The organism is Methylomonas sp. EFPC1 (genome assembly GCF_016925515.1).
Classification (GTDB): Bacteria; Pseudomonadota; Gammaproteobacteria; order Methylococcales; family Methylomonadaceae; genus Methylomonas; species Methylomonas defluvii.
On record NZ_CP070494.1, the window covers coordinates 1,604,757 to 2,527,502 of the forward strand.

Annotated in this window: 849 protein-coding genes, 10 tRNA genes, 10 pseudogenes and 3 riboswitches (2 of these 872 running past the window's edge); of the genes and pseudogenes, 550 read left to right on the forward strand and 319 right to left on the reverse strand. The window is 51.6% G+C overall.

The annotated features are described in order from the left end of the window. Nucleotides 1-929, forward strand: partial view of a Fe-S cluster assembly protein SufD gene (gene sufD, locus JWZ98_RS07575; RefSeq protein ID WP_205453832.1) — the 3' portion only. The gene continues 361 nt to the left of window position 1, outside the view; 929 of the gene's 1,290 nt are visible here — the last part of the coding sequence; the start codon falls outside the window, past its left edge; its stop codon occupies nt 927-929. On the opposite strand, the gene JWZ98_RS07580 is transcribed toward sufD, so the two are convergent. Continuing rightward, nucleotides 924-1,484 carry a Uma2 family endonuclease gene (locus tag JWZ98_RS07580; protein ID WP_205453833.1) on the reverse strand — a complete coding sequence of 187 codons (561 nt, stop codon included), beginning with the start codon at nt 1,482-1,484 and terminating at the stop codon, nt 924-926. The genes sufD and JWZ98_RS07580 overlap by 6 nt on opposite strands. An 80-nt stretch (nt 1,485-1,564) precedes the next feature. On the opposite strand from JWZ98_RS07580, the gene JWZ98_RS07585 reads away from it, so the two are divergent. The 15 genes from JWZ98_RS07585 to JWZ98_RS07655 all read left to right on the forward strand — a co-directional run bounded on the left by JWZ98_RS07585 (nt 1,565) and on the right by JWZ98_RS07655 (nt 12,927). Next, the gene (locus JWZ98_RS07585; protein WP_205453834.1) at nt 1,565-2,788 is read left to right on the forward strand and encodes a cysteine desulfurase; all 1,224 of its coding nucleotides are present in this window, start codon (nt 1,565-1,567) and stop codon (nt 2,786-2,788) included. After that, a complete protein-coding gene (gene sufU / locus JWZ98_RS07590; RefSeq protein ID WP_205453835.1) occupies nt 2,788-3,240 on the forward strand; it encodes a Fe-S cluster assembly sulfur transfer protein SufU in 453 nt (150 codons plus the stop codon). The genes JWZ98_RS07585 and sufU overlap by 1 nt, the downstream gene beginning before the upstream one ends. A 19-nt stretch (nt 3,241-3,259) precedes the next feature. Further along, entirely contained in the window at nt 3,260-4,021 is a 762-nt protein-coding gene (locus tag JWZ98_RS07595) for a class I SAM-dependent methyltransferase (RefSeq protein WP_240348350.1), read from the forward strand. A 35-nt stretch (nt 4,022-4,056) separates the two neighbouring features. Beyond that, on the forward strand, nt 4,057-4,371 hold the full coding sequence (locus JWZ98_RS07600) for a non-heme iron oxygenase ferredoxin subunit (protein ID WP_205453836.1): 315 nt from the start codon (nt 4,057-4,059) through the stop codon (nt 4,369-4,371). A gap of 95 nt (nt 4,372-4,466) precedes the next feature. Beyond that, a complete protein-coding gene (gene lgt, locus JWZ98_RS07605) occupies nt 4,467-5,255 on the forward strand; it encodes a prolipoprotein diacylglyceryl transferase (protein ID WP_205453837.1) in 789 nt (262 codons plus the stop codon). 85 nt (nt 5,256-5,340) lie between these two features. Further along, entirely contained in the window at nt 5,341-6,438 is a 1,098-nt protein-coding gene (gene prfB / locus JWZ98_RS07610) for a peptide chain release factor 2 (protein WP_171694740.1), read from the forward strand. Nucleotides 6,439-6,489: 51 nt separating this feature from the next. Further along, entirely contained in the window at nt 6,490-6,723 is a 234-nt protein-coding gene (locus JWZ98_RS07615; RefSeq protein ID WP_129871371.1) for a hypothetical protein, read from the forward strand. 69 nt (nt 6,724-6,792) lie between these two features. Further along, complete coding sequence (locus JWZ98_RS07620; protein ID WP_033157397.1) at nt 6,793-7,023, forward strand: DUF433 domain-containing protein; 231 nt, start codon at nt 6,793-6,795, stop codon at nt 7,021-7,023. Next, nucleotides 7,020-7,388: a DUF5615 family PIN-like protein gene (locus JWZ98_RS07625; RefSeq protein ID WP_205453838.1), complete on the forward strand. Its 369-nt coding sequence runs from the start codon at nt 7,020-7,022 to the stop codon at nt 7,386-7,388. The genes JWZ98_RS07620 and JWZ98_RS07625 overlap by 4 nt, the downstream gene beginning before the upstream one ends. A 38-nt stretch (nt 7,389-7,426) precedes the next feature. After that, nucleotides 7,427-8,923: a lysine--tRNA ligase gene (gene lysS, locus JWZ98_RS07630; protein WP_205453839.1), complete on the forward strand. Its 1,497-nt coding sequence runs from the start codon at nt 7,427-7,429 to the stop codon at nt 8,921-8,923. Between the two features lie 54 nt (nt 8,924-8,977). After that, complete coding sequence (locus JWZ98_RS07635; protein ID WP_205453840.1) at nt 8,978-9,466, forward strand: flavin reductase family protein; 489 nt, start codon at nt 8,978-8,980, stop codon at nt 9,464-9,466. A gap of 223 nt (nt 9,467-9,689) precedes the next feature. Further along, nucleotides 9,690-9,908 (forward strand): Nif11-like leader peptide family natural product precursor, encoded by a 219-nt coding sequence (locus tag JWZ98_RS07640; RefSeq protein WP_033157401.1) that lies wholly within the window; start codon nt 9,690-9,692, stop codon nt 9,906-9,908. A 131-nt stretch (nt 9,909-10,039) separates the two neighbouring features. Beyond that, on the forward strand, nt 10,040-10,858 hold the full coding sequence (gene folP / locus JWZ98_RS07645; protein WP_205453841.1) for a dihydropteroate synthase: 819 nt from the start codon (nt 10,040-10,042) through the stop codon (nt 10,856-10,858). Beyond that, entirely contained in the window at nt 10,855-11,775 is a 921-nt protein-coding gene (locus JWZ98_RS07650) for a pyridoxal-phosphate dependent enzyme (protein WP_240348257.1), read from the forward strand. Before folP ends, JWZ98_RS07650 begins: the two co-directional genes overlap by 4 nt. Nucleotides 11,776-11,877: 102 nt before the next feature. Continuing rightward, on the forward strand, nt 11,878-12,927 hold the full coding sequence (locus JWZ98_RS07655) for a hypothetical protein (RefSeq protein ID WP_171694745.1): 1,050 nt from the start codon (nt 11,878-11,880) through the stop codon (nt 12,925-12,927). A 4-nt stretch (nt 12,928-12,931) separates the two neighbouring features. Here the strand turns inward: JWZ98_RS07655 and JWZ98_RS07660 are convergent, their stop codons facing one another. The 5 genes from JWZ98_RS07660 to JWZ98_RS07680 form a co-directional block, all read right to left on the reverse strand. Beyond that, on the reverse strand, nt 12,932-13,141 hold the full coding sequence (locus JWZ98_RS07660) for a dodecin (protein WP_033157405.1): 210 nt from the start codon (nt 13,139-13,141) through the stop codon (nt 12,932-12,934). Nucleotides 13,142-13,146: 5 nt separating this feature from the next. Then, nucleotides 13,147-13,773 carry a thiamine phosphate synthase gene (gene thiE / locus JWZ98_RS07665; RefSeq protein ID WP_205453843.1) on the reverse strand — a complete coding sequence of 209 codons (627 nt, stop codon included), beginning with the start codon at nt 13,771-13,773 and terminating at the stop codon, nt 13,147-13,149. Then, complete coding sequence (locus JWZ98_RS07670) at nt 13,770-14,555, reverse strand: hydroxymethylpyrimidine/phosphomethylpyrimidine kinase (RefSeq protein ID WP_205453844.1); 786 nt, start codon at nt 14,553-14,555, stop codon at nt 13,770-13,772. The genes thiE and JWZ98_RS07670 overlap by 4 nt, the downstream gene beginning before the upstream one ends. After that, a complete protein-coding gene (locus JWZ98_RS07675) occupies nt 14,552-16,507 on the reverse strand; it encodes a BRCT domain-containing protein (RefSeq protein WP_205453845.1) in 1,956 nt (651 codons plus the stop codon). The genes JWZ98_RS07670 and JWZ98_RS07675 overlap by 4 nt, the downstream gene beginning before the upstream one ends. Before the next feature lie 194 nt (nt 16,508-16,701). Continuing rightward, on the reverse strand, nt 16,702-17,214 hold the full coding sequence (locus tag JWZ98_RS07680; RefSeq protein WP_240348259.1) for a transcriptional repressor: 513 nt from the start codon (nt 17,212-17,214) through the stop codon (nt 16,702-16,704). Between the two features lie 197 nt (nt 17,215-17,411). Between JWZ98_RS07680 and JWZ98_RS07685 the strand changes: the two genes are divergently transcribed. Next, a complete protein-coding gene (locus tag JWZ98_RS07685; RefSeq protein WP_240348261.1) occupies nt 17,412-18,647 on the forward strand; it encodes a diguanylate cyclase in 1,236 nt (411 codons plus the stop codon). A 44-nt stretch (nt 18,648-18,691) separates the two neighbouring features. On the opposite strand, the gene ppdK is transcribed toward JWZ98_RS07685, so the two are convergent. Next, the gene (ppdK, locus tag JWZ98_RS07690; RefSeq protein ID WP_205453846.1) at nt 18,692-21,430 is read right to left on the reverse strand and encodes a pyruvate, phosphate dikinase; all 2,739 of its coding nucleotides are present in this window, start codon (nt 21,428-21,430) and stop codon (nt 18,692-18,694) included. A 143-nt stretch (nt 21,431-21,573) separates the two neighbouring features. Between ppdK and JWZ98_RS07695 the strand changes: the two genes are divergently transcribed. Both JWZ98_RS07695 and JWZ98_RS07700 read left to right on the forward strand, forming a co-directional pair. After that, nucleotides 21,574-22,755 carry an NAD(P)/FAD-dependent oxidoreductase gene (locus tag JWZ98_RS07695; protein WP_205453847.1) on the forward strand — a complete coding sequence of 394 codons (1,182 nt, stop codon included), beginning with the start codon at nt 21,574-21,576 and terminating at the stop codon, nt 22,753-22,755. A gap of 559 nt (nt 22,756-23,314) precedes the next feature. Continuing rightward, nucleotides 23,315-24,424, forward strand: coding sequence for a hypothetical protein (locus tag JWZ98_RS07700; RefSeq protein ID WP_205453848.1), 1,110 nt, complete (start codon nt 23,315-23,317; stop codon nt 24,422-24,424). Between the two features lie 174 nt (nt 24,425-24,598). Here JWZ98_RS07700 and JWZ98_RS07705 read toward each other — a convergent pair whose 3' ends face one another. From JWZ98_RS07705 to JWZ98_RS07715, 3 genes are all read right to left on the reverse strand, one after another. Then, nucleotides 24,599-24,862 (reverse strand): Txe/YoeB family addiction module toxin, encoded by a 264-nt coding sequence (locus JWZ98_RS07705; RefSeq protein ID WP_205453849.1) that lies wholly within the window; start codon nt 24,860-24,862, stop codon nt 24,599-24,601. Beyond that, entirely contained in the window at nt 24,859-25,101 is a 243-nt protein-coding gene (locus tag JWZ98_RS07710; RefSeq protein ID WP_205453850.1) for a type II toxin-antitoxin system Phd/YefM family antitoxin, read from the reverse strand. The genes JWZ98_RS07705 and JWZ98_RS07710 overlap by 4 nt, the downstream gene beginning before the upstream one ends. Before the next feature lie 179 nt (nt 25,102-25,280). Further along, nucleotides 25,281-25,826, reverse strand: coding sequence for a flavodoxin (locus JWZ98_RS07715; RefSeq protein WP_205453851.1), 546 nt, complete (start codon nt 25,824-25,826; stop codon nt 25,281-25,283). Nucleotides 25,827-26,254: 428 nt separating this feature from the next. On the opposite strand from JWZ98_RS07715, the gene JWZ98_RS07720 reads away from it, so the two are divergent. The 8 genes from JWZ98_RS07720 to queA all read left to right on the forward strand — a co-directional run bounded on the left by JWZ98_RS07720 (nt 26,255) and on the right by queA (nt 32,539). Then, nucleotides 26,255-27,562 (forward strand): citrate synthase, encoded by a 1,308-nt coding sequence (locus JWZ98_RS07720; RefSeq protein ID WP_033157413.1) that lies wholly within the window; start codon nt 26,255-26,257, stop codon nt 27,560-27,562. 3 nt (nt 27,563-27,565) lie between these two features. Then, nucleotides 27,566-27,757, forward strand: a complete 192-nt coding sequence (locus JWZ98_RS07725; RefSeq protein ID WP_205453852.1) for a succinate dehydrogenase assembly factor 4 — start codon at nt 27,566-27,568, stop codon at nt 27,755-27,757. Between the two features lie 38 nt (nt 27,758-27,795). Continuing rightward, on the forward strand, nt 27,796-28,167 hold the full coding sequence (sdhC, locus tag JWZ98_RS07730) for a succinate dehydrogenase, cytochrome b556 subunit (RefSeq protein ID WP_205453853.1): 372 nt from the start codon (nt 27,796-27,798) through the stop codon (nt 28,165-28,167). Nucleotides 28,168-28,180: 13 nt separating this feature from the next. Then, nucleotides 28,181-28,561, forward strand: a complete 381-nt coding sequence (gene sdhD / locus JWZ98_RS07735; RefSeq protein ID WP_205453854.1) for a succinate dehydrogenase, hydrophobic membrane anchor protein — start codon at nt 28,181-28,183, stop codon at nt 28,559-28,561. A 3-nt stretch (nt 28,562-28,564) separates the two neighbouring features. Next, nucleotides 28,565-30,349: a succinate dehydrogenase flavoprotein subunit gene (gene sdhA, locus JWZ98_RS07740; RefSeq protein WP_205453855.1), complete on the forward strand. Its 1,785-nt coding sequence runs from the start codon at nt 28,565-28,567 to the stop codon at nt 30,347-30,349. Beyond that, nucleotides 30,349-31,131, forward strand: a complete 783-nt coding sequence (locus JWZ98_RS07745; RefSeq protein ID WP_240348263.1) for a succinate dehydrogenase iron-sulfur subunit — start codon at nt 30,349-30,351, stop codon at nt 31,129-31,131. The genes sdhA and JWZ98_RS07745 overlap by 1 nt, the downstream gene beginning before the upstream one ends. Next, entirely contained in the window at nt 31,128-31,370 is a 243-nt protein-coding gene (locus JWZ98_RS07750) for a succinate dehydrogenase assembly factor 2 (protein ID WP_033157419.1), read from the forward strand. The genes JWZ98_RS07745 and JWZ98_RS07750 overlap by 4 nt, the downstream gene beginning before the upstream one ends. A 149-nt stretch (nt 31,371-31,519) precedes the next feature. After that, a complete protein-coding gene (queA, locus tag JWZ98_RS07755; protein WP_205453856.1) occupies nt 31,520-32,539 on the forward strand; it encodes a tRNA preQ1(34) S-adenosylmethionine ribosyltransferase-isomerase QueA in 1,020 nt (339 codons plus the stop codon). Between the two features lie 20 nt (nt 32,540-32,559). Here the strand turns inward: queA and JWZ98_RS07760 are convergent, their stop codons facing one another. The 6 genes from JWZ98_RS07760 to JWZ98_RS07785 all read right to left on the reverse strand — a co-directional run bounded on the left by JWZ98_RS07760 (nt 32,560) and on the right by JWZ98_RS07785 (nt 40,987). Continuing rightward, nucleotides 32,560-33,021: a type IV pilin protein gene (locus tag JWZ98_RS07760; protein WP_205453857.1), complete on the reverse strand. Its 462-nt coding sequence runs from the start codon at nt 33,019-33,021 to the stop codon at nt 32,560-32,562. Nucleotides 33,022-33,202: 181 nt separating this feature from the next. Next, nucleotides 33,203-38,248 (reverse strand): PilC/PilY family type IV pilus protein, encoded by a 5,046-nt coding sequence (locus JWZ98_RS07765; RefSeq protein ID WP_205453858.1) that lies wholly within the window; start codon nt 38,246-38,248, stop codon nt 33,203-33,205. Nucleotides 38,249-38,301: 53 nt separating this feature from the next. Then, nucleotides 38,302-38,802: a PilX N-terminal domain-containing pilus assembly protein gene (locus JWZ98_RS07770; protein ID WP_205453859.1), complete on the reverse strand. Its 501-nt coding sequence runs from the start codon at nt 38,800-38,802 to the stop codon at nt 38,302-38,304. A gap of 8 nt (nt 38,803-38,810) precedes the next feature. Next, nucleotides 38,811-39,881, reverse strand: coding sequence for a PilW family protein (locus JWZ98_RS07775; RefSeq protein ID WP_205453860.1), 1,071 nt, complete (start codon nt 39,879-39,881; stop codon nt 38,811-38,813). After that, nucleotides 39,878-40,348 carry a type IV pilus modification protein PilV gene (pilV, locus tag JWZ98_RS07780; protein WP_101051604.1) on the reverse strand — a complete coding sequence of 157 codons (471 nt, stop codon included), beginning with the start codon at nt 40,346-40,348 and terminating at the stop codon, nt 39,878-39,880. The genes JWZ98_RS07775 and pilV overlap by 4 nt, the downstream gene beginning before the upstream one ends. A 6-nt stretch (nt 40,349-40,354) precedes the next feature. Next, on the reverse strand, nt 40,355-40,987 hold the full coding sequence (locus JWZ98_RS07785; protein ID WP_171694761.1) for a GspH/FimT family pseudopilin: 633 nt from the start codon (nt 40,985-40,987) through the stop codon (nt 40,355-40,357). Between the two features lie 410 nt (nt 40,988-41,397). Between JWZ98_RS07785 and JWZ98_RS07790 the strand changes: the two genes are divergently transcribed. The 13 genes from JWZ98_RS07790 to JWZ98_RS07850 all read left to right on the forward strand — a co-directional run bounded on the left by JWZ98_RS07790 (nt 41,398) and on the right by JWZ98_RS07850 (nt 53,923). Continuing rightward, nucleotides 41,398-41,763: a response regulator gene (locus JWZ98_RS07790; protein WP_201799043.1), complete on the forward strand. Its 366-nt coding sequence runs from the start codon at nt 41,398-41,400 to the stop codon at nt 41,761-41,763. A gap of 39 nt (nt 41,764-41,802) precedes the next feature. Continuing rightward, a complete protein-coding gene (locus JWZ98_RS07795; protein WP_205453861.1) occupies nt 41,803-43,893 on the forward strand; it encodes a chemotaxis protein CheA in 2,091 nt (696 codons plus the stop codon). A 19-nt stretch (nt 43,894-43,912) separates the two neighbouring features. Beyond that, nucleotides 43,913-44,428: a chemotaxis protein CheW gene (locus tag JWZ98_RS07800; protein WP_051670100.1), complete on the forward strand. Its 516-nt coding sequence runs from the start codon at nt 43,913-43,915 to the stop codon at nt 44,426-44,428. A 42-nt stretch (nt 44,429-44,470) separates the two neighbouring features. Beyond that, nucleotides 44,471-46,816, forward strand: coding sequence for a methyl-accepting chemotaxis protein (locus JWZ98_RS07805; protein ID WP_033157427.1), 2,346 nt, complete (start codon nt 44,471-44,473; stop codon nt 46,814-46,816). Between the two features lie 45 nt (nt 46,817-46,861). Beyond that, nucleotides 46,862-47,368, forward strand: coding sequence for a chemotaxis protein CheW (locus JWZ98_RS07810; RefSeq protein WP_033157428.1), 507 nt, complete (start codon nt 46,862-46,864; stop codon nt 47,366-47,368). 14 nt (nt 47,369-47,382) lie between these two features. Further along, nucleotides 47,383-48,126: a ParA family protein gene (locus JWZ98_RS07815; protein ID WP_240348265.1), complete on the forward strand. Its 744-nt coding sequence runs from the start codon at nt 47,383-47,385 to the stop codon at nt 48,124-48,126. Continuing rightward, nucleotides 48,126-48,635, forward strand: coding sequence for an STAS domain-containing protein (locus JWZ98_RS07820; RefSeq protein WP_171694764.1), 510 nt, complete (start codon nt 48,126-48,128; stop codon nt 48,633-48,635). The genes JWZ98_RS07815 and JWZ98_RS07820 overlap by 1 nt, the downstream gene beginning before the upstream one ends. Before the next feature lie 24 nt (nt 48,636-48,659). Next, nucleotides 48,660-49,496 (forward strand): protein-glutamate O-methyltransferase, encoded by an 837-nt coding sequence (locus JWZ98_RS07825; protein WP_205453863.1) that lies wholly within the window; start codon nt 48,660-48,662, stop codon nt 49,494-49,496. Next, a complete protein-coding gene (cheD, locus tag JWZ98_RS07830) occupies nt 49,493-50,131 on the forward strand; it encodes a chemoreceptor glutamine deamidase CheD (protein WP_205453864.1) in 639 nt (212 codons plus the stop codon). The genes JWZ98_RS07825 and cheD overlap by 4 nt, the downstream gene beginning before the upstream one ends. 9 nt (nt 50,132-50,140) lie before the next feature. Then, the gene (locus tag JWZ98_RS07835; RefSeq protein WP_205453865.1) at nt 50,141-51,202 is read left to right on the forward strand and encodes a chemotaxis response regulator protein-glutamate methylesterase; all 1,062 of its coding nucleotides are present in this window, start codon (nt 50,141-50,143) and stop codon (nt 51,200-51,202) included. Between the two features lie 4 nt (nt 51,203-51,206). Continuing rightward, the gene (locus JWZ98_RS07840; RefSeq protein WP_205453866.1) at nt 51,207-52,409 is read left to right on the forward strand and encodes a methyl-accepting chemotaxis protein; all 1,203 of its coding nucleotides are present in this window, start codon (nt 51,207-51,209) and stop codon (nt 52,407-52,409) included. 44 nt (nt 52,410-52,453) lie between these two features. Beyond that, nucleotides 52,454-52,753 (forward strand): STAS domain-containing protein, encoded by a 300-nt coding sequence (locus JWZ98_RS07845; RefSeq protein ID WP_033157434.1) that lies wholly within the window; start codon nt 52,454-52,456, stop codon nt 52,751-52,753. A gap of 72 nt (nt 52,754-52,825) precedes the next feature. Further along, complete coding sequence (locus JWZ98_RS07850; protein WP_205453867.1) at nt 52,826-53,923, forward strand: AI-2E family transporter; 1,098 nt, start codon at nt 52,826-52,828, stop codon at nt 53,921-53,923. 5 nt (nt 53,924-53,928) lie between these two features. Here JWZ98_RS07850 and JWZ98_RS07855 read toward each other — a convergent pair whose 3' ends face one another. Beyond that, nucleotides 53,929-55,341, reverse strand: a complete 1,413-nt coding sequence (locus JWZ98_RS07855; protein ID WP_033157479.1) for a PhoH family protein — start codon at nt 55,339-55,341, stop codon at nt 53,929-53,931. A gap of 321 nt (nt 55,342-55,662) precedes the next feature. On the opposite strand from JWZ98_RS07855, the gene JWZ98_RS07860 reads away from it, so the two are divergent. The 9 genes from JWZ98_RS07860 to rluB all read left to right on the forward strand — a co-directional run bounded on the left by JWZ98_RS07860 (nt 55,663) and on the right by rluB (nt 63,718). After that, nucleotides 55,663-56,202 (forward strand): hypothetical protein, encoded by a 540-nt coding sequence (locus JWZ98_RS07860; protein ID WP_171694768.1) that lies wholly within the window; start codon nt 55,663-55,665, stop codon nt 56,200-56,202. Between the two features lie 25 nt (nt 56,203-56,227). Beyond that, on the forward strand, nt 56,228-56,950 hold the full coding sequence (locus tag JWZ98_RS07865; protein ID WP_205453868.1) for a tetratricopeptide repeat protein: 723 nt from the start codon (nt 56,228-56,230) through the stop codon (nt 56,948-56,950). A 122-nt stretch (nt 56,951-57,072) separates the two neighbouring features. After that, nucleotides 57,073-58,908, forward strand: coding sequence for an ATP-dependent DNA helicase (locus tag JWZ98_RS07870; protein ID WP_240348352.1), 1,836 nt, complete (start codon nt 57,073-57,075; stop codon nt 58,906-58,908). 61 nt (nt 58,909-58,969) lie between these two features. Further along, nucleotides 58,970-59,656 (forward strand): tRNA (adenosine(37)-N6)-threonylcarbamoyltransferase complex dimerization subunit type 1 TsaB, encoded by a 687-nt coding sequence (gene tsaB / locus JWZ98_RS07875; protein ID WP_205453869.1) that lies wholly within the window; start codon nt 58,970-58,972, stop codon nt 59,654-59,656. Nucleotides 59,657-59,757: 101 nt separating this feature from the next. After that, complete coding sequence (locus JWZ98_RS07880) at nt 59,758-60,378, forward strand: L-threonylcarbamoyladenylate synthase (RefSeq protein WP_205453870.1); 621 nt, start codon at nt 59,758-59,760, stop codon at nt 60,376-60,378. Between the two features lie 6 nt (nt 60,379-60,384). Then, on the forward strand, nt 60,385-61,038 hold the full coding sequence (locus JWZ98_RS07885) for a site-2 protease family protein (protein ID WP_033157440.1): 654 nt from the start codon (nt 60,385-60,387) through the stop codon (nt 61,036-61,038). Nucleotides 61,039-61,040: 2 nt separating this feature from the next. Continuing rightward, the gene (locus JWZ98_RS07890) at nt 61,041-61,862 is read left to right on the forward strand and encodes a ScpA family protein (RefSeq protein WP_205453871.1); all 822 of its coding nucleotides are present in this window, start codon (nt 61,041-61,043) and stop codon (nt 61,860-61,862) included. A gap of 193 nt (nt 61,863-62,055) precedes the next feature. After that, the gene (gene scpB / locus JWZ98_RS07895) at nt 62,056-62,970 is read left to right on the forward strand and encodes an SMC-Scp complex subunit ScpB (RefSeq protein WP_346015190.1); all 915 of its coding nucleotides are present in this window, start codon (nt 62,056-62,058) and stop codon (nt 62,968-62,970) included. Nucleotides 62,971-62,995: 25 nt separating this feature from the next. Then, the gene (gene rluB, locus JWZ98_RS07900) at nt 62,996-63,718 is read left to right on the forward strand and encodes a 23S rRNA pseudouridine(2605) synthase RluB (protein ID WP_240348354.1); all 723 of its coding nucleotides are present in this window, start codon (nt 62,996-62,998) and stop codon (nt 63,716-63,718) included. A 67-nt stretch (nt 63,719-63,785) separates the two neighbouring features. On the opposite strand, the gene JWZ98_RS07905 is transcribed toward rluB, so the two are convergent. Continuing rightward, on the reverse strand, nt 63,786-64,892 hold the full coding sequence (locus JWZ98_RS07905) for a hypothetical protein (protein ID WP_205453873.1): 1,107 nt from the start codon (nt 64,890-64,892) through the stop codon (nt 63,786-63,788). Nucleotides 64,893-65,380: 488 nt separating this feature from the next. Here JWZ98_RS07905 and JWZ98_RS07910 point away from each other — a divergent pair, with 488 nt between their 5' ends. Beyond that, entirely contained in the window at nt 65,381-65,854 is a 474-nt protein-coding gene (locus JWZ98_RS07910) for a transposase (protein ID WP_205453874.1), read from the forward strand. Here JWZ98_RS07910 and JWZ98_RS07915 read toward each other — a convergent pair. The 5 genes from JWZ98_RS07915 to JWZ98_RS07935 form a co-directional block, all read right to left on the reverse strand. Then, complete coding sequence (locus tag JWZ98_RS07915) at nt 65,837-68,941, reverse strand: error-prone DNA polymerase (protein ID WP_205453875.1); 3,105 nt, start codon at nt 68,939-68,941, stop codon at nt 65,837-65,839. The genes JWZ98_RS07910 and JWZ98_RS07915 overlap by 18 nt on opposite strands. Beyond that, the gene (locus JWZ98_RS07920; RefSeq protein WP_205453876.1) at nt 68,925-70,415 is read right to left on the reverse strand and encodes a DNA polymerase Y family protein; all 1,491 of its coding nucleotides are present in this window, start codon (nt 70,413-70,415) and stop codon (nt 68,925-68,927) included. Before JWZ98_RS07920 ends, JWZ98_RS07915 begins: the two co-directional genes overlap by 17 nt. Nucleotides 70,416-70,422: 7 nt before the next feature. Beyond that, nucleotides 70,423-71,037: a translesion DNA synthesis-associated protein ImuA gene (gene imuA, locus JWZ98_RS07925; protein ID WP_205453877.1), complete on the reverse strand. Its 615-nt coding sequence runs from the start codon at nt 71,035-71,037 to the stop codon at nt 70,423-70,425. Then, on the reverse strand, nt 71,034-71,645 hold the full coding sequence (gene lexA / locus JWZ98_RS07930) for a transcriptional repressor LexA (RefSeq protein ID WP_205453878.1): 612 nt from the start codon (nt 71,643-71,645) through the stop codon (nt 71,034-71,036). Before lexA ends, imuA begins: the two co-directional genes overlap by 4 nt. A gap of 282 nt (nt 71,646-71,927) precedes the next feature. Continuing rightward, a complete protein-coding gene (locus JWZ98_RS07935) occupies nt 71,928-72,734 on the reverse strand; it encodes a response regulator (RefSeq protein WP_033157448.1) in 807 nt (268 codons plus the stop codon). A 153-nt stretch (nt 72,735-72,887) separates the two neighbouring features. Between JWZ98_RS07935 and JWZ98_RS07940 the strand changes: the two genes are divergently transcribed. The 6 genes from JWZ98_RS07940 (at nt 72,888) to JWZ98_RS07965 (ending at nt 81,715) form a co-directional block, all read left to right on the forward strand. Continuing rightward, nucleotides 72,888-73,451: a DUF447 domain-containing protein gene (locus JWZ98_RS07940; RefSeq protein ID WP_205453879.1), complete on the forward strand. Its 564-nt coding sequence runs from the start codon at nt 72,888-72,890 to the stop codon at nt 73,449-73,451. Then, nucleotides 73,448-74,131: a (5-formylfuran-3-yl)methyl phosphate synthase gene (locus tag JWZ98_RS07945; protein ID WP_205453880.1), complete on the forward strand. Its 684-nt coding sequence runs from the start codon at nt 73,448-73,450 to the stop codon at nt 74,129-74,131. Before JWZ98_RS07940 ends, JWZ98_RS07945 begins: the two co-directional genes overlap by 4 nt. A 126-nt stretch (nt 74,132-74,257) precedes the next feature. Then, nucleotides 74,258-77,563 carry an EAL domain-containing protein gene (locus tag JWZ98_RS07950; protein WP_205453881.1) on the forward strand — a complete coding sequence of 1,102 codons (3,306 nt, stop codon included), beginning with the start codon at nt 74,258-74,260 and terminating at the stop codon, nt 77,561-77,563. Nucleotides 77,564-77,706: 143 nt separating this feature from the next. Next, nucleotides 77,707-78,621, forward strand: a complete 915-nt coding sequence (locus JWZ98_RS07955; RefSeq protein ID WP_033157484.1) for an AEC family transporter — start codon at nt 77,707-77,709, stop codon at nt 78,619-78,621. Then, complete coding sequence (locus JWZ98_RS07960) at nt 78,618-79,838, forward strand: molybdopterin-binding protein (RefSeq protein WP_205453882.1); 1,221 nt, start codon at nt 78,618-78,620, stop codon at nt 79,836-79,838. The genes JWZ98_RS07955 and JWZ98_RS07960 overlap by 4 nt, the downstream gene beginning before the upstream one ends. Beyond that, a complete protein-coding gene (locus JWZ98_RS07965) occupies nt 79,829-81,715 on the forward strand; it encodes an ATP-binding cassette domain-containing protein (protein ID WP_205453883.1) in 1,887 nt (628 codons plus the stop codon). Before JWZ98_RS07960 ends, JWZ98_RS07965 begins: the two co-directional genes overlap by 10 nt. Nucleotides 81,716-81,727: 12 nt before the next feature. Here JWZ98_RS07965 and JWZ98_RS07970 read toward each other — a convergent pair whose 3' ends face one another. Beyond that, the gene (locus tag JWZ98_RS07970; RefSeq protein WP_101051625.1) at nt 81,728-82,186 is read right to left on the reverse strand and encodes an oxidoreductase; all 459 of its coding nucleotides are present in this window, start codon (nt 82,184-82,186) and stop codon (nt 81,728-81,730) included. Between the two features lie 50 nt (nt 82,187-82,236). On the opposite strand from JWZ98_RS07970, the gene JWZ98_RS07975 reads away from it, so the two are divergent. From JWZ98_RS07975 to JWZ98_RS08000, 6 genes are all read left to right on the forward strand, one after another. Further along, nucleotides 82,237-84,021, forward strand: a complete 1,785-nt coding sequence (locus JWZ98_RS07975; RefSeq protein WP_101051626.1) for a bacteriohemerythrin — start codon at nt 82,237-82,239, stop codon at nt 84,019-84,021. 19 nt (nt 84,022-84,040) lie between these two features. Further along, nucleotides 84,041-85,360, forward strand: coding sequence for an HD domain-containing phosphohydrolase (locus tag JWZ98_RS07980; RefSeq protein ID WP_101051627.1), 1,320 nt, complete (start codon nt 84,041-84,043; stop codon nt 85,358-85,360). Between the two features lie 42 nt (nt 85,361-85,402). Continuing rightward, nucleotides 85,403-86,185, forward strand: a complete 783-nt coding sequence (gene ppk2, locus JWZ98_RS07985) for a polyphosphate kinase 2 (protein ID WP_205453884.1) — start codon at nt 85,403-85,405, stop codon at nt 86,183-86,185. Nucleotides 86,186-86,349: 164 nt separating this feature from the next. Then, entirely contained in the window at nt 86,350-86,937 is a 588-nt protein-coding gene (locus JWZ98_RS07990; RefSeq protein ID WP_205453885.1) for a metal-dependent hydrolase, read from the forward strand. 128 nt (nt 86,938-87,065) lie between these two features. Beyond that, on the forward strand, nt 87,066-87,533 hold the full coding sequence (locus tag JWZ98_RS07995; RefSeq protein WP_346015191.1) for a transposase: 468 nt from the start codon (nt 87,066-87,068) through the stop codon (nt 87,531-87,533). A 105-nt stretch (nt 87,534-87,638) separates the two neighbouring features. Then, complete coding sequence (locus JWZ98_RS08000) at nt 87,639-88,007, forward strand: ATP-binding protein (RefSeq protein ID WP_205453887.1); 369 nt, start codon at nt 87,639-87,641, stop codon at nt 88,005-88,007. A 153-nt stretch (nt 88,008-88,160) separates the two neighbouring features. Here JWZ98_RS08000 and JWZ98_RS08005 read toward each other — a convergent pair whose 3' ends face one another. The 3 genes from JWZ98_RS08005 to JWZ98_RS08015 all read right to left on the reverse strand — a co-directional run bounded on the left by JWZ98_RS08005 (nt 88,161) and on the right by JWZ98_RS08015 (nt 93,617). Beyond that, nucleotides 88,161-89,258: an IS5 family transposase gene (locus JWZ98_RS08005; RefSeq protein ID WP_205453486.1), complete on the reverse strand. Its 1,098-nt coding sequence runs from the start codon at nt 89,256-89,258 to the stop codon at nt 88,161-88,163. 913 nt (nt 89,259-90,171) lie between these two features. Beyond that, complete coding sequence (locus tag JWZ98_RS08010; protein WP_205453888.1) at nt 90,172-92,421, reverse strand: hypothetical protein; 2,250 nt, start codon at nt 92,419-92,421, stop codon at nt 90,172-90,174. Nucleotides 92,422-92,477: 56 nt separating this feature from the next. Continuing rightward, a complete protein-coding gene (locus JWZ98_RS08015; protein WP_205453889.1) occupies nt 92,478-93,617 on the reverse strand; it encodes a hypothetical protein in 1,140 nt (379 codons plus the stop codon). A 151-nt stretch (nt 93,618-93,768) separates the two neighbouring features. Here JWZ98_RS08015 and JWZ98_RS08020 point away from each other — a divergent pair, with 151 nt between their 5' ends. From JWZ98_RS08020 to JWZ98_RS08120, 21 genes are all read left to right on the forward strand, one after another. Further along, nucleotides 93,769-94,314, forward strand: a complete 546-nt coding sequence (locus JWZ98_RS08020; protein WP_205453890.1) for a type II secretion system protein N — start codon at nt 93,769-93,771, stop codon at nt 94,312-94,314. Between the two features lie 21 nt (nt 94,315-94,335). Further along, the gene (gspD, locus tag JWZ98_RS08025) at nt 94,336-96,243 is read left to right on the forward strand and encodes a type II secretion system secretin GspD (protein WP_205453891.1); all 1,908 of its coding nucleotides are present in this window, start codon (nt 94,336-94,338) and stop codon (nt 96,241-96,243) included. Further along, nucleotides 96,230-97,741: a type II secretion system ATPase GspE gene (gene gspE, locus JWZ98_RS08030; RefSeq protein WP_205453892.1), complete on the forward strand. Its 1,512-nt coding sequence runs from the start codon at nt 96,230-96,232 to the stop codon at nt 97,739-97,741. Before gspD (JWZ98_RS08025) ends, gspE (JWZ98_RS08030) begins: the two co-directional genes overlap by 14 nt. A gap of 6 nt (nt 97,742-97,747) precedes the next feature. Continuing rightward, nucleotides 97,748-98,959 carry a type II secretion system inner membrane protein GspF gene (gene gspF / locus JWZ98_RS08035; RefSeq protein ID WP_205453893.1) on the forward strand — a complete coding sequence of 404 codons (1,212 nt, stop codon included), beginning with the start codon at nt 97,748-97,750 and terminating at the stop codon, nt 98,957-98,959. A gap of 96 nt (nt 98,960-99,055) precedes the next feature. Next, entirely contained in the window at nt 99,056-99,487 is a 432-nt protein-coding gene (gene gspG, locus JWZ98_RS08040) for a type II secretion system major pseudopilin GspG (protein WP_205453894.1), read from the forward strand. After that, a complete protein-coding gene (gene gspH, locus JWZ98_RS08045; protein WP_205453895.1) occupies nt 99,472-100,014 on the forward strand; it encodes a type II secretion system minor pseudopilin GspH in 543 nt (180 codons plus the stop codon). The genes gspG (JWZ98_RS08040) and gspH overlap by 16 nt, the downstream gene beginning before the upstream one ends. After that, the gene (gene gspI / locus JWZ98_RS08050; protein ID WP_205453896.1) at nt 100,011-100,388 is read left to right on the forward strand and encodes a type II secretion system minor pseudopilin GspI; all 378 of its coding nucleotides are present in this window, start codon (nt 100,011-100,013) and stop codon (nt 100,386-100,388) included. The genes gspH and gspI overlap by 4 nt, the downstream gene beginning before the upstream one ends. Further along, a complete protein-coding gene (gene gspJ, locus JWZ98_RS08055; protein WP_205453897.1) occupies nt 100,378-100,956 on the forward strand; it encodes a type II secretion system minor pseudopilin GspJ in 579 nt (192 codons plus the stop codon). Before gspI ends, gspJ begins: the two co-directional genes overlap by 11 nt. Continuing rightward, entirely contained in the window at nt 100,953-101,888 is a 936-nt protein-coding gene (gene gspK, locus JWZ98_RS08060) for a type II secretion system minor pseudopilin GspK (protein WP_205453898.1), read from the forward strand. The genes gspJ and gspK overlap by 4 nt, the downstream gene beginning before the upstream one ends. Continuing rightward, on the forward strand, nt 101,881-103,074 hold the full coding sequence (gene gspL, locus JWZ98_RS08065; RefSeq protein ID WP_205453899.1) for a type II secretion system protein GspL: 1,194 nt from the start codon (nt 101,881-101,883) through the stop codon (nt 103,072-103,074). Before gspK ends, gspL begins: the two co-directional genes overlap by 8 nt. Further along, a complete protein-coding gene (locus JWZ98_RS08070) occupies nt 103,055-103,570 on the forward strand; it encodes a type II secretion system protein M (RefSeq protein WP_205453900.1) in 516 nt (171 codons plus the stop codon). The genes gspL and JWZ98_RS08070 overlap by 20 nt, the downstream gene beginning before the upstream one ends. A gap of 719 nt (nt 103,571-104,289) precedes the next feature. After that, nucleotides 104,290-104,368: riboswitch (cyclic di-GMP riboswitch) on the forward strand. Between the two features lie 40 nt (nt 104,369-104,408). Then, nucleotides 104,409-105,200, forward strand: coding sequence for a hypothetical protein (locus tag JWZ98_RS08075; RefSeq protein WP_205453901.1), 792 nt, complete (start codon nt 104,409-104,411; stop codon nt 105,198-105,200). A 100-nt stretch (nt 105,201-105,300) separates the two neighbouring features. Next, on the forward strand, nt 105,301-106,860 hold the full coding sequence (locus tag JWZ98_RS08080; protein ID WP_205453902.1) for a hypothetical protein: 1,560 nt from the start codon (nt 105,301-105,303) through the stop codon (nt 106,858-106,860). A 109-nt stretch (nt 106,861-106,969) separates the two neighbouring features. Then, a complete protein-coding gene (locus JWZ98_RS08085; RefSeq protein WP_240348267.1) occupies nt 106,970-108,559 on the forward strand; it encodes a ShlB/FhaC/HecB family hemolysin secretion/activation protein in 1,590 nt (529 codons plus the stop codon). Between the two features lie 470 nt (nt 108,560-109,029). Beyond that, a riboswitch (cyclic di-GMP riboswitch) is annotated at nt 109,030-109,108 on the forward strand. A gap of 44 nt (nt 109,109-109,152) precedes the next feature. Next, a complete protein-coding gene (locus JWZ98_RS08090; RefSeq protein ID WP_205453904.1) occupies nt 109,153-119,733 on the forward strand; it encodes a filamentous haemagglutinin family protein in 10,581 nt (3,526 codons plus the stop codon). 309 nt (nt 119,734-120,042) lie between these two features. Beyond that, entirely contained in the window at nt 120,043-121,830 is a 1,788-nt protein-coding gene (locus JWZ98_RS08095) for a DUF2341 domain-containing protein (RefSeq protein WP_205453905.1), read from the forward strand. A gap of 129 nt (nt 121,831-121,959) precedes the next feature. Further along, entirely contained in the window at nt 121,960-122,364 is a 405-nt protein-coding gene (locus JWZ98_RS08100; protein WP_020482301.1) for a biopolymer transporter ExbD, read from the forward strand. Between the two features lie 11 nt (nt 122,365-122,375). Next, nucleotides 122,376-123,038: a TonB family protein gene (locus tag JWZ98_RS08105; protein ID WP_036275632.1), complete on the forward strand. Its 663-nt coding sequence runs from the start codon at nt 122,376-122,378 to the stop codon at nt 123,036-123,038. Between the two features lie 18 nt (nt 123,039-123,056). Further along, nucleotides 123,057-124,751, forward strand: coding sequence for a putative porin (locus JWZ98_RS08110; RefSeq protein ID WP_205453906.1), 1,695 nt, complete (start codon nt 123,057-123,059; stop codon nt 124,749-124,751). A gap of 11 nt (nt 124,752-124,762) precedes the next feature. Then, nucleotides 124,763-125,422: a hypothetical protein gene (locus JWZ98_RS08115; protein WP_205453907.1), complete on the forward strand. Its 660-nt coding sequence runs from the start codon at nt 124,763-124,765 to the stop codon at nt 125,420-125,422. A 154-nt stretch (nt 125,423-125,576) separates the two neighbouring features. Continuing rightward, complete coding sequence (locus tag JWZ98_RS08120) at nt 125,577-127,964, forward strand: tetratricopeptide repeat protein (RefSeq protein ID WP_026601179.1); 2,388 nt, start codon at nt 125,577-125,579, stop codon at nt 127,962-127,964. 48 nt (nt 127,965-128,012) lie between these two features. On the opposite strand, the gene JWZ98_RS08125 is transcribed toward JWZ98_RS08120, so the two are convergent. From JWZ98_RS08125 to JWZ98_RS08140, 4 genes are all read right to left on the reverse strand, one after another. After that, nucleotides 128,013-128,795 carry a CpsD/CapB family tyrosine-protein kinase gene (locus JWZ98_RS08125; protein ID WP_205453908.1) on the reverse strand — a complete coding sequence of 261 codons (783 nt, stop codon included), beginning with the start codon at nt 128,793-128,795 and terminating at the stop codon, nt 128,013-128,015. An 18-nt stretch (nt 128,796-128,813) separates the two neighbouring features. Continuing rightward, nucleotides 128,814-130,556: a lipopolysaccharide biosynthesis protein gene (locus JWZ98_RS08130; RefSeq protein WP_205453909.1), complete on the reverse strand. Its 1,743-nt coding sequence runs from the start codon at nt 130,554-130,556 to the stop codon at nt 128,814-128,816. Between the two features lies 1 nt (nt 130,557). Further along, the gene (locus JWZ98_RS08135) at nt 130,558-131,793 is read right to left on the reverse strand and encodes a TonB-dependent receptor (RefSeq protein ID WP_240348269.1); all 1,236 of its coding nucleotides are present in this window, start codon (nt 131,791-131,793) and stop codon (nt 130,558-130,560) included. 94 nt (nt 131,794-131,887) lie between these two features. Further along, nucleotides 131,888-132,397 (reverse strand): polysaccharide biosynthesis/export family protein, encoded by a 510-nt coding sequence (locus JWZ98_RS08140; protein WP_033159006.1) that lies wholly within the window; start codon nt 132,395-132,397, stop codon nt 131,888-131,890. Between the two features lie 366 nt (nt 132,398-132,763). Here JWZ98_RS08140 and JWZ98_RS08145 point away from each other — a divergent pair, with 366 nt between their 5' ends. The 5 genes from JWZ98_RS08145 to JWZ98_RS08165 are packed head-to-tail and all read left to right on the forward strand — an operon-like array spanning nt 132,764 to nt 135,569. Next, nucleotides 132,764-133,114, forward strand: coding sequence for a HopJ type III effector protein (locus JWZ98_RS08145; protein WP_205453911.1), 351 nt, complete (start codon nt 132,764-132,766; stop codon nt 133,112-133,114). A 5-nt stretch (nt 133,115-133,119) separates the two neighbouring features. Beyond that, the gene (locus JWZ98_RS08150; protein ID WP_240348271.1) at nt 133,120-134,175 is read left to right on the forward strand and encodes an FAD-dependent oxidoreductase; all 1,056 of its coding nucleotides are present in this window, start codon (nt 133,120-133,122) and stop codon (nt 134,173-134,175) included. Continuing rightward, the gene (locus JWZ98_RS08155) at nt 134,150-134,737 is read left to right on the forward strand and encodes a class I SAM-dependent methyltransferase (RefSeq protein ID WP_205453912.1); all 588 of its coding nucleotides are present in this window, start codon (nt 134,150-134,152) and stop codon (nt 134,735-134,737) included. Before JWZ98_RS08150 ends, JWZ98_RS08155 begins: the two co-directional genes overlap by 26 nt. 36 nt (nt 134,738-134,773) lie before the next feature. Next, nucleotides 134,774-135,088, forward strand: coding sequence for a pyrimidine/purine nucleoside phosphorylase (locus tag JWZ98_RS08160; protein ID WP_205453913.1), 315 nt, complete (start codon nt 134,774-134,776; stop codon nt 135,086-135,088). 7 nt (nt 135,089-135,095) lie between these two features. Beyond that, nucleotides 135,096-135,569: an NYN domain-containing protein gene (locus tag JWZ98_RS08165; RefSeq protein ID WP_205453914.1), complete on the forward strand. Its 474-nt coding sequence runs from the start codon at nt 135,096-135,098 to the stop codon at nt 135,567-135,569. Between the two features lie 18 nt (nt 135,570-135,587). On the opposite strand, the gene bamE (JWZ98_RS08170) is transcribed toward JWZ98_RS08165, so the two are convergent. Continuing rightward, entirely contained in the window at nt 135,588-136,142 is a 555-nt protein-coding gene (gene bamE, locus JWZ98_RS08170) for an outer membrane protein assembly factor BamE (RefSeq protein ID WP_205453915.1), read from the reverse strand. 115 nt (nt 136,143-136,257) lie between these two features. Between bamE (JWZ98_RS08170) and fur the strand changes: the two genes are divergently transcribed. Genes fur through lolD form a run of 3 tightly spaced genes read left to right on the forward strand, consistent with a single transcriptional unit; the run spans nt 136,258 to nt 138,621 of the window. Further along, entirely contained in the window at nt 136,258-136,680 is a 423-nt protein-coding gene (fur, locus tag JWZ98_RS08175) for a ferric iron uptake transcriptional regulator (protein WP_205453916.1), read from the forward strand. A 2-nt stretch (nt 136,681-136,682) separates the two neighbouring features. Further along, nucleotides 136,683-137,930 carry a lipoprotein-releasing ABC transporter permease subunit gene (locus JWZ98_RS08180; RefSeq protein ID WP_205453917.1) on the forward strand — a complete coding sequence of 416 codons (1,248 nt, stop codon included), beginning with the start codon at nt 136,683-136,685 and terminating at the stop codon, nt 137,928-137,930. Continuing rightward, a complete protein-coding gene (gene lolD / locus JWZ98_RS08185) occupies nt 137,923-138,621 on the forward strand; it encodes a lipoprotein-releasing ABC transporter ATP-binding protein LolD (RefSeq protein ID WP_033158998.1) in 699 nt (232 codons plus the stop codon). Before JWZ98_RS08180 ends, lolD begins: the two co-directional genes overlap by 8 nt. A 540-nt stretch (nt 138,622-139,161) precedes the next feature. On the opposite strand, the gene JWZ98_RS08190 is transcribed toward lolD, so the two are convergent. From JWZ98_RS08190 to JWZ98_RS08205, 4 genes are all read right to left on the reverse strand, one after another. After that, nucleotides 139,162-139,881: a hypothetical protein gene (locus JWZ98_RS08190; RefSeq protein ID WP_205453918.1), complete on the reverse strand. Its 720-nt coding sequence runs from the start codon at nt 139,879-139,881 to the stop codon at nt 139,162-139,164. A 498-nt stretch (nt 139,882-140,379) separates the two neighbouring features. Next, nucleotides 140,380-141,639, reverse strand: a complete 1,260-nt coding sequence (glyA, locus tag JWZ98_RS08195) for a serine hydroxymethyltransferase (RefSeq protein ID WP_171694822.1) — start codon at nt 141,637-141,639, stop codon at nt 140,380-140,382. A gap of 24 nt (nt 141,640-141,663) precedes the next feature. After that, nucleotides 141,664-143,019: a glycerate kinase gene (locus JWZ98_RS08200; RefSeq protein WP_205453919.1), complete on the reverse strand. Its 1,356-nt coding sequence runs from the start codon at nt 143,017-143,019 to the stop codon at nt 141,664-141,666. 17 nt (nt 143,020-143,036) lie between these two features. Next, nucleotides 143,037-143,894, reverse strand: coding sequence for an NADP-dependent methylenetetrahydromethanopterin/methylenetetrahydrofolate dehydrogenase (locus tag JWZ98_RS08205; RefSeq protein ID WP_205453920.1), 858 nt, complete (start codon nt 143,892-143,894; stop codon nt 143,037-143,039). Nucleotides 143,895-144,101: 207 nt separating this feature from the next. Here JWZ98_RS08205 and JWZ98_RS08210 point away from each other — a divergent pair, with 207 nt between their 5' ends. Beyond that, on the forward strand, nt 144,102-145,079 hold the full coding sequence (locus JWZ98_RS08210; protein WP_033158994.1) for a malate dehydrogenase: 978 nt from the start codon (nt 144,102-144,104) through the stop codon (nt 145,077-145,079). A gap of 493 nt (nt 145,080-145,572) precedes the next feature. Here JWZ98_RS08210 and JWZ98_RS08215 read toward each other — a convergent pair whose 3' ends face one another. The 13 genes from JWZ98_RS08215 to JWZ98_RS08275 all read right to left on the reverse strand — a co-directional run bounded on the left by JWZ98_RS08215 (nt 145,573) and on the right by JWZ98_RS08275 (nt 160,334). Then, the gene (locus JWZ98_RS08215; protein ID WP_205454412.1) at nt 145,573-146,457 is read right to left on the reverse strand and encodes an FAD:protein FMN transferase; all 885 of its coding nucleotides are present in this window, start codon (nt 146,455-146,457) and stop codon (nt 145,573-145,575) included. An 86-nt stretch (nt 146,458-146,543) separates the two neighbouring features. Next, nucleotides 146,544-147,500 carry a glycosyltransferase family A protein gene (locus tag JWZ98_RS08220; RefSeq protein WP_240348273.1) on the reverse strand — a complete coding sequence of 319 codons (957 nt, stop codon included), beginning with the start codon at nt 147,498-147,500 and terminating at the stop codon, nt 146,544-146,546. 72 nt (nt 147,501-147,572) lie between these two features. Beyond that, nucleotides 147,573-148,901: a glycosyltransferase family 4 protein gene (locus JWZ98_RS08225; protein ID WP_205453921.1), complete on the reverse strand. Its 1,329-nt coding sequence runs from the start codon at nt 148,899-148,901 to the stop codon at nt 147,573-147,575. Further along, on the reverse strand, nt 148,898-150,961 hold the full coding sequence (locus tag JWZ98_RS08230; RefSeq protein ID WP_205453922.1) for a glycosyltransferase: 2,064 nt from the start codon (nt 150,959-150,961) through the stop codon (nt 148,898-148,900). The genes JWZ98_RS08225 and JWZ98_RS08230 overlap by 4 nt, the downstream gene beginning before the upstream one ends. An 8-nt stretch (nt 150,962-150,969) precedes the next feature. Beyond that, on the reverse strand, nt 150,970-151,989 hold the full coding sequence (locus tag JWZ98_RS08235) for a glycosyltransferase family 2 protein (protein WP_205453923.1): 1,020 nt from the start codon (nt 151,987-151,989) through the stop codon (nt 150,970-150,972). Between the two features lie 4 nt (nt 151,990-151,993). Further along, nucleotides 151,994-153,187 carry a glycoside hydrolase family 99-like domain-containing protein gene (locus tag JWZ98_RS08240; protein WP_205453924.1) on the reverse strand — a complete coding sequence of 398 codons (1,194 nt, stop codon included), beginning with the start codon at nt 153,185-153,187 and terminating at the stop codon, nt 151,994-151,996. A 3-nt stretch (nt 153,188-153,190) separates the two neighbouring features. Next, the gene (locus JWZ98_RS08245; protein ID WP_205453925.1) at nt 153,191-154,045 is read right to left on the reverse strand and encodes a class I SAM-dependent methyltransferase; all 855 of its coding nucleotides are present in this window, start codon (nt 154,043-154,045) and stop codon (nt 153,191-153,193) included. 26 nt (nt 154,046-154,071) lie between these two features. Continuing rightward, nucleotides 154,072-155,307 carry an ABC transporter ATP-binding protein gene (locus JWZ98_RS08250; RefSeq protein WP_205453926.1) on the reverse strand — a complete coding sequence of 412 codons (1,236 nt, stop codon included), beginning with the start codon at nt 155,305-155,307 and terminating at the stop codon, nt 154,072-154,074. A gap of 43 nt (nt 155,308-155,350) precedes the next feature. Then, entirely contained in the window at nt 155,351-156,169 is an 819-nt protein-coding gene (locus JWZ98_RS08255) for an ABC transporter permease (protein WP_205453927.1), read from the reverse strand. A 63-nt stretch (nt 156,170-156,232) separates the two neighbouring features. Continuing rightward, entirely contained in the window at nt 156,233-156,805 is a 573-nt protein-coding gene (locus JWZ98_RS08260) for a hypothetical protein (RefSeq protein WP_205453928.1), read from the reverse strand. Between the two features lie 20 nt (nt 156,806-156,825). Beyond that, nucleotides 156,826-158,049, reverse strand: coding sequence for a glycosyltransferase family 4 protein (locus JWZ98_RS08265; RefSeq protein ID WP_205453929.1), 1,224 nt, complete (start codon nt 158,047-158,049; stop codon nt 156,826-156,828). Nucleotides 158,050-158,105: 56 nt separating this feature from the next. After that, complete coding sequence (locus JWZ98_RS08270) at nt 158,106-159,059, reverse strand: glycosyltransferase (protein WP_205453930.1); 954 nt, start codon at nt 159,057-159,059, stop codon at nt 158,106-158,108. A 36-nt stretch (nt 159,060-159,095) separates the two neighbouring features. After that, nucleotides 159,096-160,334, reverse strand: a complete 1,239-nt coding sequence (locus JWZ98_RS08275; protein ID WP_205453931.1) for a hypothetical protein — start codon at nt 160,332-160,334, stop codon at nt 159,096-159,098. A gap of 250 nt (nt 160,335-160,584) precedes the next feature. On the opposite strand from JWZ98_RS08275, the gene xrtA reads away from it, so the two are divergent. The 3 genes from xrtA (at nt 160,585) to corA (ending at nt 165,223) form a co-directional block, all read left to right on the forward strand. Beyond that, nucleotides 160,585-162,108 (forward strand): exosortase A, encoded by a 1,524-nt coding sequence (gene xrtA, locus JWZ98_RS08280; RefSeq protein WP_205453932.1) that lies wholly within the window; start codon nt 160,585-160,587, stop codon nt 162,106-162,108. Nucleotides 162,109-162,260: 152 nt separating this feature from the next. Then, nucleotides 162,261-163,661 carry a mannose-1-phosphate guanylyltransferase/mannose-6-phosphate isomerase gene (locus JWZ98_RS08285; RefSeq protein WP_205453933.1) on the forward strand — a complete coding sequence of 467 codons (1,401 nt, stop codon included), beginning with the start codon at nt 162,261-162,263 and terminating at the stop codon, nt 163,659-163,661. A 284-nt stretch (nt 163,662-163,945) separates the two neighbouring features. Continuing rightward, the gene (corA, locus tag JWZ98_RS08290) at nt 163,946-165,223 is read left to right on the forward strand and encodes a magnesium/cobalt transporter CorA (protein ID WP_205453934.1); all 1,278 of its coding nucleotides are present in this window, start codon (nt 163,946-163,948) and stop codon (nt 165,221-165,223) included. A gap of 208 nt (nt 165,224-165,431) precedes the next feature. Here the strand turns inward: corA and JWZ98_RS08295 are convergent, their stop codons facing one another. Continuing rightward, nucleotides 165,432-166,676, reverse strand: coding sequence for an HlyC/CorC family transporter (locus JWZ98_RS08295; protein ID WP_205453935.1), 1,245 nt, complete (start codon nt 166,674-166,676; stop codon nt 165,432-165,434). Nucleotides 166,677-166,904: 228 nt separating this feature from the next. Here JWZ98_RS08295 and JWZ98_RS08300 point away from each other — a divergent pair, with 228 nt between their 5' ends. From JWZ98_RS08300 to JWZ98_RS08310, 3 genes are all read left to right on the forward strand, one after another. Then, complete coding sequence (locus JWZ98_RS08300) at nt 166,905-168,320, forward strand: sigma-54 dependent transcriptional regulator (RefSeq protein ID WP_205453936.1); 1,416 nt, start codon at nt 166,905-166,907, stop codon at nt 168,318-168,320. An 18-nt stretch (nt 168,321-168,338) separates the two neighbouring features. After that, a complete protein-coding gene (locus JWZ98_RS08305) occupies nt 168,339-169,556 on the forward strand; it encodes a M20 aminoacylase family protein (RefSeq protein ID WP_205453937.1) in 1,218 nt (405 codons plus the stop codon). Nucleotides 169,557-169,872: 316 nt separating this feature from the next. Further along, a complete protein-coding gene (locus JWZ98_RS08310) occupies nt 169,873-170,085 on the forward strand; it encodes a hypothetical protein (RefSeq protein WP_033159564.1) in 213 nt (70 codons plus the stop codon). Between the two features lie 68 nt (nt 170,086-170,153). Here JWZ98_RS08310 and JWZ98_RS08315 read toward each other — a convergent pair whose 3' ends face one another. From JWZ98_RS08315 to gspE (JWZ98_RS08375), 13 genes are all read right to left on the reverse strand, one after another. After that, nucleotides 170,154-170,900 (reverse strand): MgtC/SapB family protein, encoded by a 747-nt coding sequence (locus JWZ98_RS08315; protein ID WP_205453938.1) that lies wholly within the window; start codon nt 170,898-170,900, stop codon nt 170,154-170,156. A gap of 45 nt (nt 170,901-170,945) precedes the next feature. Further along, nucleotides 170,946-173,210 carry a type II secretion system secretin GspD gene (gspD, locus tag JWZ98_RS08320; protein WP_205453939.1) on the reverse strand — a complete coding sequence of 755 codons (2,265 nt, stop codon included), beginning with the start codon at nt 173,208-173,210 and terminating at the stop codon, nt 170,946-170,948. Further along, nucleotides 173,200-173,817 (reverse strand): hypothetical protein, encoded by a 618-nt coding sequence (locus tag JWZ98_RS08325; RefSeq protein ID WP_205453940.1) that lies wholly within the window; start codon nt 173,815-173,817, stop codon nt 173,200-173,202. Before JWZ98_RS08325 ends, gspD (JWZ98_RS08320) begins: the two co-directional genes overlap by 11 nt. Next, the gene (gene gspM / locus JWZ98_RS08330; protein ID WP_101052139.1) at nt 173,814-174,392 is read right to left on the reverse strand and encodes a type II secretion system protein GspM; all 579 of its coding nucleotides are present in this window, start codon (nt 174,390-174,392) and stop codon (nt 173,814-173,816) included. The genes JWZ98_RS08325 and gspM overlap by 4 nt, the downstream gene beginning before the upstream one ends. Next, a complete protein-coding gene (locus JWZ98_RS08335; protein ID WP_101052140.1) occupies nt 174,389-175,561 on the reverse strand; it encodes a PilN domain-containing protein in 1,173 nt (390 codons plus the stop codon). The genes gspM and JWZ98_RS08335 overlap by 4 nt, the downstream gene beginning before the upstream one ends. Continuing rightward, a complete protein-coding gene (locus JWZ98_RS08340) occupies nt 175,539-176,519 on the reverse strand; it encodes a type II secretion system protein GspK (RefSeq protein ID WP_205453941.1) in 981 nt (326 codons plus the stop codon). Before JWZ98_RS08340 ends, JWZ98_RS08335 begins: the two co-directional genes overlap by 23 nt. Then, nucleotides 176,512-177,225, reverse strand: coding sequence for a prepilin-type N-terminal cleavage/methylation domain-containing protein (locus JWZ98_RS08345; RefSeq protein ID WP_205453942.1), 714 nt, complete (start codon nt 177,223-177,225; stop codon nt 176,512-176,514). The genes JWZ98_RS08340 and JWZ98_RS08345 overlap by 8 nt, the downstream gene beginning before the upstream one ends. Next, a complete protein-coding gene (locus tag JWZ98_RS08350) occupies nt 177,225-177,644 on the reverse strand; it encodes a type II secretion system protein (protein WP_205453943.1) in 420 nt (139 codons plus the stop codon). The genes JWZ98_RS08345 and JWZ98_RS08350 overlap by 1 nt, the downstream gene beginning before the upstream one ends. Further along, complete coding sequence (locus JWZ98_RS08355; RefSeq protein ID WP_033159572.1) at nt 177,631-178,098, reverse strand: GspH/FimT family pseudopilin; 468 nt, start codon at nt 178,096-178,098, stop codon at nt 177,631-177,633. The genes JWZ98_RS08350 and JWZ98_RS08355 overlap by 14 nt, the downstream gene beginning before the upstream one ends. Next, nucleotides 178,099-178,524 (reverse strand): type II secretion system major pseudopilin GspG, encoded by a 426-nt coding sequence (gene gspG / locus JWZ98_RS08360; protein WP_033159576.1) that lies wholly within the window; start codon nt 178,522-178,524, stop codon nt 178,099-178,101. It lies immediately after the preceding gene. Between the two features lie 57 nt (nt 178,525-178,581). Continuing rightward, nucleotides 178,582-179,799, reverse strand: a complete 1,218-nt coding sequence (locus tag JWZ98_RS08365; protein WP_033159577.1) for a type II secretion system F family protein — start codon at nt 179,797-179,799, stop codon at nt 178,582-178,584. A gap of 327 nt (nt 179,800-180,126) precedes the next feature. Further along, nucleotides 180,127-185,844 (reverse strand): autotransporter-associated beta strand repeat-containing protein, encoded by a 5,718-nt coding sequence (locus JWZ98_RS08370; RefSeq protein WP_205453944.1) that lies wholly within the window; start codon nt 185,842-185,844, stop codon nt 180,127-180,129. 145 nt (nt 185,845-185,989) lie between these two features. Continuing rightward, on the reverse strand, nt 185,990-187,696 hold the full coding sequence (gspE, locus tag JWZ98_RS08375) for a type II secretion system ATPase GspE (RefSeq protein ID WP_205454414.1): 1,707 nt from the start codon (nt 187,694-187,696) through the stop codon (nt 185,990-185,992). Between the two features lie 347 nt (nt 187,697-188,043). On the opposite strand from gspE (JWZ98_RS08375), the gene JWZ98_RS08380 reads away from it, so the two are divergent. From JWZ98_RS08380 to JWZ98_RS08410, 7 genes are all read left to right on the forward strand, one after another. Beyond that, on the forward strand, nt 188,044-188,976 hold the full coding sequence (locus JWZ98_RS08380; protein ID WP_240348275.1) for a response regulator: 933 nt from the start codon (nt 188,044-188,046) through the stop codon (nt 188,974-188,976). A 42-nt stretch (nt 188,977-189,018) separates the two neighbouring features. Then, nucleotides 189,019-189,831 (forward strand): HDOD domain-containing protein, encoded by an 813-nt coding sequence (locus JWZ98_RS08385; RefSeq protein WP_205453945.1) that lies wholly within the window; start codon nt 189,019-189,021, stop codon nt 189,829-189,831. A gap of 13 nt (nt 189,832-189,844) precedes the next feature. Next, nucleotides 189,845-191,698 carry an ATP-binding protein gene (locus JWZ98_RS08390; RefSeq protein ID WP_205453946.1) on the forward strand — a complete coding sequence of 618 codons (1,854 nt, stop codon included), beginning with the start codon at nt 189,845-189,847 and terminating at the stop codon, nt 191,696-191,698. A 17-nt stretch (nt 191,699-191,715) separates the two neighbouring features. After that, nucleotides 191,716-193,896: an EAL domain-containing protein gene (locus JWZ98_RS08395; RefSeq protein WP_205453947.1), complete on the forward strand. Its 2,181-nt coding sequence runs from the start codon at nt 191,716-191,718 to the stop codon at nt 193,894-193,896. Nucleotides 193,897-194,139: 243 nt separating this feature from the next. Further along, entirely contained in the window at nt 194,140-196,443 is a 2,304-nt protein-coding gene (locus JWZ98_RS08400; protein WP_205453948.1) for a PAS domain S-box protein, read from the forward strand. A 16-nt stretch (nt 196,444-196,459) separates the two neighbouring features. Continuing rightward, on the forward strand, nt 196,460-198,958 hold the full coding sequence (locus JWZ98_RS08405) for a GGDEF domain-containing response regulator (RefSeq protein WP_205453949.1): 2,499 nt from the start codon (nt 196,460-196,462) through the stop codon (nt 198,956-198,958). A 174-nt stretch (nt 198,959-199,132) separates the two neighbouring features. After that, nucleotides 199,133-199,333, forward strand: coding sequence for a hypothetical protein (locus JWZ98_RS08410; protein WP_101051867.1), 201 nt, complete (start codon nt 199,133-199,135; stop codon nt 199,331-199,333). A 3-nt stretch (nt 199,334-199,336) separates the two neighbouring features. Here JWZ98_RS08410 and JWZ98_RS08415 read toward each other — a convergent pair whose 3' ends face one another. From JWZ98_RS08415 to JWZ98_RS08485, 15 genes are all read right to left on the reverse strand, one after another. Continuing rightward, entirely contained in the window at nt 199,337-200,278 is a 942-nt protein-coding gene (locus tag JWZ98_RS08415; protein WP_205453950.1) for a DUF523 and DUF1722 domain-containing protein, read from the reverse strand. A gap of 11 nt (nt 200,279-200,289) precedes the next feature. Then, nucleotides 200,290-200,808: a lipocalin family protein gene (locus JWZ98_RS08420; RefSeq protein ID WP_033156711.1), complete on the reverse strand. Its 519-nt coding sequence runs from the start codon at nt 200,806-200,808 to the stop codon at nt 200,290-200,292. A 3-nt stretch (nt 200,809-200,811) separates the two neighbouring features. Further along, on the reverse strand, nt 200,812-202,203 hold the full coding sequence (locus tag JWZ98_RS08425; RefSeq protein WP_205453951.1) for a deoxyribodipyrimidine photo-lyase: 1,392 nt from the start codon (nt 202,201-202,203) through the stop codon (nt 200,812-200,814). 4 nt (nt 202,204-202,207) lie between these two features. Then, nucleotides 202,208-202,717, reverse strand: a complete 510-nt coding sequence (locus tag JWZ98_RS08430) for a hypothetical protein (RefSeq protein WP_205453952.1) — start codon at nt 202,715-202,717, stop codon at nt 202,208-202,210. Between the two features lie 20 nt (nt 202,718-202,737). Then, nucleotides 202,738-203,649: a TIGR01777 family oxidoreductase gene (locus JWZ98_RS08435; RefSeq protein WP_205453953.1), complete on the reverse strand. Its 912-nt coding sequence runs from the start codon at nt 203,647-203,649 to the stop codon at nt 202,738-202,740. A 59-nt stretch (nt 203,650-203,708) separates the two neighbouring features. Then, the gene (locus JWZ98_RS08440) at nt 203,709-204,350 is read right to left on the reverse strand and encodes a protein-methionine-sulfoxide reductase heme-binding subunit MsrQ (protein ID WP_205453954.1); all 642 of its coding nucleotides are present in this window, start codon (nt 204,348-204,350) and stop codon (nt 203,709-203,711) included. Continuing rightward, nucleotides 204,350-205,306: a protein-methionine-sulfoxide reductase catalytic subunit MsrP gene (msrP, locus tag JWZ98_RS08445; protein WP_205453955.1), complete on the reverse strand. Its 957-nt coding sequence runs from the start codon at nt 205,304-205,306 to the stop codon at nt 204,350-204,352. The genes JWZ98_RS08440 and msrP overlap by 1 nt, the downstream gene beginning before the upstream one ends. A gap of 35 nt (nt 205,307-205,341) precedes the next feature. After that, nucleotides 205,342-206,172 carry a sterol desaturase family protein gene (locus tag JWZ98_RS08450; RefSeq protein ID WP_033156705.1) on the reverse strand — a complete coding sequence of 277 codons (831 nt, stop codon included), beginning with the start codon at nt 206,170-206,172 and terminating at the stop codon, nt 205,342-205,344. Nucleotides 206,173-206,210: 38 nt separating this feature from the next. After that, entirely contained in the window at nt 206,211-206,666 is a 456-nt protein-coding gene (locus JWZ98_RS08455) for a PAS domain-containing protein (RefSeq protein ID WP_101051876.1), read from the reverse strand. Nucleotides 206,667-206,708: 42 nt separating this feature from the next. Then, nucleotides 206,709-207,194: an SRPBCC family protein gene (locus JWZ98_RS08460; RefSeq protein WP_205453956.1), complete on the reverse strand. Its 486-nt coding sequence runs from the start codon at nt 207,192-207,194 to the stop codon at nt 206,709-206,711. 165 nt (nt 207,195-207,359) lie between these two features. Then, a complete protein-coding gene (locus tag JWZ98_RS08465; RefSeq protein ID WP_240348277.1) occupies nt 207,360-207,779 on the reverse strand; it encodes a hypothetical protein in 420 nt (139 codons plus the stop codon). A gap of 68 nt (nt 207,780-207,847) precedes the next feature. Next, nucleotides 207,848-209,752: an ATP-dependent zinc metalloprotease FtsH gene (gene ftsH, locus JWZ98_RS08470; protein ID WP_033156701.1), complete on the reverse strand. Its 1,905-nt coding sequence runs from the start codon at nt 209,750-209,752 to the stop codon at nt 207,848-207,850. A 17-nt stretch (nt 209,753-209,769) separates the two neighbouring features. Continuing rightward, on the reverse strand, nt 209,770-210,636 hold the full coding sequence (gene hflC / locus JWZ98_RS08475) for a protease modulator HflC (RefSeq protein WP_033156700.1): 867 nt from the start codon (nt 210,634-210,636) through the stop codon (nt 209,770-209,772). Beyond that, on the reverse strand, nt 210,633-211,796 hold the full coding sequence (gene hflK / locus JWZ98_RS08480; RefSeq protein ID WP_205453957.1) for an FtsH protease activity modulator HflK: 1,164 nt from the start codon (nt 211,794-211,796) through the stop codon (nt 210,633-210,635). The genes hflC and hflK overlap by 4 nt, the downstream gene beginning before the upstream one ends. Before the next feature lie 50 nt (nt 211,797-211,846). Then, complete coding sequence (locus JWZ98_RS08485; RefSeq protein ID WP_205453958.1) at nt 211,847-213,106, reverse strand: sigma-70 family RNA polymerase sigma factor; 1,260 nt, start codon at nt 213,104-213,106, stop codon at nt 211,847-211,849. A gap of 91 nt (nt 213,107-213,197) precedes the next feature. Here JWZ98_RS08485 and JWZ98_RS08490 point away from each other — a divergent pair, with 91 nt between their 5' ends. Together JWZ98_RS08490 and JWZ98_RS08495 are read left to right on the forward strand one after the other, a co-directional pair. Further along, nucleotides 213,198-214,100, forward strand: coding sequence for a MerR family transcriptional regulator (locus tag JWZ98_RS08490; RefSeq protein ID WP_101051880.1), 903 nt, complete (start codon nt 213,198-213,200; stop codon nt 214,098-214,100). Nucleotides 214,101-214,396: 296 nt separating this feature from the next. Next, nucleotides 214,397-215,206 carry a hypothetical protein gene (locus tag JWZ98_RS08495; RefSeq protein WP_205453959.1) on the forward strand — a complete coding sequence of 270 codons (810 nt, stop codon included), beginning with the start codon at nt 214,397-214,399 and terminating at the stop codon, nt 215,204-215,206. Nucleotides 215,207-215,340: 134 nt separating this feature from the next. Here the strand turns inward: JWZ98_RS08495 and JWZ98_RS08500 are convergent, their stop codons facing one another. Then, nucleotides 215,341-215,574: a VF530 family protein gene (locus tag JWZ98_RS08500; RefSeq protein WP_205453960.1), complete on the reverse strand. Its 234-nt coding sequence runs from the start codon at nt 215,572-215,574 to the stop codon at nt 215,341-215,343. Continuing rightward, nucleotides 215,567-215,830, reverse strand: coding sequence for an RNA-binding protein (locus JWZ98_RS08505; RefSeq protein ID WP_205453961.1), 264 nt, complete (start codon nt 215,828-215,830; stop codon nt 215,567-215,569). Before JWZ98_RS08505 ends, JWZ98_RS08500 begins: the two co-directional genes overlap by 8 nt. Before the next feature lie 255 nt (nt 215,831-216,085). On the opposite strand from JWZ98_RS08505, the gene JWZ98_RS08510 reads away from it, so the two are divergent. The 6 genes from JWZ98_RS08510 to JWZ98_RS08535 all read left to right on the forward strand — a co-directional run bounded on the left by JWZ98_RS08510 (nt 216,086) and on the right by JWZ98_RS08535 (nt 221,446). Then, entirely contained in the window at nt 216,086-216,493 is a 408-nt protein-coding gene (locus JWZ98_RS08510) for a DUF2750 domain-containing protein (protein WP_240348278.1), read from the forward strand. A gap of 161 nt (nt 216,494-216,654) precedes the next feature. Then, nucleotides 216,655-218,355, forward strand: a complete 1,701-nt coding sequence (locus tag JWZ98_RS08515) for a copper resistance system multicopper oxidase (protein ID WP_205453962.1) — start codon at nt 216,655-216,657, stop codon at nt 218,353-218,355. Further along, nucleotides 218,342-219,037: a copper resistance protein B gene (locus JWZ98_RS08520; RefSeq protein WP_240348279.1), complete on the forward strand. Its 696-nt coding sequence runs from the start codon at nt 218,342-218,344 to the stop codon at nt 219,035-219,037. Before JWZ98_RS08515 ends, JWZ98_RS08520 begins: the two co-directional genes overlap by 14 nt. A 66-nt stretch (nt 219,038-219,103) precedes the next feature. Beyond that, nucleotides 219,104-220,165: a 23S rRNA (adenine(2503)-C(2))-methyltransferase RlmN gene (gene rlmN / locus JWZ98_RS08525; protein WP_240348280.1), complete on the forward strand. Its 1,062-nt coding sequence runs from the start codon at nt 219,104-219,106 to the stop codon at nt 220,163-220,165. A gap of 37 nt (nt 220,166-220,202) precedes the next feature. Then, nucleotides 220,203-220,757, forward strand: coding sequence for a cyclin-dependent kinase inhibitor 3 family protein (locus JWZ98_RS08530; RefSeq protein ID WP_205453963.1), 555 nt, complete (start codon nt 220,203-220,205; stop codon nt 220,755-220,757). A gap of 14 nt (nt 220,758-220,771) precedes the next feature. Beyond that, a complete protein-coding gene (locus tag JWZ98_RS08535) occupies nt 220,772-221,446 on the forward strand; it encodes a hypothetical protein (protein ID WP_205453964.1) in 675 nt (224 codons plus the stop codon). Nucleotides 221,447-221,564: 118 nt separating this feature from the next. Here the strand turns inward: JWZ98_RS08535 and JWZ98_RS08540 are convergent, their stop codons facing one another. From JWZ98_RS08540 to JWZ98_RS08595, 12 genes are all read right to left on the reverse strand, one after another. Beyond that, nucleotides 221,565-222,998, reverse strand: coding sequence for a PLP-dependent aminotransferase family protein (locus JWZ98_RS08540; RefSeq protein ID WP_205453965.1), 1,434 nt, complete (start codon nt 222,996-222,998; stop codon nt 221,565-221,567). A 117-nt stretch (nt 222,999-223,115) separates the two neighbouring features. Further along, nucleotides 223,116-224,387: an MSMEG_0569 family flavin-dependent oxidoreductase gene (locus tag JWZ98_RS08545; RefSeq protein WP_205453966.1), complete on the reverse strand. Its 1,272-nt coding sequence runs from the start codon at nt 224,385-224,387 to the stop codon at nt 223,116-223,118. 34 nt (nt 224,388-224,421) lie between these two features. After that, nucleotides 224,422-224,709, reverse strand: a complete 288-nt coding sequence (locus JWZ98_RS08550; protein WP_205453967.1) for an MSMEG_0570 family nitrogen starvation response protein — start codon at nt 224,707-224,709, stop codon at nt 224,422-224,424. Beyond that, entirely contained in the window at nt 224,702-225,874 is a 1,173-nt protein-coding gene (locus JWZ98_RS08555) for an MSMEG_0565 family glycosyltransferase (protein WP_205453968.1), read from the reverse strand. Before JWZ98_RS08555 ends, JWZ98_RS08550 begins: the two co-directional genes overlap by 8 nt. A gap of 2 nt (nt 225,875-225,876) precedes the next feature. Next, nucleotides 225,877-226,926 carry a sll0787 family AIR synthase-like protein gene (locus JWZ98_RS08560; protein WP_205453969.1) on the reverse strand — a complete coding sequence of 350 codons (1,050 nt, stop codon included), beginning with the start codon at nt 226,924-226,926 and terminating at the stop codon, nt 225,877-225,879. Further along, nucleotides 226,923-227,465: an MSMEG_0567/Sll0786 family nitrogen starvation N-acetyltransferase gene (locus JWZ98_RS08565; protein ID WP_205453970.1), complete on the reverse strand. Its 543-nt coding sequence runs from the start codon at nt 227,463-227,465 to the stop codon at nt 226,923-226,925. Before JWZ98_RS08565 ends, JWZ98_RS08560 begins: the two co-directional genes overlap by 4 nt. Before the next feature lies 1 nt (nt 227,466). Then, the gene (locus JWZ98_RS08570; protein WP_205453971.1) at nt 227,467-228,579 is read right to left on the reverse strand and encodes an MSMEG_0568 family radical SAM protein; all 1,113 of its coding nucleotides are present in this window, start codon (nt 228,577-228,579) and stop codon (nt 227,467-227,469) included. Continuing rightward, nucleotides 228,557-229,552: a Nit6803 family nitrilase gene (locus tag JWZ98_RS08575; RefSeq protein WP_205453972.1), complete on the reverse strand. Its 996-nt coding sequence runs from the start codon at nt 229,550-229,552 to the stop codon at nt 228,557-228,559. The genes JWZ98_RS08570 and JWZ98_RS08575 overlap by 23 nt, the downstream gene beginning before the upstream one ends. A gap of 155 nt (nt 229,553-229,707) precedes the next feature. After that, entirely contained in the window at nt 229,708-230,190 is a 483-nt protein-coding gene (locus JWZ98_RS08580; protein ID WP_205453973.1) for an MSMEG_0572/Sll0783 family nitrogen starvation response protein, read from the reverse strand. A 359-nt stretch (nt 230,191-230,549) separates the two neighbouring features. Continuing rightward, a complete protein-coding gene (locus JWZ98_RS08585; protein ID WP_205453974.1) occupies nt 230,550-231,074 on the reverse strand; it encodes a hypothetical protein in 525 nt (174 codons plus the stop codon). A 192-nt stretch (nt 231,075-231,266) separates the two neighbouring features. Next, nucleotides 231,267-232,763 carry a PepSY domain-containing protein gene (locus JWZ98_RS08590; RefSeq protein WP_205453975.1) on the reverse strand — a complete coding sequence of 499 codons (1,497 nt, stop codon included), beginning with the start codon at nt 232,761-232,763 and terminating at the stop codon, nt 231,267-231,269. Next, entirely contained in the window at nt 232,763-235,114 is a 2,352-nt protein-coding gene (locus tag JWZ98_RS08595; RefSeq protein ID WP_205453976.1) for a TonB-dependent receptor, read from the reverse strand. The genes JWZ98_RS08590 and JWZ98_RS08595 overlap by 1 nt, the downstream gene beginning before the upstream one ends. 297 nt (nt 235,115-235,411) lie before the next feature. Between JWZ98_RS08595 and JWZ98_RS08600 the strand changes: the two genes are divergently transcribed. Together JWZ98_RS08600 and JWZ98_RS23380 are read left to right on the forward strand one after the other, a co-directional pair. Then, nucleotides 235,412-236,806 (forward strand): OFA family MFS transporter, encoded by a 1,395-nt coding sequence (locus tag JWZ98_RS08600; RefSeq protein ID WP_033156678.1) that lies wholly within the window; start codon nt 235,412-235,414, stop codon nt 236,804-236,806. 19 nt (nt 236,807-236,825) lie between these two features. After that, nucleotides 236,826-236,954 carry a hypothetical protein gene (locus JWZ98_RS23380; RefSeq protein ID WP_256438971.1) on the forward strand — a complete coding sequence of 43 codons (129 nt, stop codon included), beginning with the start codon at nt 236,826-236,828 and terminating at the stop codon, nt 236,952-236,954. Nucleotides 236,955-236,957: 3 nt separating this feature from the next. Here JWZ98_RS23380 and JWZ98_RS08605 read toward each other — a convergent pair whose 3' ends face one another. Then, entirely contained in the window at nt 236,958-238,124 is a 1,167-nt protein-coding gene (locus JWZ98_RS08605; RefSeq protein WP_205453977.1) for a right-handed parallel beta-helix repeat-containing protein, read from the reverse strand. Nucleotides 238,125-238,331: 207 nt separating this feature from the next. Between JWZ98_RS08605 and JWZ98_RS08610 the strand changes: the two genes are divergently transcribed. Continuing rightward, on the forward strand, nt 238,332-238,688 hold the full coding sequence (locus tag JWZ98_RS08610; RefSeq protein WP_101051892.1) for a hypothetical protein: 357 nt from the start codon (nt 238,332-238,334) through the stop codon (nt 238,686-238,688). A 30-nt stretch (nt 238,689-238,718) separates the two neighbouring features. On the opposite strand, the gene JWZ98_RS08615 is transcribed toward JWZ98_RS08610, so the two are convergent. Beyond that, nucleotides 238,719-240,749, reverse strand: a complete 2,031-nt coding sequence (locus tag JWZ98_RS08615; protein ID WP_205453978.1) for a methyl-accepting chemotaxis protein — start codon at nt 240,747-240,749, stop codon at nt 238,719-238,721. Between the two features lie 410 nt (nt 240,750-241,159). On the opposite strand from JWZ98_RS08615, the gene JWZ98_RS08620 reads away from it, so the two are divergent. Next, a complete protein-coding gene (locus tag JWZ98_RS08620) occupies nt 241,160-241,555 on the forward strand; it encodes a CBS domain-containing protein (protein ID WP_033156676.1) in 396 nt (131 codons plus the stop codon). A gap of 62 nt (nt 241,556-241,617) precedes the next feature. On the opposite strand, the gene JWZ98_RS08625 is transcribed toward JWZ98_RS08620, so the two are convergent. From JWZ98_RS08625 to JWZ98_RS08650, 6 genes are all read right to left on the reverse strand, one after another. Beyond that, nucleotides 241,618-242,130, reverse strand: coding sequence for a hypothetical protein (locus JWZ98_RS08625; protein WP_205453979.1), 513 nt, complete (start codon nt 242,128-242,130; stop codon nt 241,618-241,620). 263 nt (nt 242,131-242,393) lie between these two features. Further along, nucleotides 242,394-242,963, reverse strand: a complete 570-nt coding sequence (locus JWZ98_RS08630; RefSeq protein ID WP_205453980.1) for a hypothetical protein — start codon at nt 242,961-242,963, stop codon at nt 242,394-242,396. A gap of 312 nt (nt 242,964-243,275) precedes the next feature. Continuing rightward, the gene (dtd, locus tag JWZ98_RS08635) at nt 243,276-243,722 is read right to left on the reverse strand and encodes a D-aminoacyl-tRNA deacylase (RefSeq protein WP_205453981.1); all 447 of its coding nucleotides are present in this window, start codon (nt 243,720-243,722) and stop codon (nt 243,276-243,278) included. Beyond that, nucleotides 243,719-244,129: a gamma-glutamylcyclotransferase family protein gene (locus JWZ98_RS08640; RefSeq protein ID WP_205453982.1), complete on the reverse strand. Its 411-nt coding sequence runs from the start codon at nt 244,127-244,129 to the stop codon at nt 243,719-243,721. The genes dtd and JWZ98_RS08640 overlap by 4 nt, the downstream gene beginning before the upstream one ends. Then, nucleotides 244,126-244,290, reverse strand: a complete 165-nt coding sequence (locus JWZ98_RS08645) for a hypothetical protein (protein WP_205453983.1) — start codon at nt 244,288-244,290, stop codon at nt 244,126-244,128. Before JWZ98_RS08645 ends, JWZ98_RS08640 begins: the two co-directional genes overlap by 4 nt. A gap of 1 nt (nt 244,291) precedes the next feature. Next, nucleotides 244,292-244,630, reverse strand: coding sequence for a GreA/GreB family elongation factor (locus JWZ98_RS08650; RefSeq protein ID WP_205453984.1), 339 nt, complete (start codon nt 244,628-244,630; stop codon nt 244,292-244,294). 96 nt (nt 244,631-244,726) lie between these two features. On the opposite strand from JWZ98_RS08650, the gene gmtY reads away from it, so the two are divergent. The 9 genes and pseudogenes from gmtY (at nt 244,727) to JWZ98_RS08695 (ending at nt 265,184) form a co-directional block, all read left to right on the forward strand. Next, nucleotides 244,727-246,043: a gamma-mobile-trio recombinase GmtY gene (gene gmtY, locus JWZ98_RS08655; RefSeq protein WP_205453985.1), complete on the forward strand. Its 1,317-nt coding sequence runs from the start codon at nt 244,727-244,729 to the stop codon at nt 246,041-246,043. Continuing rightward, on the forward strand, nt 246,040-248,781 hold the full coding sequence (locus JWZ98_RS08660; RefSeq protein WP_205453986.1) for a VPA1269 family protein: 2,742 nt from the start codon (nt 246,040-246,042) through the stop codon (nt 248,779-248,781). Before gmtY ends, JWZ98_RS08660 begins: the two co-directional genes overlap by 4 nt. Beyond that, on the forward strand, nt 248,778-249,386 hold the full coding sequence (gene gmtX / locus JWZ98_RS08665) for a gamma-mobile-trio protein GmtX (protein WP_205453987.1): 609 nt from the start codon (nt 248,778-248,780) through the stop codon (nt 249,384-249,386). The genes JWZ98_RS08660 and gmtX overlap by 4 nt, the downstream gene beginning before the upstream one ends. Nucleotides 249,387-249,390: 4 nt before the next feature. Beyond that, nucleotides 249,391-249,873: a transcription elongation factor GreB gene (gene greB, locus JWZ98_RS08670; protein ID WP_205453988.1), complete on the forward strand. Its 483-nt coding sequence runs from the start codon at nt 249,391-249,393 to the stop codon at nt 249,871-249,873. A 148-nt stretch (nt 249,874-250,021) separates the two neighbouring features. Beyond that, nucleotides 250,022-250,237: pseudogene (locus JWZ98_RS08675) on the forward strand (DDE-type integrase/transposase/recombinase); the annotation flags it as partial. A gap of 1,232 nt (nt 250,238-251,469) precedes the next feature. Next, nucleotides 251,470-259,788: a calcium-binding protein gene (locus JWZ98_RS08680; protein WP_205453989.1), complete on the forward strand. Its 8,319-nt coding sequence runs from the start codon at nt 251,470-251,472 to the stop codon at nt 259,786-259,788. A 148-nt stretch (nt 259,789-259,936) separates the two neighbouring features. Beyond that, a complete protein-coding gene (locus tag JWZ98_RS08685; protein ID WP_205452440.1) occupies nt 259,937-262,084 on the forward strand; it encodes a type I secretion system permease/ATPase in 2,148 nt (715 codons plus the stop codon). A gap of 4 nt (nt 262,085-262,088) precedes the next feature. Beyond that, nucleotides 262,089-263,522, forward strand: coding sequence for an HlyD family type I secretion periplasmic adaptor subunit (locus JWZ98_RS08690; RefSeq protein ID WP_205452442.1), 1,434 nt, complete (start codon nt 262,089-262,091; stop codon nt 263,520-263,522). A gap of 408 nt (nt 263,523-263,930) precedes the next feature. Continuing rightward, entirely contained in the window at nt 263,931-265,184 is a 1,254-nt protein-coding gene (locus JWZ98_RS08695; protein ID WP_205453990.1) for a hypothetical protein, read from the forward strand. Nucleotides 265,185-265,397: 213 nt separating this feature from the next. Here JWZ98_RS08695 and JWZ98_RS08700 read toward each other — a convergent pair whose 3' ends face one another. Next, nucleotides 265,398-265,586: a hypothetical protein gene (locus JWZ98_RS08700; RefSeq protein ID WP_240348281.1), complete on the reverse strand. Its 189-nt coding sequence runs from the start codon at nt 265,584-265,586 to the stop codon at nt 265,398-265,400. A 57-nt stretch (nt 265,587-265,643) separates the two neighbouring features. Here JWZ98_RS08700 and JWZ98_RS08705 point away from each other — a divergent pair, with 57 nt between their 5' ends. Beyond that, nucleotides 265,644-266,120, forward strand: coding sequence for a peptidylprolyl isomerase (locus JWZ98_RS08705; RefSeq protein ID WP_171694881.1), 477 nt, complete (start codon nt 265,644-265,646; stop codon nt 266,118-266,120). Between the two features lie 75 nt (nt 266,121-266,195). On the opposite strand, the gene JWZ98_RS08710 is transcribed toward JWZ98_RS08705, so the two are convergent. The 5 genes from JWZ98_RS08710 to ppc all read right to left on the reverse strand — a co-directional run bounded on the left by JWZ98_RS08710 (nt 266,196) and on the right by ppc (nt 274,901). Next, complete coding sequence (locus JWZ98_RS08710) at nt 266,196-268,007, reverse strand: TolC family protein (protein WP_240348282.1); 1,812 nt, start codon at nt 268,005-268,007, stop codon at nt 266,196-266,198. Between the two features lie 6 nt (nt 268,008-268,013). Beyond that, the gene (locus JWZ98_RS08715) at nt 268,014-269,324 is read right to left on the reverse strand and encodes an HlyD family efflux transporter periplasmic adaptor subunit (protein WP_205453991.1); all 1,311 of its coding nucleotides are present in this window, start codon (nt 269,322-269,324) and stop codon (nt 268,014-268,016) included. Then, the gene (locus JWZ98_RS08720; RefSeq protein ID WP_205453992.1) at nt 269,317-271,410 is read right to left on the reverse strand and encodes an ABC transporter ATP-binding protein; all 2,094 of its coding nucleotides are present in this window, start codon (nt 271,408-271,410) and stop codon (nt 269,317-269,319) included. Before JWZ98_RS08720 ends, JWZ98_RS08715 begins: the two co-directional genes overlap by 8 nt. A 21-nt stretch (nt 271,411-271,431) precedes the next feature. After that, the gene (locus JWZ98_RS08725; RefSeq protein WP_205453993.1) at nt 271,432-271,872 is read right to left on the reverse strand and encodes a hypothetical protein; all 441 of its coding nucleotides are present in this window, start codon (nt 271,870-271,872) and stop codon (nt 271,432-271,434) included. A gap of 107 nt (nt 271,873-271,979) precedes the next feature. Continuing rightward, nucleotides 271,980-274,901: a phosphoenolpyruvate carboxylase gene (gene ppc / locus JWZ98_RS08730; protein WP_205453994.1), complete on the reverse strand. Its 2,922-nt coding sequence runs from the start codon at nt 274,899-274,901 to the stop codon at nt 271,980-271,982. A gap of 112 nt (nt 274,902-275,013) precedes the next feature. Here ppc and nhaR point away from each other — a divergent pair, with 112 nt between their 5' ends. From nhaR to fucP, 3 genes are all read left to right on the forward strand, one after another. Continuing rightward, complete coding sequence (gene nhaR / locus JWZ98_RS08735) at nt 275,014-275,916, forward strand: transcriptional activator NhaR (protein ID WP_205453995.1); 903 nt, start codon at nt 275,014-275,016, stop codon at nt 275,914-275,916. Nucleotides 275,917-276,206: 290 nt separating this feature from the next. Next, a complete protein-coding gene (locus JWZ98_RS08740) occupies nt 276,207-278,456 on the forward strand; it encodes a glycoside hydrolase family 3 N-terminal domain-containing protein (protein ID WP_205453996.1) in 2,250 nt (749 codons plus the stop codon). Nucleotides 278,457-278,475: 19 nt separating this feature from the next. Beyond that, nucleotides 278,476-279,732, forward strand: coding sequence for an L-fucose:H+ symporter permease (gene fucP / locus JWZ98_RS08745; protein ID WP_205453997.1), 1,257 nt, complete (start codon nt 278,476-278,478; stop codon nt 279,730-279,732). 14 nt (nt 279,733-279,746) lie between these two features. Here fucP and JWZ98_RS08750 read toward each other — a convergent pair whose 3' ends face one another. Genes JWZ98_RS08750 through JWZ98_RS08760 form a run of 3 tightly spaced genes read right to left on the reverse strand, consistent with a single transcriptional unit; the run spans nt 279,747 to nt 282,309 of the window. After that, nucleotides 279,747-280,841, reverse strand: coding sequence for a chemotaxis response regulator protein-glutamate methylesterase (locus tag JWZ98_RS08750; RefSeq protein WP_205453998.1), 1,095 nt, complete (start codon nt 280,839-280,841; stop codon nt 279,747-279,749). Between the two features lie 29 nt (nt 280,842-280,870). Continuing rightward, nucleotides 280,871-281,467, reverse strand: a complete 597-nt coding sequence (locus JWZ98_RS08755) for a chemotaxis protein CheD (protein WP_033156662.1) — start codon at nt 281,465-281,467, stop codon at nt 280,871-280,873. Continuing rightward, nucleotides 281,464-282,309 carry a protein-glutamate O-methyltransferase CheR gene (locus JWZ98_RS08760; RefSeq protein ID WP_308441645.1) on the reverse strand — a complete coding sequence of 282 codons (846 nt, stop codon included), beginning with the start codon at nt 282,307-282,309 and terminating at the stop codon, nt 281,464-281,466. The genes JWZ98_RS08755 and JWZ98_RS08760 overlap by 4 nt, the downstream gene beginning before the upstream one ends. Before the next feature lie 128 nt (nt 282,310-282,437). Here JWZ98_RS08760 and JWZ98_RS23385 point away from each other — a divergent pair, with 128 nt between their 5' ends. The 6 genes from JWZ98_RS23385 (at nt 282,438) to JWZ98_RS08790 (ending at nt 288,912) form a co-directional block, all read left to right on the forward strand. Further along, a complete protein-coding gene (locus JWZ98_RS23385; protein ID WP_205453999.1) occupies nt 282,438-283,646 on the forward strand; it encodes a methyl-accepting chemotaxis protein in 1,209 nt (402 codons plus the stop codon). A gap of 20 nt (nt 283,647-283,666) precedes the next feature. Continuing rightward, on the forward strand, nt 283,667-284,035 hold the full coding sequence (locus JWZ98_RS08770) for a response regulator (protein WP_033156659.1): 369 nt from the start codon (nt 283,667-283,669) through the stop codon (nt 284,033-284,035). Between the two features lie 31 nt (nt 284,036-284,066). Beyond that, nucleotides 284,067-284,399 carry an STAS domain-containing protein gene (locus tag JWZ98_RS08775; RefSeq protein ID WP_033156658.1) on the forward strand — a complete coding sequence of 111 codons (333 nt, stop codon included), beginning with the start codon at nt 284,067-284,069 and terminating at the stop codon, nt 284,397-284,399. Continuing rightward, the gene (locus tag JWZ98_RS08780; protein ID WP_205454000.1) at nt 284,396-286,588 is read left to right on the forward strand and encodes a chemotaxis protein CheA; all 2,193 of its coding nucleotides are present in this window, start codon (nt 284,396-284,398) and stop codon (nt 286,586-286,588) included. Before JWZ98_RS08775 ends, JWZ98_RS08780 begins: the two co-directional genes overlap by 4 nt. 120 nt (nt 286,589-286,708) lie before the next feature. After that, complete coding sequence (locus tag JWZ98_RS08785; RefSeq protein ID WP_033156656.1) at nt 286,709-288,349, forward strand: methyl-accepting chemotaxis protein; 1,641 nt, start codon at nt 286,709-286,711, stop codon at nt 288,347-288,349. Nucleotides 288,350-288,366: 17 nt separating this feature from the next. Continuing rightward, nucleotides 288,367-288,912: a chemotaxis protein CheW gene (locus JWZ98_RS08790; RefSeq protein WP_033156655.1), complete on the forward strand. Its 546-nt coding sequence runs from the start codon at nt 288,367-288,369 to the stop codon at nt 288,910-288,912. A gap of 110 nt (nt 288,913-289,022) precedes the next feature. Here JWZ98_RS08790 and JWZ98_RS08795 read toward each other — a convergent pair whose 3' ends face one another. From JWZ98_RS08795 to rpiA, 4 genes are all read right to left on the reverse strand, one after another. Next, nucleotides 289,023-289,406: a hemerythrin domain-containing protein gene (locus JWZ98_RS08795; RefSeq protein WP_101051900.1), complete on the reverse strand. Its 384-nt coding sequence runs from the start codon at nt 289,404-289,406 to the stop codon at nt 289,023-289,025. A 21-nt stretch (nt 289,407-289,427) separates the two neighbouring features. Further along, entirely contained in the window at nt 289,428-291,305 is a 1,878-nt protein-coding gene (locus JWZ98_RS08800; RefSeq protein WP_205454001.1) for a methyl-accepting chemotaxis protein, read from the reverse strand. 134 nt (nt 291,306-291,439) lie between these two features. Continuing rightward, entirely contained in the window at nt 291,440-293,113 is a 1,674-nt protein-coding gene (locus JWZ98_RS08805; RefSeq protein ID WP_205454002.1) for a formate--tetrahydrofolate ligase, read from the reverse strand. A 207-nt stretch (nt 293,114-293,320) separates the two neighbouring features. Continuing rightward, the gene (rpiA, locus tag JWZ98_RS08810) at nt 293,321-293,998 is read right to left on the reverse strand and encodes a ribose-5-phosphate isomerase RpiA (protein WP_101051903.1); all 678 of its coding nucleotides are present in this window, start codon (nt 293,996-293,998) and stop codon (nt 293,321-293,323) included. A 190-nt stretch (nt 293,999-294,188) separates the two neighbouring features. On the opposite strand from rpiA, the gene ilvA reads away from it, so the two are divergent. The 14 genes from ilvA to JWZ98_RS08880 all read left to right on the forward strand — a co-directional run bounded on the left by ilvA (nt 294,189) and on the right by JWZ98_RS08880 (nt 310,360). Next, entirely contained in the window at nt 294,189-295,727 is a 1,539-nt protein-coding gene (gene ilvA / locus JWZ98_RS08815) for a threonine ammonia-lyase, biosynthetic (RefSeq protein WP_205454003.1), read from the forward strand. Nucleotides 295,728-296,044: 317 nt separating this feature from the next. Next, nucleotides 296,045-296,347 (forward strand): hypothetical protein, encoded by a 303-nt coding sequence (locus tag JWZ98_RS08820; RefSeq protein ID WP_165786266.1) that lies wholly within the window; start codon nt 296,045-296,047, stop codon nt 296,345-296,347. Between the two features lie 8 nt (nt 296,348-296,355). Then, a complete protein-coding gene (locus JWZ98_RS08825; RefSeq protein ID WP_205454004.1) occupies nt 296,356-298,206 on the forward strand; it encodes a type II secretion system protein GspD in 1,851 nt (616 codons plus the stop codon). Then, nucleotides 298,203-298,682: an SEL1-like repeat protein gene (locus JWZ98_RS08830; RefSeq protein ID WP_101051905.1), complete on the forward strand. Its 480-nt coding sequence runs from the start codon at nt 298,203-298,205 to the stop codon at nt 298,680-298,682. The genes JWZ98_RS08825 and JWZ98_RS08830 overlap by 4 nt, the downstream gene beginning before the upstream one ends. Before the next feature lie 33 nt (nt 298,683-298,715). Then, the gene (locus JWZ98_RS08835) at nt 298,716-298,907 is read left to right on the forward strand and encodes a hypothetical protein (RefSeq protein ID WP_133120646.1); all 192 of its coding nucleotides are present in this window, start codon (nt 298,716-298,718) and stop codon (nt 298,905-298,907) included. A 185-nt stretch (nt 298,908-299,092) separates the two neighbouring features. Continuing rightward, entirely contained in the window at nt 299,093-300,019 is a 927-nt protein-coding gene (locus JWZ98_RS08840; RefSeq protein WP_205454005.1) for a type II secretion system protein, read from the forward strand. 458 nt (nt 300,020-300,477) lie between these two features. Then, nucleotides 300,478-302,220 (forward strand): O-antigen ligase family protein, encoded by a 1,743-nt coding sequence (locus JWZ98_RS08845; protein WP_205454006.1) that lies wholly within the window; start codon nt 300,478-300,480, stop codon nt 302,218-302,220. 134 nt (nt 302,221-302,354) lie between these two features. Beyond that, nucleotides 302,355-303,032 carry a type II secretion system protein gene (locus JWZ98_RS08850; protein ID WP_165786268.1) on the forward strand — a complete coding sequence of 226 codons (678 nt, stop codon included), beginning with the start codon at nt 302,355-302,357 and terminating at the stop codon, nt 303,030-303,032. After that, complete coding sequence (locus JWZ98_RS08855; RefSeq protein ID WP_101051909.1) at nt 303,029-304,222, forward strand: type II secretion system protein; 1,194 nt, start codon at nt 303,029-303,031, stop codon at nt 304,220-304,222. Before JWZ98_RS08850 ends, JWZ98_RS08855 begins: the two co-directional genes overlap by 4 nt. A 288-nt stretch (nt 304,223-304,510) precedes the next feature. Continuing rightward, entirely contained in the window at nt 304,511-306,325 is a 1,815-nt protein-coding gene (locus JWZ98_RS08860; protein ID WP_033156646.1) for a hypothetical protein, read from the forward strand. Then, a complete protein-coding gene (locus tag JWZ98_RS08865) occupies nt 306,303-307,028 on the forward strand; it encodes a hypothetical protein (protein ID WP_205454007.1) in 726 nt (241 codons plus the stop codon). The genes JWZ98_RS08860 and JWZ98_RS08865 overlap by 23 nt, the downstream gene beginning before the upstream one ends. Nucleotides 307,029-307,032: 4 nt before the next feature. Continuing rightward, the gene (locus JWZ98_RS08870) at nt 307,033-308,685 is read left to right on the forward strand and encodes a GspE/PulE family protein (RefSeq protein WP_033156644.1); all 1,653 of its coding nucleotides are present in this window, start codon (nt 307,033-307,035) and stop codon (nt 308,683-308,685) included. Nucleotide 308,686: 1 nt separating this feature from the next. Continuing rightward, complete coding sequence (locus JWZ98_RS08875) at nt 308,687-309,910, forward strand: type II secretion system F family protein (RefSeq protein WP_205454008.1); 1,224 nt, start codon at nt 308,687-308,689, stop codon at nt 309,908-309,910. Continuing rightward, nucleotides 309,911-310,360, forward strand: a complete 450-nt coding sequence (locus JWZ98_RS08880; RefSeq protein ID WP_205454009.1) for a hypothetical protein — start codon at nt 309,911-309,913, stop codon at nt 310,358-310,360. It abuts the gene before it with no gap. A gap of 17 nt (nt 310,361-310,377) precedes the next feature. Here the strand turns inward: JWZ98_RS08880 and JWZ98_RS08885 are convergent, their stop codons facing one another. The 3 genes from JWZ98_RS08885 to JWZ98_RS08895 form a co-directional block, all read right to left on the reverse strand. After that, complete coding sequence (locus tag JWZ98_RS08885) at nt 310,378-311,022, reverse strand: response regulator transcription factor (RefSeq protein ID WP_205454417.1); 645 nt, start codon at nt 311,020-311,022, stop codon at nt 310,378-310,380. A gap of 216 nt (nt 311,023-311,238) precedes the next feature. Next, nucleotides 311,239-312,123 (reverse strand): fructosamine kinase family protein, encoded by an 885-nt coding sequence (locus tag JWZ98_RS08890; RefSeq protein WP_205454010.1) that lies wholly within the window; start codon nt 312,121-312,123, stop codon nt 311,239-311,241. A gap of 14 nt (nt 312,124-312,137) precedes the next feature. Beyond that, the gene (locus tag JWZ98_RS08895; RefSeq protein WP_205454011.1) at nt 312,138-313,799 is read right to left on the reverse strand and encodes a glutamine--tRNA ligase/YqeY domain fusion protein; all 1,662 of its coding nucleotides are present in this window, start codon (nt 313,797-313,799) and stop codon (nt 312,138-312,140) included. Nucleotides 313,800-314,039: 240 nt separating this feature from the next. Here JWZ98_RS08895 and rpoH point away from each other — a divergent pair, with 240 nt between their 5' ends. Continuing rightward, a complete protein-coding gene (rpoH, locus tag JWZ98_RS08900; RefSeq protein WP_205454012.1) occupies nt 314,040-314,906 on the forward strand; it encodes an RNA polymerase sigma factor RpoH in 867 nt (288 codons plus the stop codon). A gap of 18 nt (nt 314,907-314,924) precedes the next feature. Here the strand turns inward: rpoH and JWZ98_RS08905 are convergent, their stop codons facing one another. Then, nucleotides 314,925-316,100, reverse strand: coding sequence for an integrase (locus JWZ98_RS08905; RefSeq protein WP_205454013.1), 1,176 nt, complete (start codon nt 316,098-316,100; stop codon nt 314,925-314,927). 149 nt (nt 316,101-316,249) lie between these two features. On the opposite strand from JWZ98_RS08905, the gene JWZ98_RS08910 reads away from it, so the two are divergent. The 4 genes from JWZ98_RS08910 (at nt 316,250) to JWZ98_RS08925 (ending at nt 319,965) form a co-directional block, all read left to right on the forward strand. Next, nucleotides 316,250-316,334, forward strand: a tRNA-Leu gene (locus tag JWZ98_RS08910). A 116-nt stretch (nt 316,335-316,450) separates the two neighbouring features. Further along, complete coding sequence (locus JWZ98_RS08915) at nt 316,451-318,250, forward strand: ABC transporter transmembrane domain-containing protein (RefSeq protein WP_240348283.1); 1,800 nt, start codon at nt 316,451-316,453, stop codon at nt 318,248-318,250. A gap of 149 nt (nt 318,251-318,399) precedes the next feature. Then, on the forward strand, nt 318,400-319,713 hold the full coding sequence (locus JWZ98_RS08920; protein WP_205454014.1) for a YihY/virulence factor BrkB family protein: 1,314 nt from the start codon (nt 318,400-318,402) through the stop codon (nt 319,711-319,713). A 45-nt stretch (nt 319,714-319,758) separates the two neighbouring features. Continuing rightward, a complete protein-coding gene (locus tag JWZ98_RS08925) occupies nt 319,759-319,965 on the forward strand; it encodes a hypothetical protein (protein ID WP_205454015.1) in 207 nt (68 codons plus the stop codon). A gap of 62 nt (nt 319,966-320,027) precedes the next feature. Here JWZ98_RS08925 and JWZ98_RS08930 read toward each other — a convergent pair. Further along, nucleotides 320,028-320,115 (reverse strand) — tRNA-Ser (locus JWZ98_RS08930). 589 nt (nt 320,116-320,704) lie between these two features. On the opposite strand from JWZ98_RS08930, the gene JWZ98_RS08935 reads away from it, so the two are divergent. Beyond that, nucleotides 320,705-321,802, forward strand: coding sequence for an IS5 family transposase (locus JWZ98_RS08935; RefSeq protein ID WP_205450272.1), 1,098 nt, complete (start codon nt 320,705-320,707; stop codon nt 321,800-321,802). A 393-nt stretch (nt 321,803-322,195) separates the two neighbouring features. On the opposite strand, the gene JWZ98_RS08940 is transcribed toward JWZ98_RS08935, so the two are convergent. From JWZ98_RS08940 to JWZ98_RS08965, 6 genes are all read right to left on the reverse strand, one after another. Continuing rightward, nucleotides 322,196-323,383: a hypothetical protein gene (locus tag JWZ98_RS08940; protein ID WP_205454016.1), complete on the reverse strand. Its 1,188-nt coding sequence runs from the start codon at nt 323,381-323,383 to the stop codon at nt 322,196-322,198. Between the two features lie 75 nt (nt 323,384-323,458). After that, complete coding sequence (locus JWZ98_RS08945; RefSeq protein ID WP_205454017.1) at nt 323,459-323,785, reverse strand: H-NS family nucleoid-associated regulatory protein; 327 nt, start codon at nt 323,783-323,785, stop codon at nt 323,459-323,461. Nucleotides 323,786-323,808: 23 nt separating this feature from the next. After that, a complete protein-coding gene (locus JWZ98_RS08950) occupies nt 323,809-324,072 on the reverse strand; it encodes a hypothetical protein (RefSeq protein ID WP_205454018.1) in 264 nt (87 codons plus the stop codon). Nucleotides 324,073-324,313: 241 nt separating this feature from the next. After that, nucleotides 324,314-325,003 carry a hypothetical protein gene (locus tag JWZ98_RS08955; protein WP_205454019.1) on the reverse strand — a complete coding sequence of 230 codons (690 nt, stop codon included), beginning with the start codon at nt 325,001-325,003 and terminating at the stop codon, nt 324,314-324,316. A gap of 82 nt (nt 325,004-325,085) precedes the next feature. Next, nucleotides 325,086-326,486 (reverse strand): site-specific integrase, encoded by a 1,401-nt coding sequence (locus JWZ98_RS08960; RefSeq protein WP_205454020.1) that lies wholly within the window; start codon nt 326,484-326,486, stop codon nt 325,086-325,088. Between the two features lie 94 nt (nt 326,487-326,580). Beyond that, nucleotides 326,581-326,668, reverse strand: a tRNA-Ser gene (locus tag JWZ98_RS08965). A 389-nt stretch (nt 326,669-327,057) separates the two neighbouring features. Between JWZ98_RS08965 and JWZ98_RS08970 the strand changes: the two genes are divergently transcribed. The 7 genes from JWZ98_RS08970 to JWZ98_RS09000 all read left to right on the forward strand — a co-directional run bounded on the left by JWZ98_RS08970 (nt 327,058) and on the right by JWZ98_RS09000 (nt 338,640). Continuing rightward, nucleotides 327,058-327,480, forward strand: a complete 423-nt coding sequence (locus JWZ98_RS08970) for a response regulator (protein ID WP_205454021.1) — start codon at nt 327,058-327,060, stop codon at nt 327,478-327,480. 46 nt (nt 327,481-327,526) lie between these two features. Continuing rightward, nucleotides 327,527-329,548, forward strand: a complete 2,022-nt coding sequence (locus tag JWZ98_RS08975; RefSeq protein WP_205454022.1) for an EAL domain-containing protein — start codon at nt 327,527-327,529, stop codon at nt 329,546-329,548. Between the two features lie 80 nt (nt 329,549-329,628). Continuing rightward, nucleotides 329,629-332,625, forward strand: a complete 2,997-nt coding sequence (locus JWZ98_RS08980; RefSeq protein WP_205454023.1) for a carboxypeptidase regulatory-like domain-containing protein — start codon at nt 329,629-329,631, stop codon at nt 332,623-332,625. After that, nucleotides 332,625-333,134: a YfiR family protein gene (locus JWZ98_RS08985; protein WP_205454024.1), complete on the forward strand. Its 510-nt coding sequence runs from the start codon at nt 332,625-332,627 to the stop codon at nt 333,132-333,134. The genes JWZ98_RS08980 and JWZ98_RS08985 overlap by 1 nt, the downstream gene beginning before the upstream one ends. 16 nt (nt 333,135-333,150) lie before the next feature. Then, nucleotides 333,151-336,654 carry a response regulator gene (locus tag JWZ98_RS08990; protein ID WP_205454025.1) on the forward strand — a complete coding sequence of 1,168 codons (3,504 nt, stop codon included), beginning with the start codon at nt 333,151-333,153 and terminating at the stop codon, nt 336,652-336,654. Between the two features lie 122 nt (nt 336,655-336,776). Beyond that, nucleotides 336,777-337,784, forward strand: coding sequence for a cytochrome-c peroxidase (locus JWZ98_RS08995; protein WP_205454026.1), 1,008 nt, complete (start codon nt 336,777-336,779; stop codon nt 337,782-337,784). A 322-nt stretch (nt 337,785-338,106) separates the two neighbouring features. Continuing rightward, entirely contained in the window at nt 338,107-338,640 is a 534-nt protein-coding gene (locus tag JWZ98_RS09000; protein WP_101055483.1) for a hypothetical protein, read from the forward strand. Nucleotides 338,641-339,013: 373 nt separating this feature from the next. Here JWZ98_RS09000 and JWZ98_RS09005 read toward each other — a convergent pair whose 3' ends face one another. Next, on the reverse strand, nt 339,014-339,592 hold the full coding sequence (locus tag JWZ98_RS09005) for a carbonic anhydrase (protein ID WP_205454027.1): 579 nt from the start codon (nt 339,590-339,592) through the stop codon (nt 339,014-339,016). A gap of 155 nt (nt 339,593-339,747) precedes the next feature. Here JWZ98_RS09005 and JWZ98_RS09010 point away from each other — a divergent pair, with 155 nt between their 5' ends. Then, nucleotides 339,748-340,632, forward strand: coding sequence for a LysR family transcriptional regulator (locus JWZ98_RS09010; RefSeq protein ID WP_205454028.1), 885 nt, complete (start codon nt 339,748-339,750; stop codon nt 340,630-340,632). A 39-nt stretch (nt 340,633-340,671) separates the two neighbouring features. On the opposite strand, the gene JWZ98_RS09015 is transcribed toward JWZ98_RS09010, so the two are convergent. From JWZ98_RS09015 to JWZ98_RS09030, 4 genes are all read right to left on the reverse strand, one after another. Continuing rightward, nucleotides 340,672-342,003 (reverse strand): DNA-processing protein DprA, encoded by a 1,332-nt coding sequence (locus JWZ98_RS09015; protein ID WP_101055487.1) that lies wholly within the window; start codon nt 342,001-342,003, stop codon nt 340,672-340,674. After that, nucleotides 342,003-344,114, reverse strand: coding sequence for a RecQ family ATP-dependent DNA helicase (locus JWZ98_RS09020; RefSeq protein ID WP_101055488.1), 2,112 nt, complete (start codon nt 344,112-344,114; stop codon nt 342,003-342,005). The genes JWZ98_RS09015 and JWZ98_RS09020 overlap by 1 nt, the downstream gene beginning before the upstream one ends. Nucleotides 344,115-344,460: 346 nt before the next feature. Beyond that, complete coding sequence (locus tag JWZ98_RS09025; protein WP_101055489.1) at nt 344,461-345,369, reverse strand: PfkB family carbohydrate kinase; 909 nt, start codon at nt 345,367-345,369, stop codon at nt 344,461-344,463. Further along, the gene (locus JWZ98_RS09030) at nt 345,366-346,844 is read right to left on the reverse strand and encodes a RimK family protein (RefSeq protein ID WP_205454029.1); all 1,479 of its coding nucleotides are present in this window, start codon (nt 346,842-346,844) and stop codon (nt 345,366-345,368) included. Before JWZ98_RS09030 ends, JWZ98_RS09025 begins: the two co-directional genes overlap by 4 nt. A gap of 162 nt (nt 346,845-347,006) precedes the next feature. Between JWZ98_RS09030 and JWZ98_RS09035 the strand changes: the two genes are divergently transcribed. From JWZ98_RS09035 to JWZ98_RS09105, 15 genes are all read left to right on the forward strand, one after another. Beyond that, nucleotides 347,007-348,104, forward strand: coding sequence for a DUF2817 domain-containing protein (locus JWZ98_RS09035; RefSeq protein ID WP_346015192.1), 1,098 nt, complete (start codon nt 347,007-347,009; stop codon nt 348,102-348,104). Then, nucleotides 348,101-349,219: a GNAT family N-acetyltransferase/peptidase C39 family protein gene (locus JWZ98_RS09040; protein ID WP_205454030.1), complete on the forward strand. Its 1,119-nt coding sequence runs from the start codon at nt 348,101-348,103 to the stop codon at nt 349,217-349,219. The genes JWZ98_RS09035 and JWZ98_RS09040 overlap by 4 nt, the downstream gene beginning before the upstream one ends. A gap of 79 nt (nt 349,220-349,298) precedes the next feature. Next, entirely contained in the window at nt 349,299-349,457 is a 159-nt protein-coding gene (locus JWZ98_RS09045) for a hypothetical protein (RefSeq protein ID WP_205454031.1), read from the forward strand. 126 nt (nt 349,458-349,583) lie between these two features. Beyond that, nucleotides 349,584-350,768 (forward strand): alanine transaminase, encoded by a 1,185-nt coding sequence (alaC, locus tag JWZ98_RS09050; RefSeq protein WP_205454032.1) that lies wholly within the window; start codon nt 349,584-349,586, stop codon nt 350,766-350,768. Nucleotides 350,769-350,805: 37 nt separating this feature from the next. Then, nucleotides 350,806-352,116 carry a homoserine dehydrogenase gene (locus JWZ98_RS09055; protein WP_205454033.1) on the forward strand — a complete coding sequence of 437 codons (1,311 nt, stop codon included), beginning with the start codon at nt 350,806-350,808 and terminating at the stop codon, nt 352,114-352,116. A gap of 2 nt (nt 352,117-352,118) precedes the next feature. Continuing rightward, nucleotides 352,119-353,213 (forward strand): threonine synthase, encoded by a 1,095-nt coding sequence (gene thrC / locus JWZ98_RS09060; RefSeq protein ID WP_205454034.1) that lies wholly within the window; start codon nt 352,119-352,121, stop codon nt 353,211-353,213. Between the two features lie 54 nt (nt 353,214-353,267). Beyond that, on the forward strand, nt 353,268-355,013 hold the full coding sequence (gene recJ, locus JWZ98_RS09065) for a single-stranded-DNA-specific exonuclease RecJ (RefSeq protein WP_205454419.1): 1,746 nt from the start codon (nt 353,268-353,270) through the stop codon (nt 355,011-355,013). Nucleotides 355,014-355,019: 6 nt separating this feature from the next. Beyond that, complete coding sequence (locus tag JWZ98_RS09070) at nt 355,020-356,561, forward strand: glycosyltransferase family 39 protein (RefSeq protein WP_240348284.1); 1,542 nt, start codon at nt 355,020-355,022, stop codon at nt 356,559-356,561. Between the two features lie 19 nt (nt 356,562-356,580). Beyond that, nucleotides 356,581-357,237, forward strand: coding sequence for a phosphatase PAP2 family protein (locus tag JWZ98_RS09075; RefSeq protein ID WP_240348285.1), 657 nt, complete (start codon nt 356,581-356,583; stop codon nt 357,235-357,237). Beyond that, on the forward strand, nt 357,234-357,695 hold the full coding sequence (locus JWZ98_RS09080) for a YaiI/YqxD family protein (protein WP_240348286.1): 462 nt from the start codon (nt 357,234-357,236) through the stop codon (nt 357,693-357,695). The genes JWZ98_RS09075 and JWZ98_RS09080 overlap by 4 nt, the downstream gene beginning before the upstream one ends. Nucleotides 357,696-357,764: 69 nt before the next feature. Continuing rightward, a complete protein-coding gene (gene dapA, locus JWZ98_RS09085) occupies nt 357,765-358,640 on the forward strand; it encodes a 4-hydroxy-tetrahydrodipicolinate synthase (protein WP_205454036.1) in 876 nt (291 codons plus the stop codon). A gap of 2 nt (nt 358,641-358,642) precedes the next feature. Beyond that, nucleotides 358,643-359,401, forward strand: coding sequence for an outer membrane protein assembly factor BamC (gene bamC / locus JWZ98_RS09090; protein WP_205454037.1), 759 nt, complete (start codon nt 358,643-358,645; stop codon nt 359,399-359,401). A gap of 99 nt (nt 359,402-359,500) precedes the next feature. Beyond that, entirely contained in the window at nt 359,501-363,394 is a 3,894-nt protein-coding gene (gene purL, locus JWZ98_RS09095; protein WP_205454038.1) for a phosphoribosylformylglycinamidine synthase, read from the forward strand. Between the two features lie 184 nt (nt 363,395-363,578). After that, nucleotides 363,579-364,892, forward strand: a complete 1,314-nt coding sequence (locus JWZ98_RS09100; protein WP_171694939.1) for a histidine kinase — start codon at nt 363,579-363,581, stop codon at nt 364,890-364,892. Further along, entirely contained in the window at nt 364,889-365,533 is a 645-nt protein-coding gene (locus JWZ98_RS09105; protein ID WP_033158089.1) for a response regulator transcription factor, read from the forward strand. Before JWZ98_RS09100 ends, JWZ98_RS09105 begins: the two co-directional genes overlap by 4 nt. Nucleotides 365,534-365,626: 93 nt before the next feature. On the opposite strand, the gene JWZ98_RS09110 is transcribed toward JWZ98_RS09105, so the two are convergent. Next, complete coding sequence (locus tag JWZ98_RS09110) at nt 365,627-366,457, reverse strand: HDOD domain-containing protein (protein WP_033158088.1); 831 nt, start codon at nt 366,455-366,457, stop codon at nt 365,627-365,629. A 145-nt stretch (nt 366,458-366,602) separates the two neighbouring features. After that, the gene (locus JWZ98_RS09115) at nt 366,603-368,354 is read right to left on the reverse strand and encodes a methyl-accepting chemotaxis protein (RefSeq protein ID WP_205454039.1); all 1,752 of its coding nucleotides are present in this window, start codon (nt 368,352-368,354) and stop codon (nt 366,603-366,605) included. Nucleotides 368,355-368,479: 125 nt separating this feature from the next. On the opposite strand from JWZ98_RS09115, the gene JWZ98_RS09120 reads away from it, so the two are divergent. The 13 genes from JWZ98_RS09120 to JWZ98_RS09180 all read left to right on the forward strand — a co-directional run bounded on the left by JWZ98_RS09120 (nt 368,480) and on the right by JWZ98_RS09180 (nt 382,572). Beyond that, nucleotides 368,480-368,962, forward strand: coding sequence for a low molecular weight protein-tyrosine-phosphatase (locus JWZ98_RS09120; RefSeq protein ID WP_205454040.1), 483 nt, complete (start codon nt 368,480-368,482; stop codon nt 368,960-368,962). A 22-nt stretch (nt 368,963-368,984) separates the two neighbouring features. Next, nucleotides 368,985-369,704 (forward strand): dienelactone hydrolase family protein, encoded by a 720-nt coding sequence (locus JWZ98_RS09125; protein ID WP_205454041.1) that lies wholly within the window; start codon nt 368,985-368,987, stop codon nt 369,702-369,704. A 126-nt stretch (nt 369,705-369,830) separates the two neighbouring features. Next, nucleotides 369,831-372,440, forward strand: coding sequence for a DNA gyrase subunit A (gyrA, locus tag JWZ98_RS09130; RefSeq protein WP_205454042.1), 2,610 nt, complete (start codon nt 369,831-369,833; stop codon nt 372,438-372,440). A gap of 2 nt (nt 372,441-372,442) precedes the next feature. Then, the gene (gene serC, locus JWZ98_RS09135; protein WP_205454043.1) at nt 372,443-373,522 is read left to right on the forward strand and encodes a 3-phosphoserine/phosphohydroxythreonine transaminase; all 1,080 of its coding nucleotides are present in this window, start codon (nt 372,443-372,445) and stop codon (nt 373,520-373,522) included. Nucleotides 373,523-373,530: 8 nt separating this feature from the next. Next, a complete protein-coding gene (pheA, locus tag JWZ98_RS09140; protein ID WP_205454044.1) occupies nt 373,531-374,616 on the forward strand; it encodes a prephenate dehydratase in 1,086 nt (361 codons plus the stop codon). 11 nt (nt 374,617-374,627) lie between these two features. Continuing rightward, entirely contained in the window at nt 374,628-375,731 is a 1,104-nt protein-coding gene (gene hisC / locus JWZ98_RS09145; protein WP_205454045.1) for a histidinol-phosphate transaminase, read from the forward strand. Continuing rightward, on the forward strand, nt 375,724-376,599 hold the full coding sequence (locus JWZ98_RS09150; protein ID WP_205454046.1) for a prephenate dehydrogenase/arogenate dehydrogenase family protein: 876 nt from the start codon (nt 375,724-375,726) through the stop codon (nt 376,597-376,599). Before hisC ends, JWZ98_RS09150 begins: the two co-directional genes overlap by 8 nt. A gap of 10 nt (nt 376,600-376,609) precedes the next feature. Further along, the gene (gene aroA / locus JWZ98_RS09155) at nt 376,610-377,926 is read left to right on the forward strand and encodes a 3-phosphoshikimate 1-carboxyvinyltransferase (RefSeq protein WP_205454047.1); all 1,317 of its coding nucleotides are present in this window, start codon (nt 376,610-376,612) and stop codon (nt 377,924-377,926) included. 1 nt (nt 377,927) lies between these two features. Next, nucleotides 377,928-378,590 carry a (d)CMP kinase gene (gene cmk / locus JWZ98_RS09160; protein ID WP_205454048.1) on the forward strand — a complete coding sequence of 221 codons (663 nt, stop codon included), beginning with the start codon at nt 377,928-377,930 and terminating at the stop codon, nt 378,588-378,590. 90 nt (nt 378,591-378,680) lie between these two features. Next, the gene (gene rpsA, locus JWZ98_RS09165) at nt 378,681-380,342 is read left to right on the forward strand and encodes a 30S ribosomal protein S1 (protein ID WP_205454049.1); all 1,662 of its coding nucleotides are present in this window, start codon (nt 378,681-378,683) and stop codon (nt 380,340-380,342) included. A gap of 66 nt (nt 380,343-380,408) precedes the next feature. Further along, a complete protein-coding gene (locus JWZ98_RS09170) occupies nt 380,409-380,714 on the forward strand; it encodes an integration host factor subunit beta (protein WP_084153381.1) in 306 nt (101 codons plus the stop codon). A 166-nt stretch (nt 380,715-380,880) separates the two neighbouring features. After that, nucleotides 380,881-381,840 carry an acetylxylan esterase gene (locus JWZ98_RS09175; protein WP_205454050.1) on the forward strand — a complete coding sequence of 320 codons (960 nt, stop codon included), beginning with the start codon at nt 380,881-380,883 and terminating at the stop codon, nt 381,838-381,840. Nucleotides 381,841-381,843: 3 nt separating this feature from the next. After that, entirely contained in the window at nt 381,844-382,572 is a 729-nt protein-coding gene (locus JWZ98_RS09180; RefSeq protein WP_033158075.1) for an alpha/beta hydrolase-fold protein, read from the forward strand. A gap of 33 nt (nt 382,573-382,605) precedes the next feature. Here the strand turns inward: JWZ98_RS09180 and ftsH (JWZ98_RS09185) are convergent, their stop codons facing one another. From ftsH (JWZ98_RS09185) to purE, 3 genes are all read right to left on the reverse strand, one after another. Beyond that, the gene (gene ftsH, locus JWZ98_RS09185) at nt 382,606-384,447 is read right to left on the reverse strand and encodes an ATP-dependent zinc metalloprotease FtsH (RefSeq protein WP_101055749.1); all 1,842 of its coding nucleotides are present in this window, start codon (nt 384,445-384,447) and stop codon (nt 382,606-382,608) included. A 72-nt stretch (nt 384,448-384,519) separates the two neighbouring features. Further along, the gene (locus JWZ98_RS09190; protein WP_205454051.1) at nt 384,520-385,614 is read right to left on the reverse strand and encodes a 5-(carboxyamino)imidazole ribonucleotide synthase; all 1,095 of its coding nucleotides are present in this window, start codon (nt 385,612-385,614) and stop codon (nt 384,520-384,522) included. Next, nucleotides 385,611-386,108: a 5-(carboxyamino)imidazole ribonucleotide mutase gene (gene purE / locus JWZ98_RS09195; protein ID WP_033158073.1), complete on the reverse strand. Its 498-nt coding sequence runs from the start codon at nt 386,106-386,108 to the stop codon at nt 385,611-385,613. Before purE ends, JWZ98_RS09190 begins: the two co-directional genes overlap by 4 nt. Before the next feature lie 146 nt (nt 386,109-386,254). Between purE and ccmA the strand changes: the two genes are divergently transcribed. The 10 genes from ccmA to hemN are packed head-to-tail and all read left to right on the forward strand — an operon-like array spanning nt 386,255 to nt 394,417. Continuing rightward, nucleotides 386,255-386,887, forward strand: a complete 633-nt coding sequence (ccmA, locus tag JWZ98_RS09200; protein WP_205454052.1) for a cytochrome c biogenesis heme-transporting ATPase CcmA — start codon at nt 386,255-386,257, stop codon at nt 386,885-386,887. Continuing rightward, nucleotides 386,878-387,552 (forward strand): heme exporter protein CcmB, encoded by a 675-nt coding sequence (ccmB, locus tag JWZ98_RS09205; RefSeq protein ID WP_205454053.1) that lies wholly within the window; start codon nt 386,878-386,880, stop codon nt 387,550-387,552. Before ccmA ends, ccmB begins: the two co-directional genes overlap by 10 nt. Next, on the forward strand, nt 387,552-388,313 hold the full coding sequence (locus JWZ98_RS09210) for a heme ABC transporter permease (RefSeq protein WP_033158070.1): 762 nt from the start codon (nt 387,552-387,554) through the stop codon (nt 388,311-388,313). The genes ccmB and JWZ98_RS09210 overlap by 1 nt, the downstream gene beginning before the upstream one ends. After that, nucleotides 388,310-388,477, forward strand: coding sequence for a heme exporter protein CcmD (ccmD, locus tag JWZ98_RS09215; protein WP_033158069.1), 168 nt, complete (start codon nt 388,310-388,312; stop codon nt 388,475-388,477). Before JWZ98_RS09210 ends, ccmD begins: the two co-directional genes overlap by 4 nt. Continuing rightward, nucleotides 388,474-388,908 carry a cytochrome c maturation protein CcmE gene (ccmE, locus tag JWZ98_RS09220; RefSeq protein WP_033158068.1) on the forward strand — a complete coding sequence of 145 codons (435 nt, stop codon included), beginning with the start codon at nt 388,474-388,476 and terminating at the stop codon, nt 388,906-388,908. The genes ccmD and ccmE overlap by 4 nt, the downstream gene beginning before the upstream one ends. Beyond that, on the forward strand, nt 388,905-390,842 hold the full coding sequence (locus JWZ98_RS09225) for a heme lyase CcmF/NrfE family subunit (RefSeq protein WP_205454054.1): 1,938 nt from the start codon (nt 388,905-388,907) through the stop codon (nt 390,840-390,842). The genes ccmE and JWZ98_RS09225 overlap by 4 nt, the downstream gene beginning before the upstream one ends. Nucleotides 390,843-390,847: 5 nt before the next feature. After that, a complete protein-coding gene (locus tag JWZ98_RS09230) occupies nt 390,848-391,378 on the forward strand; it encodes a DsbE family thiol:disulfide interchange protein (protein WP_205454055.1) in 531 nt (176 codons plus the stop codon). Continuing rightward, nucleotides 391,375-391,833: a cytochrome c-type biogenesis protein gene (locus tag JWZ98_RS09235; protein ID WP_205454056.1), complete on the forward strand. Its 459-nt coding sequence runs from the start codon at nt 391,375-391,377 to the stop codon at nt 391,831-391,833. Before JWZ98_RS09230 ends, JWZ98_RS09235 begins: the two co-directional genes overlap by 4 nt. Continuing rightward, the gene (ccmI, locus tag JWZ98_RS09240) at nt 391,830-393,038 is read left to right on the forward strand and encodes a c-type cytochrome biogenesis protein CcmI (RefSeq protein WP_205454057.1); all 1,209 of its coding nucleotides are present in this window, start codon (nt 391,830-391,832) and stop codon (nt 393,036-393,038) included. The genes JWZ98_RS09235 and ccmI overlap by 4 nt, the downstream gene beginning before the upstream one ends. Further along, nucleotides 393,038-394,417, forward strand: coding sequence for an oxygen-independent coproporphyrinogen III oxidase (gene hemN / locus JWZ98_RS09245; RefSeq protein ID WP_205454058.1), 1,380 nt, complete (start codon nt 393,038-393,040; stop codon nt 394,415-394,417). The genes ccmI and hemN overlap by 1 nt, the downstream gene beginning before the upstream one ends. Nucleotides 394,418-394,716: 299 nt before the next feature. Here the strand turns inward: hemN and ald are convergent, their stop codons facing one another. Next, the gene (gene ald / locus JWZ98_RS09250; RefSeq protein WP_205454059.1) at nt 394,717-395,832 is read right to left on the reverse strand and encodes an alanine dehydrogenase; all 1,116 of its coding nucleotides are present in this window, start codon (nt 395,830-395,832) and stop codon (nt 394,717-394,719) included. A 263-nt stretch (nt 395,833-396,095) separates the two neighbouring features. Between ald and JWZ98_RS09255 the strand changes: the two genes are divergently transcribed. Next, entirely contained in the window at nt 396,096-397,757 is a 1,662-nt protein-coding gene (locus JWZ98_RS09255; protein ID WP_205454060.1) for an ATP-binding protein, read from the forward strand. 108 nt (nt 397,758-397,865) lie between these two features. Here JWZ98_RS09255 and JWZ98_RS09260 read toward each other — a convergent pair whose 3' ends face one another. Next, on the reverse strand, nt 397,866-398,072 hold the full coding sequence (locus tag JWZ98_RS09260; protein ID WP_205454061.1) for a hypothetical protein: 207 nt from the start codon (nt 398,070-398,072) through the stop codon (nt 397,866-397,868). A gap of 523 nt (nt 398,073-398,595) precedes the next feature. Here JWZ98_RS09260 and JWZ98_RS09265 point away from each other — a divergent pair. From JWZ98_RS09265 to JWZ98_RS09285, 5 genes are all read left to right on the forward strand, one after another. After that, nucleotides 398,596-399,558 carry a PQQ-dependent catabolism-associated beta-propeller protein gene (locus tag JWZ98_RS09265; protein ID WP_205454062.1) on the forward strand — a complete coding sequence of 321 codons (963 nt, stop codon included), beginning with the start codon at nt 398,596-398,598 and terminating at the stop codon, nt 399,556-399,558. Continuing rightward, nucleotides 399,555-400,292, forward strand: coding sequence for an ABC transporter ATP-binding protein (locus tag JWZ98_RS09270; protein ID WP_205454063.1), 738 nt, complete (start codon nt 399,555-399,557; stop codon nt 400,290-400,292). Before JWZ98_RS09265 ends, JWZ98_RS09270 begins: the two co-directional genes overlap by 4 nt. Beyond that, nucleotides 400,289-401,098 carry an ABC transporter permease gene (locus tag JWZ98_RS09275; protein WP_205454064.1) on the forward strand — a complete coding sequence of 270 codons (810 nt, stop codon included), beginning with the start codon at nt 400,289-400,291 and terminating at the stop codon, nt 401,096-401,098. The genes JWZ98_RS09270 and JWZ98_RS09275 overlap by 4 nt, the downstream gene beginning before the upstream one ends. 351 nt (nt 401,099-401,449) lie before the next feature. Further along, nucleotides 401,450-403,024 carry a peptide chain release factor 3 gene (locus JWZ98_RS09280; RefSeq protein ID WP_101055750.1) on the forward strand — a complete coding sequence of 525 codons (1,575 nt, stop codon included), beginning with the start codon at nt 401,450-401,452 and terminating at the stop codon, nt 403,022-403,024. A gap of 275 nt (nt 403,025-403,299) precedes the next feature. Further along, nucleotides 403,300-404,247, forward strand: coding sequence for a histone deacetylase family protein (locus JWZ98_RS09285; RefSeq protein ID WP_205454065.1), 948 nt, complete (start codon nt 403,300-403,302; stop codon nt 404,245-404,247). Between the two features lie 27 nt (nt 404,248-404,274). Here JWZ98_RS09285 and JWZ98_RS09290 read toward each other — a convergent pair whose 3' ends face one another. After that, a complete protein-coding gene (locus JWZ98_RS09290; RefSeq protein WP_205454066.1) occupies nt 404,275-404,766 on the reverse strand; it encodes a cytochrome P460 family protein in 492 nt (163 codons plus the stop codon). A gap of 241 nt (nt 404,767-405,007) precedes the next feature. On the opposite strand from JWZ98_RS09290, the gene JWZ98_RS09295 reads away from it, so the two are divergent. After that, nucleotides 405,008-407,083: a carbon starvation CstA family protein gene (locus JWZ98_RS09295; RefSeq protein WP_205454067.1), complete on the forward strand. Its 2,076-nt coding sequence runs from the start codon at nt 405,008-405,010 to the stop codon at nt 407,081-407,083. Between the two features lie 141 nt (nt 407,084-407,224). On the opposite strand, the gene leuB is transcribed toward JWZ98_RS09295, so the two are convergent. The 5 genes from leuB to JWZ98_RS09320 all read right to left on the reverse strand — a co-directional run bounded on the left by leuB (nt 407,225) and on the right by JWZ98_RS09320 (nt 413,632). Then, nucleotides 407,225-408,331 carry a 3-isopropylmalate dehydrogenase gene (leuB, locus tag JWZ98_RS09300; RefSeq protein WP_205454068.1) on the reverse strand — a complete coding sequence of 369 codons (1,107 nt, stop codon included), beginning with the start codon at nt 408,329-408,331 and terminating at the stop codon, nt 407,225-407,227. Between the two features lie 601 nt (nt 408,332-408,932). Then, nucleotides 408,933-409,445 (reverse strand): hypothetical protein, encoded by a 513-nt coding sequence (locus JWZ98_RS09305; RefSeq protein WP_205454069.1) that lies wholly within the window; start codon nt 409,443-409,445, stop codon nt 408,933-408,935. Then, nucleotides 409,442-410,695, reverse strand: a complete 1,254-nt coding sequence (locus tag JWZ98_RS09310) for an ATP-binding protein (protein WP_205454070.1) — start codon at nt 410,693-410,695, stop codon at nt 409,442-409,444. The genes JWZ98_RS09305 and JWZ98_RS09310 overlap by 4 nt, the downstream gene beginning before the upstream one ends. A 124-nt stretch (nt 410,696-410,819) precedes the next feature. Beyond that, a complete protein-coding gene (locus JWZ98_RS09315) occupies nt 410,820-412,367 on the reverse strand; it encodes an alpha-isopropylmalate synthase regulatory domain-containing protein (RefSeq protein WP_205454071.1) in 1,548 nt (515 codons plus the stop codon). A gap of 443 nt (nt 412,368-412,810) precedes the next feature. Then, entirely contained in the window at nt 412,811-413,632 is an 822-nt protein-coding gene (locus tag JWZ98_RS09320; protein WP_205454072.1) for a VPLPA-CTERM sorting domain-containing protein, read from the reverse strand. Between the two features lie 597 nt (nt 413,633-414,229). Here JWZ98_RS09320 and JWZ98_RS09325 point away from each other — a divergent pair. The 10 genes from JWZ98_RS09325 to JWZ98_RS09370 all read left to right on the forward strand — a co-directional run bounded on the left by JWZ98_RS09325 (nt 414,230) and on the right by JWZ98_RS09370 (nt 426,976). Then, a complete protein-coding gene (locus JWZ98_RS09325; protein WP_205454073.1) occupies nt 414,230-414,988 on the forward strand; it encodes a class I SAM-dependent methyltransferase in 759 nt (252 codons plus the stop codon). Nucleotides 414,989-415,171: 183 nt separating this feature from the next. Continuing rightward, nucleotides 415,172-415,519, forward strand: coding sequence for a trypco2 family protein (locus JWZ98_RS09330; protein WP_205454074.1), 348 nt, complete (start codon nt 415,172-415,174; stop codon nt 415,517-415,519). Continuing rightward, complete coding sequence (locus tag JWZ98_RS09335; RefSeq protein WP_205454075.1) at nt 415,519-417,009, forward strand: hypothetical protein; 1,491 nt, start codon at nt 415,519-415,521, stop codon at nt 417,007-417,009. Before JWZ98_RS09330 ends, JWZ98_RS09335 begins: the two co-directional genes overlap by 1 nt. Then, nucleotides 417,006-417,992 carry an AAA family ATPase gene (locus JWZ98_RS09340; protein WP_205454076.1) on the forward strand — a complete coding sequence of 329 codons (987 nt, stop codon included), beginning with the start codon at nt 417,006-417,008 and terminating at the stop codon, nt 417,990-417,992. Before JWZ98_RS09335 ends, JWZ98_RS09340 begins: the two co-directional genes overlap by 4 nt. Then, nucleotides 417,992-420,997 (forward strand): formylglycine-generating enzyme family protein, encoded by a 3,006-nt coding sequence (locus JWZ98_RS09345; protein WP_205454077.1) that lies wholly within the window; start codon nt 417,992-417,994, stop codon nt 420,995-420,997. Before JWZ98_RS09340 ends, JWZ98_RS09345 begins: the two co-directional genes overlap by 1 nt. A 98-nt stretch (nt 420,998-421,095) precedes the next feature. Further along, nucleotides 421,096-421,902: a formylglycine-generating enzyme family protein gene (locus JWZ98_RS09350; RefSeq protein WP_205454078.1), complete on the forward strand. Its 807-nt coding sequence runs from the start codon at nt 421,096-421,098 to the stop codon at nt 421,900-421,902. A 125-nt stretch (nt 421,903-422,027) separates the two neighbouring features. Further along, a complete protein-coding gene (locus JWZ98_RS09355) occupies nt 422,028-423,224 on the forward strand; it encodes a 1-acyl-sn-glycerol-3-phosphate acyltransferase (protein ID WP_205454079.1) in 1,197 nt (398 codons plus the stop codon). Next, complete coding sequence (locus tag JWZ98_RS09360) at nt 423,217-424,086, forward strand: phosphatase PAP2 family protein (RefSeq protein WP_205454080.1); 870 nt, start codon at nt 423,217-423,219, stop codon at nt 424,084-424,086. The genes JWZ98_RS09355 and JWZ98_RS09360 overlap by 8 nt, the downstream gene beginning before the upstream one ends. Continuing rightward, a complete protein-coding gene (locus JWZ98_RS09365) occupies nt 424,070-426,577 on the forward strand; it encodes a PEP/pyruvate-binding domain-containing protein (RefSeq protein WP_205454081.1) in 2,508 nt (835 codons plus the stop codon). The genes JWZ98_RS09360 and JWZ98_RS09365 overlap by 17 nt, the downstream gene beginning before the upstream one ends. Nucleotides 426,578-426,610: 33 nt before the next feature. Continuing rightward, complete coding sequence (locus JWZ98_RS09370; protein WP_205454082.1) at nt 426,611-426,976, forward strand: hypothetical protein; 366 nt, start codon at nt 426,611-426,613, stop codon at nt 426,974-426,976. 54 nt (nt 426,977-427,030) lie between these two features. On the opposite strand, the gene JWZ98_RS09375 is transcribed toward JWZ98_RS09370, so the two are convergent. Beyond that, the gene (locus tag JWZ98_RS09375) at nt 427,031-427,507 is read right to left on the reverse strand and encodes a hypothetical protein (protein ID WP_205454083.1); all 477 of its coding nucleotides are present in this window, start codon (nt 427,505-427,507) and stop codon (nt 427,031-427,033) included. 286 nt (nt 427,508-427,793) lie between these two features. Between JWZ98_RS09375 and JWZ98_RS09380 the strand changes: the two genes are divergently transcribed. The 9 genes from JWZ98_RS09380 to JWZ98_RS09420 all read left to right on the forward strand — a co-directional run bounded on the left by JWZ98_RS09380 (nt 427,794) and on the right by JWZ98_RS09420 (nt 442,056). Beyond that, complete coding sequence (locus JWZ98_RS09380) at nt 427,794-431,546, forward strand: SIR2 family protein (RefSeq protein ID WP_205454084.1); 3,753 nt, start codon at nt 427,794-427,796, stop codon at nt 431,544-431,546. 282 nt (nt 431,547-431,828) lie between these two features. Beyond that, nucleotides 431,829-432,173 carry a nucleotidyltransferase domain-containing protein gene (locus tag JWZ98_RS09385; protein WP_205454085.1) on the forward strand — a complete coding sequence of 115 codons (345 nt, stop codon included), beginning with the start codon at nt 431,829-431,831 and terminating at the stop codon, nt 432,171-432,173. Beyond that, nucleotides 432,170-432,574 carry a HEPN domain-containing protein gene (locus JWZ98_RS09390; protein WP_205454086.1) on the forward strand — a complete coding sequence of 135 codons (405 nt, stop codon included), beginning with the start codon at nt 432,170-432,172 and terminating at the stop codon, nt 432,572-432,574. Before JWZ98_RS09385 ends, JWZ98_RS09390 begins: the two co-directional genes overlap by 4 nt. Nucleotides 432,575-432,747: 173 nt before the next feature. Then, entirely contained in the window at nt 432,748-436,641 is a 3,894-nt protein-coding gene (gene hrpA / locus JWZ98_RS09395) for an ATP-dependent RNA helicase HrpA (protein ID WP_205454087.1), read from the forward strand. Nucleotides 436,642-436,683: 42 nt separating this feature from the next. After that, nucleotides 436,684-437,391, forward strand: a complete 708-nt coding sequence (locus tag JWZ98_RS09400) for a rhomboid family intramembrane serine protease (RefSeq protein WP_033158041.1) — start codon at nt 436,684-436,686, stop codon at nt 437,389-437,391. 155 nt (nt 437,392-437,546) lie between these two features. Next, nucleotides 437,547-437,870, forward strand: coding sequence for a hypothetical protein (locus JWZ98_RS09405; RefSeq protein ID WP_033158040.1), 324 nt, complete (start codon nt 437,547-437,549; stop codon nt 437,868-437,870). Nucleotides 437,871-438,880: 1,010 nt separating this feature from the next. Continuing rightward, on the forward strand, nt 438,881-439,858 hold the full coding sequence (gene cysK, locus JWZ98_RS09410) for a cysteine synthase A (protein ID WP_101055571.1): 978 nt from the start codon (nt 438,881-438,883) through the stop codon (nt 439,856-439,858). Between the two features lie 568 nt (nt 439,859-440,426). After that, on the forward strand, nt 440,427-440,786 hold the full coding sequence (locus JWZ98_RS23500) for a transposase (RefSeq protein WP_346015193.1): 360 nt from the start codon (nt 440,427-440,429) through the stop codon (nt 440,784-440,786). Nucleotides 440,787-441,192: 406 nt separating this feature from the next. Then, on the forward strand, nt 441,193-442,056 hold the full coding sequence (locus JWZ98_RS09420; RefSeq protein ID WP_205454088.1) for an LA2681 family HEPN domain-containing protein: 864 nt from the start codon (nt 441,193-441,195) through the stop codon (nt 442,054-442,056). 153 nt (nt 442,057-442,209) lie between these two features. Here JWZ98_RS09420 and JWZ98_RS09425 read toward each other — a convergent pair whose 3' ends face one another. Together JWZ98_RS09425 and JWZ98_RS09430 are read right to left on the reverse strand one after the other, a co-directional pair. Continuing rightward, complete coding sequence (locus JWZ98_RS09425) at nt 442,210-443,307, reverse strand: IS5 family transposase (protein WP_205450272.1); 1,098 nt, start codon at nt 443,305-443,307, stop codon at nt 442,210-442,212. A gap of 297 nt (nt 443,308-443,604) precedes the next feature. After that, on the reverse strand, nt 443,605-444,702 hold the full coding sequence (locus JWZ98_RS09430) for an IS5 family transposase (protein WP_205451336.1): 1,098 nt from the start codon (nt 444,700-444,702) through the stop codon (nt 443,605-443,607). A gap of 64 nt (nt 444,703-444,766) precedes the next feature. Between JWZ98_RS09430 and JWZ98_RS09435 the strand changes: the two genes are divergently transcribed. The 13 genes from JWZ98_RS09435 to JWZ98_RS09495 all read left to right on the forward strand — a co-directional run bounded on the left by JWZ98_RS09435 (nt 444,767) and on the right by JWZ98_RS09495 (nt 462,777). After that, nucleotides 444,767-445,150 (forward strand): LA2681 family HEPN domain-containing protein, encoded by a 384-nt coding sequence (locus JWZ98_RS09435; protein ID WP_205454089.1) that lies wholly within the window; start codon nt 444,767-444,769, stop codon nt 445,148-445,150. 1,048 nt (nt 445,151-446,198) lie between these two features. Continuing rightward, entirely contained in the window at nt 446,199-447,455 is a 1,257-nt protein-coding gene (locus JWZ98_RS09440) for a glycosyltransferase (protein WP_205454090.1), read from the forward strand. Nucleotides 447,456-447,518: 63 nt separating this feature from the next. After that, nucleotides 447,519-448,874 carry a glycosyltransferase family 4 protein gene (locus JWZ98_RS09445; RefSeq protein WP_205454091.1) on the forward strand — a complete coding sequence of 452 codons (1,356 nt, stop codon included), beginning with the start codon at nt 447,519-447,521 and terminating at the stop codon, nt 448,872-448,874. After that, nucleotides 448,849-450,858: an alginate lyase family protein gene (locus JWZ98_RS09450; RefSeq protein WP_205454092.1), complete on the forward strand. Its 2,010-nt coding sequence runs from the start codon at nt 448,849-448,851 to the stop codon at nt 450,856-450,858. The genes JWZ98_RS09445 and JWZ98_RS09450 overlap by 26 nt, the downstream gene beginning before the upstream one ends. Next, nucleotides 450,859-452,991 (forward strand): alginate lyase family protein, encoded by a 2,133-nt coding sequence (locus tag JWZ98_RS09455; RefSeq protein WP_205454093.1) that lies wholly within the window; start codon nt 450,859-450,861, stop codon nt 452,989-452,991. Beyond that, nucleotides 452,988-454,316 (forward strand): aminoglycoside phosphotransferase family protein, encoded by a 1,329-nt coding sequence (locus JWZ98_RS09460; RefSeq protein ID WP_205454094.1) that lies wholly within the window; start codon nt 452,988-452,990, stop codon nt 454,314-454,316. The genes JWZ98_RS09455 and JWZ98_RS09460 overlap by 4 nt, the downstream gene beginning before the upstream one ends. Further along, the gene (locus JWZ98_RS09465) at nt 454,303-454,947 is read left to right on the forward strand and encodes a histidine phosphatase family protein (protein ID WP_205454095.1); all 645 of its coding nucleotides are present in this window, start codon (nt 454,303-454,305) and stop codon (nt 454,945-454,947) included. Before JWZ98_RS09460 ends, JWZ98_RS09465 begins: the two co-directional genes overlap by 14 nt. Then, nucleotides 454,944-456,227 (forward strand): aminoglycoside phosphotransferase family protein, encoded by a 1,284-nt coding sequence (locus JWZ98_RS09470; protein WP_205454096.1) that lies wholly within the window; start codon nt 454,944-454,946, stop codon nt 456,225-456,227. The genes JWZ98_RS09465 and JWZ98_RS09470 overlap by 4 nt, the downstream gene beginning before the upstream one ends. A 19-nt stretch (nt 456,228-456,246) precedes the next feature. After that, nucleotides 456,247-458,049, forward strand: a complete 1,803-nt coding sequence (locus tag JWZ98_RS09475) for an ABC transporter ATP-binding protein (RefSeq protein WP_101055592.1) — start codon at nt 456,247-456,249, stop codon at nt 458,047-458,049. Beyond that, the gene (locus tag JWZ98_RS09480) at nt 458,046-459,257 is read left to right on the forward strand and encodes a glycosyltransferase (RefSeq protein ID WP_205454097.1); all 1,212 of its coding nucleotides are present in this window, start codon (nt 458,046-458,048) and stop codon (nt 459,255-459,257) included. The genes JWZ98_RS09475 and JWZ98_RS09480 overlap by 4 nt, the downstream gene beginning before the upstream one ends. Beyond that, nucleotides 459,247-460,074, forward strand: a complete 828-nt coding sequence (locus tag JWZ98_RS09485; RefSeq protein ID WP_205454098.1) for a hypothetical protein — start codon at nt 459,247-459,249, stop codon at nt 460,072-460,074. The genes JWZ98_RS09480 and JWZ98_RS09485 overlap by 11 nt, the downstream gene beginning before the upstream one ends. A 26-nt stretch (nt 460,075-460,100) precedes the next feature. Next, nucleotides 460,101-461,621 carry an alginate export family protein gene (locus tag JWZ98_RS09490; protein ID WP_205454099.1) on the forward strand — a complete coding sequence of 507 codons (1,521 nt, stop codon included), beginning with the start codon at nt 460,101-460,103 and terminating at the stop codon, nt 461,619-461,621. 13 nt (nt 461,622-461,634) lie between these two features. After that, nucleotides 461,635-462,777 carry a glycosyltransferase gene (locus JWZ98_RS09495; protein WP_205454100.1) on the forward strand — a complete coding sequence of 381 codons (1,143 nt, stop codon included), beginning with the start codon at nt 461,635-461,637 and terminating at the stop codon, nt 462,775-462,777. On the opposite strand, the gene JWZ98_RS09500 is transcribed toward JWZ98_RS09495, so the two are convergent. From JWZ98_RS09500 to JWZ98_RS09525, 6 genes are all read right to left on the reverse strand, one after another. Beyond that, complete coding sequence (locus JWZ98_RS09500; RefSeq protein WP_205454101.1) at nt 462,774-464,015, reverse strand: S8 family serine peptidase; 1,242 nt, start codon at nt 464,013-464,015, stop codon at nt 462,774-462,776. The two genes, JWZ98_RS09495 and JWZ98_RS09500, sit on opposite strands and share 4 nt — an antisense overlap. 6 nt (nt 464,016-464,021) lie before the next feature. Further along, the gene (locus JWZ98_RS09505) at nt 464,022-464,729 is read right to left on the reverse strand and encodes a zf-HC2 domain-containing protein (protein ID WP_205454102.1); all 708 of its coding nucleotides are present in this window, start codon (nt 464,727-464,729) and stop codon (nt 464,022-464,024) included. A 4-nt stretch (nt 464,730-464,733) separates the two neighbouring features. After that, nucleotides 464,734-465,294 (reverse strand): sigma-70 family RNA polymerase sigma factor, encoded by a 561-nt coding sequence (locus JWZ98_RS09510; RefSeq protein ID WP_205454103.1) that lies wholly within the window; start codon nt 465,292-465,294, stop codon nt 464,734-464,736. A gap of 123 nt (nt 465,295-465,417) precedes the next feature. Next, the gene (locus JWZ98_RS09515) at nt 465,418-466,161 is read right to left on the reverse strand and encodes a TorF family putative porin (RefSeq protein WP_205454104.1); all 744 of its coding nucleotides are present in this window, start codon (nt 466,159-466,161) and stop codon (nt 465,418-465,420) included. Between the two features lie 133 nt (nt 466,162-466,294). Next, nucleotides 466,295-467,041: a DUF5765 domain-containing protein gene (locus JWZ98_RS09520; RefSeq protein ID WP_205454105.1), complete on the reverse strand. Its 747-nt coding sequence runs from the start codon at nt 467,039-467,041 to the stop codon at nt 466,295-466,297. 507 nt (nt 467,042-467,548) lie between these two features. Further along, entirely contained in the window at nt 467,549-468,016 is a 468-nt protein-coding gene (locus tag JWZ98_RS09525) for a ProQ/FinO family protein (RefSeq protein WP_033158021.1), read from the reverse strand. 266 nt (nt 468,017-468,282) lie between these two features. Between JWZ98_RS09525 and hemF the strand changes: the two genes are divergently transcribed. The 15 genes from hemF to JWZ98_RS09600 all read left to right on the forward strand — a co-directional run bounded on the left by hemF (nt 468,283) and on the right by JWZ98_RS09600 (nt 482,380). Further along, nucleotides 468,283-469,197 carry an oxygen-dependent coproporphyrinogen oxidase gene (gene hemF, locus JWZ98_RS09530; protein ID WP_205454106.1) on the forward strand — a complete coding sequence of 305 codons (915 nt, stop codon included), beginning with the start codon at nt 468,283-468,285 and terminating at the stop codon, nt 469,195-469,197. Nucleotides 469,198-469,432: 235 nt separating this feature from the next. Continuing rightward, a complete protein-coding gene (locus tag JWZ98_RS09535; RefSeq protein ID WP_205454107.1) occupies nt 469,433-470,380 on the forward strand; it encodes a hypothetical protein in 948 nt (315 codons plus the stop codon). Nucleotides 470,381-470,454: 74 nt separating this feature from the next. After that, nucleotides 470,455-470,531: transfer RNA gene (locus tag JWZ98_RS09540), tRNA-Val, on the forward strand. Nucleotides 470,532-470,579: 48 nt separating this feature from the next. After that, entirely contained in the window at nt 470,580-472,487 is a 1,908-nt protein-coding gene (gene thrS / locus JWZ98_RS09545; protein WP_205454108.1) for a threonine--tRNA ligase, read from the forward strand. 22 nt (nt 472,488-472,509) lie between these two features. Next, on the forward strand, nt 472,510-473,034 hold the full coding sequence (gene infC, locus JWZ98_RS09550; RefSeq protein ID WP_081607885.1) for a translation initiation factor IF-3: 525 nt from the start codon (nt 472,510-472,512) through the stop codon (nt 473,032-473,034). A 159-nt stretch (nt 473,035-473,193) separates the two neighbouring features. Then, nucleotides 473,194-473,391 carry a 50S ribosomal protein L35 gene (gene rpmI, locus JWZ98_RS09555; RefSeq protein ID WP_033158016.1) on the forward strand — a complete coding sequence of 66 codons (198 nt, stop codon included), beginning with the start codon at nt 473,194-473,196 and terminating at the stop codon, nt 473,389-473,391. Nucleotides 473,392-473,420: 29 nt separating this feature from the next. Beyond that, the gene (gene rplT / locus JWZ98_RS09560; RefSeq protein WP_020481986.1) at nt 473,421-473,783 is read left to right on the forward strand and encodes a 50S ribosomal protein L20; all 363 of its coding nucleotides are present in this window, start codon (nt 473,421-473,423) and stop codon (nt 473,781-473,783) included. A 140-nt stretch (nt 473,784-473,923) separates the two neighbouring features. Further along, a complete protein-coding gene (gene pheS / locus JWZ98_RS09565; RefSeq protein ID WP_205454109.1) occupies nt 473,924-474,943 on the forward strand; it encodes a phenylalanine--tRNA ligase subunit alpha in 1,020 nt (339 codons plus the stop codon). Between the two features lie 15 nt (nt 474,944-474,958). After that, nucleotides 474,959-477,334 carry a phenylalanine--tRNA ligase subunit beta gene (gene pheT, locus JWZ98_RS09570; RefSeq protein ID WP_205454110.1) on the forward strand — a complete coding sequence of 792 codons (2,376 nt, stop codon included), beginning with the start codon at nt 474,959-474,961 and terminating at the stop codon, nt 477,332-477,334. Next, nucleotides 477,334-477,633, forward strand: a complete 300-nt coding sequence (ihfA, locus tag JWZ98_RS09575) for an integration host factor subunit alpha (RefSeq protein WP_197027036.1) — start codon at nt 477,334-477,336, stop codon at nt 477,631-477,633. The genes pheT and ihfA overlap by 1 nt, the downstream gene beginning before the upstream one ends. After that, complete coding sequence (locus tag JWZ98_RS09580) at nt 477,617-477,970, forward strand: MerR family transcriptional regulator (RefSeq protein ID WP_020481982.1); 354 nt, start codon at nt 477,617-477,619, stop codon at nt 477,968-477,970. Before ihfA ends, JWZ98_RS09580 begins: the two co-directional genes overlap by 17 nt. 70 nt (nt 477,971-478,040) lie before the next feature. Continuing rightward, nucleotides 478,041-478,117, forward strand: a tRNA-Pro gene (locus JWZ98_RS09585). Nucleotides 478,118-478,305: 188 nt separating this feature from the next. Next, the gene (locus JWZ98_RS09590; RefSeq protein ID WP_205454111.1) at nt 478,306-479,388 is read left to right on the forward strand and encodes a phosphotransferase; all 1,083 of its coding nucleotides are present in this window, start codon (nt 478,306-478,308) and stop codon (nt 479,386-479,388) included. 684 nt (nt 479,389-480,072) lie between these two features. Beyond that, entirely contained in the window at nt 480,073-480,753 is a 681-nt protein-coding gene (locus JWZ98_RS09595; RefSeq protein ID WP_205454112.1) for a hypothetical protein, read from the forward strand. A gap of 625 nt (nt 480,754-481,378) precedes the next feature. Continuing rightward, entirely contained in the window at nt 481,379-482,380 is a 1,002-nt protein-coding gene (locus JWZ98_RS09600; protein ID WP_205454113.1) for a hypothetical protein, read from the forward strand. 661 nt (nt 482,381-483,041) lie between these two features. On the opposite strand, the gene JWZ98_RS09605 is transcribed toward JWZ98_RS09600, so the two are convergent. The 4 genes from JWZ98_RS09605 to JWZ98_RS09620 all read right to left on the reverse strand — a co-directional run bounded on the left by JWZ98_RS09605 (nt 483,042) and on the right by JWZ98_RS09620 (nt 486,580). Next, nucleotides 483,042-483,722 carry a hypothetical protein gene (locus JWZ98_RS09605; protein ID WP_205454112.1) on the reverse strand — a complete coding sequence of 227 codons (681 nt, stop codon included), beginning with the start codon at nt 483,720-483,722 and terminating at the stop codon, nt 483,042-483,044. A gap of 668 nt (nt 483,723-484,390) precedes the next feature. Next, on the reverse strand, nt 484,391-485,353 hold the full coding sequence (locus JWZ98_RS09610; protein ID WP_205454114.1) for a site-specific integrase: 963 nt from the start codon (nt 485,351-485,353) through the stop codon (nt 484,391-484,393). Nucleotides 485,354-485,533: 180 nt separating this feature from the next. Continuing rightward, nucleotides 485,534-485,620 (reverse strand) — tRNA-Leu (locus JWZ98_RS09615). 249 nt (nt 485,621-485,869) lie between these two features. Beyond that, nucleotides 485,870-486,580 (reverse strand): hypothetical protein, encoded by a 711-nt coding sequence (locus JWZ98_RS09620; RefSeq protein ID WP_033159358.1) that lies wholly within the window; start codon nt 486,578-486,580, stop codon nt 485,870-485,872. Between the two features lie 196 nt (nt 486,581-486,776). Between JWZ98_RS09620 and JWZ98_RS09625 the strand changes: the two genes are divergently transcribed. From JWZ98_RS09625 to JWZ98_RS09635, 3 genes are all read left to right on the forward strand, one after another. Beyond that, nucleotides 486,777-487,166, forward strand: coding sequence for a lipocalin family protein (locus tag JWZ98_RS09625; RefSeq protein WP_171695017.1), 390 nt, complete (start codon nt 486,777-486,779; stop codon nt 487,164-487,166). Nucleotides 487,167-487,268: 102 nt separating this feature from the next. Further along, complete coding sequence (locus JWZ98_RS09630) at nt 487,269-488,084, forward strand: ferritin-like domain-containing protein (RefSeq protein ID WP_240348287.1); 816 nt, start codon at nt 487,269-487,271, stop codon at nt 488,082-488,084. Then, a complete protein-coding gene (locus JWZ98_RS09635; RefSeq protein ID WP_205454116.1) occupies nt 488,077-489,249 on the forward strand; it encodes an NnrS family protein in 1,173 nt (390 codons plus the stop codon). Before JWZ98_RS09630 ends, JWZ98_RS09635 begins: the two co-directional genes overlap by 8 nt. Before the next feature lie 323 nt (nt 489,250-489,572). Here the strand turns inward: JWZ98_RS09635 and ispG are convergent, their stop codons facing one another. Then, on the reverse strand, nt 489,573-490,793 hold the full coding sequence (ispG, locus tag JWZ98_RS09640) for a flavodoxin-dependent (E)-4-hydroxy-3-methylbut-2-enyl-diphosphate synthase (protein ID WP_020481968.1): 1,221 nt from the start codon (nt 490,791-490,793) through the stop codon (nt 489,573-489,575). Nucleotides 490,794-490,918: 125 nt separating this feature from the next. On the opposite strand from ispG, the gene JWZ98_RS09645 reads away from it, so the two are divergent. From JWZ98_RS09645 to nqrM, 8 genes are all read left to right on the forward strand, one after another. Then, complete coding sequence (locus JWZ98_RS09645; RefSeq protein ID WP_020481967.1) at nt 490,919-491,623, forward strand: metallophosphoesterase; 705 nt, start codon at nt 490,919-490,921, stop codon at nt 491,621-491,623. A 186-nt stretch (nt 491,624-491,809) separates the two neighbouring features. Beyond that, complete coding sequence (locus tag JWZ98_RS09650; protein WP_026146837.1) at nt 491,810-493,156, forward strand: Na(+)-translocating NADH-quinone reductase subunit A; 1,347 nt, start codon at nt 491,810-491,812, stop codon at nt 493,154-493,156. Then, nucleotides 493,156-494,355 carry an NADH:ubiquinone reductase (Na(+)-transporting) subunit B gene (locus JWZ98_RS09655; protein WP_026600197.1) on the forward strand — a complete coding sequence of 400 codons (1,200 nt, stop codon included), beginning with the start codon at nt 493,156-493,158 and terminating at the stop codon, nt 494,353-494,355. Before JWZ98_RS09650 ends, JWZ98_RS09655 begins: the two co-directional genes overlap by 1 nt. Next, complete coding sequence (locus JWZ98_RS09660; protein WP_205454117.1) at nt 494,348-495,211, forward strand: Na(+)-translocating NADH-quinone reductase subunit C; 864 nt, start codon at nt 494,348-494,350, stop codon at nt 495,209-495,211. The genes JWZ98_RS09655 and JWZ98_RS09660 overlap by 8 nt, the downstream gene beginning before the upstream one ends. Nucleotides 495,212-495,219: 8 nt before the next feature. Then, nucleotides 495,220-495,888 carry an NADH:ubiquinone reductase (Na(+)-transporting) subunit D gene (locus JWZ98_RS09665; RefSeq protein ID WP_240348288.1) on the forward strand — a complete coding sequence of 223 codons (669 nt, stop codon included), beginning with the start codon at nt 495,220-495,222 and terminating at the stop codon, nt 495,886-495,888. After that, entirely contained in the window at nt 495,888-496,496 is a 609-nt protein-coding gene (nqrE, locus tag JWZ98_RS09670) for an NADH:ubiquinone reductase (Na(+)-transporting) subunit E (protein WP_101052580.1), read from the forward strand. Before JWZ98_RS09665 ends, nqrE begins: the two co-directional genes overlap by 1 nt. A gap of 10 nt (nt 496,497-496,506) precedes the next feature. Beyond that, complete coding sequence (nqrF, locus tag JWZ98_RS09675) at nt 496,507-497,727, forward strand: NADH:ubiquinone reductase (Na(+)-transporting) subunit F (RefSeq protein ID WP_033159347.1); 1,221 nt, start codon at nt 496,507-496,509, stop codon at nt 497,725-497,727. An 88-nt stretch (nt 497,728-497,815) separates the two neighbouring features. Then, nucleotides 497,816-498,004, forward strand: coding sequence for a (Na+)-NQR maturation NqrM (nqrM, locus tag JWZ98_RS09680; protein WP_205454118.1), 189 nt, complete (start codon nt 497,816-497,818; stop codon nt 498,002-498,004). A gap of 28 nt (nt 498,005-498,032) precedes the next feature. Here nqrM and JWZ98_RS09685 read toward each other — a convergent pair whose 3' ends face one another. From JWZ98_RS09685 to xseA, 3 genes are all read right to left on the reverse strand, one after another. Continuing rightward, nucleotides 498,033-498,605 (reverse strand): alpha-ketoglutarate-dependent dioxygenase AlkB, encoded by a 573-nt coding sequence (locus tag JWZ98_RS09685; protein WP_205454119.1) that lies wholly within the window; start codon nt 498,603-498,605, stop codon nt 498,033-498,035. After that, nucleotides 498,602-499,006, reverse strand: coding sequence for a hemerythrin family protein (locus JWZ98_RS09690; protein ID WP_051670515.1), 405 nt, complete (start codon nt 499,004-499,006; stop codon nt 498,602-498,604). The genes JWZ98_RS09685 and JWZ98_RS09690 overlap by 4 nt, the downstream gene beginning before the upstream one ends. 114 nt (nt 499,007-499,120) lie before the next feature. Next, nucleotides 499,121-500,464, reverse strand: a complete 1,344-nt coding sequence (xseA, locus tag JWZ98_RS09695; protein WP_205454120.1) for an exodeoxyribonuclease VII large subunit — start codon at nt 500,462-500,464, stop codon at nt 499,121-499,123. Nucleotides 500,465-500,624: 160 nt separating this feature from the next. Between xseA and dmeF the strand changes: the two genes are divergently transcribed. After that, on the forward strand, nt 500,625-501,623 hold the full coding sequence (dmeF, locus tag JWZ98_RS09700) for a CDF family Co(II)/Ni(II) efflux transporter DmeF (protein WP_205454121.1): 999 nt from the start codon (nt 500,625-500,627) through the stop codon (nt 501,621-501,623). On the opposite strand, the gene JWZ98_RS09705 is transcribed toward dmeF, so the two are convergent. Next, entirely contained in the window at nt 501,586-502,245 is a 660-nt protein-coding gene (locus tag JWZ98_RS09705; RefSeq protein WP_205454122.1) for a class I SAM-dependent methyltransferase, read from the reverse strand. The two genes, dmeF and JWZ98_RS09705, sit on opposite strands and share 38 nt — an antisense overlap. Nucleotides 502,246-502,309: 64 nt before the next feature. On the opposite strand from JWZ98_RS09705, the gene JWZ98_RS09710 reads away from it, so the two are divergent. Further along, nucleotides 502,310-502,386 (forward strand) — tRNA-Asp (locus JWZ98_RS09710). Nucleotides 502,387-502,455: 69 nt separating this feature from the next. Here JWZ98_RS09710 and JWZ98_RS09715 read toward each other — a convergent pair. Beyond that, entirely contained in the window at nt 502,456-502,959 is a 504-nt protein-coding gene (locus JWZ98_RS09715) for an NUDIX domain-containing protein (RefSeq protein ID WP_205454123.1), read from the reverse strand. A 68-nt stretch (nt 502,960-503,027) separates the two neighbouring features. On the opposite strand from JWZ98_RS09715, the gene JWZ98_RS09720 reads away from it, so the two are divergent. Further along, nucleotides 503,028-503,657, forward strand: a complete 630-nt coding sequence (locus JWZ98_RS09720) for a WHG domain-containing protein (protein WP_205454124.1) — start codon at nt 503,028-503,030, stop codon at nt 503,655-503,657. Here JWZ98_RS09720 and lplT read toward each other — a convergent pair. The 5 genes from lplT to JWZ98_RS09745 form a co-directional block, all read right to left on the reverse strand. Then, nucleotides 503,596-504,771 carry a lysophospholipid transporter LplT gene (lplT, locus tag JWZ98_RS09725; RefSeq protein WP_205454125.1) on the reverse strand — a complete coding sequence of 392 codons (1,176 nt, stop codon included), beginning with the start codon at nt 504,769-504,771 and terminating at the stop codon, nt 503,596-503,598. The genes JWZ98_RS09720 and lplT overlap by 62 nt on opposite strands. A gap of 46 nt (nt 504,772-504,817) precedes the next feature. Beyond that, nucleotides 504,818-506,983, reverse strand: coding sequence for an AMP-binding protein (locus JWZ98_RS09730; protein WP_205454126.1), 2,166 nt, complete (start codon nt 506,981-506,983; stop codon nt 504,818-504,820). 209 nt (nt 506,984-507,192) lie between these two features. After that, nucleotides 507,193-507,813, reverse strand: a complete 621-nt coding sequence (locus JWZ98_RS09735) for a cohesin domain-containing protein (protein ID WP_205454127.1) — start codon at nt 507,811-507,813, stop codon at nt 507,193-507,195. A gap of 63 nt (nt 507,814-507,876) precedes the next feature. After that, entirely contained in the window at nt 507,877-509,346 is a 1,470-nt protein-coding gene (locus tag JWZ98_RS09740) for a putative Ig domain-containing protein (RefSeq protein ID WP_205454128.1), read from the reverse strand. A 269-nt stretch (nt 509,347-509,615) separates the two neighbouring features. Next, nucleotides 509,616-510,245 carry a cytochrome b/b6 domain-containing protein gene (locus JWZ98_RS09745; RefSeq protein WP_205454129.1) on the reverse strand — a complete coding sequence of 210 codons (630 nt, stop codon included), beginning with the start codon at nt 510,243-510,245 and terminating at the stop codon, nt 509,616-509,618. Between the two features lie 136 nt (nt 510,246-510,381). On the opposite strand from JWZ98_RS09745, the gene JWZ98_RS09750 reads away from it, so the two are divergent. The 17 genes from JWZ98_RS09750 to JWZ98_RS09830 all read left to right on the forward strand — a co-directional run bounded on the left by JWZ98_RS09750 (nt 510,382) and on the right by JWZ98_RS09830 (nt 532,201). Continuing rightward, a complete protein-coding gene (locus JWZ98_RS09750; RefSeq protein ID WP_033159333.1) occupies nt 510,382-511,047 on the forward strand; it encodes a response regulator transcription factor in 666 nt (221 codons plus the stop codon). Next, nucleotides 511,044-512,387 (forward strand): sensor histidine kinase, encoded by a 1,344-nt coding sequence (locus JWZ98_RS09755; RefSeq protein ID WP_205454130.1) that lies wholly within the window; start codon nt 511,044-511,046, stop codon nt 512,385-512,387. The genes JWZ98_RS09750 and JWZ98_RS09755 overlap by 4 nt, the downstream gene beginning before the upstream one ends. A 35-nt stretch (nt 512,388-512,422) precedes the next feature. Next, nucleotides 512,423-513,814 (forward strand): argininosuccinate lyase, encoded by a 1,392-nt coding sequence (gene argH, locus JWZ98_RS09760; RefSeq protein ID WP_205454131.1) that lies wholly within the window; start codon nt 512,423-512,425, stop codon nt 513,812-513,814. A gap of 60 nt (nt 513,815-513,874) precedes the next feature. Next, on the forward strand, nt 513,875-514,576 hold the full coding sequence (locus tag JWZ98_RS09765) for a hypothetical protein (protein ID WP_205454132.1): 702 nt from the start codon (nt 513,875-513,877) through the stop codon (nt 514,574-514,576). Then, nucleotides 514,573-515,802, forward strand: coding sequence for a hypothetical protein (locus tag JWZ98_RS09770; RefSeq protein WP_205454133.1), 1,230 nt, complete (start codon nt 514,573-514,575; stop codon nt 515,800-515,802). The genes JWZ98_RS09765 and JWZ98_RS09770 overlap by 4 nt, the downstream gene beginning before the upstream one ends. Before the next feature lie 19 nt (nt 515,803-515,821). Then, a complete protein-coding gene (locus tag JWZ98_RS09775) occupies nt 515,822-516,358 on the forward strand; it encodes an ATP/GTP-binding protein (RefSeq protein ID WP_033159328.1) in 537 nt (178 codons plus the stop codon). Between the two features lie 5 nt (nt 516,359-516,363). Beyond that, nucleotides 516,364-517,020, forward strand: coding sequence for a hypothetical protein (locus JWZ98_RS09780; RefSeq protein ID WP_205454134.1), 657 nt, complete (start codon nt 516,364-516,366; stop codon nt 517,018-517,020). 40 nt (nt 517,021-517,060) lie between these two features. Next, on the forward strand, nt 517,061-517,423 hold the full coding sequence (locus JWZ98_RS09785) for a roadblock/LC7 domain-containing protein (protein WP_101052602.1): 363 nt from the start codon (nt 517,061-517,063) through the stop codon (nt 517,421-517,423). A gap of 27 nt (nt 517,424-517,450) precedes the next feature. Beyond that, nucleotides 517,451-517,927, forward strand: a complete 477-nt coding sequence (locus JWZ98_RS09790) for a PAS domain-containing protein (protein ID WP_033159326.1) — start codon at nt 517,451-517,453, stop codon at nt 517,925-517,927. A gap of 12 nt (nt 517,928-517,939) precedes the next feature. Next, nucleotides 517,940-518,686: a phosphate/phosphite/phosphonate ABC transporter substrate-binding protein gene (locus tag JWZ98_RS09795; RefSeq protein WP_205454135.1), complete on the forward strand. Its 747-nt coding sequence runs from the start codon at nt 517,940-517,942 to the stop codon at nt 518,684-518,686. Nucleotides 518,687-518,696: 10 nt separating this feature from the next. Next, entirely contained in the window at nt 518,697-519,296 is a 600-nt protein-coding gene (gene cobC / locus JWZ98_RS09800) for an alpha-ribazole phosphatase family protein (protein WP_205454136.1), read from the forward strand. 42 nt (nt 519,297-519,338) lie between these two features. Beyond that, the gene (locus JWZ98_RS09805; RefSeq protein WP_205454137.1) at nt 519,339-522,137 is read left to right on the forward strand and encodes a class I adenylate cyclase; all 2,799 of its coding nucleotides are present in this window, start codon (nt 519,339-519,341) and stop codon (nt 522,135-522,137) included. Between the two features lie 56 nt (nt 522,138-522,193). Continuing rightward, on the forward strand, nt 522,194-523,261 hold the full coding sequence (locus JWZ98_RS09810; RefSeq protein ID WP_240348289.1) for a hypothetical protein: 1,068 nt from the start codon (nt 522,194-522,196) through the stop codon (nt 523,259-523,261). A 376-nt stretch (nt 523,262-523,637) separates the two neighbouring features. Next, a complete protein-coding gene (locus JWZ98_RS09815) occupies nt 523,638-525,623 on the forward strand; it encodes a TonB-dependent receptor (RefSeq protein WP_205454139.1) in 1,986 nt (661 codons plus the stop codon). A 63-nt stretch (nt 525,624-525,686) separates the two neighbouring features. After that, complete coding sequence (locus JWZ98_RS09820; protein WP_026600224.1) at nt 525,687-526,226, forward strand: YfiR family protein; 540 nt, start codon at nt 525,687-525,689, stop codon at nt 526,224-526,226. A gap of 64 nt (nt 526,227-526,290) precedes the next feature. Continuing rightward, on the forward strand, nt 526,291-531,348 hold the full coding sequence (locus tag JWZ98_RS09825; RefSeq protein WP_240348291.1) for an EAL domain-containing protein: 5,058 nt from the start codon (nt 526,291-526,293) through the stop codon (nt 531,346-531,348). Continuing rightward, nucleotides 531,341-532,201 carry an HDOD domain-containing protein gene (locus tag JWZ98_RS09830; protein ID WP_051670511.1) on the forward strand — a complete coding sequence of 287 codons (861 nt, stop codon included), beginning with the start codon at nt 531,341-531,343 and terminating at the stop codon, nt 532,199-532,201. Before JWZ98_RS09825 ends, JWZ98_RS09830 begins: the two co-directional genes overlap by 8 nt. 18 nt (nt 532,202-532,219) lie before the next feature. Here the strand turns inward: JWZ98_RS09830 and JWZ98_RS09835 are convergent, their stop codons facing one another. Then, nucleotides 532,220-533,539 carry a PepSY-associated TM helix domain-containing protein gene (locus JWZ98_RS09835; RefSeq protein ID WP_101052611.1) on the reverse strand — a complete coding sequence of 440 codons (1,320 nt, stop codon included), beginning with the start codon at nt 533,537-533,539 and terminating at the stop codon, nt 532,220-532,222. Nucleotides 533,540-533,797: 258 nt separating this feature from the next. Between JWZ98_RS09835 and JWZ98_RS09840 the strand changes: the two genes are divergently transcribed. The 3 genes from JWZ98_RS09840 to JWZ98_RS09850 all read left to right on the forward strand — a co-directional run bounded on the left by JWZ98_RS09840 (nt 533,798) and on the right by JWZ98_RS09850 (nt 536,710). Next, nucleotides 533,798-536,095 carry a DNA internalization-related competence protein ComEC/Rec2 gene (locus JWZ98_RS09840; RefSeq protein ID WP_205454141.1) on the forward strand — a complete coding sequence of 766 codons (2,298 nt, stop codon included), beginning with the start codon at nt 533,798-533,800 and terminating at the stop codon, nt 536,093-536,095. 106 nt (nt 536,096-536,201) lie between these two features. Next, a complete protein-coding gene (locus tag JWZ98_RS09845) occupies nt 536,202-536,516 on the forward strand; it encodes a PilZ domain-containing protein (protein ID WP_240348293.1) in 315 nt (104 codons plus the stop codon). A gap of 11 nt (nt 536,517-536,527) precedes the next feature. Beyond that, nucleotides 536,528-536,710: a YbdD/YjiX family protein gene (locus tag JWZ98_RS09850; RefSeq protein WP_205454142.1), complete on the forward strand. Its 183-nt coding sequence runs from the start codon at nt 536,528-536,530 to the stop codon at nt 536,708-536,710. Between the two features lie 201 nt (nt 536,711-536,911). Here JWZ98_RS09850 and JWZ98_RS09855 read toward each other — a convergent pair whose 3' ends face one another. From JWZ98_RS09855 to JWZ98_RS09870, 4 genes are all read right to left on the reverse strand, one after another. Continuing rightward, a complete protein-coding gene (locus tag JWZ98_RS09855) occupies nt 536,912-538,660 on the reverse strand; it encodes a DEAD/DEAH box helicase (RefSeq protein ID WP_171695049.1) in 1,749 nt (582 codons plus the stop codon). A 121-nt stretch (nt 538,661-538,781) separates the two neighbouring features. After that, nucleotides 538,782-539,756, reverse strand: a complete 975-nt coding sequence (locus JWZ98_RS09860) for a COX15/CtaA family protein (RefSeq protein WP_205454143.1) — start codon at nt 539,754-539,756, stop codon at nt 538,782-538,784. Nucleotides 539,757-539,769: 13 nt separating this feature from the next. Next, nucleotides 539,770-540,612, reverse strand: a complete 843-nt coding sequence (locus JWZ98_RS09865; RefSeq protein ID WP_020481918.1) for an HDOD domain-containing protein — start codon at nt 540,610-540,612, stop codon at nt 539,770-539,772. Between the two features lie 14 nt (nt 540,613-540,626). Beyond that, nucleotides 540,627-541,580 (reverse strand): folate-binding protein YgfZ, encoded by a 954-nt coding sequence (locus JWZ98_RS09870; protein ID WP_205454144.1) that lies wholly within the window; start codon nt 541,578-541,580, stop codon nt 540,627-540,629. Between the two features lie 101 nt (nt 541,581-541,681). On the opposite strand from JWZ98_RS09870, the gene JWZ98_RS09875 reads away from it, so the two are divergent. Genes JWZ98_RS09875 through JWZ98_RS09885 form a run of 3 tightly spaced genes read left to right on the forward strand, consistent with a single transcriptional unit; the run spans nt 541,682 to nt 544,157 of the window. After that, nucleotides 541,682-542,089, forward strand: coding sequence for a protein YgfX (locus JWZ98_RS09875; protein ID WP_205454145.1), 408 nt, complete (start codon nt 541,682-541,684; stop codon nt 542,087-542,089). Continuing rightward, a complete protein-coding gene (locus JWZ98_RS09880; RefSeq protein WP_205454146.1) occupies nt 542,056-542,958 on the forward strand; it encodes an HDOD domain-containing protein in 903 nt (300 codons plus the stop codon). Before JWZ98_RS09875 ends, JWZ98_RS09880 begins: the two co-directional genes overlap by 34 nt. Then, nucleotides 542,958-544,157, forward strand: a complete 1,200-nt coding sequence (locus JWZ98_RS09885) for a sensor domain-containing diguanylate cyclase (RefSeq protein WP_205454147.1) — start codon at nt 542,958-542,960, stop codon at nt 544,155-544,157. Before JWZ98_RS09880 ends, JWZ98_RS09885 begins: the two co-directional genes overlap by 1 nt. Before the next feature lie 275 nt (nt 544,158-544,432). Here JWZ98_RS09885 and JWZ98_RS09890 read toward each other — a convergent pair whose 3' ends face one another. Next, a complete protein-coding gene (locus JWZ98_RS09890; protein ID WP_240348294.1) occupies nt 544,433-544,873 on the reverse strand; it encodes a sel1 repeat family protein in 441 nt (146 codons plus the stop codon). Nucleotides 544,874-545,150: 277 nt separating this feature from the next. Between JWZ98_RS09890 and JWZ98_RS09895 the strand changes: the two genes are divergently transcribed. From JWZ98_RS09895 to JWZ98_RS09915, 5 genes are all read left to right on the forward strand, one after another. Beyond that, nucleotides 545,151-546,017, forward strand: coding sequence for a hypothetical protein (locus JWZ98_RS09895; RefSeq protein WP_192395307.1), 867 nt, complete (start codon nt 545,151-545,153; stop codon nt 546,015-546,017). A gap of 140 nt (nt 546,018-546,157) precedes the next feature. Continuing rightward, nucleotides 546,158-547,249 carry a redox-regulated ATPase YchF gene (gene ychF / locus JWZ98_RS09900; protein WP_205454149.1) on the forward strand — a complete coding sequence of 364 codons (1,092 nt, stop codon included), beginning with the start codon at nt 546,158-546,160 and terminating at the stop codon, nt 547,247-547,249. 52 nt (nt 547,250-547,301) lie between these two features. Next, nucleotides 547,302-547,379, forward strand: a tRNA-Met gene (locus JWZ98_RS09905). A 154-nt stretch (nt 547,380-547,533) separates the two neighbouring features. Next, nucleotides 547,534-548,394, forward strand: coding sequence for a PEP-CTERM sorting domain-containing protein (locus JWZ98_RS09910; protein WP_205454150.1), 861 nt, complete (start codon nt 547,534-547,536; stop codon nt 548,392-548,394). Nucleotides 548,395-548,758: 364 nt separating this feature from the next. Continuing rightward, nucleotides 548,759-549,043, forward strand: a complete 285-nt coding sequence (locus JWZ98_RS09915; RefSeq protein ID WP_205454151.1) for a hypothetical protein — start codon at nt 548,759-548,761, stop codon at nt 549,041-549,043. Between the two features lie 876 nt (nt 549,044-549,919). On the opposite strand, the gene JWZ98_RS09920 is transcribed toward JWZ98_RS09915, so the two are convergent. The 4 genes from JWZ98_RS09920 to JWZ98_RS09935 all read right to left on the reverse strand — a co-directional run bounded on the left by JWZ98_RS09920 (nt 549,920) and on the right by JWZ98_RS09935 (nt 551,752). Next, entirely contained in the window at nt 549,920-550,306 is a 387-nt protein-coding gene (locus JWZ98_RS09920; RefSeq protein WP_205454152.1) for a hypothetical protein, read from the reverse strand. A gap of 371 nt (nt 550,307-550,677) precedes the next feature. Continuing rightward, nucleotides 550,678-551,052 (reverse strand): hypothetical protein, encoded by a 375-nt coding sequence (locus JWZ98_RS09925; RefSeq protein WP_205454153.1) that lies wholly within the window; start codon nt 551,050-551,052, stop codon nt 550,678-550,680. Continuing rightward, nucleotides 551,049-551,480: a hypothetical protein gene (locus JWZ98_RS09930; RefSeq protein WP_205454154.1), complete on the reverse strand. Its 432-nt coding sequence runs from the start codon at nt 551,478-551,480 to the stop codon at nt 551,049-551,051. The genes JWZ98_RS09925 and JWZ98_RS09930 overlap by 4 nt, the downstream gene beginning before the upstream one ends. Next, nucleotides 551,477-551,752 (reverse strand): hypothetical protein, encoded by a 276-nt coding sequence (locus tag JWZ98_RS09935; RefSeq protein ID WP_205454155.1) that lies wholly within the window; start codon nt 551,750-551,752, stop codon nt 551,477-551,479. Before JWZ98_RS09935 ends, JWZ98_RS09930 begins: the two co-directional genes overlap by 4 nt. A 378-nt stretch (nt 551,753-552,130) precedes the next feature. Between JWZ98_RS09935 and JWZ98_RS09940 the strand changes: the two genes are divergently transcribed. From JWZ98_RS09940 to JWZ98_RS09955, 4 genes are all read left to right on the forward strand, one after another. Continuing rightward, entirely contained in the window at nt 552,131-552,769 is a 639-nt protein-coding gene (locus tag JWZ98_RS09940) for a hypothetical protein (RefSeq protein WP_205454156.1), read from the forward strand. Between the two features lie 37 nt (nt 552,770-552,806). Continuing rightward, nucleotides 552,807-553,145, forward strand: a complete 339-nt coding sequence (locus tag JWZ98_RS09945) for a hypothetical protein (RefSeq protein WP_205454157.1) — start codon at nt 552,807-552,809, stop codon at nt 553,143-553,145. Between the two features lie 94 nt (nt 553,146-553,239). After that, nucleotides 553,240-553,545 carry a DUF6794 domain-containing protein gene (locus JWZ98_RS09950; protein ID WP_101053490.1) on the forward strand — a complete coding sequence of 102 codons (306 nt, stop codon included), beginning with the start codon at nt 553,240-553,242 and terminating at the stop codon, nt 553,543-553,545. 76 nt (nt 553,546-553,621) lie between these two features. Further along, nucleotides 553,622-553,990 (forward strand): hypothetical protein, encoded by a 369-nt coding sequence (locus tag JWZ98_RS09955; protein ID WP_101053492.1) that lies wholly within the window; start codon nt 553,622-553,624, stop codon nt 553,988-553,990. 182 nt (nt 553,991-554,172) lie between these two features. On the opposite strand, the gene JWZ98_RS09960 is transcribed toward JWZ98_RS09955, so the two are convergent. Both JWZ98_RS09960 and JWZ98_RS09965 read right to left on the reverse strand, forming a co-directional pair. After that, entirely contained in the window at nt 554,173-554,949 is a 777-nt protein-coding gene (locus tag JWZ98_RS09960) for a BRO family protein (protein WP_101053494.1), read from the reverse strand. Beyond that, the gene (locus JWZ98_RS09965; protein WP_101053496.1) at nt 554,946-555,161 is read right to left on the reverse strand and encodes an AlpA family transcriptional regulator; all 216 of its coding nucleotides are present in this window, start codon (nt 555,159-555,161) and stop codon (nt 554,946-554,948) included. Before JWZ98_RS09965 ends, JWZ98_RS09960 begins: the two co-directional genes overlap by 4 nt. A gap of 1,016 nt (nt 555,162-556,177) precedes the next feature. Here JWZ98_RS09965 and JWZ98_RS09975 point away from each other — a divergent pair. Next, nucleotides 556,178-557,206 (forward strand): lysozyme inhibitor LprI family protein, encoded by a 1,029-nt coding sequence (locus JWZ98_RS09975; protein ID WP_165786337.1) that lies wholly within the window; start codon nt 556,178-556,180, stop codon nt 557,204-557,206. A 391-nt stretch (nt 557,207-557,597) separates the two neighbouring features. On the opposite strand, the gene JWZ98_RS09980 is transcribed toward JWZ98_RS09975, so the two are convergent. The 3 genes from JWZ98_RS09980 to JWZ98_RS09990 form a co-directional block, all read right to left on the reverse strand. Beyond that, nucleotides 557,598-557,927, reverse strand: a complete 330-nt coding sequence (locus tag JWZ98_RS09980; protein WP_101053502.1) for a hypothetical protein — start codon at nt 557,925-557,927, stop codon at nt 557,598-557,600. Between the two features lie 397 nt (nt 557,928-558,324). Then, the gene (locus JWZ98_RS09985) at nt 558,325-559,560 is read right to left on the reverse strand and encodes a hypothetical protein (RefSeq protein WP_205454158.1); all 1,236 of its coding nucleotides are present in this window, start codon (nt 559,558-559,560) and stop codon (nt 558,325-558,327) included. Nucleotides 559,561-559,589: 29 nt separating this feature from the next. Next, nucleotides 559,590-560,051 carry a helix-turn-helix domain-containing protein gene (locus JWZ98_RS09990; RefSeq protein ID WP_205454159.1) on the reverse strand — a complete coding sequence of 154 codons (462 nt, stop codon included), beginning with the start codon at nt 560,049-560,051 and terminating at the stop codon, nt 559,590-559,592. Nucleotides 560,052-560,103: 52 nt separating this feature from the next. Here JWZ98_RS09990 and JWZ98_RS09995 point away from each other — a divergent pair, with 52 nt between their 5' ends. Further along, on the forward strand, nt 560,104-561,261 hold the full coding sequence (locus JWZ98_RS09995) for a helix-turn-helix domain-containing protein (RefSeq protein WP_205454160.1): 1,158 nt from the start codon (nt 560,104-560,106) through the stop codon (nt 561,259-561,261). Nucleotides 561,262-561,308: 47 nt separating this feature from the next. Here JWZ98_RS09995 and JWZ98_RS23390 read toward each other — a convergent pair whose 3' ends face one another. Further along, a complete protein-coding gene (locus JWZ98_RS23390) occupies nt 561,309-561,440 on the reverse strand; it encodes a hypothetical protein (RefSeq protein WP_275899207.1) in 132 nt (43 codons plus the stop codon). Between the two features lie 87 nt (nt 561,441-561,527). Between JWZ98_RS23390 and umuD the strand changes: the two are divergent. From umuD to JWZ98_RS10015, 3 genes and pseudogenes are all read left to right on the forward strand, one after another. Further along, nucleotides 561,528-561,866, forward strand: a pseudogene (gene umuD / locus JWZ98_RS10000) (translesion error-prone DNA polymerase V autoproteolytic subunit); the annotation flags it as partial. Between the two features lie 2 nt (nt 561,867-561,868). Beyond that, nucleotides 561,869-562,213 (forward strand): annotated as a pseudogene (locus JWZ98_RS10005) (DNA polymerase V subunit UmuC); the annotation flags it as partial. Nucleotides 562,214-562,443: 230 nt separating this feature from the next. After that, nucleotides 562,444-562,872: a helix-turn-helix domain-containing protein gene (locus JWZ98_RS10015; RefSeq protein WP_205454161.1), complete on the forward strand. Its 429-nt coding sequence runs from the start codon at nt 562,444-562,446 to the stop codon at nt 562,870-562,872. Between the two features lie 625 nt (nt 562,873-563,497). Here the strand turns inward: JWZ98_RS10015 and JWZ98_RS10020 are convergent. The 21 genes from JWZ98_RS10020 to JWZ98_RS10125 all read right to left on the reverse strand — a co-directional run bounded on the left by JWZ98_RS10020 (nt 563,498) and on the right by JWZ98_RS10125 (nt 575,683). Next, complete coding sequence (locus JWZ98_RS10020; protein WP_205454162.1) at nt 563,498-564,475, reverse strand: contractile injection system protein, VgrG/Pvc8 family; 978 nt, start codon at nt 564,473-564,475, stop codon at nt 563,498-563,500. Nucleotide 564,476: 1 nt separating this feature from the next. Next, entirely contained in the window at nt 564,477-564,683 is a 207-nt protein-coding gene (locus JWZ98_RS10025; RefSeq protein ID WP_205454163.1) for a tail protein X, read from the reverse strand. A 97-nt stretch (nt 564,684-564,780) separates the two neighbouring features. After that, on the reverse strand, nt 564,781-565,695 hold the full coding sequence (locus JWZ98_RS10035) for a phage tail tape measure protein (protein WP_205454165.1): 915 nt from the start codon (nt 565,693-565,695) through the stop codon (nt 564,781-564,783). 103 nt (nt 565,696-565,798) lie between these two features. After that, nucleotides 565,799-566,065: a phage tail assembly protein gene (locus JWZ98_RS10040; RefSeq protein WP_205454166.1), complete on the reverse strand. Its 267-nt coding sequence runs from the start codon at nt 566,063-566,065 to the stop codon at nt 565,799-565,801. Then, entirely contained in the window at nt 566,062-566,208 is a 147-nt protein-coding gene (locus JWZ98_RS10045; protein WP_205454167.1) for a hypothetical protein, read from the reverse strand. Before JWZ98_RS10045 ends, JWZ98_RS10040 begins: the two co-directional genes overlap by 4 nt. A 1-nt stretch (nt 566,209) precedes the next feature. Then, nucleotides 566,210-566,713, reverse strand: a complete 504-nt coding sequence (locus JWZ98_RS10050; RefSeq protein ID WP_205454168.1) for a phage major tail tube protein — start codon at nt 566,711-566,713, stop codon at nt 566,210-566,212. A 24-nt stretch (nt 566,714-566,737) separates the two neighbouring features. Continuing rightward, a complete protein-coding gene (locus tag JWZ98_RS10055; RefSeq protein ID WP_205454169.1) occupies nt 566,738-567,664 on the reverse strand; it encodes a hypothetical protein in 927 nt (308 codons plus the stop codon). A gap of 11 nt (nt 567,665-567,675) precedes the next feature. Continuing rightward, nucleotides 567,676-568,086 carry a hypothetical protein gene (locus tag JWZ98_RS10060; RefSeq protein WP_205454170.1) on the reverse strand — a complete coding sequence of 137 codons (411 nt, stop codon included), beginning with the start codon at nt 568,084-568,086 and terminating at the stop codon, nt 567,676-567,678. Continuing rightward, a complete protein-coding gene (locus JWZ98_RS10065) occupies nt 568,086-568,637 on the reverse strand; it encodes a hypothetical protein (protein WP_205454171.1) in 552 nt (183 codons plus the stop codon). Before JWZ98_RS10065 ends, JWZ98_RS10060 begins: the two co-directional genes overlap by 1 nt. Then, nucleotides 568,637-569,200 carry a phage tail protein I gene (locus JWZ98_RS10070; RefSeq protein ID WP_205454172.1) on the reverse strand — a complete coding sequence of 188 codons (564 nt, stop codon included), beginning with the start codon at nt 569,198-569,200 and terminating at the stop codon, nt 568,637-568,639. The genes JWZ98_RS10065 and JWZ98_RS10070 overlap by 1 nt, the downstream gene beginning before the upstream one ends. Then, nucleotides 569,193-570,146 (reverse strand): baseplate J/gp47 family protein, encoded by a 954-nt coding sequence (locus JWZ98_RS10075; RefSeq protein WP_205454173.1) that lies wholly within the window; start codon nt 570,144-570,146, stop codon nt 569,193-569,195. Before JWZ98_RS10075 ends, JWZ98_RS10070 begins: the two co-directional genes overlap by 8 nt. Continuing rightward, nucleotides 570,143-570,481, reverse strand: a complete 339-nt coding sequence (locus JWZ98_RS10080) for a GPW/gp25 family protein (RefSeq protein ID WP_205454174.1) — start codon at nt 570,479-570,481, stop codon at nt 570,143-570,145. The genes JWZ98_RS10075 and JWZ98_RS10080 overlap by 4 nt, the downstream gene beginning before the upstream one ends. Then, nucleotides 570,478-571,026 (reverse strand): phage baseplate assembly protein V, encoded by a 549-nt coding sequence (locus tag JWZ98_RS10085; RefSeq protein WP_205454175.1) that lies wholly within the window; start codon nt 571,024-571,026, stop codon nt 570,478-570,480. Before JWZ98_RS10085 ends, JWZ98_RS10080 begins: the two co-directional genes overlap by 4 nt. Then, on the reverse strand, nt 571,026-571,547 hold the full coding sequence (locus JWZ98_RS10090; protein ID WP_205454176.1) for a hypothetical protein: 522 nt from the start codon (nt 571,545-571,547) through the stop codon (nt 571,026-571,028). The genes JWZ98_RS10085 and JWZ98_RS10090 overlap by 1 nt, the downstream gene beginning before the upstream one ends. Before the next feature lie 140 nt (nt 571,548-571,687). After that, the gene (locus tag JWZ98_RS10095) at nt 571,688-573,070 is read right to left on the reverse strand and encodes an SGNH/GDSL hydrolase family protein (RefSeq protein WP_205454177.1); all 1,383 of its coding nucleotides are present in this window, start codon (nt 573,068-573,070) and stop codon (nt 571,688-571,690) included. Then, the gene (locus JWZ98_RS10100; protein WP_205454178.1) at nt 573,067-573,414 is read right to left on the reverse strand and encodes a hypothetical protein; all 348 of its coding nucleotides are present in this window, start codon (nt 573,412-573,414) and stop codon (nt 573,067-573,069) included. The genes JWZ98_RS10095 and JWZ98_RS10100 overlap by 4 nt, the downstream gene beginning before the upstream one ends. Before the next feature lie 27 nt (nt 573,415-573,441). Then, nucleotides 573,442-573,729 carry a hypothetical protein gene (locus JWZ98_RS10105; RefSeq protein WP_240348296.1) on the reverse strand — a complete coding sequence of 96 codons (288 nt, stop codon included), beginning with the start codon at nt 573,727-573,729 and terminating at the stop codon, nt 573,442-573,444. Then, nucleotides 573,726-573,929 carry a hypothetical protein gene (locus JWZ98_RS10110; protein ID WP_205454179.1) on the reverse strand — a complete coding sequence of 68 codons (204 nt, stop codon included), beginning with the start codon at nt 573,927-573,929 and terminating at the stop codon, nt 573,726-573,728. The genes JWZ98_RS10105 and JWZ98_RS10110 overlap by 4 nt, the downstream gene beginning before the upstream one ends. Next, nucleotides 573,926-574,843, reverse strand: a complete 918-nt coding sequence (locus JWZ98_RS23145; RefSeq protein WP_240348298.1) for an arylamine N-acetyltransferase — start codon at nt 574,841-574,843, stop codon at nt 573,926-573,928. Before JWZ98_RS23145 ends, JWZ98_RS10110 begins: the two co-directional genes overlap by 4 nt. 98 nt (nt 574,844-574,941) lie before the next feature. Beyond that, entirely contained in the window at nt 574,942-575,406 is a 465-nt protein-coding gene (locus tag JWZ98_RS10120) for a metallophosphoesterase family protein (protein ID WP_205454180.1), read from the reverse strand. Between the two features lie 58 nt (nt 575,407-575,464). Beyond that, complete coding sequence (locus JWZ98_RS10125) at nt 575,465-575,683, reverse strand: hypothetical protein (protein WP_205454181.1); 219 nt, start codon at nt 575,681-575,683, stop codon at nt 575,465-575,467. 290 nt (nt 575,684-575,973) lie between these two features. Between JWZ98_RS10125 and JWZ98_RS10130 the strand changes: the two genes are divergently transcribed. Then, nucleotides 575,974-578,883, forward strand: coding sequence for a tetratricopeptide repeat protein (locus tag JWZ98_RS10130; protein ID WP_205454182.1), 2,910 nt, complete (start codon nt 575,974-575,976; stop codon nt 578,881-578,883). Between the two features lie 331 nt (nt 578,884-579,214). On the opposite strand, the gene JWZ98_RS10135 is transcribed toward JWZ98_RS10130, so the two are convergent. Together JWZ98_RS10135 and uvrA are read right to left on the reverse strand one after the other, a co-directional pair. After that, nucleotides 579,215-579,805 carry a Uma2 family endonuclease gene (locus tag JWZ98_RS10135; RefSeq protein ID WP_205454183.1) on the reverse strand — a complete coding sequence of 197 codons (591 nt, stop codon included), beginning with the start codon at nt 579,803-579,805 and terminating at the stop codon, nt 579,215-579,217. Nucleotides 579,806-579,874: 69 nt separating this feature from the next. Next, nucleotides 579,875-582,691: an excinuclease ABC subunit UvrA gene (gene uvrA / locus JWZ98_RS10140; protein ID WP_205454184.1), complete on the reverse strand. Its 2,817-nt coding sequence runs from the start codon at nt 582,689-582,691 to the stop codon at nt 579,875-579,877. Nucleotides 582,692-582,853: 162 nt separating this feature from the next. On the opposite strand from uvrA, the gene JWZ98_RS10145 reads away from it, so the two are divergent. Beyond that, nucleotides 582,854-584,239, forward strand: a complete 1,386-nt coding sequence (locus tag JWZ98_RS10145; RefSeq protein WP_240348300.1) for an MFS transporter — start codon at nt 582,854-582,856, stop codon at nt 584,237-584,239. 36 nt (nt 584,240-584,275) lie between these two features. Next, nucleotides 584,276-584,737 (forward strand): single-stranded DNA-binding protein, encoded by a 462-nt coding sequence (locus tag JWZ98_RS10150; RefSeq protein ID WP_033158801.1) that lies wholly within the window; start codon nt 584,276-584,278, stop codon nt 584,735-584,737. Between the two features lie 420 nt (nt 584,738-585,157). On the opposite strand, the gene JWZ98_RS10155 is transcribed toward JWZ98_RS10150, so the two are convergent. Beyond that, complete coding sequence (locus JWZ98_RS10155) at nt 585,158-585,295, reverse strand: hypothetical protein (protein ID WP_205454185.1); 138 nt, start codon at nt 585,293-585,295, stop codon at nt 585,158-585,160. A gap of 33 nt (nt 585,296-585,328) precedes the next feature. On the opposite strand from JWZ98_RS10155, the gene JWZ98_RS10160 reads away from it, so the two are divergent. The 6 genes from JWZ98_RS10160 to JWZ98_RS10185 all read left to right on the forward strand — a co-directional run bounded on the left by JWZ98_RS10160 (nt 585,329) and on the right by JWZ98_RS10185 (nt 593,853). Continuing rightward, the gene (locus JWZ98_RS10160) at nt 585,329-589,129 is read left to right on the forward strand and encodes a response regulator (protein WP_275899220.1); all 3,801 of its coding nucleotides are present in this window, start codon (nt 585,329-585,331) and stop codon (nt 589,127-589,129) included. A gap of 7 nt (nt 589,130-589,136) precedes the next feature. Beyond that, nucleotides 589,137-590,132: an HD domain-containing phosphohydrolase gene (locus JWZ98_RS10165; RefSeq protein ID WP_205454187.1), complete on the forward strand. Its 996-nt coding sequence runs from the start codon at nt 589,137-589,139 to the stop codon at nt 590,130-590,132. 160 nt (nt 590,133-590,292) lie between these two features. After that, nucleotides 590,293-591,456, forward strand: a complete 1,164-nt coding sequence (locus tag JWZ98_RS10170; RefSeq protein WP_205454188.1) for an ABC transporter permease — start codon at nt 590,293-590,295, stop codon at nt 591,454-591,456. 2 nt (nt 591,457-591,458) lie between these two features. Then, nucleotides 591,459-592,250, forward strand: a complete 792-nt coding sequence (locus JWZ98_RS10175) for an ATP-binding cassette domain-containing protein (RefSeq protein ID WP_033158798.1) — start codon at nt 591,459-591,461, stop codon at nt 592,248-592,250. Further along, entirely contained in the window at nt 592,247-593,239 is a 993-nt protein-coding gene (locus JWZ98_RS10180; protein WP_033158797.1) for an MlaD family protein, read from the forward strand. Before JWZ98_RS10175 ends, JWZ98_RS10180 begins: the two co-directional genes overlap by 4 nt. Before the next feature lie 20 nt (nt 593,240-593,259). After that, a complete protein-coding gene (locus tag JWZ98_RS10185; protein ID WP_205454189.1) occupies nt 593,260-593,853 on the forward strand; it encodes a PqiC family protein in 594 nt (197 codons plus the stop codon). A gap of 77 nt (nt 593,854-593,930) precedes the next feature. Here the strand turns inward: JWZ98_RS10185 and JWZ98_RS10190 are convergent, their stop codons facing one another. From JWZ98_RS10190 to JWZ98_RS10210, 5 genes are all read right to left on the reverse strand, one after another. Continuing rightward, nucleotides 593,931-596,084 (reverse strand): adenylate/guanylate cyclase domain-containing protein, encoded by a 2,154-nt coding sequence (locus tag JWZ98_RS10190; RefSeq protein WP_205454190.1) that lies wholly within the window; start codon nt 596,082-596,084, stop codon nt 593,931-593,933. 107 nt (nt 596,085-596,191) lie between these two features. Next, entirely contained in the window at nt 596,192-596,713 is a 522-nt protein-coding gene (locus JWZ98_RS10195; protein WP_205454191.1) for a hypothetical protein, read from the reverse strand. 48 nt (nt 596,714-596,761) lie between these two features. Then, on the reverse strand, nt 596,762-600,178 hold the full coding sequence (locus JWZ98_RS10200; protein WP_205454192.1) for a TonB-dependent receptor: 3,417 nt from the start codon (nt 600,176-600,178) through the stop codon (nt 596,762-596,764). Between the two features lie 153 nt (nt 600,179-600,331). Further along, the gene (locus JWZ98_RS10205; protein ID WP_205454193.1) at nt 600,332-600,997 is read right to left on the reverse strand and encodes a Crp/Fnr family transcriptional regulator; all 666 of its coding nucleotides are present in this window, start codon (nt 600,995-600,997) and stop codon (nt 600,332-600,334) included. 224 nt (nt 600,998-601,221) lie between these two features. Continuing rightward, nucleotides 601,222-604,539: an EAL domain-containing protein gene (locus JWZ98_RS10210; RefSeq protein ID WP_205454194.1), complete on the reverse strand. Its 3,318-nt coding sequence runs from the start codon at nt 604,537-604,539 to the stop codon at nt 601,222-601,224. A gap of 620 nt (nt 604,540-605,159) precedes the next feature. Between JWZ98_RS10210 and JWZ98_RS10215 the strand changes: the two genes are divergently transcribed. The 6 genes from JWZ98_RS10215 to JWZ98_RS10240 all read left to right on the forward strand — a co-directional run bounded on the left by JWZ98_RS10215 (nt 605,160) and on the right by JWZ98_RS10240 (nt 609,974). Further along, on the forward strand, nt 605,160-605,342 hold the full coding sequence (locus JWZ98_RS10215) for a hypothetical protein (protein WP_205454195.1): 183 nt from the start codon (nt 605,160-605,162) through the stop codon (nt 605,340-605,342). A gap of 42 nt (nt 605,343-605,384) precedes the next feature. Then, nucleotides 605,385-605,678, forward strand: coding sequence for a hypothetical protein (locus JWZ98_RS10220; protein ID WP_033158791.1), 294 nt, complete (start codon nt 605,385-605,387; stop codon nt 605,676-605,678). Nucleotides 605,679-605,685: 7 nt separating this feature from the next. Then, on the forward strand, nt 605,686-606,120 hold the full coding sequence (locus JWZ98_RS10225) for a nitrogen fixation protein (RefSeq protein WP_205454196.1): 435 nt from the start codon (nt 605,686-605,688) through the stop codon (nt 606,118-606,120). 45 nt (nt 606,121-606,165) lie between these two features. Next, on the forward strand, nt 606,166-607,413 hold the full coding sequence (locus JWZ98_RS10230; RefSeq protein ID WP_205454197.1) for an HlyD family efflux transporter periplasmic adaptor subunit: 1,248 nt from the start codon (nt 606,166-606,168) through the stop codon (nt 607,411-607,413). 2 nt (nt 607,414-607,415) lie between these two features. Then, nucleotides 607,416-609,545, forward strand: coding sequence for a peptidase domain-containing ABC transporter (locus tag JWZ98_RS10235; protein WP_240348302.1), 2,130 nt, complete (start codon nt 607,416-607,418; stop codon nt 609,543-609,545). A gap of 84 nt (nt 609,546-609,629) precedes the next feature. Beyond that, nucleotides 609,630-609,974, forward strand: coding sequence for an FUN14 domain-containing protein (locus JWZ98_RS10240; protein ID WP_033158788.1), 345 nt, complete (start codon nt 609,630-609,632; stop codon nt 609,972-609,974). A 162-nt stretch (nt 609,975-610,136) separates the two neighbouring features. Here JWZ98_RS10240 and JWZ98_RS10245 read toward each other — a convergent pair whose 3' ends face one another. From JWZ98_RS10245 to JWZ98_RS10260, 4 genes are all read right to left on the reverse strand, one after another. After that, nucleotides 610,137-610,802, reverse strand: a complete 666-nt coding sequence (locus JWZ98_RS10245) for a tail fiber protein (protein ID WP_205454198.1) — start codon at nt 610,800-610,802, stop codon at nt 610,137-610,139. A gap of 27 nt (nt 610,803-610,829) precedes the next feature. Continuing rightward, complete coding sequence (locus JWZ98_RS10250) at nt 610,830-611,762, reverse strand: PEP-CTERM sorting domain-containing protein (protein WP_205454199.1); 933 nt, start codon at nt 611,760-611,762, stop codon at nt 610,830-610,832. 634 nt (nt 611,763-612,396) lie between these two features. Continuing rightward, on the reverse strand, nt 612,397-613,224 hold the full coding sequence (locus tag JWZ98_RS10255) for an MOSC N-terminal beta barrel domain-containing protein (RefSeq protein ID WP_205454200.1): 828 nt from the start codon (nt 613,222-613,224) through the stop codon (nt 612,397-612,399). A 12-nt stretch (nt 613,225-613,236) separates the two neighbouring features. Then, nucleotides 613,237-613,626 carry a PilZ domain-containing protein gene (locus tag JWZ98_RS10260; RefSeq protein WP_101053327.1) on the reverse strand — a complete coding sequence of 130 codons (390 nt, stop codon included), beginning with the start codon at nt 613,624-613,626 and terminating at the stop codon, nt 613,237-613,239. 168 nt (nt 613,627-613,794) lie between these two features. Here JWZ98_RS10260 and JWZ98_RS10265 point away from each other — a divergent pair, with 168 nt between their 5' ends. The 5 genes from JWZ98_RS10265 (at nt 613,795) to JWZ98_RS10285 (ending at nt 620,423) form a co-directional block, all read left to right on the forward strand. Beyond that, the gene (locus tag JWZ98_RS10265; protein ID WP_205450356.1) at nt 613,795-614,970 is read left to right on the forward strand and encodes an integrase; all 1,176 of its coding nucleotides are present in this window, start codon (nt 613,795-613,797) and stop codon (nt 614,968-614,970) included. Between the two features lie 101 nt (nt 614,971-615,071). After that, a complete protein-coding gene (locus tag JWZ98_RS10270; RefSeq protein ID WP_205454201.1) occupies nt 615,072-616,295 on the forward strand; it encodes an ABC transporter substrate-binding protein in 1,224 nt (407 codons plus the stop codon). Nucleotides 616,296-616,328: 33 nt separating this feature from the next. After that, nucleotides 616,329-618,425, forward strand: a complete 2,097-nt coding sequence (uvrB, locus tag JWZ98_RS10275) for an excinuclease ABC subunit UvrB (RefSeq protein ID WP_240348304.1) — start codon at nt 616,329-616,331, stop codon at nt 618,423-618,425. Nucleotides 618,426-618,558: 133 nt separating this feature from the next. Next, nucleotides 618,559-620,178, forward strand: coding sequence for a bifunctional diguanylate cyclase/phosphodiesterase (locus tag JWZ98_RS10280; RefSeq protein WP_101053331.1), 1,620 nt, complete (start codon nt 618,559-618,561; stop codon nt 620,176-620,178). 32 nt (nt 620,179-620,210) lie between these two features. After that, complete coding sequence (locus tag JWZ98_RS10285; protein WP_033158783.1) at nt 620,211-620,423, forward strand: TraR/DksA C4-type zinc finger protein; 213 nt, start codon at nt 620,211-620,213, stop codon at nt 620,421-620,423. Nucleotides 620,424-620,435: 12 nt separating this feature from the next. Here the strand turns inward: JWZ98_RS10285 and JWZ98_RS10290 are convergent, their stop codons facing one another. Further along, nucleotides 620,436-621,572, reverse strand: coding sequence for a GNAT family N-acetyltransferase (locus tag JWZ98_RS10290; protein ID WP_205454202.1), 1,137 nt, complete (start codon nt 621,570-621,572; stop codon nt 620,436-620,438). Nucleotides 621,573-621,622: 50 nt separating this feature from the next. Here JWZ98_RS10290 and JWZ98_RS10295 point away from each other — a divergent pair, with 50 nt between their 5' ends. The 5 genes from JWZ98_RS10295 (at nt 621,623) to JWZ98_RS10315 (ending at nt 624,824) form a co-directional block, all read left to right on the forward strand. Next, nucleotides 621,623-622,225, forward strand: coding sequence for a DUF938 domain-containing protein (locus JWZ98_RS10295; protein ID WP_205454203.1), 603 nt, complete (start codon nt 621,623-621,625; stop codon nt 622,223-622,225). Nucleotides 622,226-622,315: 90 nt separating this feature from the next. Further along, complete coding sequence (locus tag JWZ98_RS10300; protein ID WP_205454204.1) at nt 622,316-622,906, forward strand: LemA family protein; 591 nt, start codon at nt 622,316-622,318, stop codon at nt 622,904-622,906. 1 nt (nt 622,907) lies between these two features. Further along, complete coding sequence (locus tag JWZ98_RS10305) at nt 622,908-623,768, forward strand: YgcG family protein (RefSeq protein WP_205454205.1); 861 nt, start codon at nt 622,908-622,910, stop codon at nt 623,766-623,768. A gap of 3 nt (nt 623,769-623,771) precedes the next feature. Further along, nucleotides 623,772-624,272 carry a TPM domain-containing protein gene (locus JWZ98_RS10310; protein WP_205454206.1) on the forward strand — a complete coding sequence of 167 codons (501 nt, stop codon included), beginning with the start codon at nt 623,772-623,774 and terminating at the stop codon, nt 624,270-624,272. A 123-nt stretch (nt 624,273-624,395) separates the two neighbouring features. Next, entirely contained in the window at nt 624,396-624,824 is a 429-nt protein-coding gene (locus tag JWZ98_RS10315; RefSeq protein WP_101052961.1) for an Hsp20 family protein, read from the forward strand. A gap of 70 nt (nt 624,825-624,894) precedes the next feature. On the opposite strand, the gene JWZ98_RS10320 is transcribed toward JWZ98_RS10315, so the two are convergent. Next, a complete protein-coding gene (locus JWZ98_RS10320; protein ID WP_205454207.1) occupies nt 624,895-626,634 on the reverse strand; it encodes a sulfite reductase subunit alpha in 1,740 nt (579 codons plus the stop codon). Nucleotides 626,635-626,730: 96 nt separating this feature from the next. After that, nucleotides 626,731-632,214, reverse strand: a complete 5,484-nt coding sequence (locus tag JWZ98_RS10325) for a glutamate synthase-related protein (protein ID WP_205454208.1) — start codon at nt 632,212-632,214, stop codon at nt 626,731-626,733. A 252-nt stretch (nt 632,215-632,466) separates the two neighbouring features. On the opposite strand from JWZ98_RS10325, the gene JWZ98_RS10330 reads away from it, so the two are divergent. Continuing rightward, complete coding sequence (locus JWZ98_RS10330) at nt 632,467-633,687, forward strand: FAD-dependent oxidoreductase (RefSeq protein ID WP_205454209.1); 1,221 nt, start codon at nt 632,467-632,469, stop codon at nt 633,685-633,687. A gap of 5 nt (nt 633,688-633,692) precedes the next feature. Here the strand turns inward: JWZ98_RS10330 and glnD are convergent, their stop codons facing one another. After that, nucleotides 633,693-636,326: a [protein-PII] uridylyltransferase gene (glnD, locus tag JWZ98_RS10335; RefSeq protein ID WP_205454428.1), complete on the reverse strand. Its 2,634-nt coding sequence runs from the start codon at nt 636,324-636,326 to the stop codon at nt 633,693-633,695. An 8-nt stretch (nt 636,327-636,334) separates the two neighbouring features. Next, nucleotides 636,335-637,099 (reverse strand): type I methionyl aminopeptidase, encoded by a 765-nt coding sequence (map, locus tag JWZ98_RS10340; RefSeq protein ID WP_205454210.1) that lies wholly within the window; start codon nt 637,097-637,099, stop codon nt 636,335-636,337. Between the two features lie 281 nt (nt 637,100-637,380). Between map and rpsB the strand changes: the two genes are divergently transcribed. The 9 genes from rpsB to JWZ98_RS10385 all read left to right on the forward strand — a co-directional run bounded on the left by rpsB (nt 637,381) and on the right by JWZ98_RS10385 (nt 645,557). After that, a complete protein-coding gene (gene rpsB / locus JWZ98_RS10345; RefSeq protein ID WP_020481858.1) occupies nt 637,381-638,124 on the forward strand; it encodes a 30S ribosomal protein S2 in 744 nt (247 codons plus the stop codon). 122 nt (nt 638,125-638,246) lie between these two features. Continuing rightward, nucleotides 638,247-639,125, forward strand: coding sequence for a translation elongation factor Ts (tsf, locus tag JWZ98_RS10350; RefSeq protein WP_205454211.1), 879 nt, complete (start codon nt 638,247-638,249; stop codon nt 639,123-639,125). A gap of 83 nt (nt 639,126-639,208) precedes the next feature. Continuing rightward, nucleotides 639,209-639,928 carry a UMP kinase gene (pyrH, locus tag JWZ98_RS10355; RefSeq protein WP_020481856.1) on the forward strand — a complete coding sequence of 240 codons (720 nt, stop codon included), beginning with the start codon at nt 639,209-639,211 and terminating at the stop codon, nt 639,926-639,928. A gap of 4 nt (nt 639,929-639,932) precedes the next feature. Beyond that, complete coding sequence (gene frr, locus JWZ98_RS10360; RefSeq protein ID WP_020481855.1) at nt 639,933-640,490, forward strand: ribosome recycling factor; 558 nt, start codon at nt 639,933-639,935, stop codon at nt 640,488-640,490. Nucleotides 640,491-640,502: 12 nt separating this feature from the next. Next, entirely contained in the window at nt 640,503-641,267 is a 765-nt protein-coding gene (locus JWZ98_RS10365; RefSeq protein ID WP_205454212.1) for an isoprenyl transferase, read from the forward strand. A 41-nt stretch (nt 641,268-641,308) separates the two neighbouring features. After that, nucleotides 641,309-642,232 carry a phosphatidate cytidylyltransferase gene (locus JWZ98_RS10370; protein WP_205454213.1) on the forward strand — a complete coding sequence of 308 codons (924 nt, stop codon included), beginning with the start codon at nt 641,309-641,311 and terminating at the stop codon, nt 642,230-642,232. Continuing rightward, nucleotides 642,229-643,413 carry a 1-deoxy-D-xylulose-5-phosphate reductoisomerase gene (gene ispC, locus JWZ98_RS10375; RefSeq protein WP_205454214.1) on the forward strand — a complete coding sequence of 395 codons (1,185 nt, stop codon included), beginning with the start codon at nt 642,229-642,231 and terminating at the stop codon, nt 643,411-643,413. Before JWZ98_RS10370 ends, ispC begins: the two co-directional genes overlap by 4 nt. A gap of 5 nt (nt 643,414-643,418) precedes the next feature. Then, the gene (rseP, locus tag JWZ98_RS10380) at nt 643,419-644,783 is read left to right on the forward strand and encodes an RIP metalloprotease RseP (RefSeq protein ID WP_205454215.1); all 1,365 of its coding nucleotides are present in this window, start codon (nt 643,419-643,421) and stop codon (nt 644,781-644,783) included. 63 nt (nt 644,784-644,846) lie between these two features. Then, entirely contained in the window at nt 644,847-645,557 is a 711-nt protein-coding gene (locus tag JWZ98_RS10385) for a DsbC family protein (RefSeq protein WP_205454216.1), read from the forward strand. Nucleotides 645,558-645,610: 53 nt separating this feature from the next. Here JWZ98_RS10385 and JWZ98_RS10390 read toward each other — a convergent pair whose 3' ends face one another. From JWZ98_RS10390 to mutS, 4 genes are all read right to left on the reverse strand, one after another. Beyond that, nucleotides 645,611-646,201 (reverse strand): OmpA family protein, encoded by a 591-nt coding sequence (locus JWZ98_RS10390; RefSeq protein WP_205454217.1) that lies wholly within the window; start codon nt 646,199-646,201, stop codon nt 645,611-645,613. A 14-nt stretch (nt 646,202-646,215) separates the two neighbouring features. Continuing rightward, a complete protein-coding gene (locus JWZ98_RS10395) occupies nt 646,216-646,662 on the reverse strand; it encodes a FecR family protein (RefSeq protein ID WP_231499565.1) in 447 nt (148 codons plus the stop codon). A 281-nt stretch (nt 646,663-646,943) separates the two neighbouring features. Further along, complete coding sequence (locus tag JWZ98_RS10400) at nt 646,944-649,205, reverse strand: CHASE2 domain-containing protein (protein WP_205454218.1); 2,262 nt, start codon at nt 649,203-649,205, stop codon at nt 646,944-646,946. A gap of 138 nt (nt 649,206-649,343) precedes the next feature. Then, nucleotides 649,344-651,944, reverse strand: coding sequence for a DNA mismatch repair protein MutS (gene mutS, locus JWZ98_RS10405; protein ID WP_033158765.1), 2,601 nt, complete (start codon nt 651,942-651,944; stop codon nt 649,344-649,346). A 166-nt stretch (nt 651,945-652,110) separates the two neighbouring features. Between mutS and JWZ98_RS10410 the strand changes: the two genes are divergently transcribed. Continuing rightward, the gene (locus JWZ98_RS10410; protein ID WP_101052973.1) at nt 652,111-653,400 is read left to right on the forward strand and encodes a tyrosine-type recombinase/integrase; all 1,290 of its coding nucleotides are present in this window, start codon (nt 652,111-652,113) and stop codon (nt 653,398-653,400) included. Here JWZ98_RS10410 and JWZ98_RS10415 read toward each other — a convergent pair. The 5 genes from JWZ98_RS10415 to JWZ98_RS23155 all read right to left on the reverse strand — a co-directional run bounded on the left by JWZ98_RS10415 (nt 653,360) and on the right by JWZ98_RS23155 (nt 656,131). After that, nucleotides 653,360-653,620 carry an AlpA family phage regulatory protein gene (locus JWZ98_RS10415; protein WP_203531396.1) on the reverse strand — a complete coding sequence of 87 codons (261 nt, stop codon included), beginning with the start codon at nt 653,618-653,620 and terminating at the stop codon, nt 653,360-653,362. The genes JWZ98_RS10410 and JWZ98_RS10415 overlap by 41 nt on opposite strands. A 338-nt stretch (nt 653,621-653,958) precedes the next feature. Then, nucleotides 653,959-654,252: a FlhC family transcriptional regulator gene (locus JWZ98_RS23150; RefSeq protein WP_240348308.1), complete on the reverse strand. Its 294-nt coding sequence runs from the start codon at nt 654,250-654,252 to the stop codon at nt 653,959-653,961. Nucleotides 654,253-654,264: 12 nt separating this feature from the next. Beyond that, nucleotides 654,265-654,858 (reverse strand): STAS-like domain-containing protein, encoded by a 594-nt coding sequence (locus tag JWZ98_RS10425; RefSeq protein WP_033158762.1) that lies wholly within the window; start codon nt 654,856-654,858, stop codon nt 654,265-654,267. A gap of 30 nt (nt 654,859-654,888) precedes the next feature. Then, nucleotides 654,889-655,506, reverse strand: a complete 618-nt coding sequence (locus JWZ98_RS10430; RefSeq protein ID WP_205454219.1) for a FlhC family transcriptional regulator — start codon at nt 655,504-655,506, stop codon at nt 654,889-654,891. Further along, nucleotides 655,487-656,131 (reverse strand): flagellar transcriptional regulator FlhD, encoded by a 645-nt coding sequence (locus tag JWZ98_RS23155; protein WP_240348310.1) that lies wholly within the window; start codon nt 656,129-656,131, stop codon nt 655,487-655,489. The genes JWZ98_RS10430 and JWZ98_RS23155 overlap by 20 nt, the downstream gene beginning before the upstream one ends. An 86-nt stretch (nt 656,132-656,217) precedes the next feature. On the opposite strand from JWZ98_RS23155, the gene JWZ98_RS10440 reads away from it, so the two are divergent. From JWZ98_RS10440 to cysG, 15 genes are all read left to right on the forward strand, one after another. After that, nucleotides 656,218-657,201, forward strand: a complete 984-nt coding sequence (locus JWZ98_RS10440) for a hypothetical protein (RefSeq protein WP_205454220.1) — start codon at nt 656,218-656,220, stop codon at nt 657,199-657,201. An 80-nt stretch (nt 657,202-657,281) separates the two neighbouring features. Continuing rightward, nucleotides 657,282-657,412, forward strand: a riboswitch (cobalamin riboswitch). Nucleotides 657,413-657,498: 86 nt separating this feature from the next. Further along, entirely contained in the window at nt 657,499-657,675 is a 177-nt protein-coding gene (locus tag JWZ98_RS10445) for a CbtB domain-containing protein (protein ID WP_081607879.1), read from the forward strand. A 1-nt stretch (nt 657,676) separates the two neighbouring features. Further along, nucleotides 657,677-658,327 carry a CbtA family protein gene (locus tag JWZ98_RS10450; protein ID WP_205454221.1) on the forward strand — a complete coding sequence of 217 codons (651 nt, stop codon included), beginning with the start codon at nt 657,677-657,679 and terminating at the stop codon, nt 658,325-658,327. After that, nucleotides 658,324-659,625 (forward strand): cobyrinate a,c-diamide synthase, encoded by a 1,302-nt coding sequence (locus JWZ98_RS10455; protein WP_346015194.1) that lies wholly within the window; start codon nt 658,324-658,326, stop codon nt 659,623-659,625. Before JWZ98_RS10450 ends, JWZ98_RS10455 begins: the two co-directional genes overlap by 4 nt. Beyond that, entirely contained in the window at nt 659,622-660,437 is an 816-nt protein-coding gene (gene cobM / locus JWZ98_RS10460) for a precorrin-4 C(11)-methyltransferase (RefSeq protein ID WP_205454222.1), read from the forward strand. The genes JWZ98_RS10455 and cobM overlap by 4 nt, the downstream gene beginning before the upstream one ends. Beyond that, nucleotides 660,434-661,255 (forward strand): sirohydrochlorin chelatase, encoded by an 822-nt coding sequence (locus JWZ98_RS10465; RefSeq protein WP_205454223.1) that lies wholly within the window; start codon nt 660,434-660,436, stop codon nt 661,253-661,255. Before cobM ends, JWZ98_RS10465 begins: the two co-directional genes overlap by 4 nt. A gap of 7 nt (nt 661,256-661,262) precedes the next feature. Then, entirely contained in the window at nt 661,263-661,931 is a 669-nt protein-coding gene (locus JWZ98_RS10470; RefSeq protein WP_205454224.1) for a precorrin-8X methylmutase, read from the forward strand. Nucleotides 661,932-661,935: 4 nt separating this feature from the next. Beyond that, a complete protein-coding gene (locus JWZ98_RS10475; RefSeq protein WP_240348311.1) occupies nt 661,936-663,039 on the forward strand; it encodes a cobalt-precorrin-5B (C(1))-methyltransferase in 1,104 nt (367 codons plus the stop codon). 2 nt (nt 663,040-663,041) lie between these two features. Beyond that, a complete protein-coding gene (gene cbiE / locus JWZ98_RS10480; RefSeq protein WP_205454225.1) occupies nt 663,042-664,349 on the forward strand; it encodes a precorrin-6y C5,15-methyltransferase (decarboxylating) subunit CbiE in 1,308 nt (435 codons plus the stop codon). Further along, nucleotides 664,339-665,115 carry a precorrin-2 C(20)-methyltransferase gene (cobI, locus tag JWZ98_RS10485; protein ID WP_205454226.1) on the forward strand — a complete coding sequence of 259 codons (777 nt, stop codon included), beginning with the start codon at nt 664,339-664,341 and terminating at the stop codon, nt 665,113-665,115. Before cbiE ends, cobI begins: the two co-directional genes overlap by 11 nt. Further along, nucleotides 665,108-665,845: a cobalamin biosynthesis central domain-containing protein gene (locus JWZ98_RS10490; protein WP_205454227.1), complete on the forward strand. Its 738-nt coding sequence runs from the start codon at nt 665,108-665,110 to the stop codon at nt 665,843-665,845. Before cobI ends, JWZ98_RS10490 begins: the two co-directional genes overlap by 8 nt. 4 nt (nt 665,846-665,849) lie before the next feature. Beyond that, a complete protein-coding gene (locus JWZ98_RS10495; RefSeq protein WP_033158750.1) occupies nt 665,850-666,242 on the forward strand; it encodes a cobalamin biosynthesis protein in 393 nt (130 codons plus the stop codon). Beyond that, nucleotides 666,239-667,600 carry a precorrin-3B C(17)-methyltransferase gene (cobJ, locus tag JWZ98_RS10500; protein ID WP_205454228.1) on the forward strand — a complete coding sequence of 454 codons (1,362 nt, stop codon included), beginning with the start codon at nt 666,239-666,241 and terminating at the stop codon, nt 667,598-667,600. Before JWZ98_RS10495 ends, cobJ begins: the two co-directional genes overlap by 4 nt. Further along, nucleotides 667,593-667,952: an NAD(P)H-dependent oxidoreductase subunit E gene (locus tag JWZ98_RS10505; RefSeq protein WP_205454229.1), complete on the forward strand. Its 360-nt coding sequence runs from the start codon at nt 667,593-667,595 to the stop codon at nt 667,950-667,952. The genes cobJ and JWZ98_RS10505 overlap by 8 nt, the downstream gene beginning before the upstream one ends. Before the next feature lie 17 nt (nt 667,953-667,969). Continuing rightward, nucleotides 667,970-669,358, forward strand: coding sequence for a siroheme synthase CysG (gene cysG / locus JWZ98_RS10510; RefSeq protein ID WP_205454431.1), 1,389 nt, complete (start codon nt 667,970-667,972; stop codon nt 669,356-669,358). 159 nt (nt 669,359-669,517) lie between these two features. On the opposite strand, the gene JWZ98_RS10515 is transcribed toward cysG, so the two are convergent. Further along, nucleotides 669,518-669,637 (reverse strand): transposase, encoded by a 120-nt coding sequence (locus tag JWZ98_RS10515; protein WP_117433616.1) that lies wholly within the window; start codon nt 669,635-669,637, stop codon nt 669,518-669,520. A 175-nt stretch (nt 669,638-669,812) separates the two neighbouring features. After that, nucleotides 669,813-670,388: a hypothetical protein gene (locus JWZ98_RS10520; protein WP_205454230.1), complete on the reverse strand. Its 576-nt coding sequence runs from the start codon at nt 670,386-670,388 to the stop codon at nt 669,813-669,815. Between the two features lie 368 nt (nt 670,389-670,756). On the opposite strand from JWZ98_RS10520, the gene JWZ98_RS10525 reads away from it, so the two are divergent. Further along, nucleotides 670,757-671,797, forward strand: coding sequence for an IS481 family transposase (locus JWZ98_RS10525; protein ID WP_205450216.1), 1,041 nt, complete (start codon nt 670,757-670,759; stop codon nt 671,795-671,797). 47 nt (nt 671,798-671,844) lie between these two features. On the opposite strand, the gene JWZ98_RS10530 is transcribed toward JWZ98_RS10525, so the two are convergent. Both JWZ98_RS10530 and JWZ98_RS10540 read right to left on the reverse strand, forming a co-directional pair. After that, a complete protein-coding gene (locus JWZ98_RS10530) occupies nt 671,845-673,005 on the reverse strand; it encodes a DUF4942 domain-containing protein (RefSeq protein ID WP_240348312.1) in 1,161 nt (386 codons plus the stop codon). Nucleotides 673,006-673,088: 83 nt separating this feature from the next. Further along, nucleotides 673,089-673,607 (reverse strand): tetratricopeptide repeat protein, encoded by a 519-nt coding sequence (locus tag JWZ98_RS10540; RefSeq protein WP_205454231.1) that lies wholly within the window; start codon nt 673,605-673,607, stop codon nt 673,089-673,091. A gap of 207 nt (nt 673,608-673,814) precedes the next feature. Here JWZ98_RS10540 and JWZ98_RS10545 point away from each other — a divergent pair, with 207 nt between their 5' ends. Further along, complete coding sequence (locus JWZ98_RS10545; protein WP_205454232.1) at nt 673,815-674,723, forward strand: HD-GYP domain-containing protein; 909 nt, start codon at nt 673,815-673,817, stop codon at nt 674,721-674,723. Between the two features lie 76 nt (nt 674,724-674,799). Here the strand turns inward: JWZ98_RS10545 and JWZ98_RS23160 are convergent. Then, nucleotides 674,800-674,943, reverse strand: a pseudogene (locus JWZ98_RS23160) (GDCCVxC domain-containing (seleno)protein); the annotation flags it as partial. Nucleotides 674,944-675,127: 184 nt separating this feature from the next. Next, the gene (locus JWZ98_RS10550; protein ID WP_205454233.1) at nt 675,128-675,334 is read right to left on the reverse strand and encodes a zinc-binding dehydrogenase; all 207 of its coding nucleotides are present in this window, start codon (nt 675,332-675,334) and stop codon (nt 675,128-675,130) included. An 86-nt stretch (nt 675,335-675,420) separates the two neighbouring features. Between JWZ98_RS10550 and JWZ98_RS10555 the strand changes: the two are divergent. The 3 genes and pseudogenes from JWZ98_RS10555 to JWZ98_RS10565 all read left to right on the forward strand — a co-directional run. Continuing rightward, nucleotides 675,421-676,092, forward strand: a pseudogene (locus JWZ98_RS10555) (IS630 family transposase); the annotation flags it as partial. Nucleotides 676,093-676,139: 47 nt separating this feature from the next. Beyond that, nucleotides 676,140-677,189 (forward strand): conjugal transfer protein TraH, encoded by a 1,050-nt coding sequence (locus tag JWZ98_RS10560; protein WP_240348313.1) that lies wholly within the window; start codon nt 676,140-676,142, stop codon nt 677,187-677,189. 63 nt (nt 677,190-677,252) lie between these two features. Beyond that, a complete protein-coding gene (locus JWZ98_RS10565) occupies nt 677,253-678,503 on the forward strand; it encodes a conjugal transfer protein TraG N-terminal domain-containing protein (RefSeq protein WP_240348314.1) in 1,251 nt (416 codons plus the stop codon). Nucleotides 678,504-678,670: 167 nt separating this feature from the next. On the opposite strand, the gene JWZ98_RS10570 is transcribed toward JWZ98_RS10565, so the two are convergent. Next, nucleotides 678,671-679,015: a UPF0175 family protein gene (locus JWZ98_RS10570; protein WP_205454235.1), complete on the reverse strand. Its 345-nt coding sequence runs from the start codon at nt 679,013-679,015 to the stop codon at nt 678,671-678,673. Between the two features lie 210 nt (nt 679,016-679,225). Here JWZ98_RS10570 and JWZ98_RS10575 point away from each other — a divergent pair. Then, nucleotides 679,226-680,107: pseudogene (locus JWZ98_RS10575) on the forward strand (transposase); the annotation flags it as partial. A gap of 441 nt (nt 680,108-680,548) precedes the next feature. Here the strand turns inward: JWZ98_RS10575 and JWZ98_RS10580 are convergent. After that, nucleotides 680,549-681,295: pseudogene (locus tag JWZ98_RS10580) on the reverse strand (IS5 family transposase); the annotation flags it as partial. A 184-nt stretch (nt 681,296-681,479) separates the two neighbouring features. Between JWZ98_RS10580 and JWZ98_RS23165 the strand changes: the two are divergent. From JWZ98_RS23165 to JWZ98_RS10595, 3 genes are all read left to right on the forward strand, one after another. Further along, nucleotides 681,480-681,623 (forward strand): winged helix-turn-helix transcriptional regulator, encoded by a 144-nt coding sequence (locus JWZ98_RS23165; protein WP_240348316.1) that lies wholly within the window; start codon nt 681,480-681,482, stop codon nt 681,621-681,623. 451 nt (nt 681,624-682,074) lie between these two features. Beyond that, complete coding sequence (locus JWZ98_RS10590; protein WP_240348318.1) at nt 682,075-683,892, forward strand: serine hydrolase domain-containing protein; 1,818 nt, start codon at nt 682,075-682,077, stop codon at nt 683,890-683,892. Nucleotides 683,893-683,976: 84 nt separating this feature from the next. Then, nucleotides 683,977-684,348: a TfoX/Sxy family protein gene (locus tag JWZ98_RS10595; protein ID WP_033158739.1), complete on the forward strand. Its 372-nt coding sequence runs from the start codon at nt 683,977-683,979 to the stop codon at nt 684,346-684,348. A 10-nt stretch (nt 684,349-684,358) separates the two neighbouring features. Here JWZ98_RS10595 and JWZ98_RS10600 read toward each other — a convergent pair whose 3' ends face one another. Beyond that, on the reverse strand, nt 684,359-684,844 hold the full coding sequence (locus JWZ98_RS10600) for an ATP-binding protein (protein ID WP_033158713.1): 486 nt from the start codon (nt 684,842-684,844) through the stop codon (nt 684,359-684,361). Nucleotide 684,845: 1 nt separating this feature from the next. Further along, nucleotides 684,846-685,244, reverse strand: a complete 399-nt coding sequence (locus tag JWZ98_RS10605) for a nuclear transport factor 2 family protein (protein WP_033158712.1) — start codon at nt 685,242-685,244, stop codon at nt 684,846-684,848. A 264-nt stretch (nt 685,245-685,508) separates the two neighbouring features. On the opposite strand from JWZ98_RS10605, the gene JWZ98_RS10610 reads away from it, so the two are divergent. The 5 genes from JWZ98_RS10610 to JWZ98_RS10630 all read left to right on the forward strand — a co-directional run bounded on the left by JWZ98_RS10610 (nt 685,509) and on the right by JWZ98_RS10630 (nt 690,468). Continuing rightward, nucleotides 685,509-685,649, forward strand: a complete 141-nt coding sequence (locus JWZ98_RS10610; RefSeq protein WP_165385959.1) for a DUF1697 domain-containing protein — start codon at nt 685,509-685,511, stop codon at nt 685,647-685,649. A gap of 406 nt (nt 685,650-686,055) precedes the next feature. Next, nucleotides 686,056-686,778 (forward strand): response regulator transcription factor, encoded by a 723-nt coding sequence (locus tag JWZ98_RS10615; protein ID WP_205454237.1) that lies wholly within the window; start codon nt 686,056-686,058, stop codon nt 686,776-686,778. Beyond that, the gene (locus JWZ98_RS10620) at nt 686,775-688,532 is read left to right on the forward strand and encodes an ATP-binding protein (protein ID WP_205454238.1); all 1,758 of its coding nucleotides are present in this window, start codon (nt 686,775-686,777) and stop codon (nt 688,530-688,532) included. Before JWZ98_RS10615 ends, JWZ98_RS10620 begins: the two co-directional genes overlap by 4 nt. A gap of 83 nt (nt 688,533-688,615) precedes the next feature. Then, a complete protein-coding gene (locus tag JWZ98_RS10625; protein WP_205454239.1) occupies nt 688,616-689,851 on the forward strand; it encodes a hypothetical protein in 1,236 nt (411 codons plus the stop codon). Next, nucleotides 689,821-690,468 (forward strand): methylamine utilization protein, encoded by a 648-nt coding sequence (locus JWZ98_RS10630; RefSeq protein WP_205454240.1) that lies wholly within the window; start codon nt 689,821-689,823, stop codon nt 690,466-690,468. The genes JWZ98_RS10625 and JWZ98_RS10630 overlap by 31 nt, the downstream gene beginning before the upstream one ends. Nucleotides 690,469-690,790: 322 nt before the next feature. Here the strand turns inward: JWZ98_RS10630 and JWZ98_RS10635 are convergent, their stop codons facing one another. After that, nucleotides 690,791-691,600, reverse strand: a complete 810-nt coding sequence (locus tag JWZ98_RS10635; protein ID WP_205454241.1) for a spondin domain-containing protein — start codon at nt 691,598-691,600, stop codon at nt 690,791-690,793. A gap of 288 nt (nt 691,601-691,888) precedes the next feature. Continuing rightward, nucleotides 691,889-692,305 (reverse strand): helix-turn-helix domain-containing protein, encoded by a 417-nt coding sequence (locus JWZ98_RS10640; RefSeq protein ID WP_205454242.1) that lies wholly within the window; start codon nt 692,303-692,305, stop codon nt 691,889-691,891. Between the two features lie 108 nt (nt 692,306-692,413). Here JWZ98_RS10640 and JWZ98_RS10645 point away from each other — a divergent pair, with 108 nt between their 5' ends. Further along, the gene (locus JWZ98_RS10645) at nt 692,414-692,962 is read left to right on the forward strand and encodes an MAPEG family protein (protein ID WP_205454243.1); all 549 of its coding nucleotides are present in this window, start codon (nt 692,414-692,416) and stop codon (nt 692,960-692,962) included. Nucleotides 692,963-692,989: 27 nt separating this feature from the next. Here JWZ98_RS10645 and JWZ98_RS10650 read toward each other — a convergent pair whose 3' ends face one another. Continuing rightward, the gene (locus tag JWZ98_RS10650) at nt 692,990-693,700 is read right to left on the reverse strand and encodes an autoinducer binding domain-containing protein (RefSeq protein ID WP_205454244.1); all 711 of its coding nucleotides are present in this window, start codon (nt 693,698-693,700) and stop codon (nt 692,990-692,992) included. Between the two features lie 232 nt (nt 693,701-693,932). Between JWZ98_RS10650 and JWZ98_RS10655 the strand changes: the two genes are divergently transcribed. From JWZ98_RS10655 to JWZ98_RS10835, 37 genes are all read left to right on the forward strand, one after another. Beyond that, complete coding sequence (locus JWZ98_RS10655; RefSeq protein WP_205454245.1) at nt 693,933-694,364, forward strand: GNAT family N-acetyltransferase; 432 nt, start codon at nt 693,933-693,935, stop codon at nt 694,362-694,364. Nucleotides 694,365-694,371: 7 nt separating this feature from the next. Further along, complete coding sequence (locus JWZ98_RS10660; protein ID WP_205454246.1) at nt 694,372-695,487, forward strand: NAD(P)H-dependent oxidoreductase; 1,116 nt, start codon at nt 694,372-694,374, stop codon at nt 695,485-695,487. Between the two features lie 11 nt (nt 695,488-695,498). Then, nucleotides 695,499-696,044 carry a class IV adenylate cyclase gene (locus JWZ98_RS10665; protein WP_101052368.1) on the forward strand — a complete coding sequence of 182 codons (546 nt, stop codon included), beginning with the start codon at nt 695,499-695,501 and terminating at the stop codon, nt 696,042-696,044. A 22-nt stretch (nt 696,045-696,066) separates the two neighbouring features. After that, complete coding sequence (locus JWZ98_RS10670) at nt 696,067-696,492, forward strand: DUF4442 domain-containing protein (protein ID WP_101052369.1); 426 nt, start codon at nt 696,067-696,069, stop codon at nt 696,490-696,492. Nucleotides 696,493-696,504: 12 nt separating this feature from the next. Further along, the gene (locus tag JWZ98_RS10675) at nt 696,505-696,846 is read left to right on the forward strand and encodes a cupin domain-containing protein (RefSeq protein WP_205454247.1); all 342 of its coding nucleotides are present in this window, start codon (nt 696,505-696,507) and stop codon (nt 696,844-696,846) included. A 70-nt stretch (nt 696,847-696,916) separates the two neighbouring features. Further along, on the forward strand, nt 696,917-697,522 hold the full coding sequence (locus JWZ98_RS10680; protein WP_205454248.1) for a GyrI-like domain-containing protein: 606 nt from the start codon (nt 696,917-696,919) through the stop codon (nt 697,520-697,522). Nucleotides 697,523-697,556: 34 nt separating this feature from the next. Further along, nucleotides 697,557-698,117, forward strand: a complete 561-nt coding sequence (locus tag JWZ98_RS10685) for a phosphoglycerate mutase family protein (protein WP_101052372.1) — start codon at nt 697,557-697,559, stop codon at nt 698,115-698,117. Between the two features lie 47 nt (nt 698,118-698,164). Beyond that, complete coding sequence (locus tag JWZ98_RS10690; protein ID WP_205454249.1) at nt 698,165-698,968, forward strand: hypothetical protein; 804 nt, start codon at nt 698,165-698,167, stop codon at nt 698,966-698,968. 206 nt (nt 698,969-699,174) lie between these two features. Further along, entirely contained in the window at nt 699,175-699,576 is a 402-nt protein-coding gene (locus JWZ98_RS10695; RefSeq protein ID WP_101052374.1) for a DUF4260 domain-containing protein, read from the forward strand. Beyond that, nucleotides 699,530-700,228, forward strand: coding sequence for a class I SAM-dependent methyltransferase (locus JWZ98_RS10700; RefSeq protein ID WP_205454250.1), 699 nt, complete (start codon nt 699,530-699,532; stop codon nt 700,226-700,228). Before JWZ98_RS10695 ends, JWZ98_RS10700 begins: the two co-directional genes overlap by 47 nt. A gap of 268 nt (nt 700,229-700,496) precedes the next feature. Then, nucleotides 700,497-700,904 carry a hypothetical protein gene (locus tag JWZ98_RS10705; RefSeq protein ID WP_101052375.1) on the forward strand — a complete coding sequence of 136 codons (408 nt, stop codon included), beginning with the start codon at nt 700,497-700,499 and terminating at the stop codon, nt 700,902-700,904. Between the two features lie 75 nt (nt 700,905-700,979). Beyond that, nucleotides 700,980-701,540 carry a hypothetical protein gene (locus JWZ98_RS10710; RefSeq protein WP_101052376.1) on the forward strand — a complete coding sequence of 187 codons (561 nt, stop codon included), beginning with the start codon at nt 700,980-700,982 and terminating at the stop codon, nt 701,538-701,540. A gap of 8 nt (nt 701,541-701,548) precedes the next feature. Next, the gene (locus tag JWZ98_RS10715) at nt 701,549-702,676 is read left to right on the forward strand and encodes an alpha/beta hydrolase (protein ID WP_205454251.1); all 1,128 of its coding nucleotides are present in this window, start codon (nt 701,549-701,551) and stop codon (nt 702,674-702,676) included. Further along, nucleotides 702,673-703,302 (forward strand): class I SAM-dependent methyltransferase, encoded by a 630-nt coding sequence (locus JWZ98_RS10720; protein ID WP_205454252.1) that lies wholly within the window; start codon nt 702,673-702,675, stop codon nt 703,300-703,302. The genes JWZ98_RS10715 and JWZ98_RS10720 overlap by 4 nt, the downstream gene beginning before the upstream one ends. A 106-nt stretch (nt 703,303-703,408) precedes the next feature. Next, entirely contained in the window at nt 703,409-704,143 is a 735-nt protein-coding gene (locus JWZ98_RS10725) for a class I SAM-dependent methyltransferase (protein WP_205454253.1), read from the forward strand. A gap of 6 nt (nt 704,144-704,149) precedes the next feature. Beyond that, nucleotides 704,150-704,563 carry a GFA family protein gene (locus JWZ98_RS10730; protein WP_205454254.1) on the forward strand — a complete coding sequence of 138 codons (414 nt, stop codon included), beginning with the start codon at nt 704,150-704,152 and terminating at the stop codon, nt 704,561-704,563. Between the two features lie 44 nt (nt 704,564-704,607). Then, nucleotides 704,608-705,108 (forward strand): signal peptidase II, encoded by a 501-nt coding sequence (gene lspA, locus JWZ98_RS10735; protein ID WP_205454255.1) that lies wholly within the window; start codon nt 704,608-704,610, stop codon nt 705,106-705,108. After that, the gene (locus JWZ98_RS10740) at nt 705,105-706,595 is read left to right on the forward strand and encodes an amidase (RefSeq protein WP_205454256.1); all 1,491 of its coding nucleotides are present in this window, start codon (nt 705,105-705,107) and stop codon (nt 706,593-706,595) included. Before lspA ends, JWZ98_RS10740 begins: the two co-directional genes overlap by 4 nt. Continuing rightward, nucleotides 706,583-707,407 carry an alpha/beta hydrolase gene (locus JWZ98_RS10745; RefSeq protein WP_205454257.1) on the forward strand — a complete coding sequence of 275 codons (825 nt, stop codon included), beginning with the start codon at nt 706,583-706,585 and terminating at the stop codon, nt 707,405-707,407. The genes JWZ98_RS10740 and JWZ98_RS10745 overlap by 13 nt, the downstream gene beginning before the upstream one ends. Nucleotides 707,408-707,426: 19 nt before the next feature. Continuing rightward, entirely contained in the window at nt 707,427-708,116 is a 690-nt protein-coding gene (locus JWZ98_RS10750) for a CTP synthase (RefSeq protein WP_205454258.1), read from the forward strand. Next, nucleotides 708,113-708,403: a DUF1330 domain-containing protein gene (locus JWZ98_RS10755; protein WP_033158694.1), complete on the forward strand. Its 291-nt coding sequence runs from the start codon at nt 708,113-708,115 to the stop codon at nt 708,401-708,403. The genes JWZ98_RS10750 and JWZ98_RS10755 overlap by 4 nt, the downstream gene beginning before the upstream one ends. Before the next feature lie 42 nt (nt 708,404-708,445). Next, nucleotides 708,446-708,835 carry a tautomerase family protein gene (locus JWZ98_RS10760; RefSeq protein WP_033158693.1) on the forward strand — a complete coding sequence of 130 codons (390 nt, stop codon included), beginning with the start codon at nt 708,446-708,448 and terminating at the stop codon, nt 708,833-708,835. Between the two features lie 40 nt (nt 708,836-708,875). Next, entirely contained in the window at nt 708,876-709,508 is a 633-nt protein-coding gene (locus JWZ98_RS10765) for an FMN-binding negative transcriptional regulator (protein WP_205454259.1), read from the forward strand. Between the two features lie 24 nt (nt 709,509-709,532). Then, nucleotides 709,533-710,006 (forward strand): GNAT family N-acetyltransferase, encoded by a 474-nt coding sequence (locus JWZ98_RS10770; RefSeq protein ID WP_033158691.1) that lies wholly within the window; start codon nt 709,533-709,535, stop codon nt 710,004-710,006. A 3-nt stretch (nt 710,007-710,009) separates the two neighbouring features. Beyond that, entirely contained in the window at nt 710,010-710,597 is a 588-nt protein-coding gene (locus JWZ98_RS10775) for a phosphatase PAP2 family protein (RefSeq protein WP_205454260.1), read from the forward strand. A gap of 38 nt (nt 710,598-710,635) precedes the next feature. Next, nucleotides 710,636-710,791 (forward strand): hypothetical protein, encoded by a 156-nt coding sequence (locus JWZ98_RS10780; RefSeq protein WP_205454261.1) that lies wholly within the window; start codon nt 710,636-710,638, stop codon nt 710,789-710,791. Nucleotides 710,792-710,921: 130 nt separating this feature from the next. Continuing rightward, nucleotides 710,922-711,509, forward strand: a complete 588-nt coding sequence (locus JWZ98_RS10785) for a DUF6624 domain-containing protein (protein WP_346015195.1) — start codon at nt 710,922-710,924, stop codon at nt 711,507-711,509. A 63-nt stretch (nt 711,510-711,572) separates the two neighbouring features. Beyond that, entirely contained in the window at nt 711,573-712,622 is a 1,050-nt protein-coding gene (locus JWZ98_RS10790; RefSeq protein WP_205454263.1) for an alpha/beta hydrolase, read from the forward strand. A 57-nt stretch (nt 712,623-712,679) separates the two neighbouring features. Continuing rightward, nucleotides 712,680-713,549, forward strand: a complete 870-nt coding sequence (locus JWZ98_RS10795; protein WP_205454264.1) for an AraC family transcriptional regulator — start codon at nt 712,680-712,682, stop codon at nt 713,547-713,549. Nucleotides 713,550-713,834: 285 nt separating this feature from the next. Further along, the gene (locus tag JWZ98_RS10800; protein WP_205454265.1) at nt 713,835-714,239 is read left to right on the forward strand and encodes a GFA family protein; all 405 of its coding nucleotides are present in this window, start codon (nt 713,835-713,837) and stop codon (nt 714,237-714,239) included. Nucleotides 714,240-714,266: 27 nt separating this feature from the next. Next, entirely contained in the window at nt 714,267-714,752 is a 486-nt protein-coding gene (locus JWZ98_RS10805) for a protein tyrosine phosphatase family protein (protein ID WP_033158686.1), read from the forward strand. 92 nt (nt 714,753-714,844) lie between these two features. After that, entirely contained in the window at nt 714,845-715,489 is a 645-nt protein-coding gene (locus JWZ98_RS10810) for a glutathione S-transferase (RefSeq protein WP_051670373.1), read from the forward strand. 24 nt (nt 715,490-715,513) lie between these two features. Beyond that, nucleotides 715,514-715,816 carry an antibiotic biosynthesis monooxygenase gene (locus tag JWZ98_RS10815; protein ID WP_033158685.1) on the forward strand — a complete coding sequence of 101 codons (303 nt, stop codon included), beginning with the start codon at nt 715,514-715,516 and terminating at the stop codon, nt 715,814-715,816. Nucleotides 715,817-715,916: 100 nt separating this feature from the next. After that, nucleotides 715,917-716,531: a hypothetical protein gene (locus tag JWZ98_RS10820; RefSeq protein WP_205454266.1), complete on the forward strand. Its 615-nt coding sequence runs from the start codon at nt 715,917-715,919 to the stop codon at nt 716,529-716,531. Between the two features lie 112 nt (nt 716,532-716,643). Continuing rightward, nucleotides 716,644-717,255, forward strand: coding sequence for a TetR/AcrR family transcriptional regulator (locus JWZ98_RS10825; RefSeq protein WP_205454267.1), 612 nt, complete (start codon nt 716,644-716,646; stop codon nt 717,253-717,255). 1 nt (nt 717,256) lies between these two features. Further along, entirely contained in the window at nt 717,257-717,736 is a 480-nt protein-coding gene (locus JWZ98_RS10830; protein ID WP_240348320.1) for a hypothetical protein, read from the forward strand. A 203-nt stretch (nt 717,737-717,939) separates the two neighbouring features. Beyond that, nucleotides 717,940-718,809 (forward strand): AraC family transcriptional regulator, encoded by an 870-nt coding sequence (locus JWZ98_RS10835; RefSeq protein ID WP_240348322.1) that lies wholly within the window; start codon nt 717,940-717,942, stop codon nt 718,807-718,809. Between the two features lie 1,690 nt (nt 718,810-720,499). On the opposite strand, the gene JWZ98_RS10840 is transcribed toward JWZ98_RS10835, so the two are convergent. The 8 genes from JWZ98_RS10840 to chrA form a co-directional block, all read right to left on the reverse strand. Beyond that, complete coding sequence (locus tag JWZ98_RS10840; protein WP_205454269.1) at nt 720,500-721,348, reverse strand: EAL domain-containing protein; 849 nt, start codon at nt 721,346-721,348, stop codon at nt 720,500-720,502. Between the two features lie 322 nt (nt 721,349-721,670). Further along, nucleotides 721,671-722,132, reverse strand: a complete 462-nt coding sequence (locus JWZ98_RS10845; RefSeq protein ID WP_205454270.1) for a cytochrome c — start codon at nt 722,130-722,132, stop codon at nt 721,671-721,673. Nucleotides 722,133-722,170: 38 nt separating this feature from the next. After that, a complete protein-coding gene (locus tag JWZ98_RS10850) occupies nt 722,171-722,881 on the reverse strand; it encodes a cytochrome b/b6 domain-containing protein (protein ID WP_205454271.1) in 711 nt (236 codons plus the stop codon). Between the two features lie 18 nt (nt 722,882-722,899). Then, nucleotides 722,900-723,793, reverse strand: a complete 894-nt coding sequence (locus tag JWZ98_RS10855) for a dienelactone hydrolase family protein (protein WP_205454272.1) — start codon at nt 723,791-723,793, stop codon at nt 722,900-722,902. A 158-nt stretch (nt 723,794-723,951) separates the two neighbouring features. Continuing rightward, on the reverse strand, nt 723,952-724,362 hold the full coding sequence (locus JWZ98_RS10860) for a biopolymer transporter ExbD (RefSeq protein WP_026600602.1): 411 nt from the start codon (nt 724,360-724,362) through the stop codon (nt 723,952-723,954). Beyond that, nucleotides 724,362-725,138, reverse strand: coding sequence for a MotA/TolQ/ExbB proton channel family protein (locus JWZ98_RS10865; protein ID WP_205454273.1), 777 nt, complete (start codon nt 725,136-725,138; stop codon nt 724,362-724,364). Before JWZ98_RS10865 ends, JWZ98_RS10860 begins: the two co-directional genes overlap by 1 nt. A gap of 19 nt (nt 725,139-725,157) precedes the next feature. Continuing rightward, nucleotides 725,158-725,967, reverse strand: a complete 810-nt coding sequence (locus tag JWZ98_RS10870; protein ID WP_205454274.1) for an energy transducer TonB — start codon at nt 725,965-725,967, stop codon at nt 725,158-725,160. A 609-nt stretch (nt 725,968-726,576) separates the two neighbouring features. Then, nucleotides 726,577-727,953 (reverse strand): chromate efflux transporter, encoded by a 1,377-nt coding sequence (chrA, locus tag JWZ98_RS10875; RefSeq protein WP_205454275.1) that lies wholly within the window; start codon nt 727,951-727,953, stop codon nt 726,577-726,579. Between the two features lie 468 nt (nt 727,954-728,421). Here chrA and JWZ98_RS10880 point away from each other — a divergent pair, with 468 nt between their 5' ends. Continuing rightward, nucleotides 728,422-728,784 (forward strand): hypothetical protein, encoded by a 363-nt coding sequence (locus tag JWZ98_RS10880; protein WP_205454276.1) that lies wholly within the window; start codon nt 728,422-728,424, stop codon nt 728,782-728,784. A gap of 46 nt (nt 728,785-728,830) precedes the next feature. On the opposite strand, the gene JWZ98_RS10885 is transcribed toward JWZ98_RS10880, so the two are convergent. From JWZ98_RS10885 to JWZ98_RS10900, 5 genes and pseudogenes are all read right to left on the reverse strand, one after another. Further along, on the reverse strand, nt 728,831-729,430 hold the full coding sequence (locus JWZ98_RS10885; RefSeq protein ID WP_033158672.1) for a hypothetical protein: 600 nt from the start codon (nt 729,428-729,430) through the stop codon (nt 728,831-728,833). A gap of 458 nt (nt 729,431-729,888) precedes the next feature. Further along, nucleotides 729,889-730,518: pseudogene (gene istB, locus JWZ98_RS10890) on the reverse strand (IS21-like element helper ATPase IstB); the annotation flags it as partial. Between the two features lie 14 nt (nt 730,519-730,532). Then, nucleotides 730,533-730,655, reverse strand: coding sequence for a hypothetical protein (locus JWZ98_RS23395; protein ID WP_275899109.1), 123 nt, complete (start codon nt 730,653-730,655; stop codon nt 730,533-730,535). Continuing rightward, entirely contained in the window at nt 730,645-732,198 is a 1,554-nt protein-coding gene (gene istA, locus JWZ98_RS10895; protein ID WP_240347962.1) for an IS21 family transposase, read from the reverse strand. The genes JWZ98_RS23395 and istA (JWZ98_RS10895) overlap by 11 nt, the downstream gene beginning before the upstream one ends. Nucleotides 732,199-732,564: 366 nt before the next feature. After that, nucleotides 732,565-733,662, reverse strand: coding sequence for an IS5 family transposase (locus JWZ98_RS10900; RefSeq protein WP_205453486.1), 1,098 nt, complete (start codon nt 733,660-733,662; stop codon nt 732,565-732,567). A gap of 219 nt (nt 733,663-733,881) precedes the next feature. Between JWZ98_RS10900 and JWZ98_RS10905 the strand changes: the two genes are divergently transcribed. The 5 genes from JWZ98_RS10905 to JWZ98_RS10925 all read left to right on the forward strand — a co-directional run bounded on the left by JWZ98_RS10905 (nt 733,882) and on the right by JWZ98_RS10925 (nt 738,319). Then, nucleotides 733,882-734,709, forward strand: a complete 828-nt coding sequence (locus JWZ98_RS10905; RefSeq protein ID WP_205454277.1) for a hypothetical protein — start codon at nt 733,882-733,884, stop codon at nt 734,707-734,709. Nucleotides 734,710-734,901: 192 nt separating this feature from the next. Next, nucleotides 734,902-735,999, forward strand: a complete 1,098-nt coding sequence (locus tag JWZ98_RS10910; RefSeq protein WP_205450272.1) for an IS5 family transposase — start codon at nt 734,902-734,904, stop codon at nt 735,997-735,999. Nucleotides 736,000-736,073: 74 nt separating this feature from the next. After that, nucleotides 736,074-737,060 carry a WYL domain-containing protein gene (locus JWZ98_RS10915; protein WP_205454278.1) on the forward strand — a complete coding sequence of 329 codons (987 nt, stop codon included), beginning with the start codon at nt 736,074-736,076 and terminating at the stop codon, nt 737,058-737,060. A 35-nt stretch (nt 737,061-737,095) separates the two neighbouring features. Continuing rightward, nucleotides 737,096-737,323, forward strand: coding sequence for a DnaA/Hda family protein (locus JWZ98_RS10920; protein ID WP_275899209.1), 228 nt, complete (start codon nt 737,096-737,098; stop codon nt 737,321-737,323). Nucleotides 737,324-737,467: 144 nt separating this feature from the next. After that, nucleotides 737,468-738,319 (forward strand): Sir2 family NAD-dependent protein deacetylase, encoded by an 852-nt coding sequence (locus tag JWZ98_RS10925; RefSeq protein WP_205454280.1) that lies wholly within the window; start codon nt 737,468-737,470, stop codon nt 738,317-738,319. A gap of 36 nt (nt 738,320-738,355) precedes the next feature. Here JWZ98_RS10925 and JWZ98_RS10930 read toward each other — a convergent pair whose 3' ends face one another. From JWZ98_RS10930 to JWZ98_RS10940, 3 genes are all read right to left on the reverse strand, one after another. Further along, a complete protein-coding gene (locus JWZ98_RS10930; protein ID WP_205454281.1) occupies nt 738,356-739,216 on the reverse strand; it encodes a carbon-nitrogen hydrolase family protein in 861 nt (286 codons plus the stop codon). Beyond that, complete coding sequence (locus JWZ98_RS10935; protein ID WP_205454282.1) at nt 739,209-739,811, reverse strand: GNAT family N-acetyltransferase; 603 nt, start codon at nt 739,809-739,811, stop codon at nt 739,209-739,211. The genes JWZ98_RS10930 and JWZ98_RS10935 overlap by 8 nt, the downstream gene beginning before the upstream one ends. 116 nt (nt 739,812-739,927) lie before the next feature. After that, nucleotides 739,928-740,236, reverse strand: coding sequence for a DUF6156 family protein (locus JWZ98_RS10940; protein ID WP_033158667.1), 309 nt, complete (start codon nt 740,234-740,236; stop codon nt 739,928-739,930). A gap of 324 nt (nt 740,237-740,560) precedes the next feature. Between JWZ98_RS10940 and JWZ98_RS10945 the strand changes: the two genes are divergently transcribed. The 3 genes from JWZ98_RS10945 to JWZ98_RS10955 all read left to right on the forward strand — a co-directional run bounded on the left by JWZ98_RS10945 (nt 740,561) and on the right by JWZ98_RS10955 (nt 743,997). Then, nucleotides 740,561-741,916, forward strand: coding sequence for a (Fe-S)-binding protein (locus JWZ98_RS10945; protein WP_205454283.1), 1,356 nt, complete (start codon nt 740,561-740,563; stop codon nt 741,914-741,916). Nucleotides 741,917-741,920: 4 nt separating this feature from the next. After that, complete coding sequence (locus tag JWZ98_RS10950) at nt 741,921-743,627, forward strand: ATP-binding protein (RefSeq protein ID WP_205454284.1); 1,707 nt, start codon at nt 741,921-741,923, stop codon at nt 743,625-743,627. A gap of 178 nt (nt 743,628-743,805) precedes the next feature. Continuing rightward, on the forward strand, nt 743,806-743,997 hold the full coding sequence (locus JWZ98_RS10955; RefSeq protein ID WP_033158664.1) for a hypothetical protein: 192 nt from the start codon (nt 743,806-743,808) through the stop codon (nt 743,995-743,997). Nucleotides 743,998-744,143: 146 nt separating this feature from the next. On the opposite strand, the gene JWZ98_RS10960 is transcribed toward JWZ98_RS10955, so the two are convergent. The 4 genes from JWZ98_RS10960 to JWZ98_RS10975 form a co-directional block, all read right to left on the reverse strand. Further along, on the reverse strand, nt 744,144-744,665 hold the full coding sequence (locus JWZ98_RS10960; RefSeq protein WP_033158663.1) for a hypothetical protein: 522 nt from the start codon (nt 744,663-744,665) through the stop codon (nt 744,144-744,146). 211 nt (nt 744,666-744,876) lie between these two features. Continuing rightward, nucleotides 744,877-745,143 (reverse strand): RnfH family protein, encoded by a 267-nt coding sequence (locus tag JWZ98_RS10965; RefSeq protein ID WP_201799047.1) that lies wholly within the window; start codon nt 745,141-745,143, stop codon nt 744,877-744,879. Between the two features lie 4 nt (nt 745,144-745,147). Further along, on the reverse strand, nt 745,148-745,585 hold the full coding sequence (locus JWZ98_RS10970; RefSeq protein ID WP_201798987.1) for a type II toxin-antitoxin system RatA family toxin: 438 nt from the start codon (nt 745,583-745,585) through the stop codon (nt 745,148-745,150). After that, nucleotides 745,586-746,944, reverse strand: coding sequence for a sodium-dependent transporter (locus tag JWZ98_RS10975; RefSeq protein WP_033158661.1), 1,359 nt, complete (start codon nt 746,942-746,944; stop codon nt 745,586-745,588). A 100-nt stretch (nt 746,945-747,044) separates the two neighbouring features. On the opposite strand from JWZ98_RS10975, the gene smpB reads away from it, so the two are divergent. From smpB to JWZ98_RS11045, 14 genes are all read left to right on the forward strand, one after another. Continuing rightward, nucleotides 747,045-747,530, forward strand: a complete 486-nt coding sequence (gene smpB, locus JWZ98_RS10980) for an SsrA-binding protein SmpB (protein ID WP_020481594.1) — start codon at nt 747,045-747,047, stop codon at nt 747,528-747,530. Between the two features lie 5 nt (nt 747,531-747,535). Further along, the gene (locus JWZ98_RS10985; RefSeq protein ID WP_033158660.1) at nt 747,536-748,102 is read left to right on the forward strand and encodes a hydrolase; all 567 of its coding nucleotides are present in this window, start codon (nt 747,536-747,538) and stop codon (nt 748,100-748,102) included. 15 nt (nt 748,103-748,117) lie between these two features. Beyond that, the gene (locus JWZ98_RS10990) at nt 748,118-749,143 is read left to right on the forward strand and encodes an FAD:protein FMN transferase (RefSeq protein ID WP_033158659.1); all 1,026 of its coding nucleotides are present in this window, start codon (nt 748,118-748,120) and stop codon (nt 749,141-749,143) included. A gap of 52 nt (nt 749,144-749,195) precedes the next feature. After that, entirely contained in the window at nt 749,196-749,957 is a 762-nt protein-coding gene (locus tag JWZ98_RS10995; RefSeq protein WP_033158658.1) for a DUF2231 domain-containing protein, read from the forward strand. A 119-nt stretch (nt 749,958-750,076) separates the two neighbouring features. After that, nucleotides 750,077-750,697: a phosphoribosylanthranilate isomerase gene (locus JWZ98_RS11000; RefSeq protein WP_033158657.1), complete on the forward strand. Its 621-nt coding sequence runs from the start codon at nt 750,077-750,079 to the stop codon at nt 750,695-750,697. A 5-nt stretch (nt 750,698-750,702) separates the two neighbouring features. After that, nucleotides 750,703-751,905 carry a tryptophan synthase subunit beta gene (gene trpB, locus JWZ98_RS11005; RefSeq protein ID WP_033158656.1) on the forward strand — a complete coding sequence of 401 codons (1,203 nt, stop codon included), beginning with the start codon at nt 750,703-750,705 and terminating at the stop codon, nt 751,903-751,905. Next, nucleotides 751,902-752,705 (forward strand): tryptophan synthase subunit alpha, encoded by an 804-nt coding sequence (gene trpA / locus JWZ98_RS11010; RefSeq protein WP_033158655.1) that lies wholly within the window; start codon nt 751,902-751,904, stop codon nt 752,703-752,705. Before trpB ends, trpA begins: the two co-directional genes overlap by 4 nt. A 24-nt stretch (nt 752,706-752,729) precedes the next feature. Continuing rightward, nucleotides 752,730-753,668 (forward strand): acetyl-CoA carboxylase, carboxyltransferase subunit beta, encoded by a 939-nt coding sequence (gene accD / locus JWZ98_RS11015; protein ID WP_033158654.1) that lies wholly within the window; start codon nt 752,730-752,732, stop codon nt 753,666-753,668. 11 nt (nt 753,669-753,679) lie between these two features. Next, nucleotides 753,680-754,945, forward strand: coding sequence for a bifunctional tetrahydrofolate synthase/dihydrofolate synthase (gene folC / locus JWZ98_RS11020; RefSeq protein ID WP_205454285.1), 1,266 nt, complete (start codon nt 753,680-753,682; stop codon nt 754,943-754,945). Between the two features lie 11 nt (nt 754,946-754,956). After that, a complete protein-coding gene (locus tag JWZ98_RS11025) occupies nt 754,957-755,796 on the forward strand; it encodes an SPOR domain-containing protein (protein ID WP_205454286.1) in 840 nt (279 codons plus the stop codon). A gap of 28 nt (nt 755,797-755,824) precedes the next feature. Further along, nucleotides 755,825-756,343: a CvpA family protein gene (locus JWZ98_RS11030; RefSeq protein WP_171695309.1), complete on the forward strand. Its 519-nt coding sequence runs from the start codon at nt 755,825-755,827 to the stop codon at nt 756,341-756,343. Nucleotides 756,344-756,355: 12 nt separating this feature from the next. Further along, entirely contained in the window at nt 756,356-757,864 is a 1,509-nt protein-coding gene (gene purF, locus JWZ98_RS11035; protein ID WP_101052408.1) for an amidophosphoribosyltransferase, read from the forward strand. Between the two features lie 11 nt (nt 757,865-757,875). Further along, nucleotides 757,876-759,066, forward strand: a complete 1,191-nt coding sequence (locus tag JWZ98_RS11040) for an O-succinylhomoserine sulfhydrylase (RefSeq protein WP_101052409.1) — start codon at nt 757,876-757,878, stop codon at nt 759,064-759,066. An 86-nt stretch (nt 759,067-759,152) separates the two neighbouring features. Continuing rightward, nucleotides 759,153-759,731, forward strand: a complete 579-nt coding sequence (locus JWZ98_RS11045) for a PilZ domain-containing protein (RefSeq protein ID WP_101052410.1) — start codon at nt 759,153-759,155, stop codon at nt 759,729-759,731. A gap of 150 nt (nt 759,732-759,881) precedes the next feature. On the opposite strand, the gene grxC is transcribed toward JWZ98_RS11045, so the two are convergent. Then, entirely contained in the window at nt 759,882-760,136 is a 255-nt protein-coding gene (grxC, locus tag JWZ98_RS11050; RefSeq protein ID WP_033158647.1) for a glutaredoxin 3, read from the reverse strand. 37 nt (nt 760,137-760,173) lie between these two features. Then, nucleotides 760,174-760,836 (reverse strand): class II aldolase/adducin family protein, encoded by a 663-nt coding sequence (locus JWZ98_RS11055; protein ID WP_205454287.1) that lies wholly within the window; start codon nt 760,834-760,836, stop codon nt 760,174-760,176. A 42-nt stretch (nt 760,837-760,878) separates the two neighbouring features. On the opposite strand from JWZ98_RS11055, the gene JWZ98_RS11060 reads away from it, so the two are divergent. The 13 genes from JWZ98_RS11060 to JWZ98_RS11120 all read left to right on the forward strand — a co-directional run bounded on the left by JWZ98_RS11060 (nt 760,879) and on the right by JWZ98_RS11120 (nt 772,233). After that, on the forward strand, nt 760,879-764,250 hold the full coding sequence (locus JWZ98_RS11060) for a mechanosensitive ion channel domain-containing protein (RefSeq protein ID WP_205454288.1): 3,372 nt from the start codon (nt 760,879-760,881) through the stop codon (nt 764,248-764,250). 84 nt (nt 764,251-764,334) lie between these two features. Then, a complete protein-coding gene (nrdR, locus tag JWZ98_RS11065; protein ID WP_064037024.1) occupies nt 764,335-764,793 on the forward strand; it encodes a transcriptional regulator NrdR in 459 nt (152 codons plus the stop codon). Further along, on the forward strand, nt 764,783-765,874 hold the full coding sequence (gene ribD / locus JWZ98_RS11070; protein ID WP_205454289.1) for a bifunctional diaminohydroxyphosphoribosylaminopyrimidine deaminase/5-amino-6-(5-phosphoribosylamino)uracil reductase RibD: 1,092 nt from the start codon (nt 764,783-764,785) through the stop codon (nt 765,872-765,874). The genes nrdR and ribD overlap by 11 nt, the downstream gene beginning before the upstream one ends. A 22-nt stretch (nt 765,875-765,896) precedes the next feature. Next, nucleotides 765,897-766,139 (forward strand): hypothetical protein, encoded by a 243-nt coding sequence (locus JWZ98_RS11075; RefSeq protein WP_205454290.1) that lies wholly within the window; start codon nt 765,897-765,899, stop codon nt 766,137-766,139. A gap of 36 nt (nt 766,140-766,175) precedes the next feature. Beyond that, nucleotides 766,176-766,832, forward strand: a complete 657-nt coding sequence (locus JWZ98_RS11080; protein WP_033158643.1) for a riboflavin synthase — start codon at nt 766,176-766,178, stop codon at nt 766,830-766,832. After that, the gene (ribBA, locus tag JWZ98_RS11085) at nt 766,829-767,941 is read left to right on the forward strand and encodes a bifunctional 3,4-dihydroxy-2-butanone-4-phosphate synthase/GTP cyclohydrolase II (RefSeq protein ID WP_205454291.1); all 1,113 of its coding nucleotides are present in this window, start codon (nt 766,829-766,831) and stop codon (nt 767,939-767,941) included. The genes JWZ98_RS11080 and ribBA overlap by 4 nt, the downstream gene beginning before the upstream one ends. 62 nt (nt 767,942-768,003) lie before the next feature. Continuing rightward, nucleotides 768,004-768,480 (forward strand): 6,7-dimethyl-8-ribityllumazine synthase, encoded by a 477-nt coding sequence (gene ribE / locus JWZ98_RS11090; RefSeq protein WP_033158641.1) that lies wholly within the window; start codon nt 768,004-768,006, stop codon nt 768,478-768,480. Next, nucleotides 768,480-768,923 carry a transcription antitermination factor NusB gene (gene nusB / locus JWZ98_RS11095; protein ID WP_033158640.1) on the forward strand — a complete coding sequence of 148 codons (444 nt, stop codon included), beginning with the start codon at nt 768,480-768,482 and terminating at the stop codon, nt 768,921-768,923. The genes ribE and nusB overlap by 1 nt, the downstream gene beginning before the upstream one ends. After that, a complete protein-coding gene (thiL, locus tag JWZ98_RS11100) occupies nt 768,923-769,855 on the forward strand; it encodes a thiamine-phosphate kinase (protein ID WP_205454292.1) in 933 nt (310 codons plus the stop codon). The genes nusB and thiL overlap by 1 nt, the downstream gene beginning before the upstream one ends. Then, complete coding sequence (locus JWZ98_RS11105) at nt 769,839-770,351, forward strand: phosphatidylglycerophosphatase A (RefSeq protein WP_205454293.1); 513 nt, start codon at nt 769,839-769,841, stop codon at nt 770,349-770,351. Before thiL ends, JWZ98_RS11105 begins: the two co-directional genes overlap by 17 nt. Nucleotides 770,352-770,527: 176 nt before the next feature. Further along, nucleotides 770,528-771,358: a heme-binding protein gene (locus JWZ98_RS11110; RefSeq protein WP_205454294.1), complete on the forward strand. Its 831-nt coding sequence runs from the start codon at nt 770,528-770,530 to the stop codon at nt 771,356-771,358. A 119-nt stretch (nt 771,359-771,477) separates the two neighbouring features. After that, a tRNA-Met gene (locus JWZ98_RS11115) sits at nt 771,478-771,554 on the forward strand. A 373-nt stretch (nt 771,555-771,927) separates the two neighbouring features. Further along, entirely contained in the window at nt 771,928-772,233 is a 306-nt protein-coding gene (locus tag JWZ98_RS11120; protein WP_205454295.1) for a flavodoxin domain-containing protein, read from the forward strand. Between the two features lie 105 nt (nt 772,234-772,338). On the opposite strand, the gene JWZ98_RS11125 is transcribed toward JWZ98_RS11120, so the two are convergent. The 9 genes from JWZ98_RS11125 to JWZ98_RS11165 form a co-directional block, all read right to left on the reverse strand. Then, nucleotides 772,339-772,932 (reverse strand): phage virion morphogenesis protein, encoded by a 594-nt coding sequence (locus tag JWZ98_RS11125; RefSeq protein ID WP_205454296.1) that lies wholly within the window; start codon nt 772,930-772,932, stop codon nt 772,339-772,341. Between the two features lie 107 nt (nt 772,933-773,039). Continuing rightward, nucleotides 773,040-774,320 (reverse strand): PBECR2 nuclease fold domain-containing protein, encoded by a 1,281-nt coding sequence (locus JWZ98_RS11130; protein WP_205454297.1) that lies wholly within the window; start codon nt 774,318-774,320, stop codon nt 773,040-773,042. Next, nucleotides 774,317-774,637 carry a hypothetical protein gene (locus JWZ98_RS11135; protein WP_205454298.1) on the reverse strand — a complete coding sequence of 107 codons (321 nt, stop codon included), beginning with the start codon at nt 774,635-774,637 and terminating at the stop codon, nt 774,317-774,319. The genes JWZ98_RS11130 and JWZ98_RS11135 overlap by 4 nt, the downstream gene beginning before the upstream one ends. Beyond that, nucleotides 774,634-776,220, reverse strand: coding sequence for a DUF935 family protein (locus tag JWZ98_RS11140; RefSeq protein WP_205454299.1), 1,587 nt, complete (start codon nt 776,218-776,220; stop codon nt 774,634-774,636). The genes JWZ98_RS11135 and JWZ98_RS11140 overlap by 4 nt, the downstream gene beginning before the upstream one ends. Nucleotides 776,221-776,424: 204 nt before the next feature. Further along, the gene (terL, locus tag JWZ98_RS11145; protein ID WP_205454300.1) at nt 776,425-778,125 is read right to left on the reverse strand and encodes a phage terminase large subunit; all 1,701 of its coding nucleotides are present in this window, start codon (nt 778,123-778,125) and stop codon (nt 776,425-776,427) included. 2 nt (nt 778,126-778,127) lie between these two features. Then, complete coding sequence (locus JWZ98_RS11150; protein ID WP_205454301.1) at nt 778,128-778,934, reverse strand: hypothetical protein; 807 nt, start codon at nt 778,932-778,934, stop codon at nt 778,128-778,130. 14 nt (nt 778,935-778,948) lie between these two features. Beyond that, nucleotides 778,949-779,443, reverse strand: a complete 495-nt coding sequence (locus JWZ98_RS11155; protein ID WP_026600528.1) for a DUF1804 family protein — start codon at nt 779,441-779,443, stop codon at nt 778,949-778,951. Between the two features lie 12 nt (nt 779,444-779,455). Continuing rightward, nucleotides 779,456-779,785, reverse strand: coding sequence for a hypothetical protein (locus JWZ98_RS11160; protein ID WP_026600527.1), 330 nt, complete (start codon nt 779,783-779,785; stop codon nt 779,456-779,458). Continuing rightward, entirely contained in the window at nt 779,782-780,117 is a 336-nt protein-coding gene (locus JWZ98_RS11165; protein ID WP_205454302.1) for a hypothetical protein, read from the reverse strand. Before JWZ98_RS11165 ends, JWZ98_RS11160 begins: the two co-directional genes overlap by 4 nt. A gap of 181 nt (nt 780,118-780,298) precedes the next feature. Between JWZ98_RS11165 and JWZ98_RS11170 the strand changes: the two genes are divergently transcribed. The 7 genes from JWZ98_RS11170 (at nt 780,299) to JWZ98_RS11195 (ending at nt 782,928) form a co-directional block, all read left to right on the forward strand. Further along, entirely contained in the window at nt 780,299-780,934 is a 636-nt protein-coding gene (locus JWZ98_RS11170) for a hypothetical protein (RefSeq protein ID WP_205454303.1), read from the forward strand. A gap of 3 nt (nt 780,935-780,937) precedes the next feature. Continuing rightward, nucleotides 780,938-781,204: a hypothetical protein gene (locus JWZ98_RS11175; protein WP_205454304.1), complete on the forward strand. Its 267-nt coding sequence runs from the start codon at nt 780,938-780,940 to the stop codon at nt 781,202-781,204. Next, nucleotides 781,201-781,899, forward strand: coding sequence for a DUF2786 domain-containing protein (locus tag JWZ98_RS11180; RefSeq protein WP_205454305.1), 699 nt, complete (start codon nt 781,201-781,203; stop codon nt 781,897-781,899). Before JWZ98_RS11175 ends, JWZ98_RS11180 begins: the two co-directional genes overlap by 4 nt. Before the next feature lie 147 nt (nt 781,900-782,046). Then, nucleotides 782,047-782,226, forward strand: coding sequence for a hypothetical protein (locus tag JWZ98_RS11185; protein ID WP_205454306.1), 180 nt, complete (start codon nt 782,047-782,049; stop codon nt 782,224-782,226). After that, on the forward strand, nt 782,223-782,348 hold the full coding sequence (locus JWZ98_RS23400; RefSeq protein ID WP_275899210.1) for a hypothetical protein: 126 nt from the start codon (nt 782,223-782,225) through the stop codon (nt 782,346-782,348). Before JWZ98_RS11185 ends, JWZ98_RS23400 begins: the two co-directional genes overlap by 4 nt. Further along, nucleotides 782,338-782,739 (forward strand): single-stranded DNA-binding protein, encoded by a 402-nt coding sequence (locus JWZ98_RS11190; RefSeq protein ID WP_205454307.1) that lies wholly within the window; start codon nt 782,338-782,340, stop codon nt 782,737-782,739. The genes JWZ98_RS23400 and JWZ98_RS11190 overlap by 11 nt, the downstream gene beginning before the upstream one ends. Nucleotides 782,740-782,760: 21 nt before the next feature. Beyond that, on the forward strand, nt 782,761-782,928 hold the full coding sequence (locus tag JWZ98_RS11195) for a hypothetical protein (RefSeq protein ID WP_205454308.1): 168 nt from the start codon (nt 782,761-782,763) through the stop codon (nt 782,926-782,928). A gap of 103 nt (nt 782,929-783,031) precedes the next feature. Here JWZ98_RS11195 and JWZ98_RS11200 read toward each other — a convergent pair whose 3' ends face one another. The 5 genes from JWZ98_RS11200 to JWZ98_RS11220 form a co-directional block, all read right to left on the reverse strand. Next, nucleotides 783,032-783,520 carry a hypothetical protein gene (locus tag JWZ98_RS11200; protein WP_205454309.1) on the reverse strand — a complete coding sequence of 163 codons (489 nt, stop codon included), beginning with the start codon at nt 783,518-783,520 and terminating at the stop codon, nt 783,032-783,034. 106 nt (nt 783,521-783,626) lie between these two features. Beyond that, nucleotides 783,627-783,968 (reverse strand): hypothetical protein, encoded by a 342-nt coding sequence (locus JWZ98_RS11205; protein WP_205454310.1) that lies wholly within the window; start codon nt 783,966-783,968, stop codon nt 783,627-783,629. A 47-nt stretch (nt 783,969-784,015) separates the two neighbouring features. Continuing rightward, nucleotides 784,016-784,456 carry a hypothetical protein gene (locus tag JWZ98_RS11210; protein ID WP_205454311.1) on the reverse strand — a complete coding sequence of 147 codons (441 nt, stop codon included), beginning with the start codon at nt 784,454-784,456 and terminating at the stop codon, nt 784,016-784,018. Beyond that, nucleotides 784,453-784,719, reverse strand: coding sequence for a hypothetical protein (locus JWZ98_RS11215; protein ID WP_205454312.1), 267 nt, complete (start codon nt 784,717-784,719; stop codon nt 784,453-784,455). The genes JWZ98_RS11210 and JWZ98_RS11215 overlap by 4 nt, the downstream gene beginning before the upstream one ends. Then, nucleotides 784,716-785,168 carry a helix-turn-helix transcriptional regulator gene (locus tag JWZ98_RS11220; protein WP_205454313.1) on the reverse strand — a complete coding sequence of 151 codons (453 nt, stop codon included), beginning with the start codon at nt 785,166-785,168 and terminating at the stop codon, nt 784,716-784,718. Before JWZ98_RS11220 ends, JWZ98_RS11215 begins: the two co-directional genes overlap by 4 nt. A gap of 82 nt (nt 785,169-785,250) precedes the next feature. On the opposite strand from JWZ98_RS11220, the gene JWZ98_RS11225 reads away from it, so the two are divergent. The 32 genes and pseudogenes from JWZ98_RS11225 to istB (JWZ98_RS11375) all read left to right on the forward strand — a co-directional run. Beyond that, complete coding sequence (locus tag JWZ98_RS11225; RefSeq protein ID WP_205454314.1) at nt 785,251-785,454, forward strand: hypothetical protein; 204 nt, start codon at nt 785,251-785,253, stop codon at nt 785,452-785,454. Further along, nucleotides 785,447-786,619, forward strand: a complete 1,173-nt coding sequence (locus JWZ98_RS11230) for a hypothetical protein (protein ID WP_205454315.1) — start codon at nt 785,447-785,449, stop codon at nt 786,617-786,619. Before JWZ98_RS11225 ends, JWZ98_RS11230 begins: the two co-directional genes overlap by 8 nt. A 150-nt stretch (nt 786,620-786,769) precedes the next feature. Continuing rightward, complete coding sequence (locus tag JWZ98_RS11235; protein ID WP_205454316.1) at nt 786,770-787,024, forward strand: DUF3850 domain-containing protein; 255 nt, start codon at nt 786,770-786,772, stop codon at nt 787,022-787,024. Between the two features lie 227 nt (nt 787,025-787,251). Further along, entirely contained in the window at nt 787,252-787,515 is a 264-nt protein-coding gene (locus JWZ98_RS11240) for a phage protease (protein WP_205454317.1), read from the forward strand. Between the two features lie 19 nt (nt 787,516-787,534). Further along, nucleotides 787,535-788,182 carry a Mu-like prophage major head subunit gpT family protein gene (locus JWZ98_RS11245; protein ID WP_205454318.1) on the forward strand — a complete coding sequence of 216 codons (648 nt, stop codon included), beginning with the start codon at nt 787,535-787,537 and terminating at the stop codon, nt 788,180-788,182. Nucleotides 788,183-788,217: 35 nt separating this feature from the next. Further along, nucleotides 788,218-788,934, forward strand: coding sequence for a hypothetical protein (locus JWZ98_RS11250; RefSeq protein ID WP_205454319.1), 717 nt, complete (start codon nt 788,218-788,220; stop codon nt 788,932-788,934). Next, nucleotides 788,934-789,437: a phage protein Gp36 family protein gene (locus tag JWZ98_RS11255; protein ID WP_205454320.1), complete on the forward strand. Its 504-nt coding sequence runs from the start codon at nt 788,934-788,936 to the stop codon at nt 789,435-789,437. Before JWZ98_RS11250 ends, JWZ98_RS11255 begins: the two co-directional genes overlap by 1 nt. Next, nucleotides 789,437-789,919, forward strand: a complete 483-nt coding sequence (locus JWZ98_RS11260) for a hypothetical protein (RefSeq protein ID WP_205454321.1) — start codon at nt 789,437-789,439, stop codon at nt 789,917-789,919. Before JWZ98_RS11255 ends, JWZ98_RS11260 begins: the two co-directional genes overlap by 1 nt. Next, entirely contained in the window at nt 789,916-791,379 is a 1,464-nt protein-coding gene (locus tag JWZ98_RS11265; protein ID WP_205454322.1) for a hypothetical protein, read from the forward strand. Before JWZ98_RS11260 ends, JWZ98_RS11265 begins: the two co-directional genes overlap by 4 nt. Nucleotides 791,380-791,491: 112 nt before the next feature. Then, nucleotides 791,492-791,857: a phage tail tube protein gene (locus JWZ98_RS11270; RefSeq protein ID WP_205454323.1), complete on the forward strand. Its 366-nt coding sequence runs from the start codon at nt 791,492-791,494 to the stop codon at nt 791,855-791,857. Between the two features lie 8 nt (nt 791,858-791,865). Next, nucleotides 791,866-793,287, forward strand: coding sequence for a hypothetical protein (locus JWZ98_RS11275; protein ID WP_205454324.1), 1,422 nt, complete (start codon nt 791,866-791,868; stop codon nt 793,285-793,287). Between the two features lie 26 nt (nt 793,288-793,313). Continuing rightward, nucleotides 793,314-793,616: a phage tail assembly protein gene (locus JWZ98_RS11280; RefSeq protein ID WP_205454325.1), complete on the forward strand. Its 303-nt coding sequence runs from the start codon at nt 793,314-793,316 to the stop codon at nt 793,614-793,616. A gap of 225 nt (nt 793,617-793,841) precedes the next feature. After that, entirely contained in the window at nt 793,842-795,821 is a 1,980-nt protein-coding gene (locus JWZ98_RS11285; RefSeq protein WP_205454326.1) for a phage tail tape measure protein, read from the forward strand. Further along, nucleotides 795,821-796,987: a DNA circularization N-terminal domain-containing protein gene (locus JWZ98_RS11290; protein ID WP_205454327.1), complete on the forward strand. Its 1,167-nt coding sequence runs from the start codon at nt 795,821-795,823 to the stop codon at nt 796,985-796,987. The genes JWZ98_RS11285 and JWZ98_RS11290 overlap by 1 nt, the downstream gene beginning before the upstream one ends. After that, nucleotides 796,980-798,029 carry a phage baseplate assembly protein gene (locus JWZ98_RS11295; RefSeq protein WP_205454328.1) on the forward strand — a complete coding sequence of 350 codons (1,050 nt, stop codon included), beginning with the start codon at nt 796,980-796,982 and terminating at the stop codon, nt 798,027-798,029. Before JWZ98_RS11290 ends, JWZ98_RS11295 begins: the two co-directional genes overlap by 8 nt. Beyond that, on the forward strand, nt 798,010-798,510 hold the full coding sequence (locus JWZ98_RS11300) for a phage baseplate assembly protein (RefSeq protein WP_205454329.1): 501 nt from the start codon (nt 798,010-798,012) through the stop codon (nt 798,508-798,510). Before JWZ98_RS11295 ends, JWZ98_RS11300 begins: the two co-directional genes overlap by 20 nt. 1 nt (nt 798,511) lies before the next feature. Then, nucleotides 798,512-798,700, forward strand: a complete 189-nt coding sequence (locus JWZ98_RS11305) for a hypothetical protein (protein ID WP_205454330.1) — start codon at nt 798,512-798,514, stop codon at nt 798,698-798,700. Then, complete coding sequence (locus JWZ98_RS11310; protein WP_205454331.1) at nt 798,694-799,089, forward strand: phage GP46 family protein; 396 nt, start codon at nt 798,694-798,696, stop codon at nt 799,087-799,089. Before JWZ98_RS11305 ends, JWZ98_RS11310 begins: the two co-directional genes overlap by 7 nt. After that, nucleotides 799,086-800,132, forward strand: coding sequence for a baseplate J/gp47 family protein (locus JWZ98_RS11315; protein WP_205454332.1), 1,047 nt, complete (start codon nt 799,086-799,088; stop codon nt 800,130-800,132). The genes JWZ98_RS11310 and JWZ98_RS11315 overlap by 4 nt, the downstream gene beginning before the upstream one ends. Then, nucleotides 800,132-800,707: a hypothetical protein gene (locus tag JWZ98_RS11320; RefSeq protein ID WP_205454333.1), complete on the forward strand. Its 576-nt coding sequence runs from the start codon at nt 800,132-800,134 to the stop codon at nt 800,705-800,707. Before JWZ98_RS11315 ends, JWZ98_RS11320 begins: the two co-directional genes overlap by 1 nt. Further along, complete coding sequence (locus JWZ98_RS11325; protein ID WP_205454334.1) at nt 800,700-801,539, forward strand: hypothetical protein; 840 nt, start codon at nt 800,700-800,702, stop codon at nt 801,537-801,539. Before JWZ98_RS11320 ends, JWZ98_RS11325 begins: the two co-directional genes overlap by 8 nt. Before the next feature lie 2 nt (nt 801,540-801,541). Continuing rightward, on the forward strand, nt 801,542-802,093 hold the full coding sequence (locus tag JWZ98_RS11330) for a hypothetical protein (protein ID WP_026600485.1): 552 nt from the start codon (nt 801,542-801,544) through the stop codon (nt 802,091-802,093). Nucleotides 802,094-802,377: 284 nt separating this feature from the next. After that, nucleotides 802,378-803,139 (forward strand): DNA adenine methylase, encoded by a 762-nt coding sequence (locus tag JWZ98_RS11340; protein WP_205450311.1) that lies wholly within the window; start codon nt 802,378-802,380, stop codon nt 803,137-803,139. A gap of 181 nt (nt 803,140-803,320) precedes the next feature. Continuing rightward, the gene (locus JWZ98_RS11345; protein WP_205454335.1) at nt 803,321-804,361 is read left to right on the forward strand and encodes an alpha/beta hydrolase; all 1,041 of its coding nucleotides are present in this window, start codon (nt 803,321-803,323) and stop codon (nt 804,359-804,361) included. A 66-nt stretch (nt 804,362-804,427) separates the two neighbouring features. Beyond that, nucleotides 804,428-805,297, forward strand: a complete 870-nt coding sequence (locus tag JWZ98_RS11350; RefSeq protein ID WP_240348324.1) for an AraC family transcriptional regulator — start codon at nt 804,428-804,430, stop codon at nt 805,295-805,297. Nucleotides 805,298-805,628: 331 nt separating this feature from the next. Continuing rightward, the gene (locus tag JWZ98_RS23405; RefSeq protein WP_275899211.1) at nt 805,629-805,763 is read left to right on the forward strand and encodes a hypothetical protein; all 135 of its coding nucleotides are present in this window, start codon (nt 805,629-805,631) and stop codon (nt 805,761-805,763) included. Nucleotides 805,764-805,817: 54 nt separating this feature from the next. Further along, a complete protein-coding gene (locus JWZ98_RS23170; protein ID WP_346015199.1) occupies nt 805,818-805,973 on the forward strand; it encodes a type II toxin-antitoxin system RelE/ParE family toxin in 156 nt (51 codons plus the stop codon). Then, nucleotides 805,970-806,272, forward strand: coding sequence for an XRE family transcriptional regulator (locus JWZ98_RS11360; RefSeq protein WP_205454337.1), 303 nt, complete (start codon nt 805,970-805,972; stop codon nt 806,270-806,272). Before JWZ98_RS23170 ends, JWZ98_RS11360 begins: the two co-directional genes overlap by 4 nt. A gap of 181 nt (nt 806,273-806,453) precedes the next feature. Beyond that, entirely contained in the window at nt 806,454-807,953 is a 1,500-nt protein-coding gene (locus JWZ98_RS11365; protein ID WP_205454338.1) for a helix-turn-helix domain-containing protein, read from the forward strand. Beyond that, complete coding sequence (gene istA, locus JWZ98_RS11370; RefSeq protein ID WP_240347962.1) at nt 807,838-809,391, forward strand: IS21 family transposase; 1,554 nt, start codon at nt 807,838-807,840, stop codon at nt 809,389-809,391. The genes JWZ98_RS11365 and istA (JWZ98_RS11370) overlap by 116 nt, the downstream gene beginning before the upstream one ends. Then, the gene (locus tag JWZ98_RS23410; protein ID WP_275899109.1) at nt 809,381-809,503 is read left to right on the forward strand and encodes a hypothetical protein; all 123 of its coding nucleotides are present in this window, start codon (nt 809,381-809,383) and stop codon (nt 809,501-809,503) included. Before istA (JWZ98_RS11370) ends, JWZ98_RS23410 begins: the two co-directional genes overlap by 11 nt. Before the next feature lie 14 nt (nt 809,504-809,517). Continuing rightward, nucleotides 809,518-810,147: pseudogene (istB, locus tag JWZ98_RS11375) on the forward strand (IS21-like element helper ATPase IstB); the annotation flags it as partial. Nucleotides 810,148-810,212: 65 nt separating this feature from the next. Here istB (JWZ98_RS11375) and JWZ98_RS11380 read toward each other — a convergent pair. Further along, a pseudogene (locus JWZ98_RS11380) lies at nt 810,213-811,196 on the reverse strand (IS256 family transposase); the annotation flags it as partial. Between the two features lie 128 nt (nt 811,197-811,324). On the opposite strand from JWZ98_RS11380, the gene JWZ98_RS11385 reads away from it, so the two are divergent. Further along, nucleotides 811,325-812,422: an IS5 family transposase gene (locus JWZ98_RS11385; protein WP_205451336.1), complete on the forward strand. Its 1,098-nt coding sequence runs from the start codon at nt 811,325-811,327 to the stop codon at nt 812,420-812,422. Nucleotides 812,423-812,687: 265 nt separating this feature from the next. Here the strand turns inward: JWZ98_RS11385 and JWZ98_RS11390 are convergent, their stop codons facing one another. Both JWZ98_RS11390 and ppx read right to left on the reverse strand, forming a co-directional pair. Continuing rightward, on the reverse strand, nt 812,688-813,923 hold the full coding sequence (locus JWZ98_RS11390) for a hypothetical protein (protein ID WP_033156311.1): 1,236 nt from the start codon (nt 813,921-813,923) through the stop codon (nt 812,688-812,690). Further along, a complete protein-coding gene (ppx, locus tag JWZ98_RS11395) occupies nt 813,917-815,419 on the reverse strand; it encodes an exopolyphosphatase (protein WP_205454339.1) in 1,503 nt (500 codons plus the stop codon). Before ppx ends, JWZ98_RS11390 begins: the two co-directional genes overlap by 7 nt. Nucleotides 815,420-815,537: 118 nt before the next feature. Here ppx and JWZ98_RS11400 point away from each other — a divergent pair, with 118 nt between their 5' ends. Both JWZ98_RS11400 and JWZ98_RS11405 read left to right on the forward strand, forming a co-directional pair. Next, nucleotides 815,538-816,443, forward strand: coding sequence for an ABC transporter ATP-binding protein (locus tag JWZ98_RS11400; RefSeq protein WP_205454340.1), 906 nt, complete (start codon nt 815,538-815,540; stop codon nt 816,441-816,443). Then, nucleotides 816,440-817,204, forward strand: coding sequence for an ABC transporter permease (locus tag JWZ98_RS11405; protein WP_205454341.1), 765 nt, complete (start codon nt 816,440-816,442; stop codon nt 817,202-817,204). The genes JWZ98_RS11400 and JWZ98_RS11405 overlap by 4 nt, the downstream gene beginning before the upstream one ends. A 4-nt stretch (nt 817,205-817,208) precedes the next feature. Here the strand turns inward: JWZ98_RS11405 and JWZ98_RS11410 are convergent, their stop codons facing one another. The 3 genes from JWZ98_RS11410 to JWZ98_RS11420 all read right to left on the reverse strand — a co-directional run bounded on the left by JWZ98_RS11410 (nt 817,209) and on the right by JWZ98_RS11420 (nt 820,663). After that, the gene (locus JWZ98_RS11410) at nt 817,209-817,943 is read right to left on the reverse strand and encodes a helix-turn-helix domain-containing protein (RefSeq protein ID WP_192395561.1); all 735 of its coding nucleotides are present in this window, start codon (nt 817,941-817,943) and stop codon (nt 817,209-817,211) included. A gap of 62 nt (nt 817,944-818,005) precedes the next feature. Further along, nucleotides 818,006-819,010 (reverse strand): class 1 fructose-bisphosphatase, encoded by a 1,005-nt coding sequence (locus JWZ98_RS11415; protein ID WP_205454342.1) that lies wholly within the window; start codon nt 819,008-819,010, stop codon nt 818,006-818,008. Between the two features lie 153 nt (nt 819,011-819,163). Then, nucleotides 819,164-820,663 carry a flagellar hook-length control protein FliK gene (locus JWZ98_RS11420; protein WP_205454343.1) on the reverse strand — a complete coding sequence of 500 codons (1,500 nt, stop codon included), beginning with the start codon at nt 820,661-820,663 and terminating at the stop codon, nt 819,164-819,166. Between the two features lie 294 nt (nt 820,664-820,957). Here JWZ98_RS11420 and JWZ98_RS11425 point away from each other — a divergent pair, with 294 nt between their 5' ends. Next, nucleotides 820,958-822,892: a hypothetical protein gene (locus JWZ98_RS11425; RefSeq protein ID WP_205454344.1), complete on the forward strand. Its 1,935-nt coding sequence runs from the start codon at nt 820,958-820,960 to the stop codon at nt 822,890-822,892. A gap of 279 nt (nt 822,893-823,171) precedes the next feature. On the opposite strand, the gene JWZ98_RS11430 is transcribed toward JWZ98_RS11425, so the two are convergent. Together JWZ98_RS11430 and JWZ98_RS11435 are read right to left on the reverse strand one after the other, a co-directional pair. Further along, nucleotides 823,172-823,753 carry an ANTAR domain-containing protein gene (locus JWZ98_RS11430; RefSeq protein ID WP_033156304.1) on the reverse strand — a complete coding sequence of 194 codons (582 nt, stop codon included), beginning with the start codon at nt 823,751-823,753 and terminating at the stop codon, nt 823,172-823,174. A 2-nt stretch (nt 823,754-823,755) separates the two neighbouring features. Beyond that, nucleotides 823,756-825,234, reverse strand: a complete 1,479-nt coding sequence (locus JWZ98_RS11435) for an MFS transporter (protein ID WP_033156303.1) — start codon at nt 825,232-825,234, stop codon at nt 823,756-823,758. 431 nt (nt 825,235-825,665) lie between these two features. Between JWZ98_RS11435 and nirB the strand changes: the two genes are divergently transcribed. Genes nirB through JWZ98_RS11450 form a run of 3 tightly spaced genes read left to right on the forward strand, consistent with a single transcriptional unit; the run spans nt 825,666 to nt 829,507 of the window. Continuing rightward, nucleotides 825,666-828,206, forward strand: a complete 2,541-nt coding sequence (gene nirB, locus JWZ98_RS11440; RefSeq protein ID WP_101052283.1) for a nitrite reductase large subunit NirB — start codon at nt 825,666-825,668, stop codon at nt 828,204-828,206. Beyond that, the gene (gene nirD, locus JWZ98_RS11445; RefSeq protein ID WP_033156301.1) at nt 828,206-828,586 is read left to right on the forward strand and encodes a nitrite reductase small subunit NirD; all 381 of its coding nucleotides are present in this window, start codon (nt 828,206-828,208) and stop codon (nt 828,584-828,586) included. The genes nirB and nirD overlap by 1 nt, the downstream gene beginning before the upstream one ends. Nucleotides 828,587-828,589: 3 nt before the next feature. Further along, entirely contained in the window at nt 828,590-829,507 is a 918-nt protein-coding gene (locus JWZ98_RS11450; protein WP_033156300.1) for a PhzF family phenazine biosynthesis protein, read from the forward strand. Nucleotides 829,508-829,510: 3 nt separating this feature from the next. On the opposite strand, the gene JWZ98_RS11455 is transcribed toward JWZ98_RS11450, so the two are convergent. The 5 genes from JWZ98_RS11455 to JWZ98_RS11475 all read right to left on the reverse strand — a co-directional run bounded on the left by JWZ98_RS11455 (nt 829,511) and on the right by JWZ98_RS11475 (nt 834,413). Continuing rightward, nucleotides 829,511-830,026, reverse strand: a complete 516-nt coding sequence (locus tag JWZ98_RS11455; protein ID WP_205454345.1) for a metal-dependent hydrolase — start codon at nt 830,024-830,026, stop codon at nt 829,511-829,513. Nucleotides 830,027-830,087: 61 nt separating this feature from the next. Beyond that, the gene (creD, locus tag JWZ98_RS11460) at nt 830,088-831,452 is read right to left on the reverse strand and encodes a cell envelope integrity protein CreD (RefSeq protein WP_033156298.1); all 1,365 of its coding nucleotides are present in this window, start codon (nt 831,450-831,452) and stop codon (nt 830,088-830,090) included. A 161-nt stretch (nt 831,453-831,613) separates the two neighbouring features. Then, entirely contained in the window at nt 831,614-832,861 is a 1,248-nt protein-coding gene (locus JWZ98_RS11465; protein ID WP_033156297.1) for a hypothetical protein, read from the reverse strand. Nucleotides 832,862-833,059: 198 nt separating this feature from the next. Continuing rightward, nucleotides 833,060-833,407: a hypothetical protein gene (locus JWZ98_RS11470; RefSeq protein ID WP_033156296.1), complete on the reverse strand. Its 348-nt coding sequence runs from the start codon at nt 833,405-833,407 to the stop codon at nt 833,060-833,062. Nucleotides 833,408-833,534: 127 nt separating this feature from the next. Further along, the gene (locus JWZ98_RS11475; protein WP_205454346.1) at nt 833,535-834,413 is read right to left on the reverse strand and encodes an HDOD domain-containing protein; all 879 of its coding nucleotides are present in this window, start codon (nt 834,411-834,413) and stop codon (nt 833,535-833,537) included. 88 nt (nt 834,414-834,501) lie between these two features. On the opposite strand from JWZ98_RS11475, the gene prmB reads away from it, so the two are divergent. From prmB to JWZ98_RS11525, 10 genes are all read left to right on the forward strand, one after another. Further along, complete coding sequence (gene prmB, locus JWZ98_RS11480) at nt 834,502-835,431, forward strand: 50S ribosomal protein L3 N(5)-glutamine methyltransferase (RefSeq protein WP_033156294.1); 930 nt, start codon at nt 834,502-834,504, stop codon at nt 835,429-835,431. 2 nt (nt 835,432-835,433) lie between these two features. Continuing rightward, complete coding sequence (aroC, locus tag JWZ98_RS11485; protein WP_033156293.1) at nt 835,434-836,522, forward strand: chorismate synthase; 1,089 nt, start codon at nt 835,434-835,436, stop codon at nt 836,520-836,522. Beyond that, complete coding sequence (locus tag JWZ98_RS11490) at nt 836,523-837,677, forward strand: MFS transporter (RefSeq protein WP_205454347.1); 1,155 nt, start codon at nt 836,523-836,525, stop codon at nt 837,675-837,677. It begins immediately after the preceding gene. Nucleotides 837,678-837,711: 34 nt separating this feature from the next. Further along, nucleotides 837,712-838,326: a MotA/TolQ/ExbB proton channel family protein gene (locus JWZ98_RS11495; RefSeq protein ID WP_020481246.1), complete on the forward strand. Its 615-nt coding sequence runs from the start codon at nt 837,712-837,714 to the stop codon at nt 838,324-838,326. Further along, the gene (locus JWZ98_RS11500; protein WP_033156291.1) at nt 838,326-838,757 is read left to right on the forward strand and encodes a biopolymer transporter ExbD; all 432 of its coding nucleotides are present in this window, start codon (nt 838,326-838,328) and stop codon (nt 838,755-838,757) included. Before JWZ98_RS11495 ends, JWZ98_RS11500 begins: the two co-directional genes overlap by 1 nt. Further along, nucleotides 838,757-839,758 carry a tetraacyldisaccharide 4'-kinase gene (lpxK, locus tag JWZ98_RS11505; protein WP_205454348.1) on the forward strand — a complete coding sequence of 334 codons (1,002 nt, stop codon included), beginning with the start codon at nt 838,757-838,759 and terminating at the stop codon, nt 839,756-839,758. The genes JWZ98_RS11500 and lpxK overlap by 1 nt, the downstream gene beginning before the upstream one ends. Then, complete coding sequence (locus JWZ98_RS11510) at nt 839,751-839,942, forward strand: Trm112 family protein (RefSeq protein ID WP_033156289.1); 192 nt, start codon at nt 839,751-839,753, stop codon at nt 839,940-839,942. Before lpxK ends, JWZ98_RS11510 begins: the two co-directional genes overlap by 8 nt. After that, nucleotides 839,939-840,718, forward strand: coding sequence for a 3-deoxy-manno-octulosonate cytidylyltransferase (gene kdsB, locus JWZ98_RS11515; protein WP_205454349.1), 780 nt, complete (start codon nt 839,939-839,941; stop codon nt 840,716-840,718). Before JWZ98_RS11510 ends, kdsB begins: the two co-directional genes overlap by 4 nt. Before the next feature lie 10 nt (nt 840,719-840,728). Further along, nucleotides 840,729-841,370, forward strand: coding sequence for a hypothetical protein (locus JWZ98_RS11520; protein WP_171695457.1), 642 nt, complete (start codon nt 840,729-840,731; stop codon nt 841,368-841,370). A gap of 794 nt (nt 841,371-842,164) precedes the next feature. Beyond that, nucleotides 842,165-842,638, forward strand: a complete 474-nt coding sequence (locus JWZ98_RS11525; RefSeq protein ID WP_205454350.1) for a GNAT family N-acetyltransferase — start codon at nt 842,165-842,167, stop codon at nt 842,636-842,638. A gap of 2 nt (nt 842,639-842,640) precedes the next feature. On the opposite strand, the gene JWZ98_RS11530 is transcribed toward JWZ98_RS11525, so the two are convergent. After that, a complete protein-coding gene (locus tag JWZ98_RS11530) occupies nt 842,641-843,099 on the reverse strand; it encodes an EVE domain-containing protein (RefSeq protein WP_205454351.1) in 459 nt (152 codons plus the stop codon). A 415-nt stretch (nt 843,100-843,514) separates the two neighbouring features. Here JWZ98_RS11530 and JWZ98_RS11535 point away from each other — a divergent pair, with 415 nt between their 5' ends. Beyond that, complete coding sequence (locus JWZ98_RS11535; protein WP_033156282.1) at nt 843,515-847,330, forward strand: DUF1631 family protein; 3,816 nt, start codon at nt 843,515-843,517, stop codon at nt 847,328-847,330. A gap of 27 nt (nt 847,331-847,357) precedes the next feature. On the opposite strand, the gene dnaQ is transcribed toward JWZ98_RS11535, so the two are convergent. Continuing rightward, nucleotides 847,358-848,077, reverse strand: coding sequence for a DNA polymerase III subunit epsilon (gene dnaQ, locus JWZ98_RS11540; RefSeq protein ID WP_174843454.1), 720 nt, complete (start codon nt 848,075-848,077; stop codon nt 847,358-847,360). An 8-nt stretch (nt 848,078-848,085) separates the two neighbouring features. Beyond that, nucleotides 848,086-850,155: a polyphosphate kinase 1 gene (ppk1, locus tag JWZ98_RS11545; RefSeq protein ID WP_033156281.1), complete on the reverse strand. Its 2,070-nt coding sequence runs from the start codon at nt 850,153-850,155 to the stop codon at nt 848,086-848,088. Between the two features lie 126 nt (nt 850,156-850,281). On the opposite strand from ppk1, the gene cysM reads away from it, so the two are divergent. The 4 genes from cysM to truA are packed head-to-tail and all read left to right on the forward strand — an operon-like array spanning nt 850,282 to nt 853,887. Then, nucleotides 850,282-851,172, forward strand: coding sequence for a cysteine synthase CysM (gene cysM, locus JWZ98_RS11550; RefSeq protein ID WP_205454352.1), 891 nt, complete (start codon nt 850,282-850,284; stop codon nt 851,170-851,172). A 58-nt stretch (nt 851,173-851,230) separates the two neighbouring features. Continuing rightward, nucleotides 851,231-852,553 (forward strand): 23S rRNA (uracil(1939)-C(5))-methyltransferase RlmD, encoded by a 1,323-nt coding sequence (gene rlmD, locus JWZ98_RS11555; RefSeq protein WP_033156279.1) that lies wholly within the window; start codon nt 851,231-851,233, stop codon nt 852,551-852,553. Beyond that, nucleotides 852,550-853,071: a L,D-transpeptidase gene (locus tag JWZ98_RS11560; protein ID WP_051669876.1), complete on the forward strand. Its 522-nt coding sequence runs from the start codon at nt 852,550-852,552 to the stop codon at nt 853,069-853,071. The genes rlmD and JWZ98_RS11560 overlap by 4 nt, the downstream gene beginning before the upstream one ends. Nucleotides 853,072-853,083: 12 nt before the next feature. Then, nucleotides 853,084-853,887, forward strand: coding sequence for a tRNA pseudouridine(38-40) synthase TruA (gene truA / locus JWZ98_RS11565; protein WP_033156278.1), 804 nt, complete (start codon nt 853,084-853,086; stop codon nt 853,885-853,887). A gap of 31 nt (nt 853,888-853,918) precedes the next feature. On the opposite strand, the gene JWZ98_RS11570 is transcribed toward truA, so the two are convergent. Then, on the reverse strand, nt 853,919-855,238 hold the full coding sequence (locus JWZ98_RS11570) for an AMP-binding protein (RefSeq protein ID WP_205454353.1): 1,320 nt from the start codon (nt 855,236-855,238) through the stop codon (nt 853,919-853,921). A gap of 235 nt (nt 855,239-855,473) precedes the next feature. Here JWZ98_RS11570 and JWZ98_RS11575 point away from each other — a divergent pair, with 235 nt between their 5' ends. The 13 genes from JWZ98_RS11575 to JWZ98_RS11635 all read left to right on the forward strand — a co-directional run bounded on the left by JWZ98_RS11575 (nt 855,474) and on the right by JWZ98_RS11635 (nt 865,350). Continuing rightward, the gene (locus JWZ98_RS11575) at nt 855,474-856,700 is read left to right on the forward strand and encodes an NAD(P)/FAD-dependent oxidoreductase (protein WP_205454354.1); all 1,227 of its coding nucleotides are present in this window, start codon (nt 855,474-855,476) and stop codon (nt 856,698-856,700) included. Between the two features lie 10 nt (nt 856,701-856,710). Beyond that, nucleotides 856,711-857,880, forward strand: coding sequence for a beta-ketoacyl-ACP synthase (locus JWZ98_RS11580; RefSeq protein WP_205454355.1), 1,170 nt, complete (start codon nt 856,711-856,713; stop codon nt 857,878-857,880). Between the two features lie 55 nt (nt 857,881-857,935). Then, nucleotides 857,936-858,343 (forward strand): 3-hydroxylacyl-ACP dehydratase, encoded by a 408-nt coding sequence (locus JWZ98_RS11585; RefSeq protein WP_205450183.1) that lies wholly within the window; start codon nt 857,936-857,938, stop codon nt 858,341-858,343. Next, a complete protein-coding gene (gene fabG / locus JWZ98_RS11590) occupies nt 858,340-859,068 on the forward strand; it encodes a 3-oxoacyl-ACP reductase FabG (protein ID WP_205450184.1) in 729 nt (242 codons plus the stop codon). The genes JWZ98_RS11585 and fabG overlap by 4 nt, the downstream gene beginning before the upstream one ends. Further along, the gene (locus JWZ98_RS11595) at nt 859,062-860,297 is read left to right on the forward strand and encodes a beta-ketoacyl-ACP synthase (RefSeq protein ID WP_346015176.1); all 1,236 of its coding nucleotides are present in this window, start codon (nt 859,062-859,064) and stop codon (nt 860,295-860,297) included. The genes fabG and JWZ98_RS11595 overlap by 7 nt, the downstream gene beginning before the upstream one ends. 1 nt (nt 860,298) lies before the next feature. Then, a complete protein-coding gene (locus JWZ98_RS11600; RefSeq protein ID WP_205450185.1) occupies nt 860,299-861,054 on the forward strand; it encodes a beta-ketoacyl synthase chain length factor in 756 nt (251 codons plus the stop codon). A gap of 207 nt (nt 861,055-861,261) precedes the next feature. Beyond that, complete coding sequence (locus JWZ98_RS11605; RefSeq protein WP_020481223.1) at nt 861,262-861,510, forward strand: acyl carrier protein; 249 nt, start codon at nt 861,262-861,264, stop codon at nt 861,508-861,510. A 5-nt stretch (nt 861,511-861,515) separates the two neighbouring features. Further along, nucleotides 861,516-862,163, forward strand: a complete 648-nt coding sequence (locus tag JWZ98_RS11610) for a hypothetical protein (RefSeq protein WP_240347939.1) — start codon at nt 861,516-861,518, stop codon at nt 862,161-862,163. 2 nt (nt 862,164-862,165) lie between these two features. Next, nucleotides 862,166-862,543: an AMP-dependent synthetase gene (locus JWZ98_RS11615; RefSeq protein ID WP_205450186.1), complete on the forward strand. Its 378-nt coding sequence runs from the start codon at nt 862,166-862,168 to the stop codon at nt 862,541-862,543. Further along, complete coding sequence (locus JWZ98_RS11620; RefSeq protein WP_205450187.1) at nt 862,527-863,270, forward strand: glycosyltransferase family 2 protein; 744 nt, start codon at nt 862,527-862,529, stop codon at nt 863,268-863,270. Before JWZ98_RS11615 ends, JWZ98_RS11620 begins: the two co-directional genes overlap by 17 nt. Then, on the forward strand, nt 863,267-864,235 hold the full coding sequence (locus JWZ98_RS11625; protein WP_205450188.1) for a lipid A biosynthesis acyltransferase: 969 nt from the start codon (nt 863,267-863,269) through the stop codon (nt 864,233-864,235). The genes JWZ98_RS11620 and JWZ98_RS11625 overlap by 4 nt, the downstream gene beginning before the upstream one ends. A 1-nt stretch (nt 864,236) precedes the next feature. Continuing rightward, complete coding sequence (locus tag JWZ98_RS11630) at nt 864,237-864,653, forward strand: acyl-CoA thioesterase (protein WP_205450189.1); 417 nt, start codon at nt 864,237-864,239, stop codon at nt 864,651-864,653. A gap of 130 nt (nt 864,654-864,783) precedes the next feature. Further along, a complete protein-coding gene (locus tag JWZ98_RS11635) occupies nt 864,784-865,350 on the forward strand; it encodes a hypothetical protein (RefSeq protein ID WP_205450190.1) in 567 nt (188 codons plus the stop codon). Nucleotides 865,351-865,415: 65 nt separating this feature from the next. On the opposite strand, the gene JWZ98_RS11640 is transcribed toward JWZ98_RS11635, so the two are convergent. From JWZ98_RS11640 to JWZ98_RS11650, 3 genes are read right to left on the reverse strand one after another with little or no spacing between them, the layout of a single operon-like run. Further along, a complete protein-coding gene (locus JWZ98_RS11640; protein WP_205450191.1) occupies nt 865,416-865,793 on the reverse strand; it encodes a rhodanese-like domain-containing protein in 378 nt (125 codons plus the stop codon). A 30-nt stretch (nt 865,794-865,823) separates the two neighbouring features. Then, nucleotides 865,824-866,654, reverse strand: coding sequence for a polysaccharide deacetylase family protein (locus JWZ98_RS11645; RefSeq protein ID WP_240347941.1), 831 nt, complete (start codon nt 866,652-866,654; stop codon nt 865,824-865,826). Further along, complete coding sequence (locus JWZ98_RS11650; protein ID WP_205450192.1) at nt 866,651-867,769, reverse strand: acyl-CoA dehydrogenase family protein; 1,119 nt, start codon at nt 867,767-867,769, stop codon at nt 866,651-866,653. Before JWZ98_RS11650 ends, JWZ98_RS11645 begins: the two co-directional genes overlap by 4 nt. 228 nt (nt 867,770-867,997) lie before the next feature. On the opposite strand from JWZ98_RS11650, the gene JWZ98_RS11655 reads away from it, so the two are divergent. After that, the gene (locus JWZ98_RS11655; RefSeq protein WP_205450193.1) at nt 867,998-868,741 is read left to right on the forward strand and encodes a YkgJ family cysteine cluster protein; all 744 of its coding nucleotides are present in this window, start codon (nt 867,998-868,000) and stop codon (nt 868,739-868,741) included. Nucleotides 868,742-868,863: 122 nt separating this feature from the next. Here JWZ98_RS11655 and JWZ98_RS11660 read toward each other — a convergent pair whose 3' ends face one another. The 8 genes from JWZ98_RS11660 to JWZ98_RS11695 all read right to left on the reverse strand — a co-directional run bounded on the left by JWZ98_RS11660 (nt 868,864) and on the right by JWZ98_RS11695 (nt 875,703). Beyond that, nucleotides 868,864-869,298 carry a GNAT family N-acetyltransferase gene (locus JWZ98_RS11660; protein ID WP_205450194.1) on the reverse strand — a complete coding sequence of 145 codons (435 nt, stop codon included), beginning with the start codon at nt 869,296-869,298 and terminating at the stop codon, nt 868,864-868,866. Nucleotides 869,299-869,381: 83 nt separating this feature from the next. Continuing rightward, the gene (locus JWZ98_RS11665; protein ID WP_205450195.1) at nt 869,382-869,912 is read right to left on the reverse strand and encodes a transposase; all 531 of its coding nucleotides are present in this window, start codon (nt 869,910-869,912) and stop codon (nt 869,382-869,384) included. Nucleotides 869,913-870,242: 330 nt separating this feature from the next. Then, the gene (locus tag JWZ98_RS11670; RefSeq protein ID WP_240347943.1) at nt 870,243-871,355 is read right to left on the reverse strand and encodes an IS5 family transposase; all 1,113 of its coding nucleotides are present in this window, start codon (nt 871,353-871,355) and stop codon (nt 870,243-870,245) included. A gap of 55 nt (nt 871,356-871,410) precedes the next feature. After that, on the reverse strand, nt 871,411-872,028 hold the full coding sequence (locus JWZ98_RS11675; RefSeq protein WP_205450196.1) for a DUF6438 domain-containing protein: 618 nt from the start codon (nt 872,026-872,028) through the stop codon (nt 871,411-871,413). A 3-nt stretch (nt 872,029-872,031) separates the two neighbouring features. Then, the gene (locus JWZ98_RS11680; protein ID WP_205450197.1) at nt 872,032-873,459 is read right to left on the reverse strand and encodes an AMP-binding protein; all 1,428 of its coding nucleotides are present in this window, start codon (nt 873,457-873,459) and stop codon (nt 872,032-872,034) included. 155 nt (nt 873,460-873,614) lie between these two features. Beyond that, the gene (locus JWZ98_RS11685) at nt 873,615-874,901 is read right to left on the reverse strand and encodes a hypothetical protein (RefSeq protein WP_205450198.1); all 1,287 of its coding nucleotides are present in this window, start codon (nt 874,899-874,901) and stop codon (nt 873,615-873,617) included. Next, nucleotides 874,898-875,140, reverse strand: a complete 243-nt coding sequence (locus JWZ98_RS11690) for an acyl carrier protein (RefSeq protein WP_205450199.1) — start codon at nt 875,138-875,140, stop codon at nt 874,898-874,900. The genes JWZ98_RS11685 and JWZ98_RS11690 overlap by 4 nt, the downstream gene beginning before the upstream one ends. Nucleotides 875,141-875,196: 56 nt before the next feature. Next, nucleotides 875,197-875,703, reverse strand: coding sequence for a methyltransferase (locus JWZ98_RS11695; RefSeq protein ID WP_240347944.1), 507 nt, complete (start codon nt 875,701-875,703; stop codon nt 875,197-875,199). 142 nt (nt 875,704-875,845) lie between these two features. On the opposite strand from JWZ98_RS11695, the gene JWZ98_RS11700 reads away from it, so the two are divergent. From JWZ98_RS11700 to JWZ98_RS11755, 12 genes are all read left to right on the forward strand, one after another. Then, nucleotides 875,846-876,109 (forward strand): phosphopantetheine-binding protein, encoded by a 264-nt coding sequence (locus tag JWZ98_RS11700; protein WP_205450200.1) that lies wholly within the window; start codon nt 875,846-875,848, stop codon nt 876,107-876,109. A 2-nt stretch (nt 876,110-876,111) separates the two neighbouring features. Next, entirely contained in the window at nt 876,112-876,723 is a 612-nt protein-coding gene (locus JWZ98_RS11705) for a hypothetical protein (protein WP_205450201.1), read from the forward strand. After that, nucleotides 876,720-877,352 (forward strand): outer membrane lipoprotein carrier protein LolA, encoded by a 633-nt coding sequence (locus tag JWZ98_RS11710; RefSeq protein ID WP_240347946.1) that lies wholly within the window; start codon nt 876,720-876,722, stop codon nt 877,350-877,352. The genes JWZ98_RS11705 and JWZ98_RS11710 overlap by 4 nt, the downstream gene beginning before the upstream one ends. A gap of 3 nt (nt 877,353-877,355) precedes the next feature. Then, on the forward strand, nt 877,356-879,686 hold the full coding sequence (locus JWZ98_RS11715; protein WP_205450202.1) for a hypothetical protein: 2,331 nt from the start codon (nt 877,356-877,358) through the stop codon (nt 879,684-879,686). Continuing rightward, a complete protein-coding gene (locus tag JWZ98_RS11720; protein ID WP_205450203.1) occupies nt 879,686-880,888 on the forward strand; it encodes a beta-ketoacyl-ACP synthase in 1,203 nt (400 codons plus the stop codon). The genes JWZ98_RS11715 and JWZ98_RS11720 overlap by 1 nt, the downstream gene beginning before the upstream one ends. Continuing rightward, a complete protein-coding gene (locus tag JWZ98_RS11725) occupies nt 880,888-881,673 on the forward strand; it encodes a beta-ketoacyl synthase chain length factor (RefSeq protein ID WP_205450204.1) in 786 nt (261 codons plus the stop codon). The genes JWZ98_RS11720 and JWZ98_RS11725 overlap by 1 nt, the downstream gene beginning before the upstream one ends. Nucleotides 881,674-881,719: 46 nt before the next feature. Then, nucleotides 881,720-882,130: an outer membrane protein assembly factor BamE gene (gene bamE, locus JWZ98_RS11730; protein WP_205450205.1), complete on the forward strand. Its 411-nt coding sequence runs from the start codon at nt 881,720-881,722 to the stop codon at nt 882,128-882,130. Nucleotides 882,131-882,147: 17 nt separating this feature from the next. Next, nucleotides 882,148-883,353 (forward strand): NAD(P)/FAD-dependent oxidoreductase, encoded by a 1,206-nt coding sequence (locus JWZ98_RS11735; RefSeq protein ID WP_205450206.1) that lies wholly within the window; start codon nt 882,148-882,150, stop codon nt 883,351-883,353. A gap of 218 nt (nt 883,354-883,571) precedes the next feature. Then, complete coding sequence (locus JWZ98_RS11740; protein WP_205450207.1) at nt 883,572-884,417, forward strand: S26 family signal peptidase; 846 nt, start codon at nt 883,572-883,574, stop codon at nt 884,415-884,417. A gap of 92 nt (nt 884,418-884,509) precedes the next feature. After that, nucleotides 884,510-885,427 carry a MoxR family ATPase gene (locus tag JWZ98_RS11745; RefSeq protein ID WP_240347948.1) on the forward strand — a complete coding sequence of 306 codons (918 nt, stop codon included), beginning with the start codon at nt 884,510-884,512 and terminating at the stop codon, nt 885,425-885,427. Nucleotides 885,428-885,440: 13 nt separating this feature from the next. Continuing rightward, nucleotides 885,441-886,697 (forward strand): DUF58 domain-containing protein, encoded by a 1,257-nt coding sequence (locus tag JWZ98_RS11750; RefSeq protein WP_205450209.1) that lies wholly within the window; start codon nt 885,441-885,443, stop codon nt 886,695-886,697. Further along, nucleotides 886,694-888,067 (forward strand): DUF4129 domain-containing protein, encoded by a 1,374-nt coding sequence (locus JWZ98_RS11755; protein WP_205450210.1) that lies wholly within the window; start codon nt 886,694-886,696, stop codon nt 888,065-888,067. The genes JWZ98_RS11750 and JWZ98_RS11755 overlap by 4 nt, the downstream gene beginning before the upstream one ends. Here the strand turns inward: JWZ98_RS11755 and JWZ98_RS11760 are convergent. After that, nucleotides 888,064-890,457, reverse strand: coding sequence for a phosphoketolase family protein (locus JWZ98_RS11760; RefSeq protein ID WP_205450211.1), 2,394 nt, complete (start codon nt 890,455-890,457; stop codon nt 888,064-888,066). The genes JWZ98_RS11755 and JWZ98_RS11760 overlap by 4 nt on opposite strands. A gap of 330 nt (nt 890,458-890,787) precedes the next feature. Between JWZ98_RS11760 and JWZ98_RS11765 the strand changes: the two genes are divergently transcribed. From JWZ98_RS11765 to JWZ98_RS11775, 3 genes are read left to right on the forward strand one after another with little or no spacing between them, the layout of a single operon-like run. Beyond that, on the forward strand, nt 890,788-891,021 hold the full coding sequence (locus JWZ98_RS11765; RefSeq protein WP_033156249.1) for a FeoA family protein: 234 nt from the start codon (nt 890,788-890,790) through the stop codon (nt 891,019-891,021). Then, nucleotides 891,018-893,333 carry a Fe(2+) transporter permease subunit FeoB gene (feoB, locus tag JWZ98_RS11770; protein ID WP_101052321.1) on the forward strand — a complete coding sequence of 772 codons (2,316 nt, stop codon included), beginning with the start codon at nt 891,018-891,020 and terminating at the stop codon, nt 893,331-893,333. The genes JWZ98_RS11765 and feoB overlap by 4 nt, the downstream gene beginning before the upstream one ends. Next, nucleotides 893,330-893,551: a FeoC-like transcriptional regulator gene (locus JWZ98_RS11775; RefSeq protein WP_033156247.1), complete on the forward strand. Its 222-nt coding sequence runs from the start codon at nt 893,330-893,332 to the stop codon at nt 893,549-893,551. Before feoB ends, JWZ98_RS11775 begins: the two co-directional genes overlap by 4 nt. 45 nt (nt 893,552-893,596) lie before the next feature. Here the strand turns inward: JWZ98_RS11775 and JWZ98_RS11780 are convergent, their stop codons facing one another. From JWZ98_RS11780 to JWZ98_RS11790, 3 genes are all read right to left on the reverse strand, one after another. Beyond that, a complete protein-coding gene (locus JWZ98_RS11780; RefSeq protein WP_101052361.1) occupies nt 893,597-893,887 on the reverse strand; it encodes a hypothetical protein in 291 nt (96 codons plus the stop codon). A gap of 71 nt (nt 893,888-893,958) precedes the next feature. Continuing rightward, complete coding sequence (locus JWZ98_RS11785; protein ID WP_205450212.1) at nt 893,959-894,912, reverse strand: beta-propeller fold lactonase family protein; 954 nt, start codon at nt 894,910-894,912, stop codon at nt 893,959-893,961. A 69-nt stretch (nt 894,913-894,981) separates the two neighbouring features. Beyond that, nucleotides 894,982-895,575 carry an SRPBCC family protein gene (locus tag JWZ98_RS11790; protein WP_033156245.1) on the reverse strand — a complete coding sequence of 198 codons (594 nt, stop codon included), beginning with the start codon at nt 895,573-895,575 and terminating at the stop codon, nt 894,982-894,984. A gap of 127 nt (nt 895,576-895,702) precedes the next feature. Between JWZ98_RS11790 and sbcB the strand changes: the two genes are divergently transcribed. The 3 genes from sbcB to JWZ98_RS11805 all read left to right on the forward strand — a co-directional run bounded on the left by sbcB (nt 895,703) and on the right by JWZ98_RS11805 (nt 898,632). Further along, nucleotides 895,703-897,121, forward strand: coding sequence for an exodeoxyribonuclease I (sbcB, locus tag JWZ98_RS11795; RefSeq protein ID WP_101052323.1), 1,419 nt, complete (start codon nt 895,703-895,705; stop codon nt 897,119-897,121). A 125-nt stretch (nt 897,122-897,246) separates the two neighbouring features. Continuing rightward, nucleotides 897,247-898,428, forward strand: a complete 1,182-nt coding sequence (locus JWZ98_RS11800) for a pyridoxal phosphate-dependent aminotransferase (RefSeq protein ID WP_205450213.1) — start codon at nt 897,247-897,249, stop codon at nt 898,426-898,428. A 117-nt stretch (nt 898,429-898,545) separates the two neighbouring features. After that, a tRNA-Leu gene (locus JWZ98_RS11805) sits at nt 898,546-898,632 on the forward strand. 419 nt (nt 898,633-899,051) lie between these two features. On the opposite strand, the gene JWZ98_RS11810 is transcribed toward JWZ98_RS11805, so the two are convergent. The 4 genes from JWZ98_RS11810 to JWZ98_RS11825 form a co-directional block, all read right to left on the reverse strand. Next, nucleotides 899,052-900,314 carry a type II toxin-antitoxin system HipA family toxin gene (locus tag JWZ98_RS11810; protein WP_205450214.1) on the reverse strand — a complete coding sequence of 421 codons (1,263 nt, stop codon included), beginning with the start codon at nt 900,312-900,314 and terminating at the stop codon, nt 899,052-899,054. Beyond that, nucleotides 900,311-900,544: a helix-turn-helix transcriptional regulator gene (locus JWZ98_RS11815; protein ID WP_205450215.1), complete on the reverse strand. Its 234-nt coding sequence runs from the start codon at nt 900,542-900,544 to the stop codon at nt 900,311-900,313. Before JWZ98_RS11815 ends, JWZ98_RS11810 begins: the two co-directional genes overlap by 4 nt. 221 nt (nt 900,545-900,765) lie before the next feature. Further along, nucleotides 900,766-901,806 carry an IS481 family transposase gene (locus tag JWZ98_RS11820; protein ID WP_205450216.1) on the reverse strand — a complete coding sequence of 347 codons (1,041 nt, stop codon included), beginning with the start codon at nt 901,804-901,806 and terminating at the stop codon, nt 900,766-900,768. A gap of 330 nt (nt 901,807-902,136) precedes the next feature. Continuing rightward, a complete protein-coding gene (locus JWZ98_RS11825) occupies nt 902,137-902,361 on the reverse strand; it encodes a hypothetical protein (RefSeq protein WP_205450217.1) in 225 nt (74 codons plus the stop codon). A 257-nt stretch (nt 902,362-902,618) separates the two neighbouring features. On the opposite strand from JWZ98_RS11825, the gene JWZ98_RS11830 reads away from it, so the two are divergent. The 4 genes from JWZ98_RS11830 (at nt 902,619) to JWZ98_RS11840 (ending at nt 910,391) form a co-directional block, all read left to right on the forward strand. Continuing rightward, complete coding sequence (locus JWZ98_RS11830) at nt 902,619-905,063, forward strand: UvrD-helicase domain-containing protein (protein ID WP_240347950.1); 2,445 nt, start codon at nt 902,619-902,621, stop codon at nt 905,061-905,063. After that, nucleotides 905,003-905,554 carry a topoisomerase DNA-binding C4 zinc finger domain-containing protein gene (locus tag JWZ98_RS23175; protein ID WP_240347952.1) on the forward strand — a complete coding sequence of 184 codons (552 nt, stop codon included), beginning with the start codon at nt 905,003-905,005 and terminating at the stop codon, nt 905,552-905,554. The genes JWZ98_RS11830 and JWZ98_RS23175 overlap by 61 nt, the downstream gene beginning before the upstream one ends. A 56-nt stretch (nt 905,555-905,610) precedes the next feature. Beyond that, the gene (locus JWZ98_RS11835; protein ID WP_205450218.1) at nt 905,611-906,486 is read left to right on the forward strand and encodes a glycerol kinase; all 876 of its coding nucleotides are present in this window, start codon (nt 905,611-905,613) and stop codon (nt 906,484-906,486) included. A 140-nt stretch (nt 906,487-906,626) separates the two neighbouring features. Then, a complete protein-coding gene (locus JWZ98_RS11840; protein ID WP_205450219.1) occupies nt 906,627-910,391 on the forward strand; it encodes a hypothetical protein in 3,765 nt (1,254 codons plus the stop codon). A gap of 114 nt (nt 910,392-910,505) precedes the next feature. Here the strand turns inward: JWZ98_RS11840 and JWZ98_RS11845 are convergent, their stop codons facing one another. Together JWZ98_RS11845 and JWZ98_RS11850 are read right to left on the reverse strand one after the other, a co-directional pair. Beyond that, nucleotides 910,506-910,823: a VapC toxin family PIN domain ribonuclease gene (locus JWZ98_RS11845; protein ID WP_240347954.1), complete on the reverse strand. Its 318-nt coding sequence runs from the start codon at nt 910,821-910,823 to the stop codon at nt 910,506-910,508. Between the two features lie 61 nt (nt 910,824-910,884). Next, the gene (locus JWZ98_RS11850) at nt 910,885-911,094 is read right to left on the reverse strand and encodes a type II toxin-antitoxin system VapB family antitoxin (RefSeq protein ID WP_205450220.1); all 210 of its coding nucleotides are present in this window, start codon (nt 911,092-911,094) and stop codon (nt 910,885-910,887) included. Between the two features lie 469 nt (nt 911,095-911,563). Here JWZ98_RS11850 and dbpA point away from each other — a divergent pair, with 469 nt between their 5' ends. The 5 genes from dbpA (at nt 911,564) to JWZ98_RS11875 (ending at nt 916,472) form a co-directional block, all read left to right on the forward strand. Further along, nucleotides 911,564-912,952 (forward strand): ATP-dependent RNA helicase DbpA, encoded by a 1,389-nt coding sequence (gene dbpA / locus JWZ98_RS11855; protein ID WP_101052362.1) that lies wholly within the window; start codon nt 911,564-911,566, stop codon nt 912,950-912,952. A gap of 214 nt (nt 912,953-913,166) precedes the next feature. Further along, nucleotides 913,167-914,303, forward strand: coding sequence for an acyltransferase (locus tag JWZ98_RS11860; RefSeq protein WP_205450221.1), 1,137 nt, complete (start codon nt 913,167-913,169; stop codon nt 914,301-914,303). 34 nt (nt 914,304-914,337) lie between these two features. Then, the gene (gene mepA, locus JWZ98_RS11865) at nt 914,338-915,195 is read left to right on the forward strand and encodes a penicillin-insensitive murein endopeptidase (protein ID WP_205450222.1); all 858 of its coding nucleotides are present in this window, start codon (nt 914,338-914,340) and stop codon (nt 915,193-915,195) included. 67 nt (nt 915,196-915,262) lie between these two features. Beyond that, nucleotides 915,263-915,685, forward strand: a complete 423-nt coding sequence (locus JWZ98_RS11870; RefSeq protein ID WP_205450223.1) for an HIT domain-containing protein — start codon at nt 915,263-915,265, stop codon at nt 915,683-915,685. Between the two features lie 412 nt (nt 915,686-916,097). Then, a complete protein-coding gene (locus JWZ98_RS11875) occupies nt 916,098-916,472 on the forward strand; it encodes a hypothetical protein (RefSeq protein ID WP_240347956.1) in 375 nt (124 codons plus the stop codon). 116 nt (nt 916,473-916,588) lie between these two features. Here JWZ98_RS11875 and acnB read toward each other — a convergent pair whose 3' ends face one another. From acnB to JWZ98_RS11890, 3 genes are read right to left on the reverse strand one after another with little or no spacing between them, the layout of a single operon-like run. Further along, a complete protein-coding gene (gene acnB, locus JWZ98_RS11880) occupies nt 916,589-919,147 on the reverse strand; it encodes a bifunctional aconitate hydratase 2/2-methylisocitrate dehydratase (protein ID WP_205450225.1) in 2,559 nt (852 codons plus the stop codon). Nucleotides 919,148-919,166: 19 nt separating this feature from the next. Continuing rightward, a complete protein-coding gene (locus JWZ98_RS11885; RefSeq protein ID WP_205450226.1) occupies nt 919,167-919,781 on the reverse strand; it encodes a Uma2 family endonuclease in 615 nt (204 codons plus the stop codon). Between the two features lie 22 nt (nt 919,782-919,803). Then, the gene (locus tag JWZ98_RS11890; protein WP_205450227.1) at nt 919,804-920,814 is read right to left on the reverse strand and encodes an isocitrate/isopropylmalate family dehydrogenase; all 1,011 of its coding nucleotides are present in this window, start codon (nt 920,812-920,814) and stop codon (nt 919,804-919,806) included. Between the two features lie 323 nt (nt 920,815-921,137). Between JWZ98_RS11890 and JWZ98_RS11895 the strand changes: the two genes are divergently transcribed. Both JWZ98_RS11895 and JWZ98_RS11900 read left to right on the forward strand, forming a co-directional pair. Next, on the forward strand, nt 921,138-922,052 hold the full coding sequence (locus tag JWZ98_RS11895; RefSeq protein ID WP_205450228.1) for an ABC transporter ATP-binding protein: 915 nt from the start codon (nt 921,138-921,140) through the stop codon (nt 922,050-922,052). After that, nucleotides 922,049-922,746: the 5' portion of an ABC transporter permease gene (locus JWZ98_RS11900; RefSeq protein WP_101052333.1), read on the forward strand. Its footprint extends 598 nt past the window's final position; only the first 698 of its 1,296 coding nucleotides appear in the window; its start codon is at nt 922,049-922,051; the stop codon falls past the right edge of the window. Before JWZ98_RS11895 ends, JWZ98_RS11900 begins: the two co-directional genes overlap by 4 nt.

Here is a 922,746-nt window from a genome sequence, read left to right on the forward strand (position 1 = left end):
CCTGGCTGGAAAGCAGATTGGGTCAAGCTGTGAGCAGCGCTGAACATAATCTAGTGGCGTTCAATAATGCCTGGTTTGCCGACGGTGTAGTGATCCAAGTGGCTGCTAAACAGCAATTGGATAAGCCCTTGCAGATTCTGCACGTGGTTACTCAAACCTATGCGCTGGCGGCGACCCGTAATTTGCTGGTGATCCACGAGCAAGCCGAAGCGGAAATCATCGAAACCTATGTGGGTAGCGTCGATAGCTATTTCACCGCCTCGGTTAATGAATGTCTGTTGGGCAGCAATGCGGGGTTGACGCTGTACAAAGTACAACTGGAAAGCGAAAAGGCCCAGCATTTTGGCGGCACCTATGTTAAGCAGGCGCGGGATAGCCGCTTCAATCATCACAATTTTGCCTTGGGTAGCGGCCTGGCGCGTAGCGATATTCATAGCGATCTGGATACGGCAGCCGAATGTTCCTTGAACGGGCTGTTTGTGGCCGGCAAGCGCCAGCATATCGACAACCATACCCGTATCAACCACTTAAAACCGCACGGCATTAGCCGCGAGTTTTATAAAGGCGTGTTGGATAACAAGGCGCGTGGGGTGTTTCAGGGCCGGGTGATCGTGGCCGAAGATGCGCAGCGTACCGATTCGGAAATGAACAACCGCAACCTGCTGCTATCGGCGGATGCGGAAGTCGATACCAAACCGCAGTTGGAGATTTATGCCGACGACGTGAAATGTTCGCATGGCGTGACGGTTGGGCAGTTGGAAGAAAAATCGGTGTTTTATCTGCAATCGCGCGGCCTGGACGAAGAGGCGGCCCGCAACATTCTGACCTTTGCGTTTGCCAACGAGATGGTGGATAAGGTCGAGAATGCCGAATTGAAAGCCTTGCTGTTGGAGCAGTTGTTGGTGCGGTTTCCGGCGATCAGTTTATAAGATAGCCGCGACCGAGACCTGAAGCGCCGGTAACGCTAATAGATCGATGCTATCGGCGGTTGTCAGCACGGATTGATCTAGATAGTCGCCGTCTTGCGGTTGCCGATACACTTCCAGGCACTGGTCGATAAGGTTGACGATCCAGTATTCGGTAATGCCGTGGGTGGCATACAGGCGCAGTTTTTGAGTTCGGTCGAAGCGCAGCGTGCTGTCGGAGACTTCGATCAGCAACAAGACGTCGGTTGCGTTGGGATGGCGGGTGGTGTAGTCGGCGGTATCCGCTTTGGCTAAAACTAAATCAGGTTCCGGCTCGGATAAGTCTCCTAATTGAATGGGGCTTTGTATGCGAACCGAAACGCCGTCATCCAGTAATCGGATGAAATTGCGGGTTAAACGACTGACGTGACTGGCATGATTAAACCCTATCGGTGACATAGTGAGAATTTCTCCTTCAATCAGTTCCAAGCGGCTTTCGGGCGGAAAAATCCCGGCCTCGCCCATGCGATGCCATTCGGCGATGTCGGTGAGGTGTTTTTGCGGAAAGACGGCGACCATAGAGTTATCCCATTAGCGAATCGACGGCCTCGATTCTAGTGTTTAGTACAGACGAAATCAATTAAACCAAATAGTTAGCGATGAGCATATTTCCAGTTGAACAAATCCGCGCCGATTTTCCGATTCTCGGCGAAACCATCCGTAACAAACCCCTGGTGTATCTGGATAACGCCGCCAGTTGCCAAAAGCCGCAAGCGGTCATCGACAGCATCGTACACACCTATAGCCACGAATACGCCAATATTCATCGCGGCGTGCATACCTTAAGCGTTCGCGCCACGGATAAGTTTGAAGGGGCGCGGGAAAAGGTCAGGGCGTTTATCAATGCCGCGAGCACGAAGGAAATTATTTTCGTGCGCGGTGCCACCGAGGCGATCAATCTGGTGGCGCAAAGCTACGGCAAATCGCAACTCAAAGCCGGCGATGAAATCGTCATCAGCGCGATGGAACATCACGCTAATATCGTGCCTTGGCAAATGCTTTGCCAGCAGATCGGTGCGGTGCTGAAGGTCGCGCCGATGAATCAGCAGGGCGAGTTGATGTTCGACGAGTTCGAAAAACTGTTGAACGCCAATACCAAGCTGGTAGCGATCACTCAAATGTCCAATGCGCTGGGTACGATCAATCCGGTAGAGCAGATTATTGCCGCCGCCCATGCCAAAAACATTCCGGTGTTATTGGATGGTGCGCAGGCGATTCCGCATATGGCGGTGGATGTGCAAGCCCTGGATTGCGATTTTTACGTGTTTTCCGGCCACAAGATTTACGGGCCGTCCGGCACCGGCGTACTTTACGGCAAGCAGGCTTTGCTGGAAGCCATGCCGCCCTACCAGGGCGGTGGCGATATGATTCGGCAGGTGACCTTCGCCAAGACCGAGTACGCCGGTCTGCCGCATAAATTTGAAGCCGGCACGCCGGCCATCGCCGAAATTATCGGTTTGGGTGCGGCAATCGATTACGTTAGCGGTATTGGCATGGACAACATCGCCGCCTACGAAGCCGAACTGCTGGATTACGCCACTCAGCAAGCCGAGCAGATCAAGGGCCTGAACATCATCGGCCAGGCAGCGCACAAGGGCGGTATTTTGTCGATCACTCTGGACCGGATTCATCCGCACGACATCGGCACCATGTTGGACAGTTTGGGCATCGCTATCCGCGCCGGTCACCATTGCGCGATGCCGGTGATGGATTTTTACGGCGTTCCGGCCACGGCGCGGGCCTCGTTTGCCATGTACAATACCCGCCAAGAAATCGATGTGTTGATGCAAGGCATCCAATCCCTAATAGAGGTGTTCGGCTAATGTTTGAAGATTTACGCGATCTATACCAAGAGGTCATATTCGACCACAACCGCAATCCGCGCAATTTCCGGGTGATGGCTGATGCCAATCGCCAAGTGGAAGGTTTCAACCCTTTGTGCGGCGATAGGCTGACGCTGTTTTTGAAAATCGACGATCATGTGATCAGTGACGCCAGTTTCCAAGGTTCCGGTTGCGCGATTTCCACGGCGTCCGTATCGTTGATGACCGAGATTGTTAAAGGTAAAACCGAGGCGGAAGCGGATGCCTTGTTCAAACAATTTCACGAAATGACCACCGGCAAAACCGAAGACATCAATCTGGAGGCCATCGGTAAACTGGCGGTATTGGCCGGCGTGCGCGAATATCCTGCCAGGGTGAAATGCGCGACTTTGGCTTGGCATACCTTGGATGCCGCTTTGAAAAACGAAGCCCAGTCTATTTCTACCGAGTAATTTATCGCTCGTGGTGGAATTGTCGGAAAAGGGGGCGGTGGTCTATGCCGATGATTCGGTGTTGTCCGCCAGTCAGGCGCTAGCCGAGCGCTTGGCTTGGCCCTTGCTGGCATTGCCGGATCTATCTGCGGAATCCCCGCAAGCGTGTTTTCTTTGCTATCGGGACGGCTGCCTAAAACTGCTGGACAAGCAAACCTTGAAAAAAGGCGGCTTGATAGTCGAAATCGATCCACGTCCCGGCGAACAACACTCTTATCCGGCCCCCAAAAAAGACTTGTTGGCGCAGGCCATTGGCAAGAAAACCAAAAGCCTTATCGATGCCACAACGGGGTGGGCGCAAGATAGCTTGGCCTTGTTTCGCATGGGTTACGAGGTGCAGTGCATTGAGCGCTCTCCGGTAATGGCCGAGTTGATCAAGGATGGTTTTCAGCGTCTGGCGCAAAAAGACTGGATGAAGAATCGTCAATTGCAAACGCCCACGCTGATGGTCGGTAACGCCATCGAATTACTGGGCGGTTTATCGGAGGCACCGGATTGTATTTATCTGGACCCGATGTTTCCTCCCAAGCGTAAACAAACCGCAGCGACGCGAAAGTCGATGGCGATACTGCGCGATATTTTAGGTGATGACCTGGACAGGGCGGACTTATTTGCCGCCGCCTGGCGGGCGACCGGTAAACGTGTGGTGGTGAAAAGTCCTGATTACGCGGAACCCCTAGGCGGCAAGCCGAGCGAAAGCTATCAGGGCAAATTGCTCCGATACGACGTTTATCTGAAATAAATTGGCAGACGCAGCTCAACCCAAACGAGGCAAGCATGAGTGATTGGATAGATGTGGTGGCCGAATCGGCACTGGCAAACGGCGAGCATGTGCTGGTCGATGTCGATGGCACCGATGTGGCGATTTTTAAAATCGACAACCAATGTTACGCGATCGAAGATGTGTGCACCCATGATGGTGCCGAAATCGCCAGTGGCGAGCTGGATGGCGACGAAATCGTCTGCCCGCGCCACGGCGCCCGATTTTGCGTGAAAACCGGTGCGGTAAAATGTGCGCCGGCTTACGAAGATGTGGCTACTTTTGCGGTGCGGATAGTTGACGGCCGGATACAAGTCGAGAATCCTAACTAAACCGGCGCCAGGCAAAAGATAAACGGCGAAAAAAGCCAGTCGGCGTTAGAATTCCCGCTCTTTCGCGATTCAACCGTAACAACTCCCGTATCATCATGGAACACTTCATCTGGAATATAGACCCTATTCTCGTCGACTTCGGCTTCTTGAAAATCCGTTGGTACGGCTTGATGTTCGCATCCGGCTTTGTCGGCAGTTTTTTAACTATGCAATGGATTTACCAGCGCGAAGGCAAAAACATTGAAGAGCTGGATACGCTGCTTTGGTACATGGTGATCGCCACCATCGTCGGTGCGCGCCTGGGTCATACCATGCTCTACGATCCTGCTTATTATTTGTCTCACCCGTTGAAAATTTTGGCAGTTTGGGAAGGCGGGTTAGCCAGCCACGGCGCGACGCTTGGTATCATTCTGGCCTTGTATTTATACCGGCGCAAATACGGCGATAGTTATTTCTGGTTGTTGGATCGGGTCAGTATCCCGACCGCGTTGGCCGGTGCACTGATCCGGATCGGCAATTTTTTCAACTCCGAGATTTTAGGGATTCCGTCAGAGCAACCGTGGGCCGTGGTGTTTGCGCGGATCGATCCGCTGCCGCGTCATCCGGTACAGCTATACGAAGCAGTGTGTTATTTGCTGATTTATGGGATTTCGTTGGCGATTTATAAAAAACACGCGGATAAACCCGGTTTTGTGTTTGGCTGTTTCATCAGCATGCTGTTCAGCGTGCGGTTTGTCCTGGAATACTTTAAAACCGAACAAGCCATGTACGACACCGGGGTGATGTTCACCACCGGCCAGCTACTCAGTGTGCCGTTCGTGCTGGCCGGCATTGGCTGTATCGTGTGGGCTATGAAAAACCATCAGCCCAAGCCTGTCGCTTAATCGTTTATAATCCCCGGCTTTTAATCGCCGGGGTTGCCCGGCGTATGCTGCCCCGTTGGGGTATCTGTTTCGGTTTTGAGAGTTCATGCAAGAAATTAATCCCATTAAATACAAGATAGCCGACCTGCGTGAGCGTAGCGCCGGTCTGAAAAGCTATCTGGATTTCGATACAAAAAGTGAGCGTTTGGTGGAAGTGCTGCGCGAGCTGGAAGATCCGGCGATTTGGAATAAGCCGGAACAAGCGCAAGCCATGGGCAAGGAACGGGCGATGCTGGAAGGCATTGTCAATACCATCCTGGAGCTGGAACAAGGCCTGTCCGACGCTGAAGAATTGCTGTTGATGGCGGTGGAAGAAAACGACGAGGATACCGTCGATACCGTGGCCGCCGATCTCGAAGAGTACGAAAAGAAAGTCGCGGCGTTGGAATTTCAACGCATGTTTGCCGGGGAAATGGACCCAAACAATGCGTTTTTGGATATTCAGGCCGGTTCCGGTGGTACGGAGGCGCAGGATTGGGCATCCATGATCGAACGCATGTATTTGCGTTGGGGCGAGGCGAAAGGCTTCAAGACCGAATTAATCGAGGAATCGCCGGGTGACGTGGCCGGCATCAAGAGCGCGACTATCAAGTTCGAAGGGCCGTATGCCTTTGGCTGGCTGCGCACCGAAACCGGCGTACATCGTTTGGTGAGAAAATCGCCGTTCGATTCCGGCAACCGCCGCCACACTTCGTTTGCCTCGGTATTTGTTTCACCTGAAATCGACGACGATGTGGAAATTGACATTAATCCCGCCGACTTGCGTATCGACGTTTACCGCGCCAGCGGTGCAGGTGGTCAGCACGTCAACCGAACCGAATCCGCAGTGCGGATTACCCACGGTCCCAGCGGCATCGTCACCCAATGCCAAAGCGATAGGTCGCAGCATAAAAACAAAGACACGGCGATGAAGCAGCTAAAAGCCAAACTGTACGAGATGGAAATGCTGAAACGTAGCGAAGGCTTGCAGGCGATTGAAGATTCCAAGTCCGACATCGGCTGGGGCAGCCAGATTCGCTCCTACGTATTGGATCAATCCCGCATCAAGGACCTACGTACCAATGTCGAAACCGGCAATACCCAGGCGGTTTTGGATGGCTCGCTGGATCAGTTTATTGAGGCTAGTTTGAAGAGCGGGTTGTAAGTTTGATAATCATTAATTACGTCGTCGCCAAAGCATGAGTGGTGTGTTTGAATGACACAAAATAACAACGAATTTTCATCTTTATCTGATCATGAACTCGTGGATGCGTATGGGCATTCTGGAGACCCTTGGGTTCATGAAATGATTAGAGCAGAAGAACGTCGGCGCATGGCCGAGCGTGCTTTAGCTCAAGCGACAATATCCAACAAAATCGCAATCGCTTCTTTGGTGATAGCATTTGCAAGCCTAATTGTTGCGATTCTAGCATTACTTAAAACTGATTGACGCACACTGGGCATCATAGGGAAACGCTCCCGCTTTACTTCAAGCTCTGAATTTACTGTCGGAGGGACTATGAAAGGTTTTTCACGGATTACGTTTGACGCTACGGTGATGGGCGGAAAACCCTGTCTGCGAGGACTAAGGGTGACAGCGGGAATGCTTGTTGGTTTGGTGGCCAGTGGCTATTCGACCGAACAGATACTGGAGTTGTACCCTTATTTGGAAGCCGATGATGTTACGGAAGCCCTTCGTTTCGCCGCGTGGAGAGCCGAGGAGATTGAGTTACCATTGAATGCCGCGTGAAAATATTATTGGACATGAATTTATCCCCTGCTTGGACAGGTGTGCTAAACCAAGCAGGGTTCGATTCCGTACACTGGTCCACAGTCGGCCCTGCGGATGCTCCAGACGTTCAGTTATTTAAATGGGCCAGGGAAAATGAAGTCGTGGTATTTACCCACGATTTGGATTTTGGCGCGCTGTTAGCGTTGACCGGTGTGGAAGCACCGAGCGTGTTTCAAATTCGTACCCAAAATATTTCACCACAAGTGCTCGGACCGAGAGCTATTGAATTGTTGCACCGCTTCAAAACGGAGCTTGATAATGGTGCTTTGATCGTTGCCGACGAATTGCGCGAAAGAGTAAGGTTGTTGCCCTTAAGTCGCTAAATTTAAGCCTAATTTATCTCTATTAATAATTTTTGAAAATGTCAGAACTCGAACACGACGAACAAGAACAGATCAAACAACGCCGCGAAAAACTAAACGCACTACGCGAAGAAGGTATCGCATTTCCGACCGATTTTCGGCGTAATGTGGTGGCCGGCGAATTGCTGGCCGAATATGGCGATAAATCCGAAGAGGAATTATTAGCCGAACCGATTCGGGTGAAGATCGCCGGGCGGATGATGACGCGGCGTATCATGGGCAAAGCCAGTTTCTGCCATTTACAGGATATGTCCGGACAGATACAGGTCTATGTCGCGCGCGATAATCTGCCGGAAGGGGTTTACAACGACCAGTTCAAGAAGTGGGATATCGGCGACATTATCGGTGCGGAAGGCATCTTATTCAAAACCAAGGTCGGCGAACTCAGCGTCAAAGTCGATGACATTCGACTGCTGACCAAAGCCTTACGGCCGCTGCCGGAAAAATTCCACGGTATCGCCGATCAAGAGATCAAATACCGTCAGCGTTATCTGGATTTGATCATGAGCGACGAGACGCGCAAAACCTTTCTGATGCGTTCGAAAATCGTCAATTACATCCGCGAGTTTTTGATTGCGCGCGACTTCCTGGAAGTAGAAACGCCGATGATGCAAGTCATCCCCGGCGGCGCGACTGCAAGACCGTTCACTACCTTCCATAATGCGTTGGATATGGAGCTGTATCTGCGTATCGCACCGGAACTGTACCTGAAAAGGCTGGTGGTCGGCGGCTTCGAGCGGGTGTTCGAGATCAATCGTAACTTCCGCAATGAAGGTTTGTCGACCCGCCACAACCCCGAATTCACGATGATGGAGTTCTACCAAGCCTACGCCGAATACGGCGATTTGATGGACCTGACCGAAGCGATGCTGAAAGGCATAGCCGAAGATGTGGTAGGTAATAGCGTTATTGAATATCAAGGTGATCAATACGATTTCGGCAAACCGTTCGCGCGGATGACAGTGTTGGAGTCGATTTTGCATTTCAACCCCGAATTGACTTTGGCTGATCTGACGACTCGGGAAGCGGCCGTGAAAGTTGCCGAGAATTTAAAGATTCCGGTGAAAGACAGTTATGGCTTGGGCAAGGTACAGATCGAGATTTTCGAAAAAACCGTCGAACACCGTTTGATGAATCCGACCTTTATCACTGCTTACCCGGTGGAAGTGTCGCCGTTGGCACGCCGTAACGACAACGATCCGCATGTCACCGACCGTTTCGAATTCTTCGTCGGCGGCCGCGAGATTGCCAACGGCTTTACCGAGTTGAACGATGCTGAGGACCAAGCCGAGCGTTTCCAGAAACAGGTCGAGGAAAAAGAAGCCGGCGACAACGAAGCCATGCATTTCGATGCCGACTACATTACCGCGCTGGAGCATGGTATGCCGCCGACCGCGGGCGAGGGCATTGGTATCGACCGTTTGGTGATGCTGTTTACCAACTCACCGAGCATTCGCGACGTGCTGTTGTTCCCGCACATGCGTCCCAAAAACTGATGTCACAATCAGACGACTATGCCGTGTTATCGCTATTGGATCTAAGAGAAAATTATGAGCGTTGAAGCCAAAGAATTTAAAAATGCCCTGAAATTATGGGCCAGCGGTGTGACAGTGGTGACAACCCAAGGGCGCGATAATCAGCCCCGAGGCATGACCGCCACGGCGTTTAGCAGCGTGTCCGTGGAGCCGCCGCAAATATTGGTCTGCCTCAACCAAGCGACCGATACCGGCGCTGCGCTGTTAGAAAGCCGCCGCTTCGCCGTGAATATTCTGAATAGTGCACAAGAAGACGTTTCCAATCAATTTGCCGGCAGTACCACCCAAGAACAGCGTTTTGCCAGTATCGCCTGGCAAGCCGGTGAAAATGGCGCGCCTATTTTGAGCGAAGCTCTGGCGGCACTGGAGTGTCGGGTAGTGCAACAAGTTCAGGCCGGTAGCCACTGGGTGATTATCGGTGAAGTCGATAGCGTGGTTTGCCGGGAAGGCGAGCCTTTGCTTTACTATCATTCTGCTTACCGCACGGTGGCGGCGCAAGATTAAGCCAAAATCCTCGTTGCGAATTGTTGCTTGATAGAGCAGACAATTGTCGTATACCCGACAAATTTCTTATGAATTGTGTGTGAATAGACGCGATTGTTGCCGGGTTTGTTGATTTGTAACGCCATGAACCGCATGAAAAATAACGGTCATATAGATATGGCCGATTTTTTGCTTAGGAGAGATTGGATTTAATCCATCTTTCAGAGTTATCACGGAGTTATCAATGTCAATCAAGGTTATCAAAGAGTTTTCTGAAAAATCCAAAAGCGATGAGGGCTTGAAAGAAAAGCTGAAAGCCTGTCTCAAAATCAAGGAGCTATTGTTATTGGGTAAGGAATACGGGTTCGAAATCGATGAAGTGGAATTGTATCCACCCAACGAACCGCAATTTGTTGAAGAACAGCTTTCAGAAAAACTTGCCAAAGCTCTGCTCAGAGTTTAACGATTGAGTGCCATCCTGCCTCCCGGCGGGGTGGCACCGTTATCGGTAAGGCAAAACGGCAGCCGGTAAATTCTAAAAACGACTCGACAACGGTAAACTACACGTTTGCGGCTATCGAGGAGTTTTCAAACATGTTCAATGCTATCCACGCTCCCCAACTGATGGGGATACTCAATGTCACTCCCGATAGTTTTTCCGATGGCGGCAAATTTACTGGCGTGGCTGCAGCGATAGCTCAAGCTGAAAAAATGATCGCTGAAGGCGCCGATATTATCGATGTCGGCGGTGAGTCGACGCGGCCTGGCTCCGATCCCGTTATGGCGGATGAGCAAATTCGCCGAGTGGTGCCGGTGATTAACGCGATCCGTGCGAACAATCCCCAAGTTCAAATCAGTATAGATACCACCTTAAGCCAGGTTGCAGCAGCAGCGGTGACGGCGGGGGCGAGTATCATCAACGATGTCTCGGCCGGCCAAGGCGACCCTAAGATGTTGGCTTTTGCGGCAACAACGCAACTTCCCATCATCCTGATGCATATGCAGGGCACGCCCAAAACCATGCAAGATAGGCCGCATTACGACGACGTGTTGACCGAGGTACTCACCGCTTTGCAACAACGCATTTCAGAAGCATTGGCGGCAGGCGTGTTGCCGGAAAACATCGCGATAGATCCAGGGATCGGTTTTGGCAAAGGCAAACAGGACAATATCGATCTGTTGGCGCATTTATCCCGCTTCGTCGACTTGGGTTATCCCGTGTTATTGGGAACCAGCCGCAAGCGCTTCATGGGTAGCATCTGCAATGTCAGCGAACCCGCAGAGTTGGTTACCGCGACAGCCGTGACCACGGCGTTAGGGGTGATGGCGGGGGTACAAATGTTTCGGGTTCATGATGTCAAAGCCAACCGGCAGGCAGCGGATGTGGCGTGGGCCATCAAGCTGGCGCAGTGATAGATCTAGATCTAGATCTGCGTTTGCAGGTATTGCAGGCTAAATTGGCGGTATCGCCGCTGACTAAGATCAACGACCCAGAGTTAACCAACCGACAGTTGGAGTTGTGGATCAAGCGCGATGACTTGCTACATCCGATTATCTCCGGCAATAAATGGCGCAAGCTCAAATATATCCTCAATCAGGCCTTACACAATGGCGCCGACAGTATCGTCAGCATGGGCGGCGCCTATTCCAATCATTTACACGCCCTGGCTTTTACCGGTAAAGCCTTGGGGCTGAAAACCATAGGCTATATTCGCGGCGAGCGGCCCACGCAACTTAATGCCACGCTGCATGATTTGCTTGATTGGGGCATGGAGCTGCGTTTTGTGTCGCGTAGCGACTACAGGCAATTGCGCGACTACAAAGGTCACGACAGCTTACCTGAACTGCAGGCCGGCCAATATTGGTTGCCGGAAGGCGGAGCTACAGACTTGGCTTTGCAAGGCGTTGCCGAACTGGTCGATGAAATTGACGTCGGCTTTGATACGCTGGCCGTTGCCTGCGGCACGGGCACCACTTTGGCAGGTTTGCTTACCTCGCCGCTAAATCAACAGGCTATCGGTGTGGCAGCGCTGAAGGGTGGCGACTTTCTAATCAACGATGTCGAGCAATTGCTGAATAAACAGGGAATGAACAGTCATGCGGACTGCCGAATTTTAGTGGATTACCATTTCGGCGGTTTCGCCAAAACGACGCCGGCTTTGTTGGCGTTTATGCAGGATTTTCAACGGCAACACGGTATCGAGCTGGAACCGATCTACACCGGAAAATTATTGTTTGCGCTCTACGATTTAATTCGGAAGGGGTATTTTCCCGCTGGGCAGCGAATAGTGGCAATCCATACGGGTGGTTTGCACGGCAAGCGCAAGTAATATTCCCTGTCGTGTTACCAGTTAAAAATCAGATAGATATTGAGTCATTACCCAAAATGGTGATAATAGCCGCTGCCTAAAAAATAATAACAAGGTGGCACCGTGGTTGCGCAGATCATTTCATTCCCCGAGCAAAAAAGTAGCAATAAACTGGCGGTGTCTTTCCGCTTTTTACTGAGTTTGTACGCCATTGTGCCGCTGTGTTTATTGGTTCTTTGGCTAGACGAATTCGGCTTCAATTTCGCATTACGCGATATGCTGCCCAGTAGCCCGACCCATTTTTTGTTGTTTCAAATTTTGTTCGGTACTCCGCATATCGTCGCTAGTAACCTATTGTTGGTCAGTCATCAGGACTATCTGCAAGCCTTTAAAGGCAAATTAATCGCCATGACTTTGTTTATCATGGTGTTTTTCGGTATCGGCAGTCTGTTTATTCCATATCGTGCGCTATACATCATTACCGCTTGCTGGACGGTATATCACGTTTTGAAGCAACAGCAGGGTATCGCCAAGGCAGTGTGTCGTTTGCCTAATTGGGCGTTTTATCTGCAATTGTGGCTCAGCGTTAGTGCAGGGATTTTTATCTACATGGGGATATTTTTAAAAAATAGCCTGGAGCCTGAACAAGCGGCGTTGGTGTTGCAAATTGCCAGCGTGCTGACGACGGCTTTGGTTATCAGCACGGTGTTTTGCCAACGTTACGTGCCCAGCCGCTTGGGTATCTATTTTTTGTGGGCCAACACACTGCTGGTCGTTAGCAGTTGGTATGTTTACAGCCAGCAATACTATTTCTTGGCGATCTTGATGCCGCGCTTGGTGCACGACATCACCGCTTATAGTTTTTACGTGACTCACGATGTGAATCGCCACAGCGAACAGCCGCAGAATAATTTGTTCCGAGCTGCAACGGCGATTCGATTACCCGTTTGGCTGGTATTGCCGCTGCTGTCGTTTGTGTTGACCTACCTGTTACAGGCTTATGGCGACGATCTGGTCAATTTATTGCTGCAAACCCTGTTTTCCACGCAAATTTATAAGGCCGTCACCTTGGGTTTTCTTGGATATTTGGCCTTGATGCATTACTACACCGAGGCTTTCGTCTGGGCTGCCGGCTCGCCGCTAAGGCGTTATATTCGCTTTAGCGGCGTCTAATCGCCTAGTGCGGCAGCGTGTAACCCACTTTAATGGTGACCTGCCAATGCGCGACCTTGCCGTTATCGATATGGCCGCGGGTTTCTACCACTTCAAACCAACGCATGTTTTGGATGGTTTCGCCGGCTTTGGCGACGGCGTTCTCGATGGCTTGTTGGATGCCTAGGCTGGATGAGCCGGTTAGTTCGACTTTTTGATAGACATGTTCTGGCATGTTATTTACTCCGCTTGAGGGTTGAATAAGGCTTGATAGGCGCGCGCGGCCGCTTCCGGTTCATGGTCAAATACGCCGCCTATCACCGCCAATAAGTCTGCGCCCGCCGCCAATAAAGTTCCACCGTTTTCGGGCAGAATGCCGCCGATAGCGACTATGGGCACGTTTACCGATTGTTTGGCTCGGACCAAGCTGGCAATCTCGGCGGGCGCAGCCAACGGCTTCGATCCCGACGGGAAGAAGCGGCCGAATGCGACGTAATCCGCACCGGCTGCGGCCATGTTCTGTGCTTTTTCCGCATCGTTATAACACGATACCCCAATGATGGCGTCCGGACCCAATAGGCGCCGCGCTGTGGCGATTTCGCCATCGTCGCGACCTAGATGCACACCGTCAGCACCGACACTCATCGCCAACTCGACGCTATCGTTAATCAATAGCGGAGCATCGTAAGCATGGCAAACTTTCAACAAAAGCCTCGCTAATTGCGGCGCATCCAGCGGATTTTTGTCGCGGTATTGAATCACTCTGGCACCGCCGCGCAAGGCCGCTTCGACGTCTTTTACAATTTGGGAAATCGTTTTGTTTTCGGGCTGGGTGATGGCGTACAAACCGTGACGCGGAAATTTCATGCTTCTACCCAAAACAGCCGGTCGGGGTTGTATTGACCTTGTCCCGGACGGTAGGCGGCGGCCAGCGACTGCCAAGTAAATTCCTGAGCTTCGCTGACAGCGGTAAATACATCCAGACCTTGCGCCAGCAGCGCGGCGCTGGCGCTGGCCAGCGTGCAGCCCGAGCCGTGATAGCTGTGCGGCAGACGTTCCCAGTTAAAGGTTTCATTGAGATTGTCGGGCATATACAAACGGTTATGTACCAGTTCCGAGCTTTCGTGGGTGCCGGTGATTAGCACGTATTCGGCGCCTTTGCCCTGCAAGAAACGGCCGCAGTCGCCCAAATCGTTTTGCCCGGACAGACGGCGGGCTTCCTCGCTGTTGGGCGTCAATAAGGTGGTCAACGGCAGCAGTTGTTCGACGATGACATCAATTAATTGCTGGCCGGCCAATTCGGTGCCGCCGCCCGCCGCCAGTACCGGGTCCAGTACCACCGGAATAGCCGGATGTTGCCGCAAAATTTGCGCAATCGCTTCGGCTACAGCGGCGTCGCCAATCAAACCGATTTTGAATGCGGAGACTTTAAAATCGGCCAACAGGGTTTTTGCCTGAGTGAGAATGTCCTCCGGCTGTTGCGGAATCAGCGTCTTGACGTTGCGGCTGTCCTGTTCGGTTAACGCCGTAATCACACTAGCCGCATGGCATTGGTGGCTGATGATAGCTTCGATGTCGGCTTGCACACCGGCGCCACCGCTGGGATCGTGGCCGGAAAAACAGACTACCACCGGGCGGTTGCGGCTCATAAGCCGTCTCCATTCAGCAAGGCTAGAAACTCTTGTTCGCTGATGACGCTGACGCCTTTCTCGCGAGCGGCGTTGGTTTTATTGGCGCCGACATTGTCGCCAGCGACCAGATAGTCGGTTTTCGCCGACACCGAGCTACCGACTTTAGCGCCTTTTGCTTTGGCTAGTTTGCTCAAGTCGTCGCGGCTGCCGCTGTGTAGGGTGCCGGTGAACACCAAGGTTTTGCCGGCTAGCGGATGGGCGTTGTCGGTAGCTTGGTTTTGCGTTGATATCAGAGTAAAACCTAGCGCCATCAGGCTGTCGAATAAAGGTTTGATTTTGCCAAAGCCTTCAGTGATTACCGCGGCGGTTTTTTCCGCAAAGCCCTCGATAGCGACGATGTCCGCTTCGCTGAGATTGAAAATCTCCGGCAACGCATAATGTGCCAGCAGCCGTTCGCAGTTGCCCAGACCCATTCGAAATACCCCAAACGCGGACAGAAAACGCCAGTCTTCGATGGCTTCGTTGCGGCTGCGCAGCAATTGATCGACCAGGTTTTGCGATTGCTTGGGGCCGAAGCCCATGTTTTCGAATTCTGCGGCGGTTAAGGCGTAAATCTGGTCGACGCTTCGGATTTCGTTTTCGTAAAGCTTCTTGATGGTCGCAGCCCCGAAGCCGTCGTTGTTTTTCAGCACCCGGAAGAAATGTTCCATGCTGTTGCTGATTTGCGCCGGGCATTCCAGGTTGTTGGGGCAGACTAAATAGTCGTTGTCCCAAATCAATTCGTGGCCGCAGCTGGGGCAGGCACTAGGTACTTCCGGCTCGGCCGGACGCAGCACGGCCTCGATTTTGGGGATCACTTCGCCGGAGCGAGCCAAGCGGATCAGCGCACCTGGGCCTATGCCTTTATCCTGCACCATTTTGTAATGATGGGCGGTGGCTCTGGAGAGCAGGGCGCCGCTAAGGCGCACCGGTTCCAACTCGGCGACCGGGGTGATGCGGCCGGAGCGCGAGGTTTGCGGCGTGACGCCGATGACGGTGACTTCTGCGGTTTCCAGGTTTTCTTTGTAAGCCAGCTGCCAGCGGTGATGGTGGCGGGTGGCGCCCATCGCTTGTTTGAGTTGCTCGTCGACGATTTCCAGAATCACGCCGTCAACGTCGTAATCCAACTTATGCCAGATGTCTTTGACGATGGTTTCGAAGTTGTCGATCAGGTCCTGCCAGACTCCCTCCCAGCAAGGCAATATAGCAAACGGATAAAACACCGCCGCATGATCGGCGATGGCGCGTTCGGCGTGCTCGTCCAGTTCCTTTTCTTTGATCACGCTGGCCTGGAAGTTACGGGCGTTATCAAAAAACTCGGCCAGATTGGCGTCGAAATAACTGCGGCTGACCACAATTTCGCCGGCGCCCAGGCCTCGCTGGTCTTGATTGGCGACTTGCAAGCCGCGTTCGAATACGCGGGTGATGTCGGTACCTTTGCGGCCGTCGCCGCGGGTATATAGCATCCGGCCGTCGTCATAGGCAGCGTAACCATCGAGCTTGGGGGTAACCTTAAAGATCAGCTCGGCAAAGTTTTTATCTAGCTCAAGTGCGGCTTTTTCGATGCGGCCGGCCCAGCGTTCCACCTCGTCGCGGCTGTAGGCTTTGTCGGTGGAGAGCATCACGGTTGGCAGATCGACGGTTTTACCCGCGAAAGCGGGTTCCGGCTCGACTGTGTGCAGCAGCGGATGCTCGGGCTGACGTTTTTTCAGTTCTGCCAGATAAACGAAGTCGTAATCGGCATCGCTGATAATCGGTTCGCCGCCGCGATACAAAGCGTTGGCAATCTCCAGGAACGTCACTAATTCACTGTCCGTCACGGTATGCAGCAAATCCGCGTGTGTGCACAATTCGCAAAAACGATTCTCACCAAGATCGTTCGAACTTAGCGTGGTCTTCAAAAGAATAGCTTTTTGACTGTCGGTAAGCATGCCGGGGATAGATGTGTCGGGTAGGGCGGCGATTATAGAGGATAATATCGCAAAAAAAAGGCGGGAGAGAGAACTCGCCCGCCGAAGCATCTATCTTTCAAGAGGATCATGTCAACGGTAGGAAATCGCGTGACATGGGCTTAATATAAAGTTTTATTGGGAACAAGCGTTGATCTAGGTCAATGTTTGGCGGGTTATTGAATAGCCTGTTCTTCAGCCGTGTTGGTGGCGGGGTGGCAGGTTTTACACAAGCCGTGAATTTCAATGGTTTTACGCTGCGGTACGAAGCCGGCATCGCCAAGTTCTTTGGATAATGCGCTGAGTACCGAAGGCGCGGCGCGCTCCTGAACCGTATGGCACGCGGTGCAGATTAACAGTAGTTGATCGTGTTGGGTGCCGGAGCAGTGACAGCCGACGAACGCATTTAAACTCTCCACCCGATGAATCAGGCCTTGTTCCAACAGAAAATCCAAGGCCCGGTAGACTGTCGAGGGTTTTGCGGCGTCGTTTACCGGCCTGATTTGATCCAGCAAGTCGTAGGCTTTAACGGCCTTATGACTGTTCCAGATCAGCTCCAAAATCTTGTGGCGGATGGGGGTCAGTTGTACGCCGCGCGTTAAGCAAAGTTGTTCGGCTACACTTATCGCCCTGTGGATGCATACGTTATGGTCATGCTCTGGTGCCGGGAAAATTGCTTGGTCGGTCATTTTGCAAAGGGTGATTGGGTTCATTCATTTTGTCGATGCGGTAAGTTATAGTGCCAGCATAAACAACCCATTTCAAATCGGATTACCAAATAAATTTTGTGTTTTTTTAAGGCGCGCGGTTAAGCGCCATAGTATGGTTGTTTGGCGGTTTCTCGGCGGACTTTTGCGAGCGGCTATAAGTAATTTTGAGGCAATAAATGAGAAGGATTACATTCCTGGTTTATGCAGTGCTATGGATTTTGTTGATTAGCCTGAACCTTTACCAGCAAGTCACGGATACCAAACAGTACGCGCAAAAAATTGCCACGCGCCAAGCCGAGATGTTTTTCGATCATATCGTCTTGATCAGAAAATGGAATGCGTTGCACGGCGGCGTTTACGTGCCTATCACCGAGAGTACTCAGCCCAATCCTTACCTGGAAGTTCCTCATCGCGATGTAGAGACCACCGATGGCAAGCACCTGACTTTAATTAATCCAGCTTATATGACTCGGCAGCTCTCGGAAATGGGTGACGAATCGGATATTGCCTTTCATATTACCGGTTTTAATCCGATTCGCCCGGAAAATCGGCCGGACCAATGGGAAGCAGAGGCATTGTTGGCGTTCCAGCAAGGTCAAAAAAGTGTGAGCAGTATCGGCACTATCAACGGGCAATCTTTTTATCGTTACATGGCGCCGCTGCATGTCGATCAAAGTTGCCTCGTTTGCCATCAGCGGCAAGGCTATAAAGAGGGCGAAATTCGCGGCGGTATTAGTGTCAGTATTCCCAGTGCCAGTATCGATGCTTTTGTGAGCGAGCGTCTGGAGCATTTGACAATCACCCATGCAATTGTGGCAGTTATCGGTTTGATCGTATTGCTGTTGTCTTATTTGGCGCAAGCCAGACTAAGCCTGCGCCTGGATAAAGCCAAAAGCCGTATGCAACTGGCGTATCTGGATTCGTTGACCTTGCTACCCAATCGCCGTTACTACGATGCCTTTGTAAAAAGGGAGTGGAAGCGCGCCTTGCGGCATAAATATCCTATCTCGATGATCATGATAGACATCGATTTCTTCAAGCTATACAACGACAATCTCGGACATATCGAGGGCGATCATTGTTTGCGGCAAGTGGCTAAAACCTTGAAGCGTTTCTTTAGAAGGCCGGGCGATTTGATTGCACGTTACGGTGGCGAAGAGTTTTGCGTGGTCGCGGCCTGCGATGCCGAACAAATCATGGTGTTGGCCGAAATTCTGCGTAAAGCCGTCGAGAATATGCGTCTGCCGCATCCGGCTTCCAAAATTTCCGAATTTGTGACTATCAGTCTTGGCGTTGCCAGTATCGTTCCGAGTGACGACCTGTCTTTCGAAAGCCTGCTGCACGCTGCGGATCAGGCGCTATACGATGCCAAGGCCACCGGTAGAAACCGGGTTGGCAAACGCCGGGTTTGAAACGATGGCCAGGGCCGGTGTTTGACCGGCCCTGGCCATGTCAGTTACGAATATTTTTCCAATAGTTTGGCATGAGCGGCTGCCAAGCGAGCCACGGGAATGCGCGGCGCGGAACACGATACATAGTTCAAGCCTAGGTCGTGAACGAATTTAATCGAACGCGGATGGCCGCCGTGTTCGCCGCAAATGCCTATTTTCAAATCCGGGCGCTGCTGACGACCCAGTTCCACGGCCATTTTCATCAGTTTGCCCAAGCCCTCAATATCCAGCGTTTCGAAGGGGTTGTCTTCCAGCAGGCCTGATTCTTCGTACAGCGGTAAGAATTTGTTCTCGGCATCCTCGCGGGAGAACGAGAACGTGGCCTGGGTTAAATCGTTGGTGCCGAATGAAAAGAAAGCAGCCGTCGCGGCCAGACGGTCGGCACGGGTACATGCCCGCACTGTTTCAATCATTGTGCCGAACTTGAAGTTGAGCTTGAGTTTGTATTGCGCTTCCACTTCAGCTTGAATCTCGTCGACATAGGTTTTCACGGTTTTCAATTCCTGTGCGGTGATCACCTGCGGCACCATGATTTCCGGTTCGACCGGAATCCGTTGTTTCACGCACAATGCCGCCGCTTCCAGAATTGAACGGATCTGCATTTTGTAGATTTCCGGATAGCTCATACCCAGCCTGACGCCGCGATGACCCAGCATTGGGTTAACTTCGTACAGCTCCAGCACTTTGTCCAGCATCATTTGTTTTTTGCTGATTGCTTCTAAAATCACGTCTTCGTTGAGCATATTGAACGGTGCCGGCATTTCCGCCGGGTGCGCCAGCGTATCCAGCGTGACCCGTTGGCCTTTGACGATGGTCAGGTAGTGTTTCAGCGCATCCAGCTCATCAATCAATTGGTGCTCATTGGGCAAAAACTCGTGCATAGGCGGATCCAGCAAACGCACGGTAACCGGGTGCGGCGACATGGCTTCGAACAACTGTTGGAAGTCATCGCGTTGAATCGGGAACAGTTTGGCTAAAGCCGCCTCGCGTTCTTCGGTGTTGTGCGCCAGAATCATGTCTACCACTAAGGGTAAACGGTCGGCGGCGTTAAACATGCGTTCGGTACGGCACAAACCTACACCTTTGGCGCCGTAGCTGACCGCCAGTCTCGCGGTTTCCGGCGTGTCGACATTAGCATGCACACGCAAGCGGGCTATGCTGTCGGCCCAGCCCAGCAAGGTTTTTAATTCCTCAGAGAATGAGGGCGGAATGGTGGGGATCCGGCCCAAATAGATATTGCCGTTGCTGCCGTCTATCGTAATCAGGTCGCCTTCCTTGATATGGATGTCGCCGACGATAGCCAAGCGGGCGCGGACATCGACTTTGATGTCTTCAGCCCCAGCCACGCAGGCTTTACCCATGCCGCGCGCCACCACCGCAGCGTGCGAGGTTTTGCCGCCGCGGCTGGTTAAGATGCCTTGTGCAGCGAAAAAGCCGTGGATGTCTTCCGGTTTGGTTTCTTCGCGTAGCAAAATCAAGTCTTGGCCGGTTTTACCCAGTCGAACGGCGGTGTCCGCGTCGAATACGCAATGGCCACACGCGGCGCCGGGGGAAGCCGGCAGGCCTTGGGCAATGGCTTTGACCTCGTGATTGGGGGCCAATTGCGGATGCAGCAATTGTTCCAGCATGTCGGGATTGATCCGCAGCAGCGCTTGTTCTTTGCTTATCAGGCCTTCCGCCACCATATCGATGGAGGTTTTCACCATCGCGGTCGCGTTCATTTTGCCGTTTCGGGTTTGCAAACAATACAGAATGCCGCGCTCTATGGTGTACTCGTAATCCTGCACTTCGTGATAATGCGCTTCCAGTTTATTGCGCAGCTCCACCAGTTGCCGGTATTGCTCGGGCATTTCCTTCGCCATTTCATGGACCGGTTTGGGGGTACGAATGCCGGCGACCACGTCTTCGCCTTGGGCGTTGACCAGGTATTCGCCGTACATCTCGTTGACACCTGTGCCGGGATTACGAGTGAAACCGACGCCGGTGGCGCAGTCGTCGCCCATATTGCCGAATACCATGGTGACGATATTGACGGCGGTGCCGTTGGCAATGTCCGGGGTGATGTGAAACTCGCGGCGGTAATCGACCGCACGTTTTCCCAGCCAGGAGTTAAAGACCGCACGAATGGCGATTTCCAATTGTTGGTAAACGTCTTCCGGAAATGGCCGGCCGGTTTCTTCGTGGACGACGGTCAGGAACAGTTCGCTGATTTCCTGTAGTTGGTCGGCAGTCAATGCCACGTCGGCTTTGATGCCGGCTGCACGCTTGACGTTGTTGAAATGGACGTCGAATTTTTCGTCGTCGATACCCAGCGCTACCTTGCCGAATAATTGGATGAAGCGGCGATAGGCATCGTAAGCAAAGCGCGGGTCGTCGGTCATTTCGATCAAGCCGGCCAGGGTTTGCTTGTTCAAGCCCAAGTTCAGAATGGTGTCCATCATGCCCGGCATCGAGATGGCCGAGCCGGAACGTACCGAAACCAGTAGCGGGTCGTTGGCGCCGCCAAACGATTTACCGCTCAGTTGCTCGATTTCGGCGATTTGCTGACGAACTTCATCCATCAGATCGACGGGTAACTGTTTGTTTTCCAGGTAAGTCAGACAGGTTTGGGTAGTGATGACAAAGCCTGGCGGTACGTTAAAGCCCATTTGCGTCATTTCGCACAGGTTTGCGCCTTTGCCGCCCAGTAATGCCTTGTTTTTGCCGTCGCCCGTATTGAATGAATAGCTGTATTTTGGAGTCATTATGGCCTTGTCGAAGTGTTGAAGTTAAATGATGGCTGCGGGAAACGCCTTGAGTAGCTTGTCGGCGTCTCGTGATGCCGGGTATTGCGGTTAGAATACCCCACTTTTTACCTATTTTTTTGAGTCATTACAAGTTACGCGCCATGGATAAATTTGATGTCATCATCGTCGGAGCCGGCGCGTCCGGCTTAATGTGCGCTATCGAAGCCGCCAAGCGCGGCCGGCGGGTGAAGATAGTGGAACATGCCAACAAGCCGGGCAAAAAGATACTGATGTCCGGTGGCGGCCGTTGCAATTTCACCAACTACAGCATAGCCCCGGAAAATTACATTTCCAATAATCCGCATTTTTGCAAGTCGGCGCTTAGCCGCTTCACGCAGTGGGATTTTTTGAGTTTTGTGCAGCGCCACCAAATACCGTTTCACGAACGCTTGCACGGGCAATTGTTTTGTGACAACAGCGCCAAGGATATTTTGGATGCGCTGTTAAAAGAATGCGGGCAAGTTGGCGTGACGCTGGCGTTAAATTGTCGGGTGGAGCGATTGGAGAAACGCGGCGACGGCGATTTTTTACTGCACACCAGTAGCAGTGTGATGTCTGCATCAGCCTTGGTCATTGCCAGCGGCGGCTTATCGATACCGAAAATGGGCGCCACGCCGTTTGGTTATAAAGTCGCGGAACAATTCGGCATCAAAGTTTGGCCGACCCGAGCCGGTTTGGTGCCGTTAACGCTGCAACCGGAGGACTCACAGCGCTTTACCCCGCTGACCGGTATCGCCGTGCCTTGCCGGGTAAGCAATCATCAGCAGTCGTTCAAAGAAAATATTTTATTCACCCATCGAGGTTTAAGTGGGCCGGCAATCCTGCAAATTTCCTCGTATTGGCATCCCGGCGAAGCGCTGCATGTGGACTTATTGCCGGATATGGATCTGGCGGAGATATTGAAAGAAAAGCGGCGGCAAGGTAGCAAGTTAAAAATCCAAAATTTACTGGCCGACTACTTACCCAAACGCTTGTTACAAGCCTTATTGGACGAGCGGCAGCTAGATATTACCGTCGCCAATTGCGCGGACAAAGATCTGAACGTGATCGCGGAAAATCTGCACCACTGGACGATCAAACCCAATGCCACCGAAGGCTATCGTACTGCCGAAGTAACCGTGGGGGGCGTGGATTGCGATGCGATTTCCTCGAAAACCATGCAGAGCTTGCAAGTGTCGGGGTTGTATTTTGTTGGGGAAGTGTTGGATGTCACCGGGTGGCTGGGCGGATATAACTTTCAGTGGGCTTGGGCTTCGGGGTGGTGTGCGGGGCAGTATGTTTAAAGTTTTTCTCTATCAATCAGGTCCTTAAATTCCCTAAATTCGTCATTCCCGCGAAGGCGGGAATCCAGTATAGCTGCTAGGCTCCCGCTTTCGCGGTAATGACGGCCATAGGAAATTTAAGGGCTGGGTTAATAAGAGGTGTCGCTGTCGCGACGGGTGTTTTGAAGTCGGTTCTCGGACCGACAACCGAGATACTTTCTTTTGCGTCGCCAAAAGAAAGTATCCAAAGAAAAGGCGACCCGGATGCCGCTTTTATCCTGCGCGCCGAAGGCTTTGAACGGGGTTTTCCGAAGGGGCATCCCAGCCCCTGCGGAAAACGCGATGCATCCCTGCATCGCCCCTCACGGGCCGATCCGTCCAAACCCTCCGGTGCTCGGCGCGGCATACGGGAGAAAACCCCGTCGCGAAATTCGAAACCCAGCTAATATTTGCGGAGTTTATTTGGCGGTAGGTTAGGGCGGATGTCGTTAGACGATCCGCCAAATTTGATGGCTATCATTCGGCGGAACGCCTATCGGCTTCCACCTTAAGCGGGTTAAGTTTTTAGGAGGCGGCGTTAATGTGTTTTAAAGTTGATAAAAAGCTCATTTTTTCTTCAGCAGTTTTTGGTTTATCAGTCTTTTCCATCACTAGCCAGGCGAACAGTTTTATAGCAACTCAATTGAACACGTTAGGTGGTAACGTTAGTCGTGCCTACGGAATCAACGACCATGGGCAGGTCGTAGGCCTTGCTTCTCTATATGGCGAGCAATCAAGCCATGCAGTTTTATGGCAGCCAGGTGTAAAAATGCCTATTGATCTAGGAACATTGGGCGGCAGCTCAAGTTTTGCATATGACATTAACAACAATGGCCAAATAGTGGGTTCTGCTAGTACTGGTAGAGATAGCCATGCAGTATTTTGGGAACCCGGTTCAACCACTGCAATCGCTCTAACCAACCTAGTTGATTTGAGTAGCTTCGCCAACGACATAAACAATAACGGACAAATCGTGGGTTATGAGTCAATAGTTCCCGCCCGAGCCACGCAGTGGCAAACCGGTTCAACGACGCCAAGCTATCTCAATATTCCGATGGTACACAGTAGTGTTGCAAATGCCATTAATGACGTTGGTCAAATTGTCGGTTATGTATCACACGGCACTTCAGACATTCACGCTGCATTATGGCAACCCGGAGCAAATACAGAAATTAATCTTGGCAAATCCAGTTGGGCCAACGACATCAACAGTATTGGTCAAATTGTTGGTGTTGCATCTTTTGATTCCGGCGTTAATCATGCCGGGTTGTGGCAGCCAGGCTCGACTATACCGATTAATCTCGGCACACTTGGTGGAGATATGAGCATCGCTTATGCTGTCAATGACTTCGGTGTTGTTGTAGGCGGAGCAAAAACCTTAGAAGGCCAGGGACATGCTGCTTTATGGCAGAGCGGTTCAACAACTCCTATCGATCTCAACACCTTGGTTTCTTTAACTAGCGGTTATCTAGAACTAGCTCTTGGCATCAACAATAACGGGCAGATTATTGTTCAAAGCTCAGATAATATCGCTTATTTACTGACTCCCATTCCTGCCAACGTACCAATACCAGCTAGTTTTGGGCTATTCAGTTCTGCTATTTTGTTTTTTGCATGCTTTAAGCTTTGCACTCGTTCCCGCGTCGCTTAAGAACCTTGGCGCTCAGGGGGGGACATCGTGACGCGCACCGCTTAGCGAAAGATGCTCATTCATGCGCCGGCAAATCCTGCATTTTGGAACAAGTACTTTGTAATAATCCCGCTGGTCTTATTTCCCTTGAGGAACCCCTTAAATTTTAGTGCCTTAAATGTAACTGGAGTAGCGTTATTCGTAATGACTCCACAGCCGAAAAACCTTAACTTGTTTCTCGTTGCTTAAAACTTGATAAATCAAGCGATGCTGAATATTGATACGCCGGGAATAAGCGCCGGCCAAGTCGCCGATGAGTTTTTCATAAGGCAGCGGATTTTGAAATGGATCGTTTTTTAAAATCTCTATTAGCTGTAATGCCTTGCCCTTCAGTTCCGCAGTCGCAAGCTTTTTGGCGTCTTTCTGCGCTTGGTTGGTGTAGATGATTTCCCAACTCACCAATCGAGTTCCTTGCTGCATTCATCGGCACTGGTTGCCATGCCTTCTAAAATGGATTCGCGCATGCCGGGGACGCTGAGCAAATACAGGGTTTCCTGTATGGCCGACCAATCATCGGCGGAGAGTAACACCGCGTTGGCGCGTTTGCCGGTGATGGCAATGGGTTGGTGCGATTCAGCGGTTTGATCGATAAGGCGATAAAGGTTCGCGCGAGCTTCACTGGCAGTTAAAGTTTGCATATTTGCACCTTAAACAAGATCGAAAGTTTGATCGTACGTTAAGGCGTACTTCTAGGCAAATTGTTTACGTTTCATGATGCTCACGCCGGACATGGGAGCAAGGTTAAACCGCTGTCGCGGTAGCGACACTTAAGCTGCGGAACTATTTACTCAGCAGTGTTTCAATGCCAAATGAACAGTCAATTCAGCTTTTCCAACAATGCCGGTTTTACCTGCTCAAGCCAATCCAGAACTCGGGTTTTGGTCAGCTCGGGTTGGTTGTGATGATCCAGCACCAGGCCGACAAACTTGCCATCGACTACCGAACTGGAGTGGGTAAAGTGATAGCCATCCGTGCTCCAGGTGCCGGTCACCTCGGCACCATAAGACCGAACGTGGTGATACAAATGAATTAATGAGCTGGCAAAGCGCGCGTAGTATTTTTGTTGGTTACCCAAACCAAACAGGGCAACCCGCTTTCCGGATAAATCCGCCTCATCCAGGCGGAATAAAAACTCTTCCCAGTTGCCTTCTTCGCTGCCGGTGGTTCTGCCGGGTATTTCGCCGACGCCGTAACTGGGCATTCCCAAAATCAAGGCTTTGTAACCAAGCAATTCCGTTACTGTTGCTTGATTAACATTCACCGGTTCGCTGGCAATTTCGTCGCCCAAAACTCGGTACATGACCTGCGCCATCATCGCTGTCATACCTTTCTCGGTGCCGTAGAAAATTCCAATCTTGTTCATTGTTAAATCTCCATCGAATTGTCTACAAGCAGCAAAGCAAAATTTAAACCATCAGTAATCTTGGGTTCTGAGTTCTCGCTAAGTCGGTAACTTCAACGCTTTGCGGTAGACTGCCCAGTGGAAAGGGGCGAAACAGTGACTAACGTATTTGGTTATCTTTGTAACAATGAAACAGACACTCTGTCAGTTGCTTACAAAATCTGACAGAAATGTTGCTGTGTTTGGCTGATGCATAACGCTTTTTCTGAATTAGACGGTTTTTTATCAACCAGCCGAACAATGGCTTGAACCTTTCTGGGCATAGGCGGTAATCATTAATGGCTTAATCTTGAGATGGTTCATGGCACAAGCGGTTGGCCTAATCACATTCGCTGTGTGATAATCGAATTCAACTGCTAAGCTTCTGCTAACAGAAAACTGAGGAAACCATGTCAAACGATACTTTACTGGTCAGGCACAACGCCACCGGAAAAGAAGTTGAATATCCGTTGTTGAAGGGGTCTTTGGGTGCAGATACTGTCGATATTCGCTCTTTAAACAAAGATCTTGGGTGTTTTACTTACGATCCGGGCTTTATTGCCACGGCTGCTTGCAAAAGCAAAATTACATACATTGATGGTGATAACGGGATTTTGTTGTATCGCGGTTATCCTATCGAACAATTAGCGGAAAACTGCGAATTTACTGAAGTTGCTTATTTGCTGATGAATGGCGAACTGCCCAATGCGGAGCAGTTGCGTGATTTTAATGAGGAAGTCAGCGATAGGGCCATTATCCACGAAGCTTTGCGCAAATTTTTTGATGGTTTCCATTACGATGCCCACCCTATGGCGATGTTGGTGGGGGTGGTGGGGTCCTTGTCGGCGTTTTATCACAGCGATTTGAACATTAAAGATCCTGCCAGCCGCATGATCTGTGCGACCCGGCTGATAGGCAAGATGCCCACCATTGCCGCAGCTTCATACCGGCATTCCATCGGTCGACCTTTTGTTTACCCCCGTATGGATCTGAGTTATTGCGAGAACTTCCTGAATATGATGTTCTCTCGTTCCTCGCAAAACTATATCGATCAGGAACATTACATCGATCCCAATCTGGTCCAAGCGCTGAATCTGTTGTTTATTCTGCATGCCGACCACGAGCAAAATGCCAGTACCTCGACGGTGCGCATGGCGGGCAGTACCGGCGCCAATCCTTATGCCTGCGTGGCAGCGGGCATAGCGGCGTTGTGGGGACCGGCTCACGGCGGCGCCAACGAAGCGGTTTTGAATATGTTGGCGCAAATCGGTAGCGTCGAAAACGTCCCCAAATATATCGCCAAAGCCAAGGATCACGACGACCCGTTCCGTTTAATGGGCTTTGGGCACCGGGTTTATAAAAACTTCGATCCGCGCGCTACCATCATCCGCAAAACCTGCTACGAGGTGTTGAGCAGAACCAACACCAACGATCCGCTGTTTGAACTGGCCTTGGCCTTGGAAGAATATGCGTTGAAAGACGAGTATTTCATCGAGAAAAAACTCTACCCCAATGTCGATTTCTATTCCGGCATTATCTATAAAGCCCTGCACATCCCCGTCGAAATGTTCACCGTGATGTTTGCGATAGCCCGCACTGCCGGCTGGATTTCACATTGGCTGGAGATGATGGAAGAGCCGGCGACGCCTATCAGCAGGCCGAGACAGTTATACGTCGGGCCGCCGCGCCGCGATTATACAGCTGTCAATAATCGCTAAATTATGCAGAAAATCGATATGAAGTCAGCACAAACCAATACGCAAGAACCGCCTGAGAACGCCAAGACAGAACCCGAGAAGACGCCGTCTGCGGAGCAAGATACCGCCATTCCGACAGAAATTAATGGCCCGAAAGGGCCGGAGCCTACTCGTTTTGGCGATTGGGAACGCAAAGGCCGTTGCGTCGATTTCTAACAAAAAATTATTTTTCAACTTTAAATACAGGGTAAATCATGTCAGCAAACAGACCACTTTCACCCCATCTGCAAGTTTATCGATTGCCCTTAACCGGCTTGGTGTCAATCACCCACCGCATGACCGGGGTGTTCCTTTCCATGGGCCTGGTGCTATTTGTCTATGTGCTGTTCGCCATTGCCGCTGGTGAAGGTGCGTATGGCGCCATGCAGGCCTTTATGTCCTACTGGTTGTTTAAACTGGTGTATTGGGGCTTTATTTATGCGTTATTTTTTCATTTGGTGCACGGTATTCGCCATCTGATTTGGGATTTTTGCAAAACCTTCGAACGCATGACATTGGACAAATATGCAGTTTACGAGCTGATTGCTTCGGCGTCGTTGACATTGATTACCTTTATGGTTTCTTAAAGGAGGGCTGGTTATGGATTACAAAGCAACATTGGAAAAAGCCGCTGATTTTTTCTCGGTACACAGCGGCTCGGGCCATTTCTGGTATCAGCGCGTCACGGCCGTGGCTTTGGTGCCCCTGTCGATCTGGCTGCTGGTGTTATTAAACAAAGCGTTGAACGCACCGTATGCGGATACCGTGGATTGGTTGTCTTCACCATTCAACACCCTGGCGATTATCGCCTGGACCGTGGCGGTGGTTTATCACGCCGCGTTGGGTGTGCAGGTGGTGATCGAAGATTATGTGTCGACTATTCCGGTAAGAAATTTGGCAATACGTGCCACCAATCTGATTTTTTTAGTTTTGGGTGTCGCGGCATTGCTCGCGATTATCATCATCTTTTTCGCAAGGTAACTCATGGCCTCAGCATATAACATCATCGAACACCAACATGACGTTGTGGTGGTTGGCGCCGGCGGGGCCGGTTTGCGGGCTACTTTTGGTATGGTGGAAAAAGGTCTGAAAACCGCCTGTATCAGTAAAGTGTTTCCTACCCGCAGTCACACCGTCGCAGCACAGGGTGGTATCAGCGCCGCGCTCGGCAATATGGGTGAGGATGACTGGCGTTTTCACATGTATGACACCGTAAAAGGTTCGGATTGGCTGGGCGATCAGGATGCGATCGAGTACATGTGCCGGGAAGCGATTCCTGCCATCATCGAGTTGGAACATTACGGCGTGCCGTTTTCCAGAACCGCAGAAGGTAAAATTTACCAGAGGGCTTTTGGTGGTATGTCTACGCATTACGGTAAAGGCCAAGCGCAAAGAACCTGCGCAGCAGCCGACGTAACCGGTCATGCCATTTTGCATACCCTTTACCAACAGGCTTTAAAACACAAAGCTGAATTCTTCGTCGAGTACATCGCGTTGGATTTGATCATGGAAGAGGGCGAGTGCCGTGGCGTCCTGGCCTGGTGCCTGGATGACGGTTCCCTTCACCTGTTTCGCGGCCATCAAACGGTAATGGCAACCGGTGGCTACGGTCGTACCTTTCTATCGTGCACATCGGCGCACACGGTTACCGGCGACGGCAATGGCATGATCTTGAGAGCGGGTTTGCCTTTACAAGATATGGAGTTTGTGCAATTCCATCCAACAGGTATCTACGGTTCCGGCTGTTTGATGACCGAAGGCGCGCGCGGCGAGGGGGGATATTTGACCAACTCCGAAGGCGAACACTTCATGGCTCGTTACGCGCCGCATGCCAAAGACTTGGCGTCTCGCGACGTAGTGAGTCGGGCAATTACGGTTGAGATTAACGAAGGACGCGGCATCGGTCCAAAGAAAGACCACGTACATTTGCATTTGGAGCATCTCGACCCGGCCATCATCCATGAGCGTTTGCCCGGCATCACCGAAACTGCCCGAATTTTTGCCGGTGTCGACGCGACGAAACAACCGATTCCGGTTTTACCGACCGTGCATTACAACATGGGCGGCATTCCCACCAACTACAAGGCCGAAGTGGTCACACTGAAAGACGGTAATCCTGATTATGTGGTTCCTGGCTTGATGGCGATTGGTGAAACCGCCTGTGTTTCGGTGCATGGCGCCAATCGTTTGGGTTCTAACTCTTTGTTGGATTTAGTGGTATTCGGTCGGGCGGCGGCGATTCGTTGCACAGAGCTGATCAAGCCGGGTATGCCGCATAAGCAGTTGGCAAAAGACGCAACGGATCAAGCATTATCGCGTTTCGATAAAATCCGCCATGCCAACGGTAGCCGTAAAACCGCGGAAATCCGCATGGATATGCAAACCACTATGCAGTCTAAGGCGGCGGTATTCAGAACTGAGGCCACGCTAAACGAAGGTATCAAGGCTATAGGTGAGATTGCTGCATCGTTTGATGATGTCAAAGTGGGTGATAAATCACTGATTTGGAATACCGATCTGGTGGAAACCCTGGAGTTGGATAATTTGCTCGGCCAGGCTCAGGTTACTATTACTGCCGCCGGTAATCGTCAAGAAAGTCGCGGTGGCCATGCGCGTGAGGATTTCCCGAAACGCGATGACAAGAATTGGATGAAGCACACTCTGACCTGGCGGGAAGGCAATAAAGTCAAAATCGACTACCGCCCCGTCCACCTGTATACGCTTACCGACGAAGTCGAAGTCGTTGCGCCTAAAGAGAGGGTTTACTAATGGTTGAATTTACACTACCCAAAAACTCGGTGATTAAAAAGGGTAAAACCTATAAAGCCGAGGGCGCTACCAACGTCCGCCATTTTGAAGTTTATCGCTGGGATCCGGATTCTGGGGAAAATCCGCGCATCGACACCTATGAGATCGATATGGACCAATGCGGGCCGATGGTGCTGGATGCGATTTTGAAAATAAAAAATGAAATCGACAGCAGTTTGACATTTCGCCGCTCATGCCGGGAAGGCGTCTGCGGCTCGTGCGCGATGAACATCAACGGTAAAAATACGCTGGCATGTACCAAAGCGATTAGCGACTACAAAGGTACCGTGAAAATATTCCCGTTGCCGCATATGTCCGTGGTCAAGGATTTGGTCGCGGATATGACGCATTTCTTCGAACAATATACGTCGATAAAACCCTGGTTAACCGCTGAATCAGAAGCGCCTGCCGAAACCGAACGCCTGCAAAGTAGGGAAGATCGTGCCAAACTCGACGGCCTCTACGAATGCGTACTCTGCGCATGTTGTTCAACCAGTTGCCCAAGTTATTGGTGGAATAGCGATAAATATCTCGGCCCGGCAATCCTGTTGCAAGCCTATCGTTGGTTAGCCGATAGCCGCGATGAAAACGATAAAGAACGTTTGGACGAACTCGATGAGTCGTTTAAATTGTATCGCTGCCACACCATTATGAATTGCACGGATACTTGTCCAAAAGGACTTAACCCCGCCAAGGCGATTGCGGAAATCAAGAAGCTCTTGGTGGAACGCGACCATCTGTGAGCGAAAACATCAATAAGCTGCGCTGGCGTTGCCGGCGCGGTACCCTTGAGCTGGATTTGATGCTTGTCAGGTACTTAGAACATCGTTACCTCTTCGCCGACACTACGGAACAGCAAACGTTTTTGCAAATGTTGGAACTTGAAGACACTGAACTGATGCGATACTTGATGGGTGAACAATTGCCGAGCGAAGATAATATGAAAAGCTTGGTCTTGGTAATCAGAACTTTGCCGGTTTAAGTTTTGCTAAAATCTGGCTGCATAAGCGATGCTCCTCACCATACAAAATGATCTAACGTATTAAAAAACTTCAAATAAACTCTCCTTTACGTATCTTGCGGCAGATAAAGTCCCAAGATTGTTCAAAAGTCATTTAAAACCTATTCGGAATGAAAAAGAGCGACTTCAATTATCAGTTGCCGGAGCAACTTATTGCCCAGTATCCGCTGCCGGAACGGAGCGCCAGTCGATTGTTGCGTCTGGATAGACAAAGTGCGGCAATTGCAGACTGTCAGTTTGCCGATTTTGTCGACATGATAAGCAGCAACGATTTATTGGTTTTTAACAATACCAAAGTCATGCCTGCTCGCTTGTTCGCGCATAAGTCAAGCGGCGGTAAAGTCGAAATGTTGATCGAGCGAATCGAGGATACTCACACAGCGCTTGCTCATGTTAAAGCAAGCAAGTCGCCAAAGACCGATGCCTTGTTGAGCTTGGAGAATGGCGCGGTATGCAGGGTTATGGGTAGACATAACGATTTATTCAGGCTGTGGTTTGAAGCGGAAGCCGGCTTGTTGGCGCTATTGGACGAAGTAGGGCATATTCCGCTGCCGCCCTACATTAGCCGTGTTGACGAAGCAAGTGATTTGGATCGTTACCAAACGGTATTTGCCGAGCAACTGGGCGCGGTGGCTGCACCTACAGCCGGGTTACATTTCGATCAGCCAACTATGGATCGCTTAGATCAAAAAGGCGTAGCGCGCAGTTTTGTAACTTTGCATGTCGGCAGCGGCACATTTCGTCCTGTGCGGGTCGAGGATCTATCCGAACACGTGATGCACAAGGAGTTTTATAGCATCTCGCAAGATTGTGTAGATGCAGTTAATCAGGCGAGGGCCAGGGGAGGCAGAGTTGTGGCTATAGGTACCACTGCGGTAAGAGCTTTGGAGTCAGCCTCACATAGTGGCGTATTGCAGGCTGGATGCGGCGATACTGACTTATTTATAACGCCGGGTTATTCGTTCAAATCTGTAGATGCGTTGCTAACCAACTTTCATTTGCCGGAGTCGACGTTGTTAATGTTGGTTTCGGCATTCGCGGGCTATGACGCAGTCATGAACGCTTATCGGCATGCTATTGAGCAACGCTATCGATTTTTCAGCTATGGCGATGCGATGCTGGTTGTTTAAGGATTTTCTGAGCGAAGATTCTATCTGCTCCAGCATGTTGAGGCATCTAATGTTGCGCTCGCTACGGTTTTGCTGCCTGTATTGTCTATTAATAAGGTACCGCATTTGTCACTGGCTTGGGCTCCGGTCGGAACCGCGCTCAAGGTATAGCTACTAGCACTGGCGCCACTGATAGTTACCGTGTAAAAGCCGGCGGTTTCTGTTGGGATCGTATAGATCGATGGTGTCCCGGTATCGCCGGTTGATGACCCACAACCGGTTACCGCAGTTCCTCCAGTAGCGGCGTCACAAAAGGTATTGGCTTCCGTAAAACGTCGCTCCATGGCATTGGTTAGTCCGAGCAATACGCCTTTGACATCCGCTCTTCGCGATTTGCGTACACTCTCTTGATAGCCAGGTATCGCGACGCCTGCAAGTATGCCGATGATCGCCACTGTAACCATTAACTCTATAAGAGTTACGCCTTGTTGTGTTTTGTTCATTTTAATTTTGACCGGTTTGGGTTTTATCGTTTATTGAAATATGTAAGCCTGTTATCGCATATCGGTTTAATTTAGTGAATACACGCAAGTTCACGGCTAAACCCAGATTCCCCAAAAGCCACAGGCATTAAATTCTTAGTATTAGACTAATTCCAAAATAAGTTCTCAACAACTGAGCTATTTATCTCAATTGGCGCCAAGAAGTTCTTTTGCCGCCACCACCTCCTCCGCCAGGGGTAGTTGGGGCATTTTTAAAAATCATTTTGTCCAGACCATCGCTACCGGATCCGATACCAATATTCTCAACAAGACTAAGATTTTTATGTATGCCAATGCCCATGTCAAAACCAGTAGCAGCAACTAATTTGCCATCAATTAGCATAAGATCGTTTATATCAGCTTTACTATCATTACCGAATAAATCGAAAGAGGCTGTAGCGGGGCGTTTACCTGTAATTGCCTCCACAGTCATGACGCGGCTCACACCGCCACCCGAGCAAGGATCAGCACTCGGAATCATTGTCGAGAAAATCACTAAATCTTGATACAGAACCGCTGGACTAACGACTCTTTCACCTTGAGCGATGTTCGTGGGCTTAAGGAGGTTCATAGCCCAGCCTTTTTTAAGATTGGCTGCACTGCAAGTGGCGGTGGGCGTATCGTCGTCCGTTGATGGAATGGTTGCCACCGAGTAACACACAGTATTTCTAGAGCTTACCCGTACCACGCCTGTTTCCTCTACGCCGGCAGAGTTTTTGGGGTTACCCTCATATGTGATAGTTTGCTCTTGTAGTTTCGCTCTGTCGGTGATTGCCCCAGAGTTGTCATCCCACAGGCCGTAAAAAGACTGAACCTGTGGACTCGTCGGTATGACGTTGTCAGTAGTCTCAAAATATTTGCCTGTACCAAAATACACCATAATGCCACCGGTTTGCTCTGAGCCAACTGCACCAACACTAGGTTTTCCGGTAATCGGTTGACGGTTTGCCGATGTGCATGACGTGCCTGTTGTGGTGCAGGCGACGAATAGTGGCGCGCCACTGTTAGCAATAGTCCAACTAGTTGCGGAGGTCGTGCCTACGTTGAATTTCCAAAGGTTTCCGTAGAGATCCCCGGCGTATACGGTGTCTACAATTGTGTCCCCGTCAGTATCAACCGCCTTTGGTGATGACAGACCATTTTTTTGTGCGGCGTCACCGACTCCGGTATCAAATTTTTTGATTAACGCGCCTGTCTTGGCATTCAATACAAACAACACTGCCTTACCCGCGTCGCTGTTATAGCCATTCGCAACGATAACTGCCCACGTGCCGTCTTTCATTCTAGCGATAGCGGGTTGACCTATTGTATAGCCTAGGTCATTGTCATCCGTGCTAGTGAACTCCCATAAAACGCTGCTGGCGCCAAACGTATCCGGATTAGTGACGTCGAGCGCGAATGCGGCTCTGCCTCCGGCTCCTGTGACACCTGCGAGAAGGGTATGCCAGCTCGAATCGTAATACACATCGCCAAAGCTTGACATGCCGTCAATAAAATACTGATGGGCATAAGTGAGCGATGTCAACTTGCTTAATTCCGGAAATAACGCATTCGGAACATAAGCAAAAATCTCCGTACCGCCAGTGGTGATCGAGCCGGAGTTCTTTTTAGCGTCGAACCCATGTAGCATGCCGTCATTGGCACCTACGTAAATCATGGGTCTGCGATTTTGGTAACTCGTACTGGCCCGAAATGAAGTGTAGTCGCTACCTTCTGCTCCGGGTAGTGAACTGTATCCGAAGTCATCGGTTCCAACATAGATGGGGTCGGAGTTTACGATGTCACCGAGCTTGTTGGTAGCAATTGTGGCATTCGCTAGATCCGTGTTGTTTTCTAGGAAAGTGCCGTCAAATTTCTTGATTCTGTTTCTAAAGTTTCCGGTACCCAAGCGCTGTTCGTTTGTGTTATCCCCGCGCAACCAATTGAGTCGTAACTCACCTTTGCCGTCAGCAGTACCCGATATTTGGTTTAAATAGTCCTGCTGCGAACTGCCTGTTGGCGCGGTGGTTAAGTTTGCCCATCGAAACTCTATACCCCGTGGAGCACTAGTTAACGTTGGGTTGAGCGTGTAAATTTTGCGGATACTTGGTGTCGGTAACTTTGTGGCAGCGTCCCAGTTGAGATTGTTTGTTTCCAATGCGCCAGTAGTGTCATTGACCGGGATTGCCAACAAATGTCCGCTCCAGTCTCTGGGATCGAATTTGGCTTGATAAACCAATGTCCCGGTATTTAATTTTGCGGTATTGGCGGCTACCGCAGAGGAAGAACTGACGTTGCTGAGTATTTTGGCGAAAGCTTTTCCCAATTGTTCGGAAAGTTTACCGGCATTGGTTACCAGAAAATAACCGTCAGGAGTACCATTTTTATCTTCGTCCCATTCATTTTGGTCAAGAATGTTGTCTTTGTTTTTGTCGTTTACGCCCCATTTTGCCGCGTACCAAAGCGGGTCATGTTTAATAAAGCTGGCTGAGGTGGTGGTGCCCACGTTAAATGTTCTGGATGCCGTGAGTGGTAAAGAGACGCCATCGGCCCAAGTACCACCAGGAAACTGACCTGGAGGTGTATCAAGAAAATAATCTTTATCATTTTCTCCGGCATCGGGTTTGTCACGTACTTCCAGGTAAACGCCGTCCTTGGTGGTACCGGAAATAACGTAACCCATGTGCTGGGTTATGCCGCCCGCGGCATAGGTTGAATTCAGATCGACCACTACTTGGTTTGATGTATTGACACTGAATGTGTATTCCACAATTGCGTCCATATCATGATCGGCGGCTTGCTCAACGTCCTCGTAATTTATGCGGAATTTTCCGTATGGGCGTCCTCCGTTAATCGCGGCATCTTTATTGCCTGGAGTAACACCCGAGACAGGTTCTACCGTGTTGACAATCTTTTCCACGTAAAAGTCTACGATCTGATTGGTGGGCTGAAAGCTGGTTGAGGACTGGGTGATGCTGGAGCCCGCTACGGATTTTGCGAAGGGTACCAAGGTTACTATCTTGCCGCTGACCGGTATTTCGATTCTGGGGAGCGGCGAAGCTAATGCCACTGCCAACGTATCAGTTTTCTGATCACCGGTAGCGGCGTTTAGGTCGGTTTGTCTGCCGTACAAAGCAATGCTACCGGCATAAAAGCCACCTAATTTGGTGGGTTCTTCCGGAGCGAGGCCACGGATATTTTTAAAGCTGTTTGCCGATTTTGCCGTGGGGGCACCGTCGCTGAGAATCCCCGATTGACCGATAAAAATATTGCTCGATTCGGATTCGTTACCCCAAATTGTATCGGCTAGAGTCGATACGTTCAGACCAGACAAATCACCTGAGAACGACGAGTCAAAATAGCTGCCGGGTAACTGATTGGTATCGTAGGATGCGTTTATATCGCTTATAACCAGTTGCATTGGTTTCGCACAGCTCAGATATTTACCACCTGTATTTGAATATGGATCAAGCCAAGTTGGCAAAGGCAATCCTAGTGTTGCATCAGGGGTATCTGTGGCTGTTATGGAGTAGGCTGAGGTGGGGGCTGCTTTACCAGCAAAATAGCGCAAACCCTCGTACATCATTTCTGCTATAGGGTTACCCCATTCGGCTGCTTCACCTTCCGTTATTGCGCGCGTGGTAATCCACCCAGAAGCGTAAGCGTGATCCGAGTAGTTGAAGGTGTTGATACGTAGGTTGTTGATTGTCTTGATGATACCGTTGGTTGTCGTAAATATGCCTGTAGTAGGGTCTACTTCGTTGGTGAAAGATTCTATGTTTTTCCTGAGTACGCCGCCTGAGATGTTCTTTTTATAAGAACCGGTCAGCAAGCCAAATGCCATCGAGTCATTTTCGCCATAGGTGTGTAGCAACCCTGTGGGTTTATAGGTTGTGGTTGATCCACTTTTGTAGGCTTTGCAGTTGGCTTCCAATTTGCCGGTTTCGCAGACGTTAACATTGACACTGTAGTCGGTGATGCTAGAGGCGGTATTCGAGGTGTCCCAGCGCAATACGAAGCTGTCGTCGCCGTAAGCCTCCTCGTGGTGGTATTCAATATCGTAAGCGACACCAGCGGTGAGATGAATAGTGCCATTATTAGTATTGCAATTGCAGACGCCATGGCCTCCGTAATATCCTGCCACTACCGTACCGTTAATCAATACTTCTACTGCATCGTCGCCATCTACCGAAAACTTGTAATTGAGACTGGCAGGAACAGTGATTTTTCCTTTTACAACGGTTAAATAACGTTCGGTACGTTCAGGATTACCATTGGCCTCCAGTCTAGTCATATTGTCAGTGCGGCGTAAGTTACCGGTGGTGCCGTAATTAGTAACAAATGTTGCATACTCCGCAGCGCTCGATGGATGGGCGGGAGCAGTATCTCCGGTTCTATAAGTTTTTCTCACCAAATTGCTGAAAACTATATCGGGAACTACCGACCAGTTAGAGCTACCCGTGGTTGCACAGGCTGTACGGCTGCCGTTATCGCAATCGCTACCGGCCACGGGCCGTTCGATGGAAAGCCATTCCCAAACGCGGTAGGAAGTATTATTTAAGACGCGCATCAAGGGTTGGCCGGTGTAACTTAAGGACACATTTGCAAATAGGTGGCTTTTCCCCGTAGCGGGCTCGGCCAACGGTGTGTAGTCTGAGATAAGGTATCCCGGGTTATTGCTAGGATTGTATTCCTTACCCCATGAATGGGCATCTTGAGGGATAAATGAGCGTTTGAGTACGGTCTTCGAGGTGGTGTCGTCGCCTCGGTAACCGCCATATAGTACCTTGCGGAGAGCGTCAATACGCGCGGTTGTAATGTAGTTAAGAAAATCACCGCTCCAGTCGCCGTCCACCGATGAACAGGTTTTATCAGTAGCTGATGGTGTTTTTGCTTTCGGTGTAAAGTATCCTCCGTCGCTGTCCACGTAATCGTAACAACGATGCGAGTCGAAATACCCAAAGTAGTCGATGCTTGGTTTATAGCCAACGTCAATTAATCCATCGCCGTTGAGGTCAGAGGCATCGTTATAAGCTTCGTAATAAAGCTTGTGGTCGCGGCCCATGGTCAGCATGACGATGGGCGGAACGCTGGAGGTTAGAAATAAAGGTTGTTGAGAAATACCTGCCGAAGCGTTGAAGCTTGCTAGCAATGTCTGAGACAGAATCAGCAAAAAAAAGGCTTTTACTTGGCGTTGCTTAGTTTTCATGATTTTGCCCTCTGCGTGTTTCTGTCTGAAATCAACATAGTCAGTACGACTCACTAAATTTGGTAAATAGACTGGAGCATGACGATAGTGTCCGCTGTGCCGCCGGTTGCTCTGGCGGTAATTCGATAGTTATGTTTTCCGGGACATGCTGCAGGTGCGGGCAAGCAGCCTAAGTCTTCGATTATGTAACGAGGATTAGCGCTGAGGTTTGACAAAACGCCCGTATAAAGCACCGAATCATTGTCGTCCCAACTTATGCTGTCCCAAACTTCCAACGTTTCCGCCGTTGCGCTATTGCAATCTTTATCGCGCGGTTTGAATCTGCCGGCAGCTTTACTGCAGGTGTAGGCATGGGTATTTAGCCAAGTTTCCCCCGCTTGCAAGGCGGACTCCGCCGCTTGAAAGGCAAGATTACGGTCACGCATATTGCCGGCCATTTTTTCTTCCAGGCTAGTGACATTGGTGCCGGTCACGCCAATGATCGTCAGAAGCATCAGCATGATTAAGGCGACGACTAGCACTGCGCCAGTTTGATTTATTTTCGACTTATTCATGGTGCCACCTATTGCAGCCGATTACGTACTGCAAGCGTCGCGTTGAACACGCGGCGAATTCGCCGGTCACCTGGGTTAATGCCAGTACTGCCGTTGTAATCGTAAGTGAGGGTTTGCGAGGCCAGATTCTCGCTGGTGCGCGCCAGGATTGAGATACGCACGCTGGCGACATGGGTGATATCGGTGACGTTAGCGGCGGTTTTATATTGGTTGGCGACCCCGTCGGCATCAGTATCTTCTCCGTAGAGAATTTGCAGGTTTTCGATGCCATCGAGTATTTCAACTGGATTGCTGCTGCTACTTGCAGCCTTGGTATTGTCGTATCGCCAAAGAGCCGGTTCTCCGCTTGCGCCTGGACGGATGAAATAGCTGTATGCGCGGTAAGCAAAGACTTCCGAGCTGGTTTTGTAGCACGGTGGGGAAGCACAAGTCGCGGGCAAAGAGACCGCATTGTGCTTAATCAGTGTCGAGGTAGTGCCTGTGGTGGCCCGGAAAAGGTCGGCGTTGCTACAGCTGGATATTAAAACCGGATCACCATCAACTATGCCGCAAGTATTGGCACTGGAAATTTGTATATCCGAGCTTGCGCTTGCCATATCTGCTGATAAATAACCGCCGCAACTTTCACCGAAAACTACTGTTATCACATCGGTGCCAGGGGTAATCGGCGTAGCTAAACCTGACAAGGCGCTTGGCAAGGCTGGGGACCAAGTGGTCGTTACCGGCGATGCCTCACTGCCGTTGTAGCCGACTATGATAGTGGCTGGTGTTGGCGACGATATAGCTGGCGCAACAACGGGCGAGGTAATTGCGGTTGTGGCAGTATTGGTGGGTGTTAAATCGGTTATGGATATACAGCCTTGAAAACCGCTTAAGCGTAAGTCTTTGCTGAGTATTTCCAACGCATAACGGCTGTTTTCTTGTAAACGGGATAAGCCTTCCTGCATCCCGTAAGTCTGCTTCGCGTTAACGAAAATCTTGATTACCCCACCTAATAGGAATGCGCCCAGAAGCAGCGCAATCATAATTTCTATGAGAGTCATGCCTGTTTGCAGGAAATAGGTCTGATTTTTTTTCATGGCTGGAAACTCATTACAAACCGTTGCGTCGCCGCCCCATCGTGGTCGTCATCCCACCAAATTTTTACCGCATACGCATCGCCGATCCCGTCGCAGTTGTGTGCGGATTTTGAATTTCCGTCCCCCGGGGTTTTGTCCTTACAAACAACACCTTCGCCGCTAGGTAATTGACTTCTTAGTTGGTCGTTCCATTGTTTTAAATCGTAACCAGCCATTTGTGCCGGTGTGCAAGTGTTTGCTAAGCAATCGTTATTCGTTTCTGCTTGGTTATCGTAGTTACCCACTGCGTTTGCTCGTACTCGGTCGGCTATATCGTAAGCAAGCAAAGTAGCCTGTGAGCGAAAATATGCACTTTGATTGTTCCGCAGGCTTGTGGATTGCAAGCCCGCCAAACCCAGCAAGCCCAGGGCAAGTATCACCACGGCGATCAAGACTTCTATTAATGTGAAACCGTTGGTTGTTTTCATGGGTGACTAAAATGGGGGTAAGCAGGAGGTGATATTCGAGGCGGTGCTTGCGACCGTGTCCTTGTTTGGTATGCCATCGTTGTTTGCATCGAGGCCCATGCGCAATCGACCGATAGGGCTAACGATTATCAGCCTAGAGGTGTTTGCTTCGGGGACGTTATTGCCGTCGCTGTTGTTGCAGATTACAAAGCTACCTCCACCATTACTTTGTCCAGAAGAACTAAAATTAATGAAGTCTGAAAAACTATTGCCTCGCAAGGTATAAGAGGCGCTTAGTGCTCCATAAGTTTTGAGAAGCACATCGTCGCCTGTGTCGAACTCGCCATTGTCATTTGCATCCGTGAAAACATCCCAGCCTTGCTCCCAATTCGCTGAAGCCCAGGCGGTCTTGTTCTTATTAGTCGATGATTTGTCGTCAACTTTGCGCACAGTCACCGATACGCCACGTTTTACCGCTTCGCTTCGCGCTAAATTCAATGCTGTGACTAATTCGTTGGCTGATGTGGTTAAGCGGTTGTTGCTGATAATCGAAGTGAAGCTTGGAATTGCAATACCCACCAGAACGCCTGCGATAGCGATGGTCACCATCAGCTCAACCAGCGTGAATCCTTTAGATGTTTCGGTGAATAATTTTTGCATGATTTATTGGATTGTGACTCAGGTAGTTGGGCGCAAATGAACTCGAACTCTGTTGCTGTTATTTGCCGCTCCGGCCTATGAAAAGTGCATTTCTACTCTGGGAATAGGGAAGCGTTGGCTCGTCAAAATCGAGTTTGAAGATAGCACAGGATTCAACAAAGTTATGCGAGTTAAACCACAATCGCAATGTGAGTGTTTACAGATTTTCGCCAAAATGGCGGTCCCTGCAACGAAGCGTCTTAGATTTTTAAAATGAGTGTTTTTCGGCAAGATCAGCTTTCTCTAACTACAATCTTAGCTGAGCTTAGCTACAATCTGAGCAATGTAAAATGCTAATCAGCTGAACTGGCAATCGCAGTTTGTGCTGATTTAACAGTTTTAAATTATGTTCGATAAATTTTGAGGAGAAAATTGTGGCAACAATTCTTGCTGTAGACGATTCCGCATCAATGAGGCAGATGGTGGCGTTTACCTTAAAAGGCGCTGGCTATAACGTGGTAGAAGCGGTTGATGGAGCGGATGCCTTGAATAAAGCGAAAGCGCAAGCTTTTGACTGCGTCGTTACCGATGTCAATATGCCAAACAAGGACGGAATTGAGTTGATTAGAGACTTACGCGCTTTACCAAACTACAAGTTTACGCCGATGTTGATGCTGACCACTGAAGCGGGAGCGGATAAAAAGCAGCAGGGCAAAGATGCCGGTGCAACGGGCTGGATAGTGAAGCCATTCAATCCCGACCAACTCTTGAAAACGATCAAAAAAGTGATGGGTTAAGCGTCCGCCTCTTCAGAGACATCAGCACCGGGTAATTCTATGTCAATCGATATGGCGCAATTTCATCAGGTTTTTTTCGAAGAGAGTTTCGAAGGACTTGACGCGATGGAATCGGGATTGCTCAACCTTGATTTGGGGGATGTTAACGTCGAAGACATCAACACCATTTTCCGCGCCGCGCATTCGATCAAAGGCGGTAGCGGAACTTTCGGTTTTACCGCGGTTTCCGACTTTACCCATGTCATGGAGACCTTGCTTGATGAAATGCGCGACGGCCGCAGAAAGATCACGCAACCGGCGGTTGATGTATTGTTGGGGTCAGTCGATTGTCTGAGAGATATGCTGCAATCGATACAAAACGGCAGTGAAGTGGATCAGTCTGATGTCGCTGGGCATAAATTAGCATTGGATAACGAGCTAAATAATACAGTGCCCAGTTCCCCTGCAGGGAGACACGCTCCGGACACATCGGCGTCAAAAAGTGCTGCGGATTTGCCGGCTGAAGAAGCTGAACAAATCGCCGGCTGGGTGATAGCCTTCAGCCCGCATTTACATTTGTTGAAGACCGGTAACGAACCGGTACGGATGTTCAGGGAGTTGGCAGCCCTGGGCCAATTGACGACAACCGTTGATTTACAAGGTGTACCCGATCTTGACGATTTGGATCCGGAAGAGTGTCATTTGTCCTGGAAATTGCGTGTTTCGGGCGATATTCCGGAGGCGGAAATTGACGAGATTTTCGATTGGGTCGAGGACGATTGCGATTTGGCTAAACAACCGATCTACAAAACGTCCACAGGTTCTGCGCAAGCCCAGGTCTCAGTAGACATCGCTATAACGCCCGTTACAAACAGCGTTCATAGAGACATCAGCCCTGAGTTTGCAAGTACCGGAGAATCTGAGTCGAATACGCTGGAGCGTAAAAACGGCAAAAAAGAGGAAGCAAAAGCCGCACCGAAAGGTTCAAGTTCCATTCGCGTGGATACCAGCAAAATCGATACCTTGATTAACATGGTAGGGGAGTTGGTCATTACGCAATCCATGCTCAGCTTATTAGGCGAACATTTCGAACTGAATAAACTTGATCAATTGAAAAACGGACTTTCTCAGCTAGAGCGGCATACCCGCGAACTGCAGGAAAGTGTGATGAACATTCGCATGCTGCCTATCAGTTTCGTGTTTAGCCGTTTCCCACGGCTGGCGCATGATATCAGCAGCAAACTAGGTAAAAAAATCGAACTTAAATTGGTGGGTGAACACACCGAAGTGGATAAGACAGTCGTCGAACTGCTCAGTGATCCCTTGGTTCACTTAGTCAGAAACAGCTTGGATCATGGCATTGAAATGCCCGATGTCAGGCTCGCGGCCGGCAAACCCGAGACGGGTACGGTTACCCTTGAAGCTTATCATCGCGGCGGGAACATCGTGATTGAAGTGACTGACGATGGTAAAGGCCTCGACAAAGATAAATTAAGGGCCAAAGCCATTGAAAAAGGTTTGATCGATCCCGATGCGATCTTAAGCGATAAGCAAACATACGAGCTGATTTTTATGCCGGGGTTTTCTACGGCCGAAAAGCTTACCGATATTTCCGGTCGCGGCGTGGGGATGGATGTGGTGCGACGTAATATCCAGGCTTTGGGCGGCAACATAGAAATCCTTTCCGAGTTAGGCAAAGGGTCCACCATTTCCATTCATCTCCCGCTGACTCTGGCTATCCTGGATGGTCAGTCGATTGCGGTTGGCGACGAAACCTACATATTACCCTTGGGTTCTATTATCGAGTCACTCCATGTCAAGGAAGACAGGCTCAATCGAGTAGCGGGCAAAGGCGAAACTTTCCTGTTACGCGGCCAATATCTGCCGATTATCAGAATGCATCAAATTTTTAACGTACCCACCGCGAAAACCACCAAGCTAACCGAAGGTTTAATTGTGGTTGTCGAAGGGCAAGGGTTGCGTTGCGGATTGTTCGTGGATGATCTGCTTGGCCAGCAGCAAGTGGTAATCAAGTCGCTCGAGGCGAATTATCGACGGATTGACGGGGTATCCGGCGCAACTATTCTGGGCGATGGTTCGGTGGCACTGATTCTTGATATCCCCGGTCTCGTGCGTTTAGCCAATCAATAAACCTAACCTAAAGCGTGTCATGTCGGAAATAATCGAACTCAGCAACACTGACCAGCAAGATGCAAAGCGCTTGGATACTAGTTTGCAGTTTTTAAGCTTTACCTTGGGCCAGGAAGAATATGGGGTAGATATTCTGCGAGTTCAGGAGATTCGCAGTTGGGAGCCGGTATCGCGAATTCCTAATGTGCCGGCTTATGAAAAAGGTGTGGTCAATCTGCGCGGTGCGATAGTGCCTATCATTGATTTACGCGAGCGATTTCAACTGGGACACAGTGATTATTCGCCTTTGACGGTCGTTGTGGTCTTGCAAGCACACATGGCCGATAAAACCAGGATCATCGGGGTCGTGGTGGATTCAGTTTCAGACGTTGTCGATGTCAATAAAAAAAGTATCCAAAGCGCGCCGAATTTTGGTGCAAAAGTCAGTACTGAATTTATCAATGGCCTGGTTTCAGTAAATGGCCGAATGGTGATGCTGTTGGATGTAGATAAATTATTAAAACTTGATGGCCTGGATGGTGAAGATGAAAGTTAAAAAAAGAGCTGTTTATGGCTGGGTTGTAATGGAGGATATGCAATGAAACTCAATCACCCTGTGACTGATCGCGAAGTCTTAATGAAGCCAGGCACCATTTTGGTCACGCGCACCAATTTAAAAGGCATTATTACCTATGCAAACGACGCTTTTATCGAAATTAGCGGCTTTAGCAAGGATGAACTTGTGGGGGCGAATCATAATATGGTTCGTCATCCTGACATGCCGCCGGCGGCATTTGAAGATTTATGGAATTGTTTGAAGGCTGGGCGCCCGTGGACCGCACCCGTCAAAAACAGGACCAAGACCGGAGATTACTATTGGGTGGAAGCAAACGTAACGCCGGTGTTCAAGAATGGCAAAGTGCAGGAATACCTGTCGGTTCGTTACGCGCCATCCCGGGAACAAATCCAACAAGCCGAATCTTTGTATGAAAAACTAAATGCCAATAAAGCCACAATACGGCCGACGGGGATTAATGCGCTCATCAAGAAATTACTGGAACTGGGCTTGTGGAAAAAAGTGGGGATTATCTACCTGATCTTTTTGTTGCCGACGATCAATTCCATTTACGATCACTATATCGAACAAAAATACCCGGAGATGTTCCTGTTTTTGGGCTTGGCCGGATTTGCCTCAATATTGGGATATTCGGTGATTCGCAGTGTTGTAAAGGCTCTAGAGAATTCGATACGTATTTCTTATCGGATGGCGGATGAGCAATTCCGGAATACTATAGATTTGGACCGTGGTGATGAGATCGGCGATTTCTATCGGGCCTTATACGGCATGCAAGTTAAATTGAATTCCGATTTGGCTTATTCCAAACAGGTAGCGTCGGAAGCGATGCGCATCAAACAGGCGCTCGACAATGTGCAGTCCTGTGTCATGGTGGCTAACAATGATTTAGACATCATCTACATGAACAAGACAGTAGCCGATATGTTCCAAAATGCGGAAGCGGACATTCGCAAGCAATTGCCTGACTTCAATGCCAGCAAACTCATGGGCGCCAACATCGATCAATTCCATAAAAAACCAGCTCACCAACGAGGCCTGTTGGCAAACCTATCCAGCACATTTAGTTCTGCGTTGGTGATTGGCGGCAGACACATGAATATCGTTGCCAACCCGGTTAAGAACGACGAAAACGAGCGTATCGGCATCGTGGTCGAGTGGTTGGATAGAACGCATGAAGTAAAAATCGAGCAGGAAATTGCCAGCATTGTGGAAGCTGTCAAAGTGGGTGAGTTGTCCAGCCGGATTGAGATGGCCGACAAACAAGGCTTTTTTGAAACGCTCAGCGAAGGCATCAACGAACTGACCGATGTGATCGAAAATGTCTTCCGAGATGTTGGCAGTACCATGCAAAGTATGGCTTCTGGAGATTTGACCAATCGAATCACCAGTGACTACCAAGGGGTTTATTTAAACTGCAAGAACGATATTAATACCACCATCGATAAACTGAACGAAATTTTCGGTCAGGTTAGCGAGTCCGCTCATTTTATTAACAACTCGTCCCAAGAAATTGCCAGCGGTAATAACAATCTATCGCAACGCGCCGAGCAACAGGCTGCGAATTTGCAGCAAACTGCCGCCAGCATGGAAGAGTTGACCAGTACTGTAAAAAATAACGCCGATAACGCTCAGCAAGCTAACGCAGTGGCCAATAACGCCAGAGAATTGGCTGAAAAAGGTGGGAATGTCGTCAAGGCGGCGGTTTCCGCCATGCAGGAAATCAACGAGAGCAGTAATAAAATCGCTGACATCATCAGCGTGATTGATGAAATTGCCTTCCAAACCAATTTGTTGGCTTTGAATGCCTCAGTGGAAGCAGCCAGAGCAGGCGAGCAAGGTAGAGGCTTTTCCGTTGTTGCCACAGAGGTGAGAAATCTGGCGCAACGCAGTGCCACGGCAGCCAGGGAGAGTAAAGAGCTGATTCAAACCAGTGTGCAAAAAGTCAGAGCAGGTACCGAGTTTGTGAACGAAACCGGTAAAGCGCTGAACGAAATTGTGGCAGGTGTGCAGAAGGTGGGGGATATCGTCGCCCAGATTGCCGATGCAAGTATTGAGCAGTCTGCGGGTATAGGGCAGGTGAATCAGGCTGTTGCGCAAATGGACGAAATCACCCAACAAAACGCGGCCTTAGCCGAAGAAGCATCTGCCGCCAGTGTTTCAATGAGCGACTTGTCGACGAATATGGTCGAGATGTTGGCGTTTTTCAAAACAGAAAAAAAATCCGGGCAGCAAAAAGTCGTTCATCAAGCCGATAGTGCCAGTGTTGTTCGTGCAGAGGCCAATAGAATGGCATCATCGCCAGCGGTTCGTCAGCCGAGTAGTTTTAAGCAAACCTCACAAGCCGACGACGAGTGGCAGGATTTTTAGCGGAGTTGCTTGATTGACCAAACCATTAGATAGGGAATAGCCGCCATGACAGCCGATTTAGAATCCAATCAGCACGTTGAGCAATTTCTGACTTTCGAGTTGGAAGGCGAGGCATATGGCATCGAAATTTTGAAAGTCCAAGAAATTAGAGGCTGGGAGCCCATTAGAAAAATTCCCAATACCCCTGATTTTGTAAAAGGTGCGTTAAATTTGCGCGGTTCCATAGTGCCGATTGTCGATCTGCGCGAACGTTTTCAGATGCAAAAAGTGGAATATACCCCGGTGACGGTCGTTATTGTGATGAGTGTCAATACTGCTTCCGGTACTTCGGTGATGGGCATCGTCGCTGATGCCGTATCCGACGTGTTGGATATTAAGCTGTCCGATATAAAAGAAGCGCCGAATTTGGGGTCGAAAATCAATACTCAATATATGCGCGGCATGTTCGTCGGCAAGAAAAATATGGTGATGTTATTGGATGTCGATAAGCTTTTAAATCCGGAAGAGTTTGTCGGTATTGCCGGGCTTGCTGCTATTGCCGAGGGTAAATGAGCGCGAGGATTGTAGTGGTCCTTAACCAGAAAGGCGGGGTAGGAAAAACCACCACTTCGGTCAATTTGACCCACGCTCTAGCTAAACTCGGTAAGAAAATTACAGTGATAGACTTTGATCCGCAGAGTCATTTGGCCGTTTCGCTAGGTTCCGTAGATACGCAAACAAGTGGGATTGATAAGGTTTTGTTGGAAGGGGCGAGTCTCGCGGAGCAATCAATTCCGGTTAGAAAGAATCTGAATTTGGTGGTTGCCGGTCCAAGATTGCAGGAAATTGAGCAATTGACGGATGGTGGAGCCAGACGTGGCGATCTGCTTCGCAGAGCTTTGCTTGACGGCAATCGCGATGAAGATTTTATCTTTATCGATTGTCCCCCTTCTTCCGGGGTATTGGTGGCCAATGCCTTGTTTGCCGCCGATGAAATATTGGTGCCGATGACCAGTGATTATTTGGCATTGCAAGGCTTGTCGCATTTGGTGGGAACCATCAGGAAATTTGAAAGTGCTTTGAAAAGGCCCTACAAATTTTCCCTGGTCATGTCCAGGTATATTCCGGCCAGACGCATGTCAAAGGAGGTATTGAGTGTCATACAAAAATACTTCCCTGGGCAAATTTTGGCGACCACCATTCGGGAAACGGCTTTACTCGCAGAGTGCCCTAGTTTTGGTAAAACCATTTTTGAATATCGCCCGGGCTGCCGTTCCGCACGAGATTTTATGGCACTTGCCGAAGACTTTTTAGAAGGGAGGATGATGTAATGGCGGAACAAAATGAAGATAGTTTGATCGGTTACGATCCTCTGGCCTGGATGCATCGATCAGATTTCAATCACGACTCACAAAAAGCCCAAGTTAGTGAAGCGGAAGCGGACAGTTCGACAGAACTTGCGAGCTCGACAGAAACAGGGTCAAACCTTGAGACAGACTTGGATCAAGTGCCGGCCGACGGCTCTGATCCATACGCCTCTCAAAGTGAGCGAGCGGTTTTGGTATTGGATCCGGTACTGAATATTCAAAATGTCGCGGCTCTCCACCAGCGCTTAACGCAGATGCTCAGCAATTTTGAGGCTATCGATATCGACGCTTCCGGCGTCACGATGATAGATACCGCAACTCTGCAACTGTTATTGATTTTAAAGCAGACTGCAATTGGCTTGCAGAAATCCGTTTCTATCGATTTTCCTTCCGATAAGTTTATTGAAGCCTCGGAGTTGTTGGGGATTGCCGAAATGTTGGAAGTTGATCAGGCTGCATCCGGCTTCTTTTGATGGGGTACTACCCGAATATACAAAATGAAAGAAAAAGCGCGCGAGTTTGAATATACCCAAGCAGATTTTGACGTTCTAAGGAAAATATCCAACCAATATTCCGGAATCTTGGTGCCGGACGATAAATTCGATATGTTTTATTCGAGGTTGTCGAAACGGGTCCGCATGCTGGGCTTCACCAGCTTCAAACAGTATTGTCACTATTTGAAAAACAACCCGGATACTGAGTTTACTGAATTTATTAATGCTGTCACCACTAACCTCACTTCTTTTTTTCGCGAAAATCACCACTTTGAATATTTAAGCAAGACGGTTGTACCGGGCTTGCTTAAAAAACATGCCGGGACTAAACAGATTAAAGTTTGGTCCGCAGGTTGCTCAACAGGTGAGGAGCCTTATTCTTTGGCGATGACCTTGAAGGAAAGCGTTCCGGCTGATTGGACTATCAATATTCTGGCTACCGATCTTGATACGAATGTTTTGGCCACCGCCGCAGCCGGTATTTACATGGCTGATCGCGTGACAGGAATAGCCGAGCCACGCCTTAAGCGCTGGTTTCAAAAAGGTGTGGGTGCACAAGCGAACAAGGTGCGCGTTAAGCCGGAATTGAAAGAATTGATAGAGTTTAAACAATTGAATTTGATGCAGGAGTGGCCCTTGAAAGGGTATTTTGATTTTATTTTTTGCCGAAATGTTTTGATCTATTTTGATCGGGAAACCAAGGCGATGTTAGCGAATCGTTACTGCGGTTTATTGGAAGAGGGTTCATATTTATTCATTGGACATTCAGAATCCTTGCATCAGCTCGATACCGGATTCAGTTTGATAGGTAACACCATCTACAGGAAGTCGATTAAGTGAGTCATGTGCGACATGTGGAAAGACCGCTTATCGCCGGCTTCGAAAACGTCAATCGATATTGGGATCAAGAAAATCAAATAGTGGCGGCAAAATTAATGCCCGGTGATTACTACGTCACCAAACAGGATGAAATGATTACGACTGTGCTGGGTTCTTGCGTGGCAGCCTGTATCAGGGATGTGGTGACCGGCGTGGGGGGTATGAATCATTTCATGTTGCCGGAGACCAGTAAAAGTCGCTTGAATGCCAGAGACGAAGCTGTCGTAGGCAATGCTTCTCGCTATGGCAATTACGCGATGGAACATTTGATCAACGCTATTTTGCAAAATGGCGGTAAGCGTAAAAACCTGGAAGTTAAGCTGTTCGGCGGCGGCAAAATCATTGCTACCCTGGGTGATGTGGGGGCCAGAAACATTCAATTCGTTTTGGACTATGTGGACACTGAAGCGTTGAATCTGGTTTCTCATGATTTGGGCGATATTTATCCGCGTAAGGTGAATTTCTTTCCGCATACCGGACGGGTCAGAATGAAAAAAATTAAAGATTTACACAACCAAACTATCTTCCTGCGCGAGAAGCAATATAGTTCCAGTATCAAGGACGCACCGGTTGAAGGTAGCGTAGAGCTATTTTAGGAAACCAGGATGACAAAAATTAAGCTATTGATTGTTGACGACTCGGCATTAATTCGCCAAATGTTGACGCAAATTTTTAATGAGGCAGGCGATATTGAAGTCGTCGGCACGGCCAGTGATCCGATTATTGCCCGGGAAAAAATAAAGGCCTTGAATCCCGACGTATTAACACTGGATGTAGAAATGCCGCGTATGGATGGTCTGACATTTTTACGTAATTTGATGCGTTTACGACCGATGCCGGTGGTCATGATTTCAACGTTGACCGAAAAAGGCGCCGAAGTCACCCTTGATGCGTTAGCGCTAGGTGCGGTTGATTTTGTGGCAAAACCAAAAATCGATGTCTCCCATGGCTTACGAGCCTATGCGGATGAGATTATCGGTAAAATCAGGATGGCCGCTCAAGCAAAAGTCAAAGCTTTGGAAACCAATCGGGTTAATGTCCCAGCTCTTAATTCAGTGAATGAGAATGCAGCCAGTACGATGAAAAAGCATTTCAAAACGACTCATAAAATAGTGGCGTTGGGTTCTTCAACGGGCGGCACCGAAGCGGTCAAGGAACTGGTAAAAAGCCTGCCCAGGACGGCGCCGGCGATTGTCATTGCCCAACATTTACCGCTCGCCTTCAGCGCTTCGTTTGCCAAACATGTTAATGAGGCCACTGAGATGACTGCTTGCGTGGCTAGCGATGGGCAACTGATATTGCCCGGAAATATCTATATAGCGCCAGGTGATCAACATTTAATGGTTGTGAGAGATGGTGCTCGTTATGCGTGCCGCCTTGATGATGGTCCACCTGTCAACAGACATAAGCCTTCCGTGGATGTCCTGTTTCGATCAGTTGCCGAGAATGTGGGTAGCAATGCGGTTGGGGTTATGTTGACGGGCATGGGGGCGGATGGTGCCAGAGCCATGCTTGAGATGCGCGAGGCCGGGGCCGTCAACATAGTGCAGGATGAAGCATCCAGTATCGTTTGGGGCATGCCCGGCGAGGCCTACAAACTGGGAGCCGCGCATCATGTGTTATCCTTGGGGAAAATAGCGGAAAAAATCCTGGCCCTGGTGGATTGAAAATATGTTGCAGTTCCTAAAAGATAACGCGCTTCTGGTTTTATTCACGCTGGTAGTTTTGTTATTGCCGTTGCTTTCGTCCAACGCGCTGGTTTATTGGCTAGCCGCCCCCATCGCAACCATGTTGTGGATGGTCAAAGCATTTCGTGCTCAACGTGCGCAAGTGTCAGCCTTGACAAACAGCAAGGGTCTAAGCGAAGCCGAATTGGTGCGCGCGATTGATGACTATTTACTGCATTTGAAAGATTGTATCGACCAAGAAGCCTCCTATTTTCGCGCGGAATTGGAACAGCTCAAATCCATGCTTGCCGATGCGGTGACTACGATGTCCAACAGCTTCAATAGCTTGGCTAGTTTGACGTCCGGGCAGTCATCAATAGTATATTCGTTGGTAGCTGATCTGGAAGGAAGTACCGACAAAGGGCGTAGTAGTATCAATTTCACGAGTTTTGCTCAGGAAACCGATGATGTCCTGCAGTTTTTTATCGACCATATTCTGCAAATCAGTAAGCAGAGCATGGAAATGGTCGCGGTCATCAATGATGTTGGGGGCCATATGGCTCATGTCGAGAAACTATTGGGCGATGTGCAGAAGATTGCCGATCAAACCAATTTGTTGGCTCTGAATGCCGCCATAGAAGCAGCCAGGGCGGGAGAAGCCGGTCGAGGCTTTGCAGTGGTTGCGGGAGAAGTGCGGAATCTTTCAAAAAACTCCGATAAGTTCAGCGAGGAAATTAAGCGCGTGGTGAAGGCCTCCAAGGATAATATCCGCGAAGCGCAAACCATGATCGAAATAATGGCCTCCAAAGACATGAATGTGGCGATTAGTTCCAAAGCCAGTATCGACAAGATGATGGATGATATCGCCATCATTAATGCCAATATCTCCAACAATGTCGGCGAAATTTCCCAACTGACCAATCAAATCGAGTTCAATGTGGGTAATGCGGTGAGAGGTCTGCAATTTGAGGATATGGCCCGGCAATTGATTGAATACTTACAATTCAATTTAGAACATTTTGGTTCGCTATCCGACGAGGTCAGTATAGGTTTGGGGGTATTTAAGACCGGTGGCGGCACGGATTGGCGTGACCAATTACGGCAAGGCTCGGATCGCTTGAAAATCATGAAGCAACAGTGGCAAGTCAGAAAATCGCACATTGTGTCGCAATCTTCCATGGAGGAAGGCGATGTGGATCTGTTTTAGGCTAAAGGTAAGAGATGACATGAAAATTTGTGAGGTTAAAGAATATGGGTATTGATGCACGTGTTGATGCGGGAGTGCTGTCGATTAAAATAAGCGGTCGGTTCGATTTCGGCGTGCACAACGAGTTTCGCGAAGCCACCAAGCTGGTTGAAAGTGGCGTGAAGTTGATAGAAGTGGATTTGATCGGTACCGAATACTTAGATAGCTCCGCCCTTGGCATGCTGTTAGTTCTGCGAGATAAGATGGCGGGTGATAAGTCGGCAATACGGATTAAAAATTCGCGTACCGAAGTTAAAAAAATTTTGGAAATCGCTAATTTTGATAAATTATTTACACTGTCCTGAGCAATCCCGCTTTTTTATATAACCTAATGGCGCGATCAAACCGACAACGGTTTGCGTAGCCGCCAACAATCCATGAACCAGCAGACTGACTTTTCCAGTTCCGATTTCATTAGAAATTTTTTCCAGCGATTTCTACCCAATTCCCAAGTTGTTTCCCTAGCCATAGTTTTGCTGGGAGGCTTTTTATTGATATACGGCTTGCTGGATTTGCTGATGCCGGTCTTTGTGGCGATTGTGTTGGCGTATCTACTGGAAGGGCTGGTGGTTAAAGCCGAACAGCGTCAACTCGGTCGTTTGATTTCGGTGCATCTCGTATTCTTTGCGTTTATGGCTGTGCTGGGTTTTGTGTTGTTCGTGCTCGTGCCGATAGTGTCCGAGCAAACCGTGCAACTGGTGCAACACATACCGGAGATTGTTTCCAGTACCCAAGCCGAAATCATGCGCTTCCCTGAACGCCACCCGGAACTGATTTCGGAAGTCCGGATTCGCGAAATCATGTTTTCCATTCAGCAAGACTTGCTCAAGTATGGTCAGGATTTGATCTCCGGCTCCGCCCAATCGTTTGTCGGATTGGTGGCGGTGATCATTTACTTGTTTTTGGTGCCGTTGATGGTGTTTTTCTTTCTGAAAGATAAACAGGTTTTATTGGGCTGGTTTGTACAGTTTCTACCAAGGGATACCAGTCTTAGCCTGCGAGTGTGGCATGAAGTCGATAGGCAAATAGCCAATTACGTTAGAGGCAAATTTCTCGAAGTGTTTATCCTGTGGGCGATCAGTTACATAGTCTTCTGGTTGTTGGGTTTGAATTATGCGATGTTGCTTGCGGTACTGATGGGCTTGTCTGTGGTGATTCCTTATGTCGGCGCGACATTAGTCACTTTTCCGGTATTGGCGGTGGCTTATGTGCAGTGGGGCGTGGGCGGCAGTGATCATTTTATGTATGTGTTTATTGCCTATTCAGTGATTCAGGCGCTGGATGGTGTCATATTGGTGCCGCTGCTGTTCTCCGAAGCCGTGAATTTGCATCCTATTGCAATTATTGTTGCCATCCTGTTTTTTGGCGGCTTGTGGGGTTTTTGGGGGGTATTTTTTGCGATACCCTTGGCCACGCTGGTTAAAGCGGTATTAATGGCGTGGCCAAAGGCTGAGATCAGTCAATCATCGGCTTGATGGCTTTACAAATTATCGGATGCAAAATCCGCCAGGCGGGAACGCTCGCCGCGCCGCAAAGTAATATGGGCGCTATTCGGCCAAGATTTGAAACGATCAACCACATAGGTCAAACCGGAGCTGGTTGCCGTTAGATACGGCGTATCGATTTGCGCCAGGTTGCCGATGCAGATAATTTTTGTCCCAGGTCCTGCCCGGGTAATCAAGGTCTTCATCTGTTTAGGCGTCAGGTTTTGTGCCTCGTCGATAATCAGGTAGCGGTTCAGAAAAGTCCGGCCGCGCATAAAGTTCAGCGAACGAATTTTTACCCGGTTCATCATGACGTTTTGCGACGCGCCTTGTTCCCATTCGGTCGTGCCCGAGCGGCTGCCCAGCAACTCCAGGTTGTCCATCAACGCCCCCATCCACGGCGCCATTTTTTCCTCTTCCGTACCCGGTAAAAAGCCAATGTCCTCGCCGACCGGCATGGTCTCCCGTGTCATGATAATTTCCAAATAGGCTTTGCTTTCCAGAGTCAAAGACAGGCCGGCTGCCAGTGCCAGCAAGGTTTTACCGGTGCCGGCAGAGCCTATTAACGTCACGAAGTCAACGTTTGGGTCGAGCAGGGCATTCAACGCAAAATTTTGCTCGCGGTTTTTGGCGGAAATGCCCCAGATGCTATTGTGTTTGGTCCGATAATCGCGGGCCAATTGCAATACAGCCGTGTCGCCTTCGCGGCTTTTCACGATGGCTTCGAAGTTATCTTCGCCTTCCATATACAGATATTGGTTGGGATACCATTCGGCCACCAGCGGACCATTCACGCGGTAGTATGTGTGGTCGTTTTCCTGCCACGATTCCATCTTGCCGCCGTGTTCCTCCCAGAAGTCGCTGTCCAGCGGCATCGTGCCGGTGTAGAGCAGGTCTATATCTTCGATGGTTTGATCGTTATGGTAATCCTCGGCAGTAATCTGTAGCGCGGCTGCTTTGATGCGCATATTGATGTCTTTGGAGACCAGGATTACATTCACATCCGGGTATTCCTTACCCAAGGCCAATACGATACTCAGGATAGAATTATCGGCAATCTGTCCAGGTAGGTCGGCAGGGAGTAGATGCGACAATTGCCGGGTTTGAAAATACAAACGGCCGTCGAATTCTCGCTCGCCGTTCCGAGCATAATCGATGCGCGACAGCGGTAGCCCGGCGTTGATGGTTTGTTGATCGGCATCGCGGATTAATTCGTCCAAAAACCGGCTAACTTGGCGGACGTTGCGCGATACGTCGGATAAGCCTTTTTTGGCGTGATCCAATTCCTCCAGCACCACCATCGGAATGAAAACATTATGTTCTTGAAAGCGAAAAATGGACGTTGGGTCGTGCATCAGTACGTTGGTGTCCAACACGAACAATTTTTTGCCGGCGGATTGAATATTCATATTATCCTTGTAAAAAGCGTGGAAAGGCGGTTTCAACGCAAACCCGGTGCTGCGCTAAAGGTATTTCTACTCCAAGTGCAGAGTTATCGTCAACCGAGCTATCGCTTGCCTTGTGCCCGATAAGCGTTGCTACCCTATGCAAAAGAGTAGTGCGATTTCACCGTCAATTCCGGGTTTTTTAAAAATACCGGCGCCAATAATCGACTAATCTCCAGTTTCTCTATACTTAAGCCGTCGTCATTGCTTTTGTATAGTCGGTTACAATAGGGCGCATATGTCGCGACAACTTTATTTGTATCGGTATTTTTAGGATAGTTATTTATGACACTTTCACCATCAAGCCAGCCAGACTTGGGTTGGAGCCAGATTAGGGAAACCATCAAGCTGTTGACCGTTTCGGTTGCTCAGGTTGAGGGCAGCATGAAAGCCGGTGATGAGTCGGTCTCAGCCTTGGCCGACTCGTTTACCGGTATGGTTGAAGATATGAAAAATATTCATCAGTTACTGAGTAGTTTTCAGCAGAGCGAGAGCCGCGACCAGGCTCTGGCGCATTGCGAGGCGACCCAGGATAAAATCTATTCGGCGATTGTGGCGTTCCAGTTTTATGATCGCCTGCAGCAATGCTTGCAACACGTGTCCAACAATCTAAAAGGCTTGTCGGTCATCATCGATACGCCGCAGAGGTTATATAATCCTGCCGAATGGTATAAGTTTCAGGAAAGCATTCGCAACCAGTACACTATGGAGTCTGAAAAAGTGATGTTTGATGCTATCCATCAGGGCAAAAGCGTCGATGAAGCGCTAGCCTTGTTTCAACAAGCAAATCGGCAAAGCGACGACGATGAAATCGAACTGTTTTAATTTTACTTGGCTACTCAAATCGTAAATGAAAAAAAAATCTCTGTTAATTTTGTGCCCTCTGTTACTGATATTAACGGCGTGTAGTAATCCTGGCTCAGAACCACCGGTGGCCGGCAGTGTACCGGTCAAAAAAGCCCCGGCTAAAAAATCAGCGGCAAACAAAGCTCCCGCAACTACGGCTAAAAAACCGGTGTCTAGTCCCGATACCGCCACCTATCCTATCGAAAGTGTCAGCAATAACTTTAAAGATGAACCGAATCTGCCGACCTTTCGTGCCGAGCCGTTGATGCCGCCGGCCGATATTCCGCCGCCTGCGCCAGCCAGTCCGGCTCTAGCGGCACCCGCTCCTGCGGCGGTGGCTACAGCAACTGCGCCGGCACCAAGGTTTGTTATAGAAGACGCGCGCATCCCCAGCGGCACGCCGCCGGCTGTAGTAGCTTTAATTAGCGAGTCAGACCGTAGCCGTAATAGTGGCGACCTGGATGCTGCAGTGGTCGTGATGGAACGGGCGCTACGCATCGATTCACGCAACCCCACGCTGACTTACAAGCTGGCGCAGCTCAGAATCAAGCAAAATAAACCGCAACTTGCCGAAGAATTGGCCGGCAAGGCCGCTTTGCTGGCTGGTGGTGATCTGGATTTGAAACGCAAAAGCTGGTTGTTGATCGCCGAAGCCCGGCAAATGCAGCAAAATGCCCAAGGGGCCAGAGAAGCTAAAGCCAAGGCGGACAGCTTTTTCGGTCGCTAGTGGTTGACAGTTCCAAGACGGCGCTTGCCGGTGCCGCCAGCAAATTGGCCGATGTTTTTGGCGACGGCGGCGCCTTAGCCGAGGTTATCAGCGGTTATTCGCCGCGCGCCGCGCAGATCGAGATGGCCGAAAAAATCGCCTACGCCATCGAGTCCCAGCAAAACCTGATTGCCGAGGCCGGCACCGGTACCGGCAAAACCTTTGCCTATCTGATTCCTGCGATCCTGTCCGGCAAGAAAGTCATCGTTTCCACCGGCACCAAAAATCTACAAGATCAATTGTTCAACAAGGATTTGCCGGTGATCCGCAAAGCCTTGAGCAGACGGCCGTTCAAAGCCAGCTTGTTAAAAGGCCGCGCTAATTATTTGTGCACCTACCGGTTGGAACAGGCTTTGAATTCCGCGTTCGGTTACAGCCAGGAAGACGCGGCGGCGTTGGCGCAGATCAAGGCTTGGTCGAAACGCACCAAGGCCGGCGATGTCTCGGAAGTGGCTGACGTGCATGACGGCGATCCGATCTGGTTTCACGCCACTTCCACCACCGACAACTGCCTGGGGCAGAACTGCCCTGATTATGCCGATTGCTTTTTAACCAAAGCCCGCAAGCAGGCCCAGGAAGCCGAGATCGTGGTGGTCAATCATCATTTGCTCTGCGCAGATTGGTCGATCCGTGAAACCGGCTTCGGTGAATTGCTGCCGGATGCCGAAGTCGTCGTTATCGACGAAGCCCATCAACTGGCCGACACCGCCTCCAATTTTTTGGGCGTGACGATTAGCGGCAAACAACTGGTCGATTTGGCCGACGACAGCCTGGCCGAGTATTTCACCGACGCCAAGGACATGCCGGATTTGCGCACCGCCTGTGAGGACCTGCAACACGAAGTCAAGGATTTACGCCTAGCGTTTGGCCTGGAATTGCGCCGCGGCGACTGGCAAGACATCGAAACCAACCCCAAAATCGCCGGCGCGTTGGAATCCTTGCAAAAGCAATTGGCCCGGCTAACCGATCAACTGGAGCGCGCCTCGGTGCGCAGCAAAGGCTTGGAATCTTGCTTCGATAGGGCCGAAGCGCTGGACGCGCAACTGGAAACGCTGATCAACGACAAGGACGGGCAGTGGATCAAATGGTACGAGACTTATAGCAAGTCGTTCACGCTCAGCCGCACGCCGCTGGATATTGCCAAGGAATTTCGTGGTTTCATGGCCCGGCACAAAGCCACCTGGATTTTTACCTCCGCAACCCTGAGTGTTGCGAATAACTTCGTGCATTTTTCCAAGAATTTGGGCTTGAGCGGTGCGCTCAGCCAGAGCTGGGAAAGTCCGTTCGATTACCCAAATCAAGCCTTGTTTTATCACCCGAAAGGTTTGCCGCAGCCCAGTGACCCCGATTTTACCGACAAAATTGTCGAGTTCGCCTTGCCGGTGCTGGAAGCCAGCCGGGGTCGGGCGTTTTTTCTGTTTACCAGCCACCGTGCCTTGCAACGCGCCGCGCAATTGTTGGAAGGCAAGCTCGACCATCCCATCCTGGTACAAGGGACAAAATCTAAAGGCGTATTGCTGGATCAATTTAAGGAATTGGGCAACGCAGTATTGTTGGCAACCGCCAGTTTCTGGGAAGGCGTCGACGTACGCGGCGACGCCTTATCCTGTGTGATCATCGATAAACTGCCGTTCGCCTCGCCTGGCGATCCGGTGCTGAAAGCTCGCATGAATGCGATGGAAAAGCAGGGCCGCAACCCGTTTTTCGAGCATCAACTCCCCAGCGCTATCATTATGCTGCGCCAGGGAGTGGGCCGCTTGATTCGCGACGTCAACGACCGCGGTGTGCTGATGGTCTGCGACCCCAGATTATTAAAGCGCTCCTACGGCCAAATGTTTTTAGATAGCGTGCCGGCGATGAAACGTAGCCGCGAGATCGAGGATGTGCGGCGGTTTTTTGCATTGGAAGAATCACATTGAACATTGCGTAGGCCGGAATAAGCGTTAGCGTTTCCGGCATCTTGTTGACAGAGGTACAGATTTGAAATTATTGGCAGTAGAAACCTCCACCGACGCTTGCTCGGCGGCTTTGTTTATCAATGGCGAGATTCGGGAAAAATTTGCCGTCGCGCCGCGCGAACATACCAAATTGATTTTACCGATGATCGACGAATTGATGGCCGATGCCCAGCTCAAACCGCAACAACTGGACGCTATCGGTTTGAGTCGCGGCCCCGGTTCGTTTACCGGTGTCAGAATTGCCGGCGGCGTGGTGCAGGGCATTGCGTATGGTGCCGATTTGCCGGTGGTGCCGGTTTCGACGTTGGCGGCAATCGCCCAAGATTTTTTTAATCGTCGCGCCGATGCTGAGCTGAGTTTTACGGCGATGGATGCACGGATGGACGAAATTTTTTGGGGTGTGTATCAACGTAACGAATTAGGTTTGGCGGAGTTATACGGCGCGGAAGCCGTGACGCCCGCCGGCGACGTGATATTTCCCGATCACGCTGGCTTTGGCGTCGGTTCCGGTTGGGGCGTTTATGCGGAGCAGTTGGGCCAGCGTTTAGCCGAGCGTGTGCTGGGAGTTGAGGTCGAAGTCTGGCCGCGTGCCGGCTGTGTCGCGCAATTAGGCGCTTACGGTTTTGCCAATGGTTTGGCCGTGGCTGTCGAGCAAGCCATGCCGGTTTATCTGCGCGATAAAGTGGCAAAAAAACAATCGGAAAGATAAGTGAGCTAGCCTCTTTGACCAGCCGCTAAAACTGCGTCGCGACGTTTTTAAGCGCCTTCTAAGGTACAATGGCGTTTTACCTAAGCCGATATTTTTAGCCCATGGCGCAATATTTCGAAATTCATCCGAAAAACCCGCAGCCGCGCTTGATTCAACAAGCCGTTAATATTTTGCGGAACGGCGGGGTCATCGTTTATCCCACCGATGCTTCCTACGCACTGGGCTGCCAGATTGGCGATAAGGCGGCGATGGATCAAATTCGCAGCCTGCGCCGGCTGGATGATAATCATAACTTCACGCTGTTGTGTACCGACCTATCGCAGGTTTCCAACTTTACCAAAATGGGCAATGAAGCGCATCGTTTGATCAAAAAGCTGACGCCCGGCCCATTTACGTTTTTACTGGATGCCACGCGCGAAGTGCCGCGCCGTTTGCAGCATCCGAAAAAGAAAACCATAGGCGTCAGGATCACTGATCATCCGGTGGCTCAAGCCTTGGTCGAGCAGCTTGGCGAACCGTTGTTGACATCCACCTTGATGATGCCCGGCGATAGCGAGCCCTTGGCCGATCCTTACGAAATCCGCAAGCGGCTGGAAAAAGAGTTGGCCCTGGTCATAGATGTCGGCGTGATCGAATATCAACCCACGACCGTCATCGCTTGCGGCGACAAGTCGATTGACATTGTTCGGCAAGGTATCGGTATTGCGCCGATGTTGGAGTAAAAGGCCATGATGGACGAATTAACCCTGATACAAAGGATCGTCGTTTGGATTTTGCCGGTGATTTTCGCGATCACCGGTCACGAGGTGGCGCACGGCTGGGTGGCCAAGAAGTTAGGCGACAACACCGCTGCCGACCAAGGCCGCTTAACGCTGAATCCTCTCAAACACATTGATGTGCTGGGCACCTTGATTATCCCCGGCTTGTTATTGCTGACCTTTACTGGCTTCGTGTTCGGTTGGGCCAAGCCGGTGCCGGTCGATCCCCGCGCGTTTAAAAAACCGCGCCAAGCCATGGCGATTGTGGCTGTAGCCGGCCCCCTGTCTAATCTATTGATGGCGGCGGCCTGGGCTTTGCTGTCTAGAATCGGTGTGATGTTGGAAATTGAATACATCTCTTTTCCGCTGATTTACAGCGGCGTAGCAGGCATCAGCATCAATTTGGTTTTGGCTTTGATTAATCTTCTGCCGATTCCGCCCTTGGACGGCAGCCGGATTTTGTCCGGAGTGCTATCGGATTATTGGGCCTGGCAATACAATCGTTTGGAACGGTTTGGTTTTATTTTTTTGTTGATATTACTCGCTACCGACGTGTTGCAATATTTGCTGGCTTATCCGATGTACTACGCCCAACAATTATTTTTTAGTTTGGCGGGCATGTAGTTTTGAACGAAGTATCACTACCGGTTGAAGCCGCGCTGCCGCCTCTGGCGCTGGTGCAAGGCCAGCCTTATCAGGATTTGCCGGAAGACCTTTATATTCCGCCGGATGCGCTGGAAGTGTTTCTGGATGCGTTCGAAGGGCCGCTGGATTTGCTGTTGTATTTGATTCGCCGGCAGAATCTGGATATTCTCGACATCCCCATCGCCCAGATTACCCGGCAATATATCGCCTACATCGACATGATGGAAAACCTGCGATTGGAGTTGGCCGCTGAATATCTGGTGATGGCCGCGCTGCTGGCGGAGATTAAATCGCGGATGCTGCTGCCCAGACAACCGGAAAGCGAAGAGGAAGAAGAGGACCCCAGAGCATTTTTGATTCGCAAATTGCAGGAATACGAAGCGATCAAAAAAGTGGCCGAAGAGATCGATCTGCTGCCCAGAAACGAGCGCGATACCTTTGAATTCGGCGTCGACACTTCAACCGTGGATGTACAGCAAATTTTGCCGGATGTGCAACTCAAGGAACTGCTGCTGGCCTTCCAGGACATTTTGAAGCGCGCCGAGAGGCTTACCCATCATCAAATAACCAAAGAACCCCTATCAGTCCGTGAACGAATGGCAGCCATTTTGGAAAAACTTAACGGAGCAAATCAGCTCCCTTTCGCAGCGTGTTTTACCCGAAGTGAAGGAAAAAACGGAGTGGTTGTCGCGTTTCTTGCCATCCTTGAACTCTCCAAGGAACGCATCATCGACATCTTCCAATCCGAACCCTACGCCGGCATTCAGGTCAGAATCCGCCTCGATAGCGGCACCGGGGATTGATTCACCGTTAGCCGAAACCGTCGTCGATGATGTTATTCCCGCAGCCAAACCCAGAACGCCCCGCAAACCTCGCAGCAAGCCCGAGCCGGTCACGATATTCGTGCCGGTCAAGCGGAGGTCCGTTCGGTTTCCGGCTATCTGGACTAGCGAGCCGCGCGTTGCGGTTGTTCAAAGCCAAGAACCAAGTAAACCCGTGGTTTTGCCAATTTCCCGTGGGCACGCGGTGCGCTTGTTGCCGGGTTGGCGGAGTAGTTGGCAAGCACCCGTGCCGGAGGCTGCGGCCGTTAGCGAGTCTAGGCGCGCAACCCGTTTACCGCAGCGTTGGGCCGAGATTATTCGCGCCAGCACCTACGAACCCATCGTGGTCGAACGCCACCGACTACAGCCCGACATAATTAAAGAGTGCGACATGAACACCAAGCGCATTGTGGAAGCTATTTTGTTTGCCGCCAATCGGCCAATGACGATCAGGCAGATTCAGGAAACCTTTCCGGAACTGGAGCAACCCGATACCTTGTCAGTACAAATGGCCCTGGATGAAATCGCCCGCGATTACGCCGATAGGCCGATTGGCCTTAGGCAATTAGCCAGCGGTTACCGGTTTCAGGTGCGCGAGGGCCTGTCGCCTTATGTCACCCGCTTATTCGAGGAAAAGCCGGCCCGTTATTCGCGTGCACTGTTAGAAACTTTGGCCATCATCGCCTACCGCCAGCCGGTGACGCGCGGCGAAATCGAGGATATTCGCGGCGTCAGCGTCAGCAGTTCCATCATTCAAACCCTGTTGGAACGCGAGTGGATTCGAGTTATCGCCCATAAGGAAGTACCGGGCCGGCCGGCCTTGTTCGGCACCACCAAACAATTTCTGGATTATTTCAATTTAACCTCATTGAGCGAATTACCGACGCTGGAAGAAATCGTCAATTTCGATTTCGGCAATTCGCCGCAACCGCAACCTGAGCAGGACCACAGTGAAAGACCGCAAACCGCCGAGATCCAACAACCCGTCAGCCCCGCAGGACAAACGGACCCAGAAACCGCAGCAGCGGAAACCGAGTTCGACTCACAAGCCGAAGCCGGCCTCGGCGCCGAAAAGCTCACCCTCCACTAAAGCCGCGCCTGCCGGCGGCGAGCGCATCCAGAAGTTGCTGGCGCGTGCCGGTGTCGGTTCGCGTCGAGAAATCGAGCGCTGGATCGAAGAAGGCAAGCTCACTGTCAACGGCAACCCGGTGCAGCCGGGCTATCATTTAAAGCCGGACGACCATTTGCAAATCAACGGTCGTATCGTTAAATGGGAAAAATACGCCGAGCAACCGACCCGGGTGCTGGTGTACCACAAACCGGTCGGCGAACTGGTCACCCGCCGCGACCCGGAAGGCCGCCCGGTGATCTTTACCCAGCTACCACGGCTGCAAGTCGGCCGCTGGATCGCTGTTGGCCGCTTGGACATCAATACCTCCGGCCTCATTTTAGTCACCAATAACGGCGAACTGGCTAACCGCTTGATGCACCCGGCTCAGGAAGTCGAGCGCGAATACGCGGTGCGGATATTGGGCGAAGTCGACGACGCGATGCTGGCGCGCCTGAAACAAGGCGTGGAACTGGACGACGGCCCCGCGCATTTCGAAGACGTCAGCTTTTATGCCGGCGAAGGCGCCAATAAATGGTTTTACGCCACGGTAAAACAGGGTCGTAACCGCTTGGTCCGCCGTTTGTGGGAATCGCAGGGGGTTAAAGTCAGCCGACTGATTCGGGTGCGTTACGGCGATGTGACCTTGCCGGAGCGGGTTAGAGCGCATTCGTTTTATGAATTGGAGGCCAAGGAATTGGCGGCTTTGATGGAGTTTGTGGGGTTGTAGTCCCGTTGAACTAATCGATACCGCAGTCGGCAAGCCGTGTCCGCTGCGGCGTGATGATCTTAATAGTTCAGTGGAGTTTTGAGGTCGGATTCTCTTCGGTCAGCGTTGCGATCACCCCATTAATGATTTGGTTGATTCGAGTCTTTTCTTGTTCCGGAAGGTTTTGTAGCGGAGGACATGTCAGGGTCATGGTGAATACGCTTCGCTTAGTACCGATCGTGAAATGAAAAACCTGAAAAAGTTGGTCGCGTTCTTGTTTTATTAAAGGCGGGACGGGAATTATCGCCTTGCCGTCAGCTGAATACTCGACTGTTATCCCTTGCTGTTCCCCAAATTTTTTTACCAGATATACTCCAAACTCCTCAGGATATTCCAGGCCGGCGGCGTGGGTTCTTGATACCTCAAGTTTACAGCTGTCTTGATCGCCAAAAGTAGCAACAATTTGGTCTGCAGGCGTTTTAGACATTTGCACGTAGTCTGGGAGAGCTACCGATACCGATTCTTGTTGGAATTTGACCTTTACGGTTGCCGGCTTATCAGGCCTGCCGAACAAGAGTTCGTCGGTATCGCTTAAGAAGTATTTGACGTTTTCGGGACTTGTGCTGACAAGTCCAGCACGCAAACTACGTTGAAAATCCAAAATTTGAGCCGCCGATCTCATAGCGGCCAATGCTCGCCTTTGCACACTGTTCTCGGTATTGGCTAAGGTTTCGTCATGGTTGTTCTTGATGTTTCTTAGAATTTCTGCCACGAATTGGCAGTAGGCTTGGTATGGTTCGTCGCTAGCCGAATAAATTGCGGCAAAGATACCCGCTTTTTGCTTTCGTTCCGCGTGGCTCGTTGGTAGAAACACCAAATTGTCCAGCGAATTGAGATCCCAAATGAATGGTCCGCCTGGAAAAGTCAGCGACGCGGTACGGATATATCTTAGAAATTCGGCAATATCCTTTGTAGTAGCGACCTCATGCGGGATTAGGTAATGCAATTTGCCGGACACCCATAAATCCGGATCCCAAGACCAAGCAAGCGGGTTATGTTCTGCTTGGATATTCGGAAGTGCTGCTCTTAATATTTTTTTGAGTTCTTCTAAGTCGGTTGGTGTGAGATTGACCGCTGGATAGTTAGTTGCCGTCTCAATTGTCGTAACTTTTTTCTTAAAAAAATTCTTCAACATTTTTCTGCTCTAAATGGCTTGAGATTATGCTTACACGGCATTGAATTGCTGATGGGAGCTCGGTCGGCACTTGCAAAACTATTACCAGCAAAGTTGCTGCAAAGGTTGCTCGCAACTCACTATAGTTGGTAGTTTTTGAAAGTCAAAAACAGCGCATCCCTTGCGACGAATATAGTGTCTTGTTTTTCGGTTGATGCGCAAATCCTCACGCAATGGTTGGTTTACATAAACAATGTTTCGCTATCGCGAGGTTTATTTGAATGCCGGTTCCCGCGCCGGCAGGCGGGTTACTTTTTGTTTGCTTGTCCAAAGAAAAGTAACCAAAAGCCATGTAGGCCGGAATAAGCGTTAGCGTTTCCGGCAAAACGTGCAATTGCCAGAAACGCCTATCGGCTTATTCTGGCCTACACTAGGACAGTGATTTTTGTTGGAAATGTCCGCCTTGGACTAGGCTAGAAATAATCTTACACTGGGTAACTAATTGGATTATGAGCGACTATCGGCGGTTGTATGTCCCTGGCGGCTTGTATTTTTTTACGGTTGTGGCGTATCGTCGCCAACCGATTTTCGCCGATATTCAGCGGGTTGCGTTGCTTCGTCAGGCGTTTCAAGAGGTCAAATGCAAACGACCCTTCGACATAACGGCTGCCGTCATTTTGCCTGATCATTTGCATTGTCTCTGGCTACTGCCTGAGGGCGATTTCGACTATTCAACTCGGTGGCAAATGATTAAAACTGCTTTTTCTCGAAGAGTTTCGGCGAGTGTGAAAAAAGACGGTGCAAAAACCATTTGGCAACCACGTTTTTTCGAGCATTGTATCCGTGACGAATCCGACTTTAATAAGCATTTGGATTACATCCATTACAACCCCGTCAAACATGGTTTGGCCTTGTCTCCCGGTGAATGGCCACACAGTTCGTTTCAACGTTTAAAATTTGGCGCTTCAATGAAAATCCCGTGACTTAGTCGCCAAATCGCCGATCCAACGGCTCCAGTCTTCCAGCTTGCCGGCTACCAAATGCAGCACGCCGTCTTCCTGTTGAATCGTGCCGGTCACCGACAACAGGCGAGCTTTCAGCAAGGGTTTACGCTGGGCCAGGGCAGTGGCGGGCCAGACTACCAGATTGACTTGGCCGGTTTCATCTTCCAGGGTGACAAAAGTCACGCCGGCAGCGGTCATCGGCCGTTGCCGGCAGATCACCAGACCTGCAACCTGAGCGATGCTGCCGTTGCGGCGTTGCCATAAGGAAGCGGCGGTAGTGACGCCGCGGCGGCGCAAGCGCTCGCGCAGCAGGCCCAGCGGGTGTTCGCGCAGGCTGAGCCGGGTGCTGGCATAGTCCGCCAATACCTCCTGGCCCGGCTTGGGGGCTTTTAATAGCGGAGTGGCTTCGGCGATGACCGGTACGCCAAATGCTGGGGTGGCCGGTTCGACGCCGCCGGCGGCCCAAAAGGCACGATGCCGGTTGCCGGCCAGACTTTTCAAAGCATCGGCCGCTGCCAAATACTCCAAATCTTGTCGATCCAAACCGGTGCGGGCCGCCAGTTCGGCAACATTCGCGAATGGCTGTAAACCCCTGGTTTGGACAATCTTGCGTGCCGCTGTTTCTGATAAACCCTTGACTTGATTAAACCCCAAGCGCAAGGCTGGGGCGGCGTTTGCGGGAAATTCCAACGAACACTCGCTGAGACTGGCCTGTACGTCCACCGGCCGTACCTCCACGCCATGGCGGCGCGCATCCTGCACCAGCTGCGACGGGCCGTAAAAGCCCATCGGTTGGCTGTTCAACAAAGCACAGCAAAACGCCGCCGGATGATGGCGCTTCAACCAAGCCGACACATAAGCCAGCAAGGCAAAGCTGGCGGAATGCGATTCCGGAAAGCCGTAATCGCCAAAGCCCTTGATCTGTTGAAAAATCCGTTGGGCAAACTCGGCGCTGTAGCCGCGCGCCCGCATGCCGTCCAGTAACTTGCGCTCGAACGGCTCGAGGCCGCCCTTGCGTTTCCAGGCTGCCATCGCCCGGCGCAATTGGTCGGCTTCGTCGGCGCTAAACCCGGCCGCGACCATCGCCAGTTGCATGACTTGCTCCTGAAAAATCGGGATGCCTAAGGTGCGTTCCAATACGGCTTTAACTTCAGGGCTGGGGTACTCGATTTTCTCCAAACCCTTGCGCCTCGCTAGATACGGATGCACCATCTCCCCTTGAATTGGGCCGGGGCGGACGATGGCGATTTCGATAACCAGATCGTAATAATTGGCCGGCTTCAGGCGCGGCAGCATGGTCATTTGCGCCCGCGACTCGACTTGAAACACGCCAATGCTGTCGGCTTGTTGCAGCATCGCGTAAACCGCCGGGTCTTCGGCCGGAATGTCGGCCAGGGTCCAGGCCCGACCGGTATATTGACCAAGATATTCCAGGGCCTTACGAATCGCGCTGAGCATGCCCAGCGCCAGCACGTCCACCTTTAACAGGCCCATCGCTTCCAGGTCGTCTTTTTCCCATTGAATCACGGTGCGGTCGGCCATTGCGGCATTTTCCACCGGTACCAGACGTGAGAGTTCGTCGCGAGCGATGACGAAGCCGCCGACGTGTTGCGACAGATGGCGCGGAAAGCCCTTGATTGCCTGAACCAGCACGGCCAAGCGTTGTACGGTGGGGCTGTCCGGGTCGAAGCCGCATTCTTTCAGAGATTCCGGCATTAGCTGATAGCCGTCCCAACGATCCACGCTATCGGCCAGGCGTTCGACTTGCGCCAAGTTCAAACCCAGGGCCTTGCCGACGTCGCGCACCGCGCTGCGGCTGCGGTAGGTAATCACCGTGGCGGCCAGCGCGGCGCGATGCCGGCCGTATTTTTGATAGATATATTGAATCACTTGCTCGCGGCGCTCGTGTTCGAAATCGACGTCGATGTCCGGCGGTTCGTTACGCTCACGAGACAGGAAACGCTCGAACAACAGATTCATCCGGCTCGGATCGACTTCGGTAATCCCCAAACAAAAGCACACCGCCGAATTAGCCGCCGAGCCGCGGCCTTGGCAGAGTATGCCTTGTTCCCGGGCGTATCTGACGATGTCGTGTACAGTCAAAAAATACGGTTCGTAAGCCAAGTCGGCGATCAGCGCCAGCTCGTGTTCGATTTGTTGACGAACTTTTGCCGGCTCGCCATGCGGCCAACGTTTGCGGATGCCGGTTTCGGTCAAATGTCGTAGCCAGGAAGTGGGCGTATGCCCATTTGGCACCAGTTCTTGCGGGTACTCGTAACGCAATTCATCCAGCGAAAAGTGGCAGCGCTCGGCGATAACCAGGGTTTGTTGCAGCCATTCAGACGGATACAGATCGGCCAGCCGGGGCAGGGGCCGTAGATGTCGTTCGCCGTTGGCAAACAATGCGTAGCCCAGTTGCGATAATGGCTGCCCGATACGGATCGCGGTGAGTGTGTCCTGCAAAGCTCGGCGCGAGCGCCGGTGCATATGTACATCGTTGCAGGCGACAATTGGAATATCTAATTGCCTAGCCGTAGCTTGCGCCTGTTGGCAATAGCCTTCGTCGCGGCCGGATAGAAACAGGCCGATTCCCAGCCATAAATCGCCGGCAAATAGCTGTTTCAACCAATAGCCATCTTTTTCCCGGTAACAGTCGTTGGTCAGCCAGATGGCCAGACAGCCTTGCGGAAAATGTTCGGTTAAATCGGATCTACTTAGCAGGTAGCTGCCTTTTTCGGCTTGGCGGCGGGCCAGGGTGATCAAGGCTGACAGGTTGCCGTAGCTGCTTCTGTCAGTGGCCAGCAAGACCAGTTTCAGGCCGTCGTCCAAGACAAACTCGCTGCCGATGATCAGTTTGATATGGTGTTTCTTAGCGGCCAGATGCGCTCTTACCACGCCGGCCAGCGAACATTCGTCGGTCAGTGCCAGCGCCTGATAACCCAGGCGGGTGGCTTCCTCGACCAGTTCTTCCGGATGCGAGGCGCCGCGCAGAAAGCTGAAGTTGGACAGACAATGCAGTTCGGCAAAACCGCTGTCCGGCGCGTTGGCGTCATCCGAACAAGCCATGCACAAACCATTGTTGTTTGGCGTTTAAGTCGCGATACACCCACAGTTTGCGGCCGCGTTGATCTTGGGCGATGTGATAGTCGCGGCGTATCGGCAGGTCGTCCCACCAGCCGGACTCGATGCGCTCCGCCGACGATAGCAGGCTCAGGCTGCTTAGTTGTACTGGTTCGGGATTAGTTAGCAGCCACAAAGGCCGGGGCGCTAAGTCGGGATTGGCGGTTAGTTGGTTTGGTGCAACGGTCATGGCGCGTTCCGGGCGATGGTCGGCTTGCGTACCCGGAAATTTCAAGGCTTGATGGCCCAGTCTGGCCTGCAACTGATCCAAAACCGCTTGCCATTCGGCGTCACTATCCGGTTTCTCGTGGTCGTCGAACAGGCTGAAGCGTTCCGGCTGAAATGGGACTATGGCTGCGTTGAGTAGGGTGATAGCCAGCACCGGGGCCGGTAGCGGCGAGCGCTCCAGTTTTTCGGACAGTAAGCCACACCAGTGTTTAGGATCGCGGTTACCGGCGCGAAAATCCAATGCCAAGCAAGTGGCAGGGCGGCCGTGATGCAGTAGTTCCAGCGTGATGCCTAAGGTTGTGGCATCGCGGGTTTTTAGAAACGCGGCAAATTCGCCGGCCAGTTGTTCGATGGCCGGAAAAAAATGTTCGATTCGTTCCAGTTCGATCGGCATCTCGCGGCTGGCCTGGAAACGCGGCGGCCTATGGAAAGCCTGTAAAATTTGAGTTTGCCGGCCGGCAAGTCTGTCCAGTTGTTGCAACAAGGTAGCACCATAGCGCTTGGCTAAACCGTCGCGCGGCAGTCGCCACAGGTCGGTGAGTTGGCGAATACCGGTGCGCAGTAGCCGATGCAAGATTTTATCCTCCAGCGCTAGCGCGGCGATGGGCTGCGGGCCGAGTGCCGAGCGCAAGGCCTGGCGGTCGGTGATAATGGTTTCTAGGTTTAGTTTTGCCAGTAATGTGCTGGCGGCCGGGGACGGGCTGACGGCGATCAGCGGACGATGCTTGGCGGTTTGCCATGCCGTTCTTAGCTTATCTTGTATGCGCTCTATGCCGCCGAACAGGGTCAGGCAGGAGCGAATTTCCAGCAGCAGGCAGTCCGGCTGATCCAGGCTGACCCATGGGCTGAAATCCAGGGCAATTTCGGCAAGTTGTTGTAATGCCAGGCGTTCGGCGAACGGATCGCGGTTATGAATGCTCAGGCCGGGACACAATGCCAGAGCGGCGGCGGGTGCCATGCCCGGTTCGACGCCAGCTTGCCGGGCCGGCGCCGAAACCGTATGTAGACGAGTCTGGCCTTTGTGGGGCATAGCACTGGCGACGGCCTGATTTAAATCCAGATGCAGTGTAGTCAAAGCCAAGTCAGGAAAATAGGCGCATAGCCAAAGTTGGCTGTCGGCCGGATTGGGCTTTACGAGGGTGCCGATTCGCTCTGGCGGCGTTGGCGATAATGCCCTGGCAGTGGCAGCCATGGCGGTCTTACAGCGGCAAGGTCAAAGACGCACGTTGCAAACTGCCGCGCGCCTTCAAAATGTGCAAGGCCAGGCCGGTCTCCGCCGGCTTGACTTCCAGACGTAATGCCGTATAGCCGCTGCCGCTACGTTGCTTTGGAAACAGTACTGCCAACGCGGAGCCGGCTTCGGCGGCCAATTGTAAGCGGCGGATTTGATGATCGCTGAGCCGGCGCGGCCAGGCCAAGGTCATGCCGCAGCGGCCGTTACGCAGCAGTTTTTCCAGGCTCCAGGGAATGTCCGCCTCTTGCCGGCAATCCACTACCAGAACATAGTTTGCATCGATGCCTGCCTGTAGTAAGGCGAGTGCATAGACTTGCTGCGGTGGGGCGATCCAGGCTATCCAACGTTTGCTTTGGGTTATGTAGGCCATGGCTGGCAGCAACAGGCTTAATTCGCCGATGCCCAGGTAGGGCGATAGAATTTCCAGTACACCGCCCAGCGGCCAGCCGCGACCGGGCAGCAAGGCATCCAACTCGGCAAAACCGCTGGCAATTGTTCGCCAGTTTTGATTTTCCGAATGCAATCCGCGCCAAATCCCGGTCTGGGTGCGTAACAGCTGATCCAGGGGAGTTGCATTCATAGCCCGCTACGAATCACGCCGACCACCACGCCTTCTATCACCAATAGCTCACGCTGCAAATCGACTTCAATGATGGAAAAATCTGGATTGGCCGGTTCCAGAAAAGCTTTAGCACCCTCCAGGCGTAGCCGCTTTAACGTGGCTTCGTCGTGAATCCGTGCCACAACGATCTGGCCGTTTCGCGCTTCCGGTGTGCGTTGCACAGCCAATAAATCACCATCGAGAATGCCGGCATCGCGCATGCTCATGCCTTGCACCCGCAGCAAATAATCGGCGCGGTGATCAAAAAGCTCCGGCCCCAGGCGGCAATAACGCTCGATATGTTCTTCGGCCAGAATCGGTTGTCCGGCCGCTACTCGACCAACTAGGGGTAGGCCTTGCTCGGGATTGGGTGTCGGTTTCAGCAAGCGGATGCCGCGCGATGCGGCCGGCACCAGTTCGATGGCGCCTTTGCGTGCCAAAGCCTGCAAGTGGCCACGGATACTGTTGGTGGAGCGCACGCCAAAGGCAGCGGCGATTTCGGCGATGGTCGGCGGAAAGCCATCCTGTAACAGGCTGCGCTCGATAAAAGTCAGGATGTCTTGTTGGCGGTCGGTGAGTGGTTTCATGCTGTTTTTATAGTTACTGTTTTTATAGGCAGTATAGTGCGCATGGTGGGATTAGCGCAACTATCCGGCAGCGATAAAAACTGCCGCTTGCACGCTAGCGGCTTTGAGCGGTTGGGCGGGTTTTATATGTTCAAACTTAGGCTGGGCAAGTGTTTGCCCGGAGCAAACCGGATGCTAGACGCGCAGGTAAAGGACGAGTGATGACAGGAAGGGGGGCTGTCAATTATTAGCGGGTGGAACGGTTAAACAAGATAAAGCTTAAGCAAGCCGGTAATTGCAGCTTCAATCCGGCTCCAGCACCCGAAACAGCATTTCCTTCACGGTTTGCGGGTCGAAGGGTTTGTCGCAAATCGCCGAGACGCCGGCTTTGTGGACATTACTGAGGCGGGTTTCGTTTTCTTCGCTGGTCACCATCAAGATCGGTACGATGGAATTGCCCAAATCCTGGCGGATGGTTTTGATCAATTGTTGGCCGTCCATGATAGGCATATTGTAATCGGTGACGATCAGGTCGAAAGCGTTTTGGTCGCGAGCGAATACATCTACGCCTTCCTTGCCGTCCTGGGCCTGGGTAATCTTGACGATGCCCATATTGTTCAACACCCGGCTGATGTGTTTGCGCGCCAGCGGACTGTCGTCAACCACCAATACCCGCACGTTTTCGATGTCGTAATGTTCCAGGCTGATTTCTTGCGGATCGATAAACTCGATGGTCGCCCGCAAGGCGTTTTTTAAATCGTCGTGCGCAAACGGCTTGGGCAAAATCGCTACGACGCCGGCTTGGCGGATGGTGTCGAGTACCGCAAAGCTGGATTCGCTGGAAATCAGCATGAAGGGGATATGGCTCAGGGCTTCTTCATTGCGCAGATGCTCGACCAGTTCGGTGGCCATCATATCCGGCAGATACAGGCTGCTGATAATCAAATCCGGGCGGTGATTATGCAAGCTTTCCAGCGCCGCCGCCGCGTTGGAAACGCCTTCGATTTTGGCTATGCCTTCGTCACGTAAATGCTGCATGATGACTTTTAATTGCGTGGTCGAAGGTTCAATCAGCAAAATCGATAAGTCGGCAATATCTATGGCGTGCATAAGCGTGTGGCCTGGTTAATGTTGAACGGAATTGCATCCTGCAGGCGCCGGCTGGAAAAAAAATCCCCAAGGGTAGCCGGCGAGATTAAAATTGCGCGTTGGTTTGCCGGTAAACCGGCAACATTTCACGCTTCAGGATAGACCTAAACCACCATGATTCAAGAAACCCTCGTCACTACCATCAATCTGCAGGGCGATACGCACATCGCGCCGATGGGAGTGCATGTTGAACAAGATCACTACATTATCTTGCCGTTTCGGCCCTCGACCACGCTGGATAATCTGCTGGCAACCGAAACCGCCGTCATCAATTATTGCGACGATGTGCGGATTTTTGCCGGCTGTCTGACCGGGCGTAGGGACTGGCCCTTATTGCCCGCCCAACAAGTCGCGGGGTATTATTTGGCCGATACTTTGGCGCATACCGAACTGCAATTGGTGCGAATCGAAGACGACGACACTCGGCCGAAATTGTTTTGCCGGGCCGTGCACACGGTCAACCATAAGCCATTTCAAGGCTTTAATCGAGCGCAATATTCAGTGCTGGAAGCGGCGATTTTGATCAGCCGGCTGGATAGATTGCCTGGGGAGAAAATTCAAGCCGAACTGGATTATTTGCGCATCGGCCTGGATAAAACCGCCGGTGAGCGGGAGCGTCAGGCCTGGGATTGGCTGATGGCGGCGATTGAACAACATCGCCGGAGAGTGCAAGTATGACCGCGATGTTGGCAAGCGTGAATAGTTTGGCGGAAGCGCTGTTGGTCGAAGCCGCCGCCGTCGATATTATCGATTTAAAACAACCCGCTCGCGGCGCCTTGGGTGCTCTGGATGTGGCCGAGGTTGCCGAGATTGTCCGCCGCTTGCAACCGGGCAGCTGTGTTAGTGCCACTATCGGCGACTTACCGATGCAGCCCGAACTGGTCCTGCCGGCCGTGCAAGCCATGGCGGCTACCGGCGTCAATTATGTGAAAATCGGGTTTTTTCCGGACGGCGACTGGCTGGCGTGCGTCGAGGGTTTACAGGCGATTGCCGCGCGGGGCGTGGCCTTGGTCGCGGTATTGTTTGCCGATACCCGCCCGGATTTTGCGATGATTGATGCTTTAGCCCAGGCCGGTTTTCGCGGCGTGATGCTGGATACCGCCAATAAACAACTCGGTTCATTGACGCGGCTGATGACGCTCGACGAATTGCAACTTTTTGTCGATAGGGTCGCCGGCCTGGGTTTGCTGAGTGGCTTGGCCGGTTCCTTGCGCGTCGACGATGTAGCGGGTTTAGTGCAGATAGGTCCGGATTATTTGGGCTTTCGCGGCGCCTTATGCCGGGAACATTCCCGCACTGCGCAACTGGACGTCGGGCAAATCGACATAATTAGGCAACATTGGCGAGCTTTAGCGTAGTGAATGAGCCCGCTGATGCATTGACAGTACCCATAGCACCATCGACAAAACATAACAATAACACTAGCCGCCAACAGACTTAAATCTACATAATGTCGGCAGACCGGTAAACAGCAAGGGATCACTGTGGAGCAATATCGCGAACAAAACCAGGCCAGGCCTCTGCTTTGGACGGTGCTACTACTTTTACTTGCGCAGTTGCTTAGCTTGTATTTTCCGCTGGCAGACTACTTACGGCCCTTTGTCAGCCAATCCTTGGGCGTGCATACCTTGATGGAAGGCTTTTCCATCGTGATTTCCGCATTGGTTTTCGCGGTGGGTTGGAGCGTTTATCAAAAGGAGAATTCCGCCGGATTCCTGATGCTGGCCTGCTGCTTCTTGGGGGTGGCGGTCCTTGATTTAATGCATACCCTGTCTTTCAGCGGCATGCCGGCCTTTATCACCGAGAGCGACCCGGAAAAAGCCATCGCTTTTTGGCTAATGGCCCGCGGGTTTGCAGCGATAGGTCTGGTGATGGGATGGTTGCTGCCAAACCGGCCGATAACCCCGGTGTCGCGGGCGTTGATGCTGAGCGTTGTGCTGCTCTATATTGGCCTCAGTTGCTGGCTGGTGTTTTTCCATCAAGATTGGTTGCCGCGCACCTTTGATGCAGTTGATGGTTTAACCTCTTTTAAAAAAACCTGCGAATATGTATTGGCCGGCGTCTATGCTGTCAGCGCCATCGGCTATTTACGCCAAACCCGCCGCCAACATACCTACGATCCGGCCGGTTTGGCGGCGGCTGCTGCGATCATGGCCATGAGCGAGTTGTTCGCGACCTTTTATGCCAGCGTCAGCGATTTGTATATTTTGCTCGGGCATGCCTATAAGTTGGTCGCCTATGGCCTGATTTACCGTTCGGTTTTCCTCAACAGCATCCAACTGCCTTACCAGCGGCTCTATCAAGCGCATCAGGCACTGTCTGTTAGCGAAGCCAAATTTCACGCCATTATCGAAGAGTCGCCGATTGCCTATGCTTTGCATGATAGCCAGGGCAATATCAGTTATTTGAACTCGGCTTTCGTAAAAACCTTCGGTTATACGCTAAGCGATATTCCGACCTTGGCGGAATGGTGGTGGCATGCTCATCCCAACGCTGAATATCGGCAACAGGTCATCGCTAATTGGCATACTTATCAGCGTGTTCCCCAGTCTGCTACCGAGTCCGGCCAAACCGCGGAATTGAAAGTTTGTTGCAAGGATGGCAGGAGCCGGATGGTGTTGGTCGACATCGTCTTATTGGGCGATAGCTTGGCCGGCAATCAATTACTGATTTTGCGCGATATTTCCGAACGGTTGGAAGCGATGCACAAACTGGCCGATTCGGTAAACATGCTGCAAACCGTCATCAACACCATCCCCAGCCGCGTATTCTGGAAAGACCTGAATTACCGGTATCTGGGCGCCAACTTAGCCTTCAGTCAAGATGCCGGGTTAGAGAATCCGGCCGAATTGATCGGTAAATCCGATGAGCAATTGGTTTGGCGGGATTTAGCGCACTTATATCGAGCAGACGATAAGCAGGTCATCGAGAGCAATACGGCAAAATTGAATTACGAAGAAACGCTAATGGGGCCGGCAGGTAAAACCATGCATTTGAGAACCTCAAGAGTGCCTTTACGTAATCTACAGCAACAGACCATCGGCGTGCTGGGCGTGTACGAGGACATCACCGCGCGGAAAAGCGCCGAAGAGGAAATGCAACTGGCGGCCCTGGTGTATTTGAACAGTAGCGAAGCAATGATGGTTACCGATGCCACGGGCACCATCATCACGGTTAATCCGGCATTTACTACGGTAACCGGTTACTCGGCGGACGAAGTGATAGGCCGGGCCTTTGTCGGTACTACCACAGAGCCGCATGATCAGGCTTTCTATAAAACTGTCTTGCGAGTGATCAATACCCACGGCCAGTGGGCCGGCGAAATCAGCGGCCGCCGCAAGAACGGCGAGGATTGCATTCAGTGGGTCACCATCAACTCTATTCTGAATGAGAGCGGCGGTGTGCACAGACGGGTGGCCTTGATCGCGGATACTACCGAACGCAAAAAATCCGAGGAATTGATTTGGCGGCAAGCTAATTTCGATCCGCTGACCGGTTTGCCGAATCGCAATATGTTTTTAGATAGGCTTAATCAGGAAATCAAAAAGGCTTTTCGGCATGGCCGGCATGTGGCATTGATGTTTCTGGACTTGGACCGCTTCAAGGATGTCAATGACAGCATGGGCCACTTCATGGGAGACATCTTGTTGAAGGAAGCCGCGCGGCGCATCAGTGGCTGCGTGCGCGATTGCGACAGCATTGCCAGACTGGGCGGCGATGAATTTACCGTGATTCTCGGCGAGTTGGATCAAGTGGATGGCGTCAACCGGATCGCCCGGAACATCTTGCAGGCTTTGGCGGAACCGTTTCGTTTGGGCAATGAGACGGCCTATATTTCAGGGAGTATCGGCATTGCCCTATATCCGGACGATGCGCTGGACACCGATTCCTTATTAAAAAATGCCGATCAGGCAATGTACGCCGCCAAAAATCAGGGCCGCGACCGCTATCAATATTTCACTGCCTTGATGCAGCAGAACGCCCAACTGCGCATGCGGCTGGCCAACGATTTGCACGGCGCGCTGGCCCGTCAGCAGTTTTTACTGCATTACCAACCGATTATCGAGTTTGCCAGCGGCAGCATAGCCAAAGCCGAAGCCCTGCTGCGTTGGCTGCATCCGACGCTGGGCATGGTCAGCCCGGCCGAATTTATACCGGTTGCCGAAGATACCGGGGTTATCGTTGATATTGGCGATTGGGTTTTTGACACTGCCGCGCACCAGGCTAAGCAGTGGCGGCAGACCTATCATCCGGATTTCCAGATCAGCGTCAACAAATCGCCCGTGCAATTCCGCCGACAAGCCATGGAAGCCAACCAATGGCTTGCCTTATTGCAGGAACTGGATTTGCCGGGCCAGAGCGTGATCGTCGAAATTACCGAAGGCTTGATACTGGACGCCAGTAACAGCACGCGCGAGCAACTGTCAGCGTTTCGCGATGGCGGGATGCAGGTGGCTTTGGACGATTTCGGCACCGGCTATTCGTCTCTGGCCTATTTGAAAAAATTCGACATCGATTACATCAAGATAGACCAAGCGTTTGTCAGGAGTCTGGTAGCCGGCTCCAGCGACATGGCTTTATGCGAAGCCATCGTGGTGATGGCGCACAAGCTGGGCATTAAAGTCGTCGCCGAAGGTATAGAGACCCAGGAACAATACGATCTATTAAACCGAATGGGCTGCGATTACGGACAAGGCTATTTAATTTCCAAACCGGTCCCGGCCGACCAATTCGAACAGTTGCTCGATAAGGCTTTTACCCAAGCGCCATCCGGCGATGGGCGGCATTAGCCAGAACACTGGAATGATTACCCGGCCTTTATCTATCGCCGCCCCCGTTCTTGCGGGACACGCATCCGGAAAATTTAAGGGCCTTGGTTGATCGGAATGCTTTAGCCGGGTGGCAGCATCGCCAGCCTGATAAAATGCGCGGCATGAATACAACCTTGATGCAAATGACCGCGCTGATGCTGTGCGGTGCCGGTTGGCGAGTATTAACCCCTAACCGCTTGACGGCGGACCAGACCCGGTTGGTATTAACCAGCGTGGTGTACTATTTTTTTATGCCGGTTATGGTGCTGGAGGTGCTGTGGCGGGCCGATATTGGTTGGCAATCGCTGCAATACTCCGCATTGGGTTTTATCAGCATCTTGTTGTCGATTTTGGCGACTTGGCTGCTTGCTAAGTTGTTTAAATTTAAAAACCCGCAAACCGGGGCGGTGATTTTGGCGGCGGCTTTTCCAAACGTCACCTATCTGGGCTTGCCGGTATTGGAGCAGATTTTCGGCGACTGGACCCGGTCTTTGGTCATTCAGATCGATTTATTTGCCGAAGCGCCCCTGGTGTATACCTTAGGTATCATGCTGGCCCGCCATTACGGCGCTAGCGGCGAACCTAAGCCAAAATCGGTGTTGGCATTTTTCAATGCGCCGCCGTTCTGGGCTGCGTTTGTCGCGGTCGTGTTAAACCTCAATCAGGTGCCGATACCGTTCTGGGTGGCCGGCTTACTGCAAAAATGTTCCGGAGCGGTCGCTCCGTTGATGATTTTTTCGTTAGGTTTGGCGCTTAGCTGGCGGGATATACGCCTGCGCAACGTACCGTTCATCGTCCCCACTGCATTAGTTAAACTAGGCTTGATGCCGCTGATTGCCCTGTGGCTGGCAAACCTGCTCAATTTGACCGGCCAGCCCAGGGCGGCGGCCGTGATGGATATAGCCATGCCGAGTATGGTGATGGGCATCGTCTTGTGCGACCGCTATAAGCTGGACAGCGGTTTATATGCGATGGCCGTGACGGTGACGACGGCCTTGAGTTTAGTGAGCTTACCGCTCTGGTATCGGGTGTTATGAAACAGATTGCCGAAATATTCTCGCAAGGCGAGGAAATTGTCTGCGGGCAAACCGTGGACAGCAACGCCGCCTGGCTATCCCAGCAATTGGTTGATTTGGGCTTTACGCTGAAACGCCACACTGCGGTGGGCGATGACGTGGACGATTTGGTGGCCTTGTTCACGGAAATTGCCGAGCGCGCCGACTGCTGTATTTGCACCGGCGGTTTGGGGCCGACTATCGACGACTTAACCGCCGAAGCAGTCAGTATCGCCAGTGGTCAGCCTTTACGATTCGACGATCAGGCCTTTGCCGACATTCAACAATATTACGCCCGCCGCAATCGCGTGATGCCGCCTGCAAATCGCAAGCAAGCCATGCTGCCGCAGTCGGCAATACGTATCGACAACGCTTACGGCACCGCGCCGGGCTTTGCCTTGCAATTCAAACGCTGCTGGTTCGTGTGTCTGCCGGGTGTGCCGTCGGAAATGAAGCAGATGTTTACGGCCTTGGTTCGCCAGCAATTGCTGCAACGCTTCCCTTTGCAGCCGGATTGTCTGGTGACCTTGCGCAGCATAGGCATAGGCGAATCGGCGATTCAGCAGTGCTTGGCCGAATTTGATGTGCCCGCGGGTGTGCAACTGGGGTTTCGTGCCGCGCCCGATGAAGTGCAGACCAAACTATTGTTTCCCAGTAATTTCCCCGAGCAAGAAAAGCGTGATTGCGTGGCCGCTGTGGCGGACAAAATCGGCGATTACGTGTTTGCCATCGATGGCCTGGACGCAGCGCAGGGCGATCTGCTGGATGTCGTGAGCAAGGCCATGAGCCGGAAATCTTATTCGCTCGCCTTGTTGGAAACCGCCAGCCAAGGCCAGTTGGCCGCCAAATGTTTGGGATGCGACTGGCTGAGGCGCGTTGAAATCAATCTGGATTGGGGACGCAATACTGGTGCAGACGACGCCGGGGCCGGCGATGTGATGCCCATCGCCAAAATTTGGGCGGAACAACTGAAAGCCCGCGAGCAAACCGATTTTGCCCTAGTTCAGCTTTTTGCCGGCAGCGCCGAAGATTACCGGGATAAAGATAGAGCCATAGTCCTTTACAATGCCTTAGCCACACCCAGCGGCGTGGTCTCGACCCAGCTCAATGCCTATGGCGCCCTTAAATCCAAACAAAACCAGGCCGCCTTACTGGCGCTGGACTTACTTAGACGTTACCTACAAAACAAATGCCTTTAATCCGTTTAACCAATGTTTCCATCGCCTTCGGCACCCACGCGCTGCTCGATAACGCCGCTTTTCAACTCGACGCCGGCGAGCGGGTCGGCCTGCTGGGCCGCAACGGCGAGGGCAAATCCACCTTAATGAAAATTATCGCCGGCGATATTCATGCCGATCACGGCGAAATCTGGAAACAACCGGAATTGCGTTTAGCCTGGCTGGAGCAATCGCCCAATCTGGACGAAAACGACACGATCTACGAAGCCGTCGCTGGTGGACTTGGCGAATTGGGCCGGGTCATCGCCCGTTACCATGAATTGTTGAGCCATATGGATGGCAGCGAGCAGTCGCTGCAAGCCTTGGGCGATGTGCAACATAAGCTGGAAGCCGACAATGGTTGGGAGTTTCAAACCCGGGTCGAAGCGGTATTGAGCAAATTGCAATTGCCGGCGGACGTGCTGGTCGGCAGCTTGTCCGGCGGCTGGAAGCGCCGAGTCGCACTGGCGCGCGCTTTGGTGATCGAGCCGGAGGTGTTGTTGCTGGACGAGCCGACCAACCATTTGGATTTTGAAAGTATCGTCTGGCTGGAAGAGCAAATCTTGGCCTTCCAGGGTGCGGTCATGTTTGTCACCCATGATCGGGCATTTTTACAAAAACTGGCGACGCGGATTATCGATCTGGATCGCGGGCAATTGACTTCCTGGGCCGGTAATTATCAAGACTATTTGACCCGCAAGGCGGCGGCTTTGGAAGACGAAGCCAATCAAAACGCCGAGTTCGACAAGAAGTTGGCCAAGGAAGAGGTCTGGATCCGGCAAGGCGTCAAAGCCCGGCGGACCCGCAACGAGGGACGGGTTAGAGCGCTGAAGCAATTGCGCGCCGAGCGCTCGGAACGGCGCAATACCCAGGGCACCGCTAAGCTCAGTTTGAATAAAGGCGAAGCCTCCGGCAAGAAAGTCGTCGAAGCCATTGATGTCAATTTTCAATATCAGGACAAACCCATCATCAAGGATTTTTCGCTGCGCATCGAACGCGGCGACAAGATCGGTTTAATCGGCAATAACGGTGCCGGCAAATCCACTTTATTAAAGTTGCTGCTGGGCCAATTGCAACCGACCACCGGCACGATAGAGCTGGGTACCAATCTGCAAATCGCGTATTTCGACCAATTGCGCGAACAACTCGACCCGGAAATATCGGTGGCCGACAGCGTGCTGGATGGCGGCGAATTTGTCGATACGCCGGACGGCAAACGCCATGTGATGTCCTATCTGGCCGACTTTCTATTCGCGCCGGCCAGGGCCCGTTCGCCAGTGAAAAGCCTGTCCGGCGGCGAGAAAAATCGGCTGCTGCTGGCACGCTTGTTTACCAAGACCGCCAACCTGATCGTGATGGACGAACCCACCAACGATTTGGATCTGGAAACCTTGGAAATTCTGGAAGAAAAACTGGTGGAGTACCAGGGTACTTTACTGTTGGTCAGCCATGACCGGGAGTTTCTGGATAACGTCGTCACCAGCGTACTGGTGTTTGAAGGCGAGGGCAGGGTGGAAGAATACATCGGCGGGTATGCCGATTGGTTTGCCCTGATGGAGCAGAACAAAAAAGCCGAAGCGGTAAAGATTGCCGAACAAGCGGTGAAAAAAGAAAAGCCCAAAACCGCGCCGGCCAAGAAACTTAGCTTTAAAGAACAACGGGAACTCGAGCAACTGCCGGCGCTGATCGAACAACTGGAAACATTGCAAACCCAGCTGACAGCGGAAATGAACGAAGCCGGTTTTTATAAGCAAAGTCCCGATGCGGTGGCCGCCAAACTGGCGCAATTGCAAACCGCCGAGGCCGATCTAAGTCAGGCCTATCAGCGTTGGGATGAATTGGAAGCCCTGCAGGGTTGAGCAGGTTGCTGCTTAGGGCAACAGTTCAATATTCAGCAGCGCCACCAGCGTATTAGGTTGGCCTTGTAAAAATTTGATAATCTCCATGCGCGCAACGTCTGCGGGAATGTTTCGGCCTTGTATGGCTTGCCACATCTTCTCGAAAGCCAGACGCTGCTGCAGGCCATCCTCGTTTTGGTCGCGCCGACAGCCGAATTCATCCATCAGCGTAGAGCCGCAGCGGCAGTTTCTGAATACTTCCACTAGAATTAAGCCATCGTCCTCAATAGCCGACCGTAACGATGAACGGCCATGGGGCATGTCTTGGGTTTCGATAAAAAACTGCTCGGCCGAGATATACACGTAACCGCAACTGCGACAGGTTTTCGGAAACGTTGAATCCAGCAAGGCTTGTAAACCGTCGAAATCTTGAATATCCATACCAATAACCTGAGTCTTGAAATAACCGACAGCGTAAATGCATTGTGCCATAATGCCAAACGTCGGCAATCAGACTTGACCCTCCTGAGAATGGATCGCGGATGAGTATTTTAACGTGGAACGACCAACTATTGGTTGGTATAGAAAGTGTGGATAATCAGCATCGGCACCTGGTCGCGCTGATTAATCGCCTGGATGAACTAAACGCCTTGGGCGCGGACCTGCAAACCGTGCTGGAAACCGTCAAGCAGTTGGTCGAGTATACCGTCGAGCACTTCCAACACGAAGAGCAACTGATGATGGAGGCAGGCTTCAATCCGCGGATGCAGGACCAGCATTGCCAGCAACATCAAGAATTTATCGATAAAATGCAGCAAGTGCATGTCGAGGCGCAATCCGATGTTTCGGTCATTTCCAAGGATCTGTTGGATTTTTTGGTGGATTGGCTTTGCCACCATATTTTAAAAACCGACAAGTTGATGGCGATCAGCCTTAATCAGGGCATCGACGCCGAGCAAGTCAGTATCGATAAGGATGAACATGTCGATATTTTGCACAGCAATTTGTATTCGGCTTTGCGGGAAAGCGAAGAGCGTTTCAAGGAACTTGCCGACCATCTCCCGGCCCTGATTTGGATCACCAACGCCAAAAACCTGCCGATTTTCTGCAATCGTTTCTGGTTTAAAACCTTTCGCATCGAACGCGGTTTCGTCGACCGCCGGCAATGGCTGAACACGATACACCCGGACGATAGGGACAAGGTGGTGCAGACCTATCAGCAAGCCGCGCAGGAATTAACCAAGTTCAAGATTCAGTACCGGCTGTGTACGGAGGATGCCAAGGAAGTCTGGATTCTGGAAACCGCCGTGCCCAGGATGCGCAAGAACGGTAAATTTGCCGGCTTGATGGGTTGTGGGATGGACATCAGCACGCAAAAGCAGGCGGAAACCGCTTTGCTCAAACTGAACCAACAACTGGAAGAACGGGTTCGCGAGCGCACCCAAGCGCTGACAGAAGCGAATCAGACGCTGCAGATGGAAAAAAACCAGCAAACCCTGCTCAATCAGAAACTCCAGGAAACTCAGGCCCATCTGGTGCAATCGGAAAAAATGGCCTCGATCGGCCAATTGGCGGCCGGGGTGGCGCACGAGATCAATAATCCGCTCGGTTATATTTATTCCAACCTCAACAGCCTGAAACAATACATACAAGAACTCATCAAGGCCGCCGAATTGGCTGAGCGTCTGGCCGGGCAACTGGCGGATAACCACCCGGACGTGCAAGCTTTTAAACAGTTTAAAAATACGGTCGATCTGGATTTTCTGAAAGATGACGCCGCCGACCTGGTGGAAGAGTCTCTGGAAGGTGCGACTCGCGCGAAGAAAATCGTCCAGGATTTACGCGATTTTTCCCGGATCGATAAGCAGGGCCGGGAGATGTTCGATTTGGAAGCCGGGATTGATGCCACCTTGAATATCGTCAACAACGAACTGAAATACAAGGCCGAAGTGGTGAAGGAATACGGCGGTATCAAACCTTTCGAATGCGTTGGCGCGCAGTTGAATCAGGTATTCATGAATCTATTGGTCAACGCCGCGCAAGCCATTGAAGATTTCGGCAAAATCACGGTGCGTACCGGTTATCAGGATGCCGATTGGGTTTGGGTGGACGTAGAGGATAACGGCCAAGGTATGAGCGAGGCAACCCGAATGCGGATATTCGATCCGTTTTTTACCACCAAGCCGGTCGGTAAAGGTACCGGCCTGGGCTTGTCGCTATCGTACAAAATCATCCAGGACCATCATGGTCGTATCGAGATAGATTCGGAAATAGGCCGAGGAACTCGGTTCCGGATTTATTTGCCGACCCGTACCCCTGCCAGTTAACGATTATCGCAGCCGCGCCATGACCGAGCTATCCCCAGACCCCCAAACCGTTGCCAATTTATTATTCGTCGATGACGAACCCAATGTCTTAAAGGCCCTGCGACGCCTGTTTCGCGGTGCGGAATATCAAGTCTATATGGCGGAGAGCGGCGCCGACGGCCTGGAGATTTTGGCGCAACAGCCTATCGATCTGATTATCTCCGACATGCGTATGCCGCAGATGGATGGGGCCGAGTTTCTCACCCGGGCGGCTGAACGTTGGCCGAATATCGTGAGAATTTTACTGACCGGCTATGCCGACATTGAATCGACCATCGCCGCCGTCAACAAAGGCAAGATCTACAGTTATTGCAGCAAGCCTTGGGAAGACAACGAACTGAAAATTCTGGTGAACAACGCGCTGGAACAAAAGCGCCTGCGCGACGAACGTCGGCAGCTGTTCGATATTATCAACCGGCAAAATCAGGAGCTGAAAGAGCTGAACGCCGGTTTGGAAGACAAGGTCGAAAAACGCACCGAGCAGTTGAGAAAGTCCTTGCAGATGATCGATCAAGCCCACGATGCCTTGAAAAAACAGTATGCCGATTCGGTTAAGGTGTTCGCCAAAACCATTGAAATGCGGCCGGGTATCAAAAGCGGTCATGCCAAATATGTGGCGGAAAACGCCAGGGAAGTCGGACGGCGGCTGGGTATGGATGCCGCTGAGCTGAAGGATTTGGTGTATGCCGGTCTGTTGCTGCAAATCGGCAAAATGAGTTTACCGGACAGTTTGCTGACCCAGGCTTTGTTAAGCATGAACAGCCAGCAACGCAAGCGCTACTTAAACCACGCTTTGGAAGGGCAAACGCTATTAAAAGGCCTGGAACCCTTGCATAACGCCGCCGAGCTCATCGCCGCACAATATGAACATTTCGACGGTTCCGGTCAACCTTTGGGTTGGGCGGGCGCGGAGATACCCTTGGGTACCAGGATATTGACTCTGGTGCGCGACTATATCAATTATCTGGATGGCTCGATCACCGGCACCGCGATGACAACCGAGCAAGTGAAAGAGCGGCTGCTGAGCAAAAAAGCCAAGGACTACGACCCACGGGTGGTCGATACCTTTCTGGCGCTGCTCGCCGAATCGGAAACTGTCGACGAACGGCCGATTATCGAAATTTCCTGGACCCAGTTGCAAGCAGGCATGGAAGCCGCCGAGATTATTTGTAACGACGTGTTGTATTTAAAGAATCAGATTCTCAACGAAAAAAACGTCGAAGACATTCTGGAACTCAGGAAGCAAAAGAAAAATCTGATTTTGCGGGTAAGAATGGGCAGTGAGCGACAACGCGGTTGAATAAGCCGAACGCTGGAAACCCTTTTAGACAGGCAGGTAAATATGAGTAAAAAGCACCCACCAAAGTCCGACAAACAGGTCTATAAAGATACCTTGCAGCAATTGCAGGTGGAACTGGTCAAATTGCAGAATCACATCATCAAGCATGGTGACAAAATTCTGATCATCCTGGAAGGCCGCGATGCCGGCGGTAAAGACGGCACCATCAAGCGCATCATTCAACATCTTAGTCCTCGGGAAATCCGGGTGGTGGCACTGGGTAAACCGTCCGACCGCGATCTCAGTACCTGGTATTTTCAACGCTACACCCACCATTTGCCGGCAGCCCAGGAAATGGTGTTGTTCAATCGCAGTTGGTACAACCGGTCCGGCGTGGAGCGGGTGATGGGATTTTGCAACGACGACGAATACCACGAGTTCATCGAAACCGTCTCGCATTACGAACAGTTGCTGGTGCGCTCCGGCATCAAACTGCTGAAATACTATCTGGACATCAGCAAAGCCGAACAAAAAGAACGCTTAAAACAACGCCAAAAAGATCCGCTGAAGCAATGGAAAATCAGCCCCATCGACAAGGAAGCACAGAAACACTGGCAACAATACAGCGAAGCCCGCAACATCATGTTCGCCAGAACCCACCATTTATCCGCGCCCTGGACCGTCGTTAGATCCGACGATAAACAAGCCGCACGGATCAATATCATCAAGGATTTATTGTTTCGTTTGGACTACAAAGGCAAGGACGAATCGCTGGTCTTGCCGGACGCGAACATCGTGTTTAATTACGAAGAAAGCTATTTGCATAATGGCATGATTGCGCCTTGAGTCGCTCAAGGGGCTGGATTTGGGTGGGGTGATGAATGCCATATTCAAAAGTAGGGTGGGCACGGTTTTTGTGCCCACGCGGAATTAAAGTAATCGCGTGATAATGGTGGGCAGAAAAGCGTTGCCCACCCTACGTTACTGATTTTAAAAATGGGAAACATTACATGTCATCAATTGTAGGGCATGCTTTGATCAGTTCAGCCATTTTTGCCAGAAAGCACGAAATTAAATCTGGCGGCGCTGCTTTTATGTGTATATTTTTTATCGGACTGGGTATAAGTCCAGACATGGATTACTTGGTTTATTGGGTATTTGACTATCAAATAGAGCCAAGAGTAACGCATTCAATATTATTTTGTTTCGTCATTGGTTTGATTGCCTCATGTGCCAAGAAATTTGTATTAAAAAATACTTTTATCTCGGTTTCTCATGGGTTGTTTTATATGGCGAGCTTTTCTCACTTGATATTGGATTTACTGGTGGGCGTTCATCCTATGCCGCTGTTTTGGCCAATAAATTCAAATTTAATAAAGTTACCTTTTGGTATTTTGCCAAGCGCAGGGCATATCGATATAAAAAACATTTATCTTTGGCGTAATATGCTCATTGAGTTAGTGATTTTAATACCTGTTTCTATGTTAATTTCATGTAAATTGAAAGCGATATTGTTTCAAAGATATAAAGCGATGCGTTATGTGTTTTATATTACCCTGGTTGTCGGTATGTTCGTTGGGTTTAGTCTTAAACGATAAACACAAGCCCGCGTAGGGCGCAATAACCAACGGGCATTGCGCCGCATTGAAGGCACATAATCGATAATAAACAAATGGATTACCGGCGGACCTGGCACCCAGGCGGAGCCTATTTTTTTACTATCAATTTGTTACAAAGAAAAGATAACGATTTGATACGACATATTCAATCTTTACGGGAATCGGTCAAAACGGTGAAAGCTCATCACCCGTTCAAAATTCACGGTTGGGTGGTATTACCTGAGCACATGCATTGCTTGATAGAACTGCCGGAAAACGATATTGACTATGCTACTCGAATACGTTTGATAAAAATTGGATTTTCCAAAGCCATACCGAAAACCGAGCGCAGATCGAGCGTGAGAATCAAGCGGGGAGAACGTGGTATTTGGCAAAGGTGTTATTGGGAGCATCTGATACGGGATGAAGCGGATTTTCAAGCGCACATGAATTATATTCATTACAACCCGGTGAAACACGGATGGGTAAAGCACGTAAAAGATTGGCCATACTCGACCTTTCACCGATGGGTTGAGCAGGGCGCTTATCCTTTGAATTGGGCAGGAATTGACGGAGATTTATATGAGTTTGAGTGATCGAAAAATAATACGGCGCAATGCCCGTTGGTTATTGCGCCTTACGGCCTTTTTCCCCAGGACCCTGGAAAATTTTGCACGCCGTTTAGCAGCGGTATCCTTTTATTGGACGAAGCCGATAGTTTGTTAAGCGACCGCAGCTATGCCCAAAGAAGCTGGGAAATTACCCAGATTAACGAAATGCTCACCCAGATGGAAACCTTCTCCGGTATTTTCATTTGTACCACTAACCTGATGGATAAACTGGATGCGGCATCCTTACGTCGCTTCGATTTTAAGGTGAAATTTGATTACCTCAACCCCAATCAACGCTGGCTATTGTTCCAACGGGAATGCCGCCGACTTGGCGGACAATTACCGTCCAATCCGGAAAACTTGGCTATATTCAAACAGCAAGTCCAGCGGCTTTCCAAGCTTACACCGGGTGATTTTGCCGTGGTCAGTCGGCAAGTCGTGGTGTTAGCAGGCTGGTGAAAAACCCGCCGATATTTCCCCTTACCCACGATGTAAGTGATTTTTTCGAGTTGAAATCGGTCATGACATCGAGTTTCAAGCGTTTTGCCCCGGTTTCAAGGGCTTTTTATTCGCCTGAAGCCGTCTGTGGACGGTTTTCAGGCGAACTTCGCCCTAGGTGGGCGCACTCCACGCCGGTTTCGGCGTGAACACCAATAGGTTGAGCATGCGCGTCAGGTTGTAGGCGGCAAAGCAAAACAAGGCCTGACCCGCGACTTTGGCTAAGCCGATGTGACGGGTTTTGCGCAGGCCGCCGACCGTTTTGACCCAGCCAAAGGCTTCTTCGACGATTTTGCGGCGCTTGAGACTTTGGGCGTAACCTTTGCCGCGAGCGGTCCGGCCATCGACGACACTGCCGGTCTTTTTGCGGGCCACATGGGCTTTGATGTCACGGGACTCGAGTCCGTTGACGAACGCCGCTTGGTCGTAGCCTTTGTCGGCACCGACGCTGCCGCCTTTGGGCACGCGGCGTTTGATCATGTTTTGCGCGGCTTCGATTTCGGCGGTGCCGGTGGCTTGAGTGGTTTCGACATCGACAATCAGGCCGTTGCGATTCTCGGACAAGGCATGGGTGATGTAACGCAGTTTGGCCTCGGTGTATTCGCCTTTCTTGTAAAGCCGGGCTTCGGGATCGGTCGTACTGTGGTGGGTGGCGTTGCTGCGCTTTTCGCCGCTGAAGTCGACCTCGGGATTGCGGCCGGCGGGTTTGTCCGGGCCGCTGCCGTCTTTTTTAACGAAGCTTTTATGCGAGGCCCAGGCTTCAATGAGGCTACCGTCGACGCTGAAGTGTTCGTCGGACACCAGATTTTGCCATTCGGCTATGGCCAGTACCCGCTCAAAAAATTCGCGACTCAGGGCTTCGGACAGCAGGCGTTCGCGGTTGGCACTGAACACTGTGCGTTCCCACACGGCGTCGTCGATGCCCAGACCGACAAACCAGCGAAACAACAGGTTGTAGTCCAGTTGTTCCATCAACTGACGCTCGCTACGGACCGTATACAGGACTTGTAACAGCAAGGCGCGCAGCAGTTTTTCAGGGGCAATCGAGGGACGGCCTGTGTGCGAGTAACGCTCGGCAAAGACGGCATCCATAGAGGCCAATACGCCATCAACCAGTAGCCGTAAACGACGCAACGGATGCTGTTTGGGAATACGGTCTTCCAGGCTAACATAGCTGAACCAGCTGTTTTGAATGGCATCGTGTCCGCGCATTGAAAGGCTCCAAATTTAGGTAGCCTATTTTAACAGTTGGCGGCTCATCTATGCCTTAGCTTACTTGGCTTTTCGAGTTTTTCACCAGCCTGATAAAGGCCGTACTCCAGTTTTCATCAAATTCTGAAACGTGGAGTTTATTCAAATAATTGGGGAAGTAATGAGCAATATGAAATTCAAGGTGTCGAGTAACGCGAGCGATGCGCCTCCTGACGTTGGCAGCATCCTATGGGCTATCTTCGCACCGCGTACGGTGCATTAGCGTAAGCACAATGCACCGAATGATTTAATACCAACATGCGCTACGCCTATTGACGTACCGCATTGAGTAAAAAATCACAGGGGGTTGTTGACTTGGAGCAGAGTACTACGGGGTTGAGAGATATACAGGAGATTCCTCGAAAATATAGGAAAGCGGGATAAATGGTAAGCCTGTAGCTGAGCCACACGCCATAGCAGGTAATAAGTAGCTGTTATTGATAGCGGAACGGTACGTTTCAGTTCGTTTCCCAAGTTTACCTATGTACACGGCGTCAAACGTAGTAGCCAGCAAAATAAACGGTGTGCCACAAATAGCGTTTCCAACGAATGTGGGAGCTGCAACGATGCCGTTTCTATTGTACAAATTCGATATGTCTTTTATCGGGTTGTCGTCATGAATTTCTGATCGCGAAGCGCAGCCTATAAGAGCAAAGTTCAAACAAAATAGGATTAGCTGAGTTTTCATGACGGCCCAACAAATGATTTTAAGCCCGCGTACGGGGGATTATCGTTAGCGCAATGCGCCGAATGATTAAGGCCGACATGCGGCGCAATACGGCTACGCCTGTTGACGCCCTACATTTACAACATTAGATAGGGCCGAAGCAACAGCGGATAAGCGCCGCCGCTCCGGTGGTTTGCAAAGAAAGGCTTACTTAGCCGGCTCCGCAGGCTTGGCTGGAGCTGCAGCCGGTGCCTCCGCTTTGGCTGGCGCCGCTTTTTCCTCGACCTGGGCCGCTTGTTCCGGTTCTTGCTTAGGTCCGATATAGCCTTTATGCCAGGCGTAGGCCGCGCCGGCCAGCAGGATCAGCAAAAACACGTAGCTTTTCCAATGGCTTTGCTTTTCGCCGAATGGATCGACCATTTGCATTTCAGCGTCTTTCGGTAATTTGGCGATACCGGTCAACAAGCGGCCGAACGGGATGTTGATAAAGGCTTTGGCATTCACCGCCCAGCCGCAGGCATCCAGTACCGGCGCCAGATTGCGTTGGCGCAGTTTCAAATAAGCGATGAACATGGACGGGCCGGAAATCGCCAGCATCACGCCCACGATGGCCAGCGGCATTTGCCACCAAACCAAGCCCATGAAGCTACTCATCACGGCGGCCAGCGCGGTACCGATGGCGCCAATTGCCAAACCGATGGCGGCGAAAATCCCGGCGAATTTGCCGACATCGAACGGGGCCGGTGGTTCCTTGCCTTGTCCGGCATTGGCGCCGGCTTCGGAAATGCCTTTAAAGGTATTTTCGTGTGCGGCTTTGTCGCGGGCCGACGCGCTTTTCTCCAATTGCTCGTTAATCATCCGCGCGACGCGTTTGTAGGGCGCCCAGAACGCTTCCTTGATGCTGATCGGATTTTCGATGATTTTGACGATGGTCGCGTCCCAATCCAGGCCGTTGCGGTCATAGAACACGCCGTTGCGGCCGACGCGCAAATTGTCGCTGTCGCCGCCGGTAACTGCGGCGGCGATGGTCAGCGTTTCGTTGCTGCCTTGCCGGCTGCAGACGCAGTAAGCCAGAAAGATTTTGCTCAGTTCCGCCAGTTTGCTGTGGCTGTCCACGTCATCCACTTTTACGCACAACTGACAGCTTCTGCCGTCCAGATACAAGGTGCCTGCCTGGAAAATAGCGTGCGGCTCGGCACTGTAAAAATCGCGAAACGACACGAAGTTATTTAATAAGGTGTAAAGATCGCGGTAGTAATGCAGCAAGCGCACGACCGAGTCGATGGCTGTGGCTTGCGGTTCCAAGGCCATATCTTGTTCGATCAAGCCGGTCAATTTGGCTTGCGCATCGCTTTGCAACAAGGTTTTGATGCGCTCCAGGCCTAAGCCTTCCACGGCGTTGGTCGGTTTTTTCTGTAACCAGGCTTGATAATCAGCAAACTGACCGATCACGCTTTGCCATTGTGCATAAGACAAGCTGTCTGCTGAGCCCAGCAATGGCCCAAGCACTAGGGTTTTTAACTGTTCTATCGCAGACCGCCAAGCCGGATTCAAGCCGGCATTTAACGGCAAGTTAGCGCCGGCGGCGATAGCGGCCAGCGGCAATTTAGCTAGTTCTTCGTTGCTTGCCGACAGATCGATGCCGGCAAGTTCTTCGTAGCGGCTGTCGGCTGGGTTCAACAACTCAGTCGCGCTGGTGTCGAACTCCGCTAGTTGGCAGCGGGTAAAAAAGTCGTCGATTTTCGGTTTTAATTGCGCCAGCAAGGCCGCCGCCGCTTCAGTGTCGGCGATTTGATTACGAATCCGCACGGCTTCGGCGTCGCTCTGTTGCCACCAATCGAAATAAGCGCCGGCATCCTTAAAAAATTGCTCGATTTTTTCCAGATTAATACCCGGCTCGCCGCAGCGATCCTCAACCTCGCCCAAGCAGGCGATGATGTCGGTGATGGCTTGCTGGCCGGCTTCGTCGCCGGCAGCTTTAACCGGGATAATACCGTCACCGTTAAATTGAGTGTTGGCGAAGACCTTGGTCATGTCGGCCAGATCGTCGGTGGTTATTTCGGTCGCATCCGCCTTGCCCAGATTTTTTAAGATCTCGACGGCGGAGGCCAGTAGCTGTTGACCTTCTTCATCTTGATCGTTTATCGCCGCCAGCGGCAGGGTGGTCTTTTGTTGGATCAAATCGGCCGGGTTTTTCAGTACCTTACTCACCCAACGCACCGCCTCGATTACCTCATTGGCTCTAATCCGACCATCGTTATCGGTATCCAGCAGCGCCAGGGTTTGGTTATCGAAGAACAATCCGTGTGTCGGGCAACTCAGTGCCGCCCATAATTTCTGATCCAGTTCCGGCAGTCCGATTAAATCGCTACCGCGTTGCAATTCAACCTGATCGAAACCGCCGAGTCTGGCAAACCGCCATTTTTCGGCAACATTACGGCTGGATATGGGCGTCATTGTGTCTCTCCTGTGTTGAGTGGTTTTTGTTATGCCTATCACGAATTTCGCTAGTTTTACAGACTTGGGTCGCTTGACGCAACTTGCTCTATTGGGTTGCAAGCCGGGCAGGAGACTTGCAACAACTCGCCGCTATGCCTATGCCTTATGGGACGGGCTCGGCCATCCAATTGGTTCATGTCTTGGTACAAACGATTTTCGTGACTGATTACTTCGCGTTCGTGCTCGAATGGGTAAAGGGTTTGGGCCATGCCGCCGCCGTCTATGAAATGTTGGCTGTCCAGTAACATTAACTTGGCATGCAGCAACTCGTGTAGTAGGGCGTCGGCGGGCGAGATGCTACAGGCGGGTGTACTGTCGCAGCCCGGATCGTTCAGCAATTGCGCGCCCAAGCGGGTGTCGAAATAAATCGTCACGCTCTCTACGCCAAATTCGTTACCAAAAGCCTGGGTTTGCCAGGTGTTTTGCCGGTATTTGAGTACGAGTTTTTGACCGCGCAGTTCGTTAAGCAAATTCACGGCTTGCGGGTAGTGTGAAAAGTAGTCGGCCATCACCGCCAGATCCGCGCGGATATTAGAGGGATCGGCGGACTCGGCCTGATAGATAGCGCTGAGGAAATTGGCAATTTCCGTTTTCGCCAGCGCATCGCTGTTCAGCGTGGCCTGCTTTTGACTGTAGGCCGCCATCACTTCCGCTGCGCTGGGCGGTTTACGCAGACGTAAGCGTATCGTCGCGGCGCCGTCCTGATCGACCGAGAGCTTGGCCTGCATGCTGTTGACCGGTTCGGCCAATTGGCTGGCGACGGCCGGCACGGCATTGACCGGCTGCAAATCGTTGGCGCTTACCACGCGCGAAGACGCCATCATGCCTATGCAAAAACTCAACACTAGGCTGACTTCGCGGCGACGGTTATGCAAGATAGCGCTATCGTCGCGCTGCCGGCTGTCTTCTTTAAGATAGATGTCGTAGCGCCGGGCGATTGCTGCCAACTCGGTATAAGCTGCGGCGGCGTTGCGGCTCAGGCCGGCTTGGCACACCAAGGCCGGTTTGCCGCCGATTAAACAGGGATGCAGAAAGTTGCGATCCGCCGGCTGTTGCAAATACCAGCGATTTAAATCGCCGGCTAATTGATCGATTCCCTCAATGCGGCTCGCTATGCCGCCAAAGGCCTGTGCCAGGGTTGATAATCCATTCATGTGCTTAGTTAATGTGGGTGGGTTCAGTTTTTCGGCCGACTTTATCAGCGCTTGAAGGCTGCCGACAAGCCAGCTGCCGGTGCGGATGTAGGGCTATCGGCCAGGTCGGCTTTGTCATAAAACAGTCATGTTTTCCCAGCATAATCCAAGCATGATGAAATTTGCGGGATATTCAAGATTTGCTTTCGATTGGAAATCAGCGGCGTGTGGATTGGGCGGCGGCGCTTCTTTGCCATGGCTTGCCACAGCGCTGGCTACGGTTTATTTGCTTGCGGTGTTATATGCCAATCTGCCCGATGCGTTGGTCGATGTCGGCCAGATGCCGACAGAGTCCGCGGCGCCCATCTCACCCGAAATGGTCACGCAAAATCCGCCCATGGATTTATCGGAAATCGGCACCTGGCATTTGTTTGGGCAAAGCCCGAATAGCGTGTCTGGTGATGGCGCCGTTGCGGAGACGCAATCGCAGTTCAAACTGCTAGGTATCCTGTTTTTATCCAAGAATCCGGAAAATGCCAGCGGCATCATTCAAGCCGACGACGGCCAGCAGAAGAAATACCGTTTGGGAGACAAACTGCCCGGCGGCGCGGTGCTGCACGCTGTCGAAGCCGACCGGGTGTTGCTGAAGCGTGGCGAACGCCGGGAATCCCTGTTATTAAAAAAAGATAGCGTCCGCGCGTCAGCCGTCGCCGAATAATCCTTCCCTTGTAAACTGCAAATGAAAACACGCTTGTTGATCGGCTTGCTGCTGGCCCTATTCTGCCCGATGGTGTTGGCGGAAAAAGACGAATTCTCGCTGAATCTCAAAGATGTCAATATTCGTGCCCTGATCGAAACGGTGGCCGATGTCACCGGTAAAAACTTTATTATCGACCCGCGCATCACCGGCAATATCTCGGTGGTGACTTCCACGCCGATGAAGTCGGCGCAAGTCTACGATGTATTCCTGTCCATACTAAAGGTGCACGGTTACTCGGCGATTCCGAACGGCAACGTGGTGAAGATCATTCCCAACGTCACCGCCAAGCAGGACGGCGAGGAAAGCGAGTTGCGCGGTAATCCGCAAAACGGCGACGAGCAACTGACCCGGGTGTTGCAGGTGCATCACGTCGATGCGGCGCAACTGGTGCAAACCTTGTTACCCTTGATGCCGCAATACGCCTTTATCGGCGCCGTGCCGGAAAGTAACACCGTCATCCTGTCCGATACCGCCGCGAATGTTAAGCGCTTGGCAGCGATGATCAAGCAAATCGATAAAAGCGATTTACAAAACATTGAAATCATCAATCTGCGGCATGCCAACGCCGCCGATTTGATACTGCCGCTGAATACGCTGATTACCAGCAATAATGCCGGAAAAACCACCGCCGTTCCGCCGCCGATGGTGGCCGACGAACGCTCCAATTCCATTATTTTGGGCGGCGACCCGGAGATGCGTTTGCAGATGCGCGCCTTGATCGCCAATCTGGATACGCCGATGGAAAAAGCCGGCAACACCGAAGTGATTTATATGCGTTATGCGGTGGCCAAGGAATTGGTGGAAACGCTGACCGGGGTGGGGTCTTTGAAGGACGAAAAAGCCGACCAGGCCAAAACCAAAGCTTCCACCAGCAAGGACTTTGATATTCGGGCGGACGAGGCGGCCAACGCCTTGATTATCACGGCGCCGCACGATTTGATGGCGACCTTGAAATCGGTGGTCAGACAATTGGATGTGCGCCGCGCGCAGGTACATATCGAAGCGATTATTGCGGAAGTCAGCTACGACAAATCGCAGAATATTGGCGTCGAATGGCAAACCAAGGAAGACGGCAGCGTATTTGCGGCTAGCAGAAAAGGGGAGGGCAACTCGCTGGATCTATCGCAATTTATTTCCTCCGTCGGTAAGGGCTTGAGTATCGGTTATTTGGCCGGCAGCGAGTTAAAAGCCTTGTTGACCGCGTTTGCCAACGATACCGACGTCAATGTGTTATCCACGCCGTCGCTGGTGACGATGGACAACGAAGAAGCCAACATGATAGTCGGTCGCAACATCCCCTTAACCACCGGCCAATACACACCGTCCGTCGGCGGCAGCCTGAGTACCCCATTTCAAACCATCCAACGCGAAGACATCGGTATTAAACTCAAAGTTTTGCCGCAGATCAGCGAAGGCAATGCGGTCAAATTAAAAGTCGCGCAAGAGGTTTCGAGCGTTGTCCAAGGTACTACCGGTGCGGATTTGCAGACCAATAAACGCAAAATCGAAACCAGCGTATTGGTCGATGACGGCAAGGTGTTGGTATTGGGCGGCTTGATCCAAGACGACATCACCGAAACGGTGGATAAGGTGCCGCTGTTGGGGGATATTCCTTATCTGGGCTACTTGTTCCAAACCAATTCGACGACTATCACCAAAAAGAATCTGATGGTGTTTTTGCGCCCGCAAATCATCAGGGATGCGGGTAAGTCCAGCGGCTTAACCCACGACAAATACAATTACATTCGCGACAAGCAACAAGAGTTTAACCAGGACGGCGTGCTGTTGATGCCGGAGCAGAAACAGCCCTTGCTGGACAACTTATCGGACGACAATTCGGCTGTAGAAGACAATCGCGGCGAGGCTGGCGGCAATGGCAACCGCTGAACCGACAGCGCCAGCGCCGACCGATAACAGGCTGCCGTCTTACGGGTTTGCCAAACGCCACGGCGTGATCGTTGCGGAGTGTTCCGCACAGCAGGCGCGTATCGTCTATCAACCAAAAGCTACGGTAACGGCTTTGCTGGAAACCCGGCGCTTCGTGGCTAGACCGGCCAGTTTCGAAGCGGTCGGCGCGGAAGAGTTCGAGCGCTTGCTGCAAGCGGTTTACGAACATAAAACCGGCCATGCGCAACAGATGGTCGACGATATGCAGGACAATCTGGATTTGTCCGAGATGGCCCAACATCTGCCAAAGCCGGAAGACTTACTGGAAAGCGAAGACGAAGCGCCGATCATCCGTTTGATCAATGCGCTGCTCACCGAAGCCATCAAGGAAAACGCCTCGGACATTCATATCGAGTCTTACGAAAAACGCATGGTGGTGCGGTTTCGGGTGGACGGCACCTTGCGGGAAATTATCGAGCCGCAACGCGAATTCGCGCCGATGGTGATTTCCCGGCTTAAAGTGATGGCCAAACTGGACATCGCCGAAAAGCGCTTGCCGCAGGATGGTCGCATTTCCTTGAATATCGGCGGCCGCACCGTGGACGTGCGGGTATCGACCTTGCCCTCCGGCCACGGCGAACGAGTGGTATTACGTTTGCTGGATAAGCAGGCCAACCAATTAAGTCTGAAGCAAGTCGGCATGTCAGATTACGAGCTGAACAGCATTCAGCAGATGATCGCCAGGCCCCACGGCATCATTCTGGTGACCGGGCCTACCGGTTCCGGGAAAACCACCAGTTTGTACGCGGTGGTCAACCAACTCAATCAACGCAGTCGCAATATTCTCACCGTCGAAGACCCCATCGAATATTACCTGGACGGCGTCGGCCAAACCCAGGTCAATACCAAGGTGGATATGACCTTTGCCAAGGGCTTGCGCGCAATTTTGCGGCAGGACCCGGATATTGTGATGGTCGGCGAGATTCGCGACCGGGAAACTGCCGAGATTGCCGTGCAGGCCAGCTTGACCGGCCACTTGGTGCTTTCGACACTGCATACCAATACTGCCGTGGGCGCCATCACCCGGCTGCGCGACATGGGTATAGAGCCGTTCTTGTTGGCGTCCAGTTTGGTCGGCGTGATAGCCCAGCGGTTGCTGCGCAAACTGTGTCCGCATTGTAAAAAACCGGAACAGGTGCCGGAACAGGATTTAGCCAAGCTCGGGTATCGCAGCGAAACCGGCAAGCCTGTTACTGTTTATCAAGCCCAAGGCTGCCCGCAGTGCCATAACCACGGGTATAAAGGCCGGGCCGGTATCTTTGAAATGATCATGCTGGATAGCACGATGCAACAGCTGATCCATGACGGCGCCGGCGACCTGGAACTGGAACGGCATGCCCGATTGACCTCGCGCAGTATCCAGCAAAGTGCGCTGGAAAAAGTGCTGAACGGCGATACCAGCATCGACGAAGCTATCCGTATCACCTTAAAGGATTAACAGGGCATGGCGGTATTCGAATATCAAGCGCTGAACGGCAAGGGCAAGTCGGTTAAAGGCACACTTGAGAGCGACACGATCAAAACCGCGCGCCAACAATTGAAGGCCAATGATTTAACGCTGCTGGACATTCAGGAAGTTCATAAAAAAGAACGCAGCGGTCAGTCGCCCTTACTGGCGCAAAACATCGGCATGCGCGCACTGGCGCATATCACCCGGCAGTTAGCGGCTTTATTAAAGTCCGGTTTGGCGATAGATGAAGCGCTGGGCATCATTGCCCGGCAATTGGAATCCAATCGCGCCAGACGGATTTTGCTGGCGATCAGAAGCCGAATTCTGGAAGGGCAAAGTCTGGCCGTGGCCTGTCAGGCGTTTCCCAGTACCTTTCCGCCCTTGTACCGCGCCACTATTGAAGCGGGTGAATCGTCGGGCAAGCTGGATCAGGTCTTGGAAAAACTGGCCGATTATCTCAGCGACAAAGGCCAGCTGCATCGCAAATTACAGATGGCGATGATTTATCCGGTCTTGCTGTCGTCCGTTTCCATATTGGTGGTCATAGGCCTGTTGGCTTACGTGGTGCCGGAAATCACCGGGGTGTTCGACAAAATGGGCCACGAACTGCCGGCCATTACCCAAGCCTTGATTAGCTGTAGCGATTTTTTGCAGAGCAATGGCTTGCTGCTGCTGGTTATTGGCGTGGCTTTATCGGTTGTCGCCAAGCTGATTTTGCGCCGGCAGGGGCCGCGTATGCTGTTTCACCGTTGGCTGCTGACCATGCCAATTACCGCTCGGTTTTCCAAGGGCTTGAATACCGCCCGCTTTACCCGCACGCTGGCGATTTTGACCAATAGCGGCGTCGAGCTGTTGGAAGCCTTAAAAATCTCCAGTCAGGTGTTGTCCAATAACGCGATGCAACAGGCGGTCGCCCATACCGCTATCCGCGTCCGCGAAGGGCAGAGTTTGAACAAGGCGCTAGAAGCCAGCGGTTTCTTCCCGCCGGTGACGATACATTTGGTCGCCAGCGGCGAAGCCAGCGGGCAATTGCCGCGTATGCTGGAAAGCGCCGCCGACGATCAGGAGCGCGATATTCAGGCGCTCACCGAGTTGACCATGGGTTTATTCGAACCGGCTCTGATTTTGTTCATGGGCCTGGTAGTTCTGACCATAGTGCTGGCGATTCTGTTACCGATATTTGAAATGAACCAGCTGATTAGATAGGTGTTTTGTCATACGCCTGTCACGTTGGCTTTCTAATCTTCTCCCAGTTGTCCCGTATGCCGGGGCGTGCTTAAACCAATAAGACTTTAAACCGCTATGAGCAATAAAAAACAGCAAGGCTTTACTCTGATCGAAGTGATGATCGTGGTCGTAATATTGGGCATCTTGGCGTCCATCGTCGTGCCGAAAATCATGGGTAGGCCGGATGAAGCCCGCGCCACTCGCACCTTGCAAGACATCAGAGCCATCAGCGCCGCGCTGGATTTGTATCGCTTGGATAATTTCAGCTATCCGACCACCGATCAAGGCCTGGAAGCCTTAGTACACAAGCCGGCCAATCTGCCGCAAGGCGCGCATTGGAAGCAGGGCGGTTATCTGGATCAACTGCCGGCCGACGCCTGGGGCAAAGCGTATTTTTATATGCAGCCCGGCGCGCACGGCGAGTTTGATTTGTATTCCTTCGGCGCCGACGGCGTGGAGGGCGGCAGCGAAGCTGGTGCGGACATCACCAATTGGGCGCAAAAATAAGGCCGTACCCCAGTTTGAACGCGCGTGGTTTTACGCTGATAGAACTGTTAATTGCCATAGTCCTGATCGGCTTGATGAGCAGCATGGCGATGCTGGCGATGGGCAATGCCGATCATAGTCAGCAGCAACAATTGGAAATTGAGCGGCTGGCGAAATTATTGGAGCTGGCCGAACAAGAGACGATGATACGCGGTGAAAGCATAGGCCTGGAGTTGGTCGCCCAGGGTTATCGTTTTTTATCGCCGGCAAAAGGCAAGTGGCAGCCGGAGAATAACGACGCGCTATTCAAACAGCGGGATTTACCGGCCGGTATGCGATTGGCTTTGACCTTGGACGACAAGCCGGTTTATCTGCCTAAGCGTTTCGGCGGCAAAGTACATCCGGAACCGCAGATTGTGTTTACCCCGGACGGGGCCTCTGCGGTGTTTCAAATTGCTTTGGATTTAGCCAAAAGCGATCTCCGGTTTTGGCTGAGTAATACGGCGGACGAGGGCTTGGCAATTTCCAGCGTCGCCATCAAGCCATGAAACATGCCGGCAATTTCGGCTTCACGCTACTGGAAGTACTGATTGCACTGGCGCTGTTAGCCATCCTGATGGCCGGCCTGATCAAAATTACCGCCGACAACACCAAGAATCTTTGGTATCTGGAAAACAAAATGATAGCCGCGACGATAGCCGCGAACCATGCGGTGCAATTGCGCCTGGCTACCGAAAAACCGGAAAACCAGGATGGCTGGGACACGATGGCCGGCCGGCGTTGGTATTGGCAGGCCAAGCGCGGTGTAACGCCGAGTATCGGCGGTGCGGTGTGGGATTACAGAATAGAAGTGTTTTTGGAAGGCGACAAGTCGCCTTATGCCGGATTGCTTAGTTATGTTCCGACCGGCCATGAACAATAGCGCCAGTCGCGGCTTCACCTTGCTGGAAATCCTGATCGCGATGGCCGTGTTCGCGATCATGGCGACCATGGCCTACGCCGGCTTGAGCGCGGTGTTGGATGCCAGAACGGGCACGGAAAAACGCTCGGACAGCATCGCCGCGTTGCAGCAAACCCTGTATTTGCTGAACGAAGATTTAGCCCAGTCTTTGCCGCGCTCGATTCGGGACGAATTCGGCAGCGAACAGCCGGTGTTTTCCGGCGGTAATGGCGAGGACTTGCTGACCTTGACGCGCAGTGTGCCGGAATGGTCGGCGTTGGCGATGCACAGTCAATTGCAACGTATCAGTTATCGTCTGGAAAACGGCAGCTTGTATCGGCAGGTTTGGACAGTGTTGGATCGTACTCAGCAGACGCAATTTCGCCGGAAAAAATTGCTGAACGTCACGGCGCTTGATTTGCGGTTTTACGGCAGCGACTGGACTACGCATTGGCCTGCCGGTGGTACCGGTTTACCCAAAGCCGTGGAAGCTAATTTTAACTTGGCCGGCTTGGGTGACATTCAGCGGCTGTTTCTGGTGCGGGAATGAGGTCGCTACATCAGGCGCAATCCGGGATCGCGTTGATCACCGTCATGTTGATACTGGCTATCGCTACCGTTGCCGTGGTGTCGATGTCCAGCGCGCGGCAGTTGGATATTCGCCGCACCGAAAATCAGCTGCGTAGCGCGCAAGCCTGGGAATACGTGTACGGCTTGGAAAGTTGGGCCATCGGCCGGCTGGCTGCCGACGCCACGGCCGGTAAAGTAGATGGTTTGGCTGGAGATTGGTCCATACCGTTGGCAAGGACAAACGTCGTCGGCGGCACGATGCAAGCGCAGATTGAGGATTTGCAGGGCCGGATCAATCTGAACAACCTATTGGTGGAGGGCAAAATTTCCAAGGACGACATCAAGCGCCTGGAACGCTTGCTGGCCATTCTAAAACTGAAAACCGAGCTGGCGCAGGCGATAACCGATTGGGTCGATGCGGATATGGATGTCAGCTATCCGCATGGCGCGGAAGACGAAACCTATACCCGATTTAAGCCCGGCTACCGTGCCGCGAACCGGCAATTTGCCGATGTCAGCGAGTTGCTGTTGGTGCAAGGCATGACGCGCGAGACCTATCTGAAATTGCTGCCTTATGTCTACGCGGTGGAGGGTTACGCGCCGCTGAATGTCAATACCGCCAGCGCTACGGTGTTGCGTTGCTTGGCGGACGACATCAGCGCCGATCAGGCGGAATCCATTTTCAGAGCCCGAGGCAAGCCTTTTGCAAAAGTCGCCGAATTTTTAAAAGATGAAACGGTTGCCGACGCCGGCATCGGTAAATACGGCTTGGGTGTCAGTTCGCAAAACTTTTTATTACAAGGGCAAATCGATATGGGCAAAACCCATTTGCAGTTTGAGTCGCAATTGCAGCGCGATAGTGGTGGCGCGCAAGTGGTGAAGCGCCAGCGCCAGGGCTTGGCGCATGGCTGAAAAACTGCTGGTCAGATTAGGTGCCGAATCTGCCGATAAACTGGAATGGTTGAATCTTGCCGAGCCTGATAGTCGGCCGACATCAGGCACGATGGCCGAGTTGGCAGCGGCTGCGCAGGGTAAGTCTGTACTGCTGTTATTGCCGGCCGCTTCGGTGCTATTGCTGGAAATCGAGCTGGCGGTTAAAACCACCGCGCAACTGAAAAAAGCCTTGCCGTTTGCGTTGGAAGACCTACTGGCCGAGGACGTGGAAAATTATCATCTGGTTTGGTTAAAACAGGACCGGGATAAACTCGCCGTGGCGGCGATTACGCACGACACATTATCGGCGCGGCTTACTCCGTTTCGCGAAGCCGGTTTAGAGCTGGCAGCTGCGTATCCGGAAACCTTATGCCTGCCGTATCAGCCTGGACAAACGACTTTGTTGCTCGAAGAAAGCAACGCAATTTTGCGCAGCGCTGCTTATTTGGGCGGAGGCGTGGATGCGCAATTTCTGCCGCAACTGTTGGAAAAAGCTTGTGCCGAAGGTGTCGATTGCCAGACTTTACTGATATGCAAACACAGCGAAGACACACAGCTACCGGATGGTTTGGCAAATAACGGTTTGGAAACAGTCATAGCCAAGCCTTTGCAATTCATGGCGAGCGCCGTCGAGTCATTGCCAGCCGAGCTGAATTTGTTGAGCGGTGCGTATGCCGTCAGTCATCGTCCAAAAGGCAGCTGGCAACAGTGGCTGCCGGCGGCCATCATTTTGGCTGCGGCCTTGGCGGTGCAGAGCTACGCTTTACTACATACCTATTGGCAACAACAAGCCGAACTAAGCGAGTTGGAAGCGAAAAGCCAAGAGCTGTTCAAACAAACTTTTCCCGATGTGAAACGCATTGTCAATGTCAAAGCTCAGGCCGAGCAACAGCTGGCGCAGCTCAGAAAACAACAGGCTTTTGCCGGTAGCGGCTTCATGCGCTTGATCTACCGTTCCGGATTGGTGTTGAAAGACGCGCCGGCCGTACACTTGAAAAAGCTCAATTTCCTGAACGGCGGTTTGCAGTTACATCTGCTTGCCGACGACATCGGCCAACTGGAGCAATTCAAACAGCAGTTGCAAAGCAGCATGCAGGTGAAAATTCAATCCGCCGACAGCGGCGCAAACGGCGTGGAGGCGCAACTTGAGATTCGCGAAAAATGACATAGCGCAGCGTTTTGCCGAATTAACGCCCAGAGAGCGAGTACTGGCGCTGGGTGGTGTGCTGGTCGTGCTGATGTATGGCGCATACCTGCTGTTTTACCAACCAATTGCTGAACAAAGCCGCTTGCTGACCCTAAAAATCCAGGCGCAACAGCAAATCTATACCTACTTACAACAAGTCGGTAACGAAGCGGCGGCTTTGCGGCAACAGGCTACGGTTGATGCACCGGCATTGGATGGCGCTAATAAATCGCCGCTGGCGGTAGTCGATTTCAGCAGCCAGCAGCTGGAGATAAAACCGGCGATCAAACACCTGTCGCCGGAAGGCGAGGACAAAGTCAGCGTTTGGCTGGAGCATCTGGCTTTCGACCAACTCATGTCCTGGCTGGCGATTCTGGAAACCAAACACCGTTTGCAGGTGTTGCAAATCGATGTCGAGAAACCGGCCGATGCTGATGGCATCGTCAATGCCAAGGTCTTACTGGGTGTTGTTTAGTCTGCTCAGGTATCGTCGCTCCCGCGCAGGCGGGAGCCCAGTTGCCGCAGCTGATTTGCTGCGCGGTCCCAAGGCGTCCAGTTTCCCGTGAATGCCGAGTCCAGAATTCATTGATAGCTTCAAACTTGCCTTCCATGGCACTGGATGCCCGCTCTTGTGCCCTGTGGGTATCCCGGCGGGCATCACGGACTTCTTGGGTTTAGCTGAAGTAGCTCCATAGTCAGGATACGCCTTGCCGTCCACAGCTCACGAAAATTCATACCTGGATCACGTCCCACTGCTATTAAGTTAAGAGCGGATGGTTCTATCCCCCCTCATCCCAACCTTCTCCCGGAGGGAGAAGGGGCTTCTTCCTTCGCTCAATGGCAGTGAGGCAATGCCCGCAAAAAGAATCTTAAATTTCATAGCTACCGCCCGCGCCCGATCATCCGCTGAATTTTCGTGTTAGCGGCCGGCTTTGTAATACAGATGTATTACATGTCACGTGAATTTAACAATGCTGTAACCGAAAAGCCGCTATTGCTCTGGAATAATCCGCGTCAAGGTGAAGGGTCGAGGATCGGCAGTTCAGCAAGGATTCAGGAGCAACTAGGGAACACGGACGGCACGGACAAGGAGCGGCTAAGGAAGAGGATAGGGAGGAGGCTAAGGGGGAAATGGTAGCGGGGGCAACAAAGCGACGCTGTTAGGGTGTTAGATAGCGTCGAGTCCGATCTAAAGCGTGTAAAAGCCAAACTCGTTGTGAAGCGGGGACGGAAAGTCACAGGTCTTGCAGGTCAAGACGGCTGGGCTGTCACCTTATGTCATTAATCGAAATTTAAACATGAGGTTTTAAAAAATGAAATTGTCTAAAAAATTGTTGGCAGTTGCAGTATTGGCGGCGGCCGCTTCAGGCGCCGCGGAAGCGCGTATTCAATCAATTGGTGACAACACCGCTGATGGTAGCGAGTTTTTGTTCAACTTGGTTAACTACACAGCGCAAAACTCATTTACATTGGATTTGGGTATCACTGTTGAGCAATTTCTGGCTAACCCTAGCCAATCATTGTCATTCACACTGAGCGACAATAACTTTCAATCGTTCGCTGCTGCTTACACTGCTGGTAACAATGTTACTTGGGGTATTTCCGGTGGTCACCAAATACTGAGTGAACTTTCTGATTTGCAAAAATTTGGCTTTTACACAACTTCGGTTGTACCTGCTCCTGCCAGCTTTGATGCCAACGTTGCTGACATCAACAATACACAGGGCAAATGGAATGATTTGGTCAGCTATATCCAAACTCAAGACGCTAACAGCAACAACTTGAGTACCTTCAAAACTGTTGGCCAACAAGGTTATACCGCTGTTTACGGCAATGATTTCCAAACTGCGTTGCCATTTACTGCTCAAGGTCAGTTGGGCACTGCACTGTCTTTCGTTCGCGAAAGAGCCAATGCTGACGATTTCGATACCGGTGAATTAGTAACTTTCCCAGGCGTATGGAATTTTGCAATCAACGGCAACGTAGGTTCTTTGACCTATACCGCTGCGCCTGCTGCTGTGCCGCTGCCTGCCGCAGTTTGGATGTTCGGCGCCGGTTTGATGGGCGTACTGCGCGCAACACGTCGTAAATCGCTGGCGGTTTAATCCCGCAAACGTCTTGAGCCGGCCGGATTCTGCTTTGCTGGTTCCCCCTTCATGAACGGGTCGGCTCAAACTTTAAATTTAATCAATTGAGAGATATACAATGAAAAAGCAATTATTGTCTGCTGCTATCGCAGTGGCTTCTCTGGCAGGTTTCTCGCAAGGTGCATCCGCACATGCGCCAAGCGTTACGCCGGATATCGAAATCTTTATGTCCGGCGCTAGCGCGCAAGACAAAGCCCTGGCGGCATTGTTCGTTAATTTGTGCGACGCCGGTACTTTGGATGTATTTAAAGACAACGGTACAGCGGGTTCCGAAGGTAAAAACCATAGTGCTTATTTCTGCACACTGAACTCTACTAACGTGCCCGGCCTGACCGTCAACGGCGCTGCCGCAACCACAGCTAAAGTATTGTTCCACAAACGTTCTGCCGGCGGTTCTGCGCAAGGCGTTAACCCGCTGATCGACGGCGTGGCGATTGCTGCTATGCGTATCGACAACGGTAACTGCACCCAACAAGGCGCTACCAACACCTGGTTTTGCAACGCCAGCGGCGCTAACCTGACCAACGTGGTGTCCGATGCCGGTATTTCCGATGTCGAGCCAAAATTGTTCGTCGGTCCTAACAAACCTTCAAACGCCTCTGCGGTTGATCCAGTGGCTGCCGACGCAGCTCTGAACGTGGTGCCAGCAGCGGCCTTGGTATTTGGTGTGCCGGTTTCCGATAACTTGTATGTGGCTTTGCAAAGAGCCCAAAACCTGCTGGCCGGTTTTGGCGGCAGCTGCGCACCTGGCGATTACACCGAAGCCTGTATGCCGAGCTTGAGCAAACAACAAGTGGCTGAATTGATCTCCGGTCAAATCAAAAAATGGTCCGAGTTTAAAGTAAACGGCACTGCCTTAACCAGCTTGACTGCCGGTTTGACTTACACCGATTCCGACGGCACTGTCAGAAACGTGACCCCTAACGATACTAAAGTGCACTTTTGCAAACGTATCGACGGTTCCGGTACCGGCGCGCAACAATACGTCAAATTCCTGAACAACCCATGCAGCTCTGCCGGTTTGAATCCTGATTGGGGCGGCAGCAATTTGGCGGGTCCTGTTAAGCATGAAGTTAGCGGTTCCGGTGATATGGAATTGTGCTTGGAAGACTTTGCCGACGGCGAAGCGGTTTCCAAACAAATCACCACTACCAACCCTGACGTGTTCAACACTGCGGTTAACACTGCCGGTAACAGAGGCTGGGCCATCGGTCACCAAAGCTTGGAAAACAATGCCACGCATGCTAAGCATTACCGCTTTATCAAAGTGGACGGTGTAGCACCAACTCTGGAACAAGCGTTTAGAGGCAAATACATGGATTGGGTTGAGCAAACCTTCCAATGGCGTAAAGCTATCAGTGCCGATAAATCCACTGTTATCGCTAAAATTGCTGCCGACGCGGCTTCACCAACCATTCTGGCTACCGAGTTGAACATTAGTTTCGTTCACCCATTCGGTCAATCAGGTTATCTGGCGATCGGTAACGGCAACAACTTTACCGACACATTGAACGTCAATGCACCTGTTATGCCTTACTCGCATGCTGCCGCAGGTTCTTTGAGCAACTGCCAAGTGCCGGTTATCAAATCATCTACCAACACCAGCAAACCGATGTAATCAGCATGTAACAAACCTTTAGTGTAATAGCTGGAGGTTCGCGCAAGGATGCGCATTGAATACAAACAGCCTTCGCTTGCGGAGGCTGTCTTTTTTTGCGATGGGTGAAATGAAACAACATTTGTTTTTAGGCTCGGTCCGTTTCGGTTTGGCGGCTGTGTTATTGACGGCTAGTGCGCTGGTTTGCGCGGAAGAAGCCGGCAATCAATTCGATTTACTGGAGCTGCGCCTGAAAGGCAGTACTTTATTGGACCGGAAATTGGTAGAACGCTGCGTCTACCGGTTTTTAGGCCCGAAAAAAACCATCGATACCGTGGAAGAAGCGCGTAGCGCACTGGAAGAACTGTATCGCAGCAAAGGTTATCAAACCGTCTCTGTGGATATTCCCGAGCAAAACGTGGTGGGCGGTGTGGTGTATTTACAGGTGACGGAAGGCAAGGTATCGCGTTTGCGAGTCACCGATTCCCGTTACTTCTCGCTGGGCGCTATCAAAGCCAAAGTACCCGAGCTGGCGGAAGGTAACGTGCCCAATTTACCGAAAATGCAGGAGCAGCTGACCGCATTGGCCGGCGAGAGCGAGGACAGGAGCGTAGTACCGGTGCTGCGGGCCGGTGAAACGCCGGGTACGCTGGAAGTGGATCTCAAAGTTAAAGACGAATTGCCCTTGCACGGCAAAGTGGAAGTCAATTCCCGCAATACGCAGAACACCAGTCGGTTACGGACTTTGGTGTCATTGCGTTATGACAATCTTTGGCAAAAATTTCATAGCGCGTCGTTCATGTATCAAACCTCCCCGGAAAATCCGGACGAAGTGGAGGTGCTGGTCGGTAGTTATGTAATGCCCATCATCGACGACGATAAGCGCCTAGCTTTATACGCGGTCAGTTCGTCTTCTACGTCGCAAATTGCCAGTGCCGGCGCGTTATCGGTGATCGGTACCGGTGATATTTACGGCGCGCGTTTTGTGTCGCCGCTGAAGACGCTAAACAATTACACGCACACGGCGACGCTGGGCGTCGATTACAAAGACTTTAAGGAAGATTTGAATTTATTAGGCTCGGATACTTTAAAAACCCCTATCAGTTATCTGCCGTTCATGGCGCAGTACAGCGGTATTATGCGCGATGCCGAGTCTTTGTTGTCTTTCAATGTCGGGGTCAACTTTGCGATACGCGGCTTGGGCAGCGATGAGCAGCAGTTTGCCGACAAGCGCTTTTTAGCCAGATCCAATTTTATCTATCTGAGTGGTGGTATGGACTATCGGCATAACTTGCCGTGGGGTATGGAAGTGGCGGCGCGCATGTCCGGACAGATCACCGATTCGCCGCTGATCAGTAACGAGCAATTCTCGATGGGCGGTTTTCAAACCGTGCGCGGTTATCTGGAAACCAATGCGCTATCCGATGACGGCGTGACCGCCTCGCTGGAATGGTATAGCCCACGGCTGGTGCCGGACGCATGGGACGAGTTCGACAAAATGCGGGCACTGGTGTTTGTCGATGCCGGCAAAGGCTGGATTGTCGACGCCTTACCGGGTAACGCCAACGAAATGGCACTGGCCAGCACCGGGGTGGGTTTACGTTTCGATATGTTCAAGCATGTGCAAGGCGAGTTTGATTTCGGCATTCCGTTGCTGGACCAAGGCACTGTCAGGCGCGGCGAGAACAGGGTGGACTTTAGGATTGCAACACAATTTTAGGGTGCGGCGGCTGAATGGTTGCGGAAGACGGGAGCGAATTAACTGGTGTCTTTGGGTTATTCGCTCCGGTCTTTTGTTACTTAAGAGGAACTCGAAAAACGCGTCATTTCCGCGTATGCGCGAGCCGCAGACTGCGCTGCAAATCCGGTTTGTGATTTTCAACGCCCCTCATTTTTCAGGGGCGACCACTAAGTAATATTATTATTTCTGCCTTACTAATTATTTATTATGAATATTACATATTTGTTACAAATCTATTTTCTGTAATAAATATGTAATATTTTATATTGCCTTAATACTACTTTTGTACAGTTATTATATGGCTATTTTAAATTAGTATTTATTCAGAATTTAATGGTTATTAAGGTGGTTAAAAGTTATTTGTAATTATTCACCGCGAAGCACAACAATCCCTCTCCAGCGGGAGAGGGCAGGGTGAGGGGGTGAAAACGAGGCAACTTACCGTTTTATTTAAATATTGCTAAACCCGTTGCGAAGCGGGGGCGGAAAGCCGCGGGTCTTGTCAGTCAAGACAGCCGGGTTGCCAACCGATTTTTTATGCGGTTGTTTCTTCGATTGGCACAGGCAATATTATGACTAATAGACAACAGCACCAGCATGACGACGCGGTATTTTTCAGATTAAATCCCATTGCGGCTTGCGTAAAGTCGGCAGTCGCCGGCAGTATGCTGATCGCTTTTGTCTCGCCGGTCTGCGCCGAATTACCGGTGCCCAGCGCGGTCTGGGCCAGCATGGGCGGCGCCAACCGTTCCGTAGTCGGTAATAATATGACCATTAATCAGGAAACCGACCGGGTTATTCTGAATTGGGACAAGTTTAATGTCAGCGCGGACAGTTCCGTCGAGTTCAAACAGCCCAGCGCCAGCGCCATCGCCCTAAACAAAATCGTCGATCCCAGCAAAAATCCCAGCCAGATTTTGGGCTCGGTAACCGCCAACGGCCAGATATATCTGGTTAATAAAAACGGTTTCGTGTTCGGTAGGGATTCCGTGGTCAATGCCCGCGGGCTGGTGGCGTCGACGATGGATGTCAGTTTCGAAAAAACCTTTGATAAGGAAACCATAGGCACTGTCTCCAAGGATGGTCGCGCTGCTTTTCAAGGGTCCGGTGATTTTTATCAAAAAAACGGTGACGGTAGTTTCAAGCTGGATGCCGACGGTCAAAAAGTCCCCATCGAGATCAAAGTGGAAAGCGGGGCGCGGATCAAGTCCAGCGAGGGCGGCCGCATCCTGGTGATTGCCCCGAGCATCATGAACAAAGGCGATGTGGAATCGCCCGGCGGTCAGGTAATCATGGCGGCGGCGACCGACAAAGTGTATTTGCAGGAAGCGCCAACAGCGGATGATAGGACCAATAACGACGTGCGCGGCTTGCTAGTGGAAGTCGAGACCGGCGGTAAAGTGGAAAACTTGGGTAACATCGCCGCCAATCGCGGTAACGTCACCTTGATGGGCTTTGCCGTCAAGCAAAGCGGCAAGGTATCCGCAACCACCTCCACCAACGTCAACGGCACGATCCGCCTGTTGGCGCGGGAAGGTTTTACTACCAAAACCGAAGGCGGCGAGACTGTTATCACCGCGAAAGCCACCACCCGCACCGCGGATAAAGACGATGGTTTGGGCCGTTCCGCACAAGTGACTTTGGGCGCGGGCAGTACCACCGAGATTCTGCCCGAGGTGGAATACATCGAGGAAACCCAAACCCTGGAGTCCGGCGAAACCGTCAAGGTGTTGGTGGAGAAAACCGCTGTACCCGGTCAGGTGCAGCCGCAATCTCGGGTCGAGATTATGGCTGATAAGGTGCATTTACAGGCTGGGTCGGAAATTAACGCGCCTTCGGGGAAGGTATCAATTACCGCGACTAAATCGCCGTTAAATCCGGTTGCCGACAACAGCCTAAAAAACGATAGCCGGATCCTGATCGATGCCGGCGCGAAAATCGATGTGTCCGGTACAGATAAAGTCATCCGCACCATGGAAAGCAATGTCTTGGAAGTGGAGCTGCGCAACTTTGAATTGAAAGACGCGCCGTTGCAAAAGACCGGCATATTAAAAGGTAAGACCGTCCTGGTGGACATCCGCGAAGGCACGCCGCTGACCGATATTGCGCCCACCGTGGCGGGGATTGGCCGCACGGTTGCCGAACGGATGGTTAACGGCGGCGAGATCGCGCTTAACTCCGAAGGCGATGTCATCCTGGAAAAAGGCGCGGTTCTGGACTTTTCCGGTGGCGAGATTACCTATCTGGATGGCTTTATTACCACCAGTAAGCTGCTAGCCAATGGCCGCTTGGTCGATATTAGCGAAGCCGATCCTTTGGTGCCTTACGAGGCGATTTACGGTGAGGTGGTGAAAAAATATCAAAAATGGGGCATCACCAAAGTCTGGAAAATCGACGGTCCATTCACGCTGGCGCGTTTCGAGCCGGGTTATGTCGAAGGTCAGGACGCGGGCAGCTTAATGGTCAGAGCTAACAACGCGATTTTAGACGGCGAACTGCTGGGTAAAACCACCAACGGCAGGCGGCAGCGGACGCTGGCAGAGCAAGCAAAGGGCAGCCGTCTGACGGTAGATACCGCGTTTACCCAGAGTAATGCGCAGGCATTGATTTTCTCCGCTGGCGTGCAAAACAGCATTGATTTGGATATCGACGAGGTGTTCCCGGTCGGAAATGACGGCTTGGCCATGGCTTTGGCCGTGGATGCCAACAAACTCATCGACGGCGGCGTGCATACTGCGGTGTTTAAAACCAACGGTAAAATCAGCGTTGCCGACAATGCGACCCTGCGCTTGGTCGCTAGCGGCAATCTGACGTTACAAGGCGGCGCGGTTGACGTGCGCGGCAATATTGTCGGTGCCGGGGCGACGGTAAAGCTGGAAACCGCCGAAACCAACGCGGCGGGATTGCAAGGCGAGATTAACCTGGCTTCCGGGGCGACAATCGATTTGCGCGGGGAATGGATTAACGATTTCGCGCAACCGGAAAATCTTGACGGCAAGACGGTGGCCATAGACGGCGGTACCTTTATTGCCAAGGCCAAGGGTAACGGCGGCGGCGTGAATTTGCGGGCCGGCAGTTTGATCGACATCAGCGCCGGCGCCTGGTTGCACGAAGACCGTACGCTGGAAGCCGGTAAGGCACAAAGAACCACGGGCAAGGGCGATACCTTGCAAGAGGGGGGCATTGTGTTGGTCGCCGAACCGGCGATAGACAACGCCGGCGCCAACGTGCTGATGGAGGGCGTTATGCACGCCTATGCCATGCAACAAGGCGGCGGCTTTACCGTAAAAGCCAACGCGGTCGCCATTCGTCGGGAAGAAACCCCGAGCAGAGGCGATGGCGGCGTGCAGCCTTTGCAAATTGCCACTGCGTTTTTCGGTGAAGGCGGCTTTGCCGAGTTCGATATCGGCGCAAATCTGAACGGATTGACGGTGGAAGACGGCGCCAATATTGAGCTGCGCCAACAGAACAGAGTACTAAACAACACCTATCTGGAACAGGCCAACGCCGACGGTATCGAAGCATTCTCGGATTTGACGACCTTGTTGCCGGAACTGCGCGCACCCAGCAAATTGACCTTGCGATCCGATCATGCCGCCGGGATTAATGCCAACAGCAATTTGCTGGTGGCTGCTACCGCAACGATTAACGCCGACGATTTAAGCAGCGTTACGCTGGAGTCCGATTCGTCCCTGGTGCTGGATGGCCGGATCGTCGCGCATGGCGGTACGGTGGCTCTGGATATTATTCCCGATCAAAGTGAGGTCGATCCGCAGTACCAGCAGAATCAAGGCATCTGGCTGGGTAGCACTGCCCGCATCGATGTGTCCGGCGGCAGTCAAATTACCGTGGACGGCTTGGGCCGGCGTATCGGTAAGGTTTTTGACGGCGGCAAGGTGGTCGTCAATGCGCAACGCGGCTTTTTTGCCTCCCAGGCCGGCTCTTTGATCGATGTATCCGGTAGCCAAGACATCCTGGATTTACCGGTTAATAGTCCCGCCGCGATAGGTGCGAGTTTTGCTGCCACGCTAGTAGGTTCGCATGCCGGCAGTATCAATATTACCGCCGCCGAAGGCGCGTTTCTGGACGGCGATATGCAAGCCGCCGGCGGCGCTGCGCCCGGCACCTCCGGCGGTAAGCTGTCGGTGTTTCTTAACGTAGACAATCGTGCCGATCCGGATGTAGAAAACTCAATCTTTCCGCGCGCGCCGCGCATTTTGAAAATCTCCCAGGAACGCAATGTACCGTTTTCCGCCGTTTTTTCTAAACCGGGCGATTCATTACCCAAGAAAGATTCGCCCGGTGATCGGCTGACCGGCATCGGCTATCTGGCCGCCGAGCAGATTAGTGAGGGCGGTTTTAGTTCTGTGGATCTGGCCGTATCCGGAGAGAAGGGTGAGATTCGTTTTACAGGCGATGTCGATCTGCAACTGAATAACGCTATTGCTTTGGATGCAGTCAATTTCGGTTGGGAGCGGAACACCACCGCCGATACCGGCAATGTGCAAATCAGCGCCACCACCGCGACCTTGGGGTCGGATAGCTATCGCGCACCGATAGTAAAAACCAGCAACGGCGATGGCCGATTGGCGGTTAATGCCGATTTGATCGATTTGGTCGGTGGCTCGGTAACGACCGGTTTTAATACGGTTGATCTTGCCGCCGACGGCGATATTCGCCTGAAAGGGATACGGATCGACAGTAAGGAACTGGATTTTGTCGGCGAATTTAAAACCTTTTCCAAGCTTAATTTAACTGCGGCGCAGGTTTATCCCACCTCCTTGACCGAGTTTACCTTGGCGGTCACCGGCGATCCGAATGGCACGGTGACTTTCAACAAAAGCGGTAAGGCCGCGCCGGTGCTGTCCGCCTTGGGCAGTTTGACCGTGCAGGGGCCGAATATCGTCCAAAACGGCGTGCTGACCGCGCCCTTGGGCGAGATCGTTTTGGAGGCGACAAAATCGGTGACCTTCGGCGCCGACAGCATGACGTCGGTTTCGGCCAAGGGGCAAATCATCCCGCTGGGCGTCACCCAGGGCGGCCTGGAATGGCTGCTGCCCTTGGCCGGCACCGGCAACAATCTTAACGTGGTCAACCCCGATCTGAAACCGGCTGAAACGGATAAAAAGCGGGTGTTTGAAAGCCCCGAGAAGAAAATAACCGTTAAAGCCGCGCAAATCCTTCGGGAAGACGGTGCTTTGGTGGATTTATCCGGCGGCGGCGATTTATTGGGGTTTGAGTTCATTCCAGGCGACGGCGGTTCGCTGGATGTGCTGGCTTCTGATCAACGTTTTGCGGTAGTGCCGGGTATATCCGGTTATTCGCCGTTCGACCCCAAATCGTTTCCCGAATCAGGTTTGAAGAACGGCGACAGCATTTACATCGGTGCCGGTAGCGGCCTTGCCGCCGGCTACTACGCCTTACTGCCGGCTCGTTACGCCTTATTGCCGGATGCATTTTTGGTGTCGCCGGTCGCCGGCAGCGCCAATGCCATTCCCGGCACCAGTAGAACCCGGATCGATGGCGCTGCTGTCGTTACCGGCTACCGGAGCGTTGCCGGAACAGACATCCGCGATCAGTATTGGTCCGAGTATGTGGTCGAAGCCGGCAGCATTGCTAAAACGCGTAGCGAATACAACATCAGCTCGGCCAACCAATTTTTCGCGGATAGAGCGGTAAATAAAGAACTGGCGATTCCGCGTCTGCCGCAAGATGCCGGGCAATTGGTGCTAAACGCCAAAACCCGTCTGGAGCTACCCACCGTGGTGGCCGATGTGGTCGAGGGCGGACGTGGCGGCTTGGTCGACATCGTGGCGGATAAATTGGCCTTGGGCACAACCGCCGCAACCGACGATGTTGAATTGTTGGTTAGCGACCTGGATAAGTTTAGAGTGGATAGCTTGTTGCTGGGGGCGGTTAGAAGCTTTGACGCCGCGACCGGCCACACCAAGCTGGATGTCATCGCCAAGTCGGTGACGGTAGCCCAAAACACGACCTTGAAAGCACCGGAGGCCTTGCTGGCCGCCAGCGAAACCGTCACGCTTGAACAGGGGGCCAAAATCGAAGCCAGCGGCGCGGTTGCGGATACCGATAGCGATACGGCGCTTGAGGTGAACGGCGACGGCGCATTGCTGCGCGCATCGGCGGGCAAACAGGCAACGATCAACCGAACCGGCGCCAAGGGCTTGAAAGGCGATCTAAACATAAGTGCCAGCGCGGTCATTTCGGCCGGCGCGGGTTCGGTGGCGCTGGACTCGACACGGCGGACCAAAATGGCCGGCGAATTAAATCTGGCCGGCGGTTCCTTGTATCTCGGCGCGGAGACCATCAACCTCGGCGAGACCACCGGCGTAGCGAACGGCTTGTCGCTGGATAATAATCAGCTCGCACACTTGACTGTTAACGAGTTGGTGTTGAGCAGCCGGGGTATGGTCAATTTGTACGGCGAGTTATTGCAAACCGATGCCCTTGGTCAGCCTTTTCAATTCGGCGATTTACGCATTGATGCCTTGGGTCTGGCCGGTAAAGCCAATGTCGGGAAAACCCTGTCTTTGAATGCGAAAACCCTGAGTATTGCCAATAGCAAGTCTACGGGCAGTGTTTTGGCGGGCGACGGCAGCGGGGTATTGAATGTCAATGTGCAACAGCTGCTGTTGGACCAAGGTAAATTCCAGCTGTCGGGATTTGCCGCAGTCAATGTTAATGCCGGCGAGCGTATGTTGGGCAAGGGTGACAGCACCTTAACCGCATTGACTGACTTGAGCGTGAATACGCCGTTTGTCAGTGCCGAGAATGGCGCTAAAACCATCATCAATGCCAGCGGTCATGGCTTGTCTCTCACGGGCGGTAGCCAGACGCTAACTGCCGGTACCCAAGGCATAGCCGCGCAATTATTGTTGGAAGCCGATAGCATTGGTTTGAACACGGCCTTGTTGTATCAAACGGGTAATGTGGCCTTGAATGCCTTGCAGGGTAATGTGACTTTGGGCGGTAATGCATTGATCGATGTGTCCGGCGCGGTGGCTTATGCCGGTCTGAGCAAGCCGGTGAATCTGTCCGGTGGCAAAATCGGTCTGAGTTCTCAGCATGGCAATATTAGCGCTGAAGCGGGCAGCAAGCTGCTGTTAAACGCCAGTAACGCCGAGATGCTTGCCGGTTTACTGTCCGCGCAAGCCGGCGCCGGCCAGGTGCAATTCAACGGTTTTATCGATGCTCATGGCGTTGGCAAGGCAAACGGTGGCCGAGTCGCCATCGATACCGGTAGTTTGAGCGCCGGCGGCTTTAGTGCTTTGAATACGGTGTTTACCGCCGCTGGGTTTAGCGGTGCTGTCGAACTGAGAACGCGTAGCGGCGATATCGTGGTTGACGCCGGGCAAACCGTGAATGCAAATGCCATCAATCTATTCGCCGATACCGGCAATATCAGCGTCGATGGCACCCTGGATGCGTCCGGGGCGAATGGCGGTTCGGTAACGCTGGCAGCCGAAGATCTGCTGACGCTGAATAGCTCGGCGCTGATTCTGGCGAACGCGCAAGCGGCGAATGGCAACGGCGGCAAGGTCAGTTTGTCGTCTCTCGATGGGTCCGCAGCAGATGGCGCCGGCATTGAGATCCAGCCCGGCGCGCGCATCAACGTCGCAGCGGCTGGAGCCGGTGCGGCGGGCGAGGTGTATTTACGTGCCGACCGCGACGATACCGACGGCGACGGTCTGGCGGACATTAACGTCAAAGCCATCGCCGCCGGTACTATCGTTGGCGATACCGACGTCACCGTTGAAGGCGCGCGTATTTATAACAATAGCCGTATCGCTTCCGCCGAGCAACAGGCGATGCATAACGATAATCTGGCCTATATGAGCGATTTGGCGGCGGCCAATGTCGCTAACAGCCGCTTCGGCGCCGGCTTTACCATTATCCCCGGCGTAGAAGTTCGCAGCAGCGGCAATTTGACCATCGCCGAGACCTGGGATTTGGGAAAACTCGATAGCGGAGAAGCCTGGCGTTATGGCGCGAATAACGATCTGGTTGGGGTGTTAACGCTTAGAGCGAAAGGCAATTTGTTAATCAATGCCAATTTGAGCGACGGCTTTTCCACCGGCGTTTTGAATTCCGCAAGTTTTGGAGCTATCAACGTCAGCGATTATTTGCAAACCGGTGCTTCATGGAGTTACCAGCTGATCGGCGGCGCCGATTTGGGTTCCGCCAATGCGATGACAGTGCTGGCCTCTGCCAGTCTGTTGACCAGCGCCGGCAGCGGCGACTTCAGTTTAGCCAATGATGTCAGCGTGCGGACCGGCACCGGCGATATTGATATTCGCGCGGCTCGCGACTTGGTCTACGGTAATGCAAGCTCTTCAATCTACACGGCGGGCCGCGCGGATGCCGACGACGCCAAACGCTGGGGTAGTGGCGGGCCGGATTTAGCCGCGCTGTTCTATGCCGAATATCCCGTGGATGGCGGCGATATCAGCATTCAGGTTGGGCGCGATATCGATGCCAAACCTAGTGCGCAGTTGCTCAGCGATGCGTTGGTACGTACCGGCGATTGGTCCAACAGCAATCAACACAGTACGGAATTTGATTCGGAACGTCCGACAGCCTGGGGCGTGGCCTTGGGTATTAGCGATTCAAGTGGCTTTTCTCGTCAGCATCAGCAAAGCGTAACCGCCTTCGGCGGCGGTAATGTCCGCATCAGCGCGGGCGGAAATGTCGAAGACTTGTCGGTGATGATCCCTACCACCGGTAAACAGGTAGGTGAACGGGATACGCCGGTGGCGGATGCCACTGTTATCACGTTTAAGACCAATGTGGTCGAAGTGAACGGCGGTGGTAATCTGCAATTGCAGGCGGGTGGGGATATCGCCGGCGGCGTGTTTTATGTGGATGGCGGGGCGGCGGATATTTATGCGCACGGATCGCTGAAAGCCGGCACCAACAATGGGCTGAATCCGATACTGGCTTTGGGCGATGCGCAGTTTAATGTAGTCGCCGGCAAGTCCATGGCCCTGGAAGCGATTGTCGATCCGATGTTCGTGACCTTGCCGGATTCGGTCGATTTGATCAATGGCTCGTCGAATCGGTTTTTCCGCTACAGTACTGACAGCAAGGTGACATTGACCACGCTTTCTGGCGACCTTGGCCTGGAAAACGACATCGCCAGTTTGAAGAAGGCCACCAATACCAATATTTCCGAAGGCTTTTTGGTTTATCCCGCCGGCCTGCATGCCTACGCACTGAACGGCAATATTGCCGTGGACAAGAGCTTCACCTTGTACCCATCGGCGCAGGGTGACTTGGAGTTATTTGCGGCTGAGAATTTAACCGGTAAGGGTAATCCGCGGATTATTTTGAGCGATGCGGAACCAGCGGCATTACCTAGCGCCGCATTGCCCTTCGTCGGGTCTTCCTTAACCGACTTGGACAATGTGCTGAAGGTTCTGGATATTCAGCAACCGCAATCGCCCACCGCGATACATGCCAGCACGCCGCTGCACGCCAATGACCCGAATCCGGTGTTGATTAGCACCGGCAGCGGCAACATTGGCCGTATCGATGATGACATCGTATTCGTATTAGCCAAGCCCGCCGAGGTTAGCGCTGGTCAGGATATTGTCCGCGCCACGTTCAATATTCAACATAACAACGCCGACGCTGTCAGTATCTTTAATGCCGGCCGGGATATTCGTTACACGATTAATATTCACCCCGATACCGGCAATATCATCGAAGCCGATCAAGGTATAGACGTGGCCGGTCCCGGACAATTAACCGCGCTGGCGGGCCGGGATGTGAATTTGGGATCGTCCATCGGCATTACATCTTCGGGCGATCAATCAAACGCCGCGCTGGCGGATGACGGTGCCAACATTACCGTGATTGCCGGTTTGGCTGGCGGTGCGCTGAACAGCAATGGTTTTGCCGAAGGGTTTATGCTCAACTCGGGTAAATACGTCCTGGAAAATCAGCGCTACCTGAATTTGTTCGTGCAGGAAATGCGCAGCATCACCGGCGACTCTTCGTTAAGCGTCGATTCGGCCAAACTGGCATTAAACGGTCTGTCGACGGTGGATAGGGCGCGGCTGGACAGCAAGCTGTTAAGCGTTGTGCAAAGCGTGTTTTTGCAGGAGGTAAAAGCCAATGCAAGCACGCTGGCCAAAGCCACTACCAAACAGGCTCAGGATCTGGCCGAACTAAAACTGCTGGCTACCATCGAGTCGCTGTTCCCCGGTACCACCTTATTGGCGGGTAATAGCGATTACCGCATTGACGCTGCGAACGGCATTGTAATCAACGCCGATACCAGTGCCAGCAATATCTTGAACAATCTGAATGCCGTGTTACAGCAAAAAATCGAAGCGGAGTTGGCACGGCAGGGTAAAACCTTTGCCAGTGCAAGCGACCGCGAGAAAGACGACGCCCGCGAACTGGTTAGGCCCAAGCTGGGCAATATTTCGCTGTTCTTGAGTTCGATACAAACCAAGGACGGCGGCGATGCCAATCTGTTTACTCCCAATGGCGGCATTACCGTGGGTTTGGCGACCGCCGATATTGGTTTGGCAAAGGAAGATGACGAGTTGGGCGTGATCGTGAAAAAGCAGGGGGAGGCCAATCTGCTGGCCCGCAACGACATCGACGTGAACATCCAGCGCGTGGTGACCTTGGGTAACGGCAATATAACCGGCGGTTCCACTGAAGGCGATGTCGATGCCGGTCGTAGCGCGCAAACCGCATTGGCGGCTCCGCCGCTTAAAGTCAGTTACGATGCGGCGGGTATGCCGGTACTGGAAGTATCGCCGGTGTTGCAAGGTGGCGGTATCAGAACGGTGGGAGCAGGGGATGTGTTGTTGTTTGCACCGCGCGGCATCATCGACGCCGGTGAGGCGGGTATCAGAGGCAATAATGTCACTCTAATAGGAACCGCCATTGTCGGTGCGGATAATATTGATATTGGTGGCTCTGCCGTGGGTGTGCCAGTCGCTGCGACCGGCAGTGTCGCGGCCGGGTTGACCGGCGTCAGCAACGTGGCGGCTGCGGTCGGCAAATCGCTGGATAGTACCGGCAGCGTCGGCAAGGAAGCTGCCGAAAAACTGGCTAAGGCAGCGACCAACACCTTGGGCATCTTGAGCGTGGATATTTTGGGTTTTGGTGAATAGCCTGCTGTCTTGTCATTCAGGCTGAAAATGGCCGAATTGCCCGCTGTGTTCGCGGCGGGCAATGGGTTTGCCGCCTTTCGCGGCCCCCCCGGCCCTATATCACCGGTATTTCGTTCGAGCTGAGCTCGTCAAAGCCCAGAGTGGTGTGCCCTTCGACAGGCTAAGTACCCGCAAAGACATTTAGGCGAACGGTATTTAAGGTCCGGCTTAATAATATTTTTTCCAGTTTTTTCGATACTTTACCGCTCGTCATAATCATGTAAAAAAACGTTGGGATAATCCAGTTTATGTTTTGATTTGAGAGTGATCATGAAACGGATTGTGTTATTAGTAGCGGCCCTGTTGGCGATGCCCGGACTGGCCCAAGCTTGGTGGAACGACGACTGGGGATATAGAAAGAAAATAACCATAGACGCCCAGCAATTGCAGCAGGGCGGCGTGACGCCGGTAGCTGAAGGCTTGGTGCTGGTGCGTTTACATACCGGCAATTTCAGCTTCTTCGCCGATTTGGGCGAAAACGGCAAAGATTTGCGCTTCATGGCCGGCGACGATAAAACTCCGTTGAAGTTTTATATCGAAAAAATCGATACGGTCAACGAGATGGCGCTGATTTGGGTGAAATTGCCCAAAGACATCGCAAGCGCTGAGGAGTCGATGTTTTGGATGTATTACGGCAATCCCAAGGCTGTAGACGGCCAAGATGCGCCAGGAATTTTCGATGTGGCGCAAGCGGTTGCCTATCACTTCGAGGCCGGTCCGGTGAAAGACGCTACGGCCTACGCCAATCAACCGGCTACCGCTACGCAAACGGTTGTGGAAGGCGGAGCCATTGGCGAAGCTGGCGGCTTTAACGGCAGTCAATCGATACGCATTGCGGCAACGCCCGCCATTCAGATGGCCGTCGAATTTGGCTGGACGGTTTCGGCATGGGTGAAAATCGATCAGGCGCAGACCGACGGAGTAATATTTGCGCGCGATGGGCTGATTTTATCTGTTAGAGGTCAAACCCCGGTTTTGGAAGTTAATCGTAAGCAATTGGTCAGCTCCGCCGATCTAAATTTAGCCACGTGGCAGTATTTGTCGGTCGCCGGTAACAAGGACGGTTTTACGTTATATGTGGACGGTAAGCCGGTTGGTATCTTGCCGGCGAGTGTGCCGTCGCTGCTGGGCGATATGAGTATCGGCGCGGCGGTGGACGGTTCACGCGGCTTAGTCGGCGCCATTGACGAGTTCGGTATTGCCAAAGTGGCGAGGGATCAGAATTACCTGCAATTCGCGGCGCTCATGCAAGGCCAGTCGTCGGCATTGTTGAACTACGGCGAAGACAGCACGCCCGACAGCGAAGAGGGTGGCGAATCCTATTTGATGTCGACGCTGGATAACGTCACCGTGGACGGCTGGGTCATCATCGGTATTCTGGGGGTGATGTTTGTCGTCAGTACCTTGGTGATTGTCAGCAAGGCGATTGTCTTGAATCGCACGCGTAGTGAAAACAAAAAATTCGAAGAAGCCTTCAGCCAATTAGGCGCCAAAAATATTAGCAATCTGGATCACCAGGACGAAGACGGCCAGGAAGATTATGACGAATCGCCGTTGTTGCTGTCCTTGACCGGCAATCATGCGGCTTTTGCCGGCTCTTCCATTTATCGCATCTACCATGTCGGCGTGCAGGAAATGAATAAACGTCTGGCTAAAAGCGTGGGTGCCGAAGCGGCCGAACAAGGCTTGTCCGCCCAGGCATTGAATGCGGTAAAGGCCTCCATGGATGGCGTGTTGGTCCGGGAACTGCAAAAACTTAATTCGCAAATGGTACTGCTGACCATCGCGATTTCCGGCGGACCGTTCCTGGGATTGCTGGGGACCGTGGTCGGGGTAATGATTACCTTCGCGGCGATTGCGGCCAGCGGCGAAGTGAATGTCAACGCTATCGCACCGGGTATCGCAGCGGCCTTGGCGGCTACCGTAGCCGGTTTGGGCGTGGCGATTCCGGCTTTGTTTGCCTACAACTATCTGGGCAGCATCATCAAGGCGGTGACCGCCGACATGCATGTGTTCGTCGATGAATTCGTCGCCAAACTCGCCGAGCAGCATAGCTGAGTTGAAAAGAAATGTAAGTCGGATTAGGCGCTAGTCTTAAGCCGGCATGTTGGCTTCGATGTGCCGGATTGCGCTCTATCGAGCGAACCCAACTTCCGAAACCCGATCTGTGGATCACGAGAATACTCAATGAAAGTTCAAGAAGAAAACGCAGCGTACGACGAAATCAACGTCACGCCGATGCTGGATTTGGCTTATGTGTTGCTGGTGGTGTTCATTCTGATGACCACGGCGGCCGTGCAAGGCGTGCAGGTCAATCTGCCCAAGGCCAGTAATACGCCCAGTTTGGCCAAGCCGCAAACCAAAGCCATCACGGTGACGGCGGACGGTACTTTGTTTCTGGATACCTTTCCGGTGACGATGGAGCAACTGGAATCGACGTTGATGCAATACAAGGCCGCCAATCCGGAATTGCCGGTGGTGGTTAAGGGCGATGCCACTGTCCAGTACCAAAGCGTCGTCGATATTCTGGCTTTGCTCGGCAAACTGGAAATTACCCAGGTTGGTCTGGTTACCCAAAATCTGACCAAATAAAGCCTTGCGACATGTCAAACAAGAAACATTGGCGGGTTTATATACCGATGCTTATCGCTGCCGTAATCGCCGCTATCGCGATTTTTTACGTCGTTAAGATCATTATGGAGTTCGTCGACAAAAAGCCGACGAAAAACGAGAAAAAAATTCAGGCGGTTACCTTATTTAAACCTCCACCCCCACCGCCGCCACCGCCGAAAGTAGAAAAGCCGCCCGAGCCGGAAATCAAGGAAAAAATCAAGGAACCCGATCCGGAACCCGAGCCTGAGCCGGAACCCGAACCGGAACAAGCACCGCCGCGCGACCTTGGCCTGGATGCCGAGGGCACGGCCGGTTCGGACGGTTTTGGTCTGGCAGCCCGTAAGGGCGGCACCGGGCTGTTCGGCGGTGGAGCCGGCAACCCGTTTGCCTGGTACGGCGGTTTGGTCAAGAACGGCATTCTGAACATTCTCAGCAGCCACGAAGAATTGCGCCGTAAAGGTTATACCGCCATCGTCAAGGTCTGGCTGAAAGCCGACGGCTCTGTAGAACGGGTGGAATTGGCCAAGGGCAGCAACGATGCGGACATAGACGAATTGCTCAGCCGCTTGTTAAACAAATTCGACCGAGTCGCGGAGGCACCGCCGCCGGGCATGCAGCAGCCGATTAAGTTAAAAATTTCATCACGTATTTAAGTATCCACAGGTAAAACAATGGCGAAGAAAAAACAGCTGATGGCCCTGGCACTATCAGGGCTGATCGGCACCGTGCAGGCCGGAGAAAAGGAAGAGTTGCTGAAACTGCGCAATACCACCACTAATTTGATCAAACAACTGGTCAAACAAGGCGTGATTACCGACAAGGCTGCTAACGAGATGATCAAGCAAGCCGAAGTCGAAGCTGGCCAGCAGGTGGCTGAAGCCAAGGCCTCCGGTGCCAAGGAAGCGGTGCCGGCCGATGAAGTGCGCGTGGCTTATGTGCCTGACTTCGTCAAAGACGAGATTCGTCAGCAGGTGCGCAGTGAGCTGCGCGAAGAAGTGGTCGGCGATGTGATGCAAAAGGCCAAGAACGAGCAATGGGGTATGCCGAATGCGCTACCTGACTGGATCAAACGCTTCAAATTATCCGGTGATATTCGTCTGCGCTCGCAGCATGAATACATGGCCGACGAAAATATCGCCAATTCTTATATCGATTGGCAGGCGGTTAACGAAAGAGGCGGTCTGAGCGCGGCGGGTGTGGATCAATTCTTGAATACCACTACTGACAGACAACATTTCCGCGAACGCTTGCGCTTGGGTATTGATGCCATTGTCACTGATGGATTGAAGGCCGGTGTGCGTTTGGCCACGGGTAATCAACGCGATCCGGTATCCACCAACCAGTCTCTGGGATTTACCGGGCAAAAATACGATTTCACCGTGGATAGGGCTTATCTGCAATACGATGCGTTCGACGATAACAAATTCAAATGGCTGACCTTGTCGGGCGGTCGTATCAAGAATCCCTGGTATACCGGCGGCGGCGAATTTACCGGCGGTAGCGAATTGGTGTGGGATACGGATTTATCTTTCGAGGGTTTTGCCGGCACTGTGCGCCACCGTTTGGGCGGTTCGGACAGCTTGATGGCCAACGACGATCAAACCCATTCCGTGTTTGCCACGGCGGGTGCGTTTCCGCTGCAAGAGTCGGCACTGAGCAGCGATAAATGGTTGTTCGGCGGTCAAGTCGGGGTGGATTGGGGCTTTGTCAATCAAGACAATTTAAAGGCAGCGCTGGCTTATTTCGATTACGTCAATGTACAAGCTAAACAAAATACCAGCGTTTTAGGCACCTGCGATCTGAATTCGCGCGGCAACACCGCTTCACGGCCTGAATTCATGCAGGGCGGCAATACCTTAGCGTCGATCTGCCGAGAAGGCACCGGGGCGTTGGCTTCCAATCCGGGTATGGTCGGCTTGGCGTCCGATTACAACATTGTCAATGCCAATATTTCCTACGAAATGGCCATGTTCGCTCCCTATCGCTTGCGCTTAAGCGGTGATTACGCCAAAAACGTCGGCTTTAATAAAGCTGCGGTCAGCCGGATGCTGAACGGTACCGTGGTCGAGGGTAAAACCAACGCCTGGCAGTTTAGGGCGGATTTCGGTTGGCCGCGAGCCGAGGTGGCCGGGCATTGGAATGTGTTTGCCGCCTACAAGTACGTGGAGCGCGATGCGGTATTGGACGCTTTCACCGATTCCGACCTCCACCTCGGCGGTACCAACAGCAAAGGCTGGTTCATCGGCGGTAACTATGGCTTGATGAAAAACGTCTGGCTGACCGGTCGCTGGTTGAGTGCCGATATCATCACTGGACCCCCTCTCGGTATCGATGTGTTGCAGATCGATGTCAATACGCAATTCTAGGTAGGTTGCCAATGAACACATTTCCGATAGTTGCCGTTTTATTTCTGCTTGTCAGTAGCGGCTGGTCTGCCGGTCAGGCCGCGCCGCGTGAGGCCGCCAAGAACGACGGCGCCGTGTTAAAGCTGCAAGCCATGGTCAAAAGCCTGACGGCCGAGCGGGATGCGGCAAAGGCCGAATCGGCCAAGTTAGCCGAGGATTTACAAGAGCTTGAGCAGTTGAAAAAAGCCCATTCGGCGGCGGTTGCAGCCAAGGAGCAAATCAGCAGCGAGTTGTCCGCGCAGCGAAACTCCAACGGCGAGGTGCGAGAGCGTTTAGAGAAAACCAATGCCAGACTCTCCGACGTGATTGAAAAGCATAAGGAAGTGAGTCAGGCTAAAGCGGATTTACAGGCGCAATTAGCCGCAATAAATGCCAAGCAGCAAGCAACTGAACAGCAATTGGGTGTTTGCGATACTCATAATGTGAAACTTTACGAGGCTGCCAAGGAATTGCTGGCACGCTACGAAAACAAAGGCGCACTGGCTAGTGTGTTGCAGAATGAAGCCTTGCTGCAATTCAATAGTGTCGAAATGGAAACCATTGTTCAGGAATATGAGGACAAGTTGAACGCCGGTAAATATCAAAAACAATCCGCTGCAGATATCGGCACAGCGCCGGCTGGCGTCCAATAGTTTCTGTACTCAGGTGCGGCAACATGCCGCACCTCGACCCTCGCCGATTTACCGAAAGCCTTAAGGCTTGGTCGCGTAAATAAGTTAAAATCCCAAAAAGCGGCGCTCCATCATGGCGGCTACATAATCAAACGCACGAATTATCGAGAGACTAATGGCAACGAAACAAAATTTTTTAAAAAATCTAGGCATTGTTGTGTTATCGACCGGCTTGGTGGCCTGTAACGGCGCCGATGAACGGAAAGCGAAATACATGGAAGAAGGCAAACAGCTATATCAAGCGGGCGATTATGAAAAAGCGTTGCTTGCCTATAAAAACGTGCTGCAAATCGATCCTAAGGACTGGGAAACTCACTTTCAAATCGCGGAAGCCCTGAGCAAGCAAGGCAAAATCGAAAATGCCTTTAAGGAATATAGTACCGTCGTTGCCGGCAACGAAAATCACGTGATGGCGCGGGTGCGGGTCGGCCAGTTGTTATTGTTGAATCGTGCGGTAGACGATGCAGAAAAAATGGTTGGCGAAGCGTTGGCGAAGGAACCGGATAATGTCGAGGCGTTGGTGTTGTTCGCCGGCGTACAAGCAGCCAAAAATAACAGCGACGGCGCGATTATGACGGTGGAGCGCGCCTTGAAAAACAGTCCGGACGATGTGCCGGCGACGTTGATGATGGCGTCTATTAAGGCGCGTTTGGATAAAGTCGATGAAGCGATTGTTTTATTGAAGCAAACTATTGAAAAGAAGCCCGATAATGTTGCATTGCGCAGCATGCTGGCCGGCTTGTACGCTAAAAACAATCAGATTGCCGATTCAGAGGCAATGTTGGTGGAAATTGTCAAACTGGAGCCGCAGCAATTACAGCATTACCGTACGTTAGCTTTGTTCCAAGTCGGTACCAAACAAGTCGATAAAGCCGAAGCTACTCTGCGCGACGCGGTCAGCAAATTGCCGGACAACGATACCGCCAAGACGTATTTAGTCGATTTCCTGTTGGAAAAACGCAGTCCGGAAGTGGCGATTGCCGAGCTGTTGCCGATGATAGAGCAAAAGCCGCAAGCGTATGAGTTGAAATTCAAACTGGCCAATATCCAGCTTTCCAAAAAGGAAATCGATAAGGCCGAAGCGACTATGAAAGAAGTCGTCGAACAGGATAAGTTGGGACCGAGCGGCATCACCGCGCGGAATAAATTGGCTGCCTTGTATGCCATGACCAAGCGTGGCGACGAGGCTAAAGCCTTGATCAAAGAAGTGTTGGATAGCAATCCGCGCGATGCTGAGGCTTTGACGCTACGCGGTCAGTTTGCCTTGGGTGAAAACAAAATTCCCGATGCAATTTCCGATTTTCGCTCGGTATTGGTTGATCAACCCAATAATATCGGCGTATTGAAAATGCTGGCCGCGGCCCATCTGCGCAATAACGAGGAAGAACTGGCCAGAGAAAACATGGAAAAAGTGGTTGCCGTCGCACCGGGCGATGAGACCGCCCGGCTGGATTTGGTTGGCTTGCATATGAAAGCCGGGCACCAGGATCAAGCAAAACAGCAGCTTGAAGCACTGATGAAAGCCAATCCGAAAAGTCTGAAAGGCTTGGAGGCGATGTTTAAAATGGAGTTGTCGCAAAAGCATTGGGATAAGGCACAGGACATTGCTAAGCAGGTGCAACAGCTATCGGATAAGGATGCCACCGGCTTTTACATGTCCGGCTTGGGCTATCAGGCGGAAGGTAAGTTGGAAGCCAGCACAGAAGCGTTTCAACAGGCCCTAGCGCGTAAGCCGGATGCGATTGAGCCTTTGACCGAGATGGTAAAAAGCTATTTGGTATTGAAGCAGTCGGATAAGGCTATCGGCAAATTGCAGCAAGTCATCAAACAGCAGCCGGATCATTTTATTGCCTATAACCTGATGGGCGGCGCTTATCTGAACGAGCAAAAATTCGCGGACGCAAAAACAGCTTACACAAAGGCTTTAAGTATTAAACCGGATTGGTATAGCCCTTATCGGAATTTGGCCCTGATCGAACTGGCGCAAAAAAATAAGGCCGAAGCCATCGATATTTATAAAAAGGGTATTGAGAAGACTAAGGGCGCATTGGAGTTGGTCGATGATTTGGCGCGTTTGTATCATCGCGATGGTCAACATGAGCAGGTTCTGGCGCTATACGAAGAGTCTTACAAACTGCATCCAGATTCGGTGGTTGCGGTTAATAATCTGGCCAGTTACTTGTCGGATTTTTCGTCCAGTCCAGATAGTTTGGAACGTGCCGCCAAATTGGCCGAACCTTTGTTGCAGACCAATAACCCTAACATGATGGATACGGCGGCTTGGGTTGCCTATAAACAAGGCAATTACGACAAGGCCAAAGAGATCATGTTGAAAGTGATCGAACGCGATCCGCAATCACCGATCAGCAATTATCATTTGGGTATGGTCTACTTCAAGCAAAACGATCCGGTTAAAGCCCGCGAGTATTTGCAAAAAGCGGTCGATAAAAAAGTCGAGTTCGACGGTTTGAATGAAGCGAAGGATGTTTTGAGTAAACTCTGATAGGGAATACAGTGACGTGGCTACCGCAAGTAGCCACGTCAAACCGGTTTAAACCCCGGTATAGCCGATTTTATTATCGGTGGCTTTATTGAATACTGTCCCCAGTACGTTGGTGTCTTTTAACAAAGAGGCTGCGTGCTTCAACTGCTCGGTCTTGGTATGACCTTCGTCGATCACCAATAACACGCAATCCACATAAGGCGAGAAGCCCAGCGTATCGTCGTGCGACAGAATCGGCGGCATATCGAAAATAATGATACGCGAGGGGTAACGGCTTTTCAGTTCGTTAACCAGTCGTACCATCTTCGGCGAGCGCAGCATTTCCGTCGAGTTAAACAATGGTTTGCCGGCCGGCAGCACTACCAGGCGTTCAATGCCGGGGTTAATCAGCATCGAGCTTAGTTCAGTGTCGTTCAACAAATAGTCGCTTAGACCCGCGCCCGGTTGAATGCCGAATAATTGGTTTATGCTGGGATTCTGGAAGTTGGCATCGACCAGCAGGGCGGTGCGGTCAAGTTCCATCGCCATGCTGATGGCTAAATTCGCGGCCGTAAGGCTATTACCGGTACCGTCGCTGGGGCTGGTGATAGCCACTGTTTTCCATTCCATCGCATCCATTTGTTGCAGGCAGCGGGTGCGCAACATTCGGTAGGATTCCAGCCATTTGCCGGGCAGCGCCGCGGAAATAATCCGGTTTTGCTTCAGTAAGTTTTGATCCGGACTGTGTACCCGGGTTTGGGTATAAGCGATACTGACTTTGTCGCCCGGTTGATTGGCTAATGAAGCAGCCGTTGGATTGTTTTTTTCCACGAGGTTTTCAATGGGGTTCATAAATTTTCCCTTAACTGATTAATTGCCCACGACACGTAGTAATTTGTACCAAAATACATCTAGCGGCATGACGATAAAATGAAAAGCAACGACAGCCAGAATGCCGGCTATTGCCATGCCTATCAACAACAGCCGTCTTTCGTTTTTATGAGCTTGATGTTCTTTTTGGCTTTCAAAATAAGGTATCGAAGCCAAAGGTTCCACGCCCAGAATCGCGGCGACCGCTTTTGGGCTATTGATGGTCGAATCCAGCATTTCGGTCAACGCGACTGCTCCAAAACCGCTAGCCAAAGCCAACACCATACCCAGTACCATAATTGCAATTCGATTAGGGCTAACCGGTTGCAACGGCTCTTGCGGAGGGTCGATTAAGGTGAAGCGCTCGCCTTTTCTTTCCATCTCCAATTGTTGCGAGATTTGCGCCTCCATTTCGCGGGCACTCACTTCCCGGTAGCGCAGATTGGTATTGTCCAGATCCTGAATCAAATCCATGTATTCTTTTTCAACCAATGGCGATTGGCGTAGGCTTGAGCGTAACTCTTCCATTTTGCTCTGTACGCGACTACGAGTGAAATTCAACGATTCGATTTCGGTATTCACTGAAGCCAGTTGCGATTTCAAGGTGATATAGGCCGGGTTATCCGGTTGAATGCTGGCATTGCTGTAGTCGCTTTGTTTCGCGCTAGCCAGGCTTTGTTGCAAGGCGCTGATTTGTTTTTGCAGTTTCACCACGTCCGGGTGTTTGTCCGAATACTGTTTCAACAACAAGGCCAATTCTGCTTTTCTGTCGGTTAGTTCGCCGTTCATCGCATTCAGATCGGTGTTGGAGCCGATTTCTTTTTGCAATGAGTCGATTTCCCGTTTGATTTTAATCACATCGGGATGGTTCGCAGAATGGTTGGATAACACCGATGGATATTGCGATTGCAGTTCCTTCAAGCGGTCTTTCATATCGAACACCCGATTGCCCACGGCGTTGGTAGCCATGGTGTTGGGATCGATTTGCGCCAGTTCGCCTTCCAGATAATAACGTCTATCTTGCAGTGTCCGTTCTTGGCTGTCCAGTTGCAATAACTGATTGCTCAAGGAGGTCAGTTCTTGCTGGTTCATGGCGCTGATTTGCGGCAGTTGGTTCAGGTTCTTTTCCTTGAACGTAGCCAGGTTTTGTTGAATTTCCTGAATTTTGGCTTTAAGACGTTTGGATTCCTCACTCAAAAACAATGCTGCATTTTCCGCAGATTCGGTGCGAGATTTGATGTTTTCTTTCAGGAACAAGGACGTCAGTTCGTTAGCGACTTTTTGCGCAAGCTCAGGCGATTTATCATCAAATGTTAGCGTGAAGGCAATCGTAGCTTGTTGGGCAGGGCCGCTTTTGTTATTGGCGACGTCGGCACTAATGGTTTCTACTTTAATGCTTTTACGCATTTTTTCCAGAATGACTTCTTCGGGCTCTTTTTGCCGTTCCTCGGCATAGAGATCGTATTTTTTGATGATTTCCGTCAAATTCGGTCGGGTCATGATCCGTTGGCTGATCATCTGAATCCGCTGGTCAGCGAATGTCGTGACAGTGGAATGCACCAGTTCGGCGGGAATTTCTTGGGCTTCGATCAAAATGGTGGAGGTCGAGCGGTACACAGCCGGTAGCAGTACTGCCAAAACGATGCTGATCAGCGCAATGATTAGAAACGGAATAACTAAAAACCGTCTACGTCGTTTGATGATTTTTAGATAGTCCTTGATGTCGATGGCTTGATTTTCCACGCTATTTCACCTGACGATTGATTTGCGGTTGATAAGAGAATTGTAGTTGTACGCTATCGCCGGTGATGGTCTGGTTGTTTGATTCATACACTTGCTGGCGATAGCTATAAGACAGATCCAAATTGATTTCCGGCGTCCAACGCCATTGAACACTGGGTGATAGGGTAATAAATGTGCGGTTATTGCTTCTGCTGGTATCGTTACTAAATGTGGATATCGATTCAGATAGCAAGTAATTGGCGTTGATACCGGTGGATAAGCGCTCCGTGAGATTGTATCGGCCTCGGGCTGAAAAGGTGGTTGAGGTTTGTTGCTGACCTGTGCTGGCCGGGTTGAGCTGTTGTCCGGCACTTAAGCTAAAGTTACCCCAGTCGCTTTTGCGAGCTAGACTAGCCGAAAACACATTACCCACCGTGTTTCTTGACAAGGAAGACTGTTGGCTGAGTGGAAAAGGAATTGTGGTGTCTCTGAAATAAGTGAATTGTGTACTGTCAGTTGTTGTGTCGCGGATACCGGCTGACAGAGCTAACTGGGTTTGCTCGTTAAACATGTATTGCAGGCCGGCTTGATAGGTAATAGTTGTCGACTTTTGGCTGAAACCAGATGTCACGGGGAAACCAAACACAGTTCCCGGTCTTTGGTTAGCCGATTCATACTCAGAGTACGCCCCTGTCAGGTTAAATGACAGACGTTCAGTGTAAGCGTGGCTGGCCGTTGCCGAATATTGCTGGAAACTATAATCCGAGTAATTGAAAATGTTTGTCAGATTTTGCGCTCTGTCAAACGCCACATCCTGGTAGCTATAACCCAATTGTAGAGAGCTTTTTTCGTTCAAATTATAAGTGACAGTCGGGGAGACTGATTTGGTGTTCCGTGGTACGAGAAGTTGCACACCACCTGCTTCGTTGATCTGTGTTGGGTCGATTACTGTAGGGTCGAGTTGGTTATTAATCGAGGATTCTTCAGCGTAGCTTGCCGCAAGATCGGTTTTGAAACGTTCGCTTTGGTATTTGTGGCTAAGATTGACCAGTTTTTCGGAAAAATCCAGCGCCGAGTCGCTACTGTAAATCAACTCATTCCACTTAAAACGGGTATTCAATTCGTTGTCGTCGGCAAGATAGCCGAACATCACACCTGGAGAAAGGGTGCTGATAAAATTGCTATGCTTTGGATGAATCTGCATGCGTACGTTATCGTCAAAGCGCTCCTTAAAGCTGAACTCCGGTTTGAACAACAAATCCAGCGCGTAGCCATCGGTGCTGAATAAAACCAACGCAGGTAGCAAAAAATCCGTTTTTATCTTCATAGATAGTGTTTCTATCTAATTCCGCTTAGGGTACGGTAACCGTGTCTCCCGGTTCCAGCAGGATGTTTTGTTCCAGGTCTTCGCCATCAATCACATCGCTGTAGTCGAAAGGAAACACTTTAACTTGATCGCCGGTACGGCGAATAATGCTGATAGAACCTTCCTTGGCAAACACGGTCAGGCCGCCGGCAAGGCTCAGCGCTTGCAGCACATCCAGGCGTCTGCCGGAAAACACTTGTCCGGGTTTGTTGACTTTACCGATCACGAAGATGGAGTTGCCCTGGTTGTTGAGTAATTTAACCGAAATCGAGGGGTCGGATATGTAATCGGCCAGTCTGCTGGTCAAATTGTCTTTCAGTTCGGTAATGGTTTTGCCGGCAGCACCGACGGTGCCGATCAAGGGGAAAATAATCGTGCCGTCCGGGGAAATCAGGATTTGCAATTGTTGTAGACCTTCTTCTTTCCAGACCGTGATTTCCAATGCATCACCCGGCGATAGTTGGTAAGCCGCATAATTGGTCTGCTCTATAGTCACCGTAGGTGCAGGGCTGATTGTAGTGTTGTTAATGGGCTCTATTGGCGGTGCAGGTGGGATCGGGGTTTCCGGTTCTGCCAGGGCAGTGGAGGAGCAAAGCAGACAAAACGAGAAAAGAGTAATTATCTGTTTCAAAATGTATTCCTTTATGATGTTATTGAGGTTGCAAACCGCACTTTTCGAGCCAAACGCCAAAGTAAGGCGGGATTTTAGTAACGGAATATAACAAGAATAAGACGATCCCAAACACAGTCTTAGGTGAGAAACACCTAGACATTTCATGCGATTATAACCGGGAATGACTGTGTTTTGTTCGAATCAAACAGTAAATTAACCAAAAATTAATAAAACTTTGGGAGTAAGGTAGTGATAGTGAACGATTTTTTACAACGTGTTAAATCTGGGCAAGCGGTCGAATTTCAGGAAGTCATTGCGCTTATTGCCGAGCATTATCAATACCAACCCACCGAATTTAGTAACGGCTTGCAACAGCCTCTGGTAAACGAAGCGGGTCGTAATGAGGGCTCTTGCAAGATTTTTGCATTCGCCAAATTGCATAAACTGACTGTCGAACAAACTCTGGCGCTCTTCGGTGATTATTATCGCCAAGATGTATTGGGTAACCCGTCCGGCGACGATCATCAAAATATCAGACACTTTATGCGTGATGGTTGGGAAGGCATTGTTTTTAAAGGCGAGGCCTTGCAAGCCCAATAATTGCCGTGCAAATTGATGTACTGCTGATCGGTCAGGGTTTGGCTGGCAGTTTATTGGCTTGGGAGTTATGGCAGCGGCAAATGCGAATCTTGGTGGTGGACGGCGGTGCGGAGAACGCCTCGCAAGTCGCGGCCGGTCTGATCAATCCAGTGACCGGGCAGCGCTTGGTAAAGCAGGTGGATGTGGAAAACCTGCTGCCGGCTGCAATGCATGTTTATCGGCAACTTGAGAGACAGTTTGGACAAGCCTTCTATCAGCAAATGCCAATGCTGAAAATTCTGCGCACCGCCAAAGAGCTTGAAATTGCCGAACGCCGTTTGAGCCAGGCGGATTATCGCGACTATTTGTCGGAGTTGGCGGCGGCCCCCAAGAGAATTAACGCGCCTTACGGTGTGTTGCAACAAGGCCAGACCGGCTATTTGCGGACCGAGGCTTTGCTGAGTCGGTTGCGTGATTTTTTACGGAACAAGCACTGTTATCGGCGACACACTCTGCAATACGCAGAAATTAATCTCGAGCCGGCGCTGCGTTGGCAGGAAATATATCCGCGGCATATTGTTTTCTGCGAAGGTTATCAGGCGTTTACCAATCCATGGTTTAAGTATCTACCTTTTCAATTGGCAAAAGGTGAAATACTGGGTTGCGAAAGTAGGCAAGACATTGCACAACAGATTTTGAATTACGGGCATTGGCTGATTCCATTGGAGTCCGGGCGCTTTAAGACCGGTGCGACTTTCGAAACAGATCAAGTAGATCATGTGCCGACCGAAGCAGCGAAAACCGCTTTATTGGCGAGCTTACGTGCGGTCTGCCCACAACAACAAAACCTTAATGTTTATCAGCATCGCGCCGGAATCCGGCCGGCTACACGCGATAAACAGCCGTTTATCGGCACGCATCCCAAATATCCGCAACTGCATATTTTCAATGGCTTTGGCGCCAAGGGCAGCTTGGCGATTCCCTGGTACGCTGCCCGGTTTGCCGATTACTTGCAACAGTACGCCGGTTTGCCGCCCGTTTGTGATATACGCCGCTATGACAAAACCTATATCCCTGCTTGAAACTGCCCATCATATTGTTGGTTCTTACCTAGATCCGGGTGACGTGGCGGTCGACGCGACAGTGGGTAACGGTCACGATACCGTGTTTCTGGCGCAGAGCGTTGGGGCGAGTGGTCATGTGTTCGGATTTGATATTCAGCGGCAAGCGCTGATCAACAGTTTTCAGCGTTTACTTCAGCTCGATTTGCAGCGCCGGGTGATACTGCGTCTCGCCAGCCATGCCGATATGCTGTTGCATGTTCCTGAGCAGTGGCGTGGCCGGGTGAGAGCGGTGATGTTCAATCTGGGTTATTTACCCGGCGCCGACAAAACCGTGATTACCCAAATCGATTCGACGTTGGCCGCCTTAAATGCCGCGTCTGGCTTGTTGGCGCCGCGCGCCGTGATGACGGTATTGGCGTATCCAGGTCACGCCGGCGGTGATCTGGAGGCAGAGCAGTTGGCGGCATGGTGTCGGCAGTTGGATGGAAGTCGTTTTACTACGGAAGTTGTTCTTAGCAGTCACGACAAACCTAGTGCGCCCCGGCTTTTTGTTATTCGCAATCAAGCCGATCTGCTATGATTGCGCTCCTTTTTTTACTAGTAACAGATTTGCATCATGTCAGAATTCAATAACGTCACCATCGTCAAGCAGGCCAATGTCTATTTCGATGGAAAAGTGAATAGCCGCACCATTAAGTTTGCCGATGGCTCTTCAAAAACCTTGGGTTTTATGCAGCCGGGCGAATATACCTTTAACACGGCGGATCCTGAGCTGATGGAAATACTGGCCGGTGAACTGCAAGTGTTGTTGCCCGGTAACGATGCCTGGCAAGCGGTGAAAGGCGGCGAGTCTTTCAATGTGCCCGGCAATGCCGCCTTCACCATGAAGGTTAGTGTTGCCAGCGATTATTGCTGTTCTTTTTTGAAGTAAGCATTGGATGGAAAAGGTAGCGATTTTTGTCGATGTGCAGAATATTTACTACACCACCCGGCAACGCTACCAGAAGCATTTCAATTACAGCGCGTTTTGGCAGCAGGCAACCGCAGGTAAACAGGTCGTCGCTGCCATTGCATATGCGACGGACCGCGGAGACAGCAAGCAACAAGGTTTTCAGCAGATCCTGAAAAATATTGGTTTTACGGTCAAACTAAAACCCTATATTCAGCGCCGCGACGGTACTAGTAAGGGCGATTGGGATGTAGGAATCACCTTGGATGTGATGGACTACGCCGCGCGGGCTGATCGTATTATTCTTTTGTCTGGCGACGGCGATTTCGAGTTGTTATTGCAAAAGGTGCGCAGCGATTTCGGTACTGCCAGCGATGTTTATGGCATTCATAGTTTAACCGCGCCGGCCTTGATTCAAGCGGCCGACAATTTCATCGCCATCGCCGGTGCATTATTGCTGTGAGACGTTTGGGCGTTTTGCTTATTGTTTGTCGGCGTCTTCTTCTACCAATTCTTTGCCTTTCTCTGCGGAACTGGCGGCTTCTTTGGGTTCGGTAGCGTTTTGATTGTTTCTGCGGGCAAAGGTTTCGGGTTCGTCGCTACCGAATAAACCGCTAATTTTTTCCCACATCGAGCGTTCCAGGTCGCGTTTTGGTACGTCGACGCTGGTTTCCGTGGATTCCTTGGCAACCGGCATCGAGCTGGGTCTGAAGTCGCCTTGCACGCCCATCAAATTGTCACCATTGAAAAATAAAGACACCCGCTTTTGCACCCGGTCTTCGCCGCCCGGTTGCTCAGAGTATAAATAGTCCCAGCGTTTTTCATGAAAGGCATCGGACAGCATAGGCGAACCCATGATATACAAGACCTGGCGCTTGGTCATATTGGGCCGCAATTGGTTAATCATGCTTTGATCGATGATATTGCCTTGCTCAATATCCAGGGTGTACACGCCGGGCAAGTTAGTGAGAATGGTGCTGCAAGCGTTAATCGATAAACTGGTGACGGCCGCTAGCAAAAAAGTCGATTTTTTCATGAGAAGAGAATGGAGTCTGACGACAAACGATGGGCCATTATCCCATAATTCTGTCAGCGGCTTGGCGCAAAAAACGATACAATGTTGCGGATTATCGGTTTAAAGGAGGGGGCTTGTGGAAACTCAGGATTTGCGTAATGCGGGCTTAAAGGTGACCTTGCCCAGGATCAAAATTCTGGAGATTCTGGAAAAACAACAGGACGATAGGCATTTGTCGGCCGAGAAGGTCTACAAAATTCTGTTGGCGGAAGGTGAGGAAATTGGCCTGGCGACGGTTTACCGGGTTTTGACCCAGTTCGAAGCCGCCGGCTTGGTTAACCGTCATCATTTCGAGGGCGGCAACTCGATATTCGAACTAAATAGCGGCGGCCACCACGATCACGTCGTCTGCATGAAGTGTGGGAAAGTCGACGAATTTACCGATGAAGTCATTGAAAAACGCCAATCGGAAATTGCCCTAAGATTGGGCTATACACTGACCGATCACAGCCTTTACCTTTACGGTTATTGCGCCGCTTGTAAACCCTCAAAAGCCTAAGCATGTTTAAACCTCTCATCCTGTATATCGGGTTGCGCTATACCCGCGCCAAAAAACGCACTCAATTTATCTCGTTCATCACCTTAACATCCGTACTTGGTATCGCCCTGGGTGTCACGGCCTTAATTACCGTGCTGTCGGTCATGAACGGTTTCGAAGCCGAATTGCGCGAACGCATCCTGGGTATGACCGCTCACAGCACGATTACCGGGCGCTTCGGTCAGCTGGATGATTGGCAAGCTTTAGAGCAACGTACTCGCAGCATGCCGCATGTCGAAGGTGCCGCGCCGTTTATCCACGGTCAGGTGATGGTTAATGCTGACCGCCAAGTCAGCGGTACTTTACTGCAAGGTGTGTTGCCCGAATACGAAGCCAAAGTGTCGGAAGTAGCCAATAAAATGATGTTCGGTAGTTTGAACGATTTAGTCCCAGGCGAGTTTGGTATTGTCTTGGGTGCCGAATTAGCAAGCTATCTAGGCGTGATGATGGGTGACAAGGTCACCGTGATTACGCCGCAAATTAACTCCACGCCGGCCGGGATTTTACCGCGCATGAAACGCTTCACCGTGGTGGGTGTGTTCAAGGTTGGTATGTATGAGTACGACCGCAACATGGCTTTGATGCATCTTGATGATGCCGGCAAATTGTTCCGCCTGGAGCAAGCCGTATCCGGTTTGCGTTTAAAGCTGGATGACTTATTTAATGCCCCGCGCATCACCCAAGGCTTGGCCGATACGCTGGGCGATGAGTTTCGGGTTAGTGACTGGACCAAAGCCCACAGCAACTTCTTCCGCGCCGTGCAGACCGAGAAGCGGGCGATGTTTATCATCTTGCTGCTGATCGTCGCGGTAGCGGCTTTCAACATCGTCTCGACGCTGGTGATGGTCGTCACCGATAAACGCGGCGACATCGCCATCCTTAAAACCCAGGGTTTATCCAACGGTTCGGTGATGGGCATTTTTATCGTTTTGGGCTGCATCATCGGCAGCATAGGTACCTTATTGGGAACCGTCGGTGGCGTATTGCTGGCTTTGAATGTGGAAACCATTGTGCCAGCTATCGAAAAAGCCTTTGGCGTGCAATTCATGGCTGCCGACGTCTATTACATCAGCGAAGTACCGTCAAAACTGATCTGGACTGATGTGTATTGGATAGCCTGCGTGGCGTTTTTACTGTCCTTATTGGCAACGTTGTATCCCGCCTGGCAGGCGGCGCGTATCAACCCCGCCGAGGTACTGCGTTATGAATAATGCCATCGTGTTGCAGTGCCAGCAGTTAACCAAACGCTACGAGCAGGGCGATTTGAATGTCGAAGTGTTGCGCGGCGTCGATTTGGCGATTCATGCCGGTCAGCGCGTCGCCATCATGGGTGCATCCGGTTCCGGCAAAAGCACCTTGCTGCATTTACTGGGCGGCCTGGAAAAACCCAGCTCCGGCTCGGTGATGCTGGATGGCGCCGATTTGAACAAGATTAGTGCCGGCAAACTGAGTCAGCTTCGTAATCGTTCACTAGGGTTTATCTACCAGTTTCATCATTTGCTGGGTGAATTTACCATCCTGGAAAATGTGGCAATGCCGCTGTTGATCGGCAACCAATCGATCAAGCAAGCTCAACAACAAGCTGCCGAGTTACTCAAGCGTGTCGGCTTGGGGCATCGTATGCTGCACAAACCCGGCGAATTATCCGGTGGCGAGCGGCAACGCGCTGCTGTGGCCCGGGCTTTGATCAATCAGCCTAAATGCGTGCTGGCCGACGAACCCACAGGTAATCTGGACAGCAAAACTGCTGAGCAAATTTATCAGTTGATGCTGGAGTTAAACCAGGAATTACAGGTGAGTTTTTTGGTGGTGACGCATGATCCTGAGTTGGCTGGGCGAATGGATCATGTGCTTTATATGGAGGATGGGTTGATTGTGCCGGAAAGGGTGCATCATAGCTGAAGGCGGCTATCTCTGATTTTCTGGTACTGCCCTTAATTCCTCAGGGTGTTTGCTCCCTCTCCTGATGGAGAGGGTTGGGGAGAGGAGATTCAAATGGTTGTGTCGCTATCGCGACGGCTTGATTTAACGTCGGGTCTCGGCCCGACAGCCGAGATACTTTCGCTACGAAAACCATCCTTGGTTTTCGCCCTTCGGGCCAGCCTGTCGGCTGTTCAAATTCGTTCCAGACGAATTTGTGCGTGGCCAAAAGAAAGTATCCAAAGAAAAGGCCACCCGGATGCCGCTTATTCCCTGCGCTCCTCGCTTTTGACGAGGGTCGGCAGAAGGGGCTTCCCAGCCCCTCCGCCGACGTGCGGCATCCCTGCCGCACCCCTTCGGGCAATTCTCGCCAAAAGCTCCGGTGCTCGGCGCGGCATACGGGATAAAAAATCGTCCCGGAATTAAAAGTCGGTTAGGGAGCAATGAAACTGCGATGGAGTGAAACGAAATCGAGGTTTTGATGGTTTCTATAGTTCTGGATTTCGCTGAGTTTCATCTAGGCTATTTGTGCAAACTTAAACCTTTATGCATCTGTTCTTCGGCTGCGGCATAGAGTTTTTGAAAAACTTTGTTCAACGCTTCCAGCCGAGCTTCGTTTTGCCCTGTATTACGGTTCGCGTACATATATGGGCGGATTGCTTTGTACTCACCGCTATCCCGCGCGAATCCGTACAAATACCCATTGTTTATGTCAAGAAGGGAGGCCTCGTATATCGAATATGAGTCTCGGTGGTGCCCAGGTGCTAACCACATTCCAATGATGGATATATTTAACATACTCAATGGATTTAAGTATGAATCTGTATCCGTACTATCGTTGATGAACAAGATGGTGTCGGCTCCCATCCTTGCGCCGGCTAGGCGTGATTCGTTGGAGAAGCAACTGCCTTCGCTTCGATAGCCACAATTTGATATTAAGGATTGAGGGACAATGTCAAAGCTTTTGATAAAACCCAAGGCCTTAAACTTTTCGCCCCAAATGCTTATAGCCTCTTGCTCTTCCTTTGAAATTTCCGTTCGACGGTGGTTGGCTGTCACTACCGCGACTTTCAATGGGATCGTTGCCTGCGGGCGCAAATTTCTAATTTCTTCCACAGTTGTAGCGGTGGAAAACTGAGTTTTTGGAGTGTCTCCAATCGATTGTTCCAGGTGGGGCCGCATATCAGTTGCGGAACAAGCTGCTAGCAGTGTCGTGAGCGTAAAAATCCAGGCTTTTTTCATAAATCCTCCATAAATAAATTTGCTGCTTAAGGCTAAGGTGGTTTTCAATCATTCGGTGCATTACGCTATTGCTAATGCGTCATACAAAATTTTGAAGCTCGTAGATACTCCGATTAGCACAGCGTAATCGGACATAGGTGTAATTTAAATTTCTCGCTCCTCCGAATACGCTGCGCTACTCTGAGCTACATAAAAACTCTGAACAATCCCCAAAATCTTTCACAGTCGGGGCGGTGTTGATTCCCGTATGCCGCGCCGAGCACCGGAGCTTTTGAACGGACTAGCCCGTTAGGGGCGATGCAGGGATGCATCGCGTTGCCGAAGGGGCAGGAAGCCCCTTTCGGCAACCCCGTTCAAAAGCGAGGAGCGCAGGGAATAAGCGGCATCCGGGCCGCCTTTTCTTTGGATACTTTCTTTTGGCGGAGCAAAAGAAAGTATCTCGGCCGTCGGGCCGAGACCCGACATTAAAATCAGTTGTCGCGATAGCGACACATAACCTTATCCGGCTGAATAAACCGGAAACCTAGCACACAACAAATGCACCTTCTCCCTAACCGCATCAATCACGCTCTCATCCTCCAGGTTATCCATCACATCGCACATCCACTCCGCCACTTGACGAACTTCGTCTTCCTTGAAGCCGCGTGAGGTCGGGGCAGGGGTGCCAACGCGGATGCCACTGGTGACGAACGGCGACTGTGGGTCGTTAGGGACCGCGTTTTTGTTGACGGTGATGTGGGCGCGGCCCAGGGCGGCGTCGGCGGCTTTGCCGGTGATGCCTTTTGGAATTAATGACACCAGCATTAAGTGGTTGTCGGTGCCGCCGGAAACCACATCAAAACCGCGTTTGATAAAAACCTCCGCCATGGCTTGGGCGTTTTTCACGACTTGCTGCTGATACGTTTTAAATTCCGGGGTCAGGGCTTCTTTAAACGCCACGGCTTTGGCGGCGATCACGTGCATCAACGGACCACCTTGGATGCCGGGGAAGATGTTGGAGTTGATCTTTTTTTCCAGATCCGGATTGCTTTTGCACAAGATCAAGCCGCCGCGTGGGCCACGCAGGGATTTGTGGGTGGTGCTGGTGACCACGTCCGCAATCGGCACCGGATTGGGATATAAACCCGCCGCGACTAGGCCGGCGACATGGGCCATGTCTACAACGAAGTAAGCGCCAACTTTATCGGCAATGTCGCGAAAACGTTGCCAGTCCCAAATGCGCGAATACGCCGAGAAGCCGGCAATGATCAATTTGGGTTTATGTTCCAAGGCCAGCGCTTCGACTTGTTCGTAGTCGATTTCGCCGGTGTCTTTGTTCAAACCGTACTGTATCGCGTTGTAGATTTTGCCGGAAAAGTTCGGTTTGGCGCCGTGGGTCAAATGGCCGCCGTCGGCCAGACTCAAGCCCAGGATGGTGTCGCCCGGTTGAATCAAAGACATGAACACTGCCATATTGGCTTGTGAACCGGAGTGAGCTTGCACGTTGGCGTAATCGGCGCCGAACAATTCTTTGGCGCGGTCGATCGCCAATTGCTCAACGACATCGACGTATTCGCAGCCGCCGTAGTAGCGTTTTTCCGGATAGCCTTCGGCGTATTTGTTGGTCAGCACCGTGCCCTGGGCTTCCAAAACTCGGGGACTGGCATAGTTTTCCGAGGCGATCAGTTCGATATGGTCTTCCTGGCGTTGGCGTTCTTGTTCCATCGCTTGAAATAGTTCGTCGTCAAAGCCTTTGATGGTCATCGATTCGCTAAACATGGGGTCTCCTAAAGTAAGTTCGGGTTATTCGTTGGGATGCAGTAGCAGGATTTGCAAATCGGCGACATTGGTGCCGGTTGCGCCGCTGAGCAGTAAATCGTTCGCCGCTTGCAAGGCAGGGTATGAGTCATTATCGTCGAGCAGGGCCGCTGGGTCGAGTCCGGCGGCGCGGATGCGTGGCAAAGTGCCGTCATCGACGATGCCGCCGGCGGCATCGGTAGGGCCGTCGCGGCCATCAGTACCGCCGCTGAGAAAGGTCCAGGCGCCGTTCAGCCCGTATTTTTCGGCGGCCAGGGCGAAGGCAAGAGCCATTTCCTGATTGCGGCCGCCCTTGCCATTGCCCTTTAAGGTAACAGTGGTTTCGCCGCCGGCGATGACGGCTGTCGGCCGCGTCATGCCGGCTGCTGCGGATAGTGCATGCAGTGCTATTTGCTCGGCAACCAAGCGCGCTTCGCCGCTCAACTGTTTGCTGTAAAGCTGGGTTTCATAGCCCAATTCGCGTGCTTTGTCGATTGCAGCGTCAACGCTAATGGCATTGCTGCCAAGCAAATGGTGGCTTGTCTGCCGGAAGAGCGGGTCACTGCCTTTAGGCGTTTCGATTTGCAAGCCTTGAGCGCCTTGTTGCAAATAGTTTTGCACGCTGGATGGTATTTTTTGCCATATGCCGAACGATTCCAATACTGCGACGGCGTCTGTGAAAGTGGTGTCGTCGGGCACGGTGGGGCCACTGGCGATGGCGCTTAAATCGTTATCCAGCACGTCGGATAGTATCAGCGCATGCAAATCGGCGGGCGCGGCAAGCCTGGCTAAGCCGCCGCCTTTGAGTTGAGACAAATGTTTACGGACGCAATTGATCTGATTGATGGTTGCGCCGGAGGCCAGTAATAGACGGGTGGTGGCGATTTTATCCGCCAAATTGATGCCGGCGACCGGGTAGGGCAGCAATGCCGAGCCGCCGCCGGAAATCAACACCAACACCAACTCGCCGGGATTAGTGTCGCTCAGGCGGGTGGCGATGGTCTTTGCCGCATGCAACCCAGCGGCGTCCGGCAGCGGATGGCCGGCGCCGAATACCTGACAGTTTTCGACGACATCAATGTTGTCGTAATTGGTCACGACAATGCCTTTAGCCGCAAGCCAGGCCTCGGGAATTATCGTTTGTGCCGCATCGGCCATTGCGCATGCGGCTTTGCCGAAAGATATTAGATGAATGCGTCGCCAGTCGCCGCTGCGGTAGCCGGTTTGTTCCGAACCGATATGCAGCAGTCCGCTATCGGCTCTGAGAAAACGTTTTACGGCAAGATACGGATCAGCCGCCGCAACGCCGGCGCGAAAAATGGCGGCTGCGTGTTCACGATAACTTGGCTGGACTGCGGACATATCGATCCGGCAGGACCTTAAGCCATGGCTTTAGCGAGTGCAAAGATGATTTCCGCGTCGAACACCTGCTTATTGCTTTCAAATAGCTTGGTGATACAGGCGCGGTGTAAGGCTAGTTTTAGTGCGCCGAAGCCGATGGCGCCCCAGACGATTTTGCCGTGTCGCTGTTCGCCTCTATCCAGTACATCCGTGCCGCCAATGCCGACAGGCGGCGTGGCGTTGGCGTCCGCCAACAATTGCAGATTTGGATTGTTTTGCCAATGTTCCGGCTTTAATAATTGGACACCGGCAGCACCGGTCGCTAATACGACGTTGGCGTCTTGGATGGCGGCGGCGCGACTGTCGTAATCGGCGGCTTCTACGGGTGTCAGATCTACGCCGAAACGCTCCTTCATCGCGAAGCAGGCTTTTTCCGCGTTAAATATGTGTCGGGATGTGATGCTGACTTGCGCGCCTTCCAGCGCCATCATCGCCGCCGCACGTTGACCGACCGGACCTGTACCAGCTAATACCACCGCTTTTTTGCCGGCCAGGCTTGCGCTGCTGCCCAGTTTGGCGACGGCGGCGGCGGCTGTGGTGTTGCTGCCGTTACTGTCCAGCATCACCGACACTTGAAACCCGGGGAAAAAATGTTTTTGCACCGCTATCAGTAAACGCTGGCCGGCCTCGATATTGCTGCCGCCGATAAAAATCGCCGTGTTTTTTTTGTCTTTGGGGGCGCGAGTGAAGATCGTACCGTCGACCAGGCCGCCGACGTTATCGGGGGTAATGTTGCCGTAACCAATGACATGGTCCGCGCCGCCGTCGTAAGCGACTACGGTATCGAAAGCCGAGGGATGGGTGTCGGTGTCGAACTGGAATAACAATTTTTTCATTAAGCTACCTGATATGAATAATGGTGGCCCGGTGGGAGAAGGTTAGCCGCCGGCATTATACAGAATAATATTTACCTCGCCGCAGAATCCAAGCGGGTTTTGGCAAGCAGGAATTAGTGATTGTTTGCTCAAAAACTTTATGTCATATTGGAAAAGCCTGCCGTTGGGTCGGGTGTGGAAGAATCCAATCAATAAAGAGGAACGCAGATGAAAACGCCCGTGGATATTGCTGTAACAGGTGCAGCTGGTCAGATTAGTTACTCCTTGCTATTTCATTTGGCGTCTGGCGAATTGCTGGGGCCGGATCAGCCTATCGTGCTGCGTCTATTGGAAATTCCACCGGCTATGAAGCAGTTACAAGGCGTGGTGATGGAGTTGAACGATTGCGCGTTTCCGTTGATCAACAAAATCATCATTACCGACGATCCGAAAGTGGCATTCGATAACGTCGATTATGCCTTTTTGGTAGGGGCAAAGCCGCGCGGACCGGGGATGCTGCGTAGCGATTTGTTATTGGATAACGCGCAGATTTTTATCACCCAAGGTCGGGCGCTGAATGAAGTAGCCAACCGTAATGTCAAGGTGTTAGTGACCGGCAACCCGGCCAATACCAATGCTCTAATCGCTATTCATAACGCTCCGGATTTAGCGCCGGAGTGTTTTACGGCGATGACCATGCTCGATCATAAACGTGCGATAAGTCAGGTAGCCGAGAAATGCGGGGTGCTGAGCAGAGACGTGAAAAACGTGGCGGTTTGGGGTAACCATTCCTGCACTCAATATCCTGATTTACATCATGCCAAGGTCAAGGGTATGGATGTATTCTCTTTGGTCGAGCAATCCTGGTTTGTTGATGAATTTATCCCCACTGTGCAGTACCGAGGTACGGAAATTATCAAAGTACGCGGCCAGTCCAGCGCGGCGTCTGCGGCGCATGCGGCGATTGAGCATATGCGGGTTTGGGCCTTCGGTACCGATCCGGGGGACTGGGTGAGTATGGCGGTCGCATCCGACGGTAGCTATGGTGTTGCGGAAGGATTGGTTTATTCCTTCCCGGTGACGGTGGTGGATGGGCAGATCGGCATCGTTAAGGGCTTGGATCTTAACGAGTTCAGCTTGGCAAGATTGCGTCAAAACGAAGTAGAGTTAAAAGAAGAGCGACAAGCCATCAAACATCTACTCTAATTGTCCGAGTGCGGGAGCTCTGCGGCTATTCCGCGCGGCTGGGCTTATCGAGCATCACTATCGCGGTATGGCGTAATAACTACCGCTCCATTATTTGTTGCTGATGTTATCTTGTGTTTACGTCGGCGGGTCTCTCGGCTAGCCGATTCGTAAGGCGCCGCCATCCGTGGCAGCTTGTTAACGACTGGTAAAAAGCGCCCTATCCCTCATCCAGCGAGAGAGTTTTTTAGCGCGTCCTTAAAATCTTGAATGGGTCGGGGGCTTTAATTGATACCCCGGAAATTGTTTGGGTGGGGCAGGCAACAAAACAGTGCTTTATTATTTTTTTAGATAAAGCAATAGGTGTGCCAATTATGAATTCCCGTTTGACGGGGCATGTACGAGGTGATGGGTGATGCCAAAGTACCGGTTTTGAGGCTTATGCCGCAATGGCAAGGGATATGCCGTATTTTTGGGCATATTGAATTGGCACCGTATCGGTAAGGGATAAAACTCAGCGCGTTGCTGGGTCTGCAACGGCTAACGAACCTCCGGATTTGCCGTGTACGTCTATCCATAAGTACGGCAATGCCAACTGTTCCAGCCAACTTGGGCCTTGTTCTTCCTTGAGCATGGCGATGGTTGACGCGCTGCCGGCCACTACGCAGAATTCGCCGACGACGCTGACAGATGCCAAATGCCGAACCGGCCAGCCTGTTTTCGGATTGAGGATGTGTCCGTAGCGCTGGCCGTTGACGATAATGCAACGTTCATAGTCCCCACTGCTGGCGACGGCGCCGTTATGTAGTGCCAAAGTACTTGCTAATACCTGCCTTTGGCGGGGGTGATGGATACCCACTCGCCAGGCAGTGCCGTCCGGACGTGGGCCTATCAGTTTGATGTCGCCGCCCAGGTTGATAAGACCGTGGCGAGCGCCGGCATTCCGCGCAATTACCGCAGCCCGGTCTACGGCATATTCTTTGACAATGCCGCCAAAATCCAGCTCCATGCCGGCCAGCGGAAACTCTAATAGCGGCGCCTGCCAGCGTAGTTTGTGCCATCCAACTTTTTTCAATAGTGTTTTAATTAGTTGTTCATCCGGCAACTGGCCGGACTCGAAACGCCAAGCCTGCCGTAAAATTCCGGACGTGATGTCGAACAGGCCGTCGCTTTGTTGATGACAGGTTGCAGCATAATTCAGTAAGCCAGCCGTTTCCTCATCCACGGTAATGCGGCCGCCCATGGCTGCGACTTGATTGATGCTTGAAAGCAGGCTGTCGGGTTTATACCGGGAATACAAGCCCTCCAAGCGTTGCACGTCGGCTGTTACTATATCGGCAATACGCTTGGCCTGTTTATGCTCCGTGGCAATCAATTGGATTTCGCATTGAGTACCCATAGCCTGGAATGGGAAGCGAAATAAGGATGTTGGGCTCACGATTAATCTTTGTCGGTTTTAAAGTGATAAGCGTGGCTGATGGAATATTAACTCCGTATTTTTTTTATTAGAACCAAGTAAAGCGCTAGAGGCAGTAAACTGGGTAGAATATATTTTAAGTCCTTCATACCAAAATACCCCAAACCCAAGGTTTTTCTAAATAAATGATGCGCGCTAGGTAAATCGTTTTTCCAATAAAACTCATAAGCTCTTTGCAATAACTGGCCTTTTGTCAAAAGATTGGTTTTAGCTTTACCCAGTGTTTGCGATATTACGGGAAAGTCTCGCAGCAAGCCTTTTTGCACGCCCCAATGATTTAGTATGGCCCTAAGTCGGTTGCTGGAAATTTGTTCTCCTTGTTGATGGTGATAATAAGCCAATACTTCAGGAACGCGGACAATATGGGCGAACATTGCAATTCTGATCCACATATCGAAATCTTCAGCGGTTAGCCAGTGTTCGTTAAAACCTCCAACTTGATCGATGGCAAATTTGCGCGTCAATGCGGCGTGAATTGGCCAAGGGCAACTGCGCAACAAAACGGCAAACTTATCATTTTCTTCGTAATCAGGCGGAATATAAGGTTGGGATTTTTCTGCGCTAAGACCAATATTTTGCCAGCCGCAGTATGCGAGTACGCTATCCGGTTTTTCTTCAAGCTTATGATGAAGCTTTGCCAGAAACTCAGGGTGCCAACTGTCGTCGGAGTCCAGAAAGGCAATAAATTCTCCCGATGCGGCTTCCAATCCGCGATTGCGCGCAGGACCGGGGCCTTTATTCTGTTGGGAAATAACTATTATATTTTGATACAGCGTTGTTATTACCTGCAAAACCTCTAGCGAGTTATCCGATGAACCGTCGTCAACGACTATCAATTCGAAATTCTTGAAAGTTTGTTGATACAGATTGGCGATGGTTTTGCCAATGATATGTGCCGAGTTATAGCAAGGCATAATCACGGAAATGAGTGGTTTAGCTTGAGATATATCAGTAGTTTGTCGCATACTGGATTCGCCTGAATCAGGCCGTTGATTGTGCGAAATTTATTTTAAATCAAATTGTGGCAATTCGAGCTTTTACTGGAATATTGCCTTTAGCTGTTGGCGCCATTCCCAGAGAATGCCTTTTATACGTTGATTTAAGGTTTGCTGTTCAAAGCCTAGCAAACGCAGATGGGCATTATTGATTTGTCCCAATAATCCCGATAGCAGATCAAGTTCTTGATCAGAAATCGCCGGCGGGCCGTAGGCCAGCGCAGCGTTGGCGATGTTCAAAAATTGCTTAGCGTATTTTTGGCTGGAAAATTTTTCAGCGACGGAGATACGGGCGTTGGCGGTGAGTTTTTGAGCAAATTCCGGGTCGTCCAGCAGGCGCAAAATGGCCGTGGCGGTGGAATTTTCATCGCCCGGATCTACCAAAATGCCGTCGTGTTCGTTAACGATGCACTCCCGTAGACCCGAACACGCCATCGCGACCGCTGGCGTACCCAAAGCCATTGCCTCCAGAGCGGCAATGCCCTGGCCTTCAAAAATTGCCGTGGAGAGAAATATAGTGCTTTGTGCCAGCAGGGCGGCAATGTCATCTCGCGGTCCGAGTATATGTAACTTGTTGTTTAATTGGCCACGCTCTAATTCGTCTTCCAACAGGCGGACAGCTACCGGTTCCTGTTTTGGGCCGGCGATAAGGAAATAACAATCCGATTTAAACGTAACGACCTTGGCGGCTACTCTGGCAAATGCAGCAAAGTCCTTTTGCTCAGAGATGCGGCCCACGCCGATTACCAATTTTGCGTCTGCGGAAAGGCCCAATTCCGCGCGAATATCGGTTGAAGACGACTTGGCAGAACTACGCAATTCTTCAATGTCGATGCCGTTGTAGAGTGTATTTATTCTGTCTGGGGGCAAATGTTCCGATAGCGATTTAGCAACGTCGTCTGATACGCCGATGATGCGGCTGCTCAATTGTTTTAAAAGGTGAATATAGCCGCCGGTGCCAATACTGGATTCATAACGGGACAAATCTTCTGAAAATGGGGCATGAATATGCCAAATGGCCGGTACTCTTTGACGCGCGGCGGCAATACCAGCATGCAGTAAATGACCGGTGTTAATATGAATAATGTCAGGGTTTTCCTGCTGTATCAACGTAATTAAATTGTCTAATTGTGCAAAAGAATCTCCGTAAAACTTAAATTGCGCCCGCTCTGTTCGGCTTAAGCAGCAGGAATATGGGACCAGCCAGTAACGAATCGCTTGAGACTGCAAATATTCCGTGACATTGCCTGCTTTGGGCACCACCGCGATAGGTTCAACGCCTAGTTTTTTTAATGCGACCATCAAGGTGCAGGTGGTTTTGTCAACACCGTTTTTTAAATCACTATTATGGCAAATATGTAGAGTTTTCATTTTTTATACGGAGAAAACAAACGAACAGCTATGGTCTGATAAACACAATAAAATAAAGCCAAAGTTGCATTTAGATAATCCTTCTTCCGCCAGAAGGCGAGTAAATAAGTTTTCTTGTTGTGTGCGAGTAAGTATCTAAATAATGGTATTCTGATCGCTAAATTGACACGATTGAGGTAGAAGCTTTCCAGTACCGATATATTACCTTGGTATACATATAAATTTTTGTTGAGCCAAGCTGTTGAAAGGGTTTGAGCATAATGTGAAATTTCAGATTTTGACAAGTTGTCATGGAATACAAAATCAGGAAAGTTTGTCATGCCATAATCCAGATACCAATCGCCAACAGTTTGTTGAAATAAAGGTAATGGGTTGGCGTTTAAAATTATTCCTGGCATAAAATAGCTTACAGCTCCATCGATAATGTTAAATTCGTTTCTAATTGCCAAGTATCTACCCAAGTATCGCCCTGTTGCCACACCCAGCTCCGCTAAATTGCCTTTTAAGTTGTCTAATAAGGAGCGATGATGAATAAATTGACTAGACTGCACACGATTTTTTCCAAGTAGAGTGCTACGTGTCCAAACTGGATGAAATTGATTGTCTAGAGCCGGTTGACCTTTTTCATCGCATGCTTCGCTAAAATAGCGAGTATCCGGCATAAATGAAATAGATGTTTTGTGCTGGATGTGACTTGCCAGGATTTTCAATATTACATCGATATTGAATCTAAAATTGTCTTCCAAATATGCAAAATAAGCACCTTTAGCCCTATGCAATGCCGTGTGCCACGCAAGGCCGTTTTCATCGAAAATACAATCATGAGTGGCAAGTAACGGGATAAAAGGTTTCAGGCTAAGTTCTGGTTTGACCGAAACTACAATAATTTCTATCGAAAACTTGGCCTGAGCCTTCAAGGCGAAGGCTTGTTGCAGACGTTGATTGAAATCTTCGCCAGCTTGGTTATAGGTGACGAATAAACTTACTGCTATCTGATTGCTGGGGATAATCGCCAGCGTATCGGGATTCAGGGCTGGGTCTAGGTTTTCGATGCCGCGGTAGGCATTTAGTAATGCCGCCAACCAAGCCTTGTCGTTGGCGAGCAGTTGTTCGCGCAAGGTTTCGCAATAGAGCTCCGGCTTTTCCAGCCACAAGACCAGCGCCTTGTTAAGACGGTCTCCCGAGGTAGCGTCTGGCAGATTCCGCCAGGTGCGATACAACAATGACGGTCCCTGCTCGGGTAATAGTTGTTTGATTCTTTCGTCTTGCCATGTGCCGGTTGGAAAAGAACAAACTACCGATTTTGCAGTGTCTGCAGCTTGCAGAGGATCGTTCAATAGCAGTTGGTTAAATCCCGCATCGCGAACCTCCGCTACCGAAGCACACTGTGCTCGCGCTTTGTGGTGTGTAGTACTGGCTGGATTTAAGCGCCAGATGAACAGAATTTCCGGCAGATTGGCGAACCGGCATCCCGCCAATTGCATGCGCATAAATACGTCGTAGTCGGGTACCAGACAACTGCGGTCTACGGAGTAGCCACCCACTTTTTCCAATGCGTGTCGTCTAATCATCGTGGTCGGGTGATGCAGCGAAAAAAAAGCGTACATCAACACCGAAATTCTCTCTGAATCAAGCGGGTGCGTATCGATACCAATATCTCGACCGTCGGCGTGCAACATTCGCCATTGGCTACCGACCGCGTCAATGTCTGGATGCTGATCGAGGAACTGTTTCTGTAGCTTTAGTCGATCGGGGAGGGAAATATCGTCGGAGTCCATAATGGCGATATATTCACCTTGGCTTTCGGTAATGCCTCTTTGGGTTGCAGCACCTATGCCGGCGTTAACTTGAGTGATGAGTTTGATGCGTGAGTCGTGTGAGGCGAAGTATCTCAAAATACCCGAACTATCGTCGGTGCTGCCATCATCTATTATTACTAATTCAAAATCCTTGAAAGATTGCGACAGAATGCTTTGAATGGCTTCCATTAAATACCGTTCGGTATTGTAGACAGCCATAATGACGCTGATAGCGGGCGTGTAGATGCTATTAGCAGACATAGATTAAATCAAGCTGCTGGGCGCAGTTTAATTCTTAACTCGGGCGGACATTCACCAAATTTGTTAATAAAGTAGTGATTTATTCCATAAAACTGAGCAATATAAAATGGATCATTAAATCGGCCGAATACTTGTTTTATCCACATACCAAATGCCCAATAACGCTGTTTTAGCGTTAATGGTGCTTTCCATGATAAAAATGCGAGAGAAGGGAAGCAGGCCTTAATGGTTTTTAGAATAACTGCGTGATGCTCGCTAGTGGGTAAATGCCGTTTTGACCATAAAAGCAGGTTACGGGTCATATAATATTTCCATAACGGAGATTCACCGCCAAACGATGCGGAAACCTTATGCCAAATTTTCGCGTCTGGTACGGAGTAATTAATTAACCCAGCTTTCCTGGCGCGTTGGCACCAGTCGTTCTCTTCGAAATTTAAAAAGAATAATGGCTCCATCAAGCCTATTTTTGAAATGACATCTTTGTGTACAAACAGGGCGCAACCCACGGCATACTCTACTTCGTAGGGTTTATTGCTTGGTAATTCCTGAGCGGATTTACCGAGCCCAATATGATTGAGATCAAGAATAGTTGAGTCCCAAAAACCGCCCGCAGCCCAGATTACCTTAGGATTATCGTAATAGTAGCTCGCCGCACCCAGAATGCCTGGATTAGCCAAGGAGTTATATGCGTCGTGAAATGCTTGTAAGAGGTTGGGATCGACGATAATGTCGTTGTTTAACAATACAACAGCGTCGGCGTCTTGATCCAGAGCGTAACGAATGGCTCTATTATTCCCTTCGGCAAAACCTAAGTTGGCTCCATTTTCTAATACAAAGACATCCGGATATTCGGCGCGTATAGTCTTCACCGAATCATCACTGGAACCATTGTCAGCAACGATAATATTAAAATTAGGATGCTTAAGGAGCTGTAGCGAGGATAAACACTCCAAAGTGTCTTTTTTGCCGTTCCAATTTAATAGGATAACCGTTAGTTTATCAAACGATATTGATAGGTCATTTTTCATCGACTTATTTCTGTAGACGCCAGCCTATGTTTCTATTATATAGATACCTAAGATAATGAGATATATTCAATGGATTTGGATGGGTACGCAAAGTTTTTCGCTCTTTATTCGGATCATTCAAGGCATTAAATGTTGCTTCGAGATATGCATGACCCCATTTTTGGTCTGGTTCGAGATGGTTCCCTTCAGCCCATTCATTCCACGCATTAATAAAGACTAATTTCGGTATTTTAGAGTCAAATAAAGAAGCTTTTTGAATTGAACTTGCAAGCCATTGCTCGTATTTATCAGGCGTTGAGTTAATAAAAATTGCAGCATTTTTTTTCTTCCTAGCACTATTATCCCAGCAGGGAGTGACTCCCGGAAACCTTACATAATCAGGATTTTTCTTTCGCATCATGCTGGTAGCTAAAGTATCATAATCTACCACTTGGTTATCACTAAAAACCTTAGGGAATAATCCGATATTGGATATTTTTTTAAGTAATTCAGTCCTAAACAGCCTTGGTCCAAGGTTGGCCCAGTCTGGAGCAAATTCTATTGCTGCGTCGAAACCAATAGTTTCAGGGTTAATGTTGTTTACAAAGCTTTCTACTCTGACTAGATAAAGATCGCCGATGCCATTTTTAATGGCTTCTGATCGCCAAATTTCAGCAGTTTTTTTGGGGTCTGGTAACAATTCAGTCCGATAAACCAGAAACAACGGTTTCCCGTCAATTCTTATATAACGTGGGTCACGAAAAGCACTAAAAAGTGAATGAATATGATCTATATCATCTTCATGGCTATACTTTTGTTTTAAAAGCACGTCTTTTGATCCGCCACTCCAGGTTCTGGTCCAGTTCTCGTTAGCCCAACAAAGACAAAATGGAAAATCAGGCTTTCCAGTATTTAATATTTCATTGACAGGATGTTCGAGTATCCGTCTCTTGTTGAACCAATAATGATAATAACAAAAACCCGAAATTCCATACTTTCCGGCAAGCTCAGCTTGTTGTTGCCGTACTTCCGGTAAACGCAAATCATAAAAACCAAGATCTGCAGGTAGATGAGGCTGATAATGACCCGGAAATAATGGTTTTGCTTTTGTGACATTCGTCCATTCAGTGAACCCTTTGCCCCACCATTCATCGTTTTCTGGAATTGGGTGGAATTGGGGGAGGAAGAATGCAATTGCTTTTACTGGGTTATCATTCATGAATTAGGCGCGATGTATTAATTTTTGAAATAAACTTGTAAAAGGGCCAAATCTATTTTTTTCAAGCCAATCAATTTTAGATTTTAGCAACATATTTTGCTTGTTTAGTTCTGATAGTTTCGAGACTAATTGATCTACATTGTCTAGTTTCGTATACAGAGACTCTTCCGTATTTGATGTGGGTATTGCTTTTACTATAAATTGATATGTATTGGACTCTGGGTTAAGTTCGTTAATCCAGTCAAAAAAAGATTCATCTTTTGCAGAAGAGCAATGCACATTAAATTCAGTTTCTTCTGGGGTTCTAATGACGCGATCCCATAAAATAATATGGTATCCGGCATCTTCAAATAATTTTATTATATTTTTTTTAGTAAAAAATCGTATATGAGTATTGTCTAGTAGTCCATATTTTTGGTAATCAAATCTCCCGTGAGCAAGTTCCCAGCATATTGCTGAGTGACTAATGTTAGGTATGGATGCAATTACAACACCATTCTCATTAAGAAAAGGAAGTATTTTTTTTAGAGTTGCTAGAGGATCTATCAGGTGCTCTAATACATCAACGAAGAGAATGGCATCGAAGTTTTCATTTTTTAGTGCTAATGATAAATCAATTTCCTCAATGCTTCCAATTATAACGTCTTCGCAATATGGCTTAGCATCTACTGCAGCTGACGGATCTATTTCGAGTCCTGTAACTCTGCAGCCCAAATTTTCTTTCAATATTCTAGATTGAATTCCGCTAGCACAACCAATTTCAAGTACCTTTGAATTATTTTTTATCCATTTAATAACTTTTTTAGCTGGGTGGTTTTCGTTATCTGGAATTTCATATATATACTTTTTAGAGGTCACTTTTTTCTCTCAATGTAATATGTTGACTAGGCTGCTGTGAATGTCCATGTGCCGGGAAGAGATACTAACCCCTCATTCCAAGTTTTGTCTGCTAGGTTTTCAGATGTTACTTGAAAATGTAGCAGGTTTTCTGCATAAAAAATAGTTCTACTGGCTGATCCTTCAGCGACTCCCGCTCTGATCGAGTAGACTCCAGGCATAAATGGAAATGATTCAATCTCAAAGTTAAATTCATATATGCCAATATCAAGTTTTTCTATTTTTAGTTGGTTTATGCTTTGCTGAGTGGCTAGATAAATAAAGTCAGTGGTGTGAATGCCCACTCCAAACATAGGATATCGAACCTGATTTTTAACTTCATAAACTAATTTAATGGTAACGGCTTGAGTGTGTTTTAATTCTGTAATTGAGTTGCCTGAAGAGTTGAGGAGTTTAATATCTATTAGGTGTATCTCTCCTGTTGCCCATTCGTTGTTATTTGCCAAGCTAAGTGTGGTAGAGCTGTCAATGCTTATTTTTTTGTCATTTGCCTGATAAAATTTTGCGCATAAGCTGTTTGCGTCACCGTCACCTATAACTGAGCCTTTACTTAATAATATAACTCTATTACATAACCGTTCAATTTGGCGTATGTTGTGGCTGACGAGAAGAACAGTTTTACCTTGGCGTCTAATAAGATCTTCCATTCGATCAAAACATTTCCTTTGAAAAGCTAAATCCCCAACTGCTAATACTTCATCAATAATTAATATATCTGCTTCCATGCTAGTGGCAATGGAAAAACCCAGCTTTACCGTCATGCCGGAGCTATATCGTTTAACCGGTGTGTCAATAAATTGTTCCAGCTCGGAGAAATCAATGATTTCATCCAATTTCTGTTGAATGATTTTTTTGGGAATACCCAGGATGGCGCCATTAAGATAAATATTTTCTCGGCCGGTTAGTTCCGGATTGACACCGGCACCCACTTCAATCAGCGGTGCTACGCTGCCTTTAACAATGACTTCGCCCTTGGTGGGTTTGCTGATATTGGCCAAGTGCTTGAGCAGAGTGCTTTTACCTGCGCCGTTATGCCCGATGATACCGACTACTTCACCTTCATTGATGTGAAAATTGACATCGTCAAGCGCTTTGAAACGCTCGCGCTCGTGAACCGGTTGTAAGGCGAGGCGTCTCATGGTGTTTAAAGCGGTTTCCTTCAAACTGGTAAGGTGACCGAGTTGGTATTCCTTGGTGAGGTGGTTGACTTCTATGATGGCCATATATGCTAATTAATGATGTAATTTTGAAGTTTTTTGCCGAATCTTATATGACATCGGCGAACCAACTTTCCGCGCGCTTAAAAAACCAATAGCTGAACGGTAGTATTAGCAAAGTCAAAATTAACCCCGGATAAATTACATTTAAATCGGGCTCTGTTGCTCTAATTAAAACACTTTGAAATCCATCTATAATGCCCACTAATGGATTAAGTGTGTATAAAAAATACAAATCATTGGACCATTCGCCCGCCGCCTGTTCGATAACTAATTTCTTTTGTACCAAGCTCAACGGATAGATGACTGGGGAACCGTACATCAATAAAGATAATGCTATTGGTATTGCTTGAGCTATATCGCGGTAGTATACATTCATCGCTGCGCCAAAGAAGCTGATTGTTAAGGCGACTATCATCGTGTATAGCACGAAAGCCGGTATCCAGACTGCATGCAGAGTGGGCATGACATGATAATAAATCATCATGGCCGCCAATATCGCAAAACTGATAACTAATTCCACTAGTTTGGTAACCATCGCGGTTAATGGAAACACTTCACGCGGGAAATATATTTTTTTGATCAAATTGGCATTCGAAGTTACGCTATTGACGCCTTCAGAAACTGATTCCTGAAAAAATACCCAAGGTATTAGTGCTGCAAATGTAATAAGCGGATAAGGTAAGCCCCCTGTTTCTATGCCCACAAAACCCTTAACCAAGGTAAATACCAGCATTAACATAATAGGCTTTAATACAGCCCATAAAATTCCGAGGTATGCTTGCTTATAGCGGATAACGATGTTTTTCCAGGTGAGTGCGGCTATTAGCTCTCTGTAGGTATATAAGTTTTTGGCGATTCGTAACATGGGTATTTATTTTAACTGAATAATCCAATCGGTAGCGGTTAAGCTTTTAATTAGAGATGGGGATTATTTGAAATTCTTCATGCGTTTAAGCAATATTTTCGAGTTGGGGTTGTGTTCCAAGCCTTTTTCTAAAATGGTTTTAGCTTCTGCTTTCATGTTTTTTCTTTGATACAAACTGCTCAAGGCGGCATAAGGAAAAGAGTTATTTTTATCAAGCGAAATACTCTTTAAGTTGGCGGCAATTGCGTCATCAATTTCACCCATGAATTGGTAGGCTTGACCGACATCGTAAAATATTTTTGGCATTAACTTAAAAGTAGGCGAGGCGTGATCCGGTACATATAGAAGATCTCCCACTGCCGCGCGGTATTTAGACTGTTTTTCTGCCTCGTCATGGGTTCTGAAGGCTAAATTCATGGTGTGTAAGCCTGCGCAATAGTGGTGGATATGAATGAAGTCGTCGCCGAGCTTTCGGTTCCAGCTTTGGTAGTCAGGCGATTTTTGATCGGATGCGCGCGCCTTGCAGTAGGGTGGCAGGAAGGCGTAATCGGCGTCGGTTTTCGGATAGTCGGCTGCCGCATTCCGGATACAGGCAATAAATAGCAATGGAAGTAATCTGACTTTTTTCTGGCGCATGAATTTGCTTGAGTACTGTTTTATAAAAACTTTTGATATATGGACTGTATCGCTTCTGTGTGCTGCCGGACGTCGAAGGTGGCTAATGCTTTGCCCCGGGCGTTACTGGCTAATCGATTCATCAACTCGCTGGAGCGGTAAAACTTAAGGATAGACGCTGCCAAACTTTCCGCGTCACCGCTGTTAAATAACAGTCCGGTTTGATTATCTTCAACCATTTCCGCGCCGCCGCCATGGTTTGGTACGATCAATGGCCGGCCTAACGCCATCGCTTCGATGACGACCGTACCTAATGGTTCGGGGCTAGTGGATGCTGAGACCACAATATCCAGAGCTTTGTAGGCTTCTATCATGTCGCTGACGTGGCCGATAAAGTGGACGGTATCCGACAACGATTCCTGTCTTACACGTTCTCTAAGCTCTCGTTCGTAAGGGATGCAATCGTCTGGCGTTCCACCGACAATCAGCATTTTTAAATGGGGTATTTGGTCTTGCAGTATTTTAGCCGCGTCGATAAATAGTTGTTGCCCTTTCCAAGGAATAAGTAAGCCTACTAAACCTACGATAAAGATATTTGCAGGTAAATCGAATCGTTGCCTAAATAAGGAGCCACCTGCTTGGTTGTTCAGCTTATCCAAAGCGATGCCATCATAGACCACGCTAATTTTCTCGTCCTGCACGGCTAATTTTTCACGCATGCTATTGGCAACCCAATGGGAGACGGACACAAAATGATCGGGTAGGGAATAAGCCCAGCGCGCTGAATGCGGTCCGTCAGGGTTACCACGGACATGGCAAATACTGGGGATACGCAAAATTTTGGCTACCAAGAGCGCGGCTCTGTTACAAAGCGGCTCGTTATTGGCATGGATCAAGTCGGCTTTGAAACGCCATGCAGTCCAAAGCAAGTCGAGAAAAAACGGTAAAAAATTAAATAAGTCGTCGCTTCTGGCTATCAGTTGATTGACGAAAAATCGCAGGGGAGACACCTTCGTTAACCATTGAATCGATTCCGCTTTTGCACGCCACGCCACTATGTCTATATGGCGGTCCGGGATGTGTTTCCATAAGGCTTCATCGGCAATCTCCCGATATTGCGGACCGTTGCGTCCTGTAACAACTAGAGGTAGAAAGCGATCACGATCAAGATTTCTGACTAAATGCCTCAAACAGATAATGGCGCCACCATAACCAATTCCGTTTTCGACATAGATAATTCTTTTTGGGAGGTTGTTGGTCGACATGAAATCAGAGTTTGGCAATATCAGCGTAGAAAGCGTTAAGGAATATTCTCATATACTCAGGATTTTGCGAATTTTTGTTTAATGATACGTAGCGCATTAATTAAGCTGGCTGGCAAGATACTGAAAATCAGATAGAGTAGATTGGTAAGTGTGAAATCCTGGGAGAGGCTTTTTTTAAAGGCCTCTCTGGCTTTGGCATTATTGCCGCCGCTGAAATACCAGTAGCCAAGCGTCCATTGTGCCTCCGCCACCAGCCTATTCGGCGAAATGCCTTGAGCAGTTAATTGGGGCGCGGCAAAGTTCCGAATAGACTCAGTCACCTTGGTCAAGTCTATTAACATACCTTCGCTGGCTTGCGTGGCATTGTTGCCGTGCTGGCGGCGCAGCATCAAAATGTCGGGAAGGCACGTTACTGCGTGAAATGTGGCAATTTTTGCCCACAATTCCAAGTCCTCTCCATAGCGAATCTCGGTATTGAACATGCCTGCTTCAAGCAAGGTTTGGCGCTTCACCAAAACGGTACCCGTCGGTATAAAATTTTTTTTCACTAACGCAGCAAGGGCGTTGGGAATTGGTTTTCCGGCCAGCTGTTGGAAATAGTCCAACATTTTATGTTGGGCTAACACCGATTGGGTTAGCAGTTGGTCGTCGTTGTCGATTTCCGTCATGTCGCCGGCAATCAGGTGGAGTTCCGGATTGGTTTGCAATGCTTGGATTTGCTTGGTGGTTTTGTCCACAGTCCATTGATCATCGGCATCCAGAAATGCAATCCAATCACCGCTAGCCAATTCTATGCCTTTATTGCGCGCGGCGGACGGGCCTTGATTGGCTTGTTTGTGATAAATGACGGTATGGGCAAACGTCTTAAGGACTTGTTCGATGTTGTCCGTGGAGCCATCATCCACCACGATGATTTCGTCAACTTTGCTGGTTTGCGCCTGGATGCTTTCGATGGCGGCACGAATGAATGTCGCGCTGTTATACGCTGGAATGACGGCGCTGATTTTCATTTTGGGCTAATCAAAATTTTTGATACGTTAGAATGGTTATAAACTGGTTTTGCAGATCAACCACGCCGGTACAATTAATCCGGTGCAATAACCGATCAGCGCTAATTTTCTGTGTCTGTAGTATAGACGGTATAGAAATGCACCGGTTTTGCGGTGCGTCACAGCTAAGCTAATTGCTGGCCATTGACGCTGATTGAAACGATTCACGATATTGTCGGTTTTGTTTTGCAAGAATTCGCCGAGTTCCGGGGACGCCAAGAAGCGAACGTTGGGCAAATTTGCCCTGATTTGCCCTAAAAGATGGTCTAACCCACGTATAGCTTGTTGGCATTCGTCCTCTGAGCGTGTGTAATTGTAGCGATGCGTAGAAATACTCACCGGCAGGGCTTGGCGATAAGCCATTTCAGCTTCGGCAAACGCGCTGGTCGGTGTGTTTTTGCCGTCAACAGGTTCGTACATCACGTTGCGAACGAGGTAAAGTTGTGCGAAACGATTGGTATTGCCGACCCGTATCAGCGGAGGATCCTGAAAATAATGTCCGGTTTCATTGCGCCCGGTACAGCGGTAGCCGGCAGTTTGAATCGCGATGATATTTTGCTGTTGCCAACTTTGTTCGATCTCATCGTTCCATAAATAGCACGGGGCGACTGTGCTGAGGCTGGGATAGCCGAACATGCCGGTAAAACATTGCATGGCATTTGCGACCAGTGAATTGGCTTCCGCAGCGTCAATTGCCTGGGTAGGTAAATTGCGTCCGTCTACATAGTGGCCTTGTAGCGGCGAATCCAGTTTTTCCCAGTCCCACCAATCCTTAGTTGCGCGGGCGGTTGCCAGGCGGGGGTCTTGTTGCCGGCATAATTCCGCGAAGGCCTTGCCGTTCAGGTGTTCCATGCCATGCAGTTGCGGCACTAAAGTGTCTTGTTGTATGCCTTGTTGCAGTGCTGCAAAAATGGCCGGGAAGTCTTTGTCCAGCATGCGCCTGTGGTATTGGCCCGTGGATTCGATCTTTGCTAAATCCGGAACGGCTAACACCATATCGGCGGTAAGTATCGCAGAGCGGTTTACAGCGTCTTTGTGTTGAGCCAGCATGGAGAGCAGCTCTGTTAAACGGGCTGCGTGGAAGTCGCCACCCGGGCCCCAGTCGTCGCTTTCGATTAAAACCGGCGTATCGGCAAAATAGGGCTCACGCCAGGTAGCGATAAATAAGGGTTTTTTCCACAGCCATAAGCCGGTAAGGCAGGCCAGCCAGAAACCTAAAAAAAACAGAACTACCATGGATTTTGTTTAATAATTAAAAAGCCTGAATATTGGGTCGACCAACGCACTGAACTTTTATCGTAGCAGAGATTAGTGAACTAGCTGAAAACCACTGCGCAAACTTTAGATGTGGTCGACATAGCAGCAGGCTTATGATAACAGCGGTAAATAGCCATTCGCTAAACATTGGGATGAGTCTAGGCTCTGTAGCATATAGACGACGCGGGCGTTCGTAGTTGAGTAACCACTAAATAGCAGAGGAAATAGAATGTTAAAAGCTTTAGGACTGCCTGAACACTGGCGTAAACCGCTGCTGGGCGTCGTGTTGGTTACCCTGGTTTCAGTAGCGGCTTTTTTTGAGACCTGGTCAGAAATTGTCGCTATTTGGTCGCGGTCAGACACATTCACGCACGGTTTTTTAGTGGCCCCGGTTAGTGTTTGGTTGATTTGGTCGCGCCGGGAGCTCTATCGAGATTTACGGCCGGCTTTTAGCCCGTTAGGTTTGCTGTTTATTATCGTTAGCGGATTTGGCTGGTTAATTGCGGATTTGGTGCATGTTGCGGTGATTCAGCAATGGGCCGTGGTTGGTGTTTTGGTCGGTGGTTTTTGGGCCGTGCTTGGCAGCCATACCGTCGCGCAAATGTTATTTCCGATAGTGTTTTTATTTTTGATGGTGCCATTCGGGGAAGCATTTATTCCGCCTTTAATGGAATACACCGCCACCTTTGTCGTTACGCTGATACGGCTGACCGGAATGAGTGTTTACCGGGAAGGCTTGTTTTTTACGCTAACCTCGGGTAACTGGTCGGTGGTAGAGGGTTGCAGTGGTTTGCGTTATTTGATTTCTTCGCTAACACTGGGTTCGGTCTATGCGTATCTCAATTACAGCAGCTACAAGAAACGGACTATCTTCATTGCGCTCTCGTTTTTGGTGCCGATTTTAGCTAACGGTCTGCGCGCCTATTTGATTGTGATGATAGGCCACTTCAGTAACATGAAGCTGGCTGCGGGTGTCGATCACATCGTTTACGGCTGGGTGTTTTTTGGGATCGTCATGTTTGCGTTGTTTTATTTTGGCTCTTTTTGGCACGATTCGGATGCTGGGGTAGCGGCCGCATCGACCCCGGATTTGGCGGGTGACTCTAACCTTGCTGATGCTGCAACGATTTACAAACATTATTGGCCAGCCTTAACAGTAACCGCTTTATGCGTTTTCATTTGGCCGTTTGCGTCACAAGGCCTATCCGCACTGCAGGCCGCCCACGTCGAGGTACCCGAGCGCTTTAGCAGTCCGTCTTTGCCTGATTGGCAGCCGGTTGCAGTGCCCGATTGGGGTTGGGAGCCCAATTTTAAGGGTGTGGTGGCGGATGCCAAAGTTTATTTAAGCGATGGTCAAACGATAGTCGGTATGTATTTTGCCAATTTCGGCGATGAAACCCAAGGCGGTGAACTGGTCAATTCGCAAAATTATCTGGTGCCGCAAAAACATCCGATATGGCGGATGCTGCATGACGACGTCATTGCCATGCAGTGGGCAGCTGATAAAAGCGGTGATATTGAAGAAGCGGTACTAAACAGTACACATCGGAGCTTGTTAGTCGAGCGTTGGTACAGGGTTGGCGACAAAAATACCGCCAATGCCTATCTGGCGAAATGGTGGCAATTGCTGAAACGTTTGTCAGGTGATGCATCCGCTGAGTTGCTTGTCGTTATGTATACCGAAACCCCGGATGGAGATTACGATTTGGCCCGGCAAAAATTGAAACAGCTCGCGGTAGCTTGTTGTGATTAAACGGCTGCGCTGAGCTTATTGTGACAATTCAATGAAAACGAAGGGGCAAATTTGTGAGTCAAATTACCTGATCCAAGGCTTGACCCCAGCAGTTACCTAAATGTTAGACTAGCTCAACCCATTTTCATTCAGCCCGTAAGGAAAACGACATTATGATCCCGGTAGTATTATCAGGTGGTTCAGGAACTCGGCTATGGCCTTTGTCTCGTGGTCAGTATCCCAAGCAATTTTTGCCCTTGGTGTCCGGCAACACCATGCTTCAGGAAACCATTTTAAGGCTTGATGGCGTTGCCGGCTTACAAGCACCCATTGCGGTTTGTAACGAAGACCATCGATTTATGCTCGCAGAGCAAATGCGGGAAATCGGCATCAAACCGGCTGCCATTATTTTGGAGCCTGTCGGCAAAAATACCGCGCCGGCCGTAGCGATGGCGGCATTAAGTGCACGCTCCGAAGACGATGTGTTGTTGATTTTGCCGGCTGACCATGTGGTCGGTAATCGTGCCGCTTTCCATCGGGCGGTGGTTCAAGCCGAACTGTTGGCGAAACAGGATCTTTTGGTGACGTTTGGCATCGTCGCGACCGAGCCGGAAACCGGCTATGGCTACATCAAGCGCGGCGATACCCGCCATGGTGAAGCCTATAAAGTTGCCGCATTTGTTGAAAAGCCCGATTTGCAAACCGCGCAGCGCTATCTGGAAAGTGGCGAATATTTTTGGAACAGCGGCATGTTCGCTTTTAAAGCGGGTTGCTTTTTGCGGGAGCTGGAAAAATTCAATCCGGAAATGCTGGAAGTGTGTAGAGAGGCGTCGCGGGCAGCAAAGCCGGATATGGATTTTGTGCGATTGGATAAGCAGATTTTTTCGACGTGTCCATCAGATTCCATCGATTACGCCGTGATGGAAAAAACCGATAAGGCGGTGGTGATCCCGTTGGATGCGGAATGGAACGATGTCGGTTCCTGGTCCGCACTTTGGGATGTAACCGATAAAGACGCTGCCGGCAATGCCATCAAAGGCGATGTGTTGACGGTAGATACGTGCAATTCCTATATTCACTCGGCCAACAAATTGGTAGCGGTGATCGGTGTGGATAATTTGGTGGTGGTCGAAACTGACGATGCGGTCATGATTGCCTCGAAGGATAGGGTGCAAGACGTCAAGGAAGTAGTCGATCAACTGAAAAAATTGAAACGCAGTGAAGCCAGCGTGCATCGTAAAGTTTACAGGCCTTGGGGGCATTACGATTTGGTCGATGCTGGAGAGCGCCATCAAACCAAGCGTATAGTCGTGAAGCCTGGTGCGAAACTATCGGTGCAAAAACATCATCATCGTGCCGAACATTGGGTAGTCGTCAAAGGTACTGCTTGGGTGGATAAAAACGGTGAGAAAATTTTAGTCACCGAGAACGAATCGATCTATATCCCTTTGGGCGTTATTCACAGCCTGGAGAACCCGGGAGTGATTCCGTTGGAAATGGTGGAAGTCCAATCCGGCAGCTATCTCGGCGAAGACGATATCGTCCGTTACGAAGATCAATACGGCCGTATTTAACTCGGAATTGTCTGCTTATCGCGGCGCCAAGATGCGCTTTTTGACGACTGCATCTCGTGTAAATCATCTGCCAAACGGCATTACTCGGCCATTGTGAACAGATGATTTGCATGATTCTATCGTTCGATGTGTCACCAAAATTAAGTGTTTTTGTCTAAATTTACTGAAGTTCGCCGTTCAACGAAGAGCGGCGAAGGATTTTTTGTCAGCGTTTTGGTTTAAAGTTAGCCGTTTTATACCCGCCGAATAAAAAATTTGGTGCTTGCTTTATTCCGGAGTTGCTCTTGTCGCTACAAACGATCAACGATTTGTTGAAAAAACATAAGCTTGTCGAAGGCATGCTGAACAATCAGCCTATGCCGCGACGTAAGCTGATCACTGCTTTGGTACAAAAGCAGCACATGGTGGAACTGCGTAGTCTGTTGGCGCGGCTGTCTGCTATCGAAATTGGGCAAATTCTGCATGCTCTGGACCTGGAGGATGCTAACTTGGTCTGGCAGCAGGTCGAGGAAGCCAGGCAGGACGATGTGCTTTGGGAATTGTCCGACACCTTGCGCGAAGCATTGGTAGGCGACCGAGAACCGCATTGTGGCGTGGGACAAATGAGCGCATTCGAGTTGGTCGAAGGTCGCCTCGCTAAGGTCGCTATCACCTGCCGCCACGATTTGTACGCCATCAAGCCGATCTGGATCGATTTGTTGGCGCCAAGCAAGGCGCAGCGGCTGCTTATCGGGCAACATTATGGCCTGGAGTTGCCGGACCCCCTGGATTTGACCGATTTGGAAGCCAGCGCCCGGTTCTACGTCGAGGATCAGCACGAAATTCATATACATTCGGATTTTTTACTGGATCGCGAAGGCAAATCGCGCAGTGTACCGGTCGCGTTCATACTGCGCGGTGACATGTTGTTTTCGGTACGTAGCGAAGAATTACCGGTGTTTCGTTTACAGCGTTTACGGGCCCGCACGCAGCCAGGCTTTGTCTCCGATTGTAAGGATATGTTGCTGGATTTATACGGCGCTGAAGCCGAGTATTCCGCGGATGCGCTGGAGAATATTTACGAGCAGTTGGAAATTGTCAGCAAAAAAGTTTTGAGCCAGGATATTAGCGACGAAGAAGCTGCGGATATTTTGACCGATATTGCCGCAGAGGAGGATTTAAACGGCCGAATCCGCCGGAATATGCTCGACACTCAGCGCGCCGTGTCGTTTTTGATTCGCCGCAAACTGCTGAATACCACGCAGTTGGAAGATGCGCAGCAAATTCTGCGCGATATAGAATCGCTTAATAGCCATACCGCGTTTTTGTTCGACAAGATTAACTTCCTGATGGATGCCACCGTCGGTTTTATCAATATCAATCAGAACAAGGTGATCAAGATTTTCTCGGTTGCTTCGGTGGCAATGTTGCCGCCCACCCTGATTGCCAGTATTTACGGTATGAACTTTGAGAATATGCCGGAATTGCAGTGGATGCTGGGTTATCCTTTTGCACTCGGATTGATGACTATCTCGGTATTATTGCCGTTTATTTTCTTTAAAAGGAAGGGGTGGTTGAGGTAAGCGAGCAATTTACATACCGCTGAACTGTTTAACGCTCAAACTCAACCTGCGACAATATGTCACATTTGAATTTGAAATTTTCGCCACTATGATTAACCTAACTTTTTAGTTCGGTTTGATAGTTTAAAGTTGCGTTATATTTCTTCCTATTGCTTCTAAGGCGGTTATTAAAAATAACCGCCTTTTTTTTGCCTAAAATAAATTTTGGTCAGCGTTTGGGATTGAATTTAATCAGCTTGATCGCGTTTTCATCGCGCTTAATTATTTCAATAATATGCCCATGCAGTTTCACGCTGGTACCTGGTTCCGGAATGGTTTCCATGTATTCGATTACCAAGCCATTCAAGGTTTTCGGGCCTTCGGTGGGCAAATCCCAGTGGGTGATGCGATTGAGTTCGCGGATGGTTACGCCGGCATCCACCAGATAGCTACCGTCTTTTTGCATTTTTATATCGGGTTCTTCGGAGACCAGTTCACCGACGATTTCCTGTAATAAATCATCAAGCGTCACTAATCCCTGTACGTCGCCATATTCGTCGACCACTAAGCCAATACGGAGTTTTTCGGCCTTAAAGATTTGCATTTGTTTATGAATCGAGGTGCTGGCCGGAATGAAGAAAGGCTTGGATAGGCTGTTGGTGATATTGTGTTTGTCAAAATCAGGATCACTAATTTGCGCTAAAATCGTACGTAAATGTAGAAAACCTATCACCCGGTCTATATTTTTTTTGTATACCGGCAGGCGAGTATGCGGGCTATTTTGTAATTGCTTGATAATGTCTTCGACTGATTCTTCCAGATCGATACCGACAATTTCATTGCGATGGGTCATGATGTCGGTAACGCTGGCGGATTCCAGATCTAAAATACTCAACAGCATGTTTTGATAGCGCGTCGGTAAATGATTGGCATCAGACACGATGCTTTTTAACTCGTCTTTATTCAGCGATTCGATAGCCGTATTACTCGTGCTTTTAATACCGAACGGCCACAATAACAGGCTGGATATAGCGTTAATCACCCATACCAAGGGGTAAAAGATTTTTAATAATGGAATGTAAATCCAGGAGGACAGTAACGCCAGTAACTCGGGTTTGAGGGCGCCCAAGGTTTTTGGGGTCACTTCGGAAAATACCAGCATGCCGAAAGTCAGCAGGCCGATGGCCGGGGCTATGGCGTTATCTCCGCTAACGCGGATGGCAATCAAAGTTGTTAAGGACGATGCCAGGATATTGACAAAATTGTTGCCCAGCAGAATCAGGCCTAGCAAACGGTCCGGCCTTTTGAGGAGTTGATGGGCTTTAATAGCTCCCTTGTGATTTTTTTTCACCAAATGCTGCAACCGATAACGGTTCAGCGTCATCAAGGCGGTTTCAGAACCGGAAAAAAAAGCTGAAATGATCAGTAAGGCTGCCAGTATACCGAACAGTATACTTAAGGATATGTCGTTCAAGGCAACGGGGCTCTTGGCTGTTAAACATTGAGCTAGTTTCTATGTTGTGGAAAATTTGTCAAGCTGCAAAATTGGGTCGTTTAATAGTCAATCGATGTAAACAACATGAACTAAACTATGCAATAGCTTGAAATGGGGCCATTTTGACAATAACCGGATTCGATGCTTAACTTAAAATCAGCAACCCCCTTCCGCCTTAAAACAACGTAGTTTGCAGAGATTATACGCATGGCTTTGCCAGAAATTTTGCTCATTGATGACAACACCCACCGCAGTCAGCAAGTGGAATGTATCCTCCGGTTTTTGGAATATAGGGTGGAGACGGTTGTCAGCAGCGAATTCGAAGCGGTGCTCCGTGAACATGATAGTTTCGATGCCGTGTTTGTCGGCGGCGGTGGCGATAAACAAGCCAGCTTGATCAAAACGGTCACCGAAAGCGTTGGCGATATTCCTGTGATTTTGCTGGTGGACGCGGGTGGGCCGCAAGTAGTGAGTGCAATTCAACAAATGGTCAACAAAACCTTGGAGTGGCCGACTGTTTATCCGCAGTTGATTCAATTGTTGGATAGCTTGCCGCAGCCCGTTCAATCCACTAAGAAGTCTCTACCGGATAAAGGCTTGGCAGGTAAAAGTAAGGCCATTCAAAAAACCCGCGCTCAAATCGATCAAGTCGCCAAATCCGACGCCACGGTGCTTATTCTCGGCGAATCCGGCACAGGTAAGGAAGTCGTGGCGCAAGCGCTACATCGTGCCTCTGCGCGGCGAGACAGGCCATTCGTGCCGGTCAATTGCGGCGCTATTCCCGGTGAACTCCTGGAAAGCGAATTGTTCGGTCACGAGAAGGGCGCATTTACCGGCGCGTTGACTTCGCGGCAAGGTCGTTTCGAAATGGCGGAAGGCGGTACGCTGTTTTTGGATGAAATTGGCGACATGCCGATGCCGATGCAGGTAAAGTTGTTAAGAGTATTGCAGGAACGCACTTTTGAGCGCGTCGGTAGCAATAAAACCATCCATTGCGATGTGCGGATTATTGCCGCGACGCATCGCCACCTGGAACAAGAAATCGCCGAAAAGCGCTTTCGCGAGGATTTATTTTACCGTCTGAATGTGTTTCCGATCGAAGTGCCTGCCTTGCGGGAAAGAGCGGAAGATATACCTTATTTAATCAACGATTTGGTTGCCCGTATGGAAGCCGCCAATAGGGGAACCGTCAGTTTATTGCCCCGCGCAATTGCCACCTTGATGCAGCATAGTTGGCCCGGTAACGTCCGAGAGCTGTCAAATTTGATCGAGCGTTTGGCTATCATTAGCCCGGATGCTAGTGTCGATGTCGGCGATTTACCGGAAAAATTTCAGGCTTATGAAGTGCCGGAAGGCGTGCAGATATCAATGCCCGAGCAAGACATTCACATCGTGCGGCCGGCCGAGCGGGAAGCGCTGGCGATGCCGACCCCTGGCGCTGTCACGGCAGTACATTTACCGGAGCAAGGTATCGATCTTAAGGAATATCTCACCGATCTTGAGAACGAATTGATCCGTCAAGCGTTGGAGGAATGTAATGGCGTTGTCGCCCATGCCGCCAAACTGCTGAACATGCGCAGAACTACGCTCGTGGAAAAGCTGCGCAAAACCGATGCGGCTTAGACCGCTTAGTACCTCCCGATGAATAAACTCCATGCTGAATCGTTGCCAGCTGTTCTGATACCGGAAATTGTCGCCAATATTGCCAGTATCCGCGCATTGCGCCGCGATATACACGCGCACCCGGAGTTGTGCTTCGAGGAAGTGCGTACCGCCGAGCTGGTCGCGGCAAAGTTGACTGAATGGGGGATTCCTATTCATCGCGGCTTGGGTAAAACCGGTGTAGTCGGGATCATCAAAGCAGGGAGTTCCGACAAGGCTATCGGCTTGCGTGCCGATATGGACGCCTTGCCGATGCATGAACAAAACAGCTTTGCGCATGCCTCGCGGCACCCAGGCAAAATGCACGGCTGCGGGCATGACGGCCATACCGCTATGCTGTTGGCAGCGGCGCAATATTTGGCAACCCAGCGGCATTTTGACGGGACTGTCTATCTGATATTCCAGCCTGCGGAAGAGGGCGGTGGCGGCGCCGATGAGATGATCAAGGACGGCCTGTTCGACTTGTTTCCCATGCAAGCGGTTTACGGCATGCATAATTGGCCTGAATTGCCGGCCGGACAATTTGCCGTCAGTCCCGGACCGGTCATGGCATCCTTGAATACCTTTCGCATCGTCATCTGCGGCAAGGGCTGTCATGCGGCATTGCCGCATTTAGGCTTGGACCCGGTGCCGGTGGCGGCGCAAATGATTATGGCGTTTCAAACCATCCTGACCCGCAGCGCCAATCCCTTGGATAGCGGTTTGATTTCAGTAACTATGGTGCACGCCGGCGAGGCGACCAACATCATCGCCGATACCTGCGAACTGGCCGGTACGGTACGGACATTTTCCAATCAACTACTGGATTTGATTGAAACTCGCATGCGGGAAATTGCCCGGCATATTTGTTTGGCACACGGGATGGAATGTGATTTTGAATTTAAACGTAGTTATCCGCCGACTGTTAATCACCGTGAGGCAGTCGAAACGTCCCGTAGCGTAATGACCTCTATTGTTGGCGACCGGCATGTTTTGGAGCAAAAAGCCACGATGGGCGCCGAAGATTTTGCGTTTATGCTGCAAAAGTTACCCGGCAGCTACTGCTTCATCGGCAACGGCGCCGGTGATCATCGCAGTATTGGTCATGGCGCCGGTCCTTGTGCCCTGCATAACACCAGTTACGATTTTAACGATGATATTTTGCCTCTAGGCGCGACCTATTGGGTGAGATTGTTAGAAACTTGTCTGTCAGCTTAAATAATGCCTGCCAAACGACTGTGACAGAGTGGATTGAAAATGCCGGTTTTGTGACAACTCTGGCAGTTTTTGCGACAAAATTGCCAGGTCAGTGCACAGTTTTCCATGCTTAGCTCATGAGGAGAGCGTTTTCCTTCAAAGCATCAACCCGGGAAAGAATCAGTCTGGGTTTCTTTTGTTTTAGAAAAAGCAGGATTTTGAGGTACTTGGACGGATTCCGGTTTGCGCTCAGGCTATTGAAGCGTAATCGATGAGTGATTTGGCGTGGATCATGCTGCTTGGTTGTTGGGTTTAACCAGCAAATTAGGTGGATGTCATGAAAACCTCAAGCAACGAAATCACCCAACTCAGCAACACACGCACTTTATTCGTTGAAACGCTGAGTCAGCAATTTATCGCGCTAACCGGCTGCGGCGTTTATGTCTATCTCAACCCGGTCGATATCAGCGGTTTATTCAACCAATACTTAAGCGATACGCTGTCGATTAATACGTTCGCCAGACAATGTGTGAAAAACGTATTGGAATAACCCGGCAATTCAACTGAGAAAAGCGGTGAGGAAGCAGGGCGTCTTAACGATTCACTGCTTCCTGACGCTCAGTTTCGGGCAAAGGCGACTTGATAACCGCTGAGAAAATCGCAGCGTTCCAGGCTTTCCGCAATCGCAGGAATCGATATTTTATGATTACCGGTTGCAATAAAAACCAGATGCCATTCTTCGTGTTTATTGTTGCTGATAACGGCAACCGAGCCTTCGGCCAATCTATACCCCAAGACATTTGCCAAATCATTGATCTCGGTCTGATTGGGGCGATAACCAGTTTGAAAACGCAAAATGACAGACACTGCATGCCGGGAAGGCAAGGCTGCCTCGATTCGCCCGCCCCAGATCATCGTCGCCGACGCAATTAAAGCCAACACAATGGCCGCAAAATAAAACCCGGCGCCGCATAAAATACCGATGGCCGAAGACGCCCAAATTGATGCAGCGGTCGTCAGGCCGCTGATGTTCAGACCTTCCTTCATGATCACGCCGGCACCCAAGAAACCGATACCCGTCACGATGCCCTGAATAACCCGAGTAGGGTCTGCGGTAGTGGTGAGCGGCAATAAGCCGCCAAACCAGAACTGCGGGTAACCAACGATAACCGTTACCGCCGCGGAAGCCATGCACACCAGTCCATAGGTGCGCATGCCGGCGGCCCGGCCGTGATAGGAGCGTTCGTAGCCCACCACCATGCCCAAAAACAGGGCGCCGACGATATTCATCAGTATCACCACGCTGGCTTCCAATTGGGCAATCGACCAAAACGAAATCAGCCGGTCCGGCGAGATTGGATTCATGTTTACCGTCCGGTTTTTGGGCGGATAAGGGCTACAGGTTTGAGCCTATTGCACCGTCTCCACTTCAACATTAATTTCAACAGGTTTTTGATAATAGATGCCGGAAAGTTTACGTTTGAACTCGTCTGTTATATCCCTAGCATCTTGGCGGCTTTTCATCACGCGGGGGGTGAGTAGCACCACCAGCTCGGTTTTGTCCTTGTTCCGCGTCGTACCGCCGAAAAGCGGCCCGATTAAGGGAATCTCGTGCAGTAGCGGCACGCCGTCGCGCAAATAATCGTTGTTTTCTTTGATCAAACCGCCCAAAACAATGGTTTCGCCACTTTGTACCGCAACGCTGCTCTCGATTTCCCTTTTTTGAATGGTGGGCGAGTCGATGGTGTCGCTGGTCGTGGTTTTGATAGCCTGATTAACACTTTGTAATATGTCCATCAGCACCAATCCACCGGCATTCACCCTGGGCCTAACCGACAAATTGACACCGGTATCGATCATCTGGATCGAACTGGTTTGCACGATACCGTTATTGGAATTGTTGCTGCTCAAATTGCTGGAAACTGAGGAACGTATCGGCACCGAATCGCCGACTTTGATCGTGGCTTCCTGGTTGTTCAGTACCATCAAGGACGGCGAGGAGATGACATTGACGTTATTATTGACAGCACTGGCATTTAGTACGGCTTGAATGTCCTTCGAACCGCTAGAAAAAGCGTAGGAGAAACCACTTGTGCCAAATGCCTTCATAGCATCTTTAGCAACATTTGTGAGACTCAAGCCTTGTGCAGAGCCTCCAGCTGTATCGTTATTTCCTCCGTTATTGTGGCTAAAATACCATTGCAATCCATACTTTAAATCGTCTTTCAGCGTAACTTCCACAATCGTGGCATCGATCATCACTTGTAAAGGCAGCACATCCAGCTGTTTTAACACGCGCTCAATCACTGCATATTCCTGGGCGGTCGCGACGATAATCAGTGCGTTATTGCCTTCGTCGGCGATGATTTTTACATTCGGCATATCGTTGTTATTGCTGCCGCCCGAATTGCCGCTTAAATTGCCGCTGAGTGCGCCGCTGCCGCTTTTATCTTTGGTTCGGTCGCTGAGCGTTCTATCGCTCATCGAATCCTGCTGCCGGTTGGCGCTGCCTGCGCTGCTACTTGATGAACTATCCGACTTTTTATTGGTGGCCGATAATGATTTGCGGCCGGAGGCGATAGAAGCCTTGCTGGATTTGCCGGAACCGCCGCTACCGAAAATATTGCTTAAGGTCTCGGCCAAATCGGTGGCGCTGACATGTTGCGCCCGGTAGACATTTACGCCGCCGGCTGCCGCTGTGTTAATGCGATCCAGCCTATATACCCAGTTTTCAATGTCCTTCAGATAACCGGCTTGATGGGTGACGGCTAATACCGCGTTAAGCCTTTCTATTTCGATAAACCGGAAAAAGCTGGCTTCGTCGTCTTTGGATTTTTTGGTGTTGAAGATTTGCTCCAGCTCTTCAATGATTTTGCCGGCGCTGACGTTAGCCGGTGTAAACAGAGCAAAGGAGCGGCCTTTTAAAATATCGACATCAAAGGTATTGACCACATCCAACGCCCTGGAGATTTCCGCGCCGGAACCGGCGACCAATATCAGATTACGGTTCGGATCGACATGCAGCAAGGATTTTTCCGGCAATAACGGTTTCAATATCTCCGCCAGTTCCGAGGCCGCGACATTTTTGACCGGAATTACCCGCACCTGATAACCATTGGGCATTTTGGCGCCGGACAGCGAGCTGATTGAGCTGCTGTACAAGGCTTCATTGGACGGTTTAATCAGATACATGCCGCCTTGTTCGGTCAGGGCGGCATTATTCAAGCTCAGCAGCATGTCCAGCGTTGGAATCAGCTCGTCCTTGCTTAAGGGTTTGGAAGTTTGCAAGGTTACTTTGCCGACCACTTGCGGACTGATAGTGTAGTTCCGGCCCAGAATATCGCTGAGTATTACTTTCGCCACTTCGCCCAGATCGGCGTCATCGAAATTCAAACTGTATTCGCCCTTACCACTGGTTTTGCCGCTGCCTTGGTGGCCGGCTTGCGGGGCGATGCTTGCGTCGCCGCTAGGGTACATTTCGACTTTAGTGATTCTATTTTCGGCGTTTTTATTGGCCTCGTTAGCCAGTTCCGGAATCAACAAAGTATCTTCTTGAGCCGGTTTGTGATCGGCAATAGCCAGTTTTTCATGCAACTGCGGGCCGATAAATTCACAGCCGGTCATGGACAGCGCCAACGCCAACATTGGAGGAATGTTGATTTTTTTAGTTGTCATTGATGTTCTCGGGATTTTCATTAGGTACTGGTTCTATAGGTTTGGCAACGGCGTTGGGCTGCGGCGGTCTGGGCGGTACGGCTGGCTTGCCCGGTACCGGAGGCTTGACTTGCGCACGCGGCTTTCTCAATACGACCGATTTTTCCTGGCTGCCTTGCTGAAGCAGCACATGGTCGGCGTGTATTTGCTTCAGCAGCCAGCCGGATATGCTTTGTTCTTCGGTTATTTTTAAAAACTTTTTGGCTTCGTTGCGCTTTCTAAACAAGGCGGTCGGCTTGTTATTTTTATCGTAAACGCCGATTAACTCCCAATCGTCGATTTGTCCGGAATCTTGAGTTTGCAAATTGTCGGTCGGATTGGTTTCGGCGACAGGCTTTCGGCCTTCCACAAACAAAGGTCTATCGACAATATCGCTGTAGGTTTCCGCAGAGCCGCTATTATCGGCGATATTGGGCAGTTGCTCGGCCGGGGATTCGGTTTGCGGGCGCGGCTCAAGCAGTGTTTGCAATTGCTTTAAGGTATATTGACTATACATCCATTCCGCTGCCAACAGCAGGCTCAGCGTGCCGCAACCCAGTAATTGCAATCTGATCAGTTTCTGATTCATGAGGCTTTGGCTCGCATAAAGCTGATCACTTCAAAACTGACATTCAACTGAGAACTGGGGTCCATTTTGTTGGTGCTGCGGTTACGCGCGCCGCGTACCGGGGAAATGTCCAATTGATCGACCAGCAGCAAGGGCATATTGGTATCCAGACTATGCAGCACCGCGCGCAATGCTTCAATGCTGCCGCTCATGCGCACTTTTACCGCGATACGCACAAAATCCTCTTCGGCCTTGCCCGGTAAACCTTGCGTGCTGGTCAGTTGGCCGCCGGCTTCCGTTACTGCGGTCTTGACGATGTTTTGCAGCTCAGCTGAGGCCAAGGCTTCGGTGTCGCTGTCGCTCAGATAGCCTTGCTGTTGGTATTGTTGATTCAATGATTCCAGGTTTTGGGCAACGCTGTCGCGGCGGGCGACAATAGCTTGTTGGCGTTGCAAACGAAACAACAGGTCGTTTTTTTGCTCGCGGTAATCCAGCCAGCTGCTGAATAAAGGCAGCAGTACCAAAAATATCACGGTAAATAACACCAATCCGAGTAAAGCCAGTGCCAGCCAGCGCTGATAGCGCGCTTGATTCATTGCTCGGACCCTCCATTTGCCTCGGATTCAGCTGGAGCAGGCTGGCTGGTCGTCGTCGCCTCAGTATCCTCAGCAGGCTCGGCGGGTGGCGGGCTAACATCCATACTAATTTGGAAGCGCTCGCGCCCGGTGGCTTTATCCTGGGTCAACGGTGAGACGAAACTGACATTGCTGAAATATCCGGAACTTTCCAACAAACCGATCAAAGACGACGCGCCCGGCGATTGACCCTGGATTTGCAGACGTTTGTCCGCAAATTGAAAATGCGTCAACCAGCTGTCATCTTTTAACAAGGAGCTCAGTTCGTTCAATACCGCAACCAGAGCGGGAGACTGGGTTTTAATGTCTATCAAACGTTGGGTTTGCTGGCGTAAGGCATCGATTTCGTGCTGTTGTTCTTCTATTACGCGGGTTTCTTTTTCCAGCGTTTTGATGTGATTTTTCAAGACATCGACGGCTTGACCTTCCTGCCACACCGGCCAAATCAAAACTGCCAGAAACAACAGTAACAGTAAGCTGTTCAGCAGCCAATGCATGGCTTGAGCTAAGGCGTTGCCGCGCGGCCGGTAGCGTTCCGGGAGTAAATTGTAAGCGGGCGCATCGGCAGGGCAAACGGTGCTGGCATGGCAAAAATCCACCCGCACCGGCTGTATCCCCAAAGCCTGTAGTTTGACCAGTTGCTCGTCCAGTACGGTTTTGGGTGTAAATACCAGTAATACTTCAATTTGACCATGCTCGGTTTTGCCGAGCGGGATAGCGGCAAAATAGACTTGCTCAGCCTTGAACGGGGTGTAACGGTCCAATTCAAATCCGACAACTTGCTGCAGATTCTCTTGTGCCGCAGCGGGTAAATAGACGATTTTTTTTAGCGCCTGTGTAGGGTCCAGGCGCAAGATACATTCGGCTTTTTCAAAATCCGGATGTTGGGCCTTCAAGGTTTGATAACTATCCGCGAGGTTGCTGTCCAAGCGCCATGTCATCGGGGTTTGCTGTTCGGCCTCGCGGTAAAAACGGATTTGAAAATCCGCGTCGGCGGCGCTGATTACGAGTGCGCCACTACGGTCTGTCAGCAAGGATCTGAGACGACTCGGTACCAAAAACGCCAATTCTCGCCCCCACCACTGGAAGAAACGTTTCAGATCGAAATCAATGCTGGTTTGTAAATTCATCTTGAACGGTAATGAGCTGGGATTCCTTGGCCGAGTCGAATAAGGCCAATACTTGCTGACCTTGTTTCCAATCCAGGATTTGGTAGGGCGCTTGGCTGGGGTCTTGGTTCTGGATTCTTACCACTGCTTCGATAGCGGCCGTCGCCTGATCTTCCAGCAGGGTTTGCACCATAATAGTATACGTTTGCTCTTCATCCGCCAATGCCGGATCGGTCTGATCGGCCGTGTTATCGTCTGCCGCAGCCGATTCAGACAAGCGTTTGTCCAAGTATACATCATGAATATTCTGTGCCTTCAGGTTGTCACCAACCATTTGCAGCAACTCCGGCGGTGCCCGCCGCAAGTTTAATTCCGCTTGTCCGGAATAGATGGTAATCCACGGTTGCAGCTGCTCGAAAATATCGGCGTTGAACCCCAGCACTAATTGCAACTCCTCCAGGGATTGAAAAGGTTGATTGCTGGGCTGATAAGCCAGCCCGGCCTGCCGATATTGTTTTTTCTCGGCGCCTTGCGGACGCGGATCATCGTCGGCGTCCCGCCAATCCAGTAGGGCATCCAACAAATTCTGCTGTAGCTTTTTGTCGTCGCTTACCGAACTAATCAAGGCCTTTAATAAAGGTTCCTCCGCGGCGTTGATATCGACTTTGCCGGATTCGGCGATAATTCGGATCCGAATTTCGCTATCGTTGCCCGGTATTCGATAGATACTGCCATCCGCCTGCCAACGCCGCTCGGGATCGGCCTGTTGCAGCATGAATTGGGCAATGTTTAAACCGGTTTCCGCCAGTGCTAGGGCTTGGGCATTGTTTTTCAACGCGCCGGCGACGCTGCTTTCCCGGCGCATACTTAACGCAAAACTGCCGGCCATCAGGCTTAGCAGTGTCAAAATCCAAATGACGATTACCAGCGCCAGACCGCGTTGCCGATGGGCTGCCTGTGCACAAAGCATGCTATTCATTCGCGATGCCGGGCTGCTGGTTTTGCTCGCCGAGCAACGCTTCTGCGTTCGGCTGGCCGTTGATTTTTAATGCAAATATCATGTCCGGCCAAAAACTGTCGTCGTTTAGTGCGATGCTGACTTTTACCAGTTTGGGTAACTGGCCGGTGGCTTGTCCTTGCCATTCGTCCAGCCAAGCACCATTACCGTCAACGTTGTCAGCCGATGCGCCAAAGTAACTGATTTTGAAATGCCGTAAGTTTTCCAATAACACGACGGGTTCGGCGTCGGCCGGTATCGATTCGGTTTGCCGGTAAGGGGTTAATGCGACTTTCAGGGTCGACGGCTGCTGCGGGTCCAGGCCGACATGAAACACTTGTAAGCCCTTGCGCGCCGACGCGGCCGGCAGCGCAGAGACAAAGCTGATGCTTTGCGGCAAGCCTTCGAAAGCCAGTTTCGGCAATTCTTGCGATGCCAGTTGTTGAGCGTTTTGTGCTTGGTTTTCCTGGATGATAGGGAAGGGTTTGGTATTGCTCAAATGCCGTTTGAAGAATTGGTAAACCACGGCTTTTTTATTCACTTCGCTGATTTTGGCTTCACCGCTGTTCCAGCTTTCCGCGGCTATCCGCAAACTGGCGAAGAGCAAGACCACCATGATCCCCAGCAAGCTGATGGCTATCAGCATTTCGATCAGCGTAAATCCTTTTACCGATGAATGCTGCGACACTAGCCCGGACCTGGTTGTTGTAGTTTTAAGGTATGCAATTCCACGGCACGCGGTTGTTCGTCCTCTCCCCACGCCACCACTACCCGCACCGACATCAGCACCGGTGCCGGCTTTTGTTGATCGGGATCCGTATCTTTCAGACTGGCACGGGATTGCACGGGCGTCGCCGGATTGACCGTGATTTGCCAGTCGTATTTATCGCCTTCCGTGCCCTGGCTTTCACCGACTGTCAGCTCTGTCTCTACCCCAGTGCGGGCCATCAGCGATTCCGCAATTTGCACCGCGATAGTGTATTCCTCGGAAATAACCGCATTGTTAACACCGGTGCCGAAGATGCGCAGCAGTATCGTCAATGCTATCGCCATGATGGAAAAGGCGACCAGAATTTCCAGCAGGGAAAAGCCTTTATGCCGCTGCATCGGAAATACTGACCTGGCCGGTAATCCAGTTAACGTCGATGCGGCGCAATTGATTGCCCCATTCCAGCGTGATCCGGCCGCCGGTGGACGAGCCGTCGCCAAAGAACCGAATATGGCCTTGTTCGCCCTCGCTAAACTCTTCCTCCGCGACCACTAAGGACACGTCAATCTCTTCGGCAAACGGATAAGTTTTGTCGTGGTTACTGATGCGGTAACTGTTGTCTTGCAGGTCGATGGCGACACTGACCGGCTTTTGCGTCATCAGTGCCTGGCCGTGGGCGTAACGCAGAGCCGACGCCATATCCCTGGCGACGGCTTGTAGCTTGGTACTGCGGTTGCCGGAGCCGATATTGCTGCCGACCACCGCAAAAGCCAGCACGCTGATCAGCAGTACGATGATCAGCTCGATCAGCGTAAAGCCTTGCATGCGTTGGCGGGCGGGCAGGGCGGTCATTTATTCCCAGCTGTTGATATCCTGATCTTCGCCTTCGCCGCCTTCTTTTTCATCGGCACCATAGCTGAACAAATCGAACTTACCGTGTTGGCCGGGGAAGACGTAGTGATAATCCTGATTCCAAGGATCTTGCGGGATTTTGTCCTTACGCAGGTAGGGGCCGTTCCAGCGCTTGGCATCGGCCGGTCTTTCCACTAACGCGGCCAAGCCTTGTTGGCTGGTGGGGTAGCGGCCTTCGTCCAGTTTGTACATGTCCAGCGACGCCGCCAGATCCTCGATTTGTACTCTGGCGGCCTTGGTTTTGGAGGCGCCCATATGTTTCATCACCTGTGGGCCGACAATCCCGGCCAGCATGGCGATAATGCCCAATACCACCAATAATTCCAGTAAGGTAAAACCGCCGTGGCGGCGTAACATGTGTTTCATTTGCAAAACTCCTTCTATAAAAATGGATGGTACCGGCGAATTCATTCGCCCATGCGCCTAAACCGCCAGATCGTTTACGCTCAAAATAGCCAGTAAGATGGAAACGATGATGCCGCCTATCATCAAGCCCAGCGAAATGATTAAGGCCGGTTCCAACAGCGCCAGCATCCGCTGGATGGTGGTCTTTAGCTGCTTGTCGTAAATGGTGGCTACCCGCATCAGCATTTCCTCCAGCTTGCCGGTTTCCTCGCCCATTTTAATCATTTGCACCGCCAGTTTGGGAAACAGGTTTTGCTGGGCCAAGGCGTCCGACATGGTCCGGCCTTGCTTGAGCTGGGCTTCGGCATGCTCCAACAGATCGGCCAAGACTATATTGCCGACGGTTTCCCGGACGATGCCCAGCGATTTCAAAATCGACACGCCGTTGCCCAATAACGTGCCGAAGGTACGGCTGAAATTGGCTATTTCCATGGTCAGGATGATGTCGCCGAACAACGGAAACTTCAGTAGCCGGCCGTCCCAGGCTTTCTTGCCGGCCGGATCGGCCAACTGCAATTTTATAGTTTGCACGCTGCCGACAATAACAATCAGCAACACCCACCAGTAACTTTGTAAAAATTCGGCCAGGCCGATCACTATCTGGGTTGGCACCGGCAAGGCTCGGCCGGCGCTATCGAACATTTCCTTAAATTGCGGGACTACAAAGGTCAGCATTACGAACAATGAGGCCAGCGACATCAGTAACAAAATGGCCGGGTAAATCAACGCGGTGCTGACCGTGTCTTTCAGTTCCTGCGAACGTTCCATGTATTCCGACAAGCGCAGCAACACGCCGCCCAGATTGCCGCCCATTTCCCCGGCGCGGATCATGTTCAGATAAAATTTGGAAAACACCCCGCTCTGGCTTTCCAACGCATCGGCGAGTGCCTTGCCGGCTTTGACCTTTTCCAGCACTTCGCCGACTAGTTTATTCAGTTTCGGATTTTCCTCGGTCAACTGCATCAGAATCGTTAACGACCGATCCAGCGGCAAACCCGATTCCAGCAAGGTCGCCAATTCGCCGGTCAGCATACCGATTTCTTTTTGCGACAGTTTGACGGTAGCAGACTTTAGTTTGAAACCCAGAAAAGTCTTATCTTTTGCCAACTCAATGCGGATGGGAATCAAGCCCTGGTTTTGCAATTCCAGCAGCAAGGCCTGCTCGTCTGCAGCATTACGCACACCTTCTTCGGCGACACCCTGACTGTTGACGGCTTTGTAGGAGAATAAAGGCATGTATTTGTTTAGTTTGCTTTTTAGCTGGGTTTGCGCTTTGGTACTCGGCAATGTTTTTGCAATGCCAAAACATGGATACTCGATAACCGTTGTGTGGCGTGTATATGTCTATCACATTTCATGTTACTAGCCCGGCCCTATTGATCACGGATATTCCGATCAAATTGAGTTCATCTAAGCCCAGACGGATATGCGCTTCGATAGCCAAGGGCATAAAGGTGACCGGGTATTTAAGGGCCGGGTTAATCATCACGCAGATTCGGTCTGGCGAGGCCTAATTCCGTCGGCAAAACATGCTCGCCACTATAAAGTAGTTGCGGGCGTATCTCAAAACTCCATGCGTATCCCGACATTAAAGGCGTGGCGGGAAACGTACTCCTGGCCGAAGGTGGTGTCGTATTGCACGAACGCCGAGCCGCCAAACGGCAGTTGGGCGGATAAACCGGCGCGCAGATTGATGTAGTCCTTATCGACGCTAAAACTGTTGGTGGTAAAGGCATTGTTAGGCGAATCAACGAAGCGGGTGGTAATCAAGGAGTTTTTGTTGAACCACTGATGCTCCCACTCGACATTCACTTGCGAAACCAGCACGCCCACCGGTGTGCTCAGCGCATGCGAGACCATCGCGCCGATACTGCTGCTCAACGACTCGTTGTCCAGCTCGCCGACTATCATGTTCATACCTAAATCGGCACCTTGTTCCTTGCGGCCGTTGACAAAGTTGTAACCGTATTCCGTGCGGCCTCTAAGGCCGAATGTCCATTCTTTTACCGCTATGTCGTAACCGCTACTGAGGCTGGTGCGATTTTGCCAGCCATCGGTTTGGCTGGATGCCGTTTCATTAATCGCTGTGCCGTTGGCATCGTTATAAAGTGTGACACGTTTGGAATCGTACTGGTTATAAGTCAGGTTGTTGACCAGATCAACGTACCAGTTATCGGTCAGGTTTAACGAGCCGAAGGCTGATAAGGTGTACCCGTCTATGCTTTGGCTGCCGCCCTGTTGGGAAATCAGGGCCGTGCTGCTGCCGTAGCCGGCAGACAAACCCAAGAGTAGCCGTTTGCTCAAGCGATAGTCGGCACCGGCAGTGACCGCGGACATCGAGGACGCATAGCCGCGTTGAACGACCGTTGCGGTTCTATCAGCCCATTCGAATTGGCCGTTAATGAATAAGCCCAAATTGCTGAAGCCGGAGATAAGATCGGTGCCGTCGTTGTTGTTATCCGTGCTTAAGGAAATACTGACCGAGGAGGGGGCATTGGATGAGGATTGACCGTCTTTTTCCGGCGTTGAAGCCTGAATGTTGATAGCGTTAGAACTGGGTGTGTTGGGTGAACTGGCTGAACTGGTGGGCGCACTGGGTGCACTACTAGGCGTGTTTATGCTGCTTGATGCATTCGGTGAGCTGATATTGTTGGCTGAGCTGGGTGCGCTGAGAACGCCCGGAGCGCTGCCGATAGCCATTGAACTGCTTACCGGTGTGTTGAACGTGGGGGACGACTTGAAACTTGAAGCGGAACCGGCGCCGACGCTTGCGGACCTCAGGGTGACGAGTCGCTGAGTGATGTTGCCGGTCTGCAATTTGGCTATTTGGTTCGATACGGTTTGTTCCGCCGCGATTTGGCCAGGGCTGATTTGCCGCAACGCGCTGATGAATTGGTCTACTTTGCTGGCATCGGCGTTACCGTTTGCTAAAAAGGGTTTCAAGCCGTTCAATAGATTCTGCAGATTAGTTGGGGTTGAGGCACTGCAGTCTATTTGCTGTAAGGCGTTGGCCAAGGATTGCACGTCGGCGGGGACCAGATTGGGCAATCTGGGCACCATGGTCAGCAAAAACTGCTTTTCCTGCTTGGAAAATATAAACATATCGCTGGAGCCTTCCGGACAGGTAATGCTTTGGTTAAAATTTCCGGAGATGCTGCCGCTGGTGGTTTGCAACAGCACAGACTGCGAAAAAGCCTGTTGCGGCGAGAAGTTAGGCTGGCTGGCCAAGCGTTGTAAGTTAAGCTTTGCGCCTTGAATATCGATGCTGCGCGCAGTAATCGAATCGGTTACCAACTGTCCGTTTACCCCACCCAATTCCAAATTCAAGCTGCTGGATTGGCGGAAAATCAAATCAGCCGATGCGGCGTCAATGGCCGCTATCCCTTGCCCATTGGCACCCGGACCCGGCGAGAAACTGTTGTTTATGTCCACGATGCCGGCGTAAGAACCGCTGCCGGATACCGGCCCGTTCAAAGTCAGGTGCGAACCGGCGATGCCGACCGTGCCATTGTTGATGACCGGACCGCTGACGCTGCCGTTGCCGCCGAAGCTGCCGGCTTGTATGTCGGTCAAAGCCTGGCTCCAAACCCCGTCTACCCGGGTAGTGCCCGCGGTTTGCCGGTAAGTGCCGTTGCCGATAAACGAGGCATTACTGGTCACGCGCACATTGCCGGAATTAATGACCGTCGATTGATTGTTGAGGATGAAATTGCCGTTCAGCAATAAGTCGCTGGCGGAGCCTCCCGAGCCGCTGATAATCAAGCTACCTGGGCCGCGCATCTCGCCCCCGGAAAGCACTGCGGATTGCACTCTTAATTCGCCAGGGCCCGATAATATGCCGCCAGTCTGCACGTAACGACTCACCTCGGTGCTGGTGTGCTGTAAATTGACGGTGCCGTTGTTTATGGTAAAAGTGCTACCCAGATTGAGCTGCTTGGTCGCCGCGGACGAAAAATTGACGGTGCCGCCGGATACCGTCGTGGAATTGCTTACCGAATAATCGCCGGCGATAGTAGTTGTCCCTCCGCTAAACACCGCATCGGTGGCCGTTAGCGCAACGCCGGCGTTGACTAGATTGGTCCCACCGCTAAAAGTGATATTGGCTGTGCCAAGGTTGGTGCCGGCATTGAATTGTTGCGTGCCTGCGCCGAATTGCAAGGTACCGTTGCCGGTGAAATTGCCGGAGTGGGTATTGTTGCCGGTAAAATTCAATACGCCGGCATCTACCAGTGTGTTACCGGTGTAGCTGTTAGTGCCGCTCAAGGTCACCGTACCCGAAGTGGTTTTGTTCAAACCCACGCCACCACCCAAATTGGCGCTGACCGTGCCGGATTGAAGATCGAACGCACTGTTCGAGGTCAAGGTGCCGGTGCCGGTGATAGACCCCGACAGCAGTCGTACGCCTGCCACTGTGTCGTTATGGCTGCCCAGAGCAAAGGTACCGCCGTCGACGACCAGACTGGATGTATTGGCAAGCGCGTCACTGGCACTCAAGGCCAACGTGCCGGCGCTGACTTGGGTGGTGCCGGTGTAAGTATTGCTGCCGCTTAGCGTCACGGTACCTGCGGTGGTTTTACTCAAGCCCACGCTGCCGCCTAAATTGGCGCTGACCGTGCCTGATTGCACATCAAACGCGCTGGTCGAAGTCAAAGTGCCCGTGCCGGTAATCGAGCCGGACGTTAATTGCACGCCGGCGACGGTGTCGTTGTTCGCACCCAAATCGAAAGTGCCGCCGTTGACGACCAGACTGGACGTATTGGCAAGCACATCGCTGGCGCCCAAGGCCAACGTGCCGGCACTGACTTGGGTGTTGCCGGTGTAAGTATCGCTGCCGCTCAGCGTCACGGTACCTGCGGTGGTTTTGTTCAAGCCCACGCTGCCGCCCAACGCCGCGCTGACCGTGCCGGCTTGCATATCAAAGTCGCTGGTTGATGTTAACGTGCCGGTGCCGGTAATCGAACCGGACAGTAATTGCACGCCGGCGACGGTGTCGTTGTTCGCACCCAAATCGAAAGTGCCGCCGTTGACGATCAAGCTGGAGGTGTTGGCAAGCGCGTCGCCGGCGCCCAAAGCCAATGTGCCGGCGCTAACTTGGGTTGTGCCTGTGTAAGTATTGCTGCCGCTTAGCGTCACGGTACCTGCGGTGGTTTTACTCAAGCCCACGCTGCCGCCCAACGCCGCGCTGACCGTGCCTGATTGCACATCAAACGTGCTGGTAGACGTCAAAGTGCCGGTGCCGGTAATCGAACCGGACAGTAATTGCACGCCGGTGACGGTGTCGTTGTTCGCACCCAAATCGAAAGTGCCGCCGTTGACGACCAGACTGGACGTATTGGCAAGCACATCGCCGGCGCCCAAGGTCAGGGTGCCGGCGCTGACTTGGGTGGTGCCGGTATAAGTATTGCTGCCGCTTAGCGTCACGGTTCCTGCGGTGGTTTTGCTCAAGCCCGCGCTGCCGCCTAAATTGGCGCTGACCGTGCCTGATTGCACATCAAACGTGCTGGTAGAAGTCAAAGTGCCGGTGCCGGTAATCGAACCGGACAGTAATTGCACGCCGGCGACGGTGTCGTTGTTCGCACCCAAATCGAAAGTGCCGCCGTTGACGATCAAGCTGGAGGTGTTGGCAAGCGCGTCACTGGCCCCCAAGGCCAACGTGCCGGCGCTGACTTGGGTGGTGCCGGTGTAAGTATTGCTGCCGCTCAGCGTCACGGTACCGGCGGTGGTTTTGTTTAGGCCGATATTGGTGCCACCTAGCTTGGCGCTGACCGTGCCTGATTGCACATCAAACGTGCTGGTCGAAGTCAAGGTGCCGGTGCCGGTAATCGAACCGGACAGTAATTGCACGCCGGCCACCGTGTCGTTATTAGCTCCCAAGTCGAAGATACTGCCGCCGCTGACGACCAGGCTGGAGGCGTCGGCGATGACATCGCTGGCGCCCAAAGCCAATGTGCCGGCGCTAACTTGGGTGGTGCCGGTGTAAGTATTGCTGCCGCTCAGCGTCACGGTACCTGCGGTGGTTTTGTTCAAGCCCACGCTGCCGCCCAACGCCGCGCTGACCGTGCCGGCTTGCATATCAAAGTCGCTGGTTGATGTTAACGTGCCGGTGCCGGTAATCGAACCGGACAGTAATTGCACGCCGGCCACGGTGTCGCTGTTTGCGCCTAGATCGAAAGTGCCGCCATTAACGATCAAGCTGGAGGTATTGGCAAGTACATCGCTGGCGCCCAAGGTCAACGTGCCGGCGCTGACTTGGGTGTTGCCGGTGTAGGTATTGGCGCCGCTCAGCGTCACGGTGCCGGCGGTGGTTTTGTTTAGACCGATATTGGTGCCACCTAGCTTGGCGCTGACCGTGCCGGATTGCACATCAAACGTGCTGTTCGACGTCAGAGTGCCGGAGCCGGTAATCGAACCGGACAGTAATTGCACGCCGGCGACGGTGTCGCTGTTTGCGCCCAGATCAAAGGTGCCGCCGCTGACGACCAGACTGGACGTATTGGCAAGCACATCGCTGGCGCCCAAGGCCAACGTGCCGGCATTGACTTGGGTGTTGCCGGTGTAGGTATTCGCCCCGCTCAGTGTCACGGTGCCGGCGGTGGTTTTATTCAAGCCCACACTGCCGCCCAACGCCGCGCTGACCGTGCCAGCTTGCATATCAAAGTCGCTGGTTGACGTTAACGTGCCGGTACCGGTAATCGAACCGGCCAGTAATTGCACGCTGGCGACGGTGTCGTTGTTCGCACCCAAATCAAAAGTGCCGCCGTTGACGACCAGACTCGAGGCATTGGCAAGCACATCGCCGGCGCCCAAGGCTAACGTGCCGGCATTTACTTGGGTGTTGCCGGTGTAGGTATTCGCCCCGCTGAGTGTCACGGTGCCGGCAGTAGTTTTGGTCAATCCGACGCTGCCGCCCAATACCGCACTGACCGTGCCGGCTTGCATATCAAAGTCGTTGGTTGAGGATAATGTGCCGGCACCGCTCAAAGTCGCCCCAGTATGCGCCAAACTGAAATTTGCCACAGTGGGCGAAATATCAAGAGCCACATTTTGGCCGACATTGATAGCCGCATCATCGGCCGCTCCGGGGCTTGCGGCACATGACCAGTTAGCGGGCGTAGACCAAATATCATCCCCACCTTGCCAGGTACAAACGGCAGCGTCGGCAGTTGAAAAAAATCCGATCAGCAACGCCGAGAAAGCGCAAGAGGCATCGGCACCGACGCTGCGCGAACGTCGTTTGGCTATCGGTGGATTATTTGCAGACTCGGCTGGCGATTGGCACATCTTGAATCCATGATGTTGATTAAAAAGTGGGTTTTAGTCATATTCCACTTGACGCTATTTGTTATGCGGTATGTTGGCTTTGTTATTCAAAGCCTTTCTAGGTTTAGATCAACGAAAGTTTGTTGTCGGGCGCCGATTAAACGGCTCAAGCTTCGGTCGTTACCCTTAATACCTCTTCTAAGGTGGTGATGCCCTGCAAGGCTTTGCCGACGCCGTCTTCGTACATGGTTTGCATGCCTTCCTGAATGGCAGTCTGTTGGATCACGAAGGCTTCTTCGTGCTTCATGATTTGCTTGCGTATCGTGTCGGTCATCGTCAAAAATTCGATGATTGCCAAGCGACCCTTGTAGCCGATGCCGTTGCAGGTCGGACAGCCGACTGGTTTGTGCAGCAGGATTTCGCCGGTAGGTTGCCACTGTCTAAGTTTCATTTCTTCGATCAGCGTGTCCGAGGCTGGGTGGGCTTGTTTGCAATGCGGGCACAGGCGGCGGACCAGACGCTGGGCCAGGATACCGTTGATGGTCGAGCTAAGCAGGTATTCTTCCAGGCCCATGTCCTGTAAACGGGTAACACCAGCGGCGGCATCATTGGTGTGCAGCGTGGACAGCACCAAGTGACCGGTCAGCGCCGATTGCACGGCGATCTTGGCGGTTTCCAGGTCGCGCATCTCGCCGATCATGATCACGTCCGGGTCTTGGCGGACGATGGAGCGCAAGGCCGAAGCGAAGGTTAAACCGATCTGCGGTTTGGCTTGAATCTGGTTGATGCCTTCCAGCTGATATTCCACCGGATCTTCGACCGTGATAATCTTGCGCTCGGAGGTGTTCAGGGTTTTTAAAGCCGCATACAGAGAGGTGGATTTACCGCTACCGGTCGGGCCGGTGATCAACAAAATGCCGTGCGGTTGGGCCAGCACTTCCATGAAGCGTTCAGCCTGTTTGCCGACGAAGCCCAGGGTTTCGAAATCCAGTACCGCGTTTTCCTTGTCCAGCAAGCGGATCACCACGCTTTCGCCGTGCAGGGTAGGAATGGTGGAAACCCGCAAATCCAGCTCCTTGCCTATCATTTGCAGTTTGATGCGGCCGTCCTGCGGCAGGCGGCGTTCGGCGATATTGAGCTTGGCCATGATCTTGATCCGCGACAGCACGGCGGCGGTGGAAGCCACCGGCGGCGAGTCGATGTCCTGCAACACGCCGTCGATGCGTAAACGCACTTTCAGGCTTTGCTCGAACGGTTCGATATGCACGTCCGAGGCGCGGCTTTCCACGGCTTTTTGCAGGATGAAGTTCACCATTTTGATGATGGGCGCTTCGCTGGCCAGGTCTTTCAGATGTTCAAGGTCTTCGCTGCCTTCTTCCTCGACATTGAGGTTGTCCATCAGCTTGTCCATTTGCGACTTGCCTTCGCCGTATTGCAATTCCAGCGCGGCGTCGATTTCCGAAAGTTGGCCGATTTGCAATTTAATGGGTTTACCGGTGGCGAGTTGCAGCGCTTGCGTCACATATTCATCTTCCGGGTCCATCACCGCGACTTGGATCTGTTCGTCGTCCGCCGTCAGACCTACGGCATGGTATTGCTTTAAAAAACGCTGTGAAACACTATCCGGCAGTGGCGTTTGCGGCGGGTACTGTGCCGGACCTACGCGAGCAATCCCGCTGGCTTCGGCGAAGCTGCCGGCGATGTCGCTGTCCGAACACAAACCCAGTTTGATCAGCAGTTGCGGCACGGAGTCGTCCAATGCCGATTTTTGCATGCGGCGGACTTTACTCAAATCGCTGTCGGAGAGCTTACCTTTCCTTTTTAACAAGCTGAGAAAGGCGGCGTATTTTTCGGGGTTTTCCACGGTTTCCATGTTCACTGTGTCGGCCTAAACTTGCAGAACTCGGGCGCATTGTAGCGATTTTCCACTCAGTCCGGCAGTAATTGTTTATGGGATGGTGACTCTTGCGCCGCGTTAGAGAGGGAATGAGGCGCTGCTCGAACAGTTTCTTGTTTTTGGGGTGGCGAGTGTTGGGGATTTTGACGCCCTTGGGTTCCCGCTTTTGTCAGATCGCACCATGGTGAGTTGACGGTTAAATACTGATCAATTGCTTGGTAGGTTGATCATGATGGCAAGCCCCAATGGCTTGGCATCGCCCCTATACCTGCCTGCACCTTTGTCAAAAGCAAATGTCTGTAGCCATCCTTATATAAATTCAGATGTCAGATCATTTGAAGCGTTTGACCAAACGGGTATTGCCGATACAATCCATGACAAGCTCAACAAAACGTAAATATACGGCTATGGCAGAAAGTACGCACCCCCCTAGAACGTTGCTATTGGTTGACGACGAACCGAACATTATTAATGCGCTGAAACGTACGTTGCGCAGAGATGGCTACAGCATACTCACTGCCAATGGTGCGGAAGAAGCGCTTGATTTACTTGTCGATCATAAAATAGCCCTGATCATATCCGATCAGCGTATGCCTAAGATGAGCGGTGTGGAATTTTTGCGCAAAGTTAAAGAGCTCTATCCAAAAACCGTACGGGTGGTGTTATCCGGCTTTACCGATCTTGAATCGGTGACTGGCGCCATCAATGAAGGGGCGATTTACCGATTTATGACTAAGCCGTGGGATGACGAGTTGCTGCGTAAGAACGTTCGCGAAGCGTTTGAATATCATGAAATGGAACAGGAAAATCAACGGCTGACTCGAGAGCTCCAACATTCAAACGATTTACTTGCCAGACTTAATCAAAGTTTGGAACAACAAGTGATGCAAAAAACCCGTGAAATCGTACATAACATTAAAATGCTGGAAATATCTCAGGAAATACTTGAGCATTTGCCGTTGGCTATTCTTGGCCTTGATGAACGACACATGATCGCCTCTTCCAATCGACTTGCGGACTCGCTATTCCAGCGTTATCCCAACGAATGCTTGCTTGGCCTGCAAGCAGAGAGTGTTTTGCCCGCCCCCTTATTGCATGTATTACAGCAAACCAAGGATTCTGAAACTGCCGCAGAATTTAACGGCAGCTGCTTAGATTTAGGCAATAGTAAAACCCTTTACGTGTGGATAAGCCCAATGGGTGAACTTAGTCAATCAAAAGGCACTATAGTGGCGCTTTCGTCAGTCAAGACATAACCTTGACTGTCTCAGAAAAGTACAGAGGTGGAGTTTGCCGACATGAATACGAAATCCCAAGCGACCCTGCTGGCTGATTTGCCGTCCTTACCCACTGTAATCATGGATGCCTTGCAGTTCACGGCCGACAAGCAAAACTTGTCCAATCTCGCCAACAAAATTAGTCAAGACCCACACATGGCGGTACGCATTTTGCGCGTCGCCAATTCGCCTTTTTACGGTAGGTCTCGAGAAATTGGTTCTTTGCAGGAAGCGGTGGTGGTGTTGGGGCTTAACCGGGTAAGAAACCTGTTGTTAGGCCTTGGTTTTATGAACCTGTTTCGGTTGGACCGCCAAGATTTCGACTACTCACAGTTTTGGCATCACAGCATGGCAGTCGCGGAGTGTGCTCGACAATTGGCGATTCATACCGGTATGGATCAGGATATTGCCTTTACGGCGGGATTGCTGCATGACATCGGGCTGCTGGCCATTGTTTTGTTATTTCCAGACGATTTTAGCCGTATTACTACGCGGCAACATCTCAATAGAATTGAAGCGGAACGGCACGTTTTGGGGTTTGATCATGCCGAGATCGGCTGCAATGTCGCAAAGCATTGGAATTTACCGATGGCGATTCAGCATGCTATCGAACAGCACGAAATCCCACGCGGGCAAGATGAAGGGAAATCTTTAGAATTGATGATCCATATGGCCAATTTTCTGGTACTTGCCAAACAACGCGACGACCAGGCTTTTGAGTATCCGGAGTCTATTGTGCAGATACTTGAGATGCTGAACATTCCTCTTGACCAAGCCATAGACTGGGCTAATTCTAGTCAACAATTCGCCAATCAGGTCGTCGCCAGTCTATAAATTCGGGAGCATTATGTTATTAACTGAATCGCAACAATGGGACTGGATTTATAACCTCTACCAATTAGGGCAATCCGATGCGTTTGAAGAGGATACAAACAAGATATTCGAAAAATTACTGCGTCATATTGTAGAGGGATTTAGAGCCGATACCGGCTCATTAGTCTTGTATGAAGGCGAAGACAGCAGCTGTTTAACCATAGTCGCTGCGCTCGGTTTGCCTGAGGAATGTGTCGGCAGCGCGATACCCAATGGCAACGGCGTGATAGCTTGGGTATTGGCCAACCAGCAGGCGCTATTGATCAAGGGCGATATCAATAAAGACTCGCGCTTTCTCCGCTACCCACCCAAAACCAAAACCCGCATACCGGTTGCCTCCATGTGCTGGCCATTGCAGATAGGCCAGCGCTTGATTGGCGCATTATCGGTCAACAGTTTTAACGATGAGTGTAGTTACACGGGAGCGGATTTAGACCACGGACAAAAATTAGTTAATCCGATCACGCTCGTGATCGACAACATTAGGTTACATGGTGATCAACGCAAGCGCATCCAGCAGCTTGCCAACGCAAATCAACGCTATGCCAATGCCAACCAGCAATTAATAGAGGCTCACAAACGCTTGAATGAGTCGGAAAAACGCCTCAACGACATTTTAAATTCACTGGATAGCGTGGTCTGGTCGATGGAGCCGGTCACGATGAAATTGCTGTATCTCAACAAGGCCGCCACTGAGGTATCCGGTCGGCCGGTCGAGGATTTTTTAAATGATCCGCAGCTATGGCTGAATATTATTGACCCGATTGATAGAAAGCAGGTGGAAGCCAGTCTGGCCGATTTAAAGACTAACAGTATCCAGAAAGTCATCTATCGTATTCACCGCCCCGATGGCGGGCTTCGTTGGTTGTTTCATCGCATGTGCGCTGTTTGCGATGATGCCGGCTCACCGGTACGCATCGACGGCATCACTGTGGATATTACCCAGCATAAAAATGCCGAAGACTTGCTGAAACAGCGCAATCAGGAATTACAGACAGCCCTCGACACCATACAAGAAGTCCAGCAGCAATTGGTACAGTCCGAAAAAATGTCTTCTATCGGCCAATTGGCGGCGGGTGTCGCGCATGAAATCAACAATCCTATCGGCTATATCAACTCCAATCTCACTTCATTGAAAACCTACGTGGAAGATTTGCTGGCGTTGGTGGAAAAATATGAAAAAACTGAGGGGGAATGCGCCGACGGCGAACAACTTCGGCAAATTCAGGATTTCAAGCAGCAAATCGATCTGGTTTTTTTAAAAACCGATGTGCTCGATTTATTGGTTGAGTCTCACGAGGGGGCGTCGCGCGTCAAAAAAATCGTTCAGGATCTCAAGGATTTTTCGCATGCTGGCGGTGCCGACGAGTGGCAATGGACGAATTTGCACGACTGCCTGGATAGCACACTGAATATCGTCAATAACGAAATCAAATACAAAGCCCGTGTGGTCAAAGCATACGGGGACATCCCGCGTGCCTGGTGTTTGCCGCATCAGTTGAATCAAGTATTTATGAATTTGCTGGTCAACGCCGCCCACGCCATTGAAAAGGAAGGTACGATCACCATCCGTACCGGCAGCGAAAACGGCACCCTTTGGGTTGAGGTCAGCGATACGGGGCAAGGTATTTTGCCCGAGCACGCCAATAAAATTTTCGACCCTTTCTTTACCACCAAACCGGTGGGCAAAGGAACGGGATTAGGGCTGTCCGTTTCCTACAGCATCGTTAAAAAGCACCAGGGCGAAATTAAGGTAGACAGCCGGATCGGCGAAGGCACCACCTTTCGCGTGGTATTGCCAAAAAAAGAACAGCCGGTCGACTTATGAATTTGCCGCCATCACCAATGACTAATGATCGGCGGGCGGCTTTACTGTTTGTCGATGATGACACCAATGTGCTCAAAGCCTTGCATCGACTGTTTCGGAATGAAAATTACACGCTTTATCTTGCGGAGGGCGGTGCGGAGGGCTTGACGGTTTTGCGCGAGCATACGGTTGACTTAATTGTTTGCGATATGCGGATGCCGACAATGAGCGGCGCCGAATTTTTCGCTCAAGCATTTGAGCGATGGCCGGATACCGTGCGTATATTGTTAACAGGCTATGCCGATTTAGAATCGACTATCCAAGCGGTCAACAAAGGCCGGATTTACAGTTATTGCACGAAACCCTGGAATGGCGAAGAATTAAAACTATTGATTCATAACGCACTGCAAGAAAAACGTTTGCGTGAAGAACAGGAACGCTTATCGGCTATCATCCGGCAACAGAACGATGCACTGAAAGCCATCAACGAACATCTGGAAGAAAAAGTCGAACAACGTACAGCAGAGCTGGCGCAAGCCAATAAAACCCTGTTGCTCCACAATCAAGCCATTGAAGCTGCACGCAATGGCATCACCATTACCGATGCCAGACAAGCCGGCAATCCCCTTGTTTATGCCAACCCGGCGTTTCAACGCATTACCGGTTACGACAAAGCGGAAGTACTTGGCCGAAACCTTTCGTTTCTGCTGGGCGAGGATCATGATCAGCCTGGCTTGGAGAGTCTCCGAATTGCAATTCGCCGGAAGACAACCGGCTATGCCGTTATCCGTAATTATCGCAAGGATGGCTCGTTGTTCTGGAATGAACTGGCTATCGCGCCAATCAAAAACGCCAACGATGAAGTGACGCACTTTGTCGCCATCGTCGACGATATTACCGAATTCAAATCCAACCAGGCACAGTTGGAATATCGAGCCAACTATGATGATCTAACCGGGCTGGTCAATCGCAATCTTCTTAATGATCGTCTAAATAACGCCATCAGTACCGCGCAACGCGAGCACAAAGTATTCTGCCTGTTTTTTATGGATCTCGATGACTTTAAAGTCATCAATGACACGATGGGACATTCGGTGGGGGATGAGTTCCTAAAAATCATTGCCGGGCGACTGCTGAATTGCGTCCGAGCTTGCGATAGCGTAGCGCGATATGGCGGCGATGAATTTGTCTGTGTATGTCCAAGCATCGCTAAAACCGATGATGCTGCTTTGATCGCGGCGCGAATCATTACCGAAATCTCGCAGCCTCTACAGCTCAATGGGCACACCCTGCATGGGGGGGTAAGTATCGGCATCAGTTTTTATCCTGCAGACGGGGCGGACAAAGAGACCCTGCTTCAGCATGCGGATACCGCCATGTATGACGCTAAGGATAAGGGTAGGAATAGCTTTAGTTTTTATACTCAAGCGTTTAACCAACGCCTTATGCAGCGTTTGATGCTGGAGGAAGACTTGCGCCAAGCTTTACGATTGGAGCAATTTGTCGTCTATTATCAACCCAAGTTCGATTTGCATAGTGAACAAATTAGCGGCATGGAGGCTTTGCTGCGCTGGAACCATCCGGAAAAGGGCTTGATTCCCCCCGATCACTTCATTCCATTGACGGAAGATACCGGCTTGATTCTGCCGATAGGCGAATGGGTGTTGCATACGGCCTGTTTGCAAGCTAAAGCTTGGCAGTTGGCGGGACTACCCGCCATCAATATGGCGATCAATGTTTCACCCAAGCAGTTGCATAGTCCCACGTTTGATCAAACTATTACCCGTGTTTTACGGCAAAGTGGATTGGACGCGAGTTTTCTGGATTTGGAGATAACCGAAGGCGCGGTGATGCAAGACCCGGATAATGTAGCCATTACTTTGACCCGGCTAAAGAATATCGGCATTCGCATTTCCATGGACGATTTTGGTACGGGTTATTCAAGTTTGAGCTACTTAAAACGATTTCCCTTCGATAATCTTAAAATAGACAAGGCATTTATCAACGATATTCCGCTGGGAGAGGGCGATGTTACTTTAGTGTTGACCATTATTGCGATGGCGCACAACTTTAAACTTAAAGTGGTAGCCGAAGGGGTTGAAACACAGGCACAGATGGATTTTTTGGCGCGGAATGGCTGCGATGAAATTCAGGGTTATTTCTTTAGCCGACCGTTGCCGGCTTCGGAAGCTGAGCAACTGCTGAAAAAAACCAACTGATCGGGACAGCCAATTTCGCTTACTCTCGGATAACGGGATTTTTCATCTAATGATCATGAAATAAGCCGCGTAACTTTGGCAAATAAAAGTTTTTTGTAGCACAAAAACCGATAATGAATGCCATTCGGCGGACTGCCCGCATGTTCCCCAGGAGACTATTTTTACCTTACCGACATTAGCACCTGACTTTGAATTATAGATTATGATTAGGCCTAGTGTCTAAACCGAGGTGGGGTACTCGCTATGCTTGAATCGAAAGCTGAAACTCTGCGGATACAAAAGCTGCACGAATGCTGCATCCTCGACACGCCCCCCGAATCAAACTTTGACGACATTGTCCGGCTGGCGGCACTAATGTGCGATACGCCTTTTGCGGTGATCACACTGGTCGATAGTGACCGCGAGTGGTTCAAAGCCAAAAAGGGCATAGCGGCCAGCGAACAACCCAGAGACTGCGGATTCGGTACACCAACCCTATCACACCTGGATGTGTTGGTTGTACCGCATCTCGAGCATGACAGTCGCTTCGCGGCCAATCCCCTAGTGGTTTCCGAGCCGCATATCCGTTTCTATGCGGGCAGCCCGATTCTAATTCCCACTGGTGAAGCATTAGGCGTACTTTGTGTGTTCGACGTTGTGCAACGAGCGTTAAGCGTCAATCAACTTGAGGGCCTCAAGCTTCTTGCTCGCCAAGTCGGTGCAGCCTTGGCGCGCAGACAGAAGGAAAAAAGCCGGTCGGACATCCTGGAAAAACCCACGGCCCAAGCCTTGCCGGCTGACTTGGGCCGGCAAGATACAGCACACAACGCCGAACATTTTAACGGCGCCATATTGGATTCCTTGTCAAAACAATACTGTGTGTTGGATGGAGCTGCCAATATCTTGAAAGTCAGCAGGCCTTGGCTTGATTTCGATCAGGCATACGCCGGGGATAAAGCAAGCCTTCAACCCGGACAAAATTATCTGGCCCTGCTGGACACCGGGCTGACCAACGATAGAGGCGGAAAGGTGTTCGCAGAGGGTATTAGGTCGGTTTTGAACGGCACTTTATCCCGTTTTTCGCTTGAATATCCATATTGCACCGGTTCCGGTCAGCTCTGGTTTGCAGGGAAAGTCATCCTGTTTCCCGACCAGAACTTAGCCCGGCTTATCGTAATCCATGACAATATTTCCGAACATAAACAACGTGAGGAGCGGTTGCGGCAAGCAGTGGAGTCGGCGCCGAATGCCATCGTGATGGTGAATGAGTTCGGCACCATTGTTATGGTAAATGCGCAAACGGAAGCCTCGTTCGGTTACGCGCGAACCGAACTGATTGGGCAGAGGGTGGAGATGTTGATTCCGGAACGTTTTCGCGGCGGACATATCGGTTTCCGCCGGGCCTATCTTGCCGATCCGGTTTCTAGGCCTATGGGGGCCGGACGCGATCTGTACGGGCTACGCAAGGACGGTACCGAATTTCCGGTCGAAATCGGCCTGGGTCTGATCGAAAGCCATGAAGAAACCCTGGTGCTCAGTTCGATCGTCGACATTACCGAGCGCAAGCGCCTGGAACAACGATTCCGGCAAGCGGTGGAGTCGGCGCCGAATGCCATCGTGATGGTGAATGAGTCCGGCACCATCGTGATGGTGAATGCGCAAACGGAAGCATCGTTCGGTTACGCGCGAACCGAACTGATCGGGCAAATGGTGGAGATGTTGATTCCCGAGCGATTTCGCGACGGACATGTCGGTTTCCGCCGGGCCTACCTAGCCGATCCGGTTTCGAGGCCGATGGGAGCCGGACGCGATCTGTACGGGCTACGCAAGGACGGCACCGAATTTCCGGTCGAAATCGGCCTGGGTCTGATCGATGACGATAACGGCATCATCGTCCTCAGCTCCATCGTTGACATTACCGAGCGCCAGAGTGCCCACGATAAGCTGAAACAAACCCTCAACGAGAAAGAAATGTTGCTTAAGGAGGTCTATCACCGGGTCAAGAATAACCTACAGGTGGTGTCCAGCCTGATCAACCTCCAAGCCGGCAATGTAACGAGTCCGGAGACCGCCGATTTACTCAAACAAAGTGCTGATCGCATCAAAGCCATGGCCTTGTTACATGAAAAACTTTATCAATCCAAAGACTTGGCCAGGATAGATTTCAACGAATACATTCGTAGCCTATCCGACAATTTGCTGTTCGGCTACGGCGCATATTCCGACAAGCTCAAGCTCAACATGAAGATAGACAATGTGTTTCTCGATGTCGATACCGCGATACCCTGCGGCCTGATCATCAACGAATTACTGTCCAATGCCATTAAGTACGCATTTCCCGGAGATCGGCGCGGCGAAATCGGCATTGCTTTCACACAGGAGCAAGGCGAATACATCCTGATAATCTCCGATAACGGCATCGGCCTTCCCAGCGAAATGGATTTCAAAAAAAGCAGCTCGCTGGGTCTGCAATTGGTTGATACCTTGACCAATCAACTCATGGGACAGATGAGCCTGGATCGGACAAACGGATCCACCTTTACTCTGCGTTTTACTAAAACTTGTTAAGCGGGAGGGGCTCCGCATGTTAGCCAGTAGAATTATGATCGTCGAGGATGAAGGCATTATTGCCATGGATATTCGTAGGCAGTTGGAAGGTTTCGGCTATGAGGTGGTCGCGACTGCTTTTTCGGGAGGCCAAGCCATTACGCTGGCCAATGAGCATAAGCCCGATTTAGTCATGATGGATATTGTGTTGAAAGGCGAGATGGACGGTATCAGCGCGGCGCATGCCATCACGGAGTCTCTGCATATTCCCGTGATTTTTCTGACAGCTTATAGCGACCCGGCCACCTTGTTGCGCGCGAAAGCCACAGGCGCATACGGCTATTTGATCAAGCCGTTCCGGCCGGATGAACTGCACGCTTCCATCGAAGTCGCTTTGTATAAGTATCAGTTGGAACGCAAGCTGAAGGAAAGCGAACAGTGGTTTGGCAAAACCCTGCACTGTATCAGTGACGCCGTCATTGCCACCGACGCTGAAGGGGTCATCCGGTTTATGAATCCAGTGGCCGAAACGATAACGGAACACAGTCTGGAACAAGCCAAAGGTAAACGGGTCAGCGAACTCATGACGCTGATAGCCGAGTCGAGCCGCAGTGTCATTGAAAACCCGGTCCTCAGTACATTACAGAATCGGACCGTGACCGGCATTGACTGCCCCACTTTGTTCGTTAGTCAGTCAGGCTTGGAAATTCCGGTGGACGACGGCGCCGCCCCGATACTCGATGACGATGGAACCTTGTTGGGTGCTGTAATGGTATTTCGGGACATCACCGCCCGTCGGCAAATGGAACATTTACTGCGGGAAAGCGAAGAACGTTTCCATAGCTCATTCGAATTGGCCGCTATCGGCATGGCGCTGATAGCCCTGGACGGCAGTTTCCTGCAAGTCAATAATGCCCTCTGTGAAATTTTTGGTTACACGCGGGATGAGTTGCTGGGCTCCAATCTGCAAATACTCACGCATGCAGACCATCATGATAAAGTAATAAACCTTTACTTGCGGCAATTGGTAACCGACGTACTGCCGACGTTTCAGATCGAGGTGGAGTGCCTTCATAAAATGGTCGGCAAGACCATTTGGACTATGATCAGCGCCTCGCTGGTTCGCACTGCCGGCGGCGAGCCGCAGTATTTCATTGTGCAAATTCAGAATATTTCCAACCGTAAATACGCCGAACAGCAATTGATCTATCTGGCCAATCACGACCCCTTGACCGGGTTACTGAATCGCGACCAGTTTCATAATCGCCTTACTCAAGCATTATCGACCGGTCAAAGGCATAACCGTAAATTGGCCGTGATGTATCTGGATTTGGATCGCTTCAAGTTGATCAACGATACGCTGGGTCACCGCTTGGGCGATTTATTGCTGCAAGCCGTCAGCGACCGCCTGAGAGCCTCGGTGCGCTCGAACGATATTCTGGCTCGGTTGGGCGGTGACGAGTTTATCGTGTTGCTGAGCGACATCAATCAAATCGACGATGTGGCCAGAATTGCCCAAAAGACCCTGGACATCCTCACCCAGCCGTTTACCTTGGAAGGCAATGATCTTGTGGTCACCGCCAGCATTGGTATCAGTATTCATCCCGACGACGGCAAAGACAGCCATTCGCTGTTAATGAACGCCGACACGGCCATGTATTTGGCCAAGGACCGCGGTAAAAACAACTTTCAGTTTTATACCCTGGAAATGACTGAAAAATCGATCGAACGCATGAAGGTGGAACGGGGTCTGAGGCATGCCTTAGCCCATGATGAATTACGGCTGCATTATCAGCCTCAGGTCTGTACCGGCAGCGGCGTGGTGGTCAGCGCGGAAGCGCTGGTGCGTTGGCAGCATCCGGAATGGGGCTTGGTGTATCCGGACCGATTCATTACCGTGGCGGAAGAAACCGGACTGATCGTGCCTATTGGTGCCTGGGTGTTGCGTGAGGCCTGTTTACAAGCCAAAACCTGGATTGAAAATGATGGGCCATTCGGCGGTGTAGCCGTGAACGTATCGGCGCGCCAATTCCTCGATACCAACCTGTTTCAAACAGTAAAACGAACGCTGGCCGAAACCGGCCTTAATCCCAGCGCGCTGGAGCTTGAAATCACCGAATCGGCAATTATGCAAGATCCCGAGAACACGCTGCAGGTATTGCATCAGTTTCAAGGGCTTGGGGTGCGGCTCAGCATCGACGATTTTGGTACAGGTTATTCCAGCTTGACCTACCTGCGCCGATTTCCGATACAAAGCGTCAAAATAGATCGATCCTTTGTGATTGATCTTCCTGGCGACGACGGCAGTAAAACCCTTGTCAGGGCCATCACCGCTCTGGCCCATGAGCTTAACTTGTCGGTCGTGGTCGAAGGGGTGGAAACCAAGGGTCAATTATCCTTTCTAACTGAGCAAAAATGCGATTCGCTGCAGGGCTACATGTTTAGCAGACCCGTGAGCGCGGAACAATTTCAACAGGATTTTATTAATTCCGGTTTTAAGACCTACCTTCCGAATACCTCAAACGATCAACCTTGAAATTAAAATTTAACAAAAACCGGTAACTTGTAAAGATGATTTAGGGGTAGAGCTGTCTTGGGTGAGGCAGCAGTTCCAATATCTCGTCAATGACTGTTTGCTGACAGGCACCACCGTTTTTGCGGCAAGGATTAAACTAGGGGTCTTTTATACAGAGGACGTGGAGGCGGGATTATGCGAAGAATCAAAGCCATAAGCTGTGTGCCCTGGGTGTTGGGCTTGTGCAGCGCTTGCAGTGCGGACTGGCCGCAGCGGCTTGGCTATCATGTGCTGCAGAACGCCGGACAATTGCAGTGCCAAAAAGCCATGGCTAACGATTGCGAACGGCGGCAAAGTTACGACGCCTATCAGCGCGAGCGGGAGCAACTGCAATAGCGGCTAAATACTGTTCAGCAACGACAGTTCCGCCGGATGCGGCAGCATGTAATAGGAGTTGTCGATAAAGTCATCCGGCTCTCTGCGGAAATGATGGCGGAGCAGGGTGAGCGGCACGATCAGCGGCAATAAACCGATTCGATAGTTTTCGATGGTTTCCACCAGTTCCTGTTTGTCGTCGCTGTCCAGCTTGTGCTTTAAATAGCCCTGGATGTGTTGCAAGACATTGACATGGTTGCCGCGGGTGGCGACGATTTTCAGACAAGTCATCAAGGCTGTGATATAGGCAGCGGCGGTGTTTTCAATGTCTGCGTTAGTGACGCCGGCAATAATTCTTCCCAGCTCGCGGGCCTGGTTTTGCTCGTGGCTCATCGCGATCAATTTATGCCGGCTGTGAAAGGTAATCAAACCATGCGCTGTTAAACCCTGCTCGCATAAGTCGCGCCAGCGGCGCATCACAAACACGCGCTGGATAAAGTTTTCCCGCAGGCCCGGATCACCCAGCCGGCCTTCTTCTTCCACCGGCAGGCTAGGGAAAGTGCGCTGTAAATAGTCGGCAAAAATGCCGGTGCCTTGCCGCGCGGGGATGTCGTTTTTATAAATTTTGACGCGGGTCATGCCACAGCTGGGCGAATCTTTTTTCAGAATGTAGCCGCACAAGCCGCCCAGCCAATCGTGTTGCCGGGCGGAGGCCTGTTTCAAGCGTTCCGTCACGTCGAAACTATGATCCTTCACGCCGACGCAACGAATGCCGTCCGGGGTTTCCCGCAACTGTACGCAGGGGCGGGGGATGCCCAAACCGGCTTCGACTTCCGGACAGAACGCTCTAAATTCGAAGTATTGGCCCAGCGTGCGTTCGATGTAGCTGTGATATTTATGCGCGCCGTCGTAGCGCACTTCTTGGCCTAACAAACAGGCGCTGATGCCCACCGAAATTTTCTGCATACTTAATCCTGTTATTGCTTGGGGTGTTGGTCAAAAATCAGTTTGTCAGTGGCAAAACCCAGGGTTTTGGCTTGTTCAATTAAATCTTTTTGGATGCTCGGTTCCAACTCCGGGCTGCGGGCCAGTATCCATAAATAATCGCGATCCGGGCCGGCGATCATCACATAGCTGTAAGTGGTTTTATCCAATGCAATGATGTTATACGCCCCGTAAAACGGTCCAAAGAAAGACACTTTCAGGCGACCGATGTCCGGTTTGTCGATGAAGTAAGCTTTGCCTTCGGCGATTTTTCGTTGGCCTTGCTCGGCGTCGTAGCCGCTGTTTAACACTTTGACGCCGCCGTCATCGCGCAGGCTGTATTCCGCGCTGATGTCCGTCAGGCCGCGCTCGAAGCTGTGATCGAGGCGGGCGATTTCGTACCAGGTGCCCAGATAGCGGTTCAATTCGAAGCCGTCTATCACTTTCACGCCTTCCGGGATGTCGGTGCAGGCGCATAGCAAGCTCAATAATAATATGGGTAGATAACGCATGGTTTACTCCGCTGGCGCCGGGGTATTGCCCAGGGCTTTGAATTGGGCTTTGATTAGCTGGCTTTGTAAGCCGTGGTCAACTCTTGGCCGAGGGTAGTCGCCGGCTTGCGGATGCTTTTCCCATTTGTGGATGACTTCTGCCGGGAAGCGTTGCAACTCCGGAATCCAGGTCTTGATATACACACATTGCGGATCGAACTTTTTCTGCTGTAGCCAGGGATTGAAGATCCGGAAATACGGTTGCGCGTCACAGCCGGTCGAGGCGGCCCATTGCCAGTTGCCGTTATTGACGCAAGGGTCGTAATCTAACAGACGTTGGGCAAAATAACGTTCGCCCCAGCGCCAGGAGACGTGTAAATCCTTGACCAAAAACGAGGCAACGATCATCCGCAAGCGGTTATGCATCCAGCCGGTTTGGTTCAATTCGCGCATGGCCGCGTCCACAATCGGAAAGCCGGTTTGGCCGTTGGCCCAGGCCCAAAAGTCTTCTTGGCCGTTGCGCCAAAGCAAGCCGTCGTAACGTCTATCAAAGGCGTGACCGAATACATGCGGAAAATGAAAGCCGATATGGGTGAAAAAATCCCGCCAATACAGCTGCCGGAGTAAGGGATGGTCGGGATCGAGTTCGGCTTGGATGCTGGAAAAAGCCTCGCGCACCGAGCAGCAGCCGAACTTTAAATAAGCCGACAGTTGGCTGGTAGCGGCCATGGCCGGAAAATCGCGGACGGCGAGGTAGTTTTTGCAGTTGCCGATGATGGCTAATCGATCCAGTGCCGCGTGTCGGCCACCGGGTAGCGCGTTTTGGTGCGGCTGTTGCAGTTGCTGTAGCAGCTCCGGTTTGTGGCCGGCATAGGCTTTTGCCGATAGTTTACCCGGTGCCAAGCGCTGCGGAGGCGATACCGGCTGGAGTCTGGCTTGCCGATGAAACGCGGTGAATACTTGATAAGGCTTGCCGTTGCTTCTTAAACTTTGCTCCGGTTCTGTCAGCAGCAAATCGGCTTGGCTGTGAAAAGCCAGATGCAGTGTTTTGCATTGTTCGCGCAGTTCGTTGTCACGTTGCCGGCTGAACGGACTGTAGTCGCGATTGACAAATACCGCTTCGATGCCTAAGTCCTGCTTCAAAGGCTGGAGCAGATGCGCCGGCTGAGCGTTGAAAATGTAAAGCAGGGCGCCTTGCTGTTGCAGTTGTTGCTGCAAATCGCTCAGCGACTCCAGCATGAATTGCAAGCCTGGCGTGCTTTGGTAAGGATGGGTTTGGATTTGCCGGGGATCGAAGATAAAGCAGGCAATGACTTGCCCGGACTGGTTTAGTGCGGCGTTCAGAGCGGTGTTATCTTCCAGGCGTAAATCGCGGCGGAAAATGAACAGCGAGGTTTTGTAGGTTTTTTTAGCCATCGGCTCAACAGTCGCCCCAATGAATAATCATTTGTTGGCAATTAAACAATATATTGGGGTAATACTGATAAATCACCCAGCGCAGCAGCAAATCGAAATATGCCGCTACCGTCATCAGTCGCGCCACGGCGGCCCAAACTCTGCTGGCGCCTTTGTCGGAGCAACGCCACACGGCGCCGGTCCAGTAAATCAGCGGCATGGCCATAATAATATGAATAGTCACCCAGCTGGCGACGGTGAAGTTGCCTTCGTTAATGCGATAGTCGATGAAAAACAGTACGGCGTTATACAGGATAAAAAACGGATAGAACGCGTCTTTTAACCGCAGGTAACCTAGCCAGCTCCATTGCAGGTAAAAATATAGCGTGGCCGGCGTGCGTTCTTCCCATTCCTGGGCCGGGGAGGGGGTCAGATAAAATACCAGCGCGCCCAGGGCGAGGGCGATCAACAGGGTTTCGTACCAGGTGACGAACGAGGTAAAGGCAAATAGCAGGGAAAGACTGTCGATCAACATAAAGATGCCCGTTTTTAAATCTAGGGTTTATGCAAAATATCGCGCAATGCGGTATCCAGCTGTGAATATTTAAATGCAAAGCCTTGCGCCAGTAACCGCTCCGGCAGCACGCGCTGGCTACCCAAGACTAGCGCCGCCATTTCGCCCAGCAATAATTTAAGGGGCGCTTCCGGTATCGGCATTAGCAGCGGCCGCTTAAGCACGCTGGCCAGGCTGGCACTGAATTGTTGGTTGTTGACCGGTTCGGGGGCTGTGGCGTTGTATGGGCCGCGCATTGCCGGTTGTTCTATCATCGCTTCGACAATAGCCAGCCAGTCGTGCAGATGAATCCAGGACATCCATTGCTTGCCATTCCCCAGGCGGCCGCCTAACCCCAAACGAAACGGCAACAACATGCGTTTCAGTATGCCACCATTATCACCCAGCACCAAGCCGGTGCGTATCAGGCAGACCCGGCTGCCGAATTTTTCCGCTTCTAAGGCTGCGGATTCCCAATCGGCGCACAACTGTTGGGAGAAATCGGCAATGCTCGCGCTGTTTTCAGTGAGGAATTTGTCGCCTTGATCGCCGTAAACGCCGATAGCCGAGCCGCTTACCAGTACTGGTGCGGGTTGGGTGGCTGATGCTATCCAGGCCACCAATTGTTTGGTTAATTTAATGCGGCTATCGCGCAATAGCTGTTTGCGTGGCTCGGTCCAGCGTTGATCGAAAATGCCCGCACCGGCCAGATTGACCACTGCTTTGAAAGTGCCGGCATCCGGTAAGTCGGTGATCGAGCTAACCGCTTGAACGCTGTTGCCGAATGTGGCGAACACTTTTTCGGCGCTACGGCTTAGGATCGTCACCGCATAGTTTTTTTGGATTAGTTGTTTAGTAAGCGCACTGCCCAGAAAGCCGGTGCCGCCGCTAATTAAAATCGAGTTCGTGTTCATAAGTTCTGCTCCGGAAACTAATAAGACTAAACCCTAGCGTCTGTTCAGGGCTTGGTGGGTTAATCGGCTTCGGTATCGGTGGATGCGCGGCCTTTCGGAATCATCATTTGACTTAACTGCTTATTTTTAAACCAGATTACTGCGCGAAAACCCAACAGCATAAATATCAGCAGCAAATAAAATAAGGGCTCTGCCAGATTCCCTTTAAGTTGCCAGAAATAATGAATCATTGCCGCGCCGGCTGCTATGTAAATAAATCGATGCAGTTTTTTCCAACTCTTGCCCAAGAGCTTTTTGGACGCTTTAGAGGAGGTAATGCCCAACGAAAAAACAATAATGTAGGCAATCAATCCGAACCAGATATACGAGCTTTCGAGAATATCGATACCAATTATTCGCCAGGCAAAAACCTGGTCAACTGCTAAATAAACCAGGACGTGCAGGCTGGCGTAAAAAAAAGCATATAAACCGAATAATTGCCGATACTCGGTCATGCCGCGCCATTTTGTGACGGTTTGTACGGGAGTAATCGCCAGGGTTATCCATAAAAACCGCAAGGCCCAGTCACCTAAACGAATATGTAGGGCTTGCATTTGATTTGAGCCCAGATTATCGAAGGCAATATCGAAAACGACCCAAAGCAGCGGGATAAAACACACCGCGATGGTTAAAGACCGCAAATTATTAATTTGCATAATCATTAGAAAAAATGCCTCAAATCCATATCACGATAAAGGTGAGCGACCTGTTCGCCATACCCGTTAAATAATTCGGTTTGCCGGCGGGGGGTAAAAAAGCCGCTGCCCAATAGCCGCTCGCTATTTTGGCTCCAGCGCGGATGCGGCACGTCCGGATTGACGTTGGCGTAAAAGCCGTATTCGTTGGGCGCAAACTTGTTCCAACTGCTAATCGGCGGCCTTTTCAGCAGTTCTATTTTGACGACGGCCTTGATGCTTTTAAAGCCGTATTTCCAGGGCACTACCAAACGCAGCGGCGCGCCGTTTTGCTTGGGCAAAATGTCGCCGTACATACCCACCGCCAGTATGGTCAAGGGATGCATGGCTTCGTCGATACGCAAACCTTCGACATAGGGCCAATCCAGCATGACCTTGCCGCGTTGCTTGGGCATGGTGTCCGGTTGTTGAACCGAGGTGAGCTTTACGAACTTGGCGTTTGATAAAGGCTTGGCGGCTTTCAGTAAATCGCCCAGCGCAAAGCCCACCCAGGGTACTACCATGGACCAGGCTTCGACGCACCGGAAACGATAGATGTATTCCTGTAAGGTGTGCCGGCTCAGAATATCTTCCAACTGGTAGATGCCGGGTTTTTCCACTTCACCGCCGATCTCCACGGACCAGGGATCTATGCGCAGGCTTTGGGCCAGACTGGCGGGGTCTTCTTTGTTGAAGGCCAATTCGTAGTAGTTATTGTAATTTTTTGCGGCTGTCGCTGGTGTCACCACCAACTCAGGTGCTGAGAACGGGCTTTTGGGTGCGGCGCTCCAAAGTGGTTTTGAGTCGTCGGCCCAGCCGGTGCGGATGCTGGTGCCGGTCAGCATCATCGCCGCCATCGCTTTGATGAGGGTACGGCGTTGCTGAAAAACCAGGGGATCGGTAATTTCACTGCCGGGGATATTTTTTATTGTTTTTATAATCATGGCTTGATTACCGGTAACTTATAGAAGAAGTCCCACTATTTTTTGCCTTTCGGAATCCAGCCCATCAATTGGCGGATTTTACGTTCGGTAATAAATGCCAGAGAAAACAATTGAATAAAATTCTCGGCTTCAATCAAATCCAATCCTATATTGGCGGGTACCAATTCCTTGCGGGTTCCAAACATCCGGTCCCAAATCGCCAGCACTATGCCGTAATTGCTGTCATGTTCCGAACGCAAAGTGGAATGGTGAGTGCGGTGCAGGGAAGGGGTGATAATAATTTGGGATATGGCGGTTTCGTTGGGGACGCGAATGTTGCCGTGATGAAAAAAGATGAAAAATAACTCGATAATTTCGATGGAAAGCACTAGATAAGCATCCACGCCGATTACTACCACGAATATACATTTGTAAATTATTTCCAGAAATAAATCGAAAACATGAAATCTAAAACCGGTGGAAACGTTAAAGCATTTATCGCTGTGGTGAATTTTATGAAAGCGCCATAAGTATTCGGACCGATGGCTGGCGTAATGCCACAGATAAATGGCCAAATCAAAAAAAGCAAACGCCAGAATCCATTTAAGCGGACCGTTACTCAGGCCGCTTAATAAGCCGTAACTGGCGAATTGTTGCGCTACCAGAAATAAGGATGAGGCTCGGAGCGCGGTTAAGATTAAATTGTTGACCAAGAAAGCCGTAGTATTGGTGACAAACGACTCTTTATAGGTTTTGGCCGGGAATGGCCGATAAGGTTTGGTTTTCTCTATGACCAGCAACAGCACGAAAGCCAGTATCGCTAAGCCGAATAAGGCTTCGTTAAAAAATAGGCTACTGTCGCCTTGGCTATTTGCAGTGGTGTTCATGGAAGTCCCCAGTAATGAGCTATTTATCGAACGGTTTTTTAATTTCCTTGAATCGCGTTTAATAAATTTGTCAATTCCTTTATTTCGTTATTGGCATTTATTTGTTGGGTAATGTCGTATTGCACGCCCAGATAATAAATGACTCTATTTTTCTTATCCAATAGCGGGGTTATTTTCAAATGATTGTGGAATAAAGTGCCGTCTTTTTTATAGTTTCTTAAGGTGACTTCCACTGTTTCGTGGTTTTTCATAGCTTCCACAATTTTAAAACGCGCATCTTGCTCTCTGTCTTCACCTTGCAAAAACCGGCAGTTGTGGCCGATGATCTCGTCATGGCTATATCCGGTTAAACGTTCAAATGCCTTATTGGCATAGATAATCGGCGCGTCTTCAATGTCAGGGTCGGCTAGCGTGACGCCGTTGACGCATTCGTCCAAAATAGCGGAAAGTACTTGCGGAATCAGTCCGCTATCTTTTTCAACAATAAAAGCCATGGTTAAACTCCGGGTTTTATAATAATTATGAGTTTGTAAATGCTAGTTGCATTCTACTAATATTAAATTTCTGATGTTTTCGACGGTGTTTTCCGCACCGTCTTCGATCGCGCAACGAATTAATTTTTCAAAAGGCCGCATAAATACCTCCAACTCCAAGAACTCAAAACGAAACGTCAAGCGGGTAGGTTGACGATCTTCTTGAATGGCTTCGAGCAGATAGCTATGCTTGTAAGGTTGGGTCAATCCTTGAAAGATCAGCTTGGATTTGGGTTGATATTCAGTAATTTCAAAAACCGATTCTATTTCGCCGTTGTTGTCGTTACGAATTTGCTTGGCCTTGGCGCCGATGAATACTTCCTTGCCGTCGAGAGGTTCAAAATCGACTACTTCCACAGCCCATTTCGGATAGTTTTCAAAAAAATTTTCACCAACATAATGAAAAACATCGTCGACAGGTTTGTCTATATCGATGCAGGCCTCGCCGGCAATGGGCTTGTGTGAGTCAAACGGAAATTTGATGTGCATTTGATGTTCCCCCTCGCGGAGCTTTCTGCTCAGCGTTGTTATTATTTTTCTGGACAGGTAAAGCCAATAAAACGGTATTTAAATCTGTGCAATTAAATCACCGTCAGGCGCTTCGGCTTTTTATGTCTAATTCTAGCCCGCTTTCTACCGGAAAATTACCAATCTCTAGTTTTGCTGGTGGCGCATGGCCGCGCAGCCGCCATAAAGCAGGTGCGATAAGCCCGAATAAATAAATAATTGCCGGTAGTTTTCGTCGATTTCAATTTGATTAATCGAGCAGTAAAACTCCAGGGAGCCGATTAATAGCAGCAGAAAAACCCCTAACGCCGCCAATGCTTCCGGGCTGTTGCTTAATTTATAAAAACTGTACGCTGCGATTTGGATTAAGCACAAATAAAACATCATTAACCGCATATTGTTTGCCAATGGACCGTACAAGTCGCTGTTATCTTCAAAAAACAGGGTATTGCCGAATATGGTGGCTGCACCGCTGATCAATAATAAAATCACCGCTGCATTAAAATTAATCTGCAACAACAATTGCAGGAAATTCATGGTTTTTGTGGTTATCGATTGAGTATGCATATTGCTACCTCTGAAAAAAAGATACCCTCCAGGAGTACAGCGTTTGGAGGGTACATAGAGGAGGACTTTTAGGACGCCAATATTTGTCCTTGATCCAGGTGACCGCCGGTTTCTTCGTTTATTGAGTCTTCAATCTCTTCAAACGATTTGGGTTCTTCTACTTCGGGTTCCGGTGGTGCAAGTTTTTTACCTTGTAACAGTTCGTCAATCTGATACTTATCGATGGTTTCCCAATCCATTAAGGCTTGAGCCATGTTGTGCAACACTTCGATGTTTTCTTTCAGAATAGCTTCGGCGCGGTTGTAGTTAGCATCGATCACCGCCCGCACTTCTTCATCAATAGTTTGGGCCATTTTTTCGGACATCGGCTTGGATTGCGGACCCATATAGCCGCCTTCGCTATCGCCGTAATCCATGGGACCTAAACGGTCTGATAATCCCCACTTGGTGACCATGTTTCTAGCCAATTGCGTAGCCCGCATGATGTCGTTGGACGCGCCGGTGGTGACTTTGTTTTTACCGTAAATCAAGGCTTCTGCTACCCGGCCACCGAACAAACTGGCGATCTGGCTTTCCAACTTATCCTTGGAAGCGCTGTACTGGTCGCGCTCCGGCAAGAACATGGTGATACCCAAAGCTCCGCCGCGCGGCATGATGCTGACTTTGTAGACAGGATCATGTTCAGGCACATTGCGACCGACGATGGCGTGGCCGGCTTCGTGGTAAGCCGTCATCAACAAGTCTTCCTTGGTCATGACCATGGTGCGTTTTTCCACACCCATAATCATTTTGTCGCGGGCTTTATCCAAATCGTTCATGGTCACGACGCGCTTTTTGTTACGAGCAGCAAACAAAGCGCCTTCATTGATCAGGTTGGCCAATTCGGCACCGGAAAATCCGGGTGTGCCGCGGGCCAGATCGTTGATATTCACATCTTCGGCCAGCGGGACTTTGGCGCCGTGCACTCTTAAAATTTGCTCGCGGCCTTTGATGTCCGGTAAACCGACTTGAACTTGCCTGTCGAAACGGCCCGGTCTCAACAAAGCCTTATCGAGCACGTCAGCGCGGTTGGTAGCGGCGATAACGATGATGCCTTCATTGCCGCTGAAACCGTCCATTTCCACCAGCAATTGGTTGAGCGTTTGTTCGCGTTCGTCGTTACCGCCGCCGATACCGCTGCCGCCCCGTTGCCGGCCGACTGCATCGATTTCATCGATAAATATGATGCAGGGGGCACGCTTTTTGGCTTGTTCGAACATGTCTCTGACGCGGGAGGCACCGACACCGACGAACATTTCCACGAAATCGGAACCCGAGATGGAGAAGAACGGCACGCCTGCTTCGCCGGCAATCGCTCTGGCTAACAAGGTTTTACCGGTACCCGGAGGGCCCACCATCAGCACGCCGCGCGGAATTTTGCCGCCCAAGGCTTCGTATTTGCCCGGATCTTTAAGGAAGTCGACCATTTCCACGACGTCTTCCTTGGCTTCCTCCACGCCGGCCACGTCAGTAAAGCGCACCTTGATCTGGTCTTCAGCCATCAACTTGGCGCGGCTTTTACCGAAACCCATCTGGCCGTCGCGGCCGCCCATCGCTGCCTGCTTGCGCATGAAATACACCAGCACCATGATCAGCAGCAGGGTAGGCGCCCAAGAAATGAGGATGTTCATCAAAGTGGAGGGTTGTTGGGGCTTCTCGACTTTGATTTTCACGCCGTATTCCAGCAACTCGTCGATCATCCGGGAGTCGTTGGGGTTGTAAGTGGCAAAGCGTGTGCCGTTCTGGCGTTGGCCGTCAACGTAGTTGCCGTCTATCACCACTTCCGTGACCACTTTATTACGCACGTCTTCGATAAAGTCGGAGTACGAAATTTCATAATGCGGATCGTATTGGGGCATGTTGCGGTTCATCACCGCCGACACCACCAACCCTGCTACGATCAGGATGGAGAGAAAAATAAACATTTTTTTCATGATAGCTGTCTCCTAACTTACTTTTCGCTGGAGAAGTATTTGAAAAAGTCGGAGTTCGGTTTTAAAACCAAAGTATCCTGAGTTTTTTCAAATGAGGTTTGGTATGCCTGCAAGCTGCGGTAGAACGCATAAAACTCGGGGTTTTTACCGTAGCTTTTTGCGTAAATTTCCGCGGATTGCGCATCACCGCGACCGCGAATGCTTTCCGCATCGCGTTGGGCATTGGCAACTATCACGTGTTTTTGCTTATCGGCTTCCGCGCTGATTTGCTCGGCGCTTTCGGCACCTTGCGAACGGAATTCTCTGGCGACCCGCTCGCGTTCGGCGCGCATCCGTTGATATACCGAGCTGCTGACTTCCGGCGGCAGATCGATGCGTTTGACGCGAATGTCGATCAATTCAATGCCGAACTTTTCGGCGGCCGGCGCTAATTTAGCCAGCAAGGTTTGCCTTAGTTCGTTGCGGTCTTCGGAGATCAATTGCTTGATGGTCCGTACACCGAACTCGCTACGCATAGCGTCTTTCATGATTTGGTCCAGGCGTAGATTGGCTTGAAACTCGTCGCCGCCGACCGTGGTGTAAAAGAGACCCACATCACCGATTCGCCATTTGACGAATGAGTCAACAATAACGTTCTTCTTCTCGGAGGTAAGAAAACGCTCGGATTTGGCATCCAAGGTCAGCACACGCGCATCAAATGTACTGACGTTATTGATGATGGGGGTCTTGAAATGTAGCCCGGGGGTGTAGTCGGACGTGACCATCTCCCCGAGACGAAACAAAATGGCTTTTTCGTTTTCTTTGACGTAAAAAACCGACATATAGGCCAGTACGCACAGGGTTAAACCGGCCGGAATTAAAACTTGGGTGGTTTTGCTGCTCATGGTTTGCTCCTGCTAGGACGTAATTCGTTGCCGGTTGATTTGCGAACGGCGTTTTTGTCTCCGTTGTGCGGTTCTGCGCTAACTTCCGGTTCCGTATGGCTGGCCGCGGGCTGCGCATGTTGAGTCATGGTTTGCGGCAAGGGCATATACATCATCGGGCTGGATTGGTCTTCGTTCAGCATGATTTTATTGGTGCTGCTGTACAGCTTTTCTTTGGCTTCCAGGTACAAACGCTTGCGGGTGATGGCAGGGCTTTTTTCGTATTCCACCAGCAATTGATCGAAACGCTCGGTTTCGCCTTTGGCTTTGGCGACTTTCTCGGCTTCGTAAGCTTCCGCTTCTTGAATAATCCGGGATGCGGCGCCGCGCGCTTTCGGAATCACTTCGTTAGCGTAGGCTTCCGCTTCGTTAATCAAACGTTGCTTGTCTTCTCTAGCCCTGATCGCATCTTCAAATGCGCCTTGCACTTCTTCGGGTGGTTGTGCATCCTGCAAGTTGACGCTGGCAATGCTGATGCCTGCCTTGTAAGCATCCATGGCTTCCTGGATTTGCTCTTTGATCTCGGCGACGATTTGGCTACGGCCTTCGGTTAACACGAAGTCCATATTGTTGCGGCCGATCACCGCGCGCTCCACGCTTTCAGTGAGTTGTTTCAACGTGTTTTCGTTGTTTTTGACATTGAACAAGTAGTCTCGGGCGTTATTGATTTGATACTGCACAGCCAGACGCACGGTAATGATGTTTTCGTCGGCGGTCAGCATTAGCGATTCCTGCGGAATCACAGATGATTTGTTCACCCGGCTGGCGTCGGTGTAGCCCACTTCGATAAACCGTTGTTGCTCTACGTTGACATTGGCGACGCTTTCGATAGGCGCGGGAATATGCCAGTGTGGGCCGGGTAGGGTGGTTTCCGTGTAAGCGCCAAAGCGGCTTACCACGCCTCGATTGCCTTGGTCCACGATGTAAACGCCGCTGGCCAGCCAGACCACGGTCAACGTGCCACCTACGGCGGCGGCGATGTTGGTTAACGAAAACATACTCTTATGATCGTTGAAGAAGTCGCCCGCTTTGGTAGAGACGTGCTTCCACTGCTTATCCAGTTCCAACTTCCAGTCGGACTGCGGCGTTTGCTTACTGGTGTTTTGTTTTTCTGATGACATAATCACTCCTCTTGTAGTGTTAGCCTGACCTGGGTCAATGATTGTTATTGTTAGCCGTCCTTGGGTTCGAGAAATAGCATAAGGTCAAAGCCAAATTGTTGTTTCAGTTTTTTTAATGCTTCATTTTGAATTTGCCTGACTCTCTCCCGAGTAACATGCAGCTGATCCGCTACTGCCTGCAAGGTCATTTCCGTGTGATCGCGCAGACCGAAACGCATGGTTAATATCGCCGCCTGTTTTTCCGGTAGCGAAGCAACTGCTTTGTCGACATATTGAGCCAGATCCTGATCAATTAGTTCATCGAGTGGCAGACTGAATTGATGCTGCTGCATTTTTGCCATCAATTCCAGGTTATCGTCATCATCTCCTATAGACGCATCCAAAGAATGCGTGGCCTGATAGTAGCTGCTGATGGTTTTAATCTCTTGCTCGGATAAATCGCAAGCCAGTTTTAATTCGGCGATGCTTGGCCAGCGCTCATATCTAAGGTAGCAACTGCGCATGGCTTCGAATACGGTGGCGGCTTTTTCGGCCAAAGCCACCGGCAAACGCACAATTTTTTCTTGTTTGACGATCAGGCGGGATATGGCCTGTCTGATCCAATAAATGGCGTAAGTGGAAAAGCAGATGCCGCGATCCGGGTCGAATCTGTCTACTGCTTTAATTAGCCCGACCAGACCTTCCTGCATCAAATCTTCAAAGCTCAAGTTACTGGTTTTGTACTTGTGCGCCACGAACGCCACCAATCCGGTGTTGGCGGATATCATTTCCTGGCGCAAGCTTCTTAATTCCCGTTTGGCTTTGCCCAAGCGTTTTTTGAAATCTGCGCCGTCTTCTGTGTCCGTGGTCAATATGCCCTCTGCTTGCGCCGCACTGTCCAACAAAAATACCGGTAACAAGTGCAGGCTGTACAACAAGCGATTGACTGAACGGGCGATCAGGGATTGTTGTGCAAACTCCGAACCCATAAGTTGTACAACATTCTCGGCTTGTACAACTTTGCCCTGTCCGGTATTCTCACCTTCAAGGCCTGAGTTGTTCCTGTACACCGACTGGCTATTGACCAGTAATTGCAACAGCCTTCTATAGTCGTCTGAGTTCTTAGCGACAATCAAGTCCGAGCTGTCCACTCCGGAGTTGAGGTCGTTCAAGAACCTGTTAATTATCAATATGTTGGTTTGCTTGTTTTCCAGTAGCAACCCTAACAAAGTCTGCCTGGCCTGTTCAACTTGAACGGCAAGTGAGTTGGGTTGGGATTCTGTTATCGAATCCATCTCGCTATCGATTGGCAATGCGGCTAAGTTGGACATAATCAATTCACTTGGTTATTTAAGTTGTTGGCAAATAACTTACTAGAATGTAGAATGTTTGTCAAAGTATTTTCTATACAAAAGTTGAACAATGTACTCAATTAAAGCGATTACCTCCTTAACCGGATTAACAGCGGAAACACTAAGAGCCTGGGAACGTCGCTACGCCTGCATCATGCCGGCGCGGAACAGCACCGGGCGGCGTTTCTATTCGCAACAGGATTTGGAAAAATTGACGCTATTGGTCAATCTGACCCGAAAGGGCCATCCCATCGGCAAGCTGGCGACCCTGGACAACCAGCAACTACAAGACTTCCAGAAGCAAGTCAGCGTACAACCGGCGAAAGAACAGTCGCCTTTGTTAGCGCAGATCATCGACTCGTTGAAACAATATAGAATCGAACGCTGCGAACAGTTGTTGAAGAAGGCTCTGATTGCCGCCGAGCCCTTGGACTACGCCAGAGACATTTTGTTGCCTGCCTTGCAAACAGTGGGCGAACTTTGGCATGACGGAAAGTTGAACATCGCCCAGGAACACATGTTTTCCAGCTGTATTAAGCGGATTGTGTTGAGCATGGTGAACAATTTGCACCACCACTCGAAAAACAATCCGGGCATGCTGTTCGCCACGCCGAGCGGCGATCCGCACGAGTTTGGCATATTGGTGAGCTGCCTAATTGCCGCTAACCAGGGATATAACTGCTACTACTTGGGTGCCGATCTGCCAGCCAAAGATATTATCGAGGCTTGTCAGCATTTGAAGCCGGACGTCATAGTCATGGGCTTGGTCAAGACGCCGCCGGAGCAAGTGACCCTTGACGAATTACAGCTGATCATAGATTCGGTCAGCAGTGAGCCCACCCAAGTATGGTTGGGCGGCAGCGGCGCTTATTTTTATTACACGCAATTGCAAAATGATTTAAGCCACTGCGAGTTGATTACCGATATTGATCATTTCAACGCCAAGGCCCAGCAACAGCAGTTGTCCAACTGAATGATAGGTTAAACTCAGGCAGCGGACCCGCGAGGCTGCTTACCGAGCTTGGCTTGGGCCTTAATCTCTGAGTCCTTCGGCTGCGCTCAGGAGAGCCTTGTCGAAAGATATGCCAGATCAGGCGTCGACAGACTCAGCCCCAATGGTGTACCCGTGTTAAACAAGGCCGAATTAATAGCTGAAGGACTTTGCGCTTCCGGCAGATGCCGGAATGACAAATTTTCACCTGTCCTCCATAATCAAGCCACGGTAAGTTTGCCCAAATTTCCTGTCAGTTGCTTTTGCCAATTCAAATCATGAACGAGATTACTTACGACATCGATAGTTTACTGATCGCCTGTGTGTTGCTGGTATCCATGGCGCTCACTATCGAACTGGGTTATCGCTTGGGTTTAAAAATTAACCCTAAGGTGGATGATAATTTCAAAGCCCATGTCAATTCGATCTCCGGGTCTTTACTCGGCATTCTGGCATTGCTGCTGGGGTTTACCTTCTCCTTGTCCTTACAGCGCTACGATAGTCGCAGCGAGGCGGTGGTCGACGAAGCCAATGCTATCGGCACTGCTTATTTGCGCGCGCAATTATTGCCGAAGCCGGTCAGTGCAGAAGTCAGCAGCTTAATACGCAACTACCTGGATTTGCGGGTAAGAACCGGTACTGTTGATCTCACTCAGCGTGGGCAGAGGGAAGCGCTGATCGCGGAGGCCGGACGCATGCAAACGAAGCTTTGGGATTACGCCCGGCAAGTGAATGAACAGGCACCCAGTCCGGTTACCACCGGTTTGTTTATCCCCGCCTTGAACGATTTGATCGATAATTTTGGCAAACGCGATGCCGAGGTGAAGCGGCATGTACCCGAGTTGGTGCTGGGTTTGTTGTACATCACCTTTGTCATGAGCGGGGCGCTGGTGGGTTATACCAATGGTCTGGCCGGACATCGCACATCGTTCGTCACTTACATCATGGTCTGGCTGATTGTGGTCATGGTGTTCATTATTCTGGATTTGGACCGGCCGTATCGGGGCGTAATCCGGGTGAGTCAGCAGAGCATGATCGATTTACAGACTGCTATTCGCGATGATGGCGGTGCCGAGAGCCGGCGTTAGCAGTTTTTAACAGCAGGATACTTTCCAGGTTTCCCGGTCCATCAGTATGGTCGCGTCGCCGGCAATCGTTTTTAACCACAAAGACTTGCACGTCTGGTTGCCCTGGGCCAATAAGGCCGCATCCGCATAGCGCGCTAATCTTGAGTTTTTGTCCACGAACTCTGCAAATAAAGCGCCTCAACCTTTTGCCTCGCCCACGGCGTTTTACGCAAAAACTTCAGACTGGAACTAATACTGGGGTCTTTGGCAAAGCAGTTGATGTCGATGCGGCTGGCCAATTCCGCCCAGCCATATTTTTCTACCAAACGGGTCAGTAGTGTTTCCAGCGTGATGCCATGCAACGGATCTTGCTTGCCGGGTTTAGTCATCGGCAGCTTCGCCAGTGTTGGTTTCGGCCTTCTTCACGCGAATCCGGTTGCCGTCCATTTCCAGACCATTCAGGGTTTTGATGGCGGCCTTGGCTTCGCCGGCTTTGGGCATCTCTACAAAGCCAAAGCCTTTCGAGCTATGGGTGTCTTTATCCATCACCAGCGAACAGGACTGCACGCTGCCGTGTGCCGCGAACATGGCCCGTAATTCGGCTTCGGTGGTGGTGCGGGGAAGATTGCGTATCAGTAATTTCATGGGTTTACTTGTTTATGCTAAGGGCCCGCAACTATACAACTTATCGGATTAGGCTTTTTTGCTAAATACGCGCTGTGCGGCAATAGCTTGAGGTTTTGTCGCTTACGCGACAATCAATCGCTTAGTCAACGCGCGGCGATAGGGCCTATTTGTGCGCAAACCCGACAATTCGCCGAGTTTGGCGGGCTAAATGGTGGCCGATTAGCGTGGTGCGATTATTGCTGCAAAGTGGTTTTCCATTTCCGGATCTTTACTATGCGCTACGAACCCTACCAAGAAGAATATGATGCGGCTCAATCCATGAGCGATGAAGATCTGTTGGAATATTTTATGTATCGCATCGTCGAAATGGACGAAGTCTGGGGCTTGAAGGAAAGCCGGCAATGGATCTTGCGGGTGGTGGACGGTCACGAAACCTTGCCGGTCTGGCCCTACCGGCGTTACGCCGACGAGGCGGCGGTCGGCGAATGGGAAAACATGATAGGCGTGGCGGAAACGCTGGATTTTTTCATGTACCAAATCTTGAACAAGCTGACCGCACAGGGCGTATTAGTAGAAATCATGCCCCGAAAAGCGGCGGCCGGCTGTCTTATAAGTCCGCAACGCTTGTTTAGTTTTCTGGAAGGTATGCGCGATTCGCGCGACTTTGTGCTGGACGATTAACGCCGTAATCCAGAGCCTGACTGAGCTTGCGGCACGTGGGAGCACCGATATTGCGGCCGCGCTAATTAGTCACCAGCAAAACCCGCGTTGGCGTTCAGTAAAGTATCGATCCCTTTAAAAATGTTAGAGTAAACACCTGCTAATCGGTCTTTAGAGGTGTTATGCACTATTGGGATTTCTCCGGCGCTAGGTATTCGGCGGCTTGGCTATTGCTGGCTAGCTTGGTGTCCAGCGGGACCCAGGCCGATGTTTATCGTTTGTCGATCTCGGAAAAATCGATCAATCTGATTGGCGAAACCCAGCAGGCCGTGCTTGTGGACCAGGCTTTGCCGGCGCCTGCCTTGCATTGGCGGGAAGGCGAGGACGTGACCTTGCAAGTCACTAATCTACTCAAAGAATCCACTTCAATTCACTGGCACGGCATCATTCTGCCTTATCAAATGGACGGCGTGCCGAGCATCAGTTTCGACGGTATTGAGCCGGGCCAGACTTTTACCTATCAATTTAAAGTCAAGCAAAGCGGCACCTACTGGTATCACGGCCATTCCGGGATGCAGGAACAACAGGGCTTGTTTGGAGCGCTGATCATAGCCCCGCAACAGGAACAGCAAACGGTAGATCGCGATTATGTGGTCATGCTGTCCGATTGGCCGCGTGCCGATCCGCAGCGGACTATGGCCCGCTTAAAAAAACAAAGTGACTATTACAATTTTCAGCAGCGCACAGTGGGCGATTTCTTCGTCGATATTCAGCGCTTGGGTTTTTGGGAGACCGTTAGTGATCGGCTGGCCTGGGGTGAAATGCGTATGGAGCCTACCGATCTGGCCGACGTGACCGGCGCCAACTACCGGTTTTTGATCAACGGCCAAACCGCCGAAGTGAAACCGCACTATCTGTTCAAGCCGGGCGAAACAGTGCGTTTGCGCTTTATCAACGCTTCGGCAATGACGCATTTTGATGTGCGTCTGCCGGGTCTGAAAATGACGGTGATTGCCGCCGACGGGCAACCCGTCGAGCCGGTTGATGTGGAGGAGTTTCGGATAGCGGTCGCGGAAACCTACGATGTGTTGGTGGAGCCGCAAACCGAACAGGCTTACAGTATTTTTGCCGAAGCGATGGATCGCAGTGGTTATGCCAGCGCGACGTTCTCGCCGCGCGCAGATATGCTCGCCGATCCGCCCAACATGCGCCCCATGACTTTGTTGACCTTGGCGGATATGGGAGGCGAGCATGCCGGCCACTCTGCTCATCAAGCGCCAGTTGAACCAGCGGTCGCTGCGGAAGTTGAACACTCGCACGCAGAACACTCCCTTGCACCAGATTCCACCATGATGGAACACAGCAGCCATCAGAACGCCATTGCCGAGACCCTGCCGAATCCCCATGCTGGCCGCACAATGCCAGTGGCAGAAGCCAGCGAAACCGCCAAACCGTTGAGCTATAGTCAGTTGATCGCCGTGCAACCCAACCATGCGCTAATGGGGCCGCCGGATCGGGAAATCAAACTCAGGCTAACCGGCAATATGCAGCGCTATATCTGGTCGTTCGACGACACTAAATTTGCCGATGCGGAGCCGATTCGGGTCAAATTCGGCGAGCGGATTCGCTTTACCTATGTCAACGAAACCATGATGAACCATCCCATCCATATCCACGGCCTGTGGCAGTACCTGGACAATGGCAATGGCATGTACAACCCGAAAAAACATGTGATCAACGTCAAGCCCGGCCAGACCGTCAGCGTCGATGTGCCGGCCGACGCGGAAGGCGAGTGGGCCTTTCACTGTCATCTGCTGTATCACATGGATACCGGCATGTTTCGTAAATTGATCGTGGAAAGGGCTGAGCATGAACATCGTTAAAGCCCTGTTCAGTGCTCGCAATTTGTGGGTTTGCTTGGGCTTATTCTGTTCCGTTGCTACTGCGCACGATAGCTCGATGATTTTTAATCATTTCAAGGCCGACAGATTGGAATACGAAGGTAATCAAGACTTGCATCTGTTCAAATGGGACGTGCAAAACTGGACCGGCACCGACGAAAATAAACTGTGGTTGAAATCAGAAGGCGATTATTCCGCCGATCAAAATATCTTCGGCCGCGCCGACTTGCAAGTGCTGTATAGCCGAAATATCGACACGTTTTGGGACTTTCAAATCGGTGCGCGGCGGGCGATAGAACCGGAACGTACTTTCGATGCGGTGATCGGCTTTCAAGGGCTGGCGCCGTATTTTATTGAAGTGGACAGTGCGATGTTCATTAACGAGAAAGGCAACGTGCTGGGGCGATTGACGCTGGGTTACGAAATGCTCTTGACCCAACGCCTGATTCTGCAACCGCGGGTGGAAGTGAATGTCGCTGCAGAAGATATAAAAAATCGCGGCGTCAAGGCCGGCATTACCGAGTTTGAAGCCGGCTTTCGCTTGCGTTACGAGATCGCACGCGAATTTGCGCCTTATGTGGGTATGGACTATGTCGAGGAAGAATCACTCCGCGAGCACCAACACAGTTTGCGCGGTGTCGTCGGGGTGCGAGTGTGGTATTGAGGCGTTGCGGACCTGCATACATTCGGAAAATAATACCCAATTTCCAAGCTAATAGGGATAGCTAAAATGTCGGCATTGCCAGGAGAAATTTTGAAACAATCTTTTTACGATTTAAATTATGCTGATTTAGAAGCCGTTATAAAGCAGAATGATTTAAATCAATCGGTAGCAGGTATTCTATTTAATTGGCATTATAAGAAAAAAGAAAGCATGCAATGCCGAGATAATATTTCAAAATCCTCATTGGCTTTTTTTGAAAAACATTTCGATTTTTCCTTGCCGGAAATAGATACCGTGCAAGAGTCGTCAAAAGATCGAACAGTAAAATTTCTGTTTAAGCTCAAAGACAATCATAAAGTCGAAACTGTCCTTATTCCGTTTAACAACAAATATTCTATTTGTCTGTCATCGCAGGTTGGCTGCGCCATGAATTGCTCTTTTTGTTTTACCGGAGAACAAGGACTTAAACGGAATTTGACTACCAGTGAAATGGTTGGGCAATTTCTGCAGGCTTGGCGTTGGTTGGCAAGCAACAGGCCAGGAGAAGAGCGGATTTTAAATATTGTTTTCATGGGGCAAGGCGAACCTTTACATAACTTTGACGCCGTTAAAAAAGCCTGTGAAATTTTTTTATCGCAACGTGGTACGTCAATTGGTGTACAAAAAATTACGGTTTCAACGGCAGGTTATATTCCCGGACTGAAAAGATGGCTCCAGGAAGTGCCCGGCGTGAACTTGGCCTTATCGCTGCATTCACCGTTCACTGAAAAAAGGAATGAACTTATTCCGATTAATAAAAAATATCCGCTCGCTGAGGTATTAACCTATATTGACGCCATACCTTTGCAAAAGAAACAATTTATTACTTATGAGCATATTCTGATAAAAGGTTTAAACGATACTGCGGATGATGCTAAAAAATTGGGCGCGTTACTGCAAGGCAAAAGGGCTTATATAAACTTAATTCCATTTAATGCTTTCCCTGGCTCACGTTACGAGAGTCCTGATCTGATTGAAGTCGAAAATTTTAAGGCAATTTTAGATACCTTTAGAATCCCGACCTTAATAAGAGGCACTAAAGGTGATGATGTATTAGCGGCATGCGGACAACTTAATTCTAAAAATTAAAAAACTCCTCCCTTCAATATTCCGGCAGGATAGCAATATGACAGCTGTACGGACCAGCCACACACATCCGCTGCAGATCGCAGAACTGCGTGCGAGTCCTTCGTATGGACGGATCGGCATTACTTTCTGCCCCGGCAAGCACGACCACTTTGCTTACACGGGCGCCTGGGAGCGCGACCTCGGTATCGATTTGGATGCCATCGCTGCCTGGGGGGCAAAACTGGTGTTGACACTCGTCGAACCCGCAGAGCTTAAAGCCCTCAAGGTGCCGCAGCTCGGGCATGAAATCCGCCGACGCGGCATCGAATGGCGACATTTGCCGATTGCCGATTTTTCCGTGCCTACTCTGGCTTTCGAACAGCAGTGGGTCACACAAGGCCATGAGATCCGTGTGATGTTGCGTAGCGGCCAAGATGTGCTGGTACATTGCAAAGGCGGCTTGGGTCGGGCGGGCATGATCGCGGCGCGGCTGTTGGTGGAACTGGGCATGGATGCCGAAGAAGCGATCAATGCCGTTCGGCACGTGCGTAAGGGAGCCATTGAAACACCGGCGCAGCTGGCGCTGGTGCGTCGCACTAAACCCATCTCTTAAGCCGGTGCATAACGATGTGTGCCGATACTCCGACTATTGATACCACCACCCTGCAACGGATAGGCGGGCAATTGGGTAGCAATCCAGCAGGCATTTTTCAGGACGGTAACGGTCGACGCTACTACGTGAAAACACTGGAATCTGCGGCGCATGCGCGCAATGAGCTGATCGCAGCCGAGCTCTATCAACTGGCTGGAGCGCCCACTTTGACCTATGTGAGAACAATTGCGGCGGACCAGGTGGCGACAGAATGGGTCGAACTCACCAAAAAATGCATCGCTCATCTGAATGACAGCGAATGCAAACAGGCTCGGTACTGGTTCGGTGTGCACGCCTGGACCGCCAACTGGGACGCTGCCGGCTACAATGGCGATAACCAAGGTGTTGCCGGTGGCAAAGTGCTGACATTGGATGTGGGCGGCGCACTGGCCTTTCGGGCTCAGGGCGATCCGAAGGGCAAAGCATTCGGTACCCGCGTCGACGAACTGGAGCTGTTGCGCCGCGATACCGATAACCCGCACGCCGTCAAACTCTTTGCCGAGATGAGTGCCGACGACATCAAACAGGCCATAAACGTGGTGTTACGGATTCCGGACGAGAAAATCCGCCAAGTCATTCTTGACAGCGGCGGTACCCTGGCCTTGGCTGACAAAATGATTGCACGCAAAGCCAATATGGCAGGGCGCTAGTCTGTTTGTGCGGCAGCGCTAATGGATTGGTTACGAGCGGCAAAAACCCGCCGGTCGCGGTCAACATCCAATTTCATTAGCTAAGACAACTATACCCACGTTATCAAATTAACTGCAGTCACTGGGGATTTTGTGCCAGCAAATCCCCGGCAATATCGCCCAACTTCTTCAACGCTTTTTCTACCCTGTCGTTCCAAGGCACGGCGCAACTCAAGCGAATGAAATTGCCGTATTTCTTTTGCGTGGCCGAGAATAAGGGGCCGGGAGCGATGATGATATTTTCCTGGCTGGCCCGGCGGTGCAGTGCCATGGCATCGACGCTGGCCGGCAGTTCCACCCACAAGGCAAAGCCGCCTTCGGGCTGTGTTACTCGCGTGCCTTCCGGGAATAACAGGCTGACCGCGTTCACCGCCAACGCCACGTTGCGGGAATAGTCCTGACGCACATGCCGCAGGTAGCGGTCGTAACCGCCTTGCTCCAACATCTGCGCAACGATCAGCTGATTCAGGGTCGGCACGGCTTGATGTTTCATGTATTTCAGGTTTTCCACCCGTGCCATGTATCGGCCCGGCACCAGCCAGCCCACCCGCAAGCCTGGCGACAGGGTCTTGGCGAAGGAGTTGCAATACAACACCTGGCCGTTTCGGCTCCAGGCTTTGCAGACCGAAGGCCGCCGCAAGCCAAAGCCCAGGTCGCCGTAGACGTCATCCTCGACCAGAGGAATCTGATGTCGTTCCAGCAAGGCCACCAAGGCTTGCTTGCGCTCGTCGCTCATGCACGAACCCAGAGGATTGTTGTAATTGGAGACAAGCAAACAGGCTTTGATCGGCCATTGCTCGATGGCCATTTGCAGCGCATCCAACGACAAGCCGTCGCGCGGATGCGTAGGGATTTCCAGCGCTTCCATGCCGCAGGATTCGATGACTTGCAATAAGCCGTAAAAGGTGGGTGATTCGATGGCGATCAAGTCGCCGGGTTCGCAAATAGCCATTAACGCCAATCTGACCGCTTCGCGCGCGCCGTGGGTCACCACAATATCGTCCGGACTGTCGGCGCATTGCAGTTCCACCATGCGCTTGGCGATTTGCCGGCGTAGTTCCTGACTACCCAGTAATTCGTCGGCGTCGAAACAGCGTTTGCCAAAGCTGCGCGCCACCTTACCGGTCGCTTGTTGCAGCGCATGCGTGGGCAGGAAATCGGCATGCGGCACCGACGAACCCAGGTTGATCTGATATGGGTCCTTGGCGGCGCGGAGGATTTGTCGGGTCAGCGATTGACCGGTGACCTTGGCGGGCGTGACCGGCGCATCGGAAATGTCCGGCTCCACAATCGCCTGTCGGCGAAAGCCGCTGACATAGTAACCGGAACGCAGGCGCGCCTGAATCCTGCCGCTGTCTTCCAGCAGGCGATAGGCTTCCAGTGCGGTTGAGATGCTGACATGCAATTGCTGACTCAACTTCCTGACGCCGGGCAGTTTTTCGCCCGGCTTGTAAACACCCTGTTCGATATGCGCAATCACTGTATCCGCGACGGTTTCGTACAAGTGTTTCATGTTTTTATCCGGGTTAAGCCATGCATTTGCACTGAGCATCCACTCGTTTTAGTTCGATCAATAAGCCGCATTATAAAGCCAACCCTGCGCTTGCCTTGCCGCACTGACGGCCAATGATTAAAGCTCAGCCACTGTCTTAACCGCCGATTTACGCTGAATCACATCCGCCAAATACTCGGCATCGTCGGCAATCCCCAGGAACCGTCCGGAACCCCAAGTATGCAACCAGGGCAAACCGATAAAATACAGACCGTCCACGTTGCTAACGCCGCGATCGTATTGCGGGAAGCCGCGGCCATCGAATGCCGGCAGTTCTATCCAACGGTAGTTCGGTCTAAAACCAATGGCCCAGATGATGCTGGTGATATTTTCGGCATCGGCGTCGATGCGGGTAGGATCGAACTCGGGTTCCCAGACTTTGCGGAACGGCGGTTCTACCGGAGCATCGATATTATTCTCGGCGATGTAACGGTCGATGTCATTGCGGATGTTGACGTAGATGTCGTCGGCATCGTCCAGGTTTTTGGTCAAATCCGGTAAAAACTCCAATAGGTTGCCGTCGATATTGGCCATGCTGCCGTAAAGTTTCACGCCTTCCAAGGCAAATTGGCGCAAATCAATTTCGTGACCACCGCTACGCCCGGTCAGATAGTGATTGGTTTTATGTTTGGCCTCGTCACCCATGGGATGGCGGTCTATGGTCAATTGGTAAAAGCCCAGGTCAAACAACCATTCCGTGGTCTCGCGGCCGCGATACATACGCGGCGAACGCGGGGCGCTACCGACGGCAAGATGTACCTTGCGGCCGGCCAGATGCAAGTCTTCCATTAACTGCACGCCAGATTGGCCGCTGCCGACCACCAGCACTTCACCGTCGGGCAATTGCTCTGGGTTACGGTAATTGACGGAATGAATCTGGGTGATATGTTTGGGCAAACTGTGGGCATAGTCTGGCACGATGGGGATGTCGTAGCCGCCGGTTGCGACCACGACATGGTCGGCCGAAAACTCGCCGGCCGAGGTGCTGACATATAATTGGCCTTGCTCACCCCGCCATACTCGATTTACCGCTACACCTTCCATGATGGGCGGATTCACTTTTTTGGCAAAAGCTTCAACATAAGCGACGATTTCATCTTTCAGCATAAAGCCTTGCGGATCGTCGCCCTGATAGGGAAAGTCCGGCAGTTGGCATTGCCAGTTTGGCGTAACCAAACAAAAGCTGTCCCAGCGGTCGTTGCGCCAAGAATGGCCGATGCGGTGTTTTTCGAAGATGATGTGGTTGATGCCTTGCTTTTGCAGCTGGTAACTAACCGACAAACCGGCTTGGCCGCCGCCGACGATAATCGTGTCATAGTGCAGGCGGGTGTTTTCTGATTTTTCTTTCATGGCGTCCTCGTCTATTTGAGTGGGGTGTGTTGGCTTATTCGATGAACTCGATCACGCTTACTTGGGGATTGTCGCTATCCAAAAATTGGCTGGCCTTGGCTTCGATTTCCGCCAGTTGGCTCATTGCGCTGGAACAGGTGTAGCCATATTTTTGCCGTACTCTTTCGCTGGCTATTTCCAACGCTTCGCGGCTGTACTCGACGAATGCCGGCAAGGGATAACTTTGTCCGGGTTGGAAATAATCCTTAATCACCAATGATGGCGAATAACACAGGCTTTCGGTTTGGTCCGGCCAGCGGACGCGGAAGCGCATTTCAGGCATGTTGAGTTCCTTTGGCAATGAGTGAACGGTAAATGTCAAGATGGGTATTGGCCGACTGCGCCCAGGAAAATGCCTCACTTAAACGCCTAGCAATAGTGGGTAGGCTATCCGTGGGGAAATCATCGACGGCCATCAGCATCGCGTTTGCGATCGCTGTGCTGTCTTCCGGGTCGGTCCATACGCAGTCCTGATCTCGCAAATAATCGGTAAACGGCGGCCGCAGCGAAACGATGGTCGGCGTGCCGGAGATAATGGCCTCCAGCACCACCAGGCCAAAGCCTTCAGTCAATGATGGAAACACCAGTGAGTCAGCCAGACGAAACAAACTCGGCATGTCGGCATCGGGCAATGGGCCGGTGATGATCAATGGTTGGCCGTGCCCCTCCTGAATACCGCTCTCGGAAACAGCGTCATTGAATCGCTGGCGATACTCATCATGATTCAACAAGCTGGCGCCGCCGACGATGATCAACTGGGCATTGGGGCGCTGCTGCAAAACCTCACGGAATGCCGCAAAGATACGCAAGGTGTTTTTACGCGCCTCGATGCCGCCGACCGCCAGAAAGATCGGCCCGCCCCGCGACAAACCCAGCGATTGGCGCAGGGTTTCATCATGGGCTTGCGGCCCGGGCGAATAGCGCCGGGTATCGACGCCGTTATTGACTGGGGTGGCGGCAATCCGATGCTGCTTTTGCAACTTGTCCTGCCAATCTCGGCTGACACATAAGACTTGTTGTGCCGCCACAAACGAGCGATTTTGCCAATTCGCCAATGAAGCGTCGTCGAAACTATCCAGATGATGCACGGTGCGGATAAAGCCATTGATGATGCCACGTTCGCTAAGTTCGGCCATCGCGCAACCGCTGATGGCATCCTGGGCGTGGTAAATATCAAATCTGTCGGTAGCGGGTTGGCTGAAGTAATCGATATACGCCTGAATACGCTGGCCCACAGTGGCGACCAGATCGCCGCTCAATCCGGCTAGCGGTATAAGGGGTGTCTGGCAGCGTACGGCGCGAAAGAATTTTTTGCCGGGTTCCGCAGCGGCGATCAAGGTCACATCGTGTCCCAGATCCTGCAAGGCCTCCGCCAATTGCATCGCATGCACCACGCCGCCGCGCGGGTTGACGGAATGGGTCAGCATGGCAATTCGTAGTCGTTGCATGGCTAATCCTGGCGGCTTGGGCCGCAGCCGATTAGGGCTTCGTTGTTTAAATCCCAGAGCAATTGCTCCTCGCCGCCTTCTTTGAGTCTAAGTTGGCCGCTGTCGTCAGTCTTGCCGATGGCCGCGCACGAGATGCCGCGCTGCTCAAACAGTTCGATCACGGCTTCGCTATTCATCGCATCCACGCTCAGCACGAAGCCGTAGCTGGGAAAGCAGCGCAACCATCTTGCCAAATCGATGTCGGCTGGACGCGGTATGGCCTCAATGTCGATTACGCCGCCCAAACCGGAACATTCCAGCAGCATCAACAAGGTGCCGATTACCCCGGCATTGCTGATGTCCTTGGCGGCAGCGCACAAGCCGGTTTCGGCCAGTGTCGGCAGGATTTCCAAATCTTGGCGTAGACGTTCCGGTGGCGCGCCGGTGCTGGCATCCCACCACAAATAGGGTTCGCGAAAATGACCGCGTAAATCGATGGCTGCCAGTAGTTGTTGTCCCGGTTTGGCTGAGAAACTGCTGAGCAGTTTCTTGGCACGGCCCATAATCGCCACCGATAATTGCGGGCGGTCGTTGCGCAGATTGCTGTGGCCGCCAACCACCGGTACGCCGTAGACTTGCGAGGCGGTCGCCAGGCCTTCCAGTATCGGCTTGGCTTGGCCAGCGCCGTCGCTCCAGATCGCATCGACCACCGCGATCGGCCGCCCGCCCATCGCGTAAATGTCGCTAACGTTGACCATCACGCCGCAATAGCCGGCAAACCAGGGTTGGCTGGCGACGAAGTCGTTCAAATACCCTTCGCTTGCCAGTAGCAGGAAGCCGTCGCCGTCGGGGATGGCCGCGCAGTCATCGCCTACGGGTACATCGTTCCCACGCTCCGCGTGGGAATACAAGCTGAACCGCTCCGCGGTTCGGGACGCTGGAGCGTCCGGGGCTGGGTTCCCACGGAGACCGTGGGAACCATAGAGTCTTCCCACCACCTCGGCGATGTCGCGCTTATGCGCCAGCCCCAAGCCTTGTTGGATGCTCTTGGTCAATTCAGTCAATGAACTCATGCCGCGATCCGACTGGTCGTTACAAAACCGATAGCGCCGTCTGCATAAGGTGGATACCAAGCCAGGTCTGCTTGCATCAGATAATGCGGCCGCCCGTGCACCTCGATTTCCTGCAAGGTTTTCCAGTGCAGTCGGAGGAACAGCAATTGGTTGCGGCTTTGCACCTGCGCCAGAAAGCGTGTGCAACCCTGGGCGTGGGCGCTGGTGACCGCCAGTTTGATTAAAGCCGCGCCGAGACTGCCTTGTTTGCGGTAGTCCTGATCCACCGCCAATCTCGAGCCCCACCACACGCCGGGTTGCTCCTGATGAATACGCACGGTGCCAACGACTCGGTCCGGCAACCCGGCGACGCAGGCGATGGCGACGATAGGGGTGGCGATGTAGTCGATGTCGTCCAGATCGTCGCCGGCAAAAATACCTTGTTCCTCGCAGAACACGGCCTGGCGCAGCGCCCGCATTTGCTTGCGTTCCCAATCCTCGGTGACAAATTTGATCAGGTAGGTGTTGGCAAAAAACGGTTTAAAGTTATCGCTCCACATCTCACACCTCATAACTGGCCAGTGCCGAGCAGGCAGCGCATTTGGCGCAACCGGCTTTCATATGTTGGGATAGCAGATTTGCCCGCTTCAGCATCGCGCCCAACGGCGGCAGGATTTTTGCCATAAAGGCCGGCGTCGGTGCCGGATGGTTTTGCAAGGGTGTGCCGCTGATCGGCACGAACGGCACCACGAAGGGGTAAACGCCTTTGGCGATCAAATGCTCGGAGACCGACAGAATCGCTTCCGGCGTGTCGCCCAGGCCCGCAAGGATGTAGGTGCTGACCTGGCCGCGGCCGAATACTTTCACAGCCGCGTCGAAGGCCTCCATGTAACGCTCCAATGCTACGCCGGCTTTGCCGGGCATGATGCGGGCGCGCACTTCCGGCATGACCGCTTCCAGATGCATGCCCAAACTGTCTATGCCGGCGGCCTTCATACGCTCGAACCAGATGTCGTGATCCGGCGGCTCGCATTGGCCTTGAATCGGCAGATCGACTGCCGCTTTAATGGCTGCGGCGCTTTCGCACAGCAAAGCAGCGCCTCTGTCGGTGAGATTCGGCGTACCGGTGGTCATGACCATGTGTTTGACCTGATCCAGTTCCACTGCGGCTTTCGCCACCTCGGCCAGTTGTGCAGGCGTTTTCCGCAAGATGGTTTTGCCCGCCGCCAGAGACTGACCGATGGCGCAGAACTGGCAGGAAGTTTTGCGGTTGCCGTAGCGAATACAAGATTGCAGTAGCGTGGTCGCTAACACATCCGCCGAATGCAGTGTGGCGATCTGCGAATAGGGAATGCCGTCGGTAGTCTGCAAATCATAAAAACGTGGCTGGCGCGGGAATTGAACGTGGCTGACCACAGCGCCGTCTCGGCGAATCTCGCTGATACCGTTGACATCGGGCCGACTGGCGACGAACGGCGACTCGCAAGCCGAGACCGTGGCAATCGGTATCATCACAGTTCGGCCCGACAAGTTAACGGCTTTGTGGTCAGAAGGGCCGGCACCGCCACGCCGTCCTGTGATGCCGACTTCGCTGCCTTCCAGGCGTAAGCCTAAGGATTGCAGATCGGCGATCAGCTCTGCCACGCCGGCTTTAGTTTGTGCTGATAGCATCATCGCGGTCGCTCTCTTGGATGGGGTGAGATGAAACGGCTGGCAGGTCGCTGAACATCGGTACCGCCGGCCTGTCGGCTATGCGCAAACTAAGTAGTTCCGGCCGGGCGTAATGGCCGACCGAATCCATCATCCGTTTACGTTTGGTGACTAAATTCATATCCAGATCGGCGATCAGTATGCCTTCGCCTTCCCGCAACGGTTCGACCACATGCTGGCCTTCGGGGGAAATAATCGCCGTGCAACAACCGCCGCGCAGGGCTTTTTGCAGGGTTGGCTCGGTAGTGACCGCGTCGATCTGCTCATCGTTGAGCCAGCCGGTGGCGTTGATGACAAAGCAACCGGATTCCAGCGCATGGTGGCGAATCGTTACTTCAATTTGCTCGGCAAAAATGGGCCCGACCAGGGAGCCGGGAAACTGGCTGCAATGGATTTGTTCGTGCTGAGCCATCAAGGCGTAGCGGGCCAGCGGGTTGTAATGTTCCCAACAGGCCAGCGCACCGATGCGGCCGATGCCGGTTTCCACAACTTTTAATCCCGAGGCATCGCCCTGACCCCAGATCATGCGCTCGTGGTAGGTCGGCGTGATCTTGCGGCGTTTCAATGCCAGACGGCCGGTTTCGTCGAAAATCAGTTGGGTGTTATAGAGACTGCCGTGGTTGCGCTCGTTGACCCCCAATACCACCACGATGCCGTGCGCCTTGGCTTGCGCCGCGACCGCGTCGGTAATCGGTCCCGGTACCGTCGGCGCGTAATCGTATAGTTTCAGATGTTCACGGCCCTGGGCGACCGGTGGCAACACGAAGGAAAAGTAGGGGTAATAAGGCACGAAGGTTTCCGGAAACACCACGATTTGCGCGCCTTTCGCGGCGGCGTCGCTGATGGCCTGGCAAACCTTGTCGCCGGTGGCGGTGGCGGATTCTAACACCGGCGCAATCTGTACCGCCGCCGCTCTGACGATGTTGGGATTGGTCACTTTTTTCTCCTGTGGATGATCAACAAGCTCAAAACGTAGGTTGGGCTGAATGCAATGAAGCCCAACAATTTGATTTTGTTGGGTTACGCTACGCTAACCCAACCTACATTTTGGTTTTTACGACGCCCTCTCGATGAAGGGTTCGGCGTTACGGTTTACAAAGTCCAGGTATCGAGAATGAAGGCGTTGTCGCGCTGGTGCAGCAACACGATGTCTAACACGTCTAATGGGCTGATAGGGCGAATGCCCGGCAGTAAACTGGGCTCGCCATGGCCGTACAAGGCTTGCAGTGCAAAGCGGCAGGCATAGACTTTGCCACCTTCCTCTATGAATTTAGCGATTTGATTGGCGTAGTTTTGGTGACCGGGAAAAGACTCGTCGCCCAAACGTGGAAAGCCACGCTGCAGACCTAAGGTGACACCCGGACCATACAGCAGAATGGAGGTTTCGAAGCCTTTACGTTGCAAACGGGTGGCCTGCAGCAGATTGACGAAACCTATAGATCCTTCGAAGGCGACGGTATGGAATTTGACCAAGGCTTTCTGGCCGGGCTCGGCTTTGACGTCTTCAAATACTTTTTCTTCGAAATCGACAAAACAATCGCCTTTTTGATGGGCCGGTGCGGTGACTGCGGGCATGAAGTTCTCCTGGATGTTAGTAAAAAATGCCCTGCATCGGCGGGATGGATGCAGGGAAGTATTTCTGGCCGCCAGCGTTGCCTGGTCGACGGTGAATACTTTACTAAGCTAGGAAAAAGCCAAACAGATTCAGTTTATTGCCTAATTTTTAAGTACAGATTTAGTGAAATGAAATCTGTATGGCTTGAAAAAGCGCATAACTGTTATGGTGGCATTTCGCCAAATCATTCAATTTGCGAGCGAGCCAATCAACTCAGATCATATTTTTAGATCACTAACACCGGATCAGGCTGTCTATATGGGAAATGCCGCCAGGGGCAGCGGCGCGAAGCCTGTCACTTTGCTGTTCTGCGCAAATATCAGTTAGCTGCCGGCTGAAGCGCCGGATTGCCGGTTCTCTGCGCGGTAAACTCAACAGGCACATGTGCCGAATAGCCGCCTTCGGTTTGCATCACAAATTTAATTTCATCGCCGGCTATTTTGCCTTGATACCGATGGATAGCCTGTTGTGTGGGGCCTGATCCCAGTGATTCCGGGGTTTTGGTAATAAAACGCAAGGTACCTCCGGCGATCTCGCCTTCCAAAATGCCGTTTGGGCTGCCGGTAAATGTAGCGCTGCCATATAGCTGCGTATCGCTGCCGGCGAAATCGAATCGCTCTTGATAATTAGCGTTCGGCCAGTCATAGCTGACTTGGGCTTGCCATAATCCGTTGATTGCCGGCCGCTGTTCTGCGCCGCTTAACAGATCTATTAGATTCCGGGTGGCGTTGGTAAACGTCGAAAGGCCAATAACCAGCGTGCTGACTGCAATCAACAATGACAGCAGCGGGTTGTTTCTAATCCGGGTATTGATTCTGTCCAAGCGGGTTCTTGAGTCGTTCATGGTTTTAGTATCCGTAGCATTTTGGCGTTTCGGTAGAAGGGGACTACCCGGCGAGGTTAAACGTGCCGACAGAATAAGCGTTTTGGCTGACGTTTTCTAACGGTTATCGATTAAGCCGATCAGGCTTGGGGAGCGCTGATAAGGGATGGGTGGCTCCCGCCTGCTTGGAAGCGTCGGTGTTCGTGGATTGGCTTAATGAATAGCCAGCTTGCGCTTCGCACGCCGCCAGCCGATGACGATGCCGCTTGCGCTAATCAACAAGCCGCCGGTGCTGAATACTATCAACACAATATCCCAGACCGGCCGATTGTTCAGTAAAGGCAGCCAGTCCCAACTGTGTAAAAAGGCAAATAGCCAGCGGCTGACGCGCCTACCGGCATCGAGTTTGCTGAAGTGACCGGTGTAGGGGTCGAGATGCAGCCAGGTGCTGTCGGCGTCGGCAAATTCCAAACGCAGGATAGGCAAACGTTTGTCGATGTGCCCGGTCATGGTATGCGCGGCACGGCTGTAGTAGTAAAAGTCGTATTCGTTTAACACGCTTTGCCTGGCAATTTTATTCGGAGCCATGAGCCGTTCGGCTGCCGTTTGCAGGGCCGGCCACTCGAATTTCTCGAAAACCCGGCTATCAGTCTGCGCCGTCTGGATACGGCTGCGGCCCTGACCATCAAAAGCAATGTAAAAACCTTGGCCGTTCAGTACAAGCCATTCGATTTCCCGCGGCTGAAACCCGGTATTTTGAAAACGCGCCAAGGCTTCCGCTGCGGACAAGGGGAAATACTGCGGCGAAATGTCTCCGCCCATGTAGGTCTGGAGCTTGGGTTTGGCGGCCGTGGAGTCGAATATTTTCCACGGATTCATCGAAAATAAGCCGCTGAGTATCCAAGTGAAGGCGATTACGCCAAAACCCAATCCCAGCAGGTGATGCCACCGCATCCAGGCCTCGCGGTATGGGGTTTTTGTGCCATGTTTGTAACGGCCCTGAAAACGCCAGCGCAGTATGCCGACGATTAGGCCAAGCAAACTTAATACCGAACCGGCCAGCGCGGTGTAAATGACAATGTCCGCCGCGTAACGATCCAAAGCACCGCCGCGAAACGGATATAGCCAATGAATCCAAGCCCCCAGCCAGTTCCAGGTGCGTTCGTGGCGATTGGCATCGCGTACCACTTCGCCGGTAGTGTTGGAAATATAAAGCAGCGTGGCTTGCTCGTCGGCCATTTGCACGCGGTGCAGCGGCCGATGTTCGTCCAGCGCTTTGGAATGCGTCCAGGCGTCTTCGTCGATGCGATCCAGATAATAGCCGTCAGCCGTCGCCAGAAAGCTGCCGGCTGACGCTAAGGCCTGGGCCGGCGTCACCTGATCGACACGGTTCCCGGTTTCGGCATCCACGGCGATTTGGGTTTTGCCGTAAGCAAATACATAACGCGGCGCGCCGGCCACGCTGGTCAAGCGCACGCTATCGGGGCTTTTGACTTGGCCGCCGGCTGCCATGGCTTGCGCCAGGCTGACCCGGCAATGCTCAGTAGCCAACTCAGATAAGCCGGCCAGCTTTTCCTGCGGCGTCAGTTTGGGGTAGCCGACATACATCATCACGACGCCGGATACGAACCACATGGCCATGAAACAGCACAAGGCTATACCCAGCCAACGGTGAACCAGATATAGATTGCGCTTTAGCCCGTTGAGCATTAAAAGTCTACTTTCAATTCCATCATGAAGGTACGCGGTGCGGCGACGAAAAATAACGGGGCGTTACCGCCGCTACCCCATTCGACGTATTGCTCGTCGGACAGGTTTTTAACCCGCGCGGTGACAGTGGCTTTTGGATTAAATTTCCAGGACAGTTGGGTATCGAATACCGCATAAGCCGGGGTTTTGATCAAGTTGGCGGTATCGACGAAACGGTCGCCGACGTAGCGCGAGCCGAAATTCCATTGCCAATCGGCATCGAAATCCCAGGTCAGCCAGGCATTAGCCACCCATTTGGCGACATTGGCCGGCCGATTGCCTTTTCTTGACACCGTGCTGGTGCCGACGGTTTCCAGGAATTTGTCGTACTGGGCATCGACGTAGGCCATGTTGCCTTGCACGCTCCATTCGTCGGTGAGTTGTACCCCGATATTGGCCTCTACACCGCCAGAGGACTGTGCGCCTATTGGTAACTGCCGATTTCGGTCCGTCGGATCGGTTATCGATAGATTTTTCCGTTCGATGTAATAGCCTGCCAGTGTCGCCGAGCCTTTGCCGTCCCAAAAGTCGAATTTGGTGCCTACTTCTGCTTGTCGACCGGTAGTGAGATCGAAGTCTTGCAGCGCGGCGAAGGTGCCGGTGGTCAAAATGCCGGACGGCGGATCGGCTGCGGTGCTGTATTGTGCGTAGACGTTAAAGGTGGAGGTGATGTCGTACATCAACGCTGCCCGCCAAGTCACAGCCGTCCAGCGGCGGCCAAAAGCGGCGGGGCTGGTGGCGGTCGGAGGCACAAAGGAAGTACGTAAATTTTTCGCATCCAGACGAATATCGTCTACCCGCACGCCCGTGATCAAGTTTAAATCGGGCACCAGAGTCAGGCGGTTTTCGGCATAACCGGCGACGGTATACAGTTCGTTGCGGGCGTTGGATATTGGCCCGGTGGCCAGAGGGTTGTCGTAGTAGGTGCCGGTGCTGAAATTGTATGGGTTAACGATACTGACGGTGCCTGTCGAGCTTTCCATGCTGGGTGCGCGGGTTTGCTTGTTGTAGGCAATGTCGACCCCGGCCGAAATTTTCGAAGGCAGGCTGAACCAATTACTGCTATGCACGATTTCGAATCGGTTGCCGACCAAAGCCTGATCGTGATTTACCGCAAACGATTTATTGCGGGTAATCAGCGTATTCGTGCTGTTCCAGTCGTAACCTTCTACGTTTAAATACTGGCGATCCGCTTTGTAATAGTAAAAGGTGTTTTTGAATTGGGTGTTATCGGACAGTTGATAGTCGACAATGTCGCGTAACCAAAACACCTGCTGATCAAATACCGAACCACTGGCGTTATAGTTTTTAAAGCGGGTGCCGGGGTCTATTTGGCCTTCGGTGGGCCCTAAACCGGCGGTACCCCAGGGGACTATTCTACCGTTGACAACCGGATTCAGCACCGGCGTGCCCCAGTAAGAATCGCGGTCTTCCATCTGATGCTCGAAGGCGATGGTGTGCGACAGTTTGGACGTAATGTCGCTTAACAAGGAAAACGACATCACGCCGGAATCGGCTTCCGTGTGGTCGATATAGCCTTCGGAACCCAAATAGCTGATGTCGGCTTGCAGCCAATTATCGGTATTACCCAGTTGGCCGTTGAAACCGTAGGAAGCTCGGCGGTTTAAGTATTCACCCAGCGAAACTAAGCCGTGATGTTCATCCGGGCCTCGATGCGCAATTTTGCTGACATAGTTGACCGAGCCGCCTACTGCGCCTTGGCCGTATAAAAATGTGGACGGTCCACCCAAGACTTCGACGCGATCAGTTAGCCAACTGTCGATGGGGCGGGCGGCCACGACATCATATTGCACGGTAATGCCGTTGAACAGCTGCGTGATTTGCGAACCGGTGAAACCCCGCATCGACACTGAGCCGGCTGAGCCGGGTTGCGACGATACGAGTATGCCAGGGGCTCTTTCCAAGGCTTCCTGCGTAGTCTGCGCGCCGCGCTTTTCGAAAGTCGCCCGGTCAATAATCGTGATCGAAGCCGGCGTTTCGCGAGGTGTCAGGCCCAGGCGGCTGCCGGTAGCGGCTTCGGTATCCAGTTGCGGTTTTTGGTTGGGTGGATTAAAGGGAGCCGTTCCAGCTACGGTGACTGTATCCAGCGTAGTGGCGGTGTCGCCGGTTTGGCTTTGGCTAGCGGTTCTGGCCGTTTTGGGTTTGCTGGTTGTCTCGCTGGTTTTTAGATCCTCGGTCGGCGATGACTCGGCAGCGTGAGCGATGCCGTGCAGCGAAAACAGCAAGGCGGCGACGCCTGCTATTTGGCCGGTTTGGGCAACTGGAAAATCCTGTAACTTGGTTTTTTTCATTGTTTTTATCAGGTATTTAGAAGTTAGAAGGCTTTTGGGTGGCAGCAATTAGTGTGCCGGGAACGGAAGTGCCAACAGGGCGGGTGTTGCAGGGCATAAGGGCTGACTTTTTTAATTAATCTATGTTAGATAAATGGACAGTTTCGCGGTATATGGCTTGTTTCGCCGGCTTGGTACTGATTTAGGTCCGCGGATATTGGACTTAAAGCCTGCCGGCCGGCAATGCTAAAATGCCGCATGGGCCGGCGCTGCGGTAAAACGCCACTATCGAAAATTTAGTTAAACAATGGATCAAGTATGTCGGGATTTTTTTCCAAACAACATAGCGTCGCGCAGCCCGGCTATAGCCGTTGGTTAGTGCCGCCGGCCGCTTTATCGGTGCATCTGTGCATCGGCCAAGCCTATGCGTTCAGTGTATTCAACGATCCATTGACTCGGGTAATAGGCATCGGTACCTCCGCGCCGGAGGATTGGAAGCTGACGACGCTGGGCTGGATCTTCAGTCTGGCGATTGTGTTTTTAGGGTTGTCGGCGGCGTTCGGCGGCAAATGGCTGGAAAAAGTCGGGCCACGCCTGACGATGTTCGTCGCAGCTTGCTGTTTTGGTGGCGGCTTTTTGATCTCGGCCTTGGGCGTACACCTGCACGAAATTTGGCTGATTTACCTGGGTTACGGCGTGATTGGCGGTATTGGTTTGGGTTTGGGCTATGTGTCGCCGGTATCGACGTTGATCAAATGGTTTCCGGATCGGCGCGGTATGGCGACAGGTATGGCTATCATGGGTTTCGGCGGCGGGGCGATGATAGGCGCACCCTTATCGGTGTTGCTGATGGACCAGTTCAAATCGGCCGAATCGGTTGGCGTAGTGCAAACATTTTTGGTGATGGGCGGCCTGTATTTTTGTTCGATGCTGATAGGCGCATTGACCATCCGCATCCCGCCGCCTGATTGGCAGCCCGCGGGATGGACGCCGCCGCTGGTGCAAAACAAAATGATCACCGATAAGCACGTGCATATCGACCAAGCTTTAAAAACCCCGCAATTTTATTTGCTGTGGCTGGTGTTGTGTCTGAATGTGACGGCCGGCATTGGTGTGCTGGGGCAAGCTTCGGTGATGATACAGGAGATGTTTAAAGGCTCGGTAACGCCGGCTTCGGCGGCCGGTTTCGTCGGTTTGCTGAGTTTGTTCAATATGGGCGGGCGGTTTTTCTGGTCGTCGGCGTCGGATTATCTCGGGCGTAAAAACACCTATTTTATTTTTTTCGCGGTCGGAGCTGGCTTGTATTCCACGATACCTACCATGGGTATGAGCGGCAATATGGCGCTGTTCGTGTTGTTGTATGCTTTGATCATGAGTATGTACGGCGGCGGTTTTTCCACAATTCCGGCTTATTTAGCGGATATTTTCGGCACCCGTTTTGTCGGCGGTATCCATGGCCGATTGTTGACCGCCTGGTCAACCGCCGGTGTGTTGGGGCCGGTATTGGTGAATTACATCCGCGAATATCAAATAGGCCAGGGCGTGGCTAAGGCCGATGCCTACAACGTCACCATGTACATTATGGCCGGACTATTGGTGGTGGGTTTTATCGCCAATCTATCGATCCGCCCGGTGCATGAGAAACATCATATGAAACACGGCGATTTCGACGAGCTGGACGGTATTTATCCGGCTGACGAAGCCGAACATTAAGTAAGGCAGGGCACTTTTTATGAATAACTCCGAATCGGGCAAATCTTCCAGCCCCTGGCTGTTGGCGGTATTCTGGCTTTATGTACTGATCCCGCTCAGTTGGGGTGTGTGGTCAACGTTGAAAAAGGCCTTGGCTTTGTTCAGCTGAGGTTTAATCGGGCTGTTTGGCGATAAATTCGTAGGCGCCCACATCAAGCGGTCCTTGTTGGCGGCGTTTTTCGCTGCCGCGCGGATGGCGATAGACAAATTGGGGATTAAGCAGCATCCCGTTGGCGGCGAGTCCGGGGGAGATGCCCTGATCGATTGCCGGCGCATTAGGTTTCAGGCGGTAATCGTAACTTGCCGGATCAAGTAACACGTTGGCCTTAGCCTTGAGGTCGTGGTTTTCCTGGTTGGGGCCAATCATGGCGGTGGCTTCGCCTATCAACAGATTGTTGATTAACATCGCAGTGGCAATACTGTGATTATGCAGAAACGAGCCGCCGGGGTAATCGTTGACGAAGGTGTTGTTGACCAGATAAAGCTGTTGATTCGGCTGAGTTTGGTTGTGTTCGGCGGCAAACGCCAGCATCGCGGCATTTTCGGTGTTGGCGCTTTGATGAAACAGATTGCCAATCAAGTAGCCGCCGCCATCCGGTAAGTCCACCAGATAACTGGAGCCGTTACGCTCGTCGGTGATGCGATTGTAAAGAATATAGTTTTCCCTGGCGCGCGATTTGACGTTATGGCCGGTGCTGGCATCGTGGATATAAGAATTTTGCAGGGTAAAACGGCGGATATTGCCAATGTAGATGTTATGGCCGAGTTTACCGTGGCGCGGATAATCGACGGTGTTGTCGTTAAACTCCGAATTCTCGATCAGGATGTCGCTGTCAGGGTTAACGCCGGTCAAGATGCCCATCTGGTTGTGATGGAAATGGCAGTTTCTCAGCGTCAGATGAGTACCTTCGAAGCGGATGCCGGCACCGTTCAGCGCTGGCGCGCTGGCCCCGGAAAGTTCGATATTTTCAACGACCGTGTTGTTGCCTTTTAGTACCCAGATCGCTTTGCCTTCCGCGGCATTGCCAATCGCATCCAGGTGAGCGCCGCCTGCCATTCCGCGTATGGTTAAGCGCTGCTGCGGCCAACTGGCGACGTCGCCCTGATATAGCCCGGCGTCGATGCTGACGACATCGCCGTCTTTGGCCAGTCTTGCAGCCGCGCTAGGCAGTTTAAGCGCGCGCTGCGGGCCGACTTGCCATTCGGTGCCGTGCGCCGGGAAGGCCAGCAGCCAACTAACCACACTGATCAAACATCCCGACAATATCAAGCGATGCATCCCGACTCCTGGTGTGAGCGGCTGTAAAATTCACTAATCCCAAGCGCTATATTCTGTCTGATCGGCAGCGCCTTACAAAGGCGTCGGACTGAACTTGCAATATTTAAAGTAATACTTGGACCAGATAAGAGTATTATCCTGTCATCAGGCATATTTGCCAGACCTACGACTTGATTATAAGAATAGCGAGACGCTACTGGAGGAACTATGGCTTCACTTGATATGCAAGGGGCTTACGATTTGAGCAATGCCAAAATCAACGAGTTAATCACCGAAAGCGCTGAAGGTAATTATGCCTTGGGCATTATTAATCAAAAAACCAATAAGTTTGTCGTCAAATACGTCGGCCGTTCGGAAACCGACCTAAACGCCCGCTTGAAGCAGCATGTCGGCAGGTATCCCAAATTTAAGTTTAGCTATGCCGCATCGCCCAAGGCCGCGTTCGAAAAAGTCTGCCAAAACTATCATGATTTCGGCGGCTCGAAAAAACTGCTGAATCACGTGCATCCGACGCGGCCAGCGGATGTGGATTGGAAATGTCCATGCTGCAACGAATTCGATTGAATTTTTGCGCTAAGTATTTCCAAGCCGTGGTTAATAGGTTGCGGAGTGATTGAAAAAGGCAAAACAGGCTTTTAAGCTCTGCGCGGTTTCCGGCGGCATGAACTCGTTGAATTTAACCCCGTAGTGGTGCTCGCCATCGACACGCTTGTACCACACGATGCTGCACACTATTTCCAGCGGTAGTTGCGATTCATATTGCTGAATATTGTCATATGGAATACGCAATTGAATAGCAATCGAGCTGTTTAGCGGGCAGGGCAGTTCCACAGGCAGACGCAAACAGGCACCGGACATGCTGAAATCAGCAGTGACGCCGTCGAGAACCAAGTCGGCGATTTCGACATGGGCCAGCAAGTATTGGCTGCTGCGCGGAAATTTACGATTCTCGTTGGCGGCGGGAGTCGCCGTCCACTGCGCATCGAAGCTAAAGTGTTCCAGCATAGTGCGCATTTTTTCGGTCACCACGTAAAGGTCGTCGCTGATGGTCCTGGTGATGTGCACTTTGGATTCGTTCTGCCCCAGCGCGTCGAATAAAGCTGATACCCGAGTCTGCAATTGGTTGACGTTATCCAGTTGATATTTGGATACCTGGGAGATTTGCTGCGCCGTACCCGCATTTTCTGCTATCTGACCCACAATCTCGTTGATGACTACACTGGTGGTTTCGGCTTTTTCCATGCCCTGTTTGGTGGTCTGGATGATGGAGCCCATCGCCAGAGTATTTTCTTCGATGATTTTGGTTAATTCGCCAATAATGCTGGCAATTTCGGCGGTAGCGCCGGAAGCGTTTTGCGCCAGCTTACGCACTTCATCGGCTACCACCGCAAAACCTCTGCCGTATTCGCCGGCTCTGGCGGCTTCGATGGCCGCGTTTAAGGCCAGTAGATTGGTTTGCTCGGTGATGTTGCGGATGGTGGTGGTAATATCCTGAATTTGCCGATTAGCTTGGCGCAGTGCCACGGTTTTAGCTTCCGCGTTTTCCACTTCCTTCACAACCCGGCGCATTTCGTCAAGATTTTCGTTGACGGCGATGATGCCTTTTTGCGCCGTGTTTTGCGTTACCTGGGTGCGGTGGCGAATCTCAACGGAAAAGCGTTCGACTTCTTCGGTGGTGCTACGTAATTGTTCGGTAGCGGTTTTTACCTCGGACGATCTCGCTTGTTCCGAGCGGTTGGCATTGGAAATGCCGCCGGAAATATTGGATATTTGGTAGGAAGACTGGCCGATTTGCTTGCTAACCGCGTTGATCTCGCGCATATGGCTGGTCAGTTCCTGGCCCATGAGCTTCATGGTCGCCAATAAGCTGTTGGTATCGTTTTTCTCAGTGGTGACTTTGATGTCTAATTGGCCTTTGGCGATACTGCCGGCAATTTTCGACGCATAGCTGGGCTCGCCGCCCAACACGCTAAATAATTTTCGCGTCAGCCAGATATTGGCGGTGACTATCAAAAGCAAAGCCAGGCCGGCGACGGTGGCGCTGACCGTAAACATCTGGCTTTGCATCTGATTTTGCTGCTGTGAGGCGGCGTTGGCTTGCTGTTCCACGCTGCCGGCAAGCTGATTGAGTTTGTTGGCCAAGATTTCCGAAGCCGCGTCGAAGCCATTTTCCGGCGCTTTCATGATCAGGTTGCCGGCTTCACGGCCTTGCTGAAAATAGGCGTTCGCCATGCGTTCGCCGGTGGCATAAAGCTCAGTCACGGCGTTATCGGCGTCCTTAATCGCCGGGTTCATGTCCGGCATCATCGCCAGTAAACTCGTCAGTTCCGCGTGAGCGGCATTTTTTTCCGCCAAGGCGTCGCTGTAATCGTCTTCGCCTACCGCTGATGCATCGGTGAGAAATTGCTGGATTTGTACGACGTGATAGCGAACATTTTTAAATGCCAGCGTCGCATTTATCAGACGCTGTTTTTCGGCTTCCGCTGTTTCCAGTTTGCCGTGGCTAAGCCACACAAACATATTGCCGACTATCAGCAATAAAGCCACCGTGGCGGTCAGTACGGTCAACAGTTTGCGTAAGGAAAAATCCTGAGGTGCGGACTGATTACTAAGGAGATCAGGCATAAGCGGTATCCATTTTCAGCAGAAACGTCAATGTGCGGTTTCACAAGTTTAGACTGATACGCGAGTTGCATAGTCATTTTGCAACTTACAAAGCTCGCCGTTGAATGTCGTCGTATCCGCACGGCCGGGAACGCAAATCCCAACGGTCTGGCAGAAAATTCCTACATTACTGAAAATGGCCGTTACAAGGAGTTGGTGGGTGGAGGGCAGCGTTAACCCGTTAGCCCGGAATGGGTGGCCGACGCCGAAATCACCCGGTATTTCGGTGGCTGCTGCTTTGGAATAATAAAGCTAGCTAGTGTGGGGAATTTTTATAATAATCGCATAGGACAGAAGTCAGCTGGCCGCCGAACCGGTCGGTCCCGAGGCTGTCCAAGCGTAGAATAAAAAATAATAACAGGAGGTACACCATGCTAGCCAAAATAGCTGTAGTCGATTACATGTCGACCAAAATCGTTACCGTTACCCCCGATACCGAAATTTCTCAGGCTGTTAAGATTTTGCTGGACCACAAAGTAACCAGCGTGCCGGTTGTGGACCAACACGGTAAGTTGGTGGGGATATTTTCCGAAAAAGACGGCATGAAGGTGTTTGTCGAATCCGCTTACAACCAAAGCATGGCTGGAAAAGTAGGTGAGTTCATGAGCAAAGACCCGCAATTTGTCAGTGCCGATGCCAGTCTGGTGGATGTCGCCAGCAAATTTCAGGAATCGCCGACCAGGAGTTTCCCGGTTTTTCAAAATGATCAATTTGTCGGCATGATTAGCCGCGTTGATGTATTAAGAGCGTTGTTAGCCATTCGCTAGATGTTTTAGTTCAAGGGTAGACCGCCATTCCCCTGGGATGGTGGTCTGCCCCTTGTCCTGCCTTATTGCCGCACGCCTGCCGACACGTAGGTACCCATGATGGTATCAGTGCAGGTTGCGGTAATCTTCGCGCCGTTCGGCGTTACCGTGCCGGTGCAATTGCCCTTCGAAACCCAGCCGTTTTGGTACTGTGCAGTGTAATCGTAAGTCAGGGTTTGCCCGATCAGATTGCCACTGCCTTTTGATGTATAGCCCACGCCTTGCGCCAACATCCCCCAGCCCTGGAATTCAAAACTGTCGCTCTGTTGGTTGATGTGGGTGCCGCCTGCGGTCGGCGCGGCCGGGTTATACCAGTCGCCGCTGATGTTGATGACTGGCACAGGCTCCACTACTGCCGGTTTTGCCGGGGCCATCGGCGGAGAAATTGCCGTCACGGTTTGCTGAGTCGGCGGCGATTCGGCGGTCTTTTGTTGTCCAGTCAATTTATCCCAGTTAGAGATGATAGCGACGCTGATCGAGCCGATGACACCAATGATCGCTGCAGCGATAGCGGGATTTTGATTGGATTCGGCCATAAGTTCCTCTGTTGCTGAATAAAAATGTCCGGCCGCCTGACGTGGCACCGGTTGAGAATTTAGCGCAGATGTAAACGATTCGGCAATCTAAAAGATGCGCTTGTCGGCTACAGAATAAATGGGAGAGAGTTAAGAGGCTGGATCTAGCCGAGTGAAGAAGGGCGGTAGGGGGCTTTTCGAGCGGGCTGGACTGGTTTGATCGGGCCCTCACTGCGGGTGATGCGGTGACCGCAGTGAGGCCCAATCGGATCTGAGATTACAGATTATTTATCGCATTTATGCGCGGAGCCGCAGCAATCGGCCATGTCACCGCCGTGCTTTTTGCAATGATCCGCACTGCAATCATGGGCTGCGCCGCCTTGATGATGGGAACAATGGTGGCTGCTGCAATTGGCGGCAGCGGCGGCTTCGTGATGGGCACAATGCTCGGCACCGCATTGGTGGGCGCTGGCATGGGCATCTTGCGCGCAATGTTGGGCGCAGACTTTATCCTTAGCACCTGGGTGATCGGCGCAATGTTTCGCGCAATCGTGTTCGGCTGCGGCTTTGTCGGCACAATGTTTCAGGCAAGCTTTGCCTTTTTTACCTTTGTGTTTGGCGCAATGTTCAACGCAATTGTGCGCTGCGGCATCGGCTTTATGTTTAGCGCAATGTTCCGGAGACATGGCGGGTGCCGCCGCTGGCGCGGGGGCAGCGGTTTCAGCCGGTGCAGCGGTTACAGGTGTCACGACCGCAGGCTCAGCAGTTGCTTCGACCGGTTTTGCGGATTCGCAGCCTGTCAGGGTCAGCAAAGCCGGCAAGGTTAAGGCGATTAGCAAATGTTGAATTTTCATAAGTATTTCTCTGTGGGTGATAAAGGAGGCGCAATTGTAGGGGTAAGGTGCACGTTAGGCAAATAAAATTGTGTTATTTAACACAGAATAATTTATTGGCGAGCGCGCCGGTTTGACAGTGATTGCCAAGCCGTTTCTCAATTTCCTTGGGTTTGTCACGCCCGCGAAGGCGGGAGCCGTTAAATTTTACGGCGAATCCACTCTAGCGGCTGGGCTTGCGCCTTTGCGGGAGCGATTATATTTGAGGGCGGGTTGGTAATTCGACCGGGTGAGCGGTCAGGCAGTGATTCCCGAATCCACAAGGTATGCAGATTACTTTTCCAGACAACGTAAGGTAAAAGTCACCGGGCCGTCGTTGATCAACGCTACTTTCATATCGGCGCCGAATTCGCCAAACTGGCTGCTTGGGTAAATCTCCAGCGCGCGCTTTTGCAAATACGCGAATAATTCCCGGCCCATTGCCGGCGGCGCGGCCGAGGCAAAACTGGGCCGGTTGCCGGTATCGGTGTTGGCCGCCAAGGTAAATTGCGGTACCAGTAGCAGGCCGCCTTGAATATCGCGCAGACTCAGATTCATTTTGTCGTCCGCGTCCGCAAAGATGCGGTAATTCAAAATCCGCTCCAGCAAGCGGTCCGCTTGTTTGGGGGTGTCGGCTTTCTCGACCGCCACCAGCGCCATAATGCCGGTGCCGATCACGCCGATGTCGCTGCCGTTGACCGTGACTTTGGCTTGGGTGACACGCTGGATAATGCTGATCATATTTTGTCCTTGAGATGATGAAGATAGTCGCCGCTTAAGATGCGCTGCAGACCGGTCGTCGGACGGTTGTAAAGATAGGTCCAAGCGCAAACGCTTTGTCTGTCGGGCAGGTCTACTAAAACTTGGCGGCGAATGTATTCATGCGGCTGCGGAAAATGCGTGGCGCATTCTTCGTAAATATCCAATACAGACAGCGTGTGTTCGGGGGCGCGAAGTAAATACAGTTCACCTTTGATCTGCGCTGTGCCGCTGGTTACAGCGCCTGGATAATTATCGATTTCATACAAATTGCCGTATATAAACGCAGGGCCTATGTACTCGCAATCGTCTAGGAATGGGTGTTGAGTTTGATCGTCCGGGTCTCTGCGCAGCGTACCGTAGACAAACAGGTATTGCGCGCAGCTCATGAATAGATCTGATCGACCAATGCCTTGAACCAGCGTGGGCGGAACGCGATAACATACAGCAGCGTCAAACCCATCAGCGGAAAGGGGCCGATTTCGACAACGGTCAGCAGCATAATGATTACGAACCACTTGAACCGGGTAAAGGCGGCTTGCGTACTCATCTCAATAACGGATCGCAGTAATGTAATACCGCGTTTCCTGTTCGGCATGGCGGATTGTCACTTCGTCGTCCAGCATCTTCTTCAATAAGGCTTTTGCTAAAGGCGAGTCCAGGCTGATCAAACCACCCGTAGTATCGATTTCGTCGGCACCGACGATGCGGTAGGTGATTTCCTGTCCATCCATCGTTTCCAAAGTCACCCAAGCACCGAAAAATACCTGATCGCGATTGCTCGGCTTCTCGGACACGACAGTCAACGACGGCAAGCGCTTTTGCAGATAATGAATGCGTCGGTCGATTTCCCGCAATTCTTTCTTCCGGTAAATATAATATAACCCCATGGCACAATGTACTATTCCAATCAAAATTTTTGCTTTACAGATCCATAATTGCAGGTTACCTTCAGAAAGAACCCCATGTCAAATAATAAATAGTATATGGCCTATACACATAAGATCAGTGTCAACTACAACGATGTGGAAAGTAGTCATCGATATCGGTTGCCTGCAATCTACACCGACAAAGGGCTGGTGATTTCGCATTTACGTTACTTGGCTTGGTATCACGAGAAAAGTGAATCCTGGAAGGAAAGATCTGTATTTTCCCTGCGTTTATTGATCGATTACATCAACGCTGTTCCAAAAATCAATAAAGCGAGTCAGTTGCTTAAAAACTTTACCCGAGCGTTGGTTACAGGAACAATTGACTATGAGTTATTAACTGATCCATTAAACCTCTACTGGCGCCTGCGGGAATTACCTGACGCCAATACCATTCTCTTCCATATTACCCATTACACAGACTTCCTGGCATTACAGGATGGTTATTCCGAAAACCGAATAAACCCATTCCGCGAATCAACTAATTGGGAAGAACGTCTTTATTGGTGCGCCTACTATCAGAAGCAAGCTAATGTATTCTTAAACCATCTCAGCAAAAAGAGCGAAGCATATGTTAATGCAAAACAAACAAGGCTTGTGGCTCCCATGCTGGTTCCGCATGTTAAACAAGAAAAAACAGCCACATTTCCCGAAGAGCACCTGGATAATCTGTTAGAAAATGGCTTTAAAGTGAATGGAAAACAAGATTTTAGATCACAAGCTATTACTATTTTATTAAACTATGGTGGTCTTAGAAAAAGCGAAGTTTTTCATCTTTATATATCTGATATAACGCTTCATCCAAACCATCATGACGAGGCTCTCGTCAGAATATATCATCCTCAATACGGAGCAGCCCCTGATCCTAAATTTAAAAATCGAATGGATTACTTGCAAGCAACTTCATCAGTAAAGCCAAGAAATACCTATCGACTGAGCGAAAGGCTTTATGCTGGTTGGAAGAATCCACTACTGACAAGTAAATCGGGATTTTTCGATGTCATCTTTAACCCACCGGAAAAAGCGAAAGATTTTCTTATTGCTTGGATAAGCTATCTGAAATACCAACGGGTTGAGCCAAAGTTGTCGCACCCATTTGCGTTTACAAATTCAATAGGCGAACCAGAAACCTTAAAAAATTATCAACGTAAACACCGTCGGGCTGTTGAAAGTATTGGATTAAAGTCAAAGAAAGAGCTTGGGACAACCGAACACGGGCATCGTCACGCCTATGGTTATCGTGCAAGAAAAAGTGGGCTTAATCAAATAGAAATTCAAAAGGCCATGCATCATAAAAGCCCTCTTTCTTGTCTGGTTTATATTCAGCCAACAAGTGATGATATACGAAATAAAATGAAGAGTATTGAAAAGTGAATATCAGTGTCAATAAATTACCTGATGTTTTTGAAAGGCCCGCAACACTAGCTGAATTAAAGCTTCTCTGCAAGCGGCTCGGGATAAACAATTCAGTTGAATACCGAAAGAGATATCGCGACATCCCAGGTTTAGTCGCGCACCCTGAACGGGTTTATGCCGACGAATGGGTTAGTTATTGTGATTTATTTGATATTCCTGAATTTATTAGTTATAAAAAGCTCAAGCAAACAATAAAACCGCTGGGCCTTAAGTCTCAGGACGACTACAAAAAGTTTGTTAAAAACTCAAATAATCCAAATTTTCCTATCGGCCCCGAAGGTGTTTACAGTCAAGAGTGGGAAAACTGGTATCGATTTCTAGGAAAAGAGGAGCCATTCAAGCCTCAATTCATAGCTCCAAAATACAAAGTATGGGCGGAAAAGATTGATGAGTTCATGAAACAAGCCCTGGGAGGAGGTACCAAAATTACCCTCCTATGTCGCTTTGTCAGAATATTCATCGAGAAACACGATAAAAGCGCTACGCCCCAGGAGCTGCTGACAAAAAAGAAAGTGGTCATCAAACCTTTTCGCGATGAGTTAGAAAATCTTCCCACAGATAACATGCGTAGAAACATCATTTTGGCCGTCAATGAGTTTCTTGACTACATCATCGAAAATGATTTAACGCTTGAAGATGATGAGACTGGCGAAATTGTGAGAGTGATGGAGGCTCGAAATCCGTTTTCATTATTGTCTACTGACCATAGCATCTCTAACCCCGTCAGAAGTGAATCGACCAAGCCTTGCTTGCAGTATCACTTCGTTCGCAAAGCACAGTCATGGATCGTTCCAGATAAAGCGAGAAATTTCAAAGATCTTGTGCATCTGCATCAATTCGACACCGACTGGATAAAGATCTCGCAAAAGCAAATTGATTATAGCGATCCTGATTGCGCGGTACGAAAGCAAGGCAATCAGTATTTTATCTGGTCGCCGATTGACTGGATACATACTTATGCCCTTACCAAGGTTCCGCTTAGGGGAAGGCAAATCGCCTACAACGATTCTGGCGAAGGTGATCTTGAAATTGCCGACATCGATGAAAAGGGGGCGATCATGTGGGTGAAAAACACTGGTTCATTAGCCGGCACCACGAAAAGCCAATCTTTTGTTAAAAAACTCGTCGACGGGAATTTGGGAATGTTTGTAACCACAAACAAGACCAATAACCATGGTTTAGGTTATTCGATACCTTGGATACCGGAAGATTTAGCCTATTGGCTCGTAAAGCTTAGAAAATGGCAACAAAAGTACAATGCCATTGACAAACCAACACCCTGGAGTGTTTGCAAGAGAACTCACCTCAACGAACTCCAATTGAAAGCCAAAGGCGTAAATTGCTTTTTGTTCAGGGCGTTCGCTGATTGTGAGCCAAAAAACGTCGGATCAGCGTTGACCAACCGCCTTGCAGCCGCGCTTCACCATATTCAGCCATCTAATTTGCAACTGTCGGAATTAAACGGTAGTAACTATTACCTCTCAAATTATCGATCAAAATATACCCCGCATTCGATGCGCGTCAGCCTGATTACGGCTTACGTTATGGAAATGGGGATGCCCATTGAAATCGTTATGAAGGTCGTCGGACATTCGTCTATCGTCATGTCAATTTACTATTGCAAGGTATCGCAACAGGATATCCGTCAGCGCCTGGAAGAAGGGGGGAAAAGGGCTTTACAATCAAAAGCTCAAGCCACACAACGCCTGATTGAGCAAAACAAACTGGAATCAGTCAAAAATCAGTTGATCGCAAAAAATGAAGACTTACTGGCGTCGCTAACCAACGAAATTCCTGCTGGAAACTTCATATTTAGGGACTATGGGATTTGCCCGTTTGCTGCCTCACGTTGTGACGATGGCGGAGAAGTGATTGGAGGCGCCCAAGTCAATGCGCCTACTCCTTCTGGTTATCTCGGCATGCAGAATTGTCTGAGATGCCGACATTTCATCACAGGGCCAGCGTTTCTCGGTGGTCTTCTTTCCCTAACGAATGAAATCCTACTCCAATCTAACGAGCAAGCAGAAGTGTGTTGCCGGCTTCAGGAAAAAATTGATCAAACGACTGAAACCATTGAGGAACTCGAGAGACAAGAATATGTTGCTAATCTAAAAAATCAGCCATTTGATTCCAGTCGGCGAGACCCATTTGAAATTAGGCAACGAAAACTGGAGTCGGAGTACGAAAGCGCAGCCAAAAAAATGGACATGCTATTGTGCGATTTACAAGCTGCTTATCAGCTAGTCAAGCTCTCACAATCAATTGTCAATGAGCCTAGGTTTGAAGAAAATAAAACTCTTTCGCTGTTGAAAATGCCGGATTCTGAAATGCGAATTGAAGTTTCAGAAGTATCCCATTTCCAACAGCTTCACGAGGTCTGTGAAAATGCAACCATCTATGAGTCCGCAAATCCAGGAAGCGCTATTATTCCAAGATCGCAGTTGTTAGACAGAATGGCGCTCTACAATGACCTTTCGCCTCGTCTATTCACACTTAGCAAAGACGAGCAACTTGAAGTTGGCAACCAACTCGTCGCTCTTTTTAAAGCGCGACTGAAGTCTTGGGCCAGGGTAGATCAGCTAGTCAATTGCGAAATCAGGATTGACGAACTGCCAAGCTACGAAAAAATTGAGAAGTCAGAAATTGAAGTGATCACCAAATCTAAAATACAACTAGCAAGCCAAGTTTCGCCATGACACCCAGTGATATGTTAGAGAAGCTCAAACAAGACGCGACCCCAAGAACAGTGGCCACATTGGAAGCTATTTTCGAAATATGTATGGAGCAAAAGGAAAGAGGCATAAACGATTTTTCGATCGCTACCATTGCTAAACTGGGTTACAAGCGAGGGGTACCGAGAGCACAAAGTCTTCGAAATAAGACAGGGGAGAGTTATCGAGCACTGATTAAATACTTTGCCGACGCCAATGTAGCCGGGACCAAGGAAAAACCACAGGTACAATCAAAAGAGGACTGGATAGAAGAAATATCCAATCCCAAGCACAAACTGCTTGCCCGAATCCAAGCGGCTGAGTTATCCGCCGCTCAGTCTAAAATTCGCGAATTTGTGCCACCAGGAACCCGAATAGACGTATACGACCATAGAGGATCACTGGATGACACTGAAGCTAAACTGACTTCGCAGGAACGAAGGGCGCTCGAATACATTATCTCCAAAGAATTTCAGCAAAAATGGAATTTTTCCGAGACCGTTTACGGGGAGTTGGTTGATTCAAATAATAAAGTAGTGCTCAAAGCGGCAACGGTAGACGCCGTCAAAAAAGCACTCAATCACCTGTGAACCAATGAAAACTAATCTTGTTACGCGCGAAGGGTACGAAAATCTTCAACAAGAACTGGATTTCCTCTGGCGGAAGGAACGTCCTGAAACCACCGAAAAAGTTACCTGGGCCGCCAGTCTCGGCGATCGCTCGGAGAACGCAGACTATAAATATAATAAACAACGTCTTCGTGAGATTGATCGCCGCATTCGTTATCTAACAAAGCGCCTGGAAGAAATCCGAGTCGTGGATTATGACCCCTGTCAGGAAGGAAAAATATTTTTCGGCGCTTGGGTGGAATTGGTGGACGATGAAGAATTGACACTGAAATTCAAAATTGTCGGTCCGGACGAAATATACGGACGAAAAGACTATGTGTCTGTTGATGCACCGGTCGCTCGTGCCTGTTTAAAAAAAGAAGTTGATGACGAAGTGATGGTCAAAACGCCCGTTACTACAAAAAATTGGTACGTTAACAAGGTTTGGTATGAAAAACCGCCTAAATAATTCTGACCCAACAGGTGATCCCGCTAGAGGGTGTCCGCTAACCTAGAAAATCCCCTTTTATGAAGTCCAATCGGGTTTCGATGTAGCTATCATTTGACTGTAAACAGCAAATTTACAGCGAGCATGACCTCTCAAGTTGTCATTGATTAACCTGTTACAGCAAGACTTCTCGGCGACCGCGCCCAATCAAAAATGGGCGGGTGATATTACTTATTCATAGACCGAGGAAGGCTGCTTATATCTAGCTGTCATCATTGACTTGTTTTCCCGCCAGGTTGTGGGTTGGGCAATGGCCGAACAAATGACCGCCGATCTGGTCTGTAACGCGCTAAAAATGGCGATTTTCAGGCGCAATCGTCCCAAGGGTGGCCGCTAGGTAAGCTCTATCTGGAGTCGTGGTACGTGCTAAAACGGGCCGGCGTGATCAAGCCGACCGGGTTTAACGGCAAGCCATGCAAAACGGCGATCTAAACAAAGTGAACAGCCGAATCCAGCCGCCGATTGGACTTAAGGACAGGTCTGTTCGAAGAAACGATTTGCGATAATTGGCTAACGCCGATTGTCATCAGTAAGATGCGCGGCTAACACCAACAATAAACCGGCAACCAATTTTAGAGACTAACCAGATGACACGAATGGAATCGACAAACGACCGGGACGGTTATGCCTGCCTACGCAACCACCAGGCTCGGCATCAATCTGGATTCGCAAACCTGCCGCACGGGAAAAACCTGAACTCAATCGTTATCGGCGTAATTTCTGGAAAGGTCGGCGGTAATCTGGGCGACATTAGCCTAATCCAGGACAACTTCCACACAGTCAGGTTACTGATCGCCAGAACACCACCGGCCTCAAGGATCTATCCGACTAGCATGTCTGCCCTCAGTGAAGCCGCAATTTTTCGTGCATCGATACCCCCCTCATGTCAGAAAGCTATCTGCAGATATTCAAATGACAGTATTTTAAAATCAATGGTTAATTTTAAAACATTAAATTAAAAATCTTCTAAGGAGATAACGAGTGAATTTAGATTATTCGAAAGGGTCAGTGACATATAAAAATGATTTAGGCGAAACGGCAATACTCAATATTCTAACTAAGGAGATAACGCTAAATGCAGGAGTAGTAAAGACGATTATTAATCCTTATGATGGTAAATACAGTATTTTCTTGAATGGAGGAGTGGTTAATGGATCACTCACGCTGGACAGCAATCAAAATTGGTCACTAAATGGAACGGTGGGAATATTCACTGGTAAGGTCAACAGCGATGGCAGTAGCTCTGGAGGGGTGTTGGTTGACTTCGCCAAAGGAACAGGGAAGTTATATTTTGGAACAGAAACACAGAGTAACGGTAGCACCAAAGATGTAGTCGATCTTAATGTTAACTTGGCTGGTGTTAAGTGCAATGTCCACTCTGAGTTGGTTCCAATTTCTGGTGGTGGGATTAATTTGATAACTACTACCTCTGTGACTAAGGATGGTCAAAAAATATATTCTTCATCTAGCAGTAACGCCTATACGGTTAATGATCTGGCTGATTTGATGGGGGGACTACTTGGTGAAGCGGTCAAAGGGATCAGATCGCATAACGCTATGATTGAAACCACAGTAAACGGAGACTTTATCAATGCCACCGTCGCCACACCCCCTGTCCGCCGCGACCCTTTGGTATTCGACCTGGACGGCGATGGCCTGGAAACCGCCGGCGTCAACACTGCCAACCCGATCTACTTCGACCACGACGCCGACGGTGTCAAAACCGCGACCGGCTGGGTCAAAGCCGACGACGCCTTCCTGGTGCTGGACAAAAACGCTAACGGCACGATAGACAGCGGCCGCGAGCTGTTCGGCGACGCGATGATCAAAAGCAACGGCCAACTGGCCGCCGACGGCTTCGACGCCTTGCGCGACCTGGACGCCAATCTGGATGGTAAAGTCGATGCCAACGACGCCCAATTCGCCAACCTGCGCCTGTGGCGCGACCTGAACCAGGACGGCATTAGCCAGGCCGACGAACTGTTCACGCTGGGCAGCCAGAACATCGCCGCCATCAACGTCGGCAGCACCGAGCACAGCCAAATCCTCGCCAACGGCAACCAGCTGGCCGACATCGGCAGCTACGTCAAAACCGATGGTAGCGTCGCCGCCCTGGGCGAAGTCACCGGCAACCTGGGCGACATCAACCTGATCCAGGACACCTTTCACAGCCAATTCAGCGACCACCTGAACACCACCGGCTTCGAAGCACTCCCCGATATGCAAGGCGCCGGTCAAGTCCGCAGTCTGCGCGAAGCCGCCACCCTATCGCCGGCACTGGCGCAATTGCTAACCGACTTCACCGCCGCCGACCGCGCCGGACAGCAAGCTTTACTGGATACCGTCCTGAAAGCCTGGAGCGACACCAGCACCATGGCCGCCACCTTCACCGGCGCCTACGCCGGCCACAGCCTGAGCGTCAACATCCAAAACGTCGCCGCCGGCAGCACCGCCTACAACGCCTGGGCCGACAAACTGACCGTCCTGGAACACTTCAACGGCCGTACCTTCAACACCGTACCGGCCGGCACGACGGCAGCGACTATCAACCTGTGGAGCGTCACCCAGGATTTGCTGCAAAGCAGCTACGACTCGTTGAAGACCTCGGTTTATCAAAGTTTGGTGTTACAAACCCGAGTCCAACCCTTGCTGGATTTGATTACGTTGAAAGTTGACAGTGACGGCGTTAGCCTGGACTTTACAGCACTGAGCGCGGAATTGGATCGTCGCACCGCCGCCGACCCTGCCACCGGTGCTGCCGATCTGGCCGAATTTACGATTCTGACCCAGGACAAACTTAAAGACACTGGTTGGCGAGGTTGGGAAAAATTGGTCGAATACGTCAACACCTACCCGATGACCGCAGAAATGCGCAGCCAATTGGTCTTGGTCGGCGTCAAATTTGACGGCACTGTTAGCAACGATATTGTCGTGGGCGATGGAGGCAATAACACTATCTCGGGCGGGACCGGCAACGATACGATTTATGGGGCGAATGGGGATGACAATCTCAGCGGCGATGCCGGTAACGACCGCCTGGACGGTGGTGATGGCAACGATACCCTGAACGGCGGCGACAACGAAGACACCTTATTGGGCGGGGCTGGCGACGACGTCTTGACCGGCGGCAACGGCTATGACAGCCTGACCGGCGGCCTGGGCAACGACACGCTGTACGGCGGCGGCAACGGCGATACCTATATCTTCAATCGGGGCGACGGTGCGGACACCATCATCGAAAGCGGCGATGCTGTAGACACTGTGTACTATGGCGGCGCTACCGATAAATTGGTATTCGGGACTGGCATCACGGCTGCGGACTTGAACTTCACCCAGGTGGGCAACGACTTGGTGATGGATTTAGGTGCGGGTGACCGCTTAACCTTCAAGAACTGGTATGTGTGGAGCAGTTACAACAACGGCACCTGGCCTTACCAAGTAGAAAGCGTCCAGTTTGCCGACGGCACGGTGATGAACATTACGGCGTTTTTGAACATCAAAGGTGTTGACGTAGCAGGCACCGACAGCAACGATAATATTTTGAGTGGCGCGGAGATCGACCGGATTAACGGCGGCCTGGGTAACGATACCATCAACGCCGGCGCCGGCGACGACTATCTGAATGGCGGCGATGGCAACGACATATTGAATGCTCAGGACGGTAATGATACTGCGGATGGTGGCATTGGCGATGACACACTCAGTGGCGGCAATGGCAACGACGTATTGCTCGGTGGCGCCGGTATCGATACGCTGAACGGCGATGCCGGTAACGACCGCCTGGACGGTGGTGATGGCAACGATACCCTGAACGGCGGCGACAACGAAGACACCTTGTTGGGCGGGGCTGGCGACGACGTCTTGACCGGCGGCAACGGCTACGACAGCCTGACCGGCGGCCTGGGCAACGACACGCTGTACGGCGGCGGCAACGGCGATACCTATATCTTCAATCGGGGCGACGGTGCGGACACCATCATCGAAAGCGGCGATGCTGTAGACACTGTGTACTATGGCGGCGCTACCGATAAATTGGTATTCGGGACTGGCATCACGGCTGCGGACTTGAACTTCACCCAGGTGGGCAACGACTTGGTGATGGATTTAGGTGCGGGTGACCGCTTAACCTTCAAGAACTGGTATGTGTGGAGCAGTTACAACAACGGCACCTGGCCTTACCAAGTAGAAAGCGTCCAGTTTGCCGACGGCACGGTGATGAACATTACGGCGTTTTTGAACATCAAAGGTGTTGACGTAGCAGGCACCGACAGCAACGATAATATTTTGAGTGGCGCGGAGATCGACCGGATTAACGGCGGCCTGGGTAACGATACCATCAACGCCGGCGCCGGCGACGACTATCTGAATGGCGGCGATGGCAACGACATATTGAATGCTCAGGACGGTAATGATACTGCGGATGGTGGCATTGGCGATGACACACTCAGTGGCGGCAATGGCAACGACGTATTGCTCGGTGGCGCCGGTATCGATACGCTGAACGGCGATGCCGGTAACGACCGCCTGGACGGTGGTGATGGCAACGATACCCTGAACGGCGGCGACAACGAAGACACCTTGTTGGGCGGGGCTGGCGACGACGTCTTGACCGGCGGCAACGGCTACGACAGCCTGACCGGCGGCCTGGGCAACGACACGCTGTACGGCGGCGGCAACGGCGATACCTATATCTTCAATCGGGGCGACGGTGCGGACACCATCATCGAAAGCGGCGATGCTGTAGACACTGTGTACTATGGCGGCGCTACCGATAAATTGGTATTCGGGACTGGCATCACGGCTGCGGACTTGAACTTCACCCAGGTGGGCAACGACTTGGTGATGGATTTAGGTGCGGGTGACCGCTTAACCTTCAAGAACTGGTATGTGTGGAGCAGTTACAACAACGGCACCTGGCCTTACCAAGTAGAAAGCGTCCAGTTTGCCGACGGCACGGTGATGAACATTACGGCGTTTTTGAACATCAAAGGTGTTGACGTAGCAGGCACCGACAGCAACGATAATATTTTGAGTGGCGCGGAGATCGACCGGATTAACGGCGGCCTGGGTAACGATACCATCAACGCCGGCGCCGGCGACGACTATCTGAATGGCGGCGATGGCAACGACATATTGAATGCTCAGGACGGTAATGATACTGCGGATGGTGGCATTGGCGATGACACACTCAGTGGCGGCAATGGCAACGACGTATTGCTCGGTGGCGCCGGTATCGATACGCTGAACGGCGATGCCGGTAACGACCGCCTGGACGGTGGTGATGGCAACGATACCCTGAACGGCGGCGACAACGAAGACACCTTGTTGGGCGGGGCTGGCGACGACGTCTTGACCGGCGGCAACGGCTACGACAGCCTGACCGGCGGCCTGGGCAACGACACGCTGTACGGCGGCGGCAACGGCGATACCTATATCTTCAATCGGGGCGACGGTGCGGACACCATCATCGAAAGCGGCGATGCTGTAGACACTGTGTACTATGGCGGCGCTACCGATAAATTGGTATTCGGGACTGGCATCACGGCTGCGGACTTGAACTTCACCCAGGTGGGCAACGACTTGGTGATGGATTTAGGTGCGGGTGACCGCTTAACCTTCAAGAACTGGTATGTGTGGAGCAGTTACAACAACGGCACCTGGCCTTACCAAGTAGAAAGCGTCCAGTTTGCCGACGGCACGGTGATGAACATTACGGCGTTTTTGAACATCAAAGGTGTTGACGTAGCAGGCACCGACAGCAACGATAATATTTTGAGTGGCGCGGAGATCGACCGGATTAACGGCGGCCTGGGTAACGATACCATCAACGCCGGCGCCGGCGACGACTATCTGAATGGCGGCGATGGCAACGACATATTGAATGCTCAGGACGGTAATGATACTGCGGATGGTGGCATTGGCGATGACACACTCAGTGGCGGCAATGGCAACGACGTATTGCTCGGTGGCGCCGGTATCGATACGCTGAACGGCGATGCCGGTAACGACCGCCTGGACGGTGGTGATGGCAACGATACCCTGAACGGCGGCGACAACGAAGACACCTTGTTGGGCGGGGCTGGCGACGACGTCTTGACCGGCGGCAACGGCTACGACAGCCTGACCGGCGGCCTGGGCAACGACACGCTGTACGGCGGCGGCAACGGCGATACCTATATCTTCAATCGGGGCGACGGTGCGGACACCATCATCGAAAGCGGCGATGCTGTAGACACTGTGTACTATGGCGGCGCTACCGATAAATTGGTATTCGGGACTGGCATCACGGCTGCGGACTTGAACTTCACCCAGGTGGGCAACGACTTGGTGATGGATTTAGGTGCGGGTGACCGCTTAACCTTCAAGAACTGGTATGTGTGGAGCAGTTACAACAACGGCACCTGGCCTTACCAAGTAGAAAGCGTCCAGTTTGCCGACGGCACGGTGATGAACATTACGGCGTTTTTGAACATCAAAGGTGTTGACGTAGCAGGCACCGACAGCAACGATAATATTTTGAGTGGCGCGGAGATCGACCGGATTAACGGCGGCCTGGGTAACGATACCATCAACGCCGGCGCCGGCGACGACTATCTGAATGGCGGCGATGGCAACGACATATTGAATGCTCAGGACGGTAATGATACTGCGGATGGTGGCATTGGCGATGACACACTCAGTGGCGGCAATGGCAACGACGTATTGCTCGGTGGCGCCGGTATCGATACGCTGAACGGCGATGCCGGTAACGACCGCCTGGACGGTGGTGATGGCAACGATACCCTGAACGGCGGCGACAACGAAGACACCTTGTTGGGCGGGGCTGGCGACGACGTCTTGACCGGCGGCAACGGCTACGACAGCCTGACCGGCGGCCTGGGCAACGACACGCTGTACGGCGGCGGCAACGGCGATACCTATATCTTCAATCGGGGCGACGGTGCGGACACCATCATCGAAAGCGGCGATGCTGTAGACACTGTGTACTATGGCGGCGCTACCGATAAATTGGTATTCGGGACTGGCATCACGGCTGCGGACTTGAACTTCACCCAGGTGGGCAACGACTTGGTGATGGATTTAGGTGCGGGTGACCGCTTAACCTTCAAGAACTGGTATGTGTGGAGCAGTTACAACAACGGCACCTGGCCTTACCAAGTAGAAAGCGTCCAGTTTGCCGACGGCACGGTGATGAACATTACGGCGTTTTTGAACATCAAAGGTGTTGACGTAGCAGGCACCGACAGCAACGATAATATTTTGAGTGGCGCGGAGATCGACCGGATTAACGGCGGCCTGGGTAACGATACCATCAACGCCGGCGCCGGCGACGACTATCTGAATGGCGGCGATGGCAACGACATATTGAATGCTCAGGACGGTAATGATACTGCGGATGGTGGCATTGGCGATGACACACTCAGTGGCGGCAATGGCAACGACGTATTGCTCGGTGGCGCCGGTATCGATACGCTGAACGGCGATGCCGGTAACGACCGCCTGGACGGTGGTGATGGCAACGATACCCTGAACGGCGGCGACAACGAAGACACCTTGTTGGGCGGGGCTGGCGACGACGTCTTGACCGGCGGCAACGGCTACGACAGCCTGACCGGCGGCCTGGGCAACGACACGCTGTACGGCGGCGGCAACGGCGATACCTATATCTTCAATCGGGGCGACGGTGCGGACACCATCATCGAAAGCGGCGATGCTGTAGACACTGTGTACTATGGCGGCGCTACCGATAAATTGGTATTCGGAACTGGCATCACGGCTGCGGACTTGAACTTCACCCAGGTGGGCAACGACTTGGTGATGGATTTAGGTGCGGGTGACCGCTTAACCTTCAAGAACTGGTATGTGTGGAGCAGTTACAACAACGGCACCTGGCCTTACCAAGTAGAAAGCGTCCAGTTTGCCGACGGCACGACCATGAGTGCGACGGCGTTGTTGAATGCCAGAGGCGTAGTGCAAGGTGGTACTGATGGCAACGATGTATTAACGGGTACAGACAATATCCATTTTCTTTATGGAGGTTTAGGCAGCGACACTATCAACGCAGGTAGCGGTGATGATTACTTGAATGGTGGCGACGGCAACGATGTGTTAAACGGTCAAGGTGGCAACGACACGCTGGAAGGTGGTTTAGGTGACGACACGCTGAATGGCGGTTTTGGCATCGACAGACTGATCGGCGGCCAAGGCAACGACGTCTATATGGTCGACAATAACGGCGATGTCGTCGTGGAAAACAGCGGCGAAGGTACCGATACCGTGTTGTCTGAGGTGAGTTACAACTTGTCCGCCAATGTCGAAAATCTTTCCTTGACCGGTACTGCCGCAATTAATGCCACCGGCAATACGCTGAATAATATCCTGGAAGGTAACGCCGGCAGCAACACCCTGAATGGCGATGCCGGCGACGATATTCTGAAAGGTCAAGCCGGTAACGACAGCGTGAATGGTGGAGCCGGCAACGATATGCTCTACGGCGGCGATGTCATCGATGCCGTGCCAGCCACGCTTGTTAATCAACTGGTGATCAACGCCAAGGCCAATTTGTTGAATGACGGCGCCGGTGCTCGGATGGACGTTTACATCGACGGTGTGCTGAAAACCACCTTCAGCGTCACCAACACGGCTACTTATCAAAATTACACCGTTGACCCTGGTTTGCTGGGCATCGGCGCGCATCTTATCGATATTGCCTTTAGCAACGATGCCGCGATTGCCTCACCACCTCAAGACCGCAATCTGTATATCAATACCATCACAGTCAACGGGCAGAGTATTGCAAATTCAGCCGACGGCGTTTATTACGATATTGGTGCGGGTGCTGCGGCTTTGGACGGTAAAAACCTGATCGCCAGCCAAGGCGTCATGCCGTGGAACGGCGCGCTACGTTTCAATCTGGATGGCAATGACCGATTGGACGGTGGAAGCGGTGTAGATACGATGGCTGGCGGGTTAGGCAACGACATCTACATCGTTAGCGAAGCTGGCGACAGCGTTATCGAAGCAGCCAATGCCGGCACCGACTTGATTCAGAGCAGCATCAGCTACGACCTGAATCAGGCGGCTAATGTGGAAAATCTGACCTTGACTGGTTCTGCAAGCATCAACGCCACCGGCAACGCGCTGGACAACACCTTACTGGGTAATACAGCGGACAACCGGCTGGATGGCGGCTTGGGCATCGACCGATTGGCCGGCGGCTTAGGTAATGACACCTACGTCGTCGATAACAGCAGCGATGTGATAGCGGAAAACGCCAATAGCGGTACCGATGCGGTCGAGTCTTCCGTTTCATGGACGTTGGGCGCCGAACTGGAAAATCTGACCTTGACCGGCTCAACTGCCATCAATGGCACGGGCAATGCCTTGAACAACGTGCTGAAGGGCAACAGCGCCGTCAACAGCTTATCCGCTGCGGCGGGTAACGATACCCTGGATGGCGGTGCAGGCGTGGATACGCTGACCGGCGGCACCGGCAACGATACCTATGTCTTGGGTCGGGGCTACGGTGCCGACACCGTGGTCGAGAACGATGCAACGGCGGGTAACACCGACATCGCGCAATTTCTGTCCGGTATCACCGCCGACCAGCTCTGGTTCCAGCATGTCGGCAACAATCTGGAAGCGAGCGTTATTGGTACCTCCGATAAATTAGTGATGAAGGACTGGTATACCGGCACCGCCAACCACGTCGAGCAGTTCAAAACCACCGACGGTGCGTTGACCCTACTGGATAGCCAAGTGGAAAACCTGGTGTCGGCGATGGCCGCGTTCGCGCCGCCGGCCGCCGATCAAACCACTTTGCCGACTAATTACCAGACGGCACTGGCACCGGTGATTGCGGCTAACTGGCATTAAAGGACCTTTCGAGGTACCGGCTAAAGGCCAAAGCGGCGCGAATTGGCGAGTCTGATTCGATGCGGCTTTGGCCTTGGTTTGGTGCTCCGGGTCCCTACCCATTTAATATTTTTACTCTCATTTTTCTTTCAAGCTGTTTTTGCGTGCAATGACCAATTCTTCCCCCTCTCCCGCTAGTGCTGCCCCCGCCGCGCCCCTCGACACCGGCTTGGCTTGCCTGGCGATGCTGGCCCGCCTGCACGGCGTCGCCATCGATCCCGATCAATTGGCTCACCAGTTTCGGCCCAGCGGCCAGCTATTGGGTTGTGACGATATTCTGCTGGCCGCCAAAACACTGGGCTTGCAGGCCAAACGGGTCAAAACCACAGTAGCCCGCTTGGATAAGACACCGCTACCGGCCGTGGCGATTAGTGGCGATGGAACATTTTTCGTCCTGGCCCGCGTCGATAACGGCCAAGTGTTGATTCACGACCCAGCTGCGGCCCGCCCGGAACAAATGCCGTTAGAGACTTTCGCCGAGCGTTGGTCCGGCGCATTGATCTTATTCACCTCGCGCGCCTCGCTGGCGGCCGAACTGGGCAAGTTCGATTTCACCTGGTTTATCCCTGCCATCGTCAAATACCGCAAACTGTTGTTGGAAGTATTGTTGGTCAGTCTGGTCTTGCAGTTGTTTGCCCTGGTCACGCCTTTGTTCTTTCAGGTGGTGATGGACAAGGTCCTGGTGCATAGAGGTTTTACCACCTTGGACGTGATCGCCATCGGCCTGTTGGTGGTGACCTTGTTCGAAGTGTTGCTGACCGGCTTGCGCGGTTATGTGTTTGCCCATACCACCAGCCGTATCGATGTCGAACTGGGAGCCAGGCTGTTTCGGCATCTGTTAAATCTACCGATGGCTTACTTCGAAGCGCGGCGGGTTGGCGACTCGGTGGCGCGGGTGCGCGAATTGGAAAACATTCGGGCCTTTCTGACCGGCAATGCGGTGACGGTGGTGTTGGACTTGTTGTTCTCGGTGGTGTTTCTGGCGGTGATGGCCTATTACAGCGTGGACCTGACCTTGATCGTCTTGGTGTCTTTACCGTGTTATGTCTTACTGTCGGTATTGTATACCCCACTATTACGCGGTCGCTTGCACGAAAAATTCAATCGCGGCGCCGAGAATCAGGCATTTTTAGTCGAGGCGATTTCCGGCATCGGTACCGTCAAGGCCATGGCGGTGGAGCCGCAACTGACCCGGCATTGGGACAAGCAATTGGCCGGTTATGTTTCGGCCGGGTTTCGTACCGCCAGCGTTGGCCTGTTCGCCAATGCCGGCGTCACGTTGATCGGTAAACTGGTTACCGTCGCCACCATGTGGCTGGGCGCCCGTCTGGTCATTGATGGCGAACTCAGCGTCGGTCAGTTGATCGCCTTTAATATGCTGGCCGGCCATGTGGCGCAACCGGTGATGCGTTTGTCGCAGCTGTGGACCGACTTTCAGCAGACCGGCATTTCGATGCAGCGCCTGGGTGACATCCTCAATAGCCGTGGCGAAACGGCAGGCAACAAGAGCAGCCTGCCGCCGATTCAAGGCAAAATCGAGTTCGACCAAGTGGTGTTCCGCTATAACCCGGACGGCTCGGAAGTGCTGAAAGGCATCAGTCTGGACATCGCCGCCGGCGAAGTGATCGGCATCGTCGGCCGTTCCGGTTCCGGCAAGAGCACACTGACCAAGTTGCTGCAACGCCTCTATGTCCCCGAACGCGGGCGGGTGCTGGTGGACGGCATGGATTTGGCCTTGGCCGACGTTTCGTCCCTGCGCCGGCAGATCGGCGTGGTGTTGCAGGAAAACGTGTTGTTCAATCGCAGTATTCGCGACAACATTGCCTTGACCGATCCCGGCGCACCCTTACCGCAAATTATTGCTGCCGCCAAACTAGCCGGCGCCCACGACTTTATCCTGGAACTGCCGGAAGCCTACGACACCATGGTCGGCGAGCACGGCTCGACCCTATCCGGCGGCCAACGCCAGCGCATCGCGATTGCCAGGGCCTTGATCAGCAATCCGCGCATCCTGATCTTCGACGAAGCCACCAGTGCACTGGATTACGAATCCGAACGCATCATTCAGAACAATATGAAAGCCATCTGCCAAGGTAGAACCGTCATTATCATCGCCCACCGCTTGAGCGCGGTACGCGATGCCAACCGTATTATCGTCATGGAGCGCGGCCAGGTCGTTGAGGCCGGCAGTCATAGTGAATTGTTGACCCACGAGTTGGGCCATTACAGCCGGCTGCATCGGCTGCAGATGGGATAATACGATGTTGAAACTTCAAGCAAGCCTAGAACTGTTACACCGCTACCGACAAGCCTTTCGGCACGCCTGGGCTCGTCGGGCTGAACTGGATAGCGTTCCTCGTTTGGCGCACGAAAGTGCTTTTCTGCCCGCCGCACTGGCTTTGCAGGAAACCCCGGTTTCACCGGCACCGCGCTTAGCAATCTGGTTACTAATCAGCTTTGCGTTGCTAGCGGTGTTGTGGGCCGGTTTCGGCCGGATCGACATCGTTGCGACTGCCCAGGGCAAGATCGTCCCCAACGACAGGGTCAAGACGATTCAGCCGCTGGAAACCGCCACGGTCAAAGCCATCCACGTCAACGACGGTCAAGCGGTTAAGGCTGGCGATGTGCTGATCGAACTGGATGCGACCGCCGCCGATGCCGATACCGCCAGCATCGCTAACGATTTACGCACCGCGCAACTGACGGCGGCTAGGGACAGCGCCTTTTTGCAGAGCTTGCAAACCCTGCAAAACGGTAAACCGCAAAAGCCGCAACTCCAGGCGCCGGACGCGATGCCTTCTGAGCAAGTCCAACACGAACAACGTCTGCTGGACGGCGAATGGCAGGAACTGACCAGTAAACTGGAACGCCTGGAAGCGGATAAATCCAGCCGTCAGGCCGCTTTGCGTTCGGTGCAGGCCACTGTGGCTAAACTGGCGCAGTCCGCACCGATTGCCCGCCGCTTGGCCGAGGATTACCAGCAACTACAAGCCAAGAAATTCGTCTCCAGCCACAACTACCTGGAACGCGAACAGGCCAGGATAGAACAGGAAGGCGAACTGGCCACGCAACGGGAAAAGCAACAGGAACTCAGCGCGGCGATTCAGGAAGCCGGCAAACAACAAAGCGAACTGTTAGCCGCCGCTCGCCGCACGGCATTGGATAGGCTGCACGACAGCGAGCAGAAAATCGAAACCTACACCCAGGCAGGCATCAAGGCCCGTCAGCGCGGCCAACTGCTGACCCTAACCGCACCGGTGGACGGCATCGTCCAGCAACTGGCGATTCACACCGTCGGCGGCGTCGTCACCCCGGCGCAACCGCTATTGATCGTAGTCCCGGCCGACCAAGCGATGGAAATCGAAGCCTTCGTCGAAAACAAAGACATTGGCTTTGTGAATCCCGGCCAGGAAGCCGAAATTAAAATCGAAACCTTTCCTTACACCAAATACGGCACCTTGCACGGCGAAGTGACGCATGTGTCCAGCGACGCCATCAACGACGATAAGCGCGGTTTGATTTACTCTTCCCGAGTCAAACTGCCGCGCACGACCATGGCCGTCGAAAACAAGACTGTCAATCTGACGCCGGGCATGGCGGTGACGGTGGAAGTCAAGACCGGCCAGCGTAGGGTGATTGAATATTTCCTAAGTCCACTGATCGAGCATGTGGGAGAAAGTTTACGGGAGCGGTAAGTTTGTGTCATGGAAAAAGCCCGAAAAGAAAGCTGGGAATTGCAATCACTATGTCGAAATTTTAATTGTTCTCGGAGCATGATCAGCGTCATGTTGTATGACCATATTTTGCAAACCAATGATCAAGGCTTAAATACTGTAATTGCGTTAATTCAGCTTCCCCAAAAAGGGATGAGGATCGGTAAATAACTGTTCTGTCATCGTCAACGTTAGATCACAAAAAAGTTACAGCCCTGGTTGGCAACCCGTGATAGGATCCGTTAGAGCAATAACTCCTGTAATAGTACGACTGGGGTCTGTGCATTTCGGAGTATTTACCGACTTGTGCTTATAGAACTTGGTGACGTTTAGCCAAACTAGGTGGTCAGTCGCAATTGATTATGAAATAACGTTTTTGATGGGAAGAAAATGAGTGTTGAAGCGATCATTTGTTATCTCAAGCCTCTTTCAGAAGATGAGATTATTTCAATTAATAAATATTGGACTTTAAAAGATAGTAGTAAGGATGAGTTTGAGTACACCTTAAAACAAATCGATTCAAAACGCGAACGCAAGAGTCGTAATGTATCTAATTTGGTTCTTAAATCGTTATGCTTGGTCAATAACCAGTCATTCTATTGTAAAGACTGTAAACAAGCAAAACCCGTTAAAAGTCGTAAAGAATTCAGCGAACGATTAAGAGTGGATTCTTTTGTATGTCGAGAATGTAAAGAAAAGCAGCTGATTTCTCTTAGGGAAAAAAGTGCTAAAGTGCTTGCAAACTTCCTTGATGACTTACTGAATAAATCGGATTATTTTTCCCAGCTTACCTATATTGATAAGTTGGTCTTGTTAACCCTATTATTTGATGACTATCAGGAAAAAAAGCCGGTTATTACCAGTAATGCTCGGATAAATATCACCGGTTCTGAAAATGTAGATATGCCGGTTTTGTCGCGCTTGGTGGGGTTGGGCGCGCTTGTCAAGATAACTGATCTTCCTAAGGCCGTTGCACTTGCGCAAGCCAAGCTTTATGAATCTTCAGTAACCCTCGATTACAAACAAAACCGTTATCGCTACAGAGCGCAGCATAACCAACTGGTCATAGAAAAGGGCATTTATTTTTCTTTACCGCTAGGATTTAATAATTCAGCGGAGTTCATTGAAAGAATTTATAACGATATTATAAATGGTGGTATATCAGTTCAAAAAATTACTGAATTGAAGCGGATGGTTATCGACATGCAGGTTGAGAACTTTAATCGGTTAATCGATCATGTCTCTGGAGAGTTTAACCTTGAGATATCTAACAGTGTCCCGCTAAGCGCCTTATTAAATCATTTGTCGGAGAAATACCCGATCACCAAGTGTTATTATACGTTTTCTCACCAAGCCAGACGGGTAATCGTTTATATGCACCAGAACGAACCGGCTTCCTATGCAATAAGTCATCTATTTACTAAATTTGTCGGCAGCTATATTCAAATGCTTGAAGAGAACGGCTGGGAGTTAAAGTACATCCGTATACTGCCAGTAGCGGTTTCCACTTCAAATTTAGAGGCTCTAGTATCCCATAATTTTATTGACAGCCATTTCAACTGGCATAGTCTCAGCGCGACTGAAGTTATCGAGCGCTGGTTGTCTAAAATCACCATACACAATGCTCCCGCATTACTTCCTTGAATGTACTCGGAGGCTTGAACTGAGCAGGTTAAGTTTAAGACGAGTATCTACCGATTTGATTTTTTGGTAAATCCTGGTTTGAGGTCAAGGCTGATTTGGCAGGGTAGGTGGATATGCTAAATGTCCGATTAGTACCGAATTTAGTGCGCATACTACTTTTTTATTGTTTATGAATCAATGTATTAGTAAAATTAGTATGTGCTTGCGGGGTTATTAGTCAAATTCCGCGTTCTCGGAACGATCACCTTCCGCAGCCGCAGCGGCAGCCGCAGCGGCGGACAGGGCTATAGTCACGTGCTTGCGCCGCTCCCAGAGCTGTTTCAACTCGGCTTCCAGACTGCGATAGCCTTCGGCGGTGATGTACGGTGAAGATTTGGGGCGGGGCGGTCGCCAGCGTGACATGTTTTTTTGGGGAAAAGGTTATATGATGTCGGCTTTTTTCATCCAGCGAAGATGCATATGCAAATCACAGACAAAACGGCTGTTTCCATCCATTATACCTTAACCAACCAAGACGGGGAGCAGCTGGACAGTTCCAGAGGCGAAGAGCCCTTGTTGTATTTGCATGGCGCGGGCAACATCATTGCGGGTCTGGAAGCGGCGTTAAACGGCAAACAAGCCGGTGATAAATTCAACGTCACCATCGCCGCCGATCAAGCCTACGGCGAAGTCTCCGAAGAAATGATTCAAGTCGTTTCCAAGAAAATGTTCGACGGGATGGATATTGAAATTGGTATGCAGTTCCACGCCGATGTCAGCCACGGCCCAGGCATTATTACCATCGTCGAGATCGACGGCGACGATGTCACCATCGACGGCAACCACCCTTTGGCCGGTGAAGATTTGACGTTTGACGTGGAAGTGATGGATGTCAGACCTGCCACAGCCGACGAAGTGGCTCACGGTCATATCCACGGTTCAGGCTGCCATCACTAATAGCCATTCCCCAACCGCAAATTTGTAAGCGATAAACGCGCGGCTTTTATCGCTTACATTCATTCTCTGCTGTTGTTACTGAGCACTCGCGCTCAGGCCCAAATCCACCCGACTATGTCCCAGCAAGGTGCCGGTAGCAAACGCCAGATCTATCATCGACACTTGATAATCGCCGATGGCGCGCACTTCGCGTAATTGCGCTTCACCGAGCCGGGTCAGGGTTTCCAGTACCTCGGTCATCGTCCGCAAGCCCTCTTTAAATTGTTTGAGTTCGGCGTCGTAATTCAAACCGGCCAGTACCACGTTCTGCCGGGTGGCTAAAATGCGCTGCCAGTTCTGGCTCATTTGATCCAGCGAGTCGTAGATTTCCCGGCGTACGCTCAATTCCCTGAGTTGTTGCGTAGTTAGACGTTGCATGCGTTCTTGCACGGCTCGATCCAGACGCGCACGGCGCAGCTCGTTGCTGAGTGGGATTTCCATGCGTACGCCCACCGACCAATCCGAATAATTGCCGCTCAAGGTCTGATCAAAAGCGCCACCGTAGGACGCCGTGTCGCGGCCCAGTGCGGCGTAGTTGTAATCCAGCATGAACATCGGCAGGGTTTGATTGCTGAGGTAGTCGATCTTGGTCAAGTCAGCGGCCAGCTTTAATTCCAGTTCCAGCAATTCCAGGCGGCCGTCCAGCGCGCGTTGCGCCAGTTGCTCGCGGTCCAGATTAAATTCCAGCAGGGTTGGCGAGGTCTCGGGAATCAGCAGGGTTTGCGAATCCAGATCCAGGCCCGGCGCGTTTAATAACAATTTCAGTTGGCGCTGGCGGGTTTTCAGGCTGGTTTCGGCGATGATCAAAGACTCCAGCCGCTCGGCCACGCCGATTTCGGCCCGGTTGATTTCCACGTTGGCTGTCAAGCCTTCCGCCACACGCTTCCGGACCATGCTCAGATTATTGGAGGCGTTTTCGTATTGCTGGCGGCGCACATCCAATTCGCCCCAAGCCACATACAGGCTCCAATACGCGCGCTCAACCATTGCCAACACCCGAATCGCCTGCAAGCGGGTTTTCACGTCGACGGCTTGTTGTTCGTAACGGGCGATGCGGATGCCGGCGACGTTATTGGAAATCCCGGCATCGCGCAGTAAGGGCTGGCTGATGGAAAACCGCAGCGCATTTTGATATTGGTCCGAAGCGACACCGCGAAACTGCCGTTTGCCGTCGAACGGTGAACTGACGGTAATTTTCGCGCCGGTACGCAACGGAATCACGATACCGGCTTCCATATCCAGCACCTCAGTTTCCTGCGGCACGGCGGTGAGTTTGTCGATTTCATTTTTCAGCGGCGAAGTGGGATCCACCGGCGTAAAGCTGACGACATCCAGATTTTGCGCCGGGGTGTTTTTCTTGCCGTATTTGGCTTTGGCGAAGATTAAATCATCGAACTTGGCTTGCTCTTCGCTGACCGCGGTGGCGGCGATTTTTGGATCGGCCTGGGCGATTTTTAAATCCAGGTTATTTTCCAAAGCCATACTGCGCACCGCAGCGATGGACAATTGCTTGCTCGCTTCCGGCGGTGCCTTGGGTAATTCCGGCTTCGTCGCGCTGGGAGGGGGCAGAATAGTCGCCGACTTGGTCCGGCCTTCCTTAAACTTGGGCAAGGCCTGCTCGACAGTTTGCGGCGGCAGCTGCGAAATGGCCGGTAGCGGTAAACCCTCATCAGGTTTCAGGCGCTCCTCGACGCGCTTGACCAGTTTGCGGTCGGGGCTGGTGTCGAGATATTGTCCGCAACTGGCTAGCAAAGGTATCAGCAAGATTACGCCGATACGCCGCCCGCAGGCTTGCAAGTGTTTGGCCGTAGCCCCTGATTGGTGTTGACGGGATGCAAAACGATTCATAAGCGCTTATTTCAGTTTTTGCCTGACCAAATCGGTCGCCGGTGCTTCCGTAGTCATTTGCGGCGGAAAGGCATTCAGTTGACGCCACAGTTCGTAAGCCATCGTTACCCGGTTCAACAATACCCAGCCTTTGACACGCACGCCTTGGCGGGCGAAGCGTTCTGTCGGCCAGGGTCGGTCGTTGGGATCGGGCACGATCAGTACCCGGAATTTACCCTTGCCGTCGTCAGTGGAGTCCACGAAGGCTACTAAGCCACCGAAGGTGCCGACGGCTACTTCCGGCCAGCCGGCGAATTGCAAGGCCGGCCAGCCTTCGAATTGCAGACGTGCATGCCGGCCTGGGGTGATCAATACGGCATCGTTGCCGTCTACCCACAGTTCCACGGCTTTCACATCCATATCCGGCACCAACACCAGCAAGGGGTCACCTTGTCTGACAATGTCGCTCTGCGGATTGGCCAGCAGTCTGAGGATGCTGCTGTCGCGCGGCGCTCTGATTTGTTGGGATTGCTGGCGGGACACATCCACTTCGCTCTTTAACAGGCTGCTGCGGCTGTCTTCCAGTTCGCTTTGGGTTTTGTTAGCCGACGCCGTCGCCGAGTCGATACGGGCTTGGGCGTCGGCGCGAATCCGGCCGATTTCGGCTTCGGCGGCGCGTTGTTCGGCCAAAGCACCTTCCAGACTGGCTTGCGCACTGTTTAAGCTGCGTTGCGCGACGATACCGTCGCGTTGCGCCACTTCGTAATCGCGTTGGGATACCAGGCCGTCGCCTATCAAGCGTTGCAGGCGCTGGGTTTGCACGCTGGCCGTTTCCAGCGTGGCACGGGCGGAGGCTATGGCTTCACTGGCGGAGCGCGCGCGTTGCCGTGCCACATCCAGCCGGTATTGCGCGGTAGCCACTTGTAAATCGCGGGTAGCAATCAAGTTGTCGATTTGTAGGCGATACGCCCGCAGTTCGTCTTCCTTGGCCGCCAATTTTGCGGCGGCTGCCGCGCGTTGTTGTTGCAAGCGTTCCAGCAATTCCGGATCGACATCGGTGATTTCCATCAGCAAATCGCCGGCCTTCACTTTGGCGCCCTCTTTAGCATGCCAACTGACGATACGGCCGGAAACCGGCGCATCCAAATTCTGTTGGCGTTCCAGTGGGGCAAAGGCGGAGACCCGGCCGATACCGTTGATGTTTTGTTGCCACGGTGTCAGCAGCAGGGCCGGCGGCGTCAACAGAAATAGCCAGACGCAAGCGCGCGCTAGACTGCTGACCAGGCGAGGAGTATGGGCTGCCGATAGCGCGGACAGCCTAATTTGTAACTCAGTCATGGGCGGCTCCCGGCAAAGTGATCTCGCGCCCGCAAAGTGCGGCCAATTCTTTCGATCCGGTCAGCAGCAATAGCGTCCAGGGCGCGTCTGCGGCCAATAGTATTGATGCCACCTGCTGCTGTAATCCGCTATCCAAGCCATCGAGTATGCCATCCACGATCAACAAGGCGGGCCGGGCGATGATGGCTCTAGCCAGCATAATTTGTATAGCTTGGCTATGGGCAAGTGGGGAGCCGCCGGGACTCATGACGGTATCCAAATCCAAGTCGGTTAAGCCGACTTTGGCTAAGGCCCGCTGGACATCGGCAACGCTCAGGTTCGCATCACCTAGCCTGACATTTTCCAGCAGACTGTCGTGAAAAATCTCCAGTCGGCTGACCACGGCGATGTTCTGCCGCAAGGTACTTAGGCGCAAATCTTCGAGTGCTTGGCCGTTGATTTGTATCCGGCCGGCTTGTGCTTGCCGCATCCCGCTTATTAGCGAGACCAGCGCGGTTTTGCCGCTGCCGGGGCCGCCGAAAATCGCGACTTTTTCGCCAGGTTGAATTTGCAGCGCGAAACCCGAGAATAATGGCCGCTGCGCGCCGAAGCCGAATTTTAAGCCGCTGACTGTCAGCGACGCCGGGCCGTTAAATTCTGCGTCCACTTCTGCTGACTCTTCCAAGGGTAAATCCAGTAAATGTCCGATCTTGTCCGTGCCGGCCATTAAGTCGTAAAAGCCTTCCAGGTGTTTGCCGAATTTGATCAAGGCCAATAAAGCGGACGAGACGATCAGTTCCGCCGCCACCAATTGCCCCAAAGTTAAATGGCCGTCTATGACCAAGTAGCCGCCGATAGCCAACAAGGCCGTACTGGCGATGGCATATAGCGCTACGGAGGCGATGACTTGGCCCAGCAGCACGCGGTAATGCTGGCGTTTGGCGGTTAAATAGTCCAGTGAGAGTTGGTCGGTGCGGTTGGCGGCCATTACTGCACCGTTACCGAATTTAAAGGTTTGAATATTCCCGGCAACGCTTTCCAGCCAGGCGACCAAGGCATATTTGCTGATCGATTCCTGAATCGCCGTGGTGACCGCGCCGCGGCCCAACAAAAATATTATTGCCGTGATAGATAACAGCAACACCACATCGAAGGCCAGCAGGAAGGGGTGATAGAAAGCCAGCATGATTAAGCCGACGCAAGTTTGCACCACGGTGCTCAAACCGTCCAAGAGCAGTGCAGAGCCGGCTTTCTGCAAGGTCAATACATCGAAAAAGCGATTGACCAGTTCCGCGCCGTGCTGACTGTCGTAGGCATCGCTGCGCACCCTGGGCAAGCGATAGGCCAAGTCGGCGGCCAGCCGTACAAAAATCCGCCGCTGCACGATCTCCACCAGATAAGATTCCAGCACAAAAACCGCACCGCCGAAGCTTAGAAAGAAAAACAGTATGGTCGCCAATACGATCAAAGGTTGGCCCATACCGCCCATCGCTACGGTATTGACCAGCGCTTGCACCGCCACCGGCGAAGCCAGCGCCAACAATCCGGAGCCCAAAGCCAAACCCAACAATAACCAGAGATCGTGGCGATCAGCGCGTAACAGCTCCAGCAAGCGGCTAAATGGCGGCATGTGGTTGTGATGGTCTTGGCTGACGGCATTCTCCAGCGGAGCCTGGGCTTGCACTAACAGCCACTCGCTGATGCCGGCGTCGCTTCGGCCCAGTAGTGCGGCGATGTCAGTCGGTTTGACGTAGCGCTCTTCTATCACCTCGCCTTGAGCAAGGGCCACTCTGACTTTGCCGCCGCGAAATCCGCACAACACCAGCCAGCCGCAGCCATCCGAGAGGCTGGTGAGCAACGGCGTGTGCGGGGATGAGGCGTTGGCGGCGGCAATGGGCGTAAGCAGCGTGCTCTCCATATTCAAACCCAAATGGTCACCGATGCGGCTCAGCGCTGTCTGGCTGTCGTCGCTGACTGAGTCCAGCCAACGCTCGCGGATGCCTTGGGCTTGGCTGGGGATTTCCAGCAGGTCGAATAAGAATCCCAGCAAGGTTTGCGTCGACTGTTTTCTGTGCGGGTGTTCCTTGTTTCCGGCGGTGATGCTCATACGTAACGAAATCCTATCGGTTTAAACGAATAACAGCATGGTCTTGCCGAGTATGCCCAGCAAAAGTGTAACCTTTAGTGTGGCAAGCAATTTGGCCGGGCCGGCTTTGGCGCACCAGTTAAGCCAGGCAGTTTCGCATGCCTGGGCGATCACGAGGTAAGCTTTGCACGACAAGCGCCAAACGACGGTGCCGAGCAACGTTAGGCCGGACCAGAACACAATGAACTCAGCTTGGCGTGGCGTTACCCCGAACACGTGTTCCAAAAAATGCTCGAACAACATCTCGACCACCTCAATGACCAAGTGCAGAATGTGCCATAGAAAGGGTAGCAAGGTGTCGCCAAATTTATACAAAAATATCAGGGTCAAGATTGCCATGGCAGGCTTGTTTTCAAACAGCCAGCGCCCGGTGTTGATGATGATTACTCTAAACCAGTATGCCAATGCGTAGGCGTATTGCATGGTTCTCCTCCCTTTTAGAGTCTGCCGAAAAGCCCTTTCCCCTTTTCAGGGGGCGCGTCCTTCGACCCGTTCAGGACGGCCGGTATTTCAGGGCCGGGCTAATAACATCAACCGGTATTGCGCATACCTGCAGCAATCGCATTGATACTGCGCAACAAAGGCTTCATCCACGGGCTGTCCGCGGGATTCTCGGTATTCATTTCCCGCAGCCGCCGGATCAAAAATACCTGGATATAGTTTAGTGGCCCCAGATAGGCATCGCGGCGCTGCAAGGATGCGGCCAAGGCCGGATTCTCCGCGAGCAAGCGGTCGGTGTTGGCTATCTCCAGTATCCACTCCACGCAGCGTTGATGCTCGCCGGCTATCAGGTTGTAAACCCGTTTGCCGGTTTCCGGGTCATTGCACAATTGCGCGTATTCTCGCGCGATGTTCATGTCCGACTTGCTCAAAGCCATTTGCGCGTTACTCAGCAGGTTGCGGAAAAACGGCCAGTCGCGATACATCCGCCGCAGGGTTTCCAGGCGCTCCGGCTTGCCGGCGCACCAGCTGGCCAAACTGAAACCGATGCCGTACCAAGCCGGAAACGTCTGCCGCGATTGCGCCCAAGCGAATACCCAGGCGATCGCCCGCACCGAGTTTTTCGAGCGATCCAGTTTTTTGCGGTGCGAAGGCCGCGAACCGATGTTCAAGCCGCCGATTTCGCCGACCGGGCTGGCTTCGTAGAAATAATCCAAAAAGCCGGGCGTGCGTTCGGTCAGGTCGCGGTAACTTTGCTCGCCGATCCGCGCCAATTCGTCCATGACTGCCAAATCTTCCGCATGATCCGCCGGAACGGCTTGCACCAGGCTGACGCTGGCTTTCAGCAAGCCGGTAACGCCCATGGTTAATTCGTAGACCGCGGTTTCCATATTGTTATACCGATAAAACAGCACTTCGCCTTGCTCGGTGAATTTGATCTGGCCGCGCACGGTGTCGGGCGGCTGGGCCAGAATCGCTTCGTGAGTCGGGCCGCCGCCGCGACCGACAGTGCCGCCGCGGCCATGGAATAATCGGCATTTCAAACCGTAACGCTCACTGATTGCAATAATTTGCCGTTGCGCGCGCGACAAGCCCCAGGCCGACGCCAAGATGCCGCCGTCTTTGCAGGAGTCCGAATAGCCCAGCATGATTTCCTGGCGGTCATCGCTGACCCGCAACAATTCCCGATAGCACTCGGTATCGAATAGCTGGGTCAGTACCTCGGAGATGCGATTTAAATCCTCTATGGTTTCAAACAAGGGGCTGACACCGATATGGCAATGCCAATGCCCGCCGATTTTGCCGACCAGGCCGGCTTGCGCCGCCAGCAGCAAGACTTCCAAGACATGACTGGCGGAATGGGTCATGGAAATTACGTATTTACCAAAGCAGTTCGGGCCTATTTCCCGGCGCATTTTCGCCATCACGGTAAACAACTCCAGGGTTTCGCGGTTGGCCGGCGTCAGCGCGGCGGCGTCGAACATCAAACCACCCGGTGCGGCAATCGCCTCTGCTAACAATGCTATGCGTTGCGCTTCGTCCAGCGCCAGGTAGTCAATGTTCAATGCGGTTGCCAGAATTTCCGCGACTGCTTCGCTGTGGCGAGTCGATTCTTGCCGCACGTCGAGTTGCATCAAGTGAAAGTCGAACACGTCGGCCAAGCGGATCAGATCGGCTAATTCCAGCTCGGCGATATTGGCGTCGCCGTGGCTGCGCAAGGATGCATCGATCAAGCGCAGATCGTGTAAAAACTCGGCTACGCTGGCATAGGCAAGGCGATTGGCTTGTTCCGCTTGGCCCTGTAACTGTTGTTGCACGCGCTGCAAGGTGGATTGCATGCGATATTTCATCAATATCAGTTTGTGCCGGTAAGGTTCCTGCAAATAAGGCTTTTCCAAGTCCGCGACTGCCGCGCCCAGCAGGGCGCGGTCGGCGTGCAGGCTGTCAATAAATGCCGGCGTCAAGTCACAAAGTCCATAAGAATGCGACAACTGGCCGTGCAATTGATCCAGGCGCGCCAAATATTCCTGCATGATGGTTTGCGCCTGCATGCGCAAGGCTAGCTCGGTGGTCTCCGGCTTGACATTTGGATTGCCGTCGCGGTCGCCGCCTATCCATGAGCCAAAACGCAGGAAGCTGGGGATGCGGATTTGGTCGGCAACGTCGGCACCAAATACATCGCTAAGCGCCCGCTGCAAGTTCCGGTAAACCAAGGTGGTAGCTTGAAATAGCGATAGCGAAAAATAAAACAAACCGGCGTCGATTTCGTCGGCTACGCCCAGTTTACGGGCGCGGACTTCGTCGGTTTTTAACAGCAATTGAATCTGTGCTTGCAGTTTGTCTAAGGCCTCGCTGCGTTGCTGGCTGCGTAAGCGTGGATCGTCCAAGGCCTCCTGGCTAAGGAAGACATTGCGCAACGCGCTTTTGACTGTGCGGCGTTTGGCTTCGGTGGGGTGAGCGGTCATCACCGGCAAATACAGCATCTCGTCCAATAACACCTGTAATTTATCGGCACTGACACCGCTGTCGCGTAGTTTAATCAGCGTGTCATGAAACGAGCCGGGCCAATAGCGGCCGGTCTGATTTTGTCGGCGCAACGTTAGGTTATGCGATTCTTCGGCGATATTGAGCAGGCTGAAATAGCCGTTAAACACCCGCACCACTTCGCCTATTTCTTCCGCATCCAGGCCTTCCAGAATCTCCATAAACTGGCGGCGGCGGTTGGCGCTGCCCTCTCGGAGCAAGCTGGCAAACTTGCGTTGCAACTGCGCGACGGCGGTGGCCACCTCCGGTTTGGCTTGGGCGGTGAGCACTTTAGTCAAGATCGAACCGAGCAGGCGTATCGAACTGCGTAATTCTTTGTCGTCGCCGTGAGCATCCGATAAGCGATCACTGAGGATTTGGCTGGCGCCGAGGTTATCCAATTCAAACGCCGACTTGTCGTACTCCGCTAATGCGGCTCCGGTACTTGGCGCGATGTCTTCGCTGTGCAGTGCTTTTAGCTTTTGCATGTGCAGTTCTCAGGGTGGGTTAGGGTTGCGTGATAGCCTAGCGCAGCATTTTGATATTGTTAAATAGAATGTTTAGAATTAATTCATCGTAAATTCCTATACATTGAGTGCTATGGAACGTATCAACTACCAACATTTGTTTTATTTCTGGAATGTCGCGCGTGAAGAAAGCATCACTCGCGCTTGCGAGAAACTGCATTTGGCGCAACCGACCATCAGCGGCCAATTAGCGGTGCTGGAACAGCAAATCGGCGAAAAACTTTTTTATAAACAGGGCCGTAAACTGGTGCTCACCGACACCGGGCGGGTGGTATTTAATTACGCGGAAGAAATCTTTTCGCTGGGCCGAGAGTTAAGTAACACCTTAAAAGGCCGGCCAACCGGCAGGGCTCTGCGTCTGGTGGTGGGCGTGGCGGATGCGTTACCGAAAATGGTGGTTTACCGCTTGCTGGCGCCGGCGTTCCGCTTACCGGAGTCGGTGCAGATTCTTTGTTACGAGGACAAAACCGAGCGGCTTTTGAGTGAGATGGTGATGCAAGGGATGGATATAGTCTTGTCTGATGCGCCGCTGACACCAACCAGTGGCGCCAAAGCGTTTAACCATCTGCTCGGCGAATGCGGGGTTACCGTGTTCGGCGCGCCGGCTTTGGCCGCGACCTATAGGCAAAATTTCCCGCGCTGCTTGAGCGGCGCACCGTTCCTGCTGCCCACCGCCAATACTTCGTTGCGGCGCTCGCTGGATCAATGGTTCGATGCCGAAAGTATCAGCCCGGCTATCCAAGCCGAGATTGAAGACAGCGCGTTGATTAAAACCTTTGGCAGTGGCGGCGTGGGTTTGTTTGTCGCACCGAGTAATGTCGAAGCCGAAATCCAAAGCCAATACGGCGTGGAAGCCATCGGCCGTATCGACTCGGTGCATGAGCGCTTTTACGCCATCACCATGCGCCGCAAACTCAAGCATCCGGCCGTAACCGCGATTTTGGAGAATGCGCGGGATAAGTTGTTTCCGGAATGACAATCCTCAGAATGCTTCATCCGGTGTGGCAGTTGCCACGAAAAACACCAAGCCAGGCTCTACGCCGCCGCTGCTCTTAAAATATAAGACAGCATCTTCAGGTCTGGATAAACTATTCCGGGTCCCTGATGGGCACTTGCCGCTGACATGAGCGAATTATCGCCGGCTATGATGTGCCGATTTTTACCGATAACTGCGAGCTCCTTGCTATCGTTGACCGGACTTTTGCCGTGTGGTCGGCAGGTTGATAGAACGATTGCGTAGGCTCGATCAAACCTTAAATCAATCTCTTGAAAACAAAATTAGCTTTTTTAATTCTTTCCTTATTTGTGGTGTTGGAGTCCGGCGTGAGTGCAGAAGAAACAAACGACAATGTTGAAGCGCAGGTACAGGCCTTATTGGCGCAAATGAGCCTGGAAGAAAAAGTCGGACAGATGACGCAGATCGACTTTAGCGTGGTTTCGGTCGTGAATGGCGAGGTAGCCGACAATCCCATCGATCAGGCCAAACTGGAAGACGCCATCTTGAATCGGCATATCGGTTCGATACTCAACACGCCCACGACGCCGAACAACCAAACTCAGCCCATCGAAAAATGGCGGCGGATGACCCAAGCGATACGCGACGTGGCGGCAAAAAGCCGGCTGAAAGTTCCGGTGCTGTACGGTATCGACGCGATTCATGGTGCAACTTACACTGAAAACGCGGTGCTGTTTCCGCAAGCCATCAGCATGGCGGCGACGTTTAATCCCGACTTGGCTTTCAAGGAAGGCGAAGTGACCGCGCGCGAGGTTAAAGCGTCGGGTTTAGATTGGAATTTCATGCCGGTGATGGACATCGGCCGGCAACCGTTGTGGCCGCGGCTGTGGGAAACTTACGGCGAGGACGTGCATTTGGCGGTGACGATGGGCAGCGCCTACATCCATGGTCATCACGGCGACGACTTTGCGGATGCCGACAAGGCGCCAACTTGCTTGAAGCATTACGTCGGCTATAGCTATCCCTTGAACGGCAGGGATCGCACGCCGGCCTGGATAGGGGAACGAGCCTTGCGCGAATATTTTCTGCCGGGCTTTGAAGCGGGCGTGAAAGCCGGAGCGCCGACGGTAATGGTCAATTCCGCCGAGGTGGACGGCATTCCCGGGCACGTCAATCATTACTACCTGAACACCATTTTGCGCGGCGAGATGGGGTTTAAAGGCTTTACCGTGTCCGATTGGGCCGACATCAGCCGCTTATATACCCGCGACAAACTGGCGGCCTCGCCGCGCGAAGCGGTGAAGATGGCGGTGATGGCCGGCATTGATATGAGCATGGTGCCGTTCGATTACTCGTTTTACGACTTGTTGCTGGATTTAGCCAAAACCGGCGAAGTGCCTATGACCCGCATCGACGAAGCGGTGTCACGCATTTTGCGGGTGAAATATCAAAGCGGTTTGTTTGACAGGCACGAGCCTGAACTGGCCGTAAAAGGTAACTTTGTCACTGAAGACGCGGTGGCCGCCAACCGCCAAGCGGCGCGGGAAGCGATCATTCTGGCGAAAAATGATCAACATATATTGCCCTTGAACAAGCAGGCCAGCATTCTTGTCACCGGGCCGACCGCGAACTTGTTGAGTGTGATGAACGGTGGCTGGACCATCACCTGGCAGGGCGCTGCCGAACATTTGTATCCAAAAGACAAGCCCACTTTGTTACAAGCCATTCAGCAAAAAACCAGCGGTAAGGTGACGTATGTTGGCGGTAAAAATTTCAGCGACGAAATCAATATCGAGCAGGCGGTAACGCAAGCCCGGCAGCACGATGTGGTGATTTTGGCGCTGGGCGAAAAAACCTACACCGAAACCGAAGGCAATATCGAATCCCTGCATTTGGACCCGGTACAGTTGCAACTGGCCAGAGCGATTTTCGAAATCGGCAAGCCGGTGGTTTTAGTCACGTTCGGCGGCCGGCCGCGCATCATCACCGAAATTGCCAACAAGGCGCAGGCGGTGGTGTTGGGCTTTTTGCCGGGCATGGAAGGTGGTAGTGCGATGGCCGATATTTTGTTCGGCGACACCAACCCCAGCGGCAAATTACCGATTTCCTATCCGCGCGATGTTAACGATATTGCGATGTACGATCACAAGCCGATAGAGGCGTTTGAGAGCAATCAGTATCGGCCTTTGTATCCGTTTGGGCATGGTTTGAGCTACACCACTTTCCAGACCAGCGGCCTGCGTCTGAGCAAAGACAATATTGCCATGGGCGAGAATATCGACCTGACGGTTAAGGTGAAAAATACTGGCACGCTGACCGGCAAGGAAACCGTCATGGTGTATTTGCACGATGTCGCAGCCTCGGTATCGCGGCCGGTAAAACAACTAAAGGCGTTTAAAAAGGTCGAATTAAAACCCGGGGCGGAGCAGACTTTGCAATTTAGCTTAACGCCGCGGGATATGTCTTTCATCGGCGTGGATATGCGGCGCATCGTCGAGCCGGGCGAGTTTGAGGTGATGGTCGGTAACGAGACCGCACGTTTTCAGGTCGTCAAACCCTAAAATTTAGCTGGAATAACTCATGCAGGATCAACAACACCTGGGTAGACAGTCATATACGGGCTCATTAGCTATTCTGACTTCGCTGTTTTTTATTTGGGGATTTATCACCTGTCTTAACGACATCCTGATTCCACATTTAAAAGCCGTGTTTACGTTGAGTTACACCCAGGCGATGCTGATCCAATTTTGTTTTTTCACCGCGTATTTTCTGATGTCGGTGCCCAGCGGCTATCTGGTGGAAAAAATCGATTACAAGGGTGGCATCATCGTCGGTTTGGCGATTGCCGGTGGCGGTTGTTTGCTGTTTTATCCGGCTGCCGGGTTGCATTCTTATCCTTTGTTTTTGGCGGCGTTTTTTGTGTTGGCGTCCGGGATTACCTTGCTACAGGTTTCTGCCAACCCTTACGTGACGGTGTTGGGCGATCCGCATACTGCGTCCAGTCGTTTAACCTTGACGCAGGCGTTCAATTCCTTGGGTACCACGCTGGCGCCGTATTTTGGCGCATTGTTTATTTTGTCGAATGCGGTGAAAAGCGCTGATGACATAAAACTGCTTGATGCCGAACAACTGACTGCCTATCAAGCGGCGGAAGCGGCGGCGGTGCAGAATCCATATCTATTTCTTGCGACAGTGTTGTTTTTCATGGCGGCAGTGTTTGCGATGTTGAAGTTGCCTAAGATTAACCAGCAAGCCGAGGCAACCGGCCCAAATGCAGTGGATGGCAGCGCCTGGCACTATTCGCATCTGTTGTTGGGTGCGGTGGCGATTTTTGTTTACGTCGGCGGTGAAGTGTCGATTGGCAGCTTTCTGGTTAATTTTCTGGGCGAGCCGCATATAGCCGGTTTGGCTGAGCAGGAGGCCGGCAAATACGTGTCGTTTTACTGGGGCGGGGCGATGGTCGGCCGGTTTATTGGGTCGGCGGTGATGCAGAAAATCCATCCCGGCAAAGTGTTGGCCTTTAACGCTTTGGCGGCGGCTGGTTTGGTGTTGGCGACGATGTTGGGCAGCGGCACACTGGCTATGCTTACTATTCTGGCGGTGGGTTTGTGCAATTCCATCATGTTTCCCACCATCTTTTCGCTGGCTTTGACCGGCTTGGGCAGGCATACCGGCCAAGGCTCCGGCATACTCTGCGCCGCCATCGTCGGCGGGGCTATTTTACCGTTGCTGCAAGGGGCGTTTGCTGATCGTATCGGTATACAGCACGCCTTTTTTATCCCTGCTCTTTGCTACTTGTATATCGCTTATTACGGTTATCGCTGTCGCCGGTTGTAGATAAAAACGCGCTTTTAACCTTTCAAGAATTTTGCCCGATTCGGCGATTGCATGATCAAGTTCGGGATAGCCGATAGCGGCAGTTCGCCGTCGGTGCCGCCCAGTTTCACTGCTTCTTTGGGCATGCCGTAAACCACGCAGCTGGCTTCGTCTTGAGCGACGCACAGCGCGCCGGTATCGTGCAATTCCTTCATGCCGTGGGCGCCGTCGTCGCCCATGCCGGTCATGATTATGCCCAGTACGTTTTTGCCGGCAGCTTGCGCGGCCGAGCGGAACAACACATCCACCGACGGCCGATGGCGGCTGACTAAGGGACCATCCTTGATTTCCACCCGGTATTGGGCGCCGCTGCGGCGCAACAGCATGTGTTTGCCGCCCGGCGCAATCAAAGCCAGACCGGGAATGACCCGGTCGTTTTGCTCGGCCTCTTTAACTGTAATTTGGCACAGGCTGTCCAGCCGTTTGGCAAACGCGGCGGTAAATGCCTCCGGCATGTGCTGAACAATGACGATACCCGGCGTGGTACGGGGTAATCGCGTCAATACGTATTCCAGAGCCTGGGTGCCGCCGGTTGATGTGCCAATGGCGACGACGCGGTCGGTGGTTTCCGTCATCGAGATCAGGCTGGTCGGGGAAATGACGGCATCGGCGGTTAATTTCGGGCTGCCATCCAGAGGTTTGCCGCTTGGAGCCGCTGATTTTCGCAGTCTGGCATGTGAGGCACCTTTAATCGCATCCGCCAGCAGGGTTTTCGAATCTTGCAGAAAGCCCTTCAGGTTGACGGTTGGTTTGGTGATGATGTCGACGGCACCGGCACTCATGGCCTGCATCGTCACTTCCGCGCCCTTGGCTGTGAGCGTCGAACAGATCACGACCGGCGTGGGATGTTCGTGCATTAGCTTCTTAAGGAACGTGATGCCGTCCATGCGCGGCATTTCAATGTCCAGGATGATGACATCCGGCCAGTCTTTTTCCATGCGGGTCAGGGCAAAGATGGGATCCGGCGCGGCGCCGATCACTTTGACGCCAGGCAGGCTATCGAGCAATCCGGTTAATACCTGCCGGACCACGGCGGAGTCGTCGACAATAAATACTTTTGTGTCTGTCATAGTGTTGCCTGTTAATGGTCTTGGATGATTTACCAGAATTCGGCACTGCTTCTGGATTTTTCATGTTCGTCGATATTTTTCTTCCAGTAGCGGCGCTCTTCATTTTCAAGAGACAGTTGCTGATTGTGGTCGATTTTTTTGATAAACACCGAATAATCAGTACCGACGAAATGGACGTTTCTGCCGATATTGCCGCCTAGACAGGCACTAAGCATAGGAATGTTTTCTTTTTTTAAAAACTCTTTGATGAATAAAACATTCACGTCGCCCACGGTTTCCTTGCGGTTTTTGTCCTCTCGCAGTTTTAATACGTTGCCGCCGCCGAAGCATTTGGCTTGTAGATTGAGCCGGTTGGCGCCCAGTTTCATCATTTCGTTGATCAGCAATTCCATCGCATAAATGCCGTAACGGCCCTCTTCGGATTCGATGATAGGCATGTTTTTGGAGTAGGAACGATAAGCCAGCAAAAAATGATTCATGCCAAATACCCGATTGATTGGGTCATATAGGCAGGCAGCCACGCACGAGCCCAATAGTGTTGAAATGACTTCCGGCTGGCGGGAGGCATAGAATTCGCCCGGATCGATGACGATACGCTGGGTATCTCGGAAGGGCAGGATTTTCATGGTTTCCGGTAGATAGAAGGCTTCAGCATTTGTAACTGTTCGGTGACCCGGTGCAGGCTTTCCGAATGACTGATGATGAAATGTCCGCCAGGCTTTAGCGCGGTAATCAGTCGTTCGACGACCTGCTTTTTGGTGTCTTGGTCAAAATAGATTAGAACATTACGCAGAAAAATTACGTCGAACCTCCCCAATGTATGCGGCAGTGAACTCATCAAATTAACCTGATCAAATTTGACGCGGCTGCGTAGTTTGTTGTCCACACGAAAAAAACCTTCCTGGCTGCGCACGCCGCGTAAACAATATTTTTCCAATAGGCGTTTGTCCATATGGTCCAGCCTATCCAGTGGATAGACGCCATGACGGGCAACTTCCAGCACTCGCGTGCTCAAATCGGAGCCGAAAATCTCCCAATTGCGCGTGCCTAGGTTCTCCGCTAATACCATTGCCAGAGTATAGGCTTCTTCTCCTGTCGAACTAGCCGCGCTCCAAACCCTAAAATGCTCGCCGCGCCAGGTCTTAAGAATGTGCTGTTGAAAAAATTCGAAGTGCTTTGGCTCCCGAAAAAAATACGTTTCATTGGTGGTCAGAATGTTGACCAGCGTTTGAAATTCATGGGGGTAATCGGGACTGACAGCCAGTTGGTAGTATTCCCCGTAATGTTCTAGCTGGTAATAATCGAGCCTTTTGGCCAGCCGGCTGGCTACCATGACTTTCTTTTCCGGCGTCAGAGCGATGCCGGCATGGTCGTAAATCAAACGTCTGAAGCGTTCGAATTCTTCGGTTGTGATCGGGGCAATAGTAATAAAACCGTCTCCGTTAGTAAGGATATGCGACGTAATTATGTCAGTAAATAATTACAGGAAGTGCTGAGAACTTAACATTAACGAAAAACCTAAGATGGTAGTGGGTTGAATGCAAATTTAAAACTCTCTACTATCTTTAACATACCCAAAACCCAGACGGAATTCCCATGCTTCGAAAACCTTATCCTGTAGCCAAGAGCCCCGGTCCACTTGGTTTTTATCTGTTAACGGTGGGGTTGGGTGTGACAGGTGGATTGTTGGCTTGCGTGCAAACCGGTTTCAGTTTGATCAGCTTGGGAGCTACTGCCGGGCTTGGTTTTGCCGGCGTCCTGATTGGGTCTGCTTTGTACAATAAACAGCAAACCGCTCTGAATGAAGCTAATAACGCCTGGCGTGGCGACGAAGATTTAAAACTGCAAGAGCTTGAAGCATACGCCATCGAGCTGGAGCGGTTGTTTCTGCAAGTAGTGCCCATTTTGCTCAGACAAGTACAAACATCCAGAACGCATACCGAACAGGAAATCACCGTCCTGACCAGCCGTTTCGCCGCTATGGTTAATCAATTGGAGAGACTGATTTCCGGCGGTGCGCAGAATCGTCAAGGTCGTAGCGTGGATGTGTTATTCGGCGAAACCCGGGATGCTTTGACGGCGGTGTTAAAAGTTTTAAGTGAAATCCAGGACGTTGAGCATGCGGTAGTCGACGAGGTTCGTAAATTGTCCGCACATACCGGTCAACTGGACACGATGGCGCAGGAAGTGCGCAAGGTCGCTGAGCAAATCAATTTACTGGCTCTAAATGCGGCTATCGAAGCCGCTCGCGCAGGCGAAAATGGCCGGGGTTTTGCGGTTGTAGCCGACGAAGTCCGTAAACTGGCCGGATTTTCGTCTTCCACCGGGGAAAAAATCAGCCACGCCATTGCCGATATCAACAAAGCCATGGCCTCGACGTTGAAAATGTCCGAGGCATCCGGCTCTTCCGATGACAAAGCGATCCGAGATGCCGAACACGCCATCCGCACCGCTCTGGACGATTTGCGGGTGGCTTTGGATATGTTCAGAAACGATGCGGATCAGTTACGCGGCAACAGCGCGCAAATTCGCGACGAGATTTTCTCGGTGTTGACGGCGTTCCAGTTTCAGGATCGGGTCAGCCAAATGCTGTCGCATGTCGAACATAATCTAAACAGCCTGCAAACTGCGGTAGATGCCACGCGCAGCAGCGGCGAGCGCCAAGCAAATAGCTTGGATGTCGGCGCCACATTGTCGAGAATGGAGCTTAGTTACACGATGCCGGAAGAGTTGTTGAATCACTCTTCAAGTGCGGCGGTCAGTCACCAAAGCACTTCCGCCAACGATGAGATTACATTTTTCTAAATTTGATGAAGGATTGACTAATGGCTAAAACCATCATGATTGTTGATGACTCGGCATCCATTCGACAGGTTGTCGGCATTGCCCTAAAGGGTGCCGGCTACGATGTGATTGAGGCCTGCGACGGCAGGGATGCACTGAGTAAATTAACCGGACAAAAAATCAATTTGATCATTACCGATGTGAATATGCCGAATATGGATGGCATAACCTTTGTGACGGAAGCCAAAAAACTCCCGGCATACAAATTCACCCCGATGATGATGCTGACTACCGAAGCCGCCGACGATAAAAAACAGGCTGGCAAGGCCGCCGGCGCGAAAGCCTGGCTGACCAAACCGTTTCAAGCCCCCACTTTACTCGACGCGGTGTCCAAATTGGTGTTGCCTTAAAAACAACCCCATTGCACAAGGGGAGAAAACCTTGGCTATCCACCTAAAACAACAAAAAAAGGGTGTCACCCATCTAGCCATTCAGGGTGAATTGACCATCTACTCGGTGCTGGAACACAAACAAGCACTATCCCCGTATCTAAGCTCGGCTAAAGACGTGCAAATCGATCTTGCCGATGTCACTGAAATCGATAGCGCCGGTGTGCAACTGCTGATGTTTCTGAAGCAGGAAGCCGTCAGCCGCGATATCCGCTTTAGTCTTATTCAGCATAGCGAGGCGGTCGTTGAAGTGCTGGAACTGCTCAACCTGAGTAAGCATTTCGGCGACCCTATCGTAATCTCCGCAGATTGGAAAACATCATGAGCGAATTAGATGCGGCCTTAACGGTTTTCGCCCAAGAGGCTGAAGAGTTGTTAACTGATATGGAAGACGCTTTGTTGTCTCTGGAGAGTAAACCGGACGATAGCGAAACCATCAACAGTTTATTCAGGGCCATGCATACCATCAAAGGCTCTTCCGGATTGTTTGGTTTTAACGCCATTGTCGGCTTTACCCATGAAGCGGAGTCGGTCCTGGATAAAGTGCGTAACGGCGAACGCGGCATCGACGCGGAATTGATTTCTGTCTTGTTGGACAGCAAGGATCACACTGCTAAATTGATCGAACATTGTTTGACGCAGAAAGACTCCGAGTTACCGGCAAGCTTGGCGGCGGATGGAGAACGTTTGATTCGGCAATTGACCGGACGGCAAACGACCGACATGCAGCAAAGCGACGATAGCGTCCAGCTGGAAATTGAAGGCGGCGGTGAAATATCGGTGGACGATAACTGGCTAATTTCTCTAGAGTTTCAGAAAGATGCCTTCAGAAACGGCATGGACCCCTTGTCGTTTATTCGCTATCTGCGCACCTTGGGTGAGATTAAACAAATTCTTACTGTAGCCCCGGAAATGCCGGTCGGTGACGACATGGACCCGGAAAGCTGCTATTTGCATTTCAAAATTGCTTTTCAGAGCGATGCGAATAAACAGACGATAGAGGCGGTGTTTGATTTTGCCTCGGACGATTGCGATATCAAAATTTTGCCGCCTAATTCCAAGCTGGAGGAATATTTAAATCTGTTGAATGCCCAGGATGACAATCATGTTAAGCGCTTGGGCGATATGTTGGTGCAGGTTGGGGCGCTGACTCAAAATGATGTCAACCATGCTTTGCAACGTCAGCAGGCCAATATTGATTCCGAACTGGTTATCGTCCCCGGCAAACCCTTGGGAGAGATACTGGTCGAGCAACATGTCGTACAGCAGCCATTAGTCGATCAAGCGCTGAAAAAACAGGAACAGACCAAACAAAAACTGGCAAGCGAAGCCAATTACATCCGGGTCGATGCTACCAAACTGGGCCATTTGATCAATTTGGTCGGTGAGCTGGTGATTTCCAGTGCGGCGATGAATTTGATCGTTGAGCGGCATGGCCTCAGCGATGCCGGCGACGTGGCCGCCAGCATGAATGCCTTAGTCGGCAGTATTCGCGATACCGCATTGGAATTGCGCATGGTGCAAATCGGCGAAACCTTTTCCCGGTTTAAACGGGTGGTGCGCGACGTTAGTAAAGAATTGAATAAAGACATCGAACTTTTTATCAGCGGCGGCGAAACCGAGTTGGATAAAACGGTCGTCGAAAAAATCAACGATCCGTTAACGCATTTGATCCGCAACGCCCTCGATCACGGCATTGAAAGTCCCGAGCAGCGGCTCGCCGTAGGTAAGCCGGCACAAGGTACCGTGCAACTCAATGCCTACCACGAATCCGGGCATATCGTGATTCAAATCGCCGATGACGGCGCTGGTTTAAATAGCGACAGAATACTCGCCAAAGCATTAGCTAACGGTTTGATTAAACCCGATCACGATTTGTCCCAACAAGACATTCACAATCTGATATTCGCCGCCGGACTTAGCACCAAGGATCAAGCCACCAATTTATCCGGGCGCGGTGTCGGCATGGATGTGGTGAAAAAAAATATCGAAGCCTTACGCGGCTCCGTCGAGATAGACAGCGTAGAAGGCGAGGGCACCACCATTTCCATACGCTTACCGCTGACCCTGGCAATTATCGATGGTTTTATGGTCGGCACCGGTCAGGACCGCTACATCATCCCGTTGAGTATGGTGGACGAATGCATCGAGATGAACGCCAACGAATGCGAGATTGATGAATTACAGCATTACATTAATTTACGCGGCCAGGTTTTACCGTATTTGCGTTTAGCGGATTACTTTCGGAACGGTTCCCATGACACCACTAGGAAGCGCGAGAGCGTGGTGGTGGTCAAATTCGGGCAAAGCAAAGCCGGGTTTGTTGTCGATGAATTGCATGGCGAGCATCAAACTGTCATCAAGCCTTTGGGCAGGGTTTTCGAAAAACTTAAAGGTATTACCGGCGCTACGGTGTTGGGCGACGGTAATGTAGCTTTAATTTTAGATGTGCAGGGTCTGATTGACTCGGCAACCAGTTTTAAGCACCGAAAAGTGCCAATGTATGAACAGTGAACTGTCCCCTTTAAGACCGTAGATTCTATTTTTGCCAGTGAAAGGCTGCACTTTTGTCGGGAGAATTCCCCGTTACTTGAAGGCACTCTGTTCCGGCTTTAATTTATAAGGAATAAGAAAATGAAAATGACCGTGGTAAGAAAAATGATTTTACTGGTCGTGGTGGCCATTATTGGTTTGGCGGCTGTCGCCTGGATAGGCCAACGCAGTATGACCAGTGTCTATGAAAAAACAAATTTTGCAAATTTGAAGACCGTACCGGCGCTCTCGGCCCTCGGTGATGCCGGCCAGCGACTGGGACGTTTGCGGGTTCGGGTCTATCGGCATGTATTGACCGAGGATATTGCTGAAAAGGCAAAAGTCGAAGCAACGATCAAGGATGCGCAGGATGGTATTGAGAAGGCGTTTGCACTGGTGGAAAAAACGGTCGACGAGGGCAAAGACCGCAAGTTGTTCGAGGAAATGACAAAAACCTATAAGGAGTATGGGTTGTCTATCGATAAAATTATCGAGGTCTCTCGAAAAAATAATGATGCCGATAGTCGAGCGGCGCTGACAGCGGGTGCGCCAATCGCTGAGGAGTTCAACAGCAAAATCGATAGTTTCCAAGAATATGTCATTGAAGAGGGCAAAAAGTCTGCTGACGAAGCGGCGGCTGAAAAGGAAAGCGCAACCTTTATAGTGAATGTGATCAGTGCATCGATCTTGATATTCACGGGGATTCTGGGCTGGGTAATTACTCGTGGCATTATTCTGCCCTTGAATGAACTGCAACGGGTAGTGGACGCACTGGCGCAAGGAGAATTTAGTACCGCCATTAATATCAATCGTGAAGACGAAATCGGCGTGGTTGCCAACGCCTTGAAAGATATGCGCGGGCATTTGGTCAGAGTGGTGCAGGAAGTGCGTTCCAATTCAGAGGCCTTGTTGAGCGCATCGCAGCAAGTTAGTGCCACGGCGCAATCGATGAGTCAAATGGCCACCGAGCAAGCAGCAAGCGTGGAAGAAACGACTTCGTCGATTGAACAACTTAATTCGTCGGTACAACAAAATACCGAAAATGCCCACATCACCGAACAAATGGCCACCAAATCTGCCAGCGAAGCCCGCGATGGCGGTAATGCCGTGAACGAAACGGTAACGGCCATGAAACACATCGCCAAAAAAATTGGTTTAATCGAAGACATTGCTTACAAAACAAACCTGCTATCGTTAAACGCCGCCATCGAGGCCGCGTCCGCCGGTGAGCACGGAAAAGGTTTTGCGGTGGTAGCGGCAGAAGTGCGTAAGTTGGCGGAAAGTAGTCGGGTCACCGCCGAAGAGATCAATGAATTGGCCACTAATAGCGTGGCGATAGCTGAGAAAGCCGGTGGTTTGATCAGCGCAGTGGTGCCTAATATCGCTAAAACCGCCGATTTGGTTCAAGAAATTAATGCCGCGTCGATCGAACAATCCAGTGGCATCAATCAGATCAACGAAGCCATGCGCCAATTGGATAAGGCTACCCAGCAAAACGCCGCCAGTTCAGAAGAATTAGCAGCGACCTCAGAAGAATTAAATGGCCAAGCGACCCAACTGCAGCACGCCGTGGCCTTCTTTAAATTGGAGGAGGACAAAAGAGCGCAAAATTACAGATCGACTCCGCCTGCACCTCGCCCAAATAGAGGTCCGGTAAGTCCCAGCTATGCTGCTAAGCCTGCGGCTCCGGCTTTAGCGGATGGGTCGATTAATTTTAACGACAAAGACTTTGAGCGCTTTTAATCTCTGGAGAACAGACCATGAGTAATCTGATTCGGAGAGAAACCGGCCAGGCAGTGGCGGTTCAGGAGCAGGTAGGCCAATACCTGACTTTTTTAGTGGGGACAGAAAGTTTTGCCGTCAGCATTCTGGATGTGAAGGAAATTATCGAAATTGCCAACGTGACCCGGGTGCCGTTGACGCCGGACTATATTCACGGCGTGATCAATTTGCGCGGCAGCGTGGTGCCGGTAATCGATTTATCGGCACGATTAAGCCGGCATTGCTCGGAAGTGAGCAAGCGCAGTTGTATTGTGTTGGTGGCGGTTGAAGCGGGCGAGGGTTCGCAACTGATCGGCATGTTGGTGGACGAAGTCCGGGAGATTTTGGAAATTCCGCCCGCCAATATCCAGCCGGCACCGGATTTCGGTACCGATATTCGTACCGATTTTATTCAAGCCATGGCCCGTGTCGACGACGTATTTATTATACTTTTGGCGATTAGCCGGGTACTGTCGTTGGACGAGCTATCGTTACTAAACGACTTGGCGCAATCTCAAGACCATCTGCTCGCAAATGCGGACTAGGTTTTGATCTGGGAGCTATGCTGGAAGAATTTTCCGGCATTCTCCCAGCAGCTTGTCTTCTTCACGGCTAGGTAGCAGCACTCGTTGCTATCCTGTTGGATGATCTGCCGCTATTTCTGGGTTTTTAAATAAGTATTAATGGCAGCATCTTCCTCTGCCATATGAGTAATCCAGTCGCGCATGAAGCCGGACACGTCTATTTCCTGTCGTTTTTGCTGATGGATTCCCTGACTAAACGCGATCAGTTTCTCCAGCATCACATTATGCGTCTGCACATGATGTTGATATTCCGGATAGTCGTGCTGTTTCATAAAGGCTTCTTCAGCTTGAAAATGCTCTCTAACGTGTTGATAAAGCAACATAATATTTTCGGCTAGCGCTTGCGTATCTTTCGAGCTCACCAATTGGTTTGCCAGATCGAAAATCTCTCTGTGCTGTTGGTCAACGGCTTCGTTTCCGAGCAAATATTGATTTTCCCAAACGAATTCGTTCATGTTATTTCCGTCATCTTTTTGTTATTGCATCTTAAAAAAGCCAACTTCTCGCATGAGCGTTTGGCTTTGATCGTTTAATTCTTCAGCAGTGGCGGCCAATTGCTCTGAAGCTGCCGCGTTATGCTGAATGGCCGTATCCAATTGTCCTACCGCTTGACTGATTTGCCGGACGCCGGCAGCCTGTTCGTCGGATGCGATGGCTATTTCCTGTACGAGCGTAGCGGTTTTTTGAATGCTGGGCAGCATTTGGCTGAAGATACGGCCGGCGTTTAGGGCGATGTCCAGGCCGGTATTGGCTAGTTCGCCGATTTCGTTGGCGGTATCCTGGCTGCGGGTTGCCAACTTTCGCACCTCGGTCGCTACCACCGAGAAACCGGCGCCGTGTTCGCCCGCTTTGGCGGCGACGATCGAAGCGTTTAATGACAGCAAGTTGGTTTGGTAGGCAATCGCTTCGATTAGGCCGATTTTTTCGGCGATTTTGTTCATCGCCTCCACGGTGTCTCTGATCGCTTGTTCACCGCTTTGCGCCGATTCGGCGGCGGTAAGCGCTATTTTTTCCGTAGTCTGGGCATTCTCGTGGTTGTGTTCCACCGACCCGGTCAATTGTTCCAGTGCGGCGCTGGTTTGTTCGATACTGGCCGCTTGTTCGCAGCTGCTTTGACTGAGTGTTTGCGCGGCATTATTGACTTCAGTAGAGGCTTGAGCGATTTGCGCCGAACAGCTGCCGATAGTGCCGATTACATCGGCCAGACGTTTTTGCATGGTCAACATTGCGGCAAAAATGCCGACATGTTGCTCCGCTTGCGGCATGCCGCGCCGTTCCAGTTTCCCGGCGGCGATATTGACCGCCAGATTATTGACCTGCCACGGTTCTCCGCCCAACTGAGCGGCTATGTCCTTACGCAGTATCCAAAATAGCGAAAAAGACAACCCCGCTACCACAATAATAAACACGCCGTTGAACAACAATCGGCGACTGGCGCTGTTTTCAATCGCCTTGGACGAGTCTATGGTGTCTTTGGCGATATAGTTTTCCACGTCTTTCAACAGATTGATCTTGCCGGTTTGCATGGCAAACCAGTGGGCCGGGTCTACCCCAAAACCGCCTTTATCGGCATTGCTCAGAGCTTTGCTGCGCATCGCCGCCGTTTCGTCAATAAACTGTCCGCGCAACGTGTGTTGTAAAAAATCCAGGTACTGCTGGGGGGCGACAGAGGCGAAAATATCCAGATAAGTATTCTGAAAAGCGATCAGGGTCACCAGTTTTTCATACATGCCGGGGCCAAAAGCGTCCTTGGCAAAAGTGTTCGCCAACACGGCCCGCTCCACGCCCGCTTGCTCCTTGCCTTTCAGAAAATTGGCATAGGCATCCAGCTTGTGATTGATTTCTACATTGGTGCTCAATTGCGGCAACTGGGCGATGATGGCCAGATAGGCGGCATTTAGATTGGAATAGTAATTGATGGTAACTTCGCCGCTGGCGCTTAAAGCGGTGACCGACTGGCGAGTCTCGTCGAGTTGGTCGATTTGCCGGTCTACCGCAGCCAAACCAGCCGCCAGATTGGTGGCGGCGGCTTTGGTGTCGAATGCTTTGAGAAAAGCATTCAGTTGTTTCAGTTTTTCGTCGGTGGCTAAGCGTTGTTGCTCCAGTTCTTGTTTAAATTTCTGGCCGCCACTACCCAAATGCCCGACCGACAAGCCGCGTTCTTTTTGTAATTCATGCACCAGATCGCTGGCGTACACGGAAAAGTTGGCTAAGGAGATAATCTTTGCCGCTGACTGCATCTCCACAATATGGGTGTAGACCACGAAGGAGGCCATTAGCAGTAAGCCTGCTAAGGGTATCAGCGATAGGGCCGCTATTTTGTGGCTGAATTTAACGGTTTTCAGGTCAAGCATGTCCACTCCCGGCGACTATTCATATGCTCAAGCATAGTCCAGGGTGCTTATACCTGCTACGTGTAAGGTTGAAGGAAACGGGCCGATTGCATTGCAAAAAATTCGAACAATCGACCCAATTTGCCTAGCGATATTTAGAACAAACCGCTGATCACGCCGTCGTCGCTAATATCGATACGCTCGGCGGCCGGTACTTTGGGTAAGCCGGGCATCGTCATCATGTCACCGGCAATCGCCACGATGAAGCCGGCGCCGTTAGCCAGACGTACTTCATTGATTTCCACCGTATGGTCGGACGGCGCGCCCTTGGCATTGGGGTTGGTGGAAAACGACATTTGGGTTTTCGCCATGCAGACCGGGAAATGACCGTAGTTGGCTTGCAGCGCCTTCAACTCGGCGCGAATTTTCGGGCTGGCGCTGATGTTTGCCGCGCCGTATAGCTTGGTGGCGATGGCTTCGATCTTATTCCACAGCGGCAGTTCGCTGTCGTAAACGTAGCTAAAGCCGGGTTCGCGATGATCGACGATGTTCAGTATCTCCTGAGCCAGCTGTTCCGCGCCGGCACCTCCGTGGGCCCAGTGCTTGGCGACTACGCATTTCACGCCCAACGCTTCGCATTTCTGCTGCAACAAGGCAATTTCGGCGTCGGTGTCGAAGGTGAAATGATTGATACTGACCACGCAGGGCAGGCCGTAATGCTGGGTAATGTTATGCAGATGGCGCTCCAGATTGGCAAAACCTTGTTCCAGTGCCGCCAGGTTTTCCTGGTTCAAATCGTCTTTAGCCACGCCGCCGTGGAATTTCAAAGCGCGTACCGTGGCGACCAATACCACCGCCGAGGGCTTTAAACCCGACATCCGGCATTTGATGTCCAGAAATTTTTCCGCGCCCAAGTCGGCACCAAAGCCGGCTTCGGTGACCGCATAATCGGCCAGCTTCAACGCGGTTTTGGTGGCGGTGACGGTGTTGCAACCGTGGGCGATGTTGGCAAACGGGCCACCATGAATAATCGCCAGATTGTTTTCCAGGGTTTGTACCAGGTTAGGTTTGATCGCATCTTTTAAGATCGCCGCCATCGCACCGTGGGCTTTCAGATCGCTGGCATAAACCGGCGTGACTTTATCGGATTTGTAGCCGATGACGATGTGGCCCAAGCGCTCCTTCAAGTCGGCGCGGCTGGTGGCCAGGCAGAGGATGGCCATCACTTCCGATGCGACGACGATGTCGAAGCCGTCTTCGCGCAAATAGCCGTTGGCCGGCCCGCCTTGGCCTATGGTGATTTTGCGCAACGCCCGGTCGTTCATGTCGATTACCCGCTTCCATTGGATGCGGCGCGGGTCGATGTCCAGTTTGTTGCCGTGATTGATATGGTTATCAATCAACGCCGACAATAAATTGTGCGCCACACCGATGGCGTGAAAGTCGCCGGTAAAATGCAGATTGATGTCTTCCATCGGCACTACTTGCGAGTAACCGCCGCCGGCCGCGCCGCCTTTTACACCGAAGCAAGGGCCCAGCGAAGGTTCGCGCAGGCAGATAATGGTTTTTTTACCCAACCTGTTCAAGGCATCGCCTAGACCTACCGTGGTGGTGGTTTTACCTTCGCCGGCCGGGGTGGGGCTGATGGCGGTGACTAAAATCAGTTTGCCGTCGGTTTTATCGGTCAGGCTGTTGACATATTCCAGGGAAATCTTGGCTTTGTAATGACCGTAAGGGTCCAGATGTGCGGCGGGAATGCCGAATTTTTCGCCGGCCAAATCAATAATTGGGCGCATGCTTGCCTGTTGGGCAATTTCAATGTCAGACATGGTAGTTCCTAAATACTCTGAGAAATGTGGCAATAAAGCAGAGCAGCCGGCGGCTGCGATGGGCGGATATTGTAGAGTTCTAAGGCTGGGGCAGCCAGAAATTTAATGGGGAAAAGCCGGCAAGGCTTTATGGGTAAGGCGCTGCCGGCTTTTCGGCGACTGAGGTCGTCGCGCCGGACAACCTATCGCAATAGCGGGTAACGCGGTTTAGTAAGTAATGACTTCGCTGCCTTTACCGACCAACACCACATCCGCGTCGCGGATCGCAAACAGACCGTTGGTGATCACGCCGGGGATATTGTTGATGGTTTTTTCCAACTCGATAGGGTCCAGGATGCTCAAATTATGCACGTCCAGAATCTCGCAACCGTTGTCGGTGATGTAGCTGGCGCCGGTATCTTTGTTCATGCGCAATTCTGGTTGGCCGCCCAGTTTAGCCAATTGGCGAGCCACGAAGCTGCGCGACAAAGGTAATACTTCCACCGGTAACGGAAACTTGCCCATCACGTCCACGCATTTGCTTTCGTCAACGATACAGACAAATTTCTTGCTGGCGCCGGCGATGATTTTCTCGCGGGTCAGTGCGCCGCCGCCGCCTTTCAGCATTTTTTTATGCGGGGTGACTTCGTCGGCACCGTCCACATAAATATCCAGATCGCCGGATTGGTTCAGGTCGATGACGCGAATGCCAATGGATTGCAAATGTTCGGTGGTTTTCGCCGAGCTGGATACCGCGCCTTCGATGTCTCTTTTGAAATCGCAGTCGGCCAGCAAGTTGATCAAATGCGTGACGGTCGAGCCGGTACCCATGCCAATGATGGGCACGTTTTTCAAATATTGCAGGGCAGCCTGGGCGACTTGTTTTTTTAATTCGTCTTGGGTCATGGTGATGGTCCTGATGGATTGCTCTTATAAATCTGACACGGCGTTTAACCCGTCATTGTGTGGGATAATAACCGATTGACGCTGATCTCTCAGCAGTTTTTACGCCTAACCGGCTCCAGGCAGCTTCGCCTCCACAGCCCCAGAACCCAAGTATGGACGGCAAGTGCGCCAGCAGTTGCCGAGGACAATAATGCAAAAATATATAGAAAAGATATTGCGGGCAAAAGTCTACGACGTTGCCGAGGAAACCCCACTGGATTTTGCCGCTACGCTGTCGGAGAAAATCAACAACAAGGTTTATCTGAAACGCGAAGATTTACAGCCGGTATTCTCGTTTAAATTGCGCGGTGCCTATAACAAAATCGCCTCGCTGACATCCGAACAAACCGCGCACGGCGTCATCGCCGCGTCGGCCGGCAATCACGCCCAAGGCGTGGCATTGGCGGCCAAGAAATTGGGGATTAAAGCTCTGATTGTGATGCCGAAAACCACGCCGGAAATCAAGATCAAGTCGGTCAAGGCACGCGGCGCGAAAATCGTGCTGCATGGCGATTCCTACGACGATGCTTATGCCCATGCCATGGAATTGGTCGCCGAGAAAGGCATGACGTTTATCCATCCTTACGACGATCCGGAAGTGATAGCCGGGCAAGGCACTGTTGGCATGGAAATCCTGCGCCAACACAACGGCGATATTCACGCGATATTCGTGCCGGTCGGCGGAGGTGGTCTGGTGGCCGGCATCGCCGCCTATGTCAAGTTCGTACGCCCGGACATCAAGGTCATCGCGGTGGAACCTGATGACGCCGATTGTTTAAATCAAGCTTTAAAAGCCGGCCAGCGCGTAATATTGGAACAAGTCGGTTTGTTCGCCGACGGCGTGGCGGTGAAGCAAATTGGTGGAGAACCGTTTCGCATTGCCAGGCAGTATGTCGATCAGGTCGTCACTGTCGGCACGGACGAGATCTGCGCGGCGATCAAAGACATTTTCGACGATACCCGCTCGGTTGCCGAGCCGGCCGGCGCGCTGGCGGTGGCGGGATTGAAAAAATACGCCGAACAGCAACACCTGCAACAGCACACGCTGATTGCCATCGACAGCGGCGCCAATATCAATTTCGACCGCTTGCGCTATGTCGCCGAGCGTACTTTGGTAGGCGAGCATCGGGAAATATTGCTGGCGGTGGAAATACCGGAGGTGCCGGGCAGCTTTTTAAGGTTTTGCAAAATGATCGGCAAGCGCAGCATCACCGAGTTCAATTACCGCTATTTCGACGCGCGCATGGCCCAAGTGTTTGTAGGGATCAGCAGCAGCGGCGCGGAAAACGACCGCCAGCATCTGATCGAACAGCTGGTCGCAGACGGTTTTCCGGTAACCGATATGACCGGCAACGAACTGGCCAAAGACCACATCCGCTATATGGTCGGCGGGCATGCGCCATTCGAGTTGAAGGAGAGCGTCTACAGCATCCAGTTTCCGGAGCGTCCCGGCGCGCTGCTGAAATTTCTGCTGTCGCTGGGCAGTCAGTGGAATATCAGCCTGTTTCATTACCGCAATCACGGCGCCGCGTTTGGCAAGGTGTTGATCGGTCTGCAGATCGACGGCGAACAACGCAGGCGCTTCGAGCAATGTTTATCGGCTTTGGCGCTTGCGTATCGAGATGAAACCGGCAACCCGGCCTATCGCCTGTTTGTCGGCGGTAGTGAGTCTGCCGAGATCAAAAACTAAAAATACTTCCGCTCCAAATTTCTCCCTCCTGTCCCACCGCTGCCACACAATTTGTCGCAGCCCCAGTCCCCAACTGGTCTCGACAAGCTTTGCCAGGCCGAGATACCGGCGTTAAATAATGCCGGTTCACTAGCCGCTTGATTAACCGGCTGCCACTGCGTTTATGTCGAGATCCCAGGCCCGAAAGCCGCGGGTCTTGCAAATTAATGCGTGCGGTATTACGGAAAATTATTGCATCGCCCTTCTTAACGCCCGGAATTATTGGCAAATAATTCGGGATTTCCTCCTAACGACAACTGGGAATTCGCCAACATACAATGCGCGCCATTTTGTGCTATGGCGATTTGAATATAAAGATGCTTCTGTCAGACCCAAAAAACCGTCGTTCCCGCCAGGATGCGGATAGCCAGAGCCATGGAGGGCACGCTTCGACTTATCCATGCGGTTTGGGCTCGGTTAAGGACGGCTTGATCAACGGTTTTTACAACGTGGCGGAAGCATCTTTATATTCAAATTTTAAACAGCCTGCTGATACGCAAACGACAAGCGGCTTGGGACTAAAGCGTCCGGGTGCGCCAAAGTTTTCGATAAGTGCAAAACATGAATTATCAAGTTACTGAGGGTGTAATTGAAAATCGTCAAACCAAAGCACATCAGGGTGTTATGCATGCTCATGCTGCTGTCGGCAGGCTTTACCGTGCTTGCTGCCGCTAAGTCTTTCGAAATTCAGGAGCTGGAGTTCAAAAACTCCCAGGTCTCCGACATCATCCGCGTCCTGTCCGAAGACGCCAACGTCAATATCGTTGCGACCCCGGAAGCCGGCAAAAAGAATGTGACGATTTTTTTAAAAAAAGTCAGCTTGGAAGACGCCATTCGCACGATTTGCCGCATCAGCGATCTTTGGTACCGCCAGGATAACGGCGATGCCGGTACCTTCAGACTGATGACCAAGGAAGAGTACAGCAAAGATCTGGTGATGGGCCAAGACGACAACGTGCGCGTGTTTCAATTGCGCAACCCCAATGTCATGGCGGTGGCTATGGCTATCGAAAGTCTGTATGGCAATCGGGTACGAGTGTCTTACGGCAACGCGATGATGTTGAGCGGCATGGGTGGCATGAATGGGCGTGGCGGCAACGGCCGTAGCGGCGGTTTCGGCAATAACCGCGGTATGGGCAATACCGGCTTCGGTGGCGGCATGGGCGGCGGAGTCGGAGGTTTTCAAGGCGGCTTTGGGGGTAGCAGCAGCGGCAATATGTACGGCGGACGTAACAACCGTTTTTCCGGCGGCATGGGCAATCAAGGCGCAGCCGGCGGTCGGTACGGCAATTTACAGCAAGGTTTCCGCGAAGAAGTACCCAAGGATTTAAGCGTCGAACAACTCGCGGAACTCGGTGCCGACGGCAAACGTGTCGATCCCGGCGAACTGTCCGAGGTGTCCGGCATCAACAAAGTGATATACGTCACCATCAACGCCGAACACAACCAGCTGATCGTCAAGACCAGCGACAATGCCATTCTTAAATCCATTTCCAGCCTGGTTGAGCAACTCGACAAACCGCAAAATCAAGTAATGCTGGAAATGAAGATTATCGACGTCAAAGTTGGCGAAGACTTTAGCTCCTTGTTCAACTTCGAAATCAAAAATACCAAGATTCAAGGCGATAGCCTCAATCCTTTGATCATGGGCGGTGCCGCCGCCCTGAGCGGCGGCGGCAGTTTTGTTTACGAATTTCTTAGTGACAAGGTTAAGGCCAATATCGAATTTTTGGAGAAGAACAACCGCGTCAACGTGGTTTCCAATCCCATGCTGGTGGCGTCCAATCATCGTCCGGCTAACCTGTTCATCGGCGAGGAACGCATCATGGTGCGTGGCTATTCCATCGACAACATCGATAACCTGAATACCACCCGCACCATTTCCACCCCGGAAACCGAGTTAAAGGAGATAGGCACCACTCTGGAAGTCACTCCACACATCAATGCCGACGGTACCATCCATATCCAGCTCAAACAGGAAAACTCCACACTAAACGAGAGAGCCGCATCTATTCCGGTAACAAATAGCACGGGTGGAGTCGTGATTGAATTACCGGTGGATACCGTTACCACAGCCCGCATGGAAGGCGAAATTTTTGCTAGGCACGGCTACACCGTCGCGGTGGGTGGTTTGATTCGCGACAGATTTTCTCGTGAAAGACGCAAGGTACCCTATCTTGCTGACATACCGCTGCTCGGTAACATATTTAGACAAACCACCGACGCCGACAGCAAATCCGAAATGGTGTTGCTGATTACGCCTTACGTATTAAATCAAGGCAACGATCACCACGAACAATACGATCCGACTGACAAATACCACCGCTACGCACCGGACACCGCCATGCAAGCCAAGCCGGTGCCCAAACCCGAAAATCCGGACGAACCTGTTTGCGGCGAGTTTTGCGCGCCGCCGCGCCTGAGGGAGTCGGATCAATGAGCCGCGACATTTTGAACACACTCCGCGTATCCCACCGCAAGGGCTCGGTAAGCAGAGCTTCCGGTCTAGCACTGGCCGCCGCACTTTCCAGCGCCTGCCAGCCCAACCACATGGGTCTGGATACCCCGGCCGACATCGCCACCGAAAACTGTTACGCCTACCGTTACGGCGACAAATTGCGCAAGATCAATTTTGCCCAAGCCTTCGATTGGTGCCATCGCGCCGCCGGGTCCGGCGACGCCAATAGCCAGGCCCTGCTGGGTGAACTGTATTACCTGGGATTGGGTGGTCCACAGGACATGACGCTGGCGGGGCGCTGGTTCGAATCCGCCGCCCGCCAGGGGCATGCCCACGCTCAATACATGCTGTACCGGGTGCACGCCACCAATCCCGATCCGGAGCAGCAGGAAAAAGCCGAATATTGGCTGAATCAGGCCCGCCATAGCGGTTACAAACTGGCCTTGCCGGCGCAATGAACACGCTTGAATTGAATGAGGGAGAAAAAACAGATGACGAGAAACGATAACCACATGCAAGCCCAACCCGTCAAAAGCAAGCTGATGGAATTGCTTGATGAAGTATTGCAACACGACGGCTTCGGTGAAATCCGGGTCGAGGTCAAAATTCTCAAGCGTCAGCAAAAAGAAGTGATTCTGCACTGCGGCAAACAATATCGCTTTGTGGTGGATAGCGGTTTTTGAAGCAGAGTATGCATCCCCACGCGGGAGCCTTAGAGCGGGGACAAGAACAGAGAATTCAGGACTAATCCGCGCACGGATGCGCAGTGTAAAACGAGTGTGATGGGGTCACATCAAAAACCATAAAAAATTAAGATGACCAACAGGCTGCGTGAGGCAGTTGCGGCATTTATATTTGAGAAAACAGTATGAAAATGAAACAAATTAAAAGACTGCAACGCAGACAAGCGGGTTTCACCTTGCTGGAACTGCTGGTCGTTATCACGCTGATCGCTACGTTGGCGACGGCGGCATTGGTGGCGTATGACGGTATTGGCGACAGCGCGCAAGCCACCGCCGCGTCCAATAGCACTTCTACCGCTGACGGTGCGATTCGTAACTATCGCGCGGTGACTCAACGTTTCCCTGATCAGTGGGACAACTTGGTAACCACCGGCGGTGTCAGCCCTGGCTTCTTGTCTGAAAGGACCTCTCAGCGCTTTGCCAACTGGGCGGTACCAACTTCGGCTACACCGTTTGGTCAAGCTTTAAACACCGCGATGGCGGCAGTTGGAATAACGGAAATACAGCAACGCACCACTGCAACACCGACCACTGGTGTAGAACCTAACTTGCAACACAATGAAGGCGCCACCCAAAATAACGGTGATGCTACCGAAAACGATTGGGCCGCTGTCACCAACGTGGCCATCCTGCCAACTTTCGGTACTGCAGCTTGCCAGGTCAACACAGTTGCATTGGGTAACAAGTTGGACGGTAACGCCATGGCGATTGCGGACGGTGATCGTCAAAACGTCATCAACGACTCACTGGAAAGCGACCAATGCAACTTGGTGATCGCTCTGGGCTTTGGCCACGATGCCGCGCATAGCACCAGCAATTCTTCTGTGGCTATTTCGACCGCGCCGACTTTCGTCAGCCAAAACATCAATCCGGCTACGACTTATGCTCGTTACATCGCCTTGTTCCACGTCGGCCAAGATGGCGCGAATGGGGGTGCCGAGGACAACAACATCGTTGCTGGTGAGTTGTTCACCAAACCTCGTCTGCTGGCCGTGGTCGACACTGAAGGCCGGATGATCGACGAAAACATCGCCGCTCAAAACCCTAACTAAGTTTAGCTAGGTAAGCCGGTTCCCACGGTTCGCCGTGGGAATCCCTGCTAGCTCTGGGCTTTGTTACAGAGTTTAGAGCTAGCAGGTACTGGGCCTTTCGCCATTTCGGACGGTCGCATTTGGAACAGGTGGGCATTGCAGATGGCAGCCTTTAGGCCTTGCCGCGTATGAGCGGCAAAGCCATTTATTAAGCGCTACCTCGGCAGAGATTGCCGAAGTCCGGACTCCCAGGATGGCGACGGCGTTTTACCGCTGGCCAACCTGGATTTCGATAGTCGTAAGCGCGCGAAGTGCATCCCTGGCGGAATGACGGCCTATTATCCGGTCATTAAATATCGTGGTCGCCTTAATGCCCGTGAGGATACTGAGCTAGTCGAAGGGCGAATGGTTAGACCCAAGGGCACAAGAGCCGCTCATGGTTCGAAAAGCGCAACACAACCAAAAACTGACAATAAACGATGAAATCGCTCTACTTCTCCAAACTTCCACCGCTCAGCCTATTGCTATTGGGCTTGTTGCCGATTTTGCCTTGGCTGGCGCCCTGGCATTTACAGCCGGTAACCACCTTTCATCTGGAATGGCTGGCGGTAGTCGGCGGATTGCTGGCTTGTGCGGCGGCATTGCCAAGCTTGTGGCGTAGCGAGCATTTGCAGCTACCTCGCACGCTATGGTTGCCATTAACGTTGGCCGCCTATCTGGCGTTACAAACCAAACTGTTGCCGCAAGTCGTCGTACCGCATGCCTATATGGGGATGGCTTACTTGGCTTGGGCCGCGCTGATGATGGTCTTGATGGCCCATTTGCGGCAACAGTTTGGTGGCGAACGGGTCGGCGGCTGGCTGGCCGGCGGTTTGGTAACGGCTGCCGCGCTGGTGGCCTGGCGTGAGCTTTTCGGACGGCTATCCGGGGAAACCGGCGATTGGGGCGGCGTGGGTCAAGCCAACAATTACGGTGATTTGTTGGCCTTGGGCAGTGTGTCTTTATTGTACTGGCATGCGTTTGGTCGTCTACCTCGGTGGGTATTTGCATTCTGCGGGTTTAGCCTGATGCTGGGCTTGAGCCTGACGCCTTCTCGTAGCGTTTTATTGTATTGGCTAGCCATCTTTGTCATCGCTTGGCGCTACCGTTCCGCCTGGTTGAAACCCATTGGTTTAGGCCTTTTCGGCTATCTAGCCTTGCAGGGTTTGTGGTCTCTGGGTGTTTTGCCGGACGCGCAACTGAGCTCGGCGGAACGCATGCTACAACCAACCAGCGGCGCGTCGCCGCGCTGGCATATCTGGCAAGTGGCCTGGCACTTGTTTTTGCAGCAGCCCTTGCTGGGCCAAGGGTTCGGGCAATTCGATACTGCGTACTTTCAAGCTGGTCAATATATTCCGGCACTCCCCACCTACATCGAACACGCGCACAACTTGATTTTGCACTTGTTGGCCGAACTGGGTTTATTACCGGTATTGCTGCTGTTGTTGGCTATCAGCCGCTGGATTCGTCCGGTGCTGGCCGTGGGCGAGGGGACAACGCAGCAAGCGTTTAAAACTTGGCTGATGTTGTTGGCGGCCATTTTGGGCATTCACAGCATGTTGGAATACCCGCTGTGGTACGCGCCGTTTTTAGGGGTTGCCGCGATGGTATTGGGCTTGGGTGATGAGTTGAGCCGGCCGATAGCCTGGAAAAAAACCGGCACTGTCATAGCCGGCTTCTGCATTGCTGCCGCCGCGTCCGTGGCAGTTGTACATGAAACCCACTATCTGCGCATGGAGTTGGCGTTGTTAGCGACGGTGGCGCAACCCTCTCAGCAACGCTCCGATCATCTGGTGGATGTCTGTCAAAAAGCGGTGACGCAAGCGCCGCTGCTCGAGCCTTATGTGCCGATGATTTTTACGTTTACCGGTCAGCCCGATGATTTGGCGATGCGGCCGCAACTGACTGTATTGGCGGATGTTGCCGTGCGTTTTGTGCCGGCCAACAATTTAGTGTACCGGCTGGCGCTGATGCAAGCCCTGAACGGCGATCAGCAAGCATCCAAAAACACGCTGAGCCGGGCCTTGGCCGCTTATCCGAATGATGCCTCAAAGTTTATTGTCGACCTTTTCCATCTTAAAGGCCCGGACAGTGCCAAGGTTAATTTCATGTTGCCGATGCTGGCCTCCACGCTGGGTGCAAAAGTGGTCACCAGCAGCGGCGCGCCTGCCAAGCAACTTTAACTGAGACATATTTGATTGGGTGCCGATGCCGGCGTGACGCCAACTTAATGCCAGTGAATCGGAAACGAGGGCTGGCTAAGTTTTTAATTTTCACAAGCAAGTAAATGAGGTGTTTATTGTTTGTTTTTAGCGGGATGTTACGGTCCGTCGCCTGGCGCGATGTTGCCGCCGTGCGTTCCAAAACCGTGAAAATTCGGTCGCAAGCTGGTTTTACCCTGCTGGAACTATTGGCGGTGATTGCGCTGATGGCCGTGGTGGCTGGGATGGCGGTGCTGGCTTACGAAGGCGTGCAGGATCAAGGCCGCCAAGACGCTACCCGGTTTGAAATCGCGGAAATCCGCAATGCGTTGTTGCAGTTTCGCCGCGATAGCGGTAGCAACGATTTGCCGGGGCAGGGGGTTTATGTCTGCGAGGACCCGGCAAACGCCGGCAAAATCAACCCGGATTTAGTCAATTTACCTTCCGAAGCGGGCACTACCGACGCCGCAAAACTGGCCTGGTGCGAATCGCCGGCCAATTTCTGGATGCTGTTTGCCGATCCTTCCGGCAACGGCTGGAATCCGGACACCCATCGTGGTTGGAACGGCCCGTATTTGCAACGCAAAAGCGCTCTGATGAGTTATGCCGGTGTCGATAATTTGTGGGTGATTACCGATGCCTATCAAGCCAATTACCTCATGCTGGATTTGGATGACGCCGACAAAGCCCGGCTGGTCAGCCTGGGTCCGGATAAAACCGACGATAACCCAACGCCCGGCACTTGCCAGCTGGCCGGCGGTGGTGACGATACCGTGCTGTGTTTGTTGAGATGAACTTATTGATCGAAATCGCCAAAAACGCCAAAGCGCAGGCTATCGCGCTCCGCCGTGGGAATCGATGCCAGCTTTTGGGCACAGCGAGTAGGGTGGATAAGCGCAGCGCATCCACCGCATGCAAACCTATCCCGGTGGATGCGCTGCGCTTATCCACCCTACCTGCGGTCGGTTCGATACATCACAAATCCGAGCGCGGCTTTACCCTGCTGGAAATGTTGCTGGTGATTTTTTTGATGGCACTGGTGGCGTCCACCGGTCTGATGCTGACCGAGGGCGTGGAAGATCAAGCTAAATACGACGAAACCAAACGCCGGATGGAACTGATCCGTAAAGCCATCGTCGGCGACCCGACTCGCACCGTGAACGGCGCGCCGGAGCTTAGCGGCTTCGTGGCCGATATGGGGCGCTTGCCCTTATGTTTGGCGGAGTTATTGAGGCTCGGTGACGAGGTGCTTCCCGCCACCGTTCCGAAAACCTTTGAATCGCCGTGCGACGACACCGAAATCGTTAGCGATTGGCATTTGGATCAAGACACCGGTGTCGGCATGGGCTGGCGCGGCCCCTATTTACAGGTTATCCCGGAATCCGGCGGCGGCCTGCGTTTTAGAGACGGCTATGGCAACGAGGGCGCGAATGCGGCCGCTGATGCGCTGGATTCAGGCTGGGATTACAGCGTAACCGCAGCGACCGCCAGTTTAGCTAGCGAAGGCATGGATTTAGCTGTTGCCACCGATGACGTGGCCGCGCCGCAACTGATTGTCAGCGCCGATTGGCAGGTGCCATTACCGGCGGCAGTGAGTGTGACGTTTGAGAATCAAAGTGGGGCACCATTGCCAACGCCCAACCCAGTTAATTTGGTGTTGCGCCTTTATTTATCCGATTTGACGGATTACATCGATTCGGACGAAGGAACCCCTGATTACTTGGTTTTGACAAAGGAATCAGTATTGGGGAGCAGTCAAAAAACCGAGAGCTTTAAGTTGAGCACGCCGCCACTTTTGCCTATCGGACAACGCGGGTATGCAATCATTTGCCACGAAGTACCGTCTGGTGACCCGGATAACTACCGAATTTTCGACGGCGATTGTGTGGCCGAAAATCCAGTTCCGGCTGTAAGCAACATCCGCAGTTTCAGTGTCTTACCCCGCCAGACACTGAATTTGGCCCTAAATTGGATCATTCCATGAGTCCACTTTGTCCGAATCGGTCCCGCCATGTGCTCTCACTGCGGGCCGTCACTGCCAATACGCTAAGGAAAAAGCCCCTTCTCCCCCTGGGAGAAGGTTGGGATGAGGGGATCAAAATATCGCTTCTTCCTTTATTTATTCCCCTAACCCTAACCCTCTCCCTGGGGGAGAGGGAATCTCCTGCTGTTAACTTAATGGCAGCGATCGAGGATCGTCGGGGCGCCAAGCGGCAGCGCCGAAAATGCCACAGTCCGGAAACCGCTAAAAAATCTCTAATGCCAAGCCTCCATGAAATTTAACCGTTTTATCCCTTTTGCTATCCCGTCGCAGTTATTAGTCTGCGAGACCGACGGTTTTTCCTTGCGCGCCGCCGTGCTGCGCCGTGCCGATCAGGATATGGAATTGCTGTATCAGGCAAACACCGAGCAGGTGGATATGGCCGAAGGCCTGAGCGATGTGTTGACTACGCTAAAAAGCCAGGGTTGGCAGGGCGGCGGTTCGGCGATTCTGTTGTCGCCGGCGGTGTTTTCCACGCTGGTGGAGTTACCGGTCAATCCTCGCAAACCCCGGCCGTTGTTGCAGATGTTGGAGCTGGCGCGCTGGGAAGCCGAGCCACTGTTGCTGCAGCACGTTACCCGCTGGTCGGTGGGGCATTTATTGGTGGGCCAAGGTTATATGACCGAGGAACAGGCCCGGGCGGTGATGGATTTGCAGCAAGGCAAATCCAGGGCCGGCGGTGGCTTGGCGTTGGCCGAGCAGTTTTCCTTGCGGCGTTTCGGCGATCTGGCGGTGGAGTTGGGCTACATCAAGCGCAGTCAGCTCAATGCTTGCTTGACTGGGCAGGAATGGCTGAAAGCCGCTGACGAGGCGATCGAAGTGGGCTGGGCGGCGCAGAGCGCGGTGGAAGATATACCCGGCACTTTCAATTGGCTGATTAGTTGCGTGCACCAAAGTTTGTTGCAGCGCTGGTCGGACGCTTTTGCGCGGCAGGGTTTGAAATTGCAAACCATGTATCCCTTGACCGGTTGCAGCGCGGCCTTATTGCCCCCGACAGAAACCCAAGCGGTGCTGCTGGAGACTCAACCCGGTTTGGGGTTTAGCACGCGGATAGCCGCTGACGGGATTACGGCCTTGCGCCACTATTTGAATCTGCACAAAGCGCCGCTGGATATTTGCCTGGAAAGCTACCACGCGCTGCATGCGCCGCCGCGCGAGCCGGTGTGGTTGGCTAGTTGGCCGCCGGCACCCGAGCTGGCCGCTAATTTGGAACACATGCTGGAACTGGACTTGCACCCGCTAACCCATGCTGTCGTTGGCGATAAGGTCTCGCCGGGCATGGCCGGAGCGGCTTACCACGCCCTGGGCTTGGCCGAAGCGGAGCGTTGCGTGGGGGTGCGCTTGGGCGGCCCGTTGCCGGCACTGCGTGATCGCTTGGAGGTGCGGGCCGCGGCGCTGGTGCTGCTGCTATTGGTGGTGGTCGGCGTGGCCGAGCTGTCCTTGTGGGCGCGCAAAAGCAGCGTTGAGAGCTACAAGCAGCAGGTGGATACCAGCTGGCAAAGTATCGATGAGGCTATTAAGCGCATCAATGCCCAAGCGGCTGAAATCGCCCAGATCAAGGACAAGATAAAGAGTTTGCGCACCGAACAGTCGCGTCTGGAAAATCTGGCCCGCTTCTACGACGAAGATATTCCGGAGCGCATGGATTTGGTCAAAGGTGTGTTGGGTATGCTGCAAACGCTGGTTGACAATGAGGTGGTGATCGAGCGTTTGGATGAGCCGGACAAGTCGGCATTAAAACCGGCCGCGGCGCCGAACGCGGCTCCGCCCAATCCTATCGACGCCAAACGCATCGAAGCGGAAAACCTGGTGCTGGAAGCCTGGGCGCTCAGCGACAGCGCGGCGCAGACCTTTATCAAACGGGTGGGTGATGCCGCCGCCCGCTGGGATTTGCAGGTTCGCGAGCCCAAAGTGACTTTCGGCAAAGGACCGCTGCAGAGCAACGGCTTCAGTATTTCCTTGCGGCTGGTCAAATTGGCCGAGCCGGACGGCAAAATCATTCGTTTATCCAATCCAAACCCCCATGAAACTACCCCCTTTGAGTAAGCGCGAACAATGGTTATCGGCCTTGGCTATCGGCGTGATCGTCATCGGCGGATACGCCTGGTTGCGCTGGGTGCCGGCCAACCGGGAAATCGGCCAATTGCAACAAACGGCGGAAGCCACCGATAAGCGCCTGCGTACCGCCGAGATCCCGGAAGAACCGGATGAGGACATCGAGCGTTTGAAGAGCCAATTAGCGGAACAAGAGCGTTTGCTGGCGGCTATCAAGGAGCAGTCGGACAGCGTGGAAAAACATCTGGCGCCGGACGACTCGCAGTTTCTGATTGTGAATATTTCCAAAGTGGCGCGGGATGCGCAGATTCATGTGCGCGCCAACGAGGTTTTCAAAGCGGCGGTAAGCAACAATGCCGCGCCGGTTGCGGCGGCACCGGCAACCACCAAGAAAAGCCGGAAAAACAAACCGGCGACGGTGACGCCGGCCGCTGCCGCTGCGCCCATCGCTGCGGTGATTCCGCCGTTGAGTGCTGGTTGGGTGGCGCGCATGTCGCCGGGGTCGTTGTTGGAAAGACCGTTGCGGCGCCTGGAGGTGGAGGGCACCTATCTGGCTTTGAACCGGTTTATTCACGATTTGGATCGGCTGCCGTTTCAAGTGGCGGTGCTGCGTATCAGCGTCGAGCGCATGCCGGCGTTGGCCATGCCCGGCTATCCGCAATCTTTGTTGGCCGAAGTGATTTTGGCGTTGTAAGCGTATGGCTATCAATGACGAACATCTCTTGGAAGCCGGTGTGCGCTGTGGCTTGATTGAAGCTGCGCAATTGGAACGCCTGCGTCTGGAAGCCCGCCGGCAACGCTTGAGTTTGCTAAGCATGGTTCAGGCCCATTATCGTTTTCCCTTATCGGCCTTGCACCGGGCGGTGGCCGAGCAATACGGTGTGCAGTATGTCGATCTGGATACGCTACAGGTGGAAAACACCTTGTTAAAAAAAATTCCGCCCAGTCTGGTACAGCGCAAATTGCTGTTGCCGGTGAGTGATGGTGAACAGGTGTTACTGATCTGCGGCGATCCGGGCGACCGGGGTGGCATCGATTCGGTGCAACGCTTGTTGGGGCAGGTATTGCCGCTGGCAATGGCCGATCTGGCTTTATTGCAATTAAAGGTAAAGCAGGCATTGGCCGGAAAATCGGCGCCGGAACAAAGCGGCGCTGTGACAGCGGAGACCGATACCGATTTGGTGGCGATGCTGGACGGTATTATCCGCGAAGCCTATTTTTACCGGGCCTCGGACATTCACTTATTGCCGGATGCGCAAGGTCTGCGGGTTCGTTTGCGGGTGGACGGCAAATTGCGCGACTTTCCGTTGGTCGCCAACGCCGGCGCGGCGGCTGCTTTGGTGTCGCGGGTCAAGGTGCTGGCCGGCTTGGATATAGCCGAACAGCGCATGCCGCAAGACGGCGGTTTTTCTTATCATTTGCCTAAGCCTATTGATAAGGGCTTTAACATTCGGGTGGCGACGGCGCCGACCCGGCTGGGCGAACGGATGACGCTGCGGCTGCTCGGCCAAGAGGCGTTCGGCTTGACGCTGGCCGATTTGGGCATGATGGAAGACGACTTACAGCATTTTCGCAAGGTGATCCACCGCCCCTATGGCATGGTGCTGCTGACCGGTCCGACCGGGAGTGGTAAATCGACCACCTTGTTCGCCGCGCTCCAGGAAATCAACCGCGCCGACATCAACATCATGACCGTGGAGAACCCGATCGAATATGTGATGCACGGGGTTTCTCAATTGCAGACCGGGCCGAAAGTCAGCTTTGCTGACGCCCTGCGCTCGTTTTTGCGGCACGATCCGGATGTGCTGATGGTAGGCGAGATTCGCGACCCGGAAACCGCCGATGTGGCGGTAAAAGCGGCCATGACCGGGCATTTGGTGTTTTCGACGCTGCACACCAACAACGCGGTGAGCGCTGTCACGCGCTTGATCGACATCGGTTGCGAACCGTTCCTGATCGGTTCCACGGTGGCGGCGGTTATTGCCCAGCGTTTGGTGCGCCGCTTATGCGGGCATTGCCGCAAATCACGCTTGGCGACGCCAGCCGAGCTGGCGGAACTGGGGCGGGATGACGATGCCGTGCAGATTTACGAACCGGGCGGTTGCGTGATCTGCCAGGGCAGCGGTTTTCGCGGCCGGCTGGGATTGTTCGAAACCCTGTGGCTGGATGAAACTCTGGCACGCTTGGTGGCGCGCGGTACCGATGAGGAAACCTTGGAAGCCAGTGCCGGCGAGCGGCTGAGTTTTATGTGGGAGGACGGCTGCCGTAAAGTGCTGTTGGGCATGACTACGTTGGACGAGTTACGCGATGTGGCGGTCCACAAAACCCGCGGTATGCGCGGCGTAAACTGAGATGGCTGAATTTGTTTACACCGCCTTGGATGAGCGCGGCAACGAGATTGGTGGCCGCTTGCAAGCCGACGATATGGGTAATGCAGCATCACAATTGCGCCAGCGCGGTTTGCGAGTTTTGGCATTGCGGCAGGGACGCGGCAGTAGCGGTTTTTTTGGGCAGGCCAATTTTTCGGACTGGTTGGCCTCGCAACGTTCGGTAACGAATACGGCGTTGATATTCTTTTTCAGGCAAATGAGTTTTATGCTGCGGGCGGGCCTTCCGGTGGCCCAGGCCCTGGAGCTGGCCCAGGCGCAATTGACCAATCCGCGCTTGAATTTGACTTTACGCCTGATGCTGAAGGACATTCGGGTCGGCCAATCGCTGTCGTCGGCGATGAGTAAGCACAAGGCGGTGTTTCCGGAAATGGCGATCAATTTGGTGGTTGCCGGCGAAACCACGGGCGATTTGGACCAAATCATGGAAAGGTTGGCGATACATCTGGATAAAAGAGCCGCTTTGCGGGCGCAGACCATCAACGCGATGATTTATCCGGCGATTGTACTGCTGGCGGCAATCGGCGTCGGCATTTTCATGGTGGTAAAAATCATCCCCAAATTCAGCAAGTTTTTGATGGGCAAAGGTAAAGCCTTGCCGCCGTCTACCCAGTTGCTGGTGGATATATCCGACTTCGTGCGCCAGCATGGCCTGTGGCTGGTAGGCGGTGCGGCGGCTTTGTTGCTGTTGGTGATATTGATTTATCAAACCCGTAATGGCCGCTTGTGGATAGACCGGCTGTTGCTGCGGTTGCCGGTGATCGGCTCGCTGCTGGTAACCGGTGCCATGGCGCAGATGAACTGGGCGCTGTCGATTTTGCTGCGCAGCGGTGTGACGGTGTTTGAAGCGTTGAAAATTACCGCTAATTTGCTGGGCAACCGGGTTTATGTCGATCAGTTGCTAGCCGCATCGAACCAGATTTTAGAGGGGCGGGATATTGCGCGCAGCATCGATCATCCACGCATTCCGCCGCTGGTGGTGCAGATGGTTGCAGTAGGCGAAGGGACCGGGGCGCTGGACGAGGTGTTACAGGAACTGGGGCTTTATTACGAAAAGCTGTTGGAAATTGCGATCAAGCGCCTGTCGGCCCTGATCGAGCCGGTGATGATTTTGGTCATAGGCTTGATGGTGGGCTTTGTCTATTACGCATTCTTTCAAGCCTTATTCTCTTTGGTATCGGGGCATTAAATGAGTTTGTCGAATTCAATCAAGCCGATTGCCGGCCTTGTTTTTTCAATGGCGGCACTAGCCGCGCAGGCTCTGGAAGCGCCGGCCACGCCGCTGCCTTTGACGCCTTCGGCGCCGAAACAGTTGCGCGATCCGTTCACACCCAGCGAACTGATGTACGAAACGGCTGGCGCGCAGGGCGGCACCGCCGCCGGTGCGTATGGGTTTATGCCAAATCAGGAAACCATGAAGGTGCCGAACCTGAAATTACGCGGTTTGTTGAATCCGTCCGGCAAGGCTTTTATTGCCTTATTGGAAGTCAGCGGTGTCGGTACTTTTATGGTTCGCGAGGGCGACGAATTCAATTTCGACCCCTCGCAACCCAAGAACGCCATCCGCGTCAGTAAAATTACCCGGCTGAGCGTGACCGTTGAAACCGGTACCTTGGGTTCGATCAGAGTATTGCGCTGAGCGGTTTTAGATAAGGTTTACTGATTGAGTATGTTTAGGTTGACGGCGATGTGGGCCAATTCGGTGGTGGTCTGCACCTGCAGTTTTTTCTTGATTTGCGTCGCGTAGTTGGCGATGGTTTTATTGCCCAAACACAGGTGAACGGAAATTTTCGAGACCGTCAGGCCTTGGGCCAGTAGCCGGAAAATATCGAACTCGCGCGGCGAGAATGCATCGATCAGCGCTTGATACTGCGCATTGGCGGACGGCTCGTCCGCGGGTTTAAGCAGGCCGGGTTCCGTATAACCTTTACCTTGCATAATGCTTTCTATCGCCGGTAACAATAGGTTCGGCGCCATGTTTTTAGTGATGTACCCTTGCGCGCCGGCATCCAAGGCACGCCGTACGTAAACTTGCTCGTGATAGATGCTGTATACCAAAATCCGCGCATCAGCATCCCGTGCGACGATCCGGCGAATGGCTTCCAGACCGCCGATTCCCGGCATGGATAAATCCATGACCACCAGATCCGGCTTGGACTCGCAATAAAGCTGAATCGCTCGTTCGCCGCGTTCTGCTTCGGCGATGACTTCGACATTGCCGCTAACCGACAATAGCATGCGAAAACCTGCGCGTACCACGGCATGGTCGTCGACTAACAATATTTTTAGGGTGTTGCTCATGGCAGCGGTGAGATGGGTTGGTGTCATAAATTTCGAAACGCGGCTCTGGATATAAGCTGCTGTTTCGGCCTTAAAATTGACGGCTATTATCTAGGAGGAAATTCCTGAATTGAGGCGGGAAAAATTCTTTTTATGAGCAGGGAAAATGCAGGAGGGGGAATTGCAACTGGCTATGTCAACCTATTGCTTTGGTTGGCCATTCGGTGCTGAACGCGATTAGTTTAATTCGGCCAATAACTGAGCGATCATGCTGTTGGCCTGGTTCAAGTAACCGCTGCCGAACAGGTTGAGATGGTTAAGGATATGGTAAAGGTTGTAAAGGGTTTTACGGGTTTTGTAGCCAGGGTCCAGCGGATATTTGGCTTGATAAGCCGCATAAAAATCGCGGCTGAAACCGCCGAATAATTCGGTCATGGCCAGATCGGTTTCACGGTCGCCGTAATAGCAAGCCGGGTCGAAGATTATCGGTTGTCCTTGGTTGTCTGCGGCAGCATTGCCGCCCCATAAGTCGCCGTGCAGTAAGGATGGGTGTGGGCGGTAATCGCTGAAAAAGTCGCCAATTCTTTCCAGCAGTTTATCGCCTTGCGTTTGCAGTGAGCCGCGATAACCATTGGCGGCGGCAAACTGCAATTGCTTGCCCAGGCGTTGTTGCTGCCAAAAACTGACCCAATCGTCGTGTCTGGCGTTATGTTGCGGCGTGGAGCCTATGGTGTTATCGATGGGCCAGCCGAAATAGGTTTGCGGCCGTTGGTGCAGCAAGGCCAGTTGTTCGCCGAATAAGCTGGCGCTGCAGCTATGCAACGCGCCCAATACGATGAATTCCAGCACCAGATAAGCGTGTTGTTGACATTCGCCAAAGCAAATCACCTTGGGCACGCGCACCGCGCCTATGCTGGCTAACTCGCGTAAACCGGCCGCTTCCGCTACAAACATATCTGCCAGGCTTGCCCGGTTTAATTTGATAAACCAGTCGATATTGGCGGCTTGCAGCCGGTAAGCGCTATTGATGTCGCCACCGCCGATAGTGCTGAGGCGGTGGTTGTTTAGTGATTGGCCGGTTTGTGCTTCGAGGTGATTAATTAATGCTTGCAGCGCGGCCATGATGAATTAACCGGCTATTTCGCCCAACTGTCGCGTAAGGTCACGGTACGGTTAAACACCAGTTTTTCCGGCGTGCTGTCGGCATAGTCCAGGCAAAAATAGCCGGTGCGCTCAAATTGATAACGGGTATCCGGCGTGGCATTGACCAGGCTGGCTTCCACTCGGCAATCAGTCAACACTTCCAGCGAATTGGGATTGATGCCATCCAGTAAGTTATCCAAAGTGTCCGGGTTGGGATGGCTGAACAAGCGGTCGTATAAACGCAGTTCGGCGGGCAGGGCGTGTTGTTCAGAAACCCAATGGATTACGCCTTTTACTTTGCGGCCTTCCGGGTTTTTGCCTAAGGTGGCCGGATCGTAGCTGCAACGCAGTTCGATGATATTGCCGGCGTCGTCTTTAATCGCCTCCTCGCATTTGATCACGTAAGAACCGCGCAAGCGCACTTCACCGCCCGGCACCAAACGTTTGAAGTCTTTAGGCGGGTTTTCCATGAAATCGTCTTGTTCGATCAAAATGGTTTTGGAAAAACTGACTTCGCGGCTACCCATTTCCGGTTTTTGCGGATGGTTGGCGATTTGGTAGGTTTCGGTTTTGCCGTCTTCCCAGTTGCTGATGACGACTTTTAACGGCCTTAATACGGCCATTGCCCGAGGTGCGCGTTCGTTCAAGTCTTCGCGGATGCAGTTTTCCAGTACGCCCATTTCGATCCAGGAGTCATTTTTGGTGACGCCGATGCGTTCGCAGAAATCGCGAATCGCTTCCGGGGTAAAACCCGCCCGGCGCAGGCCGGAAATAGTCGGCATGCGCGGATCGTCCCAGCCATTGACGTGCTTTTCGGTGACCAGTTGCAGCAGTTTACGCTTGCTGACGATGGTGTATTCCAATTGTAGGCGGGCGAACTCAATTTGTTGAGGATGGCAAGGGGTTTGCAACTTGTCCAGCACCCAGTCGTACAGCGGGCGGTGATCTTCAAACTCCAAAGTACAAATCGAGTGGGTAATGCCTTCCAAAGCGTCGGAAATGCAATGCGTGTAGTCGTACATCGGATATACACACCAAGCGTCGCCGGTACGTTGGTGATGGACGCGGCGAATGCGGTAGATGGTCGGGTCGCGCATATTAATGTTGGGCGAGGCCATATCGATTTTGGCGCGCAGCACATATTGGCCGTCGGCGAACTCGCCGGCGCGCATGCGGGTAAACAAATCCAGGTTTTCTTCGATGCAGCGGCTACGGTCCGGGCTTTCTTTACCGGGTTCGGTCAAGGTACCGCGGTCGGCGCGCATTTGTTCCGGAGTCGAGCTGTCCACATAGGCATCGCCTTGTTTAATCAACTGTACCGCATAGTCGTAGAGTTGCTCGAAATAGTCGGAGGCGTGATATTTTCCGGCCCATTTAAATCCTAACCATTGCACGTCGCGTTCGATGGCTTCCATATATTCGACGCTTTCTTTTTCCGGGTTGGTGTCGTCGAAGCGTAAATTGCAGGTACCGTTGTTTTCGGCGGCAAGGGTGAAATTCAGGCAAATCGATTTGGCGTGGCCGATGTGCAGATAGCCGTTCGGTTCGGGAGGGAAGCGGGTGGCAACTTTGCCGTTGTTTTTGTTGGCGGCCAGATCGGCGGCAATGATGTGTCTAATAAAGTTGGATGATACGGGGCTATCGGAAGCTGACATGTTTGAGTAAATGGCTGTGGTTTTGATGAGTTAGGCGGAGATTTCTGACTTAATCTGCATTTTAACGAGTTTGGTCGGAATTCGTAAAGGCGGCATCGTTAGCTGCTTACGCAGCAAAATTGAAGCAAAATTCAGTGTAACTATCTGTATCAAAAGATTTTTACTAAATTATTAGCACTCTCGTGTTTCGAGTGCTAGAATTCGGTTAACGTTAATTTATTCCGCGGAAACGAGGGTGATATGAACAACAGCTTGGCTTTGCCGATCAATTTATCGGTTGGGACGTTTGATTCTTATTTGAACTTAGTCGCCCAAATGCCCAAACTCAGCGTCGAGCAGGAGCAGGACTTGGCGTTACGTTACCGGGATGAAGGCGACCTGAATGCTGCGCGTGAGCTGGTGATGTCCAATTTGCGCTTCGTGGCGCATGTAGCCAGAGGCTATGCCGGTTACGGTCTGCCTTTGGCGGACATTGTTCAGGAAGGCAATATCGGCTTGATGAAAGCGGTCAAGCGTTTCGACCCCGACATGGGCGTGCGCTTGGTGTCGTTTGCCGTACATTGGATCAAAGCGGAAATTCACGAATATGTGATTAAAAACTGGCGCATCGTTAAAGTTGCTACCACTAAAGCGCAGCGCAAACTGTTTTTTAATCTGCGTAAGTTTAAAAACGACTTGAACTACCTATCGCAAGACGATGCGGAAGCGATTGCAGAGAACCTGGACGTGGACGTCAAAACGGTTTACGAAATGGAACGGCGTTTGGACGGTCGCGATATAGGACTTGAGCCAACGGGCGATGACAGCGAAGATCATGTGCAAGCACCCATCGCTTATCTGGAACAGCATGGTGCCGATCCGGCTTTATTGCTGGAAAATAGCGACTGGGAAGACCGTAAGGAAGAATTGCTGATGGACGCCATGGCTGGCTTGGACGACAGAAGCCGCGATATTCTGGCTAGCCGCTGGCTGGTGGAAGAAAAAGCCACTTTGCACGAATTGGCGGATCGTTATCAAGTGTCGGCCGAGCGTATCAGACAGCTTGAACAAAACGCCATGAAAAAGCTGAAAGCAGCGGTAATATTGGCAGCGCGTATTGCCTCATAGAAAAAGGTAACCGAAGTATCAGAGTCGTTGCCTCACATTAGAGGTAACCTGGACTTGTGAAAAAATGAGTTTCAATTGTTGCTCAATGGCGGCCTTAAGAGCAAATGGATTGAGTTTGGCATGATGTTCCTGGAGAGTCTGTTTGGTGGTTTCCGGAATGTCAGGATGATTGATCACCCGTTGGTAAGGGGTTTGCGGGGCATGGTATTTTTTCACGACTTTGGCGCCGTCTCGGTGTTTTTTCCGCAGTTTCAGACTGGGACAGAAATGATTCTGCAAAGGGCACCAAAGCGTGCTGTAGACCGCGTTCATCAACGGCACCAGCGCGGCATTATCCAGCCGGTCGTAGCCGAATAATTGCCTGGCGTGAGTCCAGTTTTTCTGCTCGACGTGGGCATTGTCGTTTTTCTTGTAAGGCCTGGAGCGGGTAAACGCCGGCTTTTGCGGGTGGTCGATGAAATAGCGAACCAGGTGATGATTGAGAAATTCAGAACCATTGTCGCAATCGAAGCCTTTCAAAGGGAATGGCAACAGGTTCTCGATGGCCTGAATCTGTTCCAGGATACCTTGCGAGCCTTTATTCCAGGTGGCCCGGCATTCGGTCCAGCCGGTGACAATGTCCGTCATCGTCAGGCTCCAGACGAAATCGCCGGCCAGCGAATTGCCACAGTGAGCGACAGTATCGGCTTCGACAAAACCGGGCTGGGTTTCGTCCCAATGATGAGTGCGAATGGGAATTTGGGTTTTCAACAGCGAGCCAGGCTTGGTGCCGGACAAGCCCTTGGGATGCTGGACGCGCAAGGGCTTGAGCAAGCGATCCAAGGTCGCCGCCGACACCTTGAGCAAGTCGGCGCGCACGCCATCCGCCAAGGGGCCGTATTGATCTTCGTAATGAGGCAGCCAGATCGGTATCGCGGCTTTCAGGCGCTTGCCGCACAGTTGATCGCTAGCAAACCAGATGCGCTTCAATGGCTCCAGCAACACCTCGGCTTGATATTTCCGCTTGGGGCCGGGCCGTTTGCTAGGCGAAGCGGTTGGCTTGGCTTTTCGATTCAGCAAACGGATCGCGTACTTACGGGCGTAGCCGCAGACTTCGCAAAACTCGTTTAGGATCGTTTGTTTCGTGGCCCTATCGCTTTGTCGATAGCGCTTTTGGATAGCCTGTAAATAGGCTCGTCGTTCGTGTTTTCCCATGGTGGTAACCCGCTTGATTTCGGTTACACACAATGTGAGGCAACGACCCGTTTTTAATGACCCCTTGGGTTACTTTTAATTTGAGGCAATTCGCAGCGTAAAAAATAGTTTGGCATTTCTGCAAAAATCAGTATAATGACGCTTTCTTTGCCGGGGTGGTGAAACTGGTAGACGCGCCGGATTCAAAATCCGGTTCCGAAAGGAGTGTCGGTTCGATTCCGACCCTCGGTACCACCTACTCTTCCAGAGTAGTCCAAAGAAATTTAAAAACCCGCTAGCCGAAAGGCTTAGCGGGTTTTTTATTTTTAAGCGATGCATTTTCGCGCCAAGGTTCTTCACGAGGTATTGATATGCCTTTCTCCCGTTCTAAGCAAACCGATTCCACCCGAAAAATATCGACCTTAAAGGCGTTATGGCCATTTATCCGTCCCTATCGTGCCAGAATGCTTCTGGCTTTTTGCTTGTTGTGCCTTGGCTCGGCAACAATTTTGTTAGTGCCTTTGGCATTCCGCGACCTGATCGATTTTGGTTTTGGGCAGCGACAGACTGAGCAAGGGGGTTTGTTGGGTTCGCTGAGCATGGATGGACACTTTCTTGCTCTTTTTGGCTTAGCCTGCCTATGGGCTGTGACGATAGCGGCACGTTACTACACTGTGAGCTGGGTCGGCGAACGGGTGACGGCGGATTTGCGCGGCGCGGTTTACCAGCGTGTATTAGCACAGTCTCCGCAGTTTTTCGAGACCTTACAAACCGGGGAAGTACTATCACGACTGACCGGCGATACCACGCTGATCCAGACTGTGGTAGGCAGTTCGATATCCATGGGTCTGCGCAGTTTATTCCAGTTTGTCGGCGGCATGATCATGCTGGCGGTGACCAGCTTGCATCTGTTTTCGCTGATATTGGGGTTGATGATCTTGCTGACCTTACCGATTTTGGCCATGGGCCGGAAAGTAAAAAAGCTGTCGCGGGAATCGCAGGATAAGATTGCCGATGCCTCGGCGTTGGCGGGCGAGATCCTCAATGCTGTACCTACCGTCCAAGCGTATACTCAGGAGCGCCGCGAAGCGAACCGCTTCAAAGAGCGCGCTGAAATCAGTTTCCGCACCGCCGTCCGCCGCAGCCGGTTTCGTTCCGCGTTGACGGTTATCGTCATCACGGCCGTGATGGGTTCCATCATTTTCGTGCTTTGGATAGGCGCCAACCAGGTCAACGCCGGTATTATGACCGGTGGGCAACTGGCTTCTTTTGTACTTTACGCCACGCTGGTGTCCAGTGGGGTCAGTACCATAGCCGAAGTCTGGGGCGATGTGATGCGAGCGACCGGCGCAACCGGGCGCTTGCTGGAACTGCTGCATGCCGAACCGGCGATAGTCGATGCTTTTGCTCCCCAGTCTTTGGTTGATGGCGACAAAGCAGAAATTCAATTTCAAGACGTCAGCTTCAGCTATCCTTCGCGCTTACAATCCGCCGCCCTGGATAGGGTTGATCTGAGCATAGCCGCAGGAGAAAGTGTTGCCTTTATCGGTCCGTCCGGTGCCGGCAAGACCACACTGTTCCAATTATTATTGCGTTTTTACGATGTCACCCACGGCACCATCCGCCTAAACGGTCAGGATATTCGTCACCTGTCCTTGCAGGAACTACGCAGCAAAATTGCCATAGTGCCGCAAGACGCGGTGATATTCTCGACCTCCGCACTGGAGAATATCCGCTACGGCCGACCCGATGCCAGCGATGCGGAAGTCATTGCGGCGGGGCAATTGGCGCAGGTAGCGGAATTCATCGACCGCTTGCCTGACGGTTACCAAACGTTTCTCGGCGAGCGCGGTACGCGCCTGTCCGGCGGCCAACGCCAGCGTATCGCCATCGCCCGGGCTATTCTGAAAAACGCCCCCCTGTTGTTACTGGACGAGGCCACCAGCGCGCTGGATGCGGAGTCAGAAGTATTGGTGCAACAGGGTTTGAATGCGGCGATGCGAGGACGCACCACCTTGATTATCGCGCACCGTTTGGCAACCGTTAATAAAGTCAGCCGCATCGTGGTGTTAGATCAAGGACGCATCGTCGAAACCGGCTCGCCAGATGATTTACGAAAACAAAGCGGACTGTATGCCAGATTGGCAAACTTACAGTTTGACGTGCAATAAGCTCGGATAGCGCCGCAACCTGACGCGACCGAGTGGCTGGCTTGTCGGTGGCGCAAGACGTATTGAGATAAACTCCGCTTTTTCAATTTATACTGTCTGCGGAGAACGGATTCTATGTTCGAAGTTATCGCCACCAGCCAAGTCCAGTCATGTACCACAAAGTATTAAAATTTATCCAAGACGATATCTGGCTGCTGCACGAGCAAGATCTGCCGTATGTTCAAGAAAAACTAATCAAGTATCTAAAAATCGTTATTTTGTCCTTGCAAAGTTTCGGTCTCGATCTTTGTCAGCTACGCGCCTCCGCTTTGACCTTGTACAGCATTTTGTCGATAGTGCCGGTTATCGCCATGTTGTTCGGGATTGCCAAGGGCTTTGGCTTTGAAACTATGCTGGAGCAAGAACTGTTGCAGCGTATGCCGGAGCGAGATGCTTTGGTGGTGCAACTAATCGGCTTTGCCAAAAATCTTCTGGAAAGCGCTAAAGGCGAAGTGGTGGCCGGAATAGGGATTGTCGTGCTGTTTTGGACCATTATCAGCTTGATAGGCAATATCGAAGAGTCGTTTAACTACATCTGGAAAATCGGCAAGAGCCGGTCCTTGGGACGCAAATTTAGCGATTATTTATCCCTGATGCTGTTGGCGCCGGTATTGCTGATCGCTGCCAGCAGTATCACTGTGTTTGTTAGTACGCAGATAACCTGGTTTATTACCGTCATTCAATTGCCGGCGTTCGCCAGCTGGCTGGTGGTTAAGGCGCTGAGTTTGTCGCCGGTATTGTTGATGACTGCCTTGTTTTCCTTTACGTTTATTTTTATGCCTAACCATAAAATAAGCTTTCACGCAGGCATTCTCGCCGGCGTGGTGACGGGCGTTAGTTACCATCTGTTGCAATGGGCGTATTTGAGCTTGCAGATCGGCGTGTCGAGTTATAACGCCATTTACGGTAGTTTTGCGGCCTTACCCTTATTTGTGGTTTGGCTGCAAAGCTGTTGGATGATTGTATTATTCGGCTGCGAGATGGCGTTTTATACCCAAAACTATCAAACCTATCGCAACAACAACCGCTTTGCTCACTTAAGTTTTGCGTTGAAAAAGCTGGTGGCCCTGCAAGTCATGCATCTCATAGTCAAAAACTTTGGCCAGCTGCAAGCGCCTTTAAGCGCCGCCGAGATTGCCGGCAAGCTGGCTATACCCATCGCGATTGTTCAGGATGTGCTGGCGAAATTATTGCTTAGCCACCTGCTGGCCGAACTGAAAGAACCTGATGGTAGCGACGAGGTCTATCTGCCGGCTGTAGACATTCATATCCTGACCATCAGCTTTGTGATCAACGCACTGGAGCAATGCGGGCAAAACCAATTGCCGGAAAGCAACCAGCAGCCGCTGCTGATCGACGCGGTCGAAAGCTTCAAGAGTCTGATAGAAGCATCCGAGCGTAATCAGCTGCTAAAAGACATTTGAAAGAGTCGGTAGAATTGAGTGCTGAGAATTTTAATTTGAAAGCCAATGCAACATTTAGCGCAAGTTGCAAAGCAAGCGGAATCGTTGCATGACTGGCTTTCAGTCTTTAAGCTTCGTACAATTTCAGTTGCGTTGAGCGAGCGCTTCTTGATGCTGAGCAGGATTGCTAATTTTGAGGTAGTTGCTGCGTCGTTTAAAAAGATAGGGGAAATTGCCCCCAAAAAAAGCCTCTTGTGTAACAGGGTTGTTTAGCAAACTCTGTTACACAAGAGGCTTTTTCAAAAAAAATTATTGTTATTCAATAATTTATAAGTTGGCGGAGAAAGAGGGATTCGAACCCTCGATACGTTGCCGTATACACACTTTCCAGGCGTGCGCCTTCGACCGCTCGGCCATCTCTCCACTCTATCTAACTGATTTATATTAACTTTATTTGAATCAGTCGATTTTGACTACCCTCAAGAACAGCTTGTTTTCTGCTATAAATTTATCGCATTGTGTAGCAGGTTTGTGTAGCGTAACTTCCTGTTTTTAGGCGACTTTCTTGGTATGCGCAATGAAGTTGTGGAGCAGCAGAAAAGTATGCCAACGTAAAATGTACGTGTTGATAATTCTGAAAAATATTGTTACTTTTCAAGGCAATTACGTTATATCGTTGCAATTTTACAGTTTAACAAGTATAGTAGACTCAGGCCGAATTCAATCGGTCCTGTGCTGGAGTTTAAGGAAAGGGGCCAGTCCTTCTATAATCCTTTATCAGATTCACCATTTTTATCAGAATTAAAAACAATACCTTGTTTATCGTCATACATGATGCTTGGTACATCAATGGAATCAAAACAATATTTGAAAGAGTGATAAGATCTATCCGCTTTTGTTGCTTTTTCAATAAAGCTTAACAGGCTGGTGAAAAACTCGAAAAGCCAAGTAAGCTAAGGCATAGATGAGCCGCCAACTGTTAAAATAGGCTACCTAAATTTGGAGCCTTTCAATGCGCGGACACGATGCTATCCAAAACAACTGGTTCAGCTACATCAACCTGGAAGACCGCATTCCCAAGCAGCATCCGTTGCGCCGTTTACGGCTGTTGGTCGATGGCGTACTGGCCTCGATGGATGCCGTCTTTGCCGCGCGTTACTCGCACACTGGCCGTCCCTCGATTGCCCCCGAAAAACTGCTGCGCGCCTTGCTGTTACAAGTCCTGTATACGGTCCGTAGCGAGCGTCAGTTGATGGAACAACTGGACTACAACCTGTTGTTTCGCTGGTTTGTTGGTTTGGGTATCGACGATGCTGTCTGGGAGCGCAGCGTGTTCAGCGCCAACCGCGAACGCCTGCTGTCCGAAGCCCTGAGTCGCGAATTTTTTGAGCGGGTACTGGCCATAGCCGAATGGCAAAATCTGGTGTCCGACGAACACTTCAGCGTCGACGGTAGCCTCATTGAAGCCTGGGCCTCGCATAAAAGCTTCGTTAAAAAAGACGGCAGCGGCCCGGACAAACCCGCCGGCCGCAATCCCGAGGTCGACTTCAGCGGCGAAAAGCGCAGCAACGCCACCCACCACAGTACGACCGATCCCGAAGCCCGGCTTTACAAGAAAGGCGAATACACCGAGGCCAAACTGCGTTACATCACCCATGCCTTGTCCGAGAATCGCAACGGCCTGATTGTCGATGTCGAAACCACTCAAGCCACCGGCACCGCCGAAATCGAAGCCGCGCAAAACATGATCAAACGCCGCGTGCCCCAAGGCGGCAGCGTCGGTGCCGACAAAGGCTACGACCAAGCGGCGTTCGTCAACGGACTCGAGTCCCGTGACATCAAAGCCCATGTGGCCCGCAAAAAGACCGGCAGTGCCGTCGATGGCCGCACCGCGCGCGGCAAAGGTTACGCCCAAAGTCTCAAGCGCCGCAAAATCGTCGAAGAAGCCTTTGGCTGGGTCAAAACGGTCGGCGGCCTGCGCAAAACTCGTCACATCGGCTTAGCCAAAGTCGCGGGTCAGGCCTTGTTTTGCTTTGCCGCCTACAACCTGACGCGCATGCTCAACCTATTGGTGTTCACGCCGAAACCGGCGTGGAGTGCACCCGCCTAGGGTGAAGTTCGCCTGAAAACCGTCCACAGACGGCTTCAGGCGAATAAAAAGCCCTTGAAACCGGGGCAAAACGCTTGAAACTCGATGTCATGACCGATTTCAACTCGAAAAAATCACTTACATCGTGGGTAAGGGGAAATATCGGCGGGTTTTTCACCAGCCTGTTAATACTTGGCTCATCTTAAGATGCAGGAGAGTTGCTGTTCACTTATTATCTTACAGCGCTCCATTTTTGACGAACATCAATTTTCACCTGGAATATTTTCATTAAAAAACAATGACATAGGCTGTTTTCTGTTGGCCGTTTTTTTCTCTGCCAATCACGCCAACAATAATTTTCACACTTTATCCAGATTCATTAATGCATGGTTGCTGGCAATACTGTACGTACGCTTACAGAGTGTGTATCCATTTATTGGCGCTTTGCATTAGAGATTTGTTTGGCAAATCACCATATTTTTTTATAATCGATTGGATGACAGGCTTTACACGATTATCGTTAGTTTTAAACAGCATTAACACGACGACAGCCTCATCAGGCTTTATTCGATACAAATAGTATTTGCCTTCATTTATGCCCTGAACATAGGACATGAGATTGAAGTTTAGGCTTTTTGATAATTGGAACAGTTGGGAAGGGGTAGTGATCGCTTCAAAAGTCTCAGTGCTTGTCACTGGAGGCGGCGGAAACGAAGCAGATGCTCTGTAAGCTGATTCTAGCGGCTTGTCGTAGTTTAGCAGCTCATTTTGAGCTTTCGCGTCCTGTAGAGCATTCTGCAACGTTTTTAGAGCAGATAAAGACTCGCAGCTCTGCATCTGTTCTTGAATGTTGACAGCTGGCAAAACGGGCCTTTGTGCTAGTGCCTGTATCGACTTTACTGTTCGAAGAAGTTCATCGTAATTATTAGATGTCCAGTTGCGCCATACTCCCAGCCCTTCGAGGTGGGGATATTTCAATAGGAAATGCACTTGATGATCGAAGATAATGTCGTGCGTAGCGTTGAGCTGGTGGTAGTCTAGCTCAGAGAATAGGTGATCTATTAGATCGAATTGAAATTGACCAAAGTTGTCAGCAGAGAATTTTGTCAGTGTCGATATTGCCGCCTGATTAGCGGGAAGGTGACATGCATGCATCATCTCAACCGCACCTTTGTTGCAGACATTTATTAGCTGCTGCTCTGTCCAAAGTTCAGCTTTCGCCTGTCTATAGCATTTCCAGAATAGCGTCCAATTATTTCCCATGGTCTTGACTAGGGATTTATGGCGGCTCAAACATACGAGCATTCCAAAGCTGTCAGCACGATAGCGTTTCGACGTTGATAATAAATGTGCTGGTATTCCAAGGTAATGTATAGCAGTGTCATCAGCCAACATCTCAGGAATTGGAAAATAAAGGCTTTCAAAGGGATTGGTGTGTCGTTCTTCAATGCCATCTACAAAGCAAAGCCACCAGCTAAGACCTGCTGGATGGTGCCAGCCAGTCAAGACCAGTTTGCTATCGATATTGAGTAAACGCTTCAGGTCAAGATGAAGCTCTTGACGGTTTGGATGCCAGATAATTGGATCAGTAATGCTGGTCATGATTCTACCGGCCTAAGTGAGTTGACTGCTGTCGAGTTGAACAACAGCAGTCAACTGAAGAATGAAACGTGGCTATTATGATGCTTGGTCTTTTACCTCCAGCTCTTCCAGCGTATGACCACCGTTTTTTAGCAAGTCACGCAGCCACGAGGGCTTTTGCCCAGGCTTAGCTTGCCATACAAGGTTTTTATCCTGTGGATGTCGATATGTTTTTGGCTGTGTTGTTTCTTTCTTTTTTGGTAAACGGATGAAAATTTTTATCCCTGCCTCCTTGGCTATTTGCTGCAATTTTTCGACGGCGCTATCTCGCATAACGCTCTGTTTTTCCAGTAGAATCTTTTGAGTAGATTCGAATAATGCTTGCAATTCTGAAATGGATTTGTCTTCAAGTTTCGCGCTCATAATTTATTCTCCAAAGTTATTGATTACGCTTCATCGTCATCTTCGAACGCAGACGCAACAACATCTGAGTCATCTCCGGTTATCGAAAACTCTTCAAAGCACTCTGGATGTTGAGATAGGCAAGTCGCAATATGTCGAACTGTTTTGCCTAACTCCACGTTTGCTTTGTCAGCTTTTCGAGTCGCCAGCATTTCGAGATAAAGCTCAGTCGATTGCATAAGTCCTAGCACTAAGGCCTCAACAGGTTTCACAATAGATAAATCTTGATTGTCATCAGCTATAGCCATGACTTTTCTCCATATTCGAGTAAAGTAATATCCCAATGCGACAGGCACACAAAAGCTAACCACGTGATTAGTAATCACAGCCGTCGTAGCGATAGTAACGGGTCTATTTGGGGGATGAGATGCTGTCTGGGAACTCTCGAAAAAGAGCAGACAGTGAAAACATCCTATATGAATCAATAGCTTAAGTCAATGGTGTCTGGTTTTTATGATGAGGCGTAGCAAAGGCCATAAGCATTGCCAACTATATTGATAAAGCGTTACCAACAATATCTATGCGTTCACCACCAAAAACCTTTTCGTCTATTGCAGAGCGAAATGATATTACGCCATTACTTGAAGGTTTAGCATAACCATAGCCTTTGAGCCATAAATGCTCATATAATAACTTTCCATATTCTGGAATAGTACTTGCGTCTTTTACAGGTATATAAATATGAAAACCTTTGGATTTTGTGGGTTCAGTTCCTTTAACGTGTACTCCTGCAGAAGCAGACCCTCTAATCATCATGGCCACTTTTTCTATCTCAGGATCGATAGAACTTAAAACAGATATTAGTTCTTTGGCCGTGAATTGTTGTCCATAGTCATCAGGATCATGATCTATCATGAGTATTCCTGGAAGCTGACGATATTCGAAAAACTTTTTTGTTTTGGATAAAACATTGTCAGTAGGTATTTCTTCTCCATCCACAACAATATTTACTTTATCAGGGAAGCTTGTGTCATGCAGACCATAACCAAATGTTTGGCGAGTTGTTGCTTTATTTAAAGCATTTTCAAAATCATAAAATTTCATTTTGATACGTTTTGCTACACCTTTGTATAACGATTTAGTTAGTTCTTTTTTTATTTCACCATTTTCAATCCAAAATATTTTTGTAACTGGATTTTGGTCGCTTGTATATTTTGTAAAATAAATATAATCTGACATTTTGTTTTCCTAACTAAAAATCGCATGCTAGTTAAATATTAGCATTTTCAAAATTATTGATCCAATCAAACTACAATTCAAGTTATTGGCATGGTCTATAAAAATCAATTGCAAAATCGTATCTCTCAACAGTAGCTTGCTTATCGACAATGCTGTCAGTGATGCCTTGTGTCCAATAGCCTTTTGCCACAGTTGAAATCTTTCCAAGGCCATCAATTACATCTGTTTCATGACCTGTAATAGCAAATGTACCCGCAATCTTGTTTTGTATTCCATAGGTAATGAACGTGTGACGAAAGCAATGAAATCCACTCAATTTTGCTCCTTCAGTGTCGTCGCGTAGACCAATGCTTTCAAGATACCTAATGAACCACTTTGATACCTTGGCTGATGCTTTACCGTTTATTGGTGTCCATGCTGGAAATATGCACTTGTGGTTATCACGTTTTATTCGTTGAATGTAGTCCAGGAGACCAAGATCAATTAACTTGGAATGGATAGGAACGATGCGAAGTGATGAACTGGTCTTGATGCTTTTATCAACGCCATCAGCTGATTCGCTTTCATCAGTAAAGTGGAAATACCAAATGCCAGTTGCTTCATCTCGCTTAATGTCTGTAAATGGGTTCAACTGGCACACTTCGTTGATTCGAGCACCAGTAAACAATCCAATCAGAGGCAGCCAGCAGTAGTGTGCTGTTTTGGGGTTAGCAGCATATTTTTTCATTTTTGAATGACTAAATAGCAGCTTGATTTCATCTTGCGTTAGAGCACGTTGTTTATTGATACCATTGGATCGATCACCTCGATACACCGCACCACTTACTGATAAATTAGGAAATCCTTGGTCTTTGTAATGCACCATTGCCCAGTTGATCAACAAACTAACAGTAGCGCGATAGGTACTATCGAACGTTCCTTCTGCAATCGTACGTCCATCATGAGTGGCTATAATTTCTCGAATCGACAACCCATTAAAAATTTTTGCATCTCGACGGACAGGTAATTTTTGTACCTGATCAAAGTAGTTGTTTACATCAGTCTGTAGGATTTGATTGATGGATTTATCTCCAATCAACTCAACAAAGATGGGTAGCGTAGATTTTAGCTTGGTCAGCGTGGCTTTGTTTTTTTGATCGTATCGTTCCAAAAAATCTTCAACGACGACAGAGAGCAGGGGAGCTTTGGGAGTGTTTGATCTAACAGTGATTGTTGAGATTTTTGCCAAAACTTGTTTTTGTGAAACCTGAGAAGTCAGTTCTGAAGAGCTAAAATCGCAGATTGTTCCAGACTTCAATTCATTAAACGTTGTAACAATATTCGCTGCTAATTGCAGAGCACGTGGAATGGCTTCGTGACGACTTTCTGTTTTTAGGCTTCGCACAATTTCTGTTGCTTTGAGCGATTCTTGATGCTCAGCAGGTACGCGAATTCTGAGGTAGTAGACGTTTTTGCGTCGAAAAAGATAGGGAATTTTTCCCACAAAAAAAGCCTCTTGTGTAACAGGTTTGTGTAGCAAACGCTGTTTCCTGAGGCTTTAATTTTGAAAGTTACTGTAAAATCAATAACTTAGATTGTGGCGGAGAAAGAGGGATTCGAACCCTCGATACGTTGCCGTATACACACTTTCCAGGCGTGCGCCTTCGACCGCTCGGCCATCTCTCCTAATACATTTTTGGGCTGATCTGCAGATTTAGTGCTTCAGAAATTGATCGCTTCATAACTTAATCTGCGTTTGTCGCCGTGATAGCGACCACCCAATCCCGACTAGGATAATGGATACACGGTTATTTTGCAATTCGGACGAGTATTTTCTCGGTTATTGGCTGCATTGAATTTCCCATGGGAGTTACTTCCCTAAAAGACAATCCAGTTTAGTCATTGGTTTAGCGCCCGATCAGCCCTTACTTGTACTCGGTTAACCATATTCTGTCGGATAAATAAATTGTTGAATTTTGCTCTTCAGTGGATCGTGGTCTAAGTTTGCGCAGGAGTTTGCTGGAGAGTGAACTCACCTTTTGTCGATGGCCTATCGGAGTGAACGGGGGAGCTCTATGAACGATATTTGTATTTCAAACGAAAAACCAAAAATTCTGATCGTCGATGATGTTCACGAAAACTTGCATACCTTGCTGAATATTTTGCGGCAAGATTATGCGGTGATGGCTGCTACTTCCGGTGAAAAAGCCCTGGAAATCGCCCGGCGCGCGTCGGCTCTGGATTTGATTTTGCTGGATATAAAAATGCCGGAAATGAATGGATACCAGGTGTTGGAATATCTGCGCGATGATCCGGCAACGGCCGAAATCCCGGTCATTTTTGTGACTGCGGCCGCCGAAGTCGGTGACGACGCCAAGGGTATGGCGCTGGGCGCCGACGACTATTTACTCAAGCCCGTAGTGCCTGAGTTGCTTCTAGCTCGGGTTAGACTGCATTTGGAGCTAGCCACCTATCGGAAACGCTATGGCAGACTATAATCGTTGGGGTCAATTGGCAACGCTGATCTAACTATTTCCTTGGATAATGAACAAAGACAAATCCCTATCGCTCAATCCCAGGCCGACTATTTTGGTGGTAGACGATCTTCCCGAAAATATTCACGGCTTACTCGAAGCACTCAAGGACGATTACGGCATTATGGTGGCGACGGAAGGCATGCGTGCGGTGGAGTTGGCGCAGGGCCCGACGCCGCCTGATTTGGTATTGCTGGACGTCAGAATGCCGGGTATGGATGGCTATGAGGTTTGTCGGCGGCTCAAGAGCGATCCTAGAACCGCGGGTATACCCATTCTCTTCGTGACGATAGTCGAAGCGTCCATCGAAAAAATTCGCGGTTTTTCCATGGGCGCCGCCGATTTCATTACCAAGCCGTTTGATATTGACGAAGTACGGGCCAGGGTCAAAACGCATCTGGAACTGAGCCGCTTACGCCGCGCTCTGGAAGGCCGGGTGAAACGTCTGAGCGAATACCGGCATGCCACCGATGTGTCTAATATCGTATTCCGCACCGATCCGCACGGCGTAATCACTTTTGTAAACGATGCATTTGTGCAAACCTACGGCTATACCCGCGAGGAGGTGATCGGCAAAACCAGCCGGATTCTCAAAGATCCCGACGCGGCACCGGGTTTGCATCGGGAGTTATGGAACACGATTCTAGGCGGTGCAATCTGGCGCGGGACCTACAGCAATCTTACTAAAAGTGGCGAGGTGATTTACATCAACAACACCATCGTCCCCATCCTTGACGCCGACGGCTCGATTCGCGAATTTATATCCACCAGCGTTAATGTCACCCATTTGATCAAACAGGAAGAGTTGATTCGGGAACAGACCACGGATGCGTTAACCGGCTTGCCCAACCGGGTGAAACTGATGCAGGATTTGGCTGACGCCGGTCCGTCGATATTGGGCATGATCAACATCGATCAATTCAAAGCCATCAATGATTTTTACGGTTTGCGCAACGGCGATAAAGTTTTGTTGGAAATTGGCGAGCGTTTGCAAAAAATGAGCGGCGCGGATGCGCAGGCTTACCGCATCGGCGGCGATTTATTTGCGTTGCTCTCCAAAACCGGTGGCGATCCCGGCCGTTTCGAGCAATTGATAGACAGCATTATCAAGCGTTTGGAATCGGAAGCGATCGATTGCGGCGAAGACAAGATTAACATCCGCGTGACTGCAGGCATCTGTTCGGGGGCCGACAGTCCTTATACGCATGCGGCGCTGGCGTTGGAGCGCGCCAGGATCGAACGTCGGGATTATTTGATTTATACCGATCAGATGCAGATCAAGTCGCACTACAAGGATAACATCCACTGGAGCCAGAAAATTCGCAGTGCCCTGGCCGACGGCCGCATCGTGCCTTTTTATCAACCCATCATCGACAATCGCAACGGGAAAGTCGTGAAATATGAAGCGCTGATGCGGATGATAGACGAAGAGGGTAATGTCATTCCGCCTAGCTTTCTCGGCGTGGCAAAACGCACCCGGCAATATACCGCCTTGACTCGCACCATCGTCGAACAAGTCGTGAAAGCCTTGCCCGAGTCGGAGGGAGAGATGAGTATCAACTTAACCGTCGAGGATATTATCGATGCCAATACGGTGAGCTTTATTGCCGAAAAACTCTCTCAGCCCGGCGTCGGTTCGCGCATTGTATTGGAGATTACCGAATCTGAAGGTATCGAAAGTTACGAGGAAGTGCGCCAGTTTGTTAATCGCATGAAAGGCTATGGCTGTCACTTTGCGATTGACGATTTCGGCAGCGGCTATTCCAATTTCGTGCATTTGTTGCGGTTAAAGATCGATTATTTAAAGATCGACGGCTCCATCATCATGAATATTATCGACAATCCGGATTCTGAAGTGATTGCCCGCGTCATAGTCGATGCCGCGCGGCGCTTGGGTATGCGCACGGTTGCCGAATTTGTGGGTAGTGCGGAGATCCAAGCCAAGGTCGTTGAGCTGGGTATCGATTTTTCGCAAGGTTTTTATCTGGGCAAACCGGCACCGCATACGCTGGGGACGCCCCGCCATGATTGAATCCAACGTGCATCCGGGGGAGGACATGAATCAGTCTGATCCAGGCAACTCTGCTACTAAAGCCGGAATGGAGTTTTAAGATGCGGCCGGTTTTTAATCAACATCCTCTGCGCAAGACGATAACTTGGCAGAGGCTCGTCGGTTTTACGGTCAGCCGGTTATCAAGGGTCGCCAGCGTTCTGCTGACGATAAGCTGTTGGAGTCATCCGGTGCAGGCCGACATCAGTGCGGCGACAATTCGTGGTCAAGTCACGCTGCGAGGGGCTGACACTCAGGCAGGCGCGCAAATCATCGTTACCAGTCTGGAGCGGGGGTTTTCCACGCGGACCTTTTCCCGAGCTGATGGCTCTTATGTACTGATGGCATTGAAACCCGGCCGTTACCAGCTCAAGGTGTTAGGCTTGGAAGGCCAGCAAAACAGTCAAGAGCTGACGCTGCAAGTGGGGCAGGTGGCCTTGGTAGACGTTGCGTTAGGCGATGATGATAGCGTCGCCGAACAGACGAGTGAGGGCAACTCCGCGGAGTTGGCTACCTATTTAACGCCCGAGCAAATGCAGCGCTTGCCGCAGGTAAACCGCAATTTTCTGAATTATGCCGATCTGGCGCCCGGTGTGAACGTGGTAAACGATGAAAATGGCAGTACTCGCTTGCAAAGCGGCGGGCAGCGGCCGGATAGCGTCAATTTGTTTATCGACGGCGTCAGTCAGAAAAACTATGTGGTCAGGGGCGGCGTAGCCGGCCAGGATTCCAGTCGCGGCAATGTGTTTCCAGAATCGGCCGTTGCCGAATATAAGGTCATTAGCCAGAACTATAAGGCCGAGTACGATCAAGTCGGCGGCGCGGCAATTTCAGTGCAGACCAAATCCGGCGGCAACACCTTTCACGGCGAAACATTTTACGATCATACCAATCAGGATCTGCGCAGCGTTACCCCCAGCGAACAACTGGCGGGCGGCAAGCGCGACACCGAGCAAGTGCAATTCGGTGTGACCTTAAGCGGTCCCATCGCCAAGGATGTCGCGCATTTTTTCATGGCATACGAACGTAAACTCAACGACGATTACGCCAATATTAGCGCGGGTGACGGCTCCCGCTTACCCGAGCCGTATCAAGCGCAGCTGGGCCGGGTGAACAGGCCGTTCAGGGCGGATTTGTTCTTCGGGAAACTGGATTGGGCGCTTAACGATAGTAATTTGATCGAAGTGTCTTTTAAGCTGCGCGACGAAACCGAAACCTTAGGGATTGGCGGTGAAAACTCAGAGTCTTACGCGCTGACCAAGGGTAACAGCGAAAAACGCCTGGATTTTAAATATCAATACAGCGCGGAACATTGGGTCAACGAAGCCCGGTTTACTTATGAAGACGCCAATTGGCGGCAACTGCCGGCTACGCAAAGTGCGGGTTTGCAGCTGCGTCGCCTGGACGGCAGTTTGAGTGGGGGTAATCTGAATAGCCGGAGTGTGTTGAATAGCGGCGGCGCGACCAATTATCAGGACAAGGGCCAAAGCGGGCCGGGTTTTCAAGATGATCTGACCTTCAGCGGTTTGGATTGGCATGGCACCCATGTCGTCAAGCTGGGTGCTAAAGTTAAACAGATAGAACTGGGCGCGGTAGAGCGCGATCCTTACCACCCGCAGTTCGGCTTAAATTTAAACAATCCTGCCGGCAACCCGTATCAAGTGCGTTGGGCAACGCCTTTGGTCGGCGGCGGTGACGGTTCCGCCCAATCCGATGTGACGCAATTCGGCGCGTATCTGCAAGACGATTGGAACCCTAATCGACATTTGAGCGTGAACCTGGGCGTCCGCTGGGATTACGAATACAACCCCGGCTATCTAAACCATGTCACGCCCGGCGATGTCAGCAGCGCGCTCCGCAACTGGCGTAATATTCACAACGCGAATACGGGTTACGACATCGAGAACTACCTCAGTAACGGCGCTAACCGCGCGGCGGACAGCAATAATATTGCGCCCAGATTAGGTTTGGCATACGACTTATTCGAAGACCAGCGGCATGTGTTGTTCGGCGGTTACGCTAAAGCCTACGACCGCCATATTTACGACGTGTTGCAACTGGAACGTACCAAGGGCAGTTATCCCAGTTTTAGCGTCAATTTTCAGGGCGACCCCAATTACGATTGCGTGGCCGGCGTCGACTGCATTGCCTGGAATCCCGAGTATTTAAACTATACGCCGGCGCAATTGTCCGCACTGACCGGCGCCAGTGCCGGCAGCAGCCGTGAAATCAACTTGATGCGCAACAATCTGCGCACGCCCTATGCCGACCAATTTAATATCGGCATGCGCAATCGTTTCGGCGATTGGCATACCGAGGTCAGCTTGTCGCACGTACACAGTTACAACGGTTTGGTCGGTTTGCTGGGCGGCCGCAATGCCGACGGCAGCTTTTACGCAGCCGGGTCCGGGTTCGGGGGTACATTTCAGGCCGTGCCTGGCTTTGGGCAATTAATTTTGTTCGATAACGGTGTACAGACCAAAACCAATTCGGTATTTGTCAAAGCCGAAAAACCGTACAGCAAAGACAGCGGCTGGGGTATGACGTTTGCCTACACCTTTACCGATTCCGAGGAAAACAAACCGCAGTCTTTCTTTGATAACAGCAGTTATTTGTTTGAACATCCCAATACCCACACCAATGGCTGGCTGGATACCGCCGGGGTCAGAAAACATAAGCTGGTGACAACCGCCAGTGTCGATTTGCCGTGGGATTTGATTTTTTCGACCAAGTTGACGCTGGCGACCCCGGACACCCGCTCCGGCGTCAACTGTGCAAGCGGTGCTTGCCGTTTTGATACCTTTACGCCGCAAGGTAGCGATTTTATTTTTCCTGGACAGTGGTGGGGATATAAACAAGTCGACATTGCGCTGATAAAAAGTTTCGATACGCCGCACGACACCCGGATGAAACTGCGCCTGGATGTATTGAATTTATTCGATTTTAAAAATTATGCGGCATTTAACAGCGACTTTGCCTCGCCGAATTTGGGGGCGCCGCTGACCGTGCTGGCCGGACCGAGTTTGACGGTGAAATTGACCGCCCGCCTGGAGTTTTAATGCCGGGCAAGTTAGTGAGCGCGGGTTTATTGTTGTGGGTGTTGCTCAGCAGTTTCGGCGCCGCTGCCGACGACATGCTCAACGCCAAAACCAAGGCCAATTATGTGTTCAATTTCACCAAGTTCGTGGAGTGGCCGGCGCTGATGAACGATACGCTGCATGTCTGCATCGTCGGCGCCGAACCTATCGTTAACTTGCTGAGCGACTTGGCCAGCCGCGATACCAAGGGGCATTTATTGCAAATCTGGTCGGGCATAGACGACCCGCAGATTTGCCAGATTTTGTATATCGACCATGACGCGCCGGAATTGCCAGCCTTGATACAGCAGGTGCGCGGCAATCAGATATTAACTGTCAGCGATGCCGAGGGGTTTGCCGGCCGCGGCGGCTGTATCGGTTTTTATAGCGAAAACGGCCAGATCAAACTGGAAATCAATCCGGACGCCGTGCGCCGAGCGCAATTAAAAGTCAACGCCTTGTTGATGGAAATCGCCCGTATCGTCCGTTAATTCACTCCGGAATCCCATGACAAACCAGGCTGAATTTAAACGCGATTTGACCATAAAAACCAAGCTGGTGCTGATCATGTTGGCAACCAGCATTTTGTCCCTGCTGCTGGCGGGGGCCGGTTTTATTGCCCAGGAACACATGCGGGTAAAAGAGGATATGGGCCGGGATTTGAGTTCTCTGGCCCGCATCATTGCCAATCGCAGTACCGTGGCCTTGTCGTTTAATGACAGCAGCGTCGCCAACGCCACTTTGGCCGCTTTAAGCGTCAAGCAGAGCGTGGTTTCGGCCTGTATTTACGATAGCGCCAATCAGCTGTTTGCACTTTACGAACCCGGCTTGGCCTGTCCGCTGCAACATCCGGAGCCTTCGGCTAGCGAGCGGCCGCGATTCGACGATGCCTATTGCACCATAAGCGAAACGATAGCCTTGGACGGTCGCATTTTGGGAAGGGTTTGGATAGCCTCCAGCCTGGCGGAGCTGGATTCATTATGGCGGGATTTTTTGGCTGCGGCGATGGGTATTGTGATGTTATCCGGTCTATTCGCCTTGCTATTGGCTTCCAGTTTGCAGCAAGTGGTGTCCGGTCCGCTGGTCAGGTTGAAGAAAACTGTCGAAACGATCAACAGCGAAAAGAACTACACCTTGCGCGCCGCACAAGAGAGTAACGATGAATTGGGTGCGCTGATTCAAGCCTTCAACACGATGATAGCCACCATCGAAGCTCGCGATAGCGAACTGTTGGCTTTGAACCGGCAGCTTGCCGAAAACGAAAAACTATTGGCCAGCATCAACGAAGGTCTGGAAGAGCGCGTGGCTGCCCGCACAACGGAGTTGGCGGAAATTAACGCCAAATTGGCGCATAACAGCGTAATGCTGGCCACCGTGCTGGATAGCATGTCGCAGGGCTTGATAGCCTTTGACAGCAATTTAAAGTTATTGGTTTGGAATAAAAAACTCAGCGAGGTGCGCGGTTATCCGGAAAGCATGCTGGCAGTGGGCAGGGACCATGCCGATTTCGTGCAGTTTGATTTAACCGATCCGCAGTTGCGTTTCCGTGATCCCGATACCGAACTGCGGCAATTGCTGGAAGAAATAAGACATTTTCGGCCGCACAATTTTACTCGGCAAAGATTGGACAACCGGGTCATCGAGATCAGCGGCGGGCCGATAGCCGATGGCGGTTTCGTCAGTACTTACGAGGATGTGACCTTACGCAAACAGGCCGAGCTGGCGTTGAAAGAGGCTCGGGACGCCGCCCAGTCAGCCACCCAGACTAAAAGCCAGTTTCTGGCCAATATGTCGCACGAGATTCGCACGCCGATGAACGGCGTGCTGGGTATGTTGCATCTGGCTTTGCAGACCGAATTGACCGCGTCGCAACGCAATTATTTGGCAAAAGCCCACAGTTCCGCACGTACCTTATTGGGGATTCTTAACGATATTCTGGATTTTTCCAAAATCGAGGCCGGTAAATTGGCGCTGGAAGAAACCGAATTTCGCTTCGATAGCGTGGTGGAGCAATTGGCGGACATGATCGGTTACCAAGCCGGTTTGAAAGGTATCGAGTTTCTGATCCGTCACGATCCGCAAATTCCGCCGGTGTTGTTAGGCGATCCCTTGCGTTTCGGCCAGGTGTTGACCAATTTATGCGGTAACGCGCTGAAATTCACCGAAGCCGGCGAATTGGAACTGGCATTCTATTGCCTGGCCAAAACCGATAGCACTATCGATTTGCGGGTATCGGTCAGAGATACCGGCATCGGTATGGCGGAAGACGATCAGAAAAAACTGTTTCAAGAGTTTACCCAAGCCGATCAGGGCACCAGCCGGCGCTTTGGCGGCACAGGTTTAGGCTTGGCCATCTGTAAAACCCTGGTGGAAATGATGCAGGGCCGGATCTGGATCGAGCAGTCGCAACTGGGCCAGGGCACAACCTTTTGTTTTACCGTGCGCTTGGGCGTGGCTACGGACACCTTGCTGCATCAAGACGCGCTGGAGCAAAGCATAGGCGTGTTGTTGGCCGAGGTGCGGGTATTGGTGGTGGATGACAACGAGGCTTCCCGGGAAATCATCAGCGATATGTTGCGGCCGTTTCAATTACGGGTGAGTTGTTCGGCCAGTGCGGCCGGGGCGCTGAGAGCGTTGCGGGAGGCGCCGGCTGATCAGCCTTTCGATGTGGTGTTGATGGACTGGAAAATGCCGGGTATGAACGGCGATGAGGCGATCAGGCAGATTCGCGCCGACACCAGCCTGATGCCTCAGCCCAAGATAATCATGGTCACCGCTTACGGCAGCGAAGATGTGATGGTGTTGGCGGGCCGGGCCGGTATCGATGGCTTTTTGATCAAACCGGTATCGCCGTCCTCCTTACTGGATGCGATTTTGTCGGCACTTGGACGTGGCCGGGTGCTTGGGGCGGTGGATAAATTTAAGCAATTGGGCGGGGCGGATATTGCCGGTATCAAACAACTGCAAGGGATTCGGTTGTTACTGGTGGAAGATAACGAAATCAACCGCGAATTTGCCTGCGAATTGCTGCGCAGCCACGAGATTGAGGTTGACGAAGCGGTGAACGGCGAAGAAGCGGTCAGCATGGTTAGGCAGCATCATTACGATGCGGTCTTGATGGACATCCAGATGCCGGTGCTGGACGGCTTGCAAGCCACCGTCAAAATTCGGGCCTTAGCGGAATCCGAGAACGATCAACGTTTTGCAACTATGCCCATCATCGCGATGACCGCCCATGCCATGGCCCGCGATGTCGAGAAAAGCCTGGAGGCAGGTATGAACGATCACGTTACGAAACCGATTGATCCCGACCGCTTGTTCAAAGCATTGGCAACCTGGATTCCGCTCACGGCCGACGGCGAACAGAGCCAGGAGGCGGCGCGGATTTATCAAGCTGCCGATTATCCCGAAGATTTACAAACCTTGACCAGCTTGGATATTGTGCAAGGCATACGCCGGATCGGCGGTAATCCAGAGGCCTATCGCAAACAGTTATACCGTTTTAAAGAACACTACCCGGATGCGGTCGCCGAGATTCGCGGCTTGATCAATGCCGGGGAACTCAAACAGGCTGAAGAGCGTTGCCACGCCTTGAAAGGGGTTAGCGGCAATCTGGGGGCGACGGATTTATTCGAAGCCGCCGCCGGTGTGGATATTGTCCTTAAGCAAAATCAAATACCGCCCGCTGAACACTTGCAGTACATGGAAGGATTTTTGCGCCAAGTCATCGGGCAAATTGAGGTCTTGCAAGCACTGGCGAGCAGCCAGGCGCCCGATACGGTTCCGCTTGTGACAGGGGTTACCGACGCCGAGATAGCGGCGGATTTACAGACATTGTCGCGATTGCTGGAAAGCGATCTAGGCGCGGCCGAAGCCATGTTGGAGCAATTACAGCGTAGTATGGCCGGTCATCAGTATTTGCCCTTACTGGAGGACATCGCCAAAAAAATCGACCGATTTGCCATTGACGAGGCACTGGCGCAACTGAGCGAGTTGCTGCAAAAACTTTAACGCCAGCCTAACCCCGGCTTTGCAGCGTGCGGTCGATAACGATGCAATTTAATTTACCTGCCCAGCGTCAATATCTTACAATTCGGTAGCCCACGGCTAAAATAATTACTTAGGAGGATCTCATGTTTAAATTTCGTATGCTGGTTTCTGCGATAGCGCTGACTGGTTCGATGTCTGTTATGGCGGCGGATGCGCTGCCCACCACGGCGCCAGCGCCTGCCAACAACCCCACAACCCCCGAAAAAGTTGAACTGGGTAAAATGCTGTATCACGATCCGCGTCTGTCTTCCACGGGCACCGTTTCTTGCGCGTCTTGCCACAACACCATGCTGGGTGGCGAAGATAACCGGCCCAACTCCATGGGTGTCAACGGCCAAACCGGCGGCCGCAGTGCACCAACGGTCTGGAATGCGGCATTCAACAAAGTGCAATTCTGGGACGGCCGCGCCGACAGCCTGGAAGCGCAAGCGGCAGGTCCAGTCACCAACCCTATCGAAATGGGTATGAAAAGCTGGGATGACGTGGTTGCTCGCTTGAAAACCATCAAAGGCTATCGCCATGCTTTCGAAGTGGCCTTTGGTAGCGATGCCGAAGCTATTACCAAAGACAACGCCACCAAAGCGATTGCCGCCTACGAAAGAACTTTGATTACACCGAATAGCGCTTACGACAAATATGTCAAAGGCGATAAAGACGCCTTGACCGAACAGCAGGAACGCGGTCTGAAAAAAGCCGTGGAACTGGGTTGCACCAGTTGCCACAGTGGTCCGGCCTTTAACGGCCCAGGGGTATTCCAAAAATTCCCTGTTAACCCTAGCGGCTACTTCGAAGCGCAATACCACTTCCAAAAAGACAAAGGCTTGGCTGAAGTCACCAAAAAAGAAAGCGACGAGCACCTGTTTAAAGTGCCGACTCTGCGTAACGTGGCTTTGACCGCGCCTTATATGCACAACGGTTCGGTAAAAACCTTGGATAAAGCTGTTTGGTTAATGGCTAAATTGCAATTAAATCAAGAGTTGTCCGATGCTGACGTGGCTGACATCGTCGCGTTTTTGAATGCGCTGACCGGTGAATTCCCAGCGCAAACCATGCCGCAATTGCCAGGAACACCGGGTTCCAGCTTTAACTGAGTTTTATCAGGTAGTTAAAGATTAAGGGGGGCCGCAAGGCCCCTTTTTTTGTCAAAATACTTCCCTCACGGGGCACAATACGCAATGTAGATTAAGAGTGTTGGGTACTTTAAGTCGTTTCCGGGGCAAAGTCATTGGACGGTTTGCCAACTTTTGCATGGTGAGAATACGTTGACCCTGATTTTATTTGAAGGATCGCCAAAGCATATTACCGAACAAGCACCGGCAAGCCGAAAATAATCATTGCGGGAAAATATTACCGTTTCCCTGATAGGCAAAGATATGTATAAGCGTATCTTTACCATCTGCTTGGGGGCTTTTTATGAAAAAATACTTAACGATAATATGCCTGGTCATCGCGTCATTTTCATTTCAAGTTAATGCGTCAACTTTAAGTTGGAGCACAATTACCGGTTACGGCCCTATTCTTGGAAGTTTGCAATCAGGTCAAAATTCGCCGCAGGATCTATTCGGCATAGTAACCGGCCTACGTATTGAAACCAATGTGCTTGACGATTGGACTTTTAATTTACACAACAGCAGTCAAGTTAGGGTTTCAGTGAGTTCCCTAGAAGCTAACACTGGGAGTCTGTTATACGCCGTCAACTTGGATGGAAGTCCATTGGCTAAAAGTGCCGGACCTGCCGATGAAGCTTGGTCCTTTGACGGTATATTGACTGCCGGCTCTCACACGATAAATATTCTGGGTATCGCCATTTCCCTGGAGAGCACAAGTGGCTACCAAGTTAATGTTAGCGCCATGAATGCAGTTGTTCCTATCCCGGCGGTTGGGTGGATTTTCAGCTTTTTTCTGTTTTATATGTTCCGAAATATGCCGCGCCGTCGAGGTTATTGATGCTGGGTATAACAAATGGATGCAATCTTTCCGCTGTCTCCGCGGGACCAACAAAGACTCTGAACGCCGGTAAGGATTTGTGTTCCGTTGCCATTTCAGGTGGTTGGATATTGCAAAGCTTCTACGACAAAACCGCTGATATTTCTGCGGCGTTTTGCGATTGAGTCTTCGGGCGGTAAGTCCAATAGACTTTTGATTTTCAGCTAAGCAAAAGCTGACAATTTTAGGATTGGCGATTAAATCGCTCCCGCATTTGCGGGAGCGCATTGCTCAAAGTAGCGTAACTTTGAGTCCTATCACTTCACTTTCTACGGGAATGCCCCGGGTCTATTCCGCAACAGAATTGACGGATTCCTAAGGCTCGCAGCAAGTTTTAGCTGGCTTGGCCGGCGGCAGTCGCTTCCGGGACTTCGATCAAACGGCCGGTTTTGACGTCGTAAACATAACCATAGACTGGAATGTCGCTAGGTACCAGGGGGTAGGACTTGATGCGCTTAACATCTTCCAACACGCTTTCGGCTTGGTTTTTGATGGTCAGCCAATTGATGTATTTGCCGTCGGTGGAGCCGGGACCAACGCCGCTGTCGTGCCAACCGCTGGCATCGACGCTGGCGGTTTTCAAACTGCTGGCGAGCAAGTCGCTCATGATGTCGTTGGTAAAGGTTTCCATACCGCAGTCGGTGTGATGAATCACAAACCATTCCTTGGTACCGAGTAATTTGTAGGAAATAACCAGGGAGCGAATCGCGTCGTCGCTGGCGCGGCCGCCGGCGTTGCGGATCACGTGGGCGTCGCCTTCGGATAAACCGGCGTACTTGGCCGGGTCCAGGCGGGCGTCCATGCAGGTCAGTATGGCAAACTGACGAGCAGGGGGCATAGCCAAATCGCCTTTGGTGAAACTGGATACATAATCGCGGTTGGCTAATAGTACTTCGTTGTGAATTTTGCTCATAAAAACCTCGGTGCATGAAAAAACGTCTGGCCTGAATGTCAAACCAGACGAGGTAACGACTATCTCCGGGCGGCATTGTAGCCAAGCGGCATTCTGGTTTAAAGACGCTATTTGGTTTATAAAATATAAACTTTAAGTTTATATTGGATGCTTCAATGGATAAGTTTAACAACATGCGCGTTTTTTGCCGGATAGTCGAGCTAGGCACTTTCTCGGCAGTCGCTAAAGAACTGAAGCTTTCTACCATGATGATCAGCAAATACATTGCCCAATTGGAAGCGTCTCTGGGGGTGGTGCTATTGCATCGCACTACCCGTAGCCTAAGCCTGACCAGTGCCGGCGAGGCCTACTATAACCGCAGCAAGCAATTGCTGGAAGATTTGGCCGATTTGGAGGCGTCTACCGCACAATCAGGCGAGCGGGTGAAAGGCACCATTAAAATCAGCGCGCCTATCGATTTCGGCGGCATGTACATGGTGCCGGCCATCGACGCTTACATAAAGCGCTATCCGGAAGTGAAGATTTTAATGTCGTTGGATAACAGGCCGCCGAATTTGCGGGTCGGCAGTTTCGATATTTCCCTGCTGGTGACCGATACCCTGGACCCTGGCGTGGTGGCGCGCAAGATTGCCGAGACCGAATTATGTACCTATGCCTCGCCGGCCTACATAGCAGAAAAAGGCTGTCCACAAACCATAGACGAACTCAGTCATCATCAATGCCTGCATTACGTGGACACGCCGCACGGCGAGTTTTGGTTGTTCAACGTCGACGGCGAATTGAAGAAAATTAAGTCCGATTGGGTGCTGGCGTCCAATAACGGGCGCGCGCTATGTCAGGCGGCCGCTCTGGGTATGGGCATCGTGCAAGCGCCCAGACTATCGGTAGCTCCGTATTTACAAAGCGGCGAACTGGTAGAAATCCTCAGGCAATATCGCCGGCCGGCCATCGCCATTTACGCTACCTATCTGCAACGGCGCTTTTATCCAGCCAAATTGACTACGTTTATCGATTTTTTGTTGGCGTATTTCGAGCGGTAGGGGGCTTTTGGTGTCGGGTGACAAATCAATATCCCCTTATCATGTCTTCTCTACACATTGATAGCGTACTGGGCGATTAAACTTTTTGACCACGCCATCGTCAGTAGCACGATTCAGCCAATCATTGAGCTGCGACTTATGCAGCCCAGTAATCAGCATCAGCTCATCCAGAGTAACTGGATTTCCAGCCAGCCTGCGTAACCTATCCAAGAAAAACTGATAAAAATCTACAGGCATGCCCATAGATTCATCTTCTTCATGAGGTACCGATTCTTGGTATTCATCCGGCATCGATTCCGCTGTAGCATTGCTAACAACAGGCATTTCCTGCTCAACACCTTTATCTACTGAACTATATAGTTCATGTTGTGCTACTGGTTTGGAGCTCTGAATAATAGAGAATAAATCTTCCTGTGCTTCTTTTAGCTGATGCGCTGGTTTGTTATCAGAGACCAGCAAGACGCTAATATCGAAGTGTTGGATGTCGGCCTCACACCAACGCCCACCTTTGGCAACCAAATCGGCATTGGCAGCGTTTTTGTCATCGCTTGGTTTTACCCACAATGGAACCCAACCCTTTTTCAAGTTTTCTTCTGCGCCATTGAGGGTGCCGCCTTTCTTGCCCGAGTGAATAACCAAGGAACTATCTGCGAGACAATAGATGTACTTATTCCTTGCCATCGCGTTACCCGCGCTAAATCCCGCTTCCGGGTAAAAAGGCGAAACCAGCACCGTATTGCCGTCCATCAAACCTTTTCGCCATTTGGCACTGGTTGCCGCCCTCAATAGGCTATCGGCCATTACACCGATGACAAGCCCACTGCTTTTCGCTGCGCCGAGCATGGCCGCTTCATCCACCCCGCGGGCACCGCCGGATACAATGGCAATCCGTTCACCCGCTGCTTTAGCTCCCACCTGCTCAGTAAACGATAAATCGCTTTCGCTGGCATTTCGGGAACCGATCACAGCTAGCCCGCCCGAATTCAACAAGGCTTTGTCACCACAACCGAACAACACGGGAGGCGAATCGGTTTTCAGGCGTTGTTTTAGTCGTCTGGGATATTCAGGATCTGAACGAGTAACTACCCATAGGCCGGCACGCTGCCACTTTTCTACCGCCAAGGCCAGGCTGTGACCCCGGTTCAGCAATTGCAGAACACGCTCTATACTGATACGTGAATCATGCCAACCATTGAGCAATGATTTCGGCTCAGCTACCAGCAAATCCGCTGGCGTGGTGGAGTTCCCTTTTAACCATAGTGCAAAACGTCCCCACTCGACGTTAGTAAGCGGTTTTACATCGTCGCTGCTTGCCTTGGTGAAATAACTGGTTAACAGAAGTGTAGCTTGGGCGGTAGGTGATAAATTCATCAATCTTTTACCGAAGAGGAAGCGAGCGCTGCCGGATAAACGCAGCCGCTGCCCGCTTGTTGTAACAAGGCAGCGATCACCGTTAAGGTCCAGCCCGAATCCACAATGTCATCGATCAACAAGACAGGATCATTAGGTATGGGCTGTTGGATAGCAAAAGCGCCGTCCAGATTACGGCATTGATGGAAACTATTCTCTTGTCCTTTTTGCGGCTGTTTGTTCTTCACCTTGCTAACGGCGTCAATGAACGGCAAACCTAACCGAGCAGCCAGTCTACGAGCGAAATCCGGCACCAATTCAGGGTGATTGCGCGAAGGTACACAACAAACCCAAGCAGGCTCAGGGTTTGGTTGCCAGCGCTGCTGGATCATCTCAGCCATAGCTTCCACTAGCTCATCACTAAAATGGCCGACATGTTTATTGTCGGCGACCGTTTGGCCCCAACCGGCATCTTTCCAACGAGATAACACACGCCCTTCTTGTGCCATCAAATCACCAAGTTTTCGAGGAAACTGATAAATCGGAAATGCTCTTGCTGTTTCGGCATTAGATGGTGCAACCTGTTTTCTGGGGTGAATTATTATTTCAGCATGCTTGAGAAAGGTTGCTGCCTGATGGGCAAGTACAGTGTTGATTGTCTGGTTAACAACCGACTGTCCAAGGCAAGCAGTACACTTGCCACAAGGCGTTAAATCTTGGTCATCCAAGGCACGGCGCAGAAACGTCATCTTGCAGCCCGCATCTCCCAGATAGGCTTGCACCTCTCTCCACTCCTGTTCACGCTGATGCGTCAGGTGAGCAATACGAACATGATCCATGGCATAGGGCACAGGCGTTCTGCGCCATTGGCTACCGACTTTAATCACCGGTGCCGGATTTTCCACACTGAGCAATTTCAACACTTTCTCGATTTGTCCATGCCGTAGATTCGTCCGTTCCTCAATACCATAAGTGGACAGACCATCACTGTGTGCCAACTCTTGCAAAATCTCGTTAACATGCGCTTCTGAGGGAAAAGCCGAATCCCTGAAGAACTCGTGAATATCTTGATCTTCCACCCCGGACATCAACACACCCACAGCATAGTCAATCGCACGCCCGGCTCGTCCCACCTGCTGGTAGTAGGCGACAATGGAACCCGGTGCTTGGTAGTGAATTACGAAACTTAAATCCGGCTTGTCGTAGCCCATGCCCAACGCCGTGGTAGCCACCAATACCTTGAGCTGATTGTTTATTAGCAACTCTTCGAGAAATTGCCGGTAAACATTGCTGTTTTCGAAACCGTCGGCCTCGATACTGCCATGATAGGCTTTGGCGTTGATGCCGTTTTCGCTCAGCCACTGAGCAACCTGTTCGGCGTCGCGTACCGTCAGAGTGTACACAATGCCGGTACCGGGGATGGTTGGAATAATCTGTGCCAACCATGCCAACCGCGACGCCTGATCCGGCAATACCATGGTTTGCAGTGCCAAGCTTTTCCGAATCAGCGATCCTCGCTGGATCTGAATATTGCCCAACTGTGTTTGAATATCTTCTACTACACGGTTATTGGCAGTTGCAGTGGTACCGAGCACCGGAGTATTAGGCGGCAATTGGCGAAGAATGTTAACGATACGGCGGTAATCGGGGCGGAAATCATGCCCCCAGTCAGAAATACAGTGTGCTTCATCAATCACCATCAGGGCGATGCGATCAGCAATCGGCTGCAAGACGGTTTCGATAAAGGTGTCGTTAGCCAATCGCTCTGGTGAAATTAATAGGCAGTCAACTTCGTTAGCCAAAATTCGTTGAGTCACGGCTTGCCAATCCGCCGTATTGGTGGAATTCATTGTTTCCGCCACAATCCCCAAGCGCTGAGCGGATTCGATCTGGTTGCGCATTAAAGCCAGCAAGGGAGAAACAATAATCGTAGGCCCCATGCCTCTATCTCGGAAGATTTTAGTGCTGATGAAGTAAACCGAGCTTTTACCCCATCCGGTACGCTGTAGCACCAGTAGTTTTTGGCGTTGGTTCACCAGGGCATCAATAGCTTCCCATTGACCATTGCGAAACTCGGCGGCTGGGTTGGCCAGTGCAGTTTGTAGCAATTGTTGGGCTTCGTCTCGGTTCATTATCAATCCTTTAAATTTTGCACTGACCGCATATTAATTAAGTTAAAGCCATTGGTTCAGAAAAAACAACAGAACGCAGCGGGTCGATTGCGTCAATTCGCCTATTCCAATTTCCCTCATTCTTCGCTTGCACAATCCTAGGGATATTGATTGCAGACAATTCACCTGAACGGACAGCTATTTTCGATTTTGGATACAACTCAATCAGAGTGCAATTTACTAGAGCGATGTTGAAAACAGGCCTTCCATTGAGGTGCTATGCATCAATTCCACTCGCTTATTCATTATTTGCATCACTCGATCATAGGGTTGGCAAGAAGAATAGACGGAAAGCCTTCTGTCTTCTCTATTTTGATTCACCGTTCACCGACCAGCTAGTCAGCAGCTCCTGATGTTCACTGAAGCTAGGCAAACCCGGTCTGGCGCCCATTTCGGTGCAGCAAAAAGCTCCGGCCACGCTGGCGTAACGCAATAATTCTGCCCAGCTCAAGCCTTTGGCGAGGCCAGCGGCAAAGGCGCCATGAAACGCATCCCCGGCACCGGTGGTGTCGATGGCGACGATGGGCGGGGCGTTTAAACTGCCGCGTTCCTGGCCGCGTTGCCAGATCAAGCCGCGTTCGCCGAGGGTAATGACTACCACCGGGGCAATTTGCGCTAGTTTGGATAAGGCCAGGTTTTCATCGCTGGCATATTGCAGCGCAAATTTTTCCGAACAGACCAGATAATCCACATTAGTCATCAGAGCCTGCGTACCGTCGTGCAGCGAGCCGGCGTCTAAAACCGTCGGTACTGGGTGGGACAACTGATTCAATAAGCGCAGGGAAATATGCGGTTCGTGACCATCAAACAACAGCACTTTGGCTGCTAGGTCGTCAAAGTCGATAGCGGTGGCGGGCAGGGCGCTGGTTTGTCCTTTGTAATTGATTAAGGCGCGCTGGCCGTTCGGTTTGACCAGTACCGTCGATAACGGGGTCGGTGAAATGCCGCGTACGATAAGCTGAGTATCGACGCCATGGTCTTGCAACTCCCGCAAATGACTATCGCCGTACACGTCATTACCCAAATAGCCGCAAAAGCCGGCTTTGCCTCCCAATTTAGACACCGTTACAGCGGCGTTGGCGGCCGGTCCACCACCGCAACCCAGCAAATCGTCGGCGACGATTTTTTCATCCGCGCCGGGATGATGCGGCACCGAAAATACCAAGTCGTAACTGGCATGGCCGATACAAAGCACGTCGAGCGGATGGGCGGTCATTGCGCGACTCCTTTACTGCGATTATCCATACGCCTTAGAAATTCGCCCATGATGGCTTTGTACAATTCATCGCCCAGATATTTGTCTTCCACGCCGCTGTCGATGCTGGGGTTGTCGTTGACTTCGATGACATAGCCTTTGCCCTTGATTTCTTTGACATCGACGCCGTACAAGCCATTGCCTATTGGCTGCGTGGCCCGTAACGCCGCGTCCAGCACGCCTTTGGGTACTTCGAAGGTGGGCAGGGTGTCGAAGTTGCCGCTGTCGGTGCGTTTGGCGCCGTGCCGGTAAATCTGCCAATGGTTTTTCACCATGAAGTAGCGGCAGGCGTACAAGGCTTTTTGATTGAAAATGCCGATGCGCCAATCAAAATCGGTGTACAAAAACTCCTGAGCCAGCAACAGCGCCGATTGCTCGAATAACTCGGCGACTTTGTCCTCCAGTTCCTGGCGGTTATGCACTTTGACGATGCCGCGTGAGAATGAGCCGTCCGGAATTTTAATCACCACCGGATAACCCGCGATGGCTTCCAGATTATCCAGGTGTTGGGTATTACCCTTGTGCAAGATCCAGGTTTTGGGAGAGGGGACTTTATGGGTGCGAAACAGGTCGGCCAGATAGACTTTGTTGGCGCAGCGCAAGATAGACGTCGGATCGTCGATCACTACCAAGCCTTCCGCTTCGGCTTTTTTGGCGAACCGGTAGGTGTGATGGTCGATGGCGGTGGTCTCGCGAATGAACAAGCCATCGAATTCCGGCAGGCGGCCGTAATGATTCAGGGTGATCAGTTCCACATCAATGCCCAATTGCCGGCCGGCATCGATAAATTTTTTCAGCGCACCGCGATTGCTGGGCGGTAATTGTTCGGAGGGGTTAATCAGAATCGCCAAATCATAGCGCGCGGTTTTTCGGGTCCGGCTTTTTCGCCAGACCTTTTTGCTGAAGCGATCCAGCGCATCGGCGAACAAGGTCTGCATGGCATCGTCCAACAGCCTGGGGGAAACGGCTTTTAGATCGGTGATTTGCCATTTCTGCTCAAAGCGCAAGCTGATTTCCAGAATCGGGCAGGCAAAACGCTCGAACAATAGCCGCGCCAATTCTTGAAAAGCCGGTTCCGGCGTGGTGCCGAAATAGCTATACAAAGTAACTTCGCCGTTTTTATTTTGATGTTTGAATGCGCGTGCCAGCGGCTGGTTCAAGTCTTCCAGTTGTAGGCGGTACAAGGCATTTTTGCCCAAGTCGTTGATGACTTTAACCGACGGAATGACATGGTGATTGCGGGCTTCGGCCAGCAGCGAACAGTAGTAGCCATCGGATAGATAGGTGTAACTGCTGCACAGGTTGATAACCCGCACCCGCTGGTCGGGATCAGTTTGCTCGCTGGCCAGATAGTCTTCAAAGCTGACGACTTGGTCGCTAGGATAATAAGGATTCCAATCCGAAAGGTCGTCAACGACCAGCAGCGTGCTTGCCATGGTAAAAAATGCTCGGTAGGTTTAAGTTAGGCGGGGATTTTGAAACCTGTCGAGTTTTAAGACAAGCCGAATTCTGCAATTCCCTTTAAGAATGCCTATTGCTTGCGGCAGAGGGGTTTGCCACACTGTGCAATTACTGTCTCCGAATATTTGAGTATGCAGATGAGTTTGTCCCCATTCGGCACTGAAATTGATACCCGCGTATTTCCGGCGAGTTATGCCAAGGCACGCGAGGCTTGGTTGTCGCTCAGCGATCAGCTAGAACAGCCGCTGCGGCACGAGATTTACGAATGCGCCGGACTGGGGCCGAACGGAGAATCCTTGCTGACAGATACCGCCTGGATAGGCGATGAGCATGCGGACAATGTGGTGGTGTGCCTTGCCGCGACGCACGGGGTGGAAGGTTTTGCGGGCAGCGCGATTCAGCTTGATGTGCTGCAAGGCTTAAGCAAACACCAGCTAGATATTCCCAATGATACGGCGCTATTGCTGGTCCACGCCTTAACACCCTGGGGCTATGCCTGGTCGCGGCGCTGCGACGGCGACGGCGTGGATTTGAATCGCAATGCGGTCGATTTTTCCCAGCCCTTGCCGGAGAACCCGGATTACGACAAGTTGCGGGAATGGCTATTCGTGGCGGATGCCGGCCAAAGACAGCAGGCGTTTGCTGATTTTAGCCGGCAATACGGTCGAGTCGCGCTTGAAAAAGCCATCAGTGGCGGTCAATACCGCGACCCGTCCGGGCCGTTTTATGGTGGCAGTGCGCCGGCGCATGGTCGGCTGGTTTGTGAGGACTTGATTAATCGGCACAGCCTGGCTCAACGCCGCGTGGCCGTGGTGGATTTGCATACCGGCCTCGGCCCTTACGGCTACGGCGAGATTATCTGCGATCATCAGCCCGACAGTGCCGGGGCAGCGGTTGCGCAACGCTGGTATGGCGATTCTGTAACCTTGCCGCTGGCGGGCACGTCTAGTTCGGTACCCAAGTTAGGCCTGTTGGATTATCTGTGGCACGCCAACATGAACCCGCAAAGTTGTTATGTGACGCTGGAGTTTGGTACGTATAGCACCGACCACTTGTTTGAAGTGTTGCTGCGCGATCATCAACTGTGGGCTGCCGAGGATTTTAACGATCAACGTTTTGCGCACAGTATGGAAATGCGCCGGCATTTCTGTCCCAACGACAATGCCTGGCAGGAAATGGTGTTGTTCCGCGCGCGGCAAGTACTGGGTCAGGCGCTGCGCGGAGTGTCCTTGTGACAGCTTTAGCCAACGAGTTGGCGGTGCGGCCGGCGCAAAGCGCCGATCTGGAGGGCTTGGTAGCCTTGGAAAATGCCAGCTTTGCCACCGACAAATTAAGCCGGCGCAGTTTCCGGCATTGGTTAAGTTCCGATCATCGCGCCCTGTTATTAGCGGAATGGGCGGGGCTGGTCGCCGGCTATATTTTGATCATTTATCACCCCGGCACCCGCTTGGCGCGGATTTATTCGCTGGCCGTGGCGCCGCAGCTGCGCGGCAAGGGCATTGCCAAGACCTTAATGCTGGCCGGCGAGCAAGCCGCGCGCGATGATGGCCGTTTGTATCTGCGTCTGGAAGTCAGTGTGGATAACACGCCGGCCATCCGTTTATACGAGGCGCTGGGTTTTCAAAAGTTTGGTTTGTATCGCGATTATTACCAAGACCATAGAGATGCGTTGCGCTATCAAAAGCGCATCCGCCGTTACCGTGATACGCCGCAGCATCGTTCGGTGCACTGGCTGCGGCAAACCACGCCGTTTACCTGCGGCCCGGCGGCGCTGATGATGGCGATGCACGCTTTGAACAAAAGCTATTTGCCGTCGCGCGAGCAAGAAATCGAGTTATGGCGCGAAGCCACGACTATTTTTATGACTTCCGGGCACGGTGGTTGTCATCCCATCGGTTTGGCACTGGCTGCCAAACGCCGGCAATTCGTGGTGGAAGTATGGATCAATCAAACCGGCCCCTTGTTTATCGATAGCGTGCGCAGCGAGGATAAAAAGCAGATCGTCGAGCTGGTCGATACCTGTTTCAAGCGCGAAGCGGCGGAGCAGGGTGTGGCGATTCATTATGCCAACGTCACGCAGAACGACTTGATAGCCGCGTTCGAATCCGGAGCAATCCCGATCATTTTGATCAGTACCTTTTCGATGGATCGCAAAAAAGCCCCGCATTGGGTGGTAATGAGCGGCTTTGATAAGGATTGTTTGTACATGCACGATTCCGACCCGGACGACGGCCGGCAGAATGAGTTGGATTGCCAGTTTATCCCCATCGCCCGCGAAGATTTCGACCGCATGTCCTGTTTCGGCAAATCACGGTTGCGGACCGCGGTCATTGTGCGGTCGGGCGCATAATGCGAGCTTTTCGTTCTCAGATGATTCGGCAGACGTTACAATTGCCGCAGCAACAACGAATATTCACGAGACCTTATTCATGAACGACCGTAATCACGACGACGGCAGCAAGAAAGTTAAAAATATCGCTGCGGTTTTGTACCTATTGGTACTGACTTTTCTAGTCGGTGGCTCTTACCTGCATCAGCAGCAAGCAGATGCCGCTCAAGTTGCGTCAACTACTGCCGTAAAACCATAAGCTTCGCCCGATAGCGATTTTCGGGCGCGTACCGCTGCACCGAAATTGACATCGCCCCGCAACAACAGTACCTTAGCCGGCTTTCTTTAGAAGCCGTCTTCAAAACCAGAATTTCAAGAGTCATTAATGGAAGAATTTCATCGCATTAGCCGCCTGCCGCCTTACGTTTTTAACATCGTTAACGAGCTGAAAGCCAAAGCCCGAGCGGAGGGCGAGGATGTTATCGATTTTGGGATGGGCAATCCGGACCAGCCCACGCCCCAGCATATTCTCGACAAAATGCTGGAGGTGGCGCAACGCGACGATACCCATCGTTATTCGGTTTCCAAAGGTATCCCCAGATTGCGCAAGGCGATTTGCGGCTGGTACAAAAAACGTTTCGACGTTGACTTGGATTTCAATACCGAAGCCATCGTCACGATAGGCTCTAAAGAAGGTTTGTCGCATTTGGCTCTGGCAACCTTGGGCCCTGGCGACGTAGTATTGGTGCCGAATCCGGCTTACCCGATTCATCCCTATGGCGTGGTGATTGCCGGCGCGGATATTCGCCATGTGCCGTTGACCCCGGGAGTGGATTTCTTCGAGGAATTGCGAAAAGGGATTGCCGAGTCTTGGCCAAAGCCGAAGATGTTGATTCTGAATTTTCCAGGTAATCCGACCTGCCAATGCGTGGAGCTGGATTTCTTCGAAAAAGTGGTGGCGATCTGTAAGGAACACAATATCTGGATCGTCCACGACATCGCTTACGCCGACATCGTGTTTGACGGCTACGTAGCGCCGTCGATACTGCAAGTGGAAGGGGCGAAAGACATCGCCGTCGAATTTTTCTCCCTGTCAAAAAGCTACAACATGCCCGGCTGGCGGGTTGGCTTCATGTGCGGCAATCCAACCCTGGTAGCGGCGTTGACCCGGATCAAATCGTATATGGACTACGGCACGTTCACACCGATCCAGGTTGCGGCGATTACTGCATTGGAAGGGCCGCAAGATTGTGTGAAAGAAATCTGCGACATGTACAAAGCGCGACGCGACGTGCTGTGCGACGGCTTGAACGCGATGGGTTGGCACGTGGAAAAGCCCAAGGCCACGATGTTTGTCTGGGCCAAAATTCCGGAAGCCTATCGGGAAATAGGCTCCATCGAGTTTGCCAAGAAATTGATCATTGATGCTAAAGTCGCGGTATCGCCCGGCATTGGTTTTGGGCAGCACGGCGACGACCATATTCGCTTTAGTTTGATCGAAAACGAGCACAGAACCCGGCAGGCCTTGCGCAGCATCCGCAATATGCTGAAAAAAGACAACGTAGTATAATCGCCGCCATTTTTGGGTATAACGCTAGGAGTCAGGTTTGAAGCCGGTAACAGTTGGGGTTTTGGGATTGGGTACCGTCGGTGGCGGTACCGTCAACGTACTGAAAAGGAATGCCGGGGAAATAGCTCGCCGGGCCGGCCGTGAAATCGTGGTCACCCGCGCCTCTGCGCGCGACCTGAACCGGACGCGGATTTGCGCTACCGATGGCATTATCTTAACGGCCGATCCGTTCGAAATCGTTAACGACCCGGACATCGATGTGGTCGTCGAGCTAATCGGCGGCTACGATCTGGCCAAGCAACTGGTGTTAACAGCAATTGCCAACGGCAAACACGTGGTCACCGCCAACAAAGCCCTGATTGCCTTGCACGGCAATGAGATCTTCGCCGAAGCCAGCAAAAAAGGCGTGATGGTATTGTTCGAAGCGGCGGTAGCTGGCGGCATCCCTATCATCAAAGCCATCCGCGAAGGCCTGGCCGGTAACCGCATCAAATGGTTGGCCGGTATCATCAACGGCACCGGTAATTTCATCCTCACCGAAATGCGCGACAAGGGTCGCGATTTTGCCGACGTCTTGGCCGAAGCCCAGGCCTTGGGTTACGCAGAAGCCGATCCCACCTTTGACGTGGAAGGTATCGATGCCGGGCATAAATTGACTATCTTGGCCTCAATCGCTTTCGGCATCCCATTGCAGTTCGAGAAAGTCTTCACCGAAGGTATCACCAAGATTACCCGCCTCGACGTCGAATATGCTGAAGCACTGGGTTACCGAATCAAGAATCTGGGTATCGCCCGCAAGACCGAGGACGGCATCGAGTTGCGCGTGCATCCAACTCTGATTCCCAAACGCCGCTTGATCGCCAATGTCGACGGCGTGATGAATGCGGTGTTGGTCTGCGGCGACGCGGTCGGCCCCACCTTATACTACGGTGCCGGCGCGGGCGCCGAGCCTACGGCGTCAGCCGTGGTAGCGGATTTGGTCGATGTAGTCCGAGCGATGACCAGCGATCCGGAGAACCGGGTGCCGCATCTGGCGTTCCAGGCCGATGCCATTGCCGATATACCGGTATTGCCTGCCGAGCACATCAAAACCGCCTATTACTTGCGCCTGACTGCCGAGGACAAGCCCGGCGTGTTAGCCGATGTGACCCGGATTTTGGCGGCGCACAACATCAGCATTGAAGCTTTGATTCAAAAGGAACCGCCGCAAGGCGAGACTTCCGTGCCGATCATCATGCTGACGCAACTGACGCTGGAAAAAGAAATGAACGCCGCGATTGCTGCCATCGAAGCGCTGGCGACAGTCAGCGGTAAAGTGGCGCGGATTCGCTTGGAAACTCTAGGATAATAATGACAACGCAAACACGCTACACAGGCATCATCGAACGCTACCGCGACCGCTTGCCGGTCTCCGCCGACACCCGGCTGATTAGTCTTTGCGAGGGCAATACCCCGCTGATTCAACTGCAAAATATTCCGCGCTTGATCGGTAAGGATGTGGATATTTATGTGAAATTCGAAGGCCTAAATCCGACCGGTTCGTTTAAAGATCGAGGTATGACCATGGCGGTGACCAAGGCCGTGGAAGAGGGCAGTCAAGCCATTATTTGCGCGTCCACCGGCAATACCTCGGCGGCCGCTGCCGCGTATGCGGTGCGGGCTGGCATTCGCGCCTTCGTCTTGATTCCTGAAGGCAAGATAGCGCTGGGCAAGTTGGCGCAAACTATGATGTACGGCGCCAAGATCATTCAGATTAAAGGCAATTTCGACGCCGGCATGTCTATTGTTAAGGAAATTGCCGATCATGCGCCGGTAACCATCGTTAACTCGATCAATCCTTATCGGATCGACGGCCAAAAAACTGCGGCGTTCGAAATTGTCGATGCCTTGGGCGATGCGCCAGATTTCCACTGCTTGCCCGTGGGTAACGCCGGCAATATCACCGCGTATTGGAAGGGCTATAAAGAATATTCAACCGATACTGCCACCCATAAAGCCGTGACCAAAAAACGTCCGGTGATGTGCGGCTATCAAGCGGCCGGCGCCGCGCCGTTTTTAGCGGGTCACCCAGTGGAAAATCCGGAAACAGTCGCTACGGCAATCCGCATCGGTAATCCGCAATCTTGGGACGGGGCTTGGACCGCGCAGAAACAATCCGGCGGTTGGTTCGCATCGTTCACTGATCCGCAAATTCTGGCCGCGCAAAAAATGCTCTCCGCCTATGAAGGTATCTTCTGTGAGCCTGCTTCCGCCACCTCACTGGCGGGCGCCTTGCAAGACATCGCCAATGGCAATATTCCGGAAGGTAGCAAGATAGTCTGTACCTTGACCGGTAACGGCATTAAAGATCCCGATACCGCCATTGCGCAATGCAAGGACGATCAACCCATCACGATAGACGCGACGCTGGACGCGGTGAAAAAAGCCATTCTGGATTCGATGTGAGTCTAGCGATGAGCATCGACAAGCCGGCAATTGCCGGCTTTTTTATTGCCTGATATGTATTTGCAAAGCGTTAAGAAAGTCATTCTGCCCCGACCGGTGCAGACTAAAAATCCGCACTTTGGCGAGATGGACCCGGTGCTGCAACGGATTTTTAGCAGTCGTGGTGTGCAGAGTGCCGATGAATTGGATCGGAGTCTGGCGAGTTTGCCTTCGCCGTGGCTGCTGACCGGTATGAAGGAGATGGTCGAGCATTTGGTGTCGGCGATCAAACAGCAGCAAAAAATTACCGTGGTCGCCGATTTTGATGCCGACGGCGCCACCAGCTGCGCCCTAGCTTTAAAAGGCTTCGCGCTGCTCGGGGCGAAAGCCGTGGATTTTGTGGTGCCCAACCGTTTTGAATACGGTTATGGCTTGACGCCGGAAATTGTGGAGTTGGTGAAGCGGCAGAGCCCCGATATTATCGTCACTGTGGACAATGGCATATCCAGTATTGACGGTGTCAAAGCCGCCAAGGCTGCTGGTATCAGGGTGTTGATTACCGATCACCATTTACCAGGACTGGAACTGCCGGACGCCGATGCCGTCGTCAATCCCAATTTGCCTGACGATAAGTTTCCAAGCCGAAACGTCGCCGGCGTAGGGGTGATGTTTTATATTTTGATGGCCTTGCGGATTCGTTTACGCGAATTGCATTGGTTTGAAAAAACCGGCATCCCTGAGCCGAATCTGGCGCGACTTTTAGATTATGTAGCCTTGGGCACTGTCGCCGACGTGGTGGCTTTGGATCAGGTCAACCGGATTTTGGTGCATCAAGGCTTATTGCGTATCCGCTCCGGACAATGTCAGCCCGGTATCAAGGCTTTGGCAGAGGTCGCCGGCAAGCAGTTGTCCGGCATACATGCCAGCGATTTAGGTTTTTCCATCGCACCGCGTTTGAACGCGGCCGGACGGATGGACGATATGTCCTTAGGCATTCAGTGCTTGCTGACCGACGATGCCGGCTTGGCACATGATATAGCCGAACAATTGCATGCCTTGAACCAGGATCGAAAAGAAGTCGAAGGGCAGATGAAGACCGAGGCCATGGCTTTGCTGGCGGAAATGAAGGCTCTGGATGAAAAACACGTACCGGCTGGTGTGTGTTTATATGACGGCAATTGGCATCAAGGGGTAATCGGCATCCTGGCGTCGCGGATCAAGGATCGACTGCATAGACCGGTTATCGCCTTTGCGCCAGCTGATAACGGCGACATCAAGGGCTCGGCGCGCTCCATCAATGGGGTGCATATCCGCGATGTACTCAGCGAAATTGCAGCCAGGCATCCGCAGATATTAAGCAAGTTCGGCGGTCATGCGATGGCGGCGGGTCTGACGATTAAACTACACGATTATCCGCATTTTGCCCTGGCTTTTGCCGAGACAGTGGCGGCGAAACTGGAGTTGGTGGATCTGGAGCAGAAGGTCTATTCCGACGGCGAATTGGATGAGCAGCACATGACTTTGGCTTTCGCGGAAACGCTCCAGCAGGCGGCGGTGTGGGGGCAAACCTTCCCGGAACCGGTATTTAATGGCGTATTCGATGTGATCCAATGCCGCATCGTCGGGCAGCAGCATTTAAAGTTTGTGTTGCGCTTGCCGTTTAGCGGCCAGTTGTTGGATGCGATAGCGTTTTTTGCCGATCACCCGGAAAAATGGCTGGGTTGCCGAAAAATCAACGCGGCCTATAAGTTGGATATTAACGAATTTCGCGGGCAACGCAGTCTGCAACTGTTGTTACATTATCTGGAGAAATGGGAATAAAAGCCTATGTCTGAGAGACTGTTACGCTGGATAGATTCACATACGCTGGCTTTGCTGCTGGCGATTATGTTGTTGCGTGGCGGATTTTTGCTGATCAATGGCTTTGATTTGATCGGCGATGAAAGCTACTACTGGGATTGGTCGCGGCGACCGGACTGGTGCTATTACAGCAAGCCGCCGATGATCGCCTGGCTGATCGGTGCGTTTACCTGGTTATTGGGCGATCATACGTTTACCGTGCGTTTGCCGGCGCTGTTGTTGGGTACAGTATTTCTGGGGTATTTTCACGCCACGGCCAAGGCATTTTACGGTGCGCGCGGCGGGGCTTTGGCGCTGTTGCTGGTGTTGGCGACGCCGATCAATGTGTTGGCCAACTTCCTGATGACCATCGACGCGCCGCTGTATTGTTTCTGGATAATCACCGTTTACTATTTAAGACGGGCACTGTTCGACAATCAAGCGCGTGCCTGGTGTTGGGCTGGTTTGGCAAGTGCCGCTGCCTTGTTGAGCAAGCAATCGGCATTGATCTTGCCGTTAATGTTACTGATCTTTTTAGCCTTGGATAAGCAGCGCCGGGGGCTGTTGAAAAAAGAGTTTCTGATTTATTTAAGCCCTATTGCGATCGCGGCAGTGCCGATTTTATGGTGGAACCAGCAACACGACTGGGTGATGTTTGGGCATAGCAAAGGCCATTTCGGTAACCATGAACCGGTTAGCGTGCTTAAACACTTACAATGGGCCCGAGATTTTCTGCTTTACCAGCTGTTACTGGTCTCGCCGGTGCTGTTTGTGCTGGTGCTGATTAGCAGCGCGCAAGCTGCGTTCAATTTTAAGCGCCTGGCAGCGGAGCAACGCTTTTTACTATTGATGGGGCCAGCCTTGTTACTGGGGGTTTTGCTGCTCAGCGTGCTGCAAAAAGCCCAAGGCAATTGGCCCATGCCGTTTTATTTCACCGGTTTGATTTTGTTGGCGGGCAACTGGCTGGCCGGTGCCTGGAAAAAAGCTTTGAAATACGGCGTCGTGCTGGGTTTGGCGATGGTGCTGTTGACCTATTCGCTGCCCATCGTCTTGCAAGTGTTTAAATTACAAAACACCGCGTTCGATCCCACCAAGCGTTTTAACAGCTGGCAGGAGTTGGCGATTAACGTGCATTTCGAGCGCTTGATCAGTTTGCCCAATCTGGATAACACCTTTGTGGTAGCCTTGGGCCATCGTTATCTGGCGAGCGAGTTGGCGTTTTATTTACCCGATCATCCCCAGGTTTATCGTTACGAACCCAGTGGTGTGGTGACGTCGCAATACGAAGTTTGGCTTGGTCCGCAGGCGTTTGTAGGCAAAAACGGCTTTGTGCTGGGTGAAACCTCGGAGGAAAACCTACCCGCAGAATTGAAAGCGGCGTTTCAAAATTTTCGCTTCTTGGCGCAAATCCCCAATCCTGCCAAGCCGAGTTCCCCGTATTACCTGTATTTAGGTGAAAACCTGAAGTTTTGGCCGGAAACCGTCCGGCTAACATTGGATAAGGAAAGCTATGCCCCATCGGAAAATTAGACGCGCGCGCAACGAACTCATGCTCGTGTTGCTATTGGCGGCACTGACCACACTATTGTTTGGGCTGACAGACCTGGATTTGCGCTTGGCGGCCTTGTTTTATCATCCGGAAAATCCCGGCGATGTCTGGCCGACCCAGCATTGGTGGCCCTGGAAACTGCTGTATGACTATGCTTTTCCGTTCACCTTGTGGGCCGGTCTGATAGCTTTAGCGGTTTATGTCCTCAGTCATTTCAATACTCATACGCAACGCTTTCGCCGTAAGGCCTTGTATATACTGCTGGTCATTGCTTTAGGTCCGGGCTTGGTGGTCAATCTTGTTGTTAAAGATCATTGGGGAAGACCCCGGCCGGTGCATGTCAGCCAGTTCGGCGGCGAGTACCAATATGTGCCGCCTGCCAAATTCGGCCACACGCCTGATAAGTCTTTCGTCTGCGGTCACTGTTCGGTGGGCTACACATTTTTTGTGTTGTATTTTCTGTCGCAAAACCATAAAGCCATCTATTTTCTGTTGACGATAGTGTTGGCGTGGACTCTGGGCTTTACCCGGATGACTTCCGGCGGACATTTTGCGTCGGATATTTTATGGTCCGGCTACCTGGTATTTTTGGTGGCTTATGCCTTGTACTACGGTTGGTATGTTCGGATAAAGCCGGACGTGAAGACCGCGCAATGACGGGGGCAATCAAGATTTGGGTGGATGCGGATGCCTGTCCTAATTTGATTAAAACGGTTTTGTTCCGCGTCGCCCAAAAAAGGCAGTTGGAATTGCTGCTGATTGCCAATCAAAGCATCGCCGTGCCGCCGTCCCGTTATATCCAATCGATTCGCGTCAGCGGCGGTTTCGATGTCGCTGATGATTATATCGTCGAGCATCTGCGGGCCGGCGATCTGGCGATTACCGGCGATATTCCGTTGGCTGCAAAAATCCTAGCCAAGCAGGGGTTTGTGATTCATCCGCGTGGCGAAGCTTATACGGTGGAGAATATCGGTGAAAAACTCGCCATGCGCGATTTCATGGAAGGCTTGCGCGACAACGGTTTGGCATCCGGTGGTGCGGCGGCCATGACGGCCAAAGATGTCCAAAATTTCGCCAACGCGCTGGATAGATTTCTGGCCGCCCGGCAAATATAACAGGCTGAGTTTTCAGGGTTAGCTTGATATAATGCCCCGGTTTTATATACCTAAACACGAGAGATTTGCATGATTCAAGGTAGTATCGTTGCGCTGGTAACCCCGATGACGGAAGACGGTGCGGTGGATGAAACCAGTCTGAAACGGCTGGTCGAATTTCATATAGAGCAAGGGACTGACGCATTGGTAGCGGTCGGCACGACGGGTGAATCGGCAACTCTCGACGAAGACGAACACTGCGCGGTCATTAAATTTATCGTCGATTGCGTGGGCGGACGGATACCGGTTATCGCCGGCACCGGTGCCAATTGCACCCGCGAAGCGATACACCTGACTCAAAAAGCCAAGCAAGCCGGTGCGGACGCCTGTTTGCTGGTCACGCCTTATTACAACAAACCGACCCAGGAAGGCTTGTACCTGCATTACAAAGCCATCGCCGAAGCGGTCGATATTCCGCAAATTCTGTACAACGTGCCGGGGCGTACCGCTTGCGACTTGTTGCCGGAAACCGTGGGTAGACTGGCGAAAATCGATAATATCGTGGGTGTGAAAGAAGCAACCGGCAAGTTGGAAAGAGTTAAAGAAATCCGAGATTTAACCGGCGACGATTTTGCACTGTATACCGGCGACGACGCCACCAGCTGCGAATTTTGTTTATTAGGCGGCAACGGCAGCATCACCGTGACCGGCAACGTGGCACCGAAACTGGTCCACGAAATGTTGGCGGCGGCAATGGCGGGTGATCGCGCGACTGCCGAGGCGATAGACGCCAAGTTGACGGGTTTGCACAGCAGTCTCTTCATACAATCCAATCCCATTCCCGTCAAATGGGCAGTGGCGGAAATGGGTTTGATGGGCCAAGGTATTCGATTGCCTTTGACTTGGCTGGCTGAAGACTGTTTTGCTACCGTGCGTGCGGCTATGCATCAAGCCGGCGTTTTATAACCATGAAAACTCGCCTATACGGTCGTCTGACGCTTGTTTCGGCGTTGCTGTTGAATGCCTCGTGCAGCACCATCAAGAGCTGGTTTCCGGATAAGGAAAGAGATTATCAATTTACTACCGAAATCCCCGAATTAGTCGTCCCTGACGATCTAAAAACCAAGACCTTGGCGACCCGCCCGGTAAGCAATACACCGGAACCTGCGCCAGAGCCGATGCGGCAGGAGCCTGTCCGATCCGCGGCAACCGCCGCAGATACCGTAGAACCGGCGCCCAGTAAGCCGGAAAAAACCGAAGCTAAAGAGACTGTCGCGGCAGCCGGTTCCGGGAAAAGTGTGCAAGCGGCCGGCAGCAGTGGCGTCAGCAGTTTACAAATCGATCAATCAGCCACTCAAGCGTGGTGGATAGTCGGCAAAGCCTTGAGTCGCCAAAAATTGGAAGTGGTCGAGCGGAATATGGACAAAGGCTATTTCTTCGTCAAATACGATCCTGACGCGATTAAGCCGGAAGACGGTTCCATTCTGGACGAAATCACTTTTTTATTCGGCGACGATCCCAGCCAGGAACAGGAATATCGGGTAAGCCTGCATCAACTTGATGAACTGCTTACCGAAGTGACGGTGCAAGATAGTGACGGTAAGACCCTGTCAAATGTCGCTGCGACCTCTTTGCTCAGATTGATCACCGAAGGCATTAATCAGGATATACCCAGCGGTACCGCTGACAAGTCGGACAAAGCAGCCGACAATACGCCGTCGCCATAAAATCGCCGCCTTGTTTGCGATTTGGGGCTTGCCGCGTTTTATCTGCGGAATGTCCTGTATTTACTCTTTTAGCTATAAAAAACCACTCAAACACAGCCCATGTTGACCCTATCCGGAACCTCCGCTCTTTCCCGTTTTCGTATTGAAAAACTGCTGACCGAACTGCAGGCAGTGGCCGGCAGCATTACTGCTGTTAGTGCCCGGTTTCAGCATTTCGTGCAAATCGATGGTCAGCTATCCGCCGAGCAATCGGCGATGCTGGAACGCTTGCTCGATTACGGTCAAAGCGAGGAAAACAGCGAAAATGCGACGGTGGAAGAGGGTGGTGAATCGCCTGAACCCCAAGTTGTGTCCTTATGGGTGGTGCCGCGTTTAGGCACTATTTCGCCTTGGTCCAGTAAGGCTTCGGAAATAGCCGAGCGTTGCGGCCTGTCGGTCGTAAAACGCATTGAGCGCGGTATCGAATATCGCTTTACCACTACCGATACTTTGAGCGATGCCGTTAAACACCAACTGGCGGCTTTACTGCACGATAGAATGATCCAACAAGTGGTTTACGATCAGGCTGAACTTGATTTGTTTGCCGAGCACGATCCCCAGCCTTTACAAACCGTGGCTATCATCGAGCAGGGCAGGGATGCGTTGGTTAAGGCCAACGCTGAATTAGGCATGGCCTTGTCTACCGATGAGATCGATTATTTGACCGAGAGCTTCATCAATTTAGGCCGTAACCCGACCGATGTGGAACTGATGATGTTCGCCCAGGCCAATTCAGAACATTGCCGGCACAAAATCTTCAACGCCAGTTGGACGATAGATGGCGAAGAGCAAGCCAAGTCTTTGTTCGCGATGATCCGCAACACTCATAATCTGAACCCGCAAGGTGTGCTGTCGGCCTACAGCGACAACTCGTCGGTGCTGGAAGGCTCCACAGCCAAGGTGTTCATCCGCGATGCGGCTAATAACTACGCCTACGGTTATGTAGAAGAACAGGCGCACATGCTGATGAAGGTGGAAACCCACAACCATCCGACTGCGATTTCCCCGCATCCCGGCGCAGCAACCGGTTCCGGCGGCGAGATTCGCGACGAAGGCGCCACCGGCCGAGGTTCGGCGACCAAGGCCGGCTTGACCGGTTTCAGCGTCTCGCATCTGAAAATTCCCGGCTTTTCTCAACCCTGGGAAGCGGATTACGGCAAGCCGGAGCGTATCGTCTCGGCGTTGGACATCATGCTGGAAGGGCCAATCGGCGGCGCGGCGTTCAATAACGAATTCGGCCGGCCCAATATCGCCGGTTATTTCCGCAGTTTCGAACAACCGGCTGAAACAGGCGAAGCGAACCAATATCGCGGCTACCATAAACCCATCATGATTGCCGGCGGCATGGGCAACATCCGGCCGATGCTGGTCGATAAGCAGGCGATTCCGGCAGGTTCCTTAATCATCATCCTGGGCGGTCCGGCCATGTTGATCGGCTTGGGCGGCGGCGCGGCGTCCTCGCAAACCTCCGGAGAAAGTGCGGCGGAACTGGATTTTGCCTCGGTGCAACGCGAAAACCCGGAAATGGAGCGCCGTTGCCAGGAAGTGATCAACCACTGTAATTCGTTGGGCGAAGATACGCCTATCGTCTCTATCCACGACATAGGCGCCGGCGGTTTGTCCAACGCGGTGCCGGAAATCATTCACGATTGCGATCGCGGCGGCCGTTTTGAATTGCGCAAGGTGCAGAACGCCGACAAAGGCATGTCGCCTATGCAAATCTGGTGCAATGAAGCGCAGGAACGCTATGTGGTGGCGATCAAGCCGGAATCCTTGGCGTTGTTCGAGTCTTTCTGTAAACGCGAGCATTGCTTGTATGCGGTAATCGGCGAAGCGACTGACGCCGAGCATCTGACGCTGAGCGACGAATGGCTTGGGGGTAAACCGGTTGATCTGCCGATGTCGGTATTGTTCGGCAAGCCGCCCAAAATGCATAGAAACGTCCAGCGTTTGACCAAGAATTTGCCCGACTTGCAACTGGACAAAGTCGAATTGGCCGAAGCGGTGAAACGGATCTTGGCGTTTCCGGCCGTCGCGGACAAGAGCTTCTTGATTCACATCGGCGACCGCTCAGTGACCGGGCTCGTCGCTCGCGACCAGATGGTCGGTCCTTGGCAAGTGCCTGTAGCTGACGTCGCGGTCACGGCTTCCGGCTTTTATGCCCACACTGGCGAAGCGATGGCAATGGGCGAACGCACGCCATTGGCATTGATTGACGGCCCGGCTTCCGGCCGTATGGCGATAGGTGAGGCTTTGACCAACTTGGCGGCGGCCCGTATCGGCAAGCTTAATGATGTCAAATTGTCCGCCAATTGGATGGCTGCTTGCGGCAGCCCCGGCGAAGACGCGGCGCTGTTCGATACCGTTAAGGCAGTAGGCATGGAATTGTGCCCGGAATTGGGCATTGCGATTCCGGTCGGCAAGGATTCGCTGTCTATGAAAAGCGTCTGGCATGACAAGACTATGACTTCGCCACTGTCTTTGATTATCACCGCCTTCGCGCCGGTGCATGACGTTCGTTGTACACTCACTCCCGAGTTGAAAAATGCCGATAGCGTGTTGCTGTTGATCGATCTTGGCCGGGGCAAGAACCGTCTCGGTGGTTCGGTGCTGGCCCAAGTTTACAATCAGCTCGGCAACCAGGCACCGGATCTGGACGACGCCGGTTTGTTCAAGCGTTTCTTCGATACTATTCAAGCCTTGAACGAACAGGGGCTAATTCTGGCTTATCATGATCGGTCGGATGGCGGCTTGCTGGCGACGGTAGCCGAAATGCTGTTCGCCAGTCGTAAGGGCGTCGATCTGGATATTTCCGATTTGGGTAGCGATGTATTGGCGGCCTTGTTCAACGAAGAGTTGGGCGCAGTGCTGCAAGTGAAAACGGCGGAATTGGATCATGTCGCGCGACTGTTGGATCAGGCCGGGCTGGACGAATTTACCCATATCGTCGGTAAATTAAGTTCAGATCAAAAGCTACGAATCGTCCGTAACGGCAAGGAAATCTACAGTGCGGGACGCGCGGAACTGCAACAAACCTGGTCGGAAGTCAGCTTCAGGATGCAAGCCTTGCGCGACAATCCCGATTGCGCACAGCAACAATTCGAGCGAATCGCCGACGACAACGATCCAGGTTTGTCCGCTCAGTTGACTTACGACATCAACGACAACATCGTTGCAAAATTTGCGGATGCGGTTCGACCGAAAGTGGCTATTCTGCGCGAACAAGGCGTCAACGGCCACGTCGAGATGGCGGCAGCCTTCGATAGAGCCGGTTTCGCGGCCATCGATGTACACATGACCGACATCATCAGCGGCCGGGTGTCGCTGGCCGATTTTACCGGTCTGGTGGCTTGCGGCGGTTTTTCTTACGGTGACGTGCTCGGTGCGGGCGGCGGCTGGGCCAAATCAATTTTATTCAACCCGAAAGCACGCGACGAATTTGCCGCGTTTTTTGCCCGCCCCGATACGTTTGGTTTGGGTGTTTGCAACGGATGTCAGATGATGTCCGGCCTGAAGGATATTATTCCAGGTGCGGAACACTGGCCGCAGTTCAAACGCAATCTGTCGGAACAATTCGAGGCGCGGGTAGCAATGGTCAAGGTGCAGGCTTCGCCGTCGATTTTCTTCCAAGGCATGGCAGGCTCTATATTGCCGGTTGTGGTGGCGCATGGGGAAGGGCGCGCCGAGTTCCATTCCGAAAATCCTGCCGGAGCCGAGGTTGCGATCAGTTATGTCGATAATTACGGCAATGAAACCGAAGCCTTTCCGGCCAACCCGAACGGCTCGCCGCTGGGCATTACCGGTTTAACCACCGTCGACGGCCGTTTTACCATCATGATGCCGCATCCGGAACGTTGTTTCAGGGCGATACAGAACTCCTGGCATCCGGCCGATTGGTTGGAAGATGGGGCGTGGTTGCGAATGTTCAGAAATGCCCGGGTTTGGGTAGGCTGAGTCAGCGCCGAGGCTTTCGTTTGGTTAAATAGGATCGAGCTTGAGTAACACATATCCCGAGCCTCTCAATGATTCAGGGGCTCCAATTTGCAGTTCTCACCGCCAGGAAATAAATAAGAATTTTTCCTATAGCTGTGTGGGAAGCTAGACGGGATAATAGAGGGTTTTCAACGCACTCCACGTTATGAGCCTTCGCTACCAGATTATCTGTCGCATCCTGCTGTCTTCGGTTTGTATTTTGGTATTGGGCGGGGCGATTGCGGTCTGGCAAGCCCGCCAAGCGGTCGAGAAGGAGGTGGATGCCTCGATTCATCTGGCTTTGCAGCTGATCACCTTGGGCATCACCGATACGCCGGTATTTCAACAAAGCGACGATTTATCCCGCTTCAGCGCCTTGCGGCAAACGCGGCATTTGAGCATTCAATTGCAAAAGCCGGACGGACAGTTAATCCATTTCGCCGGCGAAAATCAACCGACCAATCCCGAAGAAATGCCGCCTAGTTGGTTTATCCGCTTGGTGAAGGGCGACTATCCCAAAGTCGAGCATCAGCTGAACATGCAGGACGGCAAGTTATTGACGCTGATTATTCAGGCTCAGCCGCTCGATGAAATCACCGAAGTCTGGCAGGAAAGCGTGGCGTTTTTTGCGTCGATTTCCTTGTTGACCATGTTGACTTTTCTGGCGGTTAATCTGGTATTTAATAAGTCTTTGCAATCGATTGCGGTCATCGTGGACGCCTTGCGCCTGATCGAAACCGGCCAATATCGGCAACAATTGCCGCCATTTTCCACGCAGGAATTCGATGATATTGCTAAGGCAATCAATCATATGACGGTTGAATTGGAAAAAACCCGCCAGGAAAATCGCGCATTGACACAGCATTCGCTAGCCATTCAGGAAGAAGAGCGCCAACGTCTGTCGCAGGAGTTGCATGACGAATTTGGCCAATCCCTGACAGCTATCAAAGTGATGGCGGTTACGGCAGCGCATCGTAAAGCCGACGCGGCTAAAATAACCGCAACAATCGCGGAAATTTGCGATCACTTAATGACTGTGGTGCGTTCGATGATGCAGCAATTGCATCCTCTGGTCTTGACCGAATTAGGATTGAAGGCCACTTTGGAAGAGATGGTTAATCATTGGTCGGAACGCAATGCTGACCTGCGGCTGACGATTCGTTGTAGCGACGCAGTGGATGGTTTGGATAAAAATCTAACTATTCAGGTGTTTCGGGTGATTCAGGAGTGTTTGACTAACGTGGTGCGCCATGCACAAGCCCATAGCGTGACAATTGACTTGGATAAGCTGGATCTCCCCCAGGCATGTTTGCAACTTAAAGTGCAGGATGACGGACGCGGCTGCGATTTGCAGACTACCAGTCAAGGCTTTGGTTTGCTGGGTATAAAAGAACGTATCAAGTCGCTGGACGGCGAATTGCAGGTGTTGTCTCGCCCTGGTTCAGGTATGTTGGTTAATGCGCGAATCCCACTCGTATGAATAACAAGATAAAAATCGTGTTGGTGGATGACCACCTGGTGGTGCGGGCTGGTTTTAAAATGCTGTTGGCTGCCGGGGATAGTGTCGAAGTTATCGGCGAAGCCGAGCGTGGTGAACAGGCTATTCAGCTTTATCAAGAATTACAGCCCGATATGTTGGTGATGGATTTGTCCATGCCGGGGATTGGCGGTTTGGAAACTATTCGGCGGATCATTCAGCGCGATAGTGAGGCAAGAATTTTAGTTTTTAGTGTGCATCATGAACAAGTTTATGTCAGCCGGGCATTGGCAGCCGGCGCGCAGGGCTATATCACCAAAAATAGCGCTCCCGGTATTCTTGCCGAAGCGATAGCGGCAATTATGGCTGGTCAACAGTATGTCGAGCGCGGTTTGGTCAAGGGGGGCGGTGAAGAACGCCAGCACACCGGTTATCACGCGATAATCGCCGGTTTTTCTGCACGCGAGTTCGATGTATTTAGCTTGCTTGCCCAAGGGTTGACGGTGCATAAGATCGCCGATCAGCTGTGTCTAGGCCATAAAACTGTGGCGAACTACGCCACGCAAATCAAGAAAAAGCTCCAGGTGGACACTACCACAGAGCTTGCTCATATTGCGGTCAATTTGGGGATGACGGCGCGCTGATAGTTGGTTTTAGGGCGGGGGCTGAGAAGGAATAAATTAGCCGTCGTTCAGGCAAAATAATTTCGTCTGAACGATTATTGAAAATTATGTTTCTTAATCCAGAAGGCCGTCGAGCTCAGATTTAGCCGCTAGAACATCCGGCAATTTTTCCTTAAGAAGTTGGTCCGATAGGCCTAAAAGTGCGGTGACTTGATTGGGTAGCGAAGCCAAAATTTGATTTTCATCCAAACCCTGATCCTGGCAGTCGCTGATTGTATGGGCGAGGAAAACTGCGCAAGCTAATTTGTTGGGCGTGTCCGCGGCTAAAGGTTCCGCCGATTGTTCGATGGTTTCGACCAATTCGTCAGCAAATTTCCAGCGACGGCAAAGCTCCGCGCAGACCGCCGGGCTGGTATAGCCCAAGCGCCTTTTTTCAATTTCCAATCTGACGTTGCCGTTTTTCACATGCTGATCAATTTCGTTGGCTTCACGGGGACTGCCAATGTGAATGAGCAGGTTGCCCAGATTGCTGATTAGCCCGGCAGTATAGGCGATGTCTGCTGCCAGGCCCGCTTGGGCCGCGAACCATCTTGCATAACCTGCTGTGCGAAAACTATTCCGCCAGCTTTGTTTGACATCGAAATTATCCAATTGCGGTACCACACCGACAATCCCGGATGCGATCACCAAGGTTTTCAGCTGGTTCATGCCCAGCAAGGTGATGGCTTCATCTATAGAGCCAATTTTACGGGATAAACCAAAATGCGCGGAGTTGACCAAACGCAGGATTTTTAAAACAATCACCTGCTCTTTTTCCACGTTTTTGGCTATGTCGAGCATATCCGCGTTGGGATTGTTTAGCTGATTGATGAGGGATCTTACGACTTCGGGTACTTGCGGAATTTTATGGATTTCATCGAACAGTTGGTTCATTTTTGTGGGCATGTCTTCATCCTTAAGCTACGAAACTGTAATTATTCTTAGTGAATTATAGCCAGCCTCGGCGAACAAACCTTATAAATTTAAACCGGTTCAGAGCCCGGCGCCGCCTGAATAAGGGTTACGCCGAGCCAAGCGGATAGCGGTTTAGCTAGGTCTTAAAGTTTCCAACCATGGAGCGCAACTGATTCGCCAGGTCGAGTAACTCGTGGCAGGCATCCGCCGTATTTTTCGCGCCAATCGAAGTCTCTTCGGATACCCGGCTGATATTGCTGATGTTGCGATTGATTTCCTCGGCTACAGCGGTTTGCTCTTCGGCCGCGCTGGCTATCTGATTATTCATATCGTTAATGGTATCGATACGTTCGCTGATAGTGGTTATCGAACCACCGGCGGATGCGGCTTGCTCTACGCTGGAGTTGGCGCGGCTTCTACCGTTTTCCATCACGGCCACGGCCTGTTTCGCGCGGTCCTGCAAGCGTTCGATGGTTTTTTGAATTTCCAAAGTGGAGTTTTGGGTGCGGCTGGCCAAGGTTCTGACTTCATCCGCTACTACCGCAAAGCCACGACCTTGCTCACCAGCTCTGGCGGCTTCTATCGCAGCGTTCAGTGCCAGCAAATTGGTTTGTTCGGCAATACCTTGAATCACGCCTAATACCTCGCCAATACTGTTACTGTCGTTTTCCAGTTCGTGTATCACATTGGCGGCGTTTTCCACTTCAGACGCTAAGCTGTTGATGCCATGCACCGCATCTTTCACGATGTTTTTGCCTGACGACGCTTCACGGTCGGCGATTTCGGCGGCTTCCGATGCTCTAACGGCATTTTTGGCGACTTCTTGCACCGTCGATGTCATTTGCTTCATGGCATTAGCCACCAACGTGGTTTCGTGCAATTGCCGCTCAACACCGGCTTGAGTCGATTGGGTGATATTCGCAAGCTTGTGGGAAGAGCTGGCTAGTTTTTCGCTGGTAGAGCTGATCTGGTCGATGGTTTTGGCTATTTTACGCACGAAGGTATTAAAACTCGATGCGATCCAGGCAAATTCCGACTTGCCGCTCGCATCCAGGCGAGCCCGCAGGTCGCCTTCGCCACTACCGATGTCCTGCAGTTTCAAAGCCAATGCTGTCAGCGGACCGATGATGATTTTGCTCATCGTGAAGTAGCCGGTAAAACCGATGATGATCAATGTTATGCATAAGAAGCCGATAGCGTAGAAGGTATTATTCTTCAGCTCGGCTAGCGCCACGCTGAATGGGGTGACGATCTCAAATGCACCATGCAAGTCGCCGGCGTGGCGATTTTCCATCGGATACCCCAGTAAATCTTGGCCCTTTTCGTTATTCCAGAGACTTTGCGACGTCTTGGGGTCGCCATGGCACAATTCGCATTGTTTGACTAATTTGACCGGGCGTAAATAGCGAACTTCCTGTTTTTCTTCGTCTACGTAGCTGAAGTCTTGGGCGGACGGGTTGCTTCTGAAAAACTCCAGCGCTTGACGCTCGATGTCATCCGCTGCGTTCCGGGGGTTTCGGGGGGTAAGAGACGGTGCTTTAAAACGAAAGCCGTGCTCTTTGGCTTCTGCTTCGATGACATCCCAGGCATTGGCCGTCGGTACGGTGGCGATCACCAGTTCTCTGGCTTTAGAGCTACCTTTTTGTTCGACCAATTGCATGAGTTGCTCAGGCGTGTAGATGCCGGCTTCCCATTTTTTTACGACATTGTCGCGGATTGATTCGGACAAAGTGAGCAGTTGCCGCGAGGCTTTGATTTCCCGGTCAATCAGCTTTTGTTTCTCAAAGCTTGAGTAAACAACCAAGATGGCTATGCCTAAAAGTGTTAGCACCGACATGGTGATAGAAACCACCTTTACCCCTACAGAATGCCAGTTCATCATCAACATCCGAAACTCCCCTAAAATACGCTTTAAATTTCTTGTATTAACTGTCTTTCCAGTACTGCCCTGAAGACATGCCAACCGAGTATAGCTTACAATTTAGCGTCAACTATTCTAAAAACTTAACAACTATGCGGAAAATCAAGGTTTTGTTTGTGTGTATGGGTAACATCTGTCGATCGCCCACCGCAGAAGGCGTTTTCTCTCATTTAGTGTCTACAAGAAATCTGGCGGAGCGCTTTCAAATAGACTCTGCGGGTACTCATGCCTATCATGTTGGCGATGCGCCCGATTTGCGCGCGCAAAAAGCCGCTCGCGACAGAGGGGTTGAATTGAAACATCTGCGGGCGCGCAAAGTTGTGTCCGCAGATTTCGAAGCGTTCGATCACATTCTGGTCATGGACGACGAAAATCACGCCGTACTAAAAGAAGCCTGTCCGATTGATTTGAGTCATAAAATTCGCCATTTTCTCGATTATGCACCGCACTTGAATCAACGCGAAGTGCCAGACCCTTACTACGGTGGTAGTTATGGTTTTGAGCGGGTGCTGGATATGGTCGAAGAGGCATCGGCGGGATTTTTGCAGGCATTGCAACAAACGGGCGAGCTGTAATTAACGGGGTAGGAAAAAGCTCATGGCGATTATCTCGAATACGGTCAGTTACCTGGATCGCGACACGGTGCTGGAAGGTTTTTTTGCTTACGACGATGCGATTGTCGGTCAGAGACCGGTGGTGTTGATCCATCATGCTTGGGGTGGGCGAGACCAGTTTGTGGCTGACAAGGCCTTCAAGTTGGCGGAATTGGGTTACTTGGCGTTCGCTACCGATATGTACGGCAAAGGCGTCCTAGGTAAGACACCCGAACAAAACGCCAAATTGATGCAACCCTTCATACAAGATAGGGCGAAATTGCAACAGCGCTTACAGGCAGCGCTATCCACAGTCAAGCTGATGCCTTGGGCCGACAACGCCAGGATTGCGGCGATAGGCTTTTGTTTTGGTGGTTTATGCGCGCTGGATTTGGCGCGGACCGGTGTGGATATTCGCGGGGTAGTGTCGTTTCACGGGTTGCTGGGTGCGCCGGAAAACATTCCTAACCCCAGTATCAAAGCCAAGGTGTTGGTGTTGCATGGCTATGACGATCCGATGGCGTCCACTGAGCAAGTGCTTGCCCTGCAACACGAATTAACCCAGGCCGGTGCCGATTGGCAATTGCATAGTTACGGTCATACGATGCACGCGTTTACCAATCCGGTGGCTAACAATCCCGATTTTGGCACAGTTTATCAGCCGCTTGCCGACCATCGTTCCTGGCAAGCCATGCAAAACTTTTTCAGCGAGATTTTTGCCTGACGGCGGTGGTTGGCGTTTGCTATAATCGACGGCTTTATAAACCTGTTAGCCATGCTTAAATGGAATTGATGCTTCAGGCTAACCCGTCGATCGATAAGCTTTCGACTGCACTGGAACCACGGACCCATGTCAGACTTCGCTAAAGAAATTATCCCCGTCAATCTCGAAGACGAGATGAAACAATCCTACCTCGATTACGCCATGAGCGTCATCGTCGGCAGGGCACTTCCCGATGTCAGAGACGGCCTCAAGCCGGTGCACCGTCGCGTCCTTTACGCGATGAACGAGCTCGGAAACGACTGGAACAAACCTTATAAAAAGTCGGCGCGTATCGTCGGTGACGTGATCGGTAAATACCATCCGCATGGTGATACAGCGGTTTACGACACCATGGTGCGGATGGCGCAGCCGTTTTCCTTGCGCTACATGTTAATCGATGGTCAAGGCAACTTCGGTTCGGTGGACGGTGATTCACCGGCGGCGATGCGGTATACCGAAGTGCGAATGGCCAAAATCGCCCATGAATTACTCGCGGACCTGGATAAGGAAACCGTGGACTTCGTTGCCAACTACGACGAATCGGAATCTGAACCTACAGTGATGCCGACTCGGGTGCCTACTCTGTTAGTCAATGGCTCTGCCGGCATCGCGGTCGGTATGGCCACTAATATTCCTCCACATAATCTGGGTGAGATTATCAGCGCCTGCCTGGCCTTGATCGAAAACCCCGATCTGACAATCCCTGAATTAATGCAAATTGTGCCGGGACCGGATTTTCCGACCGCAGGGATCATCAATGGTGCTTCCGGTATTTTTGAAGCGTATGCCACCGGTCGTGGCCGGATTTACCTGCGTGGCCGCAGCCATTTTGAAGACATTGGCGATAGTGGTCGCCAAGCCATCATCACCACCGAGCTACCCTATCAGGTTAACAAAGCCCGCTTGCTGGAAAAAATCGCCGAACTGGTCAAGGAAGGCAAACTGGATGGCATCTCGGGATTGCGCGACGAGTCCGACAAGGATGGCATGCGCATGGTGATCGAGTTGCGTCGCGGCGAAGTGCCGGACGTGGTGTTGAACAATTTGTACAAACAAACCCAGATGCAGACCGTATTTGGGATCAATATGGTCGCGCTGTACGACGGTCGGCCGCATCTGATGGGTCTGAAAGAGATTCTGGCGGCATTTGTCGATCACCGTCGCGAGATCGTTACCCGCAGAACCATTTATAACCTGCGCAAGGCGCGAGAAAGGGCGCATATCTTGGAAGGCCTGGCGGTTGCGCTGGCTAACATCGACGAAATGATCGAACTGATCAAAACATCGCCGAATCCCCAAGAGGCTAAAGTCGGTCTGTTGGCCCAGACCTGGCAGGCCGGTTTGGTCGCCGCCTTGCTGGATAGAGCCGATGCGGACCGTTCGAGGCCGGACGATTTGTCTATCGAATTTGGCTTGGTAGACGGCTCTTATCGCTTATCCGAAAATCAGGCGCAGGCTATTCTGGATTTGCGTCTGCATCGCTTGACCGGCTTGGAACAAGAAAAAATCGTCAACGAATACAAGCAACTGCTGGAGTTGATAGACGAATATCTGCATATTCTCGGTAGCGATGTGCGTTTGATGGAAGTGATCCGCGAAGAGCTGGAAGAGATCAAAACTCAATACGGCGATACCCGCCGCACCGAAATCGTCCAGGATTATTCCAATCTGTCCGCTGAAGACCTGATTACCGAAGAAGACATGGTGGTGACCATGTCGCACGAGGGTTACGTGAAAACGCAGCCGCTCAGCGATTACAAAGCCCAGCGCCGCGGTGGCCGCGGTAAGTCGGCGACGGCGACGAAGGAAAACGATTTCGTCGAAAAACTGATCATCGCCAATACCCATGACACGATTTTGTGCTTCTCGTCTGCGGGTAAGGTCTATTGGTTGCGGGTGTTTAATCTGCCGGTCGCCAGCCGGGCATCGCGCGGCAAGCCGTTTGTAAATCTGTTGCCGCTGGAAGAAGGCGAGAAGATCAATGCGATGTTGCCGGTCCGTGAGTACAGTGCGGATAAATACATTTTTATGGCCACATCATCGGGTACCGTGAAGAAAACCCCGTTGCCCGAGTTCGAACGCCAGCGCAGTAACGGCAAAATCGCTATCGATCTAAACGAAAACGACACGTTAGTGGGCGTGGCGATCACAGACGGCCAGCAAAACGTCTTGCTGTTCAGTAGTGACGGCAAAGCGGTGTGCTTCAACGAAACCGATGTGCGCTCGATGGGTAGAACGGCGACCGGGGTGCGCGGTATTCGTCTACAGGAGGGCCAAAAAGTTATATCCTTGATCATCGCCAGCGAAGGCACGGTGTTGAACATTACCGAAAACGGTTATGGCAAGCGTACCAAGCTGGAAGAATTTACCCAGCATAGACGTGGCGGTCAGGGTTTGATCGCGATTCAGACTTCCGAGCGCAATGGTGCGGTAGTCGGCGCGGTATTGGTTAACGATACTGACGAGATCATGTTGATCACTGACGGCGGTACGCTGGTGCGGACACGGGTTAAGGAAATTTCCATCGTCGGCAGAAATACTCAAGGTGTTACCGTCATTCGTCTGGATAAGGGCGAAAGAGTCGTTGGTGTCGATAGAATCGATGGTCTGGGTGATGAAGACGACGACGCCGAAGGCGATATTGACGAAACCGATGTCTCAGCAGATAGCGCCGAACCAGGCGGAGAAGAGGAATAAGCATGGCAAGGATTTACAACTTTAGCGCCGGTCCGTCGATGTTGCCGGAATCGGTGCTGTTACAAGCTCAGCAAGAGATGTTGAATTGGCAAGGCAGCGGCATGTCGGTGATGGAAATGAGTCACCGCGGCAAGCACTTTATGTCGATAGCCGAAGCCATGAAAGCCGATCTGATCGAGTTGCTTGGCATTCCGGCCAATTACAAGGTGCTGTTTCTGCAAGGCGGCGCCAGCGCGCAGTTCGCGATGATTCCGCAGAATATGCTCAATGGTAAAACCAAGGCCAGCTATGTGAATACTGGCGCTTGGTCGACTAGTGCAATCAAGGAAGCCGGCAAGTATTGTGAAGTGCAACTTGCTGCTACCTCAGAAGCCGAAAAATTTACCACTGTTCCCGCGTTCGATACCTGGAATATCGATAAAGACGCTGCTTATCTGCATTACACCTCAAACGAAACCATCCATGGTGTGGAGTTTTCAGAAGTTCCCGATGTAGGCGATTTACCGCTGGTGTGCGATATGTCCTCGAATATCTTGTCGCGGCCGGTTGATGTTAGTCGCTATGGCATTATTTACGCGGGCACGCAGAAAAACATGGGCCCTTCCGGCGTGACCGTAGTCATCGTTCGCGACGATTTGATCGGCTTGGCACCGAAAGCCGTACCGTCGGTGTTCGATTACCAGCAACAGGCAAAAGCCGACTCTATGTTGAACACGCCTGCTACCTATAACTGGTATCTGTTGGGATTGGTTTTGCAATGGTTGAAACAGCAAGGCGGTATTGCAGCCATTGAACAACAAAATATTCGTAAAGCCGGCAAGCTATATCAAGCTATTGATGAGTCCAGTCTATACAGCAATCCGGTGGTGAAAGAGTACCGTTCTAGAATGAACGTGCCTTTCGTGTTGGCAGATGCGGCGCTGGACAAAGAGTTTTTAGCGCTGGCGGATAAAAATGGTTTGGGCTCCTTACCTGGGCACCGTTCGGTCGGCGGTATGAGAGCAAGTATTTACAACGCCATGCCGGATGCCGGGGTCGATGCCTTAATCGACTTTATGGCCGAGTTCGAACGCACTCACTAGTTACCGGTATGACGGCGATTATTCCTTTGTCCGAGTTACGCGAACGTATCGATTCCATCGATAGACAGCTGTTGCAACTGATTAATCAACGCGCAGCATGCGCGATCGAAGTAGCTAGAACCAAAATGGCCGAAGGCGAAACCGGTAGTTTTTACCGAGCGGATCGCGAAGCCCAAGTATTACGCAAAATCAAGGAACTGAATCCAGGGCCTTTAAGTGACGACGCGTCGGTACATCTGTTCCGTGAGCTGATGTCGGCTTGTTTGGCCTTGGAAAAGCCCCTGGAAGTGGCGTTTTTGGGGCCGGTGGGTACCTTTACCCAGCAAGCGACGTTCAAGCATTTCGGTCATGCCGTAAAGGGTATTCCGGTTGCGACCATCCCGGAGATTTTTCTGGCGGTGGAAACCGGGCATTGTCAGTTCGGCGTGGTGCCTGTGGAAAATTCCACCGAAGGCGTTATTGCCCATACGCTGGACCGTTTTATGACCACCTCATTGCAAATTTGCGGCGAAGTGGAAATTCGCGTGCATCAAAATCTGCTCGGCAAGATGGACGTTTTGACAGGGATTAACGAAGTCTATTCGCATCAACAATCCTTGGCGCAATGCCGGCAATGGCTGAATACCTATTTGCCTGGCGTGCCTTGCACGGCGGTGAGTAGTAACGCCGAAGCAGCCAGACTCGCGTCGTTGGATCATAACAAGGCCGCAATAGCTGGCTTGATGGCGGCCGAGTTGTATGAATTGAACATCATCGAACAGCATATCGAAGATGAATCGAACAACACCACGCGCTTTATTGTGATTGGCAAACAGCAACCGGCATCCACCGGACTCGATAAAACCTCTATTTTGGTGTCCACCGGCAATCAAGCCGGCGCCCTGCATAAGATTTTGGGGCCGTTTGCCGAATACGGCATCAGCATGGCGCACATAGAGTCCAGGCCATCGCGGCAGGGCTTGTGGGAATACGTGTTTTTTATCGATATTGATGGTCATCGAGATGATCCTGATGTTGCTAAAGCGCTGGAATCCCTGCAAAACAACGTCAAAATGTTGAAAATCCTCGGCTCTTATCCAAAAGCCGTCATTTAATCTTTAATTCGATGAACAAATTTTTAGAACTTGCTACTGCCGGTGTTCAACAGCTGGTGCCTTATGTGCCCGGTAAACCGGTGGATGAATTGCAGCGCGAGCTGGGTATCGCAGAAGTCATCAAGCTGGCTTCTAACGAAAATCCATTGGGCACCGGCGCCAAAGTCGCGGCGGCTATTCAAGCAACCTTGCCCGAATTAACCCGTTATCCCGACGGCAGCGGTTTTACATTGAAAGCCGAATTGTCGGCCAAATTAAATGTAGCACCCGAGCAAATTACCCTGGGTAACGGTTCCAGTGAGATTCTGGAATTGGTGATGCGGACTTTCGTTACGCCGGAACTGGAAGTAGTGTTTTCCCAGCACGCATTCGCGTTATATCCGATTCTGACGCAAGCCGTCGGCGCCAAAGCCAAAGTGGTGCCGGCTAAAAATTACGGGCATGATTTGGCGGCAATGCGGGCGCAAGTTGGTCCAAAAACCCGAGTCGTGTTTATCGCCAATCCCAACAATCCGACCGGTACTTTGCTGAATAAAAACGAACTGGAAAGCTTTATCGCCGATTTGCCGGCCCATGTGCTGTGCGTCTTAGACGAGGCTTATTACGAGTTTGTCGATCCTGCTGTGCGAACCGAATCGTTGGATTGGCCGAATCGTTATCCGAATCTGATTATTGCCCGCACGTTCTCCAAGGCCTACGGCTTGGCGGGCTTGCGCATCGGTTACGGGATTTCCTCGCCGGATATCGCCGATTTGTTGAACCGGGTGCGTCAGCCTTTCAATTGCAGCATGCTGGCTTTGGCCGCGGCAGAAGCCGCACTGGGCGACACCGATTATCTGAATCGGACAGTGGCTCTTAACAACGCCGGTATGACGCAACTGATTGATGCTTTTACGGAATTGGATTTACCCTGGATTCCTTCATCCGGCAATTTTGTTTCGGTGGATGTCAAGCAGCCGGCAATGCCGATTTACGAGGCCTTGTTGCGCAAGGGTGTCATCGTGCGGCCAGTAGCCAATTACGAAATGCCCAACCATCTGCGTGTCAGCATCGGCACGGAACGTGAAAACGCCATATTCATAAAAGCGTTGCGCGAGGTGTTGAGCGGTGTTTAACCGCCTGTGCATCATTGGGATTGGCTTAATCGGCGGTTCTATTGCCAGGGCCGCGCGTGCTCAAGGCTTATGTCGTGAAGTCGTTGCCTACGGCCGGGAGAAAAATCTGCCGAATATGCAATTGGCGAAGCAACTCGGTGTCATCGACCAGTTTTACACCGACATAGCTGCGGCATTGCAAAATACCGATTGCGTAATCGTCGCCACGCCGGTCGGTAGCATGAAGGCTATTTTCGAACAAATTAAACCGCACTGGAACTCGAATGCTATTTACAGCGATGCCGGCAGCACCAAGGGCAGCGTGGTTTCCGCATTGGCGGAAGTTTTCGGTACCGTACCCAGCAATTTTGTGCCTGCGCACCCGATTGCCGGCGCCGAGCGCAGCGGTGTGGATGCTTCGACCGTCGATTTGTTTGTCAATCGCCGCCTGATCCTGACGCCGCTAGAAGGCACCGATAAGCTGGCGCTGGCGAAAATCCATACATTTTGGGAAAAGATCGGCTCCAGCGTTTCGGTGATGTCGGTAGAACATCACGATACCGTGCTGGCCGCCACCAGCCATTTGCCGCATATTTTGGCTTTCGCCTTGGTCGGTTTATTGGGGCGCAAGGACGAACAGCGCGAGATATTCAAATATGCCGCCGGCGGTTTCAGGGATTTCAGTCGTATCGCCTCCAGCGATCCGACCATGTGGCAGGACATCTGTCTGGCCAATAAACAGGAAATCGTGCCCTTGATTCGCCAGTTTCAAGCGGAATTAAGCAAAATAGAACAATTGCTGGTTGAAGATCAATCCACTCAATTGTTCGAAACCTTTACGTATGCCAGAAATGCCCGGCAGCGTTTTCTCGATCAACAAGAAGACTAAGAAGATTAACATGTCACAAACCATTACTTTTCAAGTGCAGCCGGGCGGTAGTTTGCGCGGCGAAATCCGTGTGCCAGGCGATAAGTCCATGTCGCACCGCTCCATCATGTTGGGTTCGCTGGCGGAAGGCGTCACGCACGTCACCGGCTTTTTGAATGCGGAAGACGCGATCTCGACCCTGGAAGCGTTTCGAGCCATGGGCGTTGAAATTGAGGGGCCGGTCAATGGTGAAGTGACGATACACGGTGTGGGCAAGCATGGCCTGAAAGCGCCCGAGAAACCTTTGTATCTGGGCAACTCCGGTACTTCCATGCGTTTACTGTCGGGTTTGTTGGCCGGCCAACCGTTTGATTGTGTGTTGACTGGCGACAAATCACTGGAATCCCGGCCGATGAAACGGGTGACCGCACCTTTGGCGCTGATGGGCGCCGAGATTGTTACCCAGGAAAATGGCACCGCGCCGCTGCATATCAAAGGCAAGGCCGGAAAATTGCAAGGCATTCATTACGAGATGCCGATTGCCAGTGCTCAGGTCAAGTCCTGTTTGTTGCTGGCCGGTATGTATGCCGAAGGTCAGACCAGCGTCACCGAGCCAGCACCGACCCGGGATCACACCGAGCGGATGTTGAACGGTTTCGGTTATCCAGTGCAACGCGAAGGCAGCACCGCCCGAATCAACAATCAAGGTAAGTTGACAGCCGCGCGCATTGATGTACCCAGCGATATTTCCTCGGCGGCGTTCTTTCTGGTCGGTGCCAGTATTGCGCCTGATTCGGATGTGACCTTGCGTCACGTCGGCATCAATCCGACACGTACCGGCGTGATCGATATTTTGCGCTTGATGGGGGCGAATATCGAAGTATTGAACGAGAGAGAAGTCGGCGGTGAACCCGTAGCCGATTTGCGTGTGCGTTCGGCACAGTTGAAAGGCATCAACATCCCCGAGCATTTGGTGCCGCTGGCCATCGACGAGTTTCCAGTCTTGTTCGTGGCCGCTGCTTGTGCGGATGGTCAAACTGTATTGACTGGTGCGGAAGAATTACGAGTCAAGGAATCGGACCGGATTCAAGTGATGGCTGACGGTTTGCAAATTCTCGGTGTCGATGCGCAGCCAACCAAAGATGGTATGGTGATTAACGGCGGCGGTCATATTGGCACTGGGGAAGTGGAATCGCATGGCGATCACCGTATCGCTATGTCCTTTTCGATTGCCGGTTTGCGCGCCAACGGCCCGATCACCATCAGGGATTGTGCGAACGTGAATACATCATTTCCGGAGTTCCGCGATTTGGCTACCAAACTGGGTTTGGCATTAACGAGTTTTTAAGATGCAAGTACCCGTATTGACGATAGATGGTCCCAGTGGCGCAGGTAAAGGCACGGTCAGCCGCGCCGTCGCGAAACTTTTGGGCTGGAATTATCTGGACAGCGGCTCGATTTATCGCTCGGTAGCTGTTGCGGTTTTAAAATCGGGTCTCGAGTTATCGGACGTAACCCCTATTTGCCGAGTCGCTGAAGCCATGTCGTTAGAATTCGATTGCGGCGACGAGTTGATCGTTAAGCTTGATGGCATCGACATTACCAGTCAATTGGGCACCGAAACCACCGGCAATACTGCGTCCATCATTGCCGCTTATCCGGAAGTAAGGGCAGTGTTATTGCAAAAACAAAAGGATTTTCAAAGACTTCCAGGCTTGGTCGCCGATGGTCGAGACATGGGTAGCGTGGTGTTTCAAGATGCCAAAATCAAGGTTTATTTAACCGCCAGTGCGGAGGAAAGGGCGCTTAGGCGATATAAACAGTTGATTGAAAAGGGAATTGATGCTAACCTTCCCCAAATCACTCGGGAAATAGAAGAACGCGATTTTCGCGATCAGCAGCGAGCTACGGCTCCGCTCACCGTGCCGGAAGGTGCGCATTACATCGATTCATCCAGTTTGACTATTCAGCAAGTGATTGATCAGGTGGTAAATTTAGTCAATTCAGACTAGTGGTGGTTACCGAATTATTATCGGTGGCTTTATTTTAATTTCAGAGAAGAGAAAGCTTGCTTGAGTCTTAGCAAGTTTGGGAAAGTAGAGATGGGCGAAAGCTTTGCAGAGTTGTTTGAAGAGAGTTATGCCAAGACGGAAATGCGTCCTGGCGCAATGCTAATTGGTACCGTTGTTGATATCGAAAACGAATTTGTTATCGTCAGCACGCAAGCCAAATCAGAAGGTGTCATTCCGAAATGGCAATTTCTGAATGCCGACGGCGACCTAGAGGTCAATGTAGGCGACGAAATTGAGGTAGCTCTCGATTTATTTGAAGATGGCCTGGGCGCTACTCTTCTTTCCCGTGACAAAGCCAAGAAAAGTAAAGCTTGGGCAGAACTGGAAAAAGCCTTTGAAACCCAAGAAACCATCGTCGGCCGTATCAACGGCAAAGTCCGTGGTGGTTTCACCGTTGCAGTCGGTGCATTGCGCGCCTTCTTGCCAGGCTCTCTGGTTGACGTTCGTCCTATCCGCGATACCGCTTTCCTGGAAAATCGCGATCTGGAATTTAAAGTCATCAAAATCGACCAAAAACGTAACAACGTCGTGTTGTCGCGTCGTGCGGTCGTCGAAAGCGAATACAGCGCAGAGCGCGAAGAGTTGGTTAAAACGCTGCAAGACGGCGCAATCGTTACCGGTATCGTTAAAAATCTCACCGACTACGGTGCGTTTATCGATCTGGGCGGCGTCGACGGTCTGTTGCACATTACCGATATGGCATGGCGCCGCGTACGTCACCCATCCGAGTGCGTAGAGATCGGTCAGGAAGTTAAAGTTAAAGTCCTGAAATTCGACAAAGACAAAACTCGCGTGTCGTTGGGCATGAAACAAATGGATGAAGATCCATGGCAAAACATTGCTCGCCGTTACCCAGCCGGCACTCGCGTGTTCGGTAAGGTCAACAACCTGACCGACTACGGCTGCTTCGTGGAAATCGAAGAAGGTGTCGAAGGCTTGGTACACGTTTCCGAAATGGACTGGACCAACAAAAACGTTAACCCATCTAAAGTCGTACAACTGGGCGACGAAGTCGAAGTCATGGTTCTGGAAATCGACGAAGAACGTCGTCGTATTTCACTGGGTATGAAACAATGCCGTTCGAACCCATGGGATGAATTTGCCGCCACGCACAACAAAGGCGACAAAATCGCCGGCAAAATCAAATCGATCACTGATTTCGGTATCTTCATCGGTCTGGACGGCGGCATCGACGGTCTGGTTCACATGTCCGATATTTCCTGGAACGAGAACGACGAAGAAGCGATTCGCAATTACAAAAAAGGTGACGAAGTCGAAACCGTTATCTTGGCTGTTGACTCCGAGCGCGAACGTATCTCTTTGGGTATCAAACAACTCGAACAAGATCCTTTCCAAAACTACATTGCCGTGCATGAAAAAGGCAGCTTAGTTAAAGGCGTCATCAAGGAAATCGATGCTAAAGGTGCAGTGGTGACCTTGGCCGATAACGTCGAAGGTTACTTGCGCGCTTCCGAAATCCAACGTGACCGCGTCGAAGATGCGCGTACTTTGTTGAAAGAAGGTGAAGAAATCGAAGCTAAATTTGTCGGTGTCGACAAAAAGACTAAATCTATTTCTTTGTCTATCAAAGCGAAAGATGTCGAAGAAGAGTCTAATGCTATTAAAGATTACTCGTCACAAAATGCTGGCACAGCCACATTAGGCGATATCTTTAAACAAATGGACAAGTAGTAAAACCATCTCCAAGGGTGGCATGACTAGCTCATGCCACCCTTTTTTGATTATTCAGGGCTGGATGTGACGAAATCAGAATTGATAGAGATGCTGGCACGAAAACAGCCTCATCTCGCGCTTAAAGATGTTGAATTGGCAGTTAGATGCGTTGTTGATCACTTGAGCGATACGTTGGCAAGTGGCGATAGGATAGAAATTAGAGGTTTTGGCAGTTTTTCGTTACACCATCGTTCTGCACGACTGGGACGTAACCCCAAGACCGGCGATTCAGTGTCCTTAACAGAAAAGCATGTGCCGCATTTTAAACCGGGAAAGGAGTTACGGGATATGGTTGATGCTTCCAGGGAAAAATACAAAATCGTCGATTGACGATAGCTTGTAAACCAACAATAGCGACGCCCTCCCATGTTAGGGATGGTGTTGTACTTTAGATGATTTTCTAGTGGCGGCAGTGTCCGCCGCTTAAAATTTTGCCCCATTGCTAAATAGACCCTTAATACAGGATCTAGCTAGAATTTAATCAGGCCGGTAGCCCGTGAGCTTATTTGATCATTATTACAGCTATGATCCTGGCTATGGCTACAGTCTCGACGATCTGTTAAGTGTTCCCGCACCGCAAGAGCCTGCCGATTTCTGTCGGTTTTGGCAGGATAAATATCAAAAAGCCTTAACGGTCTCTCCGCAATTTTCTCTGAATTACCAATGCCAGCGCGCAGGCTACCGGGTTTATGACATTAGCTATCGGTCTACCGATGATTTTCAGATAGCCGGCTGGTTGCTTGAGCCGGATGCGCAACCTATTACTCGGAGCATAGTGGTCGGCCATGGTTATGGCGGCAGAGAGCAACCCGACTTTCATCTGAACATACCGGGTGCCGCCTTGCTTTTTCCTTGTTTTCGCGGCATATCTCGCAGCCGCTGCGAGCGTTTGCCGGAACAACCCAATCAACATGTCGTGCAAGGCATTGATGATCCTAATCATTATGTAATCGGCGGATGCGTAGAAGATCTATGGTTGGCTGTATCCGTTCTGGCTGAGCATTATCCAGTAAGCTTGGATAAGATCGGCTACATGGGCATTAGCTTTGGTGGCGGAATCGGAGCGCTGGCCGCGCCCTGGGATGCCAGGATCAAGCGAGTACACTTGAATGTGCCCACCTTCGGCAACCAACCCTTGCGTTTAAGCTTGCCTACCAGCGGCAGTGCCGCGGCTTTGAAAGCCTACAGTCAATCTCATCATAATGTGTTTGACACATTAGCCTATTATGATGCCGCTGCCTCGGCGCGTTATGCATTCCAACCCTTGCATGGTGCCGTCGCGCGATTCGATCCGGTCGTAGCGCCACCCGGACAATTTGCAATCTACAACGCTTGGGCCGGCGATAAACAGTTATTTATATTGGATGCGGGGCATTTTGATTATCCGCGCCAACATGATCAGGAGCGGCAGCTGATTGCGGAGCTGCAAAGTTTTTTCGGGGAATCGTCGCTTTAGATTATGAATCGCGAATATCATCACTGGTACAGCCCGCGCTTGGGTCGCGACATGGAGTTCCTGGTTTTCGGTCACGCCGGGGCCAAAGTACTGATTTTTCCTACTCGCGACGGTCGTTTTTATGAGTACGAGAACCTCGGCATTGTCGAGCGGTTACGCAATAAAATTGAAGCGGGACACATACAACTGTACTGTGTTGACAGCATTGATCATGAAACGTTTTACTGCTTTTGGCGCAAGCCGAAAGACCGTATTCAGCGGCACATGTTTTTCGAAGACTACATATTGAACGAAATCATGCCGTTCATGGCCTTGAAAAATCCACACCCCTGCGTCATCGCGCACGGCTGTAGTTTAGGCGGTTATCATGCGGCCAATATTGCTTTCCGCCACCCGCATTTGTTCAGAAAATTAGTAGCCTTCTCCGGTCGTTTCGATTTGACGCTGGAAGTAGAGTGTTTCAAAAATTTGTTCGACGGCTACTATGACGATCATGTTTATTTTCATACGCCAACGCATTTTTTACCCAACCTGAATTGCCAAGCGCAATTAAAGCATTTGCAGCAAATGGAAATTACTTTGGTGATCGGTAAGGAAGATCCGTTTTTGCAGAACAATCACGAGTTAAGTCACATATTAGCGGCCAAGGGTATTCCCCATGCCTTATACGAATGGGAAGGGCGTGCGCATCAAGGCCACTACTGGCGCAGAATGGCCCCGCTGTATATCTGACAGACTCTATTCTGCTTGATGAGAAAAAGCGCGCTACTGCTCTGGAGTGTCTGTGTCCAATGATTGTTTTACATCAGGTGTCGGCGGAGCGATGGTTCGACCTTGCATCAATTCATCTATCTGATGTTTGTCCAATGTTTCCCAGTCTAATAAGGCTTGCGCCATATTATGCAGAATATCGATATTTTCCTTCAGCAGGTTTTCGGCCCGTTGATAATTGTTGTCCACAATTAACCTGATCTCCCGATCAATCAAGCGCGCCATGTGTTCCGACATGGGTTTGGCTTGCGGTCCCAAGTAGCTGCCTTCGTTATCGCCGTAGTCCAGCGGCCCCAGGTTGTCGGATAGCCCCCATTTGGTGACCATATTACGGGCCAATTGGGTGGCGCGTTGGATGTCGTTGCTCGCGCCGGTGGTGACTTTATTCTTACCGTAAACCAGTGCTTCCGCGGCTCGGCCGCCGAACAGGCTGGAGATTTGGCCTTCCAATTTGTCCTTGCTGGCGCTGTATGCATCGCGCTCCGGCAAAAACATGGTAATGCCGAGCGCGCCGCCGCGCGGCATGATACTGACTTTGTAAACCGGATCGTGCTCGGGTACCAAACGGCCGACGATGGCGTGTCCGGCTTCGTGGTAGGCGGTCATCAGCAGGTCTTCGCGGCTCATGATCATCGTCCGCTTTTCCGCGCCCATGATGGTTTTGTCGCGAGCCTTATCCAGGTCGTTCATCGTAATTTCCCGCTGATTGTTGCGGGCGGCGAACAATGCACCTTCGTTGATCAGATTAGCCAATTCGGCGCCGGAAAAGCCCGGTGTGCCGCGCGCCAGATCATTCAAATTGACGTCATCGGCCAAGGGTACCCGGCTGGAATGTACCCTTAGAATTTGTTCGCGGCCTTTAATGTCCGGCAGGCTGACTTGCACTTGCCTGTCGAACCGTCCGGGGCGCAGCAAGGCTTTATCCAATACATCGATGCGGTTGGTGGCGGCGATGACGATGATGCCTTCGTTGCCGCTAAAGCCGTCCATCTCCACCAGCAATTGATTCAGCGTTTGCTCGCGCTCTTCCGTGCCGCCCATATTGCCGGGGCTGCGCTGCCGACCGACTGCGTCGATTTCGTCGATAAAAATGATGCACGGGGCCTGCTTTTTGGCTTGCACAAATAGATCGCGTACTCTGGATGCGCCAACGCCGACAAACATTTCCACGAAGTCGGAGCCGGAAATCGAGAAGAAAGGTACACCGGCTTCGCCGGCAATCGCGCGGGCCAGCAAGGTTTTACCCGTGCCGGGAGGGCCGACCATCAGCACGCCTCTGGGGATTTTACCGCCCAGGGCCTCGTATTTACCCGGTGCTTTCAGGAAATCGACCATTTCCGCGACGTCCTGCTTGGCCTCCTCAACGCCGGCAACATCGCTGAAACGGATTTTTACCTGATTCTCTGTCATCAACTTGGCGCGGCTTTTACCGAAATTGTTTTGCGCGCCGGCGCCTAGCAGTTGTTTGCGCATGAAATAAATCAACACCCCAATCAGCAAAAAGGTGGGGGCCCAGGAGTAAAACACCTGCATGAATGTCGATTGGGTTAGCGGTCTTTGCACGATGATCTTCACACCGTTCTGCAATAGATCGTCTATCACCGTGATGTCACCAGGGCTATATGCGGTAAAACGTGTGCCGTCATGCCTCAGACCGTTGATGGCTCTACCGTCGATCACCACTTCGGCTACCATTTTGCCGCGCACATCCTGGATGAAGTTGGAATAAGGAATATCGCCTTGCGATTTGTAGGTGGCAGGGGCAGGATTAAAAATGACAAATGCCGCGATGGCGATGCCGACCATTATCAACAATAAGAATAAAATTTTTTTCATGGTTGTGTTCTCTATGTTCTGCGGAGCGATTTTGGCTTGGGTGCCAAAACCGCCCGGATTCAAGCTAAGAGATCATGATTCGTCTACAGCCAGCGCTAAATTAGCCAAATGCTGTAAGGCCTCGCGATAGGCGGATTCCGCGTCGGCTCTGACCGTTGCATGCGCGACTTTTCGACCCTTGCGCGGCGTTTTATCGTACAGATGCAAATGCGCGTTGGGAATGTTTAACAGTGTCGCGTCGTCGGCCAGACCACCGATGAAGTTCACCATGCCCGCATAACCGCGCGGTTCCGTCGAGCCCAGCGGTAAATCCAGAATGGCCCGCAAGTGGTTTTCGAATTGGCTGGTTTCCGCGCCTTCTATGGTCCAATGTCCGGAGTTATGCACGCGCGGTGCGAATTCGTTGGCCAGCAATTCGCCGTTCAAGTCGAACAACTCCAGGGCAATGACGCCGACGTAATCCAGTTTTTCCAGCAACAGACTGACGTAATTTTCGGCAATCGCTTGTTCGGGGTCGTTAGTACAGCATTCGGCAATACGCAGAATGCCTCCGCGATGCTGATTTTCAGACAATGGATAGTAAGCGATTTCGCCGGATGGGCTGCGAGCGGCGATAATAGATACTTCGCGTTGAAACGGCACGAAACCTTCGACGATGGAGGCGGCGCCTTGCATGCTTTGCCAGGCGGATTCTAGTTCGTCGGCCGATTTTATAACCACTTGGCCCTTGCCGTCATAGCCCATGCGCCGGCTTTTCAGAATTGCAGGGTAGCCGATTTCAGGCATGGCTTGTTGCAAGTCTGCCAGGCTATCGATAGGAGCGAACGGTGCGGTGCGGATGCCTAAATCCTTGAAGAAATTCTTTTCCAGCAGACGGTCCTGAGCGACAGCCAATGCACCGGCGGGCGGGTAGACTGTGGTGTGACTGGACAGGAATTCCGCGACATGAGCCGGCACGTTTTCGAATTCGTAAGTGACGATGTCGGCTTTTTTGGCCAGTTCCGCCAACAAATCCGGATCGTCGTAAGCGCCCAGCAAATGTTCGCTTAAACCGGCGGCGCCTGCGTTGACGTCAGGATCGAGCACGATGAATTTTAAGCCCAGTGGATAACCGGCCAAGGCAATCATTCTGGCGAGCTGGCCGCCACCTAATATGCCTATCTTCATCCCGCCACCTGTCTTGGATCAGGGGTGGCGATCACGCTGTCGGTTTGTTGTTGCCGATAAGCATCTAGAGCTGGGCGGTATTGCGGATGTTTGTTGCTGATAATCGCGGCGGCCAGCAAAGCGGCATTGATAGCGCCAGCCTTGCCGATGGCCAAGGTGCCCACCGGAATGCCGGCCGGCATTTGCACGATGGATAACAAAGAATCCATACCGTTCAAGGCTTTGGATTGCACTGGCACACCCAGTACCGGCAATGCGGTTTTGGCGGCGGTCATGCCCGGCAAATGCGCAGCGCCGCCGGCACCGGCGATGATGACTTCCAAACCTTTGCCTTCCGCGGTTTCCGCATACTGAAACAACTTGTCGGGGGTGCGATGGGCCGAAACCACTTCCACTTCATGCGGAATATCAAGATGTTCTAGGGTTTGCGCTGCATGTTGCATGGTTTCCCAATCGGACGTGGAACCCATGATGATGCCTATCAATGCGGTCATGCAAAATCTCCGGTATTTGCGATCAGTCGAAACAAGCCCGATTATCGCATAAATGGGGAGATTTTCTCTGTCGGCAAATTACTAACTCCGGCTGCCTTGATGATAAGATAGCGCCCCTCATAACAGATCAACCCCAGGACGGATGAATGGAAAGCTCGCAACACGCTTCGCTGCAAGCCAGTGAATTATCGTGTTTCCGCGATGAGCGCTTGTTGTTTTCCGATTTGAATTTCACGTTGCACGCTGGCGAGACCTTGCTGTTGGAAGGCGCCAACGGCAGCGGCAAGACCTCGTTGTTGCGCATTCTGTGCGGATTTAGGGAAGCCGATGCCGGCGAGATTTATTGGTGCGGCAGTAAAATTGCCGACAGCAGTTATTACGATGACATGGCTTATGTCGGTCATGCCGATGGTACAAAAAAGGAATTGACGGTGCTGGAAAATTTGAAGTTTGCGCTGGCACTGGGTAGTGCGGGCAAATATGACATCGAGCAAGCCTTGGACAAGGTGCAATTGGCCGGTTTTGACGATAATCCGGTACATACCTTGTCGGCCGGCCAAAAGCGCCGGCTATCGCTGGCTCGGTTATTGATCACGCATAACTTGCTGTGGATACTCGACGAACCTTTTACCTCGCTGGATAGGCAAGGCATCAAATTGATAGAATCGCTGATGGCCGAACACATCGAGCAAGGAGGCATGGCGGTTTTGACCTCCCATCACGATCTAAGCATGGCCGATCTTAATCTGCAACGCATTCATCTGCAAGCATGCCAATAATCCAGGCTTTTTGGGCGATCATTCGCCGCGATTTGTTGCTGGCGTTTCGGCGCCGCGCCGAAATGGCCAATCCGCTGTTTTTTTTCGTGCTGGTGGTGACCTTGTTCCCGCTGGCGGTCGGCGCGCAACCTAATCTGTTGCGAGCGATGGCGCCGGGCGTGATATGGGTGTCCGCTTTGTTGGCGGCCTTGTTGTCGCTGGATGGTTTGTTCCGTAGCGATTTCGAGGACGGTTCGCTGGAGCAAATGCTGCTCAGTTCGCATGCCTTATCGGTATTGGTGCTGGGCAAGATCATCGCTCACTGGCTGGTGACCGGTTTGCCATTATTGCTGGTAGCGCCTCTGCTGGCGGTGTTTTTGGGATTACCGCAGCAAGCGATGGGAACTTTATGGCTGACATTGATCTTAGCTACGCCGCTTCTGAGCCTGATTGGCGCTATCGGCGTGGCGTTGACGGTCGGTTTGCGCCGGGGCGGCATGTTGTTGTCCTTATTGGTATTGCCTTTGTATGTGCCGGTGTTGATCTTTGCTAGTGGCGCTGTCGATAGGGCCGCCAGCGGCTTGCCGGTAGGCGCCCAACTATATATTTTATTGGCCATGTTGTTGTCGGCACTGGTATTGGTGCCGCTGCCGACAGCGGCCGCGTTAAAAATGAGTGTTAATTGATGTCTTGGATACCTGCGCCGGTTAGCCGGTTTTTTCACCGCACCTCGTCGCCGCCGCATTTTTATGCCTTGGCGGATCGGTTCATTCCCTGGTTGACGATTATCTTTTTGATTTTGTTGGTTTCCGGCCTTTATCTGGGCTTGTATCGGGCTCCGACCGATTATCAGCAGGGCGACAGTTACCGGATCATTTATATCCATGTGCCGGCGGCCTGGATGTCCTTGTTCATTTACGTGCTGATGGCGGTGATGGGCGGGATTGCGCTGGTCTGGCGCATGAAACTGGCCGAGGTGATGCTGATCGCCAGCGCGCCGATCGGCGCCGGTTTTACCTTCGTAGCCTTGGTGACCGGCTCCTTGTGGGGCAAGCCGATGTGGGGCACTTGGTGGGTGTGGGATGCGCGCTTGACCTTTGAGTTGATCCTGTTGTTTCAGTATCTGGGGGTGATCAGTTTGTACGGCGCCATTGAGGATAAACGCTCGGCGGCACGGGCGGTGTCGATATTGGCGTTGGTGGGTGTCGTCAACGTACCCATCATCCATTATTCCGTGGAATGGTGGAACACGCTGCATCAAGGCCCTACCGTCAGCAAGATGGATAAGCCCTCCATTCACCTCAGCATGCTGGTGCCGCTGTTGCTGATGGCAGTGGCCTTCAAGTTTTATTATTTGATCGCGGTATTGCAGGCCGCAAAACTGGAATTATTAAAGCGCGAAACCAGCTCGCAATGGGTGAAAGCGCTGCTGGAGAAACAAGCATGAGCTGGGAAAGCTTTTTATACATGGGCGGTTACGCCGTCTACGTCTGGCCGGCTTATGGCGTGACCGCGCTGGTATTGATCGTCAACATCGTTTGGCCGGTGCTGCAACGCAAGCAGTTACTGCGGCAACTCACCATTAAACAAAAACGCACGCAAGCACGATGAAACCGATACGAAAACAGCGTTTGATATTGATCGTTTTAATGTTGGCGGTGCTGGGATTGGCCGCAACTTTTGCGCTAAAAGCCTTTAACGAAAATCTGATGTATTTTTTCTCGACCAGCGATGTGGCGTCCGGCAAGGCGCCAGCTAATTCGCAGTTTCGCTTGGGCGGCATGGTGGTTAAAGGCAGCGTGGAGCGGCCCAACGCCGATTTATTGGTGCGCTTTAAACTGAGCGATTTCGAAAAGGAAGTGACGGTGGAATATTCGGGCATCTTGCCGGATTTATTTAGGGAAGGGCAGGGCATCGTCGCCAAGGGGGCGCTGGATGGCCGCGGCGTGTTCGTGGCGGAAGAAGTGCTGGCCAAACACGATGAAAACTACATGCCGCCGGAAGTGGCCGGCAGCCTGAAAAAACCGGCGGCGCAACCATGATCCCGGAAATTGGTCACTTCGCTTTGATTCTGGCCTTGTGCATGGCAATTGTACAAGGTATCTTGCCTATTTTCGGCGCCGGAAAGTCTATTACCGGCTGGGTGCATGTCGCCAGACCCGCTGCCTTCGGGCAATTGCTGTTCATGGGCGTGGCTTACGGCTGTTTGACCGCCAGCTTCATCAGCCACGATTTTTCGGTGGCTTATGTCGCGCAAAACTCCAATACCGCCTTGCCGCTGATCTACCTGGTTTCCGGGGTGTGGGGCGCGCACGAAGGTTCCTTGTTGCTGTGGGCTTTGACTTTGGCGATCTGGACCGCGCTGGTCGCGGCATTCAGTGCGCATATCCCCGATGCCACCCGGGCTCGGGTCCTCGGAGTGATGGGCTTGGTCAGCATCGGCTTTATCCTGTTTTTATTGCTGACTTCCAATCCCTTCGAACGCTTGTTCCCGTACCCTGCCGAAGGCCGCGACCTGAATCCGTTGCTACAAGACCCCGGTTTGGCGATACATCCGCCGATGCTTTACATGGGCTATGTCGGCTTCTCGGTAGCCTTCGCGTTTTCCATCGCGGCGTTGCTGGAAGGACGGCTGGACGCCGCCTGGGCGCGCTGGTCGCGGCCCTGGACCAATATCGCCTGGATGTTTTTGACGCTGGGCATCACGCTGGGCAGTTGGTGGGCTTATTACGAATTGGGTTGGGGCGGATGGTGGTTTTGGGACCCAGTGGAAAATGCTTCGTTCATGCCCTGGCTGGTTGGCACCGCGCTGATACACTCGCTGGCCGCTACCGAGAAGCGCGGCGTGTTCAAAACCTGGACCGTGCTGCTGGCGATTTTCGCGTTCTCCTTGAGTTTGCTCGGTACCTTCCTGGTCCGTTCCGGGGTGTTGACCTCGGTACATGCCTTCGCCAGCGATCCGGCGCGGGGTTTGTTTATCCTGATCTTTTTGGCCGTGGTAGTCGGCGGTTCGCTGTTGTTGTATGCGATTCGTGCGCCGCAAGTTAAAAGCCATGCCCGTTTTGAATTGGTTTCCAAGGAATCGGTATTGCTGGTCAACAATGTATTACTGGTCGTGACAGCCGCCAGCATTTTGCTGGGTACTTTGTATCCCTTGGTGGTCGATGCTTTGGGCTTGGGAAAATTGTCGGTTGGTCCGCCGTATTTCAATGCGGTGTTTATTCCGCTGATGGCGCCTTTGGCCTTGGTAGTTGGCTTGGGTGTGTTGATGCGCTGGAAAAGCGACGATTTGAAAGCCTTAGGCTCACGGGTACGCTGGCTGATTGCCGCTTCTATCGGCTTGGCGTTACTCACACCTCTGTTGATGCCGTTTTATTCCTGGGGCGCGGCTTTGGGTACCGGCCTGGCTTTATGGACTTTGGCGATCACCGGCCTCGCGTTCAAACAACGCCTGCAAAGCTGGTCAATCGAGCGCCTGAAACAAATTCCAGCCGGTTTTTACGGCATGACCTTGGCGCATCTTGGCATCGCGGTGTTCGTGATCGGTATTACCTTTACCTCTGTATACAGCATCGAACGCGACGTGCGTTTGGCACCGGAAGAAACCCTGGATTTATTTGGATACGTATTCCAATTCCATGGCGTGAAAAGCACCGAAGGGCCGAATTACCGCGCCGAGCAAGGCTATCTGACTGTCAGTCATAACGGTGCCACTGTTGCTGAGTTATCGCCGCAAAAGCGGGTGTACCGGGTGCAAACCATGCCGATGACCGAAGCCGCTATCGACGCCGGTGTGTTCCGCGATCTATTCGTGGCCTTGGGTGAGCCTTTGGATAAACAAGGCGCCTGGAGCTTGCGGGTTTACTACAAAGCCTTCATTCGTTGGATCTGGATGGGCGGGGTGTTCATGGCCCTGGGTGGCCTGATTGCCGCCAGCGACCGCCGCTATCGTTTGCTTAACAAGCCTCTCGCGTAAAATTAATGAAATATCTGTTACCGCTGCTGTTGTTTATCGCCCTGTCGGTTTTTTTGGTGATTGGATTAAAACTCAATCCCCGCGAAATCCCCTCGCCACTGATAGACAAACCGGCGCCGGCCTTTAATTTGCCGATTTTGGCGACACCTGGGCAACGCCTGAGCCAAGCCGATTTTAAAGGCAAAGTCTGGTTACTGAATGTCTGGGCATCCTGGTGCGTATCCTGCCGCGAAGAACATCCCTTATTGATCGAGCTGGCCAAGCAAAACAAAGTGCTGCTGGTAGGTTTGAACTACAAAGACGAAGCGCAGGCTGCCAACACCTGGCTGAGCAAACACGGTAACCCTTATAACGTCAGCGTGATGGACACCGATGGCCGCGTGGGTATCGATTATGGCGTCTACGGCGTACCGGAAACCTTCGTGATCGATAAACGCGGCGTGGTGCGCTACAAACATACCGGTCCGGTCCAGCCCGGCGAACTGGAAAGCATTTTCCTGCCGTTGATTGAAAAACTGGAGGCCGAAAGCGCATGAAAACGCTCCATGCCTTGATCTTGTCGTTGTTTGTGTTTCAAGCCCAAGCCGAAATCGAATACCGTGACTTCAAACAACCCGAGCAGGAACAAGCTTATCAAACCTTGATTTCTGAACTGCGTTGCCTGGTTTGCCAGAATCAAACCATCGCCGATTCCAACGCCGATCTGGCCAAGGACTTGCGCCGGCAAGTTTACGAAATGCTGCAACAAGGTAAATCCCGGCAAGACATCGTCGATTTCATGACCGACCGCTACGGCGATTTTGTGATGTACAAACCAGCCTTGAAACTGAAAACCATGCTGCTCTGGTTGGGGCCGGTGCTGTTCCTGGTCATCGGCTTGGCCACGGTCTGGGTGTTGCGCAGCAAAACCAGTACCAGCGAGGACCAATCGCTAACGAAAGAGCAACAAGCCAAGCTAAACAGCATTTTGGAAAAAGGTGACGACTCGTGAATCTTGAGTTTTGGCTAGTGATAGCCGGTTTAATCGTGCTGGCGTTGTTGGTGTTGCTGCCGCCGCTGTTCAAGAAAACGCCGCTACGCTATGCCGATGGCGAGCAGCGCAATACCGCGATCGCTCGCCAGCAATTGGCCGAACTTAAACTGCAATTGCAAAACGGCGCATTGACGCAAGCGCAATACGATGCCCAGTATCGCGAATTGCAACTGACTCTGCTGGATGACCTGGAAGACGATGTGCCGGCCGTGCCCAGCGCCAAATCCGGTCGTTGGATGGTGCCTGTCGTCGCTATTACGCTACCGCTGTTAAGTCTGTTTTTATATGGCTTGCTCGGCGAGCCGCAAGCCCTGGTCAAAGCCGAATTGGCGGCTAACAATCAAAAAGTGGCCGACAATGTCAAAAGCATGGTCAACAAACTGATAGAGCGTCTAAAACAGCATCCGGAAGATTTGGAAGGCTGGATGATGTTGGGCCGTGCTTATGTTTACGCGCAGCAATATCAGGATGCCGCCAACGTATTTGCCGAACTGAATCGCCGTAAACCCAACGAGCCGGCCGTCATGCTGCATTACGCCGATGCCTTGTCGATGGCGCGTAACGGCCAAATGGACGGCGAACCAAGCGAGCTGGTGGAAAGAGCCTTAAAGCTGGTGCCGGAAGACCACACCGCCTTATGGTTGGCCGGCATGGCTAAAGCGGAAGCCGGGGATTTTGCCCAGGCAATTACGCATTGGAAGAAATTATCCGCTCTGCTGCCTGCCGACGACGAGTCCCAGGCGCAATTGAAAAAAATGATACAAATGGCTGAAGCAGAGCAGCAAAAACCGCAAGCGCCGGCATCATCGGCGGCTGCTATCGATATTACTGTGAAAGTCGAATTGGATGCGGCAGTCAAAGCCAAAGCGGAACCGCAACACACCGTGTTTATCTATGCCCAGGCCGTCAACGGTCCAAAAATGCCGCTGGCCATCGTCCGTAAACAGGTTTCTGATTTACCAGCCAGCGTGGTATTGAACGACAGCATGGCGATGCAACCGCAAACCCATCTGGCCGATTTCAAACAGTTGCGCATCGTTGCCCGAATCTCCAAAACCGGTAACGCGATGCCGCAAGCCGGCGATTTGCTCGGCACTGCTGAAGTGGATTTAAGCTCGGCTAATCCCAGCGTCGGCATCACCATCAATCAAGAAGTACAGTAATGGACCAATCAATTCAATTCGACTTGGACTTGATCAAACGCTACGACAAGTCCGGGCCGCGTTACACCTCGTACCCCACCGCTCTGGAATTGCACGAGGGCTTCGGCGAAGCCGAGTATCTGCAGCATATTCAAAAATCCAACGCCGGCGGTGGGCCGCTGTCGCTGTACTTTCACATCCCGTTTTGCGACACCGTGTGTTTTTATTGCGCCTGTAACAAGATCGTCACCAAAAACCGTGCGCATGCCGTCCCTTATCTGGACAACTTGTGCCGGGAAGTGGCGATGCAAGGTGCGTTGTTCGACAAGAGTCGGCTGGTTAATCAGCTGCATTGGGGCGGCGGCACGCCGACATTTTTGAATTACCAGCAAATGAAACGCTTGATGGAGACCACCCGCGAGCATTTCAATTTGCATGACGACGACAGCGGCGAATACTCGATAGAGGTGGACCCGCGCGAAACCAACGACCTGACCATCGCCCAGCTGCGCGAACTTGGTTTTAACCGCATCAGTTTAGGCTTGCAGGATTTCGATCCGGACGTGCAAAAAGCCGTCAACCGCCTGCAAAGCAAGGAACAAACCTTTGCTGTACTGGAAGCGGCGCGCAAGGAAGGCTTTCGGTCGACTAATATCGATTTGATCTACGGCCTGCCGTTGCAAACCGAGCAGACTTTTGCCCGCACACTGGAGCAAGTGCTGGCCTACGCGCCGGATCGATTTTCGATCTTCAACTACGCCCACATGCCCAGCCGCTTCAAAACCCAGCGGCAAATCAATGACGCCGATTTGCCAACGCCGACGGTGAAACTGGAAATCCTGCAAATGGTCGGGCAAAAACTCACCGATGCCGGCTATGTCTACATCGGCATGGACCACTTCGCCAAACCGGACGACGAACTGGCGGTGGCGCAACGCGAAGGCAAGTTGTACCGCAACTTCCAGGGCTATTCGACCCATTCCGATTGCGACTTGGTGGGTTTGGGCGTGACCTCCATCGGCCGGGTCGGCGATGCTTACATGCAAAATTACAAGGAACTGGACGAATACGACGCCGCCATTTCCCAAGGCAAATTGCCGGTGTTTCGCGGCGTGGATCTGGATGAAGACGACAAATTGCGCCGGGCGGTAATCACCCAACTGATTTGCCACTTCGAACTGACTTTCAGCAAAATCGAAACCGAGTTTGCTATTAATTTTGCCGAGTATTTTGCGCCCGAGCTGGAACACCTGAGGCTGATGAAAGCCGACGGTTTACTGGATTTAACCGCTGACGGCATTCAAGTCTCCACCGCCGGCCGCCTGTTGATCCGCAATATCTGCATGGTGTTTGATAAATACCTGGCGCAGAAACAGCAGCAGTTTTCTAAAGTGATCTGAGCCAAGGCGCGGAGTGGGTTTCGAATTGATAACCCGATAAAGCGCGTTGAGTCGTCCCAACACAGCTTAACTTTACTTTTTGGGATTTGAGCAAATGTCTTGATCCCAGTGCGGAAGCGAGTGTCCAGTGCCGTGGATGTTAGGCTCGGCCCCATCTGTGGTGACCCGATTTTGGCAATCCCAGACCAAATCATGCACACCTTTCAGCGTCTGACAACGTAGAATTAAGCGGGAATATGAATCCCCCGGTTTTGCCGGGGGATATTTACAAATTATTTTGGCCGGTCTGGGCGATGGGTTCAGCTCAGGAACTGCTCCGGCGGCAAATAATTAAAACCAAACGCATCGGCAATCCCTTGGCAAGTAACATTACCGCCCACGATATTCAAGCCTTTCAGTAACGCCGAATTGTCCCGCAATGCTTGTTGCCAGCCTTTATTGGCGAGTTGCAGAGCATAGGGCAGGGTGGCGTTGGTTAAGGCCAGGGTCGAAGTGCGCGGTACAGCGCCGGGCATGTTGGCAACGGCATAATGCACGACATTGTCGATGACATAAATCGGCTCGGCGTGGGTAGTGGGGTGGGTGGTTTCCACGCAGCCGCCCTGGTCCACCGCGACATCGACGATGACCGAGCCGGGTTGCATCGATTTTAAATCGTCGGCGCGGATCAGCTTGGGCGCGGCCGCCCCCGTGACCAGCACGCCGCCGATGACCAGGTCCGCGGTGCGGATTTGCTCCAGAACGGCGTGCCGGCTGGAAAACAGCAGTTGCACATTGGCCGGCAAAATATCACTGAGCTGACGCAGGCGTTCCAGCGACAAATCCATCACCGTGACTTGCGCGCCTAAACCCGCCGCCATTTTTGCCGCTTGCGTGCCGACCACCCCGCCGCCCAAGATCAAGACTTTGGCCGGCAATACCCCCGGTACGCCGCCCAGTAGCATGCCGCGGCCGCCATAGAGTTTTTCCAGGTAATGCGCGCCTTCCTGCACCGCCAGCCGGCCGGCCACTTCCGACATTGGGGTCAGCAAGGGCAGTTCGCCGGTCGGCAACTGCACGGTCTCGTAGGCGATACAGGTAGCGCCGGATGCCAAATGTGCTTCAGTTAGCGGGCGATTGGCGGCAAAATGAAAATAGGTGAACAGGGTTTGTCCGGGACGAATCCGCGACCATTCGGGTTCTATCGGTTCCTTGACCTTGATAATCATCTCAGCGGAGTCCCATACAGGTTCCGGACCGTCCACCAACTGTGCGCCGGCGGCTTTATATAGCGCGTCTTCAAAGCCGGCGCCAACGCCGGCGCCGCTCTCCATCGTGACGCTATGGCCGGCGCTCACAAGCGCGGCAACGCCGGACGGTACCACCGATACCCGATTTTCGTTAGGTTTGATTTCCTTGGGTATGCCGATTTTCATATTCACCTCTTGTGCAATATTAAATGATGCCGGTTTGATGACAGCAATAATCAGACCGTAAGGCTTTGTCAGTCAAAAGTGCCAAATGTTCAACGACTTACTATTAAGGGCGTGGCGCCATGTTGTCGCGTTTGTAGGGATTTGTTTGCCATTTTGGCGCAAAACCGCTGCTCTGTCCCAGACGAATGAATAGACTGTTGTGGTCGGGACGGACCTTAAAAATCGTCTAAGCTTAGCCCAGCGGCTTTACCAGAGAGAACATCATGACGCAGCAAACGCAAAATATCCTGATCGGCCATTTAACCGAAGTCAGAGGCGACGGTATGGATGCCCGTATTACCGAAGAACATTCGACAGCGGCGCCTATCATCAAGCTCGGCGATGAAGAAATCCTGGCCGGCCATATCGGTTCCTATGTGGTGATCCGCCAGTCGCATATCGGCGTGCTCGCGCTGGTATTCAAAATGTGGGAACGGGACCGTTTTGACGCTGCCGGCAATCGCGCTACCGACCGCTTTATTGCCTTGATTCCGGTCGGCGAGTTGAATGAAAGCAATGTGTTCATTCGCGGCGTCCGCCATTACCCGACGCCCGGTGCGGCGGTGTATGCTGTTGGGCTGAGCGAAATCAACGCCATTTTTTCCAAATTCCGCGATTACGAATTTTTTATTGGGCAGTTAGCGAGTCATAAGGATTATCACCTGAGCCTGGACCCGCGCGCGTTGTTTGGCCGGCATTTTGCGATTATCGGCCAATCCGGCTCCGGTAAATCCTGGACGGTGACCAGCTTGATTCAGCACACGATGCGGGCGATGCCGAAAACCCATATGATCATGCTGGATCTACACGGCGAATATTGCTGGAAGCGCCCGGACGGCAGTATCGAATCGGCGTTTCCCGAAGAGCAGGTCAACTACGTGGATGCGATGGATTTGGAGATGCCGTATTGGATGATGTCGTATGCCGAGTTGGTGGACTTGTTTATCGATAGAGACGACAGAGGCGCTTCGATGCAAATGTCGTTCATGCGCGAAGTGCTGCAACAGCTGAAGCGCAAGGAAGCCAAAGCCATTGGCCTAGGAGTGGTATCGATAGACACGCCGATTTATTTTTCATTGGCGGAAATGTATATGCAATTCAAGGCCGCCAACGAAGAACGTAAGGATTTCGGTAAAACCAAGGGGGCCTTATTTGGCCAGTTCGATGAGTTTCTGGTGACGATGCAGAGCCGTTTCAATGACGTGCGTTACGACTTTTTATTGAAACCCAAAAAGCGCAACAACTCGGCCAGCATGGCGGATTTACTCAGGCAATTTGTCGGTCTGGGACAAAAAAAAGCCAACATTACCGTGGTCGATCTTAGCTCCGTACCGACCGACGTGCGGCCGGCGGTGTCTGCGCAAGTTGGGCGGCTGGCGTATGAATTCAACTACTGGAACCCGCGCCGCCGCGAATTTCCGATCACGCTAATCTGCGAAGAAGCGCATGCCTATATCCCGCGCGAAAAAGGCGGCCAATTCGACGGCACCAAGAAAATGATGGAAAGGATCGCCAAGGAAGGTCGTAAATATGGCGTGTCCATCGGCGTAGTCAGTCAGCGACCCACCGAATTGTCGGAAACCATGCTGGCACAATGCAGCTCCTTCATTTGCCTGCGCACCACCAACCCGGACGACCAGCAATACATTCGCGGCTTGGTACCGGAGGCCGAAGGCGACTTGGCCGATATTCTCAGCTCCCTCGGCCGGGGGGAAGCGTTAGTGCTTGGCGAGGCCGCGCCATTACCGACCAGAGTACAAATCTACCGGCCCAATCCGGAACCGAAGAGTAACGATGTCGATTACTACACCAGCTGGCGCGAAGGCCCGGACGATCTGGATGTGGAAGGCATCGTCGAAAACTGGCGGACGCAGAATCGGCATTGATTAGGCGTCGCAAACTCAATTCTCTGAGACGCCAACCTAAGTGGCTGTCATCAAACAGGCCTTGGGTTTCGACTGGCCTCGCTAAAGTCAGAGATATGCGGAGCAGGTTCACACTAAATCGTAGGTATCGAAAAACAGTTCCAATCTATCCAATTCACTGTTGGCCATTTCCAACGCCGCATCGAAGGTTTGAAAATCGTCGGCATGCGCCGCGATGTCCAGCATAAGATCGCACATGGTTCCGGTTTTAAGCAATGAATCGTGCTTTTTTTCGAGGTTTTCCAGTTGGTCTTCCGTTATCAGATAAAATTTCATTTCTATGTCCTTGTTAATCCAAAGTGAATATCGACGGCCATTTGTGAAATCTTGCGGCTACAAATTAATTCTTTGGCAACTTTCTTTTTATGATTTTGCGATGCAATCAACAAATGGCGAGCGTTGTGTGTATCTTCGCCCTGATGGTAGGCAGTTCGGTATTGTTCTAGCGTACAGGTCTCAGTGATTTTTTTTGGGTGTGAAGTGATTGCTCAAGCTGGGCCCGGACTCAGGCGAAAGATATCGCTATTAACCGGGCCAATTGGTTTAGCTGTGATTGCCATTGAAACGGGAGTGACGATATTCAATAGTCGGGTTAAATAGGGATAATTTCCCTGTTGGCGAAAGGATGTAATCCCGCCGAGCTTCGGGTTAAACTTCCCAACTCTAGGAGAGGGTATTTTTGTGAAGTAGCGTGTTATGGCTATTCACCCCGCTAACTACATCGATTTGTTTGTGAAACGCAAATTCTCGTTAGCAACTAGATCAGTAAAATGACATCAGGCATACCAAGGATAAATTTATGCACCCGATAAAAATGACCGGAATGGCCGCCGTCTTATTGGCTACGGCCGCGCAAGCCGAGACCGTATTCGTCACGCTGGAAAAAGATAACGCCATTGCCGTGCTCGATCCCGTCGAAGGCAAGCTGCTGAAAACACTGCCGGTCGGCCAGCGGCCACGCGGCATAGCGATAAGTAAGGACGGCAAGACCTTGTTCGTTGCGACCAGCGACGACAACACCATCCGCATGATCGACTCCGAAACGCTGAAGGAAACGGGCAAACTTCCATCCGGCGAAGACCCTGAAACGTTCGCGTTAAGCCCGGACGGCAAATTTATGTATGTGTCTAATGAAGATGATGCGGAAGTAACGGTAATCGACATCGCCGCAAAAAAAGCCGTTGGCAAGATCAAGGTAGGTGTGGAGCCGGAAGGCATTACAGTCAGTCCGGATAACAAATGGACCATCAGTGCGTCGGAAACCACCAATATGCTGCACTGGATCGATACCAATACTCGGCAAATTGCGGATAACACGCTGGTCGATCCGCGGCCGCGCGCGGTGACGTTTACCGACGATAGCCAGCAATTGTGGGCTACTTCGGAAATGGCCGGCACGCTGACGATTATCAATGCGGCATCCAAACAGATCGTGCAGAACATCAAACTGGACGTACAAGGTGTCAGTAGCGATCAGATTCAGCCGGTGGGCATCGCGGTCGATAAGGAGCGCCGCTACGGTTACGTGGCGATGGGGCCAGCCAATCGCGTCGCGGTGATCAACGCCCAAACCTATAAAGTGGAGAAGTTTTTGCTGGTGGGGCAACGGGTTTGGAATCTAGCGTTTTCGCCGGATCAAAAACGTCTATACACCACCAATGGCGTTAGTAATGACGTGTCGATCATCGATCTGGAAAACCATAAAGTGACCAAATCGGTAGCGGTGGGTCGTTACCCTTGGGGCGTGGCGGTTAAACCATGACCGGGAATGCGTTGGCCGTCGAAAACCTGAGTTTTGCTTACGGCGCGAAAAAAGCGCTGGATGCCGTGAGTTTTAACGTGCAGTCAGGCGAATGCACCATCTTGCTCGGCCCTAACGGTGCAGGCAAAAGCACGCTGTTTTCCTTGATCACTCGGCTTTACGATGCCAGGGAAGGGCGCATTGAGCTGTGCGGTTTTGATCTAAAAAAGCAAAGTTTGCAAGCTTTGGCGCGCTTGGGTGTGGTGTTTCAGCAGACTACTTTGGACCCTGATTTATCGGTCACACAAAATCTGCGCTATCACGCGGCTTTACACGGCATCGGCCGCAAAGCCGCCGATAAGCGTATCCAAGAAGAGCTGGAGCGTCTGGCTATGTTCGAACGCCGCGGCGAAAAGGTCAGGCAATTGAATGGCGGCCACAAGCGCCGAGTGGAAATCGCAAGAGCTTTGCTGCACAAGCCCAGTTTGCTGCTGCTAGACGAGCCGACGGTTGGACTGGATATGCCCAGCCGGCAGGCTATTGTTAGTCATGTACATGACTTGGTGAAACAGCAAAATCTAGCCGTGCTGTGGGCCACGCATTTGATTGACGAGATTGCCGCCGACGATAGCTTGATTGTTTTACACAAGGGGCAGGTCAAAGCCAGCGGCAAACTCTCGGAGATATTGCAGACCACCGGTTGGGCGGATCCCGGCCAGGTATTCCAAAAACTGACTCAGGGGCCGCAAGCATGAGGGTTTTACATTACTGGCGGGCAACGCTTGGCATCGTCGGCCGCGAACTGCTGCGTTTTTTACATCAGCGCGAACGCTTTGTCTCCGCTTTGGTGCGGCCGCTGGTGTGGCTGTTCGTCTTCGCCGCCGGCTTTCGCGCCGCGTTGGGCATAGCCATCGCGCCGCCCTACGAGACTTATATCCTTTACGAGGTTTACATCACCCCCGGTTTATTGGGCATGATCTTGCTGTTTAACGGCATGCAAAGTTCGCTGTCCATGGTTTACGACCGGGAGATGGGCAGTATGCGTATGTTGATGGTGTGTCCGTTACCGCGTTGGTTTTTATTGTGCAGCAAGCTGATCGCCGGGACTGCGGTGGGCGTGCTGCAATCTTACGCCTTCCTGGGCATTGCCTGGCTTTACGACATTCAGGCGCCACTGATGGGCTATGTCTGGATTTTGCCGGCACTGGTACTCGCCGGCATGATGTTGGGGGCATTGGGTTTGCTGCTGTCTTCGTTCATCAAACAATTGGAGAACTTTGCCGGGGTGATGAATTTCGTAATTTTCCCGCTGTTCTTCATGTCCACCGCTTTGTATCCGTTGTGGAAGATCAAGGAGTCCAGCGAATTGTTGTCAACCCTGGCCCAATACAACCCGTTCTCGCAAGCGGTGGAGTTGATTCGTTTTGCTTTGTACGAGCAGTTTAATCAACAGGCCTTACTCTTTACCGGCGCGGCGTTTTTGCTGTTTATGGGCGCGGCGATCATGGGCTATAACCCGAGTAAGGGCATGATGGTTAAAAAAGGTGGTGGTGGCGATTAATAGCGAATTGGCCGAATATCCCCCTAGATGGCCGGCCAACCTCCTGAAGCTAAGCCTTGTGTGCAGAACACCGATAGCCATGGGCTGTTTAACCATTCGTCCTGCGATAAACCAAGCTGCGCATGGCAAAAACCAACCGATAATCTAAGTTGACGACCCGCTTTTAATTACCCCCCTTGGTTACTTTTAACGTGAGGCAATTCGAGGATTCGGACGACGTCATCGCCTGGGAAGAATCTACGATATAATTCCAAGATTTTCCGGCAACACCTAGCGCATTGTCGGAAGTGTACTTTTAATTTTGTGTACGTCACCGCGTACACAACTATGCAAATTCAAATAAAACAATCAATGGAATTCCCTGAATACAAGCGGCGCCGCACTTTTGCCATCATCTCCCACCCCGACGCTGGTAAAACCACCATCACTGAAAAATTGCTGCTGTTCGGCGGTGCTATTCAGTTAGCCGGTTCGGTCAAAGGTCGCAAAGCGGCGCGCCATGCCACCTCCGACTGGATGGAGATGGAGAAGGAGCGGGGGATTTCCGTGACCACCTCGGTGATGCAGTTCGAGCATAACGATTGCATTATCAATTTGCTGGACACCCCGGGCCACGAAGACTTTTCCGAAGATACTTACCGGACATTAACAGCCGTAGACTCGGCGTTGATGGTGATCGACGTGGCGAAAGGCGTAGAGGATAGAACCATCAAATTGATGGAAGTCTGCCGGCTACGGGATACACCGATCCTGACCTTCATCAACAAGTTGGACCGCGAAGGCCGTGAGCCTATCGAACTGCTCGACGAAGTCGAAAGCGTGCTGAAAATTCAATGCACGCCGATGACCTGGCCAATCGGTATGGGCAAGCGCTTTAAAGGGGTTTATCAGCTGTATAAAGACGAAATTTTGCTGTTCAGTCCGCACCACGGCGGTCGTATCGCCAAGGCCGAAGTCATTAAAGGCTTGAACAATCCCAAGCTCGACGAATTGCTGGGTTATCAGGCGGAAGAATTGCGCGACGAGATTGAATTGGTAAAAGGTGCCAGTCACGAGTTCGATCACGCGAAATATTTGGCGGGTCAACAAACCCCGGTGTTTTTCGGTTCGGCGATCAATAACTTCGGCATCATCGAACTGCTGGACGCTTTTGCGGAATACGCCCCTGGCCCTAGATCACGTCAAGCCGAGCAACGCGAAGTGATGCCCGATGAAGAAAAATTCACCGGCTTTGTGTTTAAAATCCAAGCCAATATGGACCCGGCGCACCGCGACCGTGTGGCGTTTTTAAGAATCTGTTCGGGCAAATTCGATAAAGGCATGAAGGTCAATCATGTGCGCATCGGTAAAAACATCCAGGTTGCCAACGCCATTACTTTTCAGGCGGACAGCCGTAAAAACGTCGAGGAAGCTTATGCCGGCGACATCATAGGTTTGCATAACCACGGCACTATTCAGGTTGGCGACACCTTCACCCAAGGCGAAGTCTTGAAATTCGGCGGCATCCCTTACTTTGCGCCGGAATTGTTTCGCCGCGTGGTATTAAAAGATCCGCTGCGTGCCAAAGCACTGCAAAAAGGTTTGATTCAATTAACCGAAGAAGGGGCTACTCAGTTGTTCCGGCCACTGAAAAACAACGATTTAATCCTGGGCGCGGTCGGTATTTTGCAGTTTGACGTCACCGCCCATCGTCTCAAAAACGAATACAACGTGGAATGTGCTTACGACGTTTCGCCGATCAATACCGTGCGTTGGGTCAGCGCGAAAAATCCGGCCAAACTGGAAGAGTTTAAGAACAAGGCCTTCGAAAACCTTGCCGAAGATGGCGGTGGCTATTTGGTTTATCTGGCCAGCAGCCGGGTGAATTTGCAATTGACCGAAGAGCGCTGGCCGGACATTCATTTCAGTCAGACCAGAGAACTTTGAAAACCCATTCAAAGCCAATTTTTTAAATCCAAATCATGCGGAATCGCTTGAGGCCAAGCGATTCCTGCAAAGCTTTTTCACGGCCGATACCATCATTTGCCGTCTTTGATTACCCACGAAAACCCCAGCGCCGCTATGCTCTCGCGCAAAAACTCAGCTCAATAAGAATTGTCTAAACACTTAATATTTATAGATATATTTACGCGAGGGATATACACTGCCGAAGCCAATCCGATAAAGATACGACTTTAAGCAACATCCGCAGGAGTAAGCTTATGCGCACACTTTACTATAGTCACCCGGATTTTTTGGGCCACGACACCGGCGTAGCCCATCCAGAGAGCATTGACCGGCTGCATGTGATCGAACAAGCCTTGTCGGCACCCGAATTTGCGCCATTGCAAAGAATCACAGTCGACATTCCCGCCGACATTCTCGATAAGATTGGCCTGGTACACAGCAAGGCCATGATAGCGAAAGTGCTAGCAACCATTCCTGAACAAGGTTACGCCAATTTTGACGCGGATACCGTGGTATCGCCCGGGTCCAAACCAGCAGCTCTGCGGGCCGTGGCTGCAGTCTGCGATGCCGTCGATAGAATTTGCACCGATCAAAACGCCAGGGCCTTTTGCGCCACCCGCCCTCCCGGCCACCATGCCATGCCGGATTATGCGATGGGATTTTGCCTGTTCAACAATATTGCGATTGCCGCCGAGTATGCCCGCAGCCGCTACGGCCTGACCCGGATCGCCATCGTGGACTTTGACGTGCACCACGGCAATGGCACCCAAGCGGCTTTTTGCGATCAGCCGCAAGTGCTGTATGCTTCCAGTCATCAATGGCCGCATTACCCCGGCAGCGGCCATCCCTCGGAAAGCGGTGTCGGGAACGTTATCAACATTCCTCTACCCACCGGCAGCGGCGGCGAGGTGTTTCGGGATAAATATCGCCAGTCCATTTTGCCGGCAGTGAAAACCTTCAAGCCCGAATTGATTTTGGTTTCCGCGGGTTTCGACGCCCATAAAGACGATCCTTTGGCATCGCTGGACCTGATGGAAGACGACTATCGCTGGATTACCGATGAATTGCTGTGCATCGCCAATGCCTGCTGCCAGGGGCGAATCATTTCGGCATTGGAAGGCGGATACAATCTAAGCGCATTAGCTAACAGTGTTGCCGCTCATGTCCGCAGCTTGATGGGCAGCCCAACCAGAGGCGAATGAACCGCCTCTCGTCATAAAATACCGCGTTTATTGCAGATTAGGCAGGGTATAAACGTAATCGCTGTCTTTCATGGGCATATGGCAAGCAAAACACGGTGCGGATTTTTCCTGATCCAGCATTTTTAAGGTTTTGCCTTCCCAGATACCGAAGCCCCAACCGCCGGTTTCAGCGTATTTCTTGCTGTCTTTCACCATCGCTTCCGCCGCAGTGAATTCGCCTGGCACAGTCGCTTGTTCCCAGTTCGGATGCTTTCTTTCGCCCCACTTAATTTTGGCAATGATGCTGCCGTCCGGCCAAGGTTTGACCTTACCTGCACGCGCGGCTGCGATAGCCACATGGTTACCGACAATGGCCCGCATGCTGTTTTTATCGTGGCGTAAAGACACACCCAGCAAACGCCAATCGCGGTATTCGCCATGTTCGGGTTTAGCAGTCGGTTGGGCTTCCGCGAAAGCCAGGCTAAACGGCATTAACGCCATCGCTGCCAAACATAAGCCGCTGAAAATAGTTCTGTTCATATTCTCGTCCTCCTTTATCTGTAGTGGATACCAAGCCGTTATTATACGCCGGCACGTTAGTAGCTAACCCCTGATCAATTCAGCTGAATAAAACCAGCCGTTTGCAATGGCGAATTACGGGTAAAACCTGGCAAAACAGCCGGTTTCAAAGCGAATCCGCCAACAGCAATTGACGCTGGCATGCTACCATTTTGCCAACTCTATCACGCAGCACACCGATTACAATCCAAAGGAACCCGCCATGTCTGGCCCCAACAAACAAGTACCGTCCATTTTTTTCTGGGCTTGCGTCGCCCTGACCGGCGCCTTCGCCGTCGGCGGCATTGCTTTGCAACGCGGCGAAAGCATCAATAGCATGTGGTTGATCGTCGCGGCGCTTTGCATCTACGCGCTGGGTTATCGTTTCTATAGCGCATTTGTCGCGACCAAAGTTTTGGTCTTGGATCCAAGCCGCGCCACTCCCGCAGAGCGTTTCGACGACGGCCGCGACTTTATGCCTACCCATAAATGGGTGGTGTTCGGGCACCATTTCGCGGCAATCGCCGGCCCTGGCCCCTTAATTGGGCCGACCTTGGCCGCCCAATTCGGCTACCTACCGGGCACGTTGTGGATTTTGATCGGCGCCGTATTAGGCGGCTGCGTGCAGGATTTTGTCACTTTGTTCTTCTCGGTGCGCCGCGACGGTCGCTCATTGGGGCAAATGGCCAAGGATGAACTGGGCAATATCGGCGGCACGGCCGCTATGTTGGGCGTGATGGTAATCATGGTGATCCTGATCGCGGTGTTGGGCTTGGTGGTGGTCAATGCGATGAAACACAGCCCGTGGGCCACTTCTACCGTCGCCGCGACTATTCCAATCGCGATGTTGATGGGTCTGTATTTAAATCAGTTGCGGCCGGGCCGCGTTGCGGAAGCGACTCTGATCGGTGTGTCCCTGTTGATTTTCGCCGTAGTCGGCGGCGGCTGGATCGACGACAATCCGACCATCCGTGGTTGGTTCGATTACGACGCCCCACAACTGGCATTGATGGTGATTTTGTACGGCTTTGCCGCTGCAGTGTTGCCAGTCTGGCTTTTGCTGGCACCAAGAGACTATTTATCCACGTTCATGAAACTCGGCACCATCAGCGCGCTGGCGATTGCCATTGTGGTGTTGCGCCCGGAATTGAAAATGCCGGCCTTGACCCAGTTCATTGACGGCAGCGGGCCTATCTTCGGCGGCAAATTGTTTCCGTTCGTGTTTATTACCATCGCCTGCGGGGCCATTTCCGGCTTTCATGCCTTGATTTCCTCCGGCACCACACCCAAACTGCTGGCTAACGAGCAAGACGCCCGTTTCATCGGCTATGGGGCGATGATGATGGAATCCTTCGTTGCGATTATGGCGATGATCGCCGCCTCAGTTTTAGAGCCAGGCGTGTATTTCGCGATCAACAGCCCGGCCGGCATCGTCGGCAAGGAAGCGGTGGACGCGGTCGCCAAGATCAGCAGTTGGGGCTTTCCGGTCGACGTCGAGCAGATGCAGACTCTAGCCAACACCATGGGCGAATCCACCTTGTTCGCCCGCACCGGCGGCGCGCCATCGTTGGCGGTGGGCATGGCCAGTTTGTTTGCGCAAGTATTCGGCGAGCATCTGCTGGCGGCCTGGTATCACTTTGCCATCATGTTCGAGGCCTTGTTTATTTTGACTACGCTCGACGCCGGCACCCGCGTCGCCCGCTTCATGCTGCAAGATATTCTGAGCAATGTTGGTTTGCCTAAAACCAACAGCTATCCCAGCATACTGTTGACCAGCGCTGTGGTGGTCGGGGCTTGGGGTTATTTTCTGTACATGGGCACTATCGATCCCTTAGGCGGCATCAACAGTCTGTGGCCCTTGTTCGGCATCGCCAACCAGATGCTGGCGGCAATAGCCTTATGCGTGGGCACCACGATATTGGTGAAGTCGGACAAACTGAAATATGTGTGGGTCACGGCAACACCCTTGGCCTGGTTGATTATCGTCACCAGCACCGCCGCTTGGGAAAAATTGTTTGCCGCCGATTTGCGGGTGGGATTTTTATCGCATGCCGCAGATTTATCCGCCAGACTTGCCAACGGCGCTCTCCCAGCCGAGCAAGTCAAAAATGCACCGCATTTGATTTTCAACGACTACTTGAACGCCGGTTTAACCAGCTTATTTATGCTGATCACCTGGTTATTATTGGCAGACACCCTGCGGGTGATCTATTGCGTCATCGCCGGCAAAAACCACCCGCAATCCAGCGAATCGCCGCATATACCCAGCCGTTTGGTTGAAGAGTGGGTAAGGGACTAAAGCATTTTCGAAAAAGTAGGCGTCGCGGCGGATACTGTTTTAATCACCCGTCCTTGACGTTAATACCAGCAACTGGTATACGAGGCTTGTAAAAGCAAAGATAACGCAGCCTACGCCGCGTTATCGTATGGCAAGCCCTTATTAGACCTTAGGCATTTCCCGTAGCTTTGCCACCACTTTGTCGCCAAATTCAACCGTGCTGATCATGGTGATGCCACTGCCGGGTTTGGATAGGTCGGCGGTAGAGTAGCCGTCGGCAAACACGCCCTGCATTGCCGCCCAGACGTTTTTCGCTTCCGCTTCCATACCAAAGCTGTTTTCCAGCATCATCGCCACCGAACCGATCATCGAGTATGGATTAGCGATGTTTTTGCCGGCGATGTCCGGCGCTGAGCCGTGGGATGGCTCGTAATAGGCTTTTTCCGGACCGATACACGCTGACGGCATCAGGCCCAGCGAGCCCAAAATGCCGCCGCCCTGGTCGCTGAGAATGTCGCCGAACATGTTTTCCATCACCATCACGTCGAACTGGGTCGGTTTCAGACACAGTGCGGTCGCGGCCGAATCGACGAGATAATTGACGACCTGAACGTCCGGGTATTCTTTGGCGACTTCTTCCATCACCTCGTTCCACAATACGCTGGATTTCAGCACATTGCTTTTATGGATGTTGTGCAGCAACTTGCGGCGTTTTTGCGCCAGTTTGAAGGCCTGGTGCATGATGCGACGAATTTGTTCCTCGTCGTATTCCAGGGTTTCGCGCACGTAACGCAGGCCTTGCTCGTTGACTCCCGCTTCTTTTTGGCCGAAATACAGGCCGCCGACCAGCTCGCGCACCATAATCAAATCGATGCCATCGCCGATCACTTCCGGCTTCAGCGGCGAGAAATGCGCCAAAGACCTGGGCAGGAAAACCGGGCGAAAGTTGGCGTAGGTGTTATAGCGGCGGCGTAGCGGCAACAGAGCACCACGCTCCGGTTGTTTGTCGACCGGGATTTTCTTCGATTCTTCGTGATTCAAGCCTATCGTGCCTTTCAGGATGGCGTCGGCCTGGTCGCAAATGTCGATGGTGGCTTGCGGGAAAGCATCGCCGGTTGCGAAATAAGCGCAGGCGCCGAACAAAGCCGGCATCAGCTCGAAGCTAACGTCGTTACGTTCTTCGATGACTTTCAAAACCTTAATGGCTTCCGCGGTGATTTCAGGGCCGATGCCGTCGCCGGCCAGAACTGCGATTTTGTAGTTTTTCATGAGATGGTGAGTGCTGAGTGATTAAAGCGTTAAATCAGGAATTTCTATCGAAAAATAAACAGCGGATTTTAGCAGATTGGTCGCCACGCTTCTCCTGAAAAACGGCTTTGCTGACAAACGTAGGAAAAGCTTGATCGGGACGGAATTTGTATTCGTTTTTTGTTAATTCACAGGGAAGAGAACACGTTTTATAGGACTGAATAACCCGCCGATGCCGGAAAGCCGAGTAATTTTCTCCGACGCTCGTGTTAAGAGCCGCACTGGTTAGAAATTTTCCGAAACTGCCGAGCTCCGAACGAGAACGATCAAGAAAATTTCGTCATTGCTCGACGACCGAGCTGAATTGATAAAGAAATTTTATAAAACCCTGCGGCTCCAAACCTAAACATCCGAGCATTATTCTCGTTCATTCTCTCGCGGAGCTGCATTGTTTTAGCGCCGAGTGAAAACTTTGGCGTTATTTTGTCCAATGACCGAGAAAAAAGCGTGGACGTTGTAGAAAAATTTCTCAAAGGCGATAGTAAAAAAGCAAAGCGGTGGCAAAAACTAATCGGCAGCCGGCTTATTTGCCGTAGTTAACGCATTTGATCAGTTGTAATTATTACTTATGCCGCTCACGCCGGGGACGTTCCATAGGTTCTATGGGTTGATAGGCTTTCAAGCCCGCATCTCCGGTCAATATTTCCACACGATAGCCCATGTTCGCATAAAATTCGGCGACGTCCTTTATAGTGGCGTCGCCCAATGACAACTTTTGATTGGCCAAATCGGGCCAGTTTTGCGCTAAACCAATCAATTTTTTAGGGGACCACAATTCAGATTGCTGTGAAAACGCCGCCCAGGGTGTTTCTTCATTAGCGCTTTTGATCATCAAATCCGCCAAAGCTAACCCGCGATCCCGCCGACAATGTTGGGCTTGAGCAATGTGATTTCCAGTTTCGATGATCGTTGCTAATGGCAGAACGAAAATTGTCTTATCCTCCTCTTCGGCTTGTATTTTTTCAGCGACGCGATGACTATCCCATTTATCCTGGTCCGGCCCGCAATCGGTCTTTCCAGGAACATTCAGCCAAACACAGAGAATGCTGGTATCTAAAATCAATACCTTCCTCATGAAAATGCCTCTTGTTTGAGCGCCGCTTCGATTCGTCCGTCGGTCGAAAGTTGACCCAACGATCCGCTGGCCATCAACTTCGGTAATTGTTGAATATCCTCAAGTTGACTTAAAAGGCTGGAACCGGTTTGCGTATCTCGGTGCGCCACGGTAATAAAAGGGACCATACGGGCCCCCGCAGCATCTAACAAAGCGGGATTGTGGGTGGTGACGATAACGTCAATTCCGCGCGATTTGCCCAGGGTGCGCAGCATCTCGATCAACACATGCGCGCGTGAAGGGTGCAAACCATTATCCACCTCTTCAACCACCAATAAACTCCCAGGCGTTCTGGTTAGCATGGCCGTCACAATGGCCAAATAGCGTAAGGTACCGTCTGACATACCGCGAGCATCGACGGTATGGGAAACATTACCTGACCAACCTTCCTCACAGTAAAGCATGGCGTCGGTCTGGAATTTTCCAACCGGCTCGGTCCAAACCCGCTGAATGTCGCGTTCTGGTAACTCCCGAAGATAGGCTGTTAATGTCTTTTCCACTTCCTCCTTGCGGGGCGTGTCGAGCGCAGCCAATACTCCGGCGATGTTGCAGCCATCCGCTTTTAGCTTCTCGGAGAACGGAGTGTAATCACGCATATGACTGGGGACGGGATCGAACACAAATATTTGCTGCAATTGTGTGAGTACCTGTTTAATACCTTCCTGGACTTCCTTGCGAAGAGAAAAGACATCGGCTTGTAGTAGCACAGCGTGGGAACGGTTGACATCTATACGCTTACCTCTCCCCTGGCTGCCTGTGGAAAAGTACGCAGGGATGCCTGGAGCATGAGGCTCGGGAGGTTGGGTATAAAAAAGTCTGGTCTCTTTCGGCGCGGTACTTCGCGCACCATATTTCAACGACACTAATTCTTCGTGAACGACTTCAGCCTTGATGCCATTGACTTGCACTTCGAGTTGATATCGAAAATCTTGGTTTTCACTATCGCCTTCCACAGTGACGATCAGTAAAAAATTTTTTGCCGGCTTATTACAAATCCACTCGATGCCACCGCGAATTGGAGGTAAATTCACATCACCATTGATAGCTTGAAAAATACCAACGCCTGAAGCGATTCGCTGCAAAAATAACAGGGCATCTAAGGTGTTGGATTTGCCACTGGCATTGGCGCCGATGATGATCGTGAGTGGATCGATATACAGCGTACTGTCGGAAAAGCTTTTCCAGCCGACTAATTTGATTTCTTTAAGCAACTCAGTCTCCCAGTATTTGTTGCGAACATTTAGCTGATTAGTTGGCGAGCAGTATAACGGTAGTGACGGGCTGCATGGATTGGGGATTGCCTTGCTATTTGCTGACCATTTTCGGCTGGATCATCTATACTTGCGGGCTATTGGCCTTTTCATGCAACTGGATGTTGATCAACTTGATGGTCGCCAAAATGCCGGCAAATACCTGGTTGACGTGTACACCGCGGGTTTTGCGCAGTTCGGTGCCGCAATCCCAGGTAATCACGCATTCGGTCAAAGCGCTGGTGTGGCCGCCTTTGGGGATGCGGATTTCGAAATCGGCCAGCGTCGGCAAGGTGTATTCGTAATGTTGCAATACCTTGCCGATGGCGTCGATAAAGGCGTCGAAACCGCCGCTGCCGGCCCCGGTGGTCTGGTGTTTCTCGCCTTTGACATCTACGCGGATGCTGACTGTAGACGGCAAATCCAGGCCACTGTTGATCGAGCAAGCCAGTAATTTGATGTGCTGATAGCTCTTGCTTTCCAGCACGTCGGCGATGATGAACGGCAGGTCGTCGGTGGTAATGGTTTGTTTGGAATCGCCGATACTGACGATGCGCGCCAGAACCTTCTTCTGGTCTTCTTCCGACAGATCCAGCTCCAGCTGCTCCAGATTTTTTTTCAACGAGGCCTTGCCGCTCATCTTGCCCAAGGCATAACTGCGGATACGGGAAAATCGTTCAGGGCCGAGCTTGGTTTTATACAAACCGCCTTTCTGGTCGCCATCGGCATGGATGCCGGCAGTTTGGGTGAACACGTCGGCACCGACGATGGGCGCATTGGCGGCGACGCGCTTGCCGGAGAAGTTTTCCACCATCTCGCTGATGCGCACCAAATGACTCTCGTCCACGGACAATTCCATCGCCATTTTATCGCGCAGTACCACCGCCACTTCGGCGATGGAGGCGTTGCCGGCCCGTTCGCCCAGACAGTTGACGGTGCAATGCACCGCGCTGACACCGGCCCGCACCGCCGCCATGACGTTGGCGGTCGCCAAGCCGTAATCGTTGTGCGGATGGAAATCAAATTGCAGGGTTGGGTAGCGCTGGCACATATCGCTGAAGCTGGCGAAAACTTCGTCAGGCGCCATCACGCCCAAGGTATCGGGCAGCATGAAATGGCTGATCGGGGCCTGTTGCAAGCGTTCCATCAAGCCGTAAACATAACCCCGGCTGTCTTTGTAGCCGTTGGACCAATCTTCCAGATAAACATTGATCTTCAAACCTTGCTCGTGGGCGTAGGTAATGGTTTGCAGCACATCAGCGCTGTGCTGTTCCAGGGTTTTGCCGAGCTGTTCGCGGCAATGTTTTTCGCTGCCCTTGGCTAGTAGGTTGATCACGCTACCGCCGGTCGATTTGATCCAATCGACGCTGCGGGTATGATCGACAAAGCCCAAGACTTCAACGCGCTCGGCAAAACCTTCGTGTCGTGCCCATTGATTGATCAGGCTGACGGCTTCCTTCTCGCCTTCCGAAACCCGCGCCGAAGCGACCTCTATGCGGTCAACGCGCAAAAACTGCAACAAAGCTTTGGCGATGCTGACTTTTTCCATCGGCGTAAAAGCAACGCCCTGGGTTTGTTCGCCGTCGCGCAGCGTGGTATCCATTAACTGGATGTGTCTTGAATGGGTAGACATGATTTTTGTTGTTCTCGATGCGTCCTGTAGCGGTATCTGACCAAGTTAATGCCGTAGACAGGGTACAGCGACACCCGGCGCGTCATTTAGTCAATGGCCTTTGTGCATAAGCCCGTCGCGCGGCTTATGAGCAATCTGATTGCTTATTCCGGGAGAGACTGAACTATGCGTAACGCGCCATTTTCGCCTAAAACAGAATGAATTGGCAATTTGCGGCAAGTTATGGGGCCGCGAGAAGCCAAACCGGGAGGACATTGGCTTGCAAATCTCCGCTCGTTTAAACGGATGCACTGTCGTGCTGCTTGATCATTTCGACAGGCGGAAGTGTCAGGTAACGCCGGCGCGCAACCTGAACTATTTGGCTGCAAACCTCCAAACCGCCAGCATATATAAGGGCTGGCGGTTTGGAGTATTTACGAAGACAGACGTGCTTAAACTAAGACTCAGACAGACCGCGTAAAGATAACGCGCCGGCGGTAGCCGACAAAACCGAGCAGGGTTGAACCAAATAACCAAAAAGCGGCGGGCACAGGCACGGGAGCTGCGATGACTGTCCGCGCAAATTTTTCTGAGCAAGTTGAATCGGGTTGCGCTGCACATGCGGTGCTGGCGATTTCCAGGCTACCGTCGGCGTTAACAAAGTCCTCCAAAATCGGATCTCCGTTCCCATCCAGAACCAGTTGACCGTAATCATCTAATTTCGGAGCCCTAACCGTACCGTGAAAATATAGACTCAATCCCGCCGTATAAAACTCGTATTCGCCGACTGCGGCTGCGCCATTTTTCGGGGTAAATTCGCCAAGCAAATACTCAACGCTATCGCCAGGGTTTAAGGCGATATTCTGCTTACTTAGGATACTGTTCGGGCTGGAGTCGAAATTGAATTCGTAAGGTCCGGAAGAGCAGCTATCGGCCAGAAATGTACCGGCACAACCAATAGAAGTACTCAAAGAAATACTATCCACGGTGATAAGTACGCCATTGTCTATGTATCTGCTTTGGCTAGTGTTTGAATCGTAATAAGTAAAGCTGCTTGGGTAGTTGGCCGGATTGATGCCAAACGGCGGGTTACCGCCACCTGTGCTGGAAAAAACCAAGGGATCCGATGTGGCGTCCAAACTTAGTTTCAACCAAATCGGAATGTTATCGGTCGCAACGACAGTGCCGGTAGGTTGAACAAACGACAGACTACCGCTGTAGGCCGCCTGAGCATTGGGTAGCCAAGCCAACGCCAACGTGGAAACAACAAATCGAAATTTAGACATAACGTATTTCTCCAATTTAAAAGCGCTTGAAAATCATTTTCCCAAGAGGTCTAAACCTTTAGTTTGATGACCAATTCAACCCGTCCATATCGTCGCTGTCATGCAGCAGGCAGTCCAGCGGTTCAAGTAGATTAGCACCGCGGCAGGCGGCAACGAAGAATGCCGGGAATTTAAGGGCCAAGCCAGTATTCTAGGCAGAGAGCAGACTACATGGGTCAGATCATAACAAAATATTGCCGGGTTTATATGACAATAACGCTGTATCGAATTAGCGGCAGCATGTCCGCCACATTCATCGAAATCCGGTCACGCATGGCTGGATTAGAACGCTTAAAGATTGGCCCCATTCGCGTTTTCATCGTTATGCGAAACAAGGCGTGTATCCTAAAACTTGGCGTGTTGACTGCGATTTATCGAGGTTAACGGCTAGGAGATAACGCGAAGGATGCCAGCGTGTGGGGAAGTGGGTGGCTCGGTATCCGTAGCGCGTTTATCTGATTATAATTTCCGAGCAAAAATACGAAATCCACACACTCCTTCCTGCCCGCTGTAATCAAGCACCAGCGCGTATTTATTAAACAAACCGGGACGCTATTTATGAATTTGAATGAAAATGCCGTGATGCCTTCTTTAACCGCACAGAATCTGTTTACCGGCCGCATCGGTGAAGAGTACGATTTTCTCGGTATGATGTGTCCCAATGTCGTGGTGCTGACGCAAAAGCTCGGCGAGACAGTCGCCGCATGGCATCCCGGCAATAGCATACAGGGGCTTGAGATCGGCTGCGGCACAGGACTGAGCACGCTGTCCTTGCTTACTCAGCGCGAGGACCTGCATCTGCGCGCTTTCGATGCCTCAGCGGCAATGCTTACGCAGGCGCGCGCGAATTTGGCGGAGTATGTGGACAACGGTCGTGTCGAATTCATCGAGAGCGATGCGCTAGCTTTTTTACAGCAGCAACCGGACGCCAGCGTTGAGGTTGTGGCCTCGAATTATGCAATTCACAATTTTCTGAATGACTATCGGGATCAAGTCTTTGCCGAAATCTGGCGCGTGCTTAAACCGGGCGGATTGTTCGCAAACGGTGACCGCTTCGCTATTGATGATCCCGCGCGGCATTTGGCTTCCACGCAAGCCGACATTCGCCACTGGTTCAAGACCTTTGGGGAACTGCAGCGTTACGATCTTTTGGAAGACTGGGTGGTACATTTGCTGAGCGACGAATCACCGGACCACATCATGCATGTGCCAGCCGTCATATCCACCCTGCAATCTCTCGGGTTCAGCGATGTGCATTCGCCTTATCGTGAAGGCGTGGACATGTTGATGACCGCGATAAAGCCGAAATTGGCTTAGTTTTTTTATCGGTCATCGTTTCCGTGCTCCGGCGCTGCGTATCGCTGGAGCACGGGAAAGATAACTGTTGGGGAGATTGAGTTCAAAGACAATTCAGAGCGCTCAGAAAGGCGCCCGATAACGAATTGGTAAAACACAGTCGGTTACGCCCAACACTTTAAATAAATGACGAAGGGAGCGGCTATGAACGAGAATGACAAGCTGAATTTGGCGGAAGTGATTCAAGAGCTGAGACAAAGTTTGGTGACGGCTTCGATGCATGGGGAGGCGGAAACCATCCGCTTTAACGTCAATAGCGTAGAAGTGGAATTGCAAATGGTGGTCGAAAAATCAGTCGGTGGAAAAGCTGGCGGTAAATTTAATTTCTGGGTGTTGGGTGGCATTGATGCAGAGGCCTCTGCAAGCTACAAAAATGCTGTCACACATAAAATTAAATTGAGTTTAGAGCCGGAGGACGCGAAAAACCTTGATCCGCAAACGGGTAATCCCGGAAAGGTCAAATTAAAAGGTGGGGGTTCAGGAGTTAGCTAATGGAGCTTATATTGACTGCCAGAATCAAACATAGAGGGAATATTGGTACTGCTTATCCTATCGCTCCGAACTTGCTGCTGACAGCTAGACACGTAATCGAAGCTGTCGACTGGCAAAGTGGGGAATCTATCACTGTCGAATGGCCGGCCATTAAAGACAGTAATGACAAACCATTGACCGCCACAGTCAACGGTATTGCTTATGACGGAGAAGGCCCGGCGGAAGATATAAAATCCAAATGCGACCTGGTTGTCCTCTATTGCGATTTACCGTCTGAAATTAAGACTAAACCGGCTGAATCGATCTTGGCATCGCGACTTTTCGTTGCCAGAACCGGCTGGCAAACGGCAGGCTATCCAAATGTAATTGGTAATTGCATGGAATCGACTACCGGCAAATTTGGCGCCGATTTGGAAAAGCCTGAAGTTAAGCTCACGCTGGATGACACGATAGACCCTACTGTTGCCCAAGCCAACGGTTTACAGAACGGTTGGGGTGGTATGTCGGGAGCGCCGGTTTTTGATCTTGCCAGTGGAAAAATTCAGTCCATCATCACTGATCATAATCAGTGGATGCAGAAACAGTTGATCGGTGTCTCCATTCCTTACTTAATCAATCATAGTCAACGGTTTCGTGAAGTAACCGGCATAGAAAGTCACGCTCAAAGAAATCAAAGATTCGTTGCTGAGCAGAAGCAACAAATTTTCAACGTCTTGTCGAAGATGTCCGATGAGGAAATCCTATTCAAGGAACTTGCTGATCAATTGAAACTAAAATTGCCGAATACCACCAGCCAAAAATTATATGATCAATTATTGGAAGTATTCGAAATTGATGGATTGGCTGTATTGGATATATTGCTATATGCGGGTTCTGGTGCGCTCAAACAGGATGCAGGCGATACTGTACGCCATAAATTAATTGATCTATTTTATTTTTTTGCCAGACTGATGGCGCCTGAGAGTGCTGTTCCCAAACAGGCCTTGATCAAACTTTCGGTGTATTCTGCAATGGCTACAGAATTATCCCTTTCAGCAATTTATGGGACTAATCCCGATTTTGTGTTTCGTGAAGGGGAGGTACGGGGAAAGCATGCCATTGATGCATCCGTGATTACTCGCGAAACAGGGTGGGATACGGAGGCATTCAAAAAAGATGCAGTCGAATCGATTCACACCGCCATTCACAAAGTGCCACCGACAAAACAGCTAGGTAATTTTGAGCGTCGGAAGTTAAACGCAGTGATCAAGCAGCGTCAAGACCCCGCGTTAAATCAATTGTATCGCCTGGAACTAAATCTTGGTGACCCCAAATTGCTTAACAACCCATTGCAAGAAGAAGTCAATTGTCAGGCTTTGAGTGCAGCGGATTGTTTGCCAGATCTACCTATCGTCCATTACGGCGAAGCCGAGGCGGAAAAAGAAGCAGAGCTCAGTGCCAAGTTTGAAGAGCTCTTCAACATACTCGAAACCAGCCAACCAAACACATGACAGCAACCACCCTCAAACATTTTCAAGCCGATAGCGTTATCGATTACGCGGACTGTGGTTCCTGGCGGCAAGGCCGTTATTTTCTGGATAAAGCCAGCGCTTATGCCCTGGAAATGGCCTTGGCGACCCGCCGGCCTTTGTTGGTTAAAGGTGAACCGGGGCTCGGCAAGAGCTACTTGGCGCGCGCGGCTGCGGCCAAACTCAAGCGCAAATTCATCGCCGAAGTCGTCAACATCAACACCGAAGGTCAGGATTTGCTCTGGCGTTACGATCCGGTCGCACGCCTCAACGACGCTCACGCCGGTATCAAAGATGATGACAAACTCAACCCCAAGCATTATCTCAATCCCGGCGTGCTGTGGTGGACCTTCGGCTACGAAAGTGCGGCCAAGCAATACAACGATGTCTGCCGTCATAAAGTCTACCGTCCGCAGATTTCCGACGACGGTGAACTGGATAACGGCATTGTTTTGCTAATCGACGAAATCGACAAAGCCGAGCCTTCATTACCCAACGCGCTGCTGGAAGTGCTGGGTAACGGCGGCTTTGACGTACCGCTGTTGGAAGAAACCATCGGCAAGAAACAGCAAACGGCAGACAAACAACCGACGCCGCCGCTAGTGATCATCACCAGCAACGACGAGCGTGAACTGCCGGCGGCGTTTATTCGGCGCTGTCTGGTGCTGCATTTGGCGGTGGATGATAAAAACCTTGAAACCTGGTTCTTGGAGCGCGCCAAGGTGCATTTCAATGATAACCAGTGCAGCGACGCCATCAAACGCCTGGCGCTACAACAACTAATCGCCGATCGGCAGGAGGCTGAGCGCCACGGCACCATCAAGGCCGGTTTGGCGGAGTATCTGGATTTATTGGCGGCGCTGGATGAAATGACCGATTCCTCGCTGCAAGGCCAAGAACGGGATGCCTATCAGCAATGTTTGCTGGCTGAGATCCAGCACTTTGTGTTGCGCAAAGCGTTGTAATGTCGATTCATACTCAGACCAGTCGCGGCGACTTACTGCGCTGGCTGCAGCGCTGTCAAACCCATGACGAAAAATGCCTGAGCGCTACGATATTGGGTTACGAATGGTGTGCGCCAGTCACGATAGGCCATGAAATTGATTATAAAGTGCCCCGTCCGGAGCCTCCCAAAATCGATCCAAATCCTGCTCCTACGCCGGCTAAATTAGCGCTGAAACGCCCGCAAGCATTGTTCTACGCCCTTGCATCTCAGGAGCATTATGCCGATCCGCAACAGCTCGGCGACAGCCTGCCGCCCGTGCTTCAAGGCGTTGAGCCGCTCTCCGATGCCGATTTGCAGCCCTTTGCCAGCGGAGAACCGCTGCCGCACCAAGCCATCGTCCCGGAAGCCCGCATGCGCGATTTTTTGCGGCAATCCATAAGCCATAGCTTGGGGCAGCGACTGGATATACCGCAGTTGGTCAAACGTATCGCCCGCCTGCAAACCTTGTATCATCTGCCGCGCAAGCCACGTGTTGTGCCGGCCGGGCGGGTTTATGTCGTCCTCGATCTGAACAAACGCTTGCTGCCGTTCTGGTTGGACGCCCATCGTTTGTGTGAAAGTATCGTCCGTCAGTATGGGTTGAACGGCCTGGAAATTCGCGTCATTGACAATGACCCGCTAGGCGAATATTGGGATTGGTTTGATCAACAGCAACGGCTTAAGCAGTGGCAAGCGCTCACCGCGCAAAGTGTGGTGTTCATCGTCAGCGACCTGGGGCAATTGGCTGAACAACACAGCCCCATACGCACGCGGTGGGACAGTTTTTTCCGGCAACTAAGCCGTAAAAACACCACGCCGGTCGTGCTGGCGCCCGTATCGGCGGCCCAGCAACAGCCCGAGCGCCTAAACGCCATCCGCCAAGTGTTGTGGCACAAACACGGCAAGCTCAAACCGGAAAAGATCGATCCGGATATCAAGGCCCACGCTGAGCATGTTCGCAAGGTCTTGGCATTGTTATCCATTGCCGTACACGTCGAACCTGAGTTGCTGCGCGCCTTGCTACGCTGTTTACCCGCTGAACAAGCCGATAGCGGCATCGAAGCGGCGGTGTATCAGCATGCCGATATGCAATGGGGTTATACCGCCATCAGCATGCGCCCGGAAAAACGGGCCGAGTATCAAGCCGAATTTAAACAGCTGGACGCTGGCTTGCAATATCAAGTCTTGAGTTTGCTCAAACGCCAGCATATCGGCCAGTTTCCGGCGATTTGGGCGGAGGAAGTCATCAACGCCTTGCCCTTGGTGGCTTTCCCGCTCGAACAATTGGCCGATGTCCAACAGGCGGAGTCTTTTATGCAACGTTTCGCCAAAACCCTGCAGGGTGCGCATTCCGACAGCGGCATGACGCAATTTGCCCGGCGGCATTTAAACCGGTTAAGCGGTGAGGCGATTCGTTTGAATAATCACCGCTATACCAGTGCGCTTTACGGTTTGGCGTATCGCGAGCAACTGCGGGCTGGCGCTCCGTTGCCTGCGGAATATGATGCCGCCATCGTGCATGAGCTGATTCGTGAACGCTCCGAATTAGCTCGCTATGGCATCTGGCAAGTTGGTGAAGCCTTGAGTATCGCGTATGCCGACACCAGGCCCGTAGCGATAGGTGGCGCGAAATTGGCCGAATTCGACGCAATCCACGACAGTATCATGCTGTGCAGAAGTTGGGTAGAAAATGGCCGGATGCGAGTGGATATACAATCGCTTCGCTTGCCGGCCCATGGTGAGTCGTGCATCGTCGGTCAGTTGGATGGGCAGACCCTGGATTTTGATACTGGATTGGCACGATTGACTTTGTCACCGTTTCGAAAGCCGAGTTGGGCGATCAAAATATATCGGAATTTGGACGGTATTTTTGCCGAAATGCGTTTTGGGGGGAAGAATGTGGATTTTTGTTTAACTCCTGCAGAGCTGCAGAGCGCGGATGGAAGTATTCGACCGCTAGCCCGAAGTAGAAGGAATAGGGACGGTAGCTATTCAGTTCACCGGGGCGATGCTCCGAAATGGTGGCCGACTAAAAACGCTTATGAACTAAGCGAGCATGGTGTTGTTGAATTTGACCAAGACGAATACGGTCTCTACGCCGACCTCACCGTCAACCAGGTCACCCAACGCTTCCGCTGGATCGAGCCGGGGACATTTATGATGGGATCGCCAACAGATGAGCCGGAAAGCTACGATGACGAAACGCTGCATGCCGTCACCTTAACTCAAGGCTTCTGGCTGGCCGACACCGCCGTCACCCAGGCTTTCTGGCTGGCGGTGTTGGGCGGCGACAATCCTAGTTATTTCAAAAAGGATCCGCAGAACCCGGTCGAACAAGTAAGTTGGGGAGAAGTCCAGCGGTTTATAGAGCGTCTGAATGAACTGTTGCCCAGCTTGCCTGCGAGATTGCCGACTGAAGCGCAATGGGAATATGCCTGTCGGGCGGGCACGACTACGCCGTTTTCATTTGGTGCCAATATCACACCGGACAAAGCTAATTATGATGGCAATAATCCGTATGCCGGCGCTAAAAAAAGTCTATATCGTGAAAAGACCTTGCCGGTGAAATCGTTGTCGGCTAATCGGTGGGGGTTGTATGAAATGCATGGCAATGTCTGGGAATGGTGTCAGGATGGTTGGCAAGAAAACCTTGGCACGGAAGCGTCGCGTGATCCGCTGACGCAGTCGGACGAAGCCGCGGGCGGCGATCGTGTGCTGCGCGGCGGTTCGTGGCTCAGCGACGGCAGGGACGTGCGCGCCGCTATCCGCAACCACGCTCAGCCCTTTAATCGCTTCCACTACATCGGTTTTCGGCTTGCCCTAGGTCATACTGAGCTCAGGCCGGATCCGGTCGGCGGAGCCAAATCGGCAACGGTTAAGGACGCGATTGGGCCGGACAGCGGCGTCGCGGAGCATCCGCAGGCCGGGTTGGCAGGGGCAATACGCGACAGATGGCATCAACTCAGAAAGAAATCCAGAAAATGAATGCCATCCGATCCTCGTTTCCACGATACTGTGGCAATGTGCTTATTACCGCGCCAACTGTGCGTTTTGTGACGCTGATGTTTATCTGCCTGTAAATTATGAGCTTACCCCACCGTAATCACTTGTCGCCACCGATGTTCCCTCTGGCTTGGGCCAGCGAATGGGGCGAGGATGGTTATGGCTTATGGCAGACTTTAATATTCAACAATGTCAGGCAAGTGTTTCGCTGGATCGAGCCGGGGACATTTTTGATGGGTTCCCCGGAGACTGAAACAGGACGCTACGACTACGAATATCGGCAGCGGGTGGACTTCGAATCCGGTTTTTGGCTGGCCGACACCGCTGTGACTCAAGCGCTGTGGTTGCAAGTTCATCCGGGTGATAATCCCAGCCGCCATCAGGAACATCCCGACTTTCCCGTGCATCGGGTGAGTTGGGACGATGCACAAGCGTTTATTGCGCAGTTAAACCAGGCTATCCCCGGTTTTCAAGGCCGGCTACCTAGCGAAGCGGAATGGGAATACGCCTGTCGTAGCGGTAGCGATACGCCGTTCAATTTTGGTGAAACGATTGATTCGCAGCAAGCGAATTTCAACGGCAACTACCCCTACGCAAACGCGCCGAAGTGCGAGTCCCGCGGTAAACCCGTGCCGGTAAAGAGTTTGCCCGCGAATGCCTGGGGGCTTTACGAGATGCACGGCAATGTTTGGGAGTGGTGTCAGGATGCTTGGCGAGAACAGATGGACGTTGATTCACCGGTCACCTCAGAATCGCCCACCGAACGAATCGCCCGCGGCGGCTCTTGGGATGCCGATGCGACCTTCGCCCGTTCCGCCTACCGATACCACTTCGATAAATCCCAACGCAGCGAGTTCTTTGGATTTCGTTTGCTGGTTGATGGCTAGCTTCAATTTTAAAAGTTCTGACAAATACGACTTACCGCAATGCGTCAGATAAGCGACATACCTTAACCGGATTCTCCAGCTATATTTCGTGCTACGAATATTGCCTGACAAGGAAGGGCGTTAGTATGACGAGTCTAAATATTGCGGGTTTGCTTCATCACGGCGTATGGCGCTGTATTGGCTATCTGACATTCAGTCGAATAAGAGTCATTGGCAAAGAGCGGCTAACGTTAGGCGGCCCTGTCGTGTTTGTAGCCACTCATCGCAATGGCGCACTCGATGCCGCACCGTATTCGCTTGCCGTTCCTTTGGCCATGCCGATGGTATCGGCGCAGCTGCAGCGTTTACCGTTGGGCAGATTTTTGTTTCGTGGTATTGCGGTAGCCCGTGCCAAGGATAAGGCTCGCGGCATTAAGGCCGATAACGGCAAGGCCTTGGCAGAATGTATAGAGTTACTGAAGGAGGGTGGACAACTGTTCATCATGCCGGAGGGCACCAGTTCGCTCGGTTGCCGACATTTACCGTTTAATCGTGGTGCCGCGCGTATCGTAGCCCAAGCCATGGCCGCTGGAGTCACGCCAATTATCCAACCCTTGGCTGTTCACTACGAAGACCCTACTCACTGGCAAAGCCGTGTTGAGGTATTAATAGGCGCACCCATAATTCCGCAAAATGCCGACGAGATAGCGATACACCAGTCGATTGTTGATGGCCTGGAGGTCGTTGGGGCTAATTTTGTTAATAGCGAAGATCAGCAAATGGCAGAAAAATTGGCTTATGCCCGCATTTTAGGTTCCGATCTTTCCTACGCTGAACACTTAAAAAAACTCGAGGGGCAGATTGCGCCTGGTTTATCCGAGTCGCTAAGGCAGTTAGAGGCAGTGGCCAAGGATAAAGGTCTTTTTCTTCATCAAGGCCTACCTTTAATGCCGCTCCGCTTGTGTCAGCGGGATTTAGTCAAGTGGTTACTGCTGGCGCCTGTCATCGCTTGTTTCAGCATATTGAATTTCCCGGTACTGGCCGCTGGGCATATCGCTAGTCAACTTCTGCCGGACGAGCCGAATGTTATTGCCTTTTGGCGCATGGTCGTCGGTGTGCCGGTAGGATTATTTTGGGTCGTGACCGTTTGCGTGGGTTTGTTTTTATGTGCCGGGCCAAGTTGGTTTGTTCTTTACGGCGCGATCAGCATTGTTGGCGTATTGGCTTGGTACCGATTCCGTAAATTGACGGTAGCACTCGGTAACGCGGTTTTTCATCCTGAGGTGAGGGCGGTATTGGTAACAGCCTATCGGAATTTGGCGGAGCGCAAAGCGCATGAATAAACTTCTCGACCCGCCCTTACGCTATTTCAGTATCTATCTGGGCGCTGTTTCAGCCATGGAAATCGCGCACCTGACGGTTTGGAGTCTATTGTTTTGTCCGATGCTGGCCGGCATGGCCGGATTGGCGCGCAAGTATTCCAGGCAACGCAGTTGGGGGCTATTGGCGGCCATTTGCGTCAGCTTGGCCGTGGGTATGAATGTGTCATATCAAGCCATGGCCGGGGCTATCCCCGCTGTCCGGAGCGTACGCTTCGATGCCCAGCTATTGGCATTGGATCGGCTATTGATAGGGGAAACGCCGTCGGTATGGTTGGAACGATGGATTAGCCCACCGCTCACCGAACTAATGAGCGCTTGCTACTTGTTATTGATGCCATTATTGCTGGTCAGCCTGCTGCGTTATTTTTTCCGGCGCCGGGAATTGCTCGGGGAATTTTACACCGGCCTATTCGCGGTTTACGGCTTGGGGTTTCTCGGTTATCTGCTGGTGCCGGCTGCCGGGCCATGGCTGGCTTATCCGGAGTTGTTCAACGTGAAATTGAGCGGCGGCGTGATCACGGCATTTAATCAAGCGATGGTTGAACAAGGCAGTAATAAAGTGGATGTCTGGCCTAGTCTACACGTGGCTGTGACGCTCTATATCTTGGGATTTGCGGCACGGCATCATCGCCTTGAGTTCTGGATTTTGTTGTTGCCGATATTGGGTTTATGGATCGCTACTTTTTATTTGCGTTATCACTATTTTGTCGATGTCCTCAGCGGCTTGGCGTTGGCCGGTTTTGGTTTGTACGAAGCTCGCCGTCATGCCGCTCACCCTGCCATTAACCCCAGCAAGAAGGATACCCATGCCAACCCTGTTTGATTTTCATCATCCGTCTGCTCTCGATTCCGCCATATCCGGCGGTAAGGGCGCCAACCTTGCCCGCTTGACTCAGGCTGGGTTTGCCGTTCCACCAGGCTTTGTGTTGCCGCCGGAGAGTTACTACTCGTTCATTGAGCAATACGATGCATTGCCGGATTTGCTTCGGGATTTGCCTATAGACGAACCTCTGGCATTGGAACAAGCGTGCACAAGTTTATGCGCGCAGTTGACCCAGCTATCGGTGCCAGAAAGCCTGAAGCAGGCAATTGCGGAGATGTTGGCTGAGTTTCCGGGCGACACGGCATTCTCCGTGCGTAGCTCCGCCACTGCCGAGGACTTGGGCGGCGCCGCATTCGCCGGGCAGCACGAAACGTATCTGAATTGCATCGGCATCGACGACATTGTTTCGCGCATCCGGGATTGTTGGGTATCGCTGTGGAGTGCCCGCGCCATTGCTTACCGCTTGCAGGCCGGCATCGGCTTGTCGAACACTGCGATGGCGGTGGTGGTGCAAAAAATGGCCTTCAATCGGGTCGCCGGCGTGGGGTTTTGCATCAATCCGGTTACCGGCGATCCTGCACAACAGTCGGTCGATGCCAATTATGGTTTGGGTGAATCGGTGGTGGGCGGTGAACATCAGGTTGATCATTGGTTGCTGGATAAGTCGTCCGGGCGAGTGTTGGATGCGGTTTTAGCCCATAAATCCTCATGCATCGTCGCCGACCGCACCGGTACGCGCAGCGAGAACTTGTCAGATGATCAAGCTAATTTACCTTGTCTCAGCGAACCTGAGTTGGTTGAGTTATCCGATTTGATGCGGCGTGTCGAAAAGTTTTACGGTTATCCGCAGGACATAGAATGGGGTTTTGAGGGTGAACAGTTGTGGCTGTTGCAAGCGCGACCGATTACCCGCATCCCGCCGCGCTGGACCCGTGACGAATCCGCCGAGCGATTTCCCTCGGTGATTACGCCGCTGGCTTGGGACTTGGTGGAGGAGGGTTTTCACCAATCGCTGTCGCATTCTTTCGAATTGATGGGCTTGCCGCCGTTTCATGGCAAGTGGTTCGCCTTGTTCGATAATTATGTATACGGCAATCAAAATGCCGTCGAAGTTTATGCCGAAGGCACCGCAAATTCATTGAATGTGCGTTCAGTTGCCGAACTAATGTCTGCTTTGCCGTCATTGCGCAAACGCTATGCCTGGGTGCAGGAATTACCGATGGCGTGGTCGCGCGATTTGGATCGCTATTTACTCGGCCTCGGCGAATTAATGGCCGAGCCGCTGACAGGACGCTCTATTCCCGAGTTGTGGAATTTTGTACTGCGGGTGAAGCAGCTAGGTGCGGAATATTTTCTGCCGAATATTGCCATTTCCATTACGCAGCGCACCCTTTACAAGCTGGTGTACAGCATCGTTGGGGCGGCGGTTGGCGAAGCGGATGCGCCGACGACCTTTGATAGCTTGCTGGCGTACTGCGAAACCAAAACGGGTTTCGTCAACAAGGAACTTTACCGGCTGGCAAGGCGGATAGCCGAATGCCCCAAACTCGTGCAGGCGTTGCGCACCCAAACTGGTCAGCAATTTCTGGCTTCCGGCGGATTCATACAGGAAGCAGATATTGCAGCCGCTTTCCAGCGTTTTTTACAGGATCATGGGCATCGGGAAGTGGAGTTTGATCCCTATCATCCGACCTGGTTGGAAGCGCCATGGCTGGTGATTGAAAATCTGAAAATGATGTTGGACTCGACCCTGGAAGACCCTGCCGAAAAAGAACGTACTCTGAAAATCCGGATGTTGGAAACCGAACGGCAATTGATCGGCGGGTTGCCGGAGGATTTGCGGTTTCCTGTTCAGGAGCTATTGCGCTTGGCGCGGGTTTATACCGCATTGGACGACATCGAACATTACCAGACTACACGGCTGACATTGCCGTTCCGCAAGGGTTTACGGGCCTTGGGTGTAGCCTTGCAGGCCAGAGACATAGTTACGGAAGCGATGGATGTATTCTTTGCCAGAGCCCAACAGCTCTCGGAAACAATCCGCCTTAACGACGCCGAGTCGTGGCGTTGTTTGGCGGATAGCATAGAAAGGGAAAAACAGGCTTATCAAAACCATAGGCAGCATTCACCGGAATGGGAGTTGGGTAAGTCACAAGCCTATTCCGCTAAAGACGGGGATTTTGTTGGTTTACCCGGTAGCCCCGGCGTTGCCAGCGGCGTGGTTTTTAAGGTGTTGTCGCAGGACGATTTCGCCGATTTTCCCGCCAACGCGGTACTGGTAGCGCGTACCACCAACCCGGCCTGGACGCCTTTATTTTATAAGGCGGCGGCCGTGATCACCGAAAGCGGCGGACCTTTGTCGCATGGTGCAGTGACTGCAAGGGAAGTGGGTTTACCTGCGGTAATGAGCGTCAGAGGTGTGCTGGATGCATTGACGAACGGCGACAAAGTGACAGTCGATGGTATTGCGGGCCGAGTAAGGCTAGATTGACGCAAATCTTCGTAAGCAGGTCGGTCGGTCCACTTGGCAAAAATTCGGGACACCATCGGTTTTTGTCATAAGCGCAAGTTTCAGAGCTTTGCGCGCAAGCCAATTAGAGCTGTGCGCAAGGCTTTTCCGGATTCGCGCAAGCTTATTTGCCTGGCGGGCAAGGCTTTTTTCCTTGTGCGCAAACCATTGAAGCTAGCGTGCGAACCAAATAAGGTGGCGGTTTGGCCTCAAGGCCTTGCGCTTAAGCTATTAAGGCTTGCGTTTATTGCAAATTGCCTTGCCCGCGAAGCAATTTACCTTGCGGGCAAGGCTCTGAAAGTGGCGAGTGGCTCTAATATGCTTGCGGCTTTAGCGGAAAGGCTTGCGCGCTATGCTTTTATCTATTCCGCCAAGGGATAAAGCTTAATCGCTAAGCCGGAAAGCCTTGCCGGACAGCCATTATGCTTATCTTGTTTAGCCGGCAGGTTGGGTGGCCTGGGTTTTTGCCTTGGTGCCGCGATTAAACCGAACAGACATCGCCTGCCGCAGGGTTTCCAAGCCCGCGCCCTTGCCGGCGATTTTTAAAGAAGCGTAAGCATCCAGGCTAAAACTATAAATATCGCTGCCCAGCGCCATATCGGTATCCTCGCCTCTGCTCAATAAATCGCGCAGGCGGTGCAGGCGAGGGCGGAGTTTGTCGAGCGTCACCAGATCGGCTTGCGCTTCGACCATATCGAGACCGGGCGGAATGGCTTGGGTGTTTTGGGTGGCTACCGTCAGCGTCTGCCGGCAGAACGCTTCGGTTTTATCGCCCATTTTCAGGATAGTGCGGCGTTCTTCCGGGGTTAAAACAAGAAAGCCGGCGAAGCGGTCTTCCAATGTCTTTAGCGCGGCGTCTATGTCGGTCAGATCATTATCGGAAAGGCTTAAAGAAATCAGATGTTGACTCATGTTTATCTCCTTTTTTGGCGTTGCTGATATTGCGGATGGCGGGGTGTGGTCCGCAGAAGAAAAGCGTAGGCTATTTTTGGATGAGAGCGTAAATTTATTTGCTAGGACGTGAGCTGCTTTTGGGTGACTCTGATTTCCGGGCTTTGGCTTGCAATCAACTGCTCCCGACCAATTAGAATTACTGCTAATATTGCCACTGCTCAAATTTCGTTATAAGTACTTCTGCCCAATGTTGGGTATCAGTTAAAAAAAATACCCAGATCTTTAATTTCAACGGATTGTAATAATGATTACCCCAGATCAGAGTCATATAAACCGAGTTAGGGAAGCTCTATGGCATTGGCCTGAGAGTGGTGCTTCAATTCTGGTGGGCGCTGGTTTTAGCCGCAATGCTAAAAAAGCTGGTCCACATGCAGGCGAATTTCCTCTTTGGCATGAAATTACGAAATTACTATGCGAACGGCTTTATCCTGCTGAGGATGATCAGGGTTTAAAGCGAGCGTTAGCAGAGGCATCTGGTTCCAGCGGATTCCTTCGTTTAGCTCAAGAATATCAGTCAGCGTTTGGGCGTGGCGCCTTACATAAATTAATTTTCGAGTCCGTACCGAACGACAATTACATCCCGGATGAATTACATACTCGTCTGCTACGCTTGCCTTGGAGGGACATTTTTACTACCAATTGGGATACCCTTCTTGAACGAAGCTGTCCTTTAGTAACTAATCGAAGTTACAGCATCGTGAGAACATATGAAGAGCTTCCTTCATCACCTAGACCACGCATAGTAAAGTTGCACGGTAGTTTTCCGGCACATTTCCCATTCATCTTTACTGAAGAAGACTACCGAACCTATCCGAAGCGATTTGCCCCATTTGTCAATACCGTACAGCAAGCAATGATGGAAACCATCGTTCTGCTCATCGGTTTCTCGGGCGACGACCCAAATTTTTTACATTGGTCTGGTTGGGTTCGTGACAATCTTGGGGAAGCGGCCCCTAAAATATATTTAGCTGGATGGCTGGATTTGTCACCACACCGCCGCAGAATGCTAGAAGATCGCAATGTGGTGCCAATAGATATATCGCGTCACCCACAAGCACAAAAGTGGCCGGAGCATTTGCGTCATCGTTATGCCACTGAGTGGTTGCTTCATACCCTGGAATATGGCCGCCCTTATAACGTCACTGCTTGGCCATCTTCTCCTGACTGGAGCCAGCGACAAGTTCCAAATGCGTTGGAGCCAGTTGAAAAGTTGCAAGTTAATGCACCTCAGAAAGAGCCTGATCCTCCAATAGACGATGTTACTCAAAATCAAATCCGTTCGGTTATTCAAATTTGGGCTCATAACCGCGCAGTTTATCCTGGATGGCTATTCCTTCCGCCAAGCAAAAATATTTTGCTTAGCCATTCAACCAGAAGGTGGGAGCAATCAATCCTTAATGTACTTCCATCATTAACCGTTTTAGAAAGACTTTCAGCTCTTTATGAATTAGTTTGGCGCAAAGAAATTTCATTACAGCCGTTGTCCGACGAAGTAGTTGAAGCGATTCAATCCACCCTCAGCGAAATCGATTGTGAGGAGCGAAAAATAGCCACTATGAAAGAATCTAAAGCCAACTGGATCCAGATTCGGCAATTCTGGAGAAATTTGGCTATTTCGTCGTTAAAAATGGCTAGGTTGAATTTAGACCAAGCCGGTTTCGAACGATGGAAACAGAAAATTCAGCCATTTATAGATGATTGTCAGGTTGTTGCTCAAACTTTGCATTACGAAGAATCCTTATGGGCGCTTTACAATTTTGATTTCAAAAAGCTCGAAAATTTAGTAGCAAATTGGTCTCCAGAAGGTTATGACCCAATTTGGATGGCGCGGAAAGCGGCAATATTGATTGAGATTAACCGCAATGACGAAGCTGTTCTCCTAATAAATCGTGGACTTTCGATTGTTCGCGAGACTACTCTGCATAATACAAATCTTGCATCTCTTTCTCGTGAAGGTTGGCTGCTTTGGCTGGCAATGCCATTTCATAGACCGTTTATTAGTGCAACAAAGGAGTCAATTGAAGTCATCGATCCTTTTGATCGATTAACTGAATTGGCCCCGATGGATTGCGATTCTCGAGATCAAAGGCGTGACATGCTCGTTGAATTACGTGGAGAGCCAGAAAAGAAAAAAGCACCTTTATTCGACCTTGGCGCTCGTCACGGCGAAACCATTTATTTATCAAATGTAGAATATGAGCGATGGAATACAGCCCAGCGGGGGCTCCGTTTATGTGAGGTAGCAGGGTTGCCTTCGAGAGCGGAACATATGGTTGTGGCTTCGGATATTCTTAAGATTTCTACGGAACAACTAAAAAAAACTGATCCGGCATTGAGTTTCAGGATGGCATTACGTTTAGCGTCATCAGAAGACGATGAAGTTTTTAACAACGTATGGTCGCGAAAACGTATCGCGGCGCTAGCAATACAAGAAGTTGATTCGTTGTTCGATATTACTTGCAATGCCATAGATTACGTTTTACCCAGAGTTCGAAATTCTGATCGCAGAGATAGTTTTTGGGTAACTAAATTACGAGTTGTAATGGAAGCAGCATCGCGCCTTGTATTAAGAATGTCTCCAGACAAAGCTGAAAGTCTGTTAAAACGAACTTTGAAATATTATTCAATAGAATCGGTATCCACAGATCATTGGCTTTGCAAAGTGATTGAAAATTTATTGAATCGCAGTTGGGAAGCCATGCCTAAATGTGATCGTATTAAGCTAATTCCAGACCTCTTAATTGCGCCGCTAGGTGGACTCAATGATTTTGGTATCGCGGATCAACGTTATCCCGATCCTGGACAATTATTTAATAACGAAGATGCCGAAATTAGGCCAGTTCGTGATGCTGCAAATGAAGACAGGTGGGCTGAAATTATTCAATTGATTTTACGCGGATTGCGTCATGAAGATGAAGCTCGCCAAAGAGCAGCTAGTCGCCTTGTCCCGTTGGTAAGGTGGGACATTCTGCATGAACACGAAACTGAACAAATCGCACAGGCGCTATGGCAAACGAATAAATGTGGAAACGACATATTGCCAACAGGAACATCTTTGTACGATTGGGTTTTTTTACTACTACCCGAGCCGAAGCCCAATCAAGCTGAAGTGTGTTTCAGAAAGAAATGGCTTTGTGCTCGCGAAACGAATGATGAAAAATCAATCAATGAGGTTATCTGGCAAATTGGTAATTCATTAGCCAGCCTTAGAAGGCATGACCGCTCTTTGCCACTAACCGAAATAGAAACTCAAAACTTGTCGTCACTTGTAAACAAATGGATTGAATTGCCCGTTACTAAAAATGACGATTTATTCAATGGGCCAGATATAACCTACGTAATAGCGGGACTTCAATTTATTCTGACGGAGATTTTCATACCTACCTCTACTGCAACTGATTTGTTTGGCAAAATCGAAAAGCTAAATAGCGAGGGAATACCTGCGTATCGAATTTGTCCTATTCTGTACAAAGTTTTACCTGATAGAGCTACTGACATTGAATTATTCATGAGAATGGGGCTTGCATCCGATAATATTGAATTGGCAGAAGATGCGACGTTAGGGCTTGAAATTTGGCTGAAATTAGCAGCTATGCAATCATTATTAATTCCCGTGCCTCCTAGCGACTTGGTCAGAGAAATTGGTGTCATTATAGCCACTCGTAGAAAAGGTGTTTTGAACAGAGCTTTGCAAGCTGCAAAATGGATCTTTTCAGACGGTACTTCTAATCAACGAGAGACAATACTCAATTTAACACTTCACGGGTTAAGTTTTCTTATTGAAGAGTTGAGCTATGACCGTACTCAAGGCGATGAAGAAACTGATGTACCCTTGTTACGTTGGGGATGTGCTCATCTGGCGTTAGCTATGTCATCTGCAGGACTTGAAACGGATCAAACAATAATTCGATGGGTGGAAATATCTCAAAATGACCCCTTACCGGAAGTTCGTTACGCAAGACCCGATAGCACAAATATAACCATGGAGAATAATTAACAATTCCCACGCTGATTGACGACTAAGACATTGAGAGGTAGCTATGAACCCAGCTCTTGCCATTACAAACCCACTCAGACTTTGAATGCCGGACGTAGGCCAAAGGATAGGCGCGTAGCGGATCTGCGCCGGGCTGTGATCCAGATTGTTGATTTTACCGGACCCTGGCAGTGAGTCTACGCTAGGGAGTGTATATAGCCAACATTAAGCAAAAATTCCGATTCGCTAGGCGTCGGCAAATAGTAAGATACGGTTTGGTTTTCTAGAGCATTATCTTTACCTATGCCCCTACGTCCAATCGATCCTAACACCCTTGCGGCTGCGCGGCTTTTCTCTGATCGTACGGCTGGTCGCTTCCGTTTAGTCGGAGCTTTGCTGTTCGGCAGTCGGGCGCGTGGTGATTATCAGGCGCAAAGTGACACCGACGTGGCGGTGTTGTTATCCGGTGCGCCCGGTCCATTTCTGGAAACCAAGCTGGCTTTGGCGGATATTGCCTACGATGTATTGCTGGAAACCGGGGTATTGATCCAGCCATTGCCGATTTGGCAATCCGAATGGGATTGCCCGGAAAGCTCTGCGCATCCGCGCTTATTGGAAAATGTTAAACGCGACGGTGTGCCGTTATGAATGCCTGGGAATGGTTGCAAAAAGCCGAACGGGCGTTAGCATCTGCACGCTTGCTGCTGGCCGATGGCGACAGCGAGGGTGCTTGCAACCGAGCGTATTATGCGATGTTCGAATCCGCGCAAGCGGCTTTGTCTATCAGTGGCCGGATGATTCCTGACGAGGCTTGTCGCACGCATAACGGCCTGATCACGCTATTCAGTTTGCATTTGGTTAAGCCGGGCTTGATAGCGGTAGAGCTTGGCCGGTCACTGAATCGTGTCCAAGAAATTCGTTTGTTGGCGGATTACACCGGCGATGCGATTGATCTCAAACAAGCTGCGGACGCCGTCGTGCAAGCCGAATGTTTTGTACGCGGTATGCAAGAGTATGTCGCAAAACTTGACGGCCCGGAGTCAGGTTGATCGGGCAGTGAAGTTTTAACATGCGTTCGCCTTGAGCTTGTCGAAAGGCTGCTTGCGCTTCGATAAGCTCAGCACGAACGGTTGAGACATTTAAAGGCCGGATCAATAAGCCAAATATAAAGCCGCCCCGTCTGCCCTTATAATGCTGGGCTTTTACGATATTCGCCATCCTCATGCCTGTTCCTGACACCCTGAAGCAACTCGCCAAAAATCTCCAAAACTGCATGGGCACCGATCGCCACGGCTTGAAACGCCAGCTCGACCGCTTGCGCAGCGAGGCGAGTAAGGGCAAGGATGTGGCCGGACAAGTGCAGCAAGTGGCGGATAAGATCGAGCGTTCGGTCGGGCGGTGCAATCAGCGCCGGGCTTCGGTGCCGGTGATTAATTACCCTGATTTGCCGGTCAGCGGCAAGAAGGACGAGATTGCCGAGTTGATTAAAAATCATCAAGTCACCATCGTCTGCGGCGAGACCGGTTCCGGCAAGACCACGCAGTTGCCGAAGATTTGTCTGGAAATCGGCCGTGGCGTAACCGGTTTGATCGGTCACACTCAACCACGAAGAATCGCGGCCCGCACTGTCGCCGACCGCATCGCCGAGGAATTGGGCCAGCCCATCGGCCAGGCGGTGGGTTACAAGGTGCGTTTTCACGACCAGACCCACCCCAATTCGCTGGTCAAGCTGATGACCGACGGTATCCTGCTGGCCGAGTCGCAGAACGATCCTTACTTAAACCAATATGACACCATCATTATTGATGAGGCCCACGAGCGCAGCCTGAACATCGATTTTCTGATGGGCTATCTACGCTGGCTATTGCCGAAGCGGCCGGATTTGAAGGTGGTGATTACCTCCGCGACCATCGATCCGGAGCGCTTTGCCAAGCATTTTAATGATGCCCCCATCGTCAACGTGTCTGGTCGTACCTATCCGGTGGATGTGCGGTATCGGCCCATCGAACTGATCGAGGAAGACGACGAAACCTCCGCCGATTTGCAGCAAGCTATTCTGGATGCGGTGGACGAGTTGTATCGGGATATGCGCGGCGACATTCTGATTTTCTTGAGCGGCGAGCATGAAATTCGCGAGACCACCGAATCCTTGCGCAAGTCGCATAACAACACCCGTTACGAAGTGTTGCCGCTGTATTCCAAACTCAGCGTTAGCGAGCAGGAGCGGGTGTTCAAGCCCAGCGGCAACAAGCCGCGCATTGTCTTGGCGACCAACGTCGCAGAGACTTCGCTAACGGTGCCGGGTATACGCTGTGTGATCGATTCCGGCCACGCCCGCATTAGCCGCTACAGCGCCAAGAGCAAGATTCAACGCCTGCCGATCGAACGCATTTCGCAAGCCAGCGCTAACCAAAGGGCAGGACGTTGCGGCCGGGTGGCCGAAGGTATTTGCATCAGGCTGTATTCGAAAGAGGATTATCTGGCTCGGCCGGAGTTTACCGATCCGGAGATACTGCGCACCAATCTATCGTCGGTGATTTTGCAGATGGCGGCGCTGAAGCTCGGCGACATCGAAGAATTCCCGTTCGTCGAACCGCCCGACGAAAAAATGGTCCGCGACGGCAAGACTTCGCTGTTCGAAGTCGATGCGTTGGATAAGCAGGGCAATCTCACTGAAACTGGCCGGCAGTTGGCGAAGATTCCGACCGACCCCAAACTGGCGCGCATGCTGCTGGCAGCGGCGCAACTGGGTTCGCTGCACGAGGTGGCGATCATCGTCTCGGCGCTGAGCATCCAGGACCCGCGCGACAAACCGGCCGATAAATTGCCGCAGGCCGAAGCCAAACATGCCCAGTTCAAGGCCGAAGATTCGGACTTTTTGAGTTTGCTGAATCTGTGGAATGCCTTTGAAGAACAGAAAAAGCATCTGACCAACAGCAAACTGCGCAAGTATTGCCAGGACAATTTCTTATCCTATATCCGCATGCGCGAATGGCATGACATCCATACTCAAATTATGCAGGTGGCGCGCGGTGATTTGGGCTTGAAGACCAGTGGCAATCCGGCCAATTACGAACAGATTCATATGGCGTTGCTGCCGGGTTTGTTATCGAATATCGGTTTTAGACACGAGCAATACGAATATCTGGGTGCGCGGGGTTTGAAGTTTTTCATCTTTCCGGGTTCCGGCCAGCATAAGGCCAAACCGAAATGGATCATGGCCGCCGAACAAGTCGAAACCAGCAAGGTCTATGCACGGACCGTCGCCAAGATCGAGCCGGAATGGATAGAATCCTGCGCCCAACATTTGGTCAAACGCAATTACTACGACCCGCATTGGGAGAAAAACGCCGGTCGTAGCGGGGTTTACGAGCGCACCTTATTGTACGGTTTGACCTTGCAGGCCAAGCGCAAAGTGCCTTACGAAAACGTCGATCCTAAAGCCGCGCGGGAGATGTTTATCCGCCATGCGTTGGTGAATCACGATTATCACAGCAACGCGCCGTTCTTTAAGGCCAACGAGGCCTTGCTGGAAGAGGTGGGTTACATCCAGCACAAGGGCCGCCGCGTCGATTTGGTGGAAGACGAGGAATGGCTGTATCAGTTTTACGATAAAAAACTGCCAGCCGAGGTGGTCAGCGGGATTACCCTCGATCAATGGCGCAAGAAAGTTGAGCGCGATAATCCGAAGATTCTGTTTCTGACTAAGGAAGATTTGACCCGCCACGACGACGGCAAGATCAACGATTGGGATTTTCCGGATAGCAAGAAGGTTGGCGATTTGACTATCGAATTGCATTACCGCTTTGAGCCGGGTCACGACGAAGACGGGGTGACGGCCATCGTACCTGTGCATCAGCTCAATCAAATTCGCCAGGCGCCGTTCGATTGGTTGGTCCCGGGCATGCTGGAAGAAAAAGTCACGGCCTTGATCAAATCGCTACCCAAGCATCTGCGTAAGCATTTCGTGCCGGTGCCGAACACCGCCAAAGCTTGCCTGGAAATTGAACCGGATTTTAAGGGCTCGTTGTTCGAGTGGTTGAGCGGTCGTTTGCGCAAACTGACCGGCGAATCGATACCCTTGAATGAGTGGCAGCCGGATGCCTTGCCGGACCATTTGAAAATGAATTTCCGCATCGTTGATGATCATGGCCGGGCCTTGGGCTATGGTCGCAATCTGGCCAAGTTGCAAGCTGATCATGCCACCAAGGCTGGCGACAGTTTCGACAAGTTGGCGCAAGAGGAGATGAATCATACCGGCTGCATTGCCTGGGCATTCGACGACTTGCCCGAGACTTGGCAGTTCATGCAAAAAGGCCAGACCTTCATCGGCTTTCCGGCCATTGTCGATGAAGGCAACACGGTGGGGGTGAAGATACTCGACACGCAATATAAGGCCGAGTTGGCGCATTTCGACGGCTTAACCAAGTTGTTTCAGTTGCAGTGCCGCAAGGACGCCCAGTATTTGTTAAAAAACAGTGGGGTCCAGGCCACCTTGCAATTGGCCTATAACCAACTGCCCAAGCATCCGTTGTTGACAGAACGGCCGGGCGGCGATTTTAAGGAGGATCTACTATTCTTGATCTTTAACAGTGTGTTTGTTGCTGATAGTGCGATTCGGAGCCAGCAGCAGTTCGAAGCAGCGCTGGCGGCCAAAAAGGCTACGCTGGTCACGGTTGGGAATCAGGTGGGCAAGCATGTCACGGAAATCATGGCAAACTATCAAACGGTAAGACAGCGATTGAAGCAGCCTGGCGTCAGCCCAAATTTGCGGGAAGACTTGGAAAAACAACTGAGTTTGCTGCTGTTTAGTGGTTTCTTACGATATACGCCGTTGGCGCAGATACAAGCGATGCCGCGTTATTTAAAAGCCATTGAGTGTCGTCTGGATAAGCAAAAGCCCGATTCGGCGGACATCCAAGGTCTGCACAGGCTATCGCAACGCTTTTGGCAGCATGTCGAAAAGCAAATGAAGACTTTGGTGCCGATGCCGGAACGCGAAGCCTTCCGCTGGAGTTTGGAGGAATTGCGTGTGTCCTTGTTTGCGCAGCAACTGAAAACGGCTTATCCGGTTTCGGTGCAGCGTCTGGAAAAGACTTGGAACGAAAAGTTTTAATCAGCCTCTGATTTTTGTGCCCACTACAGAAGGAAGCCCAAGATGATACCCATTCGAGATTCGATACCTTGTAACATCAAGCCTTATGTGACCTGGGGCATCATGGCTATTTGCATAGCAGTGTACGTAGCGATGCTGTTTATGCCGGACGAAATGGGGCAGCACTTTGTTTACATGTACGGGATGGTGCCGATTCGCTATTCCAATCCGGATTGGGCTTATAGTTTTGGTTTGCCGCCGGATCATTATCTGTCGTTTTTTACCAATATGTTCCTGCACGGCGGTTTCCTGCACCTGTTGATGAACATGGTGTTTTTATGGATATTCGCCGACAACATCGAAGACTTGATGGGACATAAACGCTTTGCGGCGTTTTATGTGTTGTGCGGACTGTTGGCAACCTATGCGCAGTGGTATTTTTATCCCAAGATGGCGGTGCCGGTGGTGGGTGCATCCGGCGCCATCGCCGGCGTGTTGGGGGCGTATTTTTTTCGCTTCCCGCAAGCTACCGTAGTGATACTGGTTCCCATCCTGTTTTATCCGCTGTTTTTCCATGTGCCGGCGATAGCCTTTCTTGGATTCTGGGTGATTATCCAAATCGGCGATGTATTCACCGCAGCGGTTTTAGATAATGTCGCAGTAGATTCGGCCTGGTGGGCGCATCTGGGTGGTTTCGTTGCCGGCGCTTTGCTGCATCCGTTTTTTATCGAAAAGAAACCCGCGGCATATCAATTCCAGTCAGATGAATAGGCGTCCAAGCCACGGTTAGTCGGCAAAAAAGCAAGAAACGGTAGGGCTTTTATTTTATAATGCCGCCAGTTGGCTAACCGGCTGAAATGGCAACGAAAAACAAGTTCGTTGCCTGTGTTTGCAAAAGATTCTTCATTCATTCGAGACAAATTAACATGAAAAACCTTAATGTCGCATTGGTAAGACTGCTGCAGTTTGTGGTGTTCGCGCTGTTCACATTCATCGTATTGTTGTACTTCGGTACTTTGATTTTGTTGCCGCTGGATATAGTGGTGTTGATTACCAAAATGCTACATATGGTAGGTATCGGTACCTTGTTCGGTGCGATTGTTGCCGTGCCGGTAGTGGCTTACATGGGCAAAATCGTTTACAGCACACCGGGCTTGATTCAAATGATCGTCGAGAATGGCATCGATTTAGCCAATACCGGCAAGCAACGGGTTGAAGCGTTCAACAAAATTGCTGAAGCGGTTAAATAAACTGCTCCACGCAATCGTAAAAAGGGGCTTACGAGCCCCTTTTTTGTGCCTGTCGGTTTGCCACACATTGATTATTTTCCGAAATGGTTGCGCGGTCCGGCGGCTTGAATAATGGTATTTGGCCCGGTAAATTCCCTGGTAGCCGGCCAGATCCCCGGCGTTTATCAGCTGTCGGAATTTTTTACAGCAGCTTTTTTGCAAGCAAACAAACTGGTTCAGTTGATTTTTTCGATTTCACTCTATTAGCTGCTCAAATTCTGCAAATTGGCGTATTAAGCGGCTGTTGTATCGGTAAAGCGGATGGTTAGCGTCAATGGCTAAGTCGAGAAAATTTACACCTGACGGTTCGACTTTTGCTGGGTTTGGTCTGCGGCTATTAAAAGTCTTTTAAGTACATAAGCTTGTGTTCTGTGTGTATGTTTTTTGCTTAACTTTTAACGTAAAAAATTTGTTAAATAATCCTGTAAGTATGCGTAAAGCAAGGGGAAGATTATGGACGCAAAGAAATTAGATACATCAACTAAAAGCAGAAATGACGAGCACTGCGACCACCCGTCGTTAGCCAAAGAATATGTCTCCGGCGTACCCACCGGAAACTTCGTTTGTGCACAATGCGGTCGTCATCTGACTTCAATTATCAGAACATCCAAAAAGTAAATTCTGCCGATTCCGCGCATGCCTTGACCGGTGTGCGCTTTCAGGATCATTCTTCCAACCTTCAATTACTTTCCGGTAACGCTAGGCTTTGGCTGGCGGTGTTTTCTTGCGGCTTGAATTTACTGTCTTTGATTGATGGCCGGCTATCCCAGGGATGCACGATGCGCCTGGCTGCAGGTTGCAAAAATCTTCAAACAGGCGCAATCTTGGAGCTGTGGTACTACGGCTATTCAGGGCGTGTGCAGCACGTTTTTCTGATTTAGCGGTGTGAGCTTAATTCAACCCCACAAACAGCCAGTGCAGGTCAATGCGCACTGGCTTTTTTTGGACTATCCATTTTGAAGGAAAATGTTATGGCATATTGGTATCCCGACAATTCACAGTCTATCGGCAAAACACCGCTGGTCAGGCTTAACCGCATTACCGACGGCGCTCAAGTCACCCTGTTAGCTAAAGTCGAGGGGCGTAACCCTGGATATTCGGTGAAATGCCGCATCGGCGCGGCAATGATCAACGATGCGCAACAGCGCGGCCTGCTGGGACCCGGCAAGGAATTGATAGAGCCAACCAGCGGCAATACCGGCATAGCACTGGCCTTTGTCGCCGCCGCCCGCGGCATTCCGTTGACTTTAACGATGCCGGATACCATGAGTATCGAGCGCCGCAAATTACTGGTGGCCTACGGCGCCAAACTGGTGCTGACCGAGGGCGCCAAAGGCATGAAAGGTGCCATTGCCAAGGCTGAAGAGATTGTCGCTTCCGATCCTGAGCGCTATGTACTGTTGCAGCAGTTCAAAAACCCCGCTAACCCGCAAATCCACGAGCAGACCACCGGACCGGAAATTTGGCATGACAGCGATGGTGCGGTCGATATTTTGGTTGCCGGCGTCGGCACCGGCGGCACCATAACCGGCGTGTCGCGCTACATCAAACTCACGCAAAGCAAACCCATCGTTTCTATTGCCGTGGAGCCGGAAGCCAGCCCGATATTGAGTCAACACCGTAGCGGTCAAGATTTGCAACCGGGTCCGCATAAAATTCAGGGCATAGGGGCCGGATTTGTGCCCGATGTATTGGATTTATCCATGATCGATGCCGTCGAACAAGTCAGTAATGATGAAGCGATTGAATATGCGCGGCGTTTGGCGCGGGAAGAAGGCTTGTTATCCGGAATTTCCTGCGGCGCGGCGGTCGCGGCGGCAGTGCGGGTGGCAAAACGGCCGGAAAATGTCGGCAAGACCATAGTGGTGGTACTGCCGGACTCCGGCGAGCGCTATTTGAGCTCTGCTTTATTCGAAGGCTTGTTCGATGCGCAAGGCGTGGCGGTTTGAGTCGCCGCTGAAGTTAAGGGGCAGTGGCTAAGGTTTTTGTAAAAGCTTAGCAAACTGGCTGCTGTCCCCTTTGTATTTCCGCTATATGCATTATCAGGTCGAAACATCATCTTGGCCGATAGCTGAAATATTTCTGTCTTGTGCAAGTTGCGGCTGAATAAACAACTGGGAAGTCCGGTGTTCAGGGCAAAACGGGAGGGTTGAGATTGTTGGTTTACTGGAGTCGACCCGTTGCGGACAGCCCCCGATTTCTGGTGAGCGACTAATTTAGTCTTTACATTAGCCCATGGATCCCGACAGTTTGTTCACAATTTCAAGGTGGCTGTAGGGCGGATAAGCGTAGCGTAATCCGCCAAATGGGTTAAACTCTTTTCATGCCAAACTATCGACGCAATCGCATTCCTGGTGGCACCTATTTTTTCACCGTCAACCTGCTCGAACGGAAATCGATGCTGTTGATCGACCATGTTGTAGCGTTACGGGAAGCGGTACGAGTGGTACGGGAAAAGCAGCCATTTTACTTGTGCCCTATGGGTATATCGATGCTTGGGTGGTTTTGCCTGATCATATGCATGCAATCTGGACATTACCGGCCGGTGATGATCTATATTCCAACCGATGGCGAGCAATAAAAAAAGCCTTCTCGAAAGCAATCCCTAAAACCGAATATCGTTCAGCAACCAGAATAAAGCGCCACGAGCGTGGCATATGGCAACGCCGTTTTTGGGAGCATACCATTATCGATGACGCCGACTATGCGGCACATATGGATTATATTCATCATAATCCGGTCAAGCATGGTTGGGCGACAGCGGTTAAAGATTGGCCGTATTCAAGTTTTCACCGCTTGGTCAAGATGGATATTTATCCATTAAATTGGGCGGGGTTAGATTTGGCATCATTCGAAGTGGGCGAACCGGATAATTGACGCATTATCGGCGGATGACGCTTTGCTTATTCGCCCTACGGCCCTGGCAAAATAAGCTGTCCTTTAAAAGGAATGTACGATTACGCAAGCTAATCGTACATTTCGAAGCCAACATTCCTCCGATTACGCTACCGCTAATCGGAGCGGCCTAATTTTTTGCAATTGTCCGCTGTATATGATTATGAAAAATGAACTTTTACAATTAGCATCAAATATAGACAATGCTTTGGAATATAATAATGCTCTATTAAATAGTTTTCTCCAAGAAATTGAAAAATTTAAATCACAAAACATAACTTCATTTGATCTGGCGTAACTCGATTTTTTTGCTGCCAATATCCATGCCAATTTACAGAAATCAGCAACAAACTCTGATTCTATTGAAAAGAACATTTACCACTTAAGATTGTCACACGCTGCTTTCCACGATATTCCATTATCATTGGATAATTTGGATCTGCGTTATAGAGTCGAAACCAATCTTGGTAATGCTTTAAGTTCTGTTGGACGTTTTGTTGAAGCCTTGGAAAGATGGGATTCGGTTATTGAAAAGCATCCTGATTTTGGAATGGCACATGCAAGTAAAGGCAAAGCACTTTTTGACTATGCGCAACATTTATACGATGAGGATCAAAAGCCAATTTTTCTAAAATACAGTCATATCTCATTAAACAAAGCATTGGAATTAGGTGTAGAAGAACATGCAAAAGAGTTTTATGGAAACTTATTAATATATTTAAATAGTATTGCCAACTGGGAAAGTATCTCGATTGAAACCAGCAAAAAAATTCCTGGACGCTCAAAGCTGGAACGAACTTACCGTCAATGGAGTTTAGATAACCGACTTTTTCTTAATCCACTAAATGATATTGAAAAAACAGCGAATGCTAGTTATGACAACTTACATCTTCCGTCTATTACGACACTAATTTCAGACACCCCCCCTGAGATTTATGGAATCTATAACCAACTGAAGCAAGAGTATATAGCATCTCGTTATATTCTATTTGAAGCTATTGAAGAATCTCAAAAAATAAGCCTACATTTTTCTGATCGGCAAATGTATTTGGTGGACATGCTGGATGCTCGTATTTATCGACTTTGGGTTGAAAAAGCCAAAATGGCATTTCTAGGTGCTTATGCAATATTCGACAAAGTTGCTTATTTGATTAATGAATATTGGACGCTTGGATTGAAAACAGACAGAATTGATTTTCGTAAGGTCTGGCATCAAAATACTGATTGCAAAAAGGGCTTAACAGGCTGGTGAAAAACCCGCCGATATTTCCCCTTACCCACGATGTAAGTGATTTTTTCGAGTTGAAATCGGTCATGACATCGAGTTTCAAGCGTTTTGCCCCGGTTTCAAGGGCTTTTTATTCGCCTGAAGCCGTCTGTGGACGGTTTTCAGGCGAACTTCACCCTAGGCGGGTGCACTCCACGCCGGTTTCGGCGTGAACACCAATAGGTTGAGCATGCGCGTCAGGTTGTAGGCGGCAAAGCAAAACAAGGCCTGACCCGCGACTTTGGCTAAGCCGATGTGACGAGTTTTGCGCAGGCCGCCGACCGTTTTGACCCAGCCAAAGGCTTCTTCGACGATTTTGCGGCGCTTGAGACTTTGGGCGTAACCTTTGCCGCGCGCGGTGCGGCCATCGACGGCACTGCCGGTCTTTTTGCGGGCCACATGGGCTTTGATGTCACGGGACTCGAGTCCGTTGACGAACGCCGCTTGGTCGTAGCCTTTGTCGGCACCGACGCTGCCGCCTTGGGGCACGCGGCGTTTGATCATGTTTTGCGCGGCTTCGATTTCGGCGGTGCCGGTGGCTTGAGTGGTTTCGACATCGACAATCAGGCCGTTGCGATTCTCGGACAAGGCATGGGTGATGTAACGCAGTTTGGCCTCGGTGTATTCGCCTTTCTTGTAAAGCCGGGCTTCGGGATCGGTCGTACTGTGGTGGGTGGCGTTGCTGCGCTTTTCGCCGCTGAAGTCGACCTCGGGATTGCGGCCGGCGGGTTTGTCCGGGCCGCTGCCGTCTTTTTTAACGAAGCTTTTATGCGAGGCCCAGGCTTCAATGAGGCTACCGTCGACGCTGAAGTGTTCGTCGGACACCAGATTTTGCCATTCGGCTATGGCCAGTACCCGCTCAAAAAATTCGCGACTCAGGGCTTCGGACAGCAGGCGTTCGCGGTTGGCGCTGAACACGCTGCGCTCCCAGACAGCATCGTCGATACCCAAACCAACAAACCAGCGAAACAACAGGTTGTAGTCCAGTTGTTCCATCAACTGACGCTCGCTACGGACCGTATACAGGACTTGTAACAGCAAGGCGCGCAGCAGTTTTTCGGGGGCAATCGAGGGACGGCCAGTGTGCGAGTAACGCGCGGCAAAGACGGCATCCATCGAGGCCAGTACGCCATCGACCAACAGCCGTAAACGGCGCAACGGATGCTGCTTGGGAATGCGGTCTTCCAGGTTGATGTAGCTGAACCAGTTGTTTTGGATAGCATCGTGTCCGCGCATTGAAAGGCTCCAAATTTAGGTAGCCTATTTTAACAGTTGGCGGCTCATCTATGCCTTAGCTTACTTGGCTTTTCGAGTTTTTCACCAGCCTGTTAACCCATGCATTTCAAATGGATAAAAATTGGCCGCTTAACAGGCTGGTGAAAAACCCGCCGATATTTCCCCTTACCCACGATGTAAGTGATTTTTTCGAGTTGAAATCGGTCATGACATCGAGTTTCAAGCGTTTTGCCCCGGTTTCAAGGGCTTTTTATTCGCCTGAAGCCGTCTGTGGACGGTTTTCAGGCGAACTTCACCCTAGGCGGGTGCACTCCACGCCGGTTTCGGCGTGAACACCAATAGGTTGAGCATGCGCGTCAGGTTGTAGGCGGCAAAGCAAAACAAGGCCTGACCCGCGACTTTGGCTAAGCCGATGTGACGGGTTTTGCGCAGGCCGCCGACCGTTTTGACCCAGCCAAAGGCTTCTTCGACGATTTTGCGGCGCTTGAGACTTTGGGCGTAACCTTTGCCGCGAGCGGTCCGGCCATCGACGACACTGCCGGTCTTTTTGCGGGCCACATGGGCTTTGATGTCACGGGACTCGAGTCCGTTGACGAACGCCGCTTGGTCGTAGCCTTTGTCGGCACCGACGCTGCCGCCTTGGGGCACGCGGCGTTTGATCATGTTTTGCGCGGCTTCGATTTCGGCGGTGCCGGTGGCTTGAGTGGTTTCGACATCGACAATCAGGCCGTTGCGATTCTCGGACAAGGCATGGGTGATGTAACGCAGTTTGGCCTCGGTGTATTCGCCTTTCTTGTAAAGCCGGGCTTCGGGATCGGTCGTACTGTGGTGGGTGGCGTTGCTGCGCTTTTCGCCGCTGAAGTCGACCTCGGGATTGCGGCCGGCGGGTTTGTCCGGGCCGCTGCCGTCTTTTTTAACGAAGCTTTTATGCGAGGCCCAGGCTTCAATGAGGCTACCGTCGACGCTGAAGTGTTCGTCGGACACCAGATTTTGCCATTCGGCTATGGCCAGTACCCGCTCAAAAAATTCGCGACTCAGGGCTTCGGACAGCAGGCGTTCGCGGTTGGCGCTGAACACGCTGCGCTCCCAGACAGCATCGTCGATACCCAAACCAACAAACCAGCGAAACAACAGGTTGTAGTCCAGTTGTTCCATCAACTGACGCTCGCTACGGACCGTATACAGGACTTGTAACAGCAAGGCGCGCAGCAGTTTTTCGGGGGCAATCGAGGGACGGCCAGTGTGCGAGTAACGCGCGGCAAAGACGGCATCCATCGAGGCCAGTACGCCATCGACCAACAGCCGTAAACGGCGCAACGGATGCTGCTTGGGAATGCGGTCTTCCAGGTTGATGTAGCTGAACCAGTTGTTTTGGATGGCATCGTGTCCGCGCATTGAAAGGCTCCAAATTTAGGTAGCCTATTTTAACAGTTGGCGGCTCATCTATGCCTTAGCTTACTTGGCTTTTCGAGTTTTTCACCAGCCTGTTAAGGGGCTATACTGGCTGAGCAAGGATATTTACTATAAAAATGATGCCCTACCTACAGAACCGGATGCTAAGCAATTGAATAATATCCGTAATCATATTTCACATAAGTATTTAAAAGTTCAGAATTCCTGTTACTGCCCTAGTAGTCATCGAAAAGCCAATGGTTATGAATCAACTTACCCGATTGATGAAAATGAATTGCAAGAACAGACCATAAAACTTTTAAAACTCGCTCGTAGTGCATTAATTTATTTATCTTTGGCTGTTGAGAGCCATGAAAAGCAAGCCAAACAAAACAATCAAGGACTTTCAGTACAAATGCAAATGAACGAAGTTGGCTACCAAAGGTGGTAGTTTTTTTACAAAACTACAATTTAGACCATAAGGTTCTCCAGCCTTATAAAGAGTTCCGCACATTTTTGGGTTTACTGCGGTGGCTTAATAAACAGACGTTCACTAGCCCGTAGGGTGCGCTGAACAGCGTGAACTGCATCGATCGCGATTTGTGCGTTCGTAAACTCACCAAATCTACGCCTGCTTTTGGCAGGACATTTGTCATTGGCACTTTTATTTCGCCCGGCAGTTTTTGGCCGATTGAAGCCAGATGCTTGGAAGTGCCAACCAACCCCAAATGCAAATGGCTGTTATCTCTAATCCTGAGTCAAAGCAATCAATCGTTTGACTCCCGGCAAGCCTCCAATCACCAGCGCTCCCGGTAATCATATCGGGGCATCGGCCGCGGCGGATAGCCGTAATAGTCCAGCGGCGGCCGCGCGAAATAACGCGGAGGCGGGGGCGGGTAATAGCCCAATCTTGCCGGGCCATGCATCCTAAAATATGGCCGGTAAGCATGCCCGTGATGGTGATGATGCCGCCTATGGTGGCCATGTCCCCAATCGTCTCCATGCGCCAAAGCGGTTCCGGACCATAACACGCCGATTAACAATATCGTTGTAAGCCTGAACATATATCCTCCTTTGTGGGATTGTTTCAGTCGCGGCGGATTGTTCGCCTTTTTGCTTAAAAACCTCTTAATTCCGCTGCGCTGTTTGAAAGCAGAGCAGATCGAATGCCGACTTGCACATCGCTCAAACCATTGGCGCCACATTCCCGAAGCGCTTCAAAATCCCGGATTCCGTCCTTCTCAATTTATTTCCACCGTGTTTAAAACATGCTGCGCAATAACCAGGTTCATGCATCTTTGGTCAGGCCGGGTAACATCGCCAGATTAAAGTTTGATGAAAATGCCGATTTGAATGAACCTTGCTGGTTTACCCAGGAATAAACGCTGCACGTAACCGCGGTTTTGTCTGGTTACCGAAATTGAACCGGGCGTCAGATTATCCTCACTGGAAACTAATGGCGCCCGCATAGTGACGATGCAGCAAAAGGAATCCGGGCCATGACGCTTAGCAAACAATCCAAAAGAATCATTGTGTATTCCCACGATACCTTCGGTCTGGGCAATATCCGGCGGATGTTGGCTATTTCTAAATCATTGGTGGATGCCGACCCGAATGTCTCGGTGCTGATTTTGTCCGGTTCGCCGATGTTGCACGCCTTCCGGATTCCGGACCGGATCGATTACATCAAATTGCCGTGTCTGTCGCGTAGCGTGAAAGGCGATTATTCGGTGAAGTTTCTGGACATGGAATACGCGCAACTGCTCAAACTGCGCAGCAACATCATCCGCTGCGCAGTGCTGGATTTCGACCCCGATTTGATTTTGGTCGATAAAAAGCCCTACGGCGTCAGCGACGAATTGGGCGCGGCTCTCAATCTGATGCAACGCCGCGGGCACCGTGCCAAGCTAGTTTTGCTGTTGCGTGACATCCTCGACAGTCCGGAAAGCACGATACCGGTCTGGAAAAAAAACGGCTATCACGACGCCATTCAATCCCATTACGACAAGGTGCTGGTGGTCGGTTCGCCTGAGATTTACGACATGCGCAAGGAATACGAATTTCCCGACGCCAGCCACGAAAAAGTCGACTTTTGCGGCTATATAGCCCGCGAACGCAGCGACAAACGCGCCGGCGAAATTCGGCAGCAAATCGGCTGTACCCAGGAACGTCTGGTGCTGGTGACAGCGGGTGGCGGTGAAGACGGTTACCAATTGCTGCACAGTTATCTGGAAGGCTTGAATCGGCAAGATCTGGGCGACAACACCATGACCCTGATGATTTGCGGTCCGGAAATGTCGGAAAGCCGCCGCCACCAGCTTGAAATTTTGGCGCGCAGTTGCCGAAACGTGGTGATTCAGGAATTTAACACCGACATGATGGCCTGTATGGAAGCCGCTGATTTGGTGGTCAGCATGGGCGGTTATAACTCCACCTGCGAGCTATTGACCTTACGTAAGCGGGCGATCTTGGTACCGCGCGTCAAACCTTCGCAGGAGCAATGGATACGCGCGGAACGCCTGGCCCTGCAAGGTTTGGTGCGCGCCATTCACCCCAACAATCTGACGCCCAAATTGCTGATGGATACCGTCCGCGAGGAATTGCGCCGCACCAACGTCCACCACAGCCGGATGTATCAAATCGACATGGGCGGCTTGCCGCGCATCAGCCAGTCGATCAGCGACCTGCTTTACGACTGCCCGGCAAACCTGCCGGCAACGATCAGGGCTTCGACTCGCAGCGCCAGCGCCGACTAACTCAATTTGCCGAATACATCACTCGGCGCGAGCAACGCCGAACGGCCCCTTATGGATTACACCATGCAAAACCACGACAACCAGGCGCAAGTCGCCTACATCCTCAAAGGCTTTCCGCGCACCTCGGAAACCTTTATCACCAATGAAATCCATTTATTGGAAACCTTTGGCCTCAAACTGTCGATCTTTTCGATCAAGCAACTCGAGGGCCAAAAGCACCATGCCGTGGTTGACCAAATCAAAGCGCCGGTAACTTATCTGCCGCAAGCCGACGATTTGACCGGGCGCAGCTTTTGGGTCTGGCTGAAGGAAAACCTGCCGAAATTTACGGCCAGCCACGGCCGGCTGTTCCAGAAGCGGCCAATCGCCTATCTCAGCGCTTTGCTGGAGTGTTTCAGCATGTCGATCAAGTACCGCGAAAGCTGGCTGGATTGGCCTCGCACCGTTTTCATCAAGGAATTTCTGCAAGCCGGCACTATCGCCGAAGCGGTATTGCAGAATCCGGCCATTCGTCATTTGCATGCGCATTTCTGCCACGGCGCCACGACGGTGGCGATGTTCGCTAGCCGGATCAGCGGCCTGCCGTTCAGCTTTACCGCCCACGCCAAGGATATTTACCTAAAGGAATTGAATCCCGGCGATTTGCTGCAAATCAAAATGCGCCGCGCTAAATTTGCCGTGACCTGCACCGGCGCCAATCAGCAACATCTGGACGCCTGCAAAGGCAGCGATATTGCCGTGCACCGGATTTATCACGGCCTGAACACCGATTTGTTTGTGCCGGAGCCGCGCGAGCAATCCGTCGCTGATTCTGTTCCAACCATTCTGTCAGTTGGGCGGCTGGTCGAGAAAAAAGGCTTCGATTATCTGGTCAAAGCCTGCGCGATGCTGCGCGACCGCGGCGTTAAATTTAACTGCCGCATCGTCGGAGGGGCCGATAAATACGCGCAGGTGATCAAACAACTGATCGCCGATCTGGATTTACAAGATCTGGTCAGCCTGCCCGGCGCGGTCACGCAAGAAGAATTGCGTGGCATTTATCAGCAAGGCGACGTGTTTGCGCTGCCGTGCTTGGTGGTGGACAACGGCGACCGCGACGGTATTCCCAACGTCTTGGTCGAAGCCATGGCGATGGAAATGCCGGTCATCTCCACCGACATTTCCGGCATCCCGGAACTGATTCAAGACCAAGTCAACGGCCTGCTGGTGCCGGAGAAAAATGCCGCAGCCATGGCCGATGCCATCGAACGCTTGTTAAAAGATCAGGCTCTGCGCCAGCGCCTGGGCCAAGCCGCGCGGCAAACCGTCTGCCGGGATTTCAACTCCCGCCACACCACGGTAGCCTTGAAAAACCTGTTCGACGCCTGCTTGGCAGGTGAAATGGTGGAAGCGCATGTCTGCTGTGCTGAACACTCTTAATACCGACCCGCGTCTGCAGGCACTGGCAGCGCCGTATTGCGATATGACGCCGGCTGACTTGCTGGCGTATTTCCATAGCCGCCAGCATGTCAGCTATTTTTCGGTGATCGACGAAGAGCAAAATACCCCGGAAAAACTGGACGGCATATTGCGCAATCGCTTTGATTTCAACCACGAGCCTTATCAGCTTGCTGATGATTTCGATTGGCTGAGCAACCCCAGCGCCGACGTCGAATGGCTGATTCTGTTGCACAAGTTTTATTATGCAGTCGGATTGGGCCGGCGCTTTGCAGAGACCGGCGATAGGCGCTACCGCGATAAATGGCAAGCGCTAACCCGCCGTTGGATAGCTAGCGTACCCATCGATTTTCTGTCCAGCGACGTCACCGGTCGGCGGGTGCAAAACTGGATTTTTGCCTACCGTTATTTCGTCTCGGCGGCCACCCAATCGGCCATTGATGCGCAGTTTCACCTGGATTTTCTGGCCTCGCTGCAACAGCAAGTCGCCTATCTATGCGACAACCTAACCCCGGCCCGCAATCACCGCACGCTGGAGCTTTACGCGATTTTTCTGGCGGCGGTGGTGTTTCCGGAATTGCGCGGCGCCGACGCTTGGTTGAGTTTTTCGATTTCCGAACTGCAACACAACTTGCAAACCGACTTGCTTGCCGACGGCGTGCATTGCGAGTTATCGACCGATTACCATCACATCGTGCTGCGCAATTTTCTGGGGATTCGGCGGTTGGCGATGTTGAACGACATCGCACTGCCGGCCGACATGGACGCAGCCATCAAAAAAGCTCTGAACTTTTGCCTGCATGCGCATAAACCCGACGGTTTTATCCCGGCCATCAGCGACGGCGACAGCGCCAATTTTCTGGACTTGCTGCGCCAAGGCCATGCACTGTATCAAGATCAGGCGATGCTGTATGTCGCCACGGCCGGCCAACAAGGTCAAGCGCCAGCGGAGCCTTCGAAAACCTTTACCGCCAGCGGCTACAGCATCTTGCGCAGCGGCTGGGGCGATCAAGGCGAAGCGTATCAGGACGAACGCTATTTGTTTTTCGATTGCGCGCCGCTGGGGGCCGGCAACCACGGCCATCTGGATTTACTGAATATCGAAATGGCCGCTTACGGTCGCTCGTTGATTGTCGATCCGGGCCGTTATACCTACGACGAATCCGGCGACACCAACTGGCGGGTAGTGTTTCGCGGCACGGGCTACCACAACACCGTGCAGGTGGACGGCAAAAATCAGACGCTTTATGCGCCGCACATTCGCAAATACAAGATTCAAGGCCCGGAACCGGCGCGCGAATTTAAATGCGCGCTGCACCGGCCGGGATTTGACTATCTGCACGGCATCGCCGCCAGCCATGAATATCCGGTGATTCACGAGCGCAAAATCCTGTTCATCGCCGGCGAATACTGGCTGATCTGTGATTTGCTGCGCGCGAAGCAAAACCACGACTACGAACTGCGGTTTCATCTGGATGCGCTAGCTCTGCAACGTACGACCACCCGAGTCGATGCCGCCGGCTTGCGCGTCGATTCGCCGAATCTGCTCATGCTGCAACTCCCGCAACCGGATACCCAATTAACGCTGGAGCCCGGCTTTGTCTCGCCCAGCTACGGTGTCAAATACCCGGCGCCGGTCGTCAAGTTTGCCGCGCATGCCGCCGACTATTGCTTTTTGACGGTGCTGTTTCCTTATCAATCGACGCCTCCTCGGCTGACGCTTGCACAGCTGCCGGTCAGCCAACACGGTCAATCGGTGGGCAATACCATAGCCAGTGCCCTGCGGATTCACAGCCAACAGGCGCACGGGGACTATCTCGACACTCTATTTCTGGCGCACCGCAAAGGCGGCAGTTATACGTTTGCTGATCTAAATACCAATAGCGCGTTCGTATTCCGCCGTCAGGATAGTCTGGGCCGGGTGATGGCGTGGCATACCGAATCGGCTGCGGCGGCAAGGGAATAAATGATGAAACCCGAATTTCGCGCGATGGATAGTTCAATCCTGTCAGGCAACCCAGGCGCCGATAAAGCTGCGTTATTGCTGCCGCCGTTCGATACTTGCTCACCCGCCGAGTTGTTAGCGCATTTTCGCCAGCGCGCAGTGGACAACTACTTTCCGCTCAAACCCGGAAAAGCCAAACATGTCGCCAGCGCGGCGCCGATACTCGACAATGAATTTACTCTGAATAACGAGACTCACCGTTTAGGCAACGGATTTGACTGGTTGCACAACCCCAGCGCCGATCTGGAATGGCTGATTCTGCTGCACAAGTTTTATTACGCCCGCGATCTGGCCTTGGCCTACGACTATAGCGGCGACGAAGGTTATGCCGACAATTGGGTGGCATTGGTCGGTTCCTGGATAAAGCAAGTGCCGGACGGGTTCGTGAACAGCCAGGTGACTGGCCGCCGCTTGCAGCAATGGCTGTTGGCTTACCACTACTTCGTGCCGGGCCGGGACTGCCAAGCGATAAACGCCGAATTTCTGCTGGCGTTTTTACATTCGATACAGTCGCAGGCGCTATTTCTTAGCCGTAACCTAACCCCAGAAGGTAATCACCGCACCATCGAGCTGTCAGCGATTTTCACGGTTGCGATTTTATTCCCGGAGCTTAGCGCTTCGGCCGAGTTACTGACCTTTGCCCAGAGCGAACTGCTGGCCAATCTACGCCAGGATTTCCTGGCCGACGGCGTGCAAAAAGAGCTGTCCACCGACTATCACCACACCGTATTGAAGAACTTTTTACGGGTCCGCGAACTGGCGGATTTAAACGGCGTGAACTTGCCCGAGCCATTCGATGCCGTCATTGAAAAAGCCCTGGAATTTTCGATTTACGCCCACAAACCCGACGGCTGGCTGCCGGCCATCAACGACGGCGACGTCAACAGTTATCTATCGCTACTGGGTAAAGCCGAACGCTATTACCCCAGCGACGCGCTGCGCTATGTGCTCAGCCAAGGCAAGCAAGGCCAGCCGCCGACGCAACGCTCGCGGCTGTTTGCCGACAGCGGTTATTGCATTCTGCGCAGCGACTGGGCCGAACGGCCTTATGCCGACGGCCGTTATCTGTTTTTCGACTGCGGCGATTTGGGCTTTGGCAGCCACGGCCATTATGACTTGTTAAGTTTTGAAATGGCCGCTTTCGGCCGCTCCTTGATCGTCGATCCGGGCCGTTATACCTATCACGAACACCCAAGCGACGACGTCAACTGGCGGCATGCGTTTAAAGGCACCGCCGCCCACAACACCGTCATGATCGATGGCAAGGATCAAATGGCCTACCAATGTCATGAACCGGTCGGCCCGCAACCCCATGCTGCGGTAATCCGTTTTGAATCGAATCAAGGCTTTGATTTCGTGCATGGCCGCGCCCTCAGCCCGCGTTACGAAGTCGATCATCAGCGCAGCATCTTCTATGCCGAAAACGAGTACTGGATTATCAGCGACCTGCTAAGCGGCTGTACCAGTCATCGCTACCAACAATTTTTTCATCTGCCGCCACCATGGTCAGCGCCAATTCAGTCCCTGAATAATCGGCAAGGCCAGGGCGTTTGCCTGCCTAACCTAATAATCGCGCAGGCGCCGCGTGCCGAGGTGGCGATGCGCATTGAATCGGGCTGGTTTTCGCCGGAGTATGGCGTCAAACACGCCGCGCCGGTGCTGAGTTTCAGCCAAGAGGGCGACGGTACCCGTTGGTTTCAAACCGTGCTGTATCCCTATCGCGATGACGCGCCTGACATCCGGATCGACAGCTTGCCTGTCAGTCAGTCGCAGCATCCGGCAACGCCAATGCAGGCCATGGCCCTGAGTATTACGCTAAAGACCACCGGCACGGTTTATAGCGACTGTTTTTTTGTTAGCCATCTCAACGAGCCCGCGGAATACCGCTTTGCGGATATTGTCTGCCGGGCGCGGCTGTTGTTCGTGCGCCGCAATCTGCTGGGGGAGATCGTCAGCTTGCAAGCCGATGCTATCGAAAGTCTGAGCATTGCCGGCCGCACGCTATTAGACAGCCTAGACAAACCGGTTACGTTGAATTATCGGCAAAGCCCGACCAATCCAACACCGTCAGCGGTTTGGGAGCGCGCGGCATGAGTCAAGACCCGCAATTTCCGCAGATGTCGGAGGCATTGAATCCAACCTTGATGGGGCCCTTGCTGGATTGGCTGCTGGAATGCGCGAGCAGTCAATCGTCCGGAAACGGCTGGCAGATCGGCGAAAAACGTTACAAACCGGGGAAGAGCCTATTGGTGGGCTATCGCTGGACTGGACAATCTAACAATCCGCACACCCGCTTCGCCACCGGGCGGCTATGTTCGCCGGCTGAGGTTAACCGCGAATTTGAACGGGAGCTCGCCAAACGGCCCGACTTGGCAAAAGGCGCGCTGACACTATTGCAACACCCGGCCATGCTGGTGTGGGCGTTTCCGTATGATCGCAAACTGCGCCATTTGCCCACGCTGCTGGACCACCAAGCAATGGCGATCCGCCTGCAAGCACCCGACCTGCTGGGTATGCCTGTAGAAAGTTTGCAGTCCGAGGTGTTGCATTATCTTGCCGAGCGTTCCTGCATGATTCGTTACCGCCTACATACCGCCGCAGCCGCGCAGCCGCGGCTGGTGTATGCCAAAATTTATGCGGATGACGCGGGCCGCGAAACCTTCGCCGTCATGCGCCAGCTTAACGGAACATTTAGTTGGGGCGCCGAGGCTTTGGCTTTTGACGCGGAGACGCTGACGCTTTGGCAATCCCATCTGCCCGGACAAGCTTTAACGTGGACGGCGTTGCAGGCGGATAGTGATGGGATACTGGCCGATCAGATGGGACAGTGCGTGGCGGACTTGCAAGCCTGTCGTATCGATACAGCAAGACGTTACACGCAAGCCGATGTGGTGCAAGGCTTGTTAGCCACGCCAACCCTGGCTGAACAAGTTCGCCCCGAATGGGCCGGCCGTATTGCCCGCTCGGTAAACAGTTTGTTGGACCAAGAGCCGCGTCAAACGCCATCTGATCTGGCAACGCTGCACCACGACTTGAAACTGAATAATTTTTTGTACGACGGTCAGCGCTTGGGCTTGATCGATATGGACTGCGTATGCCTCGGCGACCCGCTGCTGGATTTGGCCAGCCTGATTGCCAATATTTATTTAAACGGCATTCGCGACGCGGCTTCGATTGAATCCATCCATCCCCTGGTCAATCGCTTGGTGTTGAGTTACCAACGCCATCGTCGGCAAGTGCTAAATCTGGCGGATTTACGTTGGCAGGTTTCCGCTGCGTTAATACACGAAGTGGTGCGCCGCAGCTTGCGCCAACTGGACGAAACCCGCCTCAAACAAATCAAACGCTATCTGGCGCTGAGCGATATTTACGCGGCTCGCTGTGGGCAGGCTATTGGAGTAGACGATGTGCTCATCTGATCAGCCTCGGCGGATTTATTTGGCTCGTCACGGCCAGAGCGAATTGAATCTGCAACAACGGATTTCCGGCCAAGCCGATGCGAAACTATCCGCCAAAGGCATGCAGCAAGCTGAAGCCTTGGCGGACGTGCTGAAACAGGAAACTTTGAGCACGATATACAGCAGCAGCCTGATCCGAGCCATACAAACCGCCATACCCACCGCGGCCATGCAGGGTTTGCCCATCAAGACTTTGGCGGGTCTACGGGAAATTGGCCTAGGTATCTTGGAAGGCCGGCATGTTGACGAGCGCGACCCGGAGGCCAGCCGGTTATGGGCGGCGCGGGAACTGGATAAACACGGCTTCAGCGTACCCGGTTGTGAAGCGTATGCGGATTTTAGCGCGCGGGTGCTGAGCACTCTGCAAGCCATGTTGGCCGGCGGCGGCGAGGCGATGTTGATCGTCGCCCATCGCAACACCAACGAAATCATCTTGAACCAATTGTTGGGCGCCGATTTTGCCGGCGTAGCCAAGATCAATATCAAAAACAAATACCTGTACGCCATCGATTTACACAGTAACGCGGAGGTGATGACGATACGTCTGGGCGGGGAGCAGCATGGCCGGCGCTATGCGGGGTTGCGCACATGACTAACCCCTTGGCGCAATTTGCCCCCTTGCTGGATGCCGATTTGATGGCCATCGCACTGCACCAGCATTTGCCCGAATGCCAAGCCGGTGACTGGCAAGTGACCGGCTGCGAGATTCAGCATCCGCGTTACAAAACCTATCGGCTGGCTGAAAACCGCGAGCGCTCGTTTTTATCGCTGGTTTACCATCTGCGCGGCTGCCATCCAGCCGAAACGACCGCCGAGCGGCGCATACTCTACGCCCGTGCTTATCTGGGTCAGCGCAGCCAGCAGGCCTACAGCGAAGCGCAAGCCAACGGCGAGCGGGCGATACATCTTGCAGAGCTGGACATGGTCGGCTGGCGCTTTCCGGACGATCCGGCGATGCCCTGGCTGGCGGAGTTGATGGATAGTCGGCAGATTGCCGAGTTGGAACAACGGCCAATATCGGCTATCGAGATCGTCAATTACCGGCCGGAAATTCGTTGTACGGCGCGTTACCGCTTCGCCGCCGGCGAAACTGAACCTGCGCGGGTGGTTTACGGCAAAACTTATGTCGATCAACGCGGCCGGACGATTTATCACAATCTGGGTTTACTGCAACAGCAACCGTCTTCAGTCGCAGACTTTGTCATGCCCCAAGCACTGGCTTACGCTGCCAACTGCCGGACCCTGTGGTTGGACGGCTTGCAGGGCCTAGCGTTGGCGGCGATGGATTTTACGCGCGAGGTAGAAGCCAAACTCCCGGTTCTGGTCGCTGCTCTTGCCGCATTTCATCGGCTTACACCGCCACCATCGCTGCCCACCATAAGCTTGCCGCAGCACTTGCAAGAGTGGCGTAAGAAAGCCGACAAATTGAGCGTGGCCTATCCCGCGCAGCAAGCGAAACTGACTGCTTTGCTAAGCGAACTGGGCCAAACTCGCCCGGAGTTTGCAACTCTGGGCTTGATCCACGGCGATTTTCACATCGATCAATTACTGGTGTTGGCGGACGGCCGATTGGCGCTGTTTGATTACGACGAATTGACGCTGGGCGACCCGTTGCAGGATTTGGCCAATTTCGCGGCGGATTTATACAACTATCCCTATCCGGTTGCCGTAATAGACCGACTGGTTCAGCAACTGTTTACGACTTATTCAGCCAACCACAACCAAACCGACCCGCAACGCTTTGTTTGGCATCTGCGCGGCCAGTTGCTGACCCGCGCCTACCGTTGCTTCATCCAACAAAAATCAGAAGCCCAGCAACGGGTCGCTGATTTTATTGCGCTGGCTTTGCGTCCCTGGCCGCTGGCCGAATGAATTCACCGGAAAACTACCCATGACCGACCAAACCCAATCGAACAGCCGCTTCAGACAAATCGTATGGGCGCATCTGCGCCGGGTACGCGGCAGTATAGTCACGGCGATTGTCTGCATTATCGGTTCCACACTGACCAGCCTGATCGTGCCCTGGCCGATGAAGCTGATTTTCGATCATGTGTTGCTGAATCATCCCTTGCCGGCCCATCTGGCGGCTGCGCAACCGTTGTTGCACGGCGGCAGCGAACAAGCGTTGTGGATCCTGTGCGGCAGCATGGTGCTGATTGCCCTGTGCAAAGGCGTGTTTTCCTACTACCAGTTGTTCCTGACCTCGCGTATCGGCTATTTATTGGTCTACACCTTGCGCAGCGAATTGTTCGATCATTTGCAACGCCTGTCGCTGGCGTTTCACAGCAGCACGCCGTCTGGCGAGTTGCTGAACAAACTGACTAGCGACACCAACACCTTGAAGGACGTCTACGCCGATTCGGCCTTGACCTTCACCACCCATGTGCTGACCGTCCTGGGCATGTTCGTGATCATGTTCAGCCTGAGCGTGAAACTCAGCTTGATTGTGCTGGCCAGTTTTCCGCTGCTGTGTTTGGCTATCGTGCTGATTTACCGCAGGGTGAAACGCTCGGCGCGCAAGCAACGGCATAACGAAGGCCGCTTGGCGTCGCGGGTCAGCGAACTGTTGAACGCGGTGCCGCTGGTGCAAACCTACGGCATGGAAGATGTCGAGCGCGAGCGTTTCGATGTGGAAAGCAGCCAGTCGATGACCGAAAGCGTGCGTACCGCGCGCATCGAAGCTGGCGCGACGCGGATGATCGAAATCATCAGCGCCATCGGCACCGGCATCGTGGTGTTGTTCGGCTGCTTGCAGGTATTCGACGGCGTGCTGACGCCGGGCGATGTGCTCGTGTTCAGTTCCTATATCGCCCAAATGTATCAACCGATTCGGCAAATCACCCGCTTGGCCACCCGTTTTTCCAAGGCCAGCGTCAGCATCGAACGCATCAGCGAAATTTTGGATACCGAGCCGGACATTCAGGACCCGCCGAATGCGATAGTGCCCAGCGGCTTGCGCGGCGAAATCGAATTTAACAATGTTTCCTTCGGCTATCCGACTGGCAAACCCATTCTGCGGGATGTTTCCTTTCATATTCAGCCGGGCGAACGGGTGGCGTTGGTTGGTGCTTCGGGGGCCGGCAAATCCACCATCGCCCGCTTGCTGATTCGACTTTACGACCCGCAACAGGGCGTTGTGCGCATCGACGGCATTGAAGTTGATCGTTATCAACGCGCCGGCTTGCGCCGGGAGATAGGTGTTGTGTTACAGGATTCGATTCTGTTCGGCACCAGTATTCGCGAGAACATCGGCTACGGCAGCCCGGATGCCACGATTGAAGCGATTGAAGCAGCCGCGCGCATGGTGCATGCCGATGAATTCATCCGCAATCTGCCGGACGGTTACGACACGGTGCTGGGCGAAAGCGGCGGCAATCTGTCCGGCGGTCAAAAGCAACGCCTGTGTCTGGCGCGGGCCTTGTTGCGCCAATCCTCGATTCTGATTCTGGACGAGCCGACTTCCGCAGTGGATGCCCAGTCTCAAGCACTAATCCGCGATGCCATCGACCAATTGCACGGCGGCAAAACCGTGCTGATGATCGCCCATCAGTTTCACACCATCCGCCATTTCGACCGGATTTTAGTGCTCAAGCAAGGCGTGATTGTCGAGCAAGGCAGTCATGAAGCCTTGATGCAGATGGGCGGCCATTATCACGAACTGTATAAACTTCAACACGGATTGCGTGCCGCATGAACCACTACAAACCGCGCTTATTGCTGTATTGCCAGCATTCACTGGGCATGGGCCATTGGGTCAGAGCCATGACTTTGGCCAATGCCTTGAGCCGCGAATTTAGTGTGACATTTCTGAACGGCGGACGGGCTCCCGATCATCAGACAACTGCTGGCGACCTGGATATGTTGAATCTGCCGCCGCTGGGCATGGGCGAGGATCATCAGCTGTATAGCCAGGATGAGCGTTACAGCGTTAAGGAAGCGCTGGCGTTGCGTCGGCAATTGATACTCGATAGCTATGCCTTAATCAGGCCGGAAGTGGTATTGATTGAATTATTCCCGTTCGGCCGCAAGAAATTGGCCGGCGAGTTGCTGCCGCTATTAAAAATCGCGCGCCGGGACAAACAGGCTAGGCCATTGGTGCTGTGCAGTCTGCGCGACATCATGGTCAACGCCCGCAAGGATCAGAGCCGCCACGACGAACGCGCGCGCTGGATAACCGACCGCTATTTCGACGGCCTGCTGGTGCATGCCGATCCCAGGTTTGCCAGATTGGAAGACAGTTTTAAGCCGCGTCATCCCCTGCAAACCCCGCTGCTGTACACCGGCTTTGTCGCTCCAGGCCGCATTCCGGCCCCGATCAAACCGCCACGGTGCGGAGTGTTGGTGTCGGCCGGTGGCGGCATGGTCGGCGCACCGTTGTTTCAAGCGGCGGTTCAGGCTCATGCCATCAATTGGGCTAAGGAAAAACTACCGATGACCATCGTCGCCGGGCCATTTTTACCGGAAGCGGATTGGCAGGATTTAGTCGCCCAAGTCAAAGGCATGGCCGGTCTCACGCTAGGACGCTCGGTACCGGCGATGCAACCCTCGTTGCAGGCACACAGCCTGTCGGTGAGTCAATGCGGCTACAACACGGTGATGGACATTCTTGAATCTCGTACCCCGGCATTAGTCGTGCCGTTCGTGCGCGGCCAGGAAGACGAGCAAATTCAGCGGGCGCAAAAATTAGCAGAATTGGGCTTGGTGGAAATGCTGAATCCAACCGAACTGACCGGCCAGCGCTTGGCCGAGCGGATTTTGCAATTAAGGGATTTTTCCCCCAATCCTTCCGGCCTGAATCTGGCCGGCGCCGACCATACTGTGCGGCTGATTCAAGAATTACTCGCCGGCAAAAACAATTCGCTTGCCGAGTCGCAGCCGAAGGAGTGCGCCCATGCCTGCTGATTGGCTGGCTCCGGTCCGCGCAGCATTGGATGCCAGAGGGCGGCCTCTCGAGATTTTCTTTCGCGACGACGATGCCGGCTGGGATGACGGCCGGCTGTTCGACCTGCTCGATTGCTTTCAAGCCCGCCAGGTGCCGATTGATCTGGCCGTAATTCCGCAGGTCATCAGCGAAAATCTGGCCGAAGCGCTGCTGGGCCATTGGCGGCGAAATCCATTTATGTTGGGCTTACATCAACATGGCTACAGCCATCACAACCATGAAAGCCAAGGCCGCAAATGCGAATTCGGCATCAGCCGCAGCGAACAGCGGCAATTTAAGGATTTGCTGGCTGGCAAACAACAGCTTGAGTGCCTGTTCGGGTCGGCGCTGGACAGCATCTTCACGCCGCCTTGGAACCGCTGCAGCCAAGCCACGGCTGATAGCCTGATCAAACTGGGTTTTCAAGCCCTGTCGCGCAACCTAGGCGCCGCGCCGCTGTATACCGGAAGATTACGGGAAATTCCGGTGGCTATTGATTGGTGCGGGATCAGAATCAAATCCGCTCAGCCCTGGATGGCGCTGGGCCAAGCCATCGCAGAGGCGTTGCATCCGTCGCACCCGCTACCACTGGGTATTATGTTGCACCATGCCGTGATGGACGATGACGACCTTGAGCATCTGCAAGCCTTATTGCAGCTATTTCGCGAACATCCCAATACACGCTGCCGCTTGATGCGCGAATTGTTAGAGGACGCGAAAGCGCAAGATGCGCGGTTGTCTGCGTGTTCGCTTGAGTCTCACGCTGTGCTGGCAGCTATGCGTTCCTATCTCAATTAACCACCCAACTGATTTACCCTGCGTTCATGAGTTTTAATTCCTTCATACTAAAAACCGGAAAAACGGCATTAATGGCCGGCGGCGCGTTGCTGAGTTTATCCGTGTTTGCACAGACCACTACCGGGCAGGTGGCCGCCAACAAATCTAATGACAATGCCTTCCGCCAAGACAACGGCGACGCTGTCCGCAAAGAGCCTTTGCGCATCAACCCCGGCGACAAACGGCCGGCTGACCAGTTCAAGGTCGATGTGTTCGGTCACCCGCTGACTATCGGCGGCGCTTACGAACTGGAACCGCGCTACGTGGAAGACCGACGGCTAGACCCGCGCCGCGATGACGACGTGGCCAACGTTTATCAAGATTTAAAGCTGGAGTTGTTTTACCAGTGGTCTAAATCGCTATCGTTTTTTGTGCAATCCGACGTGTATTACGACCCGGAGGTGTACACCGAGAGCGGTCTGGACCAATACGAGGCGGGCATCAAACTGACCCAGGCTTGGCTGTTCATTCACCAAATCCTGGATTCGGGTTTTAGCCTGCAATTGGGCCGGCAACGTATTGCCGACAAACGCCAGTGGTGGTGGAACGACGAACTGGACGCGGCGCGGATTTATTTTGGCGAAGACACGCTGTTCGCCGAGTTGGCGATTGCTAAGGAACTGGGCTCGAAACAGTCGGATCAGGATTTCATCGATCCGGTCAGCGACCGGGTGGTACGGCTAATGGGCGATATGGTCTGGCAATGGGACCCGAAGCAAAATTTATCCTTGTTTTTTCTCAGCCAGTTCGACAATTCCGATAATCAACGCCCCGGCGACTTGATCCGCGCCAATCGTAAAGACAGCAGCGATGGTGACTTGACCTGGTTTGGCGGCCGAGCCATGGGTAAATTCAAAATCGAACATATCGGTAAAATCGGCTATTGGCTGGATTCGGCATTCGTGTTCGGCGATGAGACTACCCAGACCTTTACCGACATCAACAGCAACGTCTCCCGAGTTGGCGCGCAAACCCCAAGGCAAGTCGAAGCCTGGGGCATGGACGCCGGCATCACCTGGTACAGCAACCTGTTCCTCGAACCCTATGTCACGCTGGGCTACGCATACGGCTCCGGCGACAGCAATCCCGATGACGGCACCGACAACAGCTACCGGCAATCAGGCATCCACAATAACAAAATAAAATTATCCGGAAGCCAACGCTTTCGTTATTACGGCGAACTGTTTCGACCGGAGTTATCGAATTTGAACATCATGACTGCGGCGCTGGGCTTTCCGATCTCCGAGCAAAGCTCTATCGATTTGCTCTACCACCACTACGAACAAGCCACGCCGTCATCGGTGATTCGCGATTCGCGAATTCGCGCCACGCCCAACGGCCGGAGCGGCACGCTGGGCGACGAGTTCGATCTGGTATTGTCCTTGGACGAATGGAAGCATTTGCAGGTGCAATTTGCCGGTTCGATCTTCATGGCCGGCCCGGCGTTCGGCGCGTTGGAGGGGAATAATTCCTTTCAGCTCGATTTGACCTTTAAATACAGCTTTTAGCGGCTTGTTTGCCATGCCTGCAAAGCGCCGCAAAATTCTGTTTTATTGCCAAAGCCTGGTTGGCCTGGGACATTTGACCAGCAGCCTTCTGGTAATCCGCGAGTTATCGGCTTACGCCGATGTGGACTTGATCCACGGCGGCCAAGGCCTACAGCAGATGCCGGAATTGCCGGGATTCAGACATCTGCGTTTGCCGACCATTTTGATCGATAGCGCCTGTGACGAGCTGTATGCGCCGGATAGTGATGCGCCTATCGAAAGTATCTGGGCCGAACGGGCGGCCGCTATCGAGCAGTTTGTAAGTTGGCCTTACGATGCGGTGATTGTGGAGTTTTTTCCGTTCGGCCGGCGGCGTTTGAAAAAAGAAATTCTGGGTTTGTTTGCCACGGTCAGACAGCGTTGCGGGGCGATTCCGATTTTTTGTTTTGTCCGGGAAATATTGGTGCCGGCGCCGCTGGACGCCGAAAGGCGCATGGTCAAACTGGTGCGGGAGCATATCCATACCGTGTTCGTGCGCGGCGATCCGAACATTGTCCGCTTCGAGGAAACCTTTAGCTTGACCGCTGACATTGTCGAGCGTTTGGTTTACGTGGGTTACGTCAGTCCGCCGCCCCCAGCAAGCTGGCCGATACGGCAAAACCGGATATTGGTCAGCCAGGGCGGCGGCGAAATCGGTAAATCACTGTTGCGCGCCACGATCCGGACCGCGCCGTTGCTGCCGGAATATCAATTTTTAGTGATTACCAGCTCCCGAGTTTCGGCAACCGAAATCGCTGAACTGCAGGCTTTGGTCAGCAGCCCCAATGTCCGAGTCGTCACTTTCCTGCATGATTTTCAGGAAAATTTACAGTCCGCCGCGTTGTCGATTAGCCTGGGTGGCGACAACACTTTGATGGACGTGATCAGCACCCGCACACCGGCACTGGCCTATCCTTATGCCGGCAACAGCGAGCAAGGTTTGCGGATTGAAAAGCTGGCCGCTAAGGGTTTTGTGCGGCCGTTGACGGAAATGGATCTGGCGCCCGAGCGGCTAAGCATCAAGATAATGGAGACGATAAACCAAACTTATCCGCGACAGGCCATAGCGATTAACGGCGCGGCAGAGATTGGTCGGCGAATAAGGGCGATTCTTGACTGTGGATTTTGTAAAGACTAGTGCGTGCGTTCCGGAGAGGCGAGGGCGGTGCTCGAATCCAGCAAATTGGCGGTCGATGCGTCGTTCCCCAGCCGGCGTTTGATGTCCGCCGTTTTCCAGTTCGGATGCAATTGCAACAGCAAAGCGGCCATGCCGGCCACGTGCGGCGTGGCGAAGGAACTGCCGTTCATAAAGTCGTAAGCTTGGTGCGGCACGGTGGTCAGAATGTCTTTACCAGGCGCGGCGATGTGTTGATTGTTGCCGTTGTTTTCCTGGCCAACGGCTATCACACCGGCGATGTTGGCCGGGAAGCCTCCGCTTTGGGCCTGGCTAGGGACTGCCGCGACCACAATAACGCCCTTGGTCAATGCTTTCTCGATTAACTGCCGCACTAACGGATCTTCGGGTCCGCTCAGGCTCAGATTGATGATATGGCTATTCATTCTGACGGCCTGATTCAAGGCCAATGCCAAGGTAAAACTGTTGCAATGCGCCGCCAAGGCATTGGGTTTCTCCGGCCAGCAAGCCCGAAATGCCAAGATTTCCGCCTCGGGGGCTATGCCGGCAATACCTATGCCGTTGTTGGGATGGGCGGATAATACGCCGGCTACCGCCGTGCCGTGAATATCGGCTAAATTGTGATCGCTGGGTTCCGGGGCGGTGTTTTCCGAGTACTTGATTCGGCCCCGTAAGTCCGGGTGTTCGGTATCCACGCCGGTGTCAATGACGGCAATACGCACGCCTTGGCCGGTGGTGGTGCGATGCAGATCTGCTATCCGCAACGCGTTAAAACCGGTTTGTAAATGCAGATACGGGTCGCTATATGTTTGAGCCGGAGCAGCTTGCTTACCCAATACCTGAAAACTATGCATTTGTTGGACGGACGACACCTCGCTGTCTTGTTGTAACTCTGCTATCGCCTGTTGCACGGGCAGGGTGTCCGGTACCTCGTACACCACGCAGCTGACGCCCAATGTGGTTACAGGCCATTGGGCGACAAACTGCAAATGATGTCGCTCGGCCAGTTCCCGGGCAATGTGTTCGCTCCAGCCGGAATTGCCGTATTGGCCGCGCAAACGATAACCGTCCAAGCTGTTGGCCGGCAACGCGCGGTCAATGCTGCGGTCGGTAAAGGTGACCAGCAGACGCCGCTCTTCGGCAGTTGTGCTGTCGCCTAGTCGCGATAAATCGCTGGTACTCGCGCAGGCGCTAAGCAGCCAGATCAAGCAAATAAACAGATTTAAGCGCACTAATTTCATGATCGATTACGGTTGTAAAATCGGTTCGGCTAGCATGACATCCTGTCGGCTGCGCAGCAACGCCAAGGCGCCGGCCATGTCAGTATCCGGCTTGCCGGTGGCGAATTTAACCGTGTAAGCACCGACGCTGTTCGGTCCATCTACCCGTACTCCGCCAATTTGGCTAAGCGCGGCGTCTATGTCTTTTTCCATCAGATTCTTTGCAAATACCACACGTATCTGACCGGTCGCACCGGCGTCCGGTTTGGCCGCTGACAGCGTGTGATAATCGGTGGTATTGGCGGGGTGCAGGTACTGCACGGCAGCCGGTAGTGTAACCAATAACAAGGATGCGGCAATAGCCAGGCCTTTTCCGGTATTGCTGGCGATTCGCCAAAAGCCCATGCCCGCGCTGAAGGGTTTTACATTGCCGCCACCCAGTTGTTCGCTTGGGATGTCGGTCTGTTTGCTGCGCGGGAGTTGACTGGCTGTTTGCATTTTGGCACGCAGGCCGGCAAAAGAGGCTTCAGCGGCTATGTCCAGATCGGCTGCTTGTTGCACGGCTGCCGCAAGTTTTTGCAAAGTTAGCAGTTCGCGTCTGCAGACTAGGCAGCTTTTTAAATGTTGGTCTACCTGTTGGCGTTCGTTAACTGTCAGGCTTTGATTGACATACCAGGGCAGTAACAACACGATGTCCGAATGGGATTTGCTGAGTGAGGAAGTCGGTGAGTTCATGGCCTTATTTCTCCTGTGCGTCGGCAAAAACCTGCAGTTTCCTGCGGGCATGAAACATACGGGTTTTGACGGTATTTTCCGGGCAATCCAGGATTCTGGCGACATCCTGATAAGACAAGCCGTGGTAAAAGGTTAATTCGATGACGGCGCGTTGGTCCGGCGGTAAAGTGGCTAAGGCATAGTTTAAGCAATCTTGGTTTTCCCAATTATTCGCTGGATTTGCGCTTGGATCGCCGATAGTTTCTATCAAGAAGTCGATATCGACATCCTTGTCGCGCCGGGCGCTTTTGGCCATGGCTTTCAAGGTTTTGTGATAGGCGATGCCGAATACCCAGGTGGAAATTTTGCTTTCATGATTGAAGCCGTGCGGTTTTTCCCAAACCACCAGCAAGGTCTCCTGTATCAATTCCTCCACCGCTTCGGGTTGGCGCGTCATGCGCAAGATGAAACGAAACAACCTTGGATAGTAATTTTTGTAGAAGGCTTCGAATGCGGCGGTATCGCCTTCGCCGATACGTTGCAGCAGGGCGTATTCGTCCGGGCCGATTTGGGGCTGTTCGGGCATGGGTGGTCGATGTAAGTTAGGGACTAAACGCAGCATGGCTCAAACCTGGGTTCCGGTGATTTTAGCGTGGTGTGCGAGTGTATTCCGCCGCGAAGCCGGAAGGTTCAAAGGCGGGAAATTTATTTAAAATCCGGCGGTCACGGAGATTAAAAACTTGTTGTCCTGTAAGCGCGGATAAAACTCGTGGTGATGGGCATCTGCGTGATGATTGTCCAGATGAACGTCAGCGTAGCGTAAGTCTAGTGCCAGATTGTGCGTGATGAACCAGGAGACCCCTGCATTCCAATAAAAATAATCCTCATCCAATAGTTTGTTGGCTTGGTAGTAGCCCAATCCCGTTGAAAATTGCAGGTTGTCGAGAATGTCGCGGCGATATTTGAGTTCGTAATTCAGCACAGTGGCGTCGCGGCGATAGGCGTTAGGCGCAACGGACACGGTGCCGCTGAGCCAGTCCTGATAGTGTAGGGATGCGTAAAATTCGGCGTAATCGGCATATTTTCCAAAAATCTTGCCGTCGAACAGATAGCCGGTTACCGAGAATTCAGTACGCCAGTCGCGATTTAACGGCAAGCTCCAACCCAGATAGGGTTTGATTTCGACATCGGCATGGTTTTTATAGCGACGGTCGTCGAAGCTGATTTGTGAAACGCCTACGCCGCCGAACCAGCCCATAGCGTCTTGGTAATCGATATGCGCCTGAGCCAGCGGGTTGCCGCGATTCTTGGAATAGCCCCTGTATAAGTAATCGCTGAGAAACGTCAGTTCGCCATGCCATTCCGCTTGAGCGCAAGTTAAAACCGAGGATACGCCGAAAATTCCTATGGAGATTGCAAACACGCCTTTGCGGAAGATTTTATCTGAGTCCATGGCTGGGTAGTTTGAGATTTATGCGGGCATTGTCAGTGATTGGCTGTCAGTATAGAACTACCCTTTTGTGCATTATTTCCTAGTCGGCTTGAACCTTCAACAAACTTGAGGGATGTGTGGTGAATTGATCAACTTATTTAAAAAACTGCGGATACCGGCAACCGTACCAGTTGGTTACATATAGATATTGACGGATGGGTGTTTTAATTAACAATAGCAGCAGCCCTATCGAATATAGACACCATACGGCAGCCCATTCGTTCATATCGTTGGTTGTCAAATAGGCCAACAGCGGGCCGGTCGTGAAATGATACAACACGAGTTTCCATGAGCCGTAAAGCAAGGGCATCAGAAAGGCGGCGTATACGTAACTGTTAGCCATCTGAATGCTGCCGCTGGCCGGTATGGCCCAGGCAATATGCCATTGTCCGGATGTGGAGCAAATCTCCGTGCCGCAAAAGGGCATTAAGAATTTGAGATGAGTGCCCGGTAGAAATTGATAGTAGTGGTCAAAACAAAAACTGCTCCATTGGAATGGATAAATTCGCATCATGAAAACAGTGGCCGCTGCAAAGCACAAGATATAGACAAACGGCGCGATGCGTTTTCGTGACGGTTCCGGGATGAAATGCATGCTGACTGCGTTGACAAAAAACGGTTGAAACGCAATGTGCATATATCCCAAAAACGTAGCAATCTGGTTGTTCGGATTTAGGCATTGGTCTATCACCGAATAGGTATAGGCCTGTAGTAATTCCATCAGGGAAAAGTAGGCCAGTGCCAGGCATAAGACCTGGGATTCGCCGCGCCGATAAAAAAAAGCAGTGCTCGCAAAGCCGGTGAAGGCAAGCGCGGCCGATGCCTCGCCACTCCAACACATAATTCCCCCTGGGAATAATCTAGGATCGGGTAAACTGCGATCCAGTGTCGGAGTTTGAAAAGGGTATAAGAGTAACGCCTGGCAGATGCCGAGGGGCTTTAAGGCTCTGTGTTGCCGACTTTTGCTTTTTGGGCTTGGTCGTGAAGAGGTTGCCTTGGGGGGATTAACCTAAGGCGTGATCGCGCGAAGAAAACGACGCAAATGTTGCAGTCGATACGTTGTGATTCCACAATATTTTTGCAGAATATTTGCGCATTCTAATGGCTTATTGAGGGTTTATGACAAAAATTTTCCGGGAACTGACAAGGTCGGTAAGCACCCGAGTTAACTTTGGGTGCTAAGCGCGTATCGATTGGTGCTGAGTTTTGGATTGGGACGGGCTGTCGCATCGGCAAGCAGGCTTTGGAAATAACTTGTTTCGGTGGTTATACGTGCTTTAAAGTCTTGGAAAATCAACAGTTTGAAGTCGCGCTATCCTGGTGTGTGCAATCTCTTTATGAGAAAAACTTATGCTGACCCTGTAGGTAATGCTTCGACGGCTTCTGGCTGTTTCCGCCGTTGCGCTTTTAATTTGCTTGCCTGTTCGGCATCTGCTTTTGTTACTTGGCCGGCCGGCATTCCTTGCAAATCCACTCTGACGGCATCTTCTGTCAGGCAATCCCAGTATCGATGTCCCCAACACCAGGCCTTCAGTGCGGTGCGGAGTTGGTTTTTATCTGCACCGAGTTGATCGGCATGGGCCAGGATGTCTTTGTGGATGCCTATTTTTAAGGGCAGTTTGGCAGCGGGTTTTTTGGGAAACGCCAAGGGAAAATTCTTTTGCAGCAAGCCGATAATGGCGACTAGCGCGTCAGCTTTGCCGGTCTTTTTGATAGGCGATTTCTCCGCTATCTTTTTTTCTCGTTTTACCGGTTTATTGGCAGCTGCTTGCTTGGCAAGTTCATCTCTAAGCGCTGCTAGTTCTTCAAATCCCATAATGTATCCACACTTTTATCAAGGAATAAAAAGCAGATTGTACATCGGGAAACATCAAGCCAATAGTGCAATCGAATTTTGGTGCGCTCGGCTAACAATTTCTTAGATAAATAACATAGCGTTCCGCACTTTATCGGGCGCTGCCGGGATTTTCCTGAGAACCGACTTAAGTGTTTGCGGAATGCTTATTGTGGTAATTTGCGCTCAGTGGGCTGCCGCATAGCGGTTGCTGAGTAAAATTACTATCGACGGGACAGTGCTTTATCATGATTGAGAACGATATATCCGCAGTTAAAACGTATTTGCTGAAGTTGCAAGATCGAATTTGCACTGGTTTAGAGGCGGAAGAACCCACCGCACGCTTCGTTGAAGATGCCTGGGAACGCGCCGAAGGTGGTGGCGGGCGTTCGCGGGTGTTGGCGAATGGCGAGGTATTTGAACAAGGCGGGGTTAATTTTTCGCACGTGTTTGGCAGTCATTTGCCGCCGTCGGCAACCGCCAAACGGCCGGAGCTAGCCAATCGGCAATTTGAAGCGATGGGCGTGTCCCTGGTGATGCATCCTCGCAATCCTTATGTGCCGACCTCACACGCCAATGTGCGGTTTTTTATCGCCAAAAAAGACGGTGAACCGGCTATTTGGTGGTTTGGTGGTGGTTTCGATTTGACGCCGTTTTATCCTTTCCAAGAAGACGTGTTGCATTGGCATCAAGTGGCGCGTCAGGCTTGTCTACGGTTTGGTGAGGATGTTTATCCGCGCTATAAAAAATGGTGCGACGACTATTTCTTTTTAAAGCACCGCAACGAAACTCGTGGTGTCGGCGGGTTGTTTTTCGACGATTTGAACGAGCCTGATTTTGCTCAAGCTTTTGCATTTATGCAGAGCGTAGGTGACCATTACCTGGATGCCTATTTGCCTATTGTGCAAAAACGTAAAGACACAGTCTATGGCGAGCGGGAGCGTAATTTTCAATTGTATCGGCGTGGGCGTTATGTCGAGTTTAATTTGGTGTACGACAGGGGGACTCTATTCGGGCTGCAATCTGGCGGGCGGACCGAATCGATTTTGATGTCCATGCCTCCGGTCGCGCACTGGCAATACAATTGGCAGCCTGAATCAGGTAGTCCGGAAGCCCGGTTATACGACACATTTTTACGCCCACAAAACTGGCTGGGAATTTAGGCGGAAATTGGTTAGTAACAGTGCTTCGGAATGTCTTAGCAAGATTTGTTTGCAAGGTTTTGTTTTCAGTCAAGCGTGTGGGGTCTTTTTTTTGGATAGTTAGCTAAAGTTCACAAAATTTCTGCCGCTAAAAGAAACGGCATGGTTGTAATCGCCAAAATATAGGAAGTGATTTGAATCTGTCCTGTCTTTGGCTATCCGCCATTTGTTTTTATGCAGCGTCAAGGTGAATCTAATGACTACGATCAATTCATTGACAACATCATTGTATGTATCGCAAACCACCATCAGCATATCCAGCACCAAAAGTACGCACAACGATGACGATCAAGAGCGTCCGGCGGTAAGCGGGAGAGGGGAGAAGCATGGGCATCATCATAGTGGTGGGGCGTTCATGCGCAATGTCATACAAACATTGCAAAGTCTTGGATTGAATATTCCTGGCGGTAATAGTGATTCTGCCGCCGATGACGCCACTGAGAGCAATGCTGGCGGCAGTCAAAATAATTCATCCAACCTTGGGCAATTGTTGCAGACCTTTTTGCAGGATTTAAGGCAGGTATTGAAACAAAGCGGTGTGCAGCAACCCGCTACAGCGGCGCAAGGCGATGCAAGTGCCGCTCAAACGCCGCCAAGGCAGGTCGCATCGGCCGCGACTACATCGACGCCTGCAACAACGAGTACGACTCAAACCGGACAAACAACGGCCGCGACACCGTCAACTAGCGTAACGAATAATACGGGTACGCAAGCAACGACGACCACCGCATCTGCAACCACCACAACTACTGCCGCGCCGCGCGCAACTGTAGCCGATGTACACCAAGCGTTGCACAGCTTCTTGCACGATTTGCGTCAGGCTTTGAAATACAGTGTTGATCGTCGTCACGGCTCCGACGATGACGGTCGGCATGGCGACAAAGCGGTGGGTCGAAATGGCTATGGTAAATTCACCGATAATTTACAAAATTTGATCGCGGCTTTGGGTGATGTTGCCGGTGAAACTAGTGGCAAATATAAAGAATTGCAAGATAGTTTTAACGATCTAGTGAATGTGTTGGGAACTCCGGCGAATGGTAAAAAACCGACTTTGTTGGAGTTTCTAAACAAGTTGTCAGGTAATCGCGAGAGTAACACTCCGGCCTCTGGTGCTAAGGGTTCTATCTTAACTGCTACAGCTTGAACCGTTGTTGCTATAGAAAAAGCTTGCATAAGTAGTTTAGATCGTTATAATGCGCGGCTCGAACGATAGACTTTAGGCGCGTAGCTCAGTTGGTTAGAGCACCACCTTGACATGGTGGGGGTCGGTGGTTCGAGTCCACTCGCGCCTACCAAAACATAAAGCACCGCATGACGGTGCTTTTTTTATTGTGGAATCGAAAATGCCTGTAATCACTTTGCCCGACGGCTCTCAGCGTCAATTCGACCAAGCGGTATCTGTAATGGATGTGGCCCTGTCTATTGGTACCGGTCTGGCTAAAGCGACGTTGGCAGGTAAAGTAAATGGCAAATTGGTAGATGCCAGCACGTTGATCGATTCCGATGCGAGTTTGCAAATCGTCACTGCCAAGGACGAGGAGGGTGTTGATGTGATTCGCCACTCCACAGCGCATTTGCTGGCTCAGGCTGTCAAACAATTATTCCCCTCAGCGCAGGTAACCATCGGTCCAGTGATAGAAAACGGTTTCTATTACGACTTTGCCTTCGAGCGCTCCTTTACGCCCGATGATCTGGCAGCTATTGAGAAGAAAATGGCGGAACTGGTTGCGCAAGATATTGCCATTAGCCGTTCGCTGTTGTCGCGCGATGCAGCCGTAAAGTTTTTTGAATGTTTAGGTGAGAAATACAAAGCTGAAATTATCGCTTCGATTCCTGCCAATGAAGACTTGTCTTTATACCAACAAGGCGACTTTACCGACTTGTGCCGCGGTCCGCATGTGCCCAGCACCGGCAAATTAAAAGCGTTTAAATTGATGAAAATTGCCGGCGCCTATTGGCGCGGCGATTCCAAGAACGAAATGCTGCAACGCATTTATGGTACTGCCTGGGGCGATGCTAAGGAATTAGCCGCTTATCTGCATCGTCTGGAGGAAGCTGAAAAGCGCGATCATCGTAAAATCGGTAAGGCCCTGGATTTGTTTCATACCCAGGAAGAAGCGCCGGGCATGGTGTTCTGGCACGACAAGGGTTGGACCATATATCAGCAGATCGAGCAATACGTGCGCGAGAAATTGCGCGTGAACGGCTATGGCGAAGTCAAAACCCCGCAAATCGTCGATCGCACGCTGTGGGAAAAATCCGGTCACTGGGATAAATTCAGTGCGATGATGTTTACCACGCATTCGGAAAGCCGCGATTATGCGGTGAAGCCGATGAACTGTCCTTGCCATATTCAGATTTACAATCAAGGTATTAAAAGCTACCGGGATTTGCCGGTGCGCCTGGCTGAATTCGGTTCCTGCCACCGCAACGAGCCATCCGGCACTCTGCATGGCTTGATGCGGGTCCGGAATTTTGTGCAGGACGATGCGCATATCTTCTGTACCGAAGATCAGATTCAATCCGAAGTTTCCACGTTTATCGATCTGTTGTTTGAGGTATACAAGGATTTCGGTTTCGAGGAAGTGATTATCAAACTGTCAACTCGTCCGGAAAATCGAGTCGGCGACGATGCGGTCTGGGATAAGGCGGAAAGCGCGCTGGAATTGGCCTTGAACAATAAAGGCCTGGATTGGCAATTGCAGCCGGGCGAAGGTGCTTTCTACGGTCCTAAAATAGAGTTTTCCTTGAAAGATTGTATAGGTCGGGTCTGGCAATGCGGTACTATACAAGTCGATTTCTCGATGCCGGAAAGGCTGGATGCCTCGTATATAGGCGAAGATAGCGCCAGGCATGTGCCGGTAATGTTGCATCGGGCAATACTGGGCTCCTTGGAGCGTTTCATCGGAATTTTGATCGAGCAATATGCCGGAACTTTTCCGCTATGGTTGGCGCCAGTGCAGGTGATGGTGATGAATATCACCGACCGCCATGCCGATTATGCGGAGCAGGTGCGGCGAGAACTTGAAAAACAAGGTCTTAGAGTCAAAATTGACTTGAGAAACGAGAAGATAGGCTTTAAAATCCGCGAGCATTCCATGCAGCGAGTGCCGTATCTTTTGATTATCGGCGACAAGGAATTAGAAACTCGGACTGTTAGTGTACGCACACAACAGGGCGAGGATCTAGGAAGTCTGTCAATTGGCGAACTTGGCGAACGCTTGAGGAACCAGATTGCGGATCGAAAATAATAACAACTTGGAGGATTAGGGTATCAGCTCTAAAAAAGATGCAACGCGCTTAAATACCGAAATTACCGCCAGGCGGGTTCGGGTAGTAGGCGCTGAAGGTGAACAAGTCGGGGTTGTTTCAATAAACGAAGCGTTACAGCTCGCCTACGATGCAAATATGGATCTGGTCGAAATATCGCCCAATGCCGATCCGCCGGTTTGCAAAGTCATGGACTTCGGCAAATACCAGTTTGAGTTAAACAAAAAACTGCAAGCCGCCAAGAAAAAGCAAAAACAAATCCAGATCAAGGAAATCAAGTTTAGGCCCGGTACCGAAGAAGGCGATTACCAGGTCAAGCTGCGCAGCCTGATCAAATTTCTAAACGAAGGCGACAAAACCAAGATCACCGTGCGTTTTAAAGGCCGTGAGTTAACTCATCGTGAGTTGGGCATGGACTTGTTGAAACGTATCGAAACCGATCTGGAAGAAATGGCCATAGTCGAGCAATTTCCGAAATTGGAAGGCCGGCAAATGGTCATGGTGATGGGCCCGAAGAAAAAGAAATAACTCAATCACACGGTTTTAGCCGTTTTTTAAAACGGCAAGGCGATTCAGGAACGAATCGGTTGAAGGATGCTTTTGTGTCCGGAAATTCAATGGGGCCAAGCATTTTGCCTCACTGGGTTTTATCTCAGGGACTTTACTTTTAATCATTGGAGAAAACAAATGCCAAAAATGAAAAGCCATAGTGGTGCCGGCAAGCGCTTCAAGAAAGTTGGAAGCGGCGGTTTTAAATGCAAACAATCGCATAAACGTCATATTTTGACTAAAAAAACCACCAAACGTAAAAGACAACTGCGTAAAACAGCCATTCTTCATCCGTCGGATACGCCATTGGTTGCGCGTATGCTGCCGTACAGTTGATTTATCATTGATCTTGAAGAGAGTAGAACATGGCTAGAGTTAAACGCGGCGTCACCGCTAGAGCAAGACACAAAAAGATTTTAAAACTGGCAAAAGGTTACTACGGTGCCCGTAGCCGGGTTTACCGCGTCGCCAAGCAGGCGGTCATCAAGGCCGGTCAATATGCTTATCGCGACCGTAAACAGAAAAAACGCCAATTCCGCGCCTTGTGGATCGTGCGTATCAACGCTGCCGCACGTTTGTACGGTATCTCCTATAGCCGTTTGATCAACGGTCTGAATAAAGCCAATGTTGCGATTGATCGCAAAGTATTGGCCGACTTGGCTGTACGCGACATCGACGCTTTCGGCGCGATTGCAAAAGTGGCTATAGCAAACCAAAGCAAACCGTAAGGAAAACATTAAGCCGCTTTGAAAGAGCGGTTTAATTGCTCGACTCCCCGTTTTTTACGGGGAGTTTTCCGCCAAATCTCGTTGGCGGAAACCTATCGTTTTGGAATTTCCCTCAATTGCAGACAAAAGTGAGCTGAGTCGTGTCGGCTAGTATCGAAGATATTGTTACGCAGGCATTACAAGAGCTTGCACATGCACAAGACCTTAGCCAACTGGATCAGGTCAGAGTCAATTATCTAGGCAAAAAAGGCTTATTTACTCAGCATATGAAAGAGCTGGGTAGTCTGGATCCCGAACAGCGGCGCAGTGCCGGTCAAGTTATCAACGATGCCAAAAATACTTTTCAAGAGGCGTTAGAGGCTCGGAAATCGACTTTGGAAAATGCCGAATTGGCGGCGCGTCTGGCTAGCGAATGTATCGACGTTACCCTGCCGGGGCGGGGTCAAACCGTATCCGGATTGCATCCTGTCACGATCACCTTGCGGCGGATTGCCAAAATTTTTGCCGAGGCCGGCTTTAATATCGTCGAAGGCCCGGAAATCGAAGACGATTACCATAACTTCGGCGCCTTGAATATTCCCGAGCATCATCCCGCGCGGGCGATGCACGATACCTTCTATTTCGATGCGCATACCGTATTGAGAACTCACACTTCGCCGGTACAGATTCGGGTGATGGAATCCGAAAAGCCGCCCTTGAAAATTATTGCGCCGGGCCGGGTGTACCGTTGTGATTCGGATATGACCCACTCGCCCATGTTTCATCAGGTCGAAGGCTTCTTGGTCGATACTGACGTTAGTTTCGGTGACCTGAAGGGTGTGATTTTTGAATTTCTGCGCGCCTTCTTCGAAAAAGAAGTCAACGTGCGCTTTCGCCCTTCTTATTTTCCATTCACAGAACCTTCCGCCGAATTTGATGTGTCCTGCGTAATGTGCGACGGCAAAGGTTGCCGCGTCTGCAAACAAACCGGCTGGCTGGAAGTAGGCGGTTGCGGCATGATTCACCCGGAAGTATTCAAATCGGTCGGTATCGATAACCAAGTTTATTCCGGCTTCGCCTTCGGAACCGGAGTCGAACGTCTAGCGATGATGAAATATGGCATCAACGACTTGCGGATGTTTTTCGAAAACGATCTGAAATTTTTACAACAGTTTAATTAACGGTGGATAGTCATCATGCAAGTCAGTGAAGCTTGGTTAAGAGAACTGGTCAATCCGCCTGTCGCCACCGCCGAATTAGTCGCGCAACTGACCATGGCCGGTCTGGAAGTTGACTCCGTGACGCCTGTTGCAGCCGAATTTTCCGGTGTGGTGGTGGGTGAGGTACTTTCCACTATTCAACATCCAAACGCCGATAAACTTAGAGTTTGTCAGGTCAACGTCGGCCAAGCTGAGCCCCTGCAAATCGTTTGCGGTGCCAGTAATGTCAGGCCCGGGTTGAAAATTCCGGCAGCATTGATCGGTGCGATATTGCCCGGCGATTTCAAAATAAAGGAATCCAAGCTGCGTGGCGAATTGTCGTTCGGCATGCTGTGTTCGGAAAAGGAATTGGGTTTGGCGGTTAGTTCCGAAGGCTTGATGGAGTTGCCCGCTGACGCGCCGGTCGGTATCGATATTCGCGACTATTTGGCGCTGAACGATAATGTGATCGAATTGGGCTTAACGCCAAATCGCGCAGATTGCCTGAGCGTCGAAGGCGTCGCCAGGGAAGTGGCGGTTTTGAACAATCTGCCGTTTCAGGCTACTACGTTTAATACTGTCGAACCGCAGCACACTGAAACCCTGGACGTTAAAGTCGAAGCCACGGAAGCTTGCCCGGTTTATCTGGGGCGTTTGATCAAAAATATCAATTCCGCCGCAGTGACGCCACTGTGGATGCAGGAGCGTCTGCGCCGTTGCGGTATTAGAAGTTTAAGCCCGGTTGTTGATGTTACCAACTATGTGTTGATCGAATTGGGCCAACCGCTGCATGCTTTCGATGCCGATAAACTGAGTGCGCCTATCGTGGTTAGACGTAGCCGGGCCGGCGAGTCCTTGGCTTTATTGAATGACCAAACCATAGAGTTGGACGGCGAGGCACTGGTCATAGCCGATCAACGCCAAGCCTTGGCCTTGGCCGGCGTTATGGGAGGTAAGGATAGCGCCGTATTTGGCGAAACCCGCGATATATTCCTGGAATGTGCGTTTTTTACGCCCATCGATGTCGCTGGTAAGGCGCGCCAATTTGGTTTGCATACCGATTCCTCGCACCGTTTCGAAAGAGGCGTGGATTTTAACTTGCAACGCCGGGCGATCGAACGCACCACGCAATTGATTCTACAAATAGCCGGCGGTAGTCCTGGACCGGTTCAAGAGGTAATCTCCACTGCGGAACTGCCCGCCAGAATGCCGGTAAAACTGCGTAGCCAACGTATTACAAAGGTGTTGGGCATTCAATTTGGCGACGATGAAGTGCATACGCTGTTCGAAGGCTTGGGTATGCAGGTTCAAGTAGTCGAGAACGGCTGGGAAATTACCCCGCCGGGCTTTCGTTTCGATATTGCCATCGAAGAAGATTTGCTGGAAGAAATCGGCAGAATCTATGGATATAACAATCTGCCTAGCAGCAGTTTGTTGATGCGCTCTGAGCTTGGTAAAGCGCCCGAGGCGCTGTTGCCATTGGCGAGATTGCAGGATTGCTTGGTAGATCGCGGTTATCAGGAAGCGATTACCTACAGCTTTGTCGATGAGGCAATGCAAAATGCCGTCGCCCCGGGCGAAGAATTTATCCGGATTCAAAACCCTATATCCTCAGAACTCGCCGTGATGCGCACTACGCTGTGGTGCGGTTTGTTGAATGCGGCTTTGTATAATATCAACCGCCAACAGAATCGAGTGCGCTTATTCGAAGCCGGCTTGCGGTTTTTCTATCAAGATGGGCGAATTCAACAGCGAAAAATGTTATCCGGTTTGGTCTTGGGTACCGTTAATCCCGAACAGTGGGGCGAAAAAGCCAGAAAGCTGGATTTCTTCGATGTGAAAGCTGATATTGAAGCTTTGTTCGGTTTAGCAGGAGTTTGTAATGATTTCGTTGCCTACCAACATCCGGCTTTACATCCCGGTCAAACCGCGCAAATCAAAAACCAACATGGCGAAGTGATAGGTTTATTGGGCATGTTGCACCCAACGCTCGAAAAGCAATTGGGTTTCGATAGTCCGGTATTCTTGTTTGAACTCGAACAGGATGCGGTCTTGGAGCGCAATGTGCCTAAATTTAGTACGTTATCCAAATACCCTTCTGTGCGCCGTGACCTGGCTTTATTGGTGGAAGAGGCTGTATCGGCTGCTGCAATTATCAGGGTTATTGAAGAATGTCGTGAGACAGCGATACGCGAAATATCGATCTTCGACGTTTATCGCGGACCGGGCGTTGCCGAAGGTTATAAGAGTGTCGCGTTAGCTTTACTCTTGCAGGATTTTACGCAAACGCTTACCGACACAGAAATTGATGCTATATTTCGCAAAGTGCTGGACACTTTAGCGGCTAAACTGAATGCAAAATTGAGGGAGTGATTGTGGCATTAACCAAAGCAGATATTGCAGAGAAGTTGTTTGAAGACCTCGGTTTAAACAAGCGAGAAGCCAAAGAAATCGTAGAGTTGTTTTTTGACGAAATTAAAAAAAGTCTGGAAAGCGGCGAGCAAGTGAAGATTTCCGGGTTTGGTAAGTTTGAATTGCGCGACAAAAGTGGTCGGCCGGGTAGAAATCCCAAAACAGGTGAAGAAATTCCCATCACTCCGCGGCGTGTGGTCACTTTTAGAACAGGGCAAAAATTGAAAGCTCGAGTAGAAGCGTATGCTGGAACCCAGTAATAATAACGAATTACCGGTTATTCCGGCCAAGCGGTATTTTACGATTGGCGAAGTTAGCGACCTCTGCGCGGTAAAGCCCCATGTATTGCGCTATTGGGAACAAGAGTTCACCGAGCTTAGTCCGGTAAAACGCCGAGGAAATCGCCGTTATTATCAGCGCCATGACGTGTTGTTGATTCGACAAATTCGCGCTTTGTTATACGAGCAAGGTTACACAATAGGTGGTGCGCGTGCTCATCTGGCGAGCGGTAGCGCCAAGGAAGACAGTTTACGCACCAAACAACTTATTCATCAGATGATTGGCGAGTTGGAAGATATTTTGGAGCTGCTGAAATAGCGTTTCCCAAATAATATGCTATTATGTCCGGCTTGCTGTCCTAGGTAGGCATTGGTTTAATGATAAACTTCGGGGCGTAGCGCAGCCTGGTAGCGCACTTGTCTGGGGGACAAGGGGTCGTGGGTTCGAATCCCGCCGTCCCGACCAAGTTTTTTGAGATTGAATATTGGATAACCCGCAAGTTACTTGACTTGGCGGGTTTTTTATTGCTTGAAAAACTATAGGGATACATGGCGTTTTTGATAATTAATCACTGATTGATCGATAAAGTAAAATTGAATGAATACGGCGGCTAATATTTCGATTTATCAAATATTTGAGACAGGCCTAATCCGATGTTGAGCCGTTTTAGAGATCATATTGTCGTGAATCACCCGGATCAATTATCTCGGCAATGGGCGCAACGTATTGTTGATAGATACGCAACCAGTGCCAAAGTACGTACAGTAGATATTCGATCCGTCAATATTGGCACATCGACGCGCTTGCGGCTAACCGTGAATCATGACGCTATCGGCGTCGTTCCAAGTCGGTGGTTTGTAAAAACGCCGTCGCTGGCAATTAAGTCCAGAGCGATTACCGCCATACCGCGGTTATTACATAAGGAAGTTCATTTTTATAATTCGCTTTCTCAGGGGGTTCCGGTGAGTGTGCCGCAAATTTTAGCGGCTGAAAGTCTGTTAGGGCGCGGTACAACATTGGTAATGGCGGATTTGGATGAGCTGGGATTTAGGCCCGGGCTTACCGCAGACGCTCTGTCTTTGGAACAAGCTCGGCAGGTGGTTGAAAAGCTCGCTGGTTTTCATGCTCACTATTGGGGCAATGCTGGGCTATTGAAAACGCATCGTTGGTTAAACGGTTTTAGTCACAATGTTGAGAATCATATGGGGACCTTACTGGCTGTGCCCTTGATGAAGCGTGGCCTTGATCGCGCAGGGCGCTTGGTGCCCAACAAATTGCATAGATCCGCGTTGCGCTATGCAGCGGATCGGCGGCGAATCACCAGGATATTGGCAACCGGTGTGCAGACCTTGGTGCATCATGATTGTCATCCAGGCAATCTATTTTGGAATCACTCTGAGCCGGGCTTTCTGGATTGGCAATTGGTGCGGATGGGTGAGGGTGTTAGTGACCTCGCTTATTTTTTAGCGACATCACTGAAGCCGGAGTCTCGGCGTGCTCATGAAAAACAATTGCTGAAACTATACATGACGGCGTTAGCTAGTCACGGGATTAGCGACTTGGATGAAGAAACGTATTACCAACGCTACCGCGCTCATTTGGTGTATCCGTTCGAAGCGATGATTGTTACCTTGGCTATAGGGGGTATGATGGAGCGCAATAGCAACTTGGAGTTAATTGCGCGCGTTTCAGCGGCGGTTGACGATAACGATAGCTATTCTGCGTTATCTCTATAAGCGTTTTTCCCTGCGTTTCTGGAAGGCAGTTATATACTGAATTTGATCTCAGAATTGGGTCTGATGCTATTTTGCGGAGAATCTCTCGATAGAGAGATAATTTGGCGGGTATATGAACCCACAAAAATTTTAAATAAGTATTGACTTTATAATTGACTGCTACATCGTTTGTAGCTACGAGAAAATCTATAAGGATTTTTTAATCTCTGTCTTGCTGGTTTCCGCAAGAAGAAAATAAAAATGGTGCCGAGGAGAGGACTTGAACCTCCACAGGGTTACCCCTACTAGCACCTGAAGCTACAGAACAGTACTTTTTTCCATCTATAAAGTCAGTCTCAAAGCCATGTTCCAACAGGAACTAACCAAAGTTAATTGCTACCTGTTGTGCCAGGATTGTGCCACACGCAAAAAACATCCACAAGCAGGATCCAAGGGTACAAAACCTTGGCTTGATCAATTTTTAAACAAAGTTCTCTGTGAACTTTCTTTTAATGCGTCTAAAAAGCAATAGAACAGAAATCCTTCATTCAATTTTTTATTAAACATTTTTTCTATGAAAAATATTAATTTTTAGTTTAGATCTTCGTCTTTCAAAATAAATTATCCATTATTTAAAAATTTAAGCCCGTAATCTTCGGATTATGGGCATTTTTATGTGTGCAGTTATTTAAATAATGGTGATTTATGAAAAATGAACTTACAAGATTGGTGCTTACATTAAATGAAATTATCAATTACAAGCAAAAAATATGTAAAGAACAAATTTTAAAAGAAAATAGGCGATATAATTTTAAGAAAAAAAATCTTGAAGAAAAGAGAAGGGAAAGACATAAAAAGATGAAACGGATGTGCGGAATAGCTGAGCATCGTATAAGCTATGAGGATTATAAGGCTTTGATTTTAGTAATAATTGAAACCGGAAAATCAGGATCAACCGTTTTAACAAAATATGCTGAAGAGCATAATAAGGGAAAAGAGTGGCGGAAAACTATTGCTAGAAAAGGTGTTGCAAGAGCTTTTAAAGGATTAATGGAAAGTTATGAAGAGCATAGTGTGATTAAAAAGTTAATAGAAAATAAAGTTTATAATAAAAAATCAATATTAAAATATTCTCTTACTGGAGCATTAACAGAACTTTCTAAGCAAATAAAACTGTCTAATAATATTGATAAAAATAAGGCTAAAATAGAAAAGCTAGAAAAACTAATAAATATTAAAGGTGAATCTAAAAATAAATCATCTGTTGAATTGATATTGTTAGCTCAAAAATTACGAGGTCAAGGATGGAAAACAAGAGAAATTGAAAAAGCAACTGGTATGTCGCTAGGCTGGGTTAGCAAACATACAAAGCCTCAAAATGCCTGATTTTTCCTGATATATAACTATTAAATAACTGTAAATTCGGCATTTTTTGTTCACTGATGAACGCCAGCACGACACACCGACCGACGAACAAGGCAAAAACGGGGCTACCGATTACTGCCTCTAAGGCTTACGACCTAGCCCGGACAAGGAGTATACGGGAGTGGTCGGCTTTGATGGCTCTATGTGTCGCTGGTGGCTTTCTCATTCGATTTTCCTCGCGTATTGGCTGCACTGTTGGTGGGGGATCAGTCAAGTACAAGTAGCATTTATCCGCCTCAACCAATGCCCAACTATCAAGCGGCTTGTGCTGCAACTGAAGACTTAGTTGCGTGAGTTATTGTAACAATACCGCGAAAATATAGCATCTTTCACCAAAAGAAACACAAGTGGCTGGGTTATGTTGCAATTCCCTTTATGATAAGCTTGACATCAAAGGTACTCCAAGATACTTAAGCTGTGGGCGTGTGTCAGACACTCAATAGAATTTAAACTCCCGGCTGTATAGGGAAATTGGTAAGAAAGAAACATTTTGAGTATTTACTTTAATAAACTGAGCCTATACGAGAATGCGGTTTGATATTTTATTCTTACAAACTTAATTGATTGTTAATATCAGATACTATCTATGAATATAGCTACTAAAGGATTCTTTCTATTATTGCCAGCATTCTTAGCGCTGTTATATTACGGCCATGATTACAATTCTTATCGGACCGGCTCAATTCCCATAGATTTAGCTGATCTGCATAGTTCCACTATAAATCAAAACATAGTTAAAAATAAAAAACAAAGCTTATCTGAAAATACAAAACCTGAAATATACGAGCCAGCACCTTTTACTATCAATGGCGATAGTCTTCCGGCTAACTATTCTGGGCTTGATTTTAATAAATATTTTAGTTTCTTTGAAGACAAGATTCGATACATAGAAAGCATTAATCTTACCAAAAACGAATTCGAAACATCGAAAGAGTTTGAACAAAGATTAGCTCATGCAAAGTCTCTGGTAAAGCCTATATCTACATCTGATTTGTCTGCTTTTCAGATGCAAAGCTTTCCGACACATTATGATGCAGACAAGCAAAAATACATATTTGGAGCTAATTATTACGGATGTGGAGTCACGGAAAATGCAAGCTATTTTGAGGAAAAAAATGATTGGATTGTATGTGATATTGTAGAGTTATTTAATCACCAAGATAGCTACACAGGTAGCAACGTATTCGGTGTTTATAAAGATATAAAGCGGACATTTAAAAAGAAGCTTGGTTTAGCAATTAGAAAAAATTCTAATGTTAAACAGGTATTTAGATTTTCAGGCTTTGAATACTACTATCACGATGAATTATACATCGCTATTGAGAAAGCCCGTACCTTAAAACATAGCCAAGTAGCCGTTCTTTTTGTTGGTCATGTTCTAGATTCGGAAATAGTGAATGGAAGAAGTTATAGGCATAAGCCTACTATCGACGAACCAGAAGACGAGATGAACATCACAGTGGCAATACCATTTCAGTTAACAACAATATACTATTATGTTGTCGATACTGGCGAAATTCTGGGTAAAAAAGATTTTGTATCAAATGATAAACCTTCACATAAGGCCAGTAAAAAAATCAAGAAATAAATAGCTTTAAGTTTTTTAGAGAACTTAAGGAGCCTCTGCATTTTTATTTGACAAACTTTAATTTCAGATAAAGGCTATTTATTGGTCAATTATTTAAACTTTTGTCAAACAAAAATGCATAGAGTCAGTTTTAGACTTTCTTTCTTACCAATTTCCCTATACAGCCGGGAGTTTAAATTCTATTGAGTGTCTGACACACGCCCACAGCTTAAGTATCTTGGAGTACCTTTGATGTCAAGCTTATCATAAAGGGAATTGCAACATAACCCAGCCACTTGTGTTTCTTTTGGTGAAAGATGCTATATTTTCGCGGTATTGTTACAATAACTCACGCAACTAAGTCTTCAGTTGCAGCACAAGCCGCTTGATAGTTGGGCATTGGTTGAGGCGGATAAATGCTACTTGTACTTGACTGATCCCCCACCAACAGTGCAGCCAATACGCGAGGAAAATCGAATGAGAAAGCCACCAGCGACACATAGAGCCATCAAAGCCGACCACTCCCGTATACTCCTTGTCCGGGCTAGGTCGTAAGCCTTAGAGGCAGTAATCGGTAGCCCCGTTTTTGCCTTGTTCGTCGGTCGGTGTGTCGTGCTGGCGTTCATCAGTGAACAAAAAATGCCGAATTTACAGTTATTTAATAGTTATATATCAGGAAAAATCAGGCATTTTGAGGCTTTGTATGTTTGCTAACCCAGCCTAGCGACATACCAGTTGCTTTTTCAATTTCTCTTGTTTTCCATCCTTGACCTCGTAATTTTTGAGCTAACAATATCAATTCAACAGATGATTTATTTTTAGATTCACCTTTAATATTTATTAGTTTTTCTAGCTTTTCTATTTTAGCCTTATTTTTATCAATATTATTAGACAGTTTTATTTGCTTAGAAAGTTCTGTTAATGCTCCAGTAAGAGAATATTTTAATATTGATTTTTTATTATAAACTTTATTTTCTATTAACTTTTTAATCACACTATGCTCTTCATAACTTTCCATTAATCCTTTAAAAGCTCTTGCAACACCTTTTCTAGCAATAGTTTTCCGCCACTCTTTTCCCTTATTATGCTCTTCAGCATATTTTGTTAAAACGGTTGATCCTGATTTTCCGGTTTCAATTATTACTAAAATCAAAGCCTTATAATCCTCATAGCTTATACGATGCTCAGCTATTCCGCACATCCGTTTCATCTTTTTATGTCTTTCCCTTCTCTTTTCTTCAAGATTTTTTTTCTTAAAATTATATCGCCTATTTTCTTTTAAAATTTGTTCTTTACATATTTTTTGCTTGTAATTGATAATTTCATTTAATGTAAGCACCAATCTTGTAAGTTCATTTTTCATAAATCACCATTATTTAAATAACTGCACACATAAAAATGCCCATAATCCGAAGATTACGGGCTTAAATTTTTAAATAATGGATAATTTATTTTGAAAGACGAAGATCTAAACTAAAAATTAATATTTTTCATAGAAAAAATGTTTAATAAAAAATTGAATGAAGGATTTCTGTTCTATTGCTTTTTAGACGCATTAAAAGAAAGTTCACAGAGAACTTTGTTTAAAAATTGATCAAGCCAAGGTTTTGTACCCTTGGATCCTGCTTGTGGATGTTTTTTGCGTGTGGCACAATCCTGGCACAACAGGTAGCAATTAACTTTGGTTAGTTCCTGTTGGAACATGGCTTTGAGACTGACTTTATAGATGGAAAAAAGTACTGTTCTGTAGCTTCAGGTGCTAGTAGGGGTAACCCTGTGGAGGTTCAAGTCCTCTCCTCGGCACCATCTAAATTCTAAGAATTTAGATGGTCAAAAAAACTTCTAAACTATTGAAATAAAAATAGTTTATTTAGAAGTTCTCTAGTCTCCTTAAGAATTATCATTCTGCTTCAGTTCGTAGTTCCAGCTAGATAAAGTCGTTTTAAAGTTCCTTTGGCACATAATTTAAATATATATTTATATATTACGTGCCAAGGAATAAAAACGAACGAAGTCGAACAAAATCTATATTTAAATTCTGTCTACAAGGGTTAGCGGGTTAATGTGCGTGTATCTTTTTAACATCGACAAATCTTTGTGACCTGAAATTGAACTAACTTCTATCATGTTCAAACCTTTTTCAAATAGACTTGAAACTCCTTCATGTCTTAGGTCATGTAATCTAAAGTTCTCAATCCCGTTAGACTTGCAAAGGGTAATAAATTTTTCTGTTAGCCATTCTTTTTTGTAATTTAGTAAAAATGGTGACTTGGCTTCTTTGATCAGATACTGAACTGCCAATAATGCTTTTTTGCTAATTGGAATCGTTCTATCTTCGCCATTTTTTGTGTCTTCAAGCAAAACTAAACGTTTTTCTAAGTCAATGTTGCTGATTTTTAGTGAAGCAAGTTCGCCTCTTCTCATTGCTGTTTCAATAAGCAGTATGATGACATTCTGCAAATATTCGTCAGCCGAACTAAGAAGCAAATGAAGTTCTTTTTCTTTAAGTCTTCTTGTTCTGGCTTGGCCTTTTAGGGAAGGGGAAGTCAACAAAGGAACATTTGAGATGTAGCCCCACTCGATTCCTTTTTTCATCGCCCGACGAATTAAGCCAAGTTCATGCTTAACAGTTTGGTTAGAGGCTAAACTTAGTCGCCTGTCTCTGTAAGATGCAAGAAAAGTACTTGTAATTTGATCGAGGGGAAACTTTCCAAGTTCTCTAGTCACGAGTGCGACTTTATAGCGTTCAACGCTCCAGCTCTTAAGGGAAGTTAGAACTTCTTTTTCCCAGCGTTCCAACAAAAAAGCCAATGTTACAACTTGTTCAGTTTTTTTAACTTCTTTGGTTGTGAAGGTGCCTTGTTCAATCTTTACTTCTTGTTCTTTGGCCCACTTGAGAGCGTCAGATTTATTTGTAAAGGTTTTGGTGATGCTTTTACCATTTTTCCGAACTTGGGTATGGTATCTGCCTTGTCTTTTTCGGATAGTCGCCATTTTTCAGACTCCAATGTGCCATATTTGTGCCAAAGGAACTTTAAAACGACTTTATCTAGCTGGAACTACGAACTGAAGCAGAATGATAATTCTTAAGGAGACTAGAGAACTTCTAAATAAACTATTTTTATTTCAATAGTTTAGAAGTTTTTTTGACCATCTAAATTCTTAGAATTTAGATGGTGCCGAGGAGAGGACTTGAACCTCCACAGGGTTACCCCTACTAGCACCTGAAGCTAGCGCGTCTACCAATTTCACCACCTCGGCATTACTTATCTAGGCAAGTAATTTGGTTATTATAAGTGTATGGATGGGATGTGTCAACCTTATGATTATACACATCATGATTATACACATCGCTGAGCAGCTTAACGTCGGCACTCCTGAAGGATTGGTTGTTGTCGCCAGGTGATGCAGTCGTTCTGAGGCAGTGGCTTGGGTATTAGGGTGGCTTGGTCTATTTGGCTGCTTCCATTGGCGAGCGATAGTTTGTGCAAGAAAGTTTTTGTCGGCAGACTATTGAGCTAATTTGCGGTATCCATCGAATAAATGATGAATTTCCTCAAGACCGTCTTCGATTGACCAAGAAACCGACTTTGACAATAAATCCAGTAAAATCACGCCGTTTACCGCTGCATCTTCGCTAATCGCAGTTTTTAACCGTTGGCTTAAATGGAGGTTGATAACTTGTAAGTTTTGATATAGCGCGAGCAGTTCATCCAGTTCCAGGGAATAGGGTAGGTGGTCTTTTTGCCGAAAATACTGTGCCAATAGGAACATCGTGGTTACTCGGTAAATCGTTTCAGTTTGATCGGCCAAGGGTAAGTGAAAACGTGCCATTGGCTTTAAAAATTCAGTATGCGGACACGGGCTGGTGGCCATAATTAAGCCTAGAATCGAACTGGCGATATGTTGAGCAGTGGTTTCGGCGCGTATGGTTCTTCTATCGGTAATGACTTCTACAGCCATTTGCTTGTGGGACACTAGGTGCCCACATAAATTTAACAGTGACACCAAATTAATCGCGACAGGACAATGCGGAACCTGCTCCGGTTTTAACGGGCAATTGCGGCATTGTTGATACGTGAGTTCCGTCCATAGAGGATAGGGAGGGGGAGCGGCAGAAATAAGGGTCATGCTTTGTTTATCAACTTCGATTAGGAAATCGGCGCTGTCGTAATCTTCTGCGCTTAAGCGGTAGGTAAAATGTAGGATGTCTTCGGACATATAAATTCAGCAAACTTGTGATGTGCGTTTTCTTGGATGGATTTTAACCTGGCTAAGCCGCAATATTGGCCGATTGTAGGGGCGTCGTCTGACTAGTTTGGCTTGAGTATAGCTGCGGTATTCAAGTAAAGGAGGCTGCCTCCGGCTCCGTGTTACAATCGACGGCTCTAAAAACATAATCTCAAAAGGCTTTACCATGCAATTTATTAAACTCTCCGCTGTTGCTTTATTGTTTTTATCTTTTCACGCCACAGCGGAAGTTCAGCTGACCAAAGCCGATGTTTTGGGTACATGGCAAATCGACAAAGAATCCAACACCAGTGATGGCAGCAAGGCCCGTAGCTCCAATACCACGTGGACGTTTAAAGACGATGGCACTATAGAAGGCATGACCCATGAAAACGATTCGCATGCCAGAATTGACCAAATGCGGGCGGTGCTGAATTACGCCGTCGAAGGCGGCAAGATTGTCAAACAGGCGGCGCCGGGTCGCTCGAAGATGGAAACCTGCGAGGCAATCGAAAAATCCGGCAACAATATGGTTTTGAAATGCCAAACCGTTTACTTCTTTATGTCTAAAAAATAGGAACGCCTTACACTCCTGATAGTGTGGTGCTTAGTTTGACCTATTTACGTAGTTGTCGGATGGGATGGACTCATCGGTAGCGTGAAAACAGGAACTTCGATTTTGGCAGAACAGCCCAAGAGCCTATCCGATTTTGCGGAGCATTGTTTATTCAATGGCGAAATTGAGCAAAAACTTGTTTTAACTCATCAAGCCAGGCAGTTGTTGGATAACGGCTTATTATCCCTGCAAACACCAGGGACGGTATTGCCGATAAGCAATACCGTATTTCCGAGCCGGCCGGCGTTGTTGATGCCGCGAGAGATGCCTAAACGCCGTCTGGATTCTAACGAGGGTAAAGCTGCTTTTTTTCACGCGCTCGCACATATCGAGTTCGTGGCGATTTATTTGGCTTGGGACATTATTTATCGGTTTCCCGGCTTGCCCGGCGATTTTTATCGGGATTGGCTGATCATCGCCGACGAAGAGGCGCAGCATTTCGAGTTGATTCGCACTCATTTGCTTGGCTTGGGATTCGATTACGGCGATTTGCCCGCGCATCGCGGGCTTTGGTCTCACGCCGAAGATACGTCCAATGACATTTTGGCGAGATTGGCGATAGTGCCGCGGTGTATGGAGGCGCGCGGATTAGATGTGACCCCAGGCATGATGGATAAACTGGTTGCTATCGACGATCAGCCCGGCCTGGCTATCCTTCGGAGGATTTATAACGACGAAGTTGGGCATGTCGAGCGCGGTTCTTACTGGTTCAATAATCTGGCCAGGCAGCGCGGTCTGGAACCTGAACACTGCTTTAAAGACCTGATACTGAATTATTTCAAAGGCAAGCCCAAGGGACCCTTTAACCGAGAAGTGCGTATAATTGCCGGCTTCTCGAATAACGAAATCGATTGGCTGGAGGAGCGTTTGCATGAATAACAAACCGGTTTTTGATTATCCACTGTTTGCGATGGGCTTTAGGGCCTTTTTCGCGCTGGCGGGATTATCAGCTCTGGCTTTGATTGCAGTATGGAACTCAATGTCCAACGGTTCGCTGCATATCGATAATTACTTCACCGGCAGCACGTGGCATGCTCATGAAATGCTGCTGGGTTACACCACAGCGGTGATTGCCGGTTTTTTACTGACGGCGGCGAGAAACTGGACCGGCTTGCAAACGGTTACTCCCGATCAATTGGCGTCGCTATGTTTTCTGTGGATTTATGGCCGGGTATTGCCTTTTTATTCGGAACTACTGCCCGATGCGTTGATAGGCGCCGTGGATTTCGTATTTTTACCGGTGTTGGCGTATTTTGTCGGTAAGCCTATTTTAAAAACAGGCAACTACCAAAATCTGATTTTTATCCCCTTATTGCTGTTATTGGCCTTGGGTAATGGTTTGATTCATGCCCAAGTTCTGGGTTTGGCCGATAGCGCCTCGCTAGGACTAATCCTGGTAGTTACCGTTATCGTCGCGATGATTTTGGTCATAGCCGGCCGGGTATTTCCGTTTTTTACCGAACGAGGGCTATCCGGGGTTATTTGTATTCGCAATCCACTATTGGATATAGCTGCTGTTGTCGTGAGTCTGGTGGTGTTTGCACTATTGATGCTGAATATATCCGGCGCTTTGTTGGCTGTTGCTGCGGTAGCGGCGATTGTGATTAATATTGTGCGAGTGGCGGCTTGGTACAACCCGCGGATTTGGTTTGTGCCCCTGCTTTGGGTTTTGTATGTCGGCTACGGTTGGTTGATTATTGGATTTGGCTTGGTAGCACTTGCTGCTTTTGGGGTGGTTCCGCAGTCTTTGGCTTTACATGCCTTTACTGTGGGCGGCATCGGTATTTTGACTCTGGGCATGATGGCCCGCGTTGCGTTGGGTCATACCGGTAGAGCGTTGAAAGCCTCGAATGTGATGGCGTTGGCCTTTGTGCTGATCAATTTGGCGGCGCTGTTTCGAGTGTTTTTTCCGGCGTTGTTGCCAAACTGGTATGGCGGTTTGGTAATGGTGTCCACCTATTGTTGGTTGGCGGCATTTTCTCTGTTTGCATTTTATTATTCGCCAATTTTGACGTCGCCCAGACTGGACGGGCAGCCGGGATAGCGTAGTTCATAAAAACAGCGGCGATGGCGGATGAGCTTGTCCCGGGCGTGACGCGTTTTACATTGAATTTGTTGGAGCGGCGGCCGGAAAACTGGGTTTGGTATATCGATTTACTGCGCAACGAGGACAACGAGACGAGAGTGCATGGAAATTAATTGCACGACAGGTTTGATGTGAAGACGAGACTGGCGGAATTGACTTCGGTCAACGGCAACAGTGGGCCTGTTGCTGGCAGGAGTAATGATCTCGGTCAGTGATAGGGGCGCTGGATAGAATTATAAAAAAAGGCGGCTCTTAGCCGCCTTTTTTGTGTTGAAACGGTTTTACTGTGCGCTGTAATGCGATTCGATATAGCGCTCGACTATTGCTTGGAACTCTTCAGCGATATGGTCGCCTTTTAGGGTAACGGTTTTGAAGCCGTCTTCAAAAACCGGTGCAACAGGGGACTCGCCGGTGCCGGGTAGGCTGATGCCGATGTTGGCGTTTTTGCTCTCGCCGGGGCCGTTAACGACACAGCCCATCACCGCGACTTTCATATCTTCCACGCCTTTGTATTTATCTTTCCAGACAGGCATTTGGTCGCGTAAATAGCCTTGAATGTCTTGCGCCAGGCGTTGGAAATAATCGCTGGTGGTACGACCGCAGCCGGGGCAGGCTACTACCATGGGGGTGAAGGAGCGGAAGTTCATGGTTTGCAGAATTTCCTGAGCCACGATGACTTCTTTGGTGCGCGCCGCACCGGGTTCGGGTGTTAGGGATACGCGGATGGTGTCACCTATGCCTTGTTGCATCAATACGCCTAGCGCTGCCGACGATGCGACGATACCTTTGGAGCCCATGCCTGCTTCGGTAAGGCCTAAGTGCAGGGCGTAATCGCAACGGCTGGACAGGTCTTGGTAAATGCTGATCAGCTCCTGGACATCACTGATTTTGCAAGACAGAATGATTTTGTCTTTGCCCAATCCCAGCTCCTGGGCCTTTGCAGCGCTTTCCAGGGCAGAGAGTATAATGGCTTCGCGGGTGATCAAGGGTAATTCCTTGGGTTGCGCCAATTGCCTGTTCTCGTCGAGCAAGCGGGTCAACACGGCTTGATCAAGACTGCCACCGTTGACGCCGATACGTACGGGTTTGTTGTATTGAATCGCAAGCTCTATCATCTGCTGAAATTGCGGATCCCGCGCCTTACCTTTGCCGACGTTGCCGGGGTTGATACGGTATTTGGAAAGTGCTTGCGCGCAATCCGGATATTTTTCCAGTAACTTGTGGCCGTTGAAATGGAAGTCGCCGATAATGGGCACCGAAAAGCCTTTTTGCGCCAGTCGGTTGACGATTTCCGGTACGGCTTGCGCAGCTTCTTCTCGGTCGACTGTGATGCGGACCATTTCTGAGCCGGCTGTCGCTAATTCCATGATCTGTTGAACGCTTCCTGCAACATCAGCTGTATCGGTATTAGTCATGGATTGAACTACAATCGGAGCACCGCCGCCGACTTTTACGTTTCCTACCAAAACCTGTTGGGTGTGTTTTCTGGGGCTAATCGACATAGAATTGTGGTTTGCAAAAACTGAAAGTTATCTAAAAATACCAAGTAATTCACTTAGGATATAAATTATACCTCCTTAGTTACAGGACGAAAGAGCAAATTGTGCGGATAAATTACTTTTCTGATGTGCATTTAGAATTTGGCGAGCAGAGTTTGCCGGAAACCGATGCCGATATTGTCGTGGCGGCGGGCGATATTGGCATATTCAAACAAGGTGTCGAATGGTTGAAGTCTATCGGCAAGCCCGTGGTTTATGTGGCGGGTAACCATGAGTTTTATGGTTACGAATATCAACAGACCATCGACATGTTGCGTAGGGAATGTGCGGGCAGTCAAATTCAGTTCTTGGAAAAAGATCAGTTTATCTTCCAGGGCGTGCGCTTTTTGGGTTGTACTTTGTGGACGAATTTGTTTATCGAGGGCGCTGAAAAAGCCGAAGCGCTGGGAAAAACCTTGAATGACTTTCGTAAGGTGTCGTTTACAGGTCAATCATTCGAGCCTAAACACTTTGCCGAACTACACCGGGAATCAAAGTCCTGGTTAGAACAACAGCTTGCCACTCCCTTTGCCGGCAGGACCATTGTGGTCACGCACCATGCGCCGACCGAATGGAGTTGGATCGATTCACCCAACGTACTTAAAAAGCTGGCGTATTGTAATGACTTGAAGCCTTTATTTCACGAGTATGAAATAGCGGCCTGGTTTCACGGTCATGTGCACAATTTGGGTGATTACCGGATAGCGGATGCCCGTATTTTAAGCAATACCCGGGGGTATGTCGGCCGCAAGTATGTCAGCGGTTTTGATATCGATAAAGTGGTTGATATTTGATCGGCATTTCCACTTGCGCCGGGCGCTATCGCGCGGCTTACGGGGCCACAAGCCTTGGGATTTTCCGTTGAGAAAGCCGATAACTTGTGATGTAATGAACATGTTTTGTCTTGAAGTGTCCTTTGGGAGAGATGTTTCTCAATGGGCTTTTTGCTGCAACTAGTCTGGGGAGCAGGCGTATTAACTATGCAATTTAATATAAAGAAAGGTTTGGATTTGCCCATAACAGGCGGCCCCGAACAAAAGATAAGCGATGGTAACAGCATCAAATCGGTTGCTTTGTTAGGTGCCGACTATATTGATCTGAAACCGAAGATGATGGTTGCCGAAGGAGATAAGGTCAAATTAGGACAGGCGCTTTTTTCTGACAAAAAGAATCCTGGCGTTAACTTCGTATCACCCGGCGCGGGTGTGGTCAAAGCTATTAATCGCGGCGATAAACGTGCTTTGTTGTCTGTTGTCATCGAATTGCAGGGAAATCAGCAAGAGTCTTTCGCGAAATACGGCGAAGCAGAGCTGGGCAATTTGACTCAAGAACAAGTCAAGGAAAATTTGCTGGCATCGGGCTTGTGGACTTCGTTCCTGACTCGTCCTTACGGCAAAATCCCAGCTGTTGATTCCTCCCCAAGTTCGATTTTTGTCACAGCCATAGATACTCGTCCGCTTGCGGCCGATCCAGCTGTGATTATCAAGGAGCGCGCCGCGGACTTTGCTAATGGCTTGACTGTGATCTCCAAGTTGACGTCTGGTAAAACCTATCTTTGCAAGGCTTCTGGTACCGATGTGGTTGCTAACCAAGCAGTGCAAATAGCCGAGTTTTCCGGTCCGCATCCTGCCGGTTTGCCAAGCACCCACATACACTTCATCGATCCGGTCAATATCCATAAATTTGTTTGGCATATCGATTATCAAGCGGTGATTGCTATCGGCGCTTTGTTTACCAGCGGTAAACTGAATGTTGAGCGCGTGGTTTCCTTGGCTGGTCCAACCGTTAAAAACCCCAGGTTGGTGCGTACCCGTGTGGGCGCGAACTTGGATGATTTGGTTGCTGGCGAATTGCAAGATGTTGAAAATCGCGTGATTTCGGGTTCTGTTTTATATGGCCACGAAGCTACCGGATCTGCTGCGTTTTTGAGTGCTTATAGCCTGCAAGTTTCGGCTATCAAAGAAGGTCGCGATCGGGAGTTTTTCGGTTGGATCGTCCCGGGTAAAGACAAATACTCGGCGTTGAATGTCTACGTTTCCAGTAAAGATCGTAAAGATAATCGCCTGTTCCCGTTGACCACCGATAAGAACGGCAGTAACCGGGCCATCGTCCCTGTTGGCGTATATGAGTCGGTCATGCCTTTGGATATTTTGGCTACACCTTTGTTAAAAGCGATTGTAGTCGGCGATACGGATACTGCACAGTCTCTTGGTTGTCTGGAATTGAGTGAAGAAGACGTGTCTTTGTTCACCTTTGTCGATCCAGGTAAACACGACTTCGCGCCTGTGCTCAGAGCTAATTTAACTAAAATCGAGAAGGAAGGATAATGTCGGCTAGAGATATTTTAGATAGCATAGAGCCGCATTTTACAAAGGGCGGCAAGTTTGAGAAGTATTACGGTCTCTATGAGATGGTGGATACTTTCATCTATACGCCATCCGATGTAACGCGCGGTAGAACCCACGTTCGTGACGGCAATGACCTGAAACGGACCATGACTTTCGTGGTAATAGCCACGGCGTTTTGTATTTTGATGGCATGGTATAACACCGGCTACCAAGCCAATTTGGCGATGGAAAAAATCGGTGCCACCGAAATCAATAACTGGCGCAGCATTCCAATGGCGCTGTTTGGCTACAACCCATACAATCCTTTTTCGTGCCTAGTGCACGGGATGTTGTATTTTTTCCCGGTTTACATTACGACTTTGGCGGTTGGCGGTATCTGGGAAGTGCTTTTCGCGACTGTGCGTAAACACGAAGTTAATGAAGGCTTCTTGGTGTCTTCGATGCTGTATACCTTGATCCTGCCGCCTGACATACCTTTGTGGCAAGTGGCGCTGGGTATCTCTTTCGGTATCGTGTTGGGTAAAGAAGTTTTCGGTGGTACCGGCAAAAACTTCCTTAATCCCGCACTGACTGGTCGGGCATTCCTGTTCTTCGCTTATCCTGCGTCCATTTCAGGGGATGCGGTCTGGGTTGCCGTGGATGGTTACAGTGGTGCTACTGCATTGTCTCTGGCTTCGGCTGGCGGCCTGGAAGCGATTAAGGAAAGCTTTAGCTGGATTCAGGCCTTCCTGGGTTTCATTCCCGGTTCCATGGGCGAAACCTCGACTTTGGCTTGTATGCTGGGTGCGGCGTTCCTGCTCTACACGCGTGTCGCTTCGTATCGCATCATGGGCGGTGTATTGATTGGCATGATCGCTATGTCTACTCTGCTGAATATTATCGGAAGTACCACCAACCCAATGTTTGCAATACCTTGGTATTGGCATATGGTGGTCGGTGGTTTTGCGTTCGGTACGGTGTTTATGGCAACCGATCCTGTATCCGCAGCCGTGACCGACACCGGTCGTTGGATTTACGGTGCGATGATCGGCGTGATGATTATCATCATTCGGGTTATTAACCCGGCTTTCCCAGAAGGTGTGATGCTTGCCATTCTTTTCTCAAACATGTTTGCACCATTGATTGATTACTTTGTTGTTCAAGCAAATATTAGAAGAAGGATCAAACGCCATGCTTAATGCCGAGAAAAAAACCTGTAAGTACAACGAGCAGCTCTGCAAGTACTACGAACAGTTCAGAGTTTACGCCGACAGAATCCTGGCTTTAAGCAACGACAGCCTGGAAAAAACCGTTAATGTGGCTTTGGCCTTATGCCTGGTTTGCGCTGTTTTGGTATCTATCGCAACAGTCGCTTTACGGCCTTTGCAAGGCTACAACAAAGCCCTGGACATGAAGAAAAATATTCTTGATGTAGCCGGTTTGTTGGAAGAGGGTACTGATATCGACCAAGCCTTTGCGGAAAGAATCGAAAGCAAGATTGTCGACCTGAAAACAGGTGATTACGTAGACAATATCAATGTCGACGAATACGACCAACGCAAGGCTGCTAAAGACCCTGCGCAGAACGAGTTGATTCCGGTCGAGAAAGATATTGCCAGCATCCGTCAAAAAGCCAAATACACCAAAGTGTTTTTGGTTAAAAACGGCGACCAGTTGCAATCCATTATTCTGCCTATCAACGGTTACGGTTTGTGGTCTACGATGTATGGCTTTTTAGCCTTGGAAGCTGATGCGCAAACTGTACAGAGCATCAACCTGTACGACCAAGGTGAAACCCCCGGCCTGGGTGGTGAGGTAGTCAATCCTAACTGGCGCGCGTTGTGGAAAGGCAAAAAAGTCTATTCCGACAAAGGCGAAGTGGCTTTGACTTTAGTAAAAGGTGGTGTTGATTCCAGTCGCCCGGATTCTGTTTACAAAGTGGATGGTTTGGCCGGCGCAACCTTAACCAGTCGTGGCGTCAGTAATTTGATCCAATACTGGATGGGTACCGAAGGTTTTGCCACCTATCTAAACAAAATTAGAAAAAACGGTTAGGACTTATCATGGATAAAGAAACTAAAAAAGTATTATTCGAACCGTTGGTCGATAACAACCCAATCACCCTGCAGGTGCTTGGTGTATGTTCGGCGCTGGCGGTAACGTCGCAAATGTCTACCTCATTGATCATGGCATTGGCACTGACTTCGGTTACTGCCTGTTCAAGCGCAGCGATTAGTGCGGTGCGCGAGCATATACCGAGCAGCATTCGGATCATCGTGCAGATGATCATCATTGCTTCGCTGGTTATTGTGGTCGATCAGTTACTGAAAGCCTTTGCATTCGATGTCAGCAAAAAGCTGTCAGTATTCGTAGGTTTGATTATTACCAACTGTATCGTTATGGGACGTGCTGAAGCCTATGCGATGAAAAATCCGCCGCTGCAAAGCTTTGTTGACGGTATCGGTAACGGTTTGGGCTATAGCTTGATCCTGATTATCGTGGCTCTGTTCAGAGAAACTTTGGGCTCGGGCAAACTGCTTGGCTTCGACGTATTGCCTTTGGTAAAGGATGGCGGTTGGTACGTGCCGAACGGCATGATGCTGCTGCCGCCCAGCGCGTTTTTCATCATCGGCTTGATCATTTGGGGTTTCCGTACCTGGAAACCAAAGCAAGTGGAAAACAACGAGTTCAAAATCATGTCGATTGCTCACGGTGAAGGAGGGCACCACTAATGGAAGCCTATATCAGTCTGTTTGTTAAAGCGGTTTTCATTGAAAACCTGGCGCTGTCATTCTTCCTGGGTATGTGTACCTTCTTGGCGGTGTCCAAGAAGATCTCCACGGCCATGGGTTTGGGTATTGCCGTTATGGTGGTGCAAACCTTAACAGTGCCTGCCAATAACTTCATTTACCAAACTTTGTTGAAAGAAGATGCATTATCTTGGATAGGCATTACCGGCGTGGATTTAAGCTTTTTAAGCCTGTTGAGCTGTATTGGTATGATCGCTGCGATCGTACAGATTCTGGAAATGATTCTGGATAAATTCTTTCCTGCTCTGTATCAAGCCTTGGGTATCTTCCTGCCATTGATTACCGTTAACTGCGCGATCTTGGCCGGTAGCTTGTTCATGATCGAACGCGACTACAATTTTGGTGAAAGCGTGGTATACGGTATAGGTAGTGGTTTCGGTTGGGCATTGGCGATTACTGTCATGGCCGGTGTGCGTGAGAAATTGAAATACAGCGATATTCCGGCTGCATTACAAGGTCTGGGCATCACTTTTATTACCGCCGGCTTGATGTCTCTGGGCTTCATGGCTTTCTCTGGAATTCAATTATAAGGGTATCGTAATGCTGGAAATTGCATTAGGTGTTATTTTCTTCACGGTCATCGTGATAGCGCTGGTGTTTTTGATCATCGGCGCGAAAAGTAAACTGGTGGCCTCTGGCGATGTGGAAATTCTGATCAATAACGAAAAGAAAATCCATGTACCAGTTGGTTCCAAATTGTTGACCGCATTGGCGGACAACCAATTGTTCGTGTCCTCAGCTTGCGGCGGTGGCGGCACTTGTGGTCAATGTAAAGTGAAAGTGCACAGCGGCGGTGGCGATATTCTGCCAACGGAGCAATCGCATATCACCAAACGGGAAGCCGCACACGGCGAACGTCTGGCTTGCCAAGTATCCATCAAACAAAACATGGATATCGAAGTCGAAGACAGCGTATTCGGTGTAAAAAAATGGGAATGCACCGTTAAGTCCAACGACAACGTCGCGACCTTCATTAAAGAGTTGGTCTTGGAATTGCCGGAAGGTGAAGCCATCAATTACCGTGCCGGTGGTTATATACAAATCGAATGTCCGCCACATATTTCAAAATATGCGGACATGGATGTTGCCGAGGAATACCGTCCTGACTGGGATAAGTTCAATCTGTGGCGCTATGTGTCGGATGTAAAAGAGCCAACGCTACGTGCTTACTCAATGGCATCTTATCCTGAAGAAAAAGAAATAATGTTGAACGTCAGGATCGCTACGCCGCCCCCAGGGGCGCCGGATGGCATTCCGCCAGGGATCATGTCGTCCTTTATCTTCAATCTGAAACCAGGTGATAAAGTGTTCGTATCCGGTCCTTACGGCGAGTTTTTTGCCAAAGAAACCGATGCGGAAATGGTATTTATCGGCGGTGGTGCCGGTATGGCGCCGATGCGTTCGCATATCTTTGATCAATTACGCAGATTGAAATCCAAGCGTAAAATGACTTTCTGGTATGGCGCACGTAGCAAACGCGAAATGTTCTATGTAGAAGATTTCGATATGCTGGCCAAAGAAAACGACAATTTTGAATGGCATGTAGCCTTGTCGGATGCTTTGCCTGAAGATAACTGGAAAGGTTATACCGGCTTCATTCACAACGTATTGTTCGAAGAATTCATCAAGAAACATCCGAACCCAGAAGATTGTGAATACTATATGTGCGGGCCGCCAATCATGAACTCTTCAGTGATCAACATGCTGTTGGCTAATGGCGTGGATCCTGAAAATATTATGTTGGATGATTTCGGCGGTTAAGTTGTATTAATCTGACGCGAAGCACAGGGAGCGATTTTCGGATCGCTCCTTTTTTCGTTTCAGTGATTAGAAAAAACAGGAGAAAAAAATGGGTTATTTTTTAGTAACATTTTTATTTATGTTGATCGTTATTGCCGTCATGGCAGTCGGTGTGTTTTTCGGTCGGAATGCTATCAAGGGGTCTTGCGGCGGCACCGGCAACTGTGTGTGTAGTGAGAAATGTGACAAAAGAAAGAAGTTTGAAGCTGAGCAAGCTAAAACATTGGAACAACATTAAGACTGCTTGCCCAAAGCGATAAACTAAGCTACTTCGGAGCGATAACTCTCCGAAACGTTAAGTTTATGCGTCCTTGAGTCAGATTCTGATCGACAGGAATACTATGCAGCCAGTGGTGTTGAAAATCGGGCTGCATCACCAATAGCATTCCACTAGTAAGGAAAATACTGCCGCTATCCGCGGTCTTTTTATGCCGAAATGCAAATTTCCGGGTCGCTCCCAGCGTCAATGATGCGATAAAAGGCTGTGGTCCCAACTCCGCTTCGTTATCCGCATGCCAGCCTACATAGTCATCGCCGTTGCGATATAAATTCACTAATACCGAATTAAACGAAAAGTTTAAGAACTCTTCGATTTTTTGCCTTATATCCGATAGTAATGGCGTCCAGGGCCGAGTTTTTAATAGATTATTGCTGTAGCTATAAACTATCCCCGGATCAGCATGCCAGGTTTGCAGGCGGGGTAAAGTAAATTCCCGACCGGCAACGCTGTAACAATTGTCGGGCCAATTTTGTTCCTGGAGCAAACGCCTATAGATAGCATCGCTTTCGGCGGCGTCGTAAAAATCTCTTATTATTCTCAGCTCCTTATCAGGCGTCATTCGTCTTGCAATTCCTGCTGTGCTTTAATATGCGAAGCTAGTGCACTGTCCATTGTCGTAATGTGCAATAAAAACCATTGCGGCAGACGCTCCTTGACAAAAGCACGACCAAAGGAAATTAAGCCTTTGTCGATCCGGGTTTTAAACTGTTTGAATTCTTCCAAAACCCGTTGATGTTCGCCTTTGTGTTCGGTTTCCGCCGGAAATCCGAATTGCGCCATTAACCGATTTTCAGATTCAAAATGTTCTTCGGTGTGTTGATACAATTGCGCAAACAAGCCCGGAAAGTCAGTGTTATTGGCCTTATCCAATTGATTTACCAAATCAATAAAGATGCCGTGATCATGATCGATGTGAGCATAACCAACACTCAGAGGTATGGTTCTGTCGAATATTGTCATTTGAACACTCGTGTGATTTGTAAACTAATGCACTAAAGCATGTTTTATGCCTAGTAATCGCCGACGATAAAACGGATGGATGATTGTCGATGGTAATTAAAGCGCAGGCCAGATTTAATCGGGTATCACCTCATCAACTCTACTAACGATGCGCCCATCGGCCATTCTAATGTCGAACAGTTCAAGCTTGGCTAACTGTTTAACCGACTTCACCAGCTGGGAGCTTTCGTGTCGTTGCACGATAGCATAACCGCGTTCCAGCGTTGCCAGTGGACTAATCGCATGTAAGGTTTGTGACATCGCGCGTTGCCGATTTTTCAATGCCGTCAGTTTAATTTGCATCGAACGGCTTAATCGTTGTTGGAAGTAATCAAGTTGCTGCCGATAGCCGTGAATCGATACCAACGGTTGCTGTCCGTTCAGACGCTGGGTGTTTAACGCCAGACGCTGGCGGCACAGCCCCAAGCCGGCTCGCGTCGCGCGATCCAAGCGTTGTTCCAATTCGTCGAGACGCTGGGCATTGCGTTGTAGTTTTTCGCCCGGATGTTGGGTTTGTAGGGCTTTATTTAGCCAACTCAAATGCATCTGTTGCTGCTGTAATTTATCCTGCATTTGCCGGGTTAGTTGGCGCTCGATAGCTGTAAAGCGATTAAGCCAGGCGGATTGGTCCGGCACCGCACATTCGGCCGCTACCGATGGTGTCGGCGCGCGTAAATCAGCGACGAAATCGGCGATGCTGAAATCCACCTCGTGGCCTACTGCTGAAATCACCGGAATTTCGCTGGCCGCTACCGCCCTGGCGACAATTTCTTCGTTAAACGCCCACAAATCTTCCAGCGACCCGCCGCCGCGCGCCAGGATAATCACGTCTACTAGGGCTTGCTTATTGGCTGCTGCCAATGCCGCGCTGATCTCGAATTTAGCACTCTCGCCCTGCACGGCCGCCGGATAGATCAACACCGGGATGGCCGGGAAGCGCCGTTTCAAAACGCTGAGAATGTCGTGAATAGCCGCGCCGCTGGCTGAGGTGATGACACCGATTTGCTTTGGCAATTGCGGTATCGGTTTCTTGCGGTTTTGCTCGAACAAGCCTTCAAGCAATAGTTTTTGCTTCAGGCGTTCGTAAGCCAGTCGTAATGCACCGTCACCGGCTTCTTCCAGCTGTTCCACCACCAGTTGGTAATCGCCGCGCGGTTCGTACAAACTGACTTGGGCGGTGGCGACAACCAGATTGCCGTTGGCCGGTTTGAAGCGCAGTCGCTGCTGCTGGCCTTTGAACATGGCGCAGCGAATCTGGGCTTGCGCGTCTTTCAATGTAAAGTAGTAATGGCCGGATGAGGGTAGGCTGAGATTGGAAATCTCGCCTTGTACCTGCACGGTCAAGAAGTGGCCAGCCAGCAAACGTTTGGCTTCTCGGTTTAGCTGGGATACGCTGAAGATGTGTTCGGAATTACTCATCGAATACTTGAGAGTGAAGGGCGAATGGTTTCAAAATCGTATTTTACGGCGGTTTGCCGCAAATACCAGGCGCTTTTACTTTGCGGAAGTGTTTCCAGGTAAGCTGCGCTAGAATGGTGCCTCGGTGAAGATTTCAGCTTTGGAGAACAAGGAACTACGGATGCATGAACATCAATTGAGTAACTGGCAACATTCGCACAATTTCGCACGGATCAATCGCAAAGGCGAGCGGCGTACCAAATGGGTGCTGCTTCTGACGTTTGCGACGATGATTGTGGAAATCGTGGCTGGCATGCAGTTTCATTCGATGGCTCTGTTGGCGGACGGTTGGCACATGGCTACCCATGTGGTGGCATTTATGATCGCGATCTTCGCTTATCGTTACAGTCGTATCCACCAGGATGACCAAACTTTCGCGTTTAGTCCCGCCAAGGTCGGCGTGTTGGGCGGATTTGCCAGTTCGATAGCATTGGCGATGGTAGCCTTGGTGATGATTGCCGACTCGGTACAAAGGTTGCTAATGCCGGAAATCATTCGCTTTGACGAGGCGATTTTAGTCGCGCAAGTGGGTTTACTGATCAATCTATTAAGCGCGTTGTTATTACGAGACCATCACGATCATCACCACGGACATAATCACCACCATGACCATGACCATGACCATGACCATGACCATGACCATGATCACAAGGACCACGGTCATAGCCCCCAACATCAGGATCACAATCTAAGGGCGGCCTATCTGCATGTAATGGCCGATGCGCTAACTTCGGTGTTAGCCATCGTCGCTTTGGTCGCAGGCAAGTATTACGGCTGGGTATGGCTGGACACGGTGATGGGTTTTGTTGGCGCGACAGTGATCTTGGTCTGGGCTTACGGTTTAATCAAAGAAACTAGTCCGGTGTTGCTGGACCAAGCCATGAACCCTAAATTTACCCTAGCCATACAAGCTGTGCTGGAGGAAGACGGCGAATGCCGTGTCAGCGATCTGCATGTCTGGCCCGTTAGTGCGAATCATTATGCGGCAATCGTGGTTTTGGTCACCCAGCAGCCAAAATCGCCCAGTTACTACAAGAATCTATTGGTCAAATTCCCGCAGCTCGATCACATCACCGTGGAGGTCAATCGTTGTAATGGCGAGGATTGCGTTGCAGAATAATCGCGTCGTTGCCGATGAATTCAATTTGGCAGTGGTAATGCGCCGCTAACCAACGAAATGTTGGCCGCGAAAAAAAAGCGACGTGGGTTTGATCGTTTTTGTAATGCCATTTGGCAAAGGCTTCGGCATCAATGACCAATTTGGTCATAATGCCCAGCCAGCCGCCGGGTTTCAATAACTCAAATAGTGCGTCGAATTCGCGTTTTGGCGCACGAAAATGCTCTACCACCTCGGTGCAGACGATAAAGTCGTAGGTTTGGTGCAGGTGCTCAGGAAAGTCCGCATAGAATGGGTCGTAGACATTTATTTGATGCCCTCGCGCCTTGAACAATTCTGCGAGCGCAGGGCCTGGGCCGCAACCATAATCAAGTCCAACAGAGTTGTTCGGCAATCTTTCGAGCAGAGGCTTCGCCAAGCGCGATAAAAATTCAATGTAGCCCGGATCGTCGATGGCATTTTGATGCAGATCATAAATAGCCTTTTCCTGGCTTAGTGATATATGCTGCGAGCAATCGACATACACCACTAAGCAATTCCGGCAATGGTTGTAGTCGCGTTTTGAGTCGCTGTGATAATGATGGATATTGGGGCTGCTACAGAGTGGGCAGGATAGTGCCGGCATAATTAATTTGGGCTTTTGCTTGACGCGTGGGTGATATGCTGTAGAATGCGCCGCTCTCTACTGCGGAGCGGTAGTTCAGTTGGTTAGAATACCGGCCTGTCACGCCGGGGGTCGCGGGTTCGAGCCCCGTCCGCTCCGCCACTTTCTTGTTTTACCCGCGTTTTCATTTCATCGCTGACGTGGCAATCATCATTAATATCGGCATACATTTTAGTTTGCGATATTCCTAAACTGTTGCCAGATAATTTTGAATGTAAGTGTCAAAGTCGGATCATTAGCTGCTACTCGCTCGTCCAAGATAACTTGATCCACCCAGCAACCTTCGTCGATTTCATCAGTCGCCAGATCAAACGGTCCGTTATGCCGGCAGCGGTAGACCTGAATAAATTCCATACCTAAATCGGTGCTAGGCTCCAGTTTGAATAAGCCTTCCAGGCTTTCGGCAATTACACCCAATTCCTCCAGTAATTCACGTGGCGCGCAACTGGCATAGCTTTCGCCAGCGTCGACATGGCCGGCAGCCGAGGTGTCCCACAAGCCTTTGTTCAGATCTTTTTTCATCGAGCGCTTTTGCAGAAACAACTGGCCCGCATCGTTGAAAACCAGAATATGCACGGCCCGATGACGCAGTCTGTTGGCGTGAATCACCGATCTCGGTTGTTGGGCAATAACGGCATCGTCTTTATCGACGACATCGAGAAGTTCGTTGTGCATGTAAACTATCGATTCCTGAGGCAAGGTCGTGTATGGTAGCTGTTTTTAGTGCATGTCGCAGAGAACATATGGCAAGAAGAAGCGAACATAGTCAGGAACAAATTAAGGAAATGGTGTTGGTCGCCGCAGAAACCATCGTCATAGAGGACGGATACAGCGCCCTGACGGTGCGAAAAATAGCGATGGAAATCGGCTATACCGTGGGCAGCATTTATATGGTATTTGCCAATATGAATGATTTGCTGACCCACGTTAAAGGACGGACACTGGACGAGCTGGCCAAACAATTGCTCCACTGTGTACCGTCCGCCAGCGTCGAGGAAAATATTCTGATCTTGGCGGAAACCTATCTAAATTTTGCCGCCCAGCATTTCAATCGCTGGCGAATGATCTTCGATATCCAGAGCGAGGAGCCCCAGCCTGACTGGTATCTACAAAAGGTGGAGCAGATGTTTGCCATTGTCGAGGTGTTGTTTATACAGCTTACGCCCGGCAGCTCGCCCGAGCAAAGCCGACTGGCTGCCAGAACCTTGTGGAGCGGCGTGCATGGTATATGTATTTTGTCGCTAACCGCCAAACCGCAAGTCAGCGATATTGAAGCATCCAAACTAAGCGTGGATTTGCTAGTGCAAACCTTTATTCAAGGCTGGAAGGCGCTTGCTCCACTTCAGGTAAGTGCCAAACCACCAGAAAAGTAGCCGCCAGCAGCAGCAAACCCAGGCCGATTAGCGCGGCAATTGGTGTTACATGTTCGGCAGCAGCCAGGGTATAGCCGCCGACCGACAATAACATTGCCACATTCTGGAAAAAATTCTGCATCGCTACCGCGCCGCCGCTGCCTATGCTTTGTTGACCAAGGTCCTGAAGTGCCGCGTTGATCGGTACGATAAACATGCCGCCGGCCATACCCATCAAAAACAACACAAAACGCGCCGGCCAAACCGCCTCGGTAAAACTCAGGGCGATGATAAAGATGCTCATCAAATAGGCCGGGATTCGGGCGCGGCGCAAATGTTCCAGCGGAATCAAGCGTGGGACCAGGACTGAACCGGCGATGATACCGATAGCCAAAAATAGCGTGAGATTGGCAATATCGCTGGCGTTATGCGTCATTAACACCAACGGCGCCCAGGCGATGATAATCACCCGCACACTGGCTGCTGCTGCCCAAAAAAGGGATGCGCCCAGCACCGCGAAGCGTGAGCGTGGCATTGCCAGAAATGTTTTAACTTCCAAGTAGAACAGCCTGATTTTCGAGCCGGACGGTGGCGCTTTACGTAAGCCTATCGGCAAGAATAAGGTGGTGGCAGCAGAAATCAAAAACAATAATATTGTTACAAGCAAGGCCCAAGTGGTGGAATGATCGGCTAGTTTTGCACCAACCACCATACCGGTTAATATCGCCAGTATCGTCGAGCCTTCAATCCAGCTATTGGCTTTGACCAGACCGTTGTGGCCGGCCAGTTCCGGCAAAATGCCGTATTTGGCCGGACTGTACAAGGCAGCGCCGACACCGACCACGCAATACGCCAATAGAGGCTCGACGTTAAATAGCAACAAACCCGCGCCGCAAGCCTTGATCAGATTGGCGACAATCAACACTCGCGATTTGGCGTGACTGTCCGCAAATCCGCCCACCCAGGGCGCCAACACTACGAATGCCACCAGAAACACGCTTTGTAGTGCCGGCACGTACCAACTGACCGGGTGCGCATCCTGCATCACCATGGCGATGACTGTAAACAATATGGCGTTGTCGGCAAATGCCGAGAGGAATTGCGCGATTAAAAGGGGATAGATGTGTTTGCTCATGGCGTTACATGGTAGTTAATTTAGGCTGGACATTCGCGGAACTCGCTCAATCTGAATCGGCGTTACCGCCTTCCAGTAATCGCGCCGCTAACGCTGTCGCGCCCGGATAATCGGTTTTTCCGGTCGCCAATACCGGCAGTTTATCCAGCACAAACACTTTTTTAGGGAAATTGATGGTGGCGACGCCAGGGGAGGCGTCGGCTAATTGTTTGGCGTTGGCGTCGCGGCGGGTCGTCAACAGAATGAGTTGTTCGCCTTTTTTAGGATCGGGCAGACTGACCACCACATGCTGCGCTTCCGGCCAAGCGTGGATGGCCAATTGTTCCACCGCGGTGAGAGATACCATTTCCCCACCGATTTTCGCGAAACGTTTACTGCGGCCTTGAATGTGAATAAAGCCTTCCTCGTCGACATGCACGATGTCGCCGGTATCGTACCAACCTTCGCCGAAAGCAGCGGAGCAGGGCGGTACCAATACGCCGGGATTGTCCGGCAGTAGATAACCTTTCATGATGTTGGGGCCGGCAACATGCAATTTACCGGCGTTCTCAATGCCAGGCACCGGTTCCAGCTTGTGCAGCATATCGGGCATGAAGCGGCCGACGCTGCCGGCTTTGTAATCCATTGGCGTATTCACCGACGTAACCGGCGAGGTTTCCGTAGCGCCATAGCCCTCCAAGATACGGATACCGAATTTATCCAGCCAAGTGGTGCGGGTGGTTTCCTGCAATTTTTCGGCGCCGGCTACCACGTAACGCAAAGAGTAAAAATCGTAAGGATGGGCTTTTTTGGCATATGCCGCCAAAAAGGTATTGGTGCCGAACATGATGGTCGCGCCTACCTCGTATGCCATCTCCGGAATCACCGCATAATGCAGCGGCGACGGATAAAAAAAGCTGGTCATGCCGTTCAATATAGGCATCATCGTGCCGACCGTAAAGCCGAAGGAATGGAACATCGGCAGAAAATTCAGCACCACATCGCCCGGTCCAAAATCGATGCGCGCTCTGATTTGTTTATGATTGGCCAGGATATTGGCATGCGACAACACTACGCCTTTCGGTAAGCCTTCCGAACCTGAAGTAAACAATACTACCGCCGCATCGTCGGCATCGTAGTCCTGGCTCTTGTACCAAAATCTTGCGGTTTTAGCCTGTAGCAAGCCGATGATTTTGTCGAAGCTTGTCAGTGATGTCGCCAAGTCTTCCAGGTAAATCAGTTTAACGTGTTGTGCCAGCGTTGCGGCTTCGTCCTCCAGTTTTGCTAACTCAATGAATTTGCGCGAAGTCAGCACAATATTGATTTGTCCGGTGCGGCAAGCGGCAGCCATACCGGCGGCGCCTATTGAATAATTCAGCATCGCCGGTACCCGCTGATAAATCTGTAAACCCAGTACCACGTTCAGCGTCTTACAGCTATTGGGCAGCAACACGCCGACATTCTCGCCGGTTTGCGTGAGGGTTTTGATTAGTTTGCCTACGAAGATGCTGCGAGCGATCAGAGCATCGTAGCTTAGTGGCTTGCGCTCCAGATCTTCCGCAACGGTGTAACGTCCGCCATGTAAAGCCCGTGCTTCCAATAAGGCCGCAAAGATGGTTTGTTGGTAATGACTGGTAGCAAACATCATTTCCGTCATGATGTCAGCCAGGATGTGGCCGCTATGCTTGCGGCGGGCTTTGCCGGTCACTTCGCCGTGAGTCTCGATCAAGGTTGGCGGCTGAATATGAATGGTGATGCGCGGAAACCAGTGTTGACGCACACTGCCCAGCTTGGAAAAGCGGCTGTATTCCGCGCCCTCAATGCGAATCGGCAACAAGGTTGCACCGGATTTATCGGCAACCATGCCGGTACCGTCATAGATTTTCATCAAGGAGCCGGTCACAGTGATCCGGCCTTCCGGAAAAATCACGGTTTTGGTATCGCTTTGCAAATGATGGATTAACGCCTTTAAAGACAAGGGATGCGTTGGATCCATCGGAAACACTTTGGATAAACGCAAAAATGGTTTCAGCCACCAGCGTTCAGAGATTTGGGTATTGATCGCGAAGGTGATGTCGTCCGGCAAAAACACGCCCAGTAGCAAAGGGTCGAGAAATGAAGTGTGATTAGCGACGATTAACACGCGGTTGCCGGCTTTAGCGTAATTTTCCAGCCCGTGGACCTTGACTCGATAGACTAGCGTCAACAGCCAGCGTAAAACAATTTTTAACATGATATTCCTCCCGTAAGCGCATATTAGCAGACAGATTGCGATTTGCCGGAAGGCACTATAACGATAAACTAAACGTTGTTCAATTTAATTTTCCCTTTGCCTCCTAAAAACGAAAAAGCCATCCCCAAGGGATGCTTTTGACATTGCTACCACCTTGTCCGTCGATGGACAAAATCGGTGCGATAATCCGGCGAACTGCTTTATGGCTTTTAAATTGGTTTTTTCCCAAAGCCGAATACGCCTAACAGCGCCGGAACAAACAAGAAGACAGATGCAGGCAACGGAACAGCGGCTGGTGCGGCAGTGACGTGGACAGTAGCGCCTGTGATGGTTGTGGCGGGCCCGCTACCATCGGAGAGAAATAGTAGTTGTGCCGGCGTATAGATCGGGTCGGGGATTATGCTTAAGGCATTCCCTGCGCTGACATTGAGCGCTTGAAATTTGACGGTGCCCAGCAAGGTGGGCTCAGAGATATTCAAACCGGTTGCCACGCTGCCCGACAGCATTTCGGCAAAATGAATTTTCCCCAAGGTTGCGCCCGAGCCTAGGGTAATGCTGTTCGCCAGACTTTCGGTGTCAGTGCCAAAAATACTGCCACTGCTTAGCAATTGCGCCGATAGGTTGGTGCTGTTGTAGGTCAGATCGAAATCGAAGCCCGCCAAATCAGCAACGTTATTAATATAAATATTCACATCGAAAATAGAGCCTTTAGCGAATGAGCGGATATTCGTGTTGTCAGAAAATTTAAGATTAAGCGTGGCCGCTTCGGTGGTCTGGAAAAACCCGACGAATGCCAGCGCAAGTAGTTTGGTAAGTAAATGTTTGTTCATAAAATATTCCGTAGGGCTGGAAACCGGAGCCAATCGCTCCGGCAAACTGATTCAAAAAATGGGCTAGGGCGCAGGGTTGACCACGGCGCATTGCGGCAATGTACAAAGCGGAGCTGCCTTTCTATAATCGATAATATTGACTCGCAAATCGCCATTCAGATCAGCGGGGTCGTTGGCTGCTACCACTTTGCCGTATTTGGCTTTGATGGCGTTCAAATCGTTCATGTCGATGTCGTTATCGCGATCCGTATCGCCGGGGCCTGTTACTTTCACGGTAAAAGCTTTAGATGCGCTGGTGTTATCGGCATCGTTTGCTGAGACGGTAAAGTTGAAAATGCCTACCTTGGAAGGCACGCCTGATAACAGGCCTGTGTCTTGCGCAAGAGTCAAACCGTTCGGTAATGCGCCGGCGCTGACGTTGACCACGTAAGGCGTGTTGCCGCCGCTAACGGTGGGCCGCTCCGGAAACACTTCGTTGACATTGCCGTTTTGCAGCGCATCGACCATTGCGAAGGGCGAGATAGCCACGAATTCCGTCATTTGCGAACCTTGATAGGCGCCGACGACTTCCGCAGTCGAACAATCGAATTCATGAGAGCCGCCGTTGGCATCGGTTACTTCCACTACGCCGTCGCCGTGCAGATTATCCGTTCCGACCGCATCGCACATGGCTTCACCCTTTTCGCCATCAATGGACGCGGCGGGGCCGCCATAGGCATAAAACTCATAACGGCGGGTGACGACTTCTTCGGCGTTGTTGCCCATGCTGTCGCTGCCGCCACGCAATTCGGATTTGGCGTTGCTGACACCATTGTGGGATTGCAGCAAATACCATTCGGATTCGACTTCGTCCGGCTCACCATTGGTCCAGTCTGCTAGACCGTCGTGGTCATGATCATCACTGATCAGTGCGCCTAAGGCCAAAACCCGAGTGTTGTGAGTTTTAGTTTTAATAACCTTGACCCAACTGGGTTCGCCAAATTCTTTTACGACGCTTTGCGGAACAACCGGAGCCGGCATGGTTGCCACGACTTGAGCAGGGAAGTCAGTGGTTGGCGGGGTATAGTCGAATACTGGCGTATTCAACTGCAGCGCGGGGCCAACAACCAGTTTGCCACTGCCATCCTTGACCAGCCAGTTGTATTTGACCGCGCTATAAGGCGTGGTGGCGGAGTAGGCAAAGTGCACCCCAAAATGTTCGCAGCCGACATTTTTGCTTAAATCGTAGCAATACAAGGTACTGCCGATTGGATAGGGATTGGTGAAGGCACCGTCTTTTTCGTAACGTACGAAGGTTTTGGGGTGCGCCGGGTCGCTGAGGTCTTCCCGTATTTTTCCGTAACCGTAATGATTACCTGGGTAGGTGCTGACTACATCTTTGCTGTTCGTATCGTCCAGTTCTATTTCTATGCCGTAGACCGGACCGCCGGTGTGATTCAGTGCGTCAAAGTTGCCCAGCCCGCCCCTGATGTCGCTCGCTTCGGCAATAGAGCCGAGCGCCAGCAATGGCAGTAAGAATGTCATTTGTTTCATCGAGTGTTCCCTGTAGGTTTGTGGTGTGTCAATTGACTTTAACTAACAATGAAACTTGGCGGGGTGAACCGACGACCTCCTGATTTTGATAGACCGAGATAAAGCCTGACTAAGTCAAAAATCTAAGAAGTCTTGCCGCAAGGCACGTAGTCAGTTGCCTAAACTCAAAAGTCGATTTCGACATATTTAGACAACTAAAAGTCGCGGGACTTATACCAATGGAAAATGAATTCAAAATTAAAATTGTGGGAAATCTCACATTTTTATTGTTATTTTATTGATTTCTTTCCGGTTAGCATGGCTTTGATTAAGTGTTCGTGGTGCGCTCTACCAGAAACAAAGACGCCCACTATGTGTAAAGCAATCAGTACCAGCATAAAATTGGTCGCCCCTTCATGAATTTCCTCCCAAAATTCTTCATCTTGGCTTTGCGTTTCTGCTTTTCCATCCTCTTCGTCGTCTTCTTCCGCATGGGCAGCGCTAATCAAAGTTAGTGTTGTTGGATTGGCAGCCAGCGGACCTCGGCCTTCTTCTATCGCATATACTTTCAAGCCGCTGACAGTCACAACCAGCAGCGTTGAGAGCAATGCCATGACCATCCAGCCGCCCAAAGGATTGTGGCCGACATAATGTTTCGCGGAGCCTGCGCGCAGTTCGCGAATATAGCTGTAAACAGTTCCGGGAGAACGGACAAAGTCGCTAAATCTGGCATGGCGGCTGCCGATGATTCCCCACAGAATGCGGAAGATAATCAGACCCAAAACCGTGTAACCGGCGTAAATATGCCAAGCGTTTTCTTCCTCGCTGGTGAAATAGGCCACAGTAAAGGCAACGACCAGCGACCAGTGAAAAATACGGATAAAAATGTCCCAGACCGCTACGGTGTGTTGGTTATTCATGTGGTTTACCTCGGCATGCTTAGTTGCAGATGTAGCTAGTGTAGGAAACCGAGATAAATCCAATCTTAAAAGTTCGGGGTTAAAATACCCTTACTCCAAGTAACTCTTTGAAACCAACCATTGTTATGACTCAACTATGCGACTATTGCTGGTAGAAGACGATCCAGGCCTGTCCCGATCTTTAAAAGCCGATCTGGAAAGAGCCGGGTTTGCGGTCGATTTGGCCATGGATGGCGAGAATGGCGAATTTTTGGGCATGACTGAATCCTACGATATTGTCATCCTGGATTTAGGCTTGCCGAAAATGCCCGGACTGGAAGTGCTGCGACGATGGCGGCAAGCGGGTAATCATGTGCCGGTCATTGTGCTGACGGCCAGGGACGCCTGGCATGAAAAAGTCGACGGCTTTAAAGTGGGCGCCGACGACTATCTGGGCAAACCGTTTCATATCGAGGAGTTACAGGCACGCATCCAGGCCCTGTTAAAGCGCATGCACGGGATGATGCAGCCGCAACTGTGCGGTTGCGGCGTGGCCTTGGATGAAGACAGGCAAACCGTCAGCGTTGATGGTGCTGAGCATGTCGAGCTGACGGCAATCGAATTTCGTTTGCTGCGCTATTTCATGCTGCATCCCGGCAAGTTGCTTACCAAAACCCATTTACTTGAGCACGTCTACGAATGTGACGGTGACCCGGCCAGCAACGTTATCGAAGTGTATATCAATCGGTTACGGCGTAAATTGGGTAAGGATTTGATCGCTACCCGGCGTGGGCAAGGCTACATCTTCGGTGACAAGCTGTGATTTCATTACGCCAGCGTCTTAACCGCGGCCTGATCATTATCCTGAGTATGGTGTTTGCCGGACACTGGTTGGCAGCAGATTGGGTGATTCGCTCTGTGGCGGAAAAACAAATGCTGACCCGCTTACAGCACGATGGCGATTCGTTGTTGGATACCTTGACGCTTAACGCGGAAGGACAATTGATTTTCGATAGCTCGCATGCCGGCACGGTTTACGGCCAAGCCTATTCGGGTCACTACTTTGTGATCCAGATTGACGGAAAAACCTATTATTCAAGTTCGCTGCAAGACGACGTTTTGCCTTTTACTACCGAGCCGGCCAATACCGCCAGGCAATTCCATTTTCCTGATGGACCGCATCACCAACCTTTACTGGTTTTGAGTCGAGGTTTCGAGCGATTTGGTCATGCAATCACCATTAGCATCGCCGAGGATTTAAGCGATATTGGTCATGACATAGACCACATCCGGCTTGCCTATCTGGTACTGACGGCCATGGTGCTTTTGATCGCAATCGCCCTGCAAAGTAACGATGTACGCAGATCGCTGAAACCGTTGCAGGCAGCGCGCGACGAACTGGCCGAGATTGCCTACGGCCGTCAGTCACAGATCCAAGCCAGAGTGCCGGCGGAAATCAAACCCTTGGTTGCGGAAGTCAATCGCTTGTTAGTGTTGGTTGAGAGGCGCTTGCACCAGTCTCGCACCGCGATTGGCAATTTGGCGCATGCGCTGAAAACGCCGTTGGCGATGCTGTTTTGTCTGGCTGAAAATTCGCAACTGGATGCCCATTCCGAGTTGCGTAATCTGCTGCAAAAGCAAACGCAAGCGATCCATGAGCGCATCGAGCGAGAATTAAAACGCGCCCGTATCTCCGGCAATCTGCAAACTGCCAGTGTGTTTAATCCGCAGCAAGAACTCACTGCCTTAGTCATGCTGTTGCAAAATGTCTATGCCGAGAAAAATTTAGCGATCCAAGTCAATGCCCCCGATCAACTAATCAATTTTGACCGGGAAGACATGCTGGAGCTGACCGGTAATTTGTTGGATAACGCCTGCAAATGGGCTGACAAGCAGGTTCTAGTCTCGGTTGAACATGAGGACGGCATTACCATCCGTGTCGAAGACGACGGCCCCGGTTGTTCAGTGCAGGATATGCAGCAATTAAGTAAGCGGGGTTTACGGCTGGACGAAGCAGTGCAGGGACATGGGCTAGGCTTGGCGATTGTGCGTGACATCGCCGTATTTTATGGCGGTACGCTGGAGATTATGCGTTCTGCGCAACTGGGCGGTTTGCGAGTGAGTGTGCAATTCCCAAGGTGGATAGCCGCAGCATCGGTATAATTCCCGCTTCTTTTGCATTTACCGTTTGATTGCTTATGACCTCCGTTAACACCGAAAAACTTTCCAGCGCCCGTTTTGCCGAAGCCACCGATGCTTTTGTCGAAGAATTTACCGCTTCCGTCAATTTTGACCGGCGCATGGCCCGGCAAGATATTCAAGGCTCGTTGGCGCATGCGGCCATGCTTTGCAAAATAGGTATTCTGACCGAACAGGAACTCGCCGACATTCGCAGCGGATTGATGCAAATCGGCGGTGAGATCGAACGCGGCGAGTTCGTCTGGTCAATCAAGCAGGAAGATGTGCATATGAACATCGAAGCGCGCTTGACCGATTTGATCGGGATTGCCGGCAAAAAACTGCATACCGGCCGTTCGCGTAATGACCAGGTAGCAACCGATATAAGACTATATTTACGTAGCGAAATCGAAACCATATTGACGCAGTTACAACGCCTGCAAATCGCTTTATTGGATGTGGCGGAACGCGAGGCCGATACCATCATGCCGGGTTTTACCCATTTGCAAGTCGCGCAACCCGTGACATTCGGCCATCATTTAATGGCGTGGTTCGAAATGCTGTGCCGTGATAAAGAACGTCTGCAAGATTGCTGTAAACGCCTGAATGTGATGCCCTTGGGTGCCGCAGCATTGGCGGGCACCAGCTATCCCATTGATCGCTTCATGACCGCCGAATTGTTGGGATTTTCCCGGCCGTCTAATAACTCTTTGGATTCGGTCAGTGATCGCGATTTTGCGATTGAGTTTGCCGCGGCCGCTAGTTTAATCATGATGCATTTGTCCAGGTTCTCGGAAGAACTGGTGTTGTGGGCCAGTGCGCAATTCAATTTTATCGATATTCCGGATGCATTCTGCACTGGCTCATCAATCATGCCGCAAAAGAAAAATCCCGACGTACCGGAACTGGTGCGCGGTAAATCCGGCCGGGTTACCGGGCATCTGGTGTCCTTATTGATGTTGATGAAAAGCCAGCCCTTGGCTTATAACAAAGATAATCAGGAAGACAAAGAGCCCTTGTTCGATACCGCCGACACCTTAATCAATTGTCTGCGAGCCTTTGCCGACATGATGCCGCGCATTCAAGCCAAACGCGAAAATATGTACAACGCCGCAAAAAGAGGCTTCGCGACGGCTACCGACTTGGCTGATTATTTGGTTCGCAAAGGTATGCCTTTTCGCGATGCCCACGAAGTCGTAGGTCAAGCTGTGCGCTTAGGACTGCAAACAGAGCGGGATCTATCGGAACTAACTCTCTCAGAGTTGCAGGGCTTTTGCGGCAGCATTACCGCTGACGTTTTCGATATTCTAAAACTTGAAGGCTCAGTCGCTGCCCGCAATCATATCGGCGGCACGGCACCAGTTGCCGTTCGTCAGGCAATATGTGAAGCAAGACAACAAATACCCCACTAAATCCTGGAATTTGGCATTTTAACTGCTACCCTTCGAGCATCGTTTGATTCGGAGGGTGGTATGCCCCAATATTTTTCCCGACTGCTTGCTGGACCATCGCTGGATGCAATCCCGCAAGAAACCGACTTTTGGCACGACCGGGAGCTTAGTTTGTTTAGCTGCCCCAGCGCCGATGCTGATTACGCATTGACCGCATTAGTTTTTAAAATTAGTAGAAATCCGAAAGATCTGCTGGCGCATCTACGCCGGATTTATTTTTGTTACGACCAGCGCCTGTCCGAGCAACTCTACGCGGCCTTGTTGGATTTAATGATTATTTTGGATGGGAAGGGAACTGCGATCAGTCGCCGTATGATACAAGCTAGCCAGTCGCGGCTGCTGGTCCAGCAATGTCAGGATTTGCTTAAAACTGACGGGCAAACGCCGCCAGCTAATCGATATTCTTTGTTCAGTAAAGGTCTGTTGGCTAGCTGCGAACTGGTCAGGTCCAGACGGCAAACCGAAGCGCAACATGATTATTTGGCCTTAGCCAACGACTTTATCGAATACAGTCAGCTCGAACAGGCCATGGATGTGCTGGAAACGGGTATCAACCTGCAACATGATCGTCCGGATTTGCAACTGGCTTTGTTAGAGCTGTATAAGTCTACAAAAAACCGGGAGCGCTTTCAGCTCAATCGGCAGCGATTTAGCGACTCCGGCGTGGTGCTGGAGGGTGAATGGCTGGAATTGGCACATTATTTTGAAGGACAGGCATCATGAGCAAGTCGAACAAAACGCCATTTCGAATCGCTCTGCATGGCATGGATACCCGCACTTATAAAACCATGGAAATGTATCTGAAGGGGCCTTGTCGGGGGGCTGCCGTCGTGGTCGAGGATGCCGAAGCCAGCATTGACATGATCGACGCGGATCACCCCAAAGCCCGGGATATTCTGGATGCCAGAAAAGCCGCCGCGCCGGGCCGACCGATCATCTTATTGTCATTACAAAACCTACAACTGGATAATACTTACTTCATCAAGAAGCCGGTGAATGTCCAGCAAATAATGGCGGTGCTGGACAAGATTAAGGCGGTTGCCGAGGCTCGCAAAGCCGCTGCCGAACGTACGAAGATTGCGCAAGCACCTGCAAAGACAGCTGATATGCCGTCCCCGCCCAAGGACGAGAAGCCGAAAAAAATGGCTATGGATGTCTATGTTAATAAGGCTAAGGCGCCAAAAACAGGTGATGCCGCTGAGCACCACAAGGCCAGCAAACATCATTCTGCGATGCAGTTGAACGAAGGCGGCTTCACAGCGTTTTTAGGGACACTGAGCGACATCGATTTTGACGACGAGGTGCAGTTGTTAACAGCCTGTTACGACCCCAGGCAGTATTTTTTAGGCTACGTGATGTCGGCATATAAAACGGCCAATTTACAGTCGCGTGTTTTGCAACTTTGTTCGATTTGGAAACCTTTGACGATTTTTCCGGAAAGCCAGGAAGTCTGGATCGACGCCGACGATAAACAAACCCGCGCATTTGCCGGGATGCCATTGGGTAAAGGCTCCGTCGGCAAAATGATTTTGACGGCAGTCGATTCCACAACCGCCATTCAGCGCGCCGAAGATAAGTTTCAAGATATGGGTGCTTTTGTCTGGAAATTGGCAATCTGGACATCCAAAGGGCGCTTCCCGATAGGTCTGGATATTCAAGGGCCCGTCTACTTAGAAAGATGGCCGAATTTTACCCGACTGGTCATCACGCCCGATGCTTTGCGCATTGCCGCATTGTTGGTTCAGGCACCGAGAACGCCGTTGGAAGTTGCTGGTCTGTTACATGTCAAACCGCAGTATGTGTTTGTGTTTATTAGTGCCTGCCAGACGATAGGCATATTGAAACAAAGCGAACGTCAAGCCGATGCGGTGATTGCCGTAGAACCCACCAAGAAGCCCAAAAATGAGGGTTTATTAAGCAAAATTCTCAATAAATTGCGCGGCGCTTAGCAAACGATAAGGAATCTCGATGAGTCAATACAAAATTATTTTCACGGGCCCGGTAGGCGCCGGCAAAACGACTGCAATCAACGCTATTAGCGATGTGCCTCCGATCAAAACTGATGCGGCTGCCAGTGATATGACAAAAAATCGTAAAGCATCCACTACGGTGGCGATGGACTACGGTGTCATGAATTTGGCGGGCGGCGAAAAAATTCACTTGTACGGTACTCCCGGCCAGGAACGGTTTGATTTTATGTGGGATATTTTGACCAACGGCGGCATCGGCTTAATTTTATTGCTAGACAACACCCGCGCAGACCCTTTTCAGGATATGCGTTTTTTTCTGGATGCGTTCGGTAAGTTTATCAACGACACCAGCGTAGCGATTGGGGTGACGCAAATGGATTTAAGCAGCACACCCTCAATAGAAGACTATCATGCGCAACTGCAAGGCTTTGGCTTGAAACCGCCGGTTTTTTCGGTGGATGCACGGGAAAAGAATGATGTTTCTTTGTTGGTACAAGCTCTTTTATATTCCCTGGATCCTGGTTTGGCGGGGTAATCACCATGGAAAGATTTGATCTGATTAACGGGCTGTATCTCTATCCTACTCCCGCTGGTGCTTACTACGCTGTCTCGTCACCCGAAAACGATAAACCCCGGCGGTTTTTAATCCGCTTGCTGCAACAGGAACAGACTCCGGCACTGACTATCGCGCAGTTGCAAACATTGATGGAAATCGATGACGAGGACAAAGCCTTGCAATTGCTGCTGTACTGCCAAAAGCTAGGTTGGGTGCAAGGCGTAGACACGCCTTTACAGGCGCCACAGGCTGCGCTTGAGACGATGTTACCGGATTTATTGGCAACGATTTCCGAGAGCGGCAAAGTGCTATTGGCAGATGATCAAGGGTTTTATCTGGCGTGCAGCGGTTTTCCGCATGAGGTCGCCGAAGAATTGTCCGCGCTCAGCGCGGAACTGGCAACCGTGCATAAACGCCGTTCCGGATTACTGATAAACAATATGGGCATTTCCAGCCATGCCTGGGCCATTGTCGATCCGTTCGGTAACAGTCAAATCGGCTTTTGGCCGATGTTCGTCGGTAAGCACCGTTTCGTGTTGGCGATCAGCGGCGTACCGCATTTTAACCAAGCGGAGTTTGTAACCTTGGCCTGGGCTTTAATCACCCGTTATTTAAGCAAAGCCGCTGATGCTGCCAATTAAGCGGATCGCATATCACCCATTAATGAATAGGAATTAGATTATGAAAGCAGACATGCTGACGTCGGTTTTAAACGAGCTGAACGGTACTTCGGCGGATATAGAAGCCTCCGGTGTGATTTCCACCGACGGTCTGATGATGGCGTCGGTGTTGCCAGCCGGTATGGACGAGGATCGAGTGGGCGCTATGAGTGCGGCGATGTTGTCTTTGGGCGATAGAACGGCCCAAGAATTAAATCGCGGCAATTTGGAACAGGTGTTGATCAAAGGCGCCAGGGGCTATGTGCTAATGACCTATGCCGGTAATGAAGCCGTGCTTACCGTACTCGCCAAACCCAACGCCAAGCTCGGACTCATCTTTCTTGATGTGAAGCGTGCGGCAGAGAGTATTTCCGAAATGCTGTAAACCCTAACCGGCAACCCGGAGTAAATCATGATCGTTGATATGAAGCCCGAAGACATCATTGGCGAGTACCAGGAAGCAACACTTACCTATTGCGACGGCAAATCCAGAAAAGTGCTGTACACCGAGCTTGAAACGCCGTATCCCGACGGCAAGTTGATTGTTTCCACCACGACGCCGGATGGCATCATCAGCCACGTCAATCGCGCATTTGTGGAAATGTCGGGCTATACCGAAGCGGAGTTAATCGGCGCACCGCATTGTATTCTCAGGCACCCGGACATGCCGTCCGCTGCGTTTAAAGACTTATGGGATACGGTGCAACGCGGTGAAAAATGGCAAGGCTTCGTGAAAAACTTGCGTAAGGACGGCGGTTATTATTGGGTAAAAGCCACGGTCATTCCGAATGTGCGCGGCGGTAAGGTGGTTGGCTATACCTCGGTGCGCCGCAAACCCTCGCGCAGTAAAGTCGATGAATGCATCGCACTGTATCCGACACTTAGTTAATTGGGGAGCATCATGTCTTACATGTTTACAGTCAGCCCGGATTTTGCCCCAGACCACCTGTCGGGTTGGTATATATTCAACACTTGGTTGCAAAAGCAGAGCGCCGAGGCCATCCATTTGGAAATGTACAATCACTATCAAGACCTGCATCAGGCCATCGCAGCCGATAAGATCGATTTGATTTACGCCAACCCCTTCGATGCCGCCATGCTGGTCCGAGAGAAAGGTTTTTTGCCGCTGGTACGCGCCCAGGGCGAATCCGACGAAGCGATCATTGCCGTTAACGCCGGCAGTAATATCAACGATGTGGCCGAATTAAAACCGAATACTCGGGTGGCTTTCACCGACGATCCGGATGTGCGCCTGATGGGCATGATTATGTTGGAGCCCGCGGATTTGCACGCCGGGAATATCGTCCCGTTGTTATCGGACAATCATGTTTTGGTGGCCAAACACCTGCTGAAAGGCGAAGCGGATGTCGGCATCATTCTGGCGGAGGCCTATGACAACCTGTCCGGTGTGATTAAAAAACAGCTGCGGATCTTGGTGCGTAGCCAAATAAGCGTCATCTACCATTCTTTGATGATAGGGCCGAGATTGCAAAATCGCCGCGCCGACATTCAAAAAATATTACTGGAGATGGATAAGGATGAAAAAGGCGGTGGGGTGTTGAATGCCCTGGGCTTTAGGGCATGGCAACGGATCGAAGACGAGGAAATGGAGTTCATGATCGATTTGATGGATACCTTGAACACCTGATTCCATCGCGATGCATCAGTCGACCGTAATCGATTTTCTGCGACATGGCGAAGCCCGTGGTGGTTCGTATTATCGTGGAGTCACCGACGATGCGCTGACCGAACGCGGTTGGCGGCAGATGTATGGTCAATGCGGGGCAGGGCAGTGGGATGTGGTGATCAGCTCGCCGCTACGCCGTTGCCGTTCCTTTGCCGCGGCCTGGTGCGAACAACAGCAACAGGATTTGGTGATTGAACCGGCATGGGGTGAAATTGATTTCGGCGCTTGGGAAGGCCAAACCGCCGAGCAAATTTCCAGTCGCTGGCCCGACGCTCTGGCGGCATTTTATAAAGACCCCGTCCATTTCACCCCGCCGAACGCGGAAAGCTACCAAGCATTCGCCGCCCGCGTCAGGAAGGGCTGGGAAAGTTTATTGGCTGAGCAGGCCGGACGCCGCGTGCTGGTAGTAACCCATGCCGGTGTGATCAGAGCAATATTTGCGGAAGCCTTCAAACTGCCGGTTACCCAAAGTTTTCATATCGATTTGCCGCACGCCTGTTTAACCCGTTTTACCTGTTTTGATGACGGTAACGGGCGCTTCGTCCAGCTTAATTTTCACAAGCCGGTTTGATTCTTCTATACTGGCCCTACACTTGATTTAGGCGCGGCCGTTTTGACCAATCGATTCCTACCCATCCATTTAGGCGCGCCGGGCGAAGAGATCAGCAAAAAAGATCTATATGCAGTTGCCCAACGATTCAAGCACTTCAATCAGTTGCGTTTGCAACATGTACAAAGTTTTTTGCAGCCGCGCCAACAGGATTTCTTAAAGCTGCTGCCGTTACTGTTTCATCAAAATCATCCCTTGTTGCCCGGTTTCGTGTCGCTGGAAGGCCCGGCGGGTATTCCCGATTACACGCCCAACAAGCAGACTATAGATGTTGCCAAGCAGTTTTCCAAAGGCTTTGTCTACAAGCGCAAGGCCTTAAGACACTATCCTATCCAGGCGATTTTTTTGATGGGTAGCGTCGGGAGTATGGCGTTTTCGAAAAACAGCGATATTGATATTTGGCTTTGCCATTCATCCACTTTGGCGCCGGATGAATTAAACGAATTGCGGCAAAAAGCCCAGGAAGTGGAAAAATGGGCGGCGACCTTAAAAATTGAGACGCATTTTTTTCTGGTTGATGCGGTGCAGTTTTTGCGCGGCGAAAATACGCCGATCTCTAAAGAGAGTAGCGGCGAAACGCAACATTATCTGTTATTGGAAGAGTTTTACCGCACCTCGATTTACATCGCCGGGCGGATACCGGTCTGGTGGTTGGTGCCGCCGCAACAGGAAAAATACTATAAGCAATATGTAGCGCATTTGCTGGAGAACCGGTTTATCTCCGAAACCGACGTCGTCGATTTCGGCGGCTTAGAAGATATGCCGATGGCGGAATTCGTCAGTGCGACGCTTTGGCATATCTACAAGTCTTTGACATCCCCGCATAAGTCCTTGTTGAAGCTGCTGCTGATGGAAAGTTATGCCAGCGAATTTCCCGAACCGCAGTGGTTGTGTCTGTCATTGAAGCAGGCGGTGTATCAAGGCGATTTCAGTGTCGAAAGCCTGGATCCTTACCTGCTGATGTACCGCAAAGTGGATGCCTATCTGCGCCAGGCTCAGTCCAAACGCCGCTTGAATCTGATTCGGGAATGTTTTTACATGAAGATCATGGCCGCGTCCGATAATCTCACGGAGAACAGAGTGCGCTTGCAGCGTGAAGATTATCTGCATAGTGTGGCAGATCAATGGGAATGGCCGGAGGATTTGCTGGACAATTTAGCCAGCCAAAAATTTTGGGACATTAAGAAAGCCAGTGTCGAGCACGTGGTGATTCGCGATCAATTGCAACAATGTCTGCGGATGATTTTAAAGTTTTCCGGTTTGCCATTGGATCAGGCGCAGCGGGAAAACAGAGACTTGAAATTGATCGGCCGGAAATTGCGGGCCACCCTGGATTTACGTCCCGACAAAATCGAGGTGCTCACCACCAGAACCACGGTCCACGCCAAACCCGATCTGCTGATAGCTGTGGAAGTCCTGACTGACGACGCGCCGCCGCGCTGGTGTTTATACGATGACCGAGCGGCGTCACAGAAAGCCTCCCTGGAAAGCGCGATTAAATCCGGCGAGAGCTTGCTCGAAGTTTTATGCTGGGCCGTGGTAAACGGCTTGTACAAAAAGTCGCTCAATCTGCAACTGGTCACTTCCAGTCTTAAAATTGCCAATAATGATTTATATCAACTGTTTAATGAATTAAATGCGTTTCTAAGCCGCTATTTGCCGGGTAGGGAGAACGATCTGGAGGTTTACGGTGAGCCGAATCGCGTCTCGTCGTCCTTGTTACTGATAAACCTCGGCGAAAGTTTGGCGATTGACGCGAACAATCAACAGTTAGTGATGAGCGAACGCTCGGATCCGTTAAGTTATGGTGACAGCCGCCAATGTTTCATCCAGAGCATCCAGCGCCTATCCGTATCCAGTTGGGGTGAGGCCAGCTTGCAGCGCTATATAGGTATAGAGGGGGTTTTTAACTGCCTAGTCGATGTGTTCAATAACAGCGCCGCGCCCTTGTCTGCCGAGAAACTCCAAGCGCTATGTTACAACCCGGTACGCGGCAAAAGCATCATCTTGCGCATCGAATCTTTGTTCGGCAATTTGCTAAAATTTTTTGCATCCGCTCGGGACGGCTTGCAGCGCTATATCGTGGCTGCCGAGACCGGTTATGGCTTGTTCCAACTCAGAAACGGCAGCCTGGGCTATTACCGGCTGGACACGCAAAATCAACTGCTGCATGAATTAGCCAAGCCGAATCCGCAATTTTCCGCAGTATTTTTTGATGCCTACGTACTGGATCAAACCTATATTCCGTCTTTATATACGCAGAATTTGGCTGATGTGATTCAGGTTTTTTATCATGCAACCAGTAAACACGTGGGTGTTTACGTGCTTGATGAAAAAGGCGCGCTGTTTGTCCATCAGCATAGCAATGCCAATCCTGAGCACGTCATCACGCACTATTCCGTGTTTTTAGACACCTTGCTGGCGCGCGCGCAATTGCCGGATGGTTTGAGTGTCAAATTTTACGAAATCCAGCGCAATTCAGCCGGAGTGCTATCTTGCCAGGCCGTGCCGGTCAAACTAGGCGCCAGTGTGATGGATCTGAGAGTGCGGATAGCGACCGATGAGGACGGTGCAATTGCGATCTATTGCAACGAAGAAAAATTTTCCGTTACTAACGTCGATAGCTTCAAACCGATCCGCGCCCACATACTGGGCTATCGGAAAAACCGCGACGACTATCCGTTTCACATCACCGAAATAGATGTACCTTGTCGTTTGTTGGGAACAGACCGAAACGAGCAGTTACAAGCCGCCCATTTCCTAAACTACAAGCAAAAAATAGAAGACAAACTAAATATTTAATATTTCAGGGTCGCAGCCGATATTTAGCTCACACCAGTCGAGCTATGGGGGTTGCCATGATTATCCAGAATTCCGCCGTCCACCTGCAAAGTCAGCATCAAGTGCAACAGATCAGCAAACGCAGCGAATCGCTGCGGGTCTGGATCGATAAGCCGGAAGATACCCCCAATACCGCGCGAAAGACTCGTCCCGAAACTGCGCGCAACGTCATTCAAGATACCCTTGATCTCAGCCGGTCGGCGCAAACTTCGGCAACCGCTGCGCAAACCCTGGATACCGATAGGGCGCTCAGTTCCAAAGATAATCTGCTGTTGCAAATCATTAGACGCATGGTCAAGGAGATTACCGGCCGCGACTTTGAATTATTCGCACCGGATGATCTCAAGGGGCAAGCCGACTCTGTGATCATTCAGGCCCCGCAGCAAGCACCGGCAACATCCGTCCCCGAGCGCGAAGGGTATGGACTGGTCTACGAAAAATCCGAGTCTTATTTCGAAAGCGAAACGACTAATTTCAGCGCCGAAGGGAGTATCACCACCCGGGATGGGCAAACGCTGAGTTTTTCAGTGTCCTTGTCGATGAGCCGCAGCTTTTATACCGAATCCAATCTCAGTATCCGCGCCGGCGACGCCGTGAAAACCGATCCTTTGGTTATCAATTTCGACGGCAATGCCGCAGAGTTAAGCGGCAGCCGATTTCAATTCGATATCGATGCTGATGGTCGTTTGGATCAAATAGCCGGTTTGAAAGCCGGCAGCGGTCTGCTGGCATTGGACAAAAACCAGGATGGCCTGATCAACGACGGTTCGGAATTGTTCGGTCCGCGCAGCGGCAACGGCTTTGCAGACTTAGCGGCTTATGACGACGATAACAATCAGTTTATCGACGCCGGCGATGCCGTTTACAAACAACTGCGAATCTGGCAGCGGCATGATGACGGGTCGCAGCAATTATTGGCGCTGGGTGATAAAAATGTCGGCGCGATTTACTTAGGTCACTTGACGACGCCGTTCCAATTAAAAGACACCGCCAATCAAGCGCTGGGTGAAATTGCCAGTAGCGGTATCTATTTAACCGAACAAGGCCAAGCCGGCAGCGTGCAGCAACTTAATTTCCTGGTTTGAAACAAAGATTTCCCATGATTTTCCTGCGGCCGAGTCGGGGCATTTTTTTCCGGCTTGGCCGAGCATGGATACGGAAGCCTCTCATGCCTGCCCCATCATCTGTCTGAATTCGATAATTGAGCTAGACTTGCCCACATTGCAAAACAATGTCGAAACGATCATGACACGCCATGCTTTATGGTTAGCCCGATCCTCAAATATTGCTGTTCCTGCGAATCCGGACTGATTCCCTTCGCGGCTTATAAGGCCCCCAAGCTGTGGGAATGTTCCTCGCTGTCGATATGAAGGTCGGTTGATAGTCGGAGTCGCAATCCAGGTATCCGGGATTGCTGATTAATAAAGATTGAACGACTCAAAGCACTGCTCATAAGACCCTATGAAAAAATATATTGTCGGATTTTTTGTATTAACTAGTCACGCCTGCGTCTTGCAGGCTGCATCTCAAGACGCACTTGAGCTGAATGTGGAAGACTTGCTGAATGTTGAAGTGACTTCAGTGTCCAAAAAAGCCCAAGCACTGAACGATTCCGCGGCCGCGATATTTGTCATTACCAACGATGACATCAAACGAACGGGCGCGACCAGTATTCCCGAGGCACTGCGCATGGCCCCAGGCCTTGACGTGGCGCGTATCGATTCGAACAAGTGGGCGGTCAGTTCTCGGGGCTTTAATGCGCGTTTCTCCAACAAGTTGCTGGTATTGATCGATGGTCGCAATACCTACAGCCGCATGTTTTCCGGCACCTATTGGGAAAACCAGGACGTGATGATGGAGGATGTCGAGCGGATTGAGGTGATTAGAGGGCCTGGTGCAACGCTGTGGGGTGCGAACGCGGTAAATGGCGTGATCAACATCATCACCAAGCACAGCTCGAAAACACAAGGCGGTCTGGTGGCGGCGGGCGGCGGTACTGAGGAGCAGGGGTTTGGTGCGTTTCGCTATGGCGGCAATTTGGGCGAGGATACCACTGGCCGGGTTTATGCGAAGGGGTTCAAACGCGATCAAAATACCAATGCGCAAGGCCATGGCGCCGGCGACGATTGGGACAAAGTACAGGGTGGGTTTCGCATAGATTCTCAGCTGTCGTCAGCGGACGAACTTAAATTTCAGGGCGATCTTTATCACAGTCATCTCAATCAAGTGCTGTCTAAACCCAGTATTTTAGTGCCCTACAGTACAACTTTCCGTGATAAAGCCGAAGCTTACGGCGGCAATATCATGGGACGTTGGCAGCACACATTTTCCACCCAGTCCGACATGTCCCTACAGTTGTTTTACGACTACTATCGACGCAATGAGGAATGGATGTCCGAGGGGCGGGATACGTTTGACTTGGATTTTCAACATCGCTTCGGCTTGTTTGATAGCCATGAATTGATTTGGGGGCTGGGTTACCAACTAACCTCGGATCGCCTTGAAAGCAGCACTATATTCAGCATGTCTCCTGCTCACCGGAAAAATCAGTTATTCAGCGCATTCGTCCAGGATGAAATGGAATTGATAGACCAAACGCTGTGGTTGACCTTGGGCAACAAATTTGAACATAACGATTTCACCGGCTTTGAAGGCCAGCCCACCGCCCGATTAATGTGGGCGCCGGCGCTGAATCATCGGCTTTGGGCCGGGGTATCCAGAGCAGTGCGCACGCCCTCGCGCGGCGAAGCCAATATGCGCTTGACGACAGCGGTTGTGCCGCCGTCATCGCCATTTTTTATACCGGTGGAACTGGCGCTGGAGGGTAACACAAGCTTGCGCAGCGAAGATGTGATTGCTTACGAAGTGGGTTACCGCACCACCATGATCAAATCCGTATCGGTGGATGTGACGGCGTTTTATAACGATTACGCGCACATGCGCGACGCTTCCCAAGGCGCCGTTTATTTCGATCCTATTCGCGGTGTGTTGGTCCAGCCTTTACCCTTTAGCAATAATTTAAAGGCCAAGACCTATGGTGTCGAAGTCTCGACAGTCTGGCAAATGCTGGACTGGTGGCGGTGGGACGCCAATTACAGCGTGCTTAAAACCGAAGTGCCGCAAACCGCTATGGCGGTGGTGGGCGTCAGCCCGCAACAGCGGATGAACTTACGCAGTGCGGTCAATATTCGGCCGGATTTGGACTTTGATGTTTGGTTTCGCTACGTCGGCAACAATGCCGCAGCAACAGCTTCCGGCAACAGTTACATACCCGATTATGTGACGATGGACGCGCGCTTGGCCTGGCGCCCCGAACCTGATCTGGAAATATCATTGGTAGGCCAAAACTTATTAACTAATAGCCACTTGGAATATCAACAGGAAAACCTGGTACTGCCAACATTTATTGATCGGGGTATGTACGGAAAAATCAGTTGGAATTTCTAATGCCGCTGGCAGGTAGACTGTTTTGCATTTTTTCTATTTAATTGGATTGTTGTTGCGACGGATATGCAAAACGCAATAAAAATTTATCTGTTGGTATTAATGTTATTTAGTTCAAGCGCGTCTTGCGCGGCGCCGTTGGCGCTTGAGCAATATACGGTATTGGCTGCATTGACGCTTAATTTTGCCCGTTTTACGCAATGGCCTGAGCAGGCGTTTGCCAATTCCGGAAATAACCTGCAGGTTTGTTTGGTGGGGGACAATGCATTATTGCAATCTTTCGATTCAATTAGCGGTAAAGCGGTTGGGGATAGAGTGATTAAAATAATTAATTCGGACAAATTACGTAATTTAAGTCAATGTCATATTCTGTTTTTAAGCGAATTATCCAATAGTGTTTTGTCGCAAGTTTTTTTAGATACCAGGCAGTTCCCAGTGTTGACGATAGGTGAAGAAGCTGATTTTATTGGATCGGGAGGCATGGTGGCTATGGTGAATACCGATGGAAAAATACAGTTACATATCAATCTTTCCATGGTTAAAAGTTCGGGGCTAACGATTAGTTCCAGCCTTCTGCGCTTAGCGAAAATTGTCGGCGATAATTAGGAGAGATAATCGCATGTTTAAATGGTTTAATAATGCGCCTATCAAGATAAAGCTAGTATTTATTATGACTTTGATCGCTGTGTTGACGCTATTTTCGGCAAGCACTGCGATTGTTGTAAATGAATATTATGCCAAAAAGAAAGATACCGAGCAGCAGCTGGTATTAATTGCCAATATTATTGCATCGAATATTTCAGCGGCACTGGTTTTTGAAGATACTGTGTCGGCTAATACTATGCTGAATAGTATGAAAACCCGGGACAGTATATTAAATGCCGAATTATACGATAAACAAGGCAATTTATTTGCCGACTATCATTCGCAAAAACTCGGTGTTAGTCATTGGGATGCGGAAAAAGCTTCCGCGCTTTTAAACGATGCGCAATCCATTCCTAGCTCAGAAAGCGTATATGGTTTTATAGGCGAAGTTTTCGCTGATTGGTATGAGAACTTGTTTCCTACCAATAATATTGTCGGTAAGGCTGGCGAAAAAAACGTATTCCAATACGATGAGGAAAATAATCTGCATTTTGTCCGTTCGATAGAATTGGATGGCGACGTGGTGGGTGTATTGCATTTGGTGGATGACCAAAGCGGCTTCTACGCCATATTAAAAGCGTTTTATTCGACTATGGGTTTGATCGTGGTGTTTACCATGATCTTAATCGGTATTTTAACCACCAAATTACAGCAAATATTTTTGGCGCCCTTACTTAAACTGATGGACGCGATGCAATCGGTGGGTCATGAGAAGAGTTTTTCGCATCGCATTAACAAGACCAGCAACGATGAATTCGGCGATCTAGCCGATGTGTACAATGCCATGCTGGCCGAAATCCAGTTCCGAGACGACCAACTGGCCATGCACCGCAATTCTTTGGAGCAACAGGTTGTCGAGCGTACCCAGCAATTGGAAGAAAAAAATCAAGAACTGAGTATCAGCATCGCCGAAGCGCTATCCGCTAAAGAACAAGCCGAACAAGCCAGTAAAGCCAAGTCGCAATTTTTGGCAACCATGAGCCACGAGATCAGAACGCCGATGAACGGCGTGTTGGGCATGACCGAGTTGTTGATGTCATCCGGTTTGGACGACAGGCAACGCCGATTTGCCGATACCGCCTACCGTTCCGCCAATTCGCTATTAAGCATCATCAATAATATTCTCGATTTTTCCAAAATCGAAGCCGGCAAATTACAGCTGATCGTTCAGGAATTCGATCTACGCCGCTTATTGGAAGACACCGTGGAAATGATGGCGGAGCAAGCCCACCGTAAAGGCCTGGAATTGATATTGAATCTTCCGCACCAAATGCACTTTATTGTGCAAGGCGATGCGGAACGATTACGGCAAGTGCTGGTTAACCTGCTGAGCAATGCCATCAAGTTCACCGAAGAAGGCGATGTACAGCTTAAGGTGAGTTTTCCGGAAAATGCGGCGCGCGATAAAGTCAGATTATTATTCGAAGTAATCGATACCGGCATAGGGGTTGCCGCGGAGCGCCAGGCGGAAATTTTCGATAGTTTCACGCAGTCCGACGGCAGCATAACCCGGCGCTATGGCGGTACCGGTTTAGGTTTGACCATTTCCAAGCAATTAGTCGAATTAATGGGCGGTAATCTGGGGCTGGAAAGCAATATCGGCCGAGGTTCCCGGTTTTACTTTGACTTAGAATTGGGGTTGGGCATCCAGACCAACATCGAACGTGCCGATACCAGTGCTTTGGAAGGTCTGCACATCCTGGTAGTCGATGATAATGCGATAAACCGCGACATACTCCACGATCAAGTTTCGCTATGGGGCGCCCATGTCACGACCGTCGATAGCGGACCTAGGGCGCTGAAGATATTGGTCGAGGCGGCTACGTTAAATAATCCGTTTCAAGTAGCTCTGCTGGATTGGCATTTGCCGGTCATGGACGGCTTGACGCTGGCTAAGGCCATTCAACGCGACCAGCGTATTCCCAAACTCCCGTTGATCATGCTCAGCTCTGAAAATGTCAGCATTAAAACCGGCCTGACCCACGAATACGGCATCAGCTTTTATTTGAACAAACCGGTTTTCCAACAACGCCTGCTGAATTGCTTGCTGGAAATCGCCACGTTCGCACCCGTGGAGCAAACGGTGCCTTCCTCCGTTACGCCGGAGCAAATTAGGTTTTCAGGACGCATTTTGGTGGCTGAAGATAACTTGGTCAATCAGGAAGTGGTGAAAAGCTTTTTGGAAAGCATGGGCTGCACCGCGGAGGTGGTAGCAGACGGTCAGGAAGCGCTGCAAGCAGCCTGCCGGCGTCGGTATGACTTGATTTTGATGGATTGTCACATGCCGATTATGGACGGCTTTTCGGCAACGACCAAGATTCGCGAACATGAGCAAGCCACGGCCTCAACTAGAATTCCTATCATTGCTTTAACCGCCGATGTGCAAAAAGGCATACACGACCAATGTGAAATGGTCGGAATGGACGGCTATTTAAGTAAACCGTTCAGCAAGGAACAACTGCACCACCTATTGATAAATTGGCTGCCAAATGCCGCGGATACTGCACTGGAGCGGGCGCCGCTGGAATATCAAGACGCAGTAATGTCAGACAACTGCACCCCCGGCTCGATTTGCCAGGCCGATCTAGCTCAGCTTCGGGATATTTACGATGCGAATGGGGTAAGTTTATTAAACAAAGCCATAGCACTCTATCTGCAAACCGCGCCGGAAACAGCCGAAAAACTTAGACAAGCCGCTACCGATGGGCAGGCGGATTTGTTAGCCGATATGGCTCACGCCCTCAAATCGTCCAGCGCCAATCTGGGTGCCAGGGACTTGTCCAAAACCTGCCGATTACTGGAGGCTGCCGGCCGCCAAGCAGATCTTGCGGCAGTTCCGGCACTGCTGGCAGAATTTGAGGCGCAATTGCCGGCGGCTTTGGCCGAGCTGCGTGTTATTGCCCATGCCAGCGTAGCGCAGCCCGATGTGCCGCAATCCGGCATGGATAAGCGAGTAGCCGACTTGGCGCTGGAAGCCAAGCGAATTTTACTGATAGACGACGATCCAAACTTCAGATTGATTACCGGCGAACAGTTAAAAGCCTCGGGTTTCGACGTCGTGGAGGCCGAGAGTGGCGAAGCGGCGCTGCTCTTGCTGGAAACGGCCATTCCTGATCTAGTCATAGTCGATGCGATCATGCCGGGCATCGACGGTTTTGAAACCTGCCGGCGCATGTCCGCCAACCCCGCCATGACGGACATTCCCATCATTATGTCTACCGGCTTGGAAGACATCGAATCGATAAATCGGGCATTTAAAGTCGGCGCGACCGACTTCATCATTAAACCGCTTAATCATGTGGTATTGATTCATCACATCCGTTTTCTGCTGCGCTCCAGCCATGACACGGCGGAATTACGCAACAGTAAGCAGCAATTGTCTGCTGCGCAACGCATCGCCGGTTTGGGCTATTGGACTTGGGATCCACGGCAGGATAAATTCGAAATATCGCCGTTTTTAGCGGAAATGTGCCAAATGCCGGCCGACTATTTTCGGGGAGAGCTCAGCAACTATTTGAATTTAATTGAGGCTGCGGACCGCAAAATAGTGCAGACCTTGATAGAAGCCGCTGCCCAGGGCGAACAAGTCGAGTATGTCGAGTACCGCTTGCGGCCGGATCTGGAAACGCCCATCAGCGTCCGCCAGGATACGGCCATGATCAGCAGCGGACAACAGAGTTTTGTCACCGGGACGGTGCAGGATATTTCCAAGCAAAAGCAATCGGAAAAAATCATCCATCAGTTGGCGTATTTCGATGAGTTGACCGGCCTGGCCAGCCGCGTTCATTATCACAAGCGTATTCAACAGACCATCAAAGCCTCGGCGCGCGGCAAGCTGGAGTTTGCGTTTTTATTCCTGGATCTGGACGAATTTAAGTATGTCAACGACAGCTTTGGACATAACGTCGGCGATCAATTTCTGAAAGCGATCGCCCAACGTATCCAAAGCGTGGTACGTGAAGAAGACTTTGCTGCACGATTGGGAGGAGACGAATTTTGTATCATCGCCAGCAGCATTACCGACGAATTTCAAGCCATGGAAATCGCCGAACGCTGTTTGCAGGAAATCAACCGACCTTTAATTTTGGATACCCACCATTTAAAGCCCCGCGTCAGTATCGGTATTGCTATTTATCCAAAAGATGGCGAGAACGAGCACGACTTGATGAAAGCCGCCGACACCGCCATGTACGCAGCGAAAAGCGCCGGCAAACAGCGCTACGCTTACTATCGGCCTGAGATGACGGGCCTGGCGATTAAGCGCATGCAAGACGAGCAAACGTTGCGCGACGCGCTGGAGCACCAGCAATTGCAATTGTATTATCAGCCCCAGGTAAGTATGTTGGATGGGCGAATGATAGGTCTCGAAGCCTTGGTGCGCTGGCGACATCCGTTGCGCGGTTTGTTGGGGCCCGGCGAGTTTATTCCTTTGGCTGAGGCTTTGGGTTTGATCGGTAAAATTAGCGACTGGGCTATTCAACAGGCTTGCGAACAATTAATTGCCTGGCAAAATCAAGGGCTGCCGTTATTCACCACGGCTGTCAACGTCTCGGCAAGCCATTTCCGCGATCCGCAATTTCCGTTCACGTTGCGGGAAATCCTCAAACATACCCAATTGCCGGCTCACTATTTACAAATCGAAGTCACGGAAAGTGCCATGCAAACGGCGGCAGACTTAGAGATATTTAAAAAACTAAAGGGCATAGGAGTGAAAATCGCGATAGACGATTTCGGCACCGGCTTTTCGTCGCTGGCGTCGCTGAAGCAGTTGCCGGTGGATTGTCTGAAAATCGACAGAACCTTTGTTCAGGACGTGTTGTTTAATCCGCAAACCCCGATTTTGCTCGGTACGATTATCGGCATGGCCAATGCGATGAATTTCTCGCTGGTGGCGGAGGGCGTGGAGACGATAGAGCAAGCCATGGTGATGAGCGGTTTGGGCTGCCAAGTGGTGCAAGGCTATTTGTTTAGTCAGCCTCTGACCGCCGCCGAAGTGCCGGCCATGTTTGACAAAGATTTCCGGCTGGAATTTATTCACTCCAAACCAGCCCATAACGATATTCATCGAAACAATTATGACTGATCTTGAATTGCCGGAACGCTTTGCAGATATTAAACGGCTGCCTTCTTTGCCGCACGACGTTCATCAAGTGGTCAAAGCCTTGTCCGACGATAATCTGGATTATGCCCGGTTAGCCAAGATTCTGGCTGGGCATGCGACGATTTCGTCGCGACTGATTGCCTTGGCCAATTCGGCATGGTTTAACAACTCCAGCGAACCGGTGACGTCATTGGAAAGAACCTGTTTGAAACTGGGATTAAATATTGTCCGGGGCGTCGGTATCGGTTTGGCGGTGATGAAGCCGTTTAATATCAGGGATTGCCGAAGTTTCGATATCAAACGCTATTGGATCAGTACCATGCTGGTGGCGCACGCTGCCCGTGCGCTGGCCGACGAGCTTGCGGCGGAGCGGGGCAATGAACACTTGCCGCAAACCGTGCATACCGGCGGCATCCTGCACAATATCGGCTTGCTCTGCATGGCCGACATCATGCCCGAAGAAACCCACCAGGCCCTGCGTTTTAAACAAGCCAATCCCGAATTGGACTTGAATCAAGCCTTGCGCAAATTGCTGCATACCGATTATTGCGAAGTCGGGGCGCATCTGACCGTTTCCTGGGGAATACCCGAAGCGTTGGTGGCGATTATTCGGTACCATCGCAATCCGGGTTATCAAGGCAGCTATTGGCGGCAGGCAGCTTTGGTCGGCGCGGCGACGCATATGGTGGGTAGTGTGTTCGACGATAAAGAAACCTGGCCGGTCTCGGCCTTTGAGAAACTGAGCATCAGCCCGGCCTGTCAGGCTGAGATATTTGCCGACCTGCAAAGCCAATATTTAAAAACTCAGGAATTGGCGAAAGTGCTATTTCCTTAAGAAGTGGTGCTGAAAACACTACTTTAGTCTTTTTATCCGCCTGATTCGGCCGTAGATTTTTTGCAAAAAACGGTTAGCAGCGGGGATCACGACCCTAAGAATTGCCTTGGCGGCGCGTTTTAATGTCGTCATGCAAGCAGTTGTCGCCGCGTCTGTCGCCTGTTTCAGGTTGATTTCTCGATCCGCGACCCAGCCATGTCGGTGTAACCAGTGTAATAAGCCGCTCAAAAACAGGCATGTCGGCGTCAATCCCACAAAAAACCACAGCAAGCGGCCGCTTTCGCCCAAGGCTTCGCCGGTATGGAGCGGCCAAAGCCAGGTGGTAAATGTTTGTCCGGCTGAGAATTGGCTGGGGTTTTGCACATCGCGAATTTGTCCGCTCCAGCGGTCCACCCAAACGGTCGTGAACGGGTGGTGTTGATTGATCTCGTTAAGTTGGCGCAAATTGATCCGATACGTCCCCAGCTCGCCAACCGGGGTGGTAATTCGCCGGACTTCCGAGCTGGGAAACGGTCCGCGGGCCACGAGGATTGCTTCCGACAGACTGGTCGGCCTGTCATTGGGTATGGCGCTGCTGCGCACATTGGGGCCGGCGTCACCATGTCCCATGCCGGACGCGGCGGTCAGGTTCTCCAGCAGGCTAGGGTAGGCCAGATGAAAACCAGTGAAGGCCAGCAACATTAAAAAGCCGGAACTGGCTACGCCCAGTAGTCGGTGCAAATCAAATACTAGCCGCATCAAGCCGGCATCGTGGCGCAGCGAAAAGGCGCGCCACAACTTGGGCCAGCCCGGCCACCACAGGTACAAACCACTGAGTACCGACAACATTAATAAGCCGCCTAAAACCGCCAACGCATTTCGGCCAAAGCCGTCCAATTGCAGTTGGGTATGTAAATCCAACAGCCAGGTCGTCAGGGTTTGGCCCCATAAGCGGCTGTCGACAACCCGGCCGGTGTAAGGATTGACCGAGACCATCAGAGGCGCATAAAAGGCGTCTACGCTTTCCTTGGGCTTTTCAAACCAGGCGGTGATCATGCCGTCCGGTGCTCGCGGCATTTCCAAGGTCCAGGCACCGTGCCGATCCGGATGGGCAGCACGTACCGCCGCGACGATTTTGTCCAGCGATAAAGCCGTTGATTGTGGGGTATCGACGCGCAATTGCGGATTGAGCAAGCTATCCAATTCTTCCCGGTAAATACTCAAACTGCCGGTCAAGCCGATCAGCGCGAAGATGAGTCCCAAACTCAGTGCCAGATAAACATGGCACAAGCGCCACCATTTGCGGGCATTCAGGATAAAGCGTGGGCGGACAATCAGCGGGTAATGGGTTTCTTGCATGGGGTAAACAGTCGGAGATTTAACGACAGCCCGCCTGTTGGGCGGCGTAGGCGTTATCAATTTAAAAAACAGCATTTGCCAGGCACGGCAACCGGCTATTTTGCAGGATTAATCCAACAACAACCAGCCCATGACAGCCGTTGCGCCGCAGACAAGTTTAAAAAATCGGCTAGACTGCCTAAATCACGCTTGGCGGCGGAGTTTATGTGGTAGAAATATGAGGCGTTTAATACAGGATAAATATAGGTCGGAGAGGCGATGAATCTGAGCAGTTTGCTATTTCTGGCCGGAATTGTTGCTGTCCAACAGTTCAGCCGCTTGCCTAGTCTGTTTGAGTTTATCGGTTTGGGGGTTAGCAGCTTGTTGTTGATTTATCGGCGCCATTGGCGGCTTTTCGCGCTGCTGGCTGGGGTGTTGTGGGCGAGTTTATTCGGTAGCTGGCGGCTGTCCCAACAACTCCCCGATACCTATCAAAATCAGGAAGTGAAAATTCAAGGCTATATCGCCAGTCTGCCGCAACAACAAGAGCAGCGCACCAATTTTGATTTTATTGTCACGGCGCCCTCCGGCAACTTTCCGGATAAAATTCGTCTGAGCTGGTATTACCCTAAGCTCAACTTGGCTGCGGGGCAGGGCTGGGAGTTCCGGGTAAAGTTGCGCAGGCCGCACGGCCGCCTCAACCCCGGCGGCTTTGATTTCGAAGCGTGGTTATTTGCCAACCATATCGGTGCGACAGGTTATGTGCGCGACAAATCGCCGCCGCAAATCGTGAGCTTATCGCCGAGTATCGGTCAATATTTTGCTCGGTGTCGGCAAGCGATTGCTGATCGACTGGACGCTGCTTTGCCCGGCAGCGGACAGTTGGCCGTACTAAAAGCATTGACCATCGGCAGCCAAAACGCAATCACCCAAGAGCAATGGCGCGTGTTTAGACTCACCGGTGTGGTGCATTTAATCGTGATTTCCGGTTCACATATCAGTCTGATTGCCGGCCTGATTTACCTTTGGGCCAGACGGCTGTGGGCTTGGACCGGGATATTAAGCATTTCGCCACAACGGGCCGCCGCATTGTGCGCTTGGCTGGCCGCGCTGTTTTACGCCGGTTTGGCGGGCTATTCTGTGCCTACTCTACGCGCGGTGGTGATGCTCAGCGTGGCGTTGGCAGCAATCGCTTGGCAGCGTAACACTGCGCCGATGCGAATTTTATTGCTGGCGTTGCTGGCTGTCTTGCTGTTCGATCCGTTGGCGGTGTTATCGGTCGGCTTTTGGCTGTCATTCGTGGCGGTGGCATTATTGATTTACGTGTCGGCGGGCCGATTGGGCAGACCTTCGTATTGGCGCGAAGCCGGCGCCGCGCAATTGGCCACAGCCGTGGGCTTGTCGCCCTTATTGGTCGTGTTTTTTCAGCAGGTATCGTTGATATCGCCTGTCGCCAATTGGTTGGCAGTGCCGGTTATCGGCATATTGATCGTGCCGCCGGCCTTGTTGGCGGTGGTGTTATTGTTTATCTGGCCGGCATGCGGAGCGCTGTTGCTGCAAGTTTTGGACTATGCCTTGCAAGGCTTGTGGTGGGTGCTTTCGCACATGGCCGAATTACCATTAGCCAGCATCTATTGCCTCCCTCCGCCATGGTATGCGATTAGCTTGGCGGCCATCGGCGTGCTCCTGTTGTTAGCGCCAAGGGGCTTTCCATGCCGGTATTTAAGTCCGTTACTGTTTTTGCCGTTAATATTGGTTGATGTTGAAAAGCCGAAAATCGGTGAAGCCTGGTTGACTGTTTTGGACGTGGGCCAAGGATTAGCAGCCGTGGTGCAAACTGCGGAACATACTCTGGTGTTTGATACCGGCGCACGCTATTCGGAATACTCCGATATGGGTGATTCAGTGGTTCTGCCGTTTTTACGCGAGCAGGGTATTTCTAGGGTCGACAGCTTGGTGATTAGTCATGGCGACAACGACCACAGTGGTGGCGCGGAGTCGATATTTGCCGAATTGCCGGTAGACAAGGCTGTTAGCAGTGTGCCTGAATGGGCCGCACGCGAACACGGCGAGTATTGCCGGGCCGGACAAACCTGGCGTTGGGATGACGTTACTTTTATGGTGCTGTCCCCACCGGAAAGTGGATTCATCGGTGATAACGATAACTCCTGCGTATTACAAGTAAGCTCCGCACAGCAGGTTTTTTTGCTGACCGGCGACATCGAACAAACGGCCGAAAACTGGTTGGTGCGCGAGTACGCTGACAAACTTGCCAGTGACGTGTTGTTGGCACCGCACCATGGCAGCAAAACTTCATCAAGCCTGGCTTTGCTTGAAAAAGTTAATCCCACGCTTATTTTGATTCCCGCCGGTTATCAAAACCGTTTTGGTTTTCCGCATCGCCAGGTTATCGAACGCTATAGCCAGCTTGGCATGGCTTGGTTGAATACGGCCGAACAGGGCGCTATTTCGGTGCGTAGTGGGCCCGAAACAATTCAGCCGATAGCCGAGCGAGCCAAACGGCAACGCTATTGGCGAACACCCGCGCCGAATCGGCAGAGTATTGATGTCAGATAAATTTTGCCGTGTCGGCGTTTCTGCCTATACTCTCAGGATCAAAATATGGAGCATTGCAGTGGAGAATGAAAACCGTAGCAGAATACGTTTTAACCCGGAAGGACTCGTGGCGCACATCATTATCGAACCGCCACCGCCCGGCGGCGAGATCATCATTGACGGCCAAGTTGTCGATATGAGTTACAGCGGCATAAAAATTCGCTTGAAAGAACCTCTGGGTCAAGCAGTGGACGAGGCGGAATTGCGGATTTCCATCATACTGCCGGAGTCGCGGGTGGCGATGTCTATACACGGTAACATCAAGCATATCCGCGAAGATCGCGAATGCGGTTTGCAATATAGTCCGAGCAAGCACAGCGAGGACGAATTCGACGATCTGATGTTCGAATGCGTTAAGCTGGCACCGCAGCGTAAAGATTAATCGAGACCCCTATGAGCAGATTGATACGGTGTGTGCGGTCATTCTGGGGCCACCTCAATGGTGATGCCGCTTATGAGCGTTATTTGCTGCATTGGCAAGCGCATCACGCCGGGCAGTTTCCGCCGTTAAGTCGAAAAGGATTTTTTGCGGCTGAAACGCAGCGCAAATGGAATGGCATCAAGCGGTGTTGCTGAGTTTTATTGTTGCTCGAGTTGCTGGTGCTAAAAAGTATTCCAACCGCAGTTCACTATTCCATTCAAATAGTCCAGTCTCAGAGAGCCGGTGCAATTCGATGAACTTGTGTACGGCGCAAGTTTGGCATTGCAAGCCGCAAGGCAATAAAAAAGGCTTAGGTTTTCCAACCTAAGCCTTTGTAGTCCATTCCGAGGGGACGATTATTCGGCTTGGTCTTTATTTTTGCCGCGTCTTGATGGTGAGCCGACCCGTTTTTTGCTTTTGTCTTTTTTCACCAAAGCCGGGTCGAATTTGGAAATATCCAAAGGTTTACCGACTACCCGGACTTTTTTCAGGGCCTGGAACAAATCTTTGGGCATGCCGGCGGGCAGTTCTACGGTGCTGTAGTGCTCCTCGATTTTGATGCGGGCGATATGATCGCCGTCTATACCGGTTTCGTTGGCGATAGCCCCGACGATATTGCCGGGTTTCACGCCGTCGGCATGGCCTACTTCGATGCGGAAGGTTTCCATTTCTACCGCGCCGACGCGACCTTTTTCCCTTCTTGGGCCGCGGTCGTTACGATCATTGCGGTCGGAACGGCCTTTTTCCTCGGCGTCTTTGCGTGGTTTTTTGCTGGGCTCTTTCATCAGCAAAGGCGTATCGCCTTGCAATAACTTGGCTAACGCCGCTGCAATGTCAAGTGCCGGGACATTATGCTCAACCTGATATTGGTTGATTAATTGGTTGTAAAAGCTGAGTTCCTCGCCGGCCAGCGTATCGGTAATCCGCTGTTTGAAACGGTTGATGCGGGCGTTGTTGATAAAGTCGGTGGAAGGCAGTTGCATTTCTTCGACTTTTTGTTTCGTAGCTTGCTCGATATTGGCCAGCAGGCGTTTTTCGCGCGGCGAGACAAACAAAATCGCGTCGCCGGTGCGGCCGGCACGACCGGTACGGCCGATACGATGGATATAAGATTCGGTGTCGTAAGGGATGTCATAGTTGACGACATGGGTAATACGATCAACGTCCAGGCCGCGGGCCGCAACGTCTGTGGCAATCAGAATATCCAGTTTGCCGCTTTTCAGATTATCAATAGCCCGCTCACGCAAGGCTTGCGACATGTCGCCGTTAATCGCCGAGGCGGAAAAACCACGCGCTTCCAATTTTTCCGCGACTTCGATGGTAGCGGTTTTGGTTCTGACGAAGATAATCATGCCGTCGAAGTTTTCCGCTTCCAGAATACGGGTCAGCGCATCCATTTTGTGCACACCGCTGACAAACCAGTAGCGTTGGCGAATATTGGCGGCGGTGGCGGTTTTAACCTTGATGGTGACTTGTTCGGGGTTGTTCAGGTATTTCTGCGCAATTTTGCGAATTTCGGTTGGCATGGTGGCCGAGAACAGCGCGGTTTGGCGCGTCGATGGGGTTTGCTCCAGAATCCATTCCACGTCATCGATAAAGCCCATCCGTAACATTTCGTCGGCTTCGTCCAGGACCAGGGTAGAAAGCTGATCCAGTTTTAGCGTGCCGCGACGCATGTGGTCCATGACCCGTCCCGGTGTACCCACCACGACATGCGCACCGCGATTCAATTGGCGTAGCTGGCTGGTGTAATCCTGGCCGCCGTAGATTGGCAAGACGTGAAAGCCTTTGATATGGGCGGCATAACTTTGGAAGGCCTCGGCAACCTGTATCGCTAATTCGCGGGTAGGGGCTAGCACCAAGGCTTGCGGGTCTTTTTGGTTGAGATTAATACGCGACAAAATCGGTAAGGCGAATGCAGCGGTTTTACCGGTACCGGTTTGGGCTTGGCCCAACACGTCGCGACCAGCCATGACGAACGGAATAATCTGTGCTTGAATCGGAGAAGGCGTTTCGTAACCGACACTTTCCAGCGCTTTTAAAATGGTGTCTGAAAGCGATAAATCTTTAAAGGAAGGCGTGGCGGAGGAAGGGGCGTCGGACATTAATAATACCTGTAGAAAAAAAGAGAGTTGCCGGCCATGGGCTAGCTATGCCCGGCATTGTATCGCAACTTAGTCTGATATTGCTTAACTTATTGATAATTACCGTAAAATCCTGGCTTGTTCAGTTTGCTTTTCCGGACGAGTAATTTAAGCAAATAAAGATGAAAAATTGCGCGCCGAAAATCAGATTCGCCATCAACAAATGTACCGGTTGAGCGACGGCGGGAAATCCCAATCTGTCCAGGCTGACGCCAGCCAAAATGGCGGTAACGATCAATCCCACTAGAAGATAAGCAGTGCGCAACAGCAGGCTCTGTTTGTCGGCTTGTTGATAAATTTGCCAGGCCAGCCAGAGGTTGGTGAACAAAATGATCGACGAAAAAGACCGGTGAATATAAAAAACGATCGGAAAACTATCGCGCCAATATTGCCTGTCGATATAGCTGTGCTCATGAGCAATGTAATCGACCGCTTCCCTGACTTGGGTGCCCATTGCTACTTGCAGCAAAGTCATTGCCATGGCAATTTTTAAAACCAAAGCAAATCGCGGCGTTAGCCAATGGCTGTCGATGGCTTGCAGTAGGGGTTTTTGCGATCTGGCAATCGCGTATATGAGCAGCGCGACGATAAATAAGGCCAACAACATGTGCAGCGTTATCATCAAGGGCTTTAAGTTACTCGCTACCACGGCCGAACCCAGCCACCCCTGAAATCCGACCAGCAAAAATACCGATAACGCTAAATAAAAGATGGCTTTGTCGGCTTTCAGATAAACCCTGGAAGTCCAGGCGGTAAGAAAAATCAGAAAACCAATCGTCACGCCGACCAGGCGATTGGTATATTCGGTCCAGGTTTTTAACGGATTGAAGGTGGTGCTTTCATAGCCGCGCGCCGCATAAATTTCGTGATAATTGGCAGGCAGTTGTGATTCGTGGGTCGGTGGCACCCATTGCCCGAAGCAGGTGGGCCAATCCGGGCAGCCCATACCGGCTCCTGAGGCGCGGACGATGCCGCCAACCAAGATCACGAAATACACGGCAAAGATGGTAAGGGTGCCTAAGCGGCGAAAACGGGTGGCGTCTTGGGCGTCTATCATGTGTTGTGAATTCTCAAAGGAACATTGAATGCGCGAGTTCGATCTCTTCCGAGACCCCTTCAATTTCCAAAATTTCTGTATCGGGCTGTATGCCCAGTTTCACAAAGGCGGGTACGGTGTTCCAATCGACGCGGCAGGCGGGATGATCGGTGCCGGCTATGCTTTGCAGAAAAGCGACTTGCACTAAATCGACGTAATCAGCTTTGGAGCCTGAGTCGCGCTGAAAATCCACATATTCGGAAGGCACCAATTTAAGTTCTTCCGGGAAATTCCAGGTGTTCATGATCAGTTTGCCGACATGCGGGTGGGCTTTCTCCAGCAGCTTGTCTAATCGGGATGGGCTGTCTCTAAATTCCGGAATTTTCTCGACCAGTGTCAATATTGGTAATTTACCGATTTGATGGATCAGCCCGGCCAGCATGGCTTCATCGGCGTTTAAATGCGGTACGAATGCGGCCAACGCGCGACTGATCGCTGAGACGTTCACGCCTTGCTCCCAGGTGCTGCGGAAATAGCCTTCCAGTAGCGCCGTGGTAGGCGTGAACATTTGCTGCATGATCAAGCTGGTAATCAGCGTGCGGATGGTGTTGTTGCCGAGCCGGGTTACGGCCATTTGGATATTTTTGATTTCCATGGTGCCGCGATAAAGAGGGCTGTTGGCCACTTGTATCAAACGGGCGGAAATGGCGGCGTCGGTTGCGATGATCTCGGCCAGGCTTTGCGCGGTGGCATCGCCTTTACTGACAGCGTCGCGGACTTTGATGGCGACATCCGGCAAGGTAGGCAGGATTAATCGGTTGGCGTCTAGTTCCGCTTGCACATGGACTAAAAAGTCTTGAACAGATTTGAATTGCATGGATTGAATTTCCGCTATTGATCCGAAATTATCGCGATTGGCGTCCGATAGTCGTCATCAAGTATAAGGTTTTTTGGCAGTCCATCAACTATTTGCAAGACCACCAGCGCCCGGATTATTCCGGACCAGACCGAGTTAGCCAATACGCACCCCATGCTTTGCTGAGAGATACCATCCAACACCTTGCAGCCATTAACCACGCCGCGGGCTGATGGCTCAAATTCAGCGATAAACAGCGCGCGTTTAACTTTGCCCAGATAGTGGCTGCGAGCCACGATTTCTTGGCCTGTGTAGCAGCCTTTACTAAAACTGATGCCGCCAAGTTGGTCAATACCCAACATCTGCGGTATGTGCTGTTCCGATTGGTTAATATCGAACCAGGGTAGGGCAGTGGAGATGTCTTGATAACGCCACTCGTCCAGACAGCCGTACTCGAATTCGTAGCGGCTACTGAGTAATCCGGCAAATTCATCGATCTGATCAGGTGTACCCAGTGTCAAATAACGCGCGGCGCCAGGTAGTTTAATGGTCGTTACCGGTATTTGCCCTACAGCGAAATTGCCTGTCGGAGCGTCTATCTCAGGCGCAAAACCCGATATGCCCAAAATACGCATGTTTCCAGTTTGATCCTGCAATGTTGCATCGGCACGCAATATGTACATCCGCAATTTTTTTAACACCGTGTCGAGCAAATCCGCAGGCAATATCAGGTAAAAAGACGCTGGCGATTTAACTACCAACAGTGTACTGATGACTCGGCCCTTGGCGTTACAGAATCCGGCTATACTGGCTTGCGATGCCGATAAATCGTTAATATTGCACGTCAGCTGGCCTTGTAACAGTTTTGCGGCATCCTGACCGATAACTTCTATAAGGCTCAGACCGGTGGACGCGAAAATTTTTTTGGGTAAAGCAAGTGCATTGGGTTCGCTAAAAGCGTTTGTGTGATCTGTGCGGTCTTCAAGCATGGCGGCAACGTTTGTAGGAATACATGAACATAATTTAGCAGGGTAGTTTACCTTAGCTCGAAAAAGGTGCGGCGATTGTGTCGAAAAATCTTGAACAGAGCATGAATTTTAAAGTGGAGCGCTCGAGGGCGCTGAGATTCGTTGTTAGCGCTATTCACAGCGCGGCGCTGGCGGCATGTTGGCTAAATGCGCTACCTTTGCCATACAAATATTTGCTGACGATGCTGGTATTACTAAGCTGGCGAAACAATATGGCATTCGGCAAAATTGATGTTACTTATCTGCGCTATACTCCTCAGTATGGATGGTCGCTGCTTGGAACGGGCGACCACTACAGTTCTATCGAGATTCAAGCGTCAACTGTGGTAAGTGGATTACTGATCGCGCTGCATTGGGTGCACGATGAAGGGAGGTGTCAATCGATGATAATTCCAAAAGATGCAATGAGTAACGACGATTACCGCAAACTCTCGGTTTGTTTAATGATTTCAGGTTATGGTCATGGTTGATGAATGCCGGTGTGAAGCAAACAATTGAACTGCAAATCGGTTCGCTGAAAAACTTGCCGGTTTTGCCAGAGGCAAGTCTGCGAATTCTGGATGTCATCAACACGCCGGACATACCCATAGAAAAGTTGGCGGATGCCTTATCGTTATCGCCTGGTTTAGTTGCTAGATTGCTTGGATTGGCAAATTCGGCCTATTTCGCCCGTAGCAGAAATGTCTCAGATATTCGCACCGCTATTTTTCAGGTCTTGGGTTTGGATTTGGTGAAGGCTCTGGCACAGGCAATTATTTTTAATGTCCAATTTGATACGCGCAAATGCCAAGGTTTCGACGCCGAGTATTTTTGGATACGCTCATTAACCACCGCGGTATCCGCGCAAAAACTGGCGATCGAAATTCCGCAATTGCGAGCATTTACGCCATCTACAATTTATTCCGGTGGATTACTTCTTAATATCGGCATATTGGTGCTCGGCTATTTGCAGCCAGAAGAGCTGCATGAAGTGTTTGTCGAATGCAAAAAAACGGGTTTGCCTGTGCGTCAGGGAATTTCTCGACAAATGGGGCAGAGCCATTATCAAATCGGTCATTTTTTATTACGTAAATGGCATTTGCCGGTTTTGTACCAAGTGCTATTAGACAATTATGAAAATAAGGATTTTGAAGGTATAGAGCTGCCCTTGCTGATTTTAATGAGGCTTTGCGAGCGCTTAAGCGTAACCGTGATTTCAGGGGAGTCGATTAATCTGCAAGAGTTTGAATCGGAATGCCGGAAGATTAAGTTGCCGTTGGACAATATACAAGAGCTTGCTGAACAACTGGCAGAAAATCAGCCGGCTATGCAAAAACTTGCTGCCATCATGGGGAATTGATGAACCAGCCTAGCGCAAACAGTCAAGATGTGAAACTGGCAGGTTTCGGCGTGCAGGATTTGCTGATAGATCTTGTGAATGCGCTGTCTGCAGTGAAACAGTTATCCGAAATCGATTGTCAAGTCGATGATGAAAAAACCCTTATCAGACAAGCTTTGGCAAGCCTTATCCAATATCAAGATATGGAGCGTTGCTCTTTTTTTATCGTGGATAGCGAAGGCTTATTAAGCAATGTTGCCGGCATTAGTGTGGGCGAGCTTGGCGCTCCTGAAGTAAATATGGATAGCCCTTTGCGCTTTAGAGTAGGGGATGGCTTGATTGGCGCTGCCGCGGCGACCGGTGTTTTGCAGCATTGTCAAAATTGCCACGAAGATAAACGATTCGAAAAAACCGGAAACTCGAAGCAATCGCCCGGTTCAATTATCAGTGTGCCGGTATTTACTTTCAATCGCACCCTGATTGGCGTTTTAAACGTATCGCATCCGCAAGCCTATTATTTCAACGATTGGCATATCCGTTTGTTGGAAGTTTATAAAAACATTCTTGGTCAGTTGATTACTACTAGGCGCCTGGTTCAGCATATGGAACAGCAAATTGCTTCCAGGACGGCTGAGTTGGAGAGCTTGGTCGCCGAAACCAATCAACTTAAAGATCATTTTGCCAGTATGTCCATGCATGACCAGTTAACAGGCCTGCATAATCGGCGGTTTTTTTATGACCAAATCGAAGTCGTTATCGCTCACCATAAGCGCTACAAAACCGGTTTTTGTTTGCTGGTGATGGACATTGATCATTTCAAAGTCATTAATGATCGCTTCGGGCATTTGTTCGGCGATCAAGTGCTGACCGGTGTCGCTAAAGCGTTAAAGCGGCAAGTGCGTAATACCGATATTCTGGTACGTTTTGGTGGCGAAGAGTTTGTAGCGATTTTTACCAATACCCGCTGCGATAGCGGTAAAACATTTGCGGAGCGCATTCGTCAGGAAATCAAAACCCTGGAATGGTCTATCAATCAAGAGGTGGTTAATTTGACCCTGAGTATTGGCATATATTGCTTGAATAGCGATTTAATTCAATCCGAACAAGCGCCAGACATTGATCAAATGATTAATTACGCCGATGCTGCGTTGTATCAAGCTAAAGCCAGCGGCCGAGATAAGACGATAGTATTCGGCGAAGCCTGCTCGGATCAGTTGTAAGAGTATTTGGGATGGTTCTTTGGGATAGTCATAACCTTAAGTTGTGACTAAAAATATTTGAATTTCCCTCTCAGTATGACATCAGGAGTGTCTGTCAGTCCGATAGTTGATTTTTAGGTAATTACGGATTCTTAGTCTAGTTAGGTTATTAAACCGGCCCTGTTTATTAACGGTTATTCCGTCCGGGCTGAGCTGGTCGAAGCCCCAGCTGGTGTGACTGTCAACGGGTTCAGTACCCTCAAGGACATTTAGGCGAACGGCATTTAAGGGTCGGGTTAATAATACAAATACCAGCGTCCTGTTCCCCAGTACCAATTGTAGCGATAGCCGGAATACCAATTGTTATAAAAAATCTGTTGCCATCGTCTCCGCCATTGGTAATCGGCTTGCTCCGATTGGCGCGCTTGTACGGCTTCTTTAAGTAAGCTGCTTGCTTCTTTGTCGCCTTTACTGGCAGTAATGGACAACCATTTTTCAGCCTCGCCCGGATCGGACCCCATTTCACCAAGACCAGTCAGATAGACTCTACCCAGTGCTTTTTGAGCATCGAAGTTGCCTTTCTCGGCGGCTTCGCGCATCCATTTGATCGACTTGTAAGTATCTTGACGAACGCCGTCCGCTCTAAAGAATCGTAGCGCCAAATCGTAAGCGGCGCGCGGATCGTTTGCGGCCAGTTCTTCAAGTGCTTTGATTTTGGCGCTGTCTTCGGCGGACATCGCCGGCTCCGGTTGAAAAGAGGCATAGTCTTTCGGGCGGTCCGCGCATCCATTTTCGTCGCAAATTCTAATGGTGTCCGACTTAACTTGTTTTTCTTGATGTGTACAGGCGACAAGGCCAAACGCTACGAATAAAACAAATAGCGTTGACAAAAAAGGCTTTTTTGAATGCATGAGTATTTCCTTTTTCTTTTTATAAGTTTTGGTCTATTATCGCTCGAATTTTTTAGTTTGCTAGGCACCATTAACTGAATGGCAATTTTTTGGAGTTTTTTGGATGAGCGTTAAATCAATTCGAGATTTATCATTACTAGTCTCTGTTTTTGCTTTTGCCGGCTGCGCGCAACAGCCTGGCTTGCAGACAGGTGGTAGTTCAAATTTAGTTTCTGGTTCTGCCGGCGGCGCGACCAGCGTCAACGCCAATAAGTCGTTGGAGCGTTGTGCCAGCCCATTGGGTACCTTGGCTGTCAGCGACGGGCGTTTTTCGGGGGCGTCAGGGGTTACCACAGTTGATCCGTTAATTCGCTTGGCGGTACAGCAATCCAATTGTTTTATTATTACCGGCATTGGCAATATGAGCACCAGTGCCATGCTGGATAGAATCACCGATCAACAAAGAAACTCCGGAGAATACCGCTCAGGTTCAAAACAACACAAAGGCCAACGTGTTGCGGCTGACTATCTACTCGATCCGCAGATTATCGTCGCTAACGAATCGACAGGCGGACAACAGGGCTCTATCGGTGCCGGATTAATCGGTGCCGGATTAGGCGCTGCCGGATTGGGCGGTCTAGGCGCCATTGCCGGCGCAGTTTCGCATGCCGTGGAAACTCGAACCACCGATGTGGCGCTTACCCTGACCGATATTCGTTCAACGGTGCAAATTGCCATTTCCCAAGGCAGTGCCACCGCTAACAATATGAGTACTTCCGGCGGCGGCGCGTTCGGCGGTTGGGGCGGACTTTTTGCCGGCGCGGCGGGCGGCAGCATAGGTATGTACAGCAGAACCCCGGAAGGCATAGCGACAGCGGCAGCCTTTTTTGATGCTTATAACAATATGGTCCAGTCGCTTAGAAATTATAAGGCTCAAGAAGTGCAAGGCGGTGGCGGCAGCGGTCAAGGCGGCGTTTTGCAAGTCAAATAACCAAACGATAGCGCATCGCTCGCAAGCGATGCGCTACTTCTCGCATCGGCACGGCCGTATTCTTAAATTCCCTGTATAATCGCGCCCGCACTCTTCCGGTTCATCCGGCTCCCGTTAAACTATCCTTCTGTATAAAATTCATGGCACTACACTGCGGAATCGTTGGGCTGCCCAACGTCGGTAAATCAACTTTGTTCAACGCGCTTACTAAAGCGACTATCGCCGCCGAAAATTATCCTTTCTGCACTATCGATCCTAACGTCGGCGTCGTCCCGGTTCCCGATCCGCGCATGGACAAACTCGCGGAAATCGTTAAACCGGAACGGGTGTTGCCCACCACGATTGAGTTTGTCGATATAGCCGGTCTGGTGGCGGGTGCCTCGAAAGGCGAAGGTCTGGGCAACCAATTTCTGGGGAATATTCGCGAGACCGATGCCATTGTCCATGTCGTGCGCTGTTTTGAAGACGACAATGTGATTCATGTTGCCGGCAAGGTCGATCCGATTAACGATATCGAAGTTATCAATACCGAATTGGCTCTGGCCGACATGTCTTCCGTCGAGAGAGCGTTGCAAAAAGCCGCAAAAGCGTCAAAGTCTGGCAATAAGGACGAACTGGCGAGAAAAGACGTTCTGGAACGGGTGCTGGATCACCTCAATGCCGGCGAAGCCGTGCGTACTTTAGGCTTGACCGAGGACGAGGCCAAGCTTATCAAGGAATTGTGTCTGATCACCATCAAGCCGACTCTATATGTTGCCAACGTTCAAGACGACGGTTTTGAGAACAATCCGATGTTGGATAAAGTCAAAGCGTTTGCCGAAAAAGAAGGCTCAAAGGTTGTCGCTGTCTGTGCGGCTATAGAGGCCGAAATCGTGCAACTCGATGAAGACGAAAAGAAAGAATTTCTCGAAGACTTGGGTTTGGAAGAGCCGGGCTTGAATAGGGTGGTGCGTGCCGGCTACGAGCTCTTGAATCTCTCGACGTATTTCACTGCTGGCGTCAAGGAGGTCAGGGCTTGGACGATTCCGGTCAATGCGACCGCGCCGCAGGCGGCGGGCGTGATCCATTCCGATTTCGAAAAAGGTTTCATCCGCGCCGAAGTGGTCTCGTATGCGGATTTTATAGCTTATAGCGGCGAACAAGGTGCCAAAGATGCCGGTAAATGGCGGTTGGAAGGCAAGGAGTATAAAGTTCAGGATGGTGACGTGATGCACTTTCGTTTCAATGTTTGACAATAGAAAAGACGCGCCCTATAATGCGCGTCTTTTCAAAGCTGTTCCCAGTGGCGATATAGCTCAATCCGGTTAGAGCGCGGGATTCATAACCCCGAGGTTCCAGGTTCGATCCCCGGTATCGCCACCATTTAAAACAAGGACTTAGGCATTTGCCCGGTCCTTTTTTTATGCCTACGTCACACTCACGTCACAGTAAGAGATAGCAATTCTCGACAATCCTCAATAAATTGAGGGGTGTTAATCGATTAACAATTAATTCAGAAAACCAAAAAGGCAAAGGGATGTCCAATTTCAGTCGAGCTGCATTAGCCTCTACTCTGGTTCTCAGCATCGGGTTTGCCGGATCGTCTAGCGCCGCTTTGTACGACAGGGGCGGTGGACTGTTGTACGACGATAGACTTAATGTAACTTGGCTTCAAGATGCCAGTTTTTTTCGCACGCAGGTGGTTGCAAATCCAAATCTAATAACAGAAATCAAGTCCGCAAGTGTTATTGGCAGTTTTATTTCAGAGTCGGATTTTAATACGACATTAGGCATAATGAGCTGGTGGGGTGCTCAAAGTTGGGTTGCCTATCTGAATAGCCAAAATTTCAACGGCTATAACGACTGGCGTCTTCCTGTAATCAATCCGTCCAATGGAATTAGCTTCAATTACAACTATTCAGTAAGTGGTTCATCTGATGCTGGTTTCAACATTACCAGTCCAACTTCAGAGCTATCCTACATGTTTTATAGCAATCTAGGGCTAAAAGGTTTTTTTGGAGTGGGCGGAGAGTATCAATCTGATTATGGCGTCCAGGGAAACGGCACATACGGCTTTGGGTTAGCAAAAAATGTAGTGCCGGTTATAAATCTTGAAGCCTTTGTTTATTGGTACGGCACTCCCTTTACGCGGGACCCTTTTGCTGCTTGGAATTTTGGAACGATGGATGGAGACCAGGGTTCGAGCAGCATGGATGGTAAATATTATGCCTGGGCAGTCCGCGACGGCGACGTAGCAGCAGTTACCGTCCCGGAGCCGAGCATTATTTGGCTATTTCTAACTGGCTTTGGCTTGCTGGCGTTCAATCGAGGCTCGAAGGGCAGGTCTGTGACTAGCTTATCCGACAGTTCCTATTTCCGCCTCCGGCGAGAACACTAATTGTCCACCAACTGCCAATATTCCTCATCCGCAGATGCCGGAAAAATCCCCGCCATTGCCGGGATCCCAACTTCCACCGATGATGGATGTTTCAATCAAGAAAACTCACCCCGATCCAGCCAAGCCGAGCCGATATACTGGCCTTGCGTTAGGTTGGCGAGCTTAGCGCAGCCGGCCCGTTCTCCCAAATGATCAGGCCGGCATCTTGTCAGCTCATGAAAATTGCAAGGACGCATAGACCGGCAAGCCCTATACGGTGGGCTTTGCCGGTTTTTTTATGGGTGATGAATTTTTGATGGTACAATTTTTTTAAGTTGGCAACTGGCTAAACCGGAAGGATTAGTTCCCCGGTCGTTGGAAGTAGTTGCAAGAAAAGGCTGCGATTCGTCGTGGCCTTTGCTTTTTGTGGCAGATTGTATCGCTCAAGTTTTGGATTACAATCAAACTGTCGGCAACCCCAGCTTTGGCTGCTGGGATCGATGTCGATTCAGAGGCGGCGATGGAGCTATCCAGAACCGCCTCTGTATTTTCTGCTTCATCAAATGCAATTGAAATCCCTTTATTATCAATATCATCCAAATTTGGATCATCTTCTGGCGTTACTGATGTGGTGCAATTCCGACGAATTATCGGAATTCATTGGCGCTGAACCATATTTCAAGACCGATAGCGGATTTACGCTATCGCGTTCAGATGTGAAAGGGTACGAATTAAAATCGGACCCTTTCAATGTCGCAAGGTGGTGGCGAGTTGAATACAATCAAAGGGTCTGCTTTGTACGCAACCCCTTGGAGTCGGCAATACCGACGGCATCCGTCCAATTTGGTCGAATTCAATTGTTTCAATGACTTGGATCGCTTGCGACATTACTTCCGCAACAGAAGCAGGAGAGGGAGAATTTTCCTTCACCCATCAAGGCCTGATTTGAAATCAGGGCAATAACCGGAATTCCGGCAGTTTCTATGCAACTGTATCAATGCGGATGATACAAAACCGCTCAGCCCAGTAAATTCGCGGAGCGAGCGGTGTTTGAAGGACTGGCAAATCGGAACTCCTGGTTCCGATTTGGCCGGTGATGAGGCGCGACGCCTCAGCCCATCACTGCAACAGCTTTTGTTCCTTAGCCTTGGCCAACTGCGCCAGGAAGTAGGTATCGTAATGCCAGCCTGGTCGAGGCGGCGGCGGTGTGCGGGGCTTTGGCATGGTCATCATGGCGATATTTCGAGTTTCAAAGCCGATAGTTTATGCCTTGGATTTGGCAACACTAAGGCAATGTTCCTGCCGTGATCAAGCTACTGGTTTCAGGTTCAAATCCTATGGGTGAATGTGTACACGACCCGATCCAAACCACAAGCAGGGTTTGAATGCTCCTGTTCGGCCACTTTGCGATATTCAAGATTTGAAATGTATGGCAGCAGCCTCACAATTAGCTGTTGTTCAACGCTAGCGGTAAGCTGCATCTCAAGGAGCGTAGCTTTTGGCGTCAGTTTGACCAACCAGTTAGGCCAAGTCTACACCGTGCGCTTCAAAAAATGCGTTTCTCTTCAATGACGTTTCCTTGTGCATCGAAGACTTTTTTGGACACGCCGCAAGGGAGCGACGTTTTGCCGTAACCGGGTTCAAGCTCCACGACAAGTGTTCCCTCATCTGTGATTTGCATACGTACAAACACATCGCCATTTTGAGCTTGAGCTCCGTACACCTCGGAGAGCCAGGAAGAAACAGGACGAACGCAGTGAGAGAAGATATAGATATGTCGTGCAACCTCTTCAGGCGAAAGATCCGTCAGATAAACACGATCTCGCCGACTATGGAAATCGAACGTCGGCTCGATTAGCCCTATGGAAACATCCTGTCCGTTCGCTTGCTCCTTTTGAAGGGCGTGAACAAGCTGCAGAAATTTCGCCTGCAACGCGGCAGGTGCCGCTTTAATTCTCGGAGCAATAGCTCTCCATGTATCTTTTCCTGCCTCGGAGACTATGCCTGAGCCATAGATAGAAAGAATGGTTCCACCAATCAGCTTCCAGCCCTCGACGCTGGCTAGGATCTGTACGAGATCGTTCGGACCAGCGAGACCAAAAACGGGTACCAGCGCACAAAAAGGGGGTGAGGCATGAATAACAACAACCTTACGCTTGATAAAGCAACTTTGGCGTCCGAGCTATCTATCAGCATCAGGACGCTGGAGCGAATGGTAAAAATTGGCGTATTGCCGCCGCCATGCGAAAAAATAAATCGCGTGGTTTGGCCGAGAGCAGTGATAGAAGCATGGCTGCTCGAAGGCTACAGCATATCCTGCGGGCTATCTATGCCAGTCTTGACGTATCGCTCAGGGTGAATTAACCGATCTGTCGCGCTTGCGCAGATTCCCGCCATGCCGACTACCGCATATGCCTGATTTGAGAGACAAAACAGCAAATCCCTAAAATCATCAACATCGCTATCTTCGGCGGTGTGGCAGTAAAAACTCTCCAACGCATCCGCAAGACCAAGCGCTTGTTGCTCTGCTGTTTCCCCAAGGCCGGCAAACCATTTTAATTCGTCATTATTGAAATGATTGCTCGCCTTAGACCAAAGGGCTTGTAACGCAACGTCGATTCTTTTCGTGCCGAATGAGGGGCTGTCGGGTTGTTGATTAGATTGGGCTTGGGTGCTCATGCTGCGCCTCCTTTAGCACTGTCGCGAAGGAATATGCCGGCTTTGGCTTTGGCGTCTGCCAGAGATTCCGCCTCGAATTCGACCAGCATTGCCTTGGTGTTGCTGTTGAACAGTCGGTACAGGTTGCCGGCAGCTTGCAGGTAGTTGTCGGCCCAGCGCTCGACCTCGGTGAATACTTGCGGCTTATCGGTGGTGGCCGGAAATGGGTGATCTGCCAAACTCTCATCAATATTGGCACTCAAATAGACGTCCAAGCTCTCTTTGATTTCCCTAATCTCGCGCTCGACCGCCCACAGTGAATAAATAACAGTGTCAGTATACGCTGGGGAATAACAGGATTCGGCCAGCAATAAAATCACGGCGTGGGCGCGTTGTGAGGACTCAAAAATGGTATCTAGCCTTGGTGGGGTTGCTATGATTGCGTTCATGCCGCACCGCATTCGACAGTTTCTTGCGGCTTGTCGGTGGTAGAGTCGTCTTTGCCCCAGATGGATTCAGCAAGTAGGCGCTCAGCAGACTCGATCTCGCCCTGAACGCTAAATAATGCGTTTACGACGTTTTGATCCTCAATAAGGCATGCGCAGTTATCCAGAATAATCGTCAAGACTGCATTCGCACGTTGAATAGTGTTGTAGCAGTCGTGTTTATTGAAAAGCGCGGTTTCTTGGGCGGTTTCGCCCTGGGCGGTTTGAGTGGTCATAGCGGTATTCCTATTCAAAAAATTGAACCGCGACCTATATTTTCGACGACATAGGAGGCGGGCTTAAATGGGGTCGAAAACCGCGAATAGGTGCGGCCAGCGCCGAACGCTGCCCAAGTAAGCCCGCCATAAAACACGTAACAACAAGTTGTCACGCTAAACGACGCGCATAAAAAAGCCGCAAAATGAGCGCGGCGATTTTTCGCCTATTCCAAACGGGTTTCGACTCCCGTCCCTACTGCGGTAGGGTCGAAAACATTCTGGCTGGGTGTTGTGATGGTGTCAAGGAAATTTTTTATCTAGCAATGGAATGAGGATATTGCCTAGATAAGCAAGGTAAGGGATGATATTAGACATCCAAGCAGGCATAAATTTGCAATGACCTCGTTAAAACAACAGTCGACACTAGAAAAAATGGCCGGTTGCCCTATCACTGAGGCAACTCTAACGGCTATAGGAGCAATGGCAGGAGGGCCTCTTGGAGCCTTACTTCCAGTACTATCAAATTCACTTGCAAGTCAGCGACAAAGTAAACGCATTGAAGCTGCATTACACGAAATCAATAGCATACTGAATCAGCATGGTGAAGAATTACAGAATCTGTCTGACTCACAGTATAAGCTCGTAAACGAATCGATTCTTGCCTTACTTCATGCAGTAGATGAAGAGAAAATCGAATATTTACGCCGCGCGGTACACAATAGTTTAGTTGTTAGCGATTTCCTTCCTCAGGAATCAGTTGTTATTGCTCGAATATTGCGGGACATTTCCGCAGAAGAAGCGAGCTTTTTGATGCAAAATTTTCACTATGAACGAATTCAATTAGTATCGACTGACTTTCCCGTACAACCTAAAATTCTAAATGTGACACACGAATCCCATGATGGGTTGATAGTTACAGGACTACTTTCGCTTGGCTTACTATCGGCGGGAGAACCAACCTTTAGTGATGCGGATAGGTTTCGTTTTTTACCAATCGTAGCCAAACTTTTAGTGCTACTTCAAAAACCGAATTGAGCACATGTCCAAACGCCGGTACCGCCGAAACCGCTCAATGGCCGGAGGCCTGCTGTCCGACACTGCTTACATGGCCAACCGCTTTTCATGGCAGGGCACTGTGATTCTTGGGGTGGTGCAATTCATTGTGTTTTACTGGCTCTTGCCGACCTGGATCAATCACCAGCTCGATTCACTGCAAGGCAATATGTTTCGACCAATGGTAGAAGTGATATTCGCCAAGCGTGTTCATTGGCTCCAATGGCTCGCGATGGCCTTGGCGCTGATCTGCGGGTTCTTTGCGATTCGGAATTACTTTGCGGTCGGCCAACTTGACCGGTATGGCGAAAGACAAGTCGGTTTTATCAGTCGGCTGCTGGCCAGGTGGTTCGACTAAACGCCAGCGGTTATCCCCAACTCCTGTGGAAAACCCTGTGACAAAGTCGTGACAACTCAACCTAAGTAGTCGCCAGGCAACAAGGAAGGTCAAATTGACTGAAATTTGGTCAGCACTCAGTAGCGAGATATTGCGAACACCACGCACGGTTGACGAGGCTGTTGACCGGCTTTTGCTCATCATGAACGACACCGAGCGCCGGGCACTTGCCAGCGCAGAGGAAGACGAACTGGTCGAGTTCCACTTTTGCCTTGGTGTAGCGATCCGGTATGCGTTTGGGCTACACAAACCCGAAAGCGAATTGGCGGCGGCCTGCGGTACCGGCATTCATCCGGACGATGCAAGTGGCGTCATTATCCGGGCGCTTTGGGAACGGCTTCAGGATGGCAAAGGTAAATAGCCAGACTGTTGCCCCTAAGTTGGCTCGCTTGCGGTCGGAGGCCGAGAGGATGCGGAAGCACCCCGGAATCTACCCAATGGAGCGTTGGCTAAGGCTGCCACTCGCATTGAGCAAGGCCGGGCAATTTGACGAAGCTATCAATGAATTTCACCGGCTTCTTGATGAAGTTGACTGGCGTTTAAATATCGAAGTCCCTAGGCAGAGGCCTGGCGGCGATCCTCCGCGCTCGGTGTTTCTGGAAAAATTCGGGCATCTCAGTCGGTTTCAGATTTACGAACAAATGAGCTTGGCCTGTAAAAGGCAAAATCTGCTTGAGCCAGCAGCGCGTTACATCTTGTTGGCCGATCAACACTATCAGGCGTTTTTGGATCGGTCGGTGGTGTCTTGCGCTCACAGGTCGACACACGAGCGCCCAACAAACACCGATCATAACCCTTCGGCGTGAATGACGAAAAACAGTGGCACAGGCTTGCAGCCCGCGAATTTATTGCACATCCCCCGATTGGTGGTTGCCAGCCCGGCGCATCTTCACCAGGCTGAAAGATAGGGTGCTTACTGCCGGTGTACCGAAAAAACTGGCGCGCCGCTACACGCGCCATGATGGTGATGTTTACCGCTGCGACCATCTTAGCCATTGCCGGGGGCAATTAAGCCGATCACCGAGCTATACCACTTATTTTGCTTGATCGGTGTTCCGTCACCATGTTTTTTGCCGGTGTCGAGCACTTCGGCATACTTGGCGCCCGCTGCGGTTACATCCCAGATCTTTTTGTTCTTTGCACCTTTTAAGCACTGTTGTAACCCAGCATCCTCAAGCAGTTTGTTGACTTTTTGGGCTGACAAGCTGAGCTGTTTGCCGATGTCGGTAGGCGTGAGCAGCGCTTCTTTGGTGTCGGCAATTAGCGCGGTCGCGCCAAGGTTACTCAACACATCCACACCGGTGGTCTTCACGGTTGCCCTGTTTGCGGACAGAATAGCCTGGTTGCCGTCGAAGATAAGCTTTGCAACGCTCAAATTGGACGCGAACACCTCGTTTGCCGCGATGTAGTCTTGCGGCAATAGTGCCGAATTCTTTCCAGAGTAACTACCAGTTTTGCGGATCGACGGAAGTATCTCTTCGAAAACCAGTCGCTCGAAATTCTCTGCTTCCGGCAGTGTGCTGCCAACAATAAGCCGAAGAACATCTGACTCGGGCAAAATGCGAGCATCCTGCGTTCTTCCGAGAGTATCGACGATGGGGTGCAGCTTTTGCACCCCACGACAGTGAGACTTTATCGCTGTAGTCGGATCCTTGTAACCAAGACTCTCGCAAATATCTTTCCCCACAAACCAGGGATCGCCGTTTTCGTCAATCACAACGCGAATCGACGCACTTTCAAACTGAAAAGGGATTAGCCGACTCATTGTGCACAGCCATCGGCATTGGCCGCATCGCGCTCAATTGCCTTTTGATCGATCCAACCGTCAATCTCAGACTCGATCCAACCAATGGAGCGACCATCACCCAACTTTATGGGTGCCGGAAACGCGCCGGATTTAACCATACGTTTCAGGGATGATTCCCCAAGTTTGGTTTTTTCCAGCACTTCCGGCTGTTTCAATATTCTCTTCGACATCGGCTACTCCGCAATTTTTATTAGGAGTACTCATACTATGCGTGGGAAATATAGATTTTTGCCCGGTTTTCCGATCTTGACCCCGCCCGAAGGCTTGTGAACCCAGATATGTTGAATTGGGATTTTGGCCCGATCAGATTTATTTAGTGACGTGTTGGCAATAAAAAGTATTGAATCCCCAAAGCCAACAGTTGTAGAATTTTAGCGTGGGTAGACCAAATCGGATACCTGTTGTGCCAGCTCGAGACCTCGACTGGTTCCCCGTGACGCTCAGACCGAGCTAAGGGGGCAACCTTTCAGTCACCTTTTGAGCGCATCCATGACACAACGAAGAAAATCACTAACAAAACCCCGCACCGTTGCTTTTTCCCGTCAATCAGGCCACTGTTTTTATTGTGGTCAACCGATGTGGACTAACAGCCTCGATGAATTCGCCGCGAAACACAAAATAACGTCTGCTCAAGCGAAGCTACTTCAATGCACCGGAGAGCATTTAAAGGCTCACCATGAAGGCGGCAAGGCCGATCAGAGTAATATCGTTGCCGCGTGTTTGTATTGCAACCAAGGACGGCATAAGCGGAAAGACCCGCCGGAGCCAGAGCAATATAAGCGGCTGGTTTATCAAAGATTAAGCAGGGGAGGGTGGCATCAACTACGGATAAATTAAACGTTTGAGACATGGCTTCTGGTATTGCTCGAAATTGGTCTCACAATACCAGAGTCCTTGACGATTAGACCTTGCCAGGTCGATGCTATTTTTGGTGGTGAACTGGTGCTATCGACCCCAAGGAGACAATCGTTCTAATTTGGTTAATGACTGCAAACTGGATAAAAGCCGATGTTAGGTTTGCATAAGTTGTCTGAGGTGAATGATAATGAAGCCCAGTCATTAAGCGGCAAAGGTTTGTAACCCAACGGGTAGTTTGAATGTTATGGAAGTTGGTTATTTCAAAGCATTTTCAGGATTTCACGTTGCACTACCTAGCCTACAGTCCTTAATCATAACTTCTACCAGCATGAGTCAAAATTTGCATAAAGTTGCCAGATTAATATTCTTAACTAATTTTCTAATGACAAATCTTGAATCTGTTTACGCGGCAAGTTTTGATTGTAGCCAAGCCAACAACCCGCGCGAACATTTCATATGCAGTAGGCCAGAACTTTCTGAACTAGATAGTCAGCTTGGCCGCGTTTATGGGGAAAAAAAATCTCTCCTCAGTCCGCAAGGCGCTCAATTGTTGCAGCAAGCGGAGCGAGGCTGGCTACGTTACGTTGCGCAAATTTGTCCTTTAAATGGTTCAACTCAACAGCATAGCTCCCTATGGAGCCCTGAGGCCTGTCTGGCAAAACAGTATCGGGAGCGCATGAATCAACTTGCCAAAGTGGGCCAGTCTTTTGGTCCTTACCGCTTCAATCGGATCGATCTTTACGAGGCTCAACAAGTAAGCAATCCTGCTGACAGAACTGGAGCAACGGAAGGTTTTTTCACTCAGCACACTGCTTATCCACAAATAGACAATGCCGAGTCGGCAGAAGCACTGGAGTGGAATAAGCAACATGTTACCAGTTTGCCTAAAGCTGGTGATTGCGAAAGCGATGGAGATTATGACACCGATTACGAAATCGGCTATGCGAACAAACAAGTAATTAGCACCCTGCTGATATGGAGTGAATACTGTCACGGCACCCCACATGGATTATTCAGTTCTGCAAGCCAAAATCTCATTATTTCCCCGGCACAGAGGGGGCTGAAAGCCGAAGACGTGTTTATAACGGATGATCAGTGGCAGGCCAAATTGCAATCTCTGTTTTGGCAAGCACTGACCGATCAGGGCTGGATAACGCCTGAAGACCCACGACAAGAAGTTGAATCCGAGATTAAAAATATTGTCATTCTCCCGGAAAGGTGGATATTTACTGACCAAGGGTTACGGGTCAATTTCAATGCCTACGAAGGGGGATGCTACGCTTGCACACCGGACCCAGTTACAGTCGGCTGGTCTAAACTCAAACCGTTATTGCGCCAGGGTTCGGTATTGCCTTAAACCGTTTGTTCACAATTTTTACAATTCTGACAGTAATAATAGGATCATAGCGCCGCAGAAGGCTGTAAACAACATGCAGCTCATCGTTCGCGGTTGGTGCAGTTCGTCAACTCTCCCTCACGCACATTGAACGGCAGTTTTCTGGCTTTCACCTGCCGTTATGCTGGAATAATTAATCGGCAGGTATTGGCCGACTCGAGCCGAAGACGCCTTAAGGTTGGTTGCCAAAAAGCTGCCATCCATTGAAGTTAGAAACGAAAAATTTCGCCGACATCATCAACTTCCGCTTGTGGCCGGTAGTAACAATTAATAAACATCGCGCGCGGCGGGTATGAAATACAGCAAAAAGCCGCGACGGTGCGCGGCCTTCAAATTTGTCACTAGCGAGGACTCAACGCCACTCGCCCGTTACAGGGTCTTTGATGAATAAATTGAGGACAAATGGCTCGTCTCGCTCAAAGCGACCGGATTCAACGTAGTCGAAGGCCATATCAACGGAATAGTCACCCTCCCAGCTTTCAATCCAGTGACATTCCTTTTCAGTTGAGCCCTCGGGCGGCAGTACCAAAAAACGATCTGTCGCGTCCGCATGCCAAGCCATCCAATAACCGTTGCTGGTTTTGGCATAAGTAGCGGTACCGAGCCACCTTGATAGCTCCTTGTCACCGTTTGCCATCTGCATCGCGATACGTGGGCGGTAGCCCTTGAAAACCATTGCCATGACATCAAACACCGCGTAATGATTGAGATGATAAAAGGCCAGGATTTTTAGCGAGCGGTCAATAACCGCTCAAACCTGCTAAACCAGATTAAGAAACTGGCTAACCCGCTACCGTGGTCAAGAGCCACGGACGAATTAGCCGGTAAACGTCTTTTTTGGGATGCTGCGCACTCACACCCCGCTGATTCTGGCATACAGCCTGCCTTGCAATCCGAACACCATGAAGCCAGTGATGAAGGAAAGAGCGCCGAGCAGGTTTCCAATTTACCATAATCCAAAGACATATCAACACAACGCGCTAAGCCATGAACTGGTCGATTGCTGATTTCTGCTTTAAGTTTATCAGCTCCGGGATTTACGTTTTTCGGCTGCGAAGAGCAGCTTGGGCAAAGCGTTATCACTCCACATCCGAAAACATATCCTCAACCGCCGCTTTGGCGCTCTCAACCGCCGAAGTAACGCCACTGCCGGCGTTATCCGACACCATATAAACCGCATCCTCCAGCCACGCGAACGACTTAGCGTCGAAAATATCGGGCGACTTGATGCCGTTCTTACGCATGACCTCTTTCTTTTCCATCACGTACCGCAGACCGCCCGCCTCGGCGAAGTGGTAAGGCAACCTGGCGCCCTGTAGCAGTATCTTTTCTTTCATTTTGCGGTCTATGTTCATCCGAAATGATACCCGGCCCGACTTGATCGCATCGCGCATGCGGACCATGGCGCATGCCCGCTGGTTGTAGAATCGGTCTTGGTATTCTTTCTTGAAGCAAGGCTTACCCCAATTCACCTTGACGACCGGCACACCCATACCCTCGATCAACTTGTTCACCGTGGCGCCCACACCGCCGTTATCGACCATCAGCGTGGCGTTTGACAGCTTGCCGACCAGATTAGCCAGATCCCCGGCAAAAATGATTTCATTCTTGCTGTTGGTGCAGTACGGGATTTCGATATATTCGACACGGCGGGCATCCGGGCCAAAGTCACCATATCCAATCACCTTGGCAATAATGGCAACCGATTCGTCGCGGTATTCACCTAAGCCCACGTCCGACAGCACCAACAAACCATACGGTTCGTCATCGCGGATAATTTGCCCGCGCTCGAACGCTCTTTCCAGTTCGACCCGGGTAAGCAGGTTGCTGCCGGAATCCTCAGCGAACAGACCGAGAACCCGGATTCGGTACTCAATGGATTCGCGCCCACCCGTTTCGTCGTCACGATCCTTGAGCCACTGCATAGTGACAAATGGCGACCGCTCGGAACTAAAGCGCAACGAAATCCACGAACCGCCATTGTCGCGCGATAGGTTGTGGTGCGATTCATAAAATCTGCCGGCGTTGCGCACTCCTTGAGATGCCATCAATGTGCGGTTGCCCGGCTGGGTTTGGGTGCCGTCAATTACATCGAAATGCTCATCCGATACACCAGCTGCCTCATCGATGATGATCAGCTGCCAATATCGATGCTTACCCGCAACGCCGATTGACTGCCCTTGCTGCATAGCAACCTGGGTGATAAACCACTGGTCTTCAAAGCCTTTGACCGCTACTCGGGTTTTGGTAATCTCGTAGTAGTCGTTTATCCAGCCATACGGCCCGTTGGCGATGGCGAGATAAACGTCGTTCATCTCTTTCCAAACACCGTCGGCTACCTGATTTATCCTTGGGGCTCCGATGTAGGTGTTCGAGCCGATTTCGACCTTGCCCTCATACACCGCGAACCGTTGACCTCAACCTTATCGCGCCACTTATCGGGCTGACGGTTTTTCAGCCAGAATATCGCCGCTGTTGTATCTGGCGGGTGATGCTTGGTTACATCGGTCAAGATGACCTGACCATCTGCAATGTTGACCTTGGTTTCCGGGTGGCTGTAGCCGGTCGCGCGATGAAACAACGAATTGGCGACTTGAGCGTCTGCCAGCGTTTTACCGCGCTTAAGGGAATCGGCAAACTCCGGGGCCTGCTTTTTCCAGGTGTTGATCGTCTTCTCGCTCACACCGAAGAATCCGGCCAACTGCGCATCGGTGGCGCCCAGCAGGCAGTAGTTGTAAGCCTGGTCAATGAACTCCGGTTTTAATGCGGTAGGTCGGCCAACTGTAGGTTTTTTGGTATTTGGCATAGGGGCTGGCCTTTAGGGTATGAAGAAATTACGTTTTGTATTGGGTTGATGCATGATACCCCGCCAATTTCCGCCCAATTGCCGCGACTTCCGAACTCGCTTCATCGACCACTCTGAGCAGTTTTGCCCCCAGTTTCAGCTCATCGAATTCAGGATTGATTTCTCTGAAGCGGTTGACGAGTTTCTTGATTTCCCCGAATCGGTTGAAGGCGACCTCTGCCGCCTGTTCGACCACCGTCAGCTGATCAAACAGATCCCGGATAGCGCTGGGCTCACCAAAATACAAGCCCATAAGCCCGCAACCAAGCTGGTGCTACTTGCTTTAGCCGACCGCGCGAATCCACTCGGCGAATGCTGGCCGTCATCCGCAAGGCTTGTGTCTGATACTGGCTTGGATAGAAAGACCATATTTGCATCAATCGGTGAGCTTGAGACTACTAATAAAATTCTGGTTTCGAGGGTGGCCGGGCGCGGCAACAGATACAAATTGTTAGTGGCAAGCCATTGTCAAAAATCCGAGCCACTAGTACCAGAAACGGGACCAGTACCAGAAACGGGACCAGTACCAGAAACGGGACAAGACCAGTACCAAAAACGGGACGGGGACCAGTACCAAAAACGGGACACTAATCTAAAAGAAGAATCTAAAAAGAATCTAAAAAATATATTGGTCGAAAACCCTACTGAAGAATCAGCCGAGCCACCAAGCCAGAGCAAACCCAAAAAGGCCACCAAGCCAAAAGCAAAAGCAGAAGATAAATTCGAAGAAGCTTGGATGCACTACCCAGCCAGATCGGGAAGCAATAGTAAATCCAAAGCCCAAAAAGCCTGGAACGCAAGATTGCAAGCGGGCGCAAACCCTCAGGAAATCATTGATGGCGTGATTCGATACCGCGCATGGTGCGAGTCAACCGGCAAGATCGGCAGTGAGTTCGTCAAGCAAGCGGCAACCTTCTTTGGGCCTGATCAGCATTACCTTGAGCCTTGGGCAATTTCAGCAAAAACCACAACCGAATACAAAGACGCAACATATTGGCCGCTGGTCATTGAAGCCATCAGCAAAGACACCAACGCCCCGGTTGATAAAAACGGTAAATTCGTTGAGTTATCGGTGCCTATTCAATTAAGTACGCTAACCGCGATTGACCGAGCAGACTGGAGTCGATACCTGGACAACAATATCGGTGGAAATTCAGGCCAAAGACGGTAAAAAGCTCGATGGACGTTTAAGGTCAGGTGCCCGTGCTGGGAGGATGTTTACCAATCTTTAAATTTAAAGCGCTTGAGGCGTTCTTTAAATCCTTCCTTATCCATCAAATAAAGAATCACCAGGAAAAGTGCCGGCCATAATAAGAACAGAAATAATTGACTCAACGTAGCAAGACTCATGTGCGCGGTCCTCTAATTTTTGCAGTGGGATAGTGACAGCGATTCCTTTTATCAGTAAAAGTTTCAGAAAACTAGGCGCGTTTCCCTTCGCCAGCAGCCGACCACATCGAAAAAAACCTGGACTTAAATGAATTGCTGATCCAAAAACCTGCCGCGACGTACTTTGTTAGGGCACAAGGTGAATCGATGCTTGGGGCCGGCATTCACCCCAACGACATCTTAGTCGTCGATAGATCCCTGGAGCCGGTCGCGGGTAAGGTAGTGATTTGTGCACTCAACGGCGAACTGACGGTTAAGCGCCTTACGTGTGAAAACGAACAGTGGACACTAAAAGCAGAAAACCCGGATTATCCTGACATTGTTCTCACTGATGATTTGGATCTGGTGGTGTGGGGCGTCGTGACCAATGTTATTCATGCTGTTTAATTATGCAGGAACAGGCTCGCATCGCCTTGGTGGACGCCAACAATTTTTACGTTAGTTGTGAGCGGGTATTCAGACCCGATCTGAACGGCAAACCGGTGATTGTCTTGAGTAACAACGATGGCTGTGTGGTGGCCAGAAGTGCCGAAGTGAAAGCGTTTGGCATCAAAATGGGCGTCCCACTGTTTCAGGTTCGGCACCTTGTTGAGCAGCACAACATTCACGTTTTTTCATCCAATTATTCGCATTATGCCGAAATGTCAGCCAGGGTCATGGCGACTTTGGAAGCCTTTTCCCCATGCATGGAGGTGTATTCGATTGACGAGGCGTTTCTTGATTTGACCGGCGTCTAGATCACATCAACCAACGTTTCCCTAAGGGCATTGCCATCGCCACGGCTCGTATCGATCAAACCTGGAAACCTAAAGCAGAGAAAATGTCTCAGCGCTACACCACCGACTGGCGCGAGCTGGTCTGCGTCAGCTGCAAATAAACCTAGCGTATATCAACTCGGAAACCTCAATCAAAATCAACTTTTCAACGTGCTTAAATTTCCCAACTTCCAAGACGCGGGGAAAACATGCAGCCGGTAATCATCGACACAGAAGAAAAGCAAAAAATCGTTAAAACATTCGGTCAGCGCATGATAATTGCGCGCGAAATGTGCGGACTGAGCGGTCTGGAAGCGGCCGAGTTGCTTGGATACGCCAATTCTTCCAAGCTCAGCAAGATCGAGCATGCCAGCGACCCTGAGACTATCCCAGCTTTTTTGCCATACAAAGCGTCTATTGTTTACAACGTCAGCCTTGATTTTTTGTTTGGATTATCGGACGACTGGCAGCGAGATCCGATAATTTCACAACAGTGCCAAATTCAACGAGCGCTTGAAGAGGTCACCGCCGATGAGAACAGCCGACGAGAGATAACGTTCGATCATTTCCGCAACGGTATGCTTTTTAGCTTCAGTTGTTTTGAAGTGCCGACCTTCTCTGATTGCGCTCTCCGTTGAGGCCGCCCACCTTTTGGCGTCAGTTAGACGGTCAAACGTCGCTGATTGAGGCTCATATCCCTTTAATCTAATTTGGACCGTGTAATACGGCACCCCATCCTTTTTAACACGCTTTCTGATATTAGCCATATTTGCCCCATTTGGGCAGCAATCGGCATTTTGATATGATGCTATCAGCCATTGCTTAACCCGAACCGTTAAGTGAATAGGTTAGGGCTTGTTGGTGCTGGTAACACCCTCAAGCCCGTTTTGCTTATGGCGGCATTATACCTTACGTCACACTCACGTCACACTAGCTGACAAAAAACGTCGATTATTATCGATAGTTGGCGACAATAAAAACGCTATAACATATTGAATAAACGATTAAAATATTGTTGTGGCTTGTCGAGGATTGTTTATTTACAGGGATTCATAACCCCGAGGTTCCAGGTTCGATCCCCGGTATCGCCACCATTTAAATCAAGGACTTGCGTTAATTCGCTAGTCCTTTTTTTATGCCTGCAAGATATTGAGTACCGGTTGGCATAAAAACGACAGTACTGTAACGCCGCGCGATTTTTGTCGCAATTTTGCGCGATTTTTGTCGCAAACATAGTAAGGATTTAACGGAAAAAATTAGGCTTTAACGAACCTTGATTTTTGCTTCGACATTCGTAGTAAAACCATCTCCAGAAAACGTATGTTCAACTCTGGTTGTGGTCCATTCATCGCCATCAATTCCAGGCCTAAATCCGCTCACTAATAACGGAGATTCGGCGAACAAGTTGCCGTCACCAACAGCCAAGGAAAGTTGCAAAGTTGTCGCGCCTTGGGTCAGGTCGTCAAGCTTTGCGCGGGCAGCTTGAATCGCTTTTTCTTCGCTGTCGTAAGTATGGCGAAGGGTATAAGTCGGCTTGCTGGTGCTGGTGCTAACAGCCACTTTTTGACCGTTGGCTTTGTTGTGCCAAGTCGCCGTAACCGATGCATATTTACCGCGATCGGCCAAACTAGCGTGGTAGTCTGATACCATGCTTTTTGTAATCACGATACCCTCCAAATCGGCACCGCTAACGCTTTTTGACTGCCCGGATTTTGCCACGATCAATGTATCGTGAGTCACCTTAGCGACGCCGTTGTATTGCTTGGCAAGCCGAGTAATTAAATGCAAATCGCTCTCTTCGGTCTGGTCAATGTGCGGTAGAGAAATGGCGGCCAAATCAGCCGCAGTTTTACCGGTTAGGCCATTATCACCGGCAATCGTTTTAACCAAATCACCAAAAGTAATGCCTTCGAAACTGCGGCTCTTTTGGCTCTTGAGATCGCCGCGCATGTCGGCGGCTTTGGCGTTGATGCTGATAGTCTCGGGGAATCCCGTCAGACTTACTTCATCCACGGTATAGACGCCTATTTTTGCCAGGCCTGTATGCATATAACCCAGAAATACTTGCAGCTTAGCCCCGTGCCTGGGCAACTCGATCAAGCCGTCGCGGTCGTCAAGATCAATCGTGCAGGTATCGGTTTTAAAGCCGGCCTCATCGATAGTTGTAATGCTAATTAAGCGTTGCTGAATCGCCGCACTGACATCGACATTATCCGCCAACACTTTAAAGATTGGGACCATATTAATCCCACAGCCGCACGGTTGCTGCCGGCGCCACAGGCGCCAATTCAGGCAACTCGATAATCACGCCGGCAGGCAATACTGGCCCGATATCCGCCAAGCCACGATTGGCCTCCAATACCGCCTCTGTAGCGCCTGGGCGGGCGGCATAGTGCTTATAACAAATAGCATCCAACACATCGCCGGCCTTGCTGCGATATTGCGTCACAGGTCCTCTCCATACGGCGTAATCTGCATAGAAAACGCCTGTTTACGCGGCGTGCCGTCGCCAAAAAAGACCATCTGTTCCTCATCGATAGACTGTATCACCCAGCGGCCCCAAATATAGCCATTACCGTCCACCAACAGCAAAGGTAAACCTGCATACCTTTTTGCACATTAGACAGGCTCAACCCCAAACTGCCCATGGCCTCGCGGAACGACTTTGTCCCACTTTCGGCGGCGGCGAATTTCTGGAAAATAGCGTTAGTCGCGGTGCTGGCGGTTTCGGTATTTTCGCCCAACGATAGCAGTGTCGATCCCAGCGCCGCCATGTTGCCGCCGGTGATTTTCACGGATGCCGCCACACCGCCAACGCGAGTTAAAAACCCAATAATATCGCCACCCTTAGCAATACTCTTGTCATCCAGATAATTGATGGTATCGCCCAGTTCGCCGATAGCCGGAATCGGTATCTTATATAAGTTAGCGATCTTGCCCATGTTGTCGGCCAACTCTGCGGACGGCAGATCAAACGCACTGGCCATTACCGCCGCCGTGCGGGTAAAGCCGATTAAGTTTTCCTTTGCCACGCCCATGCGGGCGCCGGCCTCGACCATCGCCGCTAACTCGTTATTGGCGATAGGTATTTCGCGGCCCAGCATCTGGATTTCTTTGCGCATGCTGGTGTACACCGGCGTCAGCTTGCCGCCAGCATCACGCGCGCCATCTACTTGTTTGGCGACACCTAACATGGCGGTTTCAAATTCGATGGCTTGCTTGATAGGCTGAGCAAACGCATACGCCGCCCCCACAACCCCGGCCAACCCACCCAGCGACGCACCACCAGCCGCTTTATTCCGCGCTGCCTGCGCCTTATAAACATCCCCAATACTCTTAGCGTAGCGCTTGGTGGCCGTATCCAGCTTCTTGACTTCATTGGTTGCGCTGGAAAACGTAGCCTTAAAGCCGCTGGTAAACGCGGCGCCAATTCGTAAACTAAGGGTTAGGTTATTATTCATTATTTGGGCTTCAATTCATCTACCGCGCTTAACCAGTCCAACAGCTCTTCGGATTCCATGTCTAACAAACTTTCCAGGCTCCACCCGGTATAACTCGCCAACGCTACGCAGGCTGTGCGGGCGTCGCCGACGCTGAGGACAAAAAACCGGAATAAGCCGCCTGCAATTTCTTGTAGTCTGCCATGTCCAGCTCTTGGATTTCCTCCGGTGTTACTTCGCACAAGTTAGCAAACATGGCGATTTCTTTGTCCGCTTCGCTTCCTGGCGTTTTGTCCGCCACCAATTGGTCGCGTACCTTGGGCCGACGGACGTTAAGCACGGCCGTGCCGTTGCTCAAAGGGTATTGCAATGTCACTTTTGCCCCGGTCATTTATCCGCCTTGGCCGCTTTGCCGACCGGTTTTAAAACAATGTGGCCGGACAACAGCAAGTACTTTGCCTGCCGGCTATTCAGTTTGATCGTGTCACCGACCGCATATTGCTCGAAAGCAATCTCTACCAGATACTCAGTCATGTTACATACCCAGGTTGCGGCGAGTTAACGCCAATTGATCAATACCGTTAATAATCCTGACCATGTTCGGCACATCGATTTCGTGAATTACCAGTCCGCCTATGCTGTGCTTGTAATAGCGCACGGCGATCATGCCTTTCAGGCTGGCGCGTTCGCCCGGCTTCCAGCTGCCTGGGTCAAGCTCTTTCAGCATGCCTTGCAGCTGTACCACCACCGACTTTTCTGTACCGTCTTCGCTGCTGATCGAGCCGCGAAAGGTAAACGGCTTGGTTTGCCCCGGCGCCAAGCCGTATAACTTCAGCACTTCCGCATCGTATTTTGTCAGCGAGAATGAGGCTTCCAGCTTTTCCATGCCCATCTCGACATCCACCGGCGCATCCATACCGCCGTTGCGGAACTCTTCGGTTTTCATGGTCAGTTTGGGCGGGGTCAGCTCTTCGACGTTGCCGGCATAGCCGCGCCCGTCGACGAACAGATTCATATTTTTTAGAATGTCGTTAAGCATTAGAACAACTCCTCTATATAGTCGTTAACTAAATGGCTGCGGAAGGTGATGTGCTCGGCAGGATACGTACACGCGCTTGCTGCCGAAGTTGCCGCGATACGTAATCGCGTTGGCATCGGTGCTGTTGGGGCCGTCGGCAATGATGACCGCCTTGAGCCGGTCGGCAATGCCCAGCAGCTCTGCAACCACCGCTTGATCGTGCGAGTAACCCGGCGCGATCAATATGCGCGGCGTGACATGCACCACCGATTCCGACGCTAAAAAGGCATGCACGCCGGTGGTGCCAGCGCCGATAATATTAGATTTGGTGGCAGCAAAATCTACACCCTCGGTGACGCGGATCACCACCACCATCGCGCCGGCCTGGTCGAAGATAGCGTCCAAGGCATCCGGCAACGTACCGGCCTTATCGCCGAGCGTATCCAATTTATCGGCAGCCACGCGGCTACCGGTGATCAGTACCGGGGTATTCAGCGGAAACGCTTCATCGGCACCGCCGGACAGCGACAACGCCTTAACTGAGGCGGTCACCGCCGCGGCGCCAGTTGACGCGCCGGTATTGGCAACACCGACCAGCAAAGCCGCCGCCGCGTTGGCGCCGATGGCCGTAATGACTTGCGCTGCTGTGGTAGTAATCGCGCCGGCGATACTGGTGGCCAGGTTAACCGTGATAGCCGTACCAGATACCGCAACGCTCAATGCCGCGCTATTGGCTTTGGGGTCTTTGAGATGGATAGTAATGTTATTGCCCGCCGCACCCGCAGTGTCGGCGGTCCAGGTCAAGGCATTATTGCTGGCTACCACGCCGGTTGCCAAGCTGGCATTGGCGGATGGCGCGCTGTTGGGGGCCGTGCCGATCAAGCCGATAACGGATGAACGAACGGTACTAATCGGGCGGGCACCGTCGTCGATTTCAACGATTTCGATGCCGTGTAAAAATTGTTCTGGCATGGGGGATCCTCTTAGGGCTTAAGTGTTACGGCTAACGCGAAAAGGTCGGCTATATCGCCTGATGTCTTGTTCATCAATCCGGCGACATAGGCTATTTTTTCATTATTGCCGAGATAGTTAGATTCGCATTCCCACGCATCCCGGATATCTTGAGGCCCGGCCGCAATGATGGCCTCGAATTCGTCTCGCCAACCTTTTTGCGTAAGCGCTTGGCGAATTTGATACGCGGTGGCGGATACCACGGGCGTTATGATGGGGCGATCTATTGCCGTCGGCATGCCTCCAGTATCAGCCACCACCTGCTTACCGCTCGCGCGCGCAGACAATATCGATCTATACAGGGCATCGCTGATGTCTACGCTGTCGGGTGGACAGTTTTGCGTAGGTAAGTAAAATCCTCCGGTTGAGGCTGAATATTTCATTATTTACCCCCTGCGATCCAACACACGGTCGCCCCTGAATTATTTGCAAAGGCATGAAATGATGTAGCGTTATTAATAGTGGCGCCTCCCGTGCTATTGACACTGCCTGAGCAACCCACCACTACGTAGCCGACATCAAAGGCCAACGGCAACGCCACCAATTCCAGGGCATTTGGATTCACAATGGTGTACACACCCACCATGAATTTCCAGCTCCCCATCCAAGCGGGCAATACCAAATATCCATCGGTGGTGCCAAAATACAAGGCAAAGCCAAACCTTAATTTAAGCGGCGTCACGACACGTTGATCATCGGCCCCGGCATTAACCTCAGCCTGTGTCGCAATCTCCGCCGTGCCCCGCAATGACTCAGTAGCTTGGACGATATTGACCAGCAGCGCATCGACCTGCTGCTTTAACCATTTGGTCCGATTGGCCAGGTTTCGGGCCGCTGCATTGCTTTTGCCAGTGGCGCCGCCGACCACTGCGTCAGTGGTTTCCAGTTGATAAACGCCGGCATCATAATTAGCCGTTTCGGGTAGATCAGCCATCAGAGCACCCCGCCGTTATGTTGATAAGTACCGTCATAAGTCACCGTGTTGTCATAAAGTAGGTTCATAAAAATCAGATTGCGCAGCACCGAGCGCGCGTTTTTATAACGCCCAATCCGGGCTTTAATCTTGGCAATCATGCCGGCATCGGGCGCAAAGCCCACATTCAGCACCACATCGAATAAGGGCCATACACCATCGGAGCCATGCGTAATGCTGCCGTCGTAGGTTTGCAGATTGTTGTAAAAATAGGCTTCGCCCTCGCGTATTTGCACGTTGTCGTAGCCCAGCGCCTGGATAGCGGTCTTGATCGAATACGGCGTACCCTTATGACTATGTACCTCGTAACTCGCGACCACCGTGGCGCGTTTTTGTGCCTCGCTCCAACTTTCGTCCCACTCGTCGACCGACAGCGCCCAGGCCAGCCAAGGCAGCAAATCGAGCGGGCAGGTATTGGGGTTCCATAATTTGACTAGCTCAACGGGTACCGCGCCGATCCGCGCCAGGCTATCGTCTAGCGCATGCTCTTGGCGGGTGGCATTGGGCGGCAATAGATTAGACACCGACGCCCCCGTTAGTCAGGGTTTTGCCGGTACAATACGCTGCCTCATGAGTATCGATAACCACATCGGCGGCGGGGCTGGTCAGCACCACATTTTGCACGCCGGGTTGATGCAAGGCCGCAAATAATCCTGACCGCGTAATGTCGTAACCTATTTTGCGCTGTTGCGCTTGATAAGCGTCTACCGCGTCGCTGGCTGCTTGCAATACCGTGGCACTGCTTGGGCCGTCGTAAAACGTCAACGTAGCGTCTATCGCATAGGTAACGATAGCCGCCGACCGCACCACCACGCGATCCGTCAAAGGCCGTACTTTGTCATCGTTTACTGCGGCTTCCACCGCAGCCAACAGCAATGCGCCGGCAGCGCCGGTACCGGTGCGGGATAACACAGTGACAGCCACGTTGCCGGGTTGCGGGCTGGCTAAATGCGCATCGTTATCTATCACCACGGTTGAGCCCGACATGTGGAATTCCACCGCTTCCACGCCGATATCGGCCACGTCGCCATCGGCACTGAGACCATGAAATTTATAACTGCCGACCGGGCCGGCAGTGCTGAGACCCTCAAACGCCAATTGCACGCGGGCGCGCAAGTCCGTATCGCCCTCGTACACGGCCTCTACCGGCGGGATCGCATCCGGATCGGCGGCCGTGATCAGCAGACGCTGCACATTTAAATTAGCCGCCAAGTTGTCCAGGTCGCTCCGCAAGGCATACGCCAGCATCACGCCGCGCGCGGCATCGTTGACCCGCTGCCGCAGTATCAGCTCACGGTAGGCAGCCACTTCCAGCACTTTATAAGCGGGATCGGACTCGACCAGGGCAGTAAATGTTGCGTCGCGCGCTTGCAGGTCGGCCAACATGGCCGCCAGGATAGTTTCGTAATCCAACGCCTGGACGATGTTGGGCGCGGGCAGTTGAGCCAGGTTAATTTGCGTGAAGCTCATAGCACAATCCCGTCTAGCGTGATCGGCTTGCCGTCCGGCCGGTATTTACCGTATAGCGTCAACGCAATGCGGCCGGACTCGGCGCCGGCATCCAATACCACGCGCTCAACCAGTATGCGCGACTCCCACTTGGCTAACGCTTCGGCAGTAGCGGCAATAATCTCGATAATGGTTTGGCTGTTCATGGGCGCGTCGATCAGCTCGAATAAGCGCGATCCATAGTCGCGACGCATAACCCGTGTACCGATGGGCGTTAACAAAATATCGCGCACGGATTGCTTGAGATGGTCCAAGCCGCCCAGGGCTTTGCCAGTGCTGTTGTTGATACCGATCATGGCACTGGAACCCCAGAGGTCCCGCTACCTGGCTGTACTAGGGAGGTTTTGTGATTAATCAGACTGATATTGCTCGGACCGGCCACCACATCCACCGACGCGGTCAGCGTGCCGGTCAAGGTAATATCGCCGGTAATGCTAATCCCACCATCCGCCACCAACTCGACAGTAGCGCCGGCGGGCAGAACGGCTTTTAGATGATGCGCGGCCCGGTCGTACTCGACCACCGCGCCGTCTTGATACTTGACATGATGCTTGTCTTTGCTGCCAACAGGCTGTGGATACGCCGACTGAAACACCGCCGCCAATGCCACACCTTGATTAAGCTCGCCGGACGGCGCCAGTATCAGCACTTGCTCGCCCACTTCCGGCGCATGCCAGGTCACATCGCCGCCGGCGCGTTGCGTCAACCAGGGCAGCCAGGTCGTTACATTTTCACCCACTTTAACGCGCACTTTGCCGGCTGCGTAATCAGCTTGCTCGATGCGGCCCAGCCTAATTAAATTGCTTAGCCGGCGATCCAATTCGGTGACATCAAAATCCATTAGGCCACCTGCTCATATTTGCCTTCAAAGCCAGTGCCTATTTCCGGCGACAGACCCAGCCATACCTCAGACGGCCTAACGCCCAACTCGATCACATCGTATTGCGTCAGGCGGATACTTAACTCAGACTCGTAAATTGGGTGCCGGGCACCCAAGTCGTAGATAACATCAATCCCGTCGCGCTCGACTTTTAGACCCGGGACAATGATTGCATTCGCCAGCGCCCCCACCAGCAGCTCGGTAGCCTGCATAGACTGCGATACACCATCCAAAACGGTACCGGTGTTATCAGGATTGCAAATACCCAGCACCACGCTAACGGTAAACGTATCGACATTGGCAAACGTGTGCTTAGTTTTGGTGGGCACGTAGCACAACACCGGAAAATCAACAGCACTCACAAAGCGCTTATAGCCCAACCAATGCGCCACGGACTTGCTGTAGTTAGCCGCAAAAAACGCGCTCAGCGGCGTATCACTATCAAAGCGGCTGCGTAGTGCGGTTAAGGCTATTAGACTCATCGACTAAACCCAGGTTGACAACCAAAAAATAAGCCTCCGCCCGATGATCGGACGAAGCGCTTAGTGTTGGGGGTAGTCTAAAGGGGGAGGATTAGGTTGGGTATGTGAAGGAGTTCGGATTAACAATTGCGCTTAACTATTTATATTTTGATTAATCCGCTGTCCCTTATAGCGGCTGTACCGATGTTTGTTTCATGCAGTCCATCGTTTGCGTATCCCGCTACCCACAAATCGTTAATGGAAACTATTTTATCAATATCTAACACTCCGGAAAATCCGGCAGGGCATGTCCTAACCCACGTGTTTTGTTGTACTCGTATAGGATTTGCGACGGCATCAGTAATAGTGTTTCCAACGTTCGTTTTTGGTGCCACTGTTGATAGCCACACGGGTAATCCTATGGCGGTCAAATTATCCTTAATCGCTATGATGCTTTCCTTGATCCCCACCCCGGCGACACCGTCGAATGGAATACCGGCTTGTGCATCGTTAATGCCCAGCGAAATAATAGCATCCGTCGCATATTGGGCCAATTTTAAGCGCGCAGACTGTGCGTTATAATCCCTTGTAGCCCGACACGATGCGTAATTGGCTTTATGTATTGCAAAATATTTAGATAATGATGGCTCAAGCTCACCGCTCAGACCGAGATAATCAATAGCGGTGTTTTCGCTTGTCCCACCCTGCCGCGAATCGCCAAAAATAATTATTGATCTATTTTTGGTCCATCCAATTATTGCGCTGGGACGTGCTCCTAGATTTGCACTGGAGCTTGTCGTGAATGGGCCGCCTATTCCAATCCTGTTTTGCGTAGTTACACCGAAAGTAGCACATTCGCCGCTGTCAGGAATTACAGATCCCGTGGGGATTAGCAGCCCTTGGTTAGTTGTAAATACAATAGAGCTAGCGCCCTCTTGAAATTGCCCAACAAAAAATCCTTCCGAATTTTTAATCGGTCTAGATAGATTTATCCAGTCTGATATTGCAAAACCGCCTGGTGGTATTTGGCCTGAGTCCGATGCCCCACCGCGCCATGTAACTCGGCCAATAATCTCGCCTTCGGCGCTTTCGACTTGTGCCTGCCACGTAGCCGGGCCGATATTAAGCCGCTCATATGGGGCATTATTCTCAAGATAGCCATTCCAGTATACGAGTTTAACGGCCATTAAATGATCGTATGACCAGTGCTTGGACCTAGCATAAATTTGCCTATTTGCTCCGTTCATGTTGGTCGGCTCGGATGTGCGGGACGCGACAAAGCCGATTTTTTTTGCATAGGGCGCACCAAACTGCATGTCAGCGGAATTTAGCGTCGAATAATTTACTTGAGTAGTTAGTGCCGAAATAACAATGCCAACATCACGATGGAATGGCCCGACACTGCCCGATAAATTTATAGCCGAAGGCCCCGATTTTATACCGTTGGACTCGATCTCTACCAACGCGCTGCCATCTACCAATAAAACCTCTCCAGCTCGCAATAATTCAGTGGCTGAATATTGAGGACTTAACGTTTTCATCATGCTCTTCCCAAAGTGATTGACCCATAGCCGCCGCTGGTTGGCTCAAGCAAGCCCAGGGCGGCGCGGTTTAATTGTTTTGCCAGCGTGTCGGCGCTGGTTTTGTATTGATTGGCTTTATCGATCATCAGCGAGTTATCGCCCATGCTGCCGTCGATGGCGGCCAGACGTTTAGCCCAGGCTACGGCGATGGCTTTTAAAATTGCATTCGGTAAGGTGATGGCTGCTGCTTCGGTGGGCGTAATACCTGCGGTGCCTAGTGCCAGGTCGACATACACATCCGCGCCTTCCAGATTCTCGTTGGTGACGACTACGACCGGATCGGCGCAATCGGCTATGTTCCGCAACTGAACCCCATTTTCCAAAATCGGTTGTCATCGTTCGCCGTCAACATATACGCCGCACTCGGGGCAGAGTTCGCCGTTGGGCGTAATCAGGAAAAACTCATTGCCACAATTGCAAACCCAGATATGCCGATCTTGCGGATAGCACAGGCCTTGAAAAATTCCCTTGTCGGTTTTGCACTCCGGGCATTCAAGACGGGTTTCGCCCGATGGCGCGACGGCAGTCCATTCATGACGACAGCCCAGACAAATAGCCTGCCCGGAGCGGTGCGGCGTGCGGTCAAGCTTGGCTTGGTTGAAGTCGATGATGCTCATCATTCATTCCAAGCATAAAACACATCGGTCGTTTGACTAACCAAGGGTTTTTTTGCGTAAGCGGCAATTTTTAAAAGCTGATATGCCAATTCGGTCAAATGTTCGGCGGATATAGATTTATTTTCTGCTGGCAATCCACTCCTAATTTCTAACGTTCCACGCCCGGAATAATACACTCGCAAAAAGTCTGAACGCTCTTTCATGCCGCTGCCTGCTTTGCAATCCTATCGCCATAGGGATCACCCGCAGCATCGATCTCTTTATCAATCGCCGTCATGGTGCTAGGCGCTGTGTCGTTTGCCAATATCTGTTTCGCCAGGCGCTTTTTGATGGCTTTATCAAACTCAGCACCCATGCCCAGCGTCACCGAATCCATGGCGATGTTGATGGCCGTTTGCAGATCGGACAGGTTAAAGTCCTTGGGGTATGCAATATTGCCGGTAAAGGTTTTGCCTTGCCAGGCATAAACCAAACTGGCGATTTCCACTTCCGCCGCTTCGCAGTTTTCCGCCATATCGCCCAAGGTGCTGTTGCATTCTTGGAAATGGAACGACAGCGCCACGCCGCTTTTCTGCACGCCGCCTACAAATTCCAGGTTAGCCACGCGGTAAATGTCCGTGACCGTATCCGCGATTTCCAGCACCGTTTCTCCAGATTCCGCCTCCTGGCGCAGCCGAAACTGGTTATGATCCTGGCTTTGTGTCTGCTCGGTATTCAGGCGCAGTGGTCGATAGTGGCTGGGGCCGCCGAAGCCGGCATCGACCAGCCAGGAGTCGCCCTCAGCCTCCACGATAAATGCCAAATGCAGGCGCGGTCCGCCCTCGTTACGCCCCATTCGCACTCTGGCCATAATCGGCTGATACGCAAATCCCAACTCGTCCAGCGCCTGTCCAAACAACCCGTTCAATTCGAAACAATAGCCGCCGCGTCGATTGGCGACAATCTTTTCCATCAACGCCGCCGTTTCCAACTCGGGCAGCAAGCCCAATAGCGGATTGATGTTTTCGAACGCAATAGCGCCGAGTTGCGCCTGTTGCAATTGGCAGAGGCCGGCGAGGGTGGCCTCCGGTTTGGCTATGCCTATGCGGTTTAGGTAAGCGTTAAAATCAAAACTCATGGGGTAATCTTGTAGAGTAAAAAGCGGTTAAACGGAAACGAATCGTGCGCCAGCGTGATCCTTCAGGTGACAACGATAACAAATTCTTGCAATCGGTTTCAAACCGCCAGCTCGACGATTCTCGCCTCGATTGCTGTGTCCCTGATGACAAGTTCGGCAACGGTTACCGGCAATTTAAATCGGCGTGGTCCGGCGCTACCAGGGTTGAGATATAGCACACCATCGCGTTCTTGAATCGATGGTTTATGCGAATGGCCGGAGATGACGACGCGAATCCCGGCCGCGACCGGATCGATAGGCAACTCGGCCAAGTCATGGATCACGTAAAGACACGCTTGCTCAACCGTCACAACGGCACTAACCGGCAGTTCCTCAGTCCATTCACCTTTATCGTTGTTACCACGTACCGCAGTAACCGGTGCCAACTCGTTCAGCAGCTGCAATACTTCCGGCTTGCCGATGTCGCCGGCATGGATAATCCGCTCGCAGCCTTGCAACGCCGCCAGCGCCTCGGGGCGGAGCAAGCCGTGGGTGTCGGAGATGATGGCGAGACGGTGGAACACAACGAAGAGGGTTTGGATGAGGTTGAATCAAAACGGAGTCATCCCGATTGTGGTGTTTTTACCCATCGGTTCGACTAGACGGTGTTGCGCTGCTCGGTACTTGCTTCAAGTGCTCTGGCGCATCGTCGCCAATCGCAAACGGCTCCTTGCCTTCCCATTGCACCACGTATTGACCGAGACGCCGCTTGCGTTCCAGGGTTTTATTGACGGCAAGTTGCAGGCAGTCCAACATCGCCTGCGTGTCGGAGTTAAGAATAGGTGTGGATGGTTCGATCATGATTGGGTGTGCTGTTGTAAAAAAGTTAAAAAATTCGGGATTGGGTATTTCACTTTTCATTCATTAGTTTTACTAATGCCTAAAGTCTTGGCAAGCTATAGGAGTCGAAAATGATACCGAGGCGTTGGGACACCAGGAATTTGCGCGGATGTTCAGCTCGTCAGGGAGTTAAGATTAACTCCCTACGAATCTCGTCGTTCTATTGATTACGCTTCGCTAATCAAGGCTCCGCAAGCTAACGCGCAAACTGCTAAGATTTACGCTTCTCAAGCTATAGCAAGTAAGGACACATGATACTCCCCCAATTACTACAGGAAAGCCTCAAACAGGGTAAAGTCATTCCTTTCGTTGGGGCCGGCGTATCCATGAGTGTATTAGCTCAATCCGGCAAACCACTGTTTCCCAGTTGGAAAGCATTGTTGGTGGCAGCGGCGGAGCGCTTGGAAGCAGAAAAGAAACCGGACGACGAGGCTTTGGTTCGGAGTTTGGTCAATAAAGGCAGATTCCTGGATGCCGCGAAAGAGGCTCAGCAAGGCCTTGGCGCCAACTGGCACGACTTCCTCAAAAGCCAGTTCGATAAAACCAGCGACCAAGCTCAAGATGCCAGCCTGATGCTGGCAAAGTTGGTTTGGCAGCTGGGTTCCGAATTGGTCGTTACTACCAACTTCGATAACGTCTTGCATTGGGCTTGCCCAAAGACGCTCGATATCGAGAAATGGAACATTGAGGCTGCCGTCGAGCAGTGCAATTTGCTACGCGATAGCGTCAGGAAACCAACCATCTGGCATTTGCACGGCCACATCGGCGATAGCGCTAACATCATTCTGACACCCGACGGCTACTCCCGGCTTTACGCCAACGATCCTAGCGAAAATCGCTACAAAGCCGCCATCCAAACGCTCCACCATCAATTGGCCAGCCGTAACTTCTTGTTCATCGGCTTCAGCCTGGCGGACGAAGATTTTACCGACCAGTTGCGCATGCTGGAGGAGCTATACCAAGGTGCGGCGGGTCCTCATTATGTGCTGCTACCGGAATCTCAAAGTGGGAGCTTCAAATCGCCGACGTCCGCCATTGAGCCGGTGTTTTTTCGGGATTTCGGCGAACCTCTGCTGGAATGCTTAACCGATATGGCCGCTATCGTCAACGCAAAGACCGACCCAAGCATCACCATAAATACCGTCGTAGCCGACTACAGTCCCGACAAGCCGGTGTTTTACGTGCCATTCCGGGCCAAGGGCGAACAAATGATAGGTCGTCGCGAAGCTTTGGAGCAAGTACACCACCAGCTTTGCGATGGCAAGCGCACGTCCATCGGCCAGACTGCGGCCTTTCAAGGCTTGGGGGGATTGGGCAAAACGCAGTTGGCGGTGGAATACGCCCATGCTTATCGCAGCGAATACCCTAACGGGGTTATCTGGATTAACGCCGATCAGGAGATCACCCCTCAGCTAATTAAACTGGCGGAAGAGGCGCATTGGGTATCTCCATTGTCGGAACAACCCTTCAAAATTCAAACCGCCCTTCGCCGCCTGCGGGAAACCTCGGATTGTCTGATCGTATTCGACAACCTGGAGCAATTGGCGGACATCAAAGAATTTCTGCCCAAGCCACAATTCAACCCGCACATCCTCGTCACCAGTCGTATCGACCAGCCGGGATTTAATCCGGTGGCGTTGAATACCCTGACACCAGAGCTCGGGCTGCAATTGCTGATCCAGGAGGCCGGGCGGGAACCGGATGGTGAACAAGAAATCCAGGCCGCTAATGGCATCGTGGAACGCCTGGACGGTTTACCGTTGGCGTTGGAGTTGGCTGGCGCCTATCTGCGCCGCCGTCATGCCGTAAGCTGGAGAGAATATCTGGAATTGCTCAGCGATAACCCCAGATTAGCTTTCCCCGCCCATTTGCAAGGCGAAAGCCTAACCCATCATGAAGCGGACATTTATGCCACGCTGAAGATCAATGAAAGCCTATTCGAAGAAGAACCCTCGTTGCGGGAAGTGCTGGATTTTCTGACCTGGAGCGGCTCTGCGCCCATGGCCTTATCCTTGCTGTGTGCTTCCCTGGGACAAGACAAGCCTTCCGCGCTAACAGGAGCTTTATCCCTAGGAATAGCATTGCGCATTCTGCAACGGTCGGACGATGGCGAACGCTATGCTATCCATCGTTTGGTGCGTGAAGTGCGACGCGAGGACGTAGCGCTGGAAACGAGGGGTAACTGGGTAGAGAGTTTTGGCAAACGCTTGAGCGATTGGTTTGAAGCTCATCGGCAAGATTTCCGCGATTTGCCCGTCTTCGAAGCCGGCTTGGATCATCTGGAAGCCTGGCGGCAAAATGCCGAATGTGTTGGCTTTACCTTGTTGGTGGTACGGATGATTTGGTTGCAGGCCTACCCCTCGTATCACTGGGGACGCTATGTTCATGCCAAGTGTGAAATCGAACGTGCGCTCAATCTTTATGAACAATCGTCCAATCCAGACGCTGCCTTGCAAGCACATTTGCTCGACGATTTAGCGATAGTAACTTCTGAAGCGGGTGATACTAAAGCGGCGCTAAAGCTGGAGGAAAAGGCACTCGCCATTCGGCGCAAGCTTTATGGTGAATGTCATTCCGATACGGCACATTCGTTAGCCAATATCGCTTTCTGTTTCGCCAAACTGCGAAAATACGATAAAGCACTGGAACTCGGCGAAGAGGCTCTTGCCATTCGGTTCAAGTTGCATGGAGAAGGTAGTTTCGACACGGCGATTTCGTTGAATAATGTCGCTGGTTACTACTCAGATTTAGGCAAACACGACAAAGCGCTGGAATTAGGACGACAGGCGCTGAACATTCAGCTCAAACTATTTGGAGAAGAACATCCTCATACTGCTGTGTCACTACATAACATATCCATTTTTCTGAGCTCTTTAAAAAAGCGCAAGGAGGCATTCGAATTGGGCCGGCGCGCATTACTCATCCGGCAGAAATTGCTTGGCGATGCTCATCCCGACACCATTCTGTCCCAACACAACGTGATTTGTACTTTGAGAAATTCTGGACGCAAAGCGGAAGCAGTTCAACTCTTCCAAGTACAATTTCCAAAGCTTAAGCCCGGAGACCCTCACTATCATTACTTTCTGGAGTTGCGGTCTGAATTATTTTCCGGCTTCCGTAAAACTTCCCAAAAATCCGGTAAGAGCAAAAAACGTCGTTGAGGCCAGTTATTGTCTGTGTGTCTAAGCTCTAGCTAACTTGGACACACAATTTCGGAAGCTATCGCTTCTTGGACATTCTGGAAAAGCGGGAACTTAGCAAGCAGAGCAAGTAGTTAATTCACACAATTCTCTGCCCGCAAGCCCGGCGCTCTGAGAAACTCCCGTTCATTGTTAGTCACCAATATCCATTCTTGAGAACGGGCATGGGCAGCCAGCCATAACTGGACGAACGGAATTTAAGGGCTGGATAAATAAGAAAGCTGGGGTCTCAAAGACTGGATTACCAAGCAGTTGTTTGGCAACCAGGAAATCGCGGCGTGCAGGTTAGTTATCAATAATCGTTAGGCAGTCGCGTTACCAATTCGTCCCAACCAATCACGATCTCCTGCAAAATACCGACTTGGGTTTCACCTTCCAAGGGATAAAGCTCGGGCTTACCGTATTCGCCGTTTTGCAGGCGATAGATGGTCAGCATGCGGTCGATGGGGTGGACCAACCAATATTCGCGGATGCCGGCGCGTTGATACAGGTCGCGCTTTTTGATCTGGTCGTGGCTGGCGGTGGATGGCGACAATACTTCGACAACCCAGTCCGGTGCGCCGCGCACGCCGCGTTTGTCCAGTTTGCTAGTGTCGCAGACTACCAGCACGTCGGGTTGTACGACGCTGTCGATCAGCTCGTCTGCCTCGTTGCGTTTAGGTAGGCGCACGTCCACAGGGGCGATGAAGGCGCGGCAAGATTTGCCCAGTAGGGCGTTAGCCACTTGCCGGTATATTTCGCCGGCAACGTCCTGATGTGGCAAGTCCGGCGCCGGGGACATCAGAAACGCATCACCGTCGATCAGTTCGTAGCGCAAGTCGTCAGGCCACTGCAAATAATCGCCGTAAGTGTGTTGTTGCCGATCTTTTAAGGCTAAACCCATTACTGTTCTCCTATCAGTTGTCTGTTAGTCATTCATCCTAATCAGTCCGCCATTTAGCGGCAAGCGGTACTATTCGAAAAACCGTTTCAGATACGTTCCGGTATGCGAGCTTTTATGCTTCGCGATTTGCTTAGGCGTACCTTCCGCCACCAGCATGCCACCGCCGCTACCGCCTTCCGGGCCCATGTCCACAATCCAGTCGGCGGTTTTGATCACGTCCAGATTGTGCTCGATGATGATCACGGTGTTGCCGTGGTCGCGCAGGGTGTGCAACACGGTTAGCAATTGTTTTATGTCATGAAAGTGCAGGCCGGTGGTCGGCTCGTCCAGGATGTAAAGCGTGGTGCCGGTATCGCGTTTCGATAGTTCTTTCGCCAGTTTCACCCGTTGTGCCTCGCCGCCGGATAGGGTTACGGCGTTCTGGCCCAACGTGATATAGCTCAAGCCTACGTCGATCAAGGTTTGCAGCTTGCGGGCCAGGCTAGGAATGGCGGAGAAGAATTGGGTGGCGTCTTCCACGGTCATTTCCAGTACTTCGTGGATGGTCTTACCCTTGTAGCGGATTTCCAGGGTCTCGCGGTTATAGCGCTTGCCGTGGCAGATGTCGCAGGGTACGAAAATGTCCGGCAGGAAGTGCATTTCCACTTTGATCACGCCGTCGCCGGCGCAGGCTTCGCAGCGGCCGCCCTTGACGTTGAAGCTGAAACGGCCCGGCGTGTAACCGCGCGAGCGGGCTTCCGGCGTCGCGGAGAACAGCTCGCGTACCGGTGTGAAGATGCCGGTATAGGTAGCCGGATTGGAGCGCGGGGTGCGGCCGATCGGGCTTTGATCGATGTCTACCACCTTATCGAAGTGTTCCAGGCCGTCAATGGCTTCGCACGGCGCGGGGATGCAGCTGGCGCCGTTAATCAGCCGGGCGGCATGGCTATATAAAGTGTCGTTGATCAAGGTCGATTTACCCGAACCCGAGACGCCCGTCACGCAGGTCATCAGACCCACCGGAAAGCTGACATCAACGTTTTGTAAATTGTTGCCGCTGGCTTTGCGGATGGTGACTTGTTTACTCGGGTCGCGCGGCGTGGTTTTTTTGGGGATGTCTATGCTCAAGCCGCCGGACAAATACTGGCCGGTTAAGGAATTGGGATCGGTCAGAATATGCGCCGGCGTGCCTTGCGAGACGATCTGCCCGCCATGCACGCCGGCGCCGGGGCCGATGTCCACCACATGATCGGCGGCGCGGATGGCGTCTTCGTCGTGCTCGACCACGATCACGGTGTTGCCCAAATCGCGTAATCGATATAGCGTATTCAGCAAACGCTCGTTGTCGCGTTGATGCAAACCGATAGACGGTTCGTCCAGCACATACATCACGCCGACCAGGCCGGCGCCGATCTGGCTGGCCAGACGGATGCGTTGCGCTTCGCCGCCGGACAACGTGTCGGCGCTACGGTCCAGGGTCAGATAATCCAAACCGACGTTAACCAAAAACTCCAGTCGCTCCTGAATTTCCTTATTGATCTTGGCGGCGATTTCGCCGCGGTGGCCGGGAATATTCAAGCCCTGAAAAAAGCCCAAGGTTTGTTTAATTGGCAAGCGGGTGACGTAATGCAAAGGTTGCTCATCGACAAACACGTTGCGGGCGCCAATGTTTAACCTTGCGCCGTCGCACACCGCGCAAGTTTGTTGCGCCAGGTATTTCGACAATTCATCGCGGACCATTTGCGAATCGCTCTCGTGGTAACGGCGCTGCATATTGGGAATGATGCCTTCGAAGGCGTGGCGGCTGGTTTTGGGTTTGCCGTTGCCCATTTGAAAGGTAAAGCTAATTTTTTCCTCGCCGCTGCCGTACAGAATTGCTCCCTGTACATCTTTAGGTATATGCGAGAACGGCGCTTCCGGATCGAAATTGTAATGCTCGGCCAAGGCGCAAATAATTTGATAATAGTATGCGTTGCGCCGATCCCAGCCGCGTACCGCGCCGCCGGCCAGGCTGATCTCAGGATTGTGCACCACCAATTGCGGATCGAAGTGCTGGCGCACGCCCAGACCGTCGCAACTGGGGCAGGCGCCTTTCGGGTTGTTGAACGAGAAAATACGCGGTTCTAGTTCGCTGAGGCTGTAGCCGCAATGTGGGCAGGCGTAACGTTCGGAGAACAATAATTGCTGATCGTTTTCCATCGACGCGGCAATCGCCAGGCCTTCGGATAAGCGTAGCGCTGTTTCGAAGGATTCGGCCAAGCGCAGTTGGATGTCATCACGGATTTTGAAGCGGTCGACGATGACTTCGATGGTGTGTTTTTTCTTTAAATCCAGGGCAGGCGGCTCGTCCAACTCGTAGACTTCGCCGTCGATGCGGGCGCGTAAAAAGCCTTGGGCTTTCAAATCTTCCAGCAGCAACACGTGCTCGCCTTTGCGGTCGTTGATCACCGGCGCCAGCAGCATCCAGCGCTCGCCTTCCGGCTGGGCCAACACTTGATCAACCATCTGGCTGACGGTTTGTGCTTCCAGCGATACACCGTGCTCCGGGCAGCGCGGAATCCCGACTCTGGCATAAAGTAGACGCAGATAATCGTAAATCTCGGTGATGGTGCCGACCGTGGAGCGCGGATTGTGCGAGGTCGATTTTTGTTCGATGGAAATCGCCGGCGACAAGCCTTCGATATGATCGACGTCGGGTTTTTCCATCATCGACAAAAACTGCCGGGCGTAAGCCGACAAGGATTCAACGTAGCGGCGCTGGCCCTCGGCGTAAATGGTGTCGAAGGCCAGCGATGATTTGCCGGAACCGGACAAGCCGGTGATGACGATCAACTTGTCGCGCGGCAAGTCCAGATCGATGTTTTTTAAATTATGAGTGCGGGCGCCGCGTATGCTGATGGTGTCCACTGTTGTGCATTCCTGGGGATTTTTAACAACCGATTACTATACGGCTAAGGCAGCCATTGGGCAAAGAGGATTGGCTAAATCGGTATTGCCGTGCTGGAGCGAGATGCCTATAAACTGGTACTATAGCCACCTTTAACGACGCAAGGCAAAGGGGAGTTTGGTTTGACACAGGTTCAGGATATTACCAGTCCGATGACGGCCATGGAGAAGCGGGCTACCGTATCGCTGGCCAGTATCTATGCACTCAGAATGCTGGGTTTGTTCATGTTGCTGCCGGTGTTGTCGCTGTTTACCGAACAAATGCCCGGTTCGACGCCCAAGCTGGTAGGTTTGACGATGGGTATCTATGGCCTGACCCAGGCCATCCTGCAAATTCCGTTCGGTTTGTTGTCGGACCGTTTCAGCCGTAAGACGGTCATCGTGATTGGCCTGATTTTATTTGTCGCCGGCAGCGTCTGGGCGGCGCTGGCAACCGATATTTACGGCGTGCTGATCGGCCGCGCCCTGCAAGGCTGCGGAGCGATTTCCGCTGCGGTCATGGCCTTGCTGGCCGACTTGACTCAAGAGGTGCATCGCACCAAAGCCATGGCGACCATAGGTGCCAGCATCGGCGTGTCGTTCGGGGTGGCTATCACCCTGGGACCTATCATTGCCCATCATTTCGGCATTGCCGGCATCTTCTGGATGATTGCGGTATTGGCGGCGCTGGCGATTCTGGTGATTCTGTTCGTCGTGCCTAGCCCGGAAAAAATTACCACCCACCGCGATGCCGAGTACATTCCTTCGGAGCTGGGTTCGGTCATCAAGAATGCCGATCTGTTGCGCTTGAACTACGGCATTTTTGCGCTGCATTTGATTTTGATGGCCAGTTTCGTGGTGGTGCCGCTACTGATGCGCGATGCCGGCCTGCAAGGCGGCAGCCATTGGCTGGTATATCTACCGGTGTTGGTGACATCGATGGCGATGATTATCCCCTTCGTGATCATCGCCGAGAAGAAGCGGCAAATGAAGAAAGTGTTTATCGGCGCGATTGCCACCTTGGTGATTGCCAACATCGGCTTTGTGTTGCTGCACGGTGAGTTGATCGGATTGATCGCTTGCTTGTGGATATTCTTCTGCGGTTTCAATCTGTTGGAAGCCACCTTGCCGTCATTGATTTCCAAAACCGCGCCCGGTGATTTAAAAGGCACGGCCATGGGCATCTATTCCAGCGCCCAATTCCTCGGCGCGTTTTTAGGCGGTGGCGCTGGTGGCTGGTTGTACGGCGAATTCGGCGCCGCGGCGGTGTTTATGTTTTCGGCCGGCATCGCCGCCAGCTGGATAGTCATCGCGCTGTTCATGTCGCCGCCGCGCTACTGGGCCAATTTGCTGTTGCCATTGCAGGCGATCAAACCCGAACGCGGAGCGGAATTTTCCAAAGCTTTGTTGGCGATTAACGGCATTGAAGAGGTACGGCTGCATTTTGAAGAAAATGCCGCGTATCTGAAAGTCGATAACCAGCAGCTCGATAAAAATCAATTAGGTATTTTTTTGAAGCAGTGGCAGTAAGCTGCTGTTACTCGCAATTTTTACACGGAGAACACCATGCTGAATAAAGTTATGCTGATCGGCCGCCTCGGCGCCGATCCGGAAGTGCGCTATATGCCGAGCGGCGATGCTATTACCACGATACGGTTGGCCACCGATAGACGCTGGAAAGATAGGCAAACCGGTGAGCGCAAGCAAGAAACCGAATGGCATCGGGTAGTGTTTTTCAGTGGTTTGGCGAAAATCGCCGGCGAATATCTGAAAAAAGGTAGCCAATGTTATGTCGAAGGCCGTATCCGTACGCAAAAATGGCAAGGCCAGGACGGTCAAGATAGGTACACCACCGAAATTGTTGCCGACAATATGCACATGCTGGACAGTAAAAGCGGCGGCACTGCCAGCTACTCGGACAATAATACTCCGCCGGCCAGTAGCTATGACAATCGCTCTTCCGGACCTTCAGGCCCACAAGCTGCGCCGGCTTCCTATGACGATTTCGACGACGATATTCCGTTCTGAGACTTACCTTAGAACAAGCAAAAAGCCCCTACTCAGGGGCTTTTTTATAGCGTGCGAAATCTGTTTGTTCTGCGCCGTCTAAAACGCCACTTTACATATTATCCGCTGTCTATAGATACTCGAGCCCCTCGATATTTGCCGCAATAAACTCATCTGGTAAGCTAGCGTTTTAGAGGGCTACCTAAAGCACGGGGGGCATATGTTTTTCGGTTTGCGCAACATTTTCATAGCGGATGACAAAACGTGCCGGTTGATACTTGCCGAGCAGCGTTGGCAATACACCGGGTCTGACGCTGCGACTGTCTCCGATTCAGTACGTTCGTTAGTTGTTTTTAGACTGGCAGCTACGCACCTGAATTGCCGCGGCATCGGTAATAAAGTGGCGACCGGCATTGTTTTGCATGGATAGCTTTTGCATTTTTATGCGTTGCGCAACGGCTGAATGTTGCAGGGTTTATCGCGGTGATTAAGGACACGCTGATTAAATTCTTCGACCCGCTCAGGGTTAACCAGCAGCGAAATCGGCGTGCTGAGCGTTTTCTGCAGATCCGCTTCCAACGAATTCCCATCCACTTGACTTCGATAGTGTCTGTGGCGATACCAATGGCCGCAGGTTTACTGCAATGGTCGCTATGGTCGGCGCTGTCGCCCCTGACCTGGATATTGTTCTACCCGGCGGTATTTTTAAGTGCCTACTTGGGAGGAGTGCTTAGCGGCCTGCTTGCTACCGCAATGGCCGTTTCAATGGGTATCTATTTTTTTATCCCGCCTGAGGGAAGTTTTAACATTGCGGACGTGCGCTATTACTATTCCACGGCGATTTTTGCCTTGATGGGGCTGTCGTTTAATCTGGCTTTCGAACAATTGCGCCGCTCCAAAGCCGAGTTGCAGCGCATTGCCAGTTTGGAATCGGAGGTTAACCACCGGCGTTTGAACCAAGCACTTCGCGCTGCCAACGCCGGTATCTGGGAGTGGAATTTACAGACCAACGAAAATCAATGGGATGAAGGTTTGTGGCGCCTGTATGGCTTGGAGCCGTTTGCTTGCCAAGCAAGCTACGACGTCTGGCTGTCCACTGTGCATCCGGATGATCGCGCCATCGCGCAAGCGGCAATTCACCAAGCAGTACAGCAAAATATCGAGTTGAACGTGGAATGGCGGCTTGCCGCACTAGTCGACGGCCGGGAGCGTTGGCTGATGTCGCGTGGTCAACCAGAGTTGGATGAGAAAGGTCGGCCTCTACTCTATCGAGGTATTGTCTTAGACATCACCGAACGCCGGCAAATCGAGCAAAGCCTGATAGAAAAAGAACGGCTGCTGGCAGATTCTCAGGCCGTGGCTCATATTGGTTCTTGGGTTCGCTACCTGCCTGGCGGCCAAGCGATGTGGAGCGAAGAAACCTTTCGGGTATTTGGCCTATCACCCGAAACCGATCAAGCCTTATCCATGGAGCAGTTGTTGGATACGGTGCATCCCGATGACCGTGCCGCCAGACGCGCCTGGCATCAGGACTGTTTGGCGGGTAACAGCGGTAACGGTTTGGAATACCGTATTTGTACCCCGCAAGGACAGCAGCGTTGGCTGTTGTCCAAAGCCAAACTGGAAACCACGGCCGATGGTCAACCCTGGCGCTTGATTGGGACCGTGCAAGACATCACCGAAGCCAAGCTCGCGGCCGCGGAAAAACAGCGTTGGATCGATGCTTTCCGCTATTGCGGGCACGGCATAGCCATAGGCAACCCCGAGACCGGCCGCCTGGTAACCTGCAATCCGGCGTTTGCCGAGATGCTGGGTTACGACAACGCCGATCAGTTTGAAGGCCAACTCATTCTGTCCCTGTACGCGCCGGAATACGTCGAATCGGCCGCACAGCGTCTACATGAAGCCGACCAATTCGGCAAAATACGTTACGAATCGGTTTATCGGCGCCAGGATGGTTCTAAGTTTGACGTGGCGGTAGATTTGGTCAGCGTCAAAAATGCCGAGCAAAAGGTGATGTATCGGGTGGCCACGGTACAGGACATCAGCGTGCGGAAAAAACAGGAAATGGAATTGCTGCAATATCGGGATCATTTGCAGAACCTGGTCGAACAACGCACGGAACAGCTCAACCAAGCCTTGCAACGCGCAGAGCATTTGACGCAGGTAAAAAGCAGTTTTGTGGCAAATATGAGCCACGAAATCCGCACGCCGATGAATGCGGTGCTGGGCTTTTGTTATTTGCTGGAACAACACGCGCTGAACGAAGAAGAACGCAGTTTGGTAAGGAAAATTCGTGATGCCGGGCGTTCTTTATTGGCGATTATTAACGATATTCTGGATTTTTCCAAAATCGAGGCCGGACGCCTGGAGATCGAAAACCTGCCGTTCCGGCTCAGCGATATGTTCGATCACCTTGCGGCCTTGATGGCGGCGGCAGCCGACCACAAAAATCTGGAATTGATCATTATCCCGCCGGCCGGTGTCGATGCTCTGGTCGGCGATGGCCTGCGCATTCAACAAGTCTTGATTAATTTACTCGGCAATGCGATTAAATTTACCGAACGCGGCGAAGTCGTGTTGCGCGTGACTGTCGATGATTGGCAAAGCGGCGATACGGTGGCGGTGCGCTTTGCCGTCAGCGATACCGGTATCGGTATTTCCGAACCGCAATTGGACGATGTGTTTGCCGCCTTTACCCAGGCAGATAATACAATCAGCCGCCGCTTTGGCGGCTCGGGCCTTGGCTTGGCAATTTGTCGCCAGCTGGTGAATTTGATGGGGGGCGAGTTGCGGGTAAACAGTGTAGCCGGCCAAGGCAGCGAATTTTGGTTTGTCCTGCGGTTGCAGTGGCATCTTGACTGCAATCCGGCGCAGTCTCTCCCGCATTTGCACCATTTGAAATTGCTGGTGGTCGATGATTGTGAGACTACGCGCGAAGCCGTCAATACCTCGGCGCGAAGTCTTGATTGGCATGCCAACGCCGTCGACTCGGGTGAGGCGGCAATCGTCGAACTGCTCGCCAGTTTGGAACGCGCCGAGCCTTATGACGTGCTGTTGCTGGATTGGCCCATGGCGGATGTCGACGGTACGAGTATAGCCGAAGCTATCCGCGCTTCATTGGCGGCGGTTAACCCAGATCAGCCGCGTATAGCCATTATCTTGATGATCAGCTCATCTTATTCCCGGGAACTGCTGGCGGTTGATGCCGATATGAAGCATGTCGAGGGGATATTGAGCAAACCGGTAACCCCTTCCGCATTGTATAACGCCGTCGCGGCGGTATTGTCGAAACCCCCGCCGCTGCCAGTTTTGCCGGATAAATCGTCCAATTCGGCAGGCACACGTATGCAAGGTCTGCGAATACTGGTGGTGGACGATAGCGACATCAACCGCGAAGTGGCGAGGCGCATTTTGGAGTCGGAGGGCGCGCAAGTCAGCTTGGCCTGCGACGGCCAAGACGCGGTGGATTGGTTGTTTAAAAACCCTGGTGCTGTGGATTTGGTATTGATGGATGTGCAAATGCCGCGCATGGACGGTTATGCCGCCACTCGGCGGATACGCAAAAATCCGGCGTGGTCTGATTTACCCATCCTGGCACTCACGGCCGGCGCCTTTAAAAACTTGCAGGAAGCAGCGCTGGAAGCCGGTATGAACGATTTTATCGCCAAGCCCTTTAACGTACCGCAAATGCTGGCTTTGATCAGGCGTTGGACAGGAAACAATTCGCCGCTCGGAGTGACGGGGCTGGCATCCGGCGATCTGGATGACGGGTTGATTCCCCGCGGCCAATCCGCCCCACTCATTGTGCCGACAACTCCAGACCCAGACGAGTGGCCGGGAATCGATGTTAACGCCGGCCTTAAAATGTGGCATAAGCGCGATCTTTACCAGGCCTATCTGGCACGCTTTGTCGAGCAGTATCGCACAGCCGGACGGGACATTAGTGTCGCGGCCGAGCAAGGTCAACTTGCCGAGCTTGCCACCCTGACGCACAAGTTAAAAGGCGCGGCTTACGGTTTGGCTCTGACCGAGGTAGCCAAACGCAGCGTCGAACTGGAAACGGCCTTGCATCACAGTCAGCCGTTGGCTGCGGCCGCCGCAGCGCTGCAACAGGCGCTTGACGTGGTGATCATCAGCATCGGTAACTTAAGCGCAAACACCCAGTCACCGCTTGACCATAGTGCTCAACGCGAGGCGCCCGATGGTATCAAACCCTTGTTAAGTGAATTATTAACGGCGCTGGATGAAGATAACCCCGGTCATGCCGAGCGCCTATTGCTGACATTGGCGGGCTTGGTAGATACCGAGTTATTGGCGCCGCTCGCGACACAAATTCGCGACTATAATTTTCGGCAAGCTGAAAGCTTAGTTCTGGCGTTAATAAACCAGCTCGATATACCAAAACAGTAAGATACCCATGCCTAATAATCCGATTTTGATCGTGGATGACGAACCCGCGAATTTGGCGATACTTCGTGAAATTCTGGAGCCTACCTATCGTTTGGTGTTTGCGCGTAACGGTGAGGAAACCCTGCTGGCGGTTGCCAAACACCGGCCGAGTTTAATTTTGCTAGATATTCAGATGCCGGATATGAACGGCTACCAAGTTTGTCGGGCTTTGAAAGCCGATCCGGTCACCGAAACCATACCGGTCATATTCGTCACGGCTTTATCCGACTTGGGCGATGAAGAGCAAGGGTTTGCGGTGGGTTGTGTGGATTACTTGAGTAAGCCTGTTGTACCCAGTCTGGTGCGCGCGCGAGTAAAAACCCATTTATCATTGGTAAGAGCGACGCAGTTAGAAAAAAGCCACCGCGACGCCATCTATATGTTGGGCGAAGCCGGCCACTATAACGACAACGATACCGGGGTACATATTTGGCGGATGGCCGCTTATGCTAAAGCCTTGGCCTTAAACGTCGGTTGGACGTGTGCCGATGCCGAATTGCTGGAGTTTGCCGCGACGATGCATGATACCGGCAAAATCGGTGTACCCGATGCTGTACTGAGTAAACCGGGTGCGCTGGATGAAGACGAATGGCGCATCATGCGCCGGCATTGCCAGATTGGTTACGATATTCTGTCGAAAAGCGATGCACCGATTTTTAAACTGGCGGCCGAAGTGGCCTTGTCGCATCACGAAAAATGGGACGGCACCGGCTACCCGAATGGGCTGGCTAACCTCAATATTCCCGAATCGGTGCGTATCGTCGGGGTGGCCGACGTGTTCGACGCGCTGACCATGCGCCGGCCTTATAAAGAAGCGTGGCCGGTCGATAAGGCGGTCGCGACTATCCGCGAAGGCGCCGGGCAGCATTTCGAGCCGGCGATGGTGACCTGTTTTCTGGATATTCAACCGCAAATTTTGCAAATCAAGGCCGACTGGGAAATTCGCGAATTGGCGAAAACTTGATAGTTACTGATAAGCTTTTTGCTGCCGACATGCCGATTTTGAAGATGCAGGGCAGCAGTTGCTCCCGGCTATTTTTAGGAAAAATACTTCTCGGTCGGCTATTGCCATGCATCGGTGTTCTGCGCATACTTGCGGCTAAGTTTTATCAGTATCAACAGGGATGAAAACGTCAAAAATCCTACCGCCAGCCATCAATAGTGCTCCAAGCTGCGCCATCAGCGCGATTCGTCAGGCAAAGACCTTGGAAATTGCCTTATCCGGAGACTGGGTGCTGGATGCGCAATTACCCGCTTTGGAACCCATACTCGCGCAGATTGAAACCCCGGCTATCGAAAAAATCGTCGTGTTTACGGCGGCGCTTGGCCGTTGGGATAGCATGTTGGTGACTGAATTAATTAAGCTAATTGATTACGCCGAGCAAAAACAGGTGGCTGTGGATAAGGCCAGCTTGCCGGCATCGATTCAAGGCTTGCTGGCTCTGGTTGCCGCCGTGCCGGAGCGCGTCGATGCGCACCGCGAGCAAACCCAGAGGTCGTGGTCGCAGGCTTTGGCGGTCAGCACCGGCAAAGCCATTCAGCATGGCAAGGAGATGTTGATTTTTGTCGGGGAAATGATGATCAGCACCTTCGCCACGTTGCGCGGACAAGCCCACTTTCGCCGCCAGGATTTATGGCTGTATATTCAAGAGTGTGGGCCGTCGGCGTTGCCTATCGTCACCTTGATCAGCTTGTTGGTGGGCTTGATTCTGGCTTTCGTCGGCGCGGTGCAGTTGTCTTTGTTCGGTGCGCAAATTTACATTGCTAACCTGGTTAGCCTGGGCATGACCCGGGAAATGGGCGGATTGATGACTGCGATCATTATGTCCGGCCGCACCGGCGCCGCGTATGCCGCGCAGATTGGCACGATGCACGTCAACAGCGAAATCGATGCGTTAAAAACCATGAACCTGGACCCGATGGCGTTTCTGGTGTTGCCGCGCATGTTGGCCTTGATCATCATCATGCCGCTTTTATGTCTTTATGCCGATTTGATGGGCATCATCGGCGGCGGTTTCGTCACAGTCAATTTTTTCGATGTGTCGTTGACCGAGTATCTGGACCGCACCGCGCATGCCGTGAAGATGAAGGATTTTATTATCGGTTTTGTGAAGTGTTCGGTGTTCGGGATTTTGATTGCGCTATCGGGATGTATGCGCGGCATGCAATGCGGCCGCAGTGCCTCGGCGGTCGGCGATGCCGGCACCTCGGCGGTGGTCACGGCCATCGTGTTTATCGTCGTTGCCGACTCGGTAATGACCATCATCTGCAACCGGCTGGGGATTTAACGATGGCCGAGGCCTGCATTACAGTAAAAAATCTAACCATGACTTACGGCGATTTCGTGATTCAGCGCGATCTTAATTTTACGATCAATCGCGGCGACGTGTTCATCATCATGGGCGGCAATGGCTGCGGCAAAACCACCTTGTTACGGCATATGATAGGCTTAAAGTCCCCGGCAAAAGGCGATGTATGTTATGGCGATCAAGGCCTCTGGCAAGCCAATCCTAAAGCCCGCCAGCAAATTCTGGCACGCACCGGCGTGTTGTTTCAAAGCGGTGCTTTGCTCAGCTCGATGACCTTAGCCGAAAACGTCGCGCTGCCGATTACCGAAGCCACCCAGTTGCCAGCTAAAAAGGTGCGGGAGATTGTCTCCTATAAACTGGCGCTGGTCGGCTTGGCGGGATTTGAAGATTATTATCCCTCCGAACTCAGCGGCGGTATGCAAAAGCGCGCCGGCTTGGCGCGGGCGATGGCCCTGGACCCGGAGATTCTGTTTTTCGACGAACCGTCCGCCGGCTTGGACCCGATCACCGCCAAATTGCTGGACGATCTGATTCTGAGCCTGAGTAGCGCTTTGTCGGCCACCATCGTCGTGGTTACCCACGATCTAGACAGTATTTTCGCGATTGGCAACAATTCGGTGTTTCTGGATGCCGAAACCCGTACCAATATTGACGGTGGTTCCCCGCAAAAACTGCTGCACGAATCCAAACACCCCAACGTGATTCGATTTTTAAATCGCGGCGACCAAACCGAGCAAAATAGCAATCATCGACACATGAGGAGTCCTGCGTGAGCAAACAAGCCAATCCACTCGCCATCGGCGCGTTTTTGGTCGGCGCGTTGATTCTGCTGACGGCGGGCGTGATGATCTTTGGCGGCAGTGATTTTTTTAAGGATAAAAAACGCTTCGTGATTTTTTTCGACTCGGCTTTGAACGGTTTGAATGTCGGCGCGCCGGTTAAATTGCAGGGTGTGCAGATCGGTAACGTCAACGAAATTTCCTTGGTGATGGATTCTGCAACCGGCCGGATTTTCAAGCCGGTGGTCATCGAAATCGACCCCGCCTTGCTGCAAGATTTGTCAGTACAGCAATCCGGCGGCCACAGCAAAAAACAGCGTATGCAGGACGCGCAACGTCTGATAGACGCGGGCTTGAAGGGGCGGCTGGAGACGCAGAGCTTGCTGACAGGCTTACTCTATGTCGATCTTAATTTTTATAGCGATAAACCGGTCAATCTGATTAAGCTGGATTACAAAAACCTACCCGAGCTGCCCAGCGTGCCGACTACCGTTGACGAAATCCGCAATACCGCCGATGAAATTCTCAATCGCGCGCGTCAGCTGCCGGTCGAGGAGATGATGAAGAATTTGGCGGATACCCTCAGCGAAATGCGTAGTTTGCTGCAATCCGACGACACCAAGCAATCGTTGGCTGCTTTAGCTAAATCCTTGCAGGAAACTCAGCGTTTGATGGCGACATTAAACAATCAGATCGGACCGTTAATGAGCAACGCCAATGGCGCTTTGAGCGATACCCGCACCACCTTGCAGGACTTTAACCAGGAATTGTTGCCGGTGTTGAAAGCCGCCGAACAAAGTCTGAACGCCGCGACCAAGGTGATGGAAGGCTCGCAAAACGCTTTGACCGCTGTCGAAACCTTGGCCGCGCCGGATGCGCAACTCGGGCAAGCCTTGGTGGAAATGCGCAATGCCGCCCGGTCCTTGAAGGATTTAACAGAGTCGCTGGAAAGGCGGCCGGAGTCGTTGATATACGGCAAATAGCTAGATTTAACCGGATGAATATGAAACACATAATTTATTTGCCAATGCTACTTTCAGCGCTGCTGCTGGCCGCTTGTAGCAGTCAGCCGATGCAGTTTTACATGTTGAGCGCCGAAACCGACACGCCGTCTGTTGCTGCCGTTTTACCGGCCGATACGGTGTTGGGCTTAGGCCCGATTCATTTGCCGGCGTATTTGGACAGGCCGCAGCTAGTCACTGCGCTGAGCGAGCATCAATATGAATTGGACGACCAACATCGCTGGGCTGAACGTCTGGATGACAATATTGCCCGGGTTTTGCGGCTTTCTTTAGCCAAACAATTGGGCATAGACCAAGTGGTTCGCTATCCCTGGACACCGCGTCAGGCTATCGATTACCAAATTAGTTTTGATATTCTTGAGTTACATCAAACCGCCAGCGGCCAAAGCCGCTTCTCCGTGCAATGGCAATTGAAAAAAGCCGATGAAGCGGTGATCGGCAAACGCTTTGAGTGCAGCGAAGCGGCAGGTAAGGGCGCTGAAGCCAGTGTCGCCGCGCAAAGCCGTTGCTTGACAAGGTTTAGTATCGAATTGGCGAATGAAATTGCCGGACTGGGCTCAAGACCCCGCCGTTGAAAGCGGCTAAGACACTCTGATTGTTCTGCTGAAGCGCCATGGAGTAACGGAAGCGCTTTAGATATCGCTGCTGCGGTTTATTTGCTATCCAACACCACGATCCCATTCCATGCCAACGGCGGCATTTCACTATAGTGCAAAGCTTTTTGCAGATAAAATCGGCTAGGGCCATCGTTGGCGTCGCAAGCGAGTGCCGCTTGAAATAGGCGGACAGCCTCGGGCCACAGGCCTTGCTGGAAGGCTGCCAGGCCATTGGCAAAGATGCAGTGTACTTCGTTAGGTTGGGCATCGCTGCCGTGCTTGAGTCCGACGATTTCCATCAGCGTCACCGGTTCCGTGCGGCCCACTACCCGGAATGTGCCCACCGGTCGGGTCACGATGTCATCCAAATCGGCGGCGATGCTGTGCGAAGCCAGAATCCGCGTGCCCAGATACTTGTTAACACCTTGAATTCGCGACGCGATGTTGACCGTATCGCCGATGGCCCGGTAATGGCTGGAACTGCCGGCGTCCAGGCTGCCCAGTGTGAGTTCGCCTTCGTGCAGGCCGATGCGGGTGGCGAGTGGTGCCAGACTGGAGGATAGATTAAACGATTCCACCGCCGCGGCCATTTCCAATGCTGCCAAGCAGGCGGCGCGGCGCTGGTTGCTTACCGGCGCATCGAACCACACCGCCATCATCGCGTCGCCAGTGACGTCGGCGATCACACCGTCATGCGACACTACCGGATGCCCTAGCACTTGGTAATAGGTATTCAATAGCTCCCACATTTCTCGTGGCGAGTGTTGGGCGGCGATAGTGGTGTAGCCCTCGATGTCGGTGGCTAGACATAAACCGCTGACATCTTTTTCAGTTCCAGCGATACCGGCTTCCGTCCATTGCCCCGGCGCTGCGGGCAACACGCCGACCCATTGCGGAAACACTCTACTGACGAATTCAAGTATGCGACCGCGTTCGCGCATTAAGTCGTAGCGCGACCAGGCCAAGCTCAGCAGCCAAGACAGCGGCAGTTGTATTAATAGTGGCCCGGCGACCGGTAGCCACCAATGACGTAGGCCGAACAACCAGACAGCCGAGCCCGAATAAGCCGAGGCAAAGACCAGACTGAGAACGATACCGGGCCAGCCGGCAAAACCGACTAGCAACAGGGCGATCAGCAAGCCGAATAAGCTCGATATTAGCCAGACCGGCGCAGGTATTTCGATAAAACTATCTTCCAACAAGTTGGCGAATTGCGTGGCCATGATCTCCACACCGGCCATTTTGCCGGTGCGCGAATCGGAATAAGGGGTTGGAAAAAAGTCGGATTTGCCGGGCGAAAATTGGCGGTTGGCGCGGCCGACGAATATCACTTTGCCTTGTAAATCGGTAACTTTACCGTCGTATACGTCGGCGTAAGATTCCATGCGCAAGCTGCGCGGCGGGCCATAGTAATTGAGATAGCGGCTGTCGCCTGCGCAGATCAATAGCTTGGCGCGGTGGTCCAGATTGGGTGAGTTTGCACACGCTCGGCGCTGCGCTGTCAACCAAGCCGACAAAGGCTGTTCTTCGGGATTTGCGCTGCTTGCTTGTTGGTAATAAAACCAGGCCAAAACCGGGAGGCTGGGTGCTTCGGCGAGCGCATCGTAAAAAGTCCAGGACTCGCGGATACTGGCGTTTTCCGAGTCGTTTATTAGATAAAACGGCGCACTATCTAGCGCCGCCTGAGCAATCACCGGCGTCGGCGACAGTTTACGCATGACGACCAACTGCTCGGATAAGGTTGTCGCTGGTTCGCCTTCGCGGGAAATGGCGGGTATTTTATTGCGGTCCGAACATTCTTCCCGCCCATAAAAGTCCTCGACACCTCGCCGAAATTTTTGCACACATTCATTGATCAAGACTTTGCCGGCAGCGCGCATTGCATTAGCTAGCAAGGGGTCTACGCTGGGGTTAGCGGCGATAAATTGTAGATCGAACACGATCAAACTCGCGCCGTGGTGGTGTAATTGGTCAAGCAGCTTTGCATGAAACTCGCGCCAGCGGGTCAAGTCTTGACCCACGCCCAAGTGAGTCTCGGACGCTTCGTCCATCGCGACAATTACCACTTGATCGGGTGTTTTTTGTGGGCCACGGATTTGAAATAAGGTGTGCAAACCCAGTTCGCTTTCTGTATTGAACGCTAAATCTACCAGCGTGCTTAGCAAAAACCCGAGAACGGTAATGGCGACTATGCGAAACGGACGGGCCATAAGGAGTTTGCCAGTCGTGGGATACGCTTAAAAAGGATTTTGAATTTGGTGGACTGCATAGGCGAGTCCACCAACAATCATATGCAGGGTAGCCTTGACATGCTTACTTATTGGAAAGCAGCGTCGATTTCTTCTTGTGTGTAGCAGACTTCATATTGATAGCCGCCTAAGTAAAAGGTGTTGCAGTATGAACCTTCGAATACGGCTTTTACTGACACAAAAAACTTGGCTTTAACTTCTTTATTATTCTTTAAAATCACGCCGTCAACAGGGCCGGTAATTTTCATCGCGTTCATTACGGCTTCGTCCACGCTAAGAATTTGGCTTTGGCAGTCTCCGTTATTAGCCCCGGTTGCTTGATTACTTTGTCGAGTATCTTTGCCGGCAGCGCCATCTTTGCCTGGCGTCGGTGACTTAGTGCAAGGTTTGACTTCCTTGCCTGTAAGCGAATCAATTACAACAGATTGACCTGTTTTAAAATTAATACCTTCTGCCATTATCGCTGTTTGTTTTAGCAGTGCCGGTACTGAAGGGCTCTGTTTTACTGGCGGGGTATGTTCGGTTTTTTTATCGCACGCAATGATTAAAGTACTCATTAATAGAATGGTCGCCGCTTGCTTTTTTTTCATTATATTTCTCCTGTTTTTAAAAAAACCTGATCGAAATTAGGCGGCAAATTAATAAAACAAACTCAATTTGACGAACAATTGCCGCTCAGGGATAAAAGGGCTAAGTTGGGGGCCGCTGGCGTCGAATACGCTTTGGTAAACAAAGTTATTGTCGAACAGATTACGGCCTTCCAACGCTAGCGTACCCAATCTATTGGGAAGACGATAGCCCAGCAGGGCATCGAAAACCCAAAAACTCTCGCTGTCACCTGTAAATCTTGGCGCATTGGCGGGAAGGCCAGCTAAAAGCCTACTCGATGTGGCATGCTGATCTACAAAAGTGCCGGATAACTTGGCAAATAGCCCGGAGTTATGAAACAGGTTGATGGACAAAGGCACCTGATGCGAGGCGACACTACGCGGGTTCGATGGGTCTAGGCTATTCGTAAATTCGCGTTTGAATTTTTCGAAGCGATATTCGCTTTTTAAGGTTAGCCAATCGCTAGGCGACCAATAAAGGTAAGCCATGTGGGTGGCTTCATTCCGGCTAAATTGCGAGGAAATACTGTTAATCGTTTGCTGGCTGTCACGCCAAATAATTTCCCCTCCCATAAATAGATTATGTGTGGGTTTGTAGTCAATACCAGCTGCATATTGCCATGCGGCAGCACCATTATTCTCATCATAAAACTGATTGAAGCCCGCTACCTGCGTGGGTTCTATAGTTTGATTATTAGTTAGCGGTCTTTTGATGGTGCGGAAGGCAGCACTGCGTAAGGTCAGGTTTTGCGTGGGAGTCCAAATAAAGCCGACTTTAGGATTTAACTGATACTTTCTAAATGTGGCATCTTCGTAAGAGTCGTAACTTAGACCTAAAGTAGTGTTTAAGTTAGATGACAGCTTATATTTCAAATAACTGTAAATATTGAAATACTCTGTTTGCCATTCAGTAAGTCGAGAAAAGGTAAATAATGGACTGGTTGTTACGGAAAAAGGTGGTGTGCTTCTTCTTCCCAGGCTTCTGGATAAGGTGTCATTTTCGGAATTGATATAACCGGCACCACTGGTAATGTCGAAATCTTCATGATTAAAAATATACTGAAGCTCTGTTTGGTAGCTTTTAATGTTCAATATATTGTCGGTGAAACGGTTGAAGCTAATTGGACCAGCGACGGTTAATATTCGGTCGTTGATTTGGTTGTTGTAAGTCGTATAAAAAGAAGAAAAAAGTAAGTCTTGATGGTTGTCGATTCGGTAATGTCCACCAACTCGCACGGTGTCTTGTTCTATCAAATTTCGCTGGTTTAGCGCTTGCGTGCCATTCAACCGAAAAGGCGTATCCCCACTTCGGACATCCTCGGTCTTTAACTCCACCTGCACATTCAAATCCTGGGTGATGGCATACTGGGCAAATGCATTGTAGATGTCTTGTTTGTAATCGTCGTTTTGCCGAAAGCCGTCGGTTTGATAATGAAATTGCCCAAAACTCATCGATAGTTTATCGTACACGCCGGAGACGATGGCGTTATCGGTGAGAGTGTTGCGGCTGCCGTAGGCGCCGTTCAAAACCATATGCGCGCCGTTGCCGGTGTACAAGGAATCGTATTCGTTCACCGATAGGCTACCTGGCCCGGTACTGTTAAGGATGCCAATATTTTCGCCGGTCAATTGCGGTTGTACCGGGGTGATATTGATCGGTTGCAGCAGTTGCGCCTGCAACAGCTCGCTGGCGCGGGCGACGCGGTAGCGCGGTTGACCGACGTAAGCATCCGAGAGAAAACGATGCGCCGACGGATCGGTGGCATCGTGCCCCAAGGACTTCCAGGCTTCCTTCAACGCCACCCGGCCAAAGCCCAGATCGTTATAAATACGTGCAAGATTGGCGGAGCGAGCCGCGGCGTCTTCGTCCAGCAGCAGTTTCGAGCGGTACACGCCACGGTTTTCGTTTAGCTCTATAGACTGCTGCATATCCCGCAGCGCTTCGACCGGGCGATTCAATGATTGCTTGCGCAGCGCATCGTAAAAATACGGCGTGGGGTCTTTCGGATCGTGTTGCTTCGCCAAGTCAAATTGATCGCCGGCCAGCGCTGGGCGTTTTTCCTCGTAGTAGGCTTTGCCCAGATAGCTGCGTAACAAGGAATTGTTCGGGTCCAGAATAGCGGCAATTTCCAGGTCGCGGCGGCCGGCTTCCAAGTCGCCGCTACGGATTTTCGTTAGACCCAAACCCAGTCTCGGCAGCGGCGCTGTAGAGTCCAGCTGGATGGCGGATTCGAAATGGCGCATGGCTTGGGAAGTATCCACTCGAAATAAATGCGAAAAGCCCTGCACGGTTTGGGTTCTTTCCAAATTGGGGTCCAGCATAAAAGCCTTGGTTGCCGATTCTGCACTTTCTGAGCGCAAGCCCAGGGCCAGTTGCAGTTCGGACAGTCGCGCCCAAGTCATTGCGTCGTTAGGCGCTAGCTGACTGGCATGCTGCGCCGCAGCCAGGGCTTTTTCCAGTTCGAATCCGGCTTGTTGGCTGTAGGATAGCGCTGAGTACGCGGTCGCCGATTGCGGATTTACCGTCACCGCACGCTCGGCCAGATTCAGCGCGTCGGCTTTGCGATTTTGGGTCAGCGCCAGAATACTTTCCAGTGCTAAAGCGTCCGCGTCATTCGCATTGATGGAGAGCAAGGCTTGAATATCCTGCATCGCCAACTGGCTTTGCCCGGCTGTGAGCCTGATTGCCGCGCGGGCTTTCAAAAACGCTGAAGACCGTTCAGCCGGCGGCGTCCGGTCCAAAGCGGTGAGCGCCAAATCGACCCGGCCTTGCCGATAATTCTGCATCGCGGCGCTTAGAGCAGGGGATAACGGCACGTCGGACGCGGAATAGGGCAATAGTGCCGGGTAATACAAGGCCCAATTCACCGCATCGGCGGGTTTAAGATCGATTTGCGCGCGGGGGGCCTGGCCCAGCAAGGTTTTTCCGGCTTCTCCGGCCTTTAGATGAATATCGCCGTAGGTATTGAAAAAGTGCACGGCGCCTTCGTAAACCCATAGTTCGGCGCTGGCATCGTCGGCGCGTAACGCAAACTCGGTGCCTTCCGGACCGGCGTTGGCCATCGGAGTGGTGATTTGTAACTGTTTTGGGGTGCGGCTGATGAAATGCACAAAGCCTTTCAGCAAATCCACCAATGTGGTTTGATTGGGGGCGATGCCGTTTAAAGTGAGTACAGTGCCCTCGGCAAGGCGCAGCGTGATGCCGTTGGGTAGCAATAAGGATGCGCGGCTATACGCCTCAATCCGGATTCGACTGCCTTCACAAAGGCTTTGCTCCAACTGTGCTGGTTGCCATTGTCCCTTGGCGCCGGCGTCGTAAAACAAGGTGCCTTGCAGCGAAACCAGTTTGGCGGCTTTTTCCACGCTACAGCTTGTCGCGGTCGCATCGGTTTCCGCCAAACACATTGGCGCAAATAAAACCATGAAGCAAATCACAAGGCAGCGCATTTTATCTCCGAAAGATGTTTTTTTTCGGATGATAAAGTCTGAAACCCTAACTGATCAAGGTAATAATTAACTTTGCCCTAGATTTTCTTATTTTTGTCAATTGGCCCAATGTGCAGTAGCGATAATGCGTTGTCGATAATCGCTATACGCAGCTCACCATGAGGCTGGTGGGGTGGTTTCGATTCTGAGGGTTTTTTCGTCGACGCTGATGTAACCGCCTTTGGTTAGTTCTTTCATTACTTTGTTAATCATTTCCCGAGACGAACCCACCATCGTCGCCAGCTCTTGCTGGGTCGGGCGATTGTGAATCACATAAACGTCGCCGTCCTTTTCCGCCATATCTTGCAGCACTTTAATGGTACGTTCGTAAACATTCGACAAGGCCATTTGTTTGACTTTCTCGGTCAGGAATCTGACTTTTTCCGCCAATACTTTAAGCAGGGCAATCGCCGCATCGGGGTGTAGTTTCAACCAGTGGATGAAATCGGTTTTGGCAATGACTGCACACACGGTTTTTTCCTGGGCTTCCACGGCGGCGGAACGGGGTTCGTCGCTGAGCAAGGCTAATTCGCCGAAATACGAGCCGGCTTCCTGAATCAATAAGGTTACTTCCTTGTCTTTGTCGTTACTGCCGAACACCCGCACCTTGCCCGACAAAATAACGTACATAGAACTGGTCTGGTCGCCCTCGGCGATAATCATCGCCTTTTTCGGGAATTTAATGACCTTGGCCCTTGCTGCCAAGGCCTCCAAAGCCTCCTCGGGCAAATCGGCGAGAAAGGGAATGTTGCTCAGACTGGCGATGACTTCTGCTTGCATGATGAGGCTATAACCGCTTGATTTAGTAGAGTGCCGCTTTCGATAACGGTCTGTTTGTATGTGACGCCTAGCTTACTAAGTTTGCGTCATGATAGTGAAGTATTTCACACATTGCCGGCCAATTAAATCACAGACATACCACTTTTGCGGCGAAAGTGGGAATAGCGCTCGACGCATTGGCGGGTGTCAACTTTGCAAAAGCCAGCCCGCCAAGCGCCTGCCGTTTATACCAAGCGTTTGCCACTACGCAGCAAGGCCTCGAATTCCGATGCCGGTAATGGCTTGCTGAAGTAATAGCCTTGTATCTCGTCGCAGTGGTGTTCGCGCAGAAATTGGCAGTGTGGTTCGGTTTCCACGCCTTCGGCGATCACCTTGAACGCCAGGTTGTGCGCCAGTGCAATCACCGCCAATACAATAGTGGCATCTTCAGGATCGGTGAGCATGTCGCGCACGAAGGATTGATCAATTTTTAGGGTATCTACGCGAAATCGTTTCAAATAGCTGAGGCTGGAATAGCCGGTACCGAAATCGTCGATGGACAGCTTCACGCCAGCGGTCCGGAGCTGGCTAAAAGTGGCGATGACCTTCTCCACATCCTGAGCGATCAAACTCTCGGTCAGTTCCAGTTCGAGTTGAGCGGCCGGTAGACCGGTGTCTTCGAGCGTATTCATCACCCAACTGATCACATCCTGCTGTAGAAACTGGCGCGCGGATATGTTCACCGCCACACAGACCGGCGGCAAACCGGCGTCTGTCCAGGCTTTTGCCTGAGCGCAAGCTGCGCGCAGCACCCAATCGCCAATGGGCACGATAAGCCCGGAGTCCTCGGCAATTGGAATGAACTGAGCGGGAGATACCGCACCCATCTCGGGATGTTGCCAGCGCAATAAGGCTTCGCAGCCGGAAATTTGGCCGTTTTTCAAGTTGACCTTGGGTTGGTAGGCCAGCTGAAACTGTCCCAATGCCAACGCTTCCCGCAAGCGCGTCTCTATATTGACACGGCGTAGGGTTTCCTCGCTCATCTCGCGGGTGAAGAATTGACAGGTGTTGCGGCCTAGGTCCTTGGCGCGGTACATCGCCACGTCAGCGTTGTCGATCAGCGCCTCGGCGGTTTCGCCGTCCTGCGGGAATACGCTGACGCCAATGCTCACAGACAAATGGATATTACGCCCCTGAACCAGGAGCGGACAATCAAGATGCCTGACCACTTTTTGGGCGAGGAAATAGGCATCGCTATCTTTATTTAAATCGGTCAGCAAAATTAGAAATTCGTCACCACCCAGGCGAGACACGGTATCACCGTCCCTGACCAGGCTGCCTAGCCGCTCGGCGGCGACCTTCAGCACCGCGTCGCCGAATGGATGGCCGTAGCCGTCGTTGACTATCTTGAAGCGATCCAGATCCAGATAGAGCAGTGCCAGCTGATTGCCGGCGCGGCGCGCGTGGGCGATGGCTTGGGCAATGCGGTCCTGGATCAGGTCGCGGTTGGGCAGGCCGGTGAGGCCATCGTAGGTGGCCAGATAGCGAATCTGCAGCTCGGCCTGTTTGCGCGCGGTGATGTCCTGAATGGCACCTATCATCCGCACGCCGCGTCCCGTGTCGTCACAGAGCAATTGGCCGCGATCAAACAAGTCGGCATAGCTGCCGTCCTTGCGCCGAAAACGGTATTCCTCGGACCAGGTGTTCTCGCTGCCGGCTACGGTGGCTTGAAGGTGTGCAACCACGCGGTCGCGGTCGTCGGGGTGGATGCGGCGAGCCCAGAAGTCGAACGAAGGCAAAGTTTCGTCAGTGGTGTAGCCGAACACAATTTGAAAGTTCTCGCTCCACCAGATGTTGTTGCTGGCGAAGTCCCAGTCCCACACGACATCTCCGGTCGCACGGGTGGCGGCGTGGAAGCGGGCCAAGCTTTCACGTAACGCAGCATCCGCGCGTTGTCGTTCCGAGATGTCGTTTAGGAACAGCGTGCGGACTTCCAAGCCGTTACGTGTAAAAGCCGCCACTCGCAATTCCGCGTCGAACACGCCTTGGGTGCCGACAAATTGAAAAGCGCCGGAATCGGTGGTGCTGAGAATCTCGGCCCAATCAGCGTGGCCGTCGGGCGCAAGCACAGCATCGGTGATGGCCTTACCCAGAATGTATTCACGCGCCAGGCCAAACAAACGTTCTGCGGCGGCGTTCCATTCTATAACGGTCAATTGGTGATCCAGGCTAAAGATTGCGGTGTGGGTGGAGTCGAAAATTGCGCCTTTTAAGGCCAGAGAAGCGGCTTGCTGTTCCTTGGCTTCCAGCAGTTGTTTAACGGCCACGGCCATGTGGTCGAGGGCTTCACCCAGAATTTGGGTTTCCCGGAACTCGTTCGTGGCGAAAGTGGCGGCCGCCGGGGGCTCCAGTTCGGTATGACCGATGCCGGCTACCCGGCGCTCCAGCGCCGCCAGCGGTTTGCCGAAGCGCCGGGCCATGCGCATCGAGACCAGCACCAGTCCTGCGGTAATTGCCACGCCCATACCGCCCACCTGATACAACTGGCGACGCAGCATGTCTTCGATAAACGATACTTTACGCGAAGTAATGACCAACCAAGACATGCCGCCTTTCAGCGGCATGCGGCGGGCGGCAACCCAGCGTTGCTCGCCTTCCAATAGCATGCGGTCTAGGAATAATTCGCCGGTGAAATTCAGCAAAGGGCTCAAATCGGCAGGCAAGGGCAACGGCGCTCGGCCTACTTGCAACGGATCGCCGATTAGGCGGGGAGCGGCTCCCAACTCCAGGACCTGAAACCGGGAGTGATATTCCGTACCTATGGCGCTTAGAAAGCTATTCAATGCCGGGATGTCGAAGTCAGCATCCAGAACGCCGATCAAACGACCGCCCGCATCTTTCAGCACTTTGCCGTAGCTGAAGCCCCACAAAGGCTCGTTGCCTGTAAACGGCGCCGCCCAGCGGTAAGCCGGAACCCAGGTATCGCCGCTCGGGCTGCGCAAAGCGGCTGCGTAGAACGCATCGCTGCGGGGATCGTAGTGTTGGTTAAACAGCTGTTGATGGAGCACGAATCCCTGCTCGGTCAATATGAACTTTCGCGCAGGCGGGCCTTCCGTGCGGTCACCCGGAAATAGCCAAAGTAAAATCTCGCCATTTGCAGTTCGTTCCAACGCGCCGTATTCGCCTGAAGCTGCCAAGGAAATGCCCAGATAACTTAATTCCGGGCGTTGTTCGAATGCCGCCAGCGAATATTCCAGTGTCGATTGTAAAGTGGCGCCCGTTACCTCCGGGGCTATCGCGGCACGTTCAGCGGATTCGGCTGTCATCTCCGCCGCGCGAATCAAAATCTGCAGGCGCTCGGTCGCGCGGTCCAGGGTTTCTTTTACCTCCCGCCGGGTAGTTTCTTCAGTGCTGGCGACGCTTTGCCAAGTCATGCCTATTAACAGCGCCAGACCAAGCAACATCACTAAACCCACGATATTGGAAATTAAAACTCGGGTAAATGAAGGAGCAACTGCTTCGGATAACGTTGTCTGTTTCGCGGGTGAAGGCGCGTTATTCATGGTTGTTTGGTCAATGGCTATCGCTGTGAAGTGATCTTGTTAGCGCATCTTGGGCAGTACGCTGCAAAGCTGGAATTGTGTCGAGTTCGGGCAATTGCGTAAGCGGCAGCTCCCGACCAGTTTGGCTATGGAAAGCCGCCAAATTCTATAAATGCCGTCATTTGTATCAAAGACATTGTCATGCAAATCGGCCCAATTTATCGCTGCTGCCTCGTTTGGGCTGCATTCGTCGAAGCCTGAGGCGGTTTAAGCCTTCGATAGAGCCTTTACCCTAAAGGCATTTAGGCCAGCGGTATTTTAGGGCCGCGATAATAATTGTAGATGCTGAAGACGATCTTTAAATTTAGCCGGTAAAAAAGTTTCGCAAATTACGCATCCAGCCAAGCTCGGCTTTTAGCGTGGCCGCCATAGCGGCACGAATTCTTGTCGAATGAAAAACTACCGCCATTCGCAGTGGAATTTTTCACAGCTTTCCAGGGTGGCGAACACCTAAAGTATCAATACCCGCTCAAGTTCACAAACCGGTAGATGGGGATGTGGTCCGGCAAGCAATGCTGCCGGTATCGCAGTCGTTGGGCCAGCTATGTGCCGGCCTCATCACTTTTTTAAGGAGAAAGACAATGTCTCAAAAATCCAAATTAGATCAAGGTCTGAAGGTGTTGCAACCTGAGGAAATCAGCCAAGTTTCCGGCGGTTTAGTCGATGTCGGCACTGATTTAAGTCAGTTTCCCCGCAAATTCTGGCCGGTCATCAATCCAGGGGCGTTCGTGATTAAAGCCAATGCTGGCTTAGTAGTTCGCTAAATCACTTCCCTGAAGTCATCTTTTATTTTTTGGAGAGCTGTCATGTCAAACAAAACCACTCGAATTTCTGCCGATGAATTATCCGCCTTTGCCGCGCAAGGCATAGAACGCGCTTTGCAAGCCCGCGAGGCTGCCGGCGTTGAGTTGAATCAGGCGCAACTGGATCAAGTTAGCGGTGGCGCCTCGTTAAGCTTGGTGCTGAATAAAGGCATTATCGCTGGCGGCCCCTGGTTCGATCAGTTTAGAGGATTAAATAATGTGATTACCAATCAGGGTGCCGGCGGTTTGGCCGGTGGCTTAGCGGGCGGCCTGCAAGGAGCAACCCAGCTGGGTTGATAAGGCCATGACCTCGGAAAACCCAGTGTTATGCCCCAGCGCGCAGCCGGAATGGGAGGGCGCTCAAGTCATCGGCGTAATGACCGGCACCGCGGATAAGCCTGAAATGGCTTATTTGACTGCCCCGCAACCGGTGACCGAGCAATTGCTCGAACTGGCGGGTCCTGTCAGTCCGGCGGAAGTGTTCCGCTTTTCCGCGCCGTGCGCCTGCACCGGTTGCGGGCACTACGCGGAAGCGGAGTCCAAATGCCGGCTGGCTGAAAAAGTCGTGCGTTTTACGCCGACGGTCACCGAGCAATTGCCGGTGTGCGCGATTCGTGCCGACTGTCGTTGGTGGCTACAGGAAGGCCGCTCGGCATGTTTTAGATGTCCGCAAGTGGTGACCAATAACCTCAAGCCGACCGAAGACATGCGGCGGGCAGCCGACTACGGCGTTCTCTGAGGGTTTTGGTCGCAATGTCAAAAAGGGTGAGAAGGAAACGGCGCTATGAAACATGAGTTATTTCGACAACAAGCCTTGGACTTTAAAAAAGACAAGCCCTTAGGGGAGGTTATTCACGTGGAATCCTTGTCGTTTGCCTTTCTCACCGCTTTAGCCTTCAGCAGCGCTTTGCTGCTGGTCGCCTTTGCCTTTTGGGGCGAATACACCCGCAAATCGCATGTGAATGGTTATTTGTCGCCGAGCATGGGCTTAATTAAAGTGTACGCACCGCAGGCCGGCACCTTGATCGAGAAACATGTCCGCGAAGGGCAAGCCGTGAAAGCCGGCGATACGTTGTTCGTGTTATCCACCGAAAGTAGTTCACGGGAAACCCCGCAAGCTCAGGCCGCGGCGATAGAGCAATTGAAGCAGCGACGGGAAAGTCTGGAAACAGAACTCATCAAACAAGAGCAAATCGACCAGATTCAATACCGCTCCGTGTTGGATAGACTGCATGGCATGCAACGTGAGTTGCAACAAGTCAATAGTGAGATAACCACCCAGCAACAGCGCCTGGCTGGTGCCGCGGCAACTTCGCAACGCTATCAGCAGTTGCTAAGCACAAAATTCGTTTCGGCCGTGCAAGCGCAGCAAAAACAAGATGAATGGTTGGATCACCAAGCCAAGCTGCAAGCCCTGCAACGGGTACAGATGACCTTACAACGAGACATCCGCTCCACGCAGTTGGAAGCGGACAGTAGCCAAATGAAATTTAAAAACCAGCGCGCGGCCATCGAACGCAATATTTCGAGTTTGGCGCAAAACATCACCGAATCCGAATCACGCCGCAACATCGTGATTACCGCGCCGCACGACGGCACCGTCACCACCATCCTGGCGGAGCAGGGACAAAACGCCACGACCGCCAATCCCTTGCTGTCCATCCTGCCGCAAGGCGCCAAATTGCAAGCGCAATTATTGGTGCCGTCCAGCGCGGTGGGCTTTGTCGAGCAGGGTCAGACTGTTTCGGTGCGTTATCAAGCCTTTCCCTATCAACGCTTCGGTAGTCATCAAGGCCGTATCGTCGAAATTGCCAAAACCTTGATTACCCCCAAGGAAGCCGATTTGCCGGTGACGTTGCAAGAGCCGGTTTACCGAGTCACTGTCGAGATCGACAAACAAGCGGTGCAAGCCTATCGCCAGGATATTCCGCTGCAATCCGGCATGCTGCTGGATGCGGATATTTGGCTGGATCATCGCCGCCTGATCGAATGGGTGTTCGATCCTCTTTACAGCATTCTAGGACGGGTTTAATCATGACTATGCAACATATCCTCGACTTTTCCGGCCGGCAAAAAACGCCGCTGATCCTGCAAACCGAAGCGGCCGAGTGCGGTTTGGCTTGTCTGGCGATGGTGGCTAATTTTCATGGGCACCGGGTGGATTTGGCCAGTTTAAGACAGAAGTTTTCGCTGTCATTGAAAGGCTCGACCTTGAATCATCTGATCCAGATTGCCAACCAATTGCATCTGGGTTCGCGGCCGGTGCGGGTGGATTTGAACGAACTGAGCAGACTTAGCCTGCCGGCTATTTTGCATTGGGACTTCAATCATTTTGTGGTGTTGACCCAGGTCAAACGCGGCGTGGCGACGATACTCGATCCGGCCAAAGGCAGCGTCCACTTACCCTATACCGAGGTCTCCAAGCATTTCACGGGTATTGCTTTGGAGTTGCAGCCCACCCAAGCTTTTACCGCCAAAACCGAACGTCAACAAATCAAGCTATCCCGCCTCATCGGCCGATTGAACGGTGCCTCCAGCGCTACCTTGCAAATCATTTTATTGGCGGCAGCCATCGAAGTGTTTGCAATCGTAGCGCCTTTTTTTATGCAACTGGTGGTGGATAACGCGGTGGTGGCCCGGGATACCAATTTATTGACGGTATTGGGATTGGGATTTCTATTGCTGGCCTTGATTCAGATAGCCATTACCGCGCTCCGTTCGTGGGTGGTGCTGGTACTCAGTACGTCGGTGAATTTGCAGATGATGAGCAATCTGTTCGGACACTTATTGCAGCTGCCGATGAATTTCTTCGAGAAGCGGCATCTGGGCGACATCGTCTCGCGCTTCGAATCCTTAAACGTGATTCAACGCACCCTGACCACCAGCTTTCTGGAAGCGATTATTGACGGCGTGATGGCGTTGGTGACACTGGGTATGATGCTGGTGTACAGCTGGAAGCTTGCGGCTATCGTCAGCTTGGCCGCGCTGCTTTACGGAGTATTGCGCTTGTTGTCGTTCGCCCCATTACGCGCGGCCAGCGAAGAGCAAATCCTGCGCGCCGCAAAGCAGCAAACCAATCTGCTGGAAACGGTGCGTGGCATGCAAAGCGTGAAGTTATTTAATCGCCAGTTGCAACGCCGGCAAGGGTATCAAAATTTGATGGTCGATCATTTCAACGCCGGCATCCGCGTGCAAAAGCTCAATATCATTTACCGGGCGTTGAACAGCTTGTTGTTTGGGGTGGAAAATATTGCGGTGATCTGGCTGGGTGCCTTGTTTATTCTGGATGGCGGCTTTTCGGTGGGTATGCTGTTTGCGTTTATGTCGTTTAAAGACCAGTTCACCCATAGGGTAGGTAGCTTCATCGAAAAAGGCATCGAATTTAAGATGCTGGGTTTACACACGGAGCGGGTTGCCGATATTGCGTTGGCGGAAGCCGAAGATGACCATGTTAGCGGTGCCCGTCACGAGCAACTGGCGGCATCGATCCAAATCCGCAATCTGGATTTCAGTTATGCGCCGTCCGAGCCGCCGGTGCTGAAAAATTTGAATCTGGATTTTGCCGAAGGCGAGTCGGTGGCCATCATCGGCCCGTCCGGTTACGGCAAAACCACGCTGGCCAAACTGATCTTGGGTTTGTTACAGCCCAGCGCAGGCGAAATCCTGATCGGCGGCGTGCGCTTAAACCGCATCGACAGCCACGATTACCGCAATATGGTGGCGGCGGTGATGCAGGAAGATCAATTGTTCGCCGGCTCGATTGCCGACAACATCTGTTTTTTCGATCCGGAACCGGATCAAGCCTGGATCGAAACCTGCGCGCAACTGGCGGCGGTGCATCAGGATGTGATGACCATGCCCATGGGCTACAACACACTGATCGGTGACATGGGCACGGTGTTGTCCGGCGGGCAAAAACAACGGGTGCTGCTGGCCCGCGCTTTATACAAACGCCCGAAAATTTTGGTGCTGGACGAAGCTACCAGCCACTTGGACGTGGCCCGCGAAAAACTGGTGAACGGCGCGGTGCAGCAACTAAAACTGACCCGTATCATCATCGCCCATCGCCCGGAAACCATCGCGTCGGTGGATAGGGTGATTGACTTACAAGCCATAGCGGCAGAGGCGCTTGCCGGCCCGTGTTATGCGTCGCAGGCGGCTTAGATGTTGCTGCGCAGTAAATGCGCTATGTTGCCGGATTCGTTATAAAATCGTCGAAAATTTTTAAACATTTTACGACTGGATTTTATGAATAACGCCATTGAAACACACGCATCCAACGATATTTTTTCCGAAGCCTTTTTGCTGGGTAATTTAGGCGCACCGTTTATTTTGGGAATGGCGATTGGCTATTTCGCCAAAAAAATGCTGCGCACGGCCTTGTTTGTCGGTGGGGCGATTGTGTCGATATTGTTCGTTGCCGAATATTACGATCTTATCAACATCAACAATATGGCGTTGGAAAATGCGGCTAGCTCAGCCGCAGAGGCTGCCAAGGAATCCGGCAGTTTCTTGCTGGATCGGCTGGCGGTGTTTACCAGCCGGGGTGTTAGCGGTGCAGGCGGTTTTTTTGTGGGATTTAAACTCGGGTAAACCGGTTTTTGCTTACCCGGCTAAGGGTTGATCATGTGGCTCAGTCAGCAGCGTGTTTTGCCTAGCTACATAGTGCCCACTTTTTTGCGTGGGCACTATGTGTCGTGAATATCACTTCAGACTATTTGCGATTAACAGGGCAGATTTATAAGATTCCAGCCGTTAATTTCGGCCAGGAAAAATACCTTGTGTGGCTACACAGTAAGTGATACCCAAAGCAGGTGAACGGTTATCAAAAGGCAGGCTTTGTCCCGCAGGCTGAACGGAAGTGGTTGGCCTACCCGTAAATTTTATGATGTTTGCCTTTAGGGAAGCGTTGGGGGCATCGCTTGAATAGATATTATCTCTCGATGTCGAGGCCGCCAATACATTGCCGGAGGGCGTACTCTTATTGCCGGCTGTACTTACTGCGTCAATCGTAGCGGAAACGTTATCTAAAAAAGTTTGCGCACCATGGGAGTGTAAAGGCATTTGGCTTGGTTGTAGGGTTACAAAGTCTATGCCGATTTCTTGGCCAATCGATATTGGCGATAGCCCCGGACCTTGTCCGACCCCGATTGGCGAACGGCCGCGCAGATCCGGTAGCATAAATGTTGTTTGTCCATCACCGCCATACTGCGTACCCAATAATGAAAACAAGGCTGTGTTTTGCGCAATGCTCAGCGTCTGTCCGGCGGCCTCCAGATAACCGCGCGGGCAAAAGTTAAAGCTAAATGTGCAAATCTCGCCGAGAAAGGGGTCGGAACCGCAAGCCGAGGCTGATACTGGTAAGCCGGTGATAGCGATCATGGCGAGTTTCAAGAGTGGTTTATTGAATGCTTTTGACATGTTGAGTACCTTTAAATTGAGTTGAAATTAATTGAAAGCGTAGTGACGGCGTTTGCTGGTAAGGACTGAGATCAAGCCGATAGCCAGCAACCACAGGGTTTCCGGCTCCGGTACCGTGTTGTTGGTTTGCTTGGTGACCGAATCGACTGTAATCAGGCTGGACGCATTTATCGAAAATCTGCCGGAGTCCGCGCCGCCGAATATGAATAGATCGGGGTTGCTATCGCCAAAGCTGATTAAGTCGCCAGGGTTTAATAGAAACGACAGCAGCAGAGTGCCGACGTCGGATACCAGGCCGCCTTTACCGGTAGCGATATTGGTATTCGGATTACTGGGTATGAATTTTTCGTTACCGCGAACGGGATCCGAAATAATTTTAGAAAACGCCAGTTCCTTGCCATCGGCTTTGTAAAAGCCAATTATGGACTGTGCGAATTCGCCGTCATTGTTTAGTGGCGGTGTGTCGGTGGCTTCGACTTGATGGCTGTATTGGAATTGCAAGTTCACCACAAAACTATCCACGGCAGACTTGTTCTCAATCGAAAAGGTATAGTCGCCGAACAGCGGGCTGATGCTTGAGGGCTCGGCGCCGCCAGTGCCGCTAGCGTTTAAATTGATACCAAAACCATCGCCGATCTGGCTTAAGGTGCCTGACAAGGGGTCAGGACCTGTGACCGTGGACCCCACCAGCGTGGTGGTGGAAGTAGAGCCGGCGATAATGCTGGTCAGCGAGCCTGTCTGGATGGCGTTTATCGGCTCAGCTGGGGAACCGAGGCTATCAAACTCGGCCGAACCGCGAATTACAATATTGCTGTCAAAAGCTGCGGCCGACACCCATCCGGAATGGGCGCCGAGCAGCAATGTGATAGCCAATGCGACATTGCGAACCCGGCAACCGTGGTTTGTAGGTAGCTTCTTAAAATCGCTACCGAAACTCTTTTTAAATTGAATTGATTCCATATTGATACCTCTTTATTTGATTAGATTTGGCGGTAATATATTTATATTAATGACTTGTTGCGTGCAAAATGCAGGCGTCTAGTAAGTATTTAAATGCAGTCGATTAAAACAATTTCTCATGCTGCTAAATTGCCATATAAATTGAATTAACTTACTTCTGTTTTATTCAAAAAATTGTATTACGGGAATTAATAGCCAATTCTTATGCCAGTTATTAATTTTGTGCGGGAAAATAATTTATCTTTATGTTTTTAAAGATATTTTATGGCTGTGCTTGGCAGGAGGAGTCAGCATGCATAATTGCTGTGGAAGCGTTTTGGCACGATATGTCGCATGAAGTACGAAATATCGTTTTTATTTCGAGGTGGGGTTTGATTTATTGCTTAGCTCGATAGAGCGGGTAATTGAAAGTAGGCTTTTTAGCTTGGAAATACCCATTACTCAATAAGCAGAGGAAGGCTTTGTCAAACTGATGTAAAACTGCAAAAGCACCGATTAGCCAGGCGAACAGCTTCGACAAACAGGTAAACAAAGCTCTACATGGGAAGCACCCAAATGCGCGGATACCACCATTGACGGCGTGACTGGCGAACCGGCAATCGCCGGACGAGGAGTAATGAAAGTGCGGGATTTTCTAAGTTGGGGATAGCGGAGGCTGCGGTTCGCCGATTTCATGGATCAGCACGGTCTGGCCGACTGCCAAGCTGCCGGGTTTATCGTGCAAGGCGTTTTGCCCAAAATAGACTTTGTTTTGCCATTTGCGCAGACGATTCAGCGTCGTCAAGGGTTCTTTGCCGGTTTCGGCGGTCAGCGGGTCTATAGTGGGCACCGAGCAGCGCGAGCAGGGTTTGGGTAATCTAAAACTAATATCGTTGATGCTAAGCCGTCGCCAAGTGTCTTCGGCGTAGCTGTCGCAATCGGTGACGACTAGATTGGGCCGAAAGCGAATCATGTCAATTGTCAACGGCATGGCTTGGTTGAGGGCGTTTAAGGAATTTTCCGACACAATCAAAAACGGAAATCCGTCGGAAAACGACGTTTGATCGCTTTCTAAAGCATAGTTAGGATCGACCTGGCGAATATCGTCATCGCTTTGGTAAACCAGCCGGCACTCGGTTTGTAAAAAATCGCTCAGCCAGGCATCGGCAACAGCGCCACAGGTTTTGGCGACACAAACGTCGTGCCAGACTACCACTTCAATGTCGTCGCCGTCTTCCGATTGCAAAGGCAGTGTTAGGTCCGCTTGATTGGGAGCCGACAAAATTAACTGTTGATCTGCAATGCGGGTTTGAATCAAGGCCATTTTGGGTAAGCGGCGCTGGCTCAGGAACTGTCTATCGCCGTCTATCAGCATCCATTTTCGGTCGTACAGCAAGCCTTTGTGGTCGACCGGCCAGTGTTCTACGCGAATGCCGGCCAGCGATTTGACTGGGTATATATAAATTTCACTGAGTATTGGCATATTGTTTTGCGCTTAGCTGAATAGCAGATCGGTTTGGGTGTGCAGTAAATGCTCTGCCAAATGTTTTTCAATGTTGTCGAACTTGATGCCGTAACGGCCGTTTTCCCGGTCGCAATGGACAACAAGCGCGGGTATATCGAAACGCTTGCCGTCGGCGAACAATAAATACAGGAATATCCGCTGATTCTTGCCGAGTTTTTTTTCGCTGAATATCGCCGCGCCGCGGCTACTCACATCCCGCAACACGACCGGAAACAGGCGTGGAAACCAGATACTTTTGACTTTGACGGCGGCACGGATGTCGTTGCGTCGATAACGAACCGCACTGCGTTTGTTAGACCATGAGCTATCAATCGTGACCTCTTGATCGAGAAAATCTAAAGAGAAATCTGGCTCAGACATGGCAAGCGCGGCAAATGTAAAGGTGGCTAAGTATTGATGTTAAACCGTTAAAATTCAATAGAGCGTGACGATTATCGAATTGCCTCAAATTAAAAGTAACCCAAGGGGTCATTAAAAACGGGTCGTTGCTTCACATTGTGTGTAACCGAAATCAAGCGGGTTACCACCATGGGAAAACACGAACGACGAGCCTATTTACAGGCTATCCAAAAACGTTATCGACAAAGTGATAGGGCCACGAAACAAACGATCCTGAACGAGTTTTGCGAAGTCTGCGGCTACGCCCGTAAGTACGCGATTCGTTTGCTGAATCGAAAAGCCAAGCCAACCGCTTCGCCTAGCAAACGGCCCGGCCCCAAGCGGAAATATCAAGCCGAGGTGTTGCTGGAGCCATTGAAGCGCATCTGGTTTGCTAGCGATCAACTGTGCGGCAAGCGCCTGAAAGCCGCGATACCGATCTGGCTGCCTCATTACGAAGATCAATACGGCCCCTTGGCGGATGGCGTGCGCGCCGACTTGCTCAAGGTGTCGGCGGCGACCTTGGATCGCTTGCTCAAACCCTTGCGCGTCCAGCACCCCAAAGGCTTGTCCGGCACCAAACCCGGGTCTCTGTTGAAAACCCAGATTCCCATCCGCACTCATCACTGGGACGAGACCCAGCCCGGTTTTGTCGAAGCCGATACTGTCGCTCACTGTGGCAATTCGCTGGCCGGCGATTTCGTCTGGAGCCTGACGATGACGGACATTGTCACCGGCTGGACCGAATGCCGGGCCACCTGGAATAAAGGCTCGCAAGGTATCCTGGAACAGATTCAGGCCATCGAGAACCTGTTGCCATTCCCTTTGAAAGGCTTCGATTGCGACAATGGTTCTGAATTTCTCAATCATCACCTGGTTCGCTATTTCACCGACCACCCGCAAAAGCCGGCGTTTACCCGCTCCAGGCCTTACAAGAAAAACGACAATGCCCACGTCGAGCAGAAAAACTGGACTCACGCCAGGCAATTATTCGGCTACGACCGGCTGGATAATGCCGCGCTGGTGCCGTTGATGAACGCGGTCTACAGCACGCTTTGGTGCCCTTTGCAGAATCATTTCTGTCCCAGTCTGAAACTGCGGAAAAAACACCGAGACGGCGCCAAAGTCGTGAAAAAATACCATGCCCCGCAAACCCCTTACCAACGGGTGATCAATCATCCTGACATTCCGGAAACCACCAAACAGACTCTCCAGGAACATCATGCCAAACTCAATCCATTTGCTCTTAAGGCCGCCATTGAGCAACAATTGAAACTCATTTTTTCACAAGTCCAGGTTACCTCTAATGTGAGGCAACGACTCTGATACTTCGGTTACCTTTTTCTATGAGGCAATACGATTATTGACCAAGCCCAGCCAAAGCGAATCCGTTAAAATAAGGCTTTTATATCGTTCCGAACCGGATTATGAAAAAAATAGCGATTGTTTCATTTTGTTATTGTTGGCTCGCCGCGTTGCCTATCAGCAGCGCTATTGCCGCGCCTGCCAAGAAAGCTGCACCCGCCAAACCGCAGATCAGCAAACCCGCCGAGCCTGCCAAGCAGATAATCAAAATCGGCTATTTTAGTCAGGAAAGAGCCGCCCCGGCTGCCTTGTCCAATCTTGATCCGTTTATCCAGAACAAAGGCCAGATCGGTGCCGAATTGGCGATTGCCGACAACAATACCACCGGGCAATTTACCGGCCAGCACTACGAGTTAAAGCAGGTTGTGGTGCCGGTGGGCGGCGATTTGCAGCAGGCCTTCAATCAATTAGGCGACGATGTTGGTTTGGTGGTGTTGAACGTGCAGCCAGACCAATTAAACAAGCTCGCCGATTTGCCGGCGGCGAAAAACAAATTGCTGTTCGATGCTTCTACCAGCGACGACGAGTTGCGCAACACGGATTGCCGCCATCAGGTTTTGCACATATTGCCCAGCCGAGCCATGCGTGCCGATGCACTGGCGCAATATATGTTAAAGAAGCGCTGGCAAAACTGGTTTTTGGTGATAGGTCCCACGCCGGAAGACAAGTTATACGCAGCGGCTATTAAACGCGCGGCCAAGAAGTTTGGTATCAAACTGGTCGCGGAAAAAGCCTGGACCAACGATTACGACGCCCGCCGTAGCGCGCAATCCGACGTGCCGGTGTTCACGCAAGTAGACGATTACGATGTGTTGGTGGTGGCCGACGAGCAAGGCTTGTTTGGCGAATATCTGGATTATCGGACCTGGAAACCGCGTCCCGTGATCGGCACGCAGGGTTTGGTTGCCACCGCCTGGCACAGAACCCACGAACAATGGGGCGCGGTGCAATTGCAAAATCGCTTCAAGGACACCGCCGGCCGCTGGATGGAAGAACAAGATTACGCGGCTTATCTGGCGGTGCGGGCGATAGGCGAGGCCAGCGTCCGCAGTAAGTCCAATCAAACTCAGGCGATTAAGGATTATGTCTTCTCCGAAGCGTTTGCGTTGCAGGGTTACAAAGGCGTGCCCCTGTCGTTCCGCCCTTGGGACGGTCAATTGCGGCAACCGGTATTATTGGCCGCACCGCGATCTTTAGTTAGCGTGGCGCCGGTCGAAGGATTTTTGCATCCGAAGACCGAGCTGGATACCTTGGGTCACGACCAGCCGGAAACGGCTTGTAAATAAGCCGGTGTTGAACCAAATTGCAGAGGGTAGGGCATGAGCGATAAACGGCGCATGGAGATTAGCCAGTCGGCGATCACGGGTGTTCTGGGCGTGGAAGAAGCGCGGCCGCAAAAAAAGGGGCCGGCGCATAAACCGTTCAAAATACAAAGCCGCTATCAACCGGCTGGCGACCAGCCCACCGCCATCGCGGCGCTAGTGGAAGGCATCAACGACGGTGAATTGCATCAAACCTTGCTGGGCGTGACTGGCTCGGGCAAGACTTTTACCGTTGCCAATGTGATACAGCAAACCCAGCGGCCGGCGATGATCATGGCGCCCAACAAAACCTTGGCGGCCCAGCTGTACGGCGAAATGAAGGAGTTTTTTCCGGAAAACAGCGTCGAGTATTTTGTCTCTTATTACGACTACTACCAACCCGAGGCCTATATTCCGGCCTCCGATACCTTCATCGATAAGGACGCCTCACTTAACGAGCATATTGAGCAAATGCGCTTGTCGGCCACCAAAGCCTTGCTGGAACGGCGCGATACCATCGTGGTGGCCACCGTTTCGGCGATTTACGGCTTGGGCGAGCCGGAGTCCTACTTCCAGATGGTCTTGCATCTGGTGCGCGGCGATATGATCAAGCAACGCGACATCCTGCGCCGTCTGGCGGAAATGCAATATACCCGCAACGACACCGAACTGCGCCGCGCTACATATCGGGTGCGCGGCGAGGTGATCGACGTGTTTCCAGCCGAGTCGGAAGAACAAGCCCTGCGTATCGAGTTGTTTGACGACGAGATCGAAAGGTTGTCGATGTTCGACCCGCTGACCGGCGAAGTCACACAGCGTCTGGCTCGCTTTACGCTTTATCCAAAAAGCCATTACGTGACGCCGCGCGATCAGTTGCTGACCGCTGTGGAAAAAATCAAAATCGAACTGGCCGAACGTTTGGAGCAATTGCGCGACAACCATAAACTGGTGGAAGCGCAACGACTGGAGCAGCGCACGCTGTTCGACATTGAAATGATTATGGAGGTGGGCTACTGCTCCGGCATCGAGAACTATTCCCGGCATCTGTCCAATCGCGCAGACGGCGAATCGCCGCCGACGATGTTCGATTATTTGCCCAAGGATGCCTTGGTGATCATCGACGAAAGCCATGTCACCGTGCCGCAGATTGGCGCCATGTATAAAGGCGACCGCTCGCGCAAGGAAACCTTGGTGGAATATGGCTTTAGATTACCTTCAGCCCTGGATAACCGGCCATTGCGCTTCGAAGAGTTCGAACAAATCTGCGGCCAGCGTATCTATGTTTCCGCCACGCCCAGTACTTACGAGAAAGAACATTCCGGCGCGGTGGTGGAGCAGGTAGTGCGCCCGACCGGCCTAGTCGATCCCATCGTCGAAGTGCGGCCGGCGACCAGTCAGGTGGACGATTTGTTGTCAGAAATCACTAAACGCACCTCCATCCAGGAGCGGGTGTTGGTCACCACCTTAACCAAACGCATGTCGGAAGATTTGACCGATTATCTGATGGAACACGGCGTCAAAGTGCGATATCTGCATTCGGACATCGAAACAGTGGAGCGGGTGGAAATCATCCGCGACTTGCGGCTGGGTGTGTTCGATGTGCTTGTCGGCATCAACTTGCTACGGGAAGGTTTAGATATACCGGAAGTGTCGCTGGTAGCAATTCTGGATGCGGATAAGGAAGGTTTTCTGCGTTCGCTGACTTCGTTAATCCAAACCATAGGCCGTGCCGCCCGCAATGCAAATGGCAAGGTAATCCTTTACGGGGACAAGATTACTCGTTCGATGCAACTGGCTATCGACGAAACCGAACGGCGCCGCGATAAGCAGGAAGCGTTTAATAAACAGCACAATATCCAGCCTAAAACCATATTCAAATCGGTTACCGATATTTTGGAGTTATCGATACCCGGTTCCGGCGGTTCCATTTCCAACGCCAGAGCGAAAGTCGCCGAGCCGGCCGGCAATTACAAGGCTATGACGCCCAAGCAAGCCGCCAAGGCCTTGAAGCAACTGGAAGAAAAAATGTATCAGCACGCCAAAAATCTGGAATTTGAAGATGCGGCGCGGATCAGGGATCAGATTAAATTGCTGCAAGCCGAGATGGTGGTTTAAGAGGCTTAGGTTTGTAATTAACGTTTTGGCTAACTATATTTAGTGAATTTTGTCGAGGTTCCCAGCTTGCAAAGCTTGGTCGGCAAAAGCTAAACGACGATAGCAAATTCATGAAACAGACGCCGAGAAACAGATGATACCCGCCAAAAACATACTGAACGAAAATGTTCGCGTGCTGAAAAGCGAGGTATCTAAAACCACTTATCAAGGTGTGGCTATCGCCATTGCCAGCATTCTCAGTGCGCTGTTGGCCTTGAGTTATTACTACGTCGGCGAAATTTCCTTAAACGGCATTATTAAAGCGCAAACCGAAAATTACGGTCTGTGGATGCTTGAAGCACTGCCGTTCATTTTCGGATTTTGGGGTCAATATTCCAGCTCGGTCATCGCTTATCAAGCCGGGGCGATGATTTTGGACCAGACCCAGGAACTGCGCTCTCGCGCCGAATCATTAGAAAAACAAGTCAGTTATTCCACCACCCACGACTCGGTAACGGACCTACCTAACCGGGTATTGTTCTACGACCGGGTGGAACAAGCGATGTTAGCCGCCGGCAATCAAAATAAAATGCTGTCTATCTTGTTGGTGGAAGTTGCCAATTTTAAGGAAGTTTACGACACGCTGGGCCGTAACAGCAGCGACTTGATTTTGAAACAGATAGCCACGCGCCTGCAAAGCGTGGTGTTGGGCACCGATAGCGTTGCCCGTATCGACGGCAATATTTTCAGCGTGTTGTTGTCGGCGGTGGATAACGAAACTGCCGGCCTGACATTGGCGAAAAATATCCAGGCTGCTCTGGATCCGGCCTTTAAAGTCGAGCGTCTGAGTCTGGTAATCCACAGCAATATTGGTATCGTCAATTTTCCCGAGCATGGCGACGATGTCGATACCTTGGTGCAAAAAGCCGGCGTGGCATTATTCGTAGCCGGCCAATCGCACGAAGGTTACACCACTTACGCGCCGTCTTACGACGATCACAGCCCGCGCCGTTTAACGCTGATGAGCGAGCTGCGCCAGGCTATCGAAAAAGAGCAATTACATGTTTATTACCAACCCAAGGTGTCGGTGCAAACCGGGCAAGTTTACGGTGCCGAGGCCTTAGTACGTTGGCAACACCCTAAGCATGGTTTTATCGCGCCGGATGAATTTATACCCATGGCCGAAAGAACCCGGGTGATCAAGCATTTGACTGCCTGGATGCTGAAACAATCGTTCAAACACTGCGCGGAATGGCGCAAGCGCGGCTGGGAACTGATTATCTCCGTCAATCTGTCCGCCAAGGATTTACACGATCCTGAGCTGCCGGATGTGATGGCCGGTGTGGCGGCGGCAGCCAATATCAAACCCGGCTGGATGATGCTGGAGATTACCGAGAGCTCCATCATGACCGATCCGGAGCGGGCCATGGAAGTGATTCAGCGCCTGAATGAAATGGGCTACAAATTGTCTATCGACGACTTTGGTACGGGTTATTCGTCACTGGCTTACTTAAAACGCATGCCGTTAACGGAATTAAAAATCGATAAATCCTTTGTTGTCGATTTGTTGCACAGCGAAAACGATGCAGTCATCGTTAAAGCCACCATCAACTTGGCGCACAACTTAGGATTGCAGGTGACTGCCGAAGGTGTGGAAACTCAGGAAATCATCGAAAAACTCAGCACTTACCGGTGCGACTTGGCGCAGGGTTACTTGTTCAGCAAGCCGATGCCGTTTGAGGCTTTTGGTGCGTGGGTGGAAGCCCATCGTTAAAGCAAAATTATGCAGATTCAGGAGCAGCAGTAATGTCCACAGCCTGGGCGGGTGGTACCGATGCCATTCTGGAAAGAATGGACAAGATGACCGAGCTTTTCGTCGCCGAGACACGTAAAGCTATCTATACGGGCGAATCGGCCAGCCATTGCCAGGAATGCGGGGAGCCGATTCCGGAAGCTCGGCGTCAGGCGATTGCCTGCCAGTATTGTTTGCCTTGTCAAACCGAGCTGGAAAAAAGCTGACGCAGCACTGTTTTATTGGGCTCGTTTAAACGGCAGGTAATTCGCCGCGTCTTGCTTGTAATGCGCAATCGCCTGTTTTTCCCGGGCTACAAATTGCGCCACGGCCTTGGCAAAACCGGCATCCTTTAACCAATGCGTGGAGTAGGTAGTGACCGGCTCGAAGCCGCGGGAGATTTTGTGCTCGCCTTGCGCGCCGGAATCAAAACGCGCCAAGGCGTGTTCTATACAGTAGTCCAAGCCCTGGTAATAGCAGGCTTCGAAATGCAGGGCGTTGTATTCTGCATCGCATCCCCAATATCGGCCGTACAAGGTATCCGCGCCGATAAAACTCAAGGCTGCGCCGACGTATCTATCGTCTTTCATTGCCAGAACCAGCAACAACTGTTCTGGCATGGTTCGCGCAATTTGTTTGAAAAACGCTAGATTGAGATAAGGTTCGGAACTGCGTTTTAAGTAGGTCAGTGCGTAAAAGCGGAAAAACACCTGCCATTGGATCTCGGTAACCTCCGTCCCCGGAACACGCAATAGCTCAATACCTTGTTCCGCTAACCGGCGTCGTTCACGCTTAATCATCTTGCGTTTGTCGGCGCTTAGGGTTTGTAAAAAGTCCGTAAAAGTCGCGTAGCCACGATTAAACCACTGAAACTGCACGCCCTCGCGGACGCTTAAACCTAAAGATCTCAGCAGCTCAAGCTGGGAAGGTTTGGGAAATAAACAATGCCACGAGGAAATACCCTGTCGTTCGGCAAGTTGTTGGATAAAACTGAATAACAAAGCGCAGATTGCCGTTTGGTCCGCATCCGCTGCGAATAGCAGTCGCTGTCCCTGGCAAGGGGTAAACGGGATCGCGCTGATTAATTTCGGGTAATAAGCCAAGCCATGCTGTTGATAAGCTTGAGCCCATTGCTGATCGAACACATACTCGCCCCAGGAATGGGTTTTTAAATACAGCGGCAATGCCGCCAACAATTTTTCATTGTCGAAAACCAATAAATGTGCGGTTTCCCAGCCGGTCTGCGGGCAAACGGCGGCGCTTTGTTCCAGTGCGGCTAAAAATTCGTGGCGTAAAAAAGGATAGTCGGGTCCGCACAGTCGATTCCATGCCGTGGCTTCGATTTGCGCCATGCTGGCGATTTGTTTTACTTCCATTTTTAATCTTAGTAGAGTTAAAGCCCCAACATACCATCAAATCATTGCCCATGACGACAGAGAAGCCGTTTTCTCAAGCCTGCGAGAACAACAAGGAACCGATTTTACAGATTCTCAAAACGGTCTTTGACCAACCGATGACAGTTTGGGAAATCGGCAGCGGTACCGGCCAGCATGCCTGCCATTTTGCCGAGAACCTGCCGCATCTGACCTGGCAGCCTACCGATAGGCCGGAGAATCTGCCGGGGATCCAGTTATGGCGGGACGAGGCGCAGCTGGCGAATCTACTGCCGCCGCTAAGCTTGGATGTGGGGGATTTGCAGTGGCCGTGCGCGCAAATCGACGCGCTGTTTACCGCAAATACCTTGCACATCATGAGCAGCGACGAAGTAGAGCTGCTATTCAAACGGTTAACCAACTATTTGAGTACCGACGCGACGATGTGTATCTACGGCCCGTTTAATTATGCCGGTGCATATACCAGCGAGAGCAATGCCCGTTTCGACCTATGGTTGAAAGAACGGGATACGCGCAGCGGTATCAAGGACTTCGAGGCGATCATGGCCTTGGCCGAACACATCGGTTTGACCTTACAGGCCGACCACGCCATGCCGGCCAATAATCGGCTATTGGTGTTGCGGAAGCGGGCATAAGGATCAAAGTCTGACGTTTGGCGTGACGTAAGTGCCTGCGTGTTATGCTGCTGTGAATAATTAAAAATTTTTCTATTCACGGAGTGGACGATGCAAAGCATACTAACGGTTTTTCTTCTAATCGCGACATTGATGCTGCCCGGTTGCGGTTACAACACCTTTCAAACGCAAGATGAGCAAATCAATGCCGGTTGGGCGGAAGTATTGAATCAATATCAGCGCCGCGCGGATTTGGTACCGAATCTGGTGAACACGGTGAAAGGCTACGCAGGACATGAAAAGGACGTATTGGAAGCCGTGACGGCTTCGCGCGCCAAAGTGGGCAGCATGCAAGTGACGCCGGAATTGGTGAACGACGAACAGGCTTTTGCCAAGTTTCAAGCGGCGCAGGGAGAATTGAGCTCTGCTTTGTCGCGCTTGATGGTGGTATCTGAAAATTATCCGCAACTGAAGGCCGACGCCAATTTCCGCGATCTGCAAGCGCAATTGGAAGGTACAGAGAACCGCATCACCGTGGCACGCAATCGTTATATCGCCGCGATCAAGGAGTACAACATCACCGTGCGCTCCTTCCCCAGCAATCTGACTGCGATGCTGTTTGGCTACAAAACCAAGCCATCGTTCACCGTTGAAAATGAGAAAGCCATTTCGACTGCGCCAGTGGTTGATTTTGGTAAATAAGATGTGGAAGACAGCTGATTTTTCAGGGTTTTGGGTCGCCCTATTCCTGGCGGTTTGTCTGTTTGAGGCGGCCGTAAATGCCGAGCAAGTAGTGCCCAATCTTGAACAGCGTGTCACCGATATGACCGCTACCTTATCCACACAGCAAAGAATCGAGCTGGAACAACGCTTACAGGCTTTTGAGCAACAAAAAGGCAGCCAGATTGCGGTATTGATCGTTGCCACTACCCAGCCGGAAGACATTGCGCAATATGCTATTCGCGTGGTCGAACAATGGCGTCTGGGCCGCAAGGGTGTCGATGACGGCATATTGATGTTGCTGGCCAAGGACGACCGCGCCACGCGCATCGAAGTGGGTTACGGCTTGGAGGGTGTGGTGCCGGATGTATTGGCCAAGCGGATTATTGACGACATCATGATTCCGTATTTTCGGCAGGGCGACTATGCGGAAGGTATTAATGCCGGCGTGGATAGCCTGATCGGAATATTTGATGGTGTGCCACTGCCTGCCCCTCAAGCATCGTTTCTCGATGGGCGAGTGCAACGTTTACTGCCCCTCTTGGTGTTTCTAGCGGTGGCCGGTGCTTGGATTTTACGGACTCTGTTTGGAAGCTTTCTCGGCGGGATAATCAACGGCAGCGTGGTTGGTATTATCGCTTGGCTATTGAACGCGGGTTGGCTGGTTGTATGCCTTGCGGCATTGTTTGCGTTCATGGTTTCGCTTAGCAATGGCAGACGTGCGTTTCGCGGCCGGCAAAACGACAATTTTTACGACGATGACGATTTTGGCGGCGGGTCGGGAGGCGGATTCTCCGGCGGAGGCGGCGGTTTTGGCGGCGGCGGTGCGTCGGGGAGATGGTAGACCATGCAAGTGATCAGATTTCTAAAGCATGTTTTTAGTGGTCCTTGGCGTGTGCGTCTGGCGTTTTCCAAGCGCAGTTTGCAAGCCATCGAAGCGGCAATCACTGAAAGCGAAACATCGCACTTGGGTGAAATTCGTTTTGTGGTGGAAAGTGCGCTGGAGATAGGCGAGTTATTGCAGGGTGTTACGCCGAGACAACGCGCGCTTGAGGTATTTTCACAATGCCGAATCTGGGATACGGAACACAATACCGGCGTGCTGATTTATTTGCTGTTCGCTGATCGTGATGTAGAGATTGTTGCTGATCGCGGTATACACGCCAGAGTTGGCGAAGCGGTTTGGGCCCGGATTTGCGAACAGATGGAAGCGCAGTTGAGGGCAGGCCGATTCGAATTAGGCGTGATCGAGGGGATTGCCCTTATCACGGCGCAATTGCAACAGCATTTTCCGGCGTTAAATAAAGAAAATCCCAACGAAATAACTAATGCGCCTTTAGTTCTTTAAGCCATTTTTTTCAGCGATTGTCTGCTGTTTTTTAAGTGTCTTTCTCTTGAATTTCTTGTGGTCTAACACCATATTGGCATAGAACCATTCAGGTTTTTACATGCAACAAAGAGGAGAATCGACATGAGTAACTTAAGCCCATTTGTTAGTCGCGGTCTGTTTGACGAACTGTTTCGCGATGTTAATCCCGGTTATTACATTAAACCGCTGCACGGTGACGGTTTGCCGGCGCAAATCAAAGTGGATGTGAAGGAAAATCCATCTGAGTTTATTGTCCAAGCCGAAATTCCGGGCGCGGGTAAAGAGAATATCCATGTGGATATCGACGGCAACGTGGTTGCCATTCGTGCGCAAATCAGTCAGCTGGATACCGAAAATAAAGACGATAAATTGCTGCGTAGTGAGCGCTATTTCGGTGAAGTGTCGCGCAGCTTTCAACTATCCGCCGAGATTGACGAGGAAGCCAGCAAAGCCCGTTACGAGAACGGCATATTGACGCTGAATCTAGCGAAGAAGCTGAAAAAAAGCGGACAGCGGATGACTATCGATTAAGTGCCCTGAGGAACTTCTATAGTGGGTGGTTCACGGGTTGACTGAGGTGAGCCCGTGAACCGATCTCCGATCAATAAACGTCTCTGACGTAGCGTTTGTCTTTTTTCAATTGGTTGACATACTCAACCGCCTCGACCAAAGTTTTCTTGCCATGCTCGCGGATCACATCGTGCAGGGCTTGATCGACGTCTTTGGCCATCCGGTAAGCGTCGCCGCAAACGAAGAAGTAGCCGCCTTGTTCCAGCCAGGCGTAGAGTTCGGCACCATGCTCTTTCATGCGATCCTGCACATAAATTTTTTCCGCTTGGTCGCGTGAGAACGCTAAATCCAGCTTGGTCAGCAAGCCGCTGGATTGCATCGCTTCGATTTCCTCACGGTAGATAAAATCGGTCGAAGCGTTGCGGTCACCGAAAAACAGCCAGTTTTTGCCGGAGGCTTTGCGGAATTCGCGCTCTTGCAGGAAGGCGCGGAACGGCGCGATACCGGTGCCGGGTCCAACCATAATCATGGGCAGGCTATCATCGGCCGGCACGCGGAAGTTGTTGTTGGGGGTGAAGAATATCCGTACATCGGTTTCTTCATTCACCAAATCCGCCAGATAGGTGGAGCAAACGCCTTTGTGCTGGCGGCCATGCGCGTCGTAGCGCACGCTGGCGACTGTCAGATGCACGCTGTCCGGATGTTTCTTGCCGCTGGAGGAGATGGAGTAAGCGCGATGTTGCAACGGTTTTAATAAACGCAAAAATTCGGCGGCCGAAAATTCCACGCCGGGGAATTGCAACAGCAGATCGAGTATGTCGCGGCCCCACAGGTAGTCGGACAGTTTTTCCTTGTCACCGGACAGCAATAAGGCATTTAACTCTTGATCGCCGGACCGGCTGGCGATTTCCTCAACCAGTTCTTTGCTGGGTAATTTGATCTCGAAATGCGTGCGTAAGGCATCCGATAGCTTCATTAACTCACCATTGACAGGTTCGTCCTCCGCGCCGGTGCAGCCGATGGCTTTTACGATCTGCGCCACCAAGTCCGGGCAGTTAGTCGGTATCACGCACAGTGCGTCGCCGGCTTCGTAACTGAGACCGGAGCCATCGATAGAAATTTCGTAATGTCGGGTTTCTTTCGACGAATCCAATGCCGTGACAATGCGGTTGACGCGCATTTTGGCTGGGAATGGGTTTTTGCGGTTGTAAACCGATTTGGCAGCTTGGGTTTCGGTATCGACTACCGCAACAGTGCTGGCGCCTTCCGCCATCAACGGAATCACTTCGCTGAGCCATTTTTCCGCTGGGGCTTCGAAGTCCACGTCGCAATCGACACGGTCGAATAAGCGTTTGGCGCCCAGAGCCGCCAGTTTGTTATCCCAGTCTATTCCAGCCTGACAGAACAAGTCGTAACTGGTATCTCCCAGGGCCAATACCGAATAATTGACGTTGTCCAGGCGCGGCGCGGCATCACTATTGGCCGCTTCCCAAAGCATTTCGGCGTTGTCCGGCATAGCGCCTTCACCGTATGTACTGGTAATGATCAGCAAGTATTGCATTTGCGGCAATTGGCCGATTTCGACTTCATCCATGCTTTTGACGACCGGTTGCAAGCCATGTTTTTTGGCTGCATTGGCGGCGTCGTTAGCCAGCGACTCGGAGTTGCCGGTCTGAGTACCATAAAGAATGTGCAAGGTGCGGGCGTTCGCTTGATTGACACTACCGGCGCTTTGCAACATATGGCTATGCATGCCGGCGAAAAAACCGCCAAGCCAGGCGCGTTGAGTATCACTAAAAGGGGCGTTTTGCGGGATAAAAGGTGCTTTCATTTCATTACCATCTGTGGACAGGTGTCAGGTTGTCCAGTCACTGTATTTGGTTCTTGCCAAGTGGCGCGAAGGGTGCGTGAAGCACCCTCCCTCAGCTCAGGCAGACTCGCTTTCCAGCATGTCTTTCACAATCGACAGGCTTTCCAAGCTCGCCAGATTTTTATCGATAGACGGCAGGCCGGCCAAAGCTAAACGGTTGAATCTATCTTGTTCGATGATCCAGGCCGTGGAGCCTATCGAGTAAATGCTTTGCACGTCGCGCAGCATCAGCGTGGTTTTGTAGTCGTTCAGGCGTTTTTCCGCCATCAACGCGGCTAACTGACCATCATCATATTGGCTGTATGCTTCGCGGATATTTTTAATTAGCGCGTCTTGCAGCTTGCGCGGACGTTCCATCACGAGCTTGTAGGCATGTTGATCAACTAAGGCTTCAGTAGCCGGTTGGCCGGCTTTAGTTAACTGATCGCGGGCAATTTGCTGGGCTTTATCGATCACCGCATAGCTGTTGATCAATTTCAAAGTCAGATCGGTGTCGGTTTCGCCGTAACCCGGAATGGCGCCATCGAACAATGGTGTATTGTGTTTGTAAGCCTGTTTGATTTGCTCGATTTGTTTTTGCGCAAATGCCACCGACAACTCTTCGATCATCGCTTTGCGATCTAGCGCTTTGCTTAGGTATTCCGCGGTTTGCGTGCGGTTTAGCCAGAGCGGCAAGGCAAATTTGAAGTGCTGACGTTCGTTGGCCCAATTAGCCAGGATAGCCTTGGCTTTTTCCGAGTCGGTATGTTCAACATGTTGTTCCAGCATGTACAAAATAAATTGCTCATGGCTGCTTGCTAGGTCGTTGTCATCGGTCAAACTGTGTATCGATACCGAGGTATCGTCATACAAATCATTTAAACGATTGTCTGGATCGTATTGGTAGGCGTTGCCGCCCGACATGCCGGTGCAGAAGCCTTTACCAAAGCCGCCCAGATTCAATACTGCGCCGTTAATCATGTATTCGCAGGCAAAATCGCCGACGCCTTCGACAACGGCCATAGCGCCAGAGTTACGCACGGCAAACCGGTCGCCGGCTTCGCCATTGATAAAGGTTTTGCCGCCGGAAGCGCCGAACAGAGCGAAGTTACCGATCAACACGTTCTCGCCAGGTAACTTGGAGCCGCCACCGGGTGATTTAATCACGATGGTGCCGCCGCAAGCTGTTTTTCCGACACCGTCGTTGCAAGTGCCGGTGTGTTCCATGCGCATGCCGTCGTTGTTGAACGCGGCATAACTTTGGCCCGCCGAGCCATGGGTGCGAACGATAATTGTATCGTCGGCTAAATAGCGGCGACCATGTTGGTTGGTATAGATGATGTTCGATTTAGCGACTTGCTCAGGGCTGAGTTCATAAGCCAATAAGCGTTCCAGATCGACTGCGGTTTGACCGCCGACGGTTTTGTTACGGTTGTTCAGTTTGAATTCGTCGCCTTCGACAAGTACTTGCTTTTGACCTTTTTCGAACAAGGCCGATTTAACGCGGGCAAAGATCAAATCGTCGATGGCGAAATCTTTTTCCAGATAAATCGGTTTCTCAATTTTGACAACCGGTACTTCCGCCAGTAGTTTTTGCAAATGGATTTGGCCGACCATGCTCGGATGGTCGATCAGATGCAGCAGCTCGGTTTTACCGCGAATTTCTTGCAAATTGGTGTAGCCTAAGTCTGCCAGGATTTCGCGCACTTCGTGGGCCAGGTTCATAAAGAACTGCGCCAACACGCGCGGGTCGCCTTTGAATTCCTCGTGTGCAGTGGTCAAACCGGCGGGGCAGCGGATGTTGCAGTTTTTCGCCATCACGCAACGCAGCATCATCAGGGCCGTGGTGCCGAACTCGAAGGAATCGCCGCCTAAAATAGCGGATTTGACGACGTCGGCACCGTTCTGGTGGGCCGCGCTGCAACGTATAATCACTTTATCGCGCAAACCGTTGGCAGCGAGTGCTTGGTGCACTTCGGCGATGCCGATTTCCGGCGAACGACCGGTGTTTTTCAAACTGGTCACCGCCGCCGCGCCGGTACCGCCGGTGTTACCGGCTACGTTAATCACATCGGCACCGGCCTTGGCGACACCGACCGCGATAGTGCCGATACCTTCCGAAGATACCAGCTTGACCACCACACGAACGCGGGCGGCTTTGGCATCGTGGATCAATTGGCCCAAGTCTTCGATCGAGTAAGTATCGTGGTGTGGCGGCGGACTCACCAATTCTACTTTGGGTGTGCCGCCACGCAGCGCAGCAATTTCAACCGATACTTTGGGTGCCGGTAATTGGCCGCCTTCGCCCGGTTTCGCACCTTGGCCGATTTTAATTTCGATTTCTTCCAGATTTGGATCAGCCAGATAGCCGGCCCAGACTCCGAAGCGGCCGGACGCGAACTGTTTGATTTTACTGGAGCGTATCGTGCCAAAGCGGCTGGAGTGTTCACCACCTTCGCCGGAGTTACTCATGCCGCCGGCAATGTTAGTGCCTTGCGCCACGGCTTCGTGGGCTTCGGCCAGTAGCGCGCCGTGACTCATCGCGCCGGACGCGAAAGTCGGGGTGATTTGATGGGCAGGTTGCACGTAATCCAGCGCTATCCGCGAGCGGGCAGGGCGCACGTTGCTCAAATAGTGGTAAATCAGGCTGTCGCTGTCGTTCGCCCGCAGACTGATATTGTCGTTTTCCAGGTTTAAACCAAAATCGTTGCCGGCAAAACGCGCTTTCAGATGTTCTGCTAGTTGTTCCAGACGCGCTTTGCTTGAGTTCTCGGTAAACCGAATGCTGAAGACCACGCCGTTGCTTTTCTCGACTTGTAAGCCGCGGATCAGGTAGTTATTGTTACCGTGTAAATCTTGGCTGCCCAGCAGGCGATCAAAATCGGCTTTGCTGTTAGCGGCGCTGACATCGGCTGGGAACTCCATTACGTCGCGCAAAGCAGCAGGACGGTTCGCGCGCTCCTGAGCCAGATTGTGGGTAAAGCTACGATAAGCCGGGGTAATGCCAAAAGCGTCGATTTGCTCGGGTGTGCGTTTTTCGTAGCCGAAATCCAAATAGGCGGTATCACTGGCTTCCGGCGCTTGTTGTGGCGCTATGTACATGATCGCTTCATCGGTCATGTTGATATATTCACGCACCGCCGTATTGCCAAACGTGTGGCCGGCGCCTTCATTCCGCTCTTTGAATAATCCAAGGAATGGAATGTCGCTTTCGCTGGTGACGGACAGCGCCTTATGGTGCCATTCCGTTGCGCTGGCGGCGATGTCGCTGTATCGCACACCGCCCACCGAGGCATTGATGTTGGGGAAATACGGTTTTAGTTTTGGTTCGTCGGTATCCAGGTAGTTGGATTCGAAAAACTCGCCGCCGATATAGCTTTCCGCGGTACACAGGCCGAATTTGCCCATGGTTTTCATCAGTGATTTTTCGACGCCTTTTTGAAAACTGTACAGGGCTTTTTGTTGCGCGGTCACATCGGCATATTCGGTAATTACCCGGTTATGCACGCTGAGCGGGCAGATCGCGGAGGCACCGAAGCCCAGAATGGTGGCGACGTCATGCGGGCTGGCTGCCTGGCCGGTTTCCATGATCAGCGAGCTGTTAAAGCGCAGACCATGTTTGACCAGATGCTGGTTGGCCGCAGCAATGGCGAGCAGCGCCGGGAGAGCTGCCTGGGATTTGCTGATGTTGGCATCGCTTAAAATGATAATGCCGGTATTGTCGCGCGCAGCTTGTTCGACTTGTATGCATACCGCTTGCAAGGCTTGTTCTAAAGCCAGTTCGTTTTGCGCGGCGTTTTCAAAGTTTGGAGTGTATAGCGCCTCAATAGTCGCGGTTTTTACCTGGCTTTGTCTGCGAATCTGCTCCAGTTGGGTGCGTTGCAGAATCGGCGATTCGATCATCAGCTGTTTGCTGCTTTGCGGCGCAAAAGTGGGTTTGGCGCCCAGGGCCACGCGCAAAGTCATGCCGTCGCTTTCCCTTAGGGAGTCCAGCGGCGGATTGGTCACTTGCGCAAAGCGTTGGCTGAAGTAACGCGACATACCGCCTTCAGATGCGCTCAAAGCGTTCGGCGTCAGGCCGTAACCCATCGCGGAGACTTTTTCCAAGCCGGTTTGCAGGATAGGGTCCAGCAAAAACTTAAAGCTTTCCTGGTTCAGCGAATAAGCTGTGTGACGTTGGTCGATATTCAGTTCATGCTCGTTACTGAGTTCCGAAAGCTCTACTTTGGGCAATTCGCTGATATGAACGCAGCTTTGTTTCAGCAGCGCTTTGTAGTCTCTTTCCTTAGCCAAACGTTCCATCACTTGATGGCTGTTGTAAGATTCACCGGTGCTATGGTCGAAATACAGCATGCCGCCTGCTTCGATGCGGCCGCGTTTGAGCACCTTTTCCGGTGGAAAATCGATCTGGCCCGCTTCGGACATCACCGCCAGATACTCTGCGGTTTCGACCGAGCGCAATGGTCTTAAGCCAAGGCGGTCCAGGCGTGCGCCGACGCGAATGCCGTCATTGAAGATTAACGCGGCCGGGCCGTCGTTTTTCTCTTCGTACAGGCTGAAATATTCCAGCATCGCGCGTACATCTTCCGATAAGGTGCTATCGTTCTCCCAAGCCGGTGGCATCATCGCCAAAATAGCGGTGACAATGTCCAGTTGATCTTCGTTGATGCGGCGGGTCAGGGTTTGATCCAGGCGGCCGGAATCGGATTGGCCGCAAGGAAACACCACATGTTTGTTGTTTTGCCGAGCAATGGCGTTTTCGCTGAGGCGGTTTTTCTTGTCGGTGTTCAGCTCGCCGTTGTGTGCCATATACCGAAAAGGCTGCGCCATCATCGTCGCCGGTGCGGTATTAGTGGAAAAACGGGTGTGGAAGAACAGCGTGCTGATTTCGTGGTCGGCGTCGTATAAATCAACAAAGTAAGGGATGACTTCGAATGAGTTCAGGCGGCCTTTGTAAACTTGGGTGCGGGAACTCATGGATAACGGGTAAAAGCCATTCAGTTCCGGGCGAGTAAAGCCATGGGCTTCAATAGTCAGCAGCGCAGACTGAATATGTCTTTCAAAAGCCTCGTGACTGGCGTCTTTGAGGGATTTTGGCCGACCGAAAATGACCTGTTTGATCGGTAATTGCGCGCGCAACGCTGCGGCATTCAACACCGAGCTGTCAACCGGCACTTCCCGCCATTTGATAATCGGCAGATCGAATTCCAGAAATTGTTCTTCGACCAGTTTTTGTGCTTCAGAATCGTAATGGGCGTGATCTTCCGGGAAGAAAAAGTTGGCTACGCCGAATTGCCCCAGTTCCAGGTCCGCATTCCCTGTGGCCTTACGGAAAAACTTCAGAGACAAATCGATATTAACGCCGGCGCCGTCGCCTATGCCTTCCGCGCTCATGCCGCCGCGATGAGGAATAGTACACAAGGCTTCGTGTGACTTGACTAGGAGCTCGTGAGTCTGTTTGCTGTCTTTGCGGGTGATAAATCCAACACCGCAGCTGTCCTGGGAAAGATCAGCGTCGTAAAGCATGTGTATTGCGTTAATTTTCTGGGCGTTTTTAATCATTGCTATCCAGATCCTCTCATACTGAATAAATGCGCTAGCCGGTATTTTCCTTATCGGTAGTGCTGTTTATGGTTTTTCTGCCTGCTGCGTGTTAGAGTCGTCCCATGCGGCGAGAATCCCTGATTAACTTCGGAATTTCAGTTGGCGAAACTTTGTAATTCTACCATGTGGCGCGGCCTCTGTCATTCCGTAAAGCCAATGGCGGCGTCGTTCTCTCGTCTGGTCTCTAGTTTTAAAACTTTGTGAAGAAATATGAAAGAACAATTTGATGTGGTGATCGTCGGCGGAGGGATGGTAGGTGCCGCCGTGGCTTGTTGTCTGGGTGGTAGCCAGTTAAAAGTCGCTGTGATAGAAGCGCAGGTTCCGGAAGCTTTTTCCAGCGAACAGCCACATGATTTAAGGGTTTCGGCACTCAGTATCGCCTCAAAAAATATTCTGGAAGCCGTCGGCGCTTGGGAGGGCGTGACGTCGCGGCGTTATTGCCCGTTCAAGCGCATGCGGGTTTGGGAAACCGCCGGCGATACGACTTTTAATAGCGATGACATTCGCTATCCCGAGCTGGGCTATATCGTCGAAAATCGCATCACCCAGCTGGCGTTGCTGGATAGGTTGCCTAATTTCGACAATATCCAATTGCTGATGCCGCAGACCATCAGCAAGATCAATTACAATGGCCACGAATCGGAATTGGTATTAGCGGACGGGCGGGTGCTTCAGGCAAAACTGCTGGTGGCGGCGGACGGCGGGCAGTCGCGAGTCAGGCAGGCAGTAGGTTTGGGCGTGACCAGTTGGGATTACAACCAGCACGCTTTGGTCATTTACATAGAGACCGCCTATCCGCAGCAAGACATCACCTGGCAGCGCTTTGTGTCCAGTGGTCCGCAAGCCTTTTTGCCGTTGACAGGTAATTACGGTTCCATCGTTTGGTATCAATCCCCCGATGAAGTTCGGCGTTTACAAGCCTTGTCTTACGAGCAATTGCGGGATGAGCTGGTTGCGGCTTTCCCTGATTGCCTGGGCGAGGTCAAGCAGGTGTTAGGTGTGGCGAGCTTCCCGCTGAAGCGGCAGCATGCGCAACGCTACGTGAAACAAGGTGTGGCTTTGGTGGGCGATGCGGCGCACATGATTAACCCATTGGCCGGGCAGGGTGTTAATATCGGCTTGCTGGACGCTGCGGCGTTGGCGGAGATTCTGGTAGATGCCCGAAAACGCGGTAAAGACATTGCTGATCTGGCGGTGTTAGAACGTTACGAAGCGATGCGCCGCAACGAAAATCTGAAAATGATGACCCTGATGGATGTGTTTTATAAATCGTTTAGTAACGATATTTTGCCTATCAAGCTGTTAAGAAATCTTGGGCTGGGGTTGGCGCAGCGCATCACCCCAGCGCGCAATAAAGCTATGAAGGCGGCGATGGGGCTGGAAGGTCGTTTGCCGAAATTGGCGCGCGGTGAGCGCCTGTTGGCAAGATAGCGTCTCTAACCTTTCAGGCTCAAATATCTCAACATCGTGGTGCGTATCTGGGCCTTCTTATCTTCATCGCTGATCGGTAGCGACTGCTGGTCGCTGATGTAGAACATGTCTTCCGCGCGACTGCCTATCGTGGTGATTTTTGCGTCGTGCAGTTGAATATCCAGCTCCGTAAACGCCTTACCTATTGTCGATAGCAAGCCGGCGCGGTCCGTCGTCACTAATTCGATGACGGTGTGTTTATGCGACGGATCTTCCAGAAAGGTGATGCTGGTTTCTATCGGAAAGTGTCGGGCCTGGCGGGACTGCTTGTGGATATTCTTTGACGCTTTCACTTTTTTGGCGATTAAGCCTTGGCGTAGCGAGGTGCAGATATGTACTTCGCGATACAAGTCGTTAATCGCTTCGCCGGATTGTTCCAACACCTGAAAGCTGTTCAGTACGTATTGATCGGCAGTCGTGATGATTCTGGCATCCAGAATTGTGAGGCCCAAATGGTCCAGGGTGGCGGTTGAAATCGAAAAAATCTGCGCTTCGTTACGGGTGTAAACGAAAATCTCCGCACTGCCGCGCTGGGTTTGCGGACGCAGTAATACCAACGGCAGTTCGCTTTCCTGGCAAGCCGCGATGGCGATGGTGTGCCAGGCGATTTCGTCCGCAGAATAGCGCAGAAAATAGTCGTCGCTGAGATGCTGCCACGACTGTGTGATATTGGTTTTGGATATACCCAGTTTCAAAAGCTCGTCGCCTGCTTCTTTTTTGTTTTCCTGTACCCGTTCCGAGCGGGCCACCGGATTTTGCAGGCCGCGGTGCAAGGCTTGGTGGGTGGAAATATACAAGTCTTTAAGCAATACGTCTTTCCAGGCATTCCATAAGCTAGGGTTGGTGGCGCGAATGTCCGCCACTGTCAGTAGATATAAATAATTTAGCCGCTCTATACTGCCGACTTCTTGGGCGAAGGTGTGGATCACGTCCGGATCGCTAATATCCTTGCGTTGTGCGGTCATTGACATCAACAGGTGCTGACGAACCAGCCAAGTGATCAACTTGGTATCGTGGCTTGATAATTCGTGTTGCTGGCAAAAGTTGTTGGCAATGGTTTCGCCGAGCGTGGAATGATCGCCGCCTCTGCCTTTGGCTATGTCGTGAAACATGGCGGCGATGTACAAAATGTCAGGCTTTGAAATCAGTAAAAAAATATTATTGCAAAACGGCAATTCTTTATTGTGTTTGGCTAGCGAGAAGCGCCGCAAATTGCGGATAACGAACAATGTGTGCTCGTCCACGGTATAGATGTGGAATAGGTCGTATTGCATGCGCGCCACGATATTGGCGAAATCCGGCAAATAGGCGGCAAGTACACCGTAGCGGTTCATGCGCTTGAGTTGGCTGGTAATGCCGCGCGGCTGTCTGAGAATATCTATAAACAGGCGGTTGGCCTGTTTGTTAGTGCGGAATTCGGCATTGATCAGGTGCAGGTTTTTGCGAATCAAGCGGATGGTGCTGGCGCGAATGCCCTTTAAAGAGGGCGATTGTTGCAAGATTAAAAAAATTTCCAGCAAAGCCAGCGGTTGTTTTTGAAATACGTCTTTGTGGCTGACTTCCAGATAGCCGTCAATCGATGAAAAATTGGCGGTGATAGGGATGGGAGTTAGGCTTTCCTTGTTGCTGATCAGTCTCTCGTTCAGCAGTTGCAAGAGCATTTCATTAAGGCGTTCAATGTCCACGACAGTTTTGAAGTAAAACTGCATGAATTGCTCGACGTCGGGTTGTTCGTTTTTATCGATGTAACCGAACTGGCTGGCTAGCTCGCGTTGGTAATCGAACACCAATCGGTCTTCGCAGCGGTTGGTCAGATTGTGCAGTGCAAAGCGCAGGCGCCAGAGGATGTCGCGAGCGGTAATAAGATTGTCGTATTCGGATTTAGGTAAAAAACCGTACTTGATCAACTCGCGGAGAGAGGATGCGTTGTAATGGCGCTTGAATACCCAGCTGATGACCTGCAAGTCGCGAAGTCCACCAGGGCCTTCCTTAATGTTGGGCTCCAGGTTGTAAGCCGTGTCGTGGTACTTGCTGTAGCGCTTTTGCTGTTCAGCCATTTTGGCTGGAAAAAATTGTTCCGATGGCCAGAGTGTTTCAGAATTTATCTGGTGTTTTAGATCGCTAAATAGTTCGGAGTTGCCGGTAATCAGGCGCATCTCGAGCAGGTTGGTAAAGACGGTTTGGTCGTCCGCGGCAACCGCCAGACACTCTGCTACAGAGCGTGTACTGAGTCCTGGTTTTAAGCCAATGTCCCAAAGAAAGTTACAAAAACTGGATACCGGCTGTTGAAAGTCTATCGGGTTAGCGGCGTCTAGCAGCACCAAGATATCGATATCCGAGTAGGGAAACAATTCGCTTCTGCCATATCCGCCGGTCGCAATCAGGCTATGGCGGCTAGCGGCTGCGTCGAGGAAATGTAGCCAGCAGGCGGTCAATAGATTATCGATGAAGCGAGCTTTCTCGGTCAGCAGACCGACGGTCGCCTGGTCCGGGTTAAAGCGCATTTTTAACTGCGCATTTTCTTCGTTAATCGCATTCTTGAATTTGGCGACCGGATTTTCGCCTGCAAAGCAGTCGAGAAAATCGTTTTCGGTGAACATCGCTTGGCTCACGGTTCTTCCTGTCTCAGCGTCAAAATCTCGTAGCCGGTGTCGGTCACCAAAATCGTGTGCTCCCATTGTGCTGACAAGCTGCGGTCCTTGGTCACTGCCGTCCAGCCGTCGGCAAGGATCTTCATATGGCGTTTGCCTTGATTGAGCATGGGTTCTATCGTAAAAATCATGCCGGGCTCGATTATTTCGCCTTCACCGCGTTTGCCGAAATGCATCACGTGTGGGTCTTCGTGAAATTTTTTGCCGATGCCGTGACCGCAGAACTCTCTGACGATAGAGTAGCGATTGCTTTCCGCGTGTTTTTGAATGGCGTGGCCTATGTCGCCCAGGCGGGCGCCGGGTTTGACTTCCGCTATACCCAAAAACAGGCATTCGCGGGTGATGTCTACCAAGCGTTTGGCGTGTGGGCTGACATCGCCGATGCAAAACATCTTGCTGGTGTCACCGTGGTAACCGTCTTTAATCACCGTGATATCGATATTGACGATGTCGCCGTTCTTTAGCTTTTTCTCGCTGGGAATACCGTGGCAAATCTGTTGATTAATGGATGTGCAAATCGACTTAGGGAAGCCGCGATAATTTAAGGGCGCGGGAATGGCTTGTTGCACATCGACGATGTAGTCGTGGCAGATTTGGTCAAGCTCTTCGGTGGATACACCGGCAACGACGTAGGGGGCGATCATTTCAAGTACTTCGGCGGCCAGTTTTCCGGCAACGCGCATCTTGTCGATTTCTTCAGCGGTTTTTATGGTAATAGTCATCGGCAGGTGGCTAATTATTAGGATAAAAGCGGGTGCGGGCCTGGTTTTGCTATTTAATCAAGATGCTCTCGCAGGCAGGCGCCGACAGGAGTCTATCAGACTTGAAGTTGTTGTGAAATTCTAATCATGGTATAAAGGTAAGTTCACTATGTAACCAATACTCACACTTGTCGACACGGTCGGTGGGGTGCTGAAAGTCTATTGCAGATTTTCGGTCACTGATCGGGGCGAGTGGAGGCGTAACCCAACGCCGAATTATTCGGCAATATTAGGAGAAGTAAATGGCAGCAGTGTCAATGCGTCAAATGCTGGAAGCGGGTGTTCACTTTGGACATCAAACCCGTTACTGGAACCCAAAAATGGCTTCATATTTGTTTGGAGCGCGTAACAAAATTCATATCATCGACTTGGAACAAACGCTTCCATTGTTTAACGATGCGATGAACTATCTTGGTCAAATGACCGCCAACAAAGGCACCATCCTGTTTGTCGGTACCAAAAAAGCGGCGCGTAAAGTCGTGGCGGAAGAAGCAAAACGTTGTGGCATGCCTTACGTCAACCATCGTTGGTTGGGCGGCATGTTGACCAACTTCAAAACCATCAAAAAGTCCATCAACCGTTTGAAAGAACTGGAAGCGATGAAAGCCGATGGCACCTTGTACCAACGTTTCAGCAAAAAAGAAGCTTTGGGCATGGAACGCGAATTGGAAAAGCTTGAGCGTAGCTTGGGCGGTATCAAAGATATGCGCGGCACTCCTGACGCTATCTTCGTGTTGGACGTAGGTTATGAGAAAAATGCCATTATGGAAGCCAAAAAATTGGGCATCCCAGTGGTCGGCGTGGTTGACTCCAATAACTCCCCCGAAAAAATTGATTACGTTATCCCAGGTAATGACGATTCTATCCGCGCAGTGACTTTGTATTGCCAAAGTGCTTCGGCCTCCGTGCTGGAAGCAAAAGCCTTGCGTATGGATGCTTCAGCCAAAGCCGACGATTTTGTCGAAGAAGTCGTAACGGAAGCGTAAGTTTTAAACGCGCTCGGCCAAGGTGGTCGAGCGCCGCTGAATCTGGTATTCAGAACAGACTGTCTTTTAAACGCCTCCTTTGTGAGGCGTTTTTTTAGTTAATAAAATTTGAGGAAAAAACGATGAGTATTAGTGCGGCGATGGTCAAGGAATTGCGTGAGCGTACCGGCTCAGGCATGATGGAGTGTAAGAAAGCCCTGGTTGAAGCCAATGGCGATATGGAACTGGCCATTGAAAACATGCGTAAAGCCGGTTTGGCAAAAGCCGATAAAAAATCCGGCCGTATCGCGGCGGAAGGCATCATAGGTGTTAAAGTTTCCGACGACGCTAAAACCGTTGTTATGGTAGACGTTAACTGCGAAACCGATTTCGTCGCCAAAGGCGATGATTTTATTGGTTTTGCTAATGATGTTGTCAATAGTTTGTTGACCAGCAATGTCAACAGCGACGAAGAATTGCAAGCAATGGTACTGAGCACCGGCGTCAGCGTTGACGATACCCGTCGTGCGTTGATTGCTAAAATCGGCGAAAACATTACTGTGCGCCGTTTCGTTAAATTCACCACCACTGAAGGTGGTCAGGCGGCTTACCTGCACGGCAGTAAAATTGGCGTTATCGTTGAGTTAAGCAAAAACGATCCCGCTTTGGGTAAGGACGTGGCGATGCATGTTGCCGCTGCTAAACCTGAATATGTATCGGATGATCAAGTATCAGCCGATGTCATCGCCAAGGAAAAAGAAATTTTTGCCGCGCAAGCACTGGAAAGTGGCAAGCCTGCCGAGATCGTTGAAAAAATGATTGGTGGTCGTATCAATAAATTCCTGGCGGAAGTGACTTTGTTGGGTCAGCCTTTCATCAAGGACGACAGCGTTACCGTTGGTAAATTGCTGGCATCCAAAGGCAACGCTGTCGTGCGTTTTGCTCGCTTCGAAGTGGGCGAAGGCATTGAGAAAAAAGAAGAAGATTTTGCCGCCGAAGTAATGGCACAAGTTAGAGGCTAAACGCCTCAGAATAAACCCGGTTCGCCGGGTTTATTTATATCAGTTCGTTGCTTTTAACCCATGTTTACGGTGGATATTTGATTATGAGTCAATTGATTTGTCAGAGAATTTTACTTAAATTGAGCGGCGAAGCACTGGCGAGCGAACGCGGTGGCAGTATCGATCCGGATATAGTGCAACGCTTGGCTCAAGAAGTGAAAGACTTGTGCGATGCAGGTATCCAGGTCGGCTTGGTGATTGGCGGCGGCAATATTTTGCGCGGCGGCGAGAAAGCATCGGAAGGCCTGAATCGAGTTACCGGCGACCAAATGGGTATGTTGGCTACTGTGATTAATGCCTTGGCCATGCAGGACGCGCTGGAGTATCTCGGGCAGCCCGTTCGAGTAATGACTGCTCTGAAAATCAATCAGGTGTGCGAAGATTACATCCGTCGCCGGGCTGTCAGACATTTGGAAAAAGGTAGAGTGGCTATTTTCGCTGCCGGCACCGGTAATCCGTTTTTTACTACCGATACCGCCGCCAGTTTGCGTGCTATTGAAATTGACGCCGAGTTGATGATTAAGGCGACCAAAGTCAAAGGCGTTTATTCCGCGGACCCGAATAAAGTGGCTGATGCCGTATTTTATCCCCGCTTGACCTATGACGAAGCCATCGATCAGCGCTTGAATGTCATGGACACCACGGCCTTGGTTTTGTGCCGGGATAACAACCTGCCCATGCGGGTAATGAATGTATTTGAGCCGGGAGCGATTATGCGCTTGATGCGCGGTGAAGACATAGGCTCCCTAATCGAGAGGAACTAACAGAATGATCAGCGATATTCAACAAGATGCCGCCAGCCGTATGGTAAAAAGCATCGAGTCCTTACAAAAAGCATTTACCAAAATTAGAACAGGGCGCGCGCATCCCAGCTTGCTGGACCAAATCAGCGTCACGTATTACGGTAACGAATCGCCCTTGTCGCAGGTTGCCAACGTCTCTGTCGAGGACGCGCGCACCTTGAAAGTCGTGCCTTGGGAAAAAAGCATGATTCAGGCTATCGAGAAAGCCATCATGTCGTCCGGCTTGGGCTTAAATCCCGCCACACAAGGCACCGTCATCAGACTGCCTTTGCCGGCACTGACCGAAGAGCGCCGCCGCGATTTGGTTAAAATCGTCAAAAATGAAGCGGAACAAGGTCGGGTAGCGATTCGAAATATTCGCCGTGACGCCAATGCCGCGATCAAGGACGCGTTGAAAGAGAAACTAATTTCCGAGGACGACGCGCGTCAAGCCGAAGAAAAGATCCAAAAGCTTACCGATCAATACATTAAGGAAGTAGAGAAGCATCTTGAAGAAAAAGAAGCTGATTTGCTTTCCATGTAATCGAGAGGCGAGATGACTGCTGCTGAAAACGATAAACCGGCGATAAATAACGGCAATCCACGGCATATTGCCATCATCATGGATGGCAACGGCCGCTGGGCGCAAAAACGCTTGATGCCCAGAATCATGGGGCATTACGCTGGTGTGAAGGCGGTCAGGAAGATCGTCGAGTATTGTGCCAAAGAGAACATTGAAGTGCTGTCATTGTTCGCTTTCAGCAGCGAAAACTGGCGCAGGCCGCAAGATGAAGTGAGTTTGTTGATGGAGCTGTTCATGAGCACACTGCAATCCGAGGTCGATAAACTCGACAAAAACAACATCAGATTGAAAATCATCGGCGATAAAAGCGCGTTTCCGGAAAAACTGCGGGAAAAAATCGCCGCTGCCGAAGGGCAGACTGCAAAAAACGACGGATTGACATTGCTGATTGCTGCCAACTACGGCGGACGATGGGACATCACCCAAGCTTTGCGGCAAATCGTCGCCGGGGTGAAATCGGGTGAGATCGACGAGCAAGCCATTTCCGAACAACTCGTCAATCAATATCTGGTGACCGCTGAGTTACCCGAGCCTGATTTGTTTATTCGTTCCGGCGGAGAGGAACGGATCAGTAATTTTCTTCTGTGGCAACTGGCCTATACCGAATTTTATTTTACCGATGCGCTTTGGCCGGATTTCGATCAGCAAGCATTGGAAAAAGCTATCGGCAGCTTCAAAGGCCGGCAAAGACGTTTTGGGCACACTGGCGAACAAGTCATCGATAACAGAGTTCTCTAGGGATTTTTTTCTATAACCATAATAATTAAAAAACCACACACATGTTATTAAAACGCATCTTAACCGCGCTAGTACTGGCTACCGTGGTCATCACGGCAGTTATGCTGCTGCCAGCCCTTTATTTCTCCCTATTTATCGCTGTGGTTACGCTGATCGCCGCCTTCGAATGGATGGCCTTGACCGACGTAAACACGCTTATCCGCAAAATACTTTTCCTCTTGTTTTTAATTGTGCCGATGTTGGGCGTTACCTATTGGACGGTATTGCTGGAGTTGCTTAGCGAGGCGATGGAATGGCCTGAAATCAAAGACTATTCGGATGCTTTAGAGTGGTTTGTTATCGCTCCGGTGCTGTTCTGGGTACTAACGATGGTTTTGATCAGAAAAGCCGGTCCGCAGTTGTTGAATATCGAATTCAAGTCGCGGCTCAAGACTTTCAGCGGTTGGTTGGTATTGCTCTCTGCCTGGATGTTTCTCAGCAAATTAAGAGCGTATTACGGTCCTGGCATGGTGATCTACTTTTTGCTGTTGATTTGGGCGGCCGATATTTCCGCCTTTTTTGCCGGTAAAACTTGGGGTAAAGATAAACTGGCGCCAGAAATAAGTCCGGGTAAAACCATTCAAGGCATGTATGGTGCTTTAATTTCCGCGGCTGTCTGCGGCATAGGTTTCACGGTGTATGGCTGGATTACCGCGACTCAGCCAGAAGATGTTGACTCCGGAACGTTGCGCTTCCTCAATGGATTGGTGTGGACCGATATGTTGATTTTGTCGGTGATGACCGTGTTGATCTCAATTTACGGCGATTTGTTTTTCAGTCTGATAAAACGCAAAAAAGGTGTTAAAGACAGCGGTAACTTGTTACCCGGTCACGGTGGAATTTTGGACAGAGTGGATAGCATCATCGCGGCCGCACCTTTTTTCTATGCAGGGATTTTATTGATTGGTAGGGTGTTTTACGCATGAAAGGTCTTTGCATACTCGGAGCCACCGGCTCGATTGGCGTCAGCACCTTAGATGTGGTTGCGCGCCACCCCGACCAATATAAAGTGGTAGCGTTAACCGCCAACGCTAATATCTACGCCTTATACGAACAATGTTTGACCCATCGTCCGGAATATGCTGTGGTTGCCAATCCGGATAATGCTCAAGCATTCAAGGACAAAATCGCCGGTTCGCCTATTGCAGATATTAAGGTGTTAGCCGGCGCGGACGCTTTGACGCAAGTAGCAACCTTGGACAATGTTGACGCAGTGATGGCCGCTATCGTCGGCGCGGCAGGTTTGTTGCCAACTTTGGCCGCAGCAAAAGCTGGCAAAACGGTATTGTTGGCTAACAAGGAAGCCTTGGTCATGTCCGGGCAAATCTTTATGCAAGCCGTCGCCGAAAACGGCGCGACCTTGTTACCGATTGATAGCGAACACAACGCAATATTTCAGTGCATGCCGGCTGGCTATACGACCGGGCATACTGCCAAACAGGCCAGACGTATTTTGTTGACCGCATCCGGCGGCCCGTTTCGGCAAACGCCGATTGCCGATTTGGATACTGTGACCCCCGAACAAGCGGTCGCACATCCAAAATGGGATATGGGCCGGAAAATTTCGGTGGATTCGGCGACGATGATGAACAAAGGTTTGGAGTTAATCGAAGCCTGCCTGTTGTTCAACATGGATCCGGATGCGATCCAAGTAGTGATTCATCCGCAAAGTATCATTCATTCCATGGTCGATTATGTCGACGGCTCTGTGTTAGCGCAAATGGGCAACCCCGACATGCGCACACCCATCGCGCACGCCATGGCTTGGCCGGAGCGCTTTGACTCCGGCGTGGCGCCGCTGAATATTTTCGAAGTCAAGCATATGGATTTCGAACAACCTGATTTGCAACGTTTCCCGTGTTTGCGGCTGGCCTACGAAGCTATAAAAGCTGGCGGCATCATGCCGACCGTTTTGAACGCCGCGAATGAGATTGCGGTGGAAGCCTTTTTGAACGAGCAGGTACGCTTTACCGATATTGCCCGGATCATAGAGCGAAGCATGGCCCAATTTACTGCCGATTGCGCCGATACGCTTGAACACGTCTTGGCAGCCGACCAGCAGGCCAGAGACGTTGCGAATAAAGTGATTGCCGAACTCAAACAATAGATTTGATGGATACTTTGCACACTTTGTTTTATTTCATCGTCGCCATCGCGGTACTGGTGGCGTTTCATGAGTACGGCCATTTTTGGGCGGCACGCAAGGTTGGCATCAAAGTTATCCGTTTTTCCATCGGTTTCGGCAAGCCGTTAATCAGCTGGCAAAAAAGCTCGGCCGATACTCAATTCGTCGTCGCTGCCATCCCGTTGGGCGGCTATGTGAAAATGGTCGACGAACGCGAAGAAGCCGTTAAACCGGAAGATTTACCTTACGCATTTAACCGGCAGCCGCTATTAGCCCGAACCGCCGTCGTCGCAGCCGGACCGATTGCCAATTTACTGCTGGCCGTGGTTTTATTTTGGTTGGTGTTGGTCATCGGCGAAGCAGGCGTTAGACCGGTCGTCGGTGGAGTGGAGGCCGGATCTCTGGCCGAGCAGGCCGGTTTTGCGGCAGGGGACGAAATAATCAGCGTTGATGAGACTGCCACGCCTACCTGGATAGAAGCTCTGGACACCTTGTTGACCTCGGCGATTGACGGTAAAACCGAAATAAGCGTAGTGACTAAAGCGATAGACGATAGTCAACAAGTACGCTTGATTCACTTGACCGAACAAGACGTACAAACCCCGGAAACGCTACATAAGCGTTTGGGTTTGAAACCTTGGGTGCCCACTATTAAACCGGTTATCGGTAAGGTGCTTGAGGATGGGGTTGCCAAACAAGCCGGTTTACAAAGCGGTGATTTAATTATCAGCGCAGACGGCACCGCCATTACCGACTGGCAACAATGGGTAGATTATGTGCAGGCCCGGCCGGATGTTGAAATTAAGTTATTTCTGGAGCGTAGCGGCGCGCCATTATCCTTAAGCATCACGCCGCGTAGCGAACAGCAGGGTGAGGGCAAGGCTGTCGGCAAAATCGGCGCCGGTGTGGATACGCCGAAAGACTTGCTGGACTCCATGATGGTGACCCATGCCTTGTCTCCCTGGGACGCGGTTCCGGTCGCCGGAAAGCGAGTTTGGTTTTACGCGGTGACCACATTAAAAATGATGGGAAAAATGGTGGTAGGTTCGGCTTCCGTCGAGAATTTGAGCGGTCCCATCAGTATCGCCCAATATGCCGGTCAATCGGCTGAAATGGGATTTACGGCGTTTCTGAAGTTTCTAGGCTTGGTTAGCGTCAGTCTCGGTGTGTTGAATTTGCTGCCTGTCCCGGTGTTGGATGGTGGTCATTTGCTGTTTTTCGCCGTTGAGGCCGTTAAAGGCAGCCCGATTCCGGAAAGAATACAACTGTATTTTCAACAGGCCGGCATGTTGCTGTTGATGCTGCTGATGGGTCTGGCGATGTTTCTGGATATAGGCAGATTATTTCAATAACGCTGAACAAAGCAGCCGCGTTGTGGTCAACCACATTCCTTTCTAATCTTCCCTGGTAATTACATGAAAAAAATCACACACACGCTGGCTCTGACGCTACTGGCTTTGACTAGTCCAGCATTATTTGCCGACGAAGCTGCGATAAAAAAAGCCTTGAGTAACTTTATGCCGGGCGGGCAGGTTGACTCGGTGAAACCATCGGAAGTCAAAGGTCTGTACGAAGTGTCTATGGGCGGCAATATCTTTTATGCATCCGAAGACGGTAAATATTTACTGCAAGGGCAATTATTTGACGCCGAAGCAAAGAAAAATATCACCGAATCTAAGCTGGCTGAGGTGCGTAAAGCCTCGCTGGATAAAGTCGGCGAACAAAAAATGATTATTTTCAAACCGGAAAACAGCAAACATGTCGTGTCTATCTTTACCGACATCGATTGCGGTTATTGCCGTAAGTTGCACTCTGAAATCGATCAATACATGGCGCAGGGCATTACGATACGCTACATGTTCTTCCCTAGAGCCGGCAAAGGGTCGGAATCCTATAAAAAAGCAGTGTCAGTCTGGTGTGCCGCCGACAAAAACAAAGCATTAACCACCGCGAAAAAGGGTGAACATCTGGACGCGAAAACCTGTGAAAATCCAGTGGATGAACATATGGCCTTGGGTGAAGCGTTCGGTATGAATGGCACACCGATGATAGTCACCCAAAAAGGTAATATTCTGCCGGGCTATGTGCCTGCCGCGCAATTAGCAAAAGTACTGGCCAGCGAATAAGCAAATACAAAAAACCGCCAGCTTCCGAGTTGGCGGTTGGATGGGTTAAAAAATTATCGGATCGTCACTTCTACTCGACGGTTTCGCGGTTCGGACGTTTCATCGCCGGTCTTGATCAACAAATTCTTTTCGCCGTGCGATGTCACGGCGACCTCTTTGACATCCATTTTGCCGGCATCGAATAACTTGCTGACCTGAACGGCGCGCTCATTAGCCAGCTTTTCGTTTTTGCCGGCATCGCCCACGGTGTCGGTGTGGCCTATCACTGAAATATCGGCGGCCGGATGTTTGCCGGCGGTTTCGATGATCTTGGGAATCAAAGCCGCCGATTCGGCGGTCAGCTTGGTGCCGCCGGTCTCAAAATACAATAAAAATATCTCCGGCAATACCGGCTCGGAAGCCAAGGCTCTGCCAAAGTCTTTATTGATCTTTTCTTGTTCGACTTTGAATACGGTTTTGGAGTTGTCCAGAGCTGCACCAAAACCGGCTTGTTCGACCACGGTTTCGCTGCCGGCACCGCTGAAAATCACTTTTCCGGTTGTGCCGTCGTGATCTTCCAGCAATACCAAATAAGATTTGGCGCAACCGCTTAAAGCCAGTGCAGCGGCGAATGTGAGGATTTTGGGTAAGGAAATTGTCGTCATGGCAAATACTCGGCTTATTCTTCAACTTTGACTAAAAAACGCGTGCCTCTTACCGCAATCACGCCGGTAGGAGTTTTTACCGTTACCGCTTCCGGCTTGAGTTTGGCGATGACGCCAGAAATATAATGCAGGGTGCCTTTTAATAAGCTGGCGTTTAATTGCAATTTGTCCTGCTGGGGTTCGAATTGATAAGCTTCTATTTTGAATTCGGTATTCGGGCCGATCGACAAAATGGTATTGTCTTTCAGCGTTACCCCGGCAGCGCCGTTCTGGTCGGTTTTAATGACGTTGCCGACATGAATCGGCGAACCAAGGCTGGCTTTGATCGGGCCGCTACTCTCGTCAATAGTCGTTTGATCGTTGATGGTTTTGATGTATCCGATGACTGTTTCATCGGCCGATACCGCATTCGGCATGCAAAGGGCTAACCCCAGGCTACAACAGGCGAAAAGACGTTTCATAATGGCCTCTACAAACGGTGTTTTGGGACATCAATAGCCGCGCGGGCGGTATCGAAATTCAGCGTGTAAGTATAGACAGCATTTAATTGTTGTCAGATTCAAGAGCTTATTTGTTTTAGGGCAATTCCTACGCCGCTTTTATAGTTCGTCTCAACGGCGAAGGCGGGAGCCTGATGGCTATGTGGGATTCAGTTCGTGTTCTGGCTTTCGGGCGCGAGCTCACTATCGGAAACCAGCATTTATAGAAGGGTTACCTGTATTAGATAGAAGTCTAAGCGGCTTTAACGGATCAGCAATTCCACCCAGAACGTGCTGCCCACACCCGGTGTGCTGCTAACCCCGACGGTACCGTTCATCAATTCCGCCAGTTGTTTGGTAATTGCCAATCCAATACCGGTGCCTTCTATTTCGGTATTATCCGCACCCAGGCGCTGAAACGATTGGAATAACAATTGTTGTTGTTGCTCCGCCAGACCGTTGCCGGTATCGGTGATAGAAATTCTCACCCGGTTATCGTCCACCCGTCTGCTGCTCAAGTTGATGGAACCGTTGGGGCGATTGTATTTCACGGCGTTGGACAAAAAATTCAATAAAATTTGTTTGGCGCGTTTCGGGTCTGCTTGCAACTCAATGTTCTCGGGTAAGCAATTATCGACAATCAACGCCAGACCTTTATTTTGCGCCAAGGGTGTGATGAGGGTTTGGCAATCCTTGATCAGCTCCGCCAAATTGATGCTGCCGATATTCACGCTGATTTTGCCGGACTCGATTTTAGCCAGATCCAAAAGCTCGTTAATCAGCCCGAGCAAGTGCAGACCGGCCTTGAGTATTTCATTCACCGAGTCCAGGTGAGTTTCAGCCAAAGGATGTTCCTGGTCGTCCATTTGCATCAGCTGCGCAAAACCGATAATGGCATTTAGCGGGGTGCGTAATTCGTGGCTCATTTGCGACAGAAATTGGCTTTTGGCCAAGCTGACTTGTTCTGTCCGGTTAATCAATTCTCGCATTACCGTTTGTTCTTCGGCTTTTTTCAGCAGCATTTTCGCCATGAGCATCCGCTCGCCAATATCGTTGATGGTCAACACCGTGCCCATCAGTGCGCCCCGACTGCCTATCAAAGGAGCGATGGTCAGATTCGCGTTCATCGCATAATGGTCGGAAATGGATAAGCGGGTATTGCTGATTTTCAACGGTCCTTGATTGATGACGCTTTGTTGTATCAATTCTGCGATTCGATGCGGTTTGCCGTCTATTTCCAAACTAAAAATGTCGTCGATATTTTGACTGCTAGTCTTGGGACGTTTGCTGCCGATGATGTCCAGAGCGGCGGCATTCATGTATTCAATCGAGCCTTTGTTATCGGTGGTGATTACCCCATCGACGATAGCGTTTAAGGTGATATAGGCGCGCTTTCGTTCTGCGAATAAGGATTGGATCAGTTTCTCAAAATGCCGCCAGCTGCGCAGTGGATAGCTGATTATTAACACCAGTAATGCCACGGACGGTGCAAACCAATAGTGGCTGGTATGCAGTAAGACTAAGCAAAACAGTAAAATTGCCATGGACAGCATAGAAACCGCCAGCGCCAGCCAGCGCAGTGAAAAACAGGTGCTGATCTTGATGGCGATCCCGGCTATGACCAGGCTTAACAGAAATTGCCAATGGCCCGGCAGCGGTTGCCAAAGCGTTTGCTTAATCAGGCCATCCAAGCCGGCTGCGACGAAATCCACACCGCTCATGGGCCGACTACCGATAGCCAGAGGTGCCGGCAGGTCGCGTTCTATACCGCTGGCGGTGAGCCCGACCAATACGTATTTATCGGTGAATAATTGTCCGGACACATTACCTGATAATACGTCCAAATAAGAAACCCTAATGAAATCACTGTCCGGCGCAAAGAACGGCAACCACACCCGATAATCGCCATGTATGCTTTCTGGCGTTGTTTCGATCCGTAAGCCCGGTAAATTGGCAAGTATCTCCGGATGGCTCAACGCATAAATAGCCAGCGGCATCGCCGACCACTGCGAGTCGCCCAAGGACAATCGCAATAAAATGCTTCTACTGATGCCGTCTTTGTCCAAATCGACATTGGCGTGCCCCAGGACTGCATGTTTGGCATAGTCCGGCAAGGGCAGCGTTTCCACCATCTTGTTATCGTTTTGTTCGATAATTACCGGCAGTACGACCTGTCCATTATTGGCTAGAGCACGGCTTAAGTGCGCGTCCAACTCAGGATGTTGCCGATCCGCTTCGGAAAAAATAAAATCCAGCCCAATCGCCTTGGGTTTTGCCGGCGCCAGCGTTTCCAGTAGGCGAGCGTGAATATCTCTGGGCCAAGGCCAGCGCCCCAGTTTTCGTAGGCTTTTTTGATCGACTTCGATAATGACAATATCTTTTGAAGCCGGTGTAGCCAACAGCTTTAGTTGGGCATCATAAATCCACCGATCAAAGCGCCACAGTGCATCCGTATAGCTTAAGCCGACTGTAAACAGTATCAGCAGCAAGATGATCAATGATTTTTCGAAGCGGCAAGTCGCCATGGAATTTACTGTGAAAGTGGAAATACTAGGAAAAGTATACTAGTTGCAACCGCAAACAGTTAATGTAAAACAAGGCTTTCCGCTGTTAACGGCCTGACAGCAGGGCGCAAATTGTCTTGAACCCGCAACCCGCCACTATCAACGCTTGTTAGCTTTTAGCAGCGCTTTCAATCGATATAAAGCGTCCAATGCTTGCCGAGGACTTAAATGATCGGGATCGAGTTCTTCCAGCAGCACGACCGCCGGATGGCATTCCTGACTGGTGAATAAATCAAACTGGTTGATTTCGCTATGATTTTGCAGCTCGATATAGGCGGTGTTTTCCAGTTGGGCCAACTTGTTTTTGGCGTTGGCAATCACACTCTGCGGCACGCCGGCCAGTGCCGCCACTTGTAAACCGTAGCTTTGACTGGCCGGACCGTCTTTCACGGCATGTAAAAATACGATCTTGTCGCCGTGTTCCATCGCGTCCAAATGGATGTTATGGATATTGCCTTGTTCTTCGGCCAACGTGGTTAATTCGAAATAATGGGTCGCGAATAGCGTGAATGCCTGAGTGTGGCGAGCCAAATAATCGGCGCAAGCCCAAGCCAACGATAAGCCGTCGAAGGTGCTGGTACCGCGGCCGATTTCATCCATCAATATCAAGCTGTTGCTGGTGGCGTTATGCAGAATATTGGCGGTTTCCGACATTTCCACCATAAAAGTCGAGCGGCCGCTGGCCAAATCGTCGGACGCACCAATGCGGGTGAATATCTTGTCTATCGGTCCGCAGCGCAGTGCTTGCGCCGGCACATAACAGCCGATGTGAGCCATCAGCACAATCAATGCCGCTTGGCGCATATAAGTCGATTTACCGCCCATGTTCGGACCGGTGATCACCAGCATCCGCCGCTCTGTTGAGAAATTAAGATCGTTGGCGACGAAGGGAATACTGGATAGCGTTTCCACCACCAGATGCCGGCCGGCGATAATGTCGATGCCCGGCTGTTGGTCCAATATCGGTTGGGACAAGTTTAAGGTTTCGGCGCGTTCGGCAAAATTGACCAGCACATCCAGTTCGGCCAAGGCATTGGCGCACTGCTGCAGATCGAGTAACGCATTGCCTAGCGTTTCCAGCAACTGATCGTATAAGGCTTTCTCGAAGGACAGGGATTTTTCGCGGGCACTTAGCACCTTGTCTTCAAAAGATTTAAGCTCCGGCGTGATGTAGCGCTCCGCACCTTTCAGCGTTTGTTTGCGGGTGTAATGCACCGGGACTTTGTCGGCTTGGGCATTGGAAATCTCGATGTAATAACCGTGCACTCGGTTGTAATTGACCTTGAGTGTAGCGATACCTGTAGCCGCTCGTTCGCGCAGTTCCATATCGATCAGAAACTGGTCGGCGTTTTGACTGAGATTACGCAACTCGTCCAACTCAGGATGATAACCGGGGGCAATCACACCGCCGTCGCGAATCAGCACCGGCGGATTGTCTATGATGGCGCGTTGCAACAGGGCCAGTAATTGCGGTTGTTCGCGCAATTGCGTTCGCAGGCTTTCCAGATGCGGATTGTCGCTATCGGCCAGTTGGTTTTGCAGTTGCGGCAAAACCGCCAAGGTCTGTCGCAATACCAGTAAATCACGTGGTCGCGCTGACTTCAAAGCAATCCGAGAGCTAATCCGTTCTATATCGCCCACCTGACGCAGGCTGGCTTGTAGATCTTCATGTAAATGATTCAGCAACAGGCTGGCGATGCAGGCGTAACGGCCATTGACAACGGCATGATCGCGTAGCGGTCGGTGTATCCAACGCCGTAGGCAACGGCTGCCCATCGCGGTGGCGGTTTTGTCCAACACCCCCAACAAGGTGTATTGCATTTGGCCGCTGGGATGGCTGTCCAGCTCCAGATTACGGCGGCTGGCGGCGTCCAAGCTAATGCTGTCGTCGCTGTTCTCGACGCGGATGCCTTGAATATGGGGCAGGGCGCTTTGCTGGGTATCGCGGATGTATTGCAACAAACAACCTGCCGCGCAAATGGCCGACGGTAAATGTTCGCAGCCGTAGCCTTTTAAATCGTGGCTGTTGAACTGCTTTAAAATCAATAGCCGACAACTATCCAAGTCAAAATGCCAGGGCGGCCGTTTGCATAAGCCCCGGCGTTCCTTGATGGCCGACGGCAGTTTAATATCCTCGCTATACAACAATTCAGCCGGGTTCAAGCGCTCGATCTCGCTAAGTAGCTGGGTTTCGCTGTCCAATTGCTGTAGTGTAAATTTCCCGCTGCCTAAGTCCAGGCAAGCCAGCCCGAAGAACTTGTCGAATACGGCTAAAGCCACCAGCAGGTTGTCCTTGCGATCCTCCAACAACGCTTCGTCGGTGACAGTGCCTGGCGTGACGATGCGCACCACCTTGCGTTCTACTGGACCTTTGGATTTGGCCGGGTCGCCGATCTGCTCACAGATTGCAATCGATTCGCCTTGTTTAAGCAGGCGGGCGATGTAGTTTTCCGCTGCATGATAAGGAATGCCGGCCATAGGGATGGGTTGGCCGCCGGACTGCCCGCGAGCGGTCAGCGTAATATCCAATAACTGCGCGGCCTTTTTCGCATCATCGAAAAACAGCTCGTAGAAATCTCCCATTCGGTAAAACAACAGCGTGTCAGGCTGGCCGGATTTGATGCGCATATATTGTTGCATCATCGGGGTGTGCTGTGTTTTGTTGCCTTGCCTGCTGTCTTGTTTTGTTTGGATATTCATTCGTAAGTTAATGAAATAACAGATAATATGTCTATGTTGTGAGCCGGGTTCACTCCAGCTACACTTTTCAAAACTTCCCTGCACTTTGCTGTTTAGTATAGGTTTTAGTATAGGTTTTTTCGAGTTATACTCGTGTCATCGATCAACATAAAAAACCTATACTAAAATGCAATTCGATGCCCGCACCGCTAAAGCTTTGCAGCCAGGACAGCATATGGCTTTTGACGATTACCCAGGACTGCGTTTGTCTGCCATGGCAAAAGTGAGAACTTGGTTTTATCGGTATAGAAGCACTGTTGATGGACGCCTTAGGCAGGTGTCAATTGGTCATTGGCCATCTATGTCATTTCCCGTGGCTATTGTCGCTTGGGAAGCTTTGAAAAACCAGCGTGATTCTGGTAATGATCCTGTATTAGAGGCAAAGCAAGCTAAGTTAGAGGCAAAAGCTTTAATATTAAAACAAGAGGCGGCAAATTCTGAAAACGCTTATACAGTTAGAGTGCTGTGTGATGAATATTTAGCTGGACATGTTTGTCGCCACAGAGCCAAAAAAGGTTCTACTGAAATTACTAGGATGTTTAACACAATGCTGGGTGATATGGCGGATTTACCATCCACTGCAATTACCCGCTCAATGGCTTTTGATTTGATTCAAAAGTACGCCGCAATATCGCCCGTGCAGGCCGGAAAATTACGATGTGAGTTAGGAGCAGCATGGGATTATGCAATGGATGCCGGCAGACTACCTGAAGCTGCAGTAAATTGGTGGCGCTTAATTTTACGTGGAAAAATTAGATCAAAAGGAAAGACCATAGAAGGTAAGAACATCGGCGTGGTCAAACGCGTACTCACTGAAGACGAAATCGGTGAATTGATAGCTTGGCTTCCAAATTTCGCACCGATAATTACTGACGTTCTAATGTTATATCTTTGGACCGGAACTCGCGGCTCAGAAATTGTCGGCATGTCAGGAACTGAAATTAGTGAAGAGGGCGGTCAAGTTTGGTGGACGATACCGAAAATTAGAACGAAAAATGCTCGACATGAAACTGCTACAGATCAAAGGGTGCCCTTATTCGGTAGGGGGTTGGCAGTGGTGTTACGGCGGAAAAAATTGTATGGAGACGGTTTTCTATTTCCATCCCGTCATAAAGTGGGGCACATCGAACAAAAATACGTCACTGAACAGGTGTTTTATAGACAGCCCTATAGTCAGATACGCCCTGAGCAGGTGAGGCCTCGATTAACGGTGACTCATTGGGCACCGCATGATTTGCGACGGACTTCACGCACCTTGCTTGCAAAATTAGGATGTCCAGATTCCGTAGGTGAAACGATTCTCGGTCATATGTTACCCGGTGTGGTAGGAACTTATAATCGGCATCAATATGACGATGAAAAACGCCTATGGCTCTTTAATCTGTCAGAGCATCTTGAGTCATTGGCAAATTTCTAGATTTAGGTTTGCCGTTGCGTCCGCCTATTGCCGTATTAGGAGGGGGTAATAAATCGGAAACAGGACGCGACTCAGCCCATTCTTCAATTTCGCGTAGTAACCAGCAGGAACGGCGTGCAGATGCTTTACGAGGCTTAGGGAACTCATCGGCACGAATCAATGATTGGATGGTAGATTCAGAAAGCCCTGTGACTTCTGAAACCGCCTCAAGATCAATCATGATGGGTCTCAATACCGACTGATGTTTATGGGCGTTACTCATGTATTTGTTGTCTACCAATAAATAGGTCGCTCGTTCGATCCGGCCTTGTTTTAAATAAAGCAATGACCGGATTGGTTGCCATTTTATCTTATTCAGGATTCAAATATTTTTGGTTAACCTTCTCATAAATGTATTTTGCAGATGCTGCAGCGATCAGTGAGATCTTCACGGGCTTTTAACAAAACCCAAGATTGACATTGTGGACACTTCGAAAGTTGAACTCGTTTATCTTTGATGTCCTGTGCCACCACCCAAGCATCGGAAAACTCGAGTTGTCCCAAGGGATATGATTTTTTTTACGCATTAAAGTCAGTAATTAGCGTCTGGATTTGGCCTTCTTTCGATTTGGCCGTGGCAACCTGAAAACACACGGCGAAGATGGTTACATCTTTATACTTACGGCGACTACCGGTCAAACCTCGGGTTGAAAACTTGATCGATCCACGACTGGGCGATTGACCATGTAATTGATGATATGTCTGCCTCAATAACTTGATCGGAATTCCCGTTTCTTGATGTACGATTTTGACTTTCGCATTGAGATTGAGTAGTTCTATTGCCAAGGTTTGTTGTTGATATTTCATGAGCATTAGCTGCCTCCCTTAATCAATAGTGCCACTTAATCCGAGCATGGCTTCCGCCATTGGGGGAGAGTCTTTCTTGATGCTTTGGATAAATTGACTCGAAAACCGAGGGGTAAAACATAGCCAGTTGGAGCGGGCAATGAAATCGATGTCTTCTAGGGATAAGCACCCAACGGCTGATCGCATGGATTCGTCCGAAATTCCCAGCACCAATTCCGTCAATACTGAATTTTCTCTAGCGATTTCCCTAGCTTTGATGAGCCAGGCCTGATTCATGGTATAAATCTCTTCATCGCATCCCAGCTGATCGATCGTCGTCAATTTGTCAAAGTAGCCCTTCAGATTTTTGAATGCTGACTGCATAATGTTATCGACGTGCCCAGCCATATTGACTATTTTCAGTTTCGATTTCAGAAAATCGGATCCGAATTCAGCGACCAATGGCAAAAACAATTCCTGAAAGAACCCCTGGGTGATGTTTTTAACGTCCCTAAAATCAATTGTCAGCGACTGTTGATTGGCAAAGCATTCGCGAGCCAATCGCGCGAGATTTTTGCCATGAACCGACTGAGGAATTTGGGAACTGGTGGCTGTGACGACAACGATATGCATGCGACTTCTCCTTAGTAGCTGATGGAATGCCTAACGAGCGTTTGGTTTGTTCAATGTGAGCATTTTTGATTTTGCGGAAACCCAGCGCCGCCGACCTGAGCGATCAGTCCATACATCGCAGATTGGGCATTGGCTAAATGCGACCTCGGGATGAATCATTCCCAAGTAACGGGCGTGGCAACGCCCGCAAAAAATGAATACCAAATCACCCGCTGAGAGCAGGCCGATTAAATACCAAGCCCGGTTGATATCTAACGGATAATATTGGCTGGAAAGTGGTTGGATACATTGTCGATTGGGTAAAATTCTGGAAGCGACATTGCTGTAAATCTCGTAGGCCGCAACTAGTAAGGTTGCATTCAGGTTTGGGGTAGAAAGCCGGTGCCGAATGTCTTCAATAATGCTTAAAAATAAATAAGCATGAATATTGTTGAATGCTGAGCGAATGGCCCATTGATGATCATGTGGCAGCATGCCTTGTTTGGGCGATTTTCCTTGTATAGCTTTAAAAAATGTGATGCTTTGCTTTCGGGTTAGATGGCAGAGTTGGCTGACAATTGGCGGACGGGTGCCGAGTTGAATTAGCCTTTCCGCCAAGACCAAGTCTGCGCCTATATTTGACCTGCTTTTAAACGGCATTGGTTTCATCCGCAGTTCTAGTGATACAAGGTTGGAGGAGATCCACATAGGCAACCAGGGGCAAGTTGCTTGGGGTATAGACAGGCAATAACTGAATCACAGCGCGACTGCTTTCGGCGTGTTCACGAAGTTGCTCCTGTGTCATGCCGGCGAGACGGTCTATGCCAACTCGATCTAATCCAAATCGCCAGGCCGCTTCTTCAGGATTACTGCGCGCGCACTCTCTAGCAAGCATGAGATATTCGAAATTTAACCGGGCAAGATCTTCGTCCAGTGTTGACATAAACGCCTCTGAGTTGATTAACGACTGTTGTCGATATGCTAGGAGAGCAACGCGCAAATGTCTCGGTCGCAAAGTGACCTGATTTGGGTCACAAAGCTCCGGAAGCCTCGATTGATCTGATTTGGCGTTGTTGAAAATAATTGGCTTATTGGGTTGGTGATGCTTCTTTCGGCATGTGATGTGCGGCCAATTTGATAACGCCAGGCAATTTGCATGGTTTGATGGATTGAATGATTCTGAAATTCTTCTAACCTCGTTCTGCTTATTAGAGGCTTTGCCCACAACAAGTGGAGTCTTAATTGGCGTTTGACCTGAATAAGTGCTTTCCAAAATCATTTTTACTTCGCTCATCTCGCATTCGTTATGGAGGACATTGTTATGAATCGGCTATTCGCTAACCAGACCGCAACTACCGGTTACCTGGTTTGGGGTGGTTTATGCGCGAGGTAATTCAATGCTTGATCGATTGGTTGGATAGTGAGCCAAGCGATGAAAAAGGCCACCGCATATTGCGCGCGTTAGCTCAGGAATCGTTAAAGAAAGTGGATTTCGAAGAGTCGGAGCGACGTTTCACGGCCGATGTAATCGTCGCTGCTGTTGGTGAGTCCTTAGACAGTGCCGAACCTAAAAAATGGATCGACTGGCCGGGTTCGTTAAAAAAATATTGCGAAATCCGTGAACCGCAAATCATGGAGTTTGCCCGTAAGCGTAGGCTTTCGCATTATCCAAAGCCGGAGCGTAAAAGCACAAAGGGAGGGCCGGGACGACACACGACGTTTTATATCAAAGCTGAAACGGTTCCGGTGATATTGGAAGAAGACCAAGCAATCGAGGATGTTCGGGCTGGGAGCAACGTAGCCGATTTGCAAGCCAGCTATCAACTGACAGAATTGGGTGAAGTCAAACCCAGTTGGATCGCGAGTTGGTTATTTCGGCACGGACAAATCGAATTACGCCGATGGCATGTATGGGGCGTACTGGGCTGGTTGGCGACAATAGGCGGACTTGCATTGTTAATTGCCTATGCCGGATGGCTATCGTTATCCGTGCCTAGGCCGGTGACAACGCAAGATTTGACATTACTGGTCAGTATTTTCGCGATTCCCTATGGTTCCTGGGTAACTATCATCAAGCCTTGGATATTATTGTTGGATGACCGAATTGTCGTAGCCCATGAACTATTCACAAAGTTTTATGAACAGTCTGCGCAGTTCGAACTGCTTCGAGATGGAGATTTAAGAGTAATTCGGTTAGTTCGGTATTCGGCGCCATGTCCCATTTGTGGCGCCACTATTTATCTCGAAAAAGGCGAACCGGATTATCGACGGAGGTTAGTGGGACGGTGTTATGAAAGCCCGAGAGAGCATGTGTTTAGTTTTGATAGAATCACTCGTTGCGGGCGATTACTGGTTGATCGATAACTTGTCGAGAGGAGCTGCTGCCGCACCGTTTATTCTTATTTCAATACATTTCATTTGCCCTACGACTAGCTGCGGCATACAATCGCCGCTGGTTTTAAGGTTCCCGCTCTTGGCGGGTGAAACTGGAAGTCGGTTAAATGCCGACGCTGCCCCCGCAACGGTAGGTGATTCGTCACGAGCCCGGAGACAGGCCTAAAACTGTAGTCAACAGTATTGCGGAGGGCGATCTGTCAAATCGGTTTTTTTGGTTTGTCTTTCCCTCTGTTATTCCGTCCACCTTATTCGGAACAGACAACCATGAAAACACTCGCGGCATCTACCACCCTTTCTTCCTCAAAAATCCTGCCCGGCCTGAGTGCTATTGTTTTGGGCCTGACCGTCGTGTTAGGTTTGGGTTTCTTGCAGGACGCTAACAACTACCTGCATAACGCCGCCCACGACGGACGTCACAGCGCAGCTTTTCCTTGCCATTAACATGGCGGATTTTCGTAAGCTGGTCGCAGTCTCGCTACTGGCGGGACTATTGGGCGGCTTGTTACTCAGCGTGCTACAACACTATCAAACCTTGCCCTTGATTTTGGCCGCCGAACAATTCGAAACGGCATCGGCTGAGCATGTGCATGACTGGCAGCCGATGGATGGATGGCAACGCAATGGTTTTACCTTGCTGTTCAATGGCCTGACCGGCTTCGGCTTTGCCTTATTGATCAGTGCTTCCATGTATTGGCGAGACCAACGCGGTTATCTGTATGGACTCGGCTGGGGTTTGGCCGGTTATTTGGTATTTTTTGTCGCGCCATCATTGGGCTTGCCGCCGGAATTGCCCGGCACCGACAGCGCCGAAATACATAGTCGCCAAGTGTGGTGGCTTTTTACGGCCGCCGCTACCGCGATTGGCTTGTTTGGTCTTTTTTTGACCAAACAGCGCTGGCTGCAAATCGGCGGCGCTGGCTTACTGGCCTTACCGCATCTAATCGGCGCACCGCATCCGGAGGTTGCCCAGGCTTTAGCGCCCGAAGCCTTACAACAGCAATTTGTGGTGTTGACATCCATCAACAACGCTATTTTCTGGCTGACCTTGGGCGCCATATCGGGCAGATTGCTGCGTAAAGTGACATTTGAATGATGAGTGCCACTGCAACACGTCATTGCCCGGCGATATTAATCAGCGCCCCCGCCTCAGGCCAAGGCAAAACCACTATCACCGCAGCCTTGGCTTATTACCATCGCCAGCAAAACCGCAAGGTGCATGTGTTCAAAACCGGCCCGGATTTTATCGATCCGCAAATTCTTAGCTCTGCTTGCGGACAACCGGTCTATCAACTGGATTTATGGATGATGGGTGAGGCCCATTGTCGCGAGCTGCTTTATAACGCGGCAGCCGAAGCGGACATCATCTTGATTGAAGGTGTCATGGGCTTGTTCGACGGCGATAGCAGCAGCGCCGATTTGGCGCAAACGTTAAATGTGCCGGTGGCCGTTGTCATCGATGCGGGCGGCATGGCACAAACTTTTGCCGCCGTGGCTTACGGCTTAGCCCATTACCGTGCCAACTTGCCGTTTGCCGGAGTCATTGCCAACAAAGTCGGCAGTCCTGGTCATGCTAAATTACTGGAAGAAGCCTTGCTGGACAGCATGCCTTTGCTGGCTGCGATGGCGAAAGACGACGCGGTCGGCTTGCCGTCTCGGCACTTAGGCTTAATGCAGGCCGATGAAATTGGCGACCTCGATCTTCGTTTGACGCGCGCAGCCGAATTACTCAGTAGCCTTGCGCCATGCCGATTGCCGGAGCCCGTCGCCTTCGCGCCGATCACCGCCACAACGCCGTCACAATTGCTGGCCGGTAAACGGATTGCCATAGCCCGTGACGCCGCCTTTTCATTTATCTATCAGGCCAATCTGGATTGTTTGCAAGCCATGGGCGCTGAACTTAAGTTTTTCTCGCCGCTCGCAGACCAGGCATTACCCGAGGCAGACAGTGTCTACCTGCCCGGCGGTTACCCGGAACTACATCTACAAGCATTGGCCTACAATGTCGCGATGAAGCAATCGTTATATGCACATCATCAAGCCGGTAAACCGATTTACGCCGAATGCGGTGGCTTTTTATATTTGCTGGAACGCTTGACCGACAAAGACGGCAATGCGGCAGCGATGGCAGGATTACTACCCGGCAGCGCGCAAATGCAAAAACGCTTGGTGAATCTGGGCATGCACAGCTTGCAGTTGGAACAAGGTGAAATTCGAGGGCACAGCTTTCATCACTCGCAACTGGAAACGACACTGCAGCCGTTCACCGAATCGATCCCGCAACGCAATCGCAGCCGCAGCGAAAACTTTTACCGGGTGGGTTCATTGCAGGCGTCTTATCTGCATAACTATTTCCCATTCAACCCGCAGGTCGCGGCTGGATTTTTTCTATGAGCAGTCAGTCTACTCAGTCGAAGGTTTGGTTTGTTGGTGCAGGTCCCGGCGATCCAGATTTAATAACCGTCAAAGGCCGCGACTTAATCGCCAAGGCTGACGCCATTTTGTTTGCAGGTTCGTTAGTCCAAGCCGCCGCGACGCAATGGGCGCCAAGCACTTGCGTGATCAAAGATTCCAAAGACATGACTTTGGAGCAGATCACCGACTGGCTGATCGAACAAGCCGGTCCGGGCAAAACCGTAATTCGCCTGCAAACCGGCGACCCTGGCTTGTACGGCGCGCTGATCGAAATGGTGCAACCGCTGGATGCGGCCAACATTGCCGTCGAAGTAGTGCCGGGCGTGTCGTCGGCCTTTGCCGCGATGGCTTGCGCGGTGGAAAGCCTGACCTTGCCGGAAGTCACGCAGACCGTGATTTTAACCCGCGTTGAAGGCCGCACCCCAATGCCGGACGGTGAATCCTTGCAAGAACTGGCTAGTCATCACACCACGCTGTGCCTGTTCTTATCGATCACCTTGCTGTCCACGATCGAGCGCGAATTAAAAGCTGCCGGTTGGGCGGATGATGCCCCGGTATTGGTAGTCCATAAAGCCAGCTGGCCGGACGAACAACAGATTATTCGCGGCACGCTGGCTGATATTCGCGAACGCTGCCGGGCCGCCAAAATTAACAGCCAGGCGATGATCGTGGTCAGTCCAACGCTGGGCGCCCGGCATTGGCCCGAGTTAAAAAAATCCAAACTTTATGATGCTGGTTTTACGCATCGCTTTCGCCGCGCCGAGCGGCTAAACCCTAAGGAAAAGGCATGACGACCACCGTTCTCTTAGTCGGCCATGGTTCGCGCAACCAGGCAGGCAATCAAGAAATCCAAACCTTTCAGCAACAATGGCAGGCGCAACACCCCGACTGGCGCATTGATTTGTGCTACATCGAGCTTGCCGAGGTGCTGCTGGAAGAAGGTTTAAGCCGCGCCGCGCAAGGTTCGAGTCGCGTGATTGTGGTGCCGCTGATCATCAGTGCCGCCGGGCATGTGAAGATGGAGATTCCCGAGCATATCGAAGAAGCCCGCGAAAAATTCCCAACCGTCGAATTCATCTACGCCCCACATCTGGGCAGCAATGAAACCCTCCTGACCGTGCTGCAAAATCAATTGAAAAGCGCGCTCAAAACGTTGGCCATGCCGGATCCGAAAACCACCGGCGTGATCATTTTAGGCCGTGGTTCCTCCGACAAAGTCGCCAACGGCGAACTAGCAAAACTGGCGCGCTGGCTGTTTGAAACCACCGAACATGAACTGGTCGACATCGCCTTTACCGGGATTACCCATCCACGCCTGGAAACGGCAGTGCAACGTCAGGTGCGTTTGGGCATGTCGCAAATTGCCATTTTGCCCTATTACCTGTTCACCGGCCTGCTGATAGAACGCATCGGCAAACAAATCGAACGCTTGCAAAGCCAATATCCGCAGATTGCCTTCGGTGCCGGTACGTATTTTGGTTTTGATCCGGCCATTTTTAAATTGCTTGATCAACGGGTTACCGAAGCCTCCGACCCGGTCGCGCCGAAAATGCTGGAATGCGACGGCTGTCAGTACCGCGAGCAAGCCGAACATCACCACCATCATTAGAGTAGCCATGAGCCACAACATTCAAACCGAACAACTGACCCAGGCCGGGCAACAAATCGAACACGATTCCTTTGCCATCGTCGACCGCGAAGTCGGCGAGCACAATTATTCTGATGGCCAATGGCAAGTGGTGCGGCGCATGATCCACGCCACTGCCGATTTTGAATTCAATGGCCTGACCGAGTTTTCCGCGCATGCAGTCGAAGATGGTATTCAAGCCATTTTAAACGGTGCGCCGATCGTTGCCGACGTGGAAATGATTTGCGTCGGCTTATCGCAGCCGCGCCTGGCGCATTTTGGCATCAGCGCCCGCCAGTTCATCGCCGATGCGGATGTCATAGCCGCCGCCAAACAGGTCAACAGCACCCGCGCGGTACAAGCCATGCGTAAAGCGCAGCGCCTGGGTTTAATCGATGGTGGCATTGTCGCCGTCGGTAATGCACCCACCGCGTTGTTGGAAGTATTGCGGATGATCAAAGAAGACGGCATTAAACCGGCGCTGATCGTCGGCATGCCGGTCGGCTTTGTCTCGGCAGCGGAATCCAAGGATTTACTCGCCGAATTACACGATGTGCCATGGATCATCACCCGTGGACGTAAAGGCGGCTCGACCTTGGTCGTCGCGGCGATTCATGCCTTGTTGAGCTTGGCGGAAACCCGGCAGAAAAACGGCTGATAGCATGGCAATGCCGGAACGCAAACCCAAAGGTACCCGCCAGGGTTACACCACCGGCGCCTGTTCGGCGGCAGCTGCACGGGCGGCAGTGCAGGGTTTGCTAAATGGGCGTGTGCCGGACACTATCGACTGCGTGCTGCCCAACGGACAAGACGTGGCGTTCAAAGTCGAAGAAAGCTTCGTACAGAACGACCGAGCACATGCTGTCATCGAAAAAGACGCCGGCGACGATCCGGACTGCACCCATCACGCTCGGTTGACGGCGGATGTGATGTGGATAGAACAACCAGACACTATCGTATTGCAAGGCGGCGAGGGCATAGGCCTGATCACTCGGCCCGGTTTGGGGCTGGCGGTCGGCGGTCCGGCCATCAATCCGGTTCCGCGAAAAAATATCGAAGATAACATCCGTCAGATCGCCGCCGAAGCGCTAAAAACCCGAGGCTTACAGGTAACAATCTCGGTGCCGGGCGGCGAAGAGATGGCGAAAAAAACCCTGAACTATCGTTTGGGCATTATCGGCGGCATTTCGATTTTAGGTACGACCGGGATCGTGCATCCGTATTCCACGGCGGCATTTCGGGCCAGCGTGGTGCAAGGCGTGGAAGTGGCGGCCAATCAGGGGCAGGCTAGCGTGGTGCTGACCACCGGTGGCCGCACCGAGAAATTCGTGATGCGCGAATTGCCCGAGCTGGATGAAAGCTGTTTCGTGCAAATGGGCGACTTTCTAACACCCGCACTGGACGCCGCCGCTCGTTGCGGGATTCGAAACATCATCATCGGCGGCATGGTCGGCAAGCTGACCAAAATGGCCCAGGGTGAAACCATTACTCATGCCGGTCGCGCCCCGGTCGATGTGGAACTGGTCGCTGATATTGCCCGTAGCATCGGTGCGCCGGACGATGTGTGCGACGCCATCTCTGCTCAAGAAACCGCTCGCTACGCCTCCGAATGCATGGCCGAGTTGGGGTTGGAATACGAATTTCATGTCGAACTGGCTAATCGAGTCATCGCCACCTTGGAAAACCGTTATCCCGGCCATTTTCACATCAGTGTTCTGGTGTGTGATTTTGATGGCAACAAACTGGCCGAAGCCGGAAGGAATTGATCATGCAAGCGATGTGCAGTTTTATCGGCGTACTAGACAACGGCGTCACCAGCCTGAGCCAGGAGGCCTTGCAGGCATTGCGCGAAGCAAAGCATGTCATCGCCGGCAGCCGTCTGCTGGCAACGCTGGCCAAAGATATTACTCAGGCCAGACACTACGACTTAACCGGGCAACTCAAACAAGTGCCGGACTGGATCAATGTCGCGTTGGCGCAAAATGAAGCAGTAGCTGTACTAGCGACTGGTGATCCCTTGTGCCACGGCATCGCCGGTTTCCTGGCCGGCAAGCTGGAGTCCAGAAGGGTACGCATCTTGCCCAATCTAAGTACGATACAACTAGCCTTTGCCGAGTTGAAATTGTCTTGGCAAACCGCCGCTATCGTTTCGATCCACAGCAAGGATGCCGGTGAATGGCTGGGCGGGGCCACGCCGGAGCATGGCTTGTACGAATTAGCTCAGCGCTGCCGCCAACACGATTTGCTGGCGATATTGACCAGCCCGGACAACGCCCCAGCACGTATCGCCCGCTTATTGCAAATCGAAGGCTTGGCTGATGCGTTCGAAATGGCGATTGCTGAAGCTCTAAAGCAGCCGCAACAGCGAGTCAACGCCTGGCTGAGTATCGCGGAGGTCGCTCAAAGCCGTTATCTCGATCCCAACGTCGTCATTCTAAAACGCAAAACGGCTTTGTCCGCACCGGTATTGTTTGGCGTCAGCGACGACAGCTTTCAGCAGCGCAAGCCGGAAAAAGGCCTGATCACTAAACGCGAAGTGCGTGCGGTATCGTTGGCGAGGATGCAATTGGCGCGTCGAAGTATTGTCTGGGACATCGGCGCCGGCTCCGGATCGGTGGGTTTGGAGGCTGCGCGGCTGTGTTCCGAGGGTCATGTCTTTGCCATCGAAAAAAACGCCGATGACATGGCTAATGTCGAACAGAATCAGGCTGCCTGGGGTATCAGCAATTACAGCTTCGTGCATGGCAAGGCGCCGCAATTTCTCGACACCTGGCCCGATCCGGATGCAGTATTCATCGGCGGTTCCGGTGGCGAATTGGCGGAATTGATAGCCTTGTGTTTAGGGCGTTTGCGCCCGGCGGGTTGGCTGGTGATGAACTTCGTCACGCTGGAAAACCTGTCCACCGCCGTCGATACCCTGAAACAACTCGGCGCAGACTGGGACGTCTGTCAGATTCAAGCCTCGCGTAGTAGCCCGATTCTCAATATGCATCGCATGCAGGCCGAAAATCCAGTGTGGATCGTATCTGCCACCCATTCTTTACAGCCCATATTATGCGGTCACGATGAACACTAAACTCGGCACACTCTACGGCGTCTCACTCGGCCCCGGCGACCCTGGCCTGATTACCCGCCGTGCCTGGGACTTACTATCGGGGTCCCGGCACTGGACCTATCCGGTACGCAAGAAAAATAGCGACAGTTATGCCTTGAATATAGCCTTGCGCGCCGGCCTGAAACCGCCCGTCGAACATAGCGAGCTGCATTTTCCGATGACTCACGATGCCGAGATTCTGGCCCGTTACTGGCTGGCAGCAGCACAAACCGTGTTGGCACTATTACAACGCGGCGAGGATGTGTTGTTTCTGGTGGAAGGCGACGCCTCGACCTATTCCACTTTCGGCCATTTGCAACGCAGCGTGCGTGCTTTGCAAGCCGATGTCACCGTGGAAGTCGTGCCGGGGGTGTCGTCGTTTCATGCCGCTGCGGCGCGTAGTGGCGAACCGCTGGCTGATGTTGATGACACTATCGCCATCATCCCCGCCGGATACGGCATTGATCAGATTGAACGCCTGCTCGAGGATTTCGATACCTTGGTGCTGCTTAAGGTCAAACCTTTGCTGGACGATGTAATCGATTTGCTGCGCCGCCGTGATTTGCTCGGTCAAGGCTGGTTTATCGAAAAAGCCGGGGCGCCGGAAGAACGCATGGTGCACGACATCGCCAGCCTCGAGGGGCAAAAGGTCAATTATCTGTCGTTACTTATCATCAAAAACCCAGGCCGTCAGCGCAGCGAAATGCAGCGCGGTTGCCGCAAGAAAAAGGACTCAATCGATGAATGAAGTGCGTGTCGCCCTGGTGGCGATTACCAAACACGGCGCCGGGATTGCCACTCGCCTGGCACCACAACTCCCCGAAGCGGAGGTGGTGGTATCGGAGAAGCAATCCGAACATTTGGGTGATTTTGCCAATCCGCGTTGCGTGTATCAGGGGGCGTTGAGCGCGCACATCGGCGAGTTGTTCGCAGCCTACGACCAAATTATTTTTCTGGTGTCGCTGGGTGCGGTGGTACGGCTGATTGCGCCGCATCTTAAATCCAAGGATGAAGATCCCGGTGTGCTGGTGATAGACGATGCCGCCGAATTCGTGATTCCGGTGCTATCCGGCCATGTCGGCGGTGCCAATGCTTATGCCGAAAAAGTCGCCGCGTTGCTAAATGCCACGCCGGTGCTGACCACCGCGTCGGACGTGGGCAAAACCATTCCGGTGGATATTTTGGGCCGTGAACTGGGCTGGCAAGTGGAAGCCCCTAAGGTCAACATCACGCGTGTGTCGGCGGACGTGGTCAATCAACTGCCGATTGCCTTCGTGCAGGAAGCCGGCAGCTCAAATTGGTGGACGCGGCCATCGCCGTTACCGGCCAATATTCACCTGTTCCAGCGCTTTGAGGACGTCAACACCGAACAATACCGGTCAATTCTATGGGTCACACACCGGGCAATCGATCCGACTGTTTGGCAACAACTGGCTGAGCGACTGGTGGTGTATAGGCCGCCCAGGGATCAAGCGTAAGTGTATGAAAGTCATGATTGGCATGGGTTGCGACCGCAATGCCAGCCTGGATACCTTGCGGCAAGCCTTGGCCCAGGCCTTGTGGCGTTGCGGGCTCGATGTATCTACGGTAGCCGGTTTGGCCAGCATCGACAAAAAAAATGATGAAGCAGCCTTGTTACAACTAGCCCAGATATACGATTGGCCGCTGTATTTTTATCCGGCTGAGGCTCTGGCCACCATCCCGGTACCGAATCCATCCGAGGTGGTCATGAAATACATGGGTACTCCGGCTGTGGCGGAAGCGGCCGCTTTGAGAGCGGCCAATGCCGAATTGTCGGATTTACTGGTCGAGAAACATAAATATTGCGGCACGGACGGCAAGAACGCCACCGTTTCGATAGCGAGAATCAAATGAAAAAAGCAGGCAAAATTTTACTGGTGGGTATCGGCCCCGGCGCGCATGAGCACATGACTGCCCGCGCTCGCCAAGCGATTGCGGAAGCGGACGTGGTGATTGGTTACAGCACCTACATCAAACTGGTGCAAGACTTGCTCGATGGCAAGGAAGTCATCAAAAAAGGTATGACCGAAGAACTCGATCGCAGTATCGAAGCGTATGAACATGCCAAGCAGGGCAAAATCGTCGCTATGGTGTCGTCCGGCGACATCGGCGTTTACGGCATGGCCGGACCCACTTATGAACTGCTGCTGGACAGTGGCTGGACGCCGGATGATCCGATTCAAGTGGAAGTGGTGCCCGGTAGTACCGCATTGTCGAGTTGCGCATCCCTGGTCGGGGCGCCGCTGACCCATGATTTTTGTTCGATCTCGCTGTCCGACTTGTTGACGCCTTGGCCGGTGATCGCCCGCCGCCTGGAAAGCGCGGCGCGCGGGGATTTCGTGGTGGCTTTGTATAACCCGAAAAGCGGCCGTCGCACTCAACACATCGTCGAGGCGCAAAACATTCTGTTGCGCCATCGCAGCCCGGATACGCCGGTGGCCATCGTTAAATCCGGTTATCGGGCTCGTCAGCAGATACAGATCGTCCGTTTGGCGGAGATGGCGGATTGCGACATCGGCATGTTGACTACGGTCTTGGTCGGCAACCGCAGTACCTTTGTTCGTGAAGGGTTGATGGTGACGCCACGCGGCTATGCCAACAAATATGACGCCATGACCGGCGAAACCCGAGCAGGCGAACAGGCGGGGCGTTCGCTGAGCATGGGCCTGGAGGGCTGGAAAGCTTGTGTGCGGCAATATTTGCGCGACACACCCAAGGCGACTCTGCTACAGGCGGCAGCATACTTCGCGCAACCGCTGGCGGACATTCTCGACGCCGTCAGCCAATCCACGCTGGGCGACCAAGCCGGCCTGTTCTGTGCGCAACGTGCAACCGCAGACAGTCATGAACGTTTACTTGTGTCACTCCAGGGTTGGGGCAAATTACGCGCCGTGGTGCGCAGCGAAGCGGGCGCCGTGGCGGAATTGTTGATCAATGCTACTGATTTGCAAAGCAAAAATGGCTGGGTGAGTATCGTCAACGACGCCTTTCATTTGCACATCGACTGGCGCAGGGCGCAGCAGATTTGGTTTGTCAGCCGTGATGATCAAGCCAATGGCATTCAGGTGCTCGATCAACACGGCGACGCCTTATTCAACTTATGGTTAGTTGCTGACGAAGCAGGCTTCGATAGCGCCGCCCTACAGCATTACCGCGACGACCGAGCGCAATTTAGCGCCCCAACTGTTCTGAAATCTACCCACCATGACTGATAACATCATCCCCATGCCAGAAAAACCCAAAATGGGTGACTACAAACGCCACTTGTTGGTGTGTACCGGCCCCCGCTGCACTGAGGACGGCGAAGCACAGGCCTTGTTCGAAACCCTGGGAGACAAGTTTAAAGCAGCGGGTATCGACAAAGGCGAACTCCGGGTTAAGCGCACCCGCACCCACTGTTTTGCCACCTGCAAGTCTGGCCCCATCATGTGTGTACAGCCTGATGGCGTCTGGTATTACAACGTCAATGAAACCAATTTACAGCGCATCATTGATGAGCATTTGGTGGGCGGTCGACCTGTCGAAGCGCTGATTTATCATCAAAGTACTTGCTCGGTTCCATAGCAGTAAAACATAGCGTTATGGATTATTTTCCTCTTTTCTTAAAAGTTAAAGACCAAACGTGTTTAGTGGTAGGCGCTGGCGAAATTGCGGCGCGAAAAATTGAATTACTGCTCCGGGCTGGAGCCAACATCGTCGTTGTTGCTATGGAAATTGGTGGCGCGGTAGCCGCTATGCAACAGTCAAATCAAATCGTTATCCGTCAAAAAGCATTTACGCATGAGGATATAGACGGCATGGGACTCGTGGTTTCCGCTACCAATTGCCGCTCCACGAATGTAGAGATCTCCAAGTTGGCGAGTCAGCGGAAAATCCCCGTTAATGTGGTTGATGATCCGGCGTTATGTTCCTTTATATTCCCGGCCATTATTGATCGTTCGCCCCTACTTGTCGCCATATCCTCAAGTGGCGTATCTCCCGTATTAACGCGACTTTTACGGGCTAGGGTGGAAAGTGCCATTCCGGCATCGTTTGGCCTGTTGGTGCAATTGGCTGAAAAATTCAAATTATTGGTCAAACAACGCATTCCACAACCGAGTCTGCGTAGAGTTTTCTGGGAAAAGATTTTACAAGGGCCAGTGGCTGAATTAGTTTTTGTAGGCAAGCAGAACGAAGCGGAAGAACTGCTGCGGTCGCAACTGCAGCAGGCTGACCCTACAGCAAATCAGGGTGAAGTGTATTTAATAGGTGCCGGTCCTGGCGACCCCGATTTATTAACGTTTAAAGCCTTGCGTCTGCTGCAGCAGGCAGACGTTATTGTTTATGACCGGCTGGTTTCTATAGAAGTGCTCGATATGGCCCGACGAGACGCCGAGAAAATCTATGTCGGTAAACAGAGTGATAACCATAGCCTACCGCAGGAGTCGATTAATCAACTGTTAATTGATTTAGCCCTGGCCGGCAAACGGGTAGCCCGATTAAAGGGGGGCGATCCTTTTATCTTTGGTCGTGGGGCTGAAGAAATCGAGTCCTTTATACAACTAGGGATCAGCTTTCAGGTTGTGCCCGGCATTACTGCAGCGGCAGGCTGTGCCAGCTATGCGGGCATTCCGCTGACCCATCGCGATCATGCTCAATCCTGCACATTTGTCACCGGCCACTTAAAAGACGGCAGTATCAATCTCGACTGGCAGCAATTATCTCGTCCCAATCAAACCATTGTGATTTATATGGGACTGGCTGGATTGGCAACCATCTGCCGATCGCTGATCGAGTACGGTTGTCCGGCCAATCACCCCATTGCCGTCATTCAGGAAGGCACAACCCGGAACCAGCGGGTTTTAACCGGAACACTAGCGGATATGCCCAGTCGTGTGGAACAGGCCGAGATGACGCCGCCGACGCTGATTATTGTCGGTTCGGTAGTTACACTCCATCAACAATTGGATTGGTTTCAGCGTTCGGACTAAATCACAAGTGGAGGTTAGCATTACCCGAAACTGAGGCTTTTTGGTAAACGGTCTCATTAGGAACAATATGAGATTCTTAAAAACGAGCCAATCAACAGACGATAGCGGGTTTATGTTCAAGAACTGACGAAAATCAACCTCGGAGGCGGTGGAGCGGATTTACATCCAGGTTTCCAGGGCGGTTCGCGATTGTTGCCAGAGATTGGAAATCCCCCACGAGCGTTTCAGATTGTGGAACAAGGGTTCTATCCACCAGCGACGGGCGTAAAACTCGACCATCGCTTCGACCTGACAGTTCGGTTTCAGTCACCAACAACAGGCGCGGCTTTGCCCAGGATAGTTTTTTGTCGTCGTAAAACTCGCACCAGCCGGCCCGCACAGGTGCTCCTTTCAGGAAGCGGGCCAAGGCTAGCGCCGAACGTATTCGCGTTTGCCCTAGATGGTCAGCGACAACTCAATCGCCGGCAAGGTGGTGATCGCCTCCGCCGTCAGGCGTTGGCCATACTTCCGCGGTCGGCCACGACCAGACTTGCCGGACATGTCGGGCGGCAAAAACAAGGCGGATCGATGCGGGCTTGGGTAATGGCCTGGATGCCACGGCTGAGCAACGGCAAAACCAAACGGCCGCGCATGAACCATGAGTCGCATAACAACCGTGTCGGCACCGTCTGTGTTGTTGCCAAGACTCGCGCAAGGCTAATGCGAGGGGCAGCTTGTTACGATTGCCGGTGTCTGACACCAAACGCGAAAAAATCTGCAGCACCAACTTAGCCTTGTTGTGACCCAAGACGCTGACGCTAAGCGTCGCCCAACATTGTGCCTGCACGAAATCAGGGCGACTGGTTTTGTGCTCATGATCGTGGCGCATCGCCAGTGTATCGTCGATCACCAAGTTCAGGGTTTGCACCGGCAACACTAGGCAGGCGCGCAGCAATCTGATGAAGGTCGCCCGCGAACGCGGCGGCACGGCGGGAAGCAAGGCGGAAATCCATTGGGACAGAAAATGGCTACTACGCAGAGAAAAGGACATGAAGTGAACCCGGAGCAAATAAATGCTCCATGGGCCGCCACTCGACAATCTATCAATGGGTTGTCGAGTGGCGGCCGCGCGGGTTAGGTATTATATTAACTACTTTTTTACGCAACGTGAAAAAGCCATGCACAAAAAAGCCGCCGACCCTAACGGATCTGGCGGCTGAATGTCTAAAGTTGATTTTTCACTATCCATGAATGGAGCTTTAATTTGATTTCATTTGCGGTGATTAAGGAGAGCGCATTATTCGGCTGGATAATGTGTATTAGTCACGACTTGATCTGACACATCGACTTGAAAAGATGAGAGTTACCGGTTTTGATAGGGGTGTCGAATCCTTACACAAAACACAAAAGGTAACTCTCATGATCCATACAAACAATCCGATCATTAAACACAAAGCGGGGCTGTTAAATTTAGCCCAAGAACTGAATAACGTCTCCAGAGCCTGCAAGGTGATGGGTGTCTCGCGCGATACGTTTTATCGTTATCAAGAGCTGGTAGCCGAAGGTGGCATTGATGCCTTAATCGACAAAAACCGCCGGTCTCCGAATCTGAAGAATCGCGTCGATGAAAGCATTGAGCTGGCAGTGAAAGCCTATGCGGTTGAGTGGCCAGCGCATGGACAGCATCGAACCAGTAATGAACTGCGTAAACAAGGGGTATTCGTATCCGGCAGCGGCGTTCGCTCCATCTGGTTACGGCATGACCTGGAGAACTTTAAAAAGAGGCTTAAAGCACTGGAAGCCAAGGTAGCCGCCGAAGGGTTAATGCTGAGCGATGCGCAGATTGCGGCGTTGGAGAAAAAGCAGCAGGATGATCAAGCCTGCGGCGAAATCGAAACAGCCCATCCCGGTTACCTGGGTTCGCAGGATACCTTTTACGTTGGCAACCTCAAAGGGGTTGGGCGGATTTACCAGCAGACTTACGTGGACACCTACAGCAAAGTCGCTCACTGCAAACTGTACACCACCAAAACGCCGATTACTGCCGCGGACATCCTGAATGACAAAGTATTGCCGTTCTATGAAGCCAACGCATTACCCGTTCTACGCATTCTGACGGATCGCGGCACAGAATATTGTGGCAAGGTCGAACAGCATGATTATCAGCTATACCTGGCGATCAACGACATCGACCATACCAAAACCAAGGCCATGTCGCCGCAAACCAATGGGATTTGCGAACGCTTCCACAAGACCATCTTGCAGGAGTTCTATCAGGTCACGTTCCGCAAAAAGCTCTATAGCGACCTGGATGAACTCCAAAAAGATCTGGACGAATGGCTGGTTTATTACAACAATGACCGAACTCATCAGGGCAGAATGTGCAACGGCAGAACGCCGATGGATACCTTGCTGGATGGAAAACAGATTTGGGCTCAAAAAAATCTGAACCAAATCTAATCTGACAGACACCCCGCAAAAACGGTAACTGTCAGATCAGGTCTGAGCTAATACACCGCATCGGGATCGATACCCCGACTGACAAGTACCGTGCTCATTGCTTGTGTCAACAGGCCATGGCCTCTTTCCCGTTCCGACTCCCCGCCGTGCTTGATAGCCCAGAAGGGATCGAATCGGAGAGGTCGGCCATCGCATTTGCACTGCTTGTTCACTTCGGTGTGAAACGCCTTATCGAACGCTTCCGCTTGTTCGAACTGATGCCAGAAACCTTTTCCAGCTTGGATGTCCACCGGCGGCAACCAGCGGCGCTGGCGGCCGACCCAACGGTTCATCCGATCGATCAGGGTTTTACTTTTCGGAAAAAAGTGAATGGTGCCAACGCCGGGATAATAGCGAACGTCAAAATAACTACCGCCAATCCGCTTGCCGACCCGAAGTGCGTGAAAATGCTGCCGAAACACCGATACCAAACTTACTTCCGCTTCGGTCTTGCCGTCGAGCAAGGCAAATACCTTGTCGAAGTCGGCCAGCAGCCGTTCCGATTCCCAGTTCAAACCATTCTGGTAAGAACTCGAGCCATGACCCGGCAGAATGAAGCGCGTGGTTTTGATCCGCATACCCAGCGTGCGATGTTTATCATTGGATTTCCAGCCCATGTAAAACACCGCGTTATCGCTGTAATAGCGGGTGATCAAATCGAATACATCGCATACCATGCTCAGTTGAATTTCACCTTGCTGATCGATGATGCCTTGCAAAAAGCCGTAGATATTCGGTACGGTAAATTCCAAGGACTTCACCGTTTCGAAATCCGATTCCAAGCGTTTTTGCGCCGCCGACGACAAGCGCGACGTGACCTGTGTCGAGCGTAAAATGCTGACCCAGGCCCGATTCTTCAAATCGTGATAGCGTTTAAACAGCGTCCGCTTCACAGCGATGACAGGCGCTGATGCTGGTAGTACAGATGGCTCGGCCTCCGCTTGATCGAGGGTTTCTTCAGCATCAACGTCAGTTTCTAGTGTGAGCGCTTGCGCCGCCAACAATCCTTCACCGTGCCGCCGGGTTTTATCCGGATCGGCCAGCAACATCGCCGTAGCGAGGATTTCCTGCAACAGACTACCTTCGATCGAACCCCGGTTCGGGATCTTGCCAAGCAAGTCGTCGATGGTCGCTACCAGTGGCGCTACCCGATGATCCAGAAAACTCAAACCATCGAGCTTGTCGCGGATGCGTTTGATCGGCCTGAGTGCGTTGCGGGTGACTACGCTGTCGTTCTACGAGTACCTGCAAATCAAACAAGTGCAACTGCCACCGTTACCGCCATTAAAGAGCTTGACCGAGCTGTTCGACTGGACGCCGCCACAATTTTACCGGGCGCAGGAAATCGCCGTGCCTTATGTCGGCCATTTCCACGAGTATCTGATTCGCGGCGGTTTTCCGCTTCGGGAAATTCATTTAGCCGATGCAGTACCGACCCCAAATTGTTCCAGAGATTGGCATCGGTAGCGTTCAATTCAAGCGCGGCGGAAAACGCTTGGCGTGCCTCGGCAAAACGTCCGTTTTCCGTGAGAATGTTCCCCAGATCGTTGTAACGTTCCGGGCTGGATGCATCCAGTTGCAGGGCACGTAAAATCATCTCGATAGATTCCGCTGTATCTCCCTGCTGATGCAAGACTACGCCGAGATAGTGCAAAGCCTCTACATGATCCGGGTCGGCGGCAAGCATTTCACGGTAAGCGATGGCGGCATCGACAATCTCACCGGCCACGTGTTTTGCCGATGCTAAATCAAAGACGGTTTGATTTTTCAAGAGACTTCACCCAAGTTTGATGTGTTATTAAGAGAAGTAATCCTATCGCTGGTGGGTTGAGGGATTAAGTTAGCAACAGGGCACCTATCAGTCGCATCCCGGTCAAAATCCTTACACAGGTCGTATAAAAACCTGTGTAAGGAAATCATCCATTCTCATGACAAAGAAAAATGTACTGAATACAGTATTGCCAAACAGGAGATGCCGATGAAATCAATACAAAATGCAAGTCACACTCAAAATTTGCTGCACACCTTGTACAGCATGGCGTTTCTGGTCGAAGCCCGCGATCCTTATACCGGCGGGCATCTATGGCGGGTGTCGCAGTATTCGACGCGATTGGCATTGGCGTGTGGGTTTTCCAAACCGGACGCTGTGGTTGCTGGGTTGGGCGGCTTTTTACATGATTTGGGCAAAGTCGGCGTGCCGGACAGTATTCTTAATAATCCCGGCAAGCTTACCGATGCGGAATATGCCGTGATGAAAACCCATCCGGCCTTGGGCGCTCAAGTGTTAGAGTGGCATCCTTTGGCGCCGTTGGCAATGGATGTGGTGCTAAGTCATCATGAGCGCGTTGATGGCCGGGGCTATCCGTCCGGTTTAAGCGGCAGAAAGATTGCGGAATCGGCTCGTATCGTGGGCATTGCAGATGCCTTTGACGCGATGACCAGCACCCGACCTTATCGACGAGGAATGTCTCTGGTTGCGGCGATTGAACAAATCGAGGTGAATCTGGACAAGCAATTTGATCTGCATTTCGGCCGCCGTTTCATCGAGTTGGCACAATCCGGTGAACTGGATGGCATTATCGGACATAGCGACACTGGCATTCCGATGCGCGAATGCCCAATGTGCGGACCGGTTGTGGTGGTGCATAAGCATCAGAACGCCGGCGACAAGGTCTTCTGCCGGGTGTGTGGCAACGGCTTTGCTTTGGAAAAGCAGCAAGGCAAATTGGCTCTTAAGCCAACCATGCAAAAAGGCAGTGCAGCGGATTTACAAGCCTTGATCGATCATGACTTGCTGGCAAGATTGCTGGAGGAATCGCTGCCGTATTTACCGGTCGGTAGTGGCAACGGCAAAAGCTGGCTGCGGCAGCTGCGGGACTGGCTGTGAATCAGGTTTCGCCGCAACACCCGGCCTGTTTGCCGTGTAACTGCATCGGCGGACAGGGCACGCTACCATAGGATCAGAATACGCAACAATCGCCGGGCTTGGGTTTTAACAGGGTATGACAGCCCTGACACTCGTAAAACCATTGGCAGACATCGCTTGGCATGGTCTCGGTTTTACGGTGTCCGCAGTTCGGGCAAGTTAATTCATTCACTTCAGCCATTGGGGGCAAATCCATTCGGCCGCAAGAGCTGTCAATTGATCTCTTTCCACTAATAGCGGCTAAGCACCAAGAAGCCGCCGATTAACATAAAGACTATTGGCGAGCCGGTTTTGGCTCGTTCTGCGCGAACGCTATGTTGGAAATATCTCTCAGATAGCCGCCAGAGTAACCGGTGCTCCTTAATTCAGTCTTTATGCACCAGCGTTATGATGACATTTCCCTTTTTTCGCCCGGTATCAACGTAGCTGTGAGCCTCGGCGATCTGCTCGAACGGATATAGTCGATTAATGACCGGAATGAATGCTCCCTCCTCAGCCAGTTTTGCAAGTAAACGCAAATCCTCTGCACGCTCGGCTGCTGGCCCGGCGATGATTTTCTTATTGCTCGTCATTGATACCCATGGAATCGGAAGCATGTCTGGCAGTCCAGCTAGTGCTTAGTTGCGTTATTAAGCGCTAATAATGTAATCTTGTAGGGATGTCACGAGTAGCCCCAAAAATTGAGTGTTCCGCGGAAGTACGGGCAGAGTTAGAGCGGCGCGCAGCGAGCCGAACGGAAGAAGCTCGAATGGTCGAGCGAGCCCGAATGATTCTGGGCTGTCTGGATGGCGCGCAAGTCCAAGCGGTTGCCGCGCAATGCCGAACGCGAGCCAATACAGTCATCAAGTGGCGAAACCGCTTTATGGCTCAGGGGCTTTTGGGGCTGTCAGACGAACCTCGGCCGGGCGCACCGAAGACGTATGATGAGCATTTTCGACAGCGTGTCTTGGCAATCCTTGAACTGCCACCGCCAAAGGGACAAGCCGTCTGGGATGGTCCCGCTGTAGCTAGGGCCCTGGATAGTTCGGTTTACGCGGTTTGGCGCGTGCTCCGTAAGGAAGGGATTTGTCTGCAACGACAGCGATCCTGGTGCGTCAGTACCGACAAAGAATTTGCGGTAAAGGCGGCGGACATTGTTGGCTTGTATTTGAGTCCGCCCGAGAATGCCTTAGTCATCAGTGTCGACGAAAAACCCAGTATCCAAGCGCTGGAACGAATGACCGGGTACGTTGAAACCGACAGTGGCAAGATCGCGCGCGGATTCCAGAGCACCTATAAGCGTCATGGGACACTGAATTTGTTTGCAGCTCTGCAGGTCGCAACCGGTATGCGTTTCAGTTGGCGGTTGGTGCCATGTGCCCCTGGTGTGCGTCGGTGATGACCGATTTGCAAAAGAAAGTCCAGGAGATGAACCAAATGTTCAGCAACTCCTGCCGGTTGGCACAGGGCCTGGTTAACGATACTGTCAAAGCCTTCGATCTGCAAAGTAAGACCAATCTGTCCAATGCCTCGTTTACCCAAGGCATTTCGGATGTGTTTTCCAGCTGGACCAATACCAGCACCTTGGGTGATCCGGTACAGCAGGTCAAGCAAAACGACCCTGCCGACATGACCAAGATCATTCAAGGCAATTTGGTGTGGCGGGCCTTGGTCAATCAGAACGCTGGCGGCTGGTTTCGCTTCGGCGGTAACAGTTTGCTGGAAGCGGCGATGAGTATTTCCGGTACCGTGATCGTCGATGCCCCGCAAGCCGCACCCGATGGCAAAGGCGAAAACAATGCCATCAGCGCGCCGCCACCGGTGCTGCGGATCAAGGATTTGATGTACGGCAATGACGTCGGCAATAGTTATCAAACCGTCAGGATGTACACCTGTTCGGATGGACACGATGCCGATCAGTGCCTCAAACCCATTGTCCAGAACGTCAATCTGGTGGGCTTGAAGCAGCGGGTGATGGAGATCTTGTTGGGATCGGCCAATTCCGGCAACGGCTTGATTTACAAATTCTCGACCAACAGCGGCCAGATCACCGACAGCGAAAAAGCTTTCATGCAAACTGTACCAGATGCCATCGGCGCCATGATCCATAACTTGGCAAGGGAGGATGCCGGCATTGCAAAGTTGTGGGCCGAGGAAGCCGCGCCGGTGATTGCTCTGGAATTGGCGCAATTGATCGTCAACGATTTGCTGAACGCCGTGCAAACCGCGGCGCACATGAACGACCATGCCTACGCCAAATTGCTGATGGATGCCTTGAAAGACGCCCGCGAGCAGATTCAAGACGAGTACGTCACCATCGCCGGACGCTACGGCAATCCGCAAACCTTGATGGCGTTTTACCAGCAGTTGATGACCACCGTGAAGCCGAAACACTACGGTACCGTGGCACAGTTGCCGGCGTCCGGGATGGCGTGGCCAAGTCCTTAAACGCTCATTCCCCGTCCTCCCCACGATGCATTTCTCCCTCTTTCATTAAAAGGCAGGTCGCCCATGTTTGAAATTTTCTCCGTGGGCGATTCCGCCTATTTGCAAGCCGTACTCAATGCCATCGCGATGATCTCCGGTACCGGCGATTACCGCACAGCAGCGGCCGTCGGCGGTTTGATCGGCGTCATCATCGTCATGCTTCGGGCCTTGTTGCAATGGGATGGTCGCGGTATTCGCTATCAGGATTTACTCCTGGCCTATGTATTGTGGCTGATGCTGTATGCACCGTCGGTGCGGGTGTCAATTGAGGATGCCTATACCGGTAGCGTGGTGGTGGTCGACAATGTACCCTTGGGTCCGGCAGTCGTGGGTAGCGTGATGTCGAACATGGGCTATCGAACCACACGGCTTTTCGAACAAGGCTTTGGCACACCGTCGATGACCGGCAATGGCTTTGCCGACAGTTTGCAGACTTTGACGGCGGTGCGGAAGAATCTGCTGTCGCGGGTGAATTTAGGCGCGGCCAACGTGCCGAATGCCGGCAGCGATATGGAAACCTCGTTTGCCAATTATGTCCGTGAATGTACCCTGACCGGGGTGGACTTGAATCAGAAATCGGTGGATGCCATCTTACGCGATGCCGATCCCTTGAATGCCATCCGCTTCGATTCCGACATCTATATGACCCAAATCTATGTCGGAGGGCAACCACAAACCAAAACCTGCACCGACGCCTGGGCCGATTTGAGCATCGTGGCCAACGGCAATTTTGCGACAGCGCTGGAAGGGTTGTTGCAACCGACCTTGGGCGTACCGGCGGCGGCCGACACGGTGCCGAAAATCCAGGATGCCTTCGATGCTCTGGCGGGGCCTGGCGTGGTCGATGCCGCTGATTACATGCTGATGTCGGCCATCATGCCGATGTTCGAGAAAGGCGTCATCGGTCGGCATGAAGACGGCTTACACTGGAACAAGGCGGCGATGGTCGAACAAGCCATTCAGCAACGCAATACCCAATGGGCAGCTGAACAAACCCTGTTTGCCAAGATCGTCCGGCCCATGATGGCGTTTATCGAAGGTTTGAGTTATGCCATCGCACCGATCATGGCGTTTGTGGTGATGCTGGGCAGTGTCGGCATCCGGATGAATATCGGCTACTTCTCGATGCTACTGTGGATCCAATTGTGGATGCCGATTTTGGCGGTGGTCAGCGCAATGTTGATGCAATCCGTTTCTCCGGTGTCCAGATCAATGTCCAAATGTGGTGTTATGGATTCATGCCATACCGTTAGCCAACCTGAATCAAATGCGTGAGCCAGCGCTTGTTCACCTGGCGCAGATTTGCCCGGTAACACTTCTTGTTTCACCGATTCGGGTACGAAAACCTGGCCAAATAACTTCGGTAGCCAGATTAAACCCTCCACCAACGCCAGTCCGATCAATGGGCTGGCATCGACAATTACTTTTTTGGTCATCCGCGATCAGGCTTGGTTGAGCCACTGGTCCAGAGTGTCCAAATCATCCTCGACTTCATCAGCCGTTTGCTCGATGACGGAAATACCCAGGCGCGAGACGTGCGCAATAAAGTTTGCCAACGGCATATCGGCCAGTTTAGCGGAGCGGGCAAGGGACAGGTTACCGTCCTTGAAAAGTGCCGTTGCCAAGGCTTTACGCACGCCCGGCATTCCAATGATTTTGGCGGATTTGAGACCGACCATCACCGCATCAGGTTCGTTTCGATTCATAACCAAGACCATATCCTCGTGAGCCATGCGCAGAGCTTCGCTGGGGTTGTTCTTTAGACCGCTGACATTGACCGTTTTCATAGTCTGATTACATAGGAAGATTGGATAGGTGGATTATAATCCTCTAAATGAAAATTGCTGCATAAAGTTTTCTCCCTGGACAATGATCTCCTATGTGGCCAAGACAACGTTGCTCCTAGGAGCCTGTCGGACTTTAGCGCAGTAGATCTAACCGCGACATCGGTTTGGTAAAATAAGGAGGGTCAAAAGATCAGATATACGGAGCCTGTGATGAGTCGATTCATTCCCGTCAACCGCCATCAACTTTACGTGCTACCGCCTTCGGTGGACGAATGGCTGCCGGAGGCTCATCTGGCCCGTTTTGTTGTCGAAGTCATCGAGCAACTGGATCTGAGCCAATTAACCAGCCGTTACCAGGGACGCGGCAGTGCGGCCTATCATCCCTCGGTGTTGCTGGCGCTCCTGGTGTACGGTTACGCCACCGGCGTGTTTTCCAGCCGTAAGATCGAACGAGCGACCTACGATTCGGTGGCGTTCCGTTTCCTGTCCGCGGATACGCATCCCGACCACGATACGCTGGCCCATTTCCGCAAAACCTTCCTGATCAAGCTGGAAGATCTGTTCGTCCAGGTCCTCAGCCTGTCCCAAGCGATGAAGTTGGTGAAACTGGGGCAAATTGCGCTGGACGGTACGAAAGTGAAGGCGAACGCCTCCAGGCATAAAGCCTTGTCCCACGGTCACATCGAAAAGCTGGAAGCGCAGCTGCGGAACGAGGTCCAGGTCTTATTACAAAAGGCCGCCGAAACCGATGCGGCGGACGACCGCGACGGTCTGGACTTGCCGGCCGAACTGGCGCGGCGTGAAGACCGATTGAAAGCCCTGCGCGATGCCAAAACCCAGATCGCCGAGCGGGTCAAGCCGCGCGATGAGCAGGCACAAAAGGCGTATGAGGCGAAGATTGCCCGCCGGGAAACCGGGCGGCAGGCCGGCAAAAAGCCCAGAGGGCCGGAGCCCAAGACCCCGGAAATAGGCCCCAAGCCTGACGACCAAATCAACCTGACCGACGAAGAATCTCGCATCATGCCCAGTCATGAAGGCTTCGTGCAAGGCTATAACAGCCAAGCCGCCGTCGACGCCGACACGATGCTGATGCAAAAGCCGCCCATCATGCCAATCCGAAGATGCTTAACAACGTTTTGAAATGGAAACTTATGCTTAAGATTTTTTGAAGGAACAATTAACATCGCAAGCTCGCCATAATGATCTTGAGGCGAGTTTACGACGATGCCAAAAATTCTATATGTTCGAAAAACCACTCTTTAAGCTGTTTTTCGCCCATCCTCTGAATTTGGCCTTGTTTTTTTACTTAATCTTATGAACGGAAGGAATCCTTGTTACCCGGAGCGCCCCTATCATACTGACCGTCAAATAGGTGAAAGACAAACCATCGTTCTACAACCCAAGCAAGCCTCGATATTGACCAGACAGGAATAGGAACGGCGGTTTTTGGCGGGTAGGTTGCGGGAGATGGTTAGGTTGAATGATAGGGGCTGTTGCCTTTTTACATCGGTAACCATGTAGTGGTCTAATAAAAATGGACACCCAGATAAATGCACAAGCCAGGGCGATAGCACCTTCAAAATTGCGTTTTAGTTTGTCATATCGGGTGGCAATAGCTCTAAAATGTTTCAGTCGCGCAAATACGTTTTCAACGAGGTGGCGATATTTATAGAGACACCAGTCCATTTCCTCATTCCCGACTATTGAATTTTGTTTTCTTGGGATGATGGGGACTGTGCCTTGGTCTCGAATTTGAATCCGTAACGGCTCGCTGTCATACCCTTTGTCTGCAATCATGTAGCCCGCCTGGGGGAGCTTGGCCACAAATTCCGGCGCTTCTTTGCAGTCATGTACTTCGCCCCCCGTAATCGAGAACTGGATGGGAAGTCCACCGGCATCAACCGCCATATGGATTTTGGTCGTGTTGCCTGCGACCGATTTCCCGATGGCTGTTGGATTTTCATGGGCGCCGCCGCTACTGTGTTGATGGGCTTTAATAATGCTGCCATCAATAAATAGCCATTCCAAATCAGGCTCAATCACTAGCGCCTGAAAGATACCCCTCAGCTTTTCTTGCAGTGACCAGGCATTGAAGCGCTTGTACACGGCATTCCACTTGCCAAAAGCGACGGGCAAGTCTCGCCAAGGGCAGCCAACACGCAAGCGATAAAAAATCCCTTCGACCGTTTGCCGAAGACCGGGGTTGTCGTAAATGCTGAAACTCAACATAATCGTTTTTAGCTTTTCCCAGTGGGTATCTGTAAGCAGTTGGCGTGGCATTCGCTAGTTATCGTTTGATTGAAAACTCAATCAATATGGCTCGCCAATCGATTTTCAAAGGGATTATGACAAAATGGCAACAGCCCCTAATGAAATTGCAGAGATGAGCAAAGTCGTTGATATTGTCTGTCGCTAACCGAAAACCGTAGTGACGGGGGGCTGTTTTTAGTCGACCGATAAGCGATTGACGCCGCTAAACAGTGCGCCGGGCGACGCGGTCAGACTGCAAGCCGACGGCCTCATCAGCAAACAGGAACTGGCCGACCGCATAGTCCTGTCGGCATCACCCTGCCTGCGGCGGGTGCGAGCGGTGGAGGAGGGCGCCTGATCGTCGGCTATCGGGCCTTGTTGGATGCCAAAGCCTTGGGTCTGACACTGATGGCCTTGAGCCACATTCCGATAGACCAACACACGTCGGAACGTTTCAACACATTCGAGGCGGCGGTTGCCGGCATTCCCGGCGCGACCGTAGCTTCTTGTTACGGCGGGTCGTGGATAAGACGGCGTTTCCGGTGGGGGTAGGACCATGATCATTCCGAATCCACTGCTGGGCAGAGTTTGCAAACATGGCAAATCACTGACTCAAACCGTTACACAAAAAATGAACGCCGCAATTATCATTCAACGCACAATTACTTCCGATGGCTTAGTCTGCCTTCGCTTAGGCTCAAGGGCGCACTGTTAAAACGTTTGACTGCAATCGGCTCGCCTACTACCATCCATCCACCAAAATCAGCTCCGGTAACAGCCTCAAAGCACCAACCCCACGGCTTTTAATCTTGCTGGCCGAACTAATCGATGACCACCCCTTCAAGGATCAGATGAAAACCTATTTGACTTGTTTAAGCGCAATTTTGCTTTTGCTCAGCGCTTGCGCCGGTTCGCCGCCGCTAAAACCGGATACCGTAGCACGCGGCGATTACAGTTACCTCAAGACTCATTTAACATGGTTGATCGAGCAGGAAATGTCCGAACAAGACGTGGCAGGTTTGAGTATCGCCGTGGTCGACGATCAGCAGGTCGTTTGGGCGCAAGGTTTTGGTTATGCCGATCAAGACAACGGGATTGCCGCGACACCGGAAACGGTTTATCGAACCGGCTCCATCTCCAAGCTCTTTACCGATACGCTGGTCATGCAACTGGCGGAGCAGGGCAAGCTGGATATTGATCAGCCGCTACAAACCTATCTGCCGAATTTTGCCATCAAAAGTCGCTTCCCGGATGCCGGACCGATAACGCCGCGCAACATCATGACCCATCATTCCGGTTTGCCGGGTGATAGAGGCAATGGCATGTGGACTAACAACCCGGCGCCGTTCAGTCAACTGGTCGACCCACTGAAAGACGAATACGCCGCCTATCCGCCCAATCGCATCTGGGCCTATTCGAATCTGGGCATCACCTTATTAGGGACGATGTTGGAACGGCTGACCGGCGAGGATTTCAGCACTTATGCCGACCGGCAGCTATTAAAACTACTGGGTATGACGCATGCGGCATTTTCGCCGGGCATATCGGGAGAACTGACTTCCAAAGCCTATAAGAATGATCAGGAAAAGGCCGAAGTGGCACTGCGCGATATGCCGGCCGGCGGCTTAAATGCCAATGTTTTGGATCTAAGCCGTTTTATCGCCATGGTCTTGGCGGACGGCAAAGCCAATGGCCGGCAACTATTGAAGCCGGAAACCCTACATGAAATGCTGCGCCAGCAAAACCGGGACCTGGCGCTGGATGTGGGCAACAAAACCGGTTTGGGCTGGTTCCTGACCAGCAAGCCCGGTATCGGCGATGTGGCCGCACACGGCGGAGCAACGCTTTTTCACCGTAGCCTGTTGACGGTGTTGCCGGAACACAAATTGGGTGTAGTGGTGTTGGCGAACTCCCCACCCACCGGCGATTTGATCGACAAAGTCACCGATAAGGCATTAAAAATGGCGGTTGCGATAAAAACCGGCCAGCCTCTGCCGGATGACATCGAAACGCCTGAAATCGAAACCCGCGGTTTAACCGCGCAAGAGCAACAATTGGGGGCAGGGCAGTATGCAACCGCGCTAGGCTACATCAAGTTAACAGCCGATGGCGACACCTTGGTCACCGAACTGAACGGCAGCAGTATGGATTTGGTCGGCAGGGACGATGGCAAATTCGGCATTCGCTACAAACTGCTGGGCTTGATTCCAATACAACCAAAGCAGCTGGCCGAGGTTGGCTTGTCGATACGGCATGTCGACGGCCATGATCTGGCGTTGGCCCATTGGCACGGCCAAACCTTTGTATTGGGCGAGAAAATCCAACCCGTACCGATTCCCGCCGCCATGCGTAGCCGTCTGGGTGAATACGAGATTGTGAATCTTGCCGAAGGCGAGGCGATGGTTCCGGAAAAATGCGCGCTACGCGAGCGGGACGGTTTTTTGATGCTGGAGTATTCCATTCCCACATTCGACCTGAATAATCTGACCCTCCCGATTGCACCGGTATCGGAAAACGCCGCCGTCATTCTTGGGCTGGGGCGGGGCATGCAGGAAACCGTGCGGCTGGAGACGATTAATGGTCAAGAATTTGTGGCTTATTCCGGGTATTTATTGCGGAAGAAATGAGCAAAACCTTTAGGATTAACAGTTGCCAGTTAGGGTTTAATGAGTGTTCCCAAGCTTGCCATCATCCAGCAATAAGGTATGCCGATGAGTGAATTTATCGCCTATCTGCCCGAAATGTTCGAACTGTTCGGCACCATTCAGATCCGTAAGATGTTTGGGGGCTATGGTGTCTACCACGATGGCTTGATGTTCGCGCTGGTGGCGGACGATACTCTGTATCTCAAGGCGGATGCCGAGAATGCCAAATTTTTCGAGGAACAGGGGCTTGCGCCATTCGAATATCAGCGGGAAGGCAAAATGACGAAAATGTCATATTACCAAGCGCCGGCCGAGTTTATGGAAGACCGGGAGCAGGCCGTTCTGTGGGCGCGGCGCTCGTACGACGCCGCGCGTAGAGCCCAACGTAAAAAACGCAAAAGCAAAACGGACACGACAGTGATACGTCATTTAGACTGATTCAGAACACCTAATATCGAATAATGTTGAACCCCTCTTCCTGCTGAGGGGCGACGAAGAAACTTGTGATTAGGTCAAATTCGGTATCAGCCACTACAAAAGCGTGAGTGCCAGACGCGTTTCTCGCACGTAAACGTGTCAAGCATTTGTCGTCCGATACATCAAGAAAATGCAACACATGCCTTGATTCGGCTCTGTCGATAAGAGATCTCATCCATTTTCGGTTTGCGACGGTGTTGGCTGGAAAATCCAATACCACGGACACACCTATTCGAAGCAAATCGGTCACGTGTGGACCGATCGCGTCACGCAAATTCGAAGCACATCGAACATAGTCCGCCACAGTCTTGATGTCGTCTGGATATAGATGTACAAGCCAAGTGTCCTCGCTGAGGATCACCGTGTCCGGCGTCTTGGCCAGTTCCTTTGCCAATGTCGATTTGCCAGAGGCGATTTTTCCGCAGAGCAGATGCAATGTTGGCAGTAGCTTTGGCATTTTATATGGCTCCCAGTAAGTCAGTGCCATACGAATTATCGATAACACAAAGCCACTTGCCGACAGGGTCTTCCCGAAAGACATAGGTGGCGCGCCTTGACATGCAATTCGCTACACCGGCAGCATCCGCCGTTTCCAGAACGGTTTCCATGATCACTAGAGCCGTATTTCCGCTCTGAATGACATGCATCGCGCCTTGTTTGACCACAAGACTATGGTTGAAATATTCGGTGATCGCGAGGAACGCCTTATGGATTTGTTCCTTGCCTGTAGCAATCAAGCCTGGCTTGATGACGAGCGTTGCATTGTCTGCGTAGAAAGCCATCAAGGTAACGAAGTCCTCTTCAGTGATTGCTTTGTCAGCAGCTTCGATAATTTGTTTAAGTGGATGGTAAGCCATATCGATCTCCTTGGTAGGTTAAGGCACCAAGAGACAGGCAATATTGAACCCGCCTCAGGGCGGGTTGCAGTAGAAAGTAAACGTGCTAACCCACCATTGTTGAAATGGTGGTAATAATAGCCAGCAGGGTTGGGAGGACGTTAATCATGATGGGATGCTAACAGAAGCTATAGTGCCGATCAAACGATAAACTAGCTGAGCATTTTTAGTAATTCGAATCTGCGTGCAATAAAACAACGCTAACAGATCGAGCCGCAGTTAGTATTGCTGGAACTAGCGGAACTGGAACAGGCCGTGCGGACCTATCCCTTTCCCGACGCGGAAACCCAGCCCGATACATTGCACCTGAATTTTTTGCTGTCCGCACCGGCCAACCCCGACCTGGCCGCGCTGGCTGCCATCTAGAAAGACAGCGAACGGTTTAGTCTGATCGATCAAGTTTTCTACCTGCATGCACCGGAAGGAATCGGCCGCTCGAAACTGGCGGCCCAGGCCGAAAAGCGCCTTGGTGTGGCGATGATCGGCCGCAATTGGCGAACGGTTTGCAAGCTCGTCGAACTGGCGAGAAGCATGACACTCCCAAACGCCGCGGATCGATAAGCCAAGTGCGAGACGGCATTTGGTTTACCCGCGCATTCGTCATGTGCTTGCCCAGTGCATGCGGCCGCTCGGGCTCGTTCCCATTTCTTAACGTTTGGTTGGCAAATTCGGCGAATTTGTCGAGAACTGATGCCGCCGTGATAATTTCGTGATTAGATTTACGGCTCCGCTTGGCCGATAATCAGCTTTATTTTGTCTAAAACCGCCAACCATGCCGCCTACGAAACACCTGCTCCTGGTCGAAGACGATCCCGACATTGCCGGCCTGCTGGCCGCCAATTTGCGCGAGGAAGGCTACAGCGTGGATTGGGCGGCCGACGGCGAGGCCGCGCTGGCCGCGATTGCCGGCAATCGTTACGACTTGTTGCTGCTGGACGTCATGCTGCCCGGTGTGGACGGCTTGGAAATTTGCCGGCGGGTGCGGGCCGGGCTGGTTTATACCCCCATCATCATCGTCAGTTCCAAATCCAGCGACGTGCAACGGGTGGTGGGTTTGGAAATGGGCGCCGACGACTACATCGTCAAACCGTTTGCATTGGCCGAGGTGGTCGCTAGAGTACGGGCGCTGTTGCGGCGGGTGGCGGCGTTGAGTGAACCCATCGCCATTCAAGCAGATGCCGTTCTGGTCGCTCACGGTTTGCGGATCGATGTGCAAAGCCGCACGGTGGTTTTGGACGGCCAAACGCTGGCGCTGACCGCCCGCGAATTCGACTTGCTGCATTTCTTCGCTCGCCATCCGGGCCGTATGTTCACCCGGCTGGAACTGTTGAACCAGGTCTGGGGCTACAACCACGACGGCTACGAACATACCGTCAACTCCCACATCAATCGCTTACGCGCCAAAATCGAAGCCGATCCGGCCAAACCGGCGCGAATACTGACGGTGTGGGGCGTTGGTTACAAGTTTGCCGAAGCGGACACCGCCGACGCATGACGCTGAGCTTCCAAAGCCGCATCGCTCTATTGTTCGCGGCGCTGTTCGTCGCGGTGCAGGCGCTGACGGTGGCGTGCATTTACGTGGCGGTGCGAGACAACCTGTTGCACCAACTCGACCAGGACTTGCGCTACGCCGAGCAAGCCTTCCGGCAACTGCTGGTCGAACGCGCCGAACGAGTCGCCGGCGAGGCCGGCTTGCTGGTCGCCGATTTTGGGTTTCGCAGCACCGTCACCGGCGGCGACCCGGCCACCATCGCCTCGGCCTTGGAAAACCTGCTGCTGCGCATCCACGCCCAACGCGGCTTATTTATCGATCCACAATTTCAGGTGCTCGCCGATAGCGCCGGCCAGTGGCAAGGCCAGCCGTTTCCGTATGCGCAAGCCTTGGCAAACACCGACGCCACCCGCTCACTGGTCTGGTTCGGCGTGTTGGACGGCCGCTTGCAGGAATGGGCGCTGGTGCCGGTGTCGGCGCCGCTGCCGGTGGGCTGGGTGGCGGTGGCGCAGGCTGTCGACGAGCAGCGTATCGCCCGATTTCGGCAAAACTCGCTATTGCCGCTGCACATCGGTTTGGCCGAACTCAGTGCCGACGGCGGCCGCCTGCTGGCCGCGTCGGCACCGGACGCGGCCCTGGCCTTGCTGCACAGCTCGACCAACCGGGCGCTGGCGGCCACGGTCGATACCGCGCAAGGCCGCTACCTCGGCCGCATACTGACGTTGCCGGCGGCCGGCGGCGATCAAGGCGTCGCCGCATTGCTGCAAATCAAGTTCACCGATGCCTTCGCCGGCTACCGCCATATGCTGTTACTGGCGGCCGGGGTGTTGCTGCTCGGCCTGTTGACGACGCTGGCTGGCAGCGTGGTCATCGCCCGCAATCTGTCGCGGCCGCTACGGGCCTTGGCCGGTGCCGGCGAACGAGCGGTCAACGGCGATTTCGCTGCCTCGCCGCTGACCGGCCGCAACGACGAATTGGGCAGACTGGCCGATACCTTCGTTCGCGCCGCCCAACTGGCCGGCCAACTGGGCGAACTGCGCCAAAAAGACCAGGAACGCCGCGAACTGGTGGCTTCGATGTCGCACGATTTACGCACGCCGTTGGCTGCGTTACGCGCTTTTCTCGAAACCATGCAGCGCAAGGCCGAGACCTTGCCGGCCACCGAACAACAGCATTTTCTGGATACCGCGTTGCGCCAGACCGAAAAAGTCAGTCGGCTGGCGCAGGAACTGTTCGAACTGGCCAAGTTGGAATGCGACGACGCCAGCTTGAATCCCGAACCCTTCAATCTGGCCGAATTGCTGCAAGACGTCGCCCAAAAATACCGGCTGCAGGCCGAACAGCGCGGCGTCAGCTTGCAAGCCGAACTGCGCCCGGAATTACCACTCATCAGCGCCGATATTGGCCTGATCGAGCGCCTGCTCACCAATCTGATCGACAACGCCTTGCGCCACACCCCGCCAGGCGGCCGAGTTCGGCTGGACGCCTGGCCGGCGCGCGGCCGGATAGCGGTGGCGGTGCGCGATACCGGCATCGGCATCGCCCCGGAATATCTACCAACCTTGTGCGATTGGGACTCGCCGCTGGCCCGCCGCGCCCGCGCCGACGGCGGCGGTTTCGGCTTGATCGTGGTTGGTAAGATCGCCCAGTTGCACGGCGGCCGCTTGCAAGTGGATAGCACACTCGGCGTCGGCAGCGAATTTCGTTTCGACTTACCGCTGGCTGATCCCACCCGCACCGCGACAGGCAAACCGTAAACATGCTGTTATTGGCCGCTCGATTCCCGGTCCTGCCAAGCTCATTCCCGCAGCAGCGGAAAACCTGGAAGTCACTTCGCCTAATGCTGTCGGTTGGGTTGCCGACGTTTTTCGGTTTGATGGTGCAGGTCTGCCAAGCCGACGACGGCCAATTTCCGGAAGTGACCTGGCACGGCCTGCTGGACCTGCGCTACCAACACAGCGACGCCGCGCCGGGCGAGTTGGAGCACGGCCTGGGCAAGTTGCGCGCCGGCGACGAGCGCGACCGCTGGCGGCTCAACGAAGCCGCCGCTACCTTGCAAGTCAGACTGGACTGGGATTGGATGCTCAACGCCACCATCAAATACGCCGACCGCCAATCAACGCCGTTGGATTTGACCGAAGCCTATCTGGCCTACCGGCCGGTCGGCGCCGCCGGTTGGCGTTTGGCCGGCCGGCTGGGCATGTTCTTTCCGCCGATTTCGTTGGAAAACACCGGCACCGCCTGGAGCAGCCCGTACACCTTGAGCTCGTCGACGATCAACGCCTGGGTCGGCGAAGAATTGCGCGCTTTCGGCGGCGAGTTGCGGCTGGATTACCAAACCGAAACCGGCGATAAACTCGGCGTGTTCGGCGCCGGATTGGCCAATAACGATACCGCCGGCCTGATGCTGGCCTGGCGCGGCTGGAGCTTGCACGACTTCGAATCCACGTTGACCGGCCGCCTGCGTCTGCCGGAGGGCATTCGCATTCCGGCGCTGTTTCCCAAGCAGGCCAACGCCAGCCAGACCTTCGTCGAAGTGGACGGCCGGCCCGGCTTTTACGTCGGCGTCGCCGCCGAACGGCCCCAGCGTTACACGCTGCGCGCACTGTATTACGACAACAACGCCGATCCGGCCGCTCTGTCCGCCGGCCAATACGGCTGGCACACCCGCTTCTGGAGCCTGGGCGCCAAAGCCGAATTGCCGTGGGAAACCACGCTGATTTCGCAAGCGCTGACCGGCCGCACTAGCATGGGCGAGTTGCTCGGCGACTTGCGCGCGGTCGATGTCGGCTTTTGGTCGGCAAGCTGGTTGGTGAGCCGGCCGCTGGGCGACGGCCGTTTCAGCGTGCGCTACGAACGCTTCGGCAGCGACGAACGCGATTACCTGCCGCAAGACCGCAACGGCGAACACGGCCAGGCCTGGACCGTCAATTACAATCTGACTTTTGCCCAGCACCATCAATTGAATGTCGAATTCAGCCGCATTTTCAGCGCCCGCCCGGCGCGGCAGGAACGCGGCGAAGCCGCTTATCAGGAGGACACGCTGTGGCAAGTCGCTTACCGGCTGTTTTTTTAACGACTTGGGCTGTAGTCGCGCCGGCCGCGGAATTGGCGGGCAAGGCCGACGCCGGCGGCCGGCCGCTGGCCGATCTGGTGGTCGCCGCCCAAGCCTTGGATGCCGCCGGCCGGGTCAAAGCGCCGCCGACGCCGGCGGCCATGGCCTTGGACCAGAAAAGCCGCGAGTTTGTCCCTCACGTGTTGGCGGTGCGCAGCGGCACACCGGTGTATTTTCCGAACAGCGACGCGATCAAGCACCACGTCTATTCGTTTTCCGCGGCCAAGCGTTTCGAGATCAAACTGTATAGCGGCGTGCCACGCGAACCGGTAGTGTTCGACCGCCCCGGTATCGTCGCGCTGGGGTGTAATATTCACGACTGGATGCTGGGTTACGTCTACGTCAGCGATGCCGATTACCTGGCGGTTTCGGACGCCGAGGGCCGCTGGACGCTGGATTTGCCGGACGGCCGCTACCGCTTGAGTTTCTGGCATCCGGACGCGGCCGAACAACCGGCCGACCAGGTCGTGACCGTGCCGACCAGCGAATTGCCGGTCACGTTGGAACTGAAAGCCCGCTTTCAGACCGGCAAGCCGCCGGCCAGTTTGCAAAATCAGGGCTACGGCGACGGGTTTTGATGCGGTGCGATACCGGAATGCAAATTTAGATTTGCGGTCCAAAACGGATATGGGCGACGGCGAAACAGCTAACGGGGAATCCGCCATTTCGCCGTCAAACCCGCTGATTTGAACTTTGATCTAACATCGAGTGGCTGCATGATAAAAAATCCCGTTCGTCCAGAGCTTGTCGAAGGATGAAGGGGATTTTTCCGTTGTCTGGTTACTCCGATCGTGGCAGGCCACTCACGCTTCGACTCCGCTCAGCGCGAACGGCCTGTAATCAAGATCAACTAAGCGTAATGCCAACCCCTCCTTGTTACCGAAACGCCTAACGCCCACTTCAAGCCGGCAAAACCGACACCGCCGCGCGCTTCCGCAACCAGCCGAACAACGGCAACACGCTGCCGAACAACCAGGCCGCCGCCGGAACCGGGACTTGCGACACCGCGCTGATTTGCAGCAGTGGCGTATTGGCGCCGGGCAGATCGGTAAAGTTGTAACCGGCCGGCGTTCCTAATCCGGCATAAACCGCGAAGTCATGGTTAGCCTGGATGGTACCGTTTTGCGCCGGGCTGTCCAAGGCATTGGAACCTACCAAGAAGGCCGCGCCGGTGGTGCCGTCCAGTTCGGTGCCGGCGTCCCAGATGCTGCTGCCGTTCTCGACGAAGGTGCCGCCGGTGAAATGACCTTGGGCGTCGAACAATTCGATTTCGGTCGGCGAGTCGTTGCCGACGAAGCGGTCGTTGGACGGCACTACCATCGCGAAATAACTCAGGTAACGGTTTTTCACCGGGTCCAGGTCCAGGGTGACGCTGCCTTTAGCGCCGGGCAGGAAAATGCCGGGGCCGAAGGCATTAACCGCCGCCGTCACCGTCGCGCTGGTGCCGCCGGCCGCGAATGCAGAGGACAAGCCGGCGCCGCTACCCATCTCGGCAATTGCTTCGATTGCCGACGAAGCCGTGGTGCCTAAGTCGAAGGCATCGAAGGTACCGTCATGCAAGGCGATGAAAAACGGACTCAAGGCCGGCCCGTTGGCAGCAGACAAATTGCTGAAACTCAGCGTGACCTGCGCGGCCTCTGCCGAACTTAAAGGTGCCGCACTGGCCGCTAACAACAGCGCCGACAGCGTAAAAGCATGGTTTTTTTGCATCGTGATTCTCCTTAATATGAATGCCAAATGGCGCGGCCATTGTGCAATCGGAAAAGTCACGAAATCTTCACGGGGAGGTCAAATGCACGTGAGATGTGAGCTGTCTTTGGGTCAAATGCCAGAAGGTATCAGTTCGGTCAAAAACAGCCAGACGGAACAGAATTACCAGTCTTAGATGGAAGGCATTGGGAGCGTTGAATTCACGAACCACACCGATCACGAACGATGTGCTTCACGCTGTTCAGATTATCCATGGCCCTCCGGATTTTCGTTTTTGTTGCAAAACGATCAGGATTGCCGAATTCGTGCCGCTTGCTGCAAATCGGCTATCAGTTGCCGCGGCTCTTCTTGATAGCGGCGCATGAGTTCCGGAGGGGCTGCCGTATGCTTGTCGTAAATGACGCTCCAGCGGCTAATTTCGAGTAGCACAGGCACCAGATCGAGCGCTTTTTCCGTTAGCTCATAAAACACTTGGCGTTTGTCTTCGGGCTTGTGTTTACGGATGACGAGTCCGTCCGCTTCCATTTTTTTCAGTCGCGAAGCCAAAATATTGGTTGCGATTCCTTCTTTCGAAGTCATCAACTCCCGGTAGTGCCGTTTGCCACTTAGCATCAGATCGCGGAGTACGATCAGCGTCCACCGGTCTCCGAACACTTCAAGGGCATAATCAATTGGGCATCTATTTTTGATCTGGGATTCGGACATTTGCTTTGTTAACTTGCATTTTGCAATCGAAACAGGATAATTAGTTGCATATTGCAAGTATATCAATCGAAGCTTATTCCGCAAACCACGTTCATCAGGAAATCGTATATGTCGCCAATAAATTCTACTGCCACCAATATTTCGTTGCTTCGGATATACACTGCGCCTTGCATCATTGTCGGCTCGGTCGCAGCTTGGTTATTCTGGCTATTAGCCGGTGAACATCGGGCTTTCCCACCGGAGCGGCTTATTTCTCCAATGGCCGCGCTCTTTATGCTGACGGCTTTGGTATGGCTGATGATGGTCGTCGCACGCAATGTTGCCGTTATTCGAGGGCATGCGTCGATCAGGTATTTCGCGGATTACAAGGCGGATATCCCGGATGATGATCGATTCGAGCGTCCGGCTCGAACGTTCAATAATCTAATGCAAGTACCAGCGCTTTTTTATGTGATTTGCCTATTGATGCTTGTCGAGAAAGAAGCGGACAACGCTCAAATCGCGCTTGCCTGGGCTTTTGTTGTACTCAGGTATGTCCATGCCGTCATTTATATGGCGGTAAACTGGGTGCCGTATCGCTTTGCGACTTGGGCTTCAAGCTGCATCGTTCTGGGCGCACTTTGGTTTCGCTTTGTGACGGTGGTTGGGTTGGGATAAGCTTGGAAGGAATCCAGGCGATGGTTGTTACAAAAAACCGAGCATCGCCGCTTTAACGGCCGCTGCGGTTTTGTTGCTGGCATTTAATTTCGTCGCGGCATTGCTGATATGGAAATTGACGGTCCGCTCGGTGATTTTCATGATGCCGGCGATTTCCCCGGCGGTTTTGCCATCGGCAGTCCAGCGTAGTACCGCAATCTCGCGGTTCGATAGTTTGGCATCCGCTTCCGGCAGCAATTTGGGCAACAAGCGGCGCGATAAGGCAATATGCGCATTTTGAGTCAACCAAGCCATTTTGAAAACTTTGGCCGCAAGCTCGGTTTCGCTCAGCGGCTCATCGGACCGTGCCAACGTGAGCATGCCAGTGGCGCCGGGGACATCCCGCATGGATTGCGCCCAACCGTAACGCAAGCCGAACGAACGCGCTTCCTCCCAAAACGCCGCCGTCGACGCGAACAAATCGTCCGTCCACAGGATGGGCTGCGAGGAGCGGAGGGCGTGTTTGACGGTGGGATCGATCGCACAATAGTTTTTAGCTTGATATTGCGCTTGCCAAGCCGATGGATAATTACTCACTTTCACGATCTTCGGATTGCTCAGCGGCAGCGCCAACCGGAGTCCGTAGGCGCAGTAATCAAAACCCAATTCCGCACCTAACGCAGCGATGGTTTGGAAAAGCAGATGCTCGCTATTGCTGGTCTGCAATGCTTGAAGTTGAATTTCTTGCCAAGGTTTCATGGGAATACCGTCGTTAGAACTGTTCCAAAGCTTATCCTAAAGAGGGAAAACACCGAAACACAATGTCCGGACTATTTACCAGCAAAGCAAAATGGCGATATAAACTGTCAATATTGACAGTTGTTAGGCCAATGTAAATAGCGTCTAATCCGGCAAAGAGGGCAGGTGTTTTAGCTTTGTCCTGTATTTTGTTTTAAGCCAATAGCCACCCTTTGATTGTTAAGCCGTAACCATGACTTTCGATATTTTTATTGCCGATACCGACGCGGAAATTCAAGCCTGTTTTCCGGTGTTCAGCGAGTTGCGCCCGCACCTCAAGCAAGAGCAGTTTCTAGCCCAGGTTCGCCGCCAGCAACTGCAGTCCTACCAAATTCTGGCTGTTAGACAGCAGGGTGCCGTTAAAAGCGTGGCGGGTTTTCGTTTCGCCGAGTTTTTGGCCTGGGGCAAAATACTGTATGTCGACGATTTAGCCACCCTAAGCGGCGAGACTGCGCAAGGTTTCGCCGGCGCCTTGCTCGACTGGCTGATAGCCCATGCCAAAGCCCACGATTGCCGGGGTGTGCATCTGGATTCCGGCCATCAGCGCTTTACCGCCCATCGCTTGTATCTTAACAAGGGCTTTCAGCTGAGCAGCCATCACTTTTCCTTAACATTCAATCCCTAGCTTTGCCATGAAAATACTGGCTTTATCCGGCAGCTTGCGGGCGGCGTCTATCAATTCCGCCGTGCTGCGTGTCGTAAAACAGTTGGCACCGGCCTCGATTGAAGTCCGTCTGTTTTCGGGGCTTGGCGACTTGCCCTTATACAATCCGGATTTGGAAAGCGCGCTTCCGGCCATTGCGAAGCAATTGCGCAACGACGTAGCCGCAGCGGATGCCTTGCTGATCGCCAGCCCCGAATATGCCCACGGCGTGACCGGCACCATCAAAAACGCGCTGGATTGGTTGGTGGCCTTCGAGGGCTTTGTGGATAAACCTGTGGCAGTATTGAACGCGACGCCGCGCGCCCATCATGCCGATGCCGCGCTCCGGGAAACCTTGGTCACGATGTCGGCCACATTGATCGAAGCCGCCTCGATCACCTTGCCGCTGCCGAGCGCCAACATCGGCGAAGCGGAGCTATTGGCCGTGCCGGAAATCGTTTCATTACTGACCGGCGTGTTAACCAAAATCCAACGCGCGGTAACGCTATTGCCGGAAATGAAGCCCTTCCTGGGCAGCAGCCTTTATATCGATAGCCAACATCCCGAGATCATCGCGCAAGCCGCCAAGTTGGCGGAGGGCTGCGCCGATGAGGAACAAATCGCCAAACGCTGTTTCGAATTCGTCCGCGACGAGATCAAGCATAGCTGGGACTACCGGCTGAATCCCGTGACCTGCAAGGCTTCGGAGGTGTTGAGCCACGGCACCGGCTATTGTTACGCCAAAAGTCATTTGTTGGCGGCGCTATTGCGCGCCAACGGCATTCCGGCCGGATTGTGTTACCAGCGTTTGACGCTAGACGGCGACCAGCCCCCTTATTGCCTGCACGGTTTGAATGCGGTTTACCTGTCGCAACACGGCTGGTACCGGGTCGATGCGCGCGGCAATAAGCCCGGTGTGGAGGCGGACTTTTGCCCGCCGCTGGAAAAATTGGCTTTCCCGATTGTGAATCCCTTGGAACAAGACTTGCCCGGCATCCATGCGGAACCCTTGCCGGCCGTCGTTAAAGCCTTAACCGAACACCGAACCGTCGAGCAGGTGTATGACAACTTGCCGGATGTCGACCGTCAAAATCATACTGTCTAACAGAAGCAAATATGGCCAGAAATATTGAAATCAAAGCGCGAATCGACAGCGTCGAATCACTATGGCCGCTGGTGGTCAAGATCGCCGATGAAGGACCTATCGAAATCATTCAGGACGATACTTTTTTTCCTTGCCCCAACGGACGACTGAAACTTCGCGCCTTCTCCGATTATGACGGGCAACTGATTTTCTATCAACGCCCCGACAGCGCCGGCCCCAAGCAGTCTTTTTATGTGATATCTCCCACCGCATCGCCGGATGCACTCAGGCAAAGCTTGACGCTTGCTTATGGTGAAAGCGGTAGGGTGCGAAAACACCGCACATTGTTCATGGTCGGCAAAACCCGAGTGCATTTGGATAAAGTCGAAGGATTGGGTAATTTTCTGGAATTGGAAGTGGTGCTTGGCGAGGGTGAACCTAACGAAGCCGGTGTGGTAATTGTGCACGCATTGCTGGAAAGGCTGGGTATCTCTGATCATCAGCTTATCGAGGAGGCTTATATCGACCTGCTTGCCAGGCTGGCGGTTGAAAAACCAGAAATCAAACAATTCACTTGAATACTCATCAGAGATTATTACCATGGACGTTTCGCAATTACCTTTCAATCAGTTGATCGGTTTACGGCTAGCCAACTCGGATAGTGGCTTTTTAGTTTGCTTACCGGGAAACCCTCGATACGCCAATCATCTCGGCACCGTCCACGGCAGCGCATTATTGGCGGTTGCCGAAGCAGGTTCCGGAGCGTTTCTTTCACGGCAGTTTTCCGATACCTCAGGCATCGTTCCGGTGGTCAGAAAGCTTGAGGCCAAATTTCGCAAGCCGGCATTAGGGCAGGTTTCGGCCAGATGCAATGTCTCCATTGCAGAGACTGAGCGCTGGTCTTCTGAGTTGACGGCCCGAGGCCGCGTAGTGGCCGCAATTCCCGTTGAGGTTGTCGATGGGGCGGGAGTGGTGGTCATGTCGGCCGTCGTCGAGTGGTTTATCGCTCAAAACGCAACCAATTAATCGAAAAAATTTATGCAAGCAATCGACCGCTCATCCGCTGAGCACTACACATGGGGCGACGGCTGCGACGGTTGGCATCTTGTAAAACGAACCGACATGTCGGTGATCTCCGAGCGCGTGCCGCCCGGCGCAAGCGAAGTACGACATTTTCATGCCAGCGCTCGCCAGTTTTTCTATATTTTGGAAGGTTGCGCCATGATGGAAGTAAACGGCAAACGCATCCAATTATCCGAAGGACAAGGCATTGAAGTCGCTCCAAGGACGCCACACCAATTCATCAATGAATCCAGCGCTGATGTCTGGTTTTTGGTGATCTCTCATCCCACCACAGTAGGCGACCGTACTGAGGTTTAACATCGCCGTTAATCCGAACGCGTTAACGCGCCTCCCTTATGTTTTACGATAGCCGCCATCGGGAGCATCCATGGACAAGATCGACCTCAGAAAAGAATTGAAGCACTTGTATCAAGCCAGCGCCAAAGCGGTCGTGCAGGTTGAGGTACCGCCGTTGAGATACCTGATGGTGGACGGCGAAGGCGATCCCAATACCTCGCAAGCCTATGCGCAGGCCGTCGAGGCCTTGTTTTCCGTATCCTACACGGCCAAATTTATGGTCAATAAGGGGTCGCAAGCGCTTGATTATTCGGTCATGCCGCTGGAAGGATTATGGTGGGCGGATGATATGGCTGTCTTTGCAGCCAACGACAAGGCAAAATGGAAGTGGACGATGATCTTGCAACCTGACTTCGTAGCGAATGACATCGTCGACGCCGCTCTTGCCGAAGTCCGAAGAAAAAAGAATCTGCCCGGCATAGATAGGCTGCGGCTGGAAAATTTCTCGGAGGGTCTTTGCGCTCAGATTTTGCATATTGGCCCATTCTGCGAAGAAGGACCCACTATTGAGCGGTTGCATGCATTCATCGATACCAGGACTAGCCGGATTGGCAAGCATCACGAAATTTATTTGAGTGATATACGGCGCGCAGATCCGAAGAACTGGAAAACCATCATTCGGCAACCCATGAAATGAGGGTTAATGCCACCGCTATGTTACAAGACGACCCATGGACATTACATTAATCAGGCACGGTAAACCGGCGTTCGAGCTGAAAGGCAAAGCCAAAGCGCGAGAGATTGGCGAGATTATCAGAAATTATGATTTATCAGGAATAGCGGACGAAGCGCCGGAAAACGCCAAGCAGCGCGCATCGGCATGCCATGTCGCCGTTTGTAGCGACTTTATCCGTTCTTTGGAATCGGCCAAGGCACTGGGATTTAGCGATATTTTGCTGAGCGACCCCGTGTTTCGGGAAATCGCTACCCCTCATTTCAAACAGGGGGCATTGACGATGTCGGTTAATGCCTGGGGAATACTATTACGGTGTATGTCGGTGCTTGGTTTCGCTGAAAATGGCGAGTCGCTCTCCATGGCAAAACAGCGGGCGCAAATCGCGGCATCGACATTAATAGATATGGCGCATGAGCATAAAAGCGTCTTGTTGGTGGGGCATGGTTTCGTTAATTACTTCATAGCCCAGGAGTTGTTAGCCAGAAACTGGGTCGGTCCCACGAAGCCGGGCCGCGGCTATTGGGAATATGGAGTATATCGCTATCGTGCAATATGACCCGCAAAGGCACAATCCCTCTCGCATTTTAAGTCACATTCAAAAATATGCTCGCATCGATTACCGGCAACACTAAAATACTCGGCGTCATCGCCGACCCGGTTAGCCAGGCCAGAACGCCGGCTATGGCAAACAGACTGCTGGATGAAAGAGGGCGCCTGGGTGATTTTGTCATGCTTCCCATGCAAGTATCGGCAGAAGATTTTCCCGCGTTTATTACGGGCCTGCGCGCCTTGAAAAACTTCGGGGGGGCAGTGGTTTCCATGCCACACAAAGCCGTTGCCGCCCACTTGGCTGATGAACTGACTCCCAATGCACGCCTGGTCGGTGCCGTGAATGTCATTCGCCGGAACGGTGATGGCCGCCTGATTGGCACCATGCTGGACGGCGAAGGTTTTGTTGCCGGATTAGCCGGGGCCGGATACAGCGTGAAAGACGCACATATCCTTCTGGTCGGAGCCGGAGGCGCTGCATCGGCGATTGCTTTTGCCCTTGCCAAACACGGCTGCGCTTCACTTTGCATACAAAATCGTACGCCGGATCGGGTGAGTGCTTTGTCGGAGCGCGTCCGTCATGCGTATCCTCAACTTGAGGTAACCACAGCAATCCACGAAACATCCCACTACGATATCGCTATTAACGCCACTTCTCTCGGCATGAAACCGAATGATGAGCTACCGATAGCCAATCCTTTGATACGGCATTGCGACTTGGTAGCCGAATGCGTGATCGCCCCTGAAATGACACCGCTACTCCAGGAAGCGTCCGGCCAAGGGAAAGTCATCCACACCGGCGTTCCGATGTTGGCCGCGCAAATGCATCTGATGCTGGCTTTCATGGGAGCCGAGTGAGATGCAATAGGCCAAGAGCGCTTGTCGATATAGAATAAATCCTAGACTGCGGTTGCAGCGATGGCGGATCATAAGCGAGCTGTATGCCACAGGTTACAAGTTTCACACCATAACCCTGTCAATACTGACAGTTGTTGCAAGACCTGATCCTGAGTTGTAATTAACCCAAAATAATCCGTTTCTATGCGGAAACTGCCGGAGTCAAAATGTTAGGTGAAACCACAGGTACCGTTCGGGTGTTATTGCGACTGGAGGGATTGTGCGTGCTGCTTGCCGCCTGCCTCGCCTACGCAAAATTCGATTTGGACTGGAGCACGTTCGCAATCTACTTCCTGGTGCCTGATCTATCTTTACTCGGTTACTTCGCCGGCGCCAAAGTGGGCGCCATTAGCTATAACACGGCGCATTCATACCTCGGCGCCGTTGTCAGCCTGGTGATTGGTTTTACGGTTCCGTCCCCGATACTTCAATGTGCCGGTTTGATCTGGTGTGCCCATATCGGTTTTGACCGGGCGCTGGGTTACGGACTCAAGTATCCGGCGGGATTCGGCTTTACCCATCTTGGGCGCATCGGCCGATTTGGTGCCAAACATTGGGAAAAACAATAACCGGGTGAGAAGTCTGGACACAACTTCCATACCCAACGCCCTTAGAACGCCGGGTACCGAAGGTTACAGCGAGTGCGCGGCAACATTGATTCTCCAATACGAAACCATCGTATTCGAGGAGCTTCACCGCGCCGAATTACACCTGTTGCCGACAACACCGGGATTTGTTTTGGACATCGGCGCGGGCATTGGTATCGACGCTGCTTGGTTTGCAGCGCGCGGACACAGGGTGGTTGCAGTCGAGCCGACCGAGGAATTCCGCATTGCCGGAATGGCGAGATCCGCGGGCTCTGCAATTGAATGGCTGGATGACGCTTTGCCTTCGCTCGATCGCGTTTTGGCGCGCCGCCAGATGTTCGATACCGTTATTTTGAACGCAGTATGGATGCACTTGAACGAGCGGGAGCGGCGTATTGCAATGGCTAAAGTGGCCGCACTGTTGGCTCCTAACGGTCTCCTGATGTTGTCGCTTCGGCACGGCTCTGTGCCAAAGGGGCGGCGAATGTTCCAGGTGTCAGGCCAAGAAACGGTTAATTTGGCAGGACAACACGGTTTGCGGCCGATTCTAAATGTTCAGGCCGAGTCCTATCAGCTTCTTAACCGCACCAGCGGTGTTGTATGGACCCGCTTGGCTTTCAGACACGCGGAATAGCTTGCCATAAAATTCGTGCGGTTGCGGCTGCTAGTCGTTTGGAATCGTGTATTTTACGGCGCTAGTTGGACCAATTTTCGCCTTATCTCTGCCTCGTCAGCGAAGAATTTGCCAGCCGAGGATTTGACGTACAGATCGTTAAGGTTGATTACGAATTTCAACGCGGCGGTAATCAAATGCAGGTCATCAAACCTAAATAACGAGCTTGGATCAAGTTCAAAAAGGGCACAATTTTTCGCGCTAATTGCATATTTATAAGACTATTTACATGGCAGAATTCAACCACCTTGCTAAGGACCTTCAACAAGACAAAAAAGTTGTGTTCACGGCTCAATCGTGCAAAAACTTTCACCAGCGCATGCTGGTATGCAAACATGCTTTTGAACAGGGAGTGGTTCCAGTAAATCCCTTCAATTTGTTTGGCTATTTTCTCTACGAACTCGTCGACAGAGATTTGGTTAGAAGCGGGAATAACAATCTCTTGAGTCGATGTGATGAATTATGGGTTTATGGCGAAATTAGCGATGGTGTTCTCGCTGAAATTCAGATGTTCAAAGAGTCCGGGAAACCTATGAGATTCTTTGATATATCTAATCTCCCAGCGGAGGTAAAGGAGATTTCCAAGAAAAATCTTGTCTTTGAAGACAATATCAAACAGTACAAGGGCTATATATAGCAATGGGTAAACGTATACCGGACGAAATTTGCGCTTTACCGTAACGTATGCGTTTTATGCCATGGAGGAAGATCGATGAAATACGCTAGATGGATACTCGCGGTTTTGCTGCTGTTGCCGATTTCCGCGGTCGCATTTTTTAAACCCGTTCGGGTGCTGATTCCGGAAGCATTCGGCGTCAGTTGCAACGAACAACACCTATGCGTGGACAATTTTTCAGAGCTTGCGAAGGCGCAATCACTACTCAACGACTCGAAAAGTTATCTTGCCACGCAATGGGGCTTGTCTATTGGCGAGCCGAAGATCATTTTTTGCAGCACGGAGCAATGCCGGTCCACATTCGGCCTATCCAACAAAGCCGGATTCACCTTGGGCAGTTTCGCAATTGCCGTCGCCCCGCGAGGTTGGCAACAACATTATGTGGCGCATGAGCTCATCCATTATTGGCAGGCCGACCACTTTGGCAGCCTGGCGCTGCTAGCCGGTGAGCACTGGCTAATCGAAGGCATGGCCTACGCGCTGAGCAACGATCCGCGAGGGGAACTGCATCAGCCCTTTGAATCCTATCGTCAGCGCTTCAATGACTGGCATAAACGCCATGCCGATATGCCACTCAAAGAATCGCTGGCTGGATGACTCTAAATATGGCAACCAATATTCTTACTGTATTGCGCACCGTTCGGTGCTGGATATATCGGGCCATAAAAACCGGGCTGGTATTGTCAACCGCATTGCTACTGACTGGGGCCGTTTATCAACACTTCGCGTTAAAGGCCGACTTGGAAAAATACCCGCCACCTGGCCGGATGGTCGAGGTGGATGGGCATCTGTTTCATATTGATTGCACGGGTGCAGGTCCGTTGACCGTGATTCTCGAAGGCGGCGCAGGTGCTTCCTCGCTGGCTTGGGCCTGGATACAGCCGGAGGTGGCAAAAAATGCGAAGGTCTGTTCTTATGACAGAGCAGGATACAGTTGGAGCGCGCCAAGCGAGCTCCCGATGGATGCCATTAATACCAGCCGGCAACTCCACCGATTATTGAGCGCTGCGAATATTCCCGGGCCCTATATTCTTGTTGGCCACTCTATCGGCGGAGCGTATGTGCGTATGTTCGCCGCGAATTATCCTCAGGATGTGGCGGGATTGGTTCTGGTAGATGCGACCAACCCGTCGGTGCTGGAAACCTATGCCGAAATCGATTTGCCTAAGGTCGAAGACTGGACGCCGCCTACCGTTCAGGTATTTCCCTATCTGGCTTCGGTCGGGGCAATGCGCGCGGTTCTCGGTTTGGGGTTGTTCAATCTTGCCGAGGGACTTCCCGCCGATACGCAAGCGGCCGCCAATGCCTTCCTCGCCCAGACCGATTACCTTAATACTGTCGTTTGGGAATACCGTTTTTTACCGGACACACTGAAGCAAATTCGCTCCTTGCAGCCCTTAAACGATCTGCCGGTAGAGGTAATCGTAGCGGGACAGTTTACTGGGCTGGATGCGGAGACTGCCGCAAAATTCACCGATTGGCATCGGAAACAGCAACGTAATTGGTTGGATTTATCAAAGAACAGCTCGTTGCGAACCATAGAAGAAGCCGATCATATATCCCTGATGACCAATCATCGTCATGCTCACGAAGTTGCGAACACGATTTTACAAATGATCGAGACTATTACCGCGAGTGCTGTACAAAGTACTCCCGTTTTCCGAAGTCCTAACGATTCTACCTCGGACTCCGCATCAGTAAGCACATACTCTACGGCTATGGAGGTCGAGTGAGTTTCAATAATCCTGTAGCGCTTGTCGATACCCAGCAAAATGCATGGAACAAAATAGCCGGTGAAATCTCATTTTCGCTTGAGCCGGACTTGGATAAGTTAGCAACGCTAATTAGCAAGAATGCAAAAATACTGGATTACGGTTGCGGCTATGGCAGGATAACGAGCGAGCTGCACGCCAGAGGATACGGTTGTTTGACAGGCGTAGATACGTCAATCGAAATGATCAGGCGCGGCTTAACACACTATCCAACGCTCGATCTACGTTACATCGATAGCCATGAAATACCTGCCGACATTGGAAAATTCGACGTCATTTTATTTTGCGCCGTACTGACCTGCATTCCCAATAAGGCACAGCGCAGGAAAATCATCGACTCGGCCTATGAGTCGCTGAATAAAGGTGGCATCATTTATTGCGTCGAATTTCATCAGTCGGAAAACATCCAATATTCTTCAACGGGTACGTTCATCGCATCTTTCAATGTGGCAATGAAACATTTTGTCCCTATAGAGATTGCTGAAGAATTATCTCAATTTGATGAAATCAGCCATTTTGTCACTGAGGCCGCAACTGTTACCGGTGCAAAAACCCATGCCATTCATTATTTCGGGAAAAAACGCTAAATTGGAAACGGATGCGCAATTCGATGAGTGGCGTACTTTATTTTGCAAAGTATCAAAACTCACGATGTATTGGGAATCGAATAACTGAAAGACTACAGGAAATAGCATGACCGTAAAAGGACACTACGACCGGCATCTTGGCGATTTTTATGCATGGATGGTTGGAGACTTCGATGCCAGGCGAAAAGAATTTCAACAATTCTTGGTGGCAAACGACCTTTCGCCACAGAGTACTTCAATCGCCTTAGATTTGGGGGCAGGGCACGGCATACAAAGTGTTTCCCTGGCCAAATTGGGATATACGGTAAGCGCGATTGATTTTAACCAACAGCTTTTATCCGAGTTAATCGACAATACGCAGAGGCTTTCCGTTACCGGCTTTAATGACGATATTCGTCAGGTAAAAAAATATACCGATCCCAAACCTGAACTCATTATTTGCTGGGGCGACACACTGACACATCTTGAAAGTTTGGATGAAATTAGGCAATTGGTTATCGATTGCTGCGAATCATTAATCGAAGGCGGAAAACTGATCTTATCTTTTCGAGATTATTCAACGACCCTCGCGGGCGATCAGCGCTTCATTCCCGTAAAAAGTGACGACACAAAAATACTGACGTGCTGTTTGGATTATGAAGCAGACAGGGTGCGGGTGACGGATTTGTTGCAGGTTAAAACGGAAAACGGCTGGCAGCAAAAAGTGAGTTCTTTTTATAAAGTCCGGGTTTCACCAAACGACGTTGTGAAAATCCTCGCCGATTGTGGCTTGAGGTTAGCGTATAACGAAGTCGTCAACCGAATGACTACCATCATTGCGATTAAGGCAGTGTCTGGGTAAATCATCATGAGTCAATTAACAGGCGGTTGCCTATGCGGTGCCGTCCAATATGAAATAGCGAACCCGCTGCGGTTTGCCCGCAATTGCCACTGCACTATGTGCCGAAAAGCGACAGGCGCGGCATTTGCCACCTGGGCATACGTAGAATATCGAGATTTTCGATGGATTCACGGGAGTGACCTACTGGAAGAGTATCACTCATCCCCAGATGTCAGGCGAACATTTTGCAAGGTCTGCGGCTCTACCTTGCAGTACATTGCAGATCAGGCGTTTCCAGATGCTTTTGGGTTAGCATTGGGTACGGTAAATGGTGACCCAGGCTGTAAACCGATGCGCCATGTCATGGTCGGCTCAAAAGCGCCGTGGTTTGCAATCGCCGACCATCTGCCTCAGTCAGCGGAAGCCGCACCTAGTGAATAATGCTAGCTTTAAATCATATTAAACTGCTAATCATGGGATATTGAATGAACCTATCCAAACGCATGGTCTTGACCGTTATCGTGCTGATTTCTTGCGTCGGCTGCGATCAGGCCAGTAAACCAGTTGCCCAGTCGTTATTGTCCGAAACCGAAGTCTGGTCGTATTGGGGTGACGTTGTACGCTTACAATTGGCTTATAATCATGGTGCATTTTTGGGCGTGGGTTCGTCGTTTCCGGAAGTCTTGCGCAACGGCTTATTCTCGCTTGGCGTAGCCGGAATGTTAATCGTTTTGCTGGGATACATCCTGTTTTCCAAATCGGCCTCGCCGTCCTCGATACTGGCATATGCGCTGTTGTTGGCGGGTGGCTTGGGCAATCTGATCGATAGACTGATATACGGCGGCTATGTGGTGGATTTTATCAACATCGGCATCGGGCCAATCCGCACCGGCGTGTTCAATGTCGCGGATGTGATTGTGGTCGCCGGCACGTTGATGTTGCTTATTGGCACGCCCCGAGCTAACAAACGGCTGTCTGAGCGATGAATCCATTCAGCGAATATCCGCAATACGATGCCTTGGGTCTGGCGCAGCTGGTGCAATCCGGCGAAGTTTCGGCAGGGGAATTGCTGAAGGCCGCTCAGGCGCGTTTGGCTGAGTTCAATCCGTTACTGAATGCCGTCGTCACGCCGATGGAAGAACTGGCGGAATCGCTGGTGAAAAACCTAGGCAAGCGTGGACCGTTTACCGGCGTGCCGTTTCTGGTCAAGGACCTGATGCTGCGTTTCGCGGGCGTCACTATGTCGAACGGCAGCGTGGCGATGAAAGATTACCGTCCCGACGCCGATAGCGAGATGGCCACCCGGCTCAATACCTCCGGTTTGATTACCTTCGGCAAGACCAACACCTCCGAGCTCGGCGCATCGGCACTAGCCAACAACGCCGTGTTCGGTAGCACCCTCAACCCCTGGAATTTAAGCCTTAACGCTGGCGGCTCCAGTGGTGGTAGTGCAGCAGCCGTGGCCGTACGCATCGTGCCGATGGCCTATGCCAGCGACGGCGGTGGTTCAATCAGATTGCCGGCGTCCTATTGCGGCATTTTCGGTTTCAAACCGTCCCGAGGCTTGAACCGCTTTGAGGATTTATCGAAGGCTTGGGGTGGGGCGGTCGTCAGTCATGTCTGCACGATCAGCGTCCGCGACAGCGCCGCCTATCTGGATTTAGTGGCCGGCCACACCGATCAGGCTGCTACCAACCCGGCTCTCACGTCCTACCTGCACGCCACCACGCAGCCACCGAAACGCCTGAAAATTGCGTTGATCAACTTGGCACCGGTCGAGACGCCGATACACCGCGACTGTCTCTCTGCCGCGGCCAAAGCGGCCAAACACTGCGAAGCGCTGGGACATATCGTCGAGGAAGCGGCCTGGAATTTCGACGGCCGCGAATTGATGCGGGCCTTTCTGACCGTGATTTTTTACTACACCGCGCGGGATGTCGCCAATATGGCGCAATGGCTGGAGCTGACCGAATCTCAGTTGGCCATCGAGTTGAATACGCGGCTGATGGCAGGTATCGGCAAAGGTGTGAGCGACGAACAGCTACAGCAGGCGCTGGCGGTCTGGCAGCGGATTGCCGGGCGATTGGCGGATTTCCATAGCCGCTACGACGTGGTTCTGACGCCGACGGTCGCCACGCCACCGTTGGCGTCCGACGCGCTCGATCCCAATGTCTTGGAACAATGGCTGATGCGCGGGTTGCTGGGGACCGGATTGGCCGACAAGTTATTCTGCAAGCGCTTGCTGGATGCGATCATCACCAAAGCCGTGCAGCAAACGCCGTTCACTCCGCTTGCCAACATCACCGGTCAACCGGCCATGTCGGTGCCGCTGTATTGGAGCGTCGACGGCTTGCCGCATGGCGCGCAGTTCATGGCCGCAACCGGTAACGACCGGCTATTGTTCCAACTGGCCGCCCAACTCGAACAAGCCGAGCCTTGGAAACACAGGATGCCGCCGTTATGCCATCAATAGAATTTAGCCAATTCGGCGCCGCCGACGGCCAGCCGGTGATTTATTTCCACGGTACGCCGGGTTCGCCCGACGAATGTGAAATTTTCGATGTTTATGGCAAACAACATCATCTGACCATCATTTGTTACGACCGCTCGACCATAGCCCCTAGTTTGCAAGGCGACGCTTATTACCAGGGCATAGCCGATGAGATTGCCAAGCAGGTTGGCGATAACCCCGTCGATTTTATCGGCTTTTCGATTGGTGCCTTCGTTGCCTTGCAAGTTTGCCGGGCTATGAACGGCAAAGTCCGCAGCCTGCATTTGGTTTCCGCGGCTGCGCCGCTGGGTGCCGGCAACTTTATCGACGCGGCGGCGGGAAAAGCCGTATTCCGGCTGGCTCAAAATCATCCGTCCGCTTTTCTGTTACTGGCTCGCCTGCAAGGAGGGCTGGCGAGTATTTTTCCCGGCCTGTTGTTGCGGATGTTATTTTCCAGTGCGCTCGCCGAAGATCAAGCGTTGATGGCCGACCAAACGTTTCGGACCACCATGACCCGAACGCTCAAAACCTGTTTCAAGCGCGATTCGCTAGGCTACGCCCGCGACGTTATTGCCTACGTGCAGCCCTGGAAAACGACGCTGGCCGATATTAGCGTCGATACTCATATCTGGCACGGCGCCGTAGACAATTGGTCGCCGGTTGCGATGGCGGATTATTGGGCATCGGCGCTGCCTGACTGTTCGAACATCACGGTACTGGACGGGCTTTCCCATTATTCCTGCCTGCATCGAAGTGCGCCGACGATCTGTATGTCGATCAACACCTTAAATTAGCCGAGGAATTTACGCACCCATGACCAAATCAATCGCACTGCTTGGCGAATACACTCCGACATTTTCGCCGCATCTGTCGACCAATACCGCCATCGAACATGTCAAGGCGGCGTTCGGTTTGGATATTAGCTCCGACTGGGTTTCAACTGCCGACATCGACCAAACGCTGTTCGAGCGCTGTTCCGGTATCTGGATCGCCCCCGGCAGCCCATATAAGAACATTGACAAAACATTGGCGGCAATTCGCCATGCCAGAGAAAACAACATCCCATGCTTCGGTACCTGCGGCGGCTTTCAACATATGATTATCGAATATGCTCGCAACGTGTTGGGATTTAAAGACGCACAGCATGCCGAGTACGATCCGTATGCCTCGAATTTATTTATCTCGCAGTTGGCTTGTTCGCTGGCCGGACGCGAGATGCAACTGAGCTTCGAACCCAACTCTCGCGTGGCAGCCATTTACGGTGCAACGACGGCTACCGAGCAGTATTACTGTAATTTCGGCATCAACCCGGACTATGTCGATGCGCTGAAACAAGGTCCCATGCGAATTACCGGTGCCGATACCGAAGGCGAGATTCGGGTGATCGAATGGCCTGGACATCCATTTTTCATCGGTACGCTATTCGTACCGCAAGCCCGGTCCACGTCGGAACAGCCGCACCCTTTGGTTTCGGCGTTTTTAAGGGCCGTGGCAAATCTATGAATGCTTATCTCATTTTGGATCTAACGATCCATGATTTTGATCGATTCCGAGAATACATCTTGAAAATACCGGCAGTCATAGAAAAACATTCTGGAAGGTACGTGGTCCGGGGCGAACAGCCTACTGTTATAGAGGGTGATTGGACGCCTGAAAGGGTTGTTGTCATTGAGTTTCCATCAAGAGAACAAGCTAACGGCTTTCTTCAAGACCCCGAAGCGCAACCGCTTTTTTCATTACGCCATCAAACGACTACCAGCAAACTCGTTTTAGTGGATGGATGTTTGTAACGCAATCGTAAAGTCCAACATATCAATGGTTAGATCATCAAAATGGCACAAATCAAAATATACGGCATCAAAGACCATCTCAACCCCATCAAACGGCCATTGTCCGATGTGATTCATGAGTGTGTGGTGGAAGCGCTGCAGTTTCCGCAAGATAAGAGAGCGCATCGATTCTTTCCTATGGAAAAAGACGACCTGTTCGCGCCATGCGGCAGGACCGACGCCTACACGATTATCGAAATCAGCATGATCACCGGCCGGGAGACCGCCACCAAGAAAAAACTCATCCGTTTGCTGTTCGACCGCATTCAGGAACAGATCGGCATTGCCCACCAGGACATCGAAATTTGCATATATGAAAGTCCTGCCTGCAATTGGGGATTCCGCGGCATGCACGGCGACGAAGTGACCTTGAATTACCAAATCAATGTCTAGTGCCAGCAACACTTAAGCGGCCAGTATCCAGCAAGAACACATGTATATATCTAAGCATTTCGAAGAACCCAGCATCGATGTCATGCAGACATTGATACGCGATTATCCGCTAGCGACATTGGTCGCCTCATCCGCCAGTGGTTTGAACGCAAACCAGTTTCCGTTGCATTGGGTAGAGGAGGGCGGTTCACCTTACGGCAGCTTGCGAGGTCATATCGCCCGCTCGAATCCGCTGTGGACGGACTTCGACCCGCAAACCGAAGTATTGGCGGTGTTTCAGGCAGAAAACGCCTACATCTCGCCATCCTGGTATGCGACCAAACCCCAAACCGGCAAGGTGGTGCCCACCTGGAATTATGCCGCTGTGCATGCTTACGGCAAGCTGCGGATCATCGACGATCCAGTCTGGATTCGCCGGCAATTGGAGGCTATGACGCAGGCATTCGAAGCTGGTTTCCCCGAGCCCTGGTCTGTATCGGGCGCCCCGGCTGATTTTACCGAACGCTTGATCACACAGATTGTTGGTATCGAAATTAGCGTGTCACGGCTGCAAGGCAAGTGGAAAGTAAGCCAAAACCAGCCGCCGGAAAACCAAAATAGCGTGATCAATGCTTTGCGAGAATCCGGCCAGCCGGCCATGGCGAATTTAGTCGCCGATGCAGCCAAGCCTTGAGTCCGACCATTGAGAGAAGTCGTTATGAAGCCATTTGCAGTTCGCCAAGCTACGCTGTCCGACCTGGAAGCACTCATTCCGTTATTCGACAGTTACCGCCGGTTTTACGGTAAACCCAGCGATCCGAATGCGGCGAAATCATTTTTGCGGGATCGATTCGAACACGGCGAATCGGTACTGTTCCTGGCCGAGCAGGACAATAGAACCACCGGCTTTGTCCAGCTATACCCCAGCTTTTCGTCCGTCTCGCTGGCTCGAACCTTCATTCTCAACGATCTATTCGTCGATGCCGGATTTCGTAGGCAAGGCATTGCCGGTCGGCTCATAGCTGCGGCAGTCGAATATGCGGCCAGCTTGGGCGCTGTTCGCCTGACCTTGTCAACGGCAGTAATCAACACCGAGGCGCAGGGGCTTTATCGAACAACAGGCTGGACGCGCGACGAACAGTTTTATGTCTACCATTTGCCGATCCCGGCCATTGAACTTTTAAGCGAATAAATCATGAATGCTTTTTATGATTGGTTCGGTATGAACCAAGAAATTTTTTACGCCGTTAATGGGTGGCATGGACCTTTGATTGATGCGTTGATGTTGACTGGTACAGCGGTTGGTGACTTCAGAAATATGCCTTGGATACTTGGTGCAATACTCCTTGCGATCGCCTTTCAGCAACTATTTCCGTTTAATGCGGAGCGGCTCCCATCGCTGCCAGGCTTGAAACAGCTGCTAATGCGTTTAATGCTCGGTTATATGGTGACTGCGGGAACTGTGGCACTGTTGAAGATCGGGCTCGACATGCCTAGACCTAGTGCCGTGCTGCCCTCAGGACGTGTTACCGTTTTGGCTCTGCCGGAATCAAGACACAGTTTCCCCAGTGGTCATTCTGCGTTTGCGATGCTGATCATGACGATGTTTTGGCCGTTATTAACAATTCGCGATCGGTTGTTGTTAGCCGTTATGACGCTATGGGTAGGCCTATCGCGAATCAATGTGGGAGCCCACTTTCCGGCTGATGTGTTGGCGGGTTATGTCTGTGGGACAGTCGGCGGCTTGCTTGCCAATAAGGCCGTTATGAGTCGGCTAAGATGAAAATACTGTAGATGTGTAATGCTTAGGAGAACGGGAATATGAAACATCACAGCATCACCGTAATGATTTTAGCGGTAGCCGTGGCTTGTTATCTGGCCGGCTATTCCGGTGTTGGTAACACCGCCTTCATCGTTGGCGCAGGCTTCGAGACGTGGTTTTGGATTCGGCTCTTGATCAAACGTCCGTCCGCTTAAAGCAGATTAGTGTTCGACGCTGATTGGCAGCCGGGTACGTGGCGCGCGGCAGATCGTTCACCGGTGGGCACAATCTGAAGCGCCTCTTACTAATTGCCAAAACAGAGCCCCGATGCACCATTCAAACGAAATGTTAAGCCAGGAACTGGTGGCGATGGCAAAAAACGACCTTTCAGTACGGGAGGCGTTGGTCGCCGATGGCTCTCTAGGCCACGCTCTCTATCACCCGCATATGGAAGCCGTACATATCAGCAATGCCGCTCGCCTTGCAGCCATTATCGAGCAATACGGTTGGCCTGGAAACAGTCTTGTGGGCGAGGAAGGGGCTTGGGCCGCCTGGTTGGTCGCGCAACATGCCATCGGCAATCCTCCATTCATGCGGCATTGCCTGACTTTGCTGAAGCAAGCTGCCGCCAACAACGAAGTGACACCTTGGCAGGTGGCATTTCTGGAAGACCGTATTCGCATGTATGAAGGCAAACCTCAAATTTACGGGACTCAATTCCAGCCGAATAAAAACGGCGGACTCGAACCGTATCTGATCGAGAATCCAGAAAGCGTCAACGATCGACGGCTTGCAGTCGGCTTGAATACCATTGAGGAAAGAATCGCCGAATTAACAGCACAAAGCGCGCGCGAGAATATTCCGACACCGCCCGACCTGGACGAGCAATATCAACAATGGCTTTACTCCGTCGGTTGGAGGATAGCAAGTTGAAGCCCTGTAACCGCTCGGATTTTTGTTCGCTTTGCTCGCGCCATCCAACCTCCGTCAGCTGACATGAAATTCGTATCGTCGCGACTTTTGCGCTACTTGCTGTTCGGGTTGGCAAGCGCATATCTTGCCGTGCTGGCGGGAGGCGTTTATCAAACCGAAAGAACCTCGGTCGACCTAGCCGCATTCCCACCGCCGGGGCGGATGATTTCGGTAAATGGCGTGAATCTCCATCTTTACTGCCTGGGTTCCGGTTCGCCAACGCTGGTTCTCGAAGCAGGCCTTGGCGAAAACGTGTTGAGCTGGTATCCGGTTCACGCCAAGCTTGCACAGACCATGCGTGTTTGTGCCTATGACCGCCCAGGGCTGGGCTGGAGCGATCCGATAGACGCTGCCATCCTCCCGGAAGAGGTCGCCGAAAACCTGCATACACTGTTAAACAATGCCGATATTGCGCCGCCGTTTGTGTTGATCGGACATTCGCGCGGCGGAATCTATGTCCGCGCGTTCTATTGCCGGTTTCCCGAACAGACGCAGGCTATCGTCCTGGTCGATTCGACGCATGAACAAAGCCCGATGCACCAGTATCCTTATGCCTCGTGGGACTACCGTAAACAAGCCCTGCAGATTGCCATTGCCGAGCCTTTATCGCGAATAGGCTTTGTCAGGCTGCTGGGGATTGCCGACGCCGACCGCCGGCCTTCGCCATTGCCGGCGGCAATCCTCGCCGCGAAAACGGCGGTGCAGAACCGTACCGATACGGCTCACGCGGTGGTCAATGAAATTGCCGTCATGCGGCAAGGACTCGATCCATCCACACCGCCTCCCAGCAGCTTAGGCAATCTGCCGCTATTGGTTCTAACTGCCGGCAATCTGGTGGACCCGGATTTAGCCGCGCGCGAAGCGGAGAAAGCGGGCAAAAATGTCGAAGCGGAACAGGCGCTTGTCCGCGATCAACAGGCCGAGCAGGACGATCTGGCTCGTCTGTCCAGCAATTCATTGCATATCATTGTCAGGAACAGCGGACATTTCATCATGCAGGACCAAGCTGATGAATTTGTCGGCGTTGTGAGCGAGTTTGTTTTAGGTATTCCTCATATCAACTTAGCACGCTGAGTCAGGCGGCATGATTTAAAGCTTGTTACATTAGCGTTGAATTGAGGAGGCGTAGAAGTGAACAACAACAGGACCGGCGCGGCCTATGCGGCGCGTTTAGATCGGGTTTTCGATTACATAGACCGGCATCTGTTCGAGCCGTTGTCGGTTGACGAATTGAGCAAACAAGCCAATTTTTCCCGATTTCACTTTCAGCGGCAATTTTCCGCTTACACCGGATTGAGTACCACGCGTTACATACAGTTATTGCGTCTACGCAAGGCTTCTTACCAACTGGTGTTTCAGGAGCGGGGCAGCATTACCGATATTGGCTTGGCGGCCGGTTTCTTAAATGCGGAATCGTTTTCCCGCGCATTCAAAAAATGCTTCGGACAAACACCCACTCAATTCAGAGCACAGCCTGCATGGCAGCCTTGGAACCAGCGCATGCAATTACCCAAACGAATCAGGAGTCCCCAAATGAAAGTAACTATTGTCGATTTTTCAGAAACCATGATCGCAGCATTGGAGCACCGTGGATCACATACCCTTGTGATGGATTCGGTCAGAAAATTCATCGACTGGCGCAAGCAAAGCGGCTTGTCACCGGTCGTCAGCAGCCGTACCTTTGGTATTGCGTATGACGATCCGGCGGTCACGCCGCCGGAAGCTTTTCGTTTCGATGTGTGTGGCGAGGTCAAGCAACCCGTGCCGGCAAATCCGCAAGGGGTGGTTAACAAACGGATTCCGGAAGGACGTTGCGCGGTGGTGCGCCATCTCGGCTCGACCGACCGCATTAGCGACAGTGTGTATTACCTCTACCGGGAGTGGTTGCCGGAAAGCGGCGAGGAACTGCGCGATTTTCCGTTGTTTTTCCACTACATCAAACGGGTGCCTGAAACGCCGGAACACGAACAGGTTACCGATGTTTATCTGCCGTTGGTGTAAACGAAAGCGCTTGAATAGTGACAACTCGGCGCTCTCGTGGTGCAAGTGCTTAGGGAAAGGCTGAAGGCTAGGTTGACTGGAAAAAGTTGGACGCCCATTTCGCGCTAAAATTGGCAAATCGTCGACGTTGATTGACAGCTTGATACGCCGGAATCTGGCTAAACGACTATCGAGCCATTGGCCTGTAACGTCGTTTGCAGAATTTAGGCAATGTCATGAAATACGCCCGTCGCCCCAGCCGAAAGCATTAGAACCATAGCCTTAAACCCAACCGGCAACCACAATATGATCAAAAAAGTAGGCAACACAGCCATCAACGCCAAACACCGCGCGACATGCCATTGCGGTGCGGTGGAACTCGAACTCGATCTCCCCGACGGCATCGTCGATCCGCGCCGCTGCGATTGTTCGCTATGCCGGCGCAAAGGCGCCATTATGGCATCGGTTCCGCTATCGGGAATCAGGGTCGTTAAGGGTCAAGAGCACTTAAAGCTTTATCAATTCAACACCATGAGCGCCAAACATTATTTTTGTTCGAATTGCGGCATCTATACCCACCATCAACGCCGTTCGATGCCTAGCCAGTACGGCTACAACGTCGGCTGCCTGGAAGGTGTTAATCCGTTTGATTTGGGCGAAGTGCGAACCGGTGACGGTATCAATCATCCGGCGGACCGGCAGTCGCGTTGATCAGCGAGCTATCGGTCAAGATTTTTTATGTCTAATTTCCAAGACGCTCCGCTGCAGTCGAGACACCATGGCATGGAAGCTGAAAACGTATATCAGGTGTTCGATTGGCTTTGGTGTTCCGCGCAACTGACTGAGAAGGACATCGCCAAACTTCCGGCGCTTGGCATAGAGGCGGTGATTAACTTGGCGCCGCCAACGGCTAGCAACGCATTGCCAGGCGAAGCAGAATTGGTTGCAGCCCAAGGCATTGCATATATGCAAATTCCCGTGGCGTGGGAACACCCCAGACTTAATCAGTTGGAACAGTTCTTGGGTGTTATCAAGGTATTCGAAGGACATAAAGTCTGGGTGCATTGCGCAAAAAATATGCGAGCATCCTCGTTCATTTATCTCTATCGCAGGCTGTACTTGGCGGAAGAGGAGGTGATTGCATCGTATCCGATGAGCGAAATCTGGGCGCCGAATCCCATCTGGCAAACGTTTATTCGTAATGTACTGAGTACAGCGCTCTAGCTCATTCACTGGGCTGGTTGTTTCTGCAAAGCGCCAACCTGATGGGGTTTGAATGGTATATCGTTTTAAATGTACTAAGGAATCATCACGACATGATTAAAATTTGGGGAAGGCGTAGCGCATACAATGTGCAGAAGGTGTTATGGACTATTGGTGAGTTGGGTTTGGCATATCAGCATATTGATGCCGGCGGCAGTGCGGGCGGTCTCGATCAGCCCGATTTTCAAGCCATGAATCCGCATGGCCGTATACCGGTGTTGGTCGATGACGACCTGACAGTTTGGGAGTCCAACAGCATCGTCCGCTATTTGTGCGCCAATTACAGTCGTGATCATTTGTGGGCCGAAGCGCCGGCAAAACGCTCGTTGGCGGAGCGCTGGATGGACTGGGAGCTGGCAACACTGCAACCAGATTTTCTGGATTTGTTTTGGGGATTTTACCGCACGCCGGAGGCACTACGGGATCAGCAGAAAATTCAGCATGCCGCTATGCGCTGCCAAAAACATTTTGCCATCTTGGATGCGCATCTTGCCGAACAGGCTTTTTTGGCGGGCGATGCGTTCAGTATGGGCGATATTCCCGTCGCCACCTCGCTTTATCGATATTTTGAAATGGGCATTCCCACTCCGAAAATACCTAATGTTCGCAGATGGTACGCTGCGCTTTGCGAACGTAAAGCTTACCGCGAACATATCATGACCACCTTTGATGAGTTGTACGCTCGACAAACGTTTTAATGCCGCTGGCAAGTAGAGAAAAAAATGATTTTGGAAATTGCAATACTCAACGTCATTGCCGGACGGGAGCTGGAGTTTGAGACTGCCTTTCGTAAGGCGTCAGGCATTATCGCCTCAATGAACGGCTATATTTCGCATCAATTACAGCGCTGCATAGAAAACCCCAACCGATATGTATTGTTGGTCAATTGGGATTCGCTGGAGGATCATACCGAAGGCTTTCGCGGCTCAATCCAATACGACGAATGGCGTGCCTTACTGCATCACTTCTATGAACCGTTTCCGACGGTAGAACATTACTCGCTGGTGATGGAAAATCACCTCTAACACTTCTTCCTGTGTTACTGAGGAAAACGGTACTCCTAATAACAATGGCTATGGTCTTTATCGACTTCGACCAACGCCCCAATATTTAGGCAAACACAACATGCACATTTTCGAAAAACTCGGCGGCATCGCCATCATCGTGGGATCTTTATTGCTCAGCGCCTATGCGGTCTTGTTCCCGATCTTGTTACCGTTAGGGACGGGGGCTTTCGACTATGCCGAGGTCGTGCGCAGTCCAGGCTGGGTGCCTTTAGCCATGGTAGCCTTCGCTGGTGTGTTAGCGTTGTTGGTGGGGTTTTATGCCGTTTATACCAAGATGCGTGACACGGCCGGTTGGCAGGGTGCCGTGGGTTTTCTGTTCGTCGAGGCGGCTTATTTATTACAGGCCTGCAAGGTAACTTGGGAGCTGTTTCTTTATCCCGTCATTGCCCGCTATCCGGAAACCGCCTTTCTGTTACGGGACGCCGTCATCAAAAACGATCCGGCGGTGTTGGCGTTTAGAATTTCGGCTTCCACGACGATATTGATCGGCATCGTGCTGTTTTGCCTGGCTATCTACCGTTCGGCCCTTTATCCCAAGCCGGCGGCTGCATTGATCTTCGTCGGCGCCGTGGTTTATGCGCTGGGGCCTATGATTTCGCTGTACGTGTCTATCGCTGGGATTTTCACGTTTGCCGTGGGATGTATGTCGCTTGGGGTGCGCTTGCTGCGCTGACTGCGAACGGCTTTCCGTTCAATCAAACCCCGCATCTTGATTGGCAAAACTGCTAGGGCGGTTGTGCAGCCGGTGCTAACCTGCCGCCGTCATGGTTTGCAGGAGATTTACGATGAACGATATTCGCGACCCGGTTTATGCGCGGCTGCTCAAGGCGGCGCTGGACTGTTTTCTTGCCGACGAATACCACAAGGTTACCACCCGCGCCATCGCCGACCAGGCGGGCGTCAATATCTCGATGATCCGCTATTACTTCGGCAACAAGGAAGGCCTTTACGAAGAAATGATCCGCGAGACGCTCAAGCCTCTCTTGGACATGCTTGACAGCGATACGCTGTCCGAGGTCGGCGGCTTCACCGAATATCTGCGCTTCTATTACGACACCATGCGCAAGCATCCCGAGTTTCCCAAGCTTATTCTCAAGGTGCTTGCCCTCAACCACGGGCCGGGCCGGCGTTTTATCCTGCAATTGTTGGAGCGTGGACGTAGCGGCGGCGCAAGGCGGCTGGAACAGCTCAAAGCAAGCGGGCAGGTCGATCAGGCGATCAATCCCGACGTGGCGCGGATGGCTTTCGTCAGCCTTGCCATGATGCCCATGCTGCTGAAAGACATCTTCGAGGAACAAATGGGCGGGCAGATGGACGAAGCCTTCCTCGACGAACTCGCCGCTTTCAACGGCAAGCTGTTGGCGGCGGGCATGGCCGCCTCCCAAGCAGGAGCGTGACATGACATTGCAAAAGAACGCCGGCGCGGTGCGCCGCTTCGCCAAACTCGCCCGATTCGGCGCCTGGCTACAAAACCTGCCCAATAAACTCGTGCCGGCGCCGTTCCGCCTGATCCAGATCGGTTCGGCTTATTGGCAATCGCGGGCGTTGTATGTCGCCGCGCGACTAGATATCGCCGACGCCGATGCACTTTACCGCTTGCTGCGCATGCTGGCGGCGGTGGGGGTGTTCGAGGAAGTCTCGCCGCGTCGCTTCCGCAACAACAAGCTTTCCTCCTGCCTGTGCCCGGATCATCCCCACAGCGTTCGGGTGATGGTGCTGATGCATAACTCGCCGGAAATGAGCCGGCCGTGGTTCGAACAATTGGAACAGGGCGTGCGCAGCGGCGTGCCGTTCGAATTGGCGCACGGGCAGGCTTTTTACGACTACATGGACAGCCACTCGCAGCGGACAGCAGGCCATTGTGTCGCCGAAACTTGAGTGGCGATACTTCTGTCACGCTTGCATCCCTGGCAGGCCCCGCCTCCCGTGTGGTCGGCAAAACGGTGGCGTCCGACGATCTGCCGCACTCGCGCCAGTGCATTCCATTTGTTCTACGCATTTCCGGTATCAATTGAGCACGTTGAGTAAGGCGCGAAGATTAGGCGCTTGTTACAGTAGCGCTCGATTGAGGAGGTATGAAAGTGGACGATAAAACGGCCAGCGCGGCCTATGCCATGCGTTTCGATAGGGTTTTCGATTACATAGACCAACATCTGTTCAAGCCGTTGTCGGTCGACGAACTGAGCAAACAGGCCAATTTTTCCCGATTTCACTTTCAACGCCAGTTCTCCGCTTACACCGGGTTGAGCACGACGCGCTACATTCGGTTATTGCGCTTACGCAAGGCGTCTTACCAACTGGTATTTCAGGAGCGGCGCAGCATTACCGATATTGGCCTGGACGCCGGTTTCGAGAATGCGGAATCGTTTTCCCGCGCGTTCAAAAAATGCATTGGACAAACGCCTACTCAATTTCGAAAGCACCCGGCATGGCAGCCATGGAATGAGCGCATGCTATTACCCAAACGCCTAAGGAGTCCCCGGATGAACGTTACCATCGTCGATTTTTCAGAAACCCTAGTCGCAGCGCTGGAGCACCGTGCATCACCCAGCCTGCTTATGGACACGGTCAGAAAATTCATAACCTGGCGTAAGCAAAGCGGCTTGTCGCCGATCATCAGCAGTCGGACGTTTGGTATCGCGTATGACGACCCGACTAACACGCCCACGGACTCATTCCGATTCGATGTCTGCGGGGAGGTCAAGCAACCCGTGCCGGCCAATTTGCACGGCGTGGTCAACAAGCAGATTCCGGAAGGGCGATACGCCGTGGTGCGCCATATCGGTTCAACCGACCGTATCAGCGACAGTGTTTATTACCTCTACCGGGAGTGGCTGCCGGAAAGTGGTGAGGAATTGCGGGAATTTCCGGTATTTTTTCATTACATCAAACGCGTGTCTGAAACGGCCGAACACGAACAGGTTACCGATGTTTATCTGCCTTTGGTGTAAGCGGAAAGCGGTCTAACTGCCGAGCTAGGGTAAAACTCGGGGTGCGTGGAGAGCAGGGCCGGGTGAAGATAATCTTTGCCATCCCTTGTGAAAAAGCGGAAGACTAAGATTTAGCTTTTCCGATGGCCTCCAGGGAGAAGAGTGAGTAAGCAGGCGTGTCATCGGTGTAAAAAAATCAGAACTGCGATCGCCTTGGTAAACACCTGCGCTTGGTCGACCTACGCCGATTTCTTCCGCAATAAATAGCCGGAATAAGCCACGTGTTCTCGGCCGGCGACATCGACTAGAAAGCCGGTAGTAACGAACAATCGATCGATCAAACCAGCGTTGTGTGGTGTAGCGGATTTGAGATTCCAAAAAGCCAATCATCACTATCCAATAATCAGAGAATCAAGTTAAACAACTGCTTTCCGTGGCGATGAACGGGTGAATCTTGGCGCCTCGGCCTTTGTTCAAAACCTGAATGAAGAGATCATTGATGAGACTTACGTCGCCTCGTGGACAAAGACAGCCACGGGCCATTCCGAGACGTCATAGTTGTAGCGATTGCTAACGACGGCGGCCAGATCCGTCAACAGAATCGAATCAATGGTGCTGCCAACCATGCCATCCGATAATGAGTCAAAGCCAACGTGAGCGACTTGGACTTTAGTGGCGAGCCACAGGGATGCGGAGTCAGCAGAAAAACATCATAATTTCAGTGTGAAATTTTCTGACAACAAAGAGTGTGTTGTGAAGATCTGGCACCTAAAAGCCAAGGAATTGAGACGATGAGGCGTTTCATTAGTGACAGTATAGGTTTTAGTATAGTAAATTAAGTTTAATATAAAAAAATCCTTATATTTCATGGGTAATACATTGCTGCATCATCGGCGTGTGTTGCATTTTCTCGTCTTGCTTGGTGCCTTGTGTTTTCTGATTGTTCATTTTTAAATATTTGATATATAAGTAATATTTTTTATTAAAATATTATCGACACTTATAAAAATTTATCTGCACTTTAGCGGGTAGTGTAAGTTTCAGTATGGGTTTCTTCAGGTTGTGGACATGCCGTCATTCGTTAAAAAAACTATACCAAATGCAATTCTACGCCTGCACAGCAACAGCTTTGCAACCTGGGCGGGAAATGGTTTTTGATGGTTACCCTGGAATACGTTTGTCTAGGAAGGTGAGAATCTGATTTTGTAGCTATAGAAGCTGTATTGATGGATGTCTTCGGCAGGTATTGATTGGTCATTGGCCGGCTGTGTCGTTTCTATTGGCTATTGTCGCCTGGGAGGCTTTGAAAAACCAGCGTGATTCTCGCAGTGATCCAGTATTAGAAGCCAACTGGACATGTTTACCGCCATAGTGCCCCAAAGGCTTCAGCTGAAATTGCGAGGATGTTTTACACAATGCTAAGCGACATGGCGGATTTACGATCCACTTTAATTAGCCGTGCAATGGCTTTTAATTTGATTCAAAAGTACGCTGCAGTATCGCTCGTGCAGGCTGGAATATTACGATGCGAGTTGGCGCTGCGTTGGATTATGCAATGGATGCTGGCAGACTGCCTGAAGCCGCGGTAGATTGGTGGCGCTTAATTTTGGCGTCTGCGACAAGATTTATGAGCGCAAATAGCTCATTTACCAAGCCGTGTCTAAAAGCTAAGCCCGCTTTACGCGGGCTTTTTTATGCCGATTGCTTTAAATTAGCCGTTGGCCGCAGAGAGCTCGACGCTTCGTTCGAAATAGTCTCCCTGTACCAGATCAAAGTCGGTATTGCGAGCCAATGCGGCTGTGCGTTTGTCATCGATTTGCAGTATGAAGCTTCGGCTGTTGATCGAGCTTGCCAAACTGCTTAATTGTTGGAGTTTTTCCAGGAGTTTATTGTCGCGGATGCGGTCCAATTCCAGCGCCGAGATGCCGACGAAGTCGGGCGCAGCGCGAGTAATTAACTCGAAGGCCGATTTTTCCAGCGAGTGATAATCAAACTTCAATGCCAGTTGGTAACCGCGGCGTTGATAATTTTGCAGGCCGCGCAGCAGCAATTGATAAAAACCGGCATAGGCGTTGTTTGCGGTCAGCGTGATGGCGACGTTGGCGGTTTGCAGGCCGCAGGCCACTATCACCTCTTCAAAATAAGCTCCATGATCTTCTTTGACACCGAGAATATGCCGCGGGTCGACTTCCAGAAACAATAATTCGTCGAGATGCGCTTGCGGCAAATAGTTCAGCATATGCACGGCTCGTGACATCCGGTCGAAGTTGATGATGGACTCGACATTAGCCTGTTCGGCCTGGGGCTGGGCCAGGTATTGTTCCAGCTCGCTGCTTTGTATCGTTTGTTTGTGAATAGTGGACACGTTCAGTTGCGCAATGTGACCTATAGCATTGGTGGTGCGCAAAGTCTGGCGCAGCGGCGACAATCTGCTGCCGATGCAGATGGGGCCGAATACCCCGTGCACCGCGCCGTTATCCAGCACAAACGGCCGTAAGCCGTTATTGTGTTCCTGCTCCAGTCTATCGTTAAAATATTCGACTAATTGTTGTAAAGGCATGAGTATCTGTCCAGTAAATCCCTAATAACGGATGTTTTGCTAATAAACGCAGAGGGTAGCGAAACTAACTCATTAAATAAAACGATAATATTTGAAATTAATATGCCTAAATTAGAAGTACAGCCGCAAAGCCAGGCATGCCGATTTTTAGGAAAGTAGTCAAACGCGATATGACGTGTAGGTCTATCTGAACGAGCGGGTGTTTCTATTCGTAGTTTGGAAATGGGACTCGTCCGAGTAGGGCTCGGACAAGTCCCGACAAGCCGAGTTGCCGGCTGAAAATGCCTTAACGCTGGATGTTTGGTGTTCGGAGTCGATGGAATTATTCGCGAACCCGAATCAAATCGTGGCAGCTTTTGCAGGTAGCGCCGACTTTGCCAAATTGGGCTTTAACTTCCGCCGCATCGCCATTGGCCGCCACTTTTTGCAATTCGTTGGCTTCCTTGATGAAGGTCGCTTCGATTTCTTTTACTTCGTCCTGTTTTTCGAAAAATTCAGGTTTCAGACGGGTCGCTTTCCAGCCGGTGCCTTTATCGGTGCCCGGGCCGTAAAGGCTGAGCAGGCCGGAATTAGCGACCGCAGCCACGGCATTCGCGGCCGCGATCACCTGATCCTTGTTAAAGGTTTCCGGATGGTCGGCTGCCTGCGCTTTGATTTTCGCGGTATTCCAGCCCAAAAACGAGTAGGCGGATTGGCGGAAGCGGATCTGGTCTTCCACTTCGCCGGCCACGGCCGCCGTCGTGGCAGCGCCCAGCGCCAGTGCGATTACCAGTTTCAATTTCATGGGGTTAACTCCTTGTGGTGTTGTAGAAAAAGTAACGTTTAGGATTTAGGATTGGCCGAGGCCGATTGGAAGCTGGCCAAGGGCGCCAGATAATTCACAAAGCCGCCGCTCCAAACGCCCCAGACCACCGTCACCGCGATCAACAAAGTAATCACAAAACGGAACGGTCCAACCGGTTTGATCGGGGAGGGCGCCAAGGATCTGGGCAATTGTTTTTTGCCGGTTAGCATCGCGCCGACTAGATTGGTTTTTTTCAGGCGTTGGTACAGGACAATCGCGCTGACATGCACGACTACCAAGCCCAGCAGGATATTCACCGCATAAATATGCCAGCCGCTCAATTTGTCGCTGAGCTCTTTATCGATGACATGAAACAGCGGGCCTTCGAATGCAATATCATCGTTGGCGAATAAACCGGTGACGGCCAGAAAGCTCAAGGCTGCCAGCAAAGCAATAATCGCTATCGCACCGGCCGGATTGTGGCCGACGCCTTGCCATTCGCCTTTGACGTATTCCACTAGCCGCGAAAAAGTCGGAAAGAAACTGGCGAAACGGGCATGGGTAGTGCCAATAAAGCCCCAGATCAATCTAAATATCAGCAAGCCCAAAATCAAACTGCCGAAGCGGGCATGCCAGTCGGTCAGATTGCCGCCCAGTTTGCCGGTGGCGTAAGCGCCGACCACAGCTACTACCAGCAACCAGTGAAACAGTCGTAATGGCCAATCCCAAATATGCACTTCCACTTTCATTGAAATCCTCCCGAGGGTTTAACTGTCGCGCAGATAAGCGTTGAAGAAACTGACGGTCCTGTCCCAGGCCAGTTTGGCGGTGGCGGCGTCGTAGCGTGGGGTGGTGTCGTTGTTAAAGCCGTGCTGCACGCCCGGATAGGTGTGGGCTTCGTAATTGACACCGGCTTTTTGCAGCGCCGCTTCATAAGCCGGCCAGCCGGCATTGATGCGGTCGTCGACGCCGGCGTAATGGATCAATAAAGGCGCTTTGATTTTTGCGGCCTGATCGGCGGCAGGTTGGGCGCCGTAGAACGGCACGCCGGCCGCCAGATCGGGCAGACGGGTGGCCAGGAAGTTGACGATGCCGCCGCCGTAGCAAAAGCCTACCGCACCTAACTTGCCATTACTTTGCGGCAATTTTTTAATGGCTTGGGCTGCTGCCAAAAAGTCGGCCTGGTTTTTGTCTTTATCCAGTTTTTGGAACAATTCGCGGGCTTTGTCTTCATCGCCCGGATAACCGCCCAACGTAAACAGCGCGTCCGGTGCGAAGGCAATGAAATTATCCAGGGCCAGACGGCGGGCGATGTCTTGGATATGTGGATTCAACCCCCGATTTTCGTGGATAACCAGCACCACGGGCAGTTTGCCGTAGGCTTTGGCCGGTTGTACCAGGTAGCCGCGAATCTTGCCGTTACCATGCGGGGAGGGGTATTCCACATACGTGGCTTTAATGCGCGGATCGTCATCGGCGACTTGCTTGGCTTCAGCGAAACGCGGATTAAGTGCTTCCAGCAGGGCTTCGGCGGTCAGGCCGAGCAGGGCATATTTAGGTACCGACGATAAAAAATCTCGCCGGGAAATATCGCCATGCACGTATTTATCAAAAGCTTGTAACGCTTCTGGATGAAAGTCTTGAGCGGTCTTGCGCGCCATCGTAGAGTTCTCCTAAAGGTTTGTGCCTAGACGCAAATAAACCCTGGACGCAGCGGCTGCATCCTTGGTCTTGGCGTGGTTCGGGTTGTGCTTGTGTCGCAGCGTTTGGCGCCGCGATTAACCAGCCGGGCAAACTTGTTACCCGGCTGGATCATGATTTATTGCGGAACCGTCAGAACCGACAGCTTGGTAACGCCGGCTCTTTCTATGGATGACATCACCTTGGCAACGATGCCGTATTGCACCGCGTCGTCCGCGTTTAGATTTAAAGCAAACTCCGGATTGGCCGCCAGGCGGTTGCGTAATTCGCCTTCGATGATTTCCAACGGAAACTCCTGCTTATCGATGTAGATTTTGCCTTGCGCATCGACACTCAAGTAAGACGCCGCTTTATCGTCCGGTGGCGCGGTTTCCGCGGTTTTCGGCAGGTTAACGTGTACCGCCTGGGTTAATAAGGGCGCTGTGACGATAAACACCACCAGCAGTACCAACATCACGTCCACCAGGGGCGTGACGTTGATTTCACCCATGACGTCATCGCCGCCGTCGTCTTTCGTATTGAATGCCATTATGCGTGCGCCTCTTTCGCGATTAATTCTTCATGGGTATCTTTGATATTGGATTTTTTGCCGCCGCTGACATCGGTCAAACGTGCGGAAGCTGCCGCCGCTGCCGGTTTGCTGCCGGCGCGTTCGATGATGAACGAGCTTTTCAGCGCCAAATGTACAAAATCGATGGCAAAATCGTCCAGGAAGGCCCAAACCACTTTATTGCGGCGGATGAAAAAGTTGTAACCCACTACCGCCGGCACCGCGACCGCGATACCGACTGCGGTGGCAATTAACGCTTCACCGATAGGTCCGGCAACGACTTCCAAACTGGCCGAGCCGGTTTTGCTGATATTGGTCAACGCCCCCATGATCCCCCAAACGGTACCGAACAGACCGACGAATGGGGAGATGCTGCCGATGGTGGCCAGCACCGCCAGACCGCTTTCTAACGAGCCGCGTTCTTTCTGCATTTGTTGACGCAGGCGTCTGTCCAGCAATTCCTGCCTATCCCAGGTGTGTTCCAAATCGTGAGTAGAGGCGCCCCCGTCGGTTTCGATCAGCGTCGAGAAACCGATGCCGGCGACTCGGGCGGCCGGACCATCCTGATTTTCCAAATGTGCGGCAGCCTGGATATTAGGTGCGCTCCAAAACTCCTTGTTATAGCGCCGGTTGTGATAGGAAATGCGAATGTGTTGTACGCCTTTGATTAGGATTAAGCCCCAGGTGACTACCGAGGCGGCGATTAAGGTGTTCAGGGTGCCATCGACGATGACGTTGGTTGCTATCTCAGACATTTTTGATCCTCAAAAATAATTACAATTTAAAAGTGAATGGAACCGTGGTGTAACGGGCAATCGGCGTGTCGCCGCGTTTGGCCGGCACGAAAGACCACTTGAGAACGGCTTTGACGGCAGCATCGTCCAGCACTTTCTGGCCGCTGGATTTGCTGACGGTCACGCTATCGGCGGTGCCGTCGGGCAGCACGTGTACTTTCATCACCACTTTGCCTTCCCAGCCGCGTTCTTGCGCAACTTCCGGGTATTCCGGCAGTGGGTTGTGCAGGTAAGCCGCGTCGGCTACCGGCTCGGTGATTTTTTCTTCAACCACCGGCGCGGGAGGTGCGGGCGGAGCCGGTGGGGCGTTGTCTACCACCGGCCCTTCAACAGGCGCCGGTGCCGGCGCTTCCTCAACAACTTTGGGCACGGGTTGGATTTTTGGCGGCTTTAACGGTACGACCTTGGGTTTGGGCGGTTGCGGTTTAACTTTTGGCGGCGGTGGCGGCACCGGTTTGGGTTGCGGCCTGGTCAGGGTGATCTGTACTTTGGTCTCGGGCTTGATGGGCTCCACAATTTCTTGTTCAAACGCCGCGCCGCTGAAGTGATCGACTACCGTGTTGTGGATAAAGATTGTTAGTGCGCCGATTAATAGAAAATCGACCCATTTGTGATCGCGGGTTTCGGTGACGTATTTAAAGTCTCCCAAGGCTACTGCAACCCGTGAATGCGTTAAACCTTCCGGCAACTGAGTGACAGGCGATTTTAATGAAACCACCTCTGCCGCGTCCCAATCCGCGGGGGCTCCCGCCGGTACCAGTTTATTAAAAGTTGCTAAAGGACTACTCATGCCAATGTTCCCCATTTCTTAAATATAAAGGCCATATTCCCCGTTGTGCCGCGTAAAGTAAGCGATTGTTTAAATTGGTGAATAGGCTTTGATCGCTGCTATTGATTTCTAATAGAGCACGAGCTGTGCCAGATTGTCGGATGGCGTCGCTATATCTGGCTTGGATGGTGAGTTAGAGAGCTAAGTGGTTTATTTATCGATTGTTTTTCAGGGAAAACGCCGGGCGGTGCGCGAGCGGATAGCTAGGAGTTTCAGCGGGTATTCAATCCCGCATTGCTTGCTGAGCACCAATTTCACGGGTCTTGTGTTTAAAGGGTGTTTACAGGGCAACAGTTGTTGAGTGGAAGAGATGTCTTAGCCGCAAACGACAACATGTGTTGAGTGTGGGACGGGCCTAAGTAAGCCGGCGAGGCCACGCTGCTGTCGGCTTGGGTCGCCAATGCCGACAGCTACAGAAAACCTTTGGGTTTGGTCGGAGCTTTTGTCCGCCAGCATTTCCAATACCTGCCGCAAGCTTTGTTAGGCGGTTTGGGATTGCAATTGTTGCCGTTCCGCAAAAGGCATAAAGGCTAACGGTATGTAAGGGCGGGGTTAATAGTTTGCCGGCAGCTACAAGTTTATGCCGTGTTGACTTAGCCATGGCTTTAGAAAGCTCCATAACAGTCCGGCTGTACCGCTACCGATAATGACCGGAATAACCCCGACTTTGTAGCGAAACAAAGCCAGTATGGCGGCCAGCCCGATTACTAGAGCGACCTTGTCCGCCACGCCTTCAAATCCTTGGGGCCAGAAGACGTGATAGGCAAAGAATACAGCCAGATTCAGAATGACACCTACCACGGCGGCGGTAACGCCGGTCAATGGTGCGGTGAATTTCAAATTGTTGTGAGTTGATTCCACGAGCGGTCCGCCGGCCAAAATGAACAGAAAGCTGGGCAGGAAGGTGAAGTAAGTCACCACGGTAGCGGCTAGCGCGCCCGCTAAAAATAAATGCTCGCCGCCGAATAGTGTTTGGTTCCAGCCGGCGACGAAGCCGACGAAGGTGACGACCATGATCAGCGGACCGGGCGTGGTTTCGCCCAAGGCCAGACCGTCAATCATTTGTGTCGGTGTCAACCAGTGGTAATGTTCCACCGCGCCTTGGTACACATAAGGCAGCACCGCATAGGCCCCGCCGAACGTGAGCAGGGCCGCTTTGGTAAAAAACCAACCCATCTGCGTTAATGCGCCGTCCCAGCCGTAGTGAGTGCAAAGCCAACCGAGCGCACCGCCCCATAATCCCAAAGCGATAAAGGCCAGCCTGACCAGCTTACCGGTATTGAAACGGGCGTGCTCGGGGGGAGGCGTGTTGTCGTCTATCAATGCCGGGCCGAAGTGTGGGTTAGATTTGCCGTGTCCGCCGCCCAAATTAAAATATAGGGGGGCCCATTTACCGCCAAGCGCGCCAAGCAAGCCGGCGACGAACACGATTAGCGGAAACGGTATTCGTAACGCAAAAATAGCCAGAAACGCTAGGGCGGCGATTGCCCACAACCAAGCGTTTTTCAAGGTTCGGGAGCCAATTCGATACGCGGCAAACAGCACAATCGCGGTCACGGCGGGCTTTATGCCATACAGTACCCCGGCCACGGCTGGTAAATGCCCGTAAGCCATATAAACCCAACCCAAACCGATTAGAATCAACAGGGATGGCAATACAAACAAGCCGCCGGCCATGATGCCGCCCCAGCTGCGATGCATCAGCCAGCCGATATAGGTTGCTAATTGTTGGGCTTCCGGGCCGGGCAGCAGCATGCAGTAATTTAAGGCATGCAGGTAACGGCGCTCGGAGATCCAGCGCTTATTTTCTACCAGATCCTGATGCATGATGGCGATCTGTCCGGCGGGACCGCCGAAGCTGATAAAGCCCAGTTTCAGCCAATACCCAAAAGCCTGTTTCAAACTCACGGGGGGCGGTGGATTGCTGGATGCCTGATTGTTGTTCATCGGTTTGTTCCTGAGAGGGCCTTACAAAAAGTGCCGAGAATATTTCCCGGTTTTGATCTGCGAAGCAAACGCGGCTTGCCATGACTTTGCCTGGTTTGGTGCGTGTCTTTGTTGTTTGGCATCAAATATGCTCGAAAATTTATGAGATTTGTTTGTCAACTAATTGACTATCATAAGAAAAATTTTGCAACTAAGCGTTTTAAAATTCGCCACGCAACGGGTATCGGACTATTATTAGTCCTGTCTCCAGGAATGCTTTTGCGGCCTGGTTCGCAGTACGGAATTAAAAATGTGTTAAGCGATCGATGCTTAGATAGGAACGCATTTGCCATAGCGGATTGTTAATCGTCAGGGTAATTTTGGCCGCTACCGGCAGATAGCTTAGACCGAGCGGGTTGGACAAGCGTCTGTAACAGGAGGATTTGTTCGCCCGAGCTCATAATGCCAACTTTGGAACAGGAGGAAATCATGAAAGCCCATGATTTTTCGTTTCTAAAGCAGTCCAAACCAATTTCCGCCATCATCGGCGGCTTGCTAGTTATTAGTGCGCTAAACGCTTTCGCGGATGCACTTCCTCCGGAAAGCTTCGACACGCCCTCCGCGTTAATTCTGACCCCATCGGATCAAGCGCTGACAGCCGACGCCACTGATAGCTCGAATCTTTTGTTGAGTAATACCGGGCGCGGCACGGCAAACCTTAAACCGACTGAACAACGCAAAAGCCGGCCGGTGAACTTGGGTTGCGGTGTCGATGTGAACCAATTTCCCAGTGAAGACAATTCGCTGTCTAGTCGATTCGTTGGGGCGTGCGATTTGAAGCTTCGCTACTAAAATTAGGTATCTGTTGGTCGGACAAGATTCAAGTCTGGAAATGCGCTTAGCCGACCAAATGTTGGATTTGCTGACTGGTAATCGCGACGGTATTTAATTTGCGGATTTGCGGTTCGATGCCGTCGAAATTGCCACGAAATTCCATCAGACGCAGTTCGGCTTCAATATCGGCTACTTCCAGCAGGTTTTTCAGCAACCTATCCTGCATTTCTCGCAAGCCGCGCTGCCGGCCGAAATAACCCTCCAGGCACTCGCCCACCAGCATGAATGCTGCCGCAAACACCGTCAATACTGCAAAAGCCAATACCAATTTTGGCACACCCTGGGTTAATGCCGCTATCAATGCGCCCGCCGACAGGGTGGCGATGGTGCTGCCGATCAAACGCAAGCGCACCGAGCCTCGCAAACGTGTGCTCAGCAAATTATAAATACTCAAACACTCCTGTCTGACCAGGCCTTTGGTGCTCATGGCTAAATCGACCAGTAACTGGGATTGCGACGAATTGTCTTGCCCGATTAATTTTCCGGGCCTAAGGGTTTCGGTGTAACCGGGATGCTTCGCGCAAATTTGATCCAGCAATTCCGGTCTTAACCTGCTGAGCAGATTGACCAGAGCCTGAATATCAAGAGCGATTGAGTCAAGCATGCATATCTCCACCGGGGCGTGTAAATGGACAACGGCCAATAATAACCGGGCTTTGGCTATTGCGGGCACTGATTTTTCGGCACTGCGCAAGTTTAGGAGAATTGGCGCAAAAACCAAGGAGATAAGCGTTGTTAAAGCAAGTGGCTTCAGTTTTAAACGATTTTAGATTGGCCTGAGACATGTTGATGAAGCGCGATTAAGTCCTTCGACAGGCTCAGTGCCCGCAGGTTTATTGATTCCGTTCGTGGTGTGCTTTTTGAGGAAGATTCGTCACCATAGCGACCGTATTTGTCGCTTATGCCCCTATTCTAGATCCAATCAAAATGTTGTCGCTTTGGAGTCAGTCATGATTAAAAATTCTTTCCCTACATTTATGCGGCCTACACGCAGCATTTGTCAAACGGCGTTGAAAAGTTTCCAGTAAAGAGCGTCCAATAGTTTCCAGTTAGGTCGTATGGTTATTGATTTTCCACCGCCTTTTTCCGTTGCTTAAATCGATAAGAATCGTTGCCGGTTTCTAAAATATCGCAGTGGTGAGTAATGCGATCCAGCAGCGCCGTAGTCATCTTGGCGTCGCCAAAAACCTGCACCCATTCTGCAAAGTTGAGGTTGGTGGTAATGATCAAGGACGTTTTCTCATACAGATGACTGATGAGGTGGAACAGCAAGGCACCGCCGGACGCTGGGAACGGTAAATACCCCAATTCGTCCAGGATGACGGCATCCATCAGCGTTAGCTGCTTGGCGAGGTTACCGGCTTTTCCTAGCTGTTTTTCCTTATCCAGTTGATTGACTAGATCGACCGCATTGTAAAAGCGAACCCGTTTGCCTTGATGGATGGCGGCTATGCCAATGGCAGTGGCCAAGTGGGTTTTCCCTGTGCCGGTGCCGCCCACCAGGATCAGGTTGTAGGCTTGCTCCATAAAGTTTCCGGTGGCCAGTTGTTCGAGACGAGCTTGCGGCAAGGGCGTTTCCGACCAGTCAATCTGTAGCAAGTCTCGATGAATCGGGAATCGAGCCGCCTTGAGCTGATAGTTCAGGCTGCGCGCTTGGCGGTCGGCCTGCTCGGCGCTGATCAACCGATCCAGCCAGGCTTCCGGCATCACGGGTTTTTGCTGGCTACTGTATTTGGCTTGCCACTTGTGCCCTGTGGGTATTCACTCCAGGCCGCCGCCATGCCGAACAGATGTAACGTTTTGAGCTGGAGCGCGCGATCAATGGACATGGCAAACGCTCCGTAAGCTATCATAGCGACTGCAATCGGCGACAGGCTCCAAGGTCAATGCCGGCGTCGATGCCGGGGTGTCGTCCAGTGCTTTGGGCTTGGCCGCTTCGGTTAACCGGCGCATTTCATTCAGGACGATGGCGGCGCTGATGACACCGGTCTGCAAGGTCAAATCACAAGCCACTTCCAAGGCATCCAATCCGTTATCGCCCAGACCTTTCGCCATCAGCAGTAGGTCGACAAAGGCGCGGTCACCCTGATCCTGCTTGAGAATACGATCCCGCACCACCTTGATCGCAACCGGCAAGTCCCAAGTCTGAAAGGGTGCGCCATGCCTCAGTGCGCCAGGCTTTTTCTCCAACACCGGCAGATAATGCCAAGGATCGCAGATCAAATGATCGCGTCCGAAGCGGCGGTGATGTTCGGCAATCATCGCGCCGTCGGCGACGATACGGACATGGTCGGCGGTTAAACGCACGGACACCACGCTATTGGCCCACTGCGCCGGCACGCTGTAGCGGTTGCGGTCTATGCGGATCAAACAAAGTGGCGAAACACGCTTCATTTCTTCCACGTAACCATCGAAGGCGGCCTTGACCGGCATTAACAAGGGCTGTTCTTCAGCGAAACATTCGGCGATGCTGCGTGAGGTCTGTTCAGGATGGGGGCGTCCCGCCAACTCGCAGCAGCGCTTCGCCAGCCAGACGTTAAGGGCGGCGAAATCCGTGAATTTCGCCATCGGCGTAAACAGCCACTCCCGAATGTTCCCGACCTGATTCTCTACCTGGCCTTTTTCCCAACCGGACTCCGGCGTGCAAGCCACAGGCTCAAACAGATAGTGGTTGGCCAGCGCCATGAAACGCCGATTAAAGCGCCGCTCCTTGCCAGCATAGATCGCATCGACCACCGTTTTCAGGTTGTCGTATACCATGCGCTTCGGCACCCCGCCAAAGTAAGCGAAGGCTTGACGGTGCGCATCCAGCACCATTTCCTGCGTTTCCCGTGGATAGGCCATCACGAACATCTGACGACTGTAGGTTAAGCGGAAGTGGGCGACCTTAATGGTCTGAACCACGCCGCCCAGTTCAACGGTTTCATGGCTCCAGTCGAACTGGCAGGTCTCGCCTGCTGGAAAGGCCAGGGGGACAAAAGCTTGCTTGATGGTGGGATGGGGAGATCGTTTCTTCTTCCAACCCTTAACGTAGCGCTGCACCGCCGTGTAACTGCCTTGGTAGCCCTCAACTTGCAGACATTCATACAGGCGTTGCGCGGTGCGTCGTTGTTTTCGCGGCAAATCCGCTTCTTGCTCCAGCCAGGCATGTAACTGCTGATGGAACGAACCCAGCATGGGGTGGGGTTGATGTTGGCGCTGATACGCCGGCGTTTCGACCGTCTTTAAATGTTTACGGATGGTGGGGCGGGATAGCTTAAAGGCGATAGCCAGTGAACTGATAGTCTCTTTCTCGACTAGATGACGCCGTCTGATTTCGGCAATAACGTCCATTTGTAACACTCCAGGATTCTCCGGCAAAAAACCGGACATTGAACAACCTGGGGTGGAAACTTTTCAACGCTCTTTTCCCCAGGACCCTGGAAAGTTTTGCACGCCGTTTAGCACCGCCGACTTGGCGGACAATTACCGTCCAATCCGGAAAACTTGGCTATATTCAAACAGCAAGTCCAGCGGCTTTCCAAGCTTACACCGGGTGATTTTGCCGTGGTCAGTCGGCAAGTCGTGGTGTTAGCAGGCTGGTGAAAAACCCGCCGATATTTCCCCTTACCCACGATGTAAGTGATTTTTTCGAGTTGAAATCGGTCATGACATCGAGTTTCAAGCGTTTTGCCCCGGTTTCAAGGGCTTTTTATTCGCCTGAAGCCGTCTGTGGACGGTTTTCAGGCGAACTTCGCCCTAGGTGGGCGCACTCCACGCCGGTTTCGGCGTGAACACCAATAGGTTGAGCATGCGCGTCAGGTTGTAGGCGGCAAAGCAAAACAAGGCCTGACCCGCGACTTTGGCTAAGCCGATGTGACGGGTTTTGCGCAGGCCGCCGACCGTTTTGACCCAGCCAAAGGCTTCTTCGACGATTTTGCGGCGCTTGAGACTTTGGGCGTAACCTTTGCCGCGAGCGGTCCGGCCATCGACGACACTGCCGGTCTTTTTGCGGGCCACATGGGCTTTGATGTCACGGGACTCGAGTCCGTTGACGAACGCCGCTTGGTCGTAGCCTTTGTCGGCACCGACGCTGCCGCCTTTGGGCACGCGGCGTTTGATCATGTTTTGCGCGGCTTCGATTTCGGCGGTGCCGGTGGCTTGAGTGGTTTCGACATCGACAATCAGGCCGTTGCGATTCTCGGACAAGGCATGGGTGATGTAACGCAGTTTGGCCTCGGTGTATTCGCCTTTCTTGTAAAGCCGGGCTTCGGGATCGGTCGTACTGTGGTGGGTGGCGTTGCTGCGCTTTTCGCCGCTGAAGTCGACCTCGGGATTGCGGCCGGCGGGTTTGTCCGGGCCGCTGCCGTCTTTTTTAACGAAGCTTTTATGCGAGGCCCAGGCTTCAATGAGGCTACCGTCGACGCTGAAGTGTTCGTCGGACACCAGATTTTGCCATTCGGCTATGGCCAGTACCCGCTCAAAAAATTCGCGACTCAGGGCTTCGGACAGCAGGCGTTCGCGGTTGGCACTGAACACTGTGCGTTCCCACACGGCGTCGTCGATGCCCAGACCGACAAACCAGCGAAACAACAGGTTGTAGTCCAGTTGTTCCATCAACTGACGCTCGCTACGGACCGTATACAGGACTTGTAACAGCAAGGCGCGCAGCAGTTTTTCAGGGGCAATCGAGGGACGGCCTGTGTGCGAGTAACGCTCGGCAAAGACGGCATCCATAGAGGCCAATACGCCATCAACCAGTAGCCGTAAACGACGCAACGGATGCTGTTTGGGAATACGGTCTTCCAGGCTAACATAGCTGAACCAGCTGTTTTGAATGGCATCGTGTCCGCGCATTGAAAGGCTCCAAATTTAGGTAGCCTATTTTAACAGTTGGCGGCTCATCTATGCCTTAGCTTACTTGGCTTTTCGAGTTTTTCACCAGCCTGTTAGGGGTAATTCCACAGCCGGAAAGAATGATTCAAGTGCTGGAGCAGGAGTGCAAGGCGAAGGGGGAGACGTTTACGCAGATTGGGTTTGTGCAATAAGAATAAAAGCTTTTCAAAGGAGAAATTTATGGAAAATAACGCTCAATTATCATTGCGAAAAACTTATTCGTTCGCAAAAAAGTTTTTAATTAAACAGATACCATATCCCAAGGCAAAAGATATTGTTGAAAGTTATCTTAATATGCCTGATAAAAGCGATGAGTCTGTCAATATAAAAGTTCTTTTCAGAAGTTTATTAAGATCAGCCCAAAATGCAAATATGAAGAAAAATGTTGTCGGTGGATCGATAGATGGGATAGACAATCTGGGAAAAGCTCTTTTTTCATTTAATCCACGTAAAGTCGAAGCGGAATTTTTCAATAACCCTGAAGGCCTTTTAGATCATATTATTGTTGTTCTTCAACCTTCTGGACAAATTAGAAATGATTCGAAAAGCATTTGGCCAAAATATTGCAAAACAATACTTTCGGCTGCTGCTTTTTTAAACCAGTTTAAAGATGGTGAAGAGTTTTATGATTGGGCTAATCATTTTTATCAAGATGAAAGGTCAATGCCAGCATTACCGATGATAATTGCTGAAGAGATATATGGCCTTGGCTATCCGCTTGCTTGTGATTTTTTGAAAGATTTAGGATTTGTTGATTATGGCAAACCTGATGTACACATTAAAGACATATTCGTTGGTATCGGTCTATGTGAGGAGAATCCAAGTAATTACCAAGTTCAAAAGGTTATATTTCAAATAAGTAAAGCCGCAAAAGTAACCGCTTTTGACGTTGATAAGGTATTTTGGTTGATAGGAAGTGGCGTCCTTTATAAGCACCCGAATCTCGATAACATAGGTAGATCAAAGAATGATTTTATAGATGAGTTCAATAGTTCATTTAATAACTAAATGGACACCGTCCTCCGCTACTTCGAAATGCTCAGGTTCATCCCCAAAGAACCGGAGTCCATTACCACCCCGGATTTGCTGAAAAAACTGCAAGACTTATCAGGCTGGTGAAAAACTCGAAAAGCCAAGTAAGCTAAGGCATAGATGAGCCGCCAACTGTTAAAATAGGCTACCTAAATTTGGAGCCTTTCAATGCGCGGACACGATGCTATCCAAAACAACTGGTTCAGCTACATCAACCTGGAAGACCGCATTCCCAAGCAGCATCCGTTGCGCCGTTTACGGCTGTTGGTCGATGGCGTACTGGCCTCGATGGATGCCGTCTTTGCCGCGCGTTACTCGCACACTGGCCGTCCCTCGATTGCCCCCGAAAAACTGCTGCGCGCCTTGCTGTTACAAGTCCTGTATACGGTCCGTAGCGAGCGTCAGTTGATGGAACAACTGGACTACAACCTGTTGTTTCGCTGGTTTGTTGGTTTGGGTATCGACGATGCTGTCTGGGAGCGCAGCGTGTTCAGCGCCAACCGCGAACGCCTGCTGTCCGAAGCCCTGAGTCGCGAATTTTTTGAGCGGGTACTGGCCATAGCCGAATGGCAAAATCTGGTGTCCGACGAACACTTCAGCGTCGACGGTAGCCTCATTGAAGCCTGGGCCTCGCATAAAAGCTTCGTTAAAAAAGACGGCAGCGGCCCGGACAAACCCGCCGGCCGCAATCCCGAGGTCGACTTCAGCGGCGAAAAGCGCAGCAACGCCACCCACCACAGTACGACCGATCCCGAAGCCCGGCTTTACAAGAAAGGCGAATACACCGAGGCCAAACTGCGTTACATCACCCATGCCTTGTCCGAGAATCGCAACGGCCTGATTGTCGATGTCGAAACCACTCAAGCCACCGGCACCGCCGAAATCGAAGCCGCGCAAAACATGATCAAACGCCGCGTGCCCCAAGGCGGCAGCGTCGGTGCCGACAAAGGCTACGACCAAGCGGCGTTCGTCAACGGACTCGAGTCCCGTGACATCAAAGCCCATGTGGCCCGCAAAAAGACCGGCAGTGCCGTCGATGGCCGCACCGCGCGCGGCAAAGGTTACGCCCAAAGTCTCAAGCGCCGCAAAATCGTCGAAGAAGCCTTTGGCTGGGTCAAAACGGTCGGCGGCCTGCGCAAAACTCGTCACATCGGCTTAGCCAAAGTCGCGGGTCAGGCCTTGTTTTGCTTTGCCGCCTACAACCTGACGCGCATGCTCAACCTATTGGTGTTCACGCCGAAACCGGCGTGGAGTGCACCCGCCTAGGGTGAAGTTCGCCTGAAAACCGTCCACAGACGGCTTCAGGCGAATAAAAAGCCCTTGAAACCGGGGCAAAACGCTTGAAACTCGATGTCATGACCGATTTCAACTCGAAAAAATCACTTACATCGTGGGTAAGGGGAAATATCGGCGGGTTTTTCACCAGCCTGTTAGGTTACGAGGTGGACATCAGGACGGTGCAGCGGGATTTAAATAAACTGTCTTCATCAGGCTTGTTTCCCTTCACCAGTTCGGATGAAACCAAGCCCTTATGCTGGTTCTGGCCGAAGCAAACTGCGCGTATGCAATTTCCGTTGATGTCGGCGGATGAGGCGCTGGCATTCAAGCTAGTTGAGCAGTTTTTAATTCCGTTATTGCCGTTATCCGTCAGAGCGCATTTGGCCGATTATTTCGCGTTGGCCGATGGTACGCTGAAACATTCTCCCTTGGCCCATTGGCCGGATAAAGTCAGAACGATTCCCGCCAATCAAACCTTGTTGCCACCGCAAATCGACGTCGAGGTATTGAAGGTAGTGTACGAAGCGCTGTTGAAAAACCGGCGTTTTTCAGCCGGCTATCTGCGGCGGGACGAAGCCGCCAAACAGTACGAAGTCAATCCGTTGGGCTTGATGTTCCGGGGCAATGTGGCTTACCTGCTGGCGACGTTGTGGGATTATCAGGATGTAAAGCAATTAGCGTTGCATCGTTTCGAACAGGCTATATTGCTGGATAAGGCGGTTACCGTACCCGTGGATTACGATCCTGATGTTTATATAGCCTCCGGCGAGTTCGACTACCCAACTGCGCCTGACGCCGACATTCAGCTGGTAGTGAAAATTTCTCCCTGGGTGCGTAAGCACTTGTCGGAAACCCAGCTGAGCGCCGATCAGCGGATCACGGCGCTCGAGGACGATTATTTCCGGTTGCAGGCTTCGGTAAAAGACACCTTGCAACTACGGTGGTGGTTGCAAGGATTGGGTGCGGATATTGAGGTGCTGGAGCCGGATTCGCTAAGGCAAATGTTTGCCGAAACCGTTCGATTGCTGGGCAAAATATACGGTATGTAGGCTTCCAGTATGAACAACCTCTCGATAGCCTATCCGTGGAAATTGTCATGCCAGACTATGGTGCTCGAATTGAAATGCTGCGCGGTAAGGCTATGAACGCCGGTTTCGAGTTGGGCATGGACATCGCGTGCTTTATCGCTAGGCGGATTTGCTCGGATGTCAGGGAGTTGGAGATTACATTGCATAAGTCGCAAGCCTATACCAATATGTTTGGAGAAAAAGTGACGCTTGCGCAAGTGGAAGCTTTGTTGTTTTTAAACTAAGGCGCGCAATGCGAAAACGCCGAGATTAAACGACCGGTTTTGTCGCATGGTTCCCGTAGATTGTCTATTTGCAATCACTGGAGCTAAGATGTCAGATAATCATTACTTGCGCCGCAAGAGGCCACAGCACGCGGGAAATGCTGCGTGAACCAACAAAACGCGATTTTGCGTGCCGCCCAAGCCATTGCTGATGCGGACACTCTGTTGATTACCGCCGGTGCCGGCATGGGTGTCGATTCCGGCTTGCCGGATTTTCGCGGCAAGCAAGGCTTCTGGCGCGCACATCCAAGCTATGCCGCCGAAGGCTTGACGTTTCAGGATCTAGCGAATCCGCAATGGTTTTTTAACGAACCGAGACGCGCCTGGGGCTTTTACGGTTCTCGCTACCATTCATATGGAAATACGCAGCCGCATGCCGGTTTTAAACTGTTGAAAAGCTGGTTAGACAGCAAGCCCAATCCGGGGTTTGTGTACACCAGCAATGTGGACGGACATTTTCAAAAGGCGGGGTTTGCCGAAGAGAGCATTTACGAATGTCACGGTTCAATCCATTACTTGCAATGTTGCATGCCTTGTAACCAAAGGATTTGGCCTATTAAAACACTCCAGCTAACGGTGGACAGCCACAGTATGATAGCCCAGGGCTCCTTGCCTTTTTGCCCCGATTGCGGCGGATTTGCCCGCCCCAATATTTTGATGTTTGACGATGCCTTTTGGTTAGAGCATCGTGCCCGGCAACAACAAAAGCGATACTTGGATTGGCGCTTACGGGCCGTGCATCAACAAGTTGTGATCATTGAGTTGGGTGTCGGCTCGGCAATGGGCCCAATTCGCTGGGTCGGAGAAAGTTTTCCTGGTACGTTGCTTCGTATCAACCCGAGCGAATCGAAGGCCCCCAAAGGCAGTATTTCGCTTGCCATGTCGGCATTGGCGGCGCTGGCTGCTATCGAGCGGATTCTCTCCGCTGGGCACGGACCGCAAGACCGAGAACTGTAAGACAGGTAAGCCAAGAGTTTGACTGCCAAGAAACGATTATTGGCAATCGAACTGCTTAGGCCAATCCCGATAATTGAACACCTGACCTTCTTGGCGCACAGTATCCACCGCAGCTAAATCCAGGTCGGCATACACCCATTGCGCCTGGTTGTATTCACCAATCGCCAAAATCCCGTTGTTCGGAAAGCCGCGATCCACCGGCGTGTAAATCGCCGCCGCGCCGCAGTTGACGTCCACCGCTTCCGACCAATCGGCGTTGCCAACCAAGGAGGCTTGTACGACATAGCATTGATTTTCCAGCGCACGGGCTTGGCAGCCGATGCGCACTCGATAATAGCCGGCTTCGGTATCGGTGCAACTTGGGACCAGAATCAAGCTTGCGCCGCGTTCGGCTTGTTGGCGGGCATAGTGTGGGAACTCGCTGTCGTAGCAAATGTTGATCGCGACTTTACCGAACACAGTATCGAATAACTTGATGTCCAAGCCGCGGGAAATATGCCATTGCTCGTTCTCGAAGCGCGTCATGGTCAGCTTTTCTTGATAATCCACGTCACCTTGCGGGGTAAAGAAATAGGCGTGATTGCGAAATTCGCCGTTGTCATGTTTGACAGGGTAAGTCCCGGCCTGAATGTAGACCCGGTATTCGGCTGCCAGCGTTTTGAATAGGTCCAGATAGCCAGGCAGCAAGGTTTGCAAGGCATCCAGTTGGCCGTTCAATGAAGAATAAACTTCCTTCGGAAACAAGGAAGCTAATTCCATGCACGCATATTCCGGAAACAGCAGGATGTCTGCTTTGTTCTCGGCGGCTTCTTTCACCCAGCGACGGGCTTTGGCTGCGAAGTTTTCCCAAGTTTCCAGGAAGCTGATGTCATATTGGGCGCTGGCGATTTTAGGCACGGTCTTCTCTCAACCAAAAAGTCATGGGTTTGGCGGTCTCGCCGGTGTCGTCGAGGTCTTTCCAGGTATACGTGGTTTTCAGCTCGGGATGTTTGACGTAGCCGCGCTTGTTCCAGAACGCATCCAGCGGCACGTAATCGGCCGGTCGGCGCGGATGATCAAGCGGGCGCTCGACGCAGCAGAAGGTGATGTGTTTGAAACCGCCCAGATCTGCGGCATGGGCTTCGCGTTGTTCGAAGAAGCGTACGCCGATGCCCAAGCCGCGATAGGCTTTGTTAAGCACTGATTCGCCGCAATAAAACACTTCATCGGGGTTGTAGCCGTTTTCGACGAATGGTTTTTTAACTTCGTCGGTTTCGTATTTCAATGGTATCGCCGTCGACGCGCCGATGATGGCGTCGCCATCGAACGCCAGCACGATGACGCTTTCCGGGCAATTTATGTAAGTTTGCAGGTATTTCTTTTCGTACTCGTAATCGCCGTCATACAAATACGGAAAATCCCGGAACACCTCAATGCGCAGGCGCGCCAGTTCCGGAATGTATTGAATCAAGGCGTCGCCGCTGAGGCGCTGGATGCGGATGTCTTTGCTCATGCTGGTTTGCGGTTGAATGAAAACAAAATGTCGGTCGCCAAGCTTAAGGCGCGAGAGACATATTGTATTGTAGGCGGTAGCGAATTGCCTATGGCAAAGGTTTATGAACCAGCCAGCTAATCAAATTTCAGTGCAGCTCCCGTTTCGTCAAAGCGTAACAGGTCGATCTCGCCGTCCGCATCCGTTATTTCCGCCTCGGCTAGAACCCCGTTAGCATGATAGGTATAGACATGGCGTAATTCCACTTCGCCATAGACCAGTTTTTCCAGCAGCATTAGACGTTCATCGGCAGCGTAGCAGCCGCGGAAGTAGGTGTTGCGGTTTTCCAGATGGCTTTCGTCTGCCAGTTCGTTGACCAGTTTCAACGGTAGTTTTACGCCGCTATAGCTGATGAAATAGCGGGTATCGCAGTTTTCTAATTCCACTTCAATTTTCCCAGGTAAAAAATCTAATTACCGCAATATTTGTGCCGAAATAGGTGACCCGAATTACCTGGGGTCGCCGGTGCTTTGGCTAGGCTACGCTGTGACAAATCGTTCGCGGCTTTCGTGGATTGTCGGTTTTGCTACAGCGTGCCGAGCAGAAAACCGGTGGGGAAATGTAACCATCGCGGCAAAGGCATGACGAATAAGAGCAACACATCCGCCAAACACTGAACGGAAAGCGGGATGCGTTGCGCTTATCCGTCCTATGCCGGTCCGACTGGCTTTGTTTTTGCTTGATCTAGGTTTTTATTCAGCCTGGTGCCTATGAAACTGTTTCTGGATTGGTCATCTTATGAAAACGCCGGGATGGGCGACGCCTATGCCGATATTCCCAAGCATGGCGCCGATTTCGCCAAGGCCGTGGCGGTGTGTATCGGCAGCAAGCAATGCGAACGGGATGCGAAAGGGGTGATGTGCCCCAGTTATAGGGTGACGCAAAATCCCGGCCTGTCGCCCGGCGGCCGAGTGAGAGCCTTGAAAGCAGCTTTGAACGCCGAAAACGACGCGGCTTTTTTCAATCCGGAACTGGCCGAAACCATGGCCTTGTGTATCAGTTGCAAGGGTTGTAAGCGCGAGTGCGAAAACGAAGTGGACATGGCCTTGATCAAGGCCGAGTTTCTGGCGCAGCAAGTGCAGCGCAATGGCTTGACGCTGCGGCGGCGCTTGTGGGCGGAGTTGCCGAAAATACTGCGTTGGCGCGCGCTCCGGCCCTTAATTCAATGGCGCAATCGCATGCCGCTGCTGGCGCGTTTAGGCGAAGCCTGGCTGGGCATCAGCGCCAAAGTCCGCTTGCCGGAACCTGCCGCGCAAGCGTTTCAGGTGCCGGCCCAATCCGAATTAAGTTTGCATCCGGAGTTAGCCGACAAACAAGTCGTGTTACTGGTCGATACCTTTAACTATTACTTCAACCCGGCTGCTGCAGAAGCGGCTAAAAAGTTGCTGAATAGCGCCGGCTACCATGTGCATATCGCGACGCCCTTGGCTGGTGATGACGCGGATCGTCCCTTGTGCTGTGGCCGCACCTACTTTTCCAATGGTCTGATCGATAAGGCCCGCATCGAAGCGCAGCGCATGCTGGCGGCTCTCGCCGAGCATGTCGCTGCGGGGCGCACGATCATTGGCTTGGAACCGTCCTGCATTCTCAGTTTGCGTGACGAATATTTAAAGCTGGGTTTAGGCGAACCGGCGCAAAAACTAGCGGAAAAGGTCTTGTTACTGGAAGAGTTTATCGTCCGCGAACAAGCCGGAAAACGCTGGCCTATAGAGTTTCAAGCCATCCCCGGCGTTAACAGTTTGCTGTTGCACGGCCACTGCCATCAAAAAGCCGTTGGTGCGATCAAGTCGGTGCGCAAACTTCTCAAGCAACTGCCGGATCTGAAATTCGAACTGATCGAATCGTCCTGCTGCGGCATGGCCGGCAACTTTGGCGTCGAAGCCGAGCATTACGATCAAGCCCAAGCCATGGCCGAGTTGGCCTTATTTCCAGCGCTACGTGCCGAACCTGACGCACTGCTGGTCAGCAATGGTTTCTCTTGTCAGCAGCAGATCGGCAATGGCGGCTTTGCCAAGCCCCTGCATTTAGCCGAAGTACTTTGTTTAGCCTTACCGTCACAGGATTGATGCCATGAAATTAACCATCGACAAACGTCATCTCGAACAACTGCTTAACGATCACCCCCGCTTGCAAAGCATCAATGAGCAATTGCGTTTTGGCACCAAGGCGCAAGTGCCTTACGATTTACTCAGTGAGGCAGAATTAGCCAGTCTGGCCGACATCTACTTGCAACACGGTGAAGCCTTACAACAGCAAGCGGCGCTATTGATAGCTTTGCAAGCGGCGCTGGCCGACGACAGTCATCGCTACAACGTCGATCAATTGGAATTGCTGCTGCCGGCCATTGCCAATTATTTATTGGAGGGCGGGCTGCGTGGTTGGCTATTTCATGTGCAGCCTTCCGGCAGAACCTTGGCCTATTTGGTCACCCGCCTGGATTACACTCCACCGGGAGAAGAGGAAGCCGGACGGATCCTGATCGAATTAAAAGCCAACACCAAGGGTAAAATCATGGTTGAGAGCCTCATCATTCGTTGCAAAGATCTGGCGAACAAAACCATCCCGGAGATTTTTGCCACCAAAGGTTATTTAAAAGAAACCCCGGAATTAATCGCCAGTTACGATGAGGCTAGCGCGCGGTATTTTGACTGGCGGGCGCGCTATGGCGAACAGTTTTCCGGGTGGGGTACCGGCGAATATGCCGAGGATCCAACCGCCAGCCATCGCAGCAGCGACTGGACGCGCAAGAATACGGTAGTCATGTCCTCGGGTGGCGGGATCTGCCGCTTGGTCAACGACGAAAATATCCTCAGCGAACGGGCTTTGAGTCTGGACGCATCCGGCGACATTCTGGGCACCTATCTGCGTAAAGCCGGCAAAAGCATGCGCTACGACAGCAAAACCGAAAGCGCCATGGAAGCCGCCAAAGCCGATGTACCCAAGGGTATGTTCACGGAAATGCCAGTGCATGGTTATATCCTGATGTTTCATCTGGAGTTACATCACCATGTCTGGGTACACGTCGACGATACCCAGCCTTATGTGTATCAGCCGGAGTTGAAACAAAAGCTGATCCTGCCGCCCGAACAAACCGATTTGATCGACATTCTGACCGCGGAAATGGACATGCTGATGGACGACATCGTCGCCGGCAAATCCGGCGGTACCACGGTGCTTTGCGCCGGACCGGCCGGCGTGGGCAAGACATTGACCGCCGAAGTCTATTCGGAAATCATCAAGCGGCCTTTGTATCGGGTGCATTCCGGGCAGTTGGGTTTAAACGTCGCGGAGATGGAAAAAACCTTGAAGGACACTTTGATCCGCGCCCAGCGCTGGGGGGCGGTGATGCTGATCGACGAAGCCGACGTTTACATCAAAAGCCGCGCCGACAACCTGGCCTCCAATGCCGTGGTCGGTGTGTTCTTGCGGGTGCTGGAATATTTTAACGGCTTGTTATTCCTGACCACCAATCGGGTGGACGACATCGACGAAGCCATCATTTCCCGTTGTATCGCCATGCTGCGCTACCACGCCCCGGATCATGCGGACAGATGCAAAATCTGGCGGGTCATGACCGAGCAATTTAGCTTGCCGGTCAGGGAAGAATTGATCGACGAACTGGCGGCCATCTTTCCTGGGGCTACGGGGCGCGACATCAAGGGCTTGACCAAACTGGTCGCTAAATTCTGCCAGCAAAAACAACTGGCGCCGGAGTTGGAGGTGTTCAAGCGTTGTTCGGTGTTTAGAGGCCTGGAGTTGCTGGACGAAGCCGCCTAGTTTGAAAAGCGGGTGTCTGTTTTCCTCGAATAGGGGTGAATTACAAATACACTTAATATTGTTACTGTTTTATTAAGTAAAACAATAAATTACCGCTTGCGTGTATTGTTGAATTTAAATAAGCCGATATAGTGAATGCGAGATTTCGTTTCGACCGATAAACGGTCCGGGAGGCAAAATGAAGATCGCTAAGATAGGAAATACCGGCATAGCTATGCTGATCGTTGTCATTGCCGGTTTGCTCGGCATATTACCGATGGGATTGGTCTTTTCCATATTGCTCTTTGCCGCATTGATGCGTGGTAGCGTGATGTTGATTGATAAAGCCATTGATAGCGGGGCACAAGCGAAGGAAATTGATCGGCATTAATTCCGGTTGGCATATTTGCCAATTGCTTGAAGTTTAGGAAAACTAATGGGTAGCGATGCCCGGCTTTACGGCTTTTATGCTGGGATTCACGTTGTTTATCCCAGTCTATCGGCTGCTCTAGGAGGGAGTCGACGACAGGAGAGCGTTTAGACATCGCTCCCATCGGGATTTGGCTGTTCTCCTCTCTGCTGTAATTGCTGCACTCGTTTTCTCAATGAGAGGTTTTCCTTCACCTCATCGACGTATTCACCAACCCCTTCTGCAATCCATTTTGCTTCAGTGACTTGCTTTATCTGGGGAATTATGACATCGATCATCTTAATGAGATCTTTGTGTCGCGCTGCACCGGGCACTATAGCGGAAAGCCCTTCCCGGAGACGGCTGAGGTTTGATAGAGCTCGATCATGACCATCGATAAACTCCGAGACTTGCTGGGCGATATCTTCGGCATCCGCATTTAGTGCTTCATACCGTACAGTACGCAGCTGACGTCGGGCTGCCATGTTACCGATTTCGCCCTCCATGACTAAGGAGAGGGCTTCATGCTTCTTTTGAGCGAGCGCTAAGACTTGAGCTTGCCTTGTGCTTTGAATTGATCGCCACAGGTTGACGCAAGAAATAATGAAGCCTAGCACTCCAAGAGTTCCCGTAAGCATTGAAGTGGTCATGTAAATTTTCCTTTTAGATGCCGCAATTCGGATTTCTTTGAGTTTTAAGTTCGCGATGCCCGACTACCAGTAGGTTTAAAAATGACGAAAAACATTGCGTCAAAACGATGTCCAAGTTTTTGAAAAACAGAAATATCTTTTCATTTCAACTGTATCGCTTTATTTGATATGGCCTAAATCAAATTGGTTAACCATCAACAGATTACCCAAACTACTTCTGCAACCGCCCCCGCCGCGCATCCATCGGATTCTGCTTTAAAGGTCGATAAATCTCGACACGATCTTCGGCGCTGAGATTTTTGTCCAAATTACAAACCACCCCAAAAATCCCGACCTTCTGCTGACTTAAATCAATTTCCGGAAACTCCCGCAAGATGCCGGAAGCTTCTATGGCTAGTTCGACGGTGGAATTCGCCGCCAGGCTAATGGGAATAAGCAGTTGTCGCTCCGGCGTGGCATAAGCCACTTCCACCGCTATCAAATCATCCGCCATACAAGGCTTTGGCACGTTGGGTGAAGGAGGTGACCATGGTGTTGCAGATTTGGTTGAACACCGGACCAAAGGCCAAATTGGCCAGCATCCCGGAGATTTCAAACTCCAGGTCCAGCGAGATTTTGCTGGCGTCTTCGCGCAGCGGCATGAAACTCCAAAAGCCCTCTAGCGAGGAAAACGGCCCGTCCAGCAAACTGATTTGGATTCTGCCGCCTTGATCGATTTTGTTACGTGTAGTGAAGGATTTATGAAAGCCGGCCTTGGCGATGTCGATTTGGCCTTCGACGATATTGCCTTCACGCTTCAATATTTTGCTGCCGGAGCACCAGGGTAAGAATTTGGGATACGACTCGATGTCATCCACTAGGTCAAACATTTGTTTGGCAGAGAATTTGACCAAGGCGCTTTTTTGTACAACCGTGATCATTTACAGCACCCCGAGTACATGTAAGAAGACGATGAATACGGCAGCTGGTGCCACGTATTTAATCAGGAAGTGCCAAGCTTGAAAGCCTTGCGCCGGCAACTCCAATTCTTGTTCGGCATGGGCTTGTTTCATCATCCAGCTGGCAAACACGGCGATGCACAAACCGCCCAAGGGCAGCATCAGGTTGGCGGTCAGGTAATCCAGCAGTTCGAACAGATTTTTATCGAAGATTTTAAAGTTGGACCAAATATTAAACGAAAAAACTACGGCCACGCCCAAGCCCCAGCAGGCAGTGCCGGACCAGACACAGGCTTTTTGCCTATCGATATTTTTGTTTTCCACCAGCCAGGCTACGGTCGGTTCGATCAAGGAAATGGACGAGGTGAGGGCGGCGAAAAACAGCAGTACAAAAAACAGGACGCCGAATAACCAACCGCCACTCATGTGACCAAAGGCTAACGGCAGCGTTTGAAAGATCAAGCCCGGTCCGGTGGCAACTTCCAGTTGGTTGGCAAACACCAAGGGAAAAATGGCGATGCCGGCCAGCAAGGCTACGGCGGTATCCGCGCCGGCGATGAAAAATGTGGTTTTGGCAATCGACACATGACCGGGCAGGTAAGAACCGTACACCATAATGGCACCCATGCCCAAGCTCAGCGTGAAGAAGGCGTGGCCCATGGCGGTAAGCACCGCGTCAGCGGTGATTTTGCTGAAATCGGGGCTGAATAGAAAGTGGATGCCTTGCGCGTAATAGCCTGATGCCATCGCATAAGCCACTAAAATGATCAGGATCACGAACAAGGCAGGCATCAAAAACCGTACGGCTTTTTCCAGGCCGCCTTTTACACCGCGCATTACGACTTGCATGGTGATGAACATAAACACGGTGTGCCAGAAAATTTGCTGGATAGGGCTGGCCATCAAATTGTCGAATATCTCCTTAACTTCGCCGCCGTCGGTACCGAAAAAGCCACCGAAAAACGCTTTGAAGATGTAAGCCATAGCCCAGCCGGCAATCACGCTATAGTAGGCCAGGATTAAAAAACCGGCGATCATGCCCATCCAGCCCAAATAGCCCCAGCGCGGATCGACTTTGGCTTCGGCAGCTAGGGTTTGCATGGTGTTGATCGGGCTTTGCCGGCCGCGGCGGCCCAGCATGATTTCCGCGATCATGATGGGTATGCCGATGGCTGCCACGCAGATTAAATAGACCATCACAAAAGCGCCGCCACCGTTTTGGCCGGTGATGTAAGGAAATTTCCATATATTACCCAACCCAACCGCCGAACCGGTGGCGGCCAGAATAAAGGCGAAACGGGAGGACCATTCGCCGTGAATGGATGGGGTTTTATCGGTCATGTTGGAGAGCCCTTGTGTTTTTATGTCGTTATTTAACGGGTGTGTGAGTAAAATATCAAAATTCACGTTTTCAGTCAGTTTAAAAAATCTTCGCTACGCAATGGCAGCCAAAAAATCCAAGAAGGACAACAAAGCCACCGATAACACCATCGCGGTTAATCGCCAGGCTTCCCACGAGTACACCATAGACGAGACTTTCGAAGCCGGTTTGGTGTTGGAAGGCTGGGAAGTGAAAAGCTTGCGCGACGGACGGATCCAGTTGAAAGAGAGCTATGTCGAGATCAGACGCGGCGAGGCGTGGTTGAGCGGGGCGCATGTGTCGGCTTTATTGTCGGCATCGACGCACGTCAATCCCGACGCCGTGCGCAAGAAGAAATTATTGCTGCATCGGCGGGAATTGAACAAGCTGATCGGCTCGGTGGAGCGCAAGGGCTACACCTTGATTCCATTGTCGATGTATTGGATTAAGGGCCGTGCCAAGTTGAAAATCGGTCTGGCGAAAGGTAAAAAATTGCACGACAAACGCGCGGCGTCCAAAGACAAAGATTGGCAACGCGACCGCGCCCGCATCATGAAACACGGCTAATCTCGATGGCGACGCATCCTAATTTACTGGAGGCAGACAACAGCGTGTTGCTGGTGGTGGACATTCAACAGCGTTTGTCGGCGGCGATGCCCGTTACAGACTTGCAGCAGATGCTTACACACGGCCAGCGTTTATTGCGAGCGGCCGGACTGCTGGATGTGCCGGTGTTGTTGACAGAACAGTATCCGCAAGGGCTAGGGCCTACTCAAGCAGATATTGGTGAGTGTTTGCCCGGCAGTGCCCGGATTTTCAATAAAACCGGTTTTTCTTGTTGCGCTGCGGACGGTTTCAAGCAAGCCTTGGCTGACACCGGTCGGCAGCAAGTGGTGATAATCGGTCAGGAAGCGCATGTGTGCGTGTTGCAAACCGCGCTTGAATTGTTAAGTGCAAACTATCAAGTGCATGTGTTGGCGGATGTAGTTTGCTCGCGCCAAGTCCTGCACAAAGATTACGCCTTGCAGCGCATGCAGCAGCAAGGTGTTACGTTGAGTTGTCACGAATCCGTGTTGTTCGAATGGTTGCGGGATGCTCGGCATAGTCATTTCAAAACTATTTCGGCGCTTTTGCGCTAGTGCCACGGGGGATCAATGCTACGGAAGGGATGGAACGCGGTCTTACTGGGACTGTTGCTGATACAAGGTTGTGCGGAGCCGCTGCCGCCGCTGCATACGTTTAGCGGTTTTGCGCAAGGGACCACTTACCATATTAGCTATTGGGCGCCGCAAGCCCTGGACGAGGCGCAAATCACCGCTGAAGTTGAAAAGGTTTTCCTGGATTTGGATAAAACCTTATCCAATTACCGACCTGACTCGCTAATCGAGCAGTTCAATGCCAACGTTTCGACCGAAGCTCAGCCAGTAGGCGAGGAAATCGTGGCTTTGGTTAAAATCGCGCAGAACGTCAGCGCCCTGAGCCAGGGGTGTTACGATTTGACGATCAAACCTTTGTTCGAGCTGTGGGGCTTCATGGGTGATGATTTGACTATTCCCGACGATGCAACGTTACAGGCCGCTTTGGCGAATGTCGGCATGGACAAGTTGCAGTTGGTGGACGATAGCCATATATCAAAAAAACTGCCGAGCTTGCGTGTCGATGTGTCGTCGATAGCCCAGGGTTACAGCGTAGAGAAAATCAGCAATGCGCTGCAGGCTATGGGTATCCAAAACTACTTGGTGGAAATAGGCGGCGAGTTGAAAGCGCTGGGTAGCAAACCGGACGGCAAGGCTTGGCGGATTGCGGTAGAAAAACCGCTGCCGGGCGAACAAAAAATGCATAAGGTCGTGACCTTGCCCAAAGACAGCCCGATGTCGGTGATGACTTCCGGCACGTATCGGCATTATTTCGATGTCAAAGGTAAACGTTACAGCCACATCCTTGATGCCCGCAACGGTGCGCCGGTTACCCACGATTTAGTGGCGGTCAGTGTGTTTAATGAAAGTCCGACTATCGCCGATGCCTGGTCTACCGCTTTGTTATGCCTGGGGCAGGAAGAGGGGATGAAACTTGCCGATGCCGAGAAATTGCAGGTGATGTTTATTCAGCAGCAAGGCACCGAGTTTTTGGAAAGTAAAACTAGAGCCTTGACCATGTCCACCCAAGTGACGATTAACTAGGCTTAGTTCTATCGTGGTAGTATCCGCGCAAAACTAAATCGGGGGAGATTTTATGTGGGGTCTAAACGATCACTTGACGTTCGCCGTGCATGGTGGCGGCGACAACGGCGGCGGAGTGGCCGGCGGGGTGGAGAACTTATTGTCCTTCCTGGAAATGCTGGTGCGCCAATCTCCGTCGGAAAGTTTTAATAGTGTGTTACCGGGCGTTGCGGCTTTAGAAAATATTCATCCCTTGTTGGTGCATTTTCCGATTGCGTTGCTGACCTTGTTCTTTACATTGGATTTGATCGGCAGCTTGGCGAATCGCTCGGAATGGCGGCAGATTGCCGGTGCATTTTTGTATCTGGGTACTGTGTTTGCCGCGCTTACCGTGGCGGCGGGTTTGGTGGCTGCCGCGAGTGTGGCGCATGGTGGTGATGTTCACGAGATTATGGAGCATCACGAACATCTGGGTATCTCGGTATTGAGTCTGGCCGCGCTGCTGTCAGCTTGGCGCTTGCTGAGTAAAGGGCTGATAGCCGGACCGGCAAACACACTGTTTTTATTACTGGCGGCGATTTTATCGGCTTTGCTGGCTTTTACCGCCGATCTGGGTGGGCTTATGGTTTATAAGCATGGTGTGTCCGTGCAAGCGGCAGATCAGGTCAATCGCGCGGCAGCACTGGCCCATGAACACGAGGGCGTTGCGCCGCTGAATGTGCCTGCAACGTCTGAGGAAACCGAAATTGAAGATTTGAATCCGGAAGATAGCCATCAGGATGAAACGCCGCATGGCGCTGCCGGTCATCATCACGACCATGATCATGCGCATTGACGCCCACCTGAGGAGCCACCGGACGAAGGCTGACAAGGGTCAGCCTTTTTTTATTGGCGCGGACATGACATATCGGATACCTGTGTTATTCTACGCCGCCATTTTTTATGAGGCTTTCGATGCGTACCCGCGTTAAAATTTGCGGCTTTACCCAGGTGGAGGATGCGCTTTATGCGGCCAATTTGGGCGTCGACGCGATTGGGTTGGTGTTTTATTCGCCTAGTCCAAGAAACGTCAGTATTGAACAAGCCGCAAGCATCAGTAGAGCGTTGCCAGCTTTTGTTAACGTGGTAGCCTTGTTCGTCGATGCTGAGCCGGCTTTGATCCGCGAAGTATTGAATAAAGTAAGGGTGGATTGCCTGCAATTTCATGGCGACGAGCCTGCTGAGGATTGCCGGATTTACGATAAGTCGTATATCAAAGCCATTCGCATGCAATCCGATACCGACGTCGTAGGATTGCAACAGCAGTACCACGATGCGGCCGGGTTACTGTTGGATGCTTATCATCCGGGCGTGCAGGGCGGCAGCGGTAGCAGTTTTGACTGGGATTTGATTCCAAAGGCCCGCAGTTTGCCGATCATTCTCGCGGGTGGATTGATACCGGAAAATGCCGGGGAAGCGATTAAAGCGGTAAAACCGTATGCGCTGGATGTCAGCAGCGGTGTTGAGGCCGGGAAAGGCATCAAGGATGCGGCGAAAATGGCTGCTTTCATAAGAATAACTAATCAAGCGACTTGAGAACTATGACAGAAAGATACGATATGCCGGATACCCGGGGCCATTTCGGGCCTTACGGCGGTATTTTTGTTGCGGAAACGCTGATGCCGGCCATAACCGAACTGAACGAAGCCTACCAGCGCTATATGCTGGATCCGGAGTTTATTGCCGAGCTGGATGCGGATCTGCGCGATTATGTTGGCCGGCCGTCGCCGCTGTATCACGCCGAACGCTGGAGCCAGCATCTGGGCGGTGCGCAGATTTATCTGAAGCGTGAAGATCTCAATCACACCGGCGCGCACAAGGTAAATAACACTGTTGGGCAAGCTCTGCTGGCGAAGCGCATGGGCAAGACTCGTATCATCGCCGAAACCGGCGCTGGCCAGCACGGCGTTGCAACTGCCACTGTAGCTGCGCGCCTGGGTTTGGAATGCGTAGTGTATATGGGCGCTGTCGATGTCGCGCGCCAAGCCTTGAATGTTTACCGGATGAAGTTGTTGGGCGCCACCGTGGTGCCGGTCGAGTCGGGTTCCAAAACTCTCAAAGACGCGCTGAACGAAGCTTTGCGCGATTGGGTGACCAATATCGATAATACGTTTTACATTATTGGTACCGTAGCCGGTCCGCATCCTTATCCTGCCATGGTCCGTGACTTCCAGGCCGTGATAGGCCGAGAAGCGCGCCAACAATGCCTGGATCAAGCCGGCAAATTGCCCGACGCCTTAGTCGCTTGCGTTGGTGGCGGTTCCAATGCCATTGGCTTGTTCTATCCGTTTATCGACGATGCCGACGTGAAGATGTATGGTGTCGAGGCTGCCGGCGACGGCATCGAAACCGGTCGTCATTCCGCGCCGTTATCGGCCGGCAGACCCGGCGTATTGCACGGCAATCGCACCTATCTGATGGCCGACGACGACGGTGAGATTATTGAAACCCATTCGATTTCCGCCGGTCTGGATTATCCCGGTGTCGGCCCGGAGCACGCCTGGTTGAAAGATACCGGCCGCGCTCAATATCCGAATATTACCGACGATGAGGCGCTGCAAGGCTTCCATGCTCTGACCAAAATGGAAGGCATTATCCCGGCGTTGGAGTCCAGCCACGCGATGGCTTACACGATGAAACTGGCGCCCACCATGCGCAAGGATCAAATTATTATCGTCAACCTGTCCGGACGCGGCGACAAAGACATGCACACCATTATGCAACGCGAGGGCATCAGTCTATGAGCCGTTTAGCCAATAAATTTGCTGAATTAAAAGCCTCCGGGCGCAAAGCCTTGATCCCTTTTATTACAGCCGGCGATCCTTATCCGGAATTTACCGTACCACTGCTGCATGAAATGGTGGCAGCCGGTGCCGACGTGATCGAGCTAGGCGTACCTTTCTCCGATCCAATGGCTGATGGACCAGTGATACAACGCGCCAGCGAGCGGGCTTTATCTCATCATGTTGGCTTGCGGAAAGTATTGAGCATGGCCATGGAGTTTCGTAAAACCGATCAGGACACCCCATTGGTGTTGATGGGCTATTTAAATCCTATTGAAATCATGGGTTACGAAGACTTTGCGAATGCCGTACAGCGCGCTGAGGTTGATGGCGTATTGACGGTGGATTTGCCGCCGGAAGAATCCGAGTCTTGTGTTCGCATGCTGCGCGACCGCGGCATCGATCAAATTTTTTTATTAGCGCCGAACACCAATGCTGAACGGATCCAGAAAATGGATGCAGTGGGCAGCGGTTACTTGTATTACGTGTCTCTGAAAGGCGTCACGGGTGCCGGCCATCTGGATACCGCCGATGTCGAAGAAAAGTTGCAACTCATTCGCCAGAATACTGCACTGCCGGTTGGGGTTGGTTTTGGTGTTAAAGATGCCGATACGGCGAAAACCATCGCCGCGATTGCTGACGGCGTCGTGGTGGGTAGCGCGTTGATCAGTAAAATAGAAGCGAATCTCGATGATCCTCAGCGAGCCAAGCATGAGATCATCACTTTATTGAAATCCATGCGCGCAGCCATGGATGTTTAAGCTTTCAAGCGGAGACTACACCGAATGAGTTGGTTTGAAAAACTGGTTCCCTCTGCCATCAGAACCGAATCCTCGCAGAAGAAAACCACCGTGCCGGAAGGCTTGTGGAATAAATGTCCGCGTTGCGATGCGATTTTGTTTAACGCCGAGCTGGAGAAAAACTTAAGCGTTTGCCCAAAATGCGATCACCATTTACGCATTTCGGCGCGCAAACGCCTGAATATGTTTTTGGATGAAGATGGATGTCAAGAAATCGGTGCTGGATTAAAGCCCAGCGATCCTTTGAAATTTAAGGACAGCAAGCGCTATAAAGACCGGATTAGTCAGGCGCAAAAACAAAGCAACGAAAACGATGCGTTGGTGGTGATGAAGGGCACACTTAAAGGTGTCGGTATCGTTGCTGCGGCGTTTGATTTTGGTTTCATGGGCGGCTCGATGGGTTCGGTGGTTGGTGAGCGATTCGTGCGTGGCGTCAACGAAAGTTTGCGTTTGGGTGTGCCGTTCATCGTCTTTACTGCCAGTGGCGGTGCCAGAATGCAGGAGTCTTTGTTCTCGCTGTTTCAAATGACCAAAACCAGCGCGGCCTTGACCAAACTAGCCGAAGCCGGGATTCCGTATATTTCCTTCATGACCGACCCCACCATGGGGGGGGTGTCGGCCAGTCTGGCGATGTTGGGCGATATTAACGTCGCGGAACCGGATGCTTTGATCGGCTTTGCCGGCCCGCGAGTCATCGAACAAACGGTGCGGGAAAAATTGCCGGAAGGCTTCCAACGTAGCGAATTTCTGCAGGAACACGGGGCCATAGACATGATCGTTGATCGTCGCGAGATGCGCGATAAAATAGCCAGCATCCTGGCTATTATGTGCGCCGGCAGCAGCGCCGACGTGGTCGGAGTGATTGCCACCAGCGAGCCATTAAGCAATCAGGGTGAGAGCGATAATCTGCAGTCTCAGGAATAAATACGGTCGAAATGACACGTTTTGATTCGCTGCAAGCCTGGTTGGATTGGCAGGAAAAACTACATCCTCGGCCTATCGATTTAGGGTTGGGAAGAGTTGCCGGCGTATATCGGCAGCTTAATCCCGAACAAAAAAAACCGCTAACCATCACCGTTGCCGGTACCAACGGCAAGGGTTCCTGCGTGGCGTTTCTGGAAGCGATTTATCGGGCCGCGGGCTACCGGGTTGGCGCCTACACATCGCCGCATATTTTGCGCTATAACGAACGCATTCGTATTGATGGTGTGCCGGTCGAGGATGCTTTGATTTGCGATGCTTTTACCCGCATTGATGGGGCGCGCGGCGAGACCAGTTTGAGCTATTTCGAGTTTGGCACGTTGGCAGCCTTGGGTATTTTCGCCGAGGCAGATCTGGATATTCAGTTACTGGAAGTCGGTTTAGGCGGCAGACTTGATGCGGTGAATATTATTGACCCCGATGCAGCGATTGTGACGACGATAGCACTTGATCATGTGGATTGGCTGGGGCATACCGAAGAAGCCATCGGTCGGGAAAAAGCCGGCATTTTTAGATCCGGTGTGGCGGCTATAATCGGCGATGCGCAAGCGCCACGCTCAGTAGTCGAAGTAGCCTCGCAAGTCGGAGCCATTGCGCTGCAAATGGACAGCGAATTCAGTTATCAAAAACAGCGTGATAGCTGGGAATGGCGCTCTGCGGATAAGCAAATAGATCGCTTGCCGGCGCCGGCGTTTAAGGGCGAACACCAATATCGAAATGCTTCCGCGGCGATAATGGCTATAAACACCCTACAGCCGATATTAGCGGTCAGTGACGATGCAATTCGGCAAGGCTTGGAAAGTGCCCGGCTATCAGGACGTTTTCAGTTGATTGCCGGCGCGCCGCGCATTTTGCTTGATGTCGGACACAACCCGCAGGCTGTGCAAACATTAATCAACTATTTGTCTGAATACTTCCCCGAGATCAGAATACATGCAGTTTTTGCGATGATGCGGGATAAAGATATTGCCGGCGTATTGAACATGATGCGCGACAAAGTGGCTACGTGGTATTTAGCGCCACTTGCTAATCCTCGCGCTGCAACTCCGGATATGTTAGAAACCATTTTTCAGCAACAAGGCCTGGATAATGTCCGTAGCGGTTTTACCGATTTTACCGAGGCATTTCAAGCCGCCCGGCAAAATACCGGACAGGACGACTTGCTTTTGATTTTTGGTTCTTTTTTTCTAGTATCCGAATATTTATCGAAATTTTCTTAGAGGTGATCAGAATGGATCAAGAGTTAAAGCAGCGATTGATTGGTGCGGCGGTGATTACCGCGTTGGCGGCGATTTTCGTACCAATGTTATTTGACGACCCGATAGACGAAACCGGCAAAAGCATCAATGAATTGAAAATCCCCGAGCTGCCTGCCAAGGCTCAGGACGTGGAAATCATGCCTTTGCCGGAAAAAGTTGAAGAGGTAGCGGAAACTCTGCCGGCCGAGACTGCGCCCAAACAAACGATGAAAGTGCTGGAAGAAGACGAATCGGAAGCCGAGTTGGAAGCGCCCAAGCCGCAGGTTAAATTGACTGCCAAAGAGACCGCGCCGGCGCCACGCAGTCTGCCGGCCGCCAAACCCGCTGCGCCATCGGCGGCGGTCGCGCAAGTCGATGAAGAACCTGCTGAAGCGGAAGATGTGCCGCCGGCAGTCCTCACTAAACCGAGCAAATCGCCTGTGCCTGCCGTCCAGCCTTTACAAGCGGTGAGTCCAACGCCGAAAGTGCTTAAACCGGTTAACAAATTACCTGAACCTAAAACAGAGGTGGCGGCAATTCCGGCTCAGGCACCAGTGGCTACCGCGGCCGGCAAAGCACCGGCTGCCGCTACCGAGGACAGCAATCGCTGGTATTTGCAGGTGGGTACGTTCAGTCAAAAAACCAACGCAGTCAGTTTGCAAGATAATCTCAAGCAACAAGGTTTCGCCGCATCGGTAAGGGAGGTAGCCAGCGATAAAGGTACTGTGTTTAAAGTTCGCATAGGGCCTATCGTCGATAAAGCCAAGGCCCAGGCAGTTAAAGCCAAATTGGCGCAAATTAACGTCAACAGTTTTGTTTCGGCGGACGAATAGTCGTTTGTTTGATTTAGCCGGCTAGACCATGTTGGATTTTGTACCATGGGCCAAGTTGCTGTGGGTGGATTACGTCGTCATCTCCATTATCTTGATTTCGGCGATAATGGGCCTACTGCGCGGATTTGTTAAAGAAGCGTTTGCATTGGTGCTTTGGATAGTGGCCGTATGGGTGGCAACGCAGTACTGCCGGGATGTTTCGGTATTGTTGCAATCGACCATCAGCTATCCTTCGGCCAGAATCGCCGCCGCGTTCGCGTTGCTTTTTTTCGCCACCTTAATTTTGGGTAGTTTAATCAGTTTTTTGCTGAGTCAGCTTATCGAGAAGACCGGCTTGACCGGTAGTGATCGTCTGCTGGGTATGTTATTCGGTATTGCCCGGGGGGCGGTACTGGTTTCCTTGTTGGTGATGCTGGCCGGGCTAACGCCGTTGCCGGAAGATCCCTGGTGGAAACAATCCCTTCTCATTCCTCCGTTCCAAGCCTTGGCGATGTGGTTGAAAACCCACATGCCGACCGGTTTGGCGGATTACATCCATTATCGATAACTTGGGTCTGCTATGTGTGGTATTGCCGCTATTGTTTCCAATCAAAGTGTTAATCAGGATTTATACGACGCCCTGACGGTACTTCAGCACCGGGGTCAGGATGCCGCCGGTATTGTCACGTGCGACGGTAGCCGTTTGCATTTGCGTAAGGATAACGGTTTGGCGCGGGATGTATTTTCCAGCAAGCAAATGATGAAGCTGAAAGGCAATATGGGCATTGCCCATGTGCGCTATCCGACCGCCGGTTGCACCAGTTCGGCTGAAGCCCAACCTTTTTACGTGAACTCGCCGTTCGGTTTGACCTTGGCGCACAACGGCAATCTGACCAATACCGAAGAACTGAAATATCAGGTGTTCATGGATGACCAACGTCACATCAATACCGATTCAGATTCCGAAGTATTGTTGAACGTATTCGCGCATGAATTGGCGCAATTCGGCAAACTCAAACTAACCGTGGATGATGTGTTTCAAGCGGTTAGCGCGGTACATAAGCGGATTCGCGGCGCTTACGCGGTAGTGGTGATGATTGCCGGTTTCGGCGTATTGGGTTTCCGCGACCCGCACGGTATTCGGCCCATCGTGTTCGGCAAACGCAAAACCGAGGATGGCACTGATTACATGATCGCTTCCGAAAGCGTGGCGCTGGACGTGCTGGATTTTCAATTGATACGCGACATCGAGCCGGGCGAGGCCGTGTTTATCGAAGCGGACGGCCAGTTACATACCCGGCAATGTACCGAATTAGTCGATCATTGCCCGTGTATTTTCGAATATGTGTATTTCGCCCGGCCGGATTCGATCATCGACAATATTTCGGTGTACAAAGCCAGAATGCGGATGGGCAGAAAACTGGCGGAAAAAATTCAGCGGGAATGGCCGGACCACGACATCGACGTGGTGATTCCGATTCCGGATACCAGTCGCACCGCTGCGTCGCAGATTGCCCATGACTTGGGTGTGAAGTTTCGCGAAGGCTTTATGAAAAACCGCTATATCGGCCGGACTTTCATCATGCCTGGACAAAAAATGCGCAAAAAGTCGGTCAAGCAAAAACTGAATGCGATTTCACTGGAATTCGATGGCAAGAATGTATTGCTGGTGGACGACTCCATCGTGCGCGGCACCACTTCCGAACAAATTATTCAGATGGCCCGCGATGCCGGTGCCAAGAAAGTTTATTTTGCATCCGCAGCGCCACCCGTACGTTATCCCAATGTCTATGGCATCGATATGCCGGCCGCGCATGAGTTAATAGCGCACGACCGTACCGAGGAGGAAATTTGCCAGGCCTTGGGCGCGGATAAGCTGATTTATCAAAGCTTGGACGATCTGATCGAAGCGGTCGGTAGAGGTAATCCGGACATCAAGCATTTCGATACCTCGTGCTTCAGCCACGATTACATTACCGGCGATATCGACGATGCTTATCTGGCGCGCATCGAAGCCTTGCGCAATGACAATGCGCAGGAATTGCGCAACAGCAGCAGCTTTATCATAGAGATGCAGGTTGCAAAGTAACAGGACCCGAAATGAGTGAATTTGATTGGCAAGATTATGCCCCAGAAACTCAGGCCATCCGCACTGGGCACAAGCGTACTCACGAAGACGAACATAGCATTCCTATATTTGCAACCTCCAGCTATGTGTTCAAATCGGCTGAGGAAGCGGCGCTGCGCTTTACCGGAAAGCAACCCGGCAATATCTACTCACGCTTCACCAATCCGACCGTCAGCGCGTTTCAGGAGCGTTTAGCGTATCTGGAAAAAGGCGAGCGTTGCTTGGCGTTTGCGTCGGGAATGGCCGCGATCATGGCGGTCGGCATGGCTCTACTGAAGGCCGGCGACCATGTAGTATGTTCGCGCAGTGTGTTCGGCAACACGGTACTGACTTTCCAAAATTATTTCGGCAAATTTGGCGTCGAGACCGATTTCGTCAGCTTGACCGATCCGGCGGCCTGGGAAGCGGCGATTAAGCCCAATACCCGGTTTCTGTTTCTGGAAACGCCGTCCAATCCTTTAATTGAAATCGCCGACATTCGGGCCATAGCCGATATAGCCCATCGGCATGGTGCGCTCTTGGTGGTCGACAACGTGTTCTGCACGCCAATCTTGCAACAGCCATTGACCTTGGGCGCCGATTTGGTAGTGCATTCCACGACCAAATACATCGATGGCCAAGGGCGTTGCGTCGGCGGTGCGGTGGTAGCCAACGAAGAATTGATCGAAAAATACGTGTATCCCTATCTGCGTACCGGCGGTGCGACGATGAGTCCGTTCAATGCCTGGGTGTTTTTAGGGGGACTGGAAACGCTGGCGTTACGCATGAAAGCGCATTGCGATAATGCGTTCGAGCTGGCCAAATGGCTGGAGCAACAACCGGCCGTAGCCAAGGTGCATTACCCCGGATTGGAATCGCATGCCCAGCACGAGTTGGCTAAGCGCCAACAGACGCATTTCGGCGCAGTGGTCAGTTTCGAATTGCAAGGTGGCAAAGATCACGCCTGGCAGTTGATTGATTCGACACGCATGTTGTCGATCACGGCGAATCTAGGCGATGTCAAAACCACTATCACCCATCCCGCAACTACCACACATGGCCGGTTGACGCCGGAAGCGCGCGCCGAGGCTGGAATCAAAGACAGCTTGGTGAGAATTTCGGTGGGTTTGGAAAATGTCGATGACATCAAGGCCGATTTGCTTAACGGACTGACAAATTGCTGATGGTGCGGTTCGGTCAAGCCTGCTGTCTCGCCACGCAAATCCAAAATTAAGCTATCTTTGACCGACGTTATAGAGAGATTGCGATCATGTTTCAGGATAGAAAAGAGTACCGAAAAAACTTTAACGCGGAAGGCCAACTGTTTGTGGGTGGCGAAACCTTGCAGTTAAATTGCTACGATGTGTCGCTGAAAGGCGCGATGGTCGAAGTCAGTCCTGGCGATTTGCTCACCACTATCCAGGATTTCGAAGCGTTGCTGAACGAAGACCGGCAAGCTGAAATATTTGTCGCCGAATTAATGTTGGCCGGCGAGGTGGATATTGTTTGGGTTAAAAGGGAACGCAACCGCATCATGATGGGCCTGGAGTTTCGGGATGTCGTGCATAACGCCCACAAACTCTGGCGCAAGCGGTGCGGTTACCGCAAACTCGAAGCGTTTAAAGCCGAATTGTTTATCGACAAGGAGCGATTCAACGTGGAAGGTGTGAATCGTTCGGTACAGGGTATGTGCCTGAAATTAAGCGGTCATCATTCCTGTATTAAGGTCAATGCTCCGGTTAAGTTGTTGGCTGCTGAACTGGGATTGAGCGCTTTGGGCAAAGTGGTTTGGGTCGAGAGCAACGAGCTGACCACTCGCCTTGGTCTGCAATTGGTCATCGTTAAATAAAGTCAGGTTAACCCGCTTGCGCCGGTTCATTCGCTCTGGGGAGTTTTGGGCCAGACGTTAACGTGCACAATACGAATATGTATATCGCAGTTGGACTCATTTAGTTAGAAACGAGTCCAAAAATTCATGTCAAAACCCGTGCTGACCTGCTTAAGCGTTTAATAGCGGATCCAGTTCGTGGCTCATATCCAGCGCATGCAAATCATCAAACCCCCCAATATGCCGCTCACCGATATAGATTTGCGGTACCGTGCGACGTTTGGTTTTTTCCATCATTTGCTGGCGTAGTCCAGGTTCGGCATCCACATTGATTTCCGTATAGCCGACGCCTTTGCGATCAAAAAGTTTTTTTGCCATGGTGCAATACGGGCAGAGCTTCGCGGTGTAAATGATAATTTCCGGCATGAGAAAAAATTAATAAATGCTAATGAATGAAGGTATTCTAAAGCGACGGCTGCTTTTGCTCAATAGTCATGGCCTTGGCGAGTTCCTCGATTAATAAGCAGGACGCTGCGGGTAAGGTCGCGCCAAATGCCACAATCCCGTCAGCGTGACCAAGCATGCTGAATAATCCAGTTTGTTGCAGTCTACCTGAGGTAAATAACTCGGCAACGGCGTTGGCCATTTCCGGGGTGCCGTAGGGCACGTCTGCCGCAGTAAAAGCCAGATTCAGCCGGTCGGTCTGCAACCACAACTCCGGGCAGTGCACATGTATCACGGCACCAATTGCCGGGTGTTGACGATAAACGCTGGCGTGGGTGAGTGCTTCCGAGGACGGTTGAGATAAGCCGCGCGACTTGATGGTATTACGTTCCGGCGATGCGCTTTCGATCAGCGCATAGTGTTGCTTGTTAAGGACCGGCAAGTGTCCGGTTTGTGTGCCGGAGATCAAAAACGCCTGACCACCGGGAGCCAAGCGTCGACTGATATTGCCAAATCCCAGCCCAGCGTATTTTTCGGCGATTTGCCCAATCAGCCGCAAGCGATAAAACAGGCTGCGCCAGGCGTTGAGTTCGCTGATATCAATGTCTGCCGAGAACTCGCCATGCTGATGATCAAGGCGATATTTAATAACACCTTCCAGTTCGCTCAATCCGTTTTCCATTCTTATAATGTGTTTTAAGATTTATTTTTATCCAACCAACGCATGAAACCAAATTTTTTAAGACCCGGCTTTACCTTTTGTTTGCTGTTTTTGTTGATCAGTTTAAACCTTGCCCACGCCGCAAATCAAAATACAGCGATTAAAGTGCTATCGCTTGCCGACATACAACAACGTATTCAGACCGTCAAAGACAAGCAAAATCTGCCTGAAGAACAAAAAAAACGGATTCTGGCCGCTTATCAGGAGAGCGAAGATAACCTCAATGAACTGGAGGCCCAGGATAAACAGGCTGAGTCGTTCAAGCAGGCATTAAACAGCTTGCCCCTAGAAGTGAAGCAATTGGCAAGACAAATAGCCGAGGCCGAAAGCAATTTGAAAACTCGTAAGCCGGAAAAGCTCACGATTTTTCCGACGGATGAGTTGGAGCAACGTCTGCTTATCGAAAAAACCCGGCTTAGCGATATGGATGCGGAGATCAGCCGTATCGAAGCCACGTTGGGCGAACTGAGCGGCCGCCCGCAATTGATCAGGGAAAAAGTATCCGAAATCAAAAGCAAGCAGGCTGCCAGTCAGCATGAACAACAAGTCTTGGCGTCTGAGTCCGGCGATAATCTCTATCAAAAAGAAGCCAGACAGGTACAGTTGGATAGCCGGATTCGCTTGTTAAACAGCACGCTGAAAACGCTGGAGCTGGAAAATCTTAGCAATCCTCTGCAATTACAAACCAATAAAGATCGTGTCCATCTGTTGACCTTGCAGCGCGAGCAGCAGAGCTTGGTGATTGCCGACCTCGATAATTTCCTGCTTGAGCGGCGTCAGCAGGAAACCGACAAAGAACAGGCGGCGTTATTGCAAGCTGAAAAAGAAGCCGAGGGCAAGCATCCGTTAATTCGCGCTGCCACGAAAGAGAACATGCAGTTCAACCGCAGTTTGCAGGAAATCAATAAAAACATGGAGCAATACTCGCTCCAAAAAAATGAAATAGACGTTCGTTATAAACAGCTGGAAAAAGATTTCCAAAGTGCCGAGCAAAAAATCAGTCTGGCGGGTTTAAGCCCGGCCTTGGGTAATTTACTGCGGGAACAGCGCCGCAATTTGCCGCAACGCAAACAATACAGCAGCTTGGGCGATGAGATTCAAAATCAGATCGCGCTGGCGAGCCTGGAAATGTTCAAGCTGGATGAAACCAAAAAAGGCCTGGTCGATATAAATCAGCTGTTGTTGGCGCGGATGGCGCAGTTGCCGGAAGCCACACCTGAGTCGGACAAACTGCGGGTGCGCACCGAATTGCGAATGTTGCTGAACGATCAGAAAGATCTGGTGGCAAGATTGGCTAACGGTTACAACGAATATGGCCGCGTGCTGGGCGATGTCGATTTTAGTTTGCAGCAAATGCTGGGTATAGCCGACAAATTTAGCGCGTACTTGGATCAACGCTTGCTTTGGGTGCCCAGCGCTCGGGTGATCGACAAATATTTCCTGCAAGATATTTTCTCCTCCTTGCTGTGGTTTATGAGTCCTGGCAACTGGTTGGGAGTGCTCAGTGGCTTTTGGGACGGTATCAGTCATTTCCCGTTGCTGGCTCTCGGTGGCTTGAGTGTCGTGATATTTCACTGGCGTTTTCGCGCCGGCGTCAAACAGCGCTTGACGGAGCTGTTAGGAAAAAAAGCCGCCAATCGAGAGTTTGCGGACATTTTATCCAGCTTGCTTTATCTGTTAATGCTCTCTTTGTCCGGTCCGTTGCTGATGGCTTGGATGGCCGGGGTGTTGATCCTGAATGTCCGGGCCGATCTGTTTAGCCATGCTTTTGCCGAAGGCCTTACCGCTACGGCCGTGTCCTTGTGCATGGTGCAATTTGTGTTTCGTTTGTTTAAACCGGGCGGCGTCGCGGACACCTTGTTGCAATGGCCGCAACATGCGGTTCGATTACTTTACGCGCAGATGAAATGGGCGCGATTCGTTCTCGTACCTTGCGTGTTTATCACCGCGATGACCGGTAGCGATTTGTTTTCGGAACACAGTCATGCCTTGGGTAGAACGGCAATGATCGTGATGATGTTGATGATGAGCTATGTGTTGCATCGCCTTACGCAACCCTTGACCGGTTTAGGCAAGAACTTCTATCAACAATCCGCCGGCTGGCTCAGCAGTATGCGTTATCTCTGGTATGGTATCGCCGTGTTGACGCCGTTGGTCATCATCGGCTTTGCGGTGGCGGGCTATTACCAAAGCGCATTGGAGTTACAGGCTAAGCTACTACTGACCCTACGTTTGATTTTTATCACCGTATTGTTCCAGGGCCTGGTATTGCGTTGGTTGCGCAATACCGAGCGGCAATTAGCCTTAAAAAACGCGAGGCAGAAACGCAAACAAGTTGAGCAAGCCGCTGTGAGTAGCGCCAATCTGGAAGGTGGGTATGCGATCGAGGAGCAATTACTGGATATTTCCAAAATCAACCAGCAAAGCCATAAGCTTTTGACCACGGTGGTGATGGTGATCATGTTGATGGGTTTCTGGATGATCTGGAGCGATATTTTGCCGGCCTTGACCGTTTTCGATCAGGTCGTGCTGTGGCAGCACAGCGAAATGGTAGAAGGTAAGGAAACATTGCAACCCATCACACTGATCAATTTGTTGATTTGCTTGGTGTATAGCGCTCTGGCTTTTGTGTTTGCCAGCAACTTTCCGGCCTTGGTGGATTTGGTAACCGCCGGCAAGTTTGCGATGACTGCCGGCAGTCGTTACGCATTAATCCAATTAGTGCGTTATTCCCTGATAACGGTGGCCTTTTTGGCGGTGGCCAACGAGCTGGGTGGCAGTTGGTCGCAAGTGCAATGGTTGGTGGCGGCGTTGTCGGTGGGTTTAGGTTTTGGTTTGCAGGAGATTTTCGCGAACATGGTATCGGGTATTATTTTGCTGTTCGAACGGCCGATTCGGGTCGGAGACACCGTGACCGTCGGCGATGTCACGGGTCGGGTTAGCAAAATACAAATGCGGGCGACGCATATTGTCGATTGGGATAGAAAAGAGTTGGTAGTGCCGAATAAAACCTTTATTACCGATCAATTGATCAACTGGACATTGTCGGATACCGTCACCCGAGTGGTGGTGCCGGTCAGCGTAGCCTACGGCACCAGCGTGGAGATGGTGGAGGAAATTCTGGCGGATGCGGTAAAAAGCGTAGAGCAAGTGCTGAGCGATCCGGAACCGGTGGTAATCTTTATTGGTTTTGGTGATAGCGCCCTGCAGTTCAAAATTAACGTATTCGTCCGCGAACTCAGCGATAGGACGGTGGTTACCCATCGCCTGCACACGAAAATTTACGAAGCCTTGCTGGCCCACCATATCGAGATACCTTTTCCGCAGCGCGATGTGCACATCCGCTCGGTCGCAAAAGGGGTATTGAACGAATGAGGCGCGGTTTATTAGCCGATTTCAATATAAAGCCATTCTGTAATAAAATGGCCGCCCTTTGAACCTGGCTTTGGCTCTTTAACTATGCGTTGTCCGTTTTGCTCAGCACAAGATACTCGGGTAATCGATACCCGCTTGGCCGACGATGGCGATCAAGTCAAACGCCGCCGGGAATGCGTGGCCTGCAAAGAGCGGTTTACCACCTTTGAAGTGGTTGAATTGACCCTGCCGCGCATCATCAAACGCAACGGTGCCCGGCAAAGCTTCGACGAAGCCAAACTGCGGGCTGGTATGCAGCGAGCCCTGGAAAAACGCCCGGTCCAAGTAGACGCCGTCGAGGCCGCACTGAGCCGGATCAAGAAAGCCCTGACGGCAAAAGGCGAGCGCGAGATTCCGGCTCGCGAATTGGGTGAATTGGTGATGCAAGAATTGCAAACACTCGATCATGTCGCTTTCGTGCGTTTCGCCTCCGTGTATCGCAGCTTCCAGGATGTCTCCGAATTCACCGCGATGATCGAAAATCTGCAAAAGCATGACGCCTAGCCAAGACGCGGCCTATATGGCGCGAGCCGTCAAATTGGCGCAGAACGGTAAATACACGACTGACCCCAATCCGCATGTGGGCTGCGTGTTGGTCAAGGACGAAAAGGTGATTGCCGAGGGTTGGACACAACGCGCCGGGTTTGCCCATGCCGAAGTCGATGCGCTGGCCAAAACAGACAACGCACGAGGCTCGACAGCTTATGTGACGTTGGAGCCTTGCAGCCATCATGGTAAAACCGGCCCGTGCTGCGAGGCATTAATCGCTGCCGGCATCAGCCGAGTCGTCGTGGCGATGCAGGACCCCAATCCCTTGGTGGCTGGCCGCGGTTTGCAGAAACTCCGCGAAGCCGGCATTGAGGTGCTGGTCGGCGTCTTGCAGCAAGAAGCGGAAACGCTAAACCAAGGCTTTTTTAAACGTATGCGGCAGGGTTTGCCGTGGATACGCAGCAAGCTGGCCATGAGCTTGGACGGCCGTACGGCGCTGACATCCGGCGAGAGTCAATGGATTACGTCCGCCCACGCCAGGCAAGACGTGCAGATCTGGCGGGCGGCCAGCAGCGCGATTGTCACCGGCATCGATACGGTGCTGTACGACGATCCCCGACTGAGTGCGCGTGTGGATTTCGATGCGTTGCAGCCGGTCAAAGTGGTGCTGGATTCGCAATTACGTATGCCTTTATCCGCCAGGCTGTTGGACAATGCGGAAGACGTCTGGATCATGACCTGTAGCGACGACGCGCTAAAACAGCAGAAATTACGCGATGTGGGCTGCAAAGTCTTTCAAGTCGATGCGCGGAATGGGCGTGCAGACTTGGCGCAGATTTTTAAATTGCTGGCCGAGTTACAAATCAACACGGTTTGGGTGGAGGCAGGTGCCACGCTGAACGGTGCGCTGCTCGATAGCGGACTGGTCGATGAATGGTTGATTTACATGGCGCCCTGTGTGCTGGGAGATCAAGCGCGCGGCTTGTTTAGTCTGTCGGGCATGCTGACCATGCAGGATAAAAAAACACTGCGCCTGATCGAAGCCCGGCAAATTGGACCGGATTTGAGATTGCGTTATCAAGCAAAAACTGATTGAAACGATGAAAAGTATTGTTGTAATGACATTGTTAATTAGCCTGCTGCCTGCTTGGGCGACGGCTGATGAGGACGATAAACCGGAAACCAGCACCTTGCAGATTCAAGGCGGCAAAGTGATCGGCGAAAAGCACGAAATCGAAGTCTACGATTATCATAGCGGCACCTATCAAACCTTTGATGTTTATCGTAAGCCGGCCAAGTCGCCAAATAAAGACACGGCCCCCCAAACCCCAAAGCCATCCACCGAGACCGCTCCGCGCTGATCGTAACGGACATTTTTACTTTTTTGAGTGATAACCATGTTTACCGGGATTATTTTAGCCATCGGCAAAATCAAGGCCATCCAGCCTAAAGGCGGCGATTGCCGGTTGATTATCGATACCGGCAAGCTGTCGCTGCGCGAATGCGCGTTGGGCGACAGCATCGCGGTAAATGGTGTTTGCCTGACCGCCGTGGAGTTGGGCGAACATTATTTTTGCGCCGACGTTTCCAATGAGACCTTGTCGCGTACCACTTTAAAGACCGCAAGTACCGGTACGCCGGTGAATCTGGAGTTGGCGATGACACCTTCCAGTCGGTTGGGCGGGCATATTGTCAGTGGTCATGTCGATGGTATTGGTAAAGTGGTCGAGAAACAGGCCGATGGCCGCTCGATTCGCTTCAAATTCAAGGCGCCGGATTCGCTGGCCAAATACATCGCCGAAAAAGGCTCGATTTGCATTAACGGCATCAGCCTGACTGTCAACACAGTTGATGGCGCTTATTTTTCCGTGAATATCGTGCCGCATACCTTACAAGAAACCACCTTGGGTCAAACCGAAGCCGGCAGCGAGGTAAATCTGGAAGTCGATTTGCTGGCCCGCTACTTGGAACGTCTGATGCAAGGGGAAGCCGCTGCTTACAGTCAAGGCGGCGTCACCGAGGCCTTATTACAAAACGCAGGCTTTATTAAATGAATAGCATAGAAGAAATCATCGACGATCTGCGCCAAGGCAAAATGGTCATCATCATGGACGATGAAGACCGGGAAAACGAAGGCGATTTGTTGATGGCGGCGGCCTTTGCCCGGCCGGAAGATATTAATTTTATGGCTAAATACGGCCGCGGCCTGATTTGTCTGACCTTGACCCGCGAACGCTGTCAACAGTTGCGTTTACCTTTGATGGTCAGCGACAACAATACGCCGTACACCACCAATTTCACGGTGTCGATTGAAGCGGCTACAGGCGTGACCACCGGTATTTCCGCCGCCGACCGCGCGTTGACCGTGCAGGCGGCGGTAGCAAAAAACGCCCAGCCGAGTGATCTGGTGCAACCGGGGCATATTTTCCCGTTGATGGCACAAGCCGGCGGCGTGTTGAACCGGGCTGGCCATACGGAAGCGGGCTGCGATCTGGCCCGGTTAGCCGGTGTTGAGCCGGCGGCAGTGATTGTGGAAATTCTGAACGACGACGGTTCGATGGCACGGCGGCCGGATTTGGAAGTCTTCGCCGAACAGCACAATCTGAAAATCGGCACGATTGCCGATTTGATTCACTACCGTATCAAACACGAAAACACCCTGGAGCGGATCAGCGAATGCGTTTATCCCACCGAATTCGGCGATTTCAGATTGTATGCCTACCAGGATTGTAACGACGACAATGTGCACCTAGCCTTAGTGATGGGCGATGTGGCCGGCGACGAACCGGTGCTGGTGCGGGTCCACGCCCGTAACTTGATAGACGATTTATTGTTTTCCAAACGCAGCGATTGCAGTTTGCCGGTGCGGGAAGCCTTGAAAAATATCGCCGAAGCCGGGCGCGGGGTTTTGGTGATCATTCGCCAAAAAGAAAACAACAAGGATTTGGTGGAACTGATACATGCCTATCAAATGCAGGATCATGGCGTCAAAAACAGTCAGGATTTAAGTGCAGATTCGGATTGGCGCACCACGGGAGCCGGCTCACGCATCTTGTCGGATTTGGGCGTGCGGCGCCTGAAGGTGATGGGGGCTCAGAAAAAATACATCGGTCTGTCCGGCTTCGATTTGGAAGTCGTCGAACATATCGATTCAACGCATTAAGGCTGGGTCGATTCATTCGACTCGTTTTACAGCATTTTAATCATTCAACAACAGGTAAACACATGGCAGCAGTCACTACTCTGGAAGGCAACTTTTCCGCGCAAGGCGGCAAGTTTTGCCTGGTTTCTTCACGCTTCAACAGCTTTATCGTCGAACAATTGGAAGGTGGTGCGATTGATGCTTTGGTTCGTCATGGCGCGGATAAAAACGACATTACCCTGGTAAAAGCGCCGGGCGCTTTCGAGTTGCCGATGGTGGTGCAACGTATTGCGGCGACCAAAAAATACGATGCGATTATCGCTTTGGGTGCAGTCATTCGCGGCGGTACACCGCATTTTGAATATGTAGCAGGCGAATGCGTGAAAGGTATCGCTCAAGTGGCCTTGCAATACGATGTGCCGGTGGCATTTGGGGTATTAACCGTGGACAGCATCGAACAGGCTATCGAACGTGCCGGCACTAAAGCGGGAAACAAGGGCGCGGAAGCTGCCTTGTCGGCGATCGAAATGGTCAGTCTGTTCAACAACCTGGGTCGTTAATGAGTCAAGCAAAAACCAACGCTAGAAAGTGCGCGGTACAGGCGCTGTATCAATGGCAAATGTCCGGCGAGAGCCTGATCCGTATCGAAACGTATTTTCTGGAAGAAGAGCATCTGAAAGGCGCGCAAAAAACCTATTTCAGCGAATTGTTTCATGGCGTACCGAAACAATTGGCTGTGATCGACGCGGCCCTGGCCGAATTTGTCGATAGGCCGGTGGAAAAAATCGATCCGGTGGAGCGGGCGATTCTGCGCATCGGCGCTTACGAACTGATGAACCGCTTGGAAACGCCGTATAAAGTCATCATCAACGAAGGCGTCAATCTGGCTAAGGATTTCGGCGCCGACGGCAGTCATAAATACGTCAACGGCATTCTAGATAAAGTCGCACAGAAACAGCGTGCCGTCGAGATTGCCGCCAAGCAGGCGAAATCTCAAAACTGATGGCAGTCGCCGAGTTCGATCTGATCCGCCGCTATTTTGCGGTGCATGCTCCTAGGCATCCGTTCAATCAATTGGGCATAGGCGATGACTGCGCGTTACTGAACCTGCCGGCCAGCCATCAATTGGCGGTCACCGCCGATACGATGGTCGAGAATGTGCATTTCTTTGCCGATGCCGATCCTGAATTGCTGGGGCATAAATTACTGGCGGTGAATCTTAGTGACTTGGCGGCCATGGGTGCCGAGCCATTCGCGGTTACCTTGGCTTTGACTTTGCCTAAAGTCGATGAAACCTGGCTGGAAGCGTTCTCACGAGGTTTTGTCAATCTGGCTCGTCAGCACAATGTCGACCTGATTGGCGGCGATACGACGTCCGGACCGTTGACTTTGACGGTGCAGGCGATGGGCGCGGTGCCGCAAGGTAGGGCGCTATTGCGTTCCGGTGCCCAGGCTGGCGATTTGGTATACGTTACCGGTCAGCTTGGTAATGCCGGCTTGGGGTTAAAAATTAAACAGGGTTATGTCTGCGCAGATCCGGAGTTGGCTTTGCGTTGCTTTAATCAGCCACAACCGCGAGTCTCGGAAGGTTTGGCGCTGCGCGGTATCGCTAATGCCTGTATCGATATTTCTGACGGATTAGCTGCCGATTTGGGACACATTTTGCAACAAAGCGGCGTCGGCGCGTGTTTGCAATGGGACAACTTGCCGCTATCCGCTTCAGTGGCAGAGTTCATCAATCACAGCGGCGATTGGCGTATGCCCTTGATTGCCGGAGACGATTACGAATTGTGTTTTACGGTGCCGGCAGATTGTTCTCAACCATTACCGGGGGCTACTTGCGTGGGGATTATCGAAGCCGAGCCGGGTTTGCGGATGCGTAAGGCTGGGCGCGTGGAGGCATTCGAGGTGAAGGGTTTTGAGCATTTTTCTTAGAGAGCATTACGGCAACGCACGTTTGACTGCGTTACAAATCGTCAAAGATCCCACCTTGTTTTTGGCGTTTGGTTTCGGTTCTGGGTTGGCTAAGAAAATGCCCGGTACTATGGGTACGCTCGCCGCCATTCCGCTATACCTTGCTTTACTGCAAACCAATGAGTGGATTTATCTGTCGGTTACGCTGATCAGCGTTTGCATCGGCATCTGGATTTGTGGTCAAGCGGCTAAAAAATTGGAAGTCCATGACTTCGGCGGTATTGTTTGGGATGAAGTCGCCGGATTTTTGATTACGATGACCGGCGTAACCTATTCCTGGCAGAGTCTATTGGCCGGTTTTGTGCTGTTCCGCTTGTTCGACATCGTCAAGCCTTGGCCGATCAAATGGCTTGATAAACACGTGCATGGTGGTTTCGGCATTATGCTGGACGACGTGGTGGCAGGGGTTTTTGCCGGCTTGATTATGCACTTCTGGTTTGATTTTCCGGCGAACTGAGTGAGCGTTGTTTTCGTTCAACAAGCCAGTGGTTTTGGGGCATTGTTCTCATTTGACCCATGATAATTCATGCGACTAAAATCCATGCCGGTTTGGGGGATTAGTTGCGTGCAGCGAATGCCGCAAATATTAAGCTTCAAACCTAATAACTATACAAACACTTAGGAGGACTTTTTATGAATACAAGAGGGCTATTCGCTGCTTCACTTGTGATGCTGGTCAGCGCTGGCGCGGCAATTGCCGATAAAGATAACAATAAAGGGGTGGGGCAGGCCTGTAGGGGCTTGCCGAATCACGCCACATTGAAAGCAGCACTTGACGACGCAGTGAGTGCAGAAGAAAGCGGGCTTAATTTGCATATGTGGGCCACTTTAGTCAATCGTGACGGCGTGGTTTGTGCCGTAGCGTTTTCCGGCACCCATCGGGGTGCACAGTGGCCGGCCAGTCGAGTTATCTCGGCGCAAAAAGCCAATACCGCCAATTCGCTGAGTCTCGATTCTTCCTCAGATTTCGCGGGTTCTGGCAAACCTAATGGTTTGGCGTTATCGACAGCGAATTTATATTCAGCCGTGCAACCTGGTGGTAGTTTGTTCGGACTTCAAGAGAGCAATCCCGTTGAAACGGGCGCTGCTTACGGCGGAAACCCAGGCTTAAACGGTACTCCTCAAGATCCTATGGTAGGTTCGAAAATTGGTGGTGTTAATGTATTCGGTGGTGGCCTGGGCTTGTACTCAGTCGGAAAAACGCTGGTCGGTGGCGTCGGTTTAAGCGGCGACACCTCTTGTGCCGATCATAATATCGCTTGGAGAGTCAGACATAATCTGGGGCTTGACCACATTGTCGGCGTCGGGGGAGTGAGTGGCGACGCACAGCGTCCTGATAATATCATTTACGACATTGCCGCCAATCCGAACGGAGGTACCGGAATTAGCGCAGGAGGTTTCGGCCATCCCACTTGTTTAAATACCGATCTGAATACAGCGGATTTGCCTGCCGGCCAACCTTAATCATCCGCTTTAAAAGCAACGGCAAGCAGATAAGGAACTTATCTGGTGACATTATTTAACAAATAGCATGTTTATTGCTTGCTAAATAATTTAAGGTCTGTATAATAAGCCAAATCAATCGCGGGGTGGAGCAGCTTGGTAGCTCGTCGGGCTCATAACCCGAAGGTCGTAGGTTCAAATCCTGCCCCCGCTACCAGACAAATCGAAGGCTTAGGTTTAACGACCTAGGCCTTTTTTGTTGCCTGTAAGTTTCTGGTAAGCAGATAGTAAGCGAATTTATGGAATACAAATCAGCGCCATTTGCTTTTCCCCACGCCTAACATCGAGAGTTGCATGAGCGAATTTAAAGGCGGCTGCATGTGCGGAGGGGGTTCAATACGCAGTGAAATCCGAGCCGCGTTTGTCTTTTTTATGCCAATACAGGCAGTGTTAACGAATCACCGGCACAGGCCATTCGGCCGAATTTGTTGCATCGGCAAAAGACACAATACGAATGGGTGCGCCGAAATTTAGTGATCCTGATCAACAAGCCCAGCGCGCTTTTTCGGTCAATCTGACGGACGGCGCGAATGCCTGATAAAAATCGACCGGAAACCAATCCTTACATCAGGAAGTTTCTGAAAAAATCCGCGTGGCAGCCTAGTGAGTTAGCGGTCTTTGCTGGAAAAATTGACTATCCAACTTGTCGTCCTTTAGATAGACAAATCATCCGTTGCATCATGTGGATAACTAGCGGCCCCACTAATCCCAATCTTGTGATTGAGTTTAACGATTGGGAGAAGGGAGGTGATGGAAAACGGACGAATCACAACACCAAATTTCGCCCCGAAAACCACGAAATTCGCGGGATTCAGGCTAAAAACAAAAAATCTTGAATTCCGGACAGTTTAGGGATGAAAGTGCGGAAATATCCCGATGAATATCAGAAAAATAGCCCCAACAGTTGCGGAATAAATACCGTTTAAACGCCATTTATTCCGTCATCGAACGCGTTGTAAAACACGCAATAAATGATCAGCAGTCACATTCTCGACCAAGTTTTTATCGCTATCAGGAAAGCCGACCAGCTCCCGTTTTGGCAACCCAGGATGATTAACCCGTTTGGTGATAATGCCGGCGAACGACAGCGCTTTTTTATCCTTTGGAAGGATCGTATAAGGATCGGTTCCGCCATGATGCCACCCAGCCAACTTTGCATCTCTGGCGCCATCAAACCCCAAAACTAGCGTATCGCTCGAAACTTGATAATTGAAACTAGCCAGCATCCTACCAGAGTCCTTCAAAACACCGCCCCGTTTTGAGCGGATTTTTCTGGCTGCTTCGATGCTTAAAGATTTAGATTTTCGGAATGATTCATCCTGATTTTTCCAAACAGCGCTGCCCAAAGTCAAAGGCGACAACGCCTTCCAATCCTTACCCTCTGGATCAACTCCTGCCTCATGCCGCCGCCTATTCACCCGTAACAACGATTCGCCGATGCTGCCAAGCATCTCTTCAGGTGTTGCAATTTCCCGGCGGATTGCCTCCATCATCCGATCTAAATGACTGGCCTCAAACTCTATCTCAAATTGCATAATCCACCGCCGCCTATATAATAAAGGTGTGAATCGGTCAGACTGCGCCTCGCGCGCTACTGCACAGTATCCGATCCATAAACGCGACCCTTAAAAGGTCGCGTTTTTTATTTCTTGAAGACCATCCTGCCGGCCCGCTGCCGATCAAAGTAACCCTCGCGCGCCTTTTCCGATTTTTGCGACCCCATAAACACCGTCGAGCCAGTCCAACCCGTCTGTCCCCACTCGAAAACCGCATACGCAAATTCATTTTTGCCGTCAATTTCCAAAGCCCGCAAATACCGACGTTTTAACCGCCAACGACCTTTTTCTTTGGTATCCTGTACCCAAACCCACCAGATTTCATCCGGTTCGATCAGCGTCATCGCCAACAAATTGAGATATTGCAGCCGGTGTTCTTTATCTGAATCAGCCAGCCACTTAAAATCGCCTTTACCATCCTCAAATAAAGCCTTGGTAATCGCCAGCGTACTGCCCGCCGCATCGGTAAACGCCGCGCCTTGCTCCAAGGTAGCGCCGAAAATATCCAAAAACTCAGTCACCGCCGCTGCCGGGGCGATATCGGCTGGCAACAAAATATTCGATGAAACCTTGGTCGGTTTCGGCATGTCCGGTACTTTAAACCCAGTCGGCCATGGCTTATCGCGCTGCTTCAATACAGCGTCGTAACCCGTCAACGGCGGCACAGTCAACGGTTCCAGATAGGCTTTACCCGGATTGTACGCAAACCCCGGATCGATCCCTTTCGGCACCCGCACCGTGCGCGGATTGCTGCCTTTAGCGCCAACGACCTTATCTTCCCACTCGATAGGCGGCGCGGCATCTGGCCCGGATTTACCTTTGGCCTGCCATGCCTGTTCCGCTTCGTAATTGGACAGTGAATTGACGCGACACCGACAGCCCCAACCGTTCTGTGGCATATGCGTATCCCACCAAACATCGTCTGCCGATAAAATCAAACCATCCCAGGCTTTATGCTCCAGGCGCGGATGCTCGATTGAGGTGTGGTCATATTCCCAATAAGGCCGCAAATGCTTGACCGCCACCATTTGTTGATAGCGCCCAGCGTTATAAGACTGGTTAATATTGGTATCGTAGATAATCTTGCTACGCCAACCCGCAGAACCGTTGTAACTCCAGCCGTGCTTGCCAACGATCTCATCAAACCGCTGCCGAAAATCCTCATAACCATCGCCGTTTTGTTTGGCGTCGAACAGCGCATTATAAAAATCCTCCACCAGCGCATCCTGCGCGGCGCCGGCCACCACAAACGCGTGGCTATGCTGCTCCTGCCAAATATCGGTCCAGCCGGATGTCGGCAGCTTGATTTTGTTCTTAAAAAAATCAATCGCCTGGCTAAACGGCAATTTAGCGGGCGTATCGCTCAAAACACCATCTCCCAATACACCAAATTGCCATCTTCACGGATGGGCCGACCGGGAAACGGCGGTTTGTGACCTTTTGCACGCCAGCAATACAAGCGCCTGACGCTATAGCCCCCAATCAATTGGCGCTTCAATTCGCGCAAATCGGCACGGGTGATCGGCGCTTCGGGAAACGCCAGGTCGCCACCCATCTGCACTTCGCCACGGCCGATAAAATCTAGCGTGGTAATTAAATTAAACGGGTCGGCGTTTTCAAACGATTTGCCATCCTCAAACCGGCGCACGGTCGCTTGCTTAATCTCAATATGCACATTGCTCATCGACCACCGCCAATTTCATCGCGCCCCGCCAAATGCGCCGCCGCCATCCCCAACTGCAACGATTCCGCCCAGGCGGAACCGCTTAAATTCAGCGCCTCAATCCCGGCAATCGCCTCATCAAACGAACCGGCCGTTGCCACCACCGCCGCAATCTGTTGAATCGCCGCCTCTTCGTGCGGCATGCACAGTGCTGCAAGTTGTTGGCTGTAATTGCCGACGATATCGCCGGACGCCTGTTGCTTTGCCAGTGCAGCCAGCCGCGTCAAGGCCGCATTGGCCGGTGATGGTGCCGCCGGTTTGCCGGATGCCGTTAAAATCTTCGCATCCTTACCGGCCTTCGGGATTTGCAAGGCCTTATGCGCCCAATCCACTTCAATCTCCATCCCCATCGCCGCTGCTAAATCCAACACTTCCGCCATTGCCTTTTGATCCACCTCGTCGGCGGTGTCGTAGCGGAATTCTGGCGCGCGGTCTTTGTCAAACATGCCATTCAACAGCACAATAGGACGGATAATATCGCGGTTAACGGTCGGTTGAATCTGTTGGACGTCGTGCAGCATGATCTCCCGCCGTACTTTGTCATGCACTTTGCCCAGCGCATTGGTCGACGTTTTACCGTCCGCCTGGCTGGTCAACGTACCGCCTAAGATCGCCATCGACTGCTTGCGCTCCCAATACTGGATCGCGTTTAAAAAATCGGTGACGTTGCCGGTTGATGTTTGCGTGACAAAATCAATCGTCATCGTGCTGGGCACGATGCCGGCGCCGTCGTTGCCGATATTGCGCACGGCCTTCAGCAGCTGGTCGCGTTCGGCCTTACCGATGCCGCTCGGATATTTACCCAGGCGTAGCGGCATGCCGTACACCTCTAGAAACCGCTGCATGTCGCGCACGTTGTAAGCCTTGTACGCATAAGTCCACGCCAACACCCGGAACAGCGCCGCTTGCTCAATGTAGCCACTCTTAGCCCGGTGCTCATGAATGACCCACCCCCACTGCCGCAGTGACTCCGGTATGCCGTTTTTTCGATACATCAGCTCGCCGGTTTTAAGTTCGATCTGAAACTCGCGCTGCGGTATCCAGTGCAAGGCTTCCGGCACCCATTCCGCGCCGGTGCGCCACTGGATCTCTTGAGCGGCCAACCCTTTACCAATCGCGTCCGTTAAATCGAATAAGATGTCAGAAAAGCTTTGGTATTTTCGCTGCGCGGCATCGTCAACTCCTTTGATCTGACACAGCATGTCCTTTAATTCCTGGGTGCGGTCGATCTCGGCTTGGGTCGCATCGTCCTTTGGATGCAAATCCCAATCTAACCCGGTCACAGCCCGGCGCCGCTTGGCAAGTTCCGCGAAAATATGCGGGTCTTGTTCTTCCACCAGTTCGAACAACGTCGCTTGATCGGTGATATAGCCCTGGTCGGCTTGAGCGAACGCCGATGCTAACCGGGTCGGGTCCAGTGTGTTGACGCTCATGTAATTGAGCGACGTGCTTTGCGTGGATCGCGCGCCGGCTTGCAGCTTTTCCAGGCCTTTTTTGCTGACCTGGGTGAGTTTGGCTAGGGCGGCTTTGGCTTGTTTAATCATGGTTTGGCTCCCATAGCTTCCGCTTTATCCCGTGTGATGATGTCCGTGCATCGTTGGTTTTTATATGCACACTCATCCGGCATGCCATCTTGAAAACTGCATCCGCAGTCAGCACATACCCACACGCATTCACCGCGAGCTGCTTGTATAGTCCATTCGCGCGTTGACTTGTTAAGGTCTTCAAGCGTTGCCTCATTTAACGGCCTAATCATCATCCCAATCCTCATCATCAGCACTGCGGCGGCTGGTAGATCGGCGGTTGCCGCGTCCACCGCCCGCCGAGGTATATTTAAATTCACCGCCAAACTGTTTGGCGATTTGCCACAGCATTTCCAATGCGTCCGGGCCGTCGTCGTGGTCCGCTTCCGGCCAGAACTTCAATTGCTCGATCAGCGTGGACTGGCTGCGGTGCAACCGAATCTGCTCGTTGTTAACGTAAGGCTGCAAGCCAATGATGCGCAGGTCTTTATCGGTATGCGGCACTACCGGAATGGCTGGAAATGCAATTCCCAACAGCGCCGCGCGCTTGATCAACTCGCTATGCAAAAACGCCTGGAACTGCACCGTTTCCACGGCCCATGCCAAACAGGCGTACTCCGCCTGAAGATCGATGGCCCTGCTGATGATCAAATCCGGTACGCGGCGGGCGATATCGGCTTCCACCACGTCCAGCACCATCTTTTTACGATCCAAACCGCCCACCAAAATGGCAGACGGGTCGCCTTTGACCGTGCCCTTTTTGCCTAGCGACGGGTCAATCGCACCGAAAAACACCCAATCAGATAGCCGATTGACCCAGAACTGAATATCTTTGAACGGCGCATTTTCATCGTTACCGGCCTCGTTTTGCTGTTCTTGAGCAAATGCGTCGTGATTGATCGCCCGCATGCACATCAAGCGGTACAGCGGTCGCACATCCGGCCAACTTACTTCAGCACCCGCATCCATCTCAGCTTTGTTAGCCTCATAAAATAAACGCGCATCGGCCTCGATTTGATCTTTGTCTTCGAGCGTTTCATCGACTACAGGCTTTGTATAGATCGATTCCCAGTGCTCCCACATATCCATCCGGTCCGGCCATATCAGAATCGACCGAAACACTTTCCGCCGCCATCCCGGCGCCCGGCTGACGCGATTGATCGCCGCGTCGTAATGCAAACTGGTACCCACCCAAAACACATCCATACCGCCGCCCGGTCCGGCCAAGCCCAGCACCGCGCTCAACACGTACTTCTGCACCTTGTCGCGCTGGCCTTTGTCTTTGACGTTCTCGTCGTTTTCCAAGTCGTCCAGGAAGATCAGGTCCGGCCGGTGCGGGCCGTGCTTCATGCCCCGGATTTTCTTGCCGGTACCGCCAATGCGAATCTTGATGTTGTTGGCGGTGATGGCCGTAGTGGCTTGCCACACTCGACCGCGACCGCAAGCGTCCGGAAAGTCCATTATCAACCGCGGATTGGTATCCAGCTCCGCTTTGATGCTTTCCAGCATCTCCGCCGCCTGTTCCTCGGTGTTCATGATGATGCCGATCATGTGCTTGCGGCCGGTGACGATGCACCACAGCGAACCCAGCTGGGTTTCGTAGGTGGATTTAGCCTCGCCGCGCGGCGCTTGATGTACTTCGCGGGCGTCTACTTTGCTATCGATGCAGGCCGGGAAACGCTCAAAGATAAACTGGTGAAAGGCGCTGAAATACGGCGTCGGTACGTAGTGCGGGAAATAGGTTTTGCAGAAATAGCCGTAATCGTGCCAGGCACGCTCGCGCCGTTCCTTACTCGCCTCAGGATCGGTCGCAAACGCCTCGCACTCCAGCTCGATCTGCTGGCGGATCTGCTCGCCAAGTACCGCCAGCTCTTTCTCGAACTCGCGCCAGTTGCGGACTTCTTGGATGTCTAGGGATTCAGGCATGCTCATAGGCCGCACATCCCCTCGCACTCATTGCCGAATAAATCGGCCTGTCCATAATCTGTAGCGCAGCTAAAATCGACTAGGTCGATGGGTTGGCATGATCGATGTAGATATGGCGTGCCTTTTAAAAGCAGGTGTTGACCATTTCGAATGCGCTCATCCAAATAGACAATGTCATTCCATGAGCCCGGATCGTTATGCTTAATATCTCGCCACATCGCGTCGCTGTGGTACGGGCAGAATGTGCACGCCGATTTCGGTGGGGTAGGAAATCCGTGTTTGTGCATCCATTCGACGCATTGCAGCCGATGTATTCTCCGGTCAACAAGCGGATAGCTGTTGCGTATCCAGCGAAACCGCGCGGGCTTCATCCGATGCGCTTCGTCAAACGAAATACCGATTATTTGCTGAACAATTGGCTCTATCGGTCCGCGCGATTTCGGCTTTACCCCGGCCAACTCACGAACTTGACGCATAATAGGATCGAGTTTGTAATCCTGGGTGCATTGCCGACGGGTCATGCCGACGCTGCCATCCGCATTTTTTACAAAAAAAGCCGGCCTGCCCCATGCGCCGCGAATTCCGTCGCACGCATCCAATAGCTCTTGACGTAGACTGCCCGCAGTTACGCGGATTACTGGGAACGATAGTTGAGATTCCAGCCAATTTAGCCAGGTATAGACGTGCTCAGGTTCCGATTGGGTATCGGCAAAAATCGCATAATCCGGCTTTTCAATTTCACCATTCTCAGCCATTAGTGCCAGTGTTGAAGATTGGACGCCGGCGCCGAGTGATAGAATTTTAAGCATTGCAGTACTCCAAATCAGCCATACCGCTTCCCCAACACCGCCCCAATCTCATCAATGTGCGGCTGCAAGGCCCGCAACGCTTGCGGGTCGCGCTTTTGCAGCAAATCGACCACGGTTTTCAAGGTGTCCAGCGCTACCGACAAGCCGCTAAACTGCGGATTGATGCGCGAAAACGCCTTGGCGAATTTGGCATGCGCGTCAGCCAGCTGCGACAGCACACCGGCTTTTTCATGAGCCGGAATCGGCGAATTGTCCAGCTCGCGGGTTGTGGTCAACACCAGCCGGGCAAAATCCTCAATCATGTTTTTGTTCAGCTCGTCAATGCCTTGCTCGCTGATTCGGTACGCCGCCCGCGCCGTGTCCCAATCGTCGCCGCGTTCTTTTGCCAGCCGTTTCCATTCGCGCGCCGTGTCGTAGCTGACATTGCCGCATGCAGCCGCAGCCGTCAGCGCCATGCCTTCAACGTACATGCGGCGGACGTTGGCTCGGGTTTCCGGCGTGTGTGCCATGGGTTCCCCTGGTTACCAGTGAATCTGGCGTTTGATTAACTCAATCGCCGCAGCGGTAATTAAGCCGCTGATCGCACCACCCACCGCGCCGCTTTTGGCAATGTCTACGGCTTGGCGTTTGTCTTCCGCTTCCAGCGCGGCAACGCGCCCGCCCATGGTATCGATGTGCTTCATTAGTCGGCTCTCCATGGCGTTCATCTGCTCTTTGGAGGCATCTTCTATTCGGTGCAAATCTTTGCGGATCACTTCAATCTGCACCATCAAGCTTTGATGCATCACCCGCAGCTCGCCGGTCAACTGCCCGAGTGCTTGGGCGACGGCGGTATCGTTTGGATCACTCATGCGGCCTCCTCAATCCAACGCACAAATCTGAGGAATTCACGGTGGGATATGCCGCTATTCATTGCATCCAACAGCTGTTCATGCAGATCCACTACGGAGTCGTGCATTAACCAAAACTCGCGAACCGCACATTGATTTTCACGGTACATGTCTTCCAACTTTTGATTGACGGCCTCGTCAAAGCGATGCGTTATCGCGGTTTCGCTGATAAATGACCTTGCCAATGCCGAATGCTCGATAGTCAATGCGGAGTGAATAGTCGCTGCGGCTCGTATCGCCCGGTAGCCGCGCTTAATGCGCTCGGCTAAAAAGAAAATCTGTTTTCGAGTCATGTGGCCTCCTGGTTAGTAGTTTGCTGCATAGCGCCATCTCCATAACGGGCAGTAAAGTGTTTGCAGGTTGGAGCTTACGCGCGCGCGCGCGGCTTGCTTAGGCTGGAAACGTTTCCAGCGCTGCCGGTTTGGGGTGCCAGGCGTAGAGTGCGACGCCACACCAACCCGATAGGACATGCTCATGAAAAAGGCACTAGCGTATTTAATCACTCGCGCGGCGGGGCTATTCCTGCTGGCGGTATTCACGGTATTACCCGTGGTCGGCAGGCTGTGGCAATTTTGCCGAACGCGGGAATTGATTAACCTATGGATACCCATCCGCATCATCCAATGGCTGCTCTATCTGCCGATACACGTGTTTTTGGTGGTAATGGTTAGGCCCTGGCTGGCCTGGGTAGCGGTGAAATGGTTCAGTACCGAGAACAAACTGGGCCTGCAACCCTGGCTGTTTTGGTTTATGACCATCGACAACCCGCTGACCGGTGATGAAGGCTGGCAGACCAAACACATCCCGCCCGGATCGGACCCGCTGAGCGACGAAAACCGAACTGACTGGGCGCGCCGCAACGGCTTCAATTGGTTTAATCACTGGATATTGGGCTGCAAAAACGACGAAGTGTGGGCGCTGTTCAACCTGGCGATACAGAACGAGCATTGGCTATGGGTGCGCCCGGATGGCTATTGGATGGTGAGAGCGTACATCCCCTGGGGCAAGCGCTACTTGAATCTGTTTTGGGGCTGGTCACTCTTCGGTGAGATAGACGGGCGCTGCAAATTTACCGTGACCACCCGCTTTAAAGATCACAAGCCGGGGTAAGCCATGTTTGCAAAACTCTACGGACCCGATGACCACCAAGTGTTAGTGAAGCTGGATGAAGGCGACGAAGGGCCGGAGGTGCGGTTCTATTTCAAACCCGCCGGTCTGGGTATCTGCTCCTCGGCGTTGATCTTCAAAGATGACACCGACGATGCCTGGGAGAAAGCCGAAGCCGCATTCGCCAGTATCGACGAACAAAAAGCGATGGTGGTCGTTGGGGAAATAAAAGAAAGCCTAGCCAAGCACTTTAGCGACGGTCAATCGACATGAGCCCCGACGAACTTAAAAAAATCGCCGCCAAAATCGGCAAGTGCCTGGCCCTTGCCGGCAGCGACAACCCGGCGGAAGCCGAAGCCGCTCGCCGCCAAGCTGAAGCACTGATGAAGAAATACAACCTCACCAGCGGTGATGTGGCCGCGGCGGAAGTGCATGAAGAGGCTATCGATACCGGCGCGCCGTACAAAATGCCCATATACCTGGGCCGCCTGTCGGTGATCATCGCCCAGGCGTTCGGTTGCGGCACCGTCTGCGAGCTGGGCTTTGTTCATATCAACACCGCCGTCAAATTCTTTGGCTTGGGTTTAAAGCCCGAGCTGGCAGCGTATACCTACGAGGTATTGCGGCGGCAGGTCGGCAAGGACCGCGCCGCTTACAGCGCCACGCTCAAACGCTACAAACGCGCCAACCGCATCCGCAAGGCCGATTTGTTCTGCCAGGCCTGGGTCAGTCGCATAGCCCGCCAAGTCAACGCCTTTGCTGGCAACGAACAAGAACAGGCCGCCATCGAAGCCTACAAAGGCAACCGATACGGCGACCGCCTGGAAGCCGACCCACGCGCCGCCGCTAAGCCTAAGCAGAACAACGACTGGCAAGCCCAAGCCGCCGGCTTTCGAGCGGCTGAGGATGTGTCGTTGCATAAGCCGGTGCAAAGCAAACGTGGGGTGTTGTTGGGGGCAAGTTTGTGAAAGTCGGCATCTTGTTCCGTTTAGCCTCATTTTGGATCGGCGCGCACTGGTCGCCATATAACAAGCGGCTCTGCATCAACCTGATTCCGTGCGTGACGGTTTGGGTGGCTTTACCGGGTGGTCATTCGCCAAGCATGCCAACAGGCAATGAATAACTGGCAAGCCCGTGTCGATAGCAACTACCAGCGCATCAAAGCGTATTACGAAGGTCGCGGCGGCACGCGTTGGCAGGATGTCACCGCCGATCCGCGCTTCTTTAACCGGGTCTGGCGCAACATGTTGCGGCTGCCCAAGGGCGATAACCCACCACCCAAGGAGTATCGATGAAAGCCTTTTTTGATAGACCGCTATTTACCGGCAGCGCCGCCGTGGTGGCCTTGCTGATATGCGTCGCCATGCTGGCCGGCGAAGGATGCAGGGTAGTGGCCGGGAGGTTGCATGCTCAATAAAGTCCAATTGATTGGCCGCCTGGGCGGTGATCCGGACGTGCGCTACCTGCCGGACGGCACGGCTACAGCCACTATCAACCTGGCGACCACCCGGCGCTGGAAAGACCGCAACACCCAAGAACGCAAGGAAGAAACCGAGTGGCACCGCGTGGTGTTCTTCAGCGGCCTGGCCGATATCGCCAAACAATATCTGGCAAAAGGCGCGCAAATCTACGTCGAAGGCCGTTTGAAGACCCGCAAATGGCAAGGCCACGACAACCAGGAGCGCTACACCACCGAGATTATCGCCAACGATATGAAAATGCTGTCCGGCAAAAAAGACAGCCCGGCGCAAAACCCTAACATCCCGCCGACTGCGGCGGATGATTTTGACGATGAAATTCCCTTTTAAAACGTACCTTAGGAGCACACCATGGAACTAGGCATAGACTGGAGCCAAAACTCCACCAAACGCGGCGTTGTCTGGCTAATCGCCGGCATCATTGGCATTTATTACAGCTGGGGCACTCATGACGTCAACCAACTGCTGTCGGTGGCATCCGCCGTGGCGGGCGGGTTGGGTGTTGGAATTAAAGATTGAACTAAACTAGATACACCGGGGATAGGGTAATACAAGACCCGCAAGGGGAATAGACCTGGCCGTGCTTAAGATCGGCAAAGAGTCCCCGGTTTTTTATCACACGTCAACTGCAGTAAGAATGATCAACGTATTGTTTTTTGCCGCTGCCGCTAAATGTATAGCAGCCGCCACGCGGGCCAATATGGTAATTGCCGTTGCTTGGTGTCGAGGCTACGCCACCGCCAGAGCCGCTGCCGGACGATCTGCTTCGGCCAGTTGAATAACGCCGTTTGCTGTAGCTGCCACCAGACGACCTCCGTCCCCTCACAGCCATCAGGCTGCCGCAATCTGCGCGCTCCCATTTATCCTTGGCCTTGCTGTCTTCAGTAGTTTGCCACTGCATATTTGATGGTTGATCCAATCCGCCGCAGGCTAGCGGCTCGATATGGTCAATCACATAACCAGGGCATGGGCCTTTGGCACTGCCATTAGCGGGACAAGGATTGGATTGTTTAAACTGGCTTATTGCGGCTTGACTGCGCACTTGGCTTGCGTCCGCAGTATTCATCATGGCTGCGACAAACGTCGCGATAATTACAAGTGTTGATTTCATCAAGGTTCCTTCTTAACGTTGTTGTCTCGTATTTCGTAGGGTGGGCATGCCAATGCCCACGCGGTTGGGCCGTTAATGTCGCGTGGGCACAAAAACCGTGCCCACCCTACGGGCTGACGATTTCAAAAGGCATTGGCTTTCTTATGCCAGAAAGAAGTTTTGTCCCGTTAGCCACATCAAGACCGGCGGCGTTCAATTTTGCAACGCGCATTTCTTTAAAAGTCTTGCAGGATAATACCTCAGCCTCTTTTTCGAGCCACAATAGTTCGGCATAAAGCCGTTCGTGGCTAATGGCATTACCAAATTCACGTAATGCAAATAACAGCAACTCTTGATTTGCGGTATAGGTAAGTTGCTCGCTGAGTATCTGTAATATTAAAAATCTAATATCAGACTCTCTAAATTCATCCAGCCTTTGATTATATTGTTCATTTAATTGGGAATTCATGGCTCTAGTGAAAAGTCAGTGTTGATTAGCAGAGTATTCACAGTGCTTCATGTGGAAATATCATTAGCGGCTAGAAGTACGATGCTAATAACGCCTATCGCCAGCCCTATCAATATTTCGTGCCATTTAAGATTTTTATTAGTCTTTGACCTGCTTGGCTTTAATTTCCCTTGTTTATCGACCTCAGCATGGCAATGTGGACATGACAATGTCGGTTGCGCTGACATTTGCATGATGAACACCCAGAAAAAGCCGAATAGCGCAGACAGCCAGATAATCCCTAAATAACCGGTTGCACCCATAACAGCTGTAAAAATCAAGGCCAAAAATGCCGCGCTGAACGGCTGAAGTCCGCTTTTTTTTACCCCCATCTTGCCTTGGTAACCGCATTCCAGGCACAGCATATTATCTACGTGGCTGTTGTATTTCTTCAGGTCTTCAAGAATGTCAGTAGGTACCATGCTTGGTAATGTGCTTGGTTGATTCATTCCGTTTCTCCAGTTAATTGTTTAGCCTTTATATTCAGTCGCTCAATTAGTATCACATCCTCTGCCGTTGGCTGCCAAAAGCTCGCCATCGCACGAATCAAGCCAGGCGCGGTTTGGCTGGTCGCCGTGATCTTGCCTTGGGTTAGTGACGCATCGCCGAAACCGTTTTTTTCAATATGCTGCCGTTCCGCTTCTTCAAACTCCGTTAGCCACCAATCTTCCAGGCCAAAATAGGCAATCATCCCGTTGACCTGGCTGCTCACTCGCTTTCCTCGCCGGCCTGTTCATGATGCACCGCATTGGAATGCACGCCGACGATCAAACCATTATCCACCGTTGTATACGAGGGCGGCATGTCCATCGCCGTCACGCTTTCTGATATAGCGTTGGCTCGCTCCAAGGCTCTACCCGTTTCTGCCAGCAGCTTGCTCACACCCACCTGTACCTCCGGACCGCTGTGTCTGAAGTTATCCAGCAGCGCTGCTTCGCGCGGATTGCTGGCGCTGCTACCCGTTTGTAAGCCCGTCAATACATAAACAATGTCCACGCCAGCACGGGCGATGCCGGCCAGGTAATCAGAGTCTGGCGAGCGCTCGTCTTTCTCGTATTTCAGCTGCGCTTGCTTCTGTACGCCGCCCAATTCGCCAAAGGCCGGCTGGCTTAATTTCAGGCGCTTGCGTTCTTCTTTCAATCTATTACCAATAGTACTCATACGGATACCAAATAAATGTTGACAAGTACTCAAACGAGTACCACAATGTACGCAACTGAATTACACAACAGGAGCTTATCACATGACAGCAGCAGTCGATAGAGACAAGGCGATCCACGCGTTATGGAAACGTGGGACAAACCTCAAAAAATGGGCCAAAGCAGAGGGCTACGGCTACCGAAATGCCTCAAACGTCATTCGCGGCACCAGCCGCGCCCACTTTGGCCAGGGTCGTGAGATTGCCGAGAAATTGAACAAGCTAATCGAGGAGACCAGCAATGTCTGAACAAGAGATAGATTTGGGCATTGGTTCGTCACCCTTGCCAGAGCTGGATAAGGGTATCCAATTGCCTACCGTTTCCGAAGTGATTGACGGCAGTGCGTTTGATAGCGATTTAGTGCCGCTGCTTAACGGCGGCGATACCGCGCAGTTGCAAACCTGCTTGGCTGATTTTGGTTTGGTCGCGATGTCTGCCGAAGAGTTTATAACCGCAGGTGTTGATGCTTTAAACAAAAGCTTGGTGCAGGCCTGCAAAGCCGGTGTCGCGTTTTGGGCAGCGCAGGAGTCGCTAAAAAATACGACTCCGCCCGGCGGAGTCGAGAATTTTAAAGAGTGGATCGATAAAGCCGGACTTCCGCAGCAGCGTGTTTACGAGTGCATCCGGTTAGCCAAATACTACGCCAGACTACCCGAGAATCAGCGCGGCAAGATGTTGGCTATCGGCAAGAAACAAGCCCTGCTACTCGCCAAGATGCCGCAAGAAGTGATTGACCGCGTCGCCGAGAACGGTACCGACGTCCTCGACGAAGCGGAAACCATGACCTACGACCAACTGCGCGACTTGTTAAAAACCGCAGAACGGCGCAATCAAAACCTGAATGCCGAGGTGGAAAACCGCGACGCAGTCATCGCCAAGCTAAAGCAGCGCGACAACCGCGACTACATGTTTCTGCCGCAAACCATCAAGGCCGTTAAAGCCGGCCAGATGCAAGCGCCCACCCTGATGGAGTTTGCCGACGCGTTTAACGCCTGGATAGACCGCTACGTGCAACGCCAGCATCCGGAGAACAAGCACGTCACGCGACAGCAGGTTTGGGGCGAACTATCGCCGCTGCCACCGCATGCCGACTTGCTGGAGATGAAGCGGCAAGCGGTGGTGCTGACCGTCAAGCGGGCCAGCATTATCCACAAATCGCCGGCACTCGGTTTGAGTGATGACGAGTTGGCCCGGCTGGCACATCTGTTAGAACCGCACCTGGACAGCAATCGCCGGTTTTGGTGTCCCAAGCCCGACAAGTTGCTGAATATCCACCGCAACGCCGCGATCATCAACAACGCGCATCGCGAGAGTATTGCCCGTCAAGCCCGGCAGTTCAATTTGAGCAGCCGGCAGATTACCAATATCCGCCGCCAGGCCGACACCGGCATGCAGGTGGATTTATTCGATTGACCCAAACAAGCCGCTCGGCGGCAACGGCTCCAGCGGGCGGTGAGCTAAGACAAAAAACACCCGCAGTCGACCCGGCGCTTTACCTCCCGCTGGCGAATCGGCCGATTGGCCCCATGTTACGGGGCTTTGTTTTATTAACGGAGATCGACAATGATTCATCACCTAAAAACGTTTCCCGCATTTTTTGAGGCAACCGCGCGTTATGAAAAGCTCTTTGAAATACGCAATAATCGCGATCGAGGATTTCAAAAGGGCGACACCGTGATACTTTGCGAATACGATCAAATCAACGATAGGATGACAGGCCGGGAAATTATGGCAAAGATCACCTACGTACTGAATTTTGCGCAGCAGACGGATTGGGTGGTGTTTGGGATTTCGATAATCGACAACCTGCCTAATTGAAATACAGCCCCTCTAAGCCGCATAACGCCATATCCCGCCACCGTTATCTATCCCAAAAGTCTTTAAACGTTTCTACGGGTTTTTAAACGGGTTTTGAACGCGGTTCCGTTTGCGTTATCAGACGGTATCGAATCGAATACTAACACCATCCCCCTGGAAACATTTCCAGCCTCGTTTACACCCGCCCAAATCCGGATACTGACCGCAACTGAATTGTTGAGGTCGTCATGTCCAAACCCGCCGTCAAAGTTGTCGCTCTGGCTTTTGAAATTGCTGCCGATGCTGCTGCGCCCACTACAGCGCATCTGCTACCGGTCGGTCCATTTCGCGCCACCGATGGCCGTCCCTACGACTGCGAAGCCTGGCAATTGGATGCGTCCATTGCCGCCAATGTCATCTTGCGTTTGCGCGACCGTGCAAACGACACGCTGATCGACTACGAACACCAATCCCTGCGCACTGAGCATAACGGCCACCGTCACCAACGATAAGTACGAGGCCACTATTGATGTGCAACGTACAGACGTGGAAGACGATGATTTCGGTCATTACGCCACAGTGGCTTATGGTCACGGCGAAGCAGCCTCTCGGCTGATGGATGAAATCATGTTTTCGGCCTTGCTGGCTGGCTGGTCTACCAACTGTTACGACGACCAGTTCTTTTTCGATACCGATCACCCGGTGTATGCCAACACTGACGGTACCGGTGCGGTTACCGCCACCTCGAACATTCAAGCCGGTGCCGGCGCGCCGTGGTATTTGTTCGCGCCCAATGCGCCGGCATTGATCTTACAAGAGCGCGTCCCGGCTACGCTGGAGTCGCAAACTAATGCCAACCAGTCTACCAATGTCTTCGAAAACGACGTGTTCAGTTTTGGCGGCAGATGGCGCGGAGCGGCGGCTTATGGTTTCTGGCAATGCTGCTACGGCAGTAAAGCCACGCTGGACGCCACCAACTTTGCGGCCCTTTACGACCGGATGCTGGCCCAAACTGGCGACGGCGGTATCAAGCTGGGCACGGTGCCTAATCTGCTGGTTTGCGGGCCAACCAATCGTGTCGCCGCTGAAAATCTGCTGACCAAACGTACCCTCGCGACCGGCGAAGACAACATCAACTACAAAAAGGTCGAGCTGCTGGTTACCCCCTGGGTAGCGTAAGCGCCGATTTGATTGCCTCGCATTAGGAGACTGAAATGCCCAAAGTTTATGTCCGCGTTAATCCACGCAGCCAAATCAGCAAGCGCCACCGTTGCGCGATTGAGTTTACCCAGACCTGGAAAGAGCTGGAAGACATCGACGCCGCCACCCGCGCCGCGCTGGAAGAAGACCCCTATCTGGAAGTGAGCGAAACCCCGACCGTGTTGGTTGAGGTGGCCGCCGCCGTCCAAACCGCCGCTCCGGAAGCCAGCGGCAACCCCATACAACCCACCGAGAGCACAGCGCAGCAGAACTCGGCGGACGCCGCACAAGGAGATAGTGAGCAAGTAGGCACGGCGTCCGCTGCTGATGGGCAGGCAACGGAGATAAACGATGTTAAAGATTCTGGCCTTAACGGGGTTATTAATGACCCATCCGATTCAACCTCCGATGCGCCGGAAGTCACCAGTGGTGCTGACGCAGGGAAAATTCCTGGTAGTCAACAGGAAACCCAGGCCATCCAGGATGAAGCCGGGGCCGAGTTATCCGCTGCCAAAACGACGCAAGCCTCGGTAGCTGAAGCGGGTGTTGATACCCGTCTCGAAACGATCAAAGCGGCCATTGCACAACTCGACCCCAACAACGCCGAGCACTGGTTAAGCGATGGTAAGCCGGTTATCGATGCTGTGTCTGCGTTGGCCGGTTTCAAAGTGCTGGCCGCTGAACGCGACCAAGCCTGGAACCAAGTTAAAACCCAAGCGGTAGCCGGCTAATGCCCTTCGCCACCCGCGCCGATCTACTGGCCCGCAGCAATGCGCGCCGCGTAGCGCAACTGGCGGTACCGGCCGATAAAGCCATGCTGCCGGAAGCGGCGCTGCGGGTTGCCATCGACGGTGGCGACTTGACCGGCTACACCGCTGATGAACAAGTCGCGCTGGCCTTGGCGCTGGATGCGATTGATACAGCGTTGACCGATGCCGATGCATTATTGCTGAGTTACGGCCTGCCGGACACGCTGCACACCACACTGGTGGCCCGGCTGTCGTCTACCGTGGCGCTGTATTACCTGCAAAGCGCGGAGCGCATGACGGACGACGTGGCGAAAGCCTACCAAGGCGTGATCGACACGCTGAAAGCCCACGCCAACGGCACCTTGAATTTGATCCCGCCCGAGCCGACGCTGCCCGGTGATCCGGTTGTCTCGGAAGACCTGGTGCAGTTCGAAAGCTCGGCGCGGCGTTATGGGTCATCGTCTACCGTGATTGAGGACTGGTAATGATTTCGCTGACACCTTTGATTGCGCATCTGACGCCCAAGCCCGCCGATTTTGCCCAGCCCTGGTTTAGGCAAGTGGCCGGTGCGGCCGAGTTTGCCCAAGTGCGTCCTGAGGCGTTACCACTGCCGGCCTGTTGGGTAATACGCGCCGCAGACAAGGTGAGCCACGCCGGCGAGCGGGCCGAGAACGTGACACTGGGCATAGACATCGTGATTGCTATTGAGAATGTTCGCAGACATGGCCCCGGCGAGACGGACGACGTGTTGTTGCAATACCGGCTAGCGGTGAAAACCCTGCTGCTCGGCTGGGAGATTGATACCAATGTACGGCCTATCCAGTTCAGCGGCGGCCAAGTGCTGGAATACACCGACGGCGACATTTATTGGCGTGACCGCTACGAGTTCGACGCCCTGATTACCAACTATTTACCCGATCCAGGCCCCTACGACAGCCTGAATTACATAGGAGCACCTGCATTATGAGCATGGCATTTGATTACATTCCCGCCTCGCTGCGCTATCCGGGCGTTTACATCGAAATCGACGGCAGCCAGGCCAGCCTGGGCGATAACATTCCCGCCGTGCTGCTGGTAGGTCAAAAACTGGCAGCCGGCACGGCGCCAGCCGGCGAAATTGTCCGCATCACGTCCGTGTTTGATGCCCAGCAAAAATTTGGCGTCGGCTCCATGCTAGCGCAAATGGCCGCACGTTACCGGGCGGTGGATGAGTACTTTGACGTTTACGTGCTGCCGTATGCCGATAACCCGGCTGGCGTGGCGGCGACCGGTAACATTACTGTTACCGCTGCGGCAACCGCAAACGGTACGCTTGCTTTATATGTCGCCGGCAAGTTGATTGATGTGGGCATTACCACGGGCATGACCACCGCGCAAATCGCTACCGCCATTGCAGCGGCGTTTACCGATTTGGACATCCCGGTCACGGCAGCGGCAGTGGCCAGCGTTGTCACGCTAACCGCTCGGCATATAGGCACGTGCGGCAACAATATCGATATTCGCCTGAATTTATACGGCGAAATCAAACCGACCGGCCTGGGTTTGACGCTTACTGCGATGACCGGCGGCTCTGGCGATCCGGCACCCGGTAACCTGCCAACGCTGCTGGGCAGCAACCGCCGCTATCGCTACATTGCGCTTGGCATTAACGATGCCGCTACGCTGGCTGCCTGGCACGCAGAAAGCCAACGTCGTTACCAACCGCCGGTGCAGGGCGGATTTAGAGCCTTTACCACGTATCGTGGCGATGCGGCGGCAACGATGACGTTTGGCGAGACTAAAAACTACGAGCACGTATGCGACCTGGCGTTGGAGATTAACCCCACGCCGACGTGGGAGATGTCTGCAATTTTGGCTGCAGCGGCGGGGCCGTTTTTGTATACCAATCCGGTCAGATCGTTGGAAGATGTACCTTTGCCGGGCGCCATTGGCGTGACGTATTTCGACGATTTCCCAACCGCGAACAGCCTGTTGTTTAAGGGTATGTCGGTGATGAGGGTGGCGCCGGACGGCAACTGCTACATCAAAAGCTTGATTACGATGCACCAGTATGCGCCGGATAGCAGTGCCGATGACGCTTATCTGGACATCAACACGCCCGAAGTGATGGAACGCATCAGGGAATCGCAAATCGCCACTGCCAAAAAAGCTTTTACCGGCACAGCGGCAGCGGAAACCAACGAGGGCTATAAGCCTGGGCTGCGCATCACCACCGTGGACTCGGTCACCTCGCTTTTGTTGAGCCATTACCAAAACGTGTTGGTGCGCGAATATGGGTGGTGCCAAAAGTACGTGTACTACAAAGCTAATTTGTATGTCGAGCAAGACCCGGACAACCCATCCCGATTTAATTTCAGGGACACGCCGGTGCCGTTGTCGCCATTCAAAATATTGGCTGGCCGCGCGCAGTTTGTTAAGCGGGTTTAAAAATCTCCCCCTGCCCCTCTTTGGCAAAGAGGGGGTTATCTCCCCCTTTAACAATGGGGGACCAAGGGGGATTTAAAAACAGGTTAAACGCACTTTATGGGAGATTTAAACCATGGCTGAATTAAATAACATCCGCACCGTCTCGGTGCCATCTATCGGCAAGCTGCCGCTGGGCGCCCAGCCGGGCACGTTTACCCCGGCAGGCGAATCGCGCGAGCACAAGCCCGGTCGGCTGCCTCAAGACGGCGGTTTTTTGACCGGCAATAAGCCGGCGGTGCTTGAGCTGAATATCAACATTCAGGCTGGCGTGGATCTGGACGCGATCAACGCGATAAAAAACGAGGACGTGACGATCCGCCTAACCAGCGGCCAGGTTTACATGATGTCGCAAGCGTTTAGGTCTGGAGATCCGGCGGGCTGGGGGGATGGTGAAAGCAAGATCACCATCATGAGCAATACATCTGAGCGGATTGCGTAGGGGGCGATATGGGTAACGCAGAGCGGCAAGCGTGGGATTTTAATACGATAAAGGAGTTTGATGATGATGGCGGAGTTTCTGGATATGGCAGGGGTCCTGTCATAATTGGAGGTATTAGATTTTTTTGTACGGGCTCGAGTCTATTAGCTCATGGAACGAGGAACAATTATATTTCTGCGGGGGATTTTTATCAAACGTCTCTAGGTGAGGTGGTCTTGGATACTGGTTCCGTCCTCGCCGCAGGGATGTCGCTCGCTGGAGCCGCTGGTTCCAAGATTGATAACGTAAATTTAAAATGGTATGAAGATTCTGCCAGTACTGTCGAGGTTGTAAATTCTGGAGGATCGGGCGCAACAATCAATCTCACGTATAATTTAGCCGCAGCTAGAGCGGCTCTTGGGGGCGCCCCGTCACTTCTTGTGCCTGTTTATGTTTACGACTATACATTAATCAATTCCATAATAATTAGGCTATCAATGGGTGATGCAACATTCGCCAATAACTATAGCTACTCATATGGCGTCAGTAATGTAGGGGGGTTAAATCTTAAAAAGAACGGCTGGCATCTGATATCAGTAGGTTCATCTGATTGGGTTGGCGCTGGTACTGTCGATTGGGGAAACCAAACTATTAATGCCGTTAGAATTTCGTTTTTAAATGCAAGCGGAGCCAACAATGCAAAAATAGCCATCGATAAAGTTAGGATTAATAATAGAGCGAAAGCCAAGATTTTGCTTATGACCGACGGCACGTATACCGAGCAATGGGATGTCAATCGTAAATTATTAAATGCATTGAATTTAAGAGCAACATTTTCAGTCACTGAGGGCGAGCAAAACGTACCCGGCCGGATGACAAGTAATCAAATATTTCAGCTGGCCGATGAAGGAAATGCGTTCGTACCACGTAACACAATTGGGTTCAATAGCATGAATGCTGATCAATGCATTGCTAATGCAAAAAAGGCTCAGGATTTTATCAAGTCGTTTCTAGGGTCAATTGGTGAGATGGGGTCTAAGTTTTTTACCTTTAATCAGGGTCAATATTTTGCCGCTGGTGGCATCACGGGTGATATGACTGTTGTCAATCGAATGTCATCTGAGCTAGGTATCGTTGGCGCGAGAACAACGGAAGCGACAAACTCGCCGGGGTATATGATACTGGGCGCGGGTGCCTATCCACCTAATATTATGGTAGCCCCAATAATCGGCAATTGGGCCGGTAATACTATAGCGGCACTGCGGAGCAATATCGATACCGCTATAGATAGAGGGGCTGCAATAGTATATTTCAATCACCGTGCACAAAATATTGCAGGGTCAATTGAATCAACGGAGCTTGTTCGTTCTATATACGAGTATGTCGCGTTAAAAAAATCACAAGGGTTGATAGATGATGTGACGTGGCCGGAGTTTTATTACGGCGCATAAAGCAGAAAGAATGGAGAATTGAAATCATGAAACTATTAAACCCCATAAGCTTTGGCAAAACCCAAATCACCGAACTCAAATTCCGCGACTACACCACCGCCGCCGACTACCTGTCATACGACAAACGCGGCGGTGTGGCGCAGCGGGTAGCGTTGATCGCTAGTTTGACCGGCACCGACGAATCATTAATCGAGCAGCTGCGCGGGCCGGATTATCTGCGGGCCGAGAAGATCGCCACCGACATGATGCTGGCGGATGAACTGGAGGCGTTTCCGAAGCCCGGCGACGCGGAGAGTGCCCTGGAAAAAAAGTCGGACGCATCGTCATAGCCGTGGCGTTGGTGACCAAGGTGTTGAATCAACCGCTACCCATCGCCAAAGCCTTGCCGCTGGCCGAATTGTTCATGTGGGCCAAGGTGGCGGCGGCGATGGATGGCAGGACGTTTGAATAATAAAGATAATCTGACGCGGTGGTCTCTGGAAACATTTCCAGCCTGACTGCCGTGCACCCGCCTCTATAAACTTCGGTTACATCCCGTGACCGGAGTTTTTTTTATGTCCAATGCCGCCGAGGCCGAATTACGACTAAAGTTCGTCGATAAAGGCGCAAGCGCCGGTCTCGACAAATTTACCGCCCACGTCGATAGAGTCACCAAGCAAACCGAACGCGCTGTCGAGCGCTCCAATTCCAAGCAACGCACCTCCTTCGAGCGGCTATCCCTGGCCCGCGAAACCCTGGGCATGCGTTCCGAGCAAAAAATCCAACGCGAAATCCAACAAACAGAAGCCGCTTATAAGCGCCTGGCCGCATCCGGCACACTCAGCCAAGACCAACTCACCCGCGCCGCTGAAAAGACTCGGCAAAAAATCACCAAGCTGACCAACGAAATGGGAAAGCTCACCGCCGAGCAGCAAACAGCTGCCAAGGCCGCAAAGGATTTTGAAACGGCGCAAGGGCGGATACGCACGGGCGTGGCCGTGGGTGCGGGCGTCGCGGCGGCGGGGTATGCATTAAAAGCGCCGGTGATGCAGGCGATGTCGTTTGATGAGCGGCTGGCCAGCATGGCGAATACGGCGTTTCGAGAGCGTGACGTTACTGGGCGATTGATAGGCGCAAAGCAGCTTGAGGGTGTCATCAATCAGTCAGTCGATTTGAAGAAAGGCGGCGGTGGTACGCGCGATCAGGCCGCAGAAGCGCTGGATGCGTTAATTGGTAAAGATGGGCTGGGTAGTACAAATAAGGCAATGGCTTTTTTGCCGACGATTATGCGCACTGCCTATGGGTCAGGCGCGGCACCGATTGACATCGCGAATTTGACGAGCGCTTTAGTTGCGAATGGCATCGCATCGAACGAGGGTGAGCTTAAGCGGGCCTTGAATATGGTCACGGCCTCTGGGCAGGCCGGTGGGTTCGAGATCAAGGACCTGGCGAAGTATTTGCCAGCTCAACTATCGCAAAAGACAGGGCTGGTCGGTCTCCCAGGCTTGCAAAAGATTCTGACGATGAATCAGGCCGCGGTTATGACTGCGGGTAGCACTGATGAGGCTGGTCGCAATGTTATTAATTTGTTAGCCAAGCTGAATTCGAGTGATACCGCCAAGGATTTTGAAAAGGCGGGCGGCGGCGATTTGAATAAGTTCCTGATCGATCAGCGCATCAAGGGTGTCGATGCGATTGACGCCTGGCTGAATTTGATCGACAAGATTGCCGAGCGCGATCCGCAGATGAAAGCGGCGCTGCGCAAGTTAGAAAAGTCCGGCAATAAAGCCGATCAGCAAGCGGCCATCGAGTCTATCTCGCAATTGTCGGAAGGCGGCGTGATTGGCAAGTTCTTCCAAGACATGCAGGCGCGCGGTGCGTTGTTTGGCATGCGTAATAAAGGCCTGACCAATCGCGTCGGCGCATTTATCAACCAAAATAATACCGAGTTTGGCGCTAACGACGTCAACTACCAAACCCTGGCCGGCACCGGCGCTGCCGCTATGCGCAATGCCGAGCAGGAAATGGCCATCAAGCAAAAAGCGGCGATGGAGCAGTTGATTCCAACGATTAGCAAAGCGGCGGAAATCTTTGTGGATCTGTCGCAAAAGTATCCGGCGTTAAGCACGGCTGTGGTGGGTGCCACGCCGCCCATTGTGGCGCTGGGTGTGGCCGCTGGCGTATCGGCGGTGACCTTGGGCGGCGGCAAGGGTGGCCGGTTTGCCGAGTTGGCCACTAAGTTTGGCGGTGGTGCTTTGGCGGCGGCCGGTTCCGGCTTGGCCGTGGCCGGTGCTGGAGCAGGCGGTTATCTGGTGGGTGATATGTTAGTGAGGCCCGGCATTGATAAATTAACCCAATGGGGCACCGGCGATAAAAACGCCACGCTCGGCACCGCGTTGGCTGATTACTTTAATAAGCCCGGTCAAAAATCCGAGGTGCATTTAACCGTGGAATCCATCACGCCCGGCTTTATGGTTAAGCAAAAATCCAAGTCGGACCGGGTCAGCGTCACCACTAAGGGCAATACCGGCAACCTGTTTAATGGAGCGCCCTGATGGCCGAATCCTACCGCGACCGCTGGAGCAATGCCCGCTGGCGTGACATTGAGTTTTTGACTGATAGCCATGAAGCCAAGGGCGGCCGCAGAAAAGCCGTGCATGAATTTCCCGGCGCGGAAGAGCCGGTGGTGGAAGACATGGGCGGCAAGGCTGGCGATTTTCAGCTGAACGCCTATTTCATCGGCAACGATTACGACCGGGAAGCGGTTGAACTGATAAAGGCGTTGAACCAACCCGGTGCTGATTGGTTGTTGCATCCCTGGTTAGGCCGGATTTGGGTGGTGCCTGTTAGTTGGTCGCGGCGGGATAGCAATGATGCCAACGGCTTTTGTACGGTGTCGATAAGCTGGGTAGTGGGCGGCGAACAACCCCAGGAAGCGACGCCCGATCAAGTCGATATCGCCGTCAGCAGCATTGACGGTTTTGCGGATGCGGCGGTGGGCGATTTTGATTTGTCGGCGATGAGTGCCGGCGGCTTATCGGCGTTTGTGGCGCAAGTGCAAGGCAAGCTGGAATTTGTGCGGCAAGCGATCAGCTTTGCCACCTTGCCATTGACGTGGTCTAGCCAGCTGCTGGGCTTGGTATCCGGCATCAAAGGCGATCTGGGTACGCTGGCTGCTATCCCCGGAAATTATGCCAATGCGTTGCGGAGCTTAACCAATGCCATTGGTGTGGGCGCCGACGATGCCGGTCTGGCCGATACCGACAGACCCCGATTAGTCGCCCGATTAGTCTCGCTGTCGGCCAATACGGCTTACAACAATGTTAGCGGCGTGGCTGCGACCGATAGCGCGGTGCGCGGCAATCTGGCCCGCGACGCCGCCTTGCAAAGTCGTTTGTTTTTGGCCGCTGCAATGCGGGTGGCGCTGGTGGATTATCGGGCCGAAGCGGACCGCACGGCAGCGCTGACGGCGATCGATACGGCTTACGATACCTTGCTACCCACCTTGCCGGATGCGGTGTTTCAAGCGGCTGTCACAGCCCGCACTGCGCTGGTGGAAGCGGTGATGGCGCAGGACTTACGGCCGCAGCAAGTGCGCGACTTGGTCGGGTATTTGCCATCTACCGTGTTGGCGCATCGGCTACAGATTGATGAGGATGTGTTTTTAGCGCGCAACGGTGTGCGGCATCCGCTATTTGTGCGTGGGCGGGTGTATGGTTGAGATCCGCTTCAACGGCCAGCGCTATGCCTATTGGCAGAATGTGCATATCAGCGCCTCGGTTGACGATCTGGCCGCCTCGGTTAATCTGGCGGTAACCCGTCCCGGCACGGGTGAGCGCTTGGGCGTGGATGCCAATACGGTGATCGAGGTGTTGATTGCCGATACTGTCGTCGCCACGATCCGCCCGGATGTGATTAACCGGCATGTGGATGCCAACAGCCACGGCATAGCGATTGACGCCCGCTCATTGGGGCGTGAGCTGATCGATTGCCAGTATTCCAAAACGTTGTCTGGCCTGAAGCTGGGCGATATTGTGAAGCAGCTTTGCAGCACGTTTAACGTGCCTGTAAAGATCGACGCCGACACCGCCGTAGTGCCCGATTTTGCCATGCAATGCGAGTCGCCGAGCAACGCGCTGATCAATGCCGCCCGCGCCGCCAATCTGTTGTTGTATCCGACGCCGGACGGCGGCTTATTGCTGACCAAACCGACCGAGACGGCGCCGGTGGCCACACTCGTGTACGGCGAGCAGGTTGAGAGCTTTACCGTGGTGGACGAATATAAGCTGCGCTTTAGCGATTACTTGGTGAAAGGTTACGACTACGCGAGCGACCAGGCGCTGAAAGGCGCGGTAAAAGATGGCGGTATCGGCTATTTCCGGCCCTTGCATATTCTGGCAGACAAAACCGGCCAAGGCCTCGGCGGCTGCGACCGCCGGGCGACGTTGGAACGTAATCGCCGGCTAGCCCGCGCGCATCGCATCGATCTGGACGTATACGGTTGGACCCATGCCGGTGGCGTGTGGGACATCAACACCCAGGTGCGGGTAATTATTCCGGATGAAGAGATCGACGGCGTCTATTTGATCGGTGAGCGGGCGTTTACCTTGGACGACCAGCGCGGCAGCATGACGCGCTTGACCGTGATGAAGCGCGAGGCGTTTATCGGCGAAGAAAAGACTGGCGGCAAGGCTAAGAAAGGCGCCAAACATAAAGCTAACAAAGCCCAGGATAAGGTGATTTATGCAACAGATTTGGGCTAGGTTGCAGTTGCTGTTTGCGCATGGCGTGGCGACGTTGATTGGGCCTGATCGGGTTCAAGCTAAAGTCCTGGATGGCGAGGTGTTGGATAACTTGGCTAGGGTGGAAATGTACGGTTTTAGTTATCGGCCAAAACCCGGTGCGCAAGCATATTTGTTGTTCCCCGGCGGCGACCGCAGTTATGGCGTGGCCATTCTGATTGGCGACAAGCGCTATCAAATGGATTTGCAGGAAGGCGAAGTGGCTATTCACGACGACGAGTTGGGGCATAGCATCAAGCTGGGCCGCGATGGCATTGTGATCGAGGGCGGTGGGCACGATTTGATTATCAACAATACCCCTACCGTCAAAATAGCCGGCGCTCTGGAGGTTGGTAACGGGGTGACGATTACCGGCGGTCTGGATGTCAACGGCAAGGACGTCAGCGACGCTCATACCCATAACAGCAGTACTCCCGGCACTCCTACTAGCGCGGTGAATTGATATGTTGAAAGAAGAACTGAACCAATTAGTGAATAAATGGAAGTTGCGTGCCAAGAAGCGATTGGATTGTGCGAAGTTAGAAGAGGATGAAGAAGAGCGCTTAGCCTTTGAGCGCATAGCCTATTGTTATGCGAACGCCGCATTGGAACTTGAAGCGGTGATAAACAAAATCGAGGCTGATGAATGTTGAAACTAGTCCAAATCGACATCGGCGTATTCGACCTGCAATTCGATGATCCTGCGCTAAACGACACGCAGGCGGCGATTGAAACGCTGGTGTATGCCGTGTTGTTTACCGACGCGGAAGCGCCCGCCAGCCGCGTGCCGGATCGTTATGAGCGGCGCGGCTGGTGGGCCGATCCGGAAGCGGGTACCGGCATTTGGCATGTGCGTCGGCAAGGGCTAAGCGATGCGGCCAGGCGCGAGGCGTTATCGATGGTTGAACAAGCCTTGCTCGATCATGGCCTGACCGAAGTATCTGTAAGCGAACAGGCCGGCGCTGGAAACGTTTCCAGTGTGTTTATGATCATCACCGGTTTGCATAATGGTCGCATTTTTAATATGAGTGTACCCCTGTGACCGATTACGTCCGCCCGTCCTATGTCGAATTAAAAGCCCGCATCGAAACCGATCTGGCAGCCGTGCCGGCGGTGCTGCGTGGGCCGTTGGCGGCGATGTGGGCGCGGGCGTGTCACGCTCAGCATGGCAATTTGGAGTGGATCGATAAGCAGTGCAGCCCGCTGACCTGCGAGCTGGAGCGCTTATACGATTGGGCTGCGCTATACGGCGTGGATCGCCTGGGTGCCACTGCGGCAACCGGTAATGTGTTAGCGACCGGTACCGTCGGTACCAGTTTGCTGGCCGAGACCGTGCTGCGCGGCCAGAATGGCCTGGATTACACAGTGTTGGCTGCGGTAACGCTGGGCGCCGGCTCCACGCCGGTATCGGCGCGCTGTAATACGGCCGGCAGCGCCGGCAATATGTTGGCCGCACAGACTTTAACCTTGGTCGACCCGGTTCCTGGCATATCCGGAACATTGACTGTTGCTATTGGTGGCTTAACCGGCGGCGCTGAACAAGAAACCTTGGAGAGTTGGCGGGCACGGGTCGCGGATGAATGGCGCACGATGGTGACTCGCGGCGCGCGGTCCGGCAAGCCGGATGATTATCGCTATTGGGCCAAGTCAGCCCATCCTTCTATTACGACCGCATTGGTTCAGCCACAGGCGCTTGGTCTGGGCACGGTGATTGTGCGGCCGATTTGTAACGGTTTATTAAATCGTCTGCCGTCTCCGGCTGTGCTGGCTGCGGTATCTGCGTATTTAACCGACATTGCCCCGGCGACGGCGGATTGGTCTGTGGTTGCGCCATTGGTGCGTGCCGTGACTATTACGATTGATTTGTTGCCCGGCTACGACACGGTAGATAACCGTAACGCCATCACGGCGGCGCTGTCGGCATTGGTGCTGGCAGAGTCTAGCGAGACGTCGTTGTTAGCGATGGCGGAGATCGATGCGGCTATTGCCACTGTGACAACCCAGTACACCCGCATCGCACCGCTCGCGGATATCGCCATCGGCGCCGGTGAGGTGTTTGTATTGCAACCGGTGGTGTGGGCGTAATGCAAATTACTCTGCATACGGATAGCGAATTTGCCGCTGCGGAACAGGGCCTATTGCCGCCTGGCGCGGCGTGGCGCTGGCCGGTGGGTGGGTTGGGCCATGACCTGTTGGTTGGCATGGCCCCTGAGTTGGCTCGTGTCGAAGCGGCGACTCAGTTGGTTTTGGACAACGCCATCGAAACCCACCGGCCTAAGATCAGCAGTTGGCATATCAGCGAATATCGACGCGTAGCGAATGAGGCCATTGCCGGCGTGAGCGAGACGATGCCGCGAAAAATGCTGGCGGTTGGCAGTCACGTTGGCGACCGCTGTTGGAGCGCAGCTGGCCCGGCTACGACGTTCCATGTGGAATTGGTGCAGGTAGATCATTTAGTTACCCGGCCGCTGCGCGTGGGTAGCCATGTAGGTGATGGATGCTGGAGCCATCGCGGGCGGTACATTTTGCGGGTGCGTTACTACCGGTCGGTGGTCGATCCGAAAGTATTGTGGGATGCGTTGGCCGAGTTTAAGCAGGCGCACGTATTTTTATGGTTTGAAGACATCACCGGCAGCGGTGGAGAGGTGAGTTATGCATAAGATTGACGGCGCGGGGCATATCGGCAACCAGTTTGTTTCCGAAGATGCGTTGATAAATCGCGCACCGACCGAATTGACAGATGATTGGCTTAATGCGGTGCAAGGGGAGATTGTTGAGGTGGTGCTGTCCGCCGGCTTGGTATTGTCTAAAGTGGACAATACTCAATTGCGGCAAGCCATCAAAATACTTAAGCAACCAAAGCTGATTAAGATTACTAGCAGCGGCAATTTTTTAACGTCAGCCAACATTACCCCCTCAACGGTTTTTAAACTGACTCTGGTTGGTGGTGGCGGTGGCGGTGGCGGATCGGATGCCGCATTTACCTTGGCTCAGGGCGGCGGTGCGGGTGCTGCTATCGAGTTCCTAATCGCCGGCCTACAGCCTAGTACCAATTACGCGGTGGTGATTGGTGCGGCTGGCGCAGGCGGCGGACCTGGGGCCAATGGTGGCACCGGTATTGCCACCACGATAACAATAAACGGTGTAGTTTATTCAGCTGGCGGTGGCATTGGCGGCCTAGGCACGACAACAGCAGTGATCAACGGCGGGCAGCTCCAAGGCGTGGCGAATGCAGCTGCGCTGGCGCTGCCTCATAAAAATATATTTCAGATTGCTCCTGCCCTTGGTTTTGCGGTGTCATCGGTGTCAATTGGTGTGGGTCCAAATGGTGGTTCAACGCCATTTGGTGTTGCGGGTATCGGCGGGCAAACAGGCGTCGGAGTGGGCAGCGATGCAAGCGGGTTTGGCGCTGGCGGCGGTGCCGGCATAGGGCTAGGCAGCGGCGGTGGCAATGGTTCGGCGGGATTGTTTATAGCGGAATGGGTGGAGTAGCAATGAGGCTGGCTGAAATTAATAATGGGGTGGTAGTTAACGTCGTGGAATCCGAGGCCGCTATTGGCGGATTTGTGGAATCCAATACGGCAAATATTGGCGATCAGTTTGTTGGTGGGCTGTTTTTGCCGCAGCCGTTGTCAATGTCGATTATACGAGATCAATTGTTTGCGTCTGTAGACATCGAACGGGCACGACTTTGGCGGTCCGGGTTTCCGGTGCAAATTGGCGGTGTTGCCAAGTGGTTTCATTCGGATGAATTTAGTCTGACTCAGCATTTAGGCCTGAAAGACAAAGCGCGTGATGTGTTGTCGGCCGGCGGCACTATGAACGATGACATCACGATTGGTGGACAACCAGTGCAGTGGTCCACCATGGATGGATCGTCCGTGACGATTACCGTGCAAGTGGCGTTTGATTTGGTGAGTAGCGCGGGGCTGCAACAGGCCATGGTGTTTGCAGCTAGTCAGGCGCATAAGGCCGCTATCCAAACGGCTGCCGATTTATCGAATTATGACGTATTGTCCAACTGGCCAGCTGTGTTCGGTGAGTGATTAAACGGTGCGACCGGCGATGGTGCGCTAACACCATCGCCGGCCACCATCCGCAGAGCGAGCTGCTTCTGGCCTTGGCACCGCGCCGTGTACACAGCGTGTCAAGCCTAGTTCAAAGTGGCTTTTTATGGAAATTGTACGTTGCGGTTGTTGCGGTAGAAAATTGGCTGAGGCAGAGTTTATTCGCTTGGCTATTAAATGTTCCCGGTGCGGAACGCTGAATGATTTGAAGGCCGTCGAGCCTCTCACTAGCGCGCCTCGAGCGCCATGTAAAGAGGTGCCTCATGTCAAAACCAATTATTCCATGGGTGGGCGGAAAACGCCGCCTGGCTAAGACTATTCTGCCTTTGTTTCCCGATCACGAATGCTACGTCGAGCCGTTTGCCGGCGGCGCGGCTTTGTTTTTTATGAAACAACCGTCCGATGTCGAAGTATTGAATGACATCAACGGCGAATTGGTGAACCTTTACAGGGTGGTTAAACATCATTTGGAGGAGTTTGTAAGGCAGTTTAAATGGGCTTTGGTTAGTCGACAGATTTATGCTTGGTTGCGTGAGTCTCCGCCTGAAACGTTGACAGACATTCAGCGTGCCGCGAGGTTTTACTATCTGCAAAAGCTAGCCTTTGGCGGTAAGGTGGCTAATCAAACCTTTGGCACCGCAACTACCAGTGCTCCTCGGTTGAATTTGCTGCGGATTGAAGAGGAGTTGTCGGCTGCGCACTTGCGGTTGTCGCGGGCCTATATTGAGCACGTGACCTGGGATGATTGCATTAGGCGTTATGATCGGCCTCATACCCTTTTTTACCTTGATCCACCCTATTGGGAGACAGAGGGTTATGGTGTTGGGTTTGCGTTTGATGAGTATGAAAAGATGGCCGGTCTGGCTAAGTCTATCAAGGGCAAGATGATTGTCTCGGTCAATGATATTCCGGAAATGCGCGAGGTGTTTCGCGAGCTGATGATCGAGTCTGTCGACATCGATTATACCGTCGGTGGCGGCGGCCGGAGAAAGCCCGCTCGCGAGCTGATAATTAGGAATTATTGAGTGTTTATTGCCTGTCCTGAATTCAAGCCAAATATGCGTTTATTCCCCGTCCGGAATTCAAACGCTTTTTGTCCGGAATTCAAACGCGCTTTACTTTGGGAGAGTGTGAATGCATTCGCACAGCGTATCTGTTTTATGTAGGTAGTTTCATTGTTCGCAATCCATTATCTCGTTGGCTGACATGACATTTGTTTTATCGCGGCGTATGCGTTACTTGCTCTTAAGTTTGACCATCGGCAGTCTCGCCGCGCTCACGGGCACCGTTTATCAAGCCAAAAGAACCGCAGCCGACCAGGCCGCATTCCCGCCGCCAGGACGCATGATTTCAGCGAAAGGCGTGAATCTCCATCTCTATTGCCTGGGCTCCGGTTCGCCAACGCTGGTTCTCGAAGCGGGCCTAGGCGAAAACGTGTTGAGCTGGTATCCGGTTCACGCCAAGCTGGCCCAGACCATGCGCGTTTGCGCCTACGACCGCCCAGGCCTGGGCTGGAGCGACCCCATAGCCGCCGCCATCCAGCCGGAAGCGGTGGCTGAAAACCTGCAGGCCTTATTGCACAACGCCGGCATTGCCCCGCCGTTTGTGCTGGTTGGCCATTCGCGGGGCGGAATCTACGTGCGTGCTTTCTATCACCGGTTTCCCGAACAGACACAGGGTATTGTTCTAGTCGATTCGACGCACGAGCAAAGCCCCATGCACCAGTATCCCTACGCTGCTTGGGATTATCGGAAACAAGCCCTGCAGATCCTATTTGCCGAGCCGTTATCGTGGCTTGGTATCGTCAGGATGCTGGGCATCGCCGATGCCGACCGTCGGCCTTCTCCGTTACCGGCTGAAATCCTGGTCGCGAAAACCGCGATACAAAACCGCACCGATACCGCTCATGCGGTGGTCAATGAAATTGCCGTGATGCGCCAAGGACTAGATCCAACGACACCGCCGCCAGGCAGTTTAGGCAATCTGCCGTTATTGGTGCTAACCGCTGGCAATCTGGTGGACCCGGATATAGTCGCGCGCGAAGCGGCGAGAGCGGGCAAAGATGTTGAAACCGAAAAGGTGCTCGCCGAAATTCAACAGGCCGAACAGGATGATCTGGCCCGTCTGTCCAGCCATTCGTGGCATATCATCGTCAACAACAGTGGCCATTTCATCATGCAGGATCAAGCCGATGCATTCGTCGCCGCAGTGCGCGAATTTGTTTTAGATATGCCTCTGGTCAATTGAGCACGTTGAGTCAGGCGAGATGATTCGGCGCTTGTTACAGTAGCGCTCGATTGAGGAGGTATGAAAGTGGACGATAAAACGGCCAGCGCGGCCTATGCCATGCGCTTCGATAGGATTTTCGATTACATTGACAAGCATCTGTTCGAGCCGCTGTCGGTCAATGAACTGAGCAAACAGGCCAATTTTTCCCGATTTCACTTTCAACGGCAATTCTCCGCTTACACCGGGCTGAGCACGACGCGCTACATCCAGTTATTGCGTTTGCGTAAGGCTTCTTACCAACTGGTGTTTCAGGAGCAGCGCAGCATTACCGATATTGGCTTGGAGGCCGGTTTCTTAAATGCGGAATCGTTTTCCCGCGCATTCAAAAAATGCTTCGGACAAACGCCTACTCAATTTCGAAAGCACCCAGCATGGCAGCCTTGGAATGAGCGCATGCTATTACCCCAACGAATCAGGAGTCCGCAGATGAACGTCAACATCGTCGAATTTTCAGAAACCACAATAGCCGTCTTGGAGCACCGTGGCCCGCCCAGCCTGGTAATGGAGTCGGTCAGAGGCTTCATAGACTGGCGCAAGCAGAGCGGCTTGTCGCCGATCGCCAGCAGTCGGACGTTTGGTATCGCCTATGACGACCCGACTGTCACGCCCGCTGAATCATTCCGATTCGATGTATGTGGCGAGGTCAAGCAACCCGTGCCGGAAAACTCGCAAGGGGTGATTAACAAATTGATTCCGGGAGGACGTTGCGCCGTGGTGCGCCATATCGGTTCGACCGACCGGATTAGCGACAGTGTTTATTACCTTTACCGGGAGTGGCTGCCGGAAAGCGGAGAGGAATTGCGGGAATTCCCACTGTTTTTTCATTACATCAAACGGGTGCCTGAAACGCCCGAACACGAACAGATTACGGATGTATATCTGCCTTTGGTGTAAACGAAAGCGGTCGAATAGTTGATCCATGGTAAAACTCAGCCGCGTAGGGCTGATTAGCTTTAGCGTAGTGCGCCGAAACGTTAATGACCAACATGCGGCGCATACGGCTACACCTATTAACGCCCTACGATTGCGCCTTACGGCCTTGGGCGAAGTGCGAACCGGTGACGGTATCAATCATCCGGCGGATCGGTAGGGTGATAAAGTCCTATCGTCATAGAGGTTTTAAATGCCGAACAGTCGCCGGCATACGGTCAACCGCGATAACGGCTATCGAATGTTTCGGAGAGTCAATCTTGTTGTTAAGTACCAATTTTGATACGCTACCGACATGAACTCAATCCTTTCTGTTAGATTTTTTGCAACGGATGCCGGCAGCCAGCCCGTTAGAGAATGGTTGAAAGGATTATCCGCTCAAGATAGAAAAACGATAGGCGAAGATATTAAAACGGTGCAATTCGGTTGACCTCTCGGTATGCCGTTAGTCGATCATCTTGACGGCGATATTTAGGAAGTCAGAATTAAGCTGGACAACCGAATAGCCCGCGTTCTGTTTGTCATCGATAAACAGACGATGATTTTGCTGCATGGTTTTATCAAGAAAAGTCAGAAAACACTGAAAACGGAAATCGATTTGGCAAAACAAAGATTGAAAGCATTACGAGGTAAGCAATGAACACTAACCAAGAAGAAAACCCTCATATCGGTAGCAGCTTCGACGACTTCCTAAGCGAGGAAGCCATTCTTGACGAAGTGACAGCGATAGCGGCCAAGCGGGTCATTGCTTGGCAAATATCGGAAGGCATGTCGGCGCTTAAACTCAGTAAAACGGCAATGGCCAAAAAAATGCACACCAGCAGGGCTTCGCTTAATCGCTTGCTGGACGAAGAAGATACCAGTTTAACCTTGACCACCTTAGTGAGCGCCGCCGCCGCGCTCGGTAAAAAGGTAAAAATAGAGTTGGAATCTGTGTGAGCTTGGGCGGATAGGGTCGTAGCGGTAGGTTCAAAAGCGGCCAAAATTCGAAAGTGCCCATGGCTCTGGCCTGTCAATAGCAGGCGTAGGGTTGCAGTGAGCTTGCGAACCGCACCAATCGCGAAACGATGCGGTGCATGTTATTTACCGCATCCTACTGCCCTTTAGAATTAAAGTGAAAATGGCAAAGACTCCGAGACAAGTGGTTAAAAAGGAAGATCGAGCTAGCGCGGTCAAATTGGTCTTGGAGCAAAATATTTCCATAGCCGAGACAGCTCGACAATTTAATGTATCCGAAAAAACCTTAGAAACTTGGATCAAAAAAGCAACTGCTACGCAATCAGCTAATCTGACCGGCGGCAAAGGTTTCAGCTTCGAAAACCAAGTTGGAGCATGGTTTCTTACTCACATGTTGGCAGGTGTTCCGCCTTTAGATGAGAATCTCGGCTCATTGAGGCAGCTGGCATTTCAAACTGAACCTGATGGTTGGAGGCTCGATGATTTGCTTTTGACTTTCCAAATGGGCGATACCAGTCATCGTTGCGCTATTTCCATTAAAAGCAATCGCCAATTCACGGCAAGAAAAGCACCAGAAGACTTCGTAGAGCGTTGCTGGTCACAGTTTCTTGAAACTAAAAATAACCCGTTTTCTCCACAGACTGACCGGTTTGTAAACATTACTGCCGAATTGCCCTCTACCACGCGGGACAGTCTTTTTTCAGTACTTAAAGCCGCCTGCGTTCGAAAACCCGTAGAGATGGTGAAGCAGCTTGCTAATGAAGACTTGTCTGACAACGCCAGAGCGATGTTCCAAAGCTTTGCCTGTCCTACCGACTTAGCCGCAAAATACCAGATCGGAACAGAAAAGATCCCCGAGTTACTTCGTTGCGTTTCTGTGCTCTCCCTAAATCTGGAAGACCCAAATTCCACCGACAAAGCACACGCCTTAGGGTTATGCCGACAAATTCTGAAAACCGGAGACCTACAAACCGCAACAAAGCTTTGGGAAGCTCTTGTTTACTTGGTCGACCGGCACCGCGTGGATAGAGGTCACATCGATCTTTCCGTCGTACTTCGTTCATTACGACAACGTTTTCCATTCAAAGACCATCCCGATTATGCCGCCGACTGGAATCGGTTATGGACTGATTCCAAAGAACGTTGGCAATCCGTGATTGATGTTATAGGAGGAAAAACGCGACTTCCCCGCAGCCATCTTTTACAAACAATCGAATCAGAATTTGCAAATCACCACGTAGTCGTGCTGCTGGGAGAGCAAGGTGGCGGTAAATCAGTGGCCGCTCGCCATTGGGCGGAACATCGTGCCCAAAGTGAACCTGTTTTATGGCTCGATCCGCGAATACTCGCAATCAACGATTTTTCGGAGCTGCGTGACCAGCTCAGCTTAAACAATCCTTGGCGTGAGCTTGTAACCGGCCTTATGCGTCCGCGAATGACCGTAATTTTAGATGGATTGGATCGTCTTTTATTTGCTAAACGGCGTGCAAAACTTTCCAGGGTCCTGGGGAAAAGAGCGTTGAAAAGTTTCCACCCCAGGTTGTTCAATGTCCGGTTTTTTGCCGGAGAATCCTGGAGTGTTACAAATGGACGTTATTGCCGAAATCAGACGGCGTCATCTAGTCGAGAAAGAGACTATCAGTTCACTGGCTATCGCCTTTAAGCTATCCCGCCCCACCATCCGTAAACATTTAAAGACGGTCGAAACGCCGGCGTATCAGCGCCAACATCAACCCCACCCCATGCTGGGTTCGTTCCATCAGCAGTTACATGCCTGGCTGGAGCAAGAAGCGGATTTGCCGCGAAAACAACGACGCACCGCGCAACGCCTGTATGAATGTCTGCAAGTTGAGGGCTACCAAGGCAGTTACACGGCGGTGCAGCGCTACGTTAAGGGTTGGAAGAAGAAACGATCTCCCCATCCCACCATCAAGCAAGCTTTTGTCCCCCTGGCCTTTCCAGCAGGCGAGACCTGCCAGTTCGACTGGAGCCATGAAACCGTTGAACTGGGCGGCGTGGTTCAGACCATTAAGGTCGCCCACTTCCGCTTAACCTACAGTCGTCAGATGTTCGTGATGGCCTATCCACGGGAAACGCAGGAAATGGTGCTGGATGCGCACCGTCAAGCCTTCGCTTACTTTGGCGGGGTGCCGAAGCGCATGGTATACGACAACCTGAAAACGGTGGTCGATGCGATCTATGCTGGCAAGGAGCGGCGCTTTAATCGGCGTTTCATGGCGCTGGCCAACCACTATCTGTTTGAGCCTGTGGCTTGCACGCCGGAGTCCGGTTGGGAAAAAGGCCAGGTAGAGAATCAGGTCGGGAACATTCGGGAGTGGCTGTTTACGCCGATGGCGAAATTCACGGATTTCGCCGCCCTTAACGTCTGGCTGGCGAAGCGCTGCTGCGAGTTGGCGGGACGCCCCCATCCTGAACAGACCTCACGCAGCATCGCCGAATGTTTCGCTGAAGAACAGCCCTTGTTAATGCCGGTCAAGGCCGCCTTCGATGGTTACGTGGAAGAAATGAAGCGTGTTTCGCCACTTTGTTTGATCCGCATAGACCGCAACCGCTACAGCGTGCCGGCGCAGTGGGCCAATAGCGTGGTGTCCGTGCGTTTAACCGCCGACCATGTCCGTATCGTCGCCGACGGCGCGATGATTGCCGAACATCACCGCCGCTTCGGACGCGATCATTTGATCTGCGATCCTTGGCATTATCTGCCGGTGTTGGAGAAAAAGCCTGGCGCACTGAGGCATGGCGCACCCTTTCAGACTTGGGACTTGCCGGTTGCGATCAAGGTGGTGCGGGATCGTATTCTCAAGCAGGATCAGGGTGACCGCGCCTTTGTCGACCTACTGCTGATGGCGAAAGGTCTGGGCGATAACGGATTGGATGCCTTGGAAGTGGCTTGTGATTTGACCTTGCAGACCGGTGTCATCAGCGCCGCCATCGTCCTGAATGAAATGCGCCGGTTAACCGAAGCGGCCAAGCCCAAAGCACTGGACGACACCCCGGCATCGACGCCGGCATTGACCTTGGAGCCTGTCGCCGATTGCAGTCGCTATGATAGCTTACGGAGCGTTTGCCATGTCCATTGATCGCGCGCTCCAGCTCAAAACGTTACATCTGTTCGGCATGGCGGCGGCCTGGAGTGAATACCCACAGGGCACAAGTGGCAAGCCAAATACAGTAGCCAGCAAAAACCCGTGATGCCGGAAGCCTGGCTGGATCGGTTGATCAGCGCCGAGCAGGCCGACCGCCAAGCGCGCAGCCTGAACTATCAGCTCAAGGCGGCTCGATTCCCGATTCATCGAGACTTGCTACAGATTGACTGGTCGGAAACGCCCTTGCCGCAAGCTCGTCTCGAACAACTGGCCACCGGAAACTTTATGGAGCAAGCCTACAACCTGATCCTGGTGGGCGGCACCGGCACAGGGAAAACCCACTTGGCCACTGCCATTGGCATAGCCGCCATCCATCAAGGCAAACGGGTTCGCTTTTACAATGCGGTCGATCTAGTCAATCAACTGGATAAGGAAAAACAGCTAGGAAAAGCCGGTAACCTCGCCAAGCAGCTAACGCTGATGGATGCCGTCATCCTGGACGAATTGGGGTATTTACCGTTCCCAGCGTCCGGCGGTGCCTTGCTGTTCCACCTCATCAGTCATCTGTATGAGAAAACGTCCTTGATCATTACCACCAACCTCAACTTTGCAGAATGGGTGCAGGTTTTTGGCGACGCCAAGATGACTACGGCGCTGCTGGATCGCATTACTCACCACTGCGATATTTTAGAAACCGGCAACGATTCTTATCGATTTAAGCAACGGAAAAAGGCGGTGGAAAATCAATAACCATACGACCTAACTGGAAACTATTGGACGCTCTTTACTGGAAACTTTTCAACGCCGTTTGACAAAAACGGGATGACGCGGCTCCAATTACGCCGCCATATCTGGGCAATCGAAGGGTAATCGCCGTTCCATTGTGCCTCGAACTCAACCAGTTGCTGCTCGGCCTCTGTTACGGTAGCCGATTGATAAATCCGCTTGAGGTCATCAGCAATCCGTTTGCGCATTTTCCAACCGACATAGTTCAGACTGTTACGCACCAGGTGGACGATGCATAACTGAACGGCGGCTTGCGGATAAACGGCTTCGATGGCTTCGGGAAAGCCTTTCAAACCATCGACACAGGCGATGAAAATGTCCTGTAAGCCGCGATTTTTCAGTTCCGTGACCACCTGTAACCAGAACTTGGCACCTTCGGTTTGTGCGATCCACAGCCCTAGGACTTCCTTCTCGCCGTTCAGATTAATACCAATCGCCAGATAGACGGCTTTGACCCGCACGGCGCCGGTGTCGCGGACTTTGACATGGATACAGTCGAGATAGACAATCGGATAAATCGGTTCCAGCGGACGTGATTGCCAGGCTTTGACTTCATCGGCTACCGCATCGGTGACCGAGGAAATCAACGAAGGCGACACGTCGGCGCCATACAACTCTTCCAGATGACTCTGGATTTCCCGCACCGTCATACCTCGGGCATACAGTGAAATGATCTTGTCGTCGAAACCTGTCCAGCGCGTCTGATGTTTAGCGACGATTTGCGGCTCGAAACTGCCGTGCCGGTCTCGCGGAATCTCAATCGGCAATTCGCCGAAGTCACCTTTGAGATTTTTTCGGCTCTTGCCATTACGTGCATTGCCGCTGGGATTAGTGACGGCTTCATGCTTGGCGTGGCCCAGATGTTCAGTCATTTCTGCCTCTAAAGCACGCTCAACCAAAGCCTTGGTCAATTGCTTCAGCAGGCCATTTTCGCCAATCAGGTCTTCGGGTTTCTGATAACCCGACAACAAGGAATCGAGCAACTCGGTAGGGATGGATTTTGATACGGTCATTTTTTCTCCTCTAGGGAACGGCAGTTTCCTGCCTAACAGGCTGGTGAAAAACTCGAAAAGCCAAGTAAGCTAAGGCATAGATGAGCCGCCAACTGTTAAAATAGGCTACCTAAATTTGGAGCCTTTCAATGCGCGGACACGATGCCATCCAAAACAACTGGTTCAGCTACATCAACCTGGAAGACCGCATTCCCAAGCAGCATCCGTTGCGCCGTTTACGGCTGTTGGTCGATGGCGTACTGGCCTCGATGGATGCCGTCTTTGCCGCGCGTTACTCGCACACTGGCCGTCCCTCGATTGCCCCCGAAAAACTGCTGCGCGCCTTGCTGTTACAAGTCCTGTATACGGTCCGTAGCGAGCGTCAGTTGATGGAACAACTGGACTACAACCTGTTGTTTCGCTGGTTTGTTGGTTTGGGTATCGACGATGCTGTCTGGGAGCGCAGCGTGTTCAGCGCCAACCGCGAACGCCTGCTGTCCGAAGCCCTGAGTCGCGAATTTTTTGAGCGGGTACTGGCCATAGCCGAATGGCAAAATCTGGTGTCCGACGAACACTTCAGCGTCGACGGTAGCCTCATTGAAGCCTGGGCCTCGCATAAAAGCTTCGTTAAAAAAGACGGCAGCGGCCCGGACAAACCCGCCGGCCGCAATCCCGAGGTCGACTTCAGCGGCGAAAAGCGCAGCAACGCCACCCACCACAGTACGACCGATCCCGAAGCCCGGCTTTACAAGAAAGGCGAATACACCGAGGCCAAACTGCGTTACATCACCCATGCCTTGTCCGAGAATCGCAACGGCCTGATTGTCGATGTCGAAACCACTCAAGCCACCGGCACCGCCGAAATCGAAGCCGCGCAAAACATGATCAAACGCCGCGTGCCCCAAGGCGGCAGCGTCGGTGCCGACAAAGGCTACGACCAAGCGGCGTTCGTCAACGGACTCGAGTCCCGTGACATCAAAGCCCATGTGGCCCGCAAAAAGACCGGCAGTGTCGTCGATGGCCGGACCGCTCGCGGCAAAGGTTACGCCCAAAGTCTCAAGCGCCGCAAAATCGTCGAAGAAGCCTTTGGCTGGGTCAAAACGGTCGGCGGCCTGCGCAAAACCCGTCACATCGGCTTAGCCAAAGTCGCGGGTCAGGCCTTGTTTTGCTTTGCCGCCTACAACCTGACGCGCATGCTCAACCTATTGGTGTTCACGCCGAAACCGGCGTGGAGTGCACCCGCCTAGGGTGAAGTTCGCCTGAAAACCGTCCACAGACGGCTTCAGGCGAATAAAAAGCCCTTGAAACCGGGGCAAAACGCTTGAAACTCGATGTCATGACCGATTTCAACTCGAAAAAATCACTTACATCGTGGGTTAGGGGAAATATCGGCGGGTTTTTCACCAGCCTGCTAATGGCCGTTTACACAAAAATTCTTACACCCTCTAACAGGGCGGCAAACCAGAGTAGTGCGACTTTGTCAGATCTGGTTTGGGTGCCTTCTGTAGGTACTTATAATCGATACACCGGCAAGCCGTTAATCCTGTCGTCGATTAGTTGGATCAGTTCGTTGTATGCAGAACTTCCTACCGAATGAAACTTGCTAACAAATGTCGCTTCGTCCATATGTTCCGGTAAATCCTGTAATTCCGGGATAATAGACGAATAATCTTTAGTGCTAGACATTATTCTTTGTAATTCCCTCGCTTTCTCGGTTGATGCTACTGCTATTTGACCAAATCGAGTCCCGGCTCGATCAGCTGTCAAATCAATGAAACTGAAGCCGCTACCTTTTTGCGCATCTCCCAGTTCTTTATCTATGCCTATTTGCTCGCCGAGTAATGAGGAATCAAGAATTGCCAATAATGCCGAAGCAATAAAATGCTGCGGTATATCCACTCGCTTATAAGCAAATACAGGATATTCCTTGCTGTAAACCAAGCCAAGCGGCAGATAGCGGCGTAAGTCCTGTTTATAGATATAGCTGCCGACAGCAATGATGATCGCGCGATTTTCCTGAACGGCGTCCTCCGTCGGTGTTTGTTGATACGCCGTCAAAAATAAAGGTTGCAACAAATCAGTAATAGATAAGCGCCAGCTAGGATCATGTTGGCTGACGATTTCGTTGATTTGCTGTTGATAACGATGCAGGTTTGGGTAATCCCGATGCTTTTGGATAGCCAATTGCTTTGCCGCGTCGACGATGGATCCTAGATAACTGATTTCCAAAGCTTGCGGGCTAATGCGGACTTTCTTGACGTATAGGCTCAACAATTGCCAATGCTGCTCTAGCGGCGTGTTATGCACGATAGCGGGAATCAGGAGATTTGCGGCGGGATCGGGAATGGAAATTTCACCAATTTTCAAAGACTTGATAAAAATGGCGTCATCTACCTGTCGTAGATTAAAACTAAAGTCCAAATATCTGCCCCAGGGGCTTTTAGGCACAAATATCGCTATCTGAATCATCAATCTGTCATCTACAATCTGAATTTGCGTCGTATTTTCCGCAAAATGGTTTAATAGATAACTCACCGCAATATTCAAGTCCTTCTGGTCCAAACTAACGGTTTTAATTTGGCCTCTTTCCTCCGGTGCCACATGCAATAACTGCTTCGCGCGCTGTATGTCTTCGCGGTTCAAACCCTGATGGATTTTTAGCAACGGCGTATCGTCGATTGCGAAAAACAGTAAGCCTACGAACAATATTGCCAGCGAAAGGAGGATGTAAAGTAGAAATTTCAGCATTGATCGAAGATCAAATTAAAACGAGCCTCCTTGAGGTAATACATTTCTTGTTTGAGATCAGCATGCGTCAGGGGCGCTTGTTCCAGCCAATTTTCCGGAAAATCGATTTTTATATCGTGGCGATTAATCGTGATGCTAAAGTCCGGGCGTTTACTATTACGATTGCGGTGCAGCAAAGCGGCCAGCCGAAATACTACTGCCATGATCGGCGCATGTTGGCGCCAAGGAAACGGCAAATCCTCAAAACGGCTTAAATTAAGCTTCTTGCGGTGGCTGCGCACCAACTTAGACAGCAACAGTTGATCTTGTTTGGAAAACCCCGCCAAATCGCCATTTTCGATAATATAGGCGCTGTGCTTGTGATACTGGCTATGGGCAATCTCAAAGCCGATTTCATGGAGTTCCGCCGCCCATTCCAAAAACTGTAAACTGGCAGGATTGTCGTTAAAGCAAGGGTGGTCGTCTAATTGCTGAGCGATGTAACGTAAGGTTTCTTTGAGCTGTTGGCTGTGTGATGTGTCGGTGTGGTAACGTGCGGCAATGGTCTGGCTAGTCTGCGAACGAACGTCATCGTTGTAAATTCTACCGAGTAAATCCTGCACCAGACCTTCGCGCAATGCGCCATCCGAAACCGTCATTTGCTGAATATTCAAGGTCTTGAACGTGGCATAAACAATAGCGACCGCGCCGATAAACACCGGCCGCCGCTCGATACTCAAGGCTGGAAAGCTGATTTCGTCGATCCGATTCAGTTTTAAGAGGTGGGCGACCAACTGTTCCAAGCCTTCATTGGTGATGTCGTTATTGCTCCAGCCCATGGTTTGTAACACATTGCTGACCGCCTTCAGGCTGCCGGAAGCGCCAATGGCTTCCTCCCAGTTTTGGGAATTGAACGCGTTTTGAAAGGGTTCGAGATGTTGCTCGGCAAACAGCATCGCCTTGCGAAAGGCCTTTTTGGTCAGTTCGCCGTTTTTGAAAAAATTCTGGCTGACGGTGACGCAGCCCATGTTCAGGCTTTCTTTGGTGTGGGCAATATCATCACGGCCAATAATATACTCTGTGCTACTGCCGCCGATGTCCATCACAAAACGGTTGTTGGCATTGCTGCCCAGACTGTGGGCTACGCCTTGGTAGATTAACCGCGCTTCTTCGATACCCGAAATGATATGAATCGGATGCCCCAGGGCTTTTTCGGCCTTGTTGATGAATTGTTGCGAGTTTCTGGCGATGCGCAGGGTATTGGTGCCGACTATCGCGACGCTGTTGGGTGCGAAATCCCGGATGCGCTGACCGAAGCGCTCCAGGCAGGCTAGGGCGCGCTCTTGCGTGAGTTGGTCGAGATTCTTATGTTGGTCCAGTCCCGCAGCCAGACGCACCATTTCTTTCAAGCGGTCGATGGTTTGCAATTTGCCGTTATGCAAGCTGCATATGATCATGTGAAAACTGTTGGAACCCAGATCGACGGCAGCAACACTGGTCGGTATTTGATGTGGCAAGAGTCTATTCCTGTTCAGGCTGCTGAGGGTTGGCGAATTCTGATAGAATCGGAAAGCTTTATTGACGCATTTTTAAAGATCGCGTCAATTCCTTTGCCCGAGATTATAACATTAGAGCATGACGGCTTTATCCATCCAAAACCTAAAAAAGACCTACAACAATGGCTTTGTAGCCTTGAAAGGCGTGGATCTCGATGTCCAGCGCGGCGACTTTTTCGCGTTGTTGGGTCCCAATGGCGCCGGCAAATCGACCTTGATCGGCATCATCAGTTCGCTGGTCAACAAATCCAGCGGATCGGTCAGCATCTTTGGTCACGACTTGGATAAAGACAATGTCGCCGCCAAAACCTGCATTGGCGTGGTACCGCAGGAAGTGAACTTCAACCAATTCGAAACCAGCATGAGCGTGGTGATGAACCAGGCCGGCTATTACGGCATTCCGCGCAAGCAAGCCTTGCAGCGCACCGAACAATGCTTGCGGCAAATGGAGCTATGGGATAAGCGCGATGTGGTTTCTCGACGCTTGTCCGGCGGCATGAAGCGGCGCTTGATGATAGCCAGAGCAATGGTGCATTCGCCGCGCTTGTTAATATTGGACGAACCCACCGCCGGCGTAGACATCGAAATCCGCCGCTCGATGTGGGAGATGATGAAGGACGTCAACAAACAGGGCACCACCATCATTTTAACTACCCATTATCTGGAAGAAGCCGAAAGCCTGTGCCGGAATATCGCCATCATCAATAACGGACAAATCATCGAGAAATCGGCGATGAGCAGTTTGTTGAGCCGCTTGCACACCGATCATTTTGTATTGGATATATCTCGCCCATTAACTCAAGCACCGACAATCGATGGCTGTGAAATTGTGCTGAGTGCCGATACTGTGTTAGACGTCGCTGTGCCGAAAAGCCATGGTCTAAACCGTTTATTCCAGGCGCTATCTGAGCAACATATCGAAGTCCTCAGCCTGCGCAACAAGTCCAATCGACTGGAACAATTATTTTTGGATCTGGTGCAATGAACTACTCAGTCGCTTTTTCGACAATTTTAATCAAAGAAATCCGTCGTTTCACTCGGATTTGGCCGCAAACCCTATTGCCGCCGGCCATTACCACAGCACTGTATTTCCTCATCTTCGGCAAATTGATTGGCGACCGCATAGGCCTGGTGCATGGCGTCAGCTACATGGACTACATCGTGCCCGGCATTATTCTGATGTCGGTGATCAGCCATTCGTACTCCAATGTGGTGTCTTCGTTTTATTCCACTAAATTCCAGCGGCATATCGAAGAACTCTTGGTGGCGCCGGTGCCGAATTATGTGATTTTGGCCGGTTACGTCTGCGGCGGCATCGCGCGCGGGGTATTGGTTGGCGTAGTGGTGGCAGGTATTTCGATGATGTTTACCCACACCACCATTCTGCATTGGGACATCGCGGCTGCGGTGTTTGTGCTGACGGCAACCTTGTTCGCGCTGGCCGGTTTCATCAACGCGGTGTTTGCCGATAGCTTTGATGATATTTCCATTATTCCGAACTTTGTATTGACGCCGTTGAGCTATCTGGGCGGTGTATTTTATTCGGTAGCGATGTTGCCGGGAATTTGGCAAAAAATCGCGCAAGCCAATCCGATTTTATACATGATCAACGCCTTTCGTTACGGCATGATCGGGGTCAGTGATGTCGAGATCGAACTGGCTTTTGCGATGACGGGTGGCTTTATCGTGTTTTTAACCGCCCTGAGCTTGCTGCTGTTGTACAAAGGTATCGGTATTAAAAATTAATGCCTTACTCCAGCGGCACTAACATATTGCGCAAAGCGGTAAGATCTTTGATCGCGATAAAGCGGTTCTGCACCACAATCAAATTATCATCCTGAAATTTTTTCAGCAGGCGGCTCACCGTTTCCAAAGCTAAGCCTAAGTGATTGCCGATTTCTTGGCGGGTGAGTGACAATTTAAATTCAGATGATGAAAATCCGCGCCGTTTCAACCTTTCAGATAAGCTGATCAGAAAATAAGCCAAACGCTCTTCCGCCGGTCGTTTGCTCAATACCAGCTGGTTTTTGTCCTCCAGCATTTTCTCGCCGGTATGCCGAAACAATTCGCGCGTCAAGCTGGGCATGTTCTTGAACAAATCTTCCATATTGTCGGCCGGCAGGATGCAAAAACTCATAGTTTCCAAGGCAATCGCCGCGCAGCCGTGCTTTTCGGCGGATAGACCGTCGAAGCCCAGTAATTCGCCGGGCAGCAGGATATTTAAGATGTGCTCGTTGCCATGGCTATCGTTGGCCACCAGCTTGGCGCTGCCGGACTTTATCGCCAGAATACCGCGGAAATTGTCGCCTTCGCGGTAGATAAAGTCACCGCGCTGCAAGGTCTTGCGGGCCTTGACGACTTGGCTGATGTTATTAATTTCGGCTTGCGACAAGCCGCGCGGTAAACAAATATTATCCAGACTGCAATTAACGCAACTGACTTGATTTTTAAGCGGCTCAGGGGCTTGAGTTTTCAATGAAAGCATAGTGTTGGGTTTGATAATTTGCCGCTTCTCAAGGAAGCGGCGACATAGCAACGGATAACCAGTTAATCTTGTTGGTGATAGGCAACTATCCGTTCTACTTCGGATTTAGAACCTAAAATCAACGGCACTCGTTGGTGAATACTGCTGGGTTTGAGATCTAAAATTCGTTCGCGACCGGTGGAACACAGCCCGCCGGCTTGTTCGATGATAAATGCCATCGGGTTAGCCTCGTACATCAGGCGCAGTTTGCCGGGCTTGGACGGATCGCGAAGATCGTGCGGATACAGGAATACGCCGCCGCGCGTGAGGATACGATAGACTTCAGCGACCAGCGAAGCGACCCAACGCATATTGAAATCCTTGCCGCGCGGCCCGTCGACGCCGGCGACACATTCGTCAATATAACGCTTCACCGGCGGCTCCCAGAAACGTTGGTTGGACATGTTGATGGCAAACTCGCTGCTGTCCTCGGGAATTTTCATATTGCAATGGGTGAGAATGAACTCGCCGATATCCTGATCCAGCGTAAAAGCGTTCACCCCATTGCCGGTGGTTAGTACCAACATGGTGGAGGGACCGTAAAGTACGAAACCGGCGCACACTTGTTCGGTGCCTTTGCGTAAAAAATCCTCGGTTTCCGGCTCAACGCCTTCGCGGCAGCGCAGAATCGAAAAAATGGTGCCCACAGTCAGGTTAATATCGATATTCGACGAACCGTCCAAGGGATCGAACAACACCAGGTATTTGCCCTTCGGATACTGTTTGGGGATTTTGATCGGATCGTTGATTTCCTCGGATGCCATGCCGCCCAGTGAACCGCTCCAGTCCAAAGCTTTGACCATGATGTCGTTGGTAATAATATCCAGCTTTTTTTGCACTTCACCCTGCACGTTTTCGGATTCCGCACTGCCCAATACGCCAATTAAAGCGCCGCAATTGACCCGGTGGGAGATCTGTTTGCACGCAGTTACGATGTTATTCAGCAGCAGTGTGAACGTACCGGAAGCGTCCGGTAACCCGCGCTGCTGCTCGATGATGAACTGGGTTAGGGTAACTTGGTGGGACATGCGTTAGTTCTCCATAGCGTTGGCTAAAGTAAGAAGTTGTTTCGGCAGCCACGGCAGTCTAGTGCCTGGCTTGGCGAGTAAATTGTTGGGGTCAAATTGTTTGCCGGTTCGCGGCAGATTTGTTTATCCAATTGCTGTATTCCGGTCCCGGTATCAGACTTTTTCGCTCAACAGACTTTGCGGTGGGAGCGTTTGCGGATGGGCTTGCGAGGGTTTCCCTTGTTGAACATCCATAAATCCGGGTTTTAATCCTTTTTGTTCGAACTGTTGTCTTAAATAGTCCAGACGCGCATTGATTTTGTCCACGGTGCTGGTGGACTCGCTCCAGAAACGGGTGTTAATACTGCCGTCGTAACAGGAGACCTTGCAGTGTATTGTAGCAAGTTCGGGAGGGGTAATGGTAATGCTCACTACCCAGTTCTTTTGGCCGTTCTCACTGTTGGCTTGTTTGTCTTGTTCCACTATCAACTGCAATGTTTCCGGCTCGGCTTTGTTGAAGAACGGTAATTCCAGCATCCAAACCTGTTTTGGCGAATCATCCCTGGGCAGCGAATTGAGTTGATCCAATGTCAATTTGGCCAGATTGCCCTGGGCTTTTTGCAAGGTTTCTTTCAGTAATTCGCTTGCAGTCTGTTGAGCCGAACTTTCGTCCTTAGGCACAGCCAGTTCCAAGCCTAGCTGTGCAATCAGCTTGCTCAGTTTTAATTTAAAATCGTCTGGTAACACAAACGACGCGGGTTTTGCCTCTGCCTCGACCAAATTGCGTTCCATAAACAAGCCGGATTGTGCGATGGCTTGCTTGAGCGTGGCTGGTTCGAACAACTTGGTTTTGTCAGGAATCTGCTGCAATATTTCGCGGGCCAGTTGCTTGAGTAATTGGCCTACGGCTTTATCGCTTTCGGCAGGCTTTATCAGAGGCGCCAGTTGCGCCAGAAATTGTTGCGGCGGCAATTGAACGGGCAATAACTGCTTGAACACCGTCGCGATGTGTTCGTCAATAGAAGGCTTAGGTAAAGAAGCGCTAAGCACTGGGGTCTCGCCACTCTTCAGAATTTGTAAATCAATGCGGCTGCCGACGGTTAGCGTGGACTTAGCCGCCGGATCTCTCCATTGCAGTTGCTTACTATCCAGCACGACTCGGTTATCGCCGCCAGGCAGCGCTGTGCTTTGGGTTTGCTGGGTCTCGCTCTGTGTCGGCGTCAATTGCACCGTCAAGGTATGTTTGCCGATATTCAAAATCTGTGCTGGTATCTGTTCACCCGTGTTTAATGTCGCCAGCGGATTGCTGAGGGCAGGTGCGGTAACAGTCGCGGTTGGGGAGGGTAATAATTTAAGTATTTGCGCTTCGGGCGCCGCTAAGCTTGACGTATTCGGCGCTTGCGATAGTGGCGGAGCGATAATTTTTAGCTCCGGGGTCGGCAAAAGTTTCACCACTTGCAACTGCAGGGTCTGGCCGGGTGGCAAAGCCAATGCTTGTTGGCTCTGCAAAGTCATGGTTTTATCGGCAACGCTGACAGTCAGTGTGTTCAGCATGACTTGATTGGTAATGATTTTGGCGTCTAACACTTGATTCAATTTAAGCTCGGCAAGCGGCGCGCTCGACTTGTTCAAAGCCATCACAAGTTTCGCATCTAAAGGCAGCTTTATATCCATGACATCCTCACCTCGCCGCAACCGGGATTTACGCATTTTCCGCTGCAATGTTCGCAGTTTGGCTAGAGTACTATAAAAAACTCACCCTTACGATTCGCTGTGGTAAGCATTTTGGCAAACTTTTTCGGCATTCGCCCATAAAAGCCTGATGCCACTGTTCACGTAAACATGGGCGTATCAGGAAATAAGCCATGTGTTAGGACAAAGCCTGTAAATGCGTTTATTTTTAAAGAGCTTGACAAGCCACTTGCGCTCACTCTAGGCTCAGTTGACATTCAACTGGGGGAGTGAGCCATGAAAACGCTGCAATTGGGTTTTATCTGTACGGTTTTTTGGGTTAATGCCGCGCTGGCGGTTAGCGTGACGCAACGCGCCGGCAATCATTTTCGTACCGCGGCCAACAATCAAGAATTCACGCTCAATAAAACTAACGTGAATTCCGAGCAATTCGGGCTGCTGCGTACTTACGATTTCAACGCCAAAGTCGAAACCCAGCCCTTGCTGATCGAAAAGGGTGCCGGCACCGACGATTTAGTGATCATCACCACGATGAAGAATGACGTCATCGGCATTAACGCCCGCACCAACGAAACCGTTTATAACGTTAAACTAGGCCCGGAAATCAGCTCGCAAGACATGGATATGTGGAAACACACGCCCACTTGGGGTATTTCCGCCACGCCGGTAATCGACCCTGCCACCAACACATTGTTTGTAGCCTCCTGGCAAAAAAAGAACAACGACAACCGGTTCCGTGATTACTGGGTGTATGCCTTAAATCCGCTAAACGGCAGCCAAAAAAGTAAACCGGTACGTATCTTCGGTAAGTCGCAGGAAGGCAACGGCTGCTGGTTTAACGATGCCGGCGCGACATATAAGCAAAATAATCAAACCAAGCAATATGTCTATCCCAAACTACGGGCCGGACTGGCGTTGACAGAGAACAACGGCTTGGTCATGGCATTCGCCGCCAACGGCGAATCGCTGATGGGCGGGCGGAAAAATCCACATGGTTTCGTGGTGGCTTACGACACCAGGGCCTTGCTCGGCCAAGCCGGATTTTCCAAACAAGCAGCGATATTTTGCGCCACGTCATTCAATTCTTGGGGCGCAGGCATTTGGCATGCCGGCGGTGCGCCGGTCACCGAAGACGACATGATTTATGTCGCCACCTCCAACGGCACTTCAAATAACGGCGAAGTCGATCTGGCTGAAAGCATGATCAAACTCCGCTTCAAACCCAGCGTCGGTGGTGCGCGGCCCGAACTGGAAAAGGTGGATTTTTACAAAGCGTTTTTGGATGAGCGCGTTCCCGCTGATAAGTGTCTCTGGGGCGACAATAACTCCGAAGTGTCCTGCGGCAGGGCGCAAGCGCATGCCGCCGGCGCAGACTGGGATTTCGGTGCGGCCGGGCCGATGCTGGTGCCTGGCTCAAGGCTGCTGTTGCAAGGCACCAAAGACGGCATCATTTATTCCTTGGATAAACTGAATTTGGGCCGGAACGACCGCTTCAATCAATTAATGTCCAAACCACCATTAGTAGCAACCTACTTTGCGGGCGGCGTTCAGGAAAACTGGGATCGGGCCCAGCATCTGAATCGTAGCCTACCGTGCCCGGCATCCGGGCATAGCGATCACGGCTGGTTCGTGCCATGCGGCGACCCGGAAAACAACAAAATGCACCATATCCATTCGCTGGCCTTGGCGCAACGCGATCAGAGCGGCGGCATCGTCTATGTCTGGGGTGAAAACTCCCGCTTGAAGTCCTACAATTTTTCCACTGTAGATGGCAATTTGCCAAGCTTCCGCGCGGAAGCAGAGGAGATGGCATCGGTGGGCGTTGAATCGCCTGGCGGTATGCCCGGCGGCTTGTTGATGGTATCCGGCAAACCGTCCACAACTAATAATTTTGCGCACGCCATCGATTTCGATTCGGCTATCGTCTGGGCGGTATTTTCCAAATTCGGCGACGCCAACAAGGAATTCGCCGAAGGTCAGCTGATTGCGTACGACGCGACCACGATAGAGCCCGGTAATAAGTTGAAACGCCTATTTCGCACGGGTGACGACAATAGCGGCGGCTTAGGCAAGATGTCGCGGATGATTCCGCCAGTGGTTGCCAATGGCCGGGTGTATGTGATGATTTACCGGGTCGGTACCTCAGACTGCACCGTGCCGGACAATCAATTACCGGTTTGCAGTCAGTTGAAGGTGTACGGCTTGAAGTAATAATGGAGACGATTTTTTCAGCGACTCAAGCACATTTCGGCATCATCTTCACCAAAATAGGGTGTTTGCAGACGCAGCGGTAAAATTTGGTATTGACGGCATCGCAGATCAAGCTGCGATGCCGGACTATTAACCTGCAGTTATCTGTCGCGGGTATTCCTTTCGGGCTGGGCGCGTCGAAGCCGAGGCTTGTGTATCATTCGACAGGCCCAGTACTCTCGAGGGCCGGGTAATAAATAATGACGTGATGTATAGCTGCCGCGACCGCTCTGCAAGTCGTCACTTGTTGAACAACTCCGCCATTGATATGACGTTCTTGGCCATTTCGCCGATGGCGATGTTGCGATCCATCGCCAGTTTGCGCAGGGCGTGATAGGCCTGGTCTTCCGTGTAACCTTGCGACTTGATTAAAATCGCCTTGGCGCGATCCACTAGCTTGCGATCTTCCAATTGAGTCTTGGTCTTTTTTAATTCTTCTTTTAAAGCATGTTGTTCTTTGAAACGCGCTATGGCGATATCGATGATGGCCTTGATGCGTTTCGGATCCAGGCCGTCGACGATATAAGCACTGACCCCGGCTTTGATGACCTTGTTGATGGTCTCGGTTTGCTGATCTTCGGCGAAAATGACGACCGGCAGCGAACAGTTATGATTGATGTCAACGATGGTGCGCAAGACGGCCTCGTTAGGGGCGTACAAATTCAAAACCACCACGTCGGGGTTCAGGGTCTGGACAATTTGCATCATGTCCAGTTCTTTAAGTTTCAAGGTTACCACCTCACAGCCGTGCTGGCGCAAGCTGGTTTCCAGCAAGGGTTCGCTGTCGAATTCATCGACGACCAAGACATTAAGCGCTGCCATGTTCAATCCAGGGCGATTTTCAGCAAAGAGCCGTCAGGCATGATTTCGGTGATGTAGTTTTTAGGTTCTTCCAGGTAGTAAATCAAACCCAACAACAGAAAACAGGACAGGCCCAGAATCAAGAAAAATTGCCCGGTGGAGACGAAGGTCAGCAAAATCAAATAAACGATGGCGCCTGCGTTACCGTAAGCGCCGACGATGCCGGCCACTTCGCCGGTGATGGCGCGTTTGATCAAGGGGACGAACGCGAATATCGCGCCTTCCGCCGCTTGCATGAATATAGAGCAAAGCAAGGTAACCGCCACCGTTGCCAGGATAGTCCATTGCGCAGAAATCATCGCCATCAAACAATATCCGCCGGCCAGGCCGGCCACGAATAAATACAGGGACAGTTTGCGGCCAATCTTGTCGCTAAGCCAGCCGCCGGCTGGCCGGGCGATGACGTTGGTTACCACGAAACTGGAGGCCAGAAACCCGGCATCCAACATACTGGTGCCTTGGGTTTCGTTGAATGTCTTAAAGAAAAACATCGGCAGCATCGATAAAACGGCCAGTTTGGAGCCGAAGGTAACCAGATAGGCTATCGCCAGAATGAATACCTGTCGGTATTGATAATGATGGATGCTGGCAATCGGTTGGCTGAGGCGGTCGGCGTTGTTGTTGACCAATTGAAACACGTGGATCAGGAACAGTAGCCAGACGACTGCATGAATAGTCAGATTCCAGCCGTCGGTTAGGACCGGCGTGGCCGGCGTGGACAGTTTCCAGGCTAATAAGGAGATGGTCGCGTACAGGGGCACCAGACTCAGCATGTATAAAAATAAGTCGCGGATGCTGGTGACTTCCATCGCCATGGGTCGGCGGGTTTTCAGGGCGGCAATTTCCGGCGGCAGGTTTTCCACGCTGAAATAATAAATCACCGAATAGATCAAAGCGATGACGCCGGTCAAGGCAATCGCCGAACGCCAGCCGTGTTCCGCGCCGAAATAAAATGCCAGTCCCGGCAGGAAAATCGCCGCAACCGCCGACCCGAAATTGCCCCAGCCGGCATAAATACCTTCTGCGGTGCCGACTTGGCTGGCCGGAAACCAGTCGCCGATGATGCGCACGCCCACCACGAAGCCGGCGCCGATAAAGCCCAGTAAAAACCGCGACCAGGCCAGTTCGGTGAAGTTTTCGGCCATCGCGAACATGAAGCAGGGAATGCTGCAAACGGCCAATAACACGCTGTAACTGATTTTCGCGCCAAATCTATCCACCAGCATACCGGTAATCACCCGAGCAGGAATGGTCAGCGCCACGTTCAGCAATAACAGGATTTCGATTTGGGTTTCGCTGATCCCCAGATCTTGCTGGATCAGTACTAACAAAGACGCATGATTGAACCAAATAACAAAGCTGATGAAAAACGCGATCCAGCTCATGTGCAGCACTTTGGTCTTGCCGCGCATGGATAGTAATTTAAAAGGCGTAAAAGACATGAATGATCCGTGGTTGTCGTTCCTTGGTCTTTTTTAGCAGTTTATATGCCAATGATTCAATAGCGACAAACCCGGCAATTCGCGATCAGATAGCCCCATAGTGGTGCAAGTAACCGGTTTTTTTGCCTTATTTGAGTGCGAATTTTGCGAAAAAAATAATGTCTGGCGGCGGGAAGCGGCGTTTTTAAAGGGTTTTTAATGTTGGCATAAATTTTGTTAAAGATTTAGCAAGTCTCGTCGTTAGACTTTACCCCCGTATTAAACCTGGACAAAGGCGTCCTGCTTGAATGAGTCAATCATTCGAACAGGATGCCTTTTTTTTTGGCTGCGAAAAAGGGCGGTAGCGACCAGACAGTAGCTCCTTGAATCGCCTTACCGCCACTAGGCCGTGTAGCGCGTTTGCATAAATTCTGAGTAAACAGAGGCCCCTGATGAATATGAAACAAACCCTGGTTGTTATCGGCAACGGTATGGTAGGCCAGAATTTTCTGGCTGGATTGGTCGCTAGCAATGCGAGAGATCGCTATCGGATTGTCACATTCTGCGAAGAGCCAAGAGCGGCTTACGACAGGGTGCATTTGTCCGAGTATTTTTCCGGGAAAACCGCGGCCGATTTGTCTTTGGTGGAAGACGGCTTCTTTGCCGAGCACGGTATCGAGATTTATTTAGGCGACAAGGCGGCCAGTATCGACCGGGAGCGTAAGCAAGTCACCTCTGCCAAAGGTGTAATAGTCGATTATGACAAACTGGTATTGGCAACCGGCTCTTATCCTTTCGTACCGCCGGTGCCGGGGCATGAAAGACCGCAGTGCCTGGTGTATCGGACCATTGAAGATTTGGAAGCGATGAAAACCGCGGCAGCCAAATCCAAAGTTGGTGTAGTCATCGGCGGCGGTTTGTTGGGTTTGGAAGCGGCCAAGGCTTTGAAAGACTTAGGGCTGGATACGCACGTGGTCGAATTTGCGCCGCGCTTGATGGCGGTACAGCTCGACGAAGGCGGCGGGGCGATGTTGAAGCGCAAGATCGAAGCGCTGGATGTGAAAGTACATTTAAACAAAAACACCACACTGATCGACGACGGCACCGAATGCCTGCATAAAATGAATTTTGCCGATGGCGAAACGCTGGAAACCGACATCGTATTGTTCTCCGCCGGCATCAGACCGCGCGACGACATAGCCCGTGGCTGCGGCTTGGAAGTGGGGCCGCGCGGCGGCATAGTGATCGACAATCAGTGCCGTACCTCCGATGCAGATATTTATGCGATTGGCGAATGCGCACTGTGGAACGGGCAGATTTTCGGTTTGGTCGCACCGGGTTACGCGATGGCGCGTACCGTGGTTGCTGATTTGGCAGGCGAAGCAGGCAGTTTTACCGGTGCCGATATGAGCACAAAACTAAAGCTGATGGGCGTCGATGTGGCTAGCATCGGTGATGCGCACGCCAGGACCCAAGGCGCGATGGTGTATACCTATCAAAACGGTGCCAGTGAAATCTATAAACGCTTGGTGGTTAGTCAGGATCAGAAACGGCTGTTGGGCGCGGTTTTGGTCGGCGATGCGTCCGCTTACAGCACTTTGTTGCAATATTGCTTGAACGGCATCGAGCTGCCTGAGCATCCGGATTCTTTGATTTTGCCGCAACTTGCCGGTGAATCGGCCGGTCTCGGGCCGGATGCCTTACCCGCATCGGCGCAGATTTGCTCCTGTTACGATGTCAGCAAAGGCCAGATTTGCGGCGCAATCGAAGCCGGTTGCACCACGCTCGGCGGCCTGAAAGCCGAGACCAAGGCCGGCACCGGTTGCGGCGGGTGCTCCGCGCTGCTGAAGTCGGTATTGGATTGCGAATTGACCAAGCTGGGCGTGGAAGTCAGTACTGATATTTGCGAGCATTTTCCGCACACTCGCCAGGATTTGTATAACCTGGTGATGGTGGAAGAAATCAAAACCTTCGACGAATTGCTGGACAAACACGGCAAGGGTTTGGGCTGCGAAGTCTGCAAGCAAGCGGTCGGTTCCATCCTGGCTTCACACTGGAACGACTATATTCTGAAAAAAGAACATATCGGTTTGCAGGATACCAACGATATTTTCCTGGCCAATATGCAAAAAGACGGCACTTATTCGGTGGTGCCGCGCGTTGCCGGCGGGGAGATTACCCCGGATATGTTGATCGCAATAGGCCAAGTCGGCAAAAAATATCAGCTTTACACCAAAATCACCGGTGGCCAGCGTGTGGATTTGTTTGGCGCCCGCGTGGAGCAATTACCGGCGATTTGGCAAGAACTGATCGATGCAGGGTTTGAATCCGGCCATGCTTACGGTAAATCCTTGCGTACCGTCAAATCCTGTGTCGGCAGCACCTGGTGCCGGTTCGGTGTCGATGACAGCGTCGGCTTGGCGATAGAGTTGGAAAATCGCTATAAAGGCTTGCGCGCGCCGCATAAAATCAAGTTCGGCGTCTCGGGCTGTACCCGCGAATGCGCGGAAGCGCAAGGCAAGGACATCGGCGTGATTGCTACCGAGAACGGCTGGAATTTATATGTCTGCGGCAACGGTGGCATGAAACCGCGTCATGCCGATTTGTTTGCCACCAATCTGGATAAAGAAACGCTAATCAAATACATCGACCGGGTGTTGATTTTTTATGTCCGCACCGCCAACCGGATGCAAAGGACTTCGGTATGGATGGAAAATATGGAAGGCGGTTTGGACTATTTGAAATCGGTGGTTATCGAGGATCGGCTGGGTATAGGCGCACAATTGGAAGGGCAGATGCAGCACGTTATCGATACCTATCAGTGTGAATGGAAAACCACGCTGGCGGACGAGCAACGCCTGAAGCGCTTCCGGCATTTCGTCAACAGCGATCAAGCCGACGACAACGTGGTGTTTGTCGAGGAACGCGGCCAAGTGCGGCCAGCCAACGCGCAAGAACGTAAACATTTCAAATTGATCGAGGAGGCGGCATAATGAGTACGTGGATAGATGTGTGCGGCATCGACGATTTGCAAGCCGATTCTGGGGTGTGTGCCTTAGTAAAAGGCAAACAAGTCGCGATTTTTTACCTGCAACGCCGGCAGGAAGTCTATGCCATCGGTAACTTCGATCCGTTTAGCCACGCCAACGTTCTGTCGCGCGGTATGATAGGCGACATAAGCGGCGAACCGATGGTCGCGTCGCCGATGTATAAACAGCATTTCCATCTACGTACAGGTGTGTGCTTTGAAGATGCCGGCGTCAGTGTGCCGGCCTATCAAGTACGCCTGGAAAACGGCAGAGTCGCCGTGATGCCGGCGTCGTCGCCTGCGCAACAAAAATCGCCGTCTTTGGCTGTCTGTGAAATGGAGTAAGGTGTGAACTACCAATATTATATCGCTGATGTCTTTACCGACCAGATTTTCAACGGTGCGCAGATAGCGGTATTACCGAAGGCCGACGGCTTGAATGCCGAGCAAATGGCCAAGATTGCCAAAGAATTGAATCTGTCGGAAACGGTATTTCTTTTTCACAAAGCCGATGGCAATAAGCACCGGCGGATGCGCATATTTTCCCCTTTAGGCGAAATCAATTTTGCCGGGCATCCGATTATTGCCGCAGCCTACGTGTTGGCTATGTCCGGCGGTGTAGCGTTAACCGAACCGCTGACTAAACTCGAGTTCGAACAAAATATCGGCGTTATTCAAGTTAATCTGTCCAGTCAGGATGGCCAACCAAGCTTGGTGCAATTTAGCCGTAGCGTCGATTCGATAGTCGACCGCTTTGCGCCCAGCGACGATGAAATTTGCAGTTTCTTAGGCTTGCAGCTTGCGGAGCTGGATCATAAAAAATACTCGCCACGCCTGGTGTCTTGCGGGTTTCCTTATTTAGTAGTGCCGGTTTGGAATGTCGAATCGGTGCGCAAAGCCCGCTTTAATTACGCGGCTTGGGCGCAATCCACGGCACCGCAAACCGCGGCGCAGGAAATCTTGCTGTTTTGCCCGAAATCATCGAGCCCGGAAGCGGACTTCAATGCCCGCTTGCTGGGACCCAATATCGGCATCCATGCCGATCCGCCGGTCGGCAGCGCGATACCGGCGTTTTGTTGTTACCTGTGCTCGTTTGAACACACTCAGAAAGGCACCCACACTTTTGCGGTGGAACGCGGTGATCTAAGCACTCGCCGCAGCTTGATCCACTTGGAAATGGATAACAAAGGCCTGGAGAACTTGACCATCAGGGTCGGTGGTCAAGCCGTGTTGTTTGCCGAGGGAACGATCCATCTTCCGGATTAAGGTTTATTCGACCAATTCGAGCCTATTTAACCGACGCCTAAACCATAAACCGGTAGCCCAAATTACCAGCAAAATTTCCAGCACAAAGGATCTGTGCAGCAGAAAATTCAGCCACCAATCCTGGTAGACACTGGGCACCGTAATCAAGGCAAAAGGCTTGTTTACGAAGGGGGCCAGCCAGTAGATATTGGTTGAAATATAATCCAGCACCATATGCAACATACCGTTGCCGGTAAAAATCAGCGCCAACACCGGCAGCTTCTTGTGCCGGCAATGCTGAAAACACAGGATCGCCAGCGTTAATAACAGCAGCCAGACGCTGGGAAAGTGACTGAAATAACTGTGATGTGGGTGAGCGCGGTGGTCGAAATCATAAAAATAAATCATATCCAGATCGGGCGCGATGCTGCCGAGCATGCCGGCGCGCAGAAAATTTATCCCGGTGACCCCATATTTTGCAAATCGCCTAAACAGCAGCGTCGATACGATATAGCCGGCCGGAAGATGAGCAACAATCATAACTACCTCGATTTTGTTGCTCGGAACGCTGCTTAGAGCCAACGCCCCGAGCCGGTGGGATTTAAATGATTGCCGAGTTATCGGCAGCGGATTGACTCAGTCCATACCAATCCAGGCGCCGCGTGGTAACCATCGCCAGGGCCAACAAGACAAACATCAGTAAAGATCCGAGCATCAGCGCGTTATCCTCTGACTCCAACAAGCCATACAAACTTCCGAACAAGCCGCTCAGTAAGGCGCCGGCGCTAATACCGCGTTTGGCGCTGCGCAACACTGCACTGAGATAGAAGCCGATCAGTATTACGCAGGCAGCACTGGCGATTAAATACGCCAGCACAAAGTCCAAATGCTCCGACAAACTCAACAGCAGCAGAAAAAACATCGCCAACGCCAAACCCACCAAGGCGTATTGCGCCGGATGAATCGCCAGATTTTTCAGAATTTCGAACAGAAAGATGGCTGCAAAAGTCAGACAGACGAACAGGAAGCCGTATTTACTGGCTCTATCAGACAAGGAATAGACATTAATGGGTTCCATCAAACGTATACCAAAGCTGTCGTAACAACTGATAGCCTGGCACTTACCAAGACTTTCGGCGACGTTCGACGCCAGCGCATCAACCGACCATAACGCATGAAAACCGGCCTCGCCGACTTGCTGGGTTTGCGGATCAGGCAGAAATCGGCCGTAAAAGCTGGGGTGCTGCCAGGCTGAGGATAATTCCACGCGGGTTTGCTTGCCGGCCGGAATAAAATCCAGCGATTCGATGCCGCGTATTTTTAGCGTGAAAGCAAACGGTATGTTGATGGCGCCGAACTCGACCGGCGGTGCATCCAATGACACGTGCATGCCGTTGGCTTGGTGCATGGGTAACTCCGCGCCTTGTTCGAAGGCATATTGCTTGCCGCCCCATTCCATGCCCGGCGCTTCCAGTACCCCGCGCATATCTGCCAGCACGACGCTGGCGTAAGGGGTGCCGAAACTGATCTGGCCGTTATGTAGCGGCTTGGGATTGCCGTAAGCACCGGGCAGTTTCATATCGCCTTTGATGCTGACATTCAGTACATAAGAGCGCACTTTGAACAGGCCGCGCTGCTTGGTTTCCGTAGCAAGCTCGCCGGCTATATTCAGGTGCTCGGGAAGAAAATACAGCAGCCGATTATCGACACGTTCGATTTGTTCACGCTTGGGCAGTCCGTCCTGTTTGGTTTCGATAATCTCGGTCCAGCGCTCGGTGTAAGGTACAGTCAACAACGGGCCGAACAATTGCTGGGGACCGGCAGAACTGGCGGCAATGTCGCTCACCGCCTGTTGTTGGCGTTCGGCGCGTTCGCCCACCAGATTTTTTATCATGCCTATCGGTATCAGCAGCACCAAAGTCAGACCGAACATTATGCAGATCTTTTGCCAGAGTTTTTTTTGCATCGCGTTTATTCCGTGGAGTTAAAAGACGATGAACAGCATGCACCGGCAAGGTGAGCGGATGATGGTGGGAATGTGAAGCGAGGGTGAAGTGGGCAGGACTGCTGTGAGGGGTAATGCGAGGGGAAGGGCATGGCTAAGCCTTCAGCCATACCCTAAAAAGCTTAATCAATGGTTTCCACCCAGTGACAGCGCTCTTTGACGATAGGTGCGGTGTGTTCGTTAGCGATGCCTTTGGCGATCAAGGCAATCACCCGGTCGTCCGTATCGTAGCCGATATGGGCATCCATCGGATTCGCCAGTTTACCCAAGCCAAACGCATCATAAACCCTGGCGACGTTAATATTGATATTGGTGACATTCACGCATAATCGCGAATCCAGATATTTATTCACGAAATCGTGCGGAATGGCATAGCTGAGTAAATCGTTGGGGTCGCTAAACGCGATCACCGAAGTTTTCGCCATGATCCGTTCATTGTATTTGGCGCCGTCGGCTTGGCAATAAGTGTCGGCATGATTCGCCACTTCCGGTAGTGCCCGTCCCAATTGCAGCATGGGCAATTGGTTGGACATCATGTAAATAGGTATCTCTTTATTCTTTAAAACATTGGTTAATGCGGTGTAGTAGCTGGCCGTTTCGCCGTTGCCCAGCTTCGAGGCAATTTGTTGCAAGCCGTCGATAGTAATGCGGCTACCCAAACTGTGGGAGATGAAGGCGTAGCTGTCGTTGTAAAACGGTGTGACGTTCTTGGTGGAGCAGGTTTGCTTGACGTCGTCCGGCAGGTTGTTCCAGTCGCCGTGGATCATCCAGCAGAAGGATTGCGCGAATGCCGACAAAATATCCTCGCGTTTCTCTCCCAGATAAATGATAGGGTCCGGTCCGGTATCGTTAGAGAATTTTTTTAACAAATCGTTGACTTCGGCGCGGCGAAACGACTGCTCTCCGGAGTTATCGTAGGACAATACTTCTTTTTCCTTGGCACTAATCTCCGACCAGGTTAGCTCGTAAAACAGCATTTCCTGCGACTTATTAGCATCCAGATAACGGTGGATACGCAAATTGCCCAGTGGTCGCTCAAGGCCTTTTGCATCGGCCAAGCGGATATTTTTGACATTTTTGCTGGTGACGGTCAGATCAAGTTCCTTGGCCAGCTTTTCCATGAACTGGGTGGAGTAACCCGGCAAGTGGTTGCCGACTCCGTGCACCATCAGCAGCTTCATTTTCCGGTCATGCACTTCCAGCTGCGGTTTGATGCCTTCGAATTTATCGCCTTTGATTTCGCATATGCGGGTGTCTTCCGCTTCCTGCTTTTCCAGAATGGCTTCGGTAATCCCTTTGCCGAGACTGGCGCAACCGTTTAACAGCACGCTGATCGCCAGTATCAGCAGCTTGATGTCGATTTTTTTCATGGCTTGGGTAGTGTTTATTGCTAGAGAGTGGTGGTATAGGAGCGCAGCCCCCGCGTTACGCGAATGGCTGCTGCATGTCATGCGGAGATTTTATGATAAATCCCAGTTGCTCGGGAGGCTTAATCGGGGCGCGAATTGTAAACGCTGGTAAAAATAACGTGTCGGCCGCAGCAACTGCAGCTTGCAGTGCGCGCCAGCTTATTCTTTATCGAGTTTTTTCTTGGCTGCCTCGGCTTGTGCGCCGATTTTTTCGACTGTTTCCCGATATTTGGCCTGAGCCTGATTGGCGTGGTCAGCAATGATGCCGTTATCGGTGTTGGCTTCTTTGATCAAGCATTCGAAATAATCGCGGGATTTTTGTTGCCAGGCGTTGATCGCCGCAATGCTTTTATTGTAGGCATCGATATTGCCGGCATCGATAGTAGGTGACTCGGGCACGGCGCCGCAACCGCTGGGTTGCCAACTGCCGTTGGCCAGGCTACCGGCTTGCGCGGGGTTTGCAAATAGGGTGGGCAGCAAGGCGGCGATTAATAATGTATGTTTCATCTAGCTAACTCCTTTGGTAAGAAAAAATCCAAGAATACTCAGGGTTACGAATTACAATTTGCGCAATTCAATCAGGGCCGAATTATTCCGCAACTCGAGTAGATTGCCAACGCTGGCGCTGAGCGGTTTAACTCAACATCTGCCGGATATGCTCGATCTCATCTTTAGCCTGGTCGAGAATATTGATACTTAAATCCGCATCCAGATTGCCTTTTGCCAATTTTTTATAAGCAGGCAATTCGTCCAGCTTGGGCATTTGTTTGATGTCTATCTTGCCGATGAAGCTATGCAATTGCGAAATCATGACTATGTCGCTGTAACTGGCGGTTTCGCCGCTGTCGCGGTGCCAGTTTTCAGCGTGGATGATCACGTCTTCAAAGTCGCTGGGAAAATCCCATTTGCGGATAATTTGCACGCCAATCGGGCTGCGCAATTCGCGCACCGCTTCAGCCAAGTCGCCCGGATTAGCCAAAATCTCCGGTTGCCGGTCGGCGTAAGCCAGAATCGGCACCACGCCAATATCGTGAATCAAGCCGGCCAACATGGCCCGGTCCGGATCGAAGCCGGGCGTTTTATGGGCAAATACCGCACTGATCGCCGCCACGTAACTGCTATGCACCCAAAGCTCTTGCATCTTACGGCGAATCACCGGTGATTTGGCGTTGAACACCGCTTTTAACGCGAAGGCGGTAATAATGTCCTGCGCGGCTTTCAAGCCCAAACGGGTCAAGGCTTCCGGACAGCTTTCGATCTTGCGCCGGCCCCGGTATAGCGGGCTATTGGAGATTTTGACCAAGCGCGCAGTAATACTGGGGTCGATTTGCACGACTCGGGCGATTTTATTGCTGTTGGCGTTGGGTTCGTTAATTGCCCGGCGGATTTTTACCGAGACATCCGGGATGGTCGGTAACGCCAAGGAATCGGATTGCATATATTTAAAACAATCCTGATACAGACGATTTTTTGCCAGTTTGGCGGATAGCGCTTGAGAATGGGCCTCGGTCATTTACTGTGCTTTATTCGGGCAAGCGGCGGGGGATTGGTTTAAAATCCGCTGCTGCATTTTTAAACGTATTTTTAAGTATAGACACGCTATGAATATAACAGGCCCGGATGTTATCACAACCCTCAGCAGCATCAGAGACTATATTCGCTGGGCTGCCAGCCGGTTTGCCGAGCATCAGGTTTTTCTGGGTCACGGCACGGTCACGCCTTTGGATGAAGCCGCGGCGATTGTGTTGCATACCTTACATCAGCCTTACGATTTGGATCACGGCTATCTGGATTCGGTGTTGACCATGGCCGAACGCCAGGCGGTGGTGGCGTTGATCGAACGCCGTATCGTCGAGCGTAAGCCGTCTGCGTATTTAACCCACGAAGCGATTTTTGCCGGCCTTTCGTTTTATGTCGATGAACGGGTCTTGGTGCCGCGCTCGCCCATCGCCGAACTCATCGCCGAACGCTTCGAGCCTTGGGTGGAAGAAACCCAAGTGTTCAACATCCTGGATTTATGTACCGGTAGCGCCTGCATCGCTATCGCCTGCGCTTATGCCTTCCCGGATGCGCAAGTGGATGCAGTGGAATTGTCGGACGATGCGTTAGCGGTAGCCCAGGTCAACATTGAAAAACATGAACTGGAAGAGCAAGTCCAACTCTATCAATCCGATTTATTCAACGACTTGCCGGCCAAGCCTTACGACATCATCGTCAGCAATCCGCCCTATGTTGCTATCGCCGAATGGGAAAGCTTGCCTGCGGAATTTCATGCTGAGCCCGAGATGGGCTTTACCGGCGGCGAGCACGGCCTCGATCTGGTGTTGCGGATTCTGGTTGACGCCAAACGCTACCTGGCGGAGCAGGGCATCCTGATCATTGAGGTCGGTAGCAGCGCCGAAACCTTGCAGGAAATGTTCCCGGACGTGCCGTTCCAATGGTTGGAATTCGAGCGTGGCGGCGACGGCGTATTTCTGCTCACCGCAGCACAAGTCTCTCTTTATCACTCACACTTTGTTAGCGCTTTATAACCATGTCCGGAAACAGCATAGGAAAATTATTTACCGTCACCACCTCCGGCGAAAGCCACGGCCCGGCCTTGTTGGCTATCGTCGATGGCTGCCCTCCCGGTTTGGAACTGTCGGAAGCGGATTTGCAGATCGATTTGGATAGGCGCAAACCTGGCACGTCTAGGCATACCACGCAGCGCCGCGAAGCCGATGAAGTAAAAATCCTGTCCGGCGTATTCGAAGGCAAAACCACAGGTTGCCCGATTGGGCTGATGATCGAAAACACCGATCAACGCTCCAAGGATTATTCGAAAATTGCCGAGAGCTTCCGACCCGGCCACGCCGATTACACCTACCAGCACAAATACGGGTTTAGAGATTATCGCGGCGGCGGCCGCTCCTCGGCCCGCGAGACCGCAATGCGCGTTGCCGCCGGCGCGATTGCCAAGAAATATCTGTTCCAAGAACATTGCGTCTTGGTGCGCGGCTACTTGTCGCAACTGGGTCCGATCAAAATTGACGCATTCGACTGGAACGAAATTCCTAACAATCCGTTCTTCTGCCCCGATGCCGGCAAAGTTGAAGAAATGGAAAAATACATGGATGCACTGCGCAAGGAAGGCGAGTCGATAGGCGCGAAGATCGAAGTAATCGCCAGCAACGTGCCGCCCGGCCTAGGCGAACCGATTTTCGACCGCCTGGATGCCGAACTGGCTTATGCTTTGATGAGTATCAACGCCGTTAAAGGCGTGGAGATTGGTGACGGTTTTGAGTGCATCGATACCAAAGGCACGAAATTTCGTGACGAAATCACCCCGGAAGGCTTTTTAAGCAACCATGCCGGCGGCATTTTAGGTGGGATTTCCAGTGGCCAGGACATCATCGCCCGGATTGCCTTAAAACCCACCTCCAGCCTACGTTTGCCGGGCCGTAGCATCAACAGCAAAGGTGAAGTGATTGAAGTGGTCACCGAAGGCCGCCACGATCCTTGCGTCGGCATCCGCGCCACGCCTATCGCCGAAGCGATGGTCGCCATCGTCTTGATGGATCATTTGCTCCGGCATCGCGCGCAAAACCTGCATGTAAATTCAGGATTGCCGATTCTGCGCTGAATGAGCGTACCTTACTGGCGCTTATCCGGCTTTTACTTTTGCTATTTCGCCACGCTGGGCGCATTCCTGCCGTTTTGGAGTTTATACCTTAAACAAGTCGGTTTCGCCGCCACCGAAATCGGCGAGCTGACGGCTTTTTTGGTGGCTACCAAGATTATTGCGCCGAATTACTGGGGTTGGCTGGCCGACAAAACCGGACGTAGTTTACGTCTGATTCGCATCACCTCGCTGCTGTCGGTGCTGTGCTTTGCCGGTTTTTTGTACCGCAGCGATTATCTATGGTTTGCCGCGGTGACTGTGCTTTTCAGCTTTTTCTGGAATGCCACCTTGCCGCAGTTTGAAGCCGCGACCCTGTTTCATCTGCAAGCCGAACCGCAGCGCTACAGCCAAATCCGGCTATGGGGATCTATCGGCTTTATTGCCGCAGTTCTGGGCATAGGCCGGTTTCTGGATCAATTTAGCATTGCCTATTTGCCCTGGATTATCGGTAGCTTGATGTTGTTGAATTGGCTGATGGCTTTAATCACGCCGGAAGCAAAGCCGCGTTTAGTACATACCGAAACCGGCGGCATCTGGCAAATTCTACTCAAGCCGGAGCTGCTGGCATTTTTGCTGGTTTACATGCTGCTGCAAGTCGCGCACGGTCCTTACTATGTGTTTTATTCGGTTTACCTAAAACAACACGGCTATTCGGCCACCGAAACCGGTTTGTTATGGGCCAGCGGCGTAGCGGCGGAGGTATTGCTGTTCATGGCGATGCGCCAGTTGTTGAAATGGCTCTCGCCGCGCACGCTATTGCTTTTTGCGGTATCACTCAGCGTAGTGCGTTGGCTGTTAATCGCTGATGGGGTGGATTCGCTGGCATTGACGATCATCGCGCAAATTCTGCACGCAGCCACGTTTGGGGTCGCGCATGTCGTGGCTATGCAATTGCTGTTTCAGTATTTCGGCGAACGCCATCAAAGCAAAGGGCAGGCGCTTTACAGCAGTATCAGTTTTGGCTTGGGCGGCATGATAGGCAGTCTTTACAGCGGTTATTTCTGGGACATGCTAGGTGGCCGCCTGGTGTATATCATCGCCGCCCTGGTGTGTTGCGTGGCTTTGCTGATTACCTATATCGGTGTGGCTCGGCAATCTCGCCTCGGATTGGGTTAAAATTGACAGGTTTCAGGAAAGAGGGATAGACAACGTGTTTGAAGTAATCAAAAACGGCGGCTGGATGATGGCGCCGATCATCTTGTGTTCCATCGTGGCGATGGCGATCATCGGCGAACGCTTTTGGTCCTTGCAACGCAAACGCATCATTCCCGTCGATTTGGTGCCGTACATTTGGCAATTGCATAGAGACAAGAAACTCGACGAACCGACCATCAGGCGCATTAAACTGAGTTCGCCGCTCGGGCGGATTCTGGCAGCCGGCTTATTGAATCGCAAACATGGCCGGGAAATCATGAAATCCAGTATCGAGGAAGTGGGCCGGCAGGTGACGCACGAGCTGGAGCGTTATTTAAATGCACTGGGCAGCATCGCTTCGATCACGCCTTTGTTAGGATTATTGGGCACAGTGGACGGCATTATCCGGGTGTTTTCCGACATCGCGATAGGCGGCATGGGCGATCCTGCGGTGTTGAGCGGCGGCATTTCCGAAGCCTTGATTTGTACCGCTTCGGGTTTGACCGTGGCGATTCCCAGCCTGTTTTTTCACCGTTATTTCGAACGTCTGGTTGATGATCACGTGGTGCGGATGGAAGAAGAGTCGCTGCGCCTGATCGACATCATGCAAGGCGCGCGCGAGGATATTTAATGCAATTCCGCCGCAAACGCCGTACGCAGGTCGATATCGGCTTAATCCCAATGATAGACGTGTTGCTGGTTTTACTATTTTTCTTCATGGTCGCTACCACGTTTCGTCATCACTCCGAATTGAAGATCAACCTGCCTGAAGCCCAAGGCAGCGACGCCACGGAGCAGGCTAAGACCATTAATTTATACGTCGATGCCAAAGGCACTTATGCCTTGGCCGGTGACGACAACCAGTTTCATGAGCTGGTGAATCAAAACCTGGATGGTTTGAAAGCCGCCCTGGCGCAAACCGCCGGCGAGTCCAGATTGTTACCGTTCATCATCAGCGCCGACGGCAAAGCCCCGCATCAAGCCGTAGTCAGCGCCTTGGATGTCGCCAATCAATTAGGCTTTCACCACATCACTTTTGCTATCAACCGCCCGGAAAAATAATGAACCCGAAATTAGTGAAATGGTTTGAGGACGCCTGGTACAAGGAGATGTACATCTCGGCTTGGCTGATGCCCTGGTCGATGTTGTATGTCGATGCCATCCGCTTGCGGCGCTTTTTGTACCGCATCGGCGTATTGAAAAAAACCAGGCTACCGGTGCCGGTAATCATCGTCGGTAACATTACCGTGGGCGGTACCGGCAAGACGCCCTTGGTGATCTGGATGGTCGAATTTCTGAAACAACACGGCTACAAACCGGGCGTGATCAGTCGCGGTTATGCCGGCGCGGCCAGCACCAGTCCGCAAGCAGTCACCGCCGACAGCGACCCGGCGCAAGTCGGTGACGAAGCGGTGTTGTTAGCCAAACGTTGCGATTGCCCGATTGTGGTAGGGGCGGAGCGAGTAGCGGCGGGTCGGCAATTGTTGTCTAGTAACGCCTGTGATGTCTTAATCTCTGATGACGGTTTGCAGCATTACGCATTGGAGCGCGACATCGAAATCGTCGTGGTAGACGGTCAGCGCCGCTTCGGTAACGGTTATTGTCTGCCGGTTGGCCCGCTGCGCGAGCCGCAGGAACGAGTCAAACAAGTGGATTTGGTGGTGGTCAACGGCCCGGATGAACTGCTGGAAGGCGAACTGCCGATGCACTGCAAGGGCCAGCAACTGATCAACATGAAAACCGGCGAACGAAAACCGCTGGTCGAATTCAAAGGCATGGCTTGCCACGCCGTCGCTGCGATAGGCAATCCGGCACGCTTCTTTGCGCAATTGGCGGCTGCCGGACTGGATTGTCAAACCCACGCCTTGCCCGACCACCATCCGTTTACTGCCGAAGACTTGCAATTTAAAGAGCCTCGCCCGGTGCTTATGACCGAAAAGGACTCGGTGAAATGCGCCCGCTTCGCGACCGACCAGCACTGGTATTTACCTATCGATGCCGAATTGCCCGAGGCATTTTCTCAACAACTGTTAAAACTACTAAAAGACAAAGCTCATGGATAAAAAACTACTCGAGATTCTGGCCTGCCCGCTGTGTAAAAGCTCCCTGATTTACGACAAAGACAAGCAGGAATTGATTTGCAAAGCCGACAATTTAGCCTTCCCGATCCGCGATGATATTCCGGTAATGCTGGAAGACGAAGCCCGCGAACTGAGCTTCGAAGAAGCGGACGCTCTGCGTAAATGAGCGGCGGTTTCAAAGTCGTCATTCCGGCCCGCTACGGCTCCACCCGCTTGCCGGGTAAGCCCTTGTTGGACATCGCGGGCAAACCGATGATCGTGCATGTATGCGAACGCGCGCTGGAAGCCGACGCCGAGCAAGTGGTAGTGGCGACCGACGACCAACGCATCTTCGATGCGGTCAGCGACTTAGGTTTGCAAGCGGTAATGACCGATCCAAACCACCAGTCCGGCACCGAACGTATCGCCGAGGTAGCGCGGATCATGGGCTGGGCCGACGAACAGATCGCCGTGAATCTGCAAGGCGATGAACCGTTGATTCCACCGGCTTATATTCGCGATGCGGCCTTGGCGCTGGCTGGACAGGAACAGGCTGGGATTGCCACCTTGGCGGCTAAGATTTTGGACGTGGAGGAAATTTTCAATCCGAATGCGGTGAAGGTGGTGTTGGATAAAAATGGTTATGCCTTGTATTTTAGCCGGGCGGCGATTCCGTGGAACCGTTCGACTTTTCCTGACAAGCACGATATTGCGTCTGCTGCTTTGCCGCATTTGAGGCATATTGGTATGTATGCTTATACGGTGGGTTTTTTGCAGCGGTATTGCGGTTGGGCTGCGTCGCCGTTAGAGAGTGTTGAGTCGTTGGAGCAGCTTCGGATTCTTTGGCATGGGGAGCGGGTATTGGTTCGCGTAGTTGATAAGACGCCGGAGGCGGGGGTGGATACGGAGGAGGATTTGGTGAGAGTTTCTAGGCGGCTAGGTCTTGTTAATTCAGGCCCCTAACCAAGAAATCATGGACAAGAAACTCGAAAAATGGCTGAAATGGCTTGATATTATAAAGTCAGAGATTCGAGAACTTGTCGTTGCAAAGCATACCTTTCATGAAGTCCAGAAAATAATTAGCGATAATCCTGAGTTGCACGAAGCTAATTCATTTTATAGATATTTTACTAACACCTATGTGTCCCATGTGGTTAGCGGGGTTCGCCGTCAAGTAAAATGCGATGATCAAAGTATTTCTTTAGCTCGGTTGTTGACTGAAATGGTCGCATCTCCTCAAATTTTAAGCCGCGATTATTATGTCTCACTTTATAAAGGCTCACTTGTTGAGGGTTTTGCCGACAAAGACTTTAATCGGTTTGCTGATCCAAATTGTAAACATATTGATCCCGACAGAGTTTCTTGTGACCTAAAGCATCTGCGTGAGACAAGTGCTGTATGTGAGGATTTTGCAGACAGACGTGTTGCACATCGTGACAGACGAGGTCCAAAGCAACTTCCTACATATAAACAGTTAGACGATTGCATCGATATGCTTGACAGCCTCTTTGTGCGGTATTGCCTACTATTTCATGCTACGAACATGAGGTCACTTCTTCCCACTCGACAACATGATTGGAAGAAAATTTTTCGTGTGCCTTGGATTCCTAATTAATTCTGCTTGGCAGGGCAAGCACGATCTTTACCTATGCAGGCTACAATTTTGTGTCGCTGTCGCGACGGCTGATTCTAATGTCGGTTCTCGGACCGACGACCGAGATACTTTCTTTTGCTCCGCCAAAAGAAAGTATCCAAAGAAAAGGCGGCCCGGATGCCGCTTTGATCCTGCGCGCCGAAGCTTTTATCGAGGGTCGGCAGAAGGGGCTTCCCAGCCCCTCCGCCGACGTGCGGCATCCCTGCCGCACCCCTTCGGGCTATTCTCGATAAAAGCTCCGGCGCTCGGCGCGGCATACGGGGAAACACCGTCGCTGCGTAGTAGGGGTATATACGCTCCCTCTCCTCACGGGAGAGGGCTGGGGTGAGGGGATACATGGTTATTACAACGTTTATTTGAGTTTCCCTCATCCTAACCTTCTCCCTGGGGGAGAAGGGACTTTTATCTTTGGAGTCGGTTTTGATCCCGTATTTCGACCCCGAGCATCGCAGTTTTTTGCAGGATTAGCCCGTTAGGGGAGCGGCAGGGATGCCGCTCGTTGGCGAAGGGGCAGGAAGCCCCTTTCGCCAACCCCTGCAAAAAACTGTGAAGTGCAGGATCAGGGCGAAATCCGGGTGTCTTTTCTTTTGGATACTTTTCTTTGGACAAGCACAAATTCGCTTGGAGCGAATTTGAACAGCCGATAGGCTGGCCCGAAGGGCGAAAACCAAGGATGGTTTTCGTAGCGAAAAGTGTCGCGGCTGTCGGGCCGAGACCCGACTTTAAAACAATCCGTCGCGATAGCGACATCAACTATGACCATCATCAACCTCTCCCAAGAACCCCACCAAATCCCCACCCTAGCCCAATGGCACCACGCCGAATGGGCCGATCTGAATCCGGACCAAGCCTTGGAACACCGCATCCAAAAAATGCAGGCTTATTTAAGCAACAAACTAATTCCGAGCACCTTCATATACAAACATGAAGACCAGCTAGCCGGCTCGGCAGCCATCATAGAAAGCGATATGGATACCCGCCCGGAACTGAGGCCATGGTTGGCCAGTGTTTACGTGGCCCCCGAATTTCGCCGGCAGGGCATCGGCTCAGCGTTGGTAAAACATGTCATGTTGCAAGCTAAGACAGCCGGCGTTGCCAATCTCTATCTGTTCACGCCGGATCAGGCTGGTTTCTATGCAAAACTTGGCTGGACTGTGATGACGGAGGAATATTATCGCGATCACAGTGTGACGGTTATGAGCGTGTCCCTAAAGGATCCCAATATTTAGTCTTATTCCAAACTAAGGATAAATGTCCATTGCTCGGCATTCACTGGCATGATGGACAGCCGGTTGCCGCGGCGCAGTAAGGCCAGATCGGCTAGTTCGGTTTTCAGTTTCAATTCGCGCAGACTGATATTGCGAGATAATTTTCTGACGAACTTTACATCGACCATGTACCAAGTAGGTTTGTCCGGATTACTTTTCGGATCGAAGTGCTTATCGTCCGGGTCGAACGCGGTAAAGTCTGGATAGGCTTCGCGCACCACTTGCATGATGCCGACGATGCCCGGTTCGTCGCAGTTAGAATGATAAAAAAATACCTGATCGCCGTTTTTCATGTCGTCACGCATCATGTTTCGGGCTTGGTAGTTGCGGACACCGTCCCAATGCTCGGTTTGGCCGGGTCGATTAAACAAGTCGTCAATGCCGAAGGTGTCGGGTTCTGATTTCATCAGCCAGTAATTCATAGATGTCCACTTTGGGGTTTGTTGTCAGGTTTTTTATTTATCCCAAACTCAGACGCAATCGGCAAGCAAAATCGCGCAAAAGATTGGCCGAAATACCGGTAGTGTCGTGAGTGCTTGAAGCTGTTGAACTATAAACCTTGGCGAGACTCAAGTAACCGTTGAAACCACGCTTTTTGTGCGCTAAATATTCGCCTGAACTGGTCTACACTTGACAACCAGCCGGGACCGCACTCAAGCCTATCGTGGTATAGTATCCGCACCAGTATTGTCGTTAGATAGATAGTGCTTAAATAAATACATTTCCGCTTCGTTAAATAATGTCAATTAGTCTATTTACGGAGTTTACACTGGCTTGGTTTAAACAACACGGTCGGCGTCTATTATTACGGTAGTTTTTTCCTATTTCATCTGATTTATGTCTGTTAGTATTAAAAAAAGCAAAAGACGTCGCTATATTAGATATGCGATTGATCTAAACGCTTTATTGATAATCGACCAAACTGATACACTGGAATGCCGTATTCTGGATTTTTGTAGCGGTGGATTTTATCTGGTTTTTGATAAAAGTCATCCGCAGATTGCATTGCATAAAAATATAAAAATTCGCTTTTCTATTCAATTGGAGTTCGAGCTAAAAACTTTTGAAGTAGATGCGCAAATAACGCATATTGGTTCGACGGGAGTAGGCCTTGTCACTGAACAGATGCCCGCCACCACGTTTAATGCGTTAAGAAAAATAGCAAATGTTGGATCGCTTTCCTCAACGAATGACAATTTAGATACTTCACCAGACAATTTAAATCAAGAAAATTATAAAAACACATTTAAACAATTTCTAATAGAAAGCTTGCCTTTATTAATCGATAGGTTTTTTGACTCGCTGAGCGATTGCATGGAAGCTGCGAACACGCATGCTGAGTTTTTTTCCAATCCATCGGCTTTTGACGACTTAATTACCACGCTAAAGCTGAATAGAGAGATTATTAGTAGCGAATTTTGTTGTTCTGTTATATATCAGGTTGATTATATTTCCAGTGACAACGAAAAAAACTCAGATGCTTTATATCATGATTCGCTTTCATTAATCGAAAAAGACGACTTTGAAGACTGGTTGAATATGTCGGCTACTATCAGAAAGCTTAAAAACTATTTTGACGACGAGCTTAATCTGTTAGTTAGAGAATTATGCAGGGTGTTTGGTATATTTGATAATACGGTCAATAATCCGATTGGTCCGGGGGTTTTATGTGACAGCTTTAGGGAAATATTCTTACAGCTAGAGCTGGGGAGTAATATAAAAAAGGCAATTTATAATTGCTTCGAAAAAATATTAATTATCGAGTTGCCGGGTTTTTATAAGCAAGCAGCTGCGACTTTAGCTAAGTTTGAATCCGCGCGATTGCAAATGCCCGTTCATAGTAAGCAGAGCGGCTCCGCTTTTCATACAAAAAATAGCGATAAACAGCAAGTTTATTTCAATGACTATTTGGATGCCGAACCGCTGGTCGTTCACAAAGCTATTCAACCTTTAAGCCAGGTTACAGGCAAATTACTGAACCTGTTAACTGAAACAATGGCCGTATCTACCGATACCCAGCGCAAGGAAAATACCCTGCCTCTCAATAATGTCCAGCAAGTATTTGACCCAGCGGAAGTTTTATCGGCGATTGCGAAAATCCAAAAGGATATTACCGCTAAATCTGGCCTGCATTTAGATACCACAACACTGCAAAAAAGCCTTGCCGATAAATTACAAGCTGATAATCCGGAGGCAAAATCGTTGGCCGCAAACGATGTTCAGCGCCTTGAACTGTATGGCAGGTTTTTTGATGCCTTGTTCGGTGAGCTTGAGTTTTCTAAAGATATTAAAGATTATTTGGAAAGTATTCATTTACCTCTATTGTCATTGCCCATGCAAGGTAATGATTTTCTGGATTCCGAGTCGCACCCTGCCCGAAAAATACTGAATCAACTAGCTGTTCTGGAACCTGCGATTAAAAGTAATCGGGTAATCAAAAATACGAATATAAAAAATACTGTAGAAAAAGCAATAGCTCGGATTTCCGCTGAGTCCATTAGCAATCCTAATGTTTTCACTGAAGTCGAGCATGAATTGGATAGCGTCACTAAGCAGTGGACAAAATCCAATGAAACCAACGTCAAACGTATAATAGAGCCTTACGAAGGCCAACAAAAATTGGAGGCGGCAAGGCTAACTATTCAGCAGGAAGTTGATAAGCGTATAGCCGGCCGTTCTGTACCATCGATTATTCCCACGCTACTTGGCGCTGGATGGCAAGACCTGTTAGTGATTGCCGAATTAAATAAGGAAGCTAAGCCTGAGGAAAAAGCCTCTTATCTGAAAGTAATTGACGATTTACTATTTTGGCTTTACGAACAGGATTCGTTTCTGAATATGCAATCGGTCAGCATTCATACCACACTCAAATTTATCGAAGAGAATCTAGGCACGGTTTGTCCTAACTTATTCAAACGCGATAATGTTATTGAAGAATTGTTTGCTTTACTGGTGGGTAGCGGTGTGCCAAAAGTTAGGAAGCCGATGGATACCGTCAGAATTCCCGCGCCTAGATCCATGCAGGACATTATAGAATCTGAATGGGCAGCGCAAGTTTCACAATTACAGGTGGGCGAATGGCTGATAATCTATAGAGGCTCCGAAGGTTTTGAACCGATGAAACTGGTGTGGATAGGCGATATTTTACCAATTTGCGTTTTTGTTAATCGCGATGGACTGACTAAGTTAGAGCTTAATAAAACCGAATTGGCATTACTTTTGGAAAATGGCGGAGCGAATAGAATAGAAAGCCTGGATGTGCCTTTAATGGATCGCGCGACTAACCAAATGTTGCAAAACATGCATAGCAAATTGATTTATAACGCTACGCATGACGCGGAAACCGATTTACTCACCAAAGACGAGTTTGTTAAACAGCTAAAAATCGAGCTCGTTAAACTCGATAGTACCGGCCATATCTTGGGTCATATAGAGGTTTTGGATTTTCGCGTCATTACTAATGTTTGCGGAGTCACTGGCGGCAAACAATTCTTAAAAACGCTCACGCATTTAATCAGCGAGCAGTTGCGTGATGGCGACTTATTCGCGCGAATCGGTGATAAATCGTTCGCAGTGCTGCTAAAAGATTGCGGAGCGCAAACTGCTTATGAATTATCCAAAAAGCTGTTAAAAGTCATTAGTGAATCGCGGTTTCAATGGCAAGATAAAAGCTATACCATCGGTGTGAGTATCGGTTTGGTGCCGTTCGAACAGAACAATTTTGACGTTAACGAGTTGTTGCAAAATGCCGATACCGCCAGCATGTCGGCAGAGCGTTCCGGTCCGAATAATGTTTTACTTTTTACGCATGATGACGAGAATTTAAAACGTCAAAATAAAATATACGAATGGATAGGCAATATTGACAAGGTGTTTTCCGAGAATAGATTGTTTTTACGTTGCCAAATGATTGCCGCTGTCGATGAAGCCAGTGCCAGTCATCAACATTACGAAATTTTGCTGGGTATTAAAGACGAAAACGATAATATTATTCCGCCCGATCATTTCATACCTGCCGTGGAACGCTGTAAGCGTATGCCGGAAATTGATCAATGGGTGATTACCAACGTGCTTATGTGGATTGAAAATAATAGACATTATTTCGATCATATTGATGGGTTTGCGATCAATTTGTCCGGACAATCTATTAACAGCGAAGAATTTTTAGGCTTTCTTAAAGGGATATTGGAATCAACCAGCGTGCCCACAAATAAACTGACGTTCGAAGTCACGGAAACGGTTGCAGCGGAAAGTTTTTATTTAACAAATAGTTTCATCAAGGCCATCAAACAGTTTAATTGCAAATTTTCTTTGGATGATTTCGGGTCAGGCTATTCGTCGTATTCCTACCTGAAGAACTTGAATATCGATTATCTGAAAATAGACGGGGCCTTTGTCAAAGACATATTAAATGACAAAGCCGATGTTGCCATCGTTAAATCCATGAATGAAATCGCTCATTCCCTGGGCTTGACGACCATCGCTGAATACGTCGAAAGCAATGAGATTAGAGAGGTTTTAAAAACCATAGGCGTCGACTATGCCCAAGGCTATGGCGTGCATAAACCAATGCCGCTCAGCGAGTTGGTCATCGAACCACCGCCGAGCGCACCGCTTTTTTCATTTGAAGACACTGAGTTCTGGGGCTTTTGAAAGCGGGGCGTTTAAAAGACGGCCACACTACTGTTGCCACAAACAATTGCCGCTGACTTTGGCGATTTTCGCCAAGCGCTGTTGGTGCGCCAGTTCTTCCTCGCTACTGCAAGCAATGATTTTTAATGGCGCTCTGTCGGCCGATAGTCTAACGATAGCCTGTTCGCCGCCATTGCCGGTGTGATCGCCTTCATCCAACAGGGAAGCCTGGCCTCCGGTCATCAATAAATAGACGTCCGCCAGGATTTCCGCGTCGAGTAAAGCGCCATGCAATTCGCGGTGACTGTTGTCTATGCCGTAGCGTTTACATAAGGCATCCAAACTGTTTCGTGCGCCGGGGTGTTTTTTTCGGGCGTAAGCCAGGGTATCGAACACGGTGCTATTGGTTTCGATACGGCGTTCTTCCCCGGCTAATAGCGCCAATTCGTGATTCAAAAAGCCGACGTCAAACGGTGCGTTGTGGATGATCAGCTCCGCACCCTGAGTAAAGCGCATAAAGTCTTCGACCACGTTGGCGAAGCGCGGCTTATCCTTTAAAAACTCATTCGTTATGCCATGGACTTCGATGGCGCCGGCATCAATTTCCCGGTCCGGATTCAGATAGACGTGAAAATGATTACGGGTCAAACGGCGGTTAATCAGTTCCACGCAGCCGATTTCGATAATCTTATGGCCTTCCTTGGGGTTGATGCCGGTGGTTTCGGTATCCAGCACCACTTGCCGGATTTGGCGGGGTTTTTGACTCATGGCTTATCCTATCCGCAAAACGCTTTGAGCAGTTCGCTCTGCACTTGATAAATGGCTTGATCGTCGGCGCGCAAATGCCGGTACTGGCCGTCGCTTTGCAATTGCCAGGCTTGGGCGTTATCTCTGAGATACGCATCCAGGTCGTTAAGAATTCGTTCGGCAATTCGCTTGTCGGCGATAGGGAAACAGACCTCCACGCGGCGGAACATGTTGCGGTTCATCAAGTCGGCGCTGGATGCGTAAACCGCCCAATCGCCGCCGTTGCAAAACGCATAGATGCGGGTATGTTCCAGAAAGCGGCCGACAATAGAGCGTACTTCGATATTCTCGGAAACCCCCGGCACGCCCGGCCGCAAGCAACAGACGCCACGCACGATCATTTTGATTTCCACGCCGGCTTGCGAGGCGCGGTACAGGGCTTGAATCGCCTGTTCCTCAACTACGGCATTGACCTTGATAATAATTCTGGCCGGCTTGCCTTTTTTGGCATGCTCGATTTCTCTATCAATCATCTTCAGGATGCCGTGGTGCAAAGTAAACGGAGATTGCAGCAGCTTATTCAGTTTGCTGACCTTGCCTAAACTGGTCAGTTGCATGAATACCCGGCGTACGTCTTCACCCAATTCTTTTTCGCAAGTAAACAAGCCGTAGTCGGTATAAAGCCGAGCAGTTTTAGGATGATAGTTGCCGGTGCCCAGATGTACGTAATTGCGCAAAGTGCTGCCTTCCTTGCGCAAAACCATGCACATTTTAGCGTGGGTTTTATATCCCACCACCCCGTACACCACGTGAGCCGCGGCTTCTTGCAGTTTTGCGGCCAGACCAATGTTGTCCTTTTCATCGAAACGCGCCCGCAGCTCGATGACGACCGTGACTTCCTTGCCGGCGCGTGCGGCTTTAATCAAGGCCGCGACGATAGGCGAGTCCACGCCGGTGCGGTACAAGGTTTGTTTGATGGCTAGTACATCCGGATCGGCAGCGGCCTGGCGAATGAAATCCACCACCGGCGAGAATGATTCGTACGGATGATGTAGCAAAATATCCTGCTTACGGATACTGGCAAAAATATCCTTGTTGCGCCCTAGCGCTGGCGGCACGCTGGATTTGAAGGGCGTAAATTTCAGGTCGGGGCGTTCGACCATGCTCAAGATGGTTTGCATCCGGCTTAAATTGACCGGACCGTTGGCTAAAAATAAGCGGTCCGGTTTTAAATCAAAGCGCGCCAACAAGAAATTCACGGTCTCTTCGGGACAATTACCGTCGATTTCCAAGCGTACTTCATCACCGTAATTGCGCATCGCCAATTCGCCTTCCACGGCCAGCATCAAGTCGTCGATCGCGTCGTCGTCGACGAAAAAATCGCTGTTGCGGGTGACCCGGAATTGATAACAGCCCTTGACCATCATGCCGTTGAACAACTCGTTGACGAACGCATGAATGATGGAGGATAGAAACACAAAATCGTAAGGCCCGCTATCGGTCTCGGTAACAGGTAATTGCACGATGCGGGGTAGGGCGCGCGGTGCCTGCAAAACCGCCCGGCCGCTGTTACGTCCAAATGCGTCTTTGCCGGTCAGGGAGATAATGAAATTTAAACTCTTATTCAAAATCCGTGGAAACGGGTGGGCGGAATCCAGCCCGACCGGGGTCAGAATCGGCAACAGTTCTTCGTTGAAATATTTTTCCAGCCAGGCTTTTTGTGCCGGGCTCCAGCGGTCGCGCCTTAAGAAACGAATATTTTCGGTTTCCAGGCAGGGGATCAGTACTTCGTTAAGTACCCGATATTGCTCGGCGACCAGTTCGTGGGCCTTGATCGAGATCTTGTCGAATTGCTCGTTAATGGTTAAACCGTCGGAACTGACCAAATTGGGGTCCATTTCCGCCATTTGTATTAAGCTGGCGACACGTACTTCGTAAAACTCATCCAGATTGGAACAAGAAATGCATAAGTAATTCAGCCGTTCCAATAGCGGCAGCGTTTCGTCCAGGGCTTGCGCGAGCACCCGAAAGTTAAACTCCAATAAGCTGTGTTCGCGGTTGATATAAAGCTCGGGACTATTTAAATCGATGGATTCCATGTCGGCTGCTGGTTTGATTGGGGTCAGTCGATTATAAATGAAATTTTTTCGCCTTGGGTTACAGCGGCGCTTGAGGTCTGGAACTTGCTATAATCGCCGCCGTAAACTTAACCGGACGTTAAAGTCATGAACTTCCCAACCATAGAATCTTTTGTCGGAAATACGCCATTGGTGCGTTTGCAACGCCTGCCGGTCGCAGGCGGCAATACTATTTTGGTGAAGCTGGAAGGTAACAATCCGGCTGGTTCGGTGAAAGATCGGCCAGCCTTAAGCATGATTCAATACGCCGAAGCGCGCGGCGAGATCAAACCCGGCGATCGCTTGATCGAAGCCACTAGCGGCAATACCGGGATTGCTTTGGCAATGGCGGCGGCGATTAAGGGTTATAAGATGACCTTGATCATGCCGGACAATATGAGCGCCGAGCGCATTGCCTCCATGAAAGCCTACGGCGCGGAGATTATCCTGACGCCGGCCAAAGGCAGCATGGAAGCAGCCATCGATTTAGCGCGGGCCATGGAAGCGCGCGGCGAGGGACGGATTCTGGATCAATTCGCCAATCCCGATAATCCTTTGGCGCATTACGAAGGCACCGGTCCGGAAATCTGGCGCGACACGCACGGTAAAATTACGCACTTCGTCAGCTCCATGGGCACCACCGGCACCATCATGGGGACCTCCCGGTATTTGAAAGAACAAAATCCCGCGGTTCAAATCATCGGCGTGCAGCCGGAAGGCGAATCGAAAATCCCGGGTATTCGCCGCTGGCCTAAGGAATATTTACCTAAAATATACGACGCGGTGCGGGTGGATAGCATCATCGAAGTCAATCAGCTGAACGCGGAAAACACCACGCGCGCCTTGGCAGCACAAGAGGGTATTTTTGCCGGCGTATCCTCCGGCGGTGCGGTTTACGCGGCCTTGCAATTATCCCAACAAATTGAAAATGCCTTGATCGTGGCGATAGTCTGCGACCGGGGCGACCGCTATTTATCCACCGGCATTTTTCCAACCTAAACAACGCAGCGGCATATTGGGTTACACCACGCTAACCCAACCCACCCAATCGAGCACAATGGCCCACAAGAAAAAACTCCCGTTAGACCCCGTCACCGTTACCATAGAATCTTTGTCCCACGATGGCCGCGGCGTCAGCCACGTCAATGGCAAAGTCGTGTTTATCGACGAAGCCTTGCCCGGCGAAACCCTGGAATTTGTCTACACCGACAGTCGTAAAGACTATGCAGAAGGCAAAGTGGTCAATCTGATAAGCCGATCTGAGCATCGGGTCGAACCGGCTTGTCCGCATTTCGGCAGTTGCGGCGGTTGCAGTTTTCAACATGTCGATGACGCCGAACAGATCAATTTCAAAGAGGACTTGCTGCACGATCAGTTCCGCCGCATCGGTAAAGTCGAGATTCCGCAAATCTGGGAAGCTTTGACCGGCCCGCACTGGGGGTATCGCAGCAAGGCGCGGATGGGCGTGAAATGGGTGGCGAAAAAGAATAGGGTGTTAGTGGGTTTTCGCGAGCGGCGCAATCCGTTTTTAGCGGAAATCGATAGCTGTAAAGTGATGAACCCCATCGTCGGCGAGAAGCTGATCGCTTTGGGTGAGATGATCGCCGGGTTGACGGTGAAAGACAAAATTCCGCAAATCGAAGTGGCGATTGGCGATAAGGAATGCGTACTGGCGTTTCGAGTGCTGGAGCCACCGACCGATGCCGATAAACGACGGCTGCGCGAGTTTGCCCATCAACATCAGCTCAGCATTTGTCTGCAGCCGAAAGGTCCGGATACCATCGTGCCTTTGGACGGCGAGCCGGAAGTCATTCCGAGTTACGCCCTAGCCGAACAAGGCGTTAAGTTCAATTTCCGCCCGGCGATGTTTACCCAAGTCAATTATCAGATCAATCAAAAGATGGTGACGCGGGCCTTGGCAGCGCTGGAATTAAGCAAAGACGACAGGGTGCTGGATTTATTCTGCGGCTTGGGTAATTTCACCCTACCACTGGCGACCCAGGCGGGTCAGGTCGTCGGTGTGGAAGGCGACTTGCCGCTGGTCAAGCACGCTCGGGAAAATGCCAAGTTGAATAACCTGGATAATGTTGAATTTCATGTCGCCGATCTGACTAAGGATTTGAAAGACCAACCCTGGTCCAAGCAAAAATTTACCAAGGTGTTGCTGGACCCATCGCGGGCCGGCGCATCGGAAGTGTTACACAACTTGAAACACTGGCAACCGGAGCGGATTGTTTACGTATCTTGCAACCCATCCACCTTGGCCCGCGATGCCGGAATTTTGGTGAACGAGCTGGGTTACAAGTTGGTTAAGGCCGGGGTGATGGACATGTTCCCGCAAACCGCGCATGTCGAATCGATAGCCTTGTTTGTAAAATGATTCAGGGTTCTGCGGCAACGCAGCACTATCACTTTGCAGCGCCTTATTTGGACATCGCCATTGCCGAGCAGCGCCTGCACTTAGTACACGGCAGCGAGGTGTTGGCCCAATTTCCGGTCTCTACCGCTAAAAACGGCCCCGGCGAAAAAAAAGGCAGCTACTGCACGCCGACCGGCTGGCATAAGATCCGCGCCAAAATCGGTGCCGGCCTGCCGATCAACAGCGTACTGGCAGGCCGGCGGCCAACCGGCGAAATCTACACGCCAGAGCTGGCTGCGCAGCATCCGCAACGCGACTGGATTCTCAGCCGCATCCTGTGGCTGGGCGGCTTGGAACCGGGCAAAAACCGCTACGGCGATGTGGACACCACATGGCGTTATATCTATATCCACGGCACACCAGACGAATTGATGCAAGGTAAACCGGAGTCGCACGGCTGTATTCGCATGCTCAACGCCGATCTGATCAACTTATTCGAGCAGATTGCCGTGGGTTGCCGGGTGTGGATTCATGAATAAACAGCAACCGATATGCCGCGCATCGTTTTAGGCGTCGAATACGACGGCAGTGCTTACGCCGGCTGGCAATGGCAGGACGGTAAAGCGACCGTGCAAGGCCAGTTGGAAAAAGCCTTGAGTAAAATCGCCAATCAACCGATTACCGTACTTTGCGCGGGCCGCACCGATGCTGGCGTGCATGCGCTGGAACAAGTGGTGCATTTTGATTGCGACACAGAGCGCGATATGCGCGGCTGGTTGATGGGCGGCAACAGCCATTTGCCGGATGACATCCGTATTATCTGGGCACAAACGGCGCTGGGCGACTTTCATGCTCGCTACAGCGCCATCGCCCGCGCTTATCGGTATGTGATTTTGAATCGGCCGATGAAGTCGGCTTTGCTAAGAACTCAGGCTACCTGGTGTTACCAGCCGCTGGACGAGCAAGCCATGCATCAAGCCGCGCAGGTGCTACTGGGTGAACACGATTTTTCCTCGTTTCGCGCGCAGAGTTGTCAATCGGTCAGTCCCAACCGCTTGATGCATTTTATTGATGTATACCGCGACGATCAGCGGGTGATCATCGATCTCTGCGCCAATGCCTTTTTGCATCATATGGTCAGAAATATCGCCGGGGTATTGATGGAAATCGGTATGGGCCGGCGGCCGGTGGATTGGACTGCCGAACTTTTGGAGACTAAAGACCGCTCCCAAGCTGCGATGACCGCCCCCCCGCATGGTTTACATCTCGCGGCTGTGTATTACCCGGAGCATTATGCGATCGCCAAAAACCCCTTGTTCGATAAGCTGCCGGCAGACGCAAAGCGGCATGATTAATCTGGCCTGCGCATCGCGCCTGGCAAGTCGTCTAACTTAAACTTTCTAACAGATTTTCCAGTTCGGTTTTTGCCAGCTTACCTGTCCCGTTTCTCGGAATCTTAGTAACAAAATGAATTTTTCGCGGCAGAAACACCTCATCCAGATAGGGCTGTAGACCCCGCCGAATGGCTTGGCTGTCTAGTTTGCTGACCACGACAGCGGCCAGTCGGCCATTATCCTGGATGAAACAAACACCGTCGTCTACGCCGTCTATGTCCAGCAAGCGACGATTCAGTTCGGTCAGGGACGCGCGCTTGCCGCCGATTTTCACCATGTCTTGATCCCGGCCCAATACGGTAAAACAGCCGTCGGCTTGGATCTGCACAGTGTCTTGCAAAGGCACTGCTATCGGCAAATGCGCAGCTTGCAGACAGCTTTGCCCGCTTTCATATTGATGCAAGCGGCAACCGTCGTAAGGTCGCCACGGGTTCTCAAGTAAGGTCTCGCGGCTGGCAAACGACAGGGTTTCGGTGCTGCCATAGATTTCGCGGGGGGATTGCCCTAAAATTGCCGCGGTTTCACCGGCCAGCTTTGCGGATAAAGTGTCGGTGGCAGAAATTATGCCGGCCAGATTGTCCCAAGCGCCGGTGGTTTTGATTAAGGAACGCAAATGGGTCGGTGTTGACGCCAGCACAACGGGCCAAGGCGCGGTATTCATCGTTTGCCGGATGTCTTCGGCGAAAAACGGCCGGCCGTCGTGCAGCACCAGGTGGGAAAACAGCGGCCAAAATACCGAGGTTTCCAGGCCGTACATATGCTGCGGCGGGGTGGTGGAGAGCATCAATAGTTGCTGCTTGGCTAATCCCAGGCTGCTGACCGCCATTTCGGCGGAGGTTTTAAAGGTATGCAGGCTATGCGGGCAGGGCTTGGGTTTGCCGGTGCTGCCGGAGGTGAAGGCAATCACGGCGGTGCGCTGCCAGTCGAAATCGGGTGGCGATGCTGCGCTTGCAGCGTTTGGCGCGATGACTTCGAACCAATCCAAACCCTTTTGCTGAGGCGCGTGTTCTCTGGCGATATACGCGCCTGGATAGTCGCGCAGAATTTCCAGAATAACCGCCATTTGCCCGGCGGGTGGCAGCAGGCAAATCTGCCCGCGTACCGCCGCCGCTAACAGGCACAGGCAAAACAGGTAGCGGTTTTCGCATAAATTAAATTGATAGGGCTGGTCCGGCAATTGCGCGGCCAGGGCCGCCACGTCCGCCCATAAATTGCCGCGGCTTACCACATGGTCGTTGTAGAGGGCAAACGGCGCTGTGTGGTTAGAATATAGTGGTGTCGGTGGGGCGGGGATTTTGTGGGATTCCTGCATGGAATGGGCTTTATTCTATTCGGTGCAATGCCGTTAAGTTATGCTTTGGCGTTGTTAATTCCCCTCTTTGAAAAAGAGGGGCAGGGGAGATTTCATAAATAAATCCCCCTCGAGCCCCTTCATGCCCATATGGGTACTTTTCCAACGGGGGAAGAACGTTAACTTAGCGGCATTGCCGCTGTTTCTGAATTTTGTACTGGAAGTATTTTAACCGGATAAGAGGGTTGGTAAGTAAATGGATGCAGATGTATTGATTATCGGGGCCGGCCCCTCCGGCAGCGTCGCTGCCAAGATGCTGAAACAACTTGGACACCAGGTGGTGATCCTGGAAAAAGAGCAGTTCCCGCGGTTCTCGATTGGCGAAAGCCTGCTGCCGCAATGCATGGCCTTTATGGAAGCCGCGGATATGCTACCGGCGGTGACGGCGGAAGGTTTTCAATTCAAAAACGGCGCGGCATTTTCCAGAGCCGGCAAACTGACCGAATTCGATTTCACCCAAAAATTCAGCCCAGGCTGGGGCACCACCTTTCAAGTACCGCGCGCCCATTTCGATAAGGTGTTGGCCGACAGCGCCGAGGCGGCCGGCGTGCCTATTCATTATCAACAAACCATCCTGGCAGCCGATTTTAGTAATCCTGAGCAAGCCAGCCTGACCAGCGTCGATGCCAATGGCTTGCACAAGCAGTGGCGGGCAAAGATGGTATTGGATGCCAGCGGTTTTGGTCGGGTATTGCCAAGATTATTGGATCTGGAAACCCCTTCGTCATTGTCGCCGCGGCGTGCGCTGTTCACGCATATCGAGGATCGGATTACTGTACCCGATTACGACCGCAATAAAATTTTAATTGCCATTCATCCTGAGTTTCATGAAATCTGGTACTGGCTGATTCCATTCAGTAACGGCAGAAGCTCGCTGGGTGTCGTGACGCCAGCGGGTTTCCTGGATCAGCGTAACGGCGAGCCGCTCGAAGTGTTAAAGGAAATTGCCTTCGAAGAACCACGTCTCGCCGAGTTGTTGACGGACGCCAATTTCGATACCCCGGCTAATACCATCGGCGGTTACTCCGCCAACGTCAAACAACTTTATGGCCAGGGCTTTGCCTTACTCGGCAATGCCGGCGAGTTCTTGGATCCGGTGTTTTCATCCGGCGTGACGATTGCGATGAAATCCGCCGCCTTGGCGGTACCCTTGGTTGACCGGCAACTACGTGGTGAGTCGGTAAACTGGTCTGTCGAATACGAACAGGCTTTGCGCAAGGGCATTGAGGTATTTCGGGCTTATGTGGAGGCTTGGTACGATGGCCGTTTCCAGCAAATTATTTTCGAAGAAAATCAGTTGGCCAGCGTCAAAGCCATGATTTGTTCCATTCTTGCCGGCTATGCCTGGGACGAGGAAAACCCGATGACGCAGCGCAGCGCTAAGAAAATCGAGGCCATCTTGGCAACTTATCAAACTGCCTGAGCGGTGTAATTTGTATTTACATGACTTAGGCATGGTCTGCGCCTTGGGCGACAGCAAGGCCGATATTTTGGCTGCATGGCTTGCCGGTCGTTCCGTTGAGCCCGTTCCGCCGGCCTGGCTGGATGCGGCTATTCCCGCATTCGGCGTGCTAACTGAATTACCGGTCATTCCGGCCAAGCTTAAACAATACGATTGCCGCAACAACCGTTTGCTGTTGTCGGCGCTTTGCCAGATCGAGTCCGCTACTAGTACCGCCATAGCTCGTTACGGCGCAGATCGCGTTGGCATAGTGGTAGGCACTAGTACCTCGGGGATTGCCGAGGGTGAAAGTGCGGTGCAAGTGTTGCGGGCAAGCGGGAGCATGCCTGGTCACTATCACTACAAGCAGCAGGAATTGGGTGGCGTAGCGGAGTTTTTGGCGGCGTACCTGGACGTTCGCGGCCCGGCCTACACCGTCTCCACCACCTGTTCATCCAGTGCCAACGCCTTGGCTTCGGCCCGTCGCCTGCTGCTATTGGGCGTATGCGATGCAGTCGTGGTAGGCGGTGCGGATAGTTTATGCCGCACCACGCTGGAGGGCTTTTTTGCGTTGGGTGCTCTTAGCAAAACGACTTGCAATCCATTCAGTAAAAATCGCGACGGCACGATGATCGGCGAAGGCGCGGCCTTATTTTTAATGACGCGCGAGCCAAGCAAAATCGCCTTGCTAGGCGTTGGTGCCAGTGCCGATGCTTATCATATTTCCGCGCCTCGCCCCGACGGTAGCTGCGCGTTACTGGCCATGCAGGCCGCGCTGGACGATGCGCAGCTGAAACCTGAACACATCGATTACATCAATCTTCACGGCACGGCCACCTGGCAAAACGATGCGATGGAAAATCGGGCGATCGGGCAATTGTTCGGTAGCGAGACGCTTTGCAGTTCCAGCAAGCCGTCCACCGGCCATTGTCTAGGCGCGGCCGGTGCGCTTGAAGCCGGTTTGTGCTGGTTGCTACTATCTGATTTACCTCAAGAAAGTCGTTTGCCGCCGCATCTGTGGGATGGCGAACCCGATCCCGACATGGTGCGGCTGAACTTGGTCGGGCTGGAAAACCAATCGCCAAAGCCGCTACAATACTGCCTCAGCAACTCTTTTTCATTCGGCGGAAACAATGTGTCCTTGCTCATTGGACATCCCTGACAGTCCAAAGGCTTTTCCATACGCCATCGAAGCGCTAGTACCTCAATCCGGGCGTATGGTGCTTTTAGACCGGGTGCTGGAAGTGGGCGATGACCATATCGTGGTCGAACTGAACGTGCGCGACGATGGCCTGTTTTCCAGTGCCGACCACCATGTACCCGCCTGGGTAGGATTGGAATACATGGCGCAGGCCATTGCCGCTTACTCGGGTTACCACCGTAAGCGCCGAGGCGAAGCGATTGGTTTGGGGTTTTTATTGGGTACCCGTTACTTCGAGTGTTCGGTGGGTAGTTTTCCTTGCGGCACGAAACTAACCGTGAGAGCAGAAAAGATTATCGAAGCCGCGAACGATATGTCGGTGTTCGACTGCGCGATAGTGGGACAAAATATCGAGGCCAGTTCGAAGTTAAATGTGTTGCTGCCGCAGGATTCGCAAAAATTTCTCGCCGGAAAAGGAATATGAGCCAACAAACCATCCTGGTCACGGGATCTAGCCGAGGCATCGGCAAAGCCATCGCCTTGCGCCTTGCTCGCGAGGGTTACGATATAGTCCTTCATTGCCGCAGCCGGCTAGACGAGGCTAAGCAAGTACAAGACCAGATTATCGAGATGGGCCGCCAAGCTCGTGTGCTGAGCTTTGATTTGGCCGACCGTAGCGCCGCCAAGGACAGTTTGGAAGCCGACATCCTGGCCAACGGTGCGTATTACGGTGTGGTCTGTAACGCCGGGCTGTCGCGGGACAACGCGTTTCCGGCCCTGAGCGGAGACGATTGGGATCAGGTGTTGCGCAGCAATCTGGATGGTTTTTACAACGTTCTGTTTCCCCTCGTCATGCCGATGATACAACGGCGCAAACCGGGGCGTATCGTGACGCTATCTTCCGTTTCCGGCTTGGTCGGTAACCGTGGCCAAGTCAATTACAGTGCGGCCAAGGCCGGCATCATCGGCGCGACTAAAGCCCTGGCGGTTGAGTTGGCGAAGCGCAAAATCACCGTCAATTGCGTGGCTCCGGGTTTAATCGAGACCGAGATGTTGGAAGATTTACCCCTTGAAGAAGCCCTTGCTGCCGTGCCCGCCAAACGCTTGGGTACGCCTGAAGAAGTCGCCGCGTTGGTGGCGTTTTTAATGTCCGAAGATGCCGGCTACATTACCCGCCAAGTGATTTCGGTGAATGGAGGTTTGTGTTGACCCGGCGCGTCGTCGTGACCGGTATGGCCGGCTTTTCACCGATTGGTAACGATTGGCAAGAAATACGCGGCAGGCTTTTAGCCAAGCAATCCGGCATACGCTATATCCCGGAATGGGAAATTTATAACGGTCTGCTGACCCGCTTGGCGGGGCCGGTGGAGAATTTCACGCTGCCGGCGCATTACACCCGTAAAAACACCCGTAGCATGGGCCGAGTCTCGCTATTGGCGACCCGCGCCAGCGAACTGGCCATGATCGATGCCGGTTTGCTGGGCGATCCGGTGATCAGCGGCGGCCGCACCGGCGTAGCCTACGGCTCGTCGGTAGGATCGACGCCGGCCATCGCCGACTTTGGCAGAATGCTGATCAATCACGACATCGGCAATCTGAATGCCACCACCTATCTAAAAATGATGGGGCATACCACCTGCGCCAACGTCGCTTTGTTTTTTCAAGTGCGCGGCCGGGTCATTCCTTCAGTCAGTGCCTGTACCTCGGGTAGCCAGGGCATCGGTTACGCTTACGAAGCGATCAAATACGGTTTGCAGGATGTGATGCTGGCGGGCGGCGCGGAAGAACTTTGCCCGACAGAGGCGGCGTTGTTCGATGCGCTATATGCCACCAGTACCCGGAACTCAGAACCAGAGTTAACCCCCAGACCGTTCGACCGCGACCGCGATGGATTGGTGATAGGCGAGGGTGCTTGTACCTTGGTATTGGAGGAACGGGAACGCGCTTTGGCGCGCGGCGCGCGGATCTACGCCGAAGTTGCCGGGTTTGCCACCAATGCCGACGGTGTGCACGCCACGCAGCCCAATGCCGACACAATGCAGGTGGTGATGCGTCTGGCCATGCAGGATGCTCAGCTTGAGCCGCAGCAAATTGCTTATATCAGTGCGCACGGCACGGCCACTGAGCAGGGCGACATAGCCGAAAGTCATGCAACGGCCGCGGTGTTTGGCGGCAATACCCCGATTAGCAGTTTGAAAAGTTTCACCGGCCATACCTTGGGTGCTTGCGGGGCCTTGGAAGCCATGGTGGCGATTCAGATGATGCGGGAAGGCTGGTTTCATCCCAATTTGAATCTGGATAATCTCGACCCGCGTTGTGCCGAACTGGATTATCTGACCGGCGACGGGCGTCATATCCACGCCGACTACATCGTCAGCAATAATTTTGCGTTTGGCGGTATTAATACGTCCTTGGTTTTACAGCGTTGGGATAGCTGAGTTGACCGAAAGCTTGGCCGAATTTGGTATCGAAAGCCGTTTGGCCTTCACAGTAAAGCACTGGTGTTTCTGGCAATCCGCGCATCATCCCCAGACCAAGGTCTGGCCCAACGGTGAAATATTGCCGCATAACCAAGGCAAAGCCGATGTGGGGTTTTTACCGGCGATGCAAAGGCGCAGATTATCGCCTTTAGCCAGAGCCGCCTGCGCTGTGGCCTGGCGCTGTCGCGGCGAAAATGGCGACATGCCCTCGGTGTTTTTTTCAAACCATGGCGAAAGTCAGTATTATTTCGAGATGCTGGAAGAGTTGGCAGAGGGCGAACATGTCTCGCCTAGCCGCTTTAGTCAATGTGTACATAATGCCATCGCCGGCTTGGCGAGTTTTCATGGCTCCAGTTTTCTGCCTTATGTCGCCTTGGCCGGCGGTACGGAAGGGCTGTTTTCGGCTTTTCTGGAAGTCGGCGGCATGCTGCTGGATGCTCCCCAGGTTTTGCTTGTCTGCTACGAACAGCCTCTACCCGACGCTTATTTACCCTATCTGCCCGGCAGTCAAACGACCTGGGCTTTGGCGATGACGCTGGCGAGGTCTGGCGGCGTGGAGCCGCAATTGCATTTGACGCGCGAGCCGGCAAATGGCCCGGCGTTGGCGGAAAATGGCTTGCCGAAGTTAGTTCAAGCAGTCATATCTGGCCAGCAAAGCGGCTATTGTCGGCAGGATAGGGCTATCTGGCATTGGCGTTTGGATGGTGTTTCGTGATTTCGATTGCCAGCAGCGTAAGCGATCTGCCGTAACCCAGGGTATAATCCACGCTTGGCGTAGTAATTTATCGCGCGGTTGGCGCAGATACTTTGGTGCTTGGAGTGATGCCAGAGGACAATACAATATCAACCGATACTCGCTAAATCGAGGCTTTAGAGCGATTGTCAGGCCGAGTCGAGTATCGCAATAGGAAACAACACCCGTATGAAGACCCAAGAAGACGTATTCGCCACCTTAAGAGAATTGATGTCGGAAATGTTCGAGTTAACGCCCGATGACATTACCTTGGAGGCTAATTTGCGGCAGGATTTGGACATCGACAGCATCGATGCGGTGGATTTGATGGTCAGACTGCGCGAGATCACCGGTAAACGCATCAATCCCGAAGACTTCAAAAATGCCCGCACCATTCAGGACGTGGTCGATACCGTTTATCGGATCAGCGCTGAATAGGCTGAATGTTTAAAGACTTTCTTAGCAACCTGGTCCCGACGAAGATTCAGGCAAATCCCGATACCAGCGTTTGCCCAAAATCCCCAGCAGAGCCTCGGCAAATTATCCTTAATGTGATTATCGGGGCAGCGACTGTCAGCTATCCCTTTCTGATTTGGTATTCCGCCGATTATTTTCAGCCTCGCGGCATGGCTTTGGGGCTAGCCGGATTGTTCTTGCTGCGTTACTGGCTGCAAAAACATCGCAATTCGGCCGGCCTAGCCGAGTCTCGGCTGATATTGGCGTGCGCGCTGTTTCTGTTGCTTGGTGCACTGGTTAACGATGCTGACTGGCTGCTGGCTTATCCGGTGTTCGTCAGTCTGCTGTTTTTTGCGGTATTTTCCTTTAGTTTGATTCATCCGCCGACGGTGGTGGAACGGTTGGCCAGGCTGGAATTTCCGGATCTGCCTGCTCATGGCGTGCTGTATACCCGCAGAGTAACGCTGGTTTGGAGCTGTTTTTTTCTCGGCAATGCGGCAATTTCTTTGCTGACGATTTGCTATGGCGACCGCTGGTTGTGGAGTCTTTACAATGGTTGCATCTCCTACGTACTGATGGGTTTGTTGATGGCAGCGGAAATGGCGGTACGCCGCAAAGTGAAGGCCAGCTTTTGAGTATGGAAAATCAGGGAAGCGAACCAGATGTTTTGTTTCCGGAAACGTTAGGCGAACAGATTCAGGCCGATGGCGTTGTGCTGAGCTTAAGCATCCCCACCAATTTGACTTATTTCAACGGTCATTTCGACGAAATTTCGGTGGTGCCCGGGGTCGTGCAAATTCAATGGGCGGTGCATTATGCCCGGCAATACTACGGTTTATCTCGCGACTTCAGTCATATGGAATCGGTAAAATTCAAAGAGCTGTTGTTACCTGGACAAGAGCTGGAATTGGCATTGCACTATCTGCAACAAGCCGGCAAACTCACTTTTTGTTACCGTTCGGCAGCCTGCGAATATAGCTCGGGTAGAATCTACTTTCATGACGACCTTATTTAAGCCCTGCATCCTGATTCCGGTTTATAACCATGAAAAGCCGCTACCCGGCATTATTGAGCGTTTGGCGGCGCATGAGCTGCCTTGTCTGTTGGTGGATGACGGTAGCGATGCGTCCTGCGCCCAGGTGATTCGCGGCTTAGTTGAGCAATATGACTGGGTGCAAAGTATCAGGCTAGAGGTAAACCAAGGTAAGGGCGCGGCGGTCAAGGTCGGCATTCTGGCGGCTCAAGCCCAAGCCTATTCGCACGCGCTGCAAGTCGATGCCGACGGCCAGCACGATTTAAACGATCTGGATAAATTTCTAAGCGCAGCCAGACAAGCGCCGGAAGCAGTGGTTATCGGCCGAGCGCTATTCGACGCATCGATTCCTAAACTGCGCTACTACGCCCGCTACCTGACCCATATTTGGGTACATATCAACACACTGTCTTTCGCCATCCCCGACTCGATGTGTGGCTACCGGGTTTACCCGCTTGAGTCTTGCGCAAAGTCGATTCAAAGCCAAGCCATGGAAAATCGCATGGGTTTTGATACGGAGATTTTGGTGCGGCTTTATTGGCAAGGCGTGACAGTCATCTCCATTCCCACTCAGGTGCGCTACCCGCTGGACGGCTTATCGCATTTCCGGGCTTTGGAGGACAATCTGCTGCTCAGTCAGACTCATGCCCGTTTATTTTTCGGTATGTTGTTACGCTGGCCCAAACTGCTACTGAGGCATTTTCAATGAAGCCCGCGAACACCGCCGCCCGGCATTGGGCGGCCGTGGAAGAAAACAGCCTGCTTTGGGGCATACAGGCTTTGGTATGGGTGTATCGGCTGTTCGGCCGCTGGGTGTTTCGGCTATTTTTGCGGCCGGTGGTGAGTTACTACTTTCTGGCCGGGCGTCTTGCCCGCGAGTCTTCCCGAGAATATTTGCGCCATTTGGCCGATTTTTACCCGGCGTTGGGTTTGGGCAGCGGACTCTGGCAAAGTTACCTGCATTTCTTAAGCTTCGGCGAAACCTTGCTGGACAAAATCGTGGTGTGGACCGGTAACATCACGCCTGAGCAAGTAGACTTTCCCAATCGTCAGCTCCTGTTGGATTTGATCGAACAAAAGCGCGGCGCCATGCTGCTGTCCGGACACATCGGTAACCTGGAAATTTGCCAGGCCATCGCCACGATGCGCGGCCACATCCATCTCAACATCTTGGTGCATACCAAACATGCCGAGAAGTTCAACCGCCTGCTCGGCAGCCGCGGCAGCGCCACCATCCAACTAATTCAAGTGACCGAGTTAAGCCCGGCGATAGCGATTACCTTGCAAGAAAAGATCGAGCGCGGCGAATTTGTGGTGATGGTCGGTGACCGGGTGCCGGTGCAGGGCGGCCGCACGGTGTCGGCCAGCTTTCTGGGAGAGGACGCCGAATTTCCGCAAGGCCCGTATCTGCTGGCTTCGCTGTTGCGTTGCCCGGTATACACCTTGTTTTGCTTTCCGGTGAACGGTCGATTCAAAATCCATCTGGAACACTTCGCGGAATCTATCCGCATCCCGCGCGGTGAACCCAAAAGGCAAGACATGCTGAAAAACCTGGCGCGACAATATGCCGAACGACTCGAAGCCTATTGCCGGATAGCACCGCTACAATGGTTTAATTTTTACCCGTATTGGAGCAAGACAGCTGCGGGCGATGCAGCTGCCGAGGACAAATAATATGCTGCGCGCCGAAGTCGAATTGACCGTGCCTTTTCATGACATCGATCTATTGAATATTGCCTGGCATGGTCATTATTGCAAATACATCGAGATTGCCCGCTGCGCGATGCTGGACAAAATCGGCTACGGTTATATGACCATGAAAGAAACCGGTTACGTCTGGCCGATTGTGGATTTGCAGTTGCGTTATGTGCGTCCCGCTCAGTTCGAGCAGCGGATTCGGGTATCGGCGGAGTTGGTGGAATGGGAATACCGGATGAAGATTAAATATCGGGTGGCGGATGCCGAAACTGGCGAAGTCTTAGCTAAAGGGCATACCATCCAGGCCGCCGTTGATGCGGTCAGCCGCGAAATGTGTTTCGCTTCGCCGGCGGTGTTTCTGGAAAAACTCGGGATTAAAATCGATTCACCCTAGCCAGACGTGGGTTCTAACTATAACGTTTGTTTATAGGCCTATCCTGGTTTTACTATCTGTTGTACCGTCGCGCGCTGTGTTTTGTCTGGCGCGAGCATGTTCTTAACCTTTTGCTCGAGAGATTTTGATTATGTTTAGAAAAAACTACATTTTGATGCTGCTGTGTCTGACTGTTTTGGCGGTAGGCTGTAAAAAAGAGCTTAAACCCGGCGAAGGCGCGGCGGCGGCTGTTCAGCCCGCGCAAGTTTACTATACGCAGTTCAGCCTGTTCCAAGAGCAGAACCGGTTCCGCACCACTAATTATCGTAAAGGCCAGTTGATTCCGATCAATACGCCAGTGGCGCTGCTGAAACTGACCTCCGACGAGGCGGTGCTTAGAGTGGAATCCAGCGGCCAACTGATTACGGTCGAAAACGTGCAAAAATTTACCAAGGATGATATGCCGATTGCCTTCAGTAAAATCGCCGGCACCGGCAAGGTCGACCTTAACCAGTTCAACGCCGCCGAGCGTGAGAGCATTTTAGCGGGGCAGGTCAAGACAGGCATGAGCAAAAAAGCCGTACTAGCAGCCATAGGCTACCCGCCGCAACATGTGACACCCTCGCTGGACGGCGACGACTGGACTTATTGGTCGAATCTATTCAACCGTTTTGTGGTGAAATTTAAAAACGGCAAGGTCGATAGTATTGTCGAATAAGCACAGGGGCTTTTGATTTAGTGGAGCCGGGCGTTGCCGTGCCGGCTCCAGTAGCGATCATTGGCCTATTCAAACCCAAATCCCGCTTTAGCCCAGGCTTTGGTTCCCCCTTCCAAATTGCGCAAATGCTCGTAACCCAGTTCGTGTAGCGTCTTCGCGGCGGCATTTCCCATCGGCCCGCCTTCGCAATACAGATAAATCGGCGTGGCTTTATCTTGCGGCAGTTTATCCAGATATTTCTCGACGTTGTTGTAAGGAATAAACGCATCGGTACCTTTGATATGCCGCTGCTCCGGGGTATGCACGTCCACCAGAAAAATATCCTGCTGTTGCATTAGCTGCTTTAATTCCGGCGCGGTGACCATTTGTAAATAGTCGGGTGCTTGAAACGCGCAACCGCTCAGAAACAGGCTTAACGCTGCACTGGCAATGGTTTTTTTCATGGCTTAATTCTCCGAAATCAGATAGATGCGTTAGGGATTTTGGCAACGATCCAAGCTTTCGCTTAGCGTGACCGGTTGCAAATTCGCGGCGGCAATGGCCTCCAGCAAGGGCGGCAATACCGCTAGAATCACCGGCTGGCCGCTGTTGGTCCGCGCGGTGTTACTGTCATGCAGCAACAGAATGTCGCCAGCTTTCAAGTCTTTCAACAATTTCGCCAAGACAACTTGCGGATTGCCTTCAATCGTGTCGAAGCCGCGCTTGGTCCAACTAGCCAATTGCAACCCCAGGCGGCTGAGCACCGGATCAAGCAAAGGATTACGTAAACCGACCGGCGGCCGAAAAAACCGGGGGCGAATGCCGGTCACCTCAGTCAGAGCATCCTGGGCCGCGTTTAGTTCGGCCATCCAACCTTTTAGCAACAAAAACGGCAAATGGTATTTATGGTGCATGCTGTGATTTTCCACCGCATGTCTGCGTTTGACGATGTCACGGCACAAATCTGGGTAGCGTTGGGCTTTATCGGCGATGCAGAAAAACGTGGCTTTGGCGCCGAAACGATCCAGCATGTCCAGCACGGCGGGGGTGATGTCGGGATCGGGGCCATCGTCGATGGTAATGGCAATGTCGCCCCGCGCGGCGGCGGCAGGCGGCAGCGAGGTCCAGTTCGAGCCCACCCAGGAGCAGCGCGGCCAAAGCCCGGCAAAGGTTAAAACCAACTGATCGGCAATAAAAATCATCAAGGCCCAAGGCCAAAGGCTCGGTTGAATAACTATCGCCAGCGGAGCGGCTATTGTTATTGCCAATGACACCTTCATTAGCGGCGTAGGCTGCCAATTGCGGTAAGCGGAAAAATTCATCATAAATGGGGTTGCGTGTTTAACCGATAAGCATCGCCGGTACCGAGCAGAGCGGCGATCAGATTTTTCTGCACTTCCGAACTGCCGGAAAATAGCCGCCCGGCCAGCGCATCCTGGACCAATTCGGCCATCGCGCCCCCCGATTCCAAACCGGCCGCGCCCATGATCTGCACCGCATCCAAACTGGATTGCAAGAAAGCCTCGGCCGCATAAAGCTTGGTTTGCGCCGACGCCATCGTCAGGCGTTGGCCGGCGTCGCACAATCGCGCGCATTCGCCTAGCCATAAATCGACGGTGTCCAGCCTTAATTTCATCTCGGCGATGCGATGGCCGACGGCCTGATGCTTACCCAAATGCACACCGCTGGAGCGCCGTTCCCGGCTGTAACGAACCACTTCCGCCAATTGCCAATCCATGAGCCCGGCGATACCTGCAAACACAAAAGCCCGTTCGTATTCCAAAGCCTTTTGGATCATCTGGGTGCCGGCGCCGATTTTTCCGAGCAGGCGATCGGCATCGATTCGACAATCTTGCAAACTCACGCTACCGGTAGCGCTGCCCCTGCAGGCATCCAATGCACTTTCATTGCTGAAACGGCAGCCGTCATCTTCACGGGACACCAGGAAAGCGGAAATCTTGCCGTCCAACTTGGCGTAAATCACCAACCAGTCGGCCAATGGCACGTTAGTGATATAACACTTTTCGCCGTTTAGTAGATAACCGTCGCCCGTTTGTATGGCATGAGTAGTCATCGCTTGCACGTCGGAGCCGCAAGACGGCTCGGTGATGGCATGCCCGCCCAGCCAGTCTCCGCTCAACAAAGCCGGCAGAAATTTTTCTTTCTGCGCCTCGCTACCGTATAACAGGATAGGGTAAACCGAACCCCACAGATGGGCGTTGATCGCCAGCATCAGACCGGGATCGCGACAAGTTTCGCCAAGGCGGCGATGGGTTTTGACTAACGAGACAAAGTTATCGCCAAAACCGCCGACGGCAGAGGGCAGGGCATGTCGAAATACACCAAGTTCGGCGACGGCACGCAAACGGGCTTTGATTTGGGTTTCATTCGGTCGGCCTGCGTAAGCAAGGATCTCGGAAAAGTCAGCGGCTATAGTCATGGTTTAGGATTTGAGTAAACTCAATGAATTTGCGTTGTATTGTATCGTTCCCGAGCTCCGGCGTGGGAACGAAGGCATACAGCGTCGAGGCAAGCTTGCAAAGACAAAGTTTCTGTTTTTCGCAAAAGCTTCTATGCTGGTTGGGCTTGGAACGTCAGGTCTCGCCGATTGCGATTGGTCAACCAGAGTAAGCCTGGCTAGACAATTATCAATAACTTAAAAGCACGTATGAGCAAAACCACACCCGCCAACGTCAAATTAACGCTTTACGGTAAGCCTATCGAGCTGAAATTCAGCGCGCCTACGGAAAAAGTGACGCCGGTGGCGATGCTGCCGGCACTGCATCGCATCAACAACACATTTGTCGAAACCGCAGTGGCTGCCTTTGTTACGGACCAGGAGACTATCTCCTGCCAAGCCGGTTGCGGCGCTTGCTGCCGACAAGTCGTGCCGTTGGCAGAATTCGAAGCCTATCAAATCGCCGGTGTGGTCGAACAATTGCCCGAGCCCAGGCGTTCCACGGTCAAGCAACGCTTTTCCGACGCTTGCGAAAAACTGGACGCTATCCAGTGGCTGAGCCGGCTCGAACAGATGCTGGCTGAAGGTACCAACCACGAAGCGGTAGAGCAACACGCGCTGACTTATTTCCAGCAAGGGGTGCCCTGTCCGTTTCTGGAAGCGGAAAGCTGCTCCATTCATCCGGTTCGACCCTTGGCTTGCCGAGAATATCTGGTGACATCGCCGGCCGAACATTGCCAAAACCCGACACCGGAACATGTCAGACACATCGAGTTAAAATTTCAGGTGTCCAAAATTGTCCGCAAACTTTGGCGCACCAGCCATATCAAAGACCTGGATTCGGTGCCGATGATTTACGCCTTGCAATGGGTCAAGAAACACCCCAACCAATTTCCAAAAAAGCGTGGCGAGGCTTGGCTGCGGGAATTTTTTGACTATATGGCGAATCCGTGACGTTACTTGATGCCGCTGGAAACGATGGAATGAGCTTATCGTTCCCACGCTCCAGCGTGGGAATGCGCTCCAGCGTCACGGCTACCAGAGTGCAACCATCCAGCCCAGCACAATTACAAGTATCAGCCTAATTCCATGTGATATAGCGCCCGGTCTTCACCAATAACTCTGAAGCCCATCCGGTCGTAGAGACGCTTTGCCGGGTTGATCTTTATCACGTCCAGTACCAATTTCTTATTCAGATTTTTGGCCCGCAAAGCTTCTTGTGCCAGCAAAGTGGAGCCTATTCCCCGTCTTTGAAATTCAGGTAGCAGAAACAGGGTGCGAACCCAATGACTTTGCTCGCTCTCCTGCACATAGATAGCGCCGGCAGGTTCTTTGCCGATGCGAATCAGTTTGAAGTTTTGCACCTGTAGGTTTCTCCAGAAACCGGTATGTTGAAACTCGTCGTCCCAGCCCCATGCCCAATCGATGTAATCGCGCATCGATAGCTTGAACGCATTAAATATGAAATGTTTGTCATGCTCTGCTGCGTCGATCAGGCTAAAGGAGGTCATAAACTAAGCCAAATGTTGTGATCATATCTATCGTTCCCACGCTCCAGCGTGGGAATGCCGCCCCAGACGTTCCAGCGTCACGACTACCAAGTATCGATGTCGATCAAGCCGCCCAGTCCTGCGTAATTCACAGCACTTGAGTAACGCCAATGCTCAGGCAAATTCACATAACCCCGCTTCACCGGATTGGCGTGAATATAATCCAACTTCTCCCGCATCATCGCTTCATTAAGAATCAACTCCGCATGCACGCCTTCCTGCCAGAACTGAAACTCCCGGTCATGCTTATGCGCGCATTTGGCAAAGCGCAATCTTTGCAATAACTGTTCGGCTCGTTTCGCTTGCAGATGATCGATGATCCGCCGCGCGGTGTAGGCTTTGAAGCTGGCAACGCATTTATCCAGCGAGGTACTCTGAGCGATGAAATGCAGATGGTTTTCCAGAATCACATAGCCATACAGTTTTAAGCCGACCTGTTGCCGTTGATATTGCCAGCAGTCGAGCAGGATTTTCACGGTTTCCGGCCGGGTAAAGACCGGCAGCCATTCCACGACCGTGCAGGTCATGAAATGCGCTTGCAGGGGTTCAGTGATGGTGTAACGACTTCGGCCCATCGGTTGTTTGTTGGTTTAGGACGCTGGAGCGTCCGGGGCGGCGTTTCCACGCGGAGCGTGGGAACGATGAAATTTCAGCCATCATAGTTATCCTTTAAATTATCTTCGATCTTCTACACAACCAGATTCCCAAGGATCTGGTGCGGGATTTAGCCAGTTTTCAGCAGTTATAGCGCCTTTAACAGGCTGGTGAAAAACCCGTCGATATTTCCCCTTACCCACGATGTAAGTGATTTTTTCGAGTTGAAATCGGTCATGACATCGAGTTTCAAGCGTTTTGCCCCGGTTTCAAGGGCTTTTTATTCGCCTGAAGCCGTCTGTGGACGGTTTTCAGGCGAACTTCACCCTAGGCGGGTGCACTCCACGCCGGTTTCGGCGTGAACACCAATAGGTTGAGCATGCGCGTCGGTTGTAGGCGGCAAAGCAAAACAAGGCCTGACCCGCGACTTTGGCTAAGCCGATGTGACGGGTTTTGCGCAGGCCGCCGACCGTTTTGACCCAGCCAAAGGCTTCTTCGACGATTTTGCGGCGCTTGAGACTTTGGGCGTAACCTTTGCCGCGAGCGGTCCGGCCATCGACGACACTGCCGGTCTTTTTGCGGGCCACATGGGCTTTGATGTCACGGGACTCGAGTCCGTTGACGAACGCCGCTTGGTCGTAGCCTTTGTCGGCACCGACGCTGCCGCCTTGGGGCACGCGGCGTTTGATCATGTTTTGCGCGGCTTCGATTTCGGCGGTGCCGGTGGCTTGAGTGGTTTCGACATCGACAATCAGGCCGTTGCGATTCTCGGACAAGGCATGGGTGATGTAACGCAGTTTGGCCTCGGTGTATTCGCCTTTCTTGTAAAGCCGGGCTTCGGGATCGGTCGTACTGTGGTGGGTGGCGTTGCTGCGCTTTTCGCCGCTGAAGTCGACCTCGGGATTGCGGCCGGCGGGTTTGTCCGGGCCGCTGCCGTCTTTTTTAACGAAGCTTTTATGCGAGGCCCAGGCTTCAATGAGGCTACCGTCGACGCTGAAGTGTTCGTCGGACACCAGATTTTGCCATTCGGCTATGGCCAGTACCCGCTCAAAAAATTCGCGACTCAGGGCTTCGGACAGCAGGCGTTCGCGGTTGGCACTGAACACTGTGCGTTCCCACACGGCGTCGTCGATGCCCAGACCGACAAACCAGCGAAACAACAGGTTGTAGTCCAGTTGTTCCATCAACTGACGCTCGCTACGGACCGTATACAGGACTTGTAACAGCAAGGCGCGCAGCAGTTTTTCAGGGGCAATCGAGGGACGGCCTGTGTGCGAGTAACGCTCGGCAAAGACGGCATCCATCGAGGCCAGTACGCCATCGACCAACAGCCGTAAACGGCGCAACGGATGCTGCTTGGGAATGCGGTCTTCCAGGTTGATGTAGCTGAACCAGTTGTTTTGGATGGCATCGTGTCCGCGCATTGAAAGGCTCCAAATTTAGGTAGCCTATTTTAACAGTTGGCGGCTCATCTATGCCTTAGCTTACTTGGCTTTTCGAGTTTTTCACCAGCCTGTTAATAGCATCTTCAAGTTCCATTAATGCTCTACCATAAACAACCGATTTACTTTTTTTGTTCGAATTAAACGTAATTTTCATATATGACATATCAGTCCATATTTGATGTTTTTTTTTCATTTCCGTTAAATAACTTTCAGGGCGGTCAAAAAAATCAACTTCTTCGAACTTTTCTATTAATCCTTTAATTTTTGTTCTATCTATTTTTTTATACCTATGCCCTTTTATATGCACATAATGTTTGCCGTACCAATGAACGTTACCGTTGTTGAATATATCGATTTTATAATCACGAACACAAGTGCATAATGGACAATATGTTTGCAATGTGATAACGGGTATACTATTTTCAGCTGATGCCACCGTTGAAACAAATATCCAGAAGGACACACTGAATAAGATCGTAAGTACTGTTTGTTTTTTATTATTCAAAGCCATATTCATTTCCATTAAGAAGCTTTTGATTAATGCAGTTTCAGATCGTTCCCACGCTCCAGCGTCGCGATTACCATGCGTCCATATATCACAGCGATTGGGATAACTCTCGCAATAGAAGCAATCAGTTTTATCTCCGCCCAAACTTTAGGCTAAAAGCATAAGAGCTAAGTGGATGTAATCCATCTTTCCATTAGCCAATCGCGGCAATTCTTCCAAAACCAGAAAACGGCTCGGCTGCATATAGGCCGGTAATTGGCGGCTAAGCACCTTGCGAATCTCGGCGATGTTCAGTTCTGGTTCCAAAACCAATGCCAAAGCCGGACGTTGGCCGGCGGTGGGATCGTCCATGCCGATCACCGCGCAGCCTTTGATACCGGGGATGGCATTGACGACGGCTTCGATTTCCGCCGGCTCGACCCGGTAGCCGGAGCATTTCAGCATACGTCCCAAGCGACCATGAAAGCGGTATTCGCCTTGCTCCAGGCTAGCTCGGTCGCCGGTGGGATACCAATCGTCGGCATTCAGAAAAGCCTGTACCTGGCCGTCGCGCCAGTAGCCGCTGGCTAGCGTCGGTCCGCGTACCCATAACTCGCCGGTGTCGGCGGCTATGTGCAGTTCGCAACCGGCGGCGGGCAGGCCGATGGGAATGGTTTGCTCGGCGATCAAACGCTCGCGTTGTACCTGCCAATAGCAGCAGACATTGGTTTCGGTGGGGCCGAAAAAATTGTACAAGGCTGTCCGCGGCAAACTGGCGGCCAGATCGATCAGGGCCGGGGTGGGGAATACTTCGCCAGCGAAAATAATGAAGCGCAAAGCCGCCAGCGGGGTTTGCGCCAGGTTGCCTTTGTAGGTGAGGAAGGCCAGTAACGAGGGCACGGTGTACCAACCGCTGATGGCGTGTTCGCTCAGCCACGCGCTCAACCTAGCCGGGGCCATAGTCAAGCCGGCCGGGATGAAATGCAGGCTGGCACCGCAGCCTAATACGGCGTAAAGATCAAAGGTGGATAGATCGAAGAAAAACGGTGCGCTGCTGGCGATGCGGTCGGCAGGGGTTAAGGCCAGCAAGTCTGCGGCCCAGGTTGTGAACGCCAAAATCGCCCGATGACTAAGCGCTACGCCGCGCGGTTGGCCGGTGGAGCCGGAGGTATACAAAATCGCCGCCAGCGCTTCGGCGGGAATGTCAACGGTTGCGGGGATTACAGCGGCACAAGCGTTGATGTCCATCCACAGGCTTTCATCCAGCCAAGCCGGCACTGCACCGGTCCCCAATACCGTATGCACCTGGGCGTCGGCGACAATAAAGCTCAGTCTGGGTACCGGATTCTTTAGATCTAAAGGCACATAGCAGGCTCCCGTCAACAAGACACCGAACAGTGCGCAGGCGGCATCGATACCGCGATCCAGATACACCGCCACCGGCTGGCCAGGCTGCACGCCCTTGGCTTGCAAGGCAGCGGCAATGGTTTGGGCCTGTTGCAGTAATTGCCGATAGCTGACTTGCCGGTCTTGCTCTTGCAAAGCCGGGGCGTCGGGCTGGAGTTGGCATTGGTGTAGAAAAGGCGCTAGCAACATCGGTTTAGGTTTCGCTAAAAAATGACGATTTTATGGTTCCCACGCTCCCGCGTGGGAACCCGGTCAGGGACGCTCCAGCGTCCAGAACCGCTGGAGCGGTTCTAACTGCATTCCCACGCTGGAGCGTGGGAACGATAGGTGGAGATGAGCGAGTATTATGGGCTATCCAATAACTCGACATTCATCCGCGCGATAACCGCATCCAACCACGCTTCATCGATTGCCGGAGATAAGTAGCTATAGGACAAAACCAGCTTGCCGTCGAGCTGGCTGGCCAGCAGCGCCAGACCGGGCGGCAAGGTCATCCAGCACATCAGCGATAGATCAGTCACCTGAACGCCGAGAAAGCCTTTCTTGCTCCAGGACAATTCACCAATGTCGGAAAACCACAACGAGCTCAACTCGCCGCCGCTGTGCTGTTTGCGCAGCACTTTCGCGTATTTGTCGGGCGATAGCCATTGGCCCAGCCACATCAACGGTAAATAGGCCAGATCCAGCTCATCGCGGACCACTTGTTTATGCTCGCTAAGCAGATGCGCAAACAAACCTGTTCTATCTCGCACTTGCTCGCGGGTGGCGCGGGCGAACAAGCAGCCGATATGGTTGCCGAAAACCGGTGTCGGAGCGTTCTGGCGGCGCAGATTGAAAGCGTAAGGGATGCAATAACCGTCTTTAGCGTCCGGCGGGCCGACCAGTTCCATCGCCCGCATGAAGCAGCCCAGATAGTACAAGGTGCGCCCAGTCAAGCCGGTGGTTTGTTGCGCTAGTTTGGCGATGCGTTGCGACTGGTCGGCATCGAAACGCTGTACTTTTAAGTGCAGGCGCTGCGGGCCTTGTTCAATTTGCGTGGGCAGGCAACTGTCCAGGCTATTGGCGGCGGTATTGTGGCGTTTGGCTTTGAAGAATAATTGCAGTTTTTTCCAGAAGCTCCATTGTGCCAGTTTGGCTTCGATCAAGGACGGCGAGTCTTTGAAGCTGTCCGGTTTGTCTGAAGACAAGAAGTCCAGCAATATTTTGCAGCCTCGGGCATCCAATAGTGGATGCAGCCAGATCAGCAGCAGCGTGCCGCCTTCCGCGCCGGCTATCCAGTGCACGGTCAGCGGCCGGGATTCGGGGCGATTGAAAATGTCCAATAGCAAACGCTGCGATTCGTCCGCCTCGCTCGCACCCGGCTGGCACTGATGACGTTCCAGCGGGATTGGGTTGCCGGTGGCGACCCACGCAAAACGCTTGCCGCGCGACTGGATCGTGGCGGATGCTTGCGGAAAGCGTTCCACCAGCAGATCCAAGCGCTTTTGCAGAGCGGACAAGTCCGGCGTTTGGGCCAATTGCAAGGCAAAGCCGCAATATCCACCGGGCATCCCGGCGTTGCGAATTTCCTGGTCGAGTACGTAGGTAAAATAATCGCCGGGATTGAACAGCTGTTCCTGGGTGTCCGTCATCCGGCGTAACCGCTGCGGCGAATCCAGCTTGCCAGCGAGTTCAGGCTGCCGACGTTATCCGGTTCGATTTCGGTGTCCGGCAAAGTGACGCCAAATTCTTTCTCGGCGAACATGATTAAACGCATGATGCCCATGCTATCCAGGCCGGCATCCAATAGGTTGTCGTCGTCGCCGAATGCGGCCGGATCTTCGTGGTAAATCAGTTCGGCAAAGATGAAATGCTTGAGTATTTCCTTCATGGCAGCAAAAGGTGGGTGAGTTAAAATCAAATCCTAGTCAAAGCGCAGTACGTGCGTTAAATCGGCTCCGGGGAAAAGGCTTTTAACGCAAAACCCCAGCGCGGCACCTGCCGACAATAGTGGCTGTAAGACGCGCCAAACCGGCTGGTCAAATCCGGTTCTTCGCGAAACACCACGGTAATATGAAAAAACAGCGCAATCGAGCCGGCATAGACTATCAGGCCCGGATCGGCATATAGCAAACATTCCGCTAGCAGCACCAACAATACGCCTTGAAACATCGGATTGCGGGTCCGCCGATACAAGCCGCTCACTACCAGTTTCTGCGGGGGATCGATAGGCGCGGGTGTGCCCAAACCGGTGATAGCAAAATCCCAAGCACAGCGTAGATAACTAGCCAAACCCAGGATAATACAAAAGCCGGCGGGCGGAGCCCAGGCCAGGTTGGCCGGCTGCAAGTTACCGGCTGAGTCGGAAAGTACCCAGTAAGGCATGTAAACCAACACCGCGCCGGGAACGAGCAGCGTGAATAGCAGGATTTTGAAGGCCAGGAAAGGACGCACGTATCGGTCTGTCGGGTTTGGAAGTTCGGATGGGCTAAGCTTGCGGCAATTTTGGCATTACCCGTGCCGCAATCCAAGTGATTTTGAACCGCTGCGGGAATTTGTGTAGAATCCGGCGTTTGTTAATGGAACTTGAACAGCCATGTCAGAAGACTTGATCAGCCAATTGAAAACCATGCTTATCGAGGGCTTGCTCCTGGAAGACATCGTCCCGGATGACCTGCCACCGGATGATGCTTTGTTCGGCGGTGGACTGGGCTTGGACTCTATCGATGCGCTGGAAATCGGCGTGATGCTGGACCGCCAATACGGCATCAAGATCACCTCCGGCGACGAACGCAATAATCAGATCTTTCTCTCTCTCCGCTCGCTCGCCGAATTCGTCGCCGCTAATCGCACCCGTTAACCATGGGGCAGGTCGTTAAGCCGCTGATTATCGCCGGTATCGTCGTCGCTTACCCTTTTTTAAGTGCCTATCTGGCCGGTCTCGGTTTTGCCAGCTTTGAACTCATCGTCTTCGCTGCGCTGACCTTTTGGCGCGGTTTTACCTCGTCCGGGCTAGTCGCGCGTTTGCTTAGTTTTTTACTGGCAGCGGTGTTGCTGGCCGGCGCCTATTTTGCCACGACCTATTTTGTCTGGCTGGTGCCGTCGTTTGCCTATTTGTGGCTGACCTTTTTATTCGGGCATACCCTGTGGTCGCCGCCTTCTTTTATCGAACGCTTGGTGCGTTTGCAGTTTCCCGAGTTAGTGCCGGGTATAGCCGAATATTGCCGGAACCTGACCTGGGTTTGGACCTTGTTCTTTGCCGTCAACATCGCGATCTGCGCCGCGCTGCCGGCTATCATGGGGCAGACCGCTTGGGCACTTTACACCGGTGTAGTGGTGTATGGGTTGATGGGGTTACTCGGAACCGGTGAATGGTTTTACCGGCACAAGCGCTTTCCGGATTTGGAAATTCCACCGGCTCTGGAGACCTTCAAATGCATCGCCATGAACGGCCATAAGGTATTCAAGGGATGAAGATTAACCGCACGCTGTTTTTGCTTTTGGCCGTGTTGCCCATGTTTGGATGGGCTGATGGCGCGGTGCTGAGCGAGTTATTGACTCGAATCCGCCAAACCGGTCAGGCGCAGTTTCAGTATGAGGAAACCCGTGTACTGGAACTGGCGGACGCGCCATGGCACGGACAAGGTGTCATGCTGTCCGGCACCGACGGCAGCCTGGTCAAATTGCAACTGCAACCGGCGCGGGTGATCATGGCGATCACCGAACAGCGCATGCTTTACTGGGACCCGCAGCAAAACCAGCGCCACAGCGCGGCTTTGGATTCGGCGGGGCCGGCGGGCGAGCAAATCAAAGTGTTTCGCAGCATCCTGCAAGGCCGTACCGAAGAATTGCAGCTTAATTATGCCATCGCCGCCGACAAGCAAGGCCCGCAATGGACTTTGCGCTTGACGCCGAAACCGGAGTTGAGCGGTGATGATCTCCCGTCTATTGAAATATCCGGCGATGACCAAGACCAGCAACGGCGCATTTCAATCAAACAGCCGGACGGCGAATCCACCGAATACCGCATGCACAAAGCCACGGCAGCACAACAACAGGACTATTCGCTCCCCAGTTTGTTGCAGGAAGCCAGCGGAGAATAGGGCGTGTCTTTTGTTTGGCGAAAGCGCTGGTTCGTGCTGCTGTTTCCCTTATTCCTGGCAATCACGTTCTGGCAGATCAAGGTCGAGACTGACCTGAACGCTTTTTTTACCGCGACCGACGATGAAGACTCCAGGCTGTTGGCCGGCTTGTTGAAGTCAGGCGAGTTGTCACGGCGCTATTTGCTGGTGGTCGAAAAGTCCGAGTACGCCCCAGTGACAGAAGCCACGAATGGCGCTGAAACCCCGATGTCCGTGGCCGCATTCACCGCGAGCTTGCTTAGTCAGTTAGCTAAGCTGGATGACGTGGAGCAAGTGTGGCCGGCCGATCAGCCGCCCCGCGATTGGGTCGAAGCGGTGGCTTCGTATGCGCCTTACCACGCCCGGCTGTTCAGTCTAAACCCCGAACAAGACGCGCCTGCATTGTTCGATCCCACCCAGTTGCCGACCAAAGCCGCAGGATTGAAGCAAGCCTTGCTGTCGCCGCAAGGCAGCTTTGTAAAAACCATTGCCAAGCAAGATCCGTTGTTGCTGTCACTCGACGGCTTCAAGGCGCTACAGACACAATTTCAGCAGCAAGCCAAACACAGTCAGGCGGGCGCGTTAATCCTGCAAAGCCGGCCGGCGGCATTGGATTCTGAGGCACAGACCCGATTGCAAGCGGCGATTCGGGCCGGCTTCGACAATTTGAACGCAGAAGCCGGCGGCGCGTTTAAGTTGTCGATGGCCGGGGTGCCGGTGTTCAGCGTCTCCGCGCAGAGCGAGATTAGTCAGGATGTGACGCTGGTGTCGGTGGTGTCCAGCCTGGCGGTGGCCTTAGTATTTTTATTTCTGTTTCACTCGTTCTCGGCTTTGCATTGGGTGATGATGGTGCAAGGCGCGTCGTTTGTAATCGGCACCCTGGCAACGGCTTTAGTCTTCCCACAAGTCCACAGTCTGACGCTGGCCTTGGGCGCCAGTTTGATCGGCATCTCCTCCGATTACCCGATTCATGTGATGGTGCATTGCGCTAAGCATCGCAATACTCCGCTAGCGGCGGCCAAGCTGTTGTGGCCCAGCCTGTTGATGGGCGGCTTGACCACGGTGATCGGCTACGGCGCCTTGGGCTTTACCGGTTTTCCAGGCTTCGAGCAAATTGCCGTATTTGCCTTGGCCAGCGTCGTCGGCTCGCTGGGCTTGACCCGCTGGGTATTGCCGGCTTTGCTGATCAATTCATCGTTGCACGCCGCACATTTGCCGGGCATCGGCGCTTGGGTGGATTTTTGCGGCCGGCACCGGAAAATCTTGCTGGGTCTGTTCGCCGCCAGCGTCGTCATGGCTGTGCTGTGTCTGCCGCAGATTCGTTGGATGAGCGATATGCAGCAACTAGCGGTCAATATGGATAGCTTAAAACAGCAGGATGCGGCAGTGCGCGCGCATTTTTCCAGTATCGAACCGGGCCGTTTTGTGTTGATACAAGCCGACGACTGGGAAACCGCGCTGCAACGATCCGAAGCCGCCGAACGCCGGTTGCAGTCTTTAAAGCAAGCGGGAGTCATAAGCGAATATCACGGCCTGTTTCCCTGGTTGGTATCCAAGCAGTTGCAAACCGAGAACAGCCAGGTTTACCAACGTGGCCTGACGCCGGAATTTCAGCAAGCTTGGCAAACCGGCTTAGCTCAGGCGGGCTTGTCGGTCGAAAAGTTAGGGACGTTAGCGCCGGCGTCCCCCGCAGCGCTGCAACCTGAGTGGGTGATGGACTCGCCGGTCAGACATATTCTGTCCGGGCAAATAGTCAGCGGGCAAACCGGGGTGATGTTGTCGCTGTGGTTGGGCGAGCACGATCCCGCCAAATTGACAGCCGGTTTGGCCGGCTTGGAAGGCACGCGGTATTTCAGCCAAAAAGATCAGCTGGATCAGTTGGCGGGCAAGTATCGGGACCGGTCTTTAATGATGCTGGGCATAGGCATAGTGGTGATGGCCTGGTTTATTTGGCTGCAACAACGCGACCTGCGCAAAGTGTGTTTGACCTTGCTGCCTTCGCTGGCTGGCGTGCTGTTCATTTTTGCCACGTGGGCGCTGCTGGGGGAGGAGGTCAGTTTTCTGCATGTGATAGGCTTGTTGTTATCGGTGTCGCTGTGTGTGGATTACGGTATCTTTTTTATCGACAACCGCGGCCAAGACGCCGATGTGACTTATCACGCGATTGCCTCATCGACGCTGACTACGATTGCCTCTTTCGGTGCCATGGGCTTGGGTAAGACGCCCACCTTGCCAATTTTGGCACTGTCGGTAAGCTTGGGCGTGAGCTTGGGTTTTTTACTTTGTCCCTTACTGATCCAAAAGCCAAAGAATTAATGCGTATTTTCCCACTGATTTCTCCAGTCGCCGTCACGGCCTACCAGTGCGTCAGCGCCGGCGGTGACGATGTGGACGCTTTATATGACAGTCTGTTAGCCAATCGTCCTTGCCTGAAACCGCTAAGCTTGTTCGATATTCCTTTTGATACCGTGGTGGGTGAGGTGACCTCAGCCTTACCCGACATTCGGCCTGATTTGCAAACCTACAATTCCCGCAATGCCCGCTTGGCATTAAAAGCTTTGGCGCAGGGCGGTTTTCGCGCCGAGGTGGAGAGGGCGGTCGCCTGTTACGGTGCGGCCCGCGTCGGTTTAATACTGGGCACCAGTACCTCCGGTATCTACGACTCAGAGAACGCCTATGCGCGCTTGCAGCAAGACGGCGTGATGCCAGACAACTTTTATTTCACCAAGGTGCAAACCGCCCAAGCCACGGCCGAGTTTTTACGCTTGGAACTGGGCTTGCGAGGGCCGTGCTACGCGATCTCCACCGCCTGTTCGTCTAGCGCCAAAGCCTTGGCTGCCGCGCAAAGATTGATCGTCACAGAGTGCTGTGACGCGGTATTGGTGGCCGGCGTAGACAGTTTGTGCCGCCTGACCCTGCGCGGCTTCAACAGTTTGCAACTGATCTCGGCGGACGCTTGCCGGCCGATGGATGCCGGGCGGCAAGGGATTAACATAGGGGAGGGCGCGGCTTTACTGTTGTTGGAAAAACCCAGCACTGACAATACGGATCGGCCCCGACTGTTGGCGGTGGGGGAATCGTCGGATGCCCACCACATGAGTGCGCCGCACCCGGAGGGGCTTGGGGCTGCTTCGGCAATGGCGCAGGCCTTGGGTTTGGCGGGACGCGATGTCAGCGAGGTCGATTACATTAATTTGCATGCCACTGCCAGCACCCTAAACGATCTCGCCGAGGCCAGAGCGGTAGCCCGCGTGTTTGCCAATCCGCCGCCCTGCAGTGGCGTCAAAGGTTTGCTGGGGCATACCTTAGGTGCGGCCGGTGCAGTGGAGGTCGTGGTGAGCCTACTGGCTTTGGAGCGCGGTTTTTTGCCCGGCACCTGCGGTTTGCAAGTGCCAGACCCCGAATGCCGGTTTCCGTTGGTAACGGCGCCGGAACTGAACGTCAACCCCCGACTGATATTGAGCAATGCGTTTGGCTTCGGCGGCAACAATGCCAGTGTCCTGCTGGAGGCTGCATAATGGAATGCATGAGCCTGCTTGGCGTCGGCGTTTGCGCGCCGGACCCGGCATTTCGAGCTAGCCTGCCGTTTCCGGCTTTTGCTATCAATCGCGAGACCATTCCGCCGCTGTTGCGCCGGCGTAGCAGCCAGGCGATGCAGATGGCCTTCAGCGCGGCAAGCGCTGCCAGCGAGCAAGCCCAGCGTTCGCCGTCAAGTTTGCCCGCGATATTTGCCAGCGTGGCCGGAGAAATAAACACTACCGACCAGATTTGTAACGAACTGGTCAAAGCGGACGGGGTGATGTCGCCCAGCGCTTTTCATAATTCCGTGCAAAATACCGCGGCGGGTTATTGGAGTATCGCTCAGCAATGTACCCAGCCAGCCACCGCTCTGGCGGCAGGATCGGATACCTTGGCAATGGCGTTGTTGGAAGCTTGGTGCCAGTTGGCTTGCCAGGGAGGTGAACTGCTATTGGTTTGTTACGATGAGGCATGGCCGGGCTATCTGGCTCCCGGTTGCGGCAATCCGGCTTTTGCCTATGCCTTGTTATTGGCGGCTGGAAAAGTGGACGGACGACTGATGCAGATTAGCAGACCGCAAGTTGGCGAAAGCATTTTCCCGGCGGCCTGGATTGATTCGGTTAATAGCATGCCGATTTTGGCCGCCATTCCTTTGCTCGAAGCAGCTTTAACCGGAAGAGTACCGCAAGCCATAGCATTAAGCCCCCATGTGCCTGGTTGGCAAGTTCATGCAGGAGTGGCCTCTGCTTATCCGAAAACGGGCGATGGTGAAAAATGGCGGTAACTGAACTACTATTGACCGCTGACAAAACTAACCGGAAGGTATCTCTGTGAAGCACTATAAAACATTTGCATTCTTCGCCGCTTTAGCGCTGGCCGCCGGCTGCGCATCCAGCAATAAGGCGCCCGCGCAAGCAGGCGCACCGGCGGCTCAATCAAGCACCGCCCCGGAATCGCGGATTGACGGTAATTTTCCGGCCAATAGCCCATTCGCCAAACTCAAGCTGGGCATGACCCAGGGCCAGGTTCATGAAATTCTGGGTCAACCCACCGACACCAAGTCTTACCAAACCGGCAAAGCCTGGATTCCGTTTTATTTCGGTCCGGACGTGATGCGCACCGATGAGTTTTACAAAGGCGTAGGCATCATTACTTACACCGGTGCCGGTATCGGTGGCGTGCATTGGACTGTGTTTCGGGCCATTTACAATGCAGCCGAAGACGGTTATCCAAACGACTAATGCGTTAATCTTTAAAGATGATAGACAACCAGCAAAACCCTTTTGACCATGATGTGGTCGTTGTCGGTGGCGGTCCGGCCGGCTCGACGGCCGCGACCTTGCTGGCGCAATATGGCCACAAGGTTTTGCTGTTGGAGAGCGGCAGGCATCCGCGTTTTCACATTGGCGAATCCATGCTGCCGTTCAGCGAACCGGTCGTCGAACGCTTGGGGATAGATTGGAGCGCTGGCAACCTATCGAAAAGCGGAGCGGTGTTCATCGACGAAGCTACCGAACAACGTATGTATTTTCCGTTGGCAATCAATCGCAAGACCTACCAGATCGAACGTGCCCCATTCGATCAGATGCTGTTTGAAAACGCCGGCAAACACGGCGTCGATACCCATCAGGACGAAAAAGTACTGGACGTTGCCTGCCAACCGGCAGGGGTGGACGTCGTGTCCGATAAAGGCCAATACTGCTGCCGTTATCTGATCGATGCCACGGGCCGCAGCGCGTTAATGGGCAGGAAAGACAAAGCCATCAAGCGTATCGAAAATTTGGGCAAATTTGCGGTGTATACCCACTTCGAGAATATTCAAGCGGGCGAGGAGGCCGATGAATTGTTCCGTTCCGGCAATATATACGTGCCGGTCGTAGACATCGGCTGGATCTGGATCATTCCGTTGGCTGGACGCCGTTTGAGCGTGGGCTTGGTGGTACAGAAAGAGCGTCCCAAGGACTGCGATGCGGAAGAATTGTTGCGCCGTTATCTGGCGGCATCGCCGCTCCTGAGTCGTTTGATAACAGGAGCGGCGCAATTCGCGCCGGTGCGAGTTGAAGCGGATTTCAGTTACACCAACCAAAGCCGCTACGGCGTCCGCTATGCTTGCTGCGGCGATGCGGCTGGCTTCCTCGATCCGGTGTTTTCGTCCGGCGTATTTTTAGCCTTCACCAGCGCCGCCCGGGTTGCCGACCGCGTCCATTTTGGGCTAAGCGACGGGCGGGAAGCCGATCCGGAGCTGCACACCGAGGACGATGACCAGTACTTGCTGGGTTTTAATACGATGCGATTATTCGTCGAACGTTTTTATCAATCCAATATTGTCCATAACTTGTTTTTCGAAGCCGACCGCGATCCGGATTTGAAAGCCCAGATCGCGCAACTGTTGGCCGGCGATTTATGGGTAGACGACAACAAACTGCAACAAAGCCTGCTGGCTGGTCGCCGCAGTGTAAGTTAGTTTTTCCGGAAATTTCCAGCCTTTGCCAGCTAAGCAGCATTTTTACTTTTCCAAACCTTCTCAGCCAACAGCCACTGCATCGAATTTAACTCTGCGTTGTTGATGCAATGCCAAAGATTGGGCACATCCCAACCCGATCATCCATCTATCCGCGTCGCCAACATGCACGGTTTTCAGGCTGTGCTAGTCTTTAGGGCTTTTGACTTGGACGAATCACTATGCGCGTTAATCGATCTTCATTGGGGCCAACGCTGCTCAGCCTGCTGGCGGTGGTCGTTTTCGGCTTACCGATCATTTATACCGTTATGTACCACCCGATCAGCCGCATGGCATCGGCCAATCCCTTATACAAGGAGTTGTCCAAGAACGCTTTTATGGTAATGTCCGCTAAAGTGGATTTGGCAGCCGGACGCTTGATCAGCTTTGACGATGCGGCCGGCAAAATGCAGATCAGCAGAATCGTCGGTATGCCCGGCGATGAAGTCGGTTTTGCGGCGGGCATATTGTCGGTTAATGGCAAACCGGCCGGTAAATATCCGCTGAGTGCATTGCCCAATTCGACGTTAATCGTGCCGCAACAAGCCGTTTTCTTTTTCCCGGATTTTATTCCCGACACTGCGGAGTCCGCGAATCCCGGGACATTGGCAAACCATCTGCTGGCGCAGAGCAACATAAATGCAAGCGTGCTTTATGTATTCGATCAAGCGACGTCGGCGGCCCAGCACCCGGAACTGTTCGTTTACGGTTCGGCTTTGATCGTGCTCTATGGCCTGGTATTTTTCGGACTGGGCAAGCGTAAGGAGCGTATCGTTAAACCGGTTTATTACTTGGCGCGAATTAGCGTTGGTTTGAATTTTGCGATCTGGTTATTGCTCGGAGTCATAGGCCTATCGCTTGGTTATAACGCCGTCATGCCGGCCATTTATTATGCTTTTGTTTCCTGGTTGACGTTTTTTGGCTTATCTGTCGCCGCTGCGGGCACGACGCTGGTGGCGATTGTGATATTCGCGGTGTTGGCCCTATTTTCCGATACCGAATTTACTGCCAAGCGCCTTAACTCGTAGTCCGGAATGACAAACGGCCAGGCTCTGCTAAGCTTGGCTCTCCCATTTCCCGCTCATATCTTTAACAGGACAATCCTCAGCTAATGGATGCCATGCTTTCTTTAATTGAAAACGTCGAAAAAGTCATTATCGGCAAACGGTCGGTCATCGAATTGGCCGTGGTCGCGATGCTGTGCCGCGGCCACGTGTTGCTGGAGGATGTGCCGGGGACCGGCAAGACCATGTTGGCCAGGGCATTGGCCCGTTCGGTGGCGGTGGACATGAAACGCCTGCAATGCACCTCGGATTTATTACCGTCGGACATTACCGGTGTCGCTATCTACAATCAAAAAACCGCCGATTTCGAATTCCGGCCGGGGCCGGTATTTACCCATCTGCTGCTAGCCGACGAAATCAACCGAGCCACACCGCGCGCGCAATCGGCGTTGTTGGAATGCATGGAAGAATTTCATGTCAGCGTGGACGGGTATACACATGAACTGCCCAAGCTGTTTATGGTGCTGGCCACCCAAAACCCAATCGATATGGCCGGCACCCACGCCTTGCCCGAAGCACAATTGGACCGGTTTTTCATGCGCTTGCGGATGGAGTACCCCAATATCGAACAGGAAATGCGGATACTGGCGGCGCAAACCCAGACTCATCCTATCGACAGCTTGCCGGCCGTCACGTCCGAAGCCGACATTCTGGCCGCGCGCGCGCAGGTCAAGGCGGTGCATATTAGTATGGACGTGGCTAAGTATATGGTCGGTATCAGCGCCGCCAGCCGCCAGCATAGCGATTTGCGCTTGGGTATCAGTCCGCGCGGTACCTTGGCCTTGGCGCGCGGTGCACAAGGCTTGGCTTATTTACGCGGCCGGGATTTCGTGTCGCCGGATTTGGTGAAAATCATCGCGCCGGCTATTTTGGAACACCGGCTGATCGTCAAACCGCAGGCCGCGGTGCTGGGGCGCAACGCTGGCGAAATTCTCGCGGAAATTCTCGACCGGCTGCCACCGCCGGTAGTTTGATCGCTAGACTGCAATGGCGCTCAGGCTGAAATTTTTAATCTTGTGCGGCTTTACGCTGGCCGCGTATCTGGCGGCGATCAGCCGCGAACAGAGTCTTCCCTGGCTGCTCGCTGCATTGCTCAGTGCCGCCTTATTGACCGGCATGCTCTGGCCGCGTTGGTTGCTGCAACGCTTATCGGTGCGGCGGGTCGGGCCGCAACGGGCGTTGGAAGGCGAAACCATCGTGTTTCGGGTCGACATACAAAATCGCGGCTGGCTGCCGCGTTTCATGGTGGAGTTGGTCGACCGCTTGCCGTTTGTGGGTGCCGCAGAACAAGGCGCCAACGACGGCGATAAATTGCTGGGCAGCGTCGCTTACGTGCCGGGCCGCGGCGCGCGTAGTTTCGACGTACCCTTGCTGTGCGAAAAGCGCGGCTTTTATAAACTGGGGCCAATGGGCTTGGCGTCCAGTTTTCCGTTGGGCTTGGCTGAGGCGCGCAGCCGCGCCGATCGTTCCCGGCAAACCCTGACCATTTATCCGAAGGTCTTTCCGATTCTATCGCTGCCGCTGCTCGGCGCACCCAGCCAAATTCACCGCGGTGGTTATTGTCTGCCGGAAGGCGCCGGTGCGGCGGAATTCTCCGGCCTACGCGAATACCGGCGCGGCGACAATCCTCGGCATATCCATTGGCCGACTACGGCGCGCTTGAATGAGTTGATGGTCAAGGAGTTCGAACCTTTGGCGTCGGCATGCCTCTGCATCGCCCTGGATTTGGCCAAGGACGCCAATATCGGCCGCGGCAAGCACAGTACCCAGGAATACGCGATACGCATCGCCGCCTCCGTGGCGGCTTATGCCTGTGGCCAGAATATGCACAGCCGCGTGTTGGCTGATGCCGCACAGCCTTTGCGGATTTTGTCCGGCAAAGGCGATTTTCATTTTCAAGCCATCCTGGATGCGCTGGCAATCGCGGAGGCCGACGGCGACACGCCGTATGCCAAATTGCTGACCGAGATTGCGTTGAATTGCGTGCGCGGCGAAACGGTCGTGCTGTTATTGGCGGAGCCGCCGCATCGCCATCCCGAAACCCTGCAGGCACTGGCTTTGCTGCGGGCCAAGGGCGTGTATTTGTTCGCGGTATTGTTTGAACGTGACAGCTTTCTAAACGCCGCCAGTTGGCCCCGTCGCGACACCAGCGACCGGACATTGAACGCCGGTTTACTGGAATTGGGCGCGCATTGCGTCACGGTTCGGCGAGGCGACGACTTAACGGCGCTGTTTAACCGATGACCGCCTCGCCGCTGAGTTTTCCAGTCTATGTGGGATTGTTTCTAGCGCAATGGCTGGCCGTCGCCTGCAATGCGTTTTTGGATATTGAATACGGCAGCTTTGCGCGGGAAATGCTGTTCTGGGCTATCGTGTTCGGCGGCACGTCCATTGTCGGCTGGCGGCAAATCCACTGGCTTTCGGGTGCGGGCAAGGTTTGGCAAAAGGCCGTGTTGTTTATCGGTTTCTTGCTGTTCGTATTGGTATTTATGCCGATTTGGGGTATGCCGCGCGCCGGGTTGTATCTATTGGCGATGTTGCAGGCTTCCTACAATTGCGTCACCACCGGCCGGCGCGAGATGAATCTGGGGTTGTTGGTGTCGCTGGCGATAGTATTGTTTGCCGCCTCGCATTACCGCGCCGACTGGACCATGTTGTTTTATCTAGCGCCTTATATCGTGACGGTGGTGTTTTGTCTGGTTGCCGAGCAAGTTCAGCGGCGCGGTGCGGACCTGCAGCGTTTGAGTCTGGGCCGGCCCAGCAGCCAAGGGCAGGGCGCGGCCATTTTGGCGGCCACCGCCGCCATCGCGCTGATCGGTGGCGGGCTTTATCTGATAACGCCGCAAATCAACTGGCCTTATCTGGAGTGGCGTTTCGGCCAGGTCAGCTTGCAAAATCCCGGCGGTGATATCGAACAAGCCGGCAGCGGCGGCCAAACCGGTTCCGGTCAACCAGCCGAAAAAGCGGGTGGCGAGCAACAACAAGCTGCGGGTGGAGGAGAGGGCACGGGCCAACAATGGCAGGCCGGCAGCCGTTGGCCGAGCCCGGCGGACATGCGTGCCGCCGCTAAGCGAGTCAATATGCCGGCCTGGCAGGCGGCAGCGATCAACAGCATTGCCGACCTCAGCGAATCTACGCAACAAGCTTTGGTACCGGCTGTGGCGGTGATTTTCGACTGGTGGGAGTGGTTGAAACAATGGCTGCGCGAACACTGGCTGGAGGCGTTATTGGGTTTACTGGCATTGATTCTATTGGCTATTTTCCTGGCATTCGGAGCTTTGTTGCGGGAAATCCCTTGGGTACTTTGGCTAATAACCCAATGGGACTATCTGCGTTTGGGTGTGATCGGCCGCCATGCCGGTGGCGAACCCTCTGCCCGCCAGTATTACCGAGCTATGTCTCGCTTGTTTGCATTGCACGACGTGCCTCGCGCCGATACCGCCAACACCCGCGAATATCTGGCGCAAATCAGTCGTCGGCATCGCGATGCGCGGCGCAGTGCGGCGGAAATCACCGGTTTGTTCGAAGCGGCCCGTTACGGCGATAAACCGTTAGCGGACGCGCATATTCGGCGCATGCGGCAGTTGTACCGCACAATTTATCGTCAACTTTAATACGGCCAGTGCCATTGGTCGTCTTCCGGCCGGTCTATGCCGTGCTCGTAAGCGTAGTTGCGGCAATCGATTTGCCGGTCACGCAGCTTTTCTTTGACGTGGGCGCCGGATACTTGCAAAGCCGGAATCCGATCTATCGCATCGATTGCCAGGCTGAAACGGTCGGTTTCGTTTTGAATGGCTAGTTCCAGCGGGGTGTTGATGCTGCCTTTTTCCTTGTAGCCGCGCACATGCAGATTACTATGGTTATGGCGCCGATAGGCCAGTCTATGAATTAGCCAGGGATAGCCATGGAAGTTAAATATTACCGGTTTGTCGACGGTAAACAGGCTATCGAAATCCCGATCCGACAGACCGTGCGGATGCTCACTGGCGGGCACTAGCTTGTACAAATCCACCACGTTGATAAAACGTATTTTCAATTGGGGAAAGTGCTCGCGCAGCAGTACCACCGCAGCCAAGGCTTCCTTGGTGGGAATGTCGCCGGCGCTGGCCATCACCAGATCGGGCTCGGCACCATCGTCATTACTGGCCCATTCCCAAATACCGATGCCCTTGGTGCAATGTTTGATCGCCGCGTCCATATCCAGGTATTGCAGATGTTTTTGTTTGTCGCAAACGATCACGTTAATGTAGTCGGTACTTTGCAAACAATGGTTGGCAACAGACAGCAGGCAGTTAACATCGGGCGGCAAATAGATGCGCGTTACCGACGGGCTTTTGTTGACAACCAAGTCCAAAAAGCCGGGGTCCTGATGCGTAAAGCCGTTATGATCCTGCCGCCAGACCGTGGAAGTAATCAGCAAATTCAATGATGACACCGGCGCCCGCCAGGACACGGCCTTGGACATGGCCAGCCATTTGGCGTGTTGATTGAACATGGAGTCGATGACATGTACAAAGGCTTCGTACGACGAAAAAAAGCCGTGGCGACCGGTTAATAAATAGCCTTCCAGCCAACCTTCCAGCGTGTGTTCGGAGAGCATTTCCATCACCCGGCCATCGGTCGCCAGTTCGCCGCCGTCGGCATCTTCCGGCAGATAATCCGCCAGCCAGGTTTTCTTGCTGGCTTTGTAAACATCATCCAGTTTGTTGGAGCTGTTTTCGTCGGGACCGAATACCCGAAAGTTGTGCATATTGGCGTTCATGATGTCGCGCAAAAACTTGCCCAGCGGCCGGGTATTTTCCGCCGACACTTTGCCGTGGCCGTCCAACCCCAAGGCATAATCTTGAAAGTCCGGCATCCGCAAAGCCTTGCGCAATAAGCCACCGTTGGCATGTGGGTTCGCGCTCATCCGCCGGCTGCTTTGTGGAGCCAGGGCTTTTAATTCGGGAATCAGCTTGCCATTCTCATCGAACAATTCTTCCGGTTTGTAACTGTGCAGCCAGTCAGACAAGAGTTGCATATGCGCCGGATTGTCTTTCACACCGGCCAACGGCACCTGGTGGGAACGCCAGAAGGCTTCCACTTTATGCCCATCCACGTCTTTCGGCCCGGTCCAGCCTTTCGGGCTGCGCAAGATAATCATCGGCCAATGCGGCCGGGTAGGGATGCCGCTTGCGCGGGCTTCTTGCTGGATCCGCCGAATCTCCAGCACGCAAGTTTCCAGTACACCAGCCATCAGCTGATGCATGGTTTCGGGATCGCTACCTTCGACGAAATAGGGCGTATAGCCGTAGCCGCGAAACAGTTGTTCCAGCTCTTCATGAGGAATCCGTGACAATAAGGTCGGATTGTTGATCTTGTAGCCGTTTAGATGCAGGATGGGCAGCACCGCGCCGTCACGGATCGGATTCAGGAATTTATTCGAATGCCAGGATGTAGCGAGCGGCCCGGTTTCGGCTTCGCCGTCGCCGACCACCACCGCCACCAGCAAATCCGGATTGTCGTAAGCGGCGCCGTAGGCATGGGAAATGCTGTAACCCAACTCGCCGCCTTCATGGATAGAACCCGGCGTCTCCGGGGTGCAGTGGCTGCCGATGCCACCAGGGAACGAAAATTCTTTAAAAAACTGCAGTAGGCCGTCTTCGTCTTCGCCTTTGTTTGGGTAGATTTCCGCGTAAGTGCCTTCCAAATACACAGGCGCCAATACCCCCGGCGCACCATGACCGGGGCCAGCCAGAAATATCGCGTTAAGGTCGTATTGTTTGATCAGCCGGTTGAGATGGACGTAGATAAAACTCAAACCGGGACTGGAACCCCAGTGGCCGAGCAGTCGGTTTTTGATGTGGTCCGGTTTCAGCGGTTCTTTTAATAAGGGGTTATCGCGCAGATAAATCATGCCGGCCGCTAAATAATTGCAGGCTCGCCAATAGGCGTTGATGCCTTTTAGTTCTTCTTCGCTCAGTGGCGAGATAACCGCTGGTAAAGCTGTTTCCAGTGTCGTCATGCGCTAACTCCTTTGTTGACCAGAACGTGTTTCCGCGCTACCAGAACGGCGTGGAAATTCCTGGATTAGTGTAGTGTATGCTTGCGCAATTCAAAAATAGCGAATTACCGATAAAATTTGGCATTGTCGCATTGGTTGGATACTGTACTTAAACCGGAACAATGCTCGCCAATGATCGAAAAGCGTATTTTTGCAATCCATATAATTTGACATAATATACATTATGCGAATTTACTGAAATCTGTAGTTATTCGGTAAACTAATATTGTCATCCCTTTGGGATGATGTGCTATATTGCAATTTAATGAGAACAATTATTAATTAGTTTGCATGTCGACATATCTTAAAGCGCTGGCGACTGGCGATACAGGCCGTATAGTTGGATTTGATCAATCGGGTGGCGTTTATCGCAAGAAGTTGTTGGCCATGGGTTTAACGCCAGGCACTGAATTTACAATTACGCGATTTGCACCGATGGGCGATCCGGTTGAAATCAAAATTCGCGGCTTTTCGTTGTCGCTGCGTAAAAACGAGGCTTCCGTCTTACTTATAGAAAAAATATGAGTATGGATTTTACTGTTGGCGTGGTTGGTAACCCAAATTGCGGAAAAACCACACTGTTCAATGCACTGACCGGCTCCAGGCAACACGTCGGCAACTGGCCTGGTGTGACTGTTGAACAAAAAACCGGCGAATACGTGCACCAAGGCAAACAGATAAGCCTGGTCGATCTACCCGGCACTTATTCACTAGAAGCCGACGACGACAGTATCTCCCTTGACGAAAAAGTTGCGCGCGATTACGTCGCCTCCCGCCAAGCTGATTTAATCATTAACATCGTCGATGCCTCCAATATAGAACGAAACCTATATCTAACCTCGCAATTGATAGAAATGCGAGTGCCGATGATTTTGGTATTGAACATGATGGATGCGGTAAAAAAACGCGGCATCAAGATCGACAACGAACTGCTTGCCAAGCAAATGGCTTGCCCGGTTGTGCCGGTCACCGCGGCAACTGGTGCCGGTATTAAGGAATTACGCGACCTTATCAATAAAGCCTGCCTCAGCAAGCCAATTCCCGCATTACAAGTCAATTACCATCCAGCTATAGAACAAGCCGTCAGTCAATTACAGCCTCTATTGGCTCAGCAATCTGTCGATTTAGTTTGTGACAGCCGCTGGCTTGCCTTGCGCTTACTTGAAAATGATACCTTGGCAAAACAACTTGCCGGCCCTGAACTACAAAAAATTGCCGAACAATTGCGCGCGGATATCGAAGCGCAAACTCAAGATGAAATCGACATACTCGCGGCCGACGCGCGCTACGGTTTGGTTAATCAACTGGTACAAACCAGCGTCTGCAAACTTAACGAGGTTTCCCGCAGCACCACCGATAAAATCGACAGCGTGGTGTTAAATCGATTTTTGGGGATTCCGATTTTCTTGTTGGTCATGTATGCCATGTTCATGTTTACCATCAACATCGGCAGTGCTTTCGTTGACTTTTTCGACAAAGCGGTCGGTGCGTTACTGGTGGACGGTTTAAGCGAACTATTAACTGGCATGAATTGGCCTGCTTGGCTGGTGGTGTTGATCAGCAGCGGCATCGGCGGCGGTATTCAAGTGGTGTCTACCTTTATCCCCATTGTCGGCTTTTTATTCATATTTTTATCGATGCTGGAAGATTCCGGCTACATGTCCAGAGCTGCATTTGTAATGGACCGGTTCATGTGCATCATCGGCCTGCCCGGCAAATCGTTTGTGCCGATGATCGTCGGTTTTGGCTGCAATGTACCGGCCATTATCGCGACCCGCACGCTGGATAATCAGCGTGACCGGGTATTGACCAATTTGATGAATCCGTTCATGTCCTGCGGTGCCCGCCTGCCCGTTTATGCCTTGTTTGCTGCCGCCTTTTTCCCGGTAGGCGGCCAGAACCTGGTGTTTGGTTTATATTTATTCGGCATTGTGGTGGCAGTATTGACCGGTTTAATCATGCGTCACACCTTGTTGCGCGGCTCCCCTACTCCTTTTTTGATGGAACTACCCGCATACCATTTGCCCACTTTGCAAGGTGTCTACACCAAAACTTGGGAGCGCTTGAAAACCTTTATCTTCAACGCCGGCAAAGTCATCGTGCCTATGGTGCTGGTGTTAAATGTATTAAATTCTTTGGGTACGGACGGTAGTTTCGGACAGGAAAATAGCGATAAATCAGTACTAAGCGAAATCGGCCGTGCTTTGACGCCGGTATTCCAGCCCATGGGTATCGCCCACGATAACTGGCCGGCGACCGTCGGCATCTTTACCGGCGTGTTGGCTAAGGAAGCCGTAGTCGGAACGTTGGATGCGTTGTACAGTCAAATGGCCGTTTCCGATCATGCCGAAGAAGAAAAAAGCTTTGATTTACGGCAAGCCTTGTTAGAGGCTTGTCAAACGGTACCGGACAACCTGACGGCCATTGCCGACAAGCTGCTGGACCCATTGGGATTGGGTATCGCCAATATCTCCGATCAGGCTGCGGCAGCGGAACAGCAGCAAGTCAAACTCGATACCTTCGGCGTCATGCAGGCGCATTTCGACGGCCAAATCGGCGCGTTTGCCTACTTATTGTTCATTTTACTGTATGCGCCCTGCGTAGCCGCCACTGCGGCAATATACAAAGAAACCAACGGCAGCTGGGCTTTATTCGTGGTGTGCTGGACGACTTTTGTGGCTTACTTGACCGCCACCCTCTTCTATCAAGGCATGACCTATGCACAACATCCGCATTCCGCTATTGGCTGGATATTGGCTTTAACGCTGATCTTTGCTGGCGTTCTGTTCACACTGCGTTTTTATGGCGTGCGCCAAACCAGCGGAGTCCCGCAATGATATTGTCCGATTTGCGCAGTTATTTGCAGGAAAAACGCCGGGTAACCTTGAGCGATCTTGTGTTGCATTTTCATATGGATGCAGACGCCTTGCGCGGCATGCTTGGCAAGTGGATCAACAAAGGCAAAGTACGATTAAGTCCTGTCGGCGCTTCCTGCGGCACCAGCTGCTGCAAATGTGATCCGGCTTTGACAGAGATCTATGAATGGGTGGATTAGTATAGCGAGGCTTATTAAACAAACGCCTCGCTAAACTGAAGCGGTTTATTTGGCTTCCGCCAACCAACCCTGTAGCGCGTCGATTAACTCTTGCGCTTGTTTTTCGCTGGAAATATTGAATTTGGATTTTTGCTGATATTCGCCGTTACGTTTTTGATAGCGGCGAATACTAAATCTATCTTGGCTATATTGATTTTTAGCCGGTTCCCAATCCTGATAACGGTAAATAACCGTCGCCCAAGCGCCCTTGCTCAGGATTTTTTTGTCCAGTTCCTTGACAGTTTCAACGCCGCCGTCTTCGTAACTAATGGTTAAATCTTCAACGGTTTCAGCCATATATTTCTCAATGAGGTTAACAACGGCGCGCAGTCTACCATACATGCGCGGCCATCAAAATGCCGAATCGCCTAGCGTGCAATGAACTCGCCAAAAGCACGACTGCCCTCCCCCGTTTTAATCGTGTTTACTACTTTTAAAGTTTTGGCGTCGATGACGGACACATTATTGTCAAACCAGTTGGCAACATAGACGTTCTGGTCGTCCGGATGCGTGCTGATGCCTTCCGGCTTATCGCCGACTGCGACCACGTCAATTTGCTTATATGTGGTGGTATCAACGACCGATACGGTGCTATCGTCCTGATTAGTAACAAACAGCAGGCTATCGTTCAACGCCAGTGCAACCGCATACGGCCTGGCGCCAACCTTGATGGTAGCCAAACGCTTTAGACTGCGGGCGTCCAAAACGGTCACATTGTCACTTTCCACATTAGCGGAATACAAACGCTTACCCTGACTATCCACCGCTATGCCAAACGGATGCGCGCCGACTTTGGTGGTATTGCGGATAGTCAGTTTGCTTAAATCGATTTGCGAAATCGAATCGTCGATACGATTGGCAACATACAGCCAGCGATTATCCGGACTAACGGTCATGCCGGACGGCGATTTGCCGACCGTAAGCGTTTTAATTTTCGCGAAATTTTTGGTATCAAAAACCGTCACCGAATTTTCATACCAATCAGCGACAAATACCTGCTCGCCCTTTCTGTCCGCGGTGATCCCTAGCGAAGCGCCGCCGACCTTAACCTTGGTTAATTTAGTAAGTTTTTCGCTATCCAAAACCGCAAAACCGCCACCTTCAGGGGTGCTGATATATACCTGTTTCTTCGGTTGATTCAGCGCAACGCCAGCCGGCTTACCTTCCACTTTGATCGTTTCAACGACCTGTTGGCTTTTGGTATCGATAACAGATACCGAATTATCCAACTGATTGGTAATAAAAGCGCGCGAATCAGCGCTAACGCCAGATGCGAATGCACCGAGCAATGAAAAAGCCAACAACGAATATCTGATGCGCATGGTGAGAATGACAGGAATGGGGGGGCGAGGGTTCTCGGCGCGAATGACCGAGAACCAAATAACAAAAGCTTAGCGTTTAATATCGATCTCAACCGCGGCGGAACCTGAGCCTACTTTTTTAGCAATCGCTTCCAGACCGGTTTTCAAAACATTGCTAACCGCTTTATCGGCAGTTTCTTCGTTCAATTCGGCTGGTGGGTTGTTGTTAACATAGGCACGGTAGTAAGTGGCCACCCACTCGATTTCGGCTTTTCCGCCTTTGTCGTTCACGGACAATTCTGCCGCATAGTTACCCACAGGCAATACTGGCAGCGGCTCGTCTTGACCGGCGTGTTTAATGGTGCCGGTTGAGCTCATATCGGTGATTTTGTATTTGTAAGAGAATTTCGCTGCGTCATAGGCCTTTAATTCTTCTGTGATGGTACCGTTCGCCAAAGTCAACACGCGGATAGCGCCTTTGTTATTGGTGCCGTCGCCTTTCACGCTTTTAATGCCTGGGTGCCAAGACATATCATCGTAGTTCTTGATCAAATCCCACACTTTGGCCGCTGGGGCATCAACAGTGATGGTGGCTGTCATTTTTGCTCTAACCGGACCATGAGCATGGGCAAAACCGGCGAACAAAAATAAAACGGTTGAAACGAGCAACGAGGTTTTTTTCATAACACTTTCCTATGATGGACACATAAAATGGAGCGGGCGATTATAAAATAAAATCCGTCCGCAAGTATTCGCAAAAGCATGTTTGCGGAAATTTTCCCGACTCTGCCATCCTACCCGCACGTATTTAATGACTACAGCTACTTTTTTCTGGCACGATTACGAAACCTTCGGCATCGATCCGCAACGCGACCGGCCTTGTCAGTTTGCCGGCATCCGCACGGATGTGGATTTCAACATCATCGGCCAGCCCGTCATGGCCTACTGCCAGCCCGCCGACGATTACTTGCCACACCCGGAAGCCTGCCTGATAACCGGTATTACCCCGCAATTGGCGGCCGAAAAAGGCGTTTGCGAAGCTGCGTTTGCCGCCATTATTAACCGGCAACTCGCTGAACCCAGCACCTGCGGCGTCGGTTACAACAGCATCCGTTTCGACGATGAAGTGACTCGCAACCTGCTTTACCGGAATTTTTACGATCCCTATGCGCGCGAATGGCAAAACGGCAACTCGCGCTGGGATATTATCGATGTAGTGCGCGCCGCCAAAGCCTTAAGGCCTGAAGGCATCGAGTGGCCGGTTAATGCCGACGGTGTTGCCAGCTTTAAATTGGAAGAACTCACCAAGGCTAACGGTATCGCCCATGAAGCTGCCCATGATGCGTTATCGGATGTGTATGCAACCATCGCAATGGCTAAATTAATCAGGGAGCGGCAGCCAAAACTATTCAACTATTTACTGAACAATCGCTATAAAAACACCGCACTAAACCTGTTGCAACTCGGCAGCTTTAAGCCCTTAATTCATGTCTCCGGCCGTTTTTCGGCCCGGAATAATAGTCTTGCGGTGATTTTGCCCTTAGTGCAGCATCCAAGCAATAACAACGAAGTCATCGTTTACGATCTTTCCGTCGATCCGGCACCTTTGCTTGAGTTAAGTGCGGAAGAGATTCAACAGCGGCTGTTTGTTGCCGCCGAAGCACTACCGGAAGGCATTGCCAGAATTCCCTTAAAAACCGTACATATCAACAAATCGCCGGTGTTGGCGCCATTGTCGGTGATACGCCCGGCCGATGCCGAACGCTTGCAACTCGACTTGGACTTGTGTCTATCCCATTTGCAGCGGATTCAGACTGCGCCATCTCTAGCGGAAAAGCTGTCGCAAGTCTTTACCCGGCAATATCAAGACTCACCTACCGATCCTGATTTGATGATTTACAGTGGCGGTTTTTTCAGCAACAAAGACAAGGCGGCCATCGCCCGGATCAGGCAAGCCAAACCCAGCGAGCTATCCGAATTTGACACCGATTTCGACGATGTCCGTTTGCCGGAAATGCTGTTTCGCTATCGCGCCCGGAATTATCCGCATACCCTATCCATGGAAGACGTCCAACTCTGGAAGCAATATTGCCGGGACAAGCTAAACGGCACACTGGCGACCGGGGGACTGACGCTGGAGCAGTTCAACGCCAAAATTAAACTACTGCGGGACGAGCCAAATGTAAATCAATCGATACTGAACGATTTGGCAGCCTATGCGGAAGAGTGACGCTTAAAATTTTCGAATTGATGTTTTTAACGATTTAAAAGCCAGCAGATCGTTTCAGGAATAAGGCGCTTTTAGCGTTATGCCGTATAATGACGACCATTTGAGTGAATTTCGACCGAGGCATCATGAGCATTAACCTGTCTAACCGCGTAAAAGCGGTCAAACCCTCCCCTACCCTGGCCATTACCGCCCGTGCCGCTGCGATGCGCGCCGCCGGCAAAGACATTATCGGCCTGGGCGCCGGCGAGCCGGATTTCGATACGCCGGAGCATATTAAAGCCGCCGCCATTAAAGCCATCAACTCCGGATTTACCAAATACACCGCCGTTGACGGTACGGCCGGCTTAAAAAAAGCCATCATTGCCAAGTTCAAGCGCGATAACGGTTTGGATTACCAAGCTAATCAAATCCTGGTGTCCTGCGGCGGCAAACAAAGTTTTTTCAACCTGGCGCAAGCGCTGCTCAATCCCGGCGACGAAGTCATCATCCCTGCCCCTTACTGGGTGTCCTACCCGGATATGGTGCTGCTGGCCGATGGCGTCCCGGTGATTTTAGAAGCCGGACAAGCGCAAAACTTTAAAATCACCCCGGCACAACTGCGCGCCGCGATTACCCCCAAAACCCGCCTATTGGTCATTAACAGTCCTTCCAACCCAACGGGCGCTGCGTATAGCCTGGAAGAATTAAAAGCACTGGGCGACGTGTTATTGGATTTTCCTGAGGTGTTGATCGCAACCGACGACATGTACGAATTGATCCTCTGGAACAAAGGCGAATTCGTCAACATCCTCAACGCCCACCCCGGTTTCTATGATCGCACCATCGTTTTAAACGGTGTATCCAAAGCTTATTCGATGACCGGTTGGCGGATCGGCTATGCTGCCGGCCCGGCACCGTTGATCGAAGCCATGTGCATCATCCAATCGCAAAGCACTTCTAACCCCACGTCGATTTCCCAAGTGGCAGCGGAAGAAGCGCTGAACGGCGACCAAGGTTGCATCGACACGATGATGGTGGAATTTAAAAAGCGCCACGATTACGTGGTTGCCGAACTGAACAGCATTGATGGCATTGAATGCTTACCTACCGACGGCACCTTCTACGTTTTCCCGAATGTGGAAAAACTGTTAAGTCGACTGGATGGTATCAACGACGATCTAGAGTTTGCCGAATACCTAATCGAAAAAGCCGGCGTGGCCTTGGTGCCGGGTTCGGCATTTGGCTGTCCGGGCCATATCAGAATATCCATCGCCACCAGCATGACCAATCTGGAAAACGCTTTGGTTAGAATTAAACAAGCGGTTTAAGGCCTATTAGGGTTTGCCGTCGCGAACGGATAAACTGACATTAATTTGCCATTTTTCAATTGACAAATTTAATCAATGCTATAGAATTCGCGGCCTTCGCACTTCATCAGTAAGAAGGCCTCGGTGGCGAAATAGGTAGACGCACGAGACTTAAAATCTCGCGACCGAAAGGTCGTACCGGTTCGATTCCGGTCTGAGGCACCATAAAAATAAAGGACTTTGGTTACACCTGGTCCTTTTTTTATGCCTAATGATTGCCACGTTCCCTTTGAATAACGCCTCGGTAAAACTGGTTGAGCATGAAGAAAATATTTCACTTTAAACGCAGAAATCCGCCGCTGCTATGGCGCCTCAAGTGGTTTCTAGTTTTAGTCACCATCGGCTGCTTAGAAATACTCCCGGTCCCGGTCACCGACTCAATCCTGATATTTGTCTTAATCTACAGACCACTGTGGTTCAAAAATGTGGTCAACAAGCTCTATTCTCATCTGCCCTCTGCATCACCAGAAGAAACCGAGCTATCCTATTTTTCCAAATATCAATTAGATCACCCCAAGCATTTCAATAAGTGACAGTCACCGGCGTCCCTCTAGTCTGTGTCGAGTATCCAACAGCTTTAGAGTTTAATCAAACCCGGCGAACCGCCTGACCGTCAGCGCCGCGCGTTGCTCGATCAGCTGTACGAGTTGTTCAATCACTGGGTTTCCAGCAAATTCATGATCCGCCGATGTCTGCAACCTGCGAGCAACCACCGGTAGCCGTTGGCACAAACCAAGAATGCGTTTTCGGGTTTGCGCTACCGACAAGCCCGCCGCTTGGGCAAAGCGGTCCCAGTGTCTTGCCTGCACTTCGCTAAATTTATATTTGCCACCCAACTGCATTGCCATCTTGGGCGTCAGACTGGGATAAACGGCGGTTGACAGGACGTCATAAAGTGGCGCCAGAACGGCACCCTTGTCGGCATACAAGATAGAAAAGTTCTTGGCATGGGCGTCGTGGTTGCCAATCAAGGCATTGAAAATGACCGCATCCAGCAGTCGCAACACCTGCGTCGCACTCGGTCGGGTCACGCGGCGGACCAAATCGAAGCACCGTTCCAAACCCGGCCCACCCTCGTTCTGATATTTCAGTTCCGGTACCACGCCTAGTGCCTGGCAGAAATCTTCCTGATGCAGACGCACGCATTGGCCAATTGCAGTTTGAGTTCTGTCATAACGCTCAACCAGCAAAAATGAGCGGTCGCGAATGGCACAAATCCTCGACTGTGCGGTCTGGAATTGCATTGCACCTGCCAATGCCAGACAGAAACCTTCGTTGATTACACTGTCTTCAACGGCAGCGATGGCCGGTTTGAGAATATGACTACTGGGCGTGCCATTGCGGGGCAGACCGATTCGTTGACCATCAAATACCACCGGCAACTTATCCTGAGCGCCCGCCAAGGACAGGCGCAAGCCATCTCGACCAGCCAGCATCGGCCGCTGTGGCAATTCATCCAGCAAGGCCACTACGTCAGAGTCGGATAACCAGTCGATCTCGTTCGCTGGTTCAGATACAGCGGGTAATCGGTCTGGCGGCAATAGCGAAACCGCACCAGCGCATTCGCCGCCGATATGATCGAGCAAGGCAAAGTCGTTCTGCTTCGAGACCTGAAACTGGCGAGCAATCAGTTGGCGTAATTTGCCTTCCGGTAACAATCCAGCAAAGAAAGGCCGCGTCTGTTGGTCGTTGAAAACCTCTACTTGCAACGGTAACGAGCAGGACAGCGGGACGGCGTCGGCATGTTGCAGCCAGTCGGCGCAGTAGCAAAATTGCAGTCTGCCTTCAACCAGGGCCAAATCCCCTACTCGACGATCAAATAAATAGACAGCAAGCAAATAGCTCATGGTGCTTCGGTCATGTCCGGCAGGCCATCGAGCATGACCTGCCCACCCAGTGCTTCAATCACGCGCATCACCGTTTCCAGACGCACGGTCGGCTTGCCTGCTTCGAGGTCGACGATAAAACGAACGCCAACACCTGCCGCCAACGCCAATTCGGATTGAGTTAATTCGAGCTGTTTGCGGGCAGAGCGTAGCGCTAGGCCAAGTTGTTGTGTAGATTGGATGTTGATCATGAGGTTTTTCCCGTTCGGGAAATTATTAGGCGAAAACAACCAACATACAAGTTTAATTTCCCGAACGGGAAATTTAATTTAGAATTTACGATAGACAAGCATTGAAGTTCCCGTTCGGGAAATATAACCCCTTTCAGTGTCAGCTCTATTCAGCTCAGTCTGGCTGTGTATTAGCTCAGACCTGATCTGACAGTTACCGTTTTTGCGGGGTGTCTGTCAGATTAGATTTGGTTCAGATTTTTTTGAGCCCAAATCTGTTTTCCATCCAGCAAGGTATCCATCGGCGTTCTGCCGTTGCACATTCTGCCCTGATGAGTTCGGTCATTGTTGTAATAAACCAGCCATTCGTCCAGATCTTTTTGGAGTTCATCCAGGTCGCTATAGAGCTTTTTGCGGAACGTGACCTGATAGAACTCCTGCAAGATGGTCTTGTGGAAGCGTTCGCAAATCCCATTGGTTTGCGGCGACATGGCCTTGGTTTTGGTATGGTCGATGTCGTTGATCGCCAGGTATAGCTGATAATCATGCTGTTCGACCTTGCCACAATATTCTGTGCCGCGATCCGTCAGAATGCGTAGAACGGGTAATGCGTTGGCTTCATAGAACGGCAATACTTTGTCATTCAGGATGTCCGCGGCAGTAATCGGCGTTTTGGTGGTGTACAGTTTGCAGTGAGCGACTTTGCTGTAGGTGTCCACGTAAGTCTGCTGGTAAATCCGCCCAACCCCTTTGAGGTTGCCAACGTAAAAGGTATCCTGCGAACCCAGGTAACCGGGATGGGCTGTTTCGATTTCGCCGCAGGCTTGATCATCCTGCTGCTTTTTCTCCAACGCCGCAATCTGCGCATCGCTCAGCATTAACCCTTCGGCGGCTACCTTGGCTTCCAGTGCTTTAAGCCTCTTTTTAAAGTTCTCCAGGTCATGCCGTAACCAGATGGAGCGAACGCCGCTGCCGGATACGAATACCCCTTGTTTACGCAGTTCATTACTGGTTCGATGCTGTCCATGCGCTGGCCACTCAACCGCATAGGCTTTCACTGCCAGCTCAATGCTTTCATCGACGCGATTCTTCAGATTCGGAGACCGGCGGTTTTTGTCGATTAAGGCATCAATGCCACCTTCGGCTACCAGCTCTTGATAACGATAAAACGTATCGCGCGAGACACCCATCACCTTGCAGGCTCTGGAGACGTTATTCAGTTCTTGGGCTAAATTTAACAGCCCCGCTTTGTGTTTAATGATCGGATTGTTTGTATGGATCATGAGAGTTACCTTTTGTGTTTTGTGTAAGGATTCGACACCCCTATCAAAACCGGTAACTCTCATCTTTTCAAGTCGATGTGTCAGATCAAGTCGTGACTAATACATTTTAGCCGATCTTCAAACTAAAAACGCAAGGCTGATTGCTTTACTCGAAGCACATAACATCGCGTGGAGGTTACCGCCAAGGCTTCCATCAAAAATAGATCCGATACCTGCTCCCGCACACGGCAATTGAAACTGACTTCGTACGATCGCTTGTTTCCCAACACAACTCAACATTAGCCTGAAAGCCGCTGAAGTATTAGATCAACACGCCCGCAGCATCCTGTCTCACGGACGTCTGGAGGTAGTGCGTGTCAACACATCCAGGCCCTGGCCCACCAGTAAGCCCACCAAGACGCCAACGCCCATCGCCGCTTGCAGGTCGGCCGCATGATCAAGTTCGTCGAATTCATCAAGCAGACCGAACGACCGCATAACCTGCACGAAATCGGCAAGCGTCATGTCATCGCCTTCTGGAAAGCCCATCGCGACCTGGCGCCGAAAACCGCGCATGCCTATTGGTTGGCGTTATGCGTAATTTGGGAATGGACGGACAAACCGGGGCAGCCACCCAAACCGATGTGAATAGTCAAAACAATTTCAGACGGCACAGATGACTAAAACCACTATCAACAAAGTCCGGCAAAATCCGTTCGCGACGGCTTTTACTTTGCTTGCTTCGGCCTAAAAATGTTAATTTCCATGTTTTGGCCACTCGATTTACTTGGTAGTCCTGATTCGACATTAGGATTTTGATTTAGTACGGAAACATGCAGACACCAACCCCCACGCCGCTACCACGTTATCAACTCAGTCCTTGGGCCAAGTGGTTTGCTAAGGATCGCCGCTTTCACGCCTTTGTTCTCGAGCCAGAAACGCTGGTGTTAATCGATGAGCACCAAAAGCAACTCAACCTACAGATCTTGAACCTTCAGCCTGGAATTGGCATCGACCCCGGTTGGTTTTGGGATACTTTGTTGTTTACGTTAAATGATGGCCAAGCGCTACGCTTTGGCGGCGTCAATAAAGAACAGTCGGCGTTGTTGCAGGTCTCGATTAAACGTTATGTTAATCAACGCATTCAACGCTTTTACCAGCAGTTAGTACCTGCATTGATACAAGCATCCCAAGAAGCCAGATTGCTGCTTTCCAATAAAAAATACATTCGCCGATCCATAGCTGAACAGTGGATAGGCAATCATTTGTGGTTGGCGGCGGGACTTAAAAGAACGGATTGTCTGCAGCGTTTGCCAGCCGAGCTTCATCAGGATTATCTCGCTATTCGGCCTCTATTGGACGACGCACACCAGCAGGTTGCGAACCTCAATCAAACCTTTATCGCTCGACAGGCTCAGCACTTCAAAGACTTCTTTGATCAGGTCGAAACCAATCCGCTGACCGAAGCGCAACGTAACGCTTGCATCATCGACGAGCAGCATAACTTGGTGCTGGCCGGCGCGGGTACCGGCAAGACCAGCACCATGATCGGCCGCGCGGGTTACCTGATCAACGCCGGTCTGGCAAAACCCGAACAGATTTTGATGCTGGCGTATGCCCGCAAAGCGGCACAAGAAATGGAAGAGCGCATCCAGTCCAAACTAGGGATTCAAAACCTGACGGTGAAAACCTTTCATGGCCTGGGTTTAGACATCATTAGCCAGGTTGAAGGTATCAGGCCGGCCATCGACAAAATGGCCGAAGACGATACCTTGCGCGCCGCGTTTGTCGATAGCCAAATTCAAAGCTTGCTGGAGGATGAACGTTATCGCTCGCGGCTGCTGACCTATTTTCTGCGCTTTGCCTATCCCTATAAAAGCCAATTCAATTTCAAGAGCTTGGGCGCCTACAATGCCTACATTCTCGAAAACGATATTCGTACGCTACAGGGCGAGCTCGTCAAAAGCTACGAGGAATGCGAGATTGCCAATTTCTTATATCGACAAGGCATTGCCTATCAATACGAAGCCAATTATCAGGTCAACACCTCAGGCCCGGATTACCGAGTCTACCAACCGGATTTCTTCCTGCCGGCTTACGGCATTTACATCGAACACTTTGCGGTCAACGAGCTGAATCAAACACCGCCGTTTATCAATCAAGAAAACTACTTGGCCGGCATGACCTGGAAACGGGCATTGCATGAAAAATATCAAACCCCGTTGATCGAAACCTACAGCTACCTGAAACAACAAGGCCGATTGACCGAGGTACTCAGCGAAAAATTGCAGGCTGCCGGCGTTCAGTTCCAACCCCTACCGCAAAACGAATTATTAAGCCAACTGAATCAGTTGGGCCGGGTATCGGAATTCAGCAAACTGATGGCGCAAATCCTCAGTTTGTTCAAAGCCGCTTACCTCAGCATCAAACAACTGGTCGAAAAGGCAGAAAAGCATGAAGACCAGGAACGCATGCGTGCTGCCGCGCATTTATTCGAACCGATCTACCAAGCCTACCAACAACAGTTGCGCGACAACGCCACCATCGACTTTGACGACATGATCGGCAGAGCCATCGAGTACGTCGAATCCGGACGTTTTAAGTCTCCGTACCAATACGTATTGGTGGACGAGTTTCAGGATATTTCCGCCAGCCGGGCGCGCTTACTGAAAGCCTTGATGGCCCAGCAACCGGAAGCCAGCCTGTTCAGCGTGGGTGATGATTGGCAATCCATCTACCGCTTTACCGGCAGCGACGTTGCACTGACCAAAGACTTTCAAACCCACTTTGGCGACACGGCAACCAGCGTGCTGGATCAAACCTTTCGCTTCAATAACAAAATTGGCGAAGTGGCTTCGCGCTTCGTCATCCAAAACCCCAGTCAGATCGACAAACAGATCCGCAGTCTACGTCTTGTCGAGCAGGCTGCCGTGTCGCTAATCAAAACCGATCAGGATTTGACCGGCATACAGGCGGCACTCGACGCCATCGCCGGTAAGGCCAAGCCATCCGCGAGTGTTTTGTTGTTAGCGCGCTTCAACTTTAAACGGCCCGATGTCGCCGCTTTAAAGCGGCGCTATCCGCAACTGTCACTGCAATTCATGACGGTGCATGCCTCCAAGGGCAAAGAAGCCGATTACGTCGTCGTGTTTGGCTTGGAAAAGGGCGACACGGCTTTCCGTCGGAAAGAGCCACTCATCCCTTGCTGGAGCTGTTGTTGCCTCAAGCCGAGGCCTTTGCACACGCCGAAGAGCGTCGCCTGTTCTACGTGGCACTGACGCGGGCGCGGCATCACGTGTATTTGGTCACCAACGGTCTTAACCCGTCGCCGTTTGTCAGGGAATTAATCGACGGCGACTATGCCGTTACGGTCGACGAATTTAGCGGGCCCGGCTTTCAAGAGCAGATGGCCGATATTCCCTGTCCAGCGTGCAAAACCGGCTGGATGGTGCCCCGAGATAGCCAGTACGGCAGCTTTTTTGGCTGCAACCAATATCCACTCTGCAATCACACGCAGCGGGCTTGTCAGTGGTGCGGCGGCGGCTTGAAAACCCAAGGCCGCTTTCGCGTTTGTGAAAATCGCCATTGCGACTTTGTCGAACCCATTTGCCCGCGTTGCCAAGGCGCCATGCTGCTGCGTAATGGACCGCATGGCCAATTCTGGGGCTGCTCGCATTACCGAAAAAACGCAGCGTTTTCCTGTTCGCATACAGAGCAATTTATCGATCTACAGGCCGGCAAGGTTAAATCAACCGTCAACGCCGCTTAAGAGCGGCTCCGGGCATGGTCTAAACTTAGTCTAATCCTAACTAGAGAACTACAGAGATGAGTGACGAGAAGCGCCTGTCCACCACCCAACTGGCCAAATTGCGCGGGGTGTCCCAAGAGCAAATGTTTGGGCAGTTGACTGCGCTGGGCCTAATCGAAAAACAAGAAGACAAATGGCAGTTAACTGACGCAGGCAGTGCCGCCGGCGGTGTCTATCTGACCGGTAAATACGGCCAATACGTTGCCTGGCCGGAAGATTTTCAGTTGCCGAACGCGCCAAGCAAAGTCGATGCGCCGAAACTACTGACCGCCACTGTGCTCGGGCAACAGTTCGAACTGCCGGCCAACAAAATGAACTACATCTTGTCGGAACTAGGCTGGATTAAAAAAGGTTTGAAAGGCTGGCTAGTCACCGAACAAGGCTTGGCGATGGGCGCCGAGCAAGGCGAAGACAGCCGCTCCGGCATTCCCTACGTGCGTTGGCCGGAAAAAATCACCCGTAACCGCGCGCTGAAAGACAACATCGACAATATCAAAGGCGTCGATAAACCCAAGACCGACACGGACAAAATGGACAGCTTCCGCCACAAATTCGAAGCCACCCACCGCACCACCGACGGCCACTTCGTCCGCTCCAAGGCGGAAATGCTGATTGACAACTGGCTGTACATGGCGGAAATCGTTCACGCCTACGAGCGCAAACTGCCGATCGAAGAAGAAATGTACTGCGATTTCTACATCCCCACCGGCAAGGTTTATATCGAATTCTGGGGCTACGACAACGACGCCAAATATCTAGCTCGCAAACAAGAAAAACTGGCGATTTACCAGAAATATAATTTCAATTTGATTGAGTTGACCGATAAGGATGTGTTGAATCTGGACGATATTTTGCCGAGGTTGTTATTGAAATTTGGGGTGCAGGCGTATTGAATTGAATTGAAATCAAAGCACTGAATTAAGCTTAAATTTAATGGCTAAGGTAGAATGTTATTAACTAGAAACCACATCGATAATGTTCAAGATGCGCAGCCATCTATCAATGCGTTTACAACAAGAACTTATTAAAATATTTGAATAAAGCTTATATGGATTATTTATACGAAAACTTAGGTGATGAAAGATTTCAGGAATTCTGTAGCACAATTATCGCAAAAGAGTTTCCAAACTCACAAGCGTTTCCAACTGGTCAGCCTGATGGCGGTAGAGACTCGACAGCATATTATATGAGTAGTACTGCGAAAGAGTTTATTGTATTTCAAGTAAAGTTTGTACGAAATCCAAATACGATTCAAGATGTGCATAAGTGGTTTACAGAGACGATACAAGGTGAAGCTGAGAAAATAGATAAATTGATTCCAAGGGGTGCAAAAGGGTTTTATTTGTTGACTAATGTCAGAGGTACAGCTCACCTAGATACAGGTTCAAAAGATAAAGTTAACAAAATTCTCGAAGAAAAGATTAAAGTCCCTTCGATTTGCTGGTGGCGTGACGATTTATCAAGGCTATTTGAGAAAGACCCATTATTTAAATGGACATATCCTGAAATACTGAGTGGTCAAGACGTACTTAATGGGTTGTTATTTGACAACATTAATGAAAGCAAAGAAAGAAGAGAAAGTGTAATAAAATCTTACTTAACAGATCAATATGAAATTGATAATGAAGTTAAGTTTAAGCAGATTGATCTTCAAAATCGATTGCTAAATTTATTTACTGATGTGCCAATCCGAATAAAAAAGTTCGATCCAAAAAACAAATCACTGCGACATGTTTTAGGCTCACTTGGCTATCACAGAATTCTAAGCACACCAGAAGATTTTGGTTATATTGAAGAACGTAGCAATCTAGGTGCCGCACAATTCTTGCTGCACCCAAAAGTTCAGAAAGAAATTGAGCGAGTGTTACTTGAAGGTGGGCCAGGACAAGGAAAGTCAACAATATCACAATACGTATGCCAAGCACACAGAGTTAGGTTATTAAATAAATCTTCTGATATAGAGCTTTTGCCCGATTCAATTATAAAATCACCAATTAGATTACCTTTCAAAATTGATTTGCGTGATATTGCGGCTTGGGTGGAAAGAAAAAACCCATACGAAGGAACAGTTAATGATGAATATTTTAATAGTAACTGGAAGAATTCTCTCGAATCATTTTTGGTTGCACATGTATTTTATCATTCAAAGCTCGAGGAATTTACATCTGCTGATTTTATCGCTGTATGCAAATTCAGCTCAATTTTGTTTGTATTCGATGGCTTTGATGAGATAGCCAATATTAGCGTACGCAGGGAGGTTATCGATTTCATCAACAAAGGGCTTACTAGGATTTCTGTTAATAGTAAATCAATTCAAATTATAATAACTAGCAGGCCAGCTGCTTTTTCAGACGCAGTAGAGTTTTCAGTTGAGAGCTACCCTCATTTTGAATTAACAGATATAACGCCGCCTATTATTAACGACTATGTTGAAAAATGGATCAAGGCTAGTAAAATTGGAAGTAGAGATGCGAGTGAGCTTAGAAAATTGATTAAGGAAAAAATATCAATGCCTCATCTGAAAGATTTGGCAAAAAGTCCAATGCAACTGGCTATATTTATTAGCTTATTAAGAACAAAAGGGCAGTCATTGCCAAATAAAAGAACCGCGCTTTATGATAGTTACATAGAGCTATTTTTTGACAGGGAGTCGGAAAAGAATTCATTAATACGTGACAAAAGAGATTTAATAATCAATATTCATCAATATTTAGCGTGGCTACTTCATTCTGAGGCCGAACAGTATAAAAATAGCGGACGAATTCAAGTTTCTGAGCTAAATGATCGATTAAAAAATTATTTAACACAAGAGGGACATAAAACTGACATTGCTGATCAACTGTTTGATGCAATGAAAGAACGAGTTTGCGCTTTGGTTTCTAGAGTTCAAGGTACTTTTGAGTTCGAAGTTCAGCCTCTGCGCGAATATTTTTGTGCAAAATATCTATACGAATCAGCTCCTCACTCTTCGGTTGGCAATGAAAAGCCTGGAACAAAGCCGGATAGATTTCATGTTATTTTAAGAAGCTTTTATTGGCAAAATGTAGTTCGGTTTTTTGCTGGCTGCGCTGATGCCGGCGAGCTTGATATGCTTATTCAAGAGTTAAAAGAACTGCAAAATGATCGCCTTTTACAATACACAAACTATCCTAGAACTATTACATCTCAGATTCTTTCTGATTATGTATTTAGTCAAAAACCATTAAAGCTTCGCGAAGTAGTGAAAATAATATTGGTTGGAATAAGCACTGGAAGCATCATAAATCAAGATTCAAGAATTGCTTCTGGTGAGCCATTAATATTGCCAAACGAATGCGGTAAAAATGAAGTAGTTGAGGAATGTTTTTATCAACTGGCTAAATTCAAAAACAACGATTGTGCAACTGAGTTAATTGGAATACTCAATAACAACGAGCATCACAATCTTGAAAAATGGACTGAGATATCTAACAGCCTTTCAGGGGAGCGATTAACTATTTGGTTTGAGTATGCATACAGGCTTCAGCTTATACATAAAATTGATGAATCAAGTTTGATTAAAATATTAGAAGAAGGAGACAGGAGTCAAACAAATAAAAGGCTTCAAATTGCGATTAATGGTAATCGACTAGGATTAATTATAAAAAATTATGCGCTAAAGCAGAAAGTATTTTCAAGTATATTAAAAGGCGAGATTTCAGTTTTTCAGCGAAAAGGGATTGACAATAGCTTGGCAGCACTGACTTTGATTTTGCACCCTGGTATTTTGTCTCATGCTATAAGGGTTGAAAACAAAAATGAAAATTTTTTGAATTATTTAACTGAATTTATTGATCGAAAAAATTCACCCACTCAAACAATTTTAACTGACTTTGAGGCTACAGATGAAATAGATAATATTGTTTTAGATTTTCTGAAATCTTTAAATCATATATTCGTAACTCCTCTCGCGCATTTTAAAGATAGGATTGAGTACTGGGATAACCTAGTTGAACTTGGAAGATCAAGCTTACAAGATAACTGGTGTTTTTACCTCATTGCTACTATTGCATCAGGCATTAGATCAAAAGGAGAAACATTTGATGATCATGATGATTTGCATAATAACGAACAATCTTTATGTAAAAGAGTTCGATGCGCAAGAATGAAGTCAGGCAACATCAGATACTGGCAAGCGCTATTTTTATCTAACCAGAATAAATTATTTGTTCTATTGATTTTTTTTACTTGGGCAACACCAAAAACGATCGTATATTTACTAGCTGAGTTATCCGCTCAGCTAGCCGAGCTAGATGAAGAAGAGTTTCTTGTTTTGTCGAAGTCATTGTCAGTTACAACCAGTTTGTCTATTTTCAGTAGAAGTCAACAAAGATATGTTGAAAACGCCGTTAACGAAGCCCAAGTTCCTGATAATATCAAATACATTATAAGCTTTAGGTTTGGAGAGGAAAATACACAGAAATTCATATTCAATAGCATTAAAGACTTCAATAGCGCTATCGAAGATATCAATGAGTTAAAGTTTGAACACCTAATTCATGAATATTTTATTGATCCAAAAAAGGTCGAATTATTGGCAAAAATAAAAACTTTATACAAAAAGATCAATCGATATAACGAGAGGTATTTTCATAGATATAGGTTAAATAGCCATGTTGAGATACCTTATGATATTGCCCAATCAATAATGAGTGAATGCAGTGATTATCCAAAGATAATTAGCTCTTCTGCTGAGCGGTCATGTAGGCTTTACGCGATTCAACAAACAAAGCCAGTTGGAGAAATAGCCAAAAATGAACGTTGGTTCGATAATGTTTGAATTTTAACCGGCTATAGTTTTTGTGTAGCCGTCTAAGTTGGGCACGATTTCCGTGTCCACGCGGAATTAATAGGCTAATGGTGGGCAATTTGCCTACCTTATTAATCTGAAATTTCAATTCGCGGTCTTCGATGTTGGATAAGCCACACCAAACCGCTCAGCCAGTTTCGCCAACCGTTTGCACAACGTCCACAGCTTTGCGCCGGGTGTGATCAAAACCGAGGCCAGAAACTGCAAATCGATTAGCCCGCAACCCAAGCCATATAGCGCTTCCCGTTCGATAAATTCTTCCACTTCCTGCAAACTGGCTTGATTGCAATACCTTAATTGGCGGAGGTTGTTCAGGGTTTGAGTTCTCGGAGCGGGCGGTGTACCGCAGGCCAATTCTGCAACGATCAGCGGGTGAATCAACGCCGAATCGAAAACGAGCAAACGAACCAAGTCTTCGTTACGATTTTTGAAATGGTCAACCCAAACCGAGGTATCGACAATATCATGCAGACGGTTCGGTTTGTCGGCGATCTCGGGGAATATCCGCCATCTCCGGTAGGGTTCCGCCTAAGGCGGCCAAGCGTTTAGCGGCCTGAATCCGAACGAAGGTTTTCATCGCTTCCCGGAAAATTTCGGTCTTATCCATACCTGGATCAGCCATTTCCAGGGCCTTTTGGTACAACGCATCGTCTATGGTTACAGTGGTTCTCATAGGGTTTTCCAGGCATCACTTGATGATGTACTGTATCAAAAAATGAGGCCAATGGATTGTGCTAGAACATGCACCAAACGCCAATCTAATAGTCAACAAAAACCGGTCATTTGTTTAGCCAGCGCCTCTCGAAATTCCCGCTCGAATGTGACCGGGTGGTGAACGGTTCTCATCTCCTAGTCAAACAACCTTCGCCTCCCCCGCCTTTGCCACATCAATTCAATCGTGTTTTTCATCGTCGTTTGGATCCAAGCTTTCACTGAGATTGTCTGCCTCCGGCTTAAAGCGAATGATCGATATTTTTAATGTTTGAAAGGCGGACGATTTTGTTTATCAGCCGATAAGTGAAAAATCGACCGCGAATGGCAAGCTAGCAGCCCGTTGATTCGGCAAGGACCCAATATGCAACTCTGGTATCATGGCCTCCCGCATGTCGGCAAGCGCGCCGCATTTATCAATTAGAGCCTTTGTGAATACACCCGAATTTTCGTCCCTGCCGTTAAAACCCGCCCTGCTGGAAAACATCGAATCGCTGGGTTACACCCACCTGACACCAATCCAGGCCGAAAGTCTGCCGCATATTCTGGAGGGCAAGGATGTGATCGCCCAAGCCAAGACCGGCAGCGGCAAGACGGCGGCGTTTGGCATTGGTTTGTTGTCGCGGCTGGATTTGAGCAGCTTTAAAGTGCAAGCCATGGTGATCTGCCCTACCCGCGAACTAGCCGATCAGGTTTGCAAAGAAATCCGCCAATTAGCCCGCTTCACGCAAAATATTAAAGTGCTGGCCTTGTGCGGCGGCACGCCGTTCGCGCCGCAGCGCAGTTCGCTGGAGCACGGCGTGCATGTAGTAGTGGGGACGCCGGGCCGCTTGCAGGAGCATCTGCAAAAAGCCAGCTTGCGCCTGGATCATTTAAAAGTATTGGTACTGGACGAGGCCGACCGCATGCTGGACATGGGCTTTGCGGACATCATCACCGACGTGATTGCCTACGCGCCGACACATCGGCAAACGCTGCTGTTCTCGGCAACTTACGCCGAGCCGATTCGCGCCTTGAGCCAGAAATTTCAATTCAAACCGGTCTCGGTCAGCGTCGAAACCAGCCATCTGGACAACCCTATCGAACAACGTTTTCATCAGGTAGACAAAGCCAAACGCCTGAATGCGCTAGGTTATTTACTGGCTTATCATCGCCCGGAATCGACGGTGGTGTTTTGCAATACCAAGCGCGAATGCCAGGACGTGGCAGATACATTGACCAATTGCGGCTTTTCCGTGCAGGCCTTGCATGGCGATTTGGAACAAAAAGACCGCGATCAAGTATTGGTGCGCTTTGCCAATAAAAGCTGTTCGATTCTGGTCGCCACCGATGTTGCCGCTCGGGGGCTGGACATCAAAGACATGCAAGCGGTGATCAATTACGAACTGCCTTGGGACCCGGAAGTGTATGTGCACAGAATTGGTCGTACCGGCCGTGCCGGTGCGAAAGGCCTGGCGCTGAGTTTGGTCAGCGAAGCGGAGTTGAACAGAGTCAAAGCCATCGAAGACTATATGGCAGGTTCCGTGAAATGGGACGAAATCGCCCCGTTTAAACTGAGCAGCGAACACCGCTTCGAGCCGCCGATGGTCACGCTATGGATAGACGGCGGCCGCAAAGACAAGATGCGGCCGGGCGATATTTTGGGCGCACTCACCGGCGCTAACGGCATAGCCGGCGGCGAAGTGGGCAAAATCGACATCTTCGATAAACACGCCTATGTTGCGGTGAAACGCAGCAGTGCGGATAAGGCTTTGACCTGCTTGCGGGCCGGCAAAATCAAGGGCCGCAATTTCAACGTGCGCAAATCGCAATGGAATTAGTTTAAAGCCTTGCGCAGCGGTTTTGCTTGGTTTTTCTGACGGCATTCCCGCATCCCTGCCGACACGGGGATGACGGCTGAAGACGGATGATCAGCAACTTAACAGCGTCTGCTTTCGCAACCCAGCAAATATAACAGCGCTCGATAGCCGAATCGCCAAAGCCTGCTATACCTATGCCAGCCGACACTGACTACTCCAAAATAAGATTCTGCCCGTGGCACCTAAAACACATATCAGTTACCTGGACACCATTCGCGGCCTGGCGGCCCTGGCCGTTATCAGCGAACATTTCGTCATCGCCTATGGCCTACCCTGCGAAACGCCACTTTGCCAGCAATGGTTGGATTTCTCGCCGCTACACATTTGGTGGGACGGCTCGGCGGCGGTATCGATGTTTTTCGTGCTCAGTGGCGTGGTACTGTCTTTGCGCTATTTTCGCGCCGGACACATACCCGATCTGAGCGAGTTTCATTTGGCGCGTTTCTTGATCAATCGGATGTTTCGGATCTGGTTGCCGTACTTGTTGGTTTTGCTGATTAGCGCCTGCCTGTTTCTGAACACCTTCGACAGCGCGATACTAAAGACCAGTCTGCCGGCAACTGACTGGATAACCGGCATGTGGCATAAATTTCCGTTAACACCCTCTGACATGCTACGTGAGAGCTTTTTGTTGAAATTGCCCGCCTTGATCGTACTACTGCCGCAAGCTTGGACTTTAAGTATCGAATTGGTCTTGTCTTTGCTGCTGCCGGTAGGCTTATTGCTGGCCGGACGCGGCAGTTCTTGGCTGGTATTTTTTGGCTTGCTGGCGACCAGCCTATTGGGTGTGTCGATTTTCTTGCTGCATTTTCTATTGGGCATGACCATTGCCAGACACTACACCGATCTGACCCGTTACCTGTCCGGCCGCCGCTGGCAACGGCGTTTGTTGCTGTTGACTGGCTTAGCGTTTTATACCTGCGGCACTTTTGTGCCGTCCGACATATTTGGCGATACCGCAGTCTGGCTGGGTTCCGGTTTGGGAGCCGGCTTGATTTTGATGTTCGTGCTAGGTTCTAAAGATGCACAGCAGGTGTTATCGCAACCGATGTTACGGCAAATCGGCAAAGTGTCTTACAGCGCCTATCTCAGCCACATGGCGATTCTGATTTGTCTGACGCCGCTGGTTTTAAAATTTTTGGAAGGGTTTACCGAAAATCGGCTGGCACTTTGGTTTGGCGGCTGGCTTATCACCATCGTCTGCGTGCAAGGGGTTTCTTTGTTGTTTTATCACTGGCTGGAAATCCCCAGCATGAGTTTGGGGCGGCGAGTGACCGATGCGATAGCAAGCATCGGCAAGCCGACGCTATAATCCCAATAATCACTCCATTTTTAGATACTTAATCATGCGATTTGCTGCCCTTTCGACAATATTATTAAGCGTTGCCGCGTTTAGCACCAGCTACGAGGTCAAGGCTGGTTCAACGGCTCAAGACTGGGCCAAAATCACCACACCGACCCAGGAACCCAGCGAAAGCATAGGCACCTATACCAGCGGTTGCCTCAGCGGCGCGGCCACCCTGCCCCAGGATGGTCAAGGCTATCAAGTGATGCGCTTATCGCGCCACCGCTATTACGGCCACCCTAATTTAATCGGTTTTATCCAGCATCTGGGCCAGTTCAGCGCCGAGCATAAATTGGGCTCGTTGTTGATCGGCGATTTGGGCCAACCGCGCGGCGGCCCTACCTTGAGCGGACATCGCAGCCATCAGTCAGGCTTGGATGTGGATATATGGTTTTTATTATCGGAACAAGCCAGTAACCGGCAGCTAACGGCCAATGAACGCGAAACCTGGAGCGCGCCGTCGGTCGTGAACATGCAAAACGATACTATCGATTACCGGCAATGGTCGCCGGACCTGGCAAAGGTACTGGAAGCCGCAGCGCGCCAACCGGAGGTCGACAGGATTTTTGTAAACCCCAGCATCAAACAAGACTTGTGCACCACCAAAAGTGCCGGAGCCGGCGAATGGTTGCGGAAGATTCGCCCATGGTGGAAACACGACGATCATTTTCATGTGCGCTTGAAATGCCCCCCGCATAGTCCGCATTGCGACTCGCAAGAGCCGTTACCTGCCGGCGACGGTTGCGACGCCAGCTTGGCGTGGTGGTTTTCCGCGGAAGCCAAAGCACCATCGAAAAGCGTGCCGTTGCCGCCACCGCCGTTACCTGCATTGTGCGAGCAGCTGTTGCATCGTCCCTGATGGTTTTGGCGTATCGGCCTTTACAGCATCAGTCAGCTAAATATTTTATTCTTCATTTGAGAGCACCATGCCCGATTTCGTACTTCATCAACAACTAGCGCAAGATTGTTTTAACGTAGGGAGCTTTGCGCTAACGGAATTGTTAATGATGAACGACAGCCAATACCCTTGGTTCATCCTGGTGCCCAGGCGCCACAATATCAGAGAAATTTATCAGCTTGGACAGGCGGATAGACAGGCTCTGCAAAGCGAGTCCTGCCTGCTTGCCGAGGCACTGGCGAGTATTTATCGCCCCGACAAACTCAATATTGCCGCAATCGGCAATCTCGTCCCGCAATTGCATCTGCACCATGTGGTGCGCTATCAAACCGATAAAGCCTGGCCGGCGCCGGTATGGGGAAAGTTCGCCAGCCTGCCGTATGCGGGTGATCAGGCCGAACAAAGGATCACCCAACTCCGTTCCGCTTTGCAGATGTATTTAATCAATTAAAAATTGAGCGAATCTTTAGCTAGGGATAGCAAGCGAGAATAGGCAATAACTGAAATAACCCAATTATTGTGTGATTGACGCTCGGTGTAAAAGCAAGTCACAATCAAAAAGGTCGCAACGTAAGGACAGGCGCTTGCAAATATCGTGACTCCAGTTTGAGCCCGCATCAGAAGCTCAGGAAATTTCGAGCCAGGTAAGCCGCTTATATCGATTGCTCAAATCCGTCGAGCTTATGGCAGACTGCGTAAAACTTAAAAAAGCCATTGTTACTACCATGCCTATTTTCATCGTCTGCTGTCTAATCTTAACTCCCCTAACCTTAACCCAAAATGCATTTTTACCCTTACTCAATATAGAGGCCGTATGGGGTGCGGGAGCGTGCCTTGCGGTGCTTTTTCTATTGAGTGGTTGTTTGAAATTGGTACCCAGCAAAATATGGCACGATGGTTTTGCCTCCGCAGGCTTATGGACTTGGTACGGTTACTGGAGCCCGCAATTCAGCGACGGCTCGCCGCAATTCAGCGTGTTTCCGGTGTATTTTGCTTTGCTTAGCAGTTGGATGCTGCTGGGTTTAATCAACAAAAGTCCGCAGTTTGATTGGGAATCCCAAGAATCATTGCGCTATATGCAAAAATATTTGGCCCGCTTCGATCCCTGCGCCGTTGCGGTATTGGTGCTCATTTGTCTGGCACTACCTGAGCACTATCTATCCTACCCGCTTGCAATGACTTTTTTCATCGTCCGCAGTGCTTTTCAGCGCTGTCTGGAGATTATTGATAGCCTGTAATTTTTTTTCATTGCTTACCACTTCCGCGCCATATCTTCCCACCTGATGCGGCGCGGTAGCCCAGCTAAAACCGGGTTACCACGCCTGCTACGGCGCGATGCCTAAAATCCGCCGGGCTAAGCGACTTCCTTGGCCTTATCCTGATAACTATCAATTTGATCGAAGTTAAGATAACGATAGGTATCCGCGCTGGTTTGTTCGATGCTGGCGGCATATTGCATATACTCGGCAACCGTCGGAATCTTGCCCAATAGCGAGCACACCGCTGCCAATTCCGCTGAGGACAGATAGACGTTCGCACCATTGCCCAAACGGTTGGGGAAGTTACGAGTCGACGTTGACACCACCGTCGCGCCTTCCGCCACTCGCGCCTGATTGCCCATACACAAGGAGCAGCCCGGCATTTCGGTGCGCGCGCCGACCTTGCCGAAGGTGCCGTAATAGCCTTCTTCCACCAACTGGTTTTGGTCCATTTTGGTCGGTGGCGCCACCCACAAGCGCGTCGGCAAGGCACCGGCTTTGTCCAGTAATTTGCCGGCAGCGCGGAAGTGGCCGATGTTGGTCATGCAGGAACCGATGAACACCTCGTCGATCTTGGTGCCCGCCACTTCCGACAAAGGCTTGATGTCATCCGGGTCGTTTGGGCAAGCTAACAATGGCTCGGTGATTTCATTTAGGTCAATTTCAATGATTTCCGCATATTCCGCGTCTTTATCCGCTTCCATCAATACCGGATTGGCTAACCAATCGTGCATCGCTTTGATGCGGCGCTGAATGGTTCTGGCATCGCCGTAACCTTCGGCGATCATCCATTTCAGCAAGGTGATGTTGGAGTTCAAATACTCGCGAATCGGCGCTTCGTTGAGTTTGATCGTGCAACCACCGGCGGAGCGTTCGGCGGAGGCATCGGACAACTCGAACGCTTGCTCGACTTTTAAATCCGGTAAGCCTTCGATTTCCAAAATCCGGCCGGAAAACACGTTCTTCTTGCCTTGCTTGGCGACGGTCAATGAGCCGCTTTTCAATGCCGCATAAGGAATAGCATTCACCAAATCGCGCAAGGTGATGCCGGGTTGCATTTGGCCTTTGAAACGCACTAAAACCGACTCAGGCATGTCCAGCGGCATCACGCCGGTGGCGGCGGCAAAGGCCACCAGCCCGGAACCGGCCGGAAAGGAAATACCAATCGGGAAACGGGTATGCGAGTCGCCGCCGGTGCCGACAGTATCCGGCAGGAGCATGCGATTCAGCCAGGAGTGAATCACGCCGTCACCGGGACGCAGAGATACGCCGCCACGGGTCATGATAAAGTCCGGCAAGGTGTGCTGCATTTGCACATCGACTGGCTTGGGATAGGCCGCAGTATGACAAAACGATTGCATCACCAGATCCGCAGAGAAGCCTAAGCAAGCCAGGTCTTTCAGCTCGTCGCGGGTCATCGGCCCGGTGGTGTCTTGCGAACCTACGGTGGTCATTTTCGGTTCGCAATAGCTGCCAGGCCGCACGCCGGCCACGCCGCAAGCCTTGCCGACGATTTTTTGCGCCAGGGTAAAACCTTTGCCGGTATCGGCGGCTTCGCCCAAGCGGCGAAATACCGTAGAAGCTGGCAAGCCCAAGAATTGGCGGGCACGGTCGGTCAAGCCGCGACCAATGATCAACGGAATCCGGCCACCGGCGCGGACTTCGTCGAAGATCACTTCGGTTTTCAAAGCAAACTCGCAGACGACTTCGTCCGTATCATGCCGTTTGACGATACCTTGATAAGGATAAATATCGATCACGTCGCCCATCGCCATGCCAGTGACGTCGCATTCGATCGGCAGTGCGCCGGAATCTTCCATGGTATTGAAGAAAATCGGCGCGATCTTACCGCCGATACAAACACCGCCGCCGCGCTTGTTGGGGATATACGGAATATCGTCGCCCATGAACCACAACACCGAGTTGGTAGCGGATTTGCGCGACGAGCCGGTGCCGACCACGTCGCCGACATAGGCCACCGGGAAGCCCTTGGCTTTCAGTTCGGTGATTTGTTGCTCTGCATTGGTGATGCCGTCGCGCGGCATCTTCAGCATCGCCTTGGCGTGCAATGGAATATCCGGTCTGGACCAGGCATCCGGTGCCGGTGACAAATCGTCGGTATTGGTTTCACCGGTGACTTTGAACACTGTCACGGTGAGTTTTTCCGGCACTTCCGGCTTGGCGGTAAACCATTCGGCATCAGCCCAGGATTGCAGTACCTGTTTGGCGTAAGCGTTGCCGGCTTCGGCTTTTTCCTGCACATCGTGGAAGGCGTCGAAGATCAGCAAGATTTGCGACAGCGCTTTCGCGGCAATCGGCGCCAACGTGGCGTTGTCCAGCAATTCGATCAACGGTGCGACGTTGTAACCACCCAGCATCGTGCCGAGCAATTCGGTGGCTTTTTCAGCTGTTAATAGTGGCGATGTCGCCTCACCTTTAGCAATGGCGGTCAAAAAACCGGCTTTGACATACGCCGCTTCGTCGACGCCGGCTGGTATGCGGTTTTCCAACAAATCCAGCAGAAACGCTTCTTCGCCGGCAGGCAGCTGTTTCAATAATTCAACCAGCGCGGCGACTTGTTCGGCGTCCAGTGGTTTGGGAACGATGCCTTCGGCAGCGCGTTCGGCGACATGTTTTCGGTATTGTTCTAGCATGATGATTTCCGGTAAATAATTATTGGGCTTGGGACGCTTGGTCTGCTGCAGCCTGTTCAGCGATAAAAGTGCGCATGTCGTCGTTATCTACCCGCTCGTAAATCTCGGCAACGTCCAGCGTTAAATCCACCGACTCGAAGCGCGCTTGATCGCCGAGAAAGTAATGATTGGAGACCCAGCCTTCACTACGCCGGCAGACTTCGACATCGACGATGTCCTGCTCGATCAGCACATATTCCAGCAAGCTGGGAATGGTTTGGTACAAGCGGCGTTTGATGGTTTCGTCGCGGCGGCGGGTGGATTTTGACAGCACTTCGACGATCAAGACTGGCGCTTCGGCATAATAGTCGTGGGTCGAGGTATCCTCGCAAACCACCATCGCATCGGGGTAGAACAAATACTGGCCGATCTTGACTTTGACATCGGAACTGAAAGGTTCACAAGGCTTGCCTTGTAAATGATTACCCAACAGGCGAGCCAAACTCATTTTGATGCGCTCGTGATTCTTACTGGCCCCGGACATTGCCACCAAGTCGCCGTCGTCATACTCATGCTTTATATCGCTGAGCAATTCCGCGGCCAGATAATCCTCGATGGACATCCAGGACTTGTCGAATTTAGGTTGCGCACTCATAACCGCCTCCGCCGCTGGTTAATTACTCCATCGCATCGACGATGGCTTGCCCCATTTCCTTGGTGCCGTATTGGCTGTTCGGGTTCAAATCCGGAGTGACATAGACACCGCCGTTCACGACTTTTTCAATCGCGTTTTGCATTCGGGTTGCCGCGTCGTGTTCGCCCAAATGATTCAGCATCATCACGCCACCCATCATCACCGCTGTAGGGTTGGCAATATTTTTGCCGACTATGTCCGGCGCACTGCCATGTACCGCTTCGAACAGCGCGGCGTCCGCACCTATGTTCGCACCAGGGATCAAGCCCAAGCCGCCTACCAAACCCGCAGTCAAATCCGACAAAATGTCACCAAACATATTGGTGGTAACAACCACGTCAAACTGTTCCGGCTTCATCACCATATGCATGCAAGCGGCATCGACGATTTTTTCGTCGAATTCGATGCCCGGATATTTGGCCGCCACTTCCCGTGCCGCTCTGAGGAACAAGCCCTGGGTGTATTTCAAAATATTGGCTTTGTGGCAGACCGTCACTTTCTTACGATTGTTATCGATAGCATACTTAAAGGCGTATTCCACGATACGTTCGGAACCGGCCTTGGTGACCACGGCCAAGCTTTCGGCAATGTCTTTAGCCGGGGTTAGATAATGTTCCAAACCGACATAGAGGCCTTCGGTGTTCTCACGCACGATGACAATATCGACGTCGTCGTAACGGGTTTTTACGCCTTTCCAGCTTTTCGCCGGCCGTACGTTGGCGTAGAGATCGTATTGTTTACGCAGTTCCACGTTGATGCTTCTAAACCCCTCGCCCACCATCGTGGTCAATGGTCCTTTAAACGCCACCCGAGTCTGGGCGATAGATTCCATCGTCGCATCCGGCAGCGGCGTGCCGGTTCTTTCATAAGCCGACATGCCGGCGTCCGCCTCATGCCAATGAATTTTCGCACCCGAAGCGTTGATCACCGCCACGGCGGCGTCCATGATCGAAGGGCCAATACCATCACCTTTAATCAACGTGACGTTATGCATTCATTTCTCCTACTTGATGTTTAAAAATAACCAGTCTTTGCGTGCACTCATCTGTATCGCGATTGAGTCGTTACTCATTCGCGTGATAAAGCACCGTTATTGCGAGTAATAATACACAGTTTCGCGCCCCGCCGCATGGTCAAGCGGGATTGGTGTAGGCCTTAATTTCGGGCGTACTCGGAGTTTATCAGCCAAACTCACCCCAGAAATGCAGCAAAATTCATACCCAAGCAGCCTAAGCCGATAATCGGCGTCCGGCAAACGAAAAAGCGGTATCATCGAACCCGCATCATTTTTTACCCAAGCCTTCATCAAAACTAAACATGGTCTCCGTCGATAAGCTGATTTTCGAATACCCTGGCCTGCGCGCATTGGACAATGTGTCGTTCGACATCGCTGCCGGCAGCATCACCGCGCTGGTCGGCCCCAACGGCGCCGGCAAAACCACGCTGCTGCGCTGCATGGCGGCGCTGGATCAACCGGTCAGCGGTGCGATCAATATCGCCGGCATCGACGTATTGGAACAACCGCGCGAGTGCCATCGCATCATCGGCTACTTATCGGATTTTTTTGGGCTTTATCAACGCTTGACGGTGCGGCAATGCCTGCATTACGTGGCCCGCGCCCAAGGCATTTTTGCAGCTGATTGCCCGGCCGCTATCGAAGCTGTCAGCAGGCGTTTGCATATTCAAGATAGATTGGAAAACAGCCCGGCCGAGCTATCGCGCGGCTTACGTCAACGGGTAGCCATCGCCCAAGCCATCATCCACAAACCGCCGGTGGTGTTGCTGGACGAACCGGCATCCGGCTTGGACCCGGAAGCCCGCCATGAACTGGCCGAGCTATTTTTAGACCTGCAAGCCCAAGGCATGACGCTGCTGGTGTCCTCGCATATCCTCGCCGAGCTGGAGGCCTATTGCACCGATATGCTGGTGCTGCGTCACGGCAAAATCGTCGAACAGGTTGCGGTGAAAGCGCCGTCCTTGCTAAAACCCTTCAAGTTGCTGCTGGCACATCCAGTAGAAAACCTGTTGCAACGCCTGCAATCGCTACCTGATGTTAAGGTATTGAATAGCGACGATAAACAACAAGCCTTACTGCAGCTGAACGGCGACGCGGCTCAACAACACCAAGTGTTGAAAGCCCTCATCGCACTGGATTTACCGGTCTGCGAATTCGCCCCGGTCGCCAGCAATCTGCAAGACGCTTACCTACAAACCATCCGCCACAGCTCATGAATCTAAATCCCGAATTTGAACGCCAACTGATTTTGGAATGCTCGCCGGCCCGGCTGATAGGCGCGCCTGTGGTGTTGGGCGCGGTGTTTACCTTAACCTATTTCCTAGATGACTACCGGCTGGGCAGCATCACCGCGCAAGCCGCTTTGACGCTATTCATGCTGATCACGCTGCTATGGGGCACCCGGCAAAGCCTGGACAGCATTGTTGAAGAATACCGCGATCGCACCTGGGATACGCAACGCCTGTCGGCTCTCGGGCCGTGGCAAATGACCTGGGGCAAACTGCTGGGCAGTACCAGCATGGCCTGGTACTGCGCCGGCATTTGTTTACTGGTCCATGCGCTGGCTACCGACAATCCGGCCGCCCTACCCTTATTGTTTTTTTACGCCATTGGCACTGCATTACTGGTACAAAGCGCCGGGCTTTTGTTGGGTTTGCTGGCAGTGCAACGCGGCCAGCTAAAAACCGGTTCGATACTCATTTTGGTATTGGTGGGTTTCCTCGTTTTCATGCCGTCTTTGACTGATTTAACCGAAACGGCCAATTATTTGCCCGGTCATTTTCAAAGCAACACCTGGTATAACCTGACTGTTAACCCACAGACTTTGCACCAAATAAGCCTGCTTTGCGCCTTATTCTGGTGCGTCATGGGCAATTATCGCTTGCTGGCGCAAGACTTGAGTTTGCGCAA

What these genes read in the sequence shown, in the direction of transcription:
- JWZ98_RS11725 (WP_205450204.1), top strand. Translation starts at nt 880,888, where the DNA reads ATGGAATGCATGAGCCTGCTTGGCGTCGGCGTTTGCGCGCCGGACCCG.
- JWZ98_RS23380 (WP_256438971.1), top strand. Translation starts at nt 236,826, where the DNA reads ATGAATAACTCCGAATCGGGCAAATCTTCCAGCCCCTGGCTGTTGGCG.
- JWZ98_RS11850 (WP_205450220.1), bottom strand. Translation starts at nt 911,094, where the DNA reads ATGAGAACCACTGTAACCATAGACGATGCGTTGTACCAAAAGGCCCTG.
- JWZ98_RS08255 (WP_205453927.1), bottom strand. Translation starts at nt 156,169, where the DNA reads ATGTTACGAATCGCCAAAAACTTATATACCTACAGAGAGCTAATAGCC.
- JWZ98_RS07825 (WP_205453863.1), top strand. Translation starts at nt 48,660, where the DNA reads ATGAAAGAAAAAGCGCGCGAGTTTGAATATACCCAAGCAGATTTTGAC.
- thiE (WP_205453843.1), bottom strand. Translation starts at nt 13,773, where the DNA reads ATGAAATTTCCGCGTCACGGTTTGTACGCCATCACCCAGCCCGAAAAC.
- JWZ98_RS10900 (WP_205453486.1), bottom strand. Translation starts at nt 733,662, where the DNA reads ATGCGCGGACACGATGCCATTCAAAACAGCTGGTTCAGCTATGTTAGC.
- JWZ98_RS09385 (WP_205454085.1), top strand. Translation starts at nt 431,829, where the DNA reads ATGCCCCTACGTCCAATCGATCCTAACACCCTTGCGGCTGCGCGGCTT.
- JWZ98_RS07810 (WP_033157428.1), top strand. Translation starts at nt 46,862, where the DNA reads ATGACAGCCGATTTAGAATCCAATCAGCACGTTGAGCAATTTCTGACT.
- JWZ98_RS09125 (WP_205454041.1), top strand. Translation starts at nt 368,985, where the DNA reads ATGGCGATTATCTCGAATACGGTCAGTTACCTGGATCGCGACACGGTG.
- JWZ98_RS08545 (WP_205453966.1), bottom strand. Translation starts at nt 224,387, where the DNA reads ATGAAAGAAAAATCAGAAAACACCCGCCTGCACTATGACACGATTATC.
- JWZ98_RS11205 (WP_205454310.1), bottom strand. Translation starts at nt 783,968, where the DNA reads ATGAATTCCCAATTAAATGAACAATATAATCAAAGGCTGGATGAATTT.
- trpA (WP_033158655.1), top strand. Translation starts at nt 751,902, where the DNA reads ATGAGCCGTTTAGCCAATAAATTTGCTGAATTAAAAGCCTCCGGGCGC.
- JWZ98_RS08450 (WP_033156705.1), bottom strand. Translation starts at nt 206,172, where the DNA reads ATGAACACCACTGCAAATAGCCAAGGCGACAGTAGCCTATTTTTTAAC.
- JWZ98_RS10425 (WP_033158762.1), bottom strand. Translation starts at nt 654,858, where the DNA reads ATGCATATCGTTGTCGTCACAGCCACCAGTTCCCAAATTCCTCAGTCG.
- nhaR (WP_205453995.1), top strand. Translation starts at nt 275,014, where the DNA reads ATGGAACGTATCAACTACCAACATTTGTTTTATTTCTGGAATGTCGCG.
- JWZ98_RS09190 (WP_205454051.1), bottom strand. Translation starts at nt 385,614, where the DNA reads ATGAAGATAGGCATATTAGGTGGCGGCCAGCTCGCCAGAATGATTGCC.
- JWZ98_RS08115 (WP_205453907.1), top strand. Translation starts at nt 124,763, where the DNA reads ATGAACACATTTCCGATAGTTGCCGTTTTATTTCTGCTTGTCAGTAGC.
- JWZ98_RS09650 (WP_026146837.1), top strand. Translation starts at nt 491,810, where the DNA reads ATGCAATTTAATATAAAGAAAGGTTTGGATTTGCCCATAACAGGCGGC.
- JWZ98_RS11200 (WP_205454309.1), bottom strand. Translation starts at nt 783,520, where the DNA reads ATGAAATCAACACTTGTAATTATCGCGACGTTTGTCGCAGCCATGATG.
- JWZ98_RS09955 (WP_101053492.1), top strand. Translation starts at nt 553,622, where the DNA reads ATGGAGCGTTGGCTAAGGCTGCCACTCGCATTGAGCAAGGCCGGGCAA.
- sdhD (WP_205453854.1), top strand. Translation starts at nt 28,181, where the DNA reads ATGGATTACAAAGCAACATTGGAAAAAGCCGCTGATTTTTTCTCGGTA.
- JWZ98_RS07710 (WP_205453850.1), bottom strand. Translation starts at nt 25,101, where the DNA reads ATGCAAACTTTAACTGCCAGTGAAGCTCGCGCGAACCTTTATCGCCTT.
- ftsH (WP_033156701.1), bottom strand. Translation starts at nt 209,752, where the DNA reads ATGAAAAAAATGTTTATTTTTCTCTCCATCCTGATCGTAGCAGGGTTG.
- JWZ98_RS07585 (WP_205453834.1), top strand. Translation starts at nt 1,565, where the DNA reads ATGAGCATATTTCCAGTTGAACAAATCCGCGCCGATTTTCCGATTCTC.
- JWZ98_RS09380 (WP_205454084.1), top strand. Translation starts at nt 427,794, where the DNA reads ATGATTACCCCAGATCAGAGTCATATAAACCGAGTTAGGGAAGCTCTA.
- purF (WP_101052408.1), top strand. Translation starts at nt 756,356, where the DNA reads ATGTGTGGTATTGCCGCTATTGTTTCCAATCAAAGTGTTAATCAGGAT.
- JWZ98_RS09390 (WP_205454086.1), top strand. Translation starts at nt 432,170, where the DNA reads ATGAATGCCTGGGAATGGTTGCAAAAAGCCGAACGGGCGTTAGCATCT.
- JWZ98_RS09975 (WP_165786337.1), top strand. Translation starts at nt 556,178, where the DNA reads ATGAGTCAAAATTTGCATAAAGTTGCCAGATTAATATTCTTAACTAAT.
- accD (WP_033158654.1), top strand. Translation starts at nt 752,730, where the DNA reads ATGAGTTGGTTTGAAAAACTGGTTCCCTCTGCCATCAGAACCGAATCC.
- JWZ98_RS08180 (WP_205453917.1), top strand. Translation starts at nt 136,683, where the DNA reads ATGTTTAAACCTCTCATCCTGTATATCGGGTTGCGCTATACCCGCGCC.
- JWZ98_RS11230 (WP_205454315.1), top strand. Translation starts at nt 785,447, where the DNA reads ATGTCTGAACAAGAGATAGATTTGGGCATTGGTTCGTCACCCTTGCCA.
- JWZ98_RS07660 (WP_033157405.1), bottom strand. Translation starts at nt 13,141, where the DNA reads ATGCCAGAACATGTCTATCAAAAAGTCGAACTAACCGGCTCATCCAGC.
- chrA (WP_205454275.1), bottom strand. Translation starts at nt 727,953, where the DNA reads ATGAACAACAATCAGGCATCCAGCAATCCACCGCCCCCCGTGAGTTTG.
- JWZ98_RS10065 (WP_205454171.1), bottom strand. Translation starts at nt 568,637, where the DNA reads ATGGCTGATCTACCCGAAACGGCTAATTATGATGCCGGCGTTTATCAA.
- JWZ98_RS08585 (WP_205453974.1), bottom strand. Translation starts at nt 231,074, where the DNA reads ATGAACGACTCAAGAACCCGCTTGGACAGAATCAATACCCGGATTAGA.
- ribE (WP_033158641.1), top strand. Translation starts at nt 768,004, where the DNA reads ATGGCAGCAGTCACTACTCTGGAAGGCAACTTTTCCGCGCAAGGCGGC.
- JWZ98_RS10560 (WP_240348313.1), top strand. Translation starts at nt 676,140, where the DNA reads ATGACCGATTTGCAAAAGAAAGTCCAGGAGATGAACCAAATGTTCAGC.
- ppk1 (WP_033156281.1), bottom strand. Translation starts at nt 850,155, where the DNA reads ATGGAATCCATCGATTTAAATAGTCCCGAGCTTTATATCAACCGCGAA.
- JWZ98_RS10220 (WP_033158791.1), top strand. Translation starts at nt 605,385, where the DNA reads ATGTCAAACAAAACCACTCGAATTTCTGCCGATGAATTATCCGCCTTT.
- JWZ98_RS23155 (WP_240348310.1), bottom strand. Translation starts at nt 656,131, where the DNA reads ATGAGCGAAGTAAAAATGATTTTGGAAAGCACTTATTCAGGTCAAACG.
- alaC (WP_205454032.1), top strand. Translation starts at nt 349,584, where the DNA reads ATGGAAGAATTTCATCGCATTAGCCGCCTGCCGCCTTACGTTTTTAAC.
- JWZ98_RS10595 (WP_033158739.1), top strand. Translation starts at nt 683,977, where the DNA reads ATGAGTGAATTTATCGCCTATCTGCCCGAAATGTTCGAACTGTTCGGC.
- rlmN (WP_240348280.1), top strand. Translation starts at nt 219,104, where the DNA reads ATGTCGGCATTGCCAGGAGAAATTTTGAAACAATCTTTTTACGATTTA.
- JWZ98_RS08355 (WP_033159572.1), bottom strand. Translation starts at nt 178,098, where the DNA reads ATGACCGCCCTGCCCGCCCGCCAACGCATGCAAGGCTTTACGCTGATC.
- JWZ98_RS10075 (WP_205454173.1), bottom strand. Translation starts at nt 570,146, where the DNA reads ATGAGCTTCACGCAAATTAACCTGGCTCAACTGCCCGCGCCCAACATC.
- JWZ98_RS11075 (WP_205454290.1), top strand. Translation starts at nt 765,897, where the DNA reads ATGACATTGTTAATTAGCCTGCTGCCTGCTTGGGCGACGGCTGATGAG.
- JWZ98_RS10105 (WP_240348296.1), bottom strand. Translation starts at nt 573,729, where the DNA reads ATGATGAGCATCATCGACTTCAACCAAGCCAAGCTTGACCGCACGCCG.
- JWZ98_RS09745 (WP_205454129.1), bottom strand. Translation starts at nt 510,245, where the DNA reads ATGAATAACCAACACACCGTAGCGGTCTGGGACATTTTTATCCGTATT.
- JWZ98_RS10690 (WP_205454249.1), top strand. Translation starts at nt 698,165, where the DNA reads ATGCTCGCATCGATTACCGGCAACACTAAAATACTCGGCGTCATCGCC.
- JWZ98_RS11435 (WP_033156303.1), bottom strand. Translation starts at nt 825,234, where the DNA reads ATGTCTTTTACGCCTTTTAAATTACTATCCATGCGCGGCAAGACCAAA.
- istA (WP_240347962.1), bottom strand. Translation starts at nt 732,198, where the DNA reads ATGTCCGGTTTTTTGCCGGAGAATCCTGGAGTGTTACAAATGGACGTT.
- ccmB (WP_205454053.1), top strand. Translation starts at nt 386,878, where the DNA reads ATGCCAATAATCCAGGCTTTTTGGGCGATCATTCGCCGCGATTTGTTG.
- JWZ98_RS09000 (WP_101055483.1), top strand. Translation starts at nt 338,107, where the DNA reads ATGAAAAAATACTTAACGATAATATGCCTGGTCATCGCGTCATTTTCA.
- JWZ98_RS11705 (WP_205450201.1), top strand. Translation starts at nt 876,112, where the DNA reads ATGGGGCAGGTCGTTAAGCCGCTGATTATCGCCGGTATCGTCGTCGCT.
- JWZ98_RS10370 (WP_205454213.1), top strand. Translation starts at nt 641,309, where the DNA reads ATGTTATTAAAACGCATCTTAACCGCGCTAGTACTGGCTACCGTGGTC.
- JWZ98_RS11295 (WP_205454328.1), top strand. Translation starts at nt 796,980, where the DNA reads ATGGTTGAGATCCGCTTCAACGGCCAGCGCTATGCCTATTGGCAGAAT.
- JWZ98_RS23405 (WP_275899211.1), top strand. Translation starts at nt 805,629, where the DNA reads ATGAACTCAATCCTTTCTGTTAGATTTTTTGCAACGGATGCCGGCAGC.
- JWZ98_RS10655 (WP_205454245.1), top strand. Translation starts at nt 693,933, where the DNA reads ATGACTTTCGATATTTTTATTGCCGATACCGACGCGGAAATTCAAGCC.
- rseP (WP_205454215.1), top strand. Translation starts at nt 643,419, where the DNA reads ATGGATACTTTGCACACTTTGTTTTATTTCATCGTCGCCATCGCGGTA.
- JWZ98_RS10645 (WP_205454243.1), top strand. Translation starts at nt 692,414, where the DNA reads ATGTCGCCAATAAATTCTACTGCCACCAATATTTCGTTGCTTCGGATA.
- JWZ98_RS08410 (WP_101051867.1), top strand. Translation starts at nt 199,133, where the DNA reads ATGCGAAGAATCAAAGCCATAAGCTGTGTGCCCTGGGTGTTGGGCTTG.
- JWZ98_RS07955 (WP_033157484.1), top strand. Translation starts at nt 77,707, where the DNA reads ATGAATACAACCTTGATGCAAATGACCGCGCTGATGCTGTGCGGTGCC.
- JWZ98_RS07915 (WP_205453875.1), bottom strand. Translation starts at nt 68,941, where the DNA reads ATGGCTTGTTCGGATGACGCCAACGCGCCGGACAGCGGTTTTGCCGAA.
- trpB (WP_033158656.1), top strand. Translation starts at nt 750,703, where the DNA reads ATGACAGAAAGATACGATATGCCGGATACCCGGGGCCATTTCGGGCCT.
- JWZ98_RS08205 (WP_205453920.1), bottom strand. Translation starts at nt 143,894, where the DNA reads ATGAAAAAATTGTTATTCCAGTTCGACACCGACACCCATCCCTCGGCT.
- JWZ98_RS10520 (WP_205454230.1), bottom strand. Translation starts at nt 670,388, where the DNA reads ATGTCCTTTTCTCTGCGTAGTAGCCATTTTCTGTCCCAATGGATTTCC.
- cobM (WP_205454222.1), top strand. Translation starts at nt 659,622, where the DNA reads ATGAGCAGTCAGTCTACTCAGTCGAAGGTTTGGTTTGTTGGTGCAGGT.
- JWZ98_RS07990 (WP_205453885.1), top strand. Translation starts at nt 86,350, where the DNA reads ATGTCATCAATTGTAGGGCATGCTTTGATCAGTTCAGCCATTTTTGCC.
- JWZ98_RS09525 (WP_033158021.1), bottom strand. Translation starts at nt 468,016, where the DNA reads ATGGGATTTGAAGAACTAGCAGCGCTTAGAGATGAACTTGCCAAGCAA.
- JWZ98_RS08645 (WP_205453983.1), bottom strand. Translation starts at nt 244,290, where the DNA reads ATGAGTACGCAAGCCGCCTTTACCCGGTTCAAGTGGTTCGTAATCATT.
- JWZ98_RS08925 (WP_205454015.1), top strand. Translation starts at nt 319,759, where the DNA reads ATGCAACATTTAGCGCAAGTTGCAAAGCAAGCGGAATCGTTGCATGAC.
- JWZ98_RS09315 (WP_205454071.1), bottom strand. Translation starts at nt 412,367, where the DNA reads ATGTCTACCCATTCAAGACACATCCAGTTAATGGATACCACGCTGCGC.
- JWZ98_RS08710 (WP_240348282.1), bottom strand. Translation starts at nt 268,007, where the DNA reads ATGAATCGTTTTGCATCCCGTCAACACCAATCAGGGGCTACGGCCAAA.
- JWZ98_RS11265 (WP_205454322.1), top strand. Translation starts at nt 789,916, where the DNA reads ATGAGCATGGCATTTGATTACATTCCCGCCTCGCTGCGCTATCCGGGC.
- JWZ98_RS10225 (WP_205454196.1), top strand. Translation starts at nt 605,686, where the DNA reads ATGACCTCGGAAAACCCAGTGTTATGCCCCAGCGCGCAGCCGGAATGG.
- JWZ98_RS08600 (WP_033156678.1), top strand. Translation starts at nt 235,412, where the DNA reads ATGTCGGGATTTTTTTCCAAACAACATAGCGTCGCGCAGCCCGGCTAT.
- JWZ98_RS11290 (WP_205454327.1), top strand. Translation starts at nt 795,821, where the DNA reads ATGGCCGAATCCTACCGCGACCGCTGGAGCAATGCCCGCTGGCGTGAC.
- JWZ98_RS08325 (WP_205453940.1), bottom strand. Translation starts at nt 173,817, where the DNA reads ATGAATCAGAAACTGATCAGATTGCAATTACTGGGTTGCGGCACGCTG.
- JWZ98_RS08725 (WP_205453993.1), bottom strand. Translation starts at nt 271,872, where the DNA reads ATGCAATACGCCTACGCATTGGCATACTGGTTTAGAGTAATCATCATC.
- JWZ98_RS10440 (WP_205454220.1), top strand. Translation starts at nt 656,218, where the DNA reads ATGCGCGAGGTAATTCAATGCTTGATCGATTGGTTGGATAGTGAGCCA.
- JWZ98_RS10830 (WP_240348320.1), top strand. Translation starts at nt 717,257, where the DNA reads ATGACATTGCAAAAGAACGCCGGCGCGGTGCGCCGCTTCGCCAAACTC.
- JWZ98_RS10205 (WP_205454193.1), bottom strand. Translation starts at nt 600,997, where the DNA reads ATGCAAGCAGAAGTCATCGCCAGTCTGAGCAACATTCCCTTTCTCGCC.
- JWZ98_RS09830 (WP_051670511.1), top strand. Translation starts at nt 531,341, where the DNA reads ATGACTGATCTTGAATTGCCGGAACGCTTTGCAGATATTAAACGGCTG.
- JWZ98_RS10780 (WP_205454261.1), top strand. Translation starts at nt 710,636, where the DNA reads ATGAAACATCACAGCATCACCGTAATGATTTTAGCGGTAGCCGTGGCT.
- JWZ98_RS23400 (WP_275899210.1), top strand. Translation starts at nt 782,223, where the DNA reads ATGAAAGCCTTTTTTGATAGACCGCTATTTACCGGCAGCGCCGCCGTG.
- JWZ98_RS10840 (WP_205454269.1), bottom strand. Translation starts at nt 721,348, where the DNA reads ATGCCTTTACAACAATTAGTCGAATATTTTAACGATAGACTGGAGCAG.
- hflK (WP_205453957.1), bottom strand. Translation starts at nt 211,796, where the DNA reads ATGTCATCAGAAAAACAAAACACCAGTAAGCAAACGCCGCAGTCCGAC.
- JWZ98_RS08110 (WP_205453906.1), top strand. Translation starts at nt 123,057, where the DNA reads ATGGCGAAGAAAAAACAGCTGATGGCCCTGGCACTATCAGGGCTGATC.
- JWZ98_RS08350 (WP_205453943.1), bottom strand. Translation starts at nt 177,644, where the DNA reads ATGCAGCGGCATAAAGGCTTTTCCCTGCTGGAAATTCTGGTCGCCTTT.
- JWZ98_RS07885 (WP_033157440.1), top strand. Translation starts at nt 60,385, where the DNA reads ATGATGGACGAATTAACCCTGATACAAAGGATCGTCGTTTGGATTTTG.
- JWZ98_RS11610 (WP_240347939.1), top strand. Translation starts at nt 861,516, where the DNA reads ATGTTTAAAGACTTTCTTAGCAACCTGGTCCCGACGAAGATTCAGGCA.
- JWZ98_RS11870 (WP_205450223.1), top strand. Translation starts at nt 915,263, where the DNA reads ATGCCCGATTTCGTACTTCATCAACAACTAGCGCAAGATTGTTTTAAC.
- JWZ98_RS09775 (WP_033159328.1), top strand. Translation starts at nt 515,822, where the DNA reads ATGAGTCAATACAAAATTATTTTCACGGGCCCGGTAGGCGCCGGCAAA.
- JWZ98_RS11000 (WP_033158657.1), top strand. Translation starts at nt 750,077, where the DNA reads ATGCGTACCCGCGTTAAAATTTGCGGCTTTACCCAGGTGGAGGATGCG.
- JWZ98_RS07870 (WP_240348352.1), top strand. Translation starts at nt 57,073, where the DNA reads ATGGCCGAAAAAATCGCCTACGCCATCGAGTCCCAGCAAAACCTGATT.
- JWZ98_RS10295 (WP_205454203.1), top strand. Translation starts at nt 621,623, where the DNA reads ATGACGACAGAGAAGCCGTTTTCTCAAGCCTGCGAGAACAACAAGGAA.
- JWZ98_RS10465 (WP_205454223.1), top strand. Translation starts at nt 660,434, where the DNA reads ATGACGACCACCGTTCTCTTAGTCGGCCATGGTTCGCGCAACCAGGCA.
- JWZ98_RS07770 (WP_205453859.1), bottom strand. Translation starts at nt 38,802, where the DNA reads ATGAATAAGTCGAAAATAAATCAAACTGGCGCAGTGCTAGTCGTCGCC.
- JWZ98_RS11150 (WP_205454301.1), bottom strand. Translation starts at nt 778,934, where the DNA reads ATGCTTAAAATTCTATCACTCGGCGCCGGCGTCCAATCTTCAACACTG.
- nrdR (WP_064037024.1), top strand. Translation starts at nt 764,335, where the DNA reads ATGCGTTGTCCGTTTTGCTCAGCACAAGATACTCGGGTAATCGATACC.
- JWZ98_RS09345 (WP_205454077.1), top strand. Translation starts at nt 417,992, where the DNA reads ATGTCGATTCATACTCAGACCAGTCGCGGCGACTTACTGCGCTGGCTG.
- JWZ98_RS10385 (WP_205454216.1), top strand. Translation starts at nt 644,847, where the DNA reads ATGAAAAAAATCACACACACGCTGGCTCTGACGCTACTGGCTTTGACT.
- JWZ98_RS10475 (WP_240348311.1), top strand. Translation starts at nt 661,936, where the DNA reads ATGGCAATGCCGGAACGCAAACCCAAAGGTACCCGCCAGGGTTACACC.
- JWZ98_RS09865 (WP_020481918.1), bottom strand. Translation starts at nt 540,612, where the DNA reads ATGCAATTCAAATCTGTTCAAGACTTTTTAGTCCATGTGCAAGCGGAA.
- JWZ98_RS09305 (WP_205454069.1), bottom strand. Translation starts at nt 409,445, where the DNA reads ATGAGGAAGGTATTGATTTTAGATACCAGCATTCTCTGTGTTTGGCTG.
- JWZ98_RS07800 (WP_051670100.1), top strand. Translation starts at nt 43,913, where the DNA reads ATGTCGGAAATAATCGAACTCAGCAACACTGACCAGCAAGATGCAAAG.
- JWZ98_RS08535 (WP_205453964.1), top strand. Translation starts at nt 220,772, where the DNA reads ATGTGTGCCGATACTCCGACTATTGATACCACCACCCTGCAACGGATA.
- JWZ98_RS07725 (WP_205453852.1), top strand. Translation starts at nt 27,566, where the DNA reads ATGCAGAAAATCGATATGAAGTCAGCACAAACCAATACGCAAGAACCG.
- JWZ98_RS11270 (WP_205454323.1), top strand. Translation starts at nt 791,492, where the DNA reads ATGGCTGAATTAAATAACATCCGCACCGTCTCGGTGCCATCTATCGGC.
- JWZ98_RS11160 (WP_026600527.1), bottom strand. Translation starts at nt 779,785, where the DNA reads ATGAGTGATCCAAACGATACCGCCGTCGCCCAAGCACTCGGGCAGTTG.
- JWZ98_RS08680 (WP_205453989.1), top strand. Translation starts at nt 251,470, where the DNA reads ATGATTGAAACCACAGTAAACGGAGACTTTATCAATGCCACCGTCGCC.
- JWZ98_RS09350 (WP_205454078.1), top strand. Translation starts at nt 421,096, where the DNA reads ATGAGCTTACCCCACCGTAATCACTTGTCGCCACCGATGTTCCCTCTG.
- JWZ98_RS07940 (WP_205453879.1), top strand. Translation starts at nt 72,888, where the DNA reads ATGATTCAAGAAACCCTCGTCACTACCATCAATCTGCAGGGCGATACG.
- JWZ98_RS08160 (WP_205453913.1), top strand. Translation starts at nt 134,774, where the DNA reads ATGTCAGAATTCAATAACGTCACCATCGTCAAGCAGGCCAATGTCTAT.
- JWZ98_RS11525 (WP_205454350.1), top strand. Translation starts at nt 842,165, where the DNA reads ATGACCATCATCAACCTCTCCCAAGAACCCCACCAAATCCCCACCCTA.
- JWZ98_RS10905 (WP_205454277.1), top strand. Translation starts at nt 733,882, where the DNA reads ATGGAAAATAACGCTCAATTATCATTGCGAAAAACTTATTCGTTCGCA.
- JWZ98_RS09835 (WP_101052611.1), bottom strand. Translation starts at nt 533,539, where the DNA reads ATGCAAGAAACCCATTACCCGCTGATTGTCCGCCCACGCTTTATCCTG.
- JWZ98_RS09995 (WP_205454160.1), top strand. Translation starts at nt 560,104, where the DNA reads ATGATACCCCGCCAATTTCCGCCCAATTGCCGCGACTTCCGAACTCGC.
- dnaQ (WP_174843454.1), bottom strand. Translation starts at nt 848,077, where the DNA reads ATGAGTCAAAAACCCCGCCAAATCCGGCAAGTGGTGCTGGATACCGAA.
- JWZ98_RS11790 (WP_033156245.1), bottom strand. Translation starts at nt 895,575, where the DNA reads ATGAAAAAAACCTCGTTGCTCGTTTCAACCGTTTTATTTTTGTTCGCC.
- JWZ98_RS11630 (WP_205450189.1), top strand. Translation starts at nt 864,237, where the DNA reads ATGCTGCGCGCCGAAGTCGAATTGACCGTGCCTTTTCATGACATCGAT.
- gmtX (WP_205453987.1), top strand. Translation starts at nt 248,778, where the DNA reads ATGACACCCAGTGATATGTTAGAGAAGCTCAAACAAGACGCGACCCCA.
- JWZ98_RS08460 (WP_205453956.1), bottom strand. Translation starts at nt 207,194, where the DNA reads ATGCACATCAAATTTCCGTTTGACTCACACAAGCCCATTGCCGGCGAG.
- JWZ98_RS08260 (WP_205453928.1), bottom strand. Translation starts at nt 156,805, where the DNA reads ATGCGCCAGAAAAAAGTCAGATTACTTCCATTGCTATTTATTGCCTGT.
- JWZ98_RS11660 (WP_205450194.1), bottom strand. Translation starts at nt 869,298, where the DNA reads ATGACCTCCTTTAGCCTGATCGACGCAGCAGAGCATGACAAACATTTC.
- JWZ98_RS23145 (WP_240348298.1), bottom strand. Translation starts at nt 574,843, where the DNA reads ATGAGTTTTGATTTTAACGCTTACCTAAACCGCATAGGCATAGCCAAA.
- JWZ98_RS08405 (WP_205453949.1), top strand. Translation starts at nt 196,460, where the DNA reads ATGTTAGCCAGTAGAATTATGATCGTCGAGGATGAAGGCATTATTGCC.
- folC (WP_205454285.1), top strand. Translation starts at nt 753,680, where the DNA reads ATGACACGTTTTGATTCGCTGCAAGCCTGGTTGGATTGGCAGGAAAAA.
- JWZ98_RS08530 (WP_205453963.1), top strand. Translation starts at nt 220,203, where the DNA reads ATGACAGCTGTACGGACCAGCCACACACATCCGCTGCAGATCGCAGAA.
- JWZ98_RS11420 (WP_205454343.1), bottom strand. Translation starts at nt 820,663, where the DNA reads ATGGATATAAAGCTGCCTTTAGATGCGAAACTTGTGATGGCTTTGAAC.
- cobC (WP_205454136.1), top strand. Translation starts at nt 518,697, where the DNA reads ATGCATCAGTCGACCGTAATCGATTTTCTGCGACATGGCGAAGCCCGT.
- JWZ98_RS09610 (WP_205454114.1), bottom strand. Translation starts at nt 485,353, where the DNA reads ATGGCGACTATCCGAAAAAGACAAGGCAGATACCATACCCAAGTTCGG.
- hrpA (WP_205454087.1), top strand. Translation starts at nt 432,748, where the DNA reads ATGCCTGTTCCTGACACCCTGAAGCAACTCGCCAAAAATCTCCAAAAC.
- JWZ98_RS07820 (WP_171694764.1), top strand. Translation starts at nt 48,126, where the DNA reads ATGGCGGAACAAAATGAAGATAGTTTGATCGGTTACGATCCTCTGGCC.
- JWZ98_RS08690 (WP_205452442.1), top strand. Translation starts at nt 262,089, where the DNA reads ATGTTGAAACTTCAAGCAAGCCTAGAACTGTTACACCGCTACCGACAA.
- JWZ98_RS08940 (WP_205454016.1), bottom strand. Translation starts at nt 323,383, where the DNA reads ATGACCAGCATTACTGATCCAATTATCTGGCATCCAAACCGTCAAGAG.
- ispG (WP_020481968.1), bottom strand. Translation starts at nt 490,793, where the DNA reads ATGTCGATTAGCCCCAGAAAACACACCCAACAGGTTTTGGTAGGAAAC.
- JWZ98_RS07580 (WP_205453833.1), bottom strand. Translation starts at nt 1,484, where the DNA reads ATGGTCGCCGTCTTTCCGCAAAAACACCTCACCGACATCGCCGAATGG.
- JWZ98_RS09340 (WP_205454076.1), top strand. Translation starts at nt 417,006, where the DNA reads ATGACAGCAACCACCCTCAAACATTTTCAAGCCGATAGCGTTATCGAT.
- msrP (WP_205453955.1), bottom strand. Translation starts at nt 205,306, where the DNA reads ATGATTATAAAAACAATAAAAAATATCCCCGGCAGTGAAATTACCGAT.
- JWZ98_RS11110 (WP_205454294.1), top strand. Translation starts at nt 770,528, where the DNA reads ATGAATACAAGAGGGCTATTCGCTGCTTCACTTGTGATGCTGGTCAGC.
- imuA (WP_205453877.1), bottom strand. Translation starts at nt 71,037, where the DNA reads ATGAATGCAACTCCCCTGGATCAGCTGTTACGCACCCAGACCGGGATT.
- JWZ98_RS11605 (WP_020481223.1), top strand. Translation starts at nt 861,262, where the DNA reads ATGAAGACCCAAGAAGACGTATTCGCCACCTTAAGAGAATTGATGTCG.
- JWZ98_RS09455 (WP_205454093.1), top strand. Translation starts at nt 450,859, where the DNA reads ATGATGAAACCCGAATTTCGCGCGATGGATAGTTCAATCCTGTCAGGC.
- JWZ98_RS09010 (WP_205454028.1), top strand. Translation starts at nt 339,748, where the DNA reads ATGGATAAGTTTAACAACATGCGCGTTTTTTGCCGGATAGTCGAGCTA.
- JWZ98_RS08335 (WP_101052140.1), bottom strand. Translation starts at nt 175,561, where the DNA reads ATGAATTTACAAACCAGCATTGATTTCGATCTGAAACGTTTCTTCCAG.
- JWZ98_RS09735 (WP_205454127.1), bottom strand. Translation starts at nt 507,813, where the DNA reads ATGAACAAACATTTACTTACCAAACTACTTGCGCTGGCATTCGTCGGG.
- JWZ98_RS09330 (WP_205454074.1), top strand. Translation starts at nt 415,172, where the DNA reads ATGAACGAGAATGACAAGCTGAATTTGGCGGAAGTGATTCAAGAGCTG.
- JWZ98_RS11625 (WP_205450188.1), top strand. Translation starts at nt 863,267, where the DNA reads ATGAAGCCCGCGAACACCGCCGCCCGGCATTGGGCGGCCGTGGAAGAA.
- JWZ98_RS08020 (WP_205453890.1), top strand. Translation starts at nt 93,769, where the DNA reads ATGATGAAATTTGCGGGATATTCAAGATTTGCTTTCGATTGGAAATCA.
- JWZ98_RS08970 (WP_205454021.1), top strand. Translation starts at nt 327,058, where the DNA reads ATGAACGATATTTGTATTTCAAACGAAAAACCAAAAATTCTGATCGTC.
- uvrB (WP_240348304.1), top strand. Translation starts at nt 616,329, where the DNA reads ATGAGCGATAAACGGCGCATGGAGATTAGCCAGTCGGCGATCACGGGT.
- JWZ98_RS11155 (WP_026600528.1), bottom strand. Translation starts at nt 779,443, where the DNA reads ATGGCACACACGCCGGAAACCCGAGCCAACGTCCGCCGCATGTACGTT.
- dmeF (WP_205454121.1), top strand. Translation starts at nt 500,625, where the DNA reads ATGCATGAACATCAATTGAGTAACTGGCAACATTCGCACAATTTCGCA.
- JWZ98_RS08420 (WP_033156711.1), bottom strand. Translation starts at nt 200,808, where the DNA reads ATGCGTTATCTACCCATATTATTATTGAGCTTGCTATGCGCCTGCACC.
- JWZ98_RS10330 (WP_205454209.1), top strand. Translation starts at nt 632,467, where the DNA reads ATGAAAGAACAATTTGATGTGGTGATCGTCGGCGGAGGGATGGTAGGT.
- JWZ98_RS08215 (WP_205454412.1), bottom strand. Translation starts at nt 146,457, where the DNA reads ATGGGTACTCAATGCGAAATCCAATTGATTGCCACGGAGCATAAACAG.
- JWZ98_RS11820 (WP_205450216.1), bottom strand. Translation starts at nt 901,806, where the DNA reads ATGATCCATACAAACAATCCGATCATTAAACACAAAGCGGGGCTGTTA.
- JWZ98_RS10320 (WP_205454207.1), bottom strand. Translation starts at nt 626,634, where the DNA reads ATGAAAGCACCTTTTATCCCGCAAAACGCCCCTTTTAGTGATACTCAA.
- JWZ98_RS10770 (WP_033158691.1), top strand. Translation starts at nt 709,533, where the DNA reads ATGAAGCCATTTGCAGTTCGCCAAGCTACGCTGTCCGACCTGGAAGCA.
- JWZ98_RS10665 (WP_101052368.1), top strand. Translation starts at nt 695,499, where the DNA reads ATGGCCAGAAATATTGAAATCAAAGCGCGAATCGACAGCGTCGAATCA.
- JWZ98_RS07600 (WP_205453836.1), top strand. Translation starts at nt 4,057, where the DNA reads ATGAGTGATTGGATAGATGTGGTGGCCGAATCGGCACTGGCAAACGGC.
- JWZ98_RS08990 (WP_205454025.1), top strand. Translation starts at nt 333,151, where the DNA reads ATGACAAACCAGGCTGAATTTAAACGCGATTTGACCATAAAAACCAAG.
- ccmE (WP_033158068.1), top strand. Translation starts at nt 388,474, where the DNA reads ATGAAACCGATACGAAAACAGCGTTTGATATTGATCGTTTTAATGTTG.
- ispC (WP_205454214.1), top strand. Translation starts at nt 642,229, where the DNA reads ATGAAAGGTCTTTGCATACTCGGAGCCACCGGCTCGATTGGCGTCAGC.
- JWZ98_RS11300 (WP_205454329.1), top strand. Translation starts at nt 798,010, where the DNA reads ATGCAACAGATTTGGGCTAGGTTGCAGTTGCTGTTTGCGCATGGCGTG.
- JWZ98_RS11195 (WP_205454308.1), top strand. Translation starts at nt 782,761, where the DNA reads ATGGAACTAGGCATAGACTGGAGCCAAAACTCCACCAAACGCGGCGTT.
- JWZ98_RS10490 (WP_205454227.1), top strand. Translation starts at nt 665,108, where the DNA reads ATGAATGAAGTGCGTGTCGCCCTGGTGGCGATTACCAAACACGGCGCC.
- JWZ98_RS11830 (WP_240347950.1), top strand. Translation starts at nt 902,619, where the DNA reads ATGCAGACACCAACCCCCACGCCGCTACCACGTTATCAACTCAGTCCT.
- JWZ98_RS10730 (WP_205454254.1), top strand. Translation starts at nt 704,150, where the DNA reads ATGAGTCAATTAACAGGCGGTTGCCTATGCGGTGCCGTCCAATATGAA.
- lpxK (WP_205454348.1), top strand. Translation starts at nt 838,757, where the DNA reads ATGAACCCGAAATTAGTGAAATGGTTTGAGGACGCCTGGTACAAGGAG.
- JWZ98_RS11760 (WP_205450211.1), bottom strand. Translation starts at nt 890,457, where the DNA reads ATGACGACACTGGAAACAGCTTTACCAGCGGTTATCTCGCCACTGAGC.
- JWZ98_RS10430 (WP_205454219.1), bottom strand. Translation starts at nt 655,506, where the DNA reads ATGAAACCAATGCCGTTTAAAAGCAGGTCAAATATAGGCGCAGACTTG.
- JWZ98_RS10080 (WP_205454174.1), bottom strand. Translation starts at nt 570,481, where the DNA reads ATGATCGGTATCAACAACAGCACTGGCAAAGCCCTGGGCGGCTTGGAC.
- JWZ98_RS09430 (WP_205451336.1), bottom strand. Translation starts at nt 444,702, where the DNA reads ATGCGCGGACACGATGCCATCCAAAACAACTGGTTCAGCTACATCAAC.
- JWZ98_RS09765 (WP_205454132.1), top strand. Translation starts at nt 513,875, where the DNA reads ATGCCCCAATATTTTTCCCGACTGCTTGCTGGACCATCGCTGGATGCA.
- JWZ98_RS10150 (WP_033158801.1), top strand. Translation starts at nt 584,276, where the DNA reads ATGCTGAATAAAGTTATGCTGATCGGCCGCCTCGGCGCCGATCCGGAA.
- JWZ98_RS10625 (WP_205454239.1), top strand. Translation starts at nt 688,616, where the DNA reads ATGCTGTCGGTTGGGTTGCCGACGTTTTTCGGTTTGATGGTGCAGGTC.
- JWZ98_RS08945 (WP_205454017.1), bottom strand. Translation starts at nt 323,785, where the DNA reads ATGAGCGCGAAACTTGAAGACAAATCCATTTCAGAATTGCAAGCATTA.
- JWZ98_RS10125 (WP_205454181.1), bottom strand. Translation starts at nt 575,683, where the DNA reads ATGATCGAACCATCCACACCTATTCTTAACTCCGACACGCAGGCGATG.
- aroA (WP_205454047.1), top strand. Translation starts at nt 376,610, where the DNA reads ATGTCACAAACCATTACTTTTCAAGTGCAGCCGGGCGGTAGTTTGCGC.
- JWZ98_RS23395 (WP_275899109.1), bottom strand. Translation starts at nt 730,655, where the DNA reads ATGTCCATTGATCGCGCGCTCCAGCTCAAAACGTTACATCTGTTCGGC.
- gspM (WP_101052139.1), bottom strand. Translation starts at nt 174,392, where the DNA reads ATGAATCAAGCGCGCTATCAGCGCTGGCTGGCACTGGCTTTACTCGGA.
- JWZ98_RS08950 (WP_205454018.1), bottom strand. Translation starts at nt 324,072, where the DNA reads ATGGCTATAGCTGATGACAATCAAGATTTATCTATTGTGAAACCTGTT.
- JWZ98_RS09595 (WP_205454112.1), top strand. Translation starts at nt 480,073, where the DNA reads ATGAAAAATGAACTTACAAGATTGGTGCTTACATTAAATGAAATTATC.
- JWZ98_RS09605 (WP_205454112.1), bottom strand. Translation starts at nt 483,722, where the DNA reads ATGAAAAATGAACTTACAAGATTGGTGCTTACATTAAATGAAATTATC.
- JWZ98_RS10955 (WP_033158664.1), top strand. Translation starts at nt 743,806, where the DNA reads ATGAAGATCGCTAAGATAGGAAATACCGGCATAGCTATGCTGATCGTT.
- JWZ98_RS08895 (WP_205454011.1), bottom strand. Translation starts at nt 313,799, where the DNA reads ATGTCAGCTTCCGATAGCCCCGTATCATCCAACTTTATTAGACACATC.
- JWZ98_RS10235 (WP_240348302.1), top strand. Translation starts at nt 607,416, where the DNA reads ATGACTATGCAACATATCCTCGACTTTTCCGGCCGGCAAAAAACGCCG.
- JWZ98_RS10855 (WP_205454272.1), bottom strand. Translation starts at nt 723,793, where the DNA reads ATGGCGCGCAAGACCGCTCAAGACTTTCATCCAGAAGCGTTACAAGCT.
- JWZ98_RS08015 (WP_205453889.1), bottom strand. Translation starts at nt 93,617, where the DNA reads ATGAATGGATTATCAACCCTGGCACAGGCCTTTGGCGGCATAGCGAGC.
- pheA (WP_205454044.1), top strand. Translation starts at nt 373,531, where the DNA reads ATGACGGCGATTATTCCTTTGTCCGAGTTACGCGAACGTATCGATTCC.
- ftsH (WP_101055749.1), bottom strand. Translation starts at nt 384,447, where the DNA reads ATGAAAAAAATTTTATTCTTATTGTTGATAATGGTCGGCATCGCCATC.
- JWZ98_RS08540 (WP_205453965.1), bottom strand. Translation starts at nt 222,998, where the DNA reads ATGAAACACTTGTACGAAACCGTCGCGGATACAGTGATTGCGCATATC.
- purL (WP_205454038.1), top strand. Translation starts at nt 359,501, where the DNA reads ATGTTGACCCTATCCGGAACCTCCGCTCTTTCCCGTTTTCGTATTGAA.
- JWZ98_RS11755 (WP_205450210.1), top strand. Translation starts at nt 886,694, where the DNA reads ATGACCGCCTCGCCGCTGAGTTTTCCAGTCTATGTGGGATTGTTTCTA.
- JWZ98_RS10110 (WP_205454179.1), bottom strand. Translation starts at nt 573,929, where the DNA reads ATGAAAGAGCGTTCAGACTTTTTGCGAGTGTATTATTCCGGGCGTGGA.
- JWZ98_RS11415 (WP_205454342.1), bottom strand. Translation starts at nt 819,010, where the DNA reads ATGTCCCACCAAGTTACCCTAACCCAGTTCATCATCGAGCAGCAGCGC.
- JWZ98_RS09485 (WP_205454098.1), top strand. Translation starts at nt 459,247, where the DNA reads ATGCCTGCTGATTGGCTGGCTCCGGTCCGCGCAGCATTGGATGCCAGA.
- JWZ98_RS07700 (WP_205453848.1), top strand. Translation starts at nt 23,315, where the DNA reads ATGTGTTTTAAAGTTGATAAAAAGCTCATTTTTTCTTCAGCAGTTTTT.
- JWZ98_RS07970 (WP_101051625.1), bottom strand. Translation starts at nt 82,186, where the DNA reads ATGGCACAATGCATTTACGCTGTCGGTTATTTCAAGACTCAGGTTATT.
- JWZ98_RS07850 (WP_205453867.1), top strand. Translation starts at nt 52,826, where the DNA reads ATGAACCAGCAGACTGACTTTTCCAGTTCCGATTTCATTAGAAATTTT.
- JWZ98_RS10750 (WP_205454258.1), top strand. Translation starts at nt 707,427, where the DNA reads ATGACCAAATCAATCGCACTGCTTGGCGAATACACTCCGACATTTTCG.
- JWZ98_RS07865 (WP_205453868.1), top strand. Translation starts at nt 56,228, where the DNA reads ATGAAAAAAAAATCTCTGTTAATTTTGTGCCCTCTGTTACTGATATTA.
- JWZ98_RS08750 (WP_205453998.1), bottom strand. Translation starts at nt 280,841, where the DNA reads ATGACAGACACAAAAGTATTTATTGTCGACGACTCCGCCGTGGTCCGG.
- JWZ98_RS09045 (WP_205454031.1), top strand. Translation starts at nt 349,299, where the DNA reads ATGAACGACCGTAATCACGACGACGGCAGCAAGAAAGTTAAAAATATC.
- JWZ98_RS07845 (WP_033157434.1), top strand. Translation starts at nt 52,454, where the DNA reads ATGGGTATTGATGCACGTGTTGATGCGGGAGTGCTGTCGATTAAAATA.
- JWZ98_RS08250 (WP_205453926.1), bottom strand. Translation starts at nt 155,307, where the DNA reads ATGGCCATCATAGAAGTCAACCACCTCACCAAGGAATACCAACTCGGT.
- rpiA (WP_101051903.1), bottom strand. Translation starts at nt 293,998, where the DNA reads ATGACCCAAGACGAATTAAAAAAACAAGTCGCCCAGGCTGCCCTGCAA.
- cysG (WP_205454431.1), top strand. Translation starts at nt 667,970, where the DNA reads ATGGATTATTTTCCTCTTTTCTTAAAAGTTAAAGACCAAACGTGTTTA.
- ribD (WP_205454289.1), top strand. Translation starts at nt 764,783, where the DNA reads ATGACGCCTAGCCAAGACGCGGCCTATATGGCGCGAGCCGTCAAATTG.
- JWZ98_RS11285 (WP_205454326.1), top strand. Translation starts at nt 793,842, where the DNA reads ATGTCCAATGCCGCCGAGGCCGAATTACGACTAAAGTTCGTCGATAAA.
- JWZ98_RS11220 (WP_205454313.1), bottom strand. Translation starts at nt 785,168, where the DNA reads ATGAGTACTATTGGTAATAGATTGAAAGAAGAACGCAAGCGCCTGAAA.
- JWZ98_RS10825 (WP_205454267.1), top strand. Translation starts at nt 716,644, where the DNA reads ATGAACGATATTCGCGACCCGGTTTATGCGCGGCTGCTCAAGGCGGCG.
- JWZ98_RS07680 (WP_240348259.1), bottom strand. Translation starts at nt 17,214, where the DNA reads ATGACCGACCAAGCAATTTTCCCGGCACCAGAGCATGACCATAACGTA.
- JWZ98_RS11425 (WP_205454344.1), top strand. Translation starts at nt 820,958, where the DNA reads ATGAAAACGCTGCAATTGGGTTTTATCTGTACGGTTTTTTGGGTTAAT.
- ccmD (WP_033158069.1), top strand. Translation starts at nt 388,310, where the DNA reads ATGAGCTGGGAAAGCTTTTTATACATGGGCGGTTACGCCGTCTACGTC.
- JWZ98_RS10815 (WP_033158685.1), top strand. Translation starts at nt 715,514, where the DNA reads ATGATTTTGGAAATTGCAATACTCAACGTCATTGCCGGACGGGAGCTG.
- JWZ98_RS09945 (WP_205454157.1), top strand. Translation starts at nt 552,807, where the DNA reads ATGGCCGGAGGCCTGCTGTCCGACACTGCTTACATGGCCAACCGCTTT.
- JWZ98_RS11135 (WP_205454298.1), bottom strand. Translation starts at nt 774,637, where the DNA reads ATGAGCAATGTGCATATTGAGATTAAGCAAGCGACCGTGCGCCGGTTT.
- dapA (WP_205454036.1), top strand. Translation starts at nt 357,765, where the DNA reads ATGATTCAAGGTAGTATCGTTGCGCTGGTAACCCCGATGACGGAAGAC.
- ychF (WP_205454149.1), top strand. Translation starts at nt 546,158, where the DNA reads ATGGCACTACACTGCGGAATCGTTGGGCTGCCCAACGTCGGTAAATCA.
- JWZ98_RS08155 (WP_205453912.1), top strand. Translation starts at nt 134,150, where the DNA reads ATGACAAAACCTATATCCCTGCTTGAAACTGCCCATCATATTGTTGGT.
- JWZ98_RS08610 (WP_101051892.1), top strand. Translation starts at nt 238,332, where the DNA reads ATGGCTTCACTTGATATGCAAGGGGCTTACGATTTGAGCAATGCCAAA.
- JWZ98_RS08695 (WP_205453990.1), top strand. Translation starts at nt 263,931, where the DNA reads ATGAGTGTTGAAGCGATCATTTGTTATCTCAAGCCTCTTTCAGAAGAT.
- hflC (WP_033156700.1), bottom strand. Translation starts at nt 210,636, where the DNA reads ATGAGCAGCAAAACCACCCAAGTTTTAATTCCGGCCGGTTTAACCCTG.
- JWZ98_RS10130 (WP_205454182.1), top strand. Translation starts at nt 575,974, where the DNA reads ATGATACTCCCCCAATTACTACAGGAAAGCCTCAAACAGGGTAAAGTC.
- nirB (WP_101052283.1), top strand. Translation starts at nt 825,666, where the DNA reads ATGAATATGAAACAAACCCTGGTTGTTATCGGCAACGGTATGGTAGGC.
- gspL (WP_205453899.1), top strand. Translation starts at nt 101,881, where the DNA reads ATGGCTGAAAAACTGCTGGTCAGATTAGGTGCCGAATCTGCCGATAAA.
- JWZ98_RS11645 (WP_240347941.1), bottom strand. Translation starts at nt 866,654, where the DNA reads ATGATGAATTTTTCCGCTTACCGCAATTGGCAGCCTACGCCGCTAATG.
- truA (WP_033156278.1), top strand. Translation starts at nt 853,084, where the DNA reads ATGCCGCGCATCGTTTTAGGCGTCGAATACGACGGCAGTGCTTACGCC.
- JWZ98_RS09285 (WP_205454065.1), top strand. Translation starts at nt 403,300, where the DNA reads ATGCGCACACTTTACTATAGTCACCCGGATTTTTTGGGCCACGACACC.
- JWZ98_RS10035 (WP_205454165.1), bottom strand. Translation starts at nt 565,695, where the DNA reads ATGAATAATAACCTAACCCTTAGTTTACGAATTGGCGCCGCGTTTACC.
- JWZ98_RS09505 (WP_205454102.1), bottom strand. Translation starts at nt 464,729, where the DNA reads ATGAACTCACCGACTTCCTCACTCAGCAAATCCCATTCGGACATCGTG.
- JWZ98_RS09875 (WP_205454145.1), top strand. Translation starts at nt 541,682, where the DNA reads ATGAATTTTAAAGTGGAGCGCTCGAGGGCGCTGAGATTCGTTGTTAGC.
- JWZ98_RS09030 (WP_205454029.1), bottom strand. Translation starts at nt 346,844, where the DNA reads ATGGCAAGCACGCTGCTGGTCGTTGACGACCTTTCGGATTGGAATCCT.
- JWZ98_RS09295 (WP_205454067.1), top strand. Translation starts at nt 405,008, where the DNA reads ATGTCTGGCCCCAACAAACAAGTACCGTCCATTTTTTTCTGGGCTTGC.
- JWZ98_RS11530 (WP_205454351.1), bottom strand. Translation starts at nt 843,099, where the DNA reads ATGAATTACTGGCTGATGAAATCAGAACCCGACACCTTCGGCATTGAC.
- JWZ98_RS11410 (WP_192395561.1), bottom strand. Translation starts at nt 817,943, where the DNA reads ATGCTTTCATTGAAAACTCAAGCCCCTGAGCCGCTTAAAAATCAAGTC.
- pilV (WP_101051604.1), bottom strand. Translation starts at nt 40,348, where the DNA reads ATGAAAACAACCAACGGTTTCACATTAATAGAAGTCTTGATCGCCGTG.
- cobJ (WP_205454228.1), top strand. Translation starts at nt 666,239, where the DNA reads ATGAAAAAAGCAGGCAAAATTTTACTGGTGGGTATCGGCCCCGGCGCG.
- JWZ98_RS09280 (WP_101055750.1), top strand. Translation starts at nt 401,450, where the DNA reads ATGGAATTCCCTGAATACAAGCGGCGCCGCACTTTTGCCATCATCTCC.
- JWZ98_RS11520 (WP_171695457.1), top strand. Translation starts at nt 840,729, where the DNA reads ATGGACAAGAAACTCGAAAAATGGCTGAAATGGCTTGATATTATAAAG.
- JWZ98_RS08555 (WP_205453968.1), bottom strand. Translation starts at nt 225,874, where the DNA reads ATGCAACGACTACGAATTGCCATGCTGACCCATTCCGTCAACCCGCGC.
- gspD (WP_205453939.1), bottom strand. Translation starts at nt 173,210, where the DNA reads ATGACAACTAAAAAAATCAACATTCCTCCAATGTTGGCGTTGGCGCTG.
- JWZ98_RS09355 (WP_205454079.1), top strand. Translation starts at nt 422,028, where the DNA reads ATGACGAGTCTAAATATTGCGGGTTTGCTTCATCACGGCGTATGGCGC.
- ald (WP_205454059.1), bottom strand. Translation starts at nt 395,832, where the DNA reads ATGAAAATCGGCATACCCAAGGAAATCAAACCTAACGAAAATCGGGTA.
- gspE (WP_205453892.1), top strand. Translation starts at nt 96,230, where the DNA reads ATGGCAACCGCTGAACCGACAGCGCCAGCGCCGACCGATAACAGGCTG.
- JWZ98_RS08590 (WP_205453975.1), bottom strand. Translation starts at nt 232,763, where the DNA reads ATGCTCAACGGGCTAAAGCGCAATCTATATCTGGTTCACCGTTGGCTG.
- bamE (WP_205453915.1), bottom strand. Translation starts at nt 136,142, where the DNA reads ATGAAAAAATCGACTTTTTTGCTAGCGGCCGTCACCAGTTTATCGATT.
- JWZ98_RS08300 (WP_205453936.1), top strand. Translation starts at nt 166,905, where the DNA reads ATGGCTTTGCCAGAAATTTTGCTCATTGATGACAACACCCACCGCAGT.
- JWZ98_RS08305 (WP_205453937.1), top strand. Translation starts at nt 168,339, where the DNA reads ATGAATAAACTCCATGCTGAATCGTTGCCAGCTGTTCTGATACCGGAA.
- JWZ98_RS09475 (WP_101055592.1), top strand. Translation starts at nt 456,247, where the DNA reads ATGACCGACCAAACCCAATCGAACAGCCGCTTCAGACAAATCGTATGG.
- JWZ98_RS08520 (WP_240348279.1), top strand. Translation starts at nt 218,342, where the DNA reads ATGAACATCGTTAAAGCCCTGTTCAGTGCTCGCAATTTGTGGGTTTGC.
- JWZ98_RS09425 (WP_205450272.1), bottom strand. Translation starts at nt 443,307, where the DNA reads ATGCGCGGACACGATGCTATCCAAAACAACTGGTTCAGCTACATCAAC.
- JWZ98_RS11490 (WP_205454347.1), top strand. Translation starts at nt 836,523, where the DNA reads ATGAGCGTACCTTACTGGCGCTTATCCGGCTTTTACTTTTGCTATTTC.
- pyrH (WP_020481856.1), top strand. Translation starts at nt 639,209, where the DNA reads ATGAGTCAATTGATTTGTCAGAGAATTTTACTTAAATTGAGCGGCGAA.
- JWZ98_RS11470 (WP_033156296.1), bottom strand. Translation starts at nt 833,407, where the DNA reads ATGAAACATACATTATTAATCGCCGCCTTGCTGCCCACCCTATTTGCA.
- JWZ98_RS09290 (WP_205454066.1), bottom strand. Translation starts at nt 404,766, where the DNA reads ATGAACAGAACTATTTTCAGCGGCTTATGTTTGGCAGCGATGGCGTTA.
- leuB (WP_205454068.1), bottom strand. Translation starts at nt 408,331, where the DNA reads ATGAAAAACTACAAAATCGCAGTTCTGGCCGGCGACGGCATCGGCCCT.
- JWZ98_RS11225 (WP_205454314.1), top strand. Translation starts at nt 785,251, where the DNA reads ATGACAGCAGCAGTCGATAGAGACAAGGCGATCCACGCGTTATGGAAA.
- JWZ98_RS11585 (WP_205450183.1), top strand. Translation starts at nt 857,936, where the DNA reads ATGGTGCTTTTAGACCGGGTGCTGGAAGTGGGCGATGACCATATCGTG.
- thrS (WP_205454108.1), top strand. Translation starts at nt 470,580, where the DNA reads ATGCCTGTAATCACTTTGCCCGACGGCTCTCAGCGTCAATTCGACCAA.
- JWZ98_RS08265 (WP_205453929.1), bottom strand. Translation starts at nt 158,049, where the DNA reads ATGTCGACCAACAACCTCCCAAAAAGAATTATCTATGTCGAAAACGGA.
- JWZ98_RS08285 (WP_205453933.1), top strand. Translation starts at nt 162,261, where the DNA reads ATGATCCCGGTAGTATTATCAGGTGGTTCAGGAACTCGGCTATGGCCT.
- JWZ98_RS08560 (WP_205453969.1), bottom strand. Translation starts at nt 226,926, where the DNA reads ATGAGTTCATTGACTGAATTGACCAAGAGCATCCAACAAGGCTTGGGG.
- JWZ98_RS07670 (WP_205453844.1), bottom strand. Translation starts at nt 14,555, where the DNA reads ATGAGCCGCAACCGCCCGGTGGTAGTCTGTTTTTCCGGCCACGATCCC.
- JWZ98_RS10135 (WP_205454183.1), bottom strand. Translation starts at nt 579,805, where the DNA reads ATGGGTTTAGCCTTAAAAGATCGGCAACAACACACTTACGGCGATTAT.
- JWZ98_RS08570 (WP_205453971.1), bottom strand. Translation starts at nt 228,579, where the DNA reads ATGATGCTATCAGCACAAACTAAAGCCGGCGTGGCAGAGCTGATCGCC.
- rplT (WP_020481986.1), top strand. Translation starts at nt 473,421, where the DNA reads ATGGCTAGAGTTAAACGCGGCGTCACCGCTAGAGCAAGACACAAAAAG.
- JWZ98_RS10045 (WP_205454167.1), bottom strand. Translation starts at nt 566,208, where the DNA reads ATGACTGAGTATCTGGTAGAGATTGCTTTCGAGCAATATGCGGTCGGT.
- JWZ98_RS07760 (WP_205453857.1), bottom strand. Translation starts at nt 33,021, where the DNA reads ATGAACAAAACACAACAAGGCGTAACTCTTATAGAGTTAATGGTTACA.
- JWZ98_RS08490 (WP_101051880.1), top strand. Translation starts at nt 213,198, where the DNA reads ATGTACTCAATTAAAGCGATTACCTCCTTAACCGGATTAACAGCGGAA.
- JWZ98_RS11340 (WP_205450311.1), top strand. Translation starts at nt 802,378, where the DNA reads ATGTCAAAACCAATTATTCCATGGGTGGGCGGAAAACGCCGCCTGGCT.
- JWZ98_RS09100 (WP_171694939.1), top strand. Translation starts at nt 363,579, where the DNA reads ATGAGCCTTCGCTACCAGATTATCTGTCGCATCCTGCTGTCTTCGGTT.
- JWZ98_RS10805 (WP_033158686.1), top strand. Translation starts at nt 714,267, where the DNA reads ATGTCTAATTTCCAAGACGCTCCGCTGCAGTCGAGACACCATGGCATG.
- JWZ98_RS08440 (WP_205453954.1), bottom strand. Translation starts at nt 204,350, where the DNA reads ATGATTATGCAAATTAATAATTTGCGGTCTTTAACCATCGCGGTGTGT.
- JWZ98_RS08975 (WP_205454022.1), top strand. Translation starts at nt 327,527, where the DNA reads ATGAACAAAGACAAATCCCTATCGCTCAATCCCAGGCCGACTATTTTG.
- JWZ98_RS08805 (WP_205454002.1), bottom strand. Translation starts at nt 293,113, where the DNA reads ATGTCTGACATTGAAATTGCCCAACAGGCAAGCATGCGCCCAATTATT.
- JWZ98_RS08270 (WP_205453930.1), bottom strand. Translation starts at nt 159,059, where the DNA reads ATGAAAATCAGCGCCGTCATTCCAGCGTATAACAGCGCGACATTCATT.
- JWZ98_RS07615 (WP_129871371.1), top strand. Translation starts at nt 6,490, where the DNA reads ATGACACAAAATAACAACGAATTTTCATCTTTATCTGATCATGAACTC.
- JWZ98_RS10090 (WP_205454176.1), bottom strand. Translation starts at nt 571,547, where the DNA reads ATGAGTCTAATAGCCTTAACCGCACTACGCAGCCGCTTTGATAGTGAT.
- JWZ98_RS08430 (WP_205453952.1), bottom strand. Translation starts at nt 202,717, where the DNA reads ATGTTGATCGACAGTCTTTCCCTGCTATTTGCCTTTACCTCGTTCGTC.
- JWZ98_RS08095 (WP_205453905.1), top strand. Translation starts at nt 120,043, where the DNA reads ATGAAACGGATTGTGTTATTAGTAGCGGCCCTGTTGGCGATGCCCGGA.
- JWZ98_RS11055 (WP_205454287.1), bottom strand. Translation starts at nt 760,836, where the DNA reads ATGGAAAACGGATTGAGCGAACTGGAAGGTGTTATTAAATATCGCCTT.
- JWZ98_RS10800 (WP_205454265.1), top strand. Translation starts at nt 713,835, where the DNA reads ATGATCAAAAAAGTAGGCAACACAGCCATCAACGCCAAACACCGCGCG.
- JWZ98_RS10760 (WP_033158693.1), top strand. Translation starts at nt 708,446, where the DNA reads ATGGCACAAATCAAAATATACGGCATCAAAGACCATCTCAACCCCATC.
- JWZ98_RS11465 (WP_033156297.1), bottom strand. Translation starts at nt 832,861, where the DNA reads ATGAAAAAAATCGACATCAAGCTGCTGATACTGGCGATCAGCGTGCTG.
- JWZ98_RS11045 (WP_101052410.1), top strand. Translation starts at nt 759,153, where the DNA reads ATGTTTCAGGATAGAAAAGAGTACCGAAAAAACTTTAACGCGGAAGGC.
- JWZ98_RS08565 (WP_205453970.1), bottom strand. Translation starts at nt 227,465, where the DNA reads ATGTGGAGCGATAACTTTAAACCGTTTTTTGCCAACACCTACCTGATC.
- JWZ98_RS09910 (WP_205454150.1), top strand. Translation starts at nt 547,534, where the DNA reads ATGTCCAATTTCAGTCGAGCTGCATTAGCCTCTACTCTGGTTCTCAGC.
- JWZ98_RS10300 (WP_205454204.1), top strand. Translation starts at nt 622,316, where the DNA reads ATGCAAAGCATACTAACGGTTTTTCTTCTAATCGCGACATTGATGCTG.
- JWZ98_RS10850 (WP_205454271.1), bottom strand. Translation starts at nt 722,881, where the DNA reads ATGAAAGTGGAAGTGCATATTTGGGATTGGCCATTACGACTGTTTCAC.
- lexA (WP_205453878.1), bottom strand. Translation starts at nt 71,645, where the DNA reads ATGAAACCACTCACCGACCGCCAACAAGACATCCTGACTTTTATCGAG.
- JWZ98_RS11405 (WP_205454341.1), top strand. Translation starts at nt 816,440, where the DNA reads ATGAACTACTCAGTCGCTTTTTCGACAATTTTAATCAAAGAAATCCGT.
- JWZ98_RS07765 (WP_205453858.1), bottom strand. Translation starts at nt 38,248, where the DNA reads ATGAAAACTAAGCAACGCCAAGTAAAAGCCTTTTTTTTGCTGATTCTG.
- recJ (WP_205454419.1), top strand. Translation starts at nt 353,268, where the DNA reads ATGTATTTGCAAAGCGTTAAGAAAGTCATTCTGCCCCGACCGGTGCAG.
- JWZ98_RS09855 (WP_171695049.1), bottom strand. Translation starts at nt 538,660, where the DNA reads ATGTCCGACGCCCCTTCCTCCGCCACGCCTTCCTTTAAAGATTTATCG.
- JWZ98_RS09035 (WP_346015192.1), top strand. Translation starts at nt 347,007, where the DNA reads ATGAGTTTGTCCCCATTCGGCACTGAAATTGATACCCGCGTATTTCCG.
- JWZ98_RS09660 (WP_205454117.1), top strand. Translation starts at nt 494,348, where the DNA reads ATGCTTAATGCCGAGAAAAAAACCTGTAAGTACAACGAGCAGCTCTGC.
- JWZ98_RS09625 (WP_171695017.1), top strand. Translation starts at nt 486,777, where the DNA reads ATGCAATTTATTAAACTCTCCGCTGTTGCTTTATTGTTTTTATCTTTT.
- smpB (WP_020481594.1), top strand. Translation starts at nt 747,045, where the DNA reads ATGGCAGCCAAAAAATCCAAGAAGGACAACAAAGCCACCGATAACACC.
- JWZ98_RS09535 (WP_205454107.1), top strand. Translation starts at nt 469,433, where the DNA reads ATGACTACGATCAATTCATTGACAACATCATTGTATGTATCGCAAACC.
- JWZ98_RS10270 (WP_205454201.1), top strand. Translation starts at nt 615,072, where the DNA reads ATGAAAAAAATAGCGATTGTTTCATTTTGTTATTGTTGGCTCGCCGCG.
- prmB (WP_033156294.1), top strand. Translation starts at nt 834,502, where the DNA reads ATGAATATAACAGGCCCGGATGTTATCACAACCCTCAGCAGCATCAGA.
- JWZ98_RS09255 (WP_205454060.1), top strand. Translation starts at nt 396,096, where the DNA reads ATGACGCAGCAAACGCAAAATATCCTGATCGGCCATTTAACCGAAGTC.
- nqrM (WP_205454118.1), top strand. Translation starts at nt 497,816, where the DNA reads ATGGGTTATTTTTTAGTAACATTTTTATTTATGTTGATCGTTATTGCC.
- JWZ98_RS09930 (WP_205454154.1), bottom strand. Translation starts at nt 551,480, where the DNA reads ATGAACGCAATCATAGCAACCCCACCAAGGCTAGATACCATTTTTGAG.
- JWZ98_RS11275 (WP_205454324.1), top strand. Translation starts at nt 791,866, where the DNA reads ATGGGTAACGCAGAGCGGCAAGCGTGGGATTTTAATACGATAAAGGAG.
- argH (WP_205454131.1), top strand. Translation starts at nt 512,423, where the DNA reads ATGACCTCCGTTAACACCGAAAAACTTTCCAGCGCCCGTTTTGCCGAA.
- JWZ98_RS09365 (WP_205454081.1), top strand. Translation starts at nt 424,070, where the DNA reads ATGCCAACCCTGTTTGATTTTCATCATCCGTCTGCTCTCGATTCCGCC.
- JWZ98_RS10715 (WP_205454251.1), top strand. Translation starts at nt 701,549, where the DNA reads ATGGCAACCAATATTCTTACTGTATTGCGCACCGTTCGGTGCTGGATA.
- JWZ98_RS10050 (WP_205454168.1), bottom strand. Translation starts at nt 566,713, where the DNA reads ATGCTTAACGACATTCTAAAAAATATGAATCTGTTCGTCGACGGGCGC.
- JWZ98_RS09470 (WP_205454096.1), top strand. Translation starts at nt 454,944, where the DNA reads ATGACTAACCCCTTGGCGCAATTTGCCCCCTTGCTGGATGCCGATTTG.
- JWZ98_RS09270 (WP_205454063.1), top strand. Translation starts at nt 399,555, where the DNA reads ATGACCGGGAATGCGTTGGCCGTCGAAAACCTGAGTTTTGCTTACGGC.
- JWZ98_RS11325 (WP_205454334.1), top strand. Translation starts at nt 800,700, where the DNA reads ATGCATAAGATTGACGGCGCGGGGCATATCGGCAACCAGTTTGTTTCC.
- JWZ98_RS09500 (WP_205454101.1), bottom strand. Translation starts at nt 464,015, where the DNA reads ATGAAATTAGTGCGCTTAAATCTGTTTATTTGCTTGATCTGGCTGCTT.
- JWZ98_RS11365 (WP_205454338.1), top strand. Translation starts at nt 806,454, where the DNA reads ATGGCAAAGACTCCGAGACAAGTGGTTAAAAAGGAAGATCGAGCTAGC.
- JWZ98_RS11210 (WP_205454311.1), bottom strand. Translation starts at nt 784,456, where the DNA reads ATGAATCAACCAAGCACATTACCAAGCATGGTACCTACTGACATTCTT.
- JWZ98_RS09005 (WP_205454027.1), bottom strand. Translation starts at nt 339,592, where the DNA reads ATGAGCAAAATTCACAACGAAGTACTATTAGCCAACCGCGATTATGTA.
- mutS (WP_033158765.1), bottom strand. Translation starts at nt 651,944, where the DNA reads ATGAATATCCAAACAAAACAAGACAGCAGGCAAGGCAACAAAACACAG.
- thiL (WP_205454292.1), top strand. Translation starts at nt 768,923, where the DNA reads ATGGCAGTCGCCGAGTTCGATCTGATCCGCCGCTATTTTGCGGTGCAT.
- JWZ98_RS09825 (WP_240348291.1), top strand. Translation starts at nt 526,291, where the DNA reads ATGACTTTGATCGCTGTGTTGACGCTATTTTCGGCAAGCACTGCGATT.
- JWZ98_RS10210 (WP_205454194.1), bottom strand. Translation starts at nt 604,539, where the DNA reads ATGAATAACGCGCCTTCACCCGCGAAACAGACAACGTTATCCGAAGCA.
- JWZ98_RS11720 (WP_205450203.1), top strand. Translation starts at nt 879,686, where the DNA reads ATGCGTATTTTCCCACTGATTTCTCCAGTCGCCGTCACGGCCTACCAG.
- JWZ98_RS23500 (WP_346015193.1), top strand. Translation starts at nt 440,427, where the DNA reads ATGCATGCAATCTGGACATTACCGGCCGGTGATGATCTATATTCCAAC.
- frr (WP_020481855.1), top strand. Translation starts at nt 639,933, where the DNA reads ATGATCAGCGATATTCAACAAGATGCCGCCAGCCGTATGGTAAAAAGC.
- rpoH (WP_205454012.1), top strand. Translation starts at nt 314,040, where the DNA reads ATGAACAACAGCTTGGCTTTGCCGATCAATTTATCGGTTGGGACGTTT.
- JWZ98_RS11455 (WP_205454345.1), bottom strand. Translation starts at nt 830,026, where the DNA reads ATGATTGTTGCTCATCTTCCGGCCGGCTATATCGTATCGACGCTGCTG.
- JWZ98_RS08800 (WP_205454001.1), bottom strand. Translation starts at nt 291,305, where the DNA reads ATGCTTGACCTGAAAACCGTTAAATTCAGCCACAAAATAGCGGCCCTA.
- JWZ98_RS07860 (WP_171694768.1), top strand. Translation starts at nt 55,663, where the DNA reads ATGACACTTTCACCATCAAGCCAGCCAGACTTGGGTTGGAGCCAGATT.
- JWZ98_RS23150 (WP_240348308.1), bottom strand. Translation starts at nt 654,252, where the DNA reads ATGCTCATGAAATATCAACAACAAACCTTGGCAATAGAACTACTCAAT.
- JWZ98_RS11360 (WP_205454337.1), top strand. Translation starts at nt 805,970, where the DNA reads ATGAACACTAACCAAGAAGAAAACCCTCATATCGGTAGCAGCTTCGAC.
- glyA (WP_171694822.1), bottom strand. Translation starts at nt 141,639, where the DNA reads ATGTTTAGCGAATCGATGACCATCAAAGGCTTTGACGACGAACTATTT.
- sbcB (WP_101052323.1), top strand. Translation starts at nt 895,703, where the DNA reads ATGACTACAGCTACTTTTTTCTGGCACGATTACGAAACCTTCGGCATC.
- JWZ98_RS10660 (WP_205454246.1), top strand. Translation starts at nt 694,372, where the DNA reads ATGAAAATACTGGCTTTATCCGGCAGCTTGCGGGCGGCGTCTATCAAT.
- JWZ98_RS07805 (WP_033157427.1), top strand. Translation starts at nt 44,471, where the DNA reads ATGAAACTCAATCACCCTGTGACTGATCGCGAAGTCTTAATGAAGCCA.
- ppdK (WP_205453846.1), bottom strand. Translation starts at nt 21,430, where the DNA reads ATGACTCCAAAATACAGCTATTCATTCAATACGGGCGACGGCAAAAAC.
- JWZ98_RS10175 (WP_033158798.1), top strand. Translation starts at nt 591,459, where the DNA reads ATGGCCGAGGCCTGCATTACAGTAAAAAATCTAACCATGACTTACGGC.
- folP (WP_205453841.1), top strand. Translation starts at nt 10,040, where the DNA reads ATGTTCAATGCTATCCACGCTCCCCAACTGATGGGGATACTCAATGTC.
- JWZ98_RS10635 (WP_205454241.1), bottom strand. Translation starts at nt 691,600, where the DNA reads ATGCAAAAAAACCATGCTTTTACGCTGTCGGCGCTGTTGTTAGCGGCC.
- JWZ98_RS11170 (WP_205454303.1), top strand. Translation starts at nt 780,299, where the DNA reads ATGAAAAAGGCACTAGCGTATTTAATCACTCGCGCGGCGGGGCTATTC.
- JWZ98_RS10935 (WP_205454282.1), bottom strand. Translation starts at nt 739,811, where the DNA reads ATGAGCAAAGACATCCGCATCCAGCGCCTCAGCGGCGACGCCTTGATT.
- JWZ98_RS09020 (WP_101055488.1), bottom strand. Translation starts at nt 344,114, where the DNA reads ATGAACCGAGACGAAGCCCAACAATTGCTACAAACTGCACTGGCCAAC.
- JWZ98_RS08885 (WP_205454417.1), bottom strand. Translation starts at nt 311,022, where the DNA reads ATGAGCAACACCCTAAAAATATTGTTAGTCGACGACCATGCCGTGGTA.
- JWZ98_RS08620 (WP_033156676.1), top strand. Translation starts at nt 241,160, where the DNA reads ATGCTAGCCAAAATAGCTGTAGTCGATTACATGTCGACCAAAATCGTT.
- JWZ98_RS10185 (WP_205454189.1), top strand. Translation starts at nt 593,260, where the DNA reads ATGAAACACATAATTTATTTGCCAATGCTACTTTCAGCGCTGCTGCTG.
- JWZ98_RS08980 (WP_205454023.1), top strand. Translation starts at nt 329,629, where the DNA reads ATGCGGCCGGTTTTTAATCAACATCCTCTGCGCAAGACGATAACTTGG.
- JWZ98_RS11575 (WP_205454354.1), top strand. Translation starts at nt 855,474, where the DNA reads ATGGATGCAGATGTATTGATTATCGGGGCCGGCCCCTCCGGCAGCGTC.
- JWZ98_RS08210 (WP_033158994.1), top strand. Translation starts at nt 144,102, where the DNA reads ATGAAAACGCCCGTGGATATTGCTGTAACAGGTGCAGCTGGTCAGATT.
- JWZ98_RS09820 (WP_026600224.1), top strand. Translation starts at nt 525,687, where the DNA reads ATGCAAAACGCAATAAAAATTTATCTGTTGGTATTAATGTTATTTAGT.
- JWZ98_RS10985 (WP_033158660.1), top strand. Translation starts at nt 747,536, where the DNA reads ATGGCGACGCATCCTAATTTACTGGAGGCAGACAACAGCGTGTTGCTG.
- JWZ98_RS11690 (WP_205450199.1), bottom strand. Translation starts at nt 875,140, where the DNA reads ATGAAGGAAATACTCAAGCATTTCATCTTTGCCGAACTGATTTACCAC.
- JWZ98_RS10165 (WP_205454187.1), top strand. Translation starts at nt 589,137, where the DNA reads ATGCCTAATAATCCGATTTTGATCGTGGATGACGAACCCGCGAATTTG.
- JWZ98_RS11040 (WP_101052409.1), top strand. Translation starts at nt 757,876, where the DNA reads ATGAGTGAATTTGATTGGCAAGATTATGCCCCAGAAACTCAGGCCATC.
- JWZ98_RS09465 (WP_205454095.1), top strand. Translation starts at nt 454,303, where the DNA reads ATGTGCTCATCTGATCAGCCTCGGCGGATTTATTTGGCTCGTCACGGC.
- JWZ98_RS10600 (WP_033158713.1), bottom strand. Translation starts at nt 684,844, where the DNA reads ATGCCAAAGCTACTGCCAACATTGCATCTGCTCTGCGGAAAAATCGCC.
- JWZ98_RS07980 (WP_101051627.1), top strand. Translation starts at nt 84,041, where the DNA reads ATGACCGAGCTATCCCCAGACCCCCAAACCGTTGCCAATTTATTATTC.
- JWZ98_RS08465 (WP_240348277.1), bottom strand. Translation starts at nt 207,779, where the DNA reads ATGCATACTCAATCGATAACCACAAAAACCATGAATTTCCTGCAATTG.
- JWZ98_RS10200 (WP_205454192.1), bottom strand. Translation starts at nt 600,178, where the DNA reads ATGCGCTGCCTTGTGATTTGCTTCATGGTTTTATTTGCGCCAATGTGT.
- nusB (WP_033158640.1), top strand. Translation starts at nt 768,480, where the DNA reads ATGAGTCAAGCAAAAACCAACGCTAGAAAGTGCGCGGTACAGGCGCTG.
- xseA (WP_205454120.1), bottom strand. Translation starts at nt 500,464, where the DNA reads ATGAGTAATTCCGAACACATCTTCAGCGTATCCCAGCTAAACCGAGAA.
- JWZ98_RS10215 (WP_205454195.1), top strand. Translation starts at nt 605,160, where the DNA reads ATGTCTCAAAAATCCAAATTAGATCAAGGTCTGAAGGTGTTGCAACCT.
- JWZ98_RS08165 (WP_205453914.1), top strand. Translation starts at nt 135,096, where the DNA reads ATGGAAAAGGTAGCGATTTTTGTCGATGTGCAGAATATTTACTACACC.
- JWZ98_RS10015 (WP_205454161.1), top strand. Translation starts at nt 562,444, where the DNA reads ATGCAGCCGGTAATCATCGACACAGAAGAAAAGCAAAAAATCGTTAAA.
- sdhA (WP_205453855.1), top strand. Translation starts at nt 28,565, where the DNA reads ATGGCCTCAGCATATAACATCATCGAACACCAACATGACGTTGTGGTG.
- JWZ98_RS11825 (WP_205450217.1), bottom strand. Translation starts at nt 902,361, where the DNA reads ATGCGCGGTTTTCGGCGCCAGGTCGCGATGGGCTTTCCAGAAGGCGAT.
- JWZ98_RS10810 (WP_051670373.1), top strand. Translation starts at nt 714,845, where the DNA reads ATGATTAAAATTTGGGGAAGGCGTAGCGCATACAATGTGCAGAAGGTG.
- JWZ98_RS10620 (WP_205454238.1), top strand. Translation starts at nt 686,775, where the DNA reads ATGACGCTGAGCTTCCAAAGCCGCATCGCTCTATTGTTCGCGGCGCTG.
- JWZ98_RS08605 (WP_205453977.1), bottom strand. Translation starts at nt 238,124, where the DNA reads ATGCATCGCTTGATATTGTCGGGATGTTTGATCAGTGTGGTTAGTTGG.
- JWZ98_RS09450 (WP_205454092.1), top strand. Translation starts at nt 448,849, where the DNA reads ATGTCTGCTGTGCTGAACACTCTTAATACCGACCCGCGTCTGCAGGCA.
- JWZ98_RS09225 (WP_205454054.1), top strand. Translation starts at nt 388,905, where the DNA reads ATGATCCCGGAAATTGGTCACTTCGCTTTGATTCTGGCCTTGTGCATG.
- JWZ98_RS11390 (WP_033156311.1), bottom strand. Translation starts at nt 813,923, where the DNA reads ATGCTGAAATTTCTACTTTACATCCTCCTTTCGCTGGCAATATTGTTC.
- JWZ98_RS10785 (WP_346015195.1), top strand. Translation starts at nt 710,922, where the DNA reads ATGTTAAGCCAGGAACTGGTGGCGATGGCAAAAAACGACCTTTCAGTA.
- JWZ98_RS07635 (WP_205453840.1), top strand. Translation starts at nt 8,978, where the DNA reads ATGAGCGTTGAAGCCAAAGAATTTAAAAATGCCCTGAAATTATGGGCC.
- JWZ98_RS07795 (WP_205453861.1), top strand. Translation starts at nt 41,803, where the DNA reads ATGTCAATCGATATGGCGCAATTTCATCAGGTTTTTTTCGAAGAGAGT.
- JWZ98_RS10640 (WP_205454242.1), bottom strand. Translation starts at nt 692,305, where the DNA reads ATGTCCGAATCCCAGATCAAAAATAGATGCCCAATTGATTATGCCCTT.
- JWZ98_RS08365 (WP_033159577.1), bottom strand. Translation starts at nt 179,799, where the DNA reads ATGCCTTTATTCTCCTACAAAGCCGTCAACAGTCAGGGTGTCGCCGAA.
- mepA (WP_205450222.1), top strand. Translation starts at nt 914,338, where the DNA reads ATGCGATTTGCTGCCCTTTCGACAATATTATTAAGCGTTGCCGCGTTT.
- JWZ98_RS09495 (WP_205454100.1), top strand. Translation starts at nt 461,635, where the DNA reads ATGCCTGCAAAGCGCCGCAAAATTCTGTTTTATTGCCAAAGCCTGGTT.
- JWZ98_RS10260 (WP_101053327.1), bottom strand. Translation starts at nt 613,626, where the DNA reads ATGTCTGAGCCAGATTTCTCTTTAGATTTTCTCGATCAAGAGGTCACG.
- JWZ98_RS08125 (WP_205453908.1), bottom strand. Translation starts at nt 128,795, where the DNA reads ATGAACCCCATTGAAAACCTCGTGGAAAAAAACAATCCAACGGCTGCT.
- JWZ98_RS08005 (WP_205453486.1), bottom strand. Translation starts at nt 89,258, where the DNA reads ATGCGCGGACACGATGCCATTCAAAACAGCTGGTTCAGCTATGTTAGC.
- JWZ98_RS08220 (WP_240348273.1), bottom strand. Translation starts at nt 147,500, where the DNA reads ATGCGACAAACTACTGATATATCTCAAGCTAAACCACTCATTTCCGTG.
- JWZ98_RS10195 (WP_205454191.1), bottom strand. Translation starts at nt 596,713, where the DNA reads ATGAAAAAAAAGCAAGCGGCGACCATTCTATTAATGAGTACTTTAATC.
- JWZ98_RS07880 (WP_205453870.1), top strand. Translation starts at nt 59,758, where the DNA reads ATGGCGCAATATTTCGAAATTCATCCGAAAAACCCGCAGCCGCGCTTG.
- JWZ98_RS08455 (WP_101051876.1), bottom strand. Translation starts at nt 206,666, where the DNA reads ATGGCTTTTATTGTTGAAAAAGATAGCGGACTGATTCCGCAAGTACTT.
- JWZ98_RS10395 (WP_231499565.1), bottom strand. Translation starts at nt 646,662, where the DNA reads ATGAAACGTCTTTTCGCCTGTTGTAGCCTGGGGTTAGCCCTTTGCATG.
- JWZ98_RS08625 (WP_205453979.1), bottom strand. Translation starts at nt 242,130, where the DNA reads ATGGCCGAATCCAATCAAAATCCCGCTATCGCTGCAGCGATCATTGGT.
- sufU (WP_205453835.1), top strand. Translation starts at nt 2,788, where the DNA reads ATGTTTGAAGATTTACGCGATCTATACCAAGAGGTCATATTCGACCAC.
- JWZ98_RS23410 (WP_275899109.1), top strand. Translation starts at nt 809,381, where the DNA reads ATGTCCATTGATCGCGCGCTCCAGCTCAAAACGTTACATCTGTTCGGC.
- creD (WP_033156298.1), bottom strand. Translation starts at nt 831,452, where the DNA reads ATGCAAAAAAAACTCTGGCAAAAGATCTGCATAATGTTCGGTCTGACT.
- JWZ98_RS10710 (WP_101052376.1), top strand. Translation starts at nt 700,980, where the DNA reads ATGAAATACGCTAGATGGATACTCGCGGTTTTGCTGCTGTTGCCGATT.
- JWZ98_RS09405 (WP_033158040.1), top strand. Translation starts at nt 437,547, where the DNA reads ATGAAAAACCTTAATGTCGCATTGGTAAGACTGCTGCAGTTTGTGGTG.
- JWZ98_RS10695 (WP_101052374.1), top strand. Translation starts at nt 699,175, where the DNA reads ATGTTAGGTGAAACCACAGGTACCGTTCGGGTGTTATTGCGACTGGAG.
- JWZ98_RS08830 (WP_101051905.1), top strand. Translation starts at nt 298,203, where the DNA reads ATGAGCCGCGACATTTTGAACACACTCCGCGTATCCCACCGCAAGGGC.
- JWZ98_RS09890 (WP_240348294.1), bottom strand. Translation starts at nt 544,873, where the DNA reads ATGTCCGCCGAAGACAGCGCCAAAATCAAAGCACTTGAAGAACTGGCC.
- JWZ98_RS11560 (WP_051669876.1), top strand. Translation starts at nt 852,550, where the DNA reads ATGATTCAGGGTTCTGCGGCAACGCAGCACTATCACTTTGCAGCGCCT.
- JWZ98_RS09230 (WP_205454055.1), top strand. Translation starts at nt 390,848, where the DNA reads ATGAAATATCTGTTACCGCTGCTGTTGTTTATCGCCCTGTCGGTTTTT.
- JWZ98_RS10055 (WP_205454169.1), bottom strand. Translation starts at nt 567,664, where the DNA reads ATGCCAGAACAATTTTTACACGGCATCGAAATCGTTGAAATCGACGAC.
- JWZ98_RS10865 (WP_205454273.1), bottom strand. Translation starts at nt 725,138, where the DNA reads ATGTCTGAGATAGCAACCAACGTCATCGTCGATGGCACCCTGAACACC.
- JWZ98_RS09180 (WP_033158075.1), top strand. Translation starts at nt 381,844, where the DNA reads ATGAATCGCGAATATCATCACTGGTACAGCCCGCGCTTGGGTCGCGAC.
- JWZ98_RS09400 (WP_033158041.1), top strand. Translation starts at nt 436,684, where the DNA reads ATGATACCCATTCGAGATTCGATACCTTGTAACATCAAGCCTTATGTG.
- JWZ98_RS07695 (WP_205453847.1), top strand. Translation starts at nt 21,574, where the DNA reads ATGGATAAATTTGATGTCATCATCGTCGGAGCCGGCGCGTCCGGCTTA.
- JWZ98_RS11430 (WP_033156304.1), bottom strand. Translation starts at nt 823,753, where the DNA reads ATGGCAGCGCTTAATGTCTTGGTCGTCGATGAATTCGACAGCGAACCC.
- JWZ98_RS11385 (WP_205451336.1), top strand. Translation starts at nt 811,325, where the DNA reads ATGCGCGGACACGATGCCATCCAAAACAACTGGTTCAGCTACATCAAC.
- JWZ98_RS08920 (WP_205454014.1), top strand. Translation starts at nt 318,400, where the DNA reads ATGTACCACAAAGTATTAAAATTTATCCAAGACGATATCTGGCTGCTG.
- JWZ98_RS10845 (WP_205454270.1), bottom strand. Translation starts at nt 722,132, where the DNA reads ATGAAATTGAAACTGGTAATCGCACTGGCGCTGGGCGCTGCCACGACG.
- JWZ98_RS09080 (WP_240348286.1), top strand. Translation starts at nt 357,234, where the DNA reads ATGACGGGGGCAATCAAGATTTGGGTGGATGCGGATGCCTGTCCTAAT.
- JWZ98_RS08310 (WP_033159564.1), top strand. Translation starts at nt 169,873, where the DNA reads ATGAAAACCTCAAGCAACGAAATCACCCAACTCAGCAACACACGCACT.
- JWZ98_RS08390 (WP_205453946.1), top strand. Translation starts at nt 189,845, where the DNA reads ATGTTATTAACTGAATCGCAACAATGGGACTGGATTTATAACCTCTAC.
- lgt (WP_205453837.1), top strand. Translation starts at nt 4,467, where the DNA reads ATGGAACACTTCATCTGGAATATAGACCCTATTCTCGTCGACTTCGGC.
- JWZ98_RS10415 (WP_203531396.1), bottom strand. Translation starts at nt 653,620, where the DNA reads ATGATTGATCTTGAGGCGGTTTCAGAAGTCACAGGGCTTTCTGAATCT.
- JWZ98_RS11235 (WP_205454316.1), top strand. Translation starts at nt 786,770, where the DNA reads ATGATTCATCACCTAAAAACGTTTCCCGCATTTTTTGAGGCAACCGCG.
- JWZ98_RS08400 (WP_205453948.1), top strand. Translation starts at nt 194,140, where the DNA reads ATGCTTGAATCGAAAGCTGAAACTCTGCGGATACAAAAGCTGCACGAA.
- JWZ98_RS08235 (WP_205453923.1), bottom strand. Translation starts at nt 151,989, where the DNA reads ATGAAAAATGACCTATCAATATCGTTTGATAAACTAACGGTTATCCTA.
- JWZ98_RS08840 (WP_205454005.1), top strand. Translation starts at nt 299,093, where the DNA reads ATGAAAATGAAACAAATTAAAAGACTGCAACGCAGACAAGCGGGTTTC.
- JWZ98_RS10685 (WP_101052372.1), top strand. Translation starts at nt 697,557, where the DNA reads ATGGACATTACATTAATCAGGCACGGTAAACCGGCGTTCGAGCTGAAA.
- JWZ98_RS11400 (WP_205454340.1), top strand. Translation starts at nt 815,538, where the DNA reads ATGACGGCTTTATCCATCCAAAACCTAAAAAAGACCTACAACAATGGC.
- JWZ98_RS10705 (WP_101052375.1), top strand. Translation starts at nt 700,497, where the DNA reads ATGGCAGAATTCAACCACCTTGCTAAGGACCTTCAACAAGACAAAAAA.
- JWZ98_RS09260 (WP_205454061.1), bottom strand. Translation starts at nt 398,072, where the DNA reads ATGAAATTTTATCTGATAACGGAAGACCAACTGGAAAACCTCGAAAAA.
- JWZ98_RS08425 (WP_205453951.1), bottom strand. Translation starts at nt 202,203, where the DNA reads ATGGCTAAAAAAACCTACAAAACCTCGCTGTTCATTTTCCGCCGCGAT.
- JWZ98_RS09635 (WP_205454116.1), top strand. Translation starts at nt 488,077, where the DNA reads ATGAATAACAAACCGGTTTTTGATTATCCACTGTTTGCGATGGGCTTT.
- JWZ98_RS10550 (WP_205454233.1), bottom strand. Translation starts at nt 675,334, where the DNA reads ATGACGAGCAATAAGAAAATCATCGCCGGGCCAGCAGCCGAGCGTGCA.
- hemN (WP_205454058.1), top strand. Translation starts at nt 393,038, where the DNA reads ATGGACCAATCAATTCAATTCGACTTGGACTTGATCAAACGCTACGAC.
- JWZ98_RS08100 (WP_020482301.1), top strand. Translation starts at nt 121,960, where the DNA reads ATGAAAGTTCAAGAAGAAAACGCAGCGTACGACGAAATCAACGTCACG.
- JWZ98_RS11700 (WP_205450200.1), top strand. Translation starts at nt 875,846, where the DNA reads ATGTCAGAAGACTTGATCAGCCAATTGAAAACCATGCTTATCGAGGGC.
- JWZ98_RS09935 (WP_205454155.1), bottom strand. Translation starts at nt 551,752, where the DNA reads ATGACCACTCAAACCGCCCAGGGCGAAACCGCCCAAGAAACCGCGCTT.
- JWZ98_RS11810 (WP_205450214.1), bottom strand. Translation starts at nt 900,314, where the DNA reads ATGAGCTATTTGCTTGCTGTCTATTTATTTGATCGTCGAGTAGGGGAT.
- gspD (WP_205453891.1), top strand. Translation starts at nt 94,336, where the DNA reads ATGAAAACACGCTTGTTGATCGGCTTGCTGCTGGCCCTATTCTGCCCG.
- JWZ98_RS10040 (WP_205454166.1), bottom strand. Translation starts at nt 566,065, where the DNA reads ATGACCGGGGCAAAAGTGACATTGCAATACCCTTTGAGCAACGGCACG.
- JWZ98_RS11535 (WP_033156282.1), top strand. Translation starts at nt 843,515, where the DNA reads ATGTCTGTTAGTATTAAAAAAAGCAAAAGACGTCGCTATATTAGATAT.
- JWZ98_RS08075 (WP_205453901.1), top strand. Translation starts at nt 104,409, where the DNA reads ATGAAATTGTCTAAAAAATTGTTGGCAGTTGCAGTATTGGCGGCGGCC.
- JWZ98_RS09320 (WP_205454072.1), bottom strand. Translation starts at nt 413,632, where the DNA reads ATGTCTAAATTTCGATTTGTTGTTTCCACGTTGGCGTTGGCTTGGCTA.
- JWZ98_RS09070 (WP_240348284.1), top strand. Translation starts at nt 355,020, where the DNA reads ATGTCTGAGAGACTGTTACGCTGGATAGATTCACATACGCTGGCTTTG.
- JWZ98_RS11650 (WP_205450192.1), bottom strand. Translation starts at nt 867,769, where the DNA reads ATGACTATAGCCGCTGACTTTTCCGAGATCCTTGCTTACGCAGGCCGA.
- JWZ98_RS11765 (WP_033156249.1), top strand. Translation starts at nt 890,788, where the DNA reads ATGTCGACATATCTTAAAGCGCTGGCGACTGGCGATACAGGCCGTATA.
- JWZ98_RS09780 (WP_205454134.1), top strand. Translation starts at nt 516,364, where the DNA reads ATGGAAAGATTTGATCTGATTAACGGGCTGTATCTCTATCCTACTCCC.
- rpsA (WP_205454049.1), top strand. Translation starts at nt 378,681, where the DNA reads ATGGGCGAAAGCTTTGCAGAGTTGTTTGAAGAGAGTTATGCCAAGACG.
- JWZ98_RS10190 (WP_205454190.1), bottom strand. Translation starts at nt 596,084, where the DNA reads ATGGCCCGTCCGTTTCGCATAGTCGCCATTACCGTTCTCGGGTTTTTG.
- prfB (WP_171694740.1), top strand. Translation starts at nt 5,341, where the DNA reads ATGCAAGAAATTAATCCCATTAAATACAAGATAGCCGACCTGCGTGAG.
- JWZ98_RS11740 (WP_205450207.1), top strand. Translation starts at nt 883,572, where the DNA reads ATGCGCGTTAATCGATCTTCATTGGGGCCAACGCTGCTCAGCCTGCTG.
- JWZ98_RS08915 (WP_240348283.1), top strand. Translation starts at nt 316,451, where the DNA reads ATGCCTTTCTCCCGTTCTAAGCAAACCGATTCCACCCGAAAAATATCG.
- JWZ98_RS08820 (WP_165786266.1), top strand. Translation starts at nt 296,045, where the DNA reads ATGCGCGCCATTTTGTGCTATGGCGATTTGAATATAAAGATGCTTCTG.
- JWZ98_RS11620 (WP_205450187.1), top strand. Translation starts at nt 862,527, where the DNA reads ATGACGACCTTATTTAAGCCCTGCATCCTGATTCCGGTTTATAACCAT.
- JWZ98_RS08630 (WP_205453980.1), bottom strand. Translation starts at nt 242,963, where the DNA reads ATGAAAATTCAACATTTGCTAATCGCCTTAACCTTGCCGGCTTTGCTG.
- JWZ98_RS11475 (WP_205454346.1), bottom strand. Translation starts at nt 834,413, where the DNA reads ATGACCGAGGCCCATTCTCAAGCGCTATCCGCCAAACTGGCAAAAAAT.
- JWZ98_RS07935 (WP_033157448.1), bottom strand. Translation starts at nt 72,734, where the DNA reads ATGCACGCCATAGATATTGCCGACTTATCGATTTTGCTGATTGAACCT.
- JWZ98_RS08855 (WP_101051909.1), top strand. Translation starts at nt 303,029, where the DNA reads ATGAACTTATTGATCGAAATCGCCAAAAACGCCAAAGCGCAGGCTATC.
- cysM (WP_205454352.1), top strand. Translation starts at nt 850,282, where the DNA reads ATGAACTTCCCAACCATAGAATCTTTTGTCGGAAATACGCCATTGGTG.
- JWZ98_RS08200 (WP_205453919.1), bottom strand. Translation starts at nt 143,019, where the DNA reads ATGTCCGCAGTCCAGCCAAGTTATCGTGAACACGCAGCCGCCATTTTT.
- JWZ98_RS10255 (WP_205454200.1), bottom strand. Translation starts at nt 613,224, where the DNA reads ATGCCAATACTCAGTGAAATTTATATATACCCAGTCAAATCGCTGGCC.
- JWZ98_RS10020 (WP_205454162.1), bottom strand. Translation starts at nt 564,475, where the DNA reads ATGGTCCCAATCTTTAAAGTGTTGGCGGATAATGTCGATGTCAGTGCG.
- JWZ98_RS10945 (WP_205454283.1), top strand. Translation starts at nt 740,561, where the DNA reads ATGAAACTGTTTCTGGATTGGTCATCTTATGAAAACGCCGGGATGGGC.
- JWZ98_RS10725 (WP_205454253.1), top strand. Translation starts at nt 703,409, where the DNA reads ATGACCGTAAAAGGACACTACGACCGGCATCTTGGCGATTTTTATGCA.
- JWZ98_RS08985 (WP_205454024.1), top strand. Translation starts at nt 332,625, where the DNA reads ATGCCGGGCAAGTTAGTGAGCGCGGGTTTATTGTTGTGGGTGTTGCTC.
- JWZ98_RS07620 (WP_033157397.1), top strand. Translation starts at nt 6,793, where the DNA reads ATGAAAGGTTTTTCACGGATTACGTTTGACGCTACGGTGATGGGCGGA.
- JWZ98_RS11775 (WP_033156247.1), top strand. Translation starts at nt 893,330, where the DNA reads ATGATATTGTCCGATTTGCGCAGTTATTTGCAGGAAAAACGCCGGGTA.
- JWZ98_RS08500 (WP_205453960.1), bottom strand. Translation starts at nt 215,574, where the DNA reads ATGACTAAACCCGGCAAGCAAGATCCGTTGCATGGCATCACGCTGGAA.
- JWZ98_RS10450 (WP_205454221.1), top strand. Translation starts at nt 657,677, where the DNA reads ATGGCGGATTTTCGTAAGCTGGTCGCAGTCTCGCTACTGGCGGGACTA.
- JWZ98_RS10860 (WP_026600602.1), bottom strand. Translation starts at nt 724,362, where the DNA reads ATGGCATTCAATACGAAAGACGACGGCGGCGATGACGTCATGGGTGAA.
- JWZ98_RS08340 (WP_205453941.1), bottom strand. Translation starts at nt 176,519, where the DNA reads ATGAATAGCATGCTTTGTGCACAGGCAGCCCATCGGCAACGCGGTCTG.
- gspG (WP_033159576.1), bottom strand. Translation starts at nt 178,524, where the DNA reads ATGAAACACATGTTACGCCGCCACGGCGGTTTTACCTTACTGGAATTA.
- nirD (WP_033156301.1), top strand. Translation starts at nt 828,206, where the DNA reads ATGAGTACGTGGATAGATGTGTGCGGCATCGACGATTTGCAAGCCGAT.
- JWZ98_RS08315 (WP_205453938.1), bottom strand. Translation starts at nt 170,900, where the DNA reads ATGAATCCAATCTCGCCGGACCGGCTGATTTCGTTTTGGTCGATTGCC.
- JWZ98_RS08010 (WP_205453888.1), bottom strand. Translation starts at nt 92,421, where the DNA reads ATGACGCCCATATCCAGCCGTAATGTTGCCGAAAAATGGCGGTTTGCC.
- fucP (WP_205453997.1), top strand. Translation starts at nt 278,476, where the DNA reads ATGCAGGATCAACAACACCTGGGTAGACAGTCATATACGGGCTCATTA.
- JWZ98_RS08905 (WP_205454013.1), bottom strand. Translation starts at nt 316,100, where the DNA reads ATGGGAAAACACGAACGACGAGCCTATTTACAGGCTATCCAAAAGCGC.
- JWZ98_RS09580 (WP_020481982.1), top strand. Translation starts at nt 477,617, where the DNA reads ATGCTGGAACCCAGTAATAATAACGAATTACCGGTTATTCCGGCCAAG.
- JWZ98_RS11815 (WP_205450215.1), bottom strand. Translation starts at nt 900,544, where the DNA reads ATGATCAACATCCAATCTACACAACAACTTGGCCTAGCGCTACGCTCT.
- lplT (WP_205454125.1), bottom strand. Translation starts at nt 504,771, where the DNA reads ATGAGCAAACACATCTATCCCCTTTTAATCGCGCAATTCCTCTCGGCA.
- JWZ98_RS10970 (WP_201798987.1), bottom strand. Translation starts at nt 745,585, where the DNA reads ATGATCACGGTTGTACAAAAAAGCGCCTTGGTCAAATTCTCTGCCAAA.
- gspE (WP_205454414.1), bottom strand. Translation starts at nt 187,696, where the DNA reads ATGGAAACCGTGGAAAACCCCGAAAAATACGCCGCCTTTCTCAGCTTG.
- pheT (WP_205454110.1), top strand. Translation starts at nt 474,959, where the DNA reads ATGCAAGTCAGTGAAGCTTGGTTAAGAGAACTGGTCAATCCGCCTGTC.
- JWZ98_RS11345 (WP_205454335.1), top strand. Translation starts at nt 803,321, where the DNA reads ATGACATTTGTTTTATCGCGGCGTATGCGTTACTTGCTCTTAAGTTTG.
- JWZ98_RS08595 (WP_205453976.1), bottom strand. Translation starts at nt 235,114, where the DNA reads ATGAAAAAAACCAAGTTACAGGATTTTCCAGTTGCCCAAACCGGCCAA.
- JWZ98_RS07965 (WP_205453883.1), top strand. Translation starts at nt 79,829, where the DNA reads ATGCCTTTAATCCGTTTAACCAATGTTTCCATCGCCTTCGGCACCCAC.
- JWZ98_RS07960 (WP_205453882.1), top strand. Translation starts at nt 78,618, where the DNA reads ATGAAACAGATTGCCGAAATATTCTCGCAAGGCGAGGAAATTGTCTGC.
- JWZ98_RS08845 (WP_205454006.1), top strand. Translation starts at nt 300,478, where the DNA reads ATGAAATCGCTCTACTTCTCCAAACTTCCACCGCTCAGCCTATTGCTA.
- JWZ98_RS08790 (WP_033156655.1), top strand. Translation starts at nt 288,367, where the DNA reads ATGAGTAATCTGATTCGGAGAGAAACCGGCCAGGCAGTGGCGGTTCAG.
- greB (WP_205453988.1), top strand. Translation starts at nt 249,391, where the DNA reads ATGAAAACTAATCTTGTTACGCGCGAAGGGTACGAAAATCTTCAACAA.
- JWZ98_RS09515 (WP_205454104.1), bottom strand. Translation starts at nt 466,161, where the DNA reads ATGGACTCAGATAAAATCTTCCGCAAAGGCGTGTTTGCAATCTCCATA.
- JWZ98_RS09990 (WP_205454159.1), bottom strand. Translation starts at nt 560,051, where the DNA reads ATGCCAAATACCAAAAAACCTACAGTTGGCCGACCTACCGCATTAAAA.
- aroC (WP_033156293.1), top strand. Translation starts at nt 835,434, where the DNA reads ATGTCCGGAAACAGCATAGGAAAATTATTTACCGTCACCACCTCCGGC.
- JWZ98_RS10505 (WP_205454229.1), top strand. Translation starts at nt 667,593, where the DNA reads ATGACTGATAACATCATCCCCATGCCAGAAAAACCCAAAATGGGTGAC.
- JWZ98_RS11640 (WP_205450191.1), bottom strand. Translation starts at nt 865,793, where the DNA reads ATGAAAAAAACCATTGCCAGTGCAGCGTTAAGCCTGTTTCTGAGCGGT.
- JWZ98_RS08700 (WP_240348281.1), bottom strand. Translation starts at nt 265,586, where the DNA reads ATGTCACGCTGGCGACCGCCCCGCCCCAAATCTTCACCGTACATCACC.
- JWZ98_RS10525 (WP_205450216.1), top strand. Translation starts at nt 670,757, where the DNA reads ATGATCCATACAAACAATCCGATCATTAAACACAAAGCGGGGCTGTTA.
- grxC (WP_033158647.1), bottom strand. Translation starts at nt 760,136, where the DNA reads ATGCCGGAAATTATCATTTACACCGCGAAGCTCTGCCCGTATTGCACC.
- JWZ98_RS10950 (WP_205454284.1), top strand. Translation starts at nt 741,921, where the DNA reads ATGAAATTAACCATCGACAAACGTCATCTCGAACAACTGCTTAACGAT.
- JWZ98_RS11030 (WP_171695309.1), top strand. Translation starts at nt 755,825, where the DNA reads ATGTTGGATTTTGTACCATGGGCCAAGTTGCTGTGGGTGGATTACGTC.
- JWZ98_RS08850 (WP_165786268.1), top strand. Translation starts at nt 302,355, where the DNA reads ATGTTACGGTCCGTCGCCTGGCGCGATGTTGCCGCCGTGCGTTCCAAA.
- JWZ98_RS08190 (WP_205453918.1), bottom strand. Translation starts at nt 139,881, where the DNA reads ATGAAAAAAGCCTGGATTTTTACGCTCACGACACTGCTAGCAGCTTGT.
- JWZ98_RS11280 (WP_205454325.1), top strand. Translation starts at nt 793,314, where the DNA reads ATGAAACTATTAAACCCCATAAGCTTTGGCAAAACCCAAATCACCGAA.
- sdhC (WP_205453853.1), top strand. Translation starts at nt 27,796, where the DNA reads ATGTCAGCAAACAGACCACTTTCACCCCATCTGCAAGTTTATCGATTG.
- JWZ98_RS09795 (WP_205454135.1), top strand. Translation starts at nt 517,940, where the DNA reads ATGTCTTACATGTTTACAGTCAGCCCGGATTTTGCCCCAGACCACCTG.
- JWZ98_RS09980 (WP_101053502.1), bottom strand. Translation starts at nt 557,927, where the DNA reads ATGGCAATGGTTTTCAAGGGCTACCGCCCACGTATCGCGATGCAGATG.
- thrC (WP_205454034.1), top strand. Translation starts at nt 352,119, where the DNA reads ATGACAACGCAAACACGCTACACAGGCATCATCGAACGCTACCGCGAC.
- dtd (WP_205453981.1), bottom strand. Translation starts at nt 243,722, where the DNA reads ATGATCAGCATTATCCAGCGTGTCACCCAAGCCAAAGTCACGGTCAAC.
- acnB (WP_205450225.1), bottom strand. Translation starts at nt 919,147, where the DNA reads ATGCTAGAACAATACCGAAAACATGTCGCCGAACGCGCTGCCGAAGGC.
- nqrE (WP_101052580.1), top strand. Translation starts at nt 495,888, where the DNA reads ATGGAAGCCTATATCAGTCTGTTTGTTAAAGCGGTTTTCATTGAAAAC.
- JWZ98_RS11895 (WP_205450228.1), top strand. Translation starts at nt 921,138, where the DNA reads ATGGTCTCCGTCGATAAGCTGATTTTCGAATACCCTGGCCTGCGCGCA.
- JWZ98_RS11780 (WP_101052361.1), bottom strand. Translation starts at nt 893,887, where the DNA reads ATGGCTGAAACCGTTGAAGATTTAACCATTAGTTACGAAGACGGCGGC.
- JWZ98_RS10170 (WP_205454188.1), top strand. Translation starts at nt 590,293, where the DNA reads ATGAAAACGTCAAAAATCCTACCGCCAGCCATCAATAGTGCTCCAAGC.
- cysK (WP_101055571.1), top strand. Translation starts at nt 438,881, where the DNA reads ATGGCATATTGGTATCCCGACAATTCACAGTCTATCGGCAAAACACCG.
- JWZ98_RS10240 (WP_033158788.1), top strand. Translation starts at nt 609,630, where the DNA reads ATGAATAACGCCATTGAAACACACGCATCCAACGATATTTTTTCCGAA.
- JWZ98_RS11175 (WP_205454304.1), top strand. Translation starts at nt 780,938, where the DNA reads ATGTTTGCAAAACTCTACGGACCCGATGACCACCAAGTGTTAGTGAAG.
- JWZ98_RS09985 (WP_205454158.1), bottom strand. Translation starts at nt 559,560, where the DNA reads ATGAACGACGTTTATCTCGCCATCGCCAACGGGCCGTATGGCTGGATA.
- JWZ98_RS10515 (WP_117433616.1), bottom strand. Translation starts at nt 669,637, where the DNA reads ATGGTCGAGTTTTACGCCCGTCGCTGGTGGATAGAACCCTTGTTCCAC.
- hemF (WP_205454106.1), top strand. Translation starts at nt 468,283, where the DNA reads ATGATTGAGAACGATATATCCGCAGTTAAAACGTATTTGCTGAAGTTG.
- JWZ98_RS08080 (WP_205453902.1), top strand. Translation starts at nt 105,301, where the DNA reads ATGAAAAAGCAATTATTGTCTGCTGCTATCGCAGTGGCTTCTCTGGCA.
- JWZ98_RS09655 (WP_026600197.1), top strand. Translation starts at nt 493,156, where the DNA reads ATGTCGGCTAGAGATATTTTAGATAGCATAGAGCCGCATTTTACAAAG.
- JWZ98_RS07775 (WP_205453860.1), bottom strand. Translation starts at nt 39,881, where the DNA reads ATGAAAAAAAATCAGACCTATTTCCTGCAAACAGGCATGACTCTCATA.
- nqrF (WP_033159347.1), top strand. Translation starts at nt 496,507, where the DNA reads ATGCTGGAAATTGCATTAGGTGTTATTTTCTTCACGGTCATCGTGATA.
- JWZ98_RS08685 (WP_205452440.1), top strand. Translation starts at nt 259,937, where the DNA reads ATGACCAATTCTTCCCCCTCTCCCGCTAGTGCTGCCCCCGCCGCGCCC.
- JWZ98_RS10790 (WP_205454263.1), top strand. Translation starts at nt 711,573, where the DNA reads ATGAAATTCGTATCGTCGCGACTTTTGCGCTACTTGCTGTTCGGGTTG.
- JWZ98_RS07685 (WP_240348261.1), top strand. Translation starts at nt 17,412, where the DNA reads ATGAGAAGGATTACATTCCTGGTTTATGCAGTGCTATGGATTTTGTTG.
- JWZ98_RS09785 (WP_101052602.1), top strand. Translation starts at nt 517,061, where the DNA reads ATGAAAGCAGACATGCTGACGTCGGTTTTAAACGAGCTGAACGGTACT.
- JWZ98_RS07945 (WP_205453880.1), top strand. Translation starts at nt 73,448, where the DNA reads ATGACCGCGATGTTGGCAAGCGTGAATAGTTTGGCGGAAGCGCTGTTG.
- JWZ98_RS11570 (WP_205454353.1), bottom strand. Translation starts at nt 855,238, where the DNA reads ATGCAGGAATCCCACAAAATCCCCGCCCCACCGACACCACTATATTCT.
- JWZ98_RS11250 (WP_205454319.1), top strand. Translation starts at nt 788,218, where the DNA reads ATGCCCAAAGTTTATGTCCGCGTTAATCCACGCAGCCAAATCAGCAAG.
- JWZ98_RS11125 (WP_205454296.1), bottom strand. Translation starts at nt 772,932, where the DNA reads ATGCAATTTGAGATAGAGTTTGAGGCCAGTCATTTAGATCGGATGATG.
- JWZ98_RS10390 (WP_205454217.1), bottom strand. Translation starts at nt 646,201, where the DNA reads ATGACGACAATTTCCTTACCCAAAATCCTCACATTCGCCGCTGCACTG.
- JWZ98_RS09895 (WP_192395307.1), top strand. Translation starts at nt 545,151, where the DNA reads ATGAGCGTTAAATCAATTCGAGATTTATCATTACTAGTCTCTGTTTTT.
- bamC (WP_205454037.1), top strand. Translation starts at nt 358,643, where the DNA reads ATGAAAACTCGCCTATACGGTCGTCTGACGCTTGTTTCGGCGTTGCTG.
- JWZ98_RS09940 (WP_205454156.1), top strand. Translation starts at nt 552,131, where the DNA reads ATGACCTCGTTAAAACAACAGTCGACACTAGAAAAAATGGCCGGTTGC.
- JWZ98_RS09790 (WP_033159326.1), top strand. Translation starts at nt 517,451, where the DNA reads ATGATCGTTGATATGAAGCCCGAAGACATCATTGGCGAGTACCAGGAA.
- JWZ98_RS10745 (WP_205454257.1), top strand. Translation starts at nt 706,583, where the DNA reads ATGCCATCAATAGAATTTAGCCAATTCGGCGCCGCCGACGGCCAGCCG.
- JWZ98_RS08105 (WP_036275632.1), top strand. Translation starts at nt 122,376, where the DNA reads ATGTCAAACAAGAAACATTGGCGGGTTTATATACCGATGCTTATCGCT.
- JWZ98_RS10315 (WP_101052961.1), top strand. Translation starts at nt 624,396, where the DNA reads ATGAGTAACTTAAGCCCATTTGTTAGTCGCGGTCTGTTTGACGAACTG.
- JWZ98_RS08435 (WP_205453953.1), bottom strand. Translation starts at nt 203,649, where the DNA reads ATGAACACGAACTCGATTTTAATTAGCGGCGGCACCGGCTTTCTGGGC.
- JWZ98_RS09850 (WP_205454142.1), top strand. Translation starts at nt 536,528, where the DNA reads ATGAGCAGATTGATACGGTGTGTGCGGTCATTCTGGGGCCACCTCAAT.
- JWZ98_RS09235 (WP_205454056.1), top strand. Translation starts at nt 391,375, where the DNA reads ATGAAAACGCTCCATGCCTTGATCTTGTCGTTGTTTGTGTTTCAAGCC.
- JWZ98_RS10570 (WP_205454235.1), bottom strand. Translation starts at nt 679,015, where the DNA reads ATGAAAACGGTCAATGTCAGCGGTCTAAAGAACAACCCCAGCGAAGCT.
- JWZ98_RS09730 (WP_205454126.1), bottom strand. Translation starts at nt 506,983, where the DNA reads ATGTTAAAAATTGTTTTACGCTGGCTGTTGACGCTAGTCTATCGAGTC.
- JWZ98_RS10095 (WP_205454177.1), bottom strand. Translation starts at nt 573,070, where the DNA reads ATGATGAAAACGTTAAGTCCTCAATATTCAGCCACTGAATTATTGCGA.
- cobI (WP_205454226.1), top strand. Translation starts at nt 664,339, where the DNA reads ATGAACACTAAACTCGGCACACTCTACGGCGTCTCACTCGGCCCCGGC.
- JWZ98_RS11735 (WP_205450206.1), top strand. Translation starts at nt 882,148, where the DNA reads ATGATAGACAACCAGCAAAACCCTTTTGACCATGATGTGGTCGTTGTC.
- JWZ98_RS10545 (WP_205454232.1), top strand. Translation starts at nt 673,815, where the DNA reads ATGAAATCAATACAAAATGCAAGTCACACTCAAAATTTGCTGCACACC.
- JWZ98_RS10995 (WP_033158658.1), top strand. Translation starts at nt 749,196, where the DNA reads ATGTGGGGTCTAAACGATCACTTGACGTTCGCCGTGCATGGTGGCGGC.
- JWZ98_RS11180 (WP_205454305.1), top strand. Translation starts at nt 781,201, where the DNA reads ATGAGCCCCGACGAACTTAAAAAAATCGCCGCCAAAATCGGCAAGTGC.
- JWZ98_RS08385 (WP_205453945.1), top strand. Translation starts at nt 189,019, where the DNA reads ATGAATACGAAATCCCAAGCGACCCTGCTGGCTGATTTGCCGTCCTTA.
- JWZ98_RS10230 (WP_205454197.1), top strand. Translation starts at nt 606,166, where the DNA reads ATGAAACATGAGTTATTTCGACAACAAGCCTTGGACTTTAAAAAAGAC.
- JWZ98_RS11140 (WP_205454299.1), bottom strand. Translation starts at nt 776,220, where the DNA reads ATGATTAAACAAGCCAAAGCCGCCCTAGCCAAACTCACCCAGGTCAGC.
- JWZ98_RS11750 (WP_205450209.1), top strand. Translation starts at nt 885,441, where the DNA reads ATGGCGCTCAGGCTGAAATTTTTAATCTTGTGCGGCTTTACGCTGGCC.
- terL (WP_205454300.1), bottom strand. Translation starts at nt 778,125, where the DNA reads ATGCCTGAATCCCTAGACATCCAAGAAGTCCGCAACTGGCGCGAGTTC.
- JWZ98_RS11680 (WP_205450197.1), bottom strand. Translation starts at nt 873,459, where the DNA reads ATGTTGCTAGCGCCTTTTCTACACCAATGCCAACTCCAGCCCGACGCC.
- JWZ98_RS07975 (WP_101051626.1), top strand. Translation starts at nt 82,237, where the DNA reads ATGAGTATTTTAACGTGGAACGACCAACTATTGGTTGGTATAGAAAGT.
- JWZ98_RS11655 (WP_205450193.1), top strand. Translation starts at nt 867,998, where the DNA reads ATGAGCAAAACCACACCCGCCAACGTCAAATTAACGCTTTACGGTAAG.
- JWZ98_RS10820 (WP_205454266.1), top strand. Translation starts at nt 715,917, where the DNA reads ATGCACATTTTCGAAAAACTCGGCGGCATCGCCATCATCGTGGGATCT.
- JWZ98_RS09520 (WP_205454105.1), bottom strand. Translation starts at nt 467,041, where the DNA reads ATGTGTTGGAGTGGCGAGGCATCGGCCGCGCTTGCCTTCACCGGCTTT.
- JWZ98_RS09335 (WP_205454075.1), top strand. Translation starts at nt 415,519, where the DNA reads ATGGAGCTTATATTGACTGCCAGAATCAAACATAGAGGGAATATTGGT.
- JWZ98_RS10060 (WP_205454170.1), bottom strand. Translation starts at nt 568,086, where the DNA reads ATGAAATATTCAGCCTCAACCGGAGGATTTTACTTACCTACGCAAAAC.
- JWZ98_RS08515 (WP_205453962.1), top strand. Translation starts at nt 216,655, where the DNA reads ATGCACTATTGGGATTTCTCCGGCGCTAGGTATTCGGCGGCTTGGCTA.
- JWZ98_RS10910 (WP_205450272.1), top strand. Translation starts at nt 734,902, where the DNA reads ATGCGCGGACACGATGCTATCCAAAACAACTGGTTCAGCTACATCAAC.
- JWZ98_RS10280 (WP_101053331.1), top strand. Translation starts at nt 618,559, where the DNA reads ATGATACCCGCCAAAAACATACTGAACGAAAATGTTCGCGTGCTGAAA.
- JWZ98_RS07905 (WP_205453873.1), bottom strand. Translation starts at nt 64,892, where the DNA reads ATGTTGAAGAATTTTTTTAAGAAAAAAGTTACGACAATTGAGACGGCA.
- JWZ98_RS07840 (WP_205453866.1), top strand. Translation starts at nt 51,207, where the DNA reads ATGTTGCAGTTCCTAAAAGATAACGCGCTTCTGGTTTTATTCACGCTG.
- JWZ98_RS09720 (WP_205454124.1), top strand. Translation starts at nt 503,028, where the DNA reads ATGGCAAGAAGAAGCGAACATAGTCAGGAACAAATTAAGGAAATGGTG.
- JWZ98_RS10775 (WP_205454260.1), top strand. Translation starts at nt 710,010, where the DNA reads ATGAATGCTTTTTATGATTGGTTCGGTATGAACCAAGAAATTTTTTAC.
- JWZ98_RS09715 (WP_205454123.1), bottom strand. Translation starts at nt 502,959, where the DNA reads ATGCACAACGAACTTCTCGATGTCGTCGATAAAGACGATGCCGTTATT.
- JWZ98_RS08085 (WP_240348267.1), top strand. Translation starts at nt 106,970, where the DNA reads ATGAAACAACATTTGTTTTTAGGCTCGGTCCGTTTCGGTTTGGCGGCT.
- JWZ98_RS08720 (WP_205453992.1), bottom strand. Translation starts at nt 271,410, where the DNA reads ATGAGCATCACCGCCGGAAACAAGGAACACCCGCACAGAAAACAGTCG.
- kdsB (WP_205454349.1), top strand. Translation starts at nt 839,939, where the DNA reads ATGAGCGGCGGTTTCAAAGTCGTCATTCCGGCCCGCTACGGCTCCACC.
- JWZ98_RS09705 (WP_205454122.1), bottom strand. Translation starts at nt 502,245, where the DNA reads ATGCCGGCACTATCCTGCCCACTCTGTAGCAGCCCCAATATCCATCAT.
- cbiE (WP_205454225.1), top strand. Translation starts at nt 663,042, where the DNA reads ATGCAAGCGATGTGCAGTTTTATCGGCGTACTAGACAACGGCGTCACC.
- JWZ98_RS09490 (WP_205454099.1), top strand. Translation starts at nt 460,101, where the DNA reads ATGAGTTTTAATTCCTTCATACTAAAAACCGGAAAAACGGCATTAATG.
- JWZ98_RS08875 (WP_205454008.1), top strand. Translation starts at nt 308,687, where the DNA reads ATGGCTGAATTTGTTTACACCGCCTTGGATGAGCGCGGCAACGAGATT.
- JWZ98_RS09750 (WP_033159333.1), top strand. Translation starts at nt 510,382, where the DNA reads ATGCGACTATTGCTGGTAGAAGACGATCCAGGCCTGTCCCGATCTTTA.
- JWZ98_RS11080 (WP_033158643.1), top strand. Translation starts at nt 766,176, where the DNA reads ATGTTTACCGGGATTATTTTAGCCATCGGCAAAATCAAGGCCATCCAG.
- JWZ98_RS08770 (WP_033156659.1), top strand. Translation starts at nt 283,667, where the DNA reads ATGGCTAAAACCATCATGATTGTTGATGACTCGGCATCCATTCGACAG.
- JWZ98_RS08505 (WP_205453961.1), bottom strand. Translation starts at nt 215,830, where the DNA reads ATGAAATTACTGATACGCAATCTTCCCCGCACCACCACCGAAGCCGAA.
- JWZ98_RS11685 (WP_205450198.1), bottom strand. Translation starts at nt 874,901, where the DNA reads ATGACGGACACCCAGGAACAGCTGTTCAATCCCGGCGATTATTTTACC.
- ilvA (WP_205454003.1), top strand. Translation starts at nt 294,189, where the DNA reads ATGCAAAAATATATAGAAAAGATATTGCGGGCAAAAGTCTACGACGTT.
- JWZ98_RS10265 (WP_205450356.1), top strand. Translation starts at nt 613,795, where the DNA reads ATGGGAAAACACGAACGACGAGCCTATTTACAGGCTATCCAAAAACGT.
- JWZ98_RS09075 (WP_240348285.1), top strand. Translation starts at nt 356,581, where the DNA reads ATGCTCGTGTTGCTATTGGCGGCACTGACCACACTATTGTTTGGGCTG.
- JWZ98_RS11665 (WP_205450195.1), bottom strand. Translation starts at nt 869,912, where the DNA reads ATGGGCCGAAGTCGTTACACCATCACTGAACCCCTGCAAGCGCATTTC.
- JWZ98_RS11500 (WP_033156291.1), top strand. Translation starts at nt 838,326, where the DNA reads ATGCAATTCCGCCGCAAACGCCGTACGCAGGTCGATATCGGCTTAATC.
- JWZ98_RS09265 (WP_205454062.1), top strand. Translation starts at nt 398,596, where the DNA reads ATGCACCCGATAAAAATGACCGGAATGGCCGCCGTCTTATTGGCTACG.
- JWZ98_RS09210 (WP_033158070.1), top strand. Translation starts at nt 387,552, where the DNA reads ATGTCTTGGATACCTGCGCCGGTTAGCCGGTTTTTTCACCGCACCTCG.
- JWZ98_RS09840 (WP_205454141.1), top strand. Translation starts at nt 533,798, where the DNA reads ATGAATCTGAGCAGTTTGCTATTTCTGGCCGGAATTGTTGCTGTCCAA.
- JWZ98_RS09360 (WP_205454080.1), top strand. Translation starts at nt 423,217, where the DNA reads ATGAATAAACTTCTCGACCCGCCCTTACGCTATTTCAGTATCTATCTG.
- JWZ98_RS08955 (WP_205454019.1), bottom strand. Translation starts at nt 325,003, where the DNA reads ATGTCAGATTATATTTATTTTACAAAATATACAAGCGACCAAAATCCA.
- gspG (WP_205453894.1), top strand. Translation starts at nt 99,056, where the DNA reads ATGAGCAATAAAAAACAGCAAGGCTTTACTCTGATCGAAGTGATGATC.
- JWZ98_RS09860 (WP_205454143.1), bottom strand. Translation starts at nt 539,756, where the DNA reads ATGATAGACGCCCAAGACGCCACCCGTTTTCGCCGCTTAGGCACCCTT.
- JWZ98_RS09885 (WP_205454147.1), top strand. Translation starts at nt 542,958, where the DNA reads ATGAACCAGCCTAGCGCAAACAGTCAAGATGTGAAACTGGCAGGTTTC.
- JWZ98_RS11835 (WP_205450218.1), top strand. Translation starts at nt 905,611, where the DNA reads ATGAGTGACGAGAAGCGCCTGTCCACCACCCAACTGGCCAAATTGCGC.
- JWZ98_RS11165 (WP_205454302.1), bottom strand. Translation starts at nt 780,117, where the DNA reads ATGACTCGAAAACAGATTTTCTTTTTAGCCGAGCGCATTAAGCGCGGC.
- JWZ98_RS08370 (WP_205453944.1), bottom strand. Translation starts at nt 185,844, where the DNA reads ATGTGCCAATCGCCAGCCGAGTCTGCAAATAATCCACCGATAGCCAAA.
- JWZ98_RS07835 (WP_205453865.1), top strand. Translation starts at nt 50,141, where the DNA reads ATGACAAAAATTAAGCTATTGATTGTTGACGACTCGGCATTAATTCGC.
- JWZ98_RS08120 (WP_026601179.1), top strand. Translation starts at nt 125,577, where the DNA reads ATGGCAACGAAACAAAATTTTTTAAAAAATCTAGGCATTGTTGTGTTA.
- JWZ98_RS10605 (WP_033158712.1), bottom strand. Translation starts at nt 685,244, where the DNA reads ATGGCTTACCATCCACTTAAACAAATTATCGAAGCTGCTGACAAAGCA.
- gspK (WP_205453898.1), top strand. Translation starts at nt 100,953, where the DNA reads ATGAGGTCGCTACATCAGGCGCAATCCGGGATCGCGTTGATCACCGTC.
- JWZ98_RS10455 (WP_346015194.1), top strand. Translation starts at nt 658,324, where the DNA reads ATGATGAGTGCCACTGCAACACGTCATTGCCCGGCGATATTAATCAGC.
- JWZ98_RS07715 (WP_205453851.1), bottom strand. Translation starts at nt 25,826, where the DNA reads ATGAACAAGATTGGAATTTTCTACGGCACCGAGAAAGGTATGACAGCG.
- JWZ98_RS08870 (WP_033156644.1), top strand. Translation starts at nt 307,033, where the DNA reads ATGGCTATCAATGACGAACATCTCTTGGAAGCCGGTGTGCGCTGTGGC.
- JWZ98_RS11890 (WP_205450227.1), bottom strand. Translation starts at nt 920,814, where the DNA reads ATGCATAACGTCACGTTGATTAAAGGTGATGGTATTGGCCCTTCGATC.
- JWZ98_RS10755 (WP_033158694.1), top strand. Translation starts at nt 708,113, where the DNA reads ATGAATGCTTATCTCATTTTGGATCTAACGATCCATGATTTTGATCGA.
- JWZ98_RS07720 (WP_033157413.1), top strand. Translation starts at nt 26,255, where the DNA reads ATGTCAAACGATACTTTACTGGTCAGGCACAACGCCACCGGAAAAGAA.
- fabG (WP_205450184.1), top strand. Translation starts at nt 858,340, where the DNA reads ATGAGCCAACAAACCATCCTGGTCACGGGATCTAGCCGAGGCATCGGC.
- JWZ98_RS10400 (WP_205454218.1), bottom strand. Translation starts at nt 649,205, where the DNA reads ATGGCGACTTGCCGCTTCGAAAAATCATTGATCATCTTGCTGCTGATA.
- lysS (WP_205453839.1), top strand. Translation starts at nt 7,427, where the DNA reads ATGTCAGAACTCGAACACGACGAACAAGAACAGATCAAACAACGCCGC.
- JWZ98_RS10285 (WP_033158783.1), top strand. Translation starts at nt 620,211, where the DNA reads ATGTCCACAGCCTGGGCGGGTGGTACCGATGCCATTCTGGAAAGAATG.
- JWZ98_RS11635 (WP_205450190.1), top strand. Translation starts at nt 864,784, where the DNA reads ATGTTTAGAAAAAACTACATTTTGATGCTGCTGTGTCTGACTGTTTTG.
- rlmD (WP_033156279.1), top strand. Translation starts at nt 851,231, where the DNA reads ATGGCCCACAAGAAAAAACTCCCGTTAGACCCCGTCACCGTTACCATA.
- JWZ98_RS08550 (WP_205453967.1), bottom strand. Translation starts at nt 224,709, where the DNA reads ATGCCTGAAATGCGCTTCCGCGTCCGCTGGCCGGACCAAACCGAAAGC.
- JWZ98_RS10565 (WP_240348314.1), top strand. Translation starts at nt 677,253, where the DNA reads ATGTTTGAAATTTTCTCCGTGGGCGATTCCGCCTATTTGCAAGCCGTA.
- JWZ98_RS11885 (WP_205450226.1), bottom strand. Translation starts at nt 919,781, where the DNA reads ATGAGTGCGCAACCTAAATTCGACAAGTCCTGGATGTCCATCGAGGAT.
- JWZ98_RS10470 (WP_205454224.1), top strand. Translation starts at nt 661,263, where the DNA reads ATGAGCCACAACATTCAAACCGAACAACTGACCCAGGCCGGGCAACAA.
- JWZ98_RS09770 (WP_205454133.1), top strand. Translation starts at nt 514,573, where the DNA reads ATGAGCAAGTCGAACAAAACGCCATTTCGAATCGCTCTGCATGGCATG.
- JWZ98_RS09015 (WP_101055487.1), bottom strand. Translation starts at nt 342,003, where the DNA reads ATGAATTTATCACCTACCGCCCAAGCTACACTTCTGTTAACCAGTTAT.
- JWZ98_RS11800 (WP_205450213.1), top strand. Translation starts at nt 897,247, where the DNA reads ATGAGCATTAACCTGTCTAACCGCGTAAAAGCGGTCAAACCCTCCCCT.
- JWZ98_RS07745 (WP_240348263.1), top strand. Translation starts at nt 30,349, where the DNA reads ATGGTTGAATTTACACTACCCAAAAACTCGGTGATTAAAAAGGGTAAA.
- gmtY (WP_205453985.1), top strand. Translation starts at nt 244,727, where the DNA reads ATGGCCTATACACATAAGATCAGTGTCAACTACAACGATGTGGAAAGT.
- JWZ98_RS10870 (WP_205454274.1), bottom strand. Translation starts at nt 725,967, where the DNA reads ATGAGTAGTCCTTTAGCAACTTTTAATAAACTGGTACCGGCGGGAGCC.
- JWZ98_RS10325 (WP_205454208.1), bottom strand. Translation starts at nt 632,214, where the DNA reads ATGATTAAAAACGCCCAGAAAATTAACGCAATACACATGCTTTACGAC.
- JWZ98_RS10960 (WP_033158663.1), bottom strand. Translation starts at nt 744,665, where the DNA reads ATGACCACTTCAATGCTTACGGGAACTCTTGGAGTGCTAGGCTTCATT.
- JWZ98_RS11320 (WP_205454333.1), top strand. Translation starts at nt 800,132, where the DNA reads ATGCAAATTACTCTGCATACGGATAGCGAATTTGCCGCTGCGGAACAG.
- JWZ98_RS08485 (WP_205453958.1), bottom strand. Translation starts at nt 213,106, where the DNA reads ATGTCCAACTTAGCCGCATTGCCAATCGATAGCGAGATGGATTCGATA.
- JWZ98_RS10765 (WP_205454259.1), top strand. Translation starts at nt 708,876, where the DNA reads ATGTATATATCTAAGCATTTCGAAGAACCCAGCATCGATGTCATGCAG.
- JWZ98_RS08795 (WP_101051900.1), bottom strand. Translation starts at nt 289,406, where the DNA reads ATGAACGAATTCGTTTGGGAAAATCAATATTTGCTCGGAAACGAAGCC.
- JWZ98_RS10740 (WP_205454256.1), top strand. Translation starts at nt 705,105, where the DNA reads ATGAATCCATTCAGCGAATATCCGCAATACGATGCCTTGGGTCTGGCG.
- JWZ98_RS07855 (WP_033157479.1), bottom strand. Translation starts at nt 55,341, where the DNA reads ATGAATATTCAATCCGCCGGCAAAAAATTGTTCGTGTTGGACACCAAC.
- JWZ98_RS10445 (WP_081607879.1), top strand. Translation starts at nt 657,499, where the DNA reads ATGAAAACACTCGCGGCATCTACCACCCTTTCTTCCTCAAAAATCCTG.
- JWZ98_RS08495 (WP_205453959.1), top strand. Translation starts at nt 214,397, where the DNA reads ATGAACGAGATTACTTACGACATCGATAGTTTACTGATCGCCTGTGTG.
- feoB (WP_101052321.1), top strand. Translation starts at nt 891,018, where the DNA reads ATGAGTATGGATTTTACTGTTGGCGTGGTTGGTAACCCAAATTGCGGA.
- JWZ98_RS08880 (WP_205454009.1), top strand. Translation starts at nt 309,911, where the DNA reads ATGAGTTTGTCGAATTCAATCAAGCCGATTGCCGGCCTTGTTTTTTCA.
- JWZ98_RS11025 (WP_205454286.1), top strand. Translation starts at nt 754,957, where the DNA reads ATGGATCAAGAGTTAAAGCAGCGATTGATTGGTGCGGCGGTGATTACC.
- rpmI (WP_033158016.1), top strand. Translation starts at nt 473,194, where the DNA reads ATGCCAAAAATGAAAAGCCATAGTGGTGCCGGCAAGCGCTTCAAGAAA.
- gyrA (WP_205454042.1), top strand. Translation starts at nt 369,831, where the DNA reads ATGTCAGACTTCGCTAAAGAAATTATCCCCGTCAATCTCGAAGACGAG.
- queA (WP_205453856.1), top strand. Translation starts at nt 31,520, where the DNA reads ATGAAAAAGAGCGACTTCAATTATCAGTTGCCGGAGCAACTTATTGCC.
- JWZ98_RS11510 (WP_033156289.1), top strand. Translation starts at nt 839,751, where the DNA reads ATGGATAAAAAACTACTCGAGATTCTGGCCTGCCCGCTGTGTAAAAGC.
- JWZ98_RS07910 (WP_205453874.1), top strand. Translation starts at nt 65,381, where the DNA reads ATGAGCGACTATCGGCGGTTGTATGTCCCTGGCGGCTTGTATTTTTTT.
- JWZ98_RS07920 (WP_205453876.1), bottom strand. Translation starts at nt 70,415, where the DNA reads ATGGCTGCCACTGCCAGGGCATTATCGCCAACGCCGCCAGAGCGAATC.
- JWZ98_RS10245 (WP_205454198.1), bottom strand. Translation starts at nt 610,802, where the DNA reads ATGTCAAAAGCATTCAATAAACCACTCTTGAAACTCGCCATGATCGCT.
- JWZ98_RS08650 (WP_205453984.1), bottom strand. Translation starts at nt 244,630, where the DNA reads ATGGGGTTATATTATATTTACCGGAAGAAAGAATTGCGGGAAATCGAC.
- JWZ98_RS10675 (WP_205454247.1), top strand. Translation starts at nt 696,505, where the DNA reads ATGCAAGCAATCGACCGCTCATCCGCTGAGCACTACACATGGGGCGAC.
- JWZ98_RS10290 (WP_205454202.1), bottom strand. Translation starts at nt 621,572, where the DNA reads ATGGAAGTAAAACAAATCGCCAGCATGGCGCAAATCGAAGCCACGGCA.
- JWZ98_RS09665 (WP_240348288.1), top strand. Translation starts at nt 495,220, where the DNA reads ATGGATAAAGAAACTAAAAAAGTATTATTCGAACCGTTGGTCGATAAC.
- JWZ98_RS11670 (WP_240347943.1), bottom strand. Translation starts at nt 871,355, where the DNA reads ATGCGCGGACACGATGCCATCCAAAACAACTGGTTCAGCTACATCAAC.
- ppc (WP_205453994.1), bottom strand. Translation starts at nt 274,901, where the DNA reads ATGCAAAAGCTAAAAGCACTGCACAGCGAAGACATCGCGCCAAGTACC.
- JWZ98_RS10495 (WP_033158750.1), top strand. Translation starts at nt 665,850, where the DNA reads ATGAAAGTCATGATTGGCATGGGTTGCGACCGCAATGCCAGCCTGGAT.
- JWZ98_RS08275 (WP_205453931.1), bottom strand. Translation starts at nt 160,334, where the DNA reads ATGGTAGTTCTGTTTTTTTTAGGTTTCTGGCTGGCCTGCCTTACCGGC.
- JWZ98_RS09375 (WP_205454083.1), bottom strand. Translation starts at nt 427,507, where the DNA reads ATGAGTCAACATCTGATTTCTTTAAGCCTTTCCGATAATGATCTGACC.
- cmk (WP_205454048.1), top strand. Translation starts at nt 377,928, where the DNA reads ATGCAAGTACCCGTATTGACGATAGATGGTCCCAGTGGCGCAGGTAAA.
- gspF (WP_205453893.1), top strand. Translation starts at nt 97,748, where the DNA reads ATGGCGGTATTCGAATATCAAGCGCTGAACGGCAAGGGCAAGTCGGTT.
- JWZ98_RS10615 (WP_205454237.1), top strand. Translation starts at nt 686,056, where the DNA reads ATGCCGCCTACGAAACACCTGCTCCTGGTCGAAGACGATCCCGACATT.
- JWZ98_RS09480 (WP_205454097.1), top strand. Translation starts at nt 458,046, where the DNA reads ATGAACCACTACAAACCGCGCTTATTGCTGTATTGCCAGCATTCACTG.
- JWZ98_RS10085 (WP_205454175.1), bottom strand. Translation starts at nt 571,026, where the DNA reads ATGGATTTTGATGTCACCGAATTGGATCGCCGGCTAAGCAATTTAATT.
- JWZ98_RS08640 (WP_205453982.1), bottom strand. Translation starts at nt 244,129, where the DNA reads ATGAGCTGCGCGCAATACCTGTTTGTCTACGGTACGCTGCGCAGAGAC.
- JWZ98_RS08715 (WP_205453991.1), bottom strand. Translation starts at nt 269,324, where the DNA reads ATGACTGAGTTACAAATTAGGCTGTCCGCGCTATCGGCAGCCCATACT.
- JWZ98_RS10885 (WP_033158672.1), bottom strand. Translation starts at nt 729,430, where the DNA reads ATGCTTGACTCAATCGCTCTTGATATTCAGGCTCTGGTCAATCTGCTC.
- JWZ98_RS10880 (WP_205454276.1), top strand. Translation starts at nt 728,422, where the DNA reads ATGAAAGCCCATGATTTTTCGTTTCTAAAGCAGTCCAAACCAATTTCC.
- JWZ98_RS08225 (WP_205453921.1), bottom strand. Translation starts at nt 148,901, where the DNA reads ATGAAAACTCTACATATTTGCCATAATAGTGATTTAAAAAACGGTGTT.
- istA (WP_240347962.1), top strand. Translation starts at nt 807,838, where the DNA reads ATGTCCGGTTTTTTGCCGGAGAATCCTGGAGTGTTACAAATGGACGTT.
- JWZ98_RS09025 (WP_101055489.1), bottom strand. Translation starts at nt 345,369, where the DNA reads ATGACCGCCCATCCGCTCGACGTGCTTTGTATCGGCCATGCCAGTTAC.
- gspJ (WP_205453897.1), top strand. Translation starts at nt 100,378, where the DNA reads ATGAACAATAGCGCCAGTCGCGGCTTCACCTTGCTGGAAATCCTGATC.
- JWZ98_RS08090 (WP_205453904.1), top strand. Translation starts at nt 109,153, where the DNA reads ATGACTAATAGACAACAGCACCAGCATGACGACGCGGTATTTTTCAGA.
- JWZ98_RS08705 (WP_171694881.1), top strand. Translation starts at nt 265,644, where the DNA reads ATGCAAATCACAGACAAAACGGCTGTTTCCATCCATTATACCTTAACC.
- ribBA (WP_205454291.1), top strand. Translation starts at nt 766,829, where the DNA reads ATGAATAGCATAGAAGAAATCATCGACGATCTGCGCCAAGGCAAAATG.
- tsf (WP_205454211.1), top strand. Translation starts at nt 638,247, where the DNA reads ATGAGTATTAGTGCGGCGATGGTCAAGGAATTGCGTGAGCGTACCGGC.
- ppk2 (WP_205453884.1), top strand. Translation starts at nt 85,403, where the DNA reads ATGAGTAAAAAGCACCCACCAAAGTCCGACAAACAGGTCTATAAAGAT.
- JWZ98_RS08935 (WP_205450272.1), top strand. Translation starts at nt 320,705, where the DNA reads ATGCGCGGACACGATGCTATCCAAAACAACTGGTTCAGCTACATCAAC.
- JWZ98_RS08240 (WP_205453924.1), bottom strand. Translation starts at nt 153,187, where the DNA reads ATGAATGATAACCCAGTAAAAGCAATTGCATTCTTCCTCCCCCAATTC.
- JWZ98_RS08395 (WP_205453947.1), top strand. Translation starts at nt 191,716, where the DNA reads ATGACTAATGATCGGCGGGCGGCTTTACTGTTTGTCGATGATGACACC.
- JWZ98_RS11615 (WP_205450186.1), top strand. Translation starts at nt 862,166, where the DNA reads ATGGAAAATCAGGGAAGCGAACCAGATGTTTTGTTTCCGGAAACGTTA.
- JWZ98_RS11190 (WP_205454307.1), top strand. Translation starts at nt 782,338, where the DNA reads ATGCTCAATAAAGTCCAATTGATTGGCCGCCTGGGCGGTGATCCGGAC.
- JWZ98_RS08415 (WP_205453950.1), bottom strand. Translation starts at nt 200,278, where the DNA reads ATGCAGAAAATTTCGGTGGGCATCAGCGCCTGTTTGTTAGGCCAAGAA.
- JWZ98_RS09105 (WP_033158089.1), top strand. Translation starts at nt 364,889, where the DNA reads ATGAATAACAAGATAAAAATCGTGTTGGTGGATGACCACCTGGTGGTG.
- JWZ98_RS08755 (WP_033156662.1), bottom strand. Translation starts at nt 281,467, where the DNA reads ATGAAAATCCTGCCCTTCCGAGATACCCAGCGTATCGTCATCGATCCG.
- JWZ98_RS09600 (WP_205454113.1), top strand. Translation starts at nt 481,379, where the DNA reads ATGAATATAGCTACTAAAGGATTCTTTCTATTATTGCCAGCATTCTTA.
- JWZ98_RS09325 (WP_205454073.1), top strand. Translation starts at nt 414,230, where the DNA reads ATGAATTTGAATGAAAATGCCGTGATGCCTTCTTTAACCGCACAGAAT.
- lolD (WP_033158998.1), top strand. Translation starts at nt 137,923, where the DNA reads ATGAATAATGCCATCGTGTTGCAGTGCCAGCAGTTAACCAAACGCTAC.
- JWZ98_RS09815 (WP_205454139.1), top strand. Translation starts at nt 523,638, where the DNA reads ATGAAAAAATATATTGTCGGATTTTTTGTATTAACTAGTCACGCCTGC.
- JWZ98_RS09445 (WP_205454091.1), top strand. Translation starts at nt 447,519, where the DNA reads ATGCAAAACCACGACAACCAGGCGCAAGTCGCCTACATCCTCAAAGGC.
- JWZ98_RS10365 (WP_205454212.1), top strand. Translation starts at nt 640,503, where the DNA reads ATGACTGCTGCTGAAAACGATAAACCGGCGATAAATAACGGCAATCCA.
- JWZ98_RS11240 (WP_205454317.1), top strand. Translation starts at nt 787,252, where the DNA reads ATGTCCAAACCCGCCGTCAAAGTTGTCGCTCTGGCTTTTGAAATTGCT.
- JWZ98_RS08865 (WP_205454007.1), top strand. Translation starts at nt 306,303, where the DNA reads ATGAAACTACCCCCTTTGAGTAAGCGCGAACAATGGTTATCGGCCTTG.
- JWZ98_RS11060 (WP_205454288.1), top strand. Translation starts at nt 760,879, where the DNA reads ATGAAACCAAATTTTTTAAGACCCGGCTTTACCTTTTGTTTGCTGTTT.
- JWZ98_RS09690 (WP_051670515.1), bottom strand. Translation starts at nt 499,006, where the DNA reads ATGACAATATTCGACAGAACCATACCTCTGAGTGTTGGTTATGCTCAC.
- lspA (WP_205454255.1), top strand. Translation starts at nt 704,608, where the DNA reads ATGAACCTATCCAAACGCATGGTCTTGACCGTTATCGTGCTGATTTCT.
- JWZ98_RS09115 (WP_205454039.1), bottom strand. Translation starts at nt 368,354, where the DNA reads ATGTTGATGATGAACTGGCATTCTGTAGGGGTAAAGGTGGTTTCTATC.
- JWZ98_RS23385 (WP_205453999.1), top strand. Translation starts at nt 282,438, where the DNA reads ATGCTTCGAAAACCTTATCCTGTAGCCAAGAGCCCCGGTCCACTTGGT.
- JWZ98_RS10250 (WP_205454199.1), bottom strand. Translation starts at nt 611,762, where the DNA reads ATGGAATCAATTCAATTTAAAAAGAGTTTCGGTAGCGATTTTAAGAAG.
- glnD (WP_205454428.1), bottom strand. Translation starts at nt 636,326, where the DNA reads ATGTTCACCGAAAACGATTTTCTCGACTGCTTTGCAGGCGAAAATCCG.
- JWZ98_RS09440 (WP_205454090.1), top strand. Translation starts at nt 446,199, where the DNA reads ATGACGCTTAGCAAACAATCCAAAAGAATCATTGTGTATTCCCACGAT.
- JWZ98_RS09620 (WP_033159358.1), bottom strand. Translation starts at nt 486,580, where the DNA reads ATGTCCGAAGACATCCTACATTTTACCTACCGCTTAAGCGCAGAAGAT.
- JWZ98_RS10670 (WP_101052369.1), top strand. Translation starts at nt 696,067, where the DNA reads ATGGACGTTTCGCAATTACCTTTCAATCAGTTGATCGGTTTACGGCTA.
- JWZ98_RS07640 (WP_033157401.1), top strand. Translation starts at nt 9,690, where the DNA reads ATGTCAATCAAGGTTATCAAAGAGTTTTCTGAAAAATCCAAAAGCGAT.
- JWZ98_RS11260 (WP_205454321.1), top strand. Translation starts at nt 789,437, where the DNA reads ATGATTTCGCTGACACCTTTGATTGCGCATCTGACGCCCAAGCCCGCC.
- JWZ98_RS09510 (WP_205454103.1), bottom strand. Translation starts at nt 465,294, where the DNA reads ATGCCCGAACAGCCCCAAATCGGCCCGGACGAATACGCCCTGCTGCAA.
- JWZ98_RS09590 (WP_205454111.1), top strand. Translation starts at nt 478,306, where the DNA reads ATGTTGAGCCGTTTTAGAGATCATATTGTCGTGAATCACCCGGATCAA.
- JWZ98_RS11305 (WP_205454330.1), top strand. Translation starts at nt 798,512, where the DNA reads ATGTTGAAAGAAGAACTGAACCAATTAGTGAATAAATGGAAGTTGCGT.
- JWZ98_RS08380 (WP_240348275.1), top strand. Translation starts at nt 188,044, where the DNA reads ATGTCAGATCATTTGAAGCGTTTGACCAAACGGGTATTGCCGATACAA.
- map (WP_205454210.1), bottom strand. Translation starts at nt 637,099, where the DNA reads ATGACTATTACCATAAAAACCGCTGAAGAAATCGACAAGATGCGCGTT.
- JWZ98_RS08615 (WP_205453978.1), bottom strand. Translation starts at nt 240,749, where the DNA reads ATGCCTGATCTCCTTAGTAATCAGTCCGCACCTCAGGATTTTTCCTTA.
- JWZ98_RS09120 (WP_205454040.1), top strand. Translation starts at nt 368,480, where the DNA reads ATGCGGAAAATCAAGGTTTTGTTTGTGTGTATGGGTAACATCTGTCGA.
- JWZ98_RS09740 (WP_205454128.1), bottom strand. Translation starts at nt 509,346, where the DNA reads ATGAAACAAATGACATTCTTACTGCCATTGCTGGCGCTCGGCTCTATT.
- JWZ98_RS09870 (WP_205454144.1), bottom strand. Translation starts at nt 541,580, where the DNA reads ATGCTTGAAGACCGCACAGATCACACAAACGCTTTTAGCGAACCCAAT.
- JWZ98_RS09275 (WP_205454064.1), top strand. Translation starts at nt 400,289, where the DNA reads ATGAGGGTTTTACATTACTGGCGGGCAACGCTTGGCATCGTCGGCCGC.
- hisC (WP_205454045.1), top strand. Translation starts at nt 374,628, where the DNA reads ATGAACAAATTTTTAGAACTTGCTACTGCCGGTGTTCAACAGCTGGTG.
- xrtA (WP_205453932.1), top strand. Translation starts at nt 160,585, where the DNA reads ATGTTAAAAGCTTTAGGACTGCCTGAACACTGGCGTAAACCGCTGCTG.
- JWZ98_RS09685 (WP_205454119.1), bottom strand. Translation starts at nt 498,605, where the DNA reads ATGACGCCTGATAAGGAGCTGAGAATAATAAGAGATTTTTACGACGCC.
- JWZ98_RS08230 (WP_205453922.1), bottom strand. Translation starts at nt 150,961, where the DNA reads ATGTCTGCTAATAGCATCTACACGCCCGCTATCAGCGTCATTATGGCT.
- JWZ98_RS08510 (WP_240348278.1), top strand. Translation starts at nt 216,086, where the DNA reads ATGCGCTACGAACCCTACCAAGAAGAATATGATGCGGCTCAATCCATG.
- JWZ98_RS23390 (WP_275899207.1), bottom strand. Translation starts at nt 561,440, where the DNA reads ATGAGTCTTGCTACGTTGAGTCAATTATTTCTGTTCTTATTATGGCCG.
- JWZ98_RS08580 (WP_205453973.1), bottom strand. Translation starts at nt 230,190, where the DNA reads ATGCCCGCAGTCACCGCACCGGCCCATCAAAAAGGCGATTGTTTTGTC.
- JWZ98_RS11785 (WP_205450212.1), bottom strand. Translation starts at nt 894,912, where the DNA reads ATGCGCATCAGATATTCGTTGTTGGCTTTTTCATTGCTCGGTGCATTC.
- JWZ98_RS10650 (WP_205454244.1), bottom strand. Translation starts at nt 693,700, where the DNA reads ATGAAACCTTGGCAAGAAATTCAACTTCAAGCATTGCAGACCAGCAAT.
- JWZ98_RS08860 (WP_033156646.1), top strand. Translation starts at nt 304,511, where the DNA reads ATGAAATTTAACCGTTTTATCCCTTTTGCTATCCCGTCGCAGTTATTA.
- JWZ98_RS09810 (WP_240348289.1), top strand. Translation starts at nt 522,194, where the DNA reads ATGATTATCCAGAATTCCGCCGTCCACCTGCAAAGTCAGCATCAAGTG.
- JWZ98_RS08835 (WP_133120646.1), top strand. Translation starts at nt 298,716, where the DNA reads ATGACGAGAAACGATAACCACATGCAAGCCCAACCCGTCAAAAGCAAG.
- JWZ98_RS08785 (WP_033156656.1), top strand. Translation starts at nt 286,709, where the DNA reads ATGAAAATGACCGTGGTAAGAAAAATGATTTTACTGGTCGTGGTGGCC.
- JWZ98_RS10680 (WP_205454248.1), top strand. Translation starts at nt 696,917, where the DNA reads ATGGACAAGATCGACCTCAGAAAAGAATTGAAGCACTTGTATCAAGCC.
- JWZ98_RS10410 (WP_101052973.1), top strand. Translation starts at nt 652,111, where the DNA reads ATGCAATTCGATGCCCGCACCGCTAAAGCTTTGCAGCCAGGACAGCAT.
- JWZ98_RS09460 (WP_205454094.1), top strand. Translation starts at nt 452,988, where the DNA reads ATGAGTCAAGACCCGCAATTTCCGCAGATGTCGGAGGCATTGAATCCA.
- JWZ98_RS10975 (WP_033158661.1), bottom strand. Translation starts at nt 746,944, where the DNA reads ATGACCGATAAAACCCCATCCATTCACGGCGAATGGTCCTCCCGTTTC.
- JWZ98_RS07675 (WP_205453845.1), bottom strand. Translation starts at nt 16,507, where the DNA reads ATGCTTACCGACAGTCAAAAAGCTATTCTTTTGAAGACCACGCTAAGT.
- JWZ98_RS10305 (WP_205454205.1), top strand. Translation starts at nt 622,908, where the DNA reads ATGTGGAAGACAGCTGATTTTTCAGGGTTTTGGGTCGCCCTATTCCTG.
- JWZ98_RS11185 (WP_205454306.1), top strand. Translation starts at nt 782,047, where the DNA reads ATGAATAACTGGCAAGCCCGTGTCGATAGCAACTACCAGCGCATCAAA.
- JWZ98_RS11745 (WP_240347948.1), top strand. Translation starts at nt 884,510, where the DNA reads ATGCTTTCTTTAATTGAAAACGTCGAAAAAGTCATTATCGGCAAACGG.
- rpsB (WP_020481858.1), top strand. Translation starts at nt 637,381, where the DNA reads ATGGCAGCAGTGTCAATGCGTCAAATGCTGGAAGCGGGTGTTCACTTT.
- gspI (WP_205453896.1), top strand. Translation starts at nt 100,011, where the DNA reads ATGAAACATGCCGGCAATTTCGGCTTCACGCTACTGGAAGTACTGATT.
- JWZ98_RS11310 (WP_205454331.1), top strand. Translation starts at nt 798,694, where the DNA reads ATGTTGAAACTAGTCCAAATCGACATCGGCGTATTCGACCTGCAATTC.
- ccmA (WP_205454052.1), top strand. Translation starts at nt 386,255, where the DNA reads ATGGAAAGCTCGCAACACGCTTCGCTGCAAGCCAGTGAATTATCGTGT.
- JWZ98_RS07785 (WP_171694761.1), bottom strand. Translation starts at nt 40,987, where the DNA reads ATGCAAAAATTATTCACCGAAACATCTAAAGGATTCACGCTGGTTGAG.
- JWZ98_RS10990 (WP_033158659.1), top strand. Translation starts at nt 748,118, where the DNA reads ATGCTACGGAAGGGATGGAACGCGGTCTTACTGGGACTGTTGCTGATA.
- JWZ98_RS11710 (WP_240347946.1), top strand. Translation starts at nt 876,720, where the DNA reads ATGAAGATTAACCGCACGCTGTTTTTGCTTTTGGCCGTGTTGCCCATG.
- JWZ98_RS11255 (WP_205454320.1), top strand. Translation starts at nt 788,934, where the DNA reads ATGCCCTTCGCCACCCGCGCCGATCTACTGGCCCGCAGCAATGCGCGC.
- JWZ98_RS09925 (WP_205454153.1), bottom strand. Translation starts at nt 551,052, where the DNA reads ATGAGCACCCAAGCCCAATCTAATCAACAACCCGACAGCCCCTCATTC.
- JWZ98_RS08890 (WP_205454010.1), bottom strand. Translation starts at nt 312,123, where the DNA reads ATGGCCGCGCTGCAAGCATTAATTAATCACCTCGAAGCACAAACCGGC.
- serC (WP_205454043.1), top strand. Translation starts at nt 372,443, where the DNA reads ATGGCAAGGATTTACAACTTTAGCGCCGGTCCGTCGATGTTGCCGGAA.
- purE (WP_033158073.1), bottom strand. Translation starts at nt 386,108, where the DNA reads ATGACCGCATTGATAGGCATCATCATGGGTTCCACGTCCGATTGGGAA.
- JWZ98_RS08780 (WP_205454000.1), top strand. Translation starts at nt 284,396, where the DNA reads ATGAGCGAATTAGATGCGGCCTTAACGGTTTTCGCCCAAGAGGCTGAA.
- JWZ98_RS10310 (WP_205454206.1), top strand. Translation starts at nt 623,772, where the DNA reads ATGCAAGTGATCAGATTTCTAAAGCATGTTTTTAGTGGTCCTTGGCGT.
- JWZ98_RS09110 (WP_033158088.1), bottom strand. Translation starts at nt 366,457, where the DNA reads ATGCCCACAAAAATGAACCAACTGTTCGATGAAATCCATAAAATTCCG.
- JWZ98_RS09960 (WP_101053494.1), bottom strand. Translation starts at nt 554,949, where the DNA reads ATGAGTCGGCTAATCCCTTTTCAGTTTGAAAGTGCGTCGATTCGCGTT.
- JWZ98_RS11120 (WP_205454295.1), top strand. Translation starts at nt 771,928, where the DNA reads ATGCCTGATAAAAATCGACCGGAAACCAATCCTTACATCAGGAAGTTT.
- JWZ98_RS08995 (WP_205454026.1), top strand. Translation starts at nt 336,777, where the DNA reads ATGTTTAAATTTCGTATGCTGGTTTCTGCGATAGCGCTGACTGGTTCG.
- JWZ98_RS09965 (WP_101053496.1), bottom strand. Translation starts at nt 555,161, where the DNA reads ATGTCGAAGAGAATATTGAAACAGCCGGAAGTGCTGGAAAAAACCAAA.
- JWZ98_RS11330 (WP_026600485.1), top strand. Translation starts at nt 801,542, where the DNA reads ATGAGGCTGGCTGAAATTAATAATGGGGTGGTAGTTAACGTCGTGGAA.